Raw genomic sequence first — 922,746 nt, 5'->3', positions numbered from 1 at the left:
ACACGTTTGTTCATCACAAAATGAATCGAGAGCAACATCGACGCTAACAAGAAGTAGATCTGGCTTTGCTCAACGTGCCAACCGTTGGTGAGAGTAAGCAGTAACATACCGAGGATCGCGATAGGAAATGACATCCAGAATGCACGATTTGGCTTAACTCGAAATAGAATCCAAGAGACAAACGGCGCAATGATCATCGCCAAACTCATGATGAAAGCCCCTTCCGACAAACTCTCCGTAACCGAAACAGCAAACACCCACACCTGAAGTGAAGCAGACAAGAGTAAACCGACACCACACAATGACAGGATCTGCTTAAATGACAGCTTGCGAATATGATGAATACAGAATGGCAGTAGAATCAGGCTCGCGACAACAAAACGTACACCAATGAACACAGGTCCCGGCATTTCCATGACCACCAGCTTAGATGCAATCCATCCTACCCCCGCCAGTAAAGTGGCACACAAGAGGTAAAGCTCGCCACGCATCGCTTTTACATTCATCATTTTTATTCGTTCCAATAACAAAAAGCAACCCGAATCTGCAAGGTTGCTTTTTATAAACTCTTAACAGGATCAAGATACTATCTTAATACTCTGTTTCAGACAGCAGTTTTTAGCCTGCGTATTCTGGGTAATCCGTTAAGCCTTTTTCAGCACCGCCAAACAGCGTGTTTGGATCGTGCGGAGCTAGAGGGAAACCATTTTGAATACGAGCTGGTAGGTCTGGGTTTGCTACGAATGGACGACCAAAGCCAACCATATCTGTCACGCCTTCTGCGACCGCTTGTTCGCCACGCTCACTGTCGTATTTACCTGCGTAAATCAGTACTCCTTTAAAAGCTTCACGAACCGCAGTTTTGAACGCTTTTGGCGTTTCAGGCGCATCGTCCCAGTCTACTTCTGCGATGTGCAGGTAAACGATCTTGTATAGGTTTAGGTACGCGGCTGCCGCTGTGTAAGTTTCAACTGGCGTCGCGTCAACTGTGCCATTTAGCGAAGTAAACGGAGCAAGACGAACACCAACACGGTCAGCACCAATCTCTTCAACCATAGCTTCAACCACTTCACCTAAGAAACGCAGGCGGTTTTCAATTGAACCACCGTATTCATCGGTACGGTTGTTTGCTTCAGAATCAATAAATTGGTTAATCAAGTAGCCATTTGCTGCGTGAAGCTCAATGCCATCAAAGCCTGCTTCGATTGCATTAAGGGCTGCTTGGCGATATTGCTCAACCACTTCTTTGATGTCTTCTTTGGTCATTTCACGAGGTTCAACCACGTCAACAAACCCCGGTTCATCAGTGCCGTTATCGATGAAGACTTTCACGTTTTCCGCTTTGATAGCTGAAGACGAAATTGGCTGTTCACCATCGATGTTATCTGGGTGAGTTACACGACCTACATGCCAAAGCTGAGCAAAAATAACGCCGCCTTTTTCATGTACGGCATCGGTTACTTTTTTCCAACCAGCAATTTGCTCGTCAGAGTAGATACCCGGTGTCCAAGCGTAACCCTGACCCAATGGAGAAATCTGTGTGCCTTCTGCGACAATCAAACCCGCAGAAGCGCGTTGAGCGTAGTAAGCCGCCATCATTTCGTTTGCTGAGTTACCAGGTTGCGTTGCACGAGAGCGAGTCATCGGAGGCATAACAATACGGTTTTTTAGTTCGATATTACCAAGTTGAATTGGTTGAAATAGTGCGTTTGTCATTGTCATTTCCTCGATTAACCTAGTTGAATCAGTTCGATTTGGTAGCCGTCTGGGTCAGTGATAAAAGCGATGTGTGTTGAACCACCTTTTACAGGACCCGCTTCACGAGTCACATTGCCACCCAACGATTTAATCTTGTCACATGCCGCGTAAATATCTTCTACACCCAATGCCAAATGGCCAAATGCATTGCCCATTTCGTATTCGTTGGTATCCCAGTTGTAAGTCAGCTCGATGGTTGTGCCACCTTGCTCGTAACCAACAAAAACCAATGTGTAGCGGTAATCGTTATTTACGTGGCGCTCAAGTTCTTTCATACCCAAAACTTTGGTGTAGAACTCAATAGACTTTTCTAAATCAGCAACTCGGATCATTGTGTGTAGGAATTTCATATTTCACCCTTTTTAAGCCCAGCAACCTGAGCCGATATAATCGTGAGCGGAGGTTATCCACTTCTTTGTTAGGGTTAATATACGATTCGACAGCAAATAAATGAAATTATCATAAATTCTCATTGTGATAATTTTTTGTTATGACGTGCCTGATACAGATGGTTTGTTATGGAGATATTTGGCAAACAAAAATAGGGCGACAATCAGAAAGCGGAGCGCCAACTGTTTAGCGATTTAGACATGTCATTAGTCGTATTAATGATCTGCTCTCTGAACCACTTATGTGCCGGGTCGGTGTTCTGCTTTTTCAACCAGATAAGATAATGAGAGATAGGTTGGTAATCGAAAGGCGGTTTGAACAACTGCAAACCAAGACGCTCCTGAAACTGGATCGCCATAGAAAGCGGAGCAACTGTGATGTAATCAGTCTGGCTACACAGCATGAGATTACTGGCCATAGAGCTGCCGTGGATTACAATCTTACGCGAGGATAAGTCTAACGAAGTATAGTGAGTCAAACTTCTTACTTGGCGACGTGTTCTGGCCAAAACCGCATGTTGCTCACTCAGATATTGCGCCTCGGTGATCTCACCTTTGATCCTAGGATGTCCATTTCGGCAAACGATCACAAACTCACTGTCGTAGAGCTTTTCGCTCATCATGCTTGGATGCTCAGGCAACACAATGTCGATCATCAAATCAAACTTCTGAGTTAATAGATCCTCATGGACTTGATCATCACTATCCGGTTGATCATACACCTCAAGAGACAAGCCTTGATTGGGTAACTGAGAAAATCGATCGAGCAACATCCACTTTAAATGCTCGGGAACCGAAGCCACAAACCTGCGCTCCGTGCTCGCTTCATCAAACCCTGCCATACCCTGAAACACGCCGTTGAGCTCGTTTATTGGCGCTTTGATTTGCTCATACAGGCTTTGCGAATACGCGGTAGGCACAACCCCTCGCCCACTACGTACAAACAACTCTTGGCCAATTTCATTTTTCAGTCGGCCGAGCGCAGTGCTGATCGTCGATTGATTGGTATTTAAATGATCGGCAGCCTTACTCAAACTGCCCTGCTCCATCACCGCAGAAAACACAGCCAATAAGTTAAAATTCGGAATGTCATTACTCATGGTTCAGTGCTCATTTAGGCGATAGATTTAATTATCTTATCGTAAAACCGATAGAATGAAACGACAGATGCTCATTGAGGAAACAAAACTGAGAAGGAAGCACCATATGGTAAAGAGCAGAAATGGCAGAACAACTCACTCTTTCGAATAGCTGCCACATTCACCAGGTTGGAATCTAACGCTCTTCGCTGTGCCAGTAACGCTTAATCCATTAAAATCCCACTTAGACTGGTCGGAGTATTCAATATTTCTCACCTGCCTTATTGATACTTTTATAGCCACTTCTATGATCCAGGCTAATTAAATAGACATATTTTATAAGCCGAGTTTGAGCCTGTTCAAATAAACCCACCTCACCTTTAAACAACCACTCAATTCATCGTAATTACGATAATTCAATATCGCAATAATGCGTAGATAGCACCAGTTACACTTCCTATTATTTCGCCAACAAATCAATTCTTAACCTAAACAGAAAACCTAAAAATGTGTAGATGATGGTGTTGCACACATCACGGACGACGGCCTTAAAACCCAATGCAGCAAACGAACCTATCAATGGTAGACGTTACTTAAGAATGATTTCGCCAGGTGTTTTTAACACTCTATTCGCGAGAATGCGTTGTCTACGTGGTCAAAGCGATTTTTAATTGTCATCTAGTACTTTTGACTCCGTAGGTCTATACGGTTACGTGAGTTCAACACCTCTTTCAGATGTCATCTAAAAGTCTTGTACCAAGGCTGCAATTTCTCTCTCCTTATTTAGGTTGAGATATGAAATTTCTTAAAATTGTTCTGCAGAAAGTTGGGGCCGTCGCGATGGTTCTCATCAAATTCTGTCTATTTATGGCACTCATGCTAGCGGGTGCGTGGGCACTGGCTCCAATGGGTAAAATCCACTCCAAAGACATCGATCTTTCTCAGTTCAATAACCACCCGAACGAAATGATGATGAACTTCTTTCAAACCGAGTTCTTCTCTGGCTACCTATTCTCAGTAACGCTCGCTGTTGTTCTTGCTGCGATATATGGCATGTGGCAAGTCCATGAGTTGGGTGTTCATAAAGCAAAAGAACATAAAAGTGCACACGTTCAAATCGTCTTCGCACTCTCTCTTTGTGGCCTATTCATTAGCAAAACCTTCTGGGTTATCGCTTTGGTTATCGCCCTTGCTAACTGGAAACACATTGGTCAGTCGATCAGCGACGTGATTCGTCGTGGTATTCAACCTAAGTCTTCCGAAAATGAGCCTTCTAGTAATGAGGCTGTAAAAACTAAAGGTTCGTCCAAGGCAAGTGATGAACAAAATGTCACTGACGAACAAACAGCAATCGACACACAAGCGACAGAAAAAGCAACGTCTGAGCAGGCACCAACCAAACACGAGGCCGCATAATGAAAGAGATGATGATTCCATACATTCTGATTGTATGGTCCCTATTTGCGACTGGCGCATTAAAGAAGACGATTAAGAACTACACTTGGGCTGCCATTGGCGGTGCTGTGATTCTTGGATTATTGGCTATCGTATCTCGCCTGTGGGCACCGGTTGATATGACCAACTCATCGACAGTGAAAGCACCACATGCAGTGATGTCTCCAATCTTTGGTCAACAGATCGATAAAGTGTTTGTCGACCACAACCAAATGGTGAAAGAAGGCGACATCATCTACACACTCGTTGATATCGATTCTGCCGCAGACAAAGCGAAGATCGAATCTTCTATCGTGCAGAAAGAAGAAGAAATCAAACAGATGACTCGCGACTTAGACCGCGCAGAAACATCGCCAGAGATCTTCAACATGCGTGACGTTGAAAAATACAACTCAGACCTGCGTGTCATGCACGCTGAGCTGACCTCATTAGAAGCCGACTTGCAGAAAGTTAACTGGGCACAAGAGAAAAAAACCATCCGAGCTGAATTTGATGGCCAAGTCTCTATCGTGAACATTGCGGAAGGTTCTGTCATGGGCAACATGCACCTTTACAACACCAGCAAAAAGTTCTTAGAGATGCGTATTTCAGACCAAACGTATGGCTATGTCCAGGTGGGCGATTTCGCTGAGTTTTTTGTAGACGCTTATCCGGGCCACGTGTTCCGAGCAAAGGTACACAGTTTTACCGCGGGTACAGGTGAAGCAAGTATTTCGCCACTTCAAGGACCACAAAGCGTTGGCCAACACGTAGTGCAAAATGGCAATGGCTTAGGCCGTACTATCGTACTCGAGATATTTGAACCAGAAGGTTACAACATCCCGATCGGCGCAGCGGGTTCGGCTTGGATTTCAGCAGAAAAGCCGCATCCATTCTGGGGCTTCATTGACGTGATTGGCGCAGCAACCGTTCGTCTACAATCGTACAAGTCTTACCTAGGCGCTTGGTAAACAAGCTACACGTAAGAGTTGAATAGAAGACAAACAAAAATACCCCGCTCGTCGGGGTATTTATATTATTGGTGCGAACTGCTTGATAGGTTAATCTTGTTCCAACCTTACGAAAAAGGCAGTGGAATCAACTCCAGTCCCAGCACACCACTGATGCTCATTACCACCAGCAGGGACACCTTAAACACGGTCTTTGACCACTGAATGTAGTTGAGGCAATCGACTTTTCGGAACGTCACTTTGGTCCACATAAAGCAAACGGCCGCCGACACCGCTAGGTATTCATAACCCGCTTCTCCGAGCAAAAATAGCCCCAGAGCAACGGCGCCAAACGCTACGACATACGCTTTCATGTGCTGATGTGCTTTGTCGACACCCTCTTTGACCGGTAACACAGGAATGCCTGCATCGCGGTAATCTTGAATACGGAACATCGCAATCGCATACGAGTGTGGCATCTGCCATAAACAGAACATGATGAACAATAGAACGGCTTCTAAGCTCAGGTAGTTCGTGACACCAAGGTAGCCAACCAGTGGCGGTACCGCGCCAGAAATACTGCCGACTAAGGTGCCATAAACGGAATTACGCTTGTACCACATGGTGTAGAAAAAGACGTAAAACACATAGCCAAGCAACACCACAACCGCAGACATCGGATTAACGAATTGAAACAGCAACGCCGTGCCTGCCAACAACATGACTAACGCATAGATAAATGCCACGTCTGTGTTGATGTTACCCTGAACCAATTCACGGTTCTGGGTACGTTTCATTTTCTGGTCAATATCTCGGTCAAAGATGTTGTTCACCACACAACCTGATGCAATCACAAGCCCTACACCCGCTAACGTTGTCAGTAACAACATCGCACTGGCTGGTTCTGTTTTTGCAGCGAGGAAGAACCCCGCCGCAACAGAAATCAGGTTGCCGAAAATGATGCCCGGTTTGGTAATAGACAAATAACTTTTCAGCATACCCTAGCCTACAACTTCATGTTGACGTTCATGTTGTAGATGATCCATACCGAGCCAGCGATAAGAATCAATACAACAATGGCAGTAAACATCAGTGACACCAAGTTCCAACGCCCATCGGAAGATTTCGCTTCCATATGTAAGAAGTACTTAAAGTGCACAAAGATTTGCACCAGCGCACAACCGAACAAGATCACGTAAGTTTCCGTGCTTGGTAGCGCATGTGACCACACAATGTAGAACGGAATAATGGTCAGAATTAGTGACGCGATAAAGCCTTTCACATAATCCGTTGCACCGCTGTCTAGATGCTGTTCCATTACATCACCCCCATTAAGTACACGATGGTAAATACGCAAATCCAAACGATATCAAGGAAATGCCAGAACAGGCTTAAGCACTGGAAACGCATCGACATGTTATCGTTCAAGCCTTTGGTTGAAAGCTGGTGATACGCCACCGCCATCCAAATCAGACCGAACGTTACGTGCAAACCGTGTGTGCCAACCAAGGTAAAGAACGCAGAAAGGAATGCGCTTTCTTGAGGGCCATAGCCTTCTGCAATCAAGTGATGGAACTCATACACTTCCATACAGATAAAGGCTAAACCCAATACGAAAGTGACTTTTATCCATCGCTTAAGTCCGGTAACGTCTTTACGCTTCATTGCAATCATGCCAAAGCCAAAGGTGATACTACTGAACAACAGCATCATGGTTTCGACAAACACGAACGGCAGTTCAAAGATGTCTTTGCCTGTCGGCCCTGCAATTGATCCACTCTCAAGCACGGCATAAGTCGCGAAAAGCGTGGCAAACAGGACACAGTCACTCATCAAGTAAACCCAGAAGCCAAACAGCTTGTTGCCCGCAGCTTCGTGGTGATGATCATGCGAGTGTGCAAGATCATAAGTGTGTGACGGAGTATTAGCTTGCATACGTCGTCTCCAAGTCATCTTTATTGTTGTTATCACTGTCACCGTCAGCGCTGTTACCACGACCAGAGTTGTCGCCTTTCACTGACTGTTTCTTCGCTTCTTCAAGCTGTGCACGTCGAGCCGCTTCAATCGCTTTGATCTCTTCAACTTCCACGTAGTAGTCCACATCGTCGTTGTAGCTGTGTTGAATACACGTCACCACGATACCCACTAAGCTTGCAGCTGCTAGCCACCAGATGTACCAGATCATTGCGAAGCCAAATGCCAACGCCCATGCAGACACATAAATACCTGTCGGTGTGTTCTTCGGCATGTGAATACGTTCGTATTCTTCTTCCTGAGTCGGGTCAAACTCACCACTTTGCTTTTGATACCAGAACGAATCGATCTCATCGCCCTTAGGCAGTTTTGCAAAGTTGTAGAACGGCGGTGGTGAAGACGTTGCCCATTCGAATGTGCGTCCGCCCCACGGGTCACCGGTTAGATCTCGGTTTTGGTCGCGGTCACGAACACTCACGTAAATCTGAACGAACTGACACACCACACCCATCGCAATTACGCCTGTACCTGCAGCCGCAACCGCCAGTAGAGGGAAGAACTCAGGGTTGATGTCTTGGCTCAAACGACGCGTCATGCCCATAAAGCCCAGAGCGTAAAGCGGCAAGAACGCCATCAAGAAACCGATGATCCAGCAGTAGAATGCGCGTTTGCCCCAAAGCTCGTTCAGAGTGAAACCGGTCGCTTTCGGGAACCAGTAACCAATCGCAGCAAAACAACCGAAGACAACGCCACCAATGATTACGTTGTGGAAGTGCGCAATCAGGAATACCGAGTTATGCAGAATGAAATCTGCGCCCGGTACCGCCATCAACACGCCCGTCATACCACCAACGGTAAAGGTGATTAGGAAACCGACCGTCCACATCATTGGCGTGGTAAAGCGGATGCGTCCTTTGTACATGGTGAATAGCCAGTTGAAGATCTTAACCCCGGTTGGGATAGAGATAATCATGGTCGCGATGCCGAAGAAGGCATTCACATTGGCGCCAGAACCCATGGTAAAGAAGTGATGTAGCCAAACCACAAACGCTAAAATAGTGATCGCTACCGTCGCCCATACCAGCGAGGTATAACCAAACAGTTTTTTACGAGAGAAGGTTGCAGTCACTTCAGAGAACACACCGAAGATAGGCAAGATCAGGATGTACACTTCAGGGTGTCCCCATGCCCAAATCAGGTTCACATACATCATCACGTTGCCACCAAGGTCATTGGTGAAGAAGTGCGTGCCGATGTATCTATCCAAAGTCAGTAGCGCGATGGTGACCGTTAGGATTGGGAAAGAGATGATGATCAGGATGTTGGCACACAGAGACGCCCACGTGAATACTGGCATCTTCATCATTGGCATAGACGGAGTACGCATGCGCAAAATAGTCGCGAAGAAGTTCACACCCGTTAATGTGGTACCCACACCGGATATTTGCAGCGCCCATATCCAATAATCGACCCCGACTCCCGGGCTGGCCTCAATGCCAGAAAGCGGCGGATACGCCAACCAACCCGTACGGCCAAATTCACCTAAGCCCAGTGACATGTTGGTTAGGATGATACCCACCACAAACAGCCAGAAGCTCAGGTTATTCAGATAAGGGAACGCAACATCACGAGCACCAATTTGCAGCGGCACAATGATGTTCATCAAACCGATAACCAAAGGCATCGCGACGAAGAAAATCATGATCACGCCGTGAGCCGTGAAGATCTGGTCATAGTGATGTGGCGGTAAGTAGCCGGTCTCACCCGCTGCAGAAAGCAATTGCTGACTACGCATCATGACGGCATCGGCAAAGCCACGAACTAACATCACCATCGCGACCGCAATGTACATGAAGCCCAATTTTTTGTGGTCTACAGAAGTAAACCATTCATTCCAAAGGTATTGCCACTTACCGGCTTTTGTTACCGCATACACCACTAAACCACCCACTAAAGCGATCATGGTTAACGTGAACAAAATAATGGGTTCGTGGTAGGGAATTGAGTCTAGAGTTAATCTTCCAAACATGACGATTATCCTTGGGTTTCCGGCAAACAGTTCATTGAACCAGGGTGCTGGGTCACGACATCAGTGAATAAAAATGGTGGGATACTGGAGAACAGAGTCACAGGCTCAGCGATACTTGGCGCAGCCAATAAACGGAACTGCTCCCAATCTTCAATACGGTCTGGGCTAGCTTTCACTTTTTCCACCCAGTTTAGAAACGCCACTTGATCAGCCATGGCTGATGCGGTGAATTTCATTTGAGAGAACCCTTTACCACTGTAGTTCGATGCAAAACCTTTGAAGTCACCTTCATGATTAGCAATCAAGTTCAACTTGGTCACCATTCCCGGCATCGCGTAGATCTGCGAACCAAGACGCGGAATAAAGAACGCGTTCATGATGTTGTCTGAAGTCAACTTAAACGTCACCGGTACATCTTTCGGGAACGCAACATAGTTAACCGTCGCAATATTTTGCTCCGGATAGATGAACAGCCATTTCCAGTCCAAAGAGACCACTTCGATCACCATAGGTTGCACATCACTTTCCAGAGGTTTGGAGGGCTCCAGTTCGTGTGTTGTTCGCCAAGTGATGGTGGCCAGAATCGCGATGATGATGATTGGAATCGTCCATACCACCACTTCGATCTTGGTTGAGTGCGCCCAGTCAGGTGCATACTCTTCTGTGGTATTACTTTCGCGGTATCTATAGGCAAAGTAGATGGTCATCAAAATCACGGGGATGACGACAATCAGCATCAGCAACAGAGCCGTAATAATCAGCTCCTTTTCCTGAACGCCAACGCTACCTTTTGGGTCGAGCAATGCGGAGTTACATCCTTCGAGCATCAGGACGGTTCCCACCAAACCAATCCTCGACAGATTTGCTCTCGATAAAATGCGTTTATATCTTGAAGCTTCCATTAACTTTCTCGATGGTTATCCAGCCTCAGAACGAACGCCCGAGTACTGGTTGTCATGGTCATTAGAATATTTATGTGTTGAGCATGTGAAACGACGCATCTCAAAGCGAAACTGAATTAAGTCCATCTCAGCACAGTTAAAACTGCCGAATTAAAACGACAACACTACGCAGCCGAAACATTGCCGCACGGTTAAAACCACACAAAAAATATGACTTAATTGTTACACTTTGAAATACATTGTTACATTTGGCGCATTATGAGGAGTTGAAATTGAAAGCTCACCAAGCAAACTTGGAAACTAACCTTCCAGTTATGAAAGTGAGATATGGAAAATTGATGCAATTCAGACGCACGATATAGGCGTGCCACATGAGTCGAGCCATGTGGGCAAAAGGATTAAGGGGAAACGGGAGAGAGAAAAGTAAACAAGCAGTAGAAACAACAATGTTGGATTACATTAGAAAGAGCGAATTAAACAAAGTGTGACAGCTATCAAGTTTATGAATTCACATACGATTTCAAAGGTATTTACAAAAGACATCACTAGAGACAACAACCCATTAGATATTCGAATGACACGTTGGTTTTCATGATAATCATGTCAGTTATGAGCAGCAGAAAACGGCCAAAGATGAAGATAAAAAGCCGATTTTTGGGGTATTAAGATATGTTTTAAGCGGGTATTACTCCCCTCAAGGGAGAGGAGTAATAGTCATTAAGAGAGATTAGGCTGTTGGAGTCACGACTTTCTTGCGCTGATTTTTAGTCATCAAGTGATAAACCACTGGTACAAAGTAGAACGAGATAAGTGTGGTTAATACGGTACCGCCAACAATCGCGACCGCGAACGGAGGCCAGAAACCACCACCAGCAATGATCAGTGGCATAAAGCCGCCAACAGTCGTGATCGTTGTCGAGCTGATATGACGAGTACACGACATCACAGCTTCTACCACCGCATCCACATTGCCTGATGAAGCTTGTTCATCGAGTTTCAATTCCGTCAGAATCACAATGGCGGCGTTAATCGCTAAGCCCGCGATCCCGAGCATGGCGATGATAACGGTAAAACCAAATGGATAACCGAAGATCCACACCGACAGCAACCCTAATCCACCTGCCAATCCTGCTACCATGAAGATGATGCTACTCATTCGGAATGAGTTGAACGACATCACCACCACCAACACCATCAATACCACCACGACTGCGACATTCGAAATCAGACTGTTGACTGAATTGTCTCGTTCAGCCGATTCGCCACCAAAACCAATCGTGTAACCTGATGGCATCTCATAGCTTTCAAGTCGTTTTTGGAACTCATTAAGGACGGTTTGAGGCAAGACCCCTGCTTCAATGTAACCCTCGATGGTATTCACACGCTGCCCGTTACGACGAGTAATCGCACCACGACTGGTGGTCAGTTCAAGCTCAGCCAGAGTCGAAACATTAATCCCTGTGGAATAGACATCAGAACTGATCGGCAAACGGATATTACTCAGATGCGCTAAGTTTTCACGCGCATCATCCGCAACACGAACACGAATCGGCACCGATTCACTGCCCTCAATTACCGAACCGCTTTCACGACCTGTCAGCGTGGTTTGCAGCATACCTGCGAACTGGTTCAATGAAATACCGTTGAGCTTTGCGGTGTCTTCATCAACCTTCAACCACACCTTAGGCGTACCCGGCTGCAATGTTTCTCTTGTGTGAGTCACATGAGGAACACCCGCCAGAATCAGGCGAACATCTTCACCAATCATTTTCAGTGTATCGAGGTTTTCACCATAAACACGCAGCTCCACTGGCGCCGTAAATGGAGGCCCTTGGTTAAGCTTTCGTACCAAGATTTGTGCTTCCGGCACCTCATTATCCAACACCTTTTGCAGCTCAGGAATTAGCGCATTGGCTTGGTCAAAGTTCTCTGTTTTCACCATAGCTTGCGAGAAGTACGGCGCGTTGTTTTGCCTTGCCTGCAAGTTGTAATAGAAAGATGGGAAGTTAGCGCCCACCAGCCAATCGATACGTTCCACTTCTGGATAGCGATGAATGATGTCGTCGATTTTTTCAGAGGTGTTTTTAGTGGCGTAAATGCTAGCTTGAGGCGGCATGTAAACCTGAATCTCAAACATGTCTCGGTCTGATGGCGGGAAGAATTGCTCAGTCAGCTGAGACATACTCCAGTAGCCAGTAAACGGAACCAACAACACCAAAGCAATAGTGATGATTGGATGCGTGACACCAAAGCGGACAGAAGATGAAAACCAACGTGTTAAAGCAGGAATTCTTAAGCCCGTCATATACCAATGGTGCTGCCCTTTCTTATCAACGTCGCTGAGTTGTTTCGGCAATAGCTTGGTCGCCAAGCCTGCGATTAAGGTGTGCGAGATAATATAAGAACCGATCAATGAGAAAGACACAGTAATCGCAATGCCACCCACAAATTCACCCGATGCACCCGGCATTAGAATGATTGGTGCAAACGCCAATACCGTGGTCAATGTCGACCCCAGTAACGGCACCCATAAATGTTTCAACGCATTCATGGTTGCTTCTGCTCGTTGTTGTCCTTTCAGGCGGTAAGCTTGAATGGTATCGACCATCACCACCGCGTTATCCACCATGATCCCGAGCGCTACGATTAAGCCCGTCACCGACATCTGGTTGATTGGCACGCCCGTCATTTTCATGATCGACAACGTAAGCAGTGAAGTTAATGGCAACGAAATCGCCACCAATATTGCAGCACGCACACCCAAGGTCACGAACAATACGATCAAGATAAGCCCAAAACCGATCATCAAGCTCTTACCTAAATCGTCTAAGCGGGTTTCGGTATAACCTTGCTGGTTGAACAACACAGTGATATCGATATTGCTGGGCAGCTCCTGTTGGAATTTCTCAATCAGTGCGTTGGCTCGTGATGTCCAGTTATCGACTCGGAGATCAGGGTGCATTCTTGCTGCGACAATCACACCCGGCTCACCATCAATAATGGCAATCTGATCTTGTGGGGTTTTCTCACCCCGCTTCACCGAGGCAATGTCTTCCATTCGGATGATATGACCATTGCTATCAGTCGCGATTGGTACTTGTTTAATACGTTCAATGGAATCCAGTTCAGACTGGATTTCTAAGCCGAAACGAGAATAGGCACTGACCAATTCACCTGCCGAGTTCTTAGCGTCTGCCCCCTCCAAAGATTCCGCAATATTGGCACTGGAACGACCGAGCGCTGCGGCATCGGCGGTGCGCAAGCTGATTTGAATCTCTTCTTGCGGCATCCCATATTCATCAACGAATTCAGTGCCCGACAAGGTTCTTAATCGTTTGGCTAACTCTTTGGCATAGCGACCAAGCGTTAATCGGTCAGGCTCACCGGCACCAGACCAAGTCAGCGCAGTAATCGTGGTAAAAGCGTAGGTGTGGTCACTGTCGAGATCGGGAGAATGAGAACCCGAAGGTAAAATGGATTCGATGTCAGACAGTTTGTCACGCGCTTGAGACCAAACCGGCTCTGGCTCGGTGATGGTGTCATTAAGTTCTAACGTGACAATCGACACGCCCGGCCTTGAGGTTGAGCTCACCAGTTTAACTTCACTCAGCTCACGCAGCTTATTCTCGATCACCTCAGTAACTAAGGTTTCAACTCGTTCGGCACTGGCACCGGGGAAACTGGTGGTAATGTTCGCGTAACGGTTGATGATCACCGGATCTTCTGCACGCGGCAACGTCATGAACGCAGAAATACCACTCACCATGAGCAGTGCCGTCATTAAGATAAGCAGTCGAGTGTTGGAAATAGTCTCTATGATTTTCATACTATTTCCTATTCAGCAGTAACGCTGGCTGGCTTCACGGTTTGACCTGGAACCAAGCGATGTAGACCACTCGCGATCACCTGCTCGCCTTCGGTAATGGCACCGCTGACATACGCTTGTTGGTTATTAGCAAACAGAACCTGAACACTTCGGCGCTCTACTTTATTGTCTTCTCCCACCACGAAGATGTTCCACACACCACGTAATCCATCAATTAAACCGGTTAACGGCACCCAATAACCTTGGTCATCGATTTGCTCGTCAAACTTAAGGTAAGCAAGTTGACCCTCTAAAACAGACGCTTGCTCAGGGAAAAGGTAACGTAAACCGACACTGCGGGATTGCGTGTCCACCATTGCGCCCGGATTCAGCAGCGTCACTGCGAAATCATCTCGCCCGACACGAATACTTGGCTTAGAAAGCGAGGTCACTTTTTGCATTTGATGAGCTGGAATACCGATAAAAGCTTCTTTGCCTTCTGAAGCAAGCAGCGTCAGAGTAGGATTACCGACATTCACCACATCACCCAACGACACAAAACGCGTTGCGATAGTGCCTGAATAAGGCGCACGAACCGTCGACTTAACCAACTTCAATTCATTGCCTTTTACCGAAGCATCAATACGCAGTAAGTTCGCCTGCAACACGCGCTGCTCACTGGTTAACGAATCAATTTCCGCCTCAGCACTGAAGCCCTTTGCTTTCAATGAGCGCTGACGCTTTAAGTTCGCGGCCACAAGACTCAGTTGAGCTTTCACTTCTTCGGCTTGTGCTTTCAATTGGCTAGATTCAGTCTGCAGCAGTTGAGTGTCTAATCGAATCAGGGGTTGTCCTTCGGTTACTGTGTCACCGACATCCACTAAAATCGCATTTACTTTTCCGGCCAACTCGAAACCTAAATTGGCCTGCTGACCCGCCTTAACCACACCCACATATTCACGCTGCACTGCATAAGAGGAAGACAGCGCCAAGGCCATCGTTTCTACAGTTAAAATGGTTTGGACGCTCGAAGCCGCTTCAGCGGTTGAATCAACCGAATCTTGGGCTTGTTCCTTTTCGCCACATCCAACAAGAAAAGCCGACAACGCCACTGCCACAGCGCTTCCCTTCATCAATTTATACATACGTACTGTTCCTATGCGGTACTCAGTTATGTTCTTTTTTTAGACTAACCAAATCAAACTAGACTGTCTAGTTTGATTGTGTTAAAAATAAGTTTCATCGTTAATGATTGATAAAACCATCACAAAAAGCATAATGCTTAGCGTAAAACGAGACACATAGAACTGAGCAACACCAAGTACCAAGCAATGAGAAACAGCACGTGACTAAAATCATCAAGAGTGAACAGAAGAGATCGCAGATCCTAACCGCAGCAAGCCAGCTTTTCTCTGAGCATGGCTTCAAGATCAATATGGATCAGATAGCGAAAGCGGCGAACGTTTCCAAGCAAACGGTCTACTCTCACTTTAAAAATAAAGACGAACTTTTCGAAACCTGCATGCAAACCAAGTGTACAGAGCGCGAACTTAGCCCTGCTGCCTTTGATATGAATGCGGCGGTGGGTGATGAGTTGGTGAAATTTGGTGTGAAGTTTCAGGATTTGTTACTTGATGAACAGTCTCGACAAACCTTTCAGAACGCGGTGAGTCAATCCAACACGCACCCAGAAATTGCCTCTATTTATTTAGAAACAGGGCCACAGAAGACCACTAAGTTACTCGCTGATTACTTGCAGACAAAGATAGAGTCTGGCGACTTAACGCTCTCTTCTACAAGCTCGCCAATCATAGCGGCACGTCAACTGTTGCTGATGTTTCATGGTAAGTCGGCGTATTGGTCGTTCTTCGGCCACGATAGCGGCGAGTCAGAAGAAGAAAGGCTTCACTACACTCGTGAATGTGTCGCGCTATTCTTGAACGGCAACCAGCCTCGTTAATAGCTCATAACTCATAGTTAATAGTTAAGTTTCTCATAGCACTTAGTTCGCATTCTGGGCTGATTCAAGAAGCAGTTCGTAGAAACGTTTTGCGGCTGGGCCTGTCTTCGCACCTTTCGGCAGAGTCAGATGCAGCGGCACTTGATAGCCACTGCCATTTTCCACGTTCAACACAGTGAGCTTGTCACTTCCTCGGCTATCGACAATATGTTTAGGTAGCCTGCAATACCCTACACCCTGCTCTACCGCTCCAAAGGCGTGGTCAAAATTATCGACCGTAATACGCTGGCTCGACTTCAACCAACCCACATCCTTTTTCTCGCCCAGTTTTTCAACCGAGCCTAAATCTCTCACCACTATTTGTGGTAGCGACGACAACTGGTTGAGCGATATGGATGACACGTTAGCCAACGGGTGCGAGCTTGCTACAACAGGCTCCATCTTAGTGAATCCAAAAGCTTCGGCCGAGTAATTGGTAATAGGCAGGTTAATGATGGCAACATCGGCACGTTCTTGAGTGACCATTTCGGTGGTCTTCGAGAGTGATGTTTCTACCACTTGTATTGAGGTGGTGTTGTTCTCTGCCATAAACGCAGCCATCGGCTTATAAAGGCGCTCAAGGCAGCATAGGTGATCAACCGCAACTACAATTTCAGACTCCATCCCCTTTGCTAACTGCTCACTGATCAGCTCAAGCTCTCGCGCTTGTTCCAGCATGCTGCTCGCCCTACGCAACAAGGCTTTGCCATCTTCCGATAACACAGCCCTTCGGCCTTCAACCTGAACCAAAGGCACACCCAATTGATCTTCCAGTTTTCTCAACGCATAAATCAACGTGGTGTGGCTCTTATTCAATTGCAATGCCGCCGCCTGAATGCTGCCAGCGCGGTCTATCTCATAGAGTGTTTGCCATTGGTCTAGGGTAGTCTTCAATCTCATCGGTCTAAAATCCTGACAGTTAATGGCAATATTATGAACTTTTCTGTCTGTTTTTTACAGGTAATATAAATCTCAACAACAAACGAGAATGGCTTGTTTGTCTTAAACACCTATTTTTAAGCGGATTTTGTTAAACGGAATTTGCTAAACGGAGAAGCACCATGAAACTACTACAAGTTGATTTTGAATTTAACGGCCCTTTCGGTGAAGAAATGTCGAACGCACTCATAGACCTAGCTAAGTCCATCAACAACGAGCCGGGCATGATCTGGAAAATCTGGACAGAAAACCAAGCCGAAAAACTAGGCGGTGGTGTCTACCTTTTTGAAGATCAGCTCAGTGCTGAGGCTTACTTAGCTATGCATTCCGCTCGCTTGAAAGAGATGGGCGTAGATGAAGTTCGCGGCGTGATTTTTGACGTGAACCAGCCATTAACTACCATTAACAAAGGCCCAATCAACGGCTAATGGAATGAATAAAGAATTAGTGAAAGGCACGAGATAGAGAGATAACAGATGAACAATAAAACGTTTTTAAGCCTACACGGCATCATTTACGCAGGTTTTGCCTTCGCGTTGTTTTTCCTACCGACGGTCATGTGGCCTATGTACGGCGTGGAAATTAATGACAAGTACGCTTATTTTCTATCTCAACACACCAGTATCTTCCTTGGTGGTATTGCAGCGATAACATGGTTACTGCGAGATATTGAAGCGGGAATCAGTGCTAAAAAACTCATCCAAGGCTTGGTTGTCACCAATATGCTAGGTGCGATCATCACACTGTATGCCGCTTTCACCGGTATATTTGTTGGCTTTGGCTGGAGCGACCCTGCGTTCTTCCTTTCACTTTCAGTGATCAGTGTTTTGCAGGTTCGTAAGCAAGCATAAACGGTTATTCAATTCAGATAGCACAAACAAAAAAGGCTCAGATGAATTGGTCATCTGTGCCTTTTGCTCAATCGACTGTCGTTAACCTAGCACCCTGCTTATTGGCTGTGCTCCACATAAATCAATTCATCGGTATTGAAGCCGCGCTCTTTAGACATCGCTTTGAACTTCTCCATGACCTCAGACGAGACTTCTGGGGTTCGAGAAAGCAGCCATAAGTAATCGGTGTCTGGGCCAGAAACAAACGCGTATTGGTAGTTCTCTTTATCCAACTCAAACACCACATAAGCACCATAGAATGGGCCAAAGAATGACACCTTCAGATACCCCTGATCGCTGCCTTCGACAAAATAGGCTTTGCCTTCCGCTTCGTTCCATTCGCCATCTTCATCCGAATAACCGCGGTTAATCACCTTCACGCCACCATCATCACGCAGGCTGTATTCGGCACTGATGCTATTGAGGCCGCGCTCAAACGAATGGTCTAAACGAGCCACTTCGTACCATTTTCCTAAGTATCTATCCAATTCAAACTGTTGAACGGGCTTTACTGTTTCAGGCATTCCGACACACCCACCCAATAAGATGACACTCAGCAGCAATAATATTTTCTTCATCCTAACCTCGACTTGTTTTCATAGTAATTCGAGTAAGTCATGTGAGAGCCTAACTTACATCCTTGGTAATACGTTAAATCCGTTTATATGGTTCATATAACAGTAAATTATTCAGAAGCTTATGGGAATTGTTTCGTTGGTGAATGAATCAGTAATGCTTCATAGCCGCACGGTATTGAGTCGGTGTCACCTGCTTATAGGATTTAAACTGGCGATTGAAATTAGCTTGGTTGTCGTAACCCACTTTCTCCAAAATCAAATTCACGGGCAGTGAAGTGTTAATCAACAAATCACAAGCCACATTGAGCCTAATTTTCTTCAATCGCTGGCTAAAACTCTCATTGTAGTGTTTTTGAAATAACCGCCTGACACTACTCTCACTGATGTATAAGTGACTGGTTAAATCGTTAACTGAGATATCTCGGATAAAGTTATTCACCAAGAAGGCTTCAATCTTATCCAGCTTATCGCTGACCTCATCTTCGTCTCCCGCATTAAAGACAGGGTTAATCAACTGAACTACGTCTTGGTCATCAAGCAATAACGCAAACAAAGAAAACAAGGTAAGCAGTTGTTGGTGTGGCGACTGGTCGATCACCTTGTTCAACAATTCCGTCGCTTTCTCTGCGGTAGCGGGCGAAAACTGCAGACCTTTCTTTGAGTCCTCCAACAAAGCACGCATCGGTTCGAGCTCGCGGCAACACGCTATCAATTGCTCTATCCAATCTTTGCGAAACCAAACCACGTGGGTTTCACAGATTCGCGATTCATCCGCGTTCTCTTCAGAATAAATAGCATGAGGCAAATCTGGTCCCACCAAAATCATGTGGTTGTGGAACACATCGCTTTGATGGTGCCCAATAAAACTATGGCCAGCAAAGTGACGATGTATCGCTATCTCGTACTCTTCATGTCGGTGCCAACCATAGCTTTTACTGTTCTCGACAATTTTCTTATAGCGCCATGATGTGCCAATTCGTTGTGGCACTTTTTCCAAGTAACCTTTCATTGCGATGCTCAGTGACTTTTTAATATTGAAAGTATACGCATCAAACCATTCAAATGAGTACATTGACTGAAAAGTATTGAATATTGCGCTAGGAATACTCATCCGGTTGTCACCGCTAAATATACTGCAAGTGAACTTAACCAGGAGAGCAACTATGGACACTTTATTATTAAAAATTCGCGATATGATTCTTGCCACTCGTCAGCAGTGGATAGGCGAGATCACCTACAATCACAACATTAAAGGTGAGAACACTTGGAAGCTTTATGGCTATAACTCTCATGAAGAATACAAAAAAGATCTGCGTAACAGCATAAGACACGAGTCTAAATGAAAGGCTTGCTCAAACGACAGCTTGTTGATTAATTGCAGTTTTTATTTGTCATTCATGTAGAGTTTCACACTGACCGCTCGCTTTCTATACTTACTAAACAGTGGAACATGGAAATATAATAATGAACAACAAGCTCACTTTGTCGCGCACTGCATGGATTGGATTACTCGCGAGCCTAGGTACTGTGCCACCGGCTTTTTCTCAAAGCCAAACCGCAGACCAGATCTTTACTAATGCCGACATCTACGGGCATCGTGAGTCGGACTCGATCGTTACCCATAAAGGCAAGATCATCTTCATTGGCGACCGCTCGCAAGCGCAAGCTTTTCAAGGGCATAGTACCGATGTCATCGACTTAGAAAATGCCTTTGTTTTGCCGGGGTTCATTGATAACCATAACCATGTTTTCGAAGCTGCTTCAGAGCTGGGTGGTAATTGCGAACTGGATTCTGAAGCCACACTCGAAGAGCAAATCCCTTACTTAGAAGCCTGTAAAATCAACGCCGAAACCGATGGTCGAGGTTGGCTGATGGGTTATGGCTTTTCTCTGGAGTCGACACTCGACAGCAATTCTGAATACACGCCACTTGAGATCATCGACAGTGTCTTCCCAGACCGCCCAGTAGTGATCATGGAGCAAACCTCACACTCGATGTGGGTCAACTCTAAAGCACTGAAAATTGCACGAATCAGCCAACAATCGCCGGACCCACAAGGCGGTGCCTATTTAAAAGATCCTGATAACGGAAAGCTTAACGGCATCTTGTTGGATAACGCTGGTGACCAAATCATGGAGATGGCGTGGAACAGCCAAAGCGAGCTCTTTGAACAGAGCTATCAAGGGTTAATGTTCGGACTTGAAGAAGCCGCTGCACACGGCATTACCACCATAGGTGACGGCCGAATGTACTGGAAACGTGGTTGGTATGACGTTTGGCTAGAAGCAGAGCAAAACCAAGATTTAACAGCTCGCGTATCTTTGCGCCCTTGGGTTTACCCATCAATGGCGATCCCGTCTCAGCTCGAAGTATTCGAGAAGATGTATTCCGATGACAAAAGCCGTCTGCTGCTGGTCGATCAGGTCAAAATGTACAGCGATGGTATCTTCATTAATGGCACAGCAAAAACACTCGCACCCTACTTAGATACTTATCTGCCACAGTCTCCTAATGGCTTGAACTACATTCCACCAGCACAGATGAAAGAGTGGCTCAGCGCGCTCGATAAAATTGGTTTTAGTGCGCACATTCATGCGATTGGTGATGGTGCCGTTCGTGAATCCCTTGATGCAATCGAAAGCGTGCGTAAACAAGGCTCGCAAAAACCTTATACCTTAACCCACATAGAGCTGATCAATGATGAAGATGTTCCCCGCTTCAAGCAGCTCAATGTCTCAGCGGATTTCCAAGTCGGGTCTGATTACATAGCCAAACATCAACACCAATGGGCCGAAGCTTTCCTTGGTGCTCGCCGCGCCAAAGCCATGATGAACTTAGACGCGATACTCAAAACCGACGCCAACATCACCCTAAGCAGTGACTGGAACGTACACGACATCAACCCTTTAGTTGGAATCGCGAACAGCTTAATCATGGGTAAAACCGGCCTAACCGATATTTATACCGCTATCGACGCTTACACGATCAATGCCGCTAAAAGCCTTGGGATTGAAGACGTAACAGGTTCTATTGAGGTTGGAAAATCAGCTGACTTCGCCATTCTCGACCGAGACATCACTACAGTATCGGCAAGGCAAATAGCCAAAACTCAGGTGTTGATGACAGTGTTACGTGGGGATGTGGTTTACGAGAAATAAAACTAACAAGCGCATCGAATTGGTAATACGCCGCACAAACAAAAACGAGCCAACAATTAGCTGGCTCGTTTTATTTCGAACTAGATTGGGTGATGAGTTCGCCTTCCGTTATGACTGTGTGACTGGCTTGCCTTCAGCGGCTTTGTCATCAAGTGCAAAGTAGATCTTCGATACAATCACTTCAGCAATCAGAATCGTAAATACCACAGCAAAGAACGCAACCACACCATTCCAAGGACCAGTAAAGCTCACCTTCTCACCGAACAACAAGTTAATCGCTTCTAGCATCACGAATTTTGAACCCACTAAAATGATGTAAGTGGTGATTGCTCGGTAAACCTTAGGTGCGGTGCCCGGCTTGCTTTTGAAGTGCTCAGCAATCTTGTGCTCTAAACCAATAGAGAGCTTCAACAACAACTGCAACAACAACGCCGCAATCAAAGAGATAGTGAAAGATTCAATGTTTACAAAGTCCCAGTACTCATCAAAGAAGTTAAGAACCACTAAGTCCACCAGCACAGCTAACGTGTAACCAACGAATAGACGTTGTGGTGTATTGAATCCGTAAACTTTGTCTGATTTAGTCATTCTGTTTCTCTCTAATTGGATAAGTAGTCTCGATTTGAAATACATCTTAGCGTTCGAATCGAAGCAAAACTTACCATTTGATGACACCACAACCATTCCATTCGAAATTATTAGTTTTTATCGATTCATCATTTCTCACACCAATAATTCGCTTCCCTCTATAAAGCAATTTTCAAAAATATAGAAATGCACCAAAAGATAACTCTCATCATTGCTTGTCACCAAATGGCCATTTTTCAAATACTGCCCGCCATAAGATAACTCCATCAGCGACACATTCATTTGAAAAAGGTGCAGACTATGAAAAAGCTAATCACTAACGCGAACGTATTTAACGGTGTTGATAACAACCTAATCAAGAACGTATCAATTCTTATTGAAGACAACTTGATTACACAAATTGGCGAGGTTGATACAACGTTAGCGGATGAAATTATCGATGCTCAGGGTGGCACGGTAATGCCAGGTTTGATTGATGCGCACGTTCATATCACGCTATCTGCACCTTTCAATGTGATTGATACCATGACACGTGAAGAAGTGGCGATTCGCTCGGCGAAGATTTCAGAAGAGATGCTGATGCGCGGCTTTACCACCATTCGTGATGTAGCGGGTAACACGCTTGGCCTTAAGAAAAGTATCGATAACGGCTACGCAACTGGCCCACGTATTCTGCCTTCAATGGCGGCGATTTCACAAACTAGTGGTCACTCAGATTACCGCCAGAACCAAGCGCAAGAACGTTTAGCTAATGGGCACGAAGACTCGCCAATGATGAAGCTTGGCGCAATGCGAGTGGCCGATGGCCGTTCAGAAGTATTGAAAGCAGTACGTGAACAACTGTTTATGGGCGCGTCACAAATCAAGATCATGGCAGGCGGCGGTGCATCATCAACCTTCGATCCACTAGACACATTACAATTTACTTCTGACGAGATGGAAGCCGCTGTGCAAGCCGCTTCAGACTACGGCACTTATGTTGCTGCGCACATCCACACTTCTGATGCGATGCGCAGAGCTGCTGAAGCAGGCGTGATGTCTTTCGAACACGCGACCATCATGGACGACGACATTGCGGAGATCATTAAAGAGAAAGGCATTTGGGTGATTCCTTCTTACTTTACCTCTTCATTGATTGCAGAGCGTAAGATCCCTCTGCCAAACGAAGAGACATACCGCAAGACAGAGCGCGTGGGTAAAGCCATGTTCAAGTCAGCAGAGTTGATTAAGAAATACGACATTCGAAACATCGCCTTTGGTACCGATTGTGTCGGCGAAACCAATGTGCATGCCACTCAGCTGAATGAACTCGGTGCGATTGAACAAGTGTTCGATACCATCACTGCACTTCGTATGGCGACATCAAATTGTGGACGCTTGTTCGAAATGTCGACTTACCAACACCCTTACCAAGAAGGCAAACTAGGCCAAATCGTTGAAGGGGCATATGCCGACCTATTGATCATCGACGGTAACCCACTGGAAGGCGTGGCATGTGTTGCTAACACCGATACACAGAAACTGATCATGAAAGACGGTAAGGTGTACAAAAACACGCTTTAGCGTTCAAGATTCACTCACTGAGTAACTAAAACTCAAAGGCAGGCAGCGAACTTTTTAGTCGCTTGCTTGCCTTTTTGTTAAGCATTGTTTTATTGCTACTATTAAACACAGGCTATTGATTCAATGATGGAACGAGTTGATCTAAGGATGAGAATTGAATGAAGCGATTACTTACTGTGCTGCTAATCAGTTCAGCGCTTTTCGGATGCGGTAACTTTAGAAACCTATCTAATGAGATAGAAGCTATCGACTCCATTACCAATCAATACATGGTTACCTTGAGCCAACCTGCCTCTGGCTCTGCCGTGGTAATTGAACAAATCAAAGATATCAATAAAGGCGAGGTTGATGGCTACGATGGCATCATAGACAGTGACAGTATTCACTTGCATGTATCAAATAACATCCACTACCTACTTATCTTTGAAGATAAGAATCAAGACCTTACTCTACAAGCCGATGAAGCTTTCAGTATGATCAACCTACGTGATCACGAAGACAGGTCGACAATAGAAGTATCATTAACCGTTGATGAGAGCAAAGCCCCAAGCGCGTTTGTTGATCGCTCATTATCCTCACTACTGAAAATTGAGTTAGACCTCGTCGATATAGGCACCGTGGTGGATTTATCGGATCCTCCTTTTGAGAAAGGGAATGCAAAGCTCGGTATGTGGCAACCACTCACATTCTTGCTCGAAGATAATGCAGGGCTCTATTTTCTATCTGAATATGATCCAAATAAAATCCCAATCTTATTTGTGCACGGGATCAATGCAACCGCTTTAGATTTCGCCCCTCTCATTGAAAAAGTCGACCAATCTAAATATCAAATATGGGTTTTCAACTACCCTTCTGGTTTGTCTTTGGCTTTGAACTCAAAAGGCTTGAACAATCTGTTACATACGGTTGTAAGTGAATATAAGAACCAACAACTACATGTTGTTGCCCACAGCATGGGCGGGCTTATCGTCACTAACAGCATTCGTCAGTGCCGAATTGGACAGTTATGCGATTTTGTAAGCAGCGTGACGACCATCTCTTCGCCGTTCGGTGGTGTTGAGTCAGCTAAACAAGGGGTTGAGTACTCCCCCGTGGTAATGCCTGCATGGGTTGATTTAAACCCAGAAGGTAAATTTATCGCTGACTTATTCATTGATAATAATAAGATTCAAATCCCTCACTTCCTAGCCTTTGGTTATAACTCGGGCGAACTATTTAATACCAGCAGTAACGATGGCGTCATTAGCCTATCAAGCCAGTTGTCGCGCCCAGCTCAATTGAATGCCGAGCAAATTCTTGGTTACGACGAAAACCATTTAAGCATTTTAGATAACGACGACCTGTTTGAAGATCTTTCTGAGTTTTGGTTGAGAGCAGAGCAAACAAATTGATCACTACCTTTAGGCGCACCAGAGGGCGTGGGTGAATCAACATCAAGCGTCACTGGCCCATACGAAAATGAGCTAATATGGGGACACCCAAGCGAGCAAGTTTAAGATAAATCAGATAAGAAAAATGGAACGCTCAGGCGTTCCATTTTTGTTTTGTTTAAGCGTAATAAGCATCGTAATGTGGCTTATCATTAACCTTGATTGCAGTAGTAACAATATCCCATATCTGAGCTAATTGTGGTTGGACTGCAGCAGGAAGTTGCATGCCTACCTCTATCGATTTGGCATGGCATTTTTCATTCATGTACTCGTACAAAGTGTTAGATTGCACTTCAGCATCAGCAGCGCCTTTTAAGAAATGCAATGCAATGTTATCTACACCGTGTTCTCTGAATTGAGTTAGGTTGAACCTGAATGAAAAATAGACTTCCATCACTTTTCGGACATACGACTGGACCGCAACAGCATCACAATTGTACGGCCTTTCAATAGCTTCCTTAACTTTACTGATCAAGTAAGCATATTCAGAACGATGCTCTTTTAGTAAGTCAGGTAGGCGATCAATACGTGATTCGTTGTCTTTTCTGTTGATTAGGAAGTACCTTGTACGCCTAAAGTTTCCTTCAACTTCTTTATAATGCGATAACCACATCTTAACCAAGTTGAAGAATTCAAAGTTATGTGTAGAAATAAAGAGCTGTTCTACTTTGTCATGATTTAACTTACTTTTTATAATGCCAAGAACATTGTAGATGTGGTTTGAATCAAGGCTACAGATTGGGTCATCGATGTAGACAATTGGTTGAACGCCCTGAAGAGCTTCATCTTCCAGCTGTGTTATGAAGTAAGCAAAAGCAATAGCTGTACGCTCACCATCTGATAAATGCTTAGCTTTACGTTCTTCACGTATAAACTGATATGTCCCTTCGATTAATTTTATAGTTATATCCGTCTTACCAAAATACTGTCTTAGATTGTCATTAAGCTTTTCAGCGCCTTCATTGATATTGTTTAGTTCAGCTTCAATAACCTTAATACGTTCATTCTTAGTTCGAATATCGTTTCCTGCATTTTTTGTAACTATATCTAATGCTTCAATTTCAGTAAGTGCTTGTGAATGGTTGTAGTCTTGCGTTTCTTGGTAAACATAATGGCGTTTAATTGTGTTTATGGCGTTAGTTTTCTCTGTCGAATGATTTGATGCCCTCTCGTTATGAACAAATATTGGAGCATTAATTTTTGCCAATAAGTCTGTTGGATCTGGTAGAGGATAATCAGAACCATTAAACGGGACGACCTCTGCCATTTTGCTCTTCTTATCTTCCAGTAAAGCTACCAATGCATTTTTTACAGCTTCAAATTCAAGTTTAATAGGTTCAGCCTGGTCTTTTAGGTCGTCAAAACCAGTCTGAAGATCTGTGTACAAATCCCTTTTGTCAGGCATGCTAGATGTCACTGATTTACCTAAAATGTCAGCTATGGCGCTTTCAATTCGTTTGCTTAATGTTTTGTAGGTATCTGAAAAGTAGTTATTCAACTGCTCTAATCGCTCTACAGTCACCTCTGATTGGCAAAACTGGCATGTTGTTGTTCCTTGGTGATGATCTATACCTTTCTCAACCCATTGTTTTAATGCATGGTTAGCTTCTAACTCCGCAATCGTAATTTGCGTAACGGATGCTGCTAATATTTCCTCAACATTAGATAGCTCCGTGATCATATTTGGAACGGCGATTGTCGCTGTGGTTACACTTGAAACAGCATCAGATCTTGCAGTTTCGAGCAATGCACCTAGTTCTTCTGCTGTCTTTAAATGTAATACATCAGCTTCAAGTAGCATTGGTTTAACATTTGCGGCATTAAACTGCGCTGTACCAAGAATATTAAGCTGTTTTACATTTCTGCCTACAGCCGTTAAACGGTTATTACGCTCAGTTGTTTTTGTAGCTGATTTTATGATGCTATTGGCTTTGTTGTTCTCTAAAGCCGGAACCTCTTCTCTAAGACGCTTTAGTTCATCTTCAAGATCAATATTCCTCTCACCAACGATAAGAACAGGATCAACACTTGATTCATCGAAATCAACATTTTTTGCGATATAGTCTGAATTGAAAACACGAAGGTTATCTACTTTCTGCAGAGCGTTACTTTTGATTGAATTACCATCATGTTTATTGATTTCAAAAGAACCAGTCTCAAAACCTTCAGTTTTCTCACCTAACTCGATAGATCTGAAGATCCTTGATAGTGTTGTTTTACCCGAATAGTTAAAGCCATATATCAAATTGAACTGATGAAATGATTCACCACCAACTGTTTTTGCATTCTTGAAAATTCCGAAATCTTTTATAAACTTTATGTTTTTAAACATGAACTTACTCCGGCCTGTTTAGTCGGAATATTGTATCAGTTATATTTTTTGCGGGTGTGATACGTGACAATTATCATCATTATTTAATATGTTAATCATCCTCTATAATCGTTCAATTAATAGGGAAGCACCAACACGCTTTTGTCCAAATCCCATTTAGACGCCCAAGAATCAAAAAAGGGATTGGTATCTCTACCAATCCCTTCCAAAGTTCTCTTAATACTTACAAGCTCTCAATTGCCTTTTGAACTGCAGGGCCAATCTGACGCTTACGTGAGGTTACGCCTTCCAAAGTCAACATGTCGCTTGTTGGTTCAGCGTTGAAAGCCGACTTGATGACTTGATAATCGCTTTCGTCCACCCACAATAGGTTCGCTTCTTTGTTCTTGGTATCTGTGATTGAGAAGAACAGATGATCTAAGCCGTTCTCTTCTTTATAAGACTTCATTGCCGCCAAAAGCTCGTCTTTACGGTCAATCAGTTGTTGAGCGGTTAGCGTTTCAGCGACACCGATGCCCACCTGTTTTCCACCATATTTAAAGTTTTTGTAATCCAGAGTCAGAATGGTTTCAGAAGAAAGGTGGCTAAGGTCTGATTTAGCAATCAACATTTGTTGGCCGAAACCTTCGATATCCGAAATGCCTGCAACCTTCGCCAACTTATCTGCATATTCACGATCATGCTCAGTGGTGGTTGACGATTGGAATACCACAGTATCAGAGAGAATCGCGCCTAAGCCGACACAAGCAAGGTGCTTAGGTAAAGTCACATCGAGCTTTTCAGCGTTATCAGCCAAAATAGTGGCAGCTGAACCCCAACCTCGGATATCCATCTCGACAATTTGTGGGGTGCTAATCGGTGAGCCACCAATAGCGTGATGATCAACCACAGCAACAATGGATGATTGATCGATGGTTGGCGCTAGTTGAGTCACTTGGTTGAAGTCCACCAGCCCTACTCGATATGAAGAGTAATCTGTCTCTATACGTGGTGATTCCGCATTACAGTAGTTCAAGATAAACGTCGATTCAGGGTTGATAGGCTCAGGCACTGTCGCCGTACCACCATAGACATGAGCCGCGAGCATTGCAGACATAACCGTGTCGCTATCGGGGCTAAGATGCCCGGTCCATACGAGATCTTCACTGTTTTCATTGGCAGATTGTTGCAAACTAAAAGCAAAACTTGCTGAACTGAAAGACATGATTACGGCGGCAACGACAGGTGTTAGCTTCACGGGTATTTCCTTATTTGGATTCGTTTTAGAACTCCATACGCTAGCCCTCAAAAATTTCAGAATCGTGTCAACTATGTTTCAGATTTACTTCAATCAGTAACGAAATGTAATTGGGCCCTCATTAGGTTTCCCCCCCAAAAAAATCGGTATCTCTACCAATCCTTTAAGTTTCACTAACCAGTTCAGGTTTAGAGGCAATTAGTGCTTGTACCTAAAGGTATTGCTGTCATCAACAATCTCGATTTTTACAGGCACGGTGCCTTGTTTAACATTGCCGATTTTTGCAAATGCCTTGTGCGAAAGGTCGATCACTCGGCCTTTGACGTAAGGGCCTCGGTCGTTAATTTTCACATCAACAGACTTGTTATTGTCTGTATTGGTCACTCTCACGATAGTCCCGAATGGCAAGGTTTTATGAGCCGCAGTATTCGCATTCATATTATACGTTTCACCACTTGCTGTGAGTTTTCCGTGGAACTTGTCGCCATACCAAGAAGCTTTACCAGCAAGAGCATGTGACTTGGCATATTCCTTTGTTTTGGAACTGCCGACAGCCGACGTTGAGGTGCATCCGGCTAATATCATAAGGATAAGAGCAGTAAAGATAATATGTAGTTTTTTCATGTGATTTGGGAACGCTAATCTGTGCATTTTTCTCTATTTTCGTTGTTATTGGTTAGCAATATAATGCTGAGTATAGTCACGGCTCAGCCAAGGCTACCATTCTGTATGATGGCGCAATGTTTTCATGAACAACGCTTTATTCCGTCATATTCATGAAAGGTTTTATCTTCAAAACGTCAACTTTATCAACGGCTTTAATCTGTATCTTTCTTAATCACTTCATGTAGATAAGTCACTCAACCAAACATCCAAATACGAAAAAAGGATTGGTATCTCTACCAATCCTCTTCAGGGGGTGTTTCGGTTTTTCTGCCTATGGAAGGCAATAACGCTATTACTCGTAATCAGTCGCGTACGTATCTTCTCGGCAGTATAAGTTACGCTTTACTGGTTTGTACCGAACTTGCCACAGGCTTGGTTTTGTTTTCAGGTACCAAAGACATCAGCCCGGTAATCACAAGCGCAGCGATGCCCGACATCGTTACTGGTGAGCCAAATATGCTTTGCGCTAGCTTGGGTGCTTCTTTCAATAAGTCAGGCACTAGCATTACTCCAAGTCCTAAACCTAATGAGATGGCAATCGTCATGATTCTACGGCGATCCAGCTTTTCATTAGCAATAATCTTGATGCCCGCTGCGGCAACCGTACCGAACATCACCAATGTCGCTCCGCCCAATACTGGCTTTGGAATCGTCATTAATACCGCGCCTAAGATGGGAAATAGTCCTAACAGAAAAAGAATGGCTGCAATGAAGTAGCCAATGTAGCGACTCGCGATTCCGGTAAAATGAATCACACCATTGTTCTGGCTGAAGGTCGTATTTGGAAAAGTGTTGAATACTGCTGCGATAAGCGAGTTCACGCCGTCACCTAGCACGCCAGCTTTGAGTCGATTGATATATTTGGGCCCCTTAACCGGTTGGCCTGAGAACATGCTGTTGGCGGTAAGGTCACCCGTCGTTTCAATCACGGTAATTAAGTAAATAAACGCAATAGGTAGGAAGGCTTGCCAATCAAAAGCGAAACCATATTTAAACGGGACAGGGATACTCAATAACGGTTGAGATGCAAAAGAAACCATGGGTGCTTTGCCCATCAAAATAGCGACGCCCCACCCTACAACTAAACCGACCAAAATAGACGACAGCCTAACCATGGTGTTGTTGCTTAGGTTAAGTGCCACTATAGTTCCGAGCACAATCGCACCCAGCAGCAGGTTACTTCCAGAGCCAAAATCTTCAGCGCCAACACCACCCGCAATATCAGTAACACCGACTTTTATCAAAGAGATACCTATCGTCGTGATAACGATTCCGGTCACAACAGGCGTGATAACCACTTTGAGCTTTTCTATAAAGCGCGAGAGGACGATTTCGACAAATGCACCAAAGAAGCAGACGCCGAAAATGGTGGCGAGCATTTCATCCGGCCCGCCTCCATTCGCTTTAACCAGAAAGCCCGCGCCTAGTACTGAACCTAAGAATGCAAAGCTGGTTCCTTGGACACAGATCATCCCTGCGCCAACTGGCCCTATTTTTCTTGCTTGGATGAAGGTGCCGACCCCAGACACCATGAGTGCCATGCTGATCAAATAGGGAATGTGCTCTCCCAATCCAAGGACACCGCCAATAATGAGCGTGGGTGTGATAATGCCAACAAAGCTGGCTAATACATGCTGCAGCGCTGCGTAGCTGGCTGCTTTGACTGATGGTCGATCGTCTAATCCGTAGATCAATTCACTGTTCTGTTCCATGTGACTTCCTTTATGTATTTTTTATTGTATACAATTTACATAAAGGCAATAGAGCAACATATATGCCAATGGTTTAACATTATATTTATCAATCAGTTAAGTTTCATCTCTATCCAATGTTGCACTATAGAGCAACACAGTCGGCTTGTTTTAGTGCAACTGAAGAACACAAAGCACTCACTTACTCAGGTTTACTCGTTCCCCTTAATCAAACACAGCAAATACCGCAAACAAAAAAGGATTGGTATCTCTACCAATCCTCTTTAGGGGGTGTTTCGGTTTTTCTACCTTACGACAGGTAGATGGCGTCTATTACTCGTAATCAGTCGCGTACGTATCTTCGTATGAGTGAGAGTAGAACTCGAATAGGTTGCCAAACGGGTCTTCTAGATAAACCATTTGTGCTTGTTTTAATTCGTCTTCTGGGTGGTAACGGTGAATATCCATACGTACTTTACCGCCAAACTCTTCAACGCGCTTGATAGCTGAATGAAACTGCTCTTTTGGAAGCTGCAGACAGAAGTGGAAAATGCCCAGGCGAGAGAAATCAACGTTATGACGCTCTTCACGGTCAACCATTTCGAACAGCTCAACACCGATACCGTCTGAAGTTACTAGGTGAGCAATGTTGAAGCCTTTGAAGCCTTCGCCAAATACTGCAATACACATACGGCCAATTGCTGATTCGCGCTCTTCCATCACCTTAGTGTTGTTCATTACGATTCTTAGACCTAGCGCTTTCGTGTAGAACTCTACTGCCTGGTCCATGTCGCCTACCATGATGCCTACGTGATTCATTTTCATAACTTTCTCCAATTCGTTTTTTATTCTGTGCTTTTCGAAGTCTAGCTTCGGTATTTCGTTTCGATGAAGAGAGTATAGGGAGAGACCGCGATTAACTGAAATTATCATAAATTATATTAATGATAATTTTTCGTTATTTATGGATCAATAGGAGATCTCAGCTCACTTAAAGAAACACTGTCTACCTCGATGTTCACGCTATAAATAGCCGTTCACGCTAATAGAGATAAGCCAAATGTAGAGGACAGCCTAAAGAGCATAGCTCCTCAAATGGGTGATGCTGATGTTTGATAGCTTTTGTTAATGTTTTTTGTTGATAGCTTTTATCGATAGCTTTCTTCTATCAAAGATAGGATTTGCCTATTGAATCTATAGAAATGTCCGATTTCACTAATTTTCGGTGCCAATGCAATATATCTCCATCGACGCGGGATAGCGTTAAACACTACAAATTAGAAAGAGAGTCCAACATGATCAACACAGAAATCAAACCATTCAACGCAACAGCATTCAAAAACGGCGAATTCGTAGAAATCACTGAGCAAGACGTTAAAGGCAAGTGGGCTGTATTCTTCTTCTACCCAGCAGACTTCACGTTTGTATGTCCAACTGAGCTAGTTGACCTACAAGAAAAATACGCAGAGCTTCAATCTCGCGGCGTAGAAGTTTACTCAGTATCAACTGACACGCACTTCTCTCACAAAGCATGGCACGATACTTCTGACAAAATCGGCACTATCGAATACTTCATGGTAGGTGACCAAACTGGCAACATCACAAACAACTTCAACGTTATGCGTGAAGGTCAAGGCCTAGCAGACCGTGCTACGTTCCTAATCGACCCAGAAGGCGTTATCCAAGCAATGGAAATCACTGCTGAAGGTATTGGCCGAGACGCTGAAGACCTACTACGCAAGGTTAAAGCAGCACAATACGTAGCCGCTAACCCAGGTGAAGTTTGCCCAGCAAAATGGAAAGAAGGCGAAGAGACTCTAGCTCCATCTCTAGACTTAGTAGGTAAGATTTAATCTAAGCCTATCTAAAAAGAACAAATAAAACGGTTCTACAGGCGCGCTTCGGCCCCCCCTCCTAAAGGGCAGTTGCGCGCCACCCTTTCAAAACATCAACACCACAATATTTGCCGACTTGCGCCCCTTTTTTATTTTCCTTTTTCAGCAAGAAGGTATTGGTCAATACCAAGACACAGAATTTAAGAGCAGGCACGATTATGTTAGATCAAGCAATGAAGCAGCAGCTAAAAGCATACCTAGAAAACCTAAAAACCAATGTTCAGTTAGTGCTGAGCCTTGATGACAGCGATACCGCAAACAAACTTCAAGACCTAGCGAATGATATCGCTTCTCTCACAGACAAAATTGAAGTGACTCGCGATGACAGCGCAAGCACTCGAAGCCCTATCATGCAGGTCGTGAACCAAGAGAAAGGCACTGCGATCGGTTTCGCGGGTTTACCAATGGGTCACGAGTTCACATCATTGGTACTGGCACTGCTTCATAGTGGTGGTCACCCTATCAAGCTTGAAGCTGACGTAATCGAGCAAATTAAAGAATTAGATCAAGAGCTGAATGTTGAAATCTTCATCTCACTATCGTGCCAAAACTGTCCAGAAGTGGTTCAGGCATTCAACATGATGTCGGCAATTAACCCTCTGGTTAAGACAACCATGATCGACGGCGCTGCATTCCAAGAGGAAGTGAAGTCTCGCGACATCATGGCAGTACCAAGCGTATTCATTAACGGTGAGCTATTTGGTCAAGGTCGTATGTCATTGGCTGAAATTCTTAACAAAGTTGATTCTGGCGCAGCTGAAAAGAAAGCAGCAAACCTAAACCAACAAGCACCATTTGATGTGTTAGTTGTCGGTGGTGGCCCAGCTGGTTCTTCAGCAGCTATCTACGCAGCACGTAAAGGCATTCGCACGGGTGTGGTTGCTGACCGATTCGGTGGTCAAGTCATGGATACTATGGCGATTGAGAACTTTATCTCAGTGAAAGCGACAACGGGCCCTAAGCTAGTGGCTAGCCTAGAAGAGCACGTAAAAGAGTACGGTGTTGAAGTAATGACTGAGCAGCGCGCTGCCAACATCATTGCTGCAGAAGACACAGAAGACGGCTACATCCATGTAGAGCTTGAGAGCGGCGCAACACTGCGAGCTCGCACGGTAATCACAAGTACGGGTGCACGCTGGCGTGAAATGAACGTTCCGGGTGAGCAAGAGTACCGCAACAAAGGCGTTGCTTACTGCCCACACTGTGACGGTCCATTGTTCAAAGGCAAGAAAACAGCCGTTATCGGCGGTGGTAACTCAGGCATTGAAGCCGCTATCGACCTAGCAGGCATCGTGGAACACGTAACCGTGCTTGAATTTGCAGACACACTGCGCGCTGACCAAGTGCTTATCGACAAAGCGAACGCAACGCCAAACATCGAAATCATCAAGATGGCTCAAACCACGCAAGTATTGGGTGATGGAAATCGCGTAACGGGTCTGGAATACAAAGACCGTAACACAGACGAACTGAAACAGATCGAACTAGCGGGTATCTTTGTTCAAATCGGCCTAATGCCAAACAGCGAATGGTTGAAAGGAACGAAGGTAGAACTATCGCCACGCGGTGAGATTGAGATTAACGCTCATGGCGCAACATCAATGAAAGGTGTATTCGCAGCGGGTGACGTAACAACCGTGCCTTACAAACAGATCATCATTGCGATGGGTGAAGGTGCTAAAGCAAGTTTAGGTGCGTTTGACCACCTAATCCGTAACTCAGCTCCGGTTAAAGAGGCTGAAACCGCTTAAATCTTTTAAGCAAACATTCCTTAAAACGTTCTTGTTAACTTGCGAGTTATTAGTAACTTACTAATTATTGTTAACCACTTAGTCGATTTTTAGACACCACTCCTATGGATTTAGGAGTGGTTTTTTTATTTGTAGCGACGCTTTATGCGGGTTGATAAAGCATAAAGGCAACCACCATTGCTAAGCTTCCACCCAAGCAGCGGTTCACAAACATCATCTGTTTTGGTGATTGCAGCAACTTTTTAAGCATAGTGCCGCAATAAGCCCACACCAACATGCACGGTACACCCGTGATCACCATGCCAGCAATAATGGTCACCACTTGAATCAGATAGTCTGCGTTCGGAGTGATGAACTGAGAAAACACAGTTAACGAAGCAATCCAACCTTTAGGGTTTAACACCTGCATCAGCACACCAGACATGAAACCTGAACGATTGTCGGTAGTGCTTTCTTCGATTTGCATGTTCGCAATCGACCACGCCATGAACAGCAAATAAGCCGCACCCGCGTATTTCAAAATGTTGTATAGCTCTGGATAAAGGGTAAATAGGCTCACCAAACCGACACTAGAACCCGCCAGTACGATGATGATGCCAAAAGCGTTCCCAGAGATAAAAGGTAAAGTCGCAGCAAATCCATAACGACTTGAAATCCCAAGTAATGCGATATTGCCTGCCCCAGGGGTAATTGCAATTGATGTTGAAAATAGCAAGAACGCCAGCATTAATTGAGAGCTCATTTCCTCTCACTCCTAATAAGTAAAGTATTTATAGGGAGAGAGTTTACAGATTCGACTAGGAATTAAATTGCTATATAGGCTAATATTAACCCAAATTTGAGCAAGACTTTTCAAAAATAGCCATGAAACAGAAAGAATCCACCAAAGAAGTGTTAGATGACACAGATATCGCCATCTTAGGACATATCCAACAAGACGGGCGCATGAGCAACAGTAAACTTGCCGAGAAGGTAAACCTCAGCGAAACCCCATGCTGGCGCCGTTGGAAACGCATGGAAGAGACGGGTTATATCGATGGTTACGCAGCGAAGCTAAACCGCAAAAAGCTGGGTTTTCATGTAGCAGGCTTTACTCTTGTGACCTTGGGTAACCACGAAGTTGAAAACACAGAACCGTTCGAAGAGTTTGTTGCCGTTACCGATTGGATTCCGATGTGTCACTGTATTGCAGGCGGTGCCGACTACATGGTGCAAGTGTTAGCAAAAGATTTAGAAGAGTACTTTGAGCGTATTAGCTCAATAAGAAGAGTAAAAGGCGTGAGCGCGATTCAATCCAACATCTCAGTGAAAGAACTGAAAAACAGTTATCAACTCCCTCTTGAAGACTAGTTCACTTCTCCTGACAGCCCTTTTCTTTCAGCAAAACAAAAGCCCAACACCCTAGGTTTCTATAACTTAGGGGCTGGGCTTTGTTTGAAACGAATCTCGTTTAATTACGCTTTCTATTCACAAGGGTGAGCTAAATGAATCAGCGCTAAGCCTCCCAAAGACGTTTCGCGATACTTCTTATTCATGTCTTTACCCGTTTGGTACATGGTCGCGATGACCTTATCCAACGAGATCAAAGATTTGCTATTGCGTTTCAATGCCATGCGAGACGCATTAATCGCCTTCATCGCACCCATCGCATTTCGTTCAATACACGGTACTTGTACTAAGCCACCAATTGGGTCACATGTCATACCGAGTGAATGCTCCATTGCAATCTCTGCGGCAATACAAATCTGCTCATTACTACCACCACGCAGCGCCGTTAAACCTGCAGCCGCCATAGAAGATGACACACCGACTTCACCTTGGCACCCTACTTCGGCACCTGAAATCGAAGCGTTGGTTTTGTACAAAATACCAATCGCACCCGACACCGCTAAAAAGTCTTTGAGTTGCTTGGTATCCAACTCTTTAATAAAGCGATGGTAATACATCAATACCGCAGGAATCACACCCGCAGCACCATTGGTTGGTGACGTCACCACTTGGCCACCAGCCGCGTTTTCTTCACTGACGGCAAAGGCAAACAAGTTAATCCAATCCATGATTTCCATTGGATCGTTTTCAACGGCTGCATTCGCTTCTAGCTTTTTCAATAAGTTTGGCGCACGGCGAGTGACGTTCAAACCGCCATCAAGAATACCTTCAGTCTCAAAGCCACGCACCATACAACGCGACATCACGCGCCAGATCTGGTCTGCCTTTTCTGCAATCGCATCCGAATCTTGGAAGGCCGACTCATTTTTCAGAATCATTCCACCTAGGCTCATGCCGTTGTCTTCAGCTTGTTTCAGCATTTCATCGGCGTTCTTAAAAGGATAAGTCACCTCAACCGATTCAGTTTTGGTACCGTTTTTCAGCTCATCCGCGGTTGCAATAAAACCACCACCAATCGAGTAGTAGGTTTCATCGATAATCGCATTTCCAGCTTGATCAAACGCGGTAATCATCATGCCGTTTTCATGCAGAGGCAGATTGTCTTCGTGAAAAAGCATGTCGGTTTGGTAGTTAAAGCCAATCGCGTGGCTGCCACTCAATTGCATTTCACCACTGTCGATAGCGCGTCGCATCGCTTCATTAGCACTGGTGATCTTAATCGTGTCTGGCTTATTGCCAAGCAAACCCAAGATGGTTGCTCTATCGGTGTGGTGACCTATTCCGGTTAACGATAACGAACCATAAAGATCGACCTGAACACGCACCACCTCTGTGATTCTGTCTGCGATTAATTGTGTGAAGTGGAAACCCGCAATCATTGGGCCGTTAGTGTGTGAGCTCGACGGCCCCACACCAATTTTGTAGATATCAAAGATCGATAACATAGATATACCAGTAGAGAATCGGTCAATTAAGAAAGAGCGGCATAAAGCCAATCAGGGATAACAGTACAAGCAGCAATCGTCACAACCGCAAAGACCAACAAGCCGTAATGACTCGCGGTCGGCTTAGCGAACAAGTGCTTTTGCTTGGCAATAAATTCGTGTTGTTGCTGTGTCACCTCTCCCCAGAAACGGCTCACAACAACACCTAACACTAAGAAAACAACCGTGCCAATTAAGGCAAACCAAGGCCAAGAGATGCCACTGTATTTGGCAATAAATACCACTACGACACTGCCGATACTGCCCGCTATAACGCCTTTTTCATTCGCTTGCTTGAAGAACAAACCAAGGATGAAAGAGCCAAGGCGAATACCGACAAAAATTGAAGTTAGGCTGGCAATAGTTTTAAGCACTGATTCATTAGAGACCGCCAGTAAAGCAGGCACAACAACCGAAGCAGCAGCAACTAGGCTCATTTTTCTTGCCACCGATTCGTAATGCGCATCGGAGGCTGATTTACGGAAAAAGCGCTTATAAAAATCGAACGTTGCCACGGTCGCCATAGAGTTATAAGTGGAATCCAGCGTCGACATCGCCGCTGCCGACAGTGCTGAGATCACCAAACCAACGATGATTGGGTTAGTGTGGTTGAACACGAAGTCGAGAATCACTTCATTACTGTTCTCAAAGCTGGAGTCTTGATAGAAGACGCTTAGCAAAACGCCCATAACAGCAAAAAACAGGTAGATGAAGAACGCGCCGTAACCACAAAGCAGCATCGATTTTTGCGCTGTCTGAACGTTTTTTGTCGCCAGTGTTCTTTGAATAATCAGTTGGTTAGTGCCATATACGCTCAGGTGTAAAAAGCTCACCGCCACAACACCCGCCCACAATGTGGTGTCGACGCCAAGATCAAAATCTAGATTGATGATATTCAGATGCTCAGGAGACAACACCTCCCCCGCATCGATCTTCATGAGCAATAAACCAAAGATCGCGATACTGCCAATAATCAATACTGCCGACTGCAGCATATCTGTCCATATGACAGTTGAGATGCCCCCCGCATAGGTATACAAGGCGGTAAACAGGCTGATGTAGATGATCGCCTCAGAGATACTCACTGGTAGCACTTGCACCAAGATCAATGCCACCGCATACAAAATCACCCCTGCCGAAATACACTGAACCACAATAAACACGATGGAATTGATCGTGCGAGCAACAACGCCAAAGCGGTGCTCTAGGTATTCGTAAATCGAGGTCAGGCCAAGTTTGTAAAACACTGGAACAAAGAAAACCACAGCGAAAAAGATCACTATTGGGTAATTCAGATGAACGCTCATCGCTTCCATGCCTGAGCTATAAACCCAGCCCGGCATACCCACGAACGTCATCGCACTGATGTAGGTTGCAAGAATCGACACACCCGCCGTAAACCAACCAAATTGTTTTCCACCAGTCGAAAAGTCGCCACCAACGCTATAGCGCTTATTCACTAAGTAGCTGATAAATAAAGTAGTTAACACATAAAGAGCAATAACCACAAAACTTGAGTACGTAACCATTTTTAGATTCCGTTTATTGTATTCTTCTAATCATTCGCCGCCCATATTACTCAAAATTGGATATTTTCCCTCAAAAACCCACAGTAAGTGTGAGTATTGTCACTAATATAGACGAATAAACGCTCAAAACGCCCCAAAAAGCCCAAACACACGATCTAACGGGATCCAGATCACTAAAATACACAAAATGGGTACGCACTCATTTTAAAATTGACTTTGATCACGGATCTAATAACCACAAAAACTCTATTATCTCTCCCGAAACGAAGACGGTGTGGTGAATATCAATAACCACTGCACAATAATCAAAACTAAAACCACCCTATATAAAATAAAGGTTTATCGGTCATGACTACTAAAAAACACATGAGCGAAGTTCCTATGATTCAAAGGGTAGCTGCTTATCTTGCAATTCTAGTGGGCTACTTTTTCTATTGTTATAACTTTGTAATTATTGACTACGTACGCCCATACATCGTTGATGCGTATGATGGTATTAACTTGGCGGATACCGCTCAGTTCTATACATGGCAGTCGGTTGGCGCACTTATTGGTGCCCTAAGCTGTGCATGGGTGGCATCAAACTTTGGTAAGAAATCGACTCTTATTGTCATCACTGCACTAAACGGTGGCGCAACCATCATCAACATGATGTTTACCGACTACGCGATGTGGGCAGCGATGCGTTTCATCATCGGTATTTCTTTGGGTGGTTACTTCACAGTAGCAGTAAGCCTGATGATCGGCCTATTTACACCAACGGTTCGCGGTAAGTTGACGGCATTCGCTTCTTCTATGTTCTCTGTTGCGCTAATGGCAATGGGTGCGTACGCAGCGTTCATTTCTAGCATCGACGCACCTTGGCAGAGCCTAATGTGGGTGGGTGGTATTCCTCCTCTAGTTGCTGCTGCACTGATGATCTTCATCCTGCCTAGCGACAAGAAAGTGATCGCCTACGGTGAAGAAGATCAAGCCGCGGCTGAAGCATCTAACGCACCAGCGAAGAAAGGCTCTTGGGGTGAAATGCTAAGCGCGCCTTACCGCAAGCTAACGATCACTTGTCTATTACTGGCTGGCCTTAACTTCTACGGCTACCAATTCTTCTCTGGCTTCGTGACAACGTACCTAAAAGATGTTCGCCAATTCGACGGTGCGACCATCGGCATCATCTTCTCTATCTCGGCATTCGGTTCTCTATTCGGTGCTTGGGTATGGGGTGCAATCGCCGATAAATACGGCCGTAAAGTGAACGCGTTTGGTTTCATCCTTGCGGGTGTTATGGCTTCAGTATTCTTTGTCGCACCAAGCGACGTGATGATCGGCAGCCTAAACATGCTGGCTATCCTAGGTCTTATTTACAACTTCGGTCTGTCTGCTTCTGCGGTATGGGGTGGTTACTTCTCTGAATTGTTCCCAGCTCACCTACGTAGCTTCGGTGCAGCACTGTTCCACGGTGGTCGTATCATCGGCATGTGGGCACCAATGGTGTTGGTATTCATTCAAGAGCGCAGCGACCTTGCGACTGCAATGTGGGGCTCACCAATCGTATGGATTGTGGCTGGTCTACTGTGGCTATCACTACCAGAGACATTGAAAGGCGGCATCTTCGACAAGAGCAAAAAAGCGGAAACAGCAAAAGCTTAATCCCGTTTAGTTGAAACCTCAAAAAGTTGAACGCCTTTAAAGACACGAAACAAACATCAATCCGGCTGAGTAGTCAGCCGGTAACAAAATCCAAATCGAGTCCTGTTCCGAATGTTGACTCGACAACAAAAAGAGAATGAATTATGTCTAAATATCAAGAAGCTAAACGCATTGTTCGCGAATACTTTGATGCAATGGAAAACGCAACTCACGAGAACGTTGCTGAAGTTTTAAAAGCACACACTTCTGAAGATTACTTGTGGCGCGGCGTTTACCCATTCCGTGAGCAAGAAGGCGCTCAAGCGGCAGCTGACGTTTTCTGGGCTCCAATGATGAAGTCGATGACTCGCATGCAGCGTCGTCAAGACATCTTCATCGGCGGTAACAACGAAGTTAACCCAGACGAAATTTGGGTAATGAGCATGGGTCACTTCATGGGTCTATTCGACGCTGAATACCTAGGCATGCGCCCTACTGGCAAGATCATGAACGTTCGCTACGCAGAATTTAACTGTGTTGTTGATGGCAAAATCACTAAGACTGGCCTGTTCCTAGATCTACTAGGCATGATGGATCAAGCGGGTTGCTACCCACTTCCACCATCAACTGGTAAGCACTTCGTTTACCCTGGTCCACGTAACCACGATGGTCTGCTGTTTGAAGATGCGGCTCCAGAAGAAGGCGTTGCGACACTTGCTCTAGTAAACAAAATGGTTGATGACCTTTCTGCTCTTAACGACAGCGGCGCAATGGGTTGCCCACCAGAAGTACTCGCGAAGAGCTGGTCAAAAGACATGATTTGGTACGGCCCTTGTGGTATCGGCGCGTCTTACACGATTCCTCGTTACCAACAACAGCACCAACTTCCTTTCCGTAACAACCTGAAAGACAAGAAGTTCAACGGCCACGTTTGTCGTTTCGCTGAAGGTAACTTCTCTTGTTTCTTCGGTTGGCCAAACCTATCAAACACACCAACAGGCGGCTTCCTAGGTATGACTGGCGGTGAAGTACGTGCAAACATGCAAGTAGTTGACGTGTACTACCGTGACGGTGACAAGCTATCTGAGAACTGGGTTCTTATCGACCTTCCTTACTGGCTACAACAGCAAGGTCTAGACGTGTTCGAGCGTACTTCATCTATCATGAATCCAACTCTGTAACCATGTCCTATTGCCTACCTAGTCCTTACCTACGCTAGGCAGGCATGACTGCCGAGGGCTCCTTCTCGCCCTCGGCAACTTGCTCCACTCAAGATAACCAACCTTGTGCCTCACGGATGGGCACACCCTGCCAAACCATTACTAATATAACGGGCTTGAAAGCACGGCGGCTTTCTACGGCCTGAATAAAGAGTATAACAATGAAAAAGTCGATTCTTTCAGCAGTGATCCTGACAGCACTTACTTCGGGTTCTGCTTTTGCTGCACATACTTTTACCAATGACGCGGGCGATAGCCTTGCTTTAGATGGCCGTTTTGACGTTCGTTACCAAGACAAAGGTGGCGACCATAACGGCGAATGGAACAGTGGTAGTTCTCGTTTCGGCCTTAAAGGTCAAATGGGCTTAGACAACGATTGGACTGGCTTTGGCCATGCCGAATGGGGTTACAACTCAGGTGCTAACGGCGACAATATTTACGACCGACTTCTATACGCTGGCGTAGAGCACGACAAATACGGCAAGATTGCGGCGGGTACTAAACAGTGGTCTACCTTCTACGATGTGGCTTGGTTCACCGATATGGGTCGTGTATTTGGTTCACGTGGTTCAGGCTACTACAACCTGTCTGACTGGGGTATTTCATCAGGCACAGGCCGTGCAGAAAACTCCATCACTTACCGCAACAGCATCAACGACAACTGGAAATACGGCTTCACTTATCAGACAACTCGTGAAGATGTAGCGGTATCTACAAGATTCAACCAAACGAATTCAGACACTGTCACGCTGAAAAACGGTATGGGCGCGTCAACGCTATACACTGTTATGGATGGCTTAACTGTTGGTTTGGCATACCATCAGAATGAGTTCGATGATGTGGATAGCACAGTTCAAAACATCAAAGATGGCGACACACAGCGCATCGGTTTATTAGGTGTGAACTACACCAATGATGGCCTATTTGTCGGCTTCACCTACAGCCAAGGTTCAAACTGGGAAACCACCAGCCAATCTGAGTTCTACGACCACCGTGGTGCTGAATTCTTCACGTACTACCACTTTGAAAACGGCCTGCGTCCTACCTTTAACGTTAACTACTTAACAGACACAGACGACAACGCTAATGGCTACGAGCGTCAGCTAATTATCCCAGGCCTTGAGTACCACTTTAAGAAGAACAAGTTCTTGGTGTGGACTGAATACCAATTTGATAACGGTAAAGATTCATACAACGGTGTGAAATACGAAAACAGCGATGACCAATTCGCGGCTGGTATTCGTTACTACTTCTAATAGCTTACCGCTTATGGCTTATGGCTTATGGCTTATGGCTTATGGCTTATGGCTTATGGCTTATGGCTTAAGTAGCCAGCGGCTTAGCGGTATGTCACTCATTTAATGAGTCAATTCGTAATCTAAAGCTCTGCTGTTATGCAGAGCTTTTTTATAAGTGCGCTTTTCATTCAACACAAGCAATGGGTTATACCCAACATTTAATTCAGAATGATCAATATTCCTTATTTTTCATATCATTCCTTATTATTGCTTTATGAGTACGTACCTAATTATGGTACTCTGTAGGCTGTTAATTCGGCTCACAAGCATGGTCTATGAACTCACCAAAACACTCCACGGCGTCAAAACCAACTGTTACTTCAAAAGATGTCGCTAAACTGGCTGGCGTTTCTCAATCTACCGTTTCTCGTGTATTTGTTCCGGGCAGTTCGGTGTCTGAGAAGACCAAGCAGAAAGTATTCGAAGCGGCGAAAGCACTCAACTATCGCCCAAATGCCTTTGCTCGAAGCTTAACCACCAATGAATCTAAGTTGATTGGTTTGGTCTTCCCTGATGCTGATTACCCAATTCACATGAAAACGCTGCAACTCATCTCTACTGAGTTACAAAAACAGGGGTATTCTGCGGTGTTGATTCCGTGGCAAGTCGACGGTAACGACAACCACTCAATTCCTAACATCTTCCAATATCGTGTTGATGGCGTAATTGCAGCCTCTGCGACGTTCAACAAGTCGCTTTATGAAGAGTGTGAAGAGTTCGACATCCCTATCGTTCAGTATGCTCGTGTGGTTGAAGGCACCAAAAGTAGCCATGTAGTAAGTGATAACTACGCAGCAGGTCAAGTCGCGGCTCAGCACTTTCATAGCGTCGGAACGAAATCTGCGGTTTACCTAACGGGTAACGTACCTACCTACACCAATGGCGAACGTGAAGCGGGTTTTTGCTCTGAATTCGAAGATCTGACAGGCAAGCAAGCTCGCGTGATTGAAGCTGACTACGACTACCTTGATGCACTAGAGACCATTCGAACCCTGTTTTCAGAACCCACACATCCTCAAGCGATTTTCTGTGCGACAGACAATCTAGCGATGGCGGTAATGGATGTGGCACGCTTAGAGTTCAATCTACGAATTCCAGAAGACCTACAAGTGGTCGGTTTTGATGATATCCCGCAGACTCAGTGGTTGAACTATCAACTCACGACGTTCAAACAAGACTTCAGACGTCTTGCTCGTGAATCAGTAAAAATTGTCGTTAGCCAAATTCAAGAACAAGACACGAGCTTGGTTAAGCTGATGGTGCCAGTGAAGTTCATCGAACGAAAAACGACGTTAAAGTAGAGCCAATGCTAAGTGTATTCAAATAAAAATCCCGCTCAATGTGAGCGGGATTTTTTATGATATTTAACTAGTTACCAACACCACCGGTTTTCTCAGCTGGTAAGTCTGGTGTTACTGGTGGCCACTCTTGGAAAGTTGCTAAATGCTGTTGGACTGCAGCTTGAGCAGGACCAAACGCCCACATCTTCTGCCCCATCCATTTCAAGTACATTCCAGATTCTTCAGCTGCTCTCTCATATGGGTCGCGACGCAAGTTGAACAGCAGTGGTGCGTTAAGCTCTTCTTTCGGACCACTCCAACCGTGATTCTGTACCACGAAGTGCGCTTTCCAGTCACCTATGCGAACGGCTTGTAGCTTATCTCGCTCGTAGTAGTAAATCTCTTTACGATTCGACTCGCCTTTTTCCGTCAGCATATCGACTTGGTTGTAACCATCGAGATGCGCTTTAAAGCCATCATGACCTGTCAGCATCTTCTCTTTCAGATCCGTGGGCCCACCAGCTGCAGCCACTAATGTTGGAAGCCAATCCATACCATCAAAGATGCCGTTACCCACGCTTCCTGCTGGAATTTTACCAGGCCAACTCACTAGCGCAGGAGCACGAACACCACCTTCCCATGTTGTTCCTTTCTCGCCATGGAATGGTGTCATACCGCCGTCTGGCCATGTCATGATCTCAGGGCCATTATCCGCAGTAAAAATGATGATGGTATTATCGGCAATACCAAGTTCCTCCATTTTCGCCATCATCTCACCGACATGATCATCAAGATCTTTCATGACCACTTCTTGAAGCCCCCAACCGTTTTGTCCGAGCATGGCTTCATATTCAGGTGAAAGATGCGTCCAAACGTGACCACGTGATGGGCAATACCAAGTAAAGAACGGCTTATCCGCTTTAACCGCTCGTTCGATGAAATTAATCGCGTGTTTGTTTACTTCATCATCCAGTGTGCGCATACGCTCAATCGACAAGGCACCATCATCTTCAATGGTTTGTCCGCCTTTACCATCAGCTCTTGAATAAATCACGTTACGAGGCGCAAAGGCATCTAACGACCCATCTTTTGGCCAATCTGGATCTTCCGTATATTCCATTGCATTCAAGTGATACAACCAACCCCAATATTCATCAAAACCGTGCATTGTCGGCAGGAATTCGTCTCGGTCTCCTAGGTGGTTTTTACCAAACTGCCCTGTCATGTAACCCATGCTTTTTAGCATCTCTGGAAGTGTTGGTGTATCTGCGCTTAAACCCACAGGGCCACCCGGAAGCCCAACTGAGTGCATGCCCGTTCGCACAGGTAATTGCCCAGTTAAGAACGCAGAACGACCCGCGGTACATGAAGGCTGAGCGTAGTAATCTGTGAGCAGCATGCCTTTCTCGGCAATGCTGTCGATGTTCGGAGTCTCGCTGCTCATTACGCCATTGTGATAAGCACTCAAGTTTGAAATACCCACATCATCGGTGAAGATAACAAAGATATTTGGCTGCTCTTGAGCTGACCATGCCGATAGCGAAAAGCTACTCAACACACTCAGAGTAAGAAGGTGAAAAATCCCTTTCATAAAATGTCCTTATATTGTTTCAGATTGCTCGTTATGAATCATTTTTAAACCGACTAAGCCAAAGCCCAACTCCAAGATCAGATAGACGAAAAGTAGCCAGTGCGGCATGCCATCCACCACCAAACTGATGACTCGTCCGGCAGCTAAACCCAACATGAAAACCACCAAACTATATAGCGCTGGCAGTCGATACTTTTTTATCAGTGCGCCACTCACCCAAAATAGAGCCAGAGCCAAATACAGCCCCATCACTGCACGAAAGATATGGGTAACGTTAATCGGGCTAGCATCGATTCCGAAAAGGTAATCCAAAGAAATAACCGGCGCATAACCGTAAGACAATGCAATCGGTGTTAAGCCCAGAACCGCGACTAACAAGAAAATACTTTGTGGCTTCATATCCTTACTCTTCAAATTTGGCTCTTTATAAAAAACATAGTCTACAATCAGATATATACAAGTTGCATATGTGGGAAATGGATAACTAATACATACATTTATAGTGTGTGCTCTTTAAACCGGATAGGGATATCAATATGGCTAAATGGCGTTACTTAATCGCATCAATGTTGGTTGCCAGTTCAACCGTAAATGCTCAAGAAGCGAGCACAAAAAAATGGCAGCACAGCATTGAGATCTATGCTCAAGCTCTGAATATTCGCGGAGATACCACCATTGGAAACCTATCCAGCGAAGTTGATGTTGACCCAGCATTCATCATGGATAATTTCGATATGGGTGCCATGCTTCGCCTAGAAGGGATTTATGACAATCAATGGGGTTATTACCTTGATTACAGCTTCATGGAACTCAGTGCTAAGTCCAATTCGGTCATCGGTAATGCGGGTATTCTTAATGGCAAACTCGAGATAAGACAAGGTGTTTTAGAAGCAAAAGGCTTTAAACGCTACCAGTACGATCTTGGCGCTATTGATTATATGGTTGGATTACGTTGGTGGGATAACGATATTGATTCGAAGCTTTATACAAGTAACGGAACACCCCTCAATTCAAGATCTTTAGATGAAGATTGGGTCGACTATTTGATAGGTGTCCGTTGGACAAAAGAGCTCAATAAAAATTGGACGGTACACACTAGCTTAGACATAGGACTTGGCAGCGATACTGACTTCACCAGCTCATTGTTAACAGGAGCTCGTTACCAAATTAACGATTGGTCAGATTTAAACCTCGCTTATAAATCCACTTGGGTTGATTACGAAAACAAAGGCACTTTTGAATACGACACCGCGTCACAAGGCTTCTTGGTCGGTTGGGCAGCTCACTTTTGATGAGGAATCAAAAGATTAAGAATGGAGGTAAGCTTGATTCATGGCTTACCTCTCAAACGAAATCTATCTTTCAAGAAAAGCGGCTGGTGACTTATCTATTGATTCATAGGGTCAGGCACAACACACTCTTGCTTCATGATCTTAAGGCCAGCATCAAGCGTTTCTGTCCACGCTTGCTCAACTTGATCATTATAATGCGGGTCATACTTTTTAACGGTGTTGAGTAACGAATTAAACCACTCGTTGAGCTCTTGTTCTGAAATGTCCATCCCGAGATCTTTGTGTTGCTTACCAAGCCTTTTTACGGAGCTCCGCACACTGGGTAGACCAGAAGAGTTATAAATCAGGATGATTGAGGCTTTGAGCATCTTAGTTTGTTGCTCCAGCCCTATATTTTCAAAACGCTCTGAAAACCTAGGGTTATGCTCACAGAAATCAGCCAAGAATGTTTCTAGGAATTCTTGGTCGATTCTGCAACGCTCAAAGCTCTCATAAAACAGTTCGTTTGGTGTCATCTAGCCAATCCTTTGCAATGGTTCGTTCGCACTGAACAACCGAGATGACTTAATTATACGCCACTGTGGCATAAAATGAACTATGCCTTAAACCGAACTGAGGCATAACGTGAACTGAGGATTAAGGATAACTAAGGCATAAAGTGCGTTGCACAGATCTTGTTTCCATCAGGATCTCGCAAATAAGCCATGTACAAGCGACGCTCGTCAGAACCTCTCGCTCCGGGGCCATTTTCAATGCTGGTACCGCCATTTTCGACGCCAACTCGATGCCACTCATCTACAACTTCAGGAGAAGGCGCAAGAAAACCCACCGTCATGCCGTTGCCGTGCGTTGCTGGCTGACCATCAATCGGTTTGGTTAAACCTAATACACCGGTTTGGCTAACGTAAATACAGCGCCCTTTGGGATCAACAGAACCTTCGCTATAACCAAGCACCTTCATGATTGGGTCATAGAAAGACTTCGCGCGTTCAATATTTTCGGTACCGAGAAAAACATGGCTGAACATAACTAACCTCTTCTTTTATTGAAAGAACACCCTAAACTAGACCTATAATTCGTGTTTGTCTAGGCATGCTATTCGGTCATAACTGCTGCTTAACCCATTGAGTAAACACCTGAAACTTAGTTCGTTGCTCCATGCCTTTCGGGCACACCAAATCATAGCCTTTACCGGATTCAATATTCATAAGCGGAGCGACTAACAGCCCCTGTTCAATCTGCGGTTTCATAAACTCTAACCGCCCTAATGCCACGCCCATCGATAACATAGCGGCATCCATTGCCAAGCGATTATCGCTGTAATAGTCACACTGCAGAGCACAATTAGCGTTACTTTGAGCTTCATGCAACCAACGCTGCCACGCGGTGATATCACCATTATGGATAAACCGGACACCACCCAAGTGTTCTATGCCTTTCTTTAGGTTGAACTGTTTCGCATATTCAGGGCTACAGACAGGGGTTCTTACCCCATTGAATAACCGTTCATTGTAATGGTTTGGATAGTGACCTTCGCTATAGAAAATTGCCACGTCATAGGGTTCAAACTGGAAGTCTGATTGGTTCTGCTTGGTTTGCAGTTTAATGCTCAAATTCGGATACAGTTTTCTAAACTCAGGCAAACGTGGCATCAACCAAGAGGAGGCAAAATAAGGCGATGTCGCGATATACAATTCACCGCTCAACTCTCCGGTTTGAATGTCCACTAACTCAGAAAAAATAGATTCGAAAGAAACATTCAGCATAGCTAAAACGCGTTGACCTTCAGGTGTGAGTTCAAGCTTTCTCGTCTTGCGAACAAATAGGTTGAATTTGAGTTGTTGTTCCAATTTTTTAATGCGATGACTCACTCCTCCCTGAGTTAAGAAGAGCTCATCAGCTGCCAGTGTAAAACTTAAGTGCTTAGCTGCGACACTAAAAGTGTGCAGCAGTGACAGCGTTTGTTGACGATTTTCAAACAACCCCATGGATTAACCTCACTAATTTATAAGTCATCACAACTGGTTTGTCGGTATGCCTGCCTATAATATAGATTAATTCACGTAATCTAAAAATATAATGGTGAATAACATGAAACAGGAAAAAAAACTGAAAGTGGTCGTGATTGGTGGTGGTTCAAGTTACACCCCAGAACTCGTTGAAGGCCTGCTCAAACGTCATCACGAATTACCTATCTCTGATCTGTGGTTGGTCGATATCAAAGAAGGCATGGAGAAAGCAGAGATAATCGCAGGGCTCACAGAGCGAATGATAAAGAAAGCAGGTTGTGAGATTCATGTTCACCTCACCACTGATCGAAAAGCTGCCCTTAAAGACGCTGATTTCGTCTGCTCACAATTTCGTGCAGGCAGAATGGAAGCAAGGCTACGCGACGAACGAATCGCCTTAAAGTATCGCATGATTGGCCAAGAGACGAATGGCTTGGGTGGCTTCTCCAACGCTTGTCGCACCATACCGATTGCACTCGAAATCGCGAAAGAGATGGAAACACTCTGCCCAGAGGCTTGGTTACTCAACTTCACCAACCCATCAGGCATGGTAACGGAAGCGTTGATTAAACACTCGACCATCAAAACCGTTGGTTTGTGTAATGTGCCTGTGAATATGGAGCGCGGTGCTGCCAAAATGCTAGGTGCCGAACGCAAAGACATGACGATGCAAATAGCCGGTTTAAATCACTTGGTGTGGGCTCGTAAAGTACTCCATGAAGGCCAAGACAAACTGGGTGAACTGATTGAAGAACTTATTGTTGGCAACGACCAAATGATGCCAAAGAACATCCCTCCCTTTGAATGGGACGGCGAACTGATTCGTTCATTAAACCTCGTTCCTTGTGCTTACTTACGCTACTACTATCAATCAAGAGATATCTTAGACAAAGAGTTTGCAGCTTCAGAAAGCAGTACAAATCGCGCGGATTTGGTCGCGAAAGTTGAGCAGCAGTTGCTAGAGATCTACAAAGACCCGACGCTCGATACTAAACCTCAATTATTAGAAGAGCGAGGGGGCGCATACTACTCTGAAGCGGCCTGTGAGCTCATGAGCAGTATTCACAATAACAAACGTTCTATCATGCACGTCAACACCCGTAACAATGGTGCGATTCAAGGTCTACCCGATGACTGTGCGGTAGAAGTAAGTTCGGTGATCACCAGTAGCGCGATCCTGCCACTGAACGTAGAGCCTTTTGATAGCGATACATTGCGCTTGATTCAACAAATGAAAGAGTTTGAAACGCTAACGGTTAAAGCAGCGATGACAGGTGATATTGCGTTAGCTAAGCGCGCTTTGATTCTTAATCCTATTGTCGATAGTGGTTCGCACATCGATGAGGCTTTGTTAGAAACGATCCGAGAAAACTTAGACTTCATGCCTGCGTTTGCTCATCGACTCGCTTAATGTGGCATTTTGTTAGTTGCTAATGAGCTCAGTGATAACAGCTAATAAGCTCGGTGATAGAAGCTAATGAGCTCAGTAACAGCTGAGCTCATTCAAAACATTGAATCCAAATATATTAATAAGTGGTCATGATGAAATTGATACTCAACGCCGACGATTTCGGCCTCACTGAAAGCGTGAACCATGGCATCGTCGATTGCTTCAAAGCAGGCATGGTGAAATCGACCACCATAATGATGAACCAACCGGGAACACAACACGCGATTGAACTTTACCATCAAGGTTTGGTGCCGGAAGTAGGCTTGCACTTTACGGTCACCGCAGGGAAACCACTGACGTCACCTGAGCTGGTTCCGAGCTTAGTAGACGAACACGGCAACTTCTTTAGCAACGTGACCCTGTTCGATAAATCAGATGTGAATGAAAATGAAGTGATGCTTGAACTCTACGCACAATACCAAGCTGCTATCGATGCGGGTTTAAAGATTAATCATATCGACAGCCATCATTTTGGGGGCGTATTTAAACCTCTAAAAGCAGCGTTTACTCGTACAGTGAATCACATCGGTCTGCCTGTCAGGCGAATCGATAACATCTTAAGTGGCCAAAATTCATTGCAAGTATCGACACCTGATGCTTTCGACATGCGTTTCTTTGACGAAGGCGTATCATTGAATGGCCTGCAAGATTTATTGCTGAGCTACCAAAGTAAGATGCCTGACGGTGTGCTTGAGTTGATGTGCCACCCTTCATTAGTGGCTTGTGAACAGCTTAAGTCTCTATCGAGCTACAGTGATAAACGTGTTGAGGAGTATAAGCTTCTCACCAGCCCGGAACTCAAGCAGTGGCTAAACGACAATCAAATAGAGTGTATTGGATTCGACTATCTCAGATAGGGAACCTTAATTCTGGGCTAATCAACAATGCGTTGAGCGCCCTGCCCTTGGTCGTGCAGGATGTCTTCAGGGTTCAGTAAGTGGCACTTCTGCATACTCAAACAGCCGCAGCCGATACAGCCGGTGAGGTTCTCTTGTAGCGAGCGGATTTGTGCCATTTTGCTGTCGAGTTGTCCTTGCCATTTCTTCGCGACTCGCTCCCAATCACGCTTAGTCGCGGTCTGGTTCATTGGTAAGGTAGACAGCTCTTCAGTGATCTCTTCAAGCGTAAAACCAATCGACTGCGCGACTTGAATCAGGGCAATTCGTCGTAACATCGCGGATTGATAACGACGTTGATTGCCATTAGTACGAATCGAAGCAATCAGCCCTTTGGTTTCATAAAAGCGCAGCGCTGAAGGAGCGACACCGCTTCGCTCCGAAAGTTGACCAATCGTTAAATACACGACGTTTTTCATCTTCGTTCATTCCTTTGTTCGGTTATCTAGCCATTCCAATCCATGAATTTAAGTATAGCTAAAGTTAATCTTAAGTTTAAGTTTAGTCCATATAGCTTCACTTAGATTTTAGCGAAGGTATTGCCGTACATGGACTCAAACCCTGGAATGTTCTGTTCCCAAATAGGCACATATTCTCCCACTATCGACTTCAATGTATCGAGGAATAGCTTGGTTTTAATCGGGGCATCTCGATGTGGATACACCGCGTAGAAAGTACCGAAATCATCCAGTTGAAGGTGAGTCATGATTGGGACTAACTGCCCACTGGTGATTTCATCAGTCAGCATTTGCGCGGTCACCACTGCAAGTGTACTTCCTGCCACTACGCTTTTAGGAATCATCTCAACATCATTCACTTTGTAGGTCGCATTGAGTTGAAAGTGTTGTGCCTTACCCTGTTGGTCGACATACGAAAATTGGTTAATCAGTAAACCCGGTGCGGCATAAATGGTGGCAGGCAATGATTCTAGTTTTTCTATGGTGTTAATAGCCCCATGCTTTTCAATGAACTCAGGTGACGCGACAATCAAGAGTCGGCTTCTCGCTATCTTGCGACTGATTAAGCTAGAGTTTTTAGGCTTACCTATACGGAAACCAATATCAAACCCTTCTTTGACCATATCAACGATGCGATCTTCGAGTCTCAGTTCAAAATCGACATCCGGATACTGTTTCTGAAACACTGATATTGCCTGCTGAACATATTGCCGACCAAACATGGTAGAGCTCGTAATTCTTAACAGACCTCTAGGCTCGGAATGGTAGTTCTGTGCCAAGCGTTGTGTGTCATTGAGCAAGGCTCGCAATTGATGAGCTTGGTTGACCATTTCGTTGCCTGCTGCCGTGAGCGACAAAGAGCGAGTGGTTCTGTTCAACAGTCGAACATCGAGTTCTTCTTCAAGACGACTGATCTGTTTAGAGATAACAGAACGGTCAACGTTCCTCTGCTCTGCGACTTTGACGAACGAGCCTAACTCAACCACTTCTAGCAGCAATAATAAACGACTTGATGTATCCATAACGACCTTTGTTGCATTTAAAGCACCAATTAAGTGCCAATATGACTATTTTTCTCATCTTATTACAAATCTATAGTAGCTGCACATAACGGAGACAACATTCAGTCCCAAATAATTAGAGGAAACAAAGATGACACTACTATCTATTACTAATCAAAATGGCATTGCTACTGTATCAATCAACAATCCACCAGTGAACGTATTAACTTTCGATTTGATTAATGAAATCAATGAGTTTGTACTATCTCTAAAAGATGACCGTGATACTAAAGTGGTGGTATTCAAATCACTGCATGCTGAGTTCTTCCTAGCTCATTTAGATCTTAATGTGATCAACGGCACTCAAGGTGGACAGGCTGGCTCAATCGAATTCAACCACATGATTGAAAACATCAAAGCGATGAAACAAGTCTCGATCGCTGTTGTTGATGGTGTCGCTCGTGGGGGCGGTAATGAATTTGTGATGGCGTGTGACCTTGCTTATGGCACTGAAAACTCTGCGTTCGCACAACCTGAAATTCATGTAAACATCCCAACCGGTGGCCAAGGCGCAGTGCAATTTGCAAGACGCATGGGCAAAAACAAAGCGCTACAAGCTTTACTGCTTGGTAACGACTTTACGGCTCAGCAAGCAGAAGACCGTAACATCATTACGCAGTTCGTACCGAAGGCAGAGCTAGAGGCTTTCTTAGCAGCGACACTCGGTGTGATCAGTCAATTAGAAGTACGTGATATCGTGATGTACAAAGAGATCATCGCAGCCTCAATCAAAGATGAGCAAGCGGGTGCCGAGCTAGAATTGCGTTACTTCTTAGAGCGCGCAAAAGAGCAGAAAACCGCAGCAATTATCGGTGCGTTTCTAAAACACGGTGGTCAAACCGAACGTGAAGCGAAAGACATTCAAGGTATCTTCGTTGACACCGCAGCAGAGTTATCACAATAGACAATGACGCAATTAAATGGCCATCGCTTGATGGCCATTTATGTACCTAACTATTTATTTATCTATTTATCTGTGCGCCGATGTAGTAATTCTCTCACTCACTGAAGCAGTTAGATCTGACTCATGATCGATTTCAGGCTCTCGGCCATTTCGGCATTGATGATCTCACCCGTTTCTACATTAAAGTTGTCGTAGAAACTTGGCACCGACATCGACCCCTTCACATCTGCATCAAAGTAAGGTGCGGAATTTACCGCAGACGACAACACAGAGCTTGCACCGCCTGGGCCTGGTGATGTGGAGAGCATCACAACAGGTTTGCCTTGATACACTTTCATGTCGATTCGTGATGTCCAATCAAACACATTCTTAAAGGCTGCGGTGTATGAACCGTTGTACTCTGCAAAAGAGATGACCACAGCATCAGCTTCGCCAATCTTGCTAAAAAAGCGCAGCGCGTGTTGATGAACGCCAGACTCTTTTTCTCTATCTTCACTGTAAATGGGCATCTCGAAATCATTAAGATCGAGCACCTCTACTTGCGCGCCCTCGGCTAAGCTTGCGGTGTACGCTGCCAATTGTTGGTTAATCGATGCTTTACTGTTGGTTGCGCCAATTGCTAATACTTTCATTGTTGATCCTCGAATTTGGTTAGAAACATTTCTCTAAAGTTTGAAAAGGCACATTTGGCGCTAAACCAAAGTACGTTTGTAATGCGGCAAGGTACGTAGGCTCGTCTTCAAGTAACCACTCTTCTGTTGAGCCATTTTTGCTAATTTTAATTTTCTGGTTAAGCAGCGTGACAATCCCACCTTCAATCGGCAGTGCCGCAATACAGTTTGATGTAAAAATGGATTTCGGGCTGTTTGAAGTGAAGAAGTTGCTCGACTCTAAGTCGTTGGCACCCACATACGTCATGTCTAGGCTGTAGACGTTCATCCACTCTTCACCCTGCTTTATCTGCAGTAAGAAGCCATATCGTTCATCTTCGATAAAGCGGAAGGTTTGTAAGTCATTAGATTGCTCTAGATTGGTTTCAATCAGCAATGGAGCGCGAGGAGTAAAGGTGCCAAAGCCCGCATCCACCAACCACTGCTTGCCTTCAATCGTCACCAACGTCACTCGATGGCTACGCCCGGTAGGCTCTCCCGCTAGGTGTACTCGACCCAGTAAGGCTCTCGCTTCAAAGCCCATATGAGTTAACACATTCAACAACAACCCATTAAGTTCTTGGCAATAACCACCTCGCTGATTAACCACCAGCTTTTCATGCAATACCTCTTTAGAAAGTTGAATAGGCAGCCCCTGAACCACATCAAAATTCTCGAACGGGATCGTTCGGTGTTGATGCTTATGGATCGCTGTTAGGCTTTCGATTATGGTATCGCTTGGTTGGGATAAACCAATTCTTGAAAAATATTCGGTGATTTGACGCTGTTCCATACCTAACCCTTGATTTGTTTTCATCACCTAATGACTGACGTCTTCCAAGCTAACAACGCTCAAAAATGACAAGGTGATTGTTTATGTTTTTAGATTGGGGATGATGATAAAACCTCAAGTTAACTTGAGGTAAAGTGATATTTTCAAAAAATAGGAAATAATTTAAAAATACTTATAAAGCAGTTAATTACGAAAGGTTAAACATAGACTGGCATTGCACAGATAAAAATAAGCACACCCAAAATACAGTGAGTGTGCTTTATCGAAATACTATTTACTTAAACTGACACCAGAGTAAGCGACTCCAGATAGCTCGGCCATTTCGCGATTCCACGTTGCCAAATCGTGAGGATTAAACTGATTCAAATGATCATGACCACACGCTCTCGCCATCACTTGCATCAATTCAGTCGAGGCTTCGAAGAAGTTCTTCAATTGGTTCGATGCCTTCTCGACATTTAACCGTTGGCGTAAATCGGCTTTTTGAGTCGCGATGCCCGCCGGGCAATTATTGGTGTTGCACATTCGAGCAGCAACACAACCTATCGACTGCATGGCACTGTTCGAGATAGCGACTCCATCAGCGCCAAGCGCCATCGCTTTTACGAAGTCCATCGGAACACGAAGCCCACCAGTAATGATTAAGGTGACTCTGTCACTTACGCCTTGCTTGTCTAGATAGGCTCGGGCACGAGCAAGCGCTGGAATGGTCGGCACACTAATATGGTCACGGAACATTTCTGGCGCCGCTCCAGTACCACCACCTCGACCATCCAAGATGATGTAATCGGCACTGGCATCAAGCGCAAACTGAATATCCTCTTCAATATGATTGGCACTCAACTTAAAGCCAATTGGGATCCCGCCTGTCACTTCTCGAACTCGGTCGGCGAAATTTTTGAAATCCTCGACGGTTTTTAGATCAACAAAGGTGGGTGGGGAAATCGCGGCTGTACCCGCTTCAATACCGCGTACCTCGGCTATCTTGCCAATGTTCTTCGCACCCGGTAGGCGACCGCCTGTTCCGGTTTTAGCACCCTGCCCACCTTTAAAATGGAAGGCTTGGACATTTTTGAGCTTAGATTCGTCGTAACCAAATTGTGCGCTAGCTAATTCATAAAAGTAACGTGAGTTCGCCGCTTGCTCTTCGGGTAACATACCGCCTTCTCCAGAACAGATGCCTGTTCCTGCAAGTTCAGCACCTTTCGCCAAGGAGACTTTTGCTTCTTCAGATAGCGAGCCAAAACTCATATCAGACACAAACAAAGAGATGTCCAATTTAAGCGGCTTCTTCGCTTTGGGACCAATAATCAGTTCAGTACCAACCGGCACATTTTCTAGCAAAGGCTTGGTGGCCATTTGCGCGACCATCACTTGAATATCATCCCAGTGAGGTAATTGATATCTTGGGACGCCCATTGAGGTCATTGGCCCATGGTGACCCACTTTGGATAAGCCATCTCGTGCCAATTGATGAATGAACTCAACCGTGGGCTCTTCTTTGGTTGCAGAAGCCGCAGGTGAGAGATCGGGCGTTGCCGCTTGGATATGAACATCAAGGCCTTCTTGACCAAGTTGCTCAGACGTAAACTGTCTATGGGTCCCATCACAAAAAGGAAGGTTGTTCGAATACTTACAGCGGCACAGGTAAGCGTCGCCGGTTTCCTCGGCCACGAAACTCTTTGGTTTGAAGCCCGTTCCTGCATGGGAACCGTCACAAAACGGTTGGTTTTTCGATTTACCACAGGTACAGAAGTAATACTCCTCACCTTCGGTTAGCTCGACCTTAACGGGCTTGTTATCCGCTATTACTGGATTATTCATAGTTCGTTCACCTTTTCTTTCTTATGATTTGATGACTGAAGCGATGACTTGCTCACAAGAGTAAAGTAAAGGTGAGATACGCAGCTAATTCAATAAATGAGCCAGAGAAAACAAGCTTAATAAACAGCCCAAAAACAGAAGTCTTGCTTGTTCAACACAAACAAAAATGGCCACCGAATCGGCAGCCATTGTGTTTTAAATCTTAGTCTAAGCTAAACGTGAAAGGTTAATCGAATAACTCGATGACCAGCTTGTTGTCTTTAATCACAAGATTAGGTTCCGAAGACTTAATCAATGACTCTTGAACCTTATTGCTGTCGAGTTTGTAAACTGGCGACTGAGATAAGGCAAAACCAATCATAGAAACGGCAGGCTTAAGTAGTTTGGCGATCTCAGGAGAAAGCTGTTTGTCTTTTTCTTCAAAGCGCTCTAAACGCAGTGATTTCAAATAAATCTCGCCACTCTCTTTGTCATATTCAGGAATCGCACTGAACTCGATATCAAGATCCAACCTCATGTTCGGCACGTTAAACACCTGAACTTGTGCATTGGTATTCGCCAGAACAGAAACGCGCTCGGCATCAGCTCGGCCAATTTTCACCGCTAAGTCATCGACAGCCACTTGCGCATACATAACGTTTTGCACACCGACTTCTTGCTCTAACATCACCGAATCTTGCAGGTAGTTCGTCATTTCTTGTTCAGTAACGCTATAGCTAACACAACCGCCTAGCACCAGCGCAGAAGCTGCCAAAATGAATTTTTTTGCTACGTTAATTATCATCAATATCAGCTCTTTATCGTTAGTGATTAGCGCGGAGTTTACTGTGTCATCATCAATAAACAAAACAGTAAAAACACGATATTCGTGAATACCTTTATTAATAAGCATAAATATCAATAAGTAAAGCACCAGATTGGCTTTCCCGCTTGAGATAATGACACTTGTCAGCCAAACGCCATCAGATTTGTGTACTCGAATTAATTGAGTTTTGCTCCTAAGCTTATGGGATATTTAGGGGGCTTACTGTAGGTTTCATCATGGAGTCGAAACATGAAGAGTGAGCACAATGCCATCAAAAAGAGTATCACCTGAGCCTAAAACTCGTTCTGTGATTCTACTATGTAACACCAGATGCCTGCACCATAATCAGTGGGTAGATGAATTGCGCCTCCATAACTGGGAAGCTCAAATTGCAGAAACGACCGAACAAGCCATTCACTTACTCAACACCCGAAGCGACAGCTACTCATCAATTTTGATGTCTTGTCTAACATCATCCTCGATCGACAAGCAATGTGAACAAATATCAACGCTCAAGGTTCACTTTCCAAGTTTGAAAGCAATCGCTATCTGCAACCAACCACCAAGCCGCAACTTATCGCTCATTAAGCAAACCTATTGGGATTATTACCATCTACCTATTGATACAGAATGGCTTTGTCGAAATTTAGGGCATGCATATGGCATGGTAGACACCAAGCAACACAAACCTAAGCCTGATTCGTGCCATCAATATCAATTGGTGGGGCAATCCAGCACCATCCAACAACTTAAAAAGAAGATAACTAAGATCGCTAACAACGATTTTCCAGTACTGATTCAAGGGGAAACAGGAACAGGAAAAAGCCTATGTGCGCGTTTAATACATGAGGCCTCAGCCCGTAGCCAGAAACCTTTCATCGCCGTAAATTGTGGCGCAATTCCACAATCCCTGATCCACTCAGAGTTATTTGGTTTTGAAAAAGGCTCATTCACGGGAGCAAACAAACGCTACGTCGGACACGTGGAAAGAGCGAATGGTGGCACACTATTTTTGGATGAGATCGGCGATCTTGAGCTGTCACTACAAACTTACCTGCTCCACTTTCTCGAAAATAGCTCGATAGAGCGACTCGGCAGTAATAACCAATTACCCGTAGATTGCCGTGTAATTTTCGCCACCAACGTCAATATCGAACAAGCCGTTGCTGCGGGTAAATTTCGTAAGGATCTCTTTCATCGGATCAATGTACTTCCATTGGACCTAGTACCACTCAATGATCACAAGGAAGACATTGAAGATTTGATTCGATTTGAACTGAAGCACAATTACGCATCCAAAACCAAACTGCCTAGTGACACACTTGAGCAAATGAAACAGTACCATTGGCCGGGCAATGTCAGAGAGTTATTCAACTGTATAAAAAGGGCGATTGTTCTTTCGAATTCAAACGCGCTCTCTACTCGTCATATGGGGATTCAATTGAAAGATGCGTCGCCCGACACTGAGAGTGACACTCGACTTTCCTCAAAAAATGTTCGTCGTGTGATTCAGCAACACCATTACAATATTTCCCAATCAGCTAAAGCGTTGTCTATTTCTCGGACAACCTTATATAAGCTAATTAAAAAACATCAAATAGTAATTTAAGTCGCCTAGTTAATTAATTACCTAACACATAAAGCAGCCTAACGAACTAGGCTGCTTTAGAAATTAAGTGAGTACAACTAATGAAAGTACTTATGGCTCAGGTACAGTAAATGGACAAACATCACAGGTTGCAATGTTCGATGTTTCCATAAATGCTTCTTGCAAGAACAACGAGTCAAACGTTGCTGTTACTTGATTAGATAGCATTCCGTCTACTCCAGTTGGTAACACATTTGGCGCATAGGTTTTGCTTACTTGTGTACAAACTTGACCAATCGCATCACCAAAGTTCGGTATCCACTCACCCTCACCCGTTTTACAAGCAAACAGTTCTGGGTCGGCACTTAATGCACTACACATATTACCAGCACCACATGTGGTCACATCCTCAAGATCATCACAAGGTAAAGCGAAGTCGAGGTAATAACTGCTGTTGACGACTTCGGTAGGTAAGTCAGAACGGCTCAAAGAATCATCCTTAGAATCCACCAGCGATTCAATGGCCAATGGAATATCACCGGTATTACATATTTCAACATCATAGGTTTTCTTAAGCACAACTTGACCGCTATCAACTTCTAAGAAGCTATTACATACCTTAGAAATCTCAACCATTGGACTCAAATCTATTGGCGGACAATTGTAAGCCACGGGAGCTTGAGCATTCACGATAAGCCCGTCAAGATCCACTGAACCATCGATCACACCGACGGCACCATTATTTACAGACAGGTAATTACCCATGAATGAGAATGACTCACCGACGCTCCACACTTCATCACCGTTACCCACCACTGGAAGCGCACCTAAAATTGGTGACTCCGATAAAAAGGCCACTTCGTAATCACCATTAGTGCCTAACGAACCAGGGCCAGTATTAGTAACCGTCACGGTGTAGTCGATGTTGAACATGCCATCAACCGTAAAACTGGTTGTGTTACAAGTCGCCGCTATGCTGATACTACATAAACTAAATGAACCGACAACGAAGTCAGCCAAAGACGCATCAATCGAACGGGAAGCTCGTGATTCCACTAAGAAGCTACTAAAACAAGGGATATCCTCAATACCAAACTCATCATTCAATAGTGCAGATAAGTTCAGGCGTCCTTCAACAAAGCTCTCCGTCGGAATAGACGTAGTTTCACCCGTTTTAGCTAGATAATCCCAACCTTGTACATTGGGTAGAGCAATTGCCCCGATAGAATCATCATTTGAAATCGCACATATCTTCTCGACACCGACAGCACCACTGCCACATCTTGCACCAACGAAATCATTAGATTTAGGGTCTCCAGCCGTCTGGAACAGTCTGGTCATGTTGTCAGTCACATCACCATTATTCAAATCCCATTGCAGCACTTCAATATAAGGTTTACCACCACTGGCTTGCGGAAAAGAAATCAAGACCAATATGTCTCCATTGACGTGCTCGCCAACGAAATCACCTTTTGTCGCTCCTGCCGGTAATCCTACTTGATCTTGTAAGAACCAAAAACCAATGTACATATCACCATTGTTCGCATATCGGTCGGCACCAAAGTAAATCAGCAAGTCACCTTCGCTTTCAAAGGCAGCGGCATACGCATTAGTAAAGTCATCTTTTGGTTGTGGTGACGCCGTACGGAATGCCCAATCTGTAATGTCAGAATCATCTTTTGATCCACCTTTCCAAAAGATTTGGTCGATACCATTACGGTCTTTTTCGAAAAATTCTGCAATCCCAACCATGCTGTTGGGGTCATTTACATCGTCCCAATCAATACCACTATTATCACTGGTCGCGTTACCATCGAGTTCCATCACATCAACAGTAGCCCACGCCAACTGAGGACTACTAAACAACAGAAGCACACTAAGTAAATAATTTATAACCTTCATGTTCTCTCTCCATTTGTTCATACTTATGCTTTTAAGGTTTTCTTCCATGCCCAAACTGGAGAAAATCCTTTAGCAATTCGTAGGTTCGATAGAGCATATTCCAAGCCAACTTCAACTAATTGATTTGGTTGATGTTTATATATTGAAGGCACACCTTTCTTGGACGTTTTGTTATCATTTGTCCATAAACCAGAGATTTGACCAAATAATCAAGGACTTGAAAGGGTGAACAAAGTGTATAAGTCAGACATCTTTAGAACTTTGATTCGAGAAGAGTGATCTTTAAAAGGTACAATAGCGTAGCCATTTTAAGATTATCGAATAACAAGCGATTGAATTGAAGGGTGCCGACTTAACGGGCAACTGAAGGTTCTTCTAGCTAAGCCACAGGCGAATAAACAATGACACAACTGACGATATTTTATGATGGGACTTGTCCATTGTGCGCAAAAGAGATGGCGGCACTTGCCAAGTATGATATCGAGAATAAGATTCAAACCATTGATATCTACAGTGAAGCCTTTTCAGACTACCCTCAGATTAATGCGGACGCAGCCAACACCATTTTGCATGCACTGGATGAGAACGGCAAAGTGCTGTTAGGTTTAGACGTGACCTACCAAGCGTGGCGCTTAGTAGGAAAAGGTTGGCTATATGCTCCATTGCGTTGGGCGATATTTAAGCCAATCGCAGATTGGTGTTATTTACGATTTGCCAAGAACCGATATAAAGTCTCTTTCTGGCTAACTGGAAAATCACGCTGCAACGGAAATAGCTGCATTAAATAGGATTGAGTTAAGACATGCCGCTGGCGACTTTGTAGTAAACGATGCCAAACAGAGCTGCGAATACCAATACCGTAACGGCCACTTTCAACCAAATAAATCTCATGCTTTGTCCTTTTAATTCTGTTTACTGTTTCGCGAGACAAGTTACCACAACAAAACATTCGGTTGTGTAATGATTGGCAGAACTTTGTAGTCATACCAATCACAGTAAGTAAGTGATCAAAAATAGCGCAGGAAAAAAGCTAGGGTGAACAGTTATTTACTACGGTTGGTATCAACCTTGATTCTCAGAGAGAACCTTTATGTCGGCAAAAGAGAGAAACCTTCCCACACATCGAATTTCTAGATTCAGTAAGTTTGCCTCATTGGCGACAAGGGTCGCGGGCAACGTGCTAACGGAAGGCACCAAGCAGCTTGCACAAGGCAACAGACCCAAAGCAAAAGACTTACTGTTAACGCCACAGAACATTGCTCGCCTGACCGATCAACTGGCGCACCTACGTGGCGCTGCGATGAAGCTGGGGCAGATGCTATCAATGGATGCGGGCGATGTTCTAGAGCCAGAATTAGCCGACATTCTTTCTCGCCTGCGCTCCGACGCTGACCCACTGCCAACAAAGCAGCTCAATCAAGTCTTAGAGAGCTCGCTTGGGCACCAGTGGAAAACCGAATTCCTTTCCTTCAACTTTAAACCGATTGCCAGTGCGTCTATCGGACAAGTTCACCAAGCCTATAGCGATGCCGGGGACAAACTCGCCGTCAAAGTCCAATACCCAGGCATTCGAAAAAGCATCGACAGTGATGTGGACAACGTCGGCACACTGCTCAACATTGTTGGCTTGATACCAAAGTCGGTCGACTACAAAGGCTTGTTAGAAGAGGCAAAAAAACAGCTCCATGATGAAGCGGACTACGCTCGAGAGGCTGGCTATGCAACTCGTTATCACAATGCATTAAAAGAGCACTCTCACTTCGTCGTACCTAAGATTCATCCGCAAGTCTCTTCAGAATCCGTGCTCGCCATGGACTTCATCGAAGGCGTCTCTATAGAACAGATAGAAAGTTACGACCAAGACACCCGTGACTTTGTGATGCACAGCTTGCTTGAGCTTCTATTCAGAGAGTTGTTCGACTTTAAGATGGTGCAAACCGATCCCAATTTCGCCAACTACCTTTACGTTGAAAACACCCGACAAATTGGCTTGTTAGATTTCGGAGCAACACGTGAATACAGTGACCGCTTCAGCGAAGGTTATCGCTTAGCCTTTTCGTCAGTGATTAATAACAATGAGCAAGGGCTCAACCAAGCGTTAGAGCAAATTGGATTCTTCAGCGAGACGATTCTTTCCGATCAACGTCAAGCTATTTTAAACCTCGTAACAATGGCCTGTGAGCCGATGTTGGTTGACGAAGACTACGACTTCAGAGCCAGTGGTTTGGCACAAAGGCTTCGTGAAGCAGGCACCATATTGAGCATGGAACAAGAGTATTGGCACACACCACCAGCCGATGCGCTGTTCCTGCACCGAAAAATTGGTGGCATGTATCTGTTAGCGGCTCGCCTTGGTGCGAAAGTGAATATCAGTCGTTTGGTCGCTCCATACCTTATGCCAGAGAGTAAAAGCACAATTAAAAACGATAGTTAAAACGCTAATGAAATAGACAGTAAATAAGACACAAAGTGATCATTTCAACGTGCTCAAGAGTAATAACCATTACGCCAACTAAAATGAGCCAAACATATGAAATGTTCACTACTATGCTCAACCGTACTGATTACCAGCCTAACAAGCTCTGTCGCTTTTGCAGCTAGCTGCCCAGAGATACTTAATGGCACACAAAGGCTGTTAAACTCAAACGAAGAAATTGAACTGTGTGAAGAGTTTCAAGGTAAGACTTTATTGATCGTGAATACGGCAAGTCAGTGCGGTTTTACTCCTCAGTTCGAACAACTAGAGCAGCTCCATCAAACCTATAAAGACCAAGGCTTCACGGTTGTTGGTTTCCCAAGTAATGATTTTCGCCAAGACAGAGGTAGCGAGGAGCAATCCGCTAAAATCTGCTACTTAGATTATGGCGTCACCTTTCCGATGATGGCGCGTGCATCAATCTCAGGGCCAGAAGCAAACCCAGTCTTTGCCGAAATCCAACAACAAGCAGGCGTCAAACCTAAATGGAATTTCTATAAGTTCTTGATCAGCAAAGAAGGTAAAGTGGTCGCAACCTTCCCGAGTTCTACATCGCCAACCAGTACTACCCTTAAAACCGCTATCGAGCAGCAGTTATGAAGTCAGATTACATGGGGACAACTCAAACACGTAACACCATGGCCAAACTCGGTTATATGGGTTTAATCCCCTTTTTATTCGGCCTGCTGTTATCGCTCACCGACAGCCAACTTTTAAGCTTGAGCGGGGAAACACTCTTCATCACTTACAGCGTGGTCATCTTGAGCTTTTTGTCGGGCATCTTATGGGGCAATGGAATAGAGAACTTCGAAAACCAATCCAGCAACAAGGCTCTAGTTCTGAGCAATGTTATTGTGTTGGCATCTTGGCTAGCGGTGCTACTCGGTGAGCAGCAAGAGTTTCTCACCACTCTGATTCTTATTATCGGCTACATTGCGGTTTGGCGAGCTGAAAGGTCAATGAGAGAAGAGAACCAGAGCCAAGACCCAGATGGCTACTTGGATATGAGAACTCGGCTCACCTCTAGCGTGGTATTGATGCACGGTATCGTGATGCTAACTTAAGCATGCGATGCCTATATCTAAACAGATACATGAAGCGGGAACTAGATGATGAGCTGCATGACCAGACGAGGCTCATCGTCTCCGAAATAATTACTCTCTTCTTTGATGGTCACAAAACCCATCGACAAATACAGCTCACAAGCCGAACTGTTACTTGGATCAACGGTAAGTAAAAGCTTGGAACCTTGTGGCAAGGTTTCTATCGCCAGTTGCATCAATGAACGGCCAATCCCCATACCTCGGTAAGCAGTATCAACAGCCAGTGACAAAACCCAATACTCTTTTTGTTTGTCGGTTGGTGTCATTAATATATAGCCCGCAACCTGCGAATCTTGTTTCGCCACCAGCAAGCCCTTCCCCCAGCAATCAAATGCCTGACGAAAGAAAAACAACGGATAGGCGTGATCGCCAAATAAAGCATGTTCAAGCTGGTAGATATCAGCCAGTTCCTGTTTTTCCGCACAGACAATATTCATAGACAGACCTTAAAAGATTAACGATAAACTAGACAAGCAAAATGAGAACTACTGTCGACTCACCAACAGATTAGCACCGGATAGAGCAAGAAAAACCGAGCACGCTTTGTTGAAACGCTTGGCCATTTGAGGTTTTGAAAACCAATTTCGTAGATATAAACCAAAGGCTGCATAGATGGAAATCGCGAGCATTTCTAATACAAGGAACGTGCTGCCTAAAACAAAGAATTGAGTATTTACGTTCGCTGAAACATCGACAAATTGAGGTAGGAATGCAGTGAAGATAAGTATCGCTTTGGGGTTGCCAGCAGCCAGTGCGAACTCTTGTTTAACAAGACCAAACCAGTTCTTATTTCGTTCAATATCCGCGACCGGACTTGCTTGTGAGCGCCAAAGATTGAACGCGATCCACAACAGATACATCGCGCCAAATAGCTTGATAAGGAAAAACAGAGTTTCAGATGTATAAAGCACAACAGCTAAACCGGATGCAGCCAAAGCAATCATGCCAGAAAAAGCGAGGATTCTTCCTAAGCCAGCGATAAAGGCGGCCTGAAATCCGTAACAACGGGCGTTGTTCATTGATAACAAATTGTTTGGGCCCGGTGTCATGTTGAGCGCAAAGCAAGCCGGGATAAACAGCAGCAACTTCCATATTTCCATTGGTATTTCCTAGTCTCAATATGCCAAGGTTATCGTATCATTAAATGAGATATGACCTTTTATAGCAGCTATTAAAACCAGTACCAATCCTACTGTCGTATCCTTTCAACTAATTCTCAAAAAATTTCTCGTACTCTGGTGTCGCTAAGTTTTCTGCAATCCCCATTTCACCCACTATATAAATGGCACTCGCAAGAGTTTCTATGGTTTGGTTAAGCTCTCTATCGGGCACTTCTCCAACAACAGGAACGGGCTGACGTACAGATGTTGAATTGCAGACTACGCTTTCACAAACGATGTTGTGTTGTTCCTGTTGAGAAACTTCTGGCGGCTTGAAATCCTGTGAATTGAAGTCGGGAGCAGTAACACCCTCACTTGAAAAATCAGAGGCGCTGTATGAGGCAGCTGAAAACAGAGACAAGAGCAGCATCCACTTATTCATAATATCTTTCCATGGTTAGCATTCACTGAATTTAAAAAATACTATCTAATTCGAGTCGTTATGAACAGTGTTTTATTGTTGAAGATGATTATGTAGATAAGTGCCGATTACCCGCTGTACTTGGGATGACATGAATTCAACTCACATGCGAATGCTTACCTAACATAAACTTATCGAGTAGCGGCTGTGGTACCGGGATAATGGAGTATCGAATGAAGACAACTAACGTCACTATCGCCACAAAACTGCCTAAAACAAAATCATGCACATCAACCAGCACCCAACCAAGAACCCTATCACTGACAATCGCAAATAGACCGATACTCACCGCGACTATCCATTTACGGTGATCATAAGGTAAATATTCCATCTTTTGGCTCACGATATAGAGCAGTGACAGCCTCACGATATAAGTACCACAAAGCACCACCACCACACCCCACACTCCATAAATCGGTGCCACAACAAAGTAGCCAATCGCAGCCAAGATCGCACAGCCACCTTGAATCCACATTTGTGATTGACTTGAATCGCCACTAAAGCAGCCTAAATTGAGGTAATCGCCTGCGCTTTTGATAACACCAATCACAAGCAAGGCCACGACGAGAGTGCCAGCATAGTGATAGCTGCTAGGCAAAATTAATGAGATGAAACCAGGAACGGTTAGAATCATCAGGATCCCTAACACGATGGCAAGGTTAACGCCGACTAAGGCTCTATCTGCACAAATTTTACTACCGCCAAGCTGCTGAAGCATAGCGACTCGGTTCGGAAACCACCAAAGTGCATAAGGCTGCAACAGTAAGCCTAGAATCAACGCAAACTTACCGCTGACCGCATAAATCGCAAGCTCTTCAACGCCGACGAAACTCGCCATCACCCAACGGTCTAGCCCTGTAATCATGTAAATCGAAGCACCACCGACTAACGTGGGCAATCCAAATTTTAGGATCTTAGCGGAGTACTTGAGGCTGCCAATTGAGCCCATCTCCTGCCATTGATAACGCAGTAAACACAGCATCAGCAGCACACTCGAAACAGCGGAAGATATTAGTACACCATCGATGCCATAACCCGCTTCAAGCAGCACAAACGTCATTGCAGCTTGCACACTCGCCTTCAAGACATTGAGCATGCAAAAACGTTTTGCCATCGCATTCATTCGCATCAGTGTTAACGGGATAGAAATCGCACCATCGAGCATGGTCGGTATCAACAGAAGTAGAATTTGATAGGGTTGGAACTCGACGGGCAGCATCAATAACAGTAGTGGCATGCTAAGTGCAATTAAGCTCCCCCCTAACACACACACTAAGACACTCAATGTGAAACAGTTAGAAACCAATTTCCTCTTTTCTTCGCCCTCAGCGACGCCAACATATCGATACATAGCCTCAACAATCCCAAAGCTAAATAGGATCGTCCCGATATCAGCCAACAAGACAATGGCTTCTAAAGAACCGTATTCAACCAACGTCATCTTATGGGTGATATAGGGGACCATCACGAGTGATATCCCTTTCATCATCACAATGCCAATGGCGTAATAGGCGGACTGTTTTAGTGACCCCATAGCAGACACCTATTCCTTACAATGCAGGCATTAGGAAACTCTTAAAGTCCCCAAGTAGATGTCGGAACGTTCGTTTTTGCGGAGCCAAAACCAACGAACGAATACTGTATGAGATGGCCAGTCGGTTTATTTGTAAGCACCGATAATAGTCAGCGTAGCCTTCCAGTATTCTCGCCTTTGCTATTTTGAAACTTGAAGTGGGTAGATTCCATCGTTGACTATCATTTTGGTAATGTTGAAGAATGGTCTCTATCGACTGCAAATTTCTCAATTTAAGATTTTCAGTTTGGGTAACGGAACTCGCTCTCATCAAGTAACCAACCTGCACGGAGTTCAACGCACCAATCTGATGGTTTTCACTCATTCGAAGCCACAGCTCCCAATCTTCCCCATACTTAATATCAGCATTGAAACTGCCTGTTTGAGAAAACACATCCGCTCTCACCATGACCGTCGATGTCCCAATCACATTGTTTTCAATGATGAACTCTAGCGGGTTCTCGATATTAATGAACAACTCTTCTTGATCTTGAAACTGCGACCAATAACTAAAACAATCGACTATCACTTGGTAGTCTTCCGTAAGGTGCTCGTAATTGGTAAAACTCATCGCGAGATCAGGGTATCTTTGATGAAATTCAAGCTGGCGTTCCACCTTTTCGGGAAACCAAAAGTCGTCAGCATCTAAAAACGCAATAAATTCACCCGTCGCCTTTTCGATACCAAGGTTTCTTGCTTGAGGAGCCCCGACACCCAAGGTTGATAACTTAACGATACGATCATCATGGATTGACGCCAGGTAAGTCGACGTACCATCATTACTATTATCATCGATAATGATTAATTCTATGTCTTGATGAGTCTGCTTAAGCACGCCACCAATTGCCTTAGGCAGGTAATCCAAACAATTGTAGGTAGGAATAACAACACTTACTTTAGCCATAATGACGCCCTCAGATTTATACGTTATATGGCTAACGTTGCATGTTCTATGCCGAGAGCACCTTGCGATAAAATCACTTCTAGATCAGTCTCCTACGTGCCCATTCCCAAAATGACGACAAAACACAACCAGTCAAAAAACCTACAACCTCAATTTGATTTTCAATTTGAGAAAACGGACTACTTCTGGGTGGGTAACCTTCAGGAAACCATTGAAATGCCCGCCAAAGCTACGATTTGATCTTGGTTCGTATCTTGCTTTATTGGTTATTACCTTGGCTTGATAGCTTTAATCACATGGATTTGAGGAGCAAAGAATGAAGAAAGTAGCATTTGTGGCGCCAACCTACCCTGTACTCAGTGAGACCTTCATTCAAACAGAAGTCGACTCTGTGAAAGCCTGTGGGCACGATGTTTGTGTAATGACGTTCAAAATTGAAAACAGCGAAAAACAGTTCGACTACGACATTGTCGAGATAGGTAAAGATGTTCGGATGAGTAAAGTCACCCACATTAATTGGATAGGGTTAATCAAGGCTGTCTCATTTATTTCTAAGCAAACCAGCATGCCCAAGAAGTCACTGTTCGCTTATGGCTTTAAATTAGCGCTGCAACTCGCGGAAAACGACGTCGAACACGTTCATGCGCATTTCTGTCAGCACACTGCAGCTCACGCCATCGTCGCGGCAAAACTGCTGAATATTACCTGTTCGTTCGTTGCTCACGGCCATGATGTTTACGAGTTTGCTTATGATATTGAACACAAGATTTCATCGAGTGATTTTGTGGTTGCAGTATGTAAAGACATGCTCGCTGACTTCAACACCATGGCGAAAGGAAACATTAAGCTCCTGCACTGCGGAGTTAATACCAAACAATTCCAACTCAACCCAAAAACCGAAACCAAGCAACTTCGCTTTGTTTTTCTTGGCCGATTAGTGGAGCAGAAAGGCATCCACCATCTTATTGATGCACTAGCGCCGATTGCCGAACCTCTCGACATTCATCTCGATATCATCGGTACTGGCGATTTAGAGCAACAATTAAAATTGCAGGTCAAAGAGCAAGGACTCACTCGAAACGTGACCTTTCTTGGTGCCAAGTCTCACGAATGGGTGAAAGAGAAACTGTCGAACTATGAGAGCCTAATCGCGCCCTTCTGCTTTTCCGAAACAGGGTGTGTTGATACCGGGCCACTGGTTTTAAAAGAAGCGATGGCCGTTGGTACGCCTGTCATCACGACCAACATCATGGGATGCAAAGAGATCGTCTCACCTGAAACAGGTTTTGTGGTTAGCGAAAAGAACGTTGAGGAATTAAGAGAAGCGATTGAGCGTTTTGCGCAGTTGAGCAGTAATGATAAAGCGTCAATGGGATTGGAGGCACGTCAGAGAGTGAAAGACAGTTTTAATTCGATAAAACAAGCTCAACAATTATCTCGCTGGATAGAGAACCCAGCTCAATAAGGATTAACTCAGGCAGCTAAGCATCACAAGAACAAAGCACCATAAGAAAACTGAGCACCACAAGATCAAAAGAGCGCTACATCAATTTGAAATGTAACGCTCAACTTAGCACTGCCCAATGATGGCGACTTATGCTTTCAGTGACTTTCATTAGCTTTTCATTAAGAAGCCTAGCTAGCCTGCTCGCAATGCCAAAATAGACTCAATATCTTCGATGTCACGATATTGAGCGAGTTGTTGCTCTTTCGATGAAATCGCCACAATCGACATTCTATCGGCCAATTCGTTACCTTCAATCCCAACGTGTCCGTTCACGTGGTAGATGGTGATTTTTGAAGCAAGTTCTTGGTAGAGAGCATACGCAGGCTTAATAATATCGAGGTTTTTGATCTCGCCTCCCGACTTGCTCCAGCCCTTTTTCTCCCAACCTGTAGCCCACTTAGTAATGCAGTCTATCGAGTATTTCGAGTCACAATAAATCGCCACAGAGAGGCCTGCGTTTAACTTATCTTTCGCAAGCAAAAAAGCCTGTTTAAGACCACGTAACTCAGCGGTATTATTAGTACCAACAGGTTGATACAAGCCATACCATAATTCGGTTAATTGGTTGTTTTGATATACCGCTAAACCCGTCCCCGCTTCACCAGGGTTTGGCTCACAAGCACCATCAGTAAAGATCTTGATATCAAAAGGCATATCAGTGATTTGCTGCTCTGAAAGAGGCGGAACCTTTGCTTTCGTCGCCTTCCCCGCAGAGCTTGGCTTTGTCGCTGTAGAGCCTGACACAGACGACGTTTTACCACCGAAAGCAGACTCAGCCTCGCCTAATGTTGGAAACGATTTATATCTCGCACCAGCGAAGCCATCGACTTGCGATTTACACTCGTTCCAAGTAGTAAAAATACCCGGTGTGCGACCTTTCCAAACCACATAATATTTCTTAGCCAAACTAACTCCTTACCAAAACCTAAACACACAAACAGTGAATCAGTACATTAGATGCCACCACGCTATACGTTGCAAGGTCTATCACTCTAAAACAGGTCTAAAAAAGCTTCGTTCATAACTCACGATACAATCAACTTCGTCCGCAAATTCAAACGCTTTAATACACTCAGCATCGCTCAGCGATTTAATCCGATATTCTTCATAGGCAACCAAACTTTCAAAGGTAAACAGCGCCAAGGCAATATTGTTCGCCCCTTCCGACGGTAAGAAATAACCATTGTGTTGGCCCCCGAATTTAGCGACCAGAGGAATCCACATTTTTGCGTATGTCTCGAACTCATTTACCTTTTTGGGATCAATCACATATCGAACATAACAAGTAATCATATTTATACGGCCCTTAAATTATGGGATAAAGTTGAAGTTGAAGCTCACGAGAAAAGGTAATCAACCGCGACAAGGTTATAAAACAAAAACACACCCATACTGACGCCGATCGTAAGTAACACATTGCGTGTTTTCCAAATCAGTAAGCCAGTCACCACCGCGCCTATCAAGTAAGGGTTTTCAAGGCTTGGCCAAAATGTTTGTTCAGGAGCAAATACAATTGGCCCCCAAATCGCAGTCAACACCGCTGGGCTTGAATAGCGCAATAGGCGCCTTGCGGTTTGATTGAGTCGAAGCGGGATTGCAGGTTCAAGAAACAGATACCGACTAAAGAAAACAATCGCAGTCATGAGGAATATCGTTAACCAAATCATCTCTATTTCCCCTCCACGATTGTCTTGTTACCGTTGGTTCGCTCTTGAAATGACTCGCTGAAAAAGCCCGCTAACATGCCAGCAATCGCTGCAATCATCAGCCCGCCTTCAACATTGTTGACCGACATCGCGACCGAGGTGACCAATGAAACAACCACACACACCACGACGGGTAGAGTTCGGATTAATGGAAAAACCAACGCGATAAACGTTGCGGCTACCGCGAAGTCGAGACCGATTTCATTGAGTGACGGGATTTGGCTTCCCGCGACAATGCCAACAAAGCTCGCGATATTCCAAACAAGGTAAAAACCTCCACCTACACCCGCGGCATACCAACGATTAAACTCTTGCTGAGACTGCCCACTACAAATCGCAAACAGCTCGTCGGTGAGCCAAAATCCGAGTAATAGGCGCCAACGCGCAGGAAGATGACTGATTTTGTCTCGCATCGATACGCTATACAGAAAGTGCCTTGAGGTGATGAACAGTGTGGTCAACAACATGGTCCCTAAACCAATACCCGCTTTGAACATACCCGCTGCGACAAGTTGCGCTGAGCCAGCAAATAAAATAGCCGACATCGCTTGAGCTTGCAGTTGATTCAACCCAGCATCTATCGCATATGAGCCTGCGAGAATCCCCCATGGGATAACCGCAATGCTCAAGGGCATTCCCGCTAAAACGCCCTTCCATAACTGTGTTCGTCTATCCATTGTTTCATTATCCATATAATTCTTTTCTCTCCCACATTAGCTATTCAATTTAAGAAGAGTTGAGTCGGTTCGATTGTACAAACTTGCTCGATTTAAAGACTGAATTAACGTGTCCGATTTAGAGCATCTTGATGTATTGCCCCGGCGTGTAACCATTGGCTTTTTTGAAGTGTCGATGAAAATGGCTTTGGTCGTGAAACCCACACTCTTGCGCGGTATCAGAAATCGTATGCCCTTGCTTCAGTAACTTGCGAGAGAGCCTCAACCGAGACTGAATCTGATACGCATGTGGCGGAAGACCGAACTCTTTTTGGAAAGAGCGCACCAAATGAAACGGGCTTAAAGCCGCCAGTTTAGAGAGTTCTTCTAAGGAGACATCGGCTTGCGGAAAATCATCTAAAAACTCTTTCACCAGAACAAGCTGACGCTGAGTTTTGCCGTCCAGTTGAGGCTTAAGGCTCGATTTCCCATGTCGACTAATCAGCTTAACCAACATTCCGTACATCAAAGTTTCTCGTAGCAGGCGATTGTCTGATTCATCAATCGCGTTGAACACCAGTCTTAACTGATTAGCGAGTTCAGGGTCTTCAACCACCGCTCTTGGGAAATAAGGTGCCCCGTAATTGGGTAAGTTAAGCTCTTGAGTAATTTTGGCGAGTTGCTCAGGAAGTGGATACATTGCGCGATACGCCCAACCACCGTCAGTGGCAGAGTGTCCGCTATGCACTTCATCGGCGTTGACCAGAATGATGGCATCTTGTGGTGCAACATGATGCCCGCCAGTTCGATAGAAACGTTGAGCACCCTGCTCTATAACACCAAGTGTGTAGCCCTCGTGACTATGGCGTGAGAAGTTCTGCTTTTCGTATTCAGCATTCAGGATTTCAAGGCCACCGAGTTCTTCCGTGATCTTATATTCGGCCTTTTCTTTAGAACGTTTCTTGTTCTCCATAACAATTCCCAAGCCTGTTAATTATCGAGCGACTTATCAGTCTACTCTATAGGCTCTTTCAGCTTTTGTACAAAATTGCGCATTTGGCGGTTAATGCACTTTTTGACCGAAGAATTAAACAGCTCAATAACGTGTTCTAGTTGCGAGCAAGATCGTGCTCTTTAAGCAGTTGGCGAAGAATTGACAAATCAGTGACTTAATCATGCTCATAATCCCCACCAACTATTGGTAACTGTTCAGAGATATGATGAAGAAAGCCTTAGCATTGATCTTTTTCTTGAGCCTTACAGGCTGCACGCACAATCAATCCAAAGCACTAAGCATGAACTCCTCGTCGGTTAATACATACCCACAATCGATGTCGAACCTGCAACTGTGTGACACCTTGTATTACGGGCGCTCGAGCAACCAAACACTGGCAGCAATTGGCAGTGAGTTTAATCGAAGAGGATTGTCGAAGAGTTGGTGTGATACCGAAACCAATAAACTCTATCTAACAAAGACCATTGATTGGGTTGCTGAACAAGTCGAAGACAAAGAAGATTCAGAGGAAGAAGCGTCTGCTGTTGTGCTGCCTGCGAATTGAGAAAGATACGTAATTTATCCTCATTGAATACGCTAGCAGTGCTTCTAAAAATAAAACCAGAGCAAACTTATTGATCTGCATGCCTTTGCTCACATCAATATGCATTCGCATTGATAAATGTTAACAATTAGTTAATCATCGGTATCCTTTATTACTATAAGGAAATAACCAATGAAATGGATACTTGTTGCATTCGTCAGTATTTTCTCTGTGTTCACATACGCAAAAGATTGGAAACAAATTCGCTTTACTGTTGAAGGAGCTTACCCACCGTTCAGTTGGACAACGCAAGATGGTGAATTAGAGGGGTTTGAAGTCGATTTAGCCAACGCCTTGTGTATCGAATTAGAAGTAAAATGTATCATCTCAAAAACTGATTGGGACGGTATTATCCCATCACTTTTAAGCCGTAAAAACGATGCAATTATAGCGGCTATGACAATTACCGAAGAACGTGAAAAGAAAGTTAACTTCACTATCCCCTACGCCAAAGTTCCTACTCGTTTTGTGATGAAGAAAGATCGAGAGATCAATATGAGCGACGAAAGCTTGAATGACCTAACTATTGGGGTTCAGCGAGCAACTATTGGCGATAAGTACCTTTCTGAGATTTACCCAGATGTAGACATTAAGCGTTACAGCTCATTCGACGAAGCCTTTACCGATTTACTCAACGGTCGTCTCGATACCGTATTTGGTGGCTCTATGGGGCTCAATGCGGGTTTTCTTGAAACAGAACAAGGTAAAGACTATCACTTTACAGGCCCTAAATTCACCGAAGAGAAATGGTTCGGACGTGGTATTGGTGTAGCGGTACGAAAACAAGACAATGAACTCAAAAATCTTATCGATAGTGGAATACAAAGACTGATCGACAACGGTCAACACCAAAAGATTGCGAGCAAGTACTTCTCATACAGTATTTATGAATAGCCTAGCGCACAGAATGAATGAGCTTCACTGATGAAAATTGTTGTTTAATTTTTGGAAAGCTTCAGATAGCAAAAAGCCGCTCATAATGAAGTGACCCCGTAAAGTTGGACATTTCTGTTAAGCGGCTTTCAAGGCCTGAGTTCGATATTCTATCGGAGTCAGGCCTTTTAGTTTCACTTTTATACGTTTGGTATTGTAGTACTCGATGTATTCTTTAATTTGCTCTATCAGAGCATCTGCATCTTCAAAGCTTTGGTTGTGATACATCTCTGTTTTGAGTAAAGCAAAAAAGTTTTCAGCAACCGCATTATCCAAGCAGTTACCTTTTCTCGACATGCTTTGCGTTAACCCACTCTCCGCTACCTTTTTCTGATACTGTCGATGGCGATATTGCCAACCTTGATCGCTGTGTATAATTGGCTTTGAGTTGGGTTTCAGCTTTGATATAGCCTCCGTCAGCATATCCGTGACAAGCGGCAAGCAGGCATTTTGGGCCACTCTATAAGCAACCACTTCCTGAGTAAACAAGTCGACAATGGGAGACAAGTATACTTTCTGCTCTTTGACTTTGAACTCCGTGACATCAGTTACCCACTTTTCGTCGGGTTGAGTCGCACTAAAATCTCTTTCAAGCACGTTGGGAGCTGCTGTTCCAGACTCTCCTCGGTATGAACGATACTTTTTAATCCTGACTGTCGATTTAAGGTTCAGCTGAGCCATAAGTCTTTGAACCGTTTTGTGATTAAGCACGACCCCCTGATTTTTTAGTTCCAAGTGAATACGGCGGTAGCCGTATCGACCCTTATGTTCATGATAAATTGACTTTATCAACCGCAGCTCACGTTCGTAGCTATTTGGGCGCTTGCTCGTTTGAGCCTGATAATAAAAGACACTTTTTGCCAGCTGTAGAGTGTGCAGTAAGTGCTTTAGTGGGTACTTGCCTTTAAGAGTTAGAGCTATGACCGCTTTTTCTTTGTTCGACGGTTTTTTTCCTGCTCCAACTCTTCCAACTTTTTTAGAACGGCATTCTCGGTTCGTAAGTAGACCAACTCCTCTTTTAGCTCCTCAAGCGTCATTTCATTATCAGGCTTAGTGGTACGTTGAGGTTGCTGTTTCATTGAGGGTCTTCCTTTCTGGCGCATTTTGAGCCCTTTGATACCCAGCTCATTAAATCGTTTGAGCCAGACAGAGAGTATCCCAGGGGATGAGAGGTTTAATACAGCGCTAGTGTGCGTGAGAGACCATTCATTCGTCCACATTAAATTCAATGCTTTTCGCTTTGTCTGAGCAGAGGCAGCATGCTTAGTTGGTAAAAATGAATCAGTACCATGGATGGCAAAGACTTGAGCCCAATACCGTATCTGTCTTGAAGAGATTGAATATTGTTTTGCTAAGCAGAGAGATGACGTGCCATCTAAATATTGCTTAGCAATGATACATTTTAGCTCTCGGCTATATTTGGACATAAAAAGACCCCCAATAATTGGTGTCCAACTATTGGGGGTCAGTTCATAAAGAGCGGCTTTTTTAAGTGATGCTTGCAACATATGCCTGCATAACTAGAACGAGCTTTCAATGAGTTAAAAAGCGATTTGCAACATAAGTTCGCATAACATTGCATCGAAAGTTTGCATATTTACAGAACCACTAAAATTCAACGTAGTAAAATTACCACATTCAAATAAGCCCCTCGATAGACCTAGTAGACATGTATAAAACAAACTTTGGATAAAAATGAGCTAGAAGTTTGTGACTAACACCTTCGGCACAACCTTACTTGTGGTCAAATTGAGAGTTTCCCTAGGGCGGTTAATGCAGCCTAAGATAGCTCAACTTCATCCGTAGAACTCCGCATTTTTTCGATCCAATAGATAAAATCTGATAAGACCCCTTTACTCTCTACTGATGTTCCTGATTCGAAGCTTTTCAACATAAACCCATTTCCTGATTCTTTATCAATAGAGAAAATCTCCTCCTTACGAGTTTGGGGATTGTAAGCCAGAGAAACCAAGGGGTAGAGACAAATAAAATCGGATTTATGTTGAATATAAAGCTTATCAACAGACAGGTTTTGTTCAGAGCTGAATTGAATCTTTTCAAATGCGGGATGGTCTCCCTTTAGCAAACTAGCAGAGTACATCAGCTCATCTCCACGCCATTGCTTATCGATTTTGTCGATTCGGATTAGCTCAAAATCTGAAACAAACTCAATATGCACTAGCAACTCATCTAAAATTTCAGATTGTTCCTCTACGCCTAATTTTCTTTCGTAACGATTTGAGGGGCCACGATGATGCTTATAATCATTAAGCTTAGATACGAGCTTTTCCCTAGCTTTTTTTGCGAATATCGACTCCTTTTTACCACCAGGCTTGTACCAGATCTGGGAGAAAGACTGTGCAATTGGCTCCTCGACGGAGCTCAAAAGCTTACAGGATTTTTGGAGTACCGTTTGAAGGTCACCGGGCGATACACCTCGGCGAACATAAGATTGAAACTCCTTAAGTAACTCAAGCTTGTCAGAGTTGTTACCAATACCACAATATTTAACACTCAATGCAATGCCTACAGCAGACAGGAAGGACAGCAACTGCTCCCCATATTTCATTTGCCGTTCATAAATTCCTGCGTAATCGTGCTCAAGGTATACATTTCTATAAGCAAAAGCTAACGGGAATGGGTACTGCGTCCTTACACGATATTTAATGTCATCCTTTTGCTTTAGTGCAGTCTCAAGAGCATTAGCTGTAAATCGTGCATCTTCAAAACGACTGCTAATATCACTAGGATCATAACCATCAAAGAGAGCCTTCTTATACTCTCTGGCCTTCTCATACTCATTTTTTAATGATGCTTCAAGTACATTCATTTCCCTAACAAGGTCGATAATCTTTGGGTCTGGTATGGGAACTTCCAACGCTCGGATTGACTTGAGAGTCTGGGTTGGAATTACCGAGTAGCTCCTGGCATTATTAATACGACTGGCAACTTGATCCGAATTGAGAAATTGACAGATAAAATCCATTTCATCCAAACCTAAACTAGAACTTCGAATTATAAAGACGGTATCTTCCACCGCTATACCTTGTTCTCGAGATCCTACTAAATAGGCGGCCGGATTCGCCCCTATACGTTGCAGTAAAATATCCCCTCTCTCAGCATATCGAATAGGTTTCGAGAAGTCAGACAGATCCTTCTTAGCCAGAACATCTATGTCAATTTGACTTGTCCTTAGATCTTTTCCCCTAATCACAGGTTGCTCTCCTTCTGCAACCCGAGAAAGAGAAGTCCCTTGAAATACTTCAGCAATATTACCTATCTTTGACCACCTCTCGGACAAATGCCCAATATTACTTTCCTTAACAGGAAGATATTCGCTGGGGATCAAACAATATTGATTCTCAGCGATGGCACTATAGGCAGTATCAACAAACCCTTCACCAGGATGTTCTGAACGGCTCATGTCAAGAATCACTTTGATATTTTCGTATGACAAACGGTTTTGCCTTCTATGGCCATTCTCAAAAAATTCATCCGCTTTTACAAAGCGAACCGATTTTCTCTGTCCACAATTTTTAAAAAACAAAATGGCACATCGTAAGCCCGTATGTTGCAATAGGTTAGAAGGTAAAGAAATCACCAGTTGCAACATGCCAGATTTTAACCAGCTTTTGCGAGCCTGCTCAGCATCTCCACTCTGAAACAGTAGTCCCATAGGAACTAAGTATGCGGCCCTTCCTTCAGGTTTTAAGTGCTGGAGCCCCAATTCAATAAAATTGGCTGACATGTCCTGATAAGCCAATCCACGCCGGGTACCGGAATAAAAAACACCCCGTGCTTCCTCACGGCTTAACTTTCTAATTGGTGGATTACTAAGCACTGCGTCAAACTGAGGCAAATCATTGGCAAACGCGAAGCTAGACCCTCTAAGTTCATTATAATGCTGACCAGAAAGCAAAGTCTTTAACCTAACGACGACAAGATTGAAGAGGTTTTTATCTCCCCCCAGAATTGAAAGTCAGATAATCCCGTTTGCTGAACAGCGTTCAAGAAACTACCGGACCCCATACAGGGATCAAATAGAGTTTCCCCTGACGACACTTCGACCAAGTCAACCATAAGTTCTGCTACTGAACACGGTGTTACAAATTCGCCACTTTTCCCATCAGGAATAGAATAAACAGTGTCCAGCAGTTCGAGGAGTTCCATATCCAAGTCGATATATACAGAGCTCGCTTCATACAAGAAATGATGGAGCGCAGGATGTTCAAATGGTATATGGTAAATGTCATTTGAATCCCGATAACTACCAAGGAAATCTACTTCAAACTCTCCAACAATACCTCTTAAAAAGGAACCCATCTCTCGACTTGATACCATCATTATCCGCTCTCGATTCGTATCCTTATGAAGGGCAAGTAAGCTGATTACCGCACCAAGAGCTATAGACTCCGGACGAAAGCCAGAGCTTCGCAGCACTTCAAGATATCTTAAGAGAGAGGACTGCAATTGCTCATTATCCGATCTTTCGTCCATGATGACTCCTGTTAGACTAATAATTCTAAGAGATTTGGAAAGTAGTTTACTAAAAATTCAATGTCCACATTGGGCCGAAACCAGCACTACAATGACAAACGTATAGCACCTTACGGAAGAGCGCTAAGCTATCTTTGAATAGAAAGAGATCTATGTATCTAACTGTTAAATATCACTTTATCACCAGGTAAATCAATATTCATTTGATGATTTTTTTAATCACGCCAAATCTTAGTCTGCTCCAAGTAAAATAAGATACGACAGTGGTACATTGACTACTCATGATTTATCCTATTAGACGTAAATATAATAACCGAGGCTGAGTTTAGATTGGATAAGAATAAAGAAAGCTACCTACCGGAGAATCACATAACTCCCGAACTTTTTGTGCAACACGCTTGGGATATGGACTTTAGAATTTCTATCGCTGACTCGGCGGTACTTCACTCTGATTTCATCAAACAAGCCTCCATACTCGCCGATAAAAAAGACATAGGTGTTCACTATTTAGACTTTTCTGAGTACGACACGGCAGCGGCGGCATTATCCGCAAAAGAAAATTCAGGTTTTCTTGAAGCGCTCGAAGATGGAAGCAAAAAATCTTTACTGTGGTTTGTTCATTGCGACTCACTCGCACCTTTGAATATCGCTGTTACATACTCTCTCCGTACAGCCTTAACGACGAGGCCAGGAAACAACACACAGTCAGTATTCATCGCAACTAAATCATCATTGTTAATGATGTTTGCTAATCGTGAAGCACCTTTTTATCAAAGCCACTATAATTTAACTGGCTATAGTCGCTAACTTTATAGCTCTTCCAATCACTGTAAGGACAAGCATTGTGTCTACTGATTCAATTTGGCGAAACTGATTAGCGAAAGAGCTCTAATGAATATATCTCGAACAATGGATTTGTAACGAGGTAACATTCAAAGCCAGCAAAAAAAGCCACCAAGCTTAAACTTGATGGCTTTGATTTTAACTACTTGTTCAGCAGGAAGGTTGCTTTCTTCCTGGCCTATTCTTAGCTGCCTATGCGGCAGGACACGTCTCTTGCTACGTAACCAGCGCAAACATATGTTCTTAGCTGCCTATGCGGCAGGTCACTGTTAACTATAGTCACTAAACCGTCTATGCCACTGGTTTTACATCACAAAACCCAAAAATACCCTTTTTATTCTTAGTTCTGTAAGTCCTTGTTTTTAAAGATCTAAAAAAAGATCTTAACAAAAAGGGTTAGAAACGTAAATCAGGTACTGTTCCTCTGCTTTCTTGATTGGTGGCTAAACCATAGCTATTAAAGTTTGCTGCAACGCGCTCACCGACAGACTCCTTTTGCACGAACAAAATATAATCTTGCGCTGATGAACCGCTGGAGATTGGTATTCGATGAAAACTATCGATGACCCGCTCTTCATTAGTGACTGGTAATGATGATTCAACACCAGATAGTTCGGCTCTCGCCATGCTTCGTTTGATTCGACGCTTCTTAGAGCCTAAAAAGCTTTTCCCAATCGTTTGATTACGGGTAAACCTCACCTCAACCGCAGTGTCAGGCACCTCACAAACACTGGAGATCTCAAACAAACCTTCATTTACCATCACAGAAAAATAGGGTTGAAAAGAGAGTCCGACCATCATCTCTTTATCTTCAGCAACAAAGGCTATGGTTTGACCAACCGTAACATCACTCCAGTCGGGAAAACTCACGCCTATTTTATTGATGGCTTGTCGGTTATTGACCATAAACAAGTGCATTTGAGAGATACAACGTCCTGCTAACAGCTCATAGTCGGCTTGAACAGGGGTATAACGTATACAGAAGTAGTAACGCGTCGTCATAGTCATCCTTACTTCGCTTTGGAACAATTGAAGAGACCACCTTTAATCAAGACCGACATAATAAAGTGCACGTCATTTGGGATGGTCTGAGAAGCTGTCATTGTCTCAATCCAATTCTCCGTATTTCTGACTAACTGGTAAAAGTCATTTCCATAGGAAACATGTCGCCTTGCTATAACGTACTCTCGGTCAGCTCCATACTCATTCACTCTTAAGGGTTTATCTGCGTTTTCATGCCACCAATCGTCAATCGATTGCAACGCGGCTCCAACTTTTTGACCATGAAATGCAACAGTTTCCTTTCCGTTCAATAGTTCGACAGTAGCTAACTGCTTAGTAGGAACACCATCTTCTCGGCTACCTAAAAACTCTTGGCTTGGGTAAACCTCATCTCCCCAACCAACTCCGATTTTAGCTTTTACATCCATATAGAAATATTCGGTCGGATCGGAAAGGGCTCGCATCAAATAGGCTGTGAGCTTTTCTAGGCATTCTTCTGAAGCCTCACCCCAATGACCATACCAAGAAAGCCTTGTTGCATTCTCGACAATCAAGATTTGTGAATCACTGGTGGTCACTTCTATCGACAATTTTCGACACTCTCTGTTGCGCCACAGCCAACGGCCAAGCAGTATATTCTTCGCGTATCGTAGAGCAAGTTCCTGATACCCATTGAGCTCTTCATATGTTTTAGCAAGTAACGAAAGTTTAGAGCGCACTTCATCATCACTACAGGTATCTGGAGTTAGAGAGTTTGCTCGAATTCGAAGGGGGAATGCACAGTAGATATCATCAACACCAGGTTTGACATAACACTCTTCGATGAACTGAGGATTGGAGTATGCTAAATCTTGTGGAGCAACATTCTTTCCTACGAACTTGCCCCCTTTATACGCTTCTGCATAACCACCTTTTGGTGCGCGCAACCTAGTTCTATCAATTTCAAGGGGACACATCTCACCACTTTTAGATAGATAGTAGAAATATGCTTTGCCAGCAGAGAGTGATCGAACGTAGTTTAGCTGAGTGCAAAGTTCCATAAACGATTAATCCCTATAGTTTTTTATAAGAATAGTTTCGCTACTGCATTCTATCGACCAAAAGGCGTGGTTTAAAAAGTGATCTCTTCCACTAAAACGTACTTCTATGGGGCTAACTCGCAGAGCAAGTCCTATCACATTCTCTGCATAAGCGTGACAACTGGTGATTGAGTTGTCCCGTTTAGTTGGACGCTCTAACAAATGGTAGCCAATCGAAACCGGCAAATTATCAGCGTCTTTCGTTATTAAATGCTCTAGGTCATCAAAGTCACTCGACTGGTTCTCACTTGGATATAACCATCGTCCGTATGCTGGCAACCCTTTTAAGACATGGAAAAGCTCGCTCCTACTGGTAAACGTCCTTAGCCACTCAATCTGCGTCGATAGCTGTGGTTGGTATAATGCCCCTCCGGCAAAAGCTACGGGAAGTGCCGTTTTAAGCGCGGACTTAAAGTCTGAAATTCGGCTGTCACTGTGGATTCTGATAACTAAGTCTATTTCTAGGTCCGCCAATCGTTCACTACGAATAGTTGGTCGCTTCGCGTTAGAAACCGTTCGCGCTTTAGCGACCGAGTTAGGCTCGGTAAGCTTCGCGATCGATTGAATATTCTCGCTTCGAACATAAAAAGAGAAACTCGAAAACTCAAACGGGGAATCACAATTAACTAGCTTATTAAACTCTCTTTGGTAATGGTGCATGAACCCCCAAATAGCCGCCAAAGAAGGAGCACCACACAGATATGGGCTACTCATTGCGACCGCATCTTGCACTCTCATTGATGACAAATAGATATACTGCTCACCCGTTACCTTATCTTCATTGCCATTTGGTTTACTGAGCTGTTCAAGTATCCATACGATTTGGGCTTTAACGACCTGCATAAGCTTAGGGTGATAGGCAAACTTCGCAGCATACTTGTTATTCTGAAACGTGAGATGCAAGCGACGATTAAACTCACTAGCTAAAGAGCCTAGGTCCGATTCTGGTAGCGCCAAAAAGGATTGAACTAAAGAGCCATCATGTTCCAATTGCTGTTGATTAGGGTCAGCATCAACGATATCTCTTAACTCAATTAATGGAAGCATCCACAGGGCTATCTGCTTTCGCAATATCTTACTTCTAACCTTACGAGCGCTCTCCCTTTGCTTCTGTGTTTTTGATGGCTCTGAACCAATTAGATGATTTAACACCTGACAGATTTTAGCGTTAGTTACCTGATAGTCATCAAAGTAGTGGCCACTCTTTTTGCGACTTTCAGTTAACGTCCCACCCTGCGCTGGTTTGACGTCTAGCGGGTAGTTTAGGACTTTCATATGCCCACCTAAACTGCCACACAGATTCCCGATACTTGCCGAGTTTGGCAGCGATGAAGACACAAAGCTGAGCTTACTTTCTCGACTTCTCGATCTCACTTCTAACTCTCTTTGGATGGCATGACTGACCACTGGGGTCACCGAAACATAATCATCCCCCCATGGAAACCGCAGTTGCTTGCTGTAAGTGCTGACACTGTCAGGAAAACTATTTTCAGGAAGTTGTTCTTCAATTGTATGTTTTAAGCGAGCAAGTGACTTAATGCCTAAACCAAATTCTTTTAGCAGCTCAACCCAAACAGAGGTTTCTTGCTGAACAAGTGAAAGAAGACTCACGGACTGTGATTGCCAGCGGAAAGGATTCAATAACCACAATGTATGGCGATACACTGCAGAGTTATGCGCCCACCCCAAGCGTTGCTCTAATACTGCGTTTGAAATAAATGCCTCGGTTGTCACAAGAGGCTGTGCAATTATTCGCTGATCTTTAACTCGGCAGTCTGGGAACTTGAGATTATGGGTGTGGAACCATTTGATCTCATCAAGGGATGCCTCTAGGTTCTCTGCGGCTTTTAAATGCCTTTTAGCACGGGCAACATCCAACCAATCCGAGCATCTATCCGCTTGATGGCTTGAACTGAGATTAAGCAAGATCGTTAATGCTTCTTTTTCACACCCTTCAACACAGACATCTTCCGTATAGGGCATGAACATCTTCTTTAAAGCAGACTGCTTTACTGCTTCGTCTTCAATTGTTAATAAGTCACTTAATTTCGTCATAATTACCACTCAGGTAGATACACGCTTAAACCATCACTTTCAGAGCTCATTCGAATCAACTTTGTTTCGATGACACTTCTTAGAGTAAACGCCGACTCGTGACTCGCTATCTTTGTATGCATTCGCGGCCTAATCGCGGCTTTGATCTCACCAAACTCATACAACCGATACACTTCATCCGTTGTACAAGAGAGCAATGTAGAAGCTTCTAAGGGGCTGAGCAGTACATCACCGATATTTCCTTTCGCACTTGAAGGTACTGTTGCCATCAACTTTGCAAAGTAAGCTAACACCCGTGTCAGTACGATATTGTGACTCAACTGCCGACTGGGTAACTGACGGCAATCTTTAAGCAGAGCACCAAAAGCTTCATTGAAAAACATCTTCTTCCAATCTTTTACTCGAATAAGTTCTGCCTTCTCTTTTAAGGCATCAAGGTCTTGCCACAATGCCGTTGGCCAAGAGCCACAATATTCAATGAATGACTCAAAACTGAGGTCATCGATATCACCATGGCGATTTACATACCACAGTAAAAAACCATAGCGCTCAGATAACGTCATTTCTCCCTTTAGTAATCCCAAGGGTTTTGAATCATTTCCCGATAACCATTGAGCAACTAATACCTCAACCTCTGGCGCACCTTCTACTGGCGAGTTTCGGAGTTCAAAACCACATTCACATTGGCTACTACTCTCGGTACTTTGGTATTCAAGCCTCAACTTACACTCAGGGCAGTGATGAATCAGCTTACAGCCATGATGTTCACAAGCTTGGTGAGAGATAAATTGCCACTGCTGGCGAATGTAAGGAGCTTCGTCAATACACAGCGGGCAAATAGGCGTGAAGCGTTTGCGAAGAAAAGCATAAGGATAGTCAGAACCAAATCTGTGTACGGCTTTGTATTGCGGAGAGAATTGAGCTTTTGAATGTGATAGCGCTAGGCGCAATACACCAAAGTTATTGAGCTTTAATTGGTTCTCAAGATGAATAAGAACCCGCACCCGCATTTGGCTTGTGGTTTGAGCGTGGTAGATATTAACTAGGTTGAGATCTAAGGGGAAAGCACCAGCAATCGCCTCATGCTGATCCATGGTGTCGAACCAGATATCTTCGGCGAAATGAGAGAATCGCTCGTAACCTTGCTCTTGCGATAAGCGCAACAAGAAGCTTTCGAGCGATTCGTCAGGGTAAAGTTGAATGTCCGTTTTCACATGCCACCACTAAAACTTAGAATATCTAAGTTTTAGTGTAGTACATTTCCAAGTTGCTACCAAAAAAACCCGTTAACTAACATCAAATAACAAAGACTGTATTCCCAGTTGGAAAACTCTTCAGAGATCTCTAATTACTCAGGAACAATGGTGTCAATGCTACCTTTAAGGACCTATTGTAAATCTTGCCAATTCTGCAATCTTTCTGCTGAAAAATGGTTTGAGTTATAGCAGTCAGGTTTTTGTTTGAGACGTTGTAGAAGCTCAGCTCACTCCTCCATCAGAGAGTTGTGTTTCTCAACTATCCATTCTTTTGCACTTTCACTACTAATTATCGAATAGACAAAAATAGATTCCCAATTGTTCGGTGTTGTTTTTTGTCGATCGTGTCTGCCTAGTACATCTCTCAAAGCTTCGTTCAAGCATTCAATAGTTATGGTTGCATCTGATGGAAGCGTGTGAATTTTGTCAGACGGATACTCGCAAAGGCTAGACCACATATCCACCATTTCAGACACAATGCCCGAAGGAAGGACGACACTCTCCACGTGAAACTTGATTGAGGGGAATTCGTTGCAGTTCGGATTGATATATACCAACCCAAATTTCGCTAACGGGTACTCTGGGACAGGCTCTATTGAGAAATATATCTGTCGCTCTGATAAGCAATCGTCAAAATACGGATGTAGAACTCTTACACCAGTATTGAATTGATTGCAAAATCCTGAAACAACATCTTGGCGCTTAATATTACAATCACACGCTGGTACTAGGTTTTTCGAAAAAACCGCAAATTCTGGATAGATAGCCTGAGGCAATAAATGATCGAGTGTTCCTGTCCCCAAAGAGCCGCACATGGGGCATACGCGCCTAGAAGAGCTGCGTAGTAATGGGATAAATGAAAAACATTCAGGTTCGCTCGTGTAGTGCGTCTTCAGAGCTTTTGCTAGACCATTACTAATACCTATAGGTCCAATGTTCAGTGCGCTTCCTGACTGCCGCAAGTAGTTATCATATGCGCTAGTGACATCTTCTAATCGATTTCGAAGTTGGGGGTAACTACTCATTCTGGTGTTTTCAGATGCTTGTGTAGTCCGATCTATATCGTCGTAGGTAGGAATAGAAAGCTTTTTCATTATGCTTCTTCCATCTTCTGGCGCAACTTCATCATTGCAGCTACCGATATTTCGTCACCTAATGTATTAACAATATCTTCAAAAGTTGTGTTTTGCCTTTTGATTCGTAGATACAGTTTCTCTGCAAGTTTGCTCTCAGCATCGTCATCAAAGACAAACCGTGATATCGAGTCAACAGGCGCACCAAATGTGGTCAGTCTAGGATTAGAAATACAAACGTTGTTCGCTTCTTTCTTAAACACATGAACTTGTTCTTGAGGCACTTCACGAACAAAGTAAGCTGAATGAGTGGCAATTAAGGCCTGGGATCCAGTAACTTCAAGCATATAATCCAACATTTCAACAAAGTCAGAAATCATATTTGGATGCATATGAGTTTCTGGTTCGTCCAGGAGGACAAAAGACCCATTTTCAATGTACAAACAGCAGAGAAGAGCAAACTTAAAAAAGGTGAGCTGACCGCTACTCATTGAATGCAGTTTATTAGAGTACTTAATCTTAGGATCGATATTCGGGTCAACTTTTGACCAGCGAATTAGATACTCTTGCTCCCCACCACCGTAAAAAATCGTTTTTAGAGGTACTGAGGTTTCATCTTTTAGCTGAACAAAAATAGTTTCAGTACGCATAACGTTCTGAACAGAGTCAAAAAACAATGACCAACGAGAGCGTTCACCTATTGTTTCATCATTACGAGCCAATTGAACAAGTAATTCACTAATTGATTTTGTTGCAATCGAGCGTGTATTTCTAGTCAGTGACAACCTTCGATAATATAACTTCTGTGTTTTTCTTCGCTCTGCTGGGAAAGTATTCTGTGTTTCCCCCGGTGTTGCTATTGCTAATAAACGGTTGATCATAGGCCTATCACCGAAAGTATCATCCGATAACGATATTGAGTTATCCTGATATCTTAAAGCTGCTCGACAGAAAGATTTTAAGGCCTGACTTTTCCCTAACCCATTTTTCCCTATTAAGATGTTTATTCTTTTAGGTATATAGCCTGACTGTTCATAATTAAGCTTAATCTCATGCTCATTTTTAAAACCCTCAAGGTTATACTTTAAAGTTAGCTTCTGAGATATACCATCAAAGACCTCTTCTTCTACGCCTCCTAACACGCTATCGGCGTTGCTATACGCAAAAAATGGCTCTGAGTTGCGCATGAATCCTAAACTAAAGGCTTCCGAGTTAATTGCGTCTGTAAACCAATTAGCCTTTTTATCTTTGTAATAAACCAAATCGTTAATTACTTCTAATACGTCAGCTAAGAGTTCAGGACCAAGTTGGTGTACCGCGTCTCTATAAGCTCCCATACTTGGAAGCATAGTAAAGAAACGAAACTCACCAATTGAATCATTTAATTCAAGGTGCTCGATGTATCCGATCATATCAGCCAACGAAGTACCATGAGCGCTAAAGTAGTTCGAATAATCCTTATATAAATTACTATCCTTACCTTTTAACGGTGGCAGAAAGCCTATAAAGCTTTCAAAAGACACTTCTTTCTCTGTATAAGGGTTAAAAAGCTTACACTTACAGCGAATTTTATATCCAAAATCATTCCAACTATCAAATGAAGCTATCAGTTGAACCTCATCAAGAGTTAGCTCTCTCTCTGTTTCTGTAAACCTAACTTTAAATTTAGCTCTATCTTCCATGATTAGCCGCCTGTTCAACAATAGCGTTAGTAAGATGTAATTGAGTAATTTGAGATTCTTGCAAAAGCTCAATCAATTGGTCACAAAAAGCCATTAAGTCATCTACTTTTCTAACAATATTTTGCTTTTCTTTTTTGGGAGGAACCGCAATAAAACAACCTCTGAGTTGTGTTTTATTTATAGAGGCCAAATTAGTTGTCTGTTTACTAGACCCCGCAAAATAATCTCTAGCGAAAGGGGCATTTAAATACATTTCCAGCCAAACTTCACTTTGCTCACGAAGGAATGGGCGAGCCTTAAATACGTGGTTTTGGTGGGCTACATATTCTATCTCATCACGCCAAATAGCCGTTCTGCCGACCTTATCCCAATCACCACCTTCAGTTATCAATAGGTCACCATTCTGAACACCAAACTTTTCAAGCTCATCTACTGGCAACTCAATTTCTTTTACATTAGATAAATTCAAGAAGCCGCGTTGAACATTGGCTACGCTCAGATAAGGAATCGTCTTAAGCGCCCTATTCACAAGTTTACGGCCTTTAGTTATACCGCTTTGAATATCAACTACATCTTCAAACCGACACCACTCCCACCCCATAGGCAGCCCAAATGGCTTTTCATCATCAGCAATCGGCGGTAGTGCTTTCTGCTTTTTGATTTTCTTGTCTTTAATTAACTGCGCTTTTTCTTCTGCAATACGCTCAAGCAGTTTTGCAGCAGGTTCATCAGCTGGGTCTTGTGGGACAAGCTTACCCATTACTGCCAGTTGCAGGATGGTTTGTTTTAGTTGGTCGATGCTCGCATCGGTGGTGAACAATGTATCGAAGTGCTCGCTGATTCGTGCCCAGTTTTGCATTAGCTCTTCGGCATCAGCAGAGTTAGTTAGCGTGTCTAACAGGGTTGTCACCAATACCTGATGTGCAGCAATGCTGGCTTCGGTTTGTTGCTCTAGTTGGTCACAGAGTGTCATTAGTTCATCAACTTTGGCGACAATGCGGTGTTGTTCTTCTAGGGATGGAACAAATACAGGCATTAGAGACAATTTCCCTAAGTAAATTCCCTTTTGAGCAGTTCCTTTTCCATTTTCTTCAAAGTACTTGATACAAGTAGGTGAAGCCAAAAAGTAAGTAAGAAAATCAGAGTCAATTTTTGTTTGGAGTACCGCAACACTTCGCTGTAAAACGAATTCAGGAGCATCATTAGGTACAACAGCAGCACGCCCTAATGTGCCTACTATAGTTAAAAGAACATCTCTAGGTTCAATTTGTGTTCGAGCATGTTCCTTTAAATAATTATCTTCATCAACATAACGAGATGGACTAGTAAAATCTATGCTTCTGAAATGCACATTCTGACTACTAAACATTGGATAGCCTGAGCCAAAGTCTTTGGCAGGGTTATGGGAGCCATCAGTCAACTTAGTACACAAATTCCCTAGCCTAGCGATAGCCCAGCTTTGAGGGAGTTCAATAAACTGATCTTCATCGTTTATGTCTTCAAGCTTCTTCGGTTTCTTGATCTTTTTATCTTTCACTAACTGCGCTTTCTCTTCCGCAATTCGTTCAAGTAATACCGATGCAGGCTCATCAGTTGGGTCTTGCGGCACTAACTTACCGCGCACCGCTAACTCTAAGATCAGCTCACGTAGCTTATTCACACCATAAAGCTCACGCTTTTTGCTGCTGCCACGACCAGAAGCTGATTTTTTTTTAACTGTTGATGTCCAAACATCAATATTGTCGGTGATCAACTGATTCATAGAGGTCTGTTCTACACTCATTATTTACTCTCACCTACAATCGGGCCCACAGACGAATTCAGGGCTTCACCTAGAATGCCTTTAAGTTGATTACGAAGCTGAGAGATCTCTTGCTGCTGCTGTTGGTAGCTCTCTAATAACTCGTTTGGGTCGTGACTGACCTCTTCACCTTGATAAGGGTTTTTAATATCTAGGTTGAAGTTGCGCTCAATGATGTCGGCGATTGGCACTTTCCATGCGTAATTATTCTCTACGCGGCTAGCAAAACCGTCTTCTTCATTGCCCCACCAATCAACCTCTTGTTGGAACTCTTCGAACTTCATTGGTTTGGTTTTGCTGTAGTTCTTCACGCCTTCAGGGTATGGGTGCTCGTAGAACCATACGTCTTTGGTTGGCTTGCCTTTGGTGAAGAACAGAATATTAGTTTTGATACTCGTGTATGGGTTAAATACCCCATTAGGTAAACGCACAATGGTGTGCAGGTTACATTCTTCGGTAAGCATCTTTTTGATTTTGGTTTTAACGCCTTCACCAAACAAGGTGCCGTCTGGCAGTACTACGCCTGCTCGACCGTTGTTTTCATCAAGCACTTCAATAATAAGCTGTAAGAACAGATCGGCAGTTTCACGCGTCTGCATTTCTGCAGGGAAGTTCTTCTCAATGCCGTCTTCTTCGGTGCCACCAAACGGAGGGTTGGTCGCAATCACATTGATGTTGCTGTCCCAACTTGAAAGCGGCTTGTTCAGCGTATTGCCGTGTTTGATTTGTACTGGTACTTCAATACCGTGCAACATCATGTTGGTGATACACAGTAGGTGTGGCAGTTGTTTCTTTTCGACACCGTGGATCTGCTTTTGCAGTGTTTGGTGATCCGCTGCCGTCTTCACGTAGTTGTCTTTCACATGGTCAAACGAACACGCAAGGAAGCCGCCAGTACCCGTTGCTGGGTCCATTATGGATTCGCCAAGCTTAGGGTCTAAGCGGTCAACAATAAAACGGGTTACCGCACGAGGCGTATAGAATTCACCCGCGTTACCTGCGCTTTGTAGATCTTTTAAAATTTGCTCGTAGATATCACCAAATAGGTGGCGCTCTGAAGAGTCAGTAAAATCAATTTCATTCAGCTTGTTGATCACTTGGCGCAGTAACGTACCGTTTTTCATGTAGTTAAACGCATCGCTAAAGGCTTCTTTAACAACAAAGCCACGGGGGTTGAGGTCAACCGGTGCGGTTAGGTTTTTCAGTTTGTAGAACAAGTCATCGTTCACGAACTCAAGCAGTGCTTCACCGGTAATGCCTTCGGCATCTTGCGCCCAATTACGCCATAGATATTGTTCTGGGATTGGTGATTTGTAGTGGTCCAGTTCTAGTTCTAACTCTTCTTCTTGAGCGTCAAATACTTTAAGAAAAAGTAACCAAGACATTTGACCAAGGCGCTGTGCATCACCGTCGACACCCGCATCTTTACGCATGATGTCTTGAATGGATTTGATAACTGAACTGATAGACATGTTTTTCTACTTTTAAACAACTGAAATTTGTGGCGAATTATAGCAGAACTAGGTCAAAAAAAATGAAGTTAGTTCTATGAAACCATAGATATAAGATTCATTAATCTATAACCTGAAACTATAAAATCATAATCATGAATACAGTTGGCTAAATAATGAAAATAGAATGCCCTCGTTGCCAGAAGGACAATGAGATTGAGTTTGCAGAAAACATATCGTGTTCAGAGTGTGAGAAGAGTTTTAAAGGGTTTAAGTTCAGCAAGCGAAAGCTCGTTTCTGCTAGCTCCGCTTTACTGGTTGGAGCCCTAGGGGGTTACGCTGTTGAAAGCGGGTTAGACAAAGAAAGGTATCCTCTCGAAGTGGAATACGCGATTGTCGATACTTGCGTGAATTCTAGCAAAAACATGGTGTCCGTAAGTTGGTATGAAAGTAAACGGGAAACTTGTTTATGCGCATTAGAAAAAACAGAAAATGATGTGGCATATTCAGACTACAAATCAGATCAAGCTATATTTCTTCGCACATTCAAGCAACACGCCAACAGATGCTCATAAAAGGAGAGGCAGCATTATGCTACCCCTCCTTTAATTATTAGCGCTTAGGTGTGTTTCCGCGACCACCGCCCGATGGTTTGCCCGTCGTGCTTGGGTAATTTGGATTCGGCTTAGCGCCACCTTTAGGTGTACTTGAAGCTGGTTTGTTCATGATGAACACCTATTTCCCTTGTTTTTGGTTGTGAGCAGCTGCGCGTTGAGCTCGGCCAGCAAAGTCGCCTTTAGGAACTTGCCCACCGTTTTGTTTTGCGGCATTACCTTGAATGCGAGCAGCGGCTTCTGGTGTCATTGGTGCTTTTGATTTAGTCATGATTTTATCCTTAAAAATATCGTTATTAATGTGTCTTCGCTAAGACCAGGTAATATTAACTAAGGGGTTGGGGACAAATGGGGACATTACAGAAGCAAGAGCAAATCCGCTCAATACTCAACACTCTTAATTGGAGTTATCGACAACTGGCTGACGTACTGTATGAGGAGCTATACTGCGATGTTTATCAAAATTTGGAAGATACCAACCAAGAAGATATCTCACTATTTCATGAAGCCTTAAAAAAGCAATTGACTCGTAAAACCACCTCTGAAAAACGTCTCGATAAATACTTAACAATAATCTCCGAACATCCAGATTTTTTAGCTGCTCACCTCGATGTTATTGCCCCTAAATACCTAAAACATCAGTGCCTAAATGAAAGCCTAGCGGATGAGCTAAAAAATATATCGCGATGGCTAGATAAAGACTCTAGTTAACAAAAACACTTCATCAGCATTGATTCCACAAGATGCATATTCTAACCTGAATCATATTCCCATATTGCTAAAGGAAGCAGGTATGTATAAAGGGCATTGGTATGATATTTCGGGTAGAGAACGAACCGATTTGAGAGCCATGACTTTAGACTTTGATTCACTAAAGCTCGCCGTAGATGAAGCCTTGAATGTTTTTCCAGAAACTCAATTGGTCGTCCTTAACGATAGACTTGATTGGGGGTTAATCTCTATTGAATCATCTAAACGCATGCTGATTTGTAAGGACTAATAGTCAACCTACACTTCAATATGGAAATCATTGCCTATGTCACTGTTTGATTAATATATTACCAATATCATATACCTTTACCTCAAAAAGGAGCCATATATGACATGTAGTAGCTGTAATAAACGTCTAAATATCGGAATGATCCATAAGCGTGACCCAGCAACTGGTATGAAATACAAGTCATGCCCACACTGCTCGGATGCTAATAATGGTGAGCATGTTTATCACCCCTATCCATCTTCTTTTGGAAAAACTCCAGCTCGAATTTCAGCTCGAAATCCAGAAGGTTATCAAAGCTACTGTATTGAATGTCGACGTTTAGACAAAGGTGTTCAATCACAGACGTATATGAATGGAAAAACGTGCAGCAGCTTAATCTAGGAATCGAATGAATCTATCACAAACTGATGCTGTAGATTGGCTATCAACGCTCAAAGCATCGAGCGTTGATCTGTTAATTACAGACCCACCATACGAATCTCTAGAAAAACATCGAAAAATAGGAACAACTACTAGGTTAAAAGTTAGTAAATCATCAAGTAATCAATGGTTTGATATATTTCCAAACTCAAGGTTTGAAGAGCTGTTAACTGAAATATATCGAGTGCTAAAAAATAACTCTCATTTCTATCTATTCTGTGATCAAGAAACGATGTTTGTTATTAAACCAATCGCAGAAAAAGTAGGATTCAAGTTCTGGAAGCCTATCATCTGGGATAAAGTTTGTATTGGTATGGGATACCACTATAGAGCTAGACATGAGTACATTCTCTTTTTTGAAAAAGGAAAAAGAAAACTCAATAACTTAAGTACACCAGATATATTGTCCTATAAACGAGTTTATAGAGGCTACCCTACAGAGAAGCCTGTAGATTTACTGGAAGTTCTAGTTACCCAAAGTAGTAACCAAGGGGAATTAATCGTTGACCCATTCTTTGGTTCTGGATCAACGCTAATTGCGGCAAATAATTTGAAAAGAAAAGTGAAGGGGAATGATATCTCTCCGGCTGCTCATGAACATTTCGAGCAGCGTCAAAAATCACATTCTATGCAGATTCATAAATAGCCATTTCTAAATCGTGTACTGCTTCAAGATATTGAGGTTTACCACCAAAGCCATTGTTAATGATTTCTTTCATACTTCCGATTTCATTAAAAGGAGCGACTTTAAGTACAGTAATATTTTCGACTTCTGTAACGCCACCGTCAGCATACTTATCAAGAAGGTTGTTCAATACCTGCTGCGCGGTATCGCCATATTTAGTGAAGTAGTTACGCTTCTTCACGTTATCGGCGCGCTCTTTACGAGTTAAAGCGGGTTGATCGTAAACGACATGGCAAATCATATCGAATGGGTCCATGTCTTTGCCCACTTCGTCTTCTAATGCTTCCCATAGAATACCGGCTTCGGCTAGCTCATCGATAATAGCTTGCTTGCGGTCAGATTCGTTCCAACGCTTGGTAAACTCATCTAAAGAAGAGAACTGTTTCACCATGGTTTTGCGGGTGTAGTCTTTAAAGGACTCGGTCACAAGCTTACCGTCTGAATCGTAATATTGAACACGTTCAGCAAGCGCTTTGACTGGAACTCCATTTACATGGAACTTGCGAACTCGATTCTCATCATCCCAATCGTCTGCACCGCCTGTATTCTCAGGGGAATTTCCAAAATCTTCTCCATAGGTAGCCTCTGGCTCTTGAATTGAATCAGGGTCAATGTCTTCATCACCGAATGGGTTATCAGCATCGACATCATCAACACCGTCGATGATGTCATCTAAATCGTCTTCATCTTCAAACTGCTCTGGAGTCGTGACCTTCACGCGTTCTGGAGTTCCGTCGAAGCGTTCATCAGCAAACAGTTCTGTCGCTTTTTTGAAATCCAAGATAGTGAACCAAAGCTTGCCATAACGATCATCAATACGAGTACCACGACCAATGATTTGCTTAAACTTGGTCATCGATTGAATACCTTGATCAAGCACCACTAGCTTGCAGGTTTTTGCATCAACTCCCGTCGTCATTAGCTCTGAAGTCGTGGCAATAACAGGGTACTTTTTCTTAGGATTGATAAAATTGTCTAGCTGATCTTTGCCAATGTCATCATCGCCCGTAATTTTCATTACGTATTTATCGTTCTTCTTAACCTGTTCTGGGTTCAGGTTTACTAACGCACGGCGCATGCGATCAGCATGATCGATGTCGTTACAGAACACGATGGTTTTGGCCATTGGGTCGGTGCGTTTCAGATAGTTGGTAATGGTTTGTGCAACAAGCTCTGTACGCTCATCAATAACCATAGTGCGATCAAAATCTTTTTGGTTGTAGATTCGATCTTCAATCACTTCGCCATTTTTGTCAGTTTTCCCTTTGGTTGGTCGCCAACCTTGGACATCCACATCAATGTCAACACGAACGACCTTATAAGGGGCTAAGAAGCCATCTTCAATACCTTCTTTAAGAGAGTAGGTATAAATTGGGTCGCCAAAGTACTCGATGTTAGAAACTTCATCGGTCTCTTTTGGGGTTGCCGTTAAACCAACTTGAGTCGCACTGCTAAAGTATTCAAGAATTTCACGCCAAGCGCTGTCTTCTGAAGCACTACCACGGTGGCACTCGTCAATGATGATTAAGTCAAAGAAGTTAGGGTCTACTTGCTTGTAGGCTTTTTGTTCTTCTTCTGGTCCCGTAAGCGCTTGATAAAGGGCTAGATGTACCTCAAAGGCAGGATCGACTTTGCGACCTGTAATCTTAGTCATCGCCGTGCCGAATGGCTGAAAATCGTTCGTTTTAGTTTGATCGACAAGGATATTTCGGTCAGCTAAGAACAAAATTCGCTTCTTGGCTTTGGCTTTCCAAAGTCGCCAGATAATCTGAAATGCGGTGTAGGTTTTGCCTGTACCCGTCGCCATTACTAGTAAAGCTCTGTCTTGGCCAGCTGCAACGGCCTCTACTGTCTTGTTGATAGCTTGAAGCTGGTAGTAACGCGGTGATTTACCGCTGCCATCATCATGGTAATCTTGGGTGATAATTGGCAGGTGTTCTTCTTTAAACCCTTTCCAAGTACAATACTTTTCCCACAGTTGCTGAGGGGTTGGGAAATCCTCTAAACGAATTTCCGTTTCAAGTTGAGTTGGGTTGGTTAAGTCTCGGAAAATAAAACCATCACCATTCGAGGCAAAAACGAATGGCACCTCTAGCAAGCCTGCGTATACCATGCCTTGTTGCATGCCTTTGCCAACTTCATGCTTATTGGCTTTTGCCTCAATCACTGCAAGCGGCATACTAGGCTTATGATAAATAACGATATCAGCTGATTTTACTTTTTGACGAGCAGCAGCTTGGCCACGAACGATCACCTTACCATCGCGCAGTTTCACCTCTTGGCGAATCTGAGTCATATCATCCCACCCTGCCTCTTTAATCGCAGGAAGTATGAATTTGGTAATGATGTCGGTTTCAGATAACTTAGCTTTATTAATGCTGCTGACCATTTGGATTACTCGTAGAGAGACTCAATAGCTAATCAGTATATCGTAAAGCCTATATAAATCCGAGTGCGCATTATTCACGATGTGATTAAGCGAATGTTGCGATAACTCTTTGTTTAAAATCACCTAAACGTAACTCATCATAATCTTCGAAATCAGTGTAAAAAGCGTTTTGAACCCCATCGATTTTTGACCAATTTAGTTGAGTTGAGGACTCCCCTGATACCATAATCTTATCGTTCGACAAATCTGTAGGAGTAAAACTCTGCGCCTTATCTGATTCATCAGTCTGTTCATTCGATTTAATAAATAGACACGACTCTGGAATATCCTGCTCAATTCTTTCAGCAAACCCAATCAAACTTTCTTCGGCAAAGGTATACAACCACGCTTCTTGGTTGGGTGAGTCATTGATTCTTAAAATTCGCCCGAGCACTTGCCTAAAGTAAAGCTCCGTTTTTACCGAACTCATATGGCAACAAACCTGCAGCCTTGGAATATCCGTTCCTTCACTTATCATCCCAACACTGACTATCCACTGAGCCTTTGAGTGACGAAAAGACTCAATTTCATTTAACGGGTCATCATGGTGATAAGTCACTATGCATGCTGATTGATTAAAGTGCTCAACAAGTCGCTTTTGAATGTCTTTAGCGTGCTTAATAGAAGATGCAACCACTAAGCCTCCAGCATTTGGGGACTCTTGCCTTATCTGCGCTAGCTTTTGGCAACCACTATTTAATATGTAATTCATAGCGTCTTCATTGTGAATGACGCTTTGGTAAGACACATCAGATTGTTTAAGACAGTCAAGAATAGAGGCGAAGTGTTGATTGTCACTGCCAGCCTTAACACTCAGGTGTTCATTATCGATTAAAACGATTTTAGGGCGGCGGCATACCTTATTTTCGACGGCCTGTTGCAATCCGTATTGGTAATCGCAAACAACCTTGCCATCAGGATCAGAATACTCGGCCATGACAATCGGTAGTCGATCAGAACGCCAAGGAGTACCCGATAGCGCCAGAGTATAACGAGCAAAGCCTTGGATCTTCGAGACAATTTCTAGCCCCCATGAGTTTGACCGCCCCTCATCATCAAACGAACAATGGTGGATCTCATCAAATACGACTAAAACTCGATATTTGCTGACGGTGCTCCAAAAGTTTTCATCCAAAAAACGGATGGATTGGTAGGTGTAAGAGCCCCCAAGAGAACCCAAACCTCCATTAAAGGAACATTCGAGCTTCCATGAAAAGGTCTTTTGCATCCCTTCTGCAACAGTCAGAGAAGGCGAGAAGCACAGCACTAAGTCAATCATCTCTCTTTCAAATAACCGACTCGCAACCTCGGCGGCCATAACGGTTTTACCCGCTCCAGGAGTCGCTTGGCAGAAGAAGTGTGAATACTTGTTTGAAGTGAATTTCTCGATAGCTTGCACTGCACACTCGGCTTGCCATGCTCTTAACATTGAGGAGCCTTGCTTTGGGCGACTTGCATCCAGTTGGTTAGTGCATTAATTCTGCCTAATAGCTTGGCTGAGCGTTCTCTTGCTGCATTAAATAGCGGTTGCAGATCTTGCTTGTTATTTGGGAAACGCGTCAATAATGATTGGTACTCCTCAATCTCGCCTAGAGTAATCGCCAACTCGCCTTCATGTTGCATCTTCTCTTTCGCTAATGCATTTAGAGAGCACTTTGGAGTCTGAACAGCTATTGAATCGACTTTAGCTTTCCTATTTCTAGCCACTCTAGGCTCAATTGTGAGCGCTTTGAATTCGTTAGTTTGATGGTAGCGCTTGTCTCTACGAGCCCCGATGACAGAAAGCCAACCTTTCTCCTCAAGTGATAGAAGTTGCTTATAAACATACTTTCGAGCCTCGACCTTGCTCGGGAAGGCTGAAGCACTGTTTAGCAAAGCATCCCTAGCTTCTGTGACGGAGAAATTATCCATCCCTTTCTCAATCAATAGGTTAAACATGTGAGGGTTAATTCTGGTTACTTTCTTCATGTGAATCTTATAGGCAATAAAAACTTAGGATTGCTAAGTATACAAAAATCAGTAAAACTTAGACAATCTAAGTTATCTAAAGGTTGAAAAGAAATGTGTAAGTGCAAAAAGACAACCCCATCCCTGCGAGGCTCAAAGCTGCGCGTAAAAAAGCCAAGATCACCCAAAAAGATTTAGGGGTGAAAATTGGTATGGAGCAAAGTTCTGCTAGCGGTCGTATGAATCATTACGAGAAAGGCAGGCATGTACCTGATATTGGTACGCTTGAACGTATGGCTGAAGAGTTAGATGTGCCGCTGAATTACTTTTTCTGTAGGAGCGAATTGAGCGCTGAGTTAGCGTGCGCAATTGATAAGATGAGTGATGAAGAGAAGGCGGTGTTGCTGGAGAATCTGAATAAATAACAATGTGCGTATCACTGAGCTTTTAAAGGTGTCTTACTCAGCAACATATGAACTGGTAATAAATCAGTAAATGACCGACCTATTAATCGGTCTTCTTTAAATTGAGCACCTTTGTTGTACGAAGTTTCTGTTTTCAGTTCTACTAGCTTGAGTTCTGTTAACTTACACTCGAAAGGATTCTGTTTCGCATAAGGGTATTTAGTATCAAAACAAGCCGATAATAATGGCTTATCAATCGTATCCTTTGAAGATTGCAATGCATTAAGTAACGCATCTGCAAGAAAGTGCTTCAGCACACGGCACTCTCCACGACAGACTGAAAATAAAGGCAATAGAATTTCATCCCCAGTTAAGTTAGGGCGTTTTTCAAACCCCATCCTGCCTGCAAGTCCGGCAACAAAGCTTGCAAAATGCCGTTTCCCTTCTGCATCAGGTATATAACCTTTTTTATCAGCTTCGCTCAGCTTAGAAAGGTGAAAATAACTTAAGTGTCGCTTCCAGCCTAAACGAGAGTTCCATTGGTCTTCTTCAGCGAGCATAGTCGCATAGGGCATACCCACCAACACAAATGAAACTTGCGCTTCCTCACTTATCATCTTAAAAGTATTCGCTATTGTTTGTCGTTCATTAGCGTCTTTGAATTCCATCAGCTCCTGAACCTCATTAACGATCACAAGCTTCACTTTTTTTTCAATTAAACTTTTGATGACTCCTTGTTCTAACGCTCCTTCTTTGTAAGGTCTCCTGCGGCGGCTAGAGGCTCGACTATCTAAATCAATTAATAATCTTTCTAACGTATTTTGCTCACGAACTTTACTTGGGATGCGAGTTTTTAATACTGGCATTTCAGCCCAGCGGCTCCCCTTAATTGCAAACCTTGCAACATAATTATCAATCATCGCCGTCTTGCCAACACCGGTATCTCCCGTTAGCAATAGTGACTCTTGCTCCCCTCCAAGAGAACTGTTTAATACCATTCGATCAAAGACGTTATAAATTTCCGTCAGCTGAGGGTATTCTAAGAAACACTCTCTAAAAGAGGTATATTGCTCTATCTGAAGCTCACTAAGTATGTTCACTAATACCCCTCTATATCGCTGAGGTCATCACTAGTAGTACCCATATCTATTACTTCTTTTGGTACTTCAATGATAGGTTTAGGTGACGTAGTGACAATGGTACTAGGCCCTTCACTACCAACACCTCTTTGCTTTGCTATTTTTGAAGCATGAGTTGTTTTAGGAAGTGCCGATTTTTTGGACTTAGAACGACTCATACGTTCTATTGCTTCATCCATAGCTCTGTCCAAATATAATGACGCATCGGCTAATGATTCGTCTTGCTCTCCCAAACGGACTTTCAACCTTCTTAAACTGTTAATTCGTTGATGTTCATATAAAGATCGGCCTTTTGTATAACCCGTATGATCGACTGCTGGGACTTTGATGTATCTCTTCTCTTCCTCAAGGTAAACGTAAATCGAGCTGATATCATTTGGGTCTGTCTTGATTTTCACATAAGCGCTTTTTCTTGCACGACTAGAGTACTGCTTACCGTATTCTTCCAACTCATCAGATTGGTATTTGAGAGAATACAATTCAATAGCACCTCTTCTTATAGTCCGATGGTTTACAGCTCCAAGCTCAATCTTTAATTGCTCTGCTTCAGGGCCTTCACAAAAGATTATCGTTCCTTGCGACTCTGTCCATTTCTGGTAGGGAACTCTCTTGTACCTCGTGTCAGCTTTTTTATGATAAACGTCAATAAGCCACTTATGTAACAGCTCGAGAAAATCAGACACATTAATGACAGCGTCTTGCTTCGGGTTGTAGTCTTTTAACTGAGTAGGGTTGGTGAAGGTTTTTCCTGGGAAACGACTAAATAGTTTCTTGTAGAAGGTATCAAAAGACTTTTCAACACCCGCTTTTCGCCAGGGTTTACCACGTTGATTATATTGAATATCTGTTACTAATGGCTTTAATGCTGACTCTAGGCTATCACTCCAAAACTCCGCACCGTTATCCACTATCAAATTTGTGATTTTTCCGTAACAAGGCCAATCAGATTCAATACTTGGGTACTTTTCTTTAATCCAATCCTTCTTAAGAACTGAATTAAGAAAAGCTGCTCGTACTGTCTCGTAGCTAGGATCTCTATAATTGACAGAAAGACCAACGATGCAAGTGGAGTATCTATCATAAAGTATTGTTAAGTGTGGTCTGCCAAGAGGAAGCTCCAAATCATCATCAAGTAAAATCACAGGAGCTGTAGTGTGGTCTATTTCTACATATTCCATTGGCCGCGTTGCCGGAATGATTGACCCAACAGTCTTAAACTTATTATCAGCATATCGTTTTCCATAACGAGCTAAAGCAACTTCATAGGGAGGCAGTGCATTTACACGATTGTAAAATGTCCGTTGGGAAATTGGCGCTATTTTAACTTGGTCTAATTGTCGGTTTTCTTCAATAACTCGATATTTGTAGTACTCATAGGCGGTGTTGACCGATACTCGCTCTTTGGTCAGAAACTTGGTTTGAATCGCTTCTGTAACTAAATCAGATGAATCGTTCTTTAGTTTTCTGTTTCCTTTTTTGCTATGCCCAGGAATAAGAGACGCTAGATCTTTACCTGACTCGTAATAGAGCTTTTTCCAATCAGCTATCGTTCTGGATGACGGGACCGAAGTTTTCTTCAATAGGGCATACTCTTCCAAGAGCTTGTCTAGGTTTTTGGGCGTCCAACCTCCTTTTACGCGCCTTTCCAAATAACGAATTAGATCCAAACGAAACAATGCCGTCTCTTTGTTTGGCAAGTCACCAAATGCCAATTCAAGATTTTCGTATTCTGCTAAAAATTCTGTCGAAAGCGTTTTATCATCAGCTACATCATTGTCGAAGCTATTAAATTCATCACTAAAACCAAAGAGATCATCACTCATTGGCTAGCACCAAACAGAATTTTCTAAATCAAATTTTTTCTGATTAAAATCTGTTTGTATTTCACCTGAAGATAGCCAGCACAAAGCGGCTGTTAATGTTTCATCTGGAGAGATTTTAAGTTGGTGTGCAAGATGATGAAGGGTCACGCTTCTATTAGCTTGAACAAACTGAAGCACATGTTTTTGAATATCAGTGATTGTACGAATCCCTGAATAGCCATGGAGTAATTTAAGGTTACTAAGTAGAAAACCAGTTCGAATCTGCTTCTCGGTCACTAAGATGAGCTTTTTTCCATACTCAGCTTGTGCGACAAGCTGCTTTTCTTTAAACCTTGCTCGAAAATCTGGTTTAAGGATCTGACTTGAATGCTTTACTTCAATCAGAGAAGGCGTATCTATGCTATCGAAAAGCTGAAAGTCTGGTGTGTAGCGGCAGTAGCGCCCATTGAAGTAGTACTCAAACCCATGTGGCTGAGATTCATATCTAACTATTTGAGGATTGTATTCAGCATGAAAACAAAAATCATACTCAAGCATGGACATTGTTCGAACAACTGAGTCATTTTTCAAACTCATGAATTTACAAATGTTGTGAACAGCTGATGATTTTTTGGTTTGGTCGTACATAGCAAAAGCACTTTTGTTGTAAACCTACAACAAAAAATAGACCATGAAGACTTAGGGTGCAAATAAGAAAAGAAGCCTGCAATTTATGCGAACATATATTGCAGGCTTCATTAAGGGGTGGGAACCCAGCCACATCCCGGCACACAAGTCACTCGCTGCGGCTGCTCCCTTCCAGGCCTGACCGAGTTCACGAGCTATTGTTGCGGGAGGACCAGGCCCCCATAGATTCGTTTTCTAAGAGGCTTGCCTCAAAGAGTGATTGGATTATTAAGCATCACAGCAACCATTGCAAGCCCTTCCACCCTATTTTTGAACAATTACGGTCTAAGTGCTTATCCTTTATTCAAACCACTAGAAAATCGCAGGTAAATTCACCATTTACCTGCATTTGGAAAGTTTGGATTGCTGAAGTACTAGACATCGATGTCTTCATTATCTTCTGTACGAATGATGTAGTCAGTCATCCACGCGGTGCCTAATAGACACAACCACACCACAAAGACAGGGCTTGGAACTTCGATACTTGGAGTAATTACCAGAGCCGCAAAACCGACCGTTGGCAGTGTCCAACATAATAGTTTATTCCAGCGGAACGTTTTCAAGCGCGTCAGCGTTTCCATTGATGCCATGATGCCCGTTATACACAAGGCCACCAAAGCAGCATAAGGTAAATCGGCTATCCATAATGGAAGTATTAAGCCTAATGACCACCAGCTGTGTCGGCTGGCTGGCTTAAGGTGATTTGCCGCCCACCAAATTACGATGATAGATAAGGTTTGAAGTGTGGTAACCCACGGGACGCCTTCAAGCTTGCCTGCTGATTGCGTGACCATGATTCCGACCTGCAACGTAGTCACGATCAAGCCAGAAATAATCACGACCGACAAACTACTGCGTCTTGAGAAGACCACCATCAATAGCGGGAATAGTACCCACGCACTGACAGACAGCGTGATGGGCTGCAAAGGAAGGGTTAGACCATAAGTAGTCATGGAAACAAGCAAAGCTAATCCAGCTATGCCCCCCTGCGGTAAAATCCATAAGGCAGGAATTACCATTGCAAGCACCGGGATATCTCCCTCACTTAAACTGATTGCTCTCGCGCAAACAACCGCTAATAATGTGGTGATCAAGAACTGAAACGTTGAAAATACCATAGCCCTCTCCTTCTACCGATCCGTGGTACCATACCAATCGTAGTAATTAACTGGTCACCCTAGCTTGTTAAAAAACTCGATAACCTCGTTAGATTTTTTGATTGGAGAATAACTACTTATCAAAAAAATCTGCCTTGCTCTCAAGCTTTTTCCCTGCGCTATTTTTGAACACTTACTTACTGTGATTGGTATTTATGAACTAGGAACATTTAGTATGGACCAATTTTTGAGCCAAATCTTTGCTGTGATTCACCAAATTCCATATGGAAAAGTAACAACTTATGGAGACATAGCACGTTTTTCAGGATTTCCGGGCTATGCGCGCCATGTTGGTAAAGCGCTGGGTAACCTACCAGAAGGTAGCAAACTGCCTTGGTATCGAGTGATAAACAGCAAGGGAGAGATCTCTTTAAAGGGCGATTCATTCGACCGACAAAAGCGGCATTTGGTTAAAGAAGGGGTTGAAGTGAGTGATGCCGGAAAGATCAAACTAAGAATATATAAATGGCAGCCCTAGAGCTGCCATTTATCGAAAGACGTTAATTAAGATGCCTTAACAATGGCATCTATTTCTAATTAACGAACACCAACCAAGCGTAGGTCTGCTTGTTGCGTGTTTTCTACGTCTGTAATCACTGACTTAATCGTGTCAGTTGTGAAACGCAGTTTGCCATCGACATGAATCGACGCACGCATGTTGTAGCGGTGGTTAGCTTTAATCTTGTTGTTGTCGTAGCTCAGTTCGAATGCGAACGGTACTTGCTTACCATCAGTAGTGAACTCTTGAGTTGCGATAACCGTCGATGGTGCGTCAGCCAGTGAGATATCTTCTAGCGTAACGGTAACTACTGCATTCTCTGGCAATGCAATTCTTTCACGGTAGCTAACTGTTCCTGAAATCACTTGAGTGTTCTCTGCAACCACTTCTTGAGAAGCATTCGTTTCTGATGTTGCTTGGCAACCAACAAGTAGGCCAAACGATACTAAAGACGTAATAAGAATTAGAGCCTTTTTCATATTCAATTTCTCTCAACATGTTTGCCGGACTCGGCAAATCTACTCAGCAATTATAAGAGAGCTTTCATATTCTGTCTCGAAACCCTATGATTTATTGACAGATATCTGACTAAGCTAAATGATTAACACCATAATCTGACACCTATTTTACCAAGAGGCATGCTGGCGATGAGTCAACCTTTAAAAGAATTACTCAATTTACTTCAGTTAGAGAAACTAGAAGAAGGTCTGTTCCGCGGGCAAAGTGAGAACTTAGGCCTACCACAGGTATATGGCGGTCAAGTATTGGGACAAGCGCTTTCTGCTGCTCGTTATACCGTTCAAGACGACCGTAGTGTTCACTCTTTCCACAGTTATTTTCTATTTCCCGGTGATCCTGAAAAGCCAATCATTTACGATGTTGAGAACCTAAGAGATGGACGCAGCTTTAGCACGCGCCGTGTGAAAGCGATTCAAAATGGCCGCCCTATTTTCTATCTCACCGCTTCTTATCATGGCGATGCGCCAGGTTTTGAGCACCAGATTGCAATGCCTGATATTCCTGGACCAGAGAACTTTGCTTCAGAAACTGAATTAGCGAGCCACATTGCAGAATTCTTACCAGAGAAACTGCGCAAAACCTTTTGTGGCGAAAAGCCGATTGAGATGCGCCCGGTGACGGTTGTGAATCCACTCAACCCGAAGAAGACGGAAGCGAAACAGTACCTTTGGGTAAGAGCAAATGGCGCGATGCCAGACAACCAATTAATTCATCAATACCTACTTGCTTACGCATCGGATTGGGGGTTCTTAGTTACGGCGCTTCATCCTCATGAAGTCTCTATCATGACACCAAATTTCCAAGTGGCGACGATTGACCACTCAATCTGGTTCCACCGCCCGTTCAAGATGGACGAATGGTTACTTTATGCGATTGAAAGCCCAACGGCGGCGAACACTCGTGGCTTAGTGCGCGGCGAGATCTTTAACCAAAAAGGTGAGCTCGTAGCGACGGCAGTACAAGAAGGTGTGATGCGTTTTACTAAGTAACGGATAAACGCTTCTTACAAGCCCAAAATACGCACAAAAAAATAGAGGCTAGGTTTAGTACCTAGCCTCTATTTTTAATATTAACGAAAAGTCGTTACTTCGAATCCATAAACTCTACTCAGCTTCTGGCGTAGGCTCGAATTCACCTTGCACTCGTGTTTTGATGCCATCGCCAGCGTCTCTAAGTAAATTAAATGGCGATAACACTACGCCTTTCACCGCGCCCTCTGCGGCTCCCTGAGCGAGCTCTTTACTCTTATCAGCTAACAAATTAGCTTGTGCCAAAATACCAGGGACTTCCGCTCGTAGCATTTCAGACTCAGTGACGATGACAGGAATAGTCTGTTCGCGGTAAGACTTACTTTCAGCGAGCATTGGTGGCATTACGTCTACGCGATATCGTTTTAACTCAATTAATGTTGGTGGAATAACATCAGTTCTTACCTGTTCAACTTCCGTTCGAACATTTTTAACTTCATCTAATATCGCAGGGATTTTGTTGTCGACCGACGCTACGGTTTGATTCACGTCATCGATCGTCTTTCTCACGTCTTCGACAGTATCTAAAACTCTAGGGGCTAGCTCGTCGACATGAGATGCAAACTCTAGCCACTCTTCAACTTTAAGACCTTTAGTCAATACCGATAAATCCTCAATAACCTGCGGATAAGTATCAACGATTTCACCGACTTTATTGGTAAAGGAGTAGATGGTGTAACCCAAGTAAAAAACGGCAACGGCCAGCACCAATTGGATAGCAGTCGAAACTTTTGCAAACATGAATAATCCTTTTCTTTATCGCTGAGGCAATATCTAAACTGAGAAATAGTTAGCGTAACGCTAGATTTAGCTTAAAGCGGCAATGCTGTCGTGTACTTCAATGGTTCCATCGCAAATGTCGAGGTCACATTAGATATACCATCAATACTATTCACCAAGCGCTTGTAGAAATCATCAAAGCACTTCATGTCTTTAACCTGAACCTTCATCATATAATCATACTCGCCAGCCATTCGATAGAACTCCATCACTTCTGGAAAGTCCGACACAGTATTCACAAAGCGGCCATACCACTCATGAGAATGGTTGCTTGTTTTCACCAATACGAACGCGGTAAAAGCAAGATCAAGCTTCTCAGGGTTCAGCAACGCCACTCTTTTTTCAATAATACCGTTCTCTTCAAGACGCTTCAGTCTTTTCCAACAGGGCGTGGTTGTTAGGTTGACTGCCTCTGAAATATCGTTCAATGACAGCGTGCTGTCTTCTTGCAGCAAACTTAATATCTTTTTATCTACGGCATCTATCACACTTTCACCAAATCGCATTTAAATAGAATAATTTTCTACATTTTAGTCAAAACAAAGCAAATATGGCAAAGTTTTTCTCTCGAATTCTAGTTAAATTATAACCATACCAATTACAAGAAATTCCTACACAAGATCAGGAGAACGCTTATGTGCACTGACCATCAATGGATTAACAACGCGATTCGTAAAATTGAAGCGGACTACCAACGCTCAGCGGATACGCACCTTATCAAGTTAGACCTTCCAAGTATCGAAGGCATTGATATCTACCTTAAAGATGAAAGCACACACCCAACAGGCTCTTTGAAGCACCGTTTGGCGCGTTCTCTGTTCTTATACGCGATTTGTAACGGTTGGGTTGGCCCAGAAACAACGATCATTGAATCTTCATCTGGCAGCACGGCTGTGTCTGAGGCGTACTTTGCTCGCCTGCTTGGTCTTCCGTTTATTGCGGTAATGCCTAAGTGCACAGCGAAGAAAAAAATTGAGCAGATTGAATTCTACGGCGGCCAAGCGCACCTTGTTGATCGCTCAGATGAGATTTACGATGAGTCTCGTCGTTTAGCTGAAGAACTGAATGGCCACTACATGGACCAATTTACTTACGCTGAGCGCGCAACCGACTGGCGTGGTAACAACAACATCGCGAACTCGATTTTCAATCAAATGCAGATGGAAGATCACCCTGTTCCAACTTGGGTAGTAATGAGCCCAGGCACTGGTGGTACTTCAGCAACTATCGGCCGTTTCATTCGCTACCAACAACATGAAACCAAGCTATGTGTTGTTGACCCTGAAAACTCGGTATTCCACGAATACTTCCAAACAGGCAATCCGAACGTGAAAGGCAACACATTCAGCAAAATTGAAGGCATTGGTCGCCCACGAGCAGAGCCAAGCTTCATTCCTGGTGTGGTTGACGAAATGCGTAAAATCCCAGACGCAGCAAGCATCGCAACTACGCATTGGTTATCTGACATTCTTGGTCGCAAGGTTGGCGCATCAACCGGTACTAACATGTACGGTGTGCTTCAGCTAGCCAGTGAAATGAAAGCGCGTGGCGAGAAAGGTTCTATCGTGACTTTGCTATGTGACAGCGGTGAACGTTACCTAGACACTTACTTCAATGACGAGTGGATAAATCTGAATATCGGTGACCTACAGCCTTACGCAGCGAAGTTGGAAGCTTTCTCGCAAACAGGTGAGTTGGCTTAACCACAGGGTAAGCACCGACACCAAAATTAAAAAGAGCCGTTAATGGGCTCTTTTTTTGTTCTGTTAATCAATCACTAACGACAACAAATTACTCTGGTTTCTGCTTCGCTTCAAATGCCGCTAGTTGTTCAGGCGTCGCTTTTGGTTGATGGTTTTGTTTCCACTCATCGTAAGTCATGCCATATATGCGCTCACGAGCGTCATCGATATCCAAGTCTAGGCCTTGTTGCTCAGCTTCTGCTTTGTACCACTTGCTGAAACAGTTACGGCAGAAACCCGCCAAGATCATCAAGTCGATGTTCTGCACATCTTTGTTATCATCCAAGTGTGCTAGCAGGCGACGAAAGGTTGCTGCATCAAGCTTGTCTTGTTCTTCTTGAGAAAGATCTTTGTATTTAAATTCAGCCACTTTACTTTCCTTTATTCGATTTATTGTATTAATTCGTTGAGCTCTGTTTGTTATACAAAAAAAGCCTGCAATTCGCTAGGAGCAAACGCAGGCTTTTCAATATTGTTACACTATTCCGTGTTCATTAACCGTGACTGGTTCTTCCCACGTTGTCATGGCTAAGCTCTTTATTGAGCACCGCTTCGACGTGACCCGGAGAGCGTGTTGAGCCAGAAATCAGTCGGTACATCGCAGGGATTACGAACAGAGTGACCAGTGTCGCAAAGCCCATACCGAAGAAGATAACCGTACCCACAGCGACTCGGCTTTCATAGCCTGCGCCCGTTGAAGTAATCAATGGAATAGCACCTGCTAGTGTGGTAAACGCCGTCATCATGATTGGACGTAAGCGTCGAGCCGAAGCATCAATGATCGCCTTTTCAAACTCAATACCACGGTCACGAAGTTGGTTAGCAAACTCAACGATCAAGATACCGTTTTTGGTTACCATACCGATCAACATGATCATACCAATCTGGCTGTAGACATTGAGGCCTTGACTCATCAGCACCAGACCTAAGAAGCCACCAAAGATGCCCATAGGTACGGTGAACATCACCACCAGCGGGTTAATGAAGCTCTCAAACTGCGCTGCAAGTACCAAGTACGCAACTAACATCGCTAACGCAAACACCACTAAGATGCTTGATTGGTTCTCTTTGAAGTCTTTAGACTCACCTGAGTAGCTCACAGAGATGTCACCCGGTAGCTGTTCAATCGCTTGCTCATCAAGGAAATCCAGAGCATCACCCAGTGTGTAACCTTCCATTAGGTTAGCTTTGATGGTCACCGACTTTTGCTTGTTGTAGTGCGACAAACGAATCGATGATGCCACTTCTTCAATGTGTGTCAGTGTATCAAGCGTTACTAGCTCGCCTGACTGAGTTCGCATGTAGATTTGGCTTAAATCGTTGGCGTTGTTGAAGCTGTTCTCATCACCACGCAGGTAAACATCGTACTCTTCACCACGGTCAACGAAGGTGGTTTCACTGCGTCCGCCAAGCATGATTTCTAAGGTATCTGAGATGTCTGAAACGCTAACACCTAGCTCTGCTGCACGCTGTTTGTCTACAGTTACCAATAGTTCTGGTGTTTTCTCAGAGTAATCGATGTCCGCACCTTCCATCATTGGAGAGTCTTCAGCGGCTTGCTTTAAGAGCTCTGCCCACTTTTGAAGTTCAGTGTAATCAGAACCGCCAAGTACGAACTGTACTGGCTCACTTGAACCACCTTTAAAGCCCGGCATGAAAGGGAATACGCGCACATCTGGAATACCAGCTAGTGACTTACGAACTTCATTAAGTGCTTCTTGCGCGGTCACGTCACGCTCGTCCCAATCTTCGAGGATCATGATAACGAAGCCCGTTTGGTCGCCGGCATTGCCACCAAATGCTGGTGATTGAATGCTGAATGACTTCAAGAAACCTTGACCAAGCAATGGCATTAGACGCTCTTCAACGATGTCCATGTTGGCAGACATACGGTTGTAACTGGTTGCATCGGCACCACGAACAAACGCAAAGATAACACCACGGTCTTCTTGCGGCGTCAGTTGCGACGGCACTTGTTGCATCAAGCCATAACTACCGCCCATACACGCGATAATGATAATTGGAGCTGCCCAACGCCAATTTAGAGCACGGCGCAATACCGAGCGATATCCAGACTCAAGCTTGCCAAATACGCGCTCGACAAACAGATTAAAACGGTTTGGTTTAACGTTCGCTTTTAGGATTTTACTGCCTAATACTGGCGTTAACGTTAATGCAACTAGCGACGAGAAGATCACCGACATAGCGAGCAATACAGAGAACTCGGTAAACAACAGTCCAACCATGCCATCCATGAAAGAGATTGGTAGGAATACCATCACCAATACAAGCGTCGTTGCGATTACCGCGAAGCCTACTTCACGAGTACCTTTATAGGCAGCAAGCAGTGGTGACTCACCACGTTCAATGTGGTGGAAAATGTTCTCTACTACCACAATCGCGTCATCTACCACCAAACCAATCGACAAGATAAGTGCCATCAGAGTAATCAGGTTAATAGAGAAACCGAAGTAGTAAGCCGCAATAAACGACGAGATCAGAGATACAGGTACGGTCACCGCAGGAATAAGCGTTGCACGAGCTTGACCAATAAAGATGTAAAGCACAAGGATAACCAAGCCACCCGTGATAAAGAGCGTGCTGTAAACTTCTGAGATTGAACGGTCGATAAACACAGTTGAGTCGTAGTCGACAGCCAAACGAGTACCATCTGGCAAGAACTTTTGAATTGCTTCGACTTCTTTATGGACTAAGTCAGCCACCTCCAGTGGGTTCGCATCTGACTGAGGCACAATACCCATACTTACGTTAACAACGCCGTCACTCTTAAAGGTCGAGTTCTCGTTTTCTGCGCCAATGTAAACATCCGCTACGTCTTTTAAGTAGATAGGTGTGTTATCAGAAGCGCGTTTTACCACTAAGTATTCGAAATCTTCCGCTTCAGTGTAAGAACGAGCGGTACGAACCGACATCACAATTGCATCGTTACGTACTTCACCACCTGGGCTTTCAATGTTCTCACTGTTCAACGCAGAAGTGATGTCCGAGGTAGTAACACCGCGACCAGCCATCTGAGCAGGTTTCAGCTTCACGTACATTACTTTGTACAAGCCACCGGAGATATCCACCGAGCTCACGCCTGAGATCAAACTAAAGCGGTCAATCAACACACGTTCTGTATAGTCGGTTAACTGCGTTCGGTCCATCTCCGTCGAGCTTAAGTTGATGTAGACCGAGGCTTCACCACTGCCGTTGTTCTTATAAACAATCGGGTCATCGGCTTCATCGGGCAATGAACGCTGCGCACGAGCTACCGCATCACGAACATCACTCACACCGGTATTGAGATCGTAACCAAGCTCAAAAGTAATCGTGATACGCGACATACCGTTACGGGTAGTGGACTCGATCTCGTCGATACCACTGATGCCGGATAACTGATCTTCGAGGTTGGAGGTTATTTGGCTTTCAATGATGGTGGCAGACGCCCCCTCATAACGAGTACTGATCGATACCACCGGGCTTTCAATATCTGGCATCTCACGAACCGCAAGCTTATTGAAAGAGACAATACCAAACACAACCAATAGTAGGCTCAATACGACAGCCGCTACTGGTCTCTTTACAGAAACATCAGATAACAACATTAGTTAGCGCCTTCTTGTGCTTTTTTTTCACTTGCTGCATCAGCTGGGCGATTGACGGCAAGCTCTTGAACCAAAACACCATCACGCATATTCACTATGCCCTGCACTACAATTTTCTGACCAATGTCGATGCCTTTGTCGATCACGACTTCGTTGTCGATACGAGCACCAAGGAACACTTCGGTTCGTGTCGCCTTGTTATCTTCGCCAATGACATAAACAAAACGTTTAGTACCTGAGTATTCAAGTGCTTGAACTGGAATAATGGGTGCTTCCACCGGTGGAAAGTCCATATCAGCTGCCACTAACATGCCCGGCTTTAAGTAATCATTATTGTTGTCGAAGTGAATTCGAACTCGAAGGTTCAAGGTTTCAGCGTTAATACGAGAATCAATGCCCACTACAGTGCCAGTGAACTGAGTATCTCCCCATGCACTGGTGCGAGCCGTCACTTTCATGCCTTTAGATAGCTTGGAAAGATAACGCTCAGGGATCTGGAGGTCTAACTGCATTACTGAAAGGTCATCTAAGGTCACTAGTTCAGTACCTGCTGTCACCATTTTACCGCGGCTAAAGTCGATAAAGCCGACCGTGCCAGAAAAAGGCGCGCTAATGTGTAAGTCTTTAAGACTAGCATTCGCAGCAGCTAGGCGAGCATTGGCGATCTCTACATTAGTTTTCTGAGCGTCAATTTCAGTTTGCGTGATCGCGTTGCGTTTCACTAGTCGTTGGAATTCCGCTAGCTTACGTTTCTCGTCTTTTAAATACGCTTGCGCCTCTGCAACCGCCGCTTTCGCTTTATCATCGTCGAGCTGGACCAACATCTGCCCTTTGGTGACATCTTGATTGGCCTTGATGTTGATAGAGTCCACTCTGCCAGCCACTTCAGAAGTAATCATGACAGATTGCTCAGCTTCTAACTTACCGACCAAAGAAAGAGATTGACTAACTTGGTGGATATCAACTTGCTCAGTAACAACAGTGACAGTGCTAGGGCCCATACGTTTAGCAAGTGCGGCTGGAGACGCCAAAAGAATAGACAAGCTAAGCAGGGTTAAAACAGATTTATGCTTCATAATAATGGTCTGCAAGTAAGGTTTATACCAATCACAGTGAGTCAGTGGTCAAAAATAGCGTAGGGAAAAGGCTTGAGAACAAGGCAGCATTTTAGATAAGTAGTTATCCTACAATCAAAAATTCTAACGCAGTTATCGAGCATTTTAACAAGCTAGAATGACAAGTTACTTACTACGATTGGTATTATTATCTATAAATGAAATTAACCGTATTCTATCAACTGATGAATGCTGTAACGTCAAGAAGTGTAAATCTAGATTAAATTCCATTTACGTTTCATCACGTTCTAGACACAATGAATAGAATACAGAAAGCCAATTACCTCAAGGTGTTATCTATCAGTACGTAAACCTTAGTACAGATGTTCACTTCACGAGCAATATGCGTACTTTTCGCCATCTTTGCCCAAAAAGGCAGCATTTAACACAAAACCATAAGAAAAACCCTTTACAGGTTTAGCGTGTTTGCTATGATGCGCTCCGCACTTGAGAGATGCGTTGGGAAAAACATCTCTTTAGCCTATCCATTATGAGTTAGGAAAAATCACCCTGGAGGGGTTCCCGAGTGGCCAAAGGGAGCAGACTGTAAATCTGCCGGCTCCGCCTTCGATGGTTCGAATCCGTCTCCCTCCACCATATTTCTTCTTACCTCTTTTAAGAGTTAAGAGAACAACCTGATTGATGGGCTTATGGGAAAACATCAATTTAGGCTTACTTTGTGAAAAGTAAGACACACCCTGGAGGGGTTCCCGAGTGGCCAAAGGGAGCAGACTGTAAATCTGCCGGCACTGCCTTCGATGGTTCGAATCCGTCTCCCTCCACCATATTTCTTCTTACCTCTTTTAAGAGTTAAGAGAACAACCTGATTGATGGGCTTATGGGAAAACATCAATTTAGGCTTACTTTGTGAAGAGTAAGACACACCCTGGAGGGGTTCCCGAGTGGCCAAAGGGAGCAGACTGTAAATCTGCCGGCACTGCCTTCGATGGTTCGAATCCGTCTCCCTCCACCATATTCTTCTTACCTCCTTTGAGAGTTAAGAGAACAACCTAGTTGATGGGCTTATGGGAAAACATCAATTTAGGCTTACTTTGTGAAGAGTAAGACACACCCTGGAGGGGTTCCCGAGTGGCCAAAGGGAGCAGACTGTAAATCTGCCGGCACTGCCTTCGATGGTTCGAATCCGTCTCCCTCCACCATATTCTTCTTACCTCCTTTGAGAGTTAAGAGAACAACCTAGTTGATGGGCTTATGGGAAAACATCAATTTAGGCTTACTTTGTGAAGAGTAAGACACACCCTGGAGGGGTTCCCGAGTGGCCAAAGGGAGCAGACTGTAAATCTGCCGGCACTGCCTTCGATGGTTCGAATCCGTCTCCCTCCACCATATTCTTCTTACCTCCTTTGAGAGTTAAGAGAACAACCTAGTTGATGGGCTTATGGGAAAACATCAATTTAGGCTTACTTTGTGAAGAGTAAGACACACCCTGGAGGGGTTCCCGAGTGGCCAAAGGGAGCAGACTGTAAATCTGCCGGCACTGCCTTCGATGGTTCGAATCCGTCTCCCTCCACCATATTCTTCTTACCTCTTTTAAGAGTTAAGAGAACAACCTGATTGATGGGCTTATGGGAAAACATCAATTTAGGCTTACTTTGTGAAGAGTAAGACACACCCTGGAGGGGTTCCCGAGTGGCCAAAGGGAGCAGACTGTAAATCTGCCGGCACTGCCTTCGATGGTTCGAATCCGTCTCCCTCCACCATATTCTCCTTAATTGGAAAATCGAAAAGCCAACTCATTGAGTTGGCTTTTTTCGTTTCTGAACGCGTTATTGAAAAACCCTGTTTTATCAAGACAGAAGTTGAAACCGCTTCTGTCTAAGTTCAACGCTTCAAACTTCTATCCGTAGATCTCACAACAAGATTGAATCTCTTAAAGATCATTGAGCGCTCAGTCTCTTCAGGCTTCCATGTGGCGTCCACATACCAAGTAAGCAGCGCAACCTAAGCAGTTTGTAGATACATGCTCCTCACACTCGTCCGCTATTTGTTGTTTCTGCTGTAGTGATGTTTCAGGTTCTAGTATCGGCTCGAAAAACTCAGTCGTCACGATTAATACCTCTATCTTGGTTAGATAGCCTCGATTGAATATCTAAGTAAAATGAGTAACTTGCGTTCAGCCTAACTCACTGTTAGCACAAAGTATCACTCTAAATAATTGTCGTGATGGTACTGTTTTCTAGCAACGCGAATATCTAAAGAACTGCATCTTCTGTAAGCCGAAGGCAAACGCCCTTCTTAGAATTTACAGTTCCAAACAACCGGACACAAAAAAGCCCCTACAGATTTCTCCGTAAGGGCTTTCAATAATCAAAGTAATGTCAAGTTAACTCATTTTTAGTTAACTATCGAGATTAACCTTGAATACCAACAATTAACCACGGTGCATTTTGAGTCGTTAAATCACGCTCTAAGTGCCAGATATCAGTGATATCTTCTTCAATGCCGTCCGCTGTATCACGGTAGCGACCGCTAAACTGAAGGCTTAGCTGCGCTTTGCTACCATCATGATCTGCGCGAACGATTTCAGCATCAACGTACATTACGTCTGTGTGCTGATCACCGTCTAGCTTATTACGCTCAGCTTTTAGATCTTCAAATAGGCTTGGAGACACGTACTCTTCAATCGTGTTTAGCTCGTTGTGGTTCCATGCACCTTGCAGTGTACGGTAGTGCTCACGAGAGCCATTGATGAATGCCGCTTGATCAAAGCCTGGTGGGTAGTTATGTGGAACATCGCTTTGTGCACCAAAACCGAAACCACCAGCAGCGCCTTGTGATTGAGGCTGTGCTTGTTCGAAGTTATGAACGTTTGGTTGCTGCTTAGGTTGTTCAAACTTGTTCTGACCCATTCCGCCGAATGCTGGCTGTTGGCCACGTGCATTCTGCTGATTCATTGAGCCCTGCTTCGCACCCAACATTCCACGTAGGAATTTAAACGCTAGGAACGCAATCAGACCCATGATAAGAATATCCATAAACTGGATACCTTCAAATGCGCCACCAAAGAATGCTGCTAAAAGACCACCAGCAAGTAAACCACCTAGTAGACCGCCCATAAGGCCTTTCTTGCTAGAGTTAGCTGCTGTGTTCTTACCCGTTTGATCTTGTCGGATCGAATTCGTGTTTTGTTGTTTTGGTGCTGGAGCCGTTTTAAAGCTTTTGCCAAATGACTTACCACCACCAAACTTTTTCGCTTCCGCGATTGGCGTCACCGCGACTGTTACCAACAGGATCGCGACTAGTGAGAAAAATCGTTTCATTATTATCCTTTATAGGGTTCTTTATCTTTCGACACCTTAATCATACTCGTTAACAAAGAACAATGAAATATTCACGGCCTTTACACATGTATCATAATATTGCGGCTATTAATTGATTACTAAACTAGCGAAGGGATTGACGGCACTCTGGGGCAGCATTAAAATATTGAACGATGTTCATTTAATAGAAAGTACCCATGGCAAGACGAAACGATCATACTCGCGAGCAATTAGTGCAATTAACCTTAAAAACGGTGACCGACTTCTTAGAAGAGCACTCTTATCACGAGTTAAGTCTACGTAAAATCGCCAATATGATTGGTTACGTTCCAAGTACCTTGGTGAATGTATTTGGTAACTACAACCTATTGCTATTACATGTGGTCGCTCAAACATTAGATGAACTGGCGTCAGAATCTGCTGCAGCGGTTGAACAATCGAGCAACCCTCAACAAGCTCTATTCAACCTTGCATACTGTTACCACGATTTTGCACAAAAACACCCTCACCGTTGGCAGCTTATCTTTGAGCACAACATGAACGGTGAAAACCTTCCTGAATGGCAATCAAACCGCATCGATAGAATGACAGGTATGCTAGAGCAACTATTAATAGCTATTGCCCCTGAACATACTAAAAGCGAAGTCGTTAAAGCTAGCCGTGTATTATGGTCTGGAGTACATGGAATTACTCTACTCAGCGTTGATGATAAATTTTTCGCCGCTGAGCCAATCGATGGTAAAGAGTTGATCAATAACCTAGTCTCAAACTACTTAACCAACTGGTAATCATCCAAGGAAAGACAATGAACAACAGCAGCCAATCTTCGCTGTTAACGCAAAAAAGGTTCCTACCCTACTTTATTACCCAATTTCTAGGAGCCTTTAACGACAACATATTCAAAAATGTCCTGTTACTGTTTGTTGCTTTCGCAAGCGTAGACACGCTGCCTATTTCTAGCAATCTATTCATTAATTTGGCCGCTGGCCTGTTTATTCTGCCCTTCTTCCTATTCTCAGCTTTAGCCGGTGTACTGGCTGATAAATACGAAAAATCGTGGTTTATCCGTAAAGTTAAGCTCCTTGAAGTGGTGATCATGTCACTGGGTGCGATCGGATTTATCTATGAAAGCTACGGAATATTACTTCTGCTTCTGTTCCTTATGGGAACGCAGAGTGCTTTCTTTGGCCCAGTGAAATACGCCCTGCTTCCACAACAGTTAGAAACAAAAGAACTGGTATCTGGTAATGCTCTCGTCGAAACAGGTACATTCTTAGCGATCCTGATCGGTACTCTAGGCGCAGGCATCATTGCATCTGAAGAAAGCGCAAAGCTCATTGCCGCAGTGTGTATTGTTTCGTTCGCCGTGCTTGGCTATGTATCAAGCTGCTTTATTCCACAAGCGCCAAGTAATGCACCAGACCTGAAAGTGAAGTGGCAACCTGTAAAGCTCACCCGTGCAACACTGGCGATTGCCAAAAAAGACCGCCCAACCTTTCAAGCTCTAATGTCTATAAGCTGGTTCTGGTTCCTTGGGGCAGCTTACCTAACTCAGTTTCCCAACTTCACCAAACTGCATCTAAACGGTACTGAAAGCTCAGTCGCCTTTTTACTGGCACTGTTCTCAGTAGGCATCGCGATCGGCTCTTTAGCTTGCGATAAGTTATCTAATCACCGTATTGAAATCGGCATCGTGCCAATGGGCAGCTTAGGTATCTCGATCTTCGGTCTTTTGATGGCGATATCCATCCCGGAGTCTTTACCCAACTTTAGCTCTTTCCACCAATTCGTAACCTATTCAGAGCTGTGGCCGCTATTTGCTTACCTTCTGCTGTTGGGGATCTCTGGCGGTATCTTTATTGTTCCTCTGTATTCACTGATGCAGCTACGTGCCAAGCCAGATGAGCGTGCCCAAGTGATTGCCGGGCTCAATATTTATAACTCACTGTTCATGGTGGGAAGTGCGGTTTTAGGTATTGTTTGCCTCAGTGTTCTAGAGCTTTCAATTCCACAGCTGTTTGTGTTGCTCGCGTTGGGCAACACTTTGGTGATGCTGTACCTGTTTTATCAGGTTCCTATCTACGCTTTCCGCTTCTTTACGTGGGTGGTCACTCACACCATGTACCGAGTCAGGCATAAAAACTTACATCACCTGCCAGAAAAAGGCGGTGCGTTAATTGTCTGCAATCATGTAAGTTATATGGATGCACTGCTGCTGAGTGCGGTTTGCCCTCGTCTTATCCGTTTCGTGATGGAAGAGGAATACACCAAGTTACCGCCGATTCGACGTTTCTTGAAAAGAGCTGGGGTGATTCCAATCTCAGCAACCAACCGCAGTTCGATACGAAACGCTTTTAAAGAAGTAGAGCGAGCCCTGCATGAAGGCCACATCGTGTGTATTTTCCCAGAAGGAAAGCTAACCTCTGATGGCGAAGTGGCTGAGTTCATGCGTGGTATGGAGCTAATTATCAAACGCTCCCCTGTCCCTGTGATCCCTATGGCTCTAAAAGGATTATGGGGAAGCTACTTTAGTCGTTACAAAGGCCGTGCCTGCAAAGGGCTACCCACTCGCTTCTGGACCAAATTAGAGATAGAAGCTGGCGAACCTATTGCACCTAAAGAAGCCTCTTGTGAAACTCTTCGACTGTCGGTGTCCAATCTTCGCGGATCTCTACGCTAGCTAACCAGCCCTTTATTCATATCAGCTGAACAAGCGTTAAGTTTTCCTTAACGTTTGTTCAATTCATTTAGACTTACTTATCATTTTATTGAACGTATAGTGGTCTCATTACAATAACATCACTACAAAACAAGACTCTAAATACAATGAACCTAAAAAAGTCCGTTCCGTTTTATCTTGCTGCGCTGTTTTGCTTAACGCCTTGGGTCAGCTCACCGACAGCCCTGGTTATCGGTTTCCTGCTTGCTAGTTTAGGTTTAGTCCCTGAACACTTGGAAGTCGGCAAACTCACCAAAAAGCTACTAGCTTACTCGATTGTTGGCTTGGGTTTTGGCATTCAGTTTGAAAAAGCATTAGCGGTAACAGGCGATGGTATTGGTCTCATTGTAACGACGATTATCGGTACATTAGTCATTGGTTGGTTCTTGGCTAAGAGAATGGGGCTAGACCGCACAACGGGCTACCTTATCTCTTCTGGTACCGCGATTTGTGGTGGTAGCGCGATAGCAGCAGTGGCACCCGCGATCAAAGCAGACGATGAACAGATTGGTTTGGCGTTGGCCACTGTATTCGTGTTGAACTCGGTCGCTCTATTCTTATTCCCTATGATTGGTCACGCGCTTGAACTCAGCCAACAAACATTTGGTACTTGGGCAGCTATTGCGATTCACGATACGTCTTCAGTTGTCGGCGCAGCTTCAGCGTATGGCGAAGAAGCACTGACGACAGCGACCACATTGAAGCTCGCTCGGGCACTTTGGATCATCCCAATCGCTTTAATCAGTGCGATGATCTTCAAGAACGACCAAAAGAAGATTACGGTTCCCTACTTCATTTTCTTCTATTGCGCTGCTATCGCGGTTAGTGACTTACTGCCACAATTTGAGATGGTTTATCAAGGAATCTTTGATGTGTCTAAGCGAGCACTTGTAGTGTGTTTGTTCTTAATTGGCTGTGGTATTTCAGTTGAGAAGTTAAAAGCAGCAGGACCGAAACCATTGATGTTTGGTATTACAATGTGGGTCATGATCTCGACAGGCTCATTGGCGTGGTTAACTCTCGCCTAGACCGCAAACGAACGCTCTAGATAGTTGCTCGATTACCTAAACACTCAGATTAGCGAATAACAAAACAAAAAGGCAAAGCTCAAATGGGCTTTGCCTTTATCGTTTGTGGTAAATATATTCTTTGTTGCAACAATCACGAATCAAACAGGGGCTTATCACTCTTCTTGCTCTCTCTTTTCATTAAAACGAGTACCACAACCAACACAAATGCGGTGAGTTCAGCCAACGAGCGAGTCAACCCTGACGAAGTAACCGCTTGGCCTATCTGCAGCAAAACCGCAATGATGAGGGCAATTTTCATAATAAGACCTTATTCTATAATCCGTTATTTATATGGCTTATTATGATTGATGGTTATAAAGATAATAAATTCTGTTTTGAACTATCTAATTGCTAAATTAACTAACTGCAGGCCAAGTGAACAAAAAGACCTCCGGCTCAATTAGTTAGAGCGCCGGTGTTGCAACAACCACTGCGCTAATCCCGCGCGCGATACCTTAATACCTAACTGTTCTTGCTGAGGCATGCGGTAGTACTCAATTGGGAACTTAAATCGCTCTAGGCTTCCTTGTAGCTGCTCTGCAAACCATTCTTTGGTTAGAACTTCATCACAGTCCACAATAGCTACTGGTCTAAAACCAAATTCGCTGTCTTCTATGGGCACAATAAAGGCTTGCTTAACTTCGGGCAGCTGATTGAGTGCACGCTCAATTTCTTCACAGTGAATATTCTCACCGCCAGAAATAAATTGATTGTCGGCTCTGCCAATAATCGACACTTGCTCACCAACCCACTCCCCAAGATCCTTGCTATCAAACCAGCCGTGCTCGTCCACCAATGGTGTTAATTTACCTTGATGGTAATAACCAGAAGCGAGGGTATTGCCTCCAATATAGATACGTTGGTTTTCAATTTTCAATTGACGATGATTAAGCACAAAACCAGCAGTGCTGCTCGCATCTACAGGCTTTGCCGTCACCGTAGAGGCTGCTTCCGTCATGCCATAACCAAGCCAAGTCTCAATCCCCATTTGCTGAGCTTCAAGGCCAAGCGCCTCTGGAATATGGCTACCACCCAAAAGTACATGAGTTAAAGTAAGTGCTTGCTTACTCTTTAACAATCGATGTAACTGAGTAGCCACCAATGAGGCATGACTGCAACCTTCTATATCGGTTTCAAGGTGGCCAGAACCTATTTTGATGCAGCCACCCGTAGCCAGCCAACGATGAACAATTGCCAACCCTGACACATGGTACATAGGTAAACTCAGTAACCAAGTGTTACCTTGTTGATAACGAAACACCTCAAGTAGCCCAGACGCAGAACATAAGTGCTGCTCAAGTGTATGGGCGACCGCTTTGGGGTTTCCAGTAGAACCTGAAGTGAATACGATGCTCGCTAGATTTTTCGGATTGAAGTTAGAGTCTTGAGATGTCGAGAGCCGATTGTCATCACCATCGACCTTAACTTCATTTAAGCAAGGCAAGGTCACCAACTGAGTATTCAAATCGGCAGTCTCTGATTGCTCTATTCCATAATTGTCCAAAAGCCAAAGGTAGCTCTGTTGATCTGCTTGATATAAGGCATCGAGCTTTTGCTTCAGGCGTAAACTAGGCTGAGGCATCGTAAACGCACAAACCACACCTAAATTGAGTGCGGCAAGGTAAACAGGGATCACTTCAGATTGATTCTTACCTACAATCGTCAGTACATCACCTTCAGATAGGCCTTGATGAGATAGCTGTTGTTGGTACTCACTAACCAACACAAACACTTGTTGCCAAGTATAAGTGCGGTGAGTAGTCACTAGCGCTGGTTGAAGTGGTTTTTGCTGCGCCCACTGTACCCAGAGCGGGTGATGATTAGATTGTGGGCGCATCATAAGATAACCAAGTTATAGATTGAAACTGACTAAGCCAACCGAACAGTCGGCCTATGAAGACCAAATCAATTGCTGCTGTTCAAGGGTAGAAACCGGAAGCTGACAACCCGGCCATGAAACTTCCAACTGTTGCTGATACAAGCCAATCGTATCCAGCCCCGGCACTTCATTTGGCAGATATTGCTGCGACAGACGAGCAATCTGAGTCAGACCTAGGCTCGACTCAATGCTTGAACTCAATACAGGTTTAATTCCAAGTTGCTGTGCACGCTCAATGATTGCCACACAACGCTCTACAGAGCCAATGAGAGTTGGCTTGATAACTACAGCTTTAACACCAGTAAGGTCGCTAAGATCAAACTCTGGATTACGCACAGCTTCTTGCAGTGTTTCATCCCAAGCAATCGCTACGCCGTGGTCAATAGCAAATGCCAAGCTGTCTTCCGGCTTTTGGCAAGGCTCTTCAATAAAGCTGATACGCTGACGTAATGAAGGCGAAATGTACTTAATGAACTGCTTCGCTTTTTCTGGCTTCCACGCACGGTTGGCATCAAGCCTTAGAGTCAAATCCGGAATCGATTCAAGGAATAAGCTAACCAGCATGCCATCGCGAATCGCTTCGTAGAGGCCGACTTTCACTTTTGCAACCTTCTCGCCTTCCATTTCATTTAGTACAGGGATCAGTTCATCTGGATCACCTGTACACAAAGGCGCAGCCTGGTAGTTACCTTCCGTGTTGAGTTCGCCTCGTAATTCCATCATCGCCATCGAAAAACCGAAGGCAACAGAAGGATATAGCTCATTAAAAGGCGTTTGAGGGTTGTTGTGACTCCAAAGCTCTAATTCATGTTGCAGTTGAATACCGGCTTGTTCAGCATCTTCTTGGCTGAAGCCTGGCAGAGGCGCAACTTCACCAAAACCAGTTTTACCGTCACACTCTAGTTGGATGACATAGCCAACGCGTTCGTTCAACTTATTGTCACGAAGAACCACTCCACTATCCATAGGTAATTGATAACGGTAGAGTTTAGCGTGACGCTGAGAATTCACTGAGTTCATAAAGTTTCCTAAAAAACGGGGAACATCAAAACAAAACGAGCCGCTATTAGCGACTCATTTTGAAAAGGAGAAAGACTATGGGTTACGCGGGAACTTGTCGAAGTCCGGTCGACGTTTCTCGTTGAATGCGTTACGGCCTTCTTGACCTTCCTCTGTCATGTAGAACATCATGGTTGCGTTACCAGCCAACTCTTGTAGACCGGCTTGACCATCACAGTCAGCATTAAGAGCTGCTTTCAAGCAACGTAGAGCCATTGGGCTGTGCTGCAGCACTTCACGACACCAACGAACGGTTTCTTTTTCTAGGTCAGCGACAGGCACAACCGTGTTCACCAAGCCCATGTCCAATGCTTCTTGAGCATCATAGAAACGGCATAGGAACCAGATTTCACGCGCTTTCTTTTGGCCAACGATACGAGCCATGTAAGAAGCACCCCAGCCGCCATCGAATGAACCTACTTTAGGACCCGTCTGACCAAACTGCGCGTTTTCAGCAGCAATCGTAAGGTCTGCCATCATGTGAAGTACATGACCGCCACCGACAGCCCAACCCGATACCGCTGCGATTACTGGTTTTGGACAAGTACGAATTTGACGTTGGAAATCCAGTACGTTTAGGTGATGTGTACCTGAATCGTCTTGGTAGCCGCCGTAGTCACCGCGAATACTTTGGTCACCACCAGAACAGAACGCCTTCTCACCAAGACCCGTCAAAATGATCACGCCTACTTTCTCGTCGTAACGAGCGTCAGCCAATGCATTGATCATCTCTTTTACGGTTTGTGGACGGAACGCATTGTGGACTTGAGGACGCGCAATCGTGATTTTTGCAATACCGTCGTCAGACTTGTGGTACTGAATATCTTCGTATTGACTGCTTTCATCGCTCCAGTTAACTGCCGCGTAAAGTTCTTCTTCTGTGATGCCTACTGTTTTAGCCATGGTGATTCCCATTGTTCTATTAGAGACCACGACTAACGAGTAGTCGTGACGGTGTTGCTCTGCTTTTGATAGTGCTTGATACGAGAGAATCGCTCAGTCAGATTAACGACGACTGGCGATACATTGGATTATCAGGTTGGAAAACAGTTCTGGTTGCTCAAAATGAACATTATGACCAGCGTAATCCACCTGACTATATTCAAAGCCACTATTCTCAGCTAGCTCCATGAATTTACGGTCTTTTTCTCCACACACATAATGCAATAAGTGCTCATGAGATTTCAATGTGGCACGTAAATCCGGTTGCTTAGCTAACGAAGTAGATAACAACATATTTGCTACGGATACTCCAAGGTTACCACTACGCTTTATGACCAAAGTTTGTCTTTGCTCATGATTTAGTGAAGAAAAGACGCTTTGTTGATACCAATCGTCTAAAACATCTTCAATCGACTGCTGTGCAAAGCGAACAGCCCACTGCGTATCATGTACTAACCTTTGCGCTCTTTCTTCATCACATTCCAAACCAAAGTTGCCACCTTCAATGATGACTTTCTCTAGGTTAAGCGTCTCGAAGCAAGGGCTTGTCACCCCATACATAGCGAGTCTGCCGCCCATAGAATATCCGATCACCACGATAGGGTAATCAGCAGGAAGATCGTTGAGCGCCAGTTGAGATGTGATGCACTGGACAATTTTCTTGCAGCAATGATCAAACCCTACCGGATCGATAAAGCGACTTTGTCCGTGTCCGGGTAAATCTATGCAAAGGAGAGGAAAATCCTCTAGGAATGGATGACATGCACTCCAATCATCCCCGCTCCCGAGTAAACCATGTAAAAAAACAAGCAAAGGTTTGTCAGAAGAATCTTGTACAGCTGGGTAATAATCGGAGTAAAGCATGTAAAGTCCTTAGGCTAATGCCTCGGTGAGCATTGAACTGAATTGTTTCAGCAAAGTAGACGCTTGTTCGGGAGGCGTCTTAACTTCCACGAGCAAGGTACCCTGACCCTGTTCGAAATGTTGTTCGATAATGGTTTGATAGCAATTCAAGGTTTCTGGCGCAGCGTATCCCAACTGGAATTGCGCAGCAGCGTGTTCAAAACTGAAACCATGAGGCATTTGATAAAGTGACTGTTTCTGCTGCTCTGGCACCGGCAATAAATCAAAGATCGCACCACCATCATTGTTGGTCACAACAATAACCATCGGCGTTAAATTATGAGTCAGCAGAGCCAGTGAGTTGATGTCGTAAAGCAAAGAAGTATCGCCAATCAACATCAATAAAGGATTCTGGTTAGCTTTCACCACGCCCGCAGCCGTCGCCACCAAGCCATCAATGCCCGATGCACCACGATTGCTGTAAACTCGATTCGCAGATATTGACGACAACATATCCACCAGCCTTACCATCAAGCTGTTTCCCACAAACAACTCTCTGTCTTTAAGTCTAGACGACAAGTCAACCGCAACACTCAACTCTGTCAGTTGGTCATTATTAGATATTTGTGCGAGTGCGAGTTGCTGAACGGTATTTGCGACCTCGATTAAAGGCGTCGCCCAACCAGAGTGTTTGCCTAACAATGTTGGCAGGTGTTGATCGGTTATCCATGACTCAATATTGGCAACAATATGAGTTTGAGGTAGATGATCTTGATTTATACGGTGCGCATCAGGTGAAACCACTACATATTGCTTGGAATCGAACGAAGCCGCTTGTGACTTAATCCATTGGTTTAATCGTTTAGAAACGATGCGCTCACCAAACTGAAGAATAAAATCACACTGGTTGAGTTGCTCTTTAACTGAGTCACTCTGTAACCACAGATCATAATGCTTCCAATCACTGTTCACGCCCGATTGAGGATCACAGAAGATTAGCCAGCCCAAAGCAGAAGCAAACTGCTGTGCTTTTGTTGCCGCTTCTTTATCAATAGAACCAATAATCACCGCACCTTTACGCTCTAGGTAATCGCCTGGCGCTACTGGCTGTACAGTCAAATGATTGGGTAAACAAGTATTAGAATACGGGGTGGCTGACGAGCTCCACCCTGCGATACTTTTAGTGTAATCCGCATACATTTCATCACTGTTCTTAGAATATAGCGGCTCTGGGAACGGACAATTGATATGAATCGCGCCGCCAATATTGCATTGTTTCGCAAGCGCACTATCAACCGATGTTAGCAGCCAATTCAAAGAAACTTGTATCGTAGGGCTTGGAAGGTTAAGCGCCGTTTCAACGTGAGACGAAAAGATACCCTGTTGCTGGATCGCTTGGTTAGCGCCGCAATCCACTAAATCGATAGGTCGATCTGAGGTCAGTAAAATCAGCTTCTCTCGTGTTAACCCAGACTCAGCGGTCGCAGGAAGAAGGTTCGCGACAGCTGTTCCCGATGTCACAATCACCGCAACGGGCTTGTTACTCGCCTTAGCTAAACCTAAAGCTAAAAATCCAAGCCCGCGCTCATCAAAGTGCGTGTGTAAGGTTAACTTGGGATTAGCTTCAGCTTCGAGAGTTAACGGTGTTGAGCGAGAACCCGGTGCAACACAAACATGTTCAACACCGTTGCGTGCTAGCTCTTCAAGTAATGTGTGACACCAAACTCTATTTAATACGGCTTGGTCGTGATTCATGACGCCACACCCAGTGGGGGATGATCGGAAATTAGGCTGAGTAAAGTCGACATCTTCTTGTTCAGCTCTTGCCACTCATGTTCAGCAACCGATCCCGGCACGATCCCTGCTCCAGCGAACAGCTGTACTTGATCGTTTACAATCAAGGCGCTTCGAATCGCCACGCAGAATTCCGCTCTCTGATGGCTGATATAGCCTACAGAGCCTGCATACCAGCCTCGAGCAAACGGTTCGTGTTCAAGAATGAAATCCATCGCTTCTTCACGTGGCAAACCCGCTACCGCTGCAGTTGGCTGTAAGGCAGCAAGCAACTGCACACCATTAACACCATTATTAAGTTGAGCATGGATATTGCGCTTCAAATGCTGCACCTTACGCAAGCGCACTAAGCGGGCATCCTTTTCAACATGGACCGTTTGAGAATGAGGAGTCAGACGCTCAATGATGTCGTCAACCACATACTGGTTCTCATTGAGGTTTTTGCTGTCTTGAGAAAGCCAGTTGGCCAGTTCCATATCCTCAGTAGCGTTCTCTCCACGACCAATGGTTCCAGCAAGCGCTTCGGTATCGAGCTCAGTACCATGTCGGCTATATAAGCGCTCTGGCGTCGAGCCAATAAAGCTGTGTTTAGAGTCCAGCACCAACATAAAGTGAAAGCTGTGGTGGTTTTGCAAATAGCTGGCTTTAAGGAGTTGAGCCGCACAAATAGGCGCATTAAGCTGGAGCGTGGTTTTACGCGCTAAAACGACCTTCTTGTACTCTTCATCGCTAATGCCTTTTAGAACTTTCTCAACCAATCCGCCCCACTGTTCTCTTTCTGGAACGTGGTTAATCTGTTCAATATGAGCAGATAACGGCGCCAATATCGCCGCTTCAACGGATAACTTATTTAAGGCATTGATAGAAGCAACGCGATCAGGAGACAAGTTAACCGCCAGCGACCAAGTGTTGTCAAAGCGAATTAATTCAACCTGGGGAAGGAAGAAAAACGATTCCATGCAGCGACGGTTCTTTGCGGTGTGCCCGTCAAACGAGCGTCCACCCCAGATTCGTTGGTCTTCGCCAAGAATCGCGTACGCAGGTGCAGGATCTGAAAACGTATGTAACTGTCCGAGCGCAACAACCTCTTCACGAGTGTCGCGTGACTGCCAGTAGAACTTAGGAAAGAGCGGTTGAGCATGAAGCCATTCTATAAATGCAAACGATGGTTTTTGCGTTAGAACTTCAACACAACGAACTTCGCTTGCTTGGGCATTTTGTACTCGCTCAATCAAAGCGGAGATAGTTTGCTGGAAATGTGACAAATCAACCTCGTTCACATCTAAATTATTATTATATTAGTTTGATACTTTATGGGCAGTACCCACTTAGATCAAGAATGTACTATATCTTTTCAACATTCCTGTGATTTTAAGCGATCCCGCCCCTTTATTCATCTTAGCCAATAACCAAGAAAGCGATTAATTAAAATTTAGAAAAGAGTGACAACAAAAAGGCTAAACGTGACACTGAAATGCGACATTCATCAGATTTTTATTCTATCAAACGCCATTTTGCGGTACTTTAATAAAGTATTTAAATTAATTTCAGGAAATCGGCAATGCAAAATATCGGGATGTCGTCAAAACTCAACAGCGTATGCTACGAAATCAGGGGGCCTGTACTCAAACATGCTAAGCGCATGGAAGAAGAAGGGCATAAAATACTAAAGCTTAATATTGGTAACCCCGCCCCATTTGGTTTTGACGCCCCTGATGAAATCCTTGTTGACGTAATCCGTAATCTACCGACATCTCAAGGTTACTGCGACTCAAAAGGCATCTATTCAGCCCGCAAAGCGGTTGTTCAGCACTATCAGAAAAAAGGCCTACGCAATCTTGACGTAGAAGACGTTTACATTGGTAACGGCGCATCAGAGCTTATCGTTATGTCTATGCAGGCGCTACTGGATAATGGTGATGAAATCTTAGTTCCCGCTCCGGACTACCCACTATGGACAGCGTCTGTTGCGCTTTCTGGTGGTACACCGGTTCACTACATGTGTGATGAAGATGCTGATTGGTATCCAGATTTAGACGACATGCGCGCGAAGATCTCTCCAAAGACTCGCGGCATCGTTCTTATCAACCCGAACAACCCAACAGGTGCGGTTTACAGCCGTGATTTCCTACTACAAGTTGTCGAAATTGCCCGTGAGCACGGTCTAATCATCTTCGCTGATGAGATTTACGATAAAGTACTTTACGACGGCGCAGTACATACCTCTGTCGCAACGCTTGCTGAAGACGTATTAATGGTCACGTTCAACGGTCTGTCTAAGGCTTATCGTGTATGTGGTTTCCGTGGTGGTTGGATGTTCTTAACGGGCCCTAAACACCTAGCAAAAGGTTATGTCGAAGGGCTAGAGATGCTTGCCTCGATGCGTTTGTGTGCCAACGTACCAATGCAGCACGCCATCCAAACGGCATTAGGTGGCTATCAGAGTATCAATGAGTTGATTCTTCCTGGCGGCCGTCTACTTGAGCAACGTGACCGAGCATGGGAACTGATTAACAAGATTCCTGGCGTTTCTTGTGTGAAACCAAAAGGCGCGATGTACTTGTTCCCTAAGATCGACACCAAGATGTACAACATCAAAGACGATCAGAAATTCGTACTAGACTTCCTTAAGCAAGAGAAGGTGCTATTGGTTCAAGGTACGGGCTTCAACTGGCCGAAACCGGATCACTTCCGCATCGTGACTCTGCCGCACATTGAGGATCTAGAAATCGCGATTGGTCGCCTAGAGCGCTTCTTGCAAACTTACAGCCAAGACGATCTCGTCGACGTTAAATAAACACAATGAAAGGTGGCTACAATTTGCTGTTTTAAAAGACTTTAACTTGTATTCAATCACTTCTATGCTTAAAAGGCTCCTGTTTAGGAGCCTTTTTTGTATCCGCTGTCTCGTACAGTTTGTGGCAAACACAAGGTACGAGTGGAGCACTCTCTAGATAGGACACTTATGAAACAGAGCCATTTCTTCGCCCATCTCGCACGCATGAAGCTGATTCAACGTTGGCCCCTGATGCGATCTGTTTCAAGCGAGAACATTTCAGAACACAGCCTACAGGTCGCTTTCGTTGCCCACGCTTTGGCGCTGATCAAAAACAAGAAGTTTGATGGTCAACTTAATCCTGAGCATATTGCTCTGCTTGGCATGTACCACGACACCAGTGAGGTACTGACAGGTGATTTGCCAACGCCAGTTAAATACTACAACCCGGATATCGCCCAAGAATATAAGAAGATAGAAGCCGCAGCAGAGCAAAGACTGCTTTCTATGTTGCCAGAGGAGTTCCGAGACGACTTCGCCCCATTTTTAATATCTGGAACAGCGAGTAAAGAAGAGCAAAGCATCGTCAAGCAGGCCGACACCATCTGTGCTTACCTGAAATGCTTGGAAGAGCTCAGTGCGGGCAATCATGAATACGAGCAAGCCAAGCGCCGACTGGAAGAGACACTCGAACAACGCAAAAGCCCAGAAATGGACTACTTTCTCACCACATTTGCGCCAAGCTTTGAATTATCACTAGACGAGATAAGCTAGCTGGGTATAAGTTGTTTTTAATTAGCTAAATAAAATCAATTTGATAGGTGCTATTTTGAATTCTCTACTCGAACCACCCTTTGTACTCGAACAAGAATGGCAGCATCGAAATGACGATGAACATAAAATAAGACGAGATGATCACCGTAGCCCATATCAACGTGACCGAGCGCGCGTGCTTCACTCTGCTGCTTTTCGTCGCTTACAAGCGAAAACCCAGATTCATGGCACCATGGTGAATGACTTTCATCGAACACGCCTTACTCACTCTCTTGAGGCCGCCCAGCTTGGCACAGGTATCGTTGCTCAACTGAAGAAAAAGCAACCCGAGTTTCGAGACCTATTACCCTCAGACAGTTTAATTGATTCACTGTGTTTGGCTCACGACATCGGTCATCCACCATACGGACATGGCGGCGAAGTCGCACTCAACTATATGATGCGCGACCACGGCGGCTTTGAAGGCAACGCTCAAACGTTTCGCATTGTCACTCAGCTAGAACCTTACACTGAGAATCACGGGATGAACCTGTCTCGACGCACGCTACTGGGGTTAATTAAGTACCCTTCGCTGCTCAGTCAAGTCCAAGCGAGATTACAGTCTGAACCTGTAAAGCATCAACGACAGCTCCGAGCCAAAGATTGGATGCCGGCAAAAGGCATCTACGATCATGATGAAGAGTTGTTTAACTGGGTGCTTGAACCGCTTTCAAGCAGCGACCAACAGCTCCTAAAACAGAAAAGAAAAACGCATACCGAGCCACTTGAGCACAATAAGACCAAATATAAGTCACTGGACTGTTCGATCATGGAGCTGGCTGATGACATCGCGTATGGCGTGCACGATTTAGAAGATGCGATTGTGCTTGGTTCTGTGACCAAAGCTCAGTGGATCGAATCGGCTTACCCTCAGCTGAAAGAGATGGCCGACCCTTGGATTTGTGAACACCTAGATTCAATTACAGAGATGCTTTTCTCTGGTGAACAGTATCGTCGAAAGGATGCGATTGGTGGAATCGTCAACGCATTGTTGACCAGTATTTCAATTAAGCAAGTGGATGCTAGCTTTGAGAATGTGCTTTTGGCTTACAATGCGGTGCTTGAACCAAGCATGGACGGCACGCTTGATAAACTGAAACACTTTGTCAGCGAGTTTGTGATTCAAGTGCCTCAGGTTCAAGTCATCGAATACAAAGGCCAACAGATCATCATGGATATGTTTGAAACATTCAGCGCTGATCCTGAACGCTTGCTGCCACTGCCCATCAAGAAGCAATGGCTACAGCATCAAGATGAGTCTCGAAAAATGCGCGTGATTGCGGATTACATTTCATCAATGACTGATGATCTTGCGCAGAAAATGCATCAGCAACTATTCTCGGCTCATACCGAGTTTTAATTCCTGACTCATTTTACTGAAACGGCTTAATCTAAGTAGTTTTTCTCAAACACACCCGGCGGCATTTGATTGATTTGAAACTGAATCATTTGATCAAATGCCGTTAGCAAAGGGCTAAATTCGCCATCACTCTCTAACAAGCTAAGCAAATGATAGCCAGCTTCAACGGTTGAAAGGCTGTTTTCACTGGGTGCTTTGCGAATTCGGTAATTACCCTTGAGATCTTTGGGTAAGTGGACCGTGTTCAACGCATGCAAGTTATTCGACACTTGCCACATCTTGAATGCTTTCTTCCACGTCCCATCCAATAAAATCACACGTAGCTTCTTGCTTGGGTATGTTGCCGACTCAACAGGCACAGAATTTTCACTTGGGTATAAAATCACATGTTGGTACTGTTCATCGGCCAGCAATGCGTTCAGTTGTTCGTTGTCTGAAAAGTCTTCACCAACAAGCGTCACGCTGTTTTTTAGAGATAACGAGAGAATACGCGCGGTTCCCATCGGACGGTGCTCTTCTGATGGGTGCTGAAGAATGATAAGCTCAACATTCGATTCGAGTGGTGTAACCCACTGACAAATACAAGCTTTCAAAGCCTTGCTGCATTGGGGGCAATAACGAGACATGGATTTAATGTGTACCCTGTTTTAATTTTCACTTCACTTTTATGCGTCTTATTCCAATTTGAGCCAATACAAGCTTGGGTCGTATGGGATAGCAATGCGATTGCCGAGGGGCAATGGTGGCGGATCCTAACAGGAAACTTTTCACATACCAACTACTCGCACCTTCTGATGAATCTAGCAGGCTTATGGATCATCAGCTATCTGTTTCAACCGAGTAAAAAACAGCTTGTTCTTGCTCTGCTTGTGATTAGTCTAGTGACTGGGATCGCTCTGTTGTTTTCGAGTATTCAGATCTATGTTGGCCTATCTGGCACTTTGCATGGGTTGTTTGGCTTATTCGCGCTCAGAGAGGCTTTAAACGGCAGGAAATCTAGTTGGCTATTAGTGTTGGGGTTAGTAGCTAAAATCGCTTGGGAGCAGCTTGTTGGCCCCTCTAGCACGACTGGCGAACTGATTAACGCTCGTGTCGCAATTGAAGCCCACCTAGCAGGTGCTCTGGTCGGGGGCTTCATAGCTATCGTTCTATACCTAACCAATAAAGAAACGGATCAAAGCTGAATTCTTTCGCGGTTCTTTTTAACTGTCGCTTCACCTATCCCTTTGACACTCGCCAAGCCATCAGCAGTTGTAAACGCCCCGTTCTGCTCTCTGTAGTCGACAATCTCTTGGGCTTTTTTGTCACCAACACCAACCAGTAGTGCTGATAGCTCTTCTGCTGTCGCGGTATTGATGTTAACCGTAATCTCAATGCCATCGTAAAGCTCAGCTTTAGTTGGGCTGTCTGCAAACACTGCAGGGCTTAAGAGCATCAGAAATGAAAGAAGTAGTGTTGAATATATCGTGCGCATAAATCGTTCCTTTGTACAAAAAAAAGGTAACTTATGCATTTGCCGCACTAGATAACACAATCACCAGACAAAAATAAAGCGGGTCACCTAAGTGACCCGCTTCGTTATACATCTTGTTTTCATCAGTGTGTTTGTTGGCTCACAAATCTGATTTATCGAATAAACCTAATTTGAAAAACAACAACCATCGCATGTGACTCTCGGTAGTCAGTAACCAAACAGGCTTAACTACCGGGCTAATCGATGCTTACTGACCTTGGCCTACTACGTAGTATTCAACGTCTGCGTTTTTACGAAGTACGTTTAGTACGTTAGTCAGATCTTGTTGGTTACCAACTCGTTCCAACTGTGCACCAATTTGAGTGCTGTAAGCTGGGTTGATTTCAGCCGTTACCTTAGAAAGCTCAACAACAACGATGTTACCGTCTTGGTCTTTAGATTGACCGAACACAGCTTGGCCTGCTTCTGGTTTCGCTAGAGCGAATACAGATGCTGCTAACGGAGAGTTGCGGTCAATCGTTTCAAGTTCAGTGAACTCAAGATTGTTGTCCGCTAGCACTGCTTCATTGCCTTGCTTTAGTTCGTTCACTAGAGAAACACCTAGTTCAACCGCTTGTTGCTCAGCTTGTACAGCAGACAATGCAGCGACAACTTGATCTTTCACTTCAGCTAGAGGAAGAACTGTCTCGTCGCGAGTCTCTTCTACACGAACAACGATCACGTGTTCAGGAGCCACTTCGATAACTTCAGAGTTTAGACCGTCTTCTTTCACTTCAGGGCTCAAGATAGCTTGCATAACTGCAGGCGTCATCAGAACTTCTGGAGCGTCAATTTGAGAGATGAAATCTGTTGTTGTGATCTTCGCATTGATAGCTTCTGCAGAATCATCAAGAGAATCTGGGAATTCAAACGCTACTTTTTCGAGCTCAGTTTGTTGCTCGTAGAACTGGTCTACAGCGTGCTGGTCTAGAAGCTCTTGCTTAATCTCTGCCGCTACTTCAGTGTAAGGCTGAGCTTGAGACGCTTTTAGTTCGTCGAGCTTGATGATGTGGTAGCCGAAATCAGATTTAACTAGACCAGTCGTGTCACCAATATTCTCAAGAGCGAAAGCCGCGTCTTCGAATGCTGGGTCCATCACATCACGTTCGATCCAACCTAGGTCACCGCCAACGTCAGCACTGCCGAAGTCGTCAGATTTCTCTTCCGCTAGCGTAGCAAAATCAGCGCCTGCATTTAGTTCGTCTAGGATAGACTGAGCTTTCGCTTCGTCATCGCCTTGAACTAAGATGTGGCTAACTTTACGTTGCTCTTCAGTTGAGTACTTGTCTAGGTGCTCTTGGTAGTACTTCTGCGCTTCTTCATCGCTTACTTCAAGCTGAGACTTAAGTGCTTCAGCAGAAAGCTCAATGTAAGATACCTTCGCTTGCTCTGGACGAGTGTAAGCTGCAGGGTTCTCTTGGTAGTACTGTTCGATCTGTTCGTCAGTTAGCTCGATGCCTTTCGCAAGGTCAGCAACAGACAGTGTCACTGTGCGAATGTCACGAGTTTGTGCGATAAGCTTGCTCTGAGTATCGATTTCACCTTGAAGAACGAATTCACTACCTTGAAGTGCAGTCACAAGCTGGTTGCGCATTAGGTCACGACGCATGTATTCAGCGAAGCTCTCTGCGCTGAAACCTGCACGACGTAGTGCCGATTGGTAAACTTCTTGGTCGAATTGACCAGCTGTTTGGAACTGAGGCATTTCTAGAATCATGGTACGGATTTGAGAATCACTGATTCGTAGGCCTAAAGACTCAGCTTGCTGCTCAAGCAGTACATCGTTGATCATGCGATCAAGTACTGATTTACGGAAAGACTCTACGTATGCAGGGTCTGCAAGCATTTGAGCGAAGTAATCGCCAAGTTGAGACTGCATGCGATTACGTTCGTTTTGGTAAGCCTGTTCGAACTCACCACGAGCAATTTCTGTGTTGCCAACTTTAGCTGCTGCGTTGTTACCGCCACCGGTGATGTAGCTGCCTACACCTGCGAATACGAATGACAGGATAATCAACCCAAGGATAATTTTTACCGCGATGCTATTCACGCCTTCGCGTAATCGATCCATCATAATTTAAGTGCTCTCCGGATATGAAGCATTGGCTTCAAAATAAAAATCTATTCACGCGATATTATCAGAAAAAGAAATGCGCATCAGTAGGATGCGCATAATTTAAATAAGTTCAATGTGCTTTGTACACATACTGTTTAAGAATGAAACATCATTTTTCAAACAGTAAACGCATTTTACAGCCTTCCCCTCGCAAAACCGAGGTTTCAGCCGTAGAAATTAGTTACATGCGTCTTTAAGTGCTTTACCCGCTTTGAAGCCAGGTACTTTAGCTTCTGCGATTTGGATCTCTTCACCAGTTTTTGGGTTACGACCTGTACGAGCAGCACGAGTACGAACACTGAAAGTACCAAAGCCAACAAGTGCAACTTGGTCGCCTGATTGTAGCGTTGTGCCAACTGCTTCGATGAATGCGTCTAGAGCGCGGCCAGCTGAAGCTTTAGAGATGTCTGCGTTTTCTGCGATTGATTCTACTAGTTGTGTTTTATTCACTGTTTTTCCCCTATGTGTCATCTGTGACTACTTCTTGATGACTGTACGTTCCATTTTGGTTTTAATTTAGCCGCAAGCCTTATTGCAAAAGGGCTGCCGCTTTGATCAATAACTTAGCGTCCAAAAAAAACGCTGACAAGCCTTTTCGGGCCTATCAGCGTAATTCTTTACTTATTTTTGCTATGCATCACTATTTTTTCACGTCAAACTCGACCCCTGACGGATCTCGTTCTAGCGCTACTTTGAGTACTTCATCAATCCACTGAACCGGGATCACCTTCAAGTCAGCGATTACGTTGTCTGGAATCTCTTCCAAATCACGCTCGTTGTCTTTAGGAATCAGTACAGTTTTGATGCCACCACGGTGTGCTGCAAGCAGTTTTTCTTTCAAGCCACCGATAGGTAAAACTTCACCACGAAGGGTAATTTCACCTGTCATACCGACCTCAGCTTTAACAGGGTTACCCGTCAAGCTAGACACTAATGCAGTACACATTGCGATACCCGCACTCGGGCCATCTTTCGGTGTAGCACCTTCTGGTACGTGAACGTGAATATCGCGTTTCTCATAGAAATCTGAGTTAATACCCAGTTTTTCTGCACGAGAACGAACCACGGTCATTGCCGCTTGAATCGATTCTTTCATCACATCACCAAGTGAACCGGTTTGCGTTAGCTTACCTTTACCCGGCATTGCTTCAGTTTCGATAGTCAGTAGATCACCACCAACTTGAGTCCAAGCTAAACCAGTCACTTGACCAATACGGTTACTTTCATCCGCTTTACCGAAGTCATGACGTTGAACGCCTAAGTACTCTTTCAGGTTATCAATATTAACCGTTACAGACTTAAGGTCGCTGTCTAGCAAGATGTTCTTCACTGCTTTACGACAGATCTTAGAGATTTCACGCTCTAGGCTACGTACACCCGCTTCACGCGTGTAGTAACGGATAATGCCGATGATTGCAGAGTCTTCAATCTCAATTTCATGAGGCTTAAGACCGTTGCGTTGAACTTGCTTGTCCAATAGGTGGCTCTTAGCGATGTTCAGCTTTTCATCTTCTGTGTAACCAGACAGGCGAATCACTTCCATACGGTCCAATAGTGGGCCTGGGATGTCCATCGAGTTAGACGTTGCAACGAACATCACATCAGATAGATCGTAATCGACTTCTAGGTAGTGATCGTTAAATGCGTTGTTTTGTTCTGGATCTAGTACTTCTAGAAGCGCTGAAGATGGGTCGCCACGCATATCAGAAGACATCTTATCGATTTCATCTAATAGGAACAGTGGGTTCTTAACGCCAACTTTAGACATCTTCTGGATTAATTTACCCGGAAGTGAACCGATGTACGTACGACGGTGACCACGAATCTCAGCTTCATCACGAACGCCACCTAGTGCCATACGTGTGTACTTACGACCCGTTGCCGCAGCAATCGAACGACCTAGTGAGGTTTTACCAACACCAGGAGGACCTACAAGACAAAGGATTGGACCTTTTAGCTTGTTGATACGATTTTGTACTGCCAAGTACTCAAGAATACGTTCTTTAACACGCTCTAAGCCGTAGTGATCTTCGTTTAAGATCTCTTCCGCTTTAGCTAAATTCTTTTTAACTTTTGAACGCTTAGCCCAAGGAACACCAACCATCCAATCAATGTAGCTACGTACTACTGTTGCTTCAGCAGACATTGGCGACATCATTTTCAGTTTTTGAAGTTCTTGCTCAGTTTTTTCACGAGCTTCTTGAGGCATCTTAGAATCTTCGATCTTCTTCTTCAGAGTCTCGAATTCATCAGGTGCGTCGTCCATCTCGCCAAGTTCTTTCTGAATCGCTTTCATTTGCTCATTCAGGTAGTACTCACGCTGAGATTTTTCCATCTGCTTCTTAACGCGGCCACGGATGCGTTTTTCAACTTGCAGGATGTCAATTTCTGACTCCATTTGGCCCATCAAGAATTCCAGACGTTCTGTCACATCTAAGATTTCTAGAACGTGCTGCTTGTCTACCAACTTAAGTGGCATGTGCGCAGCAATCGTATCAGCAAGGCGAGCTGCCTCATCAATACCGTTCAGAGAGGTCAGAACCTCTGGTGGAATCTTTTTGTTTAGCTTAATAAAGCCTTCGAATTGGTTGATCGCACTACGAACAACCACTTCTTGTTCTTTTTCGTCAAGTTCTGAGGTAACAACGTATTCGGCGTCCGCTAAGAAGAATTCACTTTCTTTGAATTGGTGAATCTTTGCACGCTGCTGACCTTCAACAAGTACTTTAACCGTACCATCAGGGAGCTTGAGTAACTGAAGAATAGTAGCGACTGTACCTACGTTAAATAGGTCGTCGATTGAAGGCTCATCAGTGTCCGCTTCTTTCTGCGCTACAAGTAGTACTTGTTTGTTAGCTTCCATTGCCGATTCAAGGCATGTAATCGATTTTTCACGACCAACAAACAATGGAATAACCATGTGTGGGTAAACCACTACATCACGTAGAGGTAGCACGGGGATTTCGATACGCTCGGAACGTTCCAAGTTCATATATTTCTCTCTTCCGCTTTAACTTATAAAGCAGTATATGGGGCTTAAACGACTGGATTCAATGGAAGAATAAAAAAAAGGAGGTAATTGCTTACCTCCTTTTTCAATTTGAGTGACTTGTCTAAAAAAGACCTACTCTGCAACAGCTGCTTGGTTATCTGAGTTGCTGTAAATCAATAGTGGTTCTGACTCACCATTAATTACCGACTCATCAATCACAACCTTGCTTACATCAGTTGAAGATGGCAGTTCGTACATAGTTTCTAGTAGAACACCCTCCAAGATAGAACGTAGACCACGAGCGCCTGTTTTACGGTTCATTGCTTTCTTAGCAATTGCACGTAGGGCGTCTTCACGGAATTCTAATTCTGTATCCTCAAGCTCAAATAATGCTGCGTACTGTTTTGTCAGTGCATTCTTTGGCTCACATAGGATTTGGATTAGCGCTTCTTCATCAAGCTCTGTCAGTGTTGTTGTCACAGGTAGACGACCAATGAATTCTGGAATCAGACCATACTTCACTAGATCTTCAGGTTCTACTTGAGTGAACAATTCACCGATAGTTTTGGTTTCGTCTTTTGAACGCACTTCTGCGCCAAAGCCGATACCTGAACCTGTTTCTACACGTTGTTCAATCACTTTATCTAGGCCTGCAAACGCACCACCACAGATAAATAGGATCTTAGACGTGTCCACTTGCAAGAACTCTTGCTGTGGATGCTTACGACCACCTTGAGGTGGAACTGAAGCAACTGTACCTTCAACAAGTTTTAGTAGAGCTTGCTGTACACCTTCACCAGACACGTCACGCGTGATTGATGGGTTTTCAGCTTTACGAGAAATCTTGTCGATTTCATCGATGTAAACAATGCCGCGTTCCGCTTTGGCTACGTCGTAATCACATTTCTGAAGCAACTTCTGGATGATGTTTTCAACATCTTCGCCCACGTAACCCGCTTCGGTTAGTGTTGTTGCATCAGCCATAGTGAAAGGAACGTCTAGGAAACGAGCCAATGTTTCAGCAAGTAGTGTTTTACCACTACCAGTAGGACCGATAAGAAGAATGTTACTCTTACCTAGCTCTACGCCTTCAGCTGTCGTGTCACCATTACGTAAACGCTTGTAGTGGTTATAAACTGCAACTGCTAGCACTTTCTTCGCGTATTCTTGACCGATTACATAGTCGTCAAGATGCTCACGAATCTCACGCGGCGTTGGCAGCGATTCCGATTCTTTTTTAGGAAGAACATCTTTAATTTCTTCACGAATAATGTCGTTACAAAGATCGACACATTCATCACAAATGTAAACAGAAGGACCTGCGATTAACTTGCGAACTTCGTGTTGGCTTTTGCCACAGAAAGAGCAGTAAAGCAGTTTACCGCTACCACCCTCTTTGCTTTTATCTGTCATTCGCTAACCTCTTAGCCTTAACTCTCTATGCTTGAGTGTATATCAATTTGAATCACTTTGCGTTAAACAATTGCCCTGCAATTATTGACCGCGGTGATTAAGAACTGAATCCACTAAGCCGTATTCTACTGCTTGATCAGCAGACATGAAGTTATCACGATCTGTATCGCGCTCAACAACTTCTAGAGGCTGCCCCGTGTGCTCTGCCAATAGTTTGTTTAGCTTTTGTTTGATCGTTAGGATCTCTTGCGCGTGAATTTGAATATCAGACGCTTGGCCTTGGAAGCCGCCAAGTGGCTGGTGAATCATTACACGTGAGTTTGGAAGCACGTGACGCTTACCAGGAGTACCACCCGCTAGTAAGAATGCACCCATAGAGCAAGCTTGACCCATACATACTGTGCTCACGTTTGGCTTGATGAACTGCATTGTGTCGTAGATAGACATGCCTGCTGTTACGCTACCGCCAGGTGAGTTGATGTAAAGATAGATATCTTTGTCTGGGTTTTCTGATTCCAAGAAAAGCAGTTGAGCCACGACAAGATTTGCCATGTGGTCTTCCACTTGACCTGTTAAGAAAATGATACGTTCTTTTAATAGACGAGAATAAATATCGTAAGAACGTTCACCACGGGAAGTCTGTTCAACCACCATAGGAACTAGTGCGTCCATAATCGATGGCATTGTATTTTTTTCTTGGTAGCTCATATTCTTATGTCCCTAAAATAAATGGCCCGAATGATTAAATCATACGGACCATTGTTAGCAGAATTGTTGACCGTACGTCAACCTTCTACGTCAGATATTACTATATTAAGCAGGTTGCTGATTCATTAGCTCGTTGAAGCTAACTTCTTTATCAGAAACTTGAGCTTTAGCGATGATTGCATCAATAGCTTGCTCTTCTAGAGCAACATTGCGCATGTTGTTCATCATTTGCTCGTTTTGCTCGTAGTAAGCAATAACTTCTGTTGGATCTTCGTATGCTGTAGCCATCTCTTCGATGATAGCTTTAACTTTCTCGTCGTCAGCTTTTAGCTCTTCAGTCTTGATTACTTCACCAAGAAGAAGACCTACAACTACGCGACGTTTAGCTTGCTCTTCGAACAGCTCACGTGGAAGTTGGTCAGCAGCTTCAGTGTTGCCACCGAAACGTTGAGCAGCTTGTTGACGTAGAACACCGATTTCTTGATCGATAAGAGCAGAAGGTACGTCGATGTTGTTTTCGTTAACTAGACCGTCGATAGCTTGCTCTTTGATGCGGTTCTTAACAGCTTGCTTAAGCTCACGCTCCATGTTCTTACGAACTTCAGCTTTAAGACCTTCAACGCCGTCAGCAGCACCGAACTTAGAAACGAATTCTTCGTTTAGTTCTGGAAGTTCACGAGCTTCAACTTTGTTCAGCTTGATAGAGAACTTAGCTGCTTTACCTTTTAGGTTTTCAGCGTGGTAATCTTCTGGGAAGTTTACGTCGATTTCGAATTCCATACCTGCTGTTTTACCAACGATACCGTCTTCGAAGCCAGGGATCATGCGACCAGCGCCCATCTCTAGTGGGAAGTTCTCAGCTTTGCCGCCTTCAAACTCTTCACCGTCGATAGAACCAACGAAGTCGATAGTTGCACGAGAACCAGCGTCAGCAGCAGCTTCAACTTCAGTCCAAGTCGCTTGTTGCTTACGTAGAGTTTCGATCATCTCTTCAACGTCAGCTTCTTTAACTTCTACTGCTGGTTTCTCAACAGTGATGTTTTCTAGACCTTTCAGCTCAACTTCTGGGTAAACTTCAAAAGTTGCGTTGAATACTAGGTCAGCGCCTTCGTTGTTTTCAACTGGTGCGAAAGTTGGAGCGCCAGCTGGGTTGATTTTCTCTTTAACGATCGCTTCGATGAAGTGACGTTGCATTACTTCGCCCATCACGTCTTGACGTACTGCTTTGCCGTACATTTTAGCAACCATCTTCATTGGCACTTTGCCTTTACGGAAACCATCGAAACGACGGTTTTTCGCGATGTTGCGTAGTTCAGCTGTAACTGCATCTTCGATGTTAGCAGCAGGAACAGTAATATTAAGACGGCGCTCTAGGCCTTCTAGCGTTTCAACAGTAACTTGCATTATATAAACCTCAAAACTGGCTCAGTAATCTGAGCATATGAGCCGTAACTTAGCTTTAATTCAAAAGCCGACGTTGTTGGCTGCATCCTTGTGTAGTGCTCTATCCGAACACCTAATTTAAAATCGAGCATTGATGTCTGAATTGATTATTCAACCAAACACCAGACTAATCAGCGATATCTTCGTTCTTCACACGTCGATTAAAACGCAATAAAGCTTGTTTTCAGAAACAAGAAAGGTATCTCCGATTAGCCTCAGGACAGAAATTTTAGACGCGACATTCTAGCGATCTGTTTAATCTCTGTCGAGCCGTTCACCTCTGCATGATGATGAATGCTCTAAATTCGTCCAACTAAGTGATACAAAAACGATCAAATCATCACTTAGCACAACAGAAATGGGGACAATAGCGACTTTTTCAAGGGAATCGAGGGCTTTTTTTGCTAAAAACCTTAAAAAGAGATCTTGCTCTTGTTTTACCCCTCAGAGTCGATAACTTTTTCAACAATCCCCGTTACAAACCCTTAACCTACACCCATCTGTTCACTCTCTGCTTTCAGCAAAAACTACCGCTATTTGCTACCATAAACGAGAGAAGACAGGCTTGATTGTTTACCAAAGAAATTAGCGGAGAGCCTTCATGTTTCAAGCTTTTAGAATCCCAATACTATTAATGGTCACATACAGTTTACTGATGGTGTTTGGCGGTCATTGGGTGTGGAGCACAAGCCATGAAAGTTTGTTAAATGATCATCAATCTAAGCTAGACCGTTTTTCAGTTCATATTTCAAGTCAATTGGACAAGTTCGCGCACATTCCAGAACTGCTTTCAAAAGACAAAGAGCTGGTCGATGCCCTGCACTCTCCAAGTAACTCTGCGCAAATCGAACTCACTAATCGTTATCTAGAGCACGTAAACTCGGTGATTCAAGCATCCGACACCTACCTACTAGACAGTATCGGTACCACCATCGCAGCCAGTAATTGGAATCAACCGCGTTCTTTTATTCGTCGTAATTTTGCTTTCCGCCCTTACTTTCAAGAAGCGATTCTTGGCAATGAAAATCAATATTTTGCGCTAGGATCAACTTCTGGGAAGCGAGGCTATTATTATTCTTACCCCGTCTCCTATGCCGCCGAGATTATTGGCGTCATTGTTGTAAAGATGGATTTATCGCTGATTGAAGCAAGTTGGAAAGGCAAACAGAGTTTTTTTGTTGCTGACGATAAAGACCAAATCGTATTTATGTCGAGTAACCCTGAATGGCTGTTCAAAAGCCTTCAACCACTAAGCGAAGAACAGCACTCTCAAATTCAAGAAAGCAGACAGTATCTCGATACAAAAATAGAAAGCCTACACTTCTCCGGTGATTTCGAGAGCGCTACTAGCAATATTGAGTCTCAGCACAAGCTCGTCCAAGAACAGTTCTTTAGCTCCTCTCGCTTCTTAGCCGAGCCAAAACTCACCATACGGGTATTTTCTCCGACCCACTTAGTTTGGTGGGACTTAGTTGCTTACCTTGTGGTTCTGAGCCTTATCTTTGCGATTATTTATCTCACAATGCAGCTCAACCACCATCGACAACAAAGACGCGCTCAGATAGATAGGCTGCAATCCGAAGCCAAGCAAAAACTCGAATTTCAAGTACTCGAACGCACATCAGAGCTGCATGTCGAAATTAAACATCGTATCGAAACAGAACATGTATTGAGGCAAACCCAAGACGAACTCATCCAAGCCGCCAAACTGGCGGTGCTAGGGCAGATGTCAGCGAGCATCAGTCACGAGCTAAATAACCCGCTCGCAGCGATTCGCAGTTATGCCGACAATGGCCGACTGTTTCTTGCCAAAGAAAAAACCGATCGTGTCGATGACAATCTATCGCGAATCTCGGCACTCACTGATCGCATGGCGAAAATCAGCCACCAGCTTCGCTCCTTTGCAAAGAAATCCACCGCGGAAGAACTGCACACCTTGCAAATACTCCCTGTCTTACATTCATCGAAAGAGCTAATGAAGCCACAGCTCAAGAGTGAACGAGTTAAGGTCAACGAACTCCCTGAAATCTTTGATGCTTGCGTGCTCGCCAACGCTATTCAACTGGAACAGGTGATCATTAACCTGCTGACTAATGCGATTCAGGCGATGGAACAACAAGATGATAAACAATTAGCTATTCTGTTAGAGATTAGGGAGTCCGACCATCAACAAGCCCAGACCTTGCTGATTCATGTCGATGATAATGGTCCCGGCTTCACCTCCCCTTCGAACGGACACTTTTTTGAACCCTTCCATACCACCAAGAAAAACGGACTTGGACTTGGGCTATCGATTTCTCAACAAATAATCAGCGGAATAAATGGCAAGCTCGTTACAGGAAGCAGCCCCCAAGGTGGTGCTCGATTTAGTATAGAGTTACCCCTTGTTGAACAAGAACAGCAAGCAAAAACGCAGCAATAACCAGAATACAAAGAAGTAAAGGAATCACTATGTGTCACGTCTATTTCATTGATGATGAATCCGATCTAAGAATGGCGATTGAACAGAGCTTCGAGCTCGCCGACATTGATGCCGAATTCTTTCCCGATGCGGAGTCAGCTCTGCTCGCGATTCAAGAAAACGGCTTGCCTCACGTGATCATCACTGATATCTGTTTACCGGGTCTGTCTGGGCATGATCTGCTCAACACCGTGATGCACAAAGACAAAGAGATCCCCGTAATTATGATTACTGGTCACGGCGATATTTCGATGGCCGTTCAAGCAATCCAATACGGCGCCTATGACTTCATCGAAAAGCCGTTCGCCAATGAGCGCCTAATCGAAACCACCAAGCGAGCGATAGAAAAACGTCAACTAACCCTCGAGAACCTTGAGTTAAAACGTTCACTCAAGGCCAGCCAAGCGCTTGGCCCAAGGATCATTGGTGACACACAATCAATGACAGAACTGCGGTCTATCATCACTCACGTTGCCGACACCAACGCCGATATTTTGTTATTTGGCGAAACTGGCACAGGCAAAGAATTAGTTGCACGTTCTCTACATGAACAAAGCAGCAGACGAGAACAAAACTTCGTCGCGGTCAACTGCGGCGCTGTCCCTGAAAACCTGATTGAGAGTGAACTGTACGGCCATGAAAAAGGCGCATTCACTGGCGCAGAAAGCAAGCGAGTGGGTAAATTTGAATTTGCTCAAGGCGGAACTCTATTCTTAGATGAAATTGAGTCCATGCCGATGCAAGCACAAATTCGCCTGTTGCGCGTCTTGCAAGAGCGAGTCATCGAAAGGGTTGGATCTAATGGTTTAGTCCCTCTGGACATTCGAGTGATTGCGGCCACTAAAGTCGACTTAAAGAAAGCCGCTGAAGAAGGCACTTTCCGCCAAGATCTCTATTATCGACTTAACGTTGTGACCTTAGACTTGCCGCCGTTAAGAAGCAGACAAGAAGACATCCCAGCCCTGTTCCATCACTTCTTACTGGTTGCTGCGGCGCGTTATGGCAAGACAGCCCCAGCCCTTCCACAAAAGGAACTGCACGCACTTTTGGCTCATGATTGGCCAGGGAATGTACGTGAGCTACGTAACAGCGCTGAACGCTTCATCTTACTCGGAAAACTAGCTCAATTGGGGGATGGTGCGAACTCAGAGATCCATTCAGACGCCAGTATTAGCCTATCGGACCAAGTGTCAGAGTTCGAAAAAGCAGTGATCGAGCGCGCGTTGATTGAGAATGAAGGGAGTATAAAATTAACCATGTCTCAATTAAATGTCCCAAGAAAAACGCTTTACGACAAAATGCAACGCTATCAAATCGACAAAGATAATTTTAAGTAAACAATAGATTTTGAAGTAAAAATTAAGCTACGAAATAAAAGAATCAACAACGAAACAAAACGCAAAGCGCAACTTGATCTGAATGTCTATCGAAACTGGCAGAGATAAGATTCCTCTTCCATAATTCATATGTCGACTTTAAGGATAAGTTGCATATGAACGAAAAAACGACCATTCCTGTCATTGTAGATACAGTGCTTATTGATGACCATTATGAAGTAGAAAGAAGATCTGGGCGCGATCGAAGAAAGAAAAAACTGCGCTGGAAAGGCTATGACAGACGCATAAGCGGTACTTTACGGCGCGGGAAAAAGAAAGCGATAGATGAAAAAGTATAACTCTTCATCTATCGCTGTTATCTCGATTGATAATAAAACCGTTCGTTAGATTAGCCGTGTATCTAAACAACCCACTACTTGGTAATGATCTCCGGCCCCATCAAGGTGGTTGGTAACCATGTTGACACCCAAGGCACGTAAGTGACGATAATCAAGAACAAGAACATTACGCCTACCCAAGGCAGTGCGGCTTTTACCACGTTCATCATCGACATCTTCGCGACACCTGCGGTCACAAACAAATTGAGCCCGACAGGCGGCGTTATCATCCCTATCTCCATGTTCACCACCATCATGATACCTAAGTGAATTGGGTCGATACCGAGTGCAATGGCAATTGGGAATACCAACGGCGCTACGATTATCAGCAAACCTGATGGCTCCATGAACTGCCCACCAATCAAGAGTAGAACGTTCACCACAATCAAGAAGGTGATCGGTCCTAAGCCAGCAGAAAGCATAGACTCAGTGATCATTTGAGGAATACGCTCTTCTGTCAGTACATGCTTAAGAATCAACGCGTTGGCAATAATAAACAGCAGCATGATAGTCAGCTTACCCGCATCATAGAGCGTGTCTTTGGTGTCTTTGTGACAAAAGGTTTGGAACACTTTCACCAGCGCAGGCTTGGTATTGTTCTTGTCAGCGAAAGGTCCCATATCTTTATAGATAAAGTTGGCAATAAAGAATGCGTAAACCGCTGCTACAGCCGCCGCTTCTGTTGGTGTAAAGATTCCGCCATAGATACCACCCAGAATGATGACAATCAGTAGCAAGCCCCAACTCGCATCTTTCGCTGCTGCGAACATCTCGCCCCAACCCACAAACGGCTGTGCCGGAATCTTCTTAATACGTGCCGCAATGTAGATAGCTATCATCAACATCACGCCCGCCAACAGGCCAGGAATCACACCGCCTAGGAACATACGACCTACCGATACATCGGTCGCCGCAGCGTAAACCACCATCACGATTGACGGTGGAATCAAAATACCCAAGGTACCTGCGTTACAGATAACCCCTGCAGCAAATTCTTTTGTGTAGCCGTTTTTGATCATACCTGCGATAACAATACTACCGATCGCCACTACCGTTGCAGGAGATGAACCAGAAAGGGCTGCGAACATCATACATGCCACAACCGATGCCATAGCCAAACCGCCGCGGAACCAACCCACCATCGCGATAGCAAAACGAATAATCCGCTTCGCCACACCACCCGTAGACATGAAGCTAGAGGCCAAGATAAAGAAAGGAATCGCTAAGAGTGTGTAGTGGCCTGCAAATGCATTAAACAGCGTTTGTGCGACTGAAGCTAATGACGCATCTGAATGCATCAATAAGAATATTACGCTCGATAAACCGAGGGAAATTGCAATTGGTACACCGACCAACATGAAAGCAATTACCATTAAAAATAGAAATAACATTGCCATGATTAGTCTTCCTTACCGTTAAATTTTGTACCCGACTCGTTCGCTTTGTTCTGCTTAGTCGAATCCAATACTGCTGTCGCGTCTTCATCAGAACCCGCTAACACATCAGCTTTCAAGGCATCCAGCTCTTCTTCGGCTTCGTGTCCTGCAATCATACGGTCAAGCTTGCCTGTTACGACTTGGTAAGCAACTTGAGCAAAACGGAACGTCAGCATTGCCATACCAATCGGCAACGCCATATAAGGAATAAAACGTGGCAGTTTCTCGTATCGCTCTCCTTCATTCAGCCAGTCAGCAAGAAACTGAAGCATCTCTGGCATTGGAATATCGTCGGTCTCGTACCATGCGCGATCGGTCGCGAATGGGTACCAATAATTCCAAGAGCCGATAAGAAGTAAGATTGAAAATGCTAGGCAGCTTGTCACGGCGATTAGCGCGTACACTTTGCGTAGCTTTTCTGGGGCAAGGTTGATGATCACATCAACACCAATGTGGAAATGTTTTTTAACACCATAAGATGCGCCGACCAACACCATCCAAGCAAACATGAACACCGTCAATTCCAGTGCCCATAATATGTTGTCATTGAATGCGTATCGAAATACCACATTGGCAAAAGTAAGTAGCGTCATTGCGCCAAGGAAAAATGCGATTAATGACTCTTCAATCACATCCGTAACTCTTCCGACTTTGGAAAAAAGAGAGGTTTCCAGTGCTGATTCGCTAGAATTTGGTTGTTCCATTTGAGGCTTTTCCATAATTGACTCCGCTTATAATTGTTTTAATAAGGAGTGACGAATACTCGCCACTCCCTTAGCGGTATTATTGGTTTGAAGCTAACGCTGCATCGATAAGATCTGAACCGATGTCTTTTTCAAACTTCTTCCATACAGGTTGAAGCGCAACTACCCATGCTTCACGCTGTTCAGGCGTAAGTGTACGAACCTCACCACCAGCTTCGATGATGTTGTTTTTGTTCGCTAGGTTAACTTTTGAAGATTCTGCGTTACGCGTCTCAGACACTTCCTGAACGATAGTACCAAGCTGTGTGCGTACATCTTCAGGTAGGTCTTTCCAGAAGTCGTTTGACGTTACCACTAGGTAATCCAAGATACCGTGATTGGTTTCAGTCACGCCGTCTTGTACTTCAAAGAACTTCTTACCGTAGATGTTTGACCATGTGTTCTCTTGGCCATCGATAACCTTGGTTTGCAGGCCACCGTACACTTCTTTGAAAGACATCTTCTGTGGGTTAGCGCCTAGTTGTTCAAACTGAGCTACCAAAACGTCTGATGCTTGCACACGGAATTTCAAACCTTTTGCATCTTCAGGGCTGATAAGAGGTTTGTTCGCCGACATTTGTTTCATGCCGTTGTGCCAGAATGCTAAGCCTTGAAGACCACGACGCTTCATCGCATTCTTAAGTTTTTCACCAGATTCTGAGTTTTGGAAACGGTCGACGGCTTCTACGTCTTCAAATAGGAAAGGAAGGTCAAAAATGCGGTATTTCTTAGTGAATTTCTCAAATTTAGACAGCGAAGGTGCCGCCATTTGAACATCACCATTTAACAGGGCTTCCAGTACCTTATTATCATCGTAAAGTGTCGAGTTAGGGAAAACTTGCATACAAGCTTTACCATTCATTTCAGTGTTTACTCGCTCTTCTAGTAGAGAAGCGGCAATGCCTTTCGGGTGCTTATCGGTATTGGTTACGTGACTGAATTTAATCACGATTTCACCAGGGTCACAGTTTGCAGCAGCATTAAAACTTGTGAGCGCCAGAGCAGATACAGACAGCAGGGTAAGAGGCTTAAACATTATTATTCTCCTTAGTAAACAAAGCAGCCCTTCAATGGGAACTGCGTGCTTTCACTAAGGCAATTAGCGCGCCACATTAACACAAACTATTAACAAGCCTTTAACCATAAGGCTTCATCAGTTCTATCTGCAGTAGTCGCGAACTCGCGGTAAGAGTTAATGGGTGGAAAATGACACATAGAATATTTGTAAATGGGTGGAAGCTGACCAATGTATTAGTAATGAATAAGGCCGAATGAGGTCTGACCAAAAGCTCGATAGTCGATGATGCCTTGAAGTAATTTCGACCTATCCTGTAAAGTGCTGCACAACTTAGTCAGATTTACTGATCCACTACTTACCAAGAGTTGCTACCAATGAGTCAGGTCTACCATCACCCAGTACAAATTTACTATGAAGATACCGATCACTCAGGTGTGGTTTATCACCCTAACTTTCTTAAATACTTCGAGCGTGCGCGCGAACATGTCTTGGGCAGCGATAAACTGGCGACCTTGTGGAATGAGCACGGATTAGGTTTTGCGGTGTATAAAGCCAACATGACTTTCCAAGATGGGGTTGAGTTCGCTGAGATTTGCGATATCAGAACCTCTTTTGAACTCGATGGAAAATACAAAACGCTATGGCGACAAGAAGTGTGGCGCAAAGATGCCACTAAGCCTGCTGTGATTGGTGATATTGAAATGGTCTGCCTTGATAAAGACAAGCAACTTCAGCCTGTACCCGCTGAAGTATTAAAAGCGATGCTTGGCGAAACGAGCTAACTTCACCTCACCAAGCTAGCTTAAAAGAGATGAGATGATGGAAAGGTTCTCATCTCTATCTGCATCGGTAGCAAATTTCCGCCGAGCGTAACCGCAAAGCGATACTGCTCATCCAACCGCCCTAAGCAACATTGCCAATCTGTAGAAATATCGGTTTGCTCAGTAACATCCAACCCAACTCCACTGTATATGCTGATTTCACCATGAAATCTAATTTCATCCTGCAACTTTGGTTGAAAATTCGAAGGGTGAATTGGCAATGTTTGCTCCGTCAGATTGGAGAAATCAAACGAAAAGCTTCGCAACGATGTGGCTAGCCCCCTGCCCATCGCTTTGATATACGACTCCTTCAGCGCCCATAGATCGAAAAAGCGCTCTCTCTGCAGCTCTTTACTAAGTTTAAGTAAATCCGCCAATTCCTTATCTGAAAAATAGTGCTTCATGATCGAATCGATATTGGTCGAGCTTCTTGCATGTTCGATATCGACACCCAGTTGAACTCGCTTCCCTTCTCTCTGGCAAACCGCGACTAACAAATGTTCTTTGCTATGACTGATATTGAAATTTAACCCCGTCTTGAGTTGCTGTTCGGCGACTAAACTTGGCTTTCCTTTCTCACCATATTCAAACCGCCACGCTTCAGGCATTAAATCAGAATAGCTCGACAACACCTTTCTTAGGTAGTTACGAACATACAGAGCTTGAACTTGAGATGAGGGCACTCGATAACGCTCGACTTTCGCTATTTCATCGGCCGTAAGTGTCTGTTTGAGGTGTGACTTACTGCCGATATCATCACGCAAATCACTCAAAGAACATAGCCACAAATCAACCACTGGGTTTTCCAATTTACTCACGCTCACTTCTTCAAACCACTTATCAAAAAAACATCAAAACGAACAAATTTAACTCACCTATGATTTGAGATAAACATAGAGAATCTGCGCAGGAAACACCCTTCATATAGGGACTTAAAACTAACTTTTAAAATAATAACAAATTAAAACACAGATCACACTCCACCTTATGGAGCAGGCATATATTAAATGTTACTTACAAAAATCTGACATAGATCTCACTAAGTCAAAATATAGAGTATAAACACTAAAAAACCACCCATACTTATTAATTATCAATAAGTTAATTACATTAAAAATACAAAAAACAAAAGTTCAGAAAAATCATCTGGTCTGAACAGATCATAGTGGTCTCTGGGAGCATTGTATCGACCACTCACCTCGGGTAGCCTGCTCAACCATTAAACAAAATCACACGTTTTTATTGCGGATACCTGCTTTGCATAAAGCAGTACTTTGGACAGGATTTAAATGGACATCAACCTCACATTCGAATGCCCTCTTATAGCATGAAAAACGTAATCAACCCCTGCAAGTCACTGTACTTCGCACCCCCTATTTCAGTCAGGTGGCCGACTTTCGGTAGCCTTACTCTTCAGCTGCGTTTGTCCAAATCTGTTTCAGATTTATTTTCGATTCAATTAAAAGCGCAGCCTCAAAACACGACATCGCCCTCAGTGATTTCAAGTGGAGACTCATAATGAGCCAACCCGAAAAAAATACCCCGGAATCAGTCGACGACACTCGACTTAATAAACGTCTTAAAGACATGCCTATTGCTATCGTTGGAATGGCAAGCATGTTTGCGAACTCTCGTTACTTAAACAAGTTCTGGGATTTGATCAGCGAAAAGATCGATGCAATTACCGAAGTGCCTGATACGCACTGGCGTCCAGAAGATTACTACGATTCAGATCGTACAACGCCAGACAAATCTTACTGTAAGCGCGGTGGTTTCATCCCAGAAGTTGACTTCAACCCTATGGAGTTCGGTCTTCCGCCAAATATCCTTGAACTGACTGATACGTCACAGCTGCTTTCTCTGATCGTGGCAAAAGAAGTACTTGAAGATGCGAAACTTCCTGAAGGTTACGATCGCGATAAGATCGGTATTACGCTCGGTGTGGGTGGTGGTCAGAAGATCGCTCAAAGCCTAAATGCTCGTCTTCAATACCCTGTTTTGAAAAAAGTCTTCAAGAGCAGTGGCATCAACGACGAAGACAGCGAAATGCTGATCAAAAAGTTCCAAGACCAATACATCCACTGGGAAGAGAACTCGTTCCCTGGTTCATTGGGTAACGTTATTTCAGGTCGTATTGCTAACCGCTTTGACCTTGGTGGCATTAACTGTGTAGTAGATGCTGCGTGTGCAGGTTCTCTAGCCGCAATGCGCATGGCTCTGAGTGAGCTGGTTGAAGGTCGCAGTGAAATGATGATCACAGGTGGTGTGTGTACTGATAACTCACCAACCATGTACATGAGTTTCTCGAAAACACCTGCATTTACCACTAATGAAACCATTCAACCTTTCGATATCGACTCCAAAGGCATGATGATTGGTGAAGGCATTGGCATGGTTGCTCTGAAACGTCTTGAAGATGCTGAGCGCGACGGCGACAGAATCTACTCGGTAATTAAAGGTGTCGGTTCTTCTTCGGATGGTAAGTTCAAGAGTATTTACGCGCCTCGCCCTGAAGGACAAGCAAAAGCACTAAAACGTGCTTACGATGATGCTGGTTTCGCACCGCACACGCTTGGCCTTTTAGAAGCGCACGGCACAGGTACCGCAGCAGGTGATGTGGCTGAATTTGGTGGCTTAAACTCGGTATTCAGTGAGAACAACGAAGAGAAGCAACACATTGCGTTAGGCTCTGTGAAATCTCAAATTGGTCACACCAAATCAACCGCAGGTACTGCAGGTTTAATCAAAGCTGCACTGGCACTACACCACAAAGTACTGCCGCCAACGATCAACGTGTCGAGCCCGAATCCTAAACTGGACATCGAGAACTCACCATTCTACCTAAACACACAAACGCGCCCTTGGATGCAACGTGTCGACGGCACACCGCGCCGTGCAGGTATCAGCTCATTCGGTTTTGGTGGCACTAACTTCCACGTTGTATTAGAAGAGTACACGCCAGAGCACGCTCGCGGTGACAAATACCGTCAGCGCCAAGTACCGCAAACTCTGTTGTTCAGCGCAGAATCTCGCCAAGCACTGATCGACGAGCTAAAACAGGTTTCAACTCAAGCTGCCGATGCTGCGTTCAAACTGGAAGCACTTGCTGAGCAACACTCTCTACGTGAAGTAAACGATCAGCATGCTCGTCTTGGTTTAGTCGTGACTGACCAAGCAGACCTTCAAGCGCAACTGACTCAAGCGATTTCTATGCTTGAGAGCCAAACCAAAACACATTGGCAGATGCCGAACGGTACTAGCTACCGTGAGTCAGCACTGATTGCTGAAAACGGTGCAGGTAAAGTCGCGGCACTATTTGCAGGTCAAGGTTCGCAATACCTCAACATGGGTCGCGAGCTTGCTTGTCATTACCCAGAAATGCGCCAACAGCTTGCTCAAGCGGATCAAGTATTTGGTCAGCACAAGAAGACGGCCTTATCGCAAATTCTGTTCCCAATTCCAACTTTCACACCAGAAGCAACCAAAGCTCAAGAAGCTGTGTTAACCAACACGGCCAATGCGCAAAGTGCAATTGGTACTGTGTCTATGGGTCAGTTCGACATCATGACTCAAGCTGGCTTCAAAGCAGATATGGTCGCAGGCCACAGCTTTGGTGAGCTAAGCGCGTTATGTGCATCGGGTGTTATCTCGCAAGAAGATTACTACCAGCTAGCTTTCGCTCGTGGCGATACGATGGCAGCGACACCTGAACAAGGCGACAGCGGTACTATGTTTGCAGTCATCCTAGATGCAGACAAACTTCCAGCCGTTGAAAGCTGCATCAGCCAATTTGAAGGCGTGAGTATTGCTAACTACAACGCTCCGACTCAACTGGTTATTGCAGGTCCAACTGCGACGGTTCAACAAGCAGCACAAGCGCTAACTGAACAAGGCTTCAAAGCGATTGCTCTGCCAGTTTCTGGGGCTTTCCACACACCGCTTGTTGCTCACGCTCAAAAACCATTTGCTTCTGCAATTGATAAAGCTTCATTCAGCGCTCCAACACTGCCGCTTTACTCAAATGCAACGGGCAAGCTGTACAGCAAAGACGCTAAAGCGATTAAGAAAGCATTCAAACAGCACATGCTGCAATCGGTTCGTTTCAGCGAGCAAATTGAAGCGATGTATGAAGCAGGCGCGCGTGTATTCGTTGAGTTCGGTCCGAAAAACATTCTTCAAAAGCTGGTTGAGAAAACATTGGCTGATAAGAACGAAGAGCTTTACGCAATCAGTATCAACCCAAGCCCTAAAGGCGACAGTGACCAACAGCTTCGTTTAGCTGCAGTTCAACTATGCGTGGCAGGTGTTTCATTAGACAACATTGACCCTTACCAAGCTGACATTGCTGAACCTGCGAAGGCATCACCAATGAACATCAAGCTGAATGCAACCAACTACATCAGCCCTGCTACTCGTAAGAAAATGGATCAATCATTGGCTTCGGGCAACGTCACCGAAAAGACTGAGATTGTTGAAGTGAAAGTTGAAGTCGAGAAAATCGTGGAAAAAGAAGTGATTAAAACAGAAATCGTTGAAGTACCTGTGGCTGCTCCTCAAGCTTCAAATGTACAACAGTCAACTGCTCCAGCACCAAGTGCACAAGTAGCAACAGCTGCTCCACAATCACAAGTGGTTCAAACTGCCCCAGCAACTATTCAGCCAGCAGCTCAAGTAACGGTAGATGAGTCTTCATTGCAGTCGTTCTTCAATGCTCAACAACAAGCAGCAGAAGTACATCAGCAGTTCCTTGCGATTCCTCAGCAATACGGTGACACGTTCAACACCCTAATGTCTGAGCAAGCGAAAATGGCAACAGCAGGCGTAGCAATTCCTGAAAACCTACAACGTTCTATGGAGATGTTCCACCAGCACCAAGCAGAGACGCTAAAAGCTCACGCTCATTACCTAGAGATGCAAGCGCACAGCAACAACTCAGCACTTAATATGCTGACGCAAGGTTCAGTACAAACGGCACAACCAACCTTCGTTGCGTCAGTAAATGCTCAACCAGTGATTCAAGCGGCTCCAACAGCTATCGTTCAAGAACCTGTAGCTCAAGTACAAGCGACTCCTGTACAAGCCGCGCCAGTTCAAGCTGCACCGCTTCAAAAGACAGCAGCTCAGCAAGCTCCAGTACAGAAAGCCGTTCCTACACCACAAGTAGCGGCTCAAGCGGCAGCGCCTGTTGCAGCTCAACCTGTGCCAGTTAAAGCGCAACCGGCTCCTGTGGCTGCACCAGTGGCAGTACAATCAGCCGATGCTGAAAAAGTGATGCTAGAAGTGGTCGCTGAGAAAACGGGTTACCCAACGGAAATGCTTGATCTAGAAATGGACATGGAAGCAGACCTTGGTATCGACTCAATCAAGCGCGTAGAGATCCTTGGTACCGTTCAAGACGAAATGCCGAACCTACCAGAGCTGAACCCTGAAGATTTAGCTGAATGTCGTACTCTTGGTGAAATCGTTACCTACATGAACAGCAAGATGCCAGCATCAGCGCCTGTGGCAGCACAACCAAGCGCAACTGCTCCTGTTCAAGCTGCTAACGGTCTTGATGCAAAAGTCGTTCAACAAACCATGCTAGAAGTGGTTGCTGAGAAGACCGGTTACCCAACGGAAATGCTTGATCTAGAAATGGATATGGAAGCAGACCTTGGTATCGACTCAATTAAACGTGTTGAGATTCTTGGTACGGTTCAAGATGAACTGCCTACTCTTCCAGAGCTAAACCCTGAAGATTTAGCTGAGTGTCGCACTCTTGGCGAAATTGTTGCTTACATGAACAGCAAGCTCCCAGCTTCTGCACCAGTTGCAGTACAAACGGAAGTAGGTGCGCCAGCAGCAGCTAACAGCGGTCTAGATGCGGCTGTCGTTCAAAAAACCATGTTAGAAGTAGTGGCAGAGAAGACGGGCTACCCGACTGAAATGCTAGACCTAGCAATGGATATGGAAGCTGACCTTGGTATCGATTCAATCAAACGTGTTGAAATCCTAGGTACGGTTCAAGACGAGCTACCGACTCTTCCAGAGCTAAATCCTGAAGACCTCGCTGAGTGTCGTACTCTAGGCGAAATCGTAGACTACATGAACAGTAAGCTTCCAGCTTCTGCTCCAGTAGCAGCTCAAACATCTGCACCAGTGCAAGCAGTATCAAACGGTTTAAACGCAGAACAAGTTCAAGGCACAATGCTGAGCGTAGTGGCTGATAAAACGGGCTACCCAACAGAAATGCTAGACCTAGCAATGGACATGGAAGCAGACCTTGGCATCGACTCAATCAAACGTGTTGAGATCCTTGGTACGGTTCAAGACCAGCTACCAACATTGCCAGAGCTGAATCCTGAAGACCTGGCTGAGTGTCGTACTCTGGGTGAAATCGTTGACTACATGAATAGTAAGCTAGGCGCTACTGCTACTACGAGTACAGAAGTCGCTGCAGCAACTGTAGAAAGCGCGAGCAACGACCTAAACCCTGCTCACGTTCAATCAACAATGATGGAAGTGGTTGCCGACAAAACAGGTTACCCAGCAGAAATGCTCGACCTAGCGATGGACATGGAAGCAGACCTTGGTATCGACTCAATCAAACGTGTTGAGATTTTAGGTACAGTTCAAGACCAGCTACCAACGCTGCCAGAACTAAACCCTGAAGACCTAGCTGAGTGTCGTACGCTTGGTGAAATCGTTACCTACATGCAAAACAAGCTATCCGCTGCTGCACCCGTAGCGACTCCAAAAGCTGAATCAGTAACGCCTATCGCAGAAACAGCGACAGCGGAACTTCCTCCACACAATGAGGTAGCGCTAAAAAAGCTACCAGCGGCAGATAAACTCGTCGATTGTTTCTCAAAAGACGCTTGTGTCGTGATCACAGATGATGGTCACAACGCCGGTGTTCTATCAGAAAAGTTGACCGCTAACGGCATTCAAGTTGCTGTAGTGCGTAGTGCTCTTTCTGCCGCGTCACCTTTAAACAGTGAAATCGCAAGCTACACACTCAACAGCGTCGATGATGCTGGTGTGACTGCGGTTATTAACGACATCGAAACAGACCTTAAAACGTCGAACAAAGTGATTGCTGGCTTCATTCACCTACAAGCTATCGTTGATGCTAAACAAAGCAACGAGCAAGCGGTTAACTTGAATGCAGACTCAAGAGCTTCGCTGACGACAGCGTTCTTATTCGCGAAGCACCTAAATGGCCAACTGAATGCGGTTTCTGGTCGCAGCGTATTCTTCACGCTAAGCCGTATCGATGGTGGCTTTGGTTACCTAGATACTAAGCAACTAGCGAATGCAGAACTTAACCAAGCGGCTCTATCTGGTCTAACTAAGACACTGAGCCATGAATGGTCAAACGTGTTCTGCCGTGCATTGGATGCTGACGCTTCTATTGATGCTCGTCACCTAGCTGAAGCTATCACAGGCGAACTGTTCGATATCGATACCAACACGGTTGAAATCGGCCTTAGCCATGCAGAAAACGGTGAATCTGGTCGTGCAACATTGATTGCTACAACACCAGGTGCAGCACAAACTAAAAACACAGGCGCTCAACTCACCAAGAGCGATAAAGTTCTCGTAACTGGTGGCGCTAAAGGCGTGACGTTTGAATGTGCACTGACGCTTGCTAAGCAATGTAAATCTCATTTCATTCTTGCAGGTCGTAGTAAGCATATTACTTCAGCTGAGCTACCTCAGTGGGCACAAGGCAAGCAAGAGAAAGAGCTAAAACCAGCGGCTACCGCTCACCTACAAGCAACAGGTGACAAACCAACACCGAAAAAAGTTGATGCCTTGCTAAAACCGGTATTGAGCAGCCTTGAAATCAACGCAGCACTTGCCGCTTTCAACGAGATTGGCGCGAGCGCTGAATACCTAAGTCTAGATGTGTCGAACCATGAGTCTGTAGCGAAAACACTGGCGAATTTCGACGGCATCACGGGGCTAATCCACGGCGCAGGTGTACTGGCTGACAAACACATTCAAGACAAAACGCTTGATGAACTGAACATGGTTTACGGCACCAAAGTGGGTGGACTAGAAGCGGTTCTTGGTGGTCTTGATAGCGGCAAGTTAAAACTGATTGCGATGTTCTCTTCGGCGGCGGGTTTCTATGGAAACACAGGCCAAAGCGATTACTCGATGTCTAACGAGATCCTAAACAAAGCGGCTCTACAACTGTCTGCGCGTAACCCTCAAGCGAAAGTAATGAGCTTCAACTGGGGACCGTGGGACGGCGGCATGGTAAACGCAGCACTGAAACGTATGTTTACAGAGCGTGGTGTGTACGTAATTCCTCTTCAGGCAGGTGCAGAACTGTTTAGCTCTCAACTACTGAACGAAACTGGCATTCAACTGCTGGTTGGTACGAGCATGCAAGGTTCTGACAACAAGGAAGCTGCTGTAAAAAAGCTTAATGCGGAGTCTGTGCATCTTGCAGAGAGTCCGCTGAATACAAGCATCACTGTGACACGTCATCTTGATCCTAAGGCATTGCCTTTCATTCAAGATCACTGCATTGCCGGTAACCCAGTGTTACCGACAGTGTGTGCCATCCAATGGATGCGTGAAGTGGCTGAGCAACTGTTAGGGGTGAACGTTAGCGTTCACAACTACAAACTGCTTAAGGGTGTAATTTTTGATACTGATGAAGTGCAAGAGCTGAAGCTGGTTCTTTCCTCTGATGCTAAATCAAAAGATCAGCTAAAAGCGGTGATCAGTTGCCAAGGGCGACCACAGTATCAAGCTCAGTTGCAAGTTGCCTCTGTGCAAGTGTCTGAAGATGTTCAACAAGCGTCGACAAAACGTTTTGAAGCTAGCACTTCAACACCTGTAACAACGGCACAAGCTCTATACAGTGACGGCACTCTGTTTCACGGACCAAGACTGCAAGGTATTACTTCAGTCGAACGCTTTGACGACTTAGGCTTATTGGCTCAATGCCAGTTGCCTCAGATTGAAAACAGCGACTGCGGATCATTTATTCCGAAGCAAAGTTTTGGTGATAGCCAGCCATTTGCAGAAGATTATCTGTTGCAAGCCATGTTGGTATGGGCTCGATTGAAATACGGCGCGGCAAGCCTACCGTCTGCAATTGGTGAGTTTGTTTGTTACGCACCGATGCACAATGGTGACCAAGGTTGGCTAGAGCTGAACGTGATAAAAAGCACGGCTCGTTCGCTGCAAGCTGATATCTCGCTTTACCACCAAGATGGTCATTTAAGCGCAGTAATGAAAGGTGCCAAAGTCACCATCAGCAAGAGTTTAAATGACGCATTTTTGCCGAAGTCTAGCTCAACAGTATCGAAGAAAGAGTCTAATAAGAACGCAGAAAAGGAGCAATTGACATAGTGACTGTTCCTATTAATAAAGCGATGCCATTGCGCATCGCTCTTTTAGCTCAGCCAACAAATGCGGCTGAGCTTTCTGCCGGCTTATCACCTTCGCTTCCTGAGATGATGACTGTTGTGGTTGATGGCAGTTTTAATCAAGCGCTTACTCAAGCGATTGAGGCAGTCAATCAAGGTAGTGTTGTTAAACTTTGTTTGGATTCTCACACTCTATCATTGGTGATGTTGAGTGCACTGACCGCTGCTCAAAACAAGATTCACCCACACGCGAATTTAGCGAGTTTTGCAGATGCAGCTACCGCAGATAGCGTTCAGCTTGCTCTGGATATTGCACGCCGCCCCGCGACAGATTTAAACCATCAACAGCAACACTCAGCACTCTCTGCTTCGCAGCAGTTTGATGAATTATTGAATATGGTGAATGCGATAGCGAGCCGTTCATTGCCGAGCCATTCATTAGCTAATAATTACTGGTTCACTGAGCCGAACAAAGCACGTGTTGCTTCATTGACCTTTAATGACGATAGCCAAAAAGCCACAAGCCTGATATTGACTCAAGCAACCGGTTTGCAAGAACCAAAGCCACTGCTATCGAGCGATCGTTTGATGTTCGTGGTTTCTGGCAATGGCCAAGCTGAATTGTTTTCTCAGCTAACCTACTTGAGAGAAGAGCTTAAATGCATTAGCGATTCAGCGGACAGCGAAATTGCTATCGCAACCTTAATGCATTCAAACCTAAGTCACTTCCAAAGCATTCAGCACAATGCTGGCCTTAACGCGAACATCGTGATTCAGGCGGCTTCAATTGAGGCTGCAATACAAGAGATCACAGCGCTAGAAAATGCGTTGCCAAAAGTAATGGCTGACAATAGCCACTACAAAACGCCAGCAGGCAGTTGTTTCTCACCGATGCCTCAAAGCAAAGGTGGCGTTGCATTTGTTTACCCTGGTGTTGGCACGGTTTATCCCGGCATGTTGCGCGAGTTTCATCAATATTTCCCACAGTTATTTGCTCGTTTAGAGCGCGAAGGTAACTTGAAAGAGATGCTGCAGGCTGAGAAAACCTACGCTGAAGACTCGCAAGAAATGTCGCTTAGTGAGTTGGCAATTGCCGGTGTCGGCAGTAGTTATCTGTTAACACAACTGTTATGTGATGAATTCAAAGTGCAGCCAGATTTCGCCTTGGGTTACTCCAAGGGTGAAGCCTCCATGTGGGCCAGCTTGAATGTTTGGAAAAACCCACATGCGCTGATTGAGATGACTCAAACCAGTCCGATCTTCACCACGGCTATTTCTGGCGAACTCACCGCAGTGCGTCAAGATTGGCAGCTGAACATCGACGAAAGCATCCAATGGAATAGCTTTGTGGTTCGCAGTGATGCACAAGCAATTGAGGCTCTGTTACCTGAGTTTCCACGTGCTTATCTCGCTATCATCCAAGGTGACACCTGCGTACTGGCTGGCTGTGAAAGCACATGTCGTGCTCTGCTCAAAAAACTGGGTAAGCGTGGCATTGCCGCGAACCGTGTTACTGCAATGCACACCACACCAGCGTTAAGCCAGCATAACCAAGTGCGAGAGTTTTACACGCAACCACTGTTCGACGAGTTGCCAAAGCATATCCGCTTTATCAGCGCAGCAGGTCTACCGACTGGCGCCCCAATCAATATCGACAGCGATAGTATCGCCCTTTCGATTGCCGACACCTTCTGTTCAACGCTCGATTTCACCGCGTTGATCCAGAGTGCGCGTCAACAAGGTGCTCGTCTGTTCGTTGAAGTGGGTGCCGATCGTCAAACCAGCACATTGATCGATAAGATCAACCGCAGCGACAGCGTAGCAGACCAGTACTGCTCAATCGCTTCCAATGCCAAAGGCGGTGACGATATTGTCACGCTCATCAAATGCATTGGTCAGCTCATTACTCATCAAATTCCACTGTCTGTCGAGCCACTTATTCAAGGGCTAGAACAACAGATCACCACCGCTATGCAATTCAGTGGTGTGTCTCAAGGCAGCGCAGTGAATCATCAAGGAGAGCTAGTATGAGTTCTCAATATCAGGCTCAGAATAAGCAGCAAGTGAAGTGCAATAAGATCGCGATTGTCGGTATTGCCAACCAATACCCAGAAGCTGATACGCCAAAAGATTTTTGGCAAAACTTGCTGAACAAAAAAGATTCTCGAACCACATTAAGCGCTGAAAAGTTAGGTGCTAAACCTGAAAGCTATCAGGGTGTGCAAGGTGAGTCAGACCGTTTTTACTGTGATAAAGGTGGCTACATCGAAAACTTCAATTTCGATGGCAATGGCTACCGCTTAACAGCCGAATCATTCAAAGGTGTTGACCAGAGTTTCCTATGGGCTTTGGATACCAGTCGTAAGGCTTTAGTCGACGCTGGCATTGATTTGAATGCCGATGTTTTAGAGCGCACAGGCGTGATCATGGGTGCCCTTTCGTTCCCAACCACACGCTCAAACGACCTGTTTCTGCCGATGTATCACTCGGTGGTCGAGAAAGCACTCAAAGATAAATTGGCTAATGACCAATTTTCACTGCTACCAACCAATGAAACTGCTCAAGACCTCAACCCGATCAACGGTGCTGCAGCACACAACGCCTCTAAGTTAGTAGCTGATGCGTTAGGTTTAGGCAACGTACAACTTAGCCTAGATGCGGCATGTGCAAGTTCTGTGTATTCATTGAAGTTAGCGTGTGATTACTTAAACACAGGCAAAGCCGACATGATGTTGGCAGGCGCGGTATCCGGTGCTGACCCATTCTTTATCAACATGGGTTTTTCCATTTTCCACGCTTACCCTGACCACGGTGTGTCGGTTCCGTTTGATAGCAACAGTAAAGGCCTGTTTGCTGGCGAAGGTGCCGGTGTTTTAGTGCTAAAACGCTTAGCTGATGCAGAGCGTGATGGCGACAACATCTACGCAGTCGTCAGCGGTATTGGCTTGTCGAACGATGGCCGTGGCCAGTTCGTATTAAGTCCAAATAGCAAGGGACAAGTCCAAGCCTTTGAACGCGCTTACGAGGCTTCAAACCTATCACCAGACAGCATTGAAGTGATTGAGTGTCACGCAACCGGAACACCATTAGGTGACAAGGTTGAGTTAACCTCAATGGAGCGTTTCTTTGCTGACAAATTGAATGGTTCTAACCCGCCATTGATTGGCTCAGCCAAGTCCAACCTCGGTCACTTGCTGACTGCGGCAGGTATGCCAGGGATCATGAAAATGATCTTTGCGATGAAAGAAGGTGTGCTTCCTCCAAGTATTAATTTGGATAAGCCACTATCGTCGTCAGAAGGTTTATTTGGCTCACAGACTCTGCCAACGCAGGTTCAACCTTGGCCAAGTAAAGCGGGCAACTCAGAGCGCTGTGCGGGTGTTTCTGTATTTGGTTTCGGTGGTTGTAATGCTCACTTACTGCTTGAAGCGTATTCAGGTACGGGTCATGCAAACCAGACTCTAGAGTCAGCATCTCCAAGCCTACAATCGCCTAATTTAAGCATTACTGGTCTCGCGTCTCACTTCGGTTCTCTGCAAAGCATCAATGCACTAAGCACTGCGATTGAGACTAACAGCGATGCTTTCATTACCTTGCCGAAGAAACGCTGGAAAGGCTTAGACCAACATCCAGAACTGCTGAATCAGTTTGGTTTACACGGCATTCCAAATGGCGCGTACATCGATCAATTCGACCTCGATTTCCTACGCTTCAAAGTGCCGCCTAATGAAGATGACCGTTTGATCTCTCAGCAGTTGCTACTGATGAAAGTTGCAGACGAAGCCATCAAAGATGCCAAGCTTGTAGCAGGCCAAAAGGTAGCAGTACTCGTCGCTATGGAAACAGAGCTTGAGATGCACCAATTCCGTGGACGCGTAAACCTGCATAGCCAATTGGCTGACAGCTTTACCAACATGGGGATTGAGCTGACACAAGACGAATACCAAGCGCTAGAAACCATTGCGATGGACAGTGTGATGGACGCAGCCAAGCTGAACCAGTACACCAGTTTCATCGGTAATATCATGGCTTCGCGCATCTCTTCATTGTGGGACTTTAACGGCCCTGCCTTTACGATTTCAGCCGCTGAACAGTCGGTTGCTCGTTGTATCGATGTCGCACAAAACCTAATGTCGCAAGAATCCATGGATGCAGTCGTGATTGCAGCCGTTGACCTTAGCGGCAGCGCAGAACATGTGATTCTGAAGAACAGCGTGAGCCCAGTGTCACTTGACCCTAAATTCGGACAACCGCAAGACGGCAGTTGGAATGTCGGTGAAGGCGCTGGTGCAATCGTTCTTGTTGAAGAGAGTCGAGCCACCGGAAACCAAGATACGGCTTACGGCAGCATCAATGCATTGGCCTTTGGTTCAAGCGAGCGTAGCAACGCCGTTGCTGATGAGTTACTGACTCAAGCAGGCATCGGCTCGAACGATGTATCTTTGCTTGAGCTTAACCATGCACCAGAGTCTTCATCACACGAGCTTGTATCTCTCAATCTAAGTGTAACCAAGACCACTCAAGCAAGTCTACGTGTGGGTCACTGCTCTGCAGCTTCTGGCATGGCAAGTCTGCTACACGGCCTGCTCAACCTGAACCTTGAGTCTCTGAATCCAAACATCAGCTCTAAGAGCGCGATTGTTGCCAACATCAGCGAAGGACAATGTTCACAGCTGCTACTAAGCCAGTCGAGTGTTGAATCTCAGTCACTTTCCGTTCGTTTAAGCAATGAACTAGCGAGCGATGCTAAACGTCAATTGGTTAAGCAAGTGACATTAGGTGGTCGCGATATCTATCAACATATTGCTCAAACCCCAGTGACCAACTTGGCAACGATTCAACAGAAAGCTTCTGGTAAACAAGCAGCAAGAGTGGCGTCGATTCCAACGACAGCAAGCATTCAAGCAGCCCTTGCGCAAAAAGAGTTAGAGAAGAAAACATTAGCGCAGAACGCGGTAGAGCCAGTAATCGAAACTCCTACATCAGTATCCCCTACTCTGGCGCCAACTCGCCACAGTCAGCTAACAGGTAACCACAGCAATATGACTCATGTCCTATCCGCTAAAAATGGCGCGTCTCAAATCGACGCTAAGACGGATGCAGCATTACAACCGTCTGTAACACCACATAACCAAGCTTTTGCTCAAAACCAGCAAGCGGCCCAGCAAGTACACAAAGCATTCCTGCACACTCGTGCCCAAGGCATGCAGATGGCTGATGCACTATTAAAGGCACAGTTAAACGCAATTACGTCTGGTTTAGATAGCTCAGCTGAAACATCAGATCAACCAGCTCAAGTTCAGTCAGTGCCAGTAAACGCACTTACGACGCCAGCACCAGTAAAACCTATCCGTAAGCCATGTATCTGGGATTACGATGATCTGGTTGAATACGCTGAAGGTGATATCGCCAATGTATTTGGTCCTGACTACGCGATCATCGATAGCTACTCGCGCCGCGTTCGCTTACCAACCACTGACTACCTATTGGTATCTCGTGTAACCAAGCTCAACGCGACAGTGAACGAATACAAGCCAAGCACCATGACCACAGAATACGACATCCCAGTTGATGCGCCGTATCTTGTCGATGGTCAGATCCCTTGGGCTGTCGCGGTAGAATCTGGTCAGTGTGACCTAATGCTGATTAGCTACTTAGGCATTGATTTTGAAAACAAAGGCGAACGTGTTTACCGCCTGCTTGATTGCACATTAACTTTCCTTGGCGACTTGCCTCGTGGTGGCGATACGCTGCGTTACGATATCTCAATCAATAGCTTTGCTCGCAATGGCGATACGTTGCTGTTCTTCTTCTCGTACGAATGTTTCGTTGGCGACAAGATGATCCTGAAAATGGACAACGGTTGTGCAGGCTTCTTCACTGATGAAGAGCTAGCAGACGGCAAAGGTGTGATTCACACTGAAGACGAAATCAAAGCTCGTAAGCTTGCAACTAAGCAACGCTTCGACCCAATGTTGCACTGCCCTAAAACCCAGTTTAACCACCAAGAACTGCGTCACCTACTGACTGCAAACATCGCAGAGTGTTTTGGCCCAACTCACCAATCTGATCGCCACCAACCTTCTTTATGTTTCAGCTCAGAGAAATTCATGATGATCGAAAAGGTCAGCCGTGTTGAACCGCAAGGCGGCACATGGGGACTTGGTCTGATTGAAGGTCACAAACAGCTAGAGCCTGAGCATTGGTACTTCCCTTGTCATTTCAAAGATGACTCAGTAATGGCCGGCTCTTTGATGGCAGAAGGTTGTGGTCAACTGCTGCAATTCTTCATGATGCACCTTGGCATGCACACGCTTGTTCAAAATGGTCGTTTCCAGCCGCTTGAAAATGCGCCTCAACAAGTACGCTGTCGTGGTCAAGTTCTACCACAATCGGCAGAACTGACTTACCGCATGGAAGTGACCGAGATTGGTCTAAGCCCTCGCCCATACGCGAAAGCTAACATCGATATTTTGCTGAACGGCAAAGTGATTGTTGATTTCCAAAACTTAGGTGTAATGATCAAAGAAGACGACGAATGTACTCGTTACCTGCCTTCTTTAGAAACAGCTGTCGCAACCCCTGTTATCGAAAACTTGGGCCATACACCAGCAGTGAATCAACAAGCTTCAGCAAATGCGCCATTAATGGCTCAAATTGAAGACCTAGCAACAGCGCCAAACAAAGGTGTCGTTCCTCTTCAACACGTTGAAGCTCCAGTAACTCCTGATTACCCGAACCGCACACCAGACACAGTTCCGTTCACGCCTTACCACATGTTCGAATTCGCAACAGGCGATATCGAGAAATGTTTCGGCCCTGACTTCTCTATCTACCGTGGCATGATTCCACCACGTACTCCGTGTGGCGATCTGCAGCTAACCACTCGTGTCGTAGAGATTGATGGCAAGCGTGGCGACTTCAAGAAGCCTTCATCGTGTATCGCAGAATACGAAGTGCCAGAAAATGCATGGTACTTTGATGAAAACAGCCACCACACCTTGATGCCTTATTCGGTATTGATGGAGATTTCACTGCAGCCAAACGGCTTTATCTCTGGCTACATGGGCACCACGCTTGGCTTCCCAGGTGAAGAACTGTTTTTCCGTAACCTAGATGGCAGCGGCAAAATGCTGCGTAACGTCGACTTGCGTGGCAAAACGATTACCAACGATTCTCGTCTGCTTTCAACGGTAATGATGGGTACTAACATCGTACAGAGCTTCAGCTTCGAACTGAGTACTGACGGCGTGCCTTTCTACCAAGGTACGGCGGTATTTGGTTACTTCAAGGGCGCAGCACTGAAAGATCAACTTGGTTTGGACAACGGTAAAGTGACTCACCCTTGGCACGTTGATAACAACCGCACTCCGGATGTAAACATCAACCTACTAGATAAAACGACGCGTTACTTCAATGCACCTGTTTCTGCTACTGGTGAAGTGCAAGAGCATTACCAATTGGCTGGCGGTCGATTGAACTTCATCGATACCGTGCAGATCACCAGTGATGGTGGTAAAGATGGTCTTGGTTACCTATACGCTGAGCGTACGATCGACCCTAGTGATTGGTTCTTCCAGTTCCACTTCCATCAAGATCCGGTAATGCCTGGTTCTCTAGGTGTCGAAGCGATCATCGAACTGATGCAAACCTACGCGCTAAACAAAGATCTTGGCGCAGGCTTCCGCAATCCGAAATTTGGTCAAATCCAATCTGAAGTGAAATGGAAATACCGTGGTCAGATTAACCCTCTGAACAAGCAAATGTCTCTGGATGTACACATCACTGCGATTAAAGACGAAGACGGCAAACGTATCATCGTTGGCGACGCAAACCTGAGCAAAGATGGTCTGCGTATTTACGAAGTGAAAGACATCGCGATTTGTATCGAAGAAGCCCCTGCTACCGATAAAGCTCCTGGTATCAAGAAAGCATAAGCCGCCATTAGAGACAGAGAATTAGGAAAGAATTTAGTATGACAACTCAAACTACTATTAATAACGAAAAGCTATCTCCGTGGCCTTGGCAGATCGAAGAGAGCACAACTCGCTTTGATAACGCGGCAATGTCGACAATATTGAAAGACTTAAGCCTTGCTTGTTACGTCGTGAACCACCCAGAAAAAGGTTTAGGCGTTAGCCAACAAGCAGAGATTGCATCGGGTGATTCAGCAAGCTCAGCAAACAGCCAACCTGTTAGCGCCTTTGCTCCAGCTCTTGGTACGCAAAGCCTAGGCGACGAAGATTTTCGTCGCTGTCATGGCGTTAAATACGCTTACTATGCAGGCGCAATGGCAAACGGCATTTCATCTGAAGAGTTGGTGATTGCGCTTGGTCAAGCTGGCATTCTTTGTTCATTTGGCGCGGCGGGCTTAATCCCGTCTCGTGTTGAGCAAGCGATCAACCGTATCCAAGCAGCACTGCCAAACGGCCCTTACGCGTTTAACCTGATTCACAGCCCAAGCGAACCTGCGCTAGAACGCGGCAGTGTTGAGCTGTTTTTGAAGCACAAGGTAAAAACCGTTGAGGCTTCTGCCTTCTTAGGTTTAACACCGCAAATCGTTCACTACCGTGCTGCAGGTCTTAGCCGCGATGCACAAGGCGAGATACAGATTGGCAACAAGGTTATTGCTAAGGTGAGCCGTACTGAAGTCGCAAGTAAATTCATGCAGCCTGCTCCTGTAAAAATGCTGCAAGCTCTGGTTGATGAAGGCCGAATCACAGCAGAACAGATGGAACTGGCACAACTGGTTCCTATGGCTGATGACATTACTGCAGAGGCCGATTCTGGTGGTCACACCGATAATCGTCCGCTAGTAACCCTGTTACCAACGATTCTGGCACTGAAAGAGCAAATCCAAGCTCAGTACCAATTCAAAACACCGCTACGTGTCGGTTGTGGTGGTGGCGTAGGTACGCCTGACGCTGCTCTAGCAACGTTTAACATGGGTGCGGCATACATTGTTACTGGTTCAATCAACCAAGCGTGTGTTGAGGCCGGCGCGAGCGAACACACACGTAAGCTGCTTTCGACAACCGAAATGGCTGACGTGACTATGGCTCCGGCAGCAGACATGTTCGAAATGGGCGTGAAACTGCAAGTGGTTAAGCGCGGCACCTTGTTCCCAATGCGTGCCAACAAACTGTATGAGCTATACACACGTTACGACTCGATTGAAGCGATTCCAGTAGAAGAGCGTCTGAAGCTAGAGAAGCAGGTATTCCGTTCAACATTGGATGACATTTGGGCTGGCACTGTCGCGCACTTTAACGAGCGCGACCCTAAACAGATCGAACGCGCTGAAGGCAATCCAAAACGCAAAATGGCGTTGATCTTCCGTTGGTACTTAGGGCTTTCTAGCCGTTGGTCAAACACGGGCGAACAAGGTCGTGAGATGGATTACCAAGTATGGGCAGGCCCGGCACTTGGCGCATTCAACGCGTGGGCGAAAGACAGCTACCTAGACGATTACCAACAGCGTAATGCCGTCGATCTTGCTAAGCATTTGATGCACGGTGCTGCGTACTTGGCTCGTGTTAATCTTCTTACCTCACAAGGTATCAAGCTTGATCCAGAGCTAGCACGTTGGAAGCCGACGCAAAGAATGGCATAGGCATTTCAATACAGAGTTAATTAAACTCAACGAATAAAAAAAGCGACCTTATCGGGTCGCTTTTCTTTTGGTCATTCTTCTTAAGCTAGCTAAAAGATTAAGATTTCTGCATACGCTTTTTCAAGCGTGCCAAATCAATCGCGCTTGAGCGAACGGTCAATTTAATACACTCGTAGTCGTACTCTTCTTTTACCACACTCATGTTTGAGCGAATCTCACCAATTATGCCTTGGCCAGAATAAGGAATCGTGATCTCTTCTTCGATCATGCCTTCTTCAGCAACACCAACGATGTACTTGTGCAGTTTCGTGATATCCAGAGGATCACGAGTTGACGTTAGCATCGCATCTGGGAATTCTTCGATAAGCTCTAATTGCTGCTCTTCAGTCAATCTATCGCACTTATTCAGCACTAATAGTTTTTCGCTACCTTCTACACCCACTTGAGCTAATACGTCGTGTACCACATCAAGTTGTGCGCGGAATGAAACATCAGAAGCATCAACGACATATAGCAGCAATGAAGCATCATGCGCTTCTGCTAGCGTAGAGTGGAACGAAGCAACCAGATCGTGTGGCAATTTCTTGATGAAACCCACTGTATCCGAAACCAGAATACGCGGCTGAGTAATTGGTTGAAGCGCACGCACCGTGGTGTCTAGCGTTGCGAACAGTTTATCTTCACCCACCACTTCGGTTGCGGTCATTGCACGCATCATCGAAGATTTACCGGCATTGGTGTAGCCAACTAAAGCAACAGTGAAAAGCTCCGCGCGCCTTGTGCGTCGGGTCTTCATTTCATCTTGTACGCTTACTAGCTCACGCTTAAGCGCAGCAATTTGGTCACGTACGTTACGACGGTCTAGCTCTAGTGAAGTTTCACCAGCGCCCTGACCCATTTGACGCTCTTTATCACCCTCAGCCGTTTCACGAAGTCGCGGCACTAAGTAGTTTAGACGAGCGATATCAACTTGCAGACGAGCAGTACGAGTACGAGCGTGGCGGCTGAAGATTTCGATGATGATGCCAGTACGGTCAAATACTTCCACCCCCAAACTCGCCTCGACAGTGCGCAGTTGAGATGGGCTTAAATCACAGTCAAAGACCACAACATCAGCGGCACCGTATTGGAAATTGCCCGTTGGAAGATCATCAAAATCTAGCTCGTCGATTTCTGAATCGAACAGGCCCGATTCATCAAGGAAGTCTTCATCTTCTGCTTCTTCAATCGAACCTTGGTAACCGGTTAGATGAGCAATTTCCGCAAGCTTACCAGCACCCAACACGTTTTGTCGTTGAGCTGAACTGTGGTGCTGCGATTGAGTACCAACCACTTTAAACCCTAGGGTTGTTACTAAGCGAGCAAGTTCGGCAAGAGACTCTTTTGCTTCGTCACCTTTGAAGTCCGGTGTCGTAATAGAAATAAGTAAAGCGTTACTAGCTGAGGGTTTTGCTGTTAGTTTCATGTATTCTTCTGTTTATGCACCAAAGTGCAACCTAGTATTTGGTCTAAAGTTGACTCGATCCTACGCGTTTCTACGTCAGCTTTATATAGCCACATCACACTAAATATCAGCTTTGATGATAATTAACTGTCTACTCGATGATTATTCACAATAAAAAACGACCCATCAGGTCGCTTTTTATTGCCTACAACGGCATTTTTATACCTACTTAAACTATCAAACAAGTTAATTACTCACTGCAATAGGGTCAGGAGATCCGTCGGGATCATTATTCACATCTCCATCCAAAGAGAATGAGCCTCCGGTGGCTAACAGTACTCCACAAAAGTGAGGAGCCGCCATTGAGGTACCATTGTAAGAAACCGTTCCTCCGCCCGTTTTGGTCGATAACACATCGACTCCAGGTTGAGCGTAATCTACATCAGAGCCATAATTGGAAAAGTAAGCGAAATTATCGTTAGATTCGCCAAATGCGGAAATAGTAAATATATTCGTGCCGTTGGTACTCGCTGGCGTAAACCCACTGGCATCTTGCCCTGAATTACCCGCTGCGATTGAGAAAAATATCCCTTGGGTAGCGGCTGTTTTAATCGCGCTATCCAAGGCGGCTGAATATCCGGCTCCTCCCAAACTCATATTGGCACAGTCACCAGAGTCACCATAGCGAGCAACATGATCAACACCAGCAATAACTCCGGACATTGAACCACTACCACTATTATCCAGAACTCGAACAGGGATCACTTCCACACCGGGCGCAACACCAATGACATCAAAGCCATCGTCGTAAGCTCCTATCGTTCCTGCTACATGCGTGCCGTGACCATTACCATCGCTAGTATTATTTTTCTTACCGCGAGTAAAGTTTGCCCCTCGAGATTTGTTTACATTTAAATCTGGGTGGTTACTGTCAATACCCGAGTCTATAACCCAAGCAACAGATGAGGAATTACTCATATCAACAGTACCACCTTTGACTCTGGTTACACCCCAAGGAACCTGTTGAACAGCCCGCTCAACACTATCTCCACCTCCGCCTCGATTAGGTTTCCCCCCTCGTGGCAAAGCGTACATGACGATATCAGGCTCAATGTAATCAATCTCGGGGAACCTATTTTTAAGACCTTTGAGAGCTTGCTCTGGGACCTTAAGAGAAAACCCTTTCAAGGCGTGGCTATATTGATGGCCGATCACACCGTGTCCTTTAGCAACTTCACGCGCGATATCATTCGCCCGAGATTCCGATACACTCTCTTTTAAAACGACAATATAACTGTCTCTCAAATCATGATTAACAACAGCAGATACAGGAGAGGAAAGAAGAGCAAGTGACATTGATCCTGCAAATATTTGGACTCTCATACAGACATCCTTTTTCCAAAAATTAATATCTCATAAAGCATAGGTGCTAATGAGTTTTTTATCACTAATATGACAGTTAAGCTGTCCTGATACAAAAACACCCCATCCAATGATGAGGTGTTTGGTGAAACTAACTTGCTAGCAACACTTAGAAATCAATTCTCGCTTCCGTCTGAGCATCAAAGAATACTGCTTTGGATAAATCAAAATGCAGCGGCGCCATTTGCCCAACTGACACTTCAAATTCTGGCGACAAGCGACATGCCACTTCTTGGTCGTTCACTTTCACCATCGCAATCGTATCTGGCCCTGTAGGTTCCAAGACTTCCAACTGTAAATCTAGCTTGGTCGTTGCTGACACATCCTCACTATCCTGCTCGGTGATGTGTTCAGGGCGTAGGCCAATCACCACTTCTTTACCATCTTGCTCACGCATACTTTGTGGCAAGCGAATATGATGTTCTTGTTCAGCCGTACCCGTTACTTTGATGATCGGATTCTGATCGTCATCCAAATCCACCATGGTCTTAATGAAGTTCATTGATGGTGAACCCATAAAGCCCGCGACAAACATATTGTTTGGCTTGGTGTAGATCTCTTGAGGCGTACCGAGTTGCTGCAATTCACCATCTTTCATCACCGCAATACGGTCCGCCAAGGTCATCGCCTCTATTTGGTCATGGGTGACGTAAACAATGGTGGTGTTCAGCTTTTGGTGAAGGCGTTTAATCTGATGACGCATTTCAACACGCAGCTTGGCATCCAAGTTAGAAAGCGGTTCATCAAACAAGTACAGCTTAGGACGACGCGCCAAAGCACGCCCCATCGCGACACGTTGACGCTGACCACCAGATAGCTGTGATGGTTTACGATCAAGCAGTTGTTCAATTTGTAGCATTTCAGCAACTCGATTCACTTCTGCATCGATCTCGTCTTGTGGCATCTTGCGAATCTTCAAACCGAAGGCGATATTGCCGCGTACCGTCATGTTTGGGTATAGTGCATATGATTGGAATACCATCGCGATGTCACGGTCTTTGGGTTCAACCTGAGCCACGTCTACACCATCAATCACAATCTCGCCCGAGCTAATATTCTCTAACCCAGCAATGGTGTTCATTAGGGTTGATTTTCCACACCCCGAAGGGCCGACAAGTATCAAAAATTCCCCCGAATCGATACTGATGTCGATGCCCTTTAACGTTTCGTTGTCCGCGTTGCGATAGGTTTTACGGATCTGTTTTAAATCTAATGTTGCCATGGGTAATTATCCTTTTACTGATCCTGCCGTTAGGCCACGAACAAAATATTTTCCTGCGAAGACATACACCAGCAGCGTTGGCAGTGCGGCGATGATCGCGGCAGCCATATCGACGTTATATTCTTTAACGCCTGTACTGGTGTTCACCAAGTTGTTTAATGCCACGGTAATTGGCTGAGTTTCTGAGCCGGAATAGACCACCCCGAACAGGAAATCGTTCCAGATTGCGGTGAACTGCCAGATCACCGTCACCATGATGATTGGCGTGGAGATCGGTAATAAGATCTTAAAGAAAATCGTAAAGAAGCCTGCACCATCTAGCTTTGCCGCTTTGATCAATTCATCAGGAATCGAGATATAGAAGTTACGGAAAAACAGAGTCGTAAACGCCATGCCGTAGATAACGTGCACAATCACCAGACCGATGGTTGTGTTTGCTAAACCCATCTTGCCAAGCATGGTTGCCATTGGCAGTAACACAACTTGGAACGGAATAAAGCAACCGAACAACAACAAACTAAAGAACAGGTTTGAGCCTCGGAATTGCCACTTAGTAACCACATAACCATTGAATGCGCCGAGCAATGTTGATATCGCTACAGCAGGAATCACCATTTGGAACGAGTTCCAGAAGTAGCCTTTGATGCCTTCACATTTCACGCCAGTACAAGCGGTATCCCACGCTTTATACCAAGCATCAAACACCCACTCTTTCGGTAAGCTCATCAGGTTGCCCGCCTTAATGTCTGGCAAAGTTTTGAATGAGGTCAGTACCATCACAAACAGTGGCATTAAATAAACTAAGCAGAAGAAAAGCAGTGCTGAATAGATAAACATTCGAGCAAAGTTGATGTTGTTCATCATGACTTTTTCTCCCTAAGTTCAGAGTAAAGATAAGGCACGAGAATCGCTAAAATACCAGCAAGCATCATCATGGCACTGGCAGCACCAAGGCCGATTTGTCCTCGTGTGAATGAGTGTGCGTACATGAATAGCGCAGGAAGATCCGATGAATAACCCGGGCCACCCGCTGTCATTGCCGTCACAAGGTCGAAACTCTTAATCGCAATGTGTGAGGTGATGATCACCGCACTGAAAACCACAGGACGCAAGCAAGGCAGAATGATTTTGAGATAAATAGTGGGTAAGCTTGCCCCATCAATTTGAGCGGCTTTGATGATTGAAGAATCGATGCCACGTAGGCCGGCTAAGAACATCGCCATCACGAAGCCCGATGATTGCCAAAGTGCTGCGATAACCAAGGTATATACCGACATTTCGGAGTCGACTAGCCAATCAAATTTGAAGTCAGTAAATCCCCAGTCTTGCATCAACTTTTCAATGCCAAGACCTGGGTTAAGGATCCACTTCCACGCCGTACCTGTCACGATGAATGACAGCGCCATTGGGTAGAGATAGATAGTGCGAATCGCCCCTTCTTGACGGATATTCTGGTCAAGCAATACCGCTAAACCGACACCAAGCAAGATAGCAATCGCCATAAATAGAAAACCAAATACGCCGAGGTTGGTGATTGAAGTGATCCAGCGATCGTTGTCCATCAGCTTTTCATATTGGGTTAAACCAACGAAGTTGAAGCTCGGTAGAAATCGAGAGTTAGTGAACGACAACGCTGCCGTCCAAAAAATGTAGCCGTAGATACACACCACGGTCACTAACGCGGTCGGCGCTAGCACAATCTTAGGTAGCCAATGTTGCAACCTGTCAGCAAAACTCGGTTTCGGTGCAGGCTGGCTCCTTGTGGGTTTTGGAGTCGACTCAGTCAAAACATGCTCCATAACTTATCCTTGTTGCACAATCGAGCCAATGGCTTACCTTTCGGCACCACATCAGCATCACGCATATCAGAATTGGGAGTGAAGAGTAGATAGGCTCCCTACGAGCCTACCCACCCTGGGGGTTCGATAAAGCAACACAACCCGTCACTCATGTGCGTTGTGTGTCACTTATCAAGTTAGATTAGATAGCCGCTTTCACTGCTTTCGCTAACTTAGCTGCCGCTTCTTTTGGATCGGCATCTTTCTCATTGAAGAAGTTGGTTACCACGTCGTAAATTGCGCCTTGCGCGTAACTTGTCGTCGCTAGGCCGTGAGCCATACTCGGAACAAGATCGCCAGATTCCGCACTCGCTTTAAAGGTTGCCATAGAGTCCAACGCACATTGGTCGAACTTAGACATATCCATATCGAGACGTACAGGGATAGAACCTTTGTTTAGGTTAAAGACTTCTTGGAAATCTTTAGTAAGAATGGTTTTTGCTAGGTCTTGTTGCGCTTTTTGGTTCTCTTTGTCACTTAGTTCAAAGAACGCAAAGCTATCGATGTTGAAAGTGAATTGGCCATCAGTACCCGGAGCTGGGGCACAGATGTAGTCTTTACCCGGTACTTTACCTGCTGCAGTAAACTCACCTTTCGCCCAGTCGCCCATGATCTGCATCGCAGCTTCACCATTGATAACCATTGAAGTTGCTACGTTCCAATCACGACCCGGCGAGTTGCTGTCGATGTAGTCACGCATCTTTTTAAACTTGGTGAATACTTCCACCATTTTGTCGCCAGATAAAACGTCCATATCAAGATCAACGAATGCTTTGTTGTAGTCTTCACTGCCTAGTACATCAAGCGCCACCGCTTCGAAGACTGTCGCGTCTTGCCAAGGTTGACCACCGTGAGCCAGTGGAATGAAGCCAGCCGCTTTGATCTTGTCTGCCGCCACAAAGAACTCATCTAATGTGGTTGGAACGGTAACACCTGATTTTTCTAAAACAACAGGATTCGCCCAAAGCCAGTTAACACGGTGAACGTTGACAGGAACCGCCACATATTCTCCGTCCCACTTCATCACTTTGGTCACAACCTCTGGCAGTAACTCATCCCACTGTTCTTGTTTTGCTGTTGCATCGAGAGACGTAAGAAAACCTAAACCACCCCACTCTTGAATATCATGACCTTTGATCTGCGCAGCAGATGGTGGGTTACCTGATACTGCTCGCGTTTTCAAAACGGTCATCGCACTTTCACCGCCACCACCAGCAACAGCGAAATCTTTCCAAGTATGACCTTGTTCTTCAATCATCTCTTTCAGTACCGCAGCGGATTTTGCTTCGCCACCAGCAGTCCACCAGTGAAGCACTTCCACTTCACCAGCTTGAGAAAATGTTGAGGCAGCAAGAAGAGATAGAGTAAGTAGGGTTTTATTGATTTTCATTATTATCTTCCATGTTTAGCGGACTCGACGTCCGGTTCAATACAGAGTCTACTTATTCTGATTTGTAAGATTGAAACAAAAGGTAAGCTCAATGTAACACAATTGTTACATTACACTTCTAGGCCTCTAGGGATATAGACTTTGGCTTCTAAGCCGCCTTGAGGGGAGTTACGAATAATGAGATCTCCACCGTGTCCGTGCAGGATATTTCGGCAGATCCCGAGCCCTAAACCGTGTCCTTGGTCGTCGGTGGCAAGCCTAAAGTAAGGTTCAAACACCAACTCTAACTTGCCTTCAGGGATACCTTTTCCGTGGTCTTGAATCGTCACGATAACCCACACCGAATCACTGTTGATACCGACCTCAGCTGATGTTCCATATTTCACAGCGTTGTCGATAAGGTTGGTTAGCACACGTTTAATGGCTAATGGTTTGGCGACTAGCGGTTCAACCACAGTGGGCTCAAACTCAACCAAGGTTTGATGTTGGTTGTGCAATTCAATCACAGAGAGCATCATCTCATTGAGGTCGATAATAGCGTTGTTTTCGTGAAGGTCAGTATCTCTTACCGCTTGTAATGCACCTTTGACCATCATCTCCAGCTCATCCAAGTCTTTATTGAATTTGTCTTTCTTTACTTCACTCTCCAACAATTCAGCCCGCAATCTAAGACGTGTTATTGGTGTCTTTAAATCATGAGAAATAGCAGAGAAAAGGTGCTCACGGTCGGCAACATAACGGCGAATCCGCTGCTGCATGCGGTTGAATGCTCGGGTTGCGGTAACCAGTTCTGTCGCCCCTTCTTCGTTAAGTGGAGGCTGCTGAATATCCATGCTCATTTCGTTGGCTGCCCTTGCTAGCTTTTTAAGCGGGCGAACTTGGCGGCGAATCATTAAGTAGGTCAACACCAATAGAATCAGCGTTGAAGAGAGCAAGAAGATCACCTGTTCACGACCAAGAATGGTGTCATCAAGTTTTACATAGGGAGCTGGTAACAGTGCGGCAATATACACCCATTCGTGACTGGCTAGCTCTATCTGAACGACCAAAATAGGTGGATTAAGAGGTTCTAACGTTAAAGTATGATGTGCCCACGATCGAGGGAGATCGCTTAAATATATGTCATTTTTAAGCAAACGGAGATGTTCAGGGCGAGAGAAATCAACACGGACTGATTCCACTTTATTTAGCTTGCTACTCAAAACACTTTCTATCGCTTCAATCGAGGCGGTTTTTAAGCGAGTATCGGGGATCGATTCAACAATCAAAGCCTCTTTATTGAAAGAGACAAAAAATCGCGTGCCACCCATATTTCGAATTTGGTCTAACACGATGTGGCGATATTTGACGGGTAAAGACTGAAAGAAAGTCACCGTTGAAGCAAACATGTTCGCCATGCTAGATGAGGCTGAGCGAATCCCTTCCAGTTCTTTATGTTTAGATTCGCTATACCAAATAGAGGTTGCGATACCTTGAGCAATCACCACCGCTAACAGAGTCAACAACAAGGTTCTTGCGACCAAGGAATTTGGTTTTAATCGACTTAACCATTTCATACGAAATACTTCATTAGCATTACTTGATAAACATTAGATCATGCTCAGTGCTCATACTGAACAGGCACAGCGAGAATATAGCCATTGCCACGCATGGTTTTGATGTAGTGAGGGTATTTGCCGCTGTCGCCCAATCGGCTTCTCAGACGACTAAGCTGCACATCAATGCCTCGTTCAAAAGGCAACGCTTCGCGGCCTCTGGTAGCGAAAGAGATGGTGTCACGGTCGAGAACTTCGTTAGGACGAGTTAAGAACAGCATCAACAGAGAAAAGTCACTGCCCGACAAGTCCATCTCTTCTGAGTGTTCATTGTGGGAAATTCGGTGTGCAAGCGTATCAAGCGTCCAATCACCAAAAATAATCTGCTTTGGCAGTGCATCACTCGGCTTGTCATCCACCACTTGAACGCGGCGCAATAACGCTTTGATACGCGCCATTAACTGACGTGGACTAAATGGCTTGGCAATATAATCATCGGCACCAATTTCCAACCCGATAATCTGGTCGGTTTCATCCGACACCGCAGTCAGCATGATAATAGGCACATTCGATTGCTTACGGACACGTTGACACAAGGTAAAACCATCGTCACCGGGCAGCATCACATCAAGCAGAATCAGATCCGGGTAACCTTGGTTTTGCAGATGAGTTTCTAGTTCAACACCGTCTCCTACAGAAGAGACATCGAAACCCGATTTTGTGAGGTACTCTTCCAGCAGCTCGCGGATTTCTTGATCATCATCCACCACGAGAATTCGAGTATTTGTTGGCATCGCCCAAACCTATTAAATTTACAACTTATTCACATAGTGTATAGGCAGGTCGAGTATTTGATTATTGATATGTTGATAAAATTAGAAGAACAAACAGATAGAGATCACAACTAAGCGACCGCTATCTGTTGGTATTGCATTGATAAGCCGATTTAAGACGAGCAGCTGATCTCCATCGCTTTACCCCACTCTGGTGGTAACGCGGCAAGATGTTCGTAGTCAGGGTGTTCCGCATAAGGATCGGCCAACACCACCATTAATGCGTCAATATCACTGCTATCACCACGCTCTGCTTTATCTATTGCAAGCTGAGCTAGGTAGTTTCTGAGGATGTATTTCGGGTTTACCTGCCTCATCTTTTCGCAGCGCTCTACAACTGAACACTCCTCAAGTTCACAACGTTGCAAGTAGTTATCCACCCATAGCTTCCCAGCATCACGATCGATAACTAAATCAATCACCTCCTGTGGTGGTAAGGTGTCCAAGTTCGACAACGTTCTAAAGAACCTTGGATAATCAACTTTGTTTTGCGACATTAACTCGAACATAGATTCAAACAAGCGGCTGTCACCTTCTTGTTTGGAAAGTAATCCAAGCTTTCTGCGCATCAGCTGACTAAAGTAACCATTCATTTGCGGTTCGTATTGTTCAAGTGCCGCTTCTAAGTCAGCCCTCTCTATCAACGGTGACAACGAGTGTGCCAATGCAGATAAATTCCACATACCAATTCTAGGTTGTTGATTGAACGCGTAACGACCTTGGTAATCCGAATGGTTACAGATCAAACGAGGGTCATATTCATCAAGGAAAGCGAACGGGCCGTAATCGAAGGTTTGTCCGATGATTGACATGTTATCCGTATTCATCACGCCGTGAGCAAAACCATTTGCTTGCCACAACGCAATCATCTCCGCGGTACGATCGACAATTTGATTAAACATGGCTGCGTATGGCTTTTCTTCTTCAAGACACTCTGGGAAGTGCCATTCGATGACTTTATCAGCCAGCAACTTATGCTCAGCTAACTGATTGGTATAAAAAAGATGTTCAAAGTGGCCAAATCGAATGTGAGATTCTGCAGCACGCACCAGTAATGCGCCCCACTCTTGTTTCTCTCGGTAAACCGGCGTGTCGCTGGTCATCATGGCTAATGCACGTGTGGTTGGGATATTAAGCCCTGCCATTGCTTCGCTACACAGATACTCACGAACCGTTGAACGAATAACCGCACGGCCATCACCCATACGTGAATATGGCGTTTTACCTGCACCTTTAAGGTGTAAGTCGAACGTTTCACCGCTTTTAGCGACAACTTGTGACAAAAGGAGCCCTCTTCCATCACCTAAGTCGGGATTATAAGAGCCAAACTGGTGGCCTGCGTATTTCATTGCTACAGGCGAAAACTGCTCAGGTTCAACATTGCCAGATAACGTCTCAAGCAGCTCTTCGGAGGCGTCATCAAATGACGGAAAACCGAGTTCATCCGCAAGCTTATGGTTCCATGCGAGCCATTGAACATTGTTTAGCGGTGTAGGTTGAATTGGGGTATAGAACAGTCGAGGTAATGCCGTAAATCGATTGTTAAATGAAATAGAATCCCAGACAGACATGAGCGGTACACTGTAGATAAAAGATGATTTAAGATTATCACAGTTTCGTAACAACTTCAGAAGTGCGATGGCGCTTGTTTATAGAGGTAAGGTGATAAACCATTCCACAGGAAGAAGGTGGCGGCTTTAGGGGAAGAAGACGACTACGAGAAAGGGCGACTAGGAGTAAATGACTAGGGGAAGCTTGCTAGAAGAAGATGACTAAGAAAAAGTTAAGTGGCTAGCCTGATGAGAAAAGCCACATTTATAAGAGAAAGAGTTCTGGCTTTGAAGACTTTTTAACAAGTGATTTCATAATAAAAACTAAAACTATAGAGCCATGAAGCTGACTACATTAGGGCAAGAATACCCACTAGAGAAAGGGTAGAGAAAATCCAAGTACGACTGATTACGCCAAAGTTACTGTGTTGAATCATTTCTTGATGCTGCATATGTCTCTCCTTGAGAACGTGATGGTGTAACTACAATATATCGGCTTTTCGCCAAAAGCAGCAAGCACATTAATATTAACCTTTTATGACAGCATCAAGAATATTCTGTAATCATTCACCTCTCTGATAAAACAGAAAGTTATGCTCGACTGGTCGTCGAAAGCAGTGCACCAGCCCCAATAAAGACACCTCCAGTGACACGATTAAAGACCTTGGCTCGACCTTTCGCAAACAACCAATTTGACGACTTCGCGCCCAAGTAGGCATACACCAGTAACCAAGACAATTCCATCACTGCGAAGGTCAAAGCAAACACGGTAAACTGTGGTAATAGCGCAATTGAGGGATCAATAAACTGTGGGAAAAGTGCAGTAAAAAACAAGATAGCTTTGGGGTTACTCGCGCCAACAATAAAGCCACTTAAGTAATGCTGCGCAGCGCTTTCTTTGACAGATTGAGCACCGCCTTGTTGATCCGATAACTTGTCATAATCTTGTTGGCTAGAGCGCAGTGATTTCCAGCCGAGGAAGATTAGATAAGCCGCACCAGCCCATTTTATGACATTAAATACCACTTCAGACGAAGCAATAATTACCCCTAGTCCGGTAAACGATAAGGTTAGAATGCCAGTAATCGCAGTTAAGCTCCCCAAGGCGGTAAATATCGATAATTTAAAGCCAGATTGCACACCTTTGGTCATGCACAATAAAGAACTTGGGCCTGGTGATGCCGTTAAAATTAGCACCGCTAATAAATAATAAATCCATATATCAAAGCTCATCGTGAATCCTCCTTAACTCACTAAAACGACCAAATATTAAACACCAATATGTAATAAGCTCTCATATTAATCAACTAAATATTGTGCTGAACTTCTTCGATATAAATACAAAAATCTTTAATCTAGACAATAAAAAACGCCATGCATTGCTGCATGGCGTTTAAATAAAAACGTTTCAAATCGAACGTCTTATTCAGTTTCAGGTTCTAAGCTTACAGCCCTAAGATAGGGGCACTAACCTAATAATTGAAACCTAGTCTTTGTAAATAGAGAACTCATCAGCGCAAGCAACAAGTTGCTCACGAGTGATCATGAATACGCCATGACCACCGTTAGAGAATTCAATCCAAGTGAATGGAATCTCAGGGTACTGATCCATCATATGAACCATTGAGTTACCCACTTCACAGATCAGAATACCATCATCAGTTAGGTAGTCTGGTGCGTTAGCTAGGATACGGCGAACCAATTTCAGACCGTCAGTACCTGCTGCTAGGCCAAGTTCTGGCTCATGAGTAAACTCATCTGGCAGGCTGTTCATATCTTCTTCGTCCACGTAAGGCGGGTTAGATACGATCAGGTTGTATTTCTCTTTCGGCAGATCACGGAAAAGATCTGAACGGATTGGGAACACTTGTTGCTCCATGCCGTGATCTTGAACGTTCTGCTCAGCAACTTTAAGTGCGTCAGTAGAGATATCAATCGCGTCTACTTCAGCATCTGGGAATGCGTGCGCACAAGCGATAGCAATACAACCGCTACCCGTACACATATCCATGATACGAACTGGCTCTTCAGTTAACCAAGGTTGGAATTGAGCTTCGATTAGCTCACCAATTGGAGAACGAGGCACAAGTACGCGCTCATCAACGAAGAACTCAAGGCCACAGAACCAAGCTTTGTTCGTCAGGTAAGCCGTTGGTGTACGATCATTAATACGCTTGATCACACGCTCAACGATACGCAGACGTTCGCTGCTCGTTAGACGAGAGTTCATTACATGCGAAGGAACATCAATCGGCAGATAAAGAGTAGGTAAGATAAGTTGTACTGCCTCATCCCACGCGTTATCAGTGCCGTGACCATAAAATAGGCCAGCTGCGTTAAAGCGGCTAACAGTCCAACGAATCACATCTTGAAGCGTGTGTAGTTCTGATACCGCTTCTTCTACAAAAATCTTATCCAAAATTGTCTCCGAAAAGCGCTACAATACTGCTAATTACGTTTCTAATTAGAATTCATAACCTGATGAGCAAAAAAGACACCGACTTCGATGACGATTTCGCCCTGTTCAACGATGCAGTAAAGGGCGTTAAAAAGTTGCAACAGGATACCATAGTCCAGCAGCCAAAAAGAAATGCCAAGCAAAAAGAAATTACTCGAACGGCAAGACAAGCCAGTGATAGCGAGTTTTATTTCTCGGATGAGTTCATTCCGCACCTTAGCGAAGACGGCCCAACACGTTATGCGCGTGATGATGTATCTAAATATGAGGTAAAGCGCCTGCGTCGTGGTGTCTACGTACCAGACGTGTATCTCGATATGCATGGTATGACTCAGCAAGAAGCCAAACGTGAGCTTGGCGCTATGATTGCGCACTGCATTAAAGAAGGCGTGGCGTGTGCCTGCGTTCAACACGGCATTGGCAAACACATCCTTAAGCAGAAAGTACCGTTGTGGCTAGCACAACACCCTGATGTGATGGCTTTCCACCAAGCGCCGTTAGAGTTCGGCGGCAATGGCGCACTATTGGTTCTGTTATCGATCCCTGAGAAATAATTCTGGTTTTCGAATCCGCTCGACGTCAAAAACAACAAAGGGCATCTCAAATATTTGAGGTGCCCTTTTCATTTTGCTTACGAGAGACAACTTAGATTAAGCGTCGACTATGGATTGATGTTCCAAAGTAACTCGCCTTTTTGTGTCTCAAGATTGAAGTCGATACACGCTAAGCCAGAAGTTGGAAACATAGGCGGTGCCATGCCTGTTGCAAACTCTGCTGTTAGGTAGCCCACTAGAGGTAAATGAGAAACAAATAAAATGGTCTCTAGTTTTTCTACTTCAGCCATTGCCACGGTCAAATCAAACACATCGTCGGACATTCCATAAGGCGTAATATCATCACAGGTTTCTACTTTCTTTCCAGAAAACACCTGAGAGATCTCTAACCACGTTTCTTGTGCCCTCAAATATGGGCTCACAAGTACTTTATCGAACTGGCTGATGCCCTGCTCGTTTGCAGCTTGAGCCACCGCAAGAGACGCCATCTTACCGCGCTTAGTTAACGCTCGTTCTGCATCCGAGTTAGCAAAATGTTCTGCTTCACCGTGGCGCATTATGAATATTTTCATGTTCAGTCCTGTCTACGTAACATTTCGAAAGTCGATATATCCCATATCAGCGATACGCTACTTAGCGTTTGGCCCTCAATCCAGAGGGAGCCGCAGTCTATATAAATAATTATATCAAGTCACTTGCTAAAGAGTTCGACTTTCTTAACAATCTTGTTAAAAGAAAATAAATTACTGATAAAAATCGATAAAAGTGATTTAGAAATCACCAAAAAGCACTTCATATCCCAAAATATGATCACAAGGTTTGCACGCCGAATCATCGGGTACATAATTTAAAAACCACCTTCTCTGGAGATGCTCCTGTGCACTTAAGCCCAAATGATGAACATCAATACCGCTACATAACCTTAAATAACGGGTTACGTGTACTGTTAGTTCAGGACCAAAATGCTCAAAAAGCAGCAGCCGCATTAGCCGTCAATGTGGGGCATTTTGATGACCCTATAGACCGAGAGGGTTTAGCTCACTACTTAGAGCATATGCTATTTTTAGGAACTGAAAAGTATCCAAAGGTCGGAGAGTTCCAAAGTTTTATCAGCCAACATGGCGGCAGCAACAATGCTTGGACAGGAACTGAACATACCTGCTTCTTTTTTGATGTTGAATTGAATGCCTTTGAAACCGCACTCGATCGCTTTAGCCAATTTTTTACCGCTCCGCTGTTCAACGAAGAAGCATTAGATAAAGAACGCCAAGCCGTTGATTCCGAATACAAGATGAAACTCAACGACGATTCGCGACGCCTGTACCAAGTTACCAAAGAACTGGTGAATCACAATCACCCATTCTCGAAGTTTTCTGTCGGTAATATCGATACGTTGGGCGACAGAAACGGCGAGACGATTCGACAAGAGATCTTATCGTTCCACCAGCAACAATATTCTGCAGACCTGATGACGCTGACTCTGTCTGGCAATCAATCCTTAGATGAGATGCAAGGCTGGGTTGAGGATCGCTTTAGCTCGATTACCAATCACAACCTGCAAGGCAAGAAGGTTGAAGTACCGATTATCGGCGAGTTAAGCACGGGCGTTCAAGTCCGTGTTGAGCCGATTAAAGAAGTGCGAAAACTTATCTTAACCTTCCCGATGCCAAGCATGGACGAACACTACGGTGTTAAACCACTGTCATTCTTCGCACACCTATTGGGTTACGAAGGAGAAGGTAGCTTGATGATGCAACTCAAAGAGAAAGGTTGGATAACATCCCTCTCTGCGGGTGGTGGGGCGAGCGGCAGTAACTACCGTGATTTCACGGTCAGCTGCTCATTGACCATCGAAGGTTTAACCAAAACCGATAACATCATCCAAGCGATATTTCAGTACATCAAATTAGTAGAACAACAAGGCATAGAAGAGTGGCGTTACCTAGAAAAACGTGCCGTTTTAGAGTCAGCTTTCCGCTTTCAAGAGCCAGCAAAGCCGCTTGATGTCGTCAGCCACCTTGTTATCAACATGCAACACTACCAAGAACAAGATGTAGTGTATGGCGATTACAAAATGTCGCATTTCGATGACGAATTACAACGTTCTTTGCTTCCTTATTTAAACGTCGACAATATGCGTGCAACCATTGTTGCTCAAGGTTTCGAGTATGACAGAGAAGCAAAATGGTATTTTACGCCCTACTCAGTCACGCCTTTTAGCGCAGAACAAGTTCAATGCTTTACGTGCATTAACCCCGGTTGGCAGTTTGAGCTCCCAAGTAAGAACCCATTTATTTGCTACGATCTAGACCCAACTGAGCTCGAAGGTGATGCTAAATACCCACAACTTTTAGAAGAGCTCGACGGCTTTAAGCTATGGCACCTGCAAGACCATCAATTTCGAGTACCTAAAGGTGTGGTATATGTCGCTATCGACAGCCCGCACTCAGTCGCCAGCCCGAGAAATATCGTAAAAACACGCTTGTGTGTAGAGATGTTCCTAGACTCTCTGGAAAAAGATACCTATCAGGCTGAAATCGCCGGTATGGGTTACAACATGTATACCCATCAAGGCGGGGTAACTCTCACTCTGTCTGGATTTAGCGAGAAACAGCCACAACTACTCAATATGATTCTTGAACGGTTCCAAGCACGCGACTTTAGTCCAGCACGCTTCGAAACGATTAAGCATCAATTACTCAGAAACTGGAATAACGCGTCGCAAGATCGCCCTATTTCGCAGCTGTTTAATGCGATGACAGGGATACTTCAGCCAAATAACCCGCCCTATTCTGTATTAATTGAAGCGCTGGAAACGATAGAGGTCGATGAACTCTCTTCTTTTGTTCAAGCAATCTTGGCTGAACTGCACGTAGAAATGTTTGTGTATGGCGACTGGAAAAAAGCCGACGCACATAAAATGGCGGAAACGCTAAAAGATGCCCTACGTGTTCAAGACCAAGCCTACGAAGAGTCATTGCGCCCGTTAATTATGCTAGGTGAAAACGGCAGCTTCCAGCGTGAAGTGGTGTGTAACCAAGATGATTCGGCAATCGTGGTTTATTACCAGTGCGCTGATATTTCTCCTAAAAACATTGCGCTGTATTCATTGGCGAACCATTTGATGTCAGCCACCTTCTTCCATGAGATCCGTACCAAGCAGCAGCTAGGTTACATGGTCGGCACAGGCAACATGCCGCTCAACCGACACCCAGGTATTGTATTGTATGTACAATCACCTAATGCTGCTCCAGCAGACTTATTAGCCTCGATAGACGAGTTCCTCAATGCCTTTTATATGGTGTTGTTAGAGCTTAACGACTACCAATGGCACAGCAGTAAACGCGGTCTCTGGAATCAGATTTCGACACCAGATACGACTTTGCGAGGACGAGCTCAACGCTTATGGGTTGCGATAGGCAATAAGGACTTGGAATTCAATCAGAGAGAGCGTGTGTTGGAAGATCTTAAAGGGTTAACTCGTTCAGACATGATGCGTTTTGTGGTGAGCCAACTAAAACCACGCACCGCAAATCGTCTGATTATGCATGCGCACGGTAATGCCCATCATGAGGAAGAGAAGTTGTCGGCAGGGGTGGAGATTGGCTCTATTGATGAGTTTCAGTTGCGCCCGAAAGATACTGAGCTTGGTTGATAAGAGTGTTTTAGAAATCAAAGGTTGATGTGAAAGCATCAACCTTTTTTATTGGTCGAACATAAAAGCAGATCTCCTATTACGCTCCTTCGTCGCTTTAGGAGATGACGATAGTTTCAATTGCAATGCATTTAGCCACAATTTCCCTATTAACACTAATAGCTTACTTGCACCTGCCTTTCGTCATTCCCAAGAGGGAGGAACGACCGAGTTAGGAATCTCCCGACACACCGATAATATCTGGCAAAACACACCAACCCCCTGCTATTACCGAGAATAAAACAAAAAGCCCGCATCAATTGCTTGATACGGGCTCAATATTTAACTTACTAGGGAGTTACTTATAAAAAGACTCATCCAAACCAGCACGCGTCAGTAGGCCATCACATGGCGCGAAACGATCACCGTACTTCACAGCAAAATCGTTCATCATCTCAACCAGTGACTTAATACCGATTTGGTCCATGTAACGGAACGGACCTCCTAAGAATGGAGGGAAACCGATACCGAAAATAGCACCAATATCGCCATCACGAGGACTACGGATAATGCCATCGTCTAGACAACGAACCGCTTCGTTTAGCATCGGTAACACACAACGCATTGCGATATCGTTATCACTTAGCTTAGGTTCAGGTTGCAGCTTAAGCAGCTTGTAAACTGACTTGTCGACTTCCTTCTTTTTACCCTTGTAGGTGTAGAAACCTTTACCACTCTTACGACCTTTACGGTTGTCATTCAAAAGAATATCGAACACGTCTGGGCCTTGGAAACGATCGCCAAGTTCATTCACTAGAATAGGAATAATCTTCGCGCCGATATCCACACCTACCTCATCTAATAATGTAATTGGGCCGACCGGGAAACCGAAGTCCAATAACGTGCTGTCGAGCTTTTCAATCGGCTCATTTGCCAATAGCAGATGTGCGGCTTCATTCATGTAAGGAGCAAGAATACGGTTCACATAGAAACCTGCCGTATCTTTAACAACAATCGGCGTTTTGCCTTGCTTCTTCGCTAATGCTACAACCGTTGAAATCGTCTCTTCTGAGGTTGTCTCATGAGGAATAACCTCAACCAGTGGCATTTTCTCAGCAGGACTGAAGTAGTGAAGACCGACCACATTTTCTGGTCGCTGCGCCTTCTCCGCAATCTTATGGATTGGTAGCGAAGATGTGTTGGTCGCGAAGATCGTCTCTGGCTTGGCATTGGCTTCGATGTCCGCAACCATTGATTGCTTAAGGTCGAGATCTTCAAATACCGCTTCAATCACCACATCGGTGTGGTTAAAGCTTGTAAAGTCGATACCACCAGAAAGCTGAAGCATCTTACTTTCTAAACCAGCTCGGCTCAGAATACGACGCTTACGCTGCTTATCGAACAACTTGAAGTTGTAGTTCAGCGCGTTCAGAACGCCTTCATTTGATACATCTTTAATACGAACCGGTACTTTCGCTTTTGCAACGCTTACATGACTAATACCTGCGCCCATAAGGCCGCCACCCAGTACACCAACACGCTTAACTGCCTTTGGATCTGCGTCTGCGCCATGTTCTTTTTTCATTTCGGTGGTTGCAAAGAAAATCGAACGAAGGGCTTTTGACTCAGAGGTCATCACTAGTTCAGAGAAACGCTTCGCTTCGTACTGAAGGCCTTTATCAAAGCCGTTCTCTAGGCCATAACGAATGACGTCTAGAATCGCATCTGCTGCTGGGTAATTTCCGCGTGTTTTCTGATTCGTCTTCTTTGAAGCCTGTTCAAAAATCACTTTGCGACCAAGACCCGTGCGTGAAATCAGCTTTTCTTTAGTCGACGCTTGGCTTTTCGACGCCAGACGCTTACCTTTTTTACTGCCCGTATTCTTTTCAACAAAGCTTTTTGCTACTTCAAGCAAAATGGTATCAGGGACACAAGCATCCACAACACCAAGTGATTTCGCTTTCTTAGCGCGCAGTTGCTTGCCCGTTAGGATTAGATCGAGTGACGGTAGCAAACCAATCAAACGAGGAAGACGCTGCGTACCACCAGAACCTGGTAGCAAACCTAGTTGCACTTCAGGTAGACCAAGACGCGTCTTATCTGAATCGGTACACACACGGTAGTCACACGCTAATGCGAGCTCTAAACCGCCACCAAGACATGGGCCATGAATCGCAGCAACAACTGGGTATGGAAGATCAGATAATGCTTGGAACATCTCTTGACCTTGGCGAGCTAAAGACTGCGCTTCATCAGCGGTTTTACAAGCATCCAGCATTCTTACATCAGCGCCAGCGATAAAGTTATCTGGCTTAAGAGAATGAACGATTAAGCCCTTAACTCGGCTCTGCTTTTCTTTGAGTTGCTCGAAGATCGCTTTCATTTCTTCAGCAAAAGCCGCTTGTAGCGTGTTCATTTTCTCGTTTGGCACATCAATCGCCAACCAAGCAATATCTTGGTCATCGATGTTAAGAGAAAATGCTGTCGTTTTCTTTTGGGTTGATTCAGTCGCAGACGTTGAATCTGGTTGAGCGACTGTTTCTTTTTCTGTTGTTGCATCAAGAGTCGTAGACATTATTCTACCTCCAAGATCATTGCTGCACCTAAACCACCAGCCGCACACGCTGTGTTAAGTGCCAAGCCGCCACCGCGACGTTTCAGTTCACGTAATGTTTGAGTCATCATTCGCGCACCAGTTGCCGCAAACGGGTGTCCGTAAGCAATTGAGCTACCCAGCACGTTGAACTTCTCCATATCAATCTCACCGATCGCTTTGTCACGGCCAAGATTCTTCTGAGCAAACTCATCGCTCGCAAACATTTTTACATTCGCAAGAACTTGCGCGGCAAACGCTTCATGCATCTCGATCAGTGTTAGGTCTGACAACTCTAGACCCGTGTTCTTCAATACTTGAGAGGTCGCATAAGTCGGCCCCATCAACATATCCGTTTCAACACCAATCGCTGAGAATGCGTAGCCACGAATATAGCCAAGCACTTCTAAGCCTAGCTCTTCCGCTTTGCCTTCGCGCATCAACATCACTGCTGCGCCGCCATCGGTAAGGGGCGTAGCATTGGCTGCCGTTACACTGCCGTACTTTCTGTCAAAAGCAGGGCGCAGCTTAGCGTAGCCTTCAACTGTTGAGTCGTGGCGAATGTTGTTGTCTTCCGCTAGGTACTTTTTGTAAGGTGCCGGGAATGCTGTCATCACTTCGTCTTTGATCTTGCCTTCTTTCCATGCTTGAGAAGCCAAAGAGTGAGAACGGTGAGCAAGTGCGTCTTGAGCTTCGCGAGTAATACCATGTGTCTTCGCCATCTGCTCAGCCGTTTGTCCCATGGATAAACCGGTCGAGTACTCTGCAACAGCAGGCGGCACTGGCATCAAATCTTTTACTGAAAGCGTTTTAAGAATCTTCAGCTTTTGACCCATAGTTTTCGTTTTACTCAGCGCTAATAGATTTGCCGCTAACTTTTTCGAAACACCGATAGGCAATACAGAAGAAGAGTCCGCTCCGCCCGCAATACCGACATCAATCGTGCCAGCCATAATGCTTTCGGTCACGTTAACTGCCGCTTGGAAGCTGGTCGCACATGCTCGTGTGACACTGTAGGCATCGGTATTGATATCCATACCGGTACCCAACACGATTTCACGCGCAATGTTCGGCGCTTCTGGCATTTGCACGACTTGGCCGAACACAACTTGTTCGATAAGCGCAGGATCGACATCCGTTCTTGCAAGCATTTCGCTCACAACCATTTTGCCTAGGTCAACCGCAGGCACTTGGCTAAATTCTGTGCTCTGACGAGCGAATGGGGTTCGTAATCCAGCGACAACGGCAACACGTTCTCCAGAACGCGTTTTGACTTCCTGTTTGCCCATGGTTTCTCCTTAAAGTTAAGAGGTCTGACCTGAAGTATTGTAAAGAAGTTGTTAATTAAATCAAACGAGCGTTTAAATAAACGTGATACGAGTATCTCACTGTTTGAAAATATAACTGCACATTCAGGCGAACCTTTTTGGGGGAAAGGTTGTCGTAAGAGACTAAACTATTGTAAGTAAATACTGTTATCGCTTTGTAGGGAATGGTTTTCTTGAGGTAAAAAAAAACCACACAAAGCTGTGTGGTCGGAATGTATATAAAGCAATTAACTTAGCGCCAATTGAAATAATCAGTTTCCTGATTAGGAGAAAGTAAAGTCAGCCTTCAAAAGGAAGTGTCGTCTTGCTCAACATGCTAGCCACGAATGACTAACTAGACGACAAGGTGTACTATAGCTTGTTCGAGGCCTTAGATTTTGAAGTAGATCAATTTTAATGTGATTTTACGATTTCCTGCCGATCGTTAGCTCTAAAAATATAAAAACAAAGCACAACGTATAGAGGACAGCTATACGCAGAGCAATTATGGAGGCTCGTGTGTCAATAATAAAAATGTTTGGAAAGAAAACAGCCAAGCGTCCGGTCAACTCTGATATGGACAAACAAAGAAAATACGAAGCACTCGTGCGTGCCTATCATCGTGACCTCTTTCGCTACGCCTATTGGTTATGCAAAGACAAAAGCATTGCCGAAGACTTAGTTCAAGAAACTTGCCTTCGTGCATGGAAGTCACTCGATAGCCTTCAAGATGAAAAAGCCGCTAAATCTTGGCTGATTACTATCTTGAGACGCGAGAACGCTCGACGATTTGAACGCAAACAGTTTGATCTGGTTGATATCGACGATCACGGTAATGATGCTAGTGTCAGCGATGACCCGCACCATCAGCATCAGTGGTTGCAAGCGCAGATCATGAAACTTGAAATCGATTACCGTGAACCGCTCTTCTTGCAAGTGATTGGTGGTTTTAGTGGTGATGAGATTGCCGATATTCTCGATCTCAACAAAAACACGGTGATGACACGTTTATTCAGAGCTCGAAATCAGTTGAAAGAGCTGTTGGATACAGAAGAGGCAGAGAGGGGGCAACATAATGGATGATTTGGAATTTCGTCGTCGTGTATTGTCGGAACCTAAACAACGTACACAAGATATTGTTGATGCAACCGCCAATAGCGAAGCCAATAGTAATTTCTTAGACGATGTATTAGCGCTAGATAAACAGATCCACTCTGCGATGAATGTGGATGTGCCAGACGATCTTGCTGATCGCATTCTGTTCAATCAGACCTCAAGCGAAGAAAGCAAAGTGGTAAGACCTACGTTTGCGAGAAGAGCAATGGCAATGGCTGCCTCGGTAGCATTCGTTGCAGGCTTATTAGTTGGCCAAGTAAATTGGGGCAACGCATTCGTTTCACCAGCTCAAGCTAGTTTGGTTGATACAGCGATGAAGCATGTTGTTGATGAAAAGAGTTTTGTTAGTTCCATCGATGAACAGGTCACATCGCAGCAAATCAACGCAAAAATGAACCCATTTGCTTTTCAGTTTGATGATGCTTTCCCTTACCACGTCTATTACCTAAACCACTGTGGCTTTGGTAAATCCAACGCAGTGCATATGGTCTTCCAAGGCGCAAAAGGCAAAGTAACGTTGTTTTTAACCGGTATTCCGACAGACAAACCTATCGACTTTGATGAAAAAGGCATGTCCGGCTCGGTAACACCCGTAGATGGCAGCAGCTTAATCCTTGTTGGTGAAAATGGTGAGGATGTTTCCAAAATCGCCGAAAAGCTGACAAAAATGATCAAACCGATGAGCTAATTCGCTCTTAAAGCCCCGTCATAAAAGGCCCAGCAATTATATCACTGATATTGCTGGGCTTTGTTTATAAATAACCCACCAAACCATTCACAAAACCAATAGCTCTAGAGTTAAAACTCTAAAAAATAGCATTTCGCACCATTTTCGTGCCAGATAGGCGTCATTTCCATAATTTTCCACTCAAATTTCTCAATGGTCGGATTTGTATATCGTATACTTCCGAATAGGATCAGCCACCATTGAGCAATTGCTCAAATTAATCGCCCTGTAGAGGCGGATATATAAAGGAATAAATGAATGACTACCAACAACACGCGTCTGTTTAAAAAGTCTCTTTTAGCAGTAACAATTACACTGGCGTCTTCGCAAGCGATGGCAGCAGGTTTCCAACTTAACGCACAATCAGCAACCGGCATCGGCCGTGCTTTCGCTGGTGATGCAGTTATCGCAGATAACGCGTCAGTAATGGCACGTAACCCTGCAGCAATGGCACTATTTGATAGTGTTGAACTTTCTCTTGGTTTTGAAAGCATCACTTCGATGATCGAAGTTAAAGATGCGAAATACTACCCAGGTGGTATTACCGCAAACCCTAATGCACCCTCAGCTAATTACGATGATGCTGGTGACACATCAATCGCGCCAAACATTCACCTGATCGTGCCTGTTAACGATAAATTCGCTTGGGGTGTGAACGCATACTCAAATTTTGGTACGAAGACTGAATTCTCTGCAGACTACGCAGGTAACGAGTTTGGTGGCCTAACAGATGTACAAAGTGTTAACTTTGGTCTTGCTGGTTCATACCGTCTAAACGAACAATGGAGTTTTGGTGCTGGCCTTGACCTTATCTACGGTAAAGGTGAGCTTCAGCGACCAAACCCTCTTGGCCAGCCAGGTGATGCTTTAAATGTTGATGCTGACGGTTGGGCGCTAGGCTTTAACGTAGGTACAGTATTTGAACTAGATGAAAACAACCGCTTCGGCTTAGCGTACCACTACTCTCCAGAGCTTGAAGCTAAAGGCGATATTAGTTACACAGGTACTGAATATAAGAACGATACCTTGTTAATGCCATTGCCAGACCTACTAGAGTTCTCTGGTTACCACCGCATTGAAAATACAAAATTTGCAGTACACTACTCTGTTCAATGGATCGGCTGGAGCTCATTTGACAAGCTAGAAGCTAAAGATGCTGGTGTATTAAATGACTACGAATGGCAAAATGGTATGCACTACGCTATTGGTGGTACGTACTACCTAAACCAAACTTGGACATTACGCGCAGGTTACATGTACGACACAAGCGCACAGGATGAGCTAACTTCAATCTCTGTTCCTGACTCAGACCGTCAGTGGTTCTCAGCAGGCTTTACATACCACCTAGATGAAAAGTCAAACATCGACTTTGGTTTCACTTACCTGATGGGTGATGATGTTGACGTGAACGAATCGACAGAATTTGGTCCAATCACCGTTTCATCTATTTCTGGTACGACTCATGCCGATGCTATCCTTCTAGGTCTACAATACAGCCGTAGCTTCTAATATAAGCTAGGTCATAAATATCCAAAGGGTCGCTTTATGCGACCCTTTTATATAGCCTAGGTTACTGACCCACATCAATTTAAGCTTACAGCTGTAGCCTGGAGGGGCCATATATGACTACAAGTGTACGCTCAAATTTCGCAACACAGACGAAACATTCAGACTATTTACCTAATAATCAGTCACAATTGCTCATTAAATCCCTAAAACACTGTTTTATTCGAATTTCATTTTTAAAGTAATGACTCTAAAAGTAGAATCACGCCACTAAATACTTATGATTCAGCGAACATAATAATGAAAATGAATAAGACTCTTCTATCTGCAGCAGTGGCAGTTGGACTACTTTCGACTTCTACCGTAACTCAAGCGGCAGGTTTTCAGCTTGCAGAATACTCGGCAACAGGTCTTGGCCGTGCATATGCTGGTGAAGCAGCAATGGCTGACGGTGCTGACGCGCAATGGCGTAACCCAGCAATGCTGACTTACCTAGAAGGCACTCAGGTTTCTGTTGGCGCTATCTATGTTGACCCAAACATTGATATCGACGGCACATCTACTTCAGTTGGTGGTGCTTCAACGACTCCATCAAATTCAAGTGATTTCGCTCACAGCGCAGTGATCCCAAACTTCTATGTTTCTCATAAGTACAACGACAAGTTTGCATTAGGTTTTGCTGCAGGTACTAACTACGGTATGGAAACAGATCTAGGTAAAGACTTTGGTGGTGCTAACCATGGTAACGAAGCAAGTGTTACCACGATGGAGCTGAACCTAAACGCAGCTTACCAAGTACTTGAAAGCGTATCTATTGGTGGTGGTGTTCGCTATATCATGGCTGAAGGTAGCTTTGGTGCTATTGCTAGCCCTCAATCTCCGTTAGCTGGTACCACTTTAAAGTACATGGAAGGTGACGATACTGCATGGGGATGGCAAGTTGGTACAGCTTGGCAGATCAATGAAAATAACCGCCTAGGCTTTACCTACAAATCGGAAGTAGACCTGACTTTAGAAGGCTATGCTAAAGGCATCGGTTTTAACTCGACAAATCCTGCGGCTCACAAGAGCGGTTCAATGGATCTTGCTCTTCCAGCAACAGCAGAACTTGCTAGTTTCCACCAACTTACTGATAAAGTTGCAGTGCATGCGAGCATTAACTGGACAAACTGGAGCAGCTTCAAAGAACTTGTTGCAGACTTTCCGGGAGAAAAAAGCGTAGGTATTAAGGAAGAAAACTGGGAAGATAACTACCGTTTTGCACTTGGTACCACTTACCAAATGACACCTAAACTGGCTCTACGTTCTGGTATCGCTTACGACACCTCAGCAGTAAGCGAAAAGCACCGCACGGCAACTATTCCTGAGACTGACCGCACCTGGTTAAGTATCGGTGCTGGTTACCAGTGGTCTGAGCAACTTACACTAGATGCAGGCTTCACCTACATTCTAGCAAAAGACGCGAGAATGCAAGAGTCAGACCTTGGTACACTACAGCCATTTGAGCCAGGTGCTGACTACTTTGGTGGTAGCTTCGAAGGTGAAGTAACAGGTAGCATCTGGCTAGTAGGTATCCAAGCTAACTACCGCTTCTAATCTGTTTGACTTAATCTAAAGTCATAAGCATTAAAAAGGCTCGATGTTGCTTCCAACATCGAGCCTTTCTTTTACCTGTTATTCAAGGTCTTCTATTTAGTAATCTTCTAAATAGCCATCAATGAAGTCTTCTTCATCAAGATCAACTTCTTCAGGTTCAATCTCGGCTTTAAAGTCACGACGTTGAATATAAACATCACGCGTTAAAGCGTATGGATCCGGAGAATCATCTAACAAGGCTTCTTGCGATACTAACTGAGCTCGAGTTTCCATTCCCTCAAATGCCCACTTGCCTAGACTCGCCCAGAAGTTCAAGAAAGACAAAGGTACATACAAACCATCGACGGTTTCAGTTACTTCACGTGTTGTTAATGGGCCATAACCCGGCACCATGAAGTACGGTCCGTTCCCTACTCCATAATGACCAATCGCATCAGAGAACGACTTATCATCGTATTTGGTGATACCTGCTTCGCTAGCAATATCGATTAAGCCTAACAAACCAAAAGTCGAGTTAATCCAAAAGCGGTTAAAGTGGTCGAGTGCTTTCTCGCCATTGCCCATAATGAGGTTGTTCACCATGCTTGATGGCTCGTCTAAGTTGGCTAGAAAATTGGAGATACCAGAACGAACCGGTACAGGAGTGTAGTCAACATAAGCGAGAGAAACAGGGCGAACCAAGTAAGGGTCTAGGTATTCGTAATTGATATCCCACATCGCTCGGTTGAAACCTTCAAAAGGATCATTCGGGTGGGACTCTTCGACGTATTCAGAGGTTTCGAGGTTATCATCGTTAACACTTTCGTCCGGCGCACTTGAACACCCAACCGTTAAGCTTGCGATAAAAAGTAAACTCGAGAGTCTTAAAACACTGACAGACATATCACCTTTTCCATAAGGAATTCAAATAATAAAAAAGGCCAGCAATCGCTGGCCTCAATTGTTTGGCTAAGTCTATACCGTTTATCTGCAAATCGGAATAGCTAACACCTATGCAAAGTGATGATTAATATTGCTTATTGATATCAATGGTCACTGGGGCACCCAATTCAACCACTTCACTTTCACCGTACCAATCACCGTCGCGAGTTGAAACGTTACCATCTGTATCAAGCCTAGCTCTAACCATCAGAGTTTCGAGGCTAGACAGCTTCTGACCTTCCATCATGCTGTTGCCATCATCAAGCACAACGGTACGAGGGAAAGTACCCAATGGGTAACGAGCAGCAGCAACAGGCATTGGAGAGCCATCAGCTCTGTGTACTGAAACAACCAACACTGAGTTTGGGTCCGCGTTCACATCGCCAGATAACTCTAGTGTTACAGCAACTGCCTTGCCTTGGTCAACGCCCATAGCATTGCCCATTTTCTTCTGAGCACTTTCAATACTGCGCGAAAGCATTTCATAGCGACTGTCTTGTGGACCAATCATCTGTTGCATGATGCTCCAGTACTTCACAGCACCTGGGTAGTCTTGACGCTCAAACGCATCAAACGCAAGCAGTGAGAACACACGAAGGTCAACGTAATCGTTTTGAATCAAACGGCTCAAAATCAAACGAGCTTGGTTTTGATCAGCTTCATCAGGAGAAAGCATCAGTGCTTGTGCGAAACCTAACTGAACATCTTCATTCTTAGGTTCAAGCTTGTAAGCTCGTTCCATAGAATCTTTTGCTGTTTCAGCGTCGCGGTTAGCCAGTGCAATACGACCGAGTAGCAACCAACCTGTTGAATCTTTTGGTTGGTAATGCAGACGAGTACGAAGCGCTAGAGTCAAATCTTCCAACTCATCATCCGTTAGTGCACCACCTTCCGATGACATTAACTTTTTAGACAATTCAGGAAGGTTCGAGCTCACTTCTTGCCAGTGTTGAACTTTGTCCAACGCACCGAACTTAAAGTACATACCATAAGTCACAACGACGACAAGGATGATCGACGGTACAACCACACCAACCGTTGAGATTTGAGTCTTCTTCATCTCTTCTTGTGCAGGAACATCATCAAGCAGAGACTGTTTCAAATCATCGATCAGTTCTTGTTGGTTATCAACAAGACCTTCCTCTGCTTCTACTTCTAACTCGACAAGACGGTCTTTATAGAATGCTTTGTTCAACTCGTCGCGAAGCATTTCGTCATTGTTTGCCTTCTTGTTAATGAAAGGCAGAACAATTAAGAAAATTGCCGCTAGCGAAAGGATAATGGTAGAAATCCAAAATAGAGTCATTACTTCTTATCTCCGTCGTTCTCTTCATCGAGTAACGCTTTTAAGCGAGCTTCTTTGTCTGCATCCCAGTCTTTATCTGACTCTACTGCCGCTTTCGATTTTGACTTTCTGCTTCGCAAAATGATCAAACCAAATCCAAACACAACCACCGCAAACGGACCAATCCAAAGGATCGATGTTGCTAGTGTCAGTGGTGGATTGTAAGTCACAAAGTTACCGTAGCGAGCAATCATGTAATCAATGATATCTTGCTTCGACTTACCGTCTTTTGTCATCTCGTACACTTTTTGACGTAAGTCGACCGCTAACTCAGCGTTCGAATCACCAATCGTGTTGTTCTGACATTTAGGGCAGCGTAATGTATTGCTTAGCTCTTTGAACTGCTGCTCTTGATCTACGGTATCAAATTCATGAAATTCGATGGGTGCAGCAGAAACCGTCGCTGAGATTGCGAACGCAGTAAATAGAGTAATCAATGCCTTTCTAATCATTTCGATTCCTCCAACAACTCTTGATACATCGGCTCAAGCGTCGATGCCCAGTTGGTCGGGTTCACATCACCAACATGGCGGTAACGAACCACACCGTTAGCATCAATTAGGAAAGTTTCAGGTGCGCCATACACGCCGAGGTCAAGACCTAGCATGCCATTACCATCAAACAGGCTTATTAGGTACGGGTTACCCAGCTTTTTTAACCAACCAACCGCTTTATTGCGATCATCTTTGTAATTAAGACCAATGATCTTAACCCCTTGACCAGCAAGTTTGTTCAGGTAAGAGTGCTCTGCATAACAAGTAGGGCACCAAGTCGCCCATACGTTAAGAAGCAACGGCTCACCTTTAAAGATAGCTTGATCATGCAGCTTACCTGGTTGCTCTAAATCTTCTAGGTCAAACTCAGGCACAGGCTTACCAATCAATACGGATTCAAGCTTAGTTGGGTCATCGCCCGACTGGTTGCGCATTAATTGCGTTGCAAAGATTCCAGCTAGAACCATGAACGCAATCAATGGAATGAATAAAATCTTCTTGTTCATTCGGATTAAGCCTCCTGCTCTTCAGCCGACTTTTTGGTTGGCTTACGGAAACGGTAACGACGGTCACTGATAGCAATAGCGCCACCAATCGACATGATCAAAGAGCCTGCCCAGATCCAACGTACAAATGGTTTGTAGTAGATACGTACAGCCCAAGATTTGTTGTCGTCTAAACGTTCACCCATCGCGATGTAAAGATCGCGCGTTACACCACGGTCAATCGCTGCTTCCGTCATCATAGACTTAGCGGTGGTGTAGAAACGTTTTTCAGCGTGAAGCGTGTTGATGTATTTGCCTTCTTTAGTAATTTCAAAGTCAGCAATGTAACCATCGTAGTTAGGACCATCTTTGTCACGAACCCCTGTAAACAGGAAGCTGTATTCTTCAAGCTGGTAGCTTTCACCAGGTGCCAGACGAACATCGCGTTCGATGCTGTAGTTTTGCACCATCGCGATACCAATCACTGTCACAGCTAAACCGATGTGACCACACACCATCGCCCAGTGACTACGAGGCAACTTAGTTAGACCTTTCATAAACGTATGACGGTGAGTCGCACGTTCATGCAGCTCAAAGCCGTGCATGAAGATGATCCAGAATGCCATTACCCAGCCAGCAAACGCAGTACCACTGAAGCGGTCAGCCAATAGAGCAACCATTAGCGCACTCAAGCCCAGTGAGAATGCACCTGAAATCAGCATTGGTTTAACAAGCTTAGACAGGTTGTCACGTTTCCAGCGGATCAGAGGACCGATACCAAGCAAGAACGAGAACGGAATCATTAACCAAAAGAACAGCATGTCAAAGAATGGAGCACCGATAGATACCGATCCCAAGCCTAACTGTTTATGAACTAGTGGTAATAACGTACCTACTAACACAACCACTAGGGCTGCAATCAATAAGATGTTGTTGCCAAGCAGTGCGTTTTCACGAGAAACCAGATCGAAGTTACCACGAACACGAACCGATGCGCCTTTAACAGCAAACAACAGCAGTGAACCACCGATAACGAAGACTAGGAAACCTAGGATAAACATACCGCGAGCAGGATCCGACGCAAACGCGTGAACCGATACCAAGATGCCTGAACGAACTAAGAATGTACCTAGTAAGCTTAGCGAGAATGCAGAGATAGCCAGCAATACTGTCCAAGCTTTAAATGTGCCACGCTTTTCTGTTACCGCTAGTGAGTGCATCAGCGCAGTACCAGCCAACCAAGGCATGAATGAAGCGTTTTCTACTGGATCCCAGAACCACCAGCCACCCCAGCCAAGTTCGTAGTAAGCCCACCAAGAGCCTAGTGCGATACCTACTGTTAGGAATAACCAAGCTGCGATTGTCCAAGGACGAGACCAACGAGCCCATGCCGTATCTAAACGACCACTCATTAGAGAAGCGATGGCGAAAGAGAACGCTACCGAGAAACCTACATAACCCATGTAAAGCATTGGCGGGTGAATAATCAAACCCGGGTCTTGCAGTAGTGGGTTCAAGTCGCGGCCATCTACAGGGAAGAAAGGCAATGTACGTAGGAACGGGTTAGACGTTACGATAATGAACAGCAAGAAGCCGACAGTAATCAAACCCATGATAGCCAGTACGCGAGCCACAGACTCTTGAGGCATACCACGGCTAAACGTCGCTACTGCAACTGTCCAACCCGCTTGGATAAGAACCCAAAGCAGTAATGAACCTTCGTGAGCGCCCCAAACCGCCGTAATTCGGTAGTACCAAGGCAGTTGGCTATTCGAGTTACTTGCTACGTATTGAATCGTAAAATCATTGGTGTAGAACGCGTAACACAAGATAAAGAACGAAATCGCTAAGAATCCGAACATACCCCACGACAACGGTCGTGCGCTGTTCATCAATAATGTGTTATTTCGAGCGGCTCCATACAATGGGAGCACGCTTAGCAGCAATGCAAGTCCCAAGGACAGGATCATCGCAAAATGGCCGATCTCGGCTATCATTGAGCATTTCCTTCTTTTTGTTCAGTCGTGTATTGCAAAGGCTCATGGGTTTTCTTCATTGCTTCCGCAACTTCAGAAGGCATGTACTCTTCATCGTGCTTTGCCAACACCTCAAACGCTTCGATTGTCGTTGCATTTTTAAGCACACCCTGAGCAACAATACCTTGGCCTTCACGGAAAAGATCAGGAAGGATGCCATCGTATAGAATCGTTACTTTAGGGCCTACATCTTGCAAATCAAAGCTTACACGTAGTGATTCATTGTCACGGCTTACAGAGCCGACTACGACCATGCCACCAATACGTAGGCGTTGACCAACTTCAGGTTTTTTACCATCTTTGCCGTTGACCAGCTCAGTTGGTGTGTAGAACAGATCCATGTTCTGGTTAAGTGCGTAAACCATCAATCCAACAGTCGCACTGATACCAAAAAAGATCGCTAAGACAATGCCCAGCCTCTTTTTACGTCTTGGGTTCATAGAGTGTTCTCCATATTTTTTGCTGCATCGATACGAGCCTGACGATCAATCTTAGCTTGTACTTCATTAAGTAATTGCTTACCACGACGAACGCTTACGACCAGTAAAATGATCATCGCGAGAAATGTGATTCCAAATGCACTCCATACATATGAGGCGTAGCCCCCCATGGCAAAGAAATCACTCAAAGATTCAAAATACATAATTACCTACCCTACTACGCTTTTTCGGCCGCAAGCTTGCGAACCCATGGACGGTGACTCTCTTTACTGATGATTTCGTTACGGAAACGAACCATAGTCACAGCACCAAAGAAAAAGGCGAAGCCGAAGATGTTAAGAAGAAGCGGCCATAGCATGTCACTTGATATAGAAGGCTTGTCGAATTTAGTGATCGTCGCGCCTTGGTGAAGTGTGTTCCACCACTCTACTGAAAAGTGAATGATAGGTAGGTTGATGACACCAACGATTGCCAAAATGCCTGCTGCTTTAGCGGCTGTTTTTTGGTCATCAAATGCGTGGTGAAGTGCAATCACACCCAAGTATAAGAATAGAAGAATCAGCTCTGAGGTTAAACGTGCATCCCAAACCCACCAAGCACCCCACATTGGTTTACCCCAAACCGCACCGGTTAGCAGTGCAATGAAGGTAAATACAGCACCAATCGGCGCCATCGCCAATGCGGCCATATCAGATAGTCTCACCTGCCATACCAAACCGATAAAGGCAGCAATCGCCATCGACATGTAAACGCCCATCGACCAGATGGCAGACGGAACATGGATGTAGATGATTCGGAAACTATCACCTTGTTGGTAATCTGAAGGCGCAAATGCAAGCCCCCACACGGTACCGACGGATAGACACAATAGCGCTAGGATCGAAAACCATGGCAAAAGTTTACCAGCAAGCTGATAAGAGGTTTCTGCTTTGGCATAGGGATGGAGCCATTTCCACATGTTGTAATCTCACTCTTACTTCATATTGCTTACAGCTATTAAAGCTATAATTATAATAATTTTATTTGTCTTGCTTTCAGTTTTACTGACTCTATGAGTCCAATCGACACGTTTGGTTCACATTAGCTATACGATAACGGAACCCTTATCAGTTCACACTCACTCTAAGTGCGGCACTGATCGCAAAAGGTGTCAGAGTCATCGCCCCCATTAACATCGCCCCAAGCACCGCCAACTGACCGTTGTATGCAACGCCCAATGCCGCAGCGTCAATAGCTGACGTCGCGAAAATCAAAATGGGGATGTAAAGCGGCAGAATTAACAGGCTTAATAGGACTCCGCCCTTCTGTAACCCAACGGTCAACGCAACACCAATCGCACCAATAAAGCTCAATGCGGGTGTACCTACCAGCAAGGTCAACACAACTGAGAGCCATGTATCAAAATCTAAAGACAACAAAACAGCTAACAATGGGCTGATTAAAATCAATGGTAACCCGGTCAACAACCAGTGTGCTATGACCTTGGACAAGACTACCAACTGCAACGGGATGGGCATCAGCATCATCTGCTCAAGGGCACCATCTTGAAAATCATCGCGGAAAAGGCGCTCTAAAGAGAGCAATGCCGAGAGCAAAGCGGCCACCCAAACAATACCCGCAGCAATACGTGCAAGTAGGTTTGGCTCAGGGCCGATACTTAAAGGGAAAAGCGTGATAACAATGATGAAGAACCACAGAGGGTTAAAGATATCCGCTTGACGTCGGAATGCGATAAGCAGCTCACGTCGGATAATCGTGGTCATAGAAGAGATCATATTACTCACCCAACTTTATTTTTCTTAGTTTCGGGCTATCAGCAAACATATCTTGGTGCGTGGTTAATAACACAATGCCACCGTTGTCTGCATGCTGAGAAAAAAGAGATTCGAGAACTTTCACGCCCTGCTTATCAATCGCAGTCAGCGGTTCATCGAGAATCCACAACATTTGCTTACTCAACCAAAGACGAGCCAATGCGACTCGGCGCTGTTGCCCCGCTGAAAGTTGCCCCGCAGGTACGTCTTCTCTGCCCGCAAGCCCGACTTGAGCCAACGCGTGGTAAAGCTCTTCTTTGCTCGTACCACCACTGTGAATCGACTGATAGAAACTCAGGTTCTCATAGGCACTTAGCTCGCGCTTCACACCAGTTTGGTGACCAAGAAAAAGCAAATTTTGATGATACACGTCTCGACTCGATTCGATAGACTCACCATCCCAAGAGATAGTGCCGTCATCGCGATCACCTAAGCCAGTAATAATCCTAAGGAGTGTCGTTTTCCCGGTACCGTTACGACCTTCAACCTGAACCAGTTCACGTGGTTTCAATTGAAAAGACAACGATTCAAATAGAACCCTGTCGTCACGAATAGCAGTTAAATTTGAGACTTCTAGCATAGGTAAATTTAGTCGAGTAATGAGAGGGCTATAGTAGCACACCAACATGGTGACAAAACAGGACTAGGCGTTTTCGATAGAACAAAGTCGGTAAGAAACTGTTACCACCGCATCACAATTTACACATTTTCATCAACAAACAAGATATTGCCTTAGATACAAGCACTTATAAACATCGTTCTATATAGATAGAACAGGCATAAAAAAAGAAGCCGAAGCTTCTTTTAAAAGGAATACGTAATAAACATCAATTGTTCAATACGAATTAAGCGCTCAATTTAACGACGTCGAGACGGGTCTCTGCGATCGCGAGAGGCATCGGGTTGATCATCGTACGATGAAGGGTTACTTCTCAACGAAGGGATTTTCTCCTTACCCGCGAGCTTATTCTGTAGAGACATCATTAGCTCAGCTTCCGCTTTAGGTAGTTCACACTCTTCAATCAGTTCGTTTATCCCGGCACCAAGCTGAACCATTTTCGTTGCACGTGTGTACAAGCGGCCATCAGTGTCAGCATGTTCCAACTCAACAATACGCTCATTCAAGTGCTTTATCAGATCTTGCTGTTCAGTTACTTTTTGGCCCAGGCCAACCACAACCGAGCGAACCTCAAGTAATTGCTTACTCGATTTTTGAAGCTCTTTGTCCAAATTACGAACTTGCAGACGTGACTGATCGAGCTGCTTTTGAATCGCACGTTTTACTTTGCTAATCAAAATCACGATGAATAACGTAAAAACCCCTACTCCTGCAATCAGAGCAACAGGGGTTAAAGGAAGCGCTTCAAACATTACAGGTGAGCCATCTCATCCCATTCGTCTTCGCTTAGTAGTTTGTTTAGATCTACTAAGATAAGCAGCTTGCCATCACGGTTACTGACACCTTGAATGAACTTAGCACTTTCGTCAGTGCCAACACTTGGCGTTGTGTCGATTTCAGAAGAACGTAGGTAAACCACTTCAGCAACGCTATCTACTAGAATGCCAATAACTTGACGCTCAGATTCAATAACGATGATACGAGTGTTATCTGTGATTTCACCTTGCATCAAACCAAAGCGAGAACGAGTGTCGATAACAGTAACAACATTACCACGCAGGTTGATAATACCTAGAACGTAGTCTGGAGCACCCGGTACCGGAGCAATTTCACTGTAACGCAGTACTTCACGTACTTGCATTACATTGATGCCGTAAGTTTCTTCTTCTAGCTGGAATGTCACCCATTGAAGTACTTCATCATTGGTTGGATCTTTTCTTACTTCAACTTCACTCATATGAGACATAGATAATCCTCTTGCCGTCGTTACCGACCACTATTATTAACTTGACGCTTATTGTTAGCCTAATGCTTATGACTAGCTTAATGCTTTTACATCTAGCCCTGCGTTTAGCATGGCGATTAATGCTTCAACATGGATCAAAGCACACATTTTTTCTTTTACCATACCAGCGAGCCATGGGCGTTTCCCTGCCATTTCTCGCCAACGTACTTTATCTGTATTAAGTAGCTCGGTGCCTTTTAACTCGGTGCCCGCAAGCCCCCACAAGCTCTCTCCAAGCATCACTATATATTGATAGTTTTCTTTGTATTCGTCACCCGATAGTTTCTCAGACATCACCCATTTTGCGGTGTCGACCACATCTAGCTGACTATCACGGTTGGTTTGTAAACCTAAATACCAAGCTGGCTTACCAATGATATGACTTAACTCTTCAAGGCGATGGATGCCGCCAAGCTCATCAAGTGGCACCGCAAAGGTCACGCCGTTTACATCAAAATACAAAACTTGAAAGTCTTCTGTGCGAACCGTACTTTCCCAAGAGGTAAACTGTTCAGCACCTCCTGCTTGAGTTTCAGGTTCAATAACTGTCTCGGGCTCAGGGACGTCAAGTTCAGGTTCAGGTTCAACAGCCTTAACTTCTACTTGTTCCATCTCCAGCGATTCAGCTTGTAACTCTTCAAATTGCTGCGTTTCAACCGGTGGCTCTGCAGCAATTGATAAATCAGGTTGTGGAAGACTCCAATCTTGAATTTCTGGCTCTTCAAACACCTGAACAGATTCAACCGCGGCATCAAACATTTGCATATCTGCTTGCTGGGCGATTTTCTGGGTGTTCTGATCCATCAACTCATCAAGGTTCAGTTCATCAACAACATTGGTCGCCTCTAAACGACTCAGTAGTTTCTGAACATCCTCAAGGTTAGGAACCTCAAACTCAGCCGCGCGTATTTCTGCGTAGCTTGAGTGGTGACTCGAAAATTGGCGCTCTGGCTCTGGCTCTGGCTCTGGCTCTGGCTCTGGCTCTGGCTCTGGCTCTGGCTCTGGCTCTGGCTCTGGCTCTGGCTCTGGCTCTGGCTCTGGCTCTGGCTCTGGCTCTGGCTCTGGCTCTGGCTCTTCAGATTGTGATTCGTCGCTCGACTCGTCAACAAAAAAATCATCAGATTCAAAGCTTTCATCGCCTAATAACGCAGTAAAGTAATCATCCAGTGCTTGTTCACTGGAGAGACTTGGCTGCGCCAATACTGATTCTTTATTCGCGCTCATTTATCGCCAACCTTTCGAGATAAATAAGCAACTGTTTATAAGCAAATACACCACGGCTACCCGATGCAAAATGAGATGCTGGTAGGCGTTTTAGGCTCGCATCTCGAAACTTAGTATCTATCGGCACAGCAGACGTCCAAACTTGGTTTGGATAATCATCTTTGAGCTGCGTTAATGTTTGCAGTGAGGCTTTGGTTCGCTTGTCGTACATCGTCGGGACAATCGTCACCTTAAACGGCGTTTTGCGAGACTTCTGCATGATGGTCAAAGTGCGAATCATGCGCTCTAAGCCCTTCATCGCCAAAAACTCAGTCTGTACCGGAATCAAAATACGATCACTAGCAGCCAATGCATTGACCATCATCACCCCCAGAATTGGCGGACAATCGATCAACACATAGTCATAGTCACCTTTCAAAGCGGCCAAAGCGCGCTTCAAGATCAACCCCATGCCGCTTCGATTTCCCATTACACGGTCTAATGTGGCCAAAGACATGTGCGCAGGAATAATATCGATACCTTCAACTTCCGTTTGTAAAAGCAAAGGTCTTACTGTCTGCGCGTTAAACTCACGCAACTGAAACAAATCAAACAGGCTCGATTCCACCGTATCTGAGTCGTAACCCAGATAGGTGGTCAGTGATGCATGTGGGTCAGTATCAACCAACAGAACACGGTGCCCCTTCAACGCAAGTAAACCTGCTAGAGTCACGGTCGTGGTCGTTTTACCAACACCACCTTTTTGGTTTGCAACACTCCAAACAATCATTTCGATTTACCTAAGCTAACCCAACTTCAACCAAAATCCTTTCCGCGATGCGGTCGAGAGGTAGGTCTTCAGTAGAAATGCCAGCTTTTGCTACAGCTTGAGGCATACCATATACAACACAACTATCTTCGTCTTGTGCCCAAATCGTCGAGCCCGCGGTTTTCAACATACGCGAACCTTCTCGACCATCTGCGCCCATACCGGTCAGTATCATAGACAACACTTTGTCACCGTAGATCTTCGCTGCAGAGCCAAATGTGACATCTACACAAGGCTTGTAATTCATTCGGTCGCCGCCATCGATAATTCTTAGACGTGCAGAGCCTGCGCGGCCATCAACCATCATCTGTTTACCACCCGGAGCAAGATACGCCACTCCTGGTTTCAACACATCACCGTCTTGCGCTTCACGGACTTCAATCTTACACAAGGTGTTCAATCGACTAGCAAAAGCAGCTGTGAATGTTGCTGGCATATGCTGAACTAACACAATCGGATGTGGATAGTTAGCAGGGATGCGCGTCAAAATCTTCTGTAGCGCAACCGGGCCACCAGTCGACGTACCAATTGCCGTTAATTGATATTTCTTACCTGACGCTCTGAATTTTGCCGTTGATGCAACCGCTGGCTTCGCTGTCGAAGTCGCAGCTGCTGTTGAAATCGGTTGGCGTAATGGCGTAGATGTTGAAGTCGTTGCTGTCGCTCTCGGTGCAATAGGAGCACGACGCATAAACGCACGCTTTGCAGCAATCTGAATCACACGCTGTTGAAGCAATGCAACCGCATCATCGCGGTTACGTGCGATGTCTTCAAACTTCTTAGGTAGGAAGTCGAGAGCACCTGCATCTAATGCATCTAACGTTGCTCTCGCTCCATCATGCGTTAACGATGAAAACATCAAAATAGGCGTTGGAGACGCGGCCATGATCTCACGAACGGCAGTGATGCCGTCCATGACAGGCATTTCAATGTCCATCGTGATTACGTCAGGTCTTAGCTGTTTCGCTTTCTCAACGGCTTCTTTACCGTTTACTGCTACATCAATGACTTCTAGGCGAGCCTCTGAGTTGATGATCTCGCTAACGCGACGACGAAAGAAACTCGAATCATCAACGACTAATACTTTAATCGCCATATTTATCCTTAAATTAAATTCTTGACGCAGCTGCGTACTGCTTCAACAAGTCCGGCACATCTAGAATCAATGCAATGTGTCCGTCACTTGTAATTGTCGCGCCTGCCATTCCTGGCGTGCCTTGCAGAAGCTTATCAAGTGGCTTGATCACGACTTCTTCTTGACCGATAAGCGTATCGACAACAAAACCAACTCGTTGGCTACCAAGTTGTACGATAACAACATGGCCGTGCCCTTTACGCAGTTCAACAATACCCGCTTTAGGAGCAAGCCAGTTTTGCAAGTAGAACAACGGAATAGACTTATCGCGAACGATGATCGTTAGCTGACCATCAACCACGTTTGTGCGGCTTAAGTCTAGGTGGAAGATCTCGTTAACCGATGCCAATGGCAATGCAAATGGGTGACCCGCAACACCGACCATCAAGGTTGGTAGAATCGCTAAGGTTAGTGGAACCTTGATGGTGATCTTGGTGCCTTGTCCCATTTCTGAATCAATATCAATAGAGCCGTTCAGTGTGTTGATCGCCGTTTTCACAACGTCCATACCTACACCACGACCAGAGATATCCGAGATCTGCTCTTTGCTTGAGAAGCCAGGAGCAAAAATCAGGTTGAAACACTCTTTATTTGATAAGCGAGACGCTGCATCTTCATCCATCAGGCCACGTTTGACCGCAATAGCACGAAGCTTATCAGGGTCCATACCGCCACCGTCATCAACGATAGCCAGCTCAATGTGATCACCTTCTTGAGAGGCAGATAGAATCACTTTACCCGTTTGTGATTTACCCGCAGCAACACGGTCGTTCGGCATTTCGATACCATGGTCGACAGAGTTTCTCACCAAGTGAATCAGAGGATCAGCAAGTGCTTCTACCAAGTTTTTATCAAGGTCAGTTTCTTCGCCACGCATTTCAAGAACGATGTCTTTCTTCAAGCTACGCGCAAGGTCACGGACAACTCGTGGGAAGCGACCAAATACTTTCTTGATCGGCTGCATACGAGTCTTCATTACCGCGCCTTGTAGGTCTGCAGTAACAACATCTAAGTTAGAGACAGCTTTCGACATTTCTTCGTCATTGCTGTTTAGGCCAAGACTGACAAGTCGGTTACGCACCAATACCAGTTCACCCACCATGTTCATGATGGTATCCAGTGTTGATGTATCGACACGAACTGTAGCTTCAGCTTGCTGCTTCTTCGCTGGCGCTTTAACTTCAGTTTTTGCTGGAGCACTAGGTTTCGGTTCTTCTTTAACCACAACCGGAGCAGCAGGCTTAGGCGCAGCTTGTGGTGCAACTGCCGCAGACTTCACTTCTGCAGGCTTAGTCGCAGCATCGAGCTCTTCAATCGAAGGTCCGTTACCTGAACCATGCAATTGGTCCAGTAACTTCTCGAACTCTTCGTCAGTCATCAGGTCATCGCCTTCAGACATCGCCGAAACAGGTGCTGCCGGAGGCGCTGGCGGTGGAGGAGGCGTTGAACTTGCCGCTGTCGGGCTGTTACCCGCGCCGTGCAATTCATCCAACAACTTCTCAAATTCGTCATCAGTAATATCACCACTGTCAGCAACAGGCTGAGGTGCAACTGGTGCTGGCGGCGGTGTGGGTGCAGAAGGTGCTGTTGGTGAACCACCTTTACCGTGAAGTTCATCAAGCAGGCGCTCAAACTCGTCTTCAGAGATATCATCCACAGATGAGGCACTGATGCTTGAGCTTTCGACAACCGGTTCAGGGGCTGTAACGACAGGCTCTGGGATAACAGGTGCTGGCGCTTCTACTGGTGCAACTTCATCCGCTGATTCTGGTTTGCAGAGGCGGTGAAGTTCATCCAATAAAGCTTGGTCTGCTGGTACTAAAGGTTCCTGATCTTGCACGGCTTGGAACTGTGTATTAACAGTATCTAACGCCTGCAGCATAGTATCCATCAAGCCTGATGTTACGCTGCGCTGACCGTTTCGTAGAATGTCGAACACATTCTCGGCACCATGACAAGTATCCACCAGCTCAGTTAATGCTAAGAAACCAGCACCACCTTTTACTGTATGGAAACCACGGAAAATAGCATTTAATAGGTCTTTGTCGTCAGGGTTATTCTCAAGCTCTACCAGTTGCTCTGATAGAAGTTCAAGGATCTCTCCTGCTTCGACTAAAAAGTCCTGAAGAATATCTTCGTCTAAATCGTAGCTCATACGTTACCTTTAAAATCCAAGACTGGATAACAAATCGTCGACTTCATCCTGAGAAGCAACAGCGTCTTCGCGCTCTTCTGGATTCATGATTGGCCCTTCTGGAGCAATCGATGCTTTCTTCTCTGATTTTGGAGTTGGCTCAGTCTGATTCGCACCAAATACGGTGAGAATCTCAACTAAGCGTCCTTCAACCTCATTCACCAAGGTAATAACTTTGCTAATTATCTGCCCAGTTAAATCTTGGAAATCCTGAGCCATCAAGATTTCAGTCAGTTGTCCACGTAGTTCGGTACTATCGCCCTCTACTTGGACAAGCAATCCATCAATGCGGTGACATAAAGCTTTAAATTGTGCCAGCTCAATGCGGCCATGCATCAGTTCATTCCATTGAGGCCTTACTTGAAGTAAACACTCGTGTAGGTTGTCTGCAATTGGCATACAGCGATCGACAGCGTCCATCGTCTTATTTGCCGCAACTTCCGTTTTATCAATGACATACTGAAGGCGATCCCTTGCATCGGGGATTTCGTCATTTGCGATAACGCTAATGCGCTCATCGAAATTAAATTGAGTCAAAGAGTCATGGAGGTCGCGAGTCAGACTTCCTATTTCTTGAAGCATTGGATTGTCTTGAAGACTAAAATTATCTTCATAAATGCTTCTAACAAGAGAATCAGCATCTTGCTGCTCATCGTTCTCAAGCAGCTCTACTAATTTTTTTGCTTGTTCTAATGAAATCATCCTGAGTTCGGCCTTACTCCGCATACTTTGTGCGCTTAGGCTATCGAGATAAACAGATAACTTATCAGTCAGCGTTTATCTAGAAGTACCTAAAACTTATTGATGCTTATAAGCGATCAAAAATCTTATCAAGTTTCTCTTTCAGCGTTGCAGCAGTGAAAGGCTTCACAATGTAACCATTAACACCCGCTTGCGCTGCTTCGATGATCTGCTCACGCTTCGCTTCTGCTGTGATCATAAGCACTGGAAGGTGCTTAAGTTCTGCATCTGCGCGAATGTGTTTAAGCAAGTCAATACCTTGCATGCCTGGCATGTTCCAGTCAGTTACCACGAAATCAAATTCGCCTTTTTTCAGCATAGGTAACGCGGTCAAGCCATCGTCTGCTTCTTGAGTGTTGTTGAAACCTAAATCGCGAAGTAGGTTTTTAACAATTCGGCGCATCGTTGAAAAATCATCAACAATGAGAATTTTCATGTTTTTGTTCAAATTAGCCTCCACTGAATAGGATCAGTGTTGTTAGTCGTTCTGTGTCCAAGCACTTAACTTAGTGCGTAAACGCTGCATAGATTGGCTCAGTATTTGGCTGACACGAGATTCGCTGACACCTAGCACTTCCCCAATCTCTTTTAAATTGAGTTCTTCGTCGTAATAAAGCGAAAGCACAAGGCCTTCTCTTTCCGGAAGTTGTTTTATCGAGTCGATCAGAGCTTGGCGGAATGACTCATCAGCAACCCCTTGAAAAGGCGTGTTATCTTGAGAGTCTTCATTCGGAGATATTACATCATCTGAGACGCCTAAATCTTCGATCCCAACCAGTCTTGAGCAATTAATATCAGTTAAAGCACTGTGGTACTGCTCCAAAGTGAGTCCCATATGTTTTGCCACTTCGGCATCACTCGGGTCGCGGTTGAGGATACCCTCTAATTCCGCGATTGCACTGCTGATTTCTCGATTGTTTTTATGAACCGATCTCGGTACCCAGTCCCCGCGGCGAATGTCATCCAACATTGCCCCACGAATCCGAATACCAGCATACGTCTCAAAGCTTGCGCCTTTGGTACCATCATAGTTTTGTTGCGCTTCAATCAAGCCGATCATGCCAGCTTGAATTAAGTCATCAACCAATACATTAGGCGGTAATCGCCCCAACAAGTGATGAGCGATACGTTTAACCAACACAGAATACTTCTCAAAAAAAGCCTGTTGGCTATTGTGATTAGCATGTTGGTCGTAAGTAAGCGCTTTATTCACCAAATGGTTCCTCTATAAATTCAGTACGATTCAGCAGCCTTTCAACAAAGAACTCCAAGTGCCCACTTGGTGTTTTTGGTATTGGCCAGGTCAATGCTTTATTAGCCAAAGAGCTGATTGCCAACGCAGCTGGAGAGCGAGGATACGCATCTACTACGATCTTCTGTCTCTTGACTGATTGACGTACTTTATCATCTAAAGGAATACATGCTACGAGTTCGAGGCTCACATTCAAGAAGCGCTCTGTGACCAAAGTCAACTTTGCAAATAATTCTCGGCCTTCTCGGTAGCTTCTGACCATATTTGCAACAACTTTGAATCGCTGAACTTGGTGCTCTCTGCTCAAAAGCTTAATCAAAGCATATGCATCTGTGATTGAGGTAGGTTCATCACATACCACAACAACCACGTCTTGCGCCGCTCTTGAGAAACTGATCACCATGTCCGAAATTCCGGCAGCGGTATCAACCAACAAGATATCCATCTCGTCTTCAAGCGAACCAAATGCGCGAATCAAACCAGCATGCTGTGCGTGTGAAAGTTCAGTCATGCTTTGTGTGCCCGATGTCGCTGGAATAATTTTAATTCCGTGCGGCCCTTCGACAATCGCATCCTTAAGTTCACATTCGCCAGCCAACACATGCCCTAGGTTTCGTTTAGAACGAATACCCAGCATGATATCGACGTTAGCTAGCCCTAAATCGGCATCTAACACCATGACTTTTTTGCCTTGGCGCGCCATGCAAATAGCCATACCTAACGTCACATTGGATTTACCAACGCCTCCCTTACCACCGGTGACAGCGATAACTTTTGTGAGTGAAGGCTTGGTTAAGCGACGGAGGCCGCTAGCTTGATCATGTATCATATTTTCATTCATATTTATCCGCCGCCTAGAGCCCTTCAGAATCGCTATTCCAGTAATGAGGTTCATTCTCTGTAGATTTTTCTAATAACTCATTAGCCTTAGCAATCATGTACTTTGGCTGAGCTATAACGATATCTTCAGGAACTCGTTGACCATTTGCTATGTAAGCAACTGGTAATGCATTTTGTATTACGACACTGATGAATTCACCAAGACTGAGGGATTCATCCAATTTAGTCATGATGCATCCCGACAACGGGATTCTTCTAAAGTGTTCAATTGTTTCTTGTAGCACTTTGCGTTGTGCAGTTGCTGGCAACACAAGGTAGCTATTGATAACGGAACCACTCTCTTGCATCAATGTGTCTAACTGCTCAGATAGGCGAACATCTCGTTGTCCCATGCCTGCAGTATCGACCAGAATCAGGCGACGATTACGTAACTGATATATTACATCGGCCAGTTCGCTAGAATCTTTAGCAACTCTTACAGGACAACCCATAATTCGACCATAGATCGATAACTGCTCATGTGCACCTATACGATATGTGTCAGTTGTCACTAGTGCGACGTTATCTGCGCCATATTCCATGGCAGCACGTGCAGCTAGCTTTGCAACAGTTGTCGTTTTACCCACACCGGTTGGGCCAAGTAGAGCCACAATACCGCCGCGTTTTAAAATATCTTTCTGAGTGACAGAGATTTGGTCAGCAACCAGTGCTAACAAAGCCTTCCATGCACGCGCTGGTTTGGTATCTTCAGGAATGTAACAAGCCATCTGATCGGCCAGCTCTGCAGAAACACCCATACGCTCAAGGCGCTTAATAAGCATCGCTCTGAGCGGTTCACGACGCTCAACTTCTTGCCACATTAATCCAGATACTTGATGTTCTAACAGACGACGAATTGAGGTCATCTCTTCGCGCATCGTTTCCATTTCAGAATCAGAGCCTTTCGAGTGAGTGTTCTCACGACCGCGATCATAACGAGTAGGATCCAAGCGAGGTGCCGGACGCTCGACTCTGCGGTCTTCAGCAATCAACTTAGACAAACCTGTTTCACGAGCAAATGCTGAATCAAGATTGCCGTGAGACTGTTGGTTACCGTGAGACTGCTGATGGCCATGAGACTGCAGATTGCTTTGAGTCTGATGACTATGAGGGTTATGACCCGTGCTTGATTGGCGATTAAGCAATGCTGACAATGAATCTTCATTTTCAGCACGATGTTGTGGTTCATCCTCGGCGCCATGACTGTATTGTTTTAGCATATTCGCAAAGCGCTTAGTCATTGAGCGTCCACCTTCAGCATTCGACTGCAGGCTAACCTTGTCATCGTCTAGTTGACGTCGCCCTGCAGGAGCTGCGGGCGCGGCCATTTGCGTATATTGGCTTTGTGCAGGCTGCTGAGGTTTATTTAGTCTCTGGCTTGCTGTTGAAGGGCTAGATTCGCCATCAATAGCGGCAACAATTTCCACGCCACCTGCGACCTTTTTGTTAGACATGATCACCGCCTCTGAGCCAAGTTCTTCTTTAACTTGGAGCAGCGCCGTTCGCATATCTTTTGCAAAAAATCGTTTAATTTTCAATTCGATCGTCCGTTCTAATTAGGCGGCTTAATTACCAACAGCTTGTACTATACGTATCTGTTTTTCGTCCGGTATCTCTTGGTAAGACAAGACTCTCAAGCTTGGGATCGTGTTTTTCACGAACTTAGCCAGAGTCGAGCGTAACACACCAGAGGTCAGTAGCACCGCTGGTTCACCTTTCAGCTCCTGCTCTTGCGTAGCGTGGCTGAGGGAGGTCTGTAAACGTTCGGCTAAACCAGGTTCAATACCAGCAGATTCTCCGCCGGATGCCTGCATGGTTTGATGCAAGATTTGTTCCAGCTCAGGAATTAGGGTTATCACTGGCAACTCTGGCTCTATACCATTGATTTCTTGAACAATTAATCGTTTCAATGAGATACGAACCGCCGCAGTAAGTATGTCAGGTTCTTGACTCTTACCTGAATACTCCGACAAAGTTTGGACTATAGTTCGAATGTCACGAATTGGAATAGCTTCATTCAATAGGTTCTGTAGCACTTTCACAACCACACCCAACTGCAATTGATCCGGTACAAAACCTTCGACCAGCTTAGGTGTTGAGCGGCTAAGCATCTCAAGTAAGTTCTGAACTTCCTCGTGACCAATAAGCTGTGATGCGTTGTTGGTAAGCAGTTGGCTAAGATGTGTCGCCAATACTGTAGAAGAATCGACAACGGTATAACCTAGAGCTTGTGCGTGTTCACGCTGCTCTTCACGAATCCATACCGCTTCTAATCCAAATGCAGGGTCGATTGTCGGCTCACCATCGATCATACCGTACACTTGGCCCGGGTTGATCGCGAGCTCCATGTCAGGCTTGATCTCAGCTTCACCTACTGCGACACCCATCAGGGTAATTCGGTAGCTGTTTGGTGTCAGCTCTAGGTTATCGCGAATGTGTACCGCTGGGATCAAGAAACCAAAGTCTTGAGACAACTTCTTACGCACACCTTTAACGCGTTCAAGCAGTTCGCCCCCTTGGTCTCTGTCAACCAAAGGAATTAAACGGTAACCCACTTCTAAACCAATAATATCGACAGGTTGAACATCATCCCAAGAAAGCTCCTTCTGAGAGCCTACTTCTCCATTCGCTTCAACGGTTGCCGGAAGATTAGGTTCTTCCGCCTTCTTTTTGTTTTTCTTATCGATGTAATACGCACCCGCGCCCGCAATAACAGCAAGGCTCAAGAACGAGAAATGTGGCATACCCGGAACAATACCCATGATGCCAAGGATAGCGGCGGTGATCATCAAGGCTTTTGGATTGTCGAACATCTGGAAGACGAGCTGTTGCCCCATGTCTTCATCAGTATTTTGACGCGTTACCATCATTGCAGCTGCTATAGAAAGGAGCAGTGACGGGATTTGTGCAACCAGACCATCACCGATAGTCAGTAGCGTGTAGATTTCGATTGCTTCACCAAAACCAAGGTCAAACTGAGCCATACCAATGCTCAAACCGCCAATGATGTTGATGAACAAGATTAAGATACCAGCGATCGCATCGCCTTTAACAAACTTAGATGCACCGTCCATCGAACCGTAGAAGTCGGCTTCTTTGGTTACTTCAAAACGTCGCAGACGCGCCTGGTCTTGGTCGATCAAACCTGCGTTCAAGTCGGCATCGATTGCCATCTGTTTACCCGGTAACGCATCCAAAGTGAAACGCGCACTTACTTCCGAGATACGACCCGCACCTTTGGTAACAACCATGAAGTTGATGATCATCAGAATCAAGAACACCACTAGACCGACAGCGTAGTTACCACCGATAACCACGTTACCGAAGGCTTCGATCACGTTACCAGCAGCGTCACCACCTTCATGGCCATGGAGCAATACCACACGTGTTGAAGCAACGTTCAAGGCCAATCGAAGCAGAGTCGCAATAAGCAGCACGGTCGGGAATGCAGCGAAGTCTAAAGGCCTACGGGTATAAACCGAAACCAATAGCACAACCATAGACAGTGCAATATTAAAGGTGAAGAACATATCCAACAAGAAAGCTGGAATGGGCAACACCACCATAGCAAGCGTGGCAAGTACCATAACAGGCGCACCAATCGCAGGCATGGCACGGTTAGGGATTTTAGGTAGCTTGTCCGCAAAAGGCAGGGAGAATTTCATAAATCTAGACAGTTTCGCTATGTTGTAGCTCTCTGAAGAAGTGGATTAGATCTTAGTCAGGGCTGTTTTGCTATGGGCTTATAATGTTCAGGCTTACTACAGCAAACACTGTACCAACATCTCACGTCAAATTATCGCCATCACCTCAATAAAAAGAAGATTAGCTAGCTCGCTATTATCAAGGTTCATCACGCAGAGCTCAAGCAATTGATCTAATGACGTAAATCAGGTGGGATCGGCATATTAGAATCTTGCAGTTTTGGCCTCTCCCCTCCTCGTTTTCGGTACTGCTTAAGCTGGAAAACATATGCAAGTACCTGCGCAACTGCCGTAAACAGACCGTCAGGAATTTGTTGTTCTAGCTCAGTGGTGTGATAAAGCGCCCTCGCCAATGGTGGCGCTGGAACAATATAGATGTCGTTTTCGCGCGCAATTTCTCGGATTTTCATCGCCATGTGGTCGACACCTTTGGCAACCACAATCGGCGCTTTATCTTGATTCTGCTTATAGCGCAATGCCACGGAAAAGTGCTCTGGGTTGGTCACAATCACATCCGCTTGAGGAACATCAGCCATCATTCGACGTTGAGCCGCTTCCCTTTGAAGCATACGAATTCGCCCTTTCACTTCCGGCTTACCTTCAGTATCTTTGAATTCGTCTTTGACTTCTTGTTTGGTCATCTTCAATTGATCGGCGTGTTGCCAGATCTGGAACGGGATATCAATCGCCACCACAATAAGCAGAGAGCAACTGATTAAAAGAATAAAGTTGAGCAAGATATCCAAAGCATGAAAGATATTCTGCGGATAAACATCCATGCTCAGCTGCATTAAATCATGCTGAGAGGCCTGAATCAGATAAATGGCCATGCCTGATACAAGAGCTACTTTCAAAATAGATTTGAGAAGTTCAACCCAACTTTGTAGGCCAAACATACGCTTGATACCACTGAGTGGATTGAGCTTAGACGCCTTTGGCATCGCGGCTTGCATTGAAAAGTTAATCCCACCGACACCCGCCGCACCAATGACTGCTGCAACGAATAAGGTTATCAGGATCAAAAACAGCGGAAACAGCAAATTCACCAGTGCACCACCGGCAATTTCGAAGAGTTTATTGGTATCAAAAATCTCGTCGCGGCTCAGAGAAAACAGACGTTGCATAGCCTCGAACAACGCCTTCGCCATCGATTCGCCAAACCACATTAATGCAATCGCACCTACTATCAGTACCGACGCCGACGCTAGCTCTTTCGACCTTGCAACCTGCCCTTTTTCTTTGGCCTGTTGCAAGCGTTTGGGCGTGGCGTCTTCTGTGCGTTCTTGACCGTCTGACTCTGCCATTTCAGTCTCCTAGCAATCTAACCGGATTAGACGACATATCTGTTGTTCGCCTTGCATCCAGAATAGCTCATAGTGACTATACAAGCCGCCAAGGATGTACCAACAAAGTAACAGACCCACGAGTAGCGCAAATGCAAAACCCAAAGAAAAGATGTTTAACTGAGGTGCAGCACGCGTCATTACACCAAAAGAAAGGTTAATCGTTAGTAGCGCGATAATGCCCGACAACGACATTGCTAATGCCGTTTTGAACATGATACCAAGCCACAACGCGAGTTCTCGAAAATCGACCGAAGTCAGAGAGCCACTGCCAATCGGCAAAGTCTTAAAACTGAACACCACCAACTGCAGCATTTTCAAGTGACCATCGGTCGCCAAAAAAAACATGGTCGCAAGCAACATGAACAACTGACCAAGTACTGGCGTATTCTGTCCGTTAGCGGGGTCAACCATTGAGGCGAAGCCCAAGCTAGATTGCATACCCAAGATCTGGCCGAGCATGACGAAGGTCTGAATCATAAACTGAGTAACAAAGCCCATGGCAACACCAATCACGATTTGCTCAAACACCGTTAAGAACCCTTGGAAAGAGAGCAGTTCGATCTCTTTGGGAACAGCAGGAATTGCGGGCATCACGGCAAAGGTGATAGCCAAACCTAAATACAGACGAATACGCGGCGACACGAAGCGTGCCCCTGTCACCGTCATCACCATCAGCATCGCTGAGATGCGAGTGTATGGCCAAAAATAATTGGCTAACCACTCTAGTACAAGGCTCGTTGGGTATTCCATATCGGTCTAATACAGAACTTGCGGCAAGCGTTCGATGAGTTCGAAAAAGAACTCCATCATCATCTGGGTCATCCAGTGTGCAAATAGCATCAACGCCAACAAAGTTACTATCAAACGCGGCAGGAAACTCAGTGTTTGTTCATTGATAGAGGTCGCGGCTTGGAATACAGCGACGACTAAACCGATCAGCAGGCTCGGGATGATAATGGCGCAAACCATGATGAGTACCATCCAAAGGGCATCTCGGAACAACTCTACGAATATTTCAGGATTCATTATTCCCCCAGCTACAAGGCAAAACTGCCGGCGAGTGTGGAGAGGATCAAGTTCCAGCCATCAACAAGAACAAACAACATCAACTTAAACGGCAGCGATACAATCATCGGTGACAACATCATCATACCCATGGCCATCAATACCGATGCCACCACCAAGTCGATGATTAGGAACGGTAAGAACAACATAAAGCCTATCTGGAAAGCCGTTTTTAATTCCGATGTGATAAACGCTGGAATCAGAACCGCCATTGAGGCATCTTCAGGGTTGGTCACTTCCGCACCAGAGATCTCAACAAAGGTTTCAAGATCTTTGATTCGAGTCTGTTTGAGCATGAAAGACTTGATCGGACCTTGGGCAACATCGAATGCCTGTCGTGCCGATATCTGTTCATTGAGATAAGGTTGAACCGCCTGTTCGTTAACCTGATTGATTACCGGTGACATAATGAAAAAGGTCAAAAATATTGCGATACCAATAATCACTTGGTTAGACGGTGTTTGTTGTAAACCCATCGCCTGACGCAAAATAGACATCACCACCACAATACGGGTGAACGAGGTCATCAAAATCACCATCGCTGGCAAGAAGCCAAGCATGGTCATTAACGCCAAGATCTGAAGGTTTATCGAGTAGTCTTCACCGCCATTAGCATTGGTTGTCATGGTAAAGGCAGGTATGCCGCCACCATTGCCGGTTAAGCTGCCCGTGGTCATGGTTGTCGATTTGGCTTGGTCTTGTTCCATCGTGCTGATGGTTACCGACTCTGAGCCAGCGGTATTCGCCGGAATGACGGTGCCATCTTCAGTCTGTGCAAATACCGACATACTGAATACGAGTGAGCAGAGAAGAGTGAGCTGAACCAACAACACTTTAACCATTCGGAAAGCTCCGTTTTGGCAAACGTAAGATGAGTTCAAAAGTCCGTTACTTGTTTGCATCTTTTTTTATTAGCTGGGAAAGCTGACTTGAAAATGTACTTTTTTCCAGCATCTCCTGAGTAAGAGGTTTATCGAGCTTAGAAATTAGCTGAATAGATTGCGTGGTAATCCCGACTAAGAACTGCTCATCACCCGCTTGAACAATAGCGATGCGTTCTTTAGTACCTACAGGAATTTGCCTAACAATCGCCAAGCCTTGCTGATTCGACATTGCAGGCACTTGCATGCGCTTGAGTAGCCAAGCAATAAATAAGATGAAGGCTATAACGAAAATTAGCGACCCAAAAGTGGTCGCTAAATCGAGAGATGGCGGCGTTGCAGCAAAGGCAATGGAGGGAACAATTAATAGCCCTACTCCCAAGCCCCCTCTTAACAGCTTTGTCATTCCGAGAGAAGAGCTCGCCAGTCTTTGAGACAAAAAGCTCATTAACGCAGCTTCTTAATTCGTTCTGTTTGGCTAATAACGTCAGTCAAACGAATACCAAACTTGTCGTTCACCACAACCACTTCACCATGAGCAATCAAGGTACCGTTGACCATTACGTCCAGTGATTCACCAGCAATTCTATCTAGCTCAACGACCGAACCTTGGTTCAACTGAAGTAAATTACGGATACTGATCTGAGAGCGGCCAACTTCCATTGAGATAGTCACTGGAATATCCATGATGGTATCCAGTTTACGACGCTCATCTTCAGAAATCGGAGACGATGAATCGGTTAGCTCATCAAGTGGTGCCGCAAGCACGTCATCAACATCAATTGACGGTGCTGAAGGATCTTCACCAAGTGCTGCAGCCCATTCGTCTGCTAGCTTTTGATCTTCACTAGGTTCCATTACCAATTCCTATACTTTTATCTATTTTCTATTCGTCATCATCGCTGTTTTCTAGTTCAGACATTAAGTCCTTGCCTAGAAAAGCGAGATCAGTTTTAACCACATGGGGTCTTTGAATTTTTTCAGAAATCTGTACTGCGAGCTTCTCACCAGAGCGCCCCATTTTCACACGATAGGTCGGCAGTTCTTCGACAAACATCGTTGCGTGCTCAGGCATGTTCATTGGAATGACGTCACCGGGGCGCAGCTCCATCAAATCACGCAGAGAAATATCTTGCTCTAGAAGGTTCACACGAAAGTTAACCGGCACATCCATGATTTCATCACGCAGTGCGGTACTCCAACGAACGTCGGTTTCCATTTTGTCAGATTGAACACCCGCATCAAGCAGTTCACGGATCGGTTCAACCATTGAATAAGGCATCACAACGTGGAAGTCACCACCACCGCCATCTACCTCGATGTGGAACGAACTCACAACGATCACTTCTGTTGGGCTCACAATGTTCGCCATACTTGGGTTCACTTCAGAATCCAGGTATTCAAACTCAACCCCCATCACTGGAGACCAAGCTTCTTTGTAATCTTCAAAAACAATTTTCAGCAGCAGCTGGATAATACGTCTTTCAGTCGGCGTGAATTCACGGCCTTCAATCTTGGCGTGGAAACGACCATCACCACCAAAAAAGTTCTCTACAAGAATAAAAACAAGACGTGCTTCCATGGTGATCAGCGCCGTACCTTTTAAAGGACGGAAACGCACCATATTTAAACTGGTGGGTACATACAATGTGTTTTGATACTCACCAAACTTCATCATCTGTACGCCGTTGATCGACACTTCAGCCGTTTTACGCAACATATTAAACAAGCTAATCCGCATATGACGTGCGAAGCGCTCGTTAATAAGTTCAAGGGTCGGCATTCGACCACGGACGATTCGATCTTGAGATGAGAAGTCGAAATTGACCGCACTGTCATTCTCGGTTTCTAAGACATCTTCTACGTCTTCAACATCATCAACGCCATGTAACAGCGCATCAATTTCGTCTTGGCTTAATAAATCGGTCACAAATTACCTATTGAATTACGAAGTCAGTGAATAACACTTTTTCAATCACAGGCTGGCCAACAGCTTGAGCCAGACTTGCTTTAATATCTTCAGTCGCCTTGTTTCGCAGTTCAACTCGTCCGGTTGGAGAGCGCAATTGATCGACCGTGGCCGAAGCGAACGTTGCTAGTAGCGTACTTTCTACAAGAGGAGAGTGATAGCGAGCCAAGTCTTCATTCTTGCTGCCTCGTACCATCAGCTGTGCTTTTATCTGCACTAGGCGATCTTTTTTATCACCTGTCACATTGAACAAGAAGGGCTGAGGAATATTAACATACATAACTGGCTCTGCAGCGACCATAGCAGTGGCTGGCTGAGACTGAGATTCAGAGGCACTATCATCGGAGCCTAAGAAAAAGAACAAAGCACCACCGATACCAAGCAGTAAAACGACTACCGCTATAATGATGATGAGGAGCTTACTCTTCCCTTTAGGTGCATCTTGTTCTTCGGCCATATCTTACTCTAACTTCCTGTTCTTTCTATTAACTAACGGTTCTTTCTATTAACTGATGTTTTTATTAACTTAGTCTTCTTAGCCTGATACTAGGCATAATAACTAATTCCATCACGCTTTGATGAGACATTCAATTCAAGATTGCTGCCACTATCAAGGTTTTCGTCACCTTGACCATCATTTGTGCGGTTAGCGCCGGATTGTTGCTCACCACTGTTGTACCTCTCCTGCCCCTGACCAGAGTTCTGTTGTTGAACTGACGAATCAGCAAGCTGCATCCCTTGTTGAGCCAACATCTCTCTCAACCGAGGTAAGGTTTGTTCAATCACATCTCTCGCCTGCTGATTGCTCACAGTAAAGTGCACGTTTGCCACATCATTATTCATGGTCATTCGAATTTTCATTTGACCCAGCTCTGGTGGGTCGAGGCGGATATCCAAGTTCTTAAGGTTCTTAGACATCATCATTTGTACTTTTTCCGCTACCTGCTCGTTCGCGAGTTCTTTAGTAAGCTGCAAAGGCGCTTGTTGAGCAGCTTGAATTTCAGCTCGAGTTGGCGCAGAACCCGCGGTGGCAGCGCCTTGAACACCCGCAGCAGAAGCGATCTGCTGAGCAAAGGTCGAATCTTTAGAATCTTCCTTAGCACTCGCTTTTCCAAGACCAGACAGTGCCGCTGCACCAGCTCCGGCTTTAAGTAACATGTCCGTTGAACCTGCTTTGGTCGCGGCAGGCGCAGCATTCATCGCCACCCCTTGTGCAATTAAAGCAGGGTCTAACGCAGCTTGCTGTTGAGGTGAAGAAAGATTGGCTTGTTGAGCCGCTGCCTGTTGGGCCGCGTGCGCATTATTGGCGTGCAGCATTGCCGCCTTATCCGTAAGAGCATTGTTTGCTGATTGAGAAACGGCCTGCGCTGACACTTGTTGTGCCGCCGTCGCTACAGCTGCTGTTGATGCTGCCGCAGCTAAGGCTTTAGTTTCGCTTGAATCCGTATTATCCCAATCGATAGCAGCGGGTTCACCAGACGCACTGTTCGCAGCCGGAGCTTGACTTAGCAGAGCTGTTGCTTGTTGTTGAACGTTTGCGAGCTGTTGATTCAACAGGTCTAGGTTAGAGGTCGCTTTAGCCAAAGCGGCTTGCTCATCAACCGTCAACTTAGCACCACTTTGTTGCTTGTGAAGCAAGCTATCGACAACAGACTGCTCTGATTCGATTTGTCCATTCAATTGGTTTAGCGCTTTGGTATGGGCATCTACTTGCTTTGCCAGTTCAATATCCGCGGCTGACAATGCTTGACTCTGATCGGCAGCAACCGCACTAGCTGCATTCTTTTGGCTCAGCTCTCGGCTCATACTGGCTTCAATTTGTTCTGGAGTGACGCCTTTATCCATCAACTGTCGGATTTCATCATCAGTCAGCTGAGAAACACCCTTACCTCCGGTAAGTACAGCGATTTCAGAATCAACTTCTAGAGCGCTACCTTGATTCGCTGCATTGGCTTGGCTCACTTGCTTACCCGCTTCACCTGCAACTGAAAGACCAGCAACTGAAGCTCCTGGGATATTACCTTGAGCTTGGTTGAACTGAGACTGTTGTGGCAAGGCTTTGCCGTTCGGAGTCTGATTCAGCGTTTTATTTGCCTCATCCAACTGGCCAAGCAACTTATTACCTTCATTCATCGCGGCACTTGCTTGCGATGCCTGCTTAGACTCATCTACCGCAGATGAAGCCTGCTCTTGGGGTTGAGCAACCTGTTCTTTCGAATCGTTAGTCGTAGCCTGCGCGTCTTTACCAACCGCCTTATCTGCGACATTGTTATCAGCGACAGTGCTATCAGCGCTCGAATGGGCTTTGAGCTGAGCCGCGGAATCAGACGCTGCCTCTGTAGATGTTTTATCCGTGGCTTTGTCACCCTCTACTCCTGAAGCTGCTTGCTTGCTTTGCGCTTCGCTCACTTCCTCAGTAGCCTTTGATTCGGCTGAATCACCTTTATCCGCTTCAGCTGACGCTTCACCTTCGGTAGAGGCCTGTTTAGCATCAGATTTTGTGGTGCTTTCTGAGTCTTTTACTGCAGCTTTACTGTCACTTTCTTCAAAGCCGAGCGCTTCCTTAAAGGATTCAAAGAAACCTTTAGAGTCTCCGGTTTCTTCTACCTTGGAAGAGGCAGAACCGGTGTCCAACAACGATGACGTTTTGTTGGCCGCTGAATTTGAGGAAAGACTAACATTCATATATACGAGCTCTATCTACTAGCTTTGCTGCCATGAATCAGACAACAAAAAGAAAGTCGGTGCTTTTATGCCTTTGGTGGGCATAACGCGCAATTTTATATAAACCGGAGCAAGAAACATGCCTATAAGTTCTGTTCTCACAATATCGAGAGCAGCACCTGCGTCATTCGTGGCTTAGGATCACATCTTTTTTCGGCTGTATAACAGCGTCGAGAACTCATCCATTTGCTTTTGATCTCTTAGGTCTTGCAACTTTGCTTTTTCTTTTTGCTTTTTCTCCATCAACCACTCGTAGGATTTACGTTTTTTTCGTAACTCCATCCAGTAGTTTTGGCAATTGTCGACTTGATTTTTAAAGTGGTGCTCGGCTTCTCGCTGCTTGGATAATGTTTCATCTAACTGGGTTAAGAAACGATTCAAGTGACCATATTGACTCGCCGTTAAGCCAGCCTTACCACGGTCGACAAGCTGCTGGCAGTAATCAAGTCGATACTTTTCAATCTGCGCAACCTGCTCATAGTAACCTTGCAGCTCAGAGTTCGCTTTGTTAAGCGCAAGTACGGCTTGGTTCTCTTGATCTTTAGCTTGATCGAGCAAAAATTCTAATGCGTTATCCATGACTAACCTTATTCACTCGTTAGCCACCCAATACATGCTTCAACATGTTGACACACATGTCGTACGGGACAGTTTCTTTCATCTTCTGTTGCAAGTATTCGTCCAATTTCGGCTTCAAAGTGAAGGCACTATCAATTGCAGGGTCAGTTCCTGGCTTATAAGCACCAATCGAAACCAAATCTTGGTTTTTACGACAAATAGACAGCACTTGCCTTACCGCTTTCGACATCAAAACATGTTCTTCAGTGGTAATTTGCGGCATAACACGACTGACGGATTTCTCGACATCGATCGCAGGGTAATGACCCGCATCGGCCATCTCACGCGACAATACAACGTGACCATCGAGAATCGCTCGCGACGCATCCGCAATCGGATCTTGTAAGTCATCGCCTTCGGTTAACACGGTAAAGAAAGCCGTGATAGAGCCTTGTTCATCGTTGCCGTTACCCGCACGTTCCACCAGCGCAGGAAGCTTGGCGAATACTGATGGCGGATAACCTTTGGTTGCTGGCGGCTCACCCACAGACAGAGCAATTTCACGTTGAGCCTGAGCAAAACGGGTCAATGAGTCCATCAACAACAGAACATCTAAGCCTTGGTCTCGGAAATACTCGGCGACGGCCAGTGCGGTTTGGCAGCCTTTCAGTCGCATCAATGGCGATGAATCAGCAGGAGCCGCGACCACTACAGATCGCTTACGACCATCCTCTCCAAGAATCTCTTCAATAAATTCTTTAACTTCTCGTCCACGCTCACCGATTAGGCCTACGACCACTACTTGCGCAGTTGTGCCTCGAGTCATCATGCCCAGAGTTACGGATTTACCGACACCAGAACCTGCGAACAGACCGATACGCTGTCCTTTACCCACGGTTAACAATCCATTAATGGCTTTTAATCCAACATCAAGGGGTTCAGAAATCGGTTTGCGTGCTAACGGGTTGATTGGCTCAGCATTGAATGAAGCACGTTGCTCGGTATAGATTGGACCTAGGCCGTCGAGTGGATTACCGACGCCGTCGATCACTCGACCAAGCAGTTCCATTCCTACAGGGATACCACTTTCGGTGGTCATTGGCGTGACGTGAGCGCCAGGTAAGATCCCGGTGATTTGTTCGCTCGGCATCAAGAATAGATTATCGCCAGAGAAACCGACAACTTCGGCTTCCATCTGACCAGACATAGTTTCAACTAAACACAAACTGCCGATTGGTGCTTTACAGCCTGTCGCTTCAAGCGTTAAGCCAACAACACGGACTAACTTACCAGATGCAATTGGTCGCGATTTTAGCCCTTCGACTTTGTACTGACTGAGACGGTTCGCTAACTCAAGCATTACTCATGACCTTGGTGACGGTTTGCGCCGCAGAAGTTTTGAATGACGTTTTTCACGCGATCTTCCATGCGGTAGTTAACGCTCGACTCACCCGCTTCGATTTGTACATCACCACGATTAAGTGCGGGCTCCGCAACTAACGTCCAATTACGGCAATCCAATTCTGTTTCACCATATGCAGAGCGAATGATCGCCACATCTTCCGGGTTAAGCTTCAATGTAATTGCATGACCAGAAATTGGCAGGGACTCTACCGACTCTTTGACGGTATCTAATATGATTTGTGGATTGGTTTGCACTTCAACATGAACCACTTCTTTGACCATGGTCAGTACCATGTCTACCAGCTGCTTCTCAACCTGAGCATTCATCAGCTCTAGTGGCTGAGCAAACTGGTTGGCAAGCCCCATAAAGATGGCCACTTGTTGCTGAATGTACTCTTGGCCAGCGGTCACGCCTTCAAGCTTACCAGCTTGATTGCCTTCTTCATGGCCAGCGGCAAACCCTTCTTCTTTGCCTTTTTCGTAACCTTGTTTAAAACCAGCCTCTTGCCCTTGATGAAGGCCTTCCTGATAAGCACCTTGTTTGATCAGCTCGATCTGCTCTTCAGTTAGAACCAGCTCTTCATCTTCAATGGCTTCTTCAACCGTTGGCATCCAACCAGGATCGTAGTTAAACGCCGTTTCTTTGGCTTGTTTATTCACATCAGAGGTATAGTCAGGTAGCCCCCATTTCTGAGGTTGGGCAACCGTATTATCTTCTTCAGGGCGAAGGAAGCCGCGTTTTCTATCACCTGACATATCAGTACCTATCTATGAGTGCATCCAACTGCATTGTAAATTCAAACAGTTAAACGGAGTTAATCTGTGGTTCGAAATTGGATAAAGAAAAGCCCCAACAGTGTGGGGCTTTTGAGGTTTCTGTATTAAAGGAACTCGTCGGCGCCACCAGACAGCATAATCTCGCCACTGTCTGCCATCTTCCTCGCAATACCCAATATCTCTTTCTGAGCCGCTTCCACATCAGAGACTTTCACTGGCGGCATCGCCTCAATATCGTCTCTCATCATATCGGCAGCACGTTTAGACATATTCTTGAAGATCTTCTCGCGTAGACCATCATCAGCACCTTTAAGCGCTTTCTGTAGAATGTCTTGTGGAACATCACGCAGCAGTCGCTGAACACCTTGGTCATCAACTTCAATTAGGTTTTCAAAGACAAACATAAGATCTTGAATCTGGGTTGCCATGTCTTCGTCTTGATCTCGGATTTGATCCATCAAGACACCTTCTACGTTGTTGTCCATGTAGTTCATGATCTCAGCCGCAGCTTTCAGGCCACCAATTTTGGCAGCTTGAGCACCCGCTTGACCCGCAAACTGTTTCTCCATGATTTCGTTCAGTTCAGCAAGAGCTGACGGTTGAACTTCTTCAAGGTTCGCAATACGCATCATTAGATCCAGACGAACACGCTCTGGGAACTGTGACAGAATCTCAGCCGATTGATCGGCATCGAGATACGACAAAACAATCGTTTGAATTTGAGGGTGTTCGTTGATGATGATACTCGCCACCTGACGAGGATCCATCCACTTAAGCGAATCCAAACCTTTCGAACCTGTGCCGAGAAGGATTTGATCGACAAGGTTATTCGCCTTGTCTTCACCCAGAGCAGCCACCAATGCGTTACGCATAAAGTCTTCGCTGCCCATACCAATGTTGGTGTACTTCTGAATATCATCTAAGAAAGCACGGTGCACTGCGCCGACTTTCTCTTGAGATAAATCCGTAGCTCGCGCCATCGCACTACCGACACGCTGAACCTGCTTTGGCTCTAGGTGACGAATAATACCAGCAGCGTCTTCTTCGTTTAAACTGAGCAACAAGATCGCAGCGCGCTCATCGCCTGAGATAGAGCCGATATCCACGCTAGAGACATCAAGCACTTCACCGCCTTCAGTTTGTTGTGGAACTATTTCGTTAGCCATCTACCATCCAATTCTTAACTACTTGAGCTGCTAGCTCTGGTTCATTCGCTACAAGTGCACGTACTGCTTTCAGCACGTCCTCGTCTTTATGAAGGTTTGGCAAGTCAATGCTTGAACCAAATTCAAACAGCTCACCACCTTCAATATCACCACCAATTAAGCTGGTTTCGCCGTCGACACCAATTGGCATGCCATCAGGGCCGTACATTTGATCATCATTGTCAGCTGCAGGATTAAGCAGTTTCTTCATTGCAGGGCGAACAAGTACCAATACCACCACAATAATAACCAAGGCACTCGCAAACCAACGAACCCAATCATTAAAGTTTGGATGCTCCCAGATAGGCACATCTGCCACAACATCTGTCACTTGTGGTGCGAACTGCATGCTTAACACGTTCAGTAAATCACCGCGGCTTTCATCAAATCCAACAGTACCAATCAATACCTGACGAATCGCGTTGATTTCGCTGGCAGGGATTGGAGTATGAACCACTTCGCCCGTATCTGGGTTCAACGATTGACGGTCTTTGATCGCTACCGATACCGTCTGGCGATTGACCGTGCCACTCTGTTTACGTTCATGGCTGATGGTGGTGTCTAACTCAAAGTTTCGGGTCGCTTCTTTGTGAACCGACCCTTGCCCCGTCATTGCGCCGTCTTTCATCTGAGCAACATCTTGTGGGATTGAGGCATCAGCAGGTGGCTGATTACTCAAAGCTCCAGGAATACCCGCCACAGTATTACCGTTGTTGTAATCTTCTAAGGTGTATTCACTTCGAGTCGCAGGTGTATTCGGATCAAAACGCTTTCGGGTTTGTTCCACAGCACTGAAGTCGAGCTGAATATCAACCTGAGCGGTATAGTTACCAAACCCAAGAATAGGAATCAGAATAGAATCAATTTTTTCACGTAGAGCCTGTTCTTGATTGCGCTCTAACTCGTGTTCTTTACGACGCGCTGCAGACATTGGGTCTTGAGAGCCTGAGCTCAACAATCGGCCATGCTGATCAGTCACCGTAATACGTGAGGTTTTCATTCCCGGAACGGCACTAGCGACCATATCCACAACAGAATCGACTTCTTGTTGCTTAAGATTGTTGCCCGTTTTAAGGGTTAGGAATACGGAAGCGGAGGCTTCTTGATTGTGACGCACAAACACGCTTTGCTTCGGCAACGCCAGTAAAACCTGAGCTTTACGCACCTGTTTCATCTGCTCAATCGCTTTGGCAAGCTGTCTTTCACGGCTTAATTTAAGGCGTTCTTGTTCTAAACGTTGTGATACACCAAAGCCCATGTCTTGCATGAGGATGTCATCACCCGCGTTTCGCTCTTGGTTCAAACCCGCTCGTACCATATTAAGCTTCAATGAGTTGTACTCACTCGCCGGTACTGAGATGGTATTGCCTTCAAGCGTGTACTCGATCTTTTGCAGATCCAAGTAATCAAGAACGGGGATCAATTCTTCTGTTTCGTAAGCCCCTAGTGGACGCATTTCTGGCTCTTTCACCCAGAAAAACAGCATCACAATCAGCGCTACACAGATAGAGATAGAAAGGACTAACACGACCTGACGGAGTAAATCGAGATCACCGACAGCCATATCGAACTTCGATGAACTGCGTTCACCTAGATCGGGATTTTGCCCTTCTCCGTCTAGCTCAGAGCCTGCAATAAGTGCGTGGTCGTTGCTATCGCTTACGGTTAAATCTGTTGTTTGACTATTATCTGCCACTATTTAACTACCCAACTTATACCGGCATATTCATCAGCTCTTTGTACGATTCGACCAATTTATTTCTAATTTGGATCGTCGCCTCAAAAGCCACGCTAGATTTATTACGAGCAATCATCACGTCCGATAGGGATACGCTTTGGTCGCCACTATCAAAACGAGCTTGAAGATCACCAGAGGTCTTTTGTAATGAGTTCACATTATTGATGGCATTAGTCAGCATGTTGCCAAAATCTGCACCGACCGCTTGCCCCGTTGCTGCGGGACGCGCGCTGGCAGCTTCGACCATCATCGCCTGCATTTCGCCTTGTAAACCATCTATTCTCATCTACTACCTCAGGAGTCAAAATTATGACCATCTATTTAGCTGTATTATTGACAGAGCAATTAGCGTGCCACACATTAAATTGACTAGATATCGTATTACACTAGTCAGAAAGCTGACACTACTAATCTATCCTCAGTTTGGGATATCTATTCCAGCATCGCGCATTTTCGCCAGCTTGTAACGCAATGTACGAGGGCTAATCCCCAGTTTTTCAGCCATATCTTTGCGTCGGCCATTACATGCTATCAGGGTTTCAAGAATGATCGCATACTCTTGATCTCTAAGCTCATTACCTAACCCCTCGCTGCTAGCCGCGATTTTATTAATTGGGTTTGCTTCGGCAATAGGCTTGATTTCTGGCGCAGCAACATCACTGCCTTCGACGATTTGTTGTAGGCTGCTTGCGTCTTGCCAATCAACACCTTCAAGAAGGATGTGCTCGCCAGAGATGTTCTCTTGTTCGCTCAATATTAACGCACGCTGTACCACATTGTCTAATTCACGAACATTTCCCGGCCACGGATAATTGACGAGTTTACTGATCGCTTGTGCCGACATCACTGGCACTGGCATACCAAGCTTGGTGCAGTGGCGCTCAACTAAGTGCTTGGCCAAAGGCTCAATATCACCTTTACGCTCGCAAAGCGGAGGCCAAGAAATTGGGAATACATTCAGGCGATAGTATAAATCTTCACGAAAGTTCCCTTCAGAAACATACTGTTTTAGATCACGGTTACTGGTCGCTAATACGCGGACGTCTAATTTGATGCTCTTGCGGCTACCTAACCGCTCAACTTCGCGTTCTTGCAATACACGCAGTAGTTTGGCTTGTAGGCTAAGATCCATTTCACTGATCTCATCCAACAAAATAGTGCCGCCCTGCGCTTGCTCGAATTTCCCTGGGCAAGCTTGGATCGCGCCAGTAAATGCGCCTTTTTCATAACCAAACAGCGTCGCTTCTAACATGTTGTCTGGGATCGCCGCGCAGTTAATCGCGACAAACGGGCCATCTTTTCGGCTAGAGGCATTGTGAATGTAACGAGACATCACTTCTTTACCAGAACCACTTGGGCCTAATACCATGACGTTGGCATCGGTTTTAGCCACCTTATCAGCCAACATCATTAACTTGATGCTTTTCTCATCGGCAACGATAGCGTCGCCATTATCATCCGATTTTACGGGAGCATAACGGCTCACCATATTTAGCAGAACTTCAGGCGCAAATGGCTTTGCCATATAGTCTATGGCGCCCTCTTTCATTGCAGCAACGGCATCTTCGATGTTGGCATAAGCTGTCATCAACAGCACAGGCAAATTTGGCCAATGCTGCTTGATATTTCTCAATAGTGCCAAACCACCCATGCCTGCCATCTGAACATCAGATACGACAATATCAACGGAGTTAGACTTTAATTTGACCAGAGCATCTTCCGCACAATCCGCTTCCAGCCATTCATAGCCAGCAAGCGCGAGCGTGTCGACAAGGGCTTCGCGTAGACCTTCATCATCTTCGACGATTAACACTTTGCTTTGAGCCATAGGATTCTCCAGTGTAAATTCAGTTAAAACTTATTCGTTTTCAGAAGAAGCACTTCTTTCCAGCGGCAAGCACATGGTAAAGCATGCGCCGTCCCCTTCTTCTGATATCAATTCAAGTCGGCCTTCATGTGCACGACATACCATTTGTACAACCGCTAAGCCTAGACCTGTACCTTGCGAACGAGTGGTAAAGAAGGGTTCCATGATTTTACCTTGAAGCTCTTTCGGTACGCCCGGCCCACTGTCTTGCACTGATATCTTAAGCTCGCCGTTTACGGGTCTAAAAAAAACATCAATCTGCGATTCTTTACCCGCAATTTGAACCGCGTTCAAAACCAAGTTACTTAACGCTGAAGCGATGGCGTTGGCGTTGCCAAACATTTGAGTCTGTTCGCCCTCAACTTCCTGGCAATAATCAATCTGACTGGTTTTCAATGCCGCTTCCACCATAGGGTGAAATTCGGTAATCAATTCAGCCACGGTAAAAGGTTTCACCACCTTATTATCGCCACCTTTGGCAAACAACAACATGTCATTCACTTGCTTCTCTAAGTCATGCAATCTATCCATAAGCTTAGATTGAAAACGCGTTTTTGTTGCCGGCGGCAGATTCGGCGCGGCAAGGTTTGATGCATACAGCATCGCACTAGATAACGGCGTACGAACCTGATGAGCAAGCGAAGCCACCATTCGACCTAACGAAGACAAGCGTTGAAGATCACTCACTCGAGACTGCAATAGACGAGTTTCTGTCAGGTCAGTAATCAAAATTAGCTGACCTGTAGTAGAGGCTGAAATGGCCAAACGTACCTTTCGACCGTTCTTTAATGAGATCTCATGACCATCATCGTCTTTTGGGTCGAAGGCACTTTGAATCACTGAAAACCACTTCTCACCAACCAACTCAACCCCAAGGATACGGTGCGCTTCAGGGTTCGCTTCTCTCACTTCGCCATGAGTATCTAACAAGATAACCCCTGCAGGCATTACATCGAGTACTTGCTTATAGCGTTCAACCTGCTGCTCAACAGAATCTAGGTGTGATTGATTTTCTGGTTCGTTCGATACGTGCATGTCAAAAATTTGCCTCAAATACTAAAACAGCCTGAGACGTATAACACGAGTCAGGCTATTTGCTATATTTATCACATAGTTAAGCAAGCAACAACTCGACTATGGTTTATCTGTTCACTTAGCTAGAATTGCCAAATAGCTAAAAAGTGTGTGCTAGTTTTTCGTTTTCATCTAAAACTGGACACTATCGCTGCAAGTTATATTTACGCATTTTTTCAACCAGAGTGGTTCTGCGCATTCCAAGCATGTCAGCAGCACGGGCAACAATGCCTCCTTGCGCTTCCAAGGCTTGATTGATCATATTCACTTCCATATCCGCGAGTAACTCTTTCAGGTTAACCCCTTCTGGCGGTAACTCTTGAGGTGCATTGGCGTTGTCAGCAAGTTCATCTTGCTGATCAAAGCTGAAATCTTCTGCGAACAGGTCGGAAAGTGCATCACGCTCTTGCTCTTCTTCAGATACAAAGCTATTAAACTCAGGCTGGAACTCAGGAATATCGCTGTATCGATATTTAGTTGGAAGGTGATTCACATCAACCAAGCTGTTTGGATACAGGATAACCATTCGCTCAACCAGGTTCGCTAATTCACGAACGTTACCTGGCCAGTAGTGCTCCATTAGAGAGTTAATCGCACGAGCGGTAAAGCAGATAGGCATGCTGCCTTCCGCTTCCATTCGAGTCATCAACTCTTGAAGCAACAGTGGAATATCTTCTTTACGGTCCTGAAGCGCCGGCATTTCGATTGGGAATACATTCAAGCGGTAGTAAAGATCTTCACGGAACAAATCATCATCGATCATATCTTCAAGGTTGCGGTGGGTTGCCGCAATCACACGAACATCAGCTTGTATGGTGCTGTTACCACCGACGCGTTCAAAGCATCGCTCTTGCAGTACACGCAACAACTTAACTTGCATCGCCATTGGCATATCGCCAATTTCATCAAGAAACAGTGTGCCACCCTCAGCCAATTCAAAACGACCTTTACGTGCGGTAATCGCACCAGTAAACGCGCCCTTCTCATGACCAAACAATTCACTCTCAAGTAAATCTGGTGGGATAGCACCACAGTTTACCGGCACGAAAGGCCCAGTACGACGTTTAGAGTGATAGTGAATATTACGCGCTACAACTTCTTTACCGGTACCAGATTCACCAAGAATCAGCACGTTCGCTTCCGTAGAAGAGACTTGTTCAATTAAGTGACGTACTTCTTGAATGCCAGCACTTTGTCCTACTAGGCTACGAAATAGAGTGTTCTTGCGTGCCGAAGACACCACTTGAACACCTTTGCGACCTAAGAAGTCTTTACAGTGTCTTAATGCATCACTTAATTGAGGGTAGTTAAGAGGAAGTTCAAGCTCACCAACATAGTTAGTCAACTCGTCAACCGGGTGATTGTTTTTGCCAATCACCAGTAAAGGGATGTGATTGGCGTGAACAAGCTTTTCATTCAGTAATGCGTTGAAGCCTTTACCTTTAATGGTACCAATAATGCAGCCGGCCCACTGTAGTGACCAGTCAACTTTACGTGCTTGTTCAGAGCTGATTACTTCGCAGCTCTCTCCTACAAACTCTAATATTGTGCTTAAATTGTGACGATCTTGAGCGCTATCGTCGACGACAAGCAGTTTTGCCAAACCTTGCATAAGTAGGAATTATTGCCTTTATTTTGGTGCGATGCGGAAAAACGGTGAGCGACGTAGTCTATAAAACAATGAAAATTATCAATGATTATGGTCTACGTGGACAAATTTAGGAAATCAGCAACGAAAAAAGCCATTAGGCTATCTAATGGCTTCTATTTTATTTGATTAAAAAAATAAGGCAACCAACCAATTAAGGGATATGAGATTGGTTAAAACTGCAATTTTTCTTTAAATACCTACGTCAGCAGACGTCAAGTTGTGATATTCGTTCGGAATTTGGTCCCAAGCGCTCTTAATTTCGCGAATAATATCGATAACATCATCAATAGGCTGTGGGTCATTTTTGTGATTTGCCGCAGAAATTTGCGTGATCATGAACTCATAAAGTTGATCTAGGTTTTTCGCAATATCGCCACCATCGTCCATAGATAGGCAACTGCGTAGGCTAATAATGATATCTAGAGCCTTACCAAGTCGCTCACCTTTCACCGGGATGTTACCCGCTTGCATTGCCGCTTTACCTTGAATCAAACGCTCGATAGCACCTGCCATTAGCATCTGTACAATCTTATGCGGTGAGGCAGCCGTTAGCTGACTATCCACTGATACCTTTTTATATGCCTGTAAAGAACCGCGCATAGTAAACCTCTTCTATAAAAACTTTTTGTATTGTTGAACTGATTTAGCACCGTGACGATATTTGTGTAGGGCCTTACCTACTCGACTCGTCTCAGACTGCATCAATTCGACTAATTTTCTGGTTCTGATAATGGCTTCAAACCATTCAGAACTTTGCTTAACGTCGGGGTGTGAGTCGATTATTTGAAGCACGTTTTGCAATAACTGTTCTCTGTTATCGACAAGCAGCGTTATTTCTTCAGCATTAATTTCACTAAATTCAAGCTTAGAGAGAATTAATTGATCGAGTTCACAAAGCTCTTTTAGCTGGCTATTCATCTATTAGCCCAACGCATTCATCATACTGCCCAACTGAGATTGCATCTTACTGGTCGCATCTTGCATGGCCGTGAACTTAGAGTGGGTACGGCTCTCAAGGCTGTCCATGCGGCGGTCAAGCGCGCTTTGGTCATCTGCTAGGCGGTAATTTTGCTCGACCAAGCTCTTTTCTCGAGTACGGATTGAACCCGTGATACCTGTAATGCCTTGAATCGCGTCTTCCACTTTTTTGGCGAAGCCGTTGTTGCCACCAAAGAACTCACCCAACTTATCAAAGTTATTGTTAAGTTGACGGTCAAGCATGTCGTAGTTGATTTCTAACGAGCCTTGTCTTGTGGTCGTGATACCAAACTCGGTCAAAGATTTTAGGTTATCAGGCGCGCCTTCAATGCTTGATGAGAACACACCTTTTAATCGTGAGTCGGCGTTACGCACGGTACTGTCACCAGACAGCGGGCCTTTTTGGCCAGTCGTTGGGTCAACACCCGCCAAGTTTTTAGACACTTGGTAAAACTGATTATAAGAATTAACAAAAGCTTCAATGTCTTGGCGAACACTATTACGGTCGTACTCCACACCAATTTCTGCCGGCGGCTTATCTTTAGGTGTTTTTCCTTTTACCGTAATATCGATGCCTTCCACGGCATCTTCAATCACATTGTTGTTACTTGAGAGCTGAGCAACGCCATCCAATACAACCATTGAATCTTGTCCGGCTTGAACTTCCGTCATACCACTGTAGGTATCGAAAGACTCTTGAGCCTGAGCAAGATCAGCTTGTGCTTTATCGACCTTCTCTAATTGCTCACGCTCTTCCGGATCGAGTTTGGCACGTTCAATTTTTTTGGCTTGTTCAGCGGTCAATTCGCCTTTTTGAACTTTCTCAGCGAGCTCTGCTTTTTCTTGTGAGATCTTTTCTTCGATACGCGCTTGTTCAGCCTCTAGCTTTTGCTGGGCTTCTTTTGGCGTCACGTAAGAATCTGTCAACGTACCTGAAGCAGCATTTGACCACCCCGGCACATCAGGAGCTTTCTCTATCGCTTTTTCATCAAGCTCAAGTTCAGGTGTGTAGTAAGAATCAAGAAGTGTACCAGATGCAGTTTCCGTCCAACCTGGGATATTGTCTTCCGGCATGACAGATTTTGCCGCTTTAGCTGCATCAAGGGCAGCTTGTCCGTCGGCGGCGGCTTGCTCACCGTAGCTAAGGCTTTGAGAGCCTTCATCAGCTAATGAAGTAGCGTCGGTCTGGGATGCAGGAAGGGCATTACCGTCTTCATCGATTGTTTCACTCGCATTTGGATCATCGTTCGAAATTACGTCATCAACGAGTTGTGCGGCTTTTCCTGCAGGAGTTAGAGCAAGAACATCTTGAGCTGCAAGGCGCGCTTTCTCTAAAGCTTTAACGCGCTCTTCAAGAGTTTTGTATTCGAGTTTTTTTAGGGGATTAGCGGTATCTGACTCAACGTTGATGCTGATCTGCTGGTCTGAACCAGACTGATTCGAGGCAACGATAAGTCGTGGGCCTTCAACATCGTTGATAATAGATGCACGAACGCCTGGGTTGCTATCTGCACCGTTTATACTGCGAACAACATCGATAAGTTTCGATCTGTCGCCAACTTGCACATCAAAGCTGTCATCACCAAGCGAAACCTGCAGCTTACCTGGGCCAAATTTCATGTCCTCTGACAGTACATCAGAAGCCACTTTATGGCTTTGGGCAAGCTGCAACACATCGATGGCATATTTGCCAGCGATCGCTTCGGTAGTCGCGGTTGCAGAGACAAGAGCTTCATCAGTACTTTCCACTGTTCGCACAGCGAAAGCTTTTTCCTGACGAAAGTTTGTCATCAGGTTTTTCATCGAATCGAGGGATTCTCTGAGTCTTCCATAGGCACTAATGCTGGTATCGATTCGCGTTCGTTCATTGTCAATTCGTTGCTGTTTAGGTACACGCTCCGAATCAACAATTTTGCTGACCATGGAATTGATATCCATGCCAGACGAAATCCCCATTGGGCCAAAACTCATTAAACCACCTCAATAATACGACTTAAACCTTCACCTCAAATATTCGACTATTTGAGTTTTGGGCTGCTAGGCGTCTTAGAATTTCAAGCATTTCTTCATCGGGTATTTGGCGAATAATATCACCGGTTGTGGTCTCATAAATGGTCACCACATCCCTACCCGACTCTTCATCGACCTTAAAGGCAACACCCTTATTGAGGGAGGAGATAAACTCGTTTACCTTCTCCACCATTTTGACTCGCTCTTGATCATTTAGCTCTTGTCTATGTTGAGCTAATTGAATCGCTGCTTCGGTAGCTTCCTCTTTCGATTTCTCTACCTTGCCATAAGATGTTGCTTCTTTTAGTCGCGAAATACTCGACGCACTACTACCTTCATCGCTTGCAATTTTAATGCCATTAGGTGAGCCATAAGGCTGGATGTTCGATGCGTTGGATGATATTTCCATAACACTCTCCCTCCCTCCTTTACGAGCCATACAGTAAAACTCTACCCAGAGTAGAGTTTACCGCTACTTACCGAGGTAAGTTTAGCCCAATAAGCTTAGAGCTGCTGATGGTGATTGTTTTGCTTGAGCTAGGATAGAAGTACTCGCCTGTTGTAGGATTTGAGACTTAGTCATAGCCGTTGTTTCTTTCGCGTAATCGGTATCTTTGATACGGCTCTTAGACGCATTAACGTTTTCGTTAATGTTATCTAAGTTGCTAATTGCATGGTCAAAACGGTTTTGGAAAGCACCAAGAGATGCGCGGTTACTATCAACAGATTTTAGTGCGCCATCAATGATAGATACAGCTTCGTTTGCACCTGCAACCGATGTTACGTCGATATCGTTAACAGTAACGTCTTTACCTGCACCGATACCTAGTTCACCAGCAAGACTGCCACCGAACTCGACATCACCATCAACTTTTTGGCTTGAAGCGAAAAGTTGCAGTTTACCGCCTTCGCCTACCGACGCTTTAACATCTTGGCTTTGACCGTTGATGTAAGTTGCTAGCTCTTCCATATCGTTGCCTTCCTTCGCAGAAATAGACAACTCTTGTGCTTCACCAAACTTATCGTTGTATTTGATTGTTAAGTCAGCACCAGCACCTACACGCCAAGAAGCATCTTTGCCTTCTGTAACGCCGTAGCTCTTACCACCCATGTCTTGAGTGTCGGTACGCATGTTGTTCATAGTCAGCATTACTGCTTCACCAGAATCTGCACCGATTTGGAAAGATTGGCTGCCGTAAGTACCGTTAAGAAGCTTATTACCACCAAAAGAGGTCGTTTCAGCAATACGGTTAAGTTCTGTATTTAGAGCAGAGACTTCTTCTTGGATCGCAACACGTTCAGATTTGCTGTTTGAACCATTTGAAGATTGAAGAGAAAGGTCACGCATACGTTGCAGAATGTTGGTTGACTCATTCATTGCACCTTCAGCTGTCTGTGCAATAGAGATACCGTCATTCGCGTTTTTCACAGCCATATCTAGGCCACGGCTTTGCGACGTTAAGCGGTTAGAGATTTGTAGGCCAGCAGCATCATCTTTTGCGCTATTGATTTTATAGCCAGAAGACAAACGCTCCATTGATTTTTGAGTACCTTCAGCCGCGCTATTTAGGTAGCGCTGAGCCGTCATTGCAGACACATTTGTGCTTACATTAATCGCCATAGTTGATCTCCTTTAGGCATTTTTAATGTACTTATGTGACTCTCACCTCACACAAATACATGTCAATTTTGTTTATGCACCAGTGTCTCTCTCACCTTACATTGGTACATATCATTTCTCTCAATCCCTTTAACGGCCCCTTAATTAGAAGCTTTAATAAAAAATGCGCTTTTTTTCATATTCTTTTCAACAACAAAGGAAAGTGTGATCGGGCTTCAATTAATAGGGCGACATTCGCTAAAGTTTCCCGTTTTCTTGATTATTGAGCGTGGTGTTGAATATAAAACCAAAAGAGATCCCTGATATCTCGTTCTACTCGATTCTGGGATGACGAATTACTGTTTTAGTTATTTGCACACCGTAATTCCCTACAGTGAGGAACGAGCGTGATAGGGAATCTCGCTTTTGCTTCTGTTTACCCGCACTACACTTTTCCAAATACACCTTCACCAAATTTCAGGCAATAAAAAACCCAGCCGAAGCTGGGTCTGTTTAGCGCTCATCTCTCACCACGAGCTAATTTGTGGAAGCCTAACGCTAACGCTTATGATCAAAAATACTTATAGTCAACGTGGCTTTTTAATCGATTAACCTAGTAGGCTAAGTGCCGAGTTCGGTGCTTGCTTCGCTTGAGCAAGAATCGAGCTTGAAGCTTGAGAAAGGATCTGAGACTTAGTCATCTGAGTCGTTTCTTTCGCGAAGTCGGTATCTTTAATACGGCTCTTAGATGCGTTAACGTTCTCGTTAATGTTGTCTAAGTTGCTGATAGCGTGGTCGAAACGGTTTTGGAAAGCACCTAGCTCAGCACGGTGGCTGTCTACGTACTTAAGTGCCGCATCGATTACTGCTACAGATTCTTGTGCTCCGCCAACAGACGTTACGTCGATAGTATCAACCGTTACGTCTTTGCCAGGTTGCATGCCTAGTTCGCCAGCAAGGCTACCAGAGAATGCCACTTCACCTTCAACTTTGTTGTTACCAGTAAACATTTGTAGCTTACCATCTTCAGTTACAGACGCTTTCACAGAGTCTTGTTGACCGTTGATGTACGTTGCTAGCTCTTCGATGTCGTCACCCGCTTTTGCGCTGATGTCGATTTCTTGTGCTTGACCGAAGTTATCAGTGAACGACAGTTTTAGGTCGTTAGAGCCAGCTTGAACGTTCCAATCTTTGTCTTTCGCGTTCTCAGTTTGGTAGCTCTTACCACCCATCTGAGCATTATCAGAGCGCATGTCTTTCAGTTGAAGCATTACCGCTTCACCGTTATCCGCACCGATTTGGAATGATTTAGTACCGTGAGTACCGTTAAGCAGCTTGTTGCCACCAAAAGACGTCGTTTCCGCGATACGGTTTAGTTCGTCGTTCAGTGCTGTTACTTCTTCTTGAATCGCTACACGCTCAGATTTTGAGTTTGAGCCGTTTGAAGATTGTAAAGACAAATCACGCATACGTTGCAGGATGTTCGTTGTCTCGTTCATTGCACCTTCAGCAGTTTGTGCAATAGAGATACCGTCATTCGCGTTACGTACAGCAACATCAAGGCCGCGGCTCTGAACATTCAAACGGTTAGAGATTTGTAGACCCGCAGCGTCATCTTTTGCGCTGTTGATTTTTGAGCCTGAAGCTAGACGCTCCATTGATGTTTGTTGTGCGCTGTTTGCGTTGTTTAGGTAACGTTGCGCTGTCATCGCTGAAACGTTTGTATTTACATTCACTGCCATGGTGATTTCTCCAATTGATTTTCCGGTATAGCGGTTTCCGACGTCTCGGAAAACCAAAGTAGTTCTCTCAAAGTTACTTTTAATAACGGCGCGAAATTCAGAAGCTTTAGAAAAACTTTTAAAAAACCACAAAAAAATTATTAATCTAATATTTATCAATAACTTAATTTTCATCACTTTCTATTACAGAGATAGATTTCAATTGAAAAAAGATTTTAACCTGTTTAAAAAACGTACGAATCGCCGTCTAAATTAGTCAAGGTGGAGAAATGATCAATCACCAAAGATCTCTGGGGTAGGCAAATCTTGTGCAATAGATGAAATTATTTGTCGTGAAGAAGAGCCGTCAAATAGAGATCTAAGAAAGGTAGAGCGAGAAAATTCGCAGGGAAGTAAGTAGCAAAAACAAGAAACACAGAAAGGAAAAAGCCCCTTTTCCTTTGAGAGAACCGGGGCTAGTTGGCGCGTCAGAGCCTGTGTGGAGATCATCGAGAAATGAACACATTTCCGACTCGCCGTTGCATTCTTACCGTAAAAATGGATAGCAGGTGAGAGATGAGAGAGCTAAACACTCAATAGTAAGTATGCTTGCCAGTTTCCCTTGCTGCATGGCTCACGTCTGAACACGAGCAACAAGTTCAACCAATAACTATTGCAACAATGTCATTGCAGAGTTAGGCAACTGTTTTGCTTGAGCAAGTATCGAAGTACCTGCTTGTTGCAGAATTTGTGACTTGGTCATTTGCGTCGTCTCTTTCGCAAAGTCCGTATCTTTGATTCGGCTGTTAGAAGCGTCTACGTTCTCTTGTACGTTTGCCAAGTTATTAATACTGTGGCTTAGACGGTTCTGTTTCGCACCCAAATCAGCACGCTGTGAATCTACGTACTTCATTGCAGAATCAATCACACTGATTGCGTTCTGTGAACCTGCAACGCTAGTTAAGCTAACATCTTGAACAGAGGTTGCGCGGCCTTCACTCTTAATTCCTAGCTCAGACGCTAGGCCACCAGAGATCGACATTGCACCTTCAAGGTCAGGTTCAGCAACGAACAGTTGTAAACGACCTTCATCGGTAACCGATGCGTTCACTAGATCAGATTGACCATTAATGTAAGTCGCCAGTTCTTCAATATCATCACCCACTTTGGTGTTGATATCTAGAATGATGTCTTCGCCCGCTTTAGTCTTAAATTCGAATTTAAGATCGCTTGCGGTTGGCGGCACTTGCCAATCTTTGTCTTTCGCGTTTTCTGAATCAAACGTAGTACCACCCATGCGGAAATCATCGGCACGAATGCTAGTCAACGCCATGATCATCGCTTCACCAGAGTTAGAACCAATCTGGAACGACGCTTCACCAAATGAACCGTTCAGCAGACGACGACCACCAAAAGAGGTTGTTTCCGCGATACGGTTAAGCTCATCTTGAAGTGCCATTGACTCTTCGTTCAGTGCAGTACGCTCTGCTGGAGAGTTAGTGCCGTTTGATGATTGAATCGCTAGATCACGCATACGTTGCAGTACGTTGGTTGATTCATTCATCGCGCCTTCAGCGGTTTGAGCAATCGAAATACCGTCGTTAGCATTACGCATTGCTACATCAAGGCCACGAGATTGAGCCGTTAAGCGGTTCGAGATTTGCAGACCTGCTGCATCATCTTTCGCGCTGTTGATCTTGTGACCAGATGACAAACGCTCCATAGAAGTCGCTAAGTCATTAGACGCTTTATTCAGGTAACGTTGTGCTGTCATAGCAGATACGTTAGTGCTTACATTGATAGCCATTTTGCTCTCCTTATGAGTTCGCAAACTTTCTGCGAAGCGGCCAGCTTTACTCTCATATGGATAAGCACTGACCGTGTATTACTCGATAAACCCTATTCAGGGTTTAAGATCTGTATTAATCATTTATAACCAACACAGATACAAGTTGTATGCCAAGTTTAATTTTGTATAAATAATTTTTTAATTAAATAAAAATCAAAAACTTACAAAAAATTAAACGCGATTATGATTGTTTGTTCTTTGAGGGTGAAACAACGTATACCCTCCTGATTGCCGTTTTTTGCCGCTATCTTGAAAAACAAAACGTTTCGTATAAAAAAGCGGCAAGTATTGAAGTCATTCGCACGTATGGCATAGCACATAAGGCAAAGAATCGACTCCGTGATGAACAGCAGCTCACCACTAAATACCGATTGATCATTAAATATAATTAAACAAGGTCAGGTCTTTTGTTTTGCCAAACGCTTGTTGTGAAGCTTGGAGTGCTCGAGAGTTTTCATTGAATTCAATGATGGCTTTCGAATAATCTAAGTCTTCAAAGTTGCTTTTTGCTTTCGCCAAAGATAACTTAAAATCTTCATGTTGTTGCTCTTGAATATCCAAGGTACTCAAGCGTGCACCGACATCGGTTCTCGCCTTAGTTAAATGGATAAACGCAGCATGGAACTCTTCTGTTACTTGGTGCAATTTCGCCGTTGCCGATGCATCCGACACAGGGTTTTCTGCCTGTTCTGCCGCCTCTTTGAACGTATCAAAGATAGAGAATGTCTCTCTCGGCTCTAAGGTGATAGAGTCACCCTTAGTGATCTGGCCTTTGACTTGAATATTCAGCCCTTCGTAAACAATGCCTGTCGAAGGATCAAAATCTTCTGCTGCAACCACTGCACCGTCTTTTTCAAGCTGATAAGCGAAATTACCCGTCTGCATGTCGACAAAAGTCACTTTATAAGTAGACCCATCTTCATCGCTGTTGGTCGCACGCCCGAGCAATAACTCAGACGCAGGCTCAAGCTCATATTGAGGCTCGTAATCCCCGAACGGGTTGTCTATTTCCATAAACATTTTGCTGCCGGGATCATTCATCGCCATTTCAAAGCTGCTTGCCACACGCATCTTGCGTTGATAGTCATCACCTTGGTAAGTCACGTTCCCTTCATTATCTCGAAAGAAAGGTTGGTTCTTTGGTTTAGTACCCGCAAATGTGTAGTTACCCGACTCATCTTGAGAGTTGGCTAAATGCAGAAAGTTATTCGCCAGTTCTTGAATTTCACGCTTCTTAGCTAAGCGGTCTTCTGGAGAAAGTGCACCGTTGATCATTTCCATCACGGTTCGTTTTGCTTCATCAGCAAAGCCTTCAGTGTTGGAGACCAATACCTCATGATGTTCAAGACGGTTTCTTACTAAAGTAATCGCATCTACATACTGTTTAAGCTGCTCTGACTGCTGACCAATATTCTGTAAATAGTGCGTCGCCAATGGGTCATCACTCGGCGACTGCAACTTCTTACCAGAAGCGAGCTGCGCTTGGTTGTGATGCACCTTGTTCTCTTGGCGGCGCAAGTCGTTTTGTACTGACTGATAATTGTGGAAGCTAGAGATGCGATTCAACATTTATACCTTCCTATCTCAGAGCCAAAATGGTGTTAAACGTATCGTTGGCTGCTTGCATGATGCGTGACGAAGCCATATACGCTTGTTGAAATTTCATCATATTTGCCGCTTCTTCATCGAGGTTAACCCCCGAAATCGAAGCAATACGTTCTTGAGCTGACTGCTTTTCTAGCGTCGCGATATCACTCAAGCGATTTGCCGTGGAAGACTTCAAGCCCGTATTGGTGTTCAAATTGTGGTAAAGGTCTAAAATCGTAGACTCACCATCATTCAAGATCTTACCTGTTTGGAGATCTTGTAGCTTACGTAGGTTTCCGTTATCGCCTTCTGATGGGACAAGGTTTGCCGTAAATTTATCGTTTGCCACCGCACCGGCTGTTAGCTCAAAGGTGGTGCCATTGATGGTCACAGGCCCTTGTGGCGGATACGGTTGCGGCTGCATTAAAATGTTGCCCTTTGGATCCGTCACAGCAAATTGCTCACCCTTTGGCGATACAACCACTTCGAACTCACGTAATTGGCCAGCCGCTAAAATTTTGAACCCCGCAGTGCCTTTAGCAAAGGTGGTCGATGCCTCATAACTTTGTGCGGCAATATCTCTAGGGTCTTTAGTTTCCATCTGAATCTGCGCAGCAAAGTTGCGCGTAGGGCGCAGTAATAACTTCTCGCCAAGTTCAGGAGGATTACGTATTTCCACTCGCATGCCATCAAGATAAAAAGCGTTACCACTAGAGTCGGTCGTCACCTTAACGGTTTCGCCATTCGGCTTAGTCACGACATAATCACTGCCGTCATACTTAAGGCCGTACTCACCACCTTTTAAGGCAGAGGTGTCATCGATATATACCGCAACATCCGCTGTTGACTGCCCACTAGCCGTGACACGAGATTTTGCCACCAGCTCTGAGTTCACATCGGTGAAAATATCTTGGCCTACGTTGCCGTTGAGATCCAAACCTTGCTCTTGAAGACTATTTACCTTGTACGAAAACGCCGTCGCCAAACGACCAAGCTCATCCATGATTGCTGGAATATGCTCGTCTCGCATGTCTAACATGGCACCGATTTTTCCGTCGATATCACTGCTGGTGATCGGTTTTAAAGACTTCCCTTCAACAATCGCCAAGCGACGCTGATGCGCATCGGGCAAGCCATCAACCATTTTCAGTTGGCTTGCTTCACTACCTGAAACCAAGGTATGGCCATTACCGATATGGACGTTAAATCCTTCGGCGTTTGAGCGCGGAGTTACCGTGACTTTGGTATAACCAGACAGCTCATTAATAAGCTTTTCGTGCTGATCTCGAAGGTCGTTATGTGGCCCAGGAGTTCGCATCATTAAGCGTTGTACGTCACGGATCTCGTAAGCCAGTTGGTTAACTCGCTCGATACCCATATCTAACTTTTTATTGGTAGAATCAGACTGTTGGCGAACTGTTTCATGAAATTCGTTCAACGTTTTAGTTAATAGCCCAGCCTTTTCTAATACAACCTTTCGCGCACCAACATCATTCGGTGTATCGGCCAATGTTTTAACCGAGTCAAACCACTCGTTGAGGTTTTCTGGGATCTTCTTCGAAGCAACCGATGACAACATGCCCGACAGCATATCTAGGTTGGCTTCGGTATCACCTTTGTTGGCGGCATTGGTTGTCGATAGGTTAAGTTCATTGACGGCAAATTGGTCCCAAGAGCGGCGAACATTTTCCACATGCACACCCATACCATAGGTTTGGCCACCGTACTGGCGCGGGTCATTCACACCTTGAATCACAGATTGGCGGCTATAGCCCTCTGTGTTGGCGTTAGAAATGTTATGACCTGTGGTGTTTAGCTGTCTCTGAGCGGTAAGAACACTTTGTGCCCCTACATTCAGAAGATCCGACGCCATAATGCCCCCAAAAAACTTAACAAAATCAGCGCAAACTGATTAACTACAACTGCATATCATCAAGAGATAAAGCAATATATATGCCAATAGATAAAACTGAGAATTCAAAGGCAATAATTTATTGAAGTGTAAGGAGATAACTACAGACTTCGCAGCAAAACTTGAGGTAATAGATAGGAAAAGAGCCTGCCAATGGCAAGCTCTCAATGTTCATTAAAGGTGATTAGTTCATCTCATCAATCTTAGCTTTAACGCGCAATACCTTATCTGCATAGTTAGGGTCAGTTGCGTAACCTGCTTGGTGGATACCTTTGATGAAGTTCTCTGAGTTACCTTGATGCTGCAATGCCGTTTCGTATCTTGGGTTTTCGTTCAAGAACTTCACATAGTCGTTAAAGCTATCTTCAAAGTTTGAGTAAGAACGGAAAGAAGCCGACTCTTTAACGGCTGTTTTACCGTGGAACTCAAGTGTCTGCGTAGCAACCTTATCGCCCTTCCAACTTCTGTCTGCTTTGATGTTGAATAGGTTATTGCTGTTGCCCAAAGAGTTCTTAACCATTTTAGAACCCCAACCCGTTTCAAGGGCAGCTTGTGCCAATAGTAGAGACGAGTCCACACCAAGCGCGCTCGCTGCTTTTTCTGCGTAAGGCTTCATTGAGGTCACAAACGATTCTGGAGAATCAAAGGATACTGGCTGTTTTGCTGCTTGCGCAGATTGTACTTCTGATGCTCGACCTTCTGAACGGCCTGAGTACTGAGGTCTTTGCAATGAAGTATCAAAGCCTTCACTACGAACCTTATCTTCCGTCGCATCGCTTGCTTGACCCGCGCTTAACTGCGCCACAATCATATCCGCAAGACCTAACGAACCTGAAGCACTCAACTCACTCGCCATTTGCTCATCTTGCATTTGGCGATAAAACTGCTCGTTCTGGCTATTCAGCATATCCGATTTGAAGCTTGAGTTTGCATCGCGCATCGACTTAAACAACATTGAGGTAAAAATTGATTCAAACTGTTTTGCCGCAGCGGTTAATGCTTCTTTCTCGCTGCCTTCTTCACCGTTTACCGCTTGTTGACGAAGGCGGTCTAGGCTGCCGATGTCGTGGATAAAGCCGATGTCATTGTTATTCTTAATCATGCTTAACCCCTTAGATAATGATCAATTGGCCTTCAATCGCACCCGCTTGTTTCAGTGCTTGAAGGATTGCCATTAGATCAGAAGGCGCTGCGCCGACTTCGTTAACTGCTCGAACCAAATCATCCAGCGTTAGGCCAGGTTCAAACTTAAACATCTTGCCATCAGCTTCAGTGACTTCGATATCTGAATCAGGAACCACTACTGTTTGGCCGCCAGAAAATGCATTCGGTTGGCTTACGTTGAGATTTTCTTTGATTGCGACCGTCATACCACCGTGCGTTACCGCCGCCGCTTTTAAGCGAACGTGCTTACCAACCACGATCGTACCGGTACGAGAGTTAACAATGATTTTTGCAGAACCTTCTGCAGGGTCGAATTCGATATTTTCAATTGCAGACAGGAAAGCCACACGTTGGCTGATTTCTCGAGGTGCACGAACTTTTACTGACGTCGCGTCTACCGCAGACGCCATTTGTGGGCCTAGGAAATTATTAACCGCATCAGCCAAACGCTGAGCCGTTGTAAAATCTGATTGGATTAGGTTGAAGGTAATATAGTCACCGCGACCGAATGGGGTTGGAATCTCTTGTTCAACCGTTGCACCGCTAGAGATGATGCCAACGTTAGGGTTGTTACCGACAATCTTAGAACCGTCGTTACCCTGCGCGCTAAAACCACTTACTACCAAGTTACCTTGCGCTACGGCATACACCTGGCCATCAAGACCTTTTAAAAAGGTTTGTAGCAGCGTACCACCACGTAGGCTTTTTGCCGAACCGATAGAAGACACGGTTACGTCAACTTCCTGACCTTGCTTAGAGAAAGCTGGCAGTTCAGCAGTCACAATAACAGCCGCTACGTTTTTGGTTTTTGGCTTAGTGCCGGGCGGCAATTGGATGCCAAAATTTTGCAGCATTGCGTTAAACGTTTGATCGGTAAAGGGAGTTGTCTCACCTGTACCCGGCAAACCTGTCACCAAACCGTAGCCAACAAGTTGGTTACTACGAACACCCGCCACTTTTGCCACGTCTTTAATACGCGCAGCATGGGCACTGGTGGCAAGAAATAGCATGCCGAATAGTACGAGTGTTAGTTTTTTCATTGAGTAACCTGTCTGTATTGCTTTAATTTATAATAGCTTAGCTAAATATGGCTGAGTGATAGAGGCTGTCAGTATGTCGACACCCTCTCAAGCCCTACAGAGATACATTAAAGAATCGTGCCAAGAATCCAGGCTCTTGCATATCTTTCTGCACGCCAGTCCCTGAGTACTGAATTCGCGCGTTAGAAACACGGTTTGAAGCGATGGTATTTTCGAAGTCAATATCGTCTGGACGGATGGTGCCGCTTAGGCGGATGTACTCATCGCCCGTGTTCAGTGTCATCCACTTCTCACCACGAACCACTAGGTTACCATTGGCTAATACTTCGATGACTTCAACGGTAATGTAGCCGCTGATACTGTTACTTTGGTTGGCTGATGCGTCACCAGCGAAGGTATTGGTGTTGCTCAGGTCATAAGAGAAGTTGTACTTGTCGATCGTCAGCTCTTGACCACCAACAGCCAGTGGCTCCATCGATGCATCGTTCGACTTAGACATGTCTGCGTTGGCTTTTTTGGTCGCTCGAGTATTCTCATCTAGCGCCACAGTAATGATGTCACCAATACCACGCGGTTTTGAGTCATCGTACATGCTGCCAATATGATTCACATTGAATAGTGAACCCGTTGCCGCTGCGTAATGCTCTGGTTTCTGCTTTGGATTGATTGGCGCCCATGCAGGGTCACCTGCAATTGGATCGGTTCTACCACGAAGCGTGTCGATAATGCCTGAGCTCTCTTCAGCCGACTTATCACCTTCCACTGCATCAACTACTGTGGTTGCGTTTTCTTCTGCTGGAGTCTCTATCGGGTCCAACACAGCACAACCCGTCATAGACATAAACAGAGCTAAACAAAAAATACGTTTCATGGCGATATACTCTCAGCAGGCAGTGGTCAATGGATCAATTAGTAGAAACACGTTGATGAATTCGAATAAGTAAACGGCTAACAAACCAATTACAGCTGTTGGTTAACAAAGCTCATCATCTTGTCTACTGACGAGATAACTTTTGAGTTCATTTCGTATACACGTTGAGCTTCAATCATGTTTACCAGCTCTTCGGTTACGTTTACGTTCGATGTTTCTAGCATCGACTGGCGAATGTTACCTAGGCCATCGAAGCCCGGTACACCTTCTTGCGGGTCACCACTCGCACCAGTCGGTAAGTAAAGGTTTTGACCGACTGGCTCTAAACCGCCTGGGTTTACGAAGTCTGTAATCGTGATTTGGCCAACTACGACGTTGTTTTGCTCACCACGTAGACGAACCGATACTTCACCGTCGTTACCAACCGTTACTGAGATCGCGTCTTCAGGAATCACGATTTCTGGTTGTAGAGGGTAACCTTGGCCCGATGTTACGATTGCGCCGTCACCGTTCAGAGTAAACTGACCATTACGGCTGTAACCCGTTTCACCGTCTGGCATCTCAACTTGGAAGAAACCGTCACCTTCGATCATCATATCTAGACTGTTCGACGTTGTTTGTGCGTTACCGTGCGTGTGCACTTTCTGAGTAGCAACAACTTTAGAACCAGCACCCAACATCAAACCACTTGGCAGCTCAGTGTTCTGAGACGATTGACCACCCGGTTGGTTGATGTTCTGGTAGAACAGATCTTCAAATACCGCGCGGCTCTTTTTAAAACCAATGGTCGAGGCGTTGGCAAGGTTGTTCGAAATCGTTGAGATATTGGTTTGTTGGGCGTCTAAACCTGTTTTACTTACCCATAGTGCTGGATGCATAGCAATTTCCTTTAAATTCTATTAGCTCATACGAAGCAGTGAATCAGACGACTTGTCCATTTCCTCTGCTGTGCTCATCATCTTGACCTGCATTTCAAACTGACGTTGTAAGTCAATTAAGCTGGTCATTTCACCTACGGCATTTACGTTACTGCCTTCGATAGCACCTTTTAGCAACGTTACCGCTGCATCTGCTTCGTATGCCTGATCTGGGTTTTTCGAACGGAATAGACCATTCGTATCTTTAAACAAAGTTTGGTTGTTTGGACGTACAAGCTTAATACGATCAACTACGGCCAATTCTTCAGCTGGAGCGCCTTGAGGAATCACCGAAATCGTACCGTCAGTACCAATTTCTACTTTACTGATTGGGATGGGCAGTGTGATTGGCGCATCGTTTTCACCTAGCACCAAATGACCACTTGCATTAGTTAGCAAACCGTTTTGGTCAACCTTAAGGTTGCCGTTACGTGTTAAACCTTCGCGGCCGGTGTTATCCATAACTGAAATCCAACCATCACCTTGAACGGTAACATCGAGATCTCGGCCAGTGGTAACCACACTACCCTGCGAGAAATTATGGCCCGGACGCTCTGTCATACTGAAAACACGAGTAGGCATGCCTTCACCATACGCTTGCATTGAACGTGCTTGTGCTAAATCAGCACGGAAACCCGTTGTACTCACGTTGGCAAGGTTGTTTGCACGTAGCTGCAAAGCCTGCATATTTTGCTTAGCGCCACTCATGGCAAGAAACAGTGCGCGATCCATAATTTTGCTCCAAAAAATCATCTTCTAGAGCTTATAAAGCAAACACTGTGCCAATATTTTTAACTGTTATTTATCAGAAACTTAAATAGAAAAAGAACAAAGATGGGTGATCATTAAAGGATCATTGAGGAGTCATTGTTGCCAGAGGCATTACCGGGCGGCAATAAAGGCGGCAAATAAAAAAGCAAACAACAATACCCAATTCAATAACATTGAATTGGGTATTCGCAGATGATTCAAACGTTCGAAACGATTAACGAATCTGAAGAATATTTTGTTGCAGTTGGTTGTGTACTTCTAGAGAACGCGAGTTCGCTTGGAAGTTACGTTGAGCAGAAATCAAATCAACCAATTCTTGAGTCATATCGATGTTCGATTGCTCTAGAGAGCCGTTGTTGATACTACCAAATGAACCTTTGTTCGATTCACCCCAGATCTTGTCACCTGAGTCATTAGTAGAATCCCATTGAGTGCCACCTTTCTTATCTAGACCTTGCTCATTTGGTACACGAACTAAGCCTACACGGCCAAGCATCACGTTTTCACCATTTGAGTAAGTACCTAGAACACTGCCGTACTCATCGAAATCGATTTTAGTTAAGAAACCTGTTGTCGCACCATCTTCATCAAACTTAGTCAATTCAAACGGAGCAGCAAACTGAGTTGAAGAATCCAGACCAAACTTAAGCACCTGTGTTGGATCGGCACCGTTCAAGTCAATTGGGTTCGCACCTGCCCCTAGAGGATCAGAGTTAATTGGCTGACCACTGTTTAGGCTTGCTAACGTACCATCATTGTTGAACTTCATTGTGTGACCAACATGACCTGTTGCATTCGTCGCATCACCGCCAGTAATGTTCAATGGCTTCTCACCATTCTCATCTGACATGGTGTAGTACGTTTGCCAAGTGTTTGGTTGAGTCTGATCTTTGAGGTAGTAAGTCGTTAACTTGTAAGACTGACCCATAGAATCGTATACCGTCGAAGACGTTGCACGGTTATAAGTATCAGCATCTTGGTAGTTAAATGCAGCCGGGTCTTTAAGATCACCATTTGCAGGAAGGTTGACCCCTACTTCAATGTTTTCTGTCTGTTTTGGCTTACCAAACTCAGCAGGAATGTCGAGAGGCTTTGGCGCGTAAGAAAGAACTTCACCCGAGTTTGGATCCACATCGTAACCTAAAAGAAACTCATCATTAGCCGTAACCATGTAGTTGTCTTTGTTTAGGTGAAATGCACCATTACGCGTTAGTTCGTTAATCTCTGGCACCATGCGATCTTTCGATACTGCAAAGAAACCTGTACCACTTACACGCAAATCCATTGGGTTGTTCGTATAAATACTTGAACCTTCGTGGAACTGTTGCGCCACTTGGCTAGCTTGCGCACCACCACCAGACGTCGTTTTTGCGTTAGTAAACAACGAGTTTGAGTAAACATCACCGAACTCTGCACGAGACTCTTTAAAGCCAAACGTGTTTGCGTTCGCAATATTGTTACTGGTTGTATTCAGGTCTAATTGTGCAGCGGATAGGCCGCTTAAAGCTACATATGACATTCCAATATTCTCCTAATCTATCTAGCTAGCATAGTCACTCAATAAAGAGCTACGCTTTACCAACTTCTAGTACTTCAGCAAGTCGTACTGGCGATGTGAAACCAGCCAGATTGAGTAGTACGTTGCCATCACCCTTACCAAGAAGCACACTGTTCACGTTCGCATAACTGGAAACTTGGAACTCTGTGTTCTCGCCATCCAGTAAACCCGACGCTTTCACGTTATATTTACCGGCCGGCAATGGGTTACCGTCTTCGTCTTTTCCGTCCCATTCAACACGTGTATCACCAGATGGTTTAGAGCCGATATCAAATGTGCGAACCAATTGGCCAACTTCGTTCTCAACACGGACCATTACATTGTCCATTGCCTGGGGAAGCTTAACCATTGCCGCCATACCGCCATCACCGGGTTTTACACCTGCCGCACCAGGAACCAATACGTCACGACCAACCAAAGAGGATGCCTGAAGTGCTTGGTTAGAGGTCATTGATGAATTCAAGCTTTCAAACTGTGTATTCATTTTGCCAATGCCATCTACAGTCGCAAATGAAGCCATTTGCGCAATCATCTGGTCATTGCTAACCGGCTTGAAAGGGTCTTGTTGTGCTAGTTGCTTAGTCAACAAAGATAAGAAATCTTCTTGTTTAAGATCCTGCTTACCTGTTGTTTCATCGGGCTTTTTAGCGCCATCTTGAAGACTCTTCAGCTGGTCAACATAGGACAAGCCGCTTTGACCAACATTGTTGTTGATTCCAGCCATGTGCTACCTCCTTATCCTTATTGACCCATCTGCAGCGTACGCAGCAGCATTTGTTTACTCGAGTCAGCAACCTGTACGTTCGTTTGGTACGCACGTGATGCCGAAATCATGTTTGCCATCTCTTCCATAACGTTCACGTTAGGCTTGTAGATGTAGCCTTCGTTGTTCGCTAATGGGTGATCAGGGTTGTACTCCGCGCTCAGCGGCTTATCGCTTTCTACAATACCCAATACTTTCACAGGCACAGTGTGGTCACTGTTGCGTGCTCGATTTAACTCAGCGCCGAACACTGCGTGGCGAGCCTTGTAAGTTTCTTCAGCAGAACTACTTACACTGTCCGCGTTTGCAAGGTTGCTCGAGGTAGTATTTAGACGAACAGATTCAGCACTCATCGCAGAACCAGTCACATTGAATACATTAAATAAGCTCATCTAATTATTCCCCTTTAATCGCTTTAGTTAAATTCTTGAACTTACTTCCTAAGAAGTCGAGAGAGGCTTGATGCCTAATTTGGTTTTGCATGAAAAGGTTTCTTTCCAAATCCAAATCAACCGTGTTGCCATCTCCTGTATCAGGTTGTGTAGGAATTCGATACTTCGTTTCCCCGTTCACCGTTGTTGAGGCAGAAATGTGCCGACCATCTGTACGGCTAAGACCAATGCTTGCCCCAGAACTTGCCGCTTGCAGTGATTTCTTAAAGTCTAATCCCTTTGCTTTATACCCAGGCGTGTTTGCTTGCGCGATATTGGTGGAAAGCACCTCAGCGTTACGCTCACGTACACCAACTGTGTGCTGGTGAATGCCCAAAGCATTGTCAAAAGAAATAGCCATGTAAACCTCAACTCAAGAACTGACTGTTATGAAATAACCAAAGCAATATATATACCAACTTTTAAAACAAAGCGGTCTATCAATACTTTTACAGGTTACTCGTAGGTAAACTTGCAATATACAAGCCAAAAAATAGAGTAAATTGGAATGTCACTCTGACTTAAAGATATAGCTTAAGCAGGAAAAAGAAAACCCAGCACTTGGCTGGGTTTTGAATTTAAGCAGTAACGTCGCACCTTATACTGGTGCTATTCATTACTTTAATTTGTAGATGATGCCTGGATTACAGCGAACCATTTCAAAACGATCCGTTAAGCCTGTTAACGATTCAGACGCACCCAATAGTAGGTAACCACCAGGGTTGAGGCTGTTTGCCATCTGGTTAAGTACCTTTGACTTCATATCAGGTGAGAAGTAAATCAGCACGTTACGACAGAAAATGATGTCGAACTTGCCTAACAATGCATAGCTGTCCATCAAGTTTTGAGGACGGAAGTTCACCATGCGCTTCACGTTGTCTTTCACTTTCATACGACCATCACCCGCATCTTCAAAGAAGGTACGACGACGCTCAGGAGAAAGTCCGCGTCCCAAAGCTAGGTTGTCGTACGCGCCCGTGCGGCACATATCCAACATACTTGCTGAGATGTCAGTTGCGGTAATCGATACATTTGGCAGCATACCCGGCTTACGAGCTTGAGTTTCAAGAATCGTCATTGCCATTGAGTATGCTTCTTGGCCTGAAGAGCTTGCGGCAGACCAAATCTTAATAGGACGTTTATTTGCCGCTATTTCCGGTAGAAGCTTATCCGCAAGCACAGCAAACGGGTAAGTATCACGGAACCAAAGTGTCTCGTTCGTCGTCATGGCATCGACAGCAGCCACACGCAGCTCACGGTTTCGACCTGTTACTACATCTCTCAACAAATCAGATAACGAAGCTAACTTAAACTTCGTTACTAATGGGCTTAAACGACTGCGCACTAAATACTGCTTGCTGTCACCTAATACAATGCCACATTGAGATTCTAAGAAACGGCTGAAATCGCGATACTCTTGATCACTTATTGTTATAGCAGTCATTAATGTCTCTTTTAGTTAGTTAACGCAGCTTTTACCGCTGCACCAAGCTCATCAGGGTTGAATTTCGCGATGAAGGAGTTAGCTCCTACGCGTTCAACCATGGCTTGGTTAAATACACCACTCAATGATGAGTGTAAAATTACGTATAAATCTTTAAGTTCGGCGTGACGACGAATCTCAGCAGTTAGCGTGTATCCATCCATCTCTGGCATTTCGATATCTGAAATCACCAACGAAATCTGGTCGTAAATACTGCCTTCTGATGACATCTGCACCAGCTTCTCATAGGCCTCTTTACCATCTTTCACTGAGATAACTTCAAAGCCAATTGACTCAATAGCACGTTGGACCTGCTTACGAGCAACGGTCGAGTCATCAGCGATCAAAATGCGACGAACCAGTTCTTTCTCTTGTTCTACTTTCGCAATGTCTTCAGCGATCTTGCTGTCCATTGTTTCATCAACAGGAGAAATTTCTGCAAGGATCTTCTCAACATCGAGAATTTCTACCAATTCATTGTCAATGTTGGTTACCGCTGTCAGGTAGTTAGCTCTACCTGCGCCATCCGGCGGCGGAAGAATCGATTCCCAGTGCATGTTAATAATGCGCTCTACTGAACTTACCAAGAAACCTTGAATGGTTCGGTTAAACTCAGAGATAACCACAAAACACTTTTCAACATCCGTTGTAGGACGGCCACCAATCGCTAAGCTCAAGTCGATCACAGAGATCGTTTGGCCACGAATGTGTGCGACACCTTTAACCAGTGGGTTCAAGTTTGGCATCTTCGTCAGCTTAGGGCATTGAAGCACTTCTTTTACTTTAAAGACATTAATGCCGTAACGCTGACGCCCCATTAGGCGAAAGGTTAGTAATTCTAATCGGTTTTGACCGACGAGTTGCGTACGCTGATTCACCGAATCAAGAATACCCGTCATGAGCTCATCTCCATATCAAACTTTTTTGGATAAAAAGTGTTAGTCTACTGCAGGCTACGAACCACTAGAGAAACGGAATGATGTATTATAAAACAAATCTGCCGCTTTTTTCCATAGCAATGTGTAGAGCTACTTTTAAAACTGTCGCTAAGTTTATCGGCATTTTATCAATATTGTTTAGTTTTTTTGTACAAGCTGCGACCCCAGAACAAATTGAGATGATTCAGTCTGCAGCAGAACAACATATCCTTGATACGGTAGAGCAGCCACAAGGCGGCGAACTCTTTGTTAATTCAGCAAATGTTGATTCAAGAATCAAAGCGACAGACTGCCCAATTCCTTTAGAGACCAGCGCCTCAACCACCACCAATACCCGCAGCAGTATTACGGTTTTAGTGCAATGTGTTCCTGATGAGTGGCGCGTTTATGTACCCGTGCGTCTTTCGATGTCGGTGCCCCTTGTCACCACCACTCGTTCACTCGCGAGAGGCGAAATCGTCGGTCAATACGATGTCACCACCGCTATGATTTCTCTTAACAAGTTTCGTCGCCAAGGTTTCACAGCCCCACAACAAGTCATCGGCGCTAAGGTAAAAAAGAACCTAAGACCGGGCGATGTTGTAGAAAGAGGTGATATCTGTGTCGTCTGCCGAAACGAGAAGGTTATCATACAGGCAGTAAAAGGTGGCATGACCATTACCACCAAAGGGACTGCGCTTACCGATGGCTCTATGGGTGATCAAGTAAGAGTGAAAAATGACAAATCACAGCGTATAATTGAAGGAATTGTTACCAGCATGTCTGAAGTCACAGTTTACTTTTAACTCTTTACTTCTAAATTGACGGTATCGTTAGCGATTTCACTCTCTAATCTAACGCCAAATATGACGGCGGCGGTGTTTTGTCGCTTTTCGACTATTGAGCTAAAAATTGCTAAAGTATTCGAACCCTTGGTCGATATTGACTGTACAGGTTCCCATTTTTGAAGAAAAAGGCTTAACTATGGCAGGCATTGATAATATTCGTTCAGGGCAAACCCTAACGACCACTAACCGATCAGCAGTACGCTCTGATTCTAGTTCTGAGGCATCACGTTCTGATGTATCAACTAAATCACCAGCAAGCAAAGATGCGGTTTCACTTAGCCAACAAGGCAAAGCGATTGGTCAGCTCCACCAAGATATGGCAGCACAACCAAGCTTTGATTCTGTGAAAGTAGCAGCGATCAAAGAAGCGATTGCGAACGGTTCATACACTGTTGATCCAGAAAAACTGGCAGACAACATGATCAAGTTCGAAGATGAATTAAAAGGTCTTTAAGCCAACACTCACTTTTGATTGAAGTGATTGTCTTAAAGCATACGAGGTTATGAATAGGTTTACGTTATGGCGGCACTAGCAGATTTAGTTAATTTTCAACTTCAAAATGCCAAAGCCTTATCTGAATTATTAAGTTCAGAGAAAACCGCTATTACGAGCCGACAATCAAACGATATTGAGCGAATCGCCAAAGAAAAAGTAGTCCTTGTTGAACAATTAAGATCAACCGATCAGCGAATCGCAACCCATACCAATATCTCAGAACTGACCGAGAATCCTGAACTTGCTCAGTTAGTCACAAAGATCCAGTCGATAGTGCACGATTGCCAGCAAGCGAACCTTGTTAATGGCGAAGCCTTGAATCGAGCACACCTTAGCTTCAAAAAACTTAGCAATATGATGCAGCAAAGCCACGGTAAAATTGGCATGACCTACAATGCCGGTGGTCAAACGCATACTATTTCCACGCTGGGAACCAACGTAAAAGCCTAGTTAAGCTACCTCTTCAACAACACTCCTACTTAAGTCTGTATCCGTATCTGTATCTGTATCTGTATCTGTATCTGTATCTGTATCTGTATCTGTATCTGTATCTGTATCTGTATCTGTATCTGTATCTGTATCTCAGGCTATTTCTGTCGTTGTCCTTTATCAAAATTTCTAATCAGCCTTTGAACACCCTGACAAAATCGATAAACAAAAAAGCGGCAAGTATTTTCATACTTGCCGCTTTTACATCCATATTAGTTATTGGTTGCCGATATGCCATCTGGAAAGCGAGTAGCAACCAATATCACTGAATATTCAATTCGAACACCGAAATTAGAACAGTGTTTGTTGTCTCTTCTCAGGTACTGCCTGAACTTCACCGTAGTTACGTAGCTGATCCATCTTGCGAATATCCAACTGAAGCTCTGTTACGTAGCTATCACCCACAGGGTAACTGCGCACCACTTCTGCGCCACGGATAACACCATCAACCGCACCTGACGTACGCTCTGTACCAAGCCGTTGATCTTCAAGTTCTGCTCGACCGCTTACTCGCATGCCGTAAACCTGTTCAGCAAGCTCACGATAAGCATCGATCTTAGAGGCTCTCATCGCGCGGATACGTCTCTCTTCGTCGTTACGACCTTTCTGCTCACTGATACTCGCATAGCCAACAGCCACTAAGAAATCATCAGGTCTCATGCTCTGCAATGGCTGACAGCCAACAAGCAATAAAGCGGCAACAACAAACATTAACTTCTTCATCTCGAACTCCTAAGGGCGAAGAATAACAGTATAAGGCTGACTGATCGTTGGATCGGAACGAATGATCACGCCATCTTGAGTTCGAATACTGTTGAGAGTATCTAGGTCACGGCCAATACGGTCTGCAGGTAAGAAGCCTTGTGCCGTCGCCACTACAATTCGAGTTTGCATGCCAACAACGCGAGCATTTACTAGTACACCGCCTTCTTGGCGAAGCATGGTGCCTGTCAGTACATACTGTACGTCTTGCTCTTGAGCTAAGTCTTTCCAATCGCGGCTCAACGCAAAGTCACCTTGGTGAGTCACTTGGATAGAGCCAGTAGTTTTAAAATCAACCACCTTGAAGCCACGACGCTGAAACTGATGAATGAAGCCTTCTGATACCGAGTTGCCTAGCCAGTTCGTTGTGTCCATGTGCTGCAGGTCCACAAACGAAGTAATTGCTATTGGCGTTCTCGCTGAAATACTTGTATTCGAAATGATCAAATCTTCAGTCATACTTTCCACAAAAAAATCCATGGTATGGCGAGGGCTGTCCATCAACATAAACTGACTGCCTGAATATTCAGACTTGCCGTTATAGATCGGCGAATAAGCGCATGATGTCAGTAACATGACACTCATTACTACGAGCCATTTTTTCATTCTCTAATCTCCAGATAGTTTTAGTGCCACCTGTTCCAATATGTTCTCACCATTATTCTTTTCAATGGATTACAATGTTGGAACAGTCTTTGCTTTTCATTAATGGTTCAGATTAAGAAAAACGCACTTAAGTCAGCTTCAAGCTTATAGTTATTTGTTAAGCAATATTTATACCCAACTGGTAACGAATAGATGAAAAAAATAATTTCTTACTTATTTTCAATAAGTTCACTGATAACCATAAGCTTCAGTGCTCATGCCTCTTGGTATGAGGTTACCGGTACAGCAGCCATCGTATCGTCAGAGGAAACGGCAAGGGTCCATGCTCTGGAAGACGCGGTATATAAAGCGATCCAGTTCTCAGGAGCCGACATTGGTAGCATTGCCAACCTCACGCCCTACCTCGACGCAAACAAAAAAGAGTTTCAATTTACCAATCATGAAGTGCGCTACATCTTGGTAGAAAAAGAGAAAAAACGCAGTGGCAATATAATGATCACCGCAAGGATCGATATCTATCCTTCGGCAAATGCTTGCCATGAGAGCCAATATAAGAAGACATTTTTGGTCGGCAACATCGATGTGACTTCCCCACAGCAAGCTGTAATGGGCAGAATCTATAACATCGGTGATGATTTTGGTCATGTCGTAGATCGACAGCTGGCGCAAGAGTCTCGCAGCTTTGTTTCCGTTGGCACGACCAATTACGACATCGACAAACGTCGACCTGAAGTGATCAAGATGATCGCCCAAGACACTGGCGCACAATACATCATTGGTGGCGACATTACCGATTTAACCGCGACCATCGAGTCCAAACTGTTGAAAGACGACATCATCAATCGCCAGTTTGCGTTAGAGATGCAAGTCTTCGATGGTAAAACAGGACATCAGGTTTACAACCGTAGCTATCGTGAAGTGGCAAAGTGGCCATTTGCTAAGACCAGTGAAGTCGACACCCGCAGTGCCCGTTTCTGGGCATCAACCTACGGCAGCATGATGCTGCGTGTTAGCCGTAATATTATGTTGGACTTAGAATCGGAAGTGTCATGTAAGATCACCCTTCCAGAGGTTGCAGCGGTATTTGGTAACACTGTGACCATTGATTTAGGTCGAATGCATGGCGTACAACAAGGTGACAAGTTGCAACTGTGGCACACAGGTTCGTTTATCGACCAACGCGGTTTGCCACGCAACAAGGTTTCTCAAAGCGACATCACCCTAACGGTTTCTCGCGTTTACGAAAACGAAGCGGAACTCACGATTGATCAGCCAAGCCTTGCGGGAAGCATTCAAATTGGTGATGTGATGCAGAAAATCATGTAGTTAGAGACACTCTCGTCTCAGAGTTTCTAATAAAGCCTTAGCAAAGATGCTAAGGCTTTATTTTTTTCATGGGTATTAGTTTCGGTTTTGCAGTATTTGGCGTAATCTTATTAATAACATAATCATCACTTAGCAAACTATGAGTCAGAATAATCTAATTGGTGCTACCGGTTACCGCTTTATCTCGAAAGGTAAAACCGCTTTTAAGATCCACATCCATACTCCCGAAGATACGGTGCTGCATCGGTCGGTCGGTTTTGTTCGTATGGGTGAAGACAAAGCACTAAAGAAAACCATTAAATTAAGAGATGAACTGGGCAGACAGCTTTGGGGTAAATTTTGGCCCAAAGTCCTCAAAGAGCCCTACCTAATGACGCGCCTGCCTCATAGTTTAGAACCCAAAATTGTATTCAAGCCAAATCCAACTCAGAGTGATCCTGAGCACCGCGACGAGTGCTACATCGCTAAGTGGCGCGTCTTCTCTGAGAATGGTGACTACAAGTACAAAACCAAGGTATGTTCAATCAGAAAGCACGGCCGACTTGCAGCTTATAGCCAAACCAAACGTGCGCTGCTTGATGCTCACAAAGACGTAATTGATCTACTTATATTTATGGGACGATTGAACAGCATCGACTTAAAATAGGCTTAAATCCGATTAAGCTGACCACCCATATTTTTCAGATACAAAAACAGCCGCACATTGCGGCTGTTTTTAATTTATGACGATCCATCGTGACAATTTAGAGTATTGCTACATACAAAATCGATTACCTAGTTTCGGCATATCTCAGCCAGTGTCGCCAATCGGCGCTTAGACTCTTTCACATAAGGGTTGGCTTGATCCCATGCGTAACCCGCCAGAATTGAGCACACCATCTGCTTAATCTTTGGATTTGGATCTTGATAGAAAATCACATCCTGCAAAGTACCTGAGTACCACCCCTCAACATACGTTCTAAAGGTGTTTACACCAACCATCAACGGAGCGGCATAATCGCGTTCCCAATCTACCTTCTCACCGTTAAGTTGCTTTTCGACACACTCAACCGCAAACTGTGCCGACTTCATCGCAATCGTCACGCCTGACGAGAACACCGGGTCAAGGAACTCGCCGGCATTACCAAGCAACGCGTACTTATCCGTCGCCAAATGTTTTACATTGGCAGAATAGCCACCAATTTCACCCGCAGGGTTTGGATACTCGGCGCTTGCCAGTATCTCAGCCAAGCCCGGCTCTTCCGCTGCCAGCTGTTTAATTGCAGCAATCTTGTCTTCTGGATAGGACTCAAAGAACTTAGGCTCTCCTACCACACCAAACGAAGAGACACCGTTACTAAACGGGATCAACCAATACCAAACATCAGGGTTGGTTGGATGCACAGAGATAAGAATTTTATTTCGGTCATATTCAAGATCGGTATCCACCTCTGCAATATGATCGTTAATGTGCGTAAAAATAGCTTTGCGTGGAGGAAGCGATGACGGCTCTTCCAAGTTAAGCATTTTTGGTAGCACTCGACCAAAACCACTGCCATCCAGAACGTATTGAGCTTCTATCTGATAACGCTCTCCACCCAGCACTTGTACATCTAAAATGGTGCTGTCGTCGGTGAAATTAATGCCCATTAACTCATGTTGGTAATCAATGCAGACACCCTGCGCCTCAGCCGTATCTGCCAAAACCTTATCAAAGGCACCTCGCTGAACCTGAAACGTGGTTCCCGGGCCAGAAGAGAACTTGTCTTCAAAATTGAACGCCGTATAAACACCATTTTTGCGAAAGGCAGCGCCATCTTTGTATTGGAAGTTAGCGTTGATCACTGCGTCAGTCATCCCAGCCTGTTCAATCATTTCCATACAAGCTGGTAATAGGCTTTCACCAATAGAAAAGCGAGGGAATACGCTCTTTTCAATCACTCGAACATCGATGCCTTTTTTATGAAGTAAAGACGCAGCAATAGACCCTGATGGCCCAGCTCCGATGATCACCACTTGAGTTGATAGTTTTTTCATTATTTAAGCCATGTTTGTTATTTTTATTGCGCGCCAGCTTTCAATTCTAGAAGCGTGTGACCAAGACCGATATCGTCGGTACGCGTTACCACTTCAAAGCCCGCTTCTTCAACAATCTCTAAGAAATCTTCACTGCGGTAAAAACGACTGTTGCCATTGGCCAAGCAGGTAAAGTAGAGAGACGTCGCGTTTAAGCTATAAGAAGCCGCATCGTATTTCTGTGAATCCCAAAACAGTTCAAGGATATAGACAGTCGCATCTTCTGACATATGAGAGCGAACGCGCTTTAATATGCTCAGAATCTCCATTGGCGAGAAACAATCAAGGAACTGACTCATCCACCAAACATCCGCGCCCGTTGGCAGAGTTTGCTGTTTATCGAGCATATTCGCTGGGAATGGCGTGACTCGCTCTTGATGACCATGCTTCGCCGCGTTTGCCATTGCCATTTCTAGCTGCTGTGGCAAATCAACAATCGTCACCTTAACGTCCGCATCATGGTTGCAGCATTGCATCGCCCACTTACCCGTGTTGCCGCCGATATCCACCAGCGACTTAGGTTTCTTGCTGAAGACTTTTTCAAGTAGCACAGGGAACGAGCGATCCGAATAGAAGTGATCAAACTTGAACCAACTCTCTTTTGCTTTTTCTGGCAATTGAGACAAGCCTTGGTAAATGGTTTCCCAATCACCCAACTCTTTCAAGCCTGCAGGTGTGCCTTCTTCAATCGCTTCTGTTAGATGCATCATCGCGGCATAACAAACATCGGCTGTGAAATCCATGTTTGCGTTAGTCATACCATCATGCAGAAGGTAGAAACCAAGGTTAGCCATTTTGTAGTTAGGCTTTTCCCAAGTCACAATATGAGCACTTAACGCCATATCGAGCAGGACTTTCACGCCGTACTCAGAGACACCGGTCGATTCAGAGATAGACTCTGCTGATAAACCCTCGTTGCCCGCGTCATCTAACGCTTTCAAAATGCCTAAATCACGAAGTGTACGAGCAGTATGAAAAACAATCGGAGCGAAAGACAATTTCTGCGCTTCTGTTTTTGCTTCTAATGCGTTGAATGGATCTAATTTATATTCCGACACGAAAAACCTAACTTTAAATAATAGAGAGTTACTCAGCTGCCATTTGCGCAAGCTTACGTTTAATATCAACGTTTAAGTTATTAACCCAACGGTTGTAATTACGGTGTATTTCACCATCGTCGTACTTCAAATTCTCTGACTCAACGTAAAGAATAGAGTAAAACTTATCACTATAAGGAATTTCAACCACAGCGTGGTGCGAACGAACATACAATTCAGCGCGGATCAAACCAGGCTTTATTTCTGAAACCAACCAGCCTCGATTTTCAGCAGATTCAGAAATAGCTGATTTAACCTGTTTACTTTGAAGATTCAGTGCAACTGGAGTATCCTCAACATTCATTACAGGTTGGACGCGTCCACATCCTGCAAGAACGAATATGAATAACATTGAAACTGCTATTTTTAGTAATTTCATTTAAATTCCTTATCTGTGTTTATTTATAAGCGCGCATAGTATTTAGTTAGACTCAAAGCAAATCAATACTCTATGTCAAATCAATCCCAATTAATGTCGTTTAATATTGAGAAATGGTCTGCAAATTCAGCGGGGCTCAATTCTATTGCTGAATGGCAAGCGTGGAGCACTAATTTAGATTGGCCACAAGATGGCTCAACTGAATTTAAAGCTATTCCTCCAATGATGCGCCGCCGAATGAGTGTGCAAAGCAAACTTGCTGTCCAAACCGCGTTAACCCTATTAAAAGACACCTCGATTGATTATCTGGTCTTTGCTAGCCGACATGGTGAGTTGCATCGAACCGCCACTTTGATTCAGTCGATATTAGAAGGTGACGATGCCTCACCAATGGCGTTCTCGCAGTCGGTACATAATACCGCAGCCGGTCTAACCACCATTGCCGCCAAAGCACCGATTCCACTGACTTCAATAGCCGCAGGGCAAGATACTTTCCATAACGCTCTGATCGAAGCTTATCTTTACCTTCATCAATATCCGTCGCATCGAGTGTTAGTTATCGATTTCGACCAACCTCTGCCCGAGCTCTACCAAGAGTACGAAACACAGAACTTTGCTGATTATGCGCTGGGCTTAGTGCTCACCGCTGGCAGTGAATACTCTATTACTAGGACAGTAGAGACCAACCAAGCATCTTCCGTGTTACCACAAGGGTTACAAACGCTCCAACATATCTTATTAGGTACAAATAAGTGGGCTATTGCTGGCAAGCACCAAACTTGGTCTTGGGTAAATAACACCGAGACAGGTACAGCGTAATGAGCAGAGTAGACCAGTATTGGCGAGTATTCGCGACAGGCCTCTGCTTTACCATCTTTGGTTTGGGTGGCTTAGTATTGAGCTTCTTAATCTTACCGACTATCGCGCTAACCACTCCCAATACCATTAAAAGAGAGCTTAAAGCACAGCGATTAATCCGTTTCTCATTCAATGCGTTTTGCCAGATCATGAAGTTCACCGGAGCAATCGATTACCGAATTGATGGTGCAGAACTACTGCGTAACGACCGTAACTGCATTATCGTCGCAAACCACCCAAGTTTGATTGACTATGTGCTGATCGCCTCCCAACTTCCTCAATGTGATTGCCTCGTCAAAGCGGCCATTTGGGAAAACCCTTTTATGAAAAGGATTGTCAAAGCGGCAGGTTATATACCGAACCAAGCTCCTGACGATCTTTTAGAGCGCTGTGAAGAACGCTTCTCACGTGGCAATGTCCTGCTGATTTTTCCCGAAGGAACTCGCACAACGCCAGGAATTGAACCATCCTTACAGCGTGGGGCGGCACAAATCGCGACTCGAACACAAACCGATTTACGCGTGATTCATATTACGGTTTCTCCGACATTCTTAACGAAAGAGAAAAAATGGTATCAAGTTCCTGCGTCGAAGCCCTTTTTTCATGTCGCGGTGAAAGGTAAAATAGAAGTCGAACCATTTATTGAAGGCTCAAATAATTTAACTTCGGCAGCAAGGCGCCTTAATCATCATCTTGCACAAACAATTTTCCCTTCCGAAGAAAACATTTAGCGTATCAATAACATAACAGGCGATATCGGCATTTCGAAAATACCTCATATAATGTAGAATCGCCCCCTTAAAGCAGCATTCAGATAAAGCATTAAGTAGGCCAAAGTGGAAACATTACACAACGAACTGAAACAACTGATCATCGACGCATTGAACCTTGAAGACATGAGCATTGATGAGATTGAAACGGAAGCTCCACTATTTGGTGATGGACTTGGACTGGACTCTATCGATGCCCTTGAGCTTGGCCTTGCTATCAAGAAAAAGTACAACATTGTTATCGATGCAGATGATTCAAACACTCGACAGCACTTTGCGTCAGTTGAAAATCTAGCGAACTACATCTCTTCTCAAACGAATAACTAGACAGATCTTTATGACACAAGCTAACCAACAAGAAGTATACAACCAGGTTAAAGATGCGCTTATTGAGCTGTTCGAGCTTGATGCTGAAGATATCACCCCTGAAGCTCATCTCTATCTTGATCTAGACCTAGACAGCATTGATGCCGTTGATTTGGTCGTTCACCTACAGAACGTCACAGGTAAGAAGATAAAACCTGAAGAGTTCAAAGCAGTGCGCACCGTTAATGACGTTGTCGAATCTGTGGTTGAACTATTGAAGGACGCCTAATGCGTCCTCTGCTGACTTTACTGTCGGCAATTATACTTTTCACTTATCCAATAGCGGTTTACTTTGGACTCAACAAGTTTGGCTTACAAACCGTTGGTATTGCCTTAGCCGCTATCTTTGCTGTACGCATTTTCACCGGCGGTCAGGCTAAAATCAAAGAGCTAAAACACCTAGCTTGGATCAGTGGAAGTGCCGGTATTGTTCTGCTGGCTTTAGGCTTAGCCTTTAAGCAACACGGCTGGCTAACCTATTATCCCGTTATCGTTAATGTTTGTATGCTGGTTGTATTCGCTTCGAGCCTATGGCAACCACAAACGATTATCGAACGTCTTGCTCGCCTTCAAGAGCCTGAACTTCCGCAAAGTGGCGTTGATTACACACGAAAAGTCACCAAAATGTGGTGCTTGTTCTTTGTTATCAATGGCTCTATTGCCCTTTACACCTGCTTCCAACCGCTAGAAGTATGGACCCTATACAATGGCTTACTCAGCTATCTGTTTGCAGGGTTACTCTTTGCAGGAGAGTGGGTAGTAAGACAGCGCATTCGTCAGAGTTAAATTGTTATGACCCAAACCGTATCTTACACCTCGTTGTCTGAGCTTCTCAGCCAGGACAGAGCCCCTGAATCTATTGTCTGCTTTGACGACAATAGCGAGATTACGTGGCAAACATTTAACGACGACTTATCTCAACTCGTACAATTTTTGTCTTTATCCCCTTTTCAACGAATCGCGATTTGTACCCAAGACAGCTACCTATTTGCGGTGGCCTTTTTGGCATGTGCAGCAGCCAACAAACACATCATCTTACCGGGCAACTACCAGCCATGTGCGCTTGCTGAGTTAAGTAAGCAGTTTGATTGCCTGCTAGTTGATAACTCGATTGGCGAAGTTGAGGTGAGTGACGTTCGTAATATCCAAACCTTATTGGATTCAAACACTGAAGCACAAAAACCTCTAACCGAGAATCTTACGACCATTGATTTGGCAACAGTCCCATTAACTCTGTTCACTTCAGGTTCAAGTGGCACGCCAAAAGCGATAGATAAAACGTTAGAACACCTAGATATTGAAACGGCTCAGTTACACAAGAACTGGGATGCTTTACTCAAGGGAAACCGAATCCAAAGCACCGTTTCCCACCAACACATCTATGGCCTGCTGTTTAGAATCTTATGGCCGCTCTGTTCTGGTGTGCCATTTGCTCGAAACAACCTTGAGTACCCAGAACAAATTCTGTCTCATGCCAATAAAAACTGTGTTCTGATCAGCAGCCCTGCGCTACTCAAGCGATTAAAGCATGAGACCAACAAGGTACAACTTGCAGGAATCTTCTCTTCAGGTGGCCCATTGCCTACCGAGTCGGCTCACCAGTCACGAGATCTACTAGGACATTTACCTATCGAGGTATTTGGCAGCACAGAGACCGGTGGCATCGCCTTTCGCCAACAAGAGAGCGCTCAAACCCCTTGGCAACTTTTTGACTGTATTGAGGCTAGTCTCAACAGTGAGAATTGCATTAAGTTATTGTCGCCCTACATCGATAAGAATAGCTGGTATCAAACCGCTGATGAATGCGAAATGGTCTCGGATAATCAATTCATATTGAAAGGCCGAACCGACCGCGTGATCAAGATAGAAGAAAAACGAGTATCACTGGTTGAAGTGGAGAAACGACTTGAGCAACTGCCTTGGATAAGCGAATGCGTGGTGATTCCATTTGAGGAGCCTGAGCGATTAATCTTAGCCTCTGTTTTGGTATTATCAGATGAAGGCCAAGCCGCTCTATCGACCATGAGCAAAGGCAAATTCTGGTTGATGCTGCGTACAGAGCTCAGAAAGTGGTTAGAGCCAATCGCTATCCCACGAAAGTATCGTATTGTTGATGAGATTCCTCTCAACAGCCAAGGCAAGCGATTAACGTCTCACATAGAACAGCTAATAAAATCATAGAAACCGCTGATCGTATTTTACACTGAGATTATCTTTTTATATTTTTGTCAAAGAACCAATATTTGCCCAAGGATTCTAAGCACGCCCTATGGATAAAAGAAAACCAAACATCATTGCTGTAGACACGGTAGAAAATGAATCGACCCTGACACTTCATGTTAGCGGAGATATCACCGATTTTAAGGGGCACTTCAAGAGCTTCCCTATTCTACCTGGCGTCACGCAAATTGATTGGGCACTTCACTACGCAATCCAAGAGTTAGGCGTTCCTGGTTTCTTTAAAGGAATGGAAGTCATCAAGTTCCAAGAGCCTATCCTGCCTGATGCTACAATCCAGCTATCACTCAAATGGGATGCTGACAAAGACAAGCTGAGCTTCAGTTACACCTCAAACAACGGTGAACAGACCCACTCTTCAGGCAAAATGAAGCTGGGAGAGAAAAGTGAATAGCACTCCCGTCGAGGCTACTTCTCAACACCACACAAAAGAAAGCAGCTACAAGGCTTGCTTCCTTATCCCGTGCTTTAACCATGGCGCAACCATGCCGGCTGTGGTGTCGTCACTCCATCATTTTGAGTTACCGATCATCATCGTTGACGATGGCAGTGAACTCACAACAAAACAGTTTCTGTCTCCCCTAGCAGAGAATTCAAACGTAACCTTGGTGACGCTTGAACAGAACCAAGGTAAAGGCGGCGCAGTAAAAGCCGGAATCAAAAAAGCGCAGCGACTAGGCTTTAGCCACGCTATTCAGATAGATGCTGATGGGCAACACGACCTGGAAGCCTTGCCAATATTGATTGAGGCCTCACAAGCTAAGCCACAACGTCTGATATCAGGCCAGCCTATCTACGACGACAGCGTACCCAAAGCAAGGCTCTATGGGCGCTACGCGACACATATCTGGGTATGGATAGAAACCCTTTCTTTATCAATTAAAGACAGCATGTGTGGCTTTAGAGCGTATCCTATCAACCAAACTCAAACTGTGTTGAATAAGTACGATGTTGGTTCGAGAATGGACTTCGATATCGAGATTTTGGTTCGCCTGTATTGGGAAGGTTGCGACATAGACTTCGTTGAAACGCGCGTTATCTATCCTGAGAACGGCATCTCTCATTTCGATGCGTTGTGGGATAACGTCAAAATCAGTTGGATGCATACACGTCTATTCTTCGGCATGCTACCAAGAGCACCAAAACTGATTGCTCGCCATTTCAAATCCGATTCAGCTGATAATAACCCAAATTTATCGACTGATTCAGAGCCTCAAGCTTCTGAACAACCACACTGGTCCCGCACTCAAGAACGCGGCACAGTATTAGGCATTAAGCTGTTATTAGCCATTTATACCTTGTTAGGTCGCGGTGTGTTCAACCTCATTCTGCGTGGTGTGATGCGTTACTACCACTTGACGGGCCAGCGTGCGCGAAACGCTTCCGAACAATATCTATTCCAATTAAAAGCCTATGCGGAACAGCAAAATATTGAGCTCCCCGGAGAACTAACCAGTTACAAACATCTGCTTTCATTTGGCCATACGATGCTCGACAAGCTCGCGGCATGGAAAGGTGATTTCTCGGCAGATAACCTGACTATTCATGGCCAAGACCAGTTCGAGAGCATGGTGGCAAATAAGCAAGGTGTGCTAATCCTTGGATCTCACCTTGGCAATATTGAGCTGTGCCGAGCTTTGGGTCGCAGACACTCGAACATTAAAATCAACGCTCTGGTTTTCACTGAGCACGCTGAACGTTTTAATTCAGTAATGAAAGCAGTTAACCCGCAGTCTGATTTAAACCTGATTCAAGTGACATCAATGGGGCCAGATACGGCTATCTTATTACAACAGAAGTTGGAGCAAGGAGAATGGATCGTAATTGTTGGCGATAGAACTTCCACCAGCAAAGAGAGCCGCTCAGTATGGGCTGAGTTCTTAGGTAAGGAAGCTCCATTCCCTCAAGGTCCATTTATGTTAGCCTCTGTGCTAAAAGCACCCGTATTTTTACTGTTTGGCCTACGTGACGACTCACAATCTAAGCCGCATTTTAATGTTTATTTCGAGCATTTTAGCGACAAAATCGAGCTACCAAGAAAGACTCGCGAACAATCTTTACAGCAAGTCGTGCAGAAATACGCAGACCGACTTCAGCACTACACACTGCAAGCACCGCTTCAGTGGTACAACTTTTTTAACTTTTGGACATTGAGCAACCAGCACCATGACGAAAAAGAATCCAAATAGCATCACTTTTGGTGCCGAACGCCTCACGATTGAGGATGTTGTCGCTATCTCACAGGGCGCAAAAGCCTCGATGAATTCAAGTAACGAGTTCACATCTAAGATCGACCGAGGTGTCGCTTTCTTAGAACGCCTATTGAAAGAAGAAGGTGTGATTTACGGTGTAACGACGGGTTACGGTGACTCATGTACGGTTGCGATTCCGCCAAACCTAGTTGACGAGCTACCACTGCATTTAACACGTTTTCACGGCTGTGGTTTAGGTGAAATATTGTCTCACGAACAAGCTCGTGCAGTCCTTGCAACTCGTCTTTGTTCGTTATCACAAGGTGTCTCTGGTGTGACTCACGATCTGCTCAATCAAATCGTTACCCTGATCAACCAAAATATTTCACCGCGTATTCCTCAAGAAGGATCGGTGGGTGCCAGTGGCGACTTAACACCTCTGTCTTACTTAGCTGCAGCCCTGATCGGCGAGCGCGATGTTATCTACAAGGGTGAAATTCGCCCAACCAGTGACGTCTACAAAGAGCTAGGCATTAGCCCTATCAAACTCAAGCCAAAAGAAGGCTTAGCATTGATGAATGGTACATCAGTGATGACGGCACTGGCTTGTATCGCCTACAAACGCGCAGAATATCTAGCTCAGCTATCAACTAAGATCACTGCAATGGTATCTGTCGGCATGCATGGCAACGACTTCCACTTCGATGAAGCGCTATTTGCTGTTAAACCACATCCAGGCCAGCAGCAAGTTGCAGCATGGCTGCGTGATGATCTGCAAGCGGATCGCCCGCCACGTAACAGTGATCGCCTCCAAGATCGTTACTCTCTGCGCTGTGCTCCACATGTTATCGGCGTGGTTCAAGACTCTCTGCCTTGGCTACGCCAAATGATCGAGAACGAGCTAAACAGTGCCAACGACAACCCAATTATCGATGGTGATAATGAGCGCGTACTGCACGGTGGACACTTCTACGGTGGACACATTGCAATGGCGATGGATACGTTAAAAACTGCAGTTGCGAACCTTGCTGATCTGCTTGACCGTCAAATGGCTCAGCTGATGGACTACAAGTTCAACAACGGTTTGCCATTCAACCTAACGGGTGCTGAAGGCGAACGTAAGCCAATCAACCACGGCTTTAAAGCAGTACAGATTGGCGTTTCAGCTTGGACAGCAGAAGCATTGAAACACACCATGCCAGCAAGCGTATTCTCTCGCTCAACTGAGTGTCACAACCAAGATAAAGTGAGTATGGGCACCATCGCAGCTCGTGACTGTTTACGCGTTCTAGAGCTAACCGAACAAGTGGCAGCAGCGTCACTACTGGCGGGGACACAAGCACTCGAACTTCGTAAGCGCCACAATGAGCTTGATGAGCACCACATGAGTGAGAACCTCAAGCACATTCGCGACGAAGTGCTTAAGGAGTTTGAATTTATCGTAGAAGATCGACCACTTGAAGGCGATCTACGCCACTTCATTGCTCGTATTCAAAGTCAGCACTGGTCACTTTACTCATAAAGTAGCTACCCCTTTACGCAATATTGTTGAGAGCGATTTATGTCTGAAATCCTTCACCCATTACAATCTGAGGTGACGCTTATCACCTCATTCCAAGATGCCGACCCAATGGGCGTGATCTATCACGGCAACTACTTCCGATTCTTTGAAGAAGTTAGGCGCATCATGATGGATAAGATTGAGTACAACTACCATGAGATGAAGGATTCTGGCTACATGTGGCCTATCATCGATACCCGCGTGAAATACATTAAGGCGATACCGTTTAATCACAAGATTAAGGTAACGGCGAAACTCACCGAGTGGGAAAATCGCCTGCGCGTCGATTATGAAATTCATGATGCTCTAACCGGTGCTCGAATGACACGTGCTCACACCATGCAGGTTGCCGTCACCATCGAAGAACAAGAGATGTGCTTTGCCTCACCCAAAGTGTTTACTGACAAAGTCGAACACTGGCACCAATTTGGTTGCTTACCTCTAGCAACTGAACATCAAACACAAACCTCTAACCCACAGCAGGTGAACCATGAATCTGTTTAAACGCAGTCGCAAATACATCAATATCGCGCTAATTGGACTTACTGCGATGATGGCAAGCGGCCTTGTAAGCGCCAAAGAAAACTCTGCTGCTGTCAATTCTATTTCAGAGCTGCAGACGGTGCTCAGCGAAAATAGTATTGTGCGTGGTGAGTTCACTCAAACACGCAATATGGAGATGTTCGCCCAGCCTTTAACGTCACAAGGTACATTTCTGTTAGACAAATCAAGTGGCTTACTCTGGACACAAACCACTCCGTTTCCCGTGAACTTAGTGCTCACCGATAACAAACTGAGCCAAAGGTTTACCGATCAACCCGCAAAAATCATCACCGACAAAGAAAATCCAATGGCGTTTTATTTCAGCCATATCTTCTTGTCAGTGTTTCATGGGGACACGCAAAAACTTCAGGAACAGTTCGCACTCAATTTTGAGCCCGCAACTAACACCAGCTCTGATGAAAATGTACAAGCATGGACACTGACTCTAAAGCCCAAAAATGCACCGATGAATGCGGTGTTTGAGGCTATCACGCTGCAAGGCAACAGCGATATTGAACGTATTGAGTTGAAAGAGATTCGTGGAGATAGCACAGTGATCGAATTCAGTCAGTTAAGCCATCTACCGGAAGTATTATCAGATGCTGAAGCGAAACAATTCCAACTCTAGTCTTGCCCTTGTTTGGCTTGTTGTTGTAATGCTGTTTAGCGGGTTGTTGACCAAACAATTCGCTTTTTCTTCGTCGGTACCGATTGAAAGCAACATTCTAAAGTTACTGCCCGAAAACCAGCAAGACCCAATGGTAGAGCAAGCCTTTCAGCAGATATCCAGCTCGATGAGCGAGCAAGTGGTATTTATCATAAGCGCTCCCGATATCGAACAAACCATGGTTGCGACCGACGCTTTTGAAAAAGCTCTCAACCAAAGAACTTTTTCAAGTCAGCCAACTCTGTTTAAGCAAGTTCAAGGTAAAATCAACGCCAGCACTCAAAGCCAGTGGAGCGATTTCTATTTTCGTCACCGATCTCAACTGCTGACCCAACAACAAAAAGAGACGCTGACACACTCGCCTGATTCGCGAGCTCAATATGTCATTCAGTCTCTGTACAATCCATTCTCAGGCGTCACTGCAGCAGAGTTATCTCTTGACCCATTCTTGTTATTTCGCGACTACATCAGTGCTATTGGCGTCCAATCAAGTAACTTTGTTCTGAAAGAGGGCTATCTCACGGCCCAGTCGAATGAGCAAACTCATATTTTAGTCACGGCTACTCTGGCGGACTCACCTTATAGCTTGGCGATTCAAGAACAACTTCCAGATCTTGATTCAATTGAGCGCGAGGTCGAAAAACAATTTGGCGTCAAGGTGCAGCATACTGGTGTGGTGTTCTACGCCAATTACGGTACCGAAAGCGCGAAATCAGAAATCAGTACCATTGGTTTGGGCTCATTGGCAGGCGTTATTTTATTGGTGTGGCTGACATTTCGTAGTGCGCTACCACTTGCCTTATCTTTACTCTCAATCAGTACAGGATTATTGGTTGCACTGGCAAGCACTGTCGCTATCTTTGGTAAGGTGCATCTATTCAGCTTGGTGTTTGGCGCTAGCTTGATTGGCGTATCCATCGATTACTCTTTTCACTATCTCACTGACCGTTTGGCCGCAGGAAGCCACTGGCAGAGCGATAAAGGCCTAAAGCATATTTTCATTGCCATCACTCTAGGTTTAATCACCAGCTTAATCGGATACTTAGGGCTACTGGTTGCGCCATTCCCAGGCTTGCAGCAACTGGCTCTGTTTTCGTCGATTGGACTGATCGCAGCTTACGCCAGTGTGGTGTGCTGGTACCCCGTTTTAGCGGTAAAACCAGGCCAAGAGCGCCCTCTTCCCCTGTCGAAACTTTGGCATACTTGGTTAAGCCTTTGGAGCAACCAAAAATTTAGAATTGGCTTACCGTTAACAGTGACTGTCGTTAGCTTGATGTCACTCAGTCAAATTCGTTACGACGACGATATTCGCCAGCTTCAGGCTATGCCCGAACAACTCAAACAACAAGAGCAAGCCATTACTGAGATATCAGGGTTAGGCAGTGGTCAAAATATGCTTTTGGTCACTGCTCAGAGCGACCAAAAGCTACTCAAAAAATTGACAGAAATCACCACAAGCTTAGATTCGCTGGTCAATAGCCAAGGTATCTCCGGGTATCGCAGCATCAATCAACACTTGTTAAGTAAACAAGAACAGCATGATAACTATCAGTTGGTTGAACAACTCTATAGTCAACAAAGCCATATATTACAAAGCTCTCTCGGTTGGTCTACGTTTCCAGAACTACCAAAATTCGAACCAATCACGGTATCTGGATTTTTGGAGTCTCCAGTCTCAGAGCCTGTTCGACCACTTTGGTTAAAACCTATCGACGGGCAAGCAGCGTCGGTCATTTTGATAAAAGACGTCACTGATGCTGAGCTGTTCTCACAGTGGTTGGAGTCAGATTTTGCTCAGAAGCAAGGTGTGAAACACCTCAATAAAGCGGATGAAATCTCCTCTCTTTTTGCTGAGTACCGCGTCAAGATTACCGAGCTGTTATTGATAGCATTGGCAGCTATTGGCATGCTGTTAGGCTGGCGCTATGGTGTGAGGCAAAGCCTGTTAATGCTGTTGCCTTCATTGATTGCAGGCGTAGCAGGTTTGGCGGTGACCGGAGTTTTAGGCTCGACACTGAACCTATTTAACCTGCTTGGTTTGATTCTGATTTTAGGGATTGGCATAGACTACACCCTGTTTTTTGCTGAGCAAAAGAAATCGCTGAGCACCTTATTAGCGATCACCTTGTCAGGTCTCACAACACTACTTTCATTCGGCTTACTGTCGCTGAGCCAGACTCATGCTATTCATAGCTTCGGGGTGACGGTTCTGACAGGGATCTTTGTCGCTTGGCTGCTTTCTCCACTCGCGATCAACAGTAGTAAAAACGTAGAAGGACCAATTACTCGAGAGGCTTTTAGATGATCCAGACATTAAAGGTAACCTTCGCCATACTAGTGGGCATTCTAATGAGTGCCTGCTCGATGGTTTCTCAGCAGCCAAGTGGTGCGAGCGTGTCTATCGATCAAGACACCGATCTAGCACTACCACTGCCAGCTGAACTGGGATACTCATTAACAGCCAGTCAGTTGATTAGCGCTACGTGGGAAAATGATACACAGCAGCTTCCGGTTCAAGTCGAAGTCACACCGGGTAAAGTGGTTTTGGCGGGGTTCTCCTCTTGGGGTACTCGCATTCTATCGCTGCAATACCAGAATCAAGTAATTGATACGCAGGTTTTGTCTGGGCTTGGCGCAACTTTGCCACAACCTGAACAGGTGCTATTTAATTTAATGCTTACCTTATGGCCGGCTGAAGCATGGGCTCAGCCTTTACAAAGCATAGGTTGGCACCTAGTCGATACCGACAAAACAAGAACCGTATTTGATGAAAACCAACAGGCAATCATTCAAATTGATTACCAAACAGATCCTGGTACACACAAAACGGCAGGCGACATTGTTTTCAAACATTTGACCCAGGGCTACAACATCACCATACAAACGTTGAACTCAACGATTGTCGACAATCCAAGTAAGAGTTGAACACTATGCCTATTTACATCCAAGACTGTGGTTTCCACTCAGCGCTAGGCTCTGAGGTTACCGATATTCATGGCTGTCTGAAAGACGAGCGTGAATCAAATATGGTCGAAGTGCACGATATACTGAACGATGGTAAACATACTGTCGTTGGTCAGATCGCGGGTGAACTACCACCGATTCATTCAGATCTTACGCAATACGCCACTCGCAACAATCAACTGGCGCTGTCGGCTCTTCACCAAATTGAAGATTCTATCGAGCAAGCCAAATCTCAGTTTGGCGCAGATAGAATTGCTGTTGTTATTGGCACCAGCACCTCTGGGATCTCCGATGGTGAAGCAGCCTTCAAACAAAAATTGGCAAACAGCGAGTTTCCAGCAGATTACCATTACTCAAAACAAGAGCTTGGTGATACCTCAGAGTTCGTTAGCCAGTATTGCGCATTAACGGGGCCAAACTACGTAATATCTACGGCTTGCTCATCCAGTGGCCGCGTATTTCTGACCGCCCAGCGCTTATTAGATTCAGGTATGGCTGATGCCGTGTTAGTGGGTGGTGTGGATACCTTGTGTAAGCTGACACTCAATGGTTTCCACGGCCTTGAAGCACTCTCAACAACACATTGTAAGCCATTTAGTGCAACCCGAGATGGTATCAACATAGGAGAAGCAGCGGCATTTATGTTGCTCAGCAAAACAAAGTTAGCCGGTGTTAATGCAGCACAAGACACGTCAAACATTGCCTTATTGGGCTGTGGGGACAGCTCTGATGCACACCACATTTCAGCGCCTCACCCTGAAGGCAATGGTGCTGAACAAGCAATGAAAAAAGCGTTACATTCTGCACAGTTAAACGCAGAAGACATTGGTTATATCAATGCACATGGTACAGCAACGCCACTCAATGACTCGATGGAAAGTAAAGCCATTCATCGTATTTTTGCAAACAAGGTTCCCGTCAGTTCTACCAAACCGCTGACCGGGCATACTCTAGGCGCAGCAAGTGCGATTGAGGCTGCAATTGCGTGGCATATTTTGAAATATGACTTACCGCTTCCCTTACAAAAATGTCAGGATAAAGCTGAAGATATTGAGATTGATTTGGTAAACTGTTCACAGAAACTTAAAGCAAAGAACATCTTAAGCAACTCGTTTGCTTTTGGTGGCAACAACATTAGCCTGATTTTTGGTGTAGTAAATGACTGATATCCCTTCTGTAGACCAACTTCTCCCTCACGATGATCCGATGATATTAATCGATCGTGCTATCAGCGTAGAAGCGTTGTCGATCCACTGTCAGGTCGATATTGGTGACCATAATCTGTTCTTTGACGCCGAATCTCAAACGGTACCAGCATATGTTGGCATCGAGTTTATGGCGCAGTCTGTAGCGGCATGGTCTGGGTATCACGCACTTAAAAACGGCACCACGCCCCCAATCGGATTCTTACTCGGCTCTCGTCGCTATAAATCACTGTGTGATGAGTTTACTCAAGGTCAGACCCTTGATATCTACGCCGAACAGATGATGGAAGACAACGGTATGGCTGTGTTTACCGCAAGAGTCGAAGACCGAGGTGAGTTAGTGGCTCAATGCCAACTCAACGTCTACGTGCCGACCAAACAAAAATTACAAGAAATGAAAACTAGGAGCCCATCATGACCCGTCAGGTTTTAGTCACCGGTGCCAGCAAAGGCATTGGTAAAGCGATCGCTATTCAACTCGCGAAAGACGGATTTGAAATCGCCGTTCATTACATGGGTGACAAGCAAGGCGCTGAAGAGACATTGCAGTCGATCACCGAACTGGGTGGTGCTGGGCGTCTTATCCAATTTGATATCAGCAACCGCAGCGAATGTCGCAAAACGCTTGAGTCTGATATTGCTGAACATGGCGCTTACTATGGTGTGGTAAACAACGCAGGCATTACTCGCGACACTGCATTCCCTGCCATGACAGAAGAAGAGTGGGATGGCGTGATCCATACCAACCTAGACAGCTTCTACAACGTACTTCACCCTTGTGTAATGCCTATGGTCCAAAAGCGCAAAGGCGGCCGTATCGTCACTCTAGCGTCTGTATCAGGCATCATGGGTAACCGCGGACAAACTAACTATGCTGCAGCGAAAGCTGGTGTGATTGGGGCAACTAAGTCCCTTGCTCTAGAGCTCGCAAAACGCAAAATCACAGTAAACTGTGTCGCTCCAGGCTTAATCGATACCGGTATGGTTGACGAGCACGTGAAAGATCATGCACTTCCTCAAGTACCACTGCGCCGAATGGGTGAGCCAGAAGAAGTAGCAGGACTAGTGAGTTACCTAATGTCTGATATTGCAGGCTACGTTACTCGCCAAGTGATTTCAGTCAATGGAGGCTTAGTATGACCCGCCGCGTTGTTGTAACTGGTATGTCAGGTGTTACTGCCTTTGGTAACGACTGGCAACAGATAGAGCCTAAGCTGAAAGCGTGTGAAAATGCGACTCAATATATGCCAAGTTTTGAGCAATATGATGGACTCAATACTAAGCTTGCCGCACCAATTGATGACTTTCAACTGCCAAAACACTATAAGCGTAAGCAAGTGCGTGGCATGGGTCGTGTATCGCGCCTAGCCACCGTTGCGACAGAAAATGCTTTAGGACAAGCTGGCTTAATTGGTCACGATGTATTAACCAATGGCGAAACCGGAATCGCTTACGGCTCTTCAACCGGCAGTACCGACGCCGTTGGTGCGTTTGGCGTGATGCTGAACGAGAAATCGACACGAGCGATCACGGCGACAACCTACGTACAAATGATGCCACACACTGCTGCGGTAAACGTAGGTCTGTTCTTTGGACTGCGCGGCCGCGTGATTCCCACCAGCAGTGCATGCACTTCAGGAAGCCAAGCTATTGGTTACGCCTATGAAGCAATTAAGCACGGCTACCAAACCGTGATGGTTGCCGGTGGTGGTGAAGAACTATGTCCAACTGAGTCTGCCGTTTTCGATACCCTTTTTGCTACCAGTTTAAAAAACGACACGCCCAAAAAATCCCCTAGCCCATACGACAGCGAGCGCGATGGCTTGGTTATCGGTGAAGGTGCCGGTACGCTTATTCTCGAAGAGTACGAACATGCAATCGCTCGTGGTGCAAAAATCTACGCTGAGATCATCGGTTTTGCCAGCAACTGCGATGCAGCCCATGTGACCCAACCTCAGATGGAAACCATGCAAATCTGTATGGAGAAAGCACTAAGAGATGCACAGCTTCCTGCTGAGAAAATTGGCTATGTTTCTGCGCACGGAACGGCGACTGAAAAAGGTGATATTGCAGAGAGTAATGCGACGGCGAATATTTTCGGAGAAGTGCCAATCAGTTCATTGAAAAGCTACTTCGGCCATACGCTTGGCGCATGTGGTGCAATTGAAGCTTGGTTAAGCTTAGAGATGATGCATTCCGGCTGGTTCAGCCCAACCTTAAACCTTGAGAACATCGACGAACGCTGCGGCAAACTCGATTACATTACAGGTTCTGGTCGCGAATTGGATATTGAATATCTGATGAGCAATAACTTTGCCTTTGGTGGCATTAACACATCTATTATCTTCAAAAAGATTTAAGTTTATTTATTAGACAAAACTCAAGACAAATAAAAAGGGTCAGTAACCAAGTTACTGACCCTTTTTTGATTCTAGCAATCGCTCAATTAAGCGTTAGCTTCACGCTCAGCGATGAACTCAAGAGCCATCTTGATACGAGCGATTACGCGCTTTTTACCAACAAGCTCCATCACTGCATCAACAGAAGGAGACTGACCACCGCCTGTTACTGCTACGCGAAGTGGCATGCCGATTTTACCCATGCCGATCTCTAGTTCTTCACATACTGCTGCAATCACACCATCTTTGATGTTTGCAGTAGTGAAATCTTCAAGTGCTTCAACCTTAGCAAGAGCAAGCTCTAGTGGGCCTTTAGCAACACCACGTAGGTGCTTCTTCGCTGCGCCAGCTTCAAACTCAGAGAAATCTTCATAGAAGTAACGAGATTGCTCAGCAAGTTCGATAAGCGTGTTACAACGCTCGCCAACTAGCTTGATCACTTCAGTGATAGCTGGGCCGTTTGTTGTATCGATCTTCTGTGCGTCTAGGTGCCATTGCAGGTATTTAGCAACGTACTCAGGCTCAGAAGTCTTGATGTAGTGGTTGTTCAACCAAAGTAGCTTATCAGTGTTGAATGCAGAAGCAGACTTGCTGATAGCGTTCAGGCTGAAGAATTCAATCATCTCTTCTTGAGAGAAGATCTCTTGGTCACCGTGAGACCAACCTAAACGAACTAGGTAGTTGTTTAGTGCATTTGGTAGGTAACCTTCGTCGCGGTATTGCATTACAGAAACAGCACCGTGACGCTTAGAAAGTTTTGCACCGTCATCACCAAGAATCATTGCACAGTGAGCGAACGTTGGAACTGGCGCGCCTAGTGCTTCATAGATGTTGATTTGACGAGGTGTGTTGTTGATGTGGTCTTCACCACGAACAACGTGTGTAATACCCATGTCCCAGTCATCCACAACCACTACGAAGTTGTATGTTGGTGCACCGTCTGTACGACGAATGATTAGGTCATCAAGTTGGCTGTTCGCGATTTCAATGCGACCACGGATTTGGTCATCAAATACTACGCTGCCTTCTTTCGGGTTACGGAAACGGATAACACATGCATCACCTTCTTTTGCTGCTTCGTTTGCTGCAACAATTTTAGGGTGGTTAGCATCGTAGCGAGCCATTTCTTTGTTTTCTTCTTGATCTGCACGAATTTCATCAAGCAGTTCTTTAGACGCGTAGCATTTGAATGCTTTGTCTTCAGCAAGTAGCTTATCAACCATTTCGTTGTAACGGTCAAAACGCTTAGATTGGTAGTAAGGACCTTCGTCCCATTCCATACCCATCCATTGCATGCCTTCTAGAATTGCATCAACCGCTTCTTGAGAGTTACGCTCAAGGTCCGTGTCTTCGATACGTAGAACGAATTCACCACCTTGATTCTTAGCGAATAGCCAAGAGTAAAGTGCAGTACGTGCACCACCAACGTGAAGATAGCCAGTTGGGCTAGGAGCAAAACGAGTTTTAACCGTCATTTAAATACCTTGATTATGTAGGTGATTCTTTTAGTGATCGCTATTACAAAGCCTGCAGCAGACAAATATCACTAAATTTTGGGCGCTATTTTATCACCACCGCTTAAATCTACAATCAGTAGTGAATGATTAATGTGCTGATCTTGTGCGAAAGCGATTGTAGAAAGCCGAATTCTACCTTCAAAGTAGCAAAACTATTGCCTTAGCCAGTAGATTATAGCCGCGGATCCTTTATTCCCATCTCTCATTCCCAAATTGGATCCATCAGCTAATGCACCACTAAGATCAAATTCTTGAATTTATGTTTGACCTTACCCTTACGGGAAGGTTTATGTTAGGCGTAGATGAGAATTGGAGTATCGATATGAACCACTACACAACCGCGCTCAACGGTCTAAATTGCATGGGTTGTGCGAAAAAAGTCCGCACACTGTTTGGCGATCTCAACAACACGACGATCAATGACATATCGCCAACCTACATCGATATTTCGACTCCTTCTAGTTACATTCAGCTCAACGAACAGTTAGCAACGCTTGGCTATTCTATGGGTAATCAGCTGCACCTTTCGCTATCCGGCCTCAGCTGCGGAAAGTGTGTGAGCAAACTGACTCAAGCGCTTGAACAAACCGAGCAAACCTCAAACCTTGAAGTCAGCAAACAGGAGCTATCACTGGTTACTCTGCTTTCTGAATCCGAGGTTATTGAGCTGGTCGAAAGCGTGGGTTATCACGCAGCTCCCTACTCTGAAACGAATGACCTTTCATCGAGTTCAGATTTAGAAGAAGATAAAAAACTGGCGCCTACAGAAGCAACTTTAACTGAACCCGTTGCCAGCCAATATACCTATCACCTTGTTCTTGAGGGAATGACGTGTGCGAGTTGCGTTTCTTCGGTCGAAAAAGCATTGAAAAAGAATGAGTTCGTCGACCAAGCACAGATTAACCTTGCAGAGCAGACTGCCTTGGTTTTCACCTCTCAAACAAGAGACATCATTGAAAACGCTCTAATCAAATCGGTGAAAGCAGCAGGTTATGGCGCCGAGTTTGTCGACGATGCAGCGACTCAACAGCAAAAACAGCAAGAACAGCAACTTCGCACTCAAAAGGCCTTCCTGAAAAACTCAGTGAGCGCACTACTGCTTGGGGCTCCGCTGATGGTATGGGGCATATTCGGTGGCAGCATGACCATTGCTACACTTAGTGACCAACTGGCTTGGGGCTTCATTGGTGTGATCTGCCTAGTGCTACTAGCCACCTCTGGGCGGAGCTTCTTCACTAACGCGTGGCAATCACTGATGCACAAACGCGCTACCATGGACACACTCGTCGCTCTAGGTACAGGCGCAGCATGGTTCTATTCAATGTTGGTTGTGCTAATTCCATCATGGTTCCCAGAAGCCTCTCGCCATGTCTACTTTGAGGCGAGTGCGATGATCGTTGGCCTTATTTCTTTGGGTCACTATATTGAAGCCAAAGCCAAAGCTCGCACCACGAAATCGCTACAGGCACTGATTAACTTACAACCTCAAAAAGCGGTGGTCATCGTCGATGGCAAAGAACAAACCATTGCTGTAGAAGCTATCCAAGTCGGCATGCAAGTACGCGTCAAACCGGGAGAAAAAGTGCCAGTTGATGGTGTTGTGGTATCTGGTGAGTCTTACATCGATGAATCGATGCTGACCGGTGAACCACTTCCCAACGTTAAATCGGTGAGTGATGGCGTTTCTGCGGGCACCATTAATGGCGATGGTAGCTTAATTATTGAAGCGACTGGGATTGGCTCAAGCACCATGTTAGCTCGAATCATTCAGATGGTTCGCCAGGCACAAAGCAGCAAACCTGCGATAGCGAAACTTGCCGACTCTATTTCTGCCGTGTTCGTGCCCGTTGTGGTCGCAATCGCAGCTGTTGCCGCCCTAGTTTGGTTTTTTGTTGGCCCACAACCAAGTGCCAGTTACATGCTTGTAGTATCGACCACCGTGCTGATCATCGCTTGTCCGTGTGCCTTAGGCCTAGCGACTCCACTCTCTATTACTGTCGGCGTAGGTAAAGCCGCTGAGTTTGGCGTTCTGATCAAAGACGCCGATGTGTTGCAATCAGCCAGCAAAATCGATGCAGTCGTGTTTGATAAAACGGGCACCCTAACCCAAGGGAAACCAAGCGTGCAACAAGCGTTTTATCACAACCTATCAGAACAAGAACTGTTGGCTTACGCCTATTCGGTTGAAGTCGGTTCAGAACACCCATTAGCGAAAGCCGTTTGCCAATATGCAGAGAGCTTACAAGTTTCAGCACTCCCACACAGCGACTTTGAAAACCGCCGAGGCCTTGGCGTACAAGCCAACATTAACGGAAAACACGTTCAAGTCGGCTCTCTTAAATACCTCACCCAATTAGGCATCAATACAGAGATTGGCGAAGATTTCATCGAGCTTTGCCGCTCGCAAGCCTGGACGCCTATTTTCATCGTGATTGACCAAAAACTAGAAGGCATATTGGGCATTTCAGACGCGTTAAAAATAGATAGTAAACAGGCGATAGCTCAACTAAAATCCGCCGGAATTCACACAGTGCTGTTAACGGGCGACAACGATTCTGTTGCTCAGGCCATTGGTAAGAACGTCGGTATCGACGAAGTTATCTCAGAAGTACTTCCGGAGCAGAAAGCTCAGCATATTGTTCAGCTTCAACAACAATATAAGAGTGTTGCTATGGTTGGAGATGGCATTAACGATGCACCAGCGCTTGCTCAGGCCGACATAGGTATCGCAATGGGCAGTGGCAGTGATGTCGCCATCGAGAGTGCGCAAATGACACTCCTCAACTCGTCGCCATTATCGGTCAGTAACGCGATTGAGCTTTCCCAAGTGACCGTGAGAAACATGAAGCAAAACCTGTTTGGTGCCTTTATCTATAATTCACTTGGTATTCCAATTGCGGCTGGTGTGCTCTACCCATTCTTTGGATTTTTACTTAGCCCTGTCGTTGCAGGCGCTGCGATGGCGATGTCATCAATCACCGTAGTCAGCAATGCCAACAGATTAAGACTGTTCAAACCCACTCATTCTAATATCAACAAAAACCATATTCATGAGGTTAACCATGATTCGTAAAGTTATGACTCTTACTGCACTCGCTGCAATTTCAGGACAAGCTCTCGCTACTGATGTTCTCAACCATAAGTCTCCATACTGTGGCTGCTGCACAGAATGGACAGAACACATGCAAGACGCAGGTTTCGATGTCACAGAGAAGCTCCACGATGACATGAATCCTATCAAGCAGAAGTTAGGAGTAACGCCAGAGCTGGCTTCTTGCCATACGGCAGAGATCGACGGTTACGTATTTGAAGGGCACATTCCAGCAGAGGACGTGAAAGCCTTTTTAGAAAACCCACCACGCAATGCGATTGGCTTGGCGGTTCCAGGCATGCCAATGGGCTCGCCGGGCATGGAGTATGGCGATAAGAAAGACGAGTATTCTGTTTATGCGTTTAACGAGAAAGGTCAGGTGTTTGAATACCGTCATTACGATGGTAATTAGAGCGTAAAGAAACCGGCGCAAAGCAATATTTAAGAAGTTATAAAAATAGAGCCTAACATTAAGTAAACCCAAGACTGTGGTTTACTTGCTAGGCTCTTTGCTTTTGGACAGTAAAGCAAATCTTGTCGCGGCACCAACCGGGCTGTTGGTACCGCTATGTTTTCGTCGCTAGTTAACAAAAAAGCTAATTAGCAAAGAAGCTCACTTAGCCAATAATCTAATCGACTAAACAGCCAAGTGAATCAGCTTAGAAGCCGTAAGAAGCACCGAATACGAATGCATTGTTAGCGTTGTCAGCTTGGTTACGGTACTCAAAGTAAGGTTGAACGCCTTGACGAGTCCATGTCGCACGAAGCTCGTGGTCCATTGTGTTATCAGCATCGCTGATTACGTATACGTTGTTGTAGCTTAGAGCTAGCTCAGCGTTTACTGCGTAACCGATACGGTTGTCAAAACGAGTTTGATCGTCAGCTTTGCTATCTTCCATAGCGTGGTAACGAGTACGGTTGCTAATAGAGATACCGTTATCGAAGTTGTAACCGATCTTAACCAATGGACGGTACTGAACCGTTTCACCGTTGTTTAGTAGGTGGTGGTAACCCGCAGCAACCCATAGGTTGTCATTGATGTTGTACATCTGCTCAACACCTAGAGTGATGTATGGAGAGTTACCTAGACCGCTGTCTTGGATTGCGTCATTGTCGTACTTACCAAGAGAGATACCATCGAACTCTGTTAGTAGTGTTGTGCCTGAATCAAACGTGTGGCCCGCTTCTAGAGTTGACGTCGCGTTTGGTTGGAAATCAGAGTGAAATTGAACGTTACCTGTAACGTAAGAAGAACCAGCAAAAGCACTAGAAGCGAAAGCAAGAGAAAGAGCACTTAGAGCGATAATTTTTTTCATAGTAAACTGCCTTAGTTTGATTTTTTCAGCGGCATATCTTCGGTACATCATTCACCTTCACCGCTTGAGTAGTTGGTCGCCTCCCTGGCATGAAATCTATGCTGCTCGAATTAATTTGCGTTTCAAAATAAAAGGGGCGACAGAGTGATCTCTCTCACTATCAAAAAAAGACAAGTTATTTAACTCTTTAAAATCAATAATTTAAAAACATAAAAATTGATAAAAAACTCAAGATGGAAAAATATACAGATCGGGATCACGTTATTTCATGAAGAAAAATTAGATTCAGATAGTTGAATCACATCTGATTTAGAGTTTTTTACAGGGGACTTATTTTTTGAAGAGAATAATGAGAAGCGCGTCACTTTTGGGATTAAAGTCACCTTATGTGCATTGTTGACGATATAAACAAAGGCGATTTCTATATGTTTCAGTTTTGGATAAACACCTAATTCGCATCAAACAAAAAGAGCTCCCGTTTTATCTTGAATAAGATAAAGGTCAGGAGCTCTTTTACTAATAGTGCTTATCGATTATTTAACTGAGGTTACTCGACTTACTTTCTCGCCACTTTCAGAGATAGAGCGGATGTAAGTTTCGCCAGAAACCGATGGACGTTGTTGCTCGTCATACGTTAACCAGTTTTCGCCATCAGCAGAGTATTGCAGCTCTACGCCTGGGAATTGAACGTTCATCGCTAGCTTACCATCAATAACCTGAGCGCCCGGTACTGGTAGTCGATAATCAATGCCTGCTTTCTCAAGCTTAGCCAGTTCACGTTGACCAACAATATTCGCGAAGCGATTAAAGTCGCTGTTTAGAGCTTGCTTATTCACTAGGTTAGTTTCTTGAGAGTATTCAACGCCCACTTTGTAGTCGTTTTCCCAATCTGCTCGATGCCATGCACGCTCAGCTGCTGCAAGAACGCGTGGGAACACCATGTATTCATATTGCTCGTCGGTACGAACTGTTTCTGACCAAAGTTGCGCTGATAAACCGTAGAAAGGTTTTGCTTCAATTTCGCCTTTACCAGAGAAACCATTGCCGTCACGGTCTAATGATGTTTCTGCGTTTTGTGGCATGTTTTCTGGTGCGAAGCCGAACATCTTACGAGTATCGGTTGCACGCGTTGCCCAGTAGTAACCGCGCTCTGCAGCATCTACTTCGTATGGCATATCCATGTATACGTAGTCTGGGTTAGAGACGATTACGTCATACCCTTTTGCTGACCAGTCGTATACTGATGAAGTACCGCCCCAGTAAAGAACATCCCAGAAGTTCACGCGAGTGCTTTCTGTCGCAAATGCTTTCTCGCCTTCGCTGTATTTCAGGCCATCTTGCCATGCTTGAAAGTGTGGAATACCCTTCTCAGCAACAATCTTAGACACCTCTTCTGCAAAATGGCTTGGCAGGTGACCGAAATCGCTTACTGTACCGTCAGCAATTAATTTCTGACACTGAGGAGACTGCTGGAATGGCTTGTCTTGCTTAGATAAGTCAATGTTACCTTTCCACGCCACTTTATCTTCTGCATTAATATCTTGTAAGCCTGCGCCTAACTTAATGTTTTTCGCTTCATCGCCGCCAAAGTGCCAAGTTGTTAGTGGAACGCCCGCTTCTTGGTGCATTGCCGCCACTTCAGAGATCACTTTATCAACAAAGTGAGTCGAAGATTCCATGCATGGGTTAATGAAGCTTTGCTTATCGTAGAACTGAACCGTGGTTACGTTCGATGTATCTTGTGGATCCATCAAGCGGTATTCATTTGCTTCCGCTTCTTTACCTTCCGCCATTAGGCGAGTGTAACGCGCTTCCATCGATACCACAGCAGAACGAGCGTGTGCTGGCATATCAATCTCTGGAATTACTTCGATACTGCGCGCTTTTGCGTAGCTTAAGATCTCGACGTAATCCGCCTTACTAAAGAAACCAGAGCCAAAGTTGTCTGTTGTTGGACCTGAACCTAGCTGAGGCAATAAACAGCTTTGCTCTTCCAAATCAAAACAACGATTAGACCCTACATCCGTTAGCTCTGGTAAACCTGGGATTTCTAAACGCCAGCCTTCATCATCAGTTAAGTGAAGGTGAAGTTTATTCATCTTGTATGCAGCCATTTGATCTAGCGTTGCTAGGATGGCATCTTTTGAGTGGAAGTTTCGAGCAACATCCACCATCACACCGCGGTAATCAAAGCGCGGTGCATCTTTGATCGACAGTTGTGGTAATGATTCAGCGTTCTGACTGTCTATTAGGCCAAAAATAGACTGAACTGCGTAGAAAGCACCTGTTTTATCAAACGCTTTAATCGCAATCCCCTCTTCCGAGATGCTTAGTTCATAAGCGCCAGATTTCGCCAAATCACCCGTAAACTGAGTAGGAACAACAGCAACACTAACAGGTAGGTCGCCACTCACATCTACGTTTACCACATCTGCACGTTCTTCAATTGCTGCGAATTGCTCAGCATCAAATGCGTCTTTAGGTAGGGCAATACCACCAGCAATGCTGACTGAACCTTCACCCGCCTCTACCGACATTGGCGTTGGTAGTAATGTTGTTGATACATCTTGCGTTGCTAGATCTGCATTCTTTTCGAAACGCGTCACTGCTGTAGCCATTACATTATTGTCATCTGGTGTACGCTTAAGATTGTTACCTTCTAGACCCGTTACGAATGACGCAACATCTTCCGTATTCAATGAAGCAATCATCTTAGGTTCTGCGTTTGGCGCAGTAACGAATGCACCCGGCATGAAGTCGGTTTCAAACAGTTGCCAGTATTCACTCGTCAGTGGAAGAACCACTTCTTCACCAGCTGCAAAGCCATCAAATTTTTCAGTAGGTTCTAGTTTATGAAGATCGCCAGTTACACGAGTAATCTTAAATTGCTCATTATCAACATCTAAGATAAGGCGAATACTGTGGAAGTAGATAGTCCAATCTTTCGAATCAATCGCTTCACCATCGTTAGTTAACGTCATGTTTACTTTATTACATGACGCCCATTCAGCACCTAAGTCCTGACAAGCCATGCCTTCATTCGCACCGTGATTGGTTAGAACTTCATATTGCACATCAAGGTTATCAGCCAATGCATTAACCACCTGTTGCTCAGGTGCTTGTGTTACAGCACAACCCGTCAAACCAGCCAATACCGCTACAGATAGTAAGTTTCTCTTCAACATCGTATTCACCCATAAATTAAAAAATTGAGTCAGAAGCAAAGTGGAGCGCTTCGAAAGTTAGATAAACTATATGGGCTTATTTTTTACCGTGAATTAAATCAAGTTAATAAAGTGATCAGCTTCAAATCTCAAAAATATTGATAAGATTATTTATTTTAAAATCATAACGTTAGGAGTGACGGCACTTCCGTCATTTTTATTTTGACGTAAAAATTGAGAACTGAATCACAATCTTTCTAAAGAATTTCATAAAATCGTGTCGTTGATATCGAGAAAGGTTTAAGAGTTTGCTCGGGTTGTTATACTTTTCGTACAAACAACGTGACATAGTTCCCAAAAAAAACCGTTAAAAAACGCCGTTAAAATCAATTTTAACGAGTTCATCTCTTTTAATAGGAGCTTTCCTTGCGCACATTTTGGTACGTAACTTTATTCGTTCTCGCATTTTCAGCCAAACAAGCTTTGGCCGAACCTCTTTATTGGCAAGCCAAAAAGGATGAACTGACACTCACCATCTTGGGTTCCGTCCACGTAGGAGACGAGAGCATGTACCCACTTCCAGTACAGATCACTGACACGCTAAAAGAGAGCGACGGATTAATTGTCGAGACAGACATCAGGAAGTCAGAAGGCATTGTGTATCCCACGACCACAGTGACCACGAGTGATGTATTAAACAAAGAACAAAAACAGTTATTAGCCAGTATTTCAAAGTCTTTGGGTATGCCGACTCAACAACTACTGAGCTCTCCACCTTGGGCGACATCTCTCTCAATACAGATGCAGCAATTAAAGAACCTTGGCTATGGCTCAGCGGGCGGTGTAGACGCAACACTCGCCTATAAAGCGACGATACAAGACGTTCCGGTGATCAGTTTAGAGCCTCTACAATTTCAGATAGATCTCATTGCAGGACAAAAAGATTCCGGTAAAGAATGGTTAGTCAGTAGCCTTGAAGAATTTGACCAAACTGATGGGGTGGTTCACTGCTTAATTGAAAGTTGGAAAGCCGGTGATGTAGCGAAGCTTGAGGAGTTTGCGAAGCTTGAGGAGTTTGCGAAGCTGTCTGAAATGCCATCTGAACTAGAGAAAGCATTTTTAACCGATCGCAACGTCGATTGGGCAAACAAGCTCTCCGCCAATGATTGGAAACTCGACTCAAAGGGACACTACGTGCTGGTCGTCGGTACTTTACACCTGATTGGCGAAGGTAACCTTTTGCAGTTATTAGAAGAGAAAGGTTTTAATGTCACTCAACAATCACAAAGCCAACAGGCTCAGTGTCAATTTGAGCTTAGTGACGACAGCTAGCTCAATTCGAAGCCATGACCTTCTCCTAATATAACCATTACCTAATAACAGAATCATTACATTTAATCGCCCCATAACGGTGCTATTATCTTTCGCTCTTTTTATATACGGTGTTGTTCTCATGAAACCAGTGCTCTTCGCTTTACCTTTAGCCCTCGCGATCCTGATGCCCACGGCAGCGTCTGCCAAAGAAACTTGTACGATCGAACAATTCCAGCCGATAGACATTCAACCAGACACCAAAGGCGGTGTGTTAGATAAAGAAAGCGGACAGTTCTTGATTACTGAAAAGCCACCAATGCGATGCGCGAATATTACGTTCACGACATCAACGACACGCAACCGTATCGCAAGCCAAATGAATGGTAATTTTGAAGTAAGCTTCTACGATGGTCAGACGGGTAATTCTCACTCGGTGACTTTTAACGAAGATGAAGTACAGGCGGGTTACATTCGAATTGGTCCAAATCACCCTGTTGACGCTTATGTTTGTTTTGTTACCTCAGAGACGCCAATCAAGAACATTACCTGTGATGTTAAGTAAATAGATTTGGGACTACTGGATCAATCCTTGTCTCTATGCAGGACGCTTAGAACAACAAGAGATTCCCGACTCGCTCCTTCGTCGCTCTAGGGAATTACACATATTCCAAAATACAAAAAGCCGTAGACCCTTCTATTACAGAGAATGCTACGGCTTTCTTCAATGTGGCTGTGAAGAGCTTATTTTGAACATCAGGCGAACCCCACCTAGGTTCAAATCCCATTTCTCATGCCCTGAAACGACGAAAGCCTGCTCAATGAGCAGGCTTTCTTTAATGTGGTCGGTGAAGAGGAATTCGATTGGACTGGCATTCCAGCCCCCATCCCCATGTTCTAAACCAGATTAAAATGCAAAAAAGCCGTAGCATTTCTGCTACGGCTTTCTTTAATGTGGTCGGTGAAGAGGGATTCGAACCCCCGACCCTCTGGTCCCAAACCAGATGCGCTACCAAGCTGCGCTATTCACCGAGATATCTAACTGGCTGATTGCCTGTCGATGGAGCGTATAATACGGATTCTGAATTTAACCGCAAGCGCTTTTTCTCATATTTATTGTGAATTCCAATCGTTCGAACAAAAGACATACAACAACTCGCTTGATGTGACGAAAAACACACAGTTACCAACAAGTATTTAACTTATGAAACAGAATTGATCCAGATCAGTGAATTGATAACACCACTTAATACACTAACCCGTGTCATATAACTTTGAGGTATACACATGGACTTTTGGCTAGATCTCCTATTTGGTAATGCGGTGGGACTATCTTCAATGATAGTAATCTTCGGGGCTCTGGGTCTCATGATGTTTTATGGAGGCTTCTTCATCTACAAAGTTATGACTGAAAAATCTCCTCACTAGAATCGCTCAGCCTAAATCATTTACTTTTAAGCATTGTTTTACTTTATAAGTATTACTTTATTTTATAACTAAATGTAAAAACGCTTTGCACCGGAGCAGACTTATTGTCTTCTCCGGTTTTTTCATTTTTAAACCCAGCCTCAACTTAGGTATACTTACCCTATCCTTCCCAACTTGAGATACACAATATGTCTCATGATGACGACTTAGATCTCTTCCAAGAAATGATGGGCGATGTTAAACGTATCGACCATGACACCGCTGAACACCAAAAAGTACACCGAGTCACAGAATCTCACCTTGCTAAGCGTGAAGCCGCTATGTGGCTGTCTGACGACGAGAAAGACTACTTATCATTAGACTATTCGCCAATGATCAAGCCAGACGATGTCGTTGCTTATAAAAAAGACGGTGTACAAGAAGGCGTATACAAAAAGCTGCGCCTAGGCAAATACCCTATTCAAGCCAAGCTCGACCTTCATAGAAAAACACTGAAAGACGCACGTAACGAAGTGCTTTCATTTTTGCGTCAGTGTTTAAGAATGGATGTTCGTACCGTCATCATTGTTCACGGTAAGGGAGAGCGTTCGAACCCACCAGCAATGATGAAAAGCTACGTGGCAAATTGGCTCACGCAAATCAACGACGTTCAATGTGTTCATTCTGCTCAGCAATTTCATGGTGGTACGGGCGCTGTCTATGTCATGCTCAGAAAGAGTAATGAGAAAAAGCTAGAGAACAGAGAGCGCCATCAAAAGCGCACCAGTTAATAGGTTGAGATAGATAAACGGGCGAATAACGATTTTGCATCAGGATCGATATTTCGTGCCTAGACTCACACCAAGTGCTAAAATTGCCTCAGTTAACGAATTCCAACTCAAAGCAACTATCCAAAGGTTGCTTTTTGTTTATTTATATTTCCGTTGTGAAACGCTAAGAGAATATCATGTCACAAGAATCCCAAGCTAAACGCCTTAATAAATACATCAGTGAAACTGGTTTTTGCTCACGCCGCGAAGCCGATAAACTCATTGATGCAGGCCGAGTTACTATTAACGGTAAGATCCCTGAGATGGGCACTAAAGTCTTGCCAGGTGATGATGTTGAGATCGACAATAAGCCTGTTCGCTCAAAAGAGAAGCCGATTTACATTGCTCTTAATAAACCAACAGGTATCACCTGTACGACTGAGCGTGATATTCCTGGCAACATCGTCGACTTTATCGGCCACCACAAGCGTATTTTCCCTATTGGCCGCTTAGATAAACCTTCTGATGGCCTTATCTTCTTGACCAACGATGGCGACATCGTAAACAAAATCCTACGTGCAGGTAACAATCACGAGAAAGAATACGTGGTGCGTGTAGATAAGCCGATTACGACTGAGTTTTTGAAGCAAATGGGCGCTGGTGTCCATATTCTCGATACTGTTACCTTGCCATGTAAGGTCGAGAAAGAGACCAAGTTCTCATTCCGAATTACACTAACACAAGGCCTTAACCGCCAAATTCGCCGTATGTGTGAAGCGCTCGGTTACGAAGTATTTAAGCTGCGCCGTGTTCGTATTATGAATATCTCACTAGACGGTATTCCTAACGGCAAATGGCGCTACCTGAGCGACGAAGAGATCACCGAGATCTTGGCGATGTGTGAAGGTTCAGTAAGTACGGAAGATGCGTCAAAAATGAACGCGAAAGGTCAACGTATTCGTAAAGCGACTGACGCGAAACTTTTTGACAGCCGTGAAGAGAACCAAACTTCAACAGCACGTCGCAATCAAAAAGAGAACCGTACTCGCACTTACCGCGGTAACAATGCGGATGAATTCCGTCATGCGCCTAATTCAAAGCGTGGCCGCAATTCGTCGAACGGTGAAAGCGGTGGTAATACCGAGAACTGGAAATCAAACTCTCGTTCAGAGCGCTCTAATTCAGATAGAAACCGTTCGGATCGCAATCGTACCGATCGCGACAATACCGATCGTAGAAGCGGTAAACCGGCAAACCGCAGCCAAGATTCAAACAGACCGAACAAACCTGCACCAAAGCGTGTTGGTGGTACTTTAGGTCTTAAGAAGTAGTCAGAATCAGTAAGACGAGACACTCGATATAAAAACGCCCGCTAGATTAGTCTAGCGGGCGTTTTTGTTGGTCATTCGATAGTTTTATCGTCATGATGACGACAATCTATAAACATAGATCAGCAAACTGGCCTCGAGTCAGTTTTACTAAATCTTTCGGATCTAACTCAATCTCTAGCCCGCGCTTCCCTGCACTCACACAGATAGTTTCAAAATCGGTAGCGCTTGAATGAACAAAGGTAGGCAGTGCTTTTTTCTGTCCAAGAGGACTAATTCCACCAACAACATAACCCGTGGTTTTCTGAGCAATATCTGGATCAGCCATCTCCGCTTTTTTGCCCTTCGCCGCTTTCGCTGCAAGCTTTAAGTTTAGCTTCTGATCGACAGGAATAACGGCAACCGCCAAATCTTTCGCCACACCATTCAAGGAAAACAACAGCGTTTTGAATACACGTTTGGGATCTTGGCCAAGCGCTTCAACGGCTTCTAAACCATAGTTGGTATTATTCGCATCATGATGATACTGATGCACACTATGAGCGATTTTCTTTTTCTTGGCGAGATTGATTGCAGGGGTCATAACAAATCCAAACGATAGATAAACAAAAAGCGACGCCGAGGCGTCGCTTTAGTTAAATTTATCATGGTGCTAGAGTCAATCTAATTTAGCACCTATTGATACAATTGCTTGGATTCAATTACTTGTAAACCATTTGGCCTGAAGGCGCGTACTTGTTCACGTCAACCGGGCTGTTTGCTTCTAGGTACTCTTTCAGTACTTCAGCATCAACAAAACCAGTATTTACGTAACCTGGGTGATCAGACAGTTTAGGGTAACCGTCACCACCAGCAGCGTTAAAGCTTGGTACTGTGAAACGGTATGTTTCGTCTAGACGAAGCTGTTTACCACCGATGAATACATTCGATACTTCACCGTTCGCTACTGTCATTGAGATACCAGCAAACTGAGCGTAAGCACCAGAATCGATTGGTTTAGTCGCAACTACATTTAGGTAATCTAGAACTTCTTTACCCGTCATGTCTGTGTAAGTCAGGATGTTTGCAAAAGGTTGTACTGTTAGTACGTCTTTGTAAGTCACATCACCGGCTTCAATTGAATCACGTACACCACCAGAGTTCATCACAGCGAAGTCTGCTTTTGCACGCTCCATGTGAGATGTTGCAATCAAACGACCTAGGTTAGTCTGTTGGAAACGAACAACGTTACGGTCGCCTTCAAGCTTGCCATTAGTTTCAGCAATTTGAACTTCTAGCTGTGCTTGACCTTGCTCTTGGAAAGGACGTAGGAATTCAAGTAACTCTGGGTCTTGTGCGATTTCATCTTGAATAAGAACACGTTGCTTCTTACCGTCAATCTTAACTTTCTTCTTAAGGTTAACTGGAATCAGATCGTAGCTCACCATCTCTAGTTCGCCGTTACGGAATTCGTAATCAGCACGGCCTACGTACTTGCCCCACTCATGAGCTTGAACGATGTAAGTACCGTTCTGTACGTCAGGCTTACACTCATCACCCGGCTTGAAGTTTTTCTTCGCTACGTTAGGGCCTTCCATACATACAGGCTCTTGAGAATGACCACCAACGATCATGTCTAGATCGCCTTCGTTTAGGTAACGAGCGAGTGCAACATCACCCGGAGCGTTAACACCACGTTGACCGTTTTCGTAGTGACCCATGTGAGTCACAGCAAAGATTAGATCCGGTTTTTCTGTTTCTTTAAGTTCAGCGATTAGCTTCTTCGCTTCTTCTTTAGGGTCACGGAAATCGATGCCTGCGATAAATTCAGGGTTACCAATCTTTTGGGTATCTTCAGTTGTTAAACCAATAACCGCAATCTTGATGCCTTGCTTTTCAAACATTTCGTACGCTTGGAATTTACGTTCGCCTGTCGCTTTATCGTAGATGTTTGCAGATAACATTGGGAAGTTAGCCCAGTCGATCTGCTTTTGTAGTACGTCTAAAGAGTTATCAAACTCGTGGTTACCCAATGCCATTGCATCGTAACCAATTTTGTTCATACCTTTAAAATCAGGTTCTGCGTCCTGAAGGTCTGACTCTGGAACACCCGTGTTGATGTCACCGCCAGATAGAAGCAACACGCTACCGCCTTCTGCTTCAACTTCTGAACGAAGTTGGTCAACAAGCGTTTTACGCGCAGACATGCCGTATTCGCCGTATTTATTCTGCCAGAAACGACCATGGTTATCGTTTGTGTGAAGAATCGTTAGCTTGTAAGTTTCGTCTTGGTTCCAATCATGAGCTGATTGAGACGCACACCCAGCTAAAGTAGCTAGGATTGCAGCACTTAGTGCTGTCTTTAGAATAAGGCGTTGCTTCATTGTCATACCTTTGAACTTTTTAGGGGAATCCACTGCTTTTTATAATCTATTGCGACCCCTTTCCTGGAGTTCGAACAATAAGACTTCAACATGACTAATCTTAAATTAACATTCTAGATGTAACACGACGATTTCATATTTATGTCGAATTGGTCACGCATAGATCAACAGTTAAGTGTAACAAAATTATGAGATTACACTCAAACTTCCCCTGCATCACAGGCAATCGTTTACTTATAAAGTGTGATGAACATCAGTAATTTACTGTAAACAGGACAGACCTCACACACTCATGGTTATTTCTTAGGGAGTCAAAGATTCTGTTAACAAGGATTTAATCATCTAGCGCTAATTAGCGCTCAAAAGAACAGATAAGCGCACAACGAAACGAACTGATACCCAGATAAACAAAAACGCCCAACTCTTAGAGTTGGGCGTTTATTTGATATCGTTAAATAACCACTTTAACTAATTTACATTAGCGAGTTATTTAACATCAGCTTCAGCTACTTAATATCGATGTGCTCAAAGCCTTTGATAAGGTCATCCAGTGCTTTCATCTGCTTCAAGAACGGCTCTAGTTTGTCTAGAGGTAGCGCAGATGGGCCATCACAGCGAGCTTGGTCTGGGTTAGGGTGAGCTTCAATGAACAGACCCGCAATACCTGTCGCAAGACCCGCTTTAGCAAGCTCAACCGTTTGCTCACGACGGCCGCCAGATGCAGCACCTGATGGGTCACGCATTTGTAGAGAGTGCGTCACATCGAAGATGATTGGGCTACCGTTTGAAGACTTCTTCATTACGCCAAAGCCAAGCATATCAACTACTAGGTTGTCGTAACCCATGCAAGCGCCACGCTCACAAAGGATGATGTTGTCGTTACCACACTCAGCGAACTTATCAACGATGTTACCAACTTGGTTCGGGCTCATGAACTGAGGCTTCTTCACGTTGATCACCGCGCCAGTCTTAGCCATTGCTTCAACAAGGTCAGTTTGACGAGCTAGGAATGCAGGTAGTTGGATTACATCAACCACATCTGCAACAGGCTGAGCTTGAGCTTCTGTGTGAATATCAGTAATGATCTTCACGCCGAAAGTGTCTTTCAGCTCTTGGAAGATTTTAAGACCTTCTTCCATGCCTGGACCACGGTATGAATGAACTGAGCTTCGGTTCGCTTTATCGAAAGACGCCTTAAATACGTAAGGGATGCCCAGCTTCTCGGTTACTTTTACATAGTGCTCACAGATCTGCATAGCGAGATCGCGAGATTCAAGAACGTTCATGCCTGCAAATAGCGTAAATGGCTTGTCGTTAGCAATTGGCATATCGCCAATGTGAACTGTTTTCTGTTCCATCATATTCTCTCTAAATAATTATTAATTAGTGAACAACCACTGTCTTTTCGTTCATGACGTTCACTTGAGATTTCAGTAACTCAGATGCCGGGTCATCTGGGCATTGGTCGATAAAGTATTGATAATCCGTTGCAGCCACTTGATGACAGTCTAGCTGCTGATAGATAAAACCGCGGTCACGGATTTCATACGGGTCATCCGGCACAAACGTTAACGCCAGATCGGTACACTTCAATGCAAGTGTATAACGCTCTTCTCGCAGCAGTGCACTCTTGAGCAGAGCTAACCACTTACCAATAATTGTTGGATGGTCGGCGACTTCCAAGTGCTCAGGTTTCACCTTAGCTAATGGGCCATCATGCCCAATTAACCATGCTCGCAACGTTTGTTCGCCAACGTACTCACCGTTATAAGGGTTAATGTAGGCCGCAGCTTGCCCGTACCAGCTTACTTTAAGTAAGAATTGAGTCGGGAAAGAGACGCCCTCTACAGGAAAGCCTAGCTTGCGACCTAGAAAAAGAAAGATCGCCCCCAGACTCACTGGAATGCCTTTCTTTCTCTCAAGCACTTTATCAATGAATGCGTTTTCTGAAGAGAAGTACGCGTCCTTATCGCCAGCAAAACCCCACTCGTAGAAGAATAGTCGAATAAAAGACTCAAACTTCTGCTGTTCGTCGGTTTCATGAACCAAAGCAAACTCAGCTTCTTTAAACAATCTTGCCAGCTCTTGCTCAGCCCAACTGTCTTGGGTTTCTGGGTTAATCGCTTTATTTAAGATCAATGCACCTTCAGCTAATTCTAGCTGGTCAAAGTCTTCATCAAAAAATTCGTACATAGATAGTTAACCGAAAATAAGGAGATAATTAACCGAAAAATGTTGGCGTCTTGGTCATTGCGATTTTGCCTGCCATTGCTAACCAGCCAAGTGCACCGAAGAAAGAGAAAACTCTCAATAGCTTGTTCTTACCTAGCTTAAGTGCAAAGAAGCCCAATGCAATGTAAGCCATAACACAGGTTAGTTTTTCAGTTAACCATGGTGCTGCAGGTGTAAATGGAATAAAGCCGGTGATAAAAATCAAACCAATACCCGATAGCAGTAGCAACGAATCATTGATATGAGGAAAACGCTGCAAGAAAGGATGCTTAAGCTTTGGAGAGTTAGCCATCATAAGAGCGAAACGAATCGAAAGCAGCAGTGCGCTTATCGCAATCGTTAGTAAGTGAAAATGTTTTAAACCTTCGTACATGGTATTCCTTTATATTTTTATATGTGCTTTCGTTAACACGAGCCACACAATACCCGTTAATGCTCTGTATTTCTGCGTTAAATGCATCACAGGGTGAAATGTATTGTCGAGTTAAAGGTATAAATTTAGCAAGTTCATCATCTATTGCTCACAAGACGATTAACCGCAGCCGATGGACAGTCACTATCTATGAACAGTAACGACCCAATGTCACTCGGTCATTACCACCGTAATCTTTCTCTGTGACAACATCGAGATAACCGAGCGCCTGCATTATCTCACGCACCGCCAAGCCTTGGTCGTAACCGTGTTCAAACGCCAACCAGCCTTCATTTTCCAAAAAGCCACGTGCATTTTCAGAAATATAGCGAATGTCAGCCAGTCCTTTCTCTTCAGCAACCAATGCGGTAATTGGCTCAAAACGCACATCCCCTTGAGATAAATGAGGATCATCTTTCTCAATATAAGGTGGGTTAGAGACAATCAGAGAGAACTTCACAGCTTCTTCAGAGCTCAAAGGCTCAAACCAACTGCCATGTAAAAACGTAACGTTGGTGATGTTTAAGCGCTTCGCATTTTCTGTCGCCAGCTGCTGCGCTTCAGGGCGAAGATCAATACCCGTTACCTGTCGGTTCGGCATCTCTGACGCCAATGCTAACGCGATAGCACCTGTACCTGTCCCTAAATCTAGAATCGCACCTTGCTTGCCGTAAGTTTTATCCAAAGCCACCTCAACCAAACGCTCAGTATCTGGGCGTGGAATTAAGGTAGAAGGAGAAACTTTTAACGGCAGTGACCAAAACTCACGCTCACCGATAATATAAGCCACAGGCTCACCGGTTAAGCGACGTTTTATAAGGACGTTAAATTCAGACTCTTGCTCTGAAGTGAGGTGCTTCTCAGGCCAGGTAAGTAGGTAAGATCTTGGTTTATCTAAGGCGTGACAAAGCAGTACCGCAGCATCAATAGAGGGTGATGTGTTATCACCCTCTTGAAGCTTTACGATTGCTGCTTTTAAAGCACTTTCAACCGTATATGCTGACTGCATACAGGTTAGTTGTTCTCTGCAAGTGCAGCAAGTTGATCGGCTTGGTGCTCTTGAAGTACAGGATCAAGCAAGCTTTGCATATCACCTTCAAGCACTTCGTTAAGACGGTAAATAGTAAGGTTGATACGGTGATCCGAAACACGACCTTGTGGGTAGTTGTACGTACGAATACGGTCACTACGATCACCAGAACCTAGTAGGTTACGACGTGTATCAGAAACAGCTGCCGCTCGGCGCTCTTCTTCTGCTTGAACAATACGAGCAGCAAGAACAGCCATCGCTTTCGCTTTGTTTTTATGCTGAGAACGCTCGTCCTGACACTCTACTACTGTACCCGTTGGTAAGTGAGTAATACGGATTGCTGAATCCGTGGTGTTAACGTGCTGACCACCTGCGCCCGATGCACGGAAGGTATCAATTTTAAGGTCGCCCGCTTTAATTTCTGGCAGATCCGCTTCTGGGATTTCCGGCATAACTGCAACAGTACATGCTGACGTATGAACACGGCCTTGAGATTCAGTTTCAGGTACACGTTGTACACGGTGACCACCTGACTCAAACTTCATTGTGCCGTAAACAGCGTCGCCACTAACCTTAGCGATCATCTCTTTGTAACCGCCTTGCTCAGAAGCATTGCTGCTCATGATTTCAACGCGCCAACCTTTCTTCTCGGCAAACTTAGAGTACATACGGAACAGGTTGCCCGCGAAGATACCCGCTTCATCACCACCCGCGCCTGCACGGATCTCAAGGAAGCAATTACGCTCATCGTTTGGATCTTTTGGAATCAGAAGAATCTGTAGCTCATCCGTCAAACGCTCAATCGCCGCTTTTGCGTCCTTGATTTCGTCTTGAGCCATTTCACGCATTTCAGCGTCATCTTCGTTTGCCATCTCTTCAGCAGCTTCTAAATCTTCTTGAGCTTGCTGGTATGACTGGAAGCAAGCCGTCACTTCTTCTAGTTGAGAGTACTCTTTAGAAAGTGCACGGAATTTGTCTTGATTCCCGATTACATCTGGATCACCAAGTAGATGTTGAACTTCTTCATAGCGTTCAACAAGTGTTTCAAGCTTTACTAGAATCGAGGCTTTCATAATGTCTTATTCTGTTGGAGGTCTAATATTATTGAGGGTTTTCTAAGCCCAAACTCTGTCTAATGACCATTAATTTTGCAGGTTCTCCTTGCTCAGCTGCACTTTGAAGTGCACGCGTTGGAGCATGGATCAATTTGTTTGTGAGCTTATTACTTAGCTCAAGTAAGACTTTCTCAGGGTCACCGCCAGCGGCAAGTGATTGTAAACTCTTACTTAATAATTCTTCTCGGATTTCATTGGCCGATTTGCGATAGTCACGAATACTGTCTACCGCTTGCAGTGAACGCATCCAACTCATGAATGCCGCACTTTCTTCGCTAACTATTGCTTCCGCTTGAATCGCTTCCACTTTGCGTTGTTCAATGTTGCCATCAACAATCGACTGCAGATCATCCACTGAATAAAGGTAGGCGTCGTTTAACTCACCGACCTGAGATTCCACATCACGCGGAACCGCAATATCAACCAACAACATAGGTTGATGTTTTCTTGTTTTCAGTGCGGTCTCCACCATACCCTTACCAATAATAGGTAACGGACTGGCGGTTGAACTGATCACGATATCCGCTCGATGCAGATGATCAGGGATCTCATTGAGGCTGATCACTTCAGCACCAAACTCTTCAGCCAACCCTAAAGCACGCTCACGAGTTCGGTTAGCCACTATCATCTTGGTGCAGCCATTCGCTGAAAGATGCTTAGCCACCAACTCAATCGTTTCACCCGCACCCACCAATAACACTGTTGAATCGGCAATTGATTCAAAAATATGTTTGGCTAACGTACAAGCTGCGTAAGCAACCGAAACCGCGCTTCCGCCGATCTCCGTTTCAGTTCGAACACGCTTCGCGACAGAGAATGATTTCTGAAACAGCTTTTCCATTGAAGCATCAACAGATTTATTCTCTCGCGAGTCTGTATAAGCTTGCTTCACCTGACCTAAGATCTGTGGTTCACCCAATACCAAAGAGTCCAAACCACAAGCGACACGCATTAAATGTTTAATCGCGGCCTGCTCTTCATGGATATAAAGACTTGGTTTTAGCTCTTCAGGGCTAACTTGATGGAAAACTGACAACCAATCGATCAACTTGTTTTTTGCCACGCCTTTGACGTCACAATACACTTCAGTTCGATTACAGGTAGAAAGTATGACACTTCCATTTACGTGTGCATTTGCGTTAAGTTGCTTGAGTGCCTCAGATAATTTATCTGGACCAAAAGCGACTTTTTCTCGCAATTCAACCGACGCTGTATTGTGATTGATACCTACGGCAAGCAAAGACATGTATCAGAAGTTCTCGATCAGGGAATGGAAACAAGGGGCGAATTTTACTTGATGCATGGCTCTATTTAAAGAGCAAGCGGGATTTGTTTTCCTGACTTCGTGAATTCAATGCTATAGTTGAAGCGTTTTTTAGATAAATTTGAACAAGTTGTGAGCAAATATGAGCAAGCTTCTCAAAATCACGTCTCTTATTTTTATGACCATAATTATGGTGGGTTGCTCGTCTATCCCAGAACAACCAACCAGCGTCGAATGGCAAAGTCACCAAAATCGGCTTTTACAGATAGAAAACTATCAAGCGTCAGGCAAGCTCGCTTACATTTCCCCAGAGCAACGCCAAAGCCTCAATTTCATTTGGAAGCATTCTCCAAATCAGAGTCAATTAAGGCTTACGACTTTTCTCGGTCAAACCGCATTGAACCTAACCATTGCTCCATCAGGTGCAAAAGTCGTGACCTATGATGACCAAGTATTTACTCATGCGAGTGCTTCAATCTTGGTTGAGCAGCTGACAGGCTTACAGATCCCCATTGATCATCTACCACAATGGTTCCTTGGCATTCCAGACCAAGCCGATTCCTATCAACTCAGCAGTACCAACACTCTTGAATCTCTGTCCAAACAAGTCAGCAGTCAATTATGGACACTGAATTTTGCTAACTATCGCAATACAGAAATGCCGAGTAAGCAACTATCGGATGAAGACAACGCAAAAGTAGAGACAATCCCACTCCCTACTCGATTGTCATTCAAGCAAAACGAGAACAAAATCAACATTGTAGTTTCGAAGTGGACACTGAAAAAATGATAACAACGCCAACCCATTGGCCCTCTCCGGCTAAACTGAATTTATTTCTCTATATCACTGGTCGACGTGACAATGGCTATCACGAACTTCAAACCTTATTTCAGTTTGTCGATTTTGGTGATGAACTGACGGTCACTGCAAATAAAAAAACAAGTGCGATCACAATAACCCCTGCAATTCCGGGCGTTGCTACGGAAGACAACCTTATTTGGAAAGCGGCTACTGCCCTTCAACAATACACATCGACCTCTTTCGGTGCGGATATTGAACTCAAGAAAGTGCTGCCTATGGGTGGTGGTATTGGTGGAGGCTCTTCAAACGCAGCAACCGTGTTGGTCGCCCTGAATTATTTATGGCAACTCAACCTCTCGGATGATCAGCTCGCTAAGATCGGTTTGAAGCTTGGTGCTGACGTTCCTGTGTTCGTTCGAGGCTACGCCGCCTTTGCTGAAGGCGTTGGAGAACAGCTACAGCCAGCTAATCCGGATGAAAAATGGTATCTTGTGGTTAAACCTCAAGTGAGCATAGCAACTGTAGACATATTCACACATTCAGAATTAACTCGAAACACGCCAAAGCGAGCGCTATCAACGCTTCTAGAGCAAGAATACGTAAACGATTGCGAAAAAATTGTGCGAATGCTGTACCCAGAGGTTGATAAGCAACTTTCATGGCTGCTACAATACGCGCCGTCGAGATTGACTGGCACAGGTTCGTGCGTTTTTGCTGAATTTAACAGCGAAAAAGAAGCCGAATTGGTGCGAGAACAACTGCCTGACACAGTTTCCGCTTTCATAGCGAAAGGAAGAAACATTTCTCCTTTAAAAGAAACTCTGGCTGAATACCAATCAGCCCACCCACAATCTATTTAAAACTGGACGCAACCCGAGGTTTCCACCGTGCCTGATATGAAGCTATTTGCTGGTAACGCAACACCTGAACTAGCCCAACGTATTGCTGATCGTCTATACATCTCTCTTGGCGATGCTACTGTAGACCGTTTTTCTGATGGCGAAGTCGCTGTTCAAATCAATGAAAACGTTCGTGGTAGCGATGTATTCCTGATTCAATCAACTTGTGCACCAACCAATGACAACCTTATGGAATTGGTGGTAATGATTGACGCAATGCGCCGTGCTTCTGCTGGCCGTATTACTGCTGTAATCCCTTACTTCGGTTATGCCCGTCAAGATCGTCGTGTACGTTCTGCTCGTGTGCCAATTACTGCAAAAGTTGTTGCAGATTTCCTTTCTAACGTTGGCGTTGACCGCGTTCTTACTATCGACCTACACGCAGAGCAAATCCAAGGCTTCTTCGATGTACCAGTTGATAACATCTTCGGTACTCCAGTTCTTCTAGAAGACATGGCTAACCGTGGCCTAGAAAACCCAGTTGTGGTTTCTCCAGACCTTGGTGGTGTTGTACGTGCTCGTGCAACGGCTAAAGCGCTAGGTGATGTTGACATCGCTATCGTTGATAAGCGTCGTCCACGTGCTAACGTTTCTGAAGTAATGAACCTAATCGGTGATGTTGAAGGCCGTGACTGTGTTATCGTTGATGACATGATCGATACAGGTGGCACACTATGTAAAGCAGCTGAAGCGCTTAAAGAGCGCGGTGCTAAGCGTGTATTCGCTTACGCAACTCACGCTGTTTTCTCTGGTACTGCTGCGAACAACATCAAGAACTCTGTTCTAGACCAAGTTATCGTAACGGATTCAATCTCTCTATCTCCAGAGATGGCTGCGACTGGTAAAGTGACAACACTTAGCCTTTCTCGCATGCTTGCTGAAGCGATTCGTCGTATCAGCAATGAAGAATCAATCTCAGCGATGTTCAACTAATCAGAGCTCAATAGCTTTGCTTTAGAAACACACGAGAGAAAAACATTAAGCACTTCATTCAATGAAGTGCTTTTTTTATGTCTGAGTAATATTGCACTGCTAGTTATCACAAACAGGAATAATCGCGCAGCTATCAGCTAGCTCGCACCTTTTTCATAAACTGTGATATCATACGGCGCTTTTTGAAATCCCAAGAGAGATCCATACCTTGAGCCAACAAATAAAACTTCTCGTTGGACTGGCTAATCCAGGTCCAGAATACGCCAAAACTCGCCACAACGCGGGTGCTTGGGTAGTTGAAGAATTAGCGCGTGTACATAACGTGACACTAAAGAACGAACCAAAGTTCTTTGGCCTAACGGGTCGTATCATGGTTCACGGTGAAGATCTTCGTTTGCTGATCCCAACGACTTTTATGAACTTGTCAGGCAAAGCAGTTGCAGCCTTAGCAAAGTTCTACCAAATTAAACCTGAAGAGATCATGGTCGCTCACGACGAGTTAGATCTGCCTCCTGGTATTGGAAAGTTTAAAAAAGGTGGTGGTCATGGTGGACATAATGGTCTGAAAGACATCATCAGCAAACAGGGTAACAATAAAGAATTCTATCGTCTTAGATTAGGCATTGGCCATCCAGGACACAAAGATAAAGTTGCAGGTTATGTATTAGGCAAAGCTCCTCAAAAAGAGCAAGAGTGTATCGAGGCCGTCGTTGACGAATCGGTTCGCAGCCTAGACATCTTATTGAAAGATGGCCTACCAAAAGCACAAAATCGCTTACATACGTTCAAAGCAGAATAAGGTTTATATCATGGGTTTTAAATGTGGCATCGTTGGTCTACCAAACGTTGGTAAGTCAACTCTGTTTAACGCACTGACTAAAGCAGGCATCGAAGCAGCAAACTTTCCATTTTGTACGATCGAACCAAACACAGGTATCGTTCCGGTTCCAGATCTACGCTTAGATGCATTAGCAAAAATTGTTAATCCACAGAAGATCCTTCCAACGACAATGGAATTCGTAGATATCGCGGGCCTAGTAGCTGGCGCATCTAAAGGTGAAGGTCTTGGTAACAAATTCCTAGCTAACATCCGTGAAACTGACGCTATCGGTCACGTTGTGCGCTGCTTTGAAAATGAAAACATTGTTCACGTTGCTGGCAAAGTATCTCCAATCGAAGATATCGAAGTGATCAACCTTGAACTTGCACTGGCTGACTTAGACAGCTGTGAGCGTGCAATTCAACGTAACGCGAAGAAAGCAAAAGGCGGCGACAAAGACGCTAAATTCGAAATCACTGTACTAGAAAAGCTACTTCCAGTTCTAACAGAAGGTGGGATGGCGCGTACTGTTGAACTTGGCAAAGAAGAAGCGGCAGCAATCGGCTACCTAAACTTCCTAACGCTTAAGCCAACAATGTACATCGCAAACGTTGCAGAAGATGGTTTTGAAAATAACCCATACCTAGACGCTGTTCGTGAATACGCTGAAAACGAAAACAACGTAGTTGTTGCTGTTTGTGCAGCAATCGAATCTGAGCTTTCTGAACTTGACGACGAAGATCGCGAAGAGTTCCTAGCGGATATGGGTATCGAAGAGCCAGGTCTTAACCGAGTGATCCGCTCTGGTTACGAACTACTGACTCTTCAAACTTACTTCACAGCTGGCGTTAAAGAAGTTCGTGCTTGGACAATCCCTGTAGGTGCAACTGCGCCACAAGCAGCGGGTAAGATCCACACAGACTTCGAGAAAGGTTTCATCCGTGCTGAAGTTGTTGGATTTGATCACTTCATCGAATTTAACGGTGAGAGCGGAGCGAAAGACGCAGGTAAATGGCGCCTTGAAGGTAAAGAATACATTGTTAAAGATGGTGACGTTGTTCACTTCCGCTTCAACGTATAATTCTGATTAAACATCTAGAAAAAAGGCCAGTGAATTCACTGGCCTTTTTGTTTTTCCCCTTTCTAAATTGCCCCTCATCAGAAACTTAACTTCCTATATATATCGCCTTTTTGACCTGTTTTTTGTCGACAAATACGCCTCTTTGCCTAAAAAGAAACCGAACAGATGTTTATTCGCGATTTATTCAAAAAAAAAGTTGACGGGTTTCGCTCAACTACGCATAATGCGCCCCGTTCACAACGAAGCGGCAACGTCTCGAAATGAACGACAATTTGGAAATGGCTACTTAGCTCAGTTGGTTAGAGCACATCACTCATAATGATGGGGTCGCAGGTTCAAATCCCGCAGTAGCCACCATTTCCTAAGCACTCTGTTTGTTATTAAATACATGTTTATTAACGACAAGAGTTTTTAGGAAAGTAAAGCGGTCGTGGCGGAATTGGTAGACGCACCAGATTTAGGTTCTGGCGCCGAGAGGTGTGAGAGTTCAAGTCTCTCCGACCGCACCATATTGAGATATCTTAAGTGATATCATTGTTGGGCTATCGCCAAGCGGTAAGGCACTGGCTTTTGATGCCAGCATTCCCTGGTTCGAATCCAGGTAGCCCAGCCACTATTTAAAGTGTAATTATCTTTAAAAAGATAATGGCATTGGAAGCGAGATTATATTATATTACTTCGCTCTCAGATGGCTACTTAGCTCAGTTGGTTAGAGCACATCACTCATAATGATGGGGTCGCAGGTTCAAATCCCGCAGTAGCCACCATTCTTTCTTTATGAAAGAAGAACAAACAACGTTATATTGAATCACCAATGTCGATATAACTATAAAGATTTGCTGCGGTCGTGGCGGAATTGGTAGACGCACCAGATTTAGGTTCTGGCGCCGAGAGGTGTGAGAGTTCAAGTCTCTCCGACCGCACCATTATTTAGATATCTTAAATGATATCATTGTTGGGCTATCGCCAAGCGGTAAGGCACTGGCTTTTGATGCCAGCATTCCCTGGTTCGAATCCAGGTAGCCCAGCCACTATTTAAACTCTTTGTTTGATTACTTAAGTAGTTAACTAAGAGCACAACGTTACATCGAATCACCAATGTCGATATAACTATAAAGCTTTGCTGCGGTCGTGGCGGAATTGGTAGACGCACCAGATTTAGGTTCTGGCGCCGAGAGGTGTGAGAGTTCAAGTCTCTCCGACCGCACCATTATTTAGATATCTTAAGTGATATCATTGTTGGGCTATCGCCAAGCGGTAAGGCACTGGCTTTTGATGCCAGCATTCCCTGGTTCGAATCCAGGTAGCCCAGCCACTATTTAAAACTCTTTGTTTTTACTTAGCTTGTTTTAAAGTTAAATAGAAAACTAAGAGCACAACGTTACATCGAATCACCAATGTCGATATAACTATAAAGATTTGCTGCGGTCGTGGCGGAATTGGTAGACGCACCAGATTTAGGTTCTGGCGCCGAGAGGTGTGAGAGTTCAAGTCTCTCCGACCGCACCATTATTTAGATATCTTAAGCGATATCATTGTTGGGCTATCGCCAAGCGGTAAGGCACTGGCTTTTGATGCCAGCATTCCCTGGTTCGAATCCAGGTAGCCCAGCCACTATTTAAACTCTTTGTTTTATTACTTAAGTAGTTGACTAAGAGCACAACGTTACATCGAATCACCAATGTCGATATAACTATAAAGATTTGCTGCGGTCGTGGCGGAATTGGTAGACGCACCAGATTTAGGTTCTGGCGCCGAGAGGTGTGAGAGTTCAAGTCTCTCCGACCGCACCATTATTTAGATATCTTAAGTGATATCATTGTTGGGCTATCGCCAAGCGGTAAGGCACTGGCTTTTGATGCCAGCATTCCCTGGTTCGAATCCAGGTAGCCCAGCCACTATTTAAACTCTTTGTTTTATTACTTAAGTAGTTAACTAAGAGCACAACGTTACATCGAATCACCAATGTCGATATAACTATAAAGATTTGCTGCGGTCGTGGCGGAATTGGTAGACGCACCAGATTTAGGTTCTGGCGCCGAGAGGTGTGAGAGTTCAAGTCTCTCCGACCGCACCATTATTTCTCTTTAATTAGAGAACAAATAGTGAATCTATTAGATTTATTATGGCTACTTAGCTCAGTTGGTTAGAGCACATCACTCATAATGATGGGGTCGCAGGTTCAAATCCCGCAGTAGCCACCACTTATACAATGTCTTATTGAAGCACCAATATTCGATATGACTATAAAGATTTGCTGCGGTCGTGGCGGAATTGGTAGACGCACCAGATTTAGGTTCTGGCGCCGAGAGGTGTGAGAGTTCAAGTCTCTCCGACCGCACCATTATTTAGATATCTTAAATGATATCATTGTTGGGCTATCGCCAAGCGGTAAGGCACTGGCTTTTGATGCCAGCATTCCCTGGTTCGAATCCAGGTAGCCCAGCCACTATTTAAACTCTTTGTTTTATTACTTAAGTAGTTAACTAAGAGCACAACGTTACATCGAATCACCAATGTCGATATAACTATAAAGCTTTGCTGCGGTCGTGGCGGAATTGGTAGACGCACCAGATTTAGGTTCTGGCGCCGAGAGGTGTGAGAGTTCAAGTCTCTCCGACCGCACCATTATTTCTCTTTAATTAGAGAACAAATAATGAATCTATTAGATTTTTTATGGCTACTTAGCTCAGTTGGTTAGAGCACATCACTCATAATGATGGGGTCGCAGGTTCAAATCCCGCAGTAGCCACCACTTATACAATGTCTTATTGAAGCACCAATATTCGATATGACTACAAAGATTTGCTGCGGTCGTGGCGGAATTGGTAGACGCACCAGATTTAGGTTCTGGCGCCGAGAGGTGTGAGAGTTCAAGTCTCTCCGACCGCACCATCATTGAATGAAACCCAGCTTTTTAGCTGGGTTTTGTTTTATCTGGAATATGTAAATCTGATAACTCCGTCACCAAGTATTTCTCTCTATCTAATCACTTCATGACTTTTTTATAAGACAATGTCTGCTCCATTTTCTAATTGAGTATGACTGCCCTATGAAAAACCTCACTCTAACGATCGGTTGCTACACAGACACTCCCAGTAAAAGCCAAGGCGTATATCAGGCTCAATTAGACTTGGAAAGCGGAAAGCTATTACCTTTAGAGCTCGTTGCAGAGTGCACTAACCCGTCTTTTGTCGTAGCGACAAAACTTGGCATCTATACCGCGTCTGAAATTGATCAGCCAAAACAGCCGCAGCTGATTCATATTCCTAGCCCTAACTCAAAGACGGTTAAGAACTCCGGTACTATCGCTGGCGGTCACCCCTGCCACATCACGATAGATCCACACAATAAGTTTGCTATCACGTCGCAATACTCATCAGGCACATTCGATATTTTTAGCTTAAGTATCAATGGCAACATCGATAAGCGCCTCAAAACAATCAAGATGGTTGGTTCCGGGCCAAACAAAGAGAGACAAACTAGCCCGCACGCCCACCAATGTCTGTTCTTACAAAACTCGCCACAGTTTGTGACTGTCGATCTCGGCACCGATCGAATCAACTTCTATTGCTTCGATGAAGAACAGGAAGAGTTTCTAGACGAGCCTATGCAGTCTATTAAAGTGCCAGCCGGCAATGGACCTCGCCATTTAATCTTTAACAAAGCAGAAGACAGAGCCTATGTGATCTGCGAGCTCTCTGAATCGATACTTATGTTGGAAAAGGTTTTGGGTGTATGGAATATCGTAGAAGAAATTGATGCGCTTCCCAATATGGAGAAAGGAGAAGCTACGGCTGCGATAAAACTATCGCCGGATGAGCAATTCCTCTATGTATCTTGTCGACACCAATCAAGGATCAGTTGCTTCAGAATCGAGCCTACAACGAAAATGCCTATTTTTATTGATAGCTATAATACTGAAGGCAACTTCCCTCGCGATTTTCATATTACTGACTGCGGACGATGGCTTATCGCAGCAAACCAACACTCCAATAGCATCACCTCATTCAAACGAAATAGTGAGGATGGGTCTTTGGTTTATACAGGATACTCTTTAGAGATCGACGCACCGGTTTGCGTTACACAGCAGTTATAGCACTCAGCACCAAACAAAAAAGGAGAGCATCTGCTCTCCTTCTCTATATAGATAATCTGAACTAATAAATTAAAGGCCTAAGGCGTATTTCAATACTTGGGTTTTAATCGGCCCAGAGTTCTCTGCTAATTTTAGCGCAGCATTACGTGCAAACTTGAGCGGACCAATGTCGTTGCTGAATGTCTTGTAGAAAAAATCCATGCCACTCTGCATCATTAGGTTGTCGCCTCTTCTCATCACTTCATAACGTCTTGCTACAAACTGATTCAATTCACCCTTTTCTTTGGTGACATCCAACAGGACTGATACATCTTTGAAGCCTAAGTTAACACCCTGCCCTGCCAATGGGTTGATCGTATGTGCAGAGTCCCCGACTAAAATACAGTTATTCTTCGAATATGATTGAGCATGACGCCGTGCCAGAGGAAAAGAACCCGAATTCAAGACTTTAATATCACCTAACTCTTTAGGAAAGTGAGAAAGTACTTCGTTACGTAGTTTTTCAGGGGTCATTGCTGACAGTTGCTTAATACGCAGTGGAGAATCATACCAAACTAATGACCCCTGCCCGATTTCTTGACCGTCAGAGGTTAGAGAACACAAAGGCAAAAATGAACGAGGACCACTTGGTAAAAATTGCTGCCAAGTAATATCTTGCTGAGGCTGCTCGGTTTCTACGTTGATAAGCATACAGTGCTGGCGGTAGTCCCAAGCAGTAATACCGATACCAGCTTGTTGACGAACGGCTGAATTCGCGCCATCCGCACCAATCACCCATTTCGTGGATAGCTCAGCCCCAGATTGAAGCTTAACGATATTAGTTTCGCCAAACTCAATCTCATCCAACTTTTCAGGGCACAACAGTTCTAAATTGTCATAAGCATCAAACTGAGACCATAAGCCCAATTGAATAAGTCTGTTCTCAACGATATAGCCCAAACGAGGAAGGTCCAGTGATGCAGCATCAAACCGAGTACGACACTCTGGGTGTTCCCACGTCTCTAAACGCTTATATGAACACACTCGCATCGCTGCAATACTTTGCCATGCACCAAGATCTTCAAGCAACTCGACCGATGCTTGAGAAATCGCTGACACACGAATGTCCATCGTTTGTGACTCATCAAAAGCTTGTGGGGCAAAACCTTCGATTACCGCAACACTCAGACCTTGCTTTGCAAAACCGATAGCTGTTGCTGCGCCAACCATGCCGCCACCGACTACTACAATATCGTAACTGTTCATATTTTGTACTTATCAGTTTGATTCTTTGACTGTTTTTGATTGTACTTTTTCATAACTAACTTGTAACCAAAAACCTTATTCGAAAAAAGGGTTATCCCTTATGGCATATGGCGTTAACGATAATAAAAACCACTACATAAGAGATTTGTTCAGACTACTAGTCAGTCGGTTTTGAAACCAGTACAATACGCCGCTTGCCGCTAGAGCCTGTCATAAAACTGAATACTGAATTATGACATATGGAGCTAGCGGATGAATAATGGGCGATTTGCTCCCTTAAATTAAACTAACGATCGAGCGAACATATAATGAGTAAGAAACTGCTAATTAAAACTTGGGGCTGTCAGATGAATGAATACGATTCATCAAAAATGGCCGACCTGCTTAACGCTGCAAATGGCTATGAGCTAACTGAAGTACCTGAGGAAGCAGACGTACTACTATTGAATACTTGTTCTATCCGCGAAAAAGCGCAAGAAAAAGTATTCCACCAGCTTGGTCGTTGGAAAACGCTTAAAGATAAAAAAGAAGGTGTGGTGATCGGTGTGGGTGGCTGCGTAGCGACTCAAGAAGGTGATCACATTCGTCAACGTGCACCTTACGTAGACGTTATCTTTGGCCCACAAACATTACACCGTTTGCCAGAGATGATTAAATCATCACTGTCTAACGAAAAGCCAGTAATGGACATCTCTTTCCCAGAGATCGAAAAGTTCGATAACCTGCCAGAGCCAAAAGCTGAAGGCGCGACGGCGTTCGTTTCTATCATGGAAGGTTGTTCTAAATACTGTACTTACTGCGTTGTACCATACACACGTGGTGAAGAAGTTAGCCGTCCAATGGATGATGTACTTTTCGAAGTTGCTCAACTTGCAGAGCAAGGCGTACGTGAAGTTAACCTGCTGGGTCAAAACGTAAACGCATACCGCGGTCCAACACACGAAGGCGATATCTGTTCATTCGCAGAACTGCTTCGTCTTGTTGCTTCTATCGATGGTATCGACCGTATTCGTTTCACAACTAGCCACCCGCTTGAGTTTGGTGACGACATCATTGAAGTTTACAAAGATACTCCTGAACTAGTGAGCTTCCTTCACCTGCCAGTACAAAGTGGTAGTGACCGTATTCTTACGATGATGAAGCGTCCACACACGGCTATCGAGTACAAGTCTATTATCCGTAAACTGCGTAAAGCTCGTCCTGATATTCAAATCAGTTCTGACTTTATCGTTGGTTTCCCTGGTGAGTCTAAACAAGACTTCCAAGATACAATGAAGTTAATTAAAGAAGTTGATTTCGATATGAGCTTCAGCTTTGTTTTCTCTCCTCGTCCGGGTACGCCAGCGGCAGATTACCCATGTGACGTACCAGCACAAGAGAAGAAAGATCGTCTATACGAACTGCAACAAACGGTAAACACACAAGCTATGCGCTTCTCTCGTCTAATGCTAGGCACAGAGCAACGTATCCTTGTTGAAGGTCCATCAAGAAAGAACCTAATGGAACTTCGCGGCCGTACAGAAAACAGCCGTGTTGTGAACTTCGAAGGTTCTGCAGACCTAATCGGCCAGTTCGTAGATGTGAAGATCACTGAGGTTTACACCAACTCACTACGTGGTGAGCTAGTTCGCACAGAAAAAGACATGGGTCTACGCGTTGTTATGACTCCAGCAGAAATGATGGAAAAAACAAAACGTGAAGACGAGCTAGGTGTAGCGACATTTACACCGTAGGCAATACAACTGTTTGAGCACAAAGCGCAAACACAAAGCTTGAAATTACCTAACTAAGTGACCATCTTAGAAATAGGGATATCACAATCAAAAGCCCGGTCTAAATCGGGCTTTTTGCTCTTTGTTTTATTTAAGAGCGAGTGGCACAAAATGAGAGGCTAATTTGAGCAATAAAATCGTTACCTTAGAGATAAATCTAGAGCCAGCCGACAACAAGCGCTTGGCTAGCTTATGCGGACCATTCGACGACAACATCAAACACCTTGAGCGTCGTCTTGGCGTTGAGATTAATTACCGAAGCAACTTCTTCACCATCGTTGGTAAGCCTCACACAGCAGCCGCTGCTTTAGACATCATCAAACACCTCTATGTTGAAACGGCTCCAGTTAAAGGCAACATAATCGATATCGAACCAGAGCAAGTGCATCTGGCGGTCACCGAATCTGGCATTTTGGAACAACACGTCGAGTCTGAAATCGACTACGGCAAAGAAGTGACCATTAAGACTAAAAAAGGCGTCATCAAACCTCGTACGCCAAACCAAGCACAGTACCTAATGAACATGGTCACCCATGACATCACCTTTGGTATTGGGCCAGCAGGTACAGGTAAAACCTATTTAGCCGTTGCAGCAGCAGTTGATGCACTTGAACGCCAAGAGGTTCGCCGGATCCTACTGACTCGCCCTGCTGTAGAAGCCGGTGAGAAGCTTGGTTTCCTACCGGGTGATTTAAGCCAGAAAGTCGACCCATATTTGCGCCCACTTTACGATGCACTGTTTGAGATGCTCGGTTTTGAACGTGTTGAAAAGCTGATTGAACGTAACGTGATTGAAGTCGCTCCACTGGCTTACATGCGTGGACGTACACTAAATGATGCATTTATCATTCTTGATGAGAGCCAAAACACCACGGTAGAACAGATGAAAATGTTCTTAACCCGTATCGGTTTTAATTCGCGTGCAGTTATCACAGGTGACATTACGCAAATCGATTTACCTCGTGGAGCGAAGTCTGGTCTACGTCATGCAACTGAAGTGCTGAGTGAAGTGGATGACATCAGCTTTAATTTCTTCATGTCTGAAGATGTGGTTCGTCACCCTGTTGTTGCTCGTATCGTCAACGCCTACGAGAAATGGGAAGCGAAAGACCAGAAAGAGCGCAAAGAGTTTGAAAAGCGTAAACGTGAAGAGCGCGAAGCCAAACTTCTTGAGGCTCAGCAGGCAGTTACGACACAATTAGCAACACAAAATAGTTCTGTGATTACAGAACAAGGTGATAAATAGATGTCTATTGAACTAGACCTGCAAATAGCAGTCGAAAATGAGCAAGGTCTTCCAACTGAGCAAGATATTCAGCTTTGGTTGAACAAGACAATTCCTCAGTTTCAAGAGAACGCTGAGTTGACGGTTCGTATCGTTGATACGCAAGAAAGCCACCAGCTCAATCATGAATACCGTGGCAAAGACAAGCCAACTAACGTGCTGTCTTTTCCATTCGAGGCACCTCCAGGGATCGAGCTAGATCTGCTAGGCGACCTCATTATCTGCCGTCAAGTTGTCGAAAAAGAAGCAGAAGAGCAAAGTAAGCCTCTGCTAGCACACTGGGCTCATATGGTTGTACATGGCAGTCTGCATCTGCTAGGTTATGATCATATCGAAGATGATGAAGCTGAAGAGATGGAATCACTCGAGACAGAAATCATGCAAACTATGGGGTTTGAAGACCCGTATATTCTAGAAAAGTAAATTGATTCTAGTAAAGTAGGTTGCAGAGAAACAATAACTCATCGAACCTGTGATTTCCGCAGGAATCTGAGTTGTAACGTGTGCTATCACACTTCTGATAGCGTTATTTTTTGAGAAATCATGAACGAAGGTAACCCCCCCACTTCTGAGGGAAGTAAAAAATCTGAAGGTCCGAGTAGAAAGTCCTTCTTTGAACGCCTAGGCCAACTATTTCAAGGTGAAGTAAAAGATCGCCAAGAGCTCGTGGATGTAATCCGCGACTCAGAAATTAATGACCTAATTGACCACGACACGCGCGACATGCTCGAGGGTGTAATGGAAATTTCAGAGATGCGAGTACGCGATATCATGCTGCCTCGCTCTCAAATGGTTACAGTTGAACGCACCGATGATTTAGATACATTGATTGCGCTTATTACTGATGCTCAACACTCTCGCTACCCAGTGATCAGTGAAGATAAAGACCATGTTGAAGGCATTCTATTAGCGAAGGACCTACTTAAGTATTTGGGTTCAGAAAGTGCCCCATTTGATATCGAACAAGTGATTCGCCCTGTCGTAGTTGTTCCTGAAAGTAAGCGAGTTGATCGCCTGCTTAAGGAGTTCCAAGAAGAGCGTTACCACATGTCTATCGTTGTCGATGAGTTTGGCGGAGTTTCTGGCCTAGTAACCATTGAAGATATCCTCGAAGAAATCGTTGGTGAAATTGAAGACGAGTTCGACGATGAAGAAGAGCTAGATATTCGTAAGCTGAGTAAGCATACCTTCTCTGTAAAAGCTTTAACCACTATTGAAGAGTTCAACGATACGTTCAACACTGCCTTTAGTGACGATGAAGTGGATACGGTAGGCGGCATGGTTATGACAGCACTCGGTCACCTGCCGGTTCGTGGCGAAATTGTAGAAATTGAAAACTACCATTTCAAGATAACATCAGCAGACAACCGTCGTGTAATTCAGCTACAGGTAACCATTCCTGACGAGCAGCCTCTTCCGACTATCGAAGAATAACAACTTCTCTCTAAAGAGATGACAGAAATTAGATGACTAAGACCTTTATTCATCGCCTATTACGGCCGCTTGCGGCCGTTTTTGTTGGCGCTATAACCACCCTTTCATTCGCTCCATACTCCATATGGCCTCTTGCTATTCTCAGCCCAGCTTTGTTGCTGTTACTGATCCACAACCGCTCTCCTAAAAGCGCGCTTTGGATTGGCTACGCATGGGGTTTAGGCCAATTCACGACAGGTATCAGCTGGGTATACGTCAGCATTGATGGTTTTGGTGGCATGCCACTGGCGGCTAATCTATTTTTGATGGCATTGCTCGTTGGCTACCTAGCCGTTTATTCAGGTCTGTTTACCTGGAGTTTGAACAAGTTCTTCCCTGTTAATAATCTAAGCCGCTTTTTCCTCGCTGCTCCAGCATTGTGGTTAGTCAGTGATTGGCTACGTGGATGGGTAATGACGGGCTTCCCTTGGCTTTGGTTGGGCTACAGCCAAATCGATTCGCCATTAAGTTCGTTTGCACCGATTGGCGGCGTAGAGCTAGTAACTCTAGCGATCATTGTTTCAGCCTCTGCATTCGCTTATGCGATTGTTAACAGGGCTTGGAGTATCGCTATCATTCCCGCCGTCGTATTTAGTGCAGGTTTTGGTATTCGAAATATCGATTGGGTCACGCCGAACCCGGAAAAAACTACGTCAGTCGTTTTAATACAAGGCAACGTCGATCAAGACAGTAAATGGCTACCAAGTCATCGCTGGCCGACCATGATGAAATACACCGACCTCAGCAGAGAAAACTGGGATGCGGATATCATCATCTGGCCTGAAGCCGCTATTCCTGCTTTTGAAGTCGAGATACCCTCTTTTCTGCGCAACTTAGACAGCGCTGCTAAGATGAATAACAGCTCAATCATCACAGGTGTACTGAATCAGTCTGAAGACAAGAAGTACTACAACAGCGTTCTCTCACTTGGTGTAAACCCATACGGTGAATACAGCTACGATCCAGACGAGCGCTATCATAAACATCACCTACTGCCATTTGGTGAGTTTGTACCGTTTGAGGACATATTGCGCCCATTGGCACCATTCTTTAACTTGCCAATGTCTTCGTTCAGTCGTGGTGATTTCATCCAACCAAACATCGTGGCCAACGGTCGTCATCTTGCGCCTGCGTTGTGTTACGAGATCATCTTTAATGATCAAGTTAGGCAGAATGTGACTGATGAGACTGACTTTATCCTCACACTCTCCAACGATGCGTGGTTTGGTCGTTCGATTGGGCCATTGCAACATATGGAAATCGCACAAATGCGGGCTCTGGAGCTTGGTAAGCCGCTTATTCGCTCTACCAACAATGGTGTGACGGCGGTGACAGATTACAAAGGCAACATCATCAAACAAGTGCCTCAGTTTGAAACGGCCGTATTAAAAGCTGAACTCATTTCAACGGATGGTCAAACGCCTTATCACACAGTAGGTACTTGGCCGCTGTATATATGGGCGATGCTCAGCTTGGTGATTGGTTGGCTAATAAGAAAGCCCAAAAGCTAGATTCGAGATTCGAGATTCGAGATTCGAGATTCGAGATTCGACGAAAGGTGATTGGAGGGTTGACTGATTGAGTCAACCCTTTTTATTACTGTGGTTTTGCATTGATACTGTACGGTTCAGGAGCTTACGGCTTGAGGGCCTTACGACTAAACCCTTTAGAGCCACATTTAATACATGGAATGATATTGGTTGGGTGGTTATATTCAGTTTGGTGACCACACTCGTCACATACCAAGGTTCCTAAGCCTATGACTTCACCCGCTTGATACAACCCCTGATGCTCTAAATCTTGGAACAGTTCAACCCACTCCACCTTAGTACGATCAGTGATATCCAACAGTCCTTGCCAAATAGAGTCTGCAATCATCAAATAGAATGGACCGCTTTTACTCTCTTCATAGCTTTCGGAAAACTCTTTTAAGTCCGACTTCACGTAGGCAGAAATCAATGAAAGCTCGTCTTTAGTCATATCATTAGCTGCTTTCGCATACTTGCCTGACGTTTCGATTTTGTTGTTGAGCTCTTCAGGACTATGCTTCAGCGTTTCAATCACCTCTTCGAATACTTCTTCATAGAGCGCTTTTTTCTTCGGCATAACAACCTCCTTAAGATAACCAACCTTTTAGTGAGCAAACGGGGGCGCTGCAATGCACTCCCGCTCACAAACAAATGCAATTCATACTCTTAAGTATAGTTGCCCTGCGAAATTCAGTGAAAATTACACAATCTACTAGGTAGCAACTGCAAGTATGAAGGGTATAACTATTGTTGTACTCAGCTCCTTTAGGTATTCTATGACGATCTGTAAGATTCTGTTCTAACCGAACTCACAAATTCCAAGATAACCGGATACCATCGATGCAAGAACAATATAACCCGCAAGAGATTGAACAAAAGGTTCAACAACACTGGGATAACAGCGAAACTTTCGTTGTAAGTGAAGACCCAAACAAAGAAAAATTCTACTGTCTTTCTATGTTCCCTTACCCAAGTGGCCGACTGCACATGGGTCACGTGCGTAACTACACCATCGGTGATGTGGTATCTCGTTTCCAACGTCTACAAGGCAAAAACGTAATGCAGCCAATTGGTTGGGATGCATTCGGCCTACCTGCAGAAAACGCAGCTGTTAAAAACAACACAGCGCCTGCACCATGGACTTACGAAAACATTGAGTACATGAAAAACCAGCTTAAACTTCTAGGCTTCGGTTACGACTGGAACCGTGAATTCGCAACATGTACTCCAGAGTACTACCGTTGGGAACAAGAGTTCTTCACTAAGCTTTACGAAAAAGGCCTGGTTTACAAGAAGACATCTTCGGTGAACTGGTGTCCAAACGACCAAACAGTACTAGCAAACGAGCAAGTAGAAGACGGTTGCTGCTGGCGTTGTGATACTCCAGTAGAGCAAAAGAAAATTCCACAGTGGTTCATTAAAATCACGGAGTACGCTCAAGAGCTACTAGACGATCTAGACAACCTAGAAGGTTGGCCTGAAATGGTTAAGACCATGCAGCGCAACTGGATCGGTCGCTCTGAAGGTGTTGAGCTATCTTTCGCTGTTAACGGTGAAGAAGCGCCACTAGAGGTTTACACAACTCGTCCAGACACACTAATGGGTGTGTCTTACGTTGGTATCGCTGCAGGTCACCCTCTTGCAGAGAAAGCATCGAAGAACAACCCAGAGCTTGCTACGTTCGTTGAAGAGTGTCGTAACACTAAAGTTGCTGAAGCTGAACTAGCGACGATGGAAAAGAAAGGTATGGATACTGGTCTAACGGCTATCCACCCTCTTAACGGTCGTGTTGTTCCTGTTTACGTAGCAAACTTCGTTCTTATGGATTACGGCACAGGTGCGGTAATGGCGGTTCCTGCTCACGATCAACGTGACTACGAATTCGCAACTAAGTACGGCATCGACATTATCCCAGTAATCAAACCTGAAGACGGTTCTGAGCTAGATGTGTCTGAAGCGGCTTACACCGAGAAAGGCGTATTGTTCGATTCTGGTGAGTTCGATGGTCTTGCGTTCCAAGAAGCATTCGATGCAATTGCTGCGAAGCTTGAAGCTGAAGGCAAAGGTAAAAAGACAGTAAACTTCCGTCTACGTGACTGGGGTGTATCTCGTCAACGTTACTGGGGTGCTCCAATCCCAATGGTAACCACTGAAGACGGTGAAGTTCACCCTGTACCAGCAGACCAACTACCAGTAATTCTTCCTGAAGATGTGGTAATGGATGGCGTAACTAGCCCAATCAAGGCAGACAAATCTTGGGCTGAGACAACGTTCAACGGCGAACCAGCTCTACGTGAGACTGACACGTTCGATACGTTCATGGAGTCTTCTTGGTACTACGCACGTTACTGTTCACCACAAGCAGACGACATTCTAGATCCAGAGAAAGCAAACTACTGGCTACCAGTTGACCAATACGTTGGTGGTATCGAGCACGCTTGTATGCACCTGCTTTACTCTCGTTTCTTCCACAAGCTTCTACGTGATGCTGGTTACGTGACGTCTGACGAACCGTTTAAGCAACTACTATGTCAAGGCATGGTTCTGGCTGACGCTTTCTATCACGAAAACGAAAAAGGCACCAAAGAGTGGATTGCACCGACTGACGTAACGGTTGAACGTGACGGTAAAGGTCGCATCGAAAAAGCAGTCGACGATCAAGGTCGCGAAGTTGAACACTCAGGCATGATCAAGATGTCTAAGTCTAAGAACAACGGTATCGATCCACAAGAGATGGTAGACAAGTACGGCGCTGATACAGTACGTCTATTCATGATGTTTGCATCACCTGCAGACATGACGCTTGAGTGGCAAGAGTCTGGCGTTGAAGGAGCTAACCGCTTCCTTAAACGTGTTTGGAAATTGGTTCACGCTCATTCTTCTAAAGGTTCAGCTGAATCTGTTGACGCTTCTGCGCTATCTGGCGACCAAAAAGCACTTCGTCGTGATATCCACAAGACTATCGCGAAAGTAACGGACGATATCGGCCGTCGCCAAACGTTCAACACAGCTATCGCTGCAATCATGGAACTGATGAACAAGCTAGCGAAAGCACCTCAAGAGTCAGTACAAGATCGTGCAATTCTTGATGAAGCGCTAAAAGCAGTAGTTCGTATGCTTTACCCAATGACTCCACACATCTCTTACGAAATGTGGATTGCACTTGGTGAATCAAACGTAGACTCAGCAACATGGCCAACTTTCGATGAGAAAGCGCTAGTTGAAGACGAGAAGACTATCGTTGTAATGATCAACGGTAAGCTACGAGCGAAGCTAACGGTTGCTGCTGACGCGACAGAAGAGCAAGTTCGTGAACTTGGTCTAAACGATGAGAATGCTAAGAAGTTCTTAGATGGCTTAACTATTCGTAAAGTTATCTTTGTACCTGGCAAGCTTCTGAACATCGTAGCTAACTAACTAGTCGCAGATTAAAGCGAACTATCTTTAGTCTGCACATATAACTGCTGAAGCGAACTTATTTTGTTTTCAGTAGTCTTTAGACAGGGTGCAACATTGCCCTGTCTACTTATTTAAGTGCTTTAGACTCAGAGCCCTACGATTCGAAAGCTCTAAAGCCTTTAAATAAGTATTCTACCTTCATGAGAGCCATCAAATAATGCGCCTGATTTCACTATCTTCATTGAAAGTTACTATTATTGTTTTAACCGTCAGCCTGTTAAGTGCGTGTGGTTTCCACCTGCGTGGTGATTACTCCGTACCAGAAGAACTCAACAAGATCTCCGTAACCAGTTACGACCAATACAGTACGTTTACACGTATGATGAAAGGTCAGCTACGTATGAATGATGTAGAAATTGTGCCACCGGCTGAGAATACCCCTAACCTGCACATTATTAGTGAGAGCGTTGGTGAGCGAACTCTGTCTCTGTACCAAAATACTCGTGCGGCAGAAATTGAACTGACTTTCTACGCTTCATACCGTGTAACGATCCCTGAACTAGGCTCAAAAACATTCTCAACCAGCGTAACCCGTAGTTACCTAGACAACCCGTTAACAGCTCTCGCAAAATCGGTTGAGCGCGACATGATCGAAGATGAGATGCGTAAACTAGCGACGAGCCAAATCCTTCGTCAAATGGCTCGTCTTAAAGCTAATATTGCCGCTGACAGCATGGATCTAGAATCACTAGAACACAATCAGGTTAAAGAGCTTGAAAAGCAGTACAACATCAAAAATATTGAAGTTGAAGACGTTGAGGTTGCTCCAAGTTCAGAAGAGCAACCAACACTTAGCGAATCGGCTGAGTAATAGGTTTATTTGATGCGTATTTTTGCCGATCGTCTATCGGAGCAACTTGCTAAACAGCTGAGCAATGTTTACCTGATTTTTGGTAACGAACCTCTGTTGTTACAAGAAAGCCGAGAAGCGATCTTGAAAACTGCTAAGCAACAAGGTTTCGAAGAACGTCATCGCTTTGCGATCGATAACAGTCTCGACTGGAATGAAGTTTACGATTGCACTCAAGCACTCAGTCTATTCTCTAGCCGTCAAGTCATCGAGCTGGAGCTGCCAGAGTCAGGCGTCAATGCCGCAATAGCAAAAGAGCTACTCGCAATCTCCGAGCATATCCATAACGATATTTTGTTGATCTTAGTGGGTACTAAATTAACTAAAGCTCAAGAAAACGCTAAGTGGTTTAAGGCTCTCTCGAATCAAGGACACTGGGTCAGTTGCTTAACGCCAGATGTCAGTCGATTACCTCAATTTGTCCAAGCTCGCTGCCGTCAAATAGGTTTAACGCCAGATCCTGAGGCGATTCAAATGTTGGCACAATGGCACGAAGGCAACCTTTTTGCATTGACTCAGAGCCTAGAAAAGCTGGCTCTCCAATACCCAGATGGAAAGCTCACTTTAGTGCGCTTAGAAGAATCGCTGAGTCGCCACAACCACTTTACGCCGTTCCACTGGAGTGATGCCTTACTGGCGGGTAAAGGGAATCGAGCGCAGCGAATTTTAAGACAATTAGAAGCTGAGGGTGTTGAACCTGTTATTTTACTGCGTAGCGTGCAGCGAGAACTCGCCTTACTGCTGCAAATGCAACAACAAATGAAACAGATGCCGATTGGTCAGGTCTTCGACAAACACCGTATCTGGCAATCAAAAAAGCCTCTTTATAACGCCGCGCTAACAAGAGTTTCGATTTCTCAATTACACTCTTTGTTCGCGTTGCTCACTCAAGCTGAATTGATGACAAAAACTCAATATGAGCAGTCGCCTTGGCCACTAATTCATCAGTTAAGCGTAGAGTTTTGTATCCCTTCAGCTTCAATACCATTTCACGCATAAAAGCGTGGTATATTCTAGGGTCAACAGCCCCTAAAAAGCTAAATTCAGATTAAAGGAACACCCCGTGTTACGTGAAGAACTAAAAGATTTTCTTGCAGACAAAGCCGACGACATGAAAGCAGAATCGATTGTGACTATCGATGTAGAAGGCAAATCAAGTGTTACTGATTACATGATTGTTTGTACTGGCACCTCTAAGCGCCATGTTGCTTCTATTGCACAGCATGTTGCTGATGAAGTGCGTAAAGCAGGCATGCAACCACTAGGCATGGACGGCCAGCAAGAAGGTGAATGGGTTGTTCTAGATATGGGCACAAGCATGCTTCACGTTATGCAAGAAGAACACCGTGAACTGTACCAGCTAGAAAAACTTTGGGGATAAGCTTTGAAGATCCAGTTAATCGCAGTTGGCACAAAAATGCCAAAGTGGGTTGAAGAAGGGTTTCAAGAATACAAACGTCGCTTCCCTCACGATATGCCGTTAGAGCTCATTGAAATTACTGCAGGAAAGCGCGGTAAAAATGCCGATATTGCACGCATTCTTCAGAAAGAAGGTGAAGCGATGCTGGCAGCCGTTCCAAAAGGCAACCGCATTGTCACGCTTGATATCCCAGGTAAAAAATGGGATACCCCACAGCTAGCAGAGCAATTGGAAAGTTGGAAATTGGATGGACGCGACGTCTCTATCCTGATTGGCGGGCCTGAAGGACTAGCACCTGCATGTAAAGCGGCAGCAGACCAAAGTTGGTCTCTGTCTGCGCTTACTCTCCCTCACCCATTAGTACGCGTTATCATGGCTGAAAGCTTGTATCGAGCTTGGAGCATCACTGCTAACCACCCTTATCATCGAGAATAAGCGTTAATGTTACGTAAACGTAGCCAAATCCGTGACTACAAAGCAGAAGCACGACTATTTACTAGTCGTGCTTTTGTTGCGTTTGCAGGGATCATAGTGATGATGTCGATGTTGGTTATGAACCTTTACAACATTCAAATCAACCAATATCAGGACTATAAAACCCGCTCTAACGACAACCGTATCAAGGTCGTTCCAATCGCGCCTAACCGTGGTTTGATTTACGATCGCAACGGTGTACTTCTTGCCGAAAACCGCCCCGTTTTCAACCTAGAAATCACACCAGAAAAAATCAACGATATGGATGACACGCTTGTCCGTCTACAAGAGTTAATCGAGATCCCACCAGAACGCATCGAGCGTTTTAATCGTGATCGCCGTAATTCAAGACGCTTCAAGTCAGTACCGATTCTGAACCAACTCACAGAAGAACAAGTTGCGGTCTTCTCTGTAAACCAACATAAGTTCCCTGGTGTTGAGGTCACAGGCACATTAAAACGTTTCTACCCTTATGGTGATGTGCTGACTCACGTTATTGGTTATGTTTCGCGTATCAATGACCGTGATATGCAGCGCCTAGCACGAGAAGAGAAAGACGCTAATTACCAAGCGACTCGTGACATCGGTAAACTTGGCATTGAGCGCTACTACGAAGACATGTTGCACGGTACCGCTGGCTATCAAGAAGTCGAAGTAAACAGCCGTGGACGAGTGATCCGTACCCTTAAGTTTGTACCTTCGGTTCCGGGTAAAGATATCGTGCTCAACTTGGACATCAAGCTACAACTATACGTACATAAGTTACTTGATGGCCGCCGTGGTTCAGCTATCGTTCTCGACCCGAAAGACAATGGCGTGTTAGCTATGGTATCTAGCCCAAGCTACGACCCAAATGCATTTGTACATGGTATATCCTCTAAAGGTTACAACGCACTACTCCAAGACAAAGACCGACCTTTAGTTAACCGTGCAACGCTAGGTATTTATCCACCAGCATCGACGATCAAGCCATTCATTGCTGTTGCGGCTTTGCAAGAAGGTGTGATTACGCCAAATACAACGCGTAATGACCCAGGTTATTGGAAGATCCCTAATTCAAAAACCAGACCATTCCGTGACTGGTTGCGTTGGGGGCACGGTGTCGTTGATATAGAGAAAGCGATTGAAGAGTCAGTGGATACTTTCTTTTACCAAATTGCTTATGATCTCGGAATTGACCGCATATCCAAATGGATGATGATGTTCGGCTTTGGTGACTACACTGGCATCGATATTTATGAAGAAAGCAAAGCCAATATGCCAACTCGTGATTGGAAAATGGCAAGACACCGTGTGCCTTGGTACCAAGGTGACACCATCCCTGTTGGCATTGGACAAGGCTACTGGACAGCAACACCAATGCAGATTGCAAAAGCCACATCAGTTTTGGTGAATGAAGGTGAAGTAACAGCCCCTCATCTACTTCGTTCAACCATTGATAACGGCCGCCCATTCGATGAACAAATTATGTCGGATATTGAAACTTACCCACCGCTAACTGGGGTTAAGAAGAAGTATTGGGACATCGCTCAGGAAGGCATGAGGCTGGCTAACCACGGTAAGAAAGGCACCGCAAGACGTTCATTCCAGAAGATGTCTTACCAAACCGCGGGTAAATCGGGTACCGCGCAGGTATTCGGCCTGAAAGAAGATGAAGAGTACAACGCGGATGAAATCGCAGAGCACTTACGCGACCACGCCCTCTTTACTGGCTACGCGCCTTTTGAAGATCCAGAAGCCGTCGTGACTATCGTTCTAGAGAATGCCGGTGGCGGCTCTTCTAACGGCGGCCCAGTAGTAAGAAGGATTTTAGACCATATTATCCTTGCAGAAGATTATCAAAGTGAGCCAATTAAATAATGAAACTTGATCCCTCAACTGGACGAAATAGAGCCCTATTCGAAAGGCTGCATATCGACCTGCCGCTTTTGCTTGGCATTCTGGTTTTAATGGGCTTTGCCCTACTGATCATGTACAGCGCAAGCGGACAAAGCCTTGCGATGATGGATCGCCAAGCGATGCGTATGGCTCTGTCTTTAGGTGTGATGATCTTCCTAGCGCAAATCTCACCTCGTACTTACGAGACCTTGGCACCACTGCTGTTTGCGGGTGGCGTCATCTTGCTATTAGGTGTGTTGTTCTTTGGTGAAGCCTCGAAAGGTGCTCAGCGTTGGTTAAACTTCGGCTTTGTTCGATTCCAACCCTCAGAGCTGTTAAAGCTGGCGGTACCTTTGATGTTGGCGCGATTTATCGGTAAGCGCTCACTTCCCCCCACCTTCCAAACATTAGCGATCTCGCTAGTGATGGTATTTGTACCGACGATTCTAATCGCAAAGCAACCCGACCTAGGCACATCTATCCTTATCGCCGCATCCGGTATCTTCGTGATATTCCTGGCAGGTATCAGTTGGAAAATCATTGCTAGTGCGGCAATCGCGTTGGGGGCGTTTATCCCAATCTTATGGTTCTTCTTGATGCGTGAATATCAAAAAGTACGTGTAAGAACCCTTTTTGACCCTGAATCAGATCCATTAGGTGCGGGTTACCACATCATTCAAAGTAAGATTGCGATAGGTTCTGGTGGTATATCAGGAAAAGGTTGGCTGCAAGGCACTCAATCTCAACTAGAGTTCATCCCAGAGCGCCACACCGACTTCATTTTTGCGGTAATTGCCGAAGAGTGGGGCATGATTGGTATCTTGTTCTTGCTTGCTATCTATTTGTTTATTATTGGACGTGGCTTAGTGCTTGCTAGCCAAGCTCAAACCGCATTCGGCCGAATGATGGGCGGCAGTATTGTACTGAGCTTCTTCGTCTACATTTTTGTAAACATTGGCATGGTAAGTGGCATTCTACCTGTGGTTGGTGTTCCTCTTCCTCTAGTCAGTTATGGCGGTACTTCAATGGTTACCCTTATGGCTGGTTTTGGTATTTTAATGTCAATCCATACACACAGAAAAGCATTCTCAAAGGCGACCTAATCGATGTCTATTACAACGTTCTCAAAAAAAACATCCCTGGTTGATGAGCTGCCATTCAAAAAAATAGCCTCTATCTTAGGGCTAGCGATTTTAATCAATGGCTGTTCTTCACAGAAGCCAACAGGTCGCTACGATATTGATTCAGATATTGCGCCAGACGCACCGATCTCGGTAGAGCATTTAGAAGATGCTCACCCTCAGTATGAACCTTATAGTTTAGGTGGTAACACGGATTACACTCTGCGTGGCGAAGACTATAAGATCGTCAAGGAGACGGAAGGATTTACCGAGAAAGGAAAAGCCTCTTGGTACGGTAAGAAATTTCATGGTCATTTAACGTCTAATGGCGAAATCTACGACATGTATTCGATGTCTGCAGCACACAAAACATTGCCTATTCCAAGCTACGTAAAAGTGACCAATACCGACAATAACAAAACCACGATTGTTCGTATCAATGATCGTGGTCCATTCCATGAAGGCCGAATCATTGACCTTAGTTATGCGGCCGCTTACAAGCTCGATGTATTAAGAACCGGCACTGCAAATGTTGAGATAGAAGTCATTACTGTAGCTATGCCAACCGACGCTAAGAAAAAGGCCGCTTTGCCACAATTTATTATTCAAGTTGCCACATCTCCGCATGAAGATAGAACAGAGAAGTTAGCTAAAGATCTAGCCGAAAAACTAGAAGTAGCAACGTTCTTGCAGTCAAATGATGACAACTACCGTCTGATGATTGGGCCATTTCATGACTATGCTCTGACTCAAGAAAAATTAGAACAAGTTAAACTAATGGGTTACCCGTCAGCTTATATAAAAAAACACACCCTAACTCGCTAATTAATCTAACAGTTACTTCTGGTAATCAGCGCTCTGGTGTGACAGAGTGATTCTGTTAATATATGAATAGTTCACCAAATAATTGCATTCAAAATGATTAAATCTAATAAACTTGTTAAATCGATTTTTGCTACTTCTGTTGCTCTTTCTGCAACGATAGCTACATCGTCATTCGCCGCTCCTATTGTTGTTCCTGATGCACCTCAAATCGCCGCTAAAGGTTTTGTTCTGATGGATTACCATTCAGGCAAAGTACTAGCAGAGAAAGAGATGAATACTCAACTTTCTCCAGCAAGTTTAACCAAGATGATGACGAGCTACGTAATTGGCCAAGAGCTAGAGCGTGGCAACATCAACTTAAACGACGATGTTGTAATCAGTGAAAATGCTTGGGCTAAAAACTTCCCAGATTCATCTAAGATGTTCGTTGAAGTAGGTACAACGGTTAAAGTTGAAGAACTGAACCGCGGTATCATTGTTCAGTCAGGTAACGATGCTTGTGTTGCCATGGCTGAACACATCGCCGGCTCTGAAGATGCATTCGTTGACCTAATGAACGCATGGGCAAGCTCTATCGGTATGAAGGACACGCACTTCGCTAACGTGCACGGTCTAGACAACCCGAACCTATACTCAACGCCTTACGATATGGCGCTACTTGGTCAGGCGCTGATTCGTGACGTTCCTGATGAGTACCGTATCTACTCGCAGAAAAAATTCACTTACAACGGCATCACCCAATACAACCGTAACGGTCTGTTATGGGATAAGAGCATGAACGTTGATGGCATCAAAACGGGCCACACAAGCAATGCAGGTTACAGCCTAGTAAGCTCAGCGACCGAAGGCAAAATGCGCCTAGTTGCTGTAGTTATGGGCACCAAGAATGCTAATGCTCGTAAAACAGAAAGCAAAAAACTGCTTAGCTACGGCTTCCGTTTCTTCGAAACAGTGGCGCCACATACAGCGGGTGAAACCTTCGTAGAAGAGAAGATCTGGATGGGTAGCAAAGACACAGTTGCGCTAGGTGTCGATGAAGATACTTTCGTAACTCTACCTCGTGGCCAAGCTAAGAACCTAAAAGCAAGCTTCGTACTTGAGAAAGAGCTAGAAGCGCCAATCAGCAAAGGCGATGTAGTTGGTAAACTATTCTACCAAGTCGACGGTGAAGACGTTGCTGAATACCCACTACTAGCACTTGAAGATGTAGACCAAGGCAGCCTATTCAGCCGCCTATGGGACTACCTAGTTCTTCTGTTCAAGGGGTTATTCTAAACCAGCCAAAGGTTTGTTCTAAGTAAAACCTAAGCTTGTTGTATAGCTAACCTAATGAGTAAGTTCATGATTTACTCATTAGTGAGCCAAAAGCCGCCATGTGCGGCTTTTGTTGATCTTGAGTTCAGTGATATTTACACGTAATATTCCGCCTTATTACTCGTGTCTGTTGACCGAACACGCTTTTTATCGACATTTCGCCAATTTGCGAGAGTCTAGCCTTTTGGAGCTAATCATGAACATCAATTCTGATGCAAAACTAAAAGATCTCTTAGAGTTCCCTTGTTCATTTACTTACAAAGTAATGGGCCACGCTAAGCCAGAACTAACTGAGCTAGTGCTAGAAGTGATCCAGCGCCATGCTCCTGGTGACTACAGCCCAACACTAAAACCAAGTGCGAAAGGTAACTACCACTCTGTTTCTATCAATATTACTGCGACTTCAATCGAGCAAGTAGAAACTCTTTATAAAGAACTGGGCGAGATCGAAATCGTTCGTATGGTTCTGTAATCTCCGATTACACATGAAAAACAGCGGCTTATTGCCGCTGTTTTTGTTTAAAGCCCCCTAACGAGTTCAAATTCATTCAACTTAATTTTCAATAAATACAAAGAAAGTTGAAAAACCTTGCAGTCCGTCTGTAGTTAGAATCATGTTTCGCGTTTATAATGCGTTCACTTTATTAATCCTTGAGGGAGTGCAGCTTTGCAAAATAAGCTAATCGTAAAAAAATTAGGCCGTCAGGATTACGAACCTGTATGGAAAGCCATGCATAAGTTCACAGACGAACGCACGGAAGAAGACGTAGACCAAGTTTGGTTGGTTGAGCACAACCCTGTCTTCACTCAAGGACAAGCAGGCAAAGCTGAGCATGTATTAAATGCCGGTGATATCCCTGTGATACAAAGCGATCGCGGTGGCCAAGTGACTTACCACGGCCCAGGCCAATTAGTTGCTTACTTTCTGATTAACATCCGCCGCAAGAAATTCGGAGTACGTGATTTGGTTACTCATATCGAGAACCTCGTAATCAATACTCTGAAAGCTTACAATATAGATTCAGCTGCCCGACCTGACGCTCCTGGTGTTTATGTCGATGGCAAGAAAATCTGTTCACTCGGATTACGTATTCGACGTGGCTGCTCGTTCCACGGGTTAGCACTCAACGTCGATATGGACCTGTCTCCATTCCTGCGTATTAACCCATGTGGTTACCAAGGTATGGAAATGGCGCAGGTAAGCCAACTCGGTGGACCAAGTGAACTAGAAAACGTTGAGCAACAGTTAATACAAGAGCTCGTAGAGCTACTCGGCTATGACCAAGTAGACATTCAAGCCACCAGTAACATTACAGCAGAAGCATAAAATCATGAGCAAACCAATCCAAATGGAAAAAGGCGTTAAATATCGTGACGCTGACAAAATGGCATTAATTCCCGTAAAGAATATGCCTGCTGAACAGAAAGAAGTTCTACGTAAGCCTGAATGGATGAAGATTAAACTTCCATCAGACAGCCATCGTATTCAAGAAATCAAATCAGCAATGCGCAAAAACAACCTGCACTCAGTTTGTGAAGAAGCGTCTTGCCCTAACCTAGCCGAGTGTTTCAACCACGGTACGGCAACGTTTATGATTCTTGGCGCTATCTGTACTCGTCGCTGCCCGTTCTGTGATGTTGCCCATGGTCGTCCTGTTGCTCCTGAAGCAGAAGAGCCGAAGAAACTGGCTAAGACGATTAAAGACATGAAACTGAAGTACGTAGTAATCACTTCAGTTGACCGTGATGACTTGCGTGACGGCGGTGCTCAGCACTTTGCTGACTGTAACCGTGAGATTCGCGAACTAAACCCAAATATTCGTATCGAAACACTGGTTCCAGACTTCCGCGGTCGTATGGATGTTGCGCTTGATCTAATGAAAGACAACCCGCCAGATGTTTTCAACCACAACCTAGAGACAGCGCCACGTCTATACCGTAAAGCGCGTCCAGGTGCGAACTACAAGTGGTCTCTTGATCTACTGAAGAAATTCAAAGAACAGCACCCTGATATCCCAACAAAATCAGGTGTGATGATGGGTCTTGGTGAGACGAAAGAAGAGATTGTTCAAGTACTGAAAGACCTTCGCGAACATGGTGTGACTATGCTGACACTAGGCCAATACCTAGCACCAAGCCGCCACCACTTACCAGTAGAACGCTACGTGCCGCCTTCTGAGTTTGATGAGCTGAAAGAGATTGCTCTAGAGCTAGGCTTCACTCACGCAGCGTGTGGCCCGTTTGTACGCTCTTCTTACCATGCAGATCTACAAGCTCAAGGTATGGAAATTAAGTAATCACGATTGCTTAACTAAAAATACAAAGGCGCTGAATATTATGTTCAGCGCCTTTTTTTATCTTCTTGGTGCCGCTAAAACAACAAAGCCACTCATTAAGAGTGGCCTTGAATAGCAAATATAATGATGTAGCCGTTAGCTGGTCACTATCCGAAAGAAGCCCAGATAACCGTTGCGACTAAGATTGGGCACACAAACTTCACATACATTGGCCAAACCTTACCAAACCAGCCCAATTGGAAATCAGGACAACCGTGCTCAAGCTCTTTCACTTTTGAAGATCGGCTCCATACCCAACCACCAAACACACAGAACATCAGAGCAGCGACTGGTTGAAGGTACTGAGTTGCAATCATCGCTACCATGCCAAACATCGCAGCAAAGTTGTAAACAATCACCACACTAAACAGCGCGATAGCACCACCAATAACCCAGCTTGTTGGCGTTCTTCTAGTATTGAAACGCTCACTCACTAGCGCTACCGGGCCTTCAAGCATCGAGATAGAAGAAGTCAGTGCAGCAATCGTTAGTAGTAAGAAGAAGACAATTGCGAAGATCTGACCAAGCATACCTAAACTATCAAACATCAACGGCAGAACCGTGAATACTAACGTGTCAGAACTTAATAATGAGCCGTCTTCCGCGTAGATTTGAACGCCTTTTTGCATCGCAACAAACATTGCTGGCATCACCACCAGTCCAGCAATAAAAGCGACAGCAGTATCAACCAAAGTAACGTTCATTGCCATTTTTGGCAGGTTTTCTTTCTTACTTAAGTAAGAGCCATAAACCAACATTGAACAACCACCAATGGTGAGCGAAAAGAAGCCTTGTCCCATAGCCGCTAGGATCAGCTTTCTATCCCAAACCTTTTCGAAGTCAGGAACTAGGTAATGTTTTAGGCCTTCCATCGCACCAGATTGCGTCATGATGTAAACAAACAATAAGCCAAATAAAACAAACAGCGCAGGCATCAAACGAGTCGACCACTTCTCGATACCTTGCTTAACACCGCCCTGTACAATCAAGATAGTCAGTACATAGAACGCGACGGTACCAAATACGTTGCGCTCAACACTGAAGCCTTTAAACCAATCAGCAGCAGCCTCTAGACCAATCAGATCCGCAACAGCTCCAATTAGGAAGCAGATCAACCAACCGCCAACAATGCTATAAAAGGCTAGCACTGCACTTGGAACACTCAATCCAATCCAACCGACAAACTCACCGACTTTCTTACCCAAAGGGTTTGTCGTCAAAGATCGCATGCTATCAACTGGGTTTGCTTGGCCGTGACGGCCGATAGCCATCTCTACCACCAGCATAGGGAAAGCAACCACGAAGATCATGATTAGGTAAACAAGCAGAAAAGCACCACCGCCATTGCTCGCAACTTGAGTTGGGAAACCCCAAATATTACCCAAGCCAACCGCTGCACCAGCCGCTGCTAAAATAAAACCCAAACGAGAACTAAATAGCTCTCTTGAAGAGGAAGATTGTTGGTCCATATTGCCCGCGTGAAAATCAGTGAACTAGTTGAGAAGTACAGTAATCAAAAGCAATGATAGACACAACAAATAAATGAACAATTCTCTAATTTTTACAATCAATACGCTATTTAGAACCACAAAATTAACAACAACCCAGTTCGATAGTTTTCCATACATAAACACCAAAGGATTATCAACAAAGCTCGACCACAAAATTGATACTTATCATTGAGTGAACAATACAAACAAAAAGAGCACCAACCGGTGCTCTTGCTATTCATCATTAGATTCAAATTAAATTGTGAATACTTGGTAATCTTTCAGGTTCGGAATGATTTCATGCAGTTCTTGCTCTTGTTCTGCCATCTCATCAAGTGAATCACAGAATTCGGTGCCTTCTTCTTGCATTTGCTGAGCATGTTCTTTCATTCGCTCTTCAACTTTAAGCTTGAGATCCGCCATGCTGTCGGCCAGTTCAGTCAGGTTTAGCCCACCCTCTTGCTTCATCTTTCCAGACATCGCATTGAAAGCACTCGAGATAAACTCTTGGTTAAAGATCTCCTTAGCTTTCTCGAAATCTTCAGACCAGCCATTGGCCATCGAATCAAAGCTTTCTGCTGGTAACACTAACTCACCATCTTTGTAGTAACGTGCTTCCAGTTCTGCAAAGTAGGTTTTCATTGATTCTTTTACATTATCAAACGACTCAGGCGAATCTAGGCTAGCGGCGATATCATCAATCACATCATTGGCTAATGCGAGACTTTCGCTCGCCATCTGCTTAGCTCGCGGCAAATACTCACTCATACTTTCACGATACTTTTCAATTGCCGCTTGTTGGTCAGCATCGAGCTCAACTTTCTCTCCATGGATATAGAGGTCATTGTTTTCATCGAAGACCGCAGTATCGCCATTCACCTGATGGATTTCGACTTTTTGGTCATCGATTCGTAATTCATTCTTCAAATCAACTCGACACTGCGCAGCAAACGTTGGCAGGCTCACAACAGCAATAACCGCTGTTAGTGATGCAATTAATACATTATTTTTCATAAATACATTGCTTTTCATAACATCCTCTCATCAATCTGACAAATTACTATACCTTGGGTTTATGCTTCTTTGTCAGAGAAACGTTTTATATCTATTAGCCAGTTAGTTAGTCGATAGATATAACTTCGTAGCAAAACTGTTTATCAGCGACCTTAAACTCAATTTCATCGCCAACTTCTTTACCCATTAGAGCCTGACCAAACGGCGCATTCTCCGTCACGATAGCTACTTCATTATCATTCCACGTGACAGCCAGTCCCCCAACTCTCGGCCCCATAAAGAAGTGTTTATATTGGTCATGCTCATCAATCACCACCACATAGCTACTCACAGTAATTTTTTCACTGTCACGCAATACAAGATTTCGGTAACACTGAATATCATCTTCACACTCTTGCACTCTCACCGCTTGACCATGGGCAAGGTACGAGGCTTCTAGAGCCAGGGTGTCGTACTTGTGCTCTGGTACTGTCTCTTCATCTGTCGCAGCGTCAATCGCACGTTGAGTGGCAGATTGTGCGATACGCAATCGGGATTCGAGTTGCTCTATGATTATTTGGCGAAGCTCAGACTTATTCATACTATTGGGGTGCTTTTCTATAGGAGCTACAGAATAGAATTAGGTACAATCAGGTGCAAGACATTTGATTCATCAAGCGACGCTATCATGAATAGGCGCCCGCTTTAGCATCAATACGACACTTAATAACTCAGGTAGAACATAAATGATTGAGCAGAAACTAAAACAAGTATTCGGATTCGACTCACTGCGTAATGGACAAAAGCAAGTCATTGATAATGTTCTATCTGGTCACTCAACTGCGGCCATATTTCCTACAGGCTCAGGTAAATCCCTGTGTTATCAATTACCAGCATTAGAATTGCCGCACTTAACCTTAGTGATATCACCGCTGTTAGCCTTGATGAAAGACCAACTGGCTTTCCTGCACAGTAAAGGCATTAGCGCAGCTGCAATCGAATCAAGCCAAGACAGACAAACCACACAACAGGTCATGCAGTCGGTACGTAACGGCGACACAAAGATCCTCATGATCTCCGTTGAACGCTTGAAGAACGAGCGCTTTCGTCAGTTTATCTCTCAAGTGCCGATCTCACTGCTTGTGGTCGATGAAGCGCACTGTATTTCAGAATGGGGACACAACTTCAGACCCGATTACCTGAAGCTTCCTCAATACCAGAAACAGCTCAATATTCCTCAAGTGCTGCTACTGACAGCAACCGCGACGACATCTGTTATTCAAGATATGAAGTCGAAGTTTGAAATTGATGAGGAGCGCGTTGTGGTTACGGGGTTCTATCGTCAAAACCTCGACCTGTCGATTCAACCTTGCGAACAAACCAGCAAGCTAGAAACCTTGTGCAATGTCGTCAACCAAGCTTCTCTCGCTCCGACTATTGTTTATGTCACCCTTCAACAAACAGCAGAGATGGTGGCTCAGCAACTTCGAAACGCTGGCGTTAATGCCGTGGCTTACCATGCGGGTCTTAAGCCTGAAAACCGAGATGCAATTCAACATCAATTCATGAATGATGAAGTGAGCTGTATCGTGGCAACCATTGCGTTTGGTATGGGCGTAGATAAGTCCAACATTCGCCGAGTGATTCACTTTGATTTACCAAAATCGATCGAGAACTACTCACAAGAGATCGGCAGAGCGGGACGAGATGGACAAGCTTCTGAGTGTATATTGCTCGCGAACAAACACGGCTTGAGCACACTAGAGAACTTTGTATTTGGCGATACTCCAGACAACATATCGATCCAGGCAGTATTAAAAGAGATCTACGAAAATCAAAACATTGGCGCTTCTGGTTGGAACCAATGGGAGATCATGCTTAACCAACTATCACGTGAATCCAACATTCGTCAGTTACCGCTAAAAACACTGCTGGTGTATCTCGAAATTGAAGGTGTGATTGAGCCGAAGTACAGCTACTTCGCAGACTACAAATTTAAGTTCATTCGCCCGAAACAGCAAATCACCGAACAGTTCCAAAGTGAACGTCGTCAATTTGTCGAAGCGATTTTCCAATGCTCTCCTCAGGCAAGAGTGTGGTGCCAAGTCGACTTCGATGCGCTTTGGACTCATTTCCAAGCTGATCGTCAGCGCGTGATTGCGGCTATCGACTACTTCAATGAACAAGGTTGGATTGAACTGGAAAGCAAGCAGATCACAGATGTCTATGCGATTCACAATACCTCAGAAGATATGATGCAGCTGTCAGAGCGTCTAACTGAGTTGTTTAAGGTAAAAGAGAACAGTGAAATCAATCGTCTTAATCAGATGCTGAGCTTCTTTGAAGCCGACACCTGCCTAAGCTCGCGCCTTGCAAGTTACTTTGCCGATGATAAGGCGCCAGCAAACTGCGGTCATTGCTCTGTATGTCGAGGAGAAGTGGCAATCTTACCAACCGTTGATGTTGAACCTGTCGATGATGAGACGGTGATGACATGGATACATGAGTTTATTTCGACTAGCCAACAACTGATTACCGACGAGGCAATTACTCGCTTCTTATGTGGAATCGCTACCCCGCTTTCAACCAAACTCAAAGCCAGCAAAATGGTTGGTTACGGCAAGCTAGAGCAGCAACCGTTCAGTGATACCTTAGCGCGAGTTAAACAGCTTCCTAGATAAGCCAACTTCCATACTTAGGTAAAAACCGATTAGGCTGTGAAGTCTAGTCGGTATTCAAATACCAACAACACTTTCAACAACATTTCTAAGCCGAACCTCTCAGAGCCTTTCCCTAAAAGAAACTCAACTGACGCATTTGGTCTTTGGGTTGCAGCATTACGCTTAAACCAAGCAGACGTATCTCTCGCCCCTGTTGTCTTTTCAGTATTTCACTTAGCAGTTCTTTGAAGTGTTCACGATCTAAAGAGGCGTGGATATGTTCAATCGTGGTTTGCTGAAAGTCGGCGAACTTGAGTTTGATTCCCTGCTTGATGATCGCTTTAGTTGGGCTGGCTTTTTCTAAGCGAGTTTCGAGTTCAGGAAATAGCTTGTCTTCGATTACCTGCCAACATTCAGCGTAAGTTGAAATATTTTGAGTGAAGGTGCGCTCTACGCCTACCGATTTTCGCTCGCGCTCGATGATAACTTCTCGATCATCAATGCCATGACTGCGCTTCCAGAGTGATGCACCTTGACGGCCAAACTTGAGTAGGAGGTCTCGATAGTCAGACTCTTTAATATCCTTACAAGTAAAGAAACCTGCTTGATGCAGCTTTTCAATGCTCACCTTGCCGACACCGGGAATCTTTTCTAGTGGCAACTCATCAATCACTGATTGTACGTCTTGTGGAGGGATAACAAACTGACCATTGGGCTTATTCAGATCCGAGGCAACTTTGGCTAAGAACTTGATCGGGGCAATGCCAGCCGAAGCGGTCAGGTTGAGTTCATTCCAGATATCACGGCGAATCGACTCAGCAATAAGTGTTGCTGAACCATGACACTGCGTAGAATCGGTGACATCAAGAAACGCTTCATCTAAGGAAAGAGGCTCTATGACAGACGTGTATCGAGAGAATATTTCACGAATCTTTTTAGATATCTCGACATAGACCGACATTCTTCCCGGCACAACCAATAGATTAGGACAAAGCTGTAGCGCTTTTCCGGTCGGCATTGCAGAGCGAACACCAAACTTGCGGGCTTCATAATTACATGTGCTCAAAACACCGCGTTGCTTCTCATGCCCACCAACAGCTAACGGGCGATTTCGGTAAGCAGGGTTATCACGCATTTCTACAGCCGCATAAAAACAATCCATATCGACATGAATTATTTTTCTTATTTTCTCTTCGCCTGCGCTACACATCTAGGAATGACTCGACCTTACAACTGTATCAATAAACAGTATAATCCAAATTTTATCAGATTTAAAACGATCTCGAGTCCAGCTAAAAAGGTTTCGCTTCAATAGTCATAAGCTCTTCTGATACTATTGTTAACGAGTATTTAGTCTATAAGTAGGGATCGCTTGTGAGTGAAAAAATACTAGTGGTGGAAGATAGCCGAGCATTCCGCAACTACCTGTACCAACAGCTTAAAAATAGCGGTTATGAGGTCGCACTTGCTGAATCTATTGCAGAAGCAAAAAACATCTTGGAACAAGAGACGGATTTCTTGTGTGCCGTATTAGATTACTGCTTACCTGACGGGCAAGACGGTGAGATCATTGATCTCGTATTAGGCTATCAACAGAAAATAATTGTTCTTACCGGGATGTTCGACAATCAACTGCGAGAGCAAGTCCTAGCAAAAGGCGTTATTGACTACATACTTAAAGACAGTATGTCATCAGTAAGCTACCTACTCCCTCTGGTTCAAAGAATTTCGAATAATCGCCACCACAAAGCATTGGTTGTCGATGATTCAGCGGTTGTTCGCCGTTACATAGCTCAACTTCTAGAACACCAATATATCCAAACTATCCAAGCCGAAGACGGCGAACAAGCATTAAAGCTTCTTCATAACGATCCCGATATTACATTCGTTGTTACAGACCATGATATGCCGAACAAAGACGGTATAGCGATGATCCGTGAAATTCGACGCGATCACGATAGAAACCAGTTGGCTATTTTAGGGCTATCAGGTAGCGATGACCGCACCATGACAGCGCGATTCCTTAAAGCGGGTGCTAACGATTTCCTTTACAAGCCTTTTAACCAAGAAGAGTTTTTCTGCCGTATCCATCAACTGCTTGATATGAAAGAAGCGGCCAATGAGCTATTTCGACATGCCAACGAGGATGCTCTTACTGGCTTATGGAATCGTCGCTACCTGTTTAATCATCCTTGTAAGGGCTGCGATCAACGAAACATCGCGATGATGGATATCGACTTCTTTAAGAAAGTGAATGATACCTTTGGCCACGATGGTGGTGATGCCGTGCTGATCGATGTAGGGAAAATCATCAAAGATCATTTCAAAGACGATGTCGCTGTGCGCTTCGGTGGTGAAGAGTTTTGTATTCAGTCATGCGGTGCATTTGAGAGCTTTGTTGACAACTTAGAGTCCATGAGAGAAGCCATTGAAAGCCATGTTGTTGAGCATGACTCTCAAAGAATCAAGGTCAGTATTAGCATCGGCGTAACCGATTTAGACGCCAAGTTAGATGAGCAGATCAAAGCCGCTGATGAGCTTCTTTATACGGCAAAAGAACAAGGTAGGAATCAGCTAGTGTTTGCGCGTAACAGCATGCAAATCGAACAATAGTCATTCGTTTTTGTTTCCATCGTTAATCTGCCAAGATAAATGACTAAGCCTCAAAACCAAAAAAGCTCAAGATGATAATCTTGAGCTTTTCAATTTAAGGGCATAGATAACTCTACCCCTTATGACTGTCACCCATTAAGCGATACGGTCTTTACTCCAAGCCGCTTCTTTTTGTTGGCGCTCAGCCAGCTTCTCTTCACGGTAAGCTTCACGTGCTTCACGCTTCTTACGCGCGTCGCAAGGTTCAGGGCAGTTACATACTTTATCAATACCAACAGCACCTAAGCCACCACAGCTACCTTTCACAACTTTCTTTTGGATAATGTAGCCAATTGACATCGCTGCGATTACTGCAAGAAAAACACCAAATGTAATCAGAAATGTATTCATAATTATCTCGCTTACCTTATTTACCTAAGTATGGCTTAAATGCTTCAGAAGCAATTTCTTTAAAGCCATCTGCTGTTTTTACCACCATGAACACTGGGATGTTATGCTGGTTTGCGACTTCCATTCCTTTTTCCTCACCTAAGACCATAAGGCCAGTAGATAAGCCGTCTGCAGTCATTGAAGACGGGTTTAAAACAGTCACAGAAACCACTTTATGATGAAGAGGCTTTCCTGTTTCTGGGTTGATGATGTGTGAGTAACGAACACCATCACGCTCAAAATAGTTGCGGTAGTCACCAGACGTTGCGATCGCCATATCACCAGGCTCGATGATCTCTTGGATGTTACGTTCGTCAATACTTGGCTTTTCGATGGCAATACGCCAGCCTACACTTTCACGGTTTAGGCCTTTCAAACGGATTTCACCGCCTACTTCAACCATGTAGTTGTGAATACCAATTGAATCAAGGTAATCAGCAACAACATCAACGCCCCAACCTTTTGCAATAGTTGACAGGTCGACATACAAATTAGGCAAGTCTTTAGTTAGCTTGTTGCCTTCAACGCTCAAGTGGTGAATACCAACCTTAGCTTTACGAGCAGCAAGTTCTTCATCTGATGGAACGACTTCCGGACGCGCTTCAGGACCAAAACCCCAAAGATTAACTAATGGGCCAACCGTAACATCCAACGCACCTTCAGTAAGACCGTTCAAACGAATGGCTTCTTTCACAACGATAGCAGTTTGTTCAGATACTTCGAATGCGTCCGCACCTTTGTGTTGATTGAAACGGCTCAGCTCTGAATCTTCACGGTAAGTCGACATTTGATCATTCACTTCTTCAAGTAGACGATCGATCTCAGTATGAACTTCATTAGATTCAGGAAATTCATCACCATTGATATATTTAATATTGTAACTGGTACCCATTGTTGGGCCACTTAAATGCACTTGCTCTCTTGCCTGATCACAGCCCGCAAGAAAAATCAAAGAAGTTAATGCAACAAGCCAAATTCTCACTTGCTTACTCCTGTCTAATGTTAAGGATTTATATAAGGAAAAATAAGAGTAAAAAATAGGTATTTTGAATGCCTTACTCTTTCTTATATAAGCCAGTATGTTGTCAAAAATAGTCTTAGAAAAACAAATGGCTGACTCGTGAGAGTCAGCCATAATATCAATCACTTAAATGGATTAACCACCGAAGTCATCTAGTAGGATGTTTTCATCTTCTACACCAAGATCTTTCAGCATGCCGATAACAGCCGCGTTCATCATTGGTGGACCACACATGTAGTACTCACAATCTTCAGGAGCTTCGTGATCCTTCAGGTAGTTTTCGTACAATACGTTATGGATGAAACCTGTGTAACCGTCCCAGTTGTCCTCTGGTTGAGGATCAGACAGAGCACAGTGCCACACGAAGTTCTCGTTTGCAGCCGCTAGGCCATCGAAATCTTCAATGTAGAACATCTCACGCTTAGAACGTGCACCGTACCAGTAAGACATCTTACGAGTAGAGTTAAGACGCTTAAGTTGGTCGAAGATATGTGAACGCATTGGCGCCATACCTGCACCACCACCGATGAATACCATTTCATTGTCTGTGTCTTTAGCAAAGAACTCACCAAATGGACCAGAAATAGTACATTTGTCGCCTTCTTTAAGAGACCAGATGTATGAAGACATCACACCAGGAGCTACGTCAGGGTTGTTTGGCGGCGGAGTTGCGATACGCACGTTAAGCTTGATGATGCCTTTCTCTTCTGGGTATGAAGCCATAGAGTAAGCACGGATCGAGTGCTCTTTAACGATAGACTCGTAACGGAACAAGTTGAACTTATCCCAGTCACCACGGTATTCCTCAGGAATATCGTAATCTGCGTATTTCACGTGATGTGGTTCAGCTTCAATCTGAATGTAACCACCCGCGCGGAACGGAACTTCTTCACCTTCAGGGATCGCTAGAGCAAGTTCTTTGATGAAAGTAGCTTCGTTGTTATTCGAGATAACAGTACATTCCCACTTTTTAACACCAAAGATATCTTCGTCTAGTTCAATCTCCATGTCAGTTTTCATAGCAACTTGACATGCAAGACGTTCGCCTTCGCGAGCTTCACCTTTTGTGATGTGATCAAGTTCAGTTGGAAGGATGTCGCCACCACCAGACTTAACTTTTACACGACACTGACCACAAGAGCCACCGCCACCACAAGCAGAAGATACGAAGATACCAGCGCCAGCTAGGGCACCAAGTAGCTTGCTACCAGGTTGAGTAACGATCGCCTTTTCAGGGTCGCCGTTTACAGCAATAGTGATGTCACCTGATGGTACTAGCTTAGACTTAGCGAAAAGAATCACTAGTACTAGAGCCAATACAATAATGGTAAACATCGCTACGCCAAGAATAATGCTTTGCATTTGTTATTCCTTATTACTGGGTGCTTACCCTACAGTTGAACACCAGAGAAAGACATAAAGCCTAACGCCATCAGACCAACAGTAATGAACGTGATACCAAGGCCACGAAGACCTGGAGGAACGTCAGAGTACTTCATCTTCTCACGGATACCCGCAAGAGCAACGATAGCTAACATCCAACCCACACCAGAACCGAAGCCGTAAACAACAGATTCAGCAAAGTTGTAGTCACGAGTTACCATGAAAGATACACCACCAAAGATTGCACAGTTAACTGTGATCAGTGGAAGGAAGATACCTAGTGCGTTGTACAAAGGTGGGAAGAAACGGTCTAGAACCATCTCTAGGATTTGTACAAGTGCCGCGATAACACCGATGAATGCGATGAAGTTAAGGAAACTTAAATCGACACCTTCAACAAGCGCGTTTTCTTTTAGGATGTGCGTGTAAACAAGGTTGTTTACAGGAACAGCGATTGTAAGTACTACAACTACCGCAACACCAAGACCAAAAGAAGTTTTAACTTTCTTAGATACCGCTAGGAATGTACACATACCTAGGAAGAAAGAAAGCGCCATGTTTTCGATGAAAATCGATTTAACTAGCAGACTAATATAATGTTCCATGACTACCTTACCCCTTCGCTTCTACTTGTTCTGGTTTGAACACACGAATTGCCCAAATCAAGAAACCAATTAGGAAGAATGCAGAAGGTGCTAGAAGCATCAAGCCGTTTGGCTGATACCAACCACCGTTGCTCACTAGAGGTAGTACTTCCATACCAAATAGTTTGCCAGAGCCTAGAAGCTCACGGAAGAAACCAACAGTGATAAGAACGAAACCGTAACCAAGACCGTTACCAAGACCATCGATTAGAGATGGGATTGGCGCAGACTTCATTGCGAATGCTTCAGCACGACCCATTACAATACAGTTAGTAATGATTAGGCCTACGAATACAGATAGCTGCTTAGAGATATCGTATAGGTATGCTTTAAGCACTTGGTCTACCACGATTACTAATGATGCGATGATTGCCATCTGAACGATGATACGCACACTGTTAGGAATGTGGTTACGGATCAAAGAAACGAAGAAGTTAGACAGAGCAGTAACGAACATTACCGCGATAGTCATAACAAATGCTGTTTCTAGCTTAGTGGTTACCGCAAGAGCAGAACACACACCAAGAACCTGTAGCGCGATTGGGTTGTTGTCCAACACCGGCGCTAAGATGCTCTTTTTAATTTCTTTTGCACTAGACATTAGTTCAGACCTCCGTCACGAACTTTTGCTAGGAACGGACCAAAGCCCATATCACCTAACCAGAAGTCAAATGTATGTTGAACACCAACGCTAGTCAGTGTTGCACCAGAAAGGCCATCTACACCGTGCTCAGAACCTTGAGGAGCGCCACCTTTAACAACCTGAATAGCAGGTTTGTGGTTTTCGTCGAATAATTTCTTACCAACGAATTGAGCGCGCCAAGTTGGGTTCTCAACTTCACCACCAAGTCCAGGAGTTTCACCTTGCTCGTAGTAAGTGATACCAGAAACTGTGTTGCCATCAGTTTCTACCGCAACGAATGCGTACATCATTGACCATAGACCGTTACCGTGAACAGGGATGATAACTTTAGAAGTTTCAGCGCCATCTTTCACAAGGTATACAGTACCTGTGTTAGCACGACGAATGATCTTAGCGATGTCATCTTCAGCTGAAAGCTTAATTGACTGAGCTGGATCTTTTGCCGCTTTACGTTGGTCGTATGCAGCAGCATCGCCGTCAACGAAATCACCAGTAGCGAAATCAACTAGACGAGGTTCAATGTTCTCTGCGTACAGTGCTGGAATGTTACCCGCAAGTTCAATGCCCGCAACTTCAAGGATCTTAGTTTGCTGATCCAGAACCGCGTTAGCTTGTTGCTTAGGTTTAAGAACAACTGCAGCTGTTGAAACGATGATTGAGCACACTAAGCTCAATGCGATAACAACAAACAGCGTCTTTTTAATGCTATCGTTATTACTTGCCATAGCGCGCTAGTCTCCGCTTAATGTTCTTCTCGATTACAACGTGGTCAAACAGAGGAGCAAATAGGTTTGCGAATAGAATCGCAAGCATCATGCCTTCTGGGTATGCAGGGTTAACTACACGGATCATTACACACATTGCGCCGATTAGGATGCCGTACCACCACTTACCTTTATTGGTAAATGAAGCTGATACTGGGTCTGTCGCCATGAAGAACATACCGAATGCGAAGCCACCTAGAACTAGGTGCCAGTGCCAAGGCATGCTGAACATTGCGTTAGTATCAGAACCGATCACATTGAACAGCGTAGACACCGCAATCATACCGATCATTACACCAGCAATGATACGCCATGAAGCGATACGCATGTAAACGATCATCGCTGCACCAATCATAAGTGCAAGAGTCGATACTTCACCGATAGAACCTGGGATGTTACCAATGAATGCGTCCATCCAAGTGATTGCTTCACCAGATGTTACGTTCATTAGTGCGCTACCGCCGCCTTGAGCCCATTGGCTAAGAGCAGTTGCACCAGAGAAACCGTCTGCAGCAGTCCAAACTACGTCACCTGAAATCTGTGCAGGGTATGCAAAGAATAGGAACGCACGGCCAGCAAGTGCAGGGTTCAGGAAGTTACGACCCGTACCACCGAAGATCTCTTTAGCGACTACAACACCGAAGGTAATACCTAGTGCTGCTTGCCATAGAGGAAGTGTTGGCGGAACGATAAGCGCAAATAAGATAGAAGTAACAAAGAAGCCTTCGTTGACTTCGTGCTTACGCACCATACAGAACAGAACTTCCCAGAAACCACCAACGATGAATACCGTTGCGTAGATAGGTAGGAAGTATGTCGCACCAAGTAGCATCTTGCTGCCAACACCTGCATCGGCTCCTAGGGAGGCGCCAAGCATTTCGGTTAGCCAGTAGTGCCAGTTACCACTGATAACAGATGCTAGTTCAGCGCCTGCGTACATATGGTTAAGTGCTGCGATAGCTTGGCCACCCGCGTTGTACATACCCCAGAACATTGCTGGGAATACCGCGAACCAAACCATGATCATGATACGTTTTAAATCAACGCTATCACGAACGTGCGAGCTTTTCTTTGTAATAAGACCTGGCGTGTAGAACACTGTCGCTGCTGCTTCGTAAAGCGCAAACCACTTCTCGTGTTTACCACCTGGCTCAAAATGATGCTCGATGTCTTCAAGAAACTTTTTAAGGCCCATGAAAATTACCCTTCCTTCTCAATCGTATCTAGGCATTCACGAAGTAGTTGACCGTACTCGTACTTACCTGGACATACAAAGGTACACAATGCTACATCTTCTTCGTCTAGCTCTAGCGCACCAAGTGCTTGAGCACTATCAATGTCGCCTGCACATAGATCACGAAGCAGCAATGTAGGTTCCATATCTAGAGGCATTACGCGCTCGTAGTTACCAATTGGAACCATTGAGCGGTCACTACCGTTTGTCGTCGTTGTCATGTTGAACAACTGACCTTTAAACAGGTGACCAAGGAATGAACGAGTAACAGAGAACTTGTTCTTACCAGGCATAGCCCAGCCGAATAGCTCTTTATCACGACCTTCACGTAGAACAGAAACTTGCTGATGGTAACGACCAAGGAAAGCATGTGGACCTGTTGCTTCAGTACCCGTAAGTACAGAACCAGAAATCACACGAACTTCGCCTGGCATTAACTCGCTGTCAGTCAACTCTTCAAGGCTAGCACCAATTTGAGTACGAACTAGACGTGGGTTGTTAACCACTGGACCAGCCAGAGAAACAACACGCTCAGAGTAAATCTCACCAGTAAGGAAAAGCTTACCGAATGCGATAACATCTTGGTAGTTAATGCTCCACGCTACATTTTGTGCATTTACCGGATATAGGTAATGCATATGCGTGCCTGCAAGACCTGCAGGGTGTGGGCCATCAAAAACATGTTCTTCAACGTTAGACTGAGCTGAACGAGGTAAGCTAGTACCTTTTTTACAAACGTACACTTTACCGTTAGTCAGAGTTGAAAGAAGATCTAAACCAGCAACGAAAGCATCAGACTGCTCGTTAATGATTAATTCTGGCTCAGCTGCTAGTGGATTAGTATCCATAGCAGTAACGAAAATAGCCTGAGTTTCAGAATCAACTGCTGGAACCTTGCTGAACGGACGAGTTCGCAAAGCGGTCCATGCGCCAGACTCAACTAACTGAGCTTTAACCGTTTCACGGTCAAGACTTGTTAGTTGGTTAGCTTCATAGCTATTGAACGTGATTTGCTCATTACCTGCTACTTCAATCACTACTGATTGAAGAACACGCTTAGCACCACGGTTCACTTCAATAACTTTACCGCTTGCTGGAGAAGTAAATACAACACCTGGGTTCTTTTTATCTGCAAAAAGAACTTGGCCTTTCTTCACTTCATCACCAACGCGAGCATGCATCGTAGGACGCATACCAACGTACTCTTCGCCAAGCAAGGCGACTTTAGTGATGGACTTACCATCATTAATCACCTGGGATGGAGTTCCTGCGATAGGAAGATCCAAACCCTTCTTTATTGTAATCATACGCACTTGCACTACTTTATCGGGAAAAAGATTCTTTTAATTGCGTAAATTCGGGACGTTTTAAAATCGCCCTTAGACACGACATTACAGTGTCCGGTTTTGGTAAATTTGAGATACCAAAATCGCAACATTATCTTAATAAACTCATCACACAAAACATGTGAGATTTATCAGGTGCCGTATTCTAGCATTTTTTGACAACTTGATGCCATGACCAATAACTTGAATACCGCCTTTATTTGGTGAGATTTGAAGCATATGGACTCTCAAATATGTATAAATTTGACGAGCCGCACAGATAAAATGGCTTTTGAAACGTGTTTTAAACAAGAGATTAATACTCTGTCACAAACTAATATTTTACGAGTTATGTTGAAACACTGTTAATAAAAACATTACTCATTGTAGGTATTTTTAGTCGTTCAAATTGCCATCAGTTTGAGTGATGTAACAACGAAAAACACATAGGTTTGGCGACAAAAAAGGCGGCATCGCCGCCTTTTCTCAATATGCTAGTTGTGTTACTTGCCACCACCCATACACATAGGGCTATCTGGCACGTTATCTAGCTGCTTCATCCATTCATCTTTTGTATAAGTGTGAATGGACAATGCATGAATATTGTTCGCCAGCTCTTCTGAAAGGGCTTTATTTACCGCTCGATGACGAGCAATAAGACGCAAACCTTCAAACACATCGCTGACAACAATCACTTTGAAATGACTCTCAGAACCAGCCGGAACATTGTGCATATAGCTCTCATTGACCACGTTTAAATGACTTGGTGAAAACTCATTGTGCAATTTTGTTTCGATAACTTCTTGGATCATTGTGATTCCTTAATAACGTATTGGCATTATCCGTGGGGTGAGTATAAACCCTAACAGGTCGAGTGTCTGAGTATTTCATAGCAAATGGCATAGGTTTGGTTGAGTTTTTTCTATCTTGTTCAGGCTGCATTTGAGACAATATCTTTGTTATTTCTTACATAAGTATCTCAAGCAATGAAAACCGAACTTACCCTTCACGACAGAACTTTGACCTTACATCGTTTCCCTAAACGTTCAAATGAAACCCTTCAAGCTTGGGATGCGGGCGACGAATACCTGATCAGTCATGTTGAAGAGATGAACCTTGAACCTGGTAAACACATCCTGATCATGAACGACAGCTTCGGTGCTCTATCGACTTGGTTCTCGAAAGATCATGATGTCACTATGATGAGCGACTCATTTATCTCTCACCGTGGTGCTCTGAAAAACTTGCAGCGTAATCAAAGTAACCGAGTGAACTTCTTGAACACAATGGATGATATCCCACACGGTATCGATCTTGTGATCATGCAGCTGCCGAAAACAAATCGTCACCTAATCTGGCAATTGAGTCAGCTACGCCAAGCTTTGCCTGAAGGCTGCCAAGTGATCGGTGTCAACAAGGTAAAAGAGATTCACACTTCTACGCTTAACCTGTTCGAGAAGTACCTAGGCGAAACCAAAACATCACTAGCGAAGAAAAAACACCGCTTAGTATTCTCGTCTCCAAACTGCCAGCCAATTCAAACGGTAGAGCCTTTTGTTGAATGGGATGTGGACGGTGAAGATATCCGCCTGAAAAATTTACCAAATGTTTACTCAGGGGAAGCACTCGATCAAGGCGCTCGCTATATGCTAGAGCACATCCCTCAAGATCCTGAGCTGCGTCATATCATCGACCTAGGCTGTGGCAACGGTGTATTGAGTGTAAAAGCTGGGCAATTGAACCCACAAGCTCGTATCACTTGTGTGGATGAAAGCTTTATGGCAGTGGAATCAGCACGCCAAAACGTCAAGGATAACCTTGGTGAAGAAGGTAACTTCCAGTTCATCGCCAACAACTGTTTAGATGGCTTCAAGAAAAACAGCACCTACTTAGTGATGTGTAATCCTCCATTCCATCAGCAACAAGCGATTACGGATCACATTGCGTGGCAAATGTTCTGTGATGCAAAGCATGTTCTAAGCAATGGAGGCAAATTAATTGTTATTGGCAACCGACACCTCGGATACGATGTCAAACTAGCAAGACTATTTGGTGAAGCTAACGTTGAAACGCTTGAACTAAACCAAAAATTTGAGATATTACAAGCAACAAGAGAACCTGCGAATTTTAATAAATAAGCAGAAACGACTTCACAAGAATTTAAGATACCGAGCTTCTGGTGTGAATTTAGAAAGGATAAAGGAATGAAAAAACTGATTTTGGCTGCTTCTATTATGGCTTTGACAGCATGTTCAGCCCCTCAGCAAGAACAGATCAATGTAATGCCAGAAGCTTCACTAAGCTCAAGCAACCTTGTACAAGGTAAAACATACACACTAACCAGTAAAGATGTTCGTGCCGCTCAATATGTTGCATTGGTTGATAGTGGCCGTTCAAACATTCAGCCAATTCATGCTAAGCAAAACATGCGTATTTCTCTAGAAAACGCTGTGGCTCAACAGCTAGAGTCTCAAGGTTTTCGTGCAAGCGTAAACAGTGAAAACTCAATTGTTTTAGAAATTCAAGAAGCACTCGTTACCGTAGAACACACCATTATGGAAAACAAAATGGACGGTAAAGTAACGCTTGAAGTTACCGCTGAAACACCGGAAGGTAAGCTCGTTAAAACATTCAACGGTACTGCTACTCGCACAGGTGCATTAAGCGCTTCAAACGATGATATCGCGATGGTGCTTAACGATGTAATCAACTTGGTATTGAAAGAGATTGCCAATGACCAAGAGCTACAAACTTACATGAAGGAACGTTTCTAATGGGTCGCATTCTATCTTTTATTGCATTAATGCTAGTGAACGTGAGCGTTTGGGCTGGTCCTAAAGTGAACGTAGAAACAACATTAGGCGACTTCACTATCGAGCTTAACCAAGAGCAAGCACCAGTTAGTGCTGAGAACTTTTTAAAGTACGTTGCTGACGGCAGCTACGAAGGTACTATCTTCCACCGTGTTATTCCTGGCTTTATGGCGCAAGGTGGCGGCTTCGATCAAGAGATGAATCAACAAGCGACTTATGCTCCTATCAAAAATGAAGGCAGCAACGGCCTAAAGAATGATACAGCAACGATCGCTATGGCTCGCACTAATGCGCCAGATTCTGCAACTCGCCAGTTCTTCATTAACTTCTCTGATAATGATTTTTTGAACGCAAAAGGTGGTAACCCAGGTTACGCTGTATTCGGCAAAGTAACTGAAGGTTTTGATGTTGTACAAAAGATGGCAACAATTCCAACTAAACGAATGGGCCGCATGTCAGACATTCCAGTCGACCCAATCGTCATCACTAAAGTGACCCTTCTTAAGTAATCCAATGCAACGCCCTTATTTCTTAAGGGCGTTTTTCTATACAAGGACGCCCTATGTCATCAGGCACTCCCTCTCTTTCTTGGATGCAGACTTTTCGCAGCTACCTAGATAAACGTCTACTTTGGGTGTTTATGCTCGGCTGTTCGAGCGGCTTCCCATGGGTTCTTATTGGATCCAACATGTCTGGTTGGTTAAAAGATGCAGGTTTAACACGAGCAGCCATTGGCTACTTTGGTAGTGTGTTTGCCGTCTATGCGATTAACTTTCTATGGGCACCCTTGGTAGACCGAGTAAAACTGCCTGTGCTTCACGCAATACTCGGCCAGCGCCGCAGTTGGATCTTTTTCTGCCAAACCATTGTTTTGATCGGCACCTTATTCATCGCAGGCGTCAATCCCGCAGAGAATTTGGCGTTTACCTCAATGTTGGCGCTCGCTATTGCTATTGCCTCAGCCACGCAAGATATCGCGATTGATGCATTTCGTATTGATACCTTCCCAAAATCCGAAGCATCAAAACTGCCGCAAGCTTCTGCAATGGCCGTCATTGGTTGGTGGACAGGGTATTCTCTACCAGGCTACCTTGCCTTTATTAATGCAGACTCAATCGGTTGGAATGGCGTGTATTACGGCATGGCAGGTGTCGTTGTTGTACTAATGCTGTTTACTCTTTTTGTCGGAGAGCCAAACACACAGCGTGAAGCCCTACAAGAGCAAGCACAGCAGCGCCACAATAAAGTGGTCGGCTCAAAGCTTGTCGCTTGGTTCAGTGTAACGGTAATTGAACCGTTTTATGATTTCTTCAAAAGAAACGGCGTTCAAGTTGCCATTACTCTATTGCTGTTTGTGTTCCTATTTAAGATTGGTGAAGCCTTCCTAGGTCGCATGTCGATCACCTTCTATAAAGAGATAGGTTTCAGTAACGAACAGATCGGTCATTACTCCAAATTAATTGGTTGGGGAGCAACCATATTCTTCACTTTGGTAGGCAGTGTCTTCAATGTGAAATTTGGCATTGTACGCGGACTGATGATCGGTGGTGTGGCAATGGCGGCCAGTAATCTAATGTTTGCGTGGATCGCTCAGACAGGCCCGAGTGAAACCTTGTTCTTGGCAACGATCATTGTCGACAACTTCACGACCGCCTTTTCGACAGTAGCCTTTGTCTCTTTCTTAACGTTATTAACTGGGCAGGCCTTCTCTGCAACCCAATATGCATTACTCGCATCCTTGGGTAACTTCGGTCGCACCACACTGGCTTCCTTCAGCGGTGAGTTGGTTGATTACCTCAATGACTGGTCAACCTTCTTTATACTTACTGCGCTTATGGTGATACCAAGTTTGATCATGCTCTATTCGTTACGCCACTTTTTCACAGATTTACTAGAAAAAGCGAAAACCAACCACGAATAAGAGAAAAAGAAGACAGAATAGAAAGAGGGTAGCTTCACGCTACCCTCTTTCTATTCTGTCGCTAATGATTTGGTAAGCGCTAATCTGTTGTATCACTCACTATAAGATTAAAACCCGCTCCGTCATCAATTGCCACGACTTGATACACCACACCACTAGCTAGCGTAGCAGGAGCTGAATCAATCGCCACAACTGACGGTTGGCCCGCTACAGTAATGGTCACAAAGTAAGACCCGGCTGCAACATAAATACCGTTCGCGTAATCTTTGAATTTCACATCACTCAATGCTGGGGTACTGCCAGCAATGCCCACGTTTTCTGTTAAGTAGATATCAACCGAAGCCGCAATTGGATTAGCCGCCGCGTGCGTAATGTTTAACACTGCACTGGTCGCAACCGGGCGACGGTTTTCAGGAACAACCAAAGGTTCCAAGTTAAGCGGACTTACTGTCCCTACTGCATAGATGCTGTAATCCATACCAGCAAATACCGCGACACCATCTGCATCAATCAGTGCATTGGTTGTAGTGCCATCAGCAAAGATATCTAAATCATAAGTACCTACGGCTAAATCTTTAAACATGGTTATGTCTTTAAACACAAGGTCAGCAAAATCAGCTGATGCTGCTGAGTTTACGAACACGTCTACTGTTGGTGCGCCATCGACCAAATGCCCGACTCTCACTTCGGCAGTTTCTGACATGTCGTATATTAAAGAGGAACCGCTACCATCCATCACCATCAACTTAACTGGAGATGCACTGTTTGAGTCAGCTCTTGGCACAGCTGCAATCGTTAGCTCGCTACCGCCAGACAAAGTGATCTCTCCTGAATCAAACGCGATAGCACTACCAGTTACTGTTTCAAGTCTCACGCGATATTGACCAGCAGGAATATTGAGCACATCGGTAAAATCTTTATAAGCCAACGTCCCCAACGGTGCACCCAATGGATCGCTAGGACCTGTGACATACAAGTTTACATCGCCGACACCTGTCGCCGCATGGACTACTTGCACATCTAAACTTGAACTTGTTGCCGTGCCCGCAGCAGGACGAGTAACAACTAAAGCCTCAACCGGGTTATTAGAACCATCAGCATCGCCGACCACCATCACGGTGTAATCTAGGTCTTTGCTCAGGTTAAATTGGCTTTGAGGTATGACGGTTGCGACGGCCTCCCCAGGAAGCTGAACGTCAACTTGCACTGAAGTCTGCCCTTCTGACACTGACGCGTACCCAGACGCTTGAGCATAATCGACGCCAGTCCAACGAGCTTGACTGTTGACGATAACATTAGCCAAAGGTGCATCAGGTGATGCGTGAACGGCTTGAAGTTGTGTAGTAGGTTCATCGTCATCGTCACACCCAACAATGAACAGCGCTGATATTGCTACCGCTAGTAATGGTGAATATTTCATCGGTCTTCTCTCCAAAAAGTTAGACCAGTTCGTCACACAAAAGATAAGCTCAGTAAAAAATCTTCAAATACTCTCTCTCAGTATTTAGTGCAGTGAACTGTCTCAATAATATCTGTGATGGGAAAAGTAATAAGGCTGACATTCCAAATTACTCATCACATGAATTGTTCATCAATTGATTCCCCCACCACTACGGAGCTGGTTAAAAATAGATCAAAGAGTGGATCTAACTGAGGAGAGATTTAGTCGTTTTCTGGGGATAAATTACATAGAAAAGAATACTGTTGATTTTGATATGAATGTCACTCTAATTAGTAGAATCGTTTGCTTAGCGCAGCATTTAACCTATTTATCCACAAAATAATCGAATTTCACAAAATCAATAGAATTAAGGGTGCATCAGGATGCATTGCCACCTTAAAGTTCCATCATTTAGATCATTAGTGTGATCAGTCTCACTTTAATAATTGTAGTTTTCACTCTGTCTCACTTTTATTTGAGAACAAAATCGCTATTATGCTCGGCATTCGGACATCATAAACACGCACGGATTAGCGGGTTATTCATTTTTAACATAGAGAGTTCCATTATGCGTAAATCACTTTTAACTCTTGGCCTACTTGCAGCAGCATCTGCTCCAGTAATGGCGGCTGATTATTCTGACGGCGACATCCATAAGAACGATTACAAATGGATGCAGTTCAACCTTATGGGTGCATTCAATGAGAAAGGCGTTACTGAGTCTACTCATGATTACCTAGAGATGGAATTTGGTGGTCGCTCTGGAATCTTTGATCTTTACGGTTACGTTGACGTATTCAACCTAACTTCTGATCCAGGTAGTGATAAAAATGGCCAAGAAAAAATCTTCATGAAGTTTGCTCCTCGTATGTCTCTTGACGGGCTAACAGGTAAAGATCTTTCTTTCGGTCCAGTTCAAGAGCTTTACGTATCTACGCTTATGGAATGGGGTGGTAACTCTGGCGTTAACACTCAAAAAGTTGGTCTTGGTTCTGATGTAATGGTTCCATGGTTTGGCAAAATGGGCCTAAACCTTTACGGTACATACGACTCAAACAACAAAGACTGGAACGGTTTCCAAATCTCGACTAACTGGTTCAAGCCATTCTACTTCTTCGAAAACGGTTCATTCATCTCTTACCAAGGTTACATCGATTACCAATTCGGTATGCAAGATGAGTACTCTCAAGTAAGCAACGGCGGCGCGATGTTTAATGGTCTTTACTGGCACTCAGATCGCTTTGCAGTTGGTTACGGCTTGAAACTATACAGCGATGTATACGGCTTTAAAGATGGCGCAAACCTTCCATGGGATGCATCTACACAAGCTGAATCTTCTGGCGTAGGTCACTACGTAGCAGTAACTTACAAGTTCTAATCGAACTTCTAAGAAAGTTTCCAAAATGGCACCCTCGGGTGCCATTTTTTATTGCTTTCATTTAATGCCTCGCTATCCTTGCAGCATCACTTTCTTATCTCGGTATTGCTGTGAACATCACTATTGTTGGACCTGGAGCAATTGGCTCTTTATGGGCGATAAAACTACTTCAAGCTGGTCATAATGTCTCTTTGTGGAGTCGCTCCACTGATAACTCAATTGACTTATCACTTGATGGACAAGCTTCACTTTCCTTCAGTAACAACAATATCGAAAAGCTATCAGCGAGTGACTTAGTGATCTTCACAGTCAAAGCTTGGCAAGTAGAAGAAGCCACCACTCCGTTACTTCAATATCTCGACCCTGACACCATTCTTGTGTTCATGCACAACGGAATGGGAGCAGTAGACGAGATAGCCACTCAAATTGATATTCATCCGGTAGTATTAGCGACCACCACCCAAGCAGCCTTTAAACCCGATCGTAACAATGTATCCCATACAGGAACCGGCCAAACTCAATTGGGTGCTTTTAACCTCAAGGGTCAACAGTGCACTTTTTTAGTTGATGTGTTGGAGCATGCCTTACCTACTGTGAGTTGGAATCCAGAAATAAAAACCGCACTCTGGACTAAACTCGCCATCAACTGTGCTATCAACCCACTGACTGGGTTAGAGCAAGTCAAAAATGGCGAACTTGCAGAGCAAAAGTTTGGAGATACTTTAAGCTCTATCGTTGAAGAGCTCACAAAAGTTATTCAGGCAGAAGGTATTGATTGTTCGATCGAAGAGTTAGAAGCGAGCGTCAAACAGGTAATCCAAGCCACAGCCCAGAACAACTCATCCATGAAGCAGGATATGTTTTACCAACGCAAGACAGAGATCGACTTCATCACTGGACACCTGATAAAAACAGCAAATAAGCATCAGATAGAAGTTCCCGTTAACCAAAAGCTGTTCGATCAGGTCAAAGAGCAAGAAAATAGCTGGAATCATCAAGATTAGTCAGCAACGGTTAACAAGTCGCGATAAAATAATGATACCGCTTAGCATTACGCTGGCACCAATTCCCAAGATTTAGGTAAGAATAGATGTTTGATATCAATCACATCCGAGAGCAGTTTCCTGCGCTATCCCAAACCATCAATCAACAACCATTGATTTACTTAGACAGCGCGGCAACGACACAAAAACCTCAGGTAGTTATTGATGCCATTAGCCAATATTACTCCAAGCAGAATGCCAATGTTCATCGTGGCAGTCATAGTTTAACCGCGCACGCTACCAGCCAATTTGAAGGCGCTAGAGACAAGGTCGCTCAGTTTATTGGCGCAACCTCATCGAAAGAGATTATCTGGACTCGCGGTGCCACCGAAGCACTCAACCTTATCGCTCAAACCTACGCTAGAAGCACGCTTCAACCTGGTGATGAGATCTTAGTGAGTGAGATGGAACATCACGCCAACATAGTGCCTTGGCAAATTGTGGCAGAACAAAACGGCGCTAAAGTAGTTAAAGTACCAATGACATCTGATTGCGAATTTGATCTACAAGCTTTTGATCATCTTCTTAATGATAAGACCAAGATTGTTGCCTTAGCTCAGATCACCAATGTCACAGGTTCTCGTCAGCCAATTGAACAAGTCATCGAAAAAGCTCACAAGATGAATGCGGTTGTGGTGGTTGATGGCGCACAAGGTATCGTTCATGAATCAATTGATGTTGCAGCTTTAGGCGCTGATTTCTACGTATTCTCTGGGCACAAGCTCTATGCTCCCGCCGGCATTGGTGTACTTTACGGCAAGCTTGAATTGCTCGAAGCGATGCCACCATGGCACGGTGGAGGTAAAATGGTTGAGCGAGTATCATTTTCTGGTACCACTTTTTCAGAATTACCGGGCAAGTTTGAAGCAGGCACGCCAAATGTTGCCGGAGCGATAGCATTAAGTACTGCAATAGAATGGTTAAGTGGTTTTACACAGCAAGATGTCGAAAATCATATCCACCAGCTACAGCACGAGACTTACCTTGCGCTCAGTAAACTGGATGACATTCAGATTTTGGGCTATCAACCCAACGCCAGTGTGATTACGTTTGTAATGGATGGCGTTCACCATCAAGATATAGCGACTCTACTGGATCAGCAAGGTATCGCAGTACGTGCAGGGCATCATTGTGCTCACCCATTGATGGATGCTCTTAATGTGAAAGGAACGGTTCGTATTTCATTTGGCATTTACAACAACATGGATGATGTTGAAAGGCTCGTAGCGGCGATAGAAAAAGCCGTTGATATGCTTTAGCCGAGTCACGAGCGAAATTATTTAGGGTTGGCGTTTAGCGTCAACCCTTTTTGTTTCTGTGTATCTAAGAGATGTTAAGCACTGAGCTCTTGGATTTGAGCAACAATCGCTTTTAATCCATTACCGCGAGATGGGCTTAGATGGGTGATTAGACCGATTTTTTCGAAGTAGCCATCAATATCGAATGCTTGTACCTGCTCTGATGTTTTTCCATCATACGCAGCCATCACTAATGCGATTAGCCCGCGAACGATACGAGCATCAGAATCAGCACAAAAGTGCCAAACACCATCGATATTCTGAGAAACTAACCACACTCGGCTTTCACAACCAGACACTACAACCTGCTCACTTTTCAGTTCATCAGGCATGTTAGGTAGTTTTTTTCCCCATTGAATCACTTGGCGATAACGGTCTTCCCAGCCGCTGAATGTCTGCATTTTCGCGACAATATCATCACTGGTAATTTCAGTGCCGAAAGGAGAGCTTGGGAAGGTGGTCATTTTCATATCCAGTCGATTGTTAATTGAGTAGAAGACGTTACTTAGCGTGCTTTTGAATCAGCTTTTCTACAATACGTGAAACAGCCACAAAACCAAACGTAGCAGTTACCACCGTTGCCGCACCAAAACCCGTCGCACAATCCATGCGCTTTGGACCTTCTGCGGTCGCTTTCGCAGCGCATACACTGCCGTCAGCTTGAGGGTATTTCAGCTGTTCAGTTGAGAACACACAATCGATACCAAACTTACGCGCTGGATTCTTAGGGAAATTATGATGACGACGAAGGGTATCTTTTAGCTTCTTCGCTAGCGGATCTTGAATCGTCTTGGTCAAATCGGCCACTTTGATTTGAGTCGGATCGATTTGACCACCAGCGCCACCGGTAGTGATCACCTTGATTTTGTTGCTACGACAGTACGCCAGCAGTGAAGCCTTCGCTTTCATGCTATCAATCGCATCTAACACAAAGTCGAATTCTTTCGATAGGTATTCAGCCTGATTGTCTGGGCCGATAAAGTCATCAATCAGGTTAACCTTACACTCAGGATTAATCAGCTTGACGCGCTCTGCCATCACTTCGATTTTGCTCTTACCAACGGTACCCGACATAGCATGAATCTGGCGGTTAATGTTAGTTACACACACGTCATCCATATCGATCAACGTCAGCTCACCTAAACCAGTACGAGCAAGCGCTTCAACCGCCCATGAACCTACACCACCAATACCGATCACACACACATGTGCTCCTCTAAGTATGTCGACTTCACTATTGCCATACAGGCGACGAGTGCCACCAAATCGTTGGTCATAGTTTTCTGAAGCTGGAGTGGTCAATTCACGCATTGTTGCCGCCAATTTATTTCTGAGAAAAAGAAAAGAGTGCGTTTTATACGCACTCTTGAATAAAAAGTCTAGGGGATTAGCGATTCGCTTTCAATGCCCCATTTTATTGTCGCTTACTCTACCTTTTCAGGAGGCAAAGCCCAAGGCGCTTCAGTTGCGCTACCATCTAAGCCGAGCTTCCACACACGACCAAAATGCTTGTAATGACCCGCTTCAGTACCCGCTCGAGGGCCCATGCCGTGGTAAAGGTCCAAATGGTTTTGCTTAACCGCGCCGCCCGTATCCAAAACCAGTAACAGTCTTAATTGGTGTGCACCGCTCCAAGTACCATCCGCATTCAATAAAGGAACCTCAGCCAGAATTGGAGTTCCCATAGGCAAGATAGAGCGATCGCCAGCTACTGCAGCCATTGGTAATAGAGGAATCCCAGCACTACCCATTACTGACAAGTCGTCTCTCGCTTCAAAAAACACGAAAGATGGATTTTGCTCAAGCAACTCTTTGACCACTTCAGGGTCGTTTGCCAATACCCACTCTTTGATTGCTTTTAGTGACATTTTTTCGCGTGGAACTAAGCCTCGCTCAATCAAAACACGGCCAATGCTCACATAAGCTTTATTGTTCTTACCTGCGTATGCGAAATACTGCAGCGTATCATCATCACCGAAGTGCACGAACCCACTGCCCTGCACTTCCATCATAAATGGGTCGATGCGGTTTGCTGAGTAACCTAACTCAAGGCCTTGACCTTCTAATGCGCCGTTGTAAATCTCTTCGCGTGTTGGACACTCTTTACCACATTCAGGAAGCCCATAAACTGGGTAACGATATTCTTCATTCGCTTCGTGGCGCAACTCCATTACAGGAGAAAAGTAACCCGTGAACAAAACATTGCCTTGTTTATCACCACCACCAAGCTGCGCAGTTTGAACGCCAAAGTTTGCTAACTCACTCGGGTCACCACTCAGCATTGCCCACTCATTGAGTTGCTGATAAAGCGGCTCATAGATTTTAGCCATCGAAGGGGATTTAGAAACCACCATCTCAGCTTGCTCTGAAAATGCGGTATAGTCTCTTGGTTTATTGGATTCAACCTGATCGACCTTATTTAAGGTGCGGGGAAATTCATCATCAAGGTGTTGTTGAGCGAGATCAGTGGGTTGAGCACAGCCAAATAACAAAGAGGCAGCGACAAGGGGAAGCCATTTTTTAATCACAAGAGTCATCCTAAAAATTCTATGCATCGAGGATGACAAAAACAGTCAGATAACACAATCTTAGATTGTAAGAGTTTACAATAAGATAACCTACCGGACGGAGTTATCGATGTGACCTTTAAGGCGGAAGATAGGGTTATAGTGGCTGTCAGAATCGAGCACCATTTCTGTATTGTCAGAATTAGTCATGCGGTAGCGATAGGTCTTTTCACCGGCCTTATATTCGAAGTAGTGGCCATCAAAGTCAAAGTTCGTCGAGATAACAGACCCACGAACTGACACACCATTAGCATTCAGTACAAACTCATCTGTCGCATAATGTGCAACATCCTGCTCTATCCAAGTACCATATATTAGATGATCAGGCGTCGCCGCATCTTGCACTCGGGAAAGCACATCACCGAATAAAGAAACCACAGCAAATGAACCCACCAAGGCTAAAACCATTAAGCAGCGCTCAATGATCTTACGCTTCAACTTAGATTGATTGCGCTGATCTGCTTCACTGTAGAGGCCTTTGGTTATCTCATCGATTTTGTTCTTTGTAGCTGGAACTTGCTGCATTCGTTTACGACTCATAAGGATGCTATGCGCATTCTACACTGAGACAGTTTATATATTGAAGTCTAGATAAGAATAGTTTGCGCTTTATTCCAAAAAGGTGTTGTTTACATTTGAATTTAAATGCTAAATTAACGAATAAATAAACACAAATGGACTTGTTCTGTGAAATTAAGAAGTACAGCGCTAGTAAAAGGTTTCAGACAATCAACCCCTTACGTGAATGCTCACCGTGGCAAAACCATGGTCATTATGCTGGGAGGCGAAGCTGTTGCCGATAGAAACTTTGGTAACATTATTAGCGACATTGCCCTACTCCATAGCCTTGGCGTGAAGATTGTTCTCGTTCACGGGGCAAGGCCACAGATCAACCAACTGCTAGAAAAACAAGATTGCCATACGCCTTATCACAAGAATATTAGAGTCACCGATGAATACTCTCTGGGTGTTGCTATGCAGGCAGCTGGCCAGCTACAACTAGCCATAACTGCTCGCCTTTCAATGAGCTTGAACAACACCCCTATGGCAGGCACTCAACTCAATGTGATGAGTGGTAACTTCATTACCGCGCAACCGCTAGGTGTCGATGATGGTACAGATTATTGCCACAGTGGGCGTATTCGTCGAATCGATATAGAAGGGATTAATCGCACACTTGACCAAGGTTCCATCGTCCTTCTTGGGCCTATAGCTAGCTCCGTGACTGGCGAAAGCTTTAATCTGCTTTCTGAAGAAGTCGCGACTCAAGTAGCCATTCGTTTAAAAGCCGACAAGCTGATTGGATTCTGCTCCGAACAAGGGGTAACAGATGAAAGCGGCAATGTACTCGCCGAACTCTTCCCTAAAGACGCCAAACAAATTCTAGAACGCTTAACAGAATCTCAAAAACCTGCCGAAGACATGAGCACAGGAACGCTGCGCTTCTTGAAAGGTGCGATCTCAGCGTGTCGTGCAGGCGTACCTCGTTGCCATCTAATCAGCTACAAAGTCGACGGCGCATTAATCCAAGAGCTGTTCTCTTTTGATGGTATTGGCACCCAAGTGGTCATGGCGAGTGCAGAGCAAGTAAGACAAGCTCAGATTGACGATATTGGTGGCATATTTGATCTCATTCGTCCTTTAGAAGAACAAGGCATCTTGGTTCGTCGTTCAAGAGAGCAATTAGAGCAGGAGATCCACCGCTTTACCATTATCGAAAAAGACGGACTGATCATTGGTTGCGCGGCGCTATACGCCTACCCGGAAGATCACATGGCAGAGATGGCGTGTGTTGCAATCCACCCTGATTATCGTGATGGAAATCGTGGGCAATTACTGCTGGATTACATGCGCCACCAATCAAAATCTCGCGATATCGACCAAATATTTGTTCTAACGACACACAGCCTTCATTGGTTCCGTGAACAAGGTTTTTACGAGATAGCAGTTGATGAGTTACCGATGGAAAAACAAGGGCTATACAACTATCAGAGAAACTCAAAGATCCTGGCGCTCAACGTATAAATAAAGTTTTTGGAGCGGAATCTCACTTCAAAATAAAAATAATTGCAAACGTAATCGTTTTCTATATGAGATTTATTAACTATGCACTTTAACTCACACGCAAAATTGTATAGAATTTAGTCGCTTTAACAAAATAACAAATGTTTTTATTGGAATTACCATCTCGGTTGTCATATCAAATGCATTGAGGTGGTCACTGCACGGATTGCTATACCCGTTGACGGTCAGCACGCTAACATTAGCTCTGCTCGTTAATATAAACAGCAAAAAGAGCAACATTGATATGAGAACCATTGTTTGTAACTCGCTGCAAAGTTTTTGGGATATGGCTGATAACCAATTCTTAGAAGGGCTAGACGTACACTGCGTGTTCCCTGTGAGCGAGAATCTAAAAGAGTTTATTTTGAATTGCCAAGCAAAATACAAGATAAACCACATATCGTTTACTCGAGCGTTTTTAGGGACTGATTCCTAGCACGCTCAAAGCAACCAGGGATGGTTGCTTTGTACATGTACCTCAATCACCTTTAGCTAGTTAAGCGACTGCCTAAACCACTCACTCGCTCTGTTTTCACCTTAATCCCACGCTTCAATACATTAGTATCACTGAACATCATCAGTTGTTTTTTAGCACGTGTAATACCTGTGTAGATAAGCTCTCGCGTCAAAATTGGACTGAAATCTGGTGGCAGAATCATTAAGGTCAAATCAAATTCACTACCTTGAGATTTATGAATTGTCATCGCATAAGCCGTTTCATGCTCAGGCACTCGGCTTGGTAGTACAGCTTTCACGCTGCCATCAGGCAGTTCAAAATAGACCTTCAAACGAGGAGTTGATTCAGGTTGGTTTGAATCCGATTCAAGCATGCAGATACCAATATCACCATTGTATAAACCCAAGCCATGATCGTTACGCGTTACCATCACAGGTCGCCCGTGATACCACAATTCATCGTTGTGTGGATTCACTAAACGTCTTGCGGCAAGCGCTCTTTCAATACGATGGTTGAGACCTTTAACACCAAAATCACCTTCACGAATAGAGCACAACAGTCGGCATTGGCTAAACAAATCGAGTACCGATTTGGCTCTCGCTTCTTGAGTTTCTAACTCTTCCAACGGCACGTTCATTCTATTGAGGTACGCACCATACTCATGAACCAAAGTACGTAGCATCAAGTTGTAGCTGTCACTCGATAGAGGATGATTTTCAATATCGCCAAACCCTTTGGCAAACACTTGGTCTACTTGATTCGCAGAGCCGTTATTGATTGCTTTTGCTAACTGCCCGATACCTGAACGTGCATCGAAACGATAACTCTTCTGCAGCATACACAAGCTATCTGCAATCTCCGGAGGATTAACGGCTCCCGCTTTTGCTTGTTGTGTATTGGCTATCGCATCAAAGCCTGTCATCTCCGCAATCAAGTTGCCTTGCACCGTGCTATAGCCTGTTGAATTAAATGAGCAGATATCACCTAACACCGCGCCCGCCTCAACAGAAGCGAGTTGGTCTTTATCACCCAACAAGATAAGCCTTGCGTGTTCAGGAAGTGCATCCACCAGCTTATACATCATCGATAAATCAACCATAGAGGCCTCATCCACCACCAAGATATCAAGGTGGAGTGGATTGCGTCGGTTATGTCTAAATTCAGCACGGTTAGGAATCGCGCCGAGTAATCTGTGTAAGGTACTCGATTCAGTTGGTATGTTGACTTTCACTTCAGGCGCTAATGGCAACTGTTCAATCGCTTTACCAATCGACTCAGTTAAACGCGCCGCCGCTTTACCCGTTGGTGCCACTAGCTTAATCGTTGGTGTTTTACCTTGGCTTAATGATTGCTCGACCATCGCCGACAGTAATTTGGTTACCGTGGTCGTTTTACCGGTACCCGGCCCACCGGAAATCACCGCAAAGCGACGACTCAGCGCCACCGCTGCCGCCACTTTTTGCCAGTTCAAACATGCCGATAACGGTACCAAGCTGTCTAGCACATCTAAGTCTGTTACCTGCTTGGCTTGGATAATCGCTTGGTCGATTGCTCCCCAATCTAGAGCCTGCTCATTCACAATATCAAGATGATCACACACCAATTGTTGGCGTAACACCTGAGACGTTTGTTGGCTTGCTTCAGCCTTGGCTAAGGCGTTAAACAGGAAGTGATAGCTGCGTGCAAAGAGCTGATTGAGTGTTTCCGTCAGCGCCTTTTTCTGTTCAATATTGAACTCTACTGGCTTACTTAAACGGTTTAACGTGTCAGCCAGTACAACCTCGTAGTTCCAGTAACGCTGTAAGTAGACACGCTGTCCATCAAACATCAGCGGCTTAACACAGTCATTGGTTGCTCCAACTAAATTGGACGATTGAAGTACCGCCAACCAATCAATACCTAACAACTTTTGATTCAATTGCAGGGCCGTTTCACCGTACAAACCAAGTAACTGGGCTAGATCTGCCGTTTGTGCAGGGCCTGTCGTATGCTGCTGTATAAGCTGAGTACAAATGTGCCCTTTGCCTAATTCATGACTCACTACCCCCGCGAGAAAGCCGATTTCTTGAGAGTAACTCGTGGCTTGCTGAGCAATAAAACGGGCAAACTGATAATCCAACTGACGAATCGAACCCTTATCTGCAAGAAACTTGAGTACATCCATGAGTTGCTCAGGAATAAGTGAAACTGGCTTCGTTGTGTTCGCTGTTTCTATGCTGGTATTAGTGGTCGTTGTTGTCATTATAAAAGCCCCATCTGACCAGTTTCATCGTCATTCAATTGTGCTGAACGTCTGTCTATCACTTTACCGTCAATCAATTGATCCATTTCATCAAGTAACGCCAGTGTTGGTTTCGCCGAGAAAATACCTTGCTGAGATTGGCCGTCTATTCCTCGTAAGAACAAGTAGTACACGCCGCCAAAATGTTGTTCGTAGCTGTAATTGGCAACGCGGCTGCGTAAGAAACGGTGCAACGCCAATGCATAAATTTGATATTGCAGATCATAGCGATGGTCGGCCATCGCCGATTTCAATGCCTCGCCATGGTAGACGGCAACATCATCACCTAAATGATTCGATTTCCAGTCAAGAACATAGTATTTACCTTGATGCTCGAACACCAAATCGATGAAGCCTTTCAGCATACCTTGCACGGTTTGAAAACCTAGGTCGCCCGCTTTGGCTGACAATGGATCATGATATTGAATGGTTTGATTCAACTCTGATGAGGCCAATACTTCAATTGGCAGTAAGAACTCCATCTCAACTAAGCGTTGTGTTGAGTCTTTCTCGCTTAGTTTTAAGTTCTTGCCGTCTAATGCGGTGTTCAGCACTGTATCGACCAGTTGCTGAAGCACAGGTAGCCACTCTAATTCATATTGCTCTGATTCTAATAAGTGAGTGATTACTTGCGTGTTATGTTCACTGGTTGCTGGCTCGGTAAATTCAACGTCCTCAAACAAGGTGTGTAAGAAAGTACCCGGACGAGCACCACGAGGGAACGTAAAGATAGAGCGTTCAGGTTCAATTAACTCAGACTCACCCTGCTCATCAGCCGAATCAATATCGAAGCCAGACACCTCAATGGTCGCGTCATGGCTCGCGCTGTGACTGCCTTGTTTTACAAGCCCCGAATAACTGGTGATTCGCCAGGCTCGGTCAATTGAAGCCTTGAGTTCATTAGCATGTAAGTCTTCACTCACTTGCTCTGTTTGTACAAACACTTGCTCATGAGCGGTTGGCGTTTCGGCTAACAGCACACTTGAATTTTTTCCTTCAATGGCCGCTAGAGCTTGGTGCAATTCGGCAATACCTTGCTCTTGTCCGTTTTGAACCAAATAGCCCATCGCACTCAAATGCACGCCGGTCGGCTCTTTGGTTGAACGCCCTTTACGCAGTGGCGCCATACCAATGAAACAGCCATAAACCGCACGAGTCAACGCTACATAAATCAAACGTAAATCTTCCGCCAATCGCTCTTTATCGGCTTGGGCTAAGGCACTGTCGCTACCGGTAATATCTAGTACCGTGGTATCTGAGTCATGGTCGTAGAACTTGCCTTCGCTCGCTTCTCGGTAACTCGCGACAAATGGGAGGAATACTAAGTCATATTCCAAACCTTTCGATTTGTGAATAGTAACGATTTGAACCAAGTTTCTCTCTGACTCAAGACGCTGAATGTCATCCTCACTCCCGCCTAAACCATTTTGAGCATCGGAAATCGCTTCTGCTAGCCAACGTAGCAAGCCATAATCGCTATCGAGCTCCTGCCTTGCTTTTTGTAGCAATTCGCCAATGTGCATCAAATCGGTAAGTGAGCGCTCACCATTTTCTTCTTCCAGTAAGCGTTCCGCGAGATGTCGCTTGCTGATAACGCTACGCAGCATTGGTAGCACGCCGCGCTGTAGCCACAACTTACGATATTCTCGAAATTCGTTAACGACGTTCTCCCACACCACTTCATCGTTGTTGAGTTCATCCAATGATGCGGCATCCAAAGCAAACAACTCAGAGGCCAAGCTCGCGCGTAATGCACGATCATTTTCTGGCGTCAGCACCGCTTGCAGTAAGCGTTGAATATCTTGCGCGACTAGGCTGGTAAACACACTGTCTCGGTTCGACAAATACACGCTCGCAATGCCTTGTTCCGACAACGCGTTCTTAATCAAGCGACCCTCACTACCGGTTCTAACCAAGACAGCAATATCCCCCGCATTCACGGCATGTTGTTTTTTGCCGTTATCAAAATAGGCTTGCTGGTTTTGAGAAGCGGTCAGAATGGTTTGAATCTGACTCGCCGTCGCCTCAGCCATCGCCTTGTGATATTCGCCTTTTGGTAGTGGCTTGTCTTCAGCCTCTTGCAGCCAAAATGTGAGTGCGCGCTGAGTTTCTCCCTTCATCACCCATTGGCGCTTATCAGCCGATGGACTGGCAGCAACAGGCAGGAATGGAATATCTTGATCGTAGATAAACGGACTGTCCGAATTCATAAACACTTGGTTTACTGCACTGACCATATCGGCACTTGAACGCCAGTTAGTACCCAAAGTGTAGTGAGCACTAACTTGGTTTCTCGCCTTGATATAGGTAAAGATATCTGCGCCACGGAAGCCATAAATAGCCTGCTTCGGGTCACCGATCATAAACAAGCCACATTGCGGGTTATCGAGATAGATTCGGCTAAAAATACTGTATTGCAGCGGATCGGTATCTTGGAATTCATCGATCATCGCAACCGGGTAGAGTGTGCGAATTCTTTCCACTAGCAATGATTGCTCATCGACATCAATCGACGCAGATAACTGAGTCAGCAAGTCATCAAATGATAACCACTGCTTCTGCTGTTTTGCCTTGGCTAGCATAGTTCGACAGTGAGTAATCGCATGCGCCAATAACGGGGCTTTCAGGTTTGCAGGAGAATTTAAGAAGTCCTCAATCGCTTCGAAAACTGCGTGCTGAGGTACAGTGCCTTTCGGTGTTTTTTCAAGTAGAGTAGCTTGAGAGAACTTCTCTAGTTTATCTGGGAACTGGTAATCATGGGTGTCGCTCTGCGCCCATGCTGTGACCGCTTCTAACCATGTTGGCAGAGACTTCTTGGTGTAACTGCGCTTGTTCACATCTGAACTTGAGATCAAAGCCAAAAAGTCCGCTTCAGACTCACACCACAGCGCTTTGAGTTGCTTCACTTTGTCTAGGTTCTGCTTGTGCAGAGTTTGTAAGTCACCCGACATCGCTTCTACGGTTAGCTTCAATGGAGAACCCGTCAGATAACGATTGACGTCTGCTAATAACGCAGCCGGTGAGCCCCAAATATTACGAACCTCACCAGCCAGTTGAATAGGCAGCGGGTAAAACTGCTTACGCCAATAGTCAGCAACCACTTGCGCTTTCAGGTGACTTTCATCGGTCACAAATTCATTATCAAAACGGCTTCCAGACTCAAAGGCATTTTGAGTCAACATTCGCTGACAGAAGCCGTGAATGGTGTAGACAGCCGCTTCATCCATTTGCCTTTCCGCATTAAGCAGTGTTTTCGCAGCGCCAGCGTGGTCTTCGATCTCTTGCAACAAAGGAGCAATCACTGGGTCATCACTTTGCCCGCGAGCAAACGCTATGCGTGCATCATGGATTCGGGCACGAATACGATCCCGCAGCTCTGCGGTTGCCGCTTCGGTAAAGGTCACTACCAGGATTTGATCTACGGTCAGTGGCTCATGGTGTCGGGTAGCTTCTGTAAGCTCACCTTGTGGTGCTGCCGTGCCGTGCCCGAGCAGTAGGCGTAAGTACAGGCCGGCGATGGTAAATGTTTTACCCGTGCCCGCCGATGCTTCAATTAAACGCGCGCCATGAAGTGGAAACGTCATGGTATTGAGTGTCTGTGGAGCAATTACCTGAACACTGCTTGTGGTCGTCATGCCTTACTGCCTTCTGATAAATATGTTGTTACAAATGTGACCTAGCGTGGAAAACGTCATTCAATTTACGTCCTACGCTGATTTGTTAATAGTTAGTGCGATCTCTCTCACGGATCAATTCAGATCGCCTCGCTACTATGCGCCCACGAGTTCAGGAGCGCGTACGAGTTTTGTACTTTACGGCGTTACTTTGAACCACAGAATAATGGTCCCTCTGACCTGTGGCCGTACAGCGAACGCCCTACACTAATAATGATTTACTGGCGGCCACTTTATTTCCTGTACCTTGCTTCTGTTCACCTTGATTCCCTTCACCTGGAAAGTAAGCACCCCAAATGCTTACCAGCGACTCTCTTTCGTTTTTCATTAATTCAGCGCACACGCTACTGATCTTGTCGATCACAGCCACTTACTTCTGATCTTCCAGATCGGCAGCAGCCAACCTTGCCGCCTGTAACACAAGCGTTGAATACATACGCGACTCAGCCGCCAGCTCCTCGTCCCACTTAGGCCAAATACGCGAGATGTAGGTATCTCGACCCTCGCCCGTGAAAGCGAAGCTATCATTAAAAGTATCGACCATTTTCTTGAGCGACTTCTCTTCATCATCGACCCATTTACCACGGCTAAAGCCCGCTTCAACGCCGGCCAAGGCGGTTTTCGGGAAATACGGCAGTGGTGCAGTCATACCTTGATAGAACAGTCGCACTAACTCAGCTAATAAACTCTTCGCCTGCTGCGCATCGCCGATAGGTTGTAGCGTTTGGTGAACCACGCCTTCTTTTCTGTCATAGCCAATAATATGAGTCGTTTTGCCGTGCCCCATCACCGCACAACACAAGTGATCGACCCACGCAGCCAAGTAATCTTGCGAGCGAATTTTGCCACTACGGAAACGCACTAAACCCGATTGATAGTTTTGAGTCAGCCAACCCATCAAACGAACCGGTTTGCCCTCACCTAGTACGTCAAATTCAATATTTACCTCGAGATCTTGTTGTGGCTGCCCACTTACAAATCGAATCTCTTTGGCTAAGTCTTCTGCTTGAACGCGGTTGGTTTCAAATTCGATATCACCAAAAGCGCCAACCGGTAATCGACCTTGAGCTTTTTGCTCAGAGACAAACAAGCGAACCGCTTCATCCGCCCCTTCAGGATGATCGAGTAATACTTGAAGCAAAGCGTCTTTTAGTTGGAAACTTTCTAAACCATTAAGCACGAACGGTTCATCGTCTTCCATTACCGGAAGCGGGGGCTCAAACACCACTTTTAGGCGGCGATTAAAGAAGTATTGCACTGGCAAGCGCCAGAAACGCTGCAGCTCAACCAAATCCAATTCCAATGGATAGGTCGCACCAAGCAAATAGTCATCCAAGGCACGATTGAATTCACCACTGCGTTCACCGGAACGGTTAGCCGCAGGAAGCCATTCTTTGGCGTAACTCAGCACATGGCTTGAATCACCTTGAGTAAAGGCAGCCGGGCTAAATGGTGTCATGGTGTGTTCAAAACTGATCGCTTGAGTCAGCTTGATACCAGAATCATCACTTGGTAGCGCTTGGTCTTCACTTAGGCAGTAGTTCTGCTGGCAGTACTCAATCAACTCTGAAACCAATACCGACGGCACTCGCTCAGTATTATCTTGAATCGAACGGCCGACATAGCTTATGTACAAACATTCTTGCGCTGACAACATCGCCTCTAAGAATAGGTAGCGGTCATCATCACGACGAGAACGGTCTCCGGGACGAGCTAGACTCTTTTTGCCTACGCCATTCGGCGAGCGAGTTTGGGCGCTCATCAAATCAAAACCTTCCGGTGGCATTGAGCGCGGGTAAACACCATCATTCATGCCTAATAGACAAACGGTTTTGAACGGAATAGAACGCATCGGCATCAGCGTACAGAAGTTAACTTGTCCCGCTAAGAAACGCTGACTAATACGCGCGCCCGACAGTTTATTATTCAAGTACTGATAGATAATGCTTGGCGATAGCTCTTGTTCGTACAAGGCATCATCAAGCTGTTCATTCAGTTGAGAAAGTGCATCGCGAATCGACTTAAGCACCACCTCACCTTCTAACTCAACCGCAAAGAAATCATCAATCATTTGCAGCAAGGTTTCACGCCACATGTCGATAGATTGCGTCTCAGCAAGGCGTTGACGGTAATGAGCAATGCGGTCAATAAAATGCGCTAACTTACCTGCAAGTTCGGCGTTAATGCCCTGAACTTCGTTATAAGCGGCAATTGGAGAGTGTTCAGTTTCAAACAAACCTGCAGAATCCGACATCGCATAGCCCAGTAGCATTCGCTGGATACCAAACAGCCAAGTATTTTGCTCCGTGGCAGGCAAATCAAACTCGGTTGCCGTAGAAGAATCGACGCCCCAACGGATACCCGCTTCTTCAACCCACTGCTTGGCTTGCTCAAATTGAAATTCATCAATACCAAAGCGTGCCATCATCGCTGGGATTTCTAGTAGCTCCAACAACTCAGAAGCTAAACAACGCGTGTTCGGTAGCGCGACCAACTGCATGAACGCGGTCAGAATTGGGCTCTCTTGGTCTGCCGTTCTATCCGAGATCGAGTAAGGGATATAACGCTCACCCGGAGCATTACCAAATACCGCCTGAATCGCAGGGCTGTAAGCATTGATATCTGCCACCATCACGATGATGTCGCGTGGCTTTAATGTCGGGTCAGAGTCAAACATTGCTAACAGTTGGTCATGGAGAACTTCAACCTCGCGCATTGGGCTGTGGCAAGCATGTACAGTCAACGAGCGATCGCCCAGTTCAACCACTTGTTTGTGGTTGCTGGAGTCTAAGATGTGATCGTCTTGGTGTTCTTCTAACTCAAGAATATCGGCTTGCAGTTGATGCAGCAGACTGTCTCTCTCAACATCAATAAAGAACTCATGCTCTTCACTGTCTGATTGAGACAGCAAGAACAGGTTATCTCTGCCCAGTTTACCCATAGACGCAAGTAAGCTATTACCGACCGCTTGGCTGGTATGCAGTTCGTCTTCAATATTGGCTTCAATGCCATCTTTCAATGGTGAGGCTTCGCCTTCAAGTAGAGGTAAACCATCAACCAAAGCAAACTGCTTACGACGCTGCGCTTCCACTCTAGCCAAGTATTTACGGTCACGAATATCGCCCCAGTAATGTTGGCAAGGGTTGGTAAACATCAGGTGCACATCAATCTGCTCACCCAGTGCTTTCAAAGCATCCATGTAACGAGGAGGCAGCGACGAAATACCAAACACAAACAGACGCTTAGGTAAGCGCTGTAGCTGACCTTGTTGGTTGGCTAGCGCTTCAATGAAGTCGTGATACAAGTTGCCACGGTGATACTTTGATTGACCTTGAGAGAGGGTCTGATCATAAAGCGCTTTCCACAAAATAGGCTGCCAAGGGTGTTCTTGCTGCCCCTCACTATCTACAAGTTCTGTAACGGGCTCTCCCGCTTCCCACATCGCCATCCACTCAGGTCGATACACCAAGTAACCATCGAAGATATCGGCAACTTTCTCTGCCAATTGATACAGCTTAGAGTCATCTTCGTCGTTTTCAAGATAGCGCTGTAGGGGTAAGAAGTCAGGATGGTCAAGCTTCGCGGGTAGCAAACTCATCAGCTTCCACGTCATCGCTTCTTTATTAAAAGCACTGCGTTTCGGTACATCAGGAAGCACTTGGGTAAACATATCCCAAATGAAGGTTGCTGGGAGAGGAAAATCGATATTTGCTGCTACACCAAACTCTTTGGCGAGTTCCATCTTAAGCCATTGAGACATACCCGGGCTCTGAACCAAGATCTGCTCTTTTTCGAAAGGATTGGCTAAAGGGTCACTTTTGATTAAGTGAACGAGAAGGATTTTTAAAGTATCAACTTTATTGGAATGATAAACAGTAAACAAAGTGCACTCACGCTAATCTTGCCACAATATACTGCCAGATTAGCATAAGTGCTGAGTTTGGATGAGGAATATAAGCTTATGAAATACCGAAAGCTTAAGCTTCGTTTATCTTTTGAACTATTGCCTCTTACAATCTACCCGCTACCGCGCCTAAAACACGATGAGGTTTGTAGTTCATGTAGTAACGAACAGCGACATAACCCACAACCAACGTAGCCACAATCAATTCAAGATACGCTAGGCCAAACACTTGATTGATGTAATGCGCTTCAATACCTTGTGCTTGCATCCACGCAGCCAGTTTAAACAAGGCTGTTGCACCAATCACGATTGGGAAGGTAAACGCTGCATAACCAGGGCTAAATGGAAGACGAAGTAGTTTGAAAAACGCCATATAGATAATGAACGTCATCAACACTGCAATACCAAATAGTAAACCAATGATCACAGGTGAAGGGCTAGCAGTAACGGTTAAGTAACCCGCCAAAGATAGGCTTGCCGGTGCTGCCATAATCGCAATCGTTGGTTTTGCAGCATCTGGCACTTCGTGAGAGAAGATCAAACGGTAAACCATGATTGGTAGCATTACTGCGTAAACCAATAAGCCGAATACCAAAGTCGCGTTAGCTACTGGCTCTAAAACTGGATTACCAGAGAAAGAGACGTCAGCGACGATAATACCGATCGGTGGCACAAACCAGCTTGGCACCATGTGGTGAATCTCAAAGTTTTTAGCTCTGTGGTACAAAAAGCTCATTAGAAACACAACGTGCAAAGCCACAGAAGCCAACCACATAGCTTCTTGTAAGAATTGAGAGATTGGCGCCAAAGACGCTGACACCACCATGCACCCCATTGCAAATGTTGGTACCACACTGCCGACAACAGGATGAGCAAGATCTTCACGCAATAGATGACCATGAGTCAAAAATTTCACAGCTAAAACAAGAAGCAATACCGCTGCAATAGCTGCACTGATCCACTGCACTAAGCCTGGGGTGTGCAAAATACCTTGTGCGACTAAAACGCCATCCCAGCACCAGCCTAAGCTTGCGATTGCTAGCGCTAACCCTGCCATGGGTGTTGGAGCTCCTGTTAATCTATATTTAATACGTTGAATCATGTCAGCCTCTCTTAAACTTAATTCACTAAACTTGTGAACTCATCAGCTTGTTGAAGCCATAATACGCTTGCGCTTCGTTAAACAATATCCAATTATATATAACAAGTGTTCATCAATACTGAACAGAACCCGTTTTCACCAGCAGAGCAAAACTAGGAATTTGATGGCTAATATTTCAATTAAACAACTCAAAGTGTTTGTCACCATTACCCAGCATTCGACGCTTACCGCAGCATCAGAAGCGCTGTTTTTGTCTAAAGCTGCGGTCAGCATGGCACTAGGCGAAATGGAGAAACAACTCGGCCACTCTCTATTTGACCGGGTCAACAACCGATTAATTCTCAACCAAGAGGGACATAAGTTACTTCCTTTGGCTGATGAAATACTTCACCGAGCTGCGGGTATTGATGTTTTGTTCCGTGACGACCAGCCTTTAAGTGGCAATTTAAAGGTCGGCGCGAGTGACACGATTGGTAATCAGGTCGCACCGTTTATTTTGTCAGGTTTTCGTGAACGAACTCAGCACCAGGATCAAAGCTTGTTCATTTCAAACAGTGCACTGATCTGTCAAAAGTTGGTGGATTATGAACTTGATATCGCGCTAATTGAAGGAAAAACATTACACCCTGAACTCATTTCGAGTCAGTTTAGCAGCGATGAAATGTGTATTATTGTTAGTAATCAACATCCTCTCGTTTCAAAAGAAAAAGTAACTTTAAGCGATTTAGAAGGCAGCCATTGGATTCTACGTGAATCAGGCTCAGGGACTCGCGAGTTTTTCCTTCGTGCCGTCGCACCACGTATCGAACACTGGTATGAATCTTTTGAACTCAACACGACAGAGGCGATCATCAATTCGGTTTCTGCCAATCTTGGATTCGCGTGTTTATCACGATTGGCGGCGCAACGAGCGATTGATTCAGGCCGGGTGAAAGCGCTCGATGTGCCACTCGACATGAAACGACGTTTCTGGATGCTGGTACATAAAGACAAATACCAGAGCCCGCTGCTGAAATCTTTCATGAGTTATTGTGAAGACTGGGCTACACATCAAGATTGAGGCCGCATAGTTGGGGCTCCAACTGGACTTTTAACATCAGAAACTGTATAAAAAGCCAGTAAAATTTATCAAACTTAGAGGATTAACCATGGCTGTTATCGTCAAGTACGTGGTGGAACGCAACGGAGAAGAGAAAATGACTTTTACCTCTAAAGCCGAAGCTGACGCATACGACAAAATGCTGGATATGGCTGATGAGCTTTTTGAACTGTTAGGCAAAAGCGATTTAGTTGAAGATGAAGGCAAGCAAGAAGAACTTGCAATGTACCTAGCGAAGAACAAAGAAGAAGTTCTTTACGCATTAGGTGCTAAGCGTAAGCCAGCTCCGAAAAAAGCTAAGAAGCTTGAAGCTGTTGAAGACGCAGAAGAAGATGCAGCTTAACTAGCTGATACCTTTCTAAAAAACGTCAATGACGCCTCTAATCAGAGTTCGTTATTGGCGTTTTTTTATACTTTTCGAAATATAATGAAGCTTGTTTATAGTCGAAATCGCTCTAAACATTCGCTTGCACAAAAGTGTGATAAAGATCTAATCTATAGCCATCAGGTGATGGGGTTCCACCTAAGCTTTTGCTTCAACCGCCCGTTCTTTTCGAACAGTGCTAATGACTCCTACAGAATCGAAAACAGGTAATACTGTTGGATGTATCGCTATTCCTCCATTTTGAAATGGACTTAGTCTATTGAGACCAAGACCCATGACACCTTTGGATTATCGATACTCAAGATCTGTAGTGAATTAGCCGCACCTCTTCCAACACGTCCTGTTTTCTCAACGCCCTAGGTCTTAAATGGCTCTACAAGTGAGAAAACATTATGCACTACTCTTCAGAAATTCAATCAATGTGCCCTATTCAAAGGGGTGACCTTCACAATTCAGCTCCAATTCCAGTTGAAGGCGCAATGGTTAGCCCAAAAGATGTCATCGCTATTTCTGGCTTAAGCCACGGTGTTGGCACTTGTGCACCACAACAAGGTGCTGCAAAACTGACTCTTAACGTAAAAAATGGCATCATCGAAGAAGCACTAATCGAAACGATTGGTTGTTCAGGCATGACTCAATCAGCCGCGATGGCCGCTGAAATCCTCACCGGAAAAACTATCCTAGAAGCACTTAATACAGACTTAGTATGTGACGCTATCAACGTAGCGATGCGCGAAATCTTCCTGCAGTTTGTTTACGGTCGAACTCAGTCTGCTTTCTCTGAAGGTGGCCTAGAAATCGGCGCAGCATTGGAAGACTTAGGTCAAACACAGCGCAGCCAAGTCGGCACCAGCTATTCAACCTCAGCGAAAGGCGTACGTTACCTAGAGCTTGCAGAAGGTTACGTGACCAAGCTTGCACTTGATGATCACAGCGAAGTGATTGGCTACGAATATCTCAACCTCGGCAAAATGATGAAGGCGATTAACCAAGGCGTGCCAGCGAATGAAGCGGCCGACCTTGCGACTGGGACTTATGGTCGCTTCGACGAAGCCGTGACCACGATTAACCCACGCCAACAATAATTTTTGCCAATTTAGAGGAAAGATATGATGAACACTCAATTTAATGAATCAGTAACTCGCGTATTGGCAGAAATGCACTTCGACTCTTTAGAGCAAGCAAACCAATACTGTCTATCACACAATGTCGATCCAAAAGCGCTGGTGATGGACACTCAACCTATCGCTTTTGAAAGCGCCGCTGACGCCTACACTCTTGGTGCAGCATTGGCTCTGTTCCGTAAAGCGAACAACGCTGAACAAGCAGCGAATATTATTGGTGAAGGTCTTCAAGCATTCACAAAACCCGGTAGTGTTGCGGAGCAACGTCAAGTCGGTATCGGCCATGGCGCACTGGCTGCACGTCTACTAAATGAAGAGAGCCACTGCTTTGCTTTCCTTGCTGGCCATGAGTCTTTTGCTGCTGCAGAGGGAGCAATCAAGATTGCACTGAACGTCAATAAATCACGCAAAACACCATTGAAAGTTATTTTAAACGGTCTAGGTAAAGATGCCGCTTACTTGATCTCTCGCATCAATGGCTTTACCTATGTTCGCACTCAGTTTGATTACCAAACAGGTGAGCTAGTTGAAACAGAACGTCGCCGCTTCTCACAAGGCCCTCGTGGCGAGATCTTATGTTACGGTGCTGATGATGTACGTGAAGGTGTTGCAATCATGCACAGAGAAGAAGTGGATGTGAGTATCACGGGTAACTCAACCAACCCAACACGCTTCCAACACCCTGTAGCTGGTATCTACAAAGCAGAACGCACTCGCCAAGGCTTACCTTACTTCTCAGTCGCTTCAGGCGGCGGTACCGGTCGTACATTGCACCCGGACAACGTAGCCGCTGGCCCTGCGTCTTACGGCATGACAGATACCATGGGCAGAATGCACGCTGACGCTCAATTTGCAGGTAGCTCTTCTGTTCCAGCTCACGTCGCCATGATGGGCTTCATCGGCATGGGTAACAATCCAATGGTCGGTGCTACAGTTGCATTGGCTGTCGCTGTGAGTGAATCTCAAAACGCATAGCGCCAAAACGAGCTCCACCGTCGGCCTGTTGTATAGAGGCAGTTGTGTCGAGCTTAATAATTGAGAAACTCGCAATAACGCGCGACCAAAACTCTACACCTATCACTAAAATCAAACAGCCAGCCTTATGCTGGCTGTTTTTTATTCACACTTGCTCTACTATCTATTTCTAATAATTATTTGTATCTAAGATTAAATACACTAGCCATTAGTATTTAACTGCATCTTTTCAAAGGAATAATATGAAAGAGCTCATCATTCATACCATTACCGTGTTCATGGGCTTTTTTGCCATCATGAACCCAATCGCCAATACGCCAATCTTTCTTGGATTAACCGGTGACAATGACAGGGAAACGGTCAAGTCCATCGCCTTCCGTTCAGTGTTTATCGCATTCGTCATCGTCAGTACGTTTGCACTCTCTGGCAAACTGATCTTTGACCTCTTTGGTATCACGCTTTACGCACTGCGTATCACGGGCGGTATTCTGGTCTTTTTGATTGGCTTTCACATGCTACAAGGCGACTCAACACACGCCAAAGCGAAAGAGAAAGTCAACTCAGATGCCCAACGAGACGCGGCGCTAAGCATCGCAGTTTCACCTTTAGCCATGCCAATTCTGGCAGGCCCCGGCACTATAGCCACCGCGATGAACTTCGCCAGCACTGAAGGCATTTACGAGACCATCATAACCATCGTCGCGTTTGGTCTACTGTGTACCTTAACCTACGTGTTGTTTGTATTCGGCGAACGCTTCGTGAAAGCCGTTGGGCCAAGTGCACTGAATGTGATTACTCGAATGATGGGTTTGATACTAGCGGTAATCGGTATGCAGATGTTGATTGAAGGGATTGAGCAGGCTTACAAAGCGCTGTTTATCTAACGTCTAATTCCACTAAGTTTTATACAAAAATAGCCAGCAATTTGCTGGCTATTTTCTCTGTCGCTTTTGTTTACGGATTATAAATTAGTTAGCTGGACAGCCTTTCACGTCTACTCCATTACTCCTATAGATTAGATCACCATCCACTGGTGCGTAATTCGCAGCAGTGACATTTGGGTTCTTAACAAAGAATTCGCGCAGTACCGAAGCATCCGTTAACTGTGTCGATTCAACGTCAATTACCGGGTAGTCATCACCACCAGCAGCACTGAAGCTGATCACGGAGAAAGTGTAGGTAGCTGCCAAGTCAAAGCCTTTTCCGTTGATGTCTCGAATAGTCACGTCACTCAAATCACAATCAACCGTTAAGCTAATATTGTCGAGTTGGGCATAAGCACCAGATCCTGCTGTCTTCGTCGCAACAACGTCCAAATACGCTTTTACTTCAGCTCCCGTCATCGTAGCTTTAGTCACGAAATTCCCGAAAGGTTGAACCGTCAGTACATCACGATAAGCAATATCCCCCGCCGCAATTGAGTCACGAACACCACCCGAATTCATTACACCAAAGTCAGCATTCACCAATTCATAAGTGCGGTATGCTTCTCCTAACAAATGACCAAGATTAGTTTGTTCTGAACGAACAACATCACGATCACCTTCAAGCTTCGCATCTGTGTTCGAGATAACCTCATCAAGCAACTCTTGTCCTTGCTGTTGATACGCAGAAAGCGTCGCAATCACAGTTGAATCAGGTTCAATTTCAGCTTGGATAAACTGATAGTCACCATTTTCATCCTTCTCTTTTAAGTTCACCGGAACCAGATCGTATTTCGCTAAATGTAATTTACCGTCATAGAATTCAAAGTCAGCTCGACCTACATACTTACCCCACTCATGAGCTTGCATGATATAGGTACCATTTTGCTGATCCGGCTTACAATCATCTCCCGGATTAAAGTCTGCGTATTCATTACCTTCCATACAAACAGGGTTTTGAGAGTGGCCGCCAATAATGGCATCCAATTGCCCTTCCTCCAGTGAACGAGCAAGCAACACATCACCAGGCGCTTCACTACCATGTTGACCATCGGCGTAGTGCCCCATATGCGTGGTAGCAAAAATCAGATCAACAGTTTCATTGGCCTCAATTTCTTTTATGGCTTTTTTGATTTCAACTTGTGGGTCGGCAAAGTGAATTGTCGCGACGTTGTCAGGGTTAACCAACTTCGCCGTGTCTTTGGTTGTTAGGCCAATAACAGCCACTTTTAACCCATTAATAGTGAAGACTTTATATGGAGAGAAAAGGCGTTCATCAGTAACTGTGTCTCCATCTTTGATATAAATATTCGCCGCTAGCATTGGGAAATCAGCTAGCTCAGACTGCATCTCAAGCACATCCAGGGTGTTGTCGAACTCATGATTACCTAATGCCATTGCGTCGTAACCAAGAAGGTTCATACCAACAAAGTCTGGTACTGCGTCCTGCATGTCAGACTCAGGCACTCCTGTATTAATATCACCACCGGACAATAGAATGGTTTCACCACCGTTTTGGGTGACTTCAGCTCGAATGCTATCGATCAAAGTCTTGCGAGCAGCCATTCCGTACTCACCCTTACTGTTCTCCCAAAAACGACCGTGGTTATCGTTGGTATGTAAAACAGTAAACTTGGTACAAGAAGCAGCAGTGTCACATGTCACTGCTGTATCATTGCTGTCCGAGCCACAACCAACCATCGCCACGCCGATAGAGAGCACCAGTAAAGACTTAGTAAAATTCATAGAAGATCCTTTATTAATCGTTTTAATGTCGTTATGGCTGGAAATATACTTAATTAATATAGGGTTATAGTGATCTTCATCTTAATTACGCAGCTGAAGATTTGAGTATTTACTCGGACTGTAGGCACAAGCGATTAATCAACAGAACTCGATTAATTCCGATACTAAACAGATATTTATAAAGAATTTGTGACTAGCTCTATTGATATAGCGAACAAGAGACTTCTTTCTAAGTGCAGATTTGGGATGAGAATGGAGCGGTGCAAAGCAGCTTAAGCAATGATCAATACAATAAGCTCAGAGAGTAATATCCGGATAATGAAAAACATCTCTCAAAAGACAAGCAATATCATTTTACAGACTTTATCCCGATGCGCCCTTTCATAACGAGGGCGCTCTCTTTATGATGAACGCAATTAAATTAACTTTGCTAACGACAGCGCAGGTTATTCGAGCCGCTGTTATAAAATAGCAAATCAAGACTCAACACATGGAGATTCAACATGGCTTACTTTTCACTAGCCTTCGGTACGGCAACCAAAAACCGCGACAATAAAATCATTGAAGCGTTCTTCCCTAACCCACTTCTAAACCCAAGCGACGCTCTTGTTGCGGCTGTTGGTAAAGTTGCAGGTTACACTGAAGGCAACCAAGCTATCGAAATCTCTGCAGCACAAAGCGCAGAACTAGCGAAAGCATTCGCAGCAAACGACGATGCAGCAAACGCATCTTTCGCAGAAAAAGCAGCAGCATCTGAGCAGCCACTTGTTCTTGTTGTTCTTGCGACTGACGAAAAGCCAGCATCAGTTGCTGAAGGCTTCCTTAAGCTGCAACTTATCTCTAACCGCCTAGTTCAACCACACGGTACAGTACTAGACGGCATCTTCGGTCTACTGCACAACATCGCATGGACTAACGAAGGTCCAATCGATCTTCCTGAGCTAGCTGAGCGTCAAATCGAAGCACGCCTAGCTGGTCGCGCTCTATCTGTAGATTGCGTAGACAAGTTCCCTAAAATGGTGGATTACGTGGTACCAACAGGTATTCGTATTGCTGACACTTCTCGTGTTCGTCTTGGCGCACATGTGGGTGAAGGCACAACGGTTATGCACGAAGGTTTCATCAACTTCAATGCAGGTACAGCTGGCGTAAGCATGGTTGAAGGTCGTATATCAGCAGGTGTTGTTGTAGGTAACGGTTCAGACATCGGCGGCGGCGCTTCTATCATGGGTACTCTGTCTGGTGGCGGTACTATGGTTATCTCTATCGGCGAAAACTGCCTACTAGGCGCAAACGCGGGTCTTGGCTTCCCAATGGGCGACCGTTGTACTGTTGAGTCTGGCCTTTACGTAACTGCAGGTACTAAGGTTCGCATGCTAGATAAAGAAGGCAACGAAGTAGAAATCATTAAAGCTCGCGATCTAGCTGGCGTTTCTGATCTTCTGTTCCGTCGCAACTCGATCACTGGTCAAATTGAATGTCTAGCGAACAAGTCTGCTGTTGAACTGAACAGCGAGCTACACAGCAACAACTAATTTAAGCGCTAGATGCTAAATTACTAGATACTAAAAAATACGAAGCCGCTGGGGTTAACTCCAGCGGCTTTTCTTTTATCTGTAGATAACGAAAGTCGTTACACCTTCTCTGCGGCTAACTGCTCTAGAGCCTGGATAGATGTTTCTGATACTAGCGCACCATCCATGTAGTAGCTGACCTTATCGCCATCACGAACACCCGTCAGAACGGCTTTCTGGCCATCGTTGTAGGTGATGTCCATGCGAATGGTGTTCTCATCGATTTGTTGCATCTCACCCCATTCAATCTGGCGATTATTGAAACCAAGTGGCGCTTCTTTTAGTGAATCATCAAGGCTGTCGTTCACATCAATCATGGTGTCGACTTTGCTATCAAAGATGTGAGGCGCGCCTGTGAGTGGGTTTTTACCCGCCCAGAATTCGATTGAGTTAAAGACAATGTAATCGGCTGCGGTGGTTAGTGCGTAAACCGGAGCAAGCAAGAAGTTGACACCCGCACGAGCGTAACGGTTATCCACCACCTCAACGTTGAACTTCATTAGTTTCCCAGTAACCGCGTTACTACCTACACACCCAGCTAACGACATGACAATCGCTGCCACTGCAACGGCTTTTGTAATTGTTGTTTTCATAGATCCCTCTTATGCCACGATGATTGATTCAGTTTTTGCATAGCCGAACGAAGCTTTCCTTGCTCGAATACAAGAGCTATTCGCCTAACAAATTGATTCCATAACATTTAGCGTAGTGGAGATTTTTAGAACAGCAAACTGCAAACCTCAATTATTTCGCATTAGTTCCTAAATCTTAGGAAATAAAAAAGCGCAAACCTTTCGATCTGCGCTTTTCATTTTTGATTAACCTAGCCTAGATTAATGCGACCTGTAAGAAAGTGATTAACCCACATTCTTACGTGCGTTTTGGAACATACGCATCCAAGCGCCATTCTCGCCCCAACCTTCCGGAGACCAAGAGTTTGCAACCGTACGGAATACACGCTCTGGGTGCGGCATCATGATAGTCACGCGGCCGTCTGTAGTCGTTAAACCAGTGATAGCGTTTGGCGAACCGTTCGGGTTGTTCGGGTATTGCTGCGTTTGGTTACCGTTGTTATCAACGTAACGTAGAGCAACCGTACCTGAGTTTTCAATCGCGTTTAGGTGGTCGTTGTCACGCACTTCTACGCGGCCTTCACCGTGAGAAACCGCGATTGGCATACGAGAACCTTCCATGCCGTTGAAGAATACAGAATCAGACTTCTGAACTTCAACTAGGCTGAAACGAGCTTCGAAACGCTCTGATTCGTTGCGAACGAAGCGTGGCCAGTACTCAGCACCCGGGATAAGTTCACGTAAGTTAGATAACATCTGACAACCGTTACACACACCTAGAGAGAAGGTATCTTCACGCTTAAAGAAGTTTTCAAACTGGTCACGAGTCGAGTCGTTAAACAGAACCGACTTAGCCCAACCTTCACCAGCACCTAGTACGTCACCGTAAGAGAAGCCACCACAAGCCACAAGGCCGTTGTACTCTTCTAGTACCGCTTGACCCGTTAGGATGTCGCTCATGTGAATATCAGTTGCTTCGAAACCTGCACGGTCGAATGCTGCTGCCATTTCAACGTGAGAGTTGACGCCTTGCTCACGTAGAATCGCCATCTTAGGCTTAGCGCCTGTGTTGATGAACGGCGCCGCGATATCTTCGTTTACGTCGAAGCTCAGTTTCACGTTCAGACCTGGATCTGAGTTGTCTTTCTTCGCTTCATGTTCTTGGTCAGCACAAACTGGGTTATCACGTAGACCTTGCATCTTGTGCGTCGTCTCAGCCCAGATAGTACGTAGTTCAGTACGGTTACGTTCAATTACTACAGACTCACCAGACTTAATCACTAGCTCATCAGAAGCTTCAACAGAACCAATGACATGTGAACACGCTTCTAGGCCATTTGCTGCAAGAGTAGCAAGTACTGCGTCTAGGTCATCATTGCGAACTTGGATTACTGCACCCAGTTCTTCGTTGAAAAGTGCCGCAAGCGTATCTTCGCCTAACGCCGCAATATCAGCGTTAACACCACAGTGACCTGCGAACGCCATTTCTGCTAGCGTTACGAATAGACCACCATCGCCTTTATCGTGGTAAGCGACAACTTGGTCGTTCGCTACAAGTGCTTGAACGCCTTCGTAGAAACCTTTTAGTTGTGCTGCGTTGTCTACGTCAGCTGGCTTGTCACCAAGTTGCTTGTAAACTTGCGCTAGTGCCGTTGCACCTAAACGGTTTTTGCCATTACCTAGGTCGATAAGCACTAGTGAAGTGTCGCCTAGTCCTTCAAGGTTATCAGGGGTGCGAAGCTGAGGTGTGATTGTCTTACGAACATCTTCAACACGAGCAAATGCAGTGATAACAAGGGATAGCGGAGACGTTACTTCTTTCTGCTCGCCGTTCTCTTCCCACTTAGTCTTCATAGACATTGAGTCTTTACCAACAGGGATAGTTAGACCCAGTGCTGGACACAGCTCTTCACCGACGGCTTTCACCGCTTCGTAAAGACCTGCATCTTCACCTGGGTGACCCGCTGGAGACATCCAGTTAGCCGACAGTTTAATGTGTTTGATATCGCCGATATTGGTCGCTGCGATGTTTGTGATTGCTTCACCAACCGCTAGACGAGCTGATGCGCCGAAGTCTAGTAGGGCCACTGGCGTACGCTCACCAAGAGACATCGCTTCACCGTGGTAAGAGTCGTAACTTGCAGCCGTTACCGCACAGTTAGCAACAGGAACCTGCCATGGGCCAACCATTTGGTCACGAGCAACAAGGCCAGTTACCGAGCGGTCACCGATGGTGATAAGGAATGTTTTCTCTGCAACAGTTGGTAGACGAAGAACACGGTCAACCGCTTCGTTCATTTCAATACCAGAGCGATCAATCGCAGGGTTGTTCACTTTTAGTGTTATCGCGTCACGGTGCATCTTAGGTGTTTTACCTAATAAAATGTCCATTGGCATGTCGATTGGCGTGTTGTCGAAGTGTGAATCTTCAAGCTTAAGTTCACGCTCTTCAGTTGCCTTACCAACCACTGCGTAAGGTGCGCGTTCACGCTTACAAATAGCGTCGAACGTTGCCATATCTTTATCAGCAACAGCCATAACATAACGCTCTTGAGATTCGTTACACCAGATCTCAAGTGGGCTCATACCCGGCTCATCGTTTGGCACGTCACGTAGGTTGAAGATACCGCCACGCTCGCCATCGTCTACTAACTCAGGAAGTGCATTTGAGATACCGCCTGCGCCCACATCGTGGATGAATGCGATTGGGTTCGCATCGCCTAACTGCCAACAACGGTCGATAACTTCCTGACAACGACGTTCCATCTCTGGGTTTTCACGTTGTACCGAAGCGAAATCAAGATCTTCAGAAGAAGAACCAGAATCCATTGAAGATGCCGCACCGCCACCAAGACCGATGTTCATCGCTGGACCACCTAGAACGATAAGGCTTGCACCTACTGGGATCTCTTTCTTCTGAACGTGCTCGTCACGGATGTTACCTAGGCCACCAGCTAGCATGATTGGCTTGTGATAACCGCGTACTTCTTCACCTGCGTGAGAGTTTACTTTCTCTTCGTAAGTGCGGAAGTAGCCAAGTAGGTTTGGACGACCAAATTCGTTGTTGAATGCCGCGCCACCAAGAGGACCTTCAAGCATGATATCCAATGCAGTAACGATACGGCTTGGCTTGCCAAAGTCAGTTTCCCAAGGTTGAACGAAGTTCGGGATCTTAAGGTTAGATACAGAGAAAGCAACAAGACCTGCTTTTGGCTTACCACCAATACCTGTTGCGCCTTCATCACGGATTTCACCGCCTGAACCTGTCGATGCGCCCGGCCACGGAGAGATTGCCGTTGGGTGGTTGTGCGTTTCAACTTTCATCAAGATGTGTGTTTTCTCTTGGTGGTAGTTGTACTGGCGAGTTTTTGGATCTGGGAAGAAACGACCTACTTCAGAACCTGTCATTACCGCTGCGTTATCTTTATAAGCAGACAGAACGTGTTCTGGTGTCGTTTCAAAGGTGTTCTTAATCATCTTGAACAATGATTTTTCTTGCTTAACGCCGTCGATAGTCCAGTCAGCGTTAAAGATCTTGTGACGACAGTGCTCTGAGTTCGCTTGTGCAAACATCATTAGCTCGATGTCAGTCGGATTACGACCTAGCTTCTCAGTGAAGCTTTTAAGAAGGTAATCGATCTCATCTTCTGCAAGTGCAAGACCTAGGGTAACGTTTGCTTTTTCAAGCGCTTTACGTCCGCCAGCTAATAGGTCAACTTCCGCATAAGGAGCAGGCTCAGCAACCGTGAATAGTGCCGCCGCTGATTCGAAGTCAGTGAAAACCACTTCCATCATACGGTCGTGCAGAATCGCTTTCAGCTCAACAAGTTGAAGCTCAGAAAGTTCAGAAGAGGTTTCAATGTAGAAAGCAGTACCGCGCTCTAAACGTGACACTTTAGCCAGTCCGCAGTTGTGTGCGATATCTGTTGATTTTGAAGACCAAGGCGAGATAGTGCCCGGGCGTGGCGTTGCAAGCAGCAGTAAACCTTCAGGTTCATGCTCTTCAATCGTTGGACCGTAAGTCAGTAGCTTTTCTAGCTTCTCAACTTCAGACTCATCTAGGTCTGCCGTTAGATCAGCAAAGTGGGCAAACTCAGCGTAAATACCTGTTACAGGTAAGCTTAATTCACGACAAAGCTCTAAAAGCTTGTTAACACGAAACTCAGATAGAGCTGGGGAGCCACGCAAAATTCTCATGTGCTTACGTCTCTTATGCAGTTGATTAAGGTAGTATTGGAATAAATTCAGTGGGTTATAGGAACAACCTAACTGTTTTCTTCGAAGCTATTCCCGAAGGTTGCCAAACCTATGCCGATTCCACCTCTTCAATGCGAGCGCATTATAAAGCATTTCTTTTTGTGACGTAACACCAAAAGCAACCGTTTGCGTGATTTTTTTTATCTTTCTGCGTAAATGGTACTTTTGCTGCATTTATCACCACTTTTACAACTGTTTAATTAAACCTGCTTTGCCAGCCTTGCGGGGTTTGGTATAAAGGGGCTTCCACTTTTCGAGATTTCATTTTGATGCCTAAATTTACGCTCATCTTTTCGTCTAAGTTCCTTCTGCTCGCCATCGCCCTCTTTGGGTTGGCTGGATGTCAGATTGAATCTGAACCTAAAAGTGTCCTTGAGCAGATACGAGATCGTGGCGTTCTTCGTGTCGGCACCCTCAATAACCAACTCTCTTATTACATCGGTCCTGATGGCCCTGCTGGCTTGGATTACGAATTAGCGCGTGAATTTGCGCAGGAGCTTGGTGTAAAGCTTGAGGTTAAACCCGCTTACCGTTTGTCTGGCCTGTTCCCTGCCCTGCAGAAAGGCGAAATCGATCTTATCGCAACCGGCTTAACGCAAAACAACAAACAGACACGCGCTTATCGCGCCGCACCTGCTTATTACTATGTAAGCCAACAGGTCGTATACAAAAAAGGCCAGTGGCGACCAAGAAATCTTGAACAACTGATCAATTTCGAGAATGAGCGTCAGGCTGAATTTGTAAAAGCGCAAACTGAATCAGAAGAGGCGGCGTCTACTGACACATTAACGCCATCTTTGGTTGTAGTGAAAGACTCACACTTTGAGCCAACACTAAAGCAGCTGCAAAAAACACACGATGACTTTATCTATGATGCGGTCGGCAATGCTGATATCAACGACCTGCTTAAAGAAGTCTCGACTGGGGAGCGCTTATTCACTGTGGCTGACTCAATTGAGCTGTCACTGGCACAACGTTTATACCCAGACGTAGCTTTGGCTTTTGAACTGACAGAAGACCAACCTATCTCTTGGTATTTGCAGAAGTCTGAAGATGAAAGCCTTTATGCTCTGTTGATTGAGTTCTTCGGTAACCTAAAACAGTCTGGTGAACTCGCTTCACTGGAAGAGAAATACATCGGCCACATCGGTACTTTTGACTACGTTGATACTCGCGCCTTTATCCGCGCATTAGATAGCAAACTACCAAAATGGTCGCCGTTGTTTCAGAAGTACTCACAAGAGTTTGATTGGCGTTTGATTGCTGCATTGGCATACCAAGAGTCACACTGGAACCCTGTTGCGCGCTCGCCAACTGGAGTGCGAGGCATGATGATGCTAACACTGCCTACTGCGAAGAGTGTTGGTGTAACCAACCGTCTTGACCCGAAACAGTCAGTACAAGGCGGTGTTGAATACCTGCGTCGTATCGTGAACCGAGTACCAGATTCAATCACACAACATGAAAAGATCTGGTTCGCCCTTGCTTCATACAATGTCGGTTACGGGCACATGATGGACGCGCGTCGTCTCACGAAGGCACAAGGCGGAGATCCTGATGCTTGGGGCGATGTAAAAGACCGATTGCCTCTATTGAGACAGAAGAAGTACTACAGTAAGACTCGTTATGGGTATGCGCGTGGTGATGAAGCAAGGAATTACGTTGAGAACATTCGCCGTTATTACCAGAGCATCATTGGCCATGTGAATAAGCGCAATAAAGAGCAAGAAGCGAGCCTTGAAGGTTTGGTGGTGATCCCGCCTTTAGAAACCTCAGGTGCTGAATCAAGCATTAGTGCTGCTCAATCGACATTAAGCAGTTCGGAACCTTCGCAGTAGATACTAAAAGAGCAATGCCATTAAGCATTGCTCTTTTTTATTGTGCTTTTTATAACTGCGCGAAAAAGAACACGCTCGACAAAAGGCCATGAAACTCGATGTGTCATATTGCAGTAACAATCGAACTTTATAACGGCACACCATAATCAAAAATTACGTTCTGTTGCACATCAGTGCTGGGTTTAGCTAGAGCTGCTCTTCTGGGTAAGCCAAGCGCGCGACAAGCCAAATAAACGAATAACACTATAATTAAATCGTTAGCCCAAACTACAAAGTCAGACGACAAATAGGAAATCATTGAAATGATGAAGAAACTGAAATCGAAGCGCCTTGATAAGACCGTTGCTGCAAACCGTCGTAAGCGTATGCTTTCAAACAACAAGAAGAAGATCATTTGGCGCAACCGCGCTTTCATGCAGATGATTGCTGAGTAAATATAGTAACCAAGTCGGTTGGCGCTGGCACTCTTGCGATTGAGAGTGCCGAAAGCTCGCTGCTATTTCTTGTTCCCAGCCTTCACCTCGGCTTCTAAACGCTGCTCTTCCAACAGACGTTCTTGCTTTCGCTTCTCTTTTATCTCTTTACGACGACGCTTAAAAAATGCCTGCAACTGCTCACGACACTCTTCCTCTAATAGCCCGTGCTCAACATCGGCATAGTGATAAGAAGCTTGGCTTTCAAACAAGTTCAACACCGTACCCGCCGCACCCGCTTTTAAATCAGGCGCACCAAACACAATGCGCTTTACTCGGCTATGTAACAAAGCCCCTGCACACATTGGGCAAGGCTCGAGCGTGACGTATAAAGTGGTATCGAGTAGACGGTAGTTTTCCAGAGCTTGACCTGCTTTACGCAAGGTTTCGATTTCTGCGTGTGCCGTGGCATCGTGGCTACCAATCGAACGGTTCCACCCTTCAGAGATAATCTCACCATCTTTGACCAACACGGCACCCACGGGAACTTCTCCCTCACTCTCAGCTTGCTTGGCCACCTCAATGGCGCGTCGCATGAAGATTTCATCTTGAGGGGTGAATTGATGGTCTGACAAAGGGAACTCCAAAAACAAAGGACAAAAACGAAAATAGGCATGCGGTGAAGCATACCTAATCTTCGTGATAATGAACAATAAAGAGATAATAGACAACAGCAGACAATGAACAATAGCCGCTTGCTAGTTGGTTGAGTCGCTAGCTGTTGGCGTCTTCTATATCATTGGCTATTTGCGTCGCTTTGATGCTCACAATGCGATTGTTCTCAACAGAGATAATTTCAAACTGCCACTGCTGGTATTGAACAACTTCGCCGGCATCAGGTAAGCGTCCTATTAACCAAGTCACAAGGCCATTCAACGTTTGGAAACTCTCGCTTTCGCCCTCAAGATCCGACAGCTCTAAACGGTTTTTCAGTTCACTGATAGGAATCAATCCATCCACCAGCAAACCATCTTCCACTTGCTCAGTCCAAAGATCGTTCGGGTTATTCGATAGCTCGCCAGCAATCGCCTCAAGAATATCGTAATGAGTCACAAGGCCTTGAACATCGCCATACTCGTCGACAATGAATGCCATCTCAGTACCCGACTCTTTAAAGTAGCCAAGTAAACGCAGAGCTTTCATCGATTCTGGAACATAGATCGGCGAGCGAGACAGCCCCATGATCACTTGAATGCTTAGATTGCCCGCCTGATTCAGCAAGGCTTTGGCTGACACCGTACCGACCACTTTATTGAGGTGCTCTTGGCACAATGGAAACACACTGTGCTTTGATGAACGCAATTGCTTAAAGATATTCTCGACAGGCTGATCGATATCCAGAAAATCGATGTCTCGACGCGGAGTCATCAATGAGCTCACAAGGCGATCATCAAGCTGCAAGATATTGCGAATCATCTCTTGTTCGCCGCGTTCAATCACACCCGATTCCGAGCCCTCTTTCACCAGTGCATGGATATCATCTTCAGTCACGCTATCTTCTTCACCGCCTCGCCCCATCAACTTAAGAATACCTTCCGTTGAAGCCGACAACGCAAATACAAACGGCGTCGCGATTTTAGATAGCCAGAAGATTGGCAGCGCGACTAACACAGCAATGTTTTCAGCTTGAGACTGAGCAAAACGCTTTGGTACCAACTCACCGACAACGATAGCGAAATAAGTAATACCCACCACCACAACCGCGGTAGACAAGATATTCGCTTGTGTTGGGTCTAATCCCCACAGTTCAAGTTGAACGGCCAATGGAGCCGATAGCGTCGCCTCACCCACAATACCGCTGAGCAGGCCTATTACCGTGATACCGATTTGAATGGTTGAGAGGAAGCGGGTTGGGTTTTCTTTGAGTTCAAGCGCAACCTGAGCGGAACGGTGTTTTTCGGCTAAGCGTTTCAACCGACTATTCTTTGCTGCTACCAATGCAATCTCTGACATGGCAAACAGACCATTTAAAACAATTAACCCTACTAAAAGCAGAATCTTCATGTGGCTTGGATTTCCTAAATTTACCGGCCAACAATTAGCCGTAATCCGGAGTATAAGCTGAGTGCCTTTCTTTTGGATATAAAAAGTTTTGGATATAAAAAGTCTCAGATATAAAAAATAGCGAAAAAAAAGCCCGCACATTTCGGTGCGGGCTTAGCAATGAATAAAGCTTAATTTTGCTTAGTTCAATCTTACATTGTGTAAGTGTAAGGTGCTTGGATACCTAGTGGGATACCAAGAGCCCAGTAAGCTAGCAAGAAGATAGACCAACCGATTAGCATAGCAATCGAGAATGGCATCATTAGAGAAGCTAGAGTACCGATACCTGTGGACTTAACGTAGCGTTGACAGTAAACAACAACCAGTGGGAAGAACACCATTAGTGGAGAGATGATGTTAGACACTGAGTCACCTACACGGTAAGCCGCTTGAGATAGCTCAGGAGAGATACCCACAACCATTAGCATTGGAACTAGGATTGGACCGATAAGAGCCCACTTAGCTGAAGCAGAACCTACAAGCAGGTTAACTGAAGCTGTTAGTAGAATCATACCAACAACCGTTGCTTCACCAGGAAGGTCCATCGCTTTCAGGCCTTCAGCACCGTAAAGTGCCAGCATAGTACCGATGTTTGATTGACCGAATGCAGATAGGAACTGTGCACAGAAGAACGACATTACAATGTATGCGCCCATCGTTGCCATCGTCTCAGACATTGCTTTGATTACGTCATTGCTGTTTTTGAAAGTACCCGCTACACGGCCGTAGACGATACCTGGAATGATGAACAGGATGAAGATAAGAGGAACGATAGACTTCATTACTGGTGCAGAGAATGCTGTTAGCTCACCTTCAGGCGAACGAAGCGCTGAGTTTTCAGGAATAAGAGCCGCGATAAGCAGACCAATACCTGCAACCATAGCCCAACCCGCAAACTTGAATGCTTTAGATTCAATTGCAGTGAACGTACCAAGATCTGGTGCTGCTTCTGCATCTTCATCAACTGGCGTGTTAGCAAGGCGAGGCTCGATGATCTTCTCAGTTACGTACCAACCGATAGCAACAATAAGAACTGAAGATAGGCCAGTAAAGAAGATGTTCGCTAGAGGGTTAATCACGTATTCAGGGTCAAGAACGTTTGCAGCTGTTTGAGTGAAACCAGCTAGTAGCGGGTCAATACCTGAAGGAATGAAGTTCGCTGAGAAACCACCTGATACACCAGCAAACGCTGCTGCAATACCCGCTAGAGGGTGACGACCCGCAGCGTGGAAGATGATACCGCCAAGAGGGATTACTAGAACGTAACCTGCATCTGCTGCTGTGTGAGACACGATAGCAACAAGGATTAGCATTGGCGTTAGTAGCTTAGCTGGCGTGAAGTTAAGCATCTTCTTAAGGCCAGTAGTGATGAAGCCTGAAGAATCTGCAACGCCAACACCTAGCATAGCAACAAGTACGATGCCTAACGGTGCGAAGCCTGTGAACGTGGTAACCATATTCGCTAGGAAGCTAGCAAGCGCTTCACCAGTAAGTAGGTTGTTAACTTCAAGAGCAGCACCCGTTTGAGGGTTGATTAGGTCGAATGAAAGGTTCGACAAAAGTGCAGATGCTACCCATACAATAACTAGAGCCCAGAAGAACAGGATTGCTGGATCTGGAATTTTGTTGCCGGCGCGTTCAATGAAGTTTAGAAAGCGGTCCATTCCACTGATTTTCTCAGTCGATGGTGCTTTTTTTACGGCTTGGTTACTCATTGTAACTCCATATGTGATGTTGTTTTGTTTAGGCCTAATATAAGTTTTGACCACGGCCTATTGGTACAGCACATATTCTATTAAAGTCGTTATTAAAAAGCACAAGATTCCATCTAATTTTCCATAAATGGAGACATATTTTGCAAAAATACCATACAACCACAACAATATAAAAACACAAAAAACACCATTCCATATACAGAGTTTTAACTAGCACGCAAACAATGTCCGAGGAGTGAAAATTATCAGTAAAAGGAGTGGCGTAAGCCTTGGCATGCAGTAAACGTTTGCTTAGGGGTCAGTCAAACTCACTGTATTTGGAGAGCATAGTTTCGAGATAAATACTTTGCGCGCGGTTCATACGATCTTGCCATGCAATTGTGACAACAATGTTTTTGAGGGCGCCAGATAAGGCTCCGCTCGCATTAGTGACTTCACATGTCATCGAATATACAGAACCAGATAAACCGGATAAGGGATCTGAACTCGCCATGTTGAGACAGTAACTCGACTGATTTAGTTCCTCAAAAGGAATAAGCCCTACCGCGCCACTAACATTGAGCGCGCGAGTTCGATAATGCTCCATCTGCCTTTCTGCAAAATGCAAAGCTTCGACACTCTGGAGCGCATGATCCGACTTTTGTTCCGCATACACCTGTAATTTAACCAGCCCTAACGACGCAACGCCAATCAGCAGAAAAGAGATAAGTACCTCTAGTAAACTGAAGCCAGAACTCTTAGAAATCATTCCACGAACCTCGCTGCCATTGGTACGTTGAAGGTGGGTCACTTGGGTTCGAATCCGCACGAAAATCCATGTCCATATCGCCCACTATGGTCGTCACTCCCGAGGGGGAATCAAAAATAAGACCACCAGAAGGTAAACCAGAGGCAAACTGAATCCCGACACTTTTTTTGACGACACTGGCCTCATCAATATCTTTGATAAAAGGCGCAAACACGTTATTAGCAGCGAGCGCATTCCAGAAACCATCGACTCGATTTTTCACGTGGCTCTTTTGATAATCGACCAAATGATAAATCACTCCGTTGTAAGCCATGGCTCCATTCAGGGCCAACACACCATCTTGCACAACCAACAGCTGTGACGGATTGATTGTGGCCGCAACCGCAGCGTTGATATGGCAGTTGCCTTCAATCCACAGCCCCTTGGTTTGCCCTGCAGTGAAGTGGTCCATGATCTCAGTGCCGCACTCAGTCGCATTCAATAGCTGAACATGCTTAAACAAATCCGTATCTTGTGATAAATCGACAATGTTTTGATCAGTTTTAGCAACACCAAAAAAGGTGTAAAACGGATTCATATTCGGATCTGGATTAAAGTCTTTTTGGAAAGGCGGTGGATTAGTACCTTGATAGTAATCAGGGGCATAGATTGAATGAGTGCTACCGGAAGCACCTTTCGGGATCTCCGTTTTATAATCACTATGGCATATACCATCAAAGCCAGAAAATGGACCATCAGCACTAGGATCGAGAACCTCTAACCCCAATGCCTGTCCTGAATTACTATGAGTTTCGTTATATTGATAGGTGAACAGGTCAGCAAAAGAGACACTGACACACTCATATTCATTGCCGCTAATTGGGTCTTCTTTTACTGTCGGCTTCAAGCTTAAGGTACCAATAAGCTCAATAGGCCCCGTCGACTGAATCGCCCCACTGCCGAACTGAGATCTTTCTTTTATTGTCTTAAAAAGTGACTGTGCGTTTGAGGATGACGTTACGATGTAAGCACTAGAAATTGCACTATCGGAGATCTCGATTTCTGGCTGATTTTGATAAGGAGAGCACCAATCTGCAAAATCCGCCGGGCGAGCACTCACGTCTTTGATATCAGCAATAGTCTTGTCTAATTCAAGTAAGTAAGAATAAGTACATTCTAACCCCCCTTCCGAACGCCAATGTTCTTGCCTGCCTTGAACCTCGTTTTGAGCAACTTTGATCTGATGAAAAACACTGCGATACGTGCCTAGCGTCACCACTAAAGCTCCAACTAAAAGAACCGATGTCACCAGCAAGGTCACCACGCCGCGCTGCTTTCTATATATCATCATTGCCAGTTCCTTTGTTTAACGGAAACCGAAACCGATTTGGAAACACCTGCGGTTGGAATTGAGGCTGTGATACTGATGTCAGTAAATGTGCTCTTGATAGAGTTCTGCTCTAATACTTGGGAATTAATGCTGAACTCATCAACATCAATGAGGTTGTCATCGAAAAGTGAGTAACATCCAGTAACCTCATGAAATGTAGGAATTGCCTCCGATACAGTGGTGCCCTTCTCACATATTTGCAGTTTGGTTCCATTTTTTTTGTAAACGATATTTCGATGATCTTTACTTGCGCTCGAACCCTCTCGGAAGTAAACAAAACCAACGGCAACACCACCGCTCACTTGAATGGTATCCGTCGCGCCAGACAACTTGATTGAATAACCATTAGATCCATCGTAGCCCGCTCGTTGAATATCTTCTTTCATCACTTGCATTGTGCTGGTTAGGTTTTGTAGTAGCAGTAACTCGATACCTTTGTCTTTAGCTGTTCTCTGACCGGTGATAAAAACACTGCCCATGATCGAGATCGCGAAGATACCAATAACAGACGCCACCATTAACTCAATCAATGATGTGCCTCGTTGCTTGCTAGGCGCAGCCACAATCGGCTTAACACGCATAATAGCCATACAGAGCGCTCGACTCGCCGCAAACCTTAATTCGCCCTGGGGGACTAGATAACTTAATCAATAAACGGTCGGTTGAAGATGCATTAGGAAAAAGATAGATCGTGCCCCTTGCAGGTCTCCCCCTGACACTCTCAAAGCTGATTCTCGCCCCCGTATAGTTGTGAGAAAACGACACATCTCGAAACGGTTGACCCGATAACATCACCAGCGTTTCGCCAGAGAGATCTTCGGTCGGCTTCAACAACAGACTCCATTCCCCTGTTGATTGCTCCTCATTTTTATCCATAGAAAAATGCACCCAAAGATCTTGATTCCTTTTAACCGATTCAGACTTGGCCTGAATAAGAAAGCCATTCAACTCTCCGGCGAGTCGCTGCATCTTGACGGTTTCAGTAACCGAACTAAAACTCGGGGCAGCCGCAGCTATCAGTATCGACAGCACCGATACCGTTACTAACAGCTCTAATAAAGTAAACCCGCGAGTCATTTCCCAAATTCCTATGTAATTCAGTGCGTAACCGTATTTAATCTTGCAGCGATGCTACCACCAGAGAAGAATGGACAGAGTTATGAAAGGAAACTACTCGCGATGATTCGAAGAAATATATGCAACAGCAACAACATAAGCATGAGAGGGATGACATTGATCGAGTTATTGCTGGCTGTGGTAATCGTGGGGATACTCGGTGCCATTGCCTATCCAAGTTATACCAACCATGTTACCAAGGCTCATCGAGTTACAGCGATGGCCGACATGACCAAAATACAACTGGAGATAGAAACCCTATACACGGGAAACTATGCGTCGGCAGCAGTGAATATTATTTCTGGAGGAACATGCTTGTTTTGTGATACCGATTCTAGCCGATACACGCTCGCTATCTCAGCAAGCAGCAGCACCTATTCAATTCAGGCTGAGCCGCATGCACCACAGACAAGTGATGACTGTTTAGATTCGACGACTGATATTTTGGAATTGCACCACTCAGGTATCTCAGAGCCAGAAGCGTGTTGGAAATAATGAGGTAAGCCAATCAATCTCACGCGTTACCCTTTTACCCTTTCTACAGGCACAAAAAAGCCTGCACACTGGCAGGCTTTAAAATTTTCAAATCACTATCTAATTACTTAGTTAGGTCATCGAAGAAATTTTTAACGCCGCTGAAGAAACCTTCAGATTTTGGCTTGTGCTTGCTTGCCGCTTCGCCACAACATGTTTCTTCGAATTCACGCAGTAATTCTTTCTGACGAGAGCTTAGCTTAACTGGCGTTTCTACCACTAGCTTAACGATTAAGTCACCCACACCGCCGCCACGAACGCCTTTCACGCCTTTACCACGCATACGGAACATACGGCCCGTTTGTGTCTCTTCTGGCACTTTAAGGTTTACACGACCATCCAGTGTTGGAACTTCAACTTCACCGCCTAAAGCAGCCATAGAGAAGCTCACTGGAACTTCACAGTAAAGGTTGTTGCCGTCACGCTCAAAGATGTTGTGCTCTTTTACGTGTACTTGTACGTACAGGTCGCCAGCTGGAGCACCTTGCTCTCCCGCTTCGCCTTCGCCAGATAGGCGAATACGATCGCCAGTATCAACACCAGCAGGGATCTTAACGTTAAGTGTTTTCGTCTTCTGTTTGCGACCTTGACCATGACATGAGTTACATGGGTCTTTGATGATCTTGCCTTTACCGTTACACGTAGGACAAGTCTGTTGAACCGCAAAGAAACCTTGGCGCATTTGTACTTGGCCGTGGCCATGACAAGTGCCACACGTTTGTGCAGAAGAACCCGCTTTCGCGCCGCTGCCGTCACAAGTATCACACTCTACAAGTGTTGGTACTTCAATTTCTTTAGAAACACCACGAACCGCTTCTTCTAAAGAAAGTTCCATGTTGTAACGTAGATCTGAACCACGTTGTGCACGCTGTTGACCGCCACCACGACGACCGCCGCCGAAGATGTCACCAAATACGTCACCGAAGATATCGCCGAAGTCACCTTGGCCACCGCCGCCGAAACCGCCGCCGCCGCCCATGCCGCCTTGTTCAAAAGCTGCGTGGCCGTATTGGTCGTAAGCTGCTTTCTTTTGAGAATCGGTCAGGATCTCATACGCTACTTTTACTTCTTTAAACTTATCTGCTGCGGTCTCGTCACCCTGGTTACGGTCCGGGTGGAATTTCATCGCTAAGCGTTTGTACGCTTTTTTAATATCGCGCTCTGATGCATCGCGGCTTACGCCTAATACTTCGTAAAAATCACGTTTTGACATGTTCTAGGTCACCAAAATAATTGCTACTACCGAATGATCACTTCAGTAGTCTGTGTATCAATCTAGATAAAAGTTCTGCCGGCTGAAACGCCGAATAAAGCTATTATCTAGATCGACAAGTCTAAATACAAATTTACGGGCGTGAGAGTTACCTCTGACGCCCGTATATTTAGAAATCGAAAAACGACTTTTCTAAGCTAAAACACGTTAGTTCAAGGAGAAGGTACGGACTTTCTTAGCCAATAAAGAGGCGGATGTAAGTGAGTACCTTCGACGTAGAAATCACGTGTTATAGCGACGAAAAATTACTTTTTGTCGTCTTTAACTTCTTCAAACTCCGCATCAACAACATCGTCGTCTTGCTTAGGTTGTTCACCAGCGTCAGCACCAGCTTGTTCAGCTTGAGCTTTCTGTTGAGCAATTTCCATTAGCTTTTGAGCTGCTTGCATAAGTTCTTGAACTTTAGCGTCGATAGCTTCTTTGTCGTTACCAGACTTAACTTCTTCTAGTGCCGTGATAGCCGCTTCGATTTTAGCTTTCTCGTCTGCAGGTAGAGCTTCACCAGCTTCTTCTACTTGCTTCTTAGTGCCGTGAATCATTTGGTCAGCTTGGTTACGTGCAGTTACTAGCTCTTCGAACTTTTTGTCCGCTTCTTTGTTAGCTTCTGCTTCTTGTACCATTGCTTCGATCTCTTCCTCAGACAGGCCGCCTGATGCTTGGATAGTGATCTTCTGCTCTTTACCCGTCGCTTTATCTTTAGCAGATACGTTCAGGATACCATCAGCATCTAGGTCGAATGTTACTTCGATTTGTGGCATGCCACGTGGTGCTGGTTGGATGCCTTCTAGGTTGAACTGACCAAGAGACTTGTTGTAAGTCGCTTGCTTACGCTCACCTTGAAGAACGTGGATAGTTACTGCGTTTTGGTTGTCTTCAGCTGTAGAGAACACTTGATCCGCTTTAGTAGGGATAGTTGTGTTTTTCTCGATAAGCTTAGTCATCACGCCGCCCATCGTTTCGATACCGAAAGATAGAGGAGTAACGTCTAGCAGTAGAACGTCTTTAACGTCACCAGCTAGTACACCACCTTGAACAGCAGCACCCATTGCAACAGCTTCGTCAGGGTTCACGTCTTTACGTGGCTCTTTACCGAAGAATTCAGTTACTTTAGCTTGAACCATAGGCATACGAGTTTGACCACCAACTAGGATAACGTCAGTGATTTCGCCTACAGATAGGTCAGCATCTGCTAGAGCAACTTTTAGTGGCTCAAGAGAACGTTGAACTAGGTCTTCAACTAGAGACTCAAGCTTCGCACGAGTCACTTTGATGTTCATGTGCTTAGGACCAGTCGCATCAGCAGTAACGTAAGGTAGGTTTACGTCAGTTTGAGTAGTAGAAGAAAGCTCGATTTTCGCTTTTTCTGCTGCTTCTTTAACACGCTGCATTGCTAGTGGATCAGCTTTAAGGTCGATACCTTGCTCTTTCTTGAACTCATCTACTAGGTAGTTGATCATGCGGTTATCGAAATCTTCACCACCAAGGTGAGTGTCACCGTTAGTTGAAAGAACTTCGAAAGTCTTCTCGCCTTCTACTTCATCGATTTCGATGATAGAGATATCGAATGTACCACCACCAAGGTCGTATACAGCGATAGTGCGATCACCGCCTTGCTTATCTAGGCCGTAAGCTAGAGCAGCAGCAGTTGGTTCGTTGATGATACGTTTAACATCTAGACCTGCGATACGGCCAGCATCTTTAGTTGCTTGACGTTGAGCATCGTTGAAGTAAGCAGGAACAGTAACAACTGCGCCAGTTACTTCTTCGCCTAGGAAGTCTTCAGCTGTTTTCTTCATTTTCTTAAGAACTTCAGCAGATACTTGAGGAGCAGCCATTTTTTGGCCTTGCGCTTCAACCCATGCATCACCGTTATCAGCTTTAACAATGTTAAAAGGCATGATTTCGATATCGCGTTGAACTTCTTCATCTTCAAAACGACGACCGATTAGACGCTTAATTGCGTATAGCGTGTTTTGAGGGTTAGTAACTGCTTGACGTTTCGCAGGTTGACCAACTAGCGTCTCGCCGTCAGTGTATGCGATTACCGATGCTGTTGTGCGTTCGCCTTCAGCATTTTCTAGTACGCGTGGTTTGTCGCCGTCTAAAACAGCAACACAAGAGTTAGTAGTACCTAAATCAATACCAATGATTCGACCCATCAGGCTATCTCCGAAATATAATCTATATTAGTTTTTGCTATACCCACATATGTGGGGGGCGGTAATCAGGGATTCAACCCTAATACACAAAATTTAAGTGCAAATGTAATTTGCTTTCGTATGCACCATAGATAAGGGCTCACGAAGCCTTTTCAAGGGTGAAAAGGGATTTTTTTACATTTATTTTAATAAAAGGAATGATTAGGCACGAATACATATCATTACCGCCTATATAAGCCCCATAACTGGGTTTATTCAGCCTCTACTATCCTTTTTTGTAGCAAAGTCTTATTTCTGTAAACTGACTCTCAAAGAGGCTCCCCTCACACAGCAATTCAGACTGCACTATCGTTTGTTGAGTAAAAATAGATAAGGTGACCTTCTCACTCAATAAAAAACGGAGCCACTTGGGCTCCGTTTATCTACTCAGGGTTTCAGCTCAGATTAAATCTATAGCGGAAAGAATCTCTGAATTAAGCTTCTGCTTTTTGTAACTCAGCTTCTTCATTAGCTTCAACGCCAATTTCGTTTTCAGATTTAGCAACGATAGTGTTCACCGCTGTATCACCCACGACGTTTGAAGAAGTACAGAACATGTCACAGATACGGTCAACAGCAGCAACGATTGCTAGACCTTCTGGTGGTAAACCTAGTTGGTGCAATAGAACACCTACCATCACAACACCGCCACCAGGAACACCACCAGCACCGATAGACAATAGCAGGATAGTTAGACCTAGAGTGAAGATATCAGCAGTGTTGATTGGCTGACCAAACGCGTTTGCTACGAACATAGTTGCTAGCGCGATGTAGATAGATACACCAGACATGTTCATTGTTGCACCTAGTGGTACACCGAAACCCGCTACTGACTTAGATACGTTTAGTTTGTCAGTTAGAGTGCGCATTGTTACTGGGATTGTTGCATTCGAACTTGCTGTAGATAGTGAGAATAGAACTTGCTCACGAGTTGCACGTAGGAACTGCTTTGGAGAAATACCTGTGAATGAACCCACCATCATTGGGTAGAAGAAGAAAATCCAGAACACAAGCATTGCAACCACAAGTGCCACATAGCCAGCAACTGACATTAGCGTGTCTGCATCCAGTGTTGCGCCCAGTTGAATCATCAGAGCAAATACACCGTAAGGCGCCAAGCTCATTACTAGGCCGATAAGCTTCATCATGATTTCGTTAGCCATCTTGAATGTCTTGATAGCTGGGCCACCACGAGAATCAAGCGCTTGAATAGCAAGACCTGTCAAAATTGCCATGAAGATGATTTGTAGCATGTCGCCGCTTGCGAAAGCTTCTACAGGGTTGCTAGGAACGATGTTAACAACAAGAGAGAAGATGTCTGGCGTTTCAGTTGTTGTAAGCGCAATTGTCTCAGAAACCGTACCGGCTAGATTCGCACCTGCACCTGGTTGGAAAATAAGACCAATCGTTAGCGCTGCTGAAATCGCGATGATGGTGTTAATAATGTAAAGACCAAAGGTTTTACCACCAAGACGACCAAATGAACGAATATCTTTTAGCTCAACAATACCGCAAACAATAGATACGTATACAAGAGGAACTACAAGCAATTTGATAAGTGATACGAACATACCACCAGCACCTTCGGCAGCACCAAGTAGATACGTATCAAAAATAGCAATACCGCTGAATAGGTACTGAATAGCAGTACCAATAAGTAGACCGGCGAACAAGCCTACAAAAATTTTACTTGAGAGCGATTTATCCATCGTTCTTCTCCAGTTTGTTGTGTTTAAAATTTGTACTTTTATAGTTATATATGCGACCAAAGTCGCTATATGGCAGTGGATTTTACATACAAAGATAACAATTAAAAGTATTTATTTACAAAAACATCACAAATGTGACATCAAAACATTCACTCAATCACAACAAGTTTCATAACACAAAACTCTAAATCGCTGATCTGAATGAAATAAAAAGAACGACATTCTTAATGCGGTTTTGATGCTTATTTACGTGGACTCTCAGGCTATAGACATAAAAAAAGAGAGGCATATGCCTCTCTTTTCATTTCACGTAAACCAGTGATTTATTTTGCCGCCACGACTTATTCAGTCAATGCGCCAGTCAATCAGTTGGTAACGTAATAAGTCATTACTTAGCAACCATAACCATCGCTGGGCGAACCACACGACCGTTTAGTTCGTAGCCTTTTTGCATCACAAACATAACCGTGTTTGATTCATGATCTGGGCTTTCTTGGATAGACATTGCTTGGTGGAATTCAGGGTTGAACGCTTCACCTTCAGGGTTGATCTCTTTAAGACCAAACTTAGCAACTGTATCTACGAACGTCTTGTGCGTTAGCTCAACACCTTCAAACAGTGGCTTAACCACTTCGTTTTCAGCGTCTGCCGCTTGCATTGCACGCTCTAGGTTGTCGATTACAGGAAGTAGACCTTCAGCAAACTTGTTCAAAGCGAATTTACGCGCTTTATCAATTTCTTGTTCGCTACGGCGACGCATGTTTTCAACTTCAGCTTTCGCGCGAAGAACAGAATCTTGTTGCTCTTTCACTTTAGATTCGCTAGAAAGCAGTGCAGCTTCCAGTTGAGCGATTTTTGCTTCCTGCTCATCAGCAGCGTCTTCATTCAGCTCAGCTTCTTCAACTTTCTCAGCTTCAGCGATGATCTGATCTAGCTCTTCTTCGGTTACTTTGTTTTCTTCGTTGCTCATGATATCTCCAGAATTCGTTTTCAATGCAAGTGACAGGCGTGTTTGCGCCCCAAATTGATATAAAACACTCGCATAGACGTTCAACTTGCCTTTATTATGGGGATGAAGAATTTTGATTCAAGCCTAATTCGTTTGGAAACGTTATGAAAAAGCCATTTGAAGTCATCGCCATTATTGGTAAACCTCGAGATCAGCAAGCAATTCAGACTCATAGAGAGCTCTATCAGTGGTTAAGTGCTGAGGGTTATCAAGTGTTTGTTGATGACAGACTCGCCACTATTTTAGACGACATCCCAAAAGAACATTTTTCTAGCCTGATTGAATTAGGTAAACGCGCCGATCTCGCCATTGTGGTCGGCGGCGACGGAAATATGCTCGGTGCCGCTCGAATCTTGTCACGTTTCGACATTTCAGTGATTGGTGTTAACCGAGGCAACCTTGGTTTCCTAACCGATCTCAACCCTGAAAACTTCCAGAGTGCGCTTACTGATGTTCTCAAAGGCGAGTTCATGGAAGAGGAACGCTTCCTGCTTGAAACGGAAATTCACCGTCACGGCCAAATAAAAAGCCATAATGCAGCACTAAACGAAGCGGTACTTCACCCAGGTCAAGTTGCACACATGATCGAGTTTGAAGTGTATATCGACGACAGCTTTGCCTTCTCGCAGCGTTCTGATGGCTTGATCGTTTCTACGCCAACAGGTTCTACCGCTTACTCGCTTTCTGGCGGCGGCCCTATCCTGTCATCAAGCCTAAATGCGATCTCACTAGTACCAATGTTCCCACACACCCTTTCAAGTCGCCCACTTGTGGTGGATGGCAAGCGTCGTATCAAGCTGATCGTATCGCCTGATAACCGCGGAACTCAGGAAGTGAGCTGTGATGGTCAAATCTCGCTGCCTGTTTCCCCTGGCGATGAGATCCACATTTACCAAAGCCCAAATGTACTCAAACTGATCCATCCTAAGGACTACAATTACTACCACGTTCTACGTAACAAACTAGGTTGGTCGAGTAAGCTGTTCTAACTAAACAGCTCTAGCAATAACCGAAAATTTCAAAGGCTGACGACATTCGTCAGCCTTTTTTATTACCGATTAAAAGCCCACCATCTCTGTCTTTACGCCAATCCACCACATCGTCATTCCCAAGAGGAAGGAACGACCGAGTTGGGAATCTATAGCGGTTTCAGTGATCTACAGACAAGCTTAATTCTGAGAGCTGTCGCAAAAAATTTTAACCCGCCGACTTTACTGTATAAAGAAACAGTATATACTGAGCTTATATACAGTATTGTTCAGTTATACAGGTAAATAAAAATGCTGGCTCATTTAAGTGTTAATAATTTCGCTATTGTTAAGTCTTTACAGCTAGAACTCTCTAAAGGCATGACAACAATCACCGGTGAAACTGGTGCGGGTAAATCTATCGCTATCGATGCTTTAGGCTTGTGCCTTGGAGGAAGATCCGATGCAGGAATGGTTCGACAAGGTGAAGAAAAAACCGAAGTCAGTGCCGCTTTTTTACTTGAGAACAATCTGCATGCTACCCGCTGGTTAGAAGACAACGAATTGCTTGATGGCAGTGAGTGCATCCTGCGCAGAACCATCTCAAAAGAAGGTCGTTCTCGTGCATTCATCAACGGTAGCCCTGTCCCTCTTTCACAATTGAAATCGCTAGGGCAACTATTGATCAACATTCATGGTCAACACGCGCATCACCAGTTGATGAAAAGCGATTACCAAATGGCCATGCTTGATCAATACGCAGGCCACTTGAATCTATTGAAATCAACACGTAATGCTTACCAAGCGTGGCGACAAGCAGATAACCACTTAAAAGAGTTACGTGAAAATAGCCAGCAAAACCAAGCTCAAAAACAACTTCTTGAATACCAAATCAAAGAGTTAAATGAGCTGTCTATTGGGGAGGAAGAATATGAAGACCTCGAACAAGAGCATAAGCGCCTCTCCAATAGCGGAGAACTGGCCACAACCTGTCAGCAAGCTATCGAGCTTATTTATGAAGGCGAAGAAGTTAATGCGCTTGGTATTCTGCAATCGGCCAATAACTCCTTAATTCAGTTAGCTGAGCTCGATGAAAGATTGGCCGAGTTACCGAACTTGCTTTCTGAAGCCATTATTCAGATTGAAGAAACCAACAACGAGTTAAGAACATACCTAGATAGCATTGATGTTGATCCCGGTCGTATGGCTTACGTTGAAGAACGCTTCTCAAAAGTGATGTCAATGTCTCGTAAACACCACGTGTTGCCAGAAGAGCTATATAAGCACCACCAAGATTTATTACAACAAGTTGAAGCGCTTGATTGCTCTGATGAAAAGTTAGAAGAGTTAGCAAACGAGGTAGAAAACCAATACCAGTCGTTCGTGGCTAAATCAGAGAAGCTTCATAAGTCTCGAACTCGTTACGCAAAAGAGCTCAACAAACTGATCACGCAAAGCATGCATGAACTGAGTATGGAAAAAGCGCAGTTTGCCATTGAAGTGAACAACACCAACACACATCCTTCTCCATTGGGTATGGATAACGTGACCTTCATTGTTTCGACCAACCCAGGCCAACCAATGCAGCCAATTGCTAAAGTGGCCTCTGGTGGTGAGTTATCACGAATCTCATTAGCGATTCAGGTGATCACGGCTCAAAAAGTGGATACACCAAGCCTGATTTTCGATGAAGTCGATGTGGGTATCAGTGGACCAACGGCCGCGGTTGTCGGGAAAATGCTACGTACACTCGGTGAGTCGACTCAAGTCATGTGTGTGACTCACTTACCTCAAGTGGCAGGTTGCGGACACCAACAGTTGTTCGTGGCTAAAAACACCAAATCGGGTAAAACAGAAACTCAAATGCATACCTTGGATGAGCAACAACGCATTTCAGAGCTTGCTCGACTGCTTGGTGGCAGCCAAATTACCGAATCGACGCTTGCCAACGCAAAAGAGCTATTAATCGCAGCTTAGGTTACATATTCAGCAACTTTCTGATAATTTACCGAAAATTCTTGGCAATTTTGCAACTTAATTCAAAATTGCCAGTCATAACAAGCTCAAAGCGCAAGGAGCTTTTTACTTCTTGCTGGAGCTTGTTTATTATCAGGCAGTATTTTAGCGAAGAAAGATCTCAAACTATGCGAATTAAAAAGTGGTTAGTTGCAGTTCCACTTGCACTAACAATGTTGACCGGTTGCTCTCTATTAGAGAAGTTGGTTTATCGAATTGACATCAATCAGGGTAACTATGTTGAACAAGAAGCTGTCGACCAGCTCAAGTTTGGCATGACAAAAACACAAGTTCGTTACGTTATGGGCTCACCTATGCTTATCGAAAATGGCTACCCAGATACGTGGTACTACATTTACCACCATCAGAAAGGTCACAACGACCCTATTCAGAAAAACCTTGTCGTAAACTTTGATGCTACGGGCACTCTAGTAACGATCAATGGTGATTTTGAAGCCAGTGATGAGTTCTTCGAAAGCCTTCGCTAGCTTTCCAGTCAACAAAACTCTCAGCCGATAAAGCTATCAGTCGACAAAGCAAGAATCGCAAAAGCCTGCTCATATGAGCAGGCTTTTTAATATCTGCTAACAAATTAGCTGCTGTGTCTAACTAACAGGCACAAAAAAGCTCGCAGATGCGAGCTCTCTTCTAACTTAAATTTGTTTAGCATTACGATTTAGCTGCGGCCGCTTTTGCTTGTTCAGCACGCTTGCGACGAATCTCTTTTGGATCTGCCAATAGCGCACGGTAGATTTCGATACGGTCTTTATCACGAACCGTCGCATCAAGCTTCACGTTACGGCTGAATACACCAACCTTATTTTTCGCTAAGTCGATCTCTGGATACAATTCCAAAACACCAGACTGCGCAATGATCTCTTCAACGGTCGCGTGCTTGTTCACTACCAAAGTAAACACACGCTGTTCATGCGGAAGTGCAAACACAACCTCTACGTGGATCATATCCGATTCAATAGTCATGGCTTAGTAAACCTGTTTCGCGCGTTGAGTAAAAGCACTGACCATATTGCTCGTCAGCTCATTGAAAATCTTACCAAATGCCATTTCAATCATTCGGCTAGAGAACTCAAACTCTAGCTTAAGTTCAACCTTACAAGCTTGCTCGTCGAGTGGAGTAAAGTACCAACCACCCTGCAGCTTCTTGAACGGGCCGTCCACCAGCTCCATCAAAATCTCTGCACCATCCGCTAAACGGTTCGATGTAGTAAATGTTTTGCTGATACCAGCTTTAGAGACATCAACCGAAGCCACCATAGTTGAATCTGAAGATTCGATCACACGTGAACCAGAACACCCTGGCAAAAACTCATGATAACGAGCAACATCATTGACCAAGCTGAACATCTGGTCGGCACTAAACGACACTAATGCTGAACGAGTAACCTTTGGCATATAGACTCCTGTTAAAGACAGCGTTACATTAACACAAACTGCAATTTTAATTGTATTGGGCCAGAGCGCAAATAAAAAGGATTCCCCAACTAGGGCGCAATCCGTATAATGAGGCCATTATGGCAAAGAATAAATCAAAATCAAAAGCCGGTAGTAATACCATTGCGCTTAACAAGAAAGCTCGCCACGAATATTTCATCGATGATGAGATAGAAGCGGGGCTTGAGCTACAAGGCTGGGAAGTAAAATCCCTACGTGAAGGCAAAACCAATATCGCAGAAAGCTACGTTTACATCCGAGATGGCGAAGCATTCATCAGTGGTATGACGATTACTCCGCTAACTCAAGCGAGTACTCATATCGTGGCGAACCCAACACGTATTCGTAAACTCCTTATGTCGAGAAAAGAACTCGACAACCTTATCGGTCGTATTAACCGTGAAGGCATGACACTTGTCGCAACCGCACTTTACTGGTCTCGCTCTTGGGCGAAGATTAAAGTTGGCGTTGCGAAAGGTAAAAAGCTGCACGATAAACGTACTGATATGAAAGAAAAAGATTGGGCGAGAGATAAAGCACGAATTATGAAGAGTAATTTGCGTTAATTTTAAGCACTTAAACGCACAGTGCTAGACAGGGTAAGCTTTTCTGGTACTATGCAAATAACACTTGGGGCTGATTTAGGATTCGACAGGAATTTTGAAGTCTGAGGTGCATGCCGTGGGGCGGTTGGCCACGTTAAAAGCCGCAAAAAAATAGTCGCAAACGACGAAAACTACGCACTAGCAGCTTAATAACCTGCTCAGAGCTCTCTTACCCTAGCTTCCGCTCGTAAGACGGGGACCAATAAGAGATCAAACCCAAACTAGCTAGCGTGGCTTCTCCCACCTGAGAGGAAAAGCGCGAATTATAATTCAGGTTAGCCTTTAACTAGCGTGTCGGTTCGCAGGTTGCTGGTGAAATTAAAGATCGACTAAGCATGTAGTACCAATGATGAATGATTTTTGGACGCGGGTTCAACTCCCGCCAGCTCCACCAATTCAACATCTAAAGACGTCCACGGGCGTCTTTTTTTGTACCTGCAACAACGTAAAATCAATAAGTTACAGTACACTCACATCTACAGACATCTACCCACATCTTTGACTTTTAGTAACCAATGTAGGAACCTTGATATTGTGTTCCTAACTTTTGGTTCCTAACTATGCCAAGACAAACAAAACCTCTGACAGCAACCGAAGTCAAAAATGCGAAGCCCAAAGACAAAGAGTATAATTTAGTAGACGGTCAAGGGTTGAAGCTAAGAGTACTTCCTAGTGGCTCAAAACAATGGCAGTTAAATTACTACCGCCCGACCAATGGTAAACGCACTAATCTGAACTTGGGAAGGTATCCAGATGTTTCTCTTGTACAAGCAAGAAAAAGTTCTATGGAAGCAAAAGAGCTGATCGCTCAAGGTATAGATCCTCAAGAAGAAAGAAAGCGCAAGCTACAAGAATACAAAGAGAACCACGAGCACACGTTCTTAAAAGTTTCTGAAGATTGGTTTGAAATTAAAAAGCACGATGTCACCCCAGATTACGCTGTCGATATTTGGCGATCATTGGAATTACACGTATTCCCCCAGTTGTCTGACATACCCGTAAAAGACATAACAGCACCAAAGGTTATTGAGCTTCTCAAGCCTATAGAGGCCAAAGGCAGTTTAGAGACGGTTAAGCGATTATCCCAACGACTTAATGAAGTAATGAACTTTGCTACGAACTGCGGCCTAATCCAAGCCAACCCTCTAACTGGTATAAGAGCTGCATTTAAAAAGCCTAAAAAAGAAAATATGGCTGCGTTAACACCAGCAGAGCTACCAGAACTGATGGGAGCTATAGCTAACGCAAACATTAAACGAACTACACGTTGTTTAATAGAGTGGCAACTACACACTATGACTCGCCCTTCTGAAGCATCGGGCGCACGTTGGGATGAACTAGATTTTGAGAACAAGATTTGGATCATTCCACAAGAGAGAATGAAAAAAAGAAGAGAGCACCGCATTCCTCTCACAGAGCAGATGCTGGCGCTTTTGGAAGTGATGAAACCGATCAGTGGGCACAGAGAGTTTATTTTTCCTTCAGACCGAGACCCAAAGAAACCATGTAATAGCCAAACAGCTAATATGGCACTAAAACGAATGGGGTTTGCAGGTAGATTGGTAAGCCACGGTCTGAGATCACTGGCAAGTACCACTCTGAACGAACAAGGTTTTGAAGCAGATTTAATCGAATCAGCTTTAGCACACGTAGATGACAACCAAATACGAGGTGCGTATAACCGCACCGATTACTTAGAGCGGCGACGTCCCATCATGATTTGGTGGAGTGAGCATATAGAAAAGGCTTCTAGAGGTAGTTTATCTGTAACAGGGACCAAACAGCTAAGAGTTGTAAGTTGATAGAAAACGTTTCCTGCTAACAAACGTTTCTGTTTGATTTACGTCATATATTCCCAACATTACTACTTTGACTAGCAAGTTCATAGTATCGCTGCAATATGTTACCCCTAGTAAATCAAAATGCAGCAATGATATAGTTAAAGGAAATATAGATTATTAATTATCTATATTTCCTTTTAAACATTATCCAACAGAAATTAATTTCTGCATATGAACTTAAATAGTTGTGCTAATCTAGATAGTCATTAATTAAACCATAATCAAATTCAGGCTCACTCTTACTGAACCTTTTTGATACATGGAATATATCTTTTCGATCGCGAGCAGTTACTGCCAAGTCGTTATCGACCACAATGATTTGATAATTTTTACCTTCTTTATTGGCATATTCAGCAATAGATAATAGTTGCTCATATACTCTTTCATAAACCTTTTGATCTGATGATACATCATCATTATTTACATCTTGACTACGATAGCGACCAATATTATTCCCCGGGGTATCTATCATCATAAAGGTTGGAAAGTTTGAATTATTCTTCAATGAATACAATATCTTTGATAAATAAATGCCTAAAGAAGTTATTGTTCTAACTCCGCCAGATGTAAGTTCAGTAAAAAACTTATTCCTAACTAAATAATCTAGTCTATCATCAACCATTGAAGACTCAACATTATTCAACAAGCTATTAGACATGTACATATTAAATTCTTGACTTAGTCTACCAACAACCGTATCACTGTCTTCTGAATTTTCCTTAGCATTGATTAGATCACCATCTAATCTTCTCATTATCTTTTCAATATTATTCATCTCTACAGAGATAATATCTAGCCTATTGACAATGGATCTATCTCTAGCAAAAATTTTCTTATTTGATAGTAAATCAACTTTCTGCTTCTCAAGAAGGGAAATTGACTCTACAATTTCTGAAACTTCTTTTGCATATTTAGTATCAAATGAATATTGTATTTCTTCAATTCCATGTCGTGCTTGCTCTATTTCCTTAGCGTTAGAATCGATGCTTTCTCTAACTTCATCTATTAGAGAGTTTAAGTTCCTAATTTTCCTATCTAAAGATTTTTTTTCTGAACTTAAAATACTAACTGGTATTCTTGATTTTTCTATATCTCTATTTTTGGGGATATTACATAGAGGACACTTAATTTCTGTAGAATGAATAGAATGAAAGGTAGATTCAACCTTTATTGACGTTGAGATAGATCGACGTTCTTCGAGGTATGAATTCCTTAACTTTACATAACTAGACAAATCAGTATTGTAATCTTTGTTTTTGTACTGAGATTCCTCAATTAACTTACTGTATTTCTTAAGTCTGTTCTCAATTTCTTTTGTCATGCCAGATGCTTTTTTGTAGTCTTCTTTTAATAAAGACACTTGACTATCTAGCATTTTTACAGCGTCATTATTTTCTTCTTCTTTTTTCTCAAAGTCGATAGAAAAGTCGAAATTAACCCTATTCAAAAACTTAGTTATTTCATTATATTCCCGTTTTTTCTCATTTAGTTTTTCTTGCTGCTTTGCTATTGCAGATTCGAGCTCAGAGATATTTTGATTATGAATGTTAAACAAAAACTTCATTATCTCTTTATGCTTAACATATCGATACCTTTCATTCATGTTAAGCAATGAATCTGATGCTATATCTTTTTGCTTAAGATATAAAAACTTTAGTAAATCTTTAAAACCAACTCTATGCATCGTTGAATCAGTTTTACTTGGCGAGATCTTAACTTTAGTAATAGGTAATCCTAATAGATCCATTATAAAGAAAGATATGTAACCATCGGGCGCATCACCATTTAAATCCGGAGACAGTATTATTGGAGCAATATCTGGATTGACAACCCCTCGATATCCCTTAATATATTGCTTCCTGTTAAATAGCTCACGCTCAAATATATATGTATCATCATTTATTTCGACAGTAAGCCTTACAGACCTTGCACTTTCTTCAAGCTCATCATAACTATCAAGACTTGATGCCCCTAAGCAATATGAAATCAAGCTCAATATACTACTTTTACCGCAGTCAAGATCACCCCATATTATATTAATACCAGAATCAAACTCTATCTCGTAATTTTTTCTAGTCCCTAGGACAGTCAGTTTTTTTATAATTAAACTAGGTGAATTATTCATACGAAGCCTCAACTAAAGATGAAAACAATTCTTTTTCAGACTTGCTAACGCAAAATTTCAATCGTTTTATATTTTCTTTCCACGCAAGAATAAGAGGGTCGTGTTCATTTATATCAATATGATTTTTAACAGATATTAAGCTATAGTTTTTATCTATATTAAACTTAAGAATATCTAGATTACATAGCTGTATAACATAGTCTTTAACCAATTGCCCCTGTATTGACTCTCTTATACTGTCTCTATTTTTATAGGAAAAACCTTCATCTATACTTTTAAAGCTAGTATCTATAGATTTGTTATATTTTAGCAGTATGCTCTCTACTATGCTTTCGCTCACTATAGCTGCATTAAAAAAACAAAGCTTTTCCATCGTTAGTACTAAGCGACCATTTCTATTTAATTGCAACTCTCTTACAATTAAATATATCCTTGTCATATTTACTGTAGGTTCACTCAATACATCTAAATATGGCATATAATTAGCGTCATCAAACTCCATCATGAGCCTCTGAAATATCCTTATTACACCAAACAACTTCTTGATCGACTATGTTAGCTAGTTGATGAAGCATGCCTATCTTCTCTAAGAAAGATACGCTTTCAATAGCAGAGTCTAAAATAGTAGAGTCTTTGTCTTTTATTTCACCATGTACTTTATAAACTAACTCAGAACTATCTATTTTATTTTCATCATAAAGGTAGAATTCATTCTGATATATGAACTTTATCTTGTCATACAACTCATTTAACCTGTCAACACTTCTCTTATTTAATCGACAAGCTATCTCCGCCTTAAAATAGGACTCTTTCGACGATTTAATCAGGCTAGTATTAACATCAGCAATAATTAATTTTATTACAAATAATTCTTTCTCATAACTTTTAAGTTTATCTATTTTGCTATCTTTAAAATCCTTTTCGATCACAATCCCAGATAGTCTCTCTTTAACAAAGTCTCTTATTAAGATAAATGATGTGCTATTTTTACTTACTGGTTTGCATATGCTTGTATGATCTTCATCGTTAACTTTAAATACATCTGCTTCATCAGCACTGTTTGGAACAGCGCAATGCGGCAAGACCACTTCATCATCTAAAGAAACCAAGTACCTCGACTTGGGTAAATAACTTTTGTTTTTACTCCATTCCTTCTCAAGGTTCATTGTTTGCTCATTAAGGGGTTGGAGTTCAGTAATATGCTTATTTTTACTAAATGAAAGAAACAAGGCTTGTAGGGAACCATGGTGGGGGGTAGCAAGGGAAATGTATGATTTGATATTGTCCACAGTCCCACTCTTGAGTTGAGACAATATCAAACTTTTTGCAACTAACCCTCCCATGCTATGGCCTATTAGGATAATCTCTCGATGAGCATCAAACCTAGCTCTCAATTCCGATTCCAGACCACTAGCCAACTGATCTATCGTTTTATTTTTACGTACTTTTTTACTCTTTGACAGTATTTCTAGAGACCCAAAAATTGGTAGCTTACTTAACAAGCTAAATGAATGCTTAGATACGAAGCCATTCATGAATTCAGTAATCTTACTGAAGTAGTTGTACTCAAAAAAATCACAGTACTCAGCAATTACAGCATCATCTTCGCGTAAAAGCTCTTGTAATGACTTACCATCATCATTAACCCAAGTATCTGTGTTCCCTCTCAAACCGTGTATAAAAACAACTGCTACTCTATCCATTATATACCTCCTAGCGCATAGTGATATGCAATTCAGTTAAATGTCAAGAAGCCTTTAGAAACCCCCTCATAAAACCATGATAAATTTGATATTTATCTATATTTCGAATGCTGATAGTTCCTATGGGTAGTTTTCAACGATTGTGGACCTATGCTAGTTTTATAGCAGGAAGACGCAAAACTCACGCTCTTGCACTTTGGCTCAGTGCTGTCATCAGTTAAAAAGTCCCTTATTGGCCCTATTACGCACCAACACCCTCCACTCAAGCCATTTTTCGACATCACTATCGATCCAAGCGACAGTCCTTGAACCTATAGGCACACTGGTTGGGAACTCCCCTTCTTTGATCTGGCTGTAGATTGCAGACCGACTTAAACCAGTTTTTTCCATCACATCTTTTAATCGTAAAAATTTCATTTTGTTTTCCTTATTTGAAAATCCAATAGAGCACTAAAGACCCGTCTAGGGGTTTGAAGACGTCCCAAGGCGTCCATATACAACGACATAAAGTACCGTTAGCTTCTAGTCCTTACGCTCTACTATCTAGAGGCGGCGAGTAAGTTTGGCTGGCGCGATTTTTTTTCATATCATCACCAGCCTTTGAGCTTCTGGGAAATTAACTTCCTTCTTGAGTTAGTAGAACGGTTCTTTGTCATCGAAACAGGACTTAGCAAGGGTATTCGCCTTTTGCATTTTGTTCCCCATATCCCGAAGCTTCTCCAGATGAACTTCCACATACTTTTCTGACCGCAAGCTATCTACCTGCTGCCATAGTTGTCGGTAGACCACAGACTTTCTGTCCGCCTTACGCCAACCTTTAGCTTTCCACCTGTCTAACCACTCGTTATAACCCCGTTCGCAAAACGCACTGCTGATAAAGACTTCATCGCCGTCCTGTGCGTAACTCAAAGCTTCTACTAATGCAGAGAGTTCAAGTTCAGTGTTACTTTCCACCTCTAACACTCTAATTCGACATTCATCAATTAAATGGCCTCTTGTGCTATACACGGACAATCCGATACTGCCCTGAGCATCGCTGTTGCGGTTTGGATTCATGGCAATGCTGACGTAGATTGATTGTGATTCGTTCATGAGCCGCTTTCCTTTTTGGTTTTAATTTGGGTAGCCAGAGCTAGGACAGCCATCCTCTAGCAATGCATAGGTTTCGTTTAAATGGAGAAGAGCACTGTTACACAGACTCTACTGTGCGCTTCTTGCTGGGAAAAAAGCCTTGTAGGTGATGGAAACGGTGTGAGGCAGGATGCGTAATATCCGGTCCAATACCAGCAAAGGCTCTCTCAAGGGTTTCGATGGCATCGCGGTATTGTGGACTTCCCGGCCTTAAGCAGAGATAAGTCTGACCCGGAGAAAACTGCACTAAATGCGTCACCATATGGCTACCTGTCATTAAGGCACTCGCCCAAGCCATACTGACCCAACGTTTAACTTGTTTCTTAATATCGTCTGGCAACTTCCGCCCGAATGCCTTCAGATTGAATGTCACGGCAACCAGAAACCGCGTCGAACTGTCTTCAACCGTCAGTTTCTTAAAGCTCACTAAGATTGGGCAAGCAAAGCCGCCATGACTTTGCTTTTTCAACTGGTTCGCCTGCTTTTGTAATCGGTAGAGAAAGTCGTGCATTAGGCGGTCACCTTCTCTTTGCTTCTGTACCGACGCTCTGAGTTTCAGTTTGACTATCAACGCTTCAGGGTAACGGTTCAGAAAAGTAGAAAACTCGGATTTAGGAAGACTCATGCAGCTTCCCCATCTATCCCTTCATCACGCTCCCTTATACGCTCCAACACCCACTCTTCTATTTCTGATATCTCCCAAGCCGTAGCCCTTCCTCCTAGAGATACACTTTTAGGAAAGGTCCCTTCGTTCATGTACTTGTAGATGGTGGCTCTCGCCAATCCAGTTACGTGCATGACTTCTTTCAAACGGATTAATCGAATATTCATTGTGATGTCCCTCATCTATATCGTTCAAAGATGAAGGGCAGTCAGTAAAAAAAGTCCGAGAAGGTCTCAGTGAGTCCACGTCTCTCACATCGCCTGACTAAAAATCGATTCAAAGAAAATTCGAGTACATATCATCGAAGTGCGTATGACCATTAGAAGGAATTCATTTATGCACAAATCAAACAGTAAACATTATTCATTTCAAGGGGCTGTCTCAGAGCACCAGATATTAGAGAAAGCCGTTGAGATTTTAGAGAGTCGATTGGTAAGCGGAGATGCCTTTACACGTCCGAATGACACGAAAGCCTTTCTACGCTGCAAGCTAGGAGAATATGAGAGAGAAGTCTTTGGGGTTATGTTGCTCAACAACCAACATCAGTTGATTGAATTCAATGAGTTGTTCTTTGGCACGATAGACAGCGCTTCAGTGTATCCACGAGAAGTGGTGAAGTTGGTACTTGAGAGAAACGCCTCAGCGGTGATTTTTGCTCATAACCATCCATCAGGTGATTCCAACCCATCACAAGCTGATAGGCGCATTACAGAGCGTTTAAAGGATGCTTTAGCACTGGTTGATGTGCGAGTACTCGACCACATTGTGGTGGGCAGTGATTGTGTGTCTTTTGCTGAGAGAGGTTGGTTATGAATCGTAGTATCAAACGTAATTTTAAACTCGACTTATTCCACCAGCTTGTCGAGCTCTTGATTGAGCAATATGACATTCCCACCGAAACAAAACGAGTGGCGCTTAATCTCAAGGTCGCAAGCTTCTATCGCAACCGAAGCGGGATACAGCCCATAGAGGTGCAACTTGAACGGGCTAACCCTAACGAACCTTGGGAAGTGCGGTTTGTCGCTTCTTTTGATTACCCCACACCAGAAGCTGAGAGTGTTGATGTAGCTTTGTACTTCAACTTCAAGCATCAATGGTTCTACCAACCAGACATCCAACGATGCGAGCTCAATCGGCCTGAGGTGCAGTCGCTCTTCATTAGCTGGCTTAAGGCGTTCACCAATCACCTAAAGGCATCACAGTTCGATACACAGACGTTAACGGTTGTCAGTCAATTCCAATAGCCACTGTCTCTCAGCTTCAAACATCCCCTCCACATTCGATTCAAACCAAACTCAGATACATATCATTGACCTGAACAAAACGATTGAAAGGAAAAACTATGAAACCTCAAACACTCACCATCACAGCGCCATACTCGCCAGTCTCTCAGAAGCTTAAGAGCCTGTTGAAAAGCAAGATGGAGACATTCTGGAAACAGAACCCAACCAAGAAGGACTGTGAAAGCCTCACCATTAACTTTCGAGATACCACTTACAGTGCTGAAGCGGGAGGCTATCACCCAGTAGAAATCATGTTGTTGAAAGAAAATGAGAGCCAGTATCAAATCCAATACCTCACGGACTTCGCTTACCAAGGCAACGTCTACCCAGAGCTAGAGCGTAATGTGGATTTTGATATTGCTAACGGACAAGCGTTCATTGCCCCTATGGGGTGGCAAGCAATCGATGCTTATGGGATCAATGATTTCTACAAGATATGGGAGAGTAACTTTCTGTCGTACTTAGATATGGAGTCTTATGATCAGATTGAAATAAGTAATTGATACCAAGCTTGATACACCCTCAATGGTAGGTACAGGTGTTGCTACTGCACCTGTACTTTAAATCTCATTGCATGAATGAAGATTACATTACTCATCCATTTTTAGTGGTTACAATCAAAGTCAAAAGAGAAGAGAAAAAAGAAATAAGGATGTCGTACTACGTACTCCAATTCCTTTATAGAGACCCAAGCCTTTTTTACCTATCTCTCTACGCACCTGACCCTAGTACTCGAAAGTGCTAGGGCCAAGAGCAATGATGACTCACTACTCTCATAGATATAGGTAAGTTGAGTAAAAAATCTCAATGCTAGCAACCGCCAGCCTTATACCTCCCTTGAAAAGACATCCAGTTGCACAATCCGTGATCATTTACACAAATCGAATACTCGATTTTTCAGCCGACAAGTAATGCCCGCTCGCTCACTACCATCACCATTATTTACTTCACGCGAACACATTCGAACTGACTTCAATTGATTCACTTCGATGGTCCACCGTGTTTATAACCTAATGAATTATGGCAACGAAACCTAATCTATCTGAACACGTATCTCTGCTTTTTGAGATATACAATCGTGTACCACATTCACACAAGGTAACGGCACAAGAAATACAACTCCAAATTTCAGCAATTGGATTAGTCCGTGATATTCGCACTGTCCAACGGAATCTGGAGATCTTGGTTAAACACTTGGGGGTTAAGAAAGACACTCGTGATCGGCCTTACGGTTATCACCGGGCAGCACAACCGCTAAAAACATTTGGACCAAGAGAAAGTATTTTGCTTCACCTTGCTGAAAGCTGGTTAACCAGTAGTTTCCCAGCAGAATACACATCAACCATTAATTCTGTTTTTACAGAAATCCACAACCTGAAAACACGGAATGCCTTAACGAACGTCAATCGTAGGCCACCGTATGCCATGGTGGCGTCTAACCCAATACTAAAACGAAACTATAGTGCTTCATTCAATACCGTCTTTGAGCAACTCAGCTACGGGATCACAAACCAACATATCGTCAACCTCATCATTGCAGAAGGTACGTTATCGATAGAGCCATTGTGCTTCTGGGCACAAGCTAATGCTTTCGTTGTCGTGTACCAGCAGTCAGATAAAACCTATCAACACATTGATATAGAAACTATACAGCGCGCCTCTGTGTCGACATTCACCTTTGAGATATCAACGGAAGTTGGGGTTATCAACTACCTACAATCTCTCGATTCTTTCTAAACCTACCCATGACCACCAAGCTCACTGGTTTGGTGGCCGTAAATCGCGAACAAGTTACTAACGACCCAGCTTCACTCTCTTAAATTTACTAAAAAGGAAACATTATGAAGTCATATACTACGTCTATTGCAGCAACGGTCTTGTCTGCCTCTTTAATCGCCTGTGGAGGTGGAGGCTCCGACACTGCTTCATCGTCAACAGGGACCACTCTAAAAGGAACAGCTATTGATGGGTACATTGAAGGTGCTCACGTCTATTTGGATATTAACTACAACAAGAAGTTTGATGTCGGCGAACCCAACTTCTTCACCGATAGTGATGGTAAATGGTCAATGCTAGTAGATGGTCGATTCGGTGGCTGTGAAGATTACGTTCCTGCTGTCATTGATGTACCTGTTGGTGCAATCGATTCTGACTACGGTGAAGTAACTGAAGCTTACCAAATGATTTATCCACCACGATTCACTGTGGCGACAGATGAGGAAATAATGAACACCACCCCTCTCACGACTATCATTTGGGATACAATCCAAAATGAGCTGTACTCTGAAGGGACCACCTTAACGTGCACTGAAGTGAAAGATAACTATGAGCTTCGTGAACGAATCAAGGCTAGAGTTCAAGAGCAAGAGTTCCGTGTAGCTCAGCGCTACAACGTTACTGTTGATGAATTATATGGGGATTACATTGAAGCGGGCGACACTGACCTACACGCAAAAGCAGTAGCTCTAGTTCCATCAATGCAAGCATCTTACGCTGACACCGTGGCTATTGAAGCAGCTAACCCTAATGCGCAACTAGCATGGGTTGAGTACTTCAACGGTGAATGGGATGAACGTAGCGAGTATGCTCCGGGCTGGTACAAAGAGATTTACCTAAACTTTGGTGAGTCTGGTTGGTCTCAATCTACTGAGTCTGTAACGGATGACCTGAAAACCGTAACGGGTATGGTTGGCTTCTACAAAGGCAGTAAAGAAACAGTGAACGGTCTTACTTACGAATGGACCACTCTATTTTCTGACACTGTAGACAACACTCGCTGCGTAGCTAACGAGTGGATAGAACAAGACCAAGAAACTGGCTTCGGTGTACGCAATACATTCACAGCGCCTGAAGTTACAGCTTCTGCATGCGACGCAGTTGATTGGAATGCACATGTTGGTTCTGTAGCACAACAACTAACTACTCGTGTTAAAACAGCTAACAGCAATACTACATCACAACACTTCTTCACGAGCACTACTGATACTGGCTTAGCACACCTAGTGAAAGTTAACCCTGCTAACGTGGCAGCTTCTGAACTAGATGCAGTAAACTTTATCAGCACAGACTTCGCTAACGAAGACTCGTATGGTGCGTCTACATGGAGCCGTATCCAATCAGTAATGAATCCAAACGACGATGTAGCCCAAATGACTACAACTCACACCAACACTAACGCGTGGTCTCGTACTACCGTATTCGCTAACGGTACTTACTCTGAACAGTGTTCTTTCGATGGAGGCTCGAACTGGGTTCCTAAAACTGGAGATAATTGCGAATCGTAACCACATATCAAGAAGGTCAGCTACTGACCTTCTTTTTTTGCCCCCCTTACCAAGCAAGGCTTTAAGGATATATTATGTTTCTAAAGGCGCGTTATCAGACCATTTAGACATTTGGCTACAACCGTAACTGCGAAAACCCTTCCCGTACTGCTTCGTATCAACCTTAGCCAAGTAGCTCATCCAGTAGAACACTGACTCATAAACACTCACTTTCCTTTGAAGATAACGACAATATTGTTCAGTAGCTGGAATCTCCTGTACGTTGAGCATGACAGGCTTACCGGGAAACTCCACCAGCCCTTGGTTATCATCTATAGCCATATCCAGTACTCTTGACCAAGCTTCAGAGAGTATATATCTCAGGTGGTTTTTATTCTGATAGCTAAAATCACCCAATCGATGAAAAGTTTGTCCATTCAGTAAGAAGAATACGTGATAGTACTGGTGGTTTGAGCTGTCCTGCTCTCGACACCAAACATATCTAACCGAAGTAGAATGGACTCTATTAACTGCTTTCCTTCTACGCTCCACAGTACGCTGGACTCGTTGTTTAACACCTTCAACAAATCGAGTAATCAATTGCTCTAAATTCAACTGACTCTCGGTATCCACTGGCACTCTAAGTAGTACAGGGAAGATAAAACTTCTTGGGTGTTCTAGTAACGCATCGTTCAGTACTCGATGTGTTTGTTCGAGATAACGAGTTATCAATGAGTAGCGCCTATTAATTGGTAGCCCATTGAACAGGGAACCTTGATGGATGGAATAACTGGACATGTACCTCTCCTGTAGATGTTTAGGTCTACAAGAAGAAGCTGTATCGATATTTTTTATCTCAGCTATGGTAGCGAACAGTGTGGCTGGGGTAAGTATATATTACCTTTTCCTACATTCTGTCTTCAGGTGTTTAGCTGGGTTTATGCCTACTACATCCCCGGCTAGTCGGTAATTTAAGCGGCAAAAAGCGATGAACTTATTTCTTAGTGTTTCTTTTCTTCAATCCATCAAACTCCGGATGTAAATCCGAATGGCCTCTCAACACTTTTTGTGCAATCGACTCCCAACTATACACATTGACATCGGTATAGATAACATCCCCCTCGTCCTTTCGTTTTAGAGCGCTGCCTTCCACAGATACCGCATTTGAAATAACCAACTCTGTGCGACGTTGCAACGTTGAATGGGCATACCTAATTTCAAAATGGGAAATTCGCTCACCAAAGCCGTGAGTAGGAACGAGCACAACCTCATCAGGTAAAAAGTCATAACCATATACCAACATCAAAAAGGACTTACATCTTCGAGCTATCATCGCTGACACGTACAGTGCTAGCTGTATAAGGTTTCCGTAAAGTCTTTGTGGTTCACTCATTTCTGGCTCATTCTCAAAAAGGATAAGTTGCTTGGTTTGCTGGAGTACTCGTCGGCAAAGAAGCATTGCATGTTTTTTTTGGTCATTATTTATCACCATACTCTTTGGAAATACTGACTCCCATGAAAGTAGGTCCTTAACCACAATGTTTCCATCGAGCTTATCAATACTGTCCCAGCTATGAGTTAAAATCGCAGATGCAATATCACACATCCATAACTGAAGACGATCATGCGAAGTCACATTCTCAAAGAGTTGTCTGAAGGATAGAAAGCCTAAGCCGTTTGCGATAACTTGCGCGTGGGATGGGAAACGTACTTTCGATAGTTCATACTGAAGCTCTGACAGTTTCTGTTGTTCCTTACGTGCCTCATCAGGATTTTCAGCAAGAGCTATCCTGTTTTTTTGCTTAGCGAGCTCATCCCAGTTAAAAAGCCCACTCATCGAAAGTAATGCTGACGCTTCAGTTTGCACACAGTCATCAAACTCACCATTTAGATTTACAACTAAACTGGACGGTTCTCTTAGCTCATCAAACAAAGCATGTGACAAATTAAAATAGTAGCGAGTTTTCGTTTTACCAAAAAGCTGTCTGTTGGACTGGCCCGATACAACCTTCCGGAAGATACCCCAATCTTTAAGCTTTTTTATTAGGGACTTAAACCTATCTCCGCGAATACCCATTTGCTGACATATTTCATTCGCACTGACTTCCACGTAGCCAAGCTCGCTTCCTGTCTCATCCCAAATCTTTAGAAATGTAAGCAGCATCAAACGCTGAGGTGCTGTGAGCATCAAACCTGACTTACCTCCATCGTTCTTCTGATGTGCGCATGAATACCTGTTCTCAACAATATATTTCACACCGGGAAAGTCACTACCACTGTTTAATGTCCACCAGATTAGAGGCTCTGACAGAGAATAACTTTTCATGGCGTCAGTAAATTTGTACTCACGATAGCCAGAACCTCGCCCCTGATATACCTGCTCAACGAGCAGGTAGCCCTCACTAACTAGTTGCCTTAGAAGAGCACTTACAGTTTGAGTCTTAATGCTGTACTCCGAGGCAATATCACCAATACGCTTGCAAAAATGATCATCAAGCTCTGATGACTTTAAAAGAGATATGACAATCATTTTATCTGCGGGTTTCAGCTTCAAAAGCAGCATAGGGTTATCTCACATACCAATAAAAAAAAGGAACAAAACAGGGTATATATGGCAATGTATACGAGTTTAAAGACAAGTTAAACGACAAGTTCTATACTAATTTCGACACAAGTTTTGTTAATGCGAACCTGATCATGTTGTGTGTTCTCGTTGTCTGGCACGATGTTATGATCGCAACAACTTATTCGTCGCATAGCAGTAGAACAATGTCTAAGATTGATAGTGAAAAACTCAAAAAACGTTTAACTTGGATTACGCCCTCAAATAGAGAGCAAGCTGACTGGATTAGGAATTACCTTGAATCTCATAGGAAACCAGATCCATGGTTTTCTCCCCATGGGCTAAAATCACTAGCACCTAAAGAGTATGTAGAAGCATTTGTATCTGCGGCATATCACGCCGTGGATGGCGACAGTGTAGATTACGATCGAGTTGAAGGGGTAAAGTCATTATGCAACAAACTTAAAGCGGCTTGGACTTCGAAACAACGCAGAAAAAAGAACACCAACAAAACTGAAACCGCGTTTACATTGAGCAAAAGTGGGCGCTCGCAACTGGAGAAGCTAGCTAAAAATCAGAATTGTAGCTTCAGCCAAATTGTAGATGCCTTGCTTAAATCAGCCAAGGATATACTGTCACTAGAGCGTAAGTTGAAAAGTGAAGACTCAGAACAAACTGAATCGACTGGAAAACTACAGCCTCTCAGCGAGCTACTTTCCGGAGAAATCGAGGATTCAAAAGTTGAAGACGATGCTATAAATCAACTTCATGAAAGCCTTAAACAACTGAATAACGAGCTAAGTACTGCTAGAGAGCATAATGATAATCTAGTAACTCAAGCAAACAAACATGAGCAAGAGATAGTAAAACTAAACGAAGAAATAGCTCAACTACGGCTAGAAAACGAAGATTTTAGGGCGCAGAGATGTGATCAAGATGAGATGACATTTATACAACCGCAAAGCTCAATTGAGAATAACTGCAACGAAAGCGTGATAACACAGCCAGTTGACTCAAGAAAAGGATTCGACTACAGAAAGAAATATAATAAATAGTCTAGTTTCAGGGAAATTTGCATTTATTTTAATTAAGCAAATAGCTTTAGTAACCACCTTAGTAACCAAAATAAAAGTCAAACCAATTGATAACCAAAAAAATCAACAACTTAAGGGTTAAGTTCAACTTACGCCAGCCCACCAAACGTTTGGAAAGGGCGGTAACTCACTGAGTTATCGCCCTTTTTGTATTTATAATCATTAATTATGCTATTAGTACTAAAAGCAGATACTAAACGCGCCACCTTGCACTTTCGCTTTCAACACACCTTCAAAAGCCGTAAATAAATCAAACGTAGCCTCCACACATCCAACTTGGATGATGCTAATACCTTGCGTTACCATTATTTATTTCTTAATCACCTGTGTTTTCACTCACAGGGTGATGCACAGTGTAAGTGCTTTTGATTGCCATAACTTTAGTTTAGAACCATCTCGTTGCGCTTCAAAGTCAGTATTTCTAATTATCTCTTGTGTGGCATATTTGATCTACTTACGTGTAACTATCACCTCACCTTACCCGCATGGATAATCGCCAATCGCAAAAGAACTTAGCGACAAGTCTAACAAAGGCTGGCATCCACCTTCTTGCAATACCTCTTTAAGCTAAAGGCTTTGATAATCCTACTTTATCCTCTACAAGGTATATAACTTGCAATATCCCCTACAAGGTATAAAGTTACATATATCCCTTTGTTGGGATAGCACGACCAATATCCTCTAATGGGGATAAAACATCATAGTAAGGAGTGACAACTTGTGATTTATAGCCCACAACAATTAGCCAATACTTTACTGCTAATACGCCAAAAGAATAGGTGGACTCAGTCTGAGCTGGCAAAAAAAGTAGGGATAAAACAAGCAACCATTTCGAACTTTGAAAATAGACCAGAAAAGGCAACTATTTCAACAATGTTCAAGCTTATCCAAGCATTAGATCTCACCCTTAAAATCGAACCCAAAGATGCAAAAAATAGTCAAAGCACTGTTGATGAGGAAGATTGGTAATGCAACAACTTAATGCCTACATGAATGGTGAGTTGGTCGGTACTCTCACAAAGCAAAACAATGGCTCTCACGAATTTAAATATAATGAGTCTTGGCTCAGTAACGACAAATCTCGCCCATTATCTTTATCCCTTAAACTACAAATACCTACGATAACTTCTGATGCCGTTATCAACTACTTTGACAACCTGCTACCAGACAATATTGCTATACGTAATAGGATTGTTGCACGCTATCAAACGGCTTCAAATCAACCTTTTGATCTTCTGAAAGAAATTGGCAAAGACAGCGTTGGTGCCATTGCTCTGCTCCCTCCAAGTCAACCCTATATCGAGAACAAACTGTCATACGAACTTCTTGACGAATCTCGGCTTGAAAAAATCTTAGCAGCCCATCATTCCAATATTCCATTAGGTATGATTAAGGAAGAAGATGATTTCCGAATATCGGTTGCTGGCGCTCAAGAAAAAACAGCATTGCTAAGGTTGAACGGAGATTGGTGTTTGCCTAAAGGGAATACACCTACAAGCCATATCATTAAGCTACCTATTGGTGAGATTAAGCAGCCCACATCTATTCTAGATCTGACTGAAAGTGTCGAGAATGAGTTCATCTGTATTGAGTTAGCTAGAGAGTTGGGGTTTGATGTTCCGACCGTCGAGATCATCACAACCCATAATTATAAAGCCATTGCTGTTGAGCGTTTTGATAGACGTTGGATTAAGGATCGTACACACCTACTGCGCCTTCCTCAGGAAGATATCTGTCAAGCCAAAGGAATCCCTTCATCGATAAAATACGAAAGTGATGGAGGCCCCGGAATCGCCGATATTATGAAGCTACTTGAAGGCTCATCCAATGCACTGGAAGACAGATATAACTTCATGAAGTTTCAAGTTTTCCAATGGGCTATAGGCGCTATTGATGGGCATGCAAAGAACTATTCAATATTTATTGAAAAGCAAGGTAGTTATCGCTTAACACCATTTTATGACATTTTGTCTGCTTACCCTATCACGGGGAAAAAAGGACTAAACATAAGAAAATTAAAGTTAGCAATGGGATTAAAAGCAAGTCGTGGTAAGAAGTACCAAATAAGCAAGATCTACTCTCGCCACTTTCTTGATACAGCCCATTCAGTTGGCTTTAATTCTGATAGCATGCAAAGCATATTGGATGACATGCAAACTGAATTACCCAAAGCAATTGAGCGCCTCGCCGCACGCTTGCCTGAAGGTTTCCCAAAACACATAACCGAAGCTATCTTTGATAACTCTATTGCCATGCTTAACAAATTGAATTTGAGCAAGAACTAGATCATTCCCCTCTAGAGAAGATAGAACTTGATGTACTTTATAGAGCTCTCAACAAACAGCCACACATCCCAATACTGAAATGTGTGGCTGTTTGGAACGGTTCTATTACAAACTTAGTTAGGGGTTACTCCACATCACCTAACAAGTAATCTTCATCGCTGCTGACTACTGCGCCGTGTTTCAGGAAGTTCTTACCTAGGATCATGCTGTATTCAAAGCGAGAGCGGTCTTGAAGATTTACCCTCACTTCTTTCTCTAAGTCACCGAGCTTAACCTTCATTTCAACGACAGGGCGAATGTTTACCTTCTCGCCTTTCTTGGCCTTAATGCGCATCACATCAATCACTGGCTTGGTGAACTCTTGCTTATCGCCTTGGTTGTTTTGATAAGTAAAGGTCACCATGTCTTGGCCATCTTTCTTGAATCGTTTGATGTTCACCGCGTTCATTGAGCTCACATCCGCGCCAGTGTCGAGCTTGGCCGGGAACTTCATGCCGTTCACTTCAACGACTTCGATGTGCCCTACTTTAAACAGCGGCTCAGCTTTCAAAAGGTAGTCAGAGCGAGTGTTCACATACACACCGTCTTTTGCCATCTTCTTGCCTAAAATAAAGTACGCTTCTTTCTCATTCGTATTGAGCACATCGATGGCAAACTCTTGCGTACGAACGTTTCCAGACACCGCAAACTCACCACTGACAACCGGACGAGTATCATCACCGACTTTAAGCTTCTTAATAATTGGCTTGGTCACCTTCTGCTTCTCACCGTTTACATCCGTAAGGTAAAATTCAACGGAAGCCTCTTTGCCTTTGCCTGTCATTTCAAAACTGTCGACCTTCAACAGAGGCGTGTTGACAATGAAAGAGGCAACGGCCTTGAGTGGGAAGTCATCAAGGGTGATGTCCTCTTCTGGAGAAATAACCAAAGGTTCACTCTTTTTAGCAACATCACTAAAGCTCTCTGAACCTTCAGAAAGAATATTTTCTGCATTGGTGTCAATCATGAAAAGTTCACTGGCAGTGCTGGTACCAAATCTCAACTGCGACTCACTACTCGAGCGCTCACGTAGGTACACCAGAACGTCTTTTGTGGTGTTTTCATCGAGTTGAACCGGCACATACACCAAAGGTCTCTTCTTACCACTCACGCTTAACATACGAACCAACGGCAACGTCATCTCTTTTTGCTTGCCGTCGTTGTCGAACATATCAAACGTCACTTCTTTGTTCTTTTTGTCTATGTCGATGTCTTTTGCATGCAAAATGCTGTAGCGGTTCTTTAAAGAGAATGTCGCGTTCATCGCCATTCCGGAGATAGACACCACCTCTTTGCGGCCAACAACCGTCGCGTTTTCCTGCTCTTGCAAATAGTCGTAGCCTGCAAACACTAAGGCGTTGTCAGCAAGAAAGGTTTTGCCGATCAGCACTGGCGCAGAGAAGTGACTTCTGTCCGTCAGGTTAACGTCTGTTTTTAATTCTTGATCCGCAATGGTCAGCGACATTTTTACGGTAGGACGAAGTAAAGGCGTGCTGCTAGTGCGGCTGCGTATCATGCTGACACGCTCTAAAGGCGCTTCGATTAATACCATGTCTCCCGTGCGTGGGTTTTGGACCTTAAAAGACACCACAGCTTCATATTTCGCAAAGGTGCTGCCATCCCAATCATCGTAATCAACATCAGAATTGTTCAACAGGTCTTCGGTTAACGCCGCCATCAACTCTTTGTCTTTGAGGTTTTGGTAATCGGGATTAGAGCTCTTCACATGAATGTCTTCAGCATGCATAGAAGTGGTTTCTGCACCGGTATCAATTTTACCAATGAAAGGAACGTCTTTTAGCCCTTGAACGCTAGATAGGTACACGTTCTCAGTACGGCCTAATACCGACTTACCATCGAGTTCGTAAGTCGGATTTTGCGTGGTGTGTGAAGTGTCTGTAGCCAAAGAATATTGTGAAAAAAGTAGAGTGCTTAAAAGAGTTAGAGCCAAAGGTATCTTTTTCATTAGTTGGTCCGTTGTGATCAGTTCACTAATAATACTGGCGAATAGGCAAGAAGTTCCCCCACCAGCGATGGTTCTCACATAACGTTTACGCTATGACTTTTTCAATGACAAACCGATGACTTTGCGCTGCATTCGCTTATCGATTATTGACTAATGGATACCCAATAACCTTTTCAATGCTCGGTGTTCTATTGGAGAAATGAATACAAAAAAGGCCAACGACAAGCGCTGACCTTAGCTATTCAAAACACACCTGAAGCGAGTTTAACTTGCTAAAACACAAACGGTTCTAGATAAACATAGCACTAAAAAGTCCCGACTGTTTTCTTTGCACAGATAGCTCGAGCTTTTTCTGCGTCCTCACCTTTATTTTTGAGATAGCACTGTCGATAAGATTCGACGTAGCGCTCAAATAACATCTTAGCTTCAGGTTGCGGTTTAGAGAGCAGTTGGCTAACAAACTTTCTTGAGCCGACCTCAAAATGCTGAGAATCGATTGGGCTATTCCAATCCCCTCCCCAGATCATAAATCCGTGATGGGCAAAAAGCTCAACCACATCTTCAGCCATGCCGCGGCGTTCAAGTTCCTCACGCGCACGAAAGCGAGTACGGTTCACATAACTTGTCGCAGATTGTGAAGGCTTTACCGTGATCTTTCCGTTGCTATCGAACTCTAAGAAAGGATTTTGAACTGGGTTGATGTCTATCGCCACACCATAAGCATGCTTCGACCAACCACCTCCACCTGTAATAGGACGAGCATTAAACGCACTGCTGTTGTTCGCGTCCATTGAGGCGTTATCGTCACCTCTGAATTCACGCATTAGGCGAGCGGAATGAAGAGGAAAATTGCGCTGTTTGAGATCCGAAAAAATTTGTTCAACAGCAGGTGCAACCACATCAAGCACGATCATATTGCCCTGTTGCGTTTCCCCTTTGAAATTAATGAAATCGAAATCCACTTTGGATAGTCGCTCACAACCGACAGGCGCACCACTACTCAAGACATTGTTCTTTTTCATCATGTCGCATTGCCATTGAGATATAGGGGCAACTTGGCCGTAACTCGCAACACTGAGAACAGTGGCCAGCCAGCCGACAATAAAACGTTTCATATCAAAGACTCAAAATAGTAAGTGTGAAAAGTAGCAGAAGTTGGAAAGTAACATATTAAGCCAAGTGGAGCGCACGCTTTGTTAGCGCGTTTTGTCCCAATAGACAATCTCTCGAACTCTTCCGTTCTGATCCTTATCAGCCTTTCCGCCGATTTCAGAAAGCTCAGGCAAGCACGACAATGTTGGAGCGTGATAAGCAATCAACATCAAAATGAATGCGTCATAAATATCGTCTATCGCGACGTCTTTACGCTTGGTATTTAAAATGGCCAAAGACAAGCCGTCACACCATTGAGGGGCGAGTTGCTGAATAATAGAAAGCCGTTCCTCTTTGCCTTCTTGCGTTCGTTTGGAAAACGTCAGCGGTTCACCTTTCAATGCTGCAAACACCACCTCAGGATGTGATTCCCTTATCGAAAGGCTTGGGTGAGATTCAATGAGTTCATCAAGCTCGCGAATCTTGGGCACAATTCCCCAAGTCTGTTTAGAAAACTTCTTATCAAGCTGCTCAACATTAGCACTGCACGCCGCAATGTAATCGGTTTGGTAAACCGCCTCTCGACACGGAACAGGAAACACGGAAGAGCCACGTTTGCTGGTGAGGAAACGTCTTGCTGTTTTGTCGCATAATCTATCTGGAGTCAGTGAATCGCTAAAGCCAATCGGCATATCGATTAATGTTGTTGATCCCGTAAAATCATCAACCAGCTCTTCGAGGGTCTTCACCACCTTGAACTCAGGTGTTTCATTGCCAGAGACAATCCAAGCGATCCAACCCGCCTTGCAGCCATCAATTCCGATGTATTTCATCGTTTACTCTACCGTTACTCAAAGGATTAAATTAGAGGGTAAATTGCGATCAGTGCCACTCATTGATTAATAGTCGGCTTTTCACACCGCGTACCTGCAAACCCATAGCGTCAAACACCTCTTCGAAATCTCGACACTGTGATGGAATATTGGGTAAAGAAAGAGCCGCTTCCGAAAAGAACTGTTGTTCAAAATGAGCGGAATCGTTCCACGCCAATTGCCACCATTCGAGAATACGAGACTTAGACGCACGAAGTTTTTCAGCAGTAGGAACTTTGTCACTTTTGCTTAGATTCTCTTTGCTTGTGGTGGGAAAGAGGTTCCACTTGTCGTTATTCGGCCAATAAGCAAAAGGCAGACAGTGATCAACGTGATACTCGTTTTTTAATGATTTTCCACTCCAAACACTGACAATGTCTGCCTGATCAGCTCTAAGCTGTTCAACTCTTTTGCGTACATCACGAGTATCATGGTTTCGGTCAATCCAGACTAAACAGTCGTGATAGGTCTGTAGTGATATGTTGCGCTGTCGATTTAACTCAAAACGCTGCATCTCCATCACCCATTGATTCACCACCAGCGGTTCAATCCAAGAATGGTAAATTCTAAAGCACTCCCACAGGCTTTCATCGAGAGTGAAATAGCCAAAGCTTTCTAGGAACTCACTATCAATGACCAGCGATTCTCGGCTCTTACGTCGCTGCTGAGGTGGGAGTATCTCAAACAGCTTATTCTCTTTAGAGCCATGATAAATAAAGGTCACTGGACCCGATTTAATAGTACTGATCGTTTGTGAAAACAGCTTCTGCAATGCTTTGGCTTCCTCGCCTAAAAACATAGTACCAATAGCTAGATCATCGGCACTAAGATGCTTTAGTTTGTTCCAACCATCCATTTTTACAAATCCGAGGCCTTTACTCGTGTTGCTATTTTGCTGAATCCCAGCGCCTTCTATATCGATATCAATCAAGCGCTTAAACTGCCTAACCCAATACAGAGCGACCAAGCCCAATGGTAGAGAAATTTCCCCATCAGTTCGATCAATCACAGCGCCTGAATGAGCATCCGCAATTCGCAGTAATGTTCTCAACAAAGCCAACTTGTATGTGGCCGACTTGTTGTCATTCACAATAATGTGGCGCACCTTGTTCAAGTCACCGGAGCCATCGTCTGGCAATGTCATCACCACGGTTTGCCACCACACTTCATTGCGGTTCAACCTATCTTGGCTATCATCAACATGACGAACCAACAAGGCGCTGTTTTTTGATAAACGCTCGAGCTCTTCAACTGAGACTTCATAGCCTTGTCGACTGTCTTGAAACTCCCCATGACGCAGAGTGATCACCAGCTTGCCATTTGGAGCTAGCAAGTTAGACAATTTTCTAAATGCACGCTCTCGATGAGACGGAGCGAGATGCATCCAAACCGCACTCACCAATATCAACTCAAAACGCATTCCGAGGTTTTCAGTGCGGCTAAGCGAGGGGAGTGAATCATCAATCCAGGTAACACTTGGGCCTGTATATTTCGAGCCTTGTTCGCGTAATGACGCACTAGGTTCTATCGCAATAACATCAGCTCCGGCTTTGTGCATCCATAGCACATCACGACCGCTCCCTGCACCGATATCTAGTACTTTATCGCCCTCTAAAGGCCAGTAAGCTTGCCAGCTTTTATGTACCGTCTCGAACGTAACTGAGTTGTACTGCTGGCAAAGTGTGTGAGCATTTTTATCGTAAAATGGAATCGATGAGGACATATGCGTTATTGGAGTAAGGAGTCTATCTCAATAGTAATGGGGAGCTTGGGCGATTGCTAGCAGCTCATGTAAGTTCAGCCACACCAATCAACATTTATCGTTAGTGACTGTTTTATATCAATATCTACCTAATGAGCTCATCAGGCGAGTCACATCATGAATCAGTTTCGTCAGCAAAACAAAAACAAACAAGGTGCAAGCTGACGTGCGAACAGAGATAATTGTTTGAAGATGATTAACTCGCCTAAAGCACCTAGCCGATAAAGACTAATGAACACATACTCACACATAGATACCCCATTCAACCTGCGCCACACCTGTTGGTTTTGTGGTGAACCTTCCAGTAACCTTGTTGAATTCCCTAAGACAGCGCAGGCTGTTGCCAAGATTGGCCATTCACCGATAGCACTGCCGGCTTGTAATGAGTGTGCGAGAATTAACTATTCAAAGAATCTGACCTCAATTTGGTCTGTGCGCGATCAGATAAAACACACTCTGATAGACAAGTACGCTAAGCACCTTGGCATCGGTGAGAACTGGACAGAGCAAGAACTTATTGATTCTGATTTCTCGGGCTCGACACTTGGCGGGTTTGGGCGCAGCGCGTGGAAAATGTATCAAATCGCCAAGCAACGCGTCGATTATAAAGGCTGGCCTTTGTCGGTTGATGACATCCCACTTGAGGTATACGACGAAACCAGTGGCTTTGAGTTTGACGGTACTCGTTATGCCTCAATCAATTCGTGTATAGACTATTTCACCAAGGCTGCAGGCGTAGACAAAGAGCTGTTGTCGCAGCTTGTCGACATCGTTTCATCAGACCGATTTAGCTACGCACTGCGAATCGCTAAGCTGAACAAAAGTGTCTCTAATACCAAGCGCTCGGAGATCGTCGAAGAGGTGCTACAACAAGAGTCTGAACAAGAAGAGATACTGCTTGAGCAAGCTAATTCAATGTTTAACCCAAACGTCGAAGAGGTGAATATTTCAGGCTCAGTTGCGCCTGTATTTGCCATTCAATGGGCGTTAGCTAACAAGGTTGAAGATTTGGCCCACCTATGTGCGCTCGAAGATGAGTATTTCGACTATTTCGAACACCTCGGCGGCCCTGCAGCTTTCATGTCTTATAACGGCCTACAACTCTACTTGGAATCGCGTCAAGAGCCTGAATGGGTAGAAAAATCGGATCCAAATAAACAGTATTGGTGATCATGAGCCATTACTGGTGAACACGTGTAAGCTCGATAAGTGTGTCAAATGCCCATTGTTAGTCCTTGTTTTATATAAAGATCTAAAAATAGCCCCCTAACACAGTTAATTGTTGCAATTCGGTTAAATAGAGTGAAAACTTCAAGCATCTAAAACTATTTAATCACTGCCATCTGTGGTGAGTAAGGAGTGAATTGTGCTTGCTGTTCTTCGTATTATTTTGGCTACGGTGTTTATTATTCTCACCACTCTATGTGCTTTTGTTTACTGCTTGTTTAGCCCCAAGAACCCCAAGCATGTGTACGTTTTCTGTCGTTGGTTCAACCAACTCCAAAAGATCATCGGTGTAAAACTGGTGCAGCGCGGCCTCGACAATGCCCCGACACCAGAAAACAGCGTCTACATCTCTAACCACCAAAGCATATTGGACTTTGTGACCGACCCAGGAATGCTAAGACCACGCACTGTTTCATTGGGCAAACGCGATTTGTTGTACGTGCCTTTCTTTGGTCTGCTGTATTGGATCACCGGTAACATCATGATTAACCGTGAAGACAAGTCCAAAGCACGCGATACCATCAAACAAGTGGCGGAAGCGATTCATCAGAGAGATCTATCTGTTTGGGTTTACCCTGAAGGAACCCGTAGTAAAGGACGTGGATTACTGCCATTCAAAACAGGCGCTTTCCGAATGGCGATTGAAGCTGGTGTGCCTATCACCCCGATGTGTACCAGCACCACACACAATAAGATCGACTTAAATCGATTAAACAACGGTATTGCGATTACCGAGATGCTGGAACCTATCGATGTATCCGGATACAAGCTCAGCGATGCAAGGGAGTTGGCCAATCGCTGTCACGCACTCATGGCAGAGAAAATAGCAGAGCTTGATGCCGAAGTGGCTCGTTTAGAGGCGCAGCAAAACCCAGAGTTGGATTCAGACCGCTCTTCTACGAACTAACTCACAACGAACCCACTGAGTTATCGCTCAATTACTTAAAAAGATACTCAACGATCGCAACTCTCATTGTTCTTGTTTTACTTACTGGCGCTTACCCGCAAAATAAAAACAGGCGTTAACGGCTTTATAGAGCAATGGGAGTAAACGATGGAAGTGATTCACCATGGCGGCAAACATACTGTCACAGGATCTTGTCACGAATTAAGAGATTCAGGCCAAGCGGTACTCATCGATTGTGGCTTGTTTCAGGGGGAAGACACTCGCCCTCTCGATATTGAATTTGAAATATCCCACCTCAACGCTCTGCTGCTGACTCATACTCACATTGATCATATTGGCCGATTACCTTGGTTACTCGCCAGTGGGTTTAACCAACCGATTTATTGCACTCAGGCGACGGCTGAACTCGCTCCTTTAATGATTGAAGATGGCTTAAAACTGCAAGGGCTCAGTCATAAACAATCCAAACTCATCCTTAAAAAAATTTATTCGTTGATTGCTCCTAAGCCTTATGAGGAGTGGTTTCCAATTGTCTCGAAACAGCAAAACGACGGAAAAGATCATCATAGGCCAAATACTCTGTATGCCCGTTTTCAACCTGCAGGACATATCTTAGGTTCGGCCTATATTGAGATTAAGTTACCCAACCAAGAGGTAGTGGTCTTTTCTGGCGACTTGGGCCCAAGTAACACGCCATTGCTGCCGGATCCGAAACCACCACAACAAGCCGACTATCTGTTTATCGAATCGACTTACGGCACTAGCACGCACGACGATATTGCTTCACGCTCTGAACGCCTCAAAGCAATTATTGACCGTTCGTTACTCGATGGTGGCGTCATCCTGATCCCGGCATTTAGTATCGGCAGAACACAAGAACTGTTGTTTGATATTGAAAACCTGATCTTTGAGCATCAACTCAGCGCCGATATTCCTATCATCCTCGACTCACCTATGGCAGAGAAAGTAACGCGATCCTACCGACGCTTTAAAGAGCTATGGGGTCAAGAAGCCAAGCAGCGCCTTGAAGTGAAACGTCACCCACTCGCTTTTGAGCAATGCATTACTGTTGATGGGCATAGAATGCACAAGAAGATCGTTAATCGCCTCAAGTCGACAGGTGAACCCGCGATTGTGGTTGCAGCTTCTGGGATGTGTCAGGGCGGCAGGATCATGAACTACTTATCGGCTTTGCTTCCAGATAAACGCACCGATGTCATTTTAGCGGGCTATCAAGCACACGGAACACTCGGACGCGAGCTTCAACAAGGCGAAAAACAGGTTTTTATTGATAACAAAGACGTTGAGGTTAATGCTCAAATTCATGGCATGTCTGGCTATTCTGCTCATGCTGATAAAGAGGATCTCTACCGATTTATAGAGGGTATCGCGACTCAACAGAAAGAGGTGCATTTGATTCACGGCGAGCCAAATACTCAGTCTGAGTTCGCTCAAGAATTACAAGAGCGAGGGTTCGTAGTTGTTTGAAACAGTCATCAAACTAACAACTTTCACTAAGTAATTCTTAAAGCCGCAATTATCGAATCTTCAAAAAACACAGTTTCTTATATCTGCTAGTTCACACGATGCAGGTGATAGATTCCAATCTACTTATCCCACAACTCCTATATCAGCCGTTTATGCTAGCGGCTTTAACCGCTGCTCTTTATTAATTTCGTATTTTATTCGCATCTCAAATCCCCCTTTTTGTATTAATCACTATTTATTCACTTTGCAAAACACCAGAAAGCAAAACCAGTTGCATATAAGATTAAATAGGACGATCATCAAATTAGCACTAAGCATTAACAAACCCTCCCTATAACTTGCTTTATGTCACAGTAATCCTAATGCGCAGTTAAATAATTTAACACTTGGGTTACAAGTGAAGTATTGTGTTGTTCGAAAAACAATCATAAGCAAAACTAACAGGGAAAATACTCATGCAGTCATTCGTTGATTTTTTGAATGGAATAATCTGGAGCCCAGTACTTATCTACCTATGTTTAGGTGCAGGTTTGTTCTACTCCATCATGACTCGATTTGTTCAAATCCGTCACTTCTTTGAAATGTGGCGCTTGCTACTATCAGGTAAAAGCTCATCAAAAGGCATCTCGTCTTTCCAAGCTCTAGCCGTTTCGCTATCTGGCCGTGTAGGTACAGGTAACATTGCTGGTGTTGCTGCCGCTATCGGTTTCGGTGGCCCAGGTGCAGTATTCTGGATGTGGGTTGTAGCCTTCTTTGGCGCCGCAACTGCTTACGCAGAATCTACGCTAGCGCAAATCTACAAAGAAGAAGACGAAGGCCAGTTCCGTGGTGGTCCGGCTTACTACATTGAAAAAGCAATGGGTCAGAAGTGGTACGCATGGATCTTCGCTATCGCGACTATTTTTGCATGTGGCATTTTGCTTCCAGGTGTTCAGTCAAACAGTATTGGTAATGCTGTAGAAGCTGCATTTGGCTCAGGTGATATGATTGAAACAGCTGTCGGTACATTCAGTTTCGCTAAAATTTTCACCGGTACTGTTGTTGCTATCATCCTTGCTTTCATCATCTTTGGTGGTGTTAAACGTATTGCGAACTTCACACAGATCGTTGTTCCTTTCATGGCATTGGCTTACATCATTATCGCGTTCGTTATCATTCTGCTAAACATCAGCCAAGTGCCAACTGTTTTCGCAATGATTATTGGTGATGCATTCACACCTATGGCAGGCTTCGGTGCTGCAATTGGTTGGGGTGTTAAGCGTGGTGTTTACTCAAACGAAGCGGGTCAAGGTACTGGTCCTCACGCGGCAGCGGCTGCAAGTGTTGATCACCCAGCTCAGCAAGGTTTGGTACAAGCATTCTCTATCTACATCGATACTCTTCTAGTATGTTCTGCTACAGCGTTCATGATCATCATCACTGGTGCATACAACGTTCACGGCGGCGCTGAGGGGGTATTCCTTGTTCAGAACCTAGCAGCAAACATCGGTGCGAATGGTCCTGTATTTACACAGCTTGCTATTGAAAGTGCACTACCAGGCATTGGTAAGCCATTCATCGCATTTGCTCTGTTCTTCTTCGCATTTACAACGATTCTTGCTTACTACTACATCGCAGAAACGAATATTGCTTACCTACGTCGTACCATCAAGATCCCTGGCATGATGTTCGTACTTAAGCTTGTTCTTATCACTGCGGTTTTCTATGGCACAGTTAAAACAGCGAACCTTGCATGGGCAATGGGTGATGTTGGTGTTGGCTTGATGGCATGGTTAAACATCGTGGGTATTCTGATCATCTTCTTCATGTCTAAGCCTGCGCTTAAAGCTCTAGCTGACTATGAAGAACAGCAGAAACAAGGCGTAACTGAGTACACATTCAACCCTGTAAAACTAGGCATTAAAGGTGCAACTTACTGGGAAGAGAAGTACAAGCGTAAAACAGGCAAGTCTCCTGAAGCAGAAGCTGCAGACACTAAACCTGTAGAGCAACCTTCAGCTTAAGCTTGTGCCTTAACAAATGGATTGCTTTAGCAAGTAGCTCGCTTTAACTCGCGCTATTAATAACGCATAAAAAAGGGGTTAGCCATTTCGGCTAACCCCTTTTGTTTTATTCATAACCAATAAACGGCTTATAACAAACTAACTGTTCCCGAGTTAGAGTATTAAGCAGCGATTTCTTGTGTTGCCAGTTGAGGTGCTTTCTTCTCACCGATAGGCAGAACTGTGCGGCCGTATTCGTTGTTGATTACTTGTGCCATTGCAAAGTAGATAGCTGAAGCGCCACAGAAGATACCTTCAAAACCAGCGATTGTGCCGATCAGTTCGCTACCAGTGAAATCACGAGCTGCAAGTAGGAAGAACAAGATAGTTAGTGAACCGAATACTACTTGCTTCGCTACTGGGTAGCATAGAGAACCGATGAACATGAAGCCAGTGAAGATACCCCATAGAAGTAGGTACCAACCCATGAATGCAGCAGGGCTTGCTGGTAGGCCCATGTAAGGCATTACGATTAAACCAACCAAAGACAACCAGAATAGGCCGTAAGAAGTAAACGCAGTTGTACCGAACGTGTCACCACGTTTGAAACACATTGTGCCCACGATAACTTGGCTCAAACCACCGTAAAAAATACCCATAGCAAGAATCATTGAATCGATTGGAAAGAAACCTGCGTTGTGGATATTAAGAAGAATAGTGGTCATACCGAAACCCATTAAGCCTAGTGGCGCTGGGTTAGCTAGTTTGGTCGACATTGCGAATTTACCTTATTAAAGTGGTTGATTAAAAAAAATCGATAAAATTTGTAAGAAAATTTTAATCTATAAACCGCTCAACTAGGTAATCCAGTTATCGAAAACTAAGATTGTGTAAATGATCTTATGGAAAATTAGTTTCATAACGACACGAATCAATTCACAGAAACTATAAGTAAACAAATTCCCTATCGCGCTATAAAAAAGATACGAGTAACGAGATGCGAGATTCGAAAAGAGTCTTTAGATTCGAGTAAGCGGGATACGAAGAGCGTGTTGAGATTGAAGTTAGTAATATGCATATGAAAAAGTTGCGGGTAACGAGATACGGGATGCGAAAAGAGTCTTTAGATTTGAGTAAGCGCCCCCTTAGCATCAAACTTAGACAATAGAGAGCGAGCTCTTCGATACTCGTTTACTCACATCCCGTATCTAGCTCTCAGTCGTCATTCCAGAATCGAGGAACGAGGTACCTGGAATCTCCTCTTCGATATAAGCACGTTTGGCGCACTAAAGAGATTCCCTATCACGTTCGTCCCTCACTGTGGGAATGACGAGGCTTACTTAGGTTCGAGTAAGTGAGATGAAGAACAAGAGAGCGAGCTTTTCGTTACTCGATTACTCGCATCCCGTATCTGTTCCCCATTCGTAATCTTAAATTACGCTTGTTGTGGTTTAGACTCTGACACTTGAGATTGAACGTCTGAAGAAGCGTTTTTACTCGCATCGCGCTTGGCTAACAACGTAACGATAATCAATTGAGCGACAAGCGCACCTAACACAACCAACGAGCTACCAGTAAAGCCAGCCACAATAAAGCTCACTAAAGCGATAGAACCGTTCATCAATGCATAAGGCAGTTGTGTCTTAAAGTGCTCAAACTGGTCACACCCGGCACCTGTTGAAGAAAGAATCGTGGTTTCAGAGATCGGTGAGCAGTGATCACCAAACAAGCCACCCGATAACACGGCACCAATTGCGACGAGTAGCGGAGCATCTATTGCAATCGCGGTTGGAATAACCAATGGCATCATTATCGCGAAGGTTCCCCAAGAAGAACCCGTTGCGAATGAAATAATAGCCGATAACAAAAAAGCGACCGCAGGTACTAACCAGTATGGGAAACCGCTCTGCGCTTGTTCTGCAATATAAGCCGCTGCTCCCAACTCTTTACCGACGGTGCTTAACGCCCAAGCCAATACTAAGATGATCGCTACTGGCATCATGTTTCCCATGCCTTTTAGGTACACAGAAACGCCATCCGACAGTTTTCTCACGCCGTAGTAAGCCATCAGCGAGATCAAGGTAATCGCGGCAAAGAAATAAGCCGAAGATAATGCCGCTCTGAATGATGAGCCTGCGACCTTTTGGAATGGAAAGCCTTGTGGAACCAACATGGCGCACAACACCACCAACATCACTAACAATGGTGCCCAGACAAAAGAAGCCTTTGCATTTTTATGCGAGAACGCATTGAGTGATTCGTTATTCACGCCAGAGTTAATTCCCGCTTGGCAATCACGCTCGGCTTTTGCCATTGGTCCAAAGTCTAAACCTTTAACGGACACGAGCGGAACGATGAAAATCGCGAGAAATGCGTAGAACTGGAAAGGAATCGCACCGATGAAGGCATCCCAGTCAGACATGTTGACATTCAAAGCCGTAAACTCTTTTTGAATCAGACTCATGATGTAAACACCCCAGCCGATAAAAGGGATAAGGATTGCGACTGGTGATGACGTAGAATCGATGATGAATGCTAGCTTCTGTCTTGAAAGTTTTAGTTTATCGAAAAGAGGACGAAAAACAGGGCCAACAATTAGCGGAGTACCTAAGTCTGAGAAAAATATAACGATTCCACCCAGCCATGCTGACAATTGAGCTTGGCATTTATTGCTTACCCACTGAGTCACTCGCTTTGCAAACGCGACGCCGCCACCGGACTTTTCCATCAAAGCGACAAAACCACCGATGAACACCAACAGCATAATCACACCTGCGTTGTAGCTATCCGTAAGCTGTGGTACTAGGTAACCTTTGACCATGGTTCCAAAGGTATCAAGAGGATTTAGTTCACTAAACATTCCGGTGAGCATAGCTACACCACTGAGTACGCCAGCAAAAAGGCCAATCACTACATTCCTTGTCGCCAACGACAACACCAAAGTAATCACAATGGGGATGAGTGACGTGATATCTGTCTGTTCCATAGGTAAACCTTAACCCTAAAATAAAGAATAAGTATAATTTAAAAGTGAATATAAATTCACACTCAGCATTTGTACAGGACTTTATTCTCTAAATGGAAAATTAGCATTCAGCTAAGAAGTTTTGCGTTAGATAATCGAGGAACGCAGAGCAGAAACGCAAAAGCCGAAAGCAATCACTTTCGGCTTTGATTCGTCAGTTGAGGTACTTAATTAGCTGAGTAATTATTGACAGCTGATTTCATCCCAGAACCAATTCGATTGAACTGGGCTTTCCCAGACGCCAGGGCCGTTTTTAGCCACGAAGCACTTACCGTTATGCGTCACTTTATCGCCATTACTCACTTGGCTAACGCCAGCTTGCCATGTGATAAACACAGATGGGTCAACAACGACAGGTGGCTCGGTAACTGGCGGTTCAACTGGTGCTGGGTCTACCGGAGCAGGATCGACAGGCACAGGATCAACAGGAGCTGGATCAGTAACAACCGGCGGTGTTGGCTCTCCAGCAACCAATTTCCAAGGGCCACCATTGGCAGGGTCATCCCCTTGTGTCCACCATTTCGCTTCATAGGTTGCGCCGTTGTGAGTCACTTGGTCGCCCGCATTGTAAACCTTAGTCGCACTCCAACCATTACCACCGGGATCAGTACCTGGGTCTACCGGATCAAGCTTATCGACCACTTTCACTTCCGGCCAGCTTGCATGAGAGCCATAGAAATTGGTCACACACTTCTCGTAATCGCCCGCCACCAGCGCGGAATAAGCAGTTTGGAAACCAACCAACTCGCACTCAAATGAATACCCTTCTGGGCGATCTGCGTAGTATTTCCAGTTACCATCCCAGTTGGTGTACAGCACATCTGTTGCGCCGTTGAGGTTCAAGCTTCCGTATGGAGTTTGCTGCCAACAAGTATTCGCTTCATCAGCTTCTACAGGAATTTCATAGTGAGCCGCTAACCCTTCCCAGTAACGAATACGGTTAACTGGTTGGCCCTTGTCTTTATTCTGTTCACCACACTCAATACCACCGTTGATCACATTGATTGTGGTACCAAAGCCATAACCAATCCCCGCATCCAGTTCACGTTGAGATGGTGTCCATGTACGGTCAATGACATGCAGCATGGCAGGCTTAGGTGCTTGTGGTGTTAAGAAAAACCAGATAGCTGACGCTAAGTTCAACCAAGAGTCCGCTACCAAGCCCGGATTGTTGAGAAGCACTGTCGCGTCACCATCAAACATCACCTCAGAGAAAGCACCGTAGTTAAAGTGGTAAGAAAGCTGTTTAGCACCACGACCGAAGTAGCCCTGCCCCGCGGCACATGGCCAGCGAGCATTTTGCCAATCGTTCTGACCACAACCAGTGGTGTAGCCTTCTTGACCTTCTGACCACCCCATTTCACGAACATGTACCAGCGCTTGCTGCCACTCTTCTAGAGCTAATGGGTTATCTGAGGTGTTGTCTATCGCGATGTGACCGCCCGTCTCTTGAGAGAAGTGAGCAAAAGCGGTGATGATGGATTTCTTACAGATAGCATCAGAATCACGGCCATCAGTGTACTCTCCACAGAACGCAGGGAATTTACCAATCGCACGTAAGAAACGAGTATAAGTGTATTCTGGCGCTGCCATCTGAGTAAGGAAATCCCATTCAGATTGAGGGAACACACGCTCAACCCGCTTTACGTTTTCAGGGTTAGATGGGGAACCGGGTTCAATCGCTTCAACGATTGTGTTCGAACGAGTTTGTAATGCTTGTGACCAGATCGCATACATAGGATCGGATGTTTTTGCTTGTTCAGCAGCTTGTAATGCCGACTTTTCAACAAGGTAACCATTCGGGTTTTGCGGATCAGGTTGAATGTTCAAAGACGCATGACTTTGCGCTGCCAATGTGCAGCCCAGTACTGTCGCCAAATATTTGATTTTTAACATGATGGATTCTCTTATCTGTCCTTAATAAGTCCATCAAAGAGTATGCGGCGCGTGAGAAATGGCCTAGCTGTTGCTATATGAATTTATAAAAAGTGCGAGTGATATTTTTGATATATAGCTCAACACAACAAAGCGTCTCATAGTTTCTTGAGCTGATATCTAGTTTCCAACTCATTTGGTTTCTAGGCATTGTTCATTTGATTTCTAGGTATGGCTCATAAGCCTTTAATGCTATGAATCAATATAATGAATCGAAAAGAAAAAAGCCCCGAACTGAGTTCGAGGCTTAAGATCTTAATCAACGCTGGTTAAATCTCTAAGAGATTATTCCCACTCGATAGTTGCCGGTGGCTTACCAGAAATATCGTAAACAACACGTGAAATGCCGTTAACTTCGTTGATAATACGGTTAGAAACCTTACCTAGGAAGTCGTATGGTAGGTGTGCCCAGTGAGCAGTCATGAAGTCGATAGTTTCTACAGCACGTAGAGATACAACCCAATCGTACTTACGGCCATCGCCCATTACGCCAACTGAACGTACTGGTAGGAATACCGTGAATGCTTGAGATACTTTGTGGTAAAGGTCAGCAGCGTGAAGCTCTTCAATGAAGATTGCATCAGCACGACGCAGTAAATCACAGTACTCTTTCTTCACTTCGCCAAGTACACGAACACCTAGACCTGGACCTGGGAATGGGTGGCGGTAAAGCATGTTGTATGGAAGACCAAGCTCTAGACCGATCTTACGTACTTCATCTTTGAATAGCTCACGTAGAGGCTCAACAAGGCCCATTTCCATATCATCAGGAAGACCACCAACGTTGTGGTGAGATTTGATTACGTGTGCTTTACCTGTCTTAGATGCAGCAGACTCGATTACGTCTGGGTAGATAGTACCTTGAGCAAGCCATTTAGCATTCTTCAGTTTCTTAGACTCTTCATCGAAGATATCTACGAATACGTGACCGATGATCTTACGCTTAGCTTCTGGTTCAGCTTCGCCTTCAAGAGCGTCAAGGAAGCGTTGCTCAGCATCTACTTTGATGATGTTTAGACCAAACTTGTTGCCGAACATCTCCATAACCTGCTCAGCTTCGTTCAAACGAAGAAGGCCGTTATCTACAAATACACATGTTAGTTTGTCGCCGATAGCGCGGTGAGCAAGCATTGCAACTACAGATGAATCAACACCACCAGAAAGACCAAGGATAACTTCGTCGTCACCTACTTGTTCTTTAATACGTGCAACTGCATCTTCAATGATTGAAGCTGAAGTCCACAGACCTTCACAACCACATGCGTTAAGAACGAAGTTCTCTAGCATTTTTAGGCCGTTCTTAGTGTGTGTTACTTCTGGGTGGAATTGTACGCCGTAGTACTTCTTCTCTTCGTTTGCCATTGCAGCGTATGGGCAAGTGTCTGTTTCAGCGATCTTTGTGAAATCAGCTGGGATCTCAACCACTTTATCGCCGTGGCTCATCCAAACATCTTGAGTAGACTCAAGGTCAGCGAAAAGTGCTGATTCACCAGTAACTTGTACAGCAGCGTAGCCGAACTCGCGTTCAGTAGACGTTGCTACTTTACCGCCAAGTTGCTCAGCCATAGTTTGCATGCCGTAGCAGATACCGAAGACAGGAACACCTGAATCAAATACGTACTGAGGTGCACGTGGAGAGTTCTCTTCCGTTACACTTTCAGGGCCACCAGATAGGATGATACCGTCTGGATTGAATTCACGAATATCCGCTTCTTCTACGTCCCAGCTCCAAAGTTCACAGTAAACACCGATCTCACGAATACGACGAGCTACTAGCTGTGTGTATTGAGAACCGAAGTCCAGAATTAGAATACGTTGGTCATGAATATTTTTAGTCATTGTAAGCAGTCTTATTGGCTATGTGATAAAACGGAGGCGAGTTTACTCACCTCTGATTAACTCTTCAAGAAATAAAGCAAACGTTTTCGTTGGTTATCTGTAACCTCGTGTTTTGAGAAAATCAGACTTTCTGCAAAACAGGCGGTAGATATAATACCAATCACAGTAAGTAAGTGTTCAGGAATAGCGCAGGAAAAAAGCTTGAGAACAAGGCAGGATTTTCTGATAAGTAGTTATTCTACAATCAAAAATCCTAACGACGTTATCGAGGTTTTTAACAAGCTAGGATGACCAGTTATTTACTACGATTGGTATAATAATGTGCCGACTAAATCAGCACATTATTCAAACGTTTGGACGTATTATTAACCTAAACGGTAGTTAGGTGCTTCTTTCGTGATTTGAACATCGTGTACGTGAGATTCTTTCATGCCCGCACCAGAGATACGAACAAACTCAGCTTTAGTACGCATGTCTTCAACAGTTGCAGAACCTGTTAGGCCCATGCTTGAGCGTAGACCGCCCATCTGTTGGTGAACGATCTCTTTTAGACGACCTTTGTATGCGATACGACCTTCAATACCTTCTGGAACAAGCTTGTCTGCAGCGTTGTCAGATTGGAAGTAACGGTCAGAAGAACCTTGAGACATAGCGCCAAGAGAACCCATACCACGGTAAGACTTGTAAGAACGACCGTTGTAAAGGATAACTTCACCCGGTGCTTCTTCAGTACCAGCGAACATTGAACCAACCATCACACAAGATGCGCCAGCAACGATAGCTTTACAGATATCGCCAGAGAAGCGGATGCCGCCATCTGCGATTACTGGAATACCGTATTCGTTTGCAACTTCAGCTGCGTCTGCGATTGCTGTTACTTGAGGAACACCAACACCAGTAACGATACGAGTCGTACAGATTGAACCAGGGCCGATACCTACTTTAACCGCACTAACACCAGCTTCGATAAGAGCACGAGCGCCAGCACCAGTTGCTACGTTACCACCGATGATTTGTAGATCAGGGTATGCAGCGCGAGTTTCGCGGATACGGTTAAGTACGCCTTCAGAGTGACCGTGTGAAGAGTCGATAAGTAGAACGTCTACGCCAGCTTCAACTAGAGCAGCAACGCGCTCTTCGTTACCAGCACCAGCACCAACAGCTGCACCTACACGTAGGCTGCCGCGCTCATCTTTACAAGCGTTTGGTTTACGTTCTGCTTTGTGGAAATCTTTTGCAGTGATCATTCCAGTCAGTTGGAAGTCATCATTTACAACAAGAACTTTTTCAACACGCGCTTCGTGCATTTTCTCTTGAACTTCTTCACGAGTTGCACCTTCTTTAACAGAAGCAAGGCGAGCTTTAGGCGTCATTACTACATCAACTTTCTTAGAAAGGTCAGTAACAAAGCGAACGTCACGGCCAGTAATAATACCAACCAATTCGTTTGTTTCAGTAACAACAGGGAAACCGGCAAAGCCGTGTTTTTGAGTAAGGGCTACAACATCAGCGATTGTCGCGTCAGGGCTTACAGTTACTGGGTGAGAAACCACACCAGCTTCGTAAATTTTAACCTGGCGAACCATTTCAGCTTGCTGCTCGATTGACATATTCTTATGAATAAAGCCAATACCACCTTCTTGCGCAAGGGCAATTGCTAGGCGTGCTTCCGTAACAGTATCCATCGATGCAGAGATCATTGGGATGTTTAAAGAAATGTTTTTCGTTAACTGAGTGCGAAGATCAGCTGTGTTCGGAAGAACGGTTGAGTGTGCTGGGACGAGTAAAACGTCATCAAAAGTTAAAGCTTCTTTTGCGATTCGTAGCATTTGCAATATCTCACAACAAAGGTGTTAAAAGGAGTAAACCCAACTTTATCGTTTCGCATAATAAAGTGATTTGGATTTGATATTGCAGACGGATTATACGCACGGCGAAATCGCTTGGCTACACATTTTTGTATTTTTAATTTGCATTTACCCCCTTGCTATGTATTATATTGCCGCTATCTTCCATACTCACGCCCTGTGAGATTCCAAGAAAGACCTTCCTTCAAGGAAAGATAGTGCTTCTATGACTAATCCAAACATCTTTACTGTTTCTCGCCTCAACTCAGAGGTTCGTCTCCTATTAGAAAACGAAATGGGAATAGTCTGGCTCGTTGGTGAAATATCAAACTTCTCTGCACCTGTATCTGGTCACTGGTACCTCACGCTTAAAGACTCTCGCGCTCAAGTTAAGTGCGCCATGTTTCGTGGCAATAACCGCCGAGTCACTTTTAAGCCTCAGAACGGTAATCAAGTGTTAGTCAAAGCTCGTCTGTCGCTTTATGAGCCACGCGGTGACTACCAACTGATCATCGAAAGCATGCAGCCAGAGGGTGACGGTAAACTTCAGCAAGAGTTTGAAAAGCTTAAGATGAACTTGGCGGCGGAAGGCTTATTTGCTCAGTCCAGTAAGCAAGCTCTTCCTGAACATCCAAAACGCGTTGGCGTCATCACCTCTAAAACCGGTGCAGCACTGTTTGATATTCTTGATGTCCTGAAAAGACGCGATCCTTCATTGCCTGTTGTGGTTTACCCGACCATGGTTCAAGGCGAAGAGGCGGCAATTCAGATTGCTCAGGCGATTGGGCGTGCCAATGAGCGCAATGAGTGTGATGTGTTGATCGTGGGTCGTGGCGGCGGTTCGTTAGAAGACCTATGGTGCTTCAATAACGAGATCGTAGCTCGCACAATCGCTGCAAGCCAAATCCCGATTATCAGTGCAGTTGGCCACGAAGTTGATGTCACTATCGCCGATTTCGTCGCAGATATGCGCGCTCCAACACCATCAGCAGCCGCTGAATTGGTTAGCCGTGATAACAGCCATAAAGAACAAGCTTTTGCGTCTAAACGTGCTCGCTTAGTCAGTGCGATTCGTCATGTGTTAATCAAACAAGCGCAATCAACTCAAACATTGAAGTACCGCTTAGAGAAGCAACATCCTAGCTACCAACTGCAAAAGCAGAGTCAGCAGCTTGATGACCTAGATATGCGTTTGCGTCGTGGTATGACTCAATACCTAAAGCAGCATGCACAGCGTGTTGAACGTAAACAGCACCAGCTTCAATTGAACTCGCCAGTGAAACGCCTTGGCGAACAGAAACTGCATCTGCAACGTTCAGAGCAAAAGCTATTGGATGCGATGGATAAAACATTACTAACGACTCGCCACCAGCTAGCCATGGCTGCAGAGAAGTTAGAAACCGTTAGTCCACTAGCTACCCTAAAGCGTGGCTACAGCATTACTCATTCAGCATCGAGCAAGACGGTATCATCGATTAACGATGTCGAAGTGGGCGAAGTGATCACCACCCAAGTTGAAGACGGTGTTATTGAGTCGCAAGTGACCACAAGAGTCGCTAAGAGCGAGCTTTAAGTTCGACTCGAACGTTTAAAATCAAAAAGCCCTATCGATAATCGACAGGGCTTTTTAGTCTCTAGCGGCTTAAAAAATCAATGATTCCAACCCTACTCAGTAGTAGAAGGTTCCTTCATGGTTAGCATCCCTTCCGTCACGATAAAGTTGATGATGAAGTCTAATCCTTGACTCTCTTTGAGGTTGGTGAACACGTAAGGTTTGGTTGGACGCATGCGTTGTGTGTCTTGCTCCATCACCTCCAATGATGCGCCAACATACGGTGCTAAATCAATTTTATTGATAACCAACAGATCAGATCGTGTAATACCTGGGCCACCTTTACGTGGGATCTTCTCCCCTTCCGCTACATCAATCACGTAGATGGTCAGGTCTGCTAATTCAGGGCTGAACGTCGCACTAAGGTTATCGCCACCACTCTCTACAAACACCACATCGAGATTCTTATGTAGCTTAGCCAGCTCTTCGACTGCTGCGAGGTTCATCGAGGCATCTTCACGAATCGCGGTATGTGGGCAGCCGCCTGTTTCCACACCGATAATACGATCCGGTTCTAGCGCTTCTGCTCGCGTGAGTATCTTGGCATCTTCTTGGGTGTAGATGTCGTTGGTTACCACCGCAATGTTGAGCTTGTCGCGAATCGCCTTACATAGCACCTCTAACAACGCTGTTTTACCAGACCCTACCGGGCCACCAATACCAATTCGAAGTGGTTGCTTATAACTTTCCATTGTCTACTTCCTTATATTCTTTTTACTACACCGTTCAAGCTGACCGCTACGAACGAAATAGTCGTGTGTATTGTGTTTCGTGCAGTGAACTTGCTAATGCCATTGATGGCGAAAAGCTACCTATCATCCAATCTTCAATCGTGCGTGCTTTCTCAATCACCTCGGGAAAGGTGTTAGTGATATTAATCAGTGCCAACTGCCCGTCGGTTTGGCCTAAAGGCACCAATTTGACTCCTGCGGTAACGATATTTTCAAGCCAGCTCCATAAGTAACCTTGCTTGAGGCTTTCTAAATCAATGCCCCAATGCAGAGCCGCCATACATATGCCCAACAGTTGGTTTGGGTGACTATCAACAGAGTCCACCAGCGAAATATCGATATCCAAGCGCTTCAACAAGGTATTCAATGCATGCCCACGCTGCTTTTCTTCTGCTCGCAATTCACTGGTTTCGCGGCTTGAGTACAAGTAGTTACACCAATGCTCAATTTCATCGAGTTCACCCTTTTCTAGGGCATGATAAAGGCGCTCTAAGATAGGTAATTCCAAGGTCGCGACACTGGAACTGACGATAGTATTAAGCCACTGTTCCATACTATCGCGATTGGTTACCCACCCCGCTTCAACCGCTAACTCTAAGCCTTGCGAGTATGTGAACCCACCAATCGGCAGTGACGGACTGATCAATTGAAACAGACGATAGATGGCAACATTTTCTGTTGTGTTCATAATCGCGCCCTCAGTCTTCTAGAATCGAAAAAGTTCGAGAGCTTACGCGCCTAACAGTAATAATGCGCTAGCTGAAGCCACACCAACCGACATCCATTTTGAGTAAACCGCGCGTCCAACCGATGTACCGATAACCATAAGAGCCAAAGCAGTGATGCTCATGCCTGCTGCAAACTGAGTTAGGTTGCTCGCAGCTTCAACGCCGTGTGCGTAGCCATGGAAAAACAACATAGCAATAGAAGCGACTAATACGCTGTTTACACGCTTGGTTGATGGTGAGAATACGTGCCAAAGGCAAAGGCTGACGACGAACAGAGAAGCGATAATGGCTGGTTCAACAATTACAGAGAAACCTAAGGCTTGGCCTGCGATAAGCCCAACCACCAACGAAGCCAACCCACCGCCAATCAAAGCAGCTTTTATCTTGGTTGAAAACGACAGTGCGCCAATTAACAGACCAAAAGCGATCAGCATAATCAGGTGATCCATACCTGTCACAGGGTGAGTTAAGCCAGACATAAATGAGTGAGACTCATGAACCGAATGCGAACCGTGCCCCGGGTGAGCGAAAGCCATCGTGGATGTTGTTAGAGAAGCCAGTGTGAAAGTACAAAAGCCAGCAGCTGTTTTAAAGTTCATCGCGAGTTCCTTGCGTTTATAATTATCGATATCGTGGTTGTATCTATAAATGGATGAGTCTCAAATGACTCGATTAATGATGGTGATGATGACCACCAGAGCGACCGCCATAAGCGCCGCCTTCTGGTTCAAACGGTTGTTTTTCGGTCGTCACTGTTGCGCCCAAACCTTCAACCATTTCATCCAAAACATGGTCGTGTTGATAACGAACCCAGCCCGCTTCCACTTGCAGCGGAACATGTCGGTTACCAAGGTGATAAGCAACACGAGTTAACAGATGCGAGTCTTCACAGTAAACGGTCGACACGGTTTCCGGCGCCGCTTTCACTTCGACAGTTAAGCCACACTCACTAGTTAATTGTTCACCGCCACGCAAGATATGACCGCGTGGTAGAAACAATCCAGCATTGCGCCCATCATCGAGTATCACCTTAAGACGGCTTTTAATACGGCTATCGATAGGCAGGCTTAAATAGCCGTCCGGTGCATTTTGTATTTGAGTATTCAGTTGAGTCAGTTCAATCATGCTATTACCTCAATCTCCTTGTGAGATTTATAACGTTCAAAATAAGAGTCTTCAGTCAAAAGCCCTCAGGCAAAGACTTCAAATAAGAGCCTTCAGCCGAGCTATTAAAATAGAAAATATCTTTGAGCCATTGGTAGTTCTTCAGCAGGCTCACACGTCAGCAGTTCACCGTCAGCACGCACTTGATAAGTCTGAGAATCAACTTCGAGCTTCGGCATCCAATCGTTAAGCTTCATGTCCGCTTTACTGATGTTTCGGCAGTTACTGACTACGCCAATCAGGCTCTGTAAACCCAACTGCTTATCGATATTTTGTGCCTTGGCTTCTTTGGAAACAAATAGCATCGATGTGTTCTGACATGCCTTGCCATAGCTACCAAACATCGAGCGATAGTGAACGGGCTGAGGTGTTGGGATTGAAGCGTTAGGGTCACCCATCGGTGCCATCGCGATCATGCCACCTTTTAAAATCACACTCGGTTTGACACCAAAGAAGGCTGGTTTCCACAGCACTAGATCCGCAAGCTTTCCTGCTTCGATAGAGCCGATCTCATGTGCCATGCCGTGCGTGATCGCAGGGTTAATGGTGTACTTAGCGACATAACGTCTTAGGCGGAAGTTATCACTGTAGTCGGAATCTTCTTTTAGGCTGCCACGCTGCACTTTCATCTTGTGTGCAGTTTGCCAAGTGCGTGTTACTACCTCGCCTACGCGCCCCATTGCCTGTGAATCCGAAGCGATCATCGAAAAGGCGCCTAAGTCATGAAGAATGTCTTCGGCGGCAATGGTTTCACGGCGAATACGCGATTCAGCGAACGCGACATCTTCAGCAATCGAAGGTGATAAATGGTGACACACCATCAGCATATCCAAATGCTCATCGACTGTATTGACGGTGTAAGGTCGTGTTGGGTTGGTAGAAGAAGGCAGAACGTTCGGCTCACCTGCAGCACGGATGATATCGGGAGCATGACCTCCGCCCGCTCCTTCGGTGTGATAGGTATGAATCACGCGGTCACCGATGGCACCAAGTGTCGATTCAACAAAACCCGATTCGTTCAATGTGTCAGTGTGAATCGCAACTTGTACGTCCATCTCGTCAGCAACACTCAAGCAAGTATCGATTGACGCGGGTGTTGTTCCCCAGTCTTCGTGCAACTTCAACCCTACAGCACCCGCTGCCACTTGCTCACGCAATGCTTCCGGTTGGCTCGCATTGCCCTTACCTAACAAACCAAAGTTCATTGGGAATTGATCGAGTGATTCCAACATACGGTGCATGTTCCACGGACCCGGTGTACATGTGGTTGCGTTGGTTCCGGTGTTTGGCCCCGTGCCACCACCTATCATGGTCGTCACACCCGACGCCAACGCTTCTTCAATCTGCTGTGGGCAGATAAAGTGGATGTGTGAGTCGATGCCACCTGCCGTGAGGATCGAACCTTCACCTGCTAAAATCTCTGTGCCCGGACCAATCACTATATCGACGCCCGGTTGAACATCGGGGTTACCCGCTTTACCCAACGCTTGAACTCGGCCGTCTTTGATAGCGACATCGGCTTTTACGATGCCCCAGTAGTCCAAAACAATCGCATTGGTGATCACCAAATCAGGAGTTTCGGCACTTGGACGTTGACTTTGCCCTTGTCCATCACGAATCACTTTACCGCCGCCGAACTTCACTTCGTCACCGTATACGGTGTAATCCTTTTCAACTTCTAGCCATAAATCGGTGTCAGCAAGACGCACTCGGTCTCCGACTGTTGGCCCAAACATTTCGGCATAAGCCTGTCTGGATATCGTCGCCATGTTCAATCCTTTGTTATTTTCATTGTTTCCGTGAGAGCGCTTAGAGCTTGCCCATCACTTTCCCTTGGAAGCCGTAGATCTCTAACTTACCGGCGTAACGCACTAACTCGACGCTGCGCGACTGACCCGGTTCAAAACGGGTGGCGGTGCCTGCTGGGATATTGAGTCGAAAACCTTTAGTGGCTTCTCGATCAAAAATCAGCGAAGGGTTTGCTTCATAGAAGTGGTAATGAGAGCCAATTTGAACAGGACGATCGCCAATGTTTTGAACCTTTACGGACGTCGTGTCTCGACCTTCATTGAGAGTGATGTCACCGGGAGCGGTTTCTACTTTTCCGGGTACGAAGCCTGAATATTGTTTGGTGGAACCAGCCATATTACTTCTCCCTACACGATAGGTTCATGAACGGTCACCAACTTGGTGCCATCAGGAAAAGTAGCTTCGACTTGTACATCTGGGATCATGGAAGGAATCCCCTCCATTACGTCATCGACGGTAAGCAGTGTGCGTCCAAAATCCATCAATTCCGAAACGGTTTTACCCTCACGGGCACCTTCAAGAATGGCACTGCTGATCAGCGCAATAGATTCTGGATAGTTGAGTTTTAAGCCTTTTTGTTTGCGCTGCTGTGCCAGCATTCCTGCGCAGAAGATAAGTAGCTTATCTTTTTCTCTTGGTGTTAATTCCATTTAGCCGCCCGCTGTTAGTGTTGTTTTCTTATTGCTCAAAACGCATGAGAGTAAGTGGGATTCAATCACAGCAAGCTTGAAAAAATGTACCGAGGGCCGGAAGGCGCCCCCGGTACAAATAGGGCTAATCGCTAAGTCGCCCAAATCCTTGGTAAATCAGGAGTCGTACCACATAAATGAGAGCGAGTTGCTTGCCAAATCTGACCAAAGGCTTGGAGGATGTCCTCACTCCAATTACCCAAGGCTCGCACCACAATCAATCCTTCTATCTGAGTAGCGCCCAATATTAATGTGGGTTCACTCGACGTTTTTGATGTAACTGATTGCTGTGAAGCTTGCTGTGTAATAGATAAGAGCAAGCTCTGTACCAACTCTAAATCTTGCTTCTCATTTGAGGTGATATAAAAGGTTCCCATCATTGAAAAATCAAGTAACCCCATATTTATCATCAACTTATCGCCACCGTGAAAATTAAAACCTTCAGTAAGAAGCCTTTGATTATCAAGATAGATTTCCGTTTTCCCAACAAGGTGACCTCGCTCAAATCCCTCATTTTGTGCAGGTCGTCCAAAACAGTGCATCTCCCAACCCCAAAACTGTGCACCCTTTTCTAGGCGAATTTCAGTGTCTAGGCGCACGTGTGCATTGGGGAAAAAGATGTTCTCTTGCGGCATCCATTCCAAGCGCGCACCTTTCTTGACGCGAAGGGTTTGCTTCTGCTTGGCGTACTTATTGTTAGAACGATAGAACTTGGTCGCACCGGGTGTGGTGATCAACGTATGAGCACCGCTTTCTACGGTTGCCTCAAGATTGAGAGTGTCACCACCTACCACTCCGCCGGGGGGATGAAGTAAGTAGGTGTGACACGTTTCCCCATCAGGATACAAGGGACGTTGCACCGCAAGCGGACCAGACTGCTGACGATTCTTTAATACGGTTTTGTCACCACGGTCGACAAAGGTGAGGTTTAAGCTCGCTTGCCAACCATCTCGAATATCTTGTTCGATGGTCTCATTCAGAGACAAGGCTTCTACTAAAGAAGCGTTCCTTACTTCATTCGGAGAAAAGAGAGAATTCATACGGTTAGGTACTCCTTAATCAAGGACTCATTGAGCCCTTTCATTTCACCTTCAGCCACCTGACGCCCACGGTCGAGAATACAAAAACGGTCACCGACCTTTCTAGCAAATGGCAGCTTCTGCTCAACCAACAGAACCGTGAGTCCCATCTTCTCGTTGAGCATACGAATGATGTCTCCAATCTCTTGCACAATATTGGGCTGAATACCTTCTGTTGGTTCATCCAAGATCAATAGCTTTGGATTAACCACCAACGCACGCCCAATTGCGAGTTGCTGCTGCTGACCACCAGATAAGTCACCACCGCGGCGATGTAGCATCTCTTTCAAGACAGGGAAGATATCGAAGATGAACTCTGGAATCTTACGATCGCCCTTCTCTCGAATCGGCAAACCAACCTCTAGATTTTCTTGAACCGTGAGCATCGGGAATATCTGACGACCTTGCGGCACATAACCGATCCCTTGGCGAGGACGATCCTCGGCGTCGGTTTTTAGTAGCGACTCACCCGATAAAGAGATGTCACCACTTTCAACCTTAATCAGCCCCATGATACATTGCAGCAAGGTGGTTTTACCGACGCCATTGCGGCCCATTAACACCGTGCATTTGCCTTCTGGGATCTGCATATCCAAGTCCCATAAGGTGTGGCTCTCACCGTAATATTGATTAACTGATTTAACCTCTAGCATCCTATTCTCCAAGATAAACTTGTTTAACTTCAGGGTGAGCCTGCACTTGGTCCATGGTGCCTTCTGCCAACACGTGACCTTGGTGCAACACCGTCACATGACTGGCGATAGAGCGCACGAAATCCATATCGTGTTCAACCACGACCACTGAGTGCTTACCTGCCAGTGAGTTAAGCAACTCAGATGTGCGGTCCATCTCTTGGTGAGTCATACCTGCAACGGGTTCATCCACCAGCAACAGCCTAGGGTTTTGCATCAGTAACATGCCGATCTCTAACCACTGCTTTTGCCCGTGAGACAGGTTGCCTGCCAAGTTAGCCGCTTCGTCTTTTAAATGAATCAGCTCAAGCACAAAGGTCAGTTTGTCTTTCTGCTCGCCAGACATCACCGCAGTGAAAGTCGCCCACACCGAGCGATCACCTGCCATGGCTAATTCAAGGTTCTGCCACACGGTTAAACATTCAATTACCGTCGGCTTTTGGAACTTGCGTCCAACACCTGCATTAGCAATTTCAGCTTCGTTCATCTTGAGTAGATTGATGTTCGAACCTAGCCACACTTCTCCAGTATCGGGCTTAGTCTTGCCTGTAATGATGTCCATCATGGTGGTTTTACCTGCACCATTCGGACCGATGATGCAGCGCAGTTCGCCCTCTTTGATATAAAGATTGAGGTCGTTTATCGCTTGGAAACCATCGAAGCTTTTATTAACGCCTTCCACGTACAACAACACGTTGTGACGGGTATCGATGGCTGGATGAACATCGGGTTTGAGGTAATCAAAAACTTCGTCTCGACGAGTGAACGCCTGAACCGATTCCTTTACGCTATTAAATGTGGTCATGCGATCACCTCCTTGCCTTTATGTTGATCATCCTTACCTTGTCCTTCGCCTTTTGAATTCGATGCCTTGCGTAACTGTTGCCACTTTTCACTGACAAAGCCAATCACACCTTGTGGGAAGTACATGGTCGAGAGAACGAATAGACCACCTAGAGCGAAAAGCCACACCTCTGGGAATTCAACCGTAAACCAGCTCTTGGCGTAGTTGATGATCAACGCACCAACAATGGCACCAAACAGAGTGGCGCGACCGCCCAATGCAACCCAAACCACAATCTCAATCGAGTTAAGTGGCGCAAACTCTCCCGGGTTGATGATGCCGACTTGAGGAACATATAAAGCACCCGCAATCCCCGCGATAACTGCAGACAAAACGAAGACCCATAACTTGATACCATCGACGTCGTACCCCATAAAACGAGTACGAGACTCGGTATCACGAATCGCCAGTGCCACACGACCTAATCGACTGGTCACTACCATTCGACACGCGATGTAGCTTAGGATCAGCGAGATACCCGTCGCGACAAACAGGCCAATCTTAACGGCATCACTCTGCAAGCTCAGGCCGATGATGTCTTTGAAATCCGTCAATCCGTTGTTACCACCAAAGCCCATCTCGTTGCGGAAGAACGCCAACATCAATGCGTAAGTTAATGCCTGAGTCATGATAGAGAGGTAAACCCCTGACACACGAGAGCGAAAAGCCAGATAACCGAACAAATAAGCCAATGCGCCCGGCACCAACACCACCATCAGACAAGCGAACCAGAACTGATCAAAGCCCTGCCAAAACCACGGCAACACTGACCAATCAAGGAACACCATAAAGTCAGGTAGGATTGGATCACCATAAACCCCACGGTCACCAATCTGACGCATTAAGTACATGCCCATCGCATAACCGCCAAGCGCAAAGAAAGCGCCGTGGCCTAGGCTCAGTATTCCGAGGTAGCCCCACACCAGATCGAGCGCCAAAGCCAACATCGCATAGCTCAAGTATTTGCCCATTAGTGAGATAGTGAAGGTCTCAACATGAAGTGGGTGTCCACTTGGCAACATGGTGTTAGCCAGTGGAATAAGAATCACGGCCGCAAGAATAGCAAGGATGGTCAGTTGGCCACCTTTATCACCACGCATCGCCGAAAGTACAAATGATTTAGACTGCATGATGTTGTCCTTAACCTTCAGCCGCACGACCACGTTGCGGGAACAATCCGCGTGGGCGTTTTTGAATAAATAGAATGATGAAAACCAGTACTAAAATCTTAGCTAGTACTGCGCCAGCCCAGGGCTCTAAGATCTTATTGAATAAACCAAGACTTAAGCCTGCGACGAGTGTTCCCCACAAGTTGCCGACTCCGCCGAACACCACCACCATGAAAGAATCGATGATGTACGCTTGCCCCATATTCGGGCCAACGTTAGTCAACTGAGACAGTGCGACACCCGCGACACCCGCTACGCCAGAACCTAAACCAAAGGTCATCGCATCAACTCGTTCAGATCGAATACCCATCGCACGCGCCATACCACGGTTTTGAGAAACGGCACGAACCTGTAAACCTAGTGGTGTCTTTTTCAGAACCATCAACAAGCCCATAAACACCAAACCACAAAACAGGATGATATAAAGTCGGTTGTAGGTCAGAGATAACATTGGGTTCAATTGAAGTGCGCCAGACATCCATTCAGGCGTGCTCACTGAGCGGTTAAGTGGAGAGAAAATAGAGCGAACGGCTTGTTGCAAGATCAAGCTAATACCGAAGGTCGCGAGTAAGGTTTCCAGTGGACGGCCGTAGAGATGACGAATCACACTGCGCTCAATCGCAATACCGACCAGACCAGACACAATAAATGCAGCCGGAATAGATAGAATCAGCGCTAAACCGATGTGGTTCGGCATTAGCAACTGAAGTACATAGGTGGTGTAAGCGCCAATCATGATCAGCTCGCCATGGGCCATGTTGATTACGCCCATCACACCAAAAGTGATCGCCAAGCCTATGCCTGCCAACACCAACACAGAGCCCAAGCTCAAGCCAAAGAACACGGTCTCAACACCCGAATAGAGTGCTTGGCTCTGTTGATAATCGTCCATTGCACGTTCAGTTGCAGCCAAGACCTTTGGATCTTGTTCGCTGTTGAGCAGCTGGTTTAGCGTCTTTAGCACGACGGATTGTTTGAAGTCGCCAACTCGTTCAATTGAAGCCACACGAGCTTCAATTGTGGCGCTCTTATCAAGAGAGGTGAAAATGGCTAACGACAAGTCCATCAACTCAGCGACTTTGCCCTCTGACTCACTGGTTCTCAGCACAGCTAAACGATCGATAATGTCAGGATCTTTGGTACCGAGCAGATCCAGAACCGCTTTATAACGTGTATCTGGGTTACTGCTGTTCAGTCCAATCGAGGCAATTTCCCCACGCAAGATCCCGCGAAGCTTGTTGTTCACGCGAACCTTCTTAAACTGCCTAGCATTCTCGATACTGAGGCTTGACTCATCCCACACCGACTGAGCCGAGGTTGCTGTTTTAATGCTTTGAATCAGGTAGAGCTGTTTATATTGCTCGCTCTGTTTGTCATTAAAGTAATAGAGATTTCCGTTTAACCAGCCATCCAAAATAGGTTTCGACACGTCTTCCGTTTGTGCCTCAATGACCCAATCGATAGCCAATTCTTTATCCGATGTTTTCTTACCAACTAACGCCTTGGTAAAGCTAGCTTCATCCGTTATTCCAGCAAAAGCCAACTGAGCACTGACTGCCATAAGCAATAGCGCCTTAAATACGTTCAATACGTTTTTCATCCCTGCTTCCTTAATCCACCTAGCTAGATATTGTTATTTTTGCTCAATGGACATGTGGAGAATTATTGTTAGTTGAAACGATGAGCCTTCCGTTTGCTACACCTCATACAGAGAGACGTTCTTCCCAAACAAGAAGGCTCAATATTCCTAAATCAACGCTCTAGTTACCGCCAGAACACTTCTTGGTTTCGACGTTAAACGCACCACATGAGAATGGCTTAGACCAACTAGAGAACAGCTTCGCTGATTCAGGTAAGTAACTAGACCAAGCATCACCCGCAACAAGGCCTGTGGTTTCCCAAACAATATCGAATTGACCATCGTCTTGGATTTCACCGATCAAGACAGGTTTAGTGATGTGGTGGTTTGGCAGCATGGTAGAGTAGCCGCCAGAAAGGTTAGGAACAGACACGCCAATCAAGGCATCTTGTACAGATTCAGGATCGGTTGTGCCCGCGTTGGTTACCGCTTGCGCCCACATGTTGAAGCCAACATAGTGCGCTTCCATTGGGTCGTTGGTGACACGCTTTTCACTCTTGATGAATGACTGCCACGTTTCAACAAACTCTTCATTGGCTTCGGTATCAACACTCATGAAGTAGTTCCACGCCGCAAGGTGACCAACCAGTGGTTCAGTATCCATACCCGATAGTTCTTCTTCACCAACAGAGAATGCAATAACCGGGATGTCTTCAGATGAAATGCCTTGAGCGCCAAGTTCTTTATAGAAAGGGACGTTCGCATCACCGTTCACAGTAGAAACCACTGCGGTTTTCTTACCTGCTTCACCGAACTTTTTGATGTCTGAAACAATAGATTGCCAATCAGAGTGACCAAATGGCGTGTAGTTGATCATGATGTCTTCTTCTGCGACACCTTTATCTTTTAGGTAGGCTTCAAGGATCTTATTGGTCGTACGTGGGTAAACGTAATCGGTACCTGCTAGTACCCAACGCTCAACTTCCAGCTCTTCCATTAAGTAATCCACGGCAGGAATCGCTTGTTGGTTTGGCGCTGCGCCCGTGTAGAAAACGTTTTTAGAAGACTCTTCACCTTCATACTGAACTGGGTAGAAAAGGATGCTGTTGAGCTCTTCGAATACCGGCAGCATGGATTTACGAGATACCGATGTCCAACCACCGAAAACCACGTCGACCTTCTCTTTCTCGATAAGCTCACGCGCTTTTTCAGCAAATAGAGGCCAGTTTGACGCAGGGTCAACGACTACAGGCTCTAGCTTTTTACCCAGCAAACCGCCCTTTTTGTTCTGCTCTTCGATGAGCATTAACACGGTATCTTTTAGCGTGGTTTCACTGATCGCCATGGTGCCAGACAGTGAATGCAGAACGCCGACCTTGATGGTCTCGTCAGCCGCAAGCACTGATGCAGAAGAAAATGAAAGTGTTGTACACAGTGCAGCTAGCGATAAATTGAACACCTTGTTCATGATATTACTCCATAATTGTATTTTTGTTATTCAATTACAGAGTTACAAGAAGAGTGCCAAACTTAAAAATTAACTAATGATTTTATAAGTCATTGTATTTATAGAATTTAAAAACAAATCACACCAATAGAGTGCATAGCAATCATGTAACTATGTTTCATGCTGGTGCAGTGGCGATAAGAATGAACCAAGATGACACATGCCTATTCATCAGATACAAAAAAGACTCAATACTTTAGTATTGAGTCTTTGGTATAACATCACTGACAGTCATTTAAGTGCTCGGGCTTAAGACTATTCCGCAGATTGGAATTCGAATTTTACTCTCGATTTAGACTTAAGCTCGTTGCAATCGCCATTACAAAAATAGCTCGCGGCACCACAGGCTTGAAGCTTCTCAAGTTGGCTACTGCACTCAGGACAAAACCCAACTTTAGTAAAGTGAGCCTGACAAGTTTCACAATGATATTTACCATCCCAACCAAGCTCAGACTGACACTTAGGGCAGATATTTTCACTCATTAGCATTTCCTAATTCACTACTCTGTTTACAATCTACTACTGCTGGGATTTAGCTTGCTTGATTTGGTACATGTTCTTATCAGCTTGTGCAATCAACTGGTCTAATCCTTGAGGATCTTTCTCACAAGAAAGCCCGACACTCACTGAAAACTGCACATCATTAATATAAAGCGCTTGTTGCAGTGCTTTTTCTAAGCTGTGATAGAAGCTAACAACGCTTTCTTGATCATCAAAACAAGAGAACACCACAAACTCATCACCACCATAACGACCTATCTTGGCACATGCTGTGGTTGCCTCATCAAGGACTTTTGCAACCGCCAACAACACATCGTCACCGAAACTGTGGCCATAGGTATCATTTATCGATTTGAACTTATCGACATCCACAAACAGACATGCCATTACCTTTTCTGAAAAACATCGTTTAGCCAAGACTTTTTCGGCTTCATTGAACAGTGCACGACGATTCAAGCAATGGGTAAGAGAATCACGATTGGCGAAAAAGTTAAGCTGATTCTCCAACTCGAACTTTTCTAGTGCTACCGAATACAGGGAGGCCAGTAGTTCTAAGATCTCGAGCTCAAATTCATGTGGTTCAGAGATGTACTGACTATAAATGGCAAAGGTACCTAATACATTACCGCGCGATGAGATAATTGGCACCGACCAACAAGCATGCAAGTTAGCTTTGTTGGTTAACACTAAGAAAGGTGCCCAGTTTGGGTGTGCATTTATATTGGAGACCATCACTGCTTTCTTAAGCGCAGCGGCCTCACCACAGGAACCAATCCCAGCACCAATTCCCACCCCTTCTATCTGTTGATTGTAAAAATCAGGCAGGTTAGGGGCATATTCAAGGTGTAGAGTTTTAGATTCTGAGTTGAGCAGCAAGATTGAAGCCATACGCTGCCCAAAAAGCTGCTCGGTAAGCTGAATAATCTTGTGATTTAAATCTTTGCGATCCATCCCAAGAGCAAGCTTCCGCAGCAAACTATTAACGGCTCGATGGCCTTCTAATAAAAATTGTTGTTCCATTCACTAAGGCTTTCAATTGTGTAATCGGGTACAGCTTGTTCTTATGCAAGCTTGTTATTGGTTAATAATAACACACTAAATTAGTACCACACACAATCGAAGATCATAGGTTGATCTTTCGCTTTATCTATTTTGATCAGCGATCTACCCCAAAAAGAATATTTATATCACCACACACCGAAAGCATAAGTTACATGTGCTGCATTTCAATTTTAAATAGTCATTTATATTAAAAATGACATCCAAAAACAAAATAAACAGCACAAGTTATTTCGATCTGTAACCTAAATCATCGAATTACATGCGTCAGCATTTCAATGTGTTGGTCATCTAGCTGGGTTAATTTAACCGATAATGCATTAAGCTCTGAGGTGTTCTCTATGTGAGTACCACCACACGGAATCGACACCAACGTCTCAGCATCCAGTTGCCATTCCCAGTAACGAGAGTCAATGAGTGCCTCACCTTCCAGTCGCATCGCGACTGGAGTCGACGGTGTGAGCCAACCTGAAATCATCTGGTTGATGTCAGCTTCAATGCCATCTAGGTTTGCTAGCATGTCTGCAACGTTCAAGCCGCGCTTCTTCAGAGTTTTACCCAAACGATACTTATCAGTACACAGCTCAGGAGTCACAAAGCTGGTCACTTGTGCGTAGCTATTAAAGTCGTAACTTCCGAGCGGATCTTTTCTGTCCGCATCTTTACGCCAGTAGCTTTCAGCCAATACTTTATTCAGGGCTAGAAAAGCGATGTGGCCAGCACTGTGACCACGGCTCAAACTGGCTTGATACTCTTTATCAACCGACAACACGACTTCGTCGCTAACCTTAATCATAGAAGCAGATGCGGGTAGCTGGTGGACAACCACAAACGCCCACCCTTCCGTATCACGCTTAACAGGGATATCTGCTGCGATATGAAGCTTGCCAGTAGATTGTTCTATTGCACCAACAAGACAGTCTTCAACGGGATATTGCACGTCACCGACATTCACAAAGCCTTGGTCTGCAGGGTGATCTGGCCAAATATGACTCACAGGGTGGAAAGGTGTTACTTCGGTGATCAGGTAAGTTTTGCTGTCGTCACTTTCAACATGCAGCGCCTTTGCGTTGAGCTGCCAAGCCTGATGACAAAATTGAGTAATGGTTGCTGTGATTGCTGACGCAGGTGTAATCAAATCGCTAGTAGTCATATCGTTCTTCTTTTGGAATCTAGTCTGATTCGTTAAGCCATGATGATAAAAACGTATTGTTATGGCTTAACGTGAATTTTGCTTAAAAAAATACCCGAGACAGGCTCGGGTATCAAATCTATTGGAAAGGTTTACTTACGACCTTTAACCATGCTCATCATACGTTTACGTTTGCGTTCTTGAGAAATTGTCAGCTTGTTTGTCTTAGCTTCAAATGGGTTCTCGCTGTTCTGGAACTGAATGCGAATAGGTGTACCCATAATTTCTAGTGAACGACGGTAGTAGTTCATCAAGAATCGTTTGTATGAATCTGGCAAATTACGAACTTGGTTACCGTGGATAACGATAATCGGTGGGTTGTAGCCACCAGCGTGCGCGTATTTCAGTTTCACACGACGGCCACGAACCATAGGCGGTTGGTGATCATCAGTCGCCATCTTCATGATACGAGTTAGCACAGAAGTACCAACACGAGTCGTCGCTGACTTGTAAGCTTCTTGTACAGACTCAAACAAGTGACCAACACCAGTACCGTGAAGTGCAGAGATAAAGTGAATACGTGCGAAATCAACGAAACCTAAGCGACGGTCTAGCTCTTTCTTAACGCGTTCTTTCACGTCGTTATCTAGGCCATCCCACTTGTTTACCGCAATCACGATTGAACGACCCGCGTTCAACGCAAAGCCTAACAAGCTTAGATCTTGATCAGAGATGTTTTCGCGAGCATCGATAAGCAGCAATACAACGTTGGCATCTTCAATCGCTTTCAGTGTTTTAACTACTGAGAACTTCTCTACCGTTTCGTTGATGTTTTTACGACGACGAACACCCGCAGTATCGATTAGAACGTATTCACGCTCATCACGTTGCATTGGGATATAGATAGAGTCACGAGTTGTGCCTGGCATATCGTAAACAACCACACGTTCTTCACCAAGAATACGGTTAGTTAGTGTTGATTTACCTACGTTAGGACGGCCAATGATTGCTAGCTTGATTGGTTGATCTTGAAGACGCTTGAATTCTTCTTCAGCTTCTTCTTCTGTAAATTCAACCTGCTCTTCTTCTTCGTCTTCAAACTCAGTTAGATCGCTTACTTCGCCATTTTCCGCTTTTAGCGCTTCTGCGAACGGGTTAAGAGCAAGGTCAATCAGTGCAGTAACGCCACGACCGTGCGCCGCAGCGATTTGGTACATGTCTTCTACACCTAGTTGCCAGAAGTCAGCACTTGCAGCATCAGGGTCGATACCATCAACCTTGTTTACTACTAGCATTGAAGGCTTTTCTAGTTGACGTAGGTGCTTAGCAATCGCTACATCAGATGGTGTTAGACCAGCACGGCCATCTACCATAAATAGAACAACATCAGCTTCATCAATCGCTGCTAGCGACTGTTCAGCCATTTTAGTTTCAACACCTTCTTCAGTACCGTCGATACCGCCAGTGTCAATAACAATAAAGTCATGCTCGCTAAAATGAGCATGGCCGTATTTACGGTCACGCGTTAAGCCAGGGAAATCCGCAACCAATGCATCACGAGTTCGAGTCAATCGGTTAAATAACGTAGATTTACCTACGTTCGGACGCCCTACTAGAGCAACAACAGGTACCATAACAACCTCTACAATTTCTTCTCTAAATGTAGTTATAGGTAAGCACTTGTTCGCAAGTTTAAACTCTTACCTATAACCACACGGTTTATTAATTTTTAACAACAAAACGGCTCCTGGCTGTTACCAACCAGGAGCCGACTGTGAATTATATCACGCTTTTATTGGCTAATCGTTAGTTTCTTTACATCGCCATTGCGAGTCGTCACTAAGTAGCCTTCAGGCAGTTCAATTGGTGCAACCGCAAAGCCGCTATCATCGACAAGCTGTTGAGCAACAAACTCACCCGATGAACGATCTAACCAGTGCAGGTAACCTTCTGTGTCACCCACGACTACATAACCATTAATAATAGCAGGTGCTGTCAGTAAGCGGTTTTCTAACAATGGAGTGCTCCACAGTTCAGTACCACTACGAGCATCAACCGCAACCACATGGTCTTTGTCGGTAACAACGAACAAACGGCTGCCATCACTTGCTAAATCAATCGCTGACGAGTAGTTACGCTTCCAAATTGGCTTACCAGAACGAAGGTCAATTGCAATCAGCTGACCATTAATACCTACGGTATACAAGGTGCCACCGAGAACAATTGGAGATGCATCAACATCAACCAAGCGATCGATTTCCGTTGCGCCTTTTGGCGTACCTACTGGCTGTTGCCAAATAAGCTGACCACGGTCAACGATAGCCGCAGCTAGACGACCATTTGCTGTACCCCAGAATACACCACCAGAAACCGCAACCGGTGAGCTATCACCTCGGAGTGTTAGGCTTGGTACTTCAGTACTGATGGTCCATTTTTGTTCGCCACTGGCTTGATCTAACGCGATCAACATACCGCGACTGGTATGAACAATGACCATGTTGCTATCAGTTGCTGGGGATGCAAGCACCTCGCCATTCACTGATACACGCCACAGCTCTTCACCGGTCGATTCTTCCAATGCGATCACTTCGCCATTTTCAGAACCAACAAATACTTTACCGTAAGCCGCCGTTAAGCCACCCGATAAACGAGCCAGTACGTCTTTCTCAAGATCGACTTTCCACAGCTCTTTACCTGTATCAGGATCAAGCGCTTTAACCATACCTTCACGGCTTGCAACAAACACTTTGTCGTAAGCCAATTCTGGCGTTAGTTTTGAAAAGTAGTGACCAACACCATCACCAACCGACGTAGACCATTCCTGACTAGGAGTGAACTCGCTGTTTACCGTTGGTACTGGAGCCATGATTACGGTGTCTTCTTCACCCGCACAGCCAGCTAGTAGGCCAAGAGCAATCGCACACAACGCCGCTTTTGGAAACATCTTCTTCATTCAAAGCGCCTTATTTAGCTAGGTCGTCAAGTTTGATTTGAAGCGTTTGGCTAGCATCAACAGCTTGCTGTGCTTCTGTGTAAGCACTGTATGCTGCGTCAGTGTCGCCTTTACGAAGTGAGATATCACCACGCAGTTCAGCAACACGGCCTTTCCAAGATTCATCAGTCATAGCAGCAAGATCAGTCAATGCTGCGTCAAATTCACCTTGCTCAGCTTTAATGCGTGCAACACGGTAAGTAAGTAGTGGCGCAAGTGCCGCGTCCTTAGTTGCCGATTTTGCCCACTCTAGCTGTTCAAGTGCTGCTGCTAGCTCACCCGCTTGCACTTGTACTTTTGCTAATTGCATAGCTGCAAGTACTGAGTACTCAGCGTCTTTGTTTGCGTCGATAAAAGCTTGAATATCAGATTGAGCATCAACGCCCTTAGTATCAAGAGCTGAAATTACAGAGGTGTAGCTTTCTGAAGCTGCTTCACGCGCTTCAACGACTGAATCTTGGTAATAACGCCAGCCAAATAGACCACCTAAACCAATAACCGCACCAAAGATTACGGCTTTACCGTTCTCTTTCCACCAATCTTTAATGGCTTCAACTTGTTGCTCTTCGCTATCGTAAAGTTCCACTTCCTGTCCTCTTTAATTCTTTAAACGCCAGCATAGTGCTGACGTTAGTATTCATTATGAGCGTTTGCTCAATGGCTAATTAGATTAGCGCAGCAACTTTCTCTGCAACTTCCGTTTGAGACACGGTTTCTTGCTCGCCGCCAACCAGATCTTTTAGCACAACTGTATTGTCAGCAACTTCGTTCTCACCAAGTACCAGCGCCACAACAGCACCTACTTTGTCAGCACGTTTGAATTGCTTCTTGAAGTTACCACCACCGAAGTGGTTCATTACACGCACGCCTTCAACGGTGTCGCGTAATTGATTCGCTAACTGCATGCCCGCGATCATAGTACCTTCGCCAGCAGCAACTACGTAAACATCAACGCTACGGCGAACTTCTGTTAGCTCTAGCGTTTCCATCATAAGAACCAGACGCTCTAGACCCATTGCGAAGCCAACTGCATTGGTTGCTTTGCCGCCTAGTTGCTCAACAAGACCATCGTAACGGCCGCCGCCACATACAGTACCTTGAGCACCAAGGCTGTCAGTGATCCACTCAAATACAGTGCGGTTGTAGTAATCTAGGCCACGCACTAGACGCTCATTAACTTGGTATTCGATACCAACAGCGTCAAGAAGTTCACACAAACCAGCAAAATGTTGCTTCGATTCTTCACCTAAATATTCAGATAGTCGAGGTGCGTCACCTAAGATAGCTTGAACATCAGGGTTCTTAGTATCAAGTACACGTAGAGGGTTAGTGTGCATACGACGTTTGCAGTCTTCATCTAGCACATCAATGTGTTGCTCTAGGAAAGCCACTAACGCAGTGCGGTAGCTTACGCGATCTTCTTGAGAACCGATTGAGTTCAGCTCTAGGCGAACGTGCTTATCGATACCTAGCTCACGCCATAGACGTGCAGTCATCATGATAAGTTCTGCGTCAACGTCTGGACCGTCTAGGCCAAACACCTCAACACCACATTGGTGGAATTGACGGTAACGACCTTTTTGAGGACGCTCGTGACGGAACATTGGACCCATGTACCATAGGCGCTGTTCATCACGGTTGATAAGGCTATTTTGAATACATGAACGTACACAACCTGCTGTGCCTTCTGGACGCAGCGTTAGGCTATCGCCATTGCGGTCATCAAAAGTGTACATTTCTTTAGAAACAACATCTGTCTCTTCACCAACTGCACGGCTAAATAGGTTTGTTTCTTCAACGATAGGCATACGTACTTCGTTGTAACCGTATGCGCTCACCACGTTTTTAACTGCGCTTTCTACTTTCTGCCACAGTGGTGATTGAGTTGGAAGGCAGTCGTTCATGCCTCGAATTGCTTGGATATTTTTAGCCACAGTATTTATTCCGTAATTTCTCACGACCAGGTGTTAGTGCGAATAGACAATCACACCCCATCGCGTTGTATTAATCTTCTAAGTTTTCTACATCAATGCGATTTGCTTGATCAAGCACTGACGCTTTTGCACGAATCTTTGCTTCAAGTTTGTCGACAAGATCATCGTTGTCGAAGCGCTCTTTCTGGCGCTTACCGTCTTCGTAGAAGGCACTCTTACGTGCACTACCCGCTAGACCTAAGTGAGACACTTCAGCTTCACCAGGGCCGTTAACCACACAACCGATGATTGACACATCCATTGGAGTGATCACGTCTTCTAGGCGCTCTTCAAGGGCATTAACAGTGTTAATAACATCGAACTCTTGACGAGAACAGCTTGGGCACGCAATGAAGTTGATGCCACGCGAGCGAATACGCAAAGATTTAAGAATATCAAAGCCGACTTTGATCTCTTCAACAGGATCAGCCGCTAGCGAGATACGCAGCGTATCGCCGATACCTTCAGAAAGAAGCATACCTAAACCTACCGCGGACTTCACAGAGCCAGCACGTGCCCCACCCGCTTCGGTAATACCAAGGTGAAGAGGTTGGTCAATCTGCTTAGCCAGCAAACGGTAAGAACCAACAGCTAGGAATACATCAGACGCCTTCACGCTGACTTTGAATTGATCAAAGTTCAGGCGGTCGAGGATATCTACGTGACGCATTGCTGATTCAACAAGCGCTTCTGCTGTAGGCTCTGTGTATTTCTCTTGGATCTCTTTCTCAAGAGAACCGCCGTTAACACCAATACGAATCGGAATATTCATATCACGTGCGCAATCAACAACTGAGCGGATACGGCTTTCGTTACCGATGTTACCTGGGTTGATACGCAGACAGTCAACGCCGTACTCTGCCACTTTAAGAGCAATACGGTAGTCGAAGTGAATATCAGCAACCAAAGGAACAGAGACCTGCTGTTTGATTAGCTTAAAAGCTTCAGCGGCATCCATAGTCGGTACAGATACGCGAACGATATCTGCGCCAACTTTTTCCAAAGCTCGAATTTGAGCAACGGTCGCGGCTACATCTGTTGTTCTTGTGTTGGTCATGGATTGCACAGCAATTGGTGCACCATCACCGATCGGCACATCACCCACATAAATACGGGTTGATTTGCGACGAATAATAGGAGATTCGTGTTGCATATTAACTCTAAGGTAAGGTTATTCTAGCTACTTTGCCTGAAGTATACCCAGAAAGGTCGACAGGTTCACTTGCAAATGTCATTGATACGCCCTCTGGCGCACCTAGAATCACTTTATATGGCGCAGTTCCTGATAGATTTAATGACTGACCTGCTTTTTTGATGCCAGTCGACAGGGTTTTACCGGTTGCATCTTTTACTTGGATCCAACAATCAGCAGAGAACTGCATCGCTAGCTCGTTAGCCACAACTTCAGGAGTAGCACTTGCTTCTACAGCTTCTGCCTTAGCAGCAACTTCAGTAGCGGGTTCTGTCTCTGTTGCTTGTTGTGCCGCAGTTTCGTCAGCTAGAATAACTGCATCTGAAGTATCTTCCGTATCGCTTATAGCAACAAGGTCATCTGTACTTTCAGCAACAGCAGCACCTGCTTCGTTTTGTTCAGCTTCAATCACTTCTAAAGAGGTGAATTCAGGGGCAAGTGATTCTTCTACCGCTAGCTCTTCTGAACTTGCAGTATTCGCTAAAGATTGAGATAGGGTGTCTTGCTGTTGGTTCTGCCACCACCACAGTGAAGAGATACCCGCAATTACCGCAAAAATGCTCCAAGTAAGGATCATAATACGGCTGTTGTGCTTCTCGGTTTTGGTCTTACGAGAAAAGCTCAGCATTTCTTGCTCTTGATGCTGAGCATCACCAGCATGATGCAGCGCACTCAATACGACTTTTTCGTCAAGATTGACGTATTTCGCGTATGAACGAATGTAGCCACGCATAAACGTCGCCACTTGATCTGACTCGAATTGGTTTTCTTCAATTTGCTGAATCAGCGTAACGCGAAGTTTTAAGCGATCAGAAATCTGCTTTTGCGTTAAACCAAGAGCTTCTCGTTTGTTCTTAAGCAGCGTTCCCGCTTCCAAAGCTGGAGCGATCGGTTCTTGCGTTTGTGTATCTTGTTCTGTGTTCATAGAGAGTGAACTTCTAAAGTATTATCGCAAGTTGAGGAGAGCGTTTTTTTATTGTCGTTTAAGCTCAATCTAACAACCCACGTTATGTGGAATTTTTCCTGCTATCTGAATCATCAACCTTTAAAGGCGAACATCATTCATTTGTCATGGATGACCTTCTCAGGAAGCTAGTTTATCAAGTAGCCAACCTAAATAGACATATTGGCGATCAGTAGCAAGCGAGCACTTAAATTAATTTAAGATTAGTTAATCATAAGCTAATGCCATTACAAGGCAAAAACACTTTAAACAAAATTTACCGTCAGCTCATGGTTTTGTCCAAAATTTGACGAAAAATGTAAGAAAGCGTGGGCAAGAAGTCCAAAAAATCAAAAACTGTCCCCCCAGAAAAGCAACAAGCCAGAAGTAAGACTTCTGGCTTGTTTAGGTTCTAATCGCGTTTTATACCGCTTTTACTTCAATCACACCACCTGCAATCAAGTTCGCTTCAGAAGCTGCTTTAAGCATTTTAGTACGCTTGGTTCTGTCAATAACATCACCGACTAATTGACCACACGCGGCATCAATATCATCACCACGCGTTTTACGAACCGTTACTGTGTAGTTGTATTCCATCAGCGTTTTTTGGAAGCGATCAATTCGAGAGTTACTTGGCTTCTTATAAGGCGAACCCGGGTAAGGGTTGAATGGAATCAGGTTGATCTTACAAGGCGTCTCTTTCATTAGCTCTGCAAGTTCACGTGCGTGGTCCATATCATCATTCACATGATCCAATAACACGTACTCAACCGTTACTTTACCGCGGTTAGCATTTGAAGAGGCAATGTAACGACGAACAGATGCTAGGAAGTCTTGGATATCCCAACGATCGTTGATCGGCATGATTTGGCTGCGTAGTGCATCGTTTGGCGCATGCAGAGAGATAGCCAATGCTACATCGATGTTGTCTGTCATTTGGTCAAGGCCAGATACAACACCAGAAGTTGATACGGTTACACGACGCTTAGACAGTGCGAAACCTAGATCATCAAGCATGATTTCTAATGATGGCATTAGGTTCTTCATGTTCAATAGAGGCTCGCCCATACCCATCATTACAACGTTAGTAATTGGACGACGACCGGTTTCTTTTTCTAGGCCGATTTCGCGAGATGCACGCCAGATTTGGCCAACAATCTCTGAAACTTTTAGGTTACGGTTAAAGCCTTGTTGAGCTGTAGAACAGAACTTACATTCAAGTGCACAACCAACCTGTGAAGATACACACAGCGTCGCACGGTCACCATCTGGGATGTATACCGTTTCAACGTCTTGGTCGCCAACGCTCATCGCCCATTTGATTGTGCCATCTGAAGAGTGTTGAGCTTCAGAAACAACAGGTGCAACAATCTCACAGCGACGTTGCAGTTTCTCACGTAACTTTTTGTTGATGTTGTTCATTTGTTCGAAGTCATCGACACCGAAGTGATAAATCCACTTCATCACTTGCTCTGCTCGAAACGCTTTCTCATTCAGTTCTTCTGTGAAAAATTTACGAAGACCTTTACGATCAAAATCGAGTAGATTGACTTTAGCTGTGGTCATGATGCCTCTCAATGACGGAACAATAATTAAGGGCGCGAATTGTACAGGCTTTACGCAACTTCAACAAGCACTGTAAAACCCTGTGTTTATTAAGACATTCAAACTTAAGCGATTAAAATTTGAACAACTGTATTTATCCGCCTGAGATTACCCAATTTAAACAAAAGATTCCCGATTACACTCCTTCGTCGCTTTTAGGAATGACGACTAAATTGATTATCGAGAACGTAAAACTCACTTACAAAAAAGGCCTCACCGAAGTGAAGCCTTTAGAATCATTTGCTGTGTCGCTTATTGAGCTGGGCGTGGGCAAATTTCAGATTCTGGGAAAAAGAATTCGATTTCGCGAGCTGCAGACTCAGGGCTGTCGCTGCCGTGTACTGAGTTGTAACGCATGCTGATTGCGTAGTCAGCGCGGATAGTGCCGCATGCTGCTTCTTCTGGGTTAGTTTTACCCATGAGTTCACGGTAACGAGCGATTGCGTTTTCGCCTTCAAGTACTTGAACCATGATAGGACCAGAAGTCATGAACTCTTTTAGTGGACCAAAAAATTCTTTGCCTTCGTGTTCCGCATAGAAGCCGCTCGCTTGCTCTTCAGTCAGACGAACCATCTTAGCAGCGATAATTTCAAGACCTGCTTTTTCGATTCGGTGGTAAATTTCACCAACAAGGTTACGCTTAACTGCATCCGGCTTAACAATTGAGAACGTTCTTTCTAGAGCCATAGGGATTCCTTCACTTCATTTTTTTGTTATTAAATACTGAAATTACTGAGATCTTTCAATCTTAGCTTTATGAATGAGCGGCACAAAATACCGCTCACTCTTATTATTATTTTGCTTGGTCAACAAGAAGACGAGCCAGTGTACGAACACCCATACCCGTTGCGCCTGCCGCCCACTTATCACTTGCTGATTTACGGTAAGTACCCGCGCAATCCATGTGAATCCAACCTTTTTTGTAGTCGTCTACAAAGTAAGAAAGGAACGCAGCTGCTGTACTTGCACCCGGCGTGTAATCGCCCGTGCTGATGTTTGAAAGATCAGCAAAGTTTGAAGGCAACATGCCACGGTGGAAATCAGCAAGAGGCAATGGCCATAGGCCTTCTTTCTCTTGGTTTGCCGCCGTTAGCGCTTGATGAGAAAGCTCATCGTCGAAGCTTAATAGTGCGTGGTAGTCGTTACCCAGTGCATTTTTAGCTGCACCAGTTAGCGTTGCACAGTCGATGATAAGCTCAGGGTTTTGTGCACTTGCGTACATCAGGCCATCAGCAAGCACCAAGCGGCCTTCCGCATCGGTGTTCATGATCTCAACTGTCTTACCATTTTTGTAAGTAATGATGTCGCCAAGCTTCAATGCACGGCCAGAGATCATGTTCTCAGCACAACATAGGATAAGCTTGATACGCTTGTTCAGACCACGTTCAATCGCAAGACCCAAACCACCAGTGATGGTAGCTGCGCCGCCCATGTCAGCCTTCATCGCTGTCATGAATTGCCCTGGCTTGATGCTGTAACCGCCTGAGTCAAAGGTAATACCTTTACCCACTAGACAAGCAAACACTGGTGCGTTTTCATCACCGGTTGGGTTGAAGTCCAGTTGCAGCATTGCAGAGGTGCGCTCAGAGCCACGACCTACCGCATAAATGCCTTCCCAACCTTCAGTTAGGAGATCTTTGTCTTTAACGATTTTTGCTTTTACTGTGCCTGCTGGCGCCACTGATTTGATGTATTCAGCTGCCATCGTCGCTAATTGACGAGGAGCCACTTCTTCAGCCGTTTTATTGATAATGTCACGCGTCCAATCAGTAGCACGGATGCGAGCTTCTAGCTCAGCTTGATCGGCTTCTGAAAGTGCATCCCATTCCAATGCATTCTTTTTCTTTGGTCCACGGTAGCCTTGGTAGAAAGCCCAAACGCTTTCTAGATCCCAACCTTCACCACGAAGTGAAACGAATGCGATACCTTGTCCGTCAAGCGTACGACCAGCACGCTGAACCGCGCCTAGATCGTGGCCTTCACCAATGTGAATTGTCGCTCCCGCTTCTGAGAACGATAAAATAGCTCTTGCTCCCCACTGAGGCTGGGCAGCTTCTTGACTTAAAAATACTGACATCTGTGTAGACATGATTTCTCCTTGTCATGAACCACTTTGAGTGTGTGATTCTGATTATTTTTTATTAGCGCACTGATGTTAGCATTATGTAGGAGGAAAATGTCATTTTGATAAAAAAACGGACCATAAGGTCCGCTTTTTTTAGTAAGAATTGTTAACTTGGCTGCGTTTTATATTGGACTGATACCAACCCGCGACCAAATCATCAGATAAGAGGATTAATCCATCTCATCCATCCAGCACAAAATAATAGCCTCTAAGATTTTCTCATTCGAGTGGTTAGGCTCGTCGTCGAACTCTTCAAGGTCTAGCACCCATTGATGCAGATCGGTAAAACGTACCGTTTTAGGATCAGTATCAGGGTACAAATCACATAGCTCAATTGCGATATCTCGCGAATCAATCCACTTCAAGCTCATAACACTTCCTTATATTTATCAGCGACGCTCTGTCACCTTTATGATCTATATTCTAGGCCAGTTTTCTTAGTATGTTTGTCTAAGCAATAGCTCTCTCAGTCATCACTGTATTAGCCATGACTGAGAACAGGTTCTTAGTGGTCTTCAGAAGCCAGGTTCAATGTGTACTTTGGAATCTCTACTACAAGATCTTCATTCGCCACTTTTGCTTGGCAACCCAGGCGAGATTCCATCTCTAAGCCCCATGCTTTATCTAGCATGTCGTCTTCTAGGTCATCACTCTCTTCTAAAGAATCAAAACCTTCACGAATCACAACGTGACATGTCGTACATGCACACGATTTTTCACATGCGTGTTCAATACCAATACCGGCCTTCAATGCAACATCAAGAACCGTCTCACCAGTTTTTGCTTCTAAAACAGCGCCTTCTGGACATAGATCTTCGTGAGGTAAAACAATAATCTTTGGCATGTTTATCTATTCTCTAACTATTAAATATTATCGACTGACTGACCTGACAGTGCAGCACGAATTGATTTATCCATACGACGAGAAGCAAAGTCTTGGCTCGCTTTGTCGGTATTCTTAATTTCTAGTTCAATCGCATCGGCATTATCGCCATTGCGCACTTCAATCAGTGCTTCAATCGCTTGAACAAGTTGTTGTTTGCCTTGCTCATCAAGTAACTCATCGCCATCGGCTTGCATTGCGGCAATTAGGCCTTCAATAACGCGATCCGCTTCTACGCGTTGCTCAGCAAGAGCACGCGCTTGCATGTCTTCTTTTGCAAAAGTCATCGAATCTTTCAGCATGCTAGCCACTTCGTTATCGCTTAGACCGTAAGAAGGCTTAACTTGGATTTCAGCTTGAACGCCTGTGCTCTTCTCCATTGCGGTAACCGATAGCAGGCCATCAGCATCCACTTGGTAAGTCACACGAATATGAGCAGCACCTGCAGTCATCGGCGGGATGCCTTTCAAAGCAAATCGAGCCAGTGAACGACAGTCATCAACCATTTCGCGTTCACCTTGTACGGTGTGCACTGTCATAGCAGTTTGACCGTCTTTGAACGTGGTAAATTCTTGTGCGCGAGCCACTGGGATCGTGGTGTTTCGAGGGATGATCTTTTCGACCAAACCGCCCATGGTTTCGATGCCAAGAGACAGAGGGATAACGTCCAATAGCAGCATCTCAGAGTCAGGCTTATTACCGACTAAGATATCCGCTTGAATCGATGCGCCAATTGCAACCACTTCATCAGGGTTAATGCTGGTTAGTGGCGTACGACCAAAGAAGTCACCGACCATTTCACGTACAAGTAATGTGCGAGTTGAACCGCCGACCATCACGACTTCTAGAACTTCATCTGCATCAACTTCCGCATCTTTTAGTGCACGACGGCATGAAAGCAGTGTTTTCTTAACGAGCGGTTTGATGATCTCTTCAAACTCTTCACGAGTTAATGAACCAGACCAACCTAGTACTTCAACCTCAACGCTTTCAGCTTCAGATAAGCCAATCTTAGCTTCTGTTGCGGCGTCTAGAAGAATACGGTTCTGCTCTGCAGTTAGCTCCGATAAGCCCATTTGCTCTTGGAAATGATCCGCAACTAAATGGTCAAAGTCGTCGCCGCCTAATGCAGAGTCACCGCCCGTAGCTAGAACTTCGAAGACACCTTTAGATAGGCGTAGGATAGAGATATCAAACGTACCACCACCTAAGTCATAAACAGCAATTACCCCTTCTTTACCTGAATCCAAACCGTAAGCAATCGCAGCGGCAGTCGGCTCATTAAGAAGACGTAACACGTGAAGACCAGCAAGTTGCGCCGCGTCTTTCGTACCCGCACGCTGTGCATCATCAAAGTAAGCAGGAACGGTAATAACAGCACCAGATAACTCGCCACCAAGTGTTGACTCAGCACGTTGACCTAGCGCTCGCAGAATGTCTGCAGATACTTGAATTGGGTTTTTGTTACCTTGCTCTGTGCGAATCACAGGCAAACCATTATCACTTTCTTCAAATTGATATGGCAGAGATGGGTATCGCTGTTGAATATCTGACAGTGAGCGACCGATTAGTCGCTTAACTGAGATAATGGTATTTTTAGGATCAGTCTGTGCATTTGCACGAGCTTCATCACCAGTCGTGTATGACTCTGACGTATAGTGAACAACGGAAGGAAGAATACTGCGACCCTGTTGATCAATCAGTGTGCTCGCCTCACCACTGCGCACTGCCGCAACCAATGAGTTTGTTGTACCTAAATCAATACCCACAGCAAGCTTGTGCTGGTGAGGAGCGGCGCTTTGCCCTGGTTCTGCAATCTGAAGTAGTGCCATGGATGTGTCCTTGTTATACGAACTAGCCGATCAGACGATCTTCAACTAACTCGATTTCATTCTTTAATTTTGCAATAAACTTAAGCTTTCTTACTCGGTCTGCAGCTTCTAGCCAAGCCTCACTGTCGAGTTCTTGTTGGATAGCGCTTAATTGTTGTTTATACATTTTGCTAACCTTTCCTTCAAATGCAAACAAAGCATCTTCAGGTTCAGAACTGTCGGCGATATCTTCAAGCTCTTCACGCAATTCCATTTGCTCCATTAGGAACATAGGATCTTGCAGGGTCTGCTGTTCACCACGAATATCCTCACCATGTTGCACTAACAGGTATTCAGCTCGGCTGATTGGATTCTTCAATACCTGATACGCATCATTGATTTGCGCAGCTTTTTGCACGGCTAGCAGGCGATCACGCTCAGAAGCAGTGGCAAATTTATCAGGGTGGAATTGGCGTTGCAGATCTCTAAACTGAGAAGAAAGAAGGCTACCATCCAGTTGAAACTGAAGTGGTAGCCCAAATAATTCGAAATGATTCATGTAACGGTGGTCCTAAGTTTAGGCTCTTCAATCAGAGCCTAATTTTATTCTTCGCTCACTATAAACGCTTAACGATTGAAGCGTTTATACGTTGAAGCTCTCACCACAACCACATTCGCCTTTCGCGTTAGGGTTGTTGAATTCAAAACCTTCGTTTAGGCCTTCTTTTACGTAATCAAGCTCAGTTCCGTCTAGGTAAACTAGGCTCTTTGGATCAATGATGACCTTAACACCTGAATGCTCGAACACTTCGTCTTCTTCGTTAAGATCGTCAACGAATTCTAGTACATACGCCATACCCGAACAGCCAGTCGTTTTTACCGCTAAGCGTAACCCGATACCTTTACCTCGGTTATCTAGGAAAGCTTGAACTCGGCTTGCTGCCGTATCTGTCATGGTGATGGCCATACTACAACCTTGTGTTTTATATAAATTGAGAACTCAGGGGGAGCACAAAGGATGCTCCCAAATATTGCTTATTTTTTGTGATTACTTAATGAGACGATTAACGCTTCTTTTTGTAATCCGCAACAGCTGCTTTGATTGCATCTTCAGCAAGAATTGAACAGTGAACTTTCACTGGTGGCAACTCTAGCTCTTCTGCGATTTCAGAGTTTTTGATAGCTGCCGCTTCATCAATACTTTTGCCTTTAACCCACTCAGTGACTAGTGAGCTAGAAGCGATTGCGCTGCCGCAACCGTAAGTTTTGAATTTTGCATCTTCGATAATGCCTTCTGGCGTTACCTTGATTTGCAGTTTCATTACGTCACCACAAGCTGGTGCGCCAACCATGCCGCTACCAACACTTGGGTCTTCTTTATCAAACGAACCTACGTTACGTGGGTTTTCGTAGTGATCAATTACTTTTTCGCTATATGCCATGATAGTTACCTCGAATCCTCTATTTCCGTGAGATTAGTGATGAGCCCACTCAACAGTGTTCAAATCAATCCCTTCTTTATACATATCCCATAGAGGAGACATGTCGCGTAATTTGTTTACCGCTACACGAATTTGTGCAATCGCGTAGTCGATTTCTTCTTCCGTTGTGAAACGGCCGAATGAGAAACGTACTGAGCTGTGTGCCAGTTCATCGTTCAGGCCAAGAGCACGTAGAACGTATGAAGGCTCTAGGCTTGCTGATGTACATGCAGAACCTGATGATACTGCTAGGTCTTTTAGAGACATAAGCAAAGACTCACCTTCAACGAAAGCAAAGCTCACGTTTAGGTTGTGTGGTACACGTTGGTCTAAGTCACCGTTTACCGTTACCGCTTCTAGATCTTGAACACCTTTCAATAGGCGCTCACGAAGTGCTAGTGCGTGATCGTAATCTTTCTGCATGTCTTGCTTAGCAACAGCACAAGCTTCGCCCATACCCACGATTTGGTGAGTAGCAAGCGTACCTGAACGGAAACCACGCTCATGACCGCCGCCGTGCATTTGCGCTTCAAGACGAATACGTGGCTTACGACGAACGTAAAGTGCACCGATACCTTTAGGGCCATACATTTTGTGAGCTGAAAGTGAGATTAGGTCAACTTTCATCTCTTGTACGTCTAGTGGGATTTTACCCGCAGACTGAGCCGCATCAACGTGGAAGATGATCTTACGAGAACGACATAATTCGCCGATTGCAGAGATATCTTGGATTACACCAATCTCGTTGTTAACGTGCATGATAGAAACTAGAACAGTGTCTTCACGCATTGCAGCTTGTAGCTTGTCTAGATCGATGATGCCGTTTGCTTCTGGCTCAAGGTAAGTTACCTCAAAACCTTCACGCTCTAGTTGGCGACATGGATCAAGAACCGCTTTATGTTCTGTTTTGCACGTAATTACGTGCTTACCTTTCTTCTCGTAAAAGTGCGCTGCACCTTTAATAGCAAGGTTGTCTGACTCTGTAGCACCTGAAGTGAAAACAATCTCACGTGGGTCTGCATTTAATAGGTCAGCAATTTGCTCACGAGCATTATCTACTGCTTCTTCTGCCTGCCAGCCGTAACGGTGTGAACGAGATGCAGGGTTACCGAAGTTACCGTCCATCGTCATGCACTGAACCATTTTCTCAGCAACTCGTGGATCGACTGGGCATGTAGCTGAATAGTCAAAGTAAATAGGCAGTTTCATTTTCTACTCCAATGTAAAAACTGACCGCTAAGAGCGGGCATTAACACCGTGAGGTGCTGCACTAATCGTTGTAGTGCTCGTATTTTTATGTGCAAAACCATTATTAACCGCAAGATCGATATCTTGACGATCAGAAATTTCTAAAACTTCGTTATCTTTCATTAGCTCACCGAGCGTAATGTCGTTTAAGAAGCTGCTGATTCGGGAGCTTAAATCACGCCATAGAGTGTGAGTTAAACAACGACTACCACCCTGGCAATCTGCTCGACCGTGACACTTAGTCGCATCCACTGATTCGTCTACTGCTGCAATCACAGTTCCGACAGCGATGTCGCTCGCTTCAGCTCCTAAACGGTAACCACCACCAGGGCCGCGAACACTAGCAACTAAGCCAGCTTTACGTAACTTAGAAAAAAGTTGCTCTAAGTAAGATAACGAGATGCCTTGTCGCTCTGAAATGTCAGCCAGAGGAACTGGGCTTTTTTGCGAATGCAGTGCTACATCTAGCATAGCTGTTACCGCATATCTTCCTTTAGATGTAAGTTTCATATCACACCGTATCCACATTGTTTATGTGGTTGGAATCTTCCCATACCCGACTAAATTGGTCAAGTATTTAGTTGACTATTTTAGTCAGGTATTCACCCTTAGGGTTTGTACGGGCTTTATTTGTCGTTTTTGCTCTTCTCAATTGAAGTCAAAATGCCACGTAGAGTGTTGATCTCTTGCAGCTCTGGACGAGCTCGGCTAAACAGACGACGCAGCTTATTCATCACCTGCCCCGGCTTATCCTTAGAGATAAATTGGGTATCAATGATCACTTTTTCAAGGTGCTCGTAGAACATTTCTAGTTCTTCGTGACGAGGGTACTCATCTTGTGGCTGTGGTTGATATTGGCTAGCGACCATATCAAGGTGGGCGACACGCACTTCGTAGCTCAGAGTCTGTACCGCCATTGCTAGGTTTAGCGAGCTGTATTCAGGGTTAGCTGGGATACATACATGGAAGTGGCACTTCTGAAGCTCATCGTTAGTCAAGCCAGTACGCTCACGGCCGAATACTAATGCTACTGGGTGCTTCTGACCTTCAATTGCAAATTTTTGTCCACACTCACGAGGCTCAAGCATTGGCCATTCAAGTGTGCGTGAACGTGCACTCGAACCAACCACTAAACCACAGTCTTTTACTGCTTCGTCCAGTGTGGAAACGATAGTCGCGTTTTCTGCGATGTCACCAGCACCCGCAGCCAGTGCTAAGGTCTGCTCGTCAACTTCACATTGAGGGTCTACAAGAACTAATTGACTCAAACCCATCACTTTCATTGCGCGAGCTGCTGATCCGATATTTCCCGAATGAGACGTACCAACCAGAACGACTTTTACATTGTCTAACATGCTATATGACACCACTTTAAAAATAATCGCGAGATATTAACACATAGCAAAGTAAAATGGTCAGACCCTTCGCGCAATGTGAAACCAAGAGTTCAAAAAATAACCACTTCCCTTTTGGTAAAACTTTGGTATACTCGCCGCCGCTTTAAATTGTTCTTTAACATCTGGTGGGAAAAACCATATGCATCCAATGCTAAACATTGCGATACGCGCTGCGCGTAAAGCTGGCAACCATATTGCTAAATCTCTAGAAACAACTGATAAGATCGAATCGTCTCTAAAAGGTAACAACGATTACGTTACTAACATTGCTCAAGAAGCTGAGTACATGATCATTGAGACAATCAAAGCATCTTACCCAGAGCACAGCATTATTTCTGAAGAGAAAGGCCTGACTGAAGGTAAAGACTCTGACGTACAATGGATCGTTGACCCACTAGATGGCACCAACAACTTTGTAAAAGGTTTCCCTCACTTCTCTGTATCTATCGCTGTTCGCATGAACGGTCGTACAGAAGTTGCTTGTGTTTATGACCCAATGCTAAACGAGCTATTCACAGCTCAACGTGGCGCTGGCGCTCAACTTAACAACGCTCGTATGCGTGTTACTCAACTAAAAGACCTTCAAGGTACTGTTCTAGCGACTGGTTTCCCATTCAAGCAAAAACAACACTCTGAATCTTTCATGAAGATCATCTCTGGTCTATTCATTGACTGTGCTGATTTCCGTCGTACAGGTTCTCCTGCTCTTGACCTATGTTACCTAGCAGCTGGCCGTGTTGATGGTTACCTAGAACTAGGCCTTAAGCCATGGGATCTAGCCGCTGGCGACCTAATCGCTCGTGAAGCTGGTGCTATCATGACTGACTTCGCTGGCGGTACTGATTACATGACTTCTGGTAATGTTGTTGCTTCAAGCGCACGTGGTGTTAAGTCTATTCTTAAGCACGTTCGTGAGAACGCTAACGAAGGTATGCTGAAATAATTCAGACCTTACGTTAAAGCTCTCTGTTTTAAGGGCGCATAAAAACTCCAAAGCCTCGCTAGATAGCGAGGCTTTTTTGTATCTGCAATTTGAGATACGAGATACGAGATACGAGATACGAGATACGAGATACGAGATACGAGATACGAGATACGATCAGAATGTCTCTTATTGAAATGAAGTACAACTCACTTCAACGTTAAATTGTATTGAGCTTCACCATAGAATGCAGACATAAAAAAACCGCTAGTTACCTAGCGGTTTTTTTGGTTTAGCGAAACTTGTTAAGCCAAGGCCTAAGGCATTTCGTCAAACTCTTCACCTTCTTTTTCCACTTGTGGTGGCATTAGGTGTTCACGTGTAATACCCAACTTCATTGCTAGTGCAGATGCAACGTAGATAGAAGAGTAAGTACCAACCGTAATACCCAATAGAAGGGCAGTTGCGAAGCCGTGAATCATAGCGCCGCCCTGAACGAACAGTGCGATAACTACGAATAACGTGGTACCAGAAGTGATCAATGTACGACTCAATGTTTGTGTGATTGAGCTGTTCAGTACTTCAGGCGCTTCACCTTTACGCATCTTACGGAAGTTCTCACGAATACGGTCGAATACAACGATGGTATCGTTGAGGGAGTAACCGACTACCGTTAGCAAGGCTGCTACGATGGTAAGGTCGACCTCAATTTGCATTAGAGAGAACACACCAAGTGTGATGATAACATCGTGCGCCAGTGCTAATACCGCACCCGCAGCCAAACGCCATTCAAATCGCACTGATACGTAGATCAAGATACAGATAAGAGAAACTAGGATAGCAAGGCCACCCGCTTCTGTTAGCTCATCACCTACGTTAGGACCAACGAACTCGATACGACGCATTTCAACTTGCTCACCAGTACCATTCTCAATAGCAGAAAGGATTTGGTTACCAAGCGTTTCGCCCGCTACGCCATCACGTGGACGTAAACGAACCATCACATCACGAGCTGAACCGAAGTTCTGTACCGTTGCATCACCAAAGCCTTCGGCTTCTAGTGCACTACGGATATCAGGAAGGTGTGCCGGTTGTTCAAAACCAACTTCAATCAGAGTACCGCCAGTAAAATCTAGACCCCAGTTCAACGATTTCGTTGTTAGGGTGAAGATAGCAGTACCAATCATCAAGATAGAAAAAACAAAGGCAACCTTTGACCAACGCATAAAGTCGATCATTTTGTCTGCTTTTAGAATCTGAAACATATTAATTCCTAGCCTTAGATCGACAGTTTTTTAACGCGTTTGCCGCCATACATCAGGTTCACGATACAACGTGTTCCCACAATAGCTGTAAACATTGAAGTCAAGATACCGATAGACAGCGTTACCGCGAAGCCTTTGATAGCACCAGTACCCACAGCAAATAGAATAATTGCTGTTAGTAGCGTGGTGATGTTGGCATCGGCGATTGTGCTGAATGCGTTCGCGTAACCTTGGTGAATCGCTTGTTGTGGACTACGTCCATCTCGAAGCTCTTCACGTATACGCTCAAAGATCAGAACGTTGGCATCAACCGCCATACCGACCGTTAATACGATACCGGCAATACCTGGCAGGGTCATAGTAGCCCCCGGAATCATCGACATCACACCGATAATCAACACCAAGTTAGCCATTAGCGCAACGTTCGCAATCAGACCAAAGCTGCGGTAGTAAAGCAGCGTAAACAGCATTACAGCAGCCATACCCCAAACCATCGCCATGATACCCATATCGATGTTTTGTTGCCCCATAGATGGACCAATAGTACGTTCTTCTACAATCGAGATAGGCGCAATCAGAGCACCAGCACGCAGTAGAAGTGCCAAGTTATGAGCTTCAGCCGTTGAGTCGATACCAGTAATACGGAAGTTACGACCAAGTGCAGACTGAATCGTCGCTTGGTTAATCACTTCTTCGTGCTTACTTAAGATAACTCGACCTTCCGGTGTTTTACGACCGCTGTCTTTGTACTCTGCAAATACCGTCGCCATTAGCTTACCGATATTCTGACGAGAGAATGCAGACATCTTGCTACCACCTTCGCTGTCTAGCGAGATGTTAACTTGAGGACGACCATATTCATCAACACTTGAGCTTGCATCAGTAATACTTGAACCGCCTAGAATAACGCGCTTCTTAAGTACCACAGGACGACCATCACGATCTTGCTTGATTTCGCTACCCGCAGGGGCACGACCAGAAGCGGCAGCGGCTAAATCAGCACTGCTATCTACTTCACGGAACTCAAGCGTCGCGGTAGCACCAAGGATTTCTTTAGCGCGAGCAGTGTCTTGAACACCAGGCAATTCCACTACGATACGGCTAGAACCTTGACGTTGAACCAAAGGTTCAGCAACACCAAGTTCGTTAACACGGTTACGTAGAATGGTAATGTTTTGCTCAACCGCGTAGTTACGGATTTCTTGAAGACGAGCCTCTGTAAAGCTTGCAACCAAAGAGAAACGACCGTTAGATTCAGAATCTACGAACGTCATATCTTGGTGCTTAGATTGCAGTAGCGATTTCGCTTCAGCAAGCTGCTCTTCGTTACGCAGAATCACTTCAACCGCATCTTTACCAGATGGGCGAATCGCACGGTAACGGATTTTCTCTTCACGAAGTTCACTACGGAATGCTTCTTCTTGTTGACCAACCAGCTTTTGCATCGCCGCGTCCATATCCACTTCCATTAAGAAGTGAACACCACCACGTAGATCAAGACCAAGTTTCATTGGTGCAGCACCAATAGATTCAAGCCAATCAGGAGTTGAAGCCGCTAGGTTTAAAGCAACAATAACGTCATCGCCTAGTGCTTCTGTGATGATATCACGGGCACTAATTTGCGTATCTGTGTCGTTAAAGCGAACAAGAATGGAACCGTTTTCGAGAGCAACGGATTTAGTAGAAAGGTTTTCTGCTTCAAGAGCATTGGTGACAGCATCCAGCGTAGACATATCTACAGAGGCGCCGCGCGCCCCTGTAACTTGAACTGCCGGATCTTCACCGTATATATTTGGAAGTGCGTACAACGCAGCGATAGCGATGGCAAACACCACCATCAAATACTTCCATAACGGGTAACGGTTTAGCACAGCGAGGATCCTCTAGCTGTTTATAGAGATTTCAGAGTACCTTTTGGTAGCACTGCTGTAACGAAGTCTTTCTTGATAACTACTTCGTTGTTTGCGTTCAGTTCGATAGCAACGTAGTCGCTGTCTTCAGCAATCTTAGTGATCTTGCCGATTAGGCCGCCGCTTGTAAGAACTTCATCGCCTTTGCCCATAGAAGACATAAGGTTCTTGTGCTCTTTAACACGCTTAGCTTGTGGACGGTAGATCATGAAGTAGAAGATCACAGCGAACATACCTAGCATGATAAGCATTTCGAAACCGCCGCCTGCTGGTGCACCTTCTGCTGCTGCGTGAGCTTGAGAAATAAACATTTAAAACATCCTCTATTTATATTTTCGTAATTGTTTGTCTAATTGGGTTGCATCCCTTTATTTTCAAGCCCCATCACTCGGAAGAGAGATAGGGCTCGCAAAAAAGAAATACTAAGATTCTTTACCTAGTGGTGGCACTTCACGCCCCATTCTTGCGTAGAACTCTGCAACGAACTCTTCAAAGCGGTCTTCATCGATAGACTGACGAATGTCTGACATTACTCGTTGGTAGAAACGCAGGTTATGAATCGTGTTCAGTCGAGCACCTAGGATTTCGTTACAACGATCCAAATGGTGTAAGTACGACTTGCTGTAGTTCTTACAAGTGTAACAGTCACACTCTGAATCTAGTGGTGTTGTATCGGTTTTATGCTTCGCATTACGGATCTTGATCACACCTTCAGTCACAAACAGGTGGCCGTTACGTGCATTTCGCGTTGGCATTACACAGTCAAACATGTCGATACCACGACGAACACCTTCAACTAGGTCTTCTGGTTTGCCTACGCCCATTAGGTAACGTGGCTTATCTTCCGGCAGTTGAGGACATGTGTGTTCAAGAATACGGTGCATGTCTTCTTTTGGTTCGCCTACTGCTAGACCACCAACTGCGTAACCATCAAAACCAATTTCAGTTAGGCCTTTAACAGATACATCACGAAGGTCTTCGTACACACCACCTTGAACGATACCGAATAGTGAGTTCGGGTTTTCAAGTTTGTCGAAGTGGTTACGTGAACGCTCAGCCCAACGAAGAGACATCTCCATTGAGTCTTTTGCTTCTTTGTGTGTCGCTGGGTAAGGCGTACACTCGTCAAAGATCATTACGATGTCTGAACCTAAGTCTTTTTGGATTTCCATAGACTTCTCAGCGTCCATGAAGATCTTGTCACCGTTTACAGGGTTACGGAAGTGAACACCCTCTTCAGTGATTTTACGCATTGCACCTAGGCTGAATACTTGGAAGCCGCCTGAATCAGTCAGGATAGGACCGTGCCAGTTCATGAAATCGTGCAGGTCACCGTGCATTTTCATGATTTCTTGACCAGGACGTAGCCATAGGTGGAATGTGTTACCTAATAGGATCTCAGCACCTGTGTCTTTAACTTCTTCAGGTGTCATACCTTTTACAGTACCGTAAGTACCTACAGGCATGAATGCTGGGGTTTCAACGGTACCGCGTTCAAACTGAAGTTGACCACGACGTGCGCCGCTATTAGTTTTTTTAAGTTCGTATTTTAATTTCACGAAGCCTCCAATATGCCAGAGAAACAATCTGACTGTTAATTCAGAACCTTAAGCCAAACAAAAGTTCAGTCTAGTGGGCTCTATGAGGAGCGGTCGCGTATTCCTTGCGAGAGATTAGACAGACACCCTGCCCGACTCCTAGCTTACTGCTAGCACCCGTAAATTTTTTTATCGCTTAAACCAGCTTCAATTAGCTCGTTTTCTTATTGATGAACATAGCATCGCCGTAGCTGAAGAAACGATATTCGCTCTTCACTGCGTGATCGTATGCGCCCATCACGTTGTCGTAACCTGCAAATGCACTCACCAACATAATCAGCGTTGATTCTGGTAAATGGAAATTGGTAATCAAGCAATCCACCAACTGGTATTCGTAACCAGGGAAGATAAAGATTTCAGTGTCACCAAAGAACGGAACTAACTCTGTGCCTTTCTTCAACGCATCTTGCGCTGCACTCTCTAGTGAGCGAACCGATGTTGTACCAACGGCAATAATGCGTCCGCCACGCGCTTTTGCAGCCGCCACTGCATCAACCACTTCTTGCGGCACTTCAACATACTCAGCATGCATGTGGTGGTCATTGATGTTGTCTACTTTAACGGGCTGGAATGTACCGGCGCCAACGTGAAGCGTCACGTACGCAAACTCAACACCTTTCTCTTTCATGTCAGCCATTAGCTTGTCATCAAAATGAAGACCCGCTGTTGGAGCGGCAACCGCACCTGGCTTCTCATTATAGACCGTCTGGTAACGCTCTTTATCTGCGTCTTCATCTGGACGATCAATATAAGGAGGTAGCGGCATATGACCAACGCTGTTCAGAATCTCTAAAACGCTTTGGTCAGATGTGAAATGGATTTCAAATAACGCGTCGTGTCGCGCCACCATTTCAGCTTCATACTCATCGTTCTCACCAAGGAACAACTTAGTGCCCGGCTTAGGTGATTTAGAACAACGAACATGCGCTAGAATACTCTTCTCATCAAGCATACGCTCAACCAGCACTTCAAGCTTACCGCCTGATGCCTTGCGACCAAATACACGAGCTGGAATCACTCGAGTGTTATTGAAAACAACAAGATCGCCTGGTTCAACCAAGTCTAAAACGTCTTTAAACGAACCATCAGCTAGGTTACCGCTGTTGCCATCTAATTTAAGCAGGCGGCTTGCTGTACGCTCCTCTTGAGGGTAGCGAGCAATGAGTTCATCTGGTAGGTCAAAGTGAAAATCTGAAACTTGCATGTGTCTAGTCTTGTCTTAGTTGATGAGATTGGTGCCGTTGACGAATCATAAATCGTAGTTGCTGGATAATCGTTACGGTAAGTCAATCGTTACCAGAAACACATCGCAAACACGACTAAAAATTTCGCAGTGGGCTAGTATAGGCACACGAGCCGCAATAGCAAGGTTTACAGCAATGGATTATTGTAAAGAGGCGTAAAATAATGCTACTAACTCACCTCCTTAAACTAAAGAATTAGTTGCATAAAACTCATCCAAAAATGCGTCAGATCTCAGTTATTTTTAGGATAAAAAACTATAGTAATAGCAACAAAATAAAAAAGAAGGAGGTTCGTATGATCAAGGTTGAAGATATGATGACTCGCAACCCTCATACCCTATTGCGCTCACACTCACTGGCCGATGCTAAGCACATGATGGAAGCGCTTGATATCCGCCATATTCCGGTCGTTGATTCCGATAGAAAGCTACTCGGTGTTGTCACACAACGAGACGTTCTAGCCGCTCAAGAATCCAGCCTACAAAACATCCCACAAGCTCAATCTTTTACTCTTGCTACTCCCCTCAACGACATCATGCACAAAAGTGTTATGTCAGTAGAGCCACGTGCAGGATTAAAAGAATCGGCTATCTATATGCAGAAACATAAAGTGGGCTGTTTACCTGTCGTAGAAAACCACGAACTAGTAGGCATTATCACCGACAGTGACTTCGTCACCATCGCGATTAACTTGCTTGAACTGCAAGAAGAAGTCGAGCCAGAAGAAGCTGAAGTAGAGTGATATGACAATAAGAAGAGCCTCATAAAACTATGAGGCTCAATATTAGGTAATTTTAATCGATAGAAATGCACTGCCGCTTACCCCGTAACTCATTACAATAAACAACCAATCCGCACACCATATCAAATATAAAACTAGTTGAATAATATATTGATGAAGTTTATATTACCCGCCATATACAACCACCTCCGTAATAAAGTGAAAAAATCATATTTATCAATAGGCTTGATGTAGAGGTTATAACGAATTCAGCTCCTGTCATTGCTTGTATCACTGTTGTTACATTCACAGTAGAGGATGTAGCTGCTTCTTCCGGAGTGTTGGAAACTTATATAAAAGCAATTGACGACTATTCATTTGGTCCACTTAATGGTTCGGAGAATATACTGGCATCTCATAATGAGGTGCACAAAAAGTTACGGTTCTTGAGAGTACAAATGAAAGTATCAAACTATAAAAATTCAATAATATGCCTAGTTATCATCACTGTATGCAGTTACCCATTCATATACTTCCCTTCTGGAGAGTATGATTCAGATAGAGTTTACTTTGTTACTGTACTAAGCTCATTTTTTGTATTTTTTCTCTTAGTGTTTACCGTGGCACAGTTAGCACTGATAATAAAAAATAGGGATGATAAGTACCAAACTAAAAATCATCATATCGGTATTTATTTTATCATAGCCATATCGCTATCTACTTTTTATTACTTTAAGGTTGAAGAGTATAAAGAAACAAGCACTAGTCATGTATATTGCGGATCAATATTAAAGATGAGAAGTTCTGTGGGGCTTTTAGAAAAATTTGCGCTTTCAAAAGAAAAATGTGGTAGCGGTTTATGAATAAATTATTCCCATATTTAAAGTTTTCTTTTTTTATCTTAGGCTATACTTTCTTATCTTTTTTAGTTTATGGACTTGCAGTAGATACCTACCAATTTTGGGTGTCCGGTATAGAAAAGCAAGCCAGAGTCGTAAGCCTTGATCATGTTAAAGTTCATACTAAAGGGTCTAAAACTTATTATTATAAACTAGAGATAGATAGCAACTTATCAATTCATGGATTTTATTTTGAATTAATTAAAAATGAGAAATATAATATTTTAGCTATTAAAGATGGAAAAATAATACTCGAAAGTAAAAATAGCAGCCTATTCCATATATTTAAATCTGTATTTGGTTTTACTATCACTTATAGCATCATCGCATTCATAACTTATATGTCATATAAACTCGTAAAGTACTATTTCACAAGACCTAGAAATCCATACAACTAGAAAACTCAGGTTTATCTATCGAATAAATTATCTAGGTTGAATAAGATTTACAGCAGATCATAACTTCCGATAAAATTTAGGTTAAATAAAATTAAAAAATATAAATTTCAATTACTTACTAGCACTTAAACAGTGCTGTAGCAGAATGAACATAGGAAAAGATATGAAACTACGCAAGCACAAACAAGCTATTAGGTTTACGATTATATTATTAATCAGTTTTTACCCTATATTATACTTCCCACTCGGATCTTATAAAACCGATAAAATATATCTCTTATCAATACTACTTACTCCTGCTTTCTTTTGGGCTTTTTTCATAAGTATAGTTCAATTAAAATTAATATTTAAAACAAAGAAAGATCATATTAGAATGAAGAATAAAACTTCATATGTTTTACTTGCTATATCGTTCATTCTTTCTTTTCTATATTACTTTAAAATGGAAGATTATAAAATAAACAGCCCAACTCATATATACTGTGGCCCAGAACTAGAATTAAAAAGCTCGCGTGGTATATTTGAAAAATTCGCCATCACTGAAGAGATGTGTAATGAATAAAAATATCATCAAATACTATAGGTTATATAAACCTATAGTAAAAAGAATGGATTCAATAAAAACAATCAGGTTATCTAGTAGATTATTCAAATTTTATAGTTTATTTATGTTATTTTTCATAGGTATGAGCCTAATAATATCAGGGGGAGATTCTTTAATTCCTTTAGCTACCGAATTAGTAAAAACTATAGTTATATTATTATCATCTTATTATGTAAATATTTCAATCAATCGATTCTATGCAATTATTTTAGCGCTAACCCCACTGCTAGACATTGGAATTGGATTTTTTTATGATCTGCCAATGGAGCCTTTAAACATAATGCTTAGCTTTATTGCATTAAAATGTTTATATGCCGTATTAAAATACCACCAGTTTACAAAAAATAGTTAAATACGAGCCTTACCCTGCCACTATGCAAGGTAAGGTGGGTACATCTATAACTCAGACCACTTATTACAACAACTCAGAAACTACATCCGCAAGCTGATGGAATGTTTCACGACGTGATGAACTTGGTCGCCAAACAAGGCCTATATCTCGGTACGCTTGCTGACCAGGAGGATCAATAACCACTAGGTTTTGGTTTTCCAATAAGCCATGATCGATGGCCATCTGCGGAATAAAGGTGGTTCCTAAACCATTTGCTACCATTTGCACCAATGTGTGGAGGCTTGTGGCGGTGAACGGATTTATCTTCTCTTTGTCGGTTAACTTACAAGCTGATACCGCGTGCTCGGTTAAGCAGTGCTCGTTCTCCAGCAAAAATACAGACTCGTCTGGCAAGTCATCGTATTTAATCGGAACACGAATGCCATCGGCTTGATTACGACTGATCACCATTCTGAACGGGTCTTGCCCGACAACTTTACTCTCCATGTTGTCGATATCGACAGGCAGAGCCAGAATCAACACATCTAACTCACCATGACGTAATGCAGCCAATAAGTTAGTTGTCGTATCTTCACGTAACAGTAAATTTAGCTGAGGAAAGCGTTGGTTAGCTTCTTGTACCAAATCGCACAAAAGGAATGGTGCAATGGTAGGAATACACCCGACTCGCAGCTGACCTTGCATCGCATCCCCGTTACATAGGTTTCCAAGCTCGACAAGGTCTTGCCCCTTCGCCAGTAGATCTCGTCCATGCTTGACCACCAGCTCACCCGCTTGAGTAAAAACCAATGGGCTCTTCTTATCCTTCTTTTCATAAAGAGGGCAACCAATTAGCTCTTCTAGGTTTTGAATGCCTTTACTGAGCGTAGATTGACTCACGAAGCAGCGATCAGCGGCATCACTGAAGTGACGAGTTTCGTGAAGAGTAACAAGATAGTGAAGTTGCTTAAGACTTGGCCATTTATTCATGAAATTACTTTGTAATATGAGTAGGATAAGTTACGTAAAGGTCATGAGACCTAAGAACAGGACAAAGAATAAGCTTATCGCTTTTTTCGATTAACTTAATCTATTTAATTCGCTTTTTTCTATAGTACCGATTGTACTATAGTTTGTCGCGTAGAAACGGAGCCCAAACAAAGATGTGTTGGGCCAACTAATTTTTTAGGAGATTCCAAAATGGTACTAGTAGGTCGTCAAGCCCCTGACTTTACTGCAGCAGCTGTTCTAGGTAACGGTGAGATCGTTGATAACTTCAACTTCGCAGAATTCACTAAAGGTAAGAAAGCTGTAGTTTTCTTCTACCCACTAGACTTCACTTTCGTTTGTCCTTCAGAGCTAATCGCTTTCGACAACCGTCTTGAAGATTTCCAAGCTAAAGGCGTTGAAGTAATCGGTGTTTCTATCGATTCTCAATTCTCTCACAACGCATGGCGTAACACTGCTATCGCTGATGGCGGTATCGGTCAAGTTAAATACCCTCTAGTTGCTGACGTTAAGCACGAGATCTGCAAAGCATACGATGTTGAGCACCCAGAAGCAGGCGTTGCTTTCCGTGGTTCTTTCCTAATCGATGCTGACGGTCTTGTACGTCATCAAGTAGTTAACGACCTTCCACTAGGTCGTAACATCGACGAAATGCTACGCATGGTAGACGCACTAAACTTCCACGAGAAGAACGGTGAAGTTTGTCCTGCACAATGGGAAGAAGGTAAATCAGGTATGGACGCATCTCCACAAGGTGTTGCAGCATTCCTATCTGAGCACGCTGACGATCTAAGCAAGTAATTACCTCTTAAGCCCGAACTCAACGCGGGTTAATGGTTGGAAGATTCTCTATAAAGAGACATAAAGCATAAGCTAATAGCGCAAAGCGCACCGCCAATCAGTTAAGAAGTAAAGTCCTATTAAAAGCCCGAAGTTAACGCTTCGGGCTTTTTGCATCTATTGCTTCAACAATGATTTATTCCTTGCTCATATCCACAATGAATAGGGGTAACCGCAAAGCCAAACTTTACCTCTATTTTCCTCTGCCCCTACCTATTCAGAATCATCCCAAGATTGCTATGATTTCCTTAGTCTCAATTTGAACGAGTAAAATAGCATGAACATCGAAATTGAAGTGTGTATCGATAACCTAGAATCCCTACACAATGCCCTAGCTGGCGGAGCTAATCGTATTGAGCTCTGCTCTTCACTAGCACTTGGTGGGTTAACTCCGAGCTTCGGAATGATGAAGCAAGCTGCTCGCATCTCATCAGTTCCTGTGTATGCAATGATAAGACCAAGACAAGGCGACTTCATTTTCGATGATGATGATATGCTTTCTATGCTTGAAGATATTGAAGCTTGTGCAAGTGCAGGGCTGGACGGAGTCGTACTTGGTGTGTTGGCGCCTAACGGAAGTATTGATATACCAAAAATGCAGCAACTGGCAGACAAAGCGCGCTCGTTAAAACTTGGGATTACGTTCCACAGAGCCATTGATCAAAGCTCTGATTTTCAAACAGCCTTGGAGCAGGTCATTGAACTCGGATGTGAAAGAATTCTGACATCAGGGCTTGCTGTTAATGCTGAACAAGGCATTGATGTATTGACTGCAATGGTCAAACAAGCCGATGGACGAATTGACATCATGGCTGGGGCTGGCGTCAACGCAACGAATGCTAAGATGATTCAAAGCACTGCACAAGTACCCGCACTTCATCTTTCTGGAAAATCGACAAGACCAAGCCTAATGGAAAATAGCTCTAGTGCTCAAATGGGTAACGACGATATTGATGACTACCAAATCCCGGTAACTGATGCTAGTAAGATATCCGATGTAAGAGCAGCCCTCACGGTTTAGGGCAAGAGTCAAAAATCAAAATTAACCCAGCTCGATGAATACGTTACTTTAAAGCGTCATCAAGGCTTTGATCGCCTAGGTGACGTACATCTTTGCCTTTCACAAAGTAGATTATGTACTCGCAGATATTTTGGCAACGATCTCCCACTCGTTCAATTGCACGAGCTGACCACATCACCTGCAAAATATTAGGAATGTTCTTAGGATCTTCCATCATGTACGTCATCAATTGACGAATAACAGCTTCGTACTCCGCATCCAACTTATCATCAAGCTTATGAACTTCAGCAGCCGCATCAACATCCATACGAGCAAAAGCATCTAATACTTGGTGAAGCATAGTGATTGCTTGGCGGCAAAGAGGTTCTAGTGAGACATGAAATTTTTGCTCTTTGGTTGAAGGGATCTCTATAGCACCCTGAGCAATTTTAGAGGCAACATCACCGATGCGTTCTAGATCGGTAATCGTTTTGATGATCGCCATTATCAAACGCAGATCTTTCGCGGTAGGCTGACGTTTTGCAATGATTCGAGTACATGCCTCATCAATCGACACTTCCATTGCATTCACTTTATGGTCGTCACGAATCACTTTTTTAGCCAATTCAACATCGTCTTTGTGAAGCGCCTGCATTGCAAACGAAAGCTGCTGCTCCACTAACCCGCCCATGGTCAATACATGAGTACGAATCGACTCTAACTCGACATTGAACTGTCCTGAAATATGGCGACCGAAATGCATATCTGCTCCTTGAAAGAAATGAAGAAAGCCATTTTTATAGAGTAACTTAGCTCTAAATGACGCCTCTATAGAGGTTAGCCATATCTACCAGTAATGTAGTCTTCCGTTTGGTTTTTCAATGGAGACGTAAAAATTGAGTCCGTATCTGAGTACTCGATCAATTTTCCCATATGAATAAAAGCAGTATGGTCACTTACACGCGCAGCTTGTTGCATGTTGTGGGTAACAATCACCACTGTGTATTGCGTCTTGAGATCGTTGATCAGTTCTTCAATCGTCAGAGTAGAAATAGGGTCCAGTGCCGATGTCGGCTCATCTAGCAACAACACTTCAGGCTCAATCGCAACCGCACGAGCGATAACCAAACGCTGCTGTTGACCGCCAGATAAACCAAAGGCATTCTCATGCAAACGGTCTTTCACTTCATCCCATAGCGCAGCCGCGCGAAGAGAGCGCTCAACGGCATCATCGAGGTCTCGGCTGTTACTCACGCCTTGCAACCTCAGACCATAAACCACGTTCTCATAGATAGATTTAGGAAACGGGTTCGGACGCTGGAATACCATACCGACACGACGTCGTAAGGTCGCGACATCTACCTTAGGGTGATAGACGTTCTTGCCATGAAGCTTCACTTTCCCGGAAACCTTGCAGCCCTCAACAAGATCATTCATGCGATTAATACAGCGCAACAGCGTCGACTTACCGCACCCTGATGGGCCGATAAAAGCCGTCACTTGCCCCTTCGGAATTTGCATTGAAATATCATCGAGTGCTTGACTCTCTTTATAATAAAGATTCAGCCCTTCAATTGAGATAGCAACTTGCTCATCCTTCAGGTTATGAACATCTAGTGGTGCTTGGTAACCCAAGGTTTCATTAATCGAGAACATCTAATCTTGTCCTAAGGTTCGGTATTTTTCACGCAAGTTATTTCGGATATTGATGGCCGTTAAATTTAATCCAACAATCACCGTAACCAATAAAAATGAAGTGGCATACACTAAAGGTCGCGCCGCTTCGATATTCGAGGTTTGAAACCCAACATCATAAATATGAAAGCCTAAATGCATGAACTTTCTGTCTAAATGTAGATACGGGAACTGACCATCGACTGGCAAGCTTGATGCTAATTTCACAACACCCACCAGCATGAGTGGAGCAACTTCCCCCGCGGCTCTCGCGATTGCTAAAATTAAGCCCGTGATAATCGCAGGGCTTGCCATTGGTAAAACAATGCGCCAAAGCGTCTCAAATTGAGTAGCACCAAGGGCTAATGAACCGTGCCTCACGGAGCTAGGAATCCGCGTTAAGCCCTCTTCGGTGGTTACGATAACGACTGGGAGCGTCAATACCGCTAAGGTTAGAGCAGACCATAATAGGCCTGGAGTACCAAATGTCGGTGCAGGCAATCGCTCGGCATAAAACAGCGTATCAATCGAGCCACCAATGGTATAGACGAAGAAGCCTAAGCCAAAAACGCCATACACAATCGACGGCACACCCGCTAAGTTAATCACGGCAATCCGAATCAAACGTGTTAGTGCGTTGTTTTTTGCATATTCATGAAGATATATCGCAGCAACTACACCAAGAGGCATCACTACGATCGACATGAGAATAACCAACAACACTGTACCGAAAATGGCTGGGAACACGCCACCTTCAGAGTTTGAGTCTCGTGGGTTCTCTGATAAGAACTTCCAAACTTGTTTGCCCCAATGCCCAACCTTTTCAAGATAGGACATATTATTCGGGTACCAATAATCCAGAATGTGACTGAGCGAGATTTCGACCTGTTCTCCTGTCATATCCTCAACGAGCAAGCTTTCTACATTAAGCTGCGTTCTCAAATGCTCAAGCTTTACTTCAGCCTCACCTAATTGGCGGTTTAATTCCAGTTTAGTTTGAGTATAGGTTTTAAGATATTCATCGCTCACTGATTCATTGAGTTCAAGCTTACGCTTTTCTAAACGCAAGTTTTCCAATTGCCAGCTTATATTGCGAATTTCTTGGTTCACAACACGCGACGTTTCTTTACGTAACGTATCGGCAAACGCTAAACCTTGTTCGAGCTTTTGGTCTATGTTCGAATCAAATGTGCCAGAAGCGGTTTTAAAACCCACTGGCTTACCAAAGAAATAGCCACCTCGACTTCGTTCAATCACAATCCAATCAAGTGGAGTGGTTGGTTCACGTAAGTTAACATCCAGAATGGAAACAAAGTCCGCAGGGTACAGTTCTCTATTGGCGACTTTGATGCTTAAGCGCTGTATTAGCCCTGTCGACAAATTTTGAGGTGACAAAAGGTCATGGACTTGTGGAACTTGCTCTATCGGGATGTACTTGCGTTCATATAACTGACCAATCAATAGATCTTGTTTTGATACGGTTTCGTCAAGGTCGACAACTAACGATAAGTCTTTGGAATCAACTTGCCATTGGTACAAAGGTGCTGGCCAAAAATAGGTCAAGCCCTTCCAACCAATCAGCAGCATCAGGCCAAGAACAGAAAGCATACTGATGCTCACCGCCCCGCCCGTTAACCATATCCACGGAGAGCCTGATTTGACCCAAGATAATAATGACTTCAGTTTATTGATCATAATCGACCTAGCTCTTGACGTGCTGAACGCAAGGGGATACGAAGCTCAGGATATACGCTAATAAAGCCACTAAAAGCCATTGATACACATTGAGGCAAACCTTTAAAACTACAACGCACGATATTTATCTCTCAGTCTTTGTCTAACCCACTCAGCAACTGAGTTAACCGCGAATGTGAAGATAAACAGCAAGAGTGCAGCCAAGAACAGCAAGCGGAAATGAGAACCGCCTACTTCTGATTCAGGCAGCTCTACAGCAATCGTTGCCGATAAGGTTCTCATCCCTTCCAAAATATTCCAATCAAGAATTGGTGTGTTACCTGTAGCCATCAAAACGATCATAGTTTCGCCAACCGCTCGCCCTAATCCCATCATGACCGCAGAGAAAATACCTGGGCTAGCCGTCAGTAATACAACATAAATAAGGGTCTGCCACGCTGTTGCCCCCAACGCTAATGAACCATCAGATAAGTGTTTAGGTACAGAGAAAATAGCATCTTCGGCGATCGTAAAAATTGTTGGGATGACCGCAAAGCCCATAGCAAAACCAACCACCAGCGCATTGCGTTGGTCAAAGTCGATACCATAGCTGGCCAAGAAGGTACGAATATCACCACCAAATAACAATGCTTCAATGTTGTTTCCACCAGCAAACACCGCAACCACTGTAATCACCAATACCGGAATCAATATCAGTGCGTGCCAACCATTCGAGAAGCGGCCTGTTACCATCTTCGGTAAACAGAACCAAACAAGTCCAGTCAGCAGTGTGCTCAGAGGTAACAACACCATTAATGAGAAGACTGCTGTTAAATGCGTCTCAACGATTGGAGCAAACCACAGCCCGGCCAAAAATCCGATGATCACGGTCGGAAGTGCTTCCATTAGCTCTATCGAAGGCTTCACCACTCTTCGCATGCGTGGCGACATGAAGTATGCGGTGTAAATCGCTCCAAGCACAGCAACCGGTACGGCAAACATCATCGCAAACAGTGCAGCTTTGATGGTACCAAACGTGATAGGTACTAAACTGAATTTCTCTTCAAAGTCATCATTCGCCGAGGTCGATTGCCAAACGTATTGCGGCTCAGGGTAGCTTTCATACCAGACTTTTTGCCACAGTGATGAGAATGAGATTTGTGGGTATTCATTGTCGACTTTAGCCACACTGATGGTGCCATCAATCAAGGTCGCCAGATGCAGTTCATTAGCAGACATAGCGGCTAATTGTGGTGACTTATCAAATGCGCGCTCGAATAGCGACAGCTTTTCACTGGTCGTATAATGGCTTTGTAATGTGCCGTTCTTATAGAAGCTGTAAAAACCCTTCCTATAAGTATCGGGCAAAATAAATTGCACTTGTTCAGCCAGCTGGAAATCTCGAATATGGGTCAGACTACGCTTTTCATCTTTAAGTACATCGAACCACTGAGAAACCTGTCCGTCCTCATGCGTGACCAACAACGAGTATGCCCCAGACAGTAAATCGATGCTTTTTACGGAATGCTTCGCATCATTTAAGCTAAGGTCAATCACTTCACGAACATCAAAGCCGTTATCTGATAGTTTCAAAACAACCAAATCCGATTGTGCTCGGAGATATAAAGTTTGCCCATCAGGAGTAACGAGCAGTTGCTGCTGTAATCCCAATTTATCCGATAGCCATTGGCTCTTCTGAAAAGCATACTGACCAGCAAGGTCACTCTGATACCACTTAACCAAGACTCGCTGGTCACTCAACTGAGCTGCCACCGTAATACCACGCCCATTTTTAGAGAACGCGAATTTGTCGATCGTCGCCCCATTAGAGGATTCATCATTTAAAAATGGCTCAGGGAGAGTGATTTGCTCGATTTTAGGTTCGGCTTCGCTGCCCTTTTTCAGTACAGGCGCACTATACTCAGGATAGAAAAAAGTAAGATTGCTTGCGCTGTCGGCAAAGGCAAACCAGCTTTCAGATGGGGTATTTCGAGAAAAGGCGATGGGGTTAGCTAAAACATTACGCTCAAAGTAAGAATGTGTATTTTGAGACTCTAAATCCCAAAACTGAACCAAACCGGACTTTTCGATAGTAAACGCATGCTGACCGTATTCATCTACGGATAAGGCGATAGGCTTTTCTACTGCAACGGTCTTTACGGCTTGGTTAGTCTCTAAACCAGTATCAGAAAATACCGGTAAAATGACCATCGCCAAGTAAACAAAGATCAGCACCAGAGCAGCTAGAACACTGACTGCACCACATGTCACCGAAAAACGGACGAGACGATCTTTCAACCATCTTTTTTTGTCGCGCTCTTTCAATGAAAATTGGGCTGAAGCCATCTGTTTATCTACCTTTTTTTAGCTACTGACATAATATGTACGTTAGATGACAATTATATTACAAGTTACGTTAAACAACTGAAACTAATAACAAGTTTGTTGACCATATTTCTTAAAGTAAGATCCTAGATTTTGTGAATTTTGTCATTCTAAATTAAAGTAATCAGCTCTATAGCCAGCACTCAAGGATTATCATCTCGATGGAAAAAGACTATGTCACAAAAGAACTTAGCTGGTTATCCTTCAATGAAAGAGTGCTCCAAGAAGCGGCCGACAAGTCAGTTCCCTTAATCGAAAGAGTTCGTTTTTTAGGTATTTACTCGAAAAACCTCGATGAGTTTTACAAAGTCCGATTTGCTGATGTGAAACGAAAGATCTTACTTCAAGATCCTCAATTACCTGCCAACTCGCAGAAAACCCTGCTAACTCAAATGCAGAGCAAAGCAAGTAAGCTCGACGCTCGATTCCATGAGCTGTATAACGACCTATTGTTGGAACTGGCGCGCAATCGTATTTTTTTGGTCAACGAACAGCAAATTAGCGAAGAACAGAGTGAGTGGATCAAAAAGTACTTTAAGAAAAAAGTGCTGCCACATTTAACTCCGTTTCTCTTGAACGAAGATAGCCAGTTACTCAATATTATCAAAGATGAACAAAGCTACTTGGCGATCGACATTGAGAAAGAGACATCTTCTCAATATGTCTTACTCGAAATCCCATCTGAAGCTCTTCCTCGATTTGTTAAGTTACCAGACACTTCAGGTTCACAGCGTACGACTTTGATCTTATTAGATAATATAGTTCGATTTTGTTTAGATGACTTGCTTAAAGGATTCTTTGAGTATGACTCCGTGCGTTGCTTTGCTATAAAAATGACGCGTGATGCCGATTATGATCTTCAAGATAACAATGAAAATAGTCTACTAGAATTGATGTCTTTAGGTTTAGAACAGCGCTTGACGGCACTACCGATACGCCTTATTTATGAGTCAGAAATGCCTGCTGAAATGCTCAACTTCTTACAAGTCAGACTTAAACTATCTGACTATGACAGTGTCATTGCGGGTGGTCGTTATCATAACTTCAAACACTTCTCTGAGTTCCCAAGCCTTAATAGACGTGATTTAGTTAATCATCCACTACCCCCGATTAAGTGCGCGCATTTCAGTCATTATCCAAACTATTTCGAAGCGATCAAAGCGCGTGACATCTTACTCCATTACCCTTATCACACCTTTAATCACATCACTGAGCTTGTTAGGCAGGCTTCCTTTGACCCGAAGGTAACCTCCATCAAAATAAATGTTTACCGTGTTGCGGAAGGCTCAAAACTCCTCAGCTCGATCATCGATGCGGCGCACAATGGTAAAAAGATCACCGTGGTTGTCGAGCTGCAAGCCCGCTTTGACGAGCAAGCCAATATTCAGTGGACCAAGAAACTTCAAGAAGCGGGTGTAAAAGTCATCCATGGTATCCCGAGCTTAAAAATTCACTCCAAGCTGCTGCTCATTAAACGAAAAGAAGGCAAGCATACAGAGCATTATGCCCATATTGGCACCGGTAACTTTCATGAAGTTACAGCGCGCGTTTATACCGATTTCTCTCTACTCACTGCGCATGAAGATTTGACTCAGGAGGTGAGACAAGTTTTTAAATATATCGAAAACCCATATCAAAAATCACAGTTCAAGCAACTGATTGTGTCACCAAAGAATACAAGAAAACGTCTATATCAGTTGATAGATCGTGAAATACAAAACGCGATAGAGGATAAGCCAGCAAGCATCACTCTAAAACTCAACAACTTGGTCGATCGAGAGATCATCGAAAAGCTCTATCAGGCTAGCCAAGCCAATGTAAAAGTAAGAATGGTCATTCGTGGTATGTGCTCCCTTGTCTCTGGCATACCCAACATCAGTGACCATATTGAGATTGTCAGTGTGGTCGATCGTTTTCTCGAACATCCGAGAGTGATGATATTTGGTAATGCTGGAAAGCCGAAAGTCTATATCTCCTCTGCTGACTGGATGACTCGAAACTTTGATCACCGCATCGAGGTTGCTGCCCCAATTTTAGATCCAAAGATCAAGCAAACCATTATCGATATCACCGAGTTTCATTTTGAAGACGGCAACAAAGCTCGAGTGTTAGACCAATCGATGAGCAACCCTTACATACAACCACCAGCAACCCCACTTGATTACCCAACGTCACAACTCTCCACTTACCACTATATTAAACGTATGGAGAAACTTACTCGCAAGAAGTACAAACAAGAGAAGAAATCATGCCGCTAATTGATAACGAACATTCTCGATGTATTGCCGCTATCGACTTGGGTTCGAACAGCTTCCACATGGTGGTTGCCCGAGTATTCGATCAACACCTGCAATTAGTCAGCAGACACAAACAGAAAGTGAGATTAGGTGATGGATTGGATGAACGTAACTTCCTATCCGAAAGCGCTATCGAGCGAGGCCTAGAATGCCTCAAGGTGTTCGCAGAACGACTAGCGGATTTTGAGCTTGATGATGTCAGAGTTGTTGCGACTCATACTCTAAGAAAGGCCAAAAACGCTAAAGACTTCTTAGAACAAGCTAAACCATTGTTTCCTTTTCCAATCGAGATCATTTCTGGTCAAGAAGAAGCTCGAATAATCTATAACGGCGTAGAACACACTCAAACCGCTTCTGAATCTAAGTTGGTTATTGATATCGGTGGAGGGAGTACCGAACTCGTCGCTGGACAAGGCTTTACTCCCCTAATTATGCGCAGTTTACCGATGGGATGCGTCAGCTTCACTCAACGTTTCTTTACTGAAGGAGAGCTAACCTCACAACACTTTTCAGATGCTTATACCGCGGCTACTCGTCTATTGATGCCACTGATTGAAGAATATAAAAAGCCCCCTTGGGAAATAGCCTTTGGCTCATCTGGGAGCGCTAAATCCATAAAAGAGGTACTCATTGGCTTAGGATTCACCGACGGTCTCATTACGCCCCAGCGCCTGTCCTATTTAAAGAATCACTTATGTGAGTATTCATCTTCCGAAACCTTAAATCTTTCAGGTTTAAGTGATGAGAGAAAGCCAGTGTTTGCTGCTGGTGTCACCATTCTTTCAGCAGTCATGGATACGCTAGACATCAAGGAGTTACATTTTTCTGATGGTGCCCTAAGAGAAGGCGTTCTTTATGACATGGAGGATAGATTTAAAGATATTGATGTTCGCACAAGAACTGCCGAAACGCTGGTCTCTCGATACCATGTTGACGTAGCTCATGGCCAGAAAGTCAAAGTACTCGCACTTGCATTATTGAAACAAGTGCAGCCTCAAGTGACTACTACAGTCACTAATGAGCTGTATGATCTGGTTGGTTGGACAGCATTGCTTCATGAGGTTGGACAAAGCATTGCATTTCAAGGCTATCACCGCCATTCGGCTTATCTGCTTAAGCACACGACAATGCCAGGCTTCAATACGGAGCAGCAACGTCTGATCTCGACATTAGTTCGCTATCAAAGAAAAGCGCTCAAGTTACAAGACTTACCGGAGCTTTCTCTATTTACTCCACAACAAATCACACTGCTGATTCGTATATTGAGACTCGCTATCTCACTTAATCGTCAGCGAAATCAAGCACCTGAACCAAACGTAACTCTAACGATTGAACAACAGCATAACTGGGAATTAAAAGGATCTAACAGCGACTGGTTGACCCAAAACCAACTGCTTGAGTATGAACTCAGAGAAGAGCAACAACGTTGGAACAACGCTGGATGGTCGTTGAAACTAAAATAACGAACAATCAAAATAATAACAGCCTGCGAGATCGCAAGCTGTTCATAGGTTTCTTTTCTACGTTCGTAGTGACCTCAATCAGAGCCCGACTTTCGCCAACTCTTGCTCTGCGAACTCAGACGGTATCGCTAAGTAGCCATCCTTCTCTACCAGTTCTTGCCCTTGCTTTGAGAATACAAAAGTGAGGAACTCTCTCTCAACAGGAGAAAGCGGTTTATCTGGGTGTTTGTTCACGTACACATAAAGAAAGCGTGATAGAGGGTAATCACCGCTCAAGATATTCGATCGAGTCGGCTCTACATAATCAGAACCATGCTCTGAAATAGGAATAAGCTTTACACCTGCTACACGATAGCCAATACCTGAGTAACCGATCCCACTGATTGATGAAGCGACCGATTGCACAACGGATGCGGAACCAGGCTGCTCATTCACGCGATTTTTAAAATCACCACCGCACAGCGCATTCTGTTTGAAGTAACCGTAGGTACCCGATACTGAATTGCGGCCGAACAGTTGGAATCGATGTTTTGCCCATGGTTGTTCGATTCCGAGATCTTGCCAGCTATTGAGAGGCTTAGTCGCTCCGCAGCGTAGAGTCTCGGAAAAGATGCCATCAATCTGACGAAAGTTGAGCCCCTCAATAGGGTTATCACGATGCACAAAAAGCCCAATCGCATCGATAGCAACTCGCAGTGCTGTTGGCTTATATCCATGCTCCCTTTCAAATGCTTCAATTTCTCGCAGGCGCATCGGACGACTCATTGGCCCTAGATGTGCAGTCCCTTCGGTTAAGGCTGGAGGAGCAGTAGAAGAACCCGATGCTTGGACTTGAGCGTTAACATTTGGGTAGTAGGACTTGAACTCTTCCACCCATAACGTCGTCATACCCGCTAAGGTATCCGAACCGACCGATAATAAGCTCCCAGAAATTCCCGGAACCTTAGAATAATCAGGAAGAGAATCGACACCCTGTTCGGCATGCACAGGGTTAACTAAAACAAACGCTAATAATGAGCTGACTGGAAAACGCATCCTGCGTATCGAGCAACTCATGATACGGTCAGTCGATTTGGTAAAGTAAAATGGAATCGACTACCGACGCCCACTTCACTTTGAATTTCTAAATGTGAGTCATGGTGACTAAGCGCGTGTTTCACAATCGCTAATCCAAGACCACTACCACCAGTATCACGTGAGCGTGCTTTATCTACACGGTAGAAACGCTCTGTGAGTCGATGTAAGTGTTGTGGCTCAATACCGTCCCCAGTATCGGACACATCCAAACACGCGCCTTGACTGGTCTGGTACCAACGCACCTTAACCGTCGCGCCCGGTGGTGTGTATTTCACTGCGTTATAAACCAAATTCGATATCGCACTTCTCAATTGGTCTTCATCAGCTAATACACGTAGGCTCTTATCAATATCAAACTCAAGCTTGTGTTCGCGGTCACCACTCAAGCTCGCGGCTTCTTTCTCAAGAACCTCAAGCATAGCGGGAACGTTGACCACTTCATCAAGCTCATGCATTGGCGCAGCTTCAATTTTAGAAAGCGTGAGTAGTTGATTGACCAGACTGTTCATGCGATTCAATTGCTCGGTCATCACACCATGAGCTTTAGGCCACATAGGCCCAACGACCATGTCTGGGTCTTCCGTCATTTCAAGGTAGCCCTGAAGTACGGTCATTGGAGTACGTAGCTCGTGAGAAACGTTAGCAAAGAAGTTACGACGCATACCTTCTAGCTGCTTTAGCTGAGTAACATCACGTACCACCATTAAGTGTTCACCCTCGGTATACGGCACAATACGCAACTCAAGCATACGCTCCACATTCAGTGGCGAAGGCATCTCTAACGGTTCTGAAAAATCTTGTTTATTAAGATACTTAATGAAGTCCGGCGTGCGGATCAAGTTAGAAATCGGTTGTCCTGAATCGTCCGGCCAGCGAAACCCAAGTAAATATTGAGCGAGCTTATTACACCAAACGATATTACCTTCACCGCGAAATACCACAACGGCATCGGGAAGCGACTCTGCACCGTTACGGAAACGGCGAATAAGATTGGTCAATTCTTTACGCTTGCGACGCTGTCTCTGCTGCATACGATAAATACCGTTGAACAGAGATTCCCAATTCCCAGAACCTGATGGTGGCGTTAGACGCTTCTCATCCCACAACCATGCGGACAAACGCATTTGATTATGTAGATGCCAGCCGAGCTGCAATACCGTGGCAGCCAGCAGTAACCAAGGTAGGTAGCCGAATATCCAACCGACTAAAACCCAAGGTGCGTAAAAAAAAGCCAGCTCCCAAGCCAGCTTTTTCCAGGTTAACTTTTCAACCATTCAGGACTCCGTAAACTGGGTAGCGAGCCACACTAAGCCTTTGTAGAAAAACGGTAGCCCGCACCGCGAACCGTTTGGATTAACTTGTCGTGACCTGCAGATTCAAGTGCTTTACGCAGGCGTCGAATATGTACATCAACAGTACGATCTTCAACGTAAACGTTGGTGCCCCAGACGTTATTCAGTAATTGCTCTCGGCTGTATACACGCTCTTGGTGCGTCATAAAGAAGTGCAGCATTTTGAATTCTGTTGGGCCCATATCTACTGGACCTTCACTCGCGGTAACACGGTGTGATACAGGGTCTAGTTTAAGACCTTGAACGTCAATCACATCTTCCAATGCGGTTGGGGTTACTCGGCGAATAACCGCTTTCAGGCGAGCTACTAACTCTTTTGGCGAAAATGGTTTGGTAATGTAGTCGTCAGCGCCAACTTCTAAACCGCGAACCTTATCTTCTTCTTCACCACGAGCCGTCAGCATCACCACTGGGATGTTGCGAGTTAACTCTTCACGCTTCATGTGCTTGATAAAGTTTATCCCGCTACCACCAGGTAGCATCCAATCTAGTAATACTAGATCTGGGAAAGGTTCACATAGCTTGTTTACCGCTGTATCGTAATCTTCAGCCTCTACTGCTTGGTAGCCTTTTTGTTCAAGTACAAAACACAGCATCTCACGAATAGGTGCTTCATCTTCAACGACCAGAATCCTTCTCGACATAATTGAATAGCCTTTGTATTTAATCAACGCATTGCATTATCTGAGTTAATTATGACACTTTTGTGACCTTTGAAAACAAATTTTCATATAACTGTCTCAAACGTTTCACTTTACAACTTTTGATACAGAGCTAAGGACAAATCGAATTAGATCTCATATCATGAAGCACTTCTAAAAAGGTATGAGAAAAATTTATGTGGTTTAAAAATTGCCTAGTCTATCGCTTCAACCGTGATATTGATTTCAACGCAGATCAGCTAGAGAAACAACTTGAAGAATTCCGCTTTACTCCTTGTGGTAGCCAAGACAAACAGAAGTTTGGTTGGGTACATGCAATGGGTAGACACGGCGATATGATGACGCACGTATCAGAAAACCGCATTCTAATTTGTGCAAAGAAAGAAGAGAAAATGCTACCGGCTTCTGTGATCAAAGAATCGCTGAACGCAAAAGTAGAAACGCTTGAAGCTGAATCTGGCACTCCTCTTAAAAAGAAAGAGAAAGACAGCCTAAAAGAAGACATCATCATTGATTTGCTTCCTCGTGCATTCAGCCGCAGTAACTTTACTTATGCGCTGATCATGCCAAAAGAAGGTTTCATTGTGGTTGATGCTAGCAGCTACAAAAAAGCAGAAGACGTATTAGCATTGCTACGTAAAACAATGGGTAGCCTACCAGTCGTGCCCGCTATTCCTGAGCAAGCGATTGAAACGACTCTAACCAAGTGGGTTAAATCAGGTGATACACCTCAAGGTATCACAATGCTTGATGAAGCTGAGCTTAAGTCGATTCAGGAAGACGGCGGTATTGTTCGAGTTAAGAAACAAGAACTAGAAACGGACGAGATTAAGAACCACATCGAAGCTAATAAGATGGTGACTAAACTTCTTATCAACTGGCAAGATCGTATTGAATTCATTCTGGCAGAAGACGGCAGCATCAAGCGCCTAAAATTCAGCGATGAACTTAAAGATGAAAACGATGATATCCCTCGAGAAGACCAAGCTGCGCGTTTTGATGCTGATTTCTCACTTCTATGTGGTGAGTTCAGCGTTTTCCTTCCGAACTTATTTGAATCACTTGGCGGGTTAACTCAACCAAACGCTTAATCTGTGATTTTAAAAGCTCAGATTTCGATGGTATCTGAGCTTATTTCCTAGCAAACTCTTGCTTATATTTATCTCTCTGCCCTCTTCTTAATGTCATTGCTATCTTTAGGGCTATCAACCAAACTCGTTTTAGCGTAAAATTTGCGCCCCTTTGATATCACTTGGTGGTATCAACCTGACTTGAGATCAGATTAGAGAACGAAGCAATGACTACACAAAAACCATTTGTACCTGAACTATTATCACCGGCAGGAAGCCTTAAAAACATGCGCTACGCATTCGCCTATGGCGCAGATGCAGTTTACGCAGGCCAGCCACGTTACAGCCTTCGCGTTCGTAACAACGAGTTCAATCACGAAAACCTACAAATTGGTATCGATGAAGCTCATGCTCAAGGCAAAAAGTTATATGTTGTATGTAACATTCAGCCGCACAACTCTAAATTAAAAACATTTATTCGCGACCTTAAACCTGTTGTCGATATGGGCCCAGACGCTCTTATCATGTCAGATCCTGGTCTTATCATGATGGTTCGTGAAGCATTCCCGGAGATGCCAATCCACCTTTCTGTTCAAGCAAACGCAGTAAACTGGGCGACCGTTAAGTTCTGGTCAACTCAAGGCGTTGAGCGTGTGATTCTATCTCGTGAGCTTTCTCTTGAAGAGATCGAAGAGATTCGCGAACACTGCCCTGAAACAGAGCTAGAGATCTTTGTTCACGGTGCACTTTGCATGGCGTATTCTGGTCGTTGCCTACTTTCTGGCTACATGAACAAACGCGATCCAAACCAAGGTACTTGCACTAACGCTTGTCGTTGGGAATACAAAACAGAAGCGGCAAAAGAAGACGAAAACGGTCAGATCGTTGAAGCAAACCCTACTGGTGTTGAGATTCAAGAAGTAGAAGTTCAAGACGAACGTCCAGACAACACACTAGGTCTTGGTAAACCAACCGACGAAGTCGTTCTACTTTCTGAGTCACATAAGCCAGAAGAGAAAATGGCAGCGTTTGAAGATGAGCATGGTACTTACATCATGAACTCAAAAGATCTTCGCGCGATCCAACACGTTGAACGCCTAACGAAGATGGGTGTCCACTCTCTGAAAATCGAAGGTCGTACTAAGTCTTTCTACTACTGTGCACGTACAGCACAGGTTTACCGTAAAGCGATCGATGACGCTGTAGCAGGCAAGCCGTTCGATGAAAGCCTAATGGGTACACTAGAGAGCCTAGCTCACCGTGGTTACACTGAAGGTTTCCTACGCCGCCACACTCATGATACATACCAAAACTACGAGTACGGTTACTCTATCTCAGACACTCAACAGTTTGTTGGTGAATTCACAGGTAAGCGCCGCGGTGACCTAGCGGAAGTAGAAGTGAAGAACAAATTCCTAGTTGGCGATAGCTTAGAAATGATGACACCGAAAGGTAACGTTGTTTTCACGCTAGAGATGATGGAAAACCGTAAGTCTGAAGCAGTAGAAGATGCGAAAGGTAACGGTCACTTTGTATTTATCCCTGTACCAGCAGATCTAGATCTAGAGTACGGCTTGTTGATGCGTAACTTGAGCGAAGGCCAAGACACACGTAACGCATCAGGTAAGTAACTTTACTTAGAAAACCGAGAAGTAAGCAATGGCTCTGTTAATCACTGACAAGTGCATAAACTGCGATATGTGTGACCCTGAATGCCCAAATGGTGCAATCACTATGGGTGACAGTATCTTCGAGATCGATCCAGATTTATGTACTGAATGTAAAGGTCACTATGAGAAGCCAACGTGTCAATCTGTATGCCCGATTACCAAGTGCATAATCACTGACCCCAACCATATTGAAACTGATGATGAGCTACTTGAGAAGTTTGTTATCATTCAAGGCTTGACCTAAAAGAGAAAAGGTTCAACTTATTGTAAGTTGAACCTTTTTTTTATCCTGACTTTTCGATTGGATAAATATTGCAGAAGAGCTCTTTTTCAAATTGATATTCGAGTCGCTCCCGCCAATTTATCGACTGAGAAACAGGAACTAGATAAAAGTGTTCCCGCCCAGTGTCAGTCACAAATGCCATTCCATACTGCATCAATTCATAGTGAACATCATTCACGAAGCTAGGGTCTAAGCGTTGTCTACCTGTCAGTTGGGTAATGTCATCTCTCGAAATCGAAATACCAGAACTTTCAGCGTTGAACCTATGTCTTAACCATTCTGAAAATTCCTTGGCACAAATCATAGTCATAGTCTTATCCTTGAATTATCTATCGACGGGTATCAGACTCTGATTTCGCATACTGCATATAAGCCGCATCTTTCACCCCAAAACACTCCATCCCTGACCAAACCTTGTCAAATTCGTCATCGCCGTTGCTGATACCGTAATTGATTTTATTAATATCAAACGATGTTCTTAATCTAGTGTTTATAAACTCTAGACAAAAGTATGACATTTCTCCAGTTTCAGAGACGAGAAAGCCAGTGTCGTTACCACTGTAATTAACCTTGATAGATGCGATTACTTATTAGATATCAAGGCTAAACATTGACTTGGCATCACTTTAACTTTCTTCTTTTTCTTACTTTTTACGACTTTTTTAGGAGGAGGAACAGGTATAATTTTCGGAGCCCAACTTGCAAGTTCGTCTCCACAACCATCACCTTTAGGAGGGCTTGCTTGGGCTATGCAGTTTGAACTCCCTTCAGGGCACTTCAAGCGAACATGAAAATGTGAATGATGTCCCCACCAAGGTCTGATTTTTCCAAGCCAAGCTCTATCATCTGCGTCAGAATCTTCTTGATCACAAAGGGTTTGCTTAATCACTGGATGAACAAAAATACGCACTACTTTTTCATCTTTCGCTGCATAACGAATAACTTGAAAATGCTCATCAGTCCAATTCGATTGACGCAATTTGTAGTTAGTAAGATCCACAACGCTCACAGGTTTAGGCACAGCTAACTCGTTTTCTGACAATCTCTTACTCGTTAACCTTAACCATATATCAATATCTAACCCGGTTTGATGACTTGAATGACCGGAAGAAAAGCGCCCTCCTCTAGGAAGAGAAATATCACCGACCAATAAATTAGTATTGAGTTTCTCGCTAGTAGTTACACCTAACCTCTCGATAAACTTTATAGCTTCTGTATGACCATAGTAGCATTCTCTTTGGGGACGAATGATTTGATACCCCAAACCATTAATAGGTAGAGCCTGTGCTCCATCAAGGCAGCCATTAGCATAACTACCTATTGATGAGGTTGAGTTTCTTGTCGGGATTTTTTCTTCTTCCCATGGGGTTGCCAAAGCAGAAAGTGAATAAAACAGGACAACTAAAACAAAAGATAACCTCATAACCGTTCCATGTAAGTGATGCATATTATCTATACTAGTCGGCATTCGAGAAGAGTTGACGATTATTGGTAACTTTTTGGGGATAGACAGAGAGGTATTTGAGGTGGAAGAAGCTGAAAGGGGATTATGAAGTATTTCGCCACCAGAAAGCAAAAAGGCTCTAGTCTTTCGACTAGAGCCTTAAATATGGCAGGGGTGGAGAGATTCGAACTCCCAACACGCGGATTTGGAATTCTAAAAAACCATCTTTAAGATCATATAGTTATGATTTGTAAAAAATGGAAGTACAAATATTTCCGCCTATTTCTGTTTTTTAACGGTTAAGATGCAATGCCCTACTTTAGTGACTGTTACTTTACCTAGACCTCCAAATAAAAAGCCTTGAAACTCTCACTTTTTAAGCTATATGGTGGTATATTCATCCAATTTTCATCAAGTTAGATTGACAAATTTTGAACTAAAAACTCTAACATTAGGAACGAATTAAGTGGCTAAAAAAGAAGTAAAAACTGACTACTGGGTTAAAAGTCTTTTAGATGATGCCTCACTAAATCTTGAACCCCAAGGAAGCTCAATCCTTGAGATCAATAGTGCACTAAAAACTGCATCTAAGAGTGGGACTGGAAAAGTAGGATTCCCTGAATTTGTGGGTGTTATCAAAGACTTTCTTATTGTAATTGAAGATAAAGCTGAATTAGCTAAGCATGTTAAGTTAGATAAAGGGTTAATAAGCTCCAAAGTTAAAGATGTAAAAGATTATGCTATTAATGGTGCATTATTTTACGGTAAACACTTAGCAAAAAACACTACGTACAAAAAAGTTATTGCATTTGGTATTTCAGGAGATGAAAAAAAGCACCGAATCAGCCCTGTTTACATAGATGAGACAGAATATTATCGAGAACTACCAGACGTAGAATCCTTTATAGTCTTCAATGAAGATAACATTGATGAGTACTATGTTAGAGAAATATTAAAGGAAGAAACTGACGAAGATAAAGAAATTTCTGAGATTCTTAAAGATGCTGCAGAATTACACGAAGATCTAAGAAATTATGGATCTTTAAAGGATATAGATAAACCATTGGTAGTATCAGGTATTTTACTTGCTCTCAGAGAAGCAGAGTTTAGAAATTTTTCTCTTGATGAGCTAACTGGAGATACTATTAAAACTGATGGTGAAAAAATATTTGATGCTATTAGCTCTAATTTAATACGTGCAAACGTATCTCCTGAAGTTAAAAAAGACAAGATATTAAGTCAATTTTCAATAATAAAAAACACAAAAGTATTAAATGAAAAGAATGACACTTTAGGAAAAACTCCTTTACGACATTATGCAGAATTCCTAAATGAGAAAATTTATAGAAATATTAGATATGTCAATTCATCTGAAGATTATTTAGGAAGATTTTACGGCGAATTTATGTCGTATTCAGGAGGTGACGGTCAAACATTAGGCATTGTTTTAACACCAAAACACATAGCAGATTTATTTTGTGACCTCACTCAATTAACAGAAGATGATGTTGTATTTGACCCTTGTTGTGGTACTGGTGGATTCTTAGTGGCTGCCATGCATCATATGCTAGCTAAGACAGATGACGAATATAAGCGTAAATTTATTAAACAAAAAAGCCTACATGGACTCGAGTTACAACCTTATATGTTTACTATTGCTACAACTAATATGATCTTACGTGGCGATGGTAAAAGTAACCTTATTAATGAAAACTTTTTAAAACAAGATAGTAATAAACTACAGTTAAAACAATCAACTATAGGAATGATGAACCCTCCATATTCACAAGGTTCTAAACAAAACCCCGATCTTTATGAATTAAGTTTTACCGAGCACTTGTTAGACTCACTCTCTATTGGTGCACGAGCAATTGTAATTGTTCCACAATCGTCTATGACTGGTAAATCCCAAGAAGAAAAATCTTTAAAGCAAAACATTCTAAAAAATCATACTTTAGAAGGTGTTATTACCTTAAATGGCGACACTTTTTATGGCGTAGGGACATTGCCTTGTATAGCTATTTTTACTTCTGGAGAACCTCATCCAAAGAGTAAGATCTCTAAATTTATTAACTTTAAAGACGATGGTTTTATTGTTAAGCCCCATATAGGTTTAGTTGAAACAGAACAAGCTAAGGATAAAAAACAACATTTGCTTGATGTGTGGTTCAATAAAATTGAAGCCGAAACAAATTTTTGTGTTAGTAGCACTGTTGAAGCCTCTGATGAGTGGCTACATGGTTATTATTATTTCAACGATGACCCTGCTGTAGACTCTGAGTTTGAAAAAGTAATTGAAGATTATTTAGAGTTTGAGTTCTCCATGTTCATTAAAGGTAAGGAAAATCTTCTTCCAAAACTAGAAGTTCTTGAACAAAAAAACATCACCCCATTAGAAGGTAAAATTTGGAAGGAGTTCTTTTTAACGAATCTTTTTACTTCAATACAGCGTGGAAAAAGATTGAAAAAATCAGATCAGGTAACTGGTGACATACCTTACGTATCTTCAACAGCTATGAATAATGGTGTTGATAATTATATATCCAACAGAGATAATGTTAGGATTTTTGAAAACTGTCTAACTATCGCTAATAGTGGAAGTGTTGGAGCAAGTTTTTATCATGAATACGAATTTGTAGCTAGCGATCACGTTACTCATTTAAAGAATGAAGATTACAATAAATACATTTACCTATTTATCTCAGGATTAACAAATCGATTATCAGAAAAATATAACTTTAATAGAGAGATAAACGACCCTCGAATTTCAAGAGAAAAAATAGTTTTACCAATAGGAGATAATGGACTTCCAGACTTTAATTACATGGAACAATACATTAAGAACCTTATGATATATAAATATAAAAAGTACAATAGCTTAATTGAAAAAATAAAAATATAATTCACAATTATTAATTTTGGTTCCTGATTGTTCAGGAACCATTTCAAATATATTATAAAAATAAAATTTTTATAATATATATTTTTTTTGATGTTGATTTAGTGGATTAAGCATCAAAGTTTCTTCCAAGTGCTCAGGAGCCAAGTGCGCATAACGCATGGTCGTTGAAATTTCACTATGACCCAGTACATCTCTTAACTTCACAATATTGCCGCCGCTCATCACATAATGACTCGCAAAGGTATGACGTAGAACGTGAGTCATTTGCCCTTTAGGTAAATCAATCTTTGCCTCTGAAACCGCCTTTCGAAAAGTCGATAAGCTGCTTAAAAACATCCTTTCTTTACTGATGGGCTCAAGTTCCGTTAATTCATCATAAAGCGTTTGATTAATGGGTACCGAACGATTCTTAGATGATTTGGTATTCAAAAACGTGATCTGATGATTTTTAATTTGTGAGGGTTTCAGCGATTCCGCCTCCCCCCACCGAGCACCGGTGGCCAAGCAAATCTTTACTATAAAAATCAAAGACCTATTACTGACTGTTTGACAGGACTCCAAGAGCCTTGCGATCTCATCATGTTCCAAATACCTCAACTCTTTTTCACGCTCTTTGAATTGACGAATTTGAGTGAGCGGATTCTCGAACTCAATCACACCTAACCGACTTAATTCATTGAACATTGCTCTGAGATAGGCATGCTCTCGGTTAATAGTGGTCGTTGTCACTTCAATACTTCGCAGCTCTCGATAATACGCAAAATCTTTACTGGTGAAGTCGCTAGCAATGGGGTTCCCCAAACGCTCTGATATTCGATAAAGACTCTTTCTCAACCGAATGTGATCACGTAGCGTTTTACCATGCATTCGATACCAAAGCGTGATCAATTCATCCAGCGTTCGAAAGTCTTTCCCTGCACATTCCCGCTCAAGTTTTAAGGCCAACCGCTTATCAAGTTGCATGGCCTTTCGCTCACTATCAAACACCTGATTAGGGGCCAGACTTGAATAATAATTCGCATTCTTCTTTAAAATCATTCTTCCCCCATCGATAGTATTTAAGCAAGCAAACCGTTAGGCAAGTTTCTTGTTGTTGGTTGTTTTTTCGACAATTCCGAGCTCTGATAGTATAGAGAAGTCGGGACTAATCTGGCCCGACTCAGGAAGTACTTCATCGGTCACCAACCAATATGCATACTTTTTGAAGCGCTCATGCTTTGTGATCTTCATCAAAAAATCACCTTTTGGAATTCTTCTTTCTTGTTCATAGTCTCTTTGTGCACCTATCGATATATCAATAAGTTGCGACATTTCTTCCTGACTTAATTTTTCTGAAATTCGAATTGCTTTGATTTTTTTTCCCAATTCCACTCTTGACCTCACTACGGCTATTGCCGTACATTTAAACCACGGCAAACGCCGTAGTTTAGAATTAGCTTCATCATATTTCCGTGTATTTCACGAAAATCATCAAACCTACGAGGATATCACATGCCAATGCTGCCCGCGTTATTCATGTCTGTGCCTTTATTTGCACGTTCTCACGGAATGAGTGAAAGACAGGTTCTCGATCGTCTTGATAATGCTGATTTACCCGAAGTGGAAAAAGAACTCGATGCAGGGAAGCGGTATGTCGACCTCGTCGAACTCGCGGCTCGTATGGAAGCGGGACAATTCAAACTGTCGATATTGAGGAAGAAATCATGACCCCTCTCATTCAAATCTTCTCAAACCAGAAATGCCTACCGGTGGAAGTGGTGCCAGCCAAGGAGCACTCTTCGAATTTCTCTCACGCCGTGTCAGAAATGGAAGACCGAGCCGGTCACCCTGCGTCCTTCATAGCCACCAACCTTGCCATCATCCCGCTTGAGGGTGATTTGCGCATAGTCGTACAAGGATAAGCCCATGACTCACGCCGACGTCACTCAACACCTTTACCGCTTTTGGGTGGAGGCGTACCACCAAGATATGCACTGCCTAAAAGAGAGCGCCCCTTCAAGCTTGGTGACTCAAGCGCAATCTGAGCTCATCCATGAATCCATTATTGAGCGTTTGCATGAAGTGCGCGTCTACGCCGAAACCAGCGGCGAACACCACTTAGCTCAATCCATCGATGACGCTTGCACAAAGATGTACTTGTTCAACGAAGCACCCAACAAGGAGTTAGCCCAATGAAAGTCCAAACCGAAAACAATCTTGTCTATGACAGCAACCATCCAAAATGCCAGCTCCACTTTGCCCGAACTCACGGGCGCGGATTTGCGTTCATTCAATGCCTTGATACCGGCTTAGACGGCAAAACAGAAAGAGTAAAGCGTTACTGGGGGTTCTATACCGACTCTCTGAATGACAAAGAGAATGAAGCGGATATTTATCGCATCATGAATTCAGGCAGTCCGTGGCCTGACTTACCGAAGTAGTCGTCATGGAGGATGTTGATTACACAGAGTCGGTATCCAGTGTGGACTTGCCTATCTACGATCCCATCCACAAGCCTTGCCCCGACATGGAAGGGCTCAAAGACTTTAACCCAGAAAAAACCGAGAGAGCGCGTTTCTTAATATCGAAGCTAAGAGAAAAGCACGGCATTAAAAAGCGCGTTAAATCGACACCTAAACCCTTGAATTACACCTGCACCGAACGAGGTTGTATCGAGCCTTGGGGAACAGTGAGTAAAGGAAAAACTTAAGGTTGGACTATGAGTACTTACAAACGATTCCATCAACCCAACATCACTCTGTCGTTAAGTCAGTATGTCTCAAACCTGACAGCACACCTACCAGTAATGATGCGTCAAGATCTGGAGCTTAAATTAGGGCTGAGGAAAAAGCGCAGCAATCCAACCGACCGTAATCTCGCCTTATTCATCACCGAACGCGTGAGCTTTGTGGATAACGTCGTCCATCACTTTACCCAAAAATTCCCGTTTGGTTTCATAAACCATGAGCCCAAACCGCTCGAACTGACTCACGACATCTTGATGAGCGATGATGCGCTTAAAAATTTCGCCATTCAACTCACCGTGGCCTTTGTCGATATCATCAATGATATTGCCGTGACCGACACCGAAGCGCGTATTGATGGCATTCCTGAGAGCCCCACCGATTACTATCACGCCCTGCACTATGCCTTTGAACAAATCCGAGATTTGATGCTCAAGGTCTTCATCGAGCCTCCGAGTGCCGACACGCGTGATATCGCTCAAACACTCACGGTTCGTGACGCTGAGATCTTATTAGAGTGCGCGATTCGTCGTTGTATAGACCCTAAAAACTTAGTGCGTAAATTCAAACGCCTTCGCAAGCGCTACATTGAACATGCTCAAGTCACCCTTGGCAATGTCGGGGAACAACCCAGCCAACATTGCAATGTGTCACGCCTGACTCTCTCCAACTTCAAGCAGCAATTACGCGAGTCCGAAGCCTTCATGAAAAGCATGGTGGTCATCAACCACGAGACCCTGCAAGAATTCAATCTCGATGAGGTGGCCTCTCGTACGACCGCCAATCCAGAAAATCGATACATTGAGTTGGTGGTTCGCAGTCGCGGAGATGAAGAGCGGGCGATCGATATGGGATTCGAAGGGGTCTTCATCACATGGACACTCCCGTCTAAATATCACCGCAATTCGTCTAAGTGGAACGGCTGCACCGTCAAAGAAGCGCATCAAAACCTGATGGAGCAATGGAGACTGGCCCGCGCCCACTTCGCCAAACAAGACATTCCTTGGTTTGGCCTACGGGTGGCCGAGCCCCACAAAGACGGCACGCCTCACTTGCATGCCTTTGTCTATTGCCCTGCAGAATACAAAGCCGACCTCATGCGCATTTGTGCAAATATCGCCCGAAGTGAAGATGCCGACGAGCTCTACAACAAAAAGAAACGCAAAGCCCGTTTTCACGCAAAACCTTGCAACCCTAAGAAAGGCAGCGCTACTGGCTACATCATCAAATACATCTCTAAGAACATCAACGGGGCGCACCTCCCAGAGGGTAACGCGGCCAGTAAGGCTCTTTCTGTACGCGCTTGGGCTAGTGCGTGGGGCATCAAACAGTTCTCTCAATCGGGCTCTCCAGCGGTGGGTCTGTGGCGACAACTGAGACGCGCGAACAAAGCCGATGTGGCGATTGATGAAGCGTTAATCGACCTGCATGAGCATGCGGATAAATCACGATGGAAAGACTTTACGAAGCACATTGGGGATTTGCGCCTCGCCCATGAAACGCAGATTAACCAGTATGGCGAAACCACCAAACGGGTGATCGGATTGGAATGGTTAGGTCACGTGATCGAGACCTGCCGCGATCACTTTTCGGTGGTGGCGAAGTGCGATGTGGACGCGTGGAAAAAAGCGCGGAGCGCTGTCCCTTGGAGCACTGAAAATAAGTGTAACCCACCTCCGGAAATGGAGATATCCCCGCTCGAAAAAGCCTTAATGGACGTGACCGGATGGAGCGTAAAAGGGGTTCAATGCTTGCTTAAACCGCTGTCGATGGGGGCGAAAATCCCCATTGATAAGCACACCACTCTCAGCCTTATCAACGGACGGTTGGGAGTCACTTAACCCACGCCAACGATGTGAATCAGAGGCCTTTATCCAAGACCAACGTCGAGAGACAGGGGAAGACAATGAAAAGACTATCGCTTGAGGAGTGTCAGCGAGATTTAGCCGCCCTCGATGCGGCTGACAAGCTGACCGCCAGCCTGAAAGTGGAAATTGACCGTTTTAAAGAAATGGACACCGGCGCACTCATGAAAAAAGCCATGGGGATGTTGATGAGTGGCAACCTCTCACTGGAGGCATTAGGGCTTCCCGTCAACTTGTTTGAGCAGCTTGAGCACCTCGACAAGCTCAATGGGGTCGCTCGCCTGAAATACCGTGCAGTGGTAGAGGTTCAAAAGCAGCAGCTCGATGAGATGGAAAATGCAGAGGTGGATCATGGCTGAACATAAAAACCCAATCCGTGGGTATCTCTCTTGCCCGGTTTGTCAGTCGGTCGCCAGCGCTCATCAAGTGGGTGAAGGGAAACTGATTGCTACAGGGGAGCCGCCTAAAAACAGCCGCAACATCGGGTTGATGTATTACCGTTGCCCAAAGTGCGGTAACAGCTCACATAGCCATGAAGTGACCAAGTTCATTAAAGCGAATCTTGTCGCTGACTCAACCGAACTTCAACCGACAGTCACCGATAAACTGTCGGTGGTTGATCCGGTTTTGATAACCGAACCTAACCGAACAGAGGTAACCGACGCGGTAACCGAACTAACCGAGGGGTTAACCGAACCGGAAGAAACACAAGAAACCAGTAAAGACGCGGTTTCCAACCGAGCGGTAACCGAAACGGGCAGCGATGAAGAAACAGAAAAAAACCAAGGCAAGTTTTCCTTTAAACGAGTCGTAGCAGCGTTGGTGTCGGTTATCTTCCTCATCTGGGCATTTTCTCAACTGCTACCTAAACCGAAAGCCCCAACCGAACCAACGCAAGGGGGTGAGCATGGAGCAAACGAATGAAGTCTTGTTGAATGAGTCAGCGGCGGTGGATGATTGGGGGGATTTTGGCGCGGTCATTGATCAGCTTGAACAGCAAGAGCAAACCGAAAGCGAACCAGTTAGCCTAACCGGCTCAACCGAAACGGTAACCGAAGATAAAACCGAAGCCATGGCGGGATTACTGGATATTGTGTTCGCTTTGACCGAACAAGCCACGTCCATGATTTCAGGGGTTGAGTTTGAATTTGACGGTAAAGGGAAACAAGCCGTTATCGATGCCGCGCAGCCGGTCTTTGCCAAACATGGCTCAACCTTGATGGGAGTGTTTGGGGACTACATCGAAGAGGCGACGCTGCTGCTTGCAGTTTTGGGCTTGATCTACGCGTCCAAACAACAAATGGCTGCCTTGATGCAAGCCAAGGAGACCGAAAGTGAACAAACCCAAAACCCTAGCCCTACCGAATCCCGTTAATGCTAACCCGTCCTTTGATGCCGACCACACCCTTTATGTGGCGGGAACGGGAGGGGGAAAAACCTCAGCGGTTAAGCATTTGGGGTTAATCCCGAAAACCGCACAAGCGGTCTTTTTTGACCCCTACACCAACTACGCGGGAAATAAGTTTCAAGGACAAATGTGCCACGGCACCTCATCACGCTTAATCTTTGTGAAATCGCTGGTGATGGCGCGTCGTCGTGGCGGCTCGTTTAAGTTGGCGTACATTCCAGCCAATGGGGCAACCGGTGGAGAGTTGGAATTTTTCGCGTCGGTGGTGTGGTCGGTAGGGAACGGCCGCGCTAGCCGGCTCTATACGGTGATTGAAGAGTTAGCCTCCTGCGTAGAAACCTCTGGCAAACTTCGAGGTCGTGCGGGTGAGCTGTTGCGTGGCGGGCGTCAGTATGGCCTTGTGGTGCACTCCATATTTCAGCGCGGCCAAGAGGTACCGAAAACCGTGACCGAGCAATCCAGTGTTTGGTGGGTGGGCGCAGTTAATTCTCTGAGTGATGCTCAATGGATCGCGGATAAACGCGGGTTGGATGTGAATACTATTGCGACGTTGAAATCCGCTAAGGTCAACAAGCAACGTATCGGGAAACCGATCGCGGAATACCTCTTGATCCGTGATGGTATTGGTAATATTGAGCATAAGGCGTTGAACTGTCAGTCAGGCTCAACACTCAATTTGAACTACCGGTAACCGCCCTTTTTAACCTATAGGTTACCCATCTAACCTATAGGTAACGCTTCCTTTCTTTTTCAACCTTTTTCCTCTTTGATAAACACTTCATTTGATTATTCAAGATCCAACGTCGAGAGACAGGGGAGTGTATGAAAGCTCAGCATAAAAACATCTTGATTGCTGTTGTCCTGACCTTACTGATGATTGCCATCATTAATAACGTCTCAACGTTAGAAGCAGTCAAACAACTCATCAACGGCAAACGTGGCTGGTTTTAAGGAGAGACAAACATGTCAGTAAAACCAATCAAACTGAATTCCATGGTCGGGGCCGCTTGGGGACAAAAAGGCACGCTGCCTATTCCTGTTGGGCCGACTTACCATGAGTTAGTGTTAGAGACGAATGCCGAGGCCGCCGAGATTGAACGCTTGTCTATTACGCTGAACGCAGAAGAAATCTATGTCTTAACGGGCAGTGAGATCCTCATGTTAGAGCGTTACAAGCAACGTGCTCATACCACCGGCCATTACGTGATCCCATTCAGTGATATTACCGCTCGCACTAAAAATGGGGTTCGTTACACAGGACTGGTGACAGAAGCGGGCGATAACATCCATTTGGATGTTCAGTTCAAGGCGAAAGCCGGCGGCGATCCCCTGTCTATTCAGGTTCATGCTTGGGTCACCAATGCGCAACCTGCCCGAATCTTGGTTCCAATGATAAAGCGTGAAACCATGCCAGCGAACGCAGAAGGGGTAAACGAATTTACGAGCTTAGTCTCAAGTCCGTTAATCAGCTTGCGTCGTGCGCACTTTATGTACGCGGGGATCACTAAGCTCGAGGTGGAACGTGACTTTGTGAAAGAGTACGAAGCCAACAAATTCATCAATGAAGCGAACGCCAAACGAAACGAACGTACCCCGCAAGCGGGTTACTTTCACTTTGATCCGATTGTGCGTGGTTTTTCTATTGATGAGCTCTTCCCAACACAACACAGCTCTAATTTGAAATTTTCAGTGACCACGAGTGACGTCGCCGGCTCAATCCCTATTTTGGTTGAATCGGTGAAAGTGGTTCGCCCTGAAATGCTCACAGGTAAATACTAAGGAGCGCGCATGAGCTTTTTTGATGACCTGTTGGAGTTTGGTGAGGGTGCACTCGATAGCGTGGGCGAAAATGCCGATTGGTTATTTGGCCACAACGCAAATTCGTCCAATCCCAACACCACGCAGCAACCGAACACCCCGGCGGTCGACAATAACGGCAATGCCGTGACGACGCCACAAGGGGGTTCTGCCGTAGTGAAAGATAACACCCTGCTTTATGTGGGCGGTGGGATAGCGGCGCTCTTGGTGGTGGTTCTTCTCATTGTTCTCTTCAAGGATTAGCGCATGCCATTACTTTTCATCGGTTTGGGCGGTCTGGGTCTGGGAACGGCACTCGGGGTTGGAGTGAGTCAGGGGCTCAAAAAAACCTTAACTGCGACTGCGGTGATGGCTTTGCTCTACCTTGCCTATAAATCGGGAGTATTTCGCTCATGCTAGGTTCATTGACTTCTTTAACGGGTGGCGGTGGTTTGACGGGCGGGTCTTCGGGACCCGCAACGTCTGGGAACACCTCCAACACCACCAACAACAGCGGCTTTACGGCCGGCGCAATGAACTTTGGCAGTCATAACGGCATACCGTGGTGGGGAATAGCGCTCGTCGCGCTTCTTGCGCTGTATGTTTTCACTCGAAAGTAACTTAATTCCTGAGACGTGGGGAAACGCTAAGCCGAAGTTAAGTCAAGCGCTTGGTGACTACCTAAAGAAGGCTGAAATTGAAGTAAAAGCGGGGCGAGAGTCCCTCTATCGAGTCGAAGACACGTTTATGTTGCTACGCGGTGAGCAATCCCCCTCTGGCGCTAAGGAGCTGGTTGTGGTCGCTTTAGCGGGTGACATGGCCATAGGGACGCTCAGTGCCCTCAATCACGGAGTGGCGCATGGGTTTGATTCGATTCGCGCCCACTTTAATCAGCGCGGCGCTTATCGCTACATTCAACGTAAATTGCAATTGCCCGTGCGAGAGATTGAGACCCACAAGAATGAGCACGTATTACAAATAAGGTTTGATGACATGGGTGGACGGAGTAAATCAAAGAGCAATGCGAAAACCATCACCACGACCACCAACAAAAGCAACAGTCAGGGCATAGGTGGTGATAACAATGGCTTTGCTCTGTCAGGGATAGAAAAATCTGATATTAATTTAAGCATGACGGACCACGGCGCCATGGCGGTGGCGGGTAAGACCGCGGAAGAAGCGTTTCACTTTGGTAATAATGCCTTAGATTTGGCGTCAGAGACCGTAGATACGTCGTTTAATTTTGGTGAAAGTGCCCTCGAAGAGGCATTGAGTTTTGGTGAGAGTGCATTAGGGTCCAACGCTGACCTTAGTGAGTACGCGATAGGGGCAAACACGAACCTGAGTGAGCATGCGATCGATTCGATTAAATCCATGGCGGGTCAACAAACGGAAACCACCAAAGCCGCGATTGCCATGGCGAACGCGTCCAAAGCAAGAGAGCAAACGGGTGAGAACGAAAGCAATAATGAGCTGTTGAAGAACGTGTCTCTTATGGTCGGCATTCTTGGCACGTTAATCACCATGGCCTATTTAGTGGCGGAGCGTAATAAATGAAACAACTCCAAACTCTAAGCCCAGGCGAAAGCATTCAATTTAATGCAGGTCAGGCGGGCAAATACCTCATCATTCGTGAAGCCAGCCATTCCCTCATGCTTCGCGGAGACGCGTTACGTCCTACAGAAATCGGGCGGGGTGATACGGTGGATATCACTCGTTTTGATGAGCTTGAACTTTTTAACCATCAGGCGGAACCTGTCACGGTTGAATATCAAGTGGCGGACATTCCCATCAGCACCAAATCTCAAAACATCGATATTAATAATTCCGTCACGATTAGCGAAATCTTAACCCCCATCACTGTCAGTGCCGTTCAAGCAGAAGTGAAGACACGCATTCAAAATGACACGCTAACTGTGAAGAAGCTTGCTGAGCTTTACACCTTGCAAAAGGTCGATACGGGCTATCTGGATTTAACGGGAGATGAACAAAGCATTGCGGGAAATGAAGAGCGGAAAGGACTCTTTATTCAAACCTATCAAGATAATGATCGCTCTGTTTTGGTTCAAGGGTTTATTGAGGTTGTCGCAGGTGGTCATGTACTTATCAAAAGCAATGAAGCCATTACATTGGAAGGCGTTGCTGGGAATGGTGTTCGTATTGGGGAGTTTATCTAATGTTTGAACTTCACAACCCTATTGGCAGTCGTGGTGATGAGACGGGAAACGGTGGTTTTCAGTCATTAGTATTAAGCAACCAGTATGCTCAAGTTTCAGATGCCACAAACCGACAAGTAGAGTTTTCTCTGTCAGATGATGTAGAGCTACTGGAAGTACGAGTGGGTTGGGCGGATAGCGAAAATTCAAGGAACTTAGATCAAGTCACCTTTTGGTCTCAATGCTTTGATGATCATGACGAGATGATAGCTAATAGCCATAGGTCAATGGTAGTTCCCTTTGTGGCTGGCTTTTCAATGCGATTTTATTTCATTCCTATTTTGACCCCGAGCAACGCGAAGAAAATCATATTTACTTGCAATTATATTGATATTCAAGTGTGCATTGTGTCTCGAACGACCTTTAAGGAGTTAGAGCGATGATACAGGTCGATACGCAGGGGCGAATTGTCACGATCAACGCGCCTCAAGCGTCAACTCAATTAATCAGTTTAGATGTCCAACTTACGCAAGACGTCGCCGTTAATCCCGAACTCTACCGATGGACTGGTGAGGCTTTTGTCCTGTCACTGGAGGCTCAACAAAATAAAGAACAATCTGAAAGGCGCGCAAAGGCTAAACATTACCTTGATGCGACCGATTTTTACTTAGTCCGTAAAGTAGAAACCGGCGCAGACGTCCCCCAAGAGGTTCTCTCCAAGCGCGAAACCGCTCGATCGTTACTCGTGACCCTGTTACCGGACTTTGAATAATGACCATTAAAAAGTTGAGTGCGCTCGTTGTGCTCTTCACTTTACTAGGAGTGTATTTCATGAACAAAAAAACCGTCGATAAAGCACTCAATCAGTTTGCGTTATCAGCAAGAAGCGAGTCTCGCATGATTGGGGTTCATGGCGATCTCAAACGCGTGGTTCGCAGGGCGATTGAGTTAACCCCGTATGATTTTGGCATTACCTCGGGAAAGCGAACGGCCGAAGAGCAAAATGCGCTCTTCAAAAAAGGCGCTAGCCAACTCGATGGCTACAGTAAAAAAAGCCGGCACCAGTCAGGCCATGCGATTGATTTTGTGGTGTATGACGAAAACAGCAAAGTCACGTGGGGCTTTAGTTATTACGAACAAGTGAGTTGGGCGTTTAAACAAGCGGCAAAAGAGCTGAATGTGCCTATTATCTGGGGTGGGGATTGGGTCAGCTTTAAAGATGGGCCTCATGTGGAGCTCGATAAACGGGTTTACGCATGATAGGCGCCATCGCCAACCTCATCACTGGCGGCATTGATGCCTATAAGCAGCACGGCCTCAATAAAGCGAATGCCCTCAAGCGACAAGATGAGATCGAGCAAGAGCGTCACCAAGCTCAAGTGAAGCGTTTACAGTCTGGAGATGAACAGGCCGTCGATTTAGATAGGGTGAGCCTCAAAGATCGCGGCCTTAAAGATGAGTTCATTCTCTTGGTGGTGTTTGTTCCTCTGATCTTGTCGTTTATCCCAGACTATGCGGAGTATGTTCAAGAAGGGTTCAAAGCGTTGGAATTTGTGCCCGAGTACTATTGGTACATAGTGGGCGCGGTGGTCATCGACACGTTTGGGTTTCGTTCTATGGTGCGTTACTTACTGGAGTTCTTTTCATTTAAATTCAGGGGTAAGTAATGGAGCTACTCGTCTCACTGAACAGCATGGGCTTATCACCGACCTGGATAGCGTTACTCGTTGTGTTATGGAAGCAAGATAAACGCTTAACCATCATTGAAACAATTTTAGAGGGAAAAAAGAATGGCTAAAACCGGGGTCAAAAGAAACGGCACGTTAAAGAAGGGGTATCGCTTCGCCAAAGGTGGGCGTGTTGTGAAAGCAAAAAGCATCACAAAGAAGCGAAGAAAGCGTCGATAAAATAAATCGCAGATAGCAAAAAGGCCACTCATTGAGTGGCCTTTTTTCATGCATAAAAATGCACTTTGAAGATGGCAGGGGTGGAGAGATTCGAACTCCCAACACGCGGATTTGGAATCCGCTGCTCTGCCAATTGGAGCTACACCCCTATTTCAGTTTTAAAGAGCTGAAACTCTGAATAAGTGGCGGAGTGGACGGGACTCGAACCCGCGACCCCCGGCGTGACAGGCCGGTATTCTAACCAACTGAACTACCACTCCGCAGTGGTCAACTCACTAAGTGAGCGTCCATATCTCCAGGTTGGTCAACCTAAAGATTTAATTTAAAGCCTGGCGATGTCCTACTCTCACATGGGGAAGCCCCACACTACCATCGGCGCTATTGTGTTTCACTTCTGAGTTCGGCATGGAATCAGGTGGGTCCACAACGCTATGGTCGCCAAGCAAATTTTGCTTTTACTTTCAGCTTTTTAAAAACTGAAGGCAAAATAATCTGGAAAGCTGCTTCTCTATTTAATAGAGCTTTAAAAGTCTCTTCAAACTCATTCAAGCGTTTGTACTTTGTTTCTGCTTTTAAAAAGCGGAGACAAATAGTTTTGAGTCCACAAAACCCCTTTGGTGTTGTATGGTTAAGCCTCACGGGCAATTAGTACAGGTTAGCTCAATGCCTCGCAGCACTTACACACCCTGCCTATCAACGTCGTAGTCTACGACAACCCTTTAGGACGCTTAAAGCGCCAGGGAAAACTCATCTCAAGGCTCGCTTCCCGCTTAGATGCTTTCAGCGGTTATCGATTCCGAACTTAGCTACCGGGCAATGCCATTGGCATGACAACCCGAACACCAGAGGTTCGTCCACTCCGGTCCTCTCGTACTAGGAGCAGCCCCTTTCAATTTTCCAACGCCCACGGCAGATAGGGACCGAACTGTCTCACGACGTTCTAAACCCAGCTCGCGTACCACTTTAAATGGCGAACAGCCATACCCTTGGGACCGACTTCAGCCCCAGGATGTGATGAGCCGACATCGAGGTGCCAAACACCGCCGTCGATATGAACTCTTGGGCGGTATCAGCCTGTTATCCCCGGAGTACCTTTTATCCGTTGAGCGATGGCCCTTCCATTCAGAACCACCGGATCACTATGACCTGCTTTCGCACCTGCTCGAATTGTCATTCTCGCAGTCAAGCGGGCTTATGCCATTGCACTAACCACACGATGTCCAACCGTGTTTAGCCCACCTTCGTGCTCCTCCGTTACTCTTTGGGAGGAGACCGCCCCAGTCAAACTACCCACCAGGCACTGTCCGTAATCCCGATTCAGGGACCAACGTTAGAACATCAAAACTACAAGGGTGGTATTTCAAGGACGACTCCACCACATCTAGCGACGCGGTTTCAAAGTCTCCCACCTATCCTACACATGTAGGTTCAATGTTCAGTGCCAAGCTGTAGTAAAGGTTCACGGGGTCTTTCCGTCTAGCCGCGGGTACACTGCATCTTCACAGCGATTTCAATTTCACTGAGTCTCGGGTGGAGACAGCGTGGCCATCATTACGCCATTCGTGCAGGTCGGAACTTACCCGACAAGGAATTTCGCTACCTTAGGACCGTTATAGTTACGGCCGCCGTTTACCGGGGCTTCGATCAAGAGCTTCGACCGAAGTCTAACCCCATCAATTAACCTTCCGGCACCGGGCAGGCGTCACACCGTATACGTCATCTTACGATTTTGCACAGTGCTGTGTTTTTAATAAACAGTTGCAGCCACCTGGTATCTGCGACTCTCGTCTGCTCCATCCGCAAGGGACTTCACTGATAAGAGCGTACCTTCTCCCGAAGTTACGGTACCATTTTGCCTAGTTCCTTCACCCGAGTTCTCTCAAGCGCCTTGGTATTCTCTACCCGACCACCTGTGTCGGTTTGGGGTACGATTCCTTACAATCTGAAGCTTAGAGGCTTTTCCTGGAAGCATGGCATCAATGACTTCACTACCGTAGTAGCTCGACATCGTATCTCAGCGTTAGTAGCGGTCCGGATTTACCTAAACCACCCGCCTACGTACTTGAACCTGGACAACCGTCGCCAGGCCCACCTAGCCTTCTCCGTCCCCCCATCGCAATTGTAAGAAGTACGGGAATATTAACCCGTTTCCCATCGACTACGCCTTTCGGCCTCGCCTTAGGAGTCGACTTACCCTGCCCCGATTAACGTTGGACAGGAACCCTTGGTCTTCCGGCGAGGGAGTTTTTCACTCCCTTTATCGTTACTCATGTCAGCATTCGCACTTCTGATACCTCCAGCAGCCCTTACAGACCACCTTCAACGGCTTACAGAACGCTCCCCTACCCCACATACCCTAAGGTACGTAGCCGCAGCTTCGGTGTATAGCTTAGCCCCGTTACATCTTCCGCGCAGGCCGACTCGACCAGTGAGCTATTACGCTTTCTTTAAATGATGGCTGCTTCTAAGCCAACATCCTGGCTGTCTGAGCCTTCCCACATCGTTTCCCACTTAGCTATACTTTGGGACCTTAGCTGGCGGTCTGGGTTGTTTCCCTCTCCACGACGGACGTTAGCACCCGCCGTGTGTCTCCCGGATAGTACTTACTGGTATTCGGAGTTTGCAAAGGGTTGGTAAGTCGGGATGACCCCCTAGCCTTAACAGTGCTCTACCCCCAGTAGTATTCGTCCGAGGCGCTACCTAAATAGCTTTCGGGGAGAACCAGCTATCTCCAGGTTTGATTGGCCTTTCACCCCTAGCCACAAGTCATCCGCTAATTTTTCAACATTAGTCGGTTCGGTCCTCCAGTTGATGTTACTCAACCTTCAACCTGCCCATGGCTAGATCACCTGGTTTCGGGTCTAATCCTAGCAACTGTACGCCCAGTTAAGACTCGGTTTCCCTACGGCTCCCCTAAACGGTTAACCTTGCTACTAAAATTAAGTCGCTGACCCATTATACAAAAGGTACGCAGTCACACCACGAAGGTGCTCCTACTGCTTGTACGTACACGGTTTCAGGTTCTATTTCACTCCCCTCACAGGGGTTCTTTTCGCCTTTCCCTCACGGTACTGGTTCACTATCGGTCAGTCAGTAGTATTTAGCCTTGGAGGATGGTCCCCCCATATTCAGACAGGATATCACGTGTCCCGCCCTACTCGTTTTCACTGATTATGAGATGTCGATTACGGGGCTATCACCCTTTGTTGCGGCACTTTCCAGAGCCTTCATCTGTCTCATTAAAAGCTTAAGGGCTAATCCAATTTCGCTCGCCGCTACTTTCGGAATCTCGGTTGATTTCTCTTCCTCGGGGTACTTAGATGTTTCAGTTCCCCCGGTTTGCCTCCTGCTGCTATGTATTCACAACAGGATACTTACTTATGTAAGTGGGTTTCCCCATTCAGGAATCCCAGACTCAAAAGGTTATTACTACCTAATCTGGGCTTATCGCAAGTTATTACGCCTTTCATCGCCTCTGACTGCCAAGGCATCCACCGTGTACGCTTAGTCACTTAACCATACAACCCGAAAGGGTTTCTATTTGCTTTCACTTTAAAAAGTGAAGACAAATAAGCGTATGGCAACTAACCAAGGTTTTTGGTTGTCATTAAGAAGGGTTAATTCTCAATGACTGTTTGCCGGACTCAATTTCGATTCAAACTAAGTTTGAATCACTCTTTATTTCCACTTTTAAAAAGTGAAGACAAAAAGCCAAGACACTTGAATGTGTTTGTTGTGTTTATCTAATGAAAGATAAACATTGAGAACTTTTAAATTTGATTAACTTAATCACAGCCTTGAGCTGTTTGAATTCACTTTTTAAAGTGAAAACCAATTAAGTAATCAGTCAGCTTTCCAAATTGTTAAAGAGCTAGATTTTTCTAATTAAAGAAATAACCATTTTTAAAGATTCTTAAGGAAGAACACTTAAAGATGGTGGAGCTATGCGGGATCGAACCGCAGACCTCCTCGCTGCCAGCGAGGCGCTCTCCCAGCTGAGCTATAGCCCCATCTGGAAAAGTATTTCCTACTCTTAACTTATTAAACCATCAATCTGTGTGGACACTTATTGTGAGTATCTTCGTATAAGGAGGTGATCCAGCCCCAGGTTCCCCTAGGGCTACCTTGTTACGACTTCACCCCAGTCATGAACCACAAAGTGGTGAGCGTCCTCCCCGAAAGGTTAAACTACCCACTTCTTTTGCAGCCCACTCCCATGGTGTGACGGGCGGTGTGTACAAGGCCCGGGAACGTATTCACCGTAGCATTCTGATCTACGATTACTAGCGATTCCGACTTCATGGAGTCGAGTTGCAGACTCCAATCCGGACTACGACGCACTTTTTGGGATTCGCTCACTATCGCTAGCTTGCTGCCCTCTGTATGCGCCATTGTAGCACGTGTGTAGCCCTACTCGTAAGGGCCATGATGACTTGACGTCGTCCCCACCTTCCTCCGGTTTATCACCGGCAGTCTCCCTGGAGTTCCCGACATTACTCGCTGGCAAACAAGGATAAGGGTTGCGCTCGTTGCGGGACTTAACCCAACATTTCACAACACGAGCTGACGACAGCCATGCAGCACCTGTCTCAGAGCTCCCGAAGGCACACCTGCGTCTCCGCTGGCTTCTCTGGATGTCAAGAGTAGGTAAGGTTCTTCGCGTTGCATCGAATTAAACCACATGCTCCACCGCTTGTGCGGGCCCCCGTCAATTCATTTGAGTTTTAATCTTGCGACCGTACTCCCCAGGCGGTCTACTTAACGCGTTAGCTCCGAAAGCCACGGCTCAAGGCCACAACCTCCAAGTAGACATCGTTTACGGCGTGGACTACCAGGGTATCTAATCCTGTTTGCTCCCCACGCTTTCGCATCTGAGTGTCAGTATCTGTCCAGGGGGCCGCCTTCGCCACTGGTATTCCTTCAGATCTCTACGCATTTCACCGCTACACCTGAAATTCTACCCCCCTCTACAGTACTCTAGTTCACCAGTTTCAAATGCAGTTCCGAGGTTGAGCCCCGGGCTTTCACATCTGACTTAATGAACCACCTGCATGCGCTTTACGCCCAGTAATTCCGATTAACGCTCGCACCCTCCGTATTACCGCGGCTGCTGGCACGGAGTTAGCCGGTGCTTCTTCTGTTGCTAACGTCAAGAGATAGCGCTATTAACGCTACCCCCTTCCTCACAACTGAAAGTACTTTACAACCCGAAGGCCTTCTTCATACACGCGGCATGGCTGCATCAGGCTTTCGCCCATTGTGCAATATTCCCCACTGCTGCCTCCCGTAGGAGTCTGGACCGTGTCTCAGTTCCAGTGTGGCTGATCATCCTCTCAGACCAGCTAGGGATCGTCGCCTTGGTGAGCCATTACCTCACCAACTAGCTAATCCCACCTAGGCATATCTTGACGCGAGAGGCCCGAAGGTCCCCCTCTTTGGCCCGTAGGCATTATGCGGTATTAGCCATCGTTTCCAATGGTTATCCCCCACATCAAGGCAATTTCCTAGGCATTACTCACCCGTCCGCCGCTCGACGCCCATTAACGCACCCGAAGGATTGTTAGTGTCGTTTCCGCTCGACTTGCATGTGTTAGGCCTGCCGCCAGCGTTCAATCTGAGCCATGATCAAACTCTTCAATTTAAGATTTTGTGACTCAACGAATACTGACTTCAAAACTAATATTCATGTAAACATGAACATGTAATTCTAAAGCTATTACCATTCCAACAGAATGATAATGAATTGACTGTGCCGAATAACTACAAGTAGTTAAACGTATTGGTCACTCAGTTCATTGAAATCAATTTTGATTCCGAAGAATCTGTTTTATCTAACGATAAAACGTTTTGATATTCATCAACGAGTGCCCACACAGATTGATAGGTTTAAATTATTAAAGAGCTTTACTTATTGAGCGTTCCTTTTAGTAAGGAGCCTCTCAAAGTGGACGGCCATTCTAGCGAATTGGGTTCCAGTGTCAAACACTTTTTCCAGCTAATTTTTCAAAGCATCTTAAATGCTTATCACCGTCTCGTTATTCAGTTCAAACCGCTTGGTTATCCTTGGTAACGGAGGCGCATTATAGAGAGAATAATCCTTTGCACAAGGCCAAAAACGAAAAAAAACCGCCACCGGCGACCGTTCGAACACTATTCACACAAAGCGTTCAAAATAGGTACGATTACACCTTGATTTTGGCCAATCGTACCTACAATTCTTACTTCAACTACTGGTGAGCAATAATGCGGTCGTTGTTTACTAATAGTTGTACTTTTTTATCTGGATTAATTTTTCCTGCCAATATTGCTTTCGCTAAAGGGTTCTCGACACTTTGTTGAATCGCTCTTTTCAAAGGTCGTGCACCATATACTGGGTCAAAACCGACTTGAGAAATTAACTTGAGTGCTTTATCCGAGACTTCAAGCTCATAACCATTGTCTTCCATTCGCTTCTTGAGGTGCTCAAGCTGAATAGCGGCTATCGATTGAATGTGCTCTTGACCTAATGGGTGGAACACAACGCTTTCATCAACTCGATTCAAAAACTCAGGACGGAAATGTTTGCCTACTACTTCCATCACCTCATTCTTTATTCCTTGGTAATCGAGCGTATTGAAGTTCTCTTGAATTCTCGAAGAGCCAAGGTTCGAAGTCATGATCACTACCGTGTTTCTAAAGTCGACGGTCCGACCTTGTCCATCAGTTAAGCGTCCATCATCAAGCACCTGCAATAATATATTGAATACATCAGGATGCGCTTTCTCTACTTCATCTAGCAAAATCACCGAATAGGGCTTGCGGCGTACCGCTTCTGTTAAGTAGCCACCTTCTTCATATCCAACGTAACCTGGAGGAGCACCAACCAAACGAGCAACAGAGTGTTTCTCCATAAACTCAGACATATCGATGCGCACCATTGCATCGTCACTATCAAACATGAAGTTTGCGAGTGTTTTACATAACTCGGTTTTACCAACACCAGTTGGGCCAAGGAATAAGAAGGAGCCAATCGGCTTGTTCGGATCAGATAAACCAGCACGGCTACGACGAATCGCGTTCGATACCACTTCTACTGCTTCCGCTTGACCAATAACACGCTTGTGCAGAACACCTTCCATTTTAAGAAGCTTCTCTTTCTCAGCCTCTAGCATTTTAGAAACAGGGATACCTGTTTGCTTCGATAGTACGTCTGCAATTTCTGCATCCGTGACCTTATTACGTAGTAAGGTCATCTCTTGCATCTCAGCTTGAGTCGCAAGATCTAACTGCTTCTCTAATTCTGGGATTCGACCATATTGCAATTCAGACATTCGGTTAAGATCACCAGCACGTCTTGCAAAATCCATATCCATACGAGCTTGTTCTAACTCGGACTTGATGTGTTGTGTGCCAGAAAGTGCGGCTTTCTCTGCATTCCACACTTCTTCGAGCTCTGCGAAATCTCGTTCTTTATCAGAAAGCTCTTCTTGTAGTGTTCGAAGGCGTTTTTCACTGGCTTCGTCATTCTCATTAGTAAGAGCTTGCTGCTCGATCTTTAACTGAATGATCTTACGCTCGAGCTTATCTAGTGACTCAGGTTTTGAGTCGATCTGCATACGAATACTCGAAGCCGCTTCATCAATCAGATCAATCGCCTTATCTGGCAACTGACGGTCAGAAACGTATCGATGAGATAAGGTTGCCGCTGCGACAATCGCTGGGTCGGTAATTTCTACATGATGGTGAAGTTCATAGCGCTCTTTCAAACCGCGGAGAATTGCGACTGTGTCTTCCACGGTTGGCTCATCGACTATCACTTTTTGGAATCGACGCTCTAACGCGGGATCTTTCTCTATATACTGGCGATATTCATCGAGTGTCGTTGCACCTACACAGTGAAGTTCACCACGGGCCAATGCTGGTTTCAGCATATTACCCGCATCCATAGAGCCTTCACCCTTGCCCGCACCTACCATGGTGTGAATTTCATCGATGAAGAGAATGATGTTGCCCTCTTCTTTTGATAATTCGTTAAGAACTGATTTCAAACGTTCTTCAAATTCACCACGATATTTAGCACCGGCAATCAAAGAGCCCATATCTAACGAAAGTACACGTCGGCCTCTCAAACCTTCCGGTACTTCATTATTGATAATACGCTGCGCTAAACCTTCGACTATCGCTGTTTTACCGACACCAGGTTCACCGATAATGACAGGGTTATTCTTAGTACGGCGTTGAAGTACTTGGATAGTGCGACGGATTTCGTCATCTCGGCCAATTACCGGATCAAGCTTGCCTTGCTCTGCTCTTTCCGTCAGATCAATGGTGAACTTCTCTAGTGCTTGACGTCTGTCTTCCGCATTCGGGTCATCGACCTTTTGGCCGCCACGAACTTGTTCAATTGCTTGAGATAATTTTTGCTCGGTAAGACCTAGCTCTTTAAGTAGGTTTCCTAAAGGGCCTTTGTCTTCAATGGCAGCAAGTAGGAATACTTCTGAAGATATGTAACTGTCTTGACGCTTTTGCGCGACCTTATCACATAGATTAAACAGCGTTCCCATCGCATTCGATAGCTGAACGTCACCACCAATGCCACTGACTTTAGGCACTCGGTCTAATATTTCGCTCAATTTAGAACGTAATTGAACCACATCAATATTCAGCATGGTGAGCAATGGGCGAATTGCACTACCATCTTGATTCAGCAAAGACACCATTAGGTGTACAGGTTCTATATATTGGTGATCACGACCTAATGCGAGTGACTGAGCATCAGATATCGCAATTTGGAATTTACTAGTGAATCGATCGAGACGCATGCCAACCTTCCTACTCTTAGATATGTTTATCTTATGCTTAGAAGATGGATACGGTAACGCGGATTTTCAAGGGATAAGAATGAAGAATAGAGTTTATATGAAAATATAAATGGGCTGGATGACTAGTTGCACTAGCTAAAGATTACTCTAACCAAATAAAAGTAGCTTGGCGTCCCGTAATGCCATCACGACGATAAGAATAGAACGCATCCGCATCAGCGAAGGTGCATAGATTGGAGTCTATCACAGAAGTTACATCAACTTTGTTCAGTCGTTGCGTTGCAAGCTGAGACATATTCGCTAGCCATTTACCCTGTTCAGGCTTGGCTTTAAATGCAAGCTTAGCTTGAGGGTCAAAGCTAACAAACGCTTCCAACACATCATCGCCGACTTCAAAGGCTTGTTTGCCTATTGCAGGCCCAAGCCAAGCAATGATCTTATTCTCTGAATCTAGTTTCGAAAACTTTGCGACGGCATTTTCAAGAATTCCACCAGCAAGACCACGCCAACCAGCATGAACGGCAGCAACTTGAGTGCCTTTCGTATCAGTAAGGATTACAGGTAAACAATCAGCTGTCATCGCAGAACAAACAACACCTTTAGCAGTGGTAAATGCACCGTCAGCATCAAGAATATCCGCCGTAGGTTGTAAAACCGTAACAACATCTGTTGAATGGGTTTGATTTAGCCATACCGGAGTTGCCGGCATGTTCGCTTGCTGCTTAAGCCAAGTTCTATTGTTTTCAACAAGCGAAGCATCATCCCCAACATGCGTACCTAGGTTTAATCCTTGATACGCACCAGTAGAAAAGCCACCTACACGTGTCGACGCAAATGCCTTCACGTTATTGGGTGCATTCCAGTTAGGGATGATCAACGACATATTAAATGTCTTCTTCTTTATTTTCGCGAGCATCAACACGCAACGCTTCAGCCATCACAACCATGTCATTTGGCACAGGAGCGTGGAACTCAACTTCTTCACCTGTAATTGGGTGAACAAATTTAAGCATGACTGCGTGCAGTGCTTGGCGGTCAAAAGAACGAATCATTGTTGTTAGTTCTTCAGATGCACCTTTTGGAATACGAGCACGGCCACCATATGCAACATCACCTAGCAGCGGGTGCTGAAGGTATGACATGTGAACACGGATTTGGTGAGTACGACCCGTTTCTAGGCGTAGACGAATACGAGTATGCTCGCGGAAGTGCTCAGCAACACGGTAGTGAGTTACCGCTGGCTTTCCTAATTCATTTACGTCCATTAAGGTACGCTTAGTTGCATGACGGCTAATGCCTTTCTCTACCACACCACCAGCGGTCATTTTACCAATTGCAATTGCTTCATATTCACGAGTAATACGACGCTTAGCAAGAGCACGCACAAGACGAGTTTGAGCTGGAACCGTTTTAGCCACAACCATAAGGCCTGTTGTGTCTTTATCAAGACGGTGCACAATACCAGCACGAGGCACTTCTGCAATCTGTGGGTAATGGAAAAGCAATGCGTTTAGTATGGTTCCATCCGGTGTGCCTGCGCCTGGGTGTACAACCAGATCGCGAGGCTTATTGATAACCAATAAGTCATCATCTTCGTAGACAATGTCTAGAGGAATATCTTGTGCTTCCCAGCGTTCTTCATCTGCAAGTTCAGCTTGCAAGATGATCTCTTCACCGCCCAAAACCTTAACGCGCGGCTTAGTAATAACTTCGCCATCCACTTGGATTTTGCCGTCAAGAAGCCACTCTTTAATGCGAGAGCGAGAAAAATCGGTAAATAGTTCAGCGACAGCTTGGTCTAAACGTTGACCTAACTGGCTGCTTTTTACTGTGTCTGTTAATGTGATCTGCTGAGCCATATCGAACTTTTTTAAAAACCGTGAGACTAATACCCATTAGTATGGATAAAATAGAATAATTGCATCATTGTATCTGTTACTGGTTAGAAAGTAACGGAAGCTTACGAAATATTTAATTCAAGGAATCGACGCCTGACATGAAACACCTTACTTTATCGGGTCTATTAGCCGTATCACTCTTGGTTGGTTGTTCAAGTAGTGAAGAGATAGTGCCAGATGTACCGCCATCGGTTCTCTACTCTGACGCTCAAGAATCACTACAGAGCGGTAGCTGGCTTTCAGCAATAGAAAAGCTAGAAGCCCTAGACTCACGTTACCCATTCGGCGCCTATTCTGAGCAAGTACAGCTCGATCTGATTTACGCTTACTACAAAAATGATGACTTGGCACTTGGCCTTGCTACCATTTCACGTTTCCTACGTTTGAACCCAACTCATGAGAAACAAGACTGGGTTCTTTACATGCGCGGCTTAACGCACATGGCGCAAGACCGAAACTTCATGCACGATATTTTTAATATCGACCGTAGTGACCGAGACCCAGAACCAGTAAAACTCGCTTTTGCTGACTTCAAGCGACTACTCGAACGTTTCCCTAGCAGCCCCTATGCTGAAGATGCACAAAAACGCATGTTCGCACTTAAGAATCGCCTAGCCGACTATGATTTAGCAACCGCTGATTTCTACCTACGTCGCGAAGCGTGGATTGCTGCTATTAACAGAACACAAGAGTTGCAAAAGACTTACCCAGATACCATTGCAGCGCGTAAATCTTTAAAGATTCAGCTAGAAGCTTATAAACAACTAAACCTAGATGACGCTGTGTTAAGAACAGAAAAGTTGATTGAGTTAAACCCACTACCTTAATCAACTTCTTACATCTCAATCCCAAAAGCGCGCTAATTTACTAGCGCGCTTTTTTTATCCACATATCGCAAACTTGATGGATCGCATATTACACGGTATCTTCAAAAGATGACTTTTAACAAAACATCAACATGGAGTGTGGATGTGAGTAGGTTGTTATTATTTATCTGGATATCGCTATTTAGCCAATTATCCTACGCATTAGAACTGTCCCCATTAAGCAATAAGCCTTACATGGGCGACTTGGATGTGCTCAAAACCAAAGGAACGGTTAGAGTGCTAGTTTCTGCCGATCTTGGTTTCTATTACATCGAGGATGGTAAGCCAAAAGGCATCGTGGCAGAAATGCTCTACCACTTTGAAAAAAGTCTTCGTAAAAAACACCCCTACCTCAATGTTCAAATCATCCCCGTACAACGAGATGATCTACTTCCCTCTTTAGAATCTGGCTATGGTGATGTCGCTGTCGCGAACCTAACGATCACCGACAAACGATTACGAACCATCGATTTTTCAGATCCAATGATTAAAGATGGTAAAGAACTCATTATCACAGGGAAAAAGGCCGAACCTATCACCGAAATCAAGCAATTGAGCGGCAAAGAGGTGTGGATACGTGCAAGCTCGAGTTACTTCGAGAGTGTACAAAGAATCAATAAAGAGCTTAACAAATTAGGTTTACCACCACTGCATGTCCACTTCATTGAAGAATCATTGCAAGACTACGAGCTGATAGAGTTGGTTAACCAAGGTTATATTCAGGGCACAATTCTGGACAGCCACAAAGCAAAGCTCTGGATAGATGTAATGGAAAACATTCAAGTGCATCATGATTTGCCCTTACGTGAAAATGGCCAAATAGCATGGGCATTGAGAAAAAACAGCCCTCAGTTAAAGAAAGAGATAAACAAATACGTCAAGACTGCACGAACAGGTACCCTACTTGGAAATGTTATCTATCAGAAATACATCGACAACACTCGCTGGTTAGGTCGAGCACTCAACCCAAATAAAATAGACCGAGTGGCTAAGCTGTCAGATGTCTTTGAAAAGTATTCGAGTAAATACGAATTCGACCCTTTGATGATGTCTGCACAAGGTTTCCAAGAGTCTGGGTTGGATCAAAGCAGAGTTTCTCATCGTGGGGCTATTGGTGTGATGCAGGTATTACCAAGTACCGCCAAAGATAAAAACGTCAACATAAAGAACATCCATAAGGTGGATAACAATATCCATGCGGGTGTGAAATACATGCGTTTTATCAAAGACCGATATTTTGACGACCCGGCAATATCACCCGACAATCAAATCTACTTTACCTTGGCTTCTTACAACGCAGGTCCCGCTAAGATCAGAAAGATGAGGCGCCTTGCTAAGCAGAAAGGCTACAACCCAAACATCTGGTTTAAAAACGTAGAAATCATCACTCGCAAGTACGTGAGTAAAGAACCTGTAACCTATGTTGCCAACATCAATCGCTACTTCGTAATCTATAAACAATTACAAGCTATCAATGCCATCCGAGAAGACGGTACAGCGAGATTACTGAACGCTAACGATTAGGATCGCGTCAATCAATCCCACAGTTGGAGAGCTAAAGGGGATTAGGTAAGTCTAAAAACACAAAAGCCGCATAAGAAGACTTATGCGGCTTTTGCTTATCTAATTCAGAAGAAGCTTACGTAGCGATATATATCACGAGACCTATATCACAAAATACTATTGAGCAATTTTCAATCAAGCACTTTCAATAAGCTGTAGGACGCCCCTAAAAACTGGTTTAATTTTTAGCGAAGCCTTGCCTCCAAGTTATCGTTTTTCATAAGGATAACAAGCATTTTTCACCAAAAATATATCAAGACTTGCGTAAGATCACATTTGATTTTAATGCTTATTCCACTCAACCAAAACAAGATCTAGATCACGTTCTTTAATCCTAAAAGTCGTAATCTGAAGTTAACCCATGAGGGATACAACAGAGGAAAACTTCTATGAAAATGAACATCACTGGTAAAAACATCGACATTACCTCTGCAATCCGTGATCACATAGAAAGCAAATTTAAAAAGCTGGATAAATGGCAAGTAGACATCATTGGCTGCCAAGCGAGCTTTAGCGAAGAACCAAACAAGAAGAAGAAATTTGAAGCGGTACTAACCGTACCAAAAGGCCAACTTGTTGCTTCATCAATCCATGATGACCTCTACGTAGCTATCAACGAAGTAGAACAAAAACTAGAGCGTCAACTCAACAAGCTACGCCATAAACCAGAAGCGCGCCGCGCTGAAAAGCCTGAAATCGAAGAGCTAGAAGCTGAAGTAGAATAAGGAAAGAGAACAGATTAAAAAATAGCGCCTCAGGGCGCTATTTTTTTGCTTGACGCTCGTAGCTCGCTTGCTTATTGTGTTTAAACATTCATAAAACAATCACTTTTTATGCACACTCAATCTTTGTTTATTTTTGACTTCTTTTTTCTTCCGTAAATCGGAGGCTAAGTCGTTTTAGAAAAACAAGTCAAAAACGAACAAGAAGCCTCCCACACTAGGGAGGCTTTTTTATAAGGACACATTTATGACTGACAGCTCAATTTCACTGGATGATATCCGCCTTCGTCTTAATGATTTAGACGACGAACTCCTGAAGTTACTTTCGGAGCGTCGCAAGCTAAGTATCGAAGTTGCTAAAAGCAAGGTAGAGACATCAAAACCAGTTCGTGATGCAGTACGAGAGCAACAACTATTAGTTAAGCTGATCAACAATGGCAAAGATAAATACGAACTTGATGCGCAGTACATTACCAAGCTGTTTCACACCATCATCGAAGATTCCGTTTTACTACAGCAGTCATACTTACAAAATCTAGCGAACCCGCAAAGTCGTAAACCATTGGCTCGCGTTGCATTCTTGGGTTCTAAGGGGTCGTACTCTCACCTTGCGAGTCGCGAATACTTCAGCCGTAAGAATATGGAGTTGATTGAGTTAAACTGTAATCACTTCAAAGAAGTAGCCTCTACGGTAGAATCTGGCCATGCCGACTACGGTGTACTGCCTATTGAGAACACCAGCTCAGGTTCGATTAACGAAGTGTATGACCTACTTCAACACACAACGCTTTACATCGTTGGTGAGCTTTCTCAACCAATCGAACACTGCCTAGTGGCGAAAAGTGATATCCGTTTAGAAGACATCAAAACACTTTACTCGCATCCACAACCACATCAGCAGTGCAGCGAGTTCTTGAGCCGTCTTAAAGATGTAACCCTTGAGTCTTGTGCCAGCACAGCTGACGCTATGAAGAAGGTAAAAGATCTAGACGGTGATGATGTTGCTGCAATTGGTAATGCGTCTAGCGGCAAGCTTTATGGACTTCAGCCAATTCAGGGCAACATTGCAAACCAAACAGAGAACCACACACGTTTCATCGTGGTAGCTCGTAAGCCTGTTGAAGTGTCAACTCAAATACCTGCAAAAACGACGCTCATCATGTCGACTTCTCAAGAAGCAGGTTCTTTGGTCGAGACACTACTGATTCTGCAACGCTTGGGTATCAACATGACCAAGCTAGAGTCTCGTCCTATTATGGGTAACCCTTGGGAAGAGATGTTCTATGTCGATTTAGAAGCACATCTGGATTCAGATAATATGCAGCAAGCAATCACTGAATTAACAGCCATAACTCGTCACCTGAAAGTGTTAGGTTGCTACCCAAGTGAGAATATCAAAGCGACTCAAGTTAAGTTGTCATAGCTGAGAGCGAGTATCAGCTTTTAGCTAACATAAGTATTTGGCCTACAGTAGGCCAAATACTTAAATCACCATCTAGTCGAATACTATTCGGTCTAAGAACACTTACCCTAGCATGCCTAAAACACAATTCACTTGTTTCGCACATTCGGTACGCTTCTCCCCTCCACTGCTTAAGTATTTCTAACAAAAAACCCATTAGTGGCTTTTTTATCAATAAAGACAAAACCTTACACCCTTCACAGGAAATCATCGAACTACGTGTAATTAATAGCGAGTAAGCATTAAGTAACATAAACTTACGCGCTTAAATTATAAATAGTGTTGTCATTAACTATGAAGCTAAGTACTAAAATCTTACTACTGATAACCCCTGTGATACTGATCAGTACCGCGGCTTCTAGCTATATTATTTATTCGACGCAAAAAAGCAGCTTCATCAAACGCGAAGACAACGCACTTCAGCTCAACATGGAAAAACTAGCCGGATACTTTCGTCAATCTCGTTCGTTTCTCAATAGCTACTCTTACACCTTGACCCAAAGCGATATGGTGAAAGGTTATTTTCTCACTGACCAAAATCTATCTCGCGATCTTGAACTGGTTAGTAACCTTCGAGAAGCTATAGATTTCCTGCAAGATGACGATGAGAGCTATACGGGTTTAGCACTTCTTAATGCTGACCGAAAACTGCGTTACTACGCAGATAATAGCAACGACTCACGCACTCAGATTGACAGTAAGATATTGGAGTATGTTGACCAGCACTATCAAGACACCCTAGCAACATCGAGTACCAACTATATTCAAAACTCCCAAGGCGAAGGGATGTTGGTTCACTACGATAAGGTAGATAGAAAAGCGATTTTTCCAACCGAAAGCAATCAACCAAGCGATATATTCTTTGTTGTTGTATCTGTTTCTCTCGACAAGTTTAATGCGCTTAGAAAACAGATAGAGTTCGACTACCAAACCAGCTTGTTTTTCACATCCATAGCGATTTCTTTGGAAAATGATGTCACCCATTCAGTCAAGCTGGCTCCAGAACTATACGCCACGGTCGATCCGGCGCAATTCCTGTTGGAAAACAAGCTCGATTCCATATGGAACAAGCTGAGTTTGTCGTTTGCACTGTCTGCGTTTGTGACTGTCGCTTTACTACTCATACTTCTATCTCGCACTGTGATTACTCCGATAACACGGCTTGATCGACAACTACAGCAAGTAGAAAAAAAACAACGGAAGAACATTGAACGCTTAGGCACTCGAGATGAGCTTGGCCGACTATCACAGCGTTTTTATGACATGTACCAAGAGCTAGATAACACCTACCAACAAACCAAGCTCTTGGCCGAGAATGATCAGTTAACCCAAATCGCCAACAGGCATCAGTTTCAAACCTTCGTTCAGCAATCGTTGCCAAAACCGAGTTCAAATACCGAAACTTGGGTTCTCTACTTTGATTTGGATAACTTCAAGTTTGTGAACGATAAATATGGGCATCAAATCGGCGACTCGATTCTGGTCTCTTTTGCTCAGCGTATTTCAGATATTTGTCGCCACTATCAAACGGAGTTCGATGCTCATTGCATGCCAGCCCGACTTTCTGGTGACGAATTCGTTGTCTACATTAACGCTCCTAGTCACCGAGGAAATGTCGCGCATCGATTTTCGAGTGATTTACTGACTCCCTTACAAAAAGGGTTTATCACCGAATCAGGAAGCTTTCCGATCACGGTCAGTATTGGTATTGCGACCTACCCTAATGATGGCGATTCAATCGAGAAGCTACTGTCGAACGCGGATACCGCGATGTATCAAGCCAAGCGTGCAGGCAAAAACCAATTTGCTGACTATTCACGGGATTTAGACAAAGCGATTCAACGCCAAGCAAACATTGAACGTGCGCTTAGAGACAAGAATTTTGATGAAGAGTTTAGACTCGTTTATATGCCCTATATGGATTCAACCGGCGCGCATATTATTGGGGTTGAGGTACTATTACGCTGGGACTCGAAACTGTTGGGAGTAGTTCCGCCCGATGAATTCATTCCAATTGCCGAGCAAACTGGGTTATTCGAGCAAGTTGATCGTTGGGTAATTCAGAATGCGTTTGCTTCTTTTTACCGACTTCAGGCTCAATTTGACCACTCAATTCAGCTGTCGATTAACTTATCTTCTGCTGGGATTGAAACCACACACCTTGCCGATTTCATTAAAACACACGCAAAAATCAATCATATTCCACCAAGTTTGATTGATTTTGAAATTACCGAGACCTTTTATTCGAATTCGGAAGGCTTTCCGTTGCTCAACGAATTGGCGGGGATGGGCTATCGATTAGCAATTGATGACTTTGGTTCCGGTTATACCTCTATCACTCAACTGGTGCAGTATCCAACTCAAAAAATTAAATTAGATAAAGCGTTTTTGGATACCTTGATTGAGACCGATAACCAGAACATCGTAAAACCTGTGATTGGACTATGTCATGCTCAGGGGAAAAAGGTCACCGCCGAAGGGATTGAAACTCAAGGCATGCACCAGTGGTTACAGGATGCGCAGTGCGATATGCTGCAAGGCTATTACTTTGGTAAACCTATGCCATTAGAAGAGTTGAGTGACTGGTACCAACAACATCAACTCAATCTACTCGACAACAAAAAGAATCCGACACATGAAATCTGTAATCATCGCATCGCTGAACCCAGCTAAAATTAACGCCGTTAAAAGTGCGTTCTTATCTGCTTTTCCTGATACTGAATTTGATTTCAAAGGCATCAGCGTCCCTAGTGGCGTTGCCGATCAACCGATGAGTAATGATGAAACCTATCAAGGAGCAGTGAACCGCGTGCACAACGCAACGCAAGCGCAGCCCTATGCTGACTTTTATGTTGGTCTAGAAGCAGGAATAGAAAAAAACGTCACCTTTGCTTGGATGGTTATCGAAGCGAATGGTCAACGTGGAGAGTCTCGTTCAGCTAGCCTTATGTTGCCACCAGCCGTGCTTGATAAGTTAGAGCATGCAAACGAGCTCGGAGATGTAATGGATGAAGTGTTTGGTACCGATAATATCAAACAGAAAGGTGGAGCAATTGGCCTACTGACACATAATCAACTGTCTCGCAGTTCAGTGTATCATCAGGCTTTAATTTTAGCGCTGATCCCATTTTTGAACCCTGAGCACTTTCCTGTTTAGTGCTTCGTTAAACTTAGAAAGGTTCTGAAAACAATCTTCAGAAACAAAAAACGCTAACAGTTAGTTAGCGTTTTTTATCGAACTCTTACTTTAACAACTTAGTGACTATTTGAGTAGTAGATCCGCAATCACGGCTTTCTCTTGTTCCGATTTTGCCTTTAGCTCATTCGAACCTCTGGTTATCGTCGCTACGCCTACTCCCAGCATTTGACTCACCTGTCGTTGAGACAGATCGCCTTTCATCAACTCACAGAAGATATTAATTCGAGCAACCAGAGCATCTCGCTCGTCTGGTGTCATCATCATGGTCAACAACAGCTCGTGCTGATCTTTTTCGACAGCCGTCTTTACCAAGTCCATCAGTTGTTGCCAATTATCATATTCAGGTTGTGATGCCATATCTCTACACTTACTTTTAAATTCTGACTTTAAAGAGTCGCTTAACAATTGAAAGCGTTTAACACTTTATACCGAAACACTTGATGCGATCCAATGTAAAAAGGCAGTAAGTGGAAATGGTTCGCACTCACTGCCTTTATTCTTACTCAGTTTCGGGCCAAATGCCGAAGCCTTAGTATTTCATTTTTGCTTCATGGGGAGCTAAAAATGTCCCTTTCTCACCCAAGATATCTCGATAGTAGGTCTCAAACATCAAGATATTCTGAACGTAGCCCCGAGTCTCTTTGAATGGGATCATTTCAATAAATGCAAAAGCATCGAGTTTTTCATCGCTGCGTGAACGCCACTGTTTAACACGGCTAGGACCTGCATTATAAGCGGCAAAAGCAAAGATACGGTTGTCATCATATTGAGCTAATAAGCCATCTAAGTAGTGGCTACCAATCTCAATGTTCTTGCCGACATCATAAAGATCATCGCTGCCCTGATACTTAATTTTATGTTTGTTAGCCGTGTATTGCGCCGTCTTCGGCATAATTTGCATGATTCCACGCGCGCCAACAGGGGAGCGAGCCTCTGAATCCATCGCACTCTCTTGTCTTGCTAAAGACATCAAGGTGATTGGGTCAATATCATGTTTTTCTGCATAGAAGTTAAACCACCACTTATGAGCAACAGGGAAACGTAATGCAATGTTGTCCCACATCTTCGCTGAGATACTCGCCGTCACGGTAAAGTGATTCCAACGTTGCGTCGCAGCATGAGCCGCAAGCATCGCTTTTTGGTCTTTGTCTACATTGCTTAGTAACCAACTCCACTCACTCTTCGCTGCCGCAATTTTATCTCGGTCAATCAGCTCACCAATACGCACCAAAGAGGTGTCGAATGGCTTGACTGTTTCAGCATTGTATTTAAGTGTCGATGTTGGGTATTCGACAGACTTACCTAACTGCTTAGCCGCAGCTACACTGTAGAAATTACGCTGACCCAAGATATCTGACAATCGCTTATTTCCTTTGTCAGTATCGCCCGTCGCGATTTCAGCTCTGCCCTGCCAATATTGCCAACGAAGCGAAGCCTGATGCTTGTCATCCAAGCGCGCTATCCACTCTTTCAAACCCGTCCAATCGGCATGTTGAATCGCTAAGCGAGCACGTCGTTCGAGCAGAACTTGCTTTGATGAACTCGCGAGCATCTGGTCTCGCCACGCCATCAACTCTTCAGAATCGGTGTTAATCAAACGAAACGTTAGGTAATCAGCAAGCTCTTGAGACTTCTCTTTCGAGAACTTTTGAGCCTTGATGACGTCATCAAACACCTCTTGAGCGCTGCTTGATGACTTCCTTGCTAACTTCTCGAAAGCAAACTCGGTTTGCGCTTGGTAGAATTCATTTGCTGGGTGCTTGTTAGCAAATTCGAGCACGTTTTCAGGCTTGTTGTACAACGCCTTCATCTGCTTAGCTTGAGCAATTGAATCATCATGATCCAATTGCTTGATCAGGTAGCTCATCAGCTTGCCGTTACGGCCTTCAAACGCTAATAACATTCTATCTAGGATGAGTTCATCCGTTCTTAAACCGGCTTGATCCCAACTTTTAAATAAAGGGTCACAGGCATCATCAACACCACTGCCACTCAACCAAAGCTGTTTCGCCCCTTTAAAGGCGAGCTCTTTGTTACCTTGCTCGTAATGCGCTCGATAATAGATGCATTGATATTTTTCACCGACAGGCTCTTTAGTTTGAAATTCAAGGATGGTCTTCCACTGTTTTTGAGAAGCCAATGAATCCAGGTAAGGTGCGCGCATTCGATTAGAAAATGGCAGTGCCTTATTCTCTTCAATGAAAGCATCCACCTCAGCAGGTGTGCGATCACCTAAGCCAATCAGAAAGGCTCGATAATCGGTGTAAGGTGTTAAAGGGTATGTTTGAATTTTGTTGCGCAGCGCGGAGTAAGCTTTTAGATCACGGTTGTCTAAAACCTCTTGCGCTCTATCATAAACATCACGCTGCATTTCAAGCTCAGAGGCGTTGCTAGCCATAGCCATCGGAGCCAGTGAAAATGAAGACAAAATTGCTGATGCAGCCACAGCAATTTTCGTATTACCAATGCGGAAAAACATTCGCTCTTTCCTTAGTGCGTGTATGAATACGTGAAGTCTATTTACGCCCGACATCACATCAAATGTAAAGGATTTGAGTGTAAATACTATTAATATTTAACACTTCGCCTCAGAAGCTTATTAAATATAGTTTTAATGACCAATGTGACAATAATAGGTAAGGATTAGTTCAAGAATGGCTTTTCTGACCTAGGAGTAACATCTTTAGGGATATTGGTATAAAATAGCAGACAATTTTGAACAATAATTAGGATCGATCGGCAATGGCTGAATACGTATATACCATGTCTCGGGTGAGCAAAACTGTTCCACCTAAGCGTCAAATTCTTAAAGACATTTCTCTTAGCTTTTTTCCTGGCGCTAAAATCGGTGTTTTGGGTCTAAATGGTTCAGGTAAATCTACCCTACTACGTATCATGGCTGGTATTGATACTGATATTGATGGTGAAGCTCGTGCACAGCAAGGCCTTAAAGTAGGTTACCTACCGCAAGAACCTGTACTAGACGAATCAAAAACCGTTCGTGAGATCGTAGAAGAAGCGGTTTCTGACGTTGCTGACGCACTTAAGCGTATCGATGCAGTCTACGCAGCTTACGCAGAACCGGATGCAGACTTCGATGCACTAGCAAAAGAGCAAGGCGAACTAGAAGCACTGATTCAAGCAAAAGACGGCCACAACCTAGAAACAGCTCTAGAGCGTGCTGCTGACGCACTTCGTCTTCCTGAGTGGGATGCGAAAATTGAATTCCTATCAGGTGGTGAGCGTCGTCGTGTTGCTATCTGTCGTCTACTTCTTGAAAAGCCAGACATGCTGCTTCTTGATGAACCAACCAACCACTTGGATGCCGAATCAGTAGCATGGCTTGAGCACTTCCTAGTCGATTACAGCGGTACTGTTGTGGCGATTACCCACGACCGTTACTTCCTAGACAACGCTGCAGGCTGGATTCTAGAACTTGACCGTGGTGAAGGTATCCCATGGGAAGGTAACTACACGTCTTGGCTAGAGCAAAAAGACGAGCGTCTTAAGCAAGAAAAAGCGGGCGAAAGCGCACGTCAAAAGACAATCGAGAAAGAACTTGAATGGGTTCGTCAAAACCCTAAAGGCCGTCAAGCTAAGTCTAAAGCTCGTATGGCTCGTTTTGAAGAACTGACGACTGGCCAATACCAAAAGCGTAACGAAACCAACGAACTGTTCATCCCGCCCGGTGAGCGTTTAGGTGACAAAGTTCTTGAAGTGAACAACCTGACTAAGTCGTTTGGTGACCGCGTTCTTATCGACGACCTATCGTTCAGCATGCCTAAGGGCGCTATCGTCGGTATCGTTGGTGCCAACGGTGCAGGTAAATCAACACTATTCAAGATGCTAAGCGGTGCAGAACAACCAGATTCAGGTTCAGTTGTATTAGGTGAGACTGTTAAGCTTGCTTCTGTTGATCAGTTCCGTGACAGCATGGACGACACTAAGACAGTATTCCAAGAGATCTCTGAAGGCGCTGATATCATTAAGATCAACAACTTCGAAATCCCTGCGCGTGCTTACTGTTCTCGTTTCAACTTTAAAGGCAACGACCAACAGAAGATCATCGGTGAGCTTTCTGGTGGTGAACGTAACCGTGTTCACTTAGCTAAACTGCTAAAAGCGGGCGGTAACGTACTGTTACTCGATGAACCGACCAACGACCTTGACGTTGAAACGCTACGTGCTCTTGAAGAAGCACTGCTTGAATTCCCTGGCTGTGCAATGGTTATCTCGCATGACCGTTGGTTCCTTGACCGTATTGCGACCCATATCTTAGACTACCGTGATGAAGGTCAAGTTAACTTCTACGAAGGTAACTATACTGAGTACACTGAGTGGCTTAAGCAGACTCTGGGCGCTCAAGCGGCAGAACCGCACCGCATCAAGTACAAGCGTATCGCTAAGTAAATAAGCTTGTATTTTGAACAAAGGCCGCGATAATAGCGGCCTTTGATATATCTGGCTTACGTGTTATGCATCGATATAGAGAGATTACTTATGGTTGAAAGACGTCAATTTTCACGAGTTATTTATCAAGTCCCGACTGAGATCTCACAAGGGCAAGTAAATGTATCAGGCTCAGTGCAAGACTTATCACTCCATGGTTTACTCATTCAATGCAATGAATCAAAACAACTTAGCCATGATATCCCTGTTCAAGTGAGCTTTAAGCTCGAAAGCAGTGATATCAATATTCAGTTAAAAGCAACGATAGTCTCTACCATCAATACCTCAATGCGTTTACGCATAGAGCATTTAGATATTGATAGTATTAGCCACCTTAAGCGCCTTGTGGAGCTTAACGTTGGTGACGATGAACTGCTTTATAGAGAGATTGAACACCTTACCGATTTAGGTAGAGAGTGACATCTCCATTACCCTTTTTCTATTAGAAGCATTTAGTTAATACAGAACCATGTCTAAAAAAATTTCCATCACTATTCCCTCTAGTCAGGGGGAACAGACGTTTTACTTCGGCCGAAAAGCAGTGCTCATGTGCACCACTGCCATTTTTTCAGTACCGTTACTGATTAGCGGAGCGGCGTACATGCACTTCGAGAGTAAACAAGAACTCGCGATGCAAGCAGGTGACGCACAAGAGTTGATTGAAACTCTGATTGTTGAAAAAGAGCAAACTGAGTTTCTTTATGCTGAGCAAGTAGAAACCAACCATTCGCTATCGCAAACACTGACTGAGAAAGAAGGCACGATTCAACTGCTTGGTAAGCGTGTATTCGATGTGGAATCAGTACTTGGTCTTGCTGATGAAGAGCTGCTTACCGATGATGCATCTTTAGAAGATCGTATTGATGCGGCTGCAGTCGATTCAGCAGTAAGAGCCACGATGTTCCGTTTGATTCCAAACGACAGCCCGATGGCTTATCAACGTATCTCTTCTTCTTATGGTAGCCGCACTAACCCTATTTCAGGTAAACGCCACGTACATACTGGTATCGATCTAACGTGTAAGCGTGGTGAAGATATTGTGGCGCCCGCAGATGGAGTCATTGAAACAGTACGCCCAAGTAAAAAAGGCTTCGGCAACTTTATCACTATGCGTCACTCGTTTGGTTTCATGAGTTCTTATGCACACCTACAGAAGTTCAAGGTACGTAGCGGTCAGTTTGTGAGTAAAGGCGATGTCATTGCGAGCTGTGGTAATTCAGGTAACTCAACCGGCCCACACTTACATTATGAAGTACGCTTCCTTGGTCGTTCATTGAACCCTCAATACTTGATGGATTGGACACCGGAAAACTTCAACTACGTATTCGAAAAAGAGAAAAAGGTTAAGTGGGGCCCACTGGTTCAGCTGATTGATAATGTGGTTCGCTTGCAGATCAACCTAACAAACGTGCCTTACATAAGTTCGACTATCGACACGGTATCAAGTGAAGATACTAAAAAGCCTATCGCAACTAACTAGACACGGCTAACTAGAACCTGTTGATTTGGCCTATGATGATCTAATTGCTTTTAGCCTACAGTAGGCCAAATGCTTTCATAGCGTTCAGCACAAACAAAAAGAGCGACCATCAGGTCGCTCTTTTTTATGATTTTATATCGTATTAACCACGATGAATCGAGTCATGTGCTTGTTTTAGAAGACTTTGGCTCTCTTGCAAAAATTGTTGTGAGTAGTCACCAAACCAATCACTCACTTGGTTGAAGCTCTCAACAAACTTGGCTTTATCTTTGCCATCTAGGATTTCTAACGCCTCTCCGAAACAGCTATGGAAGCGTCGAATCATTTCAATATTCTCGTCCGAAGAGAGAATGATATCACCGTATAAGTTCGGGTCTTGAGCAAACAAACGACCAACCATCGCAATCTCAAGTCGGTAGATTGGCGAGCTTAGCTTCAGAAGTTGATCAATGTTCGGGTTCTCTTTACTCAGGTGCAAGCCGTAAGCAAAAGAGGTGAAGTGACGAAGTGCTTGAATCAAGGTCATACCGTGATCGTGTTCAGCTGCATCCATCTGACATAGGCTCGCACCCCAGATACCAAATTGATTCAGTAGCCATTGGTAGCATTCAGAACCACGACCATCACTGTAGACAATCACCTGCTTAGCAAGGCTAGGAACATCAGGACCAAACATTGGGTGCAATCCAACCACTGGGCCTTGGTGCATGTCCATCATTGCTTGTAGCGGTTTTGACTTAATCGATGTTAAATCACAAAGAATACAATCGCTTGGTAGGTTACCTAGTTTTGCAATCACACCTTCCGTTAGGTGAATTGGAACCGTAACAACAACAAGGCCAGCATTATCTAAGATTTCGTCGGCCTTATCCCAATCTTGGCTGCCGAGGATTTTCACTTCGTAGCCAGACAGTTTGAACATACGACTAAACAAGCCACCAAGTTGACCATTACCACCAACGATAACCACTGAACGTAACTCTGGGTTTAGACACTTAAAACCAGAATCTTTCTCACTGGCATAAGACTCACGCATAGTACGACGCAAAATATCTTCGATTAGCTGTGGTGGAACCCCTATTTTCTCGGCTTCTTGACGACGAGATGCCAGCATTGCAGCCTCACGCTCTGGTACATAAATAGGTAAACCATGTTCACTTTTTACTTCACCGACTTTCTCTACTAGAGCCAATCGCTGAGCAAGTAAATCCAACATTTGTTTATCGACAGCATCGATTTGGTCGCGTAATTCGTTCAGTTCAACGGCCATTTTATTCCTTACTAATCTATAAGCCCGTACTAACGCTGATTGCGCTAGTAACAGATCTTAAAATGCCCCATTAGATGAGGCACTTAAATTTAAAACTCTGACTAACCTTTCAAACGGTTTTCTAAGAACGGGACTAATTCCGTATGTGCATGCTTCAATAGTGCCTCAGTTGAATCCCAATTGATACACGCGTCGGTAATAGATACGCCGTATTTCATCTCATTGAGAGGTATATCCGAAGATTGGTTTCCTTCATTAATATGGCTTTCAATCATAAGGCCGATAATCGACTTGTTGCCTTCACGAATTTGGTGAATCACATCTTCTGCAACTAAAGGTTGGCGGCGGAAATCTTTGCGAGAGTTCGCGTGGCTACAGTCAACCATCAGTGCCGCTTCTAAGCCTGATTTACCAAGCTCTTGTTCACATTCGTGTACCGATACTGAATCGTAGTTCGTCTGCTTACCGCCACGTAAAATAACGTGACCATTTGGGTTACCTTGAGTCGTAAGTAGTGCAACTTGACCTTCGCGGCTAATACCCATGAAGCGGTGGCTAGAAGAAGCAGCCTGCATCGCATTAATTGCTGTACCTAAGTTGCCATCGGTACCGTTTTTGAAGCCGATTGGCATTGAAAGACCACTTGCCATTTCACGGTGAGTTTGAGATTCAGTCGTACGTGCTCCAATCGCCGCCCAGCTGAAGGTATCTGCTAGGTATTGCGGGCTGATTGGATCTAATGCTTCAGTCGCCAATGGAATTTCCATCTCAGCGAGTTCAACAAGTAGCTCACGACCAACATGCAGACCATGCTCAATATCGAAAGTGCCATCTAGATGAGGGTCATTAATCAAACCTTTCCAGCCAACAGTAGTACGAGGCTTTTCAAAGTAAACACGCATTACAATATACAGTTGATCGCTCAGTTCTTCAGAAAGTGCTTTTAGGCGTTTCGCGTACTCTTTCGCAGCTTCAATGTCATGGATAGAACATGGACCACATACAACAAGCATACGATGATCTTTCTTATGAATGATGTTTGCGATAGTTTGACGAGACTCTTGAATGAAACGACGAGCATTATCACTCAAAGGCAGTTTTGCTTTTAACTCCTCAGGAGTAATCAGTACCTGTTCGTCGATGATATTGACATTGCTTAATTCACTTTTCTGCATAACTCAACCTGTATATTTATTTTTACACCCAACATTTCCATTTGGGCTAACAATCTTTAAAAACACAATAACAGCTACAAAAACGATTGCAAGTGTAAACAATAAAAAACATTTAATGTAAAATTAAATTTACACCACTACTTTAACTCATTCAGGCTATCAAATAGCTCTAAACCTCGCCCTACACATACAAAAAAGGCGATATTTATCATATCGCCCTATCTAAAATTATTATGTGTTTATTTATCACTCACTGCCTAGCATTCGCTTAATTTGCTCTGAAGCCTCTTTCCATCGGTTGTCTGAGTGAAGAGTAGGTAAATCAAAGCTGTGTTTTTTAAGCAATGAGTTGGCTAAAGGCACCTCTTGAATCGCTAAGTGATCAAGAGCTTCAATTTGTGCATCTCGTTTATTACACATCAACACCATGTCACACCCCGCATTCAAGGCCGCTTTCGCTCTGTCGGCTGGTCCGCCCATAATAGCAGCACCTTCCATGGTTAAGTCGTCCGAGAATATTAGGCCTTTAAAGCCAAGTTTTTGTCTCAATACTTTCTGTAGCCAATACTGAGAGCCACTTGCTGGTTGATCATCATAATGAGAGAACACCACATGTGCAGGCATCATGGCATCCAATATTCCGGCTTCAATTTGCGCCTTGAAGATTGCCATGTCGGTTTCAAAGATGTCGTCTCTAGGGTCATATGGCGTCTCTAAGTGTGAGTCAGCAATTACGCCACCGTGTCCAGGGAAGTGTTTTCCTGTTGTCGCCATGCCAACCGACTTCATGCCTTTGATGAACGCGCTGCTATGACGAACGATGGTATCAATATCTTCACCAAACGCTCGGCTACCAATTGCTTTACAGTCGTGGCCTTTATCTAATACTGGCGCAAAGCTCAGGTCGATATCATGGGCAATCAATTCTGCCGCCATCAGCCAACCGGCCTGTTCTGCTAACTGCTCACCATTATTCTTAGTCGCAAATTCCTGAGCAGCTGGAATAATTGAAAAGCCGTCACGAAAACGCTGAACTCGGCCGCCTTCTTGGTCAACGCCGATTAAAATAGGACGTTTTGCTACCTTACGAATTTCTTTGTTTAACGCCGATAACTGTTTGCTATCGTGATAGTTTCGAGAAAATAAGATGAGACCACCAACAGTTGGGTGCTCCAAAATCTCTCTGTCTTCAGCTGTCAGCTCGTAGCCTGCAACATCAACCCACAACGGTCCCATATTTATCCCTTATTAAACCTAATTTCATAAACTTCCCGAGATTATTCTCTTTAAATTTGCTTTACAATGTTTTTAAACCAATCTGTGGAAGACTTTAGGAATGCAGTGCAAGAGCTTAGGAATGGATCATAAAGAACTGTATATCGGTGTGATGTCGGGGACGAGTATGGACGGCGTTGATACTGCTTTAGTTTCGATTGAAGATACGCGTATCACATTGCTCGCTCATGATGAGTTCCCAATGCCTGATGATCTCAAAGCGCGTCTGCTTGAGGTGTGTATTGGTCAGAAAACGGATTTGATTGCTATTGGCGAACTCGACCACCAACTTGGCCATCTATTTGCTGATGCGGTTCTGCAACTTCTCGACAAGTCAGACACACCTGCATCTTCTGTGACTGCGATTGGTAATCATGGCCAAACGGTGTTTCATCAGCCAACAGGCGAATCTCCATTTACCATGCAGCTGGGTGATGCCAACATCATTGCCGCTAAAACACAGATTCAAACCGTCGCTGATTTCAGACGTAAAGACATGGCATTAGGCGGACAAGGTGCACCGTTAGTCCCCGCCTTCCACCATACAATTTTCCACCCGCAAGACAGCTCGGTTGTGGTGTTGAATATTGGTGGTATCTCGAATATTTCAGTACTGCGCCCGAATCAGCCAACACTTGGTTATGATACAGGCCCAGGTAATATGTTGATGGACGCTTGGGTTGATAAACATACGGACGAAAAGTTTGACCGTGATGCGCAATTCGCACTTAAAGGTCAACTCAATCAAGCTTTACTCGAACAGCTGTTGAATGAGTCTTATCTATCTCAAATGCCACCGAAAAGTACTGGTAGAGAACTGTTCAACCTACCGTGGCTAGAACAACAGCTTACAGAATTTAAAGACCTTGCAGCAGAAGATGTGCAACGCACGCTTTGTGAATACACGGCATTGACGATAGCCAATGAAGTGGAAACTTATCGCTTGGGTAACCAACCTGCACTCTATGTGTGTGGTGGCGGTACGAGAAATCCATTGTTGATGAAAAGGTTGGCTGAATTGCTTCCGAGTTGGGAAGTGGAATCGACCACCAGTAAAGGCGTTGATGCCGATTATATGGAAGCTATGGCCTTTGCGTGGCTTGCCCAACGCCATGTTCATCAACTGCCAAGCAATTTACCAGAAGTGACTGGCGCAAGTAGAGCTGCCTCTCTAGGCGTTCTCTATCGTGCTGACTAAACCATTTTAGAACCATCATTTTAGAATCACCATTTAAGGATCATTATGAGTAACGACGCTCTCATATCAGCGCTCTCGCACCTCGTTTCGGAGGGGAGAAACCCTGATACTATGGATATTGATCTGCTCACCTCTCTCGAAGTGGTTGAAAAGATTAACCAACAAGACAAACAAGTCCCACTGGCGATTGAAGCGGAACTGCCGCAGATCGCGAAAGCGGTTGATAAAATTGCTCATGCCTTTCAAAACGGTGGTCGACTGATTTATATGGGCGCAGGCACCAGTGGTCGATTAGGTGTGTTGGACGCATCAGAATGCCCACCGACTTTCGGTGTTTCAGACAAAATGGTTATCGGCCTAATTGCAGGTGGACCAGAGGCGATTTTAAAAGCCAAAGAAGGCGCAGAAGACTCGCTGACTCTCGGTATTGAAGATCTGAAAGCGATTCAATTTTCAGAAAATGATGTCGTGGTGGGTATAGCTGCCAGTGGTCGCACACCTTACGTGATTGGTGCACTCAACTATGCCAATCAGCTTGGCGCGGTGACCGTTGCATTGTCTTGTAACCCTGATTCTCCAATTGCTGAAATCGCTCAAATCGCAATTAGCCCTGTGGTTGGCCCAGAAGCATTGACTGGTTCAACACGACTCAAATCAGGTACAGCACAAAAGCTGGTGCTTAATATGCTAACAACTGCCAGCATGATTCGTATCGGTAAGAGCTACCAAAATCTGATGGTCGACGTAAAAGCGACCAATGAAAAGTTGGTTGCCCGCGCTGCTCGTATCGTTATCCAAGCAACTGAATGCGACAAAGCGCTGGCAGTCTCGACACTTAAAACGACTGATTACGATGTGAAGTTGTCTATTTTGATGATTCTAACCGGGCTAGATTTAGAATTGGCCAAGGCTCAGCTTGATAAGCAAAATGGTTTCTTGAGAAAAGCAGTCGAGAATAATCAGTAATCTGCTTCTGTTACTCTCACTACAAACAAAAAGACCAGTACACATGCGGTACTGGTCTTTTTAGTTTTAATTTTTTATCGCTAGCTTGGGCTTAATAGTCGTTTGAGAACTCATCCCAGCCACGTTGCCATTCCATGCGGAAACGTTGAGCATCTTCCGTACCAGAGCACACGCCTTCATACACCTGACCAGATAAACCAATCTGATAAGCATGATTCGGATTACAATATTCAGTCACACCTAGATGGTAACCTTCTGTGTAACTCGCTTGATCGACTGCGCCTAGCTCAGTCATCTCTGAATACGAACGCTGAGTATGACCTTTGATACCATCACGATAGCCAATCTCTTGCCAATTGCCCTCAGCGGCTAAATCTTGAACATTGGCGCTGCATCCTGCAAGGCTAAATGCCACGGCGAATAGTGCGATTATTTTTTTCATTTCAGTCCTTTATATTTACCTAGCCACTTCCTGACGAAGCGTTGCCTTTGTGGTGATTCTCCGCTGAACACTAGCTGATGTCCACTTATGTCTGTTATCTGCCACTGATATCTATTGGTTACCGCTTAAAGCTGATAAATCACCACTTGCCAGAAGCAAGAGCCTTCTCAACACGAATAACCAACCGCTCTACAAACGTAGCAAACCACTCAATCAGTTATAACACCACTTAATTGACTATTCGACCACTCACTCTCATAGCGGAAGTTTCTTTTTATACTCTTCTTTAATATACACCCTGACTTAATTAATACATTCAGGGATAACAAATTATGATGTGGTTTCTTACCTGTGTTGCAGCACTCATTGGTGGCTACTTTATTTACGGTGCCTTTATCGAGAAGATTTTCGGTATCAATGAAAAGCGTCAAACACCCGCTCACACTAAGCAAGATGGCGTGGACTACGTTCCAATGTCGACACCAAAGGTTTACCTAGTTCAACTGCTTAACATTGCAGGTGTAGGTCCAATCTTCGGACCTATCATGGGTGCCCTTTACGGCCCAGCAGCGATGCTTTGGATCGTGCTAGGTTGTATCTTCGCAGGTGCAGTACACGACTACTTCTCAGGTATGTTATCTATCCGTAATGGTGGTGCTTCGGTTCCAACCATCACTGGACGTTACCTAGGCAATGGCGCAAAACACTTTATGAACATCTTTGCCATTGTTCTACTGCTTCTTGTTGGTGTGGTATTTGTTTCTGCTCCTGCAGGCATGATCACTAACCTAGTGAACGACCAAACTGATTTCGCGATGTCTGCAACAACCATGGTTGTTATCATCTTTGCTTACTACATCATCGCAACGATTGTCCCTGTCGATAAAATCATTGGTCGTTTCTACCCACTGTTCGGTGCACTACTTATCTTCATGTCTGTTGGCCTAATCACTGCGATTGGTCTATCTGACGAGCACCAAATCATGGGAGGCTTCGAGATGAAAGACATGTTCACCAACATGAACCCGAATGACCTACCACTTTGGCCTGCTCTATTCATCACTATCGCTTGTGGTGCAATCTCTGGCTTCCACGCAACTCAGTCACCACTGATGGCGCGTTGTATGGAAAACGAGAAGAACGGTCGCTTCGTATTCTATGGTGCAATGATTGGTGAAGGCATCATCGCTCTAATCTGGTGTGCACTTGCTCTTTCATTCTTCGGTTCAGTTGAGTCTCTATCAGACGCAATTGCAAACGGCGGCCCAGGTAACGTGGTATACAGCGCTTCATTTGGTCTACTGGGTGTATTCGGCGGTATCCTTGCTTTCCTTGGCGTGGTTATCCTACCAATCACTTCTGGTGACACAGCATTCCGTTCAAGCCGTCTTATCCTTGCTGAATACTTCAACATGGAACAGAAAACACTGCGTAACCGCCTACTGATGGCTCTGCCACTGTTCGTTATCGGTGGCATCTTGACTCAAGTTGATTTCGGTATCATCTGGCGCTACTTCGGTTTTGCTAACCAATCAACAGCTGTAATGATGTTATGGACAGCTTCGGCTTACCTACTTCGTCACAATAAACTGCACTGGGTAACCACGGTTCCAGCTGTGTTCATGACATCTGTATGTATCACATTCATCCTGAACAACAGCCAACTAGGCTTCGGTCTACCAATGCAAGTCTCAACCATCATCGGTGTGGTGAGTGCATTCGGTATTGCGGCTTACGTTATCAAAATTTCAAAAGGCAAAGGCGATATCGACCTTGCTGATGAAGAAGAGAAAGAAGCAAAAGGCGTAACCAAAACTGCCTAGTTCTTTCAGACTCTTAATATAAAGAGAGACGTCTTCATAGAGAGACAAAACAACAGCCAAACACACTTCGCTTGCTCCCGTAATCACCCAGTGATTCGTGGAAATTAAGACTAAAGCCCGTCCTCTGTGATGGGCTTTACTGTATCTCAGCATTGAGAAGCAATCGTCACTTGATATAACCAACGAAAACACAAGCAAAGCTACCGTTACCACGCAATGAGCTTTACACTTAACAAGCGTCTCAATAGGTGAAAATATGGAACTCATTCTCTCTCTGCTGCAACAAACCTGTGTCTACTTAGTGATCGCTTACATGCTAAGTAAAACCCCGTTGATTCTCCCTTTGTTGAGCATCTCTTCACGCTTAAGTCATAAAGTCAGCTGTTATGTTCTGTTTTCCCTCTTCTGCATTATGGGCACCTATTTCGGACTGCAGATTAATGACGCAATAGCCAACACTCGTGCAATGGGGGCGGTAATGGGAGGACTGTTTGGCGGCCCTGTCGTTGGCTTTGCGGTGGGCTTTACTGGCGGAATTCATCGCTACTCATTAGGTGGCTTTACTGACTTAGCTTGTGCGATTTCAACCACTGCAGAGGGCCTGATTGGTGGCTTGCTGCATGTATACTTAGTCCGAAAGAACAAAGCCAGCCAGTTGTTTAACCCGCTGGTAGTGTTCTCTGTCACCCTGTTTGCAGAGATCATTCAGATGTTGATTCTGCTCGCAGTCGCCAAACCATTTGAGCAATCCTACGCGCTTGTATCTGATATTGCTGCGCCAATGATCATTGCAAACTCTGTGGGTGCAGCACTGTTCATGAGCATCATCCAAGACAGAAAAACCATCTTCGAGAAATACTCCGCAACCTTCTCACGCCGCGCACTTACTATTGCCGAGCGTTCGGTAGGTATTTTGCATGGCGGGTTTAATTCAGATAACGCGCAACAAATCGTACGTATCGTTTACGAAGAGACCAATGTTGGGGCGGTAGCGATCACCGACCGAGAAAAAATCCTCGCGTTCGTTGGCATTGGCGATGAACACCATATTCCAAATACCCCTATTTCATCGCAAAGCACGCTCACTTCGATGGAACAGAACGACATCATCTACCTTGATGGCAAAGAGAACCCATACCAATGTTCTCTTTCGCAAGATTGTAAGTTAGGTTCTGCGCTTATTATCCCACTGCGTGCCGGTAACGAAGTCGTCGGTACCATCAAACTGTATGAGCCTAAGCTAAAGCTATTTTCAACCATCAACATGTCGATGGCTGAAGGTATTGCTCAACTATTGTCGAGTCAGATCCTGTTCAGCAATTATCAGCAACAACAAACCCTGCTTACCCAAGCTGAAATCAAACTACTGCACGCTCAAGTGAACCCACACTTCTTGTTCAATGCGCTTAATACTATCAGCGCAGTAACACGTCGTGACCCTGATAAAGCGCGAGAGCTTATCCAACACCTCTCTCACTTCTTTAGGAGCAACCTTAAGCAGAACATCAACACTGTGAAACTCAAAGACGAGCTTGCACACGTCAATGCGTATCTCACCATTGAAAAGGCACGTTTTACCGACCGGTTAGAAGTGGAATGGGACATAGACCCACAGTTATACGAGTCACAACTACCAAGCTTTACCCTGCAACCATTGGTTGAGAACGCCATCAAGCATGGCATTTCGAACATGCTAGAAGGTGGCACAGTGAAGATCTATAGCGAGGCTTTCGAGGATGGATTCAAGTTAACCGTTGAAGACAACGCGGGTAATTATCAGAAGCCATCTCAAGATCATGTAGGATTAGGGATGGAAATTGTTGATAAACGACTCACTAATTTCTTTGGACAAGATTCAGCACTAAAAATAGAATCTCAACCACAGCAATTTACTCGAATGAGCTTTATCATACCTAAACTAAAATAGAGGTCTTTTTGTAGGTGTTCGCTCCCCAGTAGTAACATTTAGCAGACATTAAAAAGATAAGCGTGAATCAAGCAGGGATAGCACAAAAATGAAGATTGTAGGATGTTAAAAGCATTAGTTATCGATGATGAGCTTTTTGCTCGCGAAGAACTGATTGAACTTCTGACCGAAACCGGAGAAGTCGAAGTCATTGGTCAAGCGAGTAACGCAATTGAAGGACTTAAGCAGATCAACCTTCTCAAGCCTGATGTGGTGTATTTGGATATCCAAATGCCTCAGGTTACAGGGATTGAATTGCTGAGCATGCTTGACCCAGACACCATGCCCTACGTGGTGTTCGTCACCGCTTACGACCAATATGCGATTCAAGCCTTTGAAGACAATGCCTTTGATTACCTACTCAAGCCAGTTGAACCTTGTCGATTAAACAAGAGTGTTTGTCGTCTGAATAAAGTCATCAAGCAGAACCAGAAAGCGCCAGAACAAAACATCTCAGCGATTGCTCCCTGCCACTTAGAGCAAATCCCGTGCATTGGTCACAACCGCATAGTGATCATGGCAAGCCAAACGGTCGAGTGTGCTTATTCAGATATCAGCGGTGTGCATGTTCGTAGCTCATCACAAACCGCGACCTCACAACTAACGCTTAAGATCTTGGAAGAAAAGACCGATTTGATCCGCTGTCACCGACAATATTTGATCAACATAAAATCGATCCAAGAGATCAAGTTGCTAGAAAATGGATTAGCGGAGATCATTACCCTGACTGGCTTCGAAGTCCCTGTTAGCCGTCGTTACCTCAAGACTTTAAAAGAACAGCTCGGTCTTCAGTAAACACATCTCGGACGGGACATAAAACACGATCAAAAAAGCCAACGCATCAACGTTGGCTTCCTACTGTTTACAAATCGATAGTATTTGCGAATCGCTAGTGCTCGAATCAATAGAGATTAATCTACTTGCTTGATCTGCAGCTCTTTCGGTACTTCGAAGAACATGTTCTCTTCGCGACCTTGAATCTCTTCAACGCCAGTCGCACCTAGTTCGCGGATACGATCTAAGATTTGGTTAACTAACTCTTCAGGAGCAGAAGCACCAGCCGTTACGCCGATTTTCTTCTTGCCTTCAACCCATTCAGTCTGAATATCTTCTGGGCAATCCGTTAGGTAGCCTGGTGTGCCTAGCTTCTCAGCTAGCTCTTTTAGGCGTGTAGAGTTCGATGAGTTCTTAGAACCAACCACTATCACCACATCAACGTCATTCGCCATCTCACGCACCGCGTCTTGACGGTTTTGAGTCGCATAACAGATGTCGTCTTTACGAGGGCCTTGAATCTCAGGGAATACACGACGTAACTCTTCAATTACATCTGCCGTTTCATCAACAGACAGCGTAGTTTGGCTCACGTAGTGTAAGTTACTTGGATCATTAACCACTAGGTTTTGTACGTCTTCTGGTCTTTCAACCAAGTACATACCACCTGTTTGACTCGCGTACTGACCCATAGTGCCTTCAACTTCCGGGTGACCCGCGTGACCGATCAGTACTACTTCCATATGTTTGCGGCTCGCACGAGCAACCTCCATATGAACTTTAGTCACCAAAGGACAGGTTGCATCGAATACCGTTAGCTCGCGCTCTTTCGCTTCTTTACGAACCGCTTGAGAAACACCGTGAGCAGAGAAAATCACGATATTGTCGTCAGGCACTTCACTCAGTTCTTCGACAAAAATAGCACCACGTTGCTTGAGCCCCTCAACAACAAAGCGGTTGTGTACCACTTCATGGCGAACATAGATCGGTGGCTGATACATTTCAAGTGCACGCTCTACGATGCTGATCGCACGATCGACACCGGCACAAAAGCCACGAGGGTTAGCTAACATTATTTTCATTTCATTGCTCATCATTTACCGCGGTACTAAGGTTGTTTCTATAGAGTTCGCCGTCAGCGAGGTTCGCATTCTACAGTGAAGCGTCTAGACAGTGAAGCTCTAGGTGACATCACCGCAGTAAGGCTATCTTATTCTAACGTTAAGAGAGTTATTCTACCGTTAAGATATTGACGTCAAACGTAACGTCTTGACCTGCGAGTGGGTGATTAAAATCAACCGTCACTGAATCACCTGCGATCTCAGTAATAATACCTGGAATTTCCATCCCATCAGGACCAGAGAATGCCATGATAGTACCCACTTCAACTTCAGAATCACCAACAAACTTAGCACGATCCATATAATGAATATGATCAGGGTTTGGCATACCAAACGCATCTTCCGCTTTCAGTTCGATAGACTTTTCAGTTCCAGCTTCAAGTCCAAGTAAGCACGCTTCAAAGTTCTCACTTAGGCTGCCATCGCCCATGACGAACTTTGCAGGTTTGCCCATATTTTCGGTGCTATCGGCAACTGAACCATCCTTCATTTTAATCGTAAAATGTAGAGTTACTGCTGAATCATTTTTAATTGCTGCCACGTTACTTTCCTTAGATTTCTTTATTATTTGAGGATGCATTGTGCTTTGCTTCCTTGTTGACTGAAGCATAAAAAAAAGCGCCGTCGGAATCAACCGACAGCGCTTAGGGCTATTCTATTCTGTGAGTCATAGACTGACTTTGAGGCAAGCTATTTGCTTTCGTCTTTCTTACGGAAACCATCTAGGATGATCATCGCAGCACCGATACAGATTCCCATATCCGCTAAGTTAAATGCAGGCCAATGGTAAGTGCCCCAGTAGAAGTCTAAGTAATCGACAACAAAGCCATGTACGACTCGGTCAAACACATTACCAACCGCACCACCAATGATGATCGCATAAGCAATGTTATTCCACTTCTCCGCAGCTGGTAGTTTGCTCATCCAGTACGTCAGCATGCCCGTTACCGCAAATGCGATACCCGTAAATAACCAACGCTGCCAACCACTTTGATCGCTCAAGAAGCTAAACGCTGCACCATAGTTATGTACGTACAAAAAGTTAAAGAATGGCAGAACCTCAATACGGTTTGCCCAGCCATAACCCATGTTATCCATGACAAAGAGTTTAATGCCGATATCGGCAAGGAAGACCACTAGGGCCAACCATAGCCAACGCACACCAGATTGTTTTAACGAAACGTCACTCATTTCTATTCCTAGTATTTACGAAGTTGGTATTCACTGTTACTCAATTTAAGTGACCTGATTACCGTACTTGTATAAACACATTTCCTATAATTAAAAATAACCCCAGTTGATACTGGGGCTATGATTTTTACAAAAAGTTCAGTCTTTCTCTGAGCTGTTATGCGAACTTACGCACTTCGCCTTCACCATCGATGTTCGACACACAACGACCACAAACTTTCTCGTGACCTTCGATAGTGCCTACATCTGGAGTGTGGTGCCAGCAACGGTCACACTTCTCAGCTTCAGTAGCTGCAACTTCAACGAATAGACCAGCAACGTCTGTCTCTTGAGCTGCATCAGACTTCTCGCCCAGTGGCTTAACAACAGCTGCAGAAGTGATAAGTACGAAACGTAGCTCATCTTCTAGCTTGTTGATTTTCGCCGCTAGTGCGTCGTCAGCGTATAGAGTCACTTCAGCTTGCAGTGCACCACCGATCGTTTTCTCTTTACGAGCATCTTCAAGAAGCTTGTTCACAGCGCCACGAACCGTTTGGATTTCAGCCCAGAATTCGTTGCTTAGCTCTTCGCCTTCAGCTAGACCGAATAGGCCTTCGAACCATTCGCCAGTAAACACGAACTTGTCGCGCTCACCCGGCATCTCGTTCCAGATTTCATCTGCAGTGAACGACATGATAGGTGCCATCCAACGAACTAGAGCTTCTACGATGTAGTAAAGCGCAGTTTGACAGCTACGTTGGGCATGGCTGCCCTGCTTCGCTGTGTACTGACGGTCTTTAATTACGTCTAGGTAGAAAGAACCCATTTCAATAGAACAGAACTGCATTAGACGTTGAGTCACACCGTGAGTGTTGTACTCGCCGTATGCTTTAACAATCTCTTCTTGTGCAGCTTGAGCACGGCCAACAGCCCAGCGATCAAGTGCAACCATCTCTTCAGCAGGTACTAGGTCAGTTTCAGGGTTGAAACCATTCAAGTTCGCTAGGAAGAAACGCGCTGTGTTACGAATACGACGGTAAGCATCAGCTGAACGCTTCAGGATTTCATCAGAAACCGCAACTTCACCCGTGTAGTCTGTAGAAGCAACCCATAGACGCAGGATATCAGCACCTAGCTTGTTGGTTACATCTTTAGGTGCAACAACGTTACCGATAGATTTAGACATCTTACGGCCGTTACCGTCAACCACGAAACCGTGAGTTAGTACTTGCTTGTATGGTGCTTCGTCTTTCATCGCAATAGATGAAATTAAAGAAGACTGGAACCAGCCACGGTGTTGGTCTGAACCTTCAAGGTAAAGATCAGCACTGTTGCCGTTGTATTCTTCACGAGAATCAACAACAGAGAAGTGCGTCACACCTGAGTCGAACCATACGTCTAGCGTATCCATTACTTTTTCGTACTTATCAGCGTCTTCTGCGCCCATAAGTTCAGCAGCGTCTACATCCCACCAAGCTTGAATGCCTTTCTCTTCAACTAGCTTCGCGACTTTTTCAATAAGAGCTGGGCTATCAGGGTGAAGTTCTGACGTTTCTTTATGAACGAACAGAGCAATTGGCACACCCCAAGTACGTTGACGAGAGATACACCACTCAGGGCGACCTTCGATCATACCTTCGATACGGCTTTGACCCCACTCAGGCATCCACTCAACATTCTTCGTTGACTCTAGTGCTTTTGCACGTAGGCCAGCTTGATCCATCGAGATGAACCACTGTGGTGTTGCACGGAAGATGATTGGAGTTTTGTGTCTCCAACAGTGTGGGTAGCTGTGCTCGTAAGCGTGGTGATGCAGAAGTGCACCTTTATCTTTTAGAACTTCTAAAACAGAGTCGTTCGCTTTAAATACGTGCTGACCAGCAAATAGCTCAGTATCTGGCAGGTAAACGCCGTTTGAACCAACTGGGTTAGCGATTTCTAGGTTGTACTTCTTACCAACCACGAAATCCTCTTGACCGTGGCCAGGCGCAGTGTGAACCACACCAGTACCTGAATCCGTTGTTACGTGGTCGCCAAGAACAGCAGGAACAGTAAAATCGTAGAACGGGTGGTTGAACTGAGAAAGCTCAAGATCAGCACCTGTAGCAAAACCAAGGTTATGGAAATGCTCGATACCTGCACGGTCCATTACGTCTTTTGCTAGATCAGAAGCAACAACGATACGTTGAGCTGGTTGGTCGCCATTCGCTTCAACTTGGATAAGCACGTATTCAAGATCATCACGTAGACATACTGCGCGGTTCGCCGGCAGAGTCCATGGTGTTGTCGTCCAGATTACGATAGAAATTTCGCCTTGACCCGCATGACCTTCAGCTAGAGTAAATTTCTCTAGCAGCGCCGCTTCGTCAGCTGCTGTAAATTTCACATCGATAGATGGAGAAACTTTATCTTTATATTCAACTTCAGCTTCAGCCAGAGCAGAACCACAGTCAGTACACCAGTGAACTGGTTTGAAACCTTTAAGAAGGTGACCTTTGTCTGCGATTTTGCCTAGAGAACGAATGATGTTCGCTTCAGTGCCGAAATCCATAGTGCGGTAAGGTTTGTCCCACTCGCCCATGATACCAAGACGTTTGAAGCTCTCTTTCTGACCTTCAACTTGGCCCGCAGCGTACTTACGACACTCTTCGCGGAATTCAGCAGCCGAAATCTTCTGACCAGGCTTACCTTTCTTCTTCTCAACCATTAGCTCGATTGGAAGACCGTGACAGTCCCAACCTGGGATGTACGGTGCATCAAAACCAGAAAGGGTCTTAGATTTGATAATAATGTCTTTAAGAATCTTATTCAGCGCGTGGCCAATGTGAATGTCGCCGTTCGCGTATGGAGGGCCATCATGCAGTACGAAAGATTTTTTACCTTTCTTTGCCTTACGGATTTCGCCGTAAAGATCTTCTTTGTACCAACGCTTCAGCATTTCTGGCTCACGATTTGCCAGATTGCCGCGCATTGGGAACCCTGTTTCTGGTAAGTTCAGGGTATCTTTATAATCACTCATCGATTCTTAATTCCGTTATATTGGGCGAAGTTAGACATTATGTTAATCGGTGGAATCATCCGATTAATTCTTTAGCTGAAGCAGCCACACCCTTGCGGCTTCAGCATCCAATTCTATTTGATTCTTTAGTGCGTCGAACGATTCAAATTTTATCTCGTCGCGCAGTTTGTGCAAAAGTCGTACTTCTAACTGTTTACCATATAAATTGGCTTTAAAGTCAAAAAAGTGCACTTCTAATTGCTGCCTTACCCCATTAACTGTTGGTCGTTGTCCAATATTAGCAACGCCACCGACAGGAACACCGTCGATATCCAAAGCTTCAACAACATACACTCCCGATACAGGAGAAACACAACGCTTTAATGGAATATTAGCGGTAGGGAAACCGATAGTTCTCCCTAGTTTTCGACCATGGGACACTCGACCACTAATACTGTAATCACGTCCTAACATGGTAGCACTTGCAGCCAAGTCATCGACCGCTAATGCATTTCGTATCTCAGTACTACTTACTCGTAATTGGTTTAAGCAATAGCTTTGGGTGCTTACCACCTCAAAACCGTACTTCTCGCCTGCCGCTTTGAGCATAGCGAAATTACCAGTGCGACCTTTACCAAAGCAAAAATCGTCACCAACCACCAAGAACTTCACACCAAGCTTATCAACCAAAAGATCCTTAATGAATGCTTCCGCGGATAAACTTGCAAAATACTGATTAAAATTGACACACAATAAACGACTGATATCCAGCTTGCTCAGTTGCACGTATTTATCTCGTAAGCGAGTTAAACGTGCTGGCGCTCTATCTCGGGCAAACAGCTCCATAGGTTGCGGCTCAAACGTCATAACAACAGAAGGTAGCCCTAATGCTGCAGCTTGTTTAGAAACCTGACTCAGAACCTCTTGATGTCCTAAATGAACACCATCGAAGTTACCTATGGTTAATACACAGCCATGATGCTGCGCTTTAATATTGTGTATACCTCGGATCAGTTCCATTATGATCAGCTAAAACCTGTTATTTGCATCATTTATTGTGTGAAACCGACGGATTATATACTAATCAGTATTAATCTGTCGCTGCTTTTAAATGTTTTACTCGGATACCTAAAATCAGTACCGAAACAATATAAACAAAGCCACCAAGTCCAATCAAGCCTGTTAATGTCAGCGCTCTCTGGCTAAAGCTCCATTCAAGCCAATGTTGCATATTATCCAGCTGCCATAAAATAGCCGCTACCATTACCGCACCCGAGACAATCAATTTGGCACTAAATAACAAGGTTGTCTTAGTTAATTGATATACGCCCGCAAGGTGCAATCCGCGATATAGCAAGGCCATATTCACAAAGGCAGACAATGCCGTCGCAATCGCCAAACCTACATAGCCATAGAAATAAGCAAAAATCGCGTTAAACACCATATTGGTCACCATCGCGATAATGCCGTATTTAACCGGTGTTTTTGTATCTTGGCGAGAGTAATAACCAGGCGCTAATACTTTAATCAGCATGAAATTAAGCAAGCCTGATGCGTAGGCCACCAATGACATTGATGCCTGCTGTACATCATGTGGAGAGAACTCACCACGCATGAATAGCACCATCAGCATTGGCTTTGCTAACACAATAAGACCAAGCATCGCAGGAATACCAAGCAGCAAAACCATGCGCACGCCCCAGTCCATGGTATGCGCGAACCCTTCCCCTTGAGCATCTACGTGTTTACGAGACAAAGCAGGAAGAATCACGGTCGCAATCGCGATACCGAATAAACCGAGAGGAAATTCAAGCAGTCGGTCTGAGTAGTACAACCAACTTATAGAACCAGTTGCGAGGAAGCTGGCAATAAAGGTATCAAACAATAAATTGATTTGACTGACCGATACACCGAACAAAGCCGGGATCATTAGTGTGCGGATCTTAACAACGCCCGGATCTCTCCAGCCCCACTTCGGCTTAACCAACACACCCGCTTTGATCAAGAAAGGCATTTGGAAAAGGAATTGGACTAAGCCACCAAGAAACACACCAATGGCTAAACCAATTTCTGGTTGTTCTAAATTAGGTGAGATAAACCATGCAGCGCCTATGATCATCACGTTCAAGAACACTGGAGTAAAAGAAGAGACCGCAAACTTACCTAATGTATTAAGAATGGCACCAGATAACGCAACAAAGGTGATAAACCACAAATAAGGAAAGGTAATCTTGAGCATAAAACTCGCTAGCTCAAATTTTGGCGCAGCTGGACCGTCATTTAACCAATCGATAAACCAACCGGCACCAAACATCGCAGTGATTACACCTGAGCCTAACACCCCGATAACGGTAACGATAGAGACTAACACCCCGAGCGTGCCCGACACCTTAGCAATTAAATCTCGAGTCTTATCTTTATCACCTGCGGCGTGATATTCCGTTAATACAGGAACAAACGCTTGAGAAAACGCACCTTCTGCAAAAAGTCGACGTAAGAAATTAGGAATTTTATTAGCGAAGAAGAATACGTCGGCACTCGCTCCAGCCCCCATCAAATTTGCTACTACTACATCACGTACTAGCCCCAATACACGGGAAACAAAAGTCATTGCACTGACAATCAGGCCTGACTTTAATAGTCGTTTACTCACAGAAACCTCTGACACTGGTTGATTACTTTCAAGCGAGGATAAATACTATCCTATCCTAAGAAGCATATTTATTAGCATTGGTCTAAAAATGCTGTTAGAATCCCCGCCATCTTAACCGCGATGACCTTTCCATACCAAAGTTTGTTTGGCTACGATTGGTTTTTGCACAAATCATTTGACAATTAAGCGCTAATGAGGGATAGTCCTCGCCCTTAAATTGTCACCGAACTAAGTTTTTGGGAGTTAGACCCTTGGCAAACAGTAAATCTGCTAAGAAGCGCGCTATCCAAGCTGAGAAACGTCGCCAGCACAATGCTAGCCGTCGTTCTATGATGCGCACTTACATGAAAAAAACTATTGCAGCTATTGAAGCTGGCAATAAAGAAGCTGCAACTGCTGCTCTTGTAGAAGTTACACCTCTTCTAGACCGTATGGCGACTAAAGGCCTTATTCATAAGAATAAAGCTGCACGTCATAAGTCTCGTTTCGCTGCTGCAATCAAAGCTCTTTAATAGAAATTTGATTACAACGCAAAACGAAAAAAACCGGCCTTGGCCGGTTTTTTTATATCTAAAATTTGAGAAATGCTATTATTTTCCGGTGATTATTTAACTGAAAAACCGCTAATTTGCTTACCGATAAATAGCTAAGCAGCTAAAAAACAACGAGAAAAAAAACAGACAAGCAGATAGATAGGTCGGTAATATAGATAGGCACTCACGTTTGACGTGAAATACTGACACTTCCTTGTGTCGGTCTTATTCCTGATAAGAAATCCCTCTCCCACCAGCAATAAGCTACTTGCAGTAAATACCATGCAGTAGGTTAATCATCGCTTTTACTTCTTCACTACTCAATGTGTAATACACAGTTTGAGCTTCTTTGCGAGTTTCGACCAAACCATCTCTTCTCAACCAAGCAAGATGTTGAGATAAAGCAGACTGACTCAGTTCCAACTTGCCACACAACTCCCCAACCGACAGCTCAGTACCATGTAATAGGCACAAGATCTGTAAGCGACGCTCGTTGGCCATGGCTTTGAGTAGAATCACAGCTTGTGCTGAGTTCTTCTCCATCTCTTTTAAGTTCATAGTTTGGCTCCCTACAACCTTTACGCCAACTACGGGCTATCAGTATTTCCGGCATATGGTGGAGTTATGATAATCGATATCAATTCATTAACAAACCGCCTCACTCGAACAATTTGCTAAAATCTGCGTCGCATACGTTTTTTACTGCTGGATGTTGGATCATCCTCTCAGCAAATATGACGTAGTACTCCTCTTTTAACTCTTCAATGCCACCTAATAATTGCAGTGATGTATCTTCCTCAACCTCAGACATATAAAGGGTTGGCGCTAAAAATATTGCGTCATCGTGGTAGCGAGCAAAAGCCTTCATCAATGCCGCATCATCAAACTCACCCAAAACATCAGGTTTAAGCCCTTGTCTATCAAACCACTGCAGCACTTTGCGCCCCATTGAGGTTCGACTACCAGGTATCAAAAGCTTTCTTTGTTCTAATACCGCGGGGAAGTTCACACCTTCAACCTTGCCGGAACTGAAAAAGCTCATTCCACTTTCGCCGAGCTTTTTACTAAACAGGCCAGGGCTTTGACTCGAATCCACCGGGCAATCAGACAAGATCATATCGAGCTTATGCTGAGAAAGTTGCTCAAGTAGCATTTCATGGGTCGATTCAAAGCAACGTAAATGAATGCTGTTATCTGGGGGAATCGTCGACATCAGTATCTTGCTTACGAGTCTTTTAGACAGTGCATCCGCAACACCAACATCAAACAGAATATTAGAGTGCTGGCTATAATTTACGATATCCAGCATCTCGTAACTCAGGCCAAACATACGGTCAGCGTACTTAAAGACTAGCTGCCCAAGCTCTGTCGGCTCAACACTGCGACCATTACGCTTAGTTAACTTGCCATCCATACGCTCTTCTAACGCTTTTATCTGACCCGTTACTGTTTGTGGTGTTAGGAATAGAGCTTCTGCCGCTTTAGTAACAGAGCCTTGTTTGCAAACCATCCAAAAGTAATAAAGGTGGTTATAGTTGAGGTGCGACATAGATGTGCCGTAATAAAGAGTAGATACCCTTTTATATCAAATATGACACTCCCACTCAACAAACTCGGAAAAACCAAACCTAACTAACCATTACCACCTATTTTTACGAAGTGTCTGATTTCATAATGTAATATTTCATCGATTATTTTCAATTTTTCTCTAACTTTTAAGATCTATATCACCCAGGTTGAAAATGGCAAAAAACCAATTAAAACAGAAGGTTAAATAAACAATATTTACTGTCAAAATATTTAAACAGCAAATCATCACAAAAAAACCCAACCTAAACCAAAATGTAATATTACTGAAATATTTGTTCTCTAACATCACGCTCAGATTAAACAAACAGACCAAACACAGACTTAAACGGTCCAATGGAGAAAACATTATGAACCAAGCTACTACTGCAGCAGCGCCTATCTCGAGCACTACTCGTTGGCTACGCTGGGCTAACTTGGCATTCATGCTTTACCTACTATTACTTTCAGTTTCAATGGTTGGTACAGGCTTCAAATGGGCAACAGGCGAGCAAGCAAAGGTTCTTTTCGAATTTGCTTCACACCCAGTTGCAGGCTTAATGATTGGTTTAGTGGCAACAGCACTTATTCAATCATCAAGCACAGTTACTTCAATTATCGTTGGCCTTGTGGCAGGTGGTTTACCTGTTGAGCTAGCAATCCCAATGATCATGGGTGCTAACATTGGTACTACGGTAACCAATACGCTAGTTAGCCTTGGTCACGTTCGTTGTAAAGAAGAGTTCAAACGTGCATTCGCAAGTGCGACTATTCACGACTTCTTTAACCTATTAGCCGTTGCTATCTTCCTACCACTAGAGATGGCGTTTGGTATTCTAGAAAAGATTTCTCACTGGTTGGTATCACCAATGCTAGCAACAGGTGATATGAGCATGGGTGGTCTTAACTTCATCAAGCCAATCACGAAGCCTGTAGTAAGTGCGATTAAAGAACCACTATCAACATTTGGCGACACTGTTGGTGGCATCATGCTTATCGTTCTAGGTATTGCGACTATCTTCGTAGCTATCACGGTAATGGGTAAGCTAATGAAGAGCCTGATGGTTGGCCGTGCTCGTGAGATTCTAAAGAATGCAATTGGTCGTGGTCCTATCCACGGTATCGCTTCTGGCTCTATCGTTACTATCCTTGTTCAGTCTTCTTCTACGACAACAAGCTTGATGGTTCCACTAGTAGGCTCAGGTGTTCTTAAAGTACGTGACGTTTACCCATTCACTCTTGGTGCAAACATCGGTACATGTATTACGGCTCTACTTGCAGCTACAGCAGTATCTGGTGAGTTCGCAGTATTCGCACTACAAATTGCTCTAGTACACTTGGTGTTCAACATCATGGCAACGGTATTCATCTTCGGTATTCCGTTCCTACGCGAGCTACCAGTTAAAGCGGCAGACATGATTTCAGACATGGCTGTGAAGAATAAATCTGTAGTCGCTGGCTACCTTGTTGCGGTATTCCTTGTACTGCCTGGTACCGTGTTAGCTTTGACTGCTTAATAGCAAAACAAACATCGCTTATAGCAAAGCCCGCAACTGAACTGACCCCCAATAGTTGGACACCAATTATTGGGGGTCTTTTTATGTCCAAATATAGCCGAGAGCTAAAATGTATCATTGCTAAGCAATATTTAGATGGCACGTCATCTCTCTACTTAGCAAAACAATATTCAATCTCTTCAAGACAGATACGGTATTGGGCTCAAGTCTTTGCCATCCATGGTACTGATTCATTTTTACCAACTAAGCATGCTGCTTCTGCTCAGACAAAGCGAAAAGCATTGAATTTAATGTGGACGAATGAATGGTCTCTCACGCACACTAGCGCAGTATTAAACCTCTCATCCCCTGGGATACTCTCTGTCTGGCTCAAACGATTTAATGAGCTCGGTATCAAGGGGCTCAAAATGCGCCAGAAAGGAAGACCTTCAATGAAACAGCACCCTCAACGTACCACTAAGCCTGATAATGAAATGACACTTGAGGAACTAAAAGAGGAGTTGATCTACTTACGAACTGAGAATGCCGTTCTAAAAAAGTTGGAAGAGTTAGAGCAGGAAAAAAACCGTCGAACAAAGAAAAAGCGGTCATAGCTCTAACTCTTAAAGGTAAGTACCCGTTGAAGCACTTACTGCACACTCTACAGCTGGCAAAAAGTGTCTTTTATTATCAGGCTCAAACAAGCAAACGCCCAAATAACTACGAACGTGAGCTGCGGTTGATAAAGTCAATTTATCATGAACATAAGGGTCGATACGGCTACCGCCGTATTCACTTGGAACTAAAAAATCAGGGGTTCGTGCTTAATCACAAAACGGTTCAAAGGCTTATGGCTCAGCTCAACCTTAAATCGACGGTCAGGATTAAAAAGTATCGTTCATATCGAGGAGAGTCTGGAACAGCTGCTCCTAACGTGCTTGAAAGAGATTTTAGTGCGACTCAACCCGATGAAAAATGGGTAACTGATGTGACGGAGTTCAAAGTCAAAGAGCAGAAAGTATACTTGTCTCCTGTTGTCGACTTGTTTACTCAGGAAGTGGTTGCCTATAGAGTGGCCAAAAATGCCTGCTTGCCGCTTGTTACGGATATGCTGACGGAAGCTATATCTACGCTTAAACCCAACTCAAAGCCAATTATACATAGCGATCAAGGTTGGCAATATCGCCATCGACAGTATCAGAAAAAGGTAGCGGAAAGTGGGTTAACGCAAAGCATGTCGAGAAAAGGTAACTGCTTGGATAATGCTGTTGCTGAAAACTTTTTTGCTTTACTCAAAACCGAGATGTATCACAACCAAAGCTTTGAAGATGCAGATGCTCTGATAGAGCAAATTAAAGAATACATCGAGTACTACAATACCAAACGTATAAAAGTGAAACTAAAAGGCCTGACTCCGATAGAATATCGAACTCAGGCCTTGAAAGCCGCTTAACAGAAATGTCCAACTTTACGGGGTCACTTCAAACCTCCTAGGTTGCGGGCTTTTTCTTTTTAGGATCAGATGCAGGAAACAAAAAGAAGATACGGGATTCGAGTAAACGAGTAACGAAGACCAAAACCAGATACGAGATTCGTGTAAACGAGTAACGAAAAGCGACTCTCTCTAATTATCTGCGTTTTAATATTTCGTACCTAACTGACTCAAATCTAAACACGCTCTTCGCATCTCGAATCCCGTTTACTCGCATCTAAAAATCCGTCATTCCCTACAGCGAGGAACGAGTGGGATAGGGAATCTACGCAGCGCACAATACCCAGAGATTCCCTACTCCTTCCTTCGTCAGTCTAGGGAATGACAGGCGCTTTTGATCTTCGTATCCCGCACCTCGTTTACTCGCATCTAAAAAAGCTTACTTACCTTGCTCATTACGCAGGTACATAATGGCAACCATACCAAAGCCGATAAATTGCCATAGATACTGCCCGTCGCTTGCGCCAGTGATGGTTTGAGTGAAAGCCATACAAGCGGTCACAAACAGGGAAGCGAATGCGGCATAGAGCAACCACGGACGTTCTTTGCCAACCATGAACTCACCAGCAAGTACCGAACGAAGAACCAATAAAAACGGCACACATTGCAAAGCAATCAGAATTGGGAACATAAAATCGAACGTTGGACTCAATAAAGCATGACCGACTTGGCTCTTATCCCAAGTGCCAACAATATAACCTTTCCAACCAGCCCAGGTATCACCTGCATAAGCGGTATCAGGTGTAACAAAGCCAAGTAACACGCCCATCACTTTATCGATAAAGCCATTTTTAAACCAAAAGACGAATAAGAAGATCTGAATTGGAATGATCTGAAAAGCAAACTTCTTCAACATGTGTGTACCCCAAATAATGAATGATTTGGTACCAGTATCTGGAAGTCGATGTTTTTACGCTTGATGCAAGGCAATCGAGCCTGAGTCCAAACAATAATCAAACATATTGAGAAGCCTGTTGGCACAAGAAAGTCTTGCGGATATACCGTTACTATTTGCTCTCACGAAACACCTTCGCTTGAAAACGTATTTCGTGGTTTAGGAAAGGTTTGTTTTTTATAAAGATTCAATAATATCAAACAGTTGACCGTCATTCTCTTTTTTTACTTCGGTATAACGTTGATAGTTGTATTGCGAACCTTTTGGGTTGTCCGACAGCTTGTCAGCCACACTCAGTAGATAAAAGCTGATTGGGCTCGGCGTACTTTCGGCAGCATAGGAGAGATAAGGGAACGCTTGATTAGCATGTTGATTGATTAACAAGGCTAGCCCTAAGGTAAGATTAGCGATGTCACAACGTGGGTTCATCTCGAAGGCTTGCTTTGCCAGTTGCAGTGCATGTTCGCGATCTTCCTGTTCATGACTTTGTAAATAAGCCAAAGATTCCGAATACGACAGTAAGGCATTGACCAGATAGTTATCTCGCCCTTGTTGCTGAATCGTGTCCAACTGGAGTGCTATTTCCTCAATTGTCTGACCACCTTTTCCTTGGTAGAACAACGATATCCCCTCGGAGATAACACTCCAATCATCGTAGTTATCAATAGAGGTCACTCGATGACTTGCCACGCCGTATTCGGAGCTCATTGGAGCAATAATGGCTTTGACCTCGAGAATCACATCCCCAATGGCATCAAAGAAATTATCTTGGCTAAAGCGCTTTTCCACTTTCTGACTTTGATTCGGTTGGCGATTGTTTTGTACAAGCACGCTCAACACATAATCACTGTCCTTTTGTTTGAGCCAACCTTTGAGTTCAACACCATTGTTGGTCAGTGATTGCTTGCCCTGATGCGATAGCTGAGAAAAGTTGTAACCCGATAAGTTTTTTGCCGAATTCAGCCCGTAGAAAAGATAGTTATAAACGCTTTCTGACATCTCATAATCGTTCGCAGAATCGAGTGTTATGTCATGAATATAAACAGGAATTACATCACTTTGATGAGCAGAAATAACAGCAGTGTCATTAGTTGGGACATCGGTTTGCCATGCCCAAGCTGCTATTAAGCCAATAGAGAATACTGCGGTTGTAATCAGGGCGATGGTTTTCTTTTTCGACTTAGCAACAATAGGCTCAAGTTGAGAGGCGTCCTCAACGGGAGTTAGTTTAACGCTCGACTGAGTCACCTCAACATCGAACAGGTAACCTTGTTTAGGGATCGTCTGAATAATGCGATACGGACGTGACTTATCCTGAAGTTGACTGCGCAATAAACTGATGACTTGCCTAACCAGATTGTCAGACACTTGAGTTCTTTGCCACACATCAGAGGCTATCTGCTGAGTGCTAACCACTTGCCCGCGATTTTCGATGAAATAGCTGAGTAGCTTTGCTTGTAATGGCTCTAGATGAATCGCCTCATCATCAATCACCAACTGATTTTTATCAGGGTAGAAAGCAATAGGAAAGTCATGTTGCAACACGAAGCAATGCGAACGAGTCATAGCAGTTCTGTGGTTAGAAAAGACCCCACAAGATTATTGGTTTTATAAATAGTAAGCAAGCCAAGTATCACAAATAAAAAAGGCTGCACAATGGCAGCCTTTCAATCAAACAAAGCAGATTAGATTAAACCGAGAACGGGTACTTAATCGCTTCGTGGCATTCGTAACCTTCAACCCAGAAGTCATCCATCGTTACCCATGTTTCCAAATCTTCTAGAGACTTAATCTCAGGATTGATATGGAATGTTGGGCCAGCTAACGGCTCACGCTTTAGCTGAATGTCACGCATTGGCGCCAGCTGATCTTCGTAGATATGAGCATTCACAAGCTTGTGGTAAGCCACGCCAGCTTTCTTACCCGTGATTTGCGCCATAATAGCTAGGAAGACATACACTTGAACCATGTTGAAGTTCAGGCCTAAAGGCACGTCACAAGAACGTTGAGTACTGTTTAGGTACAGAGTGTCACCAAGTAGAGAGAAGTGATGGCTGTACATACACGGACGCAAACATCCCATGTGGAACTCACCTGGGTTATAGAAGTTTAAGATCTCACCACGGTCATCAATACCGTTCGTTAGATCATCAACAATCTTCTTCAGTTGGTCGATATGACCGCCATCAGGTTTTGCCCATGCACGTCCTTGAACGCCGTAAACACGGCCCATATCGTCTTCGCCCTTGCGGTAAGGGTTATTTAGCCATGCCTCGTTCAAGTTCGAATTCGCATCCCAAGTCTTAGTACCTAGTTTGCGGAAGTCTTCAGCATTATCGTAACCACGGATGTAGCCAAGCAGTTCAGCAACCGCGGCCTTCCAAAAGCTCTTACGCGTTGTTACTAGAGGGAACTGGTTATTACCAACATCATATTCCAGGTCAGCATTGATCACGGTTAGGCAGCGCTTGCCCGTGCGTTCATTTTCAATCCAAGTACCGTCATCAACGATACGCTGACAGAGATCTAAATACTGTTTCACACCAATTCCTTACTTCGTTTGTTGTGGTAATTCGTCTTTGTAGTGACCACGCTTGTATGCCCACACCATCATCAGCACACCGATGATAACCATTGGCAGTGACAAAATTTGTCCCATAGAGATAAATCCACCGAACAAACCTAGGTGGGCATCAGGTTCACGTACGTATTCTACTAAGAAGCGGAATGTACCATATCCTGCTAGGAATAACCCTGATACAGAACCAAGAGGACGCGGCTTTTTGATAAACCAGTTCAAGATGAAGAACAGCACAATACCTTCAAGCGCCATCTCGTAAAGTTGAGATGGGTGACGAGGAAGTGGGCCACCGTTAGGGAAGACAATAGCCCATGGCACATCAGTCACACGGCCCCAAAGCTCGCTGTTCATGAAGTTACCTAAGCGTCCCATGCCTAAACCAAATGGCACTAATGGTGCAATCATGTCTGCCACACCAAAGAAGGTTCGACCGTTCTTTTTGGCATACCAAAACATGGCAGTAATAACACCAAGCAAACCACCGTGAAAAGACATACCACCAGTCCATACCTTAAATAGATAAAGAGGATCTGCTAGGAAAAGGTCAAAGTTGTAGAAAAGTACGTAGCCAATACGACCACCCAGCACCACACCTAGAAAGCCAGCAAACAGTAAGTCTGATACTTGCTCTCGAGTCCAACCGCTACCCGGTTGATCAGCTCGACGATTTGCTAACCAAAGAGCAAACATAAAACCGACAAGGTACATTAAGCCGTACCAACGAACTGAGATTGGTCCTAGTTCAATAAGAACAGGATCGATATTTGGGAATTCGATAAAACCCTGAGACATACTTGGCTCTCTATCTAAATTGATTAACGGTTAGCTCAATGGCTAACAGAAAAGACACTACAGCAGCATTGTGGCTGCTATAAACATTAAAAATACCGCAAAGAATTTCTTCAGCACAGAGGTTGGCAATTGAGTGGCCAGTTTCGCCCCCACTCGAGTGGTCAAAACTGAGGTACAAGATATCGCGATCAAAGCCGGCAGATAAACGTAACCTAAGCTATACGCAGGAAGATCATCAACAGAAGATCCATGCCAAATGAAACCGAGCATTCCCGAAATCGCGATAACACAACCGCATACCGAAGATGAGCCCACAGCTTTGCGCATTTCCACACCATGATGGTTAAGGAAGGGCACCGATAAAGACCCACCGCCAATGCCCGCCAAGCTTGATACCAAACCAATACCGCCACCACACAATACGGTTTTAGCTGAACCCGGCATCGACTTTTGGCTCTTAGAACGAATCGACAACAGCATTTGCAACGCCAATACCAAAACAATCACACCAAAGACTTTTGGTAAGTATTGAGCTGGAATGACATCGGCCACGAAAGAACCGAGGAAGCCACCTATAACGACACCCGGCATCAACCACTTAACGACAAATATCTCTACGTTACCCAATTTTAAATGGTTAATCGCAGACGATCCCGACGTAACAATGATGGTTGATAGCGAAGTAGCCAATGCCATTTGCATCGCAAACTCTTGGGGGATACCCGCTTTAGGAAGCAAAAACAGTAAGGCAGGAACCACCAGCAAACCACCACCAATGCCTAGCAAGCCTGCTAAAACACCAACAATAGCACCAAGGCCTGCTAACAAGCCTATTAGTTCATATGACACGTTAAATCCTATTTTTTACCTGCTCGAATGAAGCCTGTAAATTCACGCTCTTCGAAATAGTTCAGCATCATACTATAGATGTCACTACCATACGGTTTTGAAAGTGCCTTATTTGCCAAATCCTGTAATTCAGCCAAGTTCGATTGACGAATCAAATATTTGGTCCTTGCGACATTCGAGGTATTCATACTTAGCGTCTCATACCCCAATCCAATCAATAGCAGCGCGCCCATCGGGTCACCGGCTAACTCGCCACAAATACACACAGGTAATTGATATTGCTTACAAGTATCATGAATTTGTTTTAATGCCATGATCACCGCAGGGTGCATTGATTCATAGACATCGGATACTCGTGAATTGTTCCGATCAACCGCTAATAAATATTGGGTTAAGTCGTTGGTACCGACTGAAACGAAGTCGACCTTATCCGCAATCAGCGGCAGTATGTACAGCATGGATGGCACTTCAATCATGATACCAACGCGAGGCATACGCACTCGGTTATCAAGCTCATGTACTTCGTCATACGCTTGTTCAATCAGTTGTAGCGCGTCATCCAATTCCTGAGCACCAGAGATCATCGGCAGCAAAATGCTCAAGTTATGGCTTTCACAACTCGCACGTAGCATGGCACGCAGTTGAATAATGAAGATATCTGGATGATCGAGCGTAAAACGAATACCACGCCAACCAAGGAATGGATTGTCCTCTTCGATAGGAAAATAAGGTAAGGCCTTATCACCACCGATATCGAGTGTACGCATCACCACTTGTTTCTCAGGGTAACTTGCCAGCACAGAACGATACTGCTTGAATTGTTCATCCTCTGACGGGAATCTTTGCTGTAACAAGAAAGAGATTTCAGTTCGATACAGCCCTACTCCATCAACACCTTGGTTGATGGCGATGTTAGTGTCTGCACTCAAACCCGCATTCAGTAGAATCTCTACTTGCTTGTCGTCTTGCGTTTTTGCCGGTAGGTACAGCTCGCGATTGACCATAGAGGAGAGCTCACTCTCTTCTAGAATCAGCCCTCGATACTCTTTAAGCAGGTTTTTAGTCGGCTCAATAAAGATCTCACCGCTATACCCATCCACAATCGCTCGCTTGCCATTAGCTTGAGCTAGATTGAGATTTACCCCCATGACTGAAGGTATGCCAAGCGCTCGAGACAAAATCGCTGCATGCGAGTTCGCCGCCCCTTCCAAGGAAATAACAGCTAATAGCTTTTCTTTTGGAATAGACGCTAATACCGAAGCGGTTAACTCACGAACCACTAGAATAATCGGCTTATCTAATGTGCGGAGTTCATGTTCAGAGTTATGGAGGAAATAGAGCAACCTTTGTCCGAGCTCTCGGATGTCTTGTGCTCTCTCACGAAGATACACATCAGACATACGAGCAAAGCGGTTCGAATAGCTCTCAACCACTTGTCTTAATGCCCAATCGGCTTTATCGCCTTTCTGAATTTGACTCTTTAGATCCTTACGTAACATAGGATCGTTGAGTAAGTGAGTAAACAGGTCAAAGATCGCTAATGCGTCTTTATTGATTTCGCTATCTAAGCGCTTTCGCATGCGCTTAAAGTCATTGAGGGCATTTTCAACCGCTACCGCCAACAACTCATGCTCTCTCTCTACATTGAGCGTCGAAGCAGGATAAACATCGGTAAGTTCAGGCTGGGTGTTGTCCCACCATAAATCACCAATCGCCACGCCCGATGAAGCTGCAATACCTTTAGTCGCAGGTAGCTTCTGTTGCTCTAACAGCCAATGACCTTGAGTTTGGGCGTGCGCCACAATAACGGCAAGTTGTGCTGAGAGCGTGACAAGGAAAGATTCTTCCATCTCACTGAATAAACGCGGAGTCTTCTGTTGAATGACCAATACACCGAGTACTTGCTTGCGGTGGATAATCGGAGTACCGAGAAAAGAGTGATAGACGTTTTCTCCAAGCTCTGGAAAAAACTTATAAGCAGGGTGAGCAGATGCTTGTGCAAGGTTGATAGGTTCAGCACTTCTTTTAACAAGGCCAACCAGACCTTCGTCAAAACCAATGTGAATGCTATTGCCTTTGAAGATCAGGCCTTGAGTTGCCATCAACTCAAGGCGCTGCATATCATTATTTGCCAAATACACGGTGCAACATTCCGTCTGCATCGCACTGCATGTCTCTTTCACCAAAATATCAAGAGCCGTCGACACATCTTCAACTCTTGATACGTGTTCAACTATTTCCCTTAGTTGACTGAGCATGCTTAACCTCTACGCAATTTGCGCTTTCCTTTTATTTTTCGCTCTTTAAACGGCATTGCTAAAGATGCGAACTCTTTCATCGCTCGACGGTAAACATCTCGCTTGAAAGAAACAACTTGTCGAACTGGGTACCAGTAACTCACCCAACGCCAACCATCAAACTCAGGTGTACTTCCACGCTGCATATTGATATGCGATTCATCGCAATCTAAGCGCAAAAGAAACCACTTCTGTTTTTGTCCAATACAGACAGGTTTAGAATCCCACCGAACCAGTCGTTTGGGTAGCTTGTAGCGTAACCAATGACGACTTGTCGCGACGATCTTTACATCCTTTTTAGTAAGGCCAACCTCTTCATACAACTCGCGGTACATTGCCTGTTCCGGAGTCTCACCTTCATCTATTCCCCCTTGAGGAAATTGCCATGAATGTTGCCCGTATCGTTTAGCCCAGAAGACCTGACCATGGTTGTTACAGATTACAATACCAACATTTAATCGGTAACCATCGCCATCTATCACTGGCCAACCTCTATCTAAATTTTTAATTACTCTGATTTTTCCACATATCCCCAATCGGAGCAAACTTAGTGACGTGATAAGCGCTATATTTATGAATAATAACTAGGAATATGGATAAGTTTTGCTCAAATCCTAGTTACCCACACAATAGTGAGACATAGACCACATTTATTCACCTTTTCTGTGAATAACTATGTGAAGAATTACCCGTAATCGTTTTTTTTAATCCATAGATTCATCAACATAAAAACGAAAAATCAATAAAAATTAATTTATCTTTATATAAATCAATCAATTAAAATAATATCTTAGTTTTAAAAAACATTAGAAATGTAAAAGATCTTTCAGAAATCCGACATGGTTAAAGATCAACCACTCCGATGTTTATCCACACTACCAAGTGAAAGATTCATTTTGAACCCCATTTGGCAAGCATTTTATCCACCATAAACCCCTGTTTATTTATCCACTAAATTAATATTTCAATTAATTACCTTTATGTCCTGTGGATAACCCTGAGTTTGATCCCTTTTCTCGCAAGGAGATCATTTCTTAACCAGTCGTCATTTGGTGATAACTTCTGATAAAATCGTTTTTTTGATCATACCTTTTATTATGAAACCAGAACCACAAACACAACAAGAGCTGTTAGAGCGCGCGTATGCCATCGCCGGAATGACCTTTAAAGAGCTCGCCGACGAAGCCGAGATGCTGATGCCAAACGACCTTAAGCGTGATAAAGGCTGGGTTGGGCAGCTATTGGAATGGCACTTGGGTGCACCTGCAGGCAGCAAGCCAGAACAAGATTTTGCCAAGCTAGGGATCGAGCTAAAAAGTATTCCGATTGGCTATTCTGGCAAGCCACTCGAAACCACCTTTGTGTGTGTCGCGCCTTTGATGGGTGTGCAAGGCATAACTTGGGAAACCAGCCACGTTCGAAACAAGCTGTCTAAGGTGTTGTGGATCCCTGTCGAGGGAGAAAGAGAGATCCCGTTAGCAGAGAGGCATGTAGGATCCCCTTTATTATGGACACCTAGCCAAGCTGAAGACGAACTCTTGAAAAGAGATTGGGAAGAACTAATGGAATTGATCGTGTTAGGCAATGTGGAGCAGATAACAGCAAGACACGGTGAAGCACTGCATTTACGTCCAAAAGCTGCCAACAGTCGAGTGTTAACCGAAGCTTACGGTGCAAGTGGAAAACCTATCAAAACTAAACCACGTGGTTTCTATCTACGAACTCAATTCACCCACAAACTGCTGACAACACATTACGCATAGATCGTTTAATCAAGCCTCGGCAGCGAAAGCTATCAATGCGTTACAAAAGAGCCTGCAATTAGAATCAATCTCTAGCAACAAACGCTCTCTTAATGAGGTTTAAGCGCCAGTTCAATGTCACAGTAGCTTTGGCTTGGCTCATTACCAAACTCATCATACGCGTTATGTAGGCGAAGATACGCCTTTTCAAAGCCGAGCCGGAGTAACTCCTCTTTCACTTGATCCAAGGATCCAAAGTGAAGCGGCTCGCCGTCTTGCTTTACCGGTTCTAGCTTGTGTTTGTACTCCACCGCCAGTAGATATTCTGAGATATCAGAACAGCCTATAACGTACACTTTTGGAGTTTGATAAGAGTCTTTATGCTCTCCATGTAACCACATGTCTAATTGATGCTTCTGCATAGCCAGCCTCCCTTGCTCTATAAAGCTTAGTAGAACTCTTTTCCTTTACTAGATAACAACTTAAAAAAGCATAGATAACGGCTTAAAAAAGCAAAAAAGAGAAGCAAGAGCTTCTCTTATTTGACCAGTTCTAGTTCAAAAGTTTGCACTTTCGACGCCATAACTATCACTGTGACTTATCTTAGGGGTTGAACGGTGCTATCAACCCCGCAGATTACGTCGGTATTCGCGCACTTAGGACACGACGAAGGTGACGTACTCGACGTTCAATAGTGACAACTTCTGGTTCAGAAAAACCAATAGGTCGACCGTCAGCCTCAAGACCAATATCTCTTAATAAGTGAGTATTGTTCCATGGTAGATCATATGAACTACGACGAACTTTTCGTTGCCATTCACGCTCTTCACGACGAAGATCGGCACGGATAAGGACTGTTGCTAATTTTAAATATACTGAGTGACGCATAATAACTCTCCAGTTGTTGAATAAACTGAGGAAAAATAGCGTGTTAGATAGTATGAGGGCTTCTCATTTAGCTGCTATTTTTCCGCAGCCAAATAAGGATACGGATCTATTAGTTAGGTTTATCTTGGGTGTTTCGATCGGCCATGGCTGATGTTTGTGACATATCAGTCACCATGTCAGTACACGGATCAAACGACGCGCAAATATGCTGTATAAAATCGAAATGTTTCATTTGCGCCTCCAAGCTAACTAAAAAAATCCAAAAAGAAATGAGGTAGTAAAAGCAGACAAGTATTTGTTAAATATCTGCTTTCACGGGTAAAGTCTAACCAAGTGAGTATATTATTCAACCGATAATTGGTTAACATTTTCAAAACAATGCATTCACCTAAAACATCAGTTGCATATTCATTTAAATATAACATATTCACTATGATTATATAAAATCACAGCATATCTATCTTCGGGCTGAGCTAGAAAAGAACTGACTATCCTTCAGAAACAAAAAAGCCACGTAGATACGTGGCCTTTCATTTACAGTGACTGAATAAAGTCATGTAGAAAAGAGTCTAAACAACCCCTTCAGAGATTAGGCTGTGTTTATTGAGCAATCGGTACATAGTTGCTCGTGATACGCCAAGTTCTTTAGCTGCCAACGAAACCTGACCGCCGTAAGACTCCAACACAATCAGCAGTGCATCGCGCTCTGAACGCTCACGAATACTCTTCAAACTTCGGCGTTCATCATTCTGTTTTGGTAAATCGAGTTGGTGATCCTCAATGATCACCGCATCAGACATTAACACAACACGCTTAATCTGGTTCATCAGCTCACGAACATTTCCAGGCCAATGGTAGCGATTCATCGAACGGATAGCATCGTCTGAAAAGCTCTTCGCTTGAGCATTAAACTCTTTCGAGTACTCACGCAGAAAGTGATTAGCCAGTACTGAAATATCACTCACACGTTCTTTTAAACTCGGAACATGAATACGCAGAACATTGATGTAGTGATAGAGCTCTTCATTAAAATCGCCCTCGATCAACGCCTTCTCGATATCAGAGGAGTTCGCGGCCAGAATACGCACATCAACGGATTTAGGTCCATTAGCGGTTTCAATCTTGCCTTCTTGTAAAAAGCGCAACAGATTCAGTTGTTGATTGCGTGGCATCGCTAAAACATCATTAAGCAAGATGGTTCCGCCATCGGCTTCTTCCAACATACAAGGCGCTGTCGCTGGCTGTGCTGAGATACCAAAGACCTCGGCCTCTATTCTCATTTCAGACAAGGCACGGCAGTTAACCGTTAAAAATGGCTTCTGTGCTCGCGACGAGTGTTGATGAATCGAGCGTGCAATCGTCTCTTTACCAGCCCCACTCTCGCCATAAATCAAGATACTGACATCAGTCGGCCCAATACGCTTCACTTGGTCTCTCAAGCGCTTCACAGCCACAGAGTCGCCCAGCAGGCCCATATTGTTGTTAATGCCGTAGTTTGGCCATACTTTCTGCTCAAGCTTAAGCATACCCAGTTGGTGACCAATGGTACTCAGCAACTGAGCATCTGGGATTGGCGCCGTGAAAAAGTCGATACAGAAGTTAACGATAAACTGGCAGATAGTATCAGAGCTTAATTGAGACTCACGGATAAAGGCGAGCCATCTTACCTGCTTGTTATTGCTCACAAGGTTAGCAATACCGTTGAGACTGAACTCATCATGACTAAGATCGACAATACCAATACATGGGCCAATATCAGCAATCAAGGCATCGGCTTTTCGTAAATCTGCACACTGGGTACACTGCCAACCCACTTGTTCTAACACTGATAACCAGGGTTCGTACGCACCACCAACGACGATAAGAGAACCTGGTAAGGAATCCATCTTAAATTGAGTTCCCATCCTTCTTCCTTATTCTATTTTTATTTAAATCAGGCTAATACGAGTCACTGCTTCATCGTTCGACAAAATGCCGCGAGATCGTATTCAGCGCAGAGACGTATAGTAGTGAGACTATCTTAGATTTTATGTCTCAATAGTAAGACTATGTCAGAAATAACGATTTTTCGAATCAAGAGTGCGGTACAGACTAGGTTTTGAAGCCCAAAAACAGAAAAAGCCACCCGAAGGTGGCTTTTTAATTACATAGGCTGTTACGCCCTATAAGCGAGAATTACGCTTGTGGACGCATTGCCGGGAACAAGATCACGTCACGGATTGTGTGCGTGTTTGTAAATAGCATTGCTAGACGGTCGATACCGATACCTTGACCTGCTGTTGGCGGTAGGCCGTGCTCTAGTGCAGTAATGTAGTCTGCATCGTAGTACATAGCTTCATCATCACCCGCGTCTTTCGCGTTAACTTGCGCTTTAAAACGCTCGTCTTGGTCTTGTGCATCGTTAAGCTCAGAGAAACCATTCGCTACTTCACGGCCACCGATGAAGAACTCAAAACGGTCTGTGAAGAATGGGTTGTCATCGCTACGACGTGCTAGAGGAGAGATGTCCGCTGGGTAGCCAGTGATGAACGTTGGTTGAATTAGCTGAGGCTCAGCCGTTTCACCAAAGATCTCTTCTAGAAGCTGACCACATGTCCAGAACGTTTCTACGTCTACGTGTACAGATTTTGCGATAGCAACCATCTTCTCACGGTCTTGTAGGTCTGCTTCTGTTAGCGCTTGAATCTCAGCGTGCTCAGGGTTGTAGTGCTTGATTGCATCGAACATGCTCATGCGAGCGTAAGTGCCACCGAACTCAACCGTTTCGTCACCGTAAGGCATAGAAGTAGAACCAAGAACGTCCATTGCTGCCGTGCTTAGCATCTCTTCAGTCAGATCCATAAGGTCTTTGTAGTCAGAGTACGCTTGGTAGAATTCCATCATTGTGAATTCTGGGTTGTGACGTGGAGATAGACCTTCGTTACGGAAGTTACGGTTGATCTCGAATACACGGTCAAAACCACCAACCACTAGACGCTTAAGGTAAAGCTCTGGTGCAACACGTAGGTACATGTCGATGTCTAATGCATTGTGGTGAGTGATGAATGGACGTGCAGTCGCACCACCCGGGATCACGTGCATCATTGGCGTTTCAACTTCTAGGTAGCCTTTCGCGCTCATGAAGTTACGGATTGAAGATACAAGCTTAGAACGCACGATGAATGCATTGCGAGAATCTTCGTTCACGATTAGGTCAACGTAACGCTGACGGTAACGCATCTCTTGGTCAGTTAGACCGTGGAACTTCTCTGGTAGAGGACGAAGTGCTTTAGTCAGCAATTCAAACTCTTCCATGTTCACGTAAAGGTCACCTTTACCTGATTTGTGAAGCGCACCTTTAACACCGATGATGTCACCGATATCTAGGCCTTGATACTTCTCTTTCAGTACTTTTTGTACGTCTTTCGCTGCGTATGCTTGGATACGACCAGAAGTTTCTTGAATCGCAAGGAATGGACCACGCTTCGCCATTACACGACCAGCGATCGCAACGATGTGGTTAAGCTCTTCTAGCTCTTCCTTAGTCTTCTCACCGAACTCCGCTTGAAGATCGCCAGCTAGGTGCTCACGACGGAAGTCATTTGGGTGACCGTTAGCTTTGCAGTTTTGGCGGATGTGATCCAGCTTGCTGCGGCGCTCAGCGATTAGTTTGTTCTCTTCAGGTGAAGAAGCTTCTTGTGCGTTTTCGTTTTGAACAGCATCAGTCATTAGAGATGTACCCTGCTTTTAAAATTTGGACCGCTATATTTTTGCAAATATAGGCATTTTTACCAATATTATTGGTAAAGCTTAATAGTTGATAAAGCTTACAGACCTGATTTCAGGCTAGCTTCAATAAACTTGTCTAAGTCACCGTCAAGAACCGCTTGAGTATTACGGTTTTCGATGCCGGTGCGTAAATCTTTGATACGAGAATCATCCAGTACGTAAGAGCGGATCTGACTGCCCCAACCGATGTCTGATTTCGTTTCTTCGCTCGCTTGTTTTTCAGCATTTTGTTTTTGAATCTCAAGTTCAAAAAGCTTAGCACGTAGCTGCTTCATCGCTTGATCTTTGTTCTTATGCTGCGAACGGTCATTCTGACACTGAACCACGGTGTTGGTCGGAACGTGAGTAATACGTACCGCCGATTCCGTGGTGTTTACGTGCTGACCACCAGCGCCAGAGGCACGGTATACGTCAATACGTAGGTCAGAAGGATTAATGTCGATCGTAATGTTGTCATCAATCTCAGGATAGATAAACGCAGATGCAAATGAAGTATGACGACGACCACTTGAATCAAATGGTGATTTACGAACTAGACGGTGAACACCAGTCTCTGTACGTAACCAGCCGTAAGCATACTCACCAGAGATACGTACCGTTGCGCCTTTAAGGCCAGCAACATCGCCATCAGACACTTCGATAACTTCAGTCTTGAAGCCTTTCGAATCTGCCCAACGTAAGTACATGCGCAACATCATTGAAGTCCAGTCTTGAGCTTCTGTACCGCCCGAACCGGACTGCAGATCGATGTAGCAATCTGATGCATCGTGATCACCAGAGAACATACGACGGAATTCCAGTTTCTCTAGCTTAGCTTCAAGCTCGGCTAGTTCTGGTTCAATTTCATCGAATGTTTCTTGATCTTCTTCTTCAACCGCAAGCTCTAGCAGGCCATCAACATCCTCAACACCTTGGTCAAGTTGGTCGATCGTTTCTACTACCGCTTCCAATGCAGAACGTTCTTTACCTAGCGCTTGTGCACGCTCAGGTTCGTTCCATACATCCGGTTGTTCTAATTCTGCGTTTACTTCTTCTAGACGCTCTTGCTTAGCGTCATAGTCAAAGATACCCCCTCAGGATATTTGTGCGCTCAGACACATCCTGCAGACGGTTTTTTATAGGATTGATTTCAAACATTTTAGCTCATCATTTATGAGTAGAATTTAACCGGAGAATTGTACTCAAAAGTGTGACGGAGATACAGAATTTTTTAGAGTGGCGAACGAAGATTCAACAACTTAATGGGATATAAAATTGACAGGCAGAAAAAACACGTAAAATTTGTAAGGGCAGGAAGGAAAACAAGCCCTGTTTTTGAACAGAGCTTGTTGAATCTGGCGCTATAGGATGAGCATTATTGAGCCCAAAATAACTATTTGGCTTCGATATGATCAATCATCAGCTGCAACGATTGGTTGCCGCGAAATTCGTTGATATCGAGCTTAAATGCAAGGTGAACGGTTTTCACTGAGGCATCTGGCCAGCGACGTAGGTCGACGTTAAAGGCAATACCGTCAATCATCACATTGGTTGGATGACCTTTGTATAGCGGCTCAAGCATCAGCTTAAGGTGCTTTTCACCCACCAACTTTTGGTGCAGCACTTTAAATTCACCGTCGAAGATTGGCTCAGGGAAAGCTTGTCCCCACGGGCCACCTGAACGCAGCGTTTCAGCAGTGTGCATCGAGAACTCTTCTGGTAACAGCTCTCCGTCAGACAAGATAATGCCCTTCAGTGCTGTTTCTCCAAGTTCATTCTTCACCACATCATTGAACAGCTTGCTGAAGCGTTCAAAATCCTTTTCCATGATCGTTAAGCCAGCAGCCATTGCGTGGCCACCAAACTTAAGAATCAAGCCTGGGTTTTGAGTGTCGATACGGTCTAGCGCATCGCGCATGTGCAAACCCGGAATCGAGCGACAAGAGCCCTTAATGCTTCCTTCGCCACCATCTGCAAACGCAATCACTGGGCGGTGGTATTTATCTTTGATACGTGAAGCCAATATACCAATCACACCTTGGTGCCAATCACGTTGGAATAGGGCTAAGCCAGACGGTAGGTCATCTTTACCAAATTCAAGGCGCTCACAAAAAGCCATCGCTTCTTGCTTCATGCCCTCTTCGATCTCTTTACGCGTTTGGTTCAAGCCATCGAGTTCACTCGCCATACGACGCGCCGCGTGGATGTTGTTGCTCATTAGCAGTTCAACACCAAAAGACATGTCGTCCAATCGACCAGCCGCATTAATGCGAGGGCCCAGTGCAAAACCAAAATCAGAGGCGACTAATCGCTTAGCGTCTCGCTTGGAAATTTCGATCAAGGCTTGAATACCCGGGCGAGCTTTACCCGCACGAATACGTTGCAAACCTTGATGCACTAAAATTCGATTGTTTTCATCGAGTGGAACCACGTCAGCAACCGTGCCCAGCGCCACAAGGTCAATCAGTTCCATCAACTTAGGTTCTGTCATGCCGTGTTGAGCAAACCAACCCAACTTACGCATGTGAACACACAATGCCATCATCAGATAAAAAGCGACACCAACACCCGCTAGAGCTTTCGAAGGAAAAGCACAGCTCTCAAGGTTTGGGTTAACCATCGCATCAACCATTGGCAGTTCATTGCCCGGCAAGTGATGATCGGTAACCAGAACTTCTAGTCCTTTCTCTTTAGCGAAACGAACACCTTCAATAGAAGAGACACCGTTATCAACCGTCATGATCACTTCGGCGCCAAGCTCGATTGCCTGTTCGACAACCTCAGGGCTCAAGCCATAACCATCTTCAAAACGGTTTGGTACCAGATAATCGACGTTAGAACTGCCCAACATACGTAGAGCAAGTACGGACAACGCTGAACTGGTTGCGCCATCGGCATCAAAGTCACCAACAATGATGATGCGTTTTTGCTGCTGAATGGCCTTGAACAACAGTTCAACCGCAGCATCAATGCCACCCAGTTTTTGATAAGAGTGCAAGCCTTTCGCTGCTGTCTCTAGTTGGTCAGCACTGTCGATTCCACGACTCACATAAATACGCTTTAATAAGTCAGGTAAGTGAGCAGGTAAGACTGAAATGTCGACCTCAGGACGGCGTTGGATCTCTATCATATAAAAATGGGCCCGATATCAATCAGGCCACTCCTTAAATCAAAAACATGGGGGATAAATGGCAATACAGAAAACGAGATTATTGCTCTAAACGTTGAAGAAGTTGTGCTGGCGGTAAGTAACCACTCACCAACTCACCACTTGCTAATACGATAGCCGGTGTGCCATTGATACCAAGCTCACGACCCAATTGGTATTGTTTAGCAATGATCTGCTTCTGCTCTGCTAGGTCTTTACCAGACGCAGGCATTTGACGATTTACTTTAGCGTCATGCATAGCTGTTTTTGGATCATCTGACGCCCAGATTGCCGCCATTTGATCGGCCACTTGTCCTGTCGCGCCTTGACGCGGGTAAGCCATGTAACGAACGGTAATACCCAGATCGTTGTAGCCCTGCATTTGGCTGTGCAGACGAACACAGTAGCCACAGGTAATATCCGTAAATACCGTCACAACGTACTTTTCGTTATCAGCTTTATATTCGATAACCGTATCCGACATTGCTGCTACTTTTTCAGCATTCAACGGAGCTTGACGCTCAGCCAAAACATCACTGAACTTGCCGTTGTCATCCAAAGAGTAAAGTGTACCGGCTAGAAAATGGTCGCCCTTAGGAGAGGAAAAGATAATGCCGCTGTTGGTTTGAACTTCTAAAAGACCATCGATATCCGAAGGAACAATCTTATCGACCTTAATGCCGATTTTTTCAAAACGCTTAGTTAACGCTGCAGTATCAATAGCTTGAGCAGGAGCAGCTTCTACGGCTGTTGATGTTGTTTCTACTTTCGCTTCTGATGCATTACATGCTGTAATCATAAGAGGAAGCGCTAATAGAGGAAGACGGCGTAATACGCTCATTAAGTTCACCTTAAAAATAAATGGATTTAAGCACGTGGGTGATGCTGCGCGTGAATTTGCTTCAGCCTTTCAGTTGCCACGTGAGTATAAATTTGGGTTGTCGATAAGTCACTATGCCCAAGTAACATCTGTACGACCCTGAGATCAGCACCATAGTTCAGTAAATGAGTCGCAAAAGCGTGTCTCAACACGTGTGGTGACAATAACTCTGTGTCGATACCAGCAACGACCGAGTAATGCTTGATACGATACCAGAACGTCTGACGGGTCATTTGCTTTGCGCGTTTACTCGGAAAAACCACATCAGAACTGTTTTCACCGAGTAGATGTGGACGACCTTGTTCAATAAAAGTCTCTATCCAATCCACCGCATTTTCACCCATTGGTACCAAGCGTTCTTTGCCACCCTTACCAATAACACGCACCACGCCCTGTCTTAGGCTGATGTTTTCCATCGTCAAGCTAACCAGTTCTGTCACACGCAAACCCGTTGCATAGAGTAACTCAAGCATCGCCTTATCGCGAAGCTCAATCGGATCGTTCGGATCTGGCGTATCGAGCAAAGCGTCCACCTGCTCTTCGCTCAAATCTTTCGGCAAGCGTTGCGGTAACTTCGGGCTGATCAACAAAGCACTTGGATCATCACCTCTGATTTTCTCGCGGTGTAAGTATTGGAACAAGCGACGAATCGCCGACAACATACGGGCACGAGAAGTCTGCTTAAAATCAGCGTCGGCTAACCAGCCTTGATAATCCTGTAAACCTGAAAGGCTAATGAAGTCGAGGCGGTAATTGTTCTTTTCCATCCACGCTAATAACTTGGACAAATCGGTACGGTACGAAACCAGCGTATTCTCCGATAATCCTCGCTCCATCCACATAGCATCTAAAAACTGCTCAACGAGACCGTGGTCTTCGCTCTGCCCTTGAGGCGACTGCATAGTGTTACTCACAATATTGGAAACTGTTTTGAGAGTATGCCAGAGCAAATATGAATGCCATAAAAATTACGACTTGAGCGGATAATCGCTGCAATCGAAGTCGATTTATGGTTAGAATTCGCCATCTGAAATTAAAATCGAACGTTTGCTATGAAAATTGGATTATTTTACGGCTCAACCACCTGCTACACCGAAATGGCAGCAGAGAAAATTCGCGGCATTATTGGTGAAGACCTAGTTGATATCCATAACGTGAAAGAAACCCCTCTTTCATTGATGGCGGACTACGACCTTTTATTGCTGGGCATCTCGACTTGGGACTTCGGTGAAATCCAAGAAGATTGGAATGAACTGTGGGAAGACATCGCAACCACGCCAATGAAAGGCAAGGTTGTGGCTCTGTTTGGTTTAGGTGACCAAGAAGGCTACGGCGAATGGTTCCTTGATGCGATGGGTCTGTTGCATGATGAACTGAAAACCGCTGGAGCAGAGTTTGTTGGCTTCTGGCCAAACGACGACAGCTACGAGTTCGAAGCGTCTAAAGCGTTAACGGAAGACCAATCTCAATTCGTTGGTTTGGCGCTTGATGAAGATTCACAATACGAGCTTAGCGATGACCGTATCGCAAGCTGGGTTGAGCAAGTACTGGTTGAGTACAGCGAAAAGCTATAACCAAACAGAAGTACACCTAACTAAGTAGCTAAGTAGCTAAGTAGCTAAGTAGCTGAATATAAAAAGACCACAGAATACAAAAAGGCCTCATTACTGCGAAGTAATGAGGCCTTTTCTATTTCATCTCGAAGGACAATCTAATCTCAACGGAAGATTAAACAGTCTCCTCAGCCATCTCTTGCTCTGTTGATTTACCAACGAAGAACATACAGATGATTGCAGCAGTCGTTGGAAGCAACCAACCCATACCGATCTCAAACAGTGGCAGCATCTTAAGTGCAGACACGTCTACACCCGCTACTTTAGCGCCATCAATAAGAGCAAACAGCAGTGACACTAATACTACTACGCGGTAAGCCGCTTTTGGATTAGGGAAACGGCTACGCAAGAATGTCAGAGCAACCAACGCGATAGCGACTGGGTACAATGCAAATAGTACTGGAACAGACAGAGAAATCAGTTGAGAAAGACCAACGTTTGCAACGGTTGCACAAGCCACACCGTTGATGATTACCCAAGTCTTGTAAGACAGAGGCGTTAGCGAGCTGAAGTAATCCGAACATGCTGACACAAGACCAATCGCCGTTGTTAGACACGCTAATAGTACGATCACAGAAAGCACTAGCTGACCAGAAGGACCAAACAACGATTGAACGTATAGGCTTAAGATAGCACCGCCATTGTCTGCACCGGCAGCTACTGTTGCACTTGTTGCGCCTAAGAAGAATAGAGAGATGTAAACAAACGCTAGACCCGCTGCGGCAATACAACCCGCGCTAATTAGGTACTTAGTCGTCGCAGCACGGTCAGTAATGCCCTTGCTACGAATCGCATCAACAATCAGCATACCAAACATCAAAGAAGCAAAAGTATCCATGGTGTTGTAGCCTTCAAGGAAACCTTTGGTCAGTGGTTGAGTGATGTACTCACCGTGAGCCGCAAGAATATCGCCTTGAGGGTTAACGAACACAGCAATCGCCAGTACAACCAAACCAACGAACAGTGCAGGTGTCAGTACCTTGCCAATGACGTCAATAAGCTTACCTTGCGACCATGAGAAGAACATCGCTACTACAAAAAATGCAATCGAAAAGAGAGTTAGGTGAGCTTGAGAGGCATCGATGAAGAACGGTTTCACCGCCATCTCATAGGCAACAAGGCCAGTACGTGGTGCAGCAAATGCAGGACCGATAATGATAAAGATCAGAACAGCCATGATAGTTGCAGCTTGCTTTGGAAGATCTTTAGTTAAGTGACCCCAAGAGCCACCAGCCACAGCGACCGCGACGATAGTGATTAACGGCAGACCAACGGCAGTCAGCAGAAAACCAGACATCGCTGGAAGGAAGTGATCACCGGCTAATTGGCCAGCTAGAGGTGGGAAGATGATGTTACCCGCACCCAAGAAAAACGCAAAAAGCATAAAGCCCAATGCCATTATATCTGTTAGTTTTAGACTCTGTTTCACAGATAATCCTTAATTATATTTATGAGTTTATGTTGTGCTTACATGAATGTTACAGCTAAAAGCTGCCAATCAATCTATAAAATAGTCGCGCATAATGACGAAACACTTGGCTAGCTGCAAGTCACCACACAAAAACACCATATAAATTTGCATATGAGAACAAAAAGCAGTGGATTACACTGGCTATGGAAAAATAGCCACAATTATAAACTAACCATAATTCACAACAATAGTTTCCCAAGCAGAACATTGATTCATACAAGCGGTTAACATTAGAGCTAATCACTTAAAATATCTTGATACTCAGAACATTAATGAAAGACAAAACAGTGCAAACTAAAAGCTTCAATTTTAAGCAATTCTCAATTTACGGCGGGCAAAGCGGTATGCCAGTCAGTACCGATGGCGTGTTACTTGGCGCGTGGGTAAGCCTGCCACAAAGATCATGTGTACTCGATATTGGAACAGGAACAGGTCTGCTGGCCTTGATGGCTGCGCAGCGTTTTGAGGATGCTTCAATCTCTGCGATAGATATTGATCAACACGCCATTGATGCTGCCACTGTCAATATTGAGCAGTCGCCTTGGCAAAATCGTGTCTCGCTTCATCACGACAGTGTGTTATCGGCAAGCTTTCCACAGAAGTTTGATGCGATCATCTGTAACCCGCCCTACTTCAACTCTGGAGAACAGGCGCAGCAAAGCCAAAGAGCCACCGCCAGACACACCGACAGCTTGGATCACCTAGCGCTTGCTCAACGTTGTTTCGAGATCACAACCGAAGCCGCGACGGCCAGTTTCATCCTACCGACGCCTGAGGGGGAAGGTTTTATCAAGCTTGCCGAGCAATGTGGTTGGTATCTAGCAAAACGCCTTGATGTGAGAACAACAGACAAGAAACCGGCTAGCCGAATTCTATTTGAGTTATCTAAAGATCCTGCCTGCGAGCAAGATTTGCAGCGCGAATCGCTTACAATTCACCATCAAGGTGGTTATAGCGAAGCATTTATTGCGCTCACGAAAGATTTTTATCTCAAGATGTAGCAAATACCATGTGATCCTAATCACTAATGCTTCTATAATGTCCGACTACTCTTTTTTATCGTCTGCTTTTTGAGGCAGAAACATTTATTGCTTGTGGAGAAACAACAGTGATCAGAACCTTTGCAGAACTCGATCTAAACCAAGAGCTGCTTAAAGCAATTGACGAAATGGGCTACGAACGTCCAACACAGATACAAGCTGAAGCAATCCCACAAGCGTTAGATGGAAGAGACGTTTTGGCTTCTGCGCCAACAGGTACTGGTAAAACAGCATCATTTGTATTGCCAGCACTGCAATACCTACTGGATTTTCCACGTAAGAAATCTGGCCCTGCTCGTATGCTTATCCTGACGCCAACGCGTGAGCTAGCAATGCAGATCACCGAACAAGCACGTGAGCTTGCTAAATACACTAGCCTAAATATCTTCACGATCACGGGCGGTGTTATGTACCAAGAGCACGCAGATATCTTAAGCACAACTCAAGATATCGTAGTAGCAACACCTGGTCGTTTGATGGAATACATTGAAGGCGAGCGTTTTGACTGTCGTGCAATTGAATGGCTAGTTCTAGATGAAGCCGACCGTATGCTAGACATGGGCTTTGGTCCTGTTGTTGACCGTCTATCTGCAGAGTGTCGCTGGCGTAAACAAACTTTACTGTTCTCAGCAACGCTAGAAGGTAAAGGCATTGAAGGCTTCACTGAAGATCTACTGAAAAACCCAGCAGAGATCGATGCGAAATCATCACTTCGTGAGCGTAAGAAGATCACTCAGTGGTACCACCGTGCAGATACAGCAGAGCACAAGCTGAACATCCTAAAGCACATCATCACCGAGCAAGCTGAGCGTAGCATCGTATTCTTGAAGACGCGTGATCGCCTAGGTGATCTTCGTGCTCAACTAGAAAGCGCGCAAATCCCATGTGCGTGGATCCAAGGTGAAATGCCTCAAGATCGTCGTAACAACGCGATCGCTCGTTTCCGTGACGGTTCTGTCAACGTACTGCTAGCGACTGACGTTGCGGCTCGTGGTATCGACCTTCCAGACGTAAGCCACGTAATCAACTACGACATGCCACGTACTGCTGATGTATACCTACACCGTATTGGCCGTACTGCTCGTGCTGGTAAAAAAGGTAACGCGGTTTCTATCATTGAAGCGCACGATCAACTGATGATTGAACGTGTGGCTCGTTACACAGACGAACCAATCAAAGAACGCTTCATCGAAGGCATGCGCCCTACGCATAAGAAAGCGGCTGTGACTAAGAAAAAGAAGCCGAAGAAAGAAGATAAGAAAGCGGTAGAGAAACAAAAAATCGCGAAAAAGAAAAAAATCGCGAAGAAAAAGAAAGCAGCAAAGAAGAAATAATCTAATAGCTTCAACGATTCAATAAAAAGCCCCATGCAGTTCGCTGCATGGGGCTTTTCTCTATCTGGTTGGCATCTCGCCATAGAGCGTGACGACCATTAATCAATAACGTCTAGTTTTGCTCTTCACGTTTGAAGACAAGCTCTTTCGCGTTCGACTCTTCTTCAACGAAGTAGTAACCCGCTGTATCAAACTGAGTCAGCGCTTCAACCGAGTCGATCTTGTTCTCGATAATGTAGCGAGCCATCATGCCACGCGCTTTCTTCGCGTAGAAACTGATCACCTTGTACTGACCGTTCTTGCAGTCTTTGAATACAGGGGTAATCACTTGGCCATCCAAGCTCTTCGGCTTCACAGCTTTAAAGTATTCGTTAGATGCTAGGTTGATCAGCACATTGTCGCCTTGAGCATTCAACGCTTCATTCAGCTTGTCTGTAATGATGTTGCCCCAGAACTGGTACAAGTTAGTACCACGAGCATTCGCCAAGCGTGTGCCCATCTCTAGACGGTAAGGCTGCATCAAATCTAACGGCTTAAGCAAGCCATATAACCCAGAAAGCATGCGCAGGTGATTTTGTGCGTAGTCAAAATCTTCATCCGATAGCGTCTCAGCATCTAAGCCAGTGTATACATCGCCCTTAAAGGCTAGGATTGCTTGGCGTGCGTTGTCTTGGGTAAAGGTCTCGCTCCACTGCTCAAAGCGCGCTACGTTCAACCCTGCGATTTTATCGCTCACCTTCATCAGTGCAGAAATATCGACTGGCGTCAGTTTACGGCACTCTTCAATCAGTTCAGCAGAGTGTTCAACAAACTCAGGCTGACTAAAGCGTTCAGTCGCTAATGGTGATTCGTAATCAAGTGTTTTGGCTGGAGAAACGACAACTAACATAACTTTACCCTAATCGGTTATCTAACTGGATGCTGCTAGAGTATAGAAAAAACATCAACTTGTCTTTATGACTCTTCCTATTACTTTGATAGGGAGAATGAGCTTCGATAGGGAGAATAAGCTTTGATAGACAGAATGAGACAAATGACAGGCAAAGAAAAAGGCTAAGGTCGAAACCTTAGCCTTTCTAATCATTTTAGGATGAGCGGTTTATCGCTCCAACAAGATTATTTCTTGTTGTTGTCCCAAATACCATCTTCCAGTTGAGACTTAAGCTCAGGGAAGTCATTCGAATCAAATGTCGGTACTTTACCCGCGTCTAGTTGGCGGTTGTAGTCTTTCGCAAGCTTAATCACGATGCCTGATAGCAGGATAATCGCCACCAAGTTAACAATCGCCATTAGGCCCATCGATACGTCAGCCAGGGCCCATACCGTTGGTAGTGTCGCTAGAGAACCGAACATAACCATACCCAGTACAACAATACGGAACAGCACTAGGCCTTTCTTGTTGTTGTGCTCTAGGAAGATAAGGTTCGTTTCAGCGTACGAGTAGTTTGCAATAATTGAAGTGAAAGCGAAGAAGAAAATCGCTACCGCTACAAAGATGCCACCCCATTCGCCAACTTGTGCTGTTAGTGCACGTTGCGTTAGTTCGATACCCGTAACTTCACCGTGTGGTACATACTCACCAGACATCAGGATGATTGCTACTGTTGCTGAACAGATAACAATGGTATCCATGAACACGCCTAGCATTTGCACGTAACCTTGTGATGCTGGGTGTGGCGGGTAAGGCGTAGCAGAAGCTGCTGCGTTTGGCGCAGAACCCATACCCGCTTCGTTCGAGAACAAACCACGTTTGATACCGTTAATCATCGCTTGTGCGATTGCGTAACCTAGGCCACCCGCCGCTGCTTCTTGCAGACCGAATGCACTCTTGAAGATAAGAGCCAATACTTCAGGCACTTTCTCGATGTTCGCGAACATCACGTACATAGCGATCGCTAGGTAAGCCAATGCCATGATTGGAACGATGATTTCTGCAGTACGTGCAATCTTACGGATACCACCGAAAATAACGAATGCAGAGATAATTACGATACCAACACCAACGTAGCTACGCTCAAGGTCAAATGCTGTGTTCATTGCGCTTGCAATCGCGTTTGCTTGAACCGCGTTGAATACAAGACCGAATGCAATGATTAGGAAGATAGAGAATAGAACCCCCATCCAACGCATGCCTAGGCCTTTCTCCATGTAGTATGCAGGGCCGCCGCGGTAGTTACCGTCGTTATCACGCGTTTTGTATAGCTGTGCCAGTGTACTTTCAGCAAACGATGTTGCCATACCTAGCATGGCGATTAGCCACATCCAGAAGATAGCACCAGGGCCACCAGCGGTTAAAGCTACTGCAACACCTGCCATGTTACCCGTACCTACACGAGCAGCGAGACTAGTACAAAGAGCTTGGAAAGAAGAGATACCAGCACTGTCTGCTTTACGGCTGTTTCTCAGAACAGAGAACATGTGGCCGAAATGGCGGAATTGAATGAAGCCTAGTCGTACAGTGAAGTAGATACCCACACCAACCAGTAAGTAAACTAAGATAGATCCCCAAAGGAGATCGTTCATCAAATTGATTAAGTCTGTCACGTGAACCTCGTAATTGAGTTTAAGCACCGATCATGCTTCCTAGCCTTCCTCTAAATCGCCTATGCCAGTGTCAATGTTGTGTCGGCATTCGTTTTATATTTATTTGCTGCGATCTAGATTGTAAATGTCGCTTCATGCATCCATTTTACGTATCAGTGTATTTTTTGACGGGCGGATAATGCAGCGAGACGACTTAAAAATCAATATGCAAATGCATTTATATTAAAATGACATTTCACTAATAACACACCTTTTGTTAACACAACTTTCAACAATACAGCCCAATAAAAGTCACATTATCGGGACATAATATCAACAACAGCCACGGCTCCGCCCCAACAAGAACACCATCCCATAAAAATGACGTCAGCCTAGGTTTTACAAGGTATAGTGAAGATCTTCGTTTTTTTCTAGGCCAATGAGATCCCTATACCGCATAGCACCATGTGCACTTCAATGCATTATAGGCAAAACACTATTCCATTCGCACAATGAATTAACATTCAATAACCCCTAATTTAATCGTTTACTTAGGTTTGTTTGCTTGTTTTTTATACATAAAAAGTCCCTCAATGTGTGAGCATGCATAAAAAAACAGAACAAAAACTTCATAGATTTGAAACAAATGAGAAACAAATCAAGGTTATGGTGAACCTAAATATGATATTTAATGGTTCGTAAGAACTAGTCCCACGGAAGGAGATATGGCTTATGGATAGCTTTCAATTCGATGAAGTATCAGAACTAGAAATGCCTCGTGCAACTCAAAAAACACGCTCGAAACCACTTAAGCGTAAGTGGCGTGAAATCGAAGCCATCAACGATCGCAGGCAGCTTGAGAAAGAGCTAAGAGAGATGAATCTCGGTCTCGATTTTAGCCTTGACGATATAAAGCTTTAATCAGCACGATAAGAAATTAGATAGCAAAAGGCACCTATAAAGGTGCCTTTTTTATTGTTTAGACTATCGCATCCGTTCAAAGCGCCGCACTAAGAACTAATCAACTAATATAGAGGGAGTCTCAAACAGTCACCTCTTAATATAGAAGGCACTTCGAAATAGGTGTGACTCACTCTTAATATTAACTAAACGCACTCTTGCTCATTTTGTCGAACGCGAGCTGCGAGCTGGCGATATTGGTCAGCAATCGTGTCCCCAAAAACAGGGTCGTCTTCTGGTTGAAGCCACTGTGACTCAACCTCTTGCCAATCCTTAACCGTGAACGCCTCAACAATCATTGGTAGCACATGCTTCTCTTCATATTCCATGTGCTTTCTCTGAGCCTTAACAAACGCTTCAAGCTGCTCAATAAAGACTTGCTGAGGAACCACCGCATCTTGAAGGATCATATCGACCACGCCTAAAAAGTCCGCCGTTTTCTCAGAAAGCAATTGATGCTCTAACTCCAAGTCTTCAATCGCTTGATCACTGCCATATTGTTTAAGATAGTAGCGATAAATAACGTCTTCTTTAGGGTGATGCACTTTGTCCGAATGGTTCATCAGGTAATCAACCACCTCTGCGATCAAGCTATAGTTTATTTCTCGCTCTTGTTTTAGAAGCTCTAACTTATTGTTGAGTATCGCGAGCAAACGAGCCATATAGCCATGCTCTCGTCTTATCCTTTCAATCATCATAGTATTGCACTCCATTACACCTACTGTTTATAAGTGTATACGAAGATACTGATTTATGATTTGACCCGGCTCAGAAAACCACCAACCTACACTTCTGTTGGTAAACACCAGTCAATAGGTTGTTGATCCATATAAGAAAGTAACTTGTTGGTTGTTGAGAAATGCTGACAACCGAAGAAGCCACGACGTGCCGATAATGGCGATGGGTGAGGTGCAACCAACACTTGATGTTTGTCTTCATCAATCGCTTGGCCTTTCTTCTGGGCGTGTGCGCCCCACAACAAAAAAATGATCGGTTCAGAACGCTGATTGAGCTCAGCAATCATGGCATCAGTAAAAGTTTCCCAACCACATTTCGCATGTGAGTGTGCTTTTGCCTCTTCTACTGTAAGAACGGTGTTCAACATCAACACCCCTTGCGATGCCCAAGAATCGAGATAACCGTGACTAGGAATCTCAAAGCCCTCTATATCTTGTGCAAGCTCTTTGTACATATTGCGTAGAGAAGGGGGGATTTTCACGCCAGGAAGGACTGAGAATGCTAAACCATGAGCTTGGTTAGCACCGTGATAAGGATCTTGCCCTAAGATAACTACTCGCACGGATTCGAAAGGCGTCATATCAAAGGCACTGAACACCTGATCTTGTGGCGGGTAGACGGTTTTCCCATTATTACGTTGCTGCTCAACAAACGCGAGGACACTCTGAAAGTACTCCTTGTCACGTTCATCATTAATAATGGATTCCCAAGTTTTTGGTGCGCTCATCGTTTTACTTCCCAATCATCAAGGTTTCTAGCGGCTTTCGCCAGACAAAAAAATAGCTGTATCGGCTAACTGTCCTAAATAAGGCTTTAGGGCGTGTTGACCTTTCGTGGTTAAATTTTGTTCGAGATAAAAGCGTTTTAATCGAGGCGAGGGAGAAGTAGCCTAGTCATTCTAAGCAAATCTCCCTCAACAAAGAGTAAAACCGCTTTTAGCCGAACCCTCCGGGCAGCGTTTGCTGGTCATTTCTACTGCGTTAGCGGCTTCTCATGTAGGCTAGCTACACGTCAAAGCCTCTGCCTTGTATAAATACCCAGCAACTCGCTGCAAAAATCAGCTCGAAAGATCAACACGCCCTATTTATACCTCATACAGCTATCAATAAACATGATGTGTAGGGTTCACTTGTTGATGAATCATAATAATCAGTTCAAGTTGTGTTTATCTCGATTAACCACTTTTCTGTTGTGTACGATGGTGGCCATGGTTATGCACGTGACGGTTTGGTGTTGGTAAACGACTTGCGACAGCAACAGTTGAAGTTTGGGTGATTGAATACATAAAGGCACCTCCTCTAAGACATCGTGAACTACATATTCACTTTAATGTTATGAAAGAAAGGTGCCAATTTTTAGAAATAGACGGAAATAAATTTTTCCTTCTATTATTACGCTTCTTCGCTGACTACCGTTGCTGAGCGATGAAACATTCTAAGTTGTTGAATTTCCTCTTTCCAAATCGTCGAATCAATCGTTTCCAAGATAAGAGGGATACCATTAAAGCGAGAATCAGAAGCAATATAGTCAAAACAATCCCAGCCAATTTCACCTTTTCCTAAAGAATGGTGTCGATCAACTCGACTCGCGAACTCAGCTTTTGAATCATTGATGTGCATTGCTCTTAGATAGTGCATACCCACAATGCGGTCGAACTCAGCAAAAGTATGCTCACACGCCTCTTTTGTACGTAAGTCATAGCCAGCAGTAAACGTATGGCAGGTGTCTAAGCACACGCCAACACGTGACTTATCTTCTACCTGCTCGATAATCTCAGCTAGATGTTCAAACTTCCAACCAAGGTTAGTGCCCTGCCCTGACGTATTCTCGATCACCGCGATTACGTCAGGTACAGCTTGATGAGCTAGGTTGATCGACTCGGCGATCTTAGCCAAACATTCGCTTTCTGAGATTTTCTTCAAATGACTCCCAGGATGAAAATTCAAAAGCGTTAACCCAAGTTGATTACAACGCTCCATCTCATCAATAAAAGCCGCGCGTGATTTCTCTAGCTTCTCTTCCTCTGGTGCTCCTAGGTTAATAAGGTAGGAGTCATGAGGAAGAATGTGCTCAGCACCGAAGCCCAACATTTTGCAATTGGCTTTGAAGGCACTAATGGTTTTCGCTTCTAGCGGTTTTGCCGCCCACTGTCTCTGATTCTTGGTAAACAGTGCAAACGCATTGGCACCTATTTCACGTGCACGCATAGGCGCCTGATCAACACCACCAGCAGCCGACACATGAGCGCCAATAAACTTCATATTTGTTTCCGGTTTTGAGGATGAATTATTGTTTGTCATTAAATCACTTTACACTTTCATAATGCTTAATAAATAAAGGGTTGTATCGGTTTCTGTTCAATAAAAACACAACAAATGTAGTAAATTTACAACAAATACAACTGTTAAATATTTTTTATACTTTAAAATATTTTGTAATTACTTTGTTTTTAAAGGTTTTATTGATTTACCTCAAGATAATTACCTTTGTAAAAATATGGTTTTTGGTTGTTTTTTGACTTAAATCAATGTTAACCTTACTAATATTAGGTATATATTACTCAGCTCAATAAAAATCGAAAGTTAACACCATAATCAAACCACATTCAGTGGACTAGGAGATAGTTATGATCCAAGGTATTCAAATTACTAAAGCAGCAAACGATGACCTACTAAACTCAATCTGGCTACTAGATAGCGAGAAGAATGAAGCTCGTTGTGTTGTTGCTACTGCAGGTTTCGAAGCTGACCAAGTTATCTCAGCTGCAGACCTAGGCGAGTACGAAAGCCGTGAAGTTGCAATCGAAGCAGCACCACGCATCGAAGGTGGCCAACACCTAAACGTTAACGTTCTTAAGCGTGAAACGCTAGAAGACGCAGTTGCTCACCCAGAGAACTACCCACAGCTAACTATCCGTGTATCGGGTTACGCTGTACGTTTCAACTCTCTAACAACTGAACAGCAACGTGACGTTATCGCACGTACGTTCACTGAGTCTCTATAATTTTTAGAGCTTAAATTAGAATACAAAAACGGCGCTCATTGAGCGCCGTTTTTATTTGTTCGAAAAACAAATGGACGTTACGGTTGAACTCGACGAAGCACTGCTTTTAGCGCTTCAAAATCGTTATCAAGATCTTCAGACAACAACTCCATTGCCGCGTGTTTTGCTAGCGGGCCAGGCAGTTCGATATCAGAACCTAGGATGTCATCAACCACTTCTTTGAATTTCGCTGGGTGTGCTGTACACAGGAACAAGCCAGTTTCATTCTCTTGCAATTGCTCTTCCAATAGACGGTAAGCAATCGCACCATGTGGTTCACATAGGTAACCTTGTGCTTTTAGGTCGCGAACTGACTCAGCGCTCTGCTCGTCAGATACTTTACCTTTGCCTAGTGTATCTAAGCCCCAACCTTTCAGTTGGCAAAGCTCTTCAATACGAGGCCAGTTATTTGGTTGGCTTACGTCCATCGCGTTCGACGTTGTCGCAATGGTCGGTTTTGGATCCCATTGACCTGTTTCTAGGTAGCGAGGAACCGTGTCATTTTCATTGGTTGCTGCGATGAAACGCTTAACAGGTAAACCTAGTGCTTTAGCCAATAGACCCGCCGTTAGGTTACCAAAGTTACCACTTGGTACAGAAATAACTAGGTTTTCACGTTGCTCTTTAGTCAGCTGAGAAGCCGCTTCAAAGTAATAACAGATCTGAGCCATTAAACGGCTGATGTTGATAGAGTTTGCCGAGTTAAGACCAATCTCTTTACGCAGTTCAGCATCATCAAATGATTCTTTAACCAGAGCCTGACACGCATCAAAGTCACCATCGATAGCGACAGTGTGAATGTTCTTACCCAGCGTACAGAAAAGCTTCTCTTGCAATGGGCTGATCTTGCCTTTCGGGTAAAGAATCACAACATTGATGTCTTCCATGCCGTAGAAAGCATGTGCAACCGCCGCACCAGTATCACCTGATGTTGCTGTTAAGATCGTGATTTGACCACCATCTGAAACGGCTGCTAAAGACTGAGCCATAAAGCGGCCACCGAAATCTTTAAACGCCAGTGTAGGGCCGTGGAAAAGCTCAAGCGCGTAAACGCCGTCTTTTACTTGGTTGATTGGTGCAGGGAATTGGAACGCTGCATCCACCATTTGGTCGATCTGTTCTTTTGGTAATTCATCGCCAATCAATGCTGACAGAATCTTTGAGCTACGAGGGACAAAGTCCTCTGCTAGCAGCGCATCGATATCATCAAACTTTGGTAGCTCAGATGGAAAAAATAGACCTTGATTACGACCTAAACCTTGACGAACGGCTTGGCCAAAAGAGACTTGCTCGTCATTTTCTTTGATGTTGTACAGCTTCATAACTCACTTCCTGTAACGATCGAACCTTGCTTGTCTAGGCGACAAACGTGAACGAATCCTTCTTCATTTTGTACGTAATTTTGTTCTAACCAGCGTGCAACACGCTCGGCGACATCTTGTTCTTTGCAAATGCTAAATAGAGTTGGACCGCTACCGGAGATCCCAGTAGCCAGTGCTCCAGCTGAAGTGGCGTATTTACGCGCATCAGCAAACCCTGGAAGCAGTTTCTCACGATATGGTTCAGCAATCACGTCTTTGATCATCTTCGCTGCTAGCTCTGGTTGACCAGAGTGGCACGCGTGGATAAAACCCGCTAGATGACGGCCATGGGCAATCACATCCTGACGACGATATTGAGAAGGAAGAATTTCGCGAGCTTCAGCCGTTGAAACCTTAATACCCGGATACGCCATTACCCAATACCAGTCATCAAAACACGGTACTTCTTGGCTAATGATACCTAACTCTTCAAGCATTAACTGCACACCACCAAGGTAACATGGAGCAACGTTATCATAATGGATACCGCCTGAAATCTTACCTTCCATTTCGCCCATTAGAGCAAGCAGTTCAGTCTCATTCAGTGGCTGGCCATGAAAACGATTTAGCGCATCCAGTGCCGCGACAATTGAACATGCACTTGAACCTAGACCAGAACCAATAGGCATGTTCTTTTCGAGTGTCATTTCTAAAGGCTTTAGCGCAACGCCTTTTTTATCAAGCTCTCTAGAGAACACCACCCAGCAGTCGTAGACGATGTTTTCTTTGGCTTCAGTCGGCAGCTTAGAAACAAAGCTGCCTGCTGTTTTTAGCGAGAATGATTCATCGCCTGCTTTAACCATTACTCGGTCACCCAGCAGTGTGCCATCCACTGGAGACACAGCGGCCCCCAGCACATCAAACCCTACACTGACATTACCGATTGATGCAGGAGCATAAACGACAACATCCATATCACTTGAACTCATTCCTAAACTCCTAATTTCCAACCAAGAGTACGCATCACATCAGAGAATACGCCAGCTGCTGTTACTTCAGTACCCGCGCCGTAGCCACGTAGTACTAGAGGGATTGGTTGGTAGTAACGGCTGTAGAATGCTAATGCGTTCTCGCCATCTTTAATCTTGAACATTGGGTCATCGCCATCAACAGCAGCGATACGAACCTTACACTTACCTTCAGCGATTTCGCCAACATAACGAAGTACTTTGCCTTCTTCTGCTGCGATAGCCGACTGCTCTTGGAAGTAAGCATCCGCTTCTGGCAGACGAGCCATAAACTCTTCAACCGTGCCTGAGTCATCAAAACCTGGTGGCAGAGCTTGGTCAACTTCAACATCTTCAAGTTCAAGCGCCATGCCTGCTTCACGAGCAAGAATAAGCAGCTTACGCGCCACATCCATACCAGATAAATCGTCACGAGGATCCGGTTCAGTAAAGCCGTTATCTTTAGCAATATTGGTTGCTTGGCTTAGTGTCATACCTTCATCAAGTTTACCGAAGATGTAAGACAGTGAACCTGAAAGAATGCCGTTGAACTTCTCAAGTTCATCACCTGCAGAGATAAGGTTCTGAAGGTTTTCGATTACTGGTAGACCTGCACCTACGGTTGTTTCGTACATCAGCTTACGACGTGAGTTACGTGCAACTTCACGAAGCTGATGGTAGTAAGCCATGCTTGCTGTGTTTGCTTTCTTGTTTGGTGTTACCACGTGGAAACCAGCCGCTAGGAAATCAGCGTACTGCGCAGCAATACCTTCGCTAGACGTACAGTCAACCAATACTGGGTTGATGATGTGGTTACGTTGAACAAGAGCCGCTAAGCGAGCTAGGCTGAATTCTTCAGTCGCACTCGACATACGGTCACGCCACTGCTCTAACGGTAGACCATCGCTGTCTAGCAACAAACCTTTACTGTTTGCTAAACCACATACGCGAATCACGATGCCTTTTTCAGCCAATTTACCTTGCTGACGTTGGATCTGATCAACAAGTTCGCCACCAACGCCGCCAACACCCACAACGAATACGTCAAGGAAGTGCTTAGAGTTAAATAGGTTCTCGTGACACGCTTTGATTGCTTCAGAGATTTTATCTTCAGGGATAACCGCTGAGATAGCACGCTCAGATGACCCTTGAGCAATCGCAACAATGTTGACGTTCACTTCAGCTAAAGAAGAGAAGAACTGAGAAGCAACACCGCGTGAAGTACGCATACCGTCACCCACCAGCGTTACAATCGCTACGTCGTCCATGAACTCAACTGGCTCTAATAGACCATCTTTGAGCTCAAGTTCAAACGCGTCTGACAACACTTGTTTCGCTTTCACTTTGTCAGCCGATTCAATACAGAAGCTGATGCTGTACTCAGAAGACGATTGAGTAATAAGGACAATAGAAACGCCAGCCGAAGACATCGCGCCGAATACGCGACTTGCCATGCCAACCATGCCTTTCATACCAGGGCCTGATACGTTAACCATTGTTAGGTCACTTAGCGTAGTAATACCTTTAATTGCTAGGTTATCTTCGCCAGTGTCTTGACCAATCAAAGTACCCGCACCCTGTGGGTTGAAGCTGTTTTTGATCAGACAAGGAATATGAAATTGCGCGATAGGCGCGATAGTCTTCGGGTGTAGAACCGAAGCACCGAAGTAAGAAAGCTCCATCGCTTCTTGGTAGCTTAATGATTTAAGCAGACGTGCATCATCGACTAAGCGTGGGTCACAGTTGTAAACGCCGTCTACATCAGTCCAGATTTCACAGCAATCAGCACGTAGACATGCCGCTAGAACTGCCGCTGAGTAGTCAGAGCCATTACGGCCAAGTGTTACTAACTCACCTTTATCATTACCAGCAGTGAAGCCCGGCATGATGTTTACGTGACCTTTAGGAAGTGGCGATTGACGGAAGTTCTGAGTTGAAACATCCACATCGACCATAGCTTCAAGGTGATCACCTTTAGCGTATAGGTATTGAACTGGGTCAATCAGGCTTGCTGGTTGGCCTTTCGCTTCAAGTACCGCTTTCATCAACTGGATTGAGATTCGCTCACCTTTACTGATGATGCGAGCATTAACATGATTCGGGCACATGCCCAGTAGGTTAATGCCGTTCACGAACTGTTTTAGCTGAGCAAGAGAAGTATCCACCTGCTCTTGGAACGCAGCACCGTCAATAGAAGGAACAACGGCTTGAATATCTGCAAACAGTGCAGCGAATGAGGATTCGATCTCTGTAATCTGTGCGTCTGCTTCACCATTTTTAAGTGCAGCTTCAATTACAGCGACCAACTTATTGGTTGTTTTTCCTGGAGCCGATAGTACAACAGCTAGCTCTTCTTGCTGGGCATTATTAGCGATGATATCAGCCGCTCGTAAAAAACGATCTGCATCAGCTAATGATGAACCTCCAAACTTTAAAACGCGCATCCCTTTCTCCATAAGTCATAAAAATGGTACAAAAAAAGGCCTGTATCTTGTTGGATACAGGCCTTTTTTTTAAAATCCGTTACTTAGCAGCCTGCCCCAACAATGTTAATGTCGGTAATAATAATGGTTGTGGTCATTACTAGGTGGCTTACGTGCTGCATATCAAATTCTCTGCTTGTGCTTTACTCTACGTGTATCAATTTTTACCACTGGACGTCAATGAAAAGTTGCGTTTTTTTTACATTCGCACCGTTTTTCAGAGCAAACCGTCATTTAAGGGATAAAACACCCTGTATAAACCTTCACTTAAGATACTGGATTTACTCATTGAACAAGCAAGAGTGATCAATTGCATATATAGTCATAACAAAATGCTATATCGATTGTGCAGCGAACGCACAAGTTCTGTGCTTTAATTGAACGATAACGTTCGAAGAACAATAATAATGACATCAGGAGTGGGAAATGAAGAGATTACTTATTCTTTTGGCTTTTGCTATGCCTGTTGTTTGTTCAGCGAATAGTTTGCCTCTACTTCCTTCTCAAATAGATCGTTCTTCTCATAAATTTTTTATCTCCACACAAAACGCGTCAAGTGAAAGCTTCGATACTTGGAAAATAGACAGTGGCTATTCTTATAGCTTGTTTTCAGATGTGGATCTTTACGTGGGTACACGTATCAATAGTGCGGCACTGAAACAGGAAAGTGGATTCTTAAGTGGTGTCAGTTATCAGTTTTCAGAAAGAGTCTCTTTCAACAGTTCTTTACACACCTATAAAGATGAAACCGAAGACAATGAGAAATCGGTAGCCGCAGAGGTTTCCAGCCGAGTGCAACTGACTGATAATCTAGATTTGCATGCCACCCTTGACTATGAAGAGTGGCAGCAAGGTGTTGAAGTGGGATTAGGGTTTCGCTTTTAATCTCTTTCGCTTGTTCTTTATTTACTGATTAGTCCGAATTGAGCCCCAAGCTTTCAGCACATCACAAACCATTCCCCAATCTAATCTAACAACGGAATTAAATTTGAGTTAGTTACGACTCAATTAACAACTCAGATGAAATTAATACGCCATTCCAATCGGCATAAATATAGTCACCAGGCTGAATCAGTTGATTATGTATAGAGAGCGTAACATTCACTTGTCCGACGCCGCGTTTCTCTGTCTTGAATGGCGATGCACCCAGCGCCTGAACACCAAGGTCCATTTGCGACATCATGCCAACATCACGCACCGCACCGTTCACAATCACGCCTTCCCAACCATTCTCTATCGCGAGAATAGCGAGCTGATCGCCAAGCAGCGCCTTTTGGCATGAGCCATTTCCATCAACGACAAGCACTTTGCCACAGCCATCGGTCTCTAAAATCTCGCGAACCTTGGAATTATCGTGGTAACAACGAACTGTTACAATTTTTCCAAAGAACGCACCACGTTGACCGAAGTTCTGCAATGGCATGTTCAGTAGGGTGACTTCGCTTTCAAACTCATCACATAAGTCGGGTGTTATATCGTGCATATATCCTCCGTGAGTAAGGCGTTACCTGTTTAGTCAGGCTAACCTCTATGCTTTTATATGTTATTAAAATTAATCCTTTGTTTTCATTGTTCTATGCTCAATTTATTACTCAATAAAAGTTGATTGAGCATATTTATCTACTAGACTCTTAGGACAGCTTTCAGCTTCCTTGGTTCATAATCCGGTCTTTAGCAGGCAAGATGTGCGAAACATCTCGAATAATCATTCTTGTTTTGGTGCTAAATAATCACCATAACATTGGTTAAGTTGTAGCCATACTATTAAAGTTTGTTGCGATACGGCAATTGATGTAAATCAACAAAGTGAATGGAATTAACATTCTCGCGTTGTTAGCATGCTGTTAACATTATAGAATCCTCTCCAATCACTAAAAGAATGATTGAAAGGCGTACTGGATCTACGTTATTGGGCAATACTTCAAGGAAGGCAGATAGCTGGAAGTAAGTGTTTTTTTGAAAACTTTAAGTTATCATCAAAAATACATTACCTGTATGTTATGTTTTTGCCTAGAATTTATTCTATTAGCACAGTTTCGTCACAAATTTAGGTACCGCCAAATGCAAACCCCGCAGATTCTTATCGTTGAAGATGAGCAAGTAACTCGTAACACTCTAAAGAGTATTTTTGAAGCAGAGGGATATGCTGTTTTTGAGGCTAGCGACGGTGAAGAGATGCACCAAGTGCTATCTGACAACCAAGTTAACCTTGTAATTATGGACATCAACCTTCCAGGTAAGAATGGCCTACTACTTGCGCGTGAACTACGTGAGCAAGCAAACGTAGCGCTTATGTTCTTAACTGGTCGTGATAATGAAGTTGATAAGATCCTTGGCCTAGAGATCGGCGCTGATGACTACATCACTAAGCCTTTCAACCCTCGTGAACTGACTATCCGTGCACGCAACCTTCTTAACCGTTCAATGAGCACAAGCTCTGTTCAAGAAGAAAAGCGTAGCGTTGAAAAGTATGAGTTCAACGGTTGGGTACTAGATATCAACAGTCGTTCTCTGGTTAGCCCAGATGGCGAAGGCTACAAGCTACCTCGTTCAGAGTTCCGTGCTCTACTTCACTTCTGTGAGAACCCAGGTAAGATCCAAACACGTGCAGACCTTCTTAAGAAGATGACTGGTCGTGAGCTTAAGCCACACGATCGTACTGTAGACGTAACAATCCGTCGTATTCGTAAGCACTTTGAATCTGTTTCTGGTACGCCAGAAATCATCGCAACGATTCACGGTGAAGGCTACCGCTTTTGTGGTGACCTAGAAGACTAATTCGATTCGCGTTTCGAGTCGTTTAGCACTTAGTGTTTGAACAGTAGAAGCGCAATCAATAGTTATTAAAAAGGGAGAATGCCAACGCATTCTCCCTTTTTTGTTGTTCATTGTTCGCTAAGGTTTAGTAAACCGTATCAACCTTAACGTCTTTCTCCACCAGCCACTTCACGGTTTCACCATCTTTCAGTTCAACCGCCACATCAACAGGCTTGTCGCTGTCGATCTCTAGTTGCCACACAAAAGCGACTTCCCATTGAGTTTCGCTATGTGTTCTTAAATCAAGATCGTCAGCTGTTACCAATAAGGTGTCTGCACCCTGTTTAACGGTAACACTCTCAACCGCAAGCGTTGCTGGCAGTTGTGAGTCTGACTCTAGGTAGATTGCACCATGCAAAGTCTTATCTTGGGTCTCTCCAATCGTTGGCATCTTGTTGTGCCAAAGGTTGCTTTTCATTGTGACTGTTGCTGCAGATACTTCTACTTGATTATCTTGCTGCCATTCTACTTGGGGCGTAGAACAACCCGCTAATGCCACTACACATGCGGCGAATGCTAATTTTTTCATTCTTCTTCTACCTTTGATTTAACCAACTCTTTAAGACTTCAATGTCATTCTGGTATTCGTTATTAATCTCATCGACCCAATCTGAAATGTTTTCCCACCAAGCTGGTAGGTCAGGAGATTGAGCTTTCTGAGCAACTTGTTGAATGCGTTTCAGGCCAATAGAACCTGCTGCACCTTTAATTTTATGTGCTTCAGAAACGATACTGGCTTTATCTTTCGCGACCATGTTGGAGTTCAATATTTCCATATACTCCGGCATCATATCTTCAAACATCACGATGCTATCCAAAACCGGTTTTGGTCCAACAATGTCAACATAAGACTCTAGCATGTCAATATCAAGCAAAGTGGTATCAATAGCTGAAAGAACAGACTTAGTGGCGTCGACTTTCTCAATGCTTTCAACCTTCTCCGTACCCGCTACTTTCTCAATTACCTCTGTCGCATCTTCGATCAGCTCGCTGATGACATCTTGAATAGCTCGAACTGACAAAGGTTTGCTGATCGCTTCGTCCATGCCTTTCTGGAAATACTCTTGCTTGTTGTTTAACACGTTGGCAGTTAATGCCACCAAAGGCGGTAGTTGGCTGTATTTCTCGCGGTAGTATTGAGCAATATCGAAACCTGTCATGTCTGGCAGTTGGATATCTAACAGTACCAAGTCATAGTCTTCCGGGTTAAAAGCAATCTGAGCCTCTTTACCCGTCATTACTACGGTCACCTCATGGCCCAGACTTTCAAGTAGAGAGCGAGCCACTGTGATATTGAGTTCAATATCTTCTACCATGAAGATCTTAAGATTCGACTGCTTTCTTGGCGTTTTGATCAGTGCCTGAGTATCGTGATTAACTGGAACTCGAATCGAAACCGTAAAGGTGCTACCAAAGCCCTCTTCACTGGTGACTTCAATGTGGCCATCCATCATATTGATCAGCTGCTGTGAGACCGCGAGGCCAATGCCCGTGCCGACAGCGTGCAAATTGTCCGTGCCCGATTTTACCTGATAGTACATCGCGAAGATCTTCTCGATTTCACTTTCAGGGATACCAATCCCAGTGTCTTCTACTTCCATCGTTATGTTGGCAAAGTCGCCATCAATTTCGGCGCTGACTGTCATCACCACACCACCATCTTTGGTGAACTTCATCGCGTTGCTGACAAGGTTCCACAATACCTGTCTAAGACGAGTACCATCCACCTCAACAGCGGCAGGAAGATCAGACAATCTTTCTAGATCGAACCTTAGTCCTTTCTGCTCTGCCATTAACGCAGAAATACTCTCGATCTCGACAACGAAATCTTCAAAGTTGATAGGGGTTGGGAAGAGCTCAAGCTTACGGCGATCGAACTTATCCATGTCGATAATATCGTTAAAGATATTACCCAATGTCACTGCGCTTACCTTAATGGTTTGCATCTGCTTACGCTGCTCGGTCGTTAGTTGGCTATCCAACAACATGCGGCTCAAGCCGATGATGCCATTGAGCGGTGTTCTTAACTCGTGGCTAATGGTTGAGATAAAGGTGGTCTTATCACGGCTAGCTTTTTCTAACGACTCTTGATGCTCTTTACGTTCAGTAATATCACGACCAAAACCGACTAAGCCCAAGTGACGGCCATCTTTGCTGTAGAAAGGAACCTTACGCAGTTCGAAGTAACTCTTACGTCCGTCAGGGTATTCAAGCCATTGGTCATAGGTCAGCGCTTGGTTATCAGAAAAGACTTTCTTATCGGTTTCAACAACTTGTTGGGCTACCTCTTTACTGTAGACATCCCAAGGAGTCAAACCAACCAGCTCTTTTTCTGTTTTGCCGGTGAGCTCTTCTACAGCACGGTTACAACCAGAGAACACACCATCTTCATTACGATAGTAAATAAGGTCAGGAGAAGCATCAATAAATGAACGTAGCAGTGCCGTACGTTCTGCAAGTTCAAGCTGAGTTCGCTCACGTTGAAACACCTCGTTCTCAAGGTCGTGCATCGCTTCTGCACGTGCTTCTTCCGCTTTTTCACGCTCTTCAATTTCTTGATTAAGCTTCTCAATATTGAGTTGCAGTTTATTGTTGAGCTCTTGGTCTCGCTCACGCATGTCGCCAAGTTTAGAGACCAGTTTCGCTAACCTTTGACGAGACTCTTCCAGCTGATCAACGACTACAGATAGGAAGTAAACCGCCCAAGGCGTTATCACTAAACCAAAGAAAACTGAACGGACAATATCGATATCATCAACATTACCTTTGAGTGCGAGGGTGATACCGACTTGCACAACAACAGCGAGGGCAACAAGCGCTAGGGCGAGTAAGATAGAAAAGCGGACAATCCCCAGCTTTACGAGTAGATCCACGTAATACTGGGCAAGATTTTTCATGGGTTTCATTTAGCGCTCCATGCGATAAGACTAGCAACATTCTACCCTGTTTGAAGATAGGAGGTAAGCTAGCTACATCACACGCAGCAAGAGATCAGCGGCAATATCGAAGGTTAATCCAATTAATATAAATACCGAACAACCAAAACAGACGAAGGTGGGCAAATCACCGATTTTATAGAGTTAGCAAATTGAGGATGGATGCACCATAGAACGGTTTCGACCGTCAGATTTTGCTTGATACAGAGCACTGTCAGCCAAAGCAACGGCCGACTCCATCTCGTCATCAGGTTTAGGAATGTAAGAGACAATACCAATACTCACGGTGATGAATTCAGAGACCGTCGACTTCTCATGCGCAAGTTCTAATTTTAAGACTTCGTCATGTATACGCTGCGCCACCAGCTGAGCACCTTCGGTCGTTGTATTCGGCAGAATAAAGCCGAATTCTTCACCACCATAACGAGCTACACAGTCCGATGAACGATTCAACACTTGCTTAAATGCCTGAGAAACTTGGACCAGAGCATCATCACCTTGCTGGTGTCCGTAATAGTCGTTGTAGCCTTTAAAGAAATCGATGTCACACAGCATGATCGTCAGCGGTAACTTCTCACGCACATGATAATGCCACAGTGTCGAGAGCTGTTCATCGAAACGACGTCGATTAGAAACTTTAGTCAGGCTATCCATAAAGCTGAGGCGTTCAAGTTCAAGGTTGGCTTCTTCAAGTTTTTGTTCTGCTAGATAACGCTCTGTAATATCACGCGCCATGATCAACACACCATTAGTGCTCGATGCTGGATCTCTAAACGGTGATTTGACTACATCATACCAAGTAAATGCTCCATCACTTGAGACCACTTTGTCGATATAACGCAGCGATTTACTTTGATGAAGCACTTGATGATCGGTTTCTGATATTCGCGTATAGATGCTATGTGGCACCACATCTTGTAAACGTTTACCGATCAAGTCACTCACTTCAGAGATACCTAGCGCAGCCACAAATGGCTTATTACACGCTTGATAAACCATGTTTTCGTTGAAGATACCAATCGAGTCTGGGCTCGCTTCCAAGATGTTTTGCAAGATGGTGTCACGCTGAGCAAGTGCCACTTCGGTATCTTTACGCTTCTCCATTTCGCCACGCAGCTTCTGCTGCATGTCATGCCAATCGGTCACATCATGGCTAATAGAGAGCGTACCTATGGTTGATCCATCTTGTGAGAGCAAGACACTTTGGTAGGTTTCAAGCAAGCAGCTTTTTCCATCTTGATCTGTAGTCCAAGAGCGTTCACTTACACGACCTTTTAATACTCCACCAGAAACACTCAGGGTGCCCTCTTCAGCACGACCATGCCAAAACTTTTTAAACGAGCGATTACTCGTCACTAACTGATCTTTCTGATCTTTCACGTAGATCAACTCAGACAAAGAATCCAAAGCGGTACGAGCAACATTCAACTCTCGAACTTCTTGGGACATTTCTTCGTTAGTATTCTTATAAGGTGAAGCATGAATCATCCAAGCCTGCTTATTTCTAAAATGAACCTTACGACCGACTAAGTTGATCTTAAACGACTCAAATTCAGAAAGCGCCCACAGGGAGACCTGCTCGAAGGCTCGAGAGTTGATGTGATTGGTTAAGTAGTGGCGAAAGCTATTCTCGCTTTCAACGGTAGGGAATCGAAAGTTAACACCAATTTGTCGAATACCAAGCAACTGCATTGCTTGGCGATTGGCATAGAGTATTTCGCCACTTCGAACATCAACAAAGTAAAGTGGCGATGGAGTAGCAAGTAGAAGCGTTTCGATATGCGATTGATAACGAGAATAGAGATGCCAGCAGATGAGAGCAATCAGCAATACAACAACGATATAAATACCGTAGCCATACGCCCTGTCCCACAACCAAGTCATTACCAGTTCCATTTACTCTCAATCTATACCATAAAATCTGTGAGGGAAATGTTACCACTATTTGTTGGTTTTATCTGCTGTTACCTACAGTCACCCATTTCTATTAATTGGCCGCGTTTAAAACAGGCAGAGTGTATTCAAATGCAGAGCCAGTTTTGATGCCCTGAGCACCGGTTTTATCGAGCGAACGACCTATTTTAGTCATCGCTAACCAGCGGTTCTCACACCATAAAGGAGAGAGTAACGTTGGGCGTCTCGCAGCAGAAGAAACACGGTGATAAACCACGTCCGCAGGCGTGCGTTGGATGATCTCACTCGCGATATCAATGTACTCTTCAAGGCTTGGCGCTTCTAGCTTGCCGGCTTTCCACGCCTTAGCCATAGTACTGCCCTCTACTATATGAAGGCCATGTAGCTTAATACCATCGGTGCCAACCGCTAATACCTTGTCTAAGGTTTCAAGGTTATCCGGCTTAGTCTCTTTTGGTAGACCAACAATCAGGTGGGTACACACCTTGATGCCTAAAGCGCGAGCACGCTGGGTGATCGTTTCATACACCGCAAAGTCGTGTCCGCGGTTAATTCGCTTGAGAGTTTTATCATTGGCGGTTTGTAGGCCAAGCTCGAGCCAAATCTCATAGCCTTGTTTAACATAGCCCGCTAACAACTCTAATACCGCATCAGGCACGCAGTCTGGTCTTGTGCCAACACAAAGGCCGACGATCTCTGCACCAGGTGCTTTTAACGCCTCTTCATACATATTCTTAAGCACTTGTACCTCAGCATAAGTGCTGGTGTACGCCTGAAAGTAAGCCAGATACTTCTTGGCACGAGCAATCTCACCCGCGCGATCTTTTAACTGGTCAGCAATACTTTGAATTTGAGTTTGTTCATCGGCAAAGGAAGCCACGTTACAAAACGTACAACCTCCACGACCAATGGTCCCGTCTCGGTTTGGGCAGCTGAAACCACCGTGAAGCGTCAGCTTGTGGACTTTCTCGCCATAACGGCGTTGAAGGTCTTGGCCGATAGTATTGACCAACTCGTGTAATTGCATATTTTCAAAGCACTCAAGTAAATAAGAATGAATATCAGTCTTTTTTTGAAAAAAAATTACATCCCTGCAAAATTCGACCAATTAGTTTACTCAAGGCTTTTTGCGAGCAACCTAACAAATATCAATAAACATGCAAAAAATCGGCTCTATTTGCCTAATGTTGCACATTTGTTAGGCATTAAATTCAAAATAAAACGAAAAAAATGGTCTACATGGGTCAACTTTCATTGCAATTCGCCTAGACAAAATTGTAGGATACTTACACATATTGGCTATTTTTGAGTATTTACTTACAACGAAAACTTGCTAATAAGTCGGTGATATCTAACTCCCACCTATATAAACCACTAGTTTGTGGTTAAAAATAAACAGGTATCACTAAGGATTGTTTTTCTCGCAATACTTTTCCTGCGAGATACGGAAAGGATTCAAACCGCCAGCATAGGCAGGTTTAGACCCATAAATATAAAAGGACAAGGCTGACTTTATACAAATAAGTTGCGCCTAGATTTAACTGGAAGGATGTATCTATGGTAGATCAAGAGCAGAACTCACAGGGTCTGTATACTCCTGAATTGGAGCATGACGCTTGTGGTATCGGTTTTGTTGCGCATCTAAAGAATCGCAAATCTCATGATGTAGTAACTCAAGCACTCGATATGCTTGCACGTATGGAACACCGTGGCGGCCAAGGCTGCGATCCGTGTTCTGGTGATGGTGCAGGTATCCTGCTACAGAAGCCGCACGAATTCTTACTAGAAGAAGCCGTAAAGCTTGGAATTAAGCTGCCATCTTTTGAAAAATATGGTGTTGGTGTTGTACTTTTCCCTAAAGATGAACACAAACGTGCACAGTGTCGTGACATTCTAGAACGCAATGCACAACGCCTTGAGTTAGAAGTGATCGGTTACCGTGAACTTCCAACTGACAATTCAATGATTGGTGCTGACCCACTAAGCACTGAACCTCAATTTGAACACGTATTTATTTCTGGCGGCCCTGGTATCACACCAGAAGAGCTTGAGCGTAAACTGTATGTTCTACGTAACTACACGGTTCGTGTATGCCTAGAAAGCGTTTCAAATATCGGTGATGACTTCTACATCAACTCTATGTCTTACAAGACATTGGTGTACAAAGGTCAGCTAACAACTGAACAAGTTCCTCAGTACTTCCTAGACCTGCAAAACCCAACCATGGTGACAGCTCTAGCACTGGTACACTCTCGCTTCTCTACCAATACATTCCCACGTTGGCGTCTAGCTCAGCCTTTCCGTTACATCGCGCATAATGGCGAAATCAATACGGTTCGCGGCAACCTGAACTGGATGAAAGCGCGTGAAGCAATCCTAGAATCGGATCTGTTTACACAAGCTGAAATCGACATGCTACTGCCTATCTGTCAGGAAGGTAGTTCGGATTCATCAAACTTCGATATGGCACTTGAGCTACTTGTTCTTTCAGGTCGTACTCTGCCACATGCGTTGATGATGATGATCCCGGAAGCATGGCAAGAAAACAAAAACATGGACCCAACTCGTCGTGCGTTCTACCAGTACCACGCGAACGTAATGGAACCATGGGATGGCCCAGCATCTGTATGTTTCACCGATGGTGTTCAAGTAGGTGCAACGCTAGACCGTAACGGTCTTCGTCCTTCTCGCTACACAGTAACAAAAGACGATTTCCTAGTAATGGCGTCTGAGTCTGGTGTTGTTGAGATTGCACCTGAAAACGTTGAGTACCGTGGTCGCCTGCAACCAGGTCGTATTTTTGTTGCTGACCTTGAGCAAGGCCGCATCATTTCTGATGAAGAAGTGAAAGACAGCATTGCTAAAGCACAACCCTACGAAAAGTGGGTTGAAGAGAACCTTCTGAGCTTGAAAAAGCTACCAGATGCGAGCAACGAATTTAGCCAACCTTCTCCAGAGAAACTTCTCCACAAACAACAATCGTTTGGTGTGAGCTCTGAAGAAGTGAACGAAATCATTCTACCTCTTGCGAAAACAGGCTACGAGCCACTTTCTGCAATGGGTGCTGACTGGCCGCTAGCGATTCTTTCTCATCAATCTCAGCACCTTTCAAACTACTTCAAACAGTTGTTTGCACAAGTAACCAACCCACCGATCGACCCGATTCGTGAGCGTATGGTTATGTCTCTGAACACTTACCTAGGTAAAGATCAGAACTTACTTGCTGAAACACCTGAACACTGTCAAAAAGTAGAGCTTGAGTCTCCAGTACTGTCTAACTCTGAGTTAGAAAAACTGCGTGCAATCGATAACGAGCACCTTCAAGCGAAGACACTGGATATCGTATTCCAAGCAAATGGCGACCAAGGTAAATTAGAGCGCGCACTTAAGCGTATCTGCCAATACGCAGAAGACGCAGTGATTGATGGCTACTCTATCATCCTACTAACTGACCGTGCGGTTAACTCTAACCATGCCGCTATTCCAGCAATGCTGGCTGTTGGCGCGGTTCATCACCACCTAATCCGTAAAGGTCTACGTGCTAAGTGTGACATCGTGGTTGAAACGGGCGACGCTCGTGAGACACACCACTTTGCAACGCTTATCGGTTACGGTGCGAACGCAGTTAACCCATACCTAGTTATTGAAACGATTGTTGAACTGCAACGTACGAAGAAGCTAGATCCAAACGTACACCCACGTGAGTTATTCGATAACTACCGTAAAGGTGTTAACGGCGGTCTACTTAAGATCTTCTCTAAGATGGGGATCTCTACGCTGCAGTCTTACCACGGTGCACAAATCTTTGAAGCACTTGGTGTTAGCAAATCAGTAGTTGAAAAATACTTCACAGGTACTGTTTCTCGTATCCAAGGTCTAACGATCGACGATATCGCGCGAGAAGTACTGGTTCGTCACCGTGTTGGTTACCCAGCTCGTGAAATCCCAGCTCAGATCCTTGATGTTGGTGGTGTTTACCAGTGGAAACAACGTGGTGAGAAGCACCTGTTCAACCCTGAAACGATTTCTCTACTTCAAGAGTCGACGCGTAACAAAGATTACGGTCAGTTCAAGAAGTACGCAAAAGCAGTTGATGACCAAGGCGACAACGCAGCAACGCTACGTAGTCAACTGGACTTCATCAAAAACCCTGCAGGCTCTATTCCTCTAGCAGAAGTAGAACCAATCGAGAACATCCTTAAGCGTTTTGCTACTGGCGCAATGAGCTTTGGTTCAATCTCGCATGAGGCTCACTCAACACTGGCTGTTGCGATGAACCGCATTGGCGCGAAATCAAACTCAGGTGAAGGTGGTGAAGATCCAGCACGTTTCGAACGTAAAGAAAACGGCGACTGGGAACGTTCAGCAATCAAACAGGTGGCTTCTGGTCGCTTTGGTGTAACGTCTTACTACCTATCTAACGCTGATGAGCTACAAATCAAGATGGCTCAAGGTGCGAAACCGGGCGAAGGTGGTCAACTACCTGGTGATAAGGTTGATGACTGGATCGGCGCAACGCGTCACTCGACTCCGGGCGTAGGTCTTATCTCGCCACCGCCACACCACGATATCTACTCAATCGAAGATTTGGCTCAGCTGATCTACGATCTGAAAAACGCGAACCGTAATGGCCGTGTAAACGTGAAGCTAGTATCAGAAGCTGGCGTAGGTACAATTGCATCTGGTGTAGCGAAAGCGAAAGCTGACGTGGTACTTATCGCAGGTTTTGATGGTGGTACGGGTGCATCTCCGATGTCTTCTATCCGTCACACTGGTCTGCCTTGGGAACTGGGTCTAGCAGAAACGCACCAAACACTACTGAAAAACGGCCTACGTAACCGTATCGTTGTTCAGTCTGATGGTCAGATGAAAACACCACGTGACCTTGCAGTAGCAACGTTACTTGGCGCTGAAGAATGGGGCGTAGCAACAGCAGCTCTAGTGGTTGAAGGCTGTATCATGATGCGTAAGTGTCACAAGAATACATGTCCTGTTGGCATCGCAACACAGAACAAGACTCTACGTGAGCGTTTCGACGGCCGCGTAGAAGACGTAGTGACTTTCTTCCAATACATGGCTGAAGGCCTACGTGAAGTAATGGCTGAGCTTGGCTTCCGCTCTATCGATGAGATGGTGGGTCAATCGCACAAACTGAAAGTGCGTGATGACATCGGTCACTGGAAGTACAAGAACCTAGATCTAACGCCGGTACTGCACATTGAGCAGGCGCGTGAAGAAGATGGTATCTACAACCAGACACAACAAAACCACAACCTAGAAGATGTTCTAGACCGTAAGTTGATTCAAGCTGCGATTCCTGCACTTGAGAAAGGCGAAGCTGTAAGTGCAAGCTTCCCTATCATCAACACGGACCGCTCTGCAGGTACCATGCTGTCGAACGAAATCTCGAAGGTTTACAAAGACCAAGGTTTACCACAGCCAATGAACGTTAAGTTCCACGGTAGTGCTGGCCAATCTTTCGGTGCGTTCCTTGCGAAAGGCGTTAAGTTCGAAGTAGAAGGCGACGCGAACGATTACTGGGGTAAAGGTCTGTCTGGCGGTACTTTAGTACTGTACCCAGATGCGAAATCATCTATCGTTGCTGAAGATAACATCGTGGTTGGTAACGTATGTTTCTACGGTGCGACTTCAGGTGAATCTTTCATTCGCGGTATGGCTGGCGAACGTTTCTGTGTTCGTAACTCAGGTGCGAAGGTTGTTGTTGAAGGCGTTGGTGACCACGGTTGTGAATACATGACTGGCGGTGTTGCTATTATCCTTGGCTCAACGGGTCGTAACTTTGCTGCGGGTATGAGTGGCGGTGTCGCTTATGTTTGGGATAAAGCGGGCGACTTCGAAACCAAGCTTAACTCTGAACTTGTCGACCTAGATCCAATTGAACAAGAAGATAAAGATCTTCTACTAGATATGCTAACGAAGCACGTTGAATTCACAGGAAGTGAAGTTGCTCAGTCTTTCCTAGACAACTTTGAAGCAAGTGTTGCATCACTAATTAAAGTAATGCCACGCGACTACAAAGCAGTTCTTGAGAAGCGTAAAGCTGAAGCACAACAAGCACAAACGGAAGAAGTGGAGGCAGTATAATGGGTAAGCCTACTGGATTTTTAGAACACGGTCGTGAGCTTCCAAAGAAGCTCGACCCGTCAGTTCGTATCGAAGACAACAAAGAGTTCGTACTTAACGAAGAGTTTGGTGACAAGATCAATACTCAAGCGTCTCGTTGTATGGACTGTGGCGTACCTTTCTGTCACAGCGGTTGTCCGATTGGTAACATCATCCCAGAATTCAATGACGCGGTTTACCGTGACAGCTGGGAAGAGGCTTGGAACATCTTAAGCTCGACCAATAACTTCCCTGAATTTACAGGTCGTGTGTGCCCTTCTCCTTGTGAGAGTGCTTGTGTACTAGGTATTAACCAAGACCCAATCACTATCTGTAACATCGAGAAAACGATTGTAGAAACTGCGTACCGAGAAGGGTACGCAAAACCTAAAACACCTCGTTCTCGCACAGGTAAAACAGTGGCTGTTATCGGTTCAGGTCCTGCTGGCCTAGCCGCTGCTGAGCAACTAAACAGTGCTGGTCACTCAGTAACAGTATTTGAACGTGACGAGAAAGTTGGCGGCCTACTGCGTTTCGGTATCCCAGACTTCAAACTGGGTATGGACGTAATTGATCGTAAGATCAATCTAATGGCTGAAGCGGGCGTTGAGTTTAAAGTGAACCAACACATCGGTGTTGATGTTAACGCTCAACAGCTACGTCAAGAGTTTGATGTGGTCCTGCTAACAGGTGGTTCTACGGTTCCACGTGACCTACCAATTCCAGGCCGTGAGCTAAAAGGCGTTCATTTTGCGATGGAATTCCTTGGCCAAAACAACCGTCGTGCCAACGACCTAGACCTGAAAACAGAAGAGATTCACGCTCAAGATAAGCACATTGTGGTTATCGGTGGTGGTGATACTGGTTCTGACTGTGTAGGTACCTCAAACCGTCATAAAGCAGCAAGCATTACTCAGGTAGAGATCATGCCTATCCCACCAGAGAAGCGCCCTGCAAATATGCCCTGGCCTCAATACCCAATGATCATGAAAACAACGACTTCTCACGAAGAAGGTTGTGAACGTCACTGGAACATCTTAACCAAAGAGTTCATCGGTAACGAGCAAGGTCAAGTGACGGGTCTACGTATTGCTGACATCGTTTGGCAAGATGCGAAACCAGGTGAGCGTCCAAGCTTTGATGAAGTGGCGAACACAGAACGTGTTATCCCTTGTGATATGGCATTCCTAGCAATGGGTTTCTTACACCCAGAGCCAACAGGTGTGCTAGCTCAACTAGACATTAAACTGGACGAGCGCGGTAACGTCGCTTCTGAAGGTTACGCAACTAACCAGAAAGGCGTTTTCGCTGCTGGTGATATGCGTACAGGTCAGTCTCTAGTGGTACGTTGTATTAATGAAGGTCGTGAATGTGCAATTGCTATTGATGACTTCTTAATGGGTAACTCAAACTTAGAAGCGAAAGCTGATTCACTCATGCTTTCCGCATAATATTTCTCGGGCTAACGTCAATGACGTTAGCCTAGAGGAAAAGCAACACCCTTCCTAACTTTTATATTTGGCTAGCACTCGATGCTAGCCTTTTTTCTATCTGCTTTCTGGCGCTTTCAAAGTCCCCCTGTTGTATATGTTAAATCTCGTTAACATCCATCTTGTATATCTCATTGATATCCATCGATTATTTTAGATTATTAAGTGGCTAATCGCGTTTATGCATGATAATTAACCATGAACTTGACCTTAAACACAATTAGCTATACGTTGTAAAGCTGATGAAAATAAAATCAATCGGTTTTGTTAACACAACCAATAACGTTTTAACTGGCTAAAGCAAACTATCAGTTTATAAAAAACAACAAGTACATGAATAGTTAGTCATTTACTGTCTGGATGACAGAGAAGCAAAAGGGAGAATTGCAATGGCTCTATATGATCCTAGTCTTGAAAAAGACAACTGTGGATTTGGTTTAATAGCGCAAATGGAAGGCCAACCTAGTCATAAGTTGGTAAGAACTGCTATTTCAGCCCTAGATCGCATGACACACCGTGGTGGTATCGCTGCGGATGGTAAAACCGGAGATGGCTGTGGCTTATTACTACAGAAGCCAGACTCTTACCTCAGAATCATCGCAGAAGAGAATAACTTCAAGCTCGGCAAGCAATATGCTGTCGGCATGATTTTCTTCAGCCAAGACCCAATCAAGGCGCAATCCGCGCAAGACATCGTCAATAAAGAGCTCGCTCAAGAGACACTCACCGTTGCAGGTTGGCGTGTCGTGCCGACTAACACCGAAGTTTTGGGTCCCATCGCGAAAGACTCGGTTCCCAACATTCAACAGGTGTTTATCTCAGCACCTGCAGGCTGGCGTGAGCGTGATATCGAACGCCGCCTATACATTGCTCGTCGCAGAATTGAAAAGCAGATCACCGAAGACAAAGATTTCTATATTTGTAGCCTTTCAACACAAGTAATGGTCTACAAAGGTCTGTGTATGCCCGCCGATCTTCCGCGATTTTACCTCGATCTTGCAGACTTACGTATGGAATCGGCAATATGTCTGTTCCACCAGCGTTTCTCAACTAACACACAACCACGCTGGCCACTGGCTCAACCATTCCGCTATTTGGCGCACAATGGTGAGATCAATACCATCGAAGGTAACCGCCAATGGGCCAAGGCTCGTGCCTATAAATTCTCTTCACCGTTGCTGCCCGACTTACAAACGGCTGCACCCTTTGTGAATGAGACAGGCTCAGATTCATCAAGCCTAGATAACATGCTCGACCTGTTCCTTGCCGGTGGTATGGATGTGTTCCGAGCGATGCGCATGCTTGTGCCGCCCGCTTGGCAAAATCACCCAGACATGGACCCAGATCTGCGTGCCTTTTACGACTTCAACTCCAAGCACATGGAACCGTGGGATGGCCCTGCTGGCATCGTACTTTCTGATGGTCGTTACGCCGCATGTAACCTTGATAGAAATGGCCTGCGACCAGCGCGTTATGTGATTACCAAAGACAATCTAATCACACTGGCATCTGAGGTCGGTATCTGGAACTACGCACCGGATGAAGTTGCAGAAAAAGGTCGTGTTGGTCCAGGTGAGTTACTGGTGATAGATACTCGTCGCGGCAAACTGTGGCAATCTAATGAAATCGATAATGACCTCAAAAGCCGCCACCCATATAAAGAGTGGATGGAAAAGAATGTTCACAAATTAACGCCATTTTCTGCGTTGCAAGATGACCAAGTCGGTAAGCGTAGCTTTGACGATGACACGCTCAAGACCTACCAAAAACAGTTTGCGATGAGCAACGAGGAGTCCGACCAAGTACTGCGTGTACTTGGTGATATGGGGCAAGAAGCAGTAGGCTCAATGGGCGATGATACGCCGATGGCTGTTCTCTCTTCAAAAGAGCGTCTGGTTACTGATTACTTCCGTCAGAAGTTTGCACAGGTCACCAACCCTCCGATTGATCCATTGCGTGAAAAACACGTGATGTCTTTGGCGACCAGTATCGGTAAAGAGATGAACGTGTTCTGTGAAACAGACGGTCACGCCTATCGTGTGACGTTTGATTCGCCAGTACTGCTTTACTCAGACATGCAACAGCTTCTGCAGTTAAGTCAGAAACATTACCGTCATGTCATTCTCAGCATGCACTACGACCCGAATCATCAAGATCTCGAACAAGCGATCAAAGCGGTATGTGATAGCGCGGAACAAGAAGTCCGTGAGGGTGCGGTTTTAGTTGTGCTATCGGACAAAGGTTTAGAAAAAGGCAAACTACCGATCCCTGCAGCCATGGTGGTTGGCGCGGTTCAAACAAGGCTTGCTGATACTAACCTGCGTTGTGATGCCAACATCGTGGTTGAGACAGCCACTGCTCGTGACCCACATCAGTTCGCAGTTCTACTTGGCTTCGGTGCGACCGCGGTTTATCCATACCTTGCTTATGAAGCGTTAGGTAAAATGTTGGATGATGGTTCTTTAGATAAAGACTATCGTACCGCGATGCAGAACTACCAAAACGGCATCAACAAAGGTCTGTATAAGATCATGTCGAAGATGGGTATTTCTACGATTGCTTCATATCGTTGTTCGCAACTTTTCGAAGCCGTTGGCCTACATTCCGATGTTGTTAAGCTCTGTTTCCGCGGAGTTACCACACGAATCCAAGGCGCAAGCTTTAGCGATTTCCAACAAGATATCTATAACTTATCTCGTAAAGCGTGGACTAAGCGCAAACCGATCGAACACGGCGGTTTACTGAAATACGTCCATGGCGGTGAATATCACGCCTACAACCCAGATGTAGTTGGCACACTGCAAACCGCAGTTAAAACTGGCGAAACTTCGGATTACCTATCTTTTGCTAAACAGGTAAATGCTCGCCCTGCGGCAATGTTACGTGACTTAATGAGCCTGAAAAAAGCCGATAAACCACTAACACTTGAGCAAGTAGAGCCAAGTAGCGCTCTGTTTAAGCGCTTTGACTCGGCTGCGATGTCGATTGGAGCTTTGAGCCCAGAAGCTCATGAAGCACTGGCTATGGCGATGAACCGATTAGGAGGCTACTCCAACTCTGGTGAAGGTGGTGAAGACCCACGACGCTTTGGGACTGACCGCAACTCGCGCATCAAACAGATTGCGTCTGGTCGATTTGGCGTAACGCCGCATTACTTAACCAATGCAGATGTTCTGCAAATCAAGGTCGCGCAAGGTGCGAAACCCGGTGAAGGTGGTCAGCTGCCAGGTCATAAAGTCACGGCAGAAATCGCCAAACTGAGATACTCAGTTCAAGGGGTCACGCTGATTTCCCCTCCTCCACATCACGATATCTATTCCATCGAAGATTTGGCACAGCTGATTTTCGACCTTAAACAAGTGAATCCTAAAGCCTTAGTTTCAGTGAAGTTAGTATCCGAACCGGGTGTCGGCACGATTGCAACAGGTGTGGCAAAAGCCTATGCGGATCTGATCACCATTTCAGGTTACGACGGCGGTACCGCGGCAAGCCCACTGACTTCGGTGAAATACGCTGGCTGTCCTTGGGAGCTAGGACTCGCGGAAACCCAGCAAGCATTGGTTGCTAACGGGCTTCGTCATAAGATCCGTCTACAAGTCGATGGTGGTCTGAAAACTGGCCTTGATGTGATTAAAGGCGCGATTCTCGGTGCTGAAAGCTTTGGTTTCGGGACTGCGCCAATGGTCGCGATGGGTTGTAAGTTCTTACGAATTTGTCACCTAAACAACTGTGCAACGGGTGTTGCGACTCAAGATGAAACGCTACGCCGTGAATACTTCAAAGGCCTGCCAGACATGGTGGTGAACTACTTTACTGGCCTAGCCGATGAAGTTCGCCAATACCTTGCGGAGCTTGGTGTAGAAAAACTTACAGACCTGATTGGACGTACGGACTTACTAGAAGCCGTTCAAGGCCTCACAGCGAAACAGAGCAAACTCGATCTATCTTCAATACTCGAAGCTCCAGTATCTCCGGAAGGTCACCCGCTGTTTTGGACCGAGCCAAACGCACCATTTGATAAAGCTCAGCTCAACCAGCAGATTCTTGATGATGCACTCGATGCGATTGAGAAACGACAGTCCACCAGCCTCTACTACAACGTGATTAATACAGACCGTTCGATAGGCGCACGTATCTCTGGCGAAATTGCTAAGCGTTACGGCAACCAAGGGATGGCGGGCTCACCAATTAAGTTGTACCTCGATGGTACAGCAGGCCAATCATTTGCGGTTTGGAACGCTGGTGGCATTGAGCTGTATCTGACAGGCGATGCCAATGACTATGTCGGCAAAGGCATGGCGGGCGGTAAAGTGGTTATCAAGCCTCACCAAGGCACCGCATTTACTTGTAACGAAGCGACCATCATAGGCAACACCTGTCTGTATGGCGCTACTGGAGGCAAGCTATTTGCCGCAGGTACCGCAGGAGAACGATTTGGCGTACGCAACTCAGGTACCGTCGCTGTGATTGAAGGTGCAGGTGATAACGCTTGTGAGTATATGACAGGCGGTATTGTGGCCATTCTTGGCGCAACAGGAGTCAACTTCGGCGCAGGTATGACGGGTGGCTTCGCTTATGTGATGGATAAGAATGAAGACTTCCAAGGCCGTGTGAACAACGAATCGGTTGAGGCACTTTCTCTATCTGACCTATACATCCACCAAGAACATCTGCGTGGTTTGATTGCAGAGCACTTAGAAGAGACAGGTTCAGTACACGCTGAAGCGATTCTGGCGAACTTTGATGAATGGATTCCGAAGTTCTACCTAGTGAAGCCGAAGACGGCGGATCTCAACACCTTGCTCGGTCACCAAAGCCGTAGCTCTGCTGAACTTCGTGTTCAAGCGCAATAATTGGAAGGAGCCAATCATGAGCCAGAATGTATACCAATTTATTGATGTGAATCGCGTAGATCCAGCGAAGAAACCAATCAAGATTCGTAAGATTGAGTTTGTAGAGATCTACGAACCTTTCACTAAACAGCAAGCCAAAGCACAAGCAGACCGTTGTTTAGACTGTGGTAACCCATACTGTGAATGGAAATGTCCTGTTCACAACTACATCCCTCAGTGGCTTAAGCTTGCCAATGAAGGGCGCATTATCGAAGCCGCTGAACTGTCTCACCAAACCAACAGTTTACCTGAGGTGTGTGGACGAGTTTGTCCTCAGGACCGACTGTGCGAGGGATCTTGTACCCTCAATGATGATTTCGGCGCAGTAACCATCGGCAACATTGAAAAATACATCAATGACAAAGCGTTTGAGATGGGCTGGAAGCCAGACATGTCTCACGTTGAATGGACCGACAAAAAAGTCGCTATCATCGGCGCTGGCCCCGCAGGGCTTGCTGCAGCTGATATCTTAGTTCGAAACGGTGTGAAGGCCGTGGTATTTGACCGCTACCCCGAGATCGGTGGCCTGCTGACGTTTGGTATCCCATCGTTCAAGCTTGAAAAAGGCATCATGGAAAACCGTCGCCGTATCTTTAGTGGAATGGGTGTCGAATTTAAAATGAATACCGAAGTCGGTAAAGACGTTCAACTTCAGCAACTTGTCGATGACTACGACGCTGTCTTCTTAGGTGTCGGTACCTACAAAAACATGCGTGCTGGCTTAGACAACGAAGACGCACCGGGCGTTTATGATGCTCTACCATTCCTTGTTTCCAATACCTATAAGGTAATGGAACTGGATAACCCAACGCCATTCATCGACATGAAGGGCAAAAAAGTGGTCGTGCTTGGTGGTGGTGATACGGCGATGGACTGTGTCCGAACTTCGATTCGTCAGCATGCCGCTAATGTTGTGTGTGCTTATCGCCGAGATGAAGCGAACATGCCGGGCTCTCGCCGTGAGGTAAAAAATGCACGTGAAGAGGGTGTGAAGTTCAAGTTCAACCTACAACCTATTGGCTTAGAGCTTAACAACGCTGGTCATGTGGTTGGTGTCAAAGTCGTGAAAACTGCTTTGGGTGAGCCAGATGAAGCTGGTCGTCGTCGTCCAGAACCTGTCGAAGGCAGTGAACATGTTCTTGAAGCCGATGCTGTGATCATGGCATTTGGTTTCCAACCTCATGCGATGGAATGGTTAGAACCTTTCGGTGTGGAACTCGATCAATGGGGGCGAATCAAAGCTCCCGGCAAACAAGAGTTTCAATACCAAACCACCAACAGCAAGATCTTTGCAGGTGGTGATGCGGTTCGAGGATCTGACTTGGTGGTGACCGCTATCGATGAAGGCCGCAAAGCAGCGGAAGGGATCTTGGATTATCTAGAAGTGTAACTGGGTTTCCTTTATTACTCAGTTCGTTACTATAAAAAAGGATCCAATGATGGATCCTTTTTTGAATTAGATACGTTTATCACAAACATACCGAAAATACGTAAAACAATCGCAAACAAGCCAATACCTATAACTATAATTAAAACAACGCCATAGGAAACACTATGAAAAAAGCCGCTCTCCTCTCGCTATCACTTTTAACGTTAACCGCTTGCAGCCAAGGAATCACGGACATGAAAGACAGAACTTCATCACCTTGTGGAGACAAACCAAACTGCGTATCAACTCAAGATGACCGTGAGCAGCATGCACTGGCCGCGTTTGAGTTATCAGACTCAGCAAATTTAGATGCCATTGAGCAGGTTGCGCTAACCTTACCGGGGTCGAAAACCGCGAGTAAAACAGAAGATTACCTGCGTGTTGAATGCACCTCTCGCATCATGCGATTTGTCGATGATTTAGAACTTAAAATCACGGATGAAAAATTGATAGTGCGTTCAGAGTCTCGTACTGGCCATTCTGATTTTGGCGTAAACCGAAAACGTGCTGAACAACTTCGTGCTAGCTTGAAAAGCGAAGGCCTAATCAAATAGATAAAAGAATACTCAGATAAATCGCTGCTATTCGGATGAGAAGTGCCTCTGGACAGTCGCTCGACACTTCTTATCCATGCTACAATTTCGCTCTACTGTTTAAATATTATTTATTAAGAGACTACACATGAAAATCGGCATCATTGGCGCAATGGAGCAAGAAGTTGCGATCCTAAAAGCAGCAATTTCAGACATTACTGAAGTTAATAAAGGCGGTTGTACCTTTTTCTCTGGTCAGCTAAATGGTGTTGACGTTGTTTTGCTTCAATCTGGCATTGGTAAAGTAGCAGCAGCTGTTGGTACTTCAATCCTATTAAGCGAATACCAACCAGATGTCGTTCTAAACACAGGCTCTGCTGGCGGTTTTGATTCAACACTGAACCTTGGCGATGTGGTTATCTCGACTGAAGTTCGTCACCACGATGCAGACGTTACAGCTTTCGGTTACGAAATTGGCCAAATGGCAGGTCAACCAGCAGCGTTCAAAGCTGACGACAAACTGATGGCTGTTGCTGAACAAGCGCTAGCACAAATGGAAGATAAGCATGCCGTTCGCGGTCTTATCTGTACTGGCGACGCATTTGTTTGCACAGCAGAACGCCAAGAGTTCATCCGCAAGCACTTCCCATCTGTCGTTGCTGTAGAGATGGAAGCATCGGCTATCGCTCAAGCTTGTCACCAATTCCAAGTACCATTCGTGGTTGTTCGTGCAATCTCTGACGTAGCAGACAAAGAGTCACCAATGAGCTTCGAAGAGTTCCTGCCACTAGCAGCGCAAAGCTCTTCTGAAATGGTTATCAAGATGGTTGCCCTACTAAAGTAAGCGACTAGACATGCAAACACTGTTTGATCAGGTATTTGCAAATGGCGTGCTCCTTGTGATGTGGGGAGCACTGCTTTTTCATTTAATTTTACCTATCCCCCATGCCGCACACCCCACGACCTTATGGCATAAGTTTGCTGAGCTTTTAGCAAGCAAGGTTAATAACAACCACAACTATTCCCAAAGTTTAATCTCAGGCACATTAGCCTGGGGGCTAATGGTACTGCCGACTCTGGTTATTCTTCTGGCACTGCAACCATTGGTTTGGCAATCTCAACTATTTGAATTAGCACTTTTATTACTCGCGATTGATTGGCGCAATAATGAAAAGCTGGCAAATCAGTTAATCAAAGCATTAGGCCGAGAAGATAAAGCGGCCGCTCGTCAGTTACTGGCTCCGATTATCAATCGTCAAACTGAATCACTTTCGTCACTTGGCCTAGGCAAAGCCGCCACAGAAACCATCATCATGGGCTACGCTCGTAACGTAGTTTGTGTGTTGTTCTGGTACGCCATTGGTGGTGGAATCACCGCGTTAATGTATCGCCTTGTGGTCGAATTAGCTCGAGCTTGGTCGCCAAGTCGCAAGCAATTTTCTCCGTTCGGCTCAACGGCGATCAAGATAGTCGCGATTCTCGAATTTATACCGATGCGTTTTTTTGCTTTGATGATCGTATGTGGTGATAAAGCCACACACACGTTTAAGATGATGTTAGTTCAGAGTCGCTCTTGGCCACTGCCCGGCCCTGCCTGGTTGATCACGGCCGTTGGCAACAAGCTGGAGTTATCATTAGGTGGCCCTGCGATTTATGACAACACCAAAGCCATTCGTGCAAAATTAGGCGGAAGAATCGCACCGTCAGCTCTGCATCTGTCTCAGGTTCAGAAACTACTCTTTGGTCGCATCGCTATCTGGATATTTTTACAAAGCCTAGCCTTACTATTTATTCACCAAGGGATTTAGAGTGAAACCTTCAGCACTTGTTACAAGCCTTACTATTTTGTCTTCCAGCTTATGGCTGCCTTTATCATTTGCAGAAGAAGCACCACGGACTCAAGAAAAAGTACAGCCAGCTCAACGCGTGGTCAGCCTTGCTCCTCATGCCACTGAGCTCGCGTACAGCGCAGGTTTAGGCAACAGCCTTGTTGCCGTAAGTGAACGAAGTGATTACCCACCACAAGCCGATAAGCTTGAAAAAGTGGCAAACTATCAAGGTATCAAGGTTGAGAAGATCATCGCTCTTCAGCCTGATTTGATTCTTGCGTGGCCAGCCGGAAACCCGCCCAGAGAGCTCGCGAAACTAGAGCAATTTGGTTTTAATATTTACTACTCCAAGACCAAAAGCCTAGACAGTATCGCAACCAATATTGAACAACTGAGCCAATACGCTAGCGATCCAAGTATTGGCGAAAATAATGCTCAGCAATACAGAGAGCAGCTCAACGCGTTGAGACTAAAATACAAAGATGCCGAGCCAGTAAACTACTTCTACCAACTCAGTGAGAAGCCGATCATCACTGTTGCTCAAGGGCACTGGCCAAGTGAGGTGTTTGAGTTTTGTGGTGGCCACAATATTTTTGAAGACAGCGCCTCCCCATATCCGCAAGTTGGTATTGAACAAGTTGTATTAAGGAAACCGCAAGTGATCTTCACGTCTCAGCACGCGATTGAGAATGGAACCATGTGGCAAACTTGGCAAAATGAGATCCCAGCAGTTGCTCAAAATCAGATTTGGTCACTCAATTCTGACTGGATTAATCGCCCAACAACGAGAACTTTGCAAGCGATCCAACAAGTGTGCGATTTCTTCGATAGAGCTAGGCAAAATCACTAACTATTTGCTGCGTTTTTTCGTACAATTCGCCACCGACCTGTCCCTACAATTTTAACCATAAGAGCACCAGTATCATGGACTCCATGCTGCTTTATATTATCGATTTATTTGGCACTGCCATCTTTGCCGTCTCAGGCGTTTTTGTTGCTGGTCGTCTTAAGATGGACCCCTTTGGCGTAGCCGTTTTAGGCAGTGTAACCGCAATTGGTGGCGGTACAATTCGAGACATGGCTCTGGGTGCAACTCCCGTGTTTTGGATCACCGACACCACCTATCTTTGGGTCATCATCACCACCTGCTTGCTGACCATGATTATAGTAAGACGCCCCAAACGCCTGGCTTGGTGGATCCTGCCGGTATGTGATGCGATAGGCTTAGCGGTGTTTGTTGGCATTGGTGTAGAAAAAGCACTGATTTATCAAGATTCTTCATTAGTTGCTATCATCATGGGTGTCATCACCGGCTGCGGTGGCGGTATTATCCGTGACGTACTTGCCCGTGAAGTGCCAATGATTCTAAGAAGTGAAGTCTACGCGACCGCTTGTATCATTGGTGGCGCTTTCCACACCATGGCGATCAGTATGGGGCACGACTCAGAAACTGCATTTCTGGCCGGCGTGTTCTCAACACTATTGATTAGACTTGGCGCTATTCGCTGGCATTTATCATTGCCGACCTTCGCCATCAAATAAGCTATCATTACAAAGAGAAAGGCTCCGTAAAGGAGCCTTTTTTGATCCGGTTTCAAATCACTATACCCTCTATTTCCACTCATCAAAGATCCCCTCCTTTCCTAAAACTCAATTTAGTTAGTCCATTAGCCCACCAATTTAGTAATGTTTTTTATTTACTTATCTAGTCCACAGGCTATATTAATAAACAAATAGCTTTATAAAAGATTTTATTTACTAACATTGGCAAAAGGGAGTTCAAGATGGGTATTGGTAAAGTGGGCATTGTTTTCTTCTCTAAGAATGGAGCAACTAAGCAAGTTGCTGAGACAATCGCTGAAGGTATTAACACTCAACAACCTAACTCAGTACTCCTTGTCGAAGTGCTATCTTCTGAAGTGGTCGAAGGAAGGTATGACAATGACGATAAGCTAAAGTCATTAGATAACTGTGACGCCATTATTTTTGGATCCCCGACTTACATGGGTTCACCAGCCGCACAGTTTAAGAGTTTTATGGATGCAAGCAGTGATAGCTACTGTAACAAAGCGTGGCGAAATAAACTCGCAGCAGGCTTTACCACTGGCGGCAGCCTTAACGGTGAGCAACAACAAACCTTGTTGAGCTTTTTCACTCTGGCTTGTCAGCATGGCATGATTTGGGCAGGGCTTGATATCTCAAAGCACATTGATAACTTAGGTTTGAATCGCACAGGATCAAGCATAGGTTTGGTCGCCAGTGAAGATGAGATGGCAGATAGCACCAGTAATCACATCAACAGCAACGATCTTCAGACTGCTTTCTATTTCGGCCAACGCATCGCGAGCCTAGTTAAGAGAACCTAAGTAACTGACTAATTAACTGACGGGCTAGCTTCAAAACTCCTAGCTTGTTTGATATCTATGAGCTCAAGACTAGAGAATGAATGTCGTTTCAGGTAACTTGATTCAATCATTCCCAACTTTCATGAATATACCCCAATGCTACTCGAAGGAATCGAAACTCTACTGGTATTGAGTAAAGCAAAAACCATGAGCCGCACAGGCAGTTTGCTTTATATCAGCCAATCAGCGGTCAGTAAACGGATTGCGAATTTAGAAAAGAAGCTAGGTAAAAAGCTCATTGAGCCGAGTGGCCGACAGATAAAACTCACGCCAGATGCGCTTGCATTAATCGAGAGTATTGGCCCTACATTCAATGAACTTCGCGGGCTTATTTATGAACAGCAAGAGCTGGAAGATACCACTCTCATCACCCTAGACAGCTCTAAGTCTCTGATAGCCGGTTATTTAGGTGAGATGATGGGCCAATTTATCCAGCAAGATAAGTACATCACCATAACCACCAACCACACGCCAAGAATCATAGAGCGAGTGCAATCTGGCAAGGCGACCTTGGGGTTGTGTGCTGGCTTGTTGCCACCGCATCATGGGCTGATGACCTTTCATCTATTTGATGAGCCGTTTTACATAGTGAGTAAGTCGCCGTTAACGGAGCTTCCTCCATTGGTGATTACCAACGATATGACCAACCCTGCCAACTCTTATCAGCTCTCAGTGTTAGAAAAGTTTGGAATTAAACCCTTTATGGAGATGGATGCCTACACCGCAGCAGCGCAACTTGCATTGGGTGGGACTGGACCAGCCTTAATCCCACTCTCTATCGTAAAAACACTCAATATTGAGCCTCGATACCTATATAGCTTTCCAGAATTAGCAGGCTTAATTCGACCGATTCATGTCTGTGTTAGACCGAATAGCTACCAGTCTCCTAGGGTTAAAACACTGATAGAATCCATTGTTGATGCTGTTCCCAAAGCAGTTTAGAAGCCATTAGCATCGACATTACGATCACAAGGGGGCGAATCCATTTCTGCCCTTTTGTCACCACCACTTTAGCGCCAAGCTGAGCTCCCATAAAGCCACCAACCGCCATCACTAATCCTAACTCCCAAATTGGCAAACCAGCCAAAATAAAGAAAATTAAGGCCGCGATATTCGAGGTAAAGTTAAGTACCTTAGTGCGCGCCGTTGCATCGACTAACGAGAAGTGACCAATCGCAACAAAGCAGACGGTGAAGATAGAACCTGTTCCTGGGCCAAAAAAGCCATCATAGAAACCCACACCGCCACCAACACACAGAGCAAACATCGCCTCAGAGATCTTCTGTTTTCCTTCAGATGCTCTAGTTGGGGGGGCTAACAGGAAATAGAGAGAGATAGCGATGAGCAGCAACGGGATAACACTGGTCAGTAAGCTCGCATCAATGTGTTGGACTAGCTCGGCACCAATTGCAGAACCAATAAAGGTACAAAAGATAGCGAGGCGCATCTCCTTAATACTAACGATACCATTGCGCACGAAATACCAACTCGCAGAGAAGCTGCCGAAGGAGCTTTGGAGTTTATTGGTTGCCAGTGCCTGCGTTGGTGGAACTCCAGCCGCTAGCAATGCCGGTAGAGTCAATAACCCACCGCCGCCAGCCATTGCATCAATAAAGCCTGCTGCCGTTGCGACAACAAACAAGATAGCCAATATTTCTAGAGTGATTTCCATATACCCAACGCCTTAAAGTCCTGTGTAGCGACAAGTTACCACTCACGCCAGACGAGCAATAACGAAACACAAGATTCTAACCTATTCCTAATTTTCATCATTTAACTAATGCTATCTAATAGGCATAAAAAAGCCCACTCCGAAGAGTGGGCTTTGAGCATTTATATCCGCTTAACAGCGATACACTTTAGGTGATTAAGCTTGAGAAGCTTTAACCTGAGCGTGTAGCTCTTGAACTGAAGTTACTGAAGTTTTCGCGTCTGCAGTGTGCGCCATACAAGTCGCGAATGCAGCGTTTAGCGTAGTCGTGTAGTTCACTTTCTCAGCAAGTGCTCCACGACGAAGAACTTTAGAATCTTCAATCGCTTGACGGCCAGCTGCAGTGTTCACGATATACGTGTACTCGTTATTCTTGATACGGTCAAGAATGTGAGGACGACCTTCGTGTACCTTGTTTACTAAACGTGGGTTGATACCCGCTTCACCAAGGATAACCGCAGTACCGTGAGTTGCGTCTAGCTGGTAACCAAGCTTAGATAGCTTAGATGCTAGGTCAACAACACGCTCTTTGTCGCCTTCGCGAACAGAAAGCAATGCACGACCGCCTTCAGGGTAGATGTGACCACAACCCAATTCAGCTTTAGAGTATGCTTCTGCGAATGTCGCGCCAACACCCATAACTTCACCAGTAGAGCGCATTTCTGGGCCTAACAGTGGGTCAACACCAGGGAACTTGTTGAATGGAAGTACAACTTCTTTCACTGAATAGTAAGGTGGGATGATTTCTTTCGTAAAGCCTTGAGACTCTAGAGATTGACCTGCCATTACACGAGCGGCAATCTTAGCGATTGGTGCGCCAGTTGCTTTAGATACGAATGGAACCGTACGTGCTGCACGAGGGTTAACCTCGATTAGGTACACTTCATTGTTCTTAACAGCAAACTGTGTGTTCATCAGACCACGCACACCCAACTCGAACGCTAGCTTTTCAACTTGCTCGCGCATTACGTCTTGGATTTCTTGGCTTAGCGTGTATGCAGGAAGAGAACATGCTGAGTCACCTGAGTGAACACCCGCTTGCTCGATATGCTCCATGATACCGCCGATAACAACGCGTTCACCATCACAAATCGCATCAACGTCGACTTCAACAGCGTCGTCTAGGAAGCTATCAAGTAGTACTGGAGATTCGTTTGATACGCTAACCGCTTCGTTGAAGTAGCGACGTAGATCTTGCTCGTCGTATACGATTTCCATCGCACGACCACCAAGTACGTAAGAAGGACGTACAACAAGTGGGAAGCCGATTTCGCGAGATTTCTCAACCGCTTGCTCCATCGTTGTTACTGTCGCGTTCTCTGGCTGAAGTAGGCCTAGGCGGTCTACAGCAACTTGGAAACGCTCACGGTCTTCTGCACGGTCGATTGCGTCTGGGCTAGTACCGATGATTGGTACACCAGCAGCTTCAAGAGCACGAGCCAGTTTAAGTGGCGTTTGACCACCGTATTGAACGATAACGCCTTTTGGCTTCTCAACACGAGCGATTGCTAATACATCTTCCAGAGTTACTGGTTCGAAGTACAGACGGTCAGATGTATCGTAGTCTGTAGAAACTGTCTCAGGGTTACAGTTAACCATGATAGTTTCGTAGCCATCTTCACGTAGTGCTAGTGATGCATGTACACAACAGTAGTCAAATTCAATACCTTGGCCGATACGGTTTGGACCGCCGCCTAGAATCATGATCTTGTCTTTGTCTGTTGGGTTCGCTTCACACTCGTCATCGTAAGAAGAGTACATGTAAGCTGTATCAGAAGAGAACTCAGCAGCACATGTATCTACACGCTTGTACACTGGGTGGATATCGTATTGGTCACGCAGACGACGGATTTCGCTTTCCGCTACACCTAGAATCTTAGATAGGCGCGCATCAGCAAAACCTTTACGCTTAAGCTTGTTTAGCTCGTCTTTGTTCAGACCAGCAAAGCCTTTCGCTTTAAGTTCTTGCTCTAGCTTAACGATGTCTTCGATTTGAACTAGGAACCAACGGTCGATTTGCGTTAGGTTGAATACACCATCTACCGACATACCAGCACGGAATGCGTCAGCGATGTACCAAATACGCTCTGCGCCAGCTTCTTTCAGTTCGTGACGGATAGTCGTTAGAGCATCTGGTGCATCTAGGTCTACCATTTCGTCAAAACCAGTCGCGCCAACTTCTAGGCCGCGAAGTGCTTTTTGTAGAGATTCTTGTTGGTTACGGCCGATAGCCATAACTTCACCAACAGACTTCATTTGCGTCGTTAGACGGTCGTTAGCACCTGCAAATTTCTCGAAGTTAAAACGAGGAATCTTAGTTACTACGTAGTCGATTGTTGGTTCGAATGATGCTGGAGTTGCGCCGCCAGTGATGTCATTCATTAGCTCGTCTAGCGTGAAGCCAACAGCCAGTTTCGCTGCAATCTTAGCGATTGGGAAACCTGTTGCTTTAGAAGCTAGTGCTGAAGAGCGAGATACACGTGGGTTCATCTCGATGATAACCATACGGCCATCTTTCGGGTTGATACCAAACTGTACGTTTGAACCACCTGTTTCAACACCAATCTCACGCAATACTGCTAGAGATGCGTTACGCATTAGTTGGTATTCTTTATCTGTCAGCGTTTGAGCTGGAGCCACAGTGATTGAATCACCTGTGTGAATACCCATTGGGTCGAAGTTTTCAATCGCACATACGATGATGCAGTTGTCGTTTTTGTCACGAACCACTTCCATCTCGTACTCTTTCCAACCGATAAGTGATTCATCGATAAGAAGTTCATTAGTTGGAGATAGGTCCAAACCACGACGACAGATTTCTTCAAATTCTTCTTTGTTGTAAGCGATACCGCCACCAGTACCACCCATCGTGAACGATGGACGAATGATACAAGGGAAGCCAACCATGTCTAAAACTTTGTAAGCTTCTTCCATCGTTTTCGCTGTATCAGCAGTTGGACATTCAAGGCCAATTGCTTTCATTGCTTTATCGAAGCGTGAACGGTCTTCTGCTTTATCGATAGCATCAGCCGTTGCACCAATCATTTCAACACCGAACTCTTCAAGAACGCCGTGCTTTTCTAGGTCTAGAGCACAGTTCAATGCAGTTTGGCCACCCATAGTAGGTAGAACTGCATCAGGCTTCTCTTTAGCGATGATGTTACGCACAACTTCCCATTGGATAGGTTCGATGTAAGTTGCATCGGCCATATCTGGGTCAGTCATGATTGTCGCTGGGTTCGAGTTTACAAGAATAACTCGGTAACCTTCTTCGCGAAGCGCTTTACAAGCTTGAGCACCAGAGTAATCGAACTCACATGCTTGGCCGATAACGATCGGGCCAGCACCTAGAATAAGAATACTTTTAATGTCAGTACGTTTTGGCATTGTCTACTACTCCGAATTACGCTGTGTGCTGTTTGATTAGTTCAATAAAGTGGTCGAATAACGGCGCTGCGTCTTCTGGACCTGGGCTTGCTTCAGGGTGACCTTGGAAGCTGAATGCTGGTTTGTCTGTACGGTGAATACCTTGTAGAGAACCATCAAATAGTGATTTGTGCGTTGCACGTAGTGTCTCTGGAAGGGTTTCTTCGTCAGCAGCAAAGCCGTGGTTTTGCGAAGTAATCATCACAACATCACGATCTAAATCTTTAACCGGGTGGTTTGCACCGTGGTGACCAAACTTCATCTTCACTGTCTTAGCGCCTGACGCAAGAGCTAGAATCTGGTGACCTAGACAGATACCGAAGATTGGTAAGCCTTTTTCTAGGAACACTTTTGTCGCTTCAATTGCGTAAGTACATGGTTCTGGGTCACCAGGGCCATTTGAAAGGAAAACACCGTCTGGGTTCAGAGCTAGTACTTCTTCAGCAGAAGTTTCAGCAGGAACAACCGTTAGGCGGCAGCCGCGGTCAACAAGCATTCGTAGGATGTTTCGTTTTGCACCGAAGTCATAAGCAACAACGTGGTATGGCAATTCAGAGTCTGCTTTCGCTTCAGGAAGTCCACCCGTAAGCGTCCACGAACCTTGTTTCCATTGATACGCTTCTTTTGTTGTAACTTCTTTCGCAAGGTCCATACCTTTCAGGCCAGGAAATTCTTTTGCTTTAGCTAGAGCCAAAGCTTCGTCTAAATTGTTACCCGCTACGATACAACCGTTCTGAGCGCCTTTTTCACGAAGAATACGCGTCAGTTTACGAGTATCGATATCAGCGATACCAACAACGTTTTGCGACTTAAGGTAATCAGAAAGGGATTGTTCATTACGGAAGTTAGAAGCGATTAGAGGGAGATCGCGAATCACAAGGCCTTGAGCGTGGATTGAAGAGGATTCTTCGTCTTCGGAATTGGTTCCGGTATTGCCAATGTGAGGGTAAGTAAGGGTAACGATTTGTTGAGAATAGGAAGGATCAGTGAGGATTTCTTGGTACCCCGTCATCGAGGTATTAAAAACGACTTCACCAACTGCAGAACCTACAGCGCCAATGGCTTCACCGTGAAATACTGTCCCATCTTCTAGGACGAGTAGTGCTGACTTCTTCAAGACAACCTCCAGAAATAAAAATGCATTAAAATTGATTTAATTTGCAAATCTACCTTCCTGCAACACCAGAAACTGCGTGTTTATGGAAATTAGACAAATTGGCGGTATTTTAGTGATGTGCGTGATACGTGTCAACATTTAACGCAAAAGAAATTAAACATTTGTAAGGACTAATTCAATTTACGCCATCAAAGCTTCAAAAGTTCAACTTTCATGCTCATTTCGGCCGAATATTACGATTTTCTAATTTTCACCCCTCATTTTAGCCAACCATAGAGTAATAAAAATATCAGCAACAAAACGCAATCGATAAATACAAAGAGAAAAGATCGTAATTTAAAGACCTAAAACAAAAAACACATTATAAGCATTAAAAAAGACAGTTAAATAAGAGAAAATCGACGATAAGAAGAAACTATAGGGAGGTTTGTAAAAGGGATATTACGAAGGGAAATGTATCAAATAAAGAAAGCGCCGGCAATTGCCAGCGCATAAATATCTATTTACAGGTCATTCAAACCTAGGACATCAGTCATGGTATAAAAGCCGGCTGGTTTATCATTTAACCAGACTGCAGCCTTGATTGCGCCATTAGCGAAAGTCATTCGATCAGTGGCTTTATGGGTAATTTCCACTCGCTCACCGATATCAGCAAACATAGCGGTGTGTTCACCAATAATGTCACCGGCACGAATCGTCGCGAAACCAATCTCATCTTTAGTACGCTCGCCAGTAATACCTTCGCGTGACCATACAGCTACATCGTTCAGCTCGTTGCCCATCGCACCAGCAATCGCTTCGCCCATACCAATCGCAGTACCAGAAGGTGCATCGACTTTATGGCGGTGGTGCGCCTCAACGATCTCGACATCACAGTAATCGCCCATCACTTTAGCGGCCTTCTCTAGCAGCTTAAATACAAGGTTCACACCAACGCTGTAGTTAGGTGCCATTACGATAGCCATCTCTTTTGAAGCAGCATCAATCACCTGCTTCTCTTCTTCAGAGAAACCCGTCGTACCGATAATCAGTTTTTTACCGTGACGTTTACAAAGTTCAATATTCGCTAATGTGCTAACAGGGGCTGTAAAATCGACGATCACGTCAAACTCTTCGATGGCTTTAGACAGGTCATCGACTAGAGCAACATCAAAACGACCTTCACCGCATAACTCACCGACATCTACGCCGACCAAAGATGACTCTGGACGTTCCGAGCCAGCACCAACACTTGCTTCTGAATTATGATGAGCGGCTTTCACCAAGTTGCGACCCATGCGGCCCGCTGCTCCTGCAATTGCAATTCTTACCACTGCGAATATCTCCATTGTTTTGGTTACGGTTGCCGCTTATCTCTTGCAGCAACGTTCAATCGATTAATCTCTTTAAACTAACAACAATCTCAAACTCAGGCTAGCAATTACGAAAACTCTTTTATCACTCGCTCTAAAATTGGCACATTTGCCTCTGGGAAAGCGTATTGATTCAATGATTCTAGGCTTACCCATTCACCTTGCTGACCTTCTTTGCCATAAGGTTGCTGTTCAAAGTCAGTCACAAGGATGAAGTCAAACTTAAGCGACTTATCGGTGTAATCAAACTCAAGGTGCTCAAACAGAGACTGTTCTGTCACCTTGATGCCAATCTCCTCATCAAGCTCACGAGTCATCGCTTGTTCAATGGTTTCGCCCACTTCAACCTTGCCACCAGGGAACTCCCAAAAACCGCCCTTGTGTTTGTCGTCCGGACGTTTAGTGATAAATACCTGTGACTTATCTTGGTTAAAGATAATGCCAGCTACAATATGGATTCTTTTCATGTGTTGGTGTTCCTTAATAAAACGCTTAACTCACATAGTCCCTGAATACGTCATCCTCAAGAAGGAGGAACGACTGAGTTGGGGATCTAAAACTACGCGAGCCTAACTAAACAAGATTCCCTACTACGCTCGCTCCTCGCTATAGGGAATGACGACTTCCTTGCGTAACAAAGTAAGCCACGAAATTTACATACAAAAAGAGCCGCCTAAGCGACTCTTTATATTCTATTTATCAGTTTTATGAAGCTAAGTTGTAGTGCTTGAGAGCAAGGCGGTGGCACAGAGCTTACGACTGTAAGTGAGTACCACCAACGCAGCTATCATGCGCTACAACAACGATTCATTAAACTTACGCGATTTTACCGTGACACTGCTTGTACTTCTTGCCACTTCCACATGGACATGGCTCGTTACGACCCACTTTACGCTCATCACGTACTACCGTTTGTGGAGATGCTGCTTCAGCTTCATTGTCACCTAGCTGGTTTTCAGCCGTTGCATGTTGTGCCTGTGCACGACGCGCCGCTTCTTCAGCTTGAGCTTGACGTTGAGCTTCCATCTTTTCAACTTCTTCTTGTTGCTGAACGCGAACTTTAGAAAGGATGGTAACAACGTCTGTTTTTAGTACATCTAGTAGGCCTTCAAACAGTTCAAACGACTCGCGCTTGTACTCTTGTTTCGGGTTCTTCTGAGCATAACCACGCAGGTGGATACCTTGACGAAGGTGATCCATCGCAGCCAAATGCTCTTTCCAAAGACCGTCTAGCGTTTGTAGCATCACAGATTTCTCGAAGTTACGCAGTACTTGAGCACCAACCACTTCTTCTTTCTGTTTGTACGAATCAACCGCCATGCCAAGAATACGCTCACGCAAAGCTTCTTCATAAAGCTTGTCGTCTTCGTCTAACCAACCTTGAATATCAAAGTCTAGATCAAAGTCATTCTTCAGACGATCTTGTAGACCCGCGATATCCCACATGTCTTCAAGAGACTGAGGTGCGATGTATTCATCAATGACTGATGCCAGTACATCTTCACGGTTGTGTTCGATCATCTCACTGATGTCGTCAGAACTCATCAGTTCGTCACGAAGCTCATAAACCACTTTACGTTGGTCATTGGCTACATCATCGTACTCAAGAAGCTGCTTACGGATATCGAAGTTACGACCTTCAACTTTACGTTGTGCTTTTTCAATTGAGCGAGAAAGCATCTTAGATTCGATCGCTTCGCCTTCGTCCATACCACTTTGGATAAGACCAGCCATACGATCTGATGTAAAGATACGTAGCAGAGAATCTTCCATTGATAGGTAGAAACGAGAAGAACCCGCATCACCTTGACGACCAGAACGACCACGTAGCTGGTTATCGATACGGCGAGATTCATGACGTTCAGTACCAATGATGTGCAGACCACCTGACTCAAGTACTTTATCGTGGATTACTCTCCAATCAGCTTTGATCTTCTCGATCTGCTCTTTGGTTGGATTCTCTAGCTTCTCAACTTGTGCCTGCCAGCTACCACCTAACACGATATCGGTACCACGACCGGCCATGTTAGTTGCGATAGTTACCGCACTCGGCATACCAGCTTGTGCAACGATCTCTGCTTCCATTTCGTGGAATTTAGCATTTAGAACGCTGTGCTTAATTTTTGCTTTTTTCAGTGCGTTAGACAGTAGTTCAGACTTCTCGATAGAAACCGTACCAACCAGTGATGGCTGACCAGCTGCTACACGGTCTTTGATGTCTTCAATGATCGCATTGAACTTGTCTTCTTCAGTACGATAAACCACATCTGGCATATCGTTACGAACCATAGGTTTGTTGGTTGGGATAACCACAGTTTCTAGGCCGTAGATAGACTGGAATTCGAAAGCTTCAGTATCGGCAGTACCTGTCATACCTGACAGTTTTTCGTATAGACGGAAGAAGTTCTGGAATGTAATCGATGCTAGCGTCTGGTTTTCATTCTGAATCTTCACACCTTCTTTAGCTTCAACAGCTTGGTGTAAACCTTCAGACCAACGACGACCTGGCATAGTACGACCAGTATGTTCATCAACGATAACCACTTCGCCTTCTTCAGTAACGATGTAGTCGACGTCTTTCTCAAACAATACGTGTGCACGCAGCGCTGCATTAACATGGTGCAATAGGCTGATATTTGTTGGAGAGTAAAGCGTGTCACCCTCTTCCATCAGGCCGTTTTTCACCATTAGCTCTTCTACAAATTCTTGACCGTTTTCAGTCAGGTGAACCTGCTTCGATTTCTCGTCCATGGTGTAATGACCTTCACCACGGTACTCTTCAGAATCTTCTTTATCTTGGCGCTCAAGGTTAGGGATCAACGTGTTAATACGCGTGTAAAGATCTGAACTATCTTCAGCTGGGCCAGAGATAATAAGTGGAGTACGAGCTTCATCGATTAAGATTGAGTCAACTTCATCGACAACAGCGAAGAAGCGTTCACGTTGAACACGATCTTCAGCACGGAAAGCCATGTTGTCACGTAGGTAATCGAAACCAAACTCGTTGTTTGTTCCGTATAGGATGTCAGCTTGGTACGCTTCTTTTTTCTCTGGCGGAGCCATGTTTGGCACGTTCACGCCAACCGTCATACCAAGAAATTCAAATAATGGGCGGTTTGTTTCCGCATCACGCTTCGCTAGGTAGTCGTTCACCGTTACTACGTGAACACCTTTGCTAGGTAGGGCGTTAAGATAAGCTGGTAAGGTTGCTGTAAGAGTCTTACCTTCACCAGTACGCATTTCTGCAATTTGGCCAGCATTTAGAACCATGCCGCCAATCATTTGCACGTCAAAGTGACGCATGCCGTAAACACGCTTAGACGCTTCACGTACCGTAGCAAATGCTTCCGGTAGAAGCTGGTCTAGCGATTCACCTTTATCTAAGCGCTCACGAAACTCAACCGTTTTTGCTTTTAGCTCTTCGTCTGAAAGTGCTTCAAACGTTGGTTCGTAGTTATTAATTTCTTTTACAATTTTTCTAAGGCGGCGCAGTGTTCTGTCATTGCGACTGCCAATTACCTTTGTCAGCAGCTTAGTAATCATGTGCTTGGAATCTCTTCGTTCTCAGATCGTCCGCGATCTATTTTAAATGCCGTCAGTCTCTACTAGCTATGAACTAGTCTTCAGTTACTAACCAAGGATACTGAGATAAATCTAGTATCTTTGATATTGTACTTGAGAGTAGAGTTTTCAAGGCTTGAGTTAAAATTAATGCCCTTTAGTGTAAGTAATTTTCACACCAACGACCATTTATAACCCCATTTGTTTGATGTGCTTGGAACTTTTCTTTCTAATTGCTGACGGATTAGCCAGACTGTAGCCCATTGGTAGTCAACTTTCGGATGTTGACGACACTGTATCTGGAAAATAGATACAAAAAAACCAGGTCAATGACCTGGTTTTCGAAATCTTATATTGTTGTAAACAACAATTACGCTAGAACCATTCCTGGCTCAGCAAATGCAACAGGAGAGCCTACTTCTTCTTCGAATGTTGCCCATTCCCAAGCTTCTGCGTCAGCAAGTACTGCACGTAGTAGTTGGTTGTTTAGGCCGTGACCTGATTTGTATGCACGGAACTCACCAATAATAGCGTGTCCACACATGTAAAGGTCACCAATCGCATCCAGTACTTTGTGAGTTACGAACTCATTGTCAAAACGTAGACCTTCTTCATTAAGAATTCGGTATTCGTCTAGAACGATAGCGTTATCGAAGCTACCGCCAAGTACTAGGTTTTGAGATTGTAGATACTCAATATCGCGCATGAAGCCGAAAGTACGAGCGCGAGAGATTTCTTTCACAAAGCCTTGTGAAGAGAAATCAAACAACAAACGTTGCTCATCAGATTCAATTGCTGGGTGGTTAAAGTCGATCTCAAAGTCCATACGGAAGCCGTTAAATGGAACAAACTCTGCCCACTTATCGCCATCTTCAAAACGGATAGGCTTTTTGATACGAATAAAACGCTTCGCTGCATTCAGTGTTTCTACACCCGCTTGCTGTAGCAAGTATACGAATGGGCTTGCGCTACCATCCATAATTGGGATCTCAGGAGCATCTACTTCAACAATAATGTTGTCGATGCCCATACCCGCTAGAGCTGCGTTAAGGTGTTCCACTGTAGAGATACGTACGCCTTCGTCATTAACAAGAGCAGTACATAGCATAGTGTCACGGACTGACGCTGGATCAGCTGGGAAATCTACAGGTGGATTTACATCTGTACGACGATAAACAATGCCTGTATTTGCAGCTGCCGGGCGAAGAGTAAGTGTGACTTTACGACCAGAGTGGAGACCCACACCAGTTGTTTTCACAATTTCTTTCAGAGTACGTTGTCTGATCATCTGCTTGCCTCGTTATCAGTGCTACAAATCACGGTCAGTATTTACCGACCGCGTATTTTACCATTAATTCGACGATAGTCAAATTTTGGGTATTTGTTAATCAGCCTGACGTCGTAAGAATGCTGGAATATCTAAGTATCCACTCTCTTTCTCAGCCTTAGGTGCTGCACTTTGGCTAGCGCCTGTACCTGAAGAAACAGGAGACGTTGTTGGCTGCGGCTTAACTTGAGGTTTAACCTCAGTTTTTTCTTGCAATGGCTGTGCCACTTTCTCTTCCACTTTTGGTGCAGTTTGAGCCGCTACCTGTGGTTGAGGAGTTGGTGCAACCTTAGCTTTACCACCAGCAACTAATGTAATGTCTGGTTTTTTCTCTGTACCGATACCTGTTGCAACAACAGTTACACGGATTTCATCCGTCATATCAGGGTCTAGAGAAGTACCAATCACAACTGTTGCGTTATCAGATGCGAATGCCTTAACTGTATTACCTACTGTTTCGAACTCATCTAGACGCATATCTAGGCCTGCAGTGATGTTCACAAGAACGCCACGCGCACCAGCTAGGTCGATGTCTTCTAGTAGTGGGCTAGAAATTGCCGTTTCAGCAGCTTCTTCAGCACGGTCTTCACCTTTTGCGATACCGCTACCCATCATTGCATGGCCCATCTCAGACATTACGGTGCGAACATCCGCGAAATCGACGTTAATCATACCAGGGCGAGTAATTAGCTCAGCGATACCTTGTACAGCGTTTTTAAGTACATCATTTGCACTTGCGAAAGCTTCTAGCAGAGTTACGCCGCGGCCAAGTACTTTAAGTAGCTTCTCATTTGGAATCGTAATTAAAGAATCCACATGCTTAGAAAGCTCTTCAATACCTTGCTCAGCAAACGCTAAACGCTTTTTGCCTTCAAAGCTAAATGGCTTAGTTACAACAGCAACCGTTAGCACACCCAACTCTTTCGCAACTTCAGCAATAACTGGAGCAGCACCTGTACCAGTACCACCGCCCATACCAGCTGCGATAAATACCATATCGGCGCCAGTTAGAACTTCTTTAATTCTTTCTCGATCTTCGAGAGCTGCATCACGGCCAACTTGTGGGTTTGCACCAGCGCCCAAACCTTTAGTGATATCACCACCAATTTGGATCACGCTGCTCACGCTCGTTTTACGAAGTGCTTGTGCATCAGTGTTAACACTGATGAATTCTACACCTTCGATTGATTCACGTACCATGTGCTCAACAGCGTTACCGCCACCGCCACCAACTCCAACGACTTTAATTACTGCATCGTCAGACATTTCCATCATCGGTTCAAACATGTGTTATCTCCGTTTTTTCCTGCAACTCAGGTTAAAACTCTTTTTGTATCCAATTACGCAATTTACCAAATAAACCAGACATAGAAGGTGCTGAACGCTTAGGTTCGCTGTAATCACCTTCATCACTGATCTGACAATCTCTTGCGTAATGAAGTAAACCAACCGCCGTAGAATGATACGGCTCTTTAACATAGTCAGTTAAGCCACTAACTTCTAACGGCTTACCAACTCGAACTTGATTGCGGAAAACACGTTCCGCACACTCTACCAATCCGTCAATTTGTGCCGCTCCACCAGTGAGAACGACGCCAGCTGCAAGGTGGTGTTTAATACCTTCATCGCGTAGCTGTAATTGAACCGTATCAATAGTTTGGTTAACGAGACCCATAAGTTCAGTGTAACGTGGTTCAATCACTTCCGACAAAGTTTGTCTTTGCAAACTTCTCGATGGGCGACCACCAACACTAGGGACGTTAACAGAGTCATCCTTGCTTACGAGTTCACTCAGAGCGCAACCATGGTTTACTTTTATCTCTTCAGCATCGCTCACTGGCGTGCCGAAAGCGAAGGCAATATCACTGGTTACTGCATTTCCTGCGTAGGAAAAGACTTCTGTGTGTCGCAATGCGCCGCCAGTCCAAATGGAAATGTCCATCGTACCTGCACCGATATCTACAACACAGACTCCAAGCTCTCTCTCGTCTTCAGTAATTACCGCATTGCTTGAGGCAAGTCCTGAAAACACGATTTGTTCTACTGTGAGACCACATCGCTCAACAGCTTTAATAATGTTTCTCGCCATGTCGCTATGGCAAGAAATTAGGTGAACGCTGACTTCCATTCGAACACCAGATAAGCCAAGTGGGTTCTTAATCCCCTCTTGATAATCAATGGTAAATTCTTGTGGGATCACGTGCAGAATTCTCTGCTCATCACCAATTTTAATTGATTTCGCGGTATGGATCGCTCGATCCATATCGTCTTGAGACACCTCTTCATCAGAGATAGTGCCCATGCCTTTTTCAATTCGGCTTGCGATATGTTTACCCGATAGCGAGATAAATACATTGCTGATTTGGCATTCCGCCATCAACTCTGCTTGATCAATAGCTCGCTGAACCGACTTAACTACCGACTCTAGGTCGTTTACACCACCTTTATCCATACCTCTGGATGGGCTTTGCCCAGAACCAATGATATTGATTTGACCATCAGGCAATATTTCACCAACCAGAGCTGATATGGTCGCAGTGCCTATATCAAGACCAACGATTATGTTGTCATCTGCGGTCTTAGTCATCTGTGCTCTCTTCTAACTCTTGCTCTGGAAACCAGCCTACAGCGGCTCCCGTATCATACCTGAGGTCGATGTAGCTCACTTGATTCGCTTTACTACCAAGTTCGTTGTAAAGCGAAATGAAGCGTTCAACACGCTCATCTAAAGAATCTTTACCTAGTTCTAAACGGATACCGTTATCTAGGATTATTTGCCAAGCGCGACGCTCATTGAGAACGAGAGAGGTAACGGTTAACCCTAGACTGTTAATCAAAGGGGTTATCTGTCGCCACTTTTCTATCACTTCTTGGCTGGTGCCGTCTGGGCCGTAAAGCTTAACTCTATCGCCCTTTAACAGGCCGATATCACCATTAAACACCTGACCATCGTCATTCAACAGCATGTTGCCGTTCCAGATTGCTGCTGCATGGTACTCAGTCAAAAATACTTTTATTGTGTCTGGCCACTGCTTACGAATGGAGACCACTGAAACCCAAGGTAACGCTTCTAAACTGTCTTGCAACACACCGATGTCTTGCGACATGAATGTTCCAATATGCTCTAGCTCGCCAAAGGCATGTTGGACATCACCAGCGGTTACGTAAGTTAAGTCGCCTTGAAGTACTATTTTGGAGAGAGGCAATCGCTGATCGTCCCACATCCAAGTCAGTGTGGTATAGAAAAGAAACCCAATGAATAGCAATACCATGACAAAAAAAGCCCCGCCTAAAGCGTGTTTCTTGAGCGACGGTAAACTGAATAGGTGGCGGTTTTCGCTAAAAGTACTTTCTACCAAAGCCCGCATTCCCTGTCGTTGGTTCGCAATTCTATTCCCTATCTTCGTAATAGAGGTAAAAGCACTTACTTTAACCTATGAATTATACTGAGCAAAATCAAACTATCAAACGTTGATAATAAGATTTTTGGTCAATTTTAGGTCAATCGCAAGAAACGAGCGATCGACCACAGTATGTAGACGCTATTCTGTTACGCGTTCTGCATTTTATTAATGTCTAACTGTAACGATTCCAACTGCTTCGCCACTCGACCAACATCGCCTGCACCCTGCGTTAAAACAAGGTCACCGCCTTGAATTACGTTGGCTAAAGCCGATGGCAGTGCGTTGATATCGGCAACAAAGATTGGATCTATCTTACCACGCCCGCGAATGGTTCGACTTAATGAACGTCCGTCAGCCCCTGCAATGGGTTTCTCACCTGCAGAATAAACATCTAACAGAATTAGGACATCAACCTGTTCAAGAACGTTCGCAAAATCATCATAAAGATCGCGTGTTCGGCTGTAACGGTGCGGTTGAAAGATCATTACAAGGCGTTTGTCAGTCCAGCCACTGCGAGCCGCTTGAATCGTCACATCCACTTCGGTTGGGTGATGACCGTAATCATCGACCAACATCGCCACGCCTTTACCCGTTTCATACTCACCTAGGTGATCGAAACGGCGACCTGTGCCTTCGGTTCCCGCCATCGCTTTTAGAATCGCTTCATCGCTGATGTCATCTTCTGTTGCAACCGCAATCGCCGCTGATGCATTCAGTGCGTTGTGGCGACCTGGAATATTCAACGTAATATCTAAGTTCGCTTTGCCTTCACGTACAACCGTGAACTTACCTTGTTGACCTTCTTGTACGTAGTTCTCAATACGGATATCCGCATCTTCTGAGAAACCGTAAGTAATCACTTGGCGACTTACCTGAGGGATAAGCTCGCGCACGACTGGATCATCAACACACATCACAGCCTGACCGTAGAATGGCAGGTTGTGTAAGAAATCAATAAACGTCTGCTTTAGCGTTTCAAAATCACCGCCATAAGTATCCATATGATCCGCTTCAATGTTAGTCACGATACTAACCATCGGTTGCAGATGTAAGAATGACGCATCACTCTCGTCGGCTTCAGCGATAAGAATACGGCTTGAGCCTAAACGTGCGTTAGTACCTGCACTTTTCACCAAACCACCGTTTACGAAGGTTGGATCTAGGCCTGCTTCCGAATAAATCTGTGTCACTAGCGCAGTCGTGGTTGTCTTACCGTGCGTACCTGCCACAGCAATGCCGTGACGAAAACGCATCAGCTCAGCCAGCATTTCGGCACGGCGAACGATAGGTGTGCGCGCTTCACGAGCTGCAATAATTTCTGGGTTCTCTTCGTTGATAGCGGTTGAAACCACCACCACACTTGCGTCGGCAACGTTACTCGCTTGGTGACCGATATAAACGGTCGCACCCTTGCTAACTAAACGATCGGTCACTGGGTTTTGAGCAATATCAGAACCCGTGATCTGGTAGCCTTCATTCAACAGGACTTCAGCGATCCCGCTCATGCCGGCCCCACCAATACCAATGAAGTGGATAGATTTAACACGGCGCATCTCTGGCACCATTGCACGGATTTGCGCTAAGTCTTGGGTATGTTCAATCGTCATCAATTCAATCTCATTATTTTGCTAAAGCTTTAATCGCTTCAGCGACGGTCACATCAGCATCAAGCTTGGCAGCTTGACGCGCTTTTGTAGCCATCATTTTTAATTCATTTCTATCAAGCTCGGCGATGGTGTTCGCTAGCTTATCAGCCGTCAGTTGAGGCTGTTCAATCATTAGCGCTGCGCCACACTCAACCAAGTGATCGGCGTTCAGTGCTTGTTGTCTGTCTTTGTGCATAAACGGAACGAAGATAGAACCTACACCCGCCGCAGAGACTTCAGATACAGTTAATGCTCCTGAGCGACACACTAATAGATCTGCCCACTCATAAGCTTGCGCCACATCATCAATAAATTCAGTCACTTGAACATTATCTACAGAGTGTGATTTATATTGTTCAATCACTTGTTGTTGATTGTTCTTACCCGCTTGGTGCATCACTGTGAAGCCTTCGCCAAGCTGAGCCATCGTCACTGGCAAGGTATCGTTGAGGATTTTTGCACCCTGACTACCGCCCATAACCAAAATACGGATGTCGCCATCACGCTCAGCCATGCGTTGCTCTGGTTCAGCTAAGGCAACCACATCTTCACGTACAGGGTTACCTACAACTTCCGCAGTAGGAAATGCACCAGGGAAAGCTTGGAATACCTTTTTAGCAATCTTAGACAGCCATTGGTTAGTTAAACCAGCCACTGCGTTTTGCTCATGCAGTACCACTGGAATACCAGACAACCATGCCGCGATACCGCCGGGACCACTTACGTAGCCGCCCATACCAAGCACCACATCTGGCTGCCATGCTTTGATGTGCTGCCTTGCTTGAAGTATGGCATTGATAATCTGGAACGGCGCTTTAATTAGCTTGCTAATACCTTGACCGCGCAGGCCTTTCACCTTGATGAAGTCGATCTCAATGCCATGCTTTGGCACTAAATCCGCTTCCATTCTGTCTGCGGTTCCTAACCAGCGAATTTCCCAACCTTGCTGCTGAAGCTTTTTAGCTACCGCTAACCCTGGGAAAACGTGACCGCCAGTACCACCAGCCATCACTAAAAGTTTTTTGTTTTGTTTCATCACGTTAGATTCTTATTCTACTAATTCGTTTTGATTGTCGGCTTGTTCTTTTTGTTGTATCCGGCATTCGTGATCGATACGCAGCAGCATAGAAACCGCCACCGACATCACGATAAGACTTGAACCACCATAACTGATCAACGGCAAGGTTAGACCTTTAGTTGGAACAATACCTGAAGCAGCGCCTACGTTAACAAGCGTTTGAAAAGCAAACCAAATACCAATACCGAAAGCCAAATAGCCACTGAACACTTGGTCGTTATCGAAGGCTTTTTTGCCAATAAGAATGGCTTTAAACACCAAGCTAAAGATCAGCATCAGCACTAAGGTAACACCAACGAAACCGAGCTCTTCTGCCAATACAGCAAATACAAAATCGGTGTGTGCTTCCGGTAGATATTCGAGTTTTTGAATTGAGTTGCCAAGCCCTTGCCCCATCCAATCACCACGACCGAACGCCATCAATGATTGGGTTAACTGGTAGCCACTGCCGAACGGGTCATTCCAAGGCTCCCAGAAAGAGGTCACACGTCGAACACGGTAAGGTTCTATGACAATCAAACCAACAACGGCGGCAATGCCTGCCACCATCAAGGCAATAAACTGTGAAAGCTTGGCACCGGCGATAAATAACATACCGAACAGGGTAACCAGCATTACGACTACGGTACCTAAATCGGGTTGACCGAGCAGTAACACAGCAAAGGCGCCAAACACCATGATAGGTTTACCGAAACCACCAAAGAAGGTTTTCCTCACTTCGTCTTGCTTACGGACTAAGTAGCCCGCCATAAAGATAAACAGTGATAGCTTGGCGACTTCGGCTGGCTGTAGGTTAAATAAGCCGAGAGGGATCCAACGCGATGCACCGTTAACTGACTTACCGACCGCTAATACCACGATCAGCAAGAAGAAGGACAAGCCCAGTAGGTACATACTGTACTGAAACCAGCGTTGCATCGGGATCTGTAATATGACGCTGGAGACACCTAACGCCAACACAAGGAAGATGGCATGACGGAACATAAAGTGAAACGGCTGATCAGTTAAACGAGCACTGATTGGGAACGAAGCCGACGTTACCATTACCAAGCCCGTCAACATCAGTCCAAGAGCAATCCATACCAACTGGCGATCGTAGAGCGCCTCTGGTGTGGCACGGTTAAGCCATTGCCAAATAGATTGATTGATCTCTTTCACTCTTTGCACTGAATGTTAGTCCTTCAACACGTTAGGCATACTCATGAGCAAGGTCAGTGAACGCATCACCTCTCGCCATGAAATTATTAAATTGATCGAAGCTTGCGCACGCAGGAGACAGCATAACCATATCTCCAGCCACCAGTTGTGGTGAGATAGATTCGATTATCTGCTGCATGGTCTCGAACTTTTGTGCTGATGGATGCAGCGGCATAAATTGCGCAGCATCTTCACCGAAGCAACACAACTGAACGCGATCTAGTTGCGCCAATACAGGTTTAAGCTCGCTAAAGTCAGCACCTTTACCAACGCCACCAACCAAGAGATACAAAGTACCTTGGTACTCTAAACCGGACAGAGCCGCTAATGTGCTCGCTACGTTGGTTGCTTTTGAGTCGTTAACCCATTTGATTTCGCGCTTGTCAGCCACCACTTGGCAGCGATGAGTCAAACCATTGTAAGCTTTCAAAGCTTCAAGGCTTTTGCTGTAATCAATACCAACTTGCTTCAATAATGCTAAAGAGACTAACGCATTCGCCACATTGTGACGTCCAACCAATGTTAAATCTTGAGTAGCAAGCACAGATTTACCGTTATCGATTAACCACTCAGTGCCATCAATCGTCGTAACACCAAACTCTTGGTCATCGAGTCCGAATGTTACTAATGACATGTTGTGGTCTGGATACGTCTCTTTGTCGTCGCGGTTTACAATCGCATATTGAGCATTATTAAAGATTCTTAGCTTGGCATCGCGGTAATCGGCCATGCCTTGGTAGCGATCCATATGGTCTTCTGACAGATTCAGAAATGCTGCTGCTGCTAAGTTTAGGCTTGATGTTGTTTCTAACTGAAAGCTTGAAAGCTCAAGAACATATAAATCAGCATCAAGCTCTAGAAGATCTAAGGCAGGAATACCGATGTTGCCACCCACACCGACATTCAAACCTGCAGCCTTTGCAAGTACGCCAGTAAGGTCGGTCACGGTGCTCTTGCCGTTAGAACCCGTGATAGCTACAACGGGTTTGTCTACCGCCCAGCCAAATAGTTCAATATCGCCAACAACCGGGGTTCCCGCTTGAATAACATCTTGTATTTCAGGGGTCGCGAGTGCGATACCTGGGTTAGCTACCACCAAATCAGCTTCCGCTAACCATTGGCTATTCCAACTTCCAGAATGCAGTTCTACCGATTCAGGCAAAGACTCTCTGCCCGGCGGTAGCTCTCGCGTATCAATGACCTTCACATGAGTGTGAGGCTGATATTTTACGAGATGTTTAACGACAGAGAGCCCGGTAATACCGAGCCCCACAACCACTACATTTTGAATATTTTGCCAACGTTCCATTTAAACAAGATGCTCTTAATAGTTTTAAAGAGCCTCTATGACAGAGGCTCACATAGGATTAACGAACTTTCAGTGTCGCTAGGCCAACCAGTACTAATACCATTGAGATGATCCAGAAGCGCACGATTACACGCGGTTCAGGCCAACCTTTAAGCTCATAGTGGTGATGAATCGGTGCCATACGGAAAATACGCTGGCCACGCAATTTGTAAGAGCCCACCTGCAGGATTACCGACAAGGTCTCCATTACAAACACACCGCCCATGATAACCAGTACCAACTCTTGGCGAACCAACACAGCAATCACACCCAGTGCACCACCCAGTGCTAGAGAGCCAACATCGCCCATGAATACTTGCGCAGGGTAAGTATTGAACCATAAGAAACCAAGTCCGGCGCCGACGATAGCAGTACATACAACTACAAGCTCAGAAGTGTATGGGATGTATGGAATGTGTAGATATGCTGCGAAGTTAACGTTACCTGTCGCCCAAGCAATCACAGCAAAACCAGCAGCAACCATCACCGTTGGCATAATTGCCAAACCATCTAAGCCATCTGTTAGGTTCACCGCGTTACTAGTACCCACAATAACAAAATAAGTCAGTACGATGTACAATAAACCTAATTGTGGCATCACATCTTTAAAGAAAGGAACAACCAGTTGGGTTGCCGCAGTATCGTGGCCGTGAGCATACAGAGCAAAAGCCACAACCAGCGCAATAGCTGATTGCCAGAAGTATTTCCAACGAGCAATCAAGCCATCTGTATTTTTACGAACCACTTTACGGTAGTCATCAACAAAGCCAACCGCACCGTAACCGCCAAGCACAACCAATACCGCCCAAACGTAAGGATTAGAAAGATCAGCCCACATTAATACCGTAATAATAATGGCAGCTAGGATCATCACGCCGCCCATGGTTGGTGTACCACGTTTGCTAAAGTGAGATTCAGGACCATCGTTACGAACAACTTGGCCAATTTGTAGCATTTGCAGACGCTCAATTAAACGAGGGCCCATCCACAGCGACAGACATAAAGCCGTCAAAATACTCGCGATTGCACGAAACGATAGGTATTCGAACAAACGGAAAAAAGAAAAGTGTGGCTGTAGTAGCTCTGCAAGCCAAATTATCATGAAAAGTTCTCCTTTAAAGCAGCGGCTATTTTACTCATTCCTGCACTATTCGCGCCTTTTACCAACAAGGTATGTGACGCGTTTTCTGGCAAGCATAAGTGCTGCTCTATGTGCGCGATCATCGCTTGATGCGTTGCGAAGTGGGTACCATTACAGACCTCACTAATCACCTTGGTATCATCACCATAAGTGAGTACATGCTCAAAAGCGAATGGGGCAGCATATTCACCGACTTGACGGTGAAGTGCAAGGCTTTCGTCGCCTAATTCAGCCATATTGCCTAAAATCAACCAACGTTGACCTTTGAAGCTCGACAGCAGTTTGGCTGCCGCCTTCATCGCGGGTACGCTGGCGTTATAACTGTCATCTATCAGCTTGATATTCTGACTTAATTGTTGAACCTCAACTCGCCCTTTGACAGAGATAAGATTCGCTAAACCATTTTTTATTTCTTCAAGCGTGGCACCAAACTGAATGCTCAACGCTGCCGCCGCCAACGCATTTGCTACGTTATGCTGACCAATAATGCCAAGCTCAACCGGCATAGCGCCTTGCGGTGTTTGCATCTCAAAGCAAGCTTCGCCCTGCTCATTAATGCGAATATTCTTAGCAAAGTAATCTGCCGTACTGTCGCTTTCTGAAAATGTCAGTACCGTTTTATCTGCGAGTACTTCATTCCAAAAGTCGCCACCGTTGCTTTCTAGATTAACAATAGCAGTATCACCGGCAGCAAGCCCCTGAAAGATTTCACCTTTCGCTTGTTTAACACCATCAATTGAGCCAAAGCCCTCTAGATGCGCGGCAGCTACGTTATTCACCAACGCCACCTGCGGTTTCACAAGCTGGGTGGTATAGGCGATTTCACCAATGTGGTTCGCGCCCAGTTCTATCACGGCATAGTCGTCATTGGGTTCACTGCGCAGCAAGGTTAGTGGTACTCCAATATCATTATTGAAGTTACCCGCCGTAAACAGCACCTTGCCACGTTGTTGCAGAATGCTCGCCACCATCTCTTTGACGGTCGTTTTACCACAGCTTCCTGTTATCGCCATGGTTGGCACGTCACATTGTTTGTGGATCCAAGCACTTAGCTGACCTAAAGCAAGTTTAGTGTCTTCAACAACAACTTGAGTAATATTTAGGTCAAGTTTTCGTTCGACTAACAACGCACTCGCATTTGCCTCAACCGCTTGATGACAAAAGTCATGCGCATCGAAACGTTCTCCGACAATAGCAACAAACAATGCGCCTTCTTCAACGGTGCGAGTGTCGGTAGAAACGGCATTAATTACGACATTGTTTGAGTTAGCATCCTCAATCAATTCACCGCTGACCGCTGAACAAATCTGTTCGAGTGATACATCAATCATTATGAAATACCTAAAAGTTGAAGCGCAGACTCTCGGTCTGAGTAATGTACCGTTTTGTCTTTCAATACTTGGTAATCTTCATGGCCTTTACCAGCCAAAAGAATAATGTCATTACTGCCAGCCTGTTCTAGGGCAAACTTAACCGCTTGATAGCGATCGTGTTCGACGAATGCTGATTCAGGTTCGCTTAAGCCAGCTAGCATATCTTTAACAATCAAAGCAGGATCTTCGCTGCGAGGATTGTCATCTGAAATAATAATTTTGTCGGCGAACTGCTCAGCCGTTACCGCCATCATTGGGCGCTTACCAGTGTCACGGTCACCACCGCAGCCAAAGATAGCCCACAATTTTCCAGAGCAGTGAACTCGCAGTGCTGCCAATGCTTTTTCTAGAGCATCTGGTGTGTGCGCGTAATCGACAACGACTTTTGCTTTGTTTGGTACTTGGAACAATTCCATGCGACCAATAACCGGTTGAAGTTGAGATGCAGTGTCGACCAAGGTTTGCTTGTCGATGCCCAATGACAGCAGAGTCGCGAAAGCAACCAATACATTTGATGCGTTGAATTGACCAATTAAAGGAACCGAAAGCTGACCTTGCCCCCAGCTACCATCGAAAGACATCTGAATACCTGTTTCTGCATAAGCGACATCAGATGCCCATACCGACTGTTGGTAACCAGACAGAGGAAGTAATGAAACAGCTATCGCATTGGACAAATCTGACATCCACGCTTTGCCGACTTTGTCATCCACATTGATCACAGCGTGCTTGCATTTATGCTCAGTAAACAGGCTCTTCTTAGCCAAAGCGTACTCTTCCATCGTGCCATGGTAATCAAGATGATCACGGCTCAAGTTAGTGAATACACCCACTTCAAAGTCCAAGGCTTTAACGCGACCTTGCACCAAACCATGAGAAGAGATTTCCATCGCAGTATAAACGGCTTTTTCTTCAGCCAACTCACTCAGCGTGCGCTGTATTTCAATCGCACTGCCTGTGGTATTCGCCGCGGTTTTTAGATTATCTAAGAAACCATTACCTGTGGTGCCCATTACTGCTGAGCGTTGACCGACTAGGTCTAGCCACTGAACAATCAATTGAGTGATGGTAGTTTTGCCATTGGTGCCAGTAACACCAATTAGTTTGGTCGCTTGAGAAGAATAAACTCGGCCAGCCAGTTCAGAGAGAATTGAATGGAGCTCAGGTACATAAACTACCGGCACTGCATTTAACCACTCAACCAAGCCATGAACTTTGTCATCACTCGCTTGTGCAATGATGGCTTTCGCACCTTGAGCGACAGCTTTGTCGATAAAGCGACGACCATCAACGGCATGTCCAACAATGGCAACAAAGATATCACCGTCCTTGATAGCACGGCTATCCAACTCCAACTGCTCAACAACAATCGCATCTAACTCAGAAGAACTGAAGTCTCCCCAAGGAGAAAGTAAAGATGACAGCGTGAGGCTATTACTCATATTGAATCCTGATTGGCTCTATTCTTGAAATTTGTTTTCATCAGCAGGGACATTGAGAATTTGCAGTGCACCCTTCATGATTTCAGAAAAAACGGGAGCTGCGACTGAACCGCCATAGTAAAGGTCACCTTGAGGTTCGTTAACCACAACAACCAGCGCGACTCTTGGGTCACTAACAGGGGCAAAACCTGCGGTAATTGCAATGTATTCATCACTGTATCCGCCCGCTTCAGCCTTACGAGATGTACCCGTTTTGGCTGCAACTCGGTAACCTGGGACTGCGGCTCTTGTTGCCGTACCGCCTTTTTGAGTCACCCCCTCTAGCATATTCAACACCAGCTCCGCGTTTTCACGCTTGATGATCTGCTTAGAAAAGTCTTGGTCGTTACTCTTAATAATATGAATCGGTTCATACATGCCTTTGTTGGCTAGCGTCGCATAAGCATGCGCTAACTGCATCGGCGTAACTGACAAGCCATAACCGAATGATAATGTTGCAATTTCAAACTTAGACCAACGACGACGATTCGGGAAAATGCCACTGGTTTCACCAATTAGATTTAACCCAGACATCTCGCCAAGACCAACCGAGCTGTACATTCCAAGCAAGGCTTCAAGTGGCATGTTAAGTGCTAATTTCGCCACACCGATGTTACTCGACTTCTTAAGGATTAAAGCTAAATCAGCCTTACCCACTTTAGAAGAGTCTCGTACACGGCTACCACCGATTTGCATGATGCCATTGCCAGTATCAATAACGATATCTGGGTCTGCGGTACCGTTCTCTAATGCTGCCAAAACCACAAACGGTTTTACTGTAGAGCCGGGCTCCATCGCATCGGTAAGCACGCGGTTACGCATTTTGAAACTTTGTAAATCAGCACGATTGTTCGGGTTGTAAGAAGGGGCATTAACCATCGCCAACACAGCGCCGGTTTTTACATCCAATAAAATCGCAGAGCCAGAAGTCGCCTTATGATCGGCCACCGCCTGTTTAATCGCTCGGTAAGCGATCGCTTGTAATCGTTGATCGATCGTTAATTCAAGAGGCTTACCCTCTTCACGCTCTTCTAGAGCAATGTTTTCAACAACACGCCCGTAACGGTCTTTACGGATAGTTCGCTTACCCGCCTCGCCCGTTAGCCATTTATCATAGCTGCGCTCAACGCCTTCTAGACCGTGCCCATCTATTCCTGTCACACCAATAAGGTGCGCACTGACTTCGCCTGCTGGGTAGTAACGTCGAGATTCTGCTTTAAGGCCAACACCCACCAGCTTTAGCTCACGAATATACTTAGCCATTGCAGGGCTAACTTGTCTTTGCAGGTAAATAAATCGACGGGATTTGTTGCTAGAGATCTTATCGATCATCGATTGACGTTCTAGACCAAGTACATCGGCTAGCGCATACCAACGATCAATTTGAGCCATGCCATTTTTATCGAAAATCGTTTTTGGATCGGCCCATACCGCTTCTACCGGAACACTGACGGCAAGCGGTTCGCCATTGCGGTCAGAGATAATACCGCGAGCGGAAGGAATAGCTTTAACACGTACCGAGCGAAGGTCGCCCTGACGAATTAAGTTATCTGGTTCAATGATTTGGATGTAAGCCACACGACCTACGAGTGCAGCAAAGGCAAGAAACACGAAAGCAATAACGACGTTGAAACGCCATTTAATCAGAATTGGATCCGAATCCTTTTCGCTCTTCACACGCTCTTTCGTTGATTTCTTAACGGGTTTTGCGGGTGCTTTTTCCTTTTTACCGGTCATTTCAGTGTGATCACAACTTCTTTGTCAGAGTCTGGACGTTTCATGTCTAGCTCTCTTTTTGCCGATGCTTGAACGCGGCTGTGTTCAGCCAGAGCCGTCTCTTCAAGCATTAAATTTCGCCACTCATCATCAAGCTGTTCTCGCTCCACTAATGCCATGTCTTTTTGCGTGATCGCCTGACGTGACATATGTGTCGTAAGAACGACCCCCATCGCACTCGCGAAGATACAGATAAGAAGCACCAACGGGACCTTGCCCACGGAGATCAAATCAAAAAATATTATCTTGGCTAAGTTAGGCTTGGAGGTCTTCATTGACTATAGCTTTTCTGCGATTCGTAGTACTGAACTGCGCGAACGAGTATTCTCATCCACTTCGCCTTTCGATGGTTTGATCGCTTTACCAACAGGTTTAAGATCAGCACTGCCTAGCGCTTTGATCTGCTCTTCTGTTAGTGGCAGGCCATGGGGTACTTGCGGGCCTTGGCTCTCTTTACGGATAAAGCGCTTCACCATACGGTCTTCAAGTGAGTGGAAGCTGATAACAGACAAACGGCCTTCAGGAGCAAGAATGCTTGCTGCGCCTTTTAGTGCGGTATCGATCTCTTCAAGTTCGCTGTTGATGTAGATTCGGAATGCTTGGAAAGCACGCGTTGCTGGGTGCTTTTTCTCTTTGAAGCTTTTTGGAGCCACATCCGAGATAAGCTTAGCCAGTTGACCAGTGCGCGTTAGTGGTTCGTTCTCTTCATTCTCTTGATAAGCAATAATGCCCTTCGCGATACGACGAGCGTGTTTGTCTTCACCGAACTCACGGATAACCCATGTGATGTCATCGAGATCCGCTTCAACTAACCACTGAGAAACAGGAATGCCTGATGTTGGATCCATACGCATATCAAGCGGGCCATCTTTCATAAAGCTAAAGCCACGCTCAGCGTCATCCAACTGTGGTGAAGAAACACCTAAATCCAGTAAAACACCATCCACTTGACCGACTAAGTCATAACGCTCTGCATATTCAGCCATACCTGAGAATGGGCCGTGAATAATCGTAAAACGAGGGTCATCAATCTTTTGCGCTTCTGCAATCGCTTGTGGATCGCGGTCGATACTAAAGAGTCGTCCATTCTCGCCCAGTTTAGACAGGATTGTACGGCTGTGACCACCACGGCCAAAAGTACCATCGATGTAGGTACCGTCAGGTTTGATCGCAAGTCCGTCAATAGATTCGTTAAGCAATACTGAAATATGTTTGAATGCTTCTGTCATAGTCTTCTCAGTGAGTGGATTGAGCCATTAGTGCGGCAATAATTTGTTCTATTAACGTTTTAGTGTACTGATTTCACGCCGTATCTCCACCATATTGTGTATAGGCTTTGGGAATTTTTGACCCAAGCTCATATCAGGGTGAAGGATTCTAAGGAAATCTAAATAATTTACGTCAATATAAAGCAAAAAACCCATCACTACCGTTAAGTAATGATGGGTTCTTTATATAGGTGGAGTTGACACATACGCCGGGTTCTGTTCCGCTTGCGCGGCGGTAACCATTCGTCTAGGCCTGCAATCGCTCACAGGCTCAAGCAATCTACCCGCCCCCATACGCGAGCAACGCAATGTGAGGGCCTATTTGATCTTGCTCCGGGTGGAGTTTACCTTGCTACGAACTGTTGCCAGTCGCACGGTGCGCTCTTACCGCACCCTTTCAGCCTTACCTGTGCCCCTTCCGAAGAAATGAGGCCATCGGCGGTCTTCTCTCTGCTGCACTTGTCGTGGGCTCGCGCCCCCCAGACGTTATCTGGCACCCTGCTCTATGGAGCCCGGACGTTCCTCCCCTCTGCCAGTCTCCCGAAGGACTTCAACGTCAGTTTCCCGAAGGACCTCAACGTCAGTCTCCCGAAGGACATCAGCAAAGCAGCGATTACCCGTTCAACTCCGAGGGCGGATTGTATAGAGATTAGGGTGCAGTGTCTAGCGAGATCACAAATATGGTGCAAACCTCTAAGCAACTGCGGGAATTTTACACAATTCAGACAAAAAAAGAGGAATGACGGCAACACCATCATTCCTCACAAGCTTTTTCAACAAAGGCTATCTACTCTATAAATAGATATCTAGTTGTCTAGATGCTCTAGGCCCCATTTGTATAAAGCGTTCTTTTTCAAGTTATAGATTTCTGCTGTCATCGCCGCCGCTTTTTTAAGGGGTAATTCTTTGGTTAGGATACCCAGCGTGCGAGTCGCTTCGTCTGGCAGTTCTGTGCTCGCTTCTTCACGGTGACCATGAATCAATAACACCATCTCACCGCGCTTACGGTTCGAATCTTCTTCAATCCAATCAATCAGCTCACCCAATGGCAATCCTTGAATAGTTTCGAATGTCTTAGTCAACTCACGCGCCAACACAACTTCGCGGTCTGGGCCTAAGATCTCAAGCATATCTTGTAGAGAATCTGAGATGCGGTGCGGTGACTCGTAGAAGATACAGGTGCGTTCTGCCTTTGCGATCTCTAAGAACTTGTCTTTACGACCTTTGCTCTTCGGCGGTAAGAAGCCTTCAAAGCTGAAACGATCCGACGGTAAACCTGAAGCACTCAATGCGGTAATAACAGCACAAGCACCAGGAAGTGGCACAACTCTCACACCCGCTTGACGACATTGTGAGACAAGATGGTAACCTGGGTCACTAATTAAAGGAGTACCCGCATCAGAGACTAATGCGATAGACTGACCTTCTAATAACCTTTCGACTAGAACTTGTGCTTTAGTTTGTTCATTATGATCATGTAAAGCGAACGTTCTGGTTGATATATTGAAGTGAGCAAGCAGCTTACCCGTGTGGCGTGTGTCTTCGGCTGCAATAACATCGACACTTGATAAAATTTCAATTGCTCTTTGAGTGATATCTCCCAAATTTCCGATTGGGGTTGGCACAATGTAGAGAGTTGGGCTCTCTGTGAGCAAGGTTTTGTTATCTGTCATTTGTTTACCATCACTTCAACGATTAATATAGATACAAATTTATACGGAATTTAAAGAACTCATGGCAACGATGAACCATAAGAGACTCAGTGTACCACGCTTACTAACTCCAATTGCATTAGCAATTACATTGGCGGCTTGTTCTTCAGGTCCTCAAACACCAACGAGCGTAGATATTACACTAGATCCAGTGCAATCAACTGAAAGTTACATGATGCAGGCGGATAGTAGCAAAGGAAGTCTACAAAACGACTGGTTAATCATGGCGCTTAAGGCTTCTGTGCAAGCTGGAAAAACCGATCAAGCAACTCTGCTGATCAAACGCTTAGCAAAACAAGAGCTGAGCGAAACGCAGCAAGCGGAATGGCAATTATCGCGCGCTCAACTGTTAGTGAACAACTCGCAGCCGGAGCAAGCTTATAGCCAACTGAACTTCCAGCCTTGGTGGAAACTTCCGAACGAGCAGTGGAAAGATTATCACGAGCTACGCGCGAACATTTCTGAAATGCAAAGCGAGTATTTTGAGGCGAGCCGCGAGTTAGTTCTTTATTCAGAATATCTAGACGCTGACGAAGAGCTCCAACAGCAAGCTGCTGACCGTATTTGGCAGAACCTAAATAGCTACTCTCAATATGAGATTCTAGAGCTTAAGACGTCGCCTACGGAAGACGTTCTTGAAGGTTGGTTACAGCTGGCGATTTACATGAAGACGCTGAACTCGAACCTTCCAAACCTACAGGAAACCCTGTCTGATTGGCTAGCAGAGAATCCTCAGCACCCAGCAGCGACATATACACCTCAGGCGATCACGGACATCTTAGCGCTAGAGATCAGCAAGCCAACCAGCACTGCACTATTACTGCCTCTAACCGGCAAGTACGGCAAGCAAGCACAACTTGTACGTGACGGTTTCATCTTTGCGATGATGAATGACAAAGAGCGCGAAGAAGATGCAACGCTGACGGTAATGGATACCAACCTGCAAAGTGCGGCTGAGATTAAAGCGACACTGGAAGAGAACAACGTTGATTTCATCGTTGGCCCGCTGATTAAGAGCAACATCACTAAGCTTCAGCAAGCGCAGAAAAACCACGAGAACTCGATTCCAGCTTTAGCTCTGAACATTCCAACGCAACTAGAACCTGATACCAATATTTGTTATCTCGCTCTATCGCCAGAGCAAGAAGTCGCTCAGGCAGCGAAACACCTATTTACTCAAGGTTACAAGTACCCGCTTATCCTTGCGCCAAGAGGACGCTTAGGTGAGCGTGTTGAGCAAGCGTTTAAAGAAGAGTGGAAAAAATACAGCAGCAACGATGTTGCTATCAGCTTGTTCTCTGACAAACGCCAACTACAACGCAATGTGAATCAGGTATTCGGCTTGCAAGAGAGCCAACAGCGTATCGCTCAAATGGATGGACTACTTAACCTAGACCTTGAAACTGAGCCACGCAGCCGTCGTGATATCGATTCTGTCTACATTGTGGCTAAGAACTCAGAGCTAACGCTCATCAAGCCCTTCATTGAAGTTGCAATCAACCCAGATGCAAGCCAACCAGCTCTATTCTCAAACTCACGCAGCAACAGCGGTGATAAGCAGTATGAAGACCTAACCGGTGTGTTCTACAGCGATATCCCACTATTGGTTGAGAATAAAAACGAGCTTAATAAAGAGCTCAACGACCTATGGCCTGCACACTCAAACGGCCAAAAGCGTCTGCAAGCACTGGGAATGGATGCATACTACCTAATGGATGCACTGCCACAGATGAAAGCCGTACAGGGTTACAGCATTCCAGGTGAAACCGGCGTGTTAACCATCGATAACAACTGTGTGGTTCAACGTGAAATCAGCTGGGCAGAGCATGGGGCTTTTTAGCCGAAAGTTCCTATCCAAACCAACCATCACCCACAAACAAGTGGGTGATAAATACGAGACCGTGGCAAAATCTTATCTGATTAACCACGGTTTATCGTTAATTCAAGAAAACTTCATAGCAAAATGTGGCGAGATTGATCTTATAATGCGCCATAACAATACGGTTGTGTTTGCTGAGGTAAAATACCGCAAGCAAACCCGCTACGGACATGCCGCTGAAATGGTGACTGCCAAGAAGTCACAGAAGCTACTCAAAACAGCCAATGTTTGGCTTATGCAGCAAGGCTTGTCGGTACACTCTACAGATTTCAGGTTTGATATTGTTGCCATTGAAGGGCCGAATGACAGTATCAACTGGATTCAAAACGCGATTACCCAAGGATAAACATGCTAGACAGCATTAAAGAAAGTTTCACAGAAAGTATTCAAATCCAAATTGCGGCTGCAGAAGCTCTGCCTGACGCAATCACGCATGCCGCTCAAGCAATGGTTGCGACCTTGCTTAACGGAAACAAAATTCTTTGTTGTGGTAATGGTGGTTCAGCGTCGAATGCTCAGCAATTTGTATCGTGCCTACTCAACCGATTTGAAACAGAGCGCCCTAGCCTTCCAGCGATGGCACTCACAGCAGACAACACTACGCTCACAGCTGTGGCTAACGACTACCACTATGAAGAGATCTTCTCTAAGCAGGTGCGTGCGTTTGGTCAAACTGGCGATATTCTGTTGGCTATCTCGACTAGCGGTAACAGCAAGAACATCATCAAGGCAATGGAAGCGGCGGTAACGCGCGACATGACAATCATCGCCTTTACCGGTAAAGATGGTGGCGAGATGGCAGGTCTGCTTGGTGAACACGATGTAGAAATTCGTATCCCTTCACACCGTACAGCGCGCATTCATGAAGTACATATGGTGACGCTACACTGCCTATGTGACCTAATCGATCAAGTACTCTTCCCTGCTCACGAAGAGTGATATACGGAGCATCACAATGAAATCATTAACCTCTATGAAGCTGTTTAAGCTGATTAGTGTTTCGCTACTTACACTGTCTCTGTCTGGCTGTGCTGGCATTTTCATTGCTGGTGCGGCAACCACAGCAAATCTAGTCACTGACACGCGAACCACCAAAGAAATTTGGAACGACAACAATATCGAGTTTGAAGTTGCAGCTATCACTAATAAACAACCCTACCGTGGTAGCGTGCGTGTCACTGCAAGTTCTTACCGCGGCTCTGTGGTGTTAATGGGGCAAGCAAAAACAGACGCTGAACGTCGTGCTTTTGAGAGCCAAGCCAAAGAAGTAACCGGTGTCGAAAGCATACATAACCAGATTCGAGTGAAAGAGCCATTATCGGTTAGCGCGATTAGCAAAGACAGCTGGATTACGACTAAAGTGAAGTCAGCTCTGCTTGCTAATGCTGAGCTTAACGGCATCAAAGTAAAAGTAATTACTGAGGACTCAGAAGTATTCCTGCTTGGACTGGTCACTCGAGAGCATGCTGATATCGCAACAGAAGTTGCGCGTAACATCTCTGGCGTAAAGCAGGTCATTCGAGCATTTGAATATGGTGAAGAAGAGACGGCTGTTAACTAGCCTTAAGTCAGTCAATTAAATGCTATTTACCAGAAAAGAAAAAGCAGCGACGAGTCGCTGCTTTTTTATTTGATTCGTTATTTGATAACACGAAGGCTTGGGCGACCTTTCGCTGGACGAGGTGGCTCAGGATCTGAGTCAGGCTCTTCAGCATCTACGTCTGCCGTTGCTACGCTCAAAGATGGACCTTTTTCTGGTTCTTCAAAAGGACTTTCTTCAATCCCTTCTTCAAACGCTTCCATGTAAGCCTCTTCAGGTTCAAACATGGTACCAGCACCATTTTCACGAGCATAAATCGCTTGTACTGCGTAAAGCGGAACGATCACAGAGTGTGGACGACCACTAAAGCGAGCACTAAACGTCACAGCTTCGTTACCCAGTTCAAGTTGTCCAACCGCACGAGGCGCGATGTTCAGAATGATCTGACCATCTTGAACAAACTCTTCTGGAACTCGCACACCCGGCAATGTTGCTTCAACAACAAGGTGTGGAGTTAATTCGTTATCAACCAGCCATTCATAAAATGCACGAAGCATATATGGTCGGCGTGGAGTCATATTAGAAATATCCATAAACGCTTAGCGAACAAGTCGCATCTCACGCTCAGCTTCAGTTAGAGAAGCTAGGAATGAATCACGTTCGAATACGCGGTTCATGTAAATCTTAAGCTCTTTAGAACCAGGACCAATTAGTTCGATACCAAGCTCAGGTAAACGCCATAGTAGCGGAGCTAGGTAACAATCAATTAGGCTAAACTCTTCGCTCATGAAGTATTCATACTCAGCGAAGATAGGAGCAAGAGTCAGTAGGTCGTTGCGCAGTTTAACGCGAGCTGCTTCAGATTCTTCAGCATTGCCTTTAACGATCTTCTCTGCAACTGAATACCAGTTACGCTCAATGCGGTACATCATTAGACGACTGTTACCACGAGCAACCGGGTATACAGGCATCAATGGTGGATGAGGGAAACGCTCATCTAGGTATTCCATGATGATCTTTGAGTCATATAGAGCAAGCTCACGATCAACAAGAGTAGGTACTGATTTGTACGGGTTCAGTTCAACAAGCTCTGCTGGTAGATTTTTTTCATCAACCAACTCAACTTCAACACTTACGCCTTTTTCAGCAAGAACGATGCGCACCTGATGGCTATACATATCAGAAGCACTTGAGAAAAGAGTCATTACAGAACGTTTATTGGCAGCTACAGCCATGGAGCCCTCCAGTACACTTTAAATAAAAACAATGGAGGCCTAAAGCCTCCATTGAACATTAACATAATTTGGGAATTAGCACGGTATTATAGCACAATTAGTGCACATCACGCCAATACTCTTTCTTCAGCAAAATCACGATGATAGTGAATATTACTAAGAAGGCCATTACCCACCAACCCATAGCGTGACGCTCAAGTTGAACTGGGTCGCCCGAGTAAACCAAAAAGTTAACAAGGTCACGAACCGCTTCGTCGTATTCACCAGCACTTAGTTCACCAGAACCGTCAGTTTCAGTACCAACAACAACCGTCACTTCCTCGCCATCTACCATATGCGTATCGTAGATTGGTGTTGGGATACCTTGTAGCTCTTCAAGAACGTGCGGCATACCTACACTTGGGAAAACAATGTTGTTCACGCCAAACGGACGAGACGGATCTTCATAGAATGTACGAAGGTAAGTGTACAGCCAATCTGCGCCACGAACACGAGCAACCAAAGTTAGGTCAGGTGGCGGAGCACCAAACCAACTTGCCGCTTGCTCAGAAGGCATAGCGTTAACCATCAAGCTACCAATTTTCGCCTCTGGGTCGAAAATCAGGTTTTCCTTCATTAGATCAACAGGGATCTCTAAATCATTCGCAACACGTTCATAACGCTGGTACTGCGTTGAGTGACAAGCGAAACAGTAGTTCATGAACATCTTAGCGCCATTTTGCAATGAAGCTTTGTCTGTTAAGTCATTGTTCGCTTTGTCTAATGGTACGTTTGCACCCGCTGCCATCGCCAATGACGGCAACATAGCAAATAAAATTACAATCCACTTTTTCATTTGAATGTCACCCTTTCTGGTAATGGTTTCGTCGCTTCATTTTTACTGTAGAACCACAGTAGAACGAAGAACATGAAATAACCTAAGCTAAAGATTTGAGCCAGTAGCGTGTATGTTGGCGTTGCTGGAAGCGCACCAAGTACACCAAGCGCAATAAAGCTTATTGTGAATTGGATGATGTTAATCAAATGCAGTTTGCTACGGTAACGGTAAGAGCGCACTTTACAACGGTCGAACCATGGCAATAGGAATAACACAACAATAGATGCACCCATTGCTACTACACCTAGCAGCTTATCAGGAACAGCACGAAGTACAGCGTAGAACGGCGTGAAGTACCAAACTGGAGCAATATGCTCAGGTGTTTTCAGCGGATTCGCGGCTTCAAAGTTAGGCGGCTCAAGGAAGTATCCACCCATTTCTGGGTTAAAGAACAGCACGTAACAGAACAAGAATAGGAAACCAGCAACACCTACCATGTCTTTCACCGTCCCGTATGGGTGGAAAGGAATAGAGTCGATGATGTCGTATTTCTTAGTGTAATCCTTATGGAATGGGAACTGAGTTTTGTAATCGTCGCCCATTGTACCTTTAGGAAGCTTAGTCTCGATACCATCTGGGTTGTTCGAACCCACTTCGTGCAGTGCTAGTACGTGAAGTACGATAAGTAGCAGAAGTACGATTGGTAGAGCGATAACGTGCAGTGCGAAGAAACGGTTCAGCGTTGCACCAGATATGATGTAGTCACCACGTATCCAAAGCGTTAGGTCATCACCAATAACAGGAATCGCACCAAACAAAGAAATGATTACCTGAGCACCCCAGTAAGACATTTGACCCCATGGTAGTAGGTAACCCATGAAAGCCTCAGCCATAAGCACTAAGAAGATCAACATACCGAAGATCCAAAGTAGCTCACGAGGTTTTTGGTAAGAACCGTAGATTAGGCCACGGAACATATGCAGGTAGATAACAACGAAGAATGCCGAAGCACCCGTTGAGTGCATGTAACGCAGTAACCAACCGTATTCCACATCACGCATGATGTATTCAACAGAAGCAAATGCACCCTCACCTGAAGGTACGTAGTTCATTGTTAGCCAAATACCCGTAAGAATTTGGTTAACCAGTACCAACATTGCTAAAGAACCGAAAAGGTACCAAAAGTTAAAGTTCTTAGGCATTGGGTATTCAGATAAATGCTTTTTATAAGCATTCATCGCGGGTAGACGTTTCTCTACCCAATCAAGCAATCCTTGCATTACGCGTCTCCCTCGTCCACACCGATCATGATCTTAGTGTCACTCAAATACATATGCTTTGGTACAACAAGATTCAATGGAGCTGGTACGCCTTGGAATACTCGACCTGCCATATCAAACTTTGAACCATGGCAAGGACAGAAGAAACCAGACTTAACACCCTGAACTTGCTCTGCAAAAGAATCCGGCAGGTAAGTTGGAGAACAACCTAAGTGCGTACAGAAACCAACAGCAACGAAGAATTCAGGCTTAATTGAACGGAACTCGTTCTGCGCGTATTCAGGTTGTTGTTCAGCTTCAGATTGAGGGTCACGAAGTTGACCACCGATCGCTTTTAGGTTCTCTAGTACCGACTCAGCACGGCGTACAACCCATACAGGTTTACCTTGCCACTCGACACGAACCATTTGTCCCGGTTCTAACTTACTGACTTCCACTTCCACCGGCGCGCCCGCAGCTTTCGCCTTGGCACTCGGATTCCATGATTTAATAAAAGGCACGGCTACAGCAGCTGCTCCTAAACCACCAACAACGGCTGTTGTTGCGGTTAAGAAACGCCTGCGACCGTTATTTAAAGGCGCGTTGCTCATCCAAACATTCTCCCATTTGCTCCTTATGGATTGAAATAATTCCGATTAAAGAGCATGGCTAACAAAATATGTATTTAGTTCTATTTATTGACGGCAAATGATAAATAAAACCCTACTTTTTGACAAGATAAAGCTACCTTTTTGTAACAATCATGAGGCAAAGCGCACATTGGGTTACAAAAGCTTTCAAAATATAAGAATTTGGAAATAAAACGAGGGGGGGGAAGCGTTTAGAGGGGATATAAAAACAAAAAGCCCGGCATATTGCCGAGCTTTGAACCACAATTCCAGTCGTAAAACTGGGAGCGTGTACTTTTTCGTAAAGAAAAATTAACGCTTAGAGAATTGAGGTTTACGACGTGCTTTACGTAGACCAACTTTCTTACGTTCAACGCAACGAGCGTCACGAGTAACGTAGCCAGCTGCACGTAGAGCAGGACGTAGAGTTTCATCGTACTCCATAAGAGCGCGAGTGATACCGTGGCGGATTGCGCCAGCTTGACCAGAAATACCACCACCAGAAACAGTGATGTAAAGGTCAAGTTTCTCAGTTAGTTCAACTAGCTCAAGAGGTTGCTTAACAACCATACGAGAAGTTGGACGACCGAAGTAAACATCAAGGCTACGCTTGTTGATTACGATCTCACCAGAGCCTGGTTTGATGAAAACACGAGCTGCTGAGCTTTTGCGACGACCAGTGCCGTAGTATTGATTCTCTGCCATTTTCATAATCCCCTTAGATGTCTAGTACTTGTGGCTGTTGAGCAACATGGTTGTGCTCAGTACCAGCGTACACTTTAAGCTTACGGTACATCGCGCGGCCTAGAGGACCACGTGGAAGCATACCTTTAACTGCTAGTTCTAGAACCATTTCTGGTTTCTTAGCAATTAGCTTTTCAAAAGTGATAGTTTTAAGACCACCTGGGAACTCAGAGTGACGGTAGTAAACCTTACCCTTAGCTTTGTTACCAGTTACAGCAACTTTCTCAGCGTTAACAACGATGATGTAATCACCAGTGTCTACGTGAGGAGTGTATTCTGCTTTGTGCTTGCCGCGTAGGCGAGAAGCGATTTCACTTGCTAGACGGCCAAGGGTTTTGCCTTCAGCGTCTACAACATACCAGTCGCGTTTTACAGTTTCTGGTTTAGCAACGAAAGTTTTCATGCTAATAATTACCTATTTAAAAAATTTACACTTAAGGAATACTCGCGTATTCCCACTGTCTAAGAGTTACCATTCATCACCCCTTCGAGTGTTGGAAAACTCTTGGCATAACGTGATTTTACTCATCGCTAGAGGCCCGCAGTAACGGTAGGTCGCAGGATTATAGAGAAGAGCGAAGAAAAAATCACCTCTTTTTGAACAAAATCACGATTTTTTTAATTCTATTTCTTATTCGAGATAATCAAAGCTAACTTAAGTGTTCTTTTGCCAAATATTCATGGCTCTGCATTTCAATTAAGCGCGATTGACAACGTTTAAATTCAAACTCTAGCTGACCATGGGTGTATAGCTTTTCTAGCTCCACTTGCGCTGAAATAATCAGTTTCACATTGCGCTCATAGAACTCATCAACTAATGCAATGAAGCGCCTTGCAGCATCATCTGAAGTCGCCCCCATTTGCAATACATCCGCCAATAGAACCGTGTGATAAACCCGAGACAACTCAATATAGTCGTTCTGGCTACGAGCCGACTGACAAAGCTGAGCAAAAGTACCATGCAACACACCATCACTCGCTTCGACTACTTCTAATTGACGGTGATTAACCTCAATCTGCTTAAGCTTCTCTTTATCTTCACCTACGAGCTGAGCGTAATACTTTTCGAGATTGATATTCGCTTGGCTATCTAACGGGTAATGGTAAATCTCTGCTTGCTCTAAAGTACGCAGACGATAATCAATACCGCTATCAACATTAAGAATGTGGCAGTTGTCTTGAATAAGCTTAATGGCAGGTAAGAAACGCGCTCTCTGTAACCCGTTACGATATAGATCCGCAGGGGGAATATTAGAGGTCGCGACCAAGATAACGTTGCGAGCGAACAACTCTTGGAACAAAGTTCCTAGGATCATCGCATCAGTGATGTCTGAAACAAAGAATTCGTCGAAACAGATAATGTCCGCTTCTTCCTTCAACTTGTCTGCCACTAAAGGCAATGGATCGCTAACATTACCTAGCGCCTTTAGTTCATCATGAACTCGATACATAAAGCGATGAAAGTGAACCCGCATTTTTTTAGTGGTCGGTAAGGCGTCGTAGAACGTATCCATTAGATAAGTTTTACCGCGCCCTACGCCTCCCCAGAAATAGAGACCTTTCGGTGGCTGTGGCAGTTCTGGTTTTTTGCCCAATAATTTCTGGAATCGAGTTAGTTGAGGAATAGGCGTATTCATGTAATCTTGGAATTGATGAAAGAGTTCATCTAAAGACTTAACTGCTTGCTCTTGTGCTGGATCTCTTTGAAATCCATGTTCTTTTATATCTTGTTCGTATTTTTTAATGGGATTCATGACGACATTTCCACAATGAAAGCGATATCAGACAGCAAATAAAAATGAGCCCAAACAGTACGAGAAATAACGTAACGTGGTGAATAATGCAGCATCAAACTGCTAACTAGCGCACACGCATTTCTCTTTATACTGCGGCTTTCTCATAGTACCATGGAGCCGTATCACGTGTAACTAAGCAGTAACAAACATGTTAAAAAACAATAATAAGGAGCTGTTATGCCTTGGATGTATGCCATTGCCGGTTTACTAGTCGGAGTTATTTTAGGGGTCGCCATTTCTCGTCTTATGACACCTGAATACAAAAAACAAAAGAACGTACAGAAAGAATTAGATAGCGCAAAGTTTGCCCTAGAACAGCAGCGACAAGAGCTGGCTGACCACTTTGCGAAATCAGCAGAAATGTTGGACACCTTAGGTAAGGACTACACGAAACTGTACCAACACATGGAAAAAACAAGCTCAGAGCTGATTCCTAACCTGCCAGAGCAAGACAACCCGTTTGTAAAAACAGCCGCCGCTCATTCGGACAAATCACAAGATAAGCCTTCAATTAAAGAAGCGACTCTTGAGGAACAACCGAAAGATTACGCGAATGGCGCAACCGGTTTATTTACAGAACAGAAGAAAGAGATCATTAATGCTCCTGATGTAGTGACAGCAAAAGCATCATAAACATTTAACACTTCTGTGAACTTTACAAAGGTTTTTGAGTCATAACTTTCACTCAGGTCATTTGAAACTTCTCATACTTATTACACGTAGTGAGAGGGGTAAGACCTTAACTAGAGAGGAGTTTATGATGAAAAAACCTTTGCTTGCTTTATCAGTACTGACTTTAAGCTTAAGTTCAATCATCACCCCCATTCAAGCAACGGCCGCACTACCATTAAGTGTGGGTAACGAACAATTACCAAGCCTCGCGCCTATGCTTGAACAAGTGACCCCCGCTGTGGTTAGTATTGCCGTAGAAGGCAAACAGGTACAACGTCAGCAAATCCCTGAACAATTCCAATTCTTTTTTGGTCCAGAACAAACACGTGAGCGCCCATTTCGTGGGTTAGGCTCAGGCGTAATCATTGATGCCAAGAAAGGCCATATCGTAACCAACTACCATGTCATTAATGGCGCGGACGATATCAAAGTAAAACTGCATGACGGTCGAGAGTACGATGCTGAGCTAATCGGTGGTGATCAGATGTCTGATATCGCCCTCTTGAAACTCGAAAAAGCTAAGAACCTAACTCAGATAAAAGTGGCAGACTCAGACAAACTAAGAGTTGGTGATTTTAGTGTCGCGATCGGTAACCCGTTTGGACTTGGTCAAACCGTGACATCAGGTATTGTTTCTGCGCTTGGTCGTAGCGGCCTGAATCTAGAGAACTTTGAGAACTTCATTCAAACCGATGCGGCAATCAACAGCGGTAACTCTGGTGGTGCGCTAGTTAACCTCAACGGTGAACTGATTGGTATCAATACTGCCATTCTTGGCCCTAACGGAGGTAATGTCGGTATCGGCTTTGCAATCCCATCCAATATGATGAAAAACCTGACAGAACAAATTCTCGATTTCGGTGAAGTAAAACGCGGCATGCTGGGTGTTCAAGGTGGAGAGATCACCTCAGAACTAGCAGAAGCACTCGGTTATGAATCAAGTAAAGGCGCCTTCGTTAGCCAAGTCGTGCCGGACAGTGCAGCCGATGATGCTGGCCTGAAAGCGGGTGACATTATTGTCTCTATTAATGGTAAACGTATTGATACTTTCAGTGAATTAAGAGCTAAAGTCGCTACACTCGGTGCAGGTAAAGAAATCGAACTGGGCGTGGTTCGCGACGGCAAGAACAAAACCTTTGATGTGACTCTGGGTGAATCAACCAACAGCAAGACACAAGCTGAAAAACTGCATGAAGGCTTAGCTGGTGCAGAGCTCACCAACACAACAGACAGCGACTCAGCAACGGGCGTGAAAGTGTCAAGTGTGGCTCAAGGTTCACCAGCAGAGGCTTATCAACTTCTCAAAGACGACATCATTATTGGCGTCAATCGTCAAACCGTTAAGAACCTTGCTGAATTTAGAGAGATTCTTGAGAAACAGCCGGGCGTACTAGCGCTAAATATCCAACGTGGCGACAGAACTATCTACCTCGTTATTAGATAGTCATACGTCAACGTAATAACAGGGAGGCTCGGTAAGTTTGCTTTAAACTTACTCAGTCTCCCTTTTCTTTAGATGAATCAAAATGCTATGCTTCACTAGTAATCAAGTCAGTCATCCATCTACGGAGGCTTCACACCTTACTTGTTGAAGAGGGAAACATGCTGTCCTTTCTATTTCGTTCTATTTCCCTTGGACTCGTTTCAGCGGTGCTTATTCTTCTTGCATTTCCAAGTTTGAGACCCGCTATTGTTGCAGATGTCACTAACCCTAAAGTCGACAATATTGGCTCTCTTCAGATTTCATTTAACCAAGCAGTTCGCCGCGCGGCACCTGCAGTGGTTAACATTTATAGCCGTAAATACGCCGAAGATGATCGTAACAAGCTACTGACTCAAGGTTTGGGTTCTGGGGTAATTGTTAGCGAGAAAGGCTACATCATTACCAACTTCCATGTTGTGGCTCAAGCAGACCAAATAGTTGTGGCCCTTCAAGATGGCCGAGTAGCAGCTGCGCAACTTGTCGGTTCAGACAAGCGCACCGATATCGCGATACTTAGAGTCAGCGGTGACAACCTACCAGTAATCCCATTAAACCCAAGCTACAAAGCCAATGTTGGTGATGTGGTACTGGCGATAGGTAATCCATATAATCTAGGTCAAACAACAACCTTTGGTATCATCTCTGCAACTGGCCGCTCTTCGATCAGTGCTGATGGTCATCAAGCCTTTATCCAGACCGATGCAGCAATCAATGAAGGTAACTCAGGTGGTGCACTGGTGAATTCACAAGGTGAGCTAGTCGGTATCAATACCGCCTCTTTCCAACAAGCTACCGACATGGAAACCTATGGGATCTCATTCGCTATCCCCTATCCGCTTGCTAATAAAATCATGGAGAAGATCATCGCCGATGGCCGTGTAATTCGTGGTTATATCGGTATCGATGGACAAGACATCAACTCTGTCACCTCACGCATGTTGGGTACTAAGAATATCGGCGGTATTGTTGTGTTAGGTATCGATCCAAATGGCCCCGCTGCGGATGCCGGTTTTGAAGCTCAAGACATTATTGTCAGTATCAATAATAACCAGGTAAGTGGTCGCCAGAGTGTGATGGATACTGTTACTGATTTGCGTCCAGGTACCGAGATTGATGTGGGAATCTTACGCCAAGGTGAAAACAAAACCCTCAAAGTGACAATTGCTGAAGATACTCGCCTGTAGAACAAACGCTGTTAGCAGTGGTTCAAGCTGCTAGATTTAAGCTGCTAATAAACAAATACAAAAAACCCAGCTCACAGGCTGGGTTTTCTTTTATCTAAAGATAGTATCAGGTATCTCTACGATTCACTTAGCTCTTCGATATCAATGCGAGTCACTCGCTGTAAACCTCTTGGTAGTAGGCCACCACGGCGACCACGTTCACCACGGAAGTTTTCAAGATCTGCTGGTTTCAAGCCAAGCTTGCGTTTACCGGCGTAGATAGTCAGCGTCGCATTCTCTGGGATAGCCATCAAGTGCGAGACAAACTCTTCACGCTCTTTTGCTTTCGCCGAAGGGATGTTGATGATCTTGTTGCCTTTACCCTTGCTCAACTGAGGTAGGTCTTTAATAGGGAACAACAACATACGGCCTTGGTTAGTAATCGCCAGAATCTGGTTACTATCTAAATCAGCAATCGGACTTGGCATCATCACTTCAGAAGCTTGTGGCAAGTTAACCAACGCTTTACCGCTCTTGTTCTTAGACAGCAGATCGCTACCCTTACAAACAAAGCCATAACCAGCATCAGAACCGACTAACCATAATTGCTCATTCTCTCCCATCACCACTTGGCGAATAGAAGTACCAGGGCTGACGTTCAAGCGGCCTGTAATTGGCTCACCTTGGCTACGTGCCGACGGTAATGAGTGTGATTCAAGGGAGTAGCTTCGGCCATCACTGCCAAGGAACACCGCTTGTTGATTACTCTTACCCTTAGCGCTCGCTAGGAATTTATCACCTGATTTATAGTTCAAGCCTTCAGCATCAACCTCATGCCCTTTGGCATGACGAATCCAACCTTTTTCAGACAACACAACTGTGATTGGTTCGCTTGGTACTAAGTCACGCTCTGTTAGCGCTTTCGCTTCAGCACGCTCAATCAGAGGTGAACGACGATCATCGCCGTATTTATCCGCATCTGCTTGGATTTCTTTCTTGATCAGCGTATTCAAGCGACGCTCTGAACCGAGTAGCTTTTCAAGCTTTTCACGTTCAGCTTCAAGCTCTTCTTGCTCAGCTCGGATTTTAAACTCTTCTAACTTAGCTAAGTTACGAAGTTTAATATCAAGAATCGCATTAGCTTGAACTTCAGAAATGTTGAAACGGCTCATTAGGACAGGACATGGTTCGTCTTCTGTACGAATGATCTCAATCACTTCATCGATATTAAGATAAGCAGCAAGTAAGCCTTCTAAGATGTGCAAACGTGCCAGTACTTTATCTAAACGGTACTGCAAACGACGACGAACTGTTGTGCGACGGAACTCGATCCACTCTTTCAGGATTTGAACTAAGCCTTTAACCTGAGGACGGTTATCTAAACCAATCATGTTCAAGTTAACGCGGAAGTTTTTCTCTAGATCCGTCGACGCGAACAGGTGACTCATCAATTGATCACAATCGATACGATTCGAACGAGGAACGACAACGATACGCGTTGGGTTCTCGTGATCAGATTCATCGCGCAAGTCGTCAACCATTGGCAGCTTCTTAGCACGCATCTGGTTAGCAATTTGCTCAAGTAACTTTGCACCTGACACTTGATGAGGTAAAGCCGTGATAACAATATCAGAGCCTTCCTTGTGCCAAACCGCGCGCATCTTGATGCTGCCACGTCCAGTACGGTAGATCTTTTCGATATCCGATTTCGGAGAGATAATCTCAGCTTCTGTCGGGTAATCTGGACCTTGAATGAAACCCATCACATCTGAAAGCTCAGACTTAGGCGTATCAATTAGGTGAATGGCTGCATTAGCGACTTCACGCACGTTGTGTGGTGGAATATCGGTCGCCATACCTACCGCGATACCAGTGATACCGTTAAGCAGGATATGTGGAAGACGAGCAGGCAACATTTGAGGCTCTTTCATCGTGCCATCAAAGTTTGGTTGCCAGTCAACAGTGCCTTGACCTAACTCGCCCAGCAGAACTTCAGCAAACTTAGACAGTTTTGCTTCGGTATAACGCATTGCAGCGAACGATTTCGGATCATCAGGAGCCCCCCAGTTACCTTGACCATCTACTAATGGGTAGCGGTAAGAGAACGGCTGCGCCATCAATACCATCGCTTCGTAACAAGCAGAGTCACCGTGTGGGTGATACTTACCTAATACGTCACCAACGGTACGTGCTGATTTTTTGTATTTCGATGCAGCCGATAAGCCCAGCTCAGACATCGCGTAGATAATACGACGCTGTACTGGCTTCAAGCCATCACCGATATACGGCAATGCACGATCCATGATCACGTACATTGAGTAATTTAAGTAGGCATCTTCGGTGAACTTGCGCATTGGCAGCTGTTCAACGCCATCATATGTAATTTCGTTAGACATCCATTATACCTCGGCCATATCACCGTTAGTCTGTAGCCATGTACGGCGATCATCTGCACGTTTCTTACCAAGCAGCATGTCCATCATCTCGTTAGTCGCTTCGCTGTCATCAATCGTTAACTGAACAAGGCGACGAGTGTTTGGATCCATGGTGGTTTCACGCAACTGAAGTGGGTTCATTTCACCCAGACCTTTGAATCGTTGCACGTTGATCTTAGCTTTCTTCTGCGATAGTCGCTCAAGCACACCGTCTTTCTCTGCGTCATCGAGTGCGTAGAACACTTCTTTACCGCAATCGATACGATACAGAGGAGGCATTGCCACATAGATATGGCCCGCTTCAACCAAAGCATGGAAATGGCGAGTAAACAATGCACATAACAGTGTCGCGATATGAAGACCATCCGAGTCCGCATCGGCAAGAATACAGATCTTACCGTAACGCAGGCCTGATAAGTCATCGTTGTCCGGGTCGATACCCAGAGCTACCGAGATATCGTGCACTTCTTGCGAAGCCAATACTTGGTCTGCCGACACTTCCCACGTATTTAGGATCTTACCGCGAAGTGGCATCACCGCTTGGAACTCACGGTCACGCGCTTGTTTAGCAGAACCACCCGCCGAGTCCCCTTCCACGAAGAAGATTTCAGTGCGGCTTAAATCTTGAACCGAACAATCCGTTAGCTTACCCGGCAGTGCTGGGCCTGAGGCGATTTTCTTACGCACAACCTTTTTGCTTGCGCGCATACGGCGGTGGGCATTCGCAATACAAGCTTCTGCCAACTGTTCTGCCAGTTGTGGCTTTTCGTTCAGCCACAGGCTAAAGGCATCTTTTACCACACCAGAAACAAACGCAGCGGTTTGACGCGAAGACAAGCGTTCTTTTGTTTGACCTGCAAACTGCGGATCTTGCATCTTCACCGATAGTACGTACGAACAGCGATCGAAAATATCGTCGCCTGTTAGCTTAACGCCGCGTGGTAACAAGTTCCGGAATTCACAGAACTCACGCATTGCATCAAGCAAACCTTGGCGAAGACCGTTTACGTGTGTACCACCTTGTTTAGTCGGTACTAAGTTCACATAACTCTCGGTGATCATATCACCGCCTTCTGGCTGCCAGATGATCGCCCAGTTTGCCATTTCGGTTTCAGCAACGAATTCGCCAACATAAGGTTCTTCAGGCAGTAAGGTATAACCTTTCACGCCTTCGGCAAGGTAATCTTTTAGGCCATCTTCATAGAACCATTTATGCTCTTCGCCACCGACTTTGTCGATAAAGGTAATTTCTAAACCTGGGCAAAGCACTGCTTTTGCACGTAGATTGTTAATCAGACGAAGTGTCGAAAATTTAGGGCTATCAAAGTACTTAGGGTCAGGCCAGAAATGTACTGATGTACCACTGTTACGATGACCACAAGTGCCCGTTACAGTAAGCTCTGTTACTGCATGACCGCCTTCAAGTGCGATCTCGTGAACCTGACCTTCTCGGCGTACGGTCACTTCAACACGTTTTGACAGCGCGTTTACTACCGAGATACCTACACCGTGCAGACCACCAGAGAACTTGTAGTTGTTGTTCGAGAATTTACCACCAGAGTGGAGCTTTGTTAAAATCAGCTCAACACCTGAGATCCCTTTTTCTGGGTGAATATCGACAGGCATACCACGGCCGTCATCGGTAACTTCTAACGATTGGTCTGCATGAAGCACAACTTTGATTTTCTTAGCGTGTCCCGCTAGTGCTTCATCGACCGAGTTATCAATGACTTCTTGGGCAAGGTGGTTAGGTCTTTCTGTCTCGGTATACATTCCTGGGCGGTGTCGCACAGGATCGAGACCTTCAAGTACCTCGAGGTCTTTTGCATTATATTGTTCAGTCATAATACGGAGTTTACTCAAAAAGTTTGCGTCAGTTCGCTGGCTCCAGTTTCACTAAAGCAGAATCATTACTATGAACCGTCATAGTAGAGCGAACGAGCGAAGTATTGGGGAATATAGTCTGGAAGCTGAGTAATGATGTCAAGCTAGTTCAAAAACTAAGACATCAAACTATGATATTTCACCATTGATAGATGAAATAACAGGCAAACAAGAGAAAATCACTTGGTTGGTGGAACAGATTAAAGATTTAGAAAGGTGATGATTTGTTGTGGGTAGCGTTCAAAATCAACAAAGCTATGATCCCCACCCTCTTCTACTGTCTGTGTTGCACCTTGGTACTTCTCTACCGCTTGTCGGTAATCCAGAACTTCGTCTTCCGTTTGCTGAAGTAACCAGAAGTCGCTCGGCTTAGCGATAGCCGAAACCTCTAACGCCTTCAGTTCATCAATATGTTTTGTTTCCAGTACATATCGTTCATCTGTGTATGGGTTTACTTGTTCACCTAAATAGTCAGCAAGAAGCTCATACGGCTTCACTGCAGGGTTTACAACCACCGCTTTAAAACCATAGTGGCTATTCAGCCATGTTGAAAGATAGCCACCTAGTGAGCTACCGACCAACGCTATCTGATATTGCTCTTTGTATTGCTCCACCAGCTGTTGCAAATGAAGTGCCGCTTGCTTAGGGAAACTCGGCAGTTGAGGCGTTACGACTTTAATATCAGCGCGATGCTCCGCACAGTAATCTGCCATCACATTCGCTTTATGAGAACGTGATGAACTGTTAAACCCGTGAATATAGAGAAGCAGCGATGGCTTAGTCGCTTGCTGATTAGAGCCTAACATCAATAACAACCTTCATTAATAACCAGCGGCTTCAAAATCAGGCAAGAACTGCCCATGAGGCAAACGACGAACTTGCGTGCTGACCGTTCCGTCTTGATGTAATTCAATCTCTCTCCAGCCCGGAGACAAAGTATCTACCGCGAAGTCATCTGAGTTAGGTTTGAATTGCACACAAGTCGACGGTGTTGCCATGACTTGTACACCATAATGATCTCGATTCATGTCTTGATGAACGTGACCACACAATACTGCTTTGACATTGGTGTGCTGTTGAACCACATCCCAAAATTGATCGGCGTCTTTTAGGTTATGCTGATCCAACCATGCACTGCCAACCAGCAATGGATGGTGATGCAATAGAACCAAAGTATTACGTTCAGGGAATTCCGTCAGCTTTTGTTCTAACAGATCAAGCTGTTGATCGCTAAGGCGACCATGAGGCACACCAACCACCTGCGAGTCTAGCATCACCATCTGCCAGTTATCGCCTAGCAAGACATGCTCAACACACTGTATTTGTGGTGATGGTAAAACACTGCCCATATTAGGCTTAAAGTCATGGTTCCCTGGCAGCCAATAGCATGGCTTTTCCAAAGGTTGAATCCCTGACTCAAATTTCTGGTACGACTCAGCACTGTGATCTTGAGAGATATCACCGGTTGCTAAAATCGCTTGATAGTCAAAACCCTGACTAACAATGCCATCGACTACAGCACGAAAGCTATCTTGAGTGTTGATGCTTAATAAGCTGCCATTGCTCGGCGCAAACAAATGCGTGTCCGTTAGCTGCACAAGCTTAATAGTGCTCTCATCAAATTTTGAAGTGTGTGATAATTCCAAAATAACAAATCCAGATACGTTACTGTTTAGACTTTAAAAGTGTTGATAAATAGGCTCAATTAAAAGGTAATTGGGGTTCGGCTGATACCCGTTTTTAAACAAAACGTTAACCATTCCCCAAGAAATTTATTCAATTGAAATTTCTCGTCCTTTTGCAGAAGCTTAGTGTTGGGATAGTCATATTTCGCTTTGACTCTTGAAAAATCCCCGCTAGCGCACACTTCTGCAACTCGAGCGTCGTGATATAGCCTGACAGACATTTTTGGCAAAGGAAACACTGGCATCGCGTCACTCTGACATATATCTATTAATGTGGTGTATTTTGTGACCTCATTCACTGTCAATTGATACACCATATTAACGGCTTGGTAACAGCGAACGTCACCAACTTCATGCCCAACCGGTAACAAAGCGTTCAGTTTGGCATAGTTCGTCTCGTAAACTCGCATCAATTCAGCAAGATCAACATGATACGGTTTCTTGACTGCTATATTTGGCATGACGTTAATCTATCCACTCTGACTGTAATTCTTGGTAGTTCAATTGTAGCCACTGTAGCGCAATGATCGTGGCTCCATTTTCAAACACACCGTCTTTTACCAACTGATAAGCAGTTTCACGACTCATCACTTGTACGCGAATGTCTTCACCTTCGTAGTCCAATCCGTGTACCCCTTTGGCTGTCGTTGCATCAACACAGCCAACAAAGACGTCAAGCTTTTCTGAGCAACCACCAGATGAAGGGTAATACGAAGTAATAGGCAACACAGATCCGACTTCGACCCCGGCTTCTTCCATCGCTTCACGACGAGCGACATCTTGTGGTGATTCATCGGTATCAATGATCCCAGCAACAATTTCGTATTGCCATGGGGTCTCATGCTCTAGAGCACCGACACGGATCTGTTCGACGATCACAACTTCGTCACGCACAGGATCATAAGGTAGCAAAGCAGCAGCATGTCCACGCTCAAACATCTCACGCTCTATTGGTTGGCTCCAGCCGCCCTCAAACAGTCTATGTCTAAATGTGTACTTAACCATTTTGAAAAAACCACGAAACAGCGTCTCTTTTGAGACTATTTCCACATCTTGCGGAGTAAACTCATGTCGTTGATTGTCATACTGTTGCATTTGGTACCTCACTAAGTGATCTTTATAGTTTACTCATTGTCCGAGTTAACTACCAAGGATAAGGTTCAACTTTTTATATAAAATTTATACTTAAAGTTAAGTTTCAAAAAATAAATATTGCACAAGTGGACAGTTAACTGTAAAAAAGTGCAAAGTTTCGAGTAAATTACCACCAAACTGGGTTAAACTCTTTTAAAGAAAATTCCATAAAAGGCAGGAATAGGAAAATGAAAAAACTGCTTCCACTATTTATCAGTGCAGCAATTGGCAGCCTGAGTTCGTCAGCTTTTGCTGATACGCTAGCTGAAGTTTACGACCAAGCAAAACAGAACGATCCTCAACTTCTTCGTTCAGCAGCGCAGCGCGATGCCGCTTTTGAAGCAGTAACGTCAAGCCGTAGTGATTTGCTACCACAAATTAACCTAACAGCAAACTACGACATTAATCGTGGTGATCGAGATACATCAGGTGTTGGTAATTCAAGCATTGATAACAACACTTGGGGAGCTGCTATCGGCTTCAGCCAAGAGCTTTATCAGCGCTCTTCATGGATCACACTAGATACGGCAGAGAAAACCGCTCGTCAATCTGATTCAGCTTACGCGGCAGAACAACAAGCCTTGATTCTTCGTGTTGCGACAGCATATTTCGAAGTACTTCGCGCTCAAGATAACCTAGAATTTGTTCGTGCAGAGAAAGCAGCAGTTGCTCGTCAACTAGAGCAAACTAAACAGCGTTTTGAAGTAGGTCTTTCAGCAATCACCGATGTACATGATGCGCAAGCTCAGTACGATGGCGTTTTGGCTGATGAAGTTCTTGCAGAGAACGACCTAACGAATAGCTACGAAGGTCTACGTGAGATTACAGGTCAGGAACACTCTAACCTAAGCATCCTAGATACTGATCGTTTCTCAGCAAGCAAATCTTCTGAGTCTGCTGTTGCGCTTGTTGAACAAGCAGAACAAAAGAACCTTAGCTTATTGGCTGCACGTATCTCTCAAGACGTAGCAAAAGACAACATCTCTCTAGCAAGCTCTGGTCACCTACCAAGCTTAACACTAGATGGTAGCTACGCTCTTTCAGATCAATCAAACAGCACCCAAGATTACGACCAAGACAACCTAAACATTGGTTTGAACTTAGTTGTACCTCTATACACGGGTGGCAACACAACTTCATTGACTAAACAGGCTGAATACAACTACGTTGCAGCAAGTGAAGATCTAGAAGCGACTTACCGTAGCGTTGTAAAAGACGTACGTGCGTTCAACAACAACATCAGTGCTTCGATCGGTGCGCTACGCGCTTACGAACAATCTGTAGTTTCTGCTCAATCAGCTCTAGAAGCGACAGAAGCAGGTTTTGATGTGGGTACTCGTACTATCGTTGACGTACTAGATTCAACTCGTCGTCTATACGATGCGAACAAAAACCTTTCAGATGCTCGTTACAACTATATCCTAAGTGTACTTCAGCTTCGCCAAGCGGTTGGTACGCTAAGCGAACAAGACATCGTTGATGTAAACGCAGGTCTAAAAGTAGCAAGTAAGTAATTCAGAATTACTTAAGTTACAAAAATGCCGCTCATTGAGCGGCATTTTTATTATCTATTCAAAAGCTAGCATAGAAGCTAAAAGACCGAAGGTTAGCCTCGGCCACCTTTAATCGCTTTAATGATTTCAGTGGTAGAGCAACCATCTTCAAAATTAAGTACTTTCACTTCACCACCAGCAGCAATCACTTCCGCACCACCAGCGATCTCTTCAGGTTTGTAATCACCGCCTTTAACAAGAATGCTTGGCAATACCTCAGAGATTAAACGTTGAGGAGTATCTTCAGAGAATGGTACAACCCAATCAACCGCACCTAAGCCAGCCAATACCGCCATACGACGATCAGTTGGATTCACAGGACGACCTGGACCTTTCAAACGTTTTACTGATTCATCAGTATTAACCGCAACGATCAAACGATCGCCCAACTCAGCAGCATGATTCATGTAAGAAACATGCCCAGCGTGCAGAATATCAAAGCAGCCATTGGTCATAACCACTTTCTCGCCTTTCGCACGAGCACGCTTCACCGCTTCAACCAGTGCTGCTTCAGAGATAACGCCGTAGTCTGTATCTTGGCTGCCGTGAATCGCTTCCGCTAATTCTATCGTAGACAGTGTCGATGTACCTAGCTTACCAACAACTACACCAGCAGCCGCATTCGCTAATGCACACGCTTCATCCAGAGGTTTACCAGCAGCAACAGAAGCTGCAAGGACAGAGATAACCGTATCGCCGGCACCTGTGACATCGTACACTTCCTTGGCTTGAGTCGGTAAGTGGAACGGTGCCTGACCTTTACGCAGCAGAGTCATACCGTTCTCGCTGCGAGTCACCAACAAAGCTTCAAAATCATATTTTTCGATCAAGGCAATGCCCTTCTCGATAAGGTCTTCTTCTGATTTAACTTTACCTGCAACTAGCTCGAACTCCGCCATATTTGGCGTAAGCAAAGTCGCACCACGGTAGCGCTCTAAATCCGCGCCTTTTGGATCGATGAATACTGGAACATTCGCTGCGCGTGCTTTTTGAATGAAGCTCTGTACATGCTCTAATGCACCCTTCGCATAATCTGACAAGATAACCGAACGGACATTTGGCAGTGCTTGCTCCATGCGAGACAGAATAAGCTCTGGATTAGTGTTTTCAAATTTGTCTTCAAAATCAAGACGAATCAACTGCTGACCACGGCTCATCACTCGTAGTTTTGTGATGGTTGGATAGTCTTCTAACTCAACGAAATCACACTTAACCTTTAGTGCGCCCAAAGTGTTTTTTAACACCTCGGCGGGTTCATCTTTACCAGTTAAACCAACAACATGAGCATGACCACCAAGAGAGGCAATGTTCATTGCAACGTTGGCAGCACCACCTGGACGCTCTTCGTTATTTTCTACTTTTACAACGGGTACAGGTGCTTCTGGTGAAATACGGCCAGTTGGACCATACCAGTAACGATCAAGCATGACGTCACCGACAATAAGAACACCTGATTGGCTGTAGTCAGGTAGAATTGGTTTCATTGTTGAGCTCCAAAAATCGAATCTGGCTAGAGTCTAGCACACTGATTACAGTGGCTAAACCTTAGAAAAATGAGTAAAGCCTACCTCGATAGGCACTGTGATAGCTAAGCAAAAGACAAGCTACGCTTCCATCCACTGCTTCCATGCTCGAACCACGTGTTCTCTTTCCATTTCAAACTTATTAATTGCCACATCCGCATCAAGATTGAGTAGATTGCGGTGGTGGATTTCATCTCTTAACGTTGTATAAGCATGGGTTAATGCCATGCCTTGTTGCTCGTCCATAATCCCTTGTGACAGCAGGCTTTCAAAGATTCGTACATTATCACACCAACGAGTAAGCTTTGGCTTCTCATTGCTGTACCGAAGGACTAAATATTGCGCCAAAAATTCGATATCGGTAATACCACCCGCATCTTGTTTGAGCATGAATCGATCGGTTTTTTTGCCGCCTAAATGGCCGCGCATCTTTTCACGCATATCTACAACTGACTTTTTGAGTGTTGCCTCATCACGCGCCAAGCACAGAACCTCATGGCGAGTCTTGTTAAATGCTGAGGCCAATAAGTCGTCACCATAGATCATACGAGCGCGAGTCAAAGCTTGGTGTTCCCAAGTCCACGCGTCATTGTGCTGATACTCATCAAAGGCATCGGTTGGACTCACCAACAGGCCAGATGCACCAGAAGGGCGTAGACGAGTGTCGACTTCGTACAGAATACCAGAAGCGGTTCTGGTCGAGAAAATATGAATAATACGCTGTGCCAACCTCAGATAAAATTGGCGTCCATCGATTTCTTTCTTACCATCAGTATAGATGTGTACCGGGCAGTCGTGCATAAACACAATGTCTAAGTCTGAGTTGTAGCCAAGCTCCCAACCACCGACCTTACCGTAACCAACAACCGCAAAACCGCGACCTTCGCGATCTTTAACATGAGTCGGTTCACCAAACTTGGCCGATACTTGTAACCAAGCTTGATTAACCCCCGCCTCAACAATCGCTTCGGCTAAGTAGGTCAAGTGATCACTGACCTTCATGACAGGTAGAGCACCCGCTATATCCGCGGCTGCAATTCTCAGGATACAGGTCTGCTTAAACTGGCGCAGGCCTTCCATCTGTTGCTCCATATCATCTTCAGGAATACGGGCTAGGTAATCACGCAGCTCTGTTTTATACGACTCCAAAGGCACTGGGTTGTAGAGTTGCTGAGGGTCGATAAGTTCATCTAACAAAATTGGGTAACGTCCAAGCTGCTCTGAGATCATCGGGCTAGCGGTACATAGGCGTACAAGCTGAGTCAACGCGGCAGGGTGCTCATCTAGTAGTTCAAGGTAAGTGGTACGAGTAACGATTTTATGCAGTAGATGCAGTACTCGAGACAAACCAAACTCGGCATCCTTAGCGGTGTACAGTGCTTGAAACACTTTCGGCATCAATCGATTGAGGACTTCACGGCCCCGTGGGCCAAGGGTCTTCTTAGCCAAATCGGCTTTAAATTGAATAATCGTTTTCGCGGCTTCCGGTGGGTTAGCAATCGCAATATCATGTTCCAGAACATGTTCAATCACATCTGGTTTATGGGCCATATCCCACAGTTCACTAAAGTGACTAGCAATCGGGTTGGCGTCATCTTCATCAACACCAATCAGATCTTCGAACACGGTATGTACATTGGCCATATGAGCACGAGTTGCCTCAATCAAACTATCCCAATCAGTGAATTGCATTGCGACAGCGAGTTGCAACTGTTCGAATTCACCGTCAGGTAAGGTTTGAGTTTGCTTGTCGGCCATTGCTTGTAACAGGTTCTCAAGGCGACGCAAAAACAGATAAGCCTCACGTAAGTGCCCTACCTCTTCTGCCTCTAACAGATGAAGTGATTCAATCGCGCTTAAGGTTTCCAGTAACCCTCGACCACGAAGGCTCGGTTCACGGCCACCACGAATCAATTGGAATACTTGTGCAATAAATTCCACTTCGCGAATCCCACCAGACCCCAGCTTGATGTTGTTTGATAATCCACGACGACGTACTTCGCTGCTTATCATCGACTTCATACGACGCAAAGATTGAATCGCACTGAAATCGATATAACGACGGAATACAAATGGGCGCAGCATCTGGCGGAGCTCTTGGTATTCAGGGTACATTTCGCTGCCCATCACTCGCGCTTTCACCATCGCATAGCGTTCCCAATCGCGACCTTGCTCTTGGTAGTAATCTTCCAGTGCAGCGTAGCTCATCACCAATGGACCACTCTCACCGAATGGACGCAGGCGCATATCGACGCGATAGCAGAACCCGTCAAAGGTTTGCTGATCAAGCGCCTTGATAATTCGTTGCCCCAAGCGTGTGAAAAATTGTGCGTTGGCGATACTTCGTCTTGCACCTTGGGTTTCGCCATTTTCAGGATAGGTAAAAATCAGGTCGATATCAGAAGAGAAGTTGAGCTCACCGCCCCCTAGCTTACCCATGCCAATGATCAGCATCGGCTGCGCTTCACCCTGTTCATTGCATGGTGTGCCCCACTCTTTACAACAAATATCGTACTGCCATTGATAGGTCTCGAAGATCATTGCCTCAGCTAACATCGATAGGTGACTTAAGCTCTGTTCTAACTCCCATGAGCCCATAAAATCACGCCAAGCAATATAGGTCATTTCTCGATTGCGGAATTGACGCAGCACGCGCTGACCACTCATTTCATCAGCACAACCAGAAAGTAATCCAGCCAGTCGCTCTCGGTACCCTTCAGCACGCTCTGCACATGCCAACATATCAGGTAAGTCACCGCATAAAACCGTATCACGCTGCAGGCAATCACCAATAAAACAGCTTAAACCGAGTACACGTTTAAGCTCCTCAGTCTGTGGCTCAGACCAAGTATTGATGGCTTCACTTTGATGCTCTAGTAATTGCTCAAAAGCAGACTGTGAGTGAGTGACGAGTTGAGAAGGCAATGGCATGTTTCTTCCTTGTATAAGCTGCGCGCCGAACAATCGGTTTATCGATTCGGTTCTTCAATAACGAGTTTTCATAACTAAAGATAAGTTATACCAAAGTTACGCCAATAAAAAACGCCCACATTAGCAATGTGGGCGTTTTATCAGTGAACTTATAGAGTTAGGCCTTTCTCTCTAGAAAACAGCCTCTATCAATAAGGATTTAGAGAACATGACTAAACCTTAAATTGCTTAATCTTACCGTCGAGTTCTTGTGCGTTGCTTTCCATAAGCTGAGAGGTCTCCAACAGCTCACCAACAACCACAACTGAAGCTTCGACAAGCTCACGAACATTGGTCAGGTTGACACTCATCTCTTCTGCAACGCTGCTCTGTTGACCTGCAGCGGTCGCGATCTGGAAGTTCATATCATTAATTTGGTTTACTTGGCTTACGATACCATCAAGCTCAGAGCCTGCATTGGTCACAAGGTCCACGCCTTCAGCCGCTTCTACAACACTCTTCTCCATCAGTTCTACCGCAGAGTTAGCGCTGCTTTGCAGATGACTGATCATATCTTGAATCTCGACAGTCGCTTGCTGAGTGCGCTGTGCAAGGTTACGAACCTCATCAGCAACAACAGCAAAACCACGACCCGCTTCACCTGCACGTGCCGCTTCAATTGCAGCGTTCAATGCTAGTAGGTTTGTTTGTTCTGAAATGCCTTGGATAGTACCAACCACACTGCCAATTGAGTCAACGCGCTCTTCAACTTGGTTTACCGCTGCTGCAGATGCTGCGATATCTGAAGATAGCTCACTCATCTTAGAAACAGACCCTTGAACGAACTTCTGACCAGTAAGAGCTTGGCCTGATGCCTGTTCCGTCAATGAAGAAGCGCTTTGCGCATGCTCAGCAACAGTTTGTACCGTAGACGTCATCTCACTCATTGCTGTTGCCAGCTGATCAATCTCATTGAACTCTTCTTGAGCTGATTCTTTGGTTTCAGACATGCTGATGGTCATCACTTCCGTCAGAGCAAACAGTTCATCAGAAGAAGCCACTTGAGTTTTGATCATGTCGTTCAGTTGAACGCGAGTTTTTTCAAGTTCGCGTGCCACATCGCCATATTCATCTTTACAATCCATTTGAATCGGCACTGATAAGTTCTTGTCGGCCATGGTTTTAATGGCGTCATTAAGGTATTGAGTCTGGCGCAGCATAACGCGCGCCGCTGCTAATAGAAGAACCACAAACACAATGATCATCAAGGCTGTTTGCCAAGCCACTTGAACTAAGTAAGTCTCGTAATGCTGTTGTGCGACTTGCGCATTGTTGGTTACAGCAAGCAATGAATCGTAAAACGTACTTGCGTCCCATAGCTGCTTCGAAATGATCAAGATTGTGCTGAATATCATCAACATGACCATTTTTGGAACGAGACGAACGTCAGAGATTATCCTTTCCCACGGCTTGAATGACAGTTTAGTCATTGTCAGTTCTCCATTAATTCTTATATATTGATGGCTTCTATATCCGCGAGGTGGCTATGTCAGTCAAAGTTCGCGATTTATTTTGAGCCTCGTATGAATGTTGAATAATACCAAAGACGCCACCAAGCCGATGAGCTTATTGTCACTGATTCTCTCTTTCTTAGCGTTATTTGTGATCTCAGGCTTATTGTTCGTACCGATCGACAAAGAATCGAAACAAGTCCTTATCGGCCTCGATTTTATAATCTGTAGTGTTTTTCTTTTTCAGCTCACAATTGATCTATTCAGATCACAAAACAAAAAAGAATATCTAAAAGTACACTGGATCGATTTCTTAGCAAGCATCCCAATGATCGAACCACTTCGTTTCGCTCGCATTTTTCAGATCCTGCGTGTCATTCTTGTTCTTCGTTCGGGTAAACGCGTTCTCAGAGAGCTATTCCGCAATCGTAAAGAAACCACCCTCGCCTCGATTATATTGCTGCTGGTCATTCTCCTGACCATAGGAGCAGGAACAATACTGCTGTTAGAACACAAAGACCCCAATGCCAACATCACCACTGGACAAGATGCTTTATGGTGGGCGTTTGTGACCATCAGTACCGTGGGATATGGCGATCATTATCCCGTCACGAGCTCAGGAAAATTAGTTGCCTCTCTGGTGATCATTTGCGGTGTGGGTGTGTTTGGTATGATTTCAGGCTTGATTACTTCTTTGATCACCTCTCCAACTCATCATGAGAATCAACGCGCGGAAAACAAAGAGAAGCACCTTGAGAAGATCATTGAGCAACAACAGAAGATCTTAGAGCGACTCGAAAAGCTTGAGCAACAAACAAAAAAATAGGGCCGAAGCCCTATTTTCAAATTCATACTTATATTGATACAGGTGTTGAGTTTAGTCTTGCCAGTATGGCTCAACCTCAACACTGATTTGGCGTGTTTGTTCCATCGCATGCAGAATAGACACTTCTTGACGAGCCAACCAACGCTCTAGCTGAACCTTCTCGTCGCCTTCCAACTTCTCAGTCAAAGGCTCTAATGTTTTAAGTGCCAGCAAGTCATCAATACCTTGCACCATATCGGCCCATGGCAAGCGGAAGCTGTTTCGTTCAGCGTCATCATATAAACTCGCGAAGCCAACACCAGAATACAGATTACGCATCAAACGGTATTGCTGTTCAATATACGCTTGGCTGGTCATCACTCGTTCTGGCGGGAAAGCTTCCATCAAGTCAGCCCATGTGCGATCGAGTTGCTGCACGGAAAACCATTCGATACCACGACCCATTTGTTCACGCGCTTTCTCATCTAAGAAAGGTTGCCAGCCACGAGACAAGATCCAGCGGCTCAGATCTAACAATAAACCAGTGTAACGAGCAGAGCTCAGCAAGGTTAGTAACTCTTCCCGATCTGGCAATTGCTCTTGCATCTCTTTAAGCTCAGCCACTAAGAACTTACGCGCATCGAGTTTACGTAGTACGTGTCCTTTATCTTCCAGCAAGTCTTCGAAATGGTCATAGCTTTTCAGCCAGTCGAGCTCTTGCTCAAGCCACTTCAACTCTTGACGTAAAATAGCACTCGCACGTCTTGGGACAATGCCACCGTAGATAGTGAAGGTTTGACGAATAAAACTGAGCGAGTGGCTGATCTCATGTAACGCTTCAATAGATTGGCGCTCGGTGAAGATCTGCTCATGATAGTGCCAATGAGCGAGAGCGTGCTCTAAAGATTGAATGAAACACGATTCAACGGTATCACTTTTATCAGTATCAACTAAAGTTAAAGGAGTAACTTCATCTCCTTGATAACCTTGAGCAAGGCGGTAACCCTTAGCAGCTTTGCTTAGATTGCCCAAACGCATGCCACCTTGTTCGCAGAATTGGCGAGACAATGTAAATAGCGCATCCGTTTGACCAGATTTAAGTTCTAATTCGACTTCGCAAATCGGTTCTTGCAGGTCACCTGACTCAACGAAGCCCTGGTCGAATGCGACCTCGACTTGACTGCCATCAGGCATACCAATCAACCACTGCTCGCGCGTGAAGTTGGTAGAGAACAGAGGAGTCAGCTCAGCTTGCAACGTTTCGATGTCTTTACCTGCCGGCCAGATATCCTCTGGGTGCAGGGCGAGCTTAGGTTCGTTGCTGTCATGTTCTGCATTGTATTCAGGCCTTTGATGCAGGCCAGCAACCACACGACCCGCTGTCTTTACGGTTTGTACAAATACGTCATCAAAGCGTCGAATGCGTAAGCCGGTATCGTGCTTACGTAGCCAGTTGTCAGCGGTGTCAAAGTAGATGTTACCTAGCTCACGACAACTGTGCTGAAGTACTTTAGTTTCAGCAATTTTATTGCGTAAAGTCTCTGAAAATTCAGGAGAAACAAAAAACTTCAGTTCTATCTCGGTTTCCATAGTTATACCTTTCTGTGAAGATAGGGACAGGATATTGCCAATTTGAAAAGTCGGCAAGTCAGAAATATCGCCCTTATGATGATCTAAAACAGTTTTAATGAGAGATTGATTAGGTTAACATGCGCGACTTTGTAGCCATCGCTTAACATTTCACCATGAATATGGTGTATGTTGTTTTAAGGTTATTATTTATTAGGTTGGATGACCATGCCAGTAAATACAATTATGGGGTTATTTGCAAAGTCCCCAATTAAACCTTTGCAGCGTCACGTAGTATGCGTGAACGAATGTTGTTCTCACCTAGTTAATTTCTTTGAAGTTTCTTCAAAAGGTGACTGGGAAAAAGCATCAGAAATTCGAGCTCAAATTTCTCACCTTGAGAAAGAAGCTGACGTACTAAAACGTGAAATTCGCCTTAAACTTCCTCGTGGTTTGTTTATGCCAGTTGATCGCACCGATATGTTGGAGCTATTAACGCAACAAGACAAACTCGCAAACCTAGCGAAAGACATTGCTGGCCGTGTATATGGTCGTCAACTTGTCATTCCTGCTCCTATGCAAGAAAACTTCATCGCTTACGTTAAACGTTGTCTAGATGCAGCGAACCAAGCACAAAACGTAATCAATGAATTAGACGAATTACTTGAGACTGGCTTTAAAGGCCGTGAAGTAACACTCGTTGCCGAAATGATTCATCAATTAGATGTAATTGAAGATGACACGGATGCGATGCAGATCGAACTACGCCAACAACTAATGGCGATTGAAGGCGATCTGAATCCAGTTGATATCATGTTCTTATACAAAATTCTTGAATGGGTTGGTGGTATTGCAGATCAAGCACAGCGTGTAGGCGCTCGTCTTGAAGTAATGCTTTCTCGATCTTAAATCATACGTTAACCATATAACGAAGAGCATTTTTTGAACAAACCACTTATGCGCTGAGTATTTCTCTCGCTGAGCGTTTTTTTGCGTCTAAATTTGTTCCGCTTGTTATCAAACAACTAGGTATTACGATGGATATCCTTGCTAACTACGGCACTGTCCTGATTATTGTTGCAGCAGCTTTCGGTTTCTTGATGGCTATTGGTATTGGTGCAAATGACGTTGCGAACGCAATGGGCACCTCAGTAGGCTCTAAAGCTCTAACCGTTAAACAAGCGATCATTATCGCAATGATCTTTGAATTCGCAGGTGCTTACCTTGCGGGCGGCGAAGTAACAGACACGATCCGTAAAGGTGTTATCGAAACGTCTCTATTCGCTCATCAACCAGATGTACTTGTGTACGGCATGATGTCAGCACTTCTTGCTGCTGGTACATGGCTACTTCTAGCTTCTTACATGGGCTGGCCGGTTTCTACGACTCACTCAATCATCGGTGCAATCATCGGTTTTGCTTGTATTTCTGTAGGTACTGAAGCTGTAGACTGGAACAGTGTTCAAGGTATTGTGGGCAGTTGGATTATCACACCCGTTATTTCCGGCTTCTTCGCTTACGTGATATTTGTAAGTGCTCAACGACTGATTTTTGATACAGAGAACCCGCTATTCAACGCGAAGCGCTTTGTACCGGTATACATGTTCATCACAACGATGGTGATTGCACTTGTAACCATCAAGAAAGGTCTTAAGCACGTTGGTCTTCACCTAAGCAACACTGAAGCATGGGTTTGGGCTGCTGGCGTTTCTGCGCTTGTTATGATCGGCGGTTACCTATACATCCAGAAGAAATTTGCTAACCGCGAAGAAGACCACGGCTTTGCCGGTGTTGAAGGCATCTTCTCGGTACTAATGGTTATCACAGCTTGTGCGATGGCATTTGCACACGGTTCAAACGACGTTGCGAACGCGATTGGTCCACTGTCTGCTGTTGTATCAACCGTTGAGCACATGGGTGAAATCACAGGTAAGAGTACTATCGCATGGTGGATTCTTCCTCTAGGTGGTTTCGGTATCGTTGTTGGTCTTGCAACAATGGGTCATAAAGTAATGGCAACCGTTGGTACTGGTATTACAGAATTAACACCAAGCCGTGGCTTTGCTGCACAACTTGCAACTGCATGTACGGTTGTACTAGCTTCAGGTACTGGCCTTCCAATCTCTACTACACAGACACTAGTTGGTGCAGTATTAGGTGTTGGTTTTGCTCGTGGTATCGCAGCGCTAAACTTAGGCGTTGTACGAAATATCGTGGCTTCTTGGATTGTGACACTGCCTGCAGGTGCTCTACTTGCTGTTGTGTTCTTCTACGGAATTCAAGCTGCGTTTACTATGTAATCGCGACTGCGTTAGTGAATACTAGCGTCAGAATAGTGTGAGCTTCAGTAACGATATGTAAATGCCATGTCATTATTGACTCAAACGCACAGAAAGGGAGGCTTTGCCTCCCTTCTTTGTTGCACCGCATAAAGAAACTAAATATTATTTGCTGATTGAGGCTGACTCATACGCCTACCCAATTTGAATCGTTAAGGGATTTACTGTGAAAAAACTGATTAGCTTAGTTTTGTTCGCAATGCTTGCGGCTCCAGCTGCCTTTGCACAAGACCGTTATATTGCTGACAAACTATTTACTTATATGCATTCTGGCCCAAACAACACCTTCCGTATCATAGGTAGTGTTGATGCTGGTGAAAAGATTACATACCTACAAACTAACAAGAGTACAGGTTACACCCAAATTCAAGACAACCGTGGCCGTAAAGGTTGGGTTGAAAGCAAGTTTGTAAGCACAAAAGAAAGCATGGCACTGCGCATGCCTAAGCTAGAGAAAGAGCTGACAGAAGTTAAAGGCAAGCTAGCGAACGCTCGTCAGAGTGCTGACAGCGAAAAAGCTGGCCTAGCAAGCTCTCTAGATTCTCGTAACAAGCAGATTGCTGAACTAGAACAGAACTACAGTGAAATTAGCCAGCAGCTGACGAGCTCTCAAACAGAGAACCGTGAACTACGCGCTAAGCTAGACACTCAAAAAGACGACCTACTATTAAAGTACTTCATGTACGGTGGTGGTGTTGCGGGTATTGGTCTACTTCTTGGCCTTGTTCTGCCACACATCATGCCTCGTCGCAGAAAGTCACCAAACGGTTGGGCGTAGACTTAACGCTTGTATCAGGTACAGTAAATTCAGTATCGAATATCAAAAAGGAGCACCTAGGTGCTCCTTTTTATTTGTCTGTTATCTAAATACTTATAGAACTCGCTAGCCTTTCCATTCGTACAGAGCTGGGATTTCTATCTTCTGCTGATTGAACTCTATGATTACCGATTGTGGCTTAATCTCAAGTAATTGAATGTCTTGTCCAATCCAATCTCCTTGAGCCACTTCTTGGCCGTTCACTTTTACCCAACGCTTGGTTTCGCTACTCGAGTACATATGAGTTTGTAGATCTAACTTAGGTAGCACTCCTGATAAACTATTAGTGTGCGTTTCCAATTCAATGACCTGAGAACCTCTTTGCCCTGCAGGTCTAGAGTCCATCGGCTCAGGAGCGCTTTGTTGCTCACCCATGATGGATTCAAGCTTCAATGCTAAATCAGGTGGTAACTCACTGAGATCTAGCCCTTGCAGCAGATCACTATCCGATTGCAGAGCAGTGCTTTCATTGCTTACACCTGGCTGAACCTCAGGCTGAGCCAGTGACAGTTCTGATTCCTCTGACGTTCGAGCACTGCTCTCTGAGCTAGCCAAAGGCACAATAGATCCGCCTGCGACATTTGTACTTTCAAAGTCAATCTGTGCATACATCTCTTGACGTGGCAGTGCTTTCAAAGCTTGGCTAACTGGCGCAGGACGAACCACAAACAAGGGGTCATCTTTAACCTCTTCCACAGCATTCAAGCCTGCAGTATCCACATCAGAAGTTTGAGATTCAATAACTGGCTGTGTTTGTGTATTAGGAAGCGTCGTGGCTAATAGCTGAGGCGCAGTTTGCTGTTGATTGTATGATTGATAAACCAAGGTACCGCCTACCAACAAAGAAGGCACAAGCAAAAGAAGTAACCCCATGGCTAACGACGAACCACGTTTGTTACTGATGCTCTTTGCCGAGTTCGGCACATGGTGATTTTGGTAGCCTTTAAAGCTAGATTTATTGATAGATGATTGTGTAACCGAAGACTGATTCAGCTCGTGCATAATGCGTGACATTAGCTTGCCCCTCCACTTAATGACATCAACTTCGGAGAATCAAGCTGAGCTAATCTTTGCAACCTTGCTAATGTTCGTTGACCTGCGATGCCGTCGACCGACATACTTTGCCAAGTTTGAAACGCTTCAACCTTCATTTTTAATTCGTAATCAAATACATCACTACCAGACACAACCTCTCCCAACACCTCAGAAAGCAACAAATCAAGCAAAGCCACAGCTTCACCTTGGTAACCCTCTTTCAGCGTCTCTCGCAGCGGCTGTTTCCAAATCGCGACATAATCACCCTGCCAGATCTGCTCTAGAGATTGCTTCGGCATGACTAAGAGTTTTTCGTTAACCAGTAGTTCGACAGAATCTTGTGATACGCCATAAAGCACCGCAAACACAGATTCTTGTTCTATGTCTAAGTTCAACACCACAGGAACGCCTAACTCAAGTAAATCATCCAAGCTAGATTGTTGCTGTTCACATACGAAAACACTTTGCGGCTCGCTTAGACATAAACCGTCTCGCAATGAAGACTGGTATCCCCAAAGGGTGTATAAATCCTTGATAGCCAGCGAGCGGTTAGTCCCTTGCATCAAGTGTTGTTGAATATGTAGTGGCAGCGCGAACTTGTCTGTTTCTGGCTCAGCAACAGCCTTAGGCATATCCACCACTAACGACCGCTGCATCTTGGCTGAGCTTACTGTTTGGGCTTCATTTGAAGGTTCAGTTGTTAACCATGAATCTATGTACGTTGGGGCAAAGTTAAAAGTTGCCATCGCAAGTGCGACACTCAAGGTGGCTGCACCAGCGTACTGAACGAGCTTTGGTATCGCGCTCGCTGCGCGAGGTTTATCGACACGGTAAACCTCGGCTTGAAACGCCATCACCTGCTGGCAGGCTTTATTGACTGTTTCATTGCTCGGTGTTTGCTCTCCATCATGAAAAGCTAACTGTAGGGCCTTATCGCACACCAAGTTAATGAGCCTTGGAATACCATGTGTATATTGGGCGATCAGCTTAACGGAGCGATTCGAGAACAACATCTGCTCACCACCTGCCGTCTCCAGACGAAACGCGATGTACTTACCGGCCTCTTCAATATTGAGAGGCAATAAATGATAACGCCCTGTAATACGCTGCGCCAATTGACGCAGTTGTGTGGTCTGCAAATGCTGTTGTAATTCAGGTTGACCAACCAACAATACTTTTAATAGCTTACGACTGTCGGTTTCCAAATTAGTTAAAAGGCGAAGCTGCTCCAACACATCGGCAGCAAGGTGTTGAGCTTCGTCTATCACCAATAAGGTTTGAATGCCCTCTGCATGGCTATCCAATAAGAAGTAGTGAATCGCCTGACTCAGCTGCTTCAAGGATGCTTGTTCTGGGTACTCGACCTCAAACTCATCGCAGATAGCTTCAAGTAAATCCGTATTGGAAAACGTAGGATTAAGTATAAGGCCAGCCTGAGTATGACGATCCAAAGAAGACAACATCGCCTTAGCAACCGTTGTTTTCCCTGTACCCACCTCACCAGTAAGCATTGCAAAGCCCCCGCCTTCGCCTAAACCGGCTTGTAGGTTCTGCATCGCTTCTTGATGGCGTTGACTCAAAAACAAATAGCGAGAATTTGGTACAATCGAAAATGGCATCTCAACGAAGCCAAAATATTCCTTATACATGTGCTGCCCTATAATTACGATTAATGGAAAGTACCATTGCTTGCCGTAAAGTCCAGCAGTGATAAAACATTTCGAGGTGATAAGTTGCAAATATACGATAGCCTACCAGAAGAGAATGGGCTACAGCGCTATCTAGTCGGTGGGGCAGTGCGCGATAAGCTACTCAATATTGATAGCTATGATAAAGATTGGGTCGTGGTCGGCAGTACGCCTCAACAGATGGAAAGCCTTGGCTTCACTGCGGTGGGTAAAGACTTCCCGGTATTCCTGCATCCAAAAACCAAGGAAGAGCACGCACTAGCTCGCACCGAGAGAAAATCAGGCTCTGGTTACACAGGCTTCGAATGTTACTTCGCTCCAGACGTGAGTTTGGAAGAAGATCTGATGCGCCGAGATCTAACCATTAACGCCATCGCACAAGATGATGAAGGCAACCTTCACGATCCTTACCATGGCCAACAAGATCTCTCCGATCGTATTCTTAGACACGTATCCGATGCCTTTGTTGAAGATCCGCTTCGTGTGCTGCGTGTTGCCCGTTTCGCTGCCAAGCTTCACCACCTAAACTTTACGATTGCACCTGAAACCATGACCATGATGGCGACAATCGTTGAATCAGGAGAACTGGCACACCTTACAGCCGAACGAGTTTGGCAAGAGTGGCACAAATCACTTAGTACGCCACATCCAGAAGTGTTCCTTTCAGTGTTGAAAGAGTGTGGTGCATTAGCGGTTGTTTTGCCAGAGATTGACGCTCTATTTGGTGTCCCTCAACCTGAAAAATGGCACCCTGAAATCGACACCGGGATTCACACACTGATGGTTGCTCAACAAGCTGCGCTATTAAGCCCATCGTTACCAGTACGCTTTGCTGCTCAAGTGCATGACTTAGGTAAAGGCGTTACACCTAAAAGTGAGTGGCCAAGCCACAAAATGCACTGCCACACAGGTGTTAAGATCATCAAAAAGCTATGTGAACGAGTCAGAGTACCTAATGAGTTCAGAGATCTTGCGCTGTTAGTGTGCGAGCAGCATTCTAATATCCATCGTGCAGGTGAGTTAAAGCCAACCACCTTCCTTAAAGTTCTCAACAAGTTCGATGTTTGGCGCAAACCAGATCGACTTAACGACATCTTGCTTTGCTGCCAAGCTGACCACGCTGGCCGTAAAGGGTTACAAGATCAGCCTTACCCTCAAAAAGCTCGTTTTGAAGCAGCCTATAAAGCAGCGCTGCAAGTCGAAGTTAAGGCTATTATTGCCGATGGCTTTCAAGGTAAAGATATTCGAGAAGAACAAGAGAAGCGCAGAGCAGCGGCCATCGAAAACGCGTTATCAGAACTCACTGATAATTAGTCTTCATTCCGTTAGTAAGCACGCATTAAAAAACCCGCGACTAAGCGGGTTTTTCCGTTTCAATCTGTAAGAAGAAACATTTGTCTTCGAAAGTCGAGCGCTACTGCATCATCAAGAAAGCAAATAGACCAAAACCTAGAATCAGGCGGTAGATAACAAACGGTGTCATACCCATACGAGAGATAAGCTTCAAGAAGAAGTGAATACAGATATAAGCACTAATGAAAGAAACCACGATTCCCGTTAGCAAAGTGCCAGCATGGATTGGGTCACCACTGGTCACTAACTTCAGACCCAAGTAACCACCAGCCAGAGTGATGATTGGGATAGACATCAAGAAAGAGAATCGAGCTGCTGCTTCGCGTGTGAAACCAAGATACAGTGCCGCGGTAATGGTTGCACCAGAACGAGACGTGCCCGGAATGATCGCCATTGCTTGAGCAAGGCCTATAAACAGCGCCTTTTTCCAACCTGCTTGGTATTCGTCATCACGCAAGCTTGAGTTCTTATCCACCCACCATAACAACAAACCAAAGATAATCGTTGTGGTTGCGATCACCCACGCACTGCGTAAGTAAAGCTCAACAATATCTTTCATCAACAAACCAAAGATACACGCAGGAATCGTCGCGAGAATGATCATCCACGCTAACTTCGCTTCCTTGCTGCGATCGCCTTTAAACACTGAACCAAAGAATGCGCTCAACAGAGAGACCACTTCTTTACGGAAATAGATCACTACCGCGGCCAAAGTACCGACATGGACAGCAACATCAAAAGCCAAACCTTGATCTTCCCAACCTAAAACAGCAGAAGGAAGGATTAAGTGTGCAGAACTGGAAATAGGTAAAAACTCAGTAAAGCCTTGCACCAACGCCAACATAAACGCTTCAAAATAACTCATTACTTACCTTAAAAATTATAGTTTTATATCTACGACAGAGAGCGAGTCTAATTGCTGCATCTTCTGCCATATTTCACTGACGGTTCTTCCGTCTTGCGGGATCACTCTCGCAGGACAAAGATCATAAAGAGGTTGTGTTACAAAAGGATATTTGTAGATATCACTGCGTGGTAATTCTGGTTCGCGCTCAGAAACCACCTCTCCAAACAGCACAATATCAAGATCGAGTTTTCGATCTTGAAGTTTGTGCGCATCTTGAGAGCGACCCCATTTAAACTCAATTTTACGCAGCTGCTGTGAAAATTCAGTCAATGAGAGTGACGTGTCGAGCTCTATCACAAAGTTATAAAACGGATGGCTATTAAAACCCACGGGCTCACAGTGATAGATTTTAGAGCATTTAAGGTTAGTCCCTAACGATTGAAGCTCTGTCCATGCCACCCTTGCATGCTTGTCGCGGTCTATGTTCGTGCCAACACCAACATAGGCTACTGTCATGCTTGGCCTCGTTCGATGATCACGCCAACAGCTTTTGCTTGTGGTACTGCGCCCGGTTTAGCCAAGCGGATTTTGATCCAAGGCACAGAGAATTGAGTCATGATCAATTCAGCGACTTCTTCAGCCACACGCTCCACTAGCAGGAATCGGCCATTCGCAATGTGGTCAAGCACGGCAGTACTCACAGTCGAGTAATCCAAAGCATCAACCACATCATCACTCTTACCTGCAGGGCGGTTGTCATGAGCCATTTCAATATCAAGCACAAGTTTTTGTTTAATCTCTTGTTCCCAATCGTAAACACCGATCGTTGTAATTACTTCTAGCTGTTCAATGAAAACTTTATCCAGTGCCATGACTTGTCCTTTTAGAGGTCGGATACCCATATTGGGGAAAAAAACGTATTATTTGCGTAATTCGAGATATGATATCAATTACTCTTGGATTGAGCATTATTTTCCCATCGTTAGGCTTATAACCGTTTAAGGAAAGACATGACCCCATTGGCACTAATCATGATCATTGCAGCCTATTTGCTAGGTTCAATCTCTAGTGCGGTCTTGATATGCCGAGTCTTAAGGCTTCCTGATCCAAGAACGGTGGGCTCCAATAACCCTGGTGCCACTAATGTACTGCGCGTTGGCGGTAAAGGCGCAGCTGCAGCAGTCCTCCTGTGTGACATGCTGAAAGGCACCATCCCCGTCTGGCTTGGCTACTACCTCAAGATCGACCCAATCATTTTAGGGGTTGTGGCGATTGCGGCGTGTCTTGGCCATATGTATCCGATCTTCTTCCACTTTAAAGGTGGTAAAGGCGTCGCAACCGCACTCGGCGCTATCGCCCCAATAGGATTCGATCTAACCGGTATGATCATGGCGACTTGGTTAGTGGTCGCGTTTTTGTTTCGTTACTCTTCTTTAGCGGCACTGGTTACTGTGCTACTTGCCCCTTTCTACGCTTGGTTAGTCAAACCTCAATACACATTGCCAGTAGCCATGCTGTGCTGTTTGATCGTGTTACGTCACCACCAGAATATCCGCCGCCTACTCGATGGCAGCGAACCAAAACTCGGACAAAAAAAATCGGCTTAAACTGTCACGTCTAAGCCGAGCCATAGTATTCAGTATTTAAAGCTTACAGCAGATGTTTATCTAAAAACGTCTTCAGCATTGTGTTCACAAACTCTGGTTGCTCTAACGAGCTAATATGACCTGCGCCAGGAATCACCACTAATTCACTGCCCGTAATGCAATCGTGCATTAGGTATGACTCAAGTACCGGACGTGGTTTGTCTTCTTGTCCAACAGCAATCAAAACAGGCAAAGCAAAGTTCTCTACCGATTCAATCATATCGCGACGTCCAAAGACCATTCGACCAATTCGTGCCACTTCTTCAGCGTTCTCGCCCTCAAGAGCCGATAGCTGCTGCGTAAAACTTTCCACTAAAGCTGGCGTATTGGTTTGAGCATCATTAGCAAAGAACAGTGGAACCACAGCTTCAACAATCGGTTGAGGAACCATCTTAGTTTGAGTGATGGTGTCTAACATGTGGAAGTATTTAGCGTGCGCAACTTCTGGCTCTAAACCCACAAAGGTATCCATTAATACCAATGACTTGATTCGAGCAGGTGCTAACTCCGCAAGCTCCGTTCCCCACATACCGCCAACCGATAAACCTACCACTGAGAATTCATCGATCTCTAAATGATCAAGCAGAGCCAAAACGTGCTGAGCGTAATCTTTCAAGTTACGCATCGAAGCTGGTGCAGCTTGAGATTCACCATGAGACCAAAGCTCAGGCACAATACAACGGTACTGAGTTTTCAACGCCTCAATCTGTGGCTTCCACATTGCACTATCCCAAAGGTAGCTGTGGCCTAATACAACAACAGGGCCTTGACCTTCATCTAGGTACGCCATCGATTGATTGTCTACTGTGAACTTGTTCATCTTCTTCCCTAATCTCTATCAGCAATTATTTATCGACATACAGTCGGTAAGCTAGGATATAAAAACGGCCGCACAAGGCGACCGTTTATCGAAACACTATAGTCAATTACGCAATTGGCTCTAGCTGGTCAATAGGCCAACGCGGAGTGGCATGAACAGACAAATCAGCCGTTTCGCCATTCTTCAAGCGCTGCATACCCGCATAAGCGATCATCGCACCATTATCTGTACAGAATTCTGTGCGTGGGTAGTACACCTCACCACCGACTTTCTTAGCAAGAGCTTCAAGCTCAACACGCAGTTGTTTGTTGGCACTTACACCGCCAGCAATCACTATACGTTTCATGCCCGTTTCAACCAAGGCTCGCTTACACTTGATTACTAAGGTTGCACAAACAGCTTCTTGGAATGCATAAGCGATATCAGCGCGAGTTTGGTCATCATTATCGTTATCGCGAATGGTATTCGCTGCGAACGTCTTCAAACCAGAAAAGCTCATATCTAGACCCGGACGATCGGTCATTGGACGCGGGAACTTAAAACGACCCGGAGTGCCTTTTTCCGCCAAACGAGATAACAGTGGACCACCAGGGTAATCTAAGCCCATCAGTTTCGCGGTTTTATCAAACGCTTCACCCGCTGCATCATCAATCGATTCACCAAGGATTCGGTATTCACCAATACCTTTCACTTCTACCATCATGGTATGGCCGCCAGAAACCAGCAGAGCCACAAATGGGAATGGTGGAGGGTTATCTTCTAGCATTGGCGCAAGAAGGTGACCTTCCATATGGTGAACAGGCACTGCAGGCACTCCCCACGCATAAGCAATACTGCGACCAATCGTTGCACCAACCAGCAGTGCACCCACTAAACCAGGGCCAGCCGTGTAAGCCACACCATCAATGTCTTTCGACGTTAGGTTCGCTTCAGCTAATGCCGCTTTAATAAGAGGAATTGTTTTTTTCACGTGGTCACGTGAAGCTAGCTCAGGTACCACACCACCGTAATCGGCGTGCAGCTTTACTTGGCTATATAATTGATGAGAAAGCAGCCCTTGCTCATCATCATAAATCGCGATTCCTGTTTCATCACAAGAGGTTTCAATACCAATAATGCGCATAATTTTCTCGGCACGCTTTCGTCTAAAATGGGAAATTAGCGCAATATTACCCTGCCTAAGCTCTTCAAACAAATATTGTACAGACTATAATCGACAAAGTGCTTTACAAAGCCACTGTGATCGGATTAAAATTCCGCACCATTTTTGATCAAGCTGGTTAATGGCCAAACGCGAATAGAGAGTTAGCTCGATGGGTAACTTCTCTGATTTGGTACTGAGTAGCCAGCGATAATGAATAACCCCTGAGGTGAAAGGCATATGCCAATAGTTAAAGTACGTGAAAACGAACCGTTCGACGTTGCACTACGTCGTTTCAAGCGCTCTTGTGAAAAAGCAGGTATCCTTTCTGAAGTTCGCCGTCGCGAGCACTACGAAAAGCCAACTACAGTTCGCAAACGCGCTAAAGCAGCAGCTCAAAAGCGTCACGCTAAGAAGCTAGCTCGCGAAAACGCACGTCGCGTTCGCCTGTACTAATAACTTAATCCATAAGGACTGAGTTATGGCTCTTATTGAACAACTCAAAGAAGAGCAAAAATTAGCGATGAAAGCCAAGGACAAACCGCGCCTTGGCACTATCCGCTTAGCTCTTTCAGCAATTAAGCAACGTGAAGTTGACGAACGGATCACTCTGAACGACGACGACATTCTTGCTGTATTAGTTAAAATGGTTAAGCAACGTCGCGATTCTGTTGCTCAATATGAATCAGCAAATCGTCAAGATCTTGCTGACGTGGAAAAAGCAGAAATTACGGTACTTGAAGGCTTTATGCCTCAACCGCTAACTGATGAAGAAGTTATTGCACTACTTGATAGCGCAATCGCCGAAGCTCAACCAGCGGGCATGCAAGACATGGGTAAAGTAATGGCTATCTTGAAACCACAAATTCAAGGGCGTGCAGATATGGGTAAAGTTAGTGGTTTAGTTCGTTCTAAACTCGCTTAATCCCAAATCAAATTGCAACAAGCCGTGCAATCCTTCGGAACGCACGGCTTGTTTGTATCTGTAACCTATTCAAACTATTATTATCCACACTCTCAGTTAGTGCATTTTTCTAAGGTTTTATGGCAGGACACATCCCGCGTAGTTTCATTGATGATCTCCTAGCGCGTCTCGACATTGTCGACATAGTGGACGCACGCGTGAAACTTAAGAAAAAAGGCAAAAACTATGGTGCTTGTTGCCCATTCCACAACGAAAAGACCCCTTCTTTTAGCGTAAGCCAAGAAAAACAGTTTTATCACTGCTTTGGTTGTGGCGTACACGGTAATGCTATCGACTTCATTATGGAGTTCGAACGTCTCGATTTTGTTGAAGCGATTGAAGAGCTTGCCTCTTTCTTAGGCCTCGATGTTCCTAGAGAGCAACGCAGCGGCGAGATATCAACAGCACCAAGAGCCAACAGCGAACAAAAACGTAACCTCTACGATTTGATGGGCGGCATCAGTAATTTTTACCGCTCTCAACTGAAAATATCGGCCAACAAACCTGCGATTGATTACCTAAAGAATCGTGGTCTTTCTGGCGAAATCGTCCAGAAGTTTGGCATTGGTTATGTGGCCGATGAGTGGGACTTAGTTCGTAAGAACTTTGGCCAACAGAAAGAAGCCCAAGACATGCTCGTGACTGGCGGTATGTTAATTGAGAACGATAAAGGTAACCGATACGACCGATTCCGTGGACGCGTAATGTTCCCGATTCGCGATCGTCGTGGCCGTGTGATTGGTTTTGGTGGTCGTGTATTAGAAGACGGCACACCAAAATATCTCAACTCACCAGAAACGCCTATCTTCCATAAAGGTAAAGAGCTTTACGGCCTTTATGAAGTGCTGCAAGCCTACCGTGAACCGCCGCAAATACTTGTGGTTGAAGGTTACATGGATGTCGTGGCACTCGCGCAATATGGTGTTGATTACTCAGTAGCATCACTGGGCACCTCGACAACCGGTGACCACGTTCAAATGTTGTTCCGCCAAACCAGCACAGTGGTTTGTTGTTACGATGGTGACCGAGCGGGTAAAGAAGCCGCATGGCGCGCACTAGAAAATGCCCTTGAGTACCTGAAAACCGGTAACACGCTTAAATTTCTGTTCTTGCCCGACGGTGAAGACCCAGACAGCTATATAAGAGAACACGGCAAAGCCGCTTTCGAACAGCTTGTTCAAAATGCGACGCCGCTTTCGACCTATTTGTTCGATAACCTGATTGAAATACACAAGTTAAACTTGGGAACAACCGAAGGGAAATCGGCACTGCGCGCACACGCTAGCGCATTGATTAACAAAATCCCTGACAGTTACTTCCAAGAGTTGCTCGAAAAATTGCTCGATGAGCGCACTGGATTTGATAACCAATTGAGGCGAGCGCGTGTTCATACACAGAACCCGACACCTCAACCGCATAAAGAGCTGAAACGCACTCCAATGCGTGAAGTTATCGCTTTGCTTATCCAAAATCCGAGCTATGCTGATATGGTACCGGATTTATCAAGTGTCAAAGGCTTACAGCTGCCTGGCCTAAGTTTATTCGTCGAAGTACTTGATAAATGCCATGCGCATCCCCATATCAACACAGGCCAATTATTAGAGCATTGGCGACACAATAAACATGAGGCTCTTCTGTCTCGTCTCGCGAGCTGGGAAATCCCCCTCGACGAAGACAATCAAGAAGACATATTTTTAGACTCATTGGACAATATACTTGCCCAGTGCGTTGAAAAACAAATTGAAAACCTGCAGGCCAAAGCAAGAAGCGTCGGTTTATCAGCCGAAGAAAAAAGGGAGCTACTAGCTTTAATGCTAGATCTAAAAGCGTAACCCTGTTTGATTAGTCAGCATTTAATAAATTTGTTAACATAATTGGTTTGCATTTGAGAATGCAACGTCCTTCACCAGACCTGAAGTTGGATATCATCTATGGATCAAAATCCGCAGTCACAGCTTAAATTACTTGTTATTAAAGGCAAGGAACAAGGCTATCTGACCTACGCCGAAGTAAACGACCACCTACCTGCAGAAATCGTGGATTCTGAACAGGTAGAAGACATCATTCAAATGATTAACGACATGGGTATCAAGGTAGTTGAAACTGCACCTGATGCTGATGATCTAGCACTTAATGATGACGATGCCAATATAGATGAAGATGCAGCCGAAGCTGCAGCTGCTGCGCTTTCAAGCGTAGAAAGCGAGATTGGCCGTACTACTGACCCAGTTCGTATGTACATGCGTGAAATGGGTACAGTTGAACTACTGACTCGTGAAGGCGAAATCGACATTGCGAAGCGTATTGAAGATGGTATCAATACAGTTCAACTATCGGTTGCTGAGTACCCAGGCACTATTCCATACATCTTGGAACAGTTTGACCGCGTACAAGCAGAAGAGATTCGCTTAACAGACCTAATCAATGGCTTTGTTGACCCAGACGACGATGGCACAGCTGCGCCAACGGCGACTCACATCGGTTCAGAACTTGCTGAAACTGATCTGGAAGACGAAGACAAAGAAGACGCAGAAGACGACGAGGAAGAGGAAGAAGAAGATACAGGTATCGATCCTGAGCTTGCTCTTGAGAAGTTCACAGCACTTCGTACTAGCTACCAGAATCGTCAACTAGCGATCAACGAGTACGGCCATGAAAGCCCGAAAGCAATGCTTGCAACGACAATGATGCAAGACGTATTCAAAGAGTTCCGTCTAACACCAAAACAGTTTGATTACCTAGTAAACGAACTGCGTAACTCTATGGATCGTGTACGTACTCAAGAACGCCTAATCATGCGTCAAACGGTTGAGTACGGCAAAATGCCGAAGAAATCTTTCATTGCTCTATTTACTGGCAACGAATCTAGCGAAGCATGGTTGGATGAAGTTCTTGCTTCAGACAAGCCATACGCAGAAAAGATTAAACGTAACGAGCACGACATCCGTCGCTCTATCCAAAAGCTGGATATGATCGAACGTGAAACGTCTCTTACTGTTCAAAGCATCAAAGATATCAGCCGTCGCATGTCTATCGGTGAAGCGAAAGCTCGTCGTGCGAAGAAAGAGATGGTTGAAGCGAACTTACGTCTAGTAATCTCGATTGCTAAGAAGTACACAAACCGTGGTCTACAATTCCTGGATCTAATCCAAGAAGGTAACATCGGTCTGATGAAAGCGGTAGATAAGTTTGAATACCGTCGTGGTTACAAGTTCTCTACTTACGCTACTTGGTGGATCCGTCAAGCAATCACTCGTTCGATTGCCGACCAAGCTCGTACTATCCGTATTCCGGTTCACATGATCGAAACGATCAACAAACTAAACCGTATCTCTCGTCAAATGCTACAAGAGATGGGTCGTGAACCACTTCCGGAAGAGTTGGCTGAGCGCATGCAAATGCCTGAAGACAAGATCCGTAAAGTACTGAAAATCGCTAAAGAGCCAATCTCAATGGAGACACCGATCGGTGACGACGAAGATTCGCACCTAGGTGATTTCATCGAGGATACAACGCTAGAACTACCTCTAGACTCTGCAACGGCAACCAGCCTACGCGGTGCAACTAAAGACGTTCTTGCAGGCCTAACACCTCGTGAAGCTAAAGTACTGCGTATGCGTTTCGGTATCGACATGAACACTGACCACACTCTTGAAGAGGTTGGTAAACAGTTCGACGTAACTCGTGAACGTATCCGTCAGATCGAAGCAAAAGCACTGCGTAAACTTCGTCACCCAAGCCGCTCAGAAACTCTGCGTAGCTTCCTAGACGAGTAATCGCACACTCAAGTGTGGTTAGCTTTTAAGCATAAATAAGAAAAGGTGAGCGTTGGCTCACCTTTTTTTTATCTGTGTGATTTAAGTGGCTAAGATGTAAGCGGAATTGCCCCTTATAGTGTCTAGACACCATTGAACGCTTCCCCTATAATCTATGCCCTACGGCCCCTTAGCTCAGTGGTTAGAGCGCACGACTCATAATCGTTCGGTCCCCAGTTCAAATCTGGGAGGGGCCACCAAATTAGAAAAGCCAGAACAGTTCATGCTGCTCTGGCTTTTTGCTTTTCTAAATCTGTACAACTTACGCCCTGCATTTCCTAACCAATAACGAATCATCCCGCACACAATTCCAATTGCCTCTCTGTGACTAAACATACTTTTCTTTTATAAAAAAATCGGCAATATGAGTGTACACAAATCATTCAATAGTTCAGGGAAGAAACATGAAAGACGAAACACTCTCGATTCACTTCGGCTACGAAACTGATCCAACAACCAAATCGGTTGCCACACCTATTTACCAAACCGTCGCTTACGAATTCGATGACGCACAACATGGCGCCGACCTGTTTAACCTTGCGGTGCCAGGTAATATCTACACACGGATAATGAATCCAACCAATGATGTGTTAGAAAAACGCATGGCAGCCTTAGAAGGGGGGATTGCAGGCTTAGTGGTAAGTGCGGGCAGTGCTGCGATCAACTACGCGATTCAGACGTTGGCGCAAATCGGTGACAACATTGTCTCAACGCCTCAGCTTTACGGTGGTACTTACACCCTATTTGCTCACATGTTGCCAAACCAAGGAATTGAAGTTCGTTTTGCTAAAGACGACAAACCAGAAAGCTTAGCGGCACTGATCGATGAAAAAACCAAGGCGGTTTACTGTGAAAGTATTGGTAACCCTGCTGGTAATATCATCGACTTAGAACGTGTTGCAGAACTTGCCCACGCACAAGGAGTGCCTGTGATTGTTGATAACACAGTCGCGACGCCTGTGCTGTGTAAACCTATCGATTTTGGTGCTGACATCGTGGTGCACTCACTAACCAAATACGTGGGTGGTCACGGTACAACGTTAGGTGGCGTGATTGTCGATTCAGGAAAATTCCCATGGGCAGAGCACAAAGAGCGCTTCCCTGTTTTTAATCAGCCAGAGCCTTCTTATCATGGCGTGGTTTATACCGAGGCATTTGGTGAGGCTGCGTTTATTGGTCGAGCTAGAACGGTTCCCCTACGTAATACAGGTGCAGCACTGTCGCCAATGAATGCTTTCATGTTGATGCAAGGCTTGGAGACATTGTCGTTACGTATGGAGCGACACACAGAGAATGCATTGAAAGTGGCAGAATACCTCAGCCAACACGAAAAAGTCAGTTGGGTAAGCTACGCTGGTCTGCCTAGCTCAGAATTCTACCCGCTTGCTGAAAAATACATGCAGGGTAAGCCATCGGCTATTCTATCTTTTGGCTTGAAGGACGGTTATGAAGCTGGTGTCCGCTTCTACGACGCGCTACAAATCTTCAAGCGCCTAGTGAACATTGGTGATGCCAAGTCTCTGGCTTGCCACCCTGCTTCTACAACACACCGTCAGCTAAGCGAAGCAGAACAAAAGCAAGCCGGTGTATCACCAGAGATGATTCGCCTCTCAGTAGGTATCGAGCACATTGACGATATCTTGGCTGACCTAGAGCAAGCACTTAGCGCTTAATGACGCTACAGCTTTAAGTAACAGACATAAAAAAGCCCATCACAGTGAAGTGACCCCGTAAAGTTGGACATTTCTGTTAAGCGGCTTTCAAGGCCTGAGTTCGATATTCTATCGGAGTCAGGCCTTTTAGTTTCACTTTTATACGTTTGGTATTGTAGTACTCGATGTATTCTTTAATTTGCTCTATCAGAGCATCTGCATCTTCAAAGCTTTGGTTGTGATACATCTCTGTTTTGAGTAAAGCAAAAAAGTTTTCAGCAACCGCATTATCCAAGCAGTTACCTTTTCTCGACATGCTTTGCGTTAACCCACTCTCCGCTACCTTTTTCTGATACTGTCGATGGCGATATTGCCAACCTTGATCGCTGTGTATAATTGGCTTTGAGTTGGGTTTCAGCTTTGATATAGCCTCCGTCAGCATATCCGTGACAAGCGGCAAGCAGGCATTTTGGGCCACTCTATAAGCAACCACTTCCTGAGTAAACAAGTCGACAATGGGAGACAAGTATACTTTCTGCTCTTTGACTTTGAACTCCGTGACATCAGTTACCCACTTTTCGTCGGGTTGAGTCGCACTAAAATCTCTTTCAAGCACGTTGGGAGCTGCTGTTCCAGACTCTCCTCGGTATGAACGATACTTTTTAATCCTGACTGTCGATTTAAGGTTCAGCTGAGCCATAAGTCTTTGAACCGTTTTGTGATTAAGCACGACCCCCTGATTTTTTAGTTCCAAGTGAATACGGCGGTAGCCGTATCGACCCTTATGTTCATGATAAATTGACTTTATCAACCGCAGCTCACGTTCGTAGCTATTTGGGCGCTTGCTCGTTTGAGCCTGATAATAAAAGACACTTTTTGCCAGCTGTAGAGTGTGCAGTAAGTGCTTTAGTGGGTACTTGCCTTTAAGAGTTAGAGCTATGACCGCTTTTTCTTTGTTCGACGGTTTTTTTCCTGCTCCAACTCTTCCAACTTTTTTAGAACGGCATTCTCGGTTCGTAAGTAGACCAACTCCTCTTTTAGCTCCTCAAGCGTCATTTCATTATCAGGCTTAGTGGTACGTTGAGGTTGCTGTTTCATTGAGGGTCTTCCTTTCTGGCGCATTTTGAGCCCTTTGATACCCAGCTCATTAAATCGTTTGAGCCAGACAGAGAGTATCCCAGGGGATGAGAGGTTTAATACAGCGCTAGTGTGCGTGAGAGACCATTCATTCGTCCACATTAAATTCAATGCTTTTCGCTTTGTCTGAGCAGAGGCAGCATGCTTAGTTGGTAAAAATGAATCAGTACCATGGATGGCAAAGACTTGAGCCCAATACCGTATCTGTCTTGAAGAGATTGAATATTGTTTTGCTAAGCAGAGAGATGACGTGCCATCTAAATATTGCTTAGCAATGATACATTTTAGCTCTCGGCTATATTTGGACATAAAAAGACCCCCAATAATTGGTGTCCAACTATTGGGGGTCAGTTCACAGGATGGGCTTCTTATTATCTATTTCTTAGATAAGCTGTCGATTACTCAACCGTTACAGCTTTCGCTAGGTTACGAGGTTGGTCAACGTCGGTACCTTTGATCAACGCAACATGGTAAGACAGCAGCTGCATTGGTACTGTGTAGTAGATAGATGCAGTTACTTCACTTACATGAGGCATCTTGATGATCTTCATGTTCTCATCGCTTTCGAAACCAGCAGCTTCATCTGCAAATACATACAGCAGACCGCCACGAGCACGGACTTCTTCAACATTTGATTTCAGCTTCTCTAGCAAGTCGTTACTTGGTGCAATAACCACAACTGGCATATCTGCATCGATAAGAGCCAAAGGACCGTGCTTAAGCTCACCAGCCGCGTATGCTTCTGCGTGGATGTAAGAGATCTCTTTCAGTTTAAGAGATGCTTCCATCGCGATTGGGTAGAACTCACCACGACCCAAGAACAGTGTGTGGTGCTTATCAGCAAAATCAGGTGCCAGTGCTTCGATCTCTTTATCAAACGCTAATGCTTTCTCGATATCAGCAGGCAGTTGGTGAAGTGCTTGAACGATTTCCGCTTCTTTCTCTTCATTGATACGACCTTGTAGACGACCAATTGACGTTACCATCATCAGCATAGCCGCTAGCTGTGTTGTGAAGGCTTTAGTAGAAGCAACACCGATCTCCGTTCCTGCGCGAGTCATAAAGGCAAAATCAGACTCACGAACAAGCGAAGAACCTGCTACGTTACAGATGGTCATTGCTGACATGTAACCCTTCTCTTTTGCAAGACGAAGTGCAGCAAGCGTATCAGCCGTTTCACCAGACTGAGACAGAGTCACTAAAAGGCTGTTCGGGCGAACAACGAAATCACGGTAACGGAACTCAGAAGCGATCTCTACGTCACAGCTTACGCCAGCTAGAGATTCAAACCAGTAGCGAGCAGCCATACCTGAGTTGTAAGAGGTGCCACATGCGATGATCTGCACGTGTTCAACCTTGCTTAGAATCTCTTCAGCTTTAACGCCGATAGCATTAGTGATCACAGACGTATCTGAAATACGACCTTCCATTGTGTTGATCAGCGCGGTTGGCTGTTCGAAGATCTCTTTCTGCATGAAGTGACGGTATTGACCTTTGTCACCAGCATCGTGTTCTGCGTTTGATTCTACGATTTCACGCTCTACACGCTCACCCGCTACATCAAATACCGTTACATCACGACGAGTAACCTCAGCAACATCACCTTCTTCTAGGTACATGAAACGACGAGTTACGCTTAATAGTGCAAGTTGGTCAGAGGCTAGGAAATTCTCGCCCACACCAAAACCGATAACGATTGGGCTACCTGAACGAGCAACTACAATACGGCTAGGATCTTTACGATCAACCGCCACCGTGCCGTATGCACCGTCTAATTGTTTCGCTGTCTTTTGAAGCGCTTCAACCAAAGAAGCTGAAGTACGAAGTTCCCATTCAACTAAGTGAGCGATAACTTCAGTATCCGTTTGTGAAGTAAACACATAACCACGCTCTTGAAGAAGAGCACGCAGCGCTTCGTGGTTTTCGATAATACCATTGTGTACAACAGCAATATCACCAGACATGTGTGGGTGTGCATTCGCTTCAGATGGTTCACCGTGCGTTGCCCAACGTGTATGAGCGATACCAGTACCGCCAATCACATGTTGCTGATCGACTGCGTCTGCTAGCTCTTGTACTTTACCAAGGCGGCGCACACGAGTTAGGTTAGATTCAGTATCGACTACAGCGACACCTGCTGAATCGTAGCCACGGTATTCTAGGCGACGAAGGCCTTCTACTAAAATTTCAGCTACATCACGCTGTGCTACTGCACCAACAATTCCACACATAGTTTCACTCCATCAATTTTTTTATTCCTATTGGCAGCAAGCAAAGGCCATATCTTTATTAAGATCAATTATAGGAAGGTAAATGCATAATATTTTAATTTGTTTTTACGCTGGATCAGTCAGGATCACGCGAACATCATGTGATTCGATACTTGCTTTAGATTCGTCGCCCAAGTCTGTATCGGTAATTAAGATGTCAATGTGTTCCCATGCCAGCTCTAAGTTCGGGATCTTTCGTCCCACTTTTTCCGACTCAACCATCACGATCACTTCTCGTGACACTTCAGCCATTACTTTGCTCAGGCCAACCAGTTCGTTAAACGTAGTTGTGCCTCTATCAAGGTCGATACCATCTGCCCCGATAAATAGTTGGTCAAAATCGTAAGCGCGGAGCACCGACTCTGCGACTTTGCCTTGGAAAGAGTCCGAATGGGTATCCCAAGTGCCGCCAGTCATTAATAACGTCGGCTCGCTTTCAAGCTCATTAAGCGCATTAGCGACGTGCAATGAGTTGGTCATCACAACCAAGCCACGCTTAGCATTTAGCTGCTGAATTAGGGCACCGGTAGTACTGCCACTATCGATCACGATGCGGTTATGGTCGCGAATTAAATCTGCAGCGGCTTTTGCCAATGAAACCTTTCGAGTCGAAACTTGTTGACCCAGTTCTTCGTTGACAACCTCTTTCGGTAACGAAATCGCACCACCATAACGGCGTAAAAGCTGACCGTTTTTCTCTAAAGACGCCAAGTCCTTTCTAATAGTGACCTCTGAGGTTTCGAACTTAGCGGATAATTCATCAACACTAACCTCCCCTTTTTCATTCACTAGGTTAGAAATTGCATGTCTTCTGAGCTGGGTGTTTCGTTTCGACATTTAAAAAAGGCCACTAAGTTTCGATATGAAACATATTATAGTTACAACGAAACTATTTAGTCCATTTATTTTGATCCAAAAAATTAATAAATAGCGATAAAACCTTGTCCTAAGACAATTGTTAAGCAGTGATATTGAACTCATTAGGTGGTAGAATCCGCACCCGAAAAGAAAAAAAATTACAAAACTGACTGTTATTTTTTTGCAACTTACCGCCTATATAGTGGGGTAAGTCACAGAAAACCGATATTGAATCAAATTCTTTTGGTCATAAAATGACTAAAACTGATGAAAGACTTACAACTCTGAAGGACATATTGGAAGTCCCGCGCTTTTACACAACAGGCACAAAATGTTGATGTAGCGGACCAATCTTCAGAACTTAAATAAATTTCAAATTGTAACAATACTTACCGGAGAGTACCTTCCATGAAAAAGACCAAAATCGTATGTACGATTGGCCCTAAAACTGAATCTGTAGAGAAGCTAACTGAACTAGTAGATGCTGGCATGAACGTTATGCGTCTTAACTTCTCTCACGGTGATTTCGCAGAGCACGGCACTCGTATCGCGAACTTCCGTAAAGTAATGGAAAATAAAGGTGAGCAACTTGCTATCCTTCTAGATACTAAAGGTCCAGAAATCCGTACTATCAAACTTGAAGATGGTAACGACGTAGATCTAGTAGCTGGTCAAGAGTTCACTTTCACAACTGACGCAACAGTTGTTGGTAACAAAGACGTAGTAGCAGTAACTTACCTAGGTTTCGCTAAAGACCTAACTGCAGGTAACACTATCCTTGTTGATGACGGCCTAATCGAAATGGAAGTTATCGCAACAACAGAAACTGAAGTTAAGTGTAAAGTTCTTAACAACGGTGCTCTAGGCGAAAACAAAGGTGTTAACCTTCCTGGCGTTTCTGTTCAACTTCCAGCTCTTTCTGAGAAAGACAAAGCTGACCTTAAGTTTGGTTGTGAGCAAGGCGTAGATTTCGTTGCTGCTTCTTTCATCCGTAAAGAAGAAGACGTTAAAGAAATCCGTGAGCTTCTAAACGCTAACGGCGGCGAGAACATCCACATCATTTCTAAGATTGAAAACCAAGAAGGTGTAGATAACTTCGATTCAATCCTTGAAGCTTCTGATGGCATCATGGTTGCTCGTGGTGACCTAGGTGTTGAAATCCCAGCTGAAGAAGTAATCTTCGCTCAGAAGATGATGATCGAGAAGTGTAACCGTGCACGTAAGATGGTTATCACAGCAACTCAAATGCTTGACTCTATGATCAGCAACCCACGTCCAACTCGTGCAGAAGCGGGTGACGTTGCGAACGCAATCATGGATGGTACTGATGCAGTAATGCTTTCTGGCGAAACTGCTAAAGGTAAGTACCCAGTTGAAGCTGTTACTATCATGGCTCAAATCGCGAACCGCACTGATTCAGCTCTTAAAGCTGAGCTAGGTTCTCGTCTAGACAGCCCACGTCTACGCATCACTGAAGCTGTATGTAAAGGCGCTGTAGACACAGCAGAGAAGCTAGCTGCTCCTCTAATCGTTGTTGCAACTGAAGGCGGTAAGTCTGCACGTTCAGTACGTAAGTACTTCCCAACTGCAAACATCCTTGCTCTAACAACTAACGAGAAGACAGCTGCACAGCTAGTTCTTACTAAAGGTGTTAAGCCAGTTCTTGTTGACTCTATCGAGAACACAGACGCGTTCTACATCAACGGTAAAGAAATCGCTCTACAATCTGGCCTAGGTAACAAAGGCGACATCGTAGTTATGGTTTCTGGTGCTCTAGTAGCTTCTGGTACTACAAATACGGCATCTGTTCACGTTCTATAAGAATGAACCGATTCGCATAAAATATAAAAGAGGGCTTCGGCCCTCTTTTTTTATGAAACAAAATCTTGCCTAACTTTTCAGTACGCTGTATTATCAATCACAATAGAACTACGTACTGTTAACTTCCAATTGGCTCTTTCTAAGAGACGGATTAGCAGACTAGAAATCATATATAGATGAGGTTTGTAATGTCTAGTCCTACGCTCACTGACAAAGTATCAAAGATGATTCGCCAAGATATTCTTAATGGTGAGTTAACCCCAGGTCAAAAGCTCGTTGTTGCTGATCTAAAAGCACGCTACGACGTTGGCGCATCTCCTATTCGCGAAGCCTTGGTACAGTTATCTTGGAGCAAATACGTAAAACTAGAGCCACAAAAAGGCTGCTGGGTATCTCCTGTATCAAAGAAAGAATTGAATGACCTATACGAAAGCCTTCGTGTTGTCTCTTCTGTTCTACTAAAAAAGGCGATTTCAGCGGGTGATGAGAGCTGGGAACTGGATGTACTAACGTCTTACCATAAACTGTCACGAGTACAGTACGTATCTGAAGAGTTTGATTGTGTTGAATGGGAAGAGCGCCACCAACAATTCCACGTTGCGTTACTTGAAGGCGCTGATTCAGAAAACATGTTTAAGTTCTTTGATGACCTGATCAACCAAGTGAAACGTTACCGCTTCCTCGCTATGTCTGCAGAAAGCGCATCAGATGATCTGTTCAATATTGATGAACACGAAATGATCATGAAACTAGTACTGTCTAAGAATGTAGAACAAGCGACTGAACTGCTTGATCAACACCTGCTAGGTTCAATGAAACGAATTGAAGAAGTTATCGAAGCGGCATAACGCTAAAGTAGCTTCTAACCAAATAAAAACGGAGCCCAATGGCTCCGTTTTTTGTTTCCAGTATTACGACTGAACTACCACCCAAAAAACTCTTTGTGATGAGTATTGAGTAGCACAACCATAGGTAAAAAATACAAAGCACTCAATTGAAAGCCAAGAATGGCTAATGTGCCTATGGTTAACCTCACTAAAAAATCGACAAACATACCACGCCTCTTTTAACCAGACTGTATGATCCCCAAACTCTTGCTCCAGCTAACCTAATTCTACTGCTGCCTTTCAAATCATTGAAAAGGCTAGCTAATCAGTTGAATTAAGTTAACGGTGTCATCCTTTTACATCTGGTAAACACTCTATTTATTACATCGTTTAACACGATGTAATCTGAAGCAAAGTAGTTTACTTATTGTTCATTTTAGCTCAAATTTTCATCGGCATTAGACTTTAGTCTAACTGTATAGATTTTGTGACATAGGTCGCTCAAAAGTGAGATTCCTATAAAAAGGGGGAGAGATAAAGTGAGTCGGGGCCAGCTTGAAGAGGTGAAGCAAAGAGAAGAAAGGATTAGATAGAAGCGAATCTAAGCGAATCTAAGCGAATCTAAGCGACATCATCGTAGCTAGGACACATAGAGACCGTATTACGACCAGACGATTTAGATTCGTAAAGCGCAACATCGGCACACTTGTATGAGCGAGTACTGTTACTTGTTAAATCAGTAAAGCCAACACTCACCGTTACCTTAGTTCCGGCTGCCAGTTCAATCTCTATTCGCAAGCGATCCAATACGCGCTTTGCTTCTGGCAGAGACGTGTGTGGCATCAACAGTGCAAACTCTTCTCCTCCGACACGTGCAACAAAGTCAGTCCCGCGAAGGCTATCTTGCAGAAGCTTAGCGACACTTGCTATCACTCGGTCGCCTTCGTCATGACCAAGTTCGTCGTTGATTCGCTTGAAGTTATCGATATCGACTAAAGCTAAACAAGTCGTAGATTCATTAGGGTAACGCTCAACCAAGCGAGAATAATACGCGAGCTGCTCTTCGAACTTTCGTCTATTCCAAAGATTACTCAAAGAGTCACGTTCACTTAAGATCCTCAAACGTACTTCAAGCTCCTTCCTTACCGAAATATCCACCAACGAGGTGATGTAATAGCTGACTTTACCCGAATTGTTTTTGACCACATGCACTCGCATGATCGCTGTAAAAGGAATACGCAGTTTGTTCTTACACTGAACTTCCCCTTCCCATACTTCTTCTTGCTCTAAATGACTCCAGATAGCCGAACTTGAGAGTACTTGGTCGGTATTCTCAAGCAACAACTGCAGGGCATTCTGACCGATAACTTGTTTTTTGCAGTACCCAGTCATGTTCTCAAATTCGTTGTTGATCATCATTGTGCGGTGCTGCTTGTCAGAGATCATCACTGCCGACATGCCATTCAATGCGGCGCGCGCCAATTTACTCTCAAGGCTTCGGCGTCGATAGTGCGTCACCAAGTAAGCAAATGGGAAGGCGAAAATCAGCACCGTAATCAAAACAATGACCTCTTCGTAGGCCAAATCATTCAGGTCACGCTCAGCCCGCTCCATCAGTTGCTTCTGATTAAGTTGAATCAGCAAATGGACCTTTTGACTGTTCGCAAGCATAACCGTGTTAAAGGCAAACAAGTTGTCACCTTCAAAAACGTACCCCACCTGCTCATTGGAGATCGCATCCCACGTCTTTGGCGCGATATTTTTCAGGTTGTAACCCTTTCTTTCAGGAATAGCGTCTCCGAACAACTTATCGCTGTTGTTACTCGCGATGAAATAACCCGCTTCATTGACAACTTCAGATCTAAGGTCGTTATCAGGTGAAAAGCTAAGACGCGACGATAAGCCCCATACATCGAGATTAATGACTAGATAGCCCACTCTTTTGTCAGGGGTTTCTACCGGGGTAAATACACGGATTACTGGCGAGTAAGGAAAGGTGACTTCACCATGCTCCGTTTCAAGCTCAATCCCCCAGCCGCCAATCTGTTCGGCTTCTAGTTTTTGAGCGTATTGGAAGTAGTTAGAATCCGACCTATCTTGCAGTTGCTGGGGTAACGTCACCCTACCGGTATCAGAGGAATAGTTAACGCGCACCAGCTCTTTACCTGTGATATCTAACAGGTGGATTTGTGTATACCACTTCTGGTTCACGAGAACAGATTGCCAGACCTCTTCAAGTAGATATTTAGTTTGGTCTGAGGGAGAAGAAGCAAAGTTAACCAAACTCTGGCTATGACTGAGTAGCTCCATTACCGAAACTAACTGAGTCTTGAGAAGATCATAATCTCGCTTGGCATACACTAGCTGATGGACAGCCTGCTTAGCTGAGTAGTCAAAGCTCTCTTGTTTTACTTCTTTGTAACGCTGCAAATAATACAGGCATACTGCAGAAGACAATATGATAGAGATAATAAGCAATGTAATTATTGATTTTTTATTTCGCATTGCTAACTCAGATGAATGGAAGTGCAGCGCAGGATTATAGCACTCTAAAAAATTAACAAAATAAAAGCCGCTTAAAAAAGCGGCTTTAAATATATTTTTTAAAGACTTATCGTCTAGGCTTTCAACGCACGTTCGCCTCGTGCGATACCAACAACACCACTTCGAGCCACTTCAAGCACTTCTGTTACTTCAGACAGCGCCTGAATGAATGCATCCAGTTTCTCGCTCGTACCCGCCATTTGAACCGTATATTGCGAAGCCGTTACATCAACAATCTGACCACGGAAGATATCTGCTGTGCGCTTCACTTCTGCGCGAGCAAAGCCGCTCGCGCGAACTTTAACCATCAACAGCTCACGTTCAATGTGCTCAAGCTCAGACACTTCTTGCACTTTTAGTACGTCGATTAGCTTATGCAGCTGTTTCTGGATCTGCTCAAGCTGCATTTCGCTCGAGTTAGTGGTTACATTAAGACGAGACAGCGTCGGATCATCGGTTGGCGATACGTTCAAAGACTCGATGTTGTAGCCACGCTGAGAAAACAAGCCAACTACACGAGAAAGCGCACCCGGTTGGTTTTCCATTAGTAGTGAAATAATGTGTCTCATATTATGTTCTCTCCGTTTTGCTTAGCCACATGTTATCCATACCCTCGCCTTTGATTTGCATTGGGTATACGTGCTCGGTGTCATCCACACTAATATCGACAAATACCAAACGGTCTTTCATCGCTAGTGCTTTTTCCAAACCTGATTCCAGTTCATCCGGAGATGAAATACGCATACCAACGTGGCCATAAGCCTCAGCAATAGCAGCAAAATCAGGAACAGAGTCCATATATGAGTTAGAGTAACGACCTTGATAAACAATGTCTTGCCACTGTTTTACCATGCCTAGGAAACGGTTGTTAAGGTTAATAATCTTAACGGGAATATTGTATTGCAGTGCAGTCGACAGCTCTTGGATATTCATTTGAATACTGCCGTCACCGGTTACTACAACCACTTCTTCGTCTGGTTTTGCAAACTTAACGCCCATACCAGCAGGCAGACCAAAGCCCATCGTGCCTAGACCACCAGAGTTAATCCAACGACGTGGCTTGTTAAACGGGTAGTACAATGCTGCAAACATTTGGTGCTGACCTACATCCGAAGCAACGTAAGCATCACCATTAGTTACTTTATGAAGTGTTTCAATAACTTGTTGTGGTTTGATGCACTCTGAAGATTTTTCATAAGCTAGGCAATCACGATCTTGCCACACCTTGATTTCACTCCACCAGCTTTCCATTGCTTCTACATCATTGGTGCCGCCTTGCTCAACGAGCAGGTTGACCATACTCTCTAGAACTTTTTCAGCAGAACCTACAATCGGTAGATCCACTTTTACGTTCTTAGAGATCGAAGATGGGTCGATATCAATGTGCATGATCTTCGCATCAGGACAGTACTTATCTAGGTTATTGGTCGTTCGGTCATCAAAACGCACGCCAATACCAAAGATCAAGTCCGCATTGTGCATTGCCATATTGGCTTCATACAAACCATGCATACCCAACATGCCCAAAGAGTTCTTATGGGTGCCAGGGAAAGCGCCAAGCCCCATTAGGGTACTTACCACGGGTAAATTCAGTGCCTCTGCTAATTTTAACAGCGGCTTATCTGCCTCAGAAATAACCGCACCACCACCGACATAAAGTACCGGCTTCTTCGCTTCAAGAAGGGCTTTTAGTGCCTTTTTGATTTGACCTTTATGACCCGTAACCGTTGGGTTATACGAACGCATTTTGATCGTTTCTGGGTATTCATAAGGAAGTTTGATTTGTGGGTTTAAGATATCTTTTGGCAGATCAATAACCACAGGACCAGGACGTCCTGTCGTTGAAATATAGAATGCTTTTTTAACGACTTCAGGGATATCTTCCGCTTTCTTAACTAAGAAGCTGTGTTTAACGATCGGGCGGGATACACCCACGATGTCACACTCTTGGAAGGCGTCGTTACCAATAAGGTTATTTGGTACGTTACCAGAAATAACAATCATTGGAATTGAGTCCATGTAGGCTGTTGCAATACCAGTAACGGTATTGGTCGCACCTGGACCAGAACACACAAGTACTACACCCGGTTTACCGGTAGAACGAGTGTAGCCATCTGCCATGTGGGTAGCGGCTTGTTCGTGTCGTACTAATACGTGTTTAATTTCATTAGTTTTAGCATGCAGCGCATCGTAGATATCAAGTACAGAACCACCTGGGTAACCAAAAATTTGTTCTACACCCTCTTCAATTAGAGACTGCACCACCATCTCAGCGCCGGATAACATTGCTGTTTCAGGTTTTGTTGTCATATTGCTCTCCTCACCAGTTTCCAATCATATTTGGTGAACATGTTGGGCTGGTTTTTCATAGTCTAGGGCTTATTCGTAGCCTAATTCGAAATACTTCCACTTTTTCGGCTATGGCTGTCTGTCGTGATAACAACAAACAGTAATACGAAACAACTTTAACGCTTTATTATCATCTGGTCTAACACCTGTTATTCGTCAACTGTGCCAAAAAACTAACTATTAGCTCAAAGCATCAAATAAAACCCAAACCAACCTTAACAACTAGTTTTAAAAACTAGTACACTAGCAAAAAAAAGCACTTAATATTTCGATAGATCGCTATTTATCGATAAACAGCGAGCCTGTTGGTGTGCGCTTTCGCACATAGTGCTGTGTCATTAGATACAAAAAATCCCCCTAAAAATGCAATCACATTCGTAGGGGGATTTTTAAACAACTGAAAATTTATCTAAGCAGAAAACTACTTATCTTTAGGCTGTTCGTTGTACATTTCTTCGATTTCGTCTTGATACTTATCGTTGATAACTTTACGACGCAATTTCTGAGTTGGTGTCAGTTCACCATCATCCATCGAAAATGCTTTCGGTAGCAGTTTGAATTTCTTCACTTGTTCAAACTTAGCCAGCTCTTGCTGTAGGTCATTGACACGCTTTTCTAGCATCTCAACGATTTGGTGATGCTTAACAAGCTCAACGCGATCGTGATACTTGATATTAAGCTCTTTGGCGTACTCTTCTAGCGAGTCATAACAAGGTACAATCAGCGCAGAAACGAATTTGCGTGTATCAGCAATAACAGCAATCTGTTCGATAAAGTGATCTTTACCAATCGCTCCTTCAACCACTTGCGGTGCAATGTACTTACCACCAGAGGTTTTCATCAACTCTTTGATACGATCAGTAATGAACAGGTTACCATTTTCATCAAAATGACCCGCATCACCAGTTTTCAGGAAGCCGTGCTCGTCAAACGTCTTAGCCGTCTCTTCTGGCATCTTGTAATAGCCACGCATCACCATTGGACCACGTACAAGAATCTCGTCCTTCGCACCAATCTTCACTTCAGCACCCGGCATCGACATACCAATCGAATCAGGATTAAAACAGCGGTCATCCCAGCAAGATACTGTTGCTGTAGTTTCTGTCATCCCATAGCCAAGTTTTACGTTGACACCGATAGCATGGAAGAAGCGACCAATCGTCTCATCTAGCTTCGCGCCACCACATGGCATGAAGTTGATGTTACCACCTAGCAAAGCTCGCAGTTTAGACAGCACAAGCTTATCGGCTAGTGCATGGCTCTTCTTCAGCATTAACGATGGAGTACGGCCTTCCTGGTGACAAACTGAAAGCTTCGCTCCCATGTTCACCGCCCAAGTAAATAGCACTTTACGGATAAACGGCGCTTTAGATACCTTCTCGTGAATAGCTGAGAAGATCTTCTCATAGAAACGTGGAACCGCACACATTACGGTAGGTTTCACATCGCTTAGCGCATCACGCACTTGCATCGTATCTTGCAGGTAGCAGTTGGTTGCGCCTTTATAGAGAACGTAGAACGTCCAAGCACGCTCAAATACGTGTGATAACGGTAGGAAACACAATGAGACATCGTCTTTGCTTAAGCTAAGGCGCTCATCGTGGCCTTCTAACTGGTAGCCAATATTGGTGTAATCAAGCATTACGCCTTTTGGCTGACCCGTGGTACCAGAGGTATAGATAAGAGTCAGTAGGTCGTCCATGCTTGCATCAGCAAGACGCACGTCAAGTTCAGCTTGTTGTGCTTCAACGCCACGCGACATGAAGTCATTCCAAGATACGGCAAAGCTGTGTCCTTGTAGGTCGATGTCATCAGACATAGCTACAACCACTTCTAGCTGCTCGCACTCTTCAAACAGGCTAACCGCCGCATCGAATTGAACTTGCTCACCAACGAATAAGATCTTCACATCTGCATTTTGGATGATGTAAGAAGACTGAGCTGCTGTGTTGGTTGGATAAATCGGCACAGTCACAAGACGTGCTTGTAAAGATGCAAAATCTGCCACGGTCCATTGAGGCATATTGTTCGAATAGATACCGATCTTATCCTGAACTCTCAGTCCTTGAGCCAACAGTGCTAATGAAAGCGTATCGATTTGTTGTCCAAACTGTTCCCAGCTAATGCCTTGCCATACATTGTCTACTTTGTGCTTCAAAGCTGTACGGTTGCCGCCTTGGGCAATTTGGTCACGAAGTCTTTTTACGATATGAAAATCTAAATTGGCCATCTCTTTACCTTTGGCTTACACCTGTAAGCTTTTTTGAGCGCACAAGTGTACCTCTGATCATGGAAAAGGCAACTGATGAAGCTCAAAGTTATCAGTAATAGTACGTCTAACGCTAAGTTTTCTATCCACTAAAATAGCGCGCATAAAAAAGCCCCAAGCCAGACTCCTAGCTTAGGGCTTATAAATCATAGGGATTAGTGTCTAGTTAAGTGCCACTACTTCGCCACAGATCATCATTAACTGATCTCGTAACCAAATGTGTCCTTTATCCTTTTCACTTGATTCGTGCCAGCTTAGGAAGCCAGAAATCGCCGCATTATCGAATGGGAAATCTAGAATCTGAAGCTGCTCTTTGTTTGCAGCATGTTCAACCATCCAACGAGGAGCAATTGTTACTAGTTCAGATTGGCCTACAACGTAAAGAACGTTGCTCAAGCTCGTACCTTCGTAGAAAGGCGTGCAATCTAGGTCACGGTAAGCTTGCTCAGAGAAGCTACGTTGACCATGGATGCGAGACAGTTTTGCGTGCTTTTCGTTAAGCAGCTCTGCCGCAGAAACTTCACCGTTGATGCGTGGGTGAGAAGCAGAAGCAACCACAACTAACTCGTCTTGGAAGATTTCAGTGCTTGAGAAGCCTTGCTCATCAAAACGAGCGTAATCAATAACGAAGTCGATTTCTTGGTAACGCATACGCTCAGAAAGTTGACGATCGAATTCAGCATCCATGTGCAGTTTAACGCTAGGTGCTTGGTCGTTGATTGTCGACATAATCTTAGGAGCAAAACGCATGTCACAAGGGCTGCAAATCGCAAGTTTGAACAGGCGAGAAGACGACTCTGGAGAGAACACAGAACTTGGTAGTTCGTTGCGTACTAATTGTAGCGCTTGGCGGATTGGACCAAACAACTGACGAGCACGTTGAGTCGGTTGAATACCACGACCTTGACGCATGAATAGTTCGTCGTTAAACATCACTTTTAGACGAGCAACAGCGTTACTTACAGCAGGCTGAGACATACCCAGATTGTGAGCTGCACGTGTAATGTTTTGCTCTTGCATAACTGCATCAAATACAGTCAAAAGATTTAAGTCGACTCCACGAAGTGTGCTTTCCATTCTGTAGCTTGCAATAGCACTCATTGCGTCTTTTTTATCTAACATTCAAGTTGCCTCTTGTCGGTTCGACAGCGTTAAATTGGTAATGGTATGAGAATAGATAACCACTAATTCTTATATTTATCAGACCGATGTTTTTCGGATTGACATTACTATTAACCAATACATCTCGAGCTACCAACAAGATTGATAAAGAATAATTTTATTTTACCTTAATGATTAAATAACTTCTAAAAATCAGTAATTTATAGAGTTATAAAAAAATATAAAAAGCTTAACTTATGAGTTTGATTTCGACTTATTTAGCTGTTCTATCTTTTGGTTACAATTGTTACAATTTATTGAACCGATGAATTAGTTGACCAGCTGATTCAGAAATAACACTTATGAGTTAGGTGAGCGATGCATAACTTGGAAAGTCTACCTTGTCCCAAAGTTGCTTTCTTAAGTCATCTTGATTAGACCAATTTCCCGCTAATACCCACTCAACGAGTGCACTTGCCACGTCTGGATAGGTGACCACTTCAACCTGTTTTTCACTGAGCCAAGCACGCAAGATAGCTGCATCTAAAAAGGTCATGGTCTGAGCTAATCCAAGAGCCTCTAGCGTCGCCACATTGCTCTGTTGTTCGAACTGCCCTTCAAGTGGTTTGAGAAGCAATTTCTTCCCTAAGGTTAAAGCTTCAGACGGCAATTCAAAGCCGCCATTTGCGACTACACCTGAGCACTGATTAAGGTCGAATTGGAAGCCCGCATGACTGAGTGGTTTGAACTCAATATTTTCGACTCGGCTATGCTCAATAACATCTGGGTGGTAACAGACAAAATTGTGCGAAATGAACTTCATCAGCAGCTCTGAGATCGACTCAAGAGCCTCAAATGGCAAATAGACCAACGTAAAGTCTTGTGCTGTTTTGGTTTGTTGCTCACCAACTAGCGTGGGAGCGATAGGCGTATGAACAATAGGTGGAAGTATCGGCTGTTCAAAGTGATACCAGTGCAACCCAATTGAGTGCGCGGTTGGGGCGAAATGTTGAATCACTGAATGTTCAATCCAATTACCCCCTTCTTTGGGTACATCATAACGAAACGCATTCTGGTGGCTTATCCCTATGCAAGGTACGCCCTGTCTTTTAGCTGCCCAAGCGGTCACGGGTTCAAAGTCGTTAAGCACTAAATCATATGGTGTCAGATCGATCTGGTTAATCTCACTGAGAAATCGCCAGATGTTGTTCTTCATGAATGTTTTGCCGTATTTAACCTGCCCTTGCTCGCTGTAAAAAGTTAAGCCGCTGCGGGTCTGATAGTTGCCAAACGCTTCCATCGAAAAGTATTTGCTTGCTTCTCGGCCTGAAAAGAGAAAATCAACATCGATATTTTGCTGACGAAACGCGACAGCCATTGCTCTCGCTCGAGCGATGTGCCCATTTCCTGTGCCTTGTACACCATATAAGATTTTCATGCATGTTCCTTTAAGTTTGCCACTTAAGCTCGGCAGTGGTTGCCAACAAAATAATTACAGGATGAAGCTGATAGCAAGGCTAGTACAAGCAATGCCCAAGGCTGCGCCAATCAGTACGTCTGTTAAAAAGTGCACACCAAGTAAGATTCGAGAGCCAGCAATCGCAGTTGCCCAAAACAAACTAAAGAGATATAAGCTCGGATAGAAATGTCCGATTAGCGTCGCCATAACAAAAGCCGCCGCGGAATGCCCAGATGGCAGGCTGTATTTATCGGATGGCACAATGTGGGAATAAAGCAGTGAAGAGAACTCTGCCGGTCTGCGGCGTTTGAGGGTATTTTTCGCGAGCCAGTAGATAGGCAACTCGATGGCAAAGGCGGTTAAACCGACCAATAGAAAATCTCGGCCAGTACTGCTATCAGCCAACAAAGCAATCAATGCAATTAACACGTAAAGGTGTCCATCTCCAGTATGAGACACCGCTTTACTGAGCGTTGCATGTTGCCCGCCATAGCGGTTGTTTAAACAGAAAACAGAAAATGCCACATCCCAGCGGACAATAGGTTCGATTGTACGCATACGATCTCCTTAACAATCCTTATTCAGTTAAGGCTCAAGTTATGCTCAACAAATGACAGTTAAGTGACGTTTTGAATGAACTAAAATGAAATTTCCTTGGGATGCGCAGTACAGCCGCTCGGGCCAAGGATATGAAAAAACATCCTATAAAGATAAAGCGGCACTAGGCCGCTTTATTGTTTATTTTCTTCCAATGTCTATAGCGAGAGAGACTCGTGCTTTTTCACTAAACCAAAGTCCGCCAATATTGCGTAAGCCGCTGGGATCATAAACAACACCAGTAAGGTCGAGGCAAATATGCCGAACACAATCGAAATAACCAGAGGCTGAATAACCTGAGCCTGTAAGCTGGTTTCCGTTAACAGCGGTAGCAAACCAGCGGCGGTTGTCATTGAGGTCAAGAATACCGCTCGGAAACGCTCGCGACTGGCTTTCACCACCGAGTCATGCACGCTATCTCCCTCATCGACATGGTGACGAATGTATTGCACCAGCAAGATAGAGTCGTTAACCACAATCCCTGCGAGCGAAACAAAGCCCATCATGCTTGGCATACTCAAAGAGTGCCCAAGTATCCAGTGTCCAACGACCACCCCAATAAAAGCGAGTGGAATCGCCAACATCACGACCACAGGCTCTAAGTAGCTTCGGAATTGATAGCTAAGAATCGCAAACACGCCAAATAAGCCGAGTAAGAAGCCTTTGCCCATAGAGGCTCCAGTCTTAGCCGCATCTTTGGCCTCTCCTTCGAAATCAAAGCGTAAACCCGGGTACTTCTGAATAAGTTTGGCGGCTTCATCTTTTTGGAACTGAGCCAAGATCGCGGATGAACTCGCTTTCTTGTTATCAATATCACCAAAGATACTGATGGTTCTCAGCCCATCAATACGCTGAATTCGCACGTAATTACGTTGGAAATCTAACGTCGCCAACGTTGCTAGCGGGATCTGACTGCCATCTGCGGTGATGATCGGGAAGTTGGCCAGCTGCTGTATGTCGCCCGCTTGCTCTTTATCAAGACGCACTTCAATCGAGATATTCTCAACACCGATTTGAATCTCATCCGCTGTCTGACCAAAGAAAGCCGCGCGCAATTGGGAAGCAATCATCTGCCCATTCACATTGTAGGTTTCAGCTCCCGGACGCAGCTTCACCAAGATCTCTTCTTTACCCATACGCATGTCGTCAAGCACGCCGTGCACGCCATCGAACTGATTAAGGTACTCCTGAATATCCAAAGAAGCGGATTTCAATGCACTTAGGTCATCATGCTTAGCTCTAATCTCAATCGCACGACCGCCCGGCCCCATGGTCGGTTGCTTGAAAACTAACGAGATAGGATCCGCCAAGTCACCGATATCCTCTCGCCATGCATCAATGAAATCATCGATAACCGTGTTACGGCTCTCTGCTCCACGCAGATCTAAACGCACTGTGGCTAAGTGCGGGCCTGATTCATTGGCATCGGCGTTAGCATTGAATTGGCTAGTTATGTGCTCGACCAGTGTATTGCCTTCTTCAACCTCTTCGCTCCATTGCTTGTTCAAACGCTCAGCCGACGCGACAATTTTATCGACCACTTTTTCGGTTTGAGACAGTGATGCGCCCGGTGGAAGAATGATACGCGCTTCGGCAATATCACCATCCAGCTCAGGGAAAGGTTGAAACTTAACAACCCCGCCAGCAATCAAGGCTACTGAAAGCAACAATAGCGTAATCACTCCGCCCATAAAGGCGTAGCGGAACGTCACGACTTTCTCAACCATGTTCATCAAAGTGGTATTACGGAAGTTCTCAAACTTCTCAAGCAACACAACCTTAAAACGCAGCGCTGGCTTGTCATTCTTTTCTTTGTGTAATGAATGAGATAGGTGATTAGGTAGGATCAGGAAGGCTTCAATCAAGCTCAACGACAGCACCAAAATCAAGACTTGAGGAACGGCCTTAAGCACCGCGCCCATCTCGCCATCTAGGAACAGTAAGCTACCGAAAATACACACCGTGGTTAAGAAAGAAGACAACACTCCGGGAAACACTTTCTTAACGCCGTTGTACACCGCATCATCAACGTTTTGCCCCCGATCTAAATGGGACGCTATCGATTCGGCAATCACGATGGCGTCATCCATCATGATACCAATCGCCATCAACAGTCCGACCAGCGACATAATGTTAATCGATAAACCAAGATTGGCCATCAAAAACAAACCACCAAGGAAGGCTACCGGCAACCCCGCCGCTACCCAAAATGAATAACGTAAGCTGAAGAACAGCCACATGGTGGCGAACACCAGCACAATACCTTGCCAGCCATTACGCGCCATCATGGTTAAACGATCCCACAGCACAGAGGAGAGATCGTTGGTCATTTGTAGTGTCACACCGTCAGGAGCAATCGCGCTTTGATCTTCAACGAATCGTGTTACGTTCTCTTTGATTCGCAGCGCATCGTCTTCTTTGTTCTTACTGATCTTAAGCAGCGCCGAAGGCTTGCCATCAAATAACACCTTCTGTTCATCCAGCTCAAAGCGGTCGGTTATTTTGGCTATGTCTCTCAAACGGATCACCGAGCCATTAGGCGCAGAACCAACCACGATACTTTCAAGTTCAACCGGTGTGATTCGTCTCTCGTCAAAACGAATCAGGAAGTTTTTATCAGGTGTTTCAACGTTACCACTCGGAAGCTTCACATTCTGACGACCAATTTGATCTGCAATATCACCGACGCTCAAACCCAGCTGGCGAATCGCTTGGGTATCCAACTCAACACGATATTGATGATCTGAGAAGCCGCTGACCTCGACCAAAGATACACCGTAATCGAGCTTCATAGTGCGCTTAAGATCTTCCGCGTAGGCCTTAAGTTCCGGCCACGACGTTTCGGCTGTGATGGCGATATCAACAACTGGTTCATTCCAATCTAGCTCTTGAACAACAGGTGATTCAATCTCGGTTGGGAAGTCATTGATCGAGTTGATCTGGGTTTGCACGTCCACCAGCATTCGGCCAATATCCGCTTTCTCATTTAACTTCAGAATTAGACGTGCGCTACCTTCGATCGCCTCACACTGAGTTTCTTCAATGTTGGCTAAGCCGTCTACTGCATCTTCCATTCGCACACATAGGCTCTCTTCCACTTCTTGTGGAGAAGCGCCGGGATAAACGATGGCTGCCATAATGTAAGGCGGATCATAAGCGGGGAAGGTTTCACGCTTGATTGTTGATAATGAGCTTATACCCATGATCAACAATCCAAGCATCAACAAGTTGGCTGCTGTTGGGTGCCTAGAGAAGAACTTGATCATGACGCACTCTCCTGAGTATCCGATTCAAGCTCATCCTCTTCAGAGTTCGACTCTTTCAATAACATGCCCTCGATAGCTGGCAGGACATCATTTAGAACCAACTTGTCTCCGGTTTGTAGCTCACCACTCACAACCACTTGATTGTCTCTACGGTAAAGCACTTCAACATTCACCACTTGCAAGCGTTGATTGTCGTCCATCAAGTAAACCTTATCACCATGCAGTGCTCGCTCCGGCAGAACCCAACTCAGATTCGCTACACCTTCAATCTCGGCTTTTACAAACATACCATTAACCAACGGCGTTGCGCTGTCTGGCTGCAGTTGTGAATAGTCTTGAGCGATCTCGAGAATAATCCCCGCCGTCGCTTGGTTTTCATCAACCGTTTCGCTGATTCTTGCTACCTTCGCAGGCCAGCTAAGATTCAGGTTACCGCTGTTAAGTTGGATGCTTGCTTTGATTGGCGCTTCATAAGGATTAGGAATTCCTGCGGTATCGCGAGGGAACTGCTTAAAACTGGAGGCTAAAGTTTGTATATCGTGAATAGAAAGTTGCGCCTCCACTTCCATGACATCAATCCCGTGAGCAATAAACATCTCTTGTTGAAGGTTAACTACTTGATTTTGCTCGATATCAACTTGAGCAATTCGCATCGCTCTTGGTAAAGTGACGGTAGTCTTATCGAGAGAGCGTTGCGCCTCTTTGACTTTAGATACATTGACCTTAATCACCGCTTGCGCAACACGTTTTTCGTCTGGCATTAATGCGATTTGGTTCGCGATATCTAATACCAACTTCTGTTGAGATAGCGCACTTTGTTTTTGTAGATCGACATCAGACTGCGAAGTCAGCCCTTTCTTACGCAAATCCTGTTTACGTTGTAACTCTTTATTACTGATCACTAAGCGATTCTTTTCGATCTTAAGAGTCTGATTAAGGTTGTCTTCTTCTTGATTCAATTTCGCTAATGAGGTTTGGCTTGATTTTAGATCCGCCTCTGCTTGTATCAGTTTCAATTCGTAATCCAATGGATCAACTTTGAGTACGACCGTTCCTGCAGGGATCACCTGCCCTTTTTCAAGATCTGGATGTCGATAGACAATCTGCCCTGTTACCTCGGCAATTGCTTTCCATTCGACTTTCGGCACCACCTTGCCAAAGCCAACCGCTAACGGCGCTATCAGTTGTTGCTCTAGGCTTACTGTATCAACTAAGCGGGCTCTATCACCCGCAGGTTTGGTTGGAAGATCCGGCTTCAAGTTAATCGCGGCGACAAGGCCAATCACACCAACCGCAAGTGCTGGAAAGAAGAGTAGTTTTTTATTTATTTTCATTATCTTTGGTCCTGCACAGAAGAAGGGCTAGGCGTATTTATAAAGCCTTCTGTCATCAATTTAATGTTGTGTTCGATTAAGCGGTTAAGAAATTCTTCATTAATCTCAATACCATGAATAGCAAGCAAAGGTGGGGGCGCAATGAACGGGAACACCATCAAGCTTATATACGACACGCGGCAGAGTTTGGGATCCATCTCTTTTCTTAAAACGCCTTGTTCAACCAGTTTTTCAAAAATGACATCCTGAGCTGGCTTAGCGACATCGTGAAAAACCTTTTCGAGCAATTCTCTTTGCACTTCAGAGGGAGGCATATTCATCACTTGGGCCAGCAAGCGAGGAAACTTAGGTACCTTGACCATCTCTTTGTAGTAAGTCCGCATTAGATCAAGAAAGCTCTCATGACTACCTTCTTCAACCAACCTTTGCATCTGCAATTGCATCGGTCGTAGCGTTTCACGCAGCATGGCTTCAAACAGCCCGGCCTTACTGCCAAAGTAATAACGGATCATCGCAATATTGACACCCGCACGCTCAGCAATCAGGCGTGTCGAGACCTTGTCGTATGGCAGAACGACAAACAGATCACGAGCATGCTCAATTAATAACTGTCGAACATCTAAGTTCTTTTGAGGTCGCCCCGCTTTTCGTGCCGTCATGGAAAAAATCCATCTCTATAATTAATCATCTGATTAATTATAGAGATAAACAGGCGTAACAGTAGAAGATTAATTACTCATTATTTAATCAAGTGATTAATTAATTTGGTCACGCTTGTGATTTTTTTGGTGAATCGTTCCATCAAAAAGATTTACTACAAAGTTTTAACCTACACATAAGCCAAACGATAAACTAACCGCCCAATACAAAACACTCAATCAGCCGATAACACCAACAAACAACACACAAGCAGCACAAACCAAACCAAAACACCGCCAAAGCACGCTGATATTGGATTTTCTTGTTTGACGCTCAGAATAAATTGCGGTAAATATGGTGTTAACAGTTTATTTACGGATATTTGTGTAATGATTTTTTCTTCTTCTCGACTGCTGAAACTTCTCCTTATCGTGAACCAATCGCGCGGGTAAGTTGTGGGTCAAGAACTACACAAATATTAAAACCCGCGCTGAGCGGGTTTTTTTGTAACTGGCACTTTTAAAAGAACATCATTCTTAATAATAATTTGGATAGCAATCGATTCATTATCGATATAAGGAAGCACCCATGAACGATCAAGTGATAATTTTTGACACGACCTTACGTGATGGCGAGCAAGCGTTGGCTGCAAGCTTAACGGTAAAAGAGAAATTACAGATCGCTTATGCACTTGAACGACTGGGTGTAGATGTTATTGAAGCGGGTTTTCCTGTGTCATCACCAGGCGATTTTGAATCAGTACAAACCATCGCAAAGAATATTAAAGATAGCCGTATATGTGCGCTTTCTCGTGCAGTAGCGAAAGATATTGATGCCGCAGCCGAAGCACTAAAAGTGGCTGAACAGTTCCGTATTCATACCTTTATTTCTACATCGACGGTTCACGTACAAGACAAATTACGCCGCAGCTACGACGATGTTGTCGAGATGGCAGTGAAAGCGGTAAAGCATGCGCGTAACTATACCGATGATGTTGAATTCTCTTGTGAAGATGCCGGTCGTACACCTATCGACAACCTATGTCGTATGGTTGAAGCAGCAATTAACGCTGGCGCAAAAACCATCAACATTCCAGACACCGTAGGCTACACAGTACCGAATGAGTTTGGTGGCATTATCCAAACGCTATTTGATCGCGTACCAAACATCGATCAAGCGATCATCTCTGTTCACTGTCACGATGACTTAGGCATGTCGGTTGCTAACTCAATTGCTGCCGTTCAAGCAGGTGCTCGTCAAATTGAAGGCACAATCAATGGTATTGGTGAGCGTGCGGGTAACTGTTCTTTAGAAGAAATCGCAATGATCATCAAAACTCGTCAAGAGCTTTTGGGTGTTCACACAGGCTTGGATCATAAAGAGATTCACCGTACCAGTAAGTTGGTTAGCCAGCTTTGCCACATGCCAATTCAAGACAACAAAGCAATCGTTGGTGCTAACGCATTCAGCCACTCTTCAGGTATCCACCAAGACGGCATGCTTAAGAACAAGAACACTTACGAGATCATGACGCCTGAGTCTATTGGCTTGAAGAACAAAGCATTGAACTTAACAAGCCGCAGTGGTCGTGCAGCCGTTAAAAGCCACATGGATGCAATGGGCTACAAAGACAATGAGTACAACCTAGATTCATTGTACGAAGACTTCTTGAAGCTTGCTGACCGTAAAGGCCAAGTATTCGATTACGACCTAGAAGCACTAATGCACTTCGCAAATCTACGCGACGAAGATGACTTCTATAAACTTAACTACCTAAGCGTACAATCTGGTAGTGTTATGTCTACCACCAGCATCAAGCTTCAATGTGGTGATGAAGAGAAATGCGAAGCGGCTGTCGGTAACGGCCCTGTTGATGCGCTATACCAATGTATTTACCGCTTAACGGGGTACGAAATTGCATTGGATAAATTCGACCTTACCGCGAAAGGTGAAGGCGAAGATGGCCTAGGCCAAGCTGATATTATTGCTAACTATAAAGGCCGCAAGTACCACGGTACAGGCGTATCAACCGATATCGTTGAAGCTTCTGGTCAGGCGCTACTGCATGTTATCAATAGCATTCAACGCGCAGACACCATTGCTGAAATGAAACAGCAAAAAATCGCGACAGTTTAAATACCCAATAACAGAGCCCTAGAGCCGATGTTATTGGCTTTAGGGACAAAATTTAAAACGAGCCAAATAGCTCAGTAACAAAGAATTAAAGGATTAACATGACTGATAAATCATACAAAATTGCCGTACTACCTGGTGATGGCATTGGCCCAGAAGTAATGCAACAAGCACATAAAGTGCTAGACGCGATCGAAAAGAAGCACGCGATTAGCTTTTCTCGCGAAGAGTATGATGTTGGTGGTATTGCGATTGATAACCACGGCTGTCCACTTCCAGAAGCAACAGTAGCTGGCTGTGAAGAATCTGACGCAGTACTTTTTGGCTCGGTTGGCGGTCCTAAATGGGAACACCTTCCACCAAACGATCAACCAGAGCGTGGTGCCCTACTTCCTCTACGTAAACACTTCCAACTGTTCTGTAACCTACGCCCAGCACAAATCCATAAAGGTCTAGAGTCTTTCTCTCCTTTACGTGCTGACATCTCAGGTAACGGTTTCGACATCGTGGTTGTACGTGAGCTAACAGGCGGCATCTACTTCGGCCAACCTAAAGGTCGTGAAGGCGAAGGCGCAACTGAAAAAGCATTTGATACTGAGGTTTACCACCGCTACGAAATTGAACGTATTGCAAAGATTGCGTTTGAATCGGCACGCCTACGTAACAAAAACGTTTACTCAATCGATAAAGCGAACGTTCTACAGAGCTCTATCTTATGGCGCGAAGTTGTCGAAGAGATTGCAAAAGATTACCCAGATGTCACGCTAAACCACATGTACATCGACAACGCGACCATGCAGCTAATCAAAGATCCTTCTCAGTTTGACGTAATGCTGTGTTCAAACATCTTCGGCGACATCATCTCTGATGAGTGCGCAATGATCACAGGCTCTATGGGTATGCTTCCTTCTGCTAGCTTGAACGAAAGCAACTTCGGCCTATACGAGCCAGCAGGCGGCAGCGCACCAGATATCGCAGGTAAGAACATCGCAAACCCAGTAGCGCAAATCCTTTCTGCAGCACTAATGCTTCGTTACAGCCTAGGCGAAGAAGCGGCAGCACAAGACATCGAAGCAGCGGTATCTAAAGCGCTTTCAGCAGGCGAGCTAACAGCAGACCTTGCAGGTAACAACCAAGCACTGACTACCTCTGAAATGGGTGACAAGATCGCTGAGTACATCTTAGCTTCATAAGCTAAATACTCCGATTAAAAGCAAGTACATAAGAATAATATCAAGCCAAGTCAGCGTAAACCGCATGACTTGGCTCGAAACAAACACTGGGACTGATGCTCCCAAGGAAGAAAAGCTATGTCGACAAACCAGCAAGCAAAAACCTTATACGAAAAAGTTTATGACGCTCACGTTGCGGTTGCAGCGAAGGGCGAAACACCAATTCTTTATATCGATCGCCACCTAGTTCACGAAGTAACGTCACCTCAAGCATTTGATGGCTTACGTGAAAAAGGCCGTAAAGTTCGCCAAGTCGGCAAAACTTTCGCGACCATGGATCACAACGTATCAACCCAAACCAAAGACATTAACGCTTCTGGTGAGATGGCTCGTATCCAAATGGAAACGCTATCGAAAAACTGTGAAGAGTTTGGTGTAACGCTTTACGACCTAAACCACAAATACCAAGGTATTGTGCACGTAATGGGCCCTGAGCTAGGTATTACCCTGCCAGGCATGACCATCGTATGTGGTGACTCACACACTGCGACACACGGTGCATTTGGTTCATTAGCATTCGGTATCGGTACTTCAGAAGTTGAGCACGTTCTAGCAACTCAAACGCTAAAACAAGCTCGCGCTAAAACGATGAAGATCGAAGTAAAAGGCAAGGTTGCTCCGGGCATCACGGCAAAAGATATCGTGCTAGCGATCATCGGTAAAACAACAGCTGCAGGCGGTACTGGCTACGTTGTAGAATTCTGTGGTGAGGCGATTACTGACCTTACGATGGAAGGCCGTATGACGGTATGTAACATGGCTATCGAGCTTGGCGCTAAAGCAGGCCTAATTGCTCCAGATGCAACAACATACGAGTACATCAAAGGTCGTAAGTTCTCTCCACAAGGCGAAGACTTAGAAGCAGCAATCCAATACTGGGATACGCTAAAAACCGATGCCTATGCCAAGTTCGATGCGGTTGTTACGCTAGAAGCGGCAGACATCAAACCACAAGTAACTTGGGGCACAAACCCAGGTCAGGTTATCTCGGTAGACACGCCAATCCCAGCACCAGAAAGCTTCGCAGACCCTGTTGAAAAAGCATCAGCAGAAAAAGCGCTAGCTTACATGGGCCTTGAAGCGGGTAAATCTCTATCTGATTACAACGTAGATAAAGTGTTCGTTGGTTCTTGTACTAACTCTCGTATCGAAGACATGCGTGCAGCAGCAGCGGTAGCGAAAGGCCGTCAAGTAGCGAAACATGTTCAAGCGCTTATCGTTCCGGGTTCAGAGCAAGTTAAAGCACAAGCTGAAGCTGAAGGCCTAGATAAGATCTTCATCGAAGCCGGCTTTGAATGGCGCTTACCAGGCTGTTCTATGTGTCTTGCAATGAACAACGACCGTCTAGGTCCACAAGAGCGCTGTGCTTCTACATCAAACCGTAACTTTGAAGGTCGCCAAGGCCGTGATGGTCGTACGCACCTAGTTAGCCCAGCAATGGCAGCCGCAGCAGCTATCGCTGGTCACTTTGTCGATATTCGTGAACTTTAATTAGAGGATTTAACATGTCAGGTTTTCAACAACACACCGGATTAGTCGTTCCTCTAGATACGGCCAACATCGATACTGATGCGATCATTCCAAAGCAGTTTCTACAGAAAGTAAACCGCATCGGTTTTGGTAAACACTTGTTCCACGATTGGCGCTTCCTAGACGATGCAGGCCAACAACCAAACCCTGAGTTTGTAATGAATGAAGAACGCTACCAAGGCGCTTCAATTCTTCTAGCTCGTGAAAACTTTGGTTGTGGTTCATCTCGTGAACACGCACCTTGGGCACTTGCCGATTACGGTATCCAAGTAATGATCGCACCAAGCTTTGCCGACATTTTCTACGGTAACTCGATCAACAACCAAATGGTGCCAGTTCGATTGACTGAGCAAGAAGTGGATGAGCTATTCCAATTCGTTGAAGCGAATGAAGGTGCAGAAATCACAGTTGACCTAGAAGCAATGAAAGTTAGCGCAGACGGTAAAGAGTACTCGTTTGAAATTGATGAGTTCCGTCGTCACTGCTTACTGAATGGCCTAGATAACATCGGCCTAACACTTCAACACGCCGATAAGATTTCAGAGTTTGAAGCTAAGATTCCTAGCTTCCTAAAATAAGAAGTCTTGAAATAGAATCGCACTGTTTTGTGTACACATAAAAGGTTGGCCTAATGCCAACCTTTTTTATTTGGCTGAGCTTTAACTTAATGTGTTTATTCAGCTCAGCCCTTTATTTAGAACAGTTCCGCTATTTAACTGAATAGCCATGAAAGAAAATCGCAAAGCATAAGGTCTTAGTAGTCAGTCATCAGGAGAATGCCATGAAACAACTACTCGTTATTATCAGCCTACTTTTCTCAACCTTAGCTTGGTCTGCACCTAAATCCGATCTTTGGCCATACTGGAATCAAAGCGACGAAACCAATCTAGAACAGGTATCTCATCAAGATTGGCAGCGATTCCTCGACAACTACTTAGTTCAACAAGGTCAAAATACCCTAGTTCGCTACCAAGCGGTGAACACTGCCGATAAGACCAAACTCAAGCAATACATCAAGAGACTAGAACAGGTTAATCCGCTCGACTATTCAAAAGCGGAGCAGTATGCCTATTGGGTTAATCTATACAACGCCGTGACTGTCGATTTGATTCTAGATGCCTACCCAGTTAAATCTATCACTAAGCTCGGAGGCCTATTTAGCTTTGGCCCATGGGGAGATGATGTCGTCATCGTCAATGGAAAATCACTGACACTCAATGATATTGAGCATCGGATTTTAAGACCTATTTGGCAAGATCCCCGCACACACTACGCGGTAAATTGTGCGAGTTTAGGTTGCCCTAACCTCCAACCTCAAGCCTTTACTTCTGACAACACCGAAACTCTACTGGAACAAGCAGCGTCTGAATTTGTTAATAGTGATAAAGGTGTGTTGGTTAAAGGTAATAAGCTTCAGCTATCATCGATTTATGAGTGGTTTGCTGTGGATTTTGGTGACCAAAAGCAGCTTATTCAACACCTAGACCAATATCGAGTTAAGTCAGTACCGAGTACTAACAAAATCAACTATGAGTACGATTGGTCGCTCAACCAAGCTAACTAGCTATAACGCTAAACTTCATAACTAAAGCAAAACAAAAAAGAGGCTAGGGTTTTATCAACCACTAGCCTCTTCTCAAATATTGACCGTATCCCTACAATTAAAAACTTGATCCCGGTTGCTGCAAGAATTCCACTTCTTCAGACGTTGAAGTTCGCCCTAGCACTTCATTACGATGAGGGTAACGACCAAAACGCTCAATGATAACCTTGTGCTTAAACTCAAAATCCAAATTATGTTCTAATCCCGTTTGAGAAAAGAGCTCCACGGCTTGTTCATGGACTAACAAAGACTCACTATGCATATAAGGCATATACAGGAAGCTTTTTTGTTGCTCGTTAAGTTGGTGATCAAAACCACCCGCTACCGCCTCTTGTGCTAGAGCCAACGCCATCGGATCAACCGAAAAAGCTGCCGGACTGTTTCTACCAATATTGCGAGAAAACTGATCAAGCACGATAATCTCTGCCAATCGTCCTTGTGCGTTTTGTCGCCATTCAAATAGCTCACCTTGAGCTGCTGATCGGTGTAAGTCAGAAAAGCGAGCCTCAATCAAAGCATCAATTTCTTCGCCGCCAGTAAACCAGTCTTTTGGCGTCAATTCATCGAACCAAAACTCTAGAACATCCTGATACGTTACCGTCATATAATTCCCTTTAATAAAAAACCGAGTCATTTAATGTCATGGCTCGGCTTATGTTCTGTTACTTAAAACCTTTAACTTTTTTTATCAAGTCATAAGCATTTTGAATTTCTTGCGATTTCTCTTTCGCAACATTCATCATCTCTGGCGGTAAACCTTTCGCCATCAGTTTATCTGGGTGGTGCTCATTCATCAGTTTGCGGTAGGCTTTCTTCACCTCTTTACCGTCAGCACTTTCACTCACACCAAGAACCTTATATGCGTCGCCTAGCTGGTTCTGTTGTGAAGCCTGTTGCCAACCTGATGATTGCCCATGGCCTTGATGGCCACCAAAGCTTCCACCTTGCTGTTGGAAACGGAACGCTGCTTCCTGCATCTGCAAGCGGCGCTCTAGTTGCTCTGCCGAAAACCCTAGGCCTTGCGCTATTTTATGCAGAACTTGGCGCTCACTCGGGTGCAGGCTTCCATCAGCGAATGCAGCTGATACTTGAAGCTCCAAGAAGAACTGAAGAAGATCAAAACGACCACCCGATGAGATTTTCACTCGCTCAAGTACTTCGCTCAGAGGGAAGTCGCTCTCTTTGCCGTCACGGAATGCATCTTGCGCCGCTTTGCGTTGTTCGCCATGCAGGTTCATGCGTTCCATCATGGTGGAAGCGAGTTGAATCTCTTCTGGCGTTACCTGTCCTTTCGCTTTAGCAACGTGCCCCATAACCGCAAAAGCGGATTTAAAAAACTCGTTCTGTCTTTCTGCTTGGCTTGGACCTCGACCAAAACCAGAGCTATTGAAGCCTGATTGGTTCAATCGGCGAGCTTTATCGAATTGGTGTCCTAAAAACAGACCAAAAACTAAACCGAGCGGCCCTCCAAATAAAAAGCCAAAAAACGCGCCCAAAATTTTGCCAAATATTTGCATTATGTGTTCTCTATCTATGAATTTTATCTGAGTAATGCTGTCTGATGATGCTGAATGCTATTATTTCCTTTATCATAAGGAAAATGCTTTATTAATTGGATTGATACTAGATCAACCCTTCATCTAGTGACACAGGATAGTTCAACTTCATGCAATCTTTTTCCCGCACCTTGTTAGCCGCGTCTATAAGTACGGCGTTATACGTGTCGACAACTCAAGCTGAAACAATCACCGATAGTAGTGTGCAGGAAATGCCCTCTATAGATCAATGCTTGATCGAACCCGCTGCAGAAAACGAGACACAGCTACCCGCTCATGTTGAGTCAGATCGCTTAGAAGCTATCAACGGTGAAAAGGCAATTTATTCAGGTGACGTAAGAGTTACGCAAGGGAACAAGACCATCCTTGCCGATAACGTAACCCTGCACCAACAAGAAAATATCGTTGTAGCTGAAGGCAACGTAAACTTTAGTGACGGTCAAATCAAATCTATCTCAGACAGAGCAACTAATAATCTGACGACTGATGAAATGACACTAGAAAACACCGATTACGAATTTCTATGTGAACCAGGCCGTGGAGATGCGGTTTATATCGCAAAAACAGGTAAAGCGGTTTATGAAATCGAAGATGGTTCGATCACCTCTTGCCCTATCGGAGATAATGCTTGGCGCTTAAGAGCATCAAGCATCAGTGTCGACCAAGACGAAGAACAAGCCACTTTCTACAATCCGCGTTTTGAAATCCAAAGCGTCCCTGTATTTTACTTACCCTACTTAACGGTACCAGTAGGCGACACGCGTAAAACCGGATTCTTGTATCCAACCGTATCTTATGGCTCTAGTGATGGTTTTGAAGCAGAAATTCCCGTTTATTGGAACTTGGCACCAAACTATGACTTGGAAACCACCTTCAAGTACATGCAAGAGCGTGGTACACAACTTAACAGTAAATTCCGTTACTTGAGCGATTTTGGCTCAGGTAGTATCGAGTCTGAATATTTGCCGGATGACAAAAAATACTCAGAAAAAGGTGACCGTTGGGGTGCTCAACTCCAGCATTCAGGGATATTCCAGCAATCGTGGTTGTTTGAAGTCGACTATTCAAAAGTCAGTGATATTGATTACTTTACCGATCTAAGTTCTGGTATTGGTAACCGTGAAGATGGCCAACTACTTCAGGAAGGCCGAGCGACATACCGTTCCCAAAACTGGGATGCATCGGTACTTGTTCGAGATTTCCAAGTTCTGACTACAAGCAATAACCTACCTTACCGCCTAATGCCACAGCTAGAGTACAATTACTATGCTCCTGAAGTGATGGAGTATTTAGATTTCGACATGATCAGTCATGTCTCAATATTTGATACCGACGCTGCAGGTAAACCATCTGCGAACCGTATTCACGTGGAACCTGGCATTACCATTCCTGTAGGCAATACTTGGGGTACTTGGACAACAGAAGCTCGACTACTTGGTACTTACTATCAACAAGACCTTGATGGCGTTGATACCGGCGCAGGCTCTGATTATGAAGGCTTGGAAGAATCAGTAAGTCGAGTTATTCCAGAGTTTAGAAGCCACGCAGGTATCGTTCTTGAACGTGATACAAAAATTGTGGGCAATTACACTCAAACACTCGAACCTCAAGTTCAGTATCTTTACGTACCAGAAGAAGATCAAAGTGACATTGGTCTTTACGATACGACACTACTGCAGACCGATTACTATGGTCTATTTAGAAGCCGTAAATATAGCGGTGTTGATCGTATCGCATCTGCGAATCAAATTAGTTATGGTGCATCATCTCGTTTCTTCGATGATGAGTATAAAGAGCGTTTGAATATTTCTTTTGGTCAGATTTTTTATATCGATAAAGATACAAAACAGACTTTAGACAACGACGACTCTGATAACAAAACTAATTATTCGTCTTGGGCTATAGAAATGGACTTCAACTATGATGACTACCTGTTCTACCATGGTGGCGTGCAATACGATATTGACTCATCTTCGATGCAATTAGCGAATAGTACACTTGAATACCGCTTTGCTGGTGGTTACATACAAACCAACTATCGCTATGTTACAGAAGAATACATAAATGAAACTGTAGATTTTGACGTATCATCAATAACAAGAGATGGCATCTCTCAAGCCGGCTTACTCGGTGCCTACCAAATTTCACCGAAGTGGAGCACAAGCGCTCAATATTTCTATGACTTAACAACACAAGAAGATCTAGAGTGGTTAGCTCGACTCAATTATAAATCGGATTGCTGGTACATCGGCTTTACCTATAGTAACCGTTTGACAAATAACATTAGTAATCCAAATACTACGCCTGAATATGAAAATAACTTCAGCGTTAACTTCGGTATTGTAGGCTTTGGTACCAACATTGGTTCTGACTCTGGCGCCGTTGGGGATAGTAGCTCCGACAACTCGCTGAGCTACGGTCGCCCATTCTTCTTAAACAACTAATTTTCTTTGCTGATAAGAGATCAGTAAATTTAAAGGATTACACATGACATTGTGGAAACGCACATTAATTGCTATCGCAGCGACTTGTACTTTATCAACAAGTTATGCCGCACCGGTCGAGCTAGACAGCGTAAAAGTTATCGTTAACGAAGGCGTTATCTTACAAAGCGACATCGATGCTTCGATGAAGACGCTACGCGCAAATGCTAAGAAAAGCGGTCAAACACTGCCATCGCAAGACGTGCTCAATGAGCAAGTCCTAGAAAAACTGATCATCGATACTATTCAAACTCAAGAAGCGGAGCGTATTGGAGTTCGAATTGATGATGCTCGACTTGATCAAGCGATTGAAGGCATTGCCAAAGATAACAACCAAACGGTGGAACAACTTACCGCATCGGTTGCGGAAGAAGGCCTTAGCTACAACGCATTTCGTGAACAGGTAAGAAAAGAGATCGCAGCAAGCGAAGCGCGTAACGCTCTCGTTCGTCGTCGTATCAACATTCTTCCTGCAGAAGTAGACAACCTAGCGGATATCCTTGCTCAAGAAACGAATGCTACGGTTCAATACAAAATTGGCCACATTCAACTGCGCTTTAACGATGACCAAACCAAAGAAGAGCTAGAAGCTCAAGCTAAAGAGCTAGTTGAAGAACTTAACTCAGGCAAAGATTTCAGCACCATGGCGTATACTTACTCTAAGGGTCCTAAAGCACTGCAAGGTGGTGATTGGGGATGGATGCGTAAAGAAGAGATGCCAACCATTTTCGCTGACCAAATCAAAATGCAGAACAAAGGCAGCATCATCGGTCCTTTCCGCAGCGGTGTAGGCTTCCACATCCTGAAAATTGAAGATGTGAAAGGCTTAGAAACCGTAGCAGTAACGGAAGTGAATGCTCGTCATATCCTGATTAAGCCAACTGTCATCTTGAGTGACGATGGCGCCAAGGAACAACTTGAAGAAATCACACGCCGCGTAAACGCAGGTGAAGCGAGCTTCGGTGACCTTGCTCAGCAATACAGCCAAGACCCAGGTTCTGCAGTACAAGATGGTGAGCTAGGCTACCAAACACCAGATTTGTATGTACCAGAGTTCAAACACCAAGTAGAAACGCTACCTGAAGGCAAGATCAGTGCGCCATTCAAAACCGTACACGGTTGGCACATTGTTGAAGTACTAGACCGTCGCGAAGTAGACCGTACCGATTCAGCTTTGAAAAACAAAGCTTACCAAATTCTATTTAACCGTAAATTCAACGAAGAAGCTGGCGCCTGGCTACAAGAAGTAAGAGCAAGTGCCTTTGTTGAAATGGTTGAGGACGACCAAGATGACAGCAACTAAACGTATTGTCATAACCGCAGGTGAACCAGCAGGTATAGGTCCAGATTTAACTCTGGCTCTATCTCAAGAAAGCTGGCCTCATCAACTCGTGGTTTGTGCTGATAAAACACTGCTATCCGAGCGAGCTAAAATTCTTGGCATCGAAGTCGATCTGCTGGATTATGACGCAAGTGCAGCTAAGACACCTCAACGCGCTGGTACACTGGTAGTGAAACACGTTCCACTAGCTGAAACGGCGGTTGCAGGCCAACTCAACGAAGCTAACGGTCATTACGTATTAAATACTTTAGAAACCGCAGCAATTGGCTGTATGAATGATGAATTTGATGCTATTGTCACCGGCCCTGTTCACAAGGGGGTAATTAACCGAGCTGGCGTTGCTTTTAGCGGCCATACCGAGTTCTTTGCAGAGAAGTCCAATACGCCACTGGTGGTGATGATGTTGGCAACTGAAGGGCTGCGTGTTGCACTAGTAACAACTCACATCCCACTAGCTTATGTATCTCAAGCAGTGACCGAAGACAGATTAGAGCAAATTATTACTATTCTGAATAAAGATTTGGTTGAAAAATTTGCTATTGAGAAACCAACTATCTACGTGTGTGGCTTGAATCCACATGCTGGTGAAGATGGTTGCTTAGGGCGTGAAGAAATTGAAACCATCACCCCGACGCTAGAAAAAATTCGCCAAATAGATGGCATCAATTTAGTTGGCCCATTGCCAGCAGATACCATCTTTAATGAAAAATATTTGCAAGATGCAGATGCTGTTTTAGGTATGTATCACGACCAAGTACTCCCGGTATTGAAATACAAAGGGTTTGGTCGCTCAGTGAACATCACGCTTGGCTTACCGTTTATTCGCACATCAGTCGACCACGGTACCGCCTTAGACTTGGCAGGGAAAGGCCAAGCCGATACAGGGAGCTTTAGAACAGCGCTCACGCACGCCATTGAATTAGTAGAGAAAAAGCAATGAGAAATGATGTCCACTTAGGGCACAAAGCGCGTAAACGTTTTGGTCAAAACTTCCTTAACGATCCATACATTATTGATGGCATCGTATCGAGCATTAACCCATTACCTGGTCAAAACTTGGTAGAGATCGGTCCTGGTCTAGGCGCAATTACTGAGCCTGTGGGTAAGCTTGTCGATAAATTTACTGTTATCGAATTGGATAGAGACCTTGCAGAACGTCTGCGTAACCATCCGGATCTGGCTGATAAGCTAACGATCCGTGAAGGCGATGCGATGAAGTTCGACTTCCAAGAACTGGTTAAACCAAACAACAAGCTACGTATTTTTGGTAACTTGCCATACAACATCTCTACACCATTGATGTTCCACCTTTTTGAATTCCATAAAGACGTGCAAGACATGCACTTTATGCTTCAAAAAGAAGTGGTTAACCGTCTAGCCGCTGGCCCAGGCAGCAAAGCTTACGGCCGTCTTACTGTGATGGCTCAGTACTACTGTAAAGTGACACCTGTGCTAGAAGTGCCACCAACGGCCTTCGTTCCGCCACCGAAAGTAGACTCTGCAGTTGTTCGCCTACAGCCATACGAAGTGCTGCCTTACCCGGCAAAAGATCTGAAATGGCTTGATCGCGTATGTCGTGAAGGCTTTAACCAGCGTCGTAAAACGGTTCGTAACTGCTACAAGAGCTTGATCGATAAGGAAGTACTGGAAGAGCTTGGTATCAACCCAAGCATGCGTCCTGAGAACTTAACGCTCGAGCAGTTTGTCGACATGGCAAACTGGTTGTACGATAGTCACAACGCTGACAAATAAATAAAAAAGGCTCCTACACTTCGGTTAGGAGCCTTTTTTATGTAATACTTTAATTACATTAAGTATATCAACAACAAAAGGTGCGAATATGGATATATCTACGCCTTGTATCAAATGCCAGGTTCACTCTAAGTACATAGAAGAACAATCTGAGCCAACGAAGAATCGTTACGTCTTCGCCTACATTATTACCATCAAAAATCTAAGTAAAACAACGGTGCAGCTTATGTCTCGCCGCTGGTTAATTACCGACTCTAACGGCAAGCAACTCACCATTGAGGGTGATGGTGTGGTTGGGCAACAACCCATGATTGAAGCCAACGACGAATACACCTACACAAGTGGCACTGTCATCGAAACCCCTGTTGGCGTTATGCAAGGTCACTATGTGATGACCGATAACAAGGGCATTGATTTTATTACTGAAGTTGACCCATTCAGACTCGCAATCCCTAATATTCTTAATTAGCCGTACATCCGTATCTACAGGAAATTATTGTGTCGAATTATATTGTCGGAGACATCCAAGGGTGCTTCGACGAACTTCAATTACTGCTTGAAGCTATTAACTTTGATAAACACCAAGATACCTTATGGGTAGCTGGAGACCTAGTTGCTCGAGGCCCAAAATCATTGGAAACTCTACGCTTTATTCGTAGCCTTGGTGACGCAGCTAAGGTTGTATTAGGCAACCACGACTTGCACCTTCTGGCGGTATCCTTAGGGCTATTTCCAGCGAAACCAAAAGATAAGACTCAAGCGATTCTTGATGCTGAAGATCGTGAACGACTACTCGAATGGTTAAGGCAACAACCTTTGCTTCAAGAACACCCGGAATTCGTGATGTGCCATGCAGGTATCTCGCCGCAATGGAGCATAGAAACAGCACGTATCGAAAATCAAGAGGTTGTATCCTTGCTGAAGTCGGACAGATGGCAATGGCTTATCGAAAACATGTACAGCAACACGCCTGATTTATGGCATCAGGATTTACATGATATTGAGCGCTATCGCTATGCAATCAATAGCCTTACAAGAATGCGCTTCTGTTTTGAAGACGGTCGACTCGACATGGCATGTAAGCTACCACCCAATGAAATTACCGATGAACCATTAGTACCGTGGTTTGACCTTCCACAACGCATAAAGCTCGATAAAACCGTTGTTTTTGGACACTGGGCTGCACTTGAAGGCTATAACGGAAAAGACGTGATTGGACTTGATACTGGCTGCGTTTGGGGAGGAGACTTAACCGCACTTCGCTGGGAAGACAAACAGTTTTTTACTCAAAAAGCGTTGTAGATATACGAAACACTTGCGCTACTCGTGCAGCAGCGCAAGTGTTTTTAAATTAGGACTTAACGCTCTAGAATCACAAACTCCATGTTGTGTTTGTTTTTCTCGTCAGCTTGATAGCTCTCGTTAAAGCTCTGCTTCCAACCTTCACCCCAGTCTGGAAATTGTGTATCTCCATCGACATCAAAATCGATATAAGTCAGATACAACTTGTCTGCTTTAGGTAGGCAAGTTTCATAGATTGAACCACCACCGATAATCATCACTTCATCGACATCGTTGACCAGCTCTAGTGCTTCATCAATCGAAGTAACAGTCGTCACCCCTTCAATTTCCAAGCTCGCATCACGGCTAATCACAACGTTTAATCGACCAGGTAAAGGACGCCCGATCGAATCATAGGTTTTACGCCCCATGACTACAGGCTTCCCCATAGTCGAGCGTTTAAACCATGCAAAATCCGCAGGCAAGTGCCAAGGCATCTGGTTGTCTTTACCTATTACACGGTTATTGGCCATTGCTGCAATCATACTGATGATCATAAATCGAAAGTCCTGTCCTTAACTGAAAGAGATTTGATGCTAGACGATAGGTCTGCGTCGGTAGAATAACAGCCCTGGTACAGCTAAGCCAACCGCCAGTCCAGCGATAATGAACATTGATTTCAAAAAGTTCTCCATCAACATTGCCAGTAACTCAGGCGTATAGCCTGCCCTGTTAATCTCTACCATAGCAATCATTGCCTTGAAGGCAAATACGCCTGGGACCATAGGAATCAAGGCAGCAATCGTAAATACCTTAGGATGCGCTAACAGTTTATGTGACCAATGAACCCCTATCATGCCAACCACCGTCGCGGCAAAGAACGTTGCCCATTCGATTGGAATACCAAAGTGCATCATCAGATAACGGCTACCATGGCCGATAGAGCCGCCAAGTGCACAATAAATTAAAGCGCGTTGCGGGACGTTAAACACCAATGCGAATCCAACCGCAGGAATCGCGGCGAAAAACATATCATTGAGCAAACCTAAAAACAGTTCGAAAATACTCATTAGCTCGCCCATCCCCAAACATCAGATAAACTCATCGCTGCCACAATACCCAAGCTCGTCGCCAAAGTTAATAAGCTGGCCATGGTAAAGCGCGCTAACCCCATATTAATATGGCCTTTAAGCATATCAGCGACAGAGTTAATCAGAGGGAAGCCGGGTACTAACATCAATACCGATGAAGCCATCACGATCGTGGGCTGTCCGCCAATATTGTAAAGTACGGCTTGAGCAGAGATGGTAGTGGTAACGAATGCGGTGATCGCAAAATTTAATAAAGGATTGAAATGACGATGGCCAATTTCTTGTCTGACGATCATGCCACAGGCTGAAGCAATAAAAGTCATCATGAATACCTGCCAATCTCCGCCCGCAAGACGGCTAAAAGAGGCACATGATAATCCTATCATCACAACCACTAGCCAACGGTTGTAGCGCTCGGGGCTGATGTTTTGAATCTTTTTATACGCCAAATCATAATCAAGAATTCCCTTCTCCATCATGATGCAAATGCGTTGAATGTCAGTGATAACCTGCATGTTAATGCCACGATCAGCACAACTTCGAGTGGTGGTAATACAGTGATCATCCATCACAGTAGTAACAACAAGCGCATTGGCTGACAGTGCGACTTCAACCTCATTCACCCCACAAGCAATGCCGATACGGCGCATGATATCGCCGACCAGTGTGCTCTCGGCTCCGTGAGCCAATAACATTTGTCCCGATTGAGCGACAAGTCTTGAGATCGCTCTTTGCTTTGATGCCATGATTTCCTTCCCATAGGCGTTATACCAATCACAGTAAGTAAGTGTTCAGAAATAGCGCAGGAAAAAAGCTTGAGAACAAGGCAGAGATTTTCGATAAGTAGTTATTCTACAATCAAAATCTCTAACGCAGTTATCGAGCGTTTTAACAAGCTAGGGTGACCAGTTATTTACTACGATTGGTATTAATTATCTAGAAATAAAGTCTGCATTAAAATTCGACAGTACATAATGATTTAGATACAAAAAAACCGCAATTTTCATTGCGGTTTAATAAAACTATCAGTGTACTTGGAAAAAGCGACCGATGATTTATGAGAAGTTAAGAGGGATTAGTCACGAACATAGATAACATGACCGTCATCTTCTTCGTCATCCCAATCATCCCAATCGTCGTCATCTTCAGTAACGACATTCTTACCGCTCATTGCATCTTTATGGTAGTCATCCCACATAAAGTCTACTTTCTCTTCTTCTTCAACTTCTACAACTTCACGAGGTAGGTTTTCCATAAACTCACCTAGTTTGAAGCAAAGATCTTTGGTGCCGATTTTATTCACTGCAGAGATCTTGAAGTACTCGCCTTCCCAGCCCAAAGCATCGATGATTTCTTGAATCTTTTCGTCTGCTTCGTCTTCTGGCATTAGGTCAACTTTGTTGAACACTAACCAACGAGGTTTTTGTGAAACTTTTTCACTGTATTGCTCAAGCTCATCAATGATCGTCAGTGCATTCTGAATAGGATCAGATTGATCGATCGGCATAATATCGATCATATGCAGAAGAACACGACAGCGCTCAAGGTGCTTAAGGAAACGAATACCAAGGCCTGCGCCATCAGCTGCACCTTCGATTAGACCAGGGATATCGGCAACAACGAAGCTCTTTTCAGGAACAACACTCACTACACCCAAGCTTGGGATCAAGGTAGTGAACGGGTAATCAGCCACTTTTGGTTTCGCAGCAGATACTGAACGAATAAAAGTAGATTTACCTGCGTTTGGTAAGCCAAGCATACCAACGTCAGCTAATAGAAGAAGCTCTAAACGCAGTTCGCGAACTTCGCCTTTAGTACCCATTGTCTTTTGACGAGGAGCGCGGTTAACAGACGATTTAAAACGCGTGTTACCAAGACCGTGCCAACCACCTTTACCAACCATCACTTTCTTGCCGTGTTCAGCAACTTCAGCAACGATTTCGTTGGTGTGGATATCAACTGCACGAGTACCTACAGGCACTTTCAGTGTAATGTCTTTACCACGTTTACCAGTACAGTTACCACCGCGACCGTTCTCACCACGCTCTGCGTTGTAAAAACGTTGGAAACGATAATCGATCAGTGTGTTTAAGTTCTCATCCGCTTGGATGTAAACATCACCACCATCACCGCCGTCGCCGCCATCAGGGCCACCTTTAGCGACGAATTTTTCGCGCCAAAAGCTAACTGTACCATTACCGCCATCACCGGCTTCTATTTTTACTACCGCTTCATCAACGAATTTCATTTTTTAACTCCGCACTTACGTTGCGTTACCACTCATCAAGGAGTGATATAAATTCTAGCAGATCCGTGTTTAGATCGATCACCTAAGATCTAGGCCGACCTGCAACCAAGGAACAAAGAAGGAGAGGTTCTTTGCTAAGCTTATTAAAGCTAAGGCAAGAGCATCTGCTTTTTTATTCTCGCTATAAATAAAAAACCCTGCCGAATCGGCAGGGCTTTTGAATTCAGCTTGAAAGCTAATAAGATAATCTAATTAAAGATTAAATTACTCAGCTTCGATGCTTACAAACTTACGGTTTTTAGGACCTTTAACAGCAAATTTCACTTTACCTTCAGTAAGAGCGAAAAGAGTGTGGTCTTTACCGATGCCAACGTTTGTGCCAGCGTGGAATTTAGTACCACGTTGACGAACGATGATGTTACCTGCAAGAACAGATTCACCACCAAAACGCTTAACACCAAGACGTTTGCTTTCTGAATCGCGGCCGTTATTAGTAGAACCGCCAGCTTTTTTATGTGCCATTGTTAAACTCTCCTAATACTTAAGCGTTAATGCCAGTGATTTTCACTTCAGTGAACCACTGACGGTGACCAGCTTGCTTACGCGAGTGCTTACGACGACGGAACTTAACGATTTTTACTTTATCGCCACGACCGTGTTGTACTACTTCTGCAGTAACCTTGCCACCTTCAACAAGAGGTGCACCAACAGCGATTTCTTCGCCGTTAGCAACAAGAAGAACTTTATCAAATTCTACAGTTGCACCAGTTTCAACGTCTAATTTCTCTAAACGAAGTGTTTGACCTTCGCTTACTCGGTGTTGTTTGCCACCAGATTGGAAAACAGCGTACATATTTTACTCCGCTTTTTCCGCACAGCCTATGGTTGTTAATTGTACAACTCGGGTGTGCGCTAAACTAATCAATAGGGCGCAGATTCTACGGGAATCATGGCGCTATGACAAGCCATATTTTTAAAAAATTGGCGAAAACCTGTTCGCCAAAGAAAAGTGCGGCAATCATGCCCTTTAGCGATGTATTAATCAACGTTTTTTAGTGTATTATTCAACAATTAAATACAACGTATAAGCCTTACAGGGTCTAACTTCAGCCGGATGAACAATGGATTTTAAAGCTATCCAAACGCTTACTGCCAATGATATGGCAAAAGTGAATGAAACAATTCAAGCCCAACTTAATTCTGACGTAAGTTTAATCAACCAGCTTGGTTTTTATATCGTTAGCGGTGGTGGCAAACGCCTACGCCCTTTGCTTGCTCTTTTATCTGCTCGCGCACTTGGTTACCAAGGTGAAGCTCATATCACCTCTGCAGCCTTTATCGAGTTTATTCACACAGCAACCCTACTTCATGATGATGTCGTCGACGAATCGGACATGAGACGCGGTAAAGCGACAGCCAACGCAGCTTTTGGTAATGCTGCTAGCGTTTTGGTGGGTGACTTTATTTATACTCGCTCATTCCAAATGATGACAACGCTAGGATCCTTAAAGATCCTTGAGCTAATGAGTGAAGCAGTAAACGTGATTGCCGAGGGTGAAGTTCAACAATTAATGAACTGCAACAACCCAGACACCACTGAAGAAAGCTACATGCAAGTGATCTACTCTAAGACCGCTCGCCTGTTTGAAGCCGCAACACAAATCGGTGCCATCCTTAGCGAATCATCACCAGAAATCGAAACGGCAATGCAAAACTACGGTAAATACCTAGGCACCGCATTCCAACTGATTGACGATGTGATGGACTACACTGCTGATGGTAAAGAGATGGGCAAGAACGTTGGTGACGACCTTGCTGAAGGCAAACCAACGCTGCCTTTACTATATGCAATGCACAATGGTTCTCCTGAACAAGCAAGCATGATTCGTGAAGCAATTGAGAAAGCGAACGGCATGGAACGTCTCGACGACATTATGGCGGTGATGAAAGACACAGGCTCATTAGAGTACACGACTAATAAAGCCTATGAAGAAGCCGACAAAGCGATTGCTGAGCTTTCTGTACTGCCTGACTCTGAATATAAGCAAGCACTAACCACACTTGCACACTTGGCTGTTAAACGCAGCAAGTAACTTTGTAGACTGTCTTCTATATAGCGACATTACATAGATAATAAAAAAGAGCCTCAGGGCTCTTTTTTTGATCCTCACGAAAATCTTTTCAAATCCACTGTCAATAACGACTCGACTCTAACGACAACGGAAGTTGAGCTTCGACTTCTTTTATCTCTTCCAGCGGCACTGCGTACTGCTCGTGGCTATTGTATGACTCAACCAGCGCAAATTGCTCTTGCTCATCTATAACGAGGATCTTTCCCAATCTACCTAAATGGAAATGGACGTTCATTCCTTTTTGAATACGACTCATAACTGCTGCCCCACTTTCATCTCTAAAACACTATTTACGAACGAGGCAAATCCAAGGATCAAAAAAGCCGATCATAATGACCGGCATTTATTAGCAATTTTAAATTGAGTTAAATGCTGTATCGCTTACTTAGCGAACTCAACACCAATCTCAATATCGCCATTTAGTGTTTCAAGCATGCTGTCTAAAGCGTTACGCTCGAAGTCGCTCAGTTCACCGTAGCTAAGGATCGCTTCTGCGCCCTCTTTACCTAGCTTAACTGGCTGAGCGAAGAATGGTGCGTGTTCGCCTTCACCTTCAACGTATGCACATTCAATCACGTTCTCTTCACCTTGAAGCGCTTTCACTAGAGCAAGACCGAAACGACAAGCCGCTTGACCCATAGACAGTGTCGCACTGCCGCCGCCAGCTTTAGCTTCTACTACTTCAGTACCTGCATTTTGGATGCGAGTCGTTAGCGCTGCAATTTCTTCATCAGTGAACTCTACGCCTTCAACTTGAGAAAGCAGAGGAAGGATCGTTACGCCTGAGTGACCGCCGATAACAGGAACACGAATGTCGCCTGGATCTTTGTCTTTTAGTTCAGCAACGAACGTTTCAGAACGAATCACATCAAGAGTAGTAATACCGAATAGGCGACGCTTGTCGTAAACACCTGCTTTCTTGAGTACTTCAGCCGCGATTGGCACTGTTGTGTTTACTGGGTTAGTGATGATACCAACACAAGCAGTAGGACAAGTAACTGCGATTTTCTCTGCAAGAGACTTAACAATGCCAGCGTTCACATTGAAAAGATCCGCACGATCCATACCAGGCTTACGAGCAACACCCGCTGAAATAAGTACAACATCCGCACCTTCTAGTGCTGGTGTTGGATCTTCACCCGCGTAACCTTTGATCGAAACAGGCGTTGGGATATGGCTAAGATCGGCAGCAACACCCGGTGTTACCGGAGCGATGTCGTAAAGTGCAAGATCTGAACCAGCAGGTAGGCGGTTCTTAAGTAGTAGGGCTAGGGCTTGACCGATGCCACCAGCGGCACCAATAACAGCTACTTTCATTGTTATTCTCCTTGAGAGCTTTCTCTTATAGATTCTTTGTAGGGTAATTCTTGAGCTAAATCTAAGTTAAAAAACTATATTAATCACAAAGTGATTACAATCAATTAACGCTAGCTTTGCGACTTCGCGCAAGTCAATAAAACCGTGCTACACAGCAAGTTCGCATTATGGCGATAATCGACTGAAATAACAAAATAAGTCGTCGCAAATAACACATTATTCTATTAAATATTTACAGTGATATGACTAACAAATTACAGGGATGTTTTGGCTAAAATTGAATATGTATGCGAGAATATGCAAACATCTTTGTTAATGAATAAGAATGACATATGCGCAATACAGAAAAGCAAGACAACTTAGTTCGTGCATTTAAAGCCTTACTAAAAGAAGAACGTTTTGGCTCACAAGGCGAAATTGTAGATGCACTAAAACACGAAGGTTTTGAAAGCATCAACCAGTCTAAAGTCTCGCGTATGTTAACCAAGTTTGGTGCCGTTCGAACTCGTAACGCAAAAATGGAGATGGTTTACTGTCTTCCTGCTGAACTGGGTGTTCCGACAGTTTCTAGCTCTTTACGAGAATTAGTACTAGATATTGACCACAACAATGCATTAGTTGTGATACACACTGGCCCTGGTGCAGCTCAGCTTATCGCTCGCTTATTAGACTCACTAGGTAAGTCGGAAGGCATACTGGGTGTAGTCGCGGGTGATGACACTATCTTTATTACTCCAACGTTATCGGTTACCACTAAGCAACTGTTTGATTCTGTGTGCGAACTGTTTGAATACGCAGGATAATTGATCACTGTTTCATAACTATCAGCCTTACTAATGGATCACGAACATCTATTCGCTTCGTGATCCAAATCACATCCTAGAATATCCATACACCCTTCCCGAAATTACACTAAATCATTGATTTTAAAAAACTCAGTAGCAAATTAAACACGAGATCTAGACATCATTTGTTAGATTTTTTAGCTATATCTTTTAACATTCGAGTAATTTTCTGCCAATTTTTGATATTATTCAGCCACTTTTTCATCACATGGATTGAAAAAGGTGCCGTTTCCAAATAGGAAACTCCAGAAACGACTACACTTGTTTCAGGGTTAATAATGAATAAAGGAAGGGAAATTCATGGCATTTACCAAACTTATTAAAGTTGGTGCTATTGCAGCTGCTGTAATGGGCGCTGGCGCTGTTAACGCTCAAGAGTTCATCACAATTGGTACTGGTTCAGTGACGGGTGTTTACTACCCGACTGGTGGTGCAATTTGTAAACTAGTGAACAAGGGCCGCAAAGACCACAACATTCGTTGTTCTGTAGAGTCTACTGGTGGTTCAATCTACAACGTTAACACCATCCGTGCTGGTGAACTAGATTTCGGTGTTGTTCAATCGGACTGGCAATACCACGGCTACAACGGTACAAGTAAGTTCAAAGATCAGGGCGAATACAAGAAACTTCGCGCTATGTTCTCTCTACATACAGAACCGTTCAACATCATCGCTCGTACCGATGCTGGCATTAACAATGTTTCTGACCTAGCTGGTAAGCGCGTAAACATTGGTAATCCAGGCTCTGGTGACCGTGCAACGATGGGTGTTGTAATGGACGCAATGGGTTGGACGAACGACAGCTTCAAGCTTGCTTCTGAACTTAAAGGTTCTGAGCGTTCACAAGCACTTTGTGATAACAAGATTGATGCATTTATCTACATGGTTGGTCACCCGAACGGATCAATCAAAGAAGCAACAACGTCTTGTGATGCAAAACTGGTTTCAGCAACGGGTCCACAGATCGACAAGATCGTAGCTGAAAACCCATACTACGCTTACAGCACAGTTCCTGCTGGCATGTACCGTGGTACTGACGCTGACGTAAACAGCTTCGGTGTTGCAGCAACAATGGTAACAACTTCAGACGTTTCTGAAGAAGTTGCATACAACGTTGCTAAGGCAGTATTTGAAAACTTTGACACTTTCAAACGCCTACATCCAGCATTTGCTAACCTGAAAAAAGAAGACATGGTTAAAGCGGGTATCTCTATCCCTCTTCACCCAGGCGCAGCAAAATACTACAAAGAAGTGGGCCTTCTAAAGTAATTCTACTTTAAGCCTACTACACCAATAAGGAGGCTAGCCCTCCTTATTGGCTTTTCACGTTTTATAAAAATAACTTAAGTGAAAAGAGCAACCCTTTAAGTTTCTCCAATTTGGAGGACTTACCTTCGTATCAAGCCTAAGACAAAGACGAACAAAGAACGCATTTCCCTATCCATTCACTACACTAGATAGGAAATAAATAACGTTTGGTTGTTCGTAAGAAAAGGCAGACCATCAATAATAAGGATAAAGTACATGACGCAGACAACATCACCGTCTCCAGATGTGCAAGAAATGGTGGCACAATCAGATACTGGTGCGCGTAGCCCTCGTGGTATCCAAGGCCGTATTTTATGGTTTGTGCCTCTATGTTGGTCACTGTTCCAACTTTGGTATGCATCTCCGCTGCCGTTCATTTTTAACTTCGCAATTTTAAACGACACTGAAGCTCGAGCAATTCACCTTACGTTTGCTATTTTCCTAGCCTTTACCGCTTATCCAGCTATGAAGAACTCGCCTCGGGATCGCATTCCTGCAGTCGACTGGATATTGGCGCTAGTAGGTAGTTTTTCAGCTTCTTATATCTATATTTTCTACACTGAACTTGCCGGTCGTTCGGGCGCACCAACAACATTCGATATTGTTGCTGCTGTATTCGGCATGGTTTTACTGCTTGAAGCAACACGACGCGCTTTAGGTCCACCTCTTATGGTTGTGGCGGCAGTATTCCTACTTTACACCTTTGGCGGTCCACACATGCCAGACGTTATCGCCCATAAAGGTGCAAGCCTGAACAAGGCAATGTCGCACCTGTGGCTAACAACGGAAGGTGTATTCGGTGTTGCTCTTGGCGTATCAACGTCATTCGTATTCTTGTTTGTACTGTTTGGTGCAATGCTAGAACGTGCTGGTGCTGGTGCCTACTTCATCAAGGTTGCATTCTCTCTGCTTGGTCACATGAAAGGCGGCCCAGCAAAAGCAGCCGTTGTAGCCTCTGGGTTATCTGGTCTGGTATCAGGTTCATCTATTGCAAACGTGGTAACCACAGGTACCTTTACTATCCCGCTAATGAAGCGTGTTGGTTTCCCGGGCACAAAAGCAGGTGCGGTAGAAGTTGCGGCTTCAACCAATGGCCAACTAACGCCACCTATCATGGGTGCTGCGGCATTCTTGATGGTTGAGTATGTGGGCATCTCGTATGTGGAAGTTATCAAGGCGGCGCTACTGCCAGCTCTGATCTCTTACATAGCTCTGATTTACATCGTTCACCTAGAAGCATGTAAAGCTGGCATGACCGGCTTACCTCGTCGTCACACACCAACTATCGTACAAAGCCTACTCTCTTTCACTGGCACCATATTAGGTCTATGTGTTATTAGTGCCGCGGTTTACTACGGTGTGGGTTGGACGAAAGATGTATTTGGCGATGCTGCAACACCGATCGTAACTGTGGCGCTATTGATCGCTTATGTTGCTCTGGTTCGCGTATCAGCAAAATACGCAGCTGAAGGCGGCATGGAAATCGATGCAGACCTGAAAGAAGTTCCAGATCCAGGTCCAACAATTAAATCTGGTTTGCACTTCCTACTGCCGATCGTAGTGCTAGTTTGGTGTCTAACCGTTGAACGTTTCTCGCCAGGTCTATCTGCATTCTGGGCAACCGTATTCATGATCTTCATTTTGATCACTCAGCGTCCTTTGATGACTCTGATGAACAAATCAGACGATCTTGCAGAGCAAACTAAAGCTGGTTTCGTTGACCTAGCTGAGAGCTTGGTTTCAGGCGCGCGTAACATGATCGGTATCGGTGTAGCGACAGCTGCTGCTGGTACGGTTGTAGGCGTGGTGACTCTGACGGGTATCGGCCTTGTAATGACGGATTTCGTTGAGTTTATCTCAGGCGGTAGCATCATCCTTATGCTGCTATTTACTGCGGTAATCAGCTTGATCCTAGGTATGGGCTTACCAACCACAGCAAACTACATCGTTGTATCCACGCTGATGGCGCCGGTAATCGTGACCCTAGGCGCTGCGCATGGTCTTATCATCCCACTGATTGCGGTGCACTTATTCGTGTTCTACTTCGGTATTCTTGCGGATGACACACCTCCGGTAGGTCTGGCAGCATTTGCCGCAGCAGCTATTGCGAAATCAGACCCGATTCGTACAGGTATTCAAGGTTTTACCTACGATATCCGGACCGCAATCTTACCATTCATGTTCATCTTCAATACCCAACTACTGTTGATGGGCATTGATTCTTGGTGGCACTTAGCGCTAACGATTTTCTCTTCGGTTACTGCGGTACTTATCTTTGCAGCAGCAACTCAAGGTTGGTGGTTCACTAAGAACAAGTGGTGGGAAACCATACTGCTTATCGTTCTGACTTTCTCTTTCTTCCGCCCAGGTTTCTGGTGGGACATGATTTATCCAGAGAAAGTTCTTTCGCCAGGAGTTGAGATCGCTCAAATCACAGAAAATTTATCTGTGGGACAATCACTTGAATTGAGAGTAGGTGGCGAAAACTTAGAAGGTAACTATTCTGAGAAGACAGTCCGCCTTCCATTTGAAGATTCTGCGACAACAAGTGAAGACCGCATTGCTTCAATGGGCCTAATGCTGACACAAGCTGACAACAAGATGATTGTTGATATGGTTGAGTTTGGTAGCCCTGCAGAAGCCGCTGGCATTGACTTTGATTGGGAAATTAAATCCGTTATCCAAGATGCAGATCGACCAATGAAAGAGTGGGTATTCTTACCTGCCCTACTGATTTTGATTGGTTTAGCGATGAACCAAAGAAGGCGTGCTCGTAAGGATGAGATTAGCGCGTAATGGATAGAGCCAAGTAGCGCTCTACTCTATTTGGCTTTTTTACTACATGGAAAAGATAATTACAGCGTTTGGTATGTGCTAAGCGCTGCTCAAAAAGAGACGAATACATGTATAGACAAATCCTTGTTCCCGTTGATCTTAACGACAAAGGCTTTTCTGATAAAGCAGTCGAGCTAGCGGTATGGCACGCGAAACACAGCAATGCTGAAATCCACATTCTGAACGTACTACCGGGCATTCACATGTCGATGGTGGCGTCTTACTTCCCGAAAGATGCGGCGAACCAAATGAAGCTTGATGTTAAAAATCAGCTGAAAGAGTTTGCCGACAAACACATCGACGATGAAGTGGTGTATAAGGTTCACGTAGCTGAAGGTAAAACTTACACGACGATTCTTGATTACGCAGAAAAGCTTGGCGCCGACCTTATTGTGATGCCTAGCCATAAGCGTTCGAAAATCGACAAAGTGGTTCTTGGTTCTGTTGCAAGCAAAGTGGTACAGAACTCACCAATCAATGTATTGGTAGTTAAGCCGCAAGGCTAAATCACTTAATCGACATAACGATCTAAAAAGGTTGGCCCAAAAGCCAACCTTTTTTGTTTTGAATTCTACTCGCTTAATACCAATCGTAGTAAAGATCTCAAGAATCAACGCACTAAGTTTTGCGGATTACCTGCGACAAAGCCATCTATGTTGTCCATTAAGATATCCGACAGCTTTTGAATTGAGCTATCACTGCCCCATGCAACGTGAGGCGTTAGCAGTAAATTAGGTAATTGACTGTTAGCCAATAGTGGATTCGAGTTGTCTGCTGGCTCTTGTGTGAATACATCCATTCCAGCACCTGCAATCTCACTACTTTTCAAAGCTTCAACCAAGGCTTGTTCATCGACAAGTCCACCACGGCCAGCATTAATTAACACCGCACTTGGTTTCATCATTGCTAGCTCTCGCTCTGAAATCAGGTCTCGGGTCGCATCAGTCAATGGACAATGCAAACTAATCGCATCCGCTTGCTTTAAAACAGTTTCAAAAGGCAGATACCCTTCTCGACAAGAGTATGCCCCTTTGCGCTCAGCAAAGATGACGTTCATACCAATCGCTTTAGCTAATATCGCGGTGGCTTGCCCTAAACTTCCACTGCCCATTAAACCTAATGTGCTGCCCGCTACATCTTGAATCGGATGAGTAAAGAAACAGAACTGCTTACCCTTCTGCCACTCCCCGGCTTCAATATCTTGGTGATAACCGACGAGGTTTCTCTTTAACGTAAACAACATTGCAATCACATGCTCAGGAACCGATTGAGTCGCGTAACCCTGTACGTTAGCCACCGCGATATTGTTGCTCTTGCAGTATTCCACATCGACATTGTTGACACCTGTCGCAGAAACCGCGATCAACTTGAGTTGTTGCGCTTGAGCTAAATTATCAGCGTTGAGCACAACCTTATTAGTGATAACAACATCTGCTCCCGCAACGCGCTCAGCAACGAGCTCTGGAGCAGTAAAATCAAACTCAATCCATTCATGTTCAAAGCTAAGCGGTTTTAAATTGATTTGAGATGGGATGGTAGCCCGGTCAAGAAAGACCACTTTCAACTTCGGCATTGTACGTCCTTGAATTGGTATTGATGACACCATTCTAAGCTTTTAGCTTTCTGTAGTCTGGAAGCTCTGGCGCAATTTCAAAGTGCTGTTCAATTTGTGGTGACGCTTGAGGGTAAAATTCACAAGGAACAAAGGCTTTGAACAGTTGGTTGTTCTCCGGATGATAGAAGCTCAGTTCACACGCATGTAAAGCTAATCTATCGCTATACTCAAAAGCTTCAGGCGTTGCATAAAACTCATCGCCAACAATAGGCGTCCCTATTTCCATACAATGCACACGCAACTGATGAGAGCGACCGGTAATCGGCAGTAACTTCAACAAGGTGGTTTGAGCCTCTTCTTGCTCCACCACATAACGAGTCTGTGATGGCTTGCCGTCATCAAAACACACTTTCTGCCTAGGGCGATTCGGCCAATCACAGATGAGTGGCAGATCAATGAGCCCTTCTTTTTCTTCTACTGCCCCCCACACTCGTGCGTAATAGAGCTTATGTGTCAGTCGATATTGGAACTGCTTCTTCAAATGCCGCTCAGCTTGTTTGTGTTTAGCCAACAGCATCAAGCCCGATGTCGACATATCCAAACGATGCACTACCTGAATATCAGCAAACTCTTCAACCAACCGACTCCACATACTGTCGTAATGCTCTGGTAACCTTCCCGGCACTGAAAGTAGGCCTGCTGGCTTGTTCACCACTAGAATATCGTCATCTTGATAGACAATGTCGACCCACGGTTCACGTGGTGGTGTGTACTGTTCTAACGCCATTGAAACCTCTTAATTACTGGTGAATAAATAACTTACGGTTGATTTGTTTATTATTAAATACAATTCCCAACATTTTCGTACATAAAAGTTGACGACTTTACAAAACATGGTATTGATAGGGTAACGGAAAATAAGAAGTCAGCATCAAAGGAAAAATGATGGAAAGTACGGTTAAAACAACCACAGACAAAACACTAACCTCTGCTCCCCTATCAAGTTTAATCAAGTCTCTTGGCCCTGGCATCATGATGGCTGCTGCGGCAGTAGGTGGCTCACATTTAGTTGCCTCGACCAAAGCTGGTGCGATTTATGGCTGGCAACTCGCCGCTCTTATTATTCTGGTTAACGTATTTAAATACCCATTCTTTAGAGCCGGTATCCAATATACATTGGGAACAGGTCAAAGCTTGGTTGAGGGCTACTCTAACCTAGGTCGCCCATACCTTGTGATCTTTTCAATATTGAGCGCCATTTCCGCCGTCGTGAACACGGCTGCTTTGTTGCTATTCAGTGCAAGCTTACTTAGCTACTTTGTTCCTTTCGAATTAGCCACCAGCACATTGTGCATGATCGTTTTAGCAACATGCTTGATCATTCTATTTGCAGGCCACTATCGTGCTCTTGATACCTTATCTAAGGCGATCATGGCGATCCTGACCATCACAACCTTAGCTGCCGTTGCGATTGCTATCGGCTCTCCCGTTGAACCTGATGCGGCTTTTGTTCCGCCATCTCCTTGGTCGTTGGCCGCTATCGGCTTTATCGTCGTGACCATGGGTTGGATGCCAGCACCTATAGAAATTTCTAGCATCACATCAATGTGGCTTAAAAGCCAAAAAGAGAAACAAGAAGTCACAGCTCAATCAGCCCTGTTCGATTTTAACGTCGGCTACATTGGTACGGCACTGCTTGCTTTAGTATTCGTCGCGTTAGGTGCGCTGGTACTTCACGGTTCAGGTGTTGAACTGTCTCGCTCTGGCGTTGGTTTTACTCACCAGTTAGTCGGTATTTATGCTTCTACGATTGGTGAATGGTCTCGTCCACTGATCGCCATCGTCGCTTTCTTCTGTATCTTTGGCAGCACCATTACCGTTATCGATGGCTACTCACGCGTACTTGCTGAATCACAACGTCTGTTATTCAAAAAAGAGTCGAGCCCACGCATGCTGCAAGGCTGGATAATCATTGTCTCTATCGCGGCATTGGCGATTGTGATGTTCTTCAGTGCTGCGCTGATGCCAATGTTGGATTTTGCAATGGTACTTGCGTTTGCAACGACACCGTTCTTCGCTCTGCTTAACTTCATTTTGGTAAACAAAGCCAAGCTTCCTGAAGCTCTAGCGATTGGCACCAAACTAAAATGGTTGTCTGTAGCAGGTCTTGTTTACCTATTTGGTTTCCTAGCGGTATTTGTTTGGTGGAAGTGGTTGATGTAATTCCTCAGCCAATACAGCTTTCAACAACCAATACATCTTTCAAACGCTAGATAACAATAAGGCCTTCGTAATGAAGGCCTTATTTCGTTGAAGCATTCCGCTAATTCAAACTAGTTGTGAGAAACCACAATCAAGCGTAATGAATCTAGCTGAACCTGAGCTTTGCTGATGTAGCCTGTCAGTTCATTGATTTGAGCTTCGATTACCTCTAGCTCTTCATCACGAATGTTAGGGTTCACCGCTTTAAGCGCTTGTAGACGCTCTAGCTCACCATTCAAGTTAGTTTGCATATCTTTCTGAGCTTGTTGACGAACTTCTTCAACCTTAGGCAGTACATGCGTCTCACCCGCTTCGATTAGCTTGTGAATCTCGCCTTGTACCGAGTTCACTAGCTTGCTCGCTAAGTGACGGTTTACAGGGCTTAGCTGACGGTTAAAGCTATCAAACTCAACCTGAGCAGATAGATCGTTGCCGCGGCCATCCATCATCAAACGAATTGGTGTCTTAGGCAGGAACTGACTGATACCGCTGCGTTTCGGTGCTTGCGCATCCACAAGGTAAACCAACTCAAGCAGGATAGTACCCACTGGCAGCGCTTTGTTTTTCAACAATGATACCGCTGATGCACCCACACCTTCACTCAGTAGCAGATCAATACCGCCTTGAATCATTGGGTGCTCCCAGCTAATGAAGTTCATGTCTTCACGAGAAAGGGCTGTATCACGATCGAATGTGATGGTTGCGCCTTCGTATGGTAGACCTGGGTAGCTTGGTACCATCATGTGCTCAGATGGTGTCACGACTAGCGCATTTTCACCTTTGTCGTCTTGGTTCAAACCAATCGTGTCGAACAAGCTCAGTGCAAACGTTACTAGGTTAGTATCGCCATCAGTTGATGCAATCTTCTCTGCGATTTCGTGTGCTTTGTCGCCGCCGTTTGAGTGCATCTCTAATAGGCGATCGCGACCTTTTTCTAGATCCGCTTTTAGGCTTTGATTTAGCTTGGCAGACTCTTCAATCACTTCATCAAGCTGCTCTGTATTACCAGAAGCCAGCATTTCGATAAGAACATCTGAGTACTTGTCGTAAACTGTGCGACCAGTTGGACATGTCTCTGCAAATGCATTTAGACCCTCATCAAACCAACGTGCAAGGATCGCTTGTGATGTACCTTTTAAATAAGGAACATGGATGTCGATATCACGCAGCTGACCGATACGGTCCAAACGACCAATACGTTGTTCAAGCAAGTCTGGGTTGAACGGAAGATCGAACATTACTAGCTGGTTAGCAAACTGGAAGTTACGACCTTCAGAGCCGATTTCACTACAGATCAGAACCTGAGCACCGCCCTCTTCTTGAGCAAAGTAAGCCGCCGCTTTATCACGTTCAAGGATCGACATGCCTTCATGGAATACGGTTGCACGCACACCTTCACGCTCACGCAGTGCTTGCTCTAATTGAAGCGCCGTACTTGCACGTGATGCGATCACTAGGATCTTTTCACTACGCTTATCTTGGATTTTTTCAATCAACCAGTTAACACGTGAATCGAACTGCCACCAGCTTGAGTCTTCACCTTCAAACTCTTGGAAGATCTCTTCTGGGTACAGCATCTTCATAGCACGAGCTTCGGGAGCCATCTTGCCACCGATCATGCCAGATACACGCATTGAGGTTGTGTACTGCGTTGGAATCTCCATCGGCAGTAGGTTTACATTACGCTTAGGGAAGCCTTTGATTGCAGCTCGCGTGTTTCTAAATAGAACACGGCCAGTACCATGGCGGTCCATAAGGTTATCAATTAATTCTTGGCGAGCTAACGCTTGCTCTTCTTCGCTACTATCACCTTCGATAACACGGAACAGCGGCTCTACATCTTGCTCAGAAAGCAGTTCAGTAATCTGATTCTTCGCACTGTTTTCAAGCTTCACACCAGAGAACAATGCAGTAACAGCATCAGCAACCGGTGCGTATTGGTCTTCTTCTTCAACGAATGCTTCGTAATCGTAGAAGCGGTCAGGATCAAGCAGACGCAGACGTGCAAAGTGACTCTCACGACCTAGTTGTTCAGGCGTTGCTGTTAGTAGTAGCACACCAGACGTATTTTCCGCTAAGCCTTCAACCACCTGGTATTCGCGGCTTGGTTTGTCTTGGCTCCACTCAAGGTGATGCGCTTCATCGACAACCAGCAAGTCCCACTCGCCTTCAAGTGCTTGCTCGTAGCGCTTACGGCTCTTACGTAGGAAATCCAAAGAACACAGAACGTACTGCTGGGTATCAAATGGGTTGTCCGATTCAGCAAACGCTTCAATACAACGCTCTTCATCGAAGATAGAGAAGTGCAGATTGAAACGGCGCATCATCTCTACTAACCATTGGTGCTGTAGAGTTTCAGGAACCACAATCAGAATTCGTTCAGCACGGCCAGACAACACCTGTTGGTGGATGATCATGCCCGCTTCGATGGTTTTACCTAGGCCAACTTCATCAGCCAGTAAAACGCGCGGAGCGTGACGACGGCCCACTTCATGAGCGATGTATAGCTGGTGAGGGATCAAGCCAGCACGCATACCACACAAGCCACGCATAGGGCTCTTGTGTTGTTGGTACTGGTTACTCAACGCGCGGTAACGCAACACGAAGTTATCCATACGGTCGATTTGACCTGCGTACAGTTTATCTTGTGGCTTGTTAAAGCGGATCTGGTTACTTAAGAAGATTTCACGCAGAGTGACATCTGTTTCTTGGGTATCTTCGCGAGTACCTAAGTAGGTTAGCAGTCCTTTGTCTTCGATAACTTCTTCGACAGACAGAGACCAACCTTCTTGGCATTCGATGACATCGCCTACATTAAACGTTACTCGGGTTACGGGAGCATCAGTACGTGCATAAACACGGTTTTCTTCTGACGCTGCAAACATTAGTGTCACTGTGCGAGCATCCATTGCTACAACGGTACCTAAACCTAAATCGCTCTCCGTATCGCTTATCCAGCGTTGCCCCAAAGCAAATGTCATGAATCGACTACCTCAATCTTATAGTTGGAATTTGGTCTTTTTAACTGCAGTTTCAAACAAGAACGTTCTCGCTCCTGAACTAAAAATATAGCCAAAAATGCCTAGTTTGCAGCCACTTTTTAAGTGCGCTCTAGATAATAAATATCTCAAGAAAATGGTGCAGAAAAAGGTCGCTAATCTTACTCGATGCTGTGATTTAGGTCACGCCTAAAGGAGATGATTTCGTGCTTTTTTTCTGTTTTCGCCAGTGCAATCAAACTGTCAAAAAATCATGGTTAATCTATAGGTGGCAGATTGCTGCTCTCAAACGAATACGCCATATTCATCTACAACGATATGGTGGTATTCCTCTAGATGAAGTTTAGGTGAGTAGTTGACTATCACCAGAATCAGATACTAATCTTTATATGAGCTTTATCTACGTTCAATGAATGCAAGGCAAGCCGCACGTCGGCAAGGAGATGCTATGGGCGAGACCAACCGGAAGCTATTTGTTTTAGACACCAATATCCTACTTCACGAACCCTTCGCTATATTTTCTTTCCAAGAGCACGATGTCGTTATCCCCATGACAGTGCTAGAAGAACTAGACAGAATCAAAGACAGTAAGAGAGACGTTGCCCGAGATGCGAGAATTGCGATACGAACTCTCGAAGATCTATTCAGGGAAGCTACACCAGACCAAATATCGGAAGGTATCCCTTTCACCAAAGACATTAAAGCCTCAGGCAGTATTTCAATACTCGCCGATTACGAACTTCAAGAAAGCATCAAAGCCTTTGCCGACGACAAGGCAGGCGATAACCGAATCCTCAACGCTGTACTCTACCTTCAAAACAAACGCGCGCCACGCGAAGTGGTTCTCATCACCAAAGACATCAACATGCGCTTACGAGCCAAAGGCGCTGGTGTTCGCTTTGTTGAAGACTATCAAACAGACCAACTGATTGATGATATTCAATATCTCACCAAAGGCTTTCAACAGCTCGAAGGATCATTTTGGGATGGTATCGACAATGTCGAGAGCAGAAGTTTAGGTGGAAAGACACTGCACACCTTAGCTAGAGCGCCTTTTGAGCCGACCTTCCTCAACCAATATGTGATTGATGAAGAGAGCGACTTTGCAGCAAGAGTTGAAGAGATTGATACCGAAACCATCACACTCAGGGACTTAAGCCGTGAACGCTTAATGAACCGAAGAGCTTGGGACATCACGCCAAAAAACATTTACCAAGGAATGGCGATTGATGCCCTGCTCGACCCTGATATTGATCTGATGATCCTAACTGGTGCAGCAGGGAGTGGTAAAACGCTGTTAGCCATGGCCGCTGCGCTTGAACAAACTATTGAACGTAAACAGTTCGATAAGATCATCGTAACCCGAAACACGCCCGACATTGGTGAGTCGATTGGTTTCCTCCCGGGGACCGAAGAAGAGAAGATGTTACCTTGGTTGGCCGCGGTGACCGATACACTCGAAGCACTGCACAAGAATGACCACTGTACTGAAGGGTCAATGAAATACATCTGTGACAAAGCTAATATCCAGTTCAAATCCATTAACTTCATGCGTGGCCGTTCAATACAGAATGCGTTTGTGCTTCTCGATGAGTGCCAGAACCTCACCGCATCACAAATCAAAACCATCATCACACGTTGTGGTGAAGGCACTAAAATCGTCTGCTCAGGCAACCTAGCCCAGATAGACTCTTCTTACTTAACCCCTGTGACTTCAGGCTTAACCTATATGGTTGAGCGTTTTAAAAACTTCGAAGGCAGTGCCAATATCCACCTCAATGGTGTGGTACGTAGCCGACTGGCTGAATTTGCTGAAGAGAACATGTAGCAACTTTATACGCTCACCGAATCAGTAATCTAAAAACAAAAAGCGCCTCACATGGAGGCGCTTTTCAATTTGATTTTTCAAGTAAGTTGACAGAGATTCGTCTGAATTACTCAGTGCCACCAACGGTTAGCGAGTCTAGTTTCAATGTTGGCTGACCAACACCTACTGGCACGCTTTGACCAGCCTTACCACACACACCCACACCACGGTCGATGCTTAGATCGTTACCGACCATAGACACTTGCTGCATCGCTTCAATACCAGAACCGATCAACGTTGCACCCTTCACTGGGTGAGTGATCTTACCGTTTTCAATCATGTAAGCTTCAGAAGCCGAGAATACAAACTTACCAGAAGTAATATCAACCTGACCGCCGCCGAAGTTTGGTGCGTAGATACCTTTCTCAACTGTCGCAATGATCTCTTCAGGTGTGTGTTCACCCGGTAGCATGTAGGTGTTAGTCATACGTGGCATTGGAAGATGCGCGTAAGACTCACGACGACCGTTACCTGTAGGAGCAACACCCATTAAACGAGCGTTCAACTTATCTTGCATGTAACCTTTTAAGATGCCGTTTTCGATTAAAGTATTGTACTGACCGTTAACACCTTCATCATCGACGTTCAATGAACCACGAAGATCAGTCAATGTACCGTCATCGACAATCGTACATAGGCTTGAAGTGACTTGCTCGCCAACTTTACCCGAGAATACTGATGACTCTTTACGGTTGAAGTCGCCTTCTAAACCGTGGCCTACCGCTTCATGCAGTAGAACACCCGGCCAACCAGAACCAAGAACCACAGGCATTGCCCCAGCAGGCGCAGCAACCGCTTCAAGGTTAACAAGAGCTTGGCGAATCGCTTCATCAGCAAATTGGTAAGCAACTTGAGTGCCTTTGTCATCGCTTAGGAAGAAGTCGTAACCAAAACGACCACCACCACCAGCGCTACCACGCTCACGGCGATCGCCTTTCTGAGCAAGAACACTGATTGATAGACGAACCAGCGGGCGAATATCGCCAGCGTAAGTACCATCTGTCGCAGCAACCAGCATCTGCTCATGCACACCGCTTAGGCTTACCGATACTTCAGTCACCATCGGCTCTTTAGTGCGAATGTAAGCGTCTAATGATTTTAGTAATTCTGTTTTCTGCTGTTTTTCCCAGCTTGCTAACGGGTTAACTGCATCATAGTAAGCTTGGTTAGCGTTGCGCTTGAATGCTTGTACCTTTCCATTTTGACCTTGCTTCGCGATACCACGAGCTGCAATTGCGCTCTGTTTAAGACCATCCAATTGGATTTGGTCAGAGTAAGCAAAACCGGTCTTTTCGCCAGATACCGCACGAACACCAACACCGCAATCGATATTGAAAGAGCCGTCTTTAATAATGCTATCTTCTAGCACCAAAGATTCGTGCCAGCTAGACTGAAAGTAGATATCAGCATAATCAATTTGGCGGGTAGCAATGCTCGCCAATGTATCTGCGATATTTTGCTCCGTAAGCCCTGTTGGGTTCAGTAGCGCTTCTTCAATTTGATTAATGCTCATAGATGGCTCTTGTTTGTAATTAAAATTGATTGGTAAATCGAGAGTGTTGCGCGATGGGCATATTTTGCCTGATTGATTCGCAACTGGACGTATCTATCTCAACCACCATACTTTTAGGATCTTGGTCTAACTGTGCGACCACTCTTCCCCAGGGATCAACCACCATAGAGTGTCCCCATGTTTCTCTTTGACAAGGATGTTTGCCACCTTGTCCTACCGCAACGATCCACGATTGTGTTTCGATCGCACGGCATCTTAATAGTGCTTCCCAATGCGCCTGTCCGGTTACTGCAGTAAATGCTGCCGGAACAACCATGATTTGCGCACCTTGTTTCCGTAACTCGGAATATAAGTGTGGAAAGCGCACATCATAACAAATACTCAAACCTAAGCGACCAAAAGGCGTTTCCGCTGTCACAACTTGGTCACCCGGTGTGAAAATATCCGACTCTCGATAGCACTTATGGGCATCGGCGACATCTACGTCAAACATGTGTAGCTTGTCGTAATGAGCCACTAAACTGCCAAAATCGTCAATCACCAAGGTTGTGGTAGTCACGCCTTTAGCTGTGCTTATCGGCATACTACCAATAACGATCCAAATTCGCTGAAGCTTTGCTAGCTCAGAGATTTTCTTTTGCAGTGGGCCATCATTTAGAGGCTCTGCATACTGGTGATAGTCAGCTTTACTGCCAAAGACTAACGCGTTTTCAGGGCACACAACCCACTTCGCCCCTAACTCTTTGCACTTTGCTACCTCTTGAACAAGGTACTCAAAGTTCAATTCAGGGCTAGGGCCAGATGTCATTTGAATCAACCCAACACAATCCATGTGTATCGCTCCTCCATTCATTATGATTCAGAAATCAGCATTTCACCGTATATTCGCTGACTAGGATATAAGGCCTATTCGGCTAACTTTCTGAGTTTCTCTGGTAGCTGGAACTCACCGGAGCTACGAGAAAGCTCGCTCACCGTTGGTGAATCCAATGGCCCTTTCACCGAATAATTAACTTGGGTAAAGACTTCAACAACCGGCGAAATAACCGTGGTCACCGCCAATACGTACAGCGCCGTTTGAGGGGTTACCGCAAACGCCGTTAATACCGGAATTCCAGAAGTGATATCTGGAGTAAAGTTCACTTCTGCATCAACCTGACGCGTATTTAGGTTGGCGATGCCTTTGATCTTCATCTCACCCGCCACCGCATCCATATTCAAGTCATTAGTCAGGAAGATACCGTTTTGGATCTCGCCCGTACCGGTAATGCTATTGAATGCCATACCTTTATCAAACACGTCTGAGAAATCGAGCTGCATCTTGCGGATGATCGAATCTAGGCTAAACAGACCAAGTAGACGAGCTGCGCCGCTCACATCTGAGATAATGCCTTTACCAAACTTGGTTTTCACGTTGCCATCAAGCGTATCCATCTTAATGCCCCAAGGCGAACCATCCCAACCAAGTTGAGCTTCTAGCGCAAATGGTGCTTTTTGAATCCCTGAAGTGATACCAAAGCGTTCCATCAACTCACTGTTATTTTCACCCTCAACGTCAACGGTCAAAGATGAATGACTCTTGTCACCATTCAATTCCCACCAGCCGCTTACATCCGCTTTATTGCCGCCGCTGCGCACCTGAATTTTCTTCCACGCAATGCGGTTTTCTTCTCTAGCAAGCTCAACATCGACCTTGCCAACCTTATAGCCTTGTAGCCAAAAGTCGTTAAGGGTTAGCGTTAGATTCGGCATGACATCATGTATCTTTCGATCCAACTCAGAGACCAAAGGTGCTTCTTGCTCTTTGCGTTGCAGCAATGGCTCTTGCTTTGATTTGTCGCTCCATTCAGGAACAAACAGATGCAGACGATCCAGTGAAACGGTCAAGTCGTAAGGAGGTAGATAATTAACATCGCCTTCTAGCTCTTGACTAGACACTTCCATTTGCCACGCTTGCTTGTTCTTACGAGCGCTAAAATCAACATCATTCCAAGAGATACCACCTAGAATCAGCTCTTTACTTTCGAAGGTCACACGACTTGGCGCAGGGATGGTTGGCGTATTCATTTGGCTAAGCACAGCGGTTGACGGCTGTACAGGTTCCATCACAACCGATAACCAATCATCCGCATTAAACTTGTCGGTACGAATCAGTGCATGATGACCCACCACCGGGCTAATTTTGTACCCACCTCGACCAAGCACTAGGTTGGTCGCCGTTAACTCAGGCACATCCCCCGTGATATCAATTTCAGCTTGGTACTTAGTGTTCGGCAGCTGCAGACGCGCAGTAATCGACTCTTGGTTACCCGATGCTTGTAGCCTTGCAGAGCCACTTTCCAATGACTTTTTGGCCAATGGATATGGGTAATCGCTCGCGAGATATTTTAGATCAGACTGCAAATCCAATTGGTATGTAAAACCGATGTCATTCAGTTGGATATCAATCTGACTTTGCCACTGCGCATGACCAGATAAGCGACTTAGCCATTGTTCACCAATGTAAGGTTCTAAAGGTTTAACATCCCAATCGCCTAACACATCGATATCAACTGCGTAGCCAGGGCCATCATTCTGACCTTTAAAATCAAGCGATATCCCTTGCTTAAGCAAATCAGCGGCGAGGCCATTTGCTGTCACTACGTCATTATCAAACTCGATACGGCCCGTGGTGTTCTCAAGCACCATTGGCGGCGCTTCAATCTCAACATGGTTACCACTAAGGTCAGCATAACCCCATGCTCTTGCTTCTCTTTCAGAATCAAACGGAATATTGAGCTGGAACTCGGAAGAGACATCACCACTCACTTGAAGTGCGGTTAACGCGGCCCCTACTGAGTCAACCAGTGGCGAAGCCGTCATGTAATCACGCACCGCATTGCCAGACGCCGTTGCCTTGGCTTCAATCTCAATATGACCGCCTTCCCCTAGATAAGGAATACGTCCAGTGATGCGATCAGCTGTCACATCCATCAGCTGTGCTGAGCGAGAATCTAGATGCATTGCATCATTTTCAAATAGCAGATCGAGCTGAAGGTCAGTAATCAATGGCCATGCTGTATCAAAGCTGAATTTAGCATCTTCTAATCCGACCCACACTTGGAAAATACCATCATGATTAGTGTAGGGATAATGAGATAAATCACCATGCCACAATAGCTTTACGGTATCAGCCTTACCGGCTTGAATCGCAGTTGAAAGGTAATCGGTCAGGTCTTGTCCAAGTGCCAGTGTCGGCAGGTAACGCCATGTTTCACCTACATTGTAAGCGTCCGCTTCGCCATAGAAGGATAAGAATGGGCTCGCATCCTTTGGAAAGTCTAAGCGAAATGCGCCTAGTACTTGTAAGTCTGGTGTGGCTGCCGTGATTTTATCCGACCACAGTTTCCAGCCGTTTTCATCCTGCTGCCAAACAATATCAACCTGACCTTGCTTGATGTTCAAAGGGGCTTGGAAAACATCACCATATGGGAACACATCATCAATCACATGCAGACTAGCTTTGGCTTCCGAAGCCGAACCAAACACACTGCCTGACACTTGGCTAAAACCTGGAACTAAATCCCATTGCTCAATCGCAAGATCAGAAAAGCTGGCAGAGTAGCGTAGGCTATCGATTCCCGAATCCATTGAGACACGGATATCAGAAACAGTACCGCCCGGCGCCAATACGTTGATCATTTTGGTTGATTGTTCAGAGTCAGGCATCAGCTTAATCAACGGCGTAATTGTCTCAATGTTTAATTCAGAGACATTGAGCTCCCAAGGACCTTGGTTCCACTTGAACGCAACGTCGAGCTCAGGCCAAGGTGTATCATCCGTTCTAAGGTTTAGTGAGTGACCATTTACCTGCCAACCATCATCAATCGGAGACAACTTAAAGATACCTGACTCAAGCATCAAGTCATGCTTACCATCTTCCTTCCAAGTCAACTCTGAAGGCAGAACTTCAACATAAGCGCTCACAGGTTTGCTATTACGCAGTGTTAGCCAGCTATTCAAGCTCACAGTGCCCGTCTCAATGCCGGATTCCGCCTGCATATAACGAGTTAACCAAGGCTTAACTGAAATGCTGTCCGCACTAACATAAAATTCGCCCGTCATATCCGTTAACGAGCCGCCATCAACAAAGTTAGCACTCACTGACAAAGAGTTTAGATTGGCATCTTTGATACTTACCACACCCTCCGCAAGGTGATGCTTACCAGAGTTTTGCCATTTCAGAGTTTCGATATCAAGCTGACGTTCTTCATCAGAGATAGTGCGATACAAAAGAGAGGAATCTTTAGCGGTCACATCCACCAAAGTTTTCAGCAGTAAATTATCGAGCTCTTGTACCACTCGCTTGGAAGAACCGGGATCTTTAGGTTCGTCTTTGCCATTTTGCCCGGCAAACAGATCAATAGAACGGATATCAAGATACATTTGATTCATGACCAAATCGGCCACAACCGGACGCATTTGAACAAGCGATTGAATCAAGTCAAACTCGACTTCAACACGCTCGACAGAAAAGGTCACATCTTCTGCATTAGGAAGGCTGGCTTTAACGCCTTGCAGAGCAATAGAAGGGTGAGTGTTACGCCAAAAACCGCCCACGTCTTGAATTGAAAAATCAAAACCGGAATGTTGGTTTACCCAAAGCTCAATTTCAGATTGATACTTATTTAAATTGGGTAAGGCTACACGCAGTGTAGTTACGGCAATGGCTAGCGTTACTAAGAGAGTAACCACTAACCATAAACATGCACGTAGAATCAGAGTAACGCTTGAGCTCACAAAATTTCCATTACATCATAACAACATCAAACTGCTCTTGTATGTACAGAGGCTCAGCCTGGATTTTAACTTGCTTACCAATAAAGACTTCAAGCTCAGCAAGCGCATGAGATTCATCGCCCTCTAACGCCTCAGCTACGGCAGCTGCCGCATAAACCACAAATTTATCGGCGTCATATGCACGATTCACTCGCGTGATCTCTCGAAGAATTTCATAACAAACGGTTTCAACGGTCTTCACACTGCCGCGACCTTCACAAGCAGGACAGCTCGAACACAGGATATGCTCAATACTTTCACGAGTACGTTTACGAGTCATCTCAACCAAACCAAGCTGCGTGAAGCCATTAATATTGGTTTTCACACGGTCTTTATCTAGCGCAGCCTCTAAAGAAGTTAGTACTCGCTTACGATGTTCCTCTGACAACATATCAATAAAGTCGATAATGATGATGCCACCTAGGTTACGCAGACGTAGCTGGCGAGCAATCGCTTGAGTCGCTTCTACGTTGGTGTTGAAAATCGTCTCTTCTAGATTACGGCGACCAACAAACGCACCAGTGTTGATATCAACCGTGGTCATCGCTTCAGTTTGGTCGATAATCAGATATCCACCAGACTTTAATTCGACTTTACGATCCAATGAACGCTGAATTTCGTTCTCGGTATCGTACATATCAAAGATAGGCTTATCACCTTCATACAGCTCAAGCTTGTCTGTCAGCTCTGGCACGTATTCAGAGGTAAACTCTTTTAGGTTTTCATACTCTAGACGAGAGTCGACCTGAATCTTACTCAGCTCAGTACCGACAAAATCACGCAAGATACGTTGGCTTAGGCAAAGTTCACCATACAAGCGAGTGCGCGCTTTGTGTTTACCACGACGCTCAAGAACCTTTAGCCAAAGTCGCTTCAAGAAAGCGGCATCTTGTGCAAGTTCATTCGAGTCAGCGCCTTCAGCCGCAGTGCGGATGATGAAGCCACCGTGTTCGTCACAGTAACGAGACACGACTTTTTTAAGACGGTTACGCTCAGACTCGCTGTCGATTCGTTGGGAAACGCCGACATGACTTGCGCCCGGCATAAATACCAGATAACGAGACGGTAGAGTGATATCCGTGGTTAGGCGAGCACCTTTAGTTCCAAGAGGGTCTTTGACCACTTGCACCACAATGTCTTGCCCTTGACGAACAAGCTCTGAAATGTCACGAACTTGAAACTGCTTCTTTTCATTTTCAGCAACACATTCAGTGTGTGGAACAATATCAGAGGCGTGTAAAAAAGCTGCTTTTTCAAGGCCTATATCCACAAAAGCCGCCTGCATTCCCGGAAGAACACGGCTTACACGTCCTTTATAGATATTTCCTACGATACCGCGTCGAGCATCTCGTTCGACATGGATCTCTTGAAGAGCCCCCCCTTCAATCATGGCCACACGAGTTTCACTCGGGGTCACGTTCAGCAACAATTCAGCACTCATGGTGCACCTCAGATTAGTAATTATAAGAATTCTTGCAGTAGCTGGTCCGTTTCAAATAAAGGTAAGCCGACAACGGCGTAATAACTACCTTCAATTCGGGTAACAAAGCGTCCGCCCAAACCTTGGATCCCATAGCTACCGGCTTTATCGCATGGCTCCCCTGTTTGCCAGTATTGTTCTATTTCTTTTTCACTGAGGGGTTTAAACCATACGTCGGTAATAATGATTTCTGTTCTTTGTTTTTCTTCTGAAACCACAGAAATCGCCGTCATCACTTGGTGACGTTCATTCGCTAACTGAGTAAGCATACGCTTAGAGTCAGAAAAATCGCTAGGCTTCTCAAGTACTTGCCCTTGACTAACAACGACGGTATCAGAACCAAGAACGACTATCTCAGAGCCATTATCTACAGTATCAGAACTAGGAACGACATGCTGCCTTTCAGAAGGGTTATCTTTCAATAAAGACAATGCCGCTAAGGCTTTATCTAAAGATAGTCGCTTAACATACTCTTCGGCGGTTTCTTGAGCGTGTTTACACTCTTCAACATCGGTTACAAGGACAGAGAACTCATAACCGAGTTGCGATAGTAATTCTTTGCGGCGTGGTGAACCGGATGCCAAAACTAAATGTTTCTTTTCCATCGTCACGCTACCTCACATGCCAATGGCGACGCACGCGTCTCATTAATAAAAACATCCAAGGCCAAAGTATACAGTTTATCAATGCGCTCCATAGCGATAATGGGTTGAAAACGACATCTTGGATCAAATATTCACCAAAGAAGATCAATACCTCAAACAACACCGTTAACGCAGCAATGATCATCGCTTGCTGCCATAGCGCCATGTTACGAATAACGAGGAAGTTCATGGCAATAATGTACATCACTATCGCCATCATCATACCTCGAATACCCAGAGTAGAACCGATCAAAAGGTCCCACAATAAGCCTAGAATCAAAGCACTACCTACGTTAACACGATGTGGCAGAGCCAAAACCCAGTAACACGTAACCAGCAGCAACCAAGATGGTCTAAATAGATCTAAGCTACCAGGCCAAGGGATCGTTTGCAGAATAAGGGCTACTAAAAATGAGCAGCCAATTACGACCTTGCTTCTTAAAACGCTATTGGCCATCTTCATCCTCTAACAATGCTTGTTCTATGCTGGATTGATCCGCTTGCATCTGTTTATTTTCATCAGGCCATACAAGCAGCAAGTATCTGAGCTTGTCGAACTCAACCACAGGCTCTGCTTTGATAACGGCGAATTCTCGTTTCGGGTCGTAATCAACGGCAGTAACATAGGCGACTGGGTAACCTTCTGGATACACCCCACCAAGACCCGATGTCACCAACAGATCTTCTTCCTGTATATCAGTACTGGTTGGAATGTGCTCTAGCTGGATCTCGTCAATCATGCCATTGCCCGAAGCAATCACACGGATGTCATTACGAATAACCTGCACGGGAATCGCATTGTTTGCATCGGTGAGTAGTAGAACACGACTGTTGTGAGCTGCGACGAAAGCGACTTGGCCGACGATGCCTTTTTCGTTGATCACCGGTTGACCTTCGTACACCCCATCAATCTGACCTTTATCGATCACGACTTGATGACGATAGGGTGAAGTGTCTACCGCCATAACTTCTGTGACGACTTTCTTCTCATCACGGATAAACGGAGATCCTAGCAGCTTACGTAGGCGTTTGTTTTCCTCTTGATATTGCTCAAGCAGAATCAACTCGCTCTTAAGACGCAAGACTTCTCGTTTAATATTATGGTTGGATTCAATTAACCCTTTGCGAGTGCTAAAGCGATCGTAAACACCATCGAACATAGTGCGAGGTAAGTTGGCTGCATATTGAATAGGCGCAACCATGCTGTTTAATAGATAGCGAACATTTGAGAAAGCATCTAAACGACTATCAGCCAGCATAAGGCTGGCTGATAAAATTACAGCAAAAAACAGGCGCAATTGTAGAGAGGGACCTCTACCAAAAATTGGCTTCATTCTATATTTGGTCCTAGAGCTACATTTGATCCTATAGACAAGGTCCTAGGCTCTTTACATAAAACTAGATAATAAAAGAGCCTAACACTAGATATTATTCTTCGCTGAACAGATCGCCGCCGTGCATGTCGATCATCTCTAGAGCTTTACCGCCACCTAGAGCAACACACGTTAATGGCTCTTCTGCAACAACAACAGGGATACCTGTTTCTTCTGTTAACAGACGATCAAGGTCTTTAAGCAGTGCACCACCACCTGTTAGTACCATACCGTTTTCTGAGATATCAGAAGCTAGCTCTGGCGGACACTGCTCTAGTGCAACCATTACTGCAGATACAATGCCAGATAGAGGCTCTTGAAGTGCTTCAAGGATTTCGTTTGAGTTTAGGCTAAAGCTACGAGGCACACCTTCAGCAAGGTTACGACCACGTACTTCGATCTCTTCTACTTCATCGCCAGGGTAAGCTGAACCGATTTCGTGTTTGATTTTCTCTGCTGTCGCTTCACCGATCAAGCTGCCGTAGTTACGACGAACGTAGTTGATGATCGCTTCATCAAAACGGTCACCGCCAATACGTACAGAAGACGAGTAAACCACACCGTTTAGTGAGATAACCGCAACTTCAGTAGTACCACCACCGATATCAACAACCATTGAGCCCGTTGGCTCAGAGACACGTAGGCCAGCACCAATCGCTGCAGCCATTGGCTCATCGATGAGGTAAACCTCACGAGCACCAGCACCTAATGCTGATTCACGAATAGCACGACGCTCTACTTGCGTAGAACCACAAGGAACACAAACCAAAACGCGAGGGCTTGGTTTAAGCACACTGTTGTCATGCACTTGTTTAATGAAGTGCTGAAGCATTTTTTCCGTTACGTAAAAGTCGGCAATTACACCGTCTTTCATTGGACGGATCGCTGAGATGTTACCAGGCGTACGACCAAGCATTTGCTTAGCAGCGTGACCAACAGCAGCGACACTCTTTGCAGAACCCGCACGATCTTGGCGAATAGCTACAACTGAAGGCTCATCAAGAACAATGCCTTGGCCTTTTACATAAATAAGGGTATTGGCTGTACCTAAATCAATCGATAGGTCGTTTGAAAACATGCCACGAAGTTTTTTAAACATATTCTTCGCTCATCCTGCAAGAATTAGAAGACAAAAATTGCACTAAATGTACCAATGCCTTGCTGTTACGGCAAGGCATTGAAGTACAAACATGGACTGAAACCCGCAATTTCTTACAGATTCCTAACTTAAGGGGCAAAAATTATATTATTACTGACCTGTTAAGCCACTTTCACCTCGGTAGATCACACGATCGTTACCACGATAGATGCCAAATGTGACGACGGTGGAGGGATCTTCATCCCCCAACTGTCGCCAGTTGTAACGCAGCCATGGCTGGTCTTGATCGCTACCAGAACATGATATGTCATTTTCGCCCGTCTTCTTACTTGGCTCCGAGTCATCCATTCTTAACCACAAACGGACTTGTTCACGTGGCGAATCTGTACCTGCTGGCGTATTTTGATTTGCTGTGACCTCTTCTTCTCCATCATCCACATTTCCACTACCGTTAAGTGAAGCTAAAGTGGTTGTCACCCCTTCACTGTGCCAAATAACTTGTTTACAAGTATTAGCCCTATTGAAGGTACTGCGGTCATCATCCTCGTTCACAACAAACTCACTGCCATTCCAAAACTCAGCACGAAGTGGAATCGTTAAAGTAGAACCGGAATTGCCACCAATATCATCGAGCGCCATTCGACCATAACGAGCTGGAGGCTGAATCAGAAGCTCTACAGAGTCTGTCAAAGTATCAGAATCAGTAAATGACACTGGATCAGCACCGTCTACCGTTAAACCGAAATGAGTAACGGTAGAGTTAGTATCCGATGTATTAAAGGGATTATCCTTGCGACTAACACTATCAGAATCCGTAACTCGCTCAAGAACAGCGGCACTATCACTCAACAACCAGTGCTTACGATCAGTTGACCAAGTGCCAGCTCCGGTATCAAGCAAGAACCTATTATCGATAGCGGTATCATCTAGAACACCAAATTCTGCCTGTAAGTCTGAATGGAAGAAACGATAATTGTTAAGCGCGTTGCCGACACCGCTTTCACCTGATGCCATTGGGTACACTTGATGAACAGCTGAGTCGTAAGGTTGACTCAAATAAGCAATGTCGTTTTGATTCGCGACATTCCATTCCGGAGTACCTTGAACAAAGAATTTAGGATAAAAGCGACCTATCGATTTACTGCCAGAGAAGCCACCTAAAATCGAACCGTAAAAACTCCCAGTTTCTGTCGCAATGAAGTTAAAGCTACCCGCTTCTGAATATTCTAAGTTTTTAAATTTATAGCCATTATCAGCGGATGCTATATCAGAACTCGATTGTGTCAGTTGATTCGTTGGCTCTAAACTACCCAGTACTGCACCATCATTACTAGGTGTATCCAGAGTATGAGTTGCAACGACAGCACCAGAGGACAGCAAATAGTTTTGTGTTACTAAGTTATTGTTACACGAAGGGTTAGCGTTGCTTAAGAATCGAATTGGTTTAGCAAACACGTCAAACTCTTCCCCCGCAGCAACAAACGCATTCCCACCGCTGCTGTTACCATCAGAATTACTGTCCGTACAAATCGCAAATTGCCAAGGACGAGAATTAACCAAGAAACTACCTGAAAGTTTATCAATACCACTCTCGGGGCAACCCGACATCTCACTACAGTCAAAAGTGCTGTCGATCAACGTTACTTTGAACTGACCTGACTCTTGAATCGAAAGTGTGTCGGTTGTTTCACCGTTATCACTCACCTCAAAATCAGGCGTGTAACTTAATAAGGTTATCGCATCATTTCCGTTCGCAGGTTGAACGATGCCTAAACTAACTTTAGGGGTGCCTACATAATCTTGTGCTAAAGCAGAATCCTGCGAATTACAAGACGATACCTTTGCCGTCACTTCGTACCCCTTGCCAGCCACAACAAACTGTTCATCAACATCGAACTTATAAGGTACAAAGTTAATTTGTGATACAGCCGCTTCTAAGTCACCATTCCAAGTACCACTGACATCATAACTCTCTAATTTAGAAGAAGATAAGTACAAAGTTTTTTGCCCATTAACAAAATTACTTTGGTAATCCCCCGAATATGTAGAGCAACTGTTTCCATTCTCATCTTCACACCACTTTCCAGTAGAATTTGGTGTATGTGATGCAATGAAGTTATCTTGAACGGTGCTAATCACGTTGCCATCATCATCTACGACTTTAAACTCAACTTCAGCGACCTCACAAGTTAGAACATGCGAATATTTGGGGGTAACGACAAGAGAACCAGTTGGAAGTGGAGGAAGTGGACAGGTGTAGTCCGGCTTATTAATAGTTACGTTAGAATTAAATTGGGTCGTTCGTGCCGTTACTGCACCTTCGACTGAGGATTGGTTTAATTCAAGGTAATCCGCAAGAATAAACCCTTTAAATATCGAGTTACTTCCTTCAAAGATCACTTTAGCATCTGGTGCATAGATTATTGGATAGGCATCTTCCGAAGATATTTCAACTCTATTTGAGAAACGAATTTCATCAATGACATTGAGTTGACTTCCTGACTCAAAAATAAATTGAGTCGATCCTGAGCTGTATTTAAACGAGCCAAATGTTACTGAAGCGAGCTTAGGGATAACTAACTCCACATCACTACCGTTTGATATGTTTATATTTGAAATATAAATGCCGTCCTTAAGCTTCACTCGAACAACATTATAATCAGAACCCCACTTATTAAGCGTCAAACTAGCAAGATTTTTCTCTATAGTAACTTCAACATTTCGCCCACTTTCTTGATATGAACATAACGATGAACCAGCGCCACATGAAAGGGCTATATTGTCATTACCAGCGTTTAAAATAAGTGAATCGCTAGGTGTTTGCGTTGGCACAGAAACCACATTTGCACCGTCGACTTTACGCAAACTATTCAATGAATCATTGTTTCCAAGATCGCAACCGTATTGCCCCTCACAAATAGGGTTGTTATATATTTTATCTAATGTGTCATAATTCGCATGATCGAAACCTAACATTAAGTATTGCTGCATTGCATGACGCAAACTCGGGGAATCATCATAGAACTGGTAGTCATCAGACTTAGTATTTAGATATCGAGATATATAATCATCTGACCAACCTAAAAAACGAACCGAATTATTGGTTACGGTTAGCTCACTATTCCCCCCTGTCCAACTTTGGATTGGCTCAGGGAACAGGTTACATACGTTGACAGGGATCTCAACCTCAGGAATTTCAAACGCAAAATACCCGATAGACTCAGCTCTGCCGTGCTTACGGTCACCAAGAGACTCTACATCTTCGTCAAACGCGAAAGTAAAAGTTGGCTTCCCGCCTTCCTCAAATTGCTTACAATAACGAAGCCATCCACCATGACTGCCTACTCGACTTTGCTTATTCACAATCACACCGAACTTAGAAAAGTTCTGATGTAAATTCACTTTATTGTTTTCGCATGACCAGCCGATAGACTTTGTTTTGGGTAATTCGTTTGATTGGGCATAATCCCTAGAACCTTGGTAAAACTCGATATTGGACTGCAAACCTTCATCTTTGCCATGAAATTCAGGGACAACTAGATAAGCGATATCTTTAGAGCCAGAACTGAGAGGTCCTTGACGACCACGTTCAAGAGACAAATCAAAGCCTGTTGAATTGACACTTTGGATTGCGGTAGTTGCCCACTTAGAGTCTTTTCCTTGGACTTGAGCCATGATAACTGGTGCGGTAATGCTTCCCAACTGATAGTCAATATCCTCCCAATCATCAGCCCTATCACATCCACTTGTACACTGAGCTAGGTCTGTTGTTTTGACGCCAGCCTCGCCATAAACGGCATGACCACTAGAGTCATAGAATTTTAATTTCCCTGGCTCGGTAACAAAATAGTAGATAGGTGACATTCGGTCGGATTTTGAAGTGCCCGGCATCGACTCGCTCTCAATAGTAGCTCCTTTCTTAGAGTTCCAAATCGTTGCAACACTCGCCTTTGTCGGAACACTATCAACGATATTGTCAGGATCAATAGTCGACATTAAGAATACAACTGGATTCTCGTATTGTTTTTGGAATAATAAATTACAACCATTAGTGCAATCCATACCTTCAATAGACCCAAACTCATAAGATACGTCTTCTAACTCAGGAATCGGGTCGGGTTCTTCTTCTCCATCGGCACACTCAACGACAACAGTATCTCCCGAAACTTGTAAAGTACCATTCCCCCCATCAATCCAAATTAGAGATGACTGTTTTTGTATATACCCCGCACCGGTATCAAGCTTGTAAATTAAGCGTCCATACTTACCATTATTAGATATAGGTTTGTAAACTAGCAGGACTCTTTCTCCAGGGCTCACACTCTCATCAGTTATCTTGGCAACACTACTAGCTACACTCGACCATAAGACAACATCTGGTTTATTTGACTCAAGTACTACTGTAACTGTCTTTGGGTTTGGCACAATAAAAGCAACAGAAAAGCCATCTTGCCTTTTGAGGTCATTACATTGTTGAGGTGAAAATTCATCAGCTATCGAAACAAAAGAAGCTCCACATAAGACAATCATGATTGCACTTAGCTTCAAAAAGTTAACATCATAATGAACATAATTTTTAAGTGTTCTTAATAGACCAACCAAAATTTTCATACTCACTCCTTCACCCAAACTTCTTGAATACGCTGTACTTGGTTAATACCTGAACCACAAATGGCTGTTGATTCAATCTTAAAAAAGCCAACACCATCTAACACACCGATCTGACTGCAAGTTAATTGATCGACGGTACAGATAGTCGACATCCCCCCACTCACTTGATTGGCATTTAAGTTGCTACACACAGTACTCACACTCGTTGAAACCGCAGGCGACACCGTTAATGGATAAACTTGAGTGAGTGCCCACTCATTCGCTGAATGTGCTAATAGCCAAGCCTGCGTTCCAAGCTGTTTACGCGTCAATGTATCGTGATTTGACCACTGAACTTGTACTAAAGAAGTCGCAAGGAAGCCCATCACCACAATAACAAATACTGCGACGACCAAAACACTGCCTTGTTGAGATGATTTTCTATGGCGCATTGAGTACCTGCACATCTTGTTGGTAAACACTTACTTCACTGTTTTGCTCAAGCACAAGGTCGACGTGAATCACACCACCTCGTTGTAAGCTTGGTTCTTCATAACGAAAATTACTTTCAGCATAATTAATACTATCCGCAACGGTGACTCCATTGCGTTGAATTAGGCCTTGATTCTGAACGGTATCATTCACCAAACAGTAACTCACCGAAGCACTCTCATCGTAAATATAATGGCGTTGAGCAATAGACTGACTGCTAAGATTAACAGAGGTCGCGGTAAACACATTATTCGTGGAAACTAAACCTGAGACTGAAATCCGTTTAGTTGAACCCGCCCCTAAGTCAGAGTAATTCGTTGGGTTAATAATTAGAAAGTCATCGGCATCAAGTATTGGAGAGTCCTGGCCGATAATAAAATGTAGCTCGTCTGTCGCTTCATCGAGGTGATAAAAGCCTGAGTACTTAATAGCATAAAATGTGAGACATTTTTGAGCAAAAGCCGAAGCAGGCATAATACTCGAATCAAAACTGTTAGGAACCGCGTGGCTTATCTCTCGCGACATTTTCTCTACAACAAATTGCCCTTTCACTTGTACCTTTTGTCGGTCAATAGTCTCAACATACCCTTTCATGCCATATTCAACAAACCCCGCAATCGCTAATCCAATAACACCAACGACCACGATCGTGACAATCATTTCTATAAGAGTAAAACCACGTTGCTTCATTAGTAGTTCCCCTTGTAAGCGATCACGCTATAGCGGTTGTTACCACCAAAGATCTGTAACTCAACGCGCTTCATCGTGCCGATAACGTTATCGTTAATACCGTCCATGTTTTGATCATAAAACACGGAAACCTCAACACGAAAATTGGCATAACTGTCTTCAATATTTTCATCAAGGATATTAGCGAGCGGATACTTAGTTGATGAGACACACGCTGACTCCGTAGTATCAGTGTACCAACAACCGATATAGTCATCGACATCATTAAAAGCTGCGGGCGTTGCCTCTAAGCCATCAATACCAAGTTCATTAGGCGCAGAACAAGCAGTCGCACCTGCATCCCCACAACGCACCAGACCACCATCAAAATCACTGTGTTCATCAAAACCACGTGCCAATATTTGGTTCATCAAACTCTGACCTAAGGCCACGGAACGGTTTTGATACTGTGGGTCGGCTGAACTTGCCACTTGTGGTGCTAAAAAACTGGTAATCGTGACCATCGCAATACCCAAAACGATAATCACAACAATGCTTTCAATCAGAGTAAAACCACGAGAACGAATCATAGGCACACTCCCTCACGTACATAACCTTGAGAGTTAATACAAACTTGGGCGCTATTACTTGAAGTGGTGGAGTTAATCGTAATGTTCACTCCAGCGCTTACTGAAGGATTTCCCAATAAATCAAAGTCGATAACAGTATTCGCTGGAGAAAATGAAATATCTGATTCACGCACATAATCACTACGTGCATCGGCCTGTGTTTTTTGATCGCTATTCGAAAGATTTAAGTTACACGCGGCCACAGAGCCTAAACAATTACTATTAATAGCAAGACGAAAGCTGTCACTAGCAGCGGAAACGTTTGATTGCATTCGATTGACTTGGATTTGGCGAATTACGGAGATAGCTTGTTCTTGTGCAGTAAAAGTGGAATAGCTAGAAGTACCAACGAAGCGACTCGCGGCAAAAGTTGAAATAATACCGAGGATAATGATAACGATGATCAGCTCTACCAAAGTAAAGCCGTTGGGTGTGGGGCTGTTATCCATAATGAGCCTCTAACTGCCTAGCGAATACTGATTATACAAGATAACGAAACTGACGATCTTATGTATATGAATAGTTATGACATTTGTGTGTTATGGATAGAAAAAAGGTCAGCAATGCTGACCTTTTTTATTTGTTGCTTTAATTAACAACCAGTATCAACAACAGCTGCGGAAGCTGTTGTTCCAACAGCTGTACTAGTCGCTTGATTATATTGAACATAACAATTGGTTGCTACAATAGACGCGGCATCAGTAACAGTATCGGCTTTGAATGTAGATACAAACGTTGCACCTGAAACATCATTAGTCCAATCTGCCGTTAAACCTTCAACAGCTAAGCCAATACCAGCTAAAGTAGCGTCAGGGTAACCATAAGCAACAGCTATACCGTCTACAGAACCAGATACTGCGGTTTCAACACCTTCAATTGCTGCTTTACCATAAACAATACCTGCAGCACCAGACATGGCACCTTTTAAGCCTTGCAAAGATGAAGCGCGAGCATCGCCTTGCAGGTTTAGGAAACGTGGTGCCGCAGTTACAGCAAGAATACCTAGAATAACAATTACAACCACTAGTTCGATTAGGGTGAAACCGCCTTGTCTTTTCATAGTTTAGCTCTCTCTATGTTTAATTTTACGCAGACTTACTGCAAAGTTACGGTCACACGACCAGTTTTAATTTCGTAAACAAATTCATGCTCTGTACTACCTTCCAATTGAACGTAAGTACAGGTTGCATCACCAGAATTTGCTTGCGCTGAATACTTGTAGTTTGAGTCGTTAGCAACATCCGAGATAGGACCCACTTTAGGTGGATTTTGCAGCAAGTTTTCCATCAACTCAGAACATGTTTCATCTGAAATATCTTGTGGCGCGGTGCTCGAATTATTGTTCAGAGTCCACGGATAGCCATCTCGAAAGTCAGTATCGACGTTGCTACTGTTCTTTGATCTTGTTAACCAAAAATCAACACCATCATAATTTACAGTATTGTATGTCTCAACACCAATCTTCTCTGACGGTCTTGCTTCTGCTTCCCACTGTGCTCTTGCCGACAAAACAGCGGTCGCAAAACCACCAGCGACACCTTCAATGCTTGATTTCTTGGCTTCATCAGTTACATCGAGAAAACGAGGTAATGCAGCAACCGCCAATAAACCAACGACCACGATCACTATCACTAATTCGACAAGGGAGAAACCCTTTTGATTCTTAAGCATTTTCTACCTACTCATCTAATTATTAACGCGCATTATACATTCGCGCACGTATAAAACCATACAAAAACTGTCAATATTTTCACAAAGCCAAAATATTGGCTTTCACACTAAACCTTTCTTTTTCGAGCAATATATCTAGCTGATAGTTATCAGTATAATGATAACTACAGTGAAACCGTATGTTATCACTTTTATCTTCAACACTTGGAGATCTTAGCCCTAAAATGCTCCCTTGGGGATACAATTGATCCAACCAATAATTACAGTCTCGCTCCGTACCTTGAATCGGTTTTAACCAGCCTGTTCGACTATAACTTTTGGGGTGCTCCGGATCATTGTTTTGCTCGGAGCCTGATAACAAATACTGCTGTTTGAACAAATTGGCTTGTTCTAAAATCCGCTTGCTCGCCACAATAAATGCCGTATTAGTCGCTTCTTCTTCTACCGTTTTAAATGCCGAAAGCACACCGACAATAAGAAAAAGAATAACCACAGTCCAAATAACAAAACGTGAGCGTTGTAGGTTATTTAGCATCCCCTAGCCTTTGATTGCATCCAACATTCCCCACATCGGCAAGAATATACCTAGTGCTAAAATCAGCACCATGCCCGCAACGATGGTTAACAAGATCGGTTCAATTCTGGCGGTTAAAGTCTTCAAATCATAATCGACCTCGCGATCATAAAAATCAGCCACTTCAAGCAGCAACTCATCAATACGACCCGTCTCTTCACCAACTGAAATCATTTGTATCACCAGCGGTGTGAAAATTTCGCTGTTGATCGCAGTCGATGAGACCGTACTACCGGCTTCAATGGCTGACTTCATTGCTTGAACTCGAAGCTCTAGAAAACGGTTATCCAAAGCCTCAGCGGATAAAGCTAACGATTGGTTTAGTGGCACGCCCGCTTTTAGCATCAAAGCAAACGTACGTGAGAAGCGTGACAATAGTGCTCTATTCACTACCCCGCCAATAACCGGCATTTTTAAGCGTAATCGGTCCCACTTCTCCAAGCCTTTGTCTGTTTTAACCCAGGCTTTAAAAGCAAAAATAAGGCCAAAGATCACGCCAAGCATTAAGCCCCAGTAATTCACAAAGAATTCCGACATACCAATCAAGATACGAGTCGGTAGCGGCAAGTCGACGCCAAAGCGCGCAAACATACTAGAGAATTGCGGAATAACCTTAATGTTAAGGATGAACATCGCAATCAAAATAAAGCTAATCACAAACGTTGGGTAACGCATCGCAGTCTTGATTCGCTTGCGAGTCTCAACTTCTTGCTCATAATACCCAGCCAACTGCAGCAGAGCCTGATCTAAACGACCCGTGTTTTCACCAACACCAATCATAGATACAAACAGCGGACTAAACACCTTAGGGTGCATCTGCATCGATGCCGCTAACCCTCGACCATTAGTAAGCTCAGCAACCACTTCTTCGAGAGCAGCCTTCAACTGCTTATTTTCACAGTTTTGGGTAAGTCCTTTCATCGACCGTAATAGTGGTACGCCAGCTTTGGTTAGGCTGTATAACTGTCGACAAAACAGAACCAACACCTCTAAAGGTACACTCGGAGAGAACAGGCTCGATACATCCATATCTAAGACTGAACCGCCACTTTTACCTAGTTTGATAGAGGTTGGAATGATCCCCTTGCTCATCAAACTTTCAGCAGCAAGATCTTCGTTATTCGCATCCAATTGACCACTCACTTGGCTACCATCAGAGCTGCGACCTACATAACGATACGTTGGCATATCACTCTACCCCTAAAGATAAATTGGGTCGGTGGCACCAGAAGCATCACCTTCGCCAAGATGCATGATCTCATCGAGACTCACAACACCTTGCAGAGCCAGTTCCATCGCAGAAGCCAATAACGGTTTGTAGTTTTCAGACTGTCTCGCCGTTTGAGCAAAACCAACTGCATCATTCGCTCTTAGTGCATCCATCATGTTTTGTTCTAGCTCCAACATTTCAAATACACCAATACGCCCACGGTAACCGGTTAAATTACAGTTCTGACAGCCACGGCCTTTCATAAACGGCACACCCACTTGGTTAGGGAAACGAACGCTCAGCCATTGCTTACGAGGTTCATCTAACTCATCCTCAACCTTACAATCGGTACAAACTTTGCGAACCAATCGCTGTGCAACGACCGCTCGAACAGCGCTCGCGACCAAGTAACCTGGTGCTCCCATATCCATCATGCGCAGTGCACTGTCTACCGCATCATTGGTATGGAGGGTGCTTAATACTAAGTGGCCAGTCAACGCGGCTCTCAAGCCAATCTCAACCGTTTCGTGGTCACGCATCTCACCAATAAGAATGATATCGGGATCCTGACGCAAGAAGGTTCTTAGGACTGTAGAGAAGTCGAGATTGATCTTAGGGTTTACCTGAACTTGGTTCACACGAGGAAGACGGTATTCCACCGGATCTTCCGCGGTAATGATCTTTTTACCCGGTTCGTTGAGCTCACTTAATGCCCCATACAGGGTGGTGGTTTTACCCGAACCTGTCGGCCCAGTAACCAAGATCATACCGTGCGGGCGGCGCAGCTGTTGACGAAGACGAACCAACAGATCGCTCGGTATACCCGAGGCTTCAAGTTTACGTAGTCCTGCAGATTGGTTAAGCAGACGCATCACGACAGACTCACCGTGCTGTACCGGCATGGTCGACATACGAATATCAACCGACTGACCTTTAGCACGGATATTAAAGCGACCATCTTGAGGAAGACGTTTTTCTGAGATATCGAGGTTTGCCATCAGCTTTAAGCGCAGTACAAGTGCAGAAGCAATGTTCACTTCGTTCAGCAATGTTTCATGCAGCACACCATCAATACGTTGGCGAAGACGCAGTACGTTTGAGTCTGGCTCTATATGGATATCAGAAGCGCCGACTTGGATTGCATCTTCAAATAACGAGTTAATTAGCTTTACTACTGTAACTTCGTCACTGTCTTCTTCAGCGATATCGAAATCAAAGGCATCATTAACTTGGTGTTCAGCGTGAAGCTGCTCAGCAAATGAGGCGATCTCTTTAGTTCTTCGGTAATAGCGATCGAAGCCATCAACTAATTGCCTCTCTGGAGCGACAACGAATTCAAGTGCGTAATCTCCTAACTGACCAAGCAAAGATTCTTGGGCAAACAGGTCGGCAGGGTCGCTCATTGCAACACGCAAAGTGTCACCTTGGCGTCCAATCACCAATGCACGAAGGCGACGAGCATGTACTTCCGGTAAAAGCTGTACCGCTTCGACATCGACAACAGCTCGGCTTAGATCAATAAGAGGAATCGCTAACTGCTGCGACAAGAAACTCAACATCTGTTGCTCTGACAAGAAGCCAAGTTCAATCAGTGCATCACCCAGCTTACGACCGGTGCTTTTCTGAGCAGCCAGTGCTTGCTCAACTTGAGTCTCCGTGATAATGCCCTCTTCGACAAGCAAATCACCAAGCCTTTTTCTTAATCTAATTTGCATCGCCGCTCTCCTCTAAAGCATTGAGTATTTTTAACCTGTCACGCACAAAGCTTTGTGATTGAGATGAGATACCTACTCTGGTTAACGCACCTTGGTATGACGCTTTAGCTGCTACGAAATCGAGCTGACGTTCTTGCTGGATCGCTAAGCCTAACCACCAGCGAGCATTATCTGAATCAATCTCAACCAACTTTTGGTAACTTTCCAAGGCCACTTCTTCTTGCTGAGACTTTTGACTCAATGCTGCACGCATAGCTAGATAATCTTGCGTAGGGTTCGGCGGTAAATGTATTAATGGACTTAAAGCCGCTTCTGCTTGGTTTGCTTTAACCAAAAGCTTAGATAGGCCCAAGCGTAGCTTTTCGCTGTTAATATTAAGCTTAATCCCTGACTGAAAAAGCTCGTACGCTTTACGTGTATCACCCTTACCAAAATAGAGAATCGCGAGTTTCTGACGAACATCTTCATTTCGTGGCGTATAACGTAGAGCTTCAGTGTAGCCTTTCAGAGCACCAGTAAGATCATTCGCATCAAGCGCTTTTTGAGCACGCCCTTGTGCATTCACAGATAACTGCGCAGGTGTTAACTCAACCTGTTCGATCAACATTCCGTTATTTCCTGAACCACCAGAAGTTACTGACCCATTAGAGATAGAGGCTGAGGCTGAATCTGTTTTTGCCACATTAGCAACATAAGTCGGCTGAGGAATTTCAGTCTTAGTCGTTTGAGGCGCGCTTAGAGATTTCGTTGATGCTTGCTGTTTTGTCGGCTTTGGGATAGACGCTGCAACCGGTTCAGATACGACTGGCTTAGCTTGAACGCTTTTTACCATCGCAGTGTTTTCTGTTGAAAAGCTGGCAGTGTCTAGTGTCACCAATTTCGTAGTTGGTGATGAGATAGGTTGAACTGCTTCCTGAATACCATTTGAATCATCAACGACAGAAACCTGAACCTGTAAATCTCGAGTTGAGATTGACTGTTCAACAATAGGCTGCTCAATCACTGGACCTTGCGATATCGCCCAACCGCCCATTGCTAAACTCAGAGTAAAACCTGTTGTGACCCAAACCAATGGGGAACGTGTTTTTACTTTAGGTACGACTGCCGCTTCAATCGAAGTCGCTGATTTTTTCTTTGCCAATTCAGACAAGGCGTTGTTAATGACGCTCATAATTAATTCCAACCCCACAGTATTGGCGTTTTAAATTTAGGCTTACACACATCGTATGTTTCATGCATAGCGGAAAACAGATGCTGGTTGTCGATACTTTTCTTATCTTCACTGAACGAAAGCAATAGAGCCTTATGACAAAGTTGATTGATCAATCTAGGGATACCTAACGACGATCGACAAATCGCCTTTTTTTGATTCAAACTGAACAACTCAGGATTACCACCAGATTTAGCGATCCGGTTATCAATATACGCCACCGTTTCATCGAGAGTCAGCGGCCTCAAAGTTGAGCTAAACGTGATTCTTTGGCGAAACTGTCTGAGATGGTAAGCCTCTAGTCGAGCATCCAGCTCAGGCTGCCCCAATAAAACAATCTGCAGCAGCTTCTTATCTTCTGTTTCAAGGTTGCCAAACAGCCTTAGTGTTTCGAGAGCTTCATCCGATAGAGCCTGAGCTTCATCAAGAATTGCCACCACTCTTAAACCCGAATTGTGCAATTCAATGAGCTTATGCTGAATGTTGTCAATCAAGGTTGCTTCACTGTCGATAGTCAAACCGAGCTCTTTAGCAACGGCTTGGCGTAAGTCTGCACCTGAGAGCACAGGGTTTGGCAGGTAAATTAGAGCTGTGCAATCATTTAGGTGATTGACCAGCATCCGGCAAACCATGGTTTTTCCAGTACCGACCTCTCCGGTGACCTTAATCACGCCCTCGCCCATTTCTAACGCCGATATTACCGTCTGAATCGCTTCAAAGTGAGGCGCTAAACCATAAAAAAAATCGGTATTCGGCGTTAAGGTAAATGGCAGTTGTTCAAAACCAAAATGAGCTTGATACATAAGTAACCTAGCTTAGTTAGATACTGCCAATCTACATTGAAAAAGTAAGTAACTACTCTTCATCATCTGGGAACCACTGTTGAAGCAGATCTCGAGAACGCTCTAACTCTGTTTGCCATGTGTTCACACCGACGATTGTCGGTTTAAGCAAGATCACAAGCTCAGTTTTTTGCGTCAACTGACTGGTATTACGGAATAAATGGCCGAGGGCTGGAATATCACCAAGGAATGGAACTTTAGAGGTTACATCGCTGGTATTTGATTTCATCAAGCCACCAATAACCACAACATCACCATCTTGAGCACGAATCACTGAGTCAGACTCACGAATGGAGCTTTTTGCCAAAGGAAGCGTCACGACCCCTGTTGTTGAACCCAAGTTAAGCTCTTTGACCTCTTCATCCACCTCAATAACTGCCGGGTGGACATGTAAAAACACACTGCCTTTATCATCGATCTGAGGTGTCACGTCCAAAGAGATACCAGAGAAAAACGGGGTTAATTCAACCTCAGGAGCGACATTCGCGTTATCGCCACTACCAACCGCACTTGATAAATCAGTTACATAATATTCATCAGTACCGACTTTAATAACCGCTTTCTGGTTATTCGCAGCTGTCACTCGAGGGCTAGACAGCACGTTCAAATCTCCCTGTGTATCCATGAAACTTAATACTGCTTCAAAGCTACCACCAGAAACAACTAGGTTAGATTGACCACCTAAAGCTGCACCAATTGGGTCCATCCCTGGCAATGTACCTGGGATTATCGTACCGGCTGCATCTTTAACAATAGAGCCCATGCCAATTGTGTAGTTAGTACCATTTGACGAGAACATCTTGGTCCAGTTAATACCCTGCTGGTAGCCATCACTCAAAGTCACTTCCATGATCTTTGCTTCCAAGATCACTTGGCGTTGTAAGCGCTTCTGAGAAATGCCTAAGAACTCACGAACTTCACGGATTTCATCAGGATAAGCACGCACAGTAATCACACTGGCTTGCGGGGTAACAACGACGCTCTGTCCATCACCAGAACCAATTAAGTGAGCAACGGCGGCTTCAAGTTGTGGCCAAAAGTCACTTTCAGAGGTCGTTTCAATCTCTGTACCACCGTTCGATGTCGAGTTTGATGAGTTAGAAGAGTTGGATGAATTCGACGAATTTGAATTGGAACTGGAAGAGCTCGACGAGTTTGAATCAGAAGTCGTGATAGTCCCTGTCGTGATCGTCGTTAATGAGCGACCAGAACGCTTAACCTGTAAGTAGTCGACAGGAATCGTTACTGTACGTAAACCTGCAGGGTAAACCTGAATGACTTTTCCACGCTTTTCAATATCGTAGCCATACATGTCCTGAGCAACAGCCAGCACTTCATCTAACGTCACATCGGTTAAATTAAAAGTGAGCTTTCCAGAAACACTTGGATGAATAGCAGCACTATACTCAGTACCTTTCACTAAGCTTGCAAAAAAGGTTCTCGCTTCAACACCTTTTGCCTGAATACGAAAACGCTTAACCGTTTCCATCCCCGGAGACATAGAGTCAGAACTAAGCTGAGGCATAAGGTCATCTTGTACCGACGAAGGCAGCTCATGAAGCGCTCTGCTATTGGCTTCATTAATTGATTCGTTTAAAGATTCTTTAATCTCAACAGGATCTCTATGCCCCATCGAACAGCCGACCAAAGATGACACTAGGATTGCAACTACAAGTTTACGCATGTCTTCACTCTAACCTTAATTATTCTTAACATCTAAAGAGAACATCTCTAATTTCCACTGCTTAGAGCTTCTCTGCAGAGTGACGTATTCTGGATCTATGTTCTTAACTCGGTACCCTCTGATCGTTTCCCCTTGGCCGAGAATCTGACCATTCATAATCGCATAGCAAGGCGTATCTCCCTTACACACGATGCTTTCTAAAGAAGGTAAGCGATAGCGAGTTGGTGCTTTCTTAGCAGGTGCCGTTTTCTGTTGAGGTGAAAGCCAGCCTAATGGCGCCGTTGGATCTTGCTCAGCCCACACCACGGAACTGCTAAACAGCAGAAACAACAAAAGAGTTCTAACCACCGATAAACTCCTGTCTGGTACCTAATGTATAAACCTCGAACACCAGTCGAGCTTTAGGATATTCCTCTACCGTGTATTCAAATGTGCGCCAGTAATAGCTAACAGGAAGAGACTCAAGTGCTTGAAGGTAAGCTGAAATATCAAAGTAACTACCTGTTAGTTCCATTCTCACAGGGTGAAGAAAGTAGCCTGAATATTCACTGGTTTCTTTATTGTTCGAAATCGCCTCTGGTTTTAACGACTCTAGCGATTCAAGCTTAAGCCCATTGCCGGCATTAAGAACACTCTCCAATAATTGCGACATTTGAGAAGGCGTAATCAACCCGTCGACAATCTCTGAAAGCTGCAATGAAAGATCTTGGCTCTCTCGCATTAGTTTCTTGTATTCGAGGTTAATTTCTTTATCTGGGTCTTTGTTTAACTTAGCTTGTAGAACAAGTAACTCACCTTGCTGCCTTTGGTTTGATTGAGTCAGGCTGGTCGCCTTGGCATTTTTCGCTTGTAAGTCGAGATACGCGGGCTCTACCAATAAGGTAAACAACAACATGGATAGGCCAACAAAACCACACACGAAAAGTAGCCATTTTTCTCTTTGGCTCAATGCAAGAAACTTATCGCTAAGTTGATTCCACTGCTGCATTATTTACTCTCCCGACGAGTACTTAACTCAAACGTCACCACATCCTGATCATTACGACCTATTTTTAGTTTTTCAAAAGCACGTCCAACTAAATTAAGCTCACTTTTAAACTGACCAATCCAGTTCGGAACGACATTTGCGTTACGAGCCAAGCCACTAAGATCTAAAGTATCGTGGGTCATGTAGATGTGCGAAAGAGAGATGTCATTTCGGCCTAGTTTAGCTAAGGAATTCATGACGCCAGAATACCCGACTTGTTGGGATTCGTCGTATTGCCCGACCGCCTTCAAAGCCTCTTTTTTTGCTTGAGTCTCACGTTTGAGACGCGCAACGGCCGCCACTTTCTCTGGGGACGGTTTGTGTTGAGTTAACTTACTATTCAATTGGTTAACTTGCTTGTTAAGTTGATTCGAGTCTTGTTGCAGGGCTGTTAGTTCTTTATCTAGATTAGATACTTGGTACTGCATCGCGAAGTAACCACCAAGCAATAAAACACAAACTAGCCCCCAGCTCGCAACAACATTGGTCAGCGTAAAATATTCTTTTTTAGGCTTAAGATGTTCAGGGTAAAGATTGACCTTAAACGTCTCTTTTTCAGCTGCGAGTTTAACCAACAAACTCTCTGAATTATCACGTTCATCTTCAACCAACAATGAAACTGTCGAGCTCAATGTACTATTTAAGGCACTTTGTAACTCTGCTTCATCTTCTTCGTCACAGCAAATTTTCAGCTGGTGAAGCTGTGTACCTTTAATTTGTGAAGAAAGGTAATCAATCGAGCGTTGAAGCTCTAAAGCGAGACCATCTAACTGCAGAGCACTTGACGCAACACCCGTTAAAGGTGGAACAACACTGCGAATCGTTCTTTGAAAACAAACGGTATTTTCAACAAACGCACCCAACTTAAAGTGTGAATTAGCGCTGCGCTGTAAAAGGATGAAGTTAGACAACTCGCCAGCACTGTAACCCCAGATTTCATCTTCAGGAGCTACTCCAACTAATTCGATCTGAACCGAGTTGGCAATATTTAAAAGCTTATCTAACAGCTTTTTAGGCAAGACATACACTTGCAGCTTGTTCGACGTCGGAAGCGCGACCGCACTCGCCGTGATCTCAGTAACCCTTTCAGAGACGAGATCTTTGAGTAAAAATGGCAACGCAACCGACCATTCACTCTCTGGAATATCCGGTTTATCAAGTTGATAGGTTTGGTAGTAGTTAGCACAGACAACCAACTGGAGACGATTACTGGCAAACGCCTCACTGCTAAGCGATTTTTTTAGCGCACTCTCCCAGTCCCCATTAACCACGGGAATACTGGTTACTTGAGGTTCTTGTTCTGTCGATGAAATATAAATGGCATCATTGCCCAGCAGGACAACTTGCGAGCTACCTTTATTATTCGTTGGCTTTATCTTGTCTAAAATCGCTTTAAAATTCATTCTTAACTACTACTCTTACGCCATCGATTTCTTCGTCCAACTTTTACAACAGATTCCGCTTTTGCAGCCTTTTCAACGTGGTTAGGCAAAGGGATAATTTGTTGTTCTTCGTCGAAATATCTTCCTTGATAGCCGTTAATGCCTAACTCTATCAAAGTATTCTTCTCTTGTTTTGTCTCGACTCCAACGGCAATAACTTGAGTTGGAGAGTCACCGCATGCCCCAATTAAGCTTCGGACAAACAGTTGATTCTCATGCCTTTGATCAATTTTCTTGATTAAGCTTCGATGAAGCTTAATGTAATTAACCTTTAAGTCTTTTATATAGTGAGTGCTAACAATGGTTCGCCCCGCTTGACCAACCACAACTTTACACCCTAAACCTCGTAGCATCTTTGCCACCGGTCTCATATAATCAAGATGAGCAATCAAGTGCCCTTCTGGAAACTCAAATGAAAGCTGAGAGCGATGCTGAGCAGAAAGCTGTAACAACTCACTCCTAAACCACTTAAAGTGCTGTTTATTAGCAAACGGGGTAACATTCAGATTCACCGAATAGTTGATAGGTTGAGTTGATTCTTTCAGCGATTTCAACACAACCTTTAGAACCGATTGGTCCATTTGAGCTTGATAACCCACTTGCTCTACCGCAGGCATAAATCGAGACGATTTCAATAAACCTTTATCAGGATCCTGAATTCTAGTAAATATTTCTCTATGTAATTCATTAGCTTGACCAGATTCCGGCATAAGATAACACCGCTGAGCAAAGATTACTAAATTTTCAGGAAGCAGCGCTTTATCAAGTAATGTTCTCCAACGAACACTGCCTCTATCCAACTCATTCTTATTCTGTTTCGGGTAACGGCTCCAGTTATTAATACGCTCTAACTGAGCACTCTTTAATGCCGTTTCCGTTTCATCCATGATCTGGCTGTGACGATCACCTTCGGTATACATAGTCACACCGATATGACACCAGTTATCAGATTCCAAAGGCTCTGGCGGGGTTAGCTTATCCAACTGCCTTAAACATTGACCTGCCAAGGTCGCAATATCTTTTGCACCCTGGTGCGGGATGAATACAGCAAAGTCCGCTTCGTAATAGCGAGAAAAAATGACATCTGGATAACGCTGAACGATATTCGATAAGACTTCACCGACTTCAATAATAAAGCCGTCAGTGATTTGTTTATCGTTAGCATCACGAACTTGTTCCCACTCGTCGATACGTATCAGTAACACACCACCTCGAGCACCACTTTCATGCAGTACCGATTCCAGTTTATTATCAAATAAAACTCGGTTTGCCGTGCCCGTGAGTTTATCTAGGAAGGTATGGGTACGAATAAAGGTATCAAAGCGACTTCGCTCTTGACGAGCATCTTGTAGCTCTTCAATCAATACATCTAAGGCTTCACTTGCCGTATAAGGCCATTCACGCTCATCCCCCTTTGCGTGAGGTTCAACCTGTCCAGCAAGGATCATTCTTCCTCGCTCTTCTAAGATCTCAGAACCCATGAGTTGCTCTTTCAACCAACGAACACCTCGAGCCAGACAGAACAAGACCAATGCGACAGCCAAAGTAATTGACCACATCGCTTCCATTGAGTAGTTGTAGCCAATATAAGGAGGGAGTGCTTTAAATTCGATTCGATACCCTTCATTACGCTCTAAAATGAAGCTTTTCTCATAAAGACGATTGGGATCAATTTGTGGGGAGGTATCTTTGAAACGATAGACGATGCCAGTCTTGTTCGAGAGTTTCATCTCAACAATATTGCTCGCCTGCAACATTTTAGGCATCCAACGCTGCATTGAATACGCGGCGTCGGGATCTTCCATCTCTTTATCTACAACGTCGACAATACCAACCAAATAATGGTCTAAATATTCCTGTCCAATACGCTTAAAGGAAAGTGTGCCACCAATAAAAAGAATGAACATCGCGCTGATCACTATCACTGTGACAAATGCGACCAATCGGGTGCTCAATTTTAGTGTCGGGGTATATCTCATGAATAACGAAATCCTTTTCAACTCACATTATACCGTATTGCTACTTATACTATAAATTGACGTTGTAAATAAAGCGTTAAGAATTGTAGGTAACAAAAAGCCGCGATGAACGCGGCTTTTTCCAATTTAATACTGTCTTTATAATATATTAAAAACAGAGCTTAAAATGGGATGTCATCATCAAAATCCATTGGCGGCTCATTATATTGAGGTTGAGCCTGCTGAGGAGCTTGTTGAGGTGCTTTCGGCTGCTGTTGAGCTGGAGCACTATATTGCTGCTGTTGTTGTGGCTGCTGTGGCTGACCCCAACCACCTTGCTGTTGGTTGTTACCCATGCCACCTTGAGCAGGAGCACCACCTTGAGCACGGCCGCCAAGCATTTGCATTACACCATTGAAGCCTTGAACAACCACTTCAGTTGTGTAGCGATCTTGACCGCTTTGATCTTGCCATTTACGTGTTTGAAGTTGACCTTCAATGTAAACTTGAGAACCTTTACGTAGGTACTCACCAGCAACTTCCGCAAGCTTGCCAAACAGAGCAACACGGTGCCATTCTGTTTTTTCACGTTGCTCGCCAGTTGCTTTATCACGCCATGACTCTGACGTTGCAATGGTAATGTTCGCTACTGCGCCGCCATTTGGCATGTAACGAATTTCAGGGTCATTACCTAGGTTACCCACTAATATAACTTTGTTAACTCCACGGCTAGCCATGATTTGCTCCGTCTAAATTCATAGTCTCAGAAAATTTTTAGCGCACAAGAATAGCATGCTTTTCTGCTGTGATAAATCGCTTCCTATTCTCACTCCACTACAAAGAATAAAAACGTAACAAATCATGATATTCAGAGCGATGTTGCTTTTTTCTCCACTTACAAACCACTCATTTACTTTGATAATTGATATTCAACGCAAGTCACTATCAAGACGCTAGAGAAGCTAAAGCCTGCATGACAACGTGGAATCTAATCCCACTCAAACAGGACGTTTCAATGAGAAAATCAAGATACGCTCGCACTTTGCATTTTCTGTGTATCGACCCAAACGATACCTATCTACATGTAAAAGAGATAGAAAAGCACTTATCTATTATTCTCTACAAAATGACACCCGACGAATTAATGCTAGTTGATAGAAAGCAGAGTAACCGGATCTTACTCGTCGATTACAGAGAGGTACCACAACTACTGATTATTTGTCCTAACCTGACTGTTATGTGGAAAAATCACGAAATCATTTTATTCAATGTCCCCCAGCAACTTCCAACCTCAGAGCTTCTTACCTATGGGGTACTAAAAGGACTCTTTTACAACACTGAACAAAAGGACAAGATTGCTCGTGGTCTTCAAGAAGTCATTGATGGCGATAACTGGCTGCCAAGGAAGGTAACCAATCAACTGTTGTTTTATTATCGCAATATGGTCAATACCAACACGACACCAACCAATGTTGATTTAACCATTCGTGAGATTCAGGTGATTCGCTGTCTTCAATCAGGGTCTTCAAACACACAAATCGCCGATGACTTGTTTATTAGTGAGTTCACGGTTAAATCTCACCTCTATCAGATATTCCGTAAGCTTGCGGTAAAAAATAGAGTTCAAGCGATAGCATGGGCAAACCAGAACCTGCTTGCCTAATCGACCCACCTCTTAGTCTGACGATAATTTTGAGGGAAGCTCTAGTAAACCATGGCTATTGTTGCTGAATTTTCGACATAACTTATGCTAGAGTTGCCCTCAGAAATATCAACAACTCAGTTGAATCAATAATTATTATAGATAAAGGGTCTTATCATGATCAAAAAGTGCCTTTTCCCGGCAGCTGGCTACGGTACACGTTTTTTACCTGCAACCAAGTCAATGCCTAAAGAAATGATGCCTGTAGTAAACAAACCTCTGATTGAATACGGTGTAGAGGAAGCTATTGAAGCTGGTATGGATGGAATGTGCATCGTTACTGGACGTGGTAAGCACTCGATCATGGATCACTTTGATAAAAACTACGAGCTTGAACACCAGATTAGCGGTACCAATAAAGAAGATCTATTGGTTAATATCCGTGAAACGATTGAAGCAGCAAACTTCACCTACATTCGTCAACGTGAGATGAAAGGCCTTGGCCACGCTATCTTGACGGGTCGCGAACTTGTAGGTGATGAACCATTCGCCGTTGTACTTGCCGATGACCTTTGTGTTAACGAGCAACAAGGTGTATTGGCTCAAATGGTTGCGCTATACAAACAGTTCCGCTGTTCTATTGTTGCTGTACAAGAAGTTCCTGAAGAAGAAACTCACAAGTACGGTGTTATCTCAGGCGAAATGATTAAAGATGATCTTTTCCGTGTTGATGACATGGTAGAAAAGCCAGAACAAGGTACTGCTCCAAGCAACCTAGCGATCATTGGTCGTTATATTCTGACTCCAGATATCTTCGAGCTGATCGAACAGACTGAACCAGGTAAAGGCGGCGAGATCCAGATTACCGATGCATTGTTAAAACAAGCAAAAGCAGGCTGTGTATTGGCTTACAAATTTAAAGGCCAACGTTTTGACTGTGGTAGTGTTGAAGGTTATATCGAAGCAACAAACTACTGCTTTGAAAACCTATACAAAAAAGACCAAAAGCAAATCGAGCTAGGTAAACACTCGACCAAGAAAGAAGCATAACGACTGGTTAATAACTAGCGTTTCGAATGGTAAAAGGGTGACTCGATGAGTCACCCTTTTTTGTTTTACTGTTTTTTTATCCAGTAAAACTTTGCACAAATCTCACTCTATGTAATACTTTAGCCACTTAAAATTACATGGTCTATTGAGATGGATAAAATAGAAATTAGAGGCGCTCGTACGCATAACCTCAAAGACGTTAACCTAACGATTCCCCGCGATAAACTCACGGTTATCACTGGACTATCCGGTTCAGGGAAGTCGTCACTTGCGTTTGATACTCTCTACGCAGAAGGACAACGTCGCTATGTTGAGTCTTTGTCTGCCTACGCTCGCCAATTTCTATCTCTTATGGAAAAACCCGATGTAGACCACATTGAAGGTTTATCTCCAGCTATCTCGATAGAGCAAAAATCGACGTCACATAACCCCCGCTCAACCGTCGGTACTATTACTGAAGTCTATGATTACCTTAGGTTACTGTATGCGCGAGTTGGCGAACCTCGTTGTCCAGATCACAACATCCCTCTAGCTGCGCAAACTATCAGCCAAATGGTGGATAAGGTACTTGAACTACCAGCTGGCTCAAAAATGATGTTACTGGCACCTATCGTCAAAGAACGCAAAGGTGAGCATGTTAAAACACTGGAAAACTTAGCGGCACAAGGCTTTATCCGTGCGCGCATTGATGGTGAAACCTGTGATCTATCCGATCCACCAGCACTTGAACTTCATAAGAAACACACCATTGAAGTCGTGGTAGACAGATTCAAAGTTCGTCCTGATCTTCAACAGCGTTTAGCTGAGTCATTCGAGACCACATTAGAGCTATCTGGCGGCATCGCTGTCGTCGGTTGGATGGATGAAACAGACCAAGAAGAGATCGTATTCTCTGCTAACTTCGCTTGTCCAAAGTGTGGCTACAGCATGCAGGAACTAGAGCCTCGCCTATTCTCTTTCAATAACCCAGCTGGGGCATGCGGTACTTGTGATGGTCTTGGGGTTCAGCAGTATTTTGACCCAAGCCGAGTGATTTTGGATGAGAACCTAAGTATCGCAGAAGGTGCGATCAAAGGTTGGGATCAAAAGAACTACTACTATTTCCAGATGCTAACATCGCTGTCAGAACATTATGGTTTTGATTTGTATGCGCCATTTAATTCTCTGCCTAAAAAGACTCAAGAGATCATTCTTAAAGGATCAGGTCGTACTGAAGTGGAATTCAAGTACATCAATGACCGAGGAGATATTCGAGTTAAGCGTCATCCGTTTGAAGGCATCTTAAATACGCTAGAGCGCCGTTACCGTGATACTGAATCTAGCGCAGTGCGTGAAGATCTAGCCAAGTACATATCAACCAAATCATGTTCTAGCTGTGATGGTACTCGCTTAAGATTAGAGGCTCGAAATGTTTTCATCGGTGATACAACACTGCCGGAAATCGTTGAACTGAGCATTGCTGACGCACTACAATTTTTCCAAGAATTGAAATTAGACGGTCAGCGTGGGCAGATCGCAGATAAAGTGATGAAAGAGATCAATGATCGTCTGCATTTCTTAGTCAACGTTGGTTTAAACTACCTTAACCTATCACGCAGTGCCGAGACGCTGTCTGGTGGTGAGGCGCAACGTATTCGTTTGGCGAGCCAAATCGGTGCCGGTTTAGTTGGCGTTATGTATGTACTGGATGAACCATCGATTGGCCTCCACCAGCGCGATAATGAACGTCTTCTGCAAACTTTGGTTCACCTCAGAGATCTAGGTAATACGGTGCTTGTTGTTGAACATGATGAAGACGCAATCCGTTGTGCTGACCATGTTATCGATATCGGCCCAGGTGCAGGTGTGCATGGTGGACACGTGGTAGCAGAAGGCACCATGCAAGACATCATCGAAAACCCGAACTCTTTGACAGGCCAATACCTGAGCGGCGCCAAAGAAATTGCAGTGCCAGAAAAGAGAACACCTATCGACAAGAAAAAGGTCGTAGAGATCGTAGGCGCAACGGGGAACAACCTAAAGAATGTCACCGCGACAATTCCTGTAGGCTTATTCAGTTGTATTACGGGTGTATCAGGTTCAGGTAAATCAACACTAATCAATGACACCTTCTTCAAAGTCGCCCACACTCAATTAAACGGGGCCACGACTGCTGTTCCTGCACAACACAAAAAGATTAAAGGATTAGAACATTTTGATAAGGTGATCGACATAGATCAAAGCCCTATCGGTCGTACACCAAGGTCAAACCCTGCAACCTACACAGGGATCTTCACTCCGATCCGTGAATTATTCGCAGGCACACAAGAGTCACGATCTCGTGGTTATAAACCAGGTCGATTCAGCTTTAACGTGCGTGGTGGTCGTTGTGAGGCTTGTCAGGGTGATGGCGTAATCAAAGTAGAGATGCACTTCTTGCCAGATGTGTATGTACCGTGTGATGTGTGTAAAGGTAAACGCTACAACCGTGAAACACTAGAAGTTCGTTACAAGGGCAAAACCATTGACGAAGTCCTTGAAATGACCGTAGAAGATGCGCGTGAGTTCTTCAATCCGGTTCCAGTGATTGCTCGTAAACTGCAAACACTCATGGACGTGGGTCTATCTTACATTCGCTTAGGGCAAGCAGCGACAACCTTATCTGGTGGTGAAGCGCAGCGTGTTAAATTGGCGCGTGAGCTATCGAAGCGAGACACAGGTAAAACCTTGTACATTCTCGATGAACCAACAACAGGTCTTCATTTCCACGATATTCAGCAGCTGTTAACAGTACTACATAGGTTGCGTGATCACGGTAATACGGTTGTCGTGATTGAGCACAACCTAGATGTCGTTAAAACAGCAGACTGGATACTAGATCTTGGCCCAGAAGGTGGTCAAGGTGGTGGCGAGATTGTTGCAGAAGGTACACCTGAAGATGTGGCTTTAATCGAAGGTTCACACACCGCTCGCTTCCTTAAGCCTATGTTAAATTTGAAGTAGGTGTAAAATAGCGCCCTGTGAGCAGACAGAAAAATGTTAAAGTAACAGAGCTTGTTTCAGAAGGAACAAGCTCTGTTTTTATAAGGTTAGGGATTTATGGCAACAATACACACTAGCGGTACCCAGCTAGAAAATCAGGTCACTCAGCTACCACTCAACAAAGCATTTCTGGCTTCTTTAGCTGTTGTATTCTTGTTAGCCATGCATTTTTTCATGCCTAACCCTGGAGGCTCGGGGCTTGCGTTATCATTTAACCCAACAACTTGGCTGGCGCTAAGCTTCACGCTAGCAATTGGCTTTTACCAACTCGCTACCAACCGAGTACTTAAGTATTCAAAATTAACGATTGGCTTGTTGATAAGCTGCATCATACTCACACTACCCATTTTATACAGCAATGCAGCTCCTCAAGGAGCTTCAGGACGCTTGCTTGGATTGTGGGCGGGCTTTGCATTATTCGTCGTGCTGCAGCAATTTAAATTCAGCAATAAGCACAAGCAGCGCATGTTGTGGTTCATTGTGCTTGCTGTTGTCATACAAGCACTATTTGGCTATGTGCAATATTTCTTCTTGGAGCCTGGCAACCTATTTGGCTACAACACAGCGGCAAACCGACCATATGGGATATTCCAACAACCGAATGTAATGGCAAGCTTCCTTGCTACGGGCTTTGTGCTTTCAGCTTACCTTTTAGCAAGGCAGCCCGCTAAATATAACCATAAGATCAGTGAGTCTTTCTTACTGTATCTGACCCCAACTTTAACCGTGCCACTACTGATCATCATCGCATCACGTACAGGATGGTTAGCTGCCGTCATTGGGTTTGTCTGCATTCTGCCTTATCTATACAAATTCTCGACAAAAAAACGCTTCTACGGATGGTGTATATCAGTAGTGGCTGGTATCGCTGTTGCGTTTACGGTTATTAACCTCAGTGCTACAGACAGTATCGCTAGCAAGAAGGTGAATCTAGAAAGCCCACGAGCTTATACCTTCCCACAAGCTCTAGATATGATGATCGAAAAGCCATTTACCGGTTATGGTTACGGGAAATTTGAATCTGAGTACATCTTGTATACGGCTCGCCAACATCAACTCAACTCGAACTATCATCCCGGCCTTCCTTCAATGGATCACCCTCACAATGAGTTCCTGCTTTGGGGAGTTGAAGGGGGCATAGTACCAATCATCGGAATCTTGATTGCTGCAATATTGGTTATGTCACGCATAGCAAGTTCTGCAAAGGGAACGCGTCTAGCCCTGCTCGCGTTATTCATCCCAATCCTTTTGCACTCTCAACTTGAGTATCCTTTTTACCACTCGGCGATTCACTGGATAACATTCATTATATTGATTTACTGGGTCGATCAACGCTCTTCCCGACACTATCAACAGCCGTTCAGTATCATCAATAAAACCTTGTTTCGAGTATCGAGCTTAGTAATACCTATCTTGGTCAGTTTTTATATGTTGAGCGCTCTGCATACCAACTATGTCCTGACTAAGTTTGAGCTGTCTAAGCCTAAAAACCCAGACATTCTTAAGCAAGTAACCAACCCCGTAGTCTGGAAAGATCGCTATGATTGGGACATATACAGCACATACCTTAATATTGGTCTCTATAAAGCAGACCCTAGCCTTATCCAGCCTTATATCGACTGGTCGTTAGAGATCATCAAGAGTAAGCCTAGGCCGGCTTTTTACAGCAACCTTATTCTTGCTTATCAAGGATTGGGGGATCACAGCAAGGCGGAACAAATTCGTAGTGAAGCAAGCTTCTTGTTCCCAGATAGAGACTTTTCAAAGGTTCAGTATAAGAAAGTGTCACAAGCAGAAGATACCGTTTCATCTGCTGAGTGATGTTTAGAATTCGGAACTGAAGCACCATTTTTGACCTTTCGGTTAGACACAAAAAAGCGCCCGATCTCTCGGGCGCTTTTCTTTTTAATTTCAGTTCATTGCAGCTACTGCAAAACATCTTTTAGCGCTTTTAGGCACAACGCGACATTCTCTTTACGAGCGCCGTAACCCATCAGGCCGATACGCCATGCCTTACCAGCCAAAGAGCCCAGCCCTGCACCGATTTCAAGATTGTATTCTTCTAAAAGCTGCGTTCTGATCTTAGCTTCATCAATTCCTTCAGGGAAATAAAGTGCGTTCAGCTGCGGCAGGCGACTCTCTTCATCAACCACAAACTTTAACCCTAGAGCTTCTACGCCTTCTTTAAGCTCCTGGTGCATCGCATGATGACGAGACCACGCATTATCTAAGCCTTCATTTTTCAACAAAACCAGCGACTCATGCAGTGCATAGAGGCTATTTACGGGTGCAGTATGGTGATAACTACGCTTACCTTCACCGCTCCAATAACCTAATACTAGGCTTTGATCTAAGAACCAACTTTGCACAGGTGACTGGCGCGATTTCATTTTATCAACGGCACGCTGAGAGAAAGTCACCGGAGATAGACCCGGCACACAAGACAAACACTTTTGGCTTCCAGAATAAACCGCATCAAGCTGCCACTCATCAACCAGCAATGGCACACCACCTAGTGATGTCACTGCATCAACAATCGTTAACGCATCAAACTGACGAGCGATAGCTGAGATAGCTTGAGCATCAGATAGCGCTCCGGTTGATGTCTCTGCATGCACAAAAGCAACCGCAACAGCATCTGGATTTTGCGCTAATGCTTGTTCTACTTTTTCAACGGATACGGGCTTGCCCCACTCATCATCAACAAGGATCGCTTCGCCACCACAGCGCACCACGTTTTCTCGCATACGCTCACCGAAGACACCGTTACGACAAACAATCACCTTTTCACCAGGCTCAATCAAGTTAACAAAACAGGTCTCCATACCCGCACTGCCCGGTGCAGAAACGGCAATCGTAAATTCGTTTTCAGTCTGAAAAGCGTATTTAAGAAGCTGTTTAAGCTCATCCATCATCGCAATAAAAAGCGGATCTAAGTGACCAATCGTCGGACGGCTTAGAGCCTGCAGTACCTGAGGTGAGATATCAGAAGGACCTGGTCCCATTAACGTTCGGTGTGGTGGATAAAAGCTATCGATAGCAGTAGTGAGTGTTAAATTAGACATGTACATCCCTTACGTTAATGTTGTGAACAATCCACCCTAAAGCAAATTGATTACCTCAGCAATTAGCCATAAGTATTGAGGTCAAACCACTGTCACATAATTGTTAAAATTATTTTTCAATTATCTCAAGTTACGGATTGACATTGTTACCGCAAACACGTTCAATGAAATGGCTATCTAGCAGAAGAGGAGCACTGCCCAGGCAGGTGTTTTGTGGAACCGCATTTCCAATACAAAACATTTATGGGGAGCAGTGCCGAGATAATAAAAGGATGCAGGACCTTTATTATCGGTTGAGCGGGCTGAATCCCGTCAACTGTCGCCATTTCTATATGGTGAAGAGCTTCTGAGGTTACTATTCTAATAATTCCTCTCTTTTTGCTCTAAAACTCTCTTCGAAAAACATCGGACGTTGGATTACCCAACCGTAATTTTATTTTAGGAAGTCGTGGGAGATATATCGTGAGTGCATCTAATGTAGCTGGTTCTTTTAATGTCGCTAAGTTTGGTGGGACAAGTGTTGCCAACTTTGAAGCAATGAGCCGTTGTGCTGCCATTATTGAAAACAACTCAAATACCAAGTTAGTCGTAAGTTCTGCGTGTTCTGGTGTGACCAATTTGCTCGTTGAACTGGCGAATGGCGTTCAAGATAAAGCTCGTCGTCAGGAATTGATGGCTCAATTAGCGGACATTCATAACGCAATTCTTGGCCAACTGGCAGACTCAGTCAGCATCGAAAAAGAAGTTCACAGCATTCTTGATGACATTGCGAGCGCAGCAGAAGCGGCATCATTTCAAACCAGTACTAAACTAACTGATCACCTTGTCGCATGTGGCGAGTTGATGTCGACACACATCTTGGCTCAGATCATTCGTGAACGAGGCACACCTGCAGTTCGCTTTGATATCAGAGAAGTGATGCGCACTAATGATGACTTCGGCAAAGCAGAACCTCAACTCGAAGATATTTCCGCTCTAGCGCAAGAGAAACTTATGCCACTTTGCCAACAGCAAGTTGTCGTTACTCAAGGTTTTATCGGCGCTGATAGTGAAGGCAACACCACGACTTTAGGCCGCGGTGGCAGTGATTACTCAGCAGCATTGATTGCCGAATCTGTACAGGCGATTGGTTTAGAAATCTGGACGGATGTTCCGGGTATCTACACCACTGATCCTCGTATTGCACCTAAAGCTTCTCCTATCCCAGAGATCAGCTTTAGTGAAGCATCGGAAATGGCAAACTTTGGTGCGAAGATCTTACACCCATCAACTCTAGTACCTGCACTGCGCCACCAAATCCCGGTATTTGTTGGATCTTCTAAAGCACCAGAGCTCGGTGGAACTTGGATTCGTCAAGAGGTTGAAAGCTCCCCTCTATTTAGAGCGCTTGCCCTACGCTGCAACCAAACTATGGTTACACTCCGCAGCGCTAACATGTTCCATGCCTATGGCTTCTTGGCAAAGGTATTCGAGATCCTTGCTAAACATAAGATCTCGGTCGATCTTATCACCACCTCAGAGATCAGTGTGTCACTGACTCTCGATCAAACAGACACTTCAGGTGGTGCTCCTGAGTTACCTGAAGCCGCTCGTCTTGAGCTTGAAGAGCTGTGTTCTGTCGATATTGAGCACGACCTATGCCTTGTTGCGCTTATTGGTAACAACATGAGCGAAAGCAAGGGCTATGCGAAGCAGGTATTCGGCACTCTTGAAGATTTCAACCTACGCATGATTTGTTACGGAGCAAGCCCACACAACCTGTGTTTCTTGCTAGATGAATCTGTTTCTAAGTTGGCGATTCAAAAACTGCACCAAGAGTTATTTGAATAGAAAGTCCGTTTATCATCGACAGATAAATAACTAAATCACAAATACAAAAAGGGTTGCCATTCAGCAACCCTTTCTCTTTTTAACTTTACGAATCAAAGCTCGTTATAGATTCAAACTAGTTAATGTTTGGACCTAACCACTTCTCGGCTTCTAACATGTCCCAGCCTTTACGGTCGGCATAGCTATCTACTTGATCCTGTTGAATCTGGGCTATCGCAAAGTATCGAGCATCAGGGTGTGAGAAGTACATCCCTGATACTGAAGCACCTGGCCACATCGCGTAGCTAGACGTCAGTGACATATCGATGGCCTTCTCAACGTCCATCAACTCCCACAATGTGCCTTTCTCTGTGTGCTCTGGACAAGCAGGATAACCTGGAGCAGGACGGATACCTTGGTATTTCTCTCGAATCAAATCGTCGTTAGACAAGTCCTCATCTGGCGAGTAACCCCAAATGTCCTTTCTCACTTCTTTATGCAGATACTCCGCGAACGCTTCAGCCAATCGGTCAGCAACCGCTTGAATCATGATTGCGTTGTAGTCATCACCTTTCGCTTTGTATTCATCAGCCAGTTCTCGCTCACCAATACCGCCGGTCACCGCAAAACCACCAATCCAGTCCGCTTTACCGCTCTCTTTTGGCGCAATGTAATCAGACAGACAATAGTTAAACCCTTTAGGCTTTTCGGTTTGTTGACGAAGGTTATGTAGAACCTTTAGAACTTCAGTACGAGACTCATCGGTATACACTTCAATATCATCACCAACGCTGTTCGCTGGGAACATGGCACACATACCACGAGCTTCAAGTAACTTCTCTTTCTCTACGCGATCCAGTAGATCGTTAGCATCTTTAAATAAACGTTTTGCTTCTTCACCCACTTCTTCATGTTCAAGAATCGCAGGGTACTTACCAACCAAAGACCACGTCATAAAGAATGGAGTCCAATCGATGTACTGGCGCAAAGTCGCCACATCAAAATCATTGAAGATGTGAACTCCCGGTTTAGCCGGTGCCGGTGGAGTATACGCATCCCAATCGATAGCGACTTTATTGGCACGAGCTCTTTCAAGTGTGACAGGCTTAGTGCGCGGCTTCTTACGATTGTGCTGGTCTCGAACGCGATCATAGTCGATATCTAGCTTCTCAACGAAAGCGGGCTTCAATTCATCAGAAAGTAGTGAAGTACACACACCTACAGCGCGCGAGGCATTATTTACGTATACAACAGGTTCTGAATAATTTTGTTCAATCTTGACCGCAGTGTGCGCTTTAGATGTAGTTGCGCCGCCGATCAATAGAGGAAGCTTAAAACCTTGTCTTTCCATCTCTTTGGCAACGTGTACCATTTCATCAAGAGACGGTGTAATCAGTCCAGACAGGCCAATAATGTCGACATTCTCTTCTTTTGCGACCTTGAGAATCTTCTCACAAGAAACCATTACGCCTAAATCGATGATCTCGTAGTTATTACACTGTAAAACCACGCCAACGATATTCTTACCAATATCGTGTACGTCACCTTTAACGGTCGCTAATAGAATCTTACCGTTAGTTGCGCCCACTTCTTTCGATGCATTGATGAATGGTTCTAGGTGGGCAACCGCTTGTTTCATAACACGCGCAGACTTTACAACCTGTGGTAAGAACATCTTACCTTCACCAAATAGGTCACCGACAACGTTCATGCCGTCCATTAGAGGGCCTTCAATCACCTCGATAGGGCGAGAGGCATTAACGCGAGCTTCTTCGGTATCTTCAACGATAAAATCGGTGATACCTTTAACCAAAGAGTGCTCTAAGCGCTTCTCTACAGGCCAAGTTCTCCATTCTAGAGCAGATTTATCTTCAACCTTACCGACAGCACGCTCTAGGTATTCGGTCGCCATATCAAGCAATCGTTCAGTCGAATCATCACGACGGTTCAATACAACATCTTCAACAGCATCACGCAGATCTTCTGGAACATTATCGTAAATTTCCAGCTGACCAGCGTTTACGATACCCATATCCATACCATTTTTAAAACAGTGATATAGGAATACTGCGTGGATTGCCTCACGAACGTAATTGTTACCGCGGAATGAGAACGACACGTTCGATACACCACCAGAGATCATCGCATGAGGGAGATCACGCTTAATATCCCCTACAGCTTCGATGAAATCGACCGCATAGTTGTTATGTTCATCAATACCAGTAGCAACCGCGAAGATGTTCGGGTCAAAAATAATGTCTTCAGGTGGGAAGCCAACCTCATCAACAAGAATGTTGTAGGCATTGGTACAGATCTCGACTTTACGCTCTCGAGTATCAGCCTGCCCGACTTCATCGAACGCCATCACAATGACAGCTGCACCATAACGACGAACTAATTTGGCTTGCTCAACAAACTTCTCTTTGCCTTCTTTTAGAGAGATTGAGTTAACGATACCTTTGCCTTGAATACATTTCAGACCAGCTTCGATAACTTCCCACTTAGAAGAGTCGACCATGACTGGCACTTTCGAGATTTCTGGTTCTGACGCACATAGATTAAGGAATTTAACCATACACGCCTCAGCGTCTAGCATCCCTTCATCCATGTTGATATCGATAATTTGAGCACCGTTCTCAACTTGCTCTCGAGCAACACTCAAGGCTTCGTCGTAAAGCTCTTCCTTAATAAGGCGCTTAAAGCGGGCAGAACCGGTAACGTTAGTACGCTCACCCACGTTCACGAACAAAGATTCTTTAGCTATCGTCAGTGGCTCTAGTCCCGAAAGACGGCAAGAAACAGGTAAATCCGGCAATTGACGCGGCGTTACACCTTCAACTGCCTCAGCCATTTGGCGGATATGCTCTGGAGTAGTACCACAACAGCCACCAATTAGGTTCAAGAAGCCACTTTCAGCCCATTCCTTAACGTGCTCAGCCATATCTTCAGGCGAAAGGTCATACTCACCAAATGCGTTAGGCAAACCTGCATTAGGGTGAGCGGAAACGTTACATTCTGAGATGCGAGACATCTCACCAACGTACTCTCGCAGTTCATCAGGACCTAATGCACAGTTCAATCCAAATGAGATAGGTTTTACATGACGAAGTGCGTTGTAGAATGCTTCTGTCGTCTGACCTGAAAGCGTACGACCTGAAGCATCAGTAATGGTACCGGAGATCATAACAGGTAGAGTAATGCCCACTTCTTCGAAAACGGATTCAACCGCAAAAGCACACGCTTTCGCGTTCAACGTATCGAAGATAGTTTCGATAAGAATTAAGTCTGAACCGCCCTTAATAAGCGCTCGAGTCGACTCAGAATAAGCTTCAACTAACTCGTCAAAGCTAACATTTCGATAACCTGGATCGTTTACATCAGGCGAGATAGAACAAGTTCGGTTAGTTGGACCTAATACACCCGCGACGAAGCGAGGCTTTTCTGGGGTCTTTGCGGTCCATTCATCAGCCGCTTCACGAGCAAGCTTGGCAGCAGAAAAGTTAATTTCTTCACTAAGGCTTTCCATATCATAGTCGGCCATAGCGATGGTTGTAGCGTTAAAGGTATTGGTTTCGAGGATGTCAGCCCCAGCTTCCAAGTATTCTGAATGGATATCTTTGATAAGCTTAGGCTGTGTAAGAACTAAAAGGTCATTGTTGCCCTTTAAGTCACTGTGCCAATTAGCAAAGCGTTCACCACGATAGTCTTGCTCTTCCAATTTATAATCCTGAATCATGGTGCCCATGCCACCATCAATCAGTAAAATTCGTTGCTTCAACAGAGCGTCAATCTTTTGCCTTACATTACTTCCCACGGTACAACCTCATTCCTTTAATTATCCGTCCATCCTATCACACATTAAAAAGGAGTCTAGACGTCTAAAAAAGGAAATTGATTACCGACTCATGACAAAAAAATGTTTGCTATTTGAGCATGAGACAACGAAAATTCATATTCATACTTTGTTACATGTTGGAATCCCAATGTCGGTCTATTACACCTTATGCTTCTTGTCCGCTGCAGCCATGCTTATTGCTTTCGTGAATACCAAAATTGGTAAAATGCAGACAACCATCGCCATCACAGCTGGCTCAATGATGTTATCTCTATTGATTATCATTGCGGGACAAAACAATTGGTTCCAATTGGCTGACATCGCCTCAGAAACCGTTGCCAGTATCAACTTTGAAGATTTCTTACTTAAGGGAATCTTGGGGTTCTTGCTCTTTGCCGGTGGTTTGGGGATTAAATTACCAAACCTAAAAGACCAGAAGTGGGAAATAACAGTACTCGCATTAGGTGCAACGCTGTTTTCAACATTCTTTATCGGTTTTGTGCTGTACGGGTTCTGCCAGTTCATCGGTATTCAATTTGATCTAATTTACTGCCTACTGTTTGGCTCTCTAATCTCCCCTACCGATCCCATTGCTGTGCTAGCCATCGTAAAGAAACTCGATGCGCCAAGACGAATCTCTACTCAAATCGAGGGAGAGTCTCTATTTAACGATGGTTTTGGTTTGGTTATCTTCGTAACCTTATTTACTATCGCATTCGGTACAGAAGCACCGACTGTCGGTAGTGTCACCATGTTATTCGTTCAAGAGGCGATTGGCGGCATTGTCTACGGTTTTGTTTTAGGTCTCGTATTCCACTACCTAATCAGCAACACCGATGACCACTCGATGGAGTTACTATTGACCATCGGTATCCCAACTGCTGGTTATGCGTTTGCTGAAGTTCTACATGTATCAGGACCATTAGCAATGGTGGTATCAGGTATCATGATTGGTAACTGGACTCGCTTTATCGGATTCTCAAAAGAGAGTGAAGATCACCTAGATCATTTCTGGGAATTAATAGATGAATTCTTAAACGGCGTATTATTCCTATTAATTGGTATGTCGATGCTGCTATTCAAATTCCACCAAGAAGACTGGATCTTAATGGCATTCGCAGTCCCTCTAGTATTGAGTGCACGCTACTTGAGTGTTTTCTTGTCTTACATCGGATTTAAACGCTTTAGAACTTACAACCCATGGTCGATTAAGATTCTAACTTGGGGTGGCTTGCGTGGTGGTCTAGCTCTAGCGATGGCACTTTCAATCCCTTCAGGTATCTGGGTAATAGAAGATAAGGCAATAGATGTTAAAGAGATAATCCTTGTTATGACCTATGCCGTAGTAGTGTTCTCGATTCTCGTTCAAGGCTCGACGATCACTCCTATGATAGAAAAAGCGAAGCAAGCTGAGAAAGAGCTCGGCTAACATCTAAAAAAATCAAACTAGGCTGCCTAATTTAGGTAGCCTTTTTTATACCTGATGAAAGTCAGACTTACCAATTTTCTCACTGAAGCTCTAGCTAAAGGTATATGTAGCACATCGATCGTATCTAGGACATTTGATGTACTGATATTGGAGTAATCAAAAATCTCAATGTAGGGTAAACACTAGATTTGGCCAGAACTCTTTCAGGAAGTTCAGCCTAGTTCCTATTCGCAGTCGCGAGTCTACCCAATAAACCACTCACAAGATTGTATAAGTGCCAGATGAAAGGCTTCACCTTTCATCTGGAAACAAAAACAACAGGACTCAACGTCTCGCTTAAATAGCGTTAATATCGCTAGTTATTAATTAGCAAAACTGCAGAACAAAATGAGTGTTGATCAGAAAGCTCTGGTTTTGAACTAAGTCTTTATATTCGACAAGGCTGTACTAAGCAGGAGTTCAAGAGGTTGAGTAGATAGAGATAGCTAAAGGAGCACTTGGTACTTCCAGTGTAACTTCTAAAGATGACAGGAATAATAAAGGCTCTAGCATTTCTACGGGACGCGCAGTCTAGCCTGGGGTGGACTTGAGTCCCTCCGGAGATTCGAGCTAGCTGGCAAAGCAACAGACGTAAACAAGCCCCAGCATTTCTACTGAGGCTTTGATATGGCGGGGTAGAGAGATTCGAAATCCCTGCATCCTCTATTTTAGTAATTCGGGGAATCCGCGGCTTACTAATAGCGTATCTTAGATTCAGAAAGCAAAAAGGCTCTAGCATTTCTGCTAGAGCCTTAAATATGACAGGGGTGGACTGGGCCGGCACTCCGGAGATTAGACCGGGCTGGCGATCCAGCTCCCAACATTGCTTCGTAGAAGCAACAGATGTAAAAAAGCCTCAGCATTTCTGCTGAGGCTTCGTATATGGCAGGGGTGGAGAGATTCGAACTCCCAACACGCGGATTTGGAATCCGCTGCTCTGCCAATTGGAGCTACACCCCTAAAACTTTTTACTACTTCAGATTCGAAAAAACCTCGCACTAGGCGAGGTTATCGAATAAGTGGCGGAGTGGACGGGACTCGAACCCGCGACCCCCGGCGTGACAGGCCGGTATTCTAACCAACTGAACTACCACTCCGCAGTGGTCAACTCACTAAGTGAGCGTCCATATCTCCAGGTTGGTCAACCTAAAGATTTAATTTAAAGCCTGGCGATGTCCTACTCTCACATGGGGAAGCCCCACACTACCATCGGCGCTATTGTGTTTCACTTCTGAGTTCGGCATGGAATCAGGTGGGTCCACAATGCTATGGTCGCCAAGCAAATTTTGCTTTTACTTTCAGTTTTTTAAAAACTGAAGGCAAAATAATCTGGAAAGCTGTTAAATTCTCTTCAAACTCATTCAAGCGTTTGGTATTTCTATTGAGTCCACAAAACCCCTTGGGTGTTGTATGGTTAAGCCTCACGGGCAATTAGTACAGGTTAGCTCAATGCCTCGCAGCACTTACACACCCTGCCTATCAACGTCGTAGTCTACGACAACCCTTTAGGACGCTTAAAGCGCCAGGGAAAACTCATCTCAAGGCTCGCTTCCCGCTTAGATGCTTTCAGCGGTTATCGATTCCGAACTTAGCTACCGGGCAATGCCATTGGCATGACAACCCGAACACCAGAGGTTCGTCCACTCCGGTCCTCTCGTACTAGGAGCAGCCCCTTTCAATTTTCCAACGCCCACGGCAGATAGGGACCGAACTGTCTCACGACGTTCTAAACCCAGCTCGCGTACCACTTTAAATGGCGAACAGCCATACCCTTGGGACCGACTTCAGCCCCAGGATGTGATGAGCCGACATCGAGGTGCCAAACACCGCCGTCGATATGAACTCTTGGGCGGTATCAGCCTGTTATCCCCGGAGTACCTTTTATCCGTTGAGCGATGGCCCTTCCATTCAGAACCACCGGATCACTATGACCTGCTTTCGCACCTGCTCGAATTGTCATTCTCGCAGTCAAGCGGGCTTATGCCATTGCACTAACCACACGATGTCCAACCGTGTTTAGCCCACCTTCGTGCTCCTCCGTTACTCTTTGGGAGGAGACCGCCCCAGTCAAACTACCCACCAGGCACTGTCCGTAATCCCGATTCAGGGACCAACGTTAGAACATCAAAACTACAAGGGTGGTATTTCAAGGACGACTCCACCACATCTAGCGACGCGGTTTCAAAGTCTCCCACCTATCCTACACATGTAGGTTCAATGTTCAGTGCCAAGCTGTAGTAAAGGTTCACGGGGTCTTTCCGTCTAGCCGCGGGTACACTGCATCTTCACAGCGATTTCAATTTCACTGAGTCTCGGGTGGAGACAGCGTGGCCATCATTACGCCATTCGTGCAGGTCGGAACTTACCCGACAAGGAATTTCGCTACCTTAGGACCGTTATAGTTACGGCCGCCGTTTACCGGGGCTTCGATCAAGAGCTTCGACCGAAGTCTAACCCCATCAATTAACCTTCCGGCACCGGGCAGGCGTCACACCGTATACGTCATCTTACGATTTTGCACAGTGCTGTGTTTTTAATAAACAGTTGCAGCCACCTGGTATCTGCGACTCTCGTCTGCTCCATCCGCAAGGGACTTCACTGATAAGAGCGTACCTTCTCCCGAAGTTACGGTACCATTTTGCCTAGTTCCTTCACCCGAGTTCTCTCAAGCGCCTTGGTATTCTCTACCCGACCACCTGTGTCGGTTTGGGGTACGATTCCTTACAATCTGAAGCTTAGAGGCTTTTCCTGGAAGCATGGCATCAATGACTTCACTACCGTAGTAGCTCGACATCGTATCTCAGCGTTAGTAGCGGTCCGGATTTACCTAAACCACCCGCCTACGTACTTGAACCTGGACAACCGTCGCCAGGCCCACCTAGCCTTCTCCGTCCCCCCATCGCAATTGTAAGAAGTACAGGAATATTAACCTGTTTCCCATCGACTACGCCTTTCGGCCTCGCCTTAGGAGTCGACTTACCCTGCCCCGATTAACGTTGGACAGGAACCCTTGGTCTTCCGGCGAGGGAGTTTTTCACTCCCTTTATCGTTACTCATGTCAGCATTCGCACTTCTGATACCTCCAGCAGCCCTTACAGACCACCTTCAACGGCTTACAGAACGCTCCCCTACCCCACATACCCTAAGGTACGTAGCCGCAGCTTCGGTGTATAGCTTAGCCCCGTTACATCTTCCGCGCAGGCCGACTCGACCAGTGAGCTATTACGCTTTCTTTAAATGATGGCTGCTTCTAAGCCAACATCCTGGCTGTCTGAGCCTTCCCACATCGTTTCCCACTTAGCTATACTTTGGGACCTTAGCTGGCGGTCTGGGTTGTTTCCCTCTCCACGACGGACGTTAGCACCCGCCGTGTGTCTCCCGGATAGTACTTACTGGTATTCGGAGTTTGCAAAGGGTTGGTAAGTCGGGATGACCCCCTAGCCTTAACAGTGCTCTACCCCCAGTAGTATTCGTCCGAGGCGCTACCTAAATAGCTTTCGGGGAGAACCAGCTATCTCCAGGTTTGATTGGCCTTTCACCCCTAGCCACAAGTCATCCGCTAATTTTTCAACATTAGTCGGTTCGGTCCTCCAGTTGATGTTACTCAACCTTCAACCTGCCCATGGCTAGATCACCTGGTTTCGGGTCTAATCCTAGCAACTGTACGCCCAGTTAAGACTCGGTTTCCCTACGGCTCCCCTAAACGGTTAACCTTGCTACTAAAATTAAGTCGCTGACCCATTATACAAAAGGTACGCAGTCACACCACGAAGGTGCTCCTACTGCTTGTACGTACACGGTTTCAGGTTCTATTTCACTCCCCTCACAGGGGTTCTTTTCGCCTTTCCCTCACGGTACTGGTTCACTATCGGTCAGTCAGTAGTATTTAGCCTTGGAGGATGGTCCCCCCATATTCAGACAGGATATCACGTGTCCCGCCCTACTCGTTTTCACTGATTATGAGATGTCGATTACGGGGCTATCACCCTTTATTGCGGCACTTTCCAGAGCCTTCATCTGTCTCATTAAAAGCTTAAGGGCTAATCCAATTTCGCTCGCCGCTACTTTCGGAATCTCGGTTGATTTCTCTTCCTCGGGGTACTTAGATGTTTCAGTTCCCCCGGTTTGCCTCCTGTTGCTATGTATTCACAACAGGATACTTACTTATGTAAGTGGGTTTCCCCATTCAGGAATCCCAGACTCAAAAGGTTATTACTACCTAATCTGGGCTTATCGCAAGTTATTACGCCTTTCATCGCCTCTGACTGCCAAGGCATCCACCGTGTACGCTTAGTCACTTAACCATACAACCCGAAAGGGTCTTAGCGTATGGCAACTAACCAAGGTTTTTGGTTGTCATTAAGAAGGGTTAATTCTCAATGACTGTTTGCCGGACTCAATGTGATTCAAACAAGTTTGAATCGAATACAAGACACTTGAATGTGTTTGTTGTGTTTATCTAAAAGATAAACATTGAGAACTTTTAAATTTGATTGAATTACTCGTAAGTAATCAATCAGTCAGCTTTCCAAATTGTTAAAGAGCTTGATTTCTTTCGAAACCATTTTTAAAGATTCTTAGGGAAAAACCCTTAAAGATGGTGGAGCTATGCGGGATCGAACCGCAGACCTCCTGCGTGCAAGGCAGGCGCTCTCCCAGCTGAGCTATAGCCCCATCTAGGTCGATATTGGTGGGTCTGAGTGGACTTGAACCACCGACCTCCCGCTTATCAGGCGAGCGCTCTAACCAGCTGAGCTACAGACCCAATATCGTCTCTTAACTTTTCTAAACCTAATCAATCTGTGTGGACACTTATCGTGAATATCTTCGTATAAGGAGGTGATCCAGCCCCAGGTTCCCCTAGGGCTACCTTGTTACGACTTCACCCCAGTCATGAACCACAAAGTGGTGAGCGTCCTCCCCGAAAGGTTAAACTACCCACTTCTTTTGCAGCCCACTCCCATGGTGTGACGGGCGGTGTGTACAAGGCCCGGGAACGTATTCACCGTAGCATTCTGATCTACGATTACTAGCGATTCCGACTTCATGGAGTCGAGTTGCAGACTCCAATCCGGACTACGACGCACTTTTTGGGATTCGCTCACTATCGCTAGCTTGCTGCCCTCTGTATGCGCCATTGTAGCACGTGTGTAGCCCTACTCGTAAGGGCCATGATGACTTGACGTCGTCCCCACCTTCCTCCGGTTTATCACCGGCAGTCTCCCTGGAGTTCCCGACATTACTCGCTGGCAAACAAGGATAAGGGTTGCGCTCGTTGCGGGACTTAACCCAACATTTCACAACACGAGCTGACGACAGCCATGCAGCACCTGTCTCAGAGCTCCCGAAGGCACACCTGCGTCTCCGCTGGCTTCTCTGGATGTCAAGAGTAGGTAAGGTTCTTCGCGTTGCATCGAATTAAACCACATGCTCCACCGCTTGTGCGGGCCCCCGTCAATTCATTTGAGTTTTAATCTTGCGACCGTACTCCCCAGGCGGTCTACTTAACGCGTTAGCTCCGAAAGCCACGGCTCAAGGCCACAACCTCCAAGTAGACATCGTTTACGGCGTGGACTACCAGGGTATCTAATCCTGTTTGCTCCCCACGCTTTCGCATCTGAGTGTCAGTATCTGTCCAGGGGGCCGCCTTCGCCACTGGTATTCCTTCAGATCTCTACGCATTTCACCGCTACACCTGAAATTCTACCCCCCTCTACAGTACTCTAGTTCACCAGTTTCAAATGCAGTTCCGAGGTTGAGCCCCGGGCTTTCACATCTGACTTAATGAACCACCTGCATGCGCTTTACGCCCAGTAATTCCGATTAACGCTCGCACCCTCCGTATTACCGCGGCTGCTGGCACGGAGTTAGCCGGTGCTTCTTCTGTTGCTAACGTCAAGAGATGCAGCTATTAACTACACCCCCTTCCTCACAACTGAAAGTACTTTACAACCCGAAGGCCTTCTTCATACACGCGGCATGGCTGCATCAGGCTTTCGCCCATTGTGCAATATTCCCCACTGCTGCCTCCCGTAGGAGTCTGGACCGTGTCTCAGTTCCAGTGTGGCTGATCATCCTCTCAGACCAGCTAGGGATCGTCGCCTTGGTGAGCCATTACCTCACCAACTAGCTAATCCCACCTAGGCATATCTTGACGCGAGAGGCCCGAAGGTCCCCCTCTTTGGCCCGTAGGCATTATGCGGTATTAGCCATCGTTTCCAATGGTTATCCCCCACATCAAGGCAATTTCCTAGGCATTACTCACCCGTCCGCCGCTCGACGCCCATTAACGCACCCGAAGGATTGTTAGTGTCGTTTCCGCTCGACTTGCATGTGTTAGGCCTGCCGCCAGCGTTCAATCTGAGCCATGATCAAACTCTTCAATTTAAGATTTTGTGACTCAACGAATACTGACTTCAAAACTAATATTCATGTAAACATGAACATGTAATTCTAAAGCTATTACCATTCCAACAGAATGGTAATGAATTGACTGTGCCAAATACCTTCTTTCTACAAGAGAAAGTAGTTATTTGTATTGGTCACTCAGTTCATTGAAATCAATTTTGATTCCGAAGAATCTGTTTTATCTAACGATAAAACGTTTTGATATTCATCAACGAGTGCCCACACAGATTGATAGGTTTAAATTGTTAAAGAGCTTTGCTTTCAGTGCCTTAGCACCCAAGCAGGACGCGTATAATACGCTTTCTACTTTGAAAGTCAACATAAAATACTAAGAAAACTTAGAACTCTATGGTGACTTGTCTACTTTGTAGACAAAGTCGAAATTAAAGCCTGGCGATGTCCTACTCTCACATGGGGAAGCCCCACACTACCATCGGCGCTATTGTGTTTCACTTCTGAGTTCGGCATGGAATCAGGTGGGTCCACAATGCTATGGTCGCCAAGCAAATTTTGCTTTTACTTTCAGTTTTTTAAAAACTGAAGGCAAAATAATCTGGAAAGCTGTTAAATTCTCTTCAAACTCATTCAAGCGTTTGGTATTTCTATTGAGTCCACAAAACCCCTTGGGTGTTGTATGGTTAAGCCTCACGGGCAATTAGTACAGGTTAGCTCAATGCCTCGCAGCACTTACACACCCTGCCTATCAACGTCGTAGTCTACGACAACCCTTTAGGACGCTTAAAGCGCCAGGGAAAACTCATCTCAAGGCTCGCTTCCCGCTTAGATGCTTTCAGCGGTTATCGATTCCGAACTTAGCTACCGGGCAATGCCATTGGCATGACAACCCGAACACCAGAGGTTCGTCCACTCCGGTCCTCTCGTACTAGGAGCAGCCCCTTTCAATTTTCCAACGCCCACGGCAGATAGGGACCGAACTGTCTCACGACGTTCTAAACCCAGCTCGCGTACCACTTTAAATGGCGAACAGCCATACCCTTGGGACCGACTTCAGCCCCAGGATGTGATGAGCCGACATCGAGGTGCCAAACACCGCCGTCGATATGAACTCTTGGGCGGTATCAGCCTGTTATCCCCGGAGTACCTTTTATCCGTTGAGCGATGGCCCTTCCATTCAGAACCACCGGATCACTATGACCTGCTTTCGCACCTGCTCGAATTGTCATTCTCGCAGTCAAGCGGGCTTATGCCATTGCACTAACCACACGATGTCCAACCGTGTTTAGCCCACCTTCGTGCTCCTCCGTTACTCTTTGGGAGGAGACCGCCCCAGTCAAACTACCCACCAGGCACTGTCCGTAATCCCGATTCAGGGACCAACGTTAGAACATCAAAACTACAAGGGTGGTATTTCAAGGACGACTCCACCACATCTAGCGACGCGGTTTCAAAGTCTCCCACCTATCCTACACATGTAGGTTCAATGTTCAGTGCCAAGCTGTAGTAAAGGTTCACGGGGTCTTTCCGTCTAGCCGCGGGTACACTGCATCTTCACAGCGATTTCAATTTCACTGAGTCTCGGGTGGAGACAGCGTGGCCATCATTACGCCATTCGTGCAGGTCGGAACTTACCCGACAAGGAATTTCGCTACCTTAGGACCGTTATAGTTACGGCCGCCGTTTACCGGGGCTTCGATCAAGAGCTTCGACCGAAGTCTAACCCCATCAATTAACCTTCCGGCACCGGGCAGGCGTCACACCGTATACGTCATCTTACGATTTTGCACAGTGCTGTGTTTTTAATAAACAGTTGCAGCCACCTGGTATCTGCGACTCTCGTCTGCTCCATCCGCAAGGGACTTCACTGATAAGAGCGTACCTTCTCCCGAAGTTACGGTACCATTTTGCCTAGTTCCTTCACCCGAGTTCTCTCAAGCGCCTTGGTATTCTCTACCCGACCACCTGTGTCGGTTTGGGGTACGATTCCTTACAATCTGAAGCTTAGAGGCTTTTCCTGGAAGCATGGCATCAATGACTTCACTACCGTAGTAGCTCGACATCGTATCTCAGCGTTAGTAGCGGTCCGGATTTACCTAAACCACCCGCCTACGTACTTGAACCTGGACAACCGTCGCCAGGCCCACCTAGCCTTCTCCGTCCCCCCATCGCAATTGTAAGAAGTACAGGAATATTAACCTGTTTCCCATCGACTACGCCTTTCGGCCTCGCCTTAGGAGTCGACTTACCCTGCCCCGATTAACGTTGGACAGGAACCCTTGGTCTTCCGGCGAGGGAGTTTTTCACTCCCTTTATCGTTACTCATGTCAGCATTCGCACTTCTGATACCTCCAGCAGCCCTTACAGACCACCTTCAACGGCTTACAGAACGCTCCCCTACCCCACATACCCTAAGGTACGTAGCCGCAGCTTCGGTGTATAGCTTAGCCCCGTTACATCTTCCGCGCAGGCCGACTCGACCAGTGAGCTATTACGCTTTCTTTAAATGATGGCTGCTTCTAAGCCAACATCCTGGCTGTCTGAGCCTTCCCACATCGTTTCCCACTTAGCTATACTTTGGGACCTTAGCTGGCGGTCTGGGTTGTTTCCCTCTCCACGACGGACGTTAGCACCCGCCGTGTGTCTCCCGGATAGTACTTACTGGTATTCGGAGTTTGCAAAGGGTTGGTAAGTCGGGATGACCCCCTAGCCTTAACAGTGCTCTACCCCCAGTAGTATTCGTCCGAGGCGCTACCTAAATAGCTTTCGGGGAGAACCAGCTATCTCCAGGTTTGATTGGCCTTTCACCCCTAGCCACAAGTCATCCGCTAATTTTTCAACATTAGTCGGTTCGGTCCTCCAGTTGATGTTACTCAACCTTCAACCTGCCCATGGCTAGATCACCTGGTTTCGGGTCTAATCCTAGCAACTGTACGCCCAGTTAAGACTCGGTTTCCCTACGGCTCCCCTAAACGGTTAACCTTGCTACTAAAATTAAGTCGCTGACCCATTATACAAAAGGTACGCAGTCACACCACGAAGGTGCTCCTACTGCTTGTACGTACACGGTTTCAGGTTCTATTTCACTCCCCTCACAGGGGTTCTTTTCGCCTTTCCCTCACGGTACTGGTTCACTATCGGTCAGTCAGTAGTATTTAGCCTTGGAGGATGGTCCCCCCATATTCAGACAGGATATCACGTGTCCCGCCCTACTCGATTTCACTGATTATGATGTGTCGGTTACGGGGCTATCACCCTTTGTTGCGCCACTTTCCAGAGGCTTCACCTGCATCATTAAAAGCTTAAGGGCTAATCCAATTTCGCTCGCCGCTACTTTCGGAATCTCGGTTGATTTCTCTTCCTCGGGGTACTTAGATGTTTCAGTTCCCCCGGTTTGCCTCCTGTTGCTATGTATTCACAACAGGATACTTGCTTATGCAAGTGGGTTTCCCCATTCAGGAATCCCAGACTCAAAAGGTTATTACTACCTAATCTGGGCTTATCGCAAGTTATTACGCCTTTCATCGCCTCTGACTGCCAAGGCATCCACCGTGTACGCTTAGTCACTTAACCATACAACCCGAAAGGGTTTCTATTTGCTTTCACTTTAAAAAGTGAAGACAAATAAGCGTATGGCAACTAACCAAGGTTTTTGGTTGTCATTAAGAAGGGTTAATTCTCAATGACTGTTTGCCGGACTCAATTTCAATTCAAACTAAGTTTGAATCACTCTTTATTTCCACTTTTAAAAAGTGAAGACAAAAAGCCAAGACACTTGAATGTGTTTGTTGTGTTTATCTAATGAAAGATAAACATTGAGAACTTTTAAATTTGATTGAATTACTCGTAAGTAATCAATCAGTCAGCTTTCCAAATTGTTAAAGAGCTTGATTCAATAAATGAACCATTTTTAAAGACACTTAAATAAATGCGCTTAAAGATGGTATCCCGTAGGGGAGTCGAACCCCTGTTACCGCCGTGAAAGGGCGGTGTCCTAGGCCTCTAGACGAACGGGACATAGGTTACTCTTAACTGTTTAAACATATCAATCTGTGTGGACACTTATCGTGAATATCTTCGTATAAGGAGGTGATCCAGCCCCAGGTTCCCCTAGGGCTACCTTGTTACGACTTCACCCCAGTCATGAACCACAAAGTGGTGAGCGTCCTCCCCGAAAGGTTAAACTACCCACTTCTTTTGCAGCCCACTCCCATGGTGTGACGGGCGGTGTGTACAAGGCCCGGGAACGTATTCACCGTAGCATTCTGATCTACGATTACTAGCGATTCCGACTTCATGGAGTCGAGTTGCAGACTCCAATCCGGACTACGACGCACTTTTTGGGATTCGCTCACTATCGCTAGCTTGCTGCCCTCTGTATGCGCCATTGTAGCACGTGTGTAGCCCTACTCGTAAGGGCCATGATGACTTGACGTCGTCCCCACCTTCCTCCGGTTTATCACCGGCAGTCTCCCTGGAGTTCCCGACATTACTCGCTGGCAAACAAGGATAAGGGTTGCGCTCGTTGCGGGACTTAACCCAACATTTCACAACACGAGCTGACGACAGCCATGCAGCACCTGTCTCAGAGCTCCCGAAGGCACACCTGCGTCTCCGCTGGCTTCTCTGGATGTCAAGAGTAGGTAAGGTTCTTCGCGTTGCATCGAATTAAACCACATGCTCCACCGCTTGTGCGGGCCCCCGTCAATTCATTTGAGTTTTAATCTTGCGACCGTACTCCCCAGGCGGTCTACTTAACGCGTTAGCTCCGAAAGCCACGGCTCAAGGCCACAACCTCCAAGTAGACATCGTTTACGGCGTGGACTACCAGGGTATCTAATCCTGTTTGCTCCCCACGCTTTCGCATCTGAGTGTCAGTATCTGTCCAGGGGGCCGCCTTCGCCACTGGTATTCCTTCAGATCTCTACGCATTTCACCGCTACACCTGAAATTCTACCCCCCTCTACAGTACTCTAGTTCACCAGTTTCAAATGCAGTTCCGAGGTTGAGCCCCGGGCTTTCACATCTGACTTAATGAACCACCTGCATGCGCTTTACGCCCAGTAATTCCGATTAACGCTCGCACCCTCCGTATTACCGCGGCTGCTGGCACGGAGTTAGCCGGTGCTTCTTCTGTTGCTAACGTCAAGAGATAGCGCTATTAACGCTACCCCCTTCCTCACAACTGAAAGTACTTTACAACCCGAAGGCCTTCTTCATACACGCGGCATGGCTGCATCAGGCTTTCGCCCATTGTGCAATATTCCCCACTGCTGCCTCCCGTAGGAGTCTGGACCGTGTCTCAGTTCCAGTGTGGCTGATCATCCTCTCAGACCAGCTAGGGATCGTCGCCTTGGTGAGCCATTACCTCACCAACTAGCTAATCCCACCTAGGCATATCTTGACGCGAGAGGCCCGAAGGTCCCCCTCTTTGGCCCGTAGGCATTATGCGGTATTAGCCATCGTTTCCAATGGTTATCCCCCACATCAAGGCAATTTCCTAGGCATTACTCACCCGTCCGCCGCTCGACGCCCATTAACGCACCCGAAGGATTATTAGTGTCGTTTCCGCTCGACTTGCATGTGTTAGGCCTGCCGCCAGCGTTCAATCTGAGCCATGATCAAACTCTTCAATTTAAGATTTTGTCGGCTCAATGAATACTGACTTCAAAACTACAAAAAGTAATTCTAAAGCTATTATCTTTCCAACAGAAAGATAATGAATTGACTGTGCCAAATACCTTCTTTCTACAAGAGAAAGTAGTTATTTGTATTGGTCACTCAGTTCATTGAAACCAAAGTTGATTCCGAAGAATCTGTTTTATCTAACGATAAAACGTTTTGATATTCATCAACGAGTGCCCACACAGATTGATAGGTTTAAATTGTTAAAGAGCTTCTCTTCGTTGTGACTTGCATCACTTCGGAAGAGGCGGCTATTCTAGCGATTTAATTCTCAGTGTCAAACACTTTTGAAAATTAATTTCTACTTTCTAAAAGTAGGAGCGAATAATCGCTTAAAGCTAGTTGCCTAACTAACATTCTGCGCTGAAGCCTTGTGGCGTCTGCCGTGTCAGTGAGGCGGCATTATAGAGATGTTCATCACATTGGCAAGTGTTTATTAAAGAAAAATGCAAAAATAACGATTACATGACGAATAAACACTCAAAGCCTTATTTATGCAACTTTAACTACAAAGTAACTACACAATAACCACAGACTTATCCACAATCGCTCTAATTTTATCCCCTAGAAACTAAAAAAGCTGCCTTATGGCAGCTTTTTAAATAACAATGAGTCTAAATCCCAGAGCCATATTGCTCTCCATCATCTTCATGGAGACCACATTCGCGTTTCAGCCCATTAAAACGGGTTTCCTCTTCTGTCATACCAGGTTCCCACTTCTTAGTTGTGTGTGTATCCCCAACAGAAAGGTAACCCTGCTCTCGAAGCGGGTGATAACTGAGACCATGCTCTTCTAAGTAATAGTGAACATCTTTATTCGTCCAATCGATTACCGGCAAGAATTTAAACACACCGTTTTGGATGGATAAAATTGGTAAGTTTGCGCGCGATTGAGATTGCTCTCTTCTCAAACCGGAAAACCATGTCCCAGCCTCGAGCTCATCCAGCGCCCGTCTCATCGGTTCAACTTTATTAAGCTTGTTGTACTTCTCTATCCCTTCTATACCTTGCTCCCAAAGTTTGCCATATTGCGCTTGTTGCCAATTAGGACTCTGTTGTGCGCGAAAGACTTGAAGGTTTAGAGTCAGCTTCTGGCTCAACTCATCTATAAATCGATACGTTTCAGGAAATAGATACCCTGTGTCCGTCAGAATAACCGGAATATCTGGTTTCGCTTGAGTTACTAAGTGCAGCATTAACGCGGCTTGAATGCCGAAACTTGAAGACACAACATGTGATCCTTCCAAGTTTTCTAATGCCCATTTAACTCTTTCTAATGCTGTTAGCTGTTCTAACTCAGCATTAATTTGCCCAAGACGAAGTATTTGCTCCGTCTTAGTCAATGCGAGTAGCTCTGCTAACTTCAACTTTGAAGCGACAGAATTATGCATGCAGATCCCTCTTTGAAATGATCACCTCTTCGATGATGCCAACTCGGATGGTGAAATCACCAAAGCCTTCATTGTCTTGTCGTTCTGTAGCCCAGCGTCCCACCAGCGAATCAATCTCTTCTAAGATCTGGGCTGATGTGATGTTCTCTTTATACATCTTAGGAATACGGGTACCGGCTTTGTTACCACCTAAGTGCATATTGTAGCGACCTGGGGCTTTACCCACTAAGCCAAGTTCAGCCAACATTGCACGACCACAACCGTTCGGACAGCCAGTGATACGAAGGATAATGTTATCTTCTTCTGGTAATCCATGTTTCTTGAGAATGCCTTCGACATCGGTAACAAACTCTGGAAGAAAACGTTCAGCTTCTGCCATTGCTAGCGGACATGTTGGGAATGCCACACACGCCATTGAGTTTTTACGTTGCTCACTTACCGCGTCATCCATCAAACCATATTGACGCGCCAGTTTCTCAATTTTTGCCTTCTGGCTCTCAGGAACACCAGCAACAATTAAGTTTTGGTTTGCAGTCATGCGGAAATCACCTTTGTGGATCTTCGCAATTTCAGCCACACCCGTTTTCAAAGCCTTACCCGGGAAATCAAGTAAACGACCATTTTCAATAAACAGTGCTAAGTGGTGTTTGCCGTCAATACCTTCCGCCCAACCGATACGGTCACCACGACCAGTAAACTCATAAGGACGACTTTCAGAGAACTCAACCCCCGCACGCTTTTCAACTTCCGCTTTGAACACATCAATACCTACACGGTCTAGTGTGTACTTGGTTTTTGCATTCTTACGATTTGAACGGTTACCCCAATCACGCTGCGTGGTAACAACCGCTGCCGCAACATCTAACGTATTTTCTAGTGGTACAAAACCAAAGTCGTCAGCTTTACGAGCATAAGTAGAAGTATCACCATGTGTCATTGCTAAGCCGCCACCGACTAACACGTTAAAGCCCACCAGCTTTCCGTCTTTAGCAATCGCAACAAAGTTAAGATCGTTAGCGTGAACATCGACATCATTTTGTGGTGGGATCACAACTGTTGTCTTGAATTTACGCGGTAGATAATTATTACCAAGGATAGGCTCGTCATCGGTTGTTTCTAGTTTTTCACCATCAAGCCAGATCTCAGCATAAGCACGAGTTTTAGGCAGTAGGTGTTCGCTGATCTTCTTCGCCCACTCATAGGCTTCTTGATGAAGCTCGGATTCAACAGGGTTTGTTGTACACAAAACATTTCGGTTTACATCACCTGCAGTAGCGATTGAATCAATGCCAATATTGTTTAGCGTTTGGTGCATCAGCTTAATGTTCGGCTTCAACACACCGTGGAACTGAAACGTTTGACGTGTTGTTAGACGAATTGAACCGTAAGAGGTGCTTTCATCGGCGAACTTATCAATCGCCAACCATTGCTTAGGAGTAATGATGCCACCAGGCATACGCGCACGCAGCATTACGTTATGTAACGGTTCTAGCTTTTGCTTTGTACGTTCGTTGCGAATATCACGGTCGTCTTGTTGATACATACCGTGGAAACGAATCAACTGAAAGTTATCAGCAGTAAAACCACCAGTTATGCGGTCTTGGAGATCTTGTTCAATCGTACCGCGTAGGTTATTACTTTCACGCTTAAGACGCTCATTGTCAGCCAAAGGTCCAAGCACTTGACCTAGCACTTCTTGCTCTATTACTTGCTTGCTCATTAGTACACATCCCTTTGGTAACGTTTCGCTTTACGTAAATCATTAATATATTGTTCAGCTTGTTCGCGGCTCTGATTGCCATGTTTTTCCGCTATAGTAACTAACGCTTCATGGATATCTTTAGCCATTCGAGTCGCATCACCACAGACATAAAGGTACGCGCCCTCTTGGAGCCATTGCCAAACCTGCTCTGCCTGCTCAATTAATCGGTCTTGAACATAAACCTTTTCTTTTTGGTCACGGCTAAAGGCAACATCTAGCTTAGTTAGCGCGCCAGACTTAAGGTACTTCTGCCATTCAACTTGGTATAAGAAATCTTGAGTAAAGGTACGGTCGCCGAAGAATAACCAGCTCTTACCTTGAGCATCATTGTTTTCACGCTCTTGAACAAAACTGCGGAAAGGTGCGATCCCTGTACCAGGGCCAACCATGATAATTGGCGTGTTGTCGTCTTGTGGTAGCTTGAAATTATTGTTGTTCTCTACAAACACCTTAACTTCGCCACCTTCTTCAAGACGCTGAGCCAAGAAGCTTGATGCCCCACCTAAACGAGACTCTTCACCTTTTTGGTATTCAACCAGACCAACCGTTAAGTGAACTTCTTCATCCACTTCCGCTTGGCTTGATGCAATAGAATAGAGGCGCGGAGTCAGCTTACGTAACAGGCCAATTAACTCATCAGCCGATAGCTTGGTTTTCTTCTCTGCTAGTACGTCAACGATCTGAGTATTGCCGGCGTATTCACGAAGCTTGTCTTTATCTTCCACCAACTTGATTAACTTCTTGCTGCCAGATAACTCAGCAAACTTGGTCACAAGCTGAGGGTTTGAAGTGGTAATCTCAAATTTACTCACTAGCGCACTATGGATAGATAGATTGTCACCATCGACATCGACACTTTCGATGCCAGATAACCCAACCTTAGAAAGGATCTGATTCGCGAGTTCTGAACTGTTTTCATACCACACACCCAGTGCATCACCCGGTTGGTAAGTAATACCCGACTCATCAAGATCAATCTCGATATGACGAACATCTTTACCCGAGTCACGACCCGTGATCTTTTGGCTGGTTAATAGTGTCGCTGTGTATGGGTTTTGTTTGGTGTATTGCGAATGGCCAGCAGCCGCTTGACCTACAGGTAATTGAACCACATCGGCTTCAGTGCCTGTCGATAGCGTCTCTTTTACTTGCTCTAATGCTTTAGCGCGCCATTCCGTTGCTGACTCTTCGTAATCAACATCACAATCAAGGCGATCGACAAACGATTTAGCACCAAGCTTAGCGAGGAAGTTATCGAAATCTTTAGCCGTTTGGCAGAAGAACTCATAGCTGGAGTCACCTAAACCAATCACACCGTATTGTAGATTCGATAATTTTGGCGCTTTCTTCGATTGAAGGAATTCATGCAACTCAATAGCGTTATCAGGGGCTTCGCCCTCACCATTGGTTGAAGCGACGAAAATGACGTGTGTCTCTTTGGCTAAGTTCTTACCTTTATAATCACTCGCATCGAAAAGCTCGACCGCGATTCCTAAGGCTTTGGCTTCTGCCTCTAGCGATTCAGCGACGCCTTTTGCATTACCCGTTTGAGAAGCGAAGATAATGCTGAGCTTACCCGCAGGCTTAGCCGCTACCGCAGCGGCCGCTTGAGCGATTGGCGCAGCAGCACCGACAGGCTGAGCTTGGCTCACTCCCCAAAGATAACCACTGACCCACGCCAGTTGCTGTGAAGACAGTTCAGAAACAGTTTGCTGAAGATGACCCAATTGTTGGTCATTAAGTGGTGCTGCTAGCCCAGGTAACTCATTAGCCCCAGACTGTGCATTATTATTTTGTGAAGACTCTTTCTTATTTAAAGACATGGTCACGACATCCCTAATCATTGCGTGACGATAGATTAACCACTCCTTTTAATAACAAGAAAGAATAGAAAAGTATGTTTTATAACTTTTTGGAAGTAAAAACCGATTGAAACGTAAATTGCCTTACTGGTTTTCAATGCGTACTTGCTGAAAGCCAACCGCCATTGCTGACTTAGATGCTAGGTCTAAATCCGCGTAATGACATTCTTCACCATGAACATCAGTAAGCAGAACAAAGCCACCTCCCATATGGCGAAACTCCACAACCCAAGACCCTTCTTGAATTGAGGGCTCTATGATGGCTTCAACTAACAAGTTTTCTCTATATAAATTTCGTAATTCATTGAGTGTCATATTCCATCCCTTGCTTTGACCTCACAACATAGACCTTCTAAGAATAGACGCTAATTAGCTCTTTGTATTAAGGATGGTCGAAAGTGATGAATGTGCTAACTAATTCCAGAAAGATATAATCAATAGATATAAAAAAACGCCACTTAATAAAGTGGCGTTCTTAAAATTCGTTCTAAATTTGCTTTATATGGCCTAGAAGCGCACTTCAGCACCAGCAAACCAACCATCGACCATGACAAAGCTCTTACCTAGTTCCGAGCCAAAGAACTCATCCGAATCTAGGTCGATAACACGGTAACCACCACGCAGGGCAATTTCAGATTCTGATACAGGGATTCGGTACTGAACACCCGCCATCAAGTCAGTGCTCTTAATACCACTGCTATCACCGAACTCCATCGTACCAATGATATCGAAGTTGGTGTCCGGCACATTGATCTCTGCGTTACCGTAGAAGCTCCACGTGAATTCATCGAAACTGGTTTGCGCACCATTGGCTTTCGGTTCAATGTAGTTAGAGTTCGAGTATTGAGTAAACGTCACACCAGCATCGAAGTTCATCAACTTGTGATCTAACAGTGTGTAGTAAAACGTGTAATCGTACTTATCAAAAGCCAACGAGTCCGCATCAACAGAGGTATAACGGAAGCTAGCATTTGGGAGCATTGGGGCATTATGCTCAAATGCGAAATACAACGAAGGTGAGTTAGAATCGTCATCTTGTCTAACTTCGTTTAACTTTGTACTTCCCCACCACATATCAGCACCGACTTTAGCCGTGTAAGAAAACTCTTCAGCAGCAGACACTGCTGAACTTAAAGATAGCATTCCCACTAAAGCAATTAATGGCATTTTATTCATTTGAGATAGCTCCAATTCCATATCGTAGTGCTAATTGTATGCACATTCATAGATTATTGGGGAAAATTCTACCACACATCTTAAATTCTAAAACGATAAACCGCTGACGAGTAAAGATTTGACGGCACTATGACCTTAGTAACGTCTCTGGTTAGAACTGTGTACAAAGTTTTTGAAAAACCACACACCGATTGCAATCACGATCAACCAAGGCAGTAACTTAAACACAACGCCCATCATACCTAAGACCAACATGACTAATAACGCTACTCCGGTTGCGGCCAATACCGTCATAAACGTGATACCTGTGACAAGCAGAGTTGCAACGAAAATAAGAACAAAGATTAATTCAAACATAATGGTCTCCCTAATGAGTTAATGACCTATCTTTCCTACTTTCTAACATTGCAGCTTCCATACCAAGTATGCCAACCCAAGAAAATCCTTATTTATCAGATAAATAAAAAGCCACACATCTTCATGCGTGGCTTTTCGGAAACTTGTAGTGGTAAATTTAGCCTCTAATGGCGAATTTAACCTTAAGTTTTTAACTTAGAGGGAGGTTAAACATTTAGCTCTTTAGGGATCTTAGCCAATGCTGTTTGCATCACTTCGATACCTGCACCTTTCTTATGTGCGTTTTCACTGATGTAGCGACGCCATTGTCTTGCACCAGGCATGCTTTGGAACAAACCAAGCATATGACGAGAGATATGTCCTAAGCTTGCGCCATTTGAAAGTTCACGTTCGATGTACGGGTACATTTCTTCAACCACTTGTGAGCGCTTCTTGATTGGCGTGTCTAAACCAAAGATCTGCTGATCGACTTCAGCCAAGATAAATGGGCTATGGTAAGCCTCACGACCAATCATCACGCCATCAAGGTGTTGTAAGTGCTCTTTAGTTTGCTCAAGAGTAGTAATGCCACCATTCACGGCAATCACCAGATCAGAGAAATCTTTCTTGATTTGATATGCACGATCATAATCTAGAGGTGGGATCTCACGGTTCTCTTTCGGACTCAGGCCACTCAACCACGCTTTACGCGCATGGATAGTAAATTGCTCACAGCCACCTTTTTCAGAAACCGTCGAAACAAACTTAGTTAGAAACTCATAAGAGTCTTGGTCATCGATACCGATACGCGTTTTCACGGTAATTGGAATATCAGTGACTTCTTTCATCGCTGAAACACAATCTGCCACCAGCTCAGGCTCAGCCATTAGGCACGCACCAAAGCGACCATTCTGAACTCGGTCTGAAGGACAACCGACGTTAAGGTTTACTTCATCATAACCACGTTCACCAGCAAGCTTGGCACAAGCCGCCAGATCAACCGGATTAGAACCGCCGAGTTGAAGAGCAAGAGGATGCTCTTGCTCGTTATATTCTAGAAAGTCGCCCTTACCATGTAAGATCGCGCCCGTTGTTACCATTTCCGTGTACAGAAGAGTCTGCTGAGAAAGCAAACGGTGAAAGTAACGACAGTGGCGGTCAGTCCAATCGAGCATGGGTGCAACAGAAAGTCGGTGACTAGCGTATTTACTGGTTTTATTAGTGTTTGTCATGATTCAGTCTCAATTAATACTGTACAAACATACAGCGAATTACCTAGAATTAAACGGAATTACTTCCTGTAGTACCCCTCAAGTACCCCTTTAGGAGTTGGACAATGGCAAGTTATACCATCGAGACCAGAAAGCTAAAAAGCGGTGAACCAAGGTTCAAGGTAACAATCATCGTTAAAAAGAATTCGCGCATTATACACAGGGAAAGCAAAACTCTAAAAAAGAAAGCACTCGCTAAAGCTTTCGGTAAAAAAAGGGTAGCTGAACTAGAGGCTCAAGGGGTACTCAATCAGCCAAAAACAGTCCCCCTTTCGGTACTCCTCGATTTGTTCATGGCCGAGCGTGACCTTTGGGACAATACAGGCCGAACAAAACGCTACGTTATTAAAATGCTTAGGGATTGCGACATCGCCCAAGTTGAAAGTAATCAGCTACGAACTAGCGACTTAATAGAGCACTGTAAAAATAGAAGAGGCGCAGGAGCCAAACCCGCAACGATTTATCATGATATTGCTTACCTGCGTTCTGTAATGAAAAAGTCTAGGCCTGTCTTCAACATCGACACCAATCACCAGATATTTGATGAAGCCGTACCCGTTCTGATTGATATGGGGTTAGTCGGTAAGAGTCAGAAACGAACACGCCGCCCAACTTCTGAAGAACTGAAACTCTTAAAGCTTGGATTAGAACAACGTGAATCTTTCCGGCCAAACGGCACAACTCGAATCCCATTCACCGATATTCTTGAGTTCAGCATTCTTACTTGTATGCGAATTGGTGAAGTCTGCAAGCTGCGTTGGGAAGATCTCAACCAAGAACATAAAACGATACTCGTCAGAGACAGAAAAGACCCAAGGAAGAAAGAAGGTAATCATATGATTGTGCCGTTGCTTGGCGATTCATTTGAGATCGCACTGAAACAACCAGACAAAGGCGAACTCATTTTCCCGTACAACTCACGAAGTGTTAGTGCAGGCTTTCAGCGAGTAAGAAATGAATTGGGTATTGAAGACTTGAGGTACCACGATTTACGAAGAGAGGGAGCTAGTAGATTGTTTGAAAAAGGCTATTCAATTGAAGAGGTGGCTCAAGTGACAGGACACAGAAACTTAAATATTTTGTGGCAGGTTTATACGCAACTATTTCCACACAAACTACATGAAAAGGCTCAATAGAGAGCCTTTCATAGTAAAACAATCAAGGTTGGTTTCTTATCCGGGTGGTGCGTGAGTACCCACGGCCAGCACCGGAACTAACATGAGTAACAAGGCTATCATCATTTCTTGGAACTAAATGGACCGTAATATCAAATCCTTGCGCCGCGTGCTCATCACAGACATAAGCATTTGTATTTGGAGCCCATATTGCTGATGTATCTTCTCTTCTCAATCGAACAGAAAAGTTATTTGTAGCAGGATTGCCACATCCAGGGATAACGCATCCCATAAACACCTCCACGGTTTCATATTGTCATCCCTATTCTAAGATCAGAAATTCTTTATTTTCAATAAGATGTGGAATTATATTTTCGACCTAGATCTACTTCCTGAATTATCTTCAACAAGCTTTGACCAATCAATTCGACCAAAAGAATCACAGTATAGCTCTACAAACTCAGCGGTGAACAAATTGAGCTTAGCGTTAATTTCTGAGTTGAGAGCATCACTACGTTTTATTGCCTCGAAACCAAATGGTTCGATTATATCTTTGAATAAATCCTTATTACCACCGGAGATAAAACTCCAAAAATCTTCACCACATAATCTTAAATGAGTCCCTTTTTCAGGGTTGGCTTCACTACCATAACAACATCCCTCAACGCACATTACACGCTGAGTGGTTACTCCTCCTGACGTTCCCAGTACTTTTTTAGCAAGAATAAAATTATCCTTCATCTTATTTATTTGTGATGAATTCCCCCAGTTAGGACCGGATTTAATACTCACTAAGTACTTTGAAGTACCATCTTCAAACTCTAGGTCGATTCCTCTAGCACTCGACTTTCTACCATTAAAAGCCTGCTCAGATGTAAAAATAGCCACACGCTCCATAAAGTTACCAAAAATGGTTTCTTCACCAGAAGAAACCGTGGCATCCATAATTGAACGAATCAAGTCACTAGCATTATCCATACCCTTAGCCTTGAATAAATATGGATTCTTCCTTTTTGTTATATCTGAAAGTTTTACTGATTTTATTTTTTGTTCTTTTTTTAAATGAAAACTTTCAAACACATTATCTTGGATAAAACGATTTACAATTTCTGAATCAATCATTATTCACTCTTGTATACGCACTGACCATTAATCAAATGCTTAGATAAAGACAATCTTTCAGCACTTACTTCACAATGCTCTTCCAATAATTCTATTCCCAATCCTATCCGGCCTAAGCCTCTAGCAACTTTGACAGTCGTGCCAGAGCCAGAAAAAGGATCTAGTACTATATCACCTGATTTAGTGAATAATTTGATAAACCAAGAGGGCAAATCTTCAGGAAAGGCAGCACTATGACTCCTGTTTGAACATTCAGTTGATAGGTGAAGAACATTAGTAGGGTATGCCAAATCACGATCAGCCCAGTTTTCAATCTTCTTTCCAAAGCCACTACCAACTTTCGATTCATCCCTGATTTTGTCTGTATCACTTAAGTTTTTTAATCGGCTTTTCTTCCAGTCTCCCATAGGCACTCGAACTTCATCTTGGTACATGGCAAATTTTTTCTGTTTATTAAAATGTAAGCAACGTTCCCAAGAATCACGAAAACGATTCGGCCACTTCCCCGGAAAACTATTTTTCTTATGCCAAATATACTCTTCTGTCCATAACCATCCCTGCTGTCTTAGAGCTAATATTAGCTCTAAGACATATGTGTGCCTTTCCCCATTCACAACTTTTTCTTTTATATTTAAAACAAACGAACCCGTAGGTTTCAAAACACGTAGCAGTTCTTCCGAGATAGGAAGGAACCATTCAATATATTTATTCGGGCTGATACCACCATATGTACTCTTTCGTTGATCTGCATAAGGTGGTGAGGTAACGATCAAATCGACAGAATCACTCTCCATATCGCGCAAGATATCTAAACTATCTGCATTAAAAATCATCGACTCATCAACACTGATCATTTTCTTTTTTCTAAGCATTCTGGGAAACCAACAGTAAATTTTGAATCAGATAATACTCAATTTATGAGAGAAGGTCCAGGCTTTTGAACAAAAAAATTACAGTGAACAAAATAGAACACTCACTATTCTAGCCCTCTCATTTCTAAGCGAGTAATCCTTCTATCCATCTTTTCCATCATTAAGCGCAACCACTTAACATCCGTTTTGAGTGTGATACCTACACCCACCCCGCTAGACAAGGCACTCGCAACTGCGACTATTAGTGTTTGATACTCTGCCATTTACTTGAACTCATTTCGTAGGGTTTCCCATAGGCCAAATACTATAGGGGGACTTACGTAAAGTAACGCTAGACCCTTGAAAATGGACGGTTGCTCAAAGTCGTGGGGTTTAGCTCCAATTGGCAGATCAGCGGATTCCAAATCCGCGTGTTGGGAGTTCGAATCTCTCCACCCCTGCCATCTTCAAAGTGCATTTTTATGCATGAAAAAAGGCCACTCATTGAGTGGCCTTTTTGCTATCTGCAATTTATTTTATCGACGTTTTCTTCGCTTCTTTGTGGTGCTTTTTGCTTTCACAACACGCCCACCTTTGGCGAAGCGATACCCCTTTTTTAACGTGCCGTTTCTTTTGACCCCTGTTTTAGCCATTCTTTTTACCCTCTAAAATTGTTTCAATGATGGTTAAGCGTTTATCTTGCTTCCATAACACAACGAGTAACGCTATCCAGGTCGGCGATAAGCCCATGCTGTTCAGTGAGACGAGTAGCTCCATTACTTACCCCTGAATTTAAATGAAAAGAACTCCAGTAAGTAACGCACCATAGAGCGAAAACCAAACGTGTCGATGACCACTGCGCCCACTATGTACCAATAGTACTCAGGCACAAATTCCAACGCTTTGAAGCCTTCTTGCACATACTCGGCATAGTCTGGGATAAACGATAAAATCAGAGGAACAAACACCACCAAGAGAATGAACTCATCTTTAAGGCCACGATCTTTGAGGCTCACCCTATCCAAATCAGCGGCCTTTTCATCCCCAGACTGTAAACGCTTCACTTGAGCTCGGTGACGCTCTTGCTCAAGCTCATCTTGTCGCTTGAGGGCATTCGCTTTATTGAGGCCGTGCTGCTTATAGGCATCAATGCCGCCAGTGATGAGGTTTGCGATGGCGCCTATCATGCATAAACCCGTTTATCGAGCTCCACATGAGGCCCATCTTTAAAGCTGACCCAATCCCCACCCCAGACAATAGGGACATTCAGCTCTTGCGCCGCTTGTTTAAACGCCCAACTGACTTGCTCGTAATAACTAAAGCCCCATGTGACTTTGTTGTTTTCGTCATACACGACAAAATCGATGGCATGCCCCGTTTGGTGCCGGCTTTTTTTGCTGTAGCCGTCTAATTGGCTGGCGCCTTTTTTGAAGAGGGCGTTTTGCTCTTCGGCCGTTCGCTTTCCTGAGGTAATCCCAAAATCAAAAGGGGTTAACTCTATCGCCCTGCGAACCACGCGCTTGAGATCGCCATGAACCCCAATCATGCGTGACTCACTTCTTGCTGATAACGCAAACTGACTAAGTGCCTTATCCACGGTTTTTTTGTTCATGAAATACACTCCTAGTAAAGTGAAGAGCACAACGAGCGCACTCAACTTTTGAATGGTCATTATTCAAAGTCCGGTAACAGGGTCACGAGTAACGATCGAGCGGTTTCGCGCTTGGAGAGAACCTCTTGGGGGACGTCTGCGCCGGTTTCTACTTGACGGACTAAGTAAAAATCGGTCGCATCAAGGTAATGTTTAGCCTTTGTGCGCCTTTCAGATTGCTCTTTATTTTGTTGAGCCTCTAGTGACAGGACAAAAGCCTCACCAGTCCATCGGTAGAGTTCGGGATTAAGGGCGACGTCTTGCGTCAGTTGGACCTCTAAACTGATTAATTGAGTTGACGCTTGAGGCGCGTTAATCGTGACAATTCGCCCCTGCGTATCGACCTGTATCATCGCTCTAACTCCTTAAAGGTCGTTCGAGACACAATGCACACTTGAATATCAATATAATTGCAAGTAAATATGATTTTTTTCGCGTTGCTCGGTGTCAAAATAGGAATGAAATAAAATCGCATTGAAAAGCCAGCCACAAAGGGAACTACCATTGACCTATGGCTATTAGCTATCATCTCGTCATGAGCATCAAAGCATTGAGACCAAAAGGAGACTTGATCTAAGTTCCTTGAATTTTCGCTATCCGACCAACCCACTCGTACTTCCAGTAGCTCTACATCATCTGACAGAGAAAACTCTACTTTTCGGTTTGTGGCATCTGAAACTTGAGCATACTGGTTGCTTAATACTAATGATTGAAAACCACCGTTTCCCGTCTTATCACCACGACTGCCAATAGGATTGTGAAGTTCAAACATTAGATAAACTCCCCAATACGAACACCATCCCCAGCAACGCCTTCCAATGTAATGGCTTCATTGCTTTTGATAAGGACATGACCACCGGCGACAACCTCAATCAACCCTTGAACCAAAACAGAGCGCTCATTATCTTGATAGGTTTGAATAAAGAGTCCTTTCCGCTCTTCATTTCCGGCAATGCTTTGTTCATCTCCCGTTAAATCCAGATAGCCCGTATCGACCTTTTGCAAGGTGTAAAGGTCAGCAAGCTTCTTCACAGTTAGCTTGTCATTTTGAATGCGCGTCTTCACTTCTGCTTGAACGGCACTGACAGTGATGGGGGTTAAGATTTCGCTAATCGTGACGGAATTATTAATATCGATGTTTTGAGATTTGGTGCTGATGGGAATGTCCGCCACTTGATATTCAACCGTGACCGGTTCCGCCTGATGGTTAAAAAGTTCAAGCTCATCAAAACGAGTGATATCCACTGTATCACCCCGCCCGATTTCTGTAGGACGTAACGCGTCTCCGCGAAGCATGAGGGAATGGCTGGCTTCACGAATGATGAGGTATTTGCCTGCCTGACCTGCGTTAAACTGAATGCTTTCGCCAGTGTTTAAGGTATGGAGTTGTTTCATTTCTTACGCCCCGAGACTAAATAGGCCATGGTCATTAACGTGCCGAGAATGCCCACCATAAGAGACACGTTTTTCAACAGCTCATTATTGCTTTCGTTCTCACCCGTTTGCTCTCTTGCTTTGGAAGCGTTCGCCATGGCAATCGCGGCTTTGGTGGTTTCCGTTTGTTGACCCGCCATGGATTTAATCGAATCTATCGCGTGCTCGCTCAGGTTCGTGTTTGCCCCTATCGCGTACTCACTCAGATCAGCATTGGCTCCTAACGCACTCTCACCAAAGCTAAACGCGCCATCCAGTGCGTTTTCACCAAAATTAAGCGACGCATCTACGCTATCTGACGCCAAATCTAAGGCGTTATTGCCAAAGTTAAACGCCTCTTCCGCGGTCTTACCCGCCACCGCCATGGCACCGTGATCAGTCATGCTTAAATTAATGTCAGAGTTTTCTATCCCTGACAGAGCAAAGCCGTTGTTATCACCACCAATGCCCAGACTGTTGTTTTTGTTGGTGGTCGTGGTGATGGTTTTCGCATTGCTCTTTGATTTACTCCGTCCACCCATGTCATCAAACCTTATTTGTAATACGTGCTCATTCTTGTGGGTCTCAATCTCTCGCACGGGCAATTGCAATTTACGTTGAATGTAGCGATAAGCGCCGCGCTGATTAAAGTGAGCGCGAATCGAATCAAACCCATTCGCCACTCCGTGATTGAGAGCACTGAGCGTCCCGATGGCCATGTCACCCGCTAAAGCCACCACAACTAACTCCTTAGCGCCGGAGGGGGATTGCTCACCGCGTAACAACATGAACGTGTCTTCGACTCGATAGAGGGACTCTCGCCCCGCTTTCACTTCAATTTCAGCTTGCTTGATGTAGTCACCAAGCGCTTTACTTAACTTCGGCTTGGCGTTTCCCCACGTTTCAGGAATTAAGTTACTTTCGAGTAAAAACATACAGCGCAAAAAGCGCCACGAGCGCTATTCCCCACCACGGTATGCCGTTATGACTGCCAAAGTTCATTGCGCCGGCCGTAAAGCCGCTGTTATTGGTGGTATTGGAGGTGTTCCCAGACGTTGCAGGTCCCGATGAGCCCCCCGTCAAGCCTCCACCCCCCGTTAAAGAGGTGAGTGAGCCTAGCATTAGCGAAATACTCCTAATTTATAAGCAAGGTAGAGCAAAGCCATCACCGCAATCGCGGTTAAGGTTTTGTTGAGCCCCTGACTCACACCAACCCCGAGTGCCGTTCCAAGCCCCAGACCGCCCAAACCGATAAAAAGTAATGGCATGTGCTAATCCTTGAAGAGAACAATGAGAAGAACCACCACCAAGAGCGCCGCTATCCCACCACCGACATAAAGTAAGGTGTTATCTTTCGCCACGACAGCGCCACCTTGTGGCGTCGTCACGGCATTGCCATTATTGTCGACCACTGGGGTGTTTGGCTGCTGCGTGGTGTTGGGATTAGACGAATTCGCGTTGTGACCAAATAACCAATCGGCATTCTCTCCCACGCTATCGAGTGCCCCTTCACCAAACTCCAACAGGTCATCAAAAAAGCTCATGCGTGCTCCTTAGTATTTACCTGCGAGCATTTCAGGGCGAACCACTTTGACCGATTCAATCAAAATAGGAATTGAGCCGGCGACGTCACTAGTGGTCACTGAAAATTTCAAATTAGAGCTGTGTTGTGTTGGAAAGAGCTCATCAATAGAAAAGCCACGCACAATCGGATCAAAGTGAAAATAACCGGCTTGCGGGGTACGCTCGTTGCGTTTGGCGTTCGCTTCATTGATGAACTTGTTGGCTTCGTACTCTTTCACAAAGTCACGTTCAATTTCGAGCTTAGTAATGCCCGCGTGCATAAAGTGCGCTCGGCGCAAACTGATTAACGGGCTTGAGACTAAGCTCGTAAACTCGTTTACTCCTGCGGCGTTCGCTGGCATGGTTTCACGCTTTATCATTGGAACCAAGATACGGGCAGGTTGCGCATTGGTGACCCAAGCATGAACCTGGATAGACAGGGGATCACCGCTGGCTTTCGCTTTGAACTGAACATCCAAATGAATGTTATCGCCCGCCTCCGTCACTAGTCCTGTGTAGCGAACCCCATTTTTAGTGCGAGCGGTAATGTCACTGAATGGGATCACGTAATGGCCAGTCGTATGAGCACGTTGCTTGTAGCGCTCTAACATCAGGATTTCACTGCCCGTTAAGATATAGATTTCCTCTGCATTCAGCGTAATCGACAAGCGTTCAATCTCGGCGGCCTCGGCATTCGTCTCTAGCACTAACTCATGGTAAGTCGGCCCTACAGGAATAGGCAGCGTGCCTTTTTGTCCCCAAGCGGCCCCGACCATGGAATTCAGTTTGATTGGTTTTACTGACATGTTTGTCTCCCCTTAAAACCAGCCACGTTTGCCGTTGATGAGTTGTTTGACTGCTTCTAACGTTGAGACGTTATTAATGATGGCAATCATCAGTAAGGTCAGTACAACAGCAATCAAGATGTTTTTATGCTGAGCTTTCATAAACTCCCCTGTCTCTCGACGTTGGATTTCGAACAGATACATTGAGTCTTTATAGAAGTGGAGTTGCGTTTAAAAAGAAAGGGGATTTAACCTATAGGTTGGACGGGTAACCTATAGGTTAAAAAGGCCGGTTATCGGTAGTTCAAATTGAGTCTTGAGCCTGACTGACAGTTCAGCGCCTTATGCTCAATATTACCGATACCATCACGGATCAAGAGGTATTCCGCGATCGGTTTTCCAATACGTTGCTTGTTGATCTTAGCGGATTTCAACGTCGCAATGGTATTCACATCCAACCCGCGTTTATCCGCGATCCATTGAGCATCACTCATGGAATTCACCGCGCCCACCCACCAAACGCTGGATTGCTCGGTCACGGTTTTCGGGACCTCTTGACCTCGTTGAAATATGGAGTGCACCACAAGGCCATACTGACGCCCGCCACGCAACAGCTCACCCGCACGACCTCGAAGTTTGCCAGAGGTTTCTACGCAGGAGGCTAACTCTTCAATCACCGTATAGAGCCGGCTTGCTCGGCCGTTACCGACCGACCACACCACTGACGCGAAAAATTCCAACTCTTCATAGGTTGCCCCATTGGCTGGTACGTACGCCAACTTAAACGAGCCGCCACGACGACGCGCCATCACCAGCGATTTCACAAACGCTAGACGTGACTTCGTGCCGTGGCACATTTGCCCTTGAAACTTACTCCCCGCGTAATTGGCGTAGGGGTCAAAAAAGACCGCTTGTGCGGTTTTAGGGATTAACCCTAAATACTTAACGGCTGAGGTTTTTCCTCCTCCCGTTCCCGCTACATAGAGGGTGTGTTCGGCATCAAAGGATGGGTTAGCGTTAACGGGATTCGGTAGGGCTAGGGGTTTTGGTTTGTTCACCCTCGACCTCCTTAGCTTGTATCAAGACGGCCATTTGTTGTTTAGACATGTAGATCAAGCCCAAAACAGTCAGCAGTAACGTGGCCTCTTCGATGTAGTCCCCAAACACTCCCATCAAGGTTGAACCATGTTTGGCAAAGACCGGTTGCGCGGCATCAATGACGGCTTGTTTACCTTTACCGTCAAATTCAAACTCAACCCCTGAAATAATGGACGTGGCTTGTTCGGTCAAGGCGAACACAATATTCAGTAACCCCGCCATGGCTTCGGTTTTATCTTCGGTTACCGCTTCGGTTGAATCGGTTAGACTAACCGAATCGGTCTCACCTTGCTCTTGCTGTTCAAGCTGCTCAATGACCGCCCCAAAATCTCCCCAATCATCCAACGCCGTAGGCTCACCCAACAAGACCTCATTCGTTTGCTCCATGCTCACCCCCTTGCGTTGGTTCGGTTGTGGCTTTCGGTTTAGGTAGCAGTTGAGAAAATGCCCAGAGGAGGAAGATAACCGACACCAACGCTGTTATGACTCGTTTAAAGGAAAACGTGCTTTGGGTGTTTTCAGCTTCTTCATCGTCGGCGGTTTCGGTTATCTCTCGGTTGGAAACCGCGTCTTTACTGGTTTCCTGTGTTTCTTCCGGTTCGGTTAACCCCTCGGTTAGCTCGGTTACCTCTGTTCGGTTAGGTTCGGTTATCAAAACCGGATCAACCACCGACAGTTTTTCGGTGACTGTCGGTTGAAGTTCGGTTGGGTCAGCGACAAGATTCGCTTTAATGAACTTGGTCACTTCATGGCTATGTGAGCTGTTACCGCACTTTGGGCAACGGTAATACATCAATCCAATGTTGCGGCTATTTTTAGGCGGCTCCCCTGTAGCGATGAGCTTCCCTTCACCCACTTGATGGGCGCTGGCGACCGACTGACAAACCGGGCAAGATATATACCCACGGGTTGGGTTTTTATGTTCAGCCATGATCTACCTCTGCACTTTCAATCTCATCAAGCTGCTGCTTTTGAGCCTCCACGACTGAGCGGTATTTCAGGCGAGCCACCCCATTGAGCTTTTCGAGGTGTTCAAGCTGCTCAAACAAGTTAACGGGAAGGCCTAACGCCTCCAGTGAAAGGTTGCCACTCACCAACATTCCCATGGCTTTTTTCATGAGTGCGCCGGTGTCCATTTCTTTAAAACGGTCAATTTCTACTTTTAGGCTGGCGGTCAGCTTATCAGCCGCATCAAGGGCGGCTAAATCTCGTTGACACTCCTCAAGCGATAGTCTTTTCATTGTCTTCCCCTGTCTCTCGACGTTGGCTTCGTGGTTAGTGATCAGCTCCTAGTGCGTGAACATGCTCACCTGCATCCGTAACAAACGGCACGCCTTTGTTTATTGCATTTAAAGCGGCAAGCTCGTTCATCGGAATAAAATTACGTTCAGGCGATAAGTTTTGTTCGGTGATTAAAATCTGTTCACCGACAACTGGTATATTGTAGCTGTAAAAATAAATCGCTTTAGTGTTGATAGATATATTCATAAAAGTTCCTGTCTTTCGACGTTAGTTAAATGCCCCTGATTAACATCGTTGGCGTGGGTTAAGTCACTCCCAATCTTCCATTTATCAGACTGAGGGTGGTGTGCTTATCAATGGGGATTTTCGCCCCCATCGATAACGGTTTAAGCAAGCATTGAACGCCTTTAATGCTCCATCCGGTCACGTCCATTAACGCTTTTTCAAGTGGGGATATCTCCATTTTCGGAGGTGGGTTACACTTATTTTCAGTGCTCCAAGGTAAAGCGCTCCGCGCTTCTTGCACTTGCTTCAGATCCGATTTTTTAACCAATCGAAAGTGCTCGCTGCATGTCTCAATAAGTTTTCCGAACCAGCGAAAACCAACCACACGTTTGGTCTTCTCCCCGTACTTATTAAACTGCTCTTCATAAGCTAATTTGGCTTTGGTACCTAATTCACAAAAACCTTTCCATCTAGAGTTATCAGCGTGATCACGCAGTGAATCAAGTTCCTCATCGAATGCGGTATCTAATGGTTTAGCTCTTCGGAGTTGTCGCCACAGGCCAACGGCCGGAGAGCCCGATTGAGAAAATTGCTTAATTCTATGAATTGATGCCCATGCGCGAGCTGATAAAGCATTTTCATCCGCTTCTTTCTCTGGCATATGAGCACCATTAATGTTTTTGGAAATGTATTTAATGATGTAGCCTGTTGCAGTTCCTTTCGACGGATCACATTGCTTAGCCAAGAAACGTTTTTCCTGAAGTTCCTTTGTTTTAAGCTCTTCGTTATCTTCCTCTATAGCGATCTGACGACATATATCCACTAATTTCTCAAGTTGCTGTTTAGGACAATACAAAAACAAATGTGCGTGAGGTGTCCCATCTTTATGTGGTTCCGCCACCCGAAGACCAAACCAATCAACTTGATGTTTTTTGAAGAGAGCTCTCGCTCTTTTCCACTGAGCCATCAAATTTATATGGGCTTCCTTCGGTGTACACCCAATCCACTGCTTTGAGCTTCGGTGATACTTTCCCGGTAAAGTCCAAGTAATAAATACCCCTTCATAACCTAAATCGATGGCTCTTTCTTCATCACCACGAGAGCGTACCACCAGCTCAATACGACGATTTTCATGATTCGCCGTCGTTCGCTTCACCACTTCACTTAAATCAAAAACGGTGTCGGTATCTTCACTGACGACAACCATCGACTGAACATAATTTTCAGCTTCCACTTGTTTACGGCGCCACAGTGCAAATGAACGACTCGATACGTAACTTCTTTGCGCTTTCTCACCCCCAACCCGCTCAAGTGCTATTTGTGCGAACTCAAGATATTGGTTCCGTAGATAAATGATCTTTCGCACTAAATATCGAACATCCAAACAACGACGAATTGCACTTTCGTATTCACGCTCACAATCCTCAAGCGGCATCTGTCCGGTAATATATAACTTCGGTGGCTCAAGGTGGATTTCCTTCATCTGGGTTTCAATCGCTTGATAAGCCATATCTAAAGCAGATAAGTAGCTTTCCTTTAACTCCACTTGGCGGATCTCATCGTGAAAGACTTCAGTCAGGTTTCGCGCCAAACGCTCCAACGCCTCGTCATTGGTCAGCGTAAAGTGATCAAGTTGAATGTAAGGTCTCTGCTCTGAGCACACGACTGGTTTGGGTTTGGCTTCTTTACGAGCATCTGCAAAAGGAAACTTATCTTCAATGATGGGTGAACGTTTTAGGACATGACGAAACACATCAACAGTAAAGAGTTCGAGATTTTTTCTATCCGGATTCTTACGCTGTTTACGCTTGATAAGTTGATGTTCAATATCCTCCTGAACAACACGGGGGAGCAGCTTAAAAAAATGATGACCAATCGACGTCTCGAGAGAGAAACGAGTCGCTTCATCACGGCTGGCCTGCTCTTTGAGCTGCTCCTCTAAATTAAGATTTGAGTCTTGCATAGCTCGATACTCGCTTACTTATCAATTTAGCTTGTTGCTCAATCAACTCGCGTTGACGCGGCGACTTTGCATGACGATATTGATAGCGCTTAATCATCAATTTCAGCTCATAGAATCGAATCTCTTTTGGTGTTTGCATATCTACACCTCCAGACTTTCAAGTAGTTCAATTGCTTCTTCAAATTGGCCCAAAACAACAGAGAGATAACTATCCTCATCGGAGTCAATAGATGGGTTCAACTGGCTTTCAATTAATCGATGTAACAACTTAGCTTCACTGGAATGAGTAAAATCGATGTTGATAGAATGCATAGGGGTTTCCATAATTCCTCCTCATCCATTCACTGATTGCCAATCGGTTTTTGCTAGCTCATATCGTTTCTCGATATACATAGCTAGATCTTCCACCCTGATCAGCGTTGGACTCCGTTCAGAGTCGCGTAGTTTGAAAGTAGGAACAGGAAAGTCACACGCCTTAGCTTTCTGTTCTGCGGTTTTCGGCGTAATCCCAAAAAACTCCTGACTTACGGCCTTTAATTCAACTGTCGGACTCTCGAAACGAGCCAGCAATGCGAATTGCATATTCATCTGGTCACCTGTGATACTCTGGTTAATTCAGGTCAATTGAGCCCAAAAAGCATTTCAATGGATGCTCAATGAGCTTCGAGCCTAAAAACAGGCTCAAAACAAACTAAGCACACTTTGGAGAGGTTTGAGCATTAAATGAGCATAATTGATGATAAATTATCTGAGTTAAAGGAGATGACTGGGACTTCCCGGAACGTCGATTTAGCCAAAGTATTGGGAGTCTCCACTTCAACCATTCAAACTTGGCGTTATAGAGGGAAGATACCTGAAGATATTTTTTTAAAAGCAGAACAGGTAGCTCTTCATGGAAGCGTCACTCCTCGAGGGTATGTTTCAATAAAACTCTATGAAGTCGAAGCCAGTGCCGGTTCTGGCTCACTTGTCGAAAACGAAGACCCCTCCACCGATCTCCTCTTCAGCGAAAAATACCTCCGTAAAGACCTCGGTTACAAGCCAGAGAATGTATTCCTCTTGTCCGTTCGTGGTGACAGCATGGCGCCAACACTCAAGAACCAGAGTATGGTTATGGTAAATAAAATTGATGATTTTGCGTCAGATGGGGTCTATGTATTTCGGTTTGAAGGCGCCTTGTTAGTCAAGCGTTTGCAATTCTTACCGGAAGGAATCGAAGTAGTAAGCGATAACCCAACTTATAAAACTTGGGAGATAAGCAAAAAAGATTTGGAGCATAAAGATTTCCAAATCATCGGTGAAGTGGTTTGGTCAGGACAGAGAATGTAAAAGTGCTCAATTCAATTTCCAGATACTATAGAAACGAAGTGATGCCTAGCCCTAGAAAAGCAATTCTTAGGCTTGCAACTACTTCGAAAATTTTCATCCTATTATGCTTTTTTGTTGTAGGTGCATTTACGCTTGCTATTCACCTAAACAATAATGCAAAAACCTCTCACGGTTCCAGTCCGTCGAAAAAGTGTATGCCAGCTTCTATTAAGGCGCTACCTACAGTGCTTGAAAAAGAATTAAGAGCAATAACCTGCTCAATTGAAAAAGCCACACACTCTTTAGATCGCAACAGTAATTCCCTAGTAACCATAATGTGGCCATTACTTCCTGTTTTTGCTTTGCTCACAACAACGAGTGTATTTATTTTCACGATCGCAGCGAACACTTATAGGCACTTACAATATGTAACCTACAACATTGAAACTCAGAAGGACCAAAACAAAACTTCTGGAAGGATGAGGGTGATTAATCAGAATGAAGTCAGTGAATACCTAATCAAGGCATACTTTTTCGATTACAGCGGTAAGAAGTGCAACGTATCTGAAATACCCTCCCCAAAAAAAGGTGATACTCCGTACATTGAGTTATCTTCAGGGAAGCCATTAGAATTAACCTTATTGCCTCATCAGGCTGAAGCCGCAAGATCTGCACCTAAAAAAATTGATATAGCTCTTTCAACCACAAGTGGGAAAATTATGTGCATTCGTGGAGAAGATTATTGGAAACCTGAACAAATTTCTCAGACTTAAGAAATTAACGTGGTACTCCTATAGTACCCCTCAAACTAGCATAGCCCTTGCTGAGGCTACTTAATCAATCCAATCGAGCATTGGAGCGACAGACAACCTACATGAATGTGTCATGGCAAAGTACCCTAGTAGCGAGTCAAAAAAATATGCTGGAATACCCAGCAAAAGCAAGGTCGGCTATTGTAAATGCTATGCCCTGTTTGTGCTATATGAACTTTGCCTCACACTTTTTTATAAACCTATTCACCAGATCTCTAATTCAGCCTCATTAATCAGTTATGCCTTGAGTCACACTGTCATTTTGAGTTACCTTGTCTTATTCAAAGTCGTGGGTCACAATACGCTCTGTACCTGACTTTAATAGAAATCATTGGCCCCCAAAACGTAGTAACCTAGAAATAGGGTTTAATTAGGGATGGCCGATTGAATGGTGAAAAATTTGGACCACACATTAATAGAGCAAGTTGAAGGGATATGCGCATCGCGAGGCGTTAGATTGACGCCTCAGAGAAAGCGAGTGTTTGAGCTCATTCTCTCTAATAAAAAAGCCTCCAGTGCTTATGAATTGTTAGAGCAGTTGAAAGTCAGTGAACCACAAGCCAAGCCTCCTACGGTTTATCGCGCTTTAGATTTCTTGTTAGAACAAGGTTTCATTCACCGAGTTGAGTCAACCAATAGCTTCATATGCTGCTGTTCTTGCAATGCCAACAAACATTTCTCCCAACTACTGATCTGCGATAAATGTGGCACTGTGATAGAACTGCAAGACGATGCGCTTGTCACCCTACTCGCCAGTAACGCTGAGAAGCATAGCTTTCAATTGACTAATCATGTCATTGAATCGCATGGCATTTGCCAATCTTGCTCCTCCGAGATGAAAGAATAAGATTATAGAAGAACATTATGCGCGCTGAATTTGTAAACCCGTTTTTAGCTTCTTTGATGAACGTACTAAAAACGATGGCTTCTCTAGAATTGAAGCCACAAAAACCAAGAGTTAAGAAAGATGAAATCGCTCGTGGCGATGTATCCGGCCTAATTGGCATGGTGGGTACACAATCTCGTGGCTCTATGTCGATCACCTTTGATGAAGGTCTCGCTCTCGAAATCATGGAAAACATGCTCGGTGAACGACCAAACGGCCTCAACGAAGAAGTGACCGATATGGTGGGTGAAATCACTAACATGGTGACTGGCGGTGCAAAACGTATTCTTGCGGAAAGCGGTTTTGACTTCGATATGGCAACGCCAATCGTGGTTTCCGGTAAAGGTCATACGATTCGTCACAAGTGTGATGGGGCAATCATCATCATGCCTTTTTCATCTCAATGGGGTAATGCTTTCATCGAGATCTGTTTCGAATAACAGCTGTTTATTTCTAGCAGTACTGAGTATCAAAGAAGGTTGGCATAATGCCAGCCTTTTTTATTACCTGCGATTTAACCATTGCTTGCTCTACAGATACAAAAACGCCAACCCGAAGGTTGGCGTTTTTTGGATGCTATCGACTCAATTAAGCTTTAAGCGCTTTAAATGCGTTGATTAGACCGTTCGTTGAGCTGTCGTGAGATGTTACTTGAGCATCATCAGCAAGCTCTGGAAGAATTTGGTTTGCTAGTTGCTTACCAAGTTCTACACCCCATTGGTCGAAGCTGAAGATGTTCCAGATAACACCTTGAACAAAGATCTTGTGCTCGTACATCGCGATTAGGTTACCTAAAGAGCGAGGGTTGATTTGCTTAACAAGAATTGAGTTCGTTGGGCGGTTACCTTCAAACACTTTGAAAGGTACTAGCTCAGCAACTTCTTCAGCTGTTTTGCCCGCAGCTAGGAATTCAGCTTCTACAGTCTCTTTTGTCTTACCGAAAGCTAGAGCTTCAGTTTGAGCAAAGAAGTTAGACATTAGCTTCTGGTGGTGATCAGATGCTGGGTTGTGGCTGATAGCAGGCGCGATGAAGTCTGATGGGATCAGCTTAGTGCCTTGGTGAATCAGTTGGTAGAAAGCGTGCTGGCCGTTTGTACCAGGTTCACCCCAGATGATAGGACCAGTTTGGTACTCTACCGGGTTACCTTCACGGTCTACAAACTTACCGTTTGATTCCATGTTACCTTGCTGGAAGTAAGCAGCAAAACGGTGCATGTATTGATCGTAAGGTAGAATTGCTTCTGACTCAGCGCCGTGGAAGTTGTTGTACCAAATACCGATAAGCGCAAGGATGACTGGAATGTTGCTTTCAAACTCAGTTGAAGCAAAGTGGTTATCCATCTCGTGAGCACCTTCTAGTAGCTCAACGAAGTTATCGAAGCCAACAGAAAGAGAAATAGAAAGACCGATCGCAGACCATAGTGAGTAACGGCCACCAACCCAGTCCCAGAATTCGAACATGTTGTCAGTATCGATACCAAACTCAGCAACTGCAGTTGCATTAGTTGATAGTGCTGCGAAGTGTTTAGCTACGTGTGCGTTGTCACCCGCTTCAGCCAAGAACCAATCACGTGCAGAGTGCGCGTTAGTCATTGTTTCTTGAGTAGTGAATGTTTTAGATGCCACTAAGAATAGCGTTGTTTCTGGGTTCAGAGGCTTAAGTGTCTCAACGATGTGAGTGCCATCTACGTTAGAAACGAAGTGCATGTTTAGACGAGTTTTATATGGCGTTAGAGCTTCAGTCACCATGTATGGACCAAGGTCCGAACCGCCGATACCGATGTTAACTACATCAGTGATCTCTTTACCTGTGTAACCTTTCCACTCACCAGAAACGATGCGGTGCGTGAACAGTTCCATTTTTGCTAGTACTGCGTTCACTGCTGGCATTACGTCTTTGCCATCAACCATTACTGGGTTGTCGCTACGGTTACGTAGAGCTGTGTGAAGTACTGAACGACCTTCAGTCTTGTTGATTGCATCACCACCGAACATTGCTTCAATTGCAGACTTAACTTCAGTCTCGTTCGCAAGAGCAAATAGGTGCTGCATAGTTTCAGCATCGATAAGGTTCTTAGAGTAATCGACTAAGATGTCAGAACCGAAACGAGTAGAAAAGCTCTCGAAACGCTTTGCATCTTGAGCAAACAGCTCTTTCATATCCATATCTTGAGCAGACTCAAAATGTGCCGTTAGAGCTTTCCACGCTTGTGTATGCGTTGGGTTGATATTTTTCAACATGGTATCTATCCCGATGTTACTGTAGGTTTTATTCTAAACGTCACCTAGGTGATGAATAGAACCCCCGATTAGGCGAAAGTTTATATTTTTCTGTGATGACCAAACCGCGCCACCACTGAAAGATTCTTTGTAATTTTTTTTCACGACGTATTATGCCGCATATGAAGAGCTGTACCTTGAGATAAATCAGGATTAGATTTCCTGACAGAAGAATCAGTACAGACTCTAGCTCTAACATAATTAAATGTGAGCGATACCTGATAAATTCAAGTTCAAAAGATAGCGTTAAACCACTTTTTTTCCAAATACATTATAAAGGATGGCGTATGTGGATTCAGAAGACTATACACCTAAATGCACGAAAGCGTGGATTTCATCTCATTACTGATGAAATTGAACAACAGATACACGATATCAATTCTCTATCTGTTGGTTTATTACATCTTTTTATCCAACACACCTCTGCCAGCATCACATTAAATGAAAACGCAGATCCTACCGTCCGTACCGATATGGAGTCGCACTTCAATAAGTTTATCCCAGAGCGAGCGCCCTACTACAGACACACCTACGAAGGTGATGATGACATGCCTGCCCACATTAAAGCATCGACACTTGGCACCAGTGTGACAATACCAATTAGCAATGGTCGTTTAGCTTTAGGAACATGGCAGGGCATTTACTTAGGAGAGCACCGGGATTGTGGTGGAAGCCGAACTGTGATTGCTACGATGCAAGGTGAGTAGACTGCTTGAAAACAAGATCTCCTTAATAAAAACAATATCTTGTTAATAAAAAAGAGTGGTGCGTTTCCACAACCACTCTTATAAAAATAGTATTTGGCCTACTGTAGGCCGAAAGCTTTAGAAGGGCTGATTTATCATGACCCTAAAGGTCCCTTCATCACCACCTCGCGCTAATTCAGCACGAACAACAATGCCTTCCACTTGGAAACGAACCGCGCCACCTAAGCTCCACTTCATGTCTGTATGCAGTGTTTTAATGTCGTACTCATCGGCAACACGCCCTACTTCAGCAAACGCTACCCATTGCCACCAAGGCAAGTCGTAGTAGTTAATCAGTGGGATATCGCCCAAAGGTTGCCAGTCAGGAAGCACTCGATACTCTGCAGAGTAATGCACTGCAGAGCGACCGTGATAACGGCCTCCGGTATAACCTCGTAATCGATACAAGCCACCTAATCGAGCTTGCTCGGTCTCCGGTGGACGAGCACAATCTTGCCCAGAGCAGTTATCCCATGTAGGCGTGTCAGCCGTATAGAAATCGAATGCTAAAACTTGTTGATCGAATAAGTCCCCTAAAGGACCTAAAGCAAAGTACTGACTATTTTGGAAGGTCCACTTGAGCCACAAGTCATCATTAGACCAGCTTTCTGCTCCGGTGGTGAATTCTAAGTTAGTATGAGAGCCCTTGGTTGGGTTACGTGTGCTATCACGGTTATCCCAATCAAACGCCAAACTAAAGCCCGTCGCCTCTTCAGAATTGTTTAAGCCTTCTAACTCTCGGGAAGTATAAAAAGGTGTAAAGACAATCGAGCTGACACCCGACTCAACGGGCGAAGCAAGGCTCACGTCTTTGATCGGTTGAAATGCCCCTAACAAGCCATATTCTGCAACATTGCCCCAAGGCAGCAGGTACTTAAACTCAAACTGATAGTTTTCTTCTAAGCCATCGGCAATGGTTTTGTCATCAATGGATGAATCATTATCGCCTTGAGAGCCAATGTAATACGGGTTGTCGTTGAAGCGAGCTTGATACATCTGAGTGCTGAACAGTACGCTCTCAGACAATGCAAAATTAAAGGCTGATAAGAAACCGACGTAGCTATCTTTATCTGAATAAAGTGCCATACCAAACAGAGCGGCTTGAGGTTGCCAAACACCCTTTGCGACACCCGCAACCCCAAAGGTGTTACCCATTGTTTCGGTGCTGAAGTAGAAAGGGACAAAGGCTGAATCTTTTTCTTCACTCAAAGCAGAGGAAGAAAAGCTGACACCAAGTAGCGCCATCACTGACATCACTAAGTGTCGAGTCGTTCGCTTGAACATCATTTACTTTATAAGATCCATGATTACTTCACATACTCCATCGCAACACGCGAAGTCAGTTTCGTAACCAACTCGTAAGCGATAGTGCCAATATGTTCCGCCACTTCTTCTGAAGGTAAGTCTTTACCCCATAGCGTCGCCTCATCACCGACTTTATCAGCCGCATCAGGGCCTAGGTCAACCGTTAGCATATCCATGGATACTCGTCCTGCGATCGGTACTTTTCGACCGTTAACGAACACTGGTGTGCCGTTAGGTGCTGTACGAGGATAGCCATCACCGTAACCAATCGCGATAACTCCAACCTTGGTATCACGTTCACTGGTCCAGTTTCCGCCATAACCAACACTTTCACCGGATTTCACATCGCGAACCGCTATCAGGTGTGAGGTCAAAGTCATCACTGGCAAAAAGCCAAGCTCTTGCGCTGATTTATCCACAAACGGAGATACACCGTAAGAGATGATTCCTGGGCGAACCCAATCAAGGTGGCTGTCAGGCCAAGCGAGTAAACCCGCAGAAGCAGCAAGTGAACGCTCACCTTCACAACCTTCTGTAAGAGACAAGAAAAGCTCAGTCTGTTCAACGGTGGTGGTTCTATCTAGTTCATCAGCACAACCGAAATGGCTCATGTAACGCAGAGGTTTAGCTACGTTTGCACATTGATGCAAACGCTCAACAAAGTTTTGGTATTGCTCAGGGCGAACACCTAATCGATGCATACCACTGTCGACTTTTAGCCATACCACAACGGGGGTTTCCAAATCCGCATCCTCTAGCGCGCTTAATTGCTCTTCACAATGCACTACCGTTTGAATGTTATTGGTCACCAATATCGGTAAATCGCCCGAAGAGTAAAACCCTTCCAGCAACAAAATAGGTTTAACAATGCCACCAGCACGCAGTTGTAACGCTTCTTCAATACGCGCCACACCAAAAGCATCAGAGCTTTTTGAATGCTTGGCGATATGCAGTAAGCCATGTCCGTAACCATTGGCTTTTACAACAGACATTACCTTGCACTGAGGAGCCTTCGACTTTATCTGGTTCAGGTTATGTTCGAGCGCGTTTAAATCAATGCTCGCCGTCGCCGCTTTCATGTAAGTCATTAGCGATTACTCATCATCAAATGCAGGACCTGCATAGTTATCAAATCGGGAGTGTTGACCTTGGAATGTCAAGCGAACCGAACCGATAGGACCGTTACGCTGCTTACCAAGGATGATCTCAGCAATACCTTTCAGTGAGCTGTCTGGGTTATAAACCTCATCACGATAGATAAACATGATCAAATCGGCATCTTGCTCAATCGAACCCGATTCACGCAAATCCGAGTTTACTGGGCGCTTATCAGCACGTTGCTCTAGGGAACGGTTAAGCTGAGAAAGTGCGACAACCGGAACGTTCAGTTCTTTCGCCAACGCTTTCAATGAGCGAGAGATCTCGGCGATTTCAAGAGTACGGTTATCTGATAATGAAGGTACACGCATTAATTGAAGGTAATCTATCATGATCATAGATATACCATCGTGTTCACGAGCAATACGTCGAGCACGAGAGCGTACTTCGGTTGGCGTTAGACCCGAGCTGTCATCGATATACATATTCTTCTTATCCATCAGAATACCCATACTCGACGAGATACGAGCCCAATCTTCATCGTCCAGTTGACCGGTACGAATTTTGGTTTGGTCTACGCGAGAAAGTGACGCAAGCATACGCATCATCAGCTGTTCGGCTGGCATCTCTAGCGAGAAGATTAGCACTGGCTTGTCTTGCTTCATCGCCGCATTTTCACACAAGTTCATCGCGAAGGTCGTTTTACCCATCGATGGACGAGCGGCGACAATGATTAAATCAGAACCTTGTAGGCCAGCAGTCTTTTTATTGAGGTCGTTGAAACCGGTATCGACACCGGTCACACCATCTTGTGGCGTTTTGTATAGGATCTCGATACGCTCTAGCGTCTTTTCTAGAATACTATCAACGTTTTGCGGACCTTCGTTTTCACTTGCACGGCCTTCGGCTATCGCGAAGACTTTACTTTCAGCAAGATCAACCAGCTCTTCCGATGTACGACCTTGTGGGTCATAACCAGAATCCGCAATCTCATTCGCCACCCCGATCAGGCTACGAACGAGTGCACGTTGCGCCACGATATCCGCATACGCATTGATGTTTGCGGCACTTGGTGTGTTTTTCGCTAGGTCAGCTAGGTAAGCAAAGCCACCCACTTCTTCAAGTTGCTCACGCAGCTCTAAATGTTCAGAGAGTGTAATAAGATCCAGAGGAGAGCTCTCTTCAAGGATATCTTTTACCGCTTCAAAGATGAGACGGTGAGGACGGCTATAAAAGTCTTTGGCCACAACCTTTTCGGCAACCGTATCCCAGCGCTCGTTATCCAATAACAAACCGCCAATAACAGATTGCTCAGCTTCTAATGAATGTGGCGGGACCTTGATGGCGTCCACCTGATCGTTGGCTGATTTCTGACTTTTGGTATCCACTATGACTACACTCAATAACTAATAATGATCGTTCATTATACCCAAGAACATCCGTTTGTAATCCGATCCTATGAGTTTGTTTTATTCTTCAGGAAGAATTTACCTATTGCTGACGGAATTAACCAAGGGTAGCATTACGATCCTGCCATTCACTCACTGTATAACTAGAGGTATGCGTGTCCAAATTATTGGCTCTGAGCACTTGTCTTCTGAGCACTGGTCTCCTGAGCACTCCGCAGGCCTTAGCTGATGATGCTAAAGCCTCTGTTGATGCAATTCTCGACTCTATAGTAGTACCAGAACCTACTGCTGAGCCGATCGTCGTTGCACCGACACCTGAAGAAAAAGATATGGATATCGCACCGAATGATACAAGTGACACAGAACTGCCGAGCCCACTAAAAACGGAAGTCGAATTTGGATATCAGTCGCATACTGGTAATTCTGATTCACGGTCGCTTAACGCACGCCTGAACGGTGAGTACACGGCTGGTCGTCATAGAACCAGTGGCGAATGGAAATACTACAACCTCTACAAAGATGGCGAAGAAGATAAAAGGCAATCGACTTACTCGGCTCAGAGTGACTACAAGTTAAGCCCTAAAACCTACCTTTACGGCAGTTTTAAAGGCGTCGACTCACGATACAGCGCCTACTTTAAGGACTACACTGTTTCGAGCGGTCTGGGTTACCAGTTTTCAAATACAGAAGAGTTTGTATTGGAAGTCGAAGTCGGTCCGGGTTTTCGTTACCAAGAGCCGAATCTCGATGAGCTAGACGATGATGACATCATCTTCCCAGAGATTGTTGAAGAAGCGATTTTTCGTGGCAACGTGAATACGTCTTGGCAGGTATTGAAGAATCTGCAGCTAAAAGCGGATGTGACATTAGTGTCTGGCCACAGTAACCTAAAGTTTGATACCGAACTCGAAGCCATCAATGATATTACTGACAATATCGCGCTGAAGATCGCTCACTCTCGCCAATACCACGATAAAGTGCCTGAAGGATTAAGCAAAGAAGACTCTGTTCTATCTATAAACCTGCTATTCCAATTCTAATCTTAAGATCACTTCTAACCTTGAGAACGGCCAGTTCAGCAATAACAGCTTATGGATCACTGTAAGCTTTTTACTTACCACAACCCTTCCTTGTACTTTCCTATATTCCAGACATAAAAAAACACCAGCCGAAGCTGGTGTTTAAAACTTTCAAAAGAAAGAATTCGTCTTGGTACTGAAATTACTCAGCTGCAACGATAGCGATTTTCGCAGTAGCAAAAACTTCAGAGTGAAGTTGGATGCTTACTTCGAATTCGCCGATGTTACGTAGAGCGCCTTCAGGTAGGCGTACTTCGCTCTTAGCTACTGCAACACCTGCCGCTGTAATAGCGTCAGCGATGTCACGAGTACCGATAGAACCGAATAGTTTACCTTCGTCACCAGCTTTAGAAGCGATTGTAACGCCTTCTAGAGTGTTAACGCTCTCTGCACGAGCTTCAGCAGCAGCTAGTTGCTCAGCAACTTTAGCTTCTAGTTCAGCACGACGAGTTTCGAACATAGCAACGTTGTCTTTAGTTGCCATAACTGCTTTACCCTGTGGGATAAGGAAGTTACGAGCGTAACCAGATTTAACGTTTACTTGGTCGCCAAGGCCACCTAGGTTACCGATCTTATCAAGTAGAATAACTTGCATTATCTTAGTCCTCTTAAACTATTATTAACTATTACCGATTACTGATGCTTGTCAGTGTACGGTAGTAGAGCTAGGTAACGAGAACGCTTGATAGCGCGAGCTAGTTGACGCTGGTACTTAGCGCTTGTACCAGTGATACGGCTAGGTACGATTTTACCAGCTTCAGTGATGTAGTTTTTAAGAGTTGCTACGTCTTTGTAGTCAATCTCTTGTACGCCTTCTGCAGTGAAACGGCAGAATTTACGACGACGGAAGAAACGAGCCATGGGCTATCTCCTGATCTTAAATTTAGTAAAGCGGTCTTTCACAATTATCGAAATAACTATCAACGACCTAAAACAAGTTGAGAATTTTTTAAGGCGTTAAGCCAAAAAAGAATTACTCAGCAGCTGCTTCTGGTTTAGCTTCTGTACGCTCTTCGCGACGAGGAGCACGCTCTGCACGCTCTTCTTTTTGCTTAAGCATAATAGATTGCTCAGTCACAGCGCCTTTAGTGCGCATGATCATGTTACGTAGAACTGCATCGTTGAAACGGAAAGCAGTTTCTAGCTCGTCAATCACTTCTTGACCAGCTTCAACGTTCATAAGAACGTAGTGAGCTTTGTGAAGCTTGTTGATTGGGTAAGCCATTTGACGACGACCCCAGTCTTCTAGACGGTGGATAGTACCGCCAGCTTCAGTGATAGAACCAGTGTAACGCTCGATCATGCCAGCAACTTGCTCGCTTTGATCAGGGTGAACCATGAATACGATTTCGTAATGACGCATTTGGTTGCTCCTTACGGATTATTAGCTTCCACGAGTGGCCCGGTCGTCCAGAGGAAGCAAGGAACTAAAGATAAATGACCGAGTTTTAAGGACGGCAAATATTATAGAAAGAACCCTGTATTGGCAAGTGATATTTGGCGAATAATGAAACAGTTTTTCTTTCGCCATCTAGCCATCCAGTAATCGCAATTTCCACCCTATTTGAGCAGATAAAACAAACGCCCACCACCTAAGTAATGAGCGTTTAATATTTGAATATTTTCAATCTATTACTGAGCTAAACGCTGGCGTACTGCTTCAAATAAACAGATACCGGATGCTACAGAAACGTTTAAGCTCGACACGCTACCTGCCATTGGGATCTTAATCAGATCATCACAGGTTTCACGCGTTAGACGACGCATACCGTCACCTTCTGCACCCATAACTACCGCAAGAGGGCCTGTTAGTTTCGCTTGGTAGATATCATGCGTTGCTTCACCTGCCGTACCCACAAACCATACGCCCTGCTCTTGCAGTGCACGCATTGTGCGAGCTAGGTTGGTTACACGCACGAGAGGAACTGTTTCAGCCGCACCACACGCTACCTTGCTTACCGTTGCTGTTAACGGTGAAGAGCGATCTTTCGGTACGATAACCGCAGCGACACCTGCGGCATCCGCGTTACGTAGACAAGCACCAAGGTTGTGCGGGTCTGTTACGCCATCTAGAACTAACAATAGCGGTTGTTCGTGCTGCGCTAGGATGTCGTCTAGGTGAGTTTCGTTGAGCTGCTTAGCAGGCTTCACCTTAGCGATAATGCCTTGGTGGTTTGCACCTTGTGCTTTTTCATCAAGCGGCTTACGGCCCATCTGTTGGATCGACACACCGAACTGTTGCAGTTGGTTCAGCAATGGAAGAAGACGCTCGTCTTGGCGACCTTTCAGTACATACGCTTCGATAAAACGTGCTGGATCTTTTTCTAGTACGGCTTTCACCGCGTGAATACCGTAAATAAATTCGTTACTCATTGTCTCAACTTACTCTTATTGCTCAGAGAAGAATGACATCAAACCCGACGCATTCATCTCTGTATTGTTTATTTCGAGAGTATGCGTCTTGCGCCTGATACTCTCGCATTAAAGTCATTTCGTATTAAATCAGTTAGGCGCTAAACCTGATTAGCAGAGCGCCTTATTAATCTTAAGATTTATCAGTCTTAAGACTTATCAGCCTTTGGCTTACGGCTTGCAGCACGCTTTTTCTTAGCGCGAGCTTTAGCAGCTCCAGTTTTGTTCGATGACTTTTTCTTCTTAGCTGGGCCTTCGCTGCTTCCATCTGGTCGCTTAGTTGGCTCGACTAAAGGCTTCGCTGAAACGCCCGGCTTATTGCTTTTCACCGCTGAACGCTTCTTACTTTTCGCCTTTTTCATCGCTTCAGCGGCACGCTTCTTGGCTGTTTTGCCTTTACCACGTGGCTGACGATCGGTGTCTTCTAAATCAAAGTCGATTTGGCGAGTTTCTAAGTTAACCGCAGAAACCTTCACTTTAACCGAATCACCCAATCGGTAGATGTTACCTGAGCTTTCACCTACTAGACGCTGACCAACAGCATCAAATTGGTAGTAATCGTTCGCTAGCGCAGAGATATGTACCAAGCCATCGATGTGTAGTTCAGTTAGACGTACAAAGAAACCAAAGCCAGTTACGTTGGCAATCACACCATCCATCACTTCACCGACATGGTCTTGCATGTATTCACATTTCAGCCAGTCGTTCACTTCACGCGTTGCATCATCTGCACGACGCTCAGTCATTGAACACTGCTCGCCGTAGAAGTCCATATCATCGAAAGTGTAGTGGTAACCACCCGTTGGCGTCCAACGTTCGCTGTTACGACCGCCTTCTTTCGCAATTAGGTACTTAATCGCACGGTGCAATAGCAAGTCAGGGTAACGACGAATCGGCGAAGTAAAGTGAGCATAGCGCTTAAGAGCTAAACCAAAGTGACCTGCGTTATCCGCGTTGTAGACTGCTTGCTTCATTGAACGCAATAGCATGGTTTGGATTAACTCACGATCTTCACGCTCGTTAATCTGTTGCATCAGTTGTGCGTAGTCTACCGGAGATGGTGACAAACCACCTTCCAGTGTTAAGCCTAATTCACTTAAGAAGCTCTTGAAGCCCATTAAGCGCTCTTCGCCCGGAGTTTCATGAACACGGTACAGAGCAGGCTCTTTCGCTTTTTCTACGTAAGATGCCGATGCGATATTCGCAAGAATCATACACTCTTCGATGATCTTGTGTGCGTCGTTACGAATTACTGGCTCAATACGGTCGATCTTACGATCCGCATTGAAGATAAATTTGGTTTCTACCGTTTCAAACTCAATCGCACCACGCTCATCACGCGTTTTCTTCAGAACTTTGTACATCTTATGCAGTTCTTCAAGATGCGGTACTTCTGGCTCGTAACGCTCACGAAGTTCTTCATTGCCATCTAAGATCGCGCCTACTTTATTGTAAGTAAGCCGAGCATGAGAGTTCATTACCGCTTCGTAGTGCTTGTAACCCGACAGCTTACCTTTGTCTGAGATAGTCATCTCACACACCATACATAAACGGTCTACTTGAGGGTTCAATGAACACAAACCATTTGAAAGCACTTCAGGCAGCATTGGTACAACTTGTGACGGGAAGTATACCGAGTTACCACGGTTAATCGCTTCTTTGTCTAGCGCTGTATCTGGGCGAACGTAGTAACTTACGTCAGCAATCGCTACCCATAGACGCCAGCCGCCGCCTTTCTTCGCTTCACAGTAAACCGCATCATCGAAGTCACGCGCATCTTCACCATCAATGGTAACCAATGGCAGTTTACGTAGGTCTACACGTCCTTCTTTTGCTTCTTCAGGAACATGTTCACCGAGGTTTTCGATTTGCTTATCTACCGCTTCAGGCCACTCTTGTGGGATCTGGTGAGTACGGATCGCAATTTGCGTTTCCATACCCGGCGCCATGTTTTCACCAAGAACTTCGGTTACTTTACCCATCATGTTACGAGAACGACCACCGCGATCCGTAATCTCAATCACAACCACATTACCCATTCGAGCACCGCCTTTATGCTCAGTAGGGATCTGGATGTCGTGACTAATACGCGAATCATCAGCAACAACGTAAGAATGGCCGTACTCTAGGAAGAAGCGACCAACAAGTGGCGTTTTACGCTCTTCAAGCACACGAACCAAGCGGCCTTCACGACGGCCACGCTTACTATTATCAGTAGGCTGAACCAATACGTAATCACCATGCATGATGGTTTTCATCTGGTGATGCGGCAGCACGATATCATTGTCCTTACCCACACTGCCGTCTGGGCGAACCCAACCATGACCGTCTTTATGACCAATCACATAGCCTTTGATCAGTTCCATTTTCTCAGGCAATGCGTAGCACTGACGACGAGTAAAGATAAGCTGTCCATCACGCTCCATTGCACGTAAACGACGACGCAGCCCTTCGTATTGTTCCTCTCCAGCCAGACCCAAAGCTTCGAATAGATCGTTACGGTTCATTGGAATATTCGCTTCTGTTAGAAACGAGATAATGAACTCTCGGCTTGGTACTGGGTTATCGTAATTTTTCGACTCTCGGTCGGCAAAAGGATCAACAGTGGTTGTCGCTGTCGTGTTTTCTGACGTTGGTGTGTTTTTTGACATAGGCGGGCCTGCTTAAGCAAGGAAGGTATATACCCCTAGTATATCTGATGCTAGGGGTAAGCTACAGATATGCTTTAGAAAACACTCAAATAACCTCAGATTGATACATATCTTCGCTTTGTGAAACATCGCTTCATAGACGTGGACTATCATCAAAATTTCAAGCAAACGATAAAACAAACGTTTGCGCCATGAATGAAATACACTATTATCCACGCACTTTACCAACTCCTGTTCTGAGTATGATATGAAACTAAAACGCACTTTATTGGCTTCAGCTATGGCAAGCCTCGCTCTATTTCCATTCGCAAGTTCGGCAATGGAACAAGCTGACCTGATGATTACCGATGCGATGGTTCTGACCATGAACCAAGACAAAACGGTTTATGAAAGCGGTACTGTTGTGGTCAAAGACAACAAAATCATTGCCGTTGGTGATGCTTCATTAGAGAAGCAGTACCAAGCTAAGCAAGTGTTAGACGTTGATGGCGATATCGTTATGCCGGGTCTTATCAATACTCATACTCATGTATCAATGACAGTTTTCCGTTCACTGGCCGATGATGTGCCAGATCGCCTGCACCGCTACATCTTCCCACTAGAGAAGAAGCTAGTATCGCGAGACATGGTACGCATTGGTGCGAACCTAGGTAACGTTGAAATGGTCAAAGGCGGTGTGACGACTTACGCCGACATGTACTACTTCGAAGATGAAGTCGCAAAAACCGTCGATAAGATTGGTATGCGTGCCATCCTAGGTGAAACGGTGATTAAGTTCCCTGTAGCCGATGCGGCTAACGCCGAAGAAGGTATTAAGTACGCGTTGAACTTCATTGAAGAATATAAAGATCACCCACGCATCACACCAGCGTTTGCACCGCATGCTCCTTACACCAACACCACAGAGATCCTGCAGAAAATATCTAAGCTCTCTCTAGAGTTAGATGTACCAGTAATGATTCACCTTGCAGAATCACATCGTGAAGAAGACAAAATCGCAGAGCGTTCTGATGGGTTATCCCCGGTTCAGTACATGGACAGCATTGGCGCACTCAACAAAAACTTGGTGGGTGCACACATGATCCTCGTAGACGATCATGACATCGAACTTGTGAAGAAATCGGATATGGGTGTGGCTCATAACATGAGTGCTAACATCAAGTCAGCAAAAGGTGTATCACCTGCCCTCAAGATGTATGACGAGAACGTGCGTATCGGTTTAGGTACTGATGGCCCAATGTCTGGTAACACACTGAGCACCATTGATGAGTTCAACCAAGTCGCTAAGGTTCACAAACTAGTTAATAAAGATCGTGCTGCGATGCCGCCGATCAAAGTGATCGACATGGCGACCATGGGCGCAGCAAAAGCGCTACATATGGAAGATAAGATCGGCTCTCTTGAAGCCGGCAAACTCGCTGACATCATAGTGATCGATACCAAGGCACCAAACATGGTTCCAGTGTACAACCCATACTCAGCATTAGTTTACTCTGCTAACTCAGGTAACGTTCGCCACACCATCGTTGATGGCAAGATCATCATGCAAGATCGCGACATGCTAACCGTCGATGAAGACAAGATTCGTCAAGAAGCACTCGATTTCACCAAGGTTGTTCGTGAAACGGTCATTGAGTCTGGTGAGGTTGTTCAATAAGCTCGCTATCGAATAGCATGACCATCTAAACGTAAAAAGCCCCGCACTAATTCAATTAGGCGGGGCTTTTTAAATCTTATTTCCTGTAACAATGAGTGCAGGGATCATTACAGGTTTTTTGCTCGGTATTACCAGAACACGTCTCGACGTTTTGCTCGAGCAATAATATTGTCTGGCATTCTCTGTTCCAGACCACTACGAAGCACAGTGATACGTCTGTGTTGTCTTTGGTCTGCCGTTACCGAGTTATACAACCAACGGTAAGCATCTTCATAATCCAATGGACTACCGTAGTCACGTAACAAGAGTTCAGCTAAGTGAATACTCGCACTTAGATTCCCCATCGAAGCCGCTTCACGTAGATACGGAATCGCACGCTCTTTGTCTTGTTGTACCAAAGTACCACGAGAGTAATAACGACCTAACTGCTCTAATGCAGCGGGTAAACCTTGATGTGCCGCGTTTTCCATATAGTAAAGGCCAAGCTCTACATCTTGTGGAACACACACACCCCAGGCCAACATATCGCCGTATAAAAACTCATAAGAAGGCAAGCTAATACGCGTTGCACGAGCAACGATATCTTCAACTAACTGGCACTTATCAGCTTTCACTCGCTCTAGATGTTGATTATTTTCGATTAAATTAATCAGTTCAGCTTCTGTATATATTGGAACGGGCTCTCCCACATCAGCCAAATTAGCATGACTCAAGGATGAGCTCAGCGCCATTATCAATGAAGCTGCTACAATTCGTAGCTTCATACCTGCACTCTATTATCTGTCGCTAAAGTTATCTATTGAGGGGGGCAGAGGATTTCTACACGCACAAAACAGGGTGAACTTCACTTTCCATGATATCTGTATCGGCAATAACCCTGATGGCTTTAGACAAAACTTGCCGCTAATGGGCAATATTTTGCCAGATGGCGTTCAAAAGATCACCAAAGACGGCTTCGTTTTCAAATTACAGGTACAAAAAAGCCGACTTAATAAAGTCGGCTTTTAGAAACGATTTAATTATCAAAGCACTTTAATTGTCAAGGCAATATTGGTGCTGTGGTAATCACTCAGCGGGCATTACGCGCCGTATGGGTGAACCTTGATGATAGTTTCGTTACGATCTGGGCCAGTTGATACGATATCAATTGGAACGCCAGTTAGGTCTTCGATACGCTTGATGTAATCTAGAGCAGCTTGTGGAAGCGCGTCGATAGATTTAGCACCAAATGTGTTTTCAGACCAACCAGGCATTGTTTCGTAGATTGGCGTCGCTTCTTCAAATGACTCAGCAGCCATTGGAGAAACTTCTAGGATAGAACCATCTTTCATCTTGTAACCAGTACAGATTTTTAGTTCTTCTAGGCCATCTAGAACGTCTAGTTTAGTTAGACACATACCAGATAGAGAGTTGATTTGGATTGCACGACGCATAGCAACAGCATCGAACCAACCAGTACGACGTAGACGACCAGTTGTTGCGCCAAACTCGTGACCAACATCGCCTAGGTGCTTACCAACTGGGTCTTGCTTCTCAAGGCCATCGTATAGCTCAGTTGGGAATGGACCTGAACCAACACGAGTACAGTAAGCCTTAGTAATACCAAGGATGTAACCGATGTGACGAGGACCGAAACCAGAACCTGCAGCAACACCACCAGCAGTAGTGTTAGAAGAAGTTACGTATGGGTAAGTACCGTGGTCGATATCTAGTAGCGTACCTTGAGCACCTTCGAACATGATCTTGTCGCCGCGCTTACGTGCTGCGTCTAGTTCGTCAGTTACGTCGATAACCATCGCAGTTAACATGTCTGCGTAGCTCATCGCTTGCTCAAGAACTTCTTCGTAGCTTACTGTTTCAGCTTTGTAGAAGTGCTCTAGTTGGAAGTTGTGGAATTCCATAACTTCTTTTAGCTTCTCAGCAAATGCTTCTTTATCGAAAAGGTCGCCAACGCGTAGACCGCGACGAGCAACTTTATCTTCGTAAGCAGGACCGATACCACGACCTGTTGTACCGATAGCTTTAGCGCCACGAGCGATTTCACGCGCGTTGTCGATAGCAATGTGGTACGGAAGAATTAGAGGACAAGCTTCAGAGATGAAAAGACGTTCACGTACTGGAATACCGCGATCTTCAAGAGGCTTCATTTCTTTAAGAAGTGCGTCAGGCGATAATACTACACCGTTACCAATAACACATTTAACGTTATTACGTAGGATGCCTGATGGAATTAAGTGAAGAACGGTTTTTTCACCGTCAATTACAAGTGTGTGACCTGCATTGTGACCGCCTTGGTAGCGAACCACGTATTTTGCATCTTCAGTTAAAAGGTCAACGATTTTACCTTTACCTTCATCACCCCATTGGGTGCCTAGAACGACTACGTTATTTCCCATCTTTCCAATTTCTGTTGCTAATTAAAAATGGATTCTAGCACTGAATCACACTTCTTGCAGTCACTTTTTGTCCATAAACGTTAACACTGTACAAAAATAAACCAGCGATAACTGAGGGCGAATGTATGAAGATACTGATATCATTGCTTTTTTACACACAAAAGGCAGAACCATGTCTCAATCAATTTGGCTCGCTATTGGGCTCGTACTTATTGTTGAAGGGCTCGGCCCCTTAATTGCACCCAATGGCTGGAGAAACATGGTCGCGCAACTGAGCGAACAACCGGACACACAACTGCGTCGCATTGGCGGTTGTCTTGTGGTGGCAGGAGCGGTTATCGCTTTCATGACCTACCGTTAGGTTTAGGTTTCTATAAGTAGAACGCTATTGAGCGCCTTCCCTCGCGCCCCCAATCGTAGACCTGAAAACAATAGAAAACAAAAAGGCTCCCATTATGGGAGCCTTTTAAGTTTTAACGTATTTTGCTTATTGAGCTAAGCATTTACTAACGCATCAGCTTACTTTGCTGGAACACCGCTTGCTTGATTCATGTATTGGAAGAAGTCAGTCTTCGGATCCAGTACTAGAATGTCGCTCTTATCGCTAAATGATGCCTCATAAGCTTGCAATGAACGCATGAAGCCGTAGAACTCAGGATCTTTGCTGAAAGCATCAGAGTAGATCTTCGCTGCTTCTGCATCTGCATCACCACGAGTGATTCGAGCTGTACGGTCAGCTTCTGCAAGAACTGTTGCCACTTCTAGTTCAGCTTGAGCACGGATAACTTCAGCACGCTCACGACCTTGAGAACGGTGTCTACGAGCAACCGATTCACGTTCTGCACGCATACGGCGGTAGATAGATTCACTGATTTCGTCAGGAAGGTTAATCTTCTTCATTCGGAAATCAACAACTTCAACACCTAAATCAGCCATCGCACTTTCTGACGTTCCAGACAAAACGTTTTCCATGATCTTATCGCGTTCGCCATCAACTTCTAGAGCTTCTGCAGCCGCTACCGTTGTGACGACTTCGCTATCAGCAGAGTCTGGCAGGATGTCCTTATTACGAGGACCTGACACGATCTGCTTAATTTCACGAGAACCAATCTCAGAACGAAGAACATCTGTCACTTTACGCTCAAGAAGTGCTTCTGCCGTCATGATATTGCCGCCGCCAGTACTCAGATAAAAACGTCCAAAATCAGCAATACGCCATTTTGCGTAGGTATCAATTAGAACGTCTTTTTTCTCTGACGTTACGAAACGGTCAGAACGACCATCCATCGTTTGAATACGAGCATCAAGTACTTTTACGCGATCAAACAGTGGCAGCTTAAAGTGCAGGCCTGGTTCATAGATTCGTGATACGCCGTTGTCATCGAGAACTCGACCAAAACGAATTACCATGCCACGCTCGCCTTCTTGAATCACAAACAGTGACATCAATAGAAGGGCAATCGTCACAACTAATACAGGGATCATTAATTTACGCATTATTAGTATCTCCCTTGACGTGAACTGTCTGAACGAGTTTGAGTGCTAGACTTTGGATCCGCTTGTTTTTCTAATTCAATTTGATCGTAAGTTGATGGTGCTTTTGCAGGGCGAGTGCCCGACTGAGAACCACCTTGTGCGCCTAGCTTATCAATTGGTAGGTATAGCAAGTTACCGCTTGATTCAGAATCAATCAGGACTTTCGATGTGCTTGAGTACACTTTTTCCATTGTATCTAGATACATACGGTTACGTGTTACTTCAGGAGCTGCTTGGTATTCAGGTAGCAGTTTCTCGAACTGAGCTACTTGACCTAGAGCACCATTAACTGTGCGCTCTGAGTAACCCACCGCTTCTTTCTTCAAACGCTCAGCACGACCTGTTGCTTTTGGAAGAATATCATTTCGGTAAGCTTCAGCTTCACGCTCAAAACGCTCTTCATCCTCACGAGCCGCGATAGCATCATCAAATGCATCTTTCACTTGCTCAGGTGGACGTGCTGACTGGAAGTTCACGTCAACAATCAGAATACCCATGTCGTAGCTATCAATAATACGGTTCAACGTTTCTTGAGTGCTTTGACGAATCTGCTGACGACCACTTGTTAGGATACTATCCATTAGTGAGTCACCAATTACCGCACGAAGCGCAGAATCGGTTGCTTGGCGTAAACTGTCATCCGCATTCGTTACACGATACAAGTACTTGTATGGGTCAGAAACACGGTATTGAACACCCATTTCAACGGTCACAACGTTTTCGTCTTTAGTCAGCATGGTGCCTGACGCGCGTAGAGAACGAATCGCTTGAACGTTTACTAGCTGCTCATCTTTGATTTCATCGATGAAGCGTGGGTGCCAGTTAAGACCAGGTTCTTCGATACGGTCGAATTGACCCAGTCGAAGTACTACTGCTCTTTCTGCTTCGCCAACGGTGTAGAAACCAGCGAAGAACCAGATAGCAATCGCGATAACGGCAATGACACCAAAGCCAATTGCACCGCCACCACCGATAGATGGCCCGTTACCGTTGCCACCCTTTTTACCAAACTTGCCACCTAACTTTTGACTTAGTTTACTAAACACTTCGTCTAGATCTGGCGGTCCTTGATCTCGGCCGCCGCGATTATTTTTATTACCCCAAGGGTCATTATCGCGGCCGTTATTATCGCCGTTGTTATTATTTCCAGGCTCATTCCACGCCATTAGAAAGCTCCATCATTTGATATGACGTTATACTGTAGCAGTCTCTTTGGTGACGATAAAGTCACCTAAGAGCGCCCCTTCTCTTTTTTCAAGTTTAGACCAATCTATTTGTTGCATTCGGATATCTATCAACAAGTTACCATTTTCATCATACTCTTCCTGTTGAATACATTTCATCTCGAAGAATAAGCTGCGAATACGCCCCTGATGTTGATGTGGAATACACAACCGGAATTGAACCATCTGGCTAGCTAAACGCTCAGTTAAAGCTTCAAACAGCAGTTCAATACCTTCTCCTTCCATTGCAGAAACCCAAACAGCGCGAGGTGCGCCCTCTTCGTCTCTTTCAATTCGAGGTTTTTGGTCTTCCATGCAGTCAATTTTGTTCATGACTACAAGGGTTGGCACTTCATGAGCATCGATTTCTTCTAATACTTCATGAACAGCCTGAATGTTCTCACGAAAACGGTCATCACTGGCATCAACAACATGTAACAAAATGTCAGCTTCCTGCGTCTCTTGTAATGTTGCCTTGAACGCAGCGACCAAGTCGTGTGGTAGATGACGGATAAAACCTACGGTATCTGCGAGAATTGCAGGACCGACATCTGCCAAATCAATCTTACGTAGTGTTGGGTCTAAGGTTGCAAACAGTTGGTCTGCCGCATAAACACCCGCACTTGTGATGCGATTGAAAAGTGTTGATTTCCCTGCGTTGGTATAACCAACCAAAGAAATTGTTGGGATTTCAGCTCGATTACGAGCACGTCGTCCTTGTTCACGCTGCTTAGCGACTTTCGCTAAACGACGCAGTATTGCCTTTATACGGTCACGCAACAAACGTCGATCGGTTTCCAGTTGAGTTTCACCTGGACCACGAAGACCAATACCACCTTTCTGCCTTTCAAGGTGAGTCCAACCACGAATCAATCGGGTAGAGATATGACGAAGTTGAGCGAGCTCAACTTGTAGCTTACCTTCATGAGTTCGCGCACGTTGTGCAAAGATATCTAAGATCAAACCCGTGCGATCAATCACACGACATTTACACAATTGCTCGAGGTTTCGCTCTTGGGCAGGAGATAGGGAGTGGTTAAAAATCACAATTTCAGCACCGGTTAGCTGAACAGCTTGTGCGATTTCTAGGGCTTTACCTTCTCCAACGTAGTATTTAGGGAGTGGGGATTGTCGGCTACCAGTAATCACTTGTAGCGTTTCTACCCCCGCTGAGGAGACCAGCATTTCACATTCACTTAGGTCTTCCCACTCTCCCTCTTGCGTGAAGTTGATATGAACAAGTACGGCTCGCTCGCCGGATTCATAACGGTCAAACAAGCAACCAACTCCTTATTACAGCGTAAGCTGTATCAATTGAACGATTAATCTTCAGTCTTCTCTGGACGATCAGATGGCGTGCGTTGCTCGCCGCTGTGGTGACTAACTGCACGTGCAGGTACCACAGTAGAAATCGCATGCTTGTAAACCATTTGGTTTACTGTGTTCTTCAATAAGATCACGAATTGATCGAAAGACTCGATCTGACCTTGCAGCTTAATGCCGTTGACAAGATAGATAGAGACTGGAATGCGCTCACGACGGAGTGCATTTAGGAATGGGTCTTGTAGCGATTGCCCCTTAGCCATTTTATTTTCCTTATTTGTATTTTGTTGTAATTATTTAGCTAGTGGTGCACAAAAAGGTGCGGCCTTTGCATCTGAGCTAAATGAATAAAAAAACTCCGTTGTTATTGAAAGGCTGTGATTTTTTAAAAGCCTCAATAACGGATCCTTTCCAGAGTATATTCACGCAAAAGCGATCACATTATACACAGCAATACTAATCAGATGCTATTGCATCTGAAAGAGTTTCTAACGCTTGATCAATGTTTTCGCTATCTAACCAAGTTAAATCATCCCAACTGCGCAACCAGGTGATTTGTCGCTTGGCCAACTGACGGGTTGCACAGACACCACGGAAAACCGCTTCGTCTAAATCACAATTACCGTCTAAATAATCCCACATCTGCCTATAACCAACGCATCGGATCGATGGCAGTTCAGGGTGAAGATCTTCTCTGGCGTACAACGCCTTCATTTCCTCTTCAAATCCCGCTTCTATCATCTTCTCGAAACGCAGCTCAATGCGGCGATGGAGTTCTTTCCTTTCCTTGGGAGCTATTGCAAATTGTTTTACACGAAATGGCAGGCTATCGCCTTTCGTTTGAGTTAGCTCTGTTAATGTTTTACCCGAAATTCGGTAAACTTCCAATGCCCTTGAAAGCCTTTGTGGATCATTTGGGTGTATTCTTTCAGCGGATACGGGATCTATCTCTCTTAATTGATCGTGCAATGCCTGCCAACCTTGTTCGATAGATTCCGCTTCAATCTGCTTACGAATCTCTTGATCCGCTGCGGGTAATGGCGATAAACCTTCCAACAATGCTTTGTAGTAAAGCATTGTGCCACCAACAAGTAGCGGAATTTTGCCTTCCGCTACAATCTTATTCATTTCATTGATCGCATCACGACGAAAATCTGCCGCAGAATATGCTTCGCTTGGATCCAAAATATCAATCAAGCGATGAGGTGCAAGTGCAAGCTCTTGCGCATCCGGTTTAGCGGTGCCGATATCCATGTCTTTGTAGATAAGTGCCGAATCGACGCTGATGATCTCTACTGGGTATTTCTGACGTAAGCGGATAGCTAAATCTGTTTTTCCTGACGCCGTTGGGCCCATTAAAAACAACGCTAAAGGTAATTTTTCAGTCATGATATTTTGTATTTGCTTCTCTGTTTTAGCGCTTTTTAGCAAAGGGCTTTGTGTCGCGACGTATTCAGCTAAAAAGACAAATGTCGTCGCGAAAAAATTAAACCGTAAACGCGGCTATAGTCGCTGAAAAGTCGATAGGATTAACAAACTCAGGATCATCTAATGGAAGTAGACCATGCCAAAGTTGTTCAAGTTCCCCAACTAGTTGAACCGCTTCAGATAAAGTGTAGTCGCTTTTTACTTGTGCGGTTTGAATCCCGATCCAGTTAACCAATGATGGCAACAGGTCACTGGAAACATTAGCCGAGTGATTATCGACAATCTGAGCATTTAATGAAGCCGCGTAAGATAACAGATCTGGGATCAGAATTTGTAAGTTTTGCTGCCTTAAAGGAGAAGGTACGCCCATCACCATTACCGCCTCACTGTTTCGCGCCTTAAGCTCAATCCCCAGTAATGCCAGTGTTTGGCTCAACGCCTTCGCAACTTCGACAAGCTCACTGCCAAGCTTAATCGATAAGGGCACCAATAGTGGTTGTCTTTTTAACGCCCCCCCTCGAGTATCAAGCTGACCAACAACACGCAACAATTCAGCCTTAGCCAAAGAAACCAACACACTGCCGTTCTTATTACCCATCACCAGATACTGACGTTCTACAATCGAGACTGCTTTGCCTAAGTCCGTTACAGGTGCTCTTGGCTTCGAGTTAACGGGATTCTGTTGGGCAGGCTTAGCTTCTGTTGGCGCTGTTTGTGCCACCTGTTCTTGAGGAGGGGTGAGATCCACGGTGTGCTCATCAAAGTCTGGCGTTTTTAAAAGCTCTTTATAGGCCTTAACTTCGCGCTTTGAGGGTGCTGGCTCAGCATGATGTTGATGTGACTCTTTCTCTTTTTTAGGTTCAGGTCGAGACTCTATCCATTCTTGGCGAGGAGAACCGGTAAAACTGGTTTCGCGAGCCGACGAGCCTCCGCTCGGCGATGAACTTCGGTTAGCTGGTGAGCTGTAACGCTGCCCGCCATCATTAACGCAGTGTTGAGGCTGGTTATAGGCTTGCTCAGATTCTGCTTTTCTCGGATAGGCTGGAGTCTGTTCAATCGCATGTCGCACTCTTTCAGAAACCTGCGATTGTTCCGAATGAGCTGGGGCATTCCTTTCTGGAGCGCTAAAACTCGTCGTCTCTTCCGCTTCAGGCACCGAACTATCCTGTTGATAATTAGGGGCTTCTGATTGGTGGAAAGCGGATTGATTAATAGGCGCCGCATCAATCTGCTTGCTCTGTGCTAGGCCATCACTCAATGCTTGGTAAATAAAGTCATGCACAAGGCGCGCTTGATGAAAACGCACTTCATGTTTGGCAGGGTGAACATTCACGTCGACTTGATGCGGGTCTAGCTCGATGAACAACACATACGTCGCGAATTGGTCAGGGCGCAGGCTGGTTTCATAGCTCTGACGAATCGCGTGATTAATCAGTTTGTCGCGCATCATGCGGCCATTCACATAGCAGTATTGCAGATCGCTTTGCTGTCTCGCCCCTTCGGGCGTGGTGATCCAGCCATGAAGTTTTAGACCTTGGTGCTCAAGTTCGATCTTAAGCATATGGCGAACAAAAGGATTACCACATACTGCAGCGATGCGCTTTTCTGCTTGAACTTGTGTTTTAGCAGCGCGGTACTGACGAATCATTTTGCCGTTATGACGAAGGTTGATCGTCACATCAAAGCGACTCAATGCGATGCGTTTAAGCAACTCATCAATATGCGTGAATTCGGTTTTCTCGGTGCGTAAGAATTTGCGACGTGCTGGTGTGTTGAAGAACAGGTCCAACACTTCCACCGAAGTACCAATGGGATGCGCCGCAGGCTGCAGTTTCACCTGCATATCACGGCCTTCACTGTGTGCTGCCCAAGCTTGATCTTGAGTCGCAGGGCGTGAAGTCATGGTTAAGCGCGCAACAGAGCTGATACTCGCGAGCGCTTCACCACGAAAACCAAGGCTGACGATCGCCTCTAGGTCATCAAGGGTATGGATCTTAGAGGTAGCATGACGGCTCAGCGCCAAGGCGAGCTCATCTTTAACGATGCCCTTGCCGTTGTCACGAACGCGGATCATCTTAGCGCCACCTTTCTCGATATCGATATCGATACGTGTCGCGCCGGAATCCAAACTGTTCTCAACCAACTCTTTCACAACAGAAGCGGGTCTTTCTACCACCTCACCCGCTGCGATTTGGTTAGCTAGCCGAGCTGGCAGTATTTTGATCGTCATATTTATAGCTACCTTACTGCCATTGATGGAAACATGTCTGTGTTAAAAAACTTATTTGTGCGGAATAATCAACACCTGCCCCACCGCGAGGCTGTCAGATCGTAGCTTATTTGCTTGGCGAATGCTGTTAACGCTCACGCCATATTTCGACGCAATCTTGCCAAGATAATCGCCCCTTGCAACTTTGTGCTTGCGCAGAGGAACATCTTTTACTTCAACCGTAATACGTAACTTTTGGCCGACTCTCACCGTCTCTGATTTCAAACGGTTCTCACGTTTAATATCAGCCACCGACACTTTATAGCGGCTGGCGATCTTACCTAGGTACTCTCCAGACTTAACCGTGTGAGTGATAGTTTTCGTTTTAACAACACTGCTTGATGATGAGCTTGAAGCGCTGCCTGGAATCTTAAGTATTTGGCCGATAGCTAGGCTACTCGATTTCAGATTGTTGAACTTCATCAACGTCTGTGTCGACGTACCATATTTGCTCGCAATCACAGACAAAGACTCACCACGAGAGACTTTATGTTGGCTCACGCTGCCCGTTGATGATGTCGCATTCGATAAGATAATCCCTTCTGGCGGGTTAGCCTTCAAATACTTAACAACGGCTTTAGTCACAGAACGGGCCAGCTTGTCTTGGTGCGAACGTTGGAAGAGCAGCTTCTCTTCCGTCGGATTCGAAATAAAGCCTGTCTCAACCAATACCGATGGAATCTGTGGTGAGCGTAATACCGCTAAGCTGGTGTTAATCGGCTTACTGTTATGCAGCTTCGCGACTTTACCCATTTCAGACAGAATCGCCGTTGCCAGTTTATAACCCTCTTTTTGAGAGTGACTAAACTGCAGATCAAGCAGAGTTTGGTTTACGTTCTTATCATCAATATTGCCAGTGAAAGCCGCACCGCTACCACCAAGTAATTCAGACTGCTTCTCTTTGTTCTCGATCCATCGAGAGATCTCGGTATTTGCGCGTCGAGTATTCAACACAAACACCGAACCACCTCTTGGTTGAGGGGTAGTAAAGGCATCCGCGTGAATAGAGATAAACAGATGAGCTTCGTTTTCACGAGCAATCGCGACACGTCGATTCAGGTTTACAAAATAGTCAGCATTACGAGTCATACGGGTTTTGATCCCCGGAATCGCATTCAATTGAGCTGCTAACTTCTTAGAAATACTCAGAGTCGCATTCTTCTCATATTTACGAGATGGGCCGATTGAGCCAGGATCTTCACCACCGTGGCCAGGGTCAATCACGATCAAAATGTCTTTCTGACGTTTAACCTGATTAATGTTCTTACTTACCGTTGGCTTACTTGGCTTCGATGTCGCTTTACTTGCCGCACCATGAGGTAAGTCGATCACCAAACGGTGCCCATACTGACCACCCGGAGTCGGGCTCAGTTTGAACAACTCTGCTTTAGACGACTTCTTTAATTCAAAAACCAAGCGATAGGTGTTTTTGTCTGGCGGTGAACTCTTACGAATCTTAGATAGAACAGGGCTATCTTTCACCACGACCGGTAACTTAGTCGCAAGATTAGTGTTCTTTAAATCGACCACTAAACGACTCGGGCTACTCAGGGTGAAATAGCTAAAGTCCGCTTCTGATTTTAAGTCGATCACCACACGAGTTTCTTCTGGAGAAGGCCAAACCCTTAAACTTTTCAGTGAGTTTGCAGAAACAAGTGAAGAAAACAGTATAGTAAAAACAGCAGCCATTATGGCCACTGCTGAAATAAGGCGTTTAGAAATCAACATAACTCCAACTGACTAAGTAAGCGCTGTCCGTATTCACTATTAGCGGTTAAAGAAACAATACGGTGATCGTCTTGGTAACGAATATCAATATCCAAATCGGCTTCTGGTAGCATCCCATAACCTTTCTCAGGCCATTCAACCAAACAGATAGCATCCGGAGTAAAGTAGTCACGAATTCCCATGAACTCTAACTCTTCAGGATCGGCTAGGCGATAAAGGTCAAAGTGGTACACCTGCCAATCGGCAAGTTGATAAGGTTCGACTAGAGTATACGTTGGGCTCTTTACATTTCCTTGATGGCCAAGTGCTTTTACAAAGCCACGACTGAAGGTCGTTTTACCTGCGCCAAGATCACCATGCAGATAAATCGTCGTCTGCTGTGAGCAAAGATTAGAAAGCTCCGTTCCTAATTGAATCGTTGCTTGTTCATCTTTCAAAGTAAATTGTTTCGTGCTCATGAATACGTTCTCTAAAAATCGATCGTTGACTATATAAAAATCAAAAGAACAAGAATAGTAAACCGTGATGCTTTTGGGAGACAAGCACTCAAGTGTAAGTTCTATGAAAAATACTGCTCAAAACGCGTCTGTTCTGGTCAACACCACTAAGATCCGTTAAGATCCGCCCCCATTTTTGCCGAACCTAATTTTAATTAGCCTTATCTCTAATTGTAAAACAGAGAAAATAAGAATTAAGCCATGAATCTAGACCATCTTGCTGAAAAAATTAAAATCTGGGGAAAAGAGCTAGGCTTTCAAAAAGTTGGCATCTGCGATATTGATTTAAGTGAACACGAAGCCCCCCTTCAAGCATGGCTAGATGCGGGTCACCACGGCGAAATGGATTGGATGGCTCGGCATGGGATGATGCGTGCACGCCCTGATGAACTTCACCCTGGTACAATTCGAGTGATCAGCGCTCGAATGAACTACCTACCACCGGAAGCTCAGTTTGCCTCTAACCTAAGCGATACTACTCAAGGCTACATCAGCCGCTATTCTTTAGGCCGCGACTATCACAAATTGTTCCGTAACCAGTTGAAAAAGCTGGGACAAAGAATTGAAAAAGAGGTCGAAGGTTTAGACTCACGACCTTTCGTTGATTCAGCGCCTATTTTGGAAAGACCGCTCGCTCAAAAAGCAGGGTTGGGTTGGACAGGTAAACACTCATTAATTCTTGATAAAGACGCTGGCTCTTGGTTCTTTCTCGGGGAGCTGTTAGTTAACATCCCTCTTCCAACGGATGAACCCAGTGTCGATGAGTGCGGCAAATGCACCGCATGTATCACTTCTTGCCCAACGGGTGCCATTATTGATGATGGCGTGGTGGATGCGCGCAAATGTATATCGTACTTAACCATTGAATATGATGGTGTGATCCCGGAAGAGTTTAGAGAAGCGATTGGTAACCGTATCTACGGTTGTGATGATTGTCAGTTAGTTTGCCCATGGAACCGTCATGCCGAACTCACAGAACAAACCGACTTTCACCGCAGAGAAGGCTTCCAAGAGGCTGACCTGGTTGCACTTTCAAGTTGGGACGAAGCGACCTTCCTAAAGAAAATGGAAGGCTCCGCAATAAGACGTATCGGCTACACCCAGTGGTTGCGCAATATCTTTGTTGCGATGGGCAATGCGCCATTTCAACAACGCATTGTTGAAACCCTGGAGTCCCATCAAGGCAAAAACGAAATGCTAGATGTCCATATTGAGTGGGCTTTAGAAAAACAACTACAGCAATTACCAAGTGCCATTGAGGTGCTAAAAGGTAACAGTAAAGTCGCGACTAAAAAGCACCGGCTAATACGTATAGTAGAGAAAGGACTACCAAGAGACGCTTAACGCTTTATATACCAATGTATGGCAAGCGAGCCCCCACTAACAGTCCAACATTTAAGACAACTCGTTGCACATAATTTTAGAACAATGTTTGACCTTGTTCTCAATTCTAGCAATGTGGAAAAAATTCAGAACTCTCGTAAACTTCCGACACCCGCGCAAAGTTAAACACAGTACCGATAAATGATTAAGATCAAAAAACAACAAGTTAACGATCTTTTATCAAATCCAAGATAAGCATCCAACTTGATAAAAAACAATAAGTTACGATCGCCACAATTCATCTAATATATTGAAAACAAGAAAGATCTTTTAGGGATAGGTAAAGAATTAAGCCTGAAATAACTTTATCAACCAAGTTATCCACACCTAACATTTTGTGGATAAGTCTGTTTATAGATGTGAAAAACCTCAAGTATCTGCTTCAGAGACCTGATGTTTACTAGCATTCCAGTTGCTAAGAAAAATTTAAGACAAAAAAATATCCACCATGATGGAGGATTATTTGCTTTTTGGGGAGATTATGCTTCGCAGCATTAAAGAAAGAGCGTGACCTTTAAGGTCGCCTTTAAACTCTGTGATCTAAAGAAAAACACGGTGGTTTAAAGAGTCTTAATAGCTTTTTAGAAGAAAGCTGGAGCGATACATCGGGTTCGAACCGATGACCTCAACCTTGGCAAGGTTGCGCTCTACCAACTGAGCTAGTATCGCATTAGTTAATCGCTGCTCTTACTGCCTTGGGCAACAGATAGCGCTTAACTGTAATGTGGTTGCGGGAGCCGGATTTGAACCGACGACCTTCGGGTTATGAGCCCGACGAGCTACCAAACTGCTCCATCCCGCGTCCGGATGTTTTTCTTTTCGCATCATTATCGTTTAAGACAATGAATCTTGCCTTTAAAAGGCTAATTTGGAGCGATACATCGGGTTCGAACCGATGACCTCAACCTTGGCAAGGTTGCGCTCTACCAACTGAGCTAGTATCGCATTAGTTATTCGCTGCTCTTACTGCCTTGGGCAACAGATAGCGCTTAACTGTAATGTGGTTGCGGGAGCCGGATTTGAACCGACGACCTTCGGGTTATGAGCCCGACGAGCTACCAAACTGCTCCATCCCGCGTCCGGATGCATTGTTTAAGTCAATGAGTCTTGCCTTTAAAAGGCTAATTTGGAGCGATACATCGGGTTCGAACCGATGACCTCAACCTTGGCAAGGTTGCGCTCTACCAACTGAGCTAGTATCGCATTAGTTATTCGCTGCTCTTACTGCCTTGGGCAACAGATAGCGCTTAACTGTAATGTGGTTGCGGGAGCCGGATTTGAACCGACGACCTTCGGGTTATGAGCCCGACGAGCTACCAAACTGCTCCATCCCGCGTCCGGATGCATTGTTTAAGTCAATGAGTCTTGCCTTTAAAAGGCTAATTTGGAGCGATACATCGGGTTCGAACCGATGACCTCAACCTTGGCAAGGTTGCGCTCTACCAACTGAGCTAGTATCGCATTAGTTATTCGCTGCTCTTACTGCCTTGGGCAACAGATAGCGCTTAACTGTAATGTGGTTGCGGGAGCCGGATTTGAACCGACGACCTTCGGGTTATGAGCCCGACGAGCTACCAAACTGCTCCATCCCGCGTCCGGATGCATTGTTTAAGTCAATGAGTCTTGCCTTTAAAAGGCTAATTTGGAGCGATACATCGGGTTCGAACCGATGACCTCAACCTTGGCAAGGTTGCGCTCTACCAACTGAGCTAGTATCGCATTAGTTATTCGCTGCTCTTACTGCCTTGGGCAACAGATAGCGCTTAACTGTAATGTGGTTGCGGGAGCCGGATTTGAACCGACGACCTTCGGGTTATGAGCCCGACGAGCTACCAAACTGCTCCATCCCGCGTCCGGATGCATTGTTTAAGTCAATGAGTCTTGCCTTAAAAAGGCTAATTTGGAGCGATACATCGGGTTCGAACCGATGACCTCAACCTTGGCAAGGTTGCGCTCTACCAACTGAGCTAGTATCGCATTAGTTAACCGCTGCTCTTACTGCCCTAGGCAATAAATGGCGACTAACTGTAATGTGGTTGCGGGAGCCGGATTTGAACCGACGACCTTCGGGTTATGAGCCCGACGAGCTACCAAACTGCTCCATCCCGCGTCCGGATGCATCAATTAAGTTGATGATTCTTTAATTTGGAGCGATACATCGGGTTCGAACCGATGACCTCAACCTTGGCAAGGTTGCGCTCTACCAACTGAGCTAGTATCGCATAAGTTAATCGCTGCTCTTACTGCCTTGGGCAGCTCTTACCGTCTTGGACAACAGATAGCGCTTAACTGTAATGTGGTTGCGGGAGCCGGATTTGAACCGACGACCTTCGGGTTATGAGCCCGACGAGCTACCAAACTGCTCCATCCCGCGTCCGGATGCATCAATTAAGTTGATGATTCTTTAATTTGGAGCGATACATCGGGTTCGAACCGATGACCTCAACCTTGGCAAGGTTGCGCTCTACCAACTGAGCTAGTATCGCATTATAAAAGGTCTTTCACCTTTCGATTACCGCTTTCGCCGTAACCTACAAATTGGAGCGATACATCGGGTTCGAACCGATGACCTCAACCTTGGCAAGGTTGCGCTCTACCAACTGAGCTAGTATCGCAATCTGAAAACGTCTTTCGCCGTTCAGGGCTGCGAATTATAAGAGCATTTTTTTGTGATGCAAGTCCTTAATGCAAAATTACGAAACTTTTTACTCAACTGCTGTAAAAGCACACAGATTTGCAAAAAAATTAGCTCTTATGTCCCTGAAAAGTTAGATAAACGTGATCATTTTATCCGACTAGATGTTAATAATCGTTTTTCGGTAGTACTGCAGCTCGGCGATCGACTCTCGAATATCGTCTAACGCAAGGTGACTTCCCGACTTAGAAAAACCATCTAACACTTCAGGTTTCCAACGACGAGTCAGCTCTTTCAGAGTGCTAACGTCAACATAACGGTAGTGGAAGTACTCTTCCAACTCAGGCATGTGCTTGTATAGGAAACGGCGGTCTTGACCAATGCTGTTACCACAAATCGGTGACTTACCTTTTGGTACCCATTTTTCAAGAAACTCAATCGTTTGTTGGATGGCATCTTGCTCTGAAACGGTGCTTTCTTGAATTCGCTTCACGAGACCGCTACCAGTGTGAGTCGTTGTGCACCACTCGTCCATCTTGTCCAATTCACTCTGAGGTTGGTGAATAGCCAAAACAGGTCCTTCAGCCAGGATGTTAAGCTCACTATCAGTAACGATAGTAGCAATTTCAATGATTTTATGAGTTTCAGGATCAAGTCCTGTCATCTCTAGATCAACCCAAATAAGGTTCTGATCGCTAAAGGACATAAGGCGTCGCCTATTTGTTTATGTGTAAAAGAGGTACTATACCCAAATAACTATACTCAAACTAGCTTTAGGACCATCGAAATCATGTGGTACCAGCAACATCCAGTTTGAGTCCCCAATCATCAAGTTAGATGTGTTAAGTGAAAAATTGTGGCTAAAAAAAAGAAGTTAACCAAAGGTCAAGTACGTCGAGTACGTAGCAACCAGAACAAGCGACTCAAGAAAGAAGATTCTATCCAGTGGGATGAGAACATGCTTGGTGGAACCAAAAGCGGACTCGTAATTACGCGCTTTGGCCAACATGCCGATATCGAAGATCTTGAAACTAACGAAGTTCATCGTTGTAACTTACGCCGTAGTATCGAGACTTTAGTTTCTGGTGACCGAGTGACTTGGCGCGCAGGCTTAGAATCCATGGCCGGCATTTCTGGCGTTGTGGAAGCGGTTGAACCGAGAACTTCAATGCTGACTCGTCCTGATTACTACGATGGCCTAAAGCCGGTTGCTGCGAACGTTGACCAAATGGTTATCGTATCGGCTGTGTTACCAGAGCTATCACTTAATATTATCGACCGCTATTTAATCGCTTCAGAAACAGTGAACATCGCGCCGCTTGTTGTGCTGAATAAGGTCGACCTGCTGACTGATGAGCAGATTGCTGAATACCGTGAAACACTTAAAGAGTACGAGAAGATCGGCTACAAAGTGATGTTCGTGAGTAAAGAGTCTGGCTACGGCATCAAAGAGCTGGAAGCTGAACTCAAAGACCGTATCAACATCTTTGTTGGTCAATCAGGTGTGGGTAAATCAAGCCTAGTGAATGCATTAATGCCAACGCTAGACATTGAAGAGGGCGAAGTGTCTGAGAACTCAGGTCTTGGCCAACATACCACCACGGCAGCTCGTTTGTACCACTTCCCTTCAGGCGGTGATCTTATTGATTCTCCAGGAGTTCGTGAATTCGGCCTATGGCACCTAGAAGCCGACGAAATCACGGAGGCCTTCATCGAGTTCAAGCCTTACCTTGGCGGTTGTAAATTCCGCGACTGTAAACACAACGATGACCCAGGCTGCATCCTGCGCGAAGCGGTAGAAAACGGCAAGATCAGTCGATTACGTTTCGACAACTACCACCGTATCATTGAAAGCATGGCGAGTAACAAAGATAACCGTCAGTATTCACGCAACAAAAAAGCCGATCTCTAATCGCGTTTTTGTGAACAAATGTGTGCATTTACTGACAATTGGCGCGAATTTAAGTAACATCTCGCGCCCTAAACCGTCATCGACAGATTTAATTGAAACACAATTAGCATTGGAAAATTAATACAATGGATAAGATTAAAGTTGGATTGCAGTACTGGATTCCACAACATGGACTGACTCGTCTAGTCGGCAAACTTGCGTCTGCTAAAGCGGGCGGCTTAACGACAGCGATCATCAACTGGTTCATCAAGCAATACAAAGTGAACATGGATGAAGCTCTGCATAGCGATCCAAAACACTTTAAAACATTCAATGAATTCTTCGTGCGTGAATTGAAAGAAGGCATGCGCCCTATCGCTGAAGGCGAGTCTGTTATTGTTCACCCTGCAGATGCACGTGTAAGCCAATTTGGCCCAATTACTGACGGCCAACTTATTCAAGCTAAAGGCCATGACTACTCAGCTCGCGAGCTATTGGGTGGTGATGCAGCGCTAGCGGATGAGTTTAAAGACGGCGAATTCGCAACACTTTACCTGTCTCCAAGTGATTACCACCGCGTGCATATGCCATGCGACGGCACACTACGCCAGATGATCTACGTTCCGGGTGATCTTTTCTCAGTTAACCCATTAACGGCAGAGAACGTTCCAAACCTATTTGCACGTAACGAGCGTGTGGTTTGTATCTTCGATACGGAATTTGGCCCAATGGCACAGGTGTTGGTTGGCGCAACGATCGTAGGCAGCATTGAGCAAGTATGGGCTGGCACCATCACGCCACCGCGTGGTAACTCTGTGTACAAATGGGATTACCCAGCACAAGGCAATAACGCTATCATCTTGAAGAAAGGCGAAGAGATGGGTCGCTTTAAGCTTGGTTCAACGGTTATCAACCTGTTCGCTAAAGATGCAATCAAGTTTGACGACACGATGCAAAATGGTGAGAAAACCGTTCTTGGTACCCCTTTCGCGCATATTGCGGGTAAAGAAGTTGAGACTGAAACTGTAGATTCAGCAGAGAACACCGACCAAGCTTAACGGTTTGAGTTAACTCATTTAGTTTTAAAGGCGTGTTATCTTTCTGTATTTAGAGAAGAACGCGCCTTTTTCTTAACTCTACCAATTCATTTGCTACTCAAGCTCTAACAACCCAAGCTTTCAAACCTCAATCCTCAAGCCCAGCCCAGCCCAGCCACCTGTTGCTTCTCACTCTTGCCTCTAATTGCCCAGATAAAAGATTGACCAAAAACAAAACAACTGTCGAAACCTTAAACAACTTTTCGATTTTACAACCCGTCTCCAAGTACCAAAAATCCAGATAACTTACTCTATTTGAAGATATTTTATTCATAGGGTCTTTGTACATGCCTAAACTCAATGTTGGCGTTCTGGTCAAGCTGTTGATTTGTTTTGCGATTCCCTTAGGCGTGTTGTTCATGCCGATAGATTCAATACCAATCGATGATCTCACGCTGATTCAACACCGCTTGTTGGCGATATTCTTATTGGCAGCTCTGCTGTGGGTGCTTGAACCAGTTCCGGTTTTCGCTACCTCAATACTGATCATTGCACTTGAGCTGGTAATGATTTCTGACAAAGGCTTACACCTGTTTAGAAATCCACCTGCAGGACACGATCTCGGTGAGTTAATCAAATATACCGATATATTCGGTGCATTTTCATCGCCAATCATCATCCTATTCATGGGTGGTTTTGCTCTTGCGATCTCTGCATCCAAGTACGAACTCGATAACAACCTAGCTCGAGTACTGCTTAAGCCATTTGGTACCGAGCCGCGCTTCATCATGCTGGGTTTAATGTTGATCACCGCAGTGTTCTCGATGTTCATGTCGAATACCGCAACTACGGTAATGATGCTGGCGCTACTCGGTCCTATCGTAGCTTCTGCACCAAAAGGCGACATGGGGATCAAAGCGCTCGTGTTGTGTATTCCAATCGCTGCCAATACTGGTGGTATCGCGACACCGATCGGCACGCCACCCAATGCCATTGCACTACAATACCTAACTGGTGAAAACACCATCGACTTCCTCAGCTGGATGATGATGGGCTTACCTTTTGTGATCATCCAACTCACCATTGCTTGGTTCCTTCTTCAGAAAATCTTTCCTTCCAAGCAGAAAAACATGGTGCTCAAGCTCGATGGACAATTCAGAAAGAGTTGGCGAGCGATTGTGGTTTACATCACCTTCGCTGCGACCATCTTATTGTGGATGACCACCAAGCTGCATGGCATGAACACTTATGTGGTCTCTATCATTCCACTGGCTGTCTTCACTCTTACAGGCATCATGGGCAAAGAAGAGCTCAAGCTGATTAACTGGGACGTGTTGTGGCTGGTTGCAGGTGGTATTGCGATTGGTATCGGGCTTGATAAGACAGGTTTAGCAGCAGCGTTAGCACACGCGATTGACTATGAGTCGCTCTCTCCAGCAGCCGTAGTTCTCACACTATCTATCGTGTGTTGGTTGATGGCGAACTTCATGTCAAACACCGCTACCGCCAACTTACTGATGCCGATAGCCGCTGCGATTGGTGCTTCAATGGAAAGCCTAGTTTCGATTGGTGGCCTGCAAGGCTTGCTGGTTGTAGTTGCCTTCTCAGCATCACTCGGCATGATTCTTCCAGTATCGACACCACCAAACTCACTGGCTTACTCAACCGGACTTATCGAAAGCAAAGACATGGCTAAGATGGGTATCATCTTGGGTATTGTCGGCTTGCTGATGGTTTACCTCGCGCTGTTTATCATCACCTAGCACGTTAACGCCTCACTACAGCCCATCAGATAGCAATAGTGATTTCGCTATCTGGTGGGTTTATCAGTTTTTTTATCGATAGATAATTGTGATTCTACTTCACGGTTTATTAAAAATAACGATGATTCATTTTAGATTTTTGATTTTAAACACGTTTAATACTACCGAGACAGCGGCAATATACACGCATCAGAGACACATTAATTCACCATCAAGTACGTCACTGTCATTAGGGCGTATTGACCTTTCGAGCTGATTTTTGCAGCGAATTGCTGGGTATGTCTACAAGGCAGAGGTTTTGATGTGTAGCTAGCCTACATGAGAAGCCGATAACGCAGTAGAAATGACCAACAAACGCTGCCCGAAGGGTTCGGCTAAAAGCGTTTTACTCTTTGTTGAGGGGGATTTGCTTAGAATGGCTAGGCTACTTCCCCCTCGCCGCGATTAAAACGCTTTTATCTCGAACAAAATTGAACCGCGAAAGGTCAACACGCCCTAGTTTTTTGTCTAATCAGAGAGGAATGGACCTTGAGACATACTATTAAATTTAAAATTCAGATCGCTATTGCGGTCATTATTGCCGCCGTGAGTGGCGCTCAAGCTTGGATATCGGTTAATCAGCTGACTCAAGAGACTGAAGTCGCGATAAACCAAGAAATGAAAAATGTCAGTGTCGGTACTACCAATTATATTGCCGATTGGCTCTCAACTCGCAGCGATATGATGCTTGCTAACGAGCCGACTATTTCAAGCAATAGTAATTCTGACCGCGAGTTATTGATCACCAAACAAGCCGGGCAGTTCTTGTCTGTTTATGCGGGATTCAGCGATGGCACTATCGCGTATGGCGATAAAGGTGAAGATTGGCCAGCAGGCTATGACCCACGCACCCGCCCTTGGTACAAAGATGCCAACGCAACATCAAACCTCATCATTACCGAGCCTTATCAAGACTTCGATGGCAGCATTGTCATCAGCTTTGCGAAAGCATTCAACGGTGAAAGACAAGGTGTCCTCGCAGCAGACTTAACCGTCACCAGCATTATTGATACGGTTCTCAATGTAAAACTGGATAACGATGGCTTTGCGTTTTTAGTGGATGGTAACAACAACATCGTTGCCTACACGGATGAAGAGCTAAGTCAGAAACCACTAACTAGTTTGAACCCTGGACTCACCGCAAACAAAGTGTCGCAACTGATTCAAGATCAAATGATCACCACGCTAACTTGGCCAGGCCAAGGGGATAAACTGGTCTATATTGCCAATGTCCCGAATACCGATTGGTCATTAGGTATTGTTATCGATAAGAAAATGGCGTTCTCTGCGGTCTCTGATGCGATTCAATTCATCTCCCTAACCTCTTTGGTTTTGTACATCGTCATTTCGATTGCGAGCACAATGGTGATCAACCGCCTGCTTTCTCCATTACAAACCTTATCAGAAGCGCTGACTCAACTCGCTCAAGGTAGAGGTGACCTCACTCAACGTATTGATATCACGCGTATGGATGAGATAGGTAAACTGGCCGAGCTTGTAAACCAATTCTTAAGCCAGATGCAATGCATGTTGAAGGGCGTCATAGAGCACAGTCACGATCTTAACAATCATGCCGAAAAGGCCAACCAACTGGCGACCCAATCCTCCATTCGAGTTGAGAATCAGCAAAACGATATCAACCAGATTGCGACCGCGATACATGAGATGTCGGCCACCGCAGCCGAAGTGGCGAGCCATGCCGAATTAACCGCATCCGCTTCTCAAGCCTCTGCAACCGCTTGTAACGAAGGCCAAGAGGTTATCCAACAAAACCGCGATGCGATTACTGGCCTCGCGACTCAAGTGGAAGACGCAGCCAATGTTATTCGAGAATTAGAAAGTAATGCTCAAAGCATCAACAAGATCCTATCCACCATTCAAGGCATTGCCGAGCAAACCAACCTATTGGCACTGAATGCTGCAATTGAAGCCGCGCGTGCAGGTGAACAAGGTCGTGGCTTTGCCGTTGTCGCAGACGAGGTTCGAGTGTTAAGCCAAAGAACGCATGGCTCAACGGAAGAGATCCGCGTGATGATTGATACGTTGCAGAAGAATACCGAACATGCCGTTGAAAGCATGACCACCAGCACCCAACTGGCAGAGAACAGCGTTGGCTTCGCAGAGCAAGCTCATGGCAGCCTCTCTAAAATCACTCAAGCCATCACTGAAATCAACGATATGGCACTGCAAATAGCCAGTGCTGCAGAAGAGCAACGCGCGGTAAGCGAAGACATCAGCCGTAATACGCAAGGGATCAAAGATGCCTCTGACGACCTAGCACAGCAAGCTGAAAGCAGTCGCAATAGCTCCAATGAAATGAGTAGCGCTGCCGAGTCGATGCGCCGAGATGTGGAGCGCTTTAAGGTATAACTCACCTCAAGCAAAGTAAGTAAACCACACCACCGAGAGGCTGCTGACGTAAACCAATAGCTGAAGTGACTCTTTTCATAAGAATCACTTTGTTCTCAGTTCGGTTTAATGCATATTGATGAGCTAATTTATCCCAGACACAAGGATGTTATTCAGATGGGATTCGAATGGTTAGCTCTTGCTGCCGCTTTTCTTTGGGCGATTGCGAGCCTGATGTCAGTAAAGCCAGCTCAACACTTAGGTTCTTTCGCCTATAGTCGCTGGCGAATGGGTTGTACCGCGATCATCTTATCAAGCATGGCTTGGTTTACCGGTGGTTGGTCAAGTGTAGAAGCCGATCTGGTGACGCCTATGATGCTGTCAGGCCTGATTGGTATCTTCATTGGTGATACTGCCCTATTTGCTTGTTTGAATCGCATGGGGCCACGACAAGCTGGCTTACTGTTCTCTTGCCATGCCGTGTTCTCGGCGATTCTCGGTTACTTCCTGTTTAGCGAAAGCATGACTTCTGTTGAGCTAATTGGCTCAGCTTTGGTGTTCAGTGGTGTATTAACCGCGATATTCTTTGGTCGTCGAGGACAAGCCAGCAACCAACTCGAAACCATCAAAGGCACCGTTTGGATTGGCGTTGCACTGGGAATTACAGCTGCGATTTGCCAAGCACTGGGTGGCATCATCGCTAAACCCGTGATGCAAACTAATATCGACCCTGTTGCCGCTTCTGCGATTCGGATGATCACCGCCTTTGTCGCCCACTCCGCATTTCGTTTAACAGGTGCCAAGCTGTCACGCGCAATCAACCCGATGAATGGTCAGATATTTGCGATTACGGCAGTTAACGGCTTTTTAGCGATGGCGGTGGGAATGACGCTGATTTTGTATGCGTTGCAGGAAGGCAATGTCGGCATGGTTGCTTTGTTATCTTCAACCACACCGATTATGTTGTTACCAATACTCTGGCTTTACACCAAGCAGAGGCCAAATGCCTACGCTTGGATAGGTGCCATTGTTGCCGTAGTGGGTACTGGTATTCTGGTCAGCTAGTCAAACCGTCAGTAAGACTAGCTGAATAGAGAGCTAAGAACGTGGGAACGGGAAAGCGGTCACATCATCGATGTGGTCGTAACCCAAAGCCAGCATAATCAGCCTATCGATACCCAACGCAACACCCGCACAATCTGGTAAACCCGCTTTTAATGCCTCAATCAAGTGATGGTCAATCGGCTGAGGCGATAAGCCCATCTCAATACGCTTGGCGTTGTCATCTTCAAAGCGCTTGAGCTGCTCTTGTGGCTTATCTAATTCATGGAAGCCGTTGGCTAACTCGATGCCTTTGAAATACACCTCAAAGCGATCCGCCACTCGCGAATCCTCGGGGTTAATCTTAGCTAATGCCGCTTGTGAGGCTGGGAAGTCATAAACAAAGGCTGGCACCTGTTGGCCAATCTTTGCTTCCACCCCAATACTGAAAAGAAGCTGCAATAGCGTATCGCGATCTTCTTCAGGCTCAGCAATATCGCTGAGCCCAAGTTTCGCTGCTGCTTGTTTTAGGATATCCATCGAATCTTCAAGCGGACACACACCTAACACATCGATAAAGGCTTGTTGGTAAGTCATGCGTTCTGCCTCGCCTGATTTTAAGATTTGCTGTAGTAGCAGATCCATTTCATCCATCAGGTCATGGTGATCAAAACCGACGCGATACCACTCCAGCATGGTGAACTCAGGATTGTGATAACGGCCATTTTCTTCGTTACGGAAAGACTTACAAATTTGATAAATACAGCCACTGCCCGCCGCTAATAGACGTTTCATATGAAACTCAGGGCTAGTCATAAAGAACAGGGGCTGACCGTGCGCATAACCCGGCCCTACGAATTCAGTTTTGAAAGTATGCAAATGCACGTCCGTCACCGTGGCGTGGCTCATCGCAGGCGTATCCACTTCCATCACGTTTCGCTCAGCAAAGAACTGACGGATTTGATTAAGGATATCAGCACGTTGCTTTAACTGCTTAATGGTTGCGGCTGGTTGCCATGTTGAGTGCATTATTAAGTTCCATATTACTGAATTCTAGGCGACGGAAATTACCACCTTTCGCCTCTTTTGTAAGCTCCTATCTTTCTATAGATGAAAGCAAAATGTTGCCTTAATGAAGCCAGAAAATTACGTTCTACAATACAATTATCAATACAGCTTTCACATCCACATTGATAACAAAAATCATACTCAACAAGCCGTTAACACAAGCCCTGTGGGCTAATCGTTATCAACAATTGATTGCCGTGATTGCAGTCACATAACCTATAAATTCTATGCCTCCATATGCACTACCGACCTAAAAACCCAAATGCATCAACTTTTCGAATACCTTCCTCTCTTACACTGAACCTACCACTTAAGGCTTAGGGGTGATAAACGGTTGATGCCGTTTAAGTACTCTCTAAATGCTTTTTATAATTACAAGCGGAATACTCCGCATCACACTGGAGAATAACTGTGAAGACAATTACCACAGATATCGCAGTCATCGGCGCAGGCGGCGCTGGTCTTCGTACAGCAATTGCAGCAGCTGAAGCTAATCCTGAATTAGAAGTAGCACTGATTTCTAAAGTTTACCCAATGCGTTCGCACACGGTAGCTGCAGAAGGCGGTTCAGCAGCGGTAATTAAAGACGAAGATAGTCTAGATAACCACTTCAACGATACTGTTGGCGGTGGCGACTGGCTATGTGAACAGGATGTTGTTGAATACTTTGTTGAAAACTCGACTCGCGAAATGATCCAAATGGAACAATGGGGCTGCCCATGGAGTCGTAAAGAAAACGGTGAAGTAAACGTACGCCGATTCGGCGGTATGAAGGTAGAGAGAACGTGGTTCGCAGCGGATAAAACCGGCTTCCACATGCTTCATACTCTGTTCCAGACTTCGATGAAGTACGACACAATCAAACGATTTGATGAGTACTTTGTGGTGGATTTGATCGTTGAAGAAGGCGAAGTACAAGGCCTAATCGCGATTCATATGTCTGAAGGTGAACTTGTTACGATTAAAGCGAAATCTGTTGTGTTAGCAACCGGTGGCGCAGGTCGTGTTTACCACTGTAATACCAACGGCGGCATCGTAACGGGCGACGGTATGGCAATGGCTTATCGCCACGGTGTACCACTGCGTGACATGGAGTTCGTTCAATACCACCCAACAGGCCTACCGGGCACTGGCATCTTGATGACCGAAGGTTGTCGTGGTGAAGGCGGTATCATTGTCAACAAGAACGGCTACCGTTACCTACAAGATTACGGCATGGGCCCTGAAACTCCAGTGGGCGAGCCGAAAAACAAATACATGGAACTGGGTCCTCGTGACAAAGTTTCTCAAGCATTCTGGCACGAACAGCAGAAAGGCAACACCATCAAGCACCCTCTTGGTGATGTCGTACACCTTGACCTTCGCCACCTGGGTGAAGAGTATCTGCAAGAGCGTCTTCCGTTCATCTGTGAGCTGGCAAAAGCGTACGTAAACGTAGACCCAGCAAAAGAGCCAATCCCAATTCGTCCGACTGTTCACTACACCATGGGTGGTATTGAAACTAACGGTACTTGTGAAACTCGCATCAAAGGCCTATTTGCTGTTGGTGAATGTGCTTCTGTTGGCCTACACGGTGCAAACCGCCTAGGTTCTAACTCTCTAGCTGAGTTCGTGGTATTTGGTCGCGTAGCCGGTGAAGAAGCCGTGAAACGTGCAGCTGAATTCAAAGGCTGGAATGAAGAGTCTATCGCTAAGCAAGTTAAAGCGGTTGAAGATCGCATCGCCGGTCTACTAAACCAAGAAGGTGATGAGAACTGGGCTGATATCCGTACTGAAATGGGTCACACCATGGAAGCGGGTTGTGGTATCTACCGTCAAGAAGACTTGATGCAAAAGACCATCGACAAAATCACTGAACTGAAAGCGCGCTACAAGAAGATCAGCATTAAAGACAAAGGCAAAGTGTTCAACACAGACCTACTTTACGCTATCGAAGTGGGTTACGGCCTTGAAGTTGCAGAAGCGATGGTTCACTCAGCGATCCTTCGTAAAGAGTCTCGCGGTGCACACCAACGTCTAGACGACAACTGCACAGAACGTGATGACGTGAACTTCCTGAAACACTCTCTATCTTTCTACAACGAAGATGCAGCACCAACCATCGACTACAGCGGCGTTAAGATTACTAAATCTCAACCTAAAGCTCGTCTATACGGTGAAGCAGCCGAGAAAGCCGCTGCCGCTGAAAAAGCAGCAGAAGAGAATGCGAAGAAGAGCGAAGAGGAGCAAGCATAATGTCAGCGAATCGAATCCAAAAAATTGAAATCCTGCGTTATGACCCTGAGCACGATGCAGAACCTCACTTTCAAACCTTTGAAGTGCCATTTGATGAAACCATGTCAGTACTTGATGCGATCGGTTACATCAAAGATAACCTAGATAAAGACCTGTCTTACCGTTGGTCTTGTCGTATGGCGATTTGTGGTTCTTGCGGCATCATGGTTGATGGCGTGCCAAAACTGGCATGTAAAAGCTTCTTACGTGACTACCCGAATGGCTTCAAGATTGAGCCTTTGGCTAACTTCCCAATCGAAAAAGATTTGATTGTCGACATGACGCCGTTCATCGAGCGCCTTGAAGCAATCAAGCCTTACATCATTGGTAATGACCGTAAGCCAGAAGACGGCACTAACATCCAAACTCCAGAGCAAATGGCGAAGTACAAACAGTTCGCTGGCTGCATCAACTGTGGTTTGTGTTACGCAGCGTGTCCTCAGTTTGGTCTAAACCCTGAGTTCATCGGCCCTGCGGCACTTGCTCTTGCTCACCGCTACAACCTAGATAGCCGTGACAATGGTAAAGCTGAACGCATGAAGCTTATCAATGGCGACAACGGCGCTTGGGGTTGTACGTTTGTAGGTTACTGTTCTGACGTATGTCCGAAGAAAGTAGACCCAGCAGCGGCAGTGAACCAAGGTAAAGTTGAGTCTTCAATGGACTTCGTTATCTCGATGTTCAAGCCTGATGGATCGCAAGTAAAAACAGCAGAGGAGGCATAATATGAGCAATCGTAAGCCTTATGTTCGTGAGATGAAGAGAACGTGGTGGAGCAACCATCCGTTCTACCGCTTCTACATGCTACGTGAAGCGACTGTACTGCCTTTGATTCTATTCACTCTGTTCCTAACCTTCGGTTTGGGTGCACTAGTGAAAGGCCCTGAAGCTTGGGCTGGTTGGTTGAGCTTCATGGCTAACCCTATCGTTGTTGGTATCAACATCGTGGCACTGCTAGGCAGCTTGCTACACGCTCAGACCTTCTTCAGCATGATGCCTCAAGTAATGCCAATCCGTCTTAAAGGCAAATTGGTTGATAAAAGAATCATCGTACTGACCCAGTGGGCAGCGGTGGCTTTTATTTCTTTAATCGTTCTTGTTGTGGTGTAAGGAGCTTTCGTTATGAACACAAATTACAAAGTAAAACCTGTTAACCACAATCCACAACGCTCTGATGAGCCAATCTGGTGGGGCCTATTTGGCGCTGGCGGTACTTGGTTCGCGATGATCACACCGATCACGATTCTAGTGTTAGGTATCTTAGTGCCAATGGGCATCATCGATGCGGACGCAATGAGCTACGAACGTGTCTCTGAGTTTGCCACCAGCATTATCGGTGCACTGTTCATCATCGGTACGCTGGCACTGCCAATGTGGCACGCAATGCACCGTCTTCACCACGGCATGCACGACCTTAAGTTCCACGTCGGTGTTGCAGGTAAAGTGGGTTGCTACTTCGTTGCAGGCCTAATCAGCGCATTGTCTGTTATTTTCATCTTTATGATCTAAAAGCAGATGCGGGATTCGGGTAAACGAGTATCGAAGAGCTAAAAAGCAGATTCTAGTATCGGGTAATCGAGATTCGAAGAGCTTAAAGCAGATGCGGGATTCGAGTAATCGAGATGCGAAAAGCTTAAGAGCAGAAAAGCGAAAGCAGAGCTAGGTTATCCAGCTCTGCTTTTTTTTTGTTTTTCGTATCTCGCATCTCGTTTACGCGCATCTGCTTTTTTAATACAAAAAAGGTCGCTCATAAGCGACCTTTCTTATTTCACTGAGCCATCTTAAACAAGATGGACACAATCAAATTATTTTACACGACCAACGTATTCGCCAGTACGAGTATCAACTTTAACAACTTCACCGATTGCGATGAATAGAGGTACGCGAACTACCGCGCCAGTTGCTAGAGTTGCAGGCTTACCGCCAGTACCTTGTGTGTCGCCTTTAAGGCCAGGATCGGTTTCTGTTACTGCGATCTCAACAAAGTTTGGTGGAGTTACTGTGATAGGGTTATCATTCCACAACGTTAGAGTACAAACGTCATTTTCAACTAACCATTTTGCAGAGTCAGCAACTGCTTTTACGTCTGCTGCGATTTGCTCAAATGTTTCGTTGTTCATGAAGTGGTAGAATTCGCCATCGTTGTATAGGTAACCTAGTTCAACGTCAACAACATCTGCAAGCTCAAAGCTTTCGCCTGATTTGAATGTTTTCTCTAACACTTTGCCTGACAGCAGTTTACGAAGTTTTACACGGTTAAACGCTTGGCCTTTACCTGGCTTAACGTATTCATTGTCGATAATTGAGCAAGGCTCGTTATCTAACATGAATTTTAAACCGCCTTTGAATTCATTGGTGCTTACTGACGCCATGATTTTCTCTTCCACATCTTTGAGTTAATTTCAATGCCGCATATCATAACCCGAAAAGTCGAATCTGTTGAGCAAAACTGGCTCAAACAACTATCGAATGCGATCTCTGACCCGACAAAACTGCTTGAGGCATTGGAAATAGACCCAACACCGTGGCAAGCAGGCTTCGCTGCTCGTGAGCTATTTGCACTTAGGGTACCTCTTAGCTTTGTCGAACGAATGGAAAAAGGCAACCCACACGATCCATTACTAAGACAGGTTTTACCGCTAAGTGAAGAGTTTGAGGTGCACCAAGGCTATTCCGCTGATCCCCTAGAAGAGCAAGAGAACGCAATCCCGGGCTTATTGCACAAATATAAAAATCGTGCACTGATGATAGTGAAAGGTGGCTGTGCGATTAACTGCCGCTACTGCTTCCGTCGTCACTTCCCTTATCAAGATAACAAGGGCTCGAAGTCTGTTTGGCAAACCAGCCTCGACTATGTGGCGGCTCACCCAGAGATCAACGAGGTTATCTTGTCGGGTGGCGATCCACTGATGGCCAAAGACAGCGAACTAGAATGGCTGATTCATGCTATCGAACAAATTCCACATGTGAAAACCGTTCGAATTCATAGCCGATTACCAGTTGTGATTCCAGCTCGGGTAACGGATGAGCTGTGCCAATTGTTAGCGCAAACTAGCCTCAATGTGGTCATGGTCAGCCATATTAACCATGCCAATGAAATCAACTTTGAACTCAAGCAAGCCTTCCATAAGCTTAGGCTAACTGGAGCGACTCTGCTCAACCAAGGCGTGATGCTTAAAGGTGTAAACAACAGCGCTAACTCATTGAAAGAATTAAGCGAAAAACTATTCGATGCCGGTGTTTTACCTTACTATATGCATGTGCTTGATAAGGTTCAGGGCGCGGCGCACTTCTATATTTCAGATGAAGAAGCGAAGCATCACTTTACGGGATTAATCTCTGAGGTTTCTGGCTACCTAGTACCTAAATTAACCCGAGAGATTGGCGGACGCAGCAGCAAGACACCACTCGACCTACACATTGAATAACTCTATCTCGAGCAATGGTCGCTTCTTGAGTATCAAGAAGCGACAAAAGAAAAACTCCCCTAGCTTCACCTTAATAACAGACGGCTGCTAGACTTTAAGTCATCTTCATCAATCGTTAAGACAAAAAGTTTTTGTTCGATCGTCCGGTCTATTATTAGCATACTCGGCTCTATTCTAAATTTTTAGGAGGGGTGATATGACACAACTTATAGAACAAACTCTCAACCTTGCCCCCTTTAGCTGGGCAGGCCTTGCAGTATGCATGCTGTGTGGTTCGTTAATCGGCATCGAACGACAAACACGCGGTAAACCGGTAGGGATCAGGACATCGATTCTGATCATCAGCGGCACCTACTTCTTCCTCACCATGGCGATTAGCCTTTCCCCCAATACGCTCGATCAAGCTCGTGTGCTTGGGCAGATAATTACTGGGGTGGGTTTCCTTGGCGCTGGGGTAATGATGACATTGGATGGCAAGATTCATGGTGTCACGTCAGCCGCGATTATATGGGTACTCGCTGCATTAGGTATGATGATCGCACTTGGTCACCTTTCGCAATCGGTCATTATCACGCTAATGGCGCTGGTGATTCTGCTTGGTGTCGATAAAGTGGAAAACAGCTTCCAAAGCCTACGCCGCGGTGTTCACCAAAAGTGGATGAGAAAAGGTCGCGCGAAAAAATAATCCTAATCTTAGGTGCAATTTCTTAGAGACAATTGCTTAGAGACAAAAAAGAAGCCTAGTCACACGACTAGGCTTTAAGTTTTTACGAAAGCGCTTAATACACCTGAATACACACCTGGTTCTTGCCCGCAGCCTTTGCCTTATAGAGCTGATCGTCGCAAGCACGAATACTCTGGTTTTCCCACAAATGCCCGACACTGTCGAATTTGTACAAGGAGTAGAGCGTCGCACCACCAGAGACAGAGATATTTATCTTGTCACCCGTTGGGCATCGATAACTCTGTAGGCTAATGTCGTTTTGAATTCGCTCAAAGATCGATGAAAGCAACTCTGATGATTCACCCGTAATCGCGACAACAAACTCTTCGCCACCAAATCGAGCCACGATATCTTGCTGTCTAACGCTGTTCAGCATCAACTGAGCAACATGGCAAATCACCTCGTCCCCCACTTTATGACCATGCTGATCATTAACGACTTTGAAATCATCAATATCAAACACGCCAACACCAATAATCGGCTCCTCATCCTGCGCCAGTAATCGAGTTTCAAAGCCACGTCGATTCAGCAAGCCCGTTAATGGGTCGCACATTGCTAGGGCATTTAAACGCTGGTGCTCTTGCCTTGTATAAAAACGCCATAGCCATAAAACCGAGAGCAGATACAAAACCAACAGTATCGAAAGCTGAATCTTCTCCATCTCCAATACATGCAGAAAGTGCTCGCTCTTATCTTCTTCAATACTCAGATATAGCTGCGTGTTAATGTCATCAACATACAGAGGCTTAGAATAGGTAAAGTCCATAAAGCCGTATTTGTTTGCGCCTCGCGTACTTGTGACTTTATAGCCATGGGTAGGGTTTGATACTAGGTTAGAGACATAGCCATCGACACCCAATACCCCTTTAAACTCACCATTAACGTAGATCCCTTTGGTTAAGGTCACCACTTTTTGACCTGTCAGATAATCATCGTATTGGCCGGTATACACCACTTGGTCTTTGCCTTGCGATAGGCCAAAGCGAACCGTATTGATCCAATATGGTCGGCTATTTACGACAGAGTCGAACGTATCACCTTTCATATATTGGGCAATATCAGAGGGGGAAGAGATAATAAACTTCTCTTTCGAGATGAAGTAGATCGCTGAGATGGTATCAATGGTATTGGCGAAATAGGCCATGGTAGGCGCAATAAACAAACGCTTACCCGCTTCGGTATAAAGGTCCGATTTCGGGTTACACATCTCGCGAGGGCCAGAGAACATAAAATCAAAACGAGGGGCATGTTGCTCCTCACTAGTGAAGTAGCACGTCTCACCTTCAATCTTTTTGTCATGCGAGAATACGTAGGTATCCCCATGCAGTGGATAAAGCGCAGTGATGTTGTACTCAAGCGCATTTATGATCTGTGTGAGCTCCGCTAAAGAGCGTGTCACGCCTTGGTTTTCGATTCCATACTGTTTATCTGATTCTTCCGCTGAATCAACGAGCAACAAGCTCAAAACTACTAAAAAACTGGCGGTCAGACTTAAAAAAGCCTTTTTAAAATCGATGGTATGGTGGTTAATCAAAGCATATAAATCATCACTGGAAATTTATCGCACATTGTACTTATAAGTAAAAATACTGCAATAGAAAATATAAAACAATATGCTTATCAGGTGGTTTGAGAAGTTTATCTTGGTTGTGGAATTGAATGTAATAACGCCTAAACAAGGGTTTAGGCGTTGATAGGCTTAGCTTTTAAACGCTAATGCGCTAAATAAAAGCTAATACGCCAACTAAACATCGCTCGCCAATAGTAGAACTAAAGGCTAAACGACCGCTTTATTTAGCAAAGTTGACAATCGGGAAGCACGGGAAGAAACCGTTATCAGCACAGTTGATCAGGCCAACTTGTACACCTTCGATTTTGTTGGTTTTGTTGAAGATACCAACCTGAACCGTCGACACTTCTGAAAGGTTCGCAGCGCCAACATCAACCATAGTGTTACCTTCTGAGTAGTTGACGAAACTCACGTTCGCGCCTTTTACATCATTGGTAATGTTCACTGCACCAAGGTTAACACCCGTTGTTTTACCTGTGTTCCAGTTGAAGAAACCTAGAGATGCGCCGGTCATTTCTTGATTCACTTTTGATGCACCGAAGATACCCAGGTTCACACCTGTAGTCGTTTGCGTCTCAGACATACCAACAACCGCAAGATCAACACCTTTAAGGTCGTTTACTTGTCCGTGAAGCAGAGCTAAACGTACACCGCCAACCGCATCTGAATCAGGTGCGTTGAAGCCGTTGATCGTTGAAAACATAACAGGCGAAGAAGCGAATGCCGCTGGTGCCATTACTGCTGCCGACACAGCAAGTACTGAAAGTAGTTTTTTCATTGGGGAGTCTCCACTGACTTATTGTTGACTTGATTAATCCATTTTCAATCAAGCATTTATTATCCTTTATTCAACAGCTATCCATGTTAGATCAATGTCATAACTGTACTGTTGAATATAAGACGGTAAATCAAAAAGAGCAATGGTTGAATAAGAGCGGATGAGAGGTAAGAGTAGCGATCTAGGCCCGTGTTTCTATTTGAAGGTGTAAAGATTCCCTATCACGCTCGTGCCTCGCTGTAGGGAATGACGATGGATAAATGTCTCAAATCAATAACTACCGTCATTCCAGAACAGAGGAACGAAGTATCTGGAATCTCAGTTTAACGACGAATCCAATTATAACGAGCAAAAAAAACGGAGACCGAAGCCTCCGTTTTCAATTTCACTATGAATAGCGAGGGATGATTACATCATACCGCCCATGCCACCCATACCGCCCATGCCGCCCATATCAGGCATTGCAGGAGCTGAATCTTGAGGCTTGTCTGTCACCATCGCTTCTGTTGTGATCATAAGACCAGCAACTGATGCTGCGAACTGAAGTGCAGAACGAGTCACCTTAGTTGGATCTAGGATACCCATAGCAATCATGTCGCCGTATTCGCCAGTCGCCGCGTTGTAACCGTAGTTACCTTCGCCAGCACGAACGTTGTTAGCAACCACAGACTCTTCATCGCCTGCGTTCTTAGTGATTTGACGAATCGGTGCTTCCATCGCACGTAGTGCAACACGGATACCTACGTTTTGCTCTTCGTTGTCGCCTTCAAGGCTAGCAACTTTAGATGCAGCGCGGATAAGTGCAACACCACCACCAGCAACCACACCTTCTTCAACTGCAGCGCGAGTTGCGTGAAGTGCATCTTCTACGCGGTCTTTCTTCTCTTTCATCTCAACTTCAGTCGCAGCGCCAACTTTGATTACAGCAACACCGCCAGCTAGTTTCGCTACGCGCTCTTGAAGTTTCTCTTTGTCGTAGTCTGACGTTGCATCTTCGATTTGTTGACGGATTTGAGAAACGCGACCTTGGATCATCACTTCATCGCCCGCACCATCGATGATAGTCGAGTTTTCTTTAGTGATAGTAATACGCTTAGCTTGACCTAGGTCTTCTAGCGTTACTTTCTCAAGGTCTAGGCCAATCTCTTCAGAGATAACCGTGCCACCCGTTAGGATAGCGATATCTTGAAGCATAGACTTACGACGGTCACCGAAACCAGGTGCTTTAACCGCAGCCACTTTAACGATGCCACGCATGTTGTTCACAACGAGAGTTGCAAGCGCTTCGCCTTCTACATCTTCAGCGATGATAAGAAGTGGACGAGATGCCTTAGCAACTGCTTCTAGAGTCGGAAGAAGTTCACGGATGTTCGAAACTTTCTTGTCGATAAGAAGAATGAATGGGCTTTCTAGATCAACAGAACCCGCTTCTTGGTTGTTGATGAAGTAAGGAGACAGGTAACCGCGGTCGAACTGCATGCCTTCAACTACGTCTAGCTCGTCTTGCAGAGCCTGACCTTCTTCAACCGTGATTACGCCATCACGACCTACTTTTTCCATCGCTTCAGCAATGATGTTACCTACTGTCGAATCCGAGTTCGCAGAGATAGTACCTACTTGAGCGATAGCTTTAGTATCAGAACATGGAACAGAAAGGCCTTTAAGCTCTTCAACTGCTGCGATAACCGCTTTGTCGATGCCGCGCTTAAGATCCATTGGGTTCATGCCAGCAGCTACGGCTTTTAGGCCTTCAGTGATGATTGCTTGTGCAAGAACTGTTGCTGTAGTGGTACCGTCGCCTGCTGCGTCATTCGCTTGCGAAGCCACTTCTTTAACCATTTGTGCGCCCATGTTTTGGAACTTGTCTTCAAGTTCGATTTCACGTGCTACAGAAACACCATCTTTAGTGATCGTTGGTGCGCCAAATGATTTGTCTAGAACAACGTTACGGCCTTTAGGACCTAGCGTTACTTTTACCGCGTCAGCCAGAACGTTTACACCTTCTAGCATTTTAATACGTGCGTCGTTACCAAATTTAACGTCTTTAGCAGCCATCTTTATTTCCTTTAAATTCTTTATTCAGTCAGTTCAGTTTTATGGGTCGGATTACTCAACGATTGCCATGATGTCGTTTTCAGACATGATCAGAACTTCTTTGCCGTCGATTTTTTCAGATTTAGTGCCGTAGCCTTCAGCGAAGATAACAGTGTCGCCAACTTTAACGTCCAATGGTTGTACTGAACCGTTTTCTAGAATGCGGCCTTTGCCAACAGCTAGAATTACACCGCGAGTTGATTTTTCAGCGGCAGAACCAGTTAGAACGATGCCACCAGCAGATTTAGATTCAACTTCTTGGCGCTCAACGATAACTCGGTCGTGTAGAGGACGGATATTCATCGGTCAGATCTCCTGATAATTTCCATTTAATTTGATAGTTGCCACGATTGGCATGGGGTTAAAGAGTATGTTGGGGCGATGTGAAAGATCCCAAGGGGTGAAAGGGAAAAATTGTGATCTAAGGGGCAGATACGGGATGCGAATAGACTTGAGAGCAGATACGAGTAAACGGGATGCGAGATACGAAAAGCAAAAACGCCCCTGCGAATAATCCTGTGTAACTGTCAGGGATAAAACAAAAGAAGGCTGCATCTCTTTTTCCGCTTTTAGCTCTTCGATACTCGTTTACCCGCATCTCGCATCTGCTTTTCTTTCTTTCCAAGCCACATCTGTTTATCCTACTCCTTTCGTTTCAGCTGGCGTTTTACATGCAAGATAAACACGGGCTTCTTACAGCCCCGATAGCAGACACTCTGCGCACTATGACCATACCGACCATATTCGGTATGGTGGCGATCTTGATGTTTAACCTTGTCGATACTTTCTTTATCTCATTACTGGGTACCCAAGCCCTTGCTGCGGTGAGCTTCACCTTCCCTGTCACCTTTGCCATCAACTGCATTACCATGGGTATAGGCATTGGCTTATCAACGTGTATTGGACGCTTGCTTGGTCAAGGTTGCGCGCAAAATGCGGCTCGCTTTACTTGTCACGGTTTGCTGCTTGCGGTGTTGCTTGTTGGTTTTGCATCAACTCTGGGGCTTGTAACGCTTGAACCCATGTTCGCCTTATTGGGGGCAGAACCAGAGTTACTACCACTAATCTCTGAATATATGACGGTCTGGTATTTAGCTATTCCACTACTTGTTATTCCAATGGCAGGTAATAGCGCAATACGAGCGAGTGGTGATACAAAAACCCCCGCTAAGATCATGATGCTGGCCGGCCTGATTAACGGCATTCTCGACCCGCTGCTGATCTTCGGTTACGGGCCTTTTCCTGAACTAGGAATTCAAGGTGCAGCCATTGCTAGCGGATTCAGTTGGTTTGGTGCTTTATGTGGCTCACTTTATGTGTTAACCATACGAGAAAAGCTACTTGCTCCGCCCAAACCAAAAAGCATCATCAGTGACTGGAAACAGATCTTAACCATCGGCACACCCGCCGCTCTTTCCAATGCGCTAAATCCACTTGCTGGTGCCATTATTATGATGATGCTAGCCAACCAAGGGACCGAAGCAGTGGCGGCTTACGGAGCTGCCCAACGTATTGAATCGATTCTGATCATCGTATTGATGTCTTTAACCTCTGCTCTCACGCCTTTTATGGCGCAAAACTTTGGTGCTAATAATCCACAGCGCAGTTTCAAAGCCCTGTTCTTAAGCATGCGTTTTGCTGTGCTATTTCAGGGTTTGATTTTCTTAATGATGGTGCCATTGAGCATCCCTTTGGCTGCCCTCTTTTCTCAAGAAGAATCCGTACGAGGCATCTTGTGGCATTACCTGTTAGTTGTCCCGTTTAGCTATGGATTCCAAGGCATTGTAATGATGCTGATCAGTGCCATGAATGCGATGCACCAACCACTCAAAGCCTTTCAATGGAGCTTCATGCGTCTGTTTGTATTTACCTTGCCGTTCGCTTGGGTAGGTAGCCAAATCGATGGCGTCGAAGGGCTGTTTATAGGCCTAGCTTTAGGAAACATAATGGGTGGAATTTCGGGGTATTGCTTTGCACTTCGTGTTAGGGGGAAAGCAGATACGGGATGCGAGTAATCGAGATGCGAAAAGATATAAGAGCTTGAGAGCAGAAAAAGACTAAAAAAAGGAAGATGACATGGAAGACACCACTTACAAAATGCTTTATGACGCACCGATAGGCAAAATGATCATTGTGAGCAATGGTGTGTCGATTATTGAAATTGACCATATCAATCATGAAGAGCTAATGATTAGCAATCCAGATGACCTTTGCCAACTGGCAGCGAAACAGTTAGATGAGTACTTCGCAGGTCAACGAACTGAATTTGATTTGCCATTGAGAGCGACAAAAGGCACGGACTTTCAAAAATCGGCTTGGCGGGCTCTCACTTCTATTCCTTATGGCGAAACCATTAGTTACGGTGAACAAGCGAAAAGAATGAATAACCCAAAAGCAGTAAGAGCTGTGGGTGGTGCGAACGGCAAGAACCCGTTTAGCATCGTAGTCCCATGTCACCGAGTGATTGGTGCAAATGGGACATTAACTGGCTACACCGGTGGCATGAACCGCAAAGAGTGGTTACTCGACTTTGAGCGTTCGGTTATAGATAGAACGCAATAAGCCTTATCACGCTAGATCGATAATATAAAAGTTCACCATCAAGAAGTGCCGTTGTCATCAGACTAAATATAGTCTACATTTAAACTTCCACATTAAGAGATAATGATAATGTCCACTGAAACGATAAGTTACTTAAAAAAGCACGCGGCTAACCTCGATTTATCGGAGCCTATGACCATTACTCAAAATGGTAAACCCGCTTATACGATTGAATCTTATGAAGATCGAAAGCGTAGAGATGAAGCTATAGCGCTAATGAAACTATTGTCGTTTTCTATTGATGATGAAAAATATGGCCGAGTAAACTCCAGCTCTCAGATTCGAGATAAACTGGCAAAGCGTAAACAATCGGTTCAATAATATGACCACCATCGAGTACACAGACACCTTTGAACAATTACTTGATGCTTTAATTAATTACTTAAGTGATTATTCGAGTGAAGAGTCTGTCATTGAACGCATAGAAGCTCTTCTCGACCGATTTGAAGCCTTAGTCTCTGATAACCCTCATGCTGCAAACATTGCCCCTTCTCTACTAGAACTCGGAGTGAAAAACTTTCGCGAATTTCACCTCGATAGTTTTCGTATTATCTACCGAACGTTACCGACAGCTCATCCGAAAGAAACGAGAGTAATTGTAGATGTGATCGCATTGCAAAAACAAAACTTAGAACAACTGCTCATTCAACACTGCATACTCTACAAATAGCGTTTAGCTCTGCGAATCTCTATTCCCCCGTATCCCTCATCTGCTCTTAAGCTCTTCGCATCTCGATTACCCGAATCCCGAATCCCGAATCTGCCCTTAAAGCTCTTCGCTACTCGTTTACTCGTATCTCGCATCTATAAAAAAGCCCGCACTTTAAAGTGCGGGCTTTCAAAATCGTTAAAGCTCAACGTGAACCGCTGAGCCAAACCATTATTTAACTACTAACTACTTAACGATCACGTCACCTGACATTTCAGCTGGGATATCAATACCAGACAGAGAAAGCATCGTTGGTGCAAGGTCAGACAGCTTACCGCCTTCTTTGAACTCAACGTCTTTGTTGCCTACGTAGATAAGTGGCACTGGTAGGTTAGTGTGCGCCGTGTGGATGCCGCCCGTTTCTGGGTTTACCATCATTTCCGCGTTACCGTGGTCTGCGGTGATAAGCAGTTGGCCATCAGCTTCTTTGATTGCTTCAACTACTTTACCAAGACATTCGTCTAGCGACTCTACCGCTTTAACCGCTGCATCGTAAACGCCAGTGTGGCCAACCATGTCACAGTTAGGGAAGTTACAAACGATAGCGTCGTATTTGCCGCCTTTGATTGCTGCAACAAGCTTTTCAGTGAGCTCTGGTGCGCTCATTTCTGGCTGTAGGTCGTACGTAGCTACTTTTGGAGAAGCAACAAGCTGACGCTCTTCGCCTTCGAACTCGTCTTCTTTACCGCCGTTGAAGAAGAACGTCACGTGCGCGTATTTCTCTGTTTCAGAGATGCGTAGCTGCGTTTTGCCTTCTTTCGATAGCCACTCACCGTAGGTGTTCTCTAGAGAAGCCGGTGGGAATGCACAAAGAAGTGGGATGTCTGCAGCGTATTGAGTCAGCATCACAAAGTCGATCGCTGGGAATACGTTACGAGCAAAGCCGTCGAAATCAGGAACGAATGCACGCGTGATTTCACGAGCACGGTCGGCACGGTAGTTCATGAAGATAACCGCATCGCCATCAACGATAGCGGCAGACTCTTCGCCTTCTGCTTTGATTTCAGTCGCTTTAACGAACTCATCGTTTTCGTCACGAGCGTAAGCCGCTTCTAGGCCAGCTACTGCTGTGTCGAATGTGAACTCAGCTTTTGCTTGAGTCAGTAGGTCGTAAGATTCTTGAACGCGATCCCAGTTGTTATCACGGTCCATTGCGTAGTAACGACCAATAAGCGAAGCCACACGGCCTTTACCTAGCTTAGCGAATAGCTCTTGGAAACGTGCCAATGTGTTTTCTGCGCTACGTGGCGGCGTATCACGACCGTCTAGGAAAGCGTGTAGGTAGATTTTCTCTGCACCACGCTCTGCTGCCATTTCAACAGCCGCGTAGATGTGATCTTCATGAGAGTGAACGCCACCTGGAGACATAAGGCCCATGATGTGAACCGCTTTATCAGCTTTCACCGCTTTATCGATAGCATTCACTAGCGTTTCAGTTTGGCCGAACTCGCCGTCTGAAATTGACTTAGTGATACGAGTAAGATCTTGGTATACCACGCGACCCGCACCGATGTTGGTGTGACCCACTTCTGAGTTACCCATTTGACCATCAGGTAGGCCTACATCTAAGCCAGAAGCCGAGATTAGCGTGTTAGGTTGGTTAGCAATAAGACCGTCTAATACTGGTGTTTTAGCGTTCGCGATAGCGTTGTCTTGGTTGTCTTCACGGTAACCGTAACCGTCAAGGATCACTAGAGCCATTGGCTTCTTAGCTGACATAGGACTGACCTCGTTCAATTCAAAATAAATCGGTATAAAAACAAATTAGCGTAATTTTACTACAGTTTACAGTCAAAACTGTAGTGGAAGATCAAGAAAGGGCGCAGGTAGGATGATCGAATGTGAAAAAAAGCGTCATTTTAGGAGGGAGTAAAGTAGGGATATGAACACTTATATCCCCACCATCCATATTGAAAAAGCGCAACAACGGTAGCCTCACGGCTCTTCAGTTTAGAAGATTAATTTCAGTGTCATGCTCTTCATCATCGTCCTGTGACTTTAGATCATGCACCGCTGGTTGCTCTATCACTGTGGTTTTGTTGGTAACATATTGAAAGCTAAAATCATCCCACAATATTTGATCCAAACTTTCTTCAATTTCTTGATTAGATGAAATATCTATTATCATGATTACTGCCTCATATCGCTATTAAAGCTCATAGTAATTATGGACAATAAACAGAACATCCTCGAAATAATTGTGTAAAAAACACGCTAACAGAAAGTCATAATTCACATACCCGAACCCAATATCGGCTCTAGGCTCTAGGCTCTAGGCTCTAGAAGGAGCTCTTCTTGGTTCTGAGCAGCATTCCAAACCAAATCCCCTACCCCATCTGTCGGCTTAAACCCGGTTGGTGCATCGAGAAGAAGCTGGCGAATCGTATCATGTTGTAGGTTATGACAAGCAAAATCCAAAGATTCAAGTAGCGTGTCATATTCATTAATCGGTAAGAACACTTCTTGCGCGGTCATGATTCGCTCATGAGCGGTTGGGGCGACATTATCACCAATCAATAACTCTTCATACAGCTTTTCACCAGGACGCAGGCCTGAGAATTGGATTTCAATATCACCATGAGGGTTTTCTTCATTCTTAACCGACAGGCCAGAAAGGTTAATCAAGTTTTCAGCCAAGTCTGTGATTTTAACCGATTCCCCCATATCAAGAACGAAAACATCACCGCCTTTACCCATAGCGCCCGCCTGAATCACTAGCTGCGCCGCTTCAGGAATGGTCATAAAGAAACGGGTAATATCACGGTGAGTCACAGTGAGTGGGCCACCGGCTTTAATCTGCCTTTTAAACAAAGGAATGACCGAACCAGACGAGCCAAGTACATTACCAAAACGGACCATACAGAAACGTGTACCGTGCTCTTTTTGGTTCTCTTGCTCAGCCAAAGCTTGCAGGCCTAATTCCGCCATACGCTTGGTGGTACCCATCACGTTAGTTGGGCGTACCGCTTTATCTGTCGAGATAAGCACAAAGGATTCAACACCCGCTTCAATAGCGGCTTTGGCGGTATAGTAAGTGCCGTAAACATTATTACGCACACCTTCGACAACGTTGTACTCGACAAGAGGAACGTGTTTATAAGCCGCAGCATGATAAACCGTCTGCACACCAAAAGATTGCATTGAGGTTAACAAGCGATGCGAACGCTGCACCGAGCCTAGTAGAGGCACGATTTCAACATCGTAACCTTTGGTTTCTTTAACTAAAGAAAGCTCACGATCAATTTGGTATAAGCCAAACTCAGAGACTTCAAACAGCACTAATGTTTTAGGTTGTTGTTTAAGGATTTGACGACAAAGTTCAGAACCAATAGAGCCGCCAGCACCGGTCACCATCACCACTTTTCCTTTGATATTGGCTTCCATCAGAACCTGCTGAGGCGCAACCGCATCACGACCGAGCAAATCTTCAATAGGTACATCGGTAAGCTCATCAATCTTTGCTTTACCTGACACAATATCCGCCATTTCAGGAACGGTTTGAATCTCAACGGGCAGCTGCGCCAGCAAATCCAATACTTGCTTACGGCGAGCGCGAGAAGCGCTTGGGATCGCGAGCAAGATTTTAGAAACATCGTGCTTCTCAATCAACCTTTCCGCTTTGTCTAATACAATAACGGGCAAACCCAAAATCATCGTATTGGTGAGCGTTTTATCTTCATCAATGAACGCGCGTACTCGATAGTTTTCAGACGCTCTTAACGCGACAGCCAATTGTCGGCCGCCTGAGCCCGCACCGTAAATTAATACTTCTTGACGTGAATCTTTCGATGTCGTCGCGACAAGATTGCGAACCACCAAACGAGAGCCGCCACATAACAAAGCTAAATAAGCACCGTAAATAATAGGCACCGTACGAGGGACTGGTTCTTGCAGGTAATACGCAAACAGAGCCAAAGAGATTGCCGACAATATTGCGCCTGCCGTTACCACAAACAGCGCTTGAAAGGTGAGATACCTAAGTACTGCGCGATAAAGCCCTAATTTAGTAAAAATAAGCACCGTCATTATTACTGTTAAGCCTGTCAGTAATAAATTATCGCCATCATTCAAAAATTGGAAATCACCTAGCCTTGTCCACAACGCAATGTGCAGAGAGAATATAATGAGTAAAGCATCAATAGAAACACTGATAACCCGCTTTTTAAAACGAGAAAGGTACCATATGAAGTTTAGACGTTGCATAAAGTTATTCTTATTTATGAGTATTTAATAAACCACAAAAACTGCATGAGTGGATGTGTTGAACATTATTTAAATTCGCAAAGAGAACTTGCAAAAGATAACCCGAACATTTAATTCGCGCTTTAATTTGTTATTAATATAAAAACCCCAACAGTTCGACAACTTTAAGCTATTGGGGGGTTGGTGAAAGCTTAAAAACGAGCTTAAGCTAACGGGCATCTCATATATTGAACATTCAGCAATAAGCCAATAAGCCAATAAGCCAATAAGCCAATAATGTTGAGACCAAAGGTGCTTAAAGAAAAAGCTCTTTATTACTTATGAGGATGGTTAAGCTTGTGCTTCAAGTAAAATTGCACGCAGCACTTCAGCCGTTTTGTCGATCTCATCCTGCGTTAAGGTTGGGTGCACTAAAAACATTAAGCTGGTTTCACCTAGCTCAACCGCATTCTTTAATGGTGTTTCTGGCCTGAAGCTTGTGCCATCAAATGCTTTTTCTCGGTAAACCTCAGAACAACTGCCTTGATATGCGGGTACACCGTGTTCAACAATCGCATCAACAATTTTATCGCGAGTCCAACCTGGCTTTAAATGTTCAGGGCGAATAAACATATAATGTTTATATTCTGCATGCTCAATGTATTCAGGAATATCCACACTACGAATAATAGCAAGATCAGCAATAGCCGCTTCAATCACAGCAGCATTCGCTTGACGCTTGTGCGTCCACTCAGCCATGCGTTGAATTTGGATACGCCCAATAACGGCTTGCATTTCTGTCATGCGCCAGTTGGTACCAAAGCTTTCATGAAGCCAACGGAAGCCCGGTGGGTGCTCGCGGTTGTAAATAGCATCAAAGCTTTTACCGTGATCTTTATAAGACCACATAAACGACCATAGATCTTTGTCGTTAGTGGTTACCATGCCGCCTTCGCCGCCCGTGGTCATGATCTTGTCTTGGCAGAAGGACCAAGCACCAATATGACCAATCGTACCGACACTACGACCTTTATACTTCGCACCGTGTGCTTGAGCACAATCTTCAATAACCTTAAAGCCATGCTGTTCAGAAAGCGCCATAATGGCATCCATCTCGGCTGGCATACCCGCAAGGTGAACAACAATCACGACTTTAGTTTTTGGTGTAAGTACCGCTTGTATCGATTCAGCCGTGATGTTTTGACTATTCAGATCAACATCCGCAAAAACAGGCGTCGCACCAGCCGTTACAATAGACGAAGCTGATGCTAAGAAAGTGCGAGATGTGGTGATCACTTCATCACCCTGAGCAACCCCAAATGCTTTTAATGCAACATCTAACGCTAGCGTACCGTTACCCAGAGCCACTGCATATTCACAGCCAACCCAAGCCGCAAACTCTTTTTCAAACTCACGACCTTCTTGACCCGTCCAGTAGTTTACTTTATTTGAAAGTACAACCTTACTTACGGCGTCCGCTTCTTCTTGAGTAAACGAAGGCCATGGGGAAAATGATGTATTAAGCACGATGTCACCTAATCAGTTTTAATTTTTATGATTTGATAAGCTCATGAGCTGGAGAGCCCACGACGGTTTTAAAATTTGGAATATTATTGATAACCGTTGAACCAGCACCAACGACTGAATCACACCCAATAACAACAAGCTGTTTAACTTGGCTACCGATTCCTATCCAAGTGTTTTTGCCAACTTCAACGCCACCAGCTAAGTTAACACCCGGACTAATGTGGACACCTTCAGCGAGCTTGCAGTCGTGATCAACAGTGGAGCCAGTATTAATAATGCAGCTCACACCAATATGACTAAAGGGGTTCACGACCGCATTCGCCATAACAACCGAACCTTTGCCAATATTGGCGTACTTGCTAATTACTGCACTTGGGTGAACAAGCACACCAAAGTTCGCTCCCGCAGAAGTCAATTCACGCTGTTTGGAACAGCGAGTCGCATTGTGACCAATCGCGACAACAGTCAGGTCATACTCTTTCACGTTAGAAAGAAGCGTACTTGTATCACCAGACACAGACCAATGCTCAACGGATTTTAAGCTTGGCCAACTGTCATCAAAAAACACAATATTCTGATAGCCGTTAAGTTCAGCTATCTCGGCGATTACTTTTCCATGCCCACTCGCACCTAAAATAGCGCAGCTTTTCATTATTGATTATTACCTTGATGCGATGAGCCCATAAAAGGTTCTATGGTGACATGCCCTTCTGCTGATATGCCCTCTTTTACAAAGACTTTTTTTACCGTTAAGAAAAGAATTTTAATATCTAGCCAAAGGGTTCGGTTATCGACATACCAAACGTCTAATGCGAACTTCTCTTCCCAACTGATTGCATTGCGCCCGTTAATTTGCGCCCATCCCGTTATCCCAGGACGAACGTCATGGCGGCGAGCTTGCTCTTTGTTATAAAGGGGAAGATATTGCACTAATAAAGGACGAGGGCCGACTAAACTCATATCACCCTTCAAAACGTTCCAAAGGCCCGGTAACTCATCGAGGCTGCTTGAACGTAACTTGTCACCAAACGGCGTCATGCGCTCGTCATCAGGTAGTGGGTTGCCATTAGCATCAACAGCATCTTTCATACTTCGAAACTTCACCATTTCAAATGGTTTTCCGTTTAAACCAGGACGCGTTTGGCGAAATAAAACGGGAGATCCAAGATTTTTGCGAATCTTCCAAGCAACGAAGGCAATGATAGGCAAAAATACAATTAAAGCCGTTAAAGATACAATAAAGTCAAAAATTCTTTTCACTTAACGTCCTCAAAAATCGAGATAAACTTATTAACACCTTGCTTCAGAGAAAGATGTTGTTCGTAATACTCTTTACCAGCTTCACCTAAGCTTAACCTTTCCAACTCCGTTAAAGAACAGACATGCATTACGGCTTCAGCTAAAGATTCCGGATTATCAGGTTGACAAGAAACACCAGCTTTAGCTTTATTAATTAAATCAGAAGCGTCACCCGCAACTCCCATAACAATGGGTTTACCCATTGCCATGTTTGCTTGGGTTCTCGATGGCACTGTGATTTCGAATAATTCATTTTTGTTTAAATGCACCAGAAGCATATCCGCCTCAGAAAGCAGCGAACCAACTTGTTGCATAGAAACCCTTGGTAAGAAATGTACGTTACTTAAGTTCATTTCTTCAGCGCTTTCTACTGCTGACTGTTTAGCAACACCATCACCCAGAAGTACAATATTTACGCCAACATTTTTACTTTGTAATATATTCGCAGCTTGAATAATCGAAGGGAGCCCTTGAGCAAAACCAAGATTGCCAGCAAATAACAAATTTAAATTCCCATTATCAGGCAACTTAACTTCCGTTTGTTCAAAATTACTTAAAGCAGGCTCGTTACACCAGTTATAAATAACTTCTACCTTTTTAGCGGGAACCCCCCTAGACACTATTCTTTTTTTGAAACCCGGTGATAAGACAACAACTTTAGATGCTCTCTTATATACGAAGTCACAAACTTTTCCGACTATGTTAAGAACTTTTCTGTTACTAATCATCCCTGTCGCAGATAATGTATCAGGCCATAAGTCCTGTACATCGACAATAAAAGGAGCCCTTTTACAAAATCCCAATAAACAAGCTGACAAGGATGTTGTTAAAGGAGGGTGATAACTATAAATAACATCTATATTTCTAGTTTTTATCAGTCCTACAAGAAAAGTACTAATCGCGAATGACATATAATTTAAAATTCGTTTAGCTGCAGAGCCATCGTGGCTTGGATACAAAGGTGCTCGATGGATAGTTATCCCATCCATAACCTCTTTTTGGTAAAAGTTAATTTTATAGCCATCGTAAACTTTACCGCCAGGATAATTCGGGAAGCCAGTAAGCACTTCAACCTCATGGCCCTCATCACGTAGAGCTTGAGCAAAAAGAAGACCTTTAAAGGTAGGTTCTGGGTCAAACCATTGAGTTAACAAAAGAATTTTCATATATGACTCTATCTTGTAACTCGTGAGTTAACCTCACGAGTTAACTCACTTAATACTCTTTCCAAACGACTCGCTTTACGTAATCCGTATACGAGTGAATGATTCTCACCATTTTGTCAGATACATTCGGCATGCTGTAATCGTATACTGGGCGTAATAGTCGCTCATTACCACTTGGCTGAGTCTCTAAAATTTGCAGCGCTTGCATTACACGCTCGACATCTAGACCAACCATCATGACCGAAGCCTCTTCCATTCCCTCTGGGCGCTCATGAGCCTCACGAAGGTTTAGTGCTGGAAAGTTCATAATGGATGATTCTTCATTTATGGTTCCACTGTCAGACAGCACCGCCTTAGCATTCTTTTGAAGGTGGTTGTAATCGTGGAAACCCAGAGGCTTTAATAACTGGATGTTAGGATGAAATTCTACGCCCTGCGCTTCAATTCGGTTACGAGTTCTCGGGTGAGTTGATACGATAACTGGTAAGTCATACTTCTCTGCAACTTTATTCAAAGTTTCAGCTAGTTTTGCCAGCTGTTTCGGAGAATCTACGTTTTCTTCACGGTGAGCGCTCACCACAAAAAATTGTCCCTTTTCAATTCCCAAACGAGATAATACATCTGAGCCATCAATTTGAGGCATATAGTGACTTAATACCTCAAACATTGGACTGCCTGTTTTAATCACACGATCAGCAGGTAGACCTTCCGCCAGTAAGTAATCTCGCGCAATCGAGCTGTAAGTTAGGTTGATATCGGCGGTGTGATCAACAATACGACGGTTAGTTTCTTCTGGTACACGTTGATCAAAACAGCGATTGCCTGCTTCCATATGAAAAATGGGTACTTTACGACGTTTTGCGGGTATAGCAGACAAGCAAGAATTAGTATCACCCAATACTAACATTGCATCTGGCTGGATCTCTTCTAATGCTTGATCCACCTTGATGATCACTTGCCCGATAGTCTCTGCTGCATTTTTACCTGCAGCACTTAAGAAATAATCCGGTTTACGTACGCCCAAATCACTAAAAAAGACTTCGTTGAGCTCGAAGTCGTAATTTTGACCAGTATGGACAAGAACATGGTCACAGTGTTCATCCAATTTAGCTAACACTCTAGATAATCGAATGATTTCAGGTCGAGTACCGACCACTGACATTACTTTTAGTTTTTTCATTTTTATTCCTACAGCGGCTTTGCAAAAGTGTCTGGTTTATCTCGATCAAAAATTTCGTTGGCCCATAGCATTACGATTAGTTCCAAGTCGCCTATATTTGTCACATCATGTGTCCAACCAGGCACGGTTTCCACTACTCGGTAATCATCCCCCGTAACATCTAACTCGTAGCATTCACCAGTTGAGATATGTTCAAATCGAAATCTTGCTTGCCCCTTAATAACCAAGAATTTCTCATTTTTTGAATGATGATAATGCCCGCCACGCGTGATACCCGGATGAGCAGTAAAGAAAGAGAACTGCCCAGCATCTTTAGTTTTCAAAAGCTCACAAAAAGAACCACGAGGATCTGTATAAGCAGGAACCGTATATGAGAACTGTTCTGGGGAATAGTAACTAATGTAGGTCGAATAAAGTGCTCGTAAGAAGCCAGAACCTACATTTTCCGTTATTAAAGAAGATTTACTTTTTTTAAATGACTCAAGTGCGTTAGCAACTTCACCAACCGTTGTTGGGTAGATTGGCTTAATTGATTGCTCACCTGACTTCTCATCATGATTCAGATGATGAATGAAATGTTCGCAAACTGTATCTATATAAACTAAGTTAACTTTTGCGGCAGGGTCGTTGATCGTTAACGGTAGATCATTGGCTATATTATGGCAAAAAGTAGCGACCATTGAGTTGTAATTTGGTCGACACCACTTACCAAAGACATTTGGCAAACGATAGATATAAACTTTTGCTTGAGACTTTAAACCATACTCTTTTACAACATCTTCGGCCTGAGCCTTACTAACACCGTATGGGTTCGATTGCTCAGCTTGTATAGAAGAAGTAAGAAGAATGGGTGTAGCTTTGTTAAGCTCGTTTAGCTTGGTTACAATATGCGAAGTTAGGCCAGTATTGCCTTGTTTGAATTCATCGTCACTTTTAGGGCGATTGACCCCAGCCAAATGATAAATGAAATCTGCTGTTTCTAATGCATTGTCTAACTTTTGAAGTGAATGGTCTCGGTCAATTTTAACAATATCTGTAAAACCTTGCTCTTCTAATTGAAAACACAAGTTTTTGCCAATAAAGCCTTTTGCGCCTGTAACTAAAATTCTCATTACACACCTTCAGGCACGTTAAGACTGCCAGCTGCTATATCAGCAATAAAATCCAACTTATGAAGTAACTTAATCATGCCCGCTACATCTAAACGATCGGTATTATGAGAGTTGTAATCTTCAATAACGCTTAAGTCTTGTTCTCCCTCTTCAACGTATTGTGAATAGTTTAAATCTCTGTTGTCTGAAGGGATTCGGTAGTACCCCCCTTGGTCTTCAGCAACAAACATCTCTTCACGGCTACACAATGCTTCATACAGTTTTTCACCATGACGAGTGCCTATCACATTGACTTCATGTGCGGGTTTAGACGTTATGGTTTTTAAAGCCTGCACTAAAACATCAATAGTTGCAGCAGGCGCTTTTTGCACGAAGATGTCGCCATTAATACCATGTGTAAATGCATGCAATACAAGATCGACAGCATCATTCAATGTCATCATAAAACGTGTCATATTCGGGTCTGTAATTGTGATTGCATCACCATTTATAATTTGACGCAAAAACAGCGGAATAACCGAACCACGAGATGCCATGACATTGCCGTAACGCGTTGCCGATATAACTGTCTTGTTAGGATCAACATTACGCGATTTAGCAACAATGACTTTTTCCATCATCGCTTTTGAAATACCCATAGCATTTATTGGGTAAACCGCTTTATCTGTACTCAAACAGACAACTCGCGACACTTCGTTTGCAATACACGCTTCTAACACGTTTTCAGTACCTAGAACATTTGTCTTTACAGCTTCCATTGGATGGAACTCACACGAAGGTACTTGTTTCAGAGCTGCAGCATGGAAAACAAAGTCAACACCACGTGTAGCCGATAGAATGGAGTTATAATCTCGTACATCACCGATATAAAACTTCAACTTTGGTGAATTGTATTTTTTACGCATGTCATCTTGTTTTTTCTCATCGCGTGAGAAAATACGAATTTCTTTGATATCTGTTTCCAAAAAACGGTTTAGTACAGCATTACCAAATGATCCTGTACCACCAGTAATTAATAACACTTTATCTTTAAACATTTCCTTCCTCTGTTGCAAACAATTTAGAATAATTTAATTTTAATTTTTCAATTTTACTGAAATTATTTTCAAAAATATATGACTTTGCAGAATCTGCATATTTCTGGTATTTATCACCATCTAAAGAGTAGTAAAATTTTATCGCATCAACAAAATCAGATATAGATTCCAAAGAGATATCAAAGCCAGCGTCATGATCAACTAACATTTTAAATGGGGTATTATTTGAAATTAAAACAGGAACTCCTAGTGAAAGTGACTCAAAAATTGAATGACCAAAATTTTCACTTTTAGTTGGCAAAAAGAACAAATCTGAAGACGCAACAGCTTCCATTAATTCTGGACGATCTTTGGGACCTTTAAAACTTATAGATATATTGTTTTTTTGAGAAAAATTAACACACTCACTGTAGTAAGCAGCATCCTCAATTGCACCATACGCATCAATATGAACATTACAACAGCCCGATAATTTTATCGTTTTTAGGGCGAACAGTAAGTTTTTATGAGGAACGACACGAGCAGCATATGTTATATTAATTTTATGAGCCATTTTATTATTAACTATGGCCTTGCCCAATAGAGAGTAATCTGGAACATTTTCAATAAAAGAAACTTCTGTTTTTTCAGAAAAATTTTCTTTTCTAATCTGTTCAACTTCATCAATTGAGGTAGCATGAAAATGAACACTGTTAAAAACACCTATTTTTTTAAGAATTCTAAGGTATAGTTTTTTTTTACTATACCCTTTAGAAATTGCCTCGCTATATAACTGCCCTCTAGGAGCAACTATTACCTTTTCAGGTGAGATCAAGCCCGCTTTAAAAAGTAATAAAGGAATAAGAGTGTATACAGGATCGAACAAACTGTTTAGATACAGTACTTTTGATTTTCTAGATTGGGATAGAAGTTTAAAAGTGTATCTTATAATTCCACGACTATAGTAGAACTCACTTTTACCAAAAAGGGAAAAAACTTCATTAGATATTATAGTCCCATCAATGTCCTCATTGCTTGAAAGAACTTTAAACTTAAAGTTTGCGTTTCCTTTGAGCATGTCGATCATATTAAATACGCTTTGTATTGGGCCGCCAGCTTTGTACGCAGGATAGTTATACTTACTTGAGATAATTACATTTACCATTTTCAATCCACTACATCATTCTTATAAAATGTCACCAATACTATTGAAGCCCAAATTAATCCGCCTATACCACCTAAAGAAAACAATGTAGACTCTCCTAAATTAGTAAGCAAACAAAGAGAAATAACTCCAGTAGCACTATAATTATTATTCCTAATACAAATAAAAACCAAATAACCGATTATAATAATAAAACCCAAAACACCCAATAACCCAGATTCACCAATAAGAGCAGAGAAAAAGACACCCTTCTCAACTGGAGCAGATATCGGTAATCCAAATGCATACTCGACTTGCATTGGTTTTAGACCACAAACACCAGTACTAATTTGAAATCCAGTCCCCCATAATGGCGAATTATTAAAATCACACATGGAAGCTTGAGCCAGGTATAATCTGGACTGTTCCAACGACTCAATTAAATCACCACTTGACCGACCACTTTTTGACACAATGTTATCAATAATAGAAATAACAGAATTTGAAAAAACAACTAAAAGCACGATCGCTAACATCAAGATCAGAATGCTTTTTTTAGAGCTAAAAATGCGCCTCGGATTAAGCTCTAAAAGTAAAGGCAAAGAAATAAAAAGGGAAAAAAAACCCGTTCTGGATTCCGTCATTATTAGCATAACAACAGATATCGAAACAAAAAATAACTGGGTAACATTAAAATTGACATCAAGCTTTTTATAAAAAAAAGCTTCTATTGATATATAAACAGAAAGAAAAATACCAAAAGCTTGAGGATGGTTTAGAAAACCGCTAAAGCCGGTATCATTCCTAGGATATCCAAGACCTACAACAAAAATAACCATCGAAAGTAAAATTGCAATTCTAAATAAATTCAGGATAAATCTAAAACAATCGAAATCACAATTCTTATATATGTTGTAAATGCAAGTTAGCGTCAAAAAAAAGCTCAAAAACTTAAACAACGAAACATCTGAGTGCTCACTAAAAATAACAGACGGTGTAAAAAACAAAGATGATAATAAAACCAAAAATAAGAAATTAGAAATCATCACCCTATCTGAAAACAACCCTTTCACTATAAATAACGCCAACAAAAAAGGCACAAAAAAATAAAATGGAAGTGATAATGAAAAAATCAAAGGGTTGAATAAATTTAATGTGAAAACAAATAAGAACAAAAACTGTAATGGGTATTTCAATAAGTAGTTCACTTCCTATACCTTAAAAATTCAACTAATTTTCCACACATGCTATCCTTGTCAATCATTTTATTAGCTTTTTCAAAGTCTATGTCCATCAATTTATAATCTAATGCAAGAGAAAGTACATTATCAAGATCGCCCTGATGGAATGGGTTAAATGAAAAAACAGAATTTAAACTCGAGAAATAACCATTAGAGCCACAAGAACTTGATAATACAACTTTACATGATGATAATAAAGCTTCATTAACTACAACACCCCAACCATCATGATAACTTGGGAGGACAAGAAGCTCGGCAGATGCTAGGTAATTAGGAATATGTTTTGACTTAACAGAACCGATTATTTCAATATCAGCTAAATGTTTAGTGGAATTAATCTCATTTAAAATTTCTTCATCCACGACATTGCCAATTATTTTCAAAGAATATCCATTAGTATTCGAGCGAATAAATGACTCAACTAAAGATAAAACATTTTTATTCTTGTCAATCTGACCAATGAATACTATTTCTTTTTCCTTATTAAGAGATGTAGCAGGTGTAAAGTCACTCAAATACAAGAAATCCAGTATTTTATTACTAGAAACACCTAATCTCTCTAAAAATTTTTTTGATC

Annotated in this window: 797 protein-coding genes, 52 tRNA genes, 9 rRNA genes, 3 other RNA genes, 3 pseudogenes, 2 riboswitches and 2 other annotated features (2 of these 868 cut by a window edge); of the genes and pseudogenes, 319 read left to right on the top strand and 545 right to left on the bottom strand. The window is 44.7% G+C overall.

The genetic code is table 11. From position 1 onward, the window contains the following. From OC193_RS05375 to OC193_RS05360, 4 genes are all read right to left on the bottom strand, one after another. Positions 1–509 carry the 5' portion of a DMT family transporter gene (locus OC193_RS05375; RefSeq protein WP_048664120.1) on the bottom strand. It extends 358 nt beyond the left edge of the window, so the window shows 509 of its 867 coding nt (coding positions 1–509); it begins with the start codon at positions 507–509; the stop codon falls past the left edge of the window. 109 nt (positions 510–618) lie between these two features. Further along, entirely contained in the window at positions 619–1,716 is a 1,098-nt protein-coding gene (locus OC193_RS05370) for an alkene reductase (RefSeq protein WP_048664122.1), read from the bottom strand. A gap of 14 nt (positions 1,717–1,730) precedes the next feature. Next, entirely contained in the window at positions 1,731–2,108 is a 378-nt protein-coding gene (gene gloA, locus OC193_RS05365) for a lactoylglutathione lyase (RefSeq protein WP_048664124.1), read from the bottom strand. A 203-nt stretch (positions 2,109–2,311) separates the two neighbouring features. After that, a complete protein-coding gene (locus tag OC193_RS05360) occupies positions 2,312–3,247 on the bottom strand; it encodes a LysR family transcriptional regulator (protein WP_048664126.1) in 936 nt (311 codons plus the stop codon). Positions 3,248–4,021: 774 nt separating this feature from the next. Between OC193_RS05360 and OC193_RS05355 the strand changes: the two genes are divergently transcribed. Together OC193_RS05355 and OC193_RS05350 are read left to right on the top strand one after the other, a co-directional pair. Then, on the top strand, positions 4,022–4,642 hold the full coding sequence (locus OC193_RS05355; protein WP_048658257.1) for a hypothetical protein: 621 nt from the start codon (positions 4,022–4,024) through the stop codon (positions 4,640–4,642). Then, positions 4,642–5,631: an efflux RND transporter periplasmic adaptor subunit gene (locus tag OC193_RS05350; protein WP_048658256.1), complete on the top strand. Its 990-nt coding sequence runs from the start codon at positions 4,642–4,644 to the stop codon at positions 5,629–5,631. The genes OC193_RS05355 and OC193_RS05350 overlap by 1 nt, the downstream gene beginning before the upstream one ends. Positions 5,632–5,738: 107 nt before the next feature. Here the strand turns inward: OC193_RS05350 and cyoE are convergent, their stop codons facing one another. The 7 genes from cyoE to OC193_RS05315 form a co-directional block, all read right to left on the bottom strand. Continuing rightward, positions 5,739–6,608, bottom strand: a complete 870-nt coding sequence (gene cyoE / locus OC193_RS05345; protein ID WP_048664128.1) for a heme o synthase — start codon at positions 6,606–6,608, stop codon at positions 5,739–5,741. Between the two features lie 8 nt (positions 6,609–6,616). Continuing rightward, positions 6,617–6,928, bottom strand: coding sequence for a cytochrome o ubiquinol oxidase subunit IV (cyoD, locus tag OC193_RS05340; RefSeq protein WP_010439794.1), 312 nt, complete (start codon positions 6,926–6,928; stop codon positions 6,617–6,619). Continuing rightward, complete coding sequence (gene cyoC / locus OC193_RS05335; RefSeq protein ID WP_010439790.1) at positions 6,928–7,545, bottom strand: cytochrome o ubiquinol oxidase subunit III; 618 nt, start codon at positions 7,543–7,545, stop codon at positions 6,928–6,930. Before cyoC ends, cyoD begins: the two co-directional genes overlap by 1 nt. Beyond that, positions 7,535–9,613: a cytochrome o ubiquinol oxidase subunit I gene (cyoB, locus tag OC193_RS05330; protein ID WP_048664129.1), complete on the bottom strand. Its 2,079-nt coding sequence runs from the start codon at positions 9,611–9,613 to the stop codon at positions 7,535–7,537. The genes cyoC and cyoB overlap by 11 nt, the downstream gene beginning before the upstream one ends. Positions 9,614–9,618: 5 nt before the next feature. Further along, positions 9,619–10,515 carry a ubiquinol oxidase subunit II gene (gene cyoA, locus OC193_RS05325; RefSeq protein WP_080967338.1) on the bottom strand — a complete coding sequence of 299 codons (897 nt, stop codon included), beginning with the start codon at positions 10,513–10,515 and terminating at the stop codon, positions 9,619–9,621. 727 nt (positions 10,516–11,242) lie between these two features. After that, on the bottom strand, positions 11,243–14,341 hold the full coding sequence (locus OC193_RS05320; protein ID WP_048664133.1) for an efflux RND transporter permease subunit: 3,099 nt from the start codon (positions 14,339–14,341) through the stop codon (positions 11,243–11,245). Positions 14,342–14,349: 8 nt separating this feature from the next. After that, a complete protein-coding gene (locus OC193_RS05315) occupies positions 14,350–15,465 on the bottom strand; it encodes an efflux RND transporter periplasmic adaptor subunit (RefSeq protein ID WP_048664135.1) in 1,116 nt (371 codons plus the stop codon). 200 nt (positions 15,466–15,665) lie between these two features. On the opposite strand from OC193_RS05315, the gene OC193_RS05310 reads away from it, so the two are divergent. Next, positions 15,666–16,280 carry a TetR/AcrR family transcriptional regulator gene (locus OC193_RS05310; RefSeq protein WP_048658252.1) on the top strand — a complete coding sequence of 205 codons (615 nt, stop codon included), beginning with the start codon at positions 15,666–15,668 and terminating at the stop codon, positions 16,278–16,280. 42 nt (positions 16,281–16,322) lie between these two features. Here the strand turns inward: OC193_RS05310 and OC193_RS05305 are convergent, their stop codons facing one another. Continuing rightward, a complete protein-coding gene (locus tag OC193_RS05305) occupies positions 16,323–17,219 on the bottom strand; it encodes a LysR family transcriptional regulator (RefSeq protein WP_048664137.1) in 897 nt (298 codons plus the stop codon). Between the two features lie 161 nt (positions 17,220–17,380). Here OC193_RS05305 and OC193_RS05300 point away from each other — a divergent pair, with 161 nt between their 5' ends. Further along, on the top strand, positions 17,381–17,686 hold the full coding sequence (locus OC193_RS05300; protein ID WP_048664139.1) for a monooxygenase: 306 nt from the start codon (positions 17,381–17,383) through the stop codon (positions 17,684–17,686). 48 nt (positions 17,687–17,734) lie between these two features. After that, a complete protein-coding gene (locus tag OC193_RS05295) occupies positions 17,735–18,109 on the top strand; it encodes a hypothetical protein (RefSeq protein ID WP_048658249.1) in 375 nt (124 codons plus the stop codon). Between the two features lie 98 nt (positions 18,110–18,207). Here OC193_RS05295 and OC193_RS05290 read toward each other — a convergent pair whose 3' ends face one another. Together OC193_RS05290 and OC193_RS05285 are read right to left on the bottom strand one after the other, a co-directional pair. Then, complete coding sequence (locus tag OC193_RS05290) at positions 18,208–18,726, bottom strand: lipocalin family protein (RefSeq protein ID WP_048658248.1); 519 nt, start codon at positions 18,724–18,726, stop codon at positions 18,208–18,210. A gap of 148 nt (positions 18,727–18,874) precedes the next feature. Then, on the bottom strand, positions 18,875–19,837 hold the full coding sequence (locus tag OC193_RS05285; RefSeq protein ID WP_048664141.1) for a helix-turn-helix transcriptional regulator: 963 nt from the start codon (positions 19,835–19,837) through the stop codon (positions 18,875–18,877). A gap of 52 nt (positions 19,838–19,889) precedes the next feature. Here OC193_RS05285 and OC193_RS05280 point away from each other — a divergent pair, with 52 nt between their 5' ends. Then, positions 19,890–20,069: a hypothetical protein gene (locus OC193_RS05280; RefSeq protein WP_048664143.1), complete on the top strand. Its 180-nt coding sequence runs from the start codon at positions 19,890–19,892 to the stop codon at positions 20,067–20,069. A gap of 121 nt (positions 20,070–20,190) precedes the next feature. Further along, positions 20,191–21,885 (top strand): amidohydrolase, encoded by a 1,695-nt coding sequence (locus OC193_RS05275; RefSeq protein WP_048664145.1) that lies wholly within the window; start codon positions 20,191–20,193, stop codon positions 21,883–21,885. Positions 21,886–21,993: 108 nt separating this feature from the next. Here OC193_RS05275 and OC193_RS05270 read toward each other — a convergent pair whose 3' ends face one another. After that, positions 21,994–22,473 carry a hypothetical protein gene (locus tag OC193_RS05270; protein ID WP_048664147.1) on the bottom strand — a complete coding sequence of 160 codons (480 nt, stop codon included), beginning with the start codon at positions 22,471–22,473 and terminating at the stop codon, positions 21,994–21,996. Between the two features lie 300 nt (positions 22,474–22,773). Here OC193_RS05270 and OC193_RS05265 point away from each other — a divergent pair, with 300 nt between their 5' ends. After that, positions 22,774–24,036, top strand: coding sequence for a metal-dependent hydrolase family protein (locus tag OC193_RS05265; protein WP_048664148.1), 1,263 nt, complete (start codon positions 22,774–22,776; stop codon positions 24,034–24,036). A 158-nt stretch (positions 24,037–24,194) separates the two neighbouring features. Then, complete coding sequence (locus tag OC193_RS05260; RefSeq protein ID WP_048664151.1) at positions 24,195–25,427, top strand: lipase family alpha/beta hydrolase; 1,233 nt, start codon at positions 24,195–24,197, stop codon at positions 25,425–25,427. 157 nt (positions 25,428–25,584) lie between these two features. Here the strand turns inward: OC193_RS05260 and OC193_RS05255 are convergent, their stop codons facing one another. The 5 genes from OC193_RS05255 to OC193_RS05235 all read right to left on the bottom strand — a co-directional run bounded on the left by OC193_RS05255 (position 25,585) and on the right by OC193_RS05235 (position 32,217). Then, entirely contained in the window at positions 25,585–27,798 is a 2,214-nt protein-coding gene (locus OC193_RS05255; RefSeq protein ID WP_048664153.1) for an AAA family ATPase, read from the bottom strand. Between the two features lie 223 nt (positions 27,799–28,021). Next, positions 28,022–29,035 carry a manganese-dependent inorganic pyrophosphatase gene (locus OC193_RS05250; protein ID WP_048664156.1) on the bottom strand — a complete coding sequence of 338 codons (1,014 nt, stop codon included), beginning with the start codon at positions 29,033–29,035 and terminating at the stop codon, positions 28,022–28,024. A 198-nt stretch (positions 29,036–29,233) separates the two neighbouring features. After that, a complete protein-coding gene (locus OC193_RS05245) occupies positions 29,234–29,686 on the bottom strand; it encodes a septal ring lytic transglycosylase RlpA family protein (RefSeq protein ID WP_048664158.1) in 453 nt (150 codons plus the stop codon). Positions 29,687–30,036: 350 nt separating this feature from the next. Beyond that, complete coding sequence (locus OC193_RS05240) at positions 30,037–31,413, bottom strand: uracil-xanthine permease family protein (RefSeq protein ID WP_048658238.1); 1,377 nt, start codon at positions 31,411–31,413, stop codon at positions 30,037–30,039. A 312-nt stretch (positions 31,414–31,725) separates the two neighbouring features. Continuing rightward, entirely contained in the window at positions 31,726–32,217 is a 492-nt protein-coding gene (locus OC193_RS05235) for a VOC family protein (protein ID WP_008220945.1), read from the bottom strand. 470 nt (positions 32,218–32,687) lie between these two features. Between OC193_RS05235 and ahpC the strand changes: the two genes are divergently transcribed. Both ahpC and ahpF read left to right on the top strand, forming a co-directional pair. After that, positions 32,688–33,245: an alkyl hydroperoxide reductase subunit C gene (gene ahpC / locus OC193_RS05230; protein WP_017629768.1), complete on the top strand. Its 558-nt coding sequence runs from the start codon at positions 32,688–32,690 to the stop codon at positions 33,243–33,245. 200 nt (positions 33,246–33,445) lie between these two features. Beyond that, complete coding sequence (gene ahpF / locus OC193_RS05225; protein ID WP_048658237.1) at positions 33,446–35,038, top strand: alkyl hydroperoxide reductase subunit F; 1,593 nt, start codon at positions 33,446–33,448, stop codon at positions 35,036–35,038. A 142-nt stretch (positions 35,039–35,180) separates the two neighbouring features. Here the strand turns inward: ahpF and OC193_RS05220 are convergent, their stop codons facing one another. Then, on the bottom strand, positions 35,181–35,780 hold the full coding sequence (locus OC193_RS05220; protein WP_048658236.1) for a LysE family translocator: 600 nt from the start codon (positions 35,778–35,780) through the stop codon (positions 35,181–35,183). A gap of 122 nt (positions 35,781–35,902) precedes the next feature. Between OC193_RS05220 and OC193_RS05215 the strand changes: the two genes are divergently transcribed. Continuing rightward, positions 35,903–36,388 carry an Lrp/AsnC family transcriptional regulator gene (locus tag OC193_RS05215; protein ID WP_019825927.1) on the top strand — a complete coding sequence of 162 codons (486 nt, stop codon included), beginning with the start codon at positions 35,903–35,905 and terminating at the stop codon, positions 36,386–36,388. Positions 36,389–36,501: 113 nt separating this feature from the next. Here OC193_RS05215 and OC193_RS05210 read toward each other — a convergent pair whose 3' ends face one another. Beyond that, entirely contained in the window at positions 36,502–37,872 is a 1,371-nt protein-coding gene (locus OC193_RS05210; RefSeq protein ID WP_048664159.1) for an L-serine ammonia-lyase, read from the bottom strand. Between the two features lie 26 nt (positions 37,873–37,898). Further along, a complete protein-coding gene (locus OC193_RS05205; protein ID WP_048664162.1) occupies positions 37,899–39,440 on the bottom strand; it encodes a sodium:solute symporter family transporter in 1,542 nt (513 codons plus the stop codon). Positions 39,441–39,788: 348 nt separating this feature from the next. Here OC193_RS05205 and OC193_RS05200 point away from each other — a divergent pair, with 348 nt between their 5' ends. The 4 genes from OC193_RS05200 to OC193_RS05185 all read left to right on the top strand — a co-directional run bounded on the left by OC193_RS05200 (position 39,789) and on the right by OC193_RS05185 (position 44,882). After that, entirely contained in the window at positions 39,789–41,084 is a 1,296-nt protein-coding gene (locus OC193_RS05200) for an MFS transporter (protein ID WP_017629762.1), read from the top strand. Positions 41,085–41,227: 143 nt separating this feature from the next. Then, positions 41,228–42,244, top strand: a complete 1,017-nt coding sequence (locus OC193_RS05195) for a nuclear transport factor 2 family protein (protein ID WP_017065254.1) — start codon at positions 41,228–41,230, stop codon at positions 42,242–42,244. Positions 42,245–42,444: 200 nt separating this feature from the next. Further along, positions 42,445–43,539, top strand: a complete 1,095-nt coding sequence (locus tag OC193_RS05190) for a porin (protein ID WP_048664163.1) — start codon at positions 42,445–42,447, stop codon at positions 43,537–43,539. A gap of 317 nt (positions 43,540–43,856) precedes the next feature. Further along, complete coding sequence (locus OC193_RS05185; protein ID WP_048664164.1) at positions 43,857–44,882, top strand: LacI family DNA-binding transcriptional regulator; 1,026 nt, start codon at positions 43,857–43,859, stop codon at positions 44,880–44,882. Positions 44,883–44,949: 67 nt separating this feature from the next. Here the strand turns inward: OC193_RS05185 and OC193_RS05180 are convergent, their stop codons facing one another. Both OC193_RS05180 and OC193_RS05175 read right to left on the bottom strand, forming a co-directional pair. After that, entirely contained in the window at positions 44,950–46,452 is a 1,503-nt protein-coding gene (locus OC193_RS05180) for an arylsulfatase (protein WP_048664165.1), read from the bottom strand. Between the two features lie 9 nt (positions 46,453–46,461). Beyond that, the gene (locus tag OC193_RS05175; protein WP_048664166.1) at positions 46,462–46,851 is read right to left on the bottom strand and encodes a DUF4345 domain-containing protein; all 390 of its coding nucleotides are present in this window, start codon (positions 46,849–46,851) and stop codon (positions 46,462–46,464) included. Positions 46,852–46,988: 137 nt separating this feature from the next. On the opposite strand from OC193_RS05175, the gene OC193_RS05170 reads away from it, so the two are divergent. Then, positions 46,989–47,744, top strand: a complete 756-nt coding sequence (locus tag OC193_RS05170) for a hypothetical protein (RefSeq protein WP_048664167.1) — start codon at positions 46,989–46,991, stop codon at positions 47,742–47,744. 95 nt (positions 47,745–47,839) lie between these two features. On the opposite strand, the gene OC193_RS05165 is transcribed toward OC193_RS05170, so the two are convergent. From OC193_RS05165 to OC193_RS05155, 3 genes are all read right to left on the bottom strand, one after another. After that, a complete protein-coding gene (locus OC193_RS05165; RefSeq protein ID WP_048664168.1) occupies positions 47,840–48,259 on the bottom strand; it encodes a globin in 420 nt (139 codons plus the stop codon). Positions 48,260–48,390: 131 nt separating this feature from the next. Then, the gene (locus OC193_RS05160; protein ID WP_048664169.1) at positions 48,391–48,771 is read right to left on the bottom strand and encodes a VOC family protein; all 381 of its coding nucleotides are present in this window, start codon (positions 48,769–48,771) and stop codon (positions 48,391–48,393) included. Positions 48,772–48,847: 76 nt separating this feature from the next. Next, on the bottom strand, positions 48,848–49,732 hold the full coding sequence (locus tag OC193_RS05155) for a LysR substrate-binding domain-containing protein (RefSeq protein ID WP_048664171.1): 885 nt from the start codon (positions 49,730–49,732) through the stop codon (positions 48,848–48,850). 103 nt (positions 49,733–49,835) lie between these two features. Here OC193_RS05155 and OC193_RS05150 point away from each other — a divergent pair, with 103 nt between their 5' ends. Next, positions 49,836–51,164, top strand: a complete 1,329-nt coding sequence (locus OC193_RS05150; RefSeq protein ID WP_048658225.1) for a 6-phospho-beta-glucosidase — start codon at positions 49,836–49,838, stop codon at positions 51,162–51,164. Positions 51,165–51,295: 131 nt separating this feature from the next. After that, entirely contained in the window at positions 51,296–52,060 is a 765-nt protein-coding gene (locus OC193_RS05145; RefSeq protein WP_048658224.1) for a carbohydrate deacetylase, read from the top strand. 17 nt (positions 52,061–52,077) lie between these two features. Here the strand turns inward: OC193_RS05145 and soxR are convergent, their stop codons facing one another. Next, a complete protein-coding gene (gene soxR, locus OC193_RS05140) occupies positions 52,078–52,518 on the bottom strand; it encodes a redox-sensitive transcriptional activator SoxR (RefSeq protein WP_048658223.1) in 441 nt (146 codons plus the stop codon). Positions 52,519–52,619: 101 nt separating this feature from the next. Beyond that, the gene (locus OC193_RS05135) at positions 52,620–53,579 is read right to left on the bottom strand and encodes a LysR family transcriptional regulator (protein ID WP_048658222.1); all 960 of its coding nucleotides are present in this window, start codon (positions 53,577–53,579) and stop codon (positions 52,620–52,622) included. Between the two features lie 130 nt (positions 53,580–53,709). On the opposite strand from OC193_RS05135, the gene OC193_RS05130 reads away from it, so the two are divergent. After that, positions 53,710–54,522, top strand: a complete 813-nt coding sequence (locus tag OC193_RS05130) for an enoyl-CoA hydratase/isomerase family protein (protein ID WP_048658221.1) — start codon at positions 53,710–53,712, stop codon at positions 54,520–54,522. A gap of 110 nt (positions 54,523–54,632) precedes the next feature. Here OC193_RS05130 and OC193_RS05125 read toward each other — a convergent pair whose 3' ends face one another. From OC193_RS05125 to OC193_RS05110, 4 genes are all read right to left on the bottom strand, one after another. Then, a complete protein-coding gene (locus tag OC193_RS05125) occupies positions 54,633–55,154 on the bottom strand; it encodes an NADPH-dependent FMN reductase (RefSeq protein ID WP_048658220.1) in 522 nt (173 codons plus the stop codon). A 19-nt stretch (positions 55,155–55,173) separates the two neighbouring features. Beyond that, positions 55,174–55,965 carry an arylamine N-acetyltransferase family protein gene (locus tag OC193_RS05120; RefSeq protein WP_048664242.1) on the bottom strand — a complete coding sequence of 264 codons (792 nt, stop codon included), beginning with the start codon at positions 55,963–55,965 and terminating at the stop codon, positions 55,174–55,176. Between the two features lie 270 nt (positions 55,966–56,235). After that, positions 56,236–57,789, bottom strand: coding sequence for a glutamate synthase-related protein (locus tag OC193_RS05115; RefSeq protein ID WP_048664174.1), 1,554 nt, complete (start codon positions 57,787–57,789; stop codon positions 56,236–56,238). Between the two features lie 226 nt (positions 57,790–58,015). After that, positions 58,016–58,573 carry a DUF1439 domain-containing protein gene (locus OC193_RS05110; RefSeq protein ID WP_048658265.1) on the bottom strand — a complete coding sequence of 186 codons (558 nt, stop codon included), beginning with the start codon at positions 58,571–58,573 and terminating at the stop codon, positions 58,016–58,018. Positions 58,574–58,859: 286 nt separating this feature from the next. Between OC193_RS05110 and OC193_RS05105 the strand changes: the two genes are divergently transcribed. Then, entirely contained in the window at positions 58,860–60,203 is a 1,344-nt protein-coding gene (locus tag OC193_RS05105) for a sigma-54 interaction domain-containing protein (protein ID WP_048664175.1), read from the top strand. 90 nt (positions 60,204–60,293) lie between these two features. On the opposite strand, the gene OC193_RS05100 is transcribed toward OC193_RS05105, so the two are convergent. Beyond that, positions 60,294–62,084: a hypothetical protein gene (locus tag OC193_RS05100; protein ID WP_048658216.1), complete on the bottom strand. Its 1,791-nt coding sequence runs from the start codon at positions 62,082–62,084 to the stop codon at positions 60,294–60,296. A gap of 401 nt (positions 62,085–62,485) precedes the next feature. On the opposite strand from OC193_RS05100, the gene OC193_RS05095 reads away from it, so the two are divergent. The 4 genes from OC193_RS05095 (at position 62,486) to OC193_RS05080 (ending at position 65,624) form a co-directional block, all read left to right on the top strand. After that, the gene (locus OC193_RS05095; RefSeq protein ID WP_048658215.1) at positions 62,486–62,872 is read left to right on the top strand and encodes a thiol-disulfide oxidoreductase DCC family protein; all 387 of its coding nucleotides are present in this window, start codon (positions 62,486–62,488) and stop codon (positions 62,870–62,872) included. Between the two features lie 302 nt (positions 62,873–63,174). Continuing rightward, positions 63,175–64,518, top strand: coding sequence for an ABC1 kinase family protein (locus tag OC193_RS05090; RefSeq protein WP_048664177.1), 1,344 nt, complete (start codon positions 63,175–63,177; stop codon positions 64,516–64,518). A 96-nt stretch (positions 64,519–64,614) separates the two neighbouring features. Further along, a complete protein-coding gene (locus OC193_RS05085) occupies positions 64,615–65,160 on the top strand; it encodes a glutathione peroxidase (RefSeq protein ID WP_048664179.1) in 546 nt (181 codons plus the stop codon). Further along, positions 65,157–65,624, top strand: coding sequence for a DUF3429 domain-containing protein (locus tag OC193_RS05080; RefSeq protein WP_048664180.1), 468 nt, complete (start codon positions 65,157–65,159; stop codon positions 65,622–65,624). The genes OC193_RS05085 and OC193_RS05080 overlap by 4 nt, the downstream gene beginning before the upstream one ends. 41 nt (positions 65,625–65,665) lie before the next feature. On the opposite strand, the gene OC193_RS05075 is transcribed toward OC193_RS05080, so the two are convergent. From OC193_RS05075 to OC193_RS05055, 5 genes are all read right to left on the bottom strand, one after another. Next, on the bottom strand, positions 65,666–66,100 hold the full coding sequence (locus tag OC193_RS05075; RefSeq protein ID WP_048664182.1) for a GNAT family N-acetyltransferase: 435 nt from the start codon (positions 66,098–66,100) through the stop codon (positions 65,666–65,668). Between the two features lie 48 nt (positions 66,101–66,148). Further along, entirely contained in the window at positions 66,149–66,763 is a 615-nt protein-coding gene (locus tag OC193_RS05070; protein WP_048664184.1) for a LysE family translocator, read from the bottom strand. Positions 66,764–66,872: 109 nt separating this feature from the next. Next, complete coding sequence (locus OC193_RS05065) at positions 66,873–67,205, bottom strand: hypothetical protein (RefSeq protein WP_048664186.1); 333 nt, start codon at positions 67,203–67,205, stop codon at positions 66,873–66,875. A 136-nt stretch (positions 67,206–67,341) separates the two neighbouring features. Next, entirely contained in the window at positions 67,342–68,778 is a 1,437-nt protein-coding gene (locus OC193_RS05060; protein WP_048664187.1) for a lipopolysaccharide biosynthesis protein, read from the bottom strand. A gap of 16 nt (positions 68,779–68,794) precedes the next feature. Next, the gene (locus OC193_RS05055; protein ID WP_048666375.1) at positions 68,795–69,721 is read right to left on the bottom strand and encodes a glycosyltransferase family 2 protein; all 927 of its coding nucleotides are present in this window, start codon (positions 69,719–69,721) and stop codon (positions 68,795–68,797) included. Positions 69,722–70,037: 316 nt separating this feature from the next. On the opposite strand from OC193_RS05055, the gene OC193_RS05050 reads away from it, so the two are divergent. Further along, the gene (locus OC193_RS05050) at positions 70,038–71,186 is read left to right on the top strand and encodes a glycosyltransferase family 4 protein (RefSeq protein ID WP_048658206.1); all 1,149 of its coding nucleotides are present in this window, start codon (positions 70,038–70,040) and stop codon (positions 71,184–71,186) included. A 174-nt stretch (positions 71,187–71,360) separates the two neighbouring features. Here OC193_RS05050 and OC193_RS05045 read toward each other — a convergent pair whose 3' ends face one another. The 5 genes from OC193_RS05045 to OC193_RS05025 all read right to left on the bottom strand — a co-directional run bounded on the left by OC193_RS05045 (position 71,361) and on the right by OC193_RS05025 (position 74,563). Further along, the gene (locus OC193_RS05045) at positions 71,361–72,134 is read right to left on the bottom strand and encodes a ribonuclease H1 domain-containing protein (RefSeq protein ID WP_048664190.1); all 774 of its coding nucleotides are present in this window, start codon (positions 72,132–72,134) and stop codon (positions 71,361–71,363) included. Positions 72,135–72,215: 81 nt separating this feature from the next. Beyond that, complete coding sequence (locus OC193_RS05040; RefSeq protein WP_048658204.1) at positions 72,216–72,521, bottom strand: NIPSNAP family protein; 306 nt, start codon at positions 72,519–72,521, stop codon at positions 72,216–72,218. 44 nt (positions 72,522–72,565) lie between these two features. Then, positions 72,566–72,895, bottom strand: coding sequence for an AzlD domain-containing protein (locus OC193_RS05035; protein WP_048664192.1), 330 nt, complete (start codon positions 72,893–72,895; stop codon positions 72,566–72,568). Positions 72,896–72,897: 2 nt separating this feature from the next. After that, a complete protein-coding gene (locus OC193_RS05030) occupies positions 72,898–73,626 on the bottom strand; it encodes an AzlC family ABC transporter permease (RefSeq protein WP_048664194.1) in 729 nt (242 codons plus the stop codon). A gap of 103 nt (positions 73,627–73,729) precedes the next feature. Beyond that, positions 73,730–74,563: an AraC family transcriptional regulator gene (locus OC193_RS05025; protein ID WP_048664196.1), complete on the bottom strand. Its 834-nt coding sequence runs from the start codon at positions 74,561–74,563 to the stop codon at positions 73,730–73,732. A gap of 247 nt (positions 74,564–74,810) precedes the next feature. Here OC193_RS05025 and OC193_RS05020 point away from each other — a divergent pair, with 247 nt between their 5' ends. Beyond that, positions 74,811–75,149, top strand: a complete 339-nt coding sequence (locus OC193_RS05020; RefSeq protein WP_017631023.1) for a hypothetical protein — start codon at positions 74,811–74,813, stop codon at positions 75,147–75,149. Positions 75,150–75,320: 171 nt separating this feature from the next. After that, positions 75,321–76,082 carry a transporter substrate-binding domain-containing protein gene (locus OC193_RS05015; RefSeq protein ID WP_048664198.1) on the top strand — a complete coding sequence of 254 codons (762 nt, stop codon included), beginning with the start codon at positions 75,321–75,323 and terminating at the stop codon, positions 76,080–76,082. A 117-nt stretch (positions 76,083–76,199) separates the two neighbouring features. Here OC193_RS05015 and OC193_RS05010 read toward each other — a convergent pair whose 3' ends face one another. The 4 genes from OC193_RS05010 to OC193_RS04995 form a co-directional block, all read right to left on the bottom strand. After that, positions 76,200–77,042 (bottom strand): IS3 family transposase, encoded by an 843-nt coding sequence (locus OC193_RS05010; RefSeq protein WP_123961588.1) that lies wholly within the window; start codon positions 77,040–77,042, stop codon positions 76,200–76,202. After that, on the bottom strand, positions 77,039–77,548 hold the full coding sequence (locus OC193_RS05005; protein ID WP_048662683.1) for a helix-turn-helix domain-containing protein: 510 nt from the start codon (positions 77,546–77,548) through the stop codon (positions 77,039–77,041). The genes OC193_RS05010 and OC193_RS05005 overlap by 4 nt, the downstream gene beginning before the upstream one ends. Positions 77,549–77,901: 353 nt before the next feature. Further along, on the bottom strand, positions 77,902–80,040 hold the full coding sequence (locus tag OC193_RS05000; RefSeq protein WP_048664201.1) for an N-6 DNA methylase: 2,139 nt from the start codon (positions 80,038–80,040) through the stop codon (positions 77,902–77,904). 5 nt (positions 80,041–80,045) lie between these two features. Then, the gene (locus OC193_RS04995) at positions 80,046–80,618 is read right to left on the bottom strand and encodes an N-6 DNA methylase (protein ID WP_048664203.1); all 573 of its coding nucleotides are present in this window, start codon (positions 80,616–80,618) and stop codon (positions 80,046–80,048) included. 330 nt (positions 80,619–80,948) lie between these two features. Between OC193_RS04995 and OC193_RS04990 the strand changes: the two genes are divergently transcribed. After that, positions 80,949–81,425 carry a hypothetical protein gene (locus tag OC193_RS04990; protein WP_230682691.1) on the top strand — a complete coding sequence of 159 codons (477 nt, stop codon included), beginning with the start codon at positions 80,949–80,951 and terminating at the stop codon, positions 81,423–81,425. A 432-nt stretch (positions 81,426–81,857) separates the two neighbouring features. On the opposite strand, the gene cas6f is transcribed toward OC193_RS04990, so the two are convergent. The 8 genes from cas6f to OC193_RS04950 all read right to left on the bottom strand — a co-directional run bounded on the left by cas6f (position 81,858) and on the right by OC193_RS04950 (position 92,881). Further along, positions 81,858–82,463, bottom strand: coding sequence for a type I-F CRISPR-associated endoribonuclease Cas6/Csy4 (gene cas6f, locus OC193_RS04985; RefSeq protein ID WP_048664244.1), 606 nt, complete (start codon positions 82,461–82,463; stop codon positions 81,858–81,860). Between the two features lie 8 nt (positions 82,464–82,471). After that, positions 82,472–83,503: a type I-F CRISPR-associated protein Csy3 gene (gene csy3 / locus OC193_RS04980; protein ID WP_048664206.1), complete on the bottom strand. Its 1,032-nt coding sequence runs from the start codon at positions 83,501–83,503 to the stop codon at positions 82,472–82,474. 6 nt (positions 83,504–83,509) lie between these two features. Beyond that, positions 83,510–85,597, bottom strand: coding sequence for a type I-F CRISPR-associated protein Csy2 (locus OC193_RS04975; RefSeq protein ID WP_048664208.1), 2,088 nt, complete (start codon positions 85,595–85,597; stop codon positions 83,510–83,512). Between the two features lie 2 nt (positions 85,598–85,599). After that, complete coding sequence (locus OC193_RS04970; RefSeq protein ID WP_048664209.1) at positions 85,600–86,811, bottom strand: TniQ family protein; 1,212 nt, start codon at positions 86,809–86,811, stop codon at positions 85,600–85,602. 269 nt (positions 86,812–87,080) lie between these two features. Further along, positions 87,081–87,947, bottom strand: a complete 867-nt coding sequence (locus OC193_RS04965) for a hypothetical protein (RefSeq protein ID WP_048664211.1) — start codon at positions 87,945–87,947, stop codon at positions 87,081–87,083. After that, complete coding sequence (locus tag OC193_RS04960; protein WP_048664212.1) at positions 87,947–89,608, bottom strand: ATP-dependent nuclease; 1,662 nt, start codon at positions 89,606–89,608, stop codon at positions 87,947–87,949. Before OC193_RS04960 ends, OC193_RS04965 begins: the two co-directional genes overlap by 1 nt. After that, positions 89,598–91,370 carry a restriction endonuclease subunit S gene (locus OC193_RS04955; protein ID WP_261978732.1) on the bottom strand — a complete coding sequence of 591 codons (1,773 nt, stop codon included), beginning with the start codon at positions 91,368–91,370 and terminating at the stop codon, positions 89,598–89,600. Before OC193_RS04955 ends, OC193_RS04960 begins: the two co-directional genes overlap by 11 nt. A gap of 20 nt (positions 91,371–91,390) precedes the next feature. Further along, positions 91,391–92,881 (bottom strand): N-6 DNA methylase, encoded by a 1,491-nt coding sequence (locus tag OC193_RS04950; RefSeq protein ID WP_048664216.1) that lies wholly within the window; start codon positions 92,879–92,881, stop codon positions 91,391–91,393. A 155-nt stretch (positions 92,882–93,036) separates the two neighbouring features. Here OC193_RS04950 and OC193_RS26015 point away from each other — a divergent pair, with 155 nt between their 5' ends. Then, positions 93,037–93,435: a hypothetical protein gene (locus OC193_RS26015; protein ID WP_008220703.1), complete on the top strand. Its 399-nt coding sequence runs from the start codon at positions 93,037–93,039 to the stop codon at positions 93,433–93,435. A gap of 160 nt (positions 93,436–93,595) precedes the next feature. On the opposite strand, the gene OC193_RS04945 is transcribed toward OC193_RS26015, so the two are convergent. Further along, positions 93,596–93,745, bottom strand: a complete 150-nt coding sequence (locus OC193_RS04945) for a hypothetical protein (RefSeq protein WP_008220701.1) — start codon at positions 93,743–93,745, stop codon at positions 93,596–93,598. A 77-nt stretch (positions 93,746–93,822) separates the two neighbouring features. Between OC193_RS04945 and OC193_RS04940 the strand changes: the two genes are divergently transcribed. From OC193_RS04940 to OC193_RS04925, 4 genes are all read left to right on the top strand, one after another. Then, positions 93,823–94,185, top strand: coding sequence for a hypothetical protein (locus OC193_RS04940; RefSeq protein WP_048664217.1), 363 nt, complete (start codon positions 93,823–93,825; stop codon positions 94,183–94,185). A gap of 82 nt (positions 94,186–94,267) precedes the next feature. Next, positions 94,268–94,474, top strand: a complete 207-nt coding sequence (locus tag OC193_RS04935; protein ID WP_048664219.1) for a hypothetical protein — start codon at positions 94,268–94,270, stop codon at positions 94,472–94,474. A gap of 99 nt (positions 94,475–94,573) precedes the next feature. Then, positions 94,574–94,855: a hypothetical protein gene (locus tag OC193_RS04930; RefSeq protein WP_080585234.1), complete on the top strand. Its 282-nt coding sequence runs from the start codon at positions 94,574–94,576 to the stop codon at positions 94,853–94,855. Between the two features lie 7 nt (positions 94,856–94,862). Further along, positions 94,863–95,540, top strand: a complete 678-nt coding sequence (locus OC193_RS04925; protein WP_048666342.1) for a DNA-methyltransferase — start codon at positions 94,863–94,865, stop codon at positions 95,538–95,540. On the opposite strand, the gene hsdR is transcribed toward OC193_RS04925, so the two are convergent. The 3 genes from hsdR to OC193_RS04910 form a co-directional block, all read right to left on the bottom strand. Further along, the gene (gene hsdR / locus OC193_RS04920; protein WP_048664223.1) at positions 95,521–97,968 is read right to left on the bottom strand and encodes an EcoAI/FtnUII family type I restriction enzme subunit R; all 2,448 of its coding nucleotides are present in this window, start codon (positions 97,966–97,968) and stop codon (positions 95,521–95,523) included. The two genes, OC193_RS04925 and hsdR, sit on opposite strands and share 20 nt — an antisense overlap. Positions 97,969–98,053: 85 nt before the next feature. Continuing rightward, entirely contained in the window at positions 98,054–99,436 is a 1,383-nt protein-coding gene (locus OC193_RS04915; RefSeq protein ID WP_048664225.1) for a DEAD/DEAH box helicase, read from the bottom strand. Beyond that, entirely contained in the window at positions 99,430–99,975 is a 546-nt protein-coding gene (locus OC193_RS04910; protein ID WP_048664226.1) for a hypothetical protein, read from the bottom strand. Before OC193_RS04910 ends, OC193_RS04915 begins: the two co-directional genes overlap by 7 nt. A gap of 101 nt (positions 99,976–100,076) precedes the next feature. Between OC193_RS04910 and OC193_RS04905 the strand changes: the two genes are divergently transcribed. Continuing rightward, positions 100,077–100,379: a helix-turn-helix domain-containing protein gene (locus OC193_RS04905; protein ID WP_008220694.1), complete on the top strand. Its 303-nt coding sequence runs from the start codon at positions 100,077–100,079 to the stop codon at positions 100,377–100,379. A gap of 11 nt (positions 100,380–100,390) precedes the next feature. Here the strand turns inward: OC193_RS04905 and OC193_RS04900 are convergent, their stop codons facing one another. From OC193_RS04900 to OC193_RS04880, 5 genes are all read right to left on the bottom strand, one after another. Further along, positions 100,391–101,458: a TniB family NTP-binding protein gene (locus OC193_RS04900; protein ID WP_048664228.1), complete on the bottom strand. Its 1,068-nt coding sequence runs from the start codon at positions 101,456–101,458 to the stop codon at positions 100,391–100,393. Beyond that, the gene (locus OC193_RS04895) at positions 101,458–103,320 is read right to left on the bottom strand and encodes a Mu transposase C-terminal domain-containing protein (protein WP_048664229.1); all 1,863 of its coding nucleotides are present in this window, start codon (positions 103,318–103,320) and stop codon (positions 101,458–101,460) included. The genes OC193_RS04900 and OC193_RS04895 overlap by 1 nt, the downstream gene beginning before the upstream one ends. 3 nt (positions 103,321–103,323) lie before the next feature. Continuing rightward, positions 103,324–103,947 (bottom strand): TnsA endonuclease N-terminal domain-containing protein, encoded by a 624-nt coding sequence (locus tag OC193_RS04890; protein WP_048664230.1) that lies wholly within the window; start codon positions 103,945–103,947, stop codon positions 103,324–103,326. A 120-nt stretch (positions 103,948–104,067) separates the two neighbouring features. Further along, positions 104,068–104,164: signal recognition particle sRNA small type (gene ffs, locus OC193_RS04885), an RNA gene on the bottom strand. 196 nt (positions 104,165–104,360) lie between these two features. After that, complete coding sequence (locus tag OC193_RS04880) at positions 104,361–105,104, bottom strand: VP0952 family biofilm-associated protein (RefSeq protein ID WP_048664232.1); 744 nt, start codon at positions 105,102–105,104, stop codon at positions 104,361–104,363. Positions 105,105–105,318: 214 nt separating this feature from the next. Between OC193_RS04880 and OC193_RS04875 the strand changes: the two genes are divergently transcribed. Next, positions 105,319–105,621, top strand: coding sequence for an MGMT family protein (locus OC193_RS04875; protein WP_048664234.1), 303 nt, complete (start codon positions 105,319–105,321; stop codon positions 105,619–105,621). A gap of 59 nt (positions 105,622–105,680) precedes the next feature. On the opposite strand, the gene OC193_RS04870 is transcribed toward OC193_RS04875, so the two are convergent. Then, on the bottom strand, positions 105,681–106,121 hold the full coding sequence (locus OC193_RS04870) for a YbaY family lipoprotein (RefSeq protein WP_048664235.1): 441 nt from the start codon (positions 106,119–106,121) through the stop codon (positions 105,681–105,683). A gap of 168 nt (positions 106,122–106,289) precedes the next feature. Here OC193_RS04870 and tesB point away from each other — a divergent pair, with 168 nt between their 5' ends. Beyond that, on the top strand, positions 106,290–107,150 hold the full coding sequence (gene tesB / locus OC193_RS04865) for an acyl-CoA thioesterase II (RefSeq protein WP_048664245.1): 861 nt from the start codon (positions 106,290–106,292) through the stop codon (positions 107,148–107,150). A 114-nt stretch (positions 107,151–107,264) separates the two neighbouring features. Here the strand turns inward: tesB and OC193_RS04860 are convergent, their stop codons facing one another. Then, positions 107,265–107,930, bottom strand: coding sequence for a hypothetical protein (locus tag OC193_RS04860; RefSeq protein ID WP_048664237.1), 666 nt, complete (start codon positions 107,928–107,930; stop codon positions 107,265–107,267). 71 nt (positions 107,931–108,001) lie between these two features. Next, the gene (locus OC193_RS04855) at positions 108,002–108,475 is read right to left on the bottom strand and encodes an Lrp/AsnC family transcriptional regulator (protein ID WP_017105254.1); all 474 of its coding nucleotides are present in this window, start codon (positions 108,473–108,475) and stop codon (positions 108,002–108,004) included. 129 nt (positions 108,476–108,604) lie between these two features. Here OC193_RS04855 and OC193_RS04850 point away from each other — a divergent pair, with 129 nt between their 5' ends. Continuing rightward, positions 108,605–109,672, top strand: coding sequence for a PLP-dependent cysteine synthase family protein (locus tag OC193_RS04850; RefSeq protein ID WP_048664239.1), 1,068 nt, complete (start codon positions 108,605–108,607; stop codon positions 109,670–109,672). Positions 109,673–109,760: 88 nt separating this feature from the next. On the opposite strand, the gene OC193_RS04845 is transcribed toward OC193_RS04850, so the two are convergent. The 3 genes from OC193_RS04845 to OC193_RS04835 form a co-directional block, all read right to left on the bottom strand. After that, on the bottom strand, positions 109,761–110,081 hold the full coding sequence (locus tag OC193_RS04845) for a DUF1244 domain-containing protein (RefSeq protein ID WP_048658194.1): 321 nt from the start codon (positions 110,079–110,081) through the stop codon (positions 109,761–109,763). A 124-nt stretch (positions 110,082–110,205) separates the two neighbouring features. Beyond that, the gene (vexH, locus tag OC193_RS04840) at positions 110,206–113,319 is read right to left on the bottom strand and encodes a vibriobactin export RND transporter permease subunit VexH (RefSeq protein WP_048658193.1); all 3,114 of its coding nucleotides are present in this window, start codon (positions 113,317–113,319) and stop codon (positions 110,206–110,208) included. Next, positions 113,319–114,395 (bottom strand): efflux RND transporter periplasmic adaptor subunit, encoded by a 1,077-nt coding sequence (locus OC193_RS04835; RefSeq protein ID WP_048664241.1) that lies wholly within the window; start codon positions 114,393–114,395, stop codon positions 113,319–113,321. The genes vexH and OC193_RS04835 overlap by 1 nt, the downstream gene beginning before the upstream one ends. Before the next feature lie 551 nt (positions 114,396–114,946). On the opposite strand from OC193_RS04835, the gene OC193_RS04830 reads away from it, so the two are divergent. From OC193_RS04830 to OC193_RS04800, 7 genes are all read left to right on the top strand, one after another. Next, positions 114,947–115,031, top strand: a tRNA-Tyr gene (locus OC193_RS04830). A gap of 103 nt (positions 115,032–115,134) precedes the next feature. Then, a tRNA-Tyr gene (locus OC193_RS04825) sits at positions 115,135–115,219 on the top strand. Between the two features lie 103 nt (positions 115,220–115,322). Beyond that, a tRNA-Tyr gene (locus OC193_RS04820) sits at positions 115,323–115,407 on the top strand. A gap of 102 nt (positions 115,408–115,509) precedes the next feature. Next, positions 115,510–115,594, top strand: a tRNA-Tyr gene (locus OC193_RS04815). A 102-nt stretch (positions 115,595–115,696) separates the two neighbouring features. Then, positions 115,697–115,781, top strand: a tRNA-Tyr gene (locus OC193_RS04810). Between the two features lie 102 nt (positions 115,782–115,883). Then, a tRNA-Tyr gene (locus tag OC193_RS04805) sits at positions 115,884–115,968 on the top strand. A 102-nt stretch (positions 115,969–116,070) separates the two neighbouring features. Then, a tRNA-Tyr gene (locus tag OC193_RS04800) sits at positions 116,071–116,155 on the top strand. A 651-nt stretch (positions 116,156–116,806) separates the two neighbouring features. On the opposite strand, the gene OC193_RS04795 is transcribed toward OC193_RS04800, so the two are convergent. Further along, positions 116,807–117,715: a Tim44 domain-containing protein gene (locus OC193_RS04795; RefSeq protein ID WP_048664246.1), complete on the bottom strand. Its 909-nt coding sequence runs from the start codon at positions 117,713–117,715 to the stop codon at positions 116,807–116,809. A 197-nt stretch (positions 117,716–117,912) separates the two neighbouring features. Here OC193_RS04795 and OC193_RS04790 point away from each other — a divergent pair, with 197 nt between their 5' ends. The 3 genes from OC193_RS04790 (at position 117,913) to OC193_RS04780 (ending at position 121,462) form a co-directional block, all read left to right on the top strand. Then, complete coding sequence (locus OC193_RS04790; RefSeq protein WP_017071712.1) at positions 117,913–118,503, top strand: TetR/AcrR family transcriptional regulator; 591 nt, start codon at positions 117,913–117,915, stop codon at positions 118,501–118,503. Positions 118,504–118,520: 17 nt separating this feature from the next. After that, positions 118,521–120,395 carry an MFS transporter gene (locus OC193_RS04785; protein ID WP_048664247.1) on the top strand — a complete coding sequence of 625 codons (1,875 nt, stop codon included), beginning with the start codon at positions 118,521–118,523 and terminating at the stop codon, positions 120,393–120,395. Between the two features lie 146 nt (positions 120,396–120,541). Beyond that, the gene (locus OC193_RS04780; RefSeq protein ID WP_048613077.1) at positions 120,542–121,462 is read left to right on the top strand and encodes a YeiH family protein; all 921 of its coding nucleotides are present in this window, start codon (positions 120,542–120,544) and stop codon (positions 121,460–121,462) included. A 133-nt stretch (positions 121,463–121,595) separates the two neighbouring features. Here the strand turns inward: OC193_RS04780 and OC193_RS04775 are convergent, their stop codons facing one another. The 7 genes from OC193_RS04775 to OC193_RS04745 all read right to left on the bottom strand — a co-directional run bounded on the left by OC193_RS04775 (position 121,596) and on the right by OC193_RS04745 (position 129,286). Beyond that, the gene (locus OC193_RS04775; protein ID WP_048664248.1) at positions 121,596–121,763 is read right to left on the bottom strand and encodes a hypothetical protein; all 168 of its coding nucleotides are present in this window, start codon (positions 121,761–121,763) and stop codon (positions 121,596–121,598) included. Between the two features lie 141 nt (positions 121,764–121,904). Then, complete coding sequence (gene menE, locus OC193_RS04770) at positions 121,905–123,344, bottom strand: o-succinylbenzoate--CoA ligase (RefSeq protein WP_048666239.1); 1,440 nt, start codon at positions 123,342–123,344, stop codon at positions 121,905–121,907. A gap of 51 nt (positions 123,345–123,395) precedes the next feature. Continuing rightward, entirely contained in the window at positions 123,396–124,403 is a 1,008-nt protein-coding gene (gene menC, locus OC193_RS04765) for an o-succinylbenzoate synthase (RefSeq protein ID WP_048664250.1), read from the bottom strand. Positions 124,404–124,478: 75 nt separating this feature from the next. After that, on the bottom strand, positions 124,479–125,345 hold the full coding sequence (gene menB, locus OC193_RS04760; protein WP_017060170.1) for a 1,4-dihydroxy-2-naphthoyl-CoA synthase: 867 nt from the start codon (positions 125,343–125,345) through the stop codon (positions 124,479–124,481). A 102-nt stretch (positions 125,346–125,447) separates the two neighbouring features. Next, complete coding sequence (gene menH / locus OC193_RS04755; RefSeq protein WP_048661466.1) at positions 125,448–126,248, bottom strand: 2-succinyl-6-hydroxy-2,4-cyclohexadiene-1-carboxylate synthase; 801 nt, start codon at positions 126,246–126,248, stop codon at positions 125,448–125,450. 9 nt (positions 126,249–126,257) lie between these two features. Then, positions 126,258–127,982, bottom strand: coding sequence for a 2-succinyl-5-enolpyruvyl-6-hydroxy-3-cyclohexene-1-carboxylic-acid synthase (gene menD / locus OC193_RS04750; protein WP_048664251.1), 1,725 nt, complete (start codon positions 127,980–127,982; stop codon positions 126,258–126,260). After that, the gene (locus tag OC193_RS04745) at positions 127,979–129,286 is read right to left on the bottom strand and encodes an isochorismate synthase (protein ID WP_080967319.1); all 1,308 of its coding nucleotides are present in this window, start codon (positions 129,284–129,286) and stop codon (positions 127,979–127,981) included. Before OC193_RS04745 ends, menD begins: the two co-directional genes overlap by 4 nt. Positions 129,287–129,582: 296 nt before the next feature. Between OC193_RS04745 and OC193_RS04740 the strand changes: the two genes are divergently transcribed. The 3 genes from OC193_RS04740 to OC193_RS04730 all read left to right on the top strand — a co-directional run bounded on the left by OC193_RS04740 (position 129,583) and on the right by OC193_RS04730 (position 132,970). Next, positions 129,583–130,818: a pyridoxal phosphate-dependent aminotransferase gene (locus OC193_RS04740; RefSeq protein ID WP_048661469.1), complete on the top strand. Its 1,236-nt coding sequence runs from the start codon at positions 129,583–129,585 to the stop codon at positions 130,816–130,818. A gap of 168 nt (positions 130,819–130,986) precedes the next feature. After that, positions 130,987–131,571 (top strand): 5'-deoxynucleotidase, encoded by a 585-nt coding sequence (yfbR, locus tag OC193_RS04735; protein ID WP_017060613.1) that lies wholly within the window; start codon positions 130,987–130,989, stop codon positions 131,569–131,571. Positions 131,572–131,626: 55 nt separating this feature from the next. After that, positions 131,627–132,970 (top strand): anti-phage deoxyguanosine triphosphatase, encoded by a 1,344-nt coding sequence (locus OC193_RS04730; protein ID WP_048664254.1) that lies wholly within the window; start codon positions 131,627–131,629, stop codon positions 132,968–132,970. Between the two features lie 26 nt (positions 132,971–132,996). Here the strand turns inward: OC193_RS04730 and OC193_RS04725 are convergent, their stop codons facing one another. Further along, positions 132,997–133,596, bottom strand: a complete 600-nt coding sequence (locus OC193_RS04725) for a tRNA-uridine aminocarboxypropyltransferase (RefSeq protein WP_048661471.1) — start codon at positions 133,594–133,596, stop codon at positions 132,997–132,999. Between the two features lie 9 nt (positions 133,597–133,605). Here OC193_RS04725 and rrtA point away from each other — a divergent pair, with 9 nt between their 5' ends. Beyond that, positions 133,606–134,154: a rhombosortase gene (gene rrtA, locus OC193_RS04720; protein WP_048664256.1), complete on the top strand. Its 549-nt coding sequence runs from the start codon at positions 133,606–133,608 to the stop codon at positions 134,152–134,154. On the opposite strand, the gene OC193_RS04715 is transcribed toward rrtA, so the two are convergent. The 8 genes and pseudogenes from OC193_RS04715 to OC193_RS26010 form a co-directional block, all read right to left on the bottom strand. Continuing rightward, the gene (locus OC193_RS04715; protein ID WP_048661473.1) at positions 134,145–134,444 is read right to left on the bottom strand and encodes a ComEA family DNA-binding protein; all 300 of its coding nucleotides are present in this window, start codon (positions 134,442–134,444) and stop codon (positions 134,145–134,147) included. The genes rrtA and OC193_RS04715 overlap by 10 nt on opposite strands. Positions 134,445–134,691: 247 nt before the next feature. Continuing rightward, positions 134,692–136,557 carry a peptidylprolyl isomerase gene (ppiD, locus tag OC193_RS04710; protein WP_048661474.1) on the bottom strand — a complete coding sequence of 622 codons (1,866 nt, stop codon included), beginning with the start codon at positions 136,555–136,557 and terminating at the stop codon, positions 134,692–134,694. A gap of 219 nt (positions 136,558–136,776) precedes the next feature. Beyond that, positions 136,777–137,070 carry an HU family DNA-binding protein gene (locus OC193_RS04705; protein ID WP_012604504.1) on the bottom strand — a complete coding sequence of 98 codons (294 nt, stop codon included), beginning with the start codon at positions 137,068–137,070 and terminating at the stop codon, positions 136,777–136,779. A gap of 169 nt (positions 137,071–137,239) precedes the next feature. Then, a complete protein-coding gene (gene lon / locus OC193_RS04700; protein WP_019824784.1) occupies positions 137,240–139,591 on the bottom strand; it encodes an endopeptidase La in 2,352 nt (783 codons plus the stop codon). Positions 139,592–139,723: 132 nt separating this feature from the next. Continuing rightward, a complete protein-coding gene (clpX, locus tag OC193_RS04695) occupies positions 139,724–141,004 on the bottom strand; it encodes an ATP-dependent protease ATP-binding subunit ClpX (RefSeq protein ID WP_009847283.1) in 1,281 nt (426 codons plus the stop codon). Positions 141,005–141,085: 81 nt separating this feature from the next. After that, positions 141,086–141,712 carry an ATP-dependent Clp endopeptidase proteolytic subunit ClpP gene (gene clpP, locus OC193_RS04690; RefSeq protein WP_004736080.1) on the bottom strand — a complete coding sequence of 209 codons (627 nt, stop codon included), beginning with the start codon at positions 141,710–141,712 and terminating at the stop codon, positions 141,086–141,088. Positions 141,713–141,817: 105 nt separating this feature from the next. Further along, positions 141,818–143,116 carry a trigger factor gene (gene tig, locus OC193_RS04685; protein WP_017106221.1) on the bottom strand — a complete coding sequence of 433 codons (1,299 nt, stop codon included), beginning with the start codon at positions 143,114–143,116 and terminating at the stop codon, positions 141,818–141,820. A 294-nt stretch (positions 143,117–143,410) separates the two neighbouring features. Next, a pseudogene (locus OC193_RS26010) lies at positions 143,411–143,593 on the bottom strand (hypothetical protein); the annotation flags it as partial. A 163-nt stretch (positions 143,594–143,756) separates the two neighbouring features. Here OC193_RS26010 and OC193_RS04680 point away from each other — a divergent pair. From OC193_RS04680 to OC193_RS04670, 3 genes are all read left to right on the top strand, one after another. Beyond that, the gene (locus OC193_RS04680; RefSeq protein WP_048664258.1) at positions 143,757–145,577 is read left to right on the top strand and encodes a sensor histidine kinase; all 1,821 of its coding nucleotides are present in this window, start codon (positions 143,757–143,759) and stop codon (positions 145,575–145,577) included. Positions 145,578–145,606: 29 nt separating this feature from the next. Next, positions 145,607–146,953, top strand: a complete 1,347-nt coding sequence (locus OC193_RS04675; RefSeq protein WP_048664260.1) for a sigma-54-dependent transcriptional regulator — start codon at positions 145,607–145,609, stop codon at positions 146,951–146,953. A 155-nt stretch (positions 146,954–147,108) separates the two neighbouring features. After that, entirely contained in the window at positions 147,109–147,291 is a 183-nt protein-coding gene (locus OC193_RS04670) for a hypothetical protein (protein ID WP_017106218.1), read from the top strand. Positions 147,292–147,365: 74 nt separating this feature from the next. Here the strand turns inward: OC193_RS04670 and OC193_RS04665 are convergent, their stop codons facing one another. From OC193_RS04665 to OC193_RS04655, 3 genes are all read right to left on the bottom strand, one after another. After that, the gene (locus tag OC193_RS04665; RefSeq protein ID WP_048661477.1) at positions 147,366–148,727 is read right to left on the bottom strand and encodes a TRAP transporter large permease; all 1,362 of its coding nucleotides are present in this window, start codon (positions 148,725–148,727) and stop codon (positions 147,366–147,368) included. 2 nt (positions 148,728–148,729) lie between these two features. Continuing rightward, positions 148,730–149,485 (bottom strand): TRAP transporter small permease, encoded by a 756-nt coding sequence (locus tag OC193_RS04660; RefSeq protein ID WP_048664262.1) that lies wholly within the window; start codon positions 149,483–149,485, stop codon positions 148,730–148,732. 64 nt (positions 149,486–149,549) lie between these two features. Beyond that, positions 149,550–150,545 (bottom strand): TRAP transporter substrate-binding protein, encoded by a 996-nt coding sequence (locus OC193_RS04655; protein ID WP_048661479.1) that lies wholly within the window; start codon positions 150,543–150,545, stop codon positions 149,550–149,552. A gap of 356 nt (positions 150,546–150,901) precedes the next feature. Here OC193_RS04655 and OC193_RS04650 point away from each other — a divergent pair, with 356 nt between their 5' ends. Continuing rightward, the gene (locus tag OC193_RS04650; RefSeq protein WP_048661480.1) at positions 150,902–151,309 is read left to right on the top strand and encodes a thioesterase family protein; all 408 of its coding nucleotides are present in this window, start codon (positions 150,902–150,904) and stop codon (positions 151,307–151,309) included. Positions 151,310–151,329: 20 nt separating this feature from the next. Here OC193_RS04650 and OC193_RS04645 read toward each other — a convergent pair whose 3' ends face one another. Beyond that, positions 151,330–152,157, bottom strand: coding sequence for a 4'-phosphopantetheinyl transferase family protein (locus tag OC193_RS04645; RefSeq protein ID WP_048664303.1), 828 nt, complete (start codon positions 152,155–152,157; stop codon positions 151,330–151,332). Positions 152,158–152,866: 709 nt separating this feature from the next. Here OC193_RS04645 and OC193_RS04640 point away from each other — a divergent pair. Genes OC193_RS04640 through pfaD form a run of 4 tightly spaced genes read left to right on the top strand, consistent with a single transcriptional unit; the run spans position 152,867 to position 170,332 of the window. Next, positions 152,867–160,702 (top strand): type I polyketide synthase, encoded by a 7,836-nt coding sequence (locus OC193_RS04640; RefSeq protein WP_048664264.1) that lies wholly within the window; start codon positions 152,867–152,869, stop codon positions 160,700–160,702. Continuing rightward, a complete protein-coding gene (locus OC193_RS04635) occupies positions 160,702–162,750 on the top strand; it encodes a PfaB family protein (protein ID WP_048664266.1) in 2,049 nt (682 codons plus the stop codon). The genes OC193_RS04640 and OC193_RS04635 overlap by 1 nt, the downstream gene beginning before the upstream one ends. Then, positions 162,747–168,656, top strand: coding sequence for a hotdog fold thioesterase (locus OC193_RS04630; RefSeq protein ID WP_048664268.1), 5,910 nt, complete (start codon positions 162,747–162,749; stop codon positions 168,654–168,656). Before OC193_RS04635 ends, OC193_RS04630 begins: the two co-directional genes overlap by 4 nt. 38 nt (positions 168,657–168,694) lie before the next feature. Beyond that, positions 168,695–170,332 carry an eicosapentaenoate synthase subunit PfaD gene (gene pfaD, locus OC193_RS04625; protein WP_048664270.1) on the top strand — a complete coding sequence of 546 codons (1,638 nt, stop codon included), beginning with the start codon at positions 168,695–168,697 and terminating at the stop codon, positions 170,330–170,332. Positions 170,333–170,429: 97 nt separating this feature from the next. Here pfaD and hflX (OC193_RS04620) read toward each other — a convergent pair whose 3' ends face one another. The 11 genes from hflX (OC193_RS04620) to prmB all read right to left on the bottom strand — a co-directional run bounded on the left by hflX (OC193_RS04620) (position 170,430) and on the right by prmB (position 183,985). Next, the gene (gene hflX, locus OC193_RS04620; protein WP_048664272.1) at positions 170,430–171,797 is read right to left on the bottom strand and encodes a GTPase HflX; all 1,368 of its coding nucleotides are present in this window, start codon (positions 171,795–171,797) and stop codon (positions 170,430–170,432) included. 225 nt (positions 171,798–172,022) lie between these two features. Beyond that, positions 172,023–173,159, bottom strand: coding sequence for a S8 family serine peptidase (locus OC193_RS04615; protein ID WP_048664273.1), 1,137 nt, complete (start codon positions 173,157–173,159; stop codon positions 172,023–172,025). A gap of 148 nt (positions 173,160–173,307) precedes the next feature. Further along, positions 173,308–174,420, bottom strand: a complete 1,113-nt coding sequence (locus tag OC193_RS04610) for an ABC transporter ATP-binding protein (RefSeq protein ID WP_048664275.1) — start codon at positions 174,418–174,420, stop codon at positions 173,308–173,310. Positions 174,421–174,426: 6 nt separating this feature from the next. Further along, entirely contained in the window at positions 174,427–175,284 is an 858-nt protein-coding gene (locus tag OC193_RS04605; protein WP_048661487.1) for a carbohydrate ABC transporter permease, read from the bottom strand. Further along, positions 175,281–176,219: a carbohydrate ABC transporter permease gene (locus OC193_RS04600; protein WP_009848503.1), complete on the bottom strand. Its 939-nt coding sequence runs from the start codon at positions 176,217–176,219 to the stop codon at positions 175,281–175,283. Before OC193_RS04600 ends, OC193_RS04605 begins: the two co-directional genes overlap by 4 nt. A gap of 181 nt (positions 176,220–176,400) precedes the next feature. Continuing rightward, entirely contained in the window at positions 176,401–177,648 is a 1,248-nt protein-coding gene (locus tag OC193_RS04595; RefSeq protein ID WP_048664276.1) for an ABC transporter substrate-binding protein, read from the bottom strand. A gap of 110 nt (positions 177,649–177,758) precedes the next feature. Next, positions 177,759–179,204, bottom strand: coding sequence for an ATP-binding protein (locus OC193_RS04590; RefSeq protein ID WP_048661489.1), 1,446 nt, complete (start codon positions 179,202–179,204; stop codon positions 177,759–177,761). A gap of 44 nt (positions 179,205–179,248) precedes the next feature. Then, positions 179,249–179,977 carry a response regulator gene (locus OC193_RS04585; protein WP_048661490.1) on the bottom strand — a complete coding sequence of 243 codons (729 nt, stop codon included), beginning with the start codon at positions 179,975–179,977 and terminating at the stop codon, positions 179,249–179,251. A gap of 152 nt (positions 179,978–180,129) precedes the next feature. Then, a complete protein-coding gene (locus OC193_RS04580) occupies positions 180,130–181,587 on the bottom strand; it encodes a protein adenylyltransferase SelO (protein ID WP_048664278.1) in 1,458 nt (485 codons plus the stop codon). Between the two features lie 570 nt (positions 181,588–182,157). Next, positions 182,158–182,799 carry a LysE family translocator gene (locus tag OC193_RS04575; protein WP_048661492.1) on the bottom strand — a complete coding sequence of 214 codons (642 nt, stop codon included), beginning with the start codon at positions 182,797–182,799 and terminating at the stop codon, positions 182,158–182,160. A 253-nt stretch (positions 182,800–183,052) separates the two neighbouring features. Then, complete coding sequence (gene prmB / locus OC193_RS04570) at positions 183,053–183,985, bottom strand: 50S ribosomal protein L3 N(5)-glutamine methyltransferase (RefSeq protein ID WP_048664279.1); 933 nt, start codon at positions 183,983–183,985, stop codon at positions 183,053–183,055. A 62-nt stretch (positions 183,986–184,047) separates the two neighbouring features. Here prmB and smrB point away from each other — a divergent pair, with 62 nt between their 5' ends. Next, entirely contained in the window at positions 184,048–184,578 is a 531-nt protein-coding gene (gene smrB / locus OC193_RS04565; protein ID WP_048664280.1) for an endonuclease SmrB, read from the top strand. Between the two features lie 107 nt (positions 184,579–184,685). On the opposite strand, the gene sixA is transcribed toward smrB, so the two are convergent. After that, the gene (sixA, locus tag OC193_RS04560; protein WP_048664281.1) at positions 184,686–185,150 is read right to left on the bottom strand and encodes a phosphohistidine phosphatase SixA; all 465 of its coding nucleotides are present in this window, start codon (positions 185,148–185,150) and stop codon (positions 184,686–184,688) included. A gap of 305 nt (positions 185,151–185,455) precedes the next feature. Here sixA and OC193_RS04555 point away from each other — a divergent pair, with 305 nt between their 5' ends. Continuing rightward, the gene (locus tag OC193_RS04555; RefSeq protein WP_048664282.1) at positions 185,456–188,233 is read left to right on the top strand and encodes an insulinase family protein; all 2,778 of its coding nucleotides are present in this window, start codon (positions 185,456–185,458) and stop codon (positions 188,231–188,233) included. Positions 188,234–188,570: 337 nt separating this feature from the next. On the opposite strand, the gene fadJ is transcribed toward OC193_RS04555, so the two are convergent. Continuing rightward, positions 188,571–190,787 carry a fatty acid oxidation complex subunit alpha FadJ gene (gene fadJ, locus OC193_RS04550; protein WP_048664284.1) on the bottom strand — a complete coding sequence of 739 codons (2,217 nt, stop codon included), beginning with the start codon at positions 190,785–190,787 and terminating at the stop codon, positions 188,571–188,573. Then, positions 190,787–192,094: an acetyl-CoA C-acyltransferase FadI gene (fadI, locus tag OC193_RS04545; protein WP_048664285.1), complete on the bottom strand. Its 1,308-nt coding sequence runs from the start codon at positions 192,092–192,094 to the stop codon at positions 190,787–190,789. Before fadI ends, fadJ begins: the two co-directional genes overlap by 1 nt. A gap of 552 nt (positions 192,095–192,646) precedes the next feature. Between fadI and OC193_RS04540 the strand changes: the two genes are divergently transcribed. From OC193_RS04540 to OC193_RS04525, 4 genes are all read left to right on the top strand, one after another. Then, entirely contained in the window at positions 192,647–193,195 is a 549-nt protein-coding gene (locus OC193_RS04540; protein ID WP_017060646.1) for a sigma-70 family RNA polymerase sigma factor, read from the top strand. After that, positions 193,188–193,916 carry a DUF3379 domain-containing protein gene (locus tag OC193_RS04535; RefSeq protein WP_017060647.1) on the top strand — a complete coding sequence of 243 codons (729 nt, stop codon included), beginning with the start codon at positions 193,188–193,190 and terminating at the stop codon, positions 193,914–193,916. The genes OC193_RS04540 and OC193_RS04535 overlap by 8 nt, the downstream gene beginning before the upstream one ends. Positions 193,917–194,213: 297 nt before the next feature. Continuing rightward, positions 194,214–195,464, top strand: a complete 1,251-nt coding sequence (locus tag OC193_RS04530) for an outer membrane protein transport protein (protein WP_017631749.1) — start codon at positions 194,214–194,216, stop codon at positions 195,462–195,464. 297 nt (positions 195,465–195,761) lie between these two features. After that, positions 195,762–197,057, top strand: a complete 1,296-nt coding sequence (locus OC193_RS04525; RefSeq protein WP_048664287.1) for an outer membrane protein transport protein — start codon at positions 195,762–195,764, stop codon at positions 197,055–197,057. Positions 197,058–197,153: 96 nt separating this feature from the next. Here OC193_RS04525 and OC193_RS04520 read toward each other — a convergent pair whose 3' ends face one another. The 60 genes from OC193_RS04520 to OC193_RS04225 all read right to left on the bottom strand — a co-directional run bounded on the left by OC193_RS04520 (position 197,154) and on the right by OC193_RS04225 (position 258,246). After that, the gene (locus OC193_RS04520; RefSeq protein WP_048664289.1) at positions 197,154–197,939 is read right to left on the bottom strand and encodes an MlaA family lipoprotein; all 786 of its coding nucleotides are present in this window, start codon (positions 197,937–197,939) and stop codon (positions 197,154–197,156) included. 124 nt (positions 197,940–198,063) lie between these two features. Next, positions 198,064–199,284, bottom strand: a complete 1,221-nt coding sequence (gene ccmI, locus OC193_RS04515; RefSeq protein ID WP_048664291.1) for a c-type cytochrome biogenesis protein CcmI — start codon at positions 199,282–199,284, stop codon at positions 198,064–198,066. Beyond that, positions 199,284–199,775 (bottom strand): cytochrome c-type biogenesis protein, encoded by a 492-nt coding sequence (locus OC193_RS04510; RefSeq protein WP_048664293.1) that lies wholly within the window; start codon positions 199,773–199,775, stop codon positions 199,284–199,286. The genes ccmI and OC193_RS04510 overlap by 1 nt, the downstream gene beginning before the upstream one ends. Then, complete coding sequence (locus OC193_RS04505) at positions 199,772–200,323, bottom strand: DsbE family thiol:disulfide interchange protein (RefSeq protein ID WP_048664295.1); 552 nt, start codon at positions 200,321–200,323, stop codon at positions 199,772–199,774. The genes OC193_RS04510 and OC193_RS04505 overlap by 4 nt, the downstream gene beginning before the upstream one ends. Positions 200,324–200,328: 5 nt before the next feature. Beyond that, complete coding sequence (locus OC193_RS04500; protein WP_048661502.1) at positions 200,329–202,299, bottom strand: heme lyase CcmF/NrfE family subunit; 1,971 nt, start codon at positions 202,297–202,299, stop codon at positions 200,329–200,331. Beyond that, the gene (ccmE, locus tag OC193_RS04495) at positions 202,296–202,778 is read right to left on the bottom strand and encodes a cytochrome c maturation protein CcmE (RefSeq protein ID WP_017064106.1); all 483 of its coding nucleotides are present in this window, start codon (positions 202,776–202,778) and stop codon (positions 202,296–202,298) included. Before ccmE ends, OC193_RS04500 begins: the two co-directional genes overlap by 4 nt. Continuing rightward, on the bottom strand, positions 202,775–202,981 hold the full coding sequence (gene ccmD / locus OC193_RS04490) for a heme exporter protein CcmD (RefSeq protein WP_009848525.1): 207 nt from the start codon (positions 202,979–202,981) through the stop codon (positions 202,775–202,777). The genes ccmE and ccmD overlap by 4 nt, the downstream gene beginning before the upstream one ends. Before the next feature lie 14 nt (positions 202,982–202,995). Next, entirely contained in the window at positions 202,996–203,736 is a 741-nt protein-coding gene (locus OC193_RS04485) for a heme ABC transporter permease (RefSeq protein WP_017064107.1), read from the bottom strand. Between the two features lie 148 nt (positions 203,737–203,884). Then, positions 203,885–204,553, bottom strand: a complete 669-nt coding sequence (gene ccmB, locus OC193_RS04480) for a heme exporter protein CcmB (protein ID WP_004736228.1) — start codon at positions 204,551–204,553, stop codon at positions 203,885–203,887. A 1-nt stretch (position 204,554) separates the two neighbouring features. After that, entirely contained in the window at positions 204,555–205,172 is a 618-nt protein-coding gene (ccmA, locus tag OC193_RS04475; protein ID WP_048664296.1) for a cytochrome c biogenesis heme-transporting ATPase CcmA, read from the bottom strand. Positions 205,173–205,450: 278 nt separating this feature from the next. Then, positions 205,451–205,963 carry a DUF2802 domain-containing protein gene (locus tag OC193_RS04470; RefSeq protein ID WP_048664299.1) on the bottom strand — a complete coding sequence of 171 codons (513 nt, stop codon included), beginning with the start codon at positions 205,961–205,963 and terminating at the stop codon, positions 205,451–205,453. Beyond that, positions 205,963–206,457 (bottom strand): chemotaxis protein CheW, encoded by a 495-nt coding sequence (locus tag OC193_RS04465; protein ID WP_017056895.1) that lies wholly within the window; start codon positions 206,455–206,457, stop codon positions 205,963–205,965. Before OC193_RS04465 ends, OC193_RS04470 begins: the two co-directional genes overlap by 1 nt. 72 nt (positions 206,458–206,529) lie before the next feature. Continuing rightward, positions 206,530–207,720 (bottom strand): chemotaxis protein CheW, encoded by a 1,191-nt coding sequence (locus tag OC193_RS04460; protein ID WP_261978730.1) that lies wholly within the window; start codon positions 207,718–207,720, stop codon positions 206,530–206,532. Next, positions 207,707–208,489 (bottom strand): ParA family protein, encoded by a 783-nt coding sequence (locus OC193_RS04455; RefSeq protein ID WP_048661505.1) that lies wholly within the window; start codon positions 208,487–208,489, stop codon positions 207,707–207,709. The genes OC193_RS04460 and OC193_RS04455 overlap by 14 nt, the downstream gene beginning before the upstream one ends. Positions 208,490–208,499: 10 nt before the next feature. Then, complete coding sequence (locus OC193_RS04450; RefSeq protein ID WP_048616090.1) at positions 208,500–209,624, bottom strand: protein-glutamate methylesterase/protein-glutamine glutaminase; 1,125 nt, start codon at positions 209,622–209,624, stop codon at positions 208,500–208,502. Positions 209,625–209,637: 13 nt separating this feature from the next. Next, positions 209,638–211,818: a chemotaxis protein CheA gene (locus OC193_RS04445; RefSeq protein WP_048664304.1), complete on the bottom strand. Its 2,181-nt coding sequence runs from the start codon at positions 211,816–211,818 to the stop codon at positions 209,638–209,640. Positions 211,819–211,827: 9 nt separating this feature from the next. Next, complete coding sequence (locus tag OC193_RS04440; RefSeq protein ID WP_048661507.1) at positions 211,828–212,559, bottom strand: protein phosphatase CheZ; 732 nt, start codon at positions 212,557–212,559, stop codon at positions 211,828–211,830. 106 nt (positions 212,560–212,665) lie between these two features. Next, entirely contained in the window at positions 212,666–213,034 is a 369-nt protein-coding gene (gene cheY / locus OC193_RS04435; RefSeq protein ID WP_016767062.1) for a chemotaxis response regulator CheY, read from the bottom strand. 42 nt (positions 213,035–213,076) lie between these two features. Continuing rightward, complete coding sequence (locus tag OC193_RS04430) at positions 213,077–213,811, bottom strand: RNA polymerase sigma factor FliA (protein ID WP_048661508.1); 735 nt, start codon at positions 213,809–213,811, stop codon at positions 213,077–213,079. Then, positions 213,804–214,691: a MinD/ParA family protein gene (locus OC193_RS04425; protein ID WP_048661509.1), complete on the bottom strand. Its 888-nt coding sequence runs from the start codon at positions 214,689–214,691 to the stop codon at positions 213,804–213,806. The genes OC193_RS04430 and OC193_RS04425 overlap by 8 nt, the downstream gene beginning before the upstream one ends. A gap of 13 nt (positions 214,692–214,704) precedes the next feature. Then, entirely contained in the window at positions 214,705–216,267 is a 1,563-nt protein-coding gene (gene flhF, locus OC193_RS04420; protein WP_048661510.1) for a flagellar biosynthesis protein FlhF, read from the bottom strand. 27 nt (positions 216,268–216,294) lie between these two features. Then, positions 216,295–218,394, bottom strand: coding sequence for a flagellar biosynthesis protein FlhA (gene flhA, locus OC193_RS04415; protein WP_048664306.1), 2,100 nt, complete (start codon positions 218,392–218,394; stop codon positions 216,295–216,297). 212 nt (positions 218,395–218,606) lie between these two features. Continuing rightward, on the bottom strand, positions 218,607–219,737 hold the full coding sequence (gene flhB, locus OC193_RS04410; RefSeq protein ID WP_048661512.1) for a flagellar biosynthesis protein FlhB: 1,131 nt from the start codon (positions 219,735–219,737) through the stop codon (positions 218,607–218,609). A gap of 9 nt (positions 219,738–219,746) precedes the next feature. Then, entirely contained in the window at positions 219,747–220,529 is a 783-nt protein-coding gene (gene fliR / locus OC193_RS04405; protein ID WP_017060672.1) for a flagellar biosynthetic protein FliR, read from the bottom strand. A gap of 6 nt (positions 220,530–220,535) precedes the next feature. Then, positions 220,536–220,805, bottom strand: coding sequence for a flagellar biosynthesis protein FliQ (gene fliQ / locus OC193_RS04400; protein WP_029235191.1), 270 nt, complete (start codon positions 220,803–220,805; stop codon positions 220,536–220,538). A gap of 11 nt (positions 220,806–220,816) precedes the next feature. Beyond that, positions 220,817–221,746 carry a flagellar type III secretion system pore protein FliP gene (fliP, locus tag OC193_RS04395; protein WP_196299432.1) on the bottom strand — a complete coding sequence of 310 codons (930 nt, stop codon included), beginning with the start codon at positions 221,744–221,746 and terminating at the stop codon, positions 220,817–220,819. After that, entirely contained in the window at positions 221,733–222,173 is a 441-nt protein-coding gene (fliO, locus tag OC193_RS04390; protein ID WP_048664311.1) for a flagellar biosynthetic protein FliO, read from the bottom strand. The genes fliP and fliO overlap by 14 nt, the downstream gene beginning before the upstream one ends. Further along, positions 222,173–222,583: a flagellar motor switch protein FliN gene (gene fliN, locus OC193_RS04385; RefSeq protein WP_004739851.1), complete on the bottom strand. Its 411-nt coding sequence runs from the start codon at positions 222,581–222,583 to the stop codon at positions 222,173–222,175. Before fliN ends, fliO begins: the two co-directional genes overlap by 1 nt. 28 nt (positions 222,584–222,611) lie before the next feature. Beyond that, positions 222,612–223,655, bottom strand: a complete 1,044-nt coding sequence (gene fliM, locus OC193_RS04380; RefSeq protein ID WP_048661515.1) for a flagellar motor switch protein FliM — start codon at positions 223,653–223,655, stop codon at positions 222,612–222,614. A gap of 7 nt (positions 223,656–223,662) precedes the next feature. Beyond that, positions 223,663–224,151, bottom strand: coding sequence for a flagellar basal body-associated protein FliL (gene fliL, locus OC193_RS04375; protein WP_048664313.1), 489 nt, complete (start codon positions 224,149–224,151; stop codon positions 223,663–223,665). Between the two features lie 89 nt (positions 224,152–224,240). Continuing rightward, on the bottom strand, positions 224,241–226,379 hold the full coding sequence (locus OC193_RS04370) for a flagellar hook-length control protein FliK (protein WP_048664315.1): 2,139 nt from the start codon (positions 226,377–226,379) through the stop codon (positions 224,241–224,243). A 180-nt stretch (positions 226,380–226,559) separates the two neighbouring features. Further along, a complete protein-coding gene (gene fliJ / locus OC193_RS04365; RefSeq protein ID WP_048661518.1) occupies positions 226,560–226,997 on the bottom strand; it encodes a flagellar export protein FliJ in 438 nt (145 codons plus the stop codon). Positions 226,998–227,016: 19 nt separating this feature from the next. Further along, positions 227,017–228,336 (bottom strand): flagellar protein export ATPase FliI, encoded by a 1,320-nt coding sequence (fliI, locus tag OC193_RS04360; protein ID WP_048664318.1) that lies wholly within the window; start codon positions 228,334–228,336, stop codon positions 227,017–227,019. After that, positions 228,336–229,136, bottom strand: a complete 801-nt coding sequence (fliH, locus tag OC193_RS04355) for a flagellar assembly protein FliH (RefSeq protein WP_048661519.1) — start codon at positions 229,134–229,136, stop codon at positions 228,336–228,338. The genes fliI and fliH overlap by 1 nt, the downstream gene beginning before the upstream one ends. Positions 229,137–229,261: 125 nt before the next feature. Continuing rightward, on the bottom strand, positions 229,262–230,323 hold the full coding sequence (gene fliG, locus OC193_RS04350; RefSeq protein WP_048661520.1) for a flagellar motor switch protein FliG: 1,062 nt from the start codon (positions 230,321–230,323) through the stop codon (positions 229,262–229,264). Next, positions 230,316–232,058 (bottom strand): flagellar basal-body MS-ring/collar protein FliF, encoded by a 1,743-nt coding sequence (gene fliF, locus OC193_RS04345; protein ID WP_048664320.1) that lies wholly within the window; start codon positions 232,056–232,058, stop codon positions 230,316–230,318. The genes fliG and fliF overlap by 8 nt, the downstream gene beginning before the upstream one ends. Before the next feature lie 16 nt (positions 232,059–232,074). Then, positions 232,075–232,386, bottom strand: coding sequence for a flagellar hook-basal body complex protein FliE (fliE, locus tag OC193_RS04340; RefSeq protein WP_017060684.1), 312 nt, complete (start codon positions 232,384–232,386; stop codon positions 232,075–232,077). 132 nt (positions 232,387–232,518) lie between these two features. Further along, positions 232,519–233,928 carry a sigma-54-dependent transcriptional regulator gene (locus OC193_RS04335; protein WP_017060685.1) on the bottom strand — a complete coding sequence of 470 codons (1,410 nt, stop codon included), beginning with the start codon at positions 233,926–233,928 and terminating at the stop codon, positions 232,519–232,521. A 30-nt stretch (positions 233,929–233,958) separates the two neighbouring features. Continuing rightward, positions 233,959–235,002, bottom strand: a complete 1,044-nt coding sequence (locus OC193_RS04330) for a sensor histidine kinase (RefSeq protein ID WP_048661522.1) — start codon at positions 235,000–235,002, stop codon at positions 233,959–233,961. Between the two features lie 184 nt (positions 235,003–235,186). Beyond that, positions 235,187–236,653: a sigma-54 dependent transcriptional regulator gene (locus OC193_RS04325; RefSeq protein WP_048661523.1), complete on the bottom strand. Its 1,467-nt coding sequence runs from the start codon at positions 236,651–236,653 to the stop codon at positions 235,187–235,189. 228 nt (positions 236,654–236,881) lie between these two features. After that, positions 236,882–237,292, bottom strand: a complete 411-nt coding sequence (fliS, locus tag OC193_RS04320; RefSeq protein WP_004736194.1) for a flagellar export chaperone FliS — start codon at positions 237,290–237,292, stop codon at positions 236,882–236,884. Positions 237,293–237,304: 12 nt separating this feature from the next. After that, positions 237,305–237,610: a flagellar protein FliT gene (locus OC193_RS04315; RefSeq protein ID WP_048661524.1), complete on the bottom strand. Its 306-nt coding sequence runs from the start codon at positions 237,608–237,610 to the stop codon at positions 237,305–237,307. Positions 237,611–237,613: 3 nt separating this feature from the next. Continuing rightward, positions 237,614–239,641, bottom strand: a complete 2,028-nt coding sequence (gene fliD, locus OC193_RS04310) for a flagellar filament capping protein FliD (RefSeq protein WP_048664321.1) — start codon at positions 239,639–239,641, stop codon at positions 237,614–237,616. A gap of 22 nt (positions 239,642–239,663) precedes the next feature. Then, entirely contained in the window at positions 239,664–240,089 is a 426-nt protein-coding gene (gene flaG / locus OC193_RS04305; RefSeq protein WP_048664323.1) for a flagellar protein FlaG, read from the bottom strand. A gap of 81 nt (positions 240,090–240,170) precedes the next feature. Further along, a complete protein-coding gene (locus tag OC193_RS04300; RefSeq protein ID WP_048661527.1) occupies positions 240,171–241,301 on the bottom strand; it encodes a flagellin in 1,131 nt (376 codons plus the stop codon). Positions 241,302–241,888: 587 nt separating this feature from the next. Further along, a complete protein-coding gene (locus tag OC193_RS04295; RefSeq protein ID WP_048659821.1) occupies positions 241,889–243,022 on the bottom strand; it encodes a flagellin in 1,134 nt (377 codons plus the stop codon). 649 nt (positions 243,023–243,671) lie between these two features. Further along, positions 243,672–244,808, bottom strand: a complete 1,137-nt coding sequence (locus OC193_RS04290; protein WP_048659819.1) for a flagellin — start codon at positions 244,806–244,808, stop codon at positions 243,672–243,674. A gap of 420 nt (positions 244,809–245,228) precedes the next feature. Continuing rightward, on the bottom strand, positions 245,229–246,419 hold the full coding sequence (gene flgL / locus OC193_RS04285; protein WP_048661936.1) for a flagellar hook-associated protein FlgL: 1,191 nt from the start codon (positions 246,417–246,419) through the stop codon (positions 245,229–245,231). A 10-nt stretch (positions 246,420–246,429) separates the two neighbouring features. Then, positions 246,430–248,310 carry a flagellar hook-associated protein FlgK gene (flgK, locus tag OC193_RS04280; RefSeq protein ID WP_048659816.1) on the bottom strand — a complete coding sequence of 627 codons (1,881 nt, stop codon included), beginning with the start codon at positions 248,308–248,310 and terminating at the stop codon, positions 246,430–246,432. A 223-nt stretch (positions 248,311–248,533) separates the two neighbouring features. Continuing rightward, positions 248,534–249,451 (bottom strand): flagellar assembly peptidoglycan hydrolase FlgJ, encoded by a 918-nt coding sequence (gene flgJ, locus OC193_RS04275; RefSeq protein ID WP_048661934.1) that lies wholly within the window; start codon positions 249,449–249,451, stop codon positions 248,534–248,536. A 10-nt stretch (positions 249,452–249,461) separates the two neighbouring features. Next, a complete protein-coding gene (locus OC193_RS04270) occupies positions 249,462–250,553 on the bottom strand; it encodes a flagellar basal body P-ring protein FlgI (protein ID WP_017106350.1) in 1,092 nt (363 codons plus the stop codon). 94 nt (positions 250,554–250,647) lie between these two features. Continuing rightward, a complete protein-coding gene (gene flgH, locus OC193_RS04265) occupies positions 250,648–251,424 on the bottom strand; it encodes a flagellar basal body L-ring protein FlgH (protein WP_048659814.1) in 777 nt (258 codons plus the stop codon). Positions 251,425–251,513: 89 nt separating this feature from the next. Next, positions 251,514–252,302 carry a flagellar basal-body rod protein FlgG gene (gene flgG, locus OC193_RS04260; protein WP_004739713.1) on the bottom strand — a complete coding sequence of 263 codons (789 nt, stop codon included), beginning with the start codon at positions 252,300–252,302 and terminating at the stop codon, positions 251,514–251,516. Between the two features lie 21 nt (positions 252,303–252,323). Continuing rightward, the gene (locus OC193_RS04255) at positions 252,324–253,073 is read right to left on the bottom strand and encodes a flagellar basal body rod protein FlgF (protein WP_048659811.1); all 750 of its coding nucleotides are present in this window, start codon (positions 253,071–253,073) and stop codon (positions 252,324–252,326) included. A 253-nt stretch (positions 253,074–253,326) separates the two neighbouring features. Beyond that, positions 253,327–254,631, bottom strand: a complete 1,305-nt coding sequence (gene flgE / locus OC193_RS04250; RefSeq protein WP_048609567.1) for a flagellar hook protein FlgE — start codon at positions 254,629–254,631, stop codon at positions 253,327–253,329. A 49-nt stretch (positions 254,632–254,680) separates the two neighbouring features. Beyond that, complete coding sequence (flgD, locus tag OC193_RS04245) at positions 254,681–255,394, bottom strand: flagellar hook assembly protein FlgD (protein WP_010439286.1); 714 nt, start codon at positions 255,392–255,394, stop codon at positions 254,681–254,683. Positions 255,395–255,411: 17 nt separating this feature from the next. Further along, positions 255,412–255,825, bottom strand: coding sequence for a flagellar basal body rod protein FlgC (gene flgC, locus OC193_RS04240; protein ID WP_017631739.1), 414 nt, complete (start codon positions 255,823–255,825; stop codon positions 255,412–255,414). Positions 255,826–255,829: 4 nt separating this feature from the next. Further along, on the bottom strand, positions 255,830–256,225 hold the full coding sequence (flgB, locus tag OC193_RS04235; protein ID WP_004736175.1) for a flagellar basal body rod protein FlgB: 396 nt from the start codon (positions 256,223–256,225) through the stop codon (positions 255,830–255,832). 255 nt (positions 256,226–256,480) lie between these two features. Continuing rightward, the gene (locus tag OC193_RS04230; RefSeq protein ID WP_004736174.1) at positions 256,481–257,308 is read right to left on the bottom strand and encodes a protein-glutamate O-methyltransferase; all 828 of its coding nucleotides are present in this window, start codon (positions 257,306–257,308) and stop codon (positions 256,481–256,483) included. Between the two features lie 11 nt (positions 257,309–257,319). Continuing rightward, complete coding sequence (locus OC193_RS04225; protein ID WP_048609568.1) at positions 257,320–258,246, bottom strand: chemotaxis protein CheV; 927 nt, start codon at positions 258,244–258,246, stop codon at positions 257,320–257,322. Positions 258,247–258,323: 77 nt separating this feature from the next. Between OC193_RS04225 and flgA the strand changes: the two genes are divergently transcribed. The 3 genes from flgA to OC193_RS04210 all read left to right on the top strand — a co-directional run bounded on the left by flgA (position 258,324) and on the right by OC193_RS04210 (position 260,058). Then, complete coding sequence (flgA, locus tag OC193_RS04220) at positions 258,324–259,070, top strand: flagellar basal body P-ring formation chaperone FlgA (RefSeq protein ID WP_048659809.1); 747 nt, start codon at positions 258,324–258,326, stop codon at positions 259,068–259,070. 178 nt (positions 259,071–259,248) lie between these two features. After that, positions 259,249–259,566 (top strand): flagellar biosynthesis anti-sigma factor FlgM, encoded by a 318-nt coding sequence (gene flgM, locus OC193_RS04215; protein WP_017062263.1) that lies wholly within the window; start codon positions 259,249–259,251, stop codon positions 259,564–259,566. A 66-nt stretch (positions 259,567–259,632) separates the two neighbouring features. Continuing rightward, positions 259,633–260,058 carry a flagella synthesis protein FlgN gene (locus OC193_RS04210; protein ID WP_017062264.1) on the top strand — a complete coding sequence of 142 codons (426 nt, stop codon included), beginning with the start codon at positions 259,633–259,635 and terminating at the stop codon, positions 260,056–260,058. A 330-nt stretch (positions 260,059–260,388) separates the two neighbouring features. Here the strand turns inward: OC193_RS04210 and flgP are convergent, their stop codons facing one another. Together flgP and OC193_RS04200 are read right to left on the bottom strand one after the other, a co-directional pair. Next, entirely contained in the window at positions 260,389–260,820 is a 432-nt protein-coding gene (gene flgP, locus OC193_RS04205) for a flagellar assembly lipoprotein FlgP (RefSeq protein ID WP_016791311.1), read from the bottom strand. A 9-nt stretch (positions 260,821–260,829) separates the two neighbouring features. Continuing rightward, positions 260,830–261,465 carry a FlgO family outer membrane protein gene (locus tag OC193_RS04200; RefSeq protein ID WP_017064137.1) on the bottom strand — a complete coding sequence of 212 codons (636 nt, stop codon included), beginning with the start codon at positions 261,463–261,465 and terminating at the stop codon, positions 260,830–260,832. Between the two features lie 192 nt (positions 261,466–261,657). Here OC193_RS04200 and OC193_RS04195 point away from each other — a divergent pair, with 192 nt between their 5' ends. Together OC193_RS04195 and OC193_RS04190 are read left to right on the top strand one after the other, a co-directional pair. After that, positions 261,658–262,791 (top strand): flagellar assembly protein FlgT, encoded by a 1,134-nt coding sequence (locus OC193_RS04195; RefSeq protein WP_017062267.1) that lies wholly within the window; start codon positions 261,658–261,660, stop codon positions 262,789–262,791. Between the two features lie 139 nt (positions 262,792–262,930). Continuing rightward, a complete protein-coding gene (locus OC193_RS04190) occupies positions 262,931–263,437 on the top strand; it encodes a hypothetical protein (RefSeq protein WP_017062268.1) in 507 nt (168 codons plus the stop codon). A 128-nt stretch (positions 263,438–263,565) separates the two neighbouring features. Here the strand turns inward: OC193_RS04190 and OC193_RS04185 are convergent, their stop codons facing one another. The 3 genes from OC193_RS04185 to OC193_RS04175 are packed head-to-tail and all read right to left on the bottom strand — an operon-like array spanning position 263,566 to position 266,322. Next, a complete protein-coding gene (locus OC193_RS04185; RefSeq protein WP_048659807.1) occupies positions 263,566–264,807 on the bottom strand; it encodes an NAD(P)/FAD-dependent oxidoreductase in 1,242 nt (413 codons plus the stop codon). Positions 264,808–264,830: 23 nt separating this feature from the next. Next, positions 264,831–265,904: a methyltransferase gene (locus OC193_RS04180; protein WP_048661932.1), complete on the bottom strand. Its 1,074-nt coding sequence runs from the start codon at positions 265,902–265,904 to the stop codon at positions 264,831–264,833. 28 nt (positions 265,905–265,932) lie between these two features. Beyond that, on the bottom strand, positions 265,933–266,322 hold the full coding sequence (locus OC193_RS04175) for a hypothetical protein (protein WP_017062271.1): 390 nt from the start codon (positions 266,320–266,322) through the stop codon (positions 265,933–265,935). Positions 266,323–266,394: 72 nt separating this feature from the next. On the opposite strand from OC193_RS04175, the gene OC193_RS04170 reads away from it, so the two are divergent. From OC193_RS04170 to OC193_RS04090, 17 genes are all read left to right on the top strand, one after another. Continuing rightward, positions 266,395–267,141: a beta-ketoacyl synthase chain length factor gene (locus OC193_RS04170; RefSeq protein ID WP_184957408.1), complete on the top strand. Its 747-nt coding sequence runs from the start codon at positions 266,395–266,397 to the stop codon at positions 267,139–267,141. After that, positions 267,141–267,911 carry a lysophospholipid acyltransferase family protein gene (locus tag OC193_RS04165; protein ID WP_048661930.1) on the top strand — a complete coding sequence of 257 codons (771 nt, stop codon included), beginning with the start codon at positions 267,141–267,143 and terminating at the stop codon, positions 267,909–267,911. Before OC193_RS04170 ends, OC193_RS04165 begins: the two co-directional genes overlap by 1 nt. Positions 267,912–268,016: 105 nt before the next feature. Then, positions 268,017–268,277, top strand: a complete 261-nt coding sequence (locus OC193_RS04160) for a phosphopantetheine-binding protein (protein ID WP_004736154.1) — start codon at positions 268,017–268,019, stop codon at positions 268,275–268,277. A 10-nt stretch (positions 268,278–268,287) separates the two neighbouring features. After that, complete coding sequence (locus tag OC193_RS04155) at positions 268,288–268,545, top strand: acyl carrier protein (RefSeq protein ID WP_004739745.1); 258 nt, start codon at positions 268,288–268,290, stop codon at positions 268,543–268,545. Further along, the gene (locus tag OC193_RS04150) at positions 268,545–269,102 is read left to right on the top strand and encodes a COG4648 family protein (RefSeq protein WP_048661929.1); all 558 of its coding nucleotides are present in this window, start codon (positions 268,545–268,547) and stop codon (positions 269,100–269,102) included. The genes OC193_RS04155 and OC193_RS04150 overlap by 1 nt, the downstream gene beginning before the upstream one ends. Positions 269,103–269,108: 6 nt before the next feature. Then, the gene (locus tag OC193_RS04145) at positions 269,109–270,497 is read left to right on the top strand and encodes an AMP-binding protein (RefSeq protein ID WP_048659802.1); all 1,389 of its coding nucleotides are present in this window, start codon (positions 269,109–269,111) and stop codon (positions 270,495–270,497) included. An 88-nt stretch (positions 270,498–270,585) separates the two neighbouring features. After that, the gene (locus tag OC193_RS04140; RefSeq protein WP_048659801.1) at positions 270,586–270,948 is read left to right on the top strand and encodes an ApeI family dehydratase; all 363 of its coding nucleotides are present in this window, start codon (positions 270,586–270,588) and stop codon (positions 270,946–270,948) included. Next, complete coding sequence (locus OC193_RS04135; protein ID WP_048661927.1) at positions 270,941–272,743, top strand: glycosyltransferase family 2 protein; 1,803 nt, start codon at positions 270,941–270,943, stop codon at positions 272,741–272,743. The genes OC193_RS04140 and OC193_RS04135 overlap by 8 nt, the downstream gene beginning before the upstream one ends. Next, on the top strand, positions 272,721–274,268 hold the full coding sequence (locus OC193_RS04130) for an HAL/PAL/TAL family ammonia-lyase (protein WP_048659799.1): 1,548 nt from the start codon (positions 272,721–272,723) through the stop codon (positions 274,266–274,268). The genes OC193_RS04135 and OC193_RS04130 overlap by 23 nt, the downstream gene beginning before the upstream one ends. Positions 274,269–274,307: 39 nt before the next feature. Then, positions 274,308–274,811, top strand: coding sequence for an acyl-CoA thioesterase (locus OC193_RS04125; RefSeq protein WP_017062279.1), 504 nt, complete (start codon positions 274,308–274,310; stop codon positions 274,809–274,811). Next, the gene (locus OC193_RS04120) at positions 274,798–275,478 is read left to right on the top strand and encodes a LolA family protein (protein ID WP_048661925.1); all 681 of its coding nucleotides are present in this window, start codon (positions 274,798–274,800) and stop codon (positions 275,476–275,478) included. The genes OC193_RS04125 and OC193_RS04120 overlap by 14 nt, the downstream gene beginning before the upstream one ends. Further along, on the top strand, positions 275,450–277,822 hold the full coding sequence (locus OC193_RS04115) for an MMPL family transporter (RefSeq protein ID WP_048661923.1): 2,373 nt from the start codon (positions 275,450–275,452) through the stop codon (positions 277,820–277,822). Before OC193_RS04120 ends, OC193_RS04115 begins: the two co-directional genes overlap by 29 nt. Continuing rightward, on the top strand, positions 277,819–278,442 hold the full coding sequence (locus tag OC193_RS04110) for a DUF3261 domain-containing protein (protein ID WP_048659797.1): 624 nt from the start codon (positions 277,819–277,821) through the stop codon (positions 278,440–278,442). Before OC193_RS04115 ends, OC193_RS04110 begins: the two co-directional genes overlap by 4 nt. 5 nt (positions 278,443–278,447) lie before the next feature. Further along, positions 278,448–279,647, top strand: a complete 1,200-nt coding sequence (locus OC193_RS04105; RefSeq protein WP_048661922.1) for a beta-ketoacyl-[acyl-carrier-protein] synthase family protein — start codon at positions 278,448–278,450, stop codon at positions 279,645–279,647. Continuing rightward, positions 279,640–280,104 (top strand): hotdog family protein, encoded by a 465-nt coding sequence (locus OC193_RS04100; RefSeq protein WP_048661921.1) that lies wholly within the window; start codon positions 279,640–279,642, stop codon positions 280,102–280,104. The genes OC193_RS04105 and OC193_RS04100 overlap by 8 nt, the downstream gene beginning before the upstream one ends. Further along, positions 280,101–280,826: a 3-ketoacyl-ACP reductase FabG2 gene (locus OC193_RS04095; RefSeq protein WP_048659793.1), complete on the top strand. Its 726-nt coding sequence runs from the start codon at positions 280,101–280,103 to the stop codon at positions 280,824–280,826. The genes OC193_RS04100 and OC193_RS04095 overlap by 4 nt, the downstream gene beginning before the upstream one ends. Further along, positions 280,823–282,046 (top strand): beta-ketoacyl-ACP synthase, encoded by a 1,224-nt coding sequence (locus tag OC193_RS04090; RefSeq protein ID WP_048661920.1) that lies wholly within the window; start codon positions 280,823–280,825, stop codon positions 282,044–282,046. The genes OC193_RS04095 and OC193_RS04090 overlap by 4 nt, the downstream gene beginning before the upstream one ends. Positions 282,047–282,132: 86 nt before the next feature. Here the strand turns inward: OC193_RS04090 and gltX are convergent, their stop codons facing one another. Beyond that, complete coding sequence (gene gltX / locus OC193_RS04085) at positions 282,133–283,560, bottom strand: glutamate--tRNA ligase (RefSeq protein WP_048661919.1); 1,428 nt, start codon at positions 283,558–283,560, stop codon at positions 282,133–282,135. A gap of 301 nt (positions 283,561–283,861) precedes the next feature. Between gltX and OC193_RS04080 the strand changes: the two genes are divergently transcribed. Further along, positions 283,862–286,675, top strand: a complete 2,814-nt coding sequence (locus OC193_RS04080) for a heavy metal translocating P-type ATPase (protein ID WP_080967364.1) — start codon at positions 283,862–283,864, stop codon at positions 286,673–286,675. Continuing rightward, positions 286,665–287,105 carry a DUF411 domain-containing protein gene (locus OC193_RS04075; protein WP_048661915.1) on the top strand — a complete coding sequence of 147 codons (441 nt, stop codon included), beginning with the start codon at positions 286,665–286,667 and terminating at the stop codon, positions 287,103–287,105. Before OC193_RS04080 ends, OC193_RS04075 begins: the two co-directional genes overlap by 11 nt. Positions 287,106–287,352: 247 nt before the next feature. Here the strand turns inward: OC193_RS04075 and OC193_RS04070 are convergent, their stop codons facing one another. Both OC193_RS04070 and OC193_RS04065 read right to left on the bottom strand, forming a co-directional pair. Next, the gene (locus OC193_RS04070) at positions 287,353–288,009 is read right to left on the bottom strand and encodes an oligogalacturonate-specific porin KdgM family protein (RefSeq protein WP_019824160.1); all 657 of its coding nucleotides are present in this window, start codon (positions 288,007–288,009) and stop codon (positions 287,353–287,355) included. Between the two features lie 533 nt (positions 288,010–288,542). Beyond that, positions 288,543–291,194: a beta-N-acetylhexosaminidase gene (locus OC193_RS04065; RefSeq protein ID WP_048661914.1), complete on the bottom strand. Its 2,652-nt coding sequence runs from the start codon at positions 291,192–291,194 to the stop codon at positions 288,543–288,545. 405 nt (positions 291,195–291,599) lie between these two features. Between OC193_RS04065 and OC193_RS04060 the strand changes: the two genes are divergently transcribed. Beyond that, positions 291,600–292,505 (top strand): TraB/GumN family protein, encoded by a 906-nt coding sequence (locus OC193_RS04060; RefSeq protein ID WP_048661913.1) that lies wholly within the window; start codon positions 291,600–291,602, stop codon positions 292,503–292,505. A gap of 121 nt (positions 292,506–292,626) precedes the next feature. Beyond that, entirely contained in the window at positions 292,627–293,049 is a 423-nt protein-coding gene (locus tag OC193_RS04055) for a hypothetical protein (protein WP_048661912.1), read from the top strand. Between the two features lie 390 nt (positions 293,050–293,439). On the opposite strand, the gene OC193_RS04050 is transcribed toward OC193_RS04055, so the two are convergent. After that, positions 293,440–293,516 (bottom strand) — tRNA-Pro (locus OC193_RS04050). Between the two features lie 255 nt (positions 293,517–293,771). Between OC193_RS04050 and OC193_RS04045 the strand changes: the two genes are divergently transcribed. The 3 genes from OC193_RS04045 to rluF all read left to right on the top strand — a co-directional run bounded on the left by OC193_RS04045 (position 293,772) and on the right by rluF (position 295,992). Continuing rightward, the gene (locus OC193_RS04045; protein WP_017062321.1) at positions 293,772–293,912 is read left to right on the top strand and encodes a DUF3149 domain-containing protein; all 141 of its coding nucleotides are present in this window, start codon (positions 293,772–293,774) and stop codon (positions 293,910–293,912) included. A gap of 188 nt (positions 293,913–294,100) precedes the next feature. Then, the gene (gene smrA, locus OC193_RS04040; RefSeq protein WP_017062320.1) at positions 294,101–294,682 is read left to right on the top strand and encodes a DNA endonuclease SmrA; all 582 of its coding nucleotides are present in this window, start codon (positions 294,101–294,103) and stop codon (positions 294,680–294,682) included. 176 nt (positions 294,683–294,858) lie between these two features. Next, positions 294,859–295,992 (top strand): 23S rRNA pseudouridine(2604) synthase RluF, encoded by a 1,134-nt coding sequence (gene rluF, locus OC193_RS04035; RefSeq protein ID WP_048659785.1) that lies wholly within the window; start codon positions 294,859–294,861, stop codon positions 295,990–295,992. 106 nt (positions 295,993–296,098) lie between these two features. Here rluF and ybaK read toward each other — a convergent pair whose 3' ends face one another. From ybaK to hemA, 8 genes are all read right to left on the bottom strand, one after another. Further along, positions 296,099–296,572, bottom strand: coding sequence for a Cys-tRNA(Pro) deacylase (ybaK, locus tag OC193_RS04030; protein WP_048659783.1), 474 nt, complete (start codon positions 296,570–296,572; stop codon positions 296,099–296,101). Between the two features lie 118 nt (positions 296,573–296,690). After that, on the bottom strand, positions 296,691–298,352 hold the full coding sequence (gene ushA / locus OC193_RS04025; RefSeq protein WP_048659781.1) for a bifunctional UDP-sugar hydrolase/5'-nucleotidase UshA: 1,662 nt from the start codon (positions 298,350–298,352) through the stop codon (positions 296,691–296,693). Positions 298,353–298,858: 506 nt separating this feature from the next. Beyond that, positions 298,859–299,713 carry a 3-deoxy-8-phosphooctulonate synthase gene (gene kdsA / locus OC193_RS04020; protein ID WP_017069619.1) on the bottom strand — a complete coding sequence of 285 codons (855 nt, stop codon included), beginning with the start codon at positions 299,711–299,713 and terminating at the stop codon, positions 298,859–298,861. A 22-nt stretch (positions 299,714–299,735) separates the two neighbouring features. Next, positions 299,736–300,545 carry a SirB1 family protein gene (locus OC193_RS04015; RefSeq protein ID WP_017069620.1) on the bottom strand — a complete coding sequence of 270 codons (810 nt, stop codon included), beginning with the start codon at positions 300,543–300,545 and terminating at the stop codon, positions 299,736–299,738. Between the two features lie 28 nt (positions 300,546–300,573). After that, positions 300,574–300,957: a SirB2 family protein gene (locus OC193_RS04010; RefSeq protein WP_009848726.1), complete on the bottom strand. Its 384-nt coding sequence runs from the start codon at positions 300,955–300,957 to the stop codon at positions 300,574–300,576. A gap of 187 nt (positions 300,958–301,144) precedes the next feature. Then, positions 301,145–302,005, bottom strand: coding sequence for a peptide chain release factor N(5)-glutamine methyltransferase (gene prmC / locus OC193_RS04005; protein ID WP_048661911.1), 861 nt, complete (start codon positions 302,003–302,005; stop codon positions 301,145–301,147). Positions 302,006–302,010: 5 nt separating this feature from the next. Beyond that, positions 302,011–303,099: a peptide chain release factor 1 gene (gene prfA, locus OC193_RS04000; protein WP_019821589.1), complete on the bottom strand. Its 1,089-nt coding sequence runs from the start codon at positions 303,097–303,099 to the stop codon at positions 302,011–302,013. A 28-nt stretch (positions 303,100–303,127) separates the two neighbouring features. Beyond that, positions 303,128–304,387 carry a glutamyl-tRNA reductase gene (hemA, locus tag OC193_RS03995; protein ID WP_048659779.1) on the bottom strand — a complete coding sequence of 420 codons (1,260 nt, stop codon included), beginning with the start codon at positions 304,385–304,387 and terminating at the stop codon, positions 303,128–303,130. A 160-nt stretch (positions 304,388–304,547) separates the two neighbouring features. On the opposite strand from hemA, the gene lolB reads away from it, so the two are divergent. The 25 genes from lolB (at position 304,548) to OC193_RS03870 (ending at position 313,039) form a co-directional block, all read left to right on the top strand. Next, positions 304,548–305,195, top strand: a complete 648-nt coding sequence (gene lolB / locus OC193_RS03990; protein ID WP_048661910.1) for a lipoprotein insertase outer membrane protein LolB — start codon at positions 304,548–304,550, stop codon at positions 305,193–305,195. Next, on the top strand, positions 305,192–306,067 hold the full coding sequence (gene ispE, locus OC193_RS03985) for a 4-(cytidine 5'-diphospho)-2-C-methyl-D-erythritol kinase (RefSeq protein WP_017062310.1): 876 nt from the start codon (positions 305,192–305,194) through the stop codon (positions 306,065–306,067). The genes lolB and ispE overlap by 4 nt, the downstream gene beginning before the upstream one ends. A 27-nt stretch (positions 306,068–306,094) precedes the next feature. Next, on the top strand, positions 306,095–307,039 hold the full coding sequence (locus OC193_RS03980; protein ID WP_004739814.1) for a ribose-phosphate pyrophosphokinase: 945 nt from the start codon (positions 306,095–306,097) through the stop codon (positions 307,037–307,039). Between the two features lie 208 nt (positions 307,040–307,247). Continuing rightward, positions 307,248–307,838 (top strand): aminoacyl-tRNA hydrolase, encoded by a 591-nt coding sequence (gene pth / locus OC193_RS03975; protein WP_004739815.1) that lies wholly within the window; start codon positions 307,248–307,250, stop codon positions 307,836–307,838. 10 nt (positions 307,839–307,848) lie between these two features. Next, on the top strand, positions 307,849–308,940 hold the full coding sequence (ychF, locus tag OC193_RS03970; protein ID WP_010439159.1) for a redox-regulated ATPase YchF: 1,092 nt from the start codon (positions 307,849–307,851) through the stop codon (positions 308,938–308,940). Positions 308,941–309,220: 280 nt separating this feature from the next. Further along, positions 309,221–309,297 (top strand) — tRNA-Met (locus OC193_RS03965). A gap of 67 nt (positions 309,298–309,364) precedes the next feature. Then, positions 309,365–309,449, top strand: a tRNA-Leu gene (locus tag OC193_RS03960). Positions 309,450–309,478: 29 nt separating this feature from the next. Then, positions 309,479–309,553 (top strand) — tRNA-Gln (locus tag OC193_RS03955). A gap of 77 nt (positions 309,554–309,630) precedes the next feature. After that, a tRNA-Met gene (locus OC193_RS03950) sits at positions 309,631–309,707 on the top strand. Between the two features lie 74 nt (positions 309,708–309,781). Then, positions 309,782–309,866 (top strand) — tRNA-Leu (locus OC193_RS03945). A 30-nt stretch (positions 309,867–309,896) separates the two neighbouring features. Next, positions 309,897–309,971, top strand: a tRNA-Gln gene (locus OC193_RS03940). A gap of 94 nt (positions 309,972–310,065) precedes the next feature. Continuing rightward, positions 310,066–310,150 (top strand) — tRNA-Leu (locus OC193_RS03935). Positions 310,151–310,180: 30 nt separating this feature from the next. Next, a tRNA-Gln gene (locus OC193_RS03930) sits at positions 310,181–310,255 on the top strand. A gap of 109 nt (positions 310,256–310,364) precedes the next feature. Next, a tRNA-Leu gene (locus OC193_RS03925) sits at positions 310,365–310,449 on the top strand. 30 nt (positions 310,450–310,479) lie between these two features. Continuing rightward, a tRNA-Gln gene (locus OC193_RS03920) sits at positions 310,480–310,554 on the top strand. Positions 310,555–310,648: 94 nt separating this feature from the next. After that, positions 310,649–310,733: transfer RNA gene (locus OC193_RS03915), tRNA-Leu, on the top strand. 30 nt (positions 310,734–310,763) lie between these two features. Further along, positions 310,764–310,838, top strand: a tRNA-Gln gene (locus tag OC193_RS03910). Between the two features lie 94 nt (positions 310,839–310,932). Beyond that, positions 310,933–311,017: transfer RNA gene (locus OC193_RS03905), tRNA-Leu, on the top strand. A 50-nt stretch (positions 311,018–311,067) separates the two neighbouring features. Further along, positions 311,068–311,144, top strand: a tRNA-Met gene (locus OC193_RS03900). Positions 311,145–311,199: 55 nt separating this feature from the next. Further along, positions 311,200–311,284 (top strand) — tRNA-Leu (locus OC193_RS03895). A 30-nt stretch (positions 311,285–311,314) separates the two neighbouring features. Beyond that, positions 311,315–311,389 (top strand) — tRNA-Gln (locus OC193_RS03890). 94 nt (positions 311,390–311,483) lie between these two features. Continuing rightward, positions 311,484–311,568: transfer RNA gene (locus tag OC193_RS03885), tRNA-Leu, on the top strand. 50 nt (positions 311,569–311,618) lie between these two features. Then, positions 311,619–311,695, top strand: a tRNA-Met gene (locus OC193_RS03880). A gap of 55 nt (positions 311,696–311,750) precedes the next feature. After that, a tRNA-Leu gene (locus OC193_RS03875) sits at positions 311,751–311,835 on the top strand. Between the two features lie 157 nt (positions 311,836–311,992). Continuing rightward, positions 311,993–313,039 carry a lactonase family protein gene (locus OC193_RS03870; RefSeq protein WP_048663670.1) on the top strand — a complete coding sequence of 349 codons (1,047 nt, stop codon included), beginning with the start codon at positions 311,993–311,995 and terminating at the stop codon, positions 313,037–313,039. A 69-nt stretch (positions 313,040–313,108) separates the two neighbouring features. Here OC193_RS03870 and OC193_RS03865 read toward each other — a convergent pair whose 3' ends face one another. Continuing rightward, positions 313,109–314,284 (bottom strand): 2-octaprenyl-3-methyl-6-methoxy-1,4-benzoquinol hydroxylase, encoded by a 1,176-nt coding sequence (locus OC193_RS03865; protein ID WP_048663671.1) that lies wholly within the window; start codon positions 314,282–314,284, stop codon positions 313,109–313,111. A gap of 308 nt (positions 314,285–314,592) precedes the next feature. Between OC193_RS03865 and miaB the strand changes: the two genes are divergently transcribed. The 5 genes from miaB to lnt all read left to right on the top strand — a co-directional run bounded on the left by miaB (position 314,593) and on the right by lnt (position 320,325). After that, the gene (miaB, locus tag OC193_RS03860; protein WP_012603385.1) at positions 314,593–316,017 is read left to right on the top strand and encodes a tRNA (N6-isopentenyl adenosine(37)-C2)-methylthiotransferase MiaB; all 1,425 of its coding nucleotides are present in this window, start codon (positions 314,593–314,595) and stop codon (positions 316,015–316,017) included. Positions 316,018–316,180: 163 nt separating this feature from the next. Further along, positions 316,181–317,302 (top strand): PhoH family protein, encoded by a 1,122-nt coding sequence (locus OC193_RS03855; RefSeq protein ID WP_048663673.1) that lies wholly within the window; start codon positions 316,181–316,183, stop codon positions 317,300–317,302. Next, positions 317,303–317,764: an rRNA maturation RNase YbeY gene (gene ybeY, locus OC193_RS03850; protein ID WP_048663674.1), complete on the top strand. Its 462-nt coding sequence runs from the start codon at positions 317,303–317,305 to the stop codon at positions 317,762–317,764. A 120-nt stretch (positions 317,765–317,884) separates the two neighbouring features. Next, entirely contained in the window at positions 317,885–318,775 is an 891-nt protein-coding gene (corC, locus tag OC193_RS03845) for a CNNM family magnesium/cobalt transport protein CorC (RefSeq protein ID WP_012603382.1), read from the top strand. A gap of 32 nt (positions 318,776–318,807) precedes the next feature. Beyond that, complete coding sequence (lnt, locus tag OC193_RS03840; RefSeq protein ID WP_048663675.1) at positions 318,808–320,325, top strand: apolipoprotein N-acyltransferase; 1,518 nt, start codon at positions 318,808–318,810, stop codon at positions 320,323–320,325. Between the two features lie 124 nt (positions 320,326–320,449). Here lnt and OC193_RS03835 read toward each other — a convergent pair whose 3' ends face one another. Next, positions 320,450–320,920, bottom strand: coding sequence for a zinc ribbon-containing protein (locus OC193_RS03835; RefSeq protein WP_048663677.1), 471 nt, complete (start codon positions 320,918–320,920; stop codon positions 320,450–320,452). 263 nt (positions 320,921–321,183) lie between these two features. Here OC193_RS03835 and leuS point away from each other — a divergent pair, with 263 nt between their 5' ends. From leuS to lipA, 12 genes are all read left to right on the top strand, one after another. After that, complete coding sequence (leuS, locus tag OC193_RS03830; protein ID WP_048663678.1) at positions 321,184–323,760, top strand: leucine--tRNA ligase; 2,577 nt, start codon at positions 321,184–321,186, stop codon at positions 323,758–323,760. 199 nt (positions 323,761–323,959) lie between these two features. Further along, positions 323,960–324,613, top strand: a complete 654-nt coding sequence (locus OC193_RS03825; RefSeq protein WP_048663679.1) for an LPS-assembly lipoprotein LptE — start codon at positions 323,960–323,962, stop codon at positions 324,611–324,613. Between the two features lie 12 nt (positions 324,614–324,625). Beyond that, on the top strand, positions 324,626–325,651 hold the full coding sequence (holA, locus tag OC193_RS03820) for a DNA polymerase III subunit delta (protein WP_048663680.1): 1,026 nt from the start codon (positions 324,626–324,628) through the stop codon (positions 325,649–325,651). A 64-nt stretch (positions 325,652–325,715) separates the two neighbouring features. Then, positions 325,716–326,033, top strand: coding sequence for a ribosome silencing factor (gene rsfS / locus OC193_RS03815; protein WP_004735247.1), 318 nt, complete (start codon positions 325,716–325,718; stop codon positions 326,031–326,033). A gap of 3 nt (positions 326,034–326,036) precedes the next feature. Then, positions 326,037–326,507, top strand: a complete 471-nt coding sequence (gene rlmH / locus OC193_RS03810) for a 23S rRNA (pseudouridine(1915)-N(3))-methyltransferase RlmH (protein WP_048657916.1) — start codon at positions 326,037–326,039, stop codon at positions 326,505–326,507. A gap of 6 nt (positions 326,508–326,513) precedes the next feature. Beyond that, the gene (gene mrdA / locus OC193_RS03805; protein ID WP_048657915.1) at positions 326,514–328,406 is read left to right on the top strand and encodes a penicillin-binding protein 2; all 1,893 of its coding nucleotides are present in this window, start codon (positions 326,514–326,516) and stop codon (positions 328,404–328,406) included. Then, positions 328,406–329,527 carry a rod shape-determining protein RodA gene (gene rodA, locus OC193_RS03800; protein ID WP_048607962.1) on the top strand — a complete coding sequence of 374 codons (1,122 nt, stop codon included), beginning with the start codon at positions 328,406–328,408 and terminating at the stop codon, positions 329,525–329,527. The genes mrdA and rodA overlap by 1 nt, the downstream gene beginning before the upstream one ends. A 3-nt stretch (positions 329,528–329,530) precedes the next feature. After that, positions 329,531–330,370, top strand: coding sequence for a septal ring lytic transglycosylase RlpA family protein (locus OC193_RS03795; protein WP_048663681.1), 840 nt, complete (start codon positions 329,531–329,533; stop codon positions 330,368–330,370). Positions 330,371–330,463: 93 nt separating this feature from the next. Then, a complete protein-coding gene (locus tag OC193_RS03790) occupies positions 330,464–331,645 on the top strand; it encodes a serine hydrolase (RefSeq protein WP_017067140.1) in 1,182 nt (393 codons plus the stop codon). Positions 331,646–331,877: 232 nt separating this feature from the next. Next, a complete protein-coding gene (gene ybeD, locus OC193_RS03785) occupies positions 331,878–332,156 on the top strand; it encodes a DUF493 family protein YbeD (RefSeq protein ID WP_026084358.1) in 279 nt (92 codons plus the stop codon). A 195-nt stretch (positions 332,157–332,351) separates the two neighbouring features. After that, on the top strand, positions 332,352–333,011 hold the full coding sequence (lipB, locus tag OC193_RS03780; protein WP_004737632.1) for a lipoyl(octanoyl) transferase LipB: 660 nt from the start codon (positions 332,352–332,354) through the stop codon (positions 333,009–333,011). A gap of 4 nt (positions 333,012–333,015) precedes the next feature. After that, positions 333,016–333,981 carry a lipoyl synthase gene (gene lipA, locus OC193_RS03775; protein WP_017059920.1) on the top strand — a complete coding sequence of 322 codons (966 nt, stop codon included), beginning with the start codon at positions 333,016–333,018 and terminating at the stop codon, positions 333,979–333,981. Positions 333,982–334,127: 146 nt separating this feature from the next. On the opposite strand, the gene OC193_RS03770 is transcribed toward lipA, so the two are convergent. The 3 genes from OC193_RS03770 to OC193_RS03760 form a co-directional block, all read right to left on the bottom strand. Further along, on the bottom strand, positions 334,128–335,489 hold the full coding sequence (locus OC193_RS03770) for a sodium-dependent transporter (RefSeq protein WP_048663682.1): 1,362 nt from the start codon (positions 335,487–335,489) through the stop codon (positions 334,128–334,130). A gap of 276 nt (positions 335,490–335,765) precedes the next feature. Then, a complete protein-coding gene (locus tag OC193_RS03765; RefSeq protein WP_048663684.1) occupies positions 335,766–336,542 on the bottom strand; it encodes a YggN family protein in 777 nt (258 codons plus the stop codon). 88 nt (positions 336,543–336,630) lie between these two features. Then, complete coding sequence (locus OC193_RS03760) at positions 336,631–337,104, bottom strand: GreA/GreB family elongation factor (RefSeq protein WP_048663685.1); 474 nt, start codon at positions 337,102–337,104, stop codon at positions 336,631–336,633. 145 nt (positions 337,105–337,249) lie between these two features. On the opposite strand from OC193_RS03760, the gene OC193_RS03755 reads away from it, so the two are divergent. Further along, complete coding sequence (locus OC193_RS03755; RefSeq protein WP_048663687.1) at positions 337,250–339,184, top strand: RecQ family ATP-dependent DNA helicase; 1,935 nt, start codon at positions 337,250–337,252, stop codon at positions 339,182–339,184. Between the two features lie 112 nt (positions 339,185–339,296). Here the strand turns inward: OC193_RS03755 and dinB are convergent, their stop codons facing one another. After that, positions 339,297–340,373 (bottom strand): DNA polymerase IV, encoded by a 1,077-nt coding sequence (gene dinB, locus OC193_RS03750; RefSeq protein WP_048657908.1) that lies wholly within the window; start codon positions 340,371–340,373, stop codon positions 339,297–339,299. 164 nt (positions 340,374–340,537) lie between these two features. On the opposite strand from dinB, the gene OC193_RS03745 reads away from it, so the two are divergent. Continuing rightward, entirely contained in the window at positions 340,538–341,776 is a 1,239-nt protein-coding gene (locus OC193_RS03745; protein ID WP_048657907.1) for a response regulator, read from the top strand. A gap of 135 nt (positions 341,777–341,911) precedes the next feature. On the opposite strand, the gene nqrM is transcribed toward OC193_RS03745, so the two are convergent. The 9 genes from nqrM to bolA form a co-directional block, all read right to left on the bottom strand. Beyond that, positions 341,912–342,166, bottom strand: coding sequence for a (Na+)-NQR maturation NqrM (gene nqrM, locus OC193_RS03740; RefSeq protein ID WP_009848378.1), 255 nt, complete (start codon positions 342,164–342,166; stop codon positions 341,912–341,914). A gap of 16 nt (positions 342,167–342,182) precedes the next feature. Then, positions 342,183–343,187 (bottom strand): FAD:protein FMN transferase, encoded by a 1,005-nt coding sequence (locus OC193_RS03735; protein ID WP_048657906.1) that lies wholly within the window; start codon positions 343,185–343,187, stop codon positions 342,183–342,185. Positions 343,188–343,361: 174 nt separating this feature from the next. Further along, entirely contained in the window at positions 343,362–344,588 is a 1,227-nt protein-coding gene (nqrF, locus tag OC193_RS03730) for an NADH:ubiquinone reductase (Na(+)-transporting) subunit F (protein ID WP_017631923.1), read from the bottom strand. Positions 344,589–344,617: 29 nt separating this feature from the next. Beyond that, a complete protein-coding gene (nqrE, locus tag OC193_RS03725; protein ID WP_009848375.1) occupies positions 344,618–345,214 on the bottom strand; it encodes an NADH:ubiquinone reductase (Na(+)-transporting) subunit E in 597 nt (198 codons plus the stop codon). Between the two features lie 7 nt (positions 345,215–345,221). Next, entirely contained in the window at positions 345,222–345,854 is a 633-nt protein-coding gene (locus OC193_RS03720; RefSeq protein ID WP_008223083.1) for an NADH:ubiquinone reductase (Na(+)-transporting) subunit D, read from the bottom strand. Further along, a complete protein-coding gene (locus OC193_RS03715; RefSeq protein WP_004735209.1) occupies positions 345,854–346,621 on the bottom strand; it encodes a Na(+)-translocating NADH-quinone reductase subunit C in 768 nt (255 codons plus the stop codon). The genes OC193_RS03720 and OC193_RS03715 overlap by 1 nt, the downstream gene beginning before the upstream one ends. Continuing rightward, positions 346,611–347,855 (bottom strand): NADH:ubiquinone reductase (Na(+)-transporting) subunit B, encoded by a 1,245-nt coding sequence (locus OC193_RS03710; RefSeq protein WP_017067139.1) that lies wholly within the window; start codon positions 347,853–347,855, stop codon positions 346,611–346,613. The genes OC193_RS03715 and OC193_RS03710 overlap by 11 nt, the downstream gene beginning before the upstream one ends. A gap of 5 nt (positions 347,856–347,860) precedes the next feature. Continuing rightward, positions 347,861–349,201, bottom strand: coding sequence for a Na(+)-translocating NADH-quinone reductase subunit A (locus OC193_RS03705; RefSeq protein ID WP_048657905.1), 1,341 nt, complete (start codon positions 349,199–349,201; stop codon positions 347,861–347,863). Positions 349,202–349,722: 521 nt separating this feature from the next. Continuing rightward, positions 349,723–350,031, bottom strand: coding sequence for a transcriptional regulator BolA (bolA, locus tag OC193_RS03700; protein ID WP_017064186.1), 309 nt, complete (start codon positions 350,029–350,031; stop codon positions 349,723–349,725). Between the two features lie 174 nt (positions 350,032–350,205). On the opposite strand from bolA, the gene OC193_RS03695 reads away from it, so the two are divergent. The 4 genes from OC193_RS03695 (at position 350,206) to OC193_RS03680 (ending at position 353,953) form a co-directional block, all read left to right on the top strand. Beyond that, positions 350,206–351,357 (top strand): methyltransferase, encoded by a 1,152-nt coding sequence (locus tag OC193_RS03695; RefSeq protein ID WP_048607983.1) that lies wholly within the window; start codon positions 350,206–350,208, stop codon positions 351,355–351,357. Between the two features lie 66 nt (positions 351,358–351,423). Further along, positions 351,424–351,993: a YajG family lipoprotein gene (locus tag OC193_RS03690; RefSeq protein WP_048663688.1), complete on the top strand. Its 570-nt coding sequence runs from the start codon at positions 351,424–351,426 to the stop codon at positions 351,991–351,993. Continuing rightward, positions 351,993–352,541, top strand: a complete 549-nt coding sequence (locus OC193_RS03685) for a peptidylprolyl isomerase (protein WP_048663689.1) — start codon at positions 351,993–351,995, stop codon at positions 352,539–352,541. The genes OC193_RS03690 and OC193_RS03685 overlap by 1 nt, the downstream gene beginning before the upstream one ends. Before the next feature lie 53 nt (positions 352,542–352,594). Next, positions 352,595–353,953 (top strand): AmpG family muropeptide MFS transporter, encoded by a 1,359-nt coding sequence (locus tag OC193_RS03680; protein WP_048657901.1) that lies wholly within the window; start codon positions 352,595–352,597, stop codon positions 353,951–353,953. A 79-nt stretch (positions 353,954–354,032) separates the two neighbouring features. Here OC193_RS03680 and OC193_RS03675 read toward each other — a convergent pair whose 3' ends face one another. Continuing rightward, entirely contained in the window at positions 354,033–355,373 is a 1,341-nt protein-coding gene (locus OC193_RS03675; RefSeq protein WP_048663690.1) for a DUF4397 domain-containing protein, read from the bottom strand. Positions 355,374–355,962: 589 nt separating this feature from the next. Between OC193_RS03675 and OC193_RS03670 the strand changes: the two genes are divergently transcribed. The 3 genes from OC193_RS03670 to csdA all read left to right on the top strand — a co-directional run bounded on the left by OC193_RS03670 (position 355,963) and on the right by csdA (position 359,074). Beyond that, positions 355,963–356,772: a nucleoside-specific channel-forming Tsx family protein gene (locus OC193_RS03670; RefSeq protein WP_048657899.1), complete on the top strand. Its 810-nt coding sequence runs from the start codon at positions 355,963–355,965 to the stop codon at positions 356,770–356,772. A 110-nt stretch (positions 356,773–356,882) separates the two neighbouring features. Continuing rightward, complete coding sequence (gene panE, locus OC193_RS03665; RefSeq protein ID WP_048663691.1) at positions 356,883–357,776, top strand: 2-dehydropantoate 2-reductase; 894 nt, start codon at positions 356,883–356,885, stop codon at positions 357,774–357,776. A gap of 86 nt (positions 357,777–357,862) precedes the next feature. Continuing rightward, positions 357,863–359,074 (top strand): cysteine desulfurase CsdA, encoded by a 1,212-nt coding sequence (csdA, locus tag OC193_RS03660; RefSeq protein ID WP_048663692.1) that lies wholly within the window; start codon positions 357,863–357,865, stop codon positions 359,072–359,074. Positions 359,075–359,148: 74 nt separating this feature from the next. On the opposite strand, the gene csdE is transcribed toward csdA, so the two are convergent. The 4 genes from csdE to OC193_RS03640 form a co-directional block, all read right to left on the bottom strand. Then, on the bottom strand, positions 359,149–359,577 hold the full coding sequence (gene csdE, locus OC193_RS03655; protein ID WP_048657896.1) for a cysteine desulfurase sulfur acceptor subunit CsdE: 429 nt from the start codon (positions 359,575–359,577) through the stop codon (positions 359,149–359,151). Positions 359,578–359,614: 37 nt separating this feature from the next. After that, entirely contained in the window at positions 359,615–360,424 is an 810-nt protein-coding gene (gene tcdA / locus OC193_RS03650) for a tRNA cyclic N6-threonylcarbamoyladenosine(37) synthase TcdA (protein WP_048657895.1), read from the bottom strand. Positions 360,425–360,537: 113 nt separating this feature from the next. Next, a complete protein-coding gene (mltA, locus tag OC193_RS03645; protein ID WP_048663693.1) occupies positions 360,538–361,650 on the bottom strand; it encodes a murein transglycosylase A in 1,113 nt (370 codons plus the stop codon). Positions 361,651–361,731: 81 nt separating this feature from the next. Further along, positions 361,732–362,205, bottom strand: a complete 474-nt coding sequence (locus OC193_RS03640) for a DUF2850 domain-containing protein (protein ID WP_048657893.1) — start codon at positions 362,203–362,205, stop codon at positions 361,732–361,734. A 162-nt stretch (positions 362,206–362,367) separates the two neighbouring features. On the opposite strand from OC193_RS03640, the gene argA reads away from it, so the two are divergent. Together argA and OC193_RS03630 are read left to right on the top strand one after the other, a co-directional pair. Next, on the top strand, positions 362,368–363,705 hold the full coding sequence (gene argA / locus OC193_RS03635; RefSeq protein ID WP_048663694.1) for an amino-acid N-acetyltransferase: 1,338 nt from the start codon (positions 362,368–362,370) through the stop codon (positions 363,703–363,705). Between the two features lie 283 nt (positions 363,706–363,988). Beyond that, positions 363,989–364,180, top strand: a complete 192-nt coding sequence (locus tag OC193_RS03630; RefSeq protein ID WP_008223046.1) for a hypothetical protein — start codon at positions 363,989–363,991, stop codon at positions 364,178–364,180. Positions 364,181–364,232: 52 nt separating this feature from the next. Here OC193_RS03630 and recD read toward each other — a convergent pair whose 3' ends face one another. The 5 genes from recD to OC193_RS03605 all read right to left on the bottom strand — a co-directional run bounded on the left by recD (position 364,233) and on the right by OC193_RS03605 (position 375,162). Further along, entirely contained in the window at positions 364,233–366,443 is a 2,211-nt protein-coding gene (recD, locus tag OC193_RS03625; protein ID WP_048663695.1) for an exodeoxyribonuclease V subunit alpha, read from the bottom strand. Further along, positions 366,443–370,117 (bottom strand): exodeoxyribonuclease V subunit beta, encoded by a 3,675-nt coding sequence (recB, locus tag OC193_RS03620; protein ID WP_048663696.1) that lies wholly within the window; start codon positions 370,115–370,117, stop codon positions 366,443–366,445. The genes recD and recB overlap by 1 nt, the downstream gene beginning before the upstream one ends. A gap of 241 nt (positions 370,118–370,358) precedes the next feature. After that, the gene (locus tag OC193_RS03615; protein WP_260320426.1) at positions 370,359–370,484 is read right to left on the bottom strand and encodes a hypothetical protein; all 126 of its coding nucleotides are present in this window, start codon (positions 370,482–370,484) and stop codon (positions 370,359–370,361) included. Positions 370,485–370,526: 42 nt separating this feature from the next. Next, positions 370,527–374,039: an exodeoxyribonuclease V subunit gamma gene (gene recC, locus OC193_RS03610; protein WP_048663697.1), complete on the bottom strand. Its 3,513-nt coding sequence runs from the start codon at positions 374,037–374,039 to the stop codon at positions 370,527–370,529. Between the two features lie 127 nt (positions 374,040–374,166). Further along, entirely contained in the window at positions 374,167–375,162 is a 996-nt protein-coding gene (locus OC193_RS03605; protein WP_048663698.1) for a TDT family transporter, read from the bottom strand. Positions 375,163–375,325: 163 nt separating this feature from the next. Between OC193_RS03605 and OC193_RS03600 the strand changes: the two genes are divergently transcribed. The 5 genes from OC193_RS03600 to OC193_RS03580 all read left to right on the top strand — a co-directional run bounded on the left by OC193_RS03600 (position 375,326) and on the right by OC193_RS03580 (position 379,629). Continuing rightward, a complete protein-coding gene (locus OC193_RS03600; RefSeq protein ID WP_048657887.1) occupies positions 375,326–376,222 on the top strand; it encodes a LysR family transcriptional regulator in 897 nt (298 codons plus the stop codon). An 88-nt stretch (positions 376,223–376,310) separates the two neighbouring features. Continuing rightward, positions 376,311–376,604, top strand: coding sequence for a YebG family protein (locus OC193_RS03595; protein ID WP_008223840.1), 294 nt, complete (start codon positions 376,311–376,313; stop codon positions 376,602–376,604). A 155-nt stretch (positions 376,605–376,759) separates the two neighbouring features. Further along, a riboswitch (Fluoride riboswitch) is annotated at positions 376,760–376,844 on the top strand. Between the two features lie 194 nt (positions 376,845–377,038). Further along, a complete protein-coding gene (locus tag OC193_RS03590; protein WP_017068533.1) occupies positions 377,039–377,731 on the top strand; it encodes an iron-sulfur cluster assembly scaffold protein in 693 nt (230 codons plus the stop codon). Positions 377,732–377,755: 24 nt separating this feature from the next. Then, positions 377,756–378,745 (top strand): GGGtGRT protein, encoded by a 990-nt coding sequence (locus OC193_RS03585; protein WP_048663699.1) that lies wholly within the window; start codon positions 377,756–377,758, stop codon positions 378,743–378,745. Between the two features lie 242 nt (positions 378,746–378,987). After that, positions 378,988–379,629, top strand: coding sequence for a MarC family protein (locus tag OC193_RS03580; protein ID WP_048663700.1), 642 nt, complete (start codon positions 378,988–378,990; stop codon positions 379,627–379,629). An 84-nt stretch (positions 379,630–379,713) separates the two neighbouring features. On the opposite strand, the gene ushA (OC193_RS03575) is transcribed toward OC193_RS03580, so the two are convergent. Continuing rightward, positions 379,714–381,414, bottom strand: coding sequence for a bifunctional UDP-sugar hydrolase/5'-nucleotidase UshA (gene ushA, locus OC193_RS03575; RefSeq protein ID WP_048663701.1), 1,701 nt, complete (start codon positions 381,412–381,414; stop codon positions 379,714–379,716). A gap of 503 nt (positions 381,415–381,917) precedes the next feature. Here ushA (OC193_RS03575) and dapD point away from each other — a divergent pair. After that, complete coding sequence (gene dapD / locus OC193_RS03570; protein ID WP_048663702.1) at positions 381,918–382,949, top strand: 2,3,4,5-tetrahydropyridine-2,6-dicarboxylate N-succinyltransferase; 1,032 nt, start codon at positions 381,918–381,920, stop codon at positions 382,947–382,949. A gap of 98 nt (positions 382,950–383,047) precedes the next feature. Here dapD and OC193_RS03565 read toward each other — a convergent pair whose 3' ends face one another. Both OC193_RS03565 and purL read right to left on the bottom strand, forming a co-directional pair. Continuing rightward, positions 383,048–383,581, bottom strand: a complete 534-nt coding sequence (locus OC193_RS03565; protein WP_048663703.1) for a DUF3332 domain-containing protein — start codon at positions 383,579–383,581, stop codon at positions 383,048–383,050. A 264-nt stretch (positions 383,582–383,845) separates the two neighbouring features. Continuing rightward, the gene (purL, locus tag OC193_RS03560) at positions 383,846–387,757 is read right to left on the bottom strand and encodes a phosphoribosylformylglycinamidine synthase (RefSeq protein ID WP_048663704.1); all 3,912 of its coding nucleotides are present in this window, start codon (positions 387,755–387,757) and stop codon (positions 383,846–383,848) included. Positions 387,758–388,086: 329 nt separating this feature from the next. On the opposite strand from purL, the gene mltF reads away from it, so the two are divergent. Together mltF and OC193_RS03550 are read left to right on the top strand one after the other, a co-directional pair. Beyond that, a complete protein-coding gene (gene mltF, locus OC193_RS03555) occupies positions 388,087–389,655 on the top strand; it encodes a membrane-bound lytic murein transglycosylase MltF (RefSeq protein WP_048663705.1) in 1,569 nt (522 codons plus the stop codon). 302 nt (positions 389,656–389,957) lie between these two features. Then, positions 389,958–390,089 carry a hypothetical protein gene (locus tag OC193_RS03550; RefSeq protein ID WP_017059878.1) on the top strand — a complete coding sequence of 44 codons (132 nt, stop codon included), beginning with the start codon at positions 389,958–389,960 and terminating at the stop codon, positions 390,087–390,089. A 62-nt stretch (positions 390,090–390,151) separates the two neighbouring features. Here the strand turns inward: OC193_RS03550 and tadA are convergent. From tadA to OC193_RS03515, 7 genes and pseudogenes are all read right to left on the bottom strand, one after another. Next, positions 390,152–390,756: pseudogene (gene tadA / locus OC193_RS03545) on the bottom strand (tRNA adenosine(34) deaminase TadA). An 86-nt stretch (positions 390,757–390,842) separates the two neighbouring features. Continuing rightward, the gene (locus tag OC193_RS03540) at positions 390,843–392,132 is read right to left on the bottom strand and encodes a hemolysin family protein (RefSeq protein ID WP_048663707.1); all 1,290 of its coding nucleotides are present in this window, start codon (positions 392,130–392,132) and stop codon (positions 390,843–390,845) included. Between the two features lie 191 nt (positions 392,133–392,323). Next, positions 392,324–393,886, bottom strand: coding sequence for an AbgT family transporter (locus OC193_RS03535; protein ID WP_048663708.1), 1,563 nt, complete (start codon positions 393,884–393,886; stop codon positions 392,324–392,326). A gap of 298 nt (positions 393,887–394,184) precedes the next feature. Further along, positions 394,185–394,634 carry a type IV pilus modification PilV family protein gene (locus OC193_RS03530; RefSeq protein WP_048663709.1) on the bottom strand — a complete coding sequence of 150 codons (450 nt, stop codon included), beginning with the start codon at positions 394,632–394,634 and terminating at the stop codon, positions 394,185–394,187. Beyond that, positions 394,624–395,964 carry a hypothetical protein gene (locus tag OC193_RS03525; RefSeq protein WP_048663710.1) on the bottom strand — a complete coding sequence of 447 codons (1,341 nt, stop codon included), beginning with the start codon at positions 395,962–395,964 and terminating at the stop codon, positions 394,624–394,626. The genes OC193_RS03530 and OC193_RS03525 overlap by 11 nt, the downstream gene beginning before the upstream one ends. Next, complete coding sequence (locus OC193_RS03520) at positions 395,961–396,593, bottom strand: PilW family protein (protein ID WP_048657873.1); 633 nt, start codon at positions 396,591–396,593, stop codon at positions 395,961–395,963. The genes OC193_RS03525 and OC193_RS03520 overlap by 4 nt, the downstream gene beginning before the upstream one ends. Beyond that, entirely contained in the window at positions 396,574–397,080 is a 507-nt protein-coding gene (locus OC193_RS03515; protein WP_048663711.1) for a GspH/FimT family pseudopilin, read from the bottom strand. Before OC193_RS03515 ends, OC193_RS03520 begins: the two co-directional genes overlap by 20 nt. Before the next feature lie 51 nt (positions 397,081–397,131). On the opposite strand from OC193_RS03515, the gene OC193_RS03510 reads away from it, so the two are divergent. Then, positions 397,132–397,614, top strand: coding sequence for a type IV pilin protein (locus OC193_RS03510; protein ID WP_372450040.1), 483 nt, complete (start codon positions 397,132–397,134; stop codon positions 397,612–397,614). 103 nt (positions 397,615–397,717) lie between these two features. Here OC193_RS03510 and dnaJ read toward each other — a convergent pair whose 3' ends face one another. The 4 genes from dnaJ to grpE all read right to left on the bottom strand — a co-directional run bounded on the left by dnaJ (position 397,718) and on the right by grpE (position 403,803). Then, complete coding sequence (dnaJ, locus tag OC193_RS03505) at positions 397,718–398,866, bottom strand: molecular chaperone DnaJ (protein WP_048608049.1); 1,149 nt, start codon at positions 398,864–398,866, stop codon at positions 397,718–397,720. Between the two features lie 305 nt (positions 398,867–399,171). Continuing rightward, on the bottom strand, positions 399,172–401,085 hold the full coding sequence (gene dnaK, locus OC193_RS03500) for a molecular chaperone DnaK (protein WP_019823919.1): 1,914 nt from the start codon (positions 401,083–401,085) through the stop codon (positions 399,172–399,174). A 473-nt stretch (positions 401,086–401,558) separates the two neighbouring features. Next, positions 401,559–402,833 carry a dicarboxylate/amino acid:cation symporter gene (locus OC193_RS03495; protein ID WP_019823920.1) on the bottom strand — a complete coding sequence of 425 codons (1,275 nt, stop codon included), beginning with the start codon at positions 402,831–402,833 and terminating at the stop codon, positions 401,559–401,561. A gap of 388 nt (positions 402,834–403,221) precedes the next feature. Further along, positions 403,222–403,803 (bottom strand): nucleotide exchange factor GrpE, encoded by a 582-nt coding sequence (gene grpE, locus OC193_RS03490; protein WP_019823922.1) that lies wholly within the window; start codon positions 403,801–403,803, stop codon positions 403,222–403,224. Between the two features lie 143 nt (positions 403,804–403,946). Between grpE and nadK the strand changes: the two genes are divergently transcribed. The 3 genes from nadK to bamE all read left to right on the top strand — a co-directional run bounded on the left by nadK (position 403,947) and on the right by bamE (position 407,314). Further along, complete coding sequence (gene nadK, locus OC193_RS03485) at positions 403,947–404,831, top strand: NAD(+) kinase (RefSeq protein ID WP_017066747.1); 885 nt, start codon at positions 403,947–403,949, stop codon at positions 404,829–404,831. Positions 404,832–405,122: 291 nt separating this feature from the next. After that, a complete protein-coding gene (gene recN, locus OC193_RS03480) occupies positions 405,123–406,787 on the top strand; it encodes a DNA repair protein RecN (RefSeq protein WP_048663712.1) in 1,665 nt (554 codons plus the stop codon). Between the two features lie 167 nt (positions 406,788–406,954). After that, a complete protein-coding gene (bamE, locus tag OC193_RS03475; RefSeq protein WP_009848326.1) occupies positions 406,955–407,314 on the top strand; it encodes an outer membrane protein assembly factor BamE in 360 nt (119 codons plus the stop codon). 181 nt (positions 407,315–407,495) lie between these two features. Here the strand turns inward: bamE and OC193_RS03470 are convergent, their stop codons facing one another. Beyond that, positions 407,496–407,807 carry an RnfH family protein gene (locus OC193_RS03470; RefSeq protein ID WP_009848325.1) on the bottom strand — a complete coding sequence of 104 codons (312 nt, stop codon included), beginning with the start codon at positions 407,805–407,807 and terminating at the stop codon, positions 407,496–407,498. 3 nt (positions 407,808–407,810) lie between these two features. Then, positions 407,811–408,239: an SRPBCC family protein gene (locus OC193_RS03465; RefSeq protein WP_017106599.1), complete on the bottom strand. Its 429-nt coding sequence runs from the start codon at positions 408,237–408,239 to the stop codon at positions 407,811–407,813. Between the two features lie 119 nt (positions 408,240–408,358). Between OC193_RS03465 and smpB the strand changes: the two genes are divergently transcribed. The 3 genes from smpB to OC193_RS03450 all read left to right on the top strand — a co-directional run bounded on the left by smpB (position 408,359) and on the right by OC193_RS03450 (position 410,685). Continuing rightward, complete coding sequence (gene smpB / locus OC193_RS03460) at positions 408,359–408,844, top strand: SsrA-binding protein SmpB (RefSeq protein WP_004735156.1); 486 nt, start codon at positions 408,359–408,361, stop codon at positions 408,842–408,844. 66 nt (positions 408,845–408,910) lie between these two features. Beyond that, positions 408,911–409,277, top strand: a transfer-messenger RNA (tmRNA) gene (ssrA, locus tag OC193_RS03455). Positions 409,278–409,443: 166 nt separating this feature from the next. Then, positions 409,444–410,685: an integrase domain-containing protein gene (locus tag OC193_RS03450; protein WP_048666254.1), complete on the top strand. Its 1,242-nt coding sequence runs from the start codon at positions 409,444–409,446 to the stop codon at positions 410,683–410,685. A 229-nt stretch (positions 410,686–410,914) separates the two neighbouring features. Here OC193_RS03450 and OC193_RS03445 read toward each other — a convergent pair whose 3' ends face one another. The 7 genes from OC193_RS03445 to OC193_RS03415 form a co-directional block, all read right to left on the bottom strand. Next, a complete protein-coding gene (locus OC193_RS03445) occupies positions 410,915–412,849 on the bottom strand; it encodes an SMC family protein (protein WP_048666253.1) in 1,935 nt (644 codons plus the stop codon). Next, the gene (locus OC193_RS03440; RefSeq protein ID WP_048666252.1) at positions 412,842–413,354 is read right to left on the bottom strand and encodes a hypothetical protein; all 513 of its coding nucleotides are present in this window, start codon (positions 413,352–413,354) and stop codon (positions 412,842–412,844) included. The genes OC193_RS03445 and OC193_RS03440 overlap by 8 nt, the downstream gene beginning before the upstream one ends. After that, positions 413,341–414,552 carry an ABC-three component system protein gene (locus tag OC193_RS03435; RefSeq protein WP_048666251.1) on the bottom strand — a complete coding sequence of 404 codons (1,212 nt, stop codon included), beginning with the start codon at positions 414,550–414,552 and terminating at the stop codon, positions 413,341–413,343. The genes OC193_RS03440 and OC193_RS03435 overlap by 14 nt, the downstream gene beginning before the upstream one ends. A 213-nt stretch (positions 414,553–414,765) precedes the next feature. Next, a complete protein-coding gene (locus OC193_RS03430; RefSeq protein ID WP_048666250.1) occupies positions 414,766–414,969 on the bottom strand; it encodes an AlpA family transcriptional regulator in 204 nt (67 codons plus the stop codon). A gap of 216 nt (positions 414,970–415,185) precedes the next feature. After that, positions 415,186–415,644, bottom strand: coding sequence for an RNase H family protein (locus tag OC193_RS03425; RefSeq protein WP_048666249.1), 459 nt, complete (start codon positions 415,642–415,644; stop codon positions 415,186–415,188). 97 nt (positions 415,645–415,741) lie between these two features. After that, on the bottom strand, positions 415,742–416,308 hold the full coding sequence (locus OC193_RS03420) for a hypothetical protein (protein ID WP_048666248.1): 567 nt from the start codon (positions 416,306–416,308) through the stop codon (positions 415,742–415,744). Further along, entirely contained in the window at positions 416,305–416,514 is a 210-nt protein-coding gene (locus OC193_RS03415) for a helix-turn-helix transcriptional regulator (RefSeq protein WP_246847921.1), read from the bottom strand. Before OC193_RS03415 ends, OC193_RS03420 begins: the two co-directional genes overlap by 4 nt. A gap of 169 nt (positions 416,515–416,683) precedes the next feature. Here OC193_RS03415 and radC point away from each other — a divergent pair, with 169 nt between their 5' ends. The 5 genes from radC (at position 416,684) to OC193_RS03390 (ending at position 420,914) form a co-directional block, all read left to right on the top strand. Continuing rightward, a complete protein-coding gene (gene radC / locus OC193_RS03410) occupies positions 416,684–417,160 on the top strand; it encodes a RadC family protein (protein WP_048666247.1) in 477 nt (158 codons plus the stop codon). Further along, positions 417,157–417,591, top strand: coding sequence for a DUF2787 family protein (locus tag OC193_RS03405; protein WP_048666246.1), 435 nt, complete (start codon positions 417,157–417,159; stop codon positions 417,589–417,591). Before radC ends, OC193_RS03405 begins: the two co-directional genes overlap by 4 nt. A gap of 98 nt (positions 417,592–417,689) precedes the next feature. Continuing rightward, on the top strand, positions 417,690–418,133 hold the full coding sequence (locus OC193_RS03400; protein ID WP_048666245.1) for a DUF2787 domain-containing protein: 444 nt from the start codon (positions 417,690–417,692) through the stop codon (positions 418,131–418,133). A 517-nt stretch (positions 418,134–418,650) separates the two neighbouring features. Then, on the top strand, positions 418,651–419,367 hold the full coding sequence (locus OC193_RS03395; protein WP_048666244.1) for a hypothetical protein: 717 nt from the start codon (positions 418,651–418,653) through the stop codon (positions 419,365–419,367). Positions 419,368–419,471: 104 nt separating this feature from the next. Next, positions 419,472–420,914, top strand: a complete 1,443-nt coding sequence (locus OC193_RS03390; RefSeq protein ID WP_048666243.1) for a hypothetical protein — start codon at positions 419,472–419,474, stop codon at positions 420,912–420,914. 72 nt (positions 420,915–420,986) lie between these two features. On the opposite strand, the gene OC193_RS03385 is transcribed toward OC193_RS03390, so the two are convergent. Both OC193_RS03385 and OC193_RS03380 read right to left on the bottom strand, forming a co-directional pair. Then, positions 420,987–421,691, bottom strand: coding sequence for an inovirus Gp2 family protein (locus tag OC193_RS03385; RefSeq protein WP_048666242.1), 705 nt, complete (start codon positions 421,689–421,691; stop codon positions 420,987–420,989). A 196-nt stretch (positions 421,692–421,887) separates the two neighbouring features. Beyond that, positions 421,888–423,456: a hypothetical protein gene (locus OC193_RS03380; RefSeq protein WP_048666241.1), complete on the bottom strand. Its 1,569-nt coding sequence runs from the start codon at positions 423,454–423,456 to the stop codon at positions 421,888–421,890. Between the two features lie 206 nt (positions 423,457–423,662). Between OC193_RS03380 and OC193_RS03375 the strand changes: the two genes are divergently transcribed. From OC193_RS03375 to OC193_RS03365, 3 genes are all read left to right on the top strand, one after another. Beyond that, positions 423,663–424,511, top strand: a complete 849-nt coding sequence (locus OC193_RS03375; RefSeq protein ID WP_048666240.1) for a coiled-coil domain-containing protein — start codon at positions 423,663–423,665, stop codon at positions 424,509–424,511. A 759-nt stretch (positions 424,512–425,270) separates the two neighbouring features. After that, positions 425,271–425,519 carry a type II toxin-antitoxin system antitoxin HipB gene (hipB, locus tag OC193_RS03370; RefSeq protein WP_017110259.1) on the top strand — a complete coding sequence of 83 codons (249 nt, stop codon included), beginning with the start codon at positions 425,271–425,273 and terminating at the stop codon, positions 425,517–425,519. After that, a complete protein-coding gene (locus tag OC193_RS03365) occupies positions 425,519–426,835 on the top strand; it encodes a type II toxin-antitoxin system HipA family toxin (protein ID WP_048658807.1) in 1,317 nt (438 codons plus the stop codon). The genes hipB and OC193_RS03365 overlap by 1 nt, the downstream gene beginning before the upstream one ends. Before the next feature lie 124 nt (positions 426,836–426,959). Here the strand turns inward: OC193_RS03365 and OC193_RS03360 are convergent, their stop codons facing one another. From OC193_RS03360 to OC193_RS03345, 4 genes are all read right to left on the bottom strand, one after another. Next, complete coding sequence (locus OC193_RS03360) at positions 426,960–428,840, bottom strand: ATP-dependent zinc protease family protein (protein ID WP_048663713.1); 1,881 nt, start codon at positions 428,838–428,840, stop codon at positions 426,960–426,962. 305 nt (positions 428,841–429,145) lie between these two features. Continuing rightward, positions 429,146–429,955 carry a M15 family metallopeptidase gene (locus tag OC193_RS03355; protein WP_048663714.1) on the bottom strand — a complete coding sequence of 270 codons (810 nt, stop codon included), beginning with the start codon at positions 429,953–429,955 and terminating at the stop codon, positions 429,146–429,148. 81 nt (positions 429,956–430,036) lie between these two features. Further along, complete coding sequence (locus OC193_RS03350) at positions 430,037–430,765, bottom strand: DUF429 domain-containing protein (RefSeq protein WP_048663715.1); 729 nt, start codon at positions 430,763–430,765, stop codon at positions 430,037–430,039. A gap of 49 nt (positions 430,766–430,814) precedes the next feature. Further along, complete coding sequence (locus OC193_RS03345) at positions 430,815–432,527, bottom strand: class I SAM-dependent methyltransferase (RefSeq protein ID WP_048663716.1); 1,713 nt, start codon at positions 432,525–432,527, stop codon at positions 430,815–430,817. Positions 432,528–432,797: 270 nt separating this feature from the next. On the opposite strand from OC193_RS03345, the gene OC193_RS03340 reads away from it, so the two are divergent. The 4 genes from OC193_RS03340 (at position 432,798) to OC193_RS03325 (ending at position 438,191) form a co-directional block, all read left to right on the top strand. Then, complete coding sequence (locus tag OC193_RS03340) at positions 432,798–433,736, top strand: hypothetical protein (RefSeq protein ID WP_048663717.1); 939 nt, start codon at positions 432,798–432,800, stop codon at positions 433,734–433,736. A 196-nt stretch (positions 433,737–433,932) separates the two neighbouring features. Further along, entirely contained in the window at positions 433,933–434,700 is a 768-nt protein-coding gene (locus OC193_RS03335; protein WP_048663718.1) for a 1-acylglycerol-3-phosphate O-acyltransferase, read from the top strand. Between the two features lie 147 nt (positions 434,701–434,847). Beyond that, positions 434,848–436,188, top strand: a complete 1,341-nt coding sequence (locus tag OC193_RS03330) for an MBL fold metallo-hydrolase (protein ID WP_048663719.1) — start codon at positions 434,848–434,850, stop codon at positions 436,186–436,188. A gap of 455 nt (positions 436,189–436,643) precedes the next feature. Continuing rightward, positions 436,644–438,191 (top strand): alanine/glycine:cation symporter family protein, encoded by a 1,548-nt coding sequence (locus OC193_RS03325; protein WP_017059732.1) that lies wholly within the window; start codon positions 436,644–436,646, stop codon positions 438,189–438,191. Positions 438,192–438,352: 161 nt separating this feature from the next. On the opposite strand, the gene OC193_RS03320 is transcribed toward OC193_RS03325, so the two are convergent. From OC193_RS03320 to guaB, 5 genes are all read right to left on the bottom strand, one after another. Next, positions 438,353–438,946, bottom strand: coding sequence for an acetate uptake transporter (locus OC193_RS03320; RefSeq protein WP_017056721.1), 594 nt, complete (start codon positions 438,944–438,946; stop codon positions 438,353–438,355). 659 nt (positions 438,947–439,605) lie between these two features. Beyond that, the gene (locus OC193_RS03315) at positions 439,606–441,156 is read right to left on the bottom strand and encodes a Na+/H+ antiporter NhaC family protein (protein WP_048663720.1); all 1,551 of its coding nucleotides are present in this window, start codon (positions 441,154–441,156) and stop codon (positions 439,606–439,608) included. Between the two features lie 222 nt (positions 441,157–441,378). Further along, positions 441,379–443,091 carry a chitinase gene (locus OC193_RS03310; protein ID WP_048663721.1) on the bottom strand — a complete coding sequence of 571 codons (1,713 nt, stop codon included), beginning with the start codon at positions 443,089–443,091 and terminating at the stop codon, positions 441,379–441,381. Positions 443,092–443,415: 324 nt separating this feature from the next. Continuing rightward, on the bottom strand, positions 443,416–444,969 hold the full coding sequence (guaA, locus tag OC193_RS03305; protein ID WP_019820323.1) for a glutamine-hydrolyzing GMP synthase: 1,554 nt from the start codon (positions 444,967–444,969) through the stop codon (positions 443,416–443,418). Positions 444,970–445,334: 365 nt separating this feature from the next. After that, the gene (guaB, locus tag OC193_RS03300; RefSeq protein ID WP_017062496.1) at positions 445,335–446,798 is read right to left on the bottom strand and encodes an IMP dehydrogenase; all 1,464 of its coding nucleotides are present in this window, start codon (positions 446,796–446,798) and stop codon (positions 445,335–445,337) included. 244 nt (positions 446,799–447,042) lie between these two features. On the opposite strand from guaB, the gene xseA reads away from it, so the two are divergent. Continuing rightward, positions 447,043–448,389 (top strand): exodeoxyribonuclease VII large subunit, encoded by a 1,347-nt coding sequence (gene xseA / locus OC193_RS03295; RefSeq protein ID WP_048663722.1) that lies wholly within the window; start codon positions 447,043–447,045, stop codon positions 448,387–448,389. Positions 448,390–448,481: 92 nt separating this feature from the next. Here the strand turns inward: xseA and ureG are convergent, their stop codons facing one another. The 34 genes from ureG to trmJ all read right to left on the bottom strand — a co-directional run bounded on the left by ureG (position 448,482) and on the right by trmJ (position 480,719). Continuing rightward, entirely contained in the window at positions 448,482–449,120 is a 639-nt protein-coding gene (gene ureG / locus OC193_RS03290) for an urease accessory protein UreG (protein WP_017062498.1), read from the bottom strand. A 46-nt stretch (positions 449,121–449,166) separates the two neighbouring features. Beyond that, entirely contained in the window at positions 449,167–449,847 is a 681-nt protein-coding gene (locus OC193_RS03285; RefSeq protein WP_048663723.1) for an urease accessory protein UreF, read from the bottom strand. Positions 449,848–449,889: 42 nt separating this feature from the next. After that, on the bottom strand, positions 449,890–450,486 hold the full coding sequence (locus OC193_RS03280) for a HupE/UreJ family protein (protein ID WP_048663724.1): 597 nt from the start codon (positions 450,484–450,486) through the stop codon (positions 449,890–449,892). Between the two features lie 73 nt (positions 450,487–450,559). Next, entirely contained in the window at positions 450,560–451,012 is a 453-nt protein-coding gene (gene ureE / locus OC193_RS03275; RefSeq protein WP_048663725.1) for an urease accessory protein UreE, read from the bottom strand. Positions 451,013–451,116: 104 nt separating this feature from the next. Further along, on the bottom strand, positions 451,117–452,820 hold the full coding sequence (ureC, locus tag OC193_RS03270) for an urease subunit alpha (protein WP_048663726.1): 1,704 nt from the start codon (positions 452,818–452,820) through the stop codon (positions 451,117–451,119). 40 nt (positions 452,821–452,860) lie between these two features. Continuing rightward, entirely contained in the window at positions 452,861–453,196 is a 336-nt protein-coding gene (locus OC193_RS03265; protein WP_004735120.1) for an urease subunit beta, read from the bottom strand. 11 nt (positions 453,197–453,207) lie between these two features. Then, positions 453,208–453,510, bottom strand: coding sequence for an urease subunit gamma (gene ureA / locus OC193_RS03260; protein WP_004735119.1), 303 nt, complete (start codon positions 453,508–453,510; stop codon positions 453,208–453,210). Positions 453,511–453,641: 131 nt separating this feature from the next. Then, the gene (locus OC193_RS03255) at positions 453,642–454,589 is read right to left on the bottom strand and encodes an urease accessory protein UreD (protein WP_048663727.1); all 948 of its coding nucleotides are present in this window, start codon (positions 454,587–454,589) and stop codon (positions 453,642–453,644) included. Then, complete coding sequence (urtE, locus tag OC193_RS03250) at positions 454,586–455,281, bottom strand: urea ABC transporter ATP-binding subunit UrtE (RefSeq protein WP_048663728.1); 696 nt, start codon at positions 455,279–455,281, stop codon at positions 454,586–454,588. The genes OC193_RS03255 and urtE overlap by 4 nt, the downstream gene beginning before the upstream one ends. Before the next feature lies 1 nt (position 455,282). After that, positions 455,283–456,125, bottom strand: a complete 843-nt coding sequence (urtD, locus tag OC193_RS03245) for an urea ABC transporter ATP-binding protein UrtD (protein ID WP_048663729.1) — start codon at positions 456,123–456,125, stop codon at positions 455,283–455,285. Then, complete coding sequence (gene urtC, locus OC193_RS03240) at positions 456,122–457,294, bottom strand: urea ABC transporter permease subunit UrtC (RefSeq protein ID WP_048663730.1); 1,173 nt, start codon at positions 457,292–457,294, stop codon at positions 456,122–456,124. Before urtC ends, urtD begins: the two co-directional genes overlap by 4 nt. A gap of 10 nt (positions 457,295–457,304) precedes the next feature. Continuing rightward, positions 457,305–458,933, bottom strand: a complete 1,629-nt coding sequence (gene urtB / locus OC193_RS03235) for an urea ABC transporter permease subunit UrtB (protein ID WP_048663731.1) — start codon at positions 458,931–458,933, stop codon at positions 457,305–457,307. 160 nt (positions 458,934–459,093) lie between these two features. After that, on the bottom strand, positions 459,094–460,380 hold the full coding sequence (gene urtA / locus OC193_RS03230) for an urea ABC transporter substrate-binding protein (protein ID WP_017629853.1): 1,287 nt from the start codon (positions 460,378–460,380) through the stop codon (positions 459,094–459,096). Between the two features lie 294 nt (positions 460,381–460,674). Continuing rightward, entirely contained in the window at positions 460,675–460,902 is a 228-nt protein-coding gene (locus OC193_RS03225; protein ID WP_048663732.1) for a zinc ribbon domain-containing protein, read from the bottom strand. Positions 460,903–460,938: 36 nt separating this feature from the next. Beyond that, positions 460,939–461,940, bottom strand: coding sequence for a sensor domain-containing diguanylate cyclase (locus tag OC193_RS03220; protein ID WP_048663734.1), 1,002 nt, complete (start codon positions 461,938–461,940; stop codon positions 460,939–460,941). Positions 461,941–462,229: 289 nt separating this feature from the next. Beyond that, positions 462,230–463,132 carry a metal-dependent hydrolase gene (locus OC193_RS03215; RefSeq protein ID WP_048663736.1) on the bottom strand — a complete coding sequence of 301 codons (903 nt, stop codon included), beginning with the start codon at positions 463,130–463,132 and terminating at the stop codon, positions 462,230–462,232. Positions 463,133–463,263: 131 nt separating this feature from the next. Continuing rightward, the gene (gene der, locus OC193_RS03210; protein WP_017629857.1) at positions 463,264–464,745 is read right to left on the bottom strand and encodes a ribosome biogenesis GTPase Der; all 1,482 of its coding nucleotides are present in this window, start codon (positions 464,743–464,745) and stop codon (positions 463,264–463,266) included. 158 nt (positions 464,746–464,903) lie between these two features. After that, on the bottom strand, positions 464,904–466,064 hold the full coding sequence (gene bamB, locus OC193_RS03205) for an outer membrane protein assembly factor BamB (protein ID WP_048613470.1): 1,161 nt from the start codon (positions 466,062–466,064) through the stop codon (positions 464,904–464,906). Positions 466,065–466,074: 10 nt separating this feature from the next. Next, positions 466,075–466,689, bottom strand: coding sequence for a YfgM family protein (locus tag OC193_RS03200; protein WP_048658834.1), 615 nt, complete (start codon positions 466,687–466,689; stop codon positions 466,075–466,077). 79 nt (positions 466,690–466,768) lie between these two features. Beyond that, positions 466,769–468,037, bottom strand: a complete 1,269-nt coding sequence (gene hisS, locus OC193_RS03195; protein ID WP_017062514.1) for a histidine--tRNA ligase — start codon at positions 468,035–468,037, stop codon at positions 466,769–466,771. 70 nt (positions 468,038–468,107) lie between these two features. Further along, complete coding sequence (ispG, locus tag OC193_RS03190; protein WP_048658835.1) at positions 468,108–469,229, bottom strand: flavodoxin-dependent (E)-4-hydroxy-3-methylbut-2-enyl-diphosphate synthase; 1,122 nt, start codon at positions 469,227–469,229, stop codon at positions 468,108–468,110. A gap of 7 nt (positions 469,230–469,236) precedes the next feature. Then, positions 469,237–470,193 carry a cytoskeleton protein RodZ gene (gene rodZ / locus OC193_RS03185; protein WP_048663737.1) on the bottom strand — a complete coding sequence of 319 codons (957 nt, stop codon included), beginning with the start codon at positions 470,191–470,193 and terminating at the stop codon, positions 469,237–469,239. A 441-nt stretch (positions 470,194–470,634) separates the two neighbouring features. Then, complete coding sequence (locus OC193_RS03180) at positions 470,635–471,777, bottom strand: bifunctional tRNA (adenosine(37)-C2)-methyltransferase TrmG/ribosomal RNA large subunit methyltransferase RlmN (protein ID WP_017062516.1); 1,143 nt, start codon at positions 471,775–471,777, stop codon at positions 470,635–470,637. A gap of 291 nt (positions 471,778–472,068) precedes the next feature. Further along, on the bottom strand, positions 472,069–472,503 hold the full coding sequence (ndk, locus tag OC193_RS03175) for a nucleoside-diphosphate kinase (RefSeq protein WP_008222758.1): 435 nt from the start codon (positions 472,501–472,503) through the stop codon (positions 472,069–472,071). A 106-nt stretch (positions 472,504–472,609) separates the two neighbouring features. Then, a complete protein-coding gene (gene pepB, locus OC193_RS03170; protein WP_017629862.1) occupies positions 472,610–473,905 on the bottom strand; it encodes an aminopeptidase PepB in 1,296 nt (431 codons plus the stop codon). 206 nt (positions 473,906–474,111) lie between these two features. Then, the gene (iscX, locus tag OC193_RS03165; protein ID WP_004740335.1) at positions 474,112–474,312 is read right to left on the bottom strand and encodes a Fe-S cluster assembly protein IscX; all 201 of its coding nucleotides are present in this window, start codon (positions 474,310–474,312) and stop codon (positions 474,112–474,114) included. A gap of 134 nt (positions 474,313–474,446) precedes the next feature. After that, the gene (gene fdx / locus OC193_RS03160) at positions 474,447–474,785 is read right to left on the bottom strand and encodes an ISC system 2Fe-2S type ferredoxin (protein ID WP_017629863.1); all 339 of its coding nucleotides are present in this window, start codon (positions 474,783–474,785) and stop codon (positions 474,447–474,449) included. A gap of 20 nt (positions 474,786–474,805) precedes the next feature. Next, positions 474,806–476,656 carry a Fe-S protein assembly chaperone HscA gene (hscA, locus tag OC193_RS03155; protein ID WP_048658837.1) on the bottom strand — a complete coding sequence of 617 codons (1,851 nt, stop codon included), beginning with the start codon at positions 476,654–476,656 and terminating at the stop codon, positions 474,806–474,808. A 22-nt stretch (positions 476,657–476,678) separates the two neighbouring features. After that, a complete protein-coding gene (gene hscB, locus OC193_RS03150; protein ID WP_019822106.1) occupies positions 476,679–477,194 on the bottom strand; it encodes a co-chaperone HscB in 516 nt (171 codons plus the stop codon). A gap of 84 nt (positions 477,195–477,278) precedes the next feature. Next, on the bottom strand, positions 477,279–477,602 hold the full coding sequence (gene iscA, locus OC193_RS03145; protein WP_048663738.1) for an iron-sulfur cluster assembly protein IscA: 324 nt from the start codon (positions 477,600–477,602) through the stop codon (positions 477,279–477,281). 97 nt (positions 477,603–477,699) lie between these two features. Continuing rightward, complete coding sequence (gene iscU / locus OC193_RS03140; protein WP_004740340.1) at positions 477,700–478,077, bottom strand: Fe-S cluster assembly scaffold IscU; 378 nt, start codon at positions 478,075–478,077, stop codon at positions 477,700–477,702. Positions 478,078–478,110: 33 nt separating this feature from the next. Next, positions 478,111–479,325: an IscS subfamily cysteine desulfurase gene (locus OC193_RS03135; RefSeq protein WP_017629866.1), complete on the bottom strand. Its 1,215-nt coding sequence runs from the start codon at positions 479,323–479,325 to the stop codon at positions 478,111–478,113. A gap of 27 nt (positions 479,326–479,352) precedes the next feature. Continuing rightward, on the bottom strand, positions 479,353–479,874 hold the full coding sequence (gene iscR / locus OC193_RS03130; RefSeq protein WP_010440512.1) for a Fe-S cluster assembly transcriptional regulator IscR: 522 nt from the start codon (positions 479,872–479,874) through the stop codon (positions 479,353–479,355). Between the two features lie 116 nt (positions 479,875–479,990). Then, the gene (gene trmJ / locus OC193_RS03125) at positions 479,991–480,719 is read right to left on the bottom strand and encodes a tRNA (cytosine(32)/uridine(32)-2'-O)-methyltransferase TrmJ (protein WP_048658839.1); all 729 of its coding nucleotides are present in this window, start codon (positions 480,717–480,719) and stop codon (positions 479,991–479,993) included. 181 nt (positions 480,720–480,900) lie between these two features. On the opposite strand from trmJ, the gene suhB reads away from it, so the two are divergent. Continuing rightward, a complete protein-coding gene (gene suhB / locus OC193_RS03120; RefSeq protein ID WP_017062836.1) occupies positions 480,901–481,704 on the top strand; it encodes an inositol-1-monophosphatase in 804 nt (267 codons plus the stop codon). A 296-nt stretch (positions 481,705–482,000) separates the two neighbouring features. Here suhB and secF read toward each other — a convergent pair whose 3' ends face one another. The 5 genes from secF to queA all read right to left on the bottom strand — a co-directional run bounded on the left by secF (position 482,001) and on the right by queA (position 487,660). Beyond that, a complete protein-coding gene (secF, locus tag OC193_RS03115) occupies positions 482,001–482,948 on the bottom strand; it encodes a protein translocase subunit SecF (RefSeq protein ID WP_048658840.1) in 948 nt (315 codons plus the stop codon). 14 nt (positions 482,949–482,962) lie between these two features. Further along, positions 482,963–484,819, bottom strand: a complete 1,857-nt coding sequence (secD, locus tag OC193_RS03110) for a protein translocase subunit SecD (protein ID WP_080967378.1) — start codon at positions 484,817–484,819, stop codon at positions 482,963–482,965. Positions 484,820–484,839: 20 nt separating this feature from the next. Continuing rightward, the gene (yajC, locus tag OC193_RS03105) at positions 484,840–485,169 is read right to left on the bottom strand and encodes a preprotein translocase subunit YajC (RefSeq protein ID WP_010440492.1); all 330 of its coding nucleotides are present in this window, start codon (positions 485,167–485,169) and stop codon (positions 484,840–484,842) included. Positions 485,170–485,280: 111 nt separating this feature from the next. Beyond that, complete coding sequence (gene tgt, locus OC193_RS03100) at positions 485,281–486,417, bottom strand: tRNA guanosine(34) transglycosylase Tgt (RefSeq protein WP_017056177.1); 1,137 nt, start codon at positions 486,415–486,417, stop codon at positions 485,281–485,283. Between the two features lie 190 nt (positions 486,418–486,607). After that, positions 486,608–487,660, bottom strand: coding sequence for a tRNA preQ1(34) S-adenosylmethionine ribosyltransferase-isomerase QueA (queA, locus tag OC193_RS03095; RefSeq protein ID WP_017062523.1), 1,053 nt, complete (start codon positions 487,658–487,660; stop codon positions 486,608–486,610). Positions 487,661–487,995: 335 nt separating this feature from the next. Here queA and OC193_RS03090 point away from each other — a divergent pair, with 335 nt between their 5' ends. The 5 genes from OC193_RS03090 (at position 487,996) to OC193_RS03070 (ending at position 490,674) form a co-directional block, all read left to right on the top strand. Continuing rightward, positions 487,996–488,442, top strand: coding sequence for a CBS domain-containing protein (locus tag OC193_RS03090; RefSeq protein WP_017070674.1), 447 nt, complete (start codon positions 487,996–487,998; stop codon positions 488,440–488,442). Positions 488,443–488,879: 437 nt separating this feature from the next. Continuing rightward, positions 488,880–489,284, top strand: a complete 405-nt coding sequence (locus OC193_RS03085) for a hypothetical protein (protein ID WP_048658865.1) — start codon at positions 488,880–488,882, stop codon at positions 489,282–489,284. Beyond that, a complete protein-coding gene (locus tag OC193_RS03080) occupies positions 489,281–489,718 on the top strand; it encodes a hypothetical protein (RefSeq protein ID WP_048663739.1) in 438 nt (145 codons plus the stop codon). Before OC193_RS03085 ends, OC193_RS03080 begins: the two co-directional genes overlap by 4 nt. Before the next feature lie 163 nt (positions 489,719–489,881). Then, positions 489,882–490,280, top strand: coding sequence for a hypothetical protein (locus OC193_RS03075; protein WP_048663740.1), 399 nt, complete (start codon positions 489,882–489,884; stop codon positions 490,278–490,280). Next, on the top strand, positions 490,273–490,674 hold the full coding sequence (locus tag OC193_RS03070; RefSeq protein WP_048663741.1) for a hypothetical protein: 402 nt from the start codon (positions 490,273–490,275) through the stop codon (positions 490,672–490,674). Before OC193_RS03075 ends, OC193_RS03070 begins: the two co-directional genes overlap by 8 nt. Before the next feature lie 63 nt (positions 490,675–490,737). Here OC193_RS03070 and OC193_RS03065 read toward each other — a convergent pair whose 3' ends face one another. After that, complete coding sequence (locus OC193_RS03065; RefSeq protein ID WP_048663742.1) at positions 490,738–491,643, bottom strand: hydrogen peroxide-inducible genes activator; 906 nt, start codon at positions 491,641–491,643, stop codon at positions 490,738–490,740. 210 nt (positions 491,644–491,853) lie between these two features. Here OC193_RS03065 and OC193_RS03060 point away from each other — a divergent pair, with 210 nt between their 5' ends. Both OC193_RS03060 and OC193_RS03055 read left to right on the top strand, forming a co-directional pair. Further along, positions 491,854–492,462, top strand: a complete 609-nt coding sequence (locus OC193_RS03060) for a peroxiredoxin C (RefSeq protein WP_048658845.1) — start codon at positions 491,854–491,856, stop codon at positions 492,460–492,462. A gap of 316 nt (positions 492,463–492,778) precedes the next feature. Then, positions 492,779–493,522, top strand: coding sequence for a copper homeostasis protein CutC (locus OC193_RS03055; RefSeq protein ID WP_048663743.1), 744 nt, complete (start codon positions 492,779–492,781; stop codon positions 493,520–493,522). 43 nt (positions 493,523–493,565) lie between these two features. Here the strand turns inward: OC193_RS03055 and phoU are convergent, their stop codons facing one another. The 4 genes from phoU to OC193_RS03035 all read right to left on the bottom strand — a co-directional run bounded on the left by phoU (position 493,566) and on the right by OC193_RS03035 (position 499,195). Beyond that, positions 493,566–494,264 carry a phosphate signaling complex protein PhoU gene (gene phoU, locus OC193_RS03050; RefSeq protein WP_009848270.1) on the bottom strand — a complete coding sequence of 233 codons (699 nt, stop codon included), beginning with the start codon at positions 494,262–494,264 and terminating at the stop codon, positions 493,566–493,568. Between the two features lie 74 nt (positions 494,265–494,338). Then, complete coding sequence (pstB, locus tag OC193_RS03045; RefSeq protein ID WP_048663744.1) at positions 494,339–495,157, bottom strand: phosphate ABC transporter ATP-binding protein PstB; 819 nt, start codon at positions 495,155–495,157, stop codon at positions 494,339–494,341. Next, complete coding sequence (gene pstA, locus OC193_RS03040; RefSeq protein WP_080967381.1) at positions 495,158–496,867, bottom strand: phosphate ABC transporter permease PstA; 1,710 nt, start codon at positions 496,865–496,867, stop codon at positions 495,158–495,160. Positions 496,868–496,978: 111 nt separating this feature from the next. After that, on the bottom strand, positions 496,979–499,195 hold the full coding sequence (locus OC193_RS03035; RefSeq protein WP_048663746.1) for an ABC transporter permease subunit: 2,217 nt from the start codon (positions 499,193–499,195) through the stop codon (positions 496,979–496,981). Between the two features lie 200 nt (positions 499,196–499,395). Between OC193_RS03035 and ppk1 the strand changes: the two genes are divergently transcribed. Further along, on the top strand, positions 499,396–501,492 hold the full coding sequence (gene ppk1 / locus OC193_RS03030; RefSeq protein ID WP_048663748.1) for a polyphosphate kinase 1: 2,097 nt from the start codon (positions 499,396–499,398) through the stop codon (positions 501,490–501,492). Next, complete coding sequence (gene ppx, locus OC193_RS03025; RefSeq protein ID WP_048663749.1) at positions 501,483–502,994, top strand: exopolyphosphatase; 1,512 nt, start codon at positions 501,483–501,485, stop codon at positions 502,992–502,994. The genes ppk1 and ppx overlap by 10 nt, the downstream gene beginning before the upstream one ends. Positions 502,995–503,072: 78 nt before the next feature. Here the strand turns inward: ppx and OC193_RS03020 are convergent, their stop codons facing one another. The 3 genes from OC193_RS03020 to phoB are packed head-to-tail and all read right to left on the bottom strand — an operon-like array spanning position 503,073 to position 506,067. Beyond that, on the bottom strand, positions 503,073–504,050 hold the full coding sequence (locus OC193_RS03020; RefSeq protein WP_048658854.1) for a PstS family phosphate ABC transporter substrate-binding protein: 978 nt from the start codon (positions 504,048–504,050) through the stop codon (positions 503,073–503,075). Further along, positions 504,047–505,345, bottom strand: a complete 1,299-nt coding sequence (gene phoR, locus OC193_RS03015) for a phosphate regulon sensor histidine kinase PhoR (RefSeq protein ID WP_019823041.1) — start codon at positions 505,343–505,345, stop codon at positions 504,047–504,049. Before phoR ends, OC193_RS03020 begins: the two co-directional genes overlap by 4 nt. Positions 505,346–505,377: 32 nt before the next feature. Further along, positions 505,378–506,067 carry a phosphate regulon transcriptional regulator PhoB gene (gene phoB, locus OC193_RS03010; protein WP_004735064.1) on the bottom strand — a complete coding sequence of 230 codons (690 nt, stop codon included), beginning with the start codon at positions 506,065–506,067 and terminating at the stop codon, positions 505,378–505,380. Between the two features lie 194 nt (positions 506,068–506,261). On the opposite strand from phoB, the gene rdgC reads away from it, so the two are divergent. The 3 genes from rdgC to OC193_RS02995 all read left to right on the top strand — a co-directional run bounded on the left by rdgC (position 506,262) and on the right by OC193_RS02995 (position 509,069). After that, positions 506,262–507,176 carry a recombination-associated protein RdgC gene (rdgC, locus tag OC193_RS03005; protein ID WP_048663750.1) on the top strand — a complete coding sequence of 305 codons (915 nt, stop codon included), beginning with the start codon at positions 506,262–506,264 and terminating at the stop codon, positions 507,174–507,176. Positions 507,177–507,382: 206 nt separating this feature from the next. Further along, complete coding sequence (gene trhP / locus OC193_RS03000; protein ID WP_048663751.1) at positions 507,383–508,786, top strand: prephenate-dependent tRNA uridine(34) hydroxylase TrhP; 1,404 nt, start codon at positions 507,383–507,385, stop codon at positions 508,784–508,786. 28 nt (positions 508,787–508,814) lie between these two features. After that, complete coding sequence (locus OC193_RS02995; protein WP_004735061.1) at positions 508,815–509,069, top strand: YfhL family 4Fe-4S dicluster ferredoxin; 255 nt, start codon at positions 508,815–508,817, stop codon at positions 509,067–509,069. Between the two features lie 40 nt (positions 509,070–509,109). Here OC193_RS02995 and OC193_RS02990 read toward each other — a convergent pair whose 3' ends face one another. Together OC193_RS02990 and mepA are read right to left on the bottom strand one after the other, a co-directional pair. After that, the gene (locus OC193_RS02990; protein WP_048658856.1) at positions 509,110–509,418 is read right to left on the bottom strand and encodes a hypothetical protein; all 309 of its coding nucleotides are present in this window, start codon (positions 509,416–509,418) and stop codon (positions 509,110–509,112) included. Positions 509,419–509,691: 273 nt separating this feature from the next. Next, on the bottom strand, positions 509,692–510,531 hold the full coding sequence (gene mepA / locus OC193_RS02985) for a penicillin-insensitive murein endopeptidase (RefSeq protein ID WP_048663753.1): 840 nt from the start codon (positions 510,529–510,531) through the stop codon (positions 509,692–509,694). Between the two features lie 487 nt (positions 510,532–511,018). Here mepA and OC193_RS02980 point away from each other — a divergent pair, with 487 nt between their 5' ends. Then, positions 511,019–513,454 (top strand): N-6 DNA methylase, encoded by a 2,436-nt coding sequence (locus tag OC193_RS02980; RefSeq protein ID WP_048666131.1) that lies wholly within the window; start codon positions 511,019–511,021, stop codon positions 513,452–513,454. Positions 513,455–513,523: 69 nt separating this feature from the next. Here OC193_RS02980 and OC193_RS02975 read toward each other — a convergent pair whose 3' ends face one another. Next, the gene (locus OC193_RS02975) at positions 513,524–514,492 is read right to left on the bottom strand and encodes a phage integrase (RefSeq protein ID WP_048666130.1); all 969 of its coding nucleotides are present in this window, start codon (positions 514,490–514,492) and stop codon (positions 513,524–513,526) included. Positions 514,493–514,528: 36 nt separating this feature from the next. Next, positions 514,529–514,825 (bottom strand): helix-turn-helix domain-containing protein, encoded by a 297-nt coding sequence (locus OC193_RS02970; protein ID WP_017099388.1) that lies wholly within the window; start codon positions 514,823–514,825, stop codon positions 514,529–514,531. 120 nt (positions 514,826–514,945) lie between these two features. On the opposite strand from OC193_RS02970, the gene OC193_RS02965 reads away from it, so the two are divergent. The 20 genes from OC193_RS02965 (at position 514,946) to OC193_RS02870 (ending at position 525,201) form a co-directional block, all read left to right on the top strand. Further along, on the top strand, positions 514,946–515,161 hold the full coding sequence (locus OC193_RS02965) for a hypothetical protein (RefSeq protein ID WP_017084672.1): 216 nt from the start codon (positions 514,946–514,948) through the stop codon (positions 515,159–515,161). A 198-nt stretch (positions 515,162–515,359) separates the two neighbouring features. Continuing rightward, entirely contained in the window at positions 515,360–515,629 is a 270-nt protein-coding gene (locus tag OC193_RS02960) for a hypothetical protein (protein WP_048666128.1), read from the top strand. Beyond that, positions 515,626–515,874 (top strand): hypothetical protein, encoded by a 249-nt coding sequence (locus tag OC193_RS02955; RefSeq protein ID WP_048666127.1) that lies wholly within the window; start codon positions 515,626–515,628, stop codon positions 515,872–515,874. The genes OC193_RS02960 and OC193_RS02955 overlap by 4 nt, the downstream gene beginning before the upstream one ends. Positions 515,875–515,879: 5 nt before the next feature. Beyond that, positions 515,880–516,143: a hypothetical protein gene (locus tag OC193_RS02950; RefSeq protein WP_048666126.1), complete on the top strand. Its 264-nt coding sequence runs from the start codon at positions 515,880–515,882 to the stop codon at positions 516,141–516,143. 9 nt (positions 516,144–516,152) lie between these two features. After that, on the top strand, positions 516,153–518,018 hold the full coding sequence (locus OC193_RS02945) for a replication endonuclease (protein WP_048666125.1): 1,866 nt from the start codon (positions 516,153–516,155) through the stop codon (positions 518,016–518,018). Between the two features lie 65 nt (positions 518,019–518,083). Continuing rightward, on the top strand, positions 518,084–518,401 hold the full coding sequence (locus OC193_RS02940; RefSeq protein WP_048666124.1) for a hypothetical protein: 318 nt from the start codon (positions 518,084–518,086) through the stop codon (positions 518,399–518,401). After that, the gene (locus OC193_RS02935) at positions 518,394–518,966 is read left to right on the top strand and encodes a hypothetical protein (RefSeq protein ID WP_048666123.1); all 573 of its coding nucleotides are present in this window, start codon (positions 518,394–518,396) and stop codon (positions 518,964–518,966) included. Before OC193_RS02940 ends, OC193_RS02935 begins: the two co-directional genes overlap by 8 nt. Next, complete coding sequence (locus OC193_RS02930; RefSeq protein WP_048666122.1) at positions 518,950–519,417, top strand: hypothetical protein; 468 nt, start codon at positions 518,950–518,952, stop codon at positions 519,415–519,417. Before OC193_RS02935 ends, OC193_RS02930 begins: the two co-directional genes overlap by 17 nt. Further along, on the top strand, positions 519,377–520,141 hold the full coding sequence (locus tag OC193_RS02925; protein WP_048666121.1) for a hypothetical protein: 765 nt from the start codon (positions 519,377–519,379) through the stop codon (positions 520,139–520,141). Before OC193_RS02930 ends, OC193_RS02925 begins: the two co-directional genes overlap by 41 nt. A gap of 131 nt (positions 520,142–520,272) precedes the next feature. Beyond that, on the top strand, positions 520,273–520,401 hold the full coding sequence (locus OC193_RS02920) for a hypothetical protein (RefSeq protein ID WP_017081565.1): 129 nt from the start codon (positions 520,273–520,275) through the stop codon (positions 520,399–520,401). 12 nt (positions 520,402–520,413) lie between these two features. Then, positions 520,414–521,229, top strand: coding sequence for a major capsid protein P2 (locus OC193_RS02915; RefSeq protein ID WP_017081564.1), 816 nt, complete (start codon positions 520,414–520,416; stop codon positions 521,227–521,229). A 9-nt stretch (positions 521,230–521,238) separates the two neighbouring features. Then, complete coding sequence (locus OC193_RS02910) at positions 521,239–521,511, top strand: hypothetical protein (protein ID WP_017083729.1); 273 nt, start codon at positions 521,239–521,241, stop codon at positions 521,509–521,511. Positions 521,512–521,660: 149 nt separating this feature from the next. Continuing rightward, positions 521,661–521,867 (top strand): hypothetical protein, encoded by a 207-nt coding sequence (locus tag OC193_RS02905; protein ID WP_048669409.1) that lies wholly within the window; start codon positions 521,661–521,663, stop codon positions 521,865–521,867. Beyond that, positions 521,848–522,804, top strand: a complete 957-nt coding sequence (locus OC193_RS02900) for a hypothetical protein (protein WP_048666120.1) — start codon at positions 521,848–521,850, stop codon at positions 522,802–522,804. The genes OC193_RS02905 and OC193_RS02900 overlap by 20 nt, the downstream gene beginning before the upstream one ends. Further along, a complete protein-coding gene (locus tag OC193_RS02895) occupies positions 522,801–523,424 on the top strand; it encodes a hypothetical protein (protein ID WP_017083725.1) in 624 nt (207 codons plus the stop codon). Before OC193_RS02900 ends, OC193_RS02895 begins: the two co-directional genes overlap by 4 nt. After that, positions 523,424–523,846, top strand: coding sequence for a hypothetical protein (locus tag OC193_RS02890; protein WP_132960287.1), 423 nt, complete (start codon positions 523,424–523,426; stop codon positions 523,844–523,846). The genes OC193_RS02895 and OC193_RS02890 overlap by 1 nt, the downstream gene beginning before the upstream one ends. Next, positions 523,843–524,175, top strand: a complete 333-nt coding sequence (locus tag OC193_RS02885) for a hypothetical protein (RefSeq protein ID WP_132960289.1) — start codon at positions 523,843–523,845, stop codon at positions 524,173–524,175. Before OC193_RS02890 ends, OC193_RS02885 begins: the two co-directional genes overlap by 4 nt. 59 nt (positions 524,176–524,234) lie before the next feature. Then, positions 524,235–524,663: a M15 family metallopeptidase gene (locus OC193_RS02880; RefSeq protein ID WP_048666169.1), complete on the top strand. Its 429-nt coding sequence runs from the start codon at positions 524,235–524,237 to the stop codon at positions 524,661–524,663. After that, positions 524,660–525,070 carry a hypothetical protein gene (locus OC193_RS02875; protein ID WP_048666168.1) on the top strand — a complete coding sequence of 137 codons (411 nt, stop codon included), beginning with the start codon at positions 524,660–524,662 and terminating at the stop codon, positions 525,068–525,070. The genes OC193_RS02880 and OC193_RS02875 overlap by 4 nt, the downstream gene beginning before the upstream one ends. Then, positions 525,070–525,201, top strand: a complete 132-nt coding sequence (locus OC193_RS02870) for a hypothetical protein (protein WP_258166914.1) — start codon at positions 525,070–525,072, stop codon at positions 525,199–525,201. The genes OC193_RS02875 and OC193_RS02870 overlap by 1 nt, the downstream gene beginning before the upstream one ends. A 181-nt stretch (positions 525,202–525,382) precedes the next feature. Here OC193_RS02870 and OC193_RS02865 read toward each other — a convergent pair. The 9 genes from OC193_RS02865 to rluD all read right to left on the bottom strand — a co-directional run bounded on the left by OC193_RS02865 (position 525,383) and on the right by rluD (position 535,970). Further along, a tRNA-Trp gene (locus OC193_RS02865) sits at positions 525,383–525,459 on the bottom strand. Between the two features lie 34 nt (positions 525,460–525,493). Further along, positions 525,494–525,570, bottom strand: a tRNA-Asp gene (locus tag OC193_RS02860). 67 nt (positions 525,571–525,637) lie between these two features. Next, positions 525,638–525,753 (bottom strand): 5S ribosomal RNA (rrf, locus tag OC193_RS02855). Positions 525,754–525,934: 181 nt separating this feature from the next. Beyond that, positions 525,935–528,828 (bottom strand): 23S ribosomal RNA (locus tag OC193_RS02850). Positions 528,829–529,244: 416 nt separating this feature from the next. Next, positions 529,245–529,320: transfer RNA gene (locus OC193_RS02845), tRNA-Ala, on the bottom strand. Between the two features lie 76 nt (positions 529,321–529,396). Beyond that, positions 529,397–530,951, bottom strand: a 16S ribosomal RNA gene (locus OC193_RS02840). Together the 16S, 23S and 5S rRNA genes with 3 tRNA genes alongside form the textbook arrangement of a ribosomal RNA operon. Before the next feature lie 586 nt (positions 530,952–531,537). Beyond that, positions 531,538–534,111: an ATP-dependent chaperone ClpB gene (clpB, locus tag OC193_RS02835; protein WP_048606842.1), complete on the bottom strand. Its 2,574-nt coding sequence runs from the start codon at positions 534,109–534,111 to the stop codon at positions 531,538–531,540. 142 nt (positions 534,112–534,253) lie between these two features. Next, positions 534,254–534,994, bottom strand: coding sequence for a peptidoglycan editing factor PgeF (pgeF, locus tag OC193_RS02830; RefSeq protein ID WP_019820954.1), 741 nt, complete (start codon positions 534,992–534,994; stop codon positions 534,254–534,256). Between the two features lies 1 nt (position 534,995). Continuing rightward, positions 534,996–535,970: a 23S rRNA pseudouridine(1911/1915/1917) synthase RluD gene (gene rluD, locus OC193_RS02825; RefSeq protein ID WP_019820953.1), complete on the bottom strand. Its 975-nt coding sequence runs from the start codon at positions 535,968–535,970 to the stop codon at positions 534,996–534,998. Between the two features lie 137 nt (positions 535,971–536,107). Between rluD and OC193_RS02820 the strand changes: the two genes are divergently transcribed. The 6 genes from OC193_RS02820 to yjjX all read left to right on the top strand — a co-directional run bounded on the left by OC193_RS02820 (position 536,108) and on the right by yjjX (position 543,779). Beyond that, positions 536,108–536,836, top strand: a complete 729-nt coding sequence (locus OC193_RS02820) for an outer membrane protein assembly factor BamD (RefSeq protein ID WP_048658084.1) — start codon at positions 536,108–536,110, stop codon at positions 536,834–536,836. Between the two features lie 138 nt (positions 536,837–536,974). Continuing rightward, entirely contained in the window at positions 536,975–538,399 is a 1,425-nt protein-coding gene (locus OC193_RS02815; protein WP_312030853.1) for an MltF family protein, read from the top strand. Positions 538,400–538,827: 428 nt separating this feature from the next. Then, positions 538,828–539,163 carry a ribosome hibernation-promoting factor, HPF/YfiA family gene (gene hpf / locus OC193_RS02810; RefSeq protein WP_004735034.1) on the top strand — a complete coding sequence of 112 codons (336 nt, stop codon included), beginning with the start codon at positions 538,828–538,830 and terminating at the stop codon, positions 539,161–539,163. Positions 539,164–539,273: 110 nt separating this feature from the next. Beyond that, positions 539,274–539,395 (top strand) — a sequence feature (Phe leader region). A 12-nt stretch (positions 539,396–539,407) separates the two neighbouring features. After that, entirely contained in the window at positions 539,408–540,583 is a 1,176-nt protein-coding gene (gene pheA, locus OC193_RS02805) for a prephenate dehydratase (protein ID WP_019820950.1), read from the top strand. Between the two features lie 333 nt (positions 540,584–540,916). Further along, complete coding sequence (locus OC193_RS02800; RefSeq protein WP_048662123.1) at positions 540,917–543,295, top strand: EAL domain-containing protein; 2,379 nt, start codon at positions 540,917–540,919, stop codon at positions 543,293–543,295. After that, the gene (gene yjjX, locus OC193_RS02795; RefSeq protein WP_048658081.1) at positions 543,258–543,779 is read left to right on the top strand and encodes an inosine/xanthosine triphosphatase; all 522 of its coding nucleotides are present in this window, start codon (positions 543,258–543,260) and stop codon (positions 543,777–543,779) included. The genes OC193_RS02800 and yjjX overlap by 38 nt, the downstream gene beginning before the upstream one ends. 105 nt (positions 543,780–543,884) lie before the next feature. On the opposite strand, the gene trpR is transcribed toward yjjX, so the two are convergent. Both trpR and sltY read right to left on the bottom strand, forming a co-directional pair. Then, the gene (gene trpR / locus OC193_RS02790) at positions 543,885–544,178 is read right to left on the bottom strand and encodes a trp operon repressor (protein ID WP_048658080.1); all 294 of its coding nucleotides are present in this window, start codon (positions 544,176–544,178) and stop codon (positions 543,885–543,887) included. 172 nt (positions 544,179–544,350) lie between these two features. Next, positions 544,351–546,300 (bottom strand): murein transglycosylase, encoded by a 1,950-nt coding sequence (gene sltY / locus OC193_RS02785; RefSeq protein WP_048662122.1) that lies wholly within the window; start codon positions 546,298–546,300, stop codon positions 544,351–544,353. A gap of 263 nt (positions 546,301–546,563) precedes the next feature. Between sltY and ettA the strand changes: the two genes are divergently transcribed. From ettA to OC193_RS02770, 3 genes are all read left to right on the top strand, one after another. Beyond that, the gene (gene ettA, locus OC193_RS02780; RefSeq protein WP_017071393.1) at positions 546,564–548,231 is read left to right on the top strand and encodes an energy-dependent translational throttle protein EttA; all 1,668 of its coding nucleotides are present in this window, start codon (positions 546,564–546,566) and stop codon (positions 548,229–548,231) included. A 90-nt stretch (positions 548,232–548,321) separates the two neighbouring features. Next, positions 548,322–548,690 (top strand): PilZ domain-containing protein, encoded by a 369-nt coding sequence (locus OC193_RS02775; RefSeq protein WP_048662121.1) that lies wholly within the window; start codon positions 548,322–548,324, stop codon positions 548,688–548,690. 49 nt (positions 548,691–548,739) lie between these two features. After that, entirely contained in the window at positions 548,740–549,750 is a 1,011-nt protein-coding gene (locus tag OC193_RS02770) for a M23 family metallopeptidase (RefSeq protein WP_048662120.1), read from the top strand. Positions 549,751–549,892: 142 nt separating this feature from the next. On the opposite strand, the gene tyrA is transcribed toward OC193_RS02770, so the two are convergent. The 3 genes from tyrA to nagZ form a co-directional block, all read right to left on the bottom strand. After that, on the bottom strand, positions 549,893–551,020 hold the full coding sequence (gene tyrA, locus OC193_RS02765) for a bifunctional chorismate mutase/prephenate dehydrogenase (protein WP_048662119.1): 1,128 nt from the start codon (positions 551,018–551,020) through the stop codon (positions 549,893–549,895). Between the two features lie 101 nt (positions 551,021–551,121). Beyond that, positions 551,122–552,195: a 3-deoxy-7-phosphoheptulonate synthase gene (locus OC193_RS02760; RefSeq protein WP_017629783.1), complete on the bottom strand. Its 1,074-nt coding sequence runs from the start codon at positions 552,193–552,195 to the stop codon at positions 551,122–551,124. 246 nt (positions 552,196–552,441) lie between these two features. After that, entirely contained in the window at positions 552,442–553,431 is a 990-nt protein-coding gene (gene nagZ / locus OC193_RS02755) for a beta-N-acetylhexosaminidase (RefSeq protein WP_048666348.1), read from the bottom strand. Positions 553,432–553,552: 121 nt separating this feature from the next. On the opposite strand from nagZ, the gene OC193_RS02750 reads away from it, so the two are divergent. Both OC193_RS02750 and murQ read left to right on the top strand, forming a co-directional pair. Next, the gene (locus OC193_RS02750) at positions 553,553–554,668 is read left to right on the top strand and encodes an anhydro-N-acetylmuramic acid kinase (RefSeq protein ID WP_048662117.1); all 1,116 of its coding nucleotides are present in this window, start codon (positions 553,553–553,555) and stop codon (positions 554,666–554,668) included. A gap of 45 nt (positions 554,669–554,713) precedes the next feature. After that, positions 554,714–555,634 (top strand): N-acetylmuramic acid 6-phosphate etherase, encoded by a 921-nt coding sequence (murQ, locus tag OC193_RS02745; RefSeq protein WP_048658073.1) that lies wholly within the window; start codon positions 554,714–554,716, stop codon positions 555,632–555,634. Positions 555,635–555,725: 91 nt separating this feature from the next. Here the strand turns inward: murQ and OC193_RS02740 are convergent, their stop codons facing one another. After that, positions 555,726–556,076: a DUF2799 domain-containing protein gene (locus OC193_RS02740; RefSeq protein ID WP_017098352.1), complete on the bottom strand. Its 351-nt coding sequence runs from the start codon at positions 556,074–556,076 to the stop codon at positions 555,726–555,728. Between the two features lie 332 nt (positions 556,077–556,408). Between OC193_RS02740 and OC193_RS02735 the strand changes: the two genes are divergently transcribed. From OC193_RS02735 to btsR, 3 genes are all read left to right on the top strand, one after another. Next, complete coding sequence (locus OC193_RS02735; protein ID WP_048658072.1) at positions 556,409–557,899, top strand: carbon starvation CstA family protein; 1,491 nt, start codon at positions 556,409–556,411, stop codon at positions 557,897–557,899. 256 nt (positions 557,900–558,155) lie between these two features. Next, positions 558,156–559,826 carry a sensor histidine kinase gene (locus OC193_RS02730; protein WP_048658071.1) on the top strand — a complete coding sequence of 557 codons (1,671 nt, stop codon included), beginning with the start codon at positions 558,156–558,158 and terminating at the stop codon, positions 559,824–559,826. A gap of 102 nt (positions 559,827–559,928) precedes the next feature. After that, positions 559,929–560,660, top strand: a complete 732-nt coding sequence (gene btsR, locus OC193_RS02725; RefSeq protein ID WP_048658070.1) for a two-component system response regulator BtsR — start codon at positions 559,929–559,931, stop codon at positions 560,658–560,660. Between the two features lie 116 nt (positions 560,661–560,776). On the opposite strand, the gene ispH is transcribed toward btsR, so the two are convergent. The 6 genes from ispH to murJ all read right to left on the bottom strand — a co-directional run bounded on the left by ispH (position 560,777) and on the right by murJ (position 568,581). Then, a complete protein-coding gene (ispH, locus tag OC193_RS02720) occupies positions 560,777–561,733 on the bottom strand; it encodes a 4-hydroxy-3-methylbut-2-enyl diphosphate reductase (RefSeq protein WP_048662129.1) in 957 nt (318 codons plus the stop codon). 136 nt (positions 561,734–561,869) lie between these two features. Next, positions 561,870–562,301, bottom strand: coding sequence for an FKBP-type peptidyl-prolyl cis-trans isomerase (gene fkpB / locus OC193_RS02715; RefSeq protein WP_017062866.1), 432 nt, complete (start codon positions 562,299–562,301; stop codon positions 561,870–561,872). A 149-nt stretch (positions 562,302–562,450) separates the two neighbouring features. Further along, the gene (gene lspA, locus OC193_RS02710) at positions 562,451–562,951 is read right to left on the bottom strand and encodes a signal peptidase II (RefSeq protein WP_048658068.1); all 501 of its coding nucleotides are present in this window, start codon (positions 562,949–562,951) and stop codon (positions 562,451–562,453) included. Positions 562,952–563,108: 157 nt separating this feature from the next. Further along, the gene (ileS, locus tag OC193_RS02705; protein WP_048662116.1) at positions 563,109–565,949 is read right to left on the bottom strand and encodes an isoleucine--tRNA ligase; all 2,841 of its coding nucleotides are present in this window, start codon (positions 565,947–565,949) and stop codon (positions 563,109–563,111) included. 63 nt (positions 565,950–566,012) lie between these two features. After that, positions 566,013–566,948 carry a bifunctional riboflavin kinase/FAD synthetase gene (gene ribF / locus OC193_RS02700; protein ID WP_048658066.1) on the bottom strand — a complete coding sequence of 312 codons (936 nt, stop codon included), beginning with the start codon at positions 566,946–566,948 and terminating at the stop codon, positions 566,013–566,015. A 70-nt stretch (positions 566,949–567,018) separates the two neighbouring features. Beyond that, positions 567,019–568,581 (bottom strand): murein biosynthesis integral membrane protein MurJ, encoded by a 1,563-nt coding sequence (gene murJ, locus OC193_RS02695; protein ID WP_048658087.1) that lies wholly within the window; start codon positions 568,579–568,581, stop codon positions 567,019–567,021. A 251-nt stretch (positions 568,582–568,832) separates the two neighbouring features. Here murJ and rpsT point away from each other — a divergent pair, with 251 nt between their 5' ends. Beyond that, entirely contained in the window at positions 568,833–569,093 is a 261-nt protein-coding gene (gene rpsT, locus OC193_RS02690; RefSeq protein WP_012603273.1) for a 30S ribosomal protein S20, read from the top strand. Positions 569,094–569,378: 285 nt separating this feature from the next. Here the strand turns inward: rpsT and OC193_RS02685 are convergent, their stop codons facing one another. Next, on the bottom strand, positions 569,379–569,672 hold the full coding sequence (locus tag OC193_RS02685; RefSeq protein ID WP_004735028.1) for an ArsR/SmtB family transcription factor: 294 nt from the start codon (positions 569,670–569,672) through the stop codon (positions 569,379–569,381). 100 nt (positions 569,673–569,772) lie between these two features. Further along, on the bottom strand, positions 569,773–570,663 hold the full coding sequence (gene nhaR, locus OC193_RS02680; protein ID WP_048658065.1) for a transcriptional activator NhaR: 891 nt from the start codon (positions 570,661–570,663) through the stop codon (positions 569,773–569,775). 388 nt (positions 570,664–571,051) lie between these two features. Between nhaR and OC193_RS02675 the strand changes: the two genes are divergently transcribed. From OC193_RS02675 to OC193_RS02665, 3 genes are all read left to right on the top strand, one after another. Then, positions 571,052–572,197 (top strand): Na/Pi symporter, encoded by a 1,146-nt coding sequence (locus OC193_RS02675; protein WP_048662115.1) that lies wholly within the window; start codon positions 571,052–571,054, stop codon positions 572,195–572,197. Between the two features lie 83 nt (positions 572,198–572,280). Next, entirely contained in the window at positions 572,281–572,790 is a 510-nt protein-coding gene (locus OC193_RS02670) for a helix-turn-helix domain-containing protein (RefSeq protein WP_132957354.1), read from the top strand. Further along, positions 572,787–573,629 (top strand): IS3 family transposase, encoded by an 843-nt coding sequence (locus OC193_RS02665; RefSeq protein WP_108083520.1) that lies wholly within the window; start codon positions 572,787–572,789, stop codon positions 573,627–573,629. Before OC193_RS02670 ends, OC193_RS02665 begins: the two co-directional genes overlap by 4 nt. A gap of 418 nt (positions 573,630–574,047) precedes the next feature. Here OC193_RS02665 and OC193_RS02660 read toward each other — a convergent pair whose 3' ends face one another. From OC193_RS02660 to rppH, 7 genes are all read right to left on the bottom strand, one after another. Then, the gene (locus OC193_RS02660; protein WP_048658064.1) at positions 574,048–574,524 is read right to left on the bottom strand and encodes a hypothetical protein; all 477 of its coding nucleotides are present in this window, start codon (positions 574,522–574,524) and stop codon (positions 574,048–574,050) included. Positions 574,525–574,740: 216 nt separating this feature from the next. Beyond that, positions 574,741–576,129, bottom strand: a complete 1,389-nt coding sequence (locus tag OC193_RS02655; protein WP_048662682.1) for a winged helix-turn-helix domain-containing protein — start codon at positions 576,127–576,129, stop codon at positions 574,741–574,743. Positions 576,130–576,253: 124 nt separating this feature from the next. Further along, positions 576,254–577,105, bottom strand: a complete 852-nt coding sequence (locus OC193_RS02650; protein ID WP_017056122.1) for a thymidylate synthase — start codon at positions 577,103–577,105, stop codon at positions 576,254–576,256. 9 nt (positions 577,106–577,114) lie between these two features. Beyond that, complete coding sequence (lgt, locus tag OC193_RS02645; RefSeq protein ID WP_017059338.1) at positions 577,115–577,936, bottom strand: prolipoprotein diacylglyceryl transferase; 822 nt, start codon at positions 577,934–577,936, stop codon at positions 577,115–577,117. Between the two features lie 57 nt (positions 577,937–577,993). Continuing rightward, the gene (locus OC193_RS02640; protein WP_048662681.1) at positions 577,994–578,785 is read right to left on the bottom strand and encodes a sulfite exporter TauE/SafE family protein; all 792 of its coding nucleotides are present in this window, start codon (positions 578,783–578,785) and stop codon (positions 577,994–577,996) included. Positions 578,786–578,793: 8 nt separating this feature from the next. Beyond that, on the bottom strand, positions 578,794–581,043 hold the full coding sequence (gene ptsP, locus OC193_RS02635; protein ID WP_019820560.1) for a phosphoenolpyruvate--protein phosphotransferase: 2,250 nt from the start codon (positions 581,041–581,043) through the stop codon (positions 578,794–578,796). A 2-nt stretch (positions 581,044–581,045) separates the two neighbouring features. Next, a complete protein-coding gene (gene rppH, locus OC193_RS02630) occupies positions 581,046–581,564 on the bottom strand; it encodes an RNA pyrophosphohydrolase (RefSeq protein ID WP_017059335.1) in 519 nt (172 codons plus the stop codon). A gap of 615 nt (positions 581,565–582,179) precedes the next feature. Between rppH and mutH the strand changes: the two genes are divergently transcribed. Next, a complete protein-coding gene (mutH, locus tag OC193_RS02625; protein WP_048658086.1) occupies positions 582,180–582,845 on the top strand; it encodes a DNA mismatch repair endonuclease MutH in 666 nt (221 codons plus the stop codon). 89 nt (positions 582,846–582,934) lie between these two features. On the opposite strand, the gene OC193_RS02620 is transcribed toward mutH, so the two are convergent. From OC193_RS02620 to xerD, 8 genes are all read right to left on the bottom strand, one after another. Continuing rightward, positions 582,935–583,246, bottom strand: a complete 312-nt coding sequence (locus OC193_RS02620) for a DUF6482 family protein (RefSeq protein WP_004735016.1) — start codon at positions 583,244–583,246, stop codon at positions 582,935–582,937. 214 nt (positions 583,247–583,460) lie between these two features. After that, positions 583,461–583,712 (bottom strand): hypothetical protein, encoded by a 252-nt coding sequence (locus OC193_RS02615; protein WP_004735015.1) that lies wholly within the window; start codon positions 583,710–583,712, stop codon positions 583,461–583,463. Between the two features lie 569 nt (positions 583,713–584,281). Further along, positions 584,282–585,616, bottom strand: coding sequence for a cyclic-di-GMP-binding transcriptional regulator VpsR (gene vpsR / locus OC193_RS02610; protein ID WP_048658062.1), 1,335 nt, complete (start codon positions 585,614–585,616; stop codon positions 584,282–584,284). 271 nt (positions 585,617–585,887) lie between these two features. After that, positions 585,888–587,420, bottom strand: coding sequence for a lysine--tRNA ligase (lysS, locus tag OC193_RS02605; protein WP_017059330.1), 1,533 nt, complete (start codon positions 587,418–587,420; stop codon positions 585,888–585,890). Positions 587,421–587,518: 98 nt separating this feature from the next. Beyond that, positions 587,519–588,617, bottom strand: a protein-coding gene (prfB, locus tag OC193_RS02600; RefSeq protein WP_102300662.1) for a peptide chain release factor 2 whose coding sequence is annotated in 2 segments (ribosomal slippage) — positions 587,519–588,541 and positions 588,543–588,617 — 1,098 coding nt in all. Because the reading frame shifts where the segments join, the coding sequence is not laid out codon by codon here. A gap of 235 nt (positions 588,618–588,852) precedes the next feature. Beyond that, positions 588,853–590,589 carry a single-stranded-DNA-specific exonuclease RecJ gene (gene recJ, locus OC193_RS02595; RefSeq protein WP_048662680.1) on the bottom strand — a complete coding sequence of 579 codons (1,737 nt, stop codon included), beginning with the start codon at positions 590,587–590,589 and terminating at the stop codon, positions 588,853–588,855. A 79-nt stretch (positions 590,590–590,668) separates the two neighbouring features. After that, positions 590,669–591,448, bottom strand: a complete 780-nt coding sequence (locus OC193_RS02590; RefSeq protein WP_017059328.1) for a thioredoxin fold domain-containing protein — start codon at positions 591,446–591,448, stop codon at positions 590,669–590,671. Positions 591,449–591,474: 26 nt separating this feature from the next. After that, the gene (gene xerD / locus OC193_RS02585) at positions 591,475–592,389 is read right to left on the bottom strand and encodes a site-specific tyrosine recombinase XerD (RefSeq protein WP_048662679.1); all 915 of its coding nucleotides are present in this window, start codon (positions 592,387–592,389) and stop codon (positions 591,475–591,477) included. 150 nt (positions 592,390–592,539) lie between these two features. On the opposite strand from xerD, the gene fldB reads away from it, so the two are divergent. Beyond that, positions 592,540–593,061, top strand: coding sequence for a flavodoxin FldB (gene fldB, locus OC193_RS02580; RefSeq protein ID WP_019820572.1), 522 nt, complete (start codon positions 592,540–592,542; stop codon positions 593,059–593,061). A 154-nt stretch (positions 593,062–593,215) separates the two neighbouring features. Here fldB and brnQ read toward each other — a convergent pair whose 3' ends face one another. After that, positions 593,216–594,529 carry a branched-chain amino acid transport system II carrier protein gene (gene brnQ, locus OC193_RS02575; protein ID WP_048662678.1) on the bottom strand — a complete coding sequence of 438 codons (1,314 nt, stop codon included), beginning with the start codon at positions 594,527–594,529 and terminating at the stop codon, positions 593,216–593,218. Between the two features lie 314 nt (positions 594,530–594,843). Here brnQ and OC193_RS02570 point away from each other — a divergent pair, with 314 nt between their 5' ends. Both OC193_RS02570 and srmB read left to right on the top strand, forming a co-directional pair. After that, positions 594,844–595,572, top strand: a complete 729-nt coding sequence (locus OC193_RS02570) for a tRNA1(Val) (adenine(37)-N6)-methyltransferase (protein ID WP_048662677.1) — start codon at positions 594,844–594,846, stop codon at positions 595,570–595,572. A gap of 107 nt (positions 595,573–595,679) precedes the next feature. Beyond that, positions 595,680–596,945, top strand: a complete 1,266-nt coding sequence (srmB, locus tag OC193_RS02565; protein WP_048658056.1) for an ATP-dependent RNA helicase SrmB — start codon at positions 595,680–595,682, stop codon at positions 596,943–596,945. A 112-nt stretch (positions 596,946–597,057) separates the two neighbouring features. On the opposite strand, the gene yaaA is transcribed toward srmB, so the two are convergent. Next, a complete protein-coding gene (gene yaaA / locus OC193_RS02560) occupies positions 597,058–597,834 on the bottom strand; it encodes a peroxide stress protein YaaA (RefSeq protein ID WP_048662676.1) in 777 nt (258 codons plus the stop codon). 227 nt (positions 597,835–598,061) lie between these two features. After that, positions 598,062–599,489, bottom strand: coding sequence for an alanine/glycine:cation symporter family protein (locus tag OC193_RS02555; RefSeq protein ID WP_032545312.1), 1,428 nt, complete (start codon positions 599,487–599,489; stop codon positions 598,062–598,064). Between the two features lie 711 nt (positions 599,490–600,200). Between OC193_RS02555 and OC193_RS02550 the strand changes: the two genes are divergently transcribed. Next, positions 600,201–600,389 carry a DUF3545 family protein gene (locus OC193_RS02550; protein WP_008224353.1) on the top strand — a complete coding sequence of 63 codons (189 nt, stop codon included), beginning with the start codon at positions 600,201–600,203 and terminating at the stop codon, positions 600,387–600,389. 185 nt (positions 600,390–600,574) lie between these two features. Here the strand turns inward: OC193_RS02550 and OC193_RS02545 are convergent, their stop codons facing one another. The 3 genes from OC193_RS02545 to nfo all read right to left on the bottom strand — a co-directional run bounded on the left by OC193_RS02545 (position 600,575) and on the right by nfo (position 603,466). Then, complete coding sequence (locus tag OC193_RS02545; protein WP_048658054.1) at positions 600,575–601,126, bottom strand: hemerythrin domain-containing protein; 552 nt, start codon at positions 601,124–601,126, stop codon at positions 600,575–600,577. Between the two features lie 86 nt (positions 601,127–601,212). After that, positions 601,213–601,893 (bottom strand): uracil-DNA glycosylase, encoded by a 681-nt coding sequence (ung, locus tag OC193_RS02540; protein ID WP_048662675.1) that lies wholly within the window; start codon positions 601,891–601,893, stop codon positions 601,213–601,215. Between the two features lie 664 nt (positions 601,894–602,557). Further along, positions 602,558–603,466, bottom strand: coding sequence for a deoxyribonuclease IV (gene nfo / locus OC193_RS02535; protein WP_048662674.1), 909 nt, complete (start codon positions 603,464–603,466; stop codon positions 602,558–602,560). Positions 603,467–603,792: 326 nt separating this feature from the next. Here nfo and grcA point away from each other — a divergent pair, with 326 nt between their 5' ends. Continuing rightward, positions 603,793–604,170, top strand: a complete 378-nt coding sequence (gene grcA, locus OC193_RS02530) for an autonomous glycyl radical cofactor GrcA (RefSeq protein WP_017059315.1) — start codon at positions 603,793–603,795, stop codon at positions 604,168–604,170. 77 nt (positions 604,171–604,247) lie between these two features. On the opposite strand, the gene thrC is transcribed toward grcA, so the two are convergent. The 3 genes from thrC to thrA are packed head-to-tail and all read right to left on the bottom strand — an operon-like array spanning position 604,248 to position 608,961. Next, positions 604,248–605,531, bottom strand: a complete 1,284-nt coding sequence (gene thrC, locus OC193_RS02525; protein WP_048662673.1) for a threonine synthase — start codon at positions 605,529–605,531, stop codon at positions 604,248–604,250. Then, positions 605,528–606,484 carry a homoserine kinase gene (gene thrB / locus OC193_RS02520; RefSeq protein ID WP_048658085.1) on the bottom strand — a complete coding sequence of 319 codons (957 nt, stop codon included), beginning with the start codon at positions 606,482–606,484 and terminating at the stop codon, positions 605,528–605,530. Before thrB ends, thrC begins: the two co-directional genes overlap by 4 nt. 17 nt (positions 606,485–606,501) lie before the next feature. Continuing rightward, positions 606,502–608,961, bottom strand: a complete 2,460-nt coding sequence (thrA, locus tag OC193_RS02515; protein WP_048658050.1) for a bifunctional aspartate kinase/homoserine dehydrogenase I — start codon at positions 608,959–608,961, stop codon at positions 606,502–606,504. 29 nt (positions 608,962–608,990) lie between these two features. Next, positions 608,991–609,109, bottom strand: a sequence feature (Thr leader region). A 317-nt stretch (positions 609,110–609,426) separates the two neighbouring features. Here thrA and OC193_RS02510 point away from each other — a divergent pair. Then, entirely contained in the window at positions 609,427–609,885 is a 459-nt protein-coding gene (locus OC193_RS02510; RefSeq protein WP_048662672.1) for a hypothetical protein, read from the top strand. A gap of 112 nt (positions 609,886–609,997) precedes the next feature. Here OC193_RS02510 and OC193_RS02505 read toward each other — a convergent pair whose 3' ends face one another. Further along, entirely contained in the window at positions 609,998–610,483 is a 486-nt protein-coding gene (locus tag OC193_RS02505; protein WP_048658048.1) for a putative 4-hydroxy-4-methyl-2-oxoglutarate aldolase, read from the bottom strand. A 47-nt stretch (positions 610,484–610,530) separates the two neighbouring features. Between OC193_RS02505 and OC193_RS02500 the strand changes: the two are divergent. Together OC193_RS02500 and arcA are read left to right on the top strand one after the other, a co-directional pair. Continuing rightward, positions 610,531–610,632: pseudogene (locus tag OC193_RS02500) on the top strand (ribonuclease activity regulator protein RraA); the annotation flags it as partial. A gap of 429 nt (positions 610,633–611,061) precedes the next feature. Beyond that, a complete protein-coding gene (gene arcA, locus OC193_RS02495) occupies positions 611,062–611,778 on the top strand; it encodes a two-component system response regulator ArcA (RefSeq protein WP_004741534.1) in 717 nt (238 codons plus the stop codon). 124 nt (positions 611,779–611,902) lie between these two features. Here arcA and OC193_RS02490 read toward each other — a convergent pair whose 3' ends face one another. The 4 genes from OC193_RS02490 to OC193_RS02475 all read right to left on the bottom strand — a co-directional run bounded on the left by OC193_RS02490 (position 611,903) and on the right by OC193_RS02475 (position 617,694). After that, on the bottom strand, positions 611,903–612,346 hold the full coding sequence (locus OC193_RS02490) for a hypothetical protein (protein ID WP_048658047.1): 444 nt from the start codon (positions 612,344–612,346) through the stop codon (positions 611,903–611,905). Positions 612,347–612,353: 7 nt separating this feature from the next. Beyond that, positions 612,354–614,723: an aerobic respiration two-component sensor histidine kinase ArcB gene (gene arcB, locus OC193_RS02485; RefSeq protein WP_048662671.1), complete on the bottom strand. Its 2,370-nt coding sequence runs from the start codon at positions 614,721–614,723 to the stop codon at positions 612,354–612,356. Positions 614,724–614,897: 174 nt separating this feature from the next. Continuing rightward, complete coding sequence (locus OC193_RS02480) at positions 614,898–616,649, bottom strand: sensor domain-containing diguanylate cyclase (protein WP_048662670.1); 1,752 nt, start codon at positions 616,647–616,649, stop codon at positions 614,898–614,900. 91 nt (positions 616,650–616,740) lie between these two features. Then, complete coding sequence (locus OC193_RS02475) at positions 616,741–617,694, bottom strand: TIGR01212 family radical SAM protein (RefSeq protein ID WP_048662669.1); 954 nt, start codon at positions 617,692–617,694, stop codon at positions 616,741–616,743. Positions 617,695–618,224: 530 nt separating this feature from the next. Between OC193_RS02475 and gltB (OC193_RS02470) the strand changes: the two genes are divergently transcribed. From gltB (OC193_RS02470) to OC193_RS02420, 11 genes are all read left to right on the top strand, one after another. Beyond that, complete coding sequence (gltB, locus tag OC193_RS02470) at positions 618,225–622,772, top strand: glutamate synthase large subunit (RefSeq protein ID WP_048658043.1); 4,548 nt, start codon at positions 618,225–618,227, stop codon at positions 622,770–622,772. Next, complete coding sequence (locus OC193_RS02465) at positions 622,772–624,241, top strand: glutamate synthase subunit beta (protein ID WP_017630242.1); 1,470 nt, start codon at positions 622,772–622,774, stop codon at positions 624,239–624,241. Before gltB (OC193_RS02470) ends, OC193_RS02465 begins: the two co-directional genes overlap by 1 nt. A 428-nt stretch (positions 624,242–624,669) precedes the next feature. Then, a complete protein-coding gene (gene gltB, locus OC193_RS02460; protein WP_048662668.1) occupies positions 624,670–629,133 on the top strand; it encodes a glutamate synthase large subunit in 4,464 nt (1,487 codons plus the stop codon). Between the two features lie 16 nt (positions 629,134–629,149). Next, positions 629,150–630,562 (top strand): FAD-dependent oxidoreductase, encoded by a 1,413-nt coding sequence (locus OC193_RS02455; protein ID WP_048658040.1) that lies wholly within the window; start codon positions 629,150–629,152, stop codon positions 630,560–630,562. A gap of 164 nt (positions 630,563–630,726) precedes the next feature. Continuing rightward, a complete protein-coding gene (locus tag OC193_RS02450; protein WP_048662667.1) occupies positions 630,727–631,155 on the top strand; it encodes a DUF1499 domain-containing protein in 429 nt (142 codons plus the stop codon). A gap of 127 nt (positions 631,156–631,282) precedes the next feature. After that, positions 631,283–631,978 (top strand): 5'-methylthioadenosine/S-adenosylhomocysteine nucleosidase, encoded by a 696-nt coding sequence (gene mtnN / locus OC193_RS02445; protein WP_012603226.1) that lies wholly within the window; start codon positions 631,283–631,285, stop codon positions 631,976–631,978. Positions 631,979–631,988: 10 nt separating this feature from the next. Then, entirely contained in the window at positions 631,989–632,942 is a 954-nt protein-coding gene (locus tag OC193_RS02440; RefSeq protein ID WP_048662666.1) for a cobalamin biosynthesis family protein, read from the top strand. A 1-nt stretch (position 632,943) separates the two neighbouring features. Beyond that, complete coding sequence (gene btuF / locus OC193_RS02435; protein WP_048662665.1) at positions 632,944–633,813, top strand: vitamin B12 ABC transporter substrate-binding protein BtuF; 870 nt, start codon at positions 632,944–632,946, stop codon at positions 633,811–633,813. 74 nt (positions 633,814–633,887) lie between these two features. Beyond that, complete coding sequence (locus OC193_RS02430; protein WP_048662664.1) at positions 633,888–634,505, top strand: TRIC cation channel family protein; 618 nt, start codon at positions 633,888–633,890, stop codon at positions 634,503–634,505. Between the two features lie 242 nt (positions 634,506–634,747). After that, a complete protein-coding gene (locus OC193_RS02425; protein WP_048662663.1) occupies positions 634,748–635,329 on the top strand; it encodes a flavodoxin family protein in 582 nt (193 codons plus the stop codon). Between the two features lie 135 nt (positions 635,330–635,464). Further along, positions 635,465–636,310: a LysR family transcriptional regulator gene (locus tag OC193_RS02420; protein WP_048662662.1), complete on the top strand. Its 846-nt coding sequence runs from the start codon at positions 635,465–635,467 to the stop codon at positions 636,308–636,310. Here OC193_RS02420 and OC193_RS02415 read toward each other — a convergent pair. The 22 genes from OC193_RS02415 to rsmI all read right to left on the bottom strand — a co-directional run bounded on the left by OC193_RS02415 (position 636,261) and on the right by rsmI (position 665,247). Beyond that, entirely contained in the window at positions 636,261–637,040 is a 780-nt protein-coding gene (locus tag OC193_RS02415) for a TSUP family transporter (protein ID WP_019825246.1), read from the bottom strand. The two genes, OC193_RS02420 and OC193_RS02415, sit on opposite strands and share 50 nt — an antisense overlap. 195 nt (positions 637,041–637,235) lie before the next feature. Continuing rightward, the gene (gene carB / locus OC193_RS02410; protein WP_019823635.1) at positions 637,236–640,466 is read right to left on the bottom strand and encodes a carbamoyl-phosphate synthase large subunit; all 3,231 of its coding nucleotides are present in this window, start codon (positions 640,464–640,466) and stop codon (positions 637,236–637,238) included. Positions 640,467–640,482: 16 nt separating this feature from the next. Continuing rightward, positions 640,483–641,622, bottom strand: coding sequence for a glutamine-hydrolyzing carbamoyl-phosphate synthase small subunit (gene carA, locus OC193_RS02405; RefSeq protein ID WP_048609692.1), 1,140 nt, complete (start codon positions 641,620–641,622; stop codon positions 640,483–640,485). A 503-nt stretch (positions 641,623–642,125) separates the two neighbouring features. After that, on the bottom strand, positions 642,126–642,950 hold the full coding sequence (dapB, locus tag OC193_RS02400; RefSeq protein WP_020628676.1) for a 4-hydroxy-tetrahydrodipicolinate reductase: 825 nt from the start codon (positions 642,948–642,950) through the stop codon (positions 642,126–642,128). Between the two features lie 92 nt (positions 642,951–643,042). Next, positions 643,043–643,441 (bottom strand): 8-oxo-dGTP diphosphatase MutT, encoded by a 399-nt coding sequence (gene mutT / locus OC193_RS02395; protein WP_048662661.1) that lies wholly within the window; start codon positions 643,439–643,441, stop codon positions 643,043–643,045. Between the two features lie 349 nt (positions 643,442–643,790). After that, entirely contained in the window at positions 643,791–646,517 is a 2,727-nt protein-coding gene (secA, locus tag OC193_RS02390; protein ID WP_048658034.1) for a preprotein translocase subunit SecA, read from the bottom strand. Positions 646,518–646,905: 388 nt separating this feature from the next. Beyond that, positions 646,906–647,823, bottom strand: a complete 918-nt coding sequence (gene lpxC / locus OC193_RS02385) for a UDP-3-O-acyl-N-acetylglucosamine deacetylase (RefSeq protein ID WP_010434751.1) — start codon at positions 647,821–647,823, stop codon at positions 646,906–646,908. Between the two features lie 96 nt (positions 647,824–647,919). After that, positions 647,920–649,149 carry a cell division protein FtsZ gene (gene ftsZ / locus OC193_RS02380; protein WP_017059291.1) on the bottom strand — a complete coding sequence of 410 codons (1,230 nt, stop codon included), beginning with the start codon at positions 649,147–649,149 and terminating at the stop codon, positions 647,920–647,922. Positions 649,150–649,180: 31 nt separating this feature from the next. Next, positions 649,181–650,449, bottom strand: coding sequence for a cell division protein FtsA (gene ftsA, locus OC193_RS02375; protein ID WP_010434747.1), 1,269 nt, complete (start codon positions 650,447–650,449; stop codon positions 649,181–649,183). Beyond that, positions 650,442–651,221: a cell division protein FtsQ/DivIB gene (locus tag OC193_RS02370; protein ID WP_048662660.1), complete on the bottom strand. Its 780-nt coding sequence runs from the start codon at positions 651,219–651,221 to the stop codon at positions 650,442–650,444. Before OC193_RS02370 ends, ftsA begins: the two co-directional genes overlap by 8 nt. Positions 651,222–651,412: 191 nt before the next feature. Beyond that, positions 651,413–652,873 carry a UDP-N-acetylmuramate--L-alanine ligase gene (gene murC / locus OC193_RS02365; protein ID WP_017059288.1) on the bottom strand — a complete coding sequence of 487 codons (1,461 nt, stop codon included), beginning with the start codon at positions 652,871–652,873 and terminating at the stop codon, positions 651,413–651,415. 13 nt (positions 652,874–652,886) lie between these two features. Further along, positions 652,887–653,948 (bottom strand): undecaprenyldiphospho-muramoylpentapeptide beta-N-acetylglucosaminyltransferase, encoded by a 1,062-nt coding sequence (murG, locus tag OC193_RS02360; RefSeq protein WP_048662659.1) that lies wholly within the window; start codon positions 653,946–653,948, stop codon positions 652,887–652,889. Positions 653,949–653,960: 12 nt separating this feature from the next. After that, on the bottom strand, positions 653,961–655,157 hold the full coding sequence (ftsW, locus tag OC193_RS02355) for a cell division protein FtsW (protein ID WP_017629347.1): 1,197 nt from the start codon (positions 655,155–655,157) through the stop codon (positions 653,961–653,963). A 22-nt stretch (positions 655,158–655,179) separates the two neighbouring features. Then, on the bottom strand, positions 655,180–656,496 hold the full coding sequence (gene murD, locus OC193_RS02350) for a UDP-N-acetylmuramoyl-L-alanine--D-glutamate ligase (protein ID WP_048662658.1): 1,317 nt from the start codon (positions 656,494–656,496) through the stop codon (positions 655,180–655,182). Positions 656,497–656,554: 58 nt separating this feature from the next. Further along, entirely contained in the window at positions 656,555–657,637 is a 1,083-nt protein-coding gene (gene mraY, locus OC193_RS02345; protein WP_048658030.1) for a phospho-N-acetylmuramoyl-pentapeptide-transferase, read from the bottom strand. Beyond that, complete coding sequence (locus tag OC193_RS02340; protein ID WP_048658029.1) at positions 657,634–659,007, bottom strand: UDP-N-acetylmuramoyl-tripeptide--D-alanyl-D-alanine ligase; 1,374 nt, start codon at positions 659,005–659,007, stop codon at positions 657,634–657,636. The genes mraY and OC193_RS02340 overlap by 4 nt, the downstream gene beginning before the upstream one ends. Further along, a complete protein-coding gene (gene murE / locus OC193_RS02335; RefSeq protein ID WP_048658028.1) occupies positions 659,007–660,491 on the bottom strand; it encodes a UDP-N-acetylmuramoyl-L-alanyl-D-glutamate--2,6-diaminopimelate ligase in 1,485 nt (494 codons plus the stop codon). Before murE ends, OC193_RS02340 begins: the two co-directional genes overlap by 1 nt. An 18-nt stretch (positions 660,492–660,509) precedes the next feature. Continuing rightward, positions 660,510–662,267 (bottom strand): penicillin-binding transpeptidase domain-containing protein, encoded by a 1,758-nt coding sequence (locus OC193_RS02330; protein ID WP_048658027.1) that lies wholly within the window; start codon positions 662,265–662,267, stop codon positions 660,510–660,512. Continuing rightward, entirely contained in the window at positions 662,264–662,581 is a 318-nt protein-coding gene (gene ftsL, locus OC193_RS02325) for a cell division protein FtsL (RefSeq protein WP_048662657.1), read from the bottom strand. The genes OC193_RS02330 and ftsL overlap by 4 nt, the downstream gene beginning before the upstream one ends. 3 nt (positions 662,582–662,584) lie before the next feature. Then, on the bottom strand, positions 662,585–663,535 hold the full coding sequence (rsmH, locus tag OC193_RS02320) for a 16S rRNA (cytosine(1402)-N(4))-methyltransferase RsmH (RefSeq protein ID WP_017629354.1): 951 nt from the start codon (positions 663,533–663,535) through the stop codon (positions 662,585–662,587). Between the two features lie 228 nt (positions 663,536–663,763). Further along, positions 663,764–664,203: RNase P RNA component class A (gene rnpB / locus OC193_RS02315), an RNA gene on the bottom strand. 177 nt (positions 664,204–664,380) lie between these two features. Continuing rightward, a complete protein-coding gene (rsmI, locus tag OC193_RS02310) occupies positions 664,381–665,247 on the bottom strand; it encodes a 16S rRNA (cytidine(1402)-2'-O)-methyltransferase (protein WP_048609684.1) in 867 nt (288 codons plus the stop codon). 61 nt (positions 665,248–665,308) lie between these two features. Between rsmI and OC193_RS02305 the strand changes: the two genes are divergently transcribed. From OC193_RS02305 to OC193_RS02290, 4 genes are read left to right on the top strand one after another with little or no spacing between them, the layout of a single operon-like run. Continuing rightward, positions 665,309–667,126, top strand: coding sequence for a penicillin-binding protein activator (locus OC193_RS02305; RefSeq protein ID WP_048658026.1), 1,818 nt, complete (start codon positions 665,309–665,311; stop codon positions 667,124–667,126). Then, on the top strand, positions 667,113–667,511 hold the full coding sequence (locus OC193_RS02300; RefSeq protein WP_048658025.1) for a YraN family protein: 399 nt from the start codon (positions 667,113–667,115) through the stop codon (positions 667,509–667,511). The genes OC193_RS02305 and OC193_RS02300 overlap by 14 nt, the downstream gene beginning before the upstream one ends. A 2-nt stretch (positions 667,512–667,513) precedes the next feature. Then, entirely contained in the window at positions 667,514–668,104 is a 591-nt protein-coding gene (locus tag OC193_RS02295; protein ID WP_004729817.1) for a phosphoheptose isomerase, read from the top strand. 16 nt (positions 668,105–668,120) lie between these two features. Next, entirely contained in the window at positions 668,121–668,726 is a 606-nt protein-coding gene (locus OC193_RS02290; RefSeq protein ID WP_048662656.1) for a BON domain-containing protein, read from the top strand. Positions 668,727–668,803: 77 nt separating this feature from the next. Here OC193_RS02290 and sspB read toward each other — a convergent pair whose 3' ends face one another. The 8 genes from sspB to zapE all read right to left on the bottom strand — a co-directional run bounded on the left by sspB (position 668,804) and on the right by zapE (position 675,143). Beyond that, complete coding sequence (gene sspB / locus OC193_RS02285) at positions 668,804–669,283, bottom strand: ClpXP protease specificity-enhancing factor (protein WP_017067238.1); 480 nt, start codon at positions 669,281–669,283, stop codon at positions 668,804–668,806. A gap of 21 nt (positions 669,284–669,304) precedes the next feature. Then, positions 669,305–669,940 (bottom strand): stringent starvation protein SspA, encoded by a 636-nt coding sequence (gene sspA, locus OC193_RS02280; protein WP_009848943.1) that lies wholly within the window; start codon positions 669,938–669,940, stop codon positions 669,305–669,307. 97 nt (positions 669,941–670,037) lie between these two features. Continuing rightward, positions 670,038–670,775 (bottom strand): cytochrome c1, encoded by a 738-nt coding sequence (locus OC193_RS02275; protein ID WP_048658023.1) that lies wholly within the window; start codon positions 670,773–670,775, stop codon positions 670,038–670,040. Further along, positions 670,772–672,037, bottom strand: coding sequence for a cytochrome b (locus tag OC193_RS02270; protein WP_009848941.1), 1,266 nt, complete (start codon positions 672,035–672,037; stop codon positions 670,772–670,774). Before OC193_RS02270 ends, OC193_RS02275 begins: the two co-directional genes overlap by 4 nt. Next, entirely contained in the window at positions 672,037–672,627 is a 591-nt protein-coding gene (petA, locus tag OC193_RS02265; RefSeq protein ID WP_010434692.1) for a ubiquinol-cytochrome c reductase iron-sulfur subunit, read from the bottom strand. Before petA ends, OC193_RS02270 begins: the two co-directional genes overlap by 1 nt. A 330-nt stretch (positions 672,628–672,957) precedes the next feature. Further along, complete coding sequence (gene rpsI, locus OC193_RS02260) at positions 672,958–673,350, bottom strand: 30S ribosomal protein S9 (protein ID WP_004740758.1); 393 nt, start codon at positions 673,348–673,350, stop codon at positions 672,958–672,960. 13 nt (positions 673,351–673,363) lie between these two features. Further along, the gene (gene rplM / locus OC193_RS02255; protein ID WP_010434689.1) at positions 673,364–673,792 is read right to left on the bottom strand and encodes a 50S ribosomal protein L13; all 429 of its coding nucleotides are present in this window, start codon (positions 673,790–673,792) and stop codon (positions 673,364–673,366) included. Positions 673,793–674,039: 247 nt separating this feature from the next. Continuing rightward, the gene (gene zapE / locus OC193_RS02250) at positions 674,040–675,143 is read right to left on the bottom strand and encodes a cell division protein ZapE (protein ID WP_048662655.1); all 1,104 of its coding nucleotides are present in this window, start codon (positions 675,141–675,143) and stop codon (positions 674,040–674,042) included. A 219-nt stretch (positions 675,144–675,362) separates the two neighbouring features. On the opposite strand from zapE, the gene zapG reads away from it, so the two are divergent. The 3 genes from zapG to degS all read left to right on the top strand — a co-directional run bounded on the left by zapG (position 675,363) and on the right by degS (position 678,524). Further along, positions 675,363–675,818 carry a Z-ring associated protein ZapG gene (gene zapG, locus OC193_RS02245; RefSeq protein WP_048658021.1) on the top strand — a complete coding sequence of 152 codons (456 nt, stop codon included), beginning with the start codon at positions 675,363–675,365 and terminating at the stop codon, positions 675,816–675,818. A 127-nt stretch (positions 675,819–675,945) separates the two neighbouring features. Continuing rightward, the gene (locus OC193_RS02240) at positions 675,946–677,301 is read left to right on the top strand and encodes a Do family serine endopeptidase (RefSeq protein ID WP_048662654.1); all 1,356 of its coding nucleotides are present in this window, start codon (positions 675,946–675,948) and stop codon (positions 677,299–677,301) included. Positions 677,302–677,459: 158 nt separating this feature from the next. Further along, a complete protein-coding gene (degS, locus tag OC193_RS02235) occupies positions 677,460–678,524 on the top strand; it encodes an outer membrane-stress sensor serine endopeptidase DegS (protein ID WP_048662653.1) in 1,065 nt (354 codons plus the stop codon). Between the two features lie 116 nt (positions 678,525–678,640). Here the strand turns inward: degS and parC are convergent, their stop codons facing one another. The 6 genes from parC to nudF all read right to left on the bottom strand — a co-directional run bounded on the left by parC (position 678,641) and on the right by nudF (position 685,602). Beyond that, a complete protein-coding gene (gene parC / locus OC193_RS02230; RefSeq protein ID WP_048662652.1) occupies positions 678,641–680,899 on the bottom strand; it encodes a DNA topoisomerase IV subunit A in 2,259 nt (752 codons plus the stop codon). Positions 680,900–680,902: 3 nt separating this feature from the next. Continuing rightward, positions 680,903–682,783 (bottom strand): DNA topoisomerase IV subunit B, encoded by a 1,881-nt coding sequence (gene parE, locus OC193_RS02225; RefSeq protein WP_017061428.1) that lies wholly within the window; start codon positions 682,781–682,783, stop codon positions 680,903–680,905. Positions 682,784–683,022: 239 nt separating this feature from the next. Further along, positions 683,023–683,628: an esterase YqiA gene (yqiA, locus tag OC193_RS02220; RefSeq protein ID WP_048658017.1), complete on the bottom strand. Its 606-nt coding sequence runs from the start codon at positions 683,626–683,628 to the stop codon at positions 683,023–683,025. Positions 683,629–683,643: 15 nt separating this feature from the next. Further along, positions 683,644–684,468 carry a 3',5'-cyclic-AMP phosphodiesterase gene (gene cpdA / locus OC193_RS02215; protein ID WP_048658016.1) on the bottom strand — a complete coding sequence of 275 codons (825 nt, stop codon included), beginning with the start codon at positions 684,466–684,468 and terminating at the stop codon, positions 683,644–683,646. 59 nt (positions 684,469–684,527) lie between these two features. Next, complete coding sequence (locus OC193_RS02210) at positions 684,528–684,968, bottom strand: DUF1249 family protein (RefSeq protein WP_004736016.1); 441 nt, start codon at positions 684,966–684,968, stop codon at positions 684,528–684,530. 4 nt (positions 684,969–684,972) lie between these two features. Continuing rightward, positions 684,973–685,602 carry an ADP-ribose diphosphatase gene (gene nudF, locus OC193_RS02205; RefSeq protein WP_048662651.1) on the bottom strand — a complete coding sequence of 210 codons (630 nt, stop codon included), beginning with the start codon at positions 685,600–685,602 and terminating at the stop codon, positions 684,973–684,975. A gap of 227 nt (positions 685,603–685,829) precedes the next feature. Here nudF and tolC point away from each other — a divergent pair, with 227 nt between their 5' ends. Next, a complete protein-coding gene (gene tolC, locus OC193_RS02200; protein WP_048658014.1) occupies positions 685,830–687,155 on the top strand; it encodes an outer membrane channel protein TolC in 1,326 nt (441 codons plus the stop codon). 92 nt (positions 687,156–687,247) lie between these two features. Here the strand turns inward: tolC and hldE are convergent, their stop codons facing one another. The 3 genes from hldE to OC193_RS02185 all read right to left on the bottom strand — a co-directional run bounded on the left by hldE (position 687,248) and on the right by OC193_RS02185 (position 693,117). After that, positions 687,248–688,678 carry a bifunctional D-glycero-beta-D-manno-heptose-7-phosphate kinase/D-glycero-beta-D-manno-heptose 1-phosphate adenylyltransferase HldE gene (gene hldE, locus OC193_RS02195; RefSeq protein ID WP_048658013.1) on the bottom strand — a complete coding sequence of 477 codons (1,431 nt, stop codon included), beginning with the start codon at positions 688,676–688,678 and terminating at the stop codon, positions 687,248–687,250. 120 nt (positions 688,679–688,798) lie between these two features. Beyond that, positions 688,799–691,648 (bottom strand): bifunctional [glutamate--ammonia ligase]-adenylyl-L-tyrosine phosphorylase/[glutamate--ammonia-ligase] adenylyltransferase, encoded by a 2,850-nt coding sequence (glnE, locus tag OC193_RS02190; RefSeq protein ID WP_048658012.1) that lies wholly within the window; start codon positions 691,646–691,648, stop codon positions 688,799–688,801. A 212-nt stretch (positions 691,649–691,860) separates the two neighbouring features. Further along, positions 691,861–693,117 (bottom strand): methyl-accepting chemotaxis protein, encoded by a 1,257-nt coding sequence (locus tag OC193_RS02185; RefSeq protein ID WP_048658011.1) that lies wholly within the window; start codon positions 693,115–693,117, stop codon positions 691,861–691,863. A 97-nt stretch (positions 693,118–693,214) separates the two neighbouring features. Between OC193_RS02185 and OC193_RS02180 the strand changes: the two genes are divergently transcribed. Next, positions 693,215–693,964, top strand: coding sequence for a potassium channel family protein (locus tag OC193_RS02180; protein WP_048662650.1), 750 nt, complete (start codon positions 693,215–693,217; stop codon positions 693,962–693,964). A gap of 51 nt (positions 693,965–694,015) precedes the next feature. Here the strand turns inward: OC193_RS02180 and OC193_RS02175 are convergent, their stop codons facing one another. Further along, positions 694,016–695,533: a CYTH and CHAD domain-containing protein gene (locus tag OC193_RS02175; protein WP_048609673.1), complete on the bottom strand. Its 1,518-nt coding sequence runs from the start codon at positions 695,531–695,533 to the stop codon at positions 694,016–694,018. A gap of 207 nt (positions 695,534–695,740) precedes the next feature. Here OC193_RS02175 and OC193_RS02170 point away from each other — a divergent pair, with 207 nt between their 5' ends. From OC193_RS02170 to OC193_RS02160, 3 genes are all read left to right on the top strand, one after another. Continuing rightward, the gene (locus OC193_RS02170) at positions 695,741–696,421 is read left to right on the top strand and encodes a TIGR00153 family protein (RefSeq protein WP_010434644.1); all 681 of its coding nucleotides are present in this window, start codon (positions 695,741–695,743) and stop codon (positions 696,419–696,421) included. Between the two features lie 128 nt (positions 696,422–696,549). Then, positions 696,550–697,812 (top strand): inorganic phosphate transporter, encoded by a 1,263-nt coding sequence (locus OC193_RS02165; protein WP_017061418.1) that lies wholly within the window; start codon positions 696,550–696,552, stop codon positions 697,810–697,812. 205 nt (positions 697,813–698,017) lie between these two features. Further along, positions 698,018–698,629: a TIGR04211 family SH3 domain-containing protein gene (locus OC193_RS02160; protein ID WP_019826861.1), complete on the top strand. Its 612-nt coding sequence runs from the start codon at positions 698,018–698,020 to the stop codon at positions 698,627–698,629. A gap of 105 nt (positions 698,630–698,734) precedes the next feature. Here OC193_RS02160 and OC193_RS02155 read toward each other — a convergent pair whose 3' ends face one another. Together OC193_RS02155 and OC193_RS02150 are read right to left on the bottom strand one after the other, a co-directional pair. Continuing rightward, positions 698,735–699,682: a general secretion pathway protein GspB gene (locus OC193_RS02155; protein ID WP_048662649.1), complete on the bottom strand. Its 948-nt coding sequence runs from the start codon at positions 699,680–699,682 to the stop codon at positions 698,735–698,737. Beyond that, a complete protein-coding gene (locus tag OC193_RS02150) occupies positions 699,682–701,352 on the bottom strand; it encodes an ExeA family protein (protein ID WP_184957563.1) in 1,671 nt (556 codons plus the stop codon). Before OC193_RS02150 ends, OC193_RS02155 begins: the two co-directional genes overlap by 1 nt. Before the next feature lie 36 nt (positions 701,353–701,388). Here OC193_RS02150 and OC193_RS02145 point away from each other — a divergent pair, with 36 nt between their 5' ends. Next, on the top strand, positions 701,389–702,705 hold the full coding sequence (locus OC193_RS02145; protein ID WP_048662647.1) for a multifunctional CCA addition/repair protein: 1,317 nt from the start codon (positions 701,389–701,391) through the stop codon (positions 702,703–702,705). Between the two features lie 100 nt (positions 702,706–702,805). Here OC193_RS02145 and OC193_RS02140 read toward each other — a convergent pair whose 3' ends face one another. The 3 genes from OC193_RS02140 to folB are packed head-to-tail and all read right to left on the bottom strand — an operon-like array spanning position 702,806 to position 704,463. Then, positions 702,806–703,609 (bottom strand): undecaprenyl-diphosphate phosphatase, encoded by an 804-nt coding sequence (locus OC193_RS02140; protein WP_048658005.1) that lies wholly within the window; start codon positions 703,607–703,609, stop codon positions 702,806–702,808. A gap of 15 nt (positions 703,610–703,624) precedes the next feature. Further along, complete coding sequence (folK, locus tag OC193_RS02135; protein ID WP_048662646.1) at positions 703,625–704,107, bottom strand: 2-amino-4-hydroxy-6-hydroxymethyldihydropteridine diphosphokinase; 483 nt, start codon at positions 704,105–704,107, stop codon at positions 703,625–703,627. Continuing rightward, positions 704,104–704,463: a dihydroneopterin aldolase gene (gene folB / locus OC193_RS02130; protein ID WP_004735969.1), complete on the bottom strand. Its 360-nt coding sequence runs from the start codon at positions 704,461–704,463 to the stop codon at positions 704,104–704,106. Before folB ends, folK begins: the two co-directional genes overlap by 4 nt. 138 nt (positions 704,464–704,601) lie before the next feature. On the opposite strand from folB, the gene plsY reads away from it, so the two are divergent. Next, complete coding sequence (plsY, locus tag OC193_RS02125; RefSeq protein ID WP_009847793.1) at positions 704,602–705,198, top strand: glycerol-3-phosphate 1-O-acyltransferase PlsY; 597 nt, start codon at positions 704,602–704,604, stop codon at positions 705,196–705,198. Between the two features lie 43 nt (positions 705,199–705,241). Here the strand turns inward: plsY and OC193_RS02120 are convergent, their stop codons facing one another. Then, entirely contained in the window at positions 705,242–706,057 is an 816-nt protein-coding gene (locus OC193_RS02120) for an alpha/beta fold hydrolase (RefSeq protein WP_048662645.1), read from the bottom strand. A gap of 106 nt (positions 706,058–706,163) precedes the next feature. After that, on the bottom strand, positions 706,164–707,180 hold the full coding sequence (gene tsaD / locus OC193_RS02115) for a tRNA (adenosine(37)-N6)-threonylcarbamoyltransferase complex transferase subunit TsaD (RefSeq protein ID WP_017061410.1): 1,017 nt from the start codon (positions 707,178–707,180) through the stop codon (positions 706,164–706,166). Positions 707,181–707,438: 258 nt separating this feature from the next. On the opposite strand from tsaD, the gene rpsU reads away from it, so the two are divergent. The 6 genes from rpsU to OC193_RS02085 all read left to right on the top strand — a co-directional run bounded on the left by rpsU (position 707,439) and on the right by OC193_RS02085 (position 713,650). Then, on the top strand, positions 707,439–707,654 hold the full coding sequence (gene rpsU / locus OC193_RS02110; protein WP_004396009.1) for a 30S ribosomal protein S21: 216 nt from the start codon (positions 707,439–707,441) through the stop codon (positions 707,652–707,654). Between the two features lie 25 nt (positions 707,655–707,679). Continuing rightward, positions 707,680–708,123 carry a GatB/YqeY domain-containing protein gene (locus tag OC193_RS02105; protein ID WP_017069475.1) on the top strand — a complete coding sequence of 148 codons (444 nt, stop codon included), beginning with the start codon at positions 707,680–707,682 and terminating at the stop codon, positions 708,121–708,123. A 119-nt stretch (positions 708,124–708,242) separates the two neighbouring features. After that, a complete protein-coding gene (dnaG, locus tag OC193_RS02100) occupies positions 708,243–709,994 on the top strand; it encodes a DNA primase (RefSeq protein WP_017062923.1) in 1,752 nt (583 codons plus the stop codon). Between the two features lie 99 nt (positions 709,995–710,093). Beyond that, positions 710,094–711,938, top strand: coding sequence for an RNA polymerase sigma factor RpoD (gene rpoD, locus OC193_RS02095; RefSeq protein WP_048614894.1), 1,845 nt, complete (start codon positions 710,094–710,096; stop codon positions 711,936–711,938). A 163-nt stretch (positions 711,939–712,101) separates the two neighbouring features. Beyond that, positions 712,102–712,177 (top strand) — tRNA-Ile (locus OC193_RS02090). A gap of 204 nt (positions 712,178–712,381) precedes the next feature. Beyond that, positions 712,382–713,650 (top strand): O-acetylhomoserine aminocarboxypropyltransferase/cysteine synthase family protein, encoded by a 1,269-nt coding sequence (locus OC193_RS02085; RefSeq protein ID WP_048657999.1) that lies wholly within the window; start codon positions 712,382–712,384, stop codon positions 713,648–713,650. Between the two features lie 76 nt (positions 713,651–713,726). Here the strand turns inward: OC193_RS02085 and OC193_RS02080 are convergent, their stop codons facing one another. The 4 genes from OC193_RS02080 to OC193_RS02065 all read right to left on the bottom strand — a co-directional run bounded on the left by OC193_RS02080 (position 713,727) and on the right by OC193_RS02065 (position 717,873). After that, positions 713,727–714,569 carry an IS3 family transposase gene (locus OC193_RS02080; RefSeq protein ID WP_123961588.1) on the bottom strand — a complete coding sequence of 281 codons (843 nt, stop codon included), beginning with the start codon at positions 714,567–714,569 and terminating at the stop codon, positions 713,727–713,729. Then, complete coding sequence (locus OC193_RS02075; RefSeq protein WP_048662683.1) at positions 714,566–715,075, bottom strand: helix-turn-helix domain-containing protein; 510 nt, start codon at positions 715,073–715,075, stop codon at positions 714,566–714,568. Before OC193_RS02075 ends, OC193_RS02080 begins: the two co-directional genes overlap by 4 nt. An 89-nt stretch (positions 715,076–715,164) precedes the next feature. Continuing rightward, on the bottom strand, positions 715,165–716,997 hold the full coding sequence (gene glmS, locus OC193_RS02070) for a glutamine--fructose-6-phosphate transaminase (isomerizing) (RefSeq protein ID WP_048662756.1): 1,833 nt from the start codon (positions 716,995–716,997) through the stop codon (positions 715,165–715,167). Positions 716,998–717,102: 105 nt separating this feature from the next. Continuing rightward, complete coding sequence (locus tag OC193_RS02065) at positions 717,103–717,873, bottom strand: DeoR/GlpR family DNA-binding transcription regulator (protein ID WP_048662755.1); 771 nt, start codon at positions 717,871–717,873, stop codon at positions 717,103–717,105. A 429-nt stretch (positions 717,874–718,302) separates the two neighbouring features. On the opposite strand from OC193_RS02065, the gene pykF reads away from it, so the two are divergent. Together pykF and OC193_RS02055 are read left to right on the top strand one after the other, a co-directional pair. Continuing rightward, entirely contained in the window at positions 718,303–719,715 is a 1,413-nt protein-coding gene (gene pykF, locus OC193_RS02060) for a pyruvate kinase PykF (RefSeq protein WP_017061403.1), read from the top strand. Between the two features lie 224 nt (positions 719,716–719,939). After that, positions 719,940–720,563 (top strand): GntR family transcriptional regulator, encoded by a 624-nt coding sequence (locus OC193_RS02055; protein ID WP_048662754.1) that lies wholly within the window; start codon positions 719,940–719,942, stop codon positions 720,561–720,563. Between the two features lie 600 nt (positions 720,564–721,163). On the opposite strand, the gene OC193_RS02050 is transcribed toward OC193_RS02055, so the two are convergent. From OC193_RS02050 to OC193_RS02005, 10 genes are all read right to left on the bottom strand, one after another. Continuing rightward, the gene (locus tag OC193_RS02050; RefSeq protein WP_048662753.1) at positions 721,164–723,047 is read right to left on the bottom strand and encodes a sensor domain-containing diguanylate cyclase; all 1,884 of its coding nucleotides are present in this window, start codon (positions 723,045–723,047) and stop codon (positions 721,164–721,166) included. A gap of 113 nt (positions 723,048–723,160) precedes the next feature. Further along, positions 723,161–723,655, bottom strand: coding sequence for an acetolactate synthase small subunit (ilvN, locus tag OC193_RS02045; RefSeq protein WP_008219984.1), 495 nt, complete (start codon positions 723,653–723,655; stop codon positions 723,161–723,163). Between the two features lies 1 nt (position 723,656). Continuing rightward, complete coding sequence (locus tag OC193_RS02040) at positions 723,657–725,396, bottom strand: acetolactate synthase 3 large subunit (protein ID WP_048657996.1); 1,740 nt, start codon at positions 725,394–725,396, stop codon at positions 723,657–723,659. A gap of 460 nt (positions 725,397–725,856) precedes the next feature. Further along, on the bottom strand, positions 725,857–727,665 hold the full coding sequence (locus OC193_RS02035) for an AMP-dependent synthetase/ligase (RefSeq protein WP_048657995.1): 1,809 nt from the start codon (positions 727,663–727,665) through the stop codon (positions 725,857–725,859). Positions 727,666–727,866: 201 nt separating this feature from the next. Then, positions 727,867–728,826, bottom strand: a complete 960-nt coding sequence (gene leuO, locus OC193_RS02030; RefSeq protein WP_019826889.1) for a transcriptional regulator LeuO — start codon at positions 728,824–728,826, stop codon at positions 727,867–727,869. Positions 728,827–729,172: 346 nt separating this feature from the next. Next, on the bottom strand, positions 729,173–730,243 hold the full coding sequence (locus tag OC193_RS02025; protein ID WP_048662752.1) for an MJ1255/VC2487 family glycosyltransferase: 1,071 nt from the start codon (positions 730,241–730,243) through the stop codon (positions 729,173–729,175). A gap of 54 nt (positions 730,244–730,297) precedes the next feature. Then, positions 730,298–730,822, bottom strand: coding sequence for a phosphatase PAP2 family protein (locus tag OC193_RS02020; RefSeq protein ID WP_048662751.1), 525 nt, complete (start codon positions 730,820–730,822; stop codon positions 730,298–730,300). A 197-nt stretch (positions 730,823–731,019) separates the two neighbouring features. Next, positions 731,020–734,127 (bottom strand): efflux RND transporter permease subunit, encoded by a 3,108-nt coding sequence (locus OC193_RS02015; RefSeq protein WP_048662750.1) that lies wholly within the window; start codon positions 734,125–734,127, stop codon positions 731,020–731,022. Continuing rightward, positions 734,124–735,461: an efflux RND transporter periplasmic adaptor subunit gene (locus OC193_RS02010; RefSeq protein ID WP_048662749.1), complete on the bottom strand. Its 1,338-nt coding sequence runs from the start codon at positions 735,459–735,461 to the stop codon at positions 734,124–734,126. Before OC193_RS02010 ends, OC193_RS02015 begins: the two co-directional genes overlap by 4 nt. Then, positions 735,461–736,120, bottom strand: a complete 660-nt coding sequence (locus OC193_RS02005) for a TetR/AcrR family transcriptional regulator (protein WP_048657989.1) — start codon at positions 736,118–736,120, stop codon at positions 735,461–735,463. Before OC193_RS02005 ends, OC193_RS02010 begins: the two co-directional genes overlap by 1 nt. Positions 736,121–736,688: 568 nt before the next feature. Between OC193_RS02005 and leuA the strand changes: the two genes are divergently transcribed. The 5 genes from leuA (at position 736,689) to OC193_RS01980 (ending at position 742,559) form a co-directional block, all read left to right on the top strand. Next, on the top strand, positions 736,689–738,236 hold the full coding sequence (leuA, locus tag OC193_RS02000; RefSeq protein WP_048657988.1) for a 2-isopropylmalate synthase: 1,548 nt from the start codon (positions 736,689–736,691) through the stop codon (positions 738,234–738,236). 98 nt (positions 738,237–738,334) lie between these two features. After that, on the top strand, positions 738,335–739,426 hold the full coding sequence (gene leuB, locus OC193_RS01995) for a 3-isopropylmalate dehydrogenase (protein ID WP_048662748.1): 1,092 nt from the start codon (positions 738,335–738,337) through the stop codon (positions 739,424–739,426). Positions 739,427–739,543: 117 nt separating this feature from the next. Further along, positions 739,544–740,956 (top strand): 3-isopropylmalate dehydratase large subunit, encoded by a 1,413-nt coding sequence (leuC, locus tag OC193_RS01990; protein ID WP_048662747.1) that lies wholly within the window; start codon positions 739,544–739,546, stop codon positions 740,954–740,956. Positions 740,957–740,970: 14 nt separating this feature from the next. After that, positions 740,971–741,573 carry a 3-isopropylmalate dehydratase small subunit gene (leuD, locus tag OC193_RS01985; RefSeq protein WP_048657985.1) on the top strand — a complete coding sequence of 201 codons (603 nt, stop codon included), beginning with the start codon at positions 740,971–740,973 and terminating at the stop codon, positions 741,571–741,573. Between the two features lie 203 nt (positions 741,574–741,776). After that, the gene (locus OC193_RS01980) at positions 741,777–742,559 is read left to right on the top strand and encodes a DUF547 domain-containing protein (RefSeq protein ID WP_048662746.1); all 783 of its coding nucleotides are present in this window, start codon (positions 741,777–741,779) and stop codon (positions 742,557–742,559) included. Between the two features lie 97 nt (positions 742,560–742,656). Here OC193_RS01980 and OC193_RS01975 read toward each other — a convergent pair whose 3' ends face one another. Next, positions 742,657–743,202 carry a DUF924 family protein gene (locus OC193_RS01975; protein WP_019826910.1) on the bottom strand — a complete coding sequence of 182 codons (546 nt, stop codon included), beginning with the start codon at positions 743,200–743,202 and terminating at the stop codon, positions 742,657–742,659. A gap of 58 nt (positions 743,203–743,260) precedes the next feature. Next, complete coding sequence (gene djlA, locus OC193_RS01970; protein ID WP_019826912.1) at positions 743,261–744,115, bottom strand: co-chaperone DjlA; 855 nt, start codon at positions 744,113–744,115, stop codon at positions 743,261–743,263. 149 nt (positions 744,116–744,264) lie between these two features. Here djlA and lptD point away from each other — a divergent pair, with 149 nt between their 5' ends. The 6 genes from lptD (at position 744,265) to OC193_RS01940 (ending at position 751,033) form a co-directional block, all read left to right on the top strand. After that, the gene (gene lptD, locus OC193_RS01965) at positions 744,265–746,598 is read left to right on the top strand and encodes an LPS assembly protein LptD (RefSeq protein WP_048662745.1); all 2,334 of its coding nucleotides are present in this window, start codon (positions 744,265–744,267) and stop codon (positions 746,596–746,598) included. A gap of 43 nt (positions 746,599–746,641) precedes the next feature. After that, a complete protein-coding gene (surA, locus tag OC193_RS01960; RefSeq protein ID WP_048657980.1) occupies positions 746,642–747,940 on the top strand; it encodes a peptidylprolyl isomerase SurA in 1,299 nt (432 codons plus the stop codon). Continuing rightward, positions 747,927–748,919, top strand: a complete 993-nt coding sequence (pdxA, locus tag OC193_RS01955; protein ID WP_048662744.1) for a 4-hydroxythreonine-4-phosphate dehydrogenase PdxA — start codon at positions 747,927–747,929, stop codon at positions 748,917–748,919. Before surA ends, pdxA begins: the two co-directional genes overlap by 14 nt. After that, a complete protein-coding gene (rsmA, locus tag OC193_RS01950; RefSeq protein ID WP_017062942.1) occupies positions 748,916–749,731 on the top strand; it encodes a 16S rRNA (adenine(1518)-N(6)/adenine(1519)-N(6))-dimethyltransferase RsmA in 816 nt (271 codons plus the stop codon). The genes pdxA and rsmA overlap by 4 nt, the downstream gene beginning before the upstream one ends. Positions 749,732–749,819: 88 nt before the next feature. Further along, positions 749,820–750,200 (top strand): Co2+/Mg2+ efflux protein ApaG, encoded by a 381-nt coding sequence (gene apaG / locus OC193_RS01945; RefSeq protein WP_048662743.1) that lies wholly within the window; start codon positions 749,820–749,822, stop codon positions 750,198–750,200. A 29-nt stretch (positions 750,201–750,229) separates the two neighbouring features. Continuing rightward, entirely contained in the window at positions 750,230–751,033 is an 804-nt protein-coding gene (locus OC193_RS01940) for a symmetrical bis(5'-nucleosyl)-tetraphosphatase (RefSeq protein WP_048657978.1), read from the top strand. Positions 751,034–751,089: 56 nt separating this feature from the next. On the opposite strand, the gene folA is transcribed toward OC193_RS01940, so the two are convergent. The 6 genes from folA to rplU all read right to left on the bottom strand — a co-directional run bounded on the left by folA (position 751,090) and on the right by rplU (position 755,204). Continuing rightward, on the bottom strand, positions 751,090–751,569 hold the full coding sequence (folA, locus tag OC193_RS01935) for a type 3 dihydrofolate reductase (protein ID WP_048662742.1): 480 nt from the start codon (positions 751,567–751,569) through the stop codon (positions 751,090–751,092). A 39-nt stretch (positions 751,570–751,608) separates the two neighbouring features. Continuing rightward, on the bottom strand, positions 751,609–752,082 hold the full coding sequence (locus tag OC193_RS01930; RefSeq protein ID WP_048662741.1) for a threonine/serine exporter family protein: 474 nt from the start codon (positions 752,080–752,082) through the stop codon (positions 751,609–751,611). Next, a complete protein-coding gene (locus OC193_RS01925) occupies positions 752,082–752,849 on the bottom strand; it encodes a threonine/serine exporter family protein (protein ID WP_048657975.1) in 768 nt (255 codons plus the stop codon). The genes OC193_RS01930 and OC193_RS01925 overlap by 1 nt, the downstream gene beginning before the upstream one ends. A gap of 329 nt (positions 752,850–753,178) precedes the next feature. Next, entirely contained in the window at positions 753,179–754,351 is a 1,173-nt protein-coding gene (gene cgtA / locus OC193_RS01920; protein ID WP_017061377.1) for an Obg family GTPase CgtA, read from the bottom strand. Positions 754,352–754,615: 264 nt separating this feature from the next. Continuing rightward, entirely contained in the window at positions 754,616–754,873 is a 258-nt protein-coding gene (gene rpmA, locus OC193_RS01915) for a 50S ribosomal protein L27 (RefSeq protein WP_004735905.1), read from the bottom strand. A 19-nt stretch (positions 754,874–754,892) separates the two neighbouring features. Then, the gene (gene rplU / locus OC193_RS01910) at positions 754,893–755,204 is read right to left on the bottom strand and encodes a 50S ribosomal protein L21 (RefSeq protein WP_004740823.1); all 312 of its coding nucleotides are present in this window, start codon (positions 755,202–755,204) and stop codon (positions 754,893–754,895) included. A 268-nt stretch (positions 755,205–755,472) separates the two neighbouring features. Between rplU and ispB the strand changes: the two genes are divergently transcribed. After that, entirely contained in the window at positions 755,473–756,444 is a 972-nt protein-coding gene (gene ispB / locus OC193_RS01905; protein WP_048657974.1) for an octaprenyl diphosphate synthase, read from the top strand. Between the two features lie 100 nt (positions 756,445–756,544). Here the strand turns inward: ispB and OC193_RS01900 are convergent, their stop codons facing one another. Then, positions 756,545–756,739 (bottom strand): hypothetical protein, encoded by a 195-nt coding sequence (locus tag OC193_RS01900; RefSeq protein ID WP_048662740.1) that lies wholly within the window; start codon positions 756,737–756,739, stop codon positions 756,545–756,547. Between the two features lie 125 nt (positions 756,740–756,864). Then, positions 756,865–757,800 carry a malate dehydrogenase gene (mdh, locus tag OC193_RS01895; protein ID WP_009847834.1) on the bottom strand — a complete coding sequence of 312 codons (936 nt, stop codon included), beginning with the start codon at positions 757,798–757,800 and terminating at the stop codon, positions 756,865–756,867. Between the two features lie 332 nt (positions 757,801–758,132). On the opposite strand from mdh, the gene argR reads away from it, so the two are divergent. The 4 genes from argR to OC193_RS01875 all read left to right on the top strand — a co-directional run bounded on the left by argR (position 758,133) and on the right by OC193_RS01875 (position 763,294). Next, the gene (gene argR, locus OC193_RS01890) at positions 758,133–758,603 is read left to right on the top strand and encodes a transcriptional regulator ArgR (protein WP_004740827.1); all 471 of its coding nucleotides are present in this window, start codon (positions 758,133–758,135) and stop codon (positions 758,601–758,603) included. Between the two features lie 342 nt (positions 758,604–758,945). Further along, positions 758,946–759,914, top strand: coding sequence for a TAXI family TRAP transporter solute-binding subunit (locus tag OC193_RS01885; RefSeq protein WP_017061374.1), 969 nt, complete (start codon positions 758,946–758,948; stop codon positions 759,912–759,914). Positions 759,915–760,169: 255 nt separating this feature from the next. Then, entirely contained in the window at positions 760,170–762,749 is a 2,580-nt protein-coding gene (locus OC193_RS01880; RefSeq protein ID WP_048657972.1) for a TRAP transporter permease, read from the top strand. Positions 762,750–762,856: 107 nt separating this feature from the next. After that, a complete protein-coding gene (locus tag OC193_RS01875; RefSeq protein WP_010434405.1) occupies positions 762,857–763,294 on the top strand; it encodes a universal stress protein in 438 nt (145 codons plus the stop codon). A gap of 104 nt (positions 763,295–763,398) precedes the next feature. Here OC193_RS01875 and OC193_RS01870 read toward each other — a convergent pair whose 3' ends face one another. Together OC193_RS01870 and OC193_RS01865 are read right to left on the bottom strand one after the other, a co-directional pair. Further along, complete coding sequence (locus OC193_RS01870; RefSeq protein WP_048662739.1) at positions 763,399–764,361, bottom strand: D-2-hydroxyacid dehydrogenase; 963 nt, start codon at positions 764,359–764,361, stop codon at positions 763,399–763,401. Positions 764,362–764,395: 34 nt separating this feature from the next. Further along, the gene (locus OC193_RS01865; RefSeq protein WP_048662738.1) at positions 764,396–765,130 is read right to left on the bottom strand and encodes a pseudouridine synthase; all 735 of its coding nucleotides are present in this window, start codon (positions 765,128–765,130) and stop codon (positions 764,396–764,398) included. A gap of 158 nt (positions 765,131–765,288) precedes the next feature. Here OC193_RS01865 and OC193_RS01860 point away from each other — a divergent pair, with 158 nt between their 5' ends. Then, a complete protein-coding gene (locus tag OC193_RS01860) occupies positions 765,289–766,566 on the top strand; it encodes an NRAMP family divalent metal transporter (RefSeq protein ID WP_048662737.1) in 1,278 nt (425 codons plus the stop codon). Between the two features lie 110 nt (positions 766,567–766,676). Here the strand turns inward: OC193_RS01860 and rapA are convergent, their stop codons facing one another. Further along, entirely contained in the window at positions 766,677–769,586 is a 2,910-nt protein-coding gene (gene rapA, locus OC193_RS01855; protein WP_048662736.1) for an RNA polymerase-associated protein RapA, read from the bottom strand. A gap of 466 nt (positions 769,587–770,052) precedes the next feature. Here rapA and OC193_RS01850 point away from each other — a divergent pair, with 466 nt between their 5' ends. Then, positions 770,053–771,432, top strand: coding sequence for a PhoH family protein (locus OC193_RS01850; RefSeq protein ID WP_048662735.1), 1,380 nt, complete (start codon positions 770,053–770,055; stop codon positions 771,430–771,432). A 106-nt stretch (positions 771,433–771,538) separates the two neighbouring features. Here OC193_RS01850 and tldD read toward each other — a convergent pair whose 3' ends face one another. The 26 genes from tldD to OC193_RS01720 all read right to left on the bottom strand — a co-directional run bounded on the left by tldD (position 771,539) and on the right by OC193_RS01720 (position 802,848). Continuing rightward, positions 771,539–772,984 (bottom strand): metalloprotease TldD, encoded by a 1,446-nt coding sequence (gene tldD, locus OC193_RS01845; RefSeq protein ID WP_048662734.1) that lies wholly within the window; start codon positions 772,982–772,984, stop codon positions 771,539–771,541. Between the two features lie 19 nt (positions 772,985–773,003). Beyond that, positions 773,004–773,816 (bottom strand): carbon-nitrogen hydrolase family protein, encoded by an 813-nt coding sequence (locus tag OC193_RS01840; RefSeq protein WP_048662733.1) that lies wholly within the window; start codon positions 773,814–773,816, stop codon positions 773,004–773,006. 74 nt (positions 773,817–773,890) lie between these two features. Then, complete coding sequence (locus tag OC193_RS01835; protein WP_048657964.1) at positions 773,891–777,763, bottom strand: YhdP family protein; 3,873 nt, start codon at positions 777,761–777,763, stop codon at positions 773,891–773,893. A 10-nt stretch (positions 777,764–777,773) separates the two neighbouring features. Further along, the gene (rng, locus tag OC193_RS01830; RefSeq protein ID WP_017061363.1) at positions 777,774–779,243 is read right to left on the bottom strand and encodes a ribonuclease G; all 1,470 of its coding nucleotides are present in this window, start codon (positions 779,241–779,243) and stop codon (positions 777,774–777,776) included. Between the two features lie 20 nt (positions 779,244–779,263). Next, entirely contained in the window at positions 779,264–779,887 is a 624-nt protein-coding gene (locus OC193_RS01825; RefSeq protein WP_048662732.1) for a Maf family protein, read from the bottom strand. A gap of 7 nt (positions 779,888–779,894) precedes the next feature. After that, positions 779,895–780,383 (bottom strand): rod shape-determining protein MreD, encoded by a 489-nt coding sequence (gene mreD / locus OC193_RS01820; RefSeq protein WP_004735926.1) that lies wholly within the window; start codon positions 780,381–780,383, stop codon positions 779,895–779,897. Then, complete coding sequence (mreC, locus tag OC193_RS01815; RefSeq protein WP_048662731.1) at positions 780,373–781,260, bottom strand: rod shape-determining protein MreC; 888 nt, start codon at positions 781,258–781,260, stop codon at positions 780,373–780,375. The genes mreD and mreC overlap by 11 nt, the downstream gene beginning before the upstream one ends. A gap of 94 nt (positions 781,261–781,354) precedes the next feature. After that, complete coding sequence (locus OC193_RS01810; protein ID WP_017062957.1) at positions 781,355–782,398, bottom strand: rod shape-determining protein; 1,044 nt, start codon at positions 782,396–782,398, stop codon at positions 781,355–781,357. Positions 782,399–782,548: 150 nt separating this feature from the next. Then, positions 782,549–787,009, bottom strand: a complete 4,461-nt coding sequence (locus tag OC193_RS01805; protein ID WP_048662730.1) for a DUF6701 domain-containing protein — start codon at positions 787,007–787,009, stop codon at positions 782,549–782,551. 2 nt (positions 787,010–787,011) lie between these two features. Then, positions 787,012–787,440, bottom strand: coding sequence for a hypothetical protein (locus OC193_RS01800; protein WP_048662729.1), 429 nt, complete (start codon positions 787,438–787,440; stop codon positions 787,012–787,014). After that, positions 787,430–788,170 (bottom strand): prepilin-type N-terminal cleavage/methylation domain-containing protein, encoded by a 741-nt coding sequence (locus OC193_RS01795; protein WP_048662728.1) that lies wholly within the window; start codon positions 788,168–788,170, stop codon positions 787,430–787,432. Before OC193_RS01795 ends, OC193_RS01800 begins: the two co-directional genes overlap by 11 nt. After that, the gene (locus OC193_RS01790) at positions 788,170–788,739 is read right to left on the bottom strand and encodes a type IV pilus modification PilV family protein (protein WP_048657959.1); all 570 of its coding nucleotides are present in this window, start codon (positions 788,737–788,739) and stop codon (positions 788,170–788,172) included. Before OC193_RS01790 ends, OC193_RS01795 begins: the two co-directional genes overlap by 1 nt. Further along, on the bottom strand, positions 788,736–789,227 hold the full coding sequence (locus OC193_RS01785; RefSeq protein WP_048662726.1) for a prepilin-type N-terminal cleavage/methylation domain-containing protein: 492 nt from the start codon (positions 789,225–789,227) through the stop codon (positions 788,736–788,738). The genes OC193_RS01790 and OC193_RS01785 overlap by 4 nt, the downstream gene beginning before the upstream one ends. Positions 789,228–789,370: 143 nt before the next feature. Continuing rightward, positions 789,371–789,838, bottom strand: a complete 468-nt coding sequence (locus OC193_RS01780; RefSeq protein WP_048662725.1) for a prepilin-type N-terminal cleavage/methylation domain-containing protein — start codon at positions 789,836–789,838, stop codon at positions 789,371–789,373. 35 nt (positions 789,839–789,873) lie between these two features. Beyond that, positions 789,874–790,449, bottom strand: coding sequence for a prepilin-type N-terminal cleavage/methylation domain-containing protein (locus OC193_RS01775; RefSeq protein ID WP_048657956.1), 576 nt, complete (start codon positions 790,447–790,449; stop codon positions 789,874–789,876). Between the two features lie 79 nt (positions 790,450–790,528). Then, a complete protein-coding gene (locus tag OC193_RS01770) occupies positions 790,529–790,984 on the bottom strand; it encodes a hypothetical protein (RefSeq protein ID WP_048662724.1) in 456 nt (151 codons plus the stop codon). 3 nt (positions 790,985–790,987) lie between these two features. Further along, entirely contained in the window at positions 790,988–792,211 is a 1,224-nt protein-coding gene (locus tag OC193_RS01765) for a type II secretion system F family protein (RefSeq protein ID WP_048657953.1), read from the bottom strand. A gap of 12 nt (positions 792,212–792,223) precedes the next feature. Further along, on the bottom strand, positions 792,224–793,948 hold the full coding sequence (locus tag OC193_RS01760; RefSeq protein WP_048657952.1) for a GspE/PulE family protein: 1,725 nt from the start codon (positions 793,946–793,948) through the stop codon (positions 792,224–792,226). After that, positions 793,938–795,119 carry a tetratricopeptide repeat protein gene (locus OC193_RS01755; RefSeq protein WP_048662723.1) on the bottom strand — a complete coding sequence of 394 codons (1,182 nt, stop codon included), beginning with the start codon at positions 795,117–795,119 and terminating at the stop codon, positions 793,938–793,940. The genes OC193_RS01760 and OC193_RS01755 overlap by 11 nt, the downstream gene beginning before the upstream one ends. 2 nt (positions 795,120–795,121) lie before the next feature. After that, a complete protein-coding gene (locus tag OC193_RS01750; protein WP_048662722.1) occupies positions 795,122–795,961 on the bottom strand; it encodes an ExeA family protein in 840 nt (279 codons plus the stop codon). Positions 795,962–796,013: 52 nt separating this feature from the next. Then, the gene (gene mshL / locus OC193_RS01745; protein ID WP_048657949.1) at positions 796,014–797,684 is read right to left on the bottom strand and encodes a pilus (MSHA type) biogenesis protein MshL; all 1,671 of its coding nucleotides are present in this window, start codon (positions 797,682–797,684) and stop codon (positions 796,014–796,016) included. Positions 797,685–797,699: 15 nt separating this feature from the next. Beyond that, positions 797,700–798,032: a hypothetical protein gene (locus OC193_RS01740; protein WP_048657948.1), complete on the bottom strand. Its 333-nt coding sequence runs from the start codon at positions 798,030–798,032 to the stop codon at positions 797,700–797,702. Next, on the bottom strand, positions 798,025–798,672 hold the full coding sequence (gene pilO / locus OC193_RS01735) for a type 4a pilus biogenesis protein PilO (protein WP_048662721.1): 648 nt from the start codon (positions 798,670–798,672) through the stop codon (positions 798,025–798,027). Before pilO ends, OC193_RS01740 begins: the two co-directional genes overlap by 8 nt. After that, positions 798,672–800,114: an MSHA biogenesis protein MshI gene (locus tag OC193_RS01730; protein WP_048662720.1), complete on the bottom strand. Its 1,443-nt coding sequence runs from the start codon at positions 800,112–800,114 to the stop codon at positions 798,672–798,674. Before OC193_RS01730 ends, pilO begins: the two co-directional genes overlap by 1 nt. Before the next feature lie 2 nt (positions 800,115–800,116). After that, positions 800,117–802,132, bottom strand: a complete 2,016-nt coding sequence (gene csrD, locus OC193_RS01725; protein ID WP_048662719.1) for an RNase E specificity factor CsrD — start codon at positions 802,130–802,132, stop codon at positions 800,117–800,119. A gap of 161 nt (positions 802,133–802,293) precedes the next feature. Then, entirely contained in the window at positions 802,294–802,848 is a 555-nt protein-coding gene (locus OC193_RS01720; protein ID WP_016797199.1) for a single-stranded DNA-binding protein, read from the bottom strand. A gap of 278 nt (positions 802,849–803,126) precedes the next feature. Between OC193_RS01720 and OC193_RS01715 the strand changes: the two genes are divergently transcribed. The 4 genes from OC193_RS01715 to OC193_RS01700 all read left to right on the top strand — a co-directional run bounded on the left by OC193_RS01715 (position 803,127) and on the right by OC193_RS01700 (position 809,645). After that, positions 803,127–803,774, top strand: coding sequence for a LuxR C-terminal-related transcriptional regulator (locus tag OC193_RS01715; RefSeq protein WP_048662718.1), 648 nt, complete (start codon positions 803,127–803,129; stop codon positions 803,772–803,774). Positions 803,775–803,930: 156 nt separating this feature from the next. Beyond that, entirely contained in the window at positions 803,931–804,803 is an 873-nt protein-coding gene (gene galU, locus OC193_RS01710; protein WP_048657943.1) for a UTP--glucose-1-phosphate uridylyltransferase GalU, read from the top strand. A 150-nt stretch (positions 804,804–804,953) separates the two neighbouring features. After that, positions 804,954–807,785, top strand: a complete 2,832-nt coding sequence (uvrA, locus tag OC193_RS01705) for an excinuclease ABC subunit UvrA (protein ID WP_048662717.1) — start codon at positions 804,954–804,956, stop codon at positions 807,783–807,785. 96 nt (positions 807,786–807,881) lie between these two features. Beyond that, positions 807,882–809,645 carry a PglL family O-oligosaccharyltransferase gene (locus OC193_RS01700; protein WP_048662716.1) on the top strand — a complete coding sequence of 588 codons (1,764 nt, stop codon included), beginning with the start codon at positions 807,882–807,884 and terminating at the stop codon, positions 809,643–809,645. A 104-nt stretch (positions 809,646–809,749) separates the two neighbouring features. Here the strand turns inward: OC193_RS01700 and OC193_RS01695 are convergent, their stop codons facing one another. Further along, positions 809,750–810,889 carry a pyridoxal-phosphate-dependent aminotransferase family protein gene (locus tag OC193_RS01695; RefSeq protein WP_048662715.1) on the bottom strand — a complete coding sequence of 380 codons (1,140 nt, stop codon included), beginning with the start codon at positions 810,887–810,889 and terminating at the stop codon, positions 809,750–809,752. A gap of 176 nt (positions 810,890–811,065) precedes the next feature. After that, a riboswitch (Lysine riboswitch) is annotated at positions 811,066–811,243 on the top strand. 108 nt (positions 811,244–811,351) lie between these two features. On the opposite strand from OC193_RS01695, the gene lysC reads away from it, so the two are divergent. After that, positions 811,352–812,719: a lysine-sensitive aspartokinase 3 gene (lysC, locus tag OC193_RS01690; protein WP_048657939.1), complete on the top strand. Its 1,368-nt coding sequence runs from the start codon at positions 811,352–811,354 to the stop codon at positions 812,717–812,719. Between the two features lie 115 nt (positions 812,720–812,834). Here the strand turns inward: lysC and metH are convergent, their stop codons facing one another. Next, a complete protein-coding gene (gene metH, locus OC193_RS01685; RefSeq protein WP_048662714.1) occupies positions 812,835–816,512 on the bottom strand; it encodes a methionine synthase in 3,678 nt (1,225 codons plus the stop codon). A gap of 169 nt (positions 816,513–816,681) precedes the next feature. Between metH and OC193_RS01680 the strand changes: the two genes are divergently transcribed. Continuing rightward, positions 816,682–817,962, top strand: a complete 1,281-nt coding sequence (locus OC193_RS01680; RefSeq protein WP_048662713.1) for a cation:proton antiporter — start codon at positions 816,682–816,684, stop codon at positions 817,960–817,962. 922 nt (positions 817,963–818,884) lie between these two features. Here the strand turns inward: OC193_RS01680 and OC193_RS01675 are convergent. The 18 genes from OC193_RS01675 to dusA all read right to left on the bottom strand — a co-directional run bounded on the left by OC193_RS01675 (position 818,885) and on the right by dusA (position 837,808). Beyond that, positions 818,885–818,961: transfer RNA gene (locus tag OC193_RS01675), tRNA-Trp, on the bottom strand. 60 nt (positions 818,962–819,021) lie between these two features. After that, a tRNA-Asp gene (locus tag OC193_RS01670) sits at positions 819,022–819,098 on the bottom strand. Positions 819,099–819,165: 67 nt separating this feature from the next. Then, positions 819,166–819,281 (bottom strand): 5S ribosomal RNA (rrf, locus tag OC193_RS01665). A 130-nt stretch (positions 819,282–819,411) separates the two neighbouring features. Further along, positions 819,412–822,305, bottom strand: a 23S ribosomal RNA gene (locus OC193_RS01660). A gap of 294 nt (positions 822,306–822,599) precedes the next feature. Beyond that, positions 822,600–822,675: transfer RNA gene (locus tag OC193_RS01655), tRNA-Ala, on the bottom strand. A 14-nt stretch (positions 822,676–822,689) separates the two neighbouring features. Continuing rightward, positions 822,690–822,766, bottom strand: a tRNA-Ile gene (locus OC193_RS01650). A 67-nt stretch (positions 822,767–822,833) separates the two neighbouring features. Next, positions 822,834–824,388: ribosomal RNA gene (locus OC193_RS01645) — 16S ribosomal RNA — on the bottom strand. A gap of 409 nt (positions 824,389–824,797) precedes the next feature. Further along, positions 824,798–824,913 (bottom strand): 5S ribosomal RNA (gene rrf / locus OC193_RS01640). Between the two features lie 130 nt (positions 824,914–825,043). Next, positions 825,044–827,937: ribosomal RNA gene (locus OC193_RS01635) — 23S ribosomal RNA — on the bottom strand. A gap of 368 nt (positions 827,938–828,305) precedes the next feature. Next, a tRNA-Glu gene (locus tag OC193_RS01630) sits at positions 828,306–828,381 on the bottom strand. Positions 828,382–828,446: 65 nt separating this feature from the next. Continuing rightward, a 16S ribosomal RNA gene (locus OC193_RS01625) occupies positions 828,447–830,001 on the bottom strand. Positions 830,002–830,663: 662 nt separating this feature from the next. Next, positions 830,664–831,440 carry a phosphoadenylyl-sulfate reductase gene (locus tag OC193_RS01620; RefSeq protein WP_048658803.1) on the bottom strand — a complete coding sequence of 259 codons (777 nt, stop codon included), beginning with the start codon at positions 831,438–831,440 and terminating at the stop codon, positions 830,664–830,666. Next, positions 831,433–833,160, bottom strand: coding sequence for an assimilatory sulfite reductase (NADPH) hemoprotein subunit (gene cysI, locus OC193_RS01615; protein ID WP_048662789.1), 1,728 nt, complete (start codon positions 833,158–833,160; stop codon positions 831,433–831,435). Before cysI ends, OC193_RS01620 begins: the two co-directional genes overlap by 8 nt. Continuing rightward, on the bottom strand, positions 833,160–835,025 hold the full coding sequence (locus OC193_RS01610; RefSeq protein ID WP_048662790.1) for an assimilatory sulfite reductase (NADPH) flavoprotein subunit: 1,866 nt from the start codon (positions 835,023–835,025) through the stop codon (positions 833,160–833,162). Before OC193_RS01610 ends, cysI begins: the two co-directional genes overlap by 1 nt. Before the next feature lie 123 nt (positions 835,026–835,148). Continuing rightward, entirely contained in the window at positions 835,149–835,379 is a 231-nt protein-coding gene (locus OC193_RS01605) for a hypothetical protein (protein ID WP_004735813.1), read from the bottom strand. 192 nt (positions 835,380–835,571) lie between these two features. Further along, positions 835,572–836,240 carry a TIGR04219 family outer membrane beta-barrel protein gene (locus OC193_RS01600; RefSeq protein ID WP_048662788.1) on the bottom strand — a complete coding sequence of 223 codons (669 nt, stop codon included), beginning with the start codon at positions 836,238–836,240 and terminating at the stop codon, positions 835,572–835,574. 135 nt (positions 836,241–836,375) lie between these two features. Beyond that, a complete protein-coding gene (gene pspG, locus OC193_RS01595) occupies positions 836,376–836,597 on the bottom strand; it encodes an envelope stress response protein PspG (protein ID WP_017059950.1) in 222 nt (73 codons plus the stop codon). Between the two features lie 206 nt (positions 836,598–836,803). Beyond that, entirely contained in the window at positions 836,804–837,808 is a 1,005-nt protein-coding gene (gene dusA, locus OC193_RS01590; RefSeq protein WP_048658797.1) for a tRNA dihydrouridine(20/20a) synthase DusA, read from the bottom strand. 104 nt (positions 837,809–837,912) lie between these two features. Between dusA and OC193_RS01585 the strand changes: the two genes are divergently transcribed. Next, positions 837,913–838,983: a site-specific integrase gene (locus OC193_RS01585; protein WP_048658796.1), complete on the top strand. Its 1,071-nt coding sequence runs from the start codon at positions 837,913–837,915 to the stop codon at positions 838,981–838,983. A gap of 345 nt (positions 838,984–839,328) precedes the next feature. Here OC193_RS01585 and OC193_RS01580 read toward each other — a convergent pair whose 3' ends face one another. The 24 genes from OC193_RS01580 to OC193_RS01465 form a co-directional block, all read right to left on the bottom strand. Next, the gene (locus OC193_RS01580) at positions 839,329–840,084 is read right to left on the bottom strand and encodes a PmeII family type II restriction endonuclease (RefSeq protein ID WP_048658795.1); all 756 of its coding nucleotides are present in this window, start codon (positions 840,082–840,084) and stop codon (positions 839,329–839,331) included. Beyond that, entirely contained in the window at positions 840,084–840,956 is an 873-nt protein-coding gene (locus OC193_RS01575; RefSeq protein ID WP_230682248.1) for a DNA-methyltransferase, read from the bottom strand. Before OC193_RS01575 ends, OC193_RS01580 begins: the two co-directional genes overlap by 1 nt. A gap of 104 nt (positions 840,957–841,060) precedes the next feature. Further along, positions 841,061–841,219 carry a hypothetical protein gene (locus tag OC193_RS01570; protein ID WP_165901753.1) on the bottom strand — a complete coding sequence of 53 codons (159 nt, stop codon included), beginning with the start codon at positions 841,217–841,219 and terminating at the stop codon, positions 841,061–841,063. Positions 841,220–841,580: 361 nt separating this feature from the next. After that, on the bottom strand, positions 841,581–841,712 hold the full coding sequence (locus OC193_RS01565) for a hypothetical protein (protein ID WP_258166914.1): 132 nt from the start codon (positions 841,710–841,712) through the stop codon (positions 841,581–841,583). Further along, positions 841,712–842,122 (bottom strand): hypothetical protein, encoded by a 411-nt coding sequence (locus OC193_RS01560; RefSeq protein WP_048666340.1) that lies wholly within the window; start codon positions 842,120–842,122, stop codon positions 841,712–841,714. The genes OC193_RS01565 and OC193_RS01560 overlap by 1 nt, the downstream gene beginning before the upstream one ends. Then, on the bottom strand, positions 842,119–842,547 hold the full coding sequence (locus OC193_RS01555) for a M15 family metallopeptidase (RefSeq protein WP_048666341.1): 429 nt from the start codon (positions 842,545–842,547) through the stop codon (positions 842,119–842,121). Before OC193_RS01555 ends, OC193_RS01560 begins: the two co-directional genes overlap by 4 nt. 59 nt (positions 842,548–842,606) lie before the next feature. Further along, positions 842,607–842,939 (bottom strand): hypothetical protein, encoded by a 333-nt coding sequence (locus tag OC193_RS01550; protein WP_055319856.1) that lies wholly within the window; start codon positions 842,937–842,939, stop codon positions 842,607–842,609. After that, the gene (locus OC193_RS01545) at positions 842,936–843,358 is read right to left on the bottom strand and encodes a hypothetical protein (protein WP_105059400.1); all 423 of its coding nucleotides are present in this window, start codon (positions 843,356–843,358) and stop codon (positions 842,936–842,938) included. The genes OC193_RS01550 and OC193_RS01545 overlap by 4 nt, the downstream gene beginning before the upstream one ends. Beyond that, a complete protein-coding gene (locus tag OC193_RS01540; protein ID WP_048666222.1) occupies positions 843,358–843,981 on the bottom strand; it encodes a hypothetical protein in 624 nt (207 codons plus the stop codon). Before OC193_RS01540 ends, OC193_RS01545 begins: the two co-directional genes overlap by 1 nt. Next, on the bottom strand, positions 843,978–844,934 hold the full coding sequence (locus tag OC193_RS01535; RefSeq protein ID WP_048666223.1) for a hypothetical protein: 957 nt from the start codon (positions 844,932–844,934) through the stop codon (positions 843,978–843,980). The genes OC193_RS01540 and OC193_RS01535 overlap by 4 nt, the downstream gene beginning before the upstream one ends. After that, on the bottom strand, positions 844,915–845,121 hold the full coding sequence (locus OC193_RS01530; RefSeq protein WP_048658788.1) for a hypothetical protein: 207 nt from the start codon (positions 845,119–845,121) through the stop codon (positions 844,915–844,917). Before OC193_RS01530 ends, OC193_RS01535 begins: the two co-directional genes overlap by 20 nt. After that, the gene (locus tag OC193_RS01525) at positions 845,121–845,267 is read right to left on the bottom strand and encodes a hypothetical protein (RefSeq protein WP_165901754.1); all 147 of its coding nucleotides are present in this window, start codon (positions 845,265–845,267) and stop codon (positions 845,121–845,123) included. Before OC193_RS01525 ends, OC193_RS01530 begins: the two co-directional genes overlap by 1 nt. A gap of 3 nt (positions 845,268–845,270) precedes the next feature. Then, positions 845,271–845,543, bottom strand: a complete 273-nt coding sequence (locus OC193_RS01520) for a hypothetical protein (protein ID WP_048666224.1) — start codon at positions 845,541–845,543, stop codon at positions 845,271–845,273. A gap of 9 nt (positions 845,544–845,552) precedes the next feature. After that, on the bottom strand, positions 845,553–846,368 hold the full coding sequence (locus OC193_RS01515; RefSeq protein ID WP_048666225.1) for a major capsid protein P2: 816 nt from the start codon (positions 846,366–846,368) through the stop codon (positions 845,553–845,555). A gap of 12 nt (positions 846,369–846,380) precedes the next feature. Further along, positions 846,381–846,509, bottom strand: a complete 129-nt coding sequence (locus OC193_RS01510) for a hypothetical protein (RefSeq protein ID WP_017081565.1) — start codon at positions 846,507–846,509, stop codon at positions 846,381–846,383. Between the two features lie 131 nt (positions 846,510–846,640). Further along, a complete protein-coding gene (locus tag OC193_RS01505; RefSeq protein WP_048666226.1) occupies positions 846,641–847,405 on the bottom strand; it encodes a hypothetical protein in 765 nt (254 codons plus the stop codon). Beyond that, positions 847,365–847,832 carry a hypothetical protein gene (locus OC193_RS01500; protein WP_048666227.1) on the bottom strand — a complete coding sequence of 156 codons (468 nt, stop codon included), beginning with the start codon at positions 847,830–847,832 and terminating at the stop codon, positions 847,365–847,367. Before OC193_RS01500 ends, OC193_RS01505 begins: the two co-directional genes overlap by 41 nt. Next, positions 847,816–848,376 (bottom strand): hypothetical protein, encoded by a 561-nt coding sequence (locus tag OC193_RS01495; RefSeq protein WP_048666228.1) that lies wholly within the window; start codon positions 848,374–848,376, stop codon positions 847,816–847,818. The genes OC193_RS01500 and OC193_RS01495 overlap by 17 nt, the downstream gene beginning before the upstream one ends. Continuing rightward, positions 848,369–848,686: a hypothetical protein gene (locus OC193_RS01490; protein WP_048666229.1), complete on the bottom strand. Its 318-nt coding sequence runs from the start codon at positions 848,684–848,686 to the stop codon at positions 848,369–848,371. The genes OC193_RS01495 and OC193_RS01490 overlap by 8 nt, the downstream gene beginning before the upstream one ends. A 34-nt stretch (positions 848,687–848,720) precedes the next feature. Then, positions 848,721–848,933, bottom strand: coding sequence for a hypothetical protein (locus OC193_RS01485; RefSeq protein ID WP_048666230.1), 213 nt, complete (start codon positions 848,931–848,933; stop codon positions 848,721–848,723). A gap of 58 nt (positions 848,934–848,991) precedes the next feature. Beyond that, entirely contained in the window at positions 848,992–850,875 is a 1,884-nt protein-coding gene (locus tag OC193_RS01480) for a replication endonuclease (protein ID WP_080968036.1), read from the bottom strand. Further along, a complete protein-coding gene (locus OC193_RS01475; protein WP_155407283.1) occupies positions 850,856–851,014 on the bottom strand; it encodes a hypothetical protein in 159 nt (52 codons plus the stop codon). Before OC193_RS01475 ends, OC193_RS01480 begins: the two co-directional genes overlap by 20 nt. A 2-nt stretch (positions 851,015–851,016) precedes the next feature. Beyond that, positions 851,017–851,199 carry a hypothetical protein gene (locus OC193_RS01470; protein ID WP_048661610.1) on the bottom strand — a complete coding sequence of 61 codons (183 nt, stop codon included), beginning with the start codon at positions 851,197–851,199 and terminating at the stop codon, positions 851,017–851,019. Positions 851,200–851,208: 9 nt separating this feature from the next. Continuing rightward, entirely contained in the window at positions 851,209–851,463 is a 255-nt protein-coding gene (locus OC193_RS01465) for a pyocin activator PrtN family protein (protein ID WP_048661609.1), read from the bottom strand. A gap of 135 nt (positions 851,464–851,598) precedes the next feature. Here OC193_RS01465 and OC193_RS01460 point away from each other — a divergent pair, with 135 nt between their 5' ends. The 4 genes from OC193_RS01460 (at position 851,599) to OC193_RS01445 (ending at position 854,321) form a co-directional block, all read left to right on the top strand. Then, entirely contained in the window at positions 851,599–852,204 is a 606-nt protein-coding gene (locus OC193_RS01460; RefSeq protein WP_048661608.1) for a LexA family transcriptional regulator, read from the top strand. Positions 852,205–852,245: 41 nt separating this feature from the next. Further along, positions 852,246–852,956, top strand: a complete 711-nt coding sequence (locus OC193_RS01455) for a hypothetical protein (RefSeq protein ID WP_048661607.1) — start codon at positions 852,246–852,248, stop codon at positions 852,954–852,956. A gap of 427 nt (positions 852,957–853,383) precedes the next feature. After that, positions 853,384–853,842 (top strand): zinc uptake transcriptional repressor Zur, encoded by a 459-nt coding sequence (gene zur / locus OC193_RS01450; RefSeq protein WP_048661606.1) that lies wholly within the window; start codon positions 853,384–853,386, stop codon positions 853,840–853,842. A 17-nt stretch (positions 853,843–853,859) separates the two neighbouring features. Next, positions 853,860–854,321 carry a chemotaxis protein CheX gene (locus tag OC193_RS01445; RefSeq protein ID WP_017059940.1) on the top strand — a complete coding sequence of 154 codons (462 nt, stop codon included), beginning with the start codon at positions 853,860–853,862 and terminating at the stop codon, positions 854,319–854,321. Between the two features lie 148 nt (positions 854,322–854,469). Here the strand turns inward: OC193_RS01445 and pgi are convergent, their stop codons facing one another. Beyond that, positions 854,470–856,122: a glucose-6-phosphate isomerase gene (gene pgi / locus OC193_RS01440; protein ID WP_048610687.1), complete on the bottom strand. Its 1,653-nt coding sequence runs from the start codon at positions 856,120–856,122 to the stop codon at positions 854,470–854,472. Between the two features lie 326 nt (positions 856,123–856,448). Here pgi and OC193_RS01435 point away from each other — a divergent pair, with 326 nt between their 5' ends. Beyond that, a complete protein-coding gene (locus OC193_RS01435) occupies positions 856,449–856,868 on the top strand; it encodes a secondary thiamine-phosphate synthase enzyme YjbQ (protein WP_048661605.1) in 420 nt (139 codons plus the stop codon). 117 nt (positions 856,869–856,985) lie between these two features. Here the strand turns inward: OC193_RS01435 and OC193_RS01430 are convergent, their stop codons facing one another. Genes OC193_RS01430 through OC193_RS01420 form a run of 3 tightly spaced genes read right to left on the bottom strand, consistent with a single transcriptional unit; the run spans position 856,986 to position 860,698 of the window. Next, positions 856,986–858,191 carry a BamA/TamA family outer membrane protein gene (locus OC193_RS01430; RefSeq protein ID WP_048661611.1) on the bottom strand — a complete coding sequence of 402 codons (1,206 nt, stop codon included), beginning with the start codon at positions 858,189–858,191 and terminating at the stop codon, positions 856,986–856,988. A 23-nt stretch (positions 858,192–858,214) separates the two neighbouring features. Then, positions 858,215–859,300 carry an alanine racemase gene (gene alr, locus OC193_RS01425; protein WP_048661604.1) on the bottom strand — a complete coding sequence of 362 codons (1,086 nt, stop codon included), beginning with the start codon at positions 859,298–859,300 and terminating at the stop codon, positions 858,215–858,217. 6 nt (positions 859,301–859,306) lie between these two features. After that, the gene (locus OC193_RS01420; protein ID WP_016767560.1) at positions 859,307–860,698 is read right to left on the bottom strand and encodes a replicative DNA helicase; all 1,392 of its coding nucleotides are present in this window, start codon (positions 860,696–860,698) and stop codon (positions 859,307–859,309) included. Positions 860,699–860,874: 176 nt separating this feature from the next. Between OC193_RS01420 and OC193_RS01415 the strand changes: the two genes are divergently transcribed. Further along, positions 860,875–861,759: a DUF481 domain-containing protein gene (locus OC193_RS01415; protein ID WP_048662765.1), complete on the top strand. Its 885-nt coding sequence runs from the start codon at positions 860,875–860,877 to the stop codon at positions 861,757–861,759. A gap of 181 nt (positions 861,760–861,940) precedes the next feature. Here OC193_RS01415 and rplI read toward each other — a convergent pair whose 3' ends face one another. The 5 genes from rplI to rnr all read right to left on the bottom strand — a co-directional run bounded on the left by rplI (position 861,941) and on the right by rnr (position 866,861). Continuing rightward, complete coding sequence (rplI, locus tag OC193_RS01410; RefSeq protein WP_010434182.1) at positions 861,941–862,393, bottom strand: 50S ribosomal protein L9; 453 nt, start codon at positions 862,391–862,393, stop codon at positions 861,941–861,943. Positions 862,394–862,431: 38 nt separating this feature from the next. Beyond that, positions 862,432–862,659: a 30S ribosomal protein S18 gene (rpsR, locus tag OC193_RS01405; RefSeq protein WP_000090472.1), complete on the bottom strand. Its 228-nt coding sequence runs from the start codon at positions 862,657–862,659 to the stop codon at positions 862,432–862,434. A gap of 112 nt (positions 862,660–862,771) precedes the next feature. Further along, the gene (gene rpsF, locus OC193_RS01400; RefSeq protein WP_004741278.1) at positions 862,772–863,161 is read right to left on the bottom strand and encodes a 30S ribosomal protein S6; all 390 of its coding nucleotides are present in this window, start codon (positions 863,159–863,161) and stop codon (positions 862,772–862,774) included. 269 nt (positions 863,162–863,430) lie between these two features. Continuing rightward, complete coding sequence (rlmB, locus tag OC193_RS01395; protein ID WP_017632696.1) at positions 863,431–864,171, bottom strand: 23S rRNA (guanosine(2251)-2'-O)-methyltransferase RlmB; 741 nt, start codon at positions 864,169–864,171, stop codon at positions 863,431–863,433. Positions 864,172–864,359: 188 nt separating this feature from the next. After that, on the bottom strand, positions 864,360–866,861 hold the full coding sequence (gene rnr, locus OC193_RS01390) for a ribonuclease R (protein WP_048662764.1): 2,502 nt from the start codon (positions 866,859–866,861) through the stop codon (positions 864,360–864,362). A 247-nt stretch (positions 866,862–867,108) separates the two neighbouring features. Between rnr and OC193_RS01385 the strand changes: the two genes are divergently transcribed. Next, complete coding sequence (locus OC193_RS01385; protein WP_048661601.1) at positions 867,109–868,518, top strand: amidohydrolase; 1,410 nt, start codon at positions 867,109–867,111, stop codon at positions 868,516–868,518. Positions 868,519–868,646: 128 nt separating this feature from the next. Here OC193_RS01385 and motX read toward each other — a convergent pair whose 3' ends face one another. After that, a complete protein-coding gene (gene motX, locus OC193_RS01380) occupies positions 868,647–869,282 on the bottom strand; it encodes a flagellar protein MotX (protein ID WP_048661600.1) in 636 nt (211 codons plus the stop codon). A 315-nt stretch (positions 869,283–869,597) separates the two neighbouring features. Continuing rightward, positions 869,598–870,914, bottom strand: coding sequence for an adenylosuccinate synthase (locus OC193_RS01375; protein WP_010434108.1), 1,317 nt, complete (start codon positions 870,912–870,914; stop codon positions 869,598–869,600). Positions 870,915–871,086: 172 nt separating this feature from the next. On the opposite strand from OC193_RS01375, the gene OC193_RS01370 reads away from it, so the two are divergent. Further along, positions 871,087–871,275 carry a DUF2065 domain-containing protein gene (locus OC193_RS01370; protein WP_010434105.1) on the top strand — a complete coding sequence of 63 codons (189 nt, stop codon included), beginning with the start codon at positions 871,087–871,089 and terminating at the stop codon, positions 871,273–871,275. A gap of 158 nt (positions 871,276–871,433) precedes the next feature. Here OC193_RS01370 and hflC read toward each other — a convergent pair whose 3' ends face one another. The 8 genes from hflC to tsaE form a co-directional block, all read right to left on the bottom strand. Further along, positions 871,434–872,411: a protease modulator HflC gene (gene hflC, locus OC193_RS01365; RefSeq protein WP_048662763.1), complete on the bottom strand. Its 978-nt coding sequence runs from the start codon at positions 872,409–872,411 to the stop codon at positions 871,434–871,436. A 2-nt stretch (positions 872,412–872,413) separates the two neighbouring features. Continuing rightward, positions 872,414–873,616 carry an FtsH protease activity modulator HflK gene (gene hflK, locus OC193_RS01360; protein ID WP_048661598.1) on the bottom strand — a complete coding sequence of 401 codons (1,203 nt, stop codon included), beginning with the start codon at positions 873,614–873,616 and terminating at the stop codon, positions 872,414–872,416. Positions 873,617–873,643: 27 nt separating this feature from the next. Then, positions 873,644–874,951 carry a ribosome rescue GTPase HflX gene (gene hflX / locus OC193_RS01355; protein ID WP_017059928.1) on the bottom strand — a complete coding sequence of 436 codons (1,308 nt, stop codon included), beginning with the start codon at positions 874,949–874,951 and terminating at the stop codon, positions 873,644–873,646. Positions 874,952–874,995: 44 nt separating this feature from the next. Then, the gene (gene hfq / locus OC193_RS01350; RefSeq protein WP_017059927.1) at positions 874,996–875,259 is read right to left on the bottom strand and encodes an RNA chaperone Hfq; all 264 of its coding nucleotides are present in this window, start codon (positions 875,257–875,259) and stop codon (positions 874,996–874,998) included. Positions 875,260–875,452: 193 nt separating this feature from the next. Further along, on the bottom strand, positions 875,453–876,385 hold the full coding sequence (miaA, locus tag OC193_RS01345) for a tRNA (adenosine(37)-N6)-dimethylallyltransferase MiaA (protein WP_048662762.1): 933 nt from the start codon (positions 876,383–876,385) through the stop codon (positions 875,453–875,455). A gap of 97 nt (positions 876,386–876,482) precedes the next feature. Beyond that, the gene (gene mutL, locus OC193_RS01340; RefSeq protein ID WP_048662761.1) at positions 876,483–878,654 is read right to left on the bottom strand and encodes a DNA mismatch repair endonuclease MutL; all 2,172 of its coding nucleotides are present in this window, start codon (positions 878,652–878,654) and stop codon (positions 876,483–876,485) included. A 51-nt stretch (positions 878,655–878,705) separates the two neighbouring features. Further along, positions 878,706–880,421 (bottom strand): N-acetylmuramoyl-L-alanine amidase, encoded by a 1,716-nt coding sequence (locus OC193_RS01335; protein ID WP_048662760.1) that lies wholly within the window; start codon positions 880,419–880,421, stop codon positions 878,706–878,708. Next, complete coding sequence (gene tsaE / locus OC193_RS01330; RefSeq protein ID WP_004735870.1) at positions 880,415–880,879, bottom strand: tRNA (adenosine(37)-N6)-threonylcarbamoyltransferase complex ATPase subunit type 1 TsaE; 465 nt, start codon at positions 880,877–880,879, stop codon at positions 880,415–880,417. Before tsaE ends, OC193_RS01335 begins: the two co-directional genes overlap by 7 nt. A gap of 240 nt (positions 880,880–881,119) precedes the next feature. On the opposite strand from tsaE, the gene queG reads away from it, so the two are divergent. Next, a complete protein-coding gene (gene queG / locus OC193_RS01325; protein ID WP_048662759.1) occupies positions 881,120–882,262 on the top strand; it encodes a tRNA epoxyqueuosine(34) reductase QueG in 1,143 nt (380 codons plus the stop codon). A 632-nt stretch (positions 882,263–882,894) separates the two neighbouring features. Here queG and OC193_RS01320 read toward each other — a convergent pair. From OC193_RS01320 to orn, 17 genes are all read right to left on the bottom strand, one after another. Next, positions 882,895–882,970 (bottom strand) — tRNA-Gly (locus OC193_RS01320). A 56-nt stretch (positions 882,971–883,026) separates the two neighbouring features. After that, a tRNA-Met gene (locus OC193_RS01315) sits at positions 883,027–883,103 on the bottom strand. 67 nt (positions 883,104–883,170) lie between these two features. Continuing rightward, positions 883,171–883,246: transfer RNA gene (locus OC193_RS01310), tRNA-Gly, on the bottom strand. Between the two features lie 56 nt (positions 883,247–883,302). After that, positions 883,303–883,379 (bottom strand) — tRNA-Met (locus OC193_RS01305). A 49-nt stretch (positions 883,380–883,428) separates the two neighbouring features. Beyond that, positions 883,429–883,504 (bottom strand) — tRNA-Gly (locus OC193_RS01300). A gap of 56 nt (positions 883,505–883,560) precedes the next feature. Then, positions 883,561–883,637 (bottom strand) — tRNA-Met (locus tag OC193_RS01295). 49 nt (positions 883,638–883,686) lie between these two features. Beyond that, positions 883,687–883,762: transfer RNA gene (locus tag OC193_RS01290), tRNA-Gly, on the bottom strand. A 56-nt stretch (positions 883,763–883,818) separates the two neighbouring features. Beyond that, positions 883,819–883,895: transfer RNA gene (locus OC193_RS01285), tRNA-Met, on the bottom strand. Between the two features lie 49 nt (positions 883,896–883,944). Then, positions 883,945–884,020, bottom strand: a tRNA-Gly gene (locus OC193_RS01280). Positions 884,021–884,076: 56 nt separating this feature from the next. Next, positions 884,077–884,153, bottom strand: a tRNA-Met gene (locus OC193_RS01275). A gap of 49 nt (positions 884,154–884,202) precedes the next feature. After that, a tRNA-Gly gene (locus tag OC193_RS01270) sits at positions 884,203–884,278 on the bottom strand. Positions 884,279–884,334: 56 nt separating this feature from the next. After that, a tRNA-Met gene (locus tag OC193_RS01265) sits at positions 884,335–884,411 on the bottom strand. 36 nt (positions 884,412–884,447) lie between these two features. Then, a tRNA-Gly gene (locus tag OC193_RS01260) sits at positions 884,448–884,523 on the bottom strand. Between the two features lie 75 nt (positions 884,524–884,598). Beyond that, positions 884,599–884,675: transfer RNA gene (locus OC193_RS01255), tRNA-Met, on the bottom strand. 36 nt (positions 884,676–884,711) lie between these two features. After that, positions 884,712–884,787 (bottom strand) — tRNA-Gly (locus OC193_RS01250). Between the two features lie 53 nt (positions 884,788–884,840). Beyond that, positions 884,841–884,916 (bottom strand) — tRNA-Gly (locus OC193_RS01245). Positions 884,917–885,096: 180 nt separating this feature from the next. Then, entirely contained in the window at positions 885,097–885,642 is a 546-nt protein-coding gene (gene orn / locus OC193_RS01240; protein WP_010434065.1) for an oligoribonuclease, read from the bottom strand. 150 nt (positions 885,643–885,792) lie between these two features. On the opposite strand from orn, the gene rsgA reads away from it, so the two are divergent. The 5 genes from rsgA (at position 885,793) to OC193_RS01215 (ending at position 893,080) form a co-directional block, all read left to right on the top strand. Then, the gene (gene rsgA, locus OC193_RS01235) at positions 885,793–886,848 is read left to right on the top strand and encodes a small ribosomal subunit biogenesis GTPase RsgA (RefSeq protein WP_048663217.1); all 1,056 of its coding nucleotides are present in this window, start codon (positions 885,793–885,795) and stop codon (positions 886,846–886,848) included. Between the two features lie 125 nt (positions 886,849–886,973). Continuing rightward, positions 886,974–887,885: an archaetidylserine decarboxylase gene (gene asd, locus OC193_RS01230; RefSeq protein WP_048663216.1), complete on the top strand. Its 912-nt coding sequence runs from the start codon at positions 886,974–886,976 to the stop codon at positions 887,883–887,885. A 326-nt stretch (positions 887,886–888,211) separates the two neighbouring features. Continuing rightward, entirely contained in the window at positions 888,212–889,627 is a 1,416-nt protein-coding gene (locus OC193_RS01225; RefSeq protein WP_048663214.1) for an SLC13 family permease, read from the top strand. A 528-nt stretch (positions 889,628–890,155) separates the two neighbouring features. Then, positions 890,156–892,036 carry a methyl-accepting chemotaxis protein gene (locus OC193_RS01220; RefSeq protein WP_048663213.1) on the top strand — a complete coding sequence of 627 codons (1,881 nt, stop codon included), beginning with the start codon at positions 890,156–890,158 and terminating at the stop codon, positions 892,034–892,036. Positions 892,037–892,192: 156 nt separating this feature from the next. Continuing rightward, complete coding sequence (locus tag OC193_RS01215) at positions 892,193–893,080, top strand: DMT family transporter (RefSeq protein ID WP_048663212.1); 888 nt, start codon at positions 892,193–892,195, stop codon at positions 893,078–893,080. 33 nt (positions 893,081–893,113) lie between these two features. Here the strand turns inward: OC193_RS01215 and epmA are convergent, their stop codons facing one another. Continuing rightward, positions 893,114–894,085 (bottom strand): elongation factor P--(R)-beta-lysine ligase, encoded by a 972-nt coding sequence (gene epmA / locus OC193_RS01210; RefSeq protein ID WP_048661407.1) that lies wholly within the window; start codon positions 894,083–894,085, stop codon positions 893,114–893,116. Between the two features lie 450 nt (positions 894,086–894,535). Here epmA and frdA point away from each other — a divergent pair, with 450 nt between their 5' ends. From frdA to frdD, 4 genes are read left to right on the top strand one after another with little or no spacing between them, the layout of a single operon-like run. Further along, positions 894,536–896,359: a fumarate reductase (quinol) flavoprotein subunit gene (gene frdA / locus OC193_RS01205; RefSeq protein ID WP_048663211.1), complete on the top strand. Its 1,824-nt coding sequence runs from the start codon at positions 894,536–894,538 to the stop codon at positions 896,357–896,359. Next, positions 896,359–897,123 carry a succinate dehydrogenase/fumarate reductase iron-sulfur subunit gene (locus OC193_RS01200; protein WP_009847917.1) on the top strand — a complete coding sequence of 255 codons (765 nt, stop codon included), beginning with the start codon at positions 896,359–896,361 and terminating at the stop codon, positions 897,121–897,123. Before frdA ends, OC193_RS01200 begins: the two co-directional genes overlap by 1 nt. A 1-nt stretch (position 897,124) precedes the next feature. Next, the gene (frdC, locus tag OC193_RS01195; RefSeq protein ID WP_048607793.1) at positions 897,125–897,508 is read left to right on the top strand and encodes a fumarate reductase subunit FrdC; all 384 of its coding nucleotides are present in this window, start codon (positions 897,125–897,127) and stop codon (positions 897,506–897,508) included. Positions 897,509–897,520: 12 nt separating this feature from the next. Beyond that, complete coding sequence (frdD, locus tag OC193_RS01190; protein WP_017067166.1) at positions 897,521–897,907, top strand: fumarate reductase subunit FrdD; 387 nt, start codon at positions 897,521–897,523, stop codon at positions 897,905–897,907. 296 nt (positions 897,908–898,203) lie between these two features. On the opposite strand, the gene efp is transcribed toward frdD, so the two are convergent. Next, positions 898,204–898,770, bottom strand: a complete 567-nt coding sequence (efp, locus tag OC193_RS01185) for an elongation factor P (protein WP_048661402.1) — start codon at positions 898,768–898,770, stop codon at positions 898,204–898,206. A 33-nt stretch (positions 898,771–898,803) separates the two neighbouring features. Here efp and epmB point away from each other — a divergent pair, with 33 nt between their 5' ends. Both epmB and OC193_RS01175 read left to right on the top strand, forming a co-directional pair. Next, the gene (epmB, locus tag OC193_RS01180) at positions 898,804–899,826 is read left to right on the top strand and encodes an EF-P beta-lysylation protein EpmB (RefSeq protein ID WP_048663210.1); all 1,023 of its coding nucleotides are present in this window, start codon (positions 898,804–898,806) and stop codon (positions 899,824–899,826) included. A gap of 196 nt (positions 899,827–900,022) precedes the next feature. Then, positions 900,023–900,511 carry an MgtC/SapB family protein gene (locus OC193_RS01175; RefSeq protein ID WP_048661399.1) on the top strand — a complete coding sequence of 163 codons (489 nt, stop codon included), beginning with the start codon at positions 900,023–900,025 and terminating at the stop codon, positions 900,509–900,511. A gap of 94 nt (positions 900,512–900,605) precedes the next feature. Here the strand turns inward: OC193_RS01175 and OC193_RS01170 are convergent, their stop codons facing one another. From OC193_RS01170 to OC193_RS01155, 4 genes are all read right to left on the bottom strand, one after another. After that, a complete protein-coding gene (locus OC193_RS01170) occupies positions 900,606–902,084 on the bottom strand; it encodes a sensor domain-containing diguanylate cyclase (protein WP_048663209.1) in 1,479 nt (492 codons plus the stop codon). Positions 902,085–902,340: 256 nt separating this feature from the next. Then, the gene (locus OC193_RS01165) at positions 902,341–902,898 is read right to left on the bottom strand and encodes a VC2662 family protein (protein WP_017068001.1); all 558 of its coding nucleotides are present in this window, start codon (positions 902,896–902,898) and stop codon (positions 902,341–902,343) included. Between the two features lie 408 nt (positions 902,899–903,306). Further along, positions 903,307–904,953: a chaperonin GroEL gene (groL, locus tag OC193_RS01160; protein ID WP_048661396.1), complete on the bottom strand. Its 1,647-nt coding sequence runs from the start codon at positions 904,951–904,953 to the stop codon at positions 903,307–903,309. 51 nt (positions 904,954–905,004) lie between these two features. Continuing rightward, the gene (locus OC193_RS01155) at positions 905,005–905,295 is read right to left on the bottom strand and encodes a co-chaperone GroES (protein ID WP_004741353.1); all 291 of its coding nucleotides are present in this window, start codon (positions 905,293–905,295) and stop codon (positions 905,005–905,007) included. Positions 905,296–905,663: 368 nt separating this feature from the next. On the opposite strand from OC193_RS01155, the gene OC193_RS01150 reads away from it, so the two are divergent. From OC193_RS01150 to OC193_RS01135, 4 genes are all read left to right on the top strand, one after another. Beyond that, the gene (locus OC193_RS01150) at positions 905,664–907,007 is read left to right on the top strand and encodes an MATE family efflux transporter (protein ID WP_048663208.1); all 1,344 of its coding nucleotides are present in this window, start codon (positions 905,664–905,666) and stop codon (positions 907,005–907,007) included. Positions 907,008–907,068: 61 nt separating this feature from the next. Next, positions 907,069–907,554 (top strand): methylated-DNA--[protein]-cysteine S-methyltransferase, encoded by a 486-nt coding sequence (locus OC193_RS01145; protein WP_048663207.1) that lies wholly within the window; start codon positions 907,069–907,071, stop codon positions 907,552–907,554. 108 nt (positions 907,555–907,662) lie between these two features. Next, positions 907,663–907,914: a type II toxin-antitoxin system Phd/YefM family antitoxin gene (locus OC193_RS01140; RefSeq protein WP_048663206.1), complete on the top strand. Its 252-nt coding sequence runs from the start codon at positions 907,663–907,665 to the stop codon at positions 907,912–907,914. A gap of 1 nt (position 907,915) precedes the next feature. Continuing rightward, entirely contained in the window at positions 907,916–908,263 is a 348-nt protein-coding gene (locus OC193_RS01135) for a type II toxin-antitoxin system RelE/ParE family toxin (RefSeq protein ID WP_048663205.1), read from the top strand. Positions 908,264–908,488: 225 nt separating this feature from the next. On the opposite strand, the gene gpmM is transcribed toward OC193_RS01135, so the two are convergent. From gpmM to OC193_RS01070, 13 genes are all read right to left on the bottom strand, one after another. Continuing rightward, positions 908,489–910,021 carry a 2,3-bisphosphoglycerate-independent phosphoglycerate mutase gene (gene gpmM / locus OC193_RS01130; protein WP_048663204.1) on the bottom strand — a complete coding sequence of 511 codons (1,533 nt, stop codon included), beginning with the start codon at positions 910,019–910,021 and terminating at the stop codon, positions 908,489–908,491. A 226-nt stretch (positions 910,022–910,247) separates the two neighbouring features. Continuing rightward, the gene (locus tag OC193_RS01125) at positions 910,248–910,430 is read right to left on the bottom strand and encodes a hypothetical protein (RefSeq protein WP_017063154.1); all 183 of its coding nucleotides are present in this window, start codon (positions 910,428–910,430) and stop codon (positions 910,248–910,250) included. Between the two features lie 137 nt (positions 910,431–910,567). Next, positions 910,568–912,505, bottom strand: a complete 1,938-nt coding sequence (locus OC193_RS01120; protein WP_048663203.1) for a polysaccharide biosynthesis protein — start codon at positions 912,503–912,505, stop codon at positions 910,568–910,570. Between the two features lie 330 nt (positions 912,506–912,835). Then, positions 912,836–914,011 (bottom strand): DegT/DnrJ/EryC1/StrS family aminotransferase, encoded by a 1,176-nt coding sequence (locus OC193_RS01115; protein WP_048663202.1) that lies wholly within the window; start codon positions 914,009–914,011, stop codon positions 912,836–912,838. Between the two features lie 25 nt (positions 914,012–914,036). After that, the gene (locus OC193_RS01110; protein ID WP_048663201.1) at positions 914,037–914,663 is read right to left on the bottom strand and encodes an acetyltransferase; all 627 of its coding nucleotides are present in this window, start codon (positions 914,661–914,663) and stop codon (positions 914,037–914,039) included. Next, positions 914,663–915,271, bottom strand: a complete 609-nt coding sequence (locus tag OC193_RS01105; protein WP_048663200.1) for a sugar transferase — start codon at positions 915,269–915,271, stop codon at positions 914,663–914,665. Before OC193_RS01105 ends, OC193_RS01110 begins: the two co-directional genes overlap by 1 nt. After that, complete coding sequence (locus OC193_RS01100) at positions 915,268–916,476, bottom strand: glycosyltransferase family 4 protein (protein WP_048663199.1); 1,209 nt, start codon at positions 916,474–916,476, stop codon at positions 915,268–915,270. Before OC193_RS01100 ends, OC193_RS01105 begins: the two co-directional genes overlap by 4 nt. Positions 916,477–916,525: 49 nt before the next feature. Beyond that, the gene (wecB, locus tag OC193_RS01095) at positions 916,526–917,656 is read right to left on the bottom strand and encodes a non-hydrolyzing UDP-N-acetylglucosamine 2-epimerase (protein ID WP_048663198.1); all 1,131 of its coding nucleotides are present in this window, start codon (positions 917,654–917,656) and stop codon (positions 916,526–916,528) included. Positions 917,657–917,664: 8 nt separating this feature from the next. Continuing rightward, complete coding sequence (gene wbjC, locus OC193_RS01090; protein WP_048663197.1) at positions 917,665–918,768, bottom strand: UDP-2-acetamido-2,6-beta-L-arabino-hexul-4-ose reductase; 1,104 nt, start codon at positions 918,766–918,768, stop codon at positions 917,665–917,667. Then, a complete protein-coding gene (locus OC193_RS01085) occupies positions 918,768–919,805 on the bottom strand; it encodes a polysaccharide biosynthesis protein (RefSeq protein WP_048663196.1) in 1,038 nt (345 codons plus the stop codon). The genes wbjC and OC193_RS01085 overlap by 1 nt, the downstream gene beginning before the upstream one ends. Further along, a complete protein-coding gene (locus OC193_RS01080; RefSeq protein ID WP_048663195.1) occupies positions 919,798–920,949 on the bottom strand; it encodes a glycosyltransferase family 4 protein in 1,152 nt (383 codons plus the stop codon). The genes OC193_RS01085 and OC193_RS01080 overlap by 8 nt, the downstream gene beginning before the upstream one ends. Before the next feature lie 2 nt (positions 920,950–920,951). Then, a complete protein-coding gene (locus tag OC193_RS01075) occupies positions 920,952–922,136 on the bottom strand; it encodes an O-antigen ligase family protein (protein WP_080967385.1) in 1,185 nt (394 codons plus the stop codon). Beyond that, positions 922,133–922,746 carry the 3' portion of a glycosyltransferase gene (locus OC193_RS01070; RefSeq protein WP_048663191.1) on the bottom strand. It continues 409 nt past the right edge of the window, so the window shows 614 of its 1,023 coding nt (coding positions 410–1,023); the start codon falls outside the window, past its right edge; its stop codon occupies positions 922,133–922,135. Before OC193_RS01070 ends, OC193_RS01075 begins: the two co-directional genes overlap by 4 nt.

The organism is Vibrio crassostreae (genome assembly GCF_024347415.1).
Taxonomy (GTDB): domain Bacteria; phylum Pseudomonadota; class Gammaproteobacteria; order Enterobacterales; family Vibrionaceae; genus Vibrio; species Vibrio crassostreae.
The sequence above is the reverse complement of the archived record's forward strand: the minus strand, read 5'-3'. Positions and strand labels throughout refer to the sequence as shown.

Excerpts from the sequence above, each read along its gene's own strand:
- OC193_RS05370 (WP_048664122.1), bottom strand. The coding sequence starts at position 1,716 with ATGACAAACGCACTATTTCAACCAATTCAACTTGGTAATATCGAACTA.
- gloA (WP_048664124.1), bottom strand. The coding sequence starts at position 2,108 with ATGAAATTCCTACACACAATGATCCGAGTTGCTGATTTAGAAAAGTCT.
- OC193_RS05360 (WP_048664126.1), bottom strand. The coding sequence starts at position 3,247 with ATGAGTAATGACATTCCGAATTTTAACTTATTGGCTGTGTTTTCTGCG.
- OC193_RS05355 (WP_048658257.1), top strand. The coding sequence starts at position 4,022 with ATGAAATTTCTTAAAATTGTTCTGCAGAAAGTTGGGGCCGTCGCGATG.
- OC193_RS05350 (WP_048658256.1), top strand. The coding sequence starts at position 4,642 with ATGAAAGAGATGATGATTCCATACATTCTGATTGTATGGTCCCTATTT.
- cyoE (WP_048664128.1), bottom strand. The coding sequence starts at position 6,608 with ATGCTGAAAAGTTATTTGTCTATTACCAAACCGGGCATCATTTTCGGC.
- cyoD (WP_010439794.1), bottom strand. The coding sequence starts at position 6,928 with ATGGAACAGCATCTAGACAGCGGTGCAACGGATTATGTGAAAGGCTTT.
- cyoC (WP_010439790.1), bottom strand. The coding sequence starts at position 7,545 with ATGCAAGCTAATACTCCGTCACACACTTATGATCTTGCACACTCGCAT.
- cyoB (WP_048664129.1), bottom strand. The coding sequence starts at position 9,613 with ATGTTTGGAAGATTAACTCTAGACTCAATTCCCTACCACGAACCCATT.
- cyoA (WP_080967338.1), bottom strand. The coding sequence starts at position 10,515 with ATGGAAGCTTCAAGATATAAACGCATTTTATCGAGAGCAAATCTGTCG.
- OC193_RS05320 (WP_048664133.1), bottom strand. The coding sequence starts at position 14,341 with ATGAAAATCATAGAGACTATTTCCAACACTCGACTGCTTATCTTAATG.
- OC193_RS05315 (WP_048664135.1), bottom strand. The coding sequence starts at position 15,465 with ATGTATAAATTGATGAAGGGAAGCGCTGTGGCAGTGGCGTTGTCGGCT.
- OC193_RS05305 (WP_048664137.1), bottom strand. The coding sequence starts at position 17,219 with ATGAGATTGAAGACTACCCTAGACCAATGGCAAACACTCTATGAGATA.
- OC193_RS05300 (WP_048664139.1), top strand. The coding sequence starts at position 17,381 with ATGAAACTACTACAAGTTGATTTTGAATTTAACGGCCCTTTCGGTGAA.
- OC193_RS05295 (WP_048658249.1), top strand. The coding sequence starts at position 17,735 with ATGAACAATAAAACGTTTTTAAGCCTACACGGCATCATTTACGCAGGT.
- OC193_RS05290 (WP_048658248.1), bottom strand. The coding sequence starts at position 18,726 with ATGAAGAAAATATTATTGCTGCTGAGTGTCATCTTATTGGGTGGGTGT.
- OC193_RS05285 (WP_048664141.1), bottom strand. The coding sequence starts at position 19,837 with ATGAGTATTCCTAGCGCAATATTCAATACTTTTCAGTCAATGTACTCA.
- OC193_RS05280 (WP_048664143.1), top strand. The coding sequence starts at position 19,890 with ATGGACACTTTATTATTAAAAATTCGCGATATGATTCTTGCCACTCGT.
- OC193_RS05275 (WP_048664145.1), top strand. The coding sequence starts at position 20,191 with ATGAACAACAAGCTCACTTTGTCGCGCACTGCATGGATTGGATTACTC.
- OC193_RS05270 (WP_048664147.1), bottom strand. The coding sequence starts at position 22,473 with ATGACTAAATCAGACAAAGTTTACGGATTCAATACACCACAACGTCTA.
- OC193_RS05265 (WP_048664148.1), top strand. The coding sequence starts at position 22,774 with ATGAAAAAGCTAATCACTAACGCGAACGTATTTAACGGTGTTGATAAC.
- OC193_RS05260 (WP_048664151.1), top strand. The coding sequence starts at position 24,195 with ATGAAGCGATTACTTACTGTGCTGCTAATCAGTTCAGCGCTTTTCGGA.
- OC193_RS05255 (WP_048664153.1), bottom strand. The coding sequence starts at position 27,798 with ATGTTTAAAAACATAAAGTTTATAAAAGATTTCGGAATTTTCAAGAAT.
- OC193_RS05245 (WP_048664158.1), bottom strand. The coding sequence starts at position 29,686 with ATGCACAGATTAGCGTTCCCAAATCACATGAAAAAACTACATATTATC.
- OC193_RS05240 (WP_048658238.1), bottom strand. The coding sequence starts at position 31,413 with ATGGAACAGAACAGTGAATTGATCTACGGATTAGACGATCGACCATCA.
- OC193_RS05235 (WP_008220945.1), bottom strand. The coding sequence starts at position 32,217 with ATGAAAATGAATCACGTAGGCATCATGGTAGGCGACATGGACCAGGCA.
- ahpC (WP_017629768.1), top strand. The coding sequence starts at position 32,688 with ATGATCAACACAGAAATCAAACCATTCAACGCAACAGCATTCAAAAAC.
- ahpF (WP_048658237.1), top strand. The coding sequence starts at position 33,446 with ATGTTAGATCAAGCAATGAAGCAGCAGCTAAAAGCATACCTAGAAAAC.
- OC193_RS05220 (WP_048658236.1), bottom strand. The coding sequence starts at position 35,780 with ATGAGCTCTCAATTAATGCTGGCGTTCTTGCTATTTTCAACATCAATT.
- OC193_RS05215 (WP_019825927.1), top strand. The coding sequence starts at position 35,903 with ATGAAACAGAAAGAATCCACCAAAGAAGTGTTAGATGACACAGATATC.
- OC193_RS05210 (WP_048664159.1), bottom strand. The coding sequence starts at position 37,872 with ATGTTATCGATCTTTGATATCTACAAAATTGGTGTGGGGCCGTCGAGC.
- OC193_RS05205 (WP_048664162.1), bottom strand. The coding sequence starts at position 39,440 with ATGGTTACGTACTCAAGTTTTGTGGTTATTGCTCTTTATGTGTTAACT.
- OC193_RS05200 (WP_017629762.1), top strand. The coding sequence starts at position 39,789 with ATGACTACTAAAAAACACATGAGCGAAGTTCCTATGATTCAAAGGGTA.
- OC193_RS05195 (WP_017065254.1), top strand. The coding sequence starts at position 41,228 with ATGTCTAAATATCAAGAAGCTAAACGCATTGTTCGCGAATACTTTGAT.
- OC193_RS05190 (WP_048664163.1), top strand. The coding sequence starts at position 42,445 with ATGAAAAAGTCGATTCTTTCAGCAGTGATCCTGACAGCACTTACTTCG.
- OC193_RS05185 (WP_048664164.1), top strand. The coding sequence starts at position 43,857 with ATGAACTCACCAAAACACTCCACGGCGTCAAAACCAACTGTTACTTCA.
- OC193_RS05180 (WP_048664165.1), bottom strand. The coding sequence starts at position 46,452 with ATGAAAGGGATTTTTCACCTTCTTACTCTGAGTGTGTTGAGTAGCTTT.
- OC193_RS05175 (WP_048664166.1), bottom strand. The coding sequence starts at position 46,851 with ATGAAGCCACAAAGTATTTTCTTGTTAGTCGCGGTTCTGGGCTTAACA.
- OC193_RS05170 (WP_048664167.1), top strand. The coding sequence starts at position 46,989 with ATGGCTAAATGGCGTTACTTAATCGCATCAATGTTGGTTGCCAGTTCA.
- OC193_RS05165 (WP_048664168.1), bottom strand. The coding sequence starts at position 48,259 with ATGACACCAAACGAACTGTTTTATGAGAGCTTTGAGCGTTGCAGAATC.
- OC193_RS05160 (WP_048664169.1), bottom strand. The coding sequence starts at position 48,771 with ATGTTCAGCCATGTTTTTCTCGGTACCGAAAATATTGAACGCGCGAAG.
- OC193_RS05155 (WP_048664171.1), bottom strand. The coding sequence starts at position 49,732 with ATGGGGTTGTTTGAAAATCGTCAACAAACGCTGTCACTGCTGCACACT.
- OC193_RS05150 (WP_048658225.1), top strand. The coding sequence starts at position 49,836 with ATGAAACAGGAAAAAAAACTGAAAGTGGTCGTGATTGGTGGTGGTTCA.
- OC193_RS05145 (WP_048658224.1), top strand. The coding sequence starts at position 51,296 with ATGAAATTGATACTCAACGCCGACGATTTCGGCCTCACTGAAAGCGTG.
- soxR (WP_048658223.1), bottom strand. The coding sequence starts at position 52,518 with ATGAAAAACGTCGTGTATTTAACGATTGGTCAACTTTCGGAGCGAAGC.
- OC193_RS05135 (WP_048658222.1), bottom strand. The coding sequence starts at position 53,579 with ATGGATACATCAAGTCGTTTATTATTGCTGCTAGAAGTGGTTGAGTTA.
- OC193_RS05130 (WP_048658221.1), top strand. The coding sequence starts at position 53,710 with ATGACACTACTATCTATTACTAATCAAAATGGCATTGCTACTGTATCA.
- OC193_RS05125 (WP_048658220.1), bottom strand. The coding sequence starts at position 55,154 with ATGAAAGTATTAGCAATTGGCGCAACCAACAGTAAAGCATCGATTAAC.
- OC193_RS05120 (WP_048664242.1), bottom strand. The coding sequence starts at position 55,965 with ATGGAACAGCGTCAAATCACCGAATATTTTTCAAGAATTGGTTTATCC.
- OC193_RS05115 (WP_048664174.1), bottom strand. The coding sequence starts at position 57,789 with ATGAATAATCCAGTAATAGCGGATAACAAGCCCGTTAAGGTCGAGCTA.
- OC193_RS05110 (WP_048658265.1), bottom strand. The coding sequence starts at position 58,573 with ATGATAATTAACGTAGCAAAAAAATTCATTTTGGCAGCTTCTGCGCTG.
- OC193_RS05105 (WP_048664175.1), top strand. The coding sequence starts at position 58,860 with ATGCCATCAAAAAGAGTATCACCTGAGCCTAAAACTCGTTCTGTGATT.
- OC193_RS05100 (WP_048658216.1), bottom strand. The coding sequence starts at position 62,084 with ATGAAGGTTATAAATTATTTACTTAGTGTGCTTCTGTTGTTTAGTAGT.
- OC193_RS05095 (WP_048658215.1), top strand. The coding sequence starts at position 62,486 with ATGACACAACTGACGATATTTTATGATGGGACTTGTCCATTGTGCGCA.
- OC193_RS05090 (WP_048664177.1), top strand. The coding sequence starts at position 63,175 with ATGTCGGCAAAAGAGAGAAACCTTCCCACACATCGAATTTCTAGATTC.
- OC193_RS05085 (WP_048664179.1), top strand. The coding sequence starts at position 64,615 with ATGAAATGTTCACTACTATGCTCAACCGTACTGATTACCAGCCTAACA.
- OC193_RS05080 (WP_048664180.1), top strand. The coding sequence starts at position 65,157 with ATGAAGTCAGATTACATGGGGACAACTCAAACACGTAACACCATGGCC.
- OC193_RS05075 (WP_048664182.1), bottom strand. The coding sequence starts at position 66,100 with ATGAATATTGTCTGTGCGGAAAAACAGGAACTGGCTGATATCTACCAG.
- OC193_RS05070 (WP_048664184.1), bottom strand. The coding sequence starts at position 66,763 with ATGGAAATATGGAAGTTGCTGCTGTTTATCCCGGCTTGCTTTGCGCTC.
- OC193_RS05065 (WP_048664186.1), bottom strand. The coding sequence starts at position 67,205 with ATGAATAAGTGGATGCTGCTCTTGTCTCTGTTTTCAGCTGCCTCATAC.
- OC193_RS05060 (WP_048664187.1), bottom strand. The coding sequence starts at position 68,778 with ATGGGGTCACTAAAACAGTCCGCCTATTACGCCATTGGCATTGTGATG.
- OC193_RS05055 (WP_048666375.1), bottom strand. The coding sequence starts at position 69,721 with ATGGCTAAAGTAAGTGTTGTTATTCCTACCTACAATTGTTTGGATTAC.
- OC193_RS05050 (WP_048658206.1), top strand. The coding sequence starts at position 70,038 with ATGAAGAAAGTAGCATTTGTGGCGCCAACCTACCCTGTACTCAGTGAG.
- OC193_RS05040 (WP_048658204.1), bottom strand. The coding sequence starts at position 72,521 with ATGATTACTTGTTATGTTCGATATGTGATTGATCCCAAAAAGGTAAAT.
- OC193_RS05035 (WP_048664192.1), bottom strand. The coding sequence starts at position 72,895 with ATGATTTGGTTAACGATATTCCTCATGACTGCGATTGTTTTCTTTAGT.
- OC193_RS05030 (WP_048664194.1), bottom strand. The coding sequence starts at position 73,626 with ATGGATAATGAAACAATGGATAGACGAACACAGTTATGGAAGGGCGTT.
- OC193_RS05025 (WP_048664196.1), bottom strand. The coding sequence starts at position 74,563 with ATGGAGAACAAGAAACGTTCTAAAGAAAAGGCCGAATATAAGATCACG.
- OC193_RS05020 (WP_017631023.1), top strand. The coding sequence starts at position 74,811 with ATGAAGAAAGCCTTAGCATTGATCTTTTTCTTGAGCCTTACAGGCTGC.
- OC193_RS05015 (WP_048664198.1), top strand. The coding sequence starts at position 75,321 with ATGAAATGGATACTTGTTGCATTCGTCAGTATTTTCTCTGTGTTCACA.
- OC193_RS05005 (WP_048662683.1), bottom strand. The coding sequence starts at position 77,548 with ATGTCCAAATATAGCCGAGAGCTAAAATGTATCATTGCTAAGCAATAT.
- OC193_RS04995 (WP_048664203.1), bottom strand. The coding sequence starts at position 80,618 with ATGGACGAAAGATCGGATAATGAGCAATTGCAGTCCTCTCTCTTAAGA.
- cas6f (WP_048664244.1), bottom strand. The coding sequence starts at position 82,463 with ATGACGACGCGTTACTACTTCTGTATACGTTATACCCCTGTTCAAGCC.
- csy3 (WP_048664206.1), bottom strand. The coding sequence starts at position 83,503 with ATGGAACTTTGCACTCAGCTAAACTACGTTCGATCACTCTCTGCTGGC.
- OC193_RS04975 (WP_048664208.1), bottom strand. The coding sequence starts at position 85,597 with ATGACGAAATTAAGTGACTTATTAACAATTGAAGACGAAGCAGTAAAG.
- OC193_RS04965 (WP_048664211.1), bottom strand. The coding sequence starts at position 87,947 with ATGAAAAAGCTTTCTATTCCTACCTACGACGATATAGATCGGACTACA.
- OC193_RS04960 (WP_048664212.1), bottom strand. The coding sequence starts at position 89,608 with ATGGAAGATAGAGCTAAATTTAAAGTTAGGTTTACAGAAACAGAGAGA.
- OC193_RS04955 (WP_261978732.1), bottom strand. The coding sequence starts at position 91,370 with ATGAATCAGTTGATCACCGACAATATTGATGTTTGGACATCAACAGTT.
- OC193_RS04950 (WP_048664216.1), bottom strand. The coding sequence starts at position 92,881 with ATGTCTATCAGTTCAGTTATCAAATCCATTCAAGACATCATGCGTAAA.
- OC193_RS26015 (WP_008220703.1), top strand. The coding sequence starts at position 93,037 with ATGAAAATAGAATGCCCTCGTTGCCAGAAGGACAATGAGATTGAGTTT.
- OC193_RS04945 (WP_008220701.1), bottom strand. The coding sequence starts at position 93,745 with ATGACTAAATCAAAAGCACCAATGACACCAGAAGCCGCTGCTCGCATT.
- OC193_RS04940 (WP_048664217.1), top strand. The coding sequence starts at position 93,823 with ATGGGGACATTACAGAAGCAAGAGCAAATCCGCTCAATACTCAACACT.
- OC193_RS04935 (WP_048664219.1), top strand. The coding sequence starts at position 94,268 with ATGTATAAAGGGCATTGGTATGATATTTCGGGTAGAGAACGAACCGAT.
- OC193_RS04930 (WP_080585234.1), top strand. The coding sequence starts at position 94,574 with ATGACATGTAGTAGCTGTAATAAACGTCTAAATATCGGAATGATCCAT.
- OC193_RS04925 (WP_048666342.1), top strand. The coding sequence starts at position 94,863 with ATGAATCTATCACAAACTGATGCTGTAGATTGGCTATCAACGCTCAAA.
- hsdR (WP_048664223.1), bottom strand. The coding sequence starts at position 97,968 with ATGGTCAGCAGCATTAATAAAGCTAAGTTATCTGAAACCGACATCATT.
- OC193_RS04915 (WP_048664225.1), bottom strand. The coding sequence starts at position 99,436 with ATGTTAAGAGCATGGCAAGCCGAGTGTGCAGTGCAAGCTATCGAGAAA.
- OC193_RS04910 (WP_048664226.1), bottom strand. The coding sequence starts at position 99,975 with ATGAAGAAAGTAACCAGAATTAACCCTCACATGTTTAACCTATTGATT.
- OC193_RS04895 (WP_048664229.1), bottom strand. The coding sequence starts at position 103,320 with ATGAGTGATGATCTCTTTGGTTTTAGTGATGAATTTAATAGCTTCGAC.
- OC193_RS04890 (WP_048664230.1), bottom strand. The coding sequence starts at position 103,947 with ATGTACGACCAAACCAAAAAATCATCAGCTGTTCACAACATTTGTAAA.
- OC193_RS04880 (WP_048664232.1), bottom strand. The coding sequence starts at position 105,104 with ATGGTATTTTCAACGTTTCAGTTCTTGATCACCACATTATTAGCGGTT.
- OC193_RS04875 (WP_048664234.1), top strand. The coding sequence starts at position 105,319 with ATGGACCAATTTTTGAGCCAAATCTTTGCTGTGATTCACCAAATTCCA.
- OC193_RS04870 (WP_048664235.1), bottom strand. The coding sequence starts at position 106,121 with ATGAAAAAGGCTCTAATTCTTATTACGTCTTTAGTATCGTTTGGCCTA.
- tesB (WP_048664245.1), top strand. The coding sequence starts at position 106,290 with ATGAGTCAACCTTTAAAAGAATTACTCAATTTACTTCAGTTAGAGAAA.
- OC193_RS04860 (WP_048664237.1), bottom strand. The coding sequence starts at position 107,930 with ATGTTTGCAAAAGTTTCGACTGCTATCCAATTGGTGCTGGCCGTTGCC.
- OC193_RS04855 (WP_017105254.1), bottom strand. The coding sequence starts at position 108,475 with ATGCGATTTGGTGAAAGTGTGATAGATGCCGTAGATAAAAAGATATTA.
- OC193_RS04850 (WP_048664239.1), top strand. The coding sequence starts at position 108,605 with ATGTGCACTGACCATCAATGGATTAACAACGCGATTCGTAAAATTGAA.
- vexH (WP_048658193.1), bottom strand. The coding sequence starts at position 113,319 with ATGTTGTTATCTGATGTTTCTGTAAAGAGACCAGTAGCGGCTGTCGTA.
- OC193_RS04835 (WP_048664241.1), bottom strand. The coding sequence starts at position 114,395 with ATGAAGCATAAATCTGTTTTAACCCTGCTTAGCTTGTCTATTCTTTTG.
- OC193_RS04795 (WP_048664246.1), bottom strand. The coding sequence starts at position 117,715 with ATGAAACGATTTTTCTCACTAGTCGCGATCCTGTTGGTAACAGTCGCG.
- OC193_RS04790 (WP_017071712.1), top strand. The coding sequence starts at position 117,913 with ATGGCAAGACGAAACGATCATACTCGCGAGCAATTAGTGCAATTAACC.
- OC193_RS04785 (WP_048664247.1), top strand. The coding sequence starts at position 118,521 with ATGAACAACAGCAGCCAATCTTCGCTGTTAACGCAAAAAAGGTTCCTA.
- OC193_RS04780 (WP_048613077.1), top strand. The coding sequence starts at position 120,542 with ATGAACCTAAAAAAGTCCGTTCCGTTTTATCTTGCTGCGCTGTTTTGC.
- OC193_RS04775 (WP_048664248.1), bottom strand. The coding sequence starts at position 121,763 with ATGAAAATTGCCCTCATCATTGCGGTTTTGCTGCAGATAGGCCAAGCG.
- menE (WP_048666239.1), bottom strand. The coding sequence starts at position 123,344 with ATGATGCGCCCACAATCTAATCATCACCCGCTCTGGGTACAGTGGGCG.
- menC (WP_048664250.1), bottom strand. The coding sequence starts at position 124,403 with ATGAACTCAGTGAATTCTCAGCGTCACGCTAAACTCTACCGTTATCAA.
- menB (WP_017060170.1), bottom strand. The coding sequence starts at position 125,345 with ATGGCTAAAACAGTAGGCATCACAGAAGAAGAACTTTACGCGGCAGTT.
- menH (WP_048661466.1), bottom strand. The coding sequence starts at position 126,248 with ATGCTTTACTCCGATTATTACCCAGCTGTACAAGATTCTTCTGACAAA.
- menD (WP_048664251.1), bottom strand. The coding sequence starts at position 127,982 with ATGAATCACGACCAAGCCGTATTAAATAGAGTTTGGTGTCACACATTA.
- OC193_RS04740 (WP_048661469.1), top strand. The coding sequence starts at position 129,583 with ATGCAAAATATCGGGATGTCGTCAAAACTCAACAGCGTATGCTACGAA.
- yfbR (WP_017060613.1), top strand. The coding sequence starts at position 130,987 with ATGAAACAGAGCCATTTCTTCGCCCATCTCGCACGCATGAAGCTGATT.
- OC193_RS04725 (WP_048661471.1), bottom strand. The coding sequence starts at position 133,596 with ATGTCTCGTTATTGCCCCCAATGCAGCAAGGCTTTGAAAGCTTGTATT.
- OC193_RS04715 (WP_048661473.1), bottom strand. The coding sequence starts at position 134,444 with ATGCGCACGATATATTCAACACTACTTCTTTCATTTCTGATGCTCTTA.
- ppiD (WP_048661474.1), bottom strand. The coding sequence starts at position 136,557 with ATGATGGATCGATTACGCGAAGGCGTGAATAGCATCGCGGTAAAAATT.
- OC193_RS04705 (WP_012604504.1), bottom strand. The coding sequence starts at position 137,070 with ATGACACATAGGGGAAAAACAGTGAATAAAACACAACTAGTAGAATCA.
- lon (WP_019824784.1), bottom strand. The coding sequence starts at position 139,591 with ATGAACTTGGAACGTTCCGAGCGTATCGAAATCCCCGTGCTACCTCTA.
- clpX (WP_009847283.1), bottom strand. The coding sequence starts at position 141,004 with ATGACAGATAAAAGCAAAGAGGGTGGTAGCGGTAAACTGCTTTACTGC.
- clpP (WP_004736080.1), bottom strand. The coding sequence starts at position 141,712 with ATGAGCTACCAAGAAAAAAATACAATGCCATCGATTATGGACGCACTA.
- tig (WP_017106221.1), bottom strand. The coding sequence starts at position 143,116 with ATGCAAGTTACTGTTGAAACGCTAGAAGGCCTAGAGCGCCGTCTTAAT.
- OC193_RS04680 (WP_048664258.1), top strand. The coding sequence starts at position 143,757 with ATGTTTCAAGCTTTTAGAATCCCAATACTATTAATGGTCACATACAGT.
- OC193_RS04675 (WP_048664260.1), top strand. The coding sequence starts at position 145,607 with ATGTGTCACGTCTATTTCATTGATGATGAATCCGATCTAAGAATGGCG.
- OC193_RS04670 (WP_017106218.1), top strand. The coding sequence starts at position 147,109 with ATGAACGAAAAAACGACCATTCCTGTCATTGTAGATACAGTGCTTATT.
- OC193_RS04665 (WP_048661477.1), bottom strand. The coding sequence starts at position 148,727 with ATGGCAATGTTATTTCTATTTTTAATGGTAATTGCTTTCATGTTGGTC.
- OC193_RS04660 (WP_048664262.1), bottom strand. The coding sequence starts at position 149,485 with ATGGAAAAGCCTCAAATGGAACAACCAAATTCTAGCGAATCAGCACTG.
- OC193_RS04655 (WP_048661479.1), bottom strand. The coding sequence starts at position 150,545 with ATGTTTAAGCCTCTTACCCTGCTGTCTGTATCTGCTCTGGCGCTCACA.
- OC193_RS04650 (WP_048661480.1), top strand. The coding sequence starts at position 150,902 with ATGAGTCAGGTCTACCATCACCCAGTACAAATTTACTATGAAGATACC.
- OC193_RS04640 (WP_048664264.1), top strand. The coding sequence starts at position 152,867 with ATGAGCCAACCCGAAAAAAATACCCCGGAATCAGTCGACGACACTCGA.
- OC193_RS04630 (WP_048664268.1), top strand. The coding sequence starts at position 162,747 with ATGAGTTCTCAATATCAGGCTCAGAATAAGCAGCAAGTGAAGTGCAAT.
- pfaD (WP_048664270.1), top strand. The coding sequence starts at position 168,695 with ATGACAACTCAAACTACTATTAATAACGAAAAGCTATCTCCGTGGCCT.
- hflX (WP_048664272.1), bottom strand. The coding sequence starts at position 171,797 with ATGAAACTAACAGCAAAACCCTCAGCTAGTAACGCTTTACTTATTTCT.
- OC193_RS04615 (WP_048664273.1), bottom strand. The coding sequence starts at position 173,159 with ATGAGAGTCCAAATATTTGCAGGATCAATGTCACTTGCTCTTCTTTCC.
- OC193_RS04610 (WP_048664275.1), bottom strand. The coding sequence starts at position 174,420 with ATGGCAACATTAGATTTAAAACAGATCCGTAAAACCTATCGCAACGCG.
- OC193_RS04605 (WP_048661487.1), bottom strand. The coding sequence starts at position 175,284 with ATGATGAACAACATCAACTTTGCTCGAATGTTTATCTATTCAGCACTG.
- OC193_RS04600 (WP_009848503.1), bottom strand. The coding sequence starts at position 176,219 with ATGGAGCATGTTTTGACTGAGTCGACTCCAAAACCCACAAGGAGCCAG.
- OC193_RS04595 (WP_048664276.1), bottom strand. The coding sequence starts at position 177,648 with ATGAAAATCAATAAAACCCTACTTACTCTATCTCTTCTTGCTGCCTCA.
- OC193_RS04590 (WP_048661489.1), bottom strand. The coding sequence starts at position 179,204 with ATGAAATGGTTAAGTCGATTAAAACCAAATTCCTTGGTCGCAAGAACC.
- OC193_RS04585 (WP_048661490.1), bottom strand. The coding sequence starts at position 179,977 with ATGCCAACAAATACTCGAATTCTCGTGGTGGATGATGATCAAGAAATC.
- OC193_RS04580 (WP_048664278.1), bottom strand. The coding sequence starts at position 181,587 with ATGTCTGTCTGGGATTCTATTTCATTTAACAATCGATTTACGGCATTA.
- OC193_RS04575 (WP_048661492.1), bottom strand. The coding sequence starts at position 182,799 with ATGAGCTTTGATATATGGATTTATTATTTATTAGCGGTGCTAATTTTA.
- smrB (WP_048664280.1), top strand. The coding sequence starts at position 184,048 with ATGAGCAAAAAAGACACCGACTTCGATGACGATTTCGCCCTGTTCAAC.
- sixA (WP_048664281.1), bottom strand. The coding sequence starts at position 185,150 with ATGAAAATATTCATAATGCGCCACGGTGAAGCAGAACATTTTGCTAAC.
- fadJ (WP_048664284.1), bottom strand. The coding sequence starts at position 190,787 with ATGTCTACGACTCTTGATGCAACAACAGAAAAAGAAACAGTCGCTCAA.
- fadI (WP_048664285.1), bottom strand. The coding sequence starts at position 192,094 with ATGGGCAAACAGGAAGTCAAAACGCGTTCTGGAGAACGTGTTGCCGTT.
- OC193_RS04540 (WP_017060646.1), top strand. The coding sequence starts at position 192,647 with ATGTTTGGAAAGAAAACAGCCAAGCGTCCGGTCAACTCTGATATGGAC.
- OC193_RS04535 (WP_017060647.1), top strand. The coding sequence starts at position 193,188 with ATGGATGATTTGGAATTTCGTCGTCGTGTATTGTCGGAACCTAAACAA.
- OC193_RS04530 (WP_017631749.1), top strand. The coding sequence starts at position 194,214 with ATGACTACCAACAACACGCGTCTGTTTAAAAAGTCTCTTTTAGCAGTA.
- OC193_RS04525 (WP_048664287.1), top strand. The coding sequence starts at position 195,762 with ATGAAAATGAATAAGACTCTTCTATCTGCAGCAGTGGCAGTTGGACTA.
- OC193_RS04520 (WP_048664289.1), bottom strand. The coding sequence starts at position 197,939 with ATGTCTGTCAGTGTTTTAAGACTCTCGAGTTTACTTTTTATCGCAAGC.
- ccmI (WP_048664291.1), bottom strand. The coding sequence starts at position 199,284 with ATGACTCTATTTTGGATTTCTACCATTATCCTTTCGCTAGCGGCAATT.
- OC193_RS04510 (WP_048664293.1), bottom strand. The coding sequence starts at position 199,775 with ATGATTAGAAAGGCATTGATTACTCTATTTACTGCGTTCGCAATCTCA.
- OC193_RS04505 (WP_048664295.1), bottom strand. The coding sequence starts at position 200,323 with ATGAACAAGAAGATTTTATTCATTCCATTGATTGCGTTCATGGTTCTA.
- OC193_RS04500 (WP_048661502.1), bottom strand. The coding sequence starts at position 202,299 with ATGATAGCCGAGATCGGCCATTTTGCGATGATCCTGTCCTTGGGACTT.
- ccmE (WP_017064106.1), bottom strand. The coding sequence starts at position 202,778 with ATGAACCCAAGACGTAAAAAGAGGCTGGGCATTGTCTTAGCGATCTTT.
- ccmD (WP_009848525.1), bottom strand. The coding sequence starts at position 202,981 with ATGTATTTTGAATCTTTGAGTGATTTCTTTGCCATGGGGGGCTACGCC.
- OC193_RS04485 (WP_017064107.1), bottom strand. The coding sequence starts at position 203,736 with ATGTGGAAATGGCTCCATCCCTATGCCAAAGCAGAAACCTCTTATCAG.
- ccmB (WP_004736228.1), bottom strand. The coding sequence starts at position 204,553 with ATGATCTCTTCTATGACCACGATTATCCGACGTGAGCTGCTTATCGCA.
- ccmA (WP_048664296.1), bottom strand. The coding sequence starts at position 205,172 with ATGCTAGAAGTCTCAAATTTAACTGCTATTCGTGACGACAGGGTTCTA.
- OC193_RS04470 (WP_048664299.1), bottom strand. The coding sequence starts at position 205,963 with ATGTTTGAAGCGCTTCCTTTAACCCCTGTTGCTCTGATTGCAGGAGTA.
- OC193_RS04465 (WP_017056895.1), bottom strand. The coding sequence starts at position 206,457 with ATGTCTCATATGAGTGAAGTTGAAGTAAGAAAAGATCCAACCAATGAT.
- OC193_RS04460 (WP_261978730.1), bottom strand. The coding sequence starts at position 207,720 with ATGAGCGCGAATAAAGAATCAGTATTGGCGCAGCCAAGTCTCTCCAGT.
- OC193_RS04455 (WP_048661505.1), bottom strand. The coding sequence starts at position 208,489 with ATGATTGTTTGGAGTGTTGCAAACCAAAAAGGTGGTGTTGGTAAAACG.
- OC193_RS04450 (WP_048616090.1), bottom strand. The coding sequence starts at position 209,624 with ATGGCGATTAAAGTATTAGTCGTTGATGATTCGAGTTTCTTTCGTCGT.
- OC193_RS04445 (WP_048664304.1), bottom strand. The coding sequence starts at position 211,818 with ATGAGCTACGATTTAGACGAAGATATTCTTCAGGACTTTTTAGTCGAA.
- OC193_RS04440 (WP_048661507.1), bottom strand. The coding sequence starts at position 212,559 with ATGATTTCATTAGAACAAGCAAAAAAATTAGTAGAGCTGCTTGAGAAC.
- cheY (WP_016767062.1), bottom strand. The coding sequence starts at position 213,034 with ATGAAAATTCTCATTGTTGATGATTTTTCAACGATGCGCCGAATTGTT.
- OC193_RS04425 (WP_048661509.1), bottom strand. The coding sequence starts at position 214,691 with ATGAATGAAAATATGATACATGATCAAGCTAGCGGCCTCCGTCGCTTA.
- flhA (WP_048664306.1), bottom strand. The coding sequence starts at position 218,394 with ATGAAATTCTCCCTGCCTTTTGCGGACAAGCTACCTAAAATCCCTAAC.
- flhB (WP_048661512.1), bottom strand. The coding sequence starts at position 219,737 with ATGGCAGAGTCAGACGGTCAAGAACGCACAGAAGACGCCACGCCCAAA.
- fliR (WP_017060672.1), bottom strand. The coding sequence starts at position 220,529 with ATGGAATACCCAACGAGCCTTGTACTAGAGTGGTTAGCCAATTATTTT.
- fliQ (WP_029235191.1), bottom strand. The coding sequence starts at position 220,805 with ATGAATCCTGAAATATTCGTAGAGTTGTTCCGAGATGCCCTTTGGATG.
- fliP (WP_196299432.1), bottom strand. The coding sequence starts at position 221,746 with ATGCAAACAAGTAACGGACTTTTGAACTCATCTTACGTTTGCCAAAAC.
- fliO (WP_048664311.1), bottom strand. The coding sequence starts at position 222,173 with ATGAGCTTTTTGTCTCAAAGACTGGCGAGCTCTTCTCTCGGAATGACA.
- fliN (WP_004739851.1), bottom strand. The coding sequence starts at position 222,583 with ATGGAACCTAGTGAAGATCAAAAGCTAGCAGACGAATGGGCTGCAGCA.
- fliL (WP_048664313.1), bottom strand. The coding sequence starts at position 224,151 with ATGGCCGAAGAACAAGATGCACCTAAAGGGAAGAGTAAGCTCCTCATC.
- OC193_RS04370 (WP_048664315.1), bottom strand. The coding sequence starts at position 226,379 with ATGAATGTTAGTCTTTCCTCAAATTCAGCGGCCAACAAAACGTCATCG.
- fliJ (WP_048661518.1), bottom strand. The coding sequence starts at position 226,997 with ATGGATAACGCATTAGAATTTTTGCTCGATCAAGCTAAAGATCAAGAG.
- fliI (WP_048664318.1), bottom strand. The coding sequence starts at position 228,336 with ATGCTTGAGTTAGCGAACCGTCTCAGTCAGTACAAAGTCGAAGGGCTA.
- fliH (WP_048661519.1), bottom strand. The coding sequence starts at position 229,136 with ATGTCAGGTGATAGAAAACGCGGCTTCCTTCGCCCTGAAGAAGATAAT.
- fliG (WP_048661520.1), bottom strand. The coding sequence starts at position 230,323 with ATGGCTAACGAAATAGTTCCACAACAAACTGAAGGCGGTGAAGTGCTT.
- fliE (WP_017060684.1), bottom strand. The coding sequence starts at position 232,386 with ATGAGAATAGATGGTTTACAAGGCGAAATGCAGGCGATGATGGTCGAA.
- OC193_RS04335 (WP_017060685.1), bottom strand. The coding sequence starts at position 233,928 with ATGGCTCAAAGCAAAGTGTTAATCGTCGAAGATGATGAAGGTCTACGC.
- OC193_RS04330 (WP_048661522.1), bottom strand. The coding sequence starts at position 235,002 with ATGCACGTATCGAACGAACCAGAAAATCAATCACACCTAGATTCTGTT.
- OC193_RS04325 (WP_048661523.1), bottom strand. The coding sequence starts at position 236,653 with ATGCAAGGTTTGGCAAAACTGCTTGTCGTCGACGATAGCGCTCAAGAT.
- fliS (WP_004736194.1), bottom strand. The coding sequence starts at position 237,292 with ATGCGCGGTTCTTTACAGGCATATAAAAAGGTATCAGTGGATAGTCAG.
- OC193_RS04315 (WP_048661524.1), bottom strand. The coding sequence starts at position 237,610 with ATGAATAGCCAGCTAAAAGAGCTTTGTGAACTCGATCAATTAATTCTC.
- fliD (WP_048664321.1), bottom strand. The coding sequence starts at position 239,641 with ATGAGTTTTGGCCCAATGGGGATTTCGTCTGGCATGGATATCAATTCC.
- flaG (WP_048664323.1), bottom strand. The coding sequence starts at position 240,089 with ATGGAAATATCATCCAACGCATCGAACATCCAGCCTTATGGCTCACCT.
- OC193_RS04300 (WP_048661527.1), bottom strand. The coding sequence starts at position 241,301 with ATGGCGATTAATGTAAGCACAAATGTGTCTGCAATGACGGCTCAGCGC.
- OC193_RS04295 (WP_048659821.1), bottom strand. The coding sequence starts at position 243,022 with ATGGCAGTGAATGTAAATACAAACGTTTCAGCGATGACAGCGCAACGT.
- OC193_RS04290 (WP_048659819.1), bottom strand. The coding sequence starts at position 244,808 with ATGGCTATCAATGTAAGCACTAACGTATCTGCTATGACAGCACAACGT.
- flgL (WP_048661936.1), bottom strand. The coding sequence starts at position 246,419 with ATGTTGAATCGCATCTCTAGCTTCCACAATTATCAGTCAGTACAAAAC.
- flgK (WP_048659816.1), bottom strand. The coding sequence starts at position 248,310 with ATGGCGTCGGATCTTCTGAATGTAGGGGCACAAAGTGTTCTTACCGCT.
- flgJ (WP_048661934.1), bottom strand. The coding sequence starts at position 249,451 with ATGATTAAGAATAACAATGACATCGGCTTTATCCACGACATCGGCAGC.
- OC193_RS04270 (WP_017106350.1), bottom strand. The coding sequence starts at position 250,553 with ATGAAAAAACTAACACTCGTACTATTCGGCATGCTATTTCTTGCCACC.
- flgH (WP_048659814.1), bottom strand. The coding sequence starts at position 251,424 with ATGAAACGTATTTTTTGTTTAGCTCTGTTTATGTCTATGACGGGTTGT.
- flgG (WP_004739713.1), bottom strand. The coding sequence starts at position 252,302 with ATGCATCCAGCACTATGGGTAAGTAAAACAGGTTTAGACGCCCAACAA.
- OC193_RS04255 (WP_048659811.1), bottom strand. The coding sequence starts at position 253,073 with ATGGATCGCGCACTGTTTCTTGCCATGAGTGGCGCTAAGCAAAATATG.
- flgE (WP_048609567.1), bottom strand. The coding sequence starts at position 254,631 with ATGTCATATGTAGCTTTAAGCGGCCTATCCGCTGCACAATTAGACCTG.
- flgD (WP_010439286.1), bottom strand. The coding sequence starts at position 255,394 with ATGGCTGGAATCAACAACAATGTTGGTCAAAGCGGCTTGTCCTATGTT.
- flgC (WP_017631739.1), bottom strand. The coding sequence starts at position 255,825 with ATGAGCTTATTTAATGTATTCAATGTGACTGGTTCTGCGATGAGTGCT.
- flgB (WP_004736175.1), bottom strand. The coding sequence starts at position 256,225 with ATGGCTATTTCTTTTGACAATGCTTTGGGCATTCACCAGCACACAGTT.
- OC193_RS04230 (WP_004736174.1), bottom strand. The coding sequence starts at position 257,308 with ATGACTGCTATAACAATAAGTGATCAAGAGTATCGCGATTTCAGCCGT.
- OC193_RS04225 (WP_048609568.1), bottom strand. The coding sequence starts at position 258,246 with ATGACGGGTATTCTTGATTCGGTGAATCAGCGTACGCAACTCGTCGGT.
- flgA (WP_048659809.1), top strand. The coding sequence starts at position 258,324 with ATGATGTATTATAAAACAAATCTGCCGCTTTTTTCCATAGCAATGTGT.
- flgM (WP_017062263.1), top strand. The coding sequence starts at position 259,249 with ATGGCAGGCATTGATAATATTCGTTCAGGGCAAACCCTAACGACCACT.
- OC193_RS04210 (WP_017062264.1), top strand. The coding sequence starts at position 259,633 with ATGGCGGCACTAGCAGATTTAGTTAATTTTCAACTTCAAAATGCCAAA.
- flgP (WP_016791311.1), bottom strand. The coding sequence starts at position 260,820 with ATGAAGAAGTTAATGTTTGTTGTTGCCGCTTTATTGCTTGTTGGCTGT.
- OC193_RS04200 (WP_017064137.1), bottom strand. The coding sequence starts at position 261,465 with ATGAAAAAATGGCTCGTAGTAATGAGTGTCATGTTACTGACATCATGC.
- OC193_RS04195 (WP_017062267.1), top strand. The coding sequence starts at position 261,658 with ATGAAAAAAATAATTTCTTACTTATTTTCAATAAGTTCACTGATAACC.
- OC193_RS04190 (WP_017062268.1), top strand. The coding sequence starts at position 262,931 with ATGAGTCAGAATAATCTAATTGGTGCTACCGGTTACCGCTTTATCTCG.
- OC193_RS04185 (WP_048659807.1), bottom strand. The coding sequence starts at position 264,807 with ATGAAAAAACTATCAACTCAAGTGGTGATCATCGGAGCTGGGCCATCA.
- OC193_RS04175 (WP_017062271.1), bottom strand. The coding sequence starts at position 266,322 with ATGAAATTACTAAAAATAGCAGTTTCAATGTTATTCATATTCGTTCTT.
- OC193_RS04170 (WP_184957408.1), top strand. The coding sequence starts at position 266,395 with ATGTCAAATCAATCCCAATTAATGTCGTTTAATATTGAGAAATGGTCT.
- OC193_RS04165 (WP_048661930.1), top strand. The coding sequence starts at position 267,141 with ATGAGCAGAGTAGACCAGTATTGGCGAGTATTCGCGACAGGCCTCTGC.
- OC193_RS04155 (WP_004739745.1), top strand. The coding sequence starts at position 268,288 with ATGACACAAGCTAACCAACAAGAAGTATACAACCAGGTTAAAGATGCG.
- OC193_RS04150 (WP_048661929.1), top strand. The coding sequence starts at position 268,545 with ATGCGTCCTCTGCTGACTTTACTGTCGGCAATTATACTTTTCACTTAT.
- OC193_RS04145 (WP_048659802.1), top strand. The coding sequence starts at position 269,109 with ATGACCCAAACCGTATCTTACACCTCGTTGTCTGAGCTTCTCAGCCAG.
- OC193_RS04140 (WP_048659801.1), top strand. The coding sequence starts at position 270,586 with ATGGATAAAAGAAAACCAAACATCATTGCTGTAGACACGGTAGAAAAT.
- OC193_RS04130 (WP_048659799.1), top strand. The coding sequence starts at position 272,721 with ATGACGAAAAAGAATCCAAATAGCATCACTTTTGGTGCCGAACGCCTC.
- OC193_RS04125 (WP_017062279.1), top strand. The coding sequence starts at position 274,308 with ATGTCTGAAATCCTTCACCCATTACAATCTGAGGTGACGCTTATCACC.
- OC193_RS04120 (WP_048661925.1), top strand. The coding sequence starts at position 274,798 with ATGAATCTGTTTAAACGCAGTCGCAAATACATCAATATCGCGCTAATT.
- OC193_RS04115 (WP_048661923.1), top strand. The coding sequence starts at position 275,450 with ATGCTGAAGCGAAACAATTCCAACTCTAGTCTTGCCCTTGTTTGGCTT.
- OC193_RS04110 (WP_048659797.1), top strand. The coding sequence starts at position 277,819 with ATGATCCAGACATTAAAGGTAACCTTCGCCATACTAGTGGGCATTCTA.
- OC193_RS04105 (WP_048661922.1), top strand. The coding sequence starts at position 278,448 with ATGCCTATTTACATCCAAGACTGTGGTTTCCACTCAGCGCTAGGCTCT.
- OC193_RS04100 (WP_048661921.1), top strand. The coding sequence starts at position 279,640 with ATGACTGATATCCCTTCTGTAGACCAACTTCTCCCTCACGATGATCCG.
- OC193_RS04095 (WP_048659793.1), top strand. The coding sequence starts at position 280,101 with ATGACCCGTCAGGTTTTAGTCACCGGTGCCAGCAAAGGCATTGGTAAA.
- OC193_RS04090 (WP_048661920.1), top strand. The coding sequence starts at position 280,823 with ATGACCCGCCGCGTTGTTGTAACTGGTATGTCAGGTGTTACTGCCTTT.
- gltX (WP_048661919.1), bottom strand. The coding sequence starts at position 283,560 with ATGACGGTTAAAACTCGTTTTGCTCCTAGCCCAACTGGCTATCTTCAC.
- OC193_RS04080 (WP_080967364.1), top strand. The coding sequence starts at position 283,862 with ATGTTTGACCTTACCCTTACGGGAAGGTTTATGTTAGGCGTAGATGAG.
- OC193_RS04075 (WP_048661915.1), top strand. The coding sequence starts at position 286,665 with ATGATTCGTAAAGTTATGACTCTTACTGCACTCGCTGCAATTTCAGGA.
- OC193_RS04070 (WP_019824160.1), bottom strand. The coding sequence starts at position 288,009 with ATGAAAAAAATTATCGCTCTAAGTGCTCTTTCTCTTGCTTTCGCTTCT.
- OC193_RS04065 (WP_048661914.1), bottom strand. The coding sequence starts at position 291,194 with ATGTTGAAGAGAAACTTACTATCTGTAGCGGTATTGGCTGGTTTGACG.
- OC193_RS04055 (WP_048661912.1), top strand. The coding sequence starts at position 292,627 with ATGAAACCAGTGCTCTTCGCTTTACCTTTAGCCCTCGCGATCCTGATG.
- OC193_RS04045 (WP_017062321.1), top strand. The coding sequence starts at position 293,772 with ATGGACTTTTGGCTAGATCTCCTATTTGGTAATGCGGTGGGACTATCT.
- smrA (WP_017062320.1), top strand. The coding sequence starts at position 294,101 with ATGTCTCATGATGACGACTTAGATCTCTTCCAAGAAATGATGGGCGAT.
- rluF (WP_048659785.1), top strand. The coding sequence starts at position 294,859 with ATGTCACAAGAATCCCAAGCTAAACGCCTTAATAAATACATCAGTGAA.
- ybaK (WP_048659783.1), bottom strand. The coding sequence starts at position 296,572 with ATGACCCCTGCAATCAATCTCGCCAAGAAAAAGAAAATCGCTCATAGT.
- ushA (WP_048659781.1), bottom strand. The coding sequence starts at position 298,352 with ATGAAGCAACGCCTTATTCTAAAGACAGCACTAAGTGCTGCAATCCTA.
- kdsA (WP_017069619.1), bottom strand. The coding sequence starts at position 299,713 with ATGATGGAACAGAAAACAGTTCACATTGGCGATATGCCAATTGCTAAC.
- OC193_RS04015 (WP_017069620.1), bottom strand. The coding sequence starts at position 300,545 with ATGTACGAATTTTTTGATGAAGACTTTGACCAGCTAGAATTAGCTGAA.
- OC193_RS04010 (WP_009848726.1), bottom strand. The coding sequence starts at position 300,957 with ATGTACGAAGGTTTAAAACATTTTCACTTACTAACGATTGCGATAAGC.
- prmC (WP_048661911.1), bottom strand. The coding sequence starts at position 302,005 with ATGCAGTCAGCATATACGGTTGAAAGTGCTTTAAAAGCAGCAATCGTA.
- prfA (WP_019821589.1), bottom strand. The coding sequence starts at position 303,099 with ATGAAAGCCTCGATTCTAGTAAAGCTTGAAACACTTGTTGAACGCTAT.
- hemA (WP_048659779.1), bottom strand. The coding sequence starts at position 304,387 with ATGTCTTTGCTTGCCGTAGGTATCAATCACAATACAGCGTCGGTTGAA.
- lolB (WP_048661910.1), top strand. The coding sequence starts at position 304,548 with ATGAGCAAGCTTCTCAAAATCACGTCTCTTATTTTTATGACCATAATT.
- ispE (WP_017062310.1), top strand. The coding sequence starts at position 305,192 with ATGATAACAACGCCAACCCATTGGCCCTCTCCGGCTAAACTGAATTTA.
- ychF (WP_010439159.1), top strand. The coding sequence starts at position 307,849 with ATGGGTTTTAAATGTGGCATCGTTGGTCTACCAAACGTTGGTAAGTCA.
- OC193_RS03870 (WP_048663670.1), top strand. The coding sequence starts at position 311,993 with ATGAAAAACCTCACTCTAACGATCGGTTGCTACACAGACACTCCCAGT.
- OC193_RS03865 (WP_048663671.1), bottom strand. The coding sequence starts at position 314,284 with ATGAACAGTTACGATATTGTAGTAGTCGGTGGCGGCATGGTTGGCGCA.
- miaB (WP_012603385.1), top strand. The coding sequence starts at position 314,593 with ATGAGTAAGAAACTGCTAATTAAAACTTGGGGCTGTCAGATGAATGAA.
- ybeY (WP_048663674.1), top strand. The coding sequence starts at position 317,303 with ATGTCTATTGAACTAGACCTGCAAATAGCAGTCGAAAATGAGCAAGGT.
- corC (WP_012603382.1), top strand. The coding sequence starts at position 317,885 with ATGAACGAAGGTAACCCCCCCACTTCTGAGGGAAGTAAAAAATCTGAA.
- lnt (WP_048663675.1), top strand. The coding sequence starts at position 318,808 with ATGACTAAGACCTTTATTCATCGCCTATTACGGCCGCTTGCGGCCGTT.
- OC193_RS03835 (WP_048663677.1), bottom strand. The coding sequence starts at position 320,920 with ATGCCGAAGAAAAAAGCGCTCTATGAAGAAGTATTCGAAGAGGTGATT.
- leuS (WP_048663678.1), top strand. The coding sequence starts at position 321,184 with ATGCAAGAACAATATAACCCGCAAGAGATTGAACAAAAGGTTCAACAA.
- OC193_RS03825 (WP_048663679.1), top strand. The coding sequence starts at position 323,960 with ATGCGCCTGATTTCACTATCTTCATTGAAAGTTACTATTATTGTTTTA.
- holA (WP_048663680.1), top strand. The coding sequence starts at position 324,626 with ATGCGTATTTTTGCCGATCGTCTATCGGAGCAACTTGCTAAACAGCTG.
- mrdA (WP_048657915.1), top strand. The coding sequence starts at position 326,514 with ATGTTACGTAAACGTAGCCAAATCCGTGACTACAAAGCAGAAGCACGA.
- rodA (WP_048607962.1), top strand. The coding sequence starts at position 328,406 with ATGAAACTTGATCCCTCAACTGGACGAAATAGAGCCCTATTCGAAAGG.
- OC193_RS03795 (WP_048663681.1), top strand. The coding sequence starts at position 329,531 with ATGTCTATTACAACGTTCTCAAAAAAAACATCCCTGGTTGATGAGCTG.
- OC193_RS03790 (WP_017067140.1), top strand. The coding sequence starts at position 330,464 with ATGATTAAATCTAATAAACTTGTTAAATCGATTTTTGCTACTTCTGTT.
- lipA (WP_017059920.1), top strand. The coding sequence starts at position 333,016 with ATGAGCAAACCAATCCAAATGGAAAAAGGCGTTAAATATCGTGACGCT.
- OC193_RS03770 (WP_048663682.1), bottom strand. The coding sequence starts at position 335,489 with ATGGACCAACAATCTTCCTCTTCAAGAGAGCTATTTAGTTCTCGTTTG.
- OC193_RS03765 (WP_048663684.1), bottom strand. The coding sequence starts at position 336,542 with ATGAAAAGCAATGTATTTATGAAAAATAATGTATTAATTGCATCACTA.
- OC193_RS03760 (WP_048663685.1), bottom strand. The coding sequence starts at position 337,104 with ATGAATAAGTCTGAGCTTCGCCAAATAATCATAGAGCAACTCGAATCC.
- OC193_RS03755 (WP_048663687.1), top strand. The coding sequence starts at position 337,250 with ATGATTGAGCAGAAACTAAAACAAGTATTCGGATTCGACTCACTGCGT.
- dinB (WP_048657908.1), bottom strand. The coding sequence starts at position 340,373 with ATGTGTAGCGCAGGCGAAGAGAAAATAAGAAAAATAATTCATGTCGAT.
- nqrM (WP_009848378.1), bottom strand. The coding sequence starts at position 342,166 with ATGAATACATTTCTGATTACATTTGGTGTTTTTCTTGCAGTAATCGCA.
- nqrF (WP_017631923.1), bottom strand. The coding sequence starts at position 344,588 with ATGCAAAGCATTATTCTTGGCGTAGCGATGTTTACCATTATTGTATTG.
- nqrE (WP_009848375.1), bottom strand. The coding sequence starts at position 345,214 with ATGGAACATTATATTAGTCTGCTAGTTAAATCGATTTTCATCGAAAAC.
- OC193_RS03720 (WP_008223083.1), bottom strand. The coding sequence starts at position 345,854 with ATGTCTAGTGCAAAAGAAATTAAAAAGAGCATCTTAGCGCCGGTGTTG.
- OC193_RS03715 (WP_004735209.1), bottom strand. The coding sequence starts at position 346,621 with ATGGCAAGTAATAACGATAGCATTAAAAAGACGCTGTTTGTTGTTATC.
- OC193_RS03710 (WP_017067139.1), bottom strand. The coding sequence starts at position 347,855 with ATGGGCCTTAAAAAGTTTCTTGAAGACATCGAGCATCATTTTGAGCCA.
- OC193_RS03705 (WP_048657905.1), bottom strand. The coding sequence starts at position 349,201 with ATGATTACAATAAAGAAGGGTTTGGATCTTCCTATCGCAGGAACTCCA.
- bolA (WP_017064186.1), bottom strand. The coding sequence starts at position 350,031 with ATGATCCAAGAAGTTATCGAAACAAAATTGCACAATGAGTTTTCACCA.
- OC193_RS03695 (WP_048607983.1), top strand. The coding sequence starts at position 350,206 with ATGAAAACCGAACTTACCCTTCACGACAGAACTTTGACCTTACATCGT.
- OC193_RS03690 (WP_048663688.1), top strand. The coding sequence starts at position 351,424 with ATGAAAAAACTGATTTTGGCTGCTTCTATTATGGCTTTGACAGCATGT.
- OC193_RS03685 (WP_048663689.1), top strand. The coding sequence starts at position 351,993 with ATGGGTCGCATTCTATCTTTTATTGCATTAATGCTAGTGAACGTGAGC.
- OC193_RS03680 (WP_048657901.1), top strand. The coding sequence starts at position 352,595 with ATGTCATCAGGCACTCCCTCTCTTTCTTGGATGCAGACTTTTCGCAGC.
- OC193_RS03675 (WP_048663690.1), bottom strand. The coding sequence starts at position 355,373 with ATGAAATATTCACCATTACTAGCGGTAGCAATATCAGCGCTGTTCATT.
- OC193_RS03670 (WP_048657899.1), top strand. The coding sequence starts at position 355,963 with ATGCGTAAATCACTTTTAACTCTTGGCCTACTTGCAGCAGCATCTGCT.
- csdA (WP_048663692.1), top strand. The coding sequence starts at position 357,863 with ATGTTTGATATCAATCACATCCGAGAGCAGTTTCCTGCGCTATCCCAA.
- csdE (WP_048657896.1), bottom strand. The coding sequence starts at position 359,577 with ATGACCACCTTCCCAAGCTCTCCTTTCGGCACTGAAATTACCAGTGAT.
- tcdA (WP_048657895.1), bottom strand. The coding sequence starts at position 360,424 with ATGCGTGAATTGACCACTCCAGCTTCAGAAAACTATGACCAACGATTT.
- mltA (WP_048663693.1), bottom strand. The coding sequence starts at position 361,650 with ATGACTCTTGTGATTAAAAAATGGCTTCCCCTTGTCGCTGCCTCTTTG.
- OC193_RS03640 (WP_048657893.1), bottom strand. The coding sequence starts at position 362,205 with ATGCAGCAAGTTCCAGCTACAAAGAACAAAATCGATGAGATAACCAAA.
- OC193_RS03630 (WP_008223046.1), top strand. The coding sequence starts at position 363,989 with ATGAGAACCATTGTTTGTAACTCGCTGCAAAGTTTTTGGGATATGGCT.
- recD (WP_048663695.1), bottom strand. The coding sequence starts at position 366,443 with ATGACAACAACGACCACTAATACCAGCATAGAAACAGCGAACACAACG.
- recB (WP_048663696.1), bottom strand. The coding sequence starts at position 370,117 with ATGACGACCACAAGCAGTGTTCAGGTAATTGCTCCACAGACACTCAAT.
- OC193_RS03615 (WP_260320426.1), bottom strand. The coding sequence starts at position 370,484 with ATGAAAAACGAAAGAGAGTCGCTGGTAAGCATTTGGGGTGCTTACTTT.
- OC193_RS03605 (WP_048663698.1), bottom strand. The coding sequence starts at position 375,162 with ATGATTCAACGTATTAAATATAGATTAACAGGAGCTCCAACACCCATG.
- OC193_RS03600 (WP_048657887.1), top strand. The coding sequence starts at position 375,326 with ATGGCTAATATTTCAATTAAACAACTCAAAGTGTTTGTCACCATTACC.
- OC193_RS03595 (WP_008223840.1), top strand. The coding sequence starts at position 376,311 with ATGGCTGTTATCGTCAAGTACGTGGTGGAACGCAACGGAGAAGAGAAA.
- OC193_RS03590 (WP_017068533.1), top strand. The coding sequence starts at position 377,039 with ATGCACTACTCTTCAGAAATTCAATCAATGTGCCCTATTCAAAGGGGT.
- OC193_RS03585 (WP_048663699.1), top strand. The coding sequence starts at position 377,756 with ATGATGAACACTCAATTTAATGAATCAGTAACTCGCGTATTGGCAGAA.
- OC193_RS03580 (WP_048663700.1), top strand. The coding sequence starts at position 378,988 with ATGAAAGAGCTCATCATTCATACCATTACCGTGTTCATGGGCTTTTTT.
- ushA (WP_048663701.1), bottom strand. The coding sequence starts at position 381,414 with ATGAATTTTACTAAGTCTTTACTGGTGCTCTCTATCGGCGTGGCGATG.
- dapD (WP_048663702.1), top strand. The coding sequence starts at position 381,918 with ATGGCTTACTTTTCACTAGCCTTCGGTACGGCAACCAAAAACCGCGAC.
- OC193_RS03565 (WP_048663703.1), bottom strand. The coding sequence starts at position 383,581 with ATGAAAACAACAATTACAAAAGCCGTTGCAGTGGCAGCGATTGTCATG.
- purL (WP_048663704.1), bottom strand. The coding sequence starts at position 387,757 with ATGAGAATTTTGCGTGGCTCCCCAGCTCTATCTGAGTTTCGTGTTAAC.
- mltF (WP_048663705.1), top strand. The coding sequence starts at position 388,087 with ATGCCTAAATTTACGCTCATCTTTTCGTCTAAGTTCCTTCTGCTCGCC.
- OC193_RS03550 (WP_017059878.1), top strand. The coding sequence starts at position 389,958 with ATGATGAAGAAACTGAAATCGAAGCGCCTTGATAAGACCGTTGCTGCA.
- OC193_RS03540 (WP_048663707.1), bottom strand. The coding sequence starts at position 392,132 with ATGAAGATTCTGCTTTTAGTAGGGTTAATTGTTTTAAATGGTCTGTTT.
- OC193_RS03535 (WP_048663708.1), bottom strand. The coding sequence starts at position 393,886 with ATGAGTAACCAAGCCGTAAAAAAAGCACCATCGACTGAGAAAATCAGT.
- OC193_RS03530 (WP_048663709.1), bottom strand. The coding sequence starts at position 394,634 with ATGATTTCTAAGAGTTCTGGCTTCAGTTTACTAGAGGTACTTATCTCT.
- OC193_RS03525 (WP_048663710.1), bottom strand. The coding sequence starts at position 395,964 with ATGATGATATATAGAAAGCAGCGCGGCGTGGTGACCTTGCTGGTGACA.
- OC193_RS03520 (WP_048657873.1), bottom strand. The coding sequence starts at position 396,593 with ATGGCTATTATGCGTGTTAAGCCGATTGTGGCTGCGCCTAGCAAGCAA.
- OC193_RS03515 (WP_048663711.1), bottom strand. The coding sequence starts at position 397,080 with ATGACTCGCGGGTTTACTTTATTAGAGCTGTTAGTAACGGTATCGGTG.
- OC193_RS03510 (WP_372450040.1), top strand. The coding sequence starts at position 397,132 with ATGCTACCACCAGAGAAGAATGGACAGAGTTATGAAAGGAAACTACTC.
- dnaJ (WP_048608049.1), bottom strand. The coding sequence starts at position 398,866 with ATGTCAAAACGTGATTTTTACGAAGTATTAGGCGTAAGCCGCGATGCA.
- dnaK (WP_019823919.1), bottom strand. The coding sequence starts at position 401,085 with ATGGGTCGAATCATTGGTATTGATTTAGGTACTACTAACTCTTGTGTT.
- OC193_RS03495 (WP_019823920.1), bottom strand. The coding sequence starts at position 402,833 with ATGGATAAATCGCTCTCAAGTAAAATTTTTGTAGGCTTGTTCGCCGGT.
- grpE (WP_019823922.1), bottom strand. The coding sequence starts at position 403,803 with ATGAGCAACGAAGAAAACAAAGTAACCGAAGAAGAGCTAGATCAGATC.
- nadK (WP_017066747.1), top strand. The coding sequence starts at position 403,947 with ATGAAAAAGCCATTTGAAGTCATCGCCATTATTGGTAAACCTCGAGAT.
- recN (WP_048663712.1), top strand. The coding sequence starts at position 405,123 with ATGCTGGCTCATTTAAGTGTTAATAATTTCGCTATTGTTAAGTCTTTA.
- bamE (WP_009848326.1), top strand. The coding sequence starts at position 406,955 with ATGCGAATTAAAAAGTGGTTAGTTGCAGTTCCACTTGCACTAACAATG.
- OC193_RS03470 (WP_009848325.1), bottom strand. The coding sequence starts at position 407,807 with ATGACTATTGAATCGGATATGATCCACGTAGAGGTTGTGTTTGCACTT.
- OC193_RS03465 (WP_017106599.1), bottom strand. The coding sequence starts at position 408,239 with ATGCCAAAGGTTACTCGTTCAGCATTAGTGTCGTTTAGTGCCGACCAG.
- smpB (WP_004735156.1), top strand. The coding sequence starts at position 408,359 with ATGGCAAAGAATAAATCAAAATCAAAAGCCGGTAGTAATACCATTGCG.
- OC193_RS03450 (WP_048666254.1), top strand. The coding sequence starts at position 409,444 with ATGCCAAGACAAACAAAACCTCTGACAGCAACCGAAGTCAAAAATGCG.
- OC193_RS03445 (WP_048666253.1), bottom strand. The coding sequence starts at position 412,849 with ATGAATAATTCACCTAGTTTAATTATAAAAAAACTGACTGTCCTAGGG.
- OC193_RS03440 (WP_048666252.1), bottom strand. The coding sequence starts at position 413,354 with ATGATGGAGTTTGATGACGCTAATTATATGCCATATTTAGATGTATTG.
- OC193_RS03435 (WP_048666251.1), bottom strand. The coding sequence starts at position 414,552 with ATGGATAGAGTAGCAGTTGTTTTTATACACGGTTTGAGAGGGAACACA.
- OC193_RS03430 (WP_048666250.1), bottom strand. The coding sequence starts at position 414,969 with ATGAAATTTTTACGATTAAAAGATGTGATGGAAAAAACTGGTTTAAGT.
- OC193_RS03425 (WP_048666249.1), bottom strand. The coding sequence starts at position 415,644 with ATGAACGAATCACAATCAATCTACGTCAGCATTGCCATGAATCCAAAC.
- OC193_RS03420 (WP_048666248.1), bottom strand. The coding sequence starts at position 416,308 with ATGAGTCTTCCTAAATCCGAGTTTTCTACTTTTCTGAACCGTTACCCT.
- OC193_RS03415 (WP_246847921.1), bottom strand. The coding sequence starts at position 416,514 with ATGAATATTCGATTAATCCGTTTGAAAGAAGTCATGCACGTAACTGGA.
- radC (WP_048666247.1), top strand. The coding sequence starts at position 416,684 with ATGCACAAATCAAACAGTAAACATTATTCATTTCAAGGGGCTGTCTCA.
- OC193_RS03405 (WP_048666246.1), top strand. The coding sequence starts at position 417,157 with ATGAATCGTAGTATCAAACGTAATTTTAAACTCGACTTATTCCACCAG.
- OC193_RS03400 (WP_048666245.1), top strand. The coding sequence starts at position 417,690 with ATGAAACCTCAAACACTCACCATCACAGCGCCATACTCGCCAGTCTCT.
- OC193_RS03395 (WP_048666244.1), top strand. The coding sequence starts at position 418,651 with ATGGCAACGAAACCTAATCTATCTGAACACGTATCTCTGCTTTTTGAG.
- OC193_RS03390 (WP_048666243.1), top strand. The coding sequence starts at position 419,472 with ATGAAGTCATATACTACGTCTATTGCAGCAACGGTCTTGTCTGCCTCT.
- OC193_RS03385 (WP_048666242.1), bottom strand. The coding sequence starts at position 421,691 with ATGTCCAGTTATTCCATCCATCAAGGTTCCCTGTTCAATGGGCTACCA.
- OC193_RS03380 (WP_048666241.1), bottom strand. The coding sequence starts at position 423,456 with ATGCTGCTTTTGAAGCTGAAACCCGCAGATAAAATGATTGTCATATCT.
- OC193_RS03375 (WP_048666240.1), top strand. The coding sequence starts at position 423,663 with ATGTCTAAGATTGATAGTGAAAAACTCAAAAAACGTTTAACTTGGATT.
- OC193_RS03365 (WP_048658807.1), top strand. The coding sequence starts at position 425,519 with ATGCAACAACTTAATGCCTACATGAATGGTGAGTTGGTCGGTACTCTC.
- OC193_RS03360 (WP_048663713.1), bottom strand. The coding sequence starts at position 428,840 with ATGAAAAAGATACCTTTGGCTCTAACTCTTTTAAGCACTCTACTTTTT.
- OC193_RS03355 (WP_048663714.1), bottom strand. The coding sequence starts at position 429,955 with ATGAAACGTTTTATTGTCGGCTGGCTGGCCACTGTTCTCAGTGTTGCG.
- OC193_RS03350 (WP_048663715.1), bottom strand. The coding sequence starts at position 430,765 with ATGAAATACATCGGAATTGATGGCTGCAAGGCGGGTTGGATCGCTTGG.
- OC193_RS03345 (WP_048663716.1), bottom strand. The coding sequence starts at position 432,527 with ATGTCCTCATCGATTCCATTTTACGATAAAAATGCTCACACACTTTGC.
- OC193_RS03340 (WP_048663717.1), top strand. The coding sequence starts at position 432,798 with ATGAACACATACTCACACATAGATACCCCATTCAACCTGCGCCACACC.
- OC193_RS03330 (WP_048663719.1), top strand. The coding sequence starts at position 434,848 with ATGGAAGTGATTCACCATGGCGGCAAACATACTGTCACAGGATCTTGT.
- OC193_RS03325 (WP_017059732.1), top strand. The coding sequence starts at position 436,644 with ATGCAGTCATTCGTTGATTTTTTGAATGGAATAATCTGGAGCCCAGTA.
- OC193_RS03320 (WP_017056721.1), bottom strand. The coding sequence starts at position 438,946 with ATGTCGACCAAACTAGCTAACCCAGCGCCACTAGGCTTAATGGGTTTC.
- OC193_RS03315 (WP_048663720.1), bottom strand. The coding sequence starts at position 441,156 with ATGGAACAGACAGATATCACGTCACTCATCCCCATTGTGATTACTTTG.
- OC193_RS03310 (WP_048663721.1), bottom strand. The coding sequence starts at position 443,091 with ATGTTAAAAATCAAATATTTGGCGACAGTACTGGGCTGCACATTGGCA.
- guaA (WP_019820323.1), bottom strand. The coding sequence starts at position 444,969 with ATGACTAAAAATATTCATGACCAACGTATTCTAATTCTGGACTTCGGT.
- guaB (WP_017062496.1), bottom strand. The coding sequence starts at position 446,798 with ATGCTACGAATCGCAAAAGAAGCTTTAACTTTTGATGACGTTTTACTC.
- xseA (WP_048663722.1), top strand. The coding sequence starts at position 447,043 with ATGACTAATCCAAACATCTTTACTGTTTCTCGCCTCAACTCAGAGGTT.
- ureG (WP_017062498.1), bottom strand. The coding sequence starts at position 449,120 with ATGGAAAGTTATAAGCAACCACTTCGAATTGGTATTGGTGGCCCGGTA.
- OC193_RS03285 (WP_048663723.1), bottom strand. The coding sequence starts at position 449,847 with ATGAACACAACAGAAAATGTTGCCATCTATCGTCTGTTTCAATTGATC.
- OC193_RS03280 (WP_048663724.1), bottom strand. The coding sequence starts at position 450,486 with ATGAACTTTAAAACAGCTGCTGGCTTTTGTACTTTCACACTGGCTTCT.
- ureE (WP_048663725.1), bottom strand. The coding sequence starts at position 451,012 with ATGATTGAACTGACTCAACTGAATACTCAAATACAAAATGCACCGGAC.
- ureC (WP_048663726.1), bottom strand. The coding sequence starts at position 452,820 with ATGGCGACGATATCCAGACAGGCTTATGCCGAAATGTTTGGGCCAACA.
- OC193_RS03265 (WP_004735120.1), bottom strand. The coding sequence starts at position 453,196 with ATGGCTGGTTCCACCAAACAATATTCAGGCTTCGTACCCGGAAAAGTA.
- ureA (WP_004735119.1), bottom strand. The coding sequence starts at position 453,510 with ATGGAATTAACACCAAGAGAAAAAGATAAGCTACTTATCTTCTGCGCA.
- OC193_RS03255 (WP_048663727.1), bottom strand. The coding sequence starts at position 454,589 with ATGAATTCTCTCTTTTCTCCGAATGAAGTAAGGAACGCTTCTTTAGTA.
- urtE (WP_048663728.1), bottom strand. The coding sequence starts at position 455,281 with ATGCTAGAGGTTAAATCAGTTAATCAATATTACGGTGAGAGCCACACC.
- urtD (WP_048663729.1), bottom strand. The coding sequence starts at position 456,125 with ATGACCACATTTAATAGCGTAAAGGAATCGGTTCAGGCGTTCACTCGT.
- urtC (WP_048663730.1), bottom strand. The coding sequence starts at position 457,294 with ATGCAGTCTAAATCATTTGTACTTTCGGCGATGCGTGGTGATAAAGGT.
- urtB (WP_048663731.1), bottom strand. The coding sequence starts at position 458,933 with ATGAAAAACGTATTGAACGTATTTAAGGCGCTATTGCTTATGGCAGTC.
- urtA (WP_017629853.1), bottom strand. The coding sequence starts at position 460,380 with ATGAACAAGGTGTTCAATTTATCGCTAGCTGCACTGTGTACAACACTT.
- OC193_RS03225 (WP_048663732.1), bottom strand. The coding sequence starts at position 460,902 with ATGAGTGAAAATATCTGCCCTAAGTGTCAGTCTGAGCTTGGTTGGGAT.
- OC193_RS03220 (WP_048663734.1), bottom strand. The coding sequence starts at position 461,940 with ATGGAACAACAATTTTTATTAGAAGGCCATCGAGCCGTTAATAGTTTG.
- OC193_RS03215 (WP_048663736.1), bottom strand. The coding sequence starts at position 463,132 with ATGACTACTAGCGATTTGATTACACCTGCGTCAGCAATCACAGCAACC.
- der (WP_017629857.1), bottom strand. The coding sequence starts at position 464,745 with ATGGTACCTGTTGTTGCTCTAGTAGGGCGTCCGAACGTAGGTAAATCT.
- bamB (WP_048613470.1), bottom strand. The coding sequence starts at position 466,064 with ATGAAGAAGATGTTTCCAAAAGCGGCGTTGTGTGCGATTGCTCTTGGC.
- ispG (WP_048658835.1), bottom strand. The coding sequence starts at position 469,229 with ATGCAACACGAATCTCCTATTATTCGTCGCAAATCAACCCGTATTTAT.
- rodZ (WP_048663737.1), bottom strand. The coding sequence starts at position 470,193 with ATGAACACAGAACAAGATACACAAACGCAAGAACCGATCGCTCCAGCT.
- OC193_RS03180 (WP_017062516.1), bottom strand. The coding sequence starts at position 471,777 with ATGACCACAGCTAAAGTCAATCTACTCGATTTTGATCGTAAAGGTCTT.
- ndk (WP_008222758.1), bottom strand. The coding sequence starts at position 472,503 with ATGGCTCTAGAAAGAACGTTCTCAATTGTTAAGCCGGATGCAGTTAAG.
- pepB (WP_017629862.1), bottom strand. The coding sequence starts at position 473,905 with ATGTCTACACAGATGTCAGTATTTTTAAGTCAAGAAGCTGCCCAGCCT.
- iscX (WP_004740335.1), bottom strand. The coding sequence starts at position 474,312 with ATGAGCTTGAAGTGGATTGATTCGCGAGATATCGCAATTGAGCTATGT.
- fdx (WP_017629863.1), bottom strand. The coding sequence starts at position 474,785 with ATGCCAAAGATTATTGTTTTACCTCACGAAGATCTATGTCCAGAAGGC.
- hscA (WP_048658837.1), bottom strand. The coding sequence starts at position 476,656 with ATGGCACTACTTCAGATTGCAGAACCAGGGCAAAGCGCCGCTCCTCAC.
- hscB (WP_019822106.1), bottom strand. The coding sequence starts at position 477,194 with ATGAATCATTTCGAATTATTTGGGCTACCACTTCAGTTTCAACTGGAT.
- iscA (WP_048663738.1), bottom strand. The coding sequence starts at position 477,602 with ATGGCCATCACCATGACAGATACGGCAGCAAGCCGAGTTCAAGCTTTC.
- iscU (WP_004740340.1), bottom strand. The coding sequence starts at position 478,077 with ATGGCATATAGCGAAAAAGTAATTGATCACTACGAAAACCCACGTAAC.
- OC193_RS03135 (WP_017629866.1), bottom strand. The coding sequence starts at position 479,325 with ATGAAACTGCCTATTTACTTTGACTATTCAGCTACATGCCCAGTCGAT.
- iscR (WP_010440512.1), bottom strand. The coding sequence starts at position 479,874 with ATGAAACTTACATCTAAAGGAAGATATGCGGTAACAGCTATGCTAGAT.
- trmJ (WP_048658839.1), bottom strand. The coding sequence starts at position 480,719 with ATGTTAGACAATGTAAAAGTCGTTCTGGTTGGTACGTCTCATTCGGGA.
- suhB (WP_017062836.1), top strand. The coding sequence starts at position 480,901 with ATGCATCCAATGCTAAACATTGCGATACGCGCTGCGCGTAAAGCTGGC.
- secF (WP_048658840.1), bottom strand. The coding sequence starts at position 482,948 with ATGTTTCAGATTCTAAAAGCAGACAAAATGATCGACTTTATGCGTTGG.
- yajC (WP_010440492.1), bottom strand. The coding sequence starts at position 485,169 with ATGTTTATTTCTCAAGCTCACGCAGCAGCAGAAGGTGCACCAGCAGGC.
- queA (WP_017062523.1), bottom strand. The coding sequence starts at position 487,660 with ATGCAAGTTTCAGATTTTCACTTTGACCTACCAGATGAACTCATTGCT.
- OC193_RS03090 (WP_017070674.1), top strand. The coding sequence starts at position 487,996 with ATGATCAAGGTTGAAGATATGATGACTCGCAACCCTCATACCCTATTG.
- OC193_RS03085 (WP_048658865.1), top strand. The coding sequence starts at position 488,880 with ATGAAAGTATCAAACTATAAAAATTCAATAATATGCCTAGTTATCATC.
- OC193_RS03080 (WP_048663739.1), top strand. The coding sequence starts at position 489,281 with ATGAATAAATTATTCCCATATTTAAAGTTTTCTTTTTTTATCTTAGGC.
- OC193_RS03075 (WP_048663740.1), top strand. The coding sequence starts at position 489,882 with ATGAAACTACGCAAGCACAAACAAGCTATTAGGTTTACGATTATATTA.
- OC193_RS03070 (WP_048663741.1), top strand. The coding sequence starts at position 490,273 with ATGAATAAAAATATCATCAAATACTATAGGTTATATAAACCTATAGTA.
- OC193_RS03065 (WP_048663742.1), bottom strand. The coding sequence starts at position 491,643 with ATGAATAAATGGCCAAGTCTTAAGCAACTTCACTATCTTGTTACTCTT.
- OC193_RS03060 (WP_048658845.1), top strand. The coding sequence starts at position 491,854 with ATGGTACTAGTAGGTCGTCAAGCCCCTGACTTTACTGCAGCAGCTGTT.
- OC193_RS03055 (WP_048663743.1), top strand. The coding sequence starts at position 492,779 with ATGAACATCGAAATTGAAGTGTGTATCGATAACCTAGAATCCCTACAC.
- phoU (WP_009848270.1), bottom strand. The coding sequence starts at position 494,264 with ATGCATTTCGGTCGCCATATTTCAGGACAGTTCAATGTCGAGTTAGAG.
- pstB (WP_048663744.1), bottom strand. The coding sequence starts at position 495,157 with ATGTTCTCGATTAATGAAACCTTGGGTTACCAAGCACCACTAGATGTT.
- OC193_RS03035 (WP_048663746.1), bottom strand. The coding sequence starts at position 499,195 with ATGGCTTCAGCCCAATTTTCATTGAAAGAGCGCGACAAAAAAAGATGG.
- ppk1 (WP_048663748.1), top strand. The coding sequence starts at position 499,396 with ATGGAAAAAGACTATGTCACAAAAGAACTTAGCTGGTTATCCTTCAAT.
- ppx (WP_048663749.1), top strand. The coding sequence starts at position 501,483 with ATGCCGCTAATTGATAACGAACATTCTCGATGTATTGCCGCTATCGAC.
- OC193_RS03020 (WP_048658854.1), bottom strand. The coding sequence starts at position 504,050 with ATGAGTTGCTCGATACGCAGGATGCGTTTTCCAGTCAGCTCATTATTA.
- phoR (WP_019823041.1), bottom strand. The coding sequence starts at position 505,345 with ATGGTTGAAAAGTTAACCTGGAAAAAGCTGGCTTGGGAGCTGGCTTTT.
- phoB (WP_004735064.1), bottom strand. The coding sequence starts at position 506,067 with ATGTCGAGAAGGATTCTGGTCGTTGAAGATGAAGCACCTATTCGTGAG.
- rdgC (WP_048663750.1), top strand. The coding sequence starts at position 506,262 with ATGTGGTTTAAAAATTGCCTAGTCTATCGCTTCAACCGTGATATTGAT.
- trhP (WP_048663751.1), top strand. The coding sequence starts at position 507,383 with ATGACTACACAAAAACCATTTGTACCTGAACTATTATCACCGGCAGGA.
- OC193_RS02995 (WP_004735061.1), top strand. The coding sequence starts at position 508,815 with ATGGCTCTGTTAATCACTGACAAGTGCATAAACTGCGATATGTGTGAC.
- OC193_RS02990 (WP_048658856.1), bottom strand. The coding sequence starts at position 509,418 with ATGACTATGATTTGTGCCAAGGAATTTTCAGAATGGTTAAGACATAGG.
- mepA (WP_048663753.1), bottom strand. The coding sequence starts at position 510,531 with ATGAGGTTATCTTTTGTTTTAGTTGTCCTGTTTTATTCACTTTCTGCT.
- OC193_RS02975 (WP_048666130.1), bottom strand. The coding sequence starts at position 514,492 with ATGATTTTAAAGAAGAATGCGAATTATTATTCAAGTCTGGCCCCTAAT.
- OC193_RS02965 (WP_017084672.1), top strand. The coding sequence starts at position 514,946 with ATGCCAATGCTGCCCGCGTTATTCATGTCTGTGCCTTTATTTGCACGT.
- OC193_RS02960 (WP_048666128.1), top strand. The coding sequence starts at position 515,360 with ATGACTCACGCCGACGTCACTCAACACCTTTACCGCTTTTGGGTGGAG.
- OC193_RS02955 (WP_048666127.1), top strand. The coding sequence starts at position 515,626 with ATGAAAGTCCAAACCGAAAACAATCTTGTCTATGACAGCAACCATCCA.
- OC193_RS02950 (WP_048666126.1), top strand. The coding sequence starts at position 515,880 with ATGGAGGATGTTGATTACACAGAGTCGGTATCCAGTGTGGACTTGCCT.
- OC193_RS02945 (WP_048666125.1), top strand. The coding sequence starts at position 516,153 with ATGAGTACTTACAAACGATTCCATCAACCCAACATCACTCTGTCGTTA.
- OC193_RS02940 (WP_048666124.1), top strand. The coding sequence starts at position 518,084 with ATGAAAAGACTATCGCTTGAGGAGTGTCAGCGAGATTTAGCCGCCCTC.
- OC193_RS02935 (WP_048666123.1), top strand. The coding sequence starts at position 518,394 with ATGGCTGAACATAAAAACCCAATCCGTGGGTATCTCTCTTGCCCGGTT.
- OC193_RS02930 (WP_048666122.1), top strand. The coding sequence starts at position 518,950 with ATGGAGCAAACGAATGAAGTCTTGTTGAATGAGTCAGCGGCGGTGGAT.
- OC193_RS02920 (WP_017081565.1), top strand. The coding sequence starts at position 520,273 with ATGAAAGCTCAGCATAAAAACATCTTGATTGCTGTTGTCCTGACCTTA.
- OC193_RS02915 (WP_017081564.1), top strand. The coding sequence starts at position 520,414 with ATGTCAGTAAAACCAATCAAACTGAATTCCATGGTCGGGGCCGCTTGG.
- OC193_RS02910 (WP_017083729.1), top strand. The coding sequence starts at position 521,239 with ATGAGCTTTTTTGATGACCTGTTGGAGTTTGGTGAGGGTGCACTCGAT.
- OC193_RS02905 (WP_048669409.1), top strand. The coding sequence starts at position 521,661 with ATGCTAGGTTCATTGACTTCTTTAACGGGTGGCGGTGGTTTGACGGGC.
- OC193_RS02900 (WP_048666120.1), top strand. The coding sequence starts at position 521,848 with ATGTTTTCACTCGAAAGTAACTTAATTCCTGAGACGTGGGGAAACGCT.
- OC193_RS02895 (WP_017083725.1), top strand. The coding sequence starts at position 522,801 with ATGAAACAACTCCAAACTCTAAGCCCAGGCGAAAGCATTCAATTTAAT.
- OC193_RS02890 (WP_132960287.1), top strand. The coding sequence starts at position 523,424 with ATGTTTGAACTTCACAACCCTATTGGCAGTCGTGGTGATGAGACGGGA.
- OC193_RS02885 (WP_132960289.1), top strand. The coding sequence starts at position 523,843 with ATGATACAGGTCGATACGCAGGGGCGAATTGTCACGATCAACGCGCCT.
- OC193_RS02880 (WP_048666169.1), top strand. The coding sequence starts at position 524,235 with ATGAACAAAAAAACCGTCGATAAAGCACTCAATCAGTTTGCGTTATCA.
- OC193_RS02875 (WP_048666168.1), top strand. The coding sequence starts at position 524,660 with ATGATAGGCGCCATCGCCAACCTCATCACTGGCGGCATTGATGCCTAT.
- OC193_RS02870 (WP_258166914.1), top strand. The coding sequence starts at position 525,070 with ATGGAGCTACTCGTCTCACTGAACAGCATGGGCTTATCACCGACCTGG.
- clpB (WP_048606842.1), bottom strand. The coding sequence starts at position 534,111 with ATGCGTCTCGATCGATTCACTAGTAAATTCCAAATTGCGATATCTGAT.
- pgeF (WP_019820954.1), bottom strand. The coding sequence starts at position 534,994 with ATGTCGTTGATCATCCCTAACTGGAATGCACCCAATAACGTGAAGGCA.
- rluD (WP_019820953.1), bottom strand. The coding sequence starts at position 535,970 with ATGGCTCAGCAGATCACATTAACAGACACAGTAAAAAGCAGCCAGTTA.
- OC193_RS02820 (WP_048658084.1), top strand. The coding sequence starts at position 536,108 with ATGAAACACCTTACTTTATCGGGTCTATTAGCCGTATCACTCTTGGTT.
- hpf (WP_004735034.1), top strand. The coding sequence starts at position 538,828 with ATGAAAATGAACATCACTGGTAAAAACATCGACATTACCTCTGCAATC.
- pheA (WP_019820950.1), top strand. The coding sequence starts at position 539,408 with ATGACTGACAGCTCAATTTCACTGGATGATATCCGCCTTCGTCTTAAT.
- OC193_RS02800 (WP_048662123.1), top strand. The coding sequence starts at position 540,917 with ATGAAGCTAAGTACTAAAATCTTACTACTGATAACCCCTGTGATACTG.
- yjjX (WP_048658081.1), top strand. The coding sequence starts at position 543,258 with ATGAAATCTGTAATCATCGCATCGCTGAACCCAGCTAAAATTAACGCC.
- trpR (WP_048658080.1), bottom strand. The coding sequence starts at position 544,178 with ATGGCATCACAACCTGAATATGATAATTGGCAACAACTGATGGACTTG.
- sltY (WP_048662122.1), bottom strand. The coding sequence starts at position 546,300 with ATGTTTTTCCGCATTGGTAATACGAAAATTGCTGTGGCTGCATCAGCA.
- ettA (WP_017071393.1), top strand. The coding sequence starts at position 546,564 with ATGGCTGAATACGTATATACCATGTCTCGGGTGAGCAAAACTGTTCCA.
- OC193_RS02775 (WP_048662121.1), top strand. The coding sequence starts at position 548,322 with ATGGTTGAAAGACGTCAATTTTCACGAGTTATTTATCAAGTCCCGACT.
- OC193_RS02770 (WP_048662120.1), top strand. The coding sequence starts at position 548,740 with ATGTCTAAAAAAATTTCCATCACTATTCCCTCTAGTCAGGGGGAACAG.
- tyrA (WP_048662119.1), bottom strand. The coding sequence starts at position 551,020 with ATGGCCGTTGAACTGAACGAATTACGCGACCAAATCGATGCTGTCGAT.
- OC193_RS02760 (WP_017629783.1), bottom strand. The coding sequence starts at position 552,195 with ATGCAGAAAAGTGAATTAAGCAATGTCAATATCATCGACGAACAGGTA.
- nagZ (WP_048666348.1), bottom strand. The coding sequence starts at position 553,431 with ATGGGACCGTTGTGGGTTGATGTTGCAGGCTACGAGCTGACAGCTGAA.
- OC193_RS02750 (WP_048662117.1), top strand. The coding sequence starts at position 553,553 with ATGGATCATAAAGAACTGTATATCGGTGTGATGTCGGGGACGAGTATG.
- murQ (WP_048658073.1), top strand. The coding sequence starts at position 554,714 with ATGAGTAACGACGCTCTCATATCAGCGCTCTCGCACCTCGTTTCGGAG.
- OC193_RS02740 (WP_017098352.1), bottom strand. The coding sequence starts at position 556,076 with ATGAAAAAAATAATCGCACTATTCGCCGTGGCATTTAGCCTTGCAGGA.
- OC193_RS02735 (WP_048658072.1), top strand. The coding sequence starts at position 556,409 with ATGATGTGGTTTCTTACCTGTGTTGCAGCACTCATTGGTGGCTACTTT.
- OC193_RS02730 (WP_048658071.1), top strand. The coding sequence starts at position 558,156 with ATGGAACTCATTCTCTCTCTGCTGCAACAAACCTGTGTCTACTTAGTG.
- btsR (WP_048658070.1), top strand. The coding sequence starts at position 559,929 with ATGTTAAAAGCATTAGTTATCGATGATGAGCTTTTTGCTCGCGAAGAA.
- ispH (WP_048662129.1), bottom strand. The coding sequence starts at position 561,733 with ATGAGCAATGAAATGAAAATAATGTTAGCTAACCCTCGTGGCTTTTGT.
- lspA (WP_048658068.1), bottom strand. The coding sequence starts at position 562,951 with ATGAGTGACGTTTCGTTAAAACAATCTGGTGTGCGTTGGCTATGGTTG.
- ileS (WP_048662116.1), bottom strand. The coding sequence starts at position 565,949 with ATGAGTGATTATAAAGATACCCTGAACTTACCAGAAACAGGGTTCCCA.
- ribF (WP_048658066.1), bottom strand. The coding sequence starts at position 566,948 with ATGGAACTGATCCGAGGTATACACAATATTAAAGCGCAGCATCATGGC.
- OC193_RS02685 (WP_004735028.1), bottom strand. The coding sequence starts at position 569,672 with ATGAACTTAAAAGAGATGGAGAAGAACTCAGCACAAGCTGTGATTCTA.
- nhaR (WP_048658065.1), bottom strand. The coding sequence starts at position 570,663 with ATGTCGCACCTCAACTATAACCACCTTTATTACTTTTGGATGGTTTGC.
- OC193_RS02675 (WP_048662115.1), top strand. The coding sequence starts at position 571,052 with ATGAACCAAGCTACTACTGCAGCAGCGCCTATCTCGAGCACTACTCGT.
- OC193_RS02670 (WP_132957354.1), top strand. The coding sequence starts at position 572,281 with ATGTCCAAATATAGCCGAGAGCTAAAATGTATCATTGCTAAGCAATAT.
- OC193_RS02660 (WP_048658064.1), bottom strand. The coding sequence starts at position 574,524 with ATGTTGAAGAAGTTTGCTTTTCAGATCATTCCAATTCAGATCTTCTTA.
- OC193_RS02655 (WP_048662682.1), bottom strand. The coding sequence starts at position 576,129 with ATGACTCGTTCGCATTGCTTCGTGTTGCAACATGACTTTCCTATTGCT.
- lgt (WP_017059338.1), bottom strand. The coding sequence starts at position 577,936 with ATGTCTCAGGGTTTTATCGAATTCCCAAATATCGATCCTGTTCTTATT.
- ptsP (WP_019820560.1), bottom strand. The coding sequence starts at position 581,043 with ATGCTCAGTCAACTAAGGGAAATAGTTGAACACGTATCAAGAGTTGAA.
- mutH (WP_048658086.1), top strand. The coding sequence starts at position 582,180 with ATGAAACCAGAACCACAAACACAACAAGAGCTGTTAGAGCGCGCGTAT.
- OC193_RS02620 (WP_004735016.1), bottom strand. The coding sequence starts at position 583,246 with ATGCAGAAGCATCAATTAGACATGTGGTTACATGGAGAGCATAAAGAC.
- OC193_RS02615 (WP_004735015.1), bottom strand. The coding sequence starts at position 583,712 with ATGCGTCACTCAGTATATTTAAAATTAGCAACAGTCCTTATCCGTGCC.
- vpsR (WP_048658062.1), bottom strand. The coding sequence starts at position 585,616 with ATGGGAACTCAATTTAAGATGGATTCCTTACCAGGTTCTCTTATCGTC.
- lysS (WP_017059330.1), bottom strand. The coding sequence starts at position 587,420 with ATGACTGATGCTGTTCAAAACGAAAACGCACAAGAAGCTTCTTCACCT.
- recJ (WP_048662680.1), bottom strand. The coding sequence starts at position 590,589 with ATGATAGAGATCCAACGCCGTCCTGAGGTCGACATTTCAGTCTTACCT.
- OC193_RS02590 (WP_017059328.1), bottom strand. The coding sequence starts at position 591,448 with ATGAGCGTATTACGCCGTCTTCCTCTATTAGCGCTTCCTCTTATGATT.
- xerD (WP_048662679.1), bottom strand. The coding sequence starts at position 592,389 with ATGCAGTCGCCTCAAGGGCAGAGCGAAGACCACGGTCTCGTTGAGCAG.
- fldB (WP_019820572.1), top strand. The coding sequence starts at position 592,540 with ATGAAAATTGGATTATTTTACGGCTCAACCACCTGCTACACCGAAATG.
- OC193_RS02570 (WP_048662677.1), top strand. The coding sequence starts at position 594,844 with ATGAAAGACAAAACAGTGCAAACTAAAAGCTTCAATTTTAAGCAATTC.
- yaaA (WP_048662676.1), bottom strand. The coding sequence starts at position 597,834 with ATGTTAGTTGTCGTTTCTCCAGCCAAAACACTTGATTACGAATCACCA.
- OC193_RS02550 (WP_008224353.1), top strand. The coding sequence starts at position 600,201 with ATGGATAGCTTTCAATTCGATGAAGTATCAGAACTAGAAATGCCTCGT.
- OC193_RS02545 (WP_048658054.1), bottom strand. The coding sequence starts at position 601,126 with ATGATGATTGAAAGGATAAGACGAGAGCATGGCTATATGGCTCGTTTG.
- ung (WP_048662675.1), bottom strand. The coding sequence starts at position 601,893 with ATGAGCGCACCAAAAACTTGGGAATCCATTATTAATGATGAACGTGAC.
- nfo (WP_048662674.1), bottom strand. The coding sequence starts at position 603,466 with ATGACAAACAATAATTCATCCTCAAAACCGGAAACAAATATGAAGTTT.
- grcA (WP_017059315.1), top strand. The coding sequence starts at position 603,793 with ATGATCCAAGGTATTCAAATTACTAAAGCAGCAAACGATGACCTACTA.
- thrC (WP_048662673.1), bottom strand. The coding sequence starts at position 605,531 with ATGAAGCTGTACAACATCAAAGAAAATGACGAGCAAGTCTCTTTTGGC.
- thrB (WP_048658085.1), bottom strand. The coding sequence starts at position 606,484 with ATGGATGTTGTCGTTTATGCTCCTGCATCAATCGGTAATGTCAGTGTA.
- thrA (WP_048658050.1), bottom strand. The coding sequence starts at position 608,961 with ATGCGCGTTTTAAAGTTTGGAGGTTCATCATTAGCTGATGCAGATCGT.
- OC193_RS02510 (WP_048662672.1), top strand. The coding sequence starts at position 609,427 with ATGAAGAGATTACTTATTCTTTTGGCTTTTGCTATGCCTGTTGTTTGT.
- OC193_RS02505 (WP_048658048.1), bottom strand. The coding sequence starts at position 610,483 with ATGCACGATATAACACCCGACTTATGTGATGAGTTTGAAAGCGAAGTC.
- arcA (WP_004741534.1), top strand. The coding sequence starts at position 611,062 with ATGCAAACCCCGCAGATTCTTATCGTTGAAGATGAGCAAGTAACTCGT.
- OC193_RS02490 (WP_048658047.1), bottom strand. The coding sequence starts at position 612,346 with ATGAAAAAATTAGCATTCGCCGCATGTGTAGTGGCATTAGCGGGTTGT.
- arcB (WP_048662671.1), bottom strand. The coding sequence starts at position 614,723 with ATGAAACCCATGAAAAATCTTGCCCAGTATTACGTGGATCTACTCGTA.
- OC193_RS02480 (WP_048662670.1), bottom strand. The coding sequence starts at position 616,649 with ATGGAACTGGTAATGACTTGGTTGTGGGACAGGGCGTATGGCTACGGT.
- OC193_RS02475 (WP_048662669.1), bottom strand. The coding sequence starts at position 617,694 with ATGCAATTACACGAGTTGGTCAATACTATCGGCCAAGACCTTCAACGC.
- gltB (WP_048658043.1), top strand. The coding sequence starts at position 618,225 with ATGGTAGATCAAGAGCAGAACTCACAGGGTCTGTATACTCCTGAATTG.
- OC193_RS02465 (WP_017630242.1), top strand. The coding sequence starts at position 622,772 with ATGGGTAAGCCTACTGGATTTTTAGAACACGGTCGTGAGCTTCCAAAG.
- gltB (WP_048662668.1), top strand. The coding sequence starts at position 624,670 with ATGGCTCTATATGATCCTAGTCTTGAAAAAGACAACTGTGGATTTGGT.
- OC193_RS02455 (WP_048658040.1), top strand. The coding sequence starts at position 629,150 with ATGAGCCAGAATGTATACCAATTTATTGATGTGAATCGCGTAGATCCA.
- OC193_RS02450 (WP_048662667.1), top strand. The coding sequence starts at position 630,727 with ATGAAAAAAGCCGCTCTCCTCTCGCTATCACTTTTAACGTTAACCGCT.
- mtnN (WP_012603226.1), top strand. The coding sequence starts at position 631,283 with ATGAAAATCGGCATCATTGGCGCAATGGAGCAAGAAGTTGCGATCCTA.
- OC193_RS02440 (WP_048662666.1), top strand. The coding sequence starts at position 631,989 with ATGCAAACACTGTTTGATCAGGTATTTGCAAATGGCGTGCTCCTTGTG.
- OC193_RS02430 (WP_048662664.1), top strand. The coding sequence starts at position 633,888 with ATGGACTCCATGCTGCTTTATATTATCGATTTATTTGGCACTGCCATC.
- OC193_RS02425 (WP_048662663.1), top strand. The coding sequence starts at position 634,748 with ATGGGTATTGGTAAAGTGGGCATTGTTTTCTTCTCTAAGAATGGAGCA.
- OC193_RS02420 (WP_048662662.1), top strand. The coding sequence starts at position 635,465 with ATGCTACTCGAAGGAATCGAAACTCTACTGGTATTGAGTAAAGCAAAA.
- OC193_RS02415 (WP_019825246.1), bottom strand. The coding sequence starts at position 637,040 with ATGGAAATCACTCTAGAAATATTGGCTATCTTGTTTGTTGTCGCAACG.
- carB (WP_019823635.1), bottom strand. The coding sequence starts at position 640,466 with ATGCCAAAACGTACTGACATTAAAAGTATTCTTATTCTAGGTGCTGGC.
- dapB (WP_020628676.1), bottom strand. The coding sequence starts at position 642,950 with ATGGAGATATTCGCAGTGGTAAGAATTGCAATTGCAGGAGCAGCGGGC.
- mutT (WP_048662661.1), bottom strand. The coding sequence starts at position 643,441 with ATGAAAAGAATCCATATTGTAGCTGGCATTATCTTTAACCAAGATAAG.
- secA (WP_048658034.1), bottom strand. The coding sequence starts at position 646,517 with ATGATTACTAAGCTGCTGACAAAGGTAATTGGCAGTCGCAATGACAGA.
- lpxC (WP_010434751.1), bottom strand. The coding sequence starts at position 647,823 with ATGATCAGACAACGTACTCTGAAAGAAATTGTGAAAACAACTGGTGTG.
- ftsZ (WP_017059291.1), bottom strand. The coding sequence starts at position 649,149 with ATGTTTGAACCGATGATGGAAATGTCTGACGATGCAGTAATTAAAGTC.
- ftsA (WP_010434747.1), bottom strand. The coding sequence starts at position 650,449 with ATGACTAAGACCGCAGATGACAACATAATCGTTGGTCTTGATATAGGC.
- murC (WP_017059288.1), bottom strand. The coding sequence starts at position 652,873 with ATGACGATTGAACATACCCAAGACTTAGCGCAAATCCGTGCAATGGTG.
- murG (WP_048662659.1), bottom strand. The coding sequence starts at position 653,948 with ATGAAACAAAACAAAAAACTTTTAGTGATGGCTGGTGGTACTGGCGGT.
- murD (WP_048662658.1), bottom strand. The coding sequence starts at position 656,496 with ATGGAACGTTGGCAAAATATTCAAAATGTAGTGGTTGTGGGGCTCGGT.
- mraY (WP_048658030.1), bottom strand. The coding sequence starts at position 657,637 with ATGATAATTTGGCTTGCAGAGCTACTACAGCCACACTTTTCTTTTTTC.
- OC193_RS02340 (WP_048658029.1), bottom strand. The coding sequence starts at position 659,007 with ATGATTGATGTATCACTCGAACAGATTTGTTCAGCGGTCAGCGGTGAA.
- murE (WP_048658028.1), bottom strand. The coding sequence starts at position 660,491 with ATGAGTAATAGCCTCACGCTGTCATCTTTACTTTCTCCTTGGGGAGAC.
- OC193_RS02330 (WP_048658027.1), bottom strand. The coding sequence starts at position 662,267 with ATGACCGGTAAAAAGGAAAAAGCACCCGCAAAACCCGTTAAGAAATCA.
- ftsL (WP_048662657.1), bottom strand. The coding sequence starts at position 662,581 with ATGAAGACCTCCAAGCCTAACTTAGCCAAGATAATATTTTTTGATTTG.
- rsmH (WP_017629354.1), bottom strand. The coding sequence starts at position 663,535 with ATGACAGAAGCATTCAAACATATTTCAGTATTGCTTAACGAATCTATT.
- rsmI (WP_048609684.1), bottom strand. The coding sequence starts at position 665,247 with ATGACAGATAACAAAACCTTGCTCACAGAGAGCCCAACTCTCTACATT.
- OC193_RS02305 (WP_048658026.1), top strand. The coding sequence starts at position 665,309 with ATGGCAACGATGAACCATAAGAGACTCAGTGTACCACGCTTACTAACT.
- OC193_RS02300 (WP_048658025.1), top strand. The coding sequence starts at position 667,113 with ATGGGGCTTTTTAGCCGAAAGTTCCTATCCAAACCAACCATCACCCAC.
- OC193_RS02295 (WP_004729817.1), top strand. The coding sequence starts at position 667,514 with ATGCTAGACAGCATTAAAGAAAGTTTCACAGAAAGTATTCAAATCCAA.
- OC193_RS02290 (WP_048662656.1), top strand. The coding sequence starts at position 668,121 with ATGAAATCATTAACCTCTATGAAGCTGTTTAAGCTGATTAGTGTTTCG.
- sspB (WP_017067238.1), bottom strand. The coding sequence starts at position 669,283 with ATGACTCCACGCCGACCATATATGCTTCGTGCATTTTATGAATGGCTG.
- sspA (WP_009848943.1), bottom strand. The coding sequence starts at position 669,940 with ATGGCTGTAGCTGCCAATAAACGTTCTGTAATGACTCTTTTCTCAAGT.
- OC193_RS02275 (WP_048658023.1), bottom strand. The coding sequence starts at position 670,775 with ATGAAAAAGTGGATTGTAATTTTATTTGCTATGTTGCCGTCATTGGCG.
- OC193_RS02270 (WP_009848941.1), bottom strand. The coding sequence starts at position 672,037 with ATGCAAGGATTGCTTGATTGGGTAGAGAAACGTCTACCCGCGATGAAT.
- petA (WP_010434692.1), bottom strand. The coding sequence starts at position 672,627 with ATGAGCAACGCGCCTTTAAATAACGGTCGCAGGCGTTTCTTAACCGCA.
- rpsI (WP_004740758.1), bottom strand. The coding sequence starts at position 673,350 with ATGGCAGAGAATCAATACTACGGCACTGGTCGTCGCAAAAGCTCAGCA.
- rplM (WP_010434689.1), bottom strand. The coding sequence starts at position 673,792 with ATGAAAACTTTCGTTGCTAAACCAGAAACTGTAAAACGCGACTGGTAT.
- zapE (WP_048662655.1), bottom strand. The coding sequence starts at position 675,143 with ATGAATCCCATTAAAAAATACGAACAAGATATAAAAGAACATGGATTT.
- zapG (WP_048658021.1), top strand. The coding sequence starts at position 675,363 with ATGCCTTGGATGTATGCCATTGCCGGTTTACTAGTCGGAGTTATTTTA.
- OC193_RS02240 (WP_048662654.1), top strand. The coding sequence starts at position 675,946 with ATGAAAAAACCTTTGCTTGCTTTATCAGTACTGACTTTAAGCTTAAGT.
- degS (WP_048662653.1), top strand. The coding sequence starts at position 677,460 with ATGCTGTCCTTTCTATTTCGTTCTATTTCCCTTGGACTCGTTTCAGCG.
- parC (WP_048662652.1), bottom strand. The coding sequence starts at position 680,899 with ATGTCTAACGAAATTACATATGATGGCGTTGAACAGCTGCCAATGCGC.
- parE (WP_017061428.1), bottom strand. The coding sequence starts at position 682,783 with ATGACTGAACAATATAATGCAAAAGACCTCGAGGTACTTGAAGGTCTC.
- yqiA (WP_048658017.1), bottom strand. The coding sequence starts at position 683,628 with ATGTTAGGCTCTAATCAGCAAGCGACTAAGCCATCGCTGCTTCTCTAT.
- OC193_RS02210 (WP_004736016.1), bottom strand. The coding sequence starts at position 684,968 with ATGCCAAATATAGCAGTCAAGAAACCGTATCATGTTGATCTTGCTGAA.
- nudF (WP_048662651.1), bottom strand. The coding sequence starts at position 685,602 with ATGCAACAGTATGACAATCAACGACATGAGTTTACTCCGCAAGATGTG.
- tolC (WP_048658014.1), top strand. The coding sequence starts at position 685,830 with ATGAAAAAACTGCTTCCACTATTTATCAGTGCAGCAATTGGCAGCCTG.
- hldE (WP_048658013.1), bottom strand. The coding sequence starts at position 688,678 with ATGAAACCAATTCTACCTGACTACAGCCAATCAGGTGTTCTTATTGTC.
- glnE (WP_048658012.1), bottom strand. The coding sequence starts at position 691,648 with ATGCCATTGCCTTCTCAACTCGTCACTCACTCACAGTCTGCTTTTGAG.
- OC193_RS02185 (WP_048658011.1), bottom strand. The coding sequence starts at position 693,117 with ATGACTAAACTGTCATTCAAGCCGTGGGAAAGGATAATCTCTGACGTT.
- OC193_RS02180 (WP_048662650.1), top strand. The coding sequence starts at position 693,215 with ATGTTGAATAATACCAAAGACGCCACCAAGCCGATGAGCTTATTGTCA.
- OC193_RS02175 (WP_048609673.1), bottom strand. The coding sequence starts at position 695,533 with ATGGAAACCGAGATAGAACTGAAGTTTTTTGTTTCTCCTGAATTTTCA.
- OC193_RS02170 (WP_010434644.1), top strand. The coding sequence starts at position 695,741 with ATGCCAGTAAATACAATTATGGGGTTATTTGCAAAGTCCCCAATTAAA.
- OC193_RS02165 (WP_017061418.1), top strand. The coding sequence starts at position 696,550 with ATGGATATCCTTGCTAACTACGGCACTGTCCTGATTATTGTTGCAGCA.
- OC193_RS02155 (WP_048662649.1), bottom strand. The coding sequence starts at position 699,682 with ATGTCACGCATTATGCACGAGCTGAATCAGTCTTCGGTTACACAATCA.
- OC193_RS02150 (WP_184957563.1), bottom strand. The coding sequence starts at position 701,352 with ATGTATAAGGAATATTTTGGCTTCGTTGAGATGCCATTTTCGATTGTA.
- OC193_RS02140 (WP_048658005.1), bottom strand. The coding sequence starts at position 703,609 with ATGAGTTATTTTGAAGCGTTTATGTTGGCGTTGGTGCAAGGCTTTACT.
- folK (WP_048662646.1), bottom strand. The coding sequence starts at position 704,107 with ATGACAGTAGCCTATGTTGGTGTTGGCACGAACATAGACCGCGACAAG.
- folB (WP_004735969.1), bottom strand. The coding sequence starts at position 704,463 with ATGGCACTGGATAAAGTTTTCATTGAACAGCTAGAAGTAATTACAACG.
- plsY (WP_009847793.1), top strand. The coding sequence starts at position 704,602 with ATGACCCCATTGGCACTAATCATGATCATTGCAGCCTATTTGCTAGGT.
- OC193_RS02120 (WP_048662645.1), bottom strand. The coding sequence starts at position 706,057 with ATGAACAAGTTCACAGTAGACAATCAATCGATGGCGTACCTAGATGAA.
- tsaD (WP_017061410.1), bottom strand. The coding sequence starts at position 707,180 with ATGCGCATTATTGGTATTGAAACCTCTTGTGATGAAACAGGAATCGCG.
- rpsU (WP_004396009.1), top strand. The coding sequence starts at position 707,439 with ATGCCAATAGTTAAAGTACGTGAAAACGAACCGTTCGACGTTGCACTA.
- OC193_RS02105 (WP_017069475.1), top strand. The coding sequence starts at position 707,680 with ATGGCTCTTATTGAACAACTCAAAGAAGAGCAAAAATTAGCGATGAAA.
- dnaG (WP_017062923.1), top strand. The coding sequence starts at position 708,243 with ATGGCAGGACACATCCCGCGTAGTTTCATTGATGATCTCCTAGCGCGT.
- rpoD (WP_048614894.1), top strand. The coding sequence starts at position 710,094 with ATGGATCAAAATCCGCAGTCACAGCTTAAATTACTTGTTATTAAAGGC.
- OC193_RS02085 (WP_048657999.1), top strand. The coding sequence starts at position 712,382 with ATGAAAGACGAAACACTCTCGATTCACTTCGGCTACGAAACTGATCCA.
- OC193_RS02075 (WP_048662683.1), bottom strand. The coding sequence starts at position 715,075 with ATGTCCAAATATAGCCGAGAGCTAAAATGTATCATTGCTAAGCAATAT.
- glmS (WP_048662756.1), bottom strand. The coding sequence starts at position 716,997 with ATGTGTGGAATTGTTGGTGCAGTAGCACAGCGTGATGTAGCTGAAATT.
- OC193_RS02065 (WP_048662755.1), bottom strand. The coding sequence starts at position 717,873 with ATGTCGAAACGAAACACCCAGCTCAGAAGACATGCAATTTCTAACCTA.
- pykF (WP_017061403.1), top strand. The coding sequence starts at position 718,303 with ATGAAAAAGACCAAAATCGTATGTACGATTGGCCCTAAAACTGAATCT.
- OC193_RS02055 (WP_048662754.1), top strand. The coding sequence starts at position 719,940 with ATGATTCGCCAAGATATTCTTAATGGTGAGTTAACCCCAGGTCAAAAG.
- OC193_RS02050 (WP_048662753.1), bottom strand. The coding sequence starts at position 723,047 with ATGCGAAATAAAAAATCAATAATTACATTGCTTATTATCTCTATCATA.
- ilvN (WP_008219984.1), bottom strand. The coding sequence starts at position 723,655 with ATGAGACACATTATTTCACTACTAATGGAAAACCAACCGGGTGCGCTT.
- OC193_RS02040 (WP_048657996.1), bottom strand. The coding sequence starts at position 725,396 with ATGACAACAAAACCTGAAACAGCAATGTTATCCGGCGCTGAGATGGTG.
- OC193_RS02035 (WP_048657995.1), bottom strand. The coding sequence starts at position 727,665 with ATGGCCAATTTAGATTTTCATATCGTAAAAAGACTTCGTGACCAAATT.
- leuO (WP_019826889.1), bottom strand. The coding sequence starts at position 728,826 with ATGTTAGATAAAAAAGACGCAATGAGTGCTATTGCAAGCTACAGAATG.
- OC193_RS02025 (WP_048662752.1), bottom strand. The coding sequence starts at position 730,243 with ATGAAAATCTTATATGGTGTACAAGGCACAGGAAATGGGCACATCGCT.
- OC193_RS02020 (WP_048662751.1), bottom strand. The coding sequence starts at position 730,822 with ATGCGTACAATCGAACCTATTGTCCGCTGGGATGTGGCATTTTCTGTT.
- OC193_RS02015 (WP_048662750.1), bottom strand. The coding sequence starts at position 734,127 with ATGATCAAGTTCTTCTCTAGGCACCCAACAGCAGCCAACTTGTTGATG.
- OC193_RS02010 (WP_048662749.1), bottom strand. The coding sequence starts at position 735,461 with ATGAAAATAAATAAAAAACTACTCTTCTTTCCAGCACTTGCGGTTGGT.
- OC193_RS02005 (WP_048657989.1), bottom strand. The coding sequence starts at position 736,120 with ATGACGGCACGAAAAGCGGGGCGACCTCAAAAGAACTTAGATGTTCGA.
- leuA (WP_048657988.1), top strand. The coding sequence starts at position 736,689 with ATGAACGATCAAGTGATAATTTTTGACACGACCTTACGTGATGGCGAG.
- leuB (WP_048662748.1), top strand. The coding sequence starts at position 738,335 with ATGACTGATAAATCATACAAAATTGCCGTACTACCTGGTGATGGCATT.
- leuC (WP_048662747.1), top strand. The coding sequence starts at position 739,544 with ATGTCGACAAACCAGCAAGCAAAAACCTTATACGAAAAAGTTTATGAC.
- leuD (WP_048657985.1), top strand. The coding sequence starts at position 740,971 with ATGTCAGGTTTTCAACAACACACCGGATTAGTCGTTCCTCTAGATACG.
- OC193_RS01980 (WP_048662746.1), top strand. The coding sequence starts at position 741,777 with ATGAAACAACTACTCGTTATTATCAGCCTACTTTTCTCAACCTTAGCT.
- OC193_RS01975 (WP_019826910.1), bottom strand. The coding sequence starts at position 743,202 with ATGACGGTAACGTATCAGGATGTTCTAGAGTTTTGGTTCGATGAATTG.
- djlA (WP_019826912.1), bottom strand. The coding sequence starts at position 744,115 with ATGCAAATATTTGGCAAAATTTTGGGCGCGTTTTTTGGCTTTTTATTT.
- lptD (WP_048662745.1), top strand. The coding sequence starts at position 744,265 with ATGCAATCTTTTTCCCGCACCTTGTTAGCCGCGTCTATAAGTACGGCG.
- surA (WP_048657980.1), top strand. The coding sequence starts at position 746,642 with ATGACATTGTGGAAACGCACATTAATTGCTATCGCAGCGACTTGTACT.
- pdxA (WP_048662744.1), top strand. The coding sequence starts at position 747,927 with ATGACAGCAACTAAACGTATTGTCATAACCGCAGGTGAACCAGCAGGT.
- rsmA (WP_017062942.1), top strand. The coding sequence starts at position 748,916 with ATGAGAAATGATGTCCACTTAGGGCACAAAGCGCGTAAACGTTTTGGT.
- apaG (WP_048662743.1), top strand. The coding sequence starts at position 749,820 with ATGGATATATCTACGCCTTGTATCAAATGCCAGGTTCACTCTAAGTAC.
- folA (WP_048662742.1), bottom strand. The coding sequence starts at position 751,569 with ATGATCATCAGTATGATTGCAGCAATGGCCAATAACCGTGTAATAGGT.
- OC193_RS01930 (WP_048662741.1), bottom strand. The coding sequence starts at position 752,082 with ATGAGTATTTTCGAACTGTTTTTAGGTTTGCTCAATGATATGTTTTTC.
- OC193_RS01925 (WP_048657975.1), bottom strand. The coding sequence starts at position 752,849 with ATGGCATCAAAGCAAAGAGCGATCTCAAGACTTGTCGCTCAATCGGGA.
- cgtA (WP_017061377.1), bottom strand. The coding sequence starts at position 754,351 with ATGAAATTCGTTGATGAAGCGGTAGTAAAAATAGAAGCCGGTGATGGC.
- rpmA (WP_004735905.1), bottom strand. The coding sequence starts at position 754,873 with ATGGCACATAAAAAAGCTGGCGGTTCTACTAATAACGGCCGCGATTCA.
- rplU (WP_004740823.1), bottom strand. The coding sequence starts at position 755,204 with ATGTACGCTGTTTTCCAATCTGGTGGCAAACAACACCGAGTAAGCGAA.
- ispB (WP_048657974.1), top strand. The coding sequence starts at position 755,473 with ATGGATTTTAAAGCTATCCAAACGCTTACTGCCAATGATATGGCAAAA.
- OC193_RS01900 (WP_048662740.1), bottom strand. The coding sequence starts at position 756,739 with ATGAGTCGTATTCAAAAAGGAATGAACGTCCATTTCCATTTAGGTAGA.
- mdh (WP_009847834.1), bottom strand. The coding sequence starts at position 757,800 with ATGAAAGTAGCTGTTATTGGTGCCGCTGGTGGCATCGGTCAAGCCCTA.
- argR (WP_004740827.1), top strand. The coding sequence starts at position 758,133 with ATGCGCAATACAGAAAAGCAAGACAACTTAGTTCGTGCATTTAAAGCC.
- OC193_RS01885 (WP_017061374.1), top strand. The coding sequence starts at position 758,946 with ATGGCATTTACCAAACTTATTAAAGTTGGTGCTATTGCAGCTGCTGTA.
- OC193_RS01880 (WP_048657972.1), top strand. The coding sequence starts at position 760,170 with ATGACGCAGACAACATCACCGTCTCCAGATGTGCAAGAAATGGTGGCA.
- OC193_RS01875 (WP_010434405.1), top strand. The coding sequence starts at position 762,857 with ATGTATAGACAAATCCTTGTTCCCGTTGATCTTAACGACAAAGGCTTT.
- OC193_RS01870 (WP_048662739.1), bottom strand. The coding sequence starts at position 764,361 with ATGCCGAAGTTGAAAGTGGTCTTTCTTGACCGGGCTACCATCCCATCT.
- OC193_RS01865 (WP_048662738.1), bottom strand. The coding sequence starts at position 765,130 with ATGGCGTTAGAACAGTACACACCACCACGTGAACCGTGGGTCGACATT.
- OC193_RS01860 (WP_048662737.1), top strand. The coding sequence starts at position 765,289 with ATGGAAAGTACGGTTAAAACAACCACAGACAAAACACTAACCTCTGCT.
- rapA (WP_048662736.1), bottom strand. The coding sequence starts at position 769,586 with ATGACATTTGCTTTGGGGCAACGCTGGATAAGCGATACGGAGAGCGAT.
- OC193_RS01850 (WP_048662735.1), top strand. The coding sequence starts at position 770,053 with ATGGGCGAGACCAACCGGAAGCTATTTGTTTTAGACACCAATATCCTA.
- tldD (WP_048662734.1), bottom strand. The coding sequence starts at position 772,984 with ATGAGCATTAATCAAATTGAAGAAGCGCTACTGAACCCAACAGGGCTT.
- OC193_RS01840 (WP_048662733.1), bottom strand. The coding sequence starts at position 773,816 with ATGGATTGTGTTGGGTTGATTCAAATGACATCTGGCCCTAGCCCTGAA.
- rng (WP_017061363.1), bottom strand. The coding sequence starts at position 779,243 with ATGAGTGCTGAATTGTTGCTGAACGTGACCCCGAGTGAAACTCGTGTG.
- OC193_RS01825 (WP_048662732.1), bottom strand. The coding sequence starts at position 779,887 with ATGGAAAAGAAACATTTAGTTTTGGCATCCGGTTCACCACGCCGCAAA.
- mreD (WP_004735926.1), bottom strand. The coding sequence starts at position 780,383 with ATGGCCAATAGCGTTTTAAGAAGCAAGGTCGTAATTGGCTGCTCATTT.
- mreC (WP_048662731.1), bottom strand. The coding sequence starts at position 781,260 with ATGAAGCCAATTTTTGGTAGAGGTCCCTCTCTACAATTGCGCCTGTTT.
- OC193_RS01810 (WP_017062957.1), bottom strand. The coding sequence starts at position 782,398 with ATGTTTAAAAAACTTCGTGGCATGTTTTCAAACGACCTATCGATTGAT.
- OC193_RS01805 (WP_048662730.1), bottom strand. The coding sequence starts at position 787,009 with ATGAAAATTTTGGTTGGTCTATTAAGAACACTTAAAAATTATGTTCAT.
- OC193_RS01800 (WP_048662729.1), bottom strand. The coding sequence starts at position 787,440 with ATGCGCCATAGAAAATCATCTCAACAAGGCAGTGTTTTGGTCGTCGCA.
- OC193_RS01795 (WP_048662728.1), bottom strand. The coding sequence starts at position 788,170 with ATGAAGCAACGTGGTTTTACTCTTATAGAAATGATTGTCACGATCGTG.
- OC193_RS01790 (WP_048657959.1), bottom strand. The coding sequence starts at position 788,739 with ATGATTCGTTCTCGTGGTTTTACTCTGATTGAAAGCATTGTTGTGATT.
- OC193_RS01785 (WP_048662726.1), bottom strand. The coding sequence starts at position 789,227 with ATGGATAACAGCCCCACACCCAACGGCTTTACTTTGGTAGAGCTGATC.
- OC193_RS01780 (WP_048662725.1), bottom strand. The coding sequence starts at position 789,838 with ATGAAAAGACAAGGCGGTTTCACCCTAATCGAACTAGTGGTTGTAATT.
- OC193_RS01775 (WP_048657956.1), bottom strand. The coding sequence starts at position 790,449 with ATGCTTAAGAATCAAAAGGGTTTCTCCCTTGTCGAATTAGTGATAGTG.
- OC193_RS01770 (WP_048662724.1), bottom strand. The coding sequence starts at position 790,984 with ATGCTAAATAACCTACAACGCTCACGTTTTGTTATTTGGACTGTGGTT.
- OC193_RS01765 (WP_048657953.1), bottom strand. The coding sequence starts at position 792,211 with ATGCCAACGTATCGTTATGTAGGTCGCAGCTCTGATGGTAGCCAAGTG.
- OC193_RS01760 (WP_048657952.1), bottom strand. The coding sequence starts at position 793,948 with ATGCAAATTAGATTAAGAAAAAGGCTTGGTGATTTGCTTGTCGAAGAG.
- OC193_RS01755 (WP_048662723.1), bottom strand. The coding sequence starts at position 795,119 with ATGAGCGTCATTAACAACGCCTTGTCTGAATTGGCAAAGAAAAAATCA.
- OC193_RS01750 (WP_048662722.1), bottom strand. The coding sequence starts at position 795,961 with ATGTATCAAGCTCATTTTGGTTTTGAACAACTGCCATTTACCTTAACG.
- mshL (WP_048657949.1), bottom strand. The coding sequence starts at position 797,684 with ATGCGTAAACTTGTAGTTGCAATCCTAGTGTCATCTTTGGTCGGCTGT.
- pilO (WP_048662721.1), bottom strand. The coding sequence starts at position 798,672 with ATGCAGCAGTGGAATCAACTTAGCGATAAGTTTCTTGCATTGAGCCAA.
- OC193_RS01730 (WP_048662720.1), bottom strand. The coding sequence starts at position 800,114 with ATGAATTTTAAAGCGATTTTAGACAAGATAAAGCCAACGAATAATAAA.
- csrD (WP_048662719.1), bottom strand. The coding sequence starts at position 802,132 with ATGAGATATACCCCGACACTAAAATTGAGCACCCGATTGGTCGCATTT.
- OC193_RS01720 (WP_016797199.1), bottom strand. The coding sequence starts at position 802,848 with ATGGCTAGCCGTGGAGTTAACAAAGTTATATTAGTGGGTAACCTAGGT.
- OC193_RS01715 (WP_048662718.1), top strand. The coding sequence starts at position 803,127 with ATGAGAAAATCAAGATACGCTCGCACTTTGCATTTTCTGTGTATCGAC.
- galU (WP_048657943.1), top strand. The coding sequence starts at position 803,931 with ATGATCAAAAAGTGCCTTTTCCCGGCAGCTGGCTACGGTACACGTTTT.
- uvrA (WP_048662717.1), top strand. The coding sequence starts at position 804,954 with ATGGATAAAATAGAAATTAGAGGCGCTCGTACGCATAACCTCAAAGAC.
- OC193_RS01700 (WP_048662716.1), top strand. The coding sequence starts at position 807,882 with ATGGCAACAATACACACTAGCGGTACCCAGCTAGAAAATCAGGTCACT.
- OC193_RS01695 (WP_048662715.1), bottom strand. The coding sequence starts at position 810,889 with ATGTCTAATTTAACACTCACTACTGCTATCGATAGCTTTTATCCACCA.
- OC193_RS01680 (WP_048662713.1), top strand. The coding sequence starts at position 816,682 with ATGTCGGTCTATTACACCTTATGCTTCTTGTCCGCTGCAGCCATGCTT.
- OC193_RS01620 (WP_048658803.1), bottom strand. The coding sequence starts at position 831,440 with ATGCATAATTCTGTCGCTTCAAAGTTGAAGTTAGCAGAGCTACTCGCA.
- cysI (WP_048662789.1), bottom strand. The coding sequence starts at position 833,160 with ATGAGCAAGCAAGTAATAGAGCAAGAAGTGCTAGGTCAAGTGCTTGGA.
- OC193_RS01610 (WP_048662790.1), bottom strand. The coding sequence starts at position 835,025 with ATGTCTTTAAATAAGAAAGAGTCTTCACAAAATAATAATGCACAGTCT.
- OC193_RS01605 (WP_004735813.1), bottom strand. The coding sequence starts at position 835,379 with ATGACACTCAATGAATTACGAAATTTATATAGAGAAAACTTGTTAGTT.
- OC193_RS01600 (WP_048662788.1), bottom strand. The coding sequence starts at position 836,240 with ATGAATAAAATGCCATTAATTGCTTTAGTGGGAATGCTATCTTTAAGT.
- pspG (WP_017059950.1), bottom strand. The coding sequence starts at position 836,597 with ATGTTTGAATTAATCTTTGTTCTTATTTTCGTTGCAACTCTGCTTGTC.
- dusA (WP_048658797.1), bottom strand. The coding sequence starts at position 837,808 with ATGACAAACACTAATAAAACCAGTAAATACGCTAGTCACCGACTTTCT.
- OC193_RS01585 (WP_048658796.1), top strand. The coding sequence starts at position 837,913 with ATGGCAAGTTATACCATCGAGACCAGAAAGCTAAAAAGCGGTGAACCA.
- OC193_RS01580 (WP_048658795.1), bottom strand. The coding sequence starts at position 840,084 with ATGATTGATTCAGAAATTGTAAATCGTTTTATCCAAGATAATGTGTTT.
- OC193_RS01575 (WP_230682248.1), bottom strand. The coding sequence starts at position 840,956 with ATGCTTAGAAAAAAGAAAATGATCAGTGTTGATGAGTCGATGATTTTT.
- OC193_RS01570 (WP_165901753.1), bottom strand. The coding sequence starts at position 841,219 with ATGGCAGAGTATCAAACACTAATAGTCGCAGTTGCGAGTGCCTTGTCT.
- OC193_RS01565 (WP_258166914.1), bottom strand. The coding sequence starts at position 841,712 with ATGGAGCTACTCGTCTCACTGAACAGCATGGGCTTATCGCCGACCTGG.
- OC193_RS01560 (WP_048666340.1), bottom strand. The coding sequence starts at position 842,122 with ATGATAGGCGCCATCGCAAACCTCATCACTGGCGGCATTGATGCCTAT.
- OC193_RS01555 (WP_048666341.1), bottom strand. The coding sequence starts at position 842,547 with ATGAACAAAAAAACCGTGGATAAGGCACTTAGTCAGTTTGCGTTATCA.
- OC193_RS01550 (WP_055319856.1), bottom strand. The coding sequence starts at position 842,939 with ATGATACAGGTCGATACGCAGGGGCGAATTGTCACGATTAACGCGCCT.
- OC193_RS01545 (WP_105059400.1), bottom strand. The coding sequence starts at position 843,358 with ATGTTTGAACTTCACAATCCTATTGGCAGTCGTGGTGATAAGACGGGA.
- OC193_RS01540 (WP_048666222.1), bottom strand. The coding sequence starts at position 843,981 with ATGAAACAACTCCATACCTTAAACACTGGCGAAAGCATTCAGTTTAAC.
- OC193_RS01535 (WP_048666223.1), bottom strand. The coding sequence starts at position 844,934 with ATGTTTTTACTCGAAAGTAACTTAATTCCTGAAACGTGGGGAAACGCC.
- OC193_RS01530 (WP_048658788.1), bottom strand. The coding sequence starts at position 845,121 with ATGCTAGGCTCACTCACCTCTTTAACGGGGGGTGGAGGCTTGACGGGG.
- OC193_RS01525 (WP_165901754.1), bottom strand. The coding sequence starts at position 845,267 with ATGCCATTACTTTTTATCGGTTTGGGCGGTCTGGGGCTTGGAACGGCA.
- OC193_RS01520 (WP_048666224.1), bottom strand. The coding sequence starts at position 845,543 with ATGAGCTTTTTTGATGACCTGTTGGAGTTTGGTGAAGGGGCACTCGAT.
- OC193_RS01515 (WP_048666225.1), bottom strand. The coding sequence starts at position 846,368 with ATGTCAGTAAAACCAATCAAACTGAATTCCATGGTCGGGGCCGCTTGG.
- OC193_RS01510 (WP_017081565.1), bottom strand. The coding sequence starts at position 846,509 with ATGAAAGCTCAGCATAAAAACATCTTGATTGCTGTTGTACTGACCTTA.
- OC193_RS01500 (WP_048666227.1), bottom strand. The coding sequence starts at position 847,832 with ATGGAGCAAACGAATGAGGTCTTGTTGGGTGAGCCTACGGCGTTGGAT.
- OC193_RS01495 (WP_048666228.1), bottom strand. The coding sequence starts at position 848,376 with ATGGCTGAACATAAAAACCCAACCCGTGGGTATATATCTTGCCCGGTT.
- OC193_RS01490 (WP_048666229.1), bottom strand. The coding sequence starts at position 848,686 with ATGAAAAGACTATCGCTTGAGGAGTGTCAACGAGATTTAGCCGCCCTT.
- OC193_RS01485 (WP_048666230.1), bottom strand. The coding sequence starts at position 848,933 with ATGAATATATCTATCAACACTAAAGCGATTTATTTTTACAGCTACAAT.
- OC193_RS01480 (WP_080968036.1), bottom strand. The coding sequence starts at position 850,875 with ATGCAAGACTCAAATCTTAATTTAGAGGAGCAGCTCAAAGAGCAGGCC.
- OC193_RS01475 (WP_155407283.1), bottom strand. The coding sequence starts at position 851,014 with ATGCAAACACCAAAAGAGATTCGATTCTATGAGCTGAAATTGATGATT.
- OC193_RS01470 (WP_048661610.1), bottom strand. The coding sequence starts at position 851,199 with ATGGAAACCCCTATGCATTCTATCAACATCGATTTTACTCATTCCAGT.
- OC193_RS01465 (WP_048661609.1), bottom strand. The coding sequence starts at position 851,463 with ATGAATATGCAATTCGCATTGCTGGCTCGTTTCGAGAGTCCGACAGTT.
- OC193_RS01460 (WP_048661608.1), top strand. The coding sequence starts at position 851,599 with ATGAGCATAATTGATGATAAATTATCTGAGTTAAAGGAGATGACTGGG.
- OC193_RS01455 (WP_048661607.1), top strand. The coding sequence starts at position 852,246 with ATGCCTAGCCCTAGAAAAGCAATTCTTAGGCTTGCAACTACTTCGAAA.
- zur (WP_048661606.1), top strand. The coding sequence starts at position 853,384 with ATGGTGAAAAATTTGGACCACACATTAATAGAGCAAGTTGAAGGGATA.
- OC193_RS01445 (WP_017059940.1), top strand. The coding sequence starts at position 853,860 with ATGCGCGCTGAATTTGTAAACCCGTTTTTAGCTTCTTTGATGAACGTA.
- pgi (WP_048610687.1), bottom strand. The coding sequence starts at position 856,122 with ATGTTGAAAAATATCAACCCAACGCATACACAAGCGTGGAAAGCTCTA.
- OC193_RS01435 (WP_048661605.1), top strand. The coding sequence starts at position 856,449 with ATGTGGATTCAGAAGACTATACACCTAAATGCACGAAAGCGTGGATTT.
- OC193_RS01430 (WP_048661611.1), bottom strand. The coding sequence starts at position 858,191 with ATGTTCAAGCGAACGACTCGACACTTAGTGATGTCAGTGATGGCGCTA.
- alr (WP_048661604.1), bottom strand. The coding sequence starts at position 859,300 with ATGACTTACATGAAAGCGGCGACGGCGAGCATTGATTTAAACGCGCTC.
- rplI (WP_010434182.1), bottom strand. The coding sequence starts at position 862,393 with ATGCAAGTTATTCTACTTGATAAGATCGGTAACCTAGGTGGCCTTGGC.
- rpsR (WP_000090472.1), bottom strand. The coding sequence starts at position 862,659 with ATGGCTCGTTTCTTCCGTCGTCGTAAATTCTGCCGTTTCACTGCAGAA.
- rpsF (WP_004741278.1), bottom strand. The coding sequence starts at position 863,161 with ATGCGTCATTACGAAATCGTATTCATGGTTCACCCTGATCAAAGCGAG.
- rlmB (WP_017632696.1), bottom strand. The coding sequence starts at position 864,171 with ATGAGTAACGAATTTATTTACGGTATTCACGCGGTGAAAGCCGTACTA.
- rnr (WP_048662764.1), bottom strand. The coding sequence starts at position 866,861 with ATGTCAAAAAACACACCAACGTCAGAAAACACGACAGCGACAACCACT.
- OC193_RS01385 (WP_048661601.1), top strand. The coding sequence starts at position 867,109 with ATGAAACTAAAACGCACTTTATTGGCTTCAGCTATGGCAAGCCTCGCT.
- motX (WP_048661600.1), bottom strand. The coding sequence starts at position 869,282 with ATGAAGCTACGAATTGTAGCAGCTTCATTGATAATGGCGCTGAGCTCA.
- OC193_RS01375 (WP_010434108.1), bottom strand. The coding sequence starts at position 870,914 with ATGGGAAATAACGTAGTCGTTCTAGGCACCCAATGGGGTGATGAAGGT.
- OC193_RS01370 (WP_010434105.1), top strand. The coding sequence starts at position 871,087 with ATGTCTCAATCAATTTGGCTCGCTATTGGGCTCGTACTTATTGTTGAA.
- hflC (WP_048662763.1), bottom strand. The coding sequence starts at position 872,411 with ATGCGTAAATTAATGATCCCTGTATTAGTTGTGACGATTGCCCTTCTA.
- hflK (WP_048661598.1), bottom strand. The coding sequence starts at position 873,616 with ATGGCGTGGAATGAGCCTGGAAATAATAACAACGGCGATAATAACGGC.
- hfq (WP_017059927.1), bottom strand. The coding sequence starts at position 875,259 with ATGGCTAAGGGGCAATCGCTACAAGACCCATTCCTAAATGCACTCCGT.
- miaA (WP_048662762.1), bottom strand. The coding sequence starts at position 876,385 with ATGACTGAAAAATTACCTTTAGCGTTGTTTTTAATGGGCCCAACGGCG.
- mutL (WP_048662761.1), bottom strand. The coding sequence starts at position 878,654 with ATGACGATCAAAATACTGCCAGCTCGGCTAGCTAACCAAATCGCAGCG.
- OC193_RS01335 (WP_048662760.1), bottom strand. The coding sequence starts at position 880,421 with ATGTTGATTTCTAAACGCCTTATTTCAGCAGTGGCCATAATGGCTGCT.
- tsaE (WP_004735870.1), bottom strand. The coding sequence starts at position 880,879 with ATGAGCACGAAACAATTTACTTTGAAAGATGAACAAGCAACGATTCAA.
- queG (WP_048662759.1), top strand. The coding sequence starts at position 881,120 with ATGAATCTAGACCATCTTGCTGAAAAAATTAAAATCTGGGGAAAAGAG.
- orn (WP_010434065.1), bottom strand. The coding sequence starts at position 885,642 with ATGTCCTTTAGCGATCAGAACCTTATTTGGGTTGATCTAGAGATGACA.
- asd (WP_048663216.1), top strand. The coding sequence starts at position 886,974 with ATGGATAAGATTAAAGTTGGATTGCAGTACTGGATTCCACAACATGGA.
- OC193_RS01225 (WP_048663214.1), top strand. The coding sequence starts at position 888,212 with ATGCCTAAACTCAATGTTGGCGTTCTGGTCAAGCTGTTGATTTGTTTT.
- OC193_RS01215 (WP_048663212.1), top strand. The coding sequence starts at position 892,193 with ATGGGATTCGAATGGTTAGCTCTTGCTGCCGCTTTTCTTTGGGCGATT.
- epmA (WP_048661407.1), bottom strand. The coding sequence starts at position 894,085 with ATGCACTCAACATGGCAACCAGCCGCAACCATTAAGCAGTTAAAGCAA.
- OC193_RS01200 (WP_009847917.1), top strand. The coding sequence starts at position 896,359 with ATGTCAGCGAATCGAATCCAAAAAATTGAAATCCTGCGTTATGACCCT.
- frdC (WP_048607793.1), top strand. The coding sequence starts at position 897,125 with ATGAGCAATCGTAAGCCTTATGTTCGTGAGATGAAGAGAACGTGGTGG.
- frdD (WP_017067166.1), top strand. The coding sequence starts at position 897,521 with ATGAACACAAATTACAAAGTAAAACCTGTTAACCACAATCCACAACGC.
- efp (WP_048661402.1), bottom strand. The coding sequence starts at position 898,770 with ATGGCGTCAGTAAGCACCAATGAATTCAAAGGCGGTTTAAAATTCATG.
- epmB (WP_048663210.1), top strand. The coding sequence starts at position 898,804 with ATGCCGCATATCATAACCCGAAAAGTCGAATCTGTTGAGCAAAACTGG.
- OC193_RS01175 (WP_048661399.1), top strand. The coding sequence starts at position 900,023 with ATGACACAACTTATAGAACAAACTCTCAACCTTGCCCCCTTTAGCTGG.
- OC193_RS01165 (WP_017068001.1), bottom strand. The coding sequence starts at position 902,898 with ATGAAAAAACTACTTTCAGTACTTGCTGTGTCGGCAGCAGTAATGGCA.
- groL (WP_048661396.1), bottom strand. The coding sequence starts at position 904,953 with ATGGCTGCTAAAGACGTTAAATTTGGTAACGACGCACGTATTAAAATG.
- OC193_RS01155 (WP_004741353.1), bottom strand. The coding sequence starts at position 905,295 with ATGAATATCCGTCCTCTACACGACCGAGTTATCGTTGAGCGCCAAGAA.
- OC193_RS01150 (WP_048663208.1), top strand. The coding sequence starts at position 905,664 with ATGCAAGATAAACACGGGCTTCTTACAGCCCCGATAGCAGACACTCTG.
- OC193_RS01145 (WP_048663207.1), top strand. The coding sequence starts at position 907,069 with ATGGAAGACACCACTTACAAAATGCTTTATGACGCACCGATAGGCAAA.
- OC193_RS01140 (WP_048663206.1), top strand. The coding sequence starts at position 907,663 with ATGTCCACTGAAACGATAAGTTACTTAAAAAAGCACGCGGCTAACCTC.
- OC193_RS01135 (WP_048663205.1), top strand. The coding sequence starts at position 907,916 with ATGACCACCATCGAGTACACAGACACCTTTGAACAATTACTTGATGCT.
- gpmM (WP_048663204.1), bottom strand. The coding sequence starts at position 910,021 with ATGTCAGCTAAGAAGCCAATGGCTCTAGTGATCCTTGACGGTTACGGT.
- OC193_RS01125 (WP_017063154.1), bottom strand. The coding sequence starts at position 910,430 with ATGATAATAGATATTTCATCTAATCAAGAAATTGAAGAAAGTTTGGAT.
- OC193_RS01120 (WP_048663203.1), bottom strand. The coding sequence starts at position 912,505 with ATGCAACGTCTAAACTTCATATGGTACCTTTCTCGTTTTAAAAAGCGG.
- OC193_RS01110 (WP_048663201.1), bottom strand. The coding sequence starts at position 914,663 with ATGAAAAGCTGCGCTATTTTAGGTGCGAGTGGGCATGGAAAAGTAATC.
- OC193_RS01100 (WP_048663199.1), bottom strand. The coding sequence starts at position 916,476 with ATGAAAATTCTTTTGTTAACTCAATGGTTTGACCCAGAACCTACCTTT.
- wecB (WP_048663198.1), bottom strand. The coding sequence starts at position 917,656 with ATGAAAAAACTAAAAGTAATGTCAGTGGTCGGTACTCGACCTGAAATC.
- wbjC (WP_048663197.1), bottom strand. The coding sequence starts at position 918,768 with ATGAGAATTTTAGTTACAGGCGCAAAAGGCTTTATTGGCAAAAACTTG.
- OC193_RS01085 (WP_048663196.1), bottom strand. The coding sequence starts at position 919,805 with ATGTTTAAAGATAAAGTGTTATTAATTACTGGTGGTACAGGATCATTT.
- OC193_RS01080 (WP_048663195.1), bottom strand. The coding sequence starts at position 920,949 with ATGGTAAATGTAATTATCTCAAGTAAGTATAACTATCCTGCGTACAAA.